The 908,950-nt window shown below is 42.9% G+C and carries 828 protein-coding genes, 1 tRNA gene, 9 pseudogenes, 3 riboswitches and 2 other annotated features (1 of these 843 running past the window's edge); of the genes and pseudogenes, 650 read left to right on the plus strand and 188 right to left on the minus strand.

The window, feature by feature from the left end; genetic code table 11:
• The 6 genes in view from MHB56_RS25435 to MHB56_RS25460 are tightly spaced (at most 30 nt apart) and all read left to right on the plus strand, a layout consistent with a single transcriptional unit that may run on beyond the window.
• Positions 1-287, plus strand: the 3' portion of a protein-coding gene (locus MHB56_RS25435; protein WP_076130343.1) for a DUF4362 domain-containing protein. The gene continues 163 nt to the left of window position 1, outside the view; 287 of the gene's 450 nt are visible here — the last part of the coding sequence; its start codon lies beyond the left edge, outside the window; its stop codon occupies positions 285-287.
• A gap of 30 nt (positions 288-317) precedes the next feature.
• Positions 318-791, plus strand: a complete 474-nt coding sequence (locus MHB56_RS25440) for an NUDIX domain-containing protein (protein WP_341144391.1) — start codon at positions 318-320, stop codon at positions 789-791.
• A 16-nt stretch (positions 792-807) separates the two neighbouring features.
• The gene (locus tag MHB56_RS25445; protein ID WP_248548017.1) at positions 808-1,395 is read left to right on the plus strand and encodes a histidine phosphatase family protein; all 588 of its coding nucleotides are present in this window, start codon (positions 808-810) and stop codon (positions 1,393-1,395) included.
• The gene (locus MHB56_RS25450; protein ID WP_076130341.1) at positions 1,392-1,817 is read left to right on the plus strand and encodes a hypothetical protein; all 426 of its coding nucleotides are present in this window, start codon (positions 1,392-1,394) and stop codon (positions 1,815-1,817) included. The genes MHB56_RS25445 and MHB56_RS25450 overlap by 4 nt, the downstream gene beginning before the upstream one ends.
• A gap of 24 nt (positions 1,818-1,841) precedes the next feature.
• Positions 1,842-2,237, plus strand: coding sequence for a ribosomal maturation YjgA family protein (locus tag MHB56_RS25455; RefSeq protein WP_248548018.1), 396 nt, complete (start codon positions 1,842-1,844; stop codon positions 2,235-2,237).
• Positions 2,238-2,261: 24 nt separating this feature from the next.
• A complete protein-coding gene (locus tag MHB56_RS25460; RefSeq protein ID WP_036689792.1) occupies positions 2,262-3,053 on the plus strand; it encodes a lipid II flippase Amj family protein in 792 nt (263 codons plus the stop codon).
• 24 nt (positions 3,054-3,077) lie between these two features.
• On the opposite strand, the gene MHB56_RS25465 is transcribed toward MHB56_RS25460, so the two are convergent.
• Positions 3,078-3,887, minus strand: coding sequence for a hypothetical protein (locus tag MHB56_RS25465; protein WP_143762462.1), 810 nt, complete (start codon positions 3,885-3,887; stop codon positions 3,078-3,080).
• A gap of 204 nt (positions 3,888-4,091) precedes the next feature.
• Between MHB56_RS25465 and MHB56_RS25470 the strand changes: the two genes are divergently transcribed.
• Complete coding sequence (locus MHB56_RS25470; RefSeq protein ID WP_076130339.1) at positions 4,092-4,949, plus strand: SDR family oxidoreductase; 858 nt, start codon at positions 4,092-4,094, stop codon at positions 4,947-4,949.
• A gap of 369 nt (positions 4,950-5,318) precedes the next feature.
• Positions 5,319-5,720: a DUF4265 domain-containing protein gene (locus MHB56_RS25475; RefSeq protein ID WP_076130337.1), complete on the plus strand. Its 402-nt coding sequence runs from the start codon at positions 5,319-5,321 to the stop codon at positions 5,718-5,720.
• An 84-nt stretch (positions 5,721-5,804) separates the two neighbouring features.
• On the opposite strand, the gene MHB56_RS25480 is transcribed toward MHB56_RS25475, so the two are convergent.
• Positions 5,805-6,782: an alpha/beta hydrolase gene (locus MHB56_RS25480; RefSeq protein ID WP_076130336.1), complete on the minus strand. Its 978-nt coding sequence runs from the start codon at positions 6,780-6,782 to the stop codon at positions 5,805-5,807.
• Positions 6,783-6,938: 156 nt separating this feature from the next.
• Here MHB56_RS25480 and lepB point away from each other — a divergent pair, with 156 nt between their 5' ends.
• The 3 genes from lepB (at position 6,939) to MHB56_RS25495 (ending at position 9,782) form a co-directional block, all read left to right on the plus strand.
• The gene (gene lepB, locus MHB56_RS25485) at positions 6,939-7,436 is read left to right on the plus strand and encodes a signal peptidase I (RefSeq protein ID WP_076130335.1); all 498 of its coding nucleotides are present in this window, start codon (positions 6,939-6,941) and stop codon (positions 7,434-7,436) included.
• 184 nt (positions 7,437-7,620) lie between these two features.
• Positions 7,621-8,658 carry an HD-GYP domain-containing protein gene (locus MHB56_RS25490; RefSeq protein ID WP_340397938.1) on the plus strand — a complete coding sequence of 346 codons (1,038 nt, stop codon included), beginning with the start codon at positions 7,621-7,623 and terminating at the stop codon, positions 8,656-8,658.
• Positions 8,659-8,921: 263 nt separating this feature from the next.
• Entirely contained in the window at positions 8,922-9,782 is an 861-nt protein-coding gene (locus MHB56_RS25495) for an alpha/beta fold hydrolase (protein ID WP_076187007.1), read from the plus strand.
• An 83-nt stretch (positions 9,783-9,865) separates the two neighbouring features.
• Here the strand turns inward: MHB56_RS25495 and MHB56_RS25500 are convergent, their stop codons facing one another.
• Entirely contained in the window at positions 9,866-10,183 is a 318-nt protein-coding gene (locus tag MHB56_RS25500) for a MazG nucleotide pyrophosphohydrolase domain-containing protein (protein WP_076130332.1), read from the minus strand.
• A 97-nt stretch (positions 10,184-10,280) separates the two neighbouring features.
• Here MHB56_RS25500 and MHB56_RS25505 point away from each other — a divergent pair, with 97 nt between their 5' ends.
• The 5 genes from MHB56_RS25505 to MHB56_RS25525 all read left to right on the plus strand — a co-directional run bounded on the left by MHB56_RS25505 (position 10,281) and on the right by MHB56_RS25525 (position 15,786).
• Entirely contained in the window at positions 10,281-10,859 is a 579-nt protein-coding gene (locus MHB56_RS25505; RefSeq protein ID WP_076193859.1) for an LOG family protein, read from the plus strand.
• 765 nt (positions 10,860-11,624) lie between these two features.
• Positions 11,625-12,374, plus strand: coding sequence for a GTP pyrophosphokinase (locus tag MHB56_RS25510; protein WP_076130330.1), 750 nt, complete (start codon positions 11,625-11,627; stop codon positions 12,372-12,374).
• A 156-nt stretch (positions 12,375-12,530) separates the two neighbouring features.
• Entirely contained in the window at positions 12,531-14,156 is a 1,626-nt protein-coding gene (locus MHB56_RS25515; RefSeq protein ID WP_341144155.1) for a glycoside hydrolase family 9 protein, read from the plus strand.
• A gap of 122 nt (positions 14,157-14,278) precedes the next feature.
• Positions 14,279-15,028, plus strand: coding sequence for an ABC transporter ATP-binding protein (locus MHB56_RS25520; protein ID WP_341144156.1), 750 nt, complete (start codon positions 14,279-14,281; stop codon positions 15,026-15,028).
• On the plus strand, positions 15,025-15,786 hold the full coding sequence (locus MHB56_RS25525; protein ID WP_076280315.1) for an ABC transporter permease: 762 nt from the start codon (positions 15,025-15,027) through the stop codon (positions 15,784-15,786). The genes MHB56_RS25520 and MHB56_RS25525 overlap by 4 nt, the downstream gene beginning before the upstream one ends.
• A 2-nt stretch (positions 15,787-15,788) precedes the next feature.
• Here the strand turns inward: MHB56_RS25525 and MHB56_RS25530 are convergent, their stop codons facing one another.
• Positions 15,789-16,058 carry an excalibur calcium-binding domain-containing protein gene (locus tag MHB56_RS25530; protein ID WP_036689812.1) on the minus strand — a complete coding sequence of 90 codons (270 nt, stop codon included), beginning with the start codon at positions 16,056-16,058 and terminating at the stop codon, positions 15,789-15,791.
• Positions 16,059-16,259: 201 nt separating this feature from the next.
• Between MHB56_RS25530 and MHB56_RS25535 the strand changes: the two genes are divergently transcribed.
• Complete coding sequence (locus MHB56_RS25535; RefSeq protein ID WP_339173344.1) at positions 16,260-16,766, plus strand: hypothetical protein; 507 nt, start codon at positions 16,260-16,262, stop codon at positions 16,764-16,766.
• Positions 16,767-17,788: 1,022 nt separating this feature from the next.
• On the opposite strand, the gene MHB56_RS25540 is transcribed toward MHB56_RS25535, so the two are convergent.
• Positions 17,789-18,646 (minus strand): alpha/beta hydrolase, encoded by an 858-nt coding sequence (locus MHB56_RS25540; protein ID WP_341144157.1) that lies wholly within the window; start codon positions 18,644-18,646, stop codon positions 17,789-17,791.
• A gap of 171 nt (positions 18,647-18,817) precedes the next feature.
• Here MHB56_RS25540 and MHB56_RS25545 point away from each other — a divergent pair.
• A pseudogene (locus MHB56_RS25545) lies at positions 18,818-19,405 on the plus strand (cupin domain-containing protein); the annotation flags it as partial.
• A gap of 300 nt (positions 19,406-19,705) precedes the next feature.
• On the opposite strand, the gene MHB56_RS25550 reads toward MHB56_RS25545, so the two are convergent.
• A complete protein-coding gene (locus MHB56_RS25550) occupies positions 19,706-20,701 on the minus strand; it encodes an acrylyl-CoA reductase family protein (RefSeq protein ID WP_341144158.1) in 996 nt (331 codons plus the stop codon).
• 139 nt (positions 20,702-20,840) lie between these two features.
• On the opposite strand from MHB56_RS25550, the gene MHB56_RS25555 reads away from it, so the two are divergent.
• The 7 genes from MHB56_RS25555 (at position 20,841) to MHB56_RS25585 (ending at position 27,473) form a co-directional block, all read left to right on the plus strand.
• Positions 20,841-21,416, plus strand: a complete 576-nt coding sequence (locus MHB56_RS25555) for a hypothetical protein (protein WP_076303027.1) — start codon at positions 20,841-20,843, stop codon at positions 21,414-21,416.
• Between the two features lie 323 nt (positions 21,417-21,739).
• Entirely contained in the window at positions 21,740-23,158 is a 1,419-nt protein-coding gene (locus MHB56_RS25560) for an NAD-dependent malic enzyme (RefSeq protein WP_076130640.1), read from the plus strand.
• 116 nt (positions 23,159-23,274) lie between these two features.
• Positions 23,275-23,820 (plus strand): AAA family ATPase, encoded by a 546-nt coding sequence (locus MHB56_RS25565; RefSeq protein ID WP_248548027.1) that lies wholly within the window; start codon positions 23,275-23,277, stop codon positions 23,818-23,820.
• A gap of 46 nt (positions 23,821-23,866) precedes the next feature.
• Entirely contained in the window at positions 23,867-24,412 is a 546-nt protein-coding gene (locus tag MHB56_RS25570; protein ID WP_312150893.1) for a histidine phosphatase family protein, read from the plus strand.
• A 26-nt stretch (positions 24,413-24,438) separates the two neighbouring features.
• Entirely contained in the window at positions 24,439-24,882 is a 444-nt protein-coding gene (locus tag MHB56_RS25575; protein WP_076219441.1) for a GNAT family N-acetyltransferase, read from the plus strand.
• A 31-nt stretch (positions 24,883-24,913) separates the two neighbouring features.
• Positions 24,914-25,405, plus strand: coding sequence for a DinB family protein (locus MHB56_RS25580; protein ID WP_339248764.1), 492 nt, complete (start codon positions 24,914-24,916; stop codon positions 25,403-25,405).
• An 88-nt stretch (positions 25,406-25,493) separates the two neighbouring features.
• Positions 25,494-27,473: a CotH kinase family protein gene (locus MHB56_RS25585; RefSeq protein ID WP_076306246.1), complete on the plus strand. Its 1,980-nt coding sequence runs from the start codon at positions 25,494-25,496 to the stop codon at positions 27,471-27,473.
• A gap of 71 nt (positions 27,474-27,544) precedes the next feature.
• Here the strand turns inward: MHB56_RS25585 and MHB56_RS25590 are convergent, their stop codons facing one another.
• Positions 27,545-29,239 carry an ABC transporter substrate-binding protein gene (locus tag MHB56_RS25590; protein WP_340975688.1) on the minus strand — a complete coding sequence of 565 codons (1,695 nt, stop codon included), beginning with the start codon at positions 29,237-29,239 and terminating at the stop codon, positions 27,545-27,547.
• Between the two features lie 112 nt (positions 29,240-29,351).
• Here MHB56_RS25590 and MHB56_RS25595 point away from each other — a divergent pair, with 112 nt between their 5' ends.
• The 10 genes from MHB56_RS25595 (at position 29,352) to MHB56_RS25640 (ending at position 42,615) form a co-directional block, all read left to right on the plus strand.
• The gene (locus MHB56_RS25595; RefSeq protein ID WP_341144159.1) at positions 29,352-30,869 is read left to right on the plus strand and encodes a DUF4153 domain-containing protein; all 1,518 of its coding nucleotides are present in this window, start codon (positions 29,352-29,354) and stop codon (positions 30,867-30,869) included.
• A gap of 24 nt (positions 30,870-30,893) precedes the next feature.
• A complete protein-coding gene (locus MHB56_RS25600) occupies positions 30,894-31,418 on the plus strand; it encodes a hypothetical protein (protein ID WP_076280879.1) in 525 nt (174 codons plus the stop codon).
• Positions 31,419-31,512: 94 nt separating this feature from the next.
• Positions 31,513-32,211 carry a Crp/Fnr family transcriptional regulator gene (locus MHB56_RS25605; RefSeq protein ID WP_036683474.1) on the plus strand — a complete coding sequence of 233 codons (699 nt, stop codon included), beginning with the start codon at positions 31,513-31,515 and terminating at the stop codon, positions 32,209-32,211.
• Between the two features lie 160 nt (positions 32,212-32,371).
• A complete protein-coding gene (locus MHB56_RS25610; protein ID WP_076303021.1) occupies positions 32,372-34,066 on the plus strand; it encodes a methyl-accepting chemotaxis protein in 1,695 nt (564 codons plus the stop codon).
• 267 nt (positions 34,067-34,333) lie between these two features.
• Positions 34,334-38,212, plus strand: coding sequence for a discoidin domain-containing protein (locus MHB56_RS25615; RefSeq protein ID WP_341144160.1), 3,879 nt, complete (start codon positions 34,334-34,336; stop codon positions 38,210-38,212).
• A 147-nt stretch (positions 38,213-38,359) separates the two neighbouring features.
• Entirely contained in the window at positions 38,360-39,280 is a 921-nt protein-coding gene (gene cysK / locus MHB56_RS25620) for a cysteine synthase A (protein ID WP_036683481.1), read from the plus strand.
• 20 nt (positions 39,281-39,300) lie between these two features.
• The gene (locus MHB56_RS25625) at positions 39,301-40,194 is read left to right on the plus strand and encodes a hypothetical protein (protein ID WP_341144161.1); all 894 of its coding nucleotides are present in this window, start codon (positions 39,301-39,303) and stop codon (positions 40,192-40,194) included.
• Positions 40,195-40,480: 286 nt separating this feature from the next.
• Positions 40,481-41,254, plus strand: coding sequence for a sensor histidine kinase (locus MHB56_RS25630; RefSeq protein ID WP_341144162.1), 774 nt, complete (start codon positions 40,481-40,483; stop codon positions 41,252-41,254).
• On the plus strand, positions 41,251-41,910 hold the full coding sequence (locus MHB56_RS25635; RefSeq protein ID WP_076130654.1) for a response regulator: 660 nt from the start codon (positions 41,251-41,253) through the stop codon (positions 41,908-41,910). The genes MHB56_RS25630 and MHB56_RS25635 overlap by 4 nt, the downstream gene beginning before the upstream one ends.
• Before the next feature lie 63 nt (positions 41,911-41,973).
• Positions 41,974-42,615: a DUF1775 domain-containing protein gene (locus MHB56_RS25640; protein WP_076187371.1), complete on the plus strand. Its 642-nt coding sequence runs from the start codon at positions 41,974-41,976 to the stop codon at positions 42,613-42,615.
• Between the two features lie 112 nt (positions 42,616-42,727).
• Here the strand turns inward: MHB56_RS25640 and MHB56_RS25645 are convergent, their stop codons facing one another.
• Genes MHB56_RS25645 through MHB56_RS25655 form a run of 3 tightly spaced genes read right to left on the minus strand, consistent with a single transcriptional unit; the run spans position 42,728 to position 46,199 of the window.
• The gene (locus MHB56_RS25645) at positions 42,728-44,725 is read right to left on the minus strand and encodes a CotH kinase family protein (protein ID WP_341144163.1); all 1,998 of its coding nucleotides are present in this window, start codon (positions 44,723-44,725) and stop codon (positions 42,728-42,730) included.
• Positions 44,726-44,754: 29 nt separating this feature from the next.
• Entirely contained in the window at positions 44,755-45,483 is a 729-nt protein-coding gene (locus tag MHB56_RS25650) for a DUF4956 domain-containing protein (protein WP_036683492.1), read from the minus strand.
• Between the two features lie 2 nt (positions 45,484-45,485).
• Positions 45,486-46,199, minus strand: coding sequence for a polyphosphate polymerase domain-containing protein (locus MHB56_RS25655; RefSeq protein WP_036683495.1), 714 nt, complete (start codon positions 46,197-46,199; stop codon positions 45,486-45,488).
• 226 nt (positions 46,200-46,425) lie between these two features.
• Here MHB56_RS25655 and MHB56_RS25660 point away from each other — a divergent pair, with 226 nt between their 5' ends.
• The 5 genes and pseudogenes from MHB56_RS25660 to MHB56_RS25675 all read left to right on the plus strand — a co-directional run bounded on the left by MHB56_RS25660 (position 46,426) and on the right by MHB56_RS25675 (position 52,904).
• Positions 46,426-47,667: a purple acid phosphatase family protein gene (locus MHB56_RS25660; protein WP_341144164.1), complete on the plus strand. Its 1,242-nt coding sequence runs from the start codon at positions 46,426-46,428 to the stop codon at positions 47,665-47,667.
• Positions 47,668-47,886: 219 nt separating this feature from the next.
• On the plus strand, positions 47,887-48,645 hold the full coding sequence (locus MHB56_RS25665; RefSeq protein ID WP_076278106.1) for a DUF6612 family protein: 759 nt from the start codon (positions 47,887-47,889) through the stop codon (positions 48,643-48,645).
• Between the two features lie 350 nt (positions 48,646-48,995).
• A pseudogene (locus MHB56_RS25670) lies at positions 48,996-51,860 on the plus strand (X2-like carbohydrate binding domain-containing protein); the annotation flags it as partial.
• A 33-nt stretch (positions 51,861-51,893) separates the two neighbouring features.
• Positions 51,894-52,118 (plus strand): annotated as a pseudogene (locus tag MHB56_RS29905) (X2-like carbohydrate binding domain-containing protein); the annotation flags it as partial.
• 3 nt (positions 52,119-52,121) lie between these two features.
• On the plus strand, positions 52,122-52,904 hold the full coding sequence (locus MHB56_RS25675) for a X2-like carbohydrate binding domain-containing protein (RefSeq protein ID WP_339191176.1): 783 nt from the start codon (positions 52,122-52,124) through the stop codon (positions 52,902-52,904).
• A 467-nt stretch (positions 52,905-53,371) separates the two neighbouring features.
• Here the strand turns inward: MHB56_RS25675 and MHB56_RS25680 are convergent, their stop codons facing one another.
• Complete coding sequence (locus tag MHB56_RS25680) at positions 53,372-54,112, minus strand: SDR family NAD(P)-dependent oxidoreductase (RefSeq protein WP_339281968.1); 741 nt, start codon at positions 54,110-54,112, stop codon at positions 53,372-53,374.
• A gap of 131 nt (positions 54,113-54,243) precedes the next feature.
• On the opposite strand from MHB56_RS25680, the pseudogene MHB56_RS25685 reads away from it, so the two are divergent.
• The 3 genes and pseudogenes from MHB56_RS25685 to MHB56_RS25695 all read left to right on the plus strand — a co-directional run bounded on the left by MHB56_RS25685 (position 54,244) and on the right by MHB56_RS25695 (position 56,235).
• A pseudogene (locus tag MHB56_RS25685) lies at positions 54,244-55,136 on the plus strand (LysR family transcriptional regulator).
• Positions 55,137-55,186: 50 nt separating this feature from the next.
• Complete coding sequence (locus MHB56_RS25690) at positions 55,187-55,486, plus strand: hypothetical protein (protein ID WP_076129917.1); 300 nt, start codon at positions 55,187-55,189, stop codon at positions 55,484-55,486.
• A gap of 38 nt (positions 55,487-55,524) precedes the next feature.
• On the plus strand, positions 55,525-56,235 hold the full coding sequence (locus tag MHB56_RS25695) for an SAM-dependent methyltransferase (protein ID WP_341144165.1): 711 nt from the start codon (positions 55,525-55,527) through the stop codon (positions 56,233-56,235).
• A 76-nt stretch (positions 56,236-56,311) separates the two neighbouring features.
• On the opposite strand, the gene MHB56_RS25700 is transcribed toward MHB56_RS25695, so the two are convergent.
• On the minus strand, positions 56,312-57,526 hold the full coding sequence (locus MHB56_RS25700; protein WP_076129958.1) for an MFS transporter: 1,215 nt from the start codon (positions 57,524-57,526) through the stop codon (positions 56,312-56,314).
• A 175-nt stretch (positions 57,527-57,701) separates the two neighbouring features.
• On the opposite strand from MHB56_RS25700, the gene MHB56_RS25705 reads away from it, so the two are divergent.
• From MHB56_RS25705 to MHB56_RS25735, 7 genes are all read left to right on the plus strand, one after another.
• The gene (locus MHB56_RS25705) at positions 57,702-57,863 is read left to right on the plus strand and encodes a hypothetical protein (RefSeq protein WP_179087399.1); all 162 of its coding nucleotides are present in this window, start codon (positions 57,702-57,704) and stop codon (positions 57,861-57,863) included.
• On the plus strand, positions 57,860-58,822 hold the full coding sequence (locus MHB56_RS25710) for a phosphotransferase enzyme family protein (protein ID WP_341144166.1): 963 nt from the start codon (positions 57,860-57,862) through the stop codon (positions 58,820-58,822). Before MHB56_RS25705 ends, MHB56_RS25710 begins: the two co-directional genes overlap by 4 nt.
• A 60-nt stretch (positions 58,823-58,882) precedes the next feature.
• Positions 58,883-59,368: a DUF3888 domain-containing protein gene (locus tag MHB56_RS25715; RefSeq protein ID WP_256715141.1), complete on the plus strand. Its 486-nt coding sequence runs from the start codon at positions 58,883-58,885 to the stop codon at positions 59,366-59,368.
• Between the two features lie 792 nt (positions 59,369-60,160).
• A complete protein-coding gene (locus MHB56_RS25720) occupies positions 60,161-60,496 on the plus strand; it encodes a hypothetical protein (protein ID WP_248548037.1) in 336 nt (111 codons plus the stop codon).
• On the plus strand, positions 60,497-61,639 hold the full coding sequence (dnaN, locus tag MHB56_RS25725; RefSeq protein WP_339281972.1) for a DNA polymerase III subunit beta: 1,143 nt from the start codon (positions 60,497-60,499) through the stop codon (positions 61,637-61,639).
• A 1,185-nt stretch (positions 61,640-62,824) separates the two neighbouring features.
• Positions 62,825-63,709 (plus strand): EFR1 family ferrodoxin, encoded by an 885-nt coding sequence (locus MHB56_RS25730; RefSeq protein ID WP_076179332.1) that lies wholly within the window; start codon positions 62,825-62,827, stop codon positions 63,707-63,709.
• Between the two features lie 3 nt (positions 63,710-63,712).
• Positions 63,713-64,333 (plus strand): hypothetical protein, encoded by a 621-nt coding sequence (locus MHB56_RS25735; RefSeq protein ID WP_076179331.1) that lies wholly within the window; start codon positions 63,713-63,715, stop codon positions 64,331-64,333.
• Positions 64,334-64,443: 110 nt separating this feature from the next.
• Here MHB56_RS25735 and MHB56_RS25740 read toward each other — a convergent pair whose 3' ends face one another.
• The gene (locus tag MHB56_RS25740; protein ID WP_076179330.1) at positions 64,444-65,061 is read right to left on the minus strand and encodes a nitroreductase family protein; all 618 of its coding nucleotides are present in this window, start codon (positions 65,059-65,061) and stop codon (positions 64,444-64,446) included.
• 221 nt (positions 65,062-65,282) lie between these two features.
• Here MHB56_RS25740 and MHB56_RS25745 point away from each other — a divergent pair, with 221 nt between their 5' ends.
• The 18 genes from MHB56_RS25745 (at position 65,283) to MHB56_RS25830 (ending at position 79,932) form a co-directional block, all read left to right on the plus strand.
• Entirely contained in the window at positions 65,283-66,125 is an 843-nt protein-coding gene (locus tag MHB56_RS25745) for a DUF2785 domain-containing protein (RefSeq protein ID WP_076179343.1), read from the plus strand.
• 200 nt (positions 66,126-66,325) lie between these two features.
• Positions 66,326-66,769 carry a DUF1641 domain-containing protein gene (locus MHB56_RS25750; RefSeq protein ID WP_036685888.1) on the plus strand — a complete coding sequence of 148 codons (444 nt, stop codon included), beginning with the start codon at positions 66,326-66,328 and terminating at the stop codon, positions 66,767-66,769.
• 40 nt (positions 66,770-66,809) lie between these two features.
• A complete protein-coding gene (locus MHB56_RS25755; RefSeq protein ID WP_036685891.1) occupies positions 66,810-67,988 on the plus strand; it encodes an NAD(P)/FAD-dependent oxidoreductase in 1,179 nt (392 codons plus the stop codon).
• A 164-nt stretch (positions 67,989-68,152) separates the two neighbouring features.
• Positions 68,153-68,779 carry an SGNH/GDSL hydrolase family protein gene (locus tag MHB56_RS25760; protein ID WP_248548039.1) on the plus strand — a complete coding sequence of 209 codons (627 nt, stop codon included), beginning with the start codon at positions 68,153-68,155 and terminating at the stop codon, positions 68,777-68,779.
• Positions 68,780-68,947: 168 nt separating this feature from the next.
• Positions 68,948-69,934, plus strand: a complete 987-nt coding sequence (locus MHB56_RS25765; RefSeq protein WP_341144167.1) for a hypothetical protein — start codon at positions 68,948-68,950, stop codon at positions 69,932-69,934.
• A 32-nt stretch (positions 69,935-69,966) separates the two neighbouring features.
• Positions 69,967-70,713 carry a type I methionyl aminopeptidase gene (map, locus tag MHB56_RS25770; RefSeq protein ID WP_076218952.1) on the plus strand — a complete coding sequence of 249 codons (747 nt, stop codon included), beginning with the start codon at positions 69,967-69,969 and terminating at the stop codon, positions 70,711-70,713.
• Positions 70,714-70,814: 101 nt separating this feature from the next.
• Positions 70,815-71,642 (plus strand): hypothetical protein, encoded by an 828-nt coding sequence (locus tag MHB56_RS25775; protein ID WP_341144168.1) that lies wholly within the window; start codon positions 70,815-70,817, stop codon positions 71,640-71,642.
• Positions 71,643-71,990: 348 nt separating this feature from the next.
• Positions 71,991-72,413, plus strand: coding sequence for an Rrf2 family transcriptional regulator (locus MHB56_RS25780; RefSeq protein ID WP_076100677.1), 423 nt, complete (start codon positions 71,991-71,993; stop codon positions 72,411-72,413).
• Positions 72,414-72,588: 175 nt separating this feature from the next.
• Entirely contained in the window at positions 72,589-73,113 is a 525-nt protein-coding gene (locus MHB56_RS25785) for a hypothetical protein (protein ID WP_076129947.1), read from the plus strand.
• Between the two features lie 706 nt (positions 73,114-73,819).
• Positions 73,820-74,554, plus strand: coding sequence for a metallophosphoesterase family protein (locus MHB56_RS25790; RefSeq protein ID WP_340395485.1), 735 nt, complete (start codon positions 73,820-73,822; stop codon positions 74,552-74,554).
• A 96-nt stretch (positions 74,555-74,650) separates the two neighbouring features.
• Positions 74,651-75,253 (plus strand): GNAT family N-acetyltransferase, encoded by a 603-nt coding sequence (locus MHB56_RS25795; RefSeq protein WP_076183265.1) that lies wholly within the window; start codon positions 74,651-74,653, stop codon positions 75,251-75,253.
• Positions 75,254-75,258: 5 nt separating this feature from the next.
• The gene (locus tag MHB56_RS25800) at positions 75,259-76,017 is read left to right on the plus strand and encodes a Type 1 glutamine amidotransferase-like domain-containing protein (protein WP_081387708.1); all 759 of its coding nucleotides are present in this window, start codon (positions 75,259-75,261) and stop codon (positions 76,015-76,017) included.
• On the plus strand, positions 76,014-76,565 hold the full coding sequence (locus MHB56_RS25805) for a GNAT family N-acetyltransferase (protein WP_340395486.1): 552 nt from the start codon (positions 76,014-76,016) through the stop codon (positions 76,563-76,565). Before MHB56_RS25800 ends, MHB56_RS25805 begins: the two co-directional genes overlap by 4 nt.
• 36 nt (positions 76,566-76,601) lie before the next feature.
• On the plus strand, positions 76,602-76,946 hold the full coding sequence (locus tag MHB56_RS25810; RefSeq protein ID WP_339191179.1) for a low molecular weight protein tyrosine phosphatase family protein: 345 nt from the start codon (positions 76,602-76,604) through the stop codon (positions 76,944-76,946).
• Between the two features lie 68 nt (positions 76,947-77,014).
• The gene (locus MHB56_RS25815; protein ID WP_341144169.1) at positions 77,015-77,296 is read left to right on the plus strand and encodes a GNAT family N-acetyltransferase; all 282 of its coding nucleotides are present in this window, start codon (positions 77,015-77,017) and stop codon (positions 77,294-77,296) included.
• A 154-nt stretch (positions 77,297-77,450) separates the two neighbouring features.
• Positions 77,451-78,317, plus strand: a complete 867-nt coding sequence (locus tag MHB56_RS25820; protein WP_341144170.1) for a VOC family protein — start codon at positions 77,451-77,453, stop codon at positions 78,315-78,317.
• 67 nt (positions 78,318-78,384) lie between these two features.
• Positions 78,385-79,278: a beta-1,6-N-acetylglucosaminyltransferase gene (locus MHB56_RS25825; RefSeq protein ID WP_139329833.1), complete on the plus strand. Its 894-nt coding sequence runs from the start codon at positions 78,385-78,387 to the stop codon at positions 79,276-79,278.
• 18 nt (positions 79,279-79,296) lie between these two features.
• The gene (locus MHB56_RS25830; RefSeq protein WP_076189805.1) at positions 79,297-79,932 is read left to right on the plus strand and encodes an NAD(P)-dependent oxidoreductase; all 636 of its coding nucleotides are present in this window, start codon (positions 79,297-79,299) and stop codon (positions 79,930-79,932) included.
• A gap of 77 nt (positions 79,933-80,009) precedes the next feature.
• Here the strand turns inward: MHB56_RS25830 and MHB56_RS25835 are convergent, their stop codons facing one another.
• Positions 80,010-80,771, minus strand: coding sequence for an MBL fold metallo-hydrolase (locus MHB56_RS25835; protein ID WP_340395487.1), 762 nt, complete (start codon positions 80,769-80,771; stop codon positions 80,010-80,012).
• A gap of 251 nt (positions 80,772-81,022) precedes the next feature.
• Here MHB56_RS25835 and MHB56_RS25840 point away from each other — a divergent pair, with 251 nt between their 5' ends.
• The 4 genes from MHB56_RS25840 to MHB56_RS25855 all read left to right on the plus strand — a co-directional run bounded on the left by MHB56_RS25840 (position 81,023) and on the right by MHB56_RS25855 (position 85,445).
• Positions 81,023-83,041, plus strand: a complete 2,019-nt coding sequence (locus tag MHB56_RS25840) for a Na+/H+ antiporter (RefSeq protein WP_341144171.1) — start codon at positions 81,023-81,025, stop codon at positions 83,039-83,041.
• Positions 83,042-83,043: 2 nt separating this feature from the next.
• On the plus strand, positions 83,044-83,568 hold the full coding sequence (locus MHB56_RS25845; RefSeq protein WP_341144172.1) for a GNAT family N-acetyltransferase: 525 nt from the start codon (positions 83,044-83,046) through the stop codon (positions 83,566-83,568).
• A 2-nt stretch (positions 83,569-83,570) separates the two neighbouring features.
• A complete protein-coding gene (locus tag MHB56_RS25850) occupies positions 83,571-84,032 on the plus strand; it encodes a DIP1984 family protein (protein WP_076183284.1) in 462 nt (153 codons plus the stop codon).
• Positions 84,033-84,560: 528 nt separating this feature from the next.
• Positions 84,561-85,445, plus strand: coding sequence for a DegV family protein (locus tag MHB56_RS25855; RefSeq protein WP_076189809.1), 885 nt, complete (start codon positions 84,561-84,563; stop codon positions 85,443-85,445).
• A gap of 108 nt (positions 85,446-85,553) precedes the next feature.
• Here MHB56_RS25855 and MHB56_RS25860 read toward each other — a convergent pair whose 3' ends face one another.
• The 5 genes from MHB56_RS25860 to MHB56_RS25880 form a co-directional block, all read right to left on the minus strand.
• Complete coding sequence (locus MHB56_RS25860) at positions 85,554-85,982, minus strand: threonine/serine exporter family protein (RefSeq protein ID WP_036685970.1); 429 nt, start codon at positions 85,980-85,982, stop codon at positions 85,554-85,556.
• Between the two features lie 28 nt (positions 85,983-86,010).
• Positions 86,011-86,775, minus strand: coding sequence for a threonine/serine exporter family protein (locus MHB56_RS25865; RefSeq protein ID WP_340395488.1), 765 nt, complete (start codon positions 86,773-86,775; stop codon positions 86,011-86,013).
• Between the two features lie 157 nt (positions 86,776-86,932).
• On the minus strand, positions 86,933-88,195 hold the full coding sequence (locus MHB56_RS25870) for a DNA polymerase IV (protein ID WP_076303466.1): 1,263 nt from the start codon (positions 88,193-88,195) through the stop codon (positions 86,933-86,935).
• An 81-nt stretch (positions 88,196-88,276) separates the two neighbouring features.
• Positions 88,277-88,879: a YitT family protein gene (locus tag MHB56_RS25875; protein WP_038570150.1), complete on the minus strand. Its 603-nt coding sequence runs from the start codon at positions 88,877-88,879 to the stop codon at positions 88,277-88,279.
• 2,236 nt (positions 88,880-91,115) lie between these two features.
• Complete coding sequence (locus tag MHB56_RS25880; protein WP_076280856.1) at positions 91,116-91,982, minus strand: helix-turn-helix transcriptional regulator; 867 nt, start codon at positions 91,980-91,982, stop codon at positions 91,116-91,118.
• 162 nt (positions 91,983-92,144) lie between these two features.
• Between MHB56_RS25880 and MHB56_RS25885 the strand changes: the two genes are divergently transcribed.
• The 4 genes from MHB56_RS25885 to MHB56_RS25900 all read left to right on the plus strand — a co-directional run bounded on the left by MHB56_RS25885 (position 92,145) and on the right by MHB56_RS25900 (position 95,840).
• Complete coding sequence (locus tag MHB56_RS25885; RefSeq protein ID WP_339279733.1) at positions 92,145-94,112, plus strand: glycoside hydrolase family 127 protein; 1,968 nt, start codon at positions 92,145-92,147, stop codon at positions 94,110-94,112.
• 91 nt (positions 94,113-94,203) lie between these two features.
• Positions 94,204-94,773, plus strand: a complete 570-nt coding sequence (locus MHB56_RS25890) for an HIT family protein (RefSeq protein WP_256721407.1) — start codon at positions 94,204-94,206, stop codon at positions 94,771-94,773.
• Between the two features lie 18 nt (positions 94,774-94,791).
• Entirely contained in the window at positions 94,792-95,427 is a 636-nt protein-coding gene (locus MHB56_RS25895; RefSeq protein ID WP_076212728.1) for a pyridoxamine 5'-phosphate oxidase family protein, read from the plus strand.
• Between the two features lie 104 nt (positions 95,428-95,531).
• A complete protein-coding gene (locus MHB56_RS25900) occupies positions 95,532-95,840 on the plus strand; it encodes a hypothetical protein (RefSeq protein ID WP_076130570.1) in 309 nt (102 codons plus the stop codon).
• 100 nt (positions 95,841-95,940) lie between these two features.
• On the opposite strand, the gene MHB56_RS25905 is transcribed toward MHB56_RS25900, so the two are convergent.
• Together MHB56_RS25905 and MHB56_RS25910 are read right to left on the minus strand one after the other, a co-directional pair.
• Positions 95,941-98,376, minus strand: a complete 2,436-nt coding sequence (locus MHB56_RS25905) for a GH36-type glycosyl hydrolase domain-containing protein (protein WP_036685988.1) — start codon at positions 98,374-98,376, stop codon at positions 95,941-95,943.
• A gap of 176 nt (positions 98,377-98,552) precedes the next feature.
• Complete coding sequence (locus MHB56_RS25910; protein ID WP_076141732.1) at positions 98,553-99,608, minus strand: LacI family DNA-binding transcriptional regulator; 1,056 nt, start codon at positions 99,606-99,608, stop codon at positions 98,553-98,555.
• Between the two features lie 288 nt (positions 99,609-99,896).
• Between MHB56_RS25910 and MHB56_RS25915 the strand changes: the two genes are divergently transcribed.
• Together MHB56_RS25915 and MHB56_RS25920 are read left to right on the plus strand one after the other, a co-directional pair.
• Complete coding sequence (locus MHB56_RS25915; protein WP_076279835.1) at positions 99,897-100,919, plus strand: ABC transporter substrate-binding protein; 1,023 nt, start codon at positions 99,897-99,899, stop codon at positions 100,917-100,919.
• A 121-nt stretch (positions 100,920-101,040) separates the two neighbouring features.
• Positions 101,041-102,636 carry a helix-turn-helix domain-containing protein gene (locus MHB56_RS25920; protein WP_341144173.1) on the plus strand — a complete coding sequence of 532 codons (1,596 nt, stop codon included), beginning with the start codon at positions 101,041-101,043 and terminating at the stop codon, positions 102,634-102,636.
• A 1-nt stretch (position 102,637) separates the two neighbouring features.
• Here MHB56_RS25920 and MHB56_RS25925 read toward each other — a convergent pair whose 3' ends face one another.
• The gene (locus MHB56_RS25925; RefSeq protein WP_076130567.1) at positions 102,638-102,829 is read right to left on the minus strand and encodes a DUF6199 family natural product biosynthesis protein; all 192 of its coding nucleotides are present in this window, start codon (positions 102,827-102,829) and stop codon (positions 102,638-102,640) included.
• A 256-nt stretch (positions 102,830-103,085) separates the two neighbouring features.
• Here MHB56_RS25925 and MHB56_RS25930 point away from each other — a divergent pair, with 256 nt between their 5' ends.
• Together MHB56_RS25930 and MHB56_RS25935 are read left to right on the plus strand one after the other, a co-directional pair.
• Entirely contained in the window at positions 103,086-103,982 is an 897-nt protein-coding gene (locus MHB56_RS25930) for an SDR family oxidoreductase (protein ID WP_076141729.1), read from the plus strand.
• A gap of 260 nt (positions 103,983-104,242) precedes the next feature.
• Positions 104,243-104,560 (plus strand): hypothetical protein, encoded by a 318-nt coding sequence (locus MHB56_RS25935; protein WP_341144174.1) that lies wholly within the window; start codon positions 104,243-104,245, stop codon positions 104,558-104,560.
• On the opposite strand, the gene MHB56_RS25940 is transcribed toward MHB56_RS25935, so the two are convergent.
• Positions 104,550-105,227: a DUF1796 family putative cysteine peptidase gene (locus MHB56_RS25940; RefSeq protein ID WP_076141727.1), complete on the minus strand. Its 678-nt coding sequence runs from the start codon at positions 105,225-105,227 to the stop codon at positions 104,550-104,552. The two genes, MHB56_RS25935 and MHB56_RS25940, sit on opposite strands and share 11 nt — an antisense overlap.
• Before the next feature lie 133 nt (positions 105,228-105,360).
• Positions 105,361-105,609 (minus strand): hypothetical protein, encoded by a 249-nt coding sequence (locus MHB56_RS25945; RefSeq protein ID WP_076136059.1) that lies wholly within the window; start codon positions 105,607-105,609, stop codon positions 105,361-105,363.
• 118 nt (positions 105,610-105,727) lie between these two features.
• On the opposite strand from MHB56_RS25945, the gene MHB56_RS25950 reads away from it, so the two are divergent.
• Both MHB56_RS25950 and MHB56_RS25955 read left to right on the plus strand, forming a co-directional pair.
• Entirely contained in the window at positions 105,728-106,369 is a 642-nt protein-coding gene (locus MHB56_RS25950) for a uridine kinase family protein (protein WP_341144175.1), read from the plus strand.
• A gap of 12 nt (positions 106,370-106,381) precedes the next feature.
• Complete coding sequence (locus MHB56_RS25955) at positions 106,382-106,807, plus strand: GNAT family N-acetyltransferase (protein WP_341144176.1); 426 nt, start codon at positions 106,382-106,384, stop codon at positions 106,805-106,807.
• A 118-nt stretch (positions 106,808-106,925) separates the two neighbouring features.
• On the opposite strand, the gene MHB56_RS25960 is transcribed toward MHB56_RS25955, so the two are convergent.
• Positions 106,926-109,424: an Ig-like domain-containing protein gene (locus MHB56_RS25960; RefSeq protein WP_341144177.1), complete on the minus strand. Its 2,499-nt coding sequence runs from the start codon at positions 109,422-109,424 to the stop codon at positions 106,926-106,928.
• 311 nt (positions 109,425-109,735) lie between these two features.
• Between MHB56_RS25960 and MHB56_RS25965 the strand changes: the two genes are divergently transcribed.
• The 5 genes from MHB56_RS25965 to MHB56_RS25985 all read left to right on the plus strand — a co-directional run bounded on the left by MHB56_RS25965 (position 109,736) and on the right by MHB56_RS25985 (position 112,409).
• Positions 109,736-110,527, plus strand: a complete 792-nt coding sequence (locus tag MHB56_RS25965) for an AraC family transcriptional regulator (RefSeq protein ID WP_340395493.1) — start codon at positions 109,736-109,738, stop codon at positions 110,525-110,527.
• Positions 110,524-110,799: a hypothetical protein gene (locus MHB56_RS25970; protein ID WP_254857017.1), complete on the plus strand. Its 276-nt coding sequence runs from the start codon at positions 110,524-110,526 to the stop codon at positions 110,797-110,799. The genes MHB56_RS25965 and MHB56_RS25970 overlap by 4 nt, the downstream gene beginning before the upstream one ends.
• Before the next feature lie 140 nt (positions 110,800-110,939).
• Complete coding sequence (locus tag MHB56_RS25975; RefSeq protein ID WP_339173492.1) at positions 110,940-111,383, plus strand: hypothetical protein; 444 nt, start codon at positions 110,940-110,942, stop codon at positions 111,381-111,383.
• 48 nt (positions 111,384-111,431) lie between these two features.
• Positions 111,432-111,896, plus strand: coding sequence for an NUDIX domain-containing protein (locus MHB56_RS25980; protein ID WP_076183322.1), 465 nt, complete (start codon positions 111,432-111,434; stop codon positions 111,894-111,896).
• Positions 111,897-111,974: 78 nt separating this feature from the next.
• Entirely contained in the window at positions 111,975-112,409 is a 435-nt protein-coding gene (locus MHB56_RS25985; protein ID WP_081386269.1) for a hypothetical protein, read from the plus strand.
• Positions 112,410-112,442: 33 nt separating this feature from the next.
• Here the strand turns inward: MHB56_RS25985 and MHB56_RS25990 are convergent, their stop codons facing one another.
• On the minus strand, positions 112,443-113,402 hold the full coding sequence (locus MHB56_RS25990) for a hypothetical protein (RefSeq protein ID WP_081391948.1): 960 nt from the start codon (positions 113,400-113,402) through the stop codon (positions 112,443-112,445).
• Between the two features lie 134 nt (positions 113,403-113,536).
• Between MHB56_RS25990 and MHB56_RS25995 the strand changes: the two genes are divergently transcribed.
• The 3 genes from MHB56_RS25995 (at position 113,537) to MHB56_RS26005 (ending at position 115,032) form a co-directional block, all read left to right on the plus strand.
• Positions 113,537-113,776 (plus strand): hypothetical protein, encoded by a 240-nt coding sequence (locus MHB56_RS25995; RefSeq protein WP_076130558.1) that lies wholly within the window; start codon positions 113,537-113,539, stop codon positions 113,774-113,776.
• Between the two features lie 418 nt (positions 113,777-114,194).
• On the plus strand, positions 114,195-114,392 hold the full coding sequence (locus MHB56_RS26000) for a hypothetical protein (protein WP_282579736.1): 198 nt from the start codon (positions 114,195-114,197) through the stop codon (positions 114,390-114,392).
• Positions 114,393-114,705: 313 nt separating this feature from the next.
• Positions 114,706-115,032, plus strand: coding sequence for a YolD-like family protein (locus MHB56_RS26005; RefSeq protein ID WP_076130555.1), 327 nt, complete (start codon positions 114,706-114,708; stop codon positions 115,030-115,032).
• 162 nt (positions 115,033-115,194) lie between these two features.
• On the opposite strand, the gene MHB56_RS26010 is transcribed toward MHB56_RS26005, so the two are convergent.
• The 6 genes and pseudogenes from MHB56_RS26010 to MHB56_RS26035 form a co-directional block, all read right to left on the minus strand.
• Positions 115,195-116,022 (minus strand): hypothetical protein, encoded by an 828-nt coding sequence (locus tag MHB56_RS26010; RefSeq protein WP_076130554.1) that lies wholly within the window; start codon positions 116,020-116,022, stop codon positions 115,195-115,197.
• Positions 116,023-116,537: 515 nt separating this feature from the next.
• On the minus strand, positions 116,538-117,068 hold the full coding sequence (locus tag MHB56_RS26015; protein ID WP_076183325.1) for a GNAT family N-acetyltransferase: 531 nt from the start codon (positions 117,066-117,068) through the stop codon (positions 116,538-116,540).
• Positions 117,069-117,640: 572 nt separating this feature from the next.
• Entirely contained in the window at positions 117,641-117,892 is a 252-nt protein-coding gene (locus MHB56_RS26020; protein ID WP_036686019.1) for a DUF3951 domain-containing protein, read from the minus strand.
• Positions 117,893-118,489: 597 nt separating this feature from the next.
• Positions 118,490-119,575 carry a hypothetical protein gene (locus MHB56_RS26025; protein ID WP_340012402.1) on the minus strand — a complete coding sequence of 362 codons (1,086 nt, stop codon included), beginning with the start codon at positions 119,573-119,575 and terminating at the stop codon, positions 118,490-118,492.
• A 638-nt stretch (positions 119,576-120,213) separates the two neighbouring features.
• Positions 120,214-120,399: a hypothetical protein gene (locus tag MHB56_RS26030; RefSeq protein WP_139330169.1), complete on the minus strand. Its 186-nt coding sequence runs from the start codon at positions 120,397-120,399 to the stop codon at positions 120,214-120,216.
• A 246-nt stretch (positions 120,400-120,645) separates the two neighbouring features.
• Positions 120,646-121,393: pseudogene (locus MHB56_RS26035) on the minus strand (dihydrodipicolinate synthase family protein); the annotation flags it as partial.
• A 1,377-nt stretch (positions 121,394-122,770) separates the two neighbouring features.
• Here MHB56_RS26035 and MHB56_RS26040 point away from each other — a divergent pair.
• On the plus strand, positions 122,771-123,109 hold the full coding sequence (locus MHB56_RS26040; RefSeq protein ID WP_076303384.1) for an ArpU family phage packaging/lysis transcriptional regulator: 339 nt from the start codon (positions 122,771-122,773) through the stop codon (positions 123,107-123,109).
• 94 nt (positions 123,110-123,203) lie between these two features.
• Here the strand turns inward: MHB56_RS26040 and MHB56_RS26045 are convergent.
• The 3 genes from MHB56_RS26045 to MHB56_RS26055 form a co-directional block, all read right to left on the minus strand.
• A tRNA-Val gene (locus tag MHB56_RS26045) sits at positions 123,204-123,275 on the minus strand.
• 152 nt (positions 123,276-123,427) lie between these two features.
• The gene (locus MHB56_RS26050; protein ID WP_036686108.1) at positions 123,428-123,730 is read right to left on the minus strand and encodes a hypothetical protein; all 303 of its coding nucleotides are present in this window, start codon (positions 123,728-123,730) and stop codon (positions 123,428-123,430) included.
• A gap of 162 nt (positions 123,731-123,892) precedes the next feature.
• A complete protein-coding gene (locus MHB56_RS26055; protein WP_179086237.1) occupies positions 123,893-125,107 on the minus strand; it encodes a copper amine oxidase N-terminal domain-containing protein in 1,215 nt (404 codons plus the stop codon).
• A 202-nt stretch (positions 125,108-125,309) separates the two neighbouring features.
• Between MHB56_RS26055 and MHB56_RS26060 the strand changes: the two genes are divergently transcribed.
• The 4 genes from MHB56_RS26060 (at position 125,310) to MHB56_RS26075 (ending at position 127,571) form a co-directional block, all read left to right on the plus strand.
• The gene (locus MHB56_RS26060) at positions 125,310-126,383 is read left to right on the plus strand and encodes a site-2 protease family protein (protein ID WP_076219152.1); all 1,074 of its coding nucleotides are present in this window, start codon (positions 125,310-125,312) and stop codon (positions 126,381-126,383) included.
• Between the two features lie 99 nt (positions 126,384-126,482).
• Entirely contained in the window at positions 126,483-126,695 is a 213-nt protein-coding gene (locus MHB56_RS26065) for a hypothetical protein (RefSeq protein ID WP_076219148.1), read from the plus strand.
• Between the two features lie 107 nt (positions 126,696-126,802).
• Positions 126,803-127,246, plus strand: a complete 444-nt coding sequence (locus MHB56_RS26070; RefSeq protein WP_076136093.1) for a GNAT family N-acetyltransferase — start codon at positions 126,803-126,805, stop codon at positions 127,244-127,246.
• An 85-nt stretch (positions 127,247-127,331) separates the two neighbouring features.
• Positions 127,332-127,571 carry a DUF3892 domain-containing protein gene (locus MHB56_RS26075; RefSeq protein WP_036686113.1) on the plus strand — a complete coding sequence of 80 codons (240 nt, stop codon included), beginning with the start codon at positions 127,332-127,334 and terminating at the stop codon, positions 127,569-127,571.
• Positions 127,572-127,633: 62 nt separating this feature from the next.
• Here MHB56_RS26075 and MHB56_RS26080 read toward each other — a convergent pair whose 3' ends face one another.
• Positions 127,634-128,371 (minus strand): MBL fold metallo-hydrolase, encoded by a 738-nt coding sequence (locus tag MHB56_RS26080; protein ID WP_076305216.1) that lies wholly within the window; start codon positions 128,369-128,371, stop codon positions 127,634-127,636.
• 164 nt (positions 128,372-128,535) lie between these two features.
• Here MHB56_RS26080 and MHB56_RS26085 point away from each other — a divergent pair, with 164 nt between their 5' ends.
• Complete coding sequence (locus MHB56_RS26085) at positions 128,536-129,090, plus strand: copper amine oxidase (protein WP_036686116.1); 555 nt, start codon at positions 128,536-128,538, stop codon at positions 129,088-129,090.
• Positions 129,091-129,170: 80 nt separating this feature from the next.
• Positions 129,171-129,482: a DUF1292 domain-containing protein gene (locus MHB56_RS26090; RefSeq protein WP_036686118.1), complete on the plus strand. Its 312-nt coding sequence runs from the start codon at positions 129,171-129,173 to the stop codon at positions 129,480-129,482.
• 130 nt (positions 129,483-129,612) lie between these two features.
• Here the strand turns inward: MHB56_RS26090 and MHB56_RS26095 are convergent, their stop codons facing one another.
• Positions 129,613-131,088 carry an aminotransferase class I/II-fold pyridoxal phosphate-dependent enzyme gene (locus MHB56_RS26095; protein WP_036686120.1) on the minus strand — a complete coding sequence of 492 codons (1,476 nt, stop codon included), beginning with the start codon at positions 131,086-131,088 and terminating at the stop codon, positions 129,613-129,615.
• A 97-nt stretch (positions 131,089-131,185) separates the two neighbouring features.
• Here MHB56_RS26095 and MHB56_RS26100 point away from each other — a divergent pair, with 97 nt between their 5' ends.
• The 4 genes from MHB56_RS26100 (at position 131,186) to MHB56_RS26115 (ending at position 135,817) form a co-directional block, all read left to right on the plus strand.
• Positions 131,186-132,475: an MFS transporter gene (locus MHB56_RS26100; RefSeq protein WP_076183344.1), complete on the plus strand. Its 1,290-nt coding sequence runs from the start codon at positions 131,186-131,188 to the stop codon at positions 132,473-132,475.
• 377 nt (positions 132,476-132,852) lie between these two features.
• On the plus strand, positions 132,853-133,449 hold the full coding sequence (locus tag MHB56_RS26105; RefSeq protein ID WP_036686566.1) for a hypothetical protein: 597 nt from the start codon (positions 132,853-132,855) through the stop codon (positions 133,447-133,449).
• A gap of 259 nt (positions 133,450-133,708) precedes the next feature.
• Positions 133,709-135,124 (plus strand): NADP-dependent phosphogluconate dehydrogenase, encoded by a 1,416-nt coding sequence (gene gndA / locus MHB56_RS26110; RefSeq protein WP_038570246.1) that lies wholly within the window; start codon positions 133,709-133,711, stop codon positions 135,122-135,124.
• Positions 135,125-135,268: 144 nt separating this feature from the next.
• On the plus strand, positions 135,269-135,817 hold the full coding sequence (locus MHB56_RS26115; protein WP_340395498.1) for a shikimate kinase: 549 nt from the start codon (positions 135,269-135,271) through the stop codon (positions 135,815-135,817).
• A gap of 4 nt (positions 135,818-135,821) precedes the next feature.
• On the opposite strand, the gene MHB56_RS26120 is transcribed toward MHB56_RS26115, so the two are convergent.
• Complete coding sequence (locus MHB56_RS26120; protein ID WP_036686126.1) at positions 135,822-136,127, minus strand: rhodanese-like domain-containing protein; 306 nt, start codon at positions 136,125-136,127, stop codon at positions 135,822-135,824.
• Between the two features lie 110 nt (positions 136,128-136,237).
• On the opposite strand from MHB56_RS26120, the gene aroA reads away from it, so the two are divergent.
• From aroA to MHB56_RS26155, 7 genes are all read left to right on the plus strand, one after another.
• Entirely contained in the window at positions 136,238-137,530 is a 1,293-nt protein-coding gene (gene aroA, locus MHB56_RS26125; RefSeq protein WP_076129118.1) for a 3-phosphoshikimate 1-carboxyvinyltransferase, read from the plus strand.
• 75 nt (positions 137,531-137,605) lie between these two features.
• Positions 137,606-138,040 carry a CoA-binding protein gene (locus MHB56_RS26130; RefSeq protein ID WP_076303382.1) on the plus strand — a complete coding sequence of 145 codons (435 nt, stop codon included), beginning with the start codon at positions 137,606-137,608 and terminating at the stop codon, positions 138,038-138,040.
• Positions 138,041-138,668: 628 nt separating this feature from the next.
• The gene (locus tag MHB56_RS26135; protein ID WP_076303381.1) at positions 138,669-139,337 is read left to right on the plus strand and encodes a hypothetical protein; all 669 of its coding nucleotides are present in this window, start codon (positions 138,669-138,671) and stop codon (positions 139,335-139,337) included.
• Between the two features lie 1,186 nt (positions 139,338-140,523).
• The gene (locus MHB56_RS26140) at positions 140,524-142,410 is read left to right on the plus strand and encodes a glucose PTS transporter subunit IIA (protein ID WP_036686132.1); all 1,887 of its coding nucleotides are present in this window, start codon (positions 140,524-140,526) and stop codon (positions 142,408-142,410) included.
• Entirely contained in the window at positions 142,407-144,176 is a 1,770-nt protein-coding gene (ptsP, locus tag MHB56_RS26145; RefSeq protein WP_036686134.1) for a phosphoenolpyruvate--protein phosphotransferase, read from the plus strand. The genes MHB56_RS26140 and ptsP overlap by 4 nt, the downstream gene beginning before the upstream one ends.
• A gap of 176 nt (positions 144,177-144,352) precedes the next feature.
• Positions 144,353-144,883, plus strand: coding sequence for a sigma-70 family RNA polymerase sigma factor (locus tag MHB56_RS26150; protein ID WP_341144178.1), 531 nt, complete (start codon positions 144,353-144,355; stop codon positions 144,881-144,883).
• A complete protein-coding gene (locus MHB56_RS26155) occupies positions 144,876-146,276 on the plus strand; it encodes a DUF4179 domain-containing protein (protein WP_341144179.1) in 1,401 nt (466 codons plus the stop codon). Before MHB56_RS26150 ends, MHB56_RS26155 begins: the two co-directional genes overlap by 8 nt.
• Positions 146,277-146,367: 91 nt before the next feature.
• Here MHB56_RS26155 and MHB56_RS26160 read toward each other — a convergent pair whose 3' ends face one another.
• The gene (locus MHB56_RS26160; RefSeq protein WP_076189861.1) at positions 146,368-146,892 is read right to left on the minus strand and encodes a type 1 glutamine amidotransferase domain-containing protein; all 525 of its coding nucleotides are present in this window, start codon (positions 146,890-146,892) and stop codon (positions 146,368-146,370) included.
• Between the two features lie 209 nt (positions 146,893-147,101).
• Between MHB56_RS26160 and MHB56_RS26165 the strand changes: the two genes are divergently transcribed.
• The 3 genes from MHB56_RS26165 to MHB56_RS26175 all read left to right on the plus strand — a co-directional run bounded on the left by MHB56_RS26165 (position 147,102) and on the right by MHB56_RS26175 (position 149,617).
• Positions 147,102-147,566 (plus strand): hypothetical protein, encoded by a 465-nt coding sequence (locus tag MHB56_RS26165; protein ID WP_076129122.1) that lies wholly within the window; start codon positions 147,102-147,104, stop codon positions 147,564-147,566.
• Positions 147,567-147,818: 252 nt separating this feature from the next.
• The gene (gene ccpA, locus MHB56_RS26170) at positions 147,819-148,829 is read left to right on the plus strand and encodes a catabolite control protein A (protein ID WP_036686140.1); all 1,011 of its coding nucleotides are present in this window, start codon (positions 147,819-147,821) and stop codon (positions 148,827-148,829) included.
• Positions 148,830-148,921: 92 nt separating this feature from the next.
• Entirely contained in the window at positions 148,922-149,617 is a 696-nt protein-coding gene (locus MHB56_RS26175) for a 5'-methylthioadenosine/adenosylhomocysteine nucleosidase (protein ID WP_076183358.1), read from the plus strand.
• Positions 149,618-149,620: 3 nt separating this feature from the next.
• Here the strand turns inward: MHB56_RS26175 and MHB56_RS26180 are convergent, their stop codons facing one another.
• On the minus strand, positions 149,621-150,253 hold the full coding sequence (locus MHB56_RS26180; protein ID WP_341144180.1) for a GNAT family N-acetyltransferase: 633 nt from the start codon (positions 150,251-150,253) through the stop codon (positions 149,621-149,623).
• A 159-nt stretch (positions 150,254-150,412) separates the two neighbouring features.
• Here MHB56_RS26180 and acsA point away from each other — a divergent pair, with 159 nt between their 5' ends.
• Positions 150,413-152,137 carry an acetate--CoA ligase gene (gene acsA, locus MHB56_RS26185; protein WP_076129125.1) on the plus strand — a complete coding sequence of 575 codons (1,725 nt, stop codon included), beginning with the start codon at positions 150,413-150,415 and terminating at the stop codon, positions 152,135-152,137.
• Positions 152,138-152,220: 83 nt separating this feature from the next.
• Here the strand turns inward: acsA and MHB56_RS26190 are convergent, their stop codons facing one another.
• Both MHB56_RS26190 and rpsD read right to left on the minus strand, forming a co-directional pair.
• Positions 152,221-155,136 carry a transglycosylase domain-containing protein gene (locus tag MHB56_RS26190; RefSeq protein ID WP_341144181.1) on the minus strand — a complete coding sequence of 972 codons (2,916 nt, stop codon included), beginning with the start codon at positions 155,134-155,136 and terminating at the stop codon, positions 152,221-152,223.
• Positions 155,137-155,380: 244 nt separating this feature from the next.
• A complete protein-coding gene (gene rpsD, locus MHB56_RS26195; RefSeq protein WP_036686147.1) occupies positions 155,381-155,980 on the minus strand; it encodes a 30S ribosomal protein S4 in 600 nt (199 codons plus the stop codon).
• A 400-nt stretch (positions 155,981-156,380) separates the two neighbouring features.
• Here rpsD and MHB56_RS26200 point away from each other — a divergent pair, with 400 nt between their 5' ends.
• The 8 genes from MHB56_RS26200 (at position 156,381) to MHB56_RS26235 (ending at position 162,788) form a co-directional block, all read left to right on the plus strand.
• Positions 156,381-158,384, plus strand: coding sequence for a sensor domain-containing diguanylate cyclase (locus MHB56_RS26200; protein WP_076219420.1), 2,004 nt, complete (start codon positions 156,381-156,383; stop codon positions 158,382-158,384).
• Between the two features lie 297 nt (positions 158,385-158,681).
• Positions 158,682-158,858, plus strand: a complete 177-nt coding sequence (locus MHB56_RS26205; protein WP_341144182.1) for a hypothetical protein — start codon at positions 158,682-158,684, stop codon at positions 158,856-158,858.
• Positions 158,859-158,987: 129 nt separating this feature from the next.
• Positions 158,988-159,155: a hypothetical protein gene (locus MHB56_RS26210; protein WP_341144183.1), complete on the plus strand. Its 168-nt coding sequence runs from the start codon at positions 158,988-158,990 to the stop codon at positions 159,153-159,155.
• A gap of 486 nt (positions 159,156-159,641) precedes the next feature.
• Positions 159,642-159,794 carry a hypothetical protein gene (locus MHB56_RS26215; protein ID WP_175618950.1) on the plus strand — a complete coding sequence of 51 codons (153 nt, stop codon included), beginning with the start codon at positions 159,642-159,644 and terminating at the stop codon, positions 159,792-159,794.
• Between the two features lie 104 nt (positions 159,795-159,898).
• Positions 159,899-160,726 (plus strand): hypothetical protein, encoded by an 828-nt coding sequence (locus tag MHB56_RS26220; RefSeq protein ID WP_341144184.1) that lies wholly within the window; start codon positions 159,899-159,901, stop codon positions 160,724-160,726.
• Between the two features lie 95 nt (positions 160,727-160,821).
• Positions 160,822-161,937 (plus strand): aminopeptidase, encoded by a 1,116-nt coding sequence (locus MHB56_RS26225; protein ID WP_076136119.1) that lies wholly within the window; start codon positions 160,822-160,824, stop codon positions 161,935-161,937.
• 106 nt (positions 161,938-162,043) lie between these two features.
• Complete coding sequence (locus MHB56_RS26230; protein ID WP_036686154.1) at positions 162,044-162,289, plus strand: HPr family phosphocarrier protein; 246 nt, start codon at positions 162,044-162,046, stop codon at positions 162,287-162,289.
• A 202-nt stretch (positions 162,290-162,491) separates the two neighbouring features.
• Positions 162,492-162,788, plus strand: coding sequence for a YlaN family protein (locus MHB56_RS26235; protein ID WP_036686156.1), 297 nt, complete (start codon positions 162,492-162,494; stop codon positions 162,786-162,788).
• A gap of 87 nt (positions 162,789-162,875) precedes the next feature.
• Here MHB56_RS26235 and cax read toward each other — a convergent pair whose 3' ends face one another.
• Complete coding sequence (gene cax, locus MHB56_RS26240) at positions 162,876-163,946, minus strand: calcium/proton exchanger (protein WP_036686157.1); 1,071 nt, start codon at positions 163,944-163,946, stop codon at positions 162,876-162,878.
• A gap of 153 nt (positions 163,947-164,099) precedes the next feature.
• Here cax and MHB56_RS26245 point away from each other — a divergent pair, with 153 nt between their 5' ends.
• Positions 164,100-164,465 (plus strand): Asp23/Gls24 family envelope stress response protein, encoded by a 366-nt coding sequence (locus MHB56_RS26245; protein ID WP_019911482.1) that lies wholly within the window; start codon positions 164,100-164,102, stop codon positions 164,463-164,465.
• Between the two features lie 88 nt (positions 164,466-164,553).
• On the opposite strand, the gene ftsW is transcribed toward MHB56_RS26245, so the two are convergent.
• Complete coding sequence (gene ftsW, locus MHB56_RS26250; protein WP_081388260.1) at positions 164,554-165,795, minus strand: putative lipid II flippase FtsW; 1,242 nt, start codon at positions 165,793-165,795, stop codon at positions 164,554-164,556.
• On the minus strand, positions 165,792-166,139 hold the full coding sequence (locus MHB56_RS26255) for a YugN family protein (protein ID WP_036686159.1): 348 nt from the start codon (positions 166,137-166,139) through the stop codon (positions 165,792-165,794). Before MHB56_RS26255 ends, ftsW begins: the two co-directional genes overlap by 4 nt.
• A gap of 239 nt (positions 166,140-166,378) precedes the next feature.
• Here MHB56_RS26255 and MHB56_RS26260 point away from each other — a divergent pair, with 239 nt between their 5' ends.
• The 10 genes and pseudogenes from MHB56_RS26260 (at position 166,379) to MHB56_RS26305 (ending at position 175,669) form a co-directional block, all read left to right on the plus strand.
• Positions 166,379-167,560, plus strand: a complete 1,182-nt coding sequence (locus MHB56_RS26260; protein ID WP_341144185.1) for a M20 family metallopeptidase — start codon at positions 166,379-166,381, stop codon at positions 167,558-167,560.
• Between the two features lie 63 nt (positions 167,561-167,623).
• The gene (locus MHB56_RS26265; RefSeq protein WP_076223876.1) at positions 167,624-168,055 is read left to right on the plus strand and encodes a CBS domain-containing protein; all 432 of its coding nucleotides are present in this window, start codon (positions 167,624-167,626) and stop codon (positions 168,053-168,055) included.
• A 119-nt stretch (positions 168,056-168,174) separates the two neighbouring features.
• Complete coding sequence (locus MHB56_RS26270) at positions 168,175-169,887, plus strand: DNA repair helicase XPB (RefSeq protein ID WP_341144186.1); 1,713 nt, start codon at positions 168,175-168,177, stop codon at positions 169,885-169,887.
• On the plus strand, positions 169,884-171,809 hold the full coding sequence (locus MHB56_RS26275; protein WP_341144187.1) for a helicase-associated domain-containing protein: 1,926 nt from the start codon (positions 169,884-169,886) through the stop codon (positions 171,807-171,809). The genes MHB56_RS26270 and MHB56_RS26275 overlap by 4 nt, the downstream gene beginning before the upstream one ends.
• A 20-nt stretch (positions 171,810-171,829) precedes the next feature.
• A complete protein-coding gene (locus MHB56_RS26280; RefSeq protein WP_076129134.1) occupies positions 171,830-172,267 on the plus strand; it encodes a YlbF family regulator in 438 nt (145 codons plus the stop codon).
• Positions 172,268-172,307: 40 nt separating this feature from the next.
• The gene (locus MHB56_RS26285; RefSeq protein WP_036686170.1) at positions 172,308-172,571 is read left to right on the plus strand and encodes a YlbG family protein; all 264 of its coding nucleotides are present in this window, start codon (positions 172,308-172,310) and stop codon (positions 172,569-172,571) included.
• A 164-nt stretch (positions 172,572-172,735) separates the two neighbouring features.
• Positions 172,736-173,173: a hypothetical protein gene (locus MHB56_RS26290; protein WP_076129159.1), complete on the plus strand. Its 438-nt coding sequence runs from the start codon at positions 172,736-172,738 to the stop codon at positions 173,171-173,173.
• A 160-nt stretch (positions 173,174-173,333) separates the two neighbouring features.
• Positions 173,334-174,233 carry a selenium metabolism-associated LysR family transcriptional regulator gene (locus MHB56_RS26295; RefSeq protein WP_076129135.1) on the plus strand — a complete coding sequence of 300 codons (900 nt, stop codon included), beginning with the start codon at positions 173,334-173,336 and terminating at the stop codon, positions 174,231-174,233.
• Between the two features lie 23 nt (positions 174,234-174,256).
• Positions 174,257-174,709 (plus strand): annotated as a pseudogene (locus MHB56_RS26300) (GNAT family N-acetyltransferase); the annotation flags it as partial.
• 72 nt (positions 174,710-174,781) lie between these two features.
• A complete protein-coding gene (locus tag MHB56_RS26305) occupies positions 174,782-175,669 on the plus strand; it encodes a PHP domain-containing protein (protein ID WP_341088786.1) in 888 nt (295 codons plus the stop codon).
• Between the two features lie 87 nt (positions 175,670-175,756).
• Here the strand turns inward: MHB56_RS26305 and MHB56_RS26310 are convergent, their stop codons facing one another.
• Positions 175,757-177,646 carry an Rqc2 family fibronectin-binding protein gene (locus tag MHB56_RS26310; protein ID WP_076189873.1) on the minus strand — a complete coding sequence of 630 codons (1,890 nt, stop codon included), beginning with the start codon at positions 177,644-177,646 and terminating at the stop codon, positions 175,757-175,759.
• Positions 177,647-177,937: 291 nt separating this feature from the next.
• Here MHB56_RS26310 and MHB56_RS26315 point away from each other — a divergent pair, with 291 nt between their 5' ends.
• The 5 genes from MHB56_RS26315 (at position 177,938) to MHB56_RS26335 (ending at position 185,863) form a co-directional block, all read left to right on the plus strand.
• On the plus strand, positions 177,938-180,754 hold the full coding sequence (locus MHB56_RS26315) for a calcium-translocating P-type ATPase, SERCA-type (RefSeq protein WP_076280363.1): 2,817 nt from the start codon (positions 177,938-177,940) through the stop codon (positions 180,752-180,754).
• Between the two features lie 137 nt (positions 180,755-180,891).
• Complete coding sequence (dapF, locus tag MHB56_RS26320) at positions 180,892-181,728, plus strand: diaminopimelate epimerase (protein WP_076280823.1); 837 nt, start codon at positions 180,892-180,894, stop codon at positions 181,726-181,728.
• Positions 181,729-181,874: 146 nt separating this feature from the next.
• Positions 181,875-183,536, plus strand: coding sequence for a spore germination protein (locus MHB56_RS26325; RefSeq protein ID WP_076280822.1), 1,662 nt, complete (start codon positions 181,875-181,877; stop codon positions 183,534-183,536).
• Positions 183,454-184,740, plus strand: coding sequence for a Ger(x)C family spore germination protein (locus tag MHB56_RS26330; protein ID WP_081383232.1), 1,287 nt, complete (start codon positions 183,454-183,456; stop codon positions 184,738-184,740). Before MHB56_RS26325 ends, MHB56_RS26330 begins: the two co-directional genes overlap by 83 nt.
• A 22-nt stretch (positions 184,741-184,762) precedes the next feature.
• On the plus strand, positions 184,763-185,863 hold the full coding sequence (locus tag MHB56_RS26335; RefSeq protein ID WP_076129140.1) for a GerAB/ArcD/ProY family transporter: 1,101 nt from the start codon (positions 184,763-184,765) through the stop codon (positions 185,861-185,863).
• Here the strand turns inward: MHB56_RS26335 and MHB56_RS26340 are convergent.
• Positions 185,836-186,093, minus strand: coding sequence for a hypothetical protein (locus tag MHB56_RS26340; RefSeq protein ID WP_341144188.1), 258 nt, complete (start codon positions 186,091-186,093; stop codon positions 185,836-185,838). The genes MHB56_RS26335 and MHB56_RS26340 overlap by 28 nt on opposite strands.
• A gap of 185 nt (positions 186,094-186,278) precedes the next feature.
• Here MHB56_RS26340 and MHB56_RS26345 point away from each other — a divergent pair, with 185 nt between their 5' ends.
• The 16 genes from MHB56_RS26345 (at position 186,279) to spoVM (ending at position 203,335) form a co-directional block, all read left to right on the plus strand.
• Positions 186,279-188,147, plus strand: coding sequence for a bifunctional homocysteine S-methyltransferase/methylenetetrahydrofolate reductase (locus MHB56_RS26345; protein WP_341144189.1), 1,869 nt, complete (start codon positions 186,279-186,281; stop codon positions 188,145-188,147).
• 38 nt (positions 188,148-188,185) lie between these two features.
• The gene (locus MHB56_RS26350; RefSeq protein ID WP_076129143.1) at positions 188,186-189,079 is read left to right on the plus strand and encodes a YicC/YloC family endoribonuclease; all 894 of its coding nucleotides are present in this window, start codon (positions 188,186-188,188) and stop codon (positions 189,077-189,079) included.
• A 48-nt stretch (positions 189,080-189,127) separates the two neighbouring features.
• A complete protein-coding gene (remA, locus tag MHB56_RS26355; RefSeq protein WP_006209218.1) occupies positions 189,128-189,388 on the plus strand; it encodes an extracellular matrix/biofilm regulator RemA in 261 nt (86 codons plus the stop codon).
• Between the two features lie 19 nt (positions 189,389-189,407).
• Positions 189,408-189,977 carry a guanylate kinase gene (gene gmk / locus MHB56_RS26360; protein WP_076129144.1) on the plus strand — a complete coding sequence of 190 codons (570 nt, stop codon included), beginning with the start codon at positions 189,408-189,410 and terminating at the stop codon, positions 189,975-189,977.
• A 51-nt stretch (positions 189,978-190,028) separates the two neighbouring features.
• Positions 190,029-190,229, plus strand: coding sequence for a DNA-directed RNA polymerase subunit omega (rpoZ, locus tag MHB56_RS26365; RefSeq protein WP_036686188.1), 201 nt, complete (start codon positions 190,029-190,031; stop codon positions 190,227-190,229).
• Between the two features lie 216 nt (positions 190,230-190,445).
• A complete protein-coding gene (gene coaBC, locus MHB56_RS26370; RefSeq protein ID WP_076189878.1) occupies positions 190,446-191,681 on the plus strand; it encodes a bifunctional phosphopantothenoylcysteine decarboxylase/phosphopantothenate--cysteine ligase CoaBC in 1,236 nt (411 codons plus the stop codon).
• A complete protein-coding gene (priA, locus tag MHB56_RS26375) occupies positions 191,681-194,212 on the plus strand; it encodes a primosomal protein N' (RefSeq protein ID WP_076275857.1) in 2,532 nt (843 codons plus the stop codon). Before coaBC ends, priA begins: the two co-directional genes overlap by 1 nt.
• Before the next feature lie 85 nt (positions 194,213-194,297).
• Entirely contained in the window at positions 194,298-194,777 is a 480-nt protein-coding gene (def, locus tag MHB56_RS26380) for a peptide deformylase (protein ID WP_036686193.1), read from the plus strand.
• A gap of 5 nt (positions 194,778-194,782) precedes the next feature.
• Positions 194,783-195,718 (plus strand): methionyl-tRNA formyltransferase, encoded by a 936-nt coding sequence (fmt, locus tag MHB56_RS26385; RefSeq protein WP_341144190.1) that lies wholly within the window; start codon positions 194,783-194,785, stop codon positions 195,716-195,718.
• 152 nt (positions 195,719-195,870) lie between these two features.
• A complete protein-coding gene (gene rsmB / locus MHB56_RS26390) occupies positions 195,871-197,187 on the plus strand; it encodes a 16S rRNA (cytosine(967)-C(5))-methyltransferase RsmB (protein WP_445667764.1) in 1,317 nt (438 codons plus the stop codon).
• A 151-nt stretch (positions 197,188-197,338) separates the two neighbouring features.
• The gene (gene rlmN / locus MHB56_RS26395) at positions 197,339-198,379 is read left to right on the plus strand and encodes a 23S rRNA (adenine(2503)-C(2))-methyltransferase RlmN (protein WP_036686196.1); all 1,041 of its coding nucleotides are present in this window, start codon (positions 197,339-197,341) and stop codon (positions 198,377-198,379) included.
• Positions 198,380-198,385: 6 nt separating this feature from the next.
• Positions 198,386-199,159 carry a Stp1/IreP family PP2C-type Ser/Thr phosphatase gene (locus tag MHB56_RS26400; RefSeq protein ID WP_076129149.1) on the plus strand — a complete coding sequence of 258 codons (774 nt, stop codon included), beginning with the start codon at positions 198,386-198,388 and terminating at the stop codon, positions 199,157-199,159.
• Positions 199,159-201,405 (plus strand): Stk1 family PASTA domain-containing Ser/Thr kinase, encoded by a 2,247-nt coding sequence (gene pknB, locus MHB56_RS26405; RefSeq protein ID WP_341144191.1) that lies wholly within the window; start codon positions 199,159-199,161, stop codon positions 201,403-201,405. Before MHB56_RS26400 ends, pknB begins: the two co-directional genes overlap by 1 nt.
• Before the next feature lie 96 nt (positions 201,406-201,501).
• The gene (gene rsgA, locus MHB56_RS26410; RefSeq protein WP_341144192.1) at positions 201,502-202,407 is read left to right on the plus strand and encodes a ribosome small subunit-dependent GTPase A; all 906 of its coding nucleotides are present in this window, start codon (positions 201,502-201,504) and stop codon (positions 202,405-202,407) included.
• Positions 202,408-202,411: 4 nt separating this feature from the next.
• Complete coding sequence (gene rpe / locus MHB56_RS26415) at positions 202,412-203,077, plus strand: ribulose-phosphate 3-epimerase (RefSeq protein ID WP_076189881.1); 666 nt, start codon at positions 202,412-202,414, stop codon at positions 203,075-203,077.
• A 177-nt stretch (positions 203,078-203,254) separates the two neighbouring features.
• Entirely contained in the window at positions 203,255-203,335 is an 81-nt protein-coding gene (gene spoVM / locus MHB56_RS26420; RefSeq protein ID WP_020431362.1) for a stage V sporulation protein SpoVM, read from the plus strand.
• Positions 203,336-203,437: 102 nt separating this feature from the next.
• Here the strand turns inward: spoVM and rpmB are convergent, their stop codons facing one another.
• A complete protein-coding gene (gene rpmB / locus MHB56_RS26425) occupies positions 203,438-203,626 on the minus strand; it encodes a 50S ribosomal protein L28 (RefSeq protein ID WP_036686205.1) in 189 nt (62 codons plus the stop codon).
• Positions 203,627-203,816: 190 nt separating this feature from the next.
• Between rpmB and MHB56_RS26430 the strand changes: the two genes are divergently transcribed.
• The 4 genes from MHB56_RS26430 (at position 203,817) to MHB56_RS26445 (ending at position 208,963) form a co-directional block, all read left to right on the plus strand.
• Positions 203,817-205,601 carry a DAK2 domain-containing protein gene (locus MHB56_RS26430; RefSeq protein WP_341144193.1) on the plus strand — a complete coding sequence of 595 codons (1,785 nt, stop codon included), beginning with the start codon at positions 203,817-203,819 and terminating at the stop codon, positions 205,599-205,601.
• Between the two features lie 83 nt (positions 205,602-205,684).
• Entirely contained in the window at positions 205,685-206,548 is an 864-nt protein-coding gene (locus tag MHB56_RS26435) for a DegV family protein (RefSeq protein ID WP_076304166.1), read from the plus strand.
• Between the two features lie 9 nt (positions 206,549-206,557).
• Positions 206,558-208,609 (plus strand): ATP-dependent DNA helicase RecG, encoded by a 2,052-nt coding sequence (recG, locus tag MHB56_RS26440; protein ID WP_076280818.1) that lies wholly within the window; start codon positions 206,558-206,560, stop codon positions 208,607-208,609.
• A gap of 66 nt (positions 208,610-208,675) precedes the next feature.
• On the plus strand, positions 208,676-208,963 hold the full coding sequence (locus MHB56_RS26445) for a stage VI sporulation protein F (RefSeq protein ID WP_036686212.1): 288 nt from the start codon (positions 208,676-208,678) through the stop codon (positions 208,961-208,963).
• 1,612 nt (positions 208,964-210,575) lie between these two features.
• On the opposite strand, the gene MHB56_RS26450 is transcribed toward MHB56_RS26445, so the two are convergent.
• The gene (locus tag MHB56_RS26450) at positions 210,576-211,436 is read right to left on the minus strand and encodes a YitT family protein (RefSeq protein ID WP_076125880.1); all 861 of its coding nucleotides are present in this window, start codon (positions 211,434-211,436) and stop codon (positions 210,576-210,578) included.
• Positions 211,437-212,289: 853 nt separating this feature from the next.
• On the minus strand, positions 212,290-212,652 hold the full coding sequence (locus MHB56_RS26455; protein WP_339190668.1) for a hypothetical protein: 363 nt from the start codon (positions 212,650-212,652) through the stop codon (positions 212,290-212,292).
• 184 nt (positions 212,653-212,836) lie between these two features.
• Here MHB56_RS26455 and MHB56_RS26460 point away from each other — a divergent pair, with 184 nt between their 5' ends.
• Together MHB56_RS26460 and MHB56_RS26465 are read left to right on the plus strand one after the other, a co-directional pair.
• Positions 212,837-213,250, plus strand: a complete 414-nt coding sequence (locus MHB56_RS26460) for a DUF2500 domain-containing protein (RefSeq protein ID WP_341144194.1) — start codon at positions 212,837-212,839, stop codon at positions 213,248-213,250.
• A gap of 126 nt (positions 213,251-213,376) precedes the next feature.
• Complete coding sequence (locus MHB56_RS26465; protein WP_341144393.1) at positions 213,377-216,073, plus strand: calcium-translocating P-type ATPase, SERCA-type; 2,697 nt, start codon at positions 213,377-213,379, stop codon at positions 216,071-216,073.
• A 90-nt stretch (positions 216,074-216,163) separates the two neighbouring features.
• Here the strand turns inward: MHB56_RS26465 and MHB56_RS26470 are convergent, their stop codons facing one another.
• The gene (locus tag MHB56_RS26470) at positions 216,164-217,099 is read right to left on the minus strand and encodes a C40 family peptidase (RefSeq protein ID WP_076189887.1); all 936 of its coding nucleotides are present in this window, start codon (positions 217,097-217,099) and stop codon (positions 216,164-216,166) included.
• Between the two features lie 324 nt (positions 217,100-217,423).
• Here MHB56_RS26470 and MHB56_RS26475 point away from each other — a divergent pair, with 324 nt between their 5' ends.
• The 12 genes from MHB56_RS26475 to MHB56_RS26530 all read left to right on the plus strand — a co-directional run bounded on the left by MHB56_RS26475 (position 217,424) and on the right by MHB56_RS26530 (position 231,230).
• Entirely contained in the window at positions 217,424-218,494 is a 1,071-nt protein-coding gene (locus MHB56_RS26475; protein WP_076125887.1) for an ABC transporter substrate-binding protein, read from the plus strand.
• Between the two features lie 62 nt (positions 218,495-218,556).
• Positions 218,557-219,480: an ABC transporter permease gene (locus MHB56_RS26480; RefSeq protein ID WP_248548090.1), complete on the plus strand. Its 924-nt coding sequence runs from the start codon at positions 218,557-218,559 to the stop codon at positions 219,478-219,480.
• Positions 219,473-220,267, plus strand: a complete 795-nt coding sequence (locus MHB56_RS26485) for an ABC transporter ATP-binding protein (RefSeq protein WP_076280813.1) — start codon at positions 219,473-219,475, stop codon at positions 220,265-220,267. The genes MHB56_RS26480 and MHB56_RS26485 overlap by 8 nt, the downstream gene beginning before the upstream one ends.
• 223 nt (positions 220,268-220,490) lie before the next feature.
• The gene (locus tag MHB56_RS26490) at positions 220,491-222,257 is read left to right on the plus strand and encodes a sensor histidine kinase (RefSeq protein ID WP_076301953.1); all 1,767 of its coding nucleotides are present in this window, start codon (positions 220,491-220,493) and stop codon (positions 222,255-222,257) included.
• Positions 222,250-223,818, plus strand: coding sequence for a response regulator transcription factor (locus MHB56_RS26495; RefSeq protein ID WP_341144195.1), 1,569 nt, complete (start codon positions 222,250-222,252; stop codon positions 223,816-223,818). Before MHB56_RS26490 ends, MHB56_RS26495 begins: the two co-directional genes overlap by 8 nt.
• 121 nt (positions 223,819-223,939) lie before the next feature.
• Positions 223,940-225,277 carry an extracellular solute-binding protein gene (locus MHB56_RS26500; protein ID WP_341144196.1) on the plus strand — a complete coding sequence of 446 codons (1,338 nt, stop codon included), beginning with the start codon at positions 223,940-223,942 and terminating at the stop codon, positions 225,275-225,277.
• Between the two features lie 143 nt (positions 225,278-225,420).
• Positions 225,421-226,341, plus strand: a complete 921-nt coding sequence (locus tag MHB56_RS26505) for a carbohydrate ABC transporter permease (RefSeq protein WP_076105030.1) — start codon at positions 225,421-225,423, stop codon at positions 226,339-226,341.
• 3 nt (positions 226,342-226,344) lie between these two features.
• Positions 226,345-227,184, plus strand: a complete 840-nt coding sequence (locus MHB56_RS26510; protein WP_038570347.1) for a carbohydrate ABC transporter permease — start codon at positions 226,345-226,347, stop codon at positions 227,182-227,184.
• A 57-nt stretch (positions 227,185-227,241) separates the two neighbouring features.
• Positions 227,242-228,354 carry a rhamnogalacturonan acetylesterase gene (locus MHB56_RS26515; RefSeq protein ID WP_341144197.1) on the plus strand — a complete coding sequence of 371 codons (1,113 nt, stop codon included), beginning with the start codon at positions 227,242-227,244 and terminating at the stop codon, positions 228,352-228,354.
• Positions 228,355-228,466: 112 nt separating this feature from the next.
• Positions 228,467-229,258, plus strand: a complete 792-nt coding sequence (locus MHB56_RS26520) for an SDR family oxidoreductase (protein ID WP_076105002.1) — start codon at positions 228,467-228,469, stop codon at positions 229,256-229,258.
• A 181-nt stretch (positions 229,259-229,439) separates the two neighbouring features.
• Complete coding sequence (locus MHB56_RS26525) at positions 229,440-230,156, plus strand: MgtC/SapB family protein (RefSeq protein ID WP_036686231.1); 717 nt, start codon at positions 229,440-229,442, stop codon at positions 230,154-230,156.
• Positions 230,157-230,240: 84 nt separating this feature from the next.
• The gene (locus MHB56_RS26530; protein WP_076183424.1) at positions 230,241-231,230 is read left to right on the plus strand and encodes an aldose 1-epimerase; all 990 of its coding nucleotides are present in this window, start codon (positions 230,241-230,243) and stop codon (positions 231,228-231,230) included.
• Between the two features lie 80 nt (positions 231,231-231,310).
• On the opposite strand, the gene thrS is transcribed toward MHB56_RS26530, so the two are convergent.
• On the minus strand, positions 231,311-233,224 hold the full coding sequence (thrS, locus tag MHB56_RS26535) for a threonine--tRNA ligase (RefSeq protein WP_341144198.1): 1,914 nt from the start codon (positions 233,222-233,224) through the stop codon (positions 231,311-231,313).
• A gap of 473 nt (positions 233,225-233,697) precedes the next feature.
• Here thrS and MHB56_RS26540 point away from each other — a divergent pair, with 473 nt between their 5' ends.
• Positions 233,698-234,366, plus strand: coding sequence for a TraX family protein (locus MHB56_RS26540; RefSeq protein ID WP_076125898.1), 669 nt, complete (start codon positions 233,698-233,700; stop codon positions 234,364-234,366).
• 92 nt (positions 234,367-234,458) lie between these two features.
• Positions 234,459-235,976, plus strand: coding sequence for a copper amine oxidase N-terminal domain-containing protein (locus MHB56_RS26545; RefSeq protein WP_076125900.1), 1,518 nt, complete (start codon positions 234,459-234,461; stop codon positions 235,974-235,976).
• A 97-nt stretch (positions 235,977-236,073) separates the two neighbouring features.
• Here MHB56_RS26545 and MHB56_RS26550 read toward each other — a convergent pair whose 3' ends face one another.
• Positions 236,074-237,471: a metallophosphoesterase gene (locus MHB56_RS26550; RefSeq protein ID WP_076279784.1), complete on the minus strand. Its 1,398-nt coding sequence runs from the start codon at positions 237,469-237,471 to the stop codon at positions 236,074-236,076.
• A gap of 272 nt (positions 237,472-237,743) precedes the next feature.
• On the opposite strand from MHB56_RS26550, the gene MHB56_RS26555 reads away from it, so the two are divergent.
• Together MHB56_RS26555 and MHB56_RS26560 are read left to right on the plus strand one after the other, a co-directional pair.
• Positions 237,744-238,343, plus strand: a complete 600-nt coding sequence (locus MHB56_RS26555; RefSeq protein ID WP_076125903.1) for a nitroreductase family protein — start codon at positions 237,744-237,746, stop codon at positions 238,341-238,343.
• A 71-nt stretch (positions 238,344-238,414) separates the two neighbouring features.
• Positions 238,415-238,609, plus strand: a complete 195-nt coding sequence (locus tag MHB56_RS26560) for a hypothetical protein (protein ID WP_036686240.1) — start codon at positions 238,415-238,417, stop codon at positions 238,607-238,609.
• An 84-nt stretch (positions 238,610-238,693) separates the two neighbouring features.
• On the opposite strand, the gene MHB56_RS26565 is transcribed toward MHB56_RS26560, so the two are convergent.
• Both MHB56_RS26565 and MHB56_RS26570 read right to left on the minus strand, forming a co-directional pair.
• Positions 238,694-239,851: a peptidylprolyl isomerase gene (locus tag MHB56_RS26565; RefSeq protein WP_341144199.1), complete on the minus strand. Its 1,158-nt coding sequence runs from the start codon at positions 239,849-239,851 to the stop codon at positions 238,694-238,696.
• Between the two features lie 185 nt (positions 239,852-240,036).
• A complete protein-coding gene (locus MHB56_RS26570; RefSeq protein ID WP_036686243.1) occupies positions 240,037-240,372 on the minus strand; it encodes a LytTR family transcriptional regulator DNA-binding domain-containing protein in 336 nt (111 codons plus the stop codon).
• Positions 240,373-240,579: 207 nt separating this feature from the next.
• Here MHB56_RS26570 and MHB56_RS26575 point away from each other — a divergent pair, with 207 nt between their 5' ends.
• On the plus strand, positions 240,580-241,686 hold the full coding sequence (locus MHB56_RS26575; protein ID WP_076125907.1) for a lactonase family protein: 1,107 nt from the start codon (positions 240,580-240,582) through the stop codon (positions 241,684-241,686).
• A gap of 136 nt (positions 241,687-241,822) precedes the next feature.
• Here MHB56_RS26575 and hfq read toward each other — a convergent pair whose 3' ends face one another.
• Positions 241,823-242,044: an RNA chaperone Hfq gene (gene hfq / locus MHB56_RS26580; RefSeq protein WP_036686247.1), complete on the minus strand. Its 222-nt coding sequence runs from the start codon at positions 242,042-242,044 to the stop codon at positions 241,823-241,825.
• Between the two features lie 111 nt (positions 242,045-242,155).
• On the opposite strand from hfq, the gene MHB56_RS26585 reads away from it, so the two are divergent.
• Complete coding sequence (locus MHB56_RS26585) at positions 242,156-242,797, plus strand: phosphatase PAP2 family protein (RefSeq protein ID WP_341144200.1); 642 nt, start codon at positions 242,156-242,158, stop codon at positions 242,795-242,797.
• A gap of 68 nt (positions 242,798-242,865) precedes the next feature.
• Here the strand turns inward: MHB56_RS26585 and MHB56_RS26590 are convergent, their stop codons facing one another.
• A complete protein-coding gene (locus MHB56_RS26590; protein ID WP_341144201.1) occupies positions 242,866-243,369 on the minus strand; it encodes a hypothetical protein in 504 nt (167 codons plus the stop codon).
• Positions 243,370-243,553: 184 nt separating this feature from the next.
• Here MHB56_RS26590 and MHB56_RS26595 point away from each other — a divergent pair, with 184 nt between their 5' ends.
• From MHB56_RS26595 to MHB56_RS26605, 3 genes are all read left to right on the plus strand, one after another.
• Positions 243,554-244,597, plus strand: coding sequence for an FUSC family protein (locus tag MHB56_RS26595; protein ID WP_076125912.1), 1,044 nt, complete (start codon positions 243,554-243,556; stop codon positions 244,595-244,597).
• Positions 244,598-244,816: 219 nt separating this feature from the next.
• Positions 244,817-247,168, plus strand: a complete 2,352-nt coding sequence (helD, locus tag MHB56_RS26600; RefSeq protein ID WP_248548100.1) for an RNA polymerase recycling motor HelD — start codon at positions 244,817-244,819, stop codon at positions 247,166-247,168.
• A 132-nt stretch (positions 247,169-247,300) separates the two neighbouring features.
• Complete coding sequence (locus MHB56_RS26605) at positions 247,301-248,614, plus strand: MFS transporter (RefSeq protein ID WP_081383235.1); 1,314 nt, start codon at positions 247,301-247,303, stop codon at positions 248,612-248,614.
• Positions 248,615-248,670: 56 nt separating this feature from the next.
• On the opposite strand, the gene fsa is transcribed toward MHB56_RS26605, so the two are convergent.
• A complete protein-coding gene (gene fsa, locus MHB56_RS26610) occupies positions 248,671-249,318 on the minus strand; it encodes a fructose-6-phosphate aldolase (RefSeq protein WP_036686257.1) in 648 nt (215 codons plus the stop codon).
• Positions 249,319-249,549: 231 nt separating this feature from the next.
• Here fsa and MHB56_RS26615 point away from each other — a divergent pair, with 231 nt between their 5' ends.
• Positions 249,550-250,005 (plus strand): hypothetical protein, encoded by a 456-nt coding sequence (locus tag MHB56_RS26615; RefSeq protein ID WP_076304174.1) that lies wholly within the window; start codon positions 249,550-249,552, stop codon positions 250,003-250,005.
• A 152-nt stretch (positions 250,006-250,157) separates the two neighbouring features.
• On the opposite strand, the gene MHB56_RS26620 is transcribed toward MHB56_RS26615, so the two are convergent.
• The gene (locus MHB56_RS26620; protein ID WP_076189897.1) at positions 250,158-250,355 is read right to left on the minus strand and encodes a hypothetical protein; all 198 of its coding nucleotides are present in this window, start codon (positions 250,353-250,355) and stop codon (positions 250,158-250,160) included.
• Positions 250,356-250,436: 81 nt separating this feature from the next.
• Here MHB56_RS26620 and rpiA point away from each other — a divergent pair, with 81 nt between their 5' ends.
• The 5 genes from rpiA (at position 250,437) to MHB56_RS26645 (ending at position 255,819) form a co-directional block, all read left to right on the plus strand.
• Complete coding sequence (rpiA, locus tag MHB56_RS26625; protein ID WP_139329845.1) at positions 250,437-251,117, plus strand: ribose-5-phosphate isomerase RpiA; 681 nt, start codon at positions 250,437-250,439, stop codon at positions 251,115-251,117.
• Between the two features lie 47 nt (positions 251,118-251,164).
• Positions 251,165-251,590: a VanZ family protein gene (locus MHB56_RS26630; RefSeq protein ID WP_139329837.1), complete on the plus strand. Its 426-nt coding sequence runs from the start codon at positions 251,165-251,167 to the stop codon at positions 251,588-251,590.
• 3 nt (positions 251,591-251,593) lie between these two features.
• Entirely contained in the window at positions 251,594-252,034 is a 441-nt protein-coding gene (locus MHB56_RS26635; protein WP_076125920.1) for a GNAT family N-acetyltransferase, read from the plus strand.
• Between the two features lie 171 nt (positions 252,035-252,205).
• On the plus strand, positions 252,206-252,661 hold the full coding sequence (locus tag MHB56_RS26640) for a MarR family winged helix-turn-helix transcriptional regulator (RefSeq protein WP_038570382.1): 456 nt from the start codon (positions 252,206-252,208) through the stop codon (positions 252,659-252,661).
• The gene (locus tag MHB56_RS26645) at positions 252,658-255,819 is read left to right on the plus strand and encodes an MMPL family transporter (RefSeq protein WP_280752791.1); all 3,162 of its coding nucleotides are present in this window, start codon (positions 252,658-252,660) and stop codon (positions 255,817-255,819) included. The genes MHB56_RS26640 and MHB56_RS26645 overlap by 4 nt, the downstream gene beginning before the upstream one ends.
• Before the next feature lie 81 nt (positions 255,820-255,900).
• Here the strand turns inward: MHB56_RS26645 and MHB56_RS26650 are convergent, their stop codons facing one another.
• Complete coding sequence (locus MHB56_RS26650; RefSeq protein WP_076218208.1) at positions 255,901-256,572, minus strand: tetratricopeptide repeat protein; 672 nt, start codon at positions 256,570-256,572, stop codon at positions 255,901-255,903.
• Between the two features lie 194 nt (positions 256,573-256,766).
• On the opposite strand from MHB56_RS26650, the gene MHB56_RS26655 reads away from it, so the two are divergent.
• The 3 genes from MHB56_RS26655 to MHB56_RS26665 all read left to right on the plus strand — a co-directional run bounded on the left by MHB56_RS26655 (position 256,767) and on the right by MHB56_RS26665 (position 258,377).
• Positions 256,767-257,363 carry a stalk domain-containing protein gene (locus MHB56_RS26655; RefSeq protein ID WP_341144202.1) on the plus strand — a complete coding sequence of 199 codons (597 nt, stop codon included), beginning with the start codon at positions 256,767-256,769 and terminating at the stop codon, positions 257,361-257,363.
• 89 nt (positions 257,364-257,452) lie between these two features.
• Entirely contained in the window at positions 257,453-258,046 is a 594-nt protein-coding gene (locus tag MHB56_RS26660; RefSeq protein ID WP_076125930.1) for an LOG family protein, read from the plus strand.
• Positions 258,047-258,215: 169 nt separating this feature from the next.
• Positions 258,216-258,377: a hypothetical protein gene (locus tag MHB56_RS26665; RefSeq protein ID WP_172628809.1), complete on the plus strand. Its 162-nt coding sequence runs from the start codon at positions 258,216-258,218 to the stop codon at positions 258,375-258,377.
• A 78-nt stretch (positions 258,378-258,455) separates the two neighbouring features.
• Here the strand turns inward: MHB56_RS26665 and MHB56_RS26670 are convergent, their stop codons facing one another.
• Entirely contained in the window at positions 258,456-258,668 is a 213-nt protein-coding gene (locus MHB56_RS26670; RefSeq protein ID WP_076125931.1) for a hypothetical protein, read from the minus strand.
• Positions 258,669-258,938: 270 nt separating this feature from the next.
• On the opposite strand from MHB56_RS26670, the gene MHB56_RS26675 reads away from it, so the two are divergent.
• The 14 genes from MHB56_RS26675 to MHB56_RS26740 all read left to right on the plus strand — a co-directional run bounded on the left by MHB56_RS26675 (position 258,939) and on the right by MHB56_RS26740 (position 274,535).
• A complete protein-coding gene (locus MHB56_RS26675; RefSeq protein ID WP_248548105.1) occupies positions 258,939-260,297 on the plus strand; it encodes an ABC transporter substrate-binding protein in 1,359 nt (452 codons plus the stop codon).
• 103 nt (positions 260,298-260,400) lie between these two features.
• Positions 260,401-261,354, plus strand: coding sequence for a carbohydrate ABC transporter permease (locus tag MHB56_RS26680; protein WP_036686279.1), 954 nt, complete (start codon positions 260,401-260,403; stop codon positions 261,352-261,354).
• Positions 261,351-262,214, plus strand: coding sequence for a carbohydrate ABC transporter permease (locus MHB56_RS26685; RefSeq protein ID WP_038570403.1), 864 nt, complete (start codon positions 261,351-261,353; stop codon positions 262,212-262,214). The genes MHB56_RS26680 and MHB56_RS26685 overlap by 4 nt, the downstream gene beginning before the upstream one ends.
• A gap of 83 nt (positions 262,215-262,297) precedes the next feature.
• On the plus strand, positions 262,298-264,022 hold the full coding sequence (locus MHB56_RS26690) for a cache domain-containing sensor histidine kinase (RefSeq protein WP_076183461.1): 1,725 nt from the start codon (positions 262,298-262,300) through the stop codon (positions 264,020-264,022).
• Positions 264,023-264,084: 62 nt separating this feature from the next.
• The gene (locus tag MHB56_RS26695) at positions 264,085-265,404 is read left to right on the plus strand and encodes an ABC transporter substrate-binding protein (RefSeq protein ID WP_076183887.1); all 1,320 of its coding nucleotides are present in this window, start codon (positions 264,085-264,087) and stop codon (positions 265,402-265,404) included.
• A gap of 17 nt (positions 265,405-265,421) precedes the next feature.
• A complete protein-coding gene (locus tag MHB56_RS26700; RefSeq protein ID WP_076183463.1) occupies positions 265,422-267,020 on the plus strand; it encodes a response regulator in 1,599 nt (532 codons plus the stop codon).
• A gap of 14 nt (positions 267,021-267,034) precedes the next feature.
• Positions 267,035-268,231 (plus strand): hypothetical protein, encoded by a 1,197-nt coding sequence (locus MHB56_RS26705; RefSeq protein WP_076125937.1) that lies wholly within the window; start codon positions 267,035-267,037, stop codon positions 268,229-268,231.
• 143 nt (positions 268,232-268,374) lie between these two features.
• The gene (locus tag MHB56_RS26710) at positions 268,375-269,439 is read left to right on the plus strand and encodes a fatty acid desaturase (protein ID WP_076125939.1); all 1,065 of its coding nucleotides are present in this window, start codon (positions 268,375-268,377) and stop codon (positions 269,437-269,439) included.
• Positions 269,440-269,597: 158 nt separating this feature from the next.
• Complete coding sequence (locus tag MHB56_RS26715) at positions 269,598-270,734, plus strand: sensor histidine kinase (protein WP_076125940.1); 1,137 nt, start codon at positions 269,598-269,600, stop codon at positions 270,732-270,734.
• Complete coding sequence (locus tag MHB56_RS26720) at positions 270,734-271,336, plus strand: response regulator transcription factor (protein WP_036686291.1); 603 nt, start codon at positions 270,734-270,736, stop codon at positions 271,334-271,336. The genes MHB56_RS26715 and MHB56_RS26720 overlap by 1 nt, the downstream gene beginning before the upstream one ends.
• A gap of 487 nt (positions 271,337-271,823) precedes the next feature.
• Positions 271,824-272,909, plus strand: a complete 1,086-nt coding sequence (gene asd / locus MHB56_RS26725) for an aspartate-semialdehyde dehydrogenase (RefSeq protein WP_038570412.1) — start codon at positions 271,824-271,826, stop codon at positions 272,907-272,909.
• 121 nt (positions 272,910-273,030) lie between these two features.
• Entirely contained in the window at positions 273,031-273,429 is a 399-nt protein-coding gene (locus MHB56_RS26730; protein WP_341144203.1) for a hypothetical protein, read from the plus strand.
• Positions 273,430-273,545: 116 nt separating this feature from the next.
• Entirely contained in the window at positions 273,546-273,728 is a 183-nt protein-coding gene (locus MHB56_RS26735) for a DUF3934 family protein (RefSeq protein WP_036686296.1), read from the plus strand.
• Between the two features lie 114 nt (positions 273,729-273,842).
• Entirely contained in the window at positions 273,843-274,535 is a 693-nt protein-coding gene (locus tag MHB56_RS26740; protein ID WP_076125945.1) for a pseudouridine synthase, read from the plus strand.
• Here the strand turns inward: MHB56_RS26740 and thiE are convergent.
• From thiE to MHB56_RS26770, 6 genes are read right to left on the minus strand one after another with little or no spacing between them, the layout of a single operon-like run.
• A complete protein-coding gene (gene thiE / locus MHB56_RS26745) occupies positions 274,516-275,172 on the minus strand; it encodes a thiamine phosphate synthase (protein ID WP_339174501.1) in 657 nt (218 codons plus the stop codon). The genes MHB56_RS26740 and thiE overlap by 20 nt on opposite strands.
• Positions 275,162-275,992 (minus strand): bifunctional hydroxymethylpyrimidine kinase/phosphomethylpyrimidine kinase, encoded by an 831-nt coding sequence (gene thiD, locus MHB56_RS26750; RefSeq protein WP_341144204.1) that lies wholly within the window; start codon positions 275,990-275,992, stop codon positions 275,162-275,164. Before thiD ends, thiE begins: the two co-directional genes overlap by 11 nt.
• A gap of 23 nt (positions 275,993-276,015) precedes the next feature.
• The gene (thiM, locus tag MHB56_RS26755; protein WP_076183472.1) at positions 276,016-276,810 is read right to left on the minus strand and encodes a hydroxyethylthiazole kinase; all 795 of its coding nucleotides are present in this window, start codon (positions 276,808-276,810) and stop codon (positions 276,016-276,018) included.
• 41 nt (positions 276,811-276,851) lie between these two features.
• Positions 276,852-277,889 (minus strand): ABC transporter substrate-binding protein, encoded by a 1,038-nt coding sequence (locus MHB56_RS26760; protein WP_248548110.1) that lies wholly within the window; start codon positions 277,887-277,889, stop codon positions 276,852-276,854.
• Positions 277,886-278,662, minus strand: a complete 777-nt coding sequence (locus tag MHB56_RS26765) for an ABC transporter permease (RefSeq protein WP_081383239.1) — start codon at positions 278,660-278,662, stop codon at positions 277,886-277,888. Before MHB56_RS26765 ends, MHB56_RS26760 begins: the two co-directional genes overlap by 4 nt.
• Positions 278,643-279,338 carry an ABC transporter ATP-binding protein gene (locus MHB56_RS26770; RefSeq protein ID WP_248548111.1) on the minus strand — a complete coding sequence of 232 codons (696 nt, stop codon included), beginning with the start codon at positions 279,336-279,338 and terminating at the stop codon, positions 278,643-278,645. The genes MHB56_RS26765 and MHB56_RS26770 overlap by 20 nt, the downstream gene beginning before the upstream one ends.
• Positions 279,339-279,536: 198 nt before the next feature.
• Positions 279,537-279,640: riboswitch (TPP riboswitch) on the minus strand.
• Between the two features lie 222 nt (positions 279,641-279,862).
• Between MHB56_RS26770 and MHB56_RS26775 the strand changes: the two genes are divergently transcribed.
• Genes MHB56_RS26775 through MHB56_RS26785 form a run of 3 tightly spaced genes read left to right on the plus strand, consistent with a single transcriptional unit; the run spans position 279,863 to position 282,187 of the window.
• Positions 279,863-280,699, plus strand: a complete 837-nt coding sequence (locus MHB56_RS26775) for an amino acid ABC transporter substrate-binding protein (RefSeq protein ID WP_076183478.1) — start codon at positions 279,863-279,865, stop codon at positions 280,697-280,699.
• Positions 280,700-280,752: 53 nt separating this feature from the next.
• Positions 280,753-281,421, plus strand: coding sequence for an amino acid ABC transporter permease (locus MHB56_RS26780; protein WP_036686309.1), 669 nt, complete (start codon positions 280,753-280,755; stop codon positions 281,419-281,421).
• Between the two features lie 13 nt (positions 281,422-281,434).
• Positions 281,435-282,187, plus strand: coding sequence for an amino acid ABC transporter ATP-binding protein (locus tag MHB56_RS26785; protein ID WP_076189904.1), 753 nt, complete (start codon positions 281,435-281,437; stop codon positions 282,185-282,187).
• 95 nt (positions 282,188-282,282) lie between these two features.
• On the opposite strand, the gene MHB56_RS26790 is transcribed toward MHB56_RS26785, so the two are convergent.
• Positions 282,283-282,939, minus strand: a complete 657-nt coding sequence (locus MHB56_RS26790) for an S-layer homology domain-containing protein (protein ID WP_076125959.1) — start codon at positions 282,937-282,939, stop codon at positions 282,283-282,285.
• Positions 282,940-283,257: 318 nt separating this feature from the next.
• Here MHB56_RS26790 and MHB56_RS26795 point away from each other — a divergent pair, with 318 nt between their 5' ends.
• Positions 283,258-283,737, plus strand: coding sequence for a Fur family transcriptional regulator (locus MHB56_RS26795; RefSeq protein ID WP_036686314.1), 480 nt, complete (start codon positions 283,258-283,260; stop codon positions 283,735-283,737).
• A 73-nt stretch (positions 283,738-283,810) separates the two neighbouring features.
• Here MHB56_RS26795 and MHB56_RS26800 read toward each other — a convergent pair whose 3' ends face one another.
• Positions 283,811-284,491, minus strand: a complete 681-nt coding sequence (locus tag MHB56_RS26800) for a TIGR00266 family protein (RefSeq protein ID WP_036686316.1) — start codon at positions 284,489-284,491, stop codon at positions 283,811-283,813.
• Between the two features lie 162 nt (positions 284,492-284,653).
• Here MHB56_RS26800 and MHB56_RS26805 point away from each other — a divergent pair, with 162 nt between their 5' ends.
• Entirely contained in the window at positions 284,654-284,860 is a 207-nt protein-coding gene (locus tag MHB56_RS26805) for a hypothetical protein (protein ID WP_076301831.1), read from the plus strand.
• Positions 284,861-284,921: 61 nt separating this feature from the next.
• Positions 284,922-285,653, plus strand: a complete 732-nt coding sequence (locus MHB56_RS26810) for a class I SAM-dependent methyltransferase (RefSeq protein WP_076218191.1) — start codon at positions 284,922-284,924, stop codon at positions 285,651-285,653.
• 105 nt (positions 285,654-285,758) lie between these two features.
• Here the strand turns inward: MHB56_RS26810 and MHB56_RS26815 are convergent, their stop codons facing one another.
• Complete coding sequence (locus tag MHB56_RS26815; RefSeq protein WP_076135544.1) at positions 285,759-286,577, minus strand: AraC family transcriptional regulator; 819 nt, start codon at positions 286,575-286,577, stop codon at positions 285,759-285,761.
• Positions 286,578-286,854: 277 nt separating this feature from the next.
• Here MHB56_RS26815 and MHB56_RS26820 point away from each other — a divergent pair, with 277 nt between their 5' ends.
• The 6 genes from MHB56_RS26820 (at position 286,855) to MHB56_RS26845 (ending at position 292,115) form a co-directional block, all read left to right on the plus strand.
• Positions 286,855-287,622: a sugar phosphate isomerase/epimerase family protein gene (locus tag MHB56_RS26820; protein WP_341144205.1), complete on the plus strand. Its 768-nt coding sequence runs from the start codon at positions 286,855-286,857 to the stop codon at positions 287,620-287,622.
• Positions 287,615-288,712 carry a Gfo/Idh/MocA family protein gene (locus MHB56_RS26825; RefSeq protein ID WP_036686323.1) on the plus strand — a complete coding sequence of 366 codons (1,098 nt, stop codon included), beginning with the start codon at positions 287,615-287,617 and terminating at the stop codon, positions 288,710-288,712. The genes MHB56_RS26820 and MHB56_RS26825 overlap by 8 nt, the downstream gene beginning before the upstream one ends.
• A 22-nt stretch (positions 288,713-288,734) precedes the next feature.
• A complete protein-coding gene (locus MHB56_RS26830; RefSeq protein ID WP_076125969.1) occupies positions 288,735-289,805 on the plus strand; it encodes a Gfo/Idh/MocA family protein in 1,071 nt (356 codons plus the stop codon).
• 34 nt (positions 289,806-289,839) lie between these two features.
• A complete protein-coding gene (locus MHB56_RS26835; protein ID WP_076101695.1) occupies positions 289,840-290,808 on the plus strand; it encodes a sugar phosphate isomerase/epimerase family protein in 969 nt (322 codons plus the stop codon).
• Entirely contained in the window at positions 290,796-291,785 is a 990-nt protein-coding gene (locus MHB56_RS26840) for a phosphotransferase family protein (RefSeq protein ID WP_280752794.1), read from the plus strand. Before MHB56_RS26835 ends, MHB56_RS26840 begins: the two co-directional genes overlap by 13 nt.
• Positions 291,786-291,857: 72 nt before the next feature.
• A complete protein-coding gene (locus MHB56_RS26845; protein ID WP_076125970.1) occupies positions 291,858-292,115 on the plus strand; it encodes a DUF2164 domain-containing protein in 258 nt (85 codons plus the stop codon).
• 19 nt (positions 292,116-292,134) lie between these two features.
• On the opposite strand, the gene fabV is transcribed toward MHB56_RS26845, so the two are convergent.
• Complete coding sequence (gene fabV, locus MHB56_RS26850) at positions 292,135-293,325, minus strand: enoyl-ACP reductase FabV (protein ID WP_341144206.1); 1,191 nt, start codon at positions 293,323-293,325, stop codon at positions 292,135-292,137.
• 180 nt (positions 293,326-293,505) lie between these two features.
• Here fabV and MHB56_RS26855 point away from each other — a divergent pair, with 180 nt between their 5' ends.
• From MHB56_RS26855 to MHB56_RS26870, 4 genes are all read left to right on the plus strand, one after another.
• The gene (locus MHB56_RS26855) at positions 293,506-294,468 is read left to right on the plus strand and encodes a phosphotransferase family protein (protein WP_076301956.1); all 963 of its coding nucleotides are present in this window, start codon (positions 293,506-293,508) and stop codon (positions 294,466-294,468) included.
• A gap of 67 nt (positions 294,469-294,535) precedes the next feature.
• Entirely contained in the window at positions 294,536-295,075 is a 540-nt protein-coding gene (locus tag MHB56_RS26860) for an HXXEE domain-containing protein (RefSeq protein ID WP_076125975.1), read from the plus strand.
• A 139-nt stretch (positions 295,076-295,214) separates the two neighbouring features.
• Positions 295,215-296,282 (plus strand): ABC transporter ATP-binding protein, encoded by a 1,068-nt coding sequence (locus MHB56_RS26865; RefSeq protein WP_076135552.1) that lies wholly within the window; start codon positions 295,215-295,217, stop codon positions 296,280-296,282.
• Between the two features lie 183 nt (positions 296,283-296,465).
• Entirely contained in the window at positions 296,466-297,938 is a 1,473-nt protein-coding gene (locus MHB56_RS26870; protein ID WP_428323520.1) for a glycoside hydrolase family 43 protein, read from the plus strand.
• 84 nt (positions 297,939-298,022) lie between these two features.
• Here the strand turns inward: MHB56_RS26870 and fabF (MHB56_RS26875) are convergent, their stop codons facing one another.
• Positions 298,023-299,261 (minus strand): beta-ketoacyl-ACP synthase II, encoded by a 1,239-nt coding sequence (gene fabF / locus MHB56_RS26875; protein ID WP_248548116.1) that lies wholly within the window; start codon positions 299,259-299,261, stop codon positions 298,023-298,025.
• A gap of 127 nt (positions 299,262-299,388) precedes the next feature.
• Here fabF (MHB56_RS26875) and MHB56_RS26880 point away from each other — a divergent pair, with 127 nt between their 5' ends.
• Positions 299,389-300,249 (plus strand): helix-turn-helix transcriptional regulator, encoded by an 861-nt coding sequence (locus MHB56_RS26880; protein WP_076189911.1) that lies wholly within the window; start codon positions 299,389-299,391, stop codon positions 300,247-300,249.
• A gap of 60 nt (positions 300,250-300,309) precedes the next feature.
• On the opposite strand, the gene MHB56_RS26885 is transcribed toward MHB56_RS26880, so the two are convergent.
• Positions 300,310-300,597, minus strand: coding sequence for a hypothetical protein (locus tag MHB56_RS26885; protein ID WP_076125983.1), 288 nt, complete (start codon positions 300,595-300,597; stop codon positions 300,310-300,312).
• A gap of 162 nt (positions 300,598-300,759) precedes the next feature.
• Complete coding sequence (locus tag MHB56_RS26890) at positions 300,760-301,905, minus strand: MFS transporter (RefSeq protein ID WP_248548118.1); 1,146 nt, start codon at positions 301,903-301,905, stop codon at positions 300,760-300,762.
• A 191-nt stretch (positions 301,906-302,096) separates the two neighbouring features.
• Between MHB56_RS26890 and MHB56_RS26895 the strand changes: the two genes are divergently transcribed.
• Positions 302,097-302,861, plus strand: a complete 765-nt coding sequence (locus MHB56_RS26895) for an exodeoxyribonuclease III (RefSeq protein ID WP_076279814.1) — start codon at positions 302,097-302,099, stop codon at positions 302,859-302,861.
• A 67-nt stretch (positions 302,862-302,928) separates the two neighbouring features.
• Here MHB56_RS26895 and MHB56_RS26900 read toward each other — a convergent pair whose 3' ends face one another.
• Positions 302,929-304,368 carry a serine hydrolase domain-containing protein gene (locus tag MHB56_RS26900; RefSeq protein ID WP_341144207.1) on the minus strand — a complete coding sequence of 480 codons (1,440 nt, stop codon included), beginning with the start codon at positions 304,366-304,368 and terminating at the stop codon, positions 302,929-302,931.
• 87 nt (positions 304,369-304,455) lie between these two features.
• Positions 304,456-305,592, minus strand: coding sequence for a VanZ family protein (locus MHB56_RS26905; protein WP_076279803.1), 1,137 nt, complete (start codon positions 305,590-305,592; stop codon positions 304,456-304,458).
• A gap of 152 nt (positions 305,593-305,744) precedes the next feature.
• On the opposite strand from MHB56_RS26905, the gene MHB56_RS26910 reads away from it, so the two are divergent.
• The 3 genes from MHB56_RS26910 to MHB56_RS26920 all read left to right on the plus strand — a co-directional run bounded on the left by MHB56_RS26910 (position 305,745) and on the right by MHB56_RS26920 (position 307,991).
• Positions 305,745-306,092, plus strand: a complete 348-nt coding sequence (locus tag MHB56_RS26910) for a hypothetical protein (protein ID WP_076219158.1) — start codon at positions 305,745-305,747, stop codon at positions 306,090-306,092.
• Between the two features lie 103 nt (positions 306,093-306,195).
• A complete protein-coding gene (locus MHB56_RS26915; RefSeq protein ID WP_076301838.1) occupies positions 306,196-306,654 on the plus strand; it encodes a hypothetical protein in 459 nt (152 codons plus the stop codon).
• Between the two features lie 104 nt (positions 306,655-306,758).
• Positions 306,759-307,991 (plus strand): aminopeptidase, encoded by a 1,233-nt coding sequence (locus tag MHB56_RS26920; RefSeq protein WP_076189916.1) that lies wholly within the window; start codon positions 306,759-306,761, stop codon positions 307,989-307,991.
• Positions 307,992-308,060: 69 nt separating this feature from the next.
• On the opposite strand, the gene trpS is transcribed toward MHB56_RS26920, so the two are convergent.
• The gene (gene trpS, locus MHB56_RS26925) at positions 308,061-309,056 is read right to left on the minus strand and encodes a tryptophan--tRNA ligase (RefSeq protein WP_341144208.1); all 996 of its coding nucleotides are present in this window, start codon (positions 309,054-309,056) and stop codon (positions 308,061-308,063) included.
• A 102-nt stretch (positions 309,057-309,158) separates the two neighbouring features.
• Positions 309,159-309,441: a binding site (T-box leader), on the minus strand.
• Between the two features lie 197 nt (positions 309,442-309,638).
• Between trpS and MHB56_RS26930 the strand changes: the two genes are divergently transcribed.
• Positions 309,639-310,064: a hypothetical protein gene (locus MHB56_RS26930; RefSeq protein ID WP_036686349.1), complete on the plus strand. Its 426-nt coding sequence runs from the start codon at positions 309,639-309,641 to the stop codon at positions 310,062-310,064.
• 150 nt (positions 310,065-310,214) lie between these two features.
• On the opposite strand, the gene MHB56_RS26935 is transcribed toward MHB56_RS26930, so the two are convergent.
• On the minus strand, positions 310,215-310,598 hold the full coding sequence (locus tag MHB56_RS26935; RefSeq protein ID WP_076125996.1) for a winged helix-turn-helix transcriptional regulator: 384 nt from the start codon (positions 310,596-310,598) through the stop codon (positions 310,215-310,217).
• A gap of 225 nt (positions 310,599-310,823) precedes the next feature.
• On the opposite strand from MHB56_RS26935, the gene MHB56_RS26940 reads away from it, so the two are divergent.
• Entirely contained in the window at positions 310,824-311,360 is a 537-nt protein-coding gene (locus MHB56_RS26940) for a sigma-70 family RNA polymerase sigma factor (RefSeq protein ID WP_036686352.1), read from the plus strand.
• Complete coding sequence (locus MHB56_RS26945; protein WP_341144209.1) at positions 311,353-312,474, plus strand: DUF4179 domain-containing protein; 1,122 nt, start codon at positions 311,353-311,355, stop codon at positions 312,472-312,474. Before MHB56_RS26940 ends, MHB56_RS26945 begins: the two co-directional genes overlap by 8 nt.
• A 1,191-nt stretch (positions 312,475-313,665) precedes the next feature.
• Here MHB56_RS26945 and MHB56_RS26950 read toward each other — a convergent pair.
• Positions 313,666-315,963: a pectate lyase family protein gene (locus tag MHB56_RS26950; RefSeq protein ID WP_341144210.1), complete on the minus strand. Its 2,298-nt coding sequence runs from the start codon at positions 315,961-315,963 to the stop codon at positions 313,666-313,668.
• Positions 315,964-316,130: 167 nt separating this feature from the next.
• On the opposite strand from MHB56_RS26950, the gene MHB56_RS26955 reads away from it, so the two are divergent.
• On the plus strand, positions 316,131-317,702 hold the full coding sequence (locus MHB56_RS26955; protein ID WP_076189919.1) for an ABC-F family ATP-binding cassette domain-containing protein: 1,572 nt from the start codon (positions 316,131-316,133) through the stop codon (positions 317,700-317,702).
• Between the two features lie 2 nt (positions 317,703-317,704).
• Here the strand turns inward: MHB56_RS26955 and MHB56_RS26960 are convergent, their stop codons facing one another.
• A complete protein-coding gene (locus MHB56_RS26960; RefSeq protein WP_076189920.1) occupies positions 317,705-319,510 on the minus strand; it encodes a cache domain-containing sensor histidine kinase in 1,806 nt (601 codons plus the stop codon).
• A gap of 5 nt (positions 319,511-319,515) precedes the next feature.
• Complete coding sequence (locus tag MHB56_RS26965) at positions 319,516-321,144, minus strand: response regulator transcription factor (RefSeq protein WP_076183512.1); 1,629 nt, start codon at positions 321,142-321,144, stop codon at positions 319,516-319,518.
• Between the two features lie 262 nt (positions 321,145-321,406).
• Here MHB56_RS26965 and MHB56_RS26970 point away from each other — a divergent pair, with 262 nt between their 5' ends.
• From MHB56_RS26970 to MHB56_RS27040, 15 genes are all read left to right on the plus strand, one after another.
• Positions 321,407-322,798 carry an ABC transporter substrate-binding protein gene (locus tag MHB56_RS26970; protein WP_076183515.1) on the plus strand — a complete coding sequence of 464 codons (1,392 nt, stop codon included), beginning with the start codon at positions 321,407-321,409 and terminating at the stop codon, positions 322,796-322,798.
• An 81-nt stretch (positions 322,799-322,879) separates the two neighbouring features.
• Positions 322,880-323,776 carry a carbohydrate ABC transporter permease gene (locus MHB56_RS26975; RefSeq protein ID WP_428323518.1) on the plus strand — a complete coding sequence of 299 codons (897 nt, stop codon included), beginning with the start codon at positions 322,880-322,882 and terminating at the stop codon, positions 323,774-323,776.
• Between the two features lie 12 nt (positions 323,777-323,788).
• Positions 323,789-324,676, plus strand: a complete 888-nt coding sequence (locus tag MHB56_RS26980; RefSeq protein ID WP_052096997.1) for a carbohydrate ABC transporter permease — start codon at positions 323,789-323,791, stop codon at positions 324,674-324,676.
• Positions 324,677-324,734: 58 nt separating this feature from the next.
• Positions 324,735-325,652 (plus strand): dihydrodipicolinate synthase family protein, encoded by a 918-nt coding sequence (locus tag MHB56_RS26985; RefSeq protein ID WP_340012479.1) that lies wholly within the window; start codon positions 324,735-324,737, stop codon positions 325,650-325,652.
• Positions 325,653-325,660: 8 nt separating this feature from the next.
• Complete coding sequence (locus MHB56_RS26990; protein WP_340012480.1) at positions 325,661-326,347, plus strand: N-acetylmannosamine-6-phosphate 2-epimerase; 687 nt, start codon at positions 325,661-325,663, stop codon at positions 326,345-326,347.
• 16 nt (positions 326,348-326,363) lie between these two features.
• Complete coding sequence (locus tag MHB56_RS26995) at positions 326,364-327,347, plus strand: ROK family protein (RefSeq protein WP_341144211.1); 984 nt, start codon at positions 326,364-326,366, stop codon at positions 327,345-327,347.
• A gap of 526 nt (positions 327,348-327,873) precedes the next feature.
• A riboswitch (cyclic di-GMP riboswitch) is annotated at positions 327,874-327,968 on the plus strand.
• A gap of 93 nt (positions 327,969-328,061) precedes the next feature.
• Entirely contained in the window at positions 328,062-329,015 is a 954-nt protein-coding gene (locus MHB56_RS27000) for a hypothetical protein (RefSeq protein ID WP_341144212.1), read from the plus strand.
• 132 nt (positions 329,016-329,147) lie between these two features.
• The gene (locus tag MHB56_RS27005) at positions 329,148-330,110 is read left to right on the plus strand and encodes an S-layer homology domain-containing protein (protein ID WP_341144213.1); all 963 of its coding nucleotides are present in this window, start codon (positions 329,148-329,150) and stop codon (positions 330,108-330,110) included.
• A gap of 23 nt (positions 330,111-330,133) precedes the next feature.
• Entirely contained in the window at positions 330,134-330,766 is a 633-nt protein-coding gene (locus tag MHB56_RS27010; RefSeq protein ID WP_076301849.1) for a hypothetical protein, read from the plus strand.
• Positions 330,763-331,419: a DUF6531 domain-containing protein gene (locus tag MHB56_RS27015; RefSeq protein WP_076301850.1), complete on the plus strand. Its 657-nt coding sequence runs from the start codon at positions 330,763-330,765 to the stop codon at positions 331,417-331,419. The genes MHB56_RS27010 and MHB56_RS27015 overlap by 4 nt, the downstream gene beginning before the upstream one ends.
• 460 nt (positions 331,420-331,879) lie before the next feature.
• Entirely contained in the window at positions 331,880-332,578 is a 699-nt protein-coding gene (locus MHB56_RS27020; RefSeq protein WP_076301851.1) for a helix-turn-helix domain-containing protein, read from the plus strand.
• Positions 332,575-333,072, plus strand: coding sequence for an IS3 family transposase (locus MHB56_RS27025; protein ID WP_179089383.1), 498 nt, complete (start codon positions 332,575-332,577; stop codon positions 333,070-333,072). Before MHB56_RS27020 ends, MHB56_RS27025 begins: the two co-directional genes overlap by 4 nt.
• Positions 333,073-333,373: 301 nt before the next feature.
• The gene (locus tag MHB56_RS27030) at positions 333,374-333,607 is read left to right on the plus strand and encodes an acyl carrier protein (RefSeq protein WP_076301852.1); all 234 of its coding nucleotides are present in this window, start codon (positions 333,374-333,376) and stop codon (positions 333,605-333,607) included.
• Between the two features lie 238 nt (positions 333,608-333,845).
• Entirely contained in the window at positions 333,846-334,982 is a 1,137-nt protein-coding gene (locus tag MHB56_RS27035) for a hypothetical protein (protein WP_076301853.1), read from the plus strand.
• Positions 334,983-335,354: 372 nt separating this feature from the next.
• Positions 335,355-336,761 (plus strand): GNAT family N-acetyltransferase, encoded by a 1,407-nt coding sequence (locus tag MHB56_RS27040; protein ID WP_341144214.1) that lies wholly within the window; start codon positions 335,355-335,357, stop codon positions 336,759-336,761.
• A 53-nt stretch (positions 336,762-336,814) separates the two neighbouring features.
• On the opposite strand, the gene thyX is transcribed toward MHB56_RS27040, so the two are convergent.
• Positions 336,815-337,531: an FAD-dependent thymidylate synthase gene (thyX, locus tag MHB56_RS27045; RefSeq protein WP_038570515.1), complete on the minus strand. Its 717-nt coding sequence runs from the start codon at positions 337,529-337,531 to the stop codon at positions 336,815-336,817.
• Positions 337,528-338,064 carry a GNAT family N-acetyltransferase gene (locus MHB56_RS27050; RefSeq protein WP_076275817.1) on the minus strand — a complete coding sequence of 179 codons (537 nt, stop codon included), beginning with the start codon at positions 338,062-338,064 and terminating at the stop codon, positions 337,528-337,530. Before MHB56_RS27050 ends, thyX begins: the two co-directional genes overlap by 4 nt.
• 167 nt (positions 338,065-338,231) lie before the next feature.
• On the opposite strand from MHB56_RS27050, the gene MHB56_RS27055 reads away from it, so the two are divergent.
• Together MHB56_RS27055 and MHB56_RS27060 are read left to right on the plus strand one after the other, a co-directional pair.
• Positions 338,232-339,473: a stalk domain-containing protein gene (locus MHB56_RS27055; RefSeq protein ID WP_341144215.1), complete on the plus strand. Its 1,242-nt coding sequence runs from the start codon at positions 338,232-338,234 to the stop codon at positions 339,471-339,473.
• Positions 339,474-339,592: 119 nt separating this feature from the next.
• Complete coding sequence (locus tag MHB56_RS27060) at positions 339,593-339,781, plus strand: hypothetical protein (RefSeq protein ID WP_036686376.1); 189 nt, start codon at positions 339,593-339,595, stop codon at positions 339,779-339,781.
• A 142-nt stretch (positions 339,782-339,923) separates the two neighbouring features.
• On the opposite strand, the gene MHB56_RS27065 is transcribed toward MHB56_RS27060, so the two are convergent.
• Positions 339,924-341,213, minus strand: coding sequence for an adenylosuccinate synthase (locus MHB56_RS27065; RefSeq protein ID WP_076310423.1), 1,290 nt, complete (start codon positions 341,211-341,213; stop codon positions 339,924-339,926).
• 115 nt (positions 341,214-341,328) lie between these two features.
• Between MHB56_RS27065 and MHB56_RS27070 the strand changes: the two genes are divergently transcribed.
• The 7 genes from MHB56_RS27070 (at position 341,329) to MHB56_RS27100 (ending at position 350,041) form a co-directional block, all read left to right on the plus strand.
• Entirely contained in the window at positions 341,329-342,207 is an 879-nt protein-coding gene (locus MHB56_RS27070) for a LysR family transcriptional regulator (RefSeq protein ID WP_341144394.1), read from the plus strand.
• Between the two features lie 49 nt (positions 342,208-342,256).
• On the plus strand, positions 342,257-343,498 hold the full coding sequence (locus tag MHB56_RS27075) for a molybdopterin-dependent oxidoreductase (RefSeq protein ID WP_339248462.1): 1,242 nt from the start codon (positions 342,257-342,259) through the stop codon (positions 343,496-343,498).
• 151 nt (positions 343,499-343,649) lie between these two features.
• A complete protein-coding gene (locus MHB56_RS27080; RefSeq protein WP_076217794.1) occupies positions 343,650-344,393 on the plus strand; it encodes a hypothetical protein in 744 nt (247 codons plus the stop codon).
• Between the two features lie 13 nt (positions 344,394-344,406).
• A complete protein-coding gene (locus MHB56_RS27085) occupies positions 344,407-346,095 on the plus strand; it encodes a VWA domain-containing protein (protein ID WP_076217793.1) in 1,689 nt (562 codons plus the stop codon).
• A 24-nt stretch (positions 346,096-346,119) separates the two neighbouring features.
• Positions 346,120-347,259: a toxic anion resistance protein gene (locus MHB56_RS27090; RefSeq protein WP_248548134.1), complete on the plus strand. Its 1,140-nt coding sequence runs from the start codon at positions 346,120-346,122 to the stop codon at positions 347,257-347,259.
• Positions 347,260-347,414: 155 nt separating this feature from the next.
• On the plus strand, positions 347,415-348,137 hold the full coding sequence (locus tag MHB56_RS27095) for a sensor domain-containing protein (RefSeq protein ID WP_076126026.1): 723 nt from the start codon (positions 347,415-347,417) through the stop codon (positions 348,135-348,137).
• A gap of 512 nt (positions 348,138-348,649) precedes the next feature.
• Positions 348,650-350,041, plus strand: a complete 1,392-nt coding sequence (locus MHB56_RS27100; RefSeq protein WP_076308100.1) for an alpha/beta hydrolase — start codon at positions 348,650-348,652, stop codon at positions 350,039-350,041.
• Between the two features lie 171 nt (positions 350,042-350,212).
• Here MHB56_RS27100 and MHB56_RS27105 read toward each other — a convergent pair whose 3' ends face one another.
• Entirely contained in the window at positions 350,213-350,941 is a 729-nt protein-coding gene (locus tag MHB56_RS27105) for an SDR family oxidoreductase (protein WP_076279085.1), read from the minus strand.
• A gap of 165 nt (positions 350,942-351,106) precedes the next feature.
• Between MHB56_RS27105 and MHB56_RS27110 the strand changes: the two genes are divergently transcribed.
• From MHB56_RS27110 to MHB56_RS27140, 7 genes are all read left to right on the plus strand, one after another.
• On the plus strand, positions 351,107-351,445 hold the full coding sequence (locus MHB56_RS27110) for a winged helix-turn-helix transcriptional regulator (protein ID WP_076126032.1): 339 nt from the start codon (positions 351,107-351,109) through the stop codon (positions 351,443-351,445).
• A gap of 27 nt (positions 351,446-351,472) precedes the next feature.
• Positions 351,473-351,925 (plus strand): hypothetical protein, encoded by a 453-nt coding sequence (locus MHB56_RS27115; RefSeq protein ID WP_081383245.1) that lies wholly within the window; start codon positions 351,473-351,475, stop codon positions 351,923-351,925.
• 220 nt (positions 351,926-352,145) lie between these two features.
• The gene (locus tag MHB56_RS27120; RefSeq protein ID WP_076310428.1) at positions 352,146-353,162 is read left to right on the plus strand and encodes an ABC transporter substrate-binding protein; all 1,017 of its coding nucleotides are present in this window, start codon (positions 352,146-352,148) and stop codon (positions 353,160-353,162) included.
• A 22-nt stretch (positions 353,163-353,184) separates the two neighbouring features.
• Positions 353,185-354,192 (plus strand): FecCD family ABC transporter permease, encoded by a 1,008-nt coding sequence (locus tag MHB56_RS27125; protein ID WP_438357164.1) that lies wholly within the window; start codon positions 353,185-353,187, stop codon positions 354,190-354,192.
• 25 nt (positions 354,193-354,217) lie between these two features.
• Positions 354,218-355,222 (plus strand): FecCD family ABC transporter permease, encoded by a 1,005-nt coding sequence (locus MHB56_RS27130; protein ID WP_076279113.1) that lies wholly within the window; start codon positions 354,218-354,220, stop codon positions 355,220-355,222.
• A 19-nt stretch (positions 355,223-355,241) separates the two neighbouring features.
• Positions 355,242-356,042, plus strand: a complete 801-nt coding sequence (locus MHB56_RS27135) for an alpha/beta hydrolase (RefSeq protein WP_248548138.1) — start codon at positions 355,242-355,244, stop codon at positions 356,040-356,042.
• A gap of 11 nt (positions 356,043-356,053) precedes the next feature.
• Positions 356,054-356,806: an alpha/beta hydrolase gene (locus MHB56_RS27140; protein WP_312147815.1), complete on the plus strand. Its 753-nt coding sequence runs from the start codon at positions 356,054-356,056 to the stop codon at positions 356,804-356,806.
• A 63-nt stretch (positions 356,807-356,869) separates the two neighbouring features.
• On the opposite strand, the gene MHB56_RS27145 is transcribed toward MHB56_RS27140, so the two are convergent.
• Positions 356,870-357,406, minus strand: coding sequence for an SRPBCC domain-containing protein (locus MHB56_RS27145; RefSeq protein WP_340394150.1), 537 nt, complete (start codon positions 357,404-357,406; stop codon positions 356,870-356,872).
• Between the two features lie 52 nt (positions 357,407-357,458).
• Positions 357,459-357,791, minus strand: coding sequence for an ArsR/SmtB family transcription factor (locus tag MHB56_RS27150; protein WP_076304206.1), 333 nt, complete (start codon positions 357,789-357,791; stop codon positions 357,459-357,461).
• A 345-nt stretch (positions 357,792-358,136) separates the two neighbouring features.
• Between MHB56_RS27150 and MHB56_RS27155 the strand changes: the two genes are divergently transcribed.
• The 7 genes from MHB56_RS27155 to mnhG all read left to right on the plus strand — a co-directional run bounded on the left by MHB56_RS27155 (position 358,137) and on the right by mnhG (position 364,715).
• Complete coding sequence (locus tag MHB56_RS27155; protein WP_232061321.1) at positions 358,137-358,775, plus strand: universal stress protein; 639 nt, start codon at positions 358,137-358,139, stop codon at positions 358,773-358,775.
• Between the two features lie 127 nt (positions 358,776-358,902).
• Positions 358,903-361,767 (plus strand): Na+/H+ antiporter subunit A, encoded by a 2,865-nt coding sequence (locus MHB56_RS27160; RefSeq protein ID WP_312147910.1) that lies wholly within the window; start codon positions 358,903-358,905, stop codon positions 361,765-361,767.
• On the plus strand, positions 361,767-362,102 hold the full coding sequence (locus tag MHB56_RS27165) for a Na(+)/H(+) antiporter subunit C (protein ID WP_036686402.1): 336 nt from the start codon (positions 361,767-361,769) through the stop codon (positions 362,100-362,102). Before MHB56_RS27160 ends, MHB56_RS27165 begins: the two co-directional genes overlap by 1 nt.
• Complete coding sequence (locus tag MHB56_RS27170) at positions 362,099-363,577, plus strand: Na+/H+ antiporter subunit D (RefSeq protein ID WP_076189930.1); 1,479 nt, start codon at positions 362,099-362,101, stop codon at positions 363,575-363,577. Before MHB56_RS27165 ends, MHB56_RS27170 begins: the two co-directional genes overlap by 4 nt.
• A gap of 4 nt (positions 363,578-363,581) precedes the next feature.
• Complete coding sequence (locus tag MHB56_RS27175; RefSeq protein ID WP_076126047.1) at positions 363,582-364,055, plus strand: Na+/H+ antiporter subunit E; 474 nt, start codon at positions 363,582-363,584, stop codon at positions 364,053-364,055.
• Complete coding sequence (locus MHB56_RS27180) at positions 364,055-364,348, plus strand: Na(+)/H(+) antiporter subunit F1 (RefSeq protein WP_036686407.1); 294 nt, start codon at positions 364,055-364,057, stop codon at positions 364,346-364,348. Before MHB56_RS27175 ends, MHB56_RS27180 begins: the two co-directional genes overlap by 1 nt.
• Entirely contained in the window at positions 364,323-364,715 is a 393-nt protein-coding gene (mnhG, locus tag MHB56_RS27185; protein ID WP_341144395.1) for a monovalent cation/H(+) antiporter subunit G, read from the plus strand. The genes MHB56_RS27180 and mnhG overlap by 26 nt, the downstream gene beginning before the upstream one ends.
• A 139-nt stretch (positions 364,716-364,854) precedes the next feature.
• Here the strand turns inward: mnhG and MHB56_RS27190 are convergent, their stop codons facing one another.
• From MHB56_RS27190 to MHB56_RS27210, 5 genes are all read right to left on the minus strand, one after another.
• On the minus strand, positions 364,855-365,232 hold the full coding sequence (locus MHB56_RS27190; protein ID WP_341144216.1) for a PilZ domain-containing protein: 378 nt from the start codon (positions 365,230-365,232) through the stop codon (positions 364,855-364,857).
• Between the two features lie 260 nt (positions 365,233-365,492).
• Positions 365,493-366,125: a hypothetical protein gene (locus MHB56_RS27195; protein WP_341144217.1), complete on the minus strand. Its 633-nt coding sequence runs from the start codon at positions 366,123-366,125 to the stop codon at positions 365,493-365,495.
• 60 nt (positions 366,126-366,185) lie between these two features.
• Positions 366,186-367,487 (minus strand): sensor histidine kinase, encoded by a 1,302-nt coding sequence (locus MHB56_RS27200; RefSeq protein WP_341144218.1) that lies wholly within the window; start codon positions 367,485-367,487, stop codon positions 366,186-366,188.
• 73 nt (positions 367,488-367,560) lie between these two features.
• Positions 367,561-368,220, minus strand: coding sequence for a response regulator transcription factor (locus MHB56_RS27205; protein ID WP_076135640.1), 660 nt, complete (start codon positions 368,218-368,220; stop codon positions 367,561-367,563).
• Between the two features lie 214 nt (positions 368,221-368,434).
• Entirely contained in the window at positions 368,435-369,925 is a 1,491-nt protein-coding gene (locus MHB56_RS27210; protein WP_341144219.1) for a 4-hydroxyphenylacetate 3-hydroxylase family protein, read from the minus strand.
• 203 nt (positions 369,926-370,128) lie between these two features.
• On the opposite strand from MHB56_RS27210, the gene MHB56_RS27215 reads away from it, so the two are divergent.
• Together MHB56_RS27215 and MHB56_RS27220 are read left to right on the plus strand one after the other, a co-directional pair.
• Complete coding sequence (locus MHB56_RS27215; RefSeq protein WP_076126059.1) at positions 370,129-370,506, plus strand: BlaI/MecI/CopY family transcriptional regulator; 378 nt, start codon at positions 370,129-370,131, stop codon at positions 370,504-370,506.
• A 5-nt stretch (positions 370,507-370,511) separates the two neighbouring features.
• The gene (locus MHB56_RS27220) at positions 370,512-372,731 is read left to right on the plus strand and encodes a M56 family metallopeptidase (RefSeq protein WP_341144220.1); all 2,220 of its coding nucleotides are present in this window, start codon (positions 370,512-370,514) and stop codon (positions 372,729-372,731) included.
• A gap of 165 nt (positions 372,732-372,896) precedes the next feature.
• Here the strand turns inward: MHB56_RS27220 and MHB56_RS27225 are convergent, their stop codons facing one another.
• A complete protein-coding gene (locus MHB56_RS27225) occupies positions 372,897-374,960 on the minus strand; it encodes a methyl-accepting chemotaxis protein (protein WP_076280766.1) in 2,064 nt (687 codons plus the stop codon).
• A 374-nt stretch (positions 374,961-375,334) separates the two neighbouring features.
• Here MHB56_RS27225 and MHB56_RS27230 point away from each other — a divergent pair, with 374 nt between their 5' ends.
• The 3 genes from MHB56_RS27230 to MHB56_RS27240 all read left to right on the plus strand — a co-directional run bounded on the left by MHB56_RS27230 (position 375,335) and on the right by MHB56_RS27240 (position 378,301).
• Positions 375,335-377,290, plus strand: a complete 1,956-nt coding sequence (locus tag MHB56_RS27230) for an AraC family transcriptional regulator (RefSeq protein WP_341144221.1) — start codon at positions 375,335-375,337, stop codon at positions 377,288-377,290.
• A 253-nt stretch (positions 377,291-377,543) separates the two neighbouring features.
• A complete protein-coding gene (locus tag MHB56_RS27235) occupies positions 377,544-377,729 on the plus strand; it encodes a hypothetical protein (RefSeq protein ID WP_076273836.1) in 186 nt (61 codons plus the stop codon).
• Positions 377,730-377,842: 113 nt separating this feature from the next.
• Positions 377,843-378,301 carry a hypothetical protein gene (locus MHB56_RS27240; RefSeq protein WP_076126068.1) on the plus strand — a complete coding sequence of 153 codons (459 nt, stop codon included), beginning with the start codon at positions 377,843-377,845 and terminating at the stop codon, positions 378,299-378,301.
• Here the strand turns inward: MHB56_RS27240 and MHB56_RS27245 are convergent, their stop codons facing one another.
• Positions 378,302-378,682, minus strand: coding sequence for a hypothetical protein (locus tag MHB56_RS27245; RefSeq protein ID WP_341144222.1), 381 nt, complete (start codon positions 378,680-378,682; stop codon positions 378,302-378,304). It abuts the gene before it with no gap.
• Between the two features lie 84 nt (positions 378,683-378,766).
• Here MHB56_RS27245 and MHB56_RS27250 point away from each other — a divergent pair, with 84 nt between their 5' ends.
• The gene (locus MHB56_RS27250) at positions 378,767-379,234 is read left to right on the plus strand and encodes a hypothetical protein (protein ID WP_341144223.1); all 468 of its coding nucleotides are present in this window, start codon (positions 378,767-378,769) and stop codon (positions 379,232-379,234) included.
• A gap of 116 nt (positions 379,235-379,350) precedes the next feature.
• Here the strand turns inward: MHB56_RS27250 and MHB56_RS27255 are convergent, their stop codons facing one another.
• The 6 genes from MHB56_RS27255 to MHB56_RS27280 form a co-directional block, all read right to left on the minus strand.
• Positions 379,351-380,058, minus strand: a complete 708-nt coding sequence (locus MHB56_RS27255) for an ABC transporter ATP-binding protein (RefSeq protein WP_076280763.1) — start codon at positions 380,056-380,058, stop codon at positions 379,351-379,353.
• Positions 380,059-380,069: 11 nt separating this feature from the next.
• Positions 380,070-380,831, minus strand: coding sequence for an ABC transporter permease (locus tag MHB56_RS27260; protein ID WP_076126075.1), 762 nt, complete (start codon positions 380,829-380,831; stop codon positions 380,070-380,072).
• Positions 380,803-381,822 (minus strand): ABC transporter substrate-binding protein, encoded by a 1,020-nt coding sequence (locus tag MHB56_RS27265; RefSeq protein WP_341144224.1) that lies wholly within the window; start codon positions 381,820-381,822, stop codon positions 380,803-380,805. The genes MHB56_RS27260 and MHB56_RS27265 overlap by 29 nt, the downstream gene beginning before the upstream one ends.
• Positions 381,823-381,947: 125 nt before the next feature.
• Positions 381,948-382,703: a class I SAM-dependent methyltransferase gene (locus MHB56_RS27270; protein ID WP_341144225.1), complete on the minus strand. Its 756-nt coding sequence runs from the start codon at positions 382,701-382,703 to the stop codon at positions 381,948-381,950.
• 13 nt (positions 382,704-382,716) lie between these two features.
• Complete coding sequence (locus tag MHB56_RS27275) at positions 382,717-383,064, minus strand: cupin domain-containing protein (RefSeq protein WP_076189939.1); 348 nt, start codon at positions 383,062-383,064, stop codon at positions 382,717-382,719.
• A 16-nt stretch (positions 383,065-383,080) separates the two neighbouring features.
• Positions 383,081-383,419 carry a cupin domain-containing protein gene (locus MHB56_RS27280; RefSeq protein WP_341144226.1) on the minus strand — a complete coding sequence of 113 codons (339 nt, stop codon included), beginning with the start codon at positions 383,417-383,419 and terminating at the stop codon, positions 383,081-383,083.
• 171 nt (positions 383,420-383,590) lie between these two features.
• On the opposite strand from MHB56_RS27280, the gene MHB56_RS27285 reads away from it, so the two are divergent.
• Complete coding sequence (locus MHB56_RS27285) at positions 383,591-384,283, plus strand: Crp/Fnr family transcriptional regulator (protein ID WP_076126085.1); 693 nt, start codon at positions 383,591-383,593, stop codon at positions 384,281-384,283.
• A 209-nt stretch (positions 384,284-384,492) separates the two neighbouring features.
• Here MHB56_RS27285 and MHB56_RS27290 read toward each other — a convergent pair whose 3' ends face one another.
• From MHB56_RS27290 to MHB56_RS27300, 3 genes are all read right to left on the minus strand, one after another.
• Positions 384,493-385,329 carry a sulfurtransferase gene (locus tag MHB56_RS27290; protein ID WP_341144227.1) on the minus strand — a complete coding sequence of 279 codons (837 nt, stop codon included), beginning with the start codon at positions 385,327-385,329 and terminating at the stop codon, positions 384,493-384,495.
• Between the two features lie 101 nt (positions 385,330-385,430).
• Positions 385,431-385,802, minus strand: a complete 372-nt coding sequence (locus tag MHB56_RS27295) for a hypothetical protein (protein WP_076126088.1) — start codon at positions 385,800-385,802, stop codon at positions 385,431-385,433.
• A gap of 147 nt (positions 385,803-385,949) precedes the next feature.
• Positions 385,950-386,321: a hypothetical protein gene (locus tag MHB56_RS27300; RefSeq protein ID WP_076126089.1), complete on the minus strand. Its 372-nt coding sequence runs from the start codon at positions 386,319-386,321 to the stop codon at positions 385,950-385,952.
• Positions 386,322-386,516: 195 nt separating this feature from the next.
• Between MHB56_RS27300 and MHB56_RS27305 the strand changes: the two genes are divergently transcribed.
• The 5 genes from MHB56_RS27305 to MHB56_RS27325 are packed head-to-tail and all read left to right on the plus strand — an operon-like array spanning position 386,517 to position 390,026.
• Positions 386,517-387,473 carry an ABC transporter ATP-binding protein gene (locus MHB56_RS27305; RefSeq protein ID WP_081388249.1) on the plus strand — a complete coding sequence of 319 codons (957 nt, stop codon included), beginning with the start codon at positions 386,517-386,519 and terminating at the stop codon, positions 387,471-387,473.
• The gene (locus MHB56_RS27310) at positions 387,466-388,212 is read left to right on the plus strand and encodes an ABC transporter permease (protein WP_341144228.1); all 747 of its coding nucleotides are present in this window, start codon (positions 387,466-387,468) and stop codon (positions 388,210-388,212) included. The genes MHB56_RS27305 and MHB56_RS27310 overlap by 8 nt, the downstream gene beginning before the upstream one ends.
• A 2-nt stretch (positions 388,213-388,214) precedes the next feature.
• Positions 388,215-388,589: a GntR family transcriptional regulator gene (locus MHB56_RS27315; RefSeq protein ID WP_076101764.1), complete on the plus strand. Its 375-nt coding sequence runs from the start codon at positions 388,215-388,217 to the stop codon at positions 388,587-388,589.
• 13 nt (positions 388,590-388,602) lie between these two features.
• A complete protein-coding gene (locus tag MHB56_RS27320; protein ID WP_076126093.1) occupies positions 388,603-389,304 on the plus strand; it encodes an ABC transporter ATP-binding protein in 702 nt (233 codons plus the stop codon).
• The gene (locus tag MHB56_RS27325; protein ID WP_341144229.1) at positions 389,298-390,026 is read left to right on the plus strand and encodes a hypothetical protein; all 729 of its coding nucleotides are present in this window, start codon (positions 389,298-389,300) and stop codon (positions 390,024-390,026) included. The genes MHB56_RS27320 and MHB56_RS27325 overlap by 7 nt, the downstream gene beginning before the upstream one ends.
• Positions 390,027-390,140: 114 nt before the next feature.
• Here MHB56_RS27325 and MHB56_RS27330 read toward each other — a convergent pair whose 3' ends face one another.
• Positions 390,141-390,521 carry a PilZ domain-containing protein gene (locus MHB56_RS27330; RefSeq protein WP_076126099.1) on the minus strand — a complete coding sequence of 127 codons (381 nt, stop codon included), beginning with the start codon at positions 390,519-390,521 and terminating at the stop codon, positions 390,141-390,143.
• A gap of 123 nt (positions 390,522-390,644) precedes the next feature.
• Here MHB56_RS27330 and MHB56_RS27335 point away from each other — a divergent pair, with 123 nt between their 5' ends.
• From MHB56_RS27335 to coaD, 8 genes are all read left to right on the plus strand, one after another.
• Positions 390,645-391,253: a pentapeptide repeat-containing protein gene (locus tag MHB56_RS27335; RefSeq protein ID WP_076126101.1), complete on the plus strand. Its 609-nt coding sequence runs from the start codon at positions 390,645-390,647 to the stop codon at positions 391,251-391,253.
• Between the two features lie 993 nt (positions 391,254-392,246).
• Entirely contained in the window at positions 392,247-393,056 is an 810-nt protein-coding gene (locus tag MHB56_RS27340; protein WP_341086435.1) for a glycoside hydrolase family 73 protein, read from the plus strand.
• A gap of 20 nt (positions 393,057-393,076) precedes the next feature.
• Positions 393,077-393,361, plus strand: coding sequence for a holin (locus tag MHB56_RS27345; protein WP_076126104.1), 285 nt, complete (start codon positions 393,077-393,079; stop codon positions 393,359-393,361).
• 112 nt (positions 393,362-393,473) lie between these two features.
• Positions 393,474-393,896, plus strand: a complete 423-nt coding sequence (locus MHB56_RS27350; RefSeq protein ID WP_076126105.1) for a hypothetical protein — start codon at positions 393,474-393,476, stop codon at positions 393,894-393,896.
• 123 nt (positions 393,897-394,019) lie between these two features.
• The gene (locus tag MHB56_RS27355) at positions 394,020-394,124 is read left to right on the plus strand and encodes a sporulation protein YjcZ (protein ID WP_111503812.1); all 105 of its coding nucleotides are present in this window, start codon (positions 394,020-394,022) and stop codon (positions 394,122-394,124) included.
• A gap of 230 nt (positions 394,125-394,354) precedes the next feature.
• Complete coding sequence (locus tag MHB56_RS27360) at positions 394,355-395,311, plus strand: alpha/beta hydrolase (RefSeq protein WP_341144230.1); 957 nt, start codon at positions 394,355-394,357, stop codon at positions 395,309-395,311.
• A gap of 362 nt (positions 395,312-395,673) precedes the next feature.
• Positions 395,674-396,282: a 16S rRNA (guanine(966)-N(2))-methyltransferase RsmD gene (gene rsmD / locus MHB56_RS27365; RefSeq protein ID WP_076190033.1), complete on the plus strand. Its 609-nt coding sequence runs from the start codon at positions 395,674-395,676 to the stop codon at positions 396,280-396,282.
• Positions 396,266-396,778 carry a pantetheine-phosphate adenylyltransferase gene (gene coaD / locus MHB56_RS27370; RefSeq protein ID WP_076126111.1) on the plus strand — a complete coding sequence of 171 codons (513 nt, stop codon included), beginning with the start codon at positions 396,266-396,268 and terminating at the stop codon, positions 396,776-396,778. The genes rsmD and coaD overlap by 17 nt, the downstream gene beginning before the upstream one ends.
• On the opposite strand, the gene MHB56_RS27375 is transcribed toward coaD, so the two are convergent.
• Positions 396,756-397,982: a nucleoside recognition domain-containing protein gene (locus MHB56_RS27375; RefSeq protein ID WP_248548160.1), complete on the minus strand. Its 1,227-nt coding sequence runs from the start codon at positions 397,980-397,982 to the stop codon at positions 396,756-396,758. The genes coaD and MHB56_RS27375 overlap by 23 nt on opposite strands.
• A gap of 152 nt (positions 397,983-398,134) precedes the next feature.
• Between MHB56_RS27375 and MHB56_RS27380 the strand changes: the two genes are divergently transcribed.
• On the plus strand, positions 398,135-399,172 hold the full coding sequence (locus tag MHB56_RS27380) for a SepM family pheromone-processing serine protease (protein ID WP_341086437.1): 1,038 nt from the start codon (positions 398,135-398,137) through the stop codon (positions 399,170-399,172).
• On the opposite strand, the gene MHB56_RS27385 is transcribed toward MHB56_RS27380, so the two are convergent.
• Entirely contained in the window at positions 399,162-400,400 is a 1,239-nt protein-coding gene (locus MHB56_RS27385; protein ID WP_341086438.1) for a nucleotidyltransferase, read from the minus strand. The genes MHB56_RS27380 and MHB56_RS27385 overlap by 11 nt on opposite strands.
• 209 nt (positions 400,401-400,609) lie before the next feature.
• Here MHB56_RS27385 and MHB56_RS27390 point away from each other — a divergent pair, with 209 nt between their 5' ends.
• The 12 genes from MHB56_RS27390 (at position 400,610) to ftsY (ending at position 413,384) form a co-directional block, all read left to right on the plus strand.
• Entirely contained in the window at positions 400,610-401,122 is a 513-nt protein-coding gene (locus MHB56_RS27390) for a YceD family protein (protein ID WP_036686482.1), read from the plus strand.
• A gap of 69 nt (positions 401,123-401,191) precedes the next feature.
• A complete protein-coding gene (gene rpmF, locus MHB56_RS27395; RefSeq protein WP_019911234.1) occupies positions 401,192-401,365 on the plus strand; it encodes a 50S ribosomal protein L32 in 174 nt (57 codons plus the stop codon).
• Positions 401,366-401,723: 358 nt separating this feature from the next.
• On the plus strand, positions 401,724-402,320 hold the full coding sequence (fapR, locus tag MHB56_RS27400) for a transcription factor FapR (protein ID WP_036686484.1): 597 nt from the start codon (positions 401,724-401,726) through the stop codon (positions 402,318-402,320).
• Positions 402,304-403,293 carry a phosphate acyltransferase PlsX gene (gene plsX / locus MHB56_RS27405; RefSeq protein WP_038570599.1) on the plus strand — a complete coding sequence of 330 codons (990 nt, stop codon included), beginning with the start codon at positions 402,304-402,306 and terminating at the stop codon, positions 403,291-403,293. Before fapR ends, plsX begins: the two co-directional genes overlap by 17 nt.
• A gap of 8 nt (positions 403,294-403,301) precedes the next feature.
• Positions 403,302-404,291, plus strand: a complete 990-nt coding sequence (locus MHB56_RS27410; protein ID WP_139329841.1) for a beta-ketoacyl-ACP synthase III — start codon at positions 403,302-403,304, stop codon at positions 404,289-404,291.
• 21 nt (positions 404,292-404,312) lie between these two features.
• Complete coding sequence (gene fabD / locus MHB56_RS27415; protein WP_076190037.1) at positions 404,313-405,236, plus strand: ACP S-malonyltransferase; 924 nt, start codon at positions 404,313-404,315, stop codon at positions 405,234-405,236.
• Between the two features lie 54 nt (positions 405,237-405,290).
• Complete coding sequence (fabG, locus tag MHB56_RS27420; RefSeq protein WP_036686492.1) at positions 405,291-406,040, plus strand: 3-oxoacyl-[acyl-carrier-protein] reductase; 750 nt, start codon at positions 405,291-405,293, stop codon at positions 406,038-406,040.
• A gap of 125 nt (positions 406,041-406,165) precedes the next feature.
• Positions 406,166-406,399, plus strand: coding sequence for an acyl carrier protein (locus MHB56_RS27425; RefSeq protein WP_036686493.1), 234 nt, complete (start codon positions 406,166-406,168; stop codon positions 406,397-406,399).
• Between the two features lie 218 nt (positions 406,400-406,617).
• Positions 406,618-407,853, plus strand: a complete 1,236-nt coding sequence (gene fabF, locus MHB56_RS27430) for a beta-ketoacyl-ACP synthase II (RefSeq protein ID WP_076101782.1) — start codon at positions 406,618-406,620, stop codon at positions 407,851-407,853.
• 15 nt (positions 407,854-407,868) lie between these two features.
• Positions 407,869-408,573, plus strand: a complete 705-nt coding sequence (gene rnc / locus MHB56_RS27435; RefSeq protein ID WP_038570606.1) for a ribonuclease III — start codon at positions 407,869-407,871, stop codon at positions 408,571-408,573.
• Positions 408,574-408,770: 197 nt separating this feature from the next.
• A complete protein-coding gene (gene smc, locus MHB56_RS27440; RefSeq protein WP_076126122.1) occupies positions 408,771-412,340 on the plus strand; it encodes a chromosome segregation protein SMC in 3,570 nt (1,189 codons plus the stop codon).
• 36 nt (positions 412,341-412,376) lie between these two features.
• Complete coding sequence (gene ftsY, locus MHB56_RS27445) at positions 412,377-413,384, plus strand: signal recognition particle-docking protein FtsY (protein WP_036686498.1); 1,008 nt, start codon at positions 412,377-412,379, stop codon at positions 413,382-413,384.
• Between the two features lie 124 nt (positions 413,385-413,508).
• On the opposite strand, the gene MHB56_RS27450 is transcribed toward ftsY, so the two are convergent.
• Entirely contained in the window at positions 413,509-414,387 is an 879-nt protein-coding gene (locus MHB56_RS27450) for a DUF1835 domain-containing protein (protein WP_341144231.1), read from the minus strand.
• Between the two features lie 354 nt (positions 414,388-414,741).
• Here MHB56_RS27450 and MHB56_RS27455 point away from each other — a divergent pair, with 354 nt between their 5' ends.
• The 4 genes from MHB56_RS27455 (at position 414,742) to MHB56_RS27470 (ending at position 419,135) form a co-directional block, all read left to right on the plus strand.
• Positions 414,742-416,205 carry a circularly permuted type 2 ATP-grasp protein gene (locus MHB56_RS27455; RefSeq protein ID WP_280752816.1) on the plus strand — a complete coding sequence of 488 codons (1,464 nt, stop codon included), beginning with the start codon at positions 414,742-414,744 and terminating at the stop codon, positions 416,203-416,205.
• Between the two features lie 75 nt (positions 416,206-416,280).
• The gene (locus MHB56_RS27460) at positions 416,281-417,234 is read left to right on the plus strand and encodes an alpha-E domain-containing protein (protein ID WP_076104260.1); all 954 of its coding nucleotides are present in this window, start codon (positions 416,281-416,283) and stop codon (positions 417,232-417,234) included.
• Positions 417,231-418,097 carry a transglutaminase family protein gene (locus tag MHB56_RS27465; protein ID WP_280752817.1) on the plus strand — a complete coding sequence of 289 codons (867 nt, stop codon included), beginning with the start codon at positions 417,231-417,233 and terminating at the stop codon, positions 418,095-418,097. The genes MHB56_RS27460 and MHB56_RS27465 overlap by 4 nt, the downstream gene beginning before the upstream one ends.
• Positions 418,098-418,325: 228 nt before the next feature.
• Positions 418,326-419,135: an SDR family oxidoreductase gene (locus tag MHB56_RS27470; RefSeq protein WP_036686506.1), complete on the plus strand. Its 810-nt coding sequence runs from the start codon at positions 418,326-418,328 to the stop codon at positions 419,133-419,135.
• On the opposite strand, the gene MHB56_RS27475 is transcribed toward MHB56_RS27470, so the two are convergent.
• Positions 419,127-419,603 (minus strand): SRPBCC family protein, encoded by a 477-nt coding sequence (locus tag MHB56_RS27475; RefSeq protein ID WP_076301879.1) that lies wholly within the window; start codon positions 419,601-419,603, stop codon positions 419,127-419,129. The genes MHB56_RS27470 and MHB56_RS27475 overlap by 9 nt on opposite strands.
• 327 nt (positions 419,604-419,930) lie before the next feature.
• Here MHB56_RS27475 and MHB56_RS27480 point away from each other — a divergent pair, with 327 nt between their 5' ends.
• The 3 genes from MHB56_RS27480 to MHB56_RS27490 all read left to right on the plus strand — a co-directional run bounded on the left by MHB56_RS27480 (position 419,931) and on the right by MHB56_RS27490 (position 422,052).
• The gene (locus tag MHB56_RS27480) at positions 419,931-420,074 is read left to right on the plus strand and encodes a hypothetical protein (protein WP_175619946.1); all 144 of its coding nucleotides are present in this window, start codon (positions 419,931-419,933) and stop codon (positions 420,072-420,074) included.
• 976 nt (positions 420,075-421,050) lie between these two features.
• Positions 421,051-421,200, plus strand: coding sequence for a hypothetical protein (locus MHB56_RS27485; RefSeq protein WP_248548164.1), 150 nt, complete (start codon positions 421,051-421,053; stop codon positions 421,198-421,200).
• Between the two features lie 453 nt (positions 421,201-421,653).
• On the plus strand, positions 421,654-422,052 hold the full coding sequence (locus MHB56_RS27490) for a DnaJ family domain-containing protein (protein ID WP_076218040.1): 399 nt from the start codon (positions 421,654-421,656) through the stop codon (positions 422,050-422,052).
• Positions 422,053-422,190: 138 nt separating this feature from the next.
• Here MHB56_RS27490 and MHB56_RS27495 read toward each other — a convergent pair whose 3' ends face one another.
• Positions 422,191-422,613 (minus strand): GNAT family N-acetyltransferase, encoded by a 423-nt coding sequence (locus MHB56_RS27495; RefSeq protein ID WP_341144232.1) that lies wholly within the window; start codon positions 422,611-422,613, stop codon positions 422,191-422,193.
• A 139-nt stretch (positions 422,614-422,752) separates the two neighbouring features.
• On the opposite strand from MHB56_RS27495, the gene hrpB reads away from it, so the two are divergent.
• Together hrpB and MHB56_RS27505 are read left to right on the plus strand one after the other, a co-directional pair.
• Entirely contained in the window at positions 422,753-425,245 is a 2,493-nt protein-coding gene (gene hrpB / locus MHB56_RS27500; protein WP_341144233.1) for an ATP-dependent helicase HrpB, read from the plus strand.
• 98 nt (positions 425,246-425,343) lie between these two features.
• Entirely contained in the window at positions 425,344-425,928 is a 585-nt protein-coding gene (locus MHB56_RS27505; RefSeq protein WP_076126136.1) for a general stress protein, read from the plus strand.
• 806 nt (positions 425,929-426,734) lie between these two features.
• On the opposite strand, the gene MHB56_RS27510 is transcribed toward MHB56_RS27505, so the two are convergent.
• Positions 426,735-427,667 carry a LysR family transcriptional regulator gene (locus tag MHB56_RS27510; RefSeq protein WP_076308077.1) on the minus strand — a complete coding sequence of 311 codons (933 nt, stop codon included), beginning with the start codon at positions 427,665-427,667 and terminating at the stop codon, positions 426,735-426,737.
• A gap of 71 nt (positions 427,668-427,738) precedes the next feature.
• Here MHB56_RS27510 and aroC point away from each other — a divergent pair, with 71 nt between their 5' ends.
• The 7 genes from aroC (at position 427,739) to MHB56_RS27545 (ending at position 432,710) form a co-directional block, all read left to right on the plus strand.
• Positions 427,739-428,794 (plus strand): chorismate synthase, encoded by a 1,056-nt coding sequence (aroC, locus tag MHB56_RS27515; protein WP_341144234.1) that lies wholly within the window; start codon positions 427,739-427,741, stop codon positions 428,792-428,794.
• 161 nt (positions 428,795-428,955) lie between these two features.
• Positions 428,956-429,813, plus strand: a complete 858-nt coding sequence (locus MHB56_RS27520) for an NAD-dependent epimerase/dehydratase family protein (protein ID WP_076183766.1) — start codon at positions 428,956-428,958, stop codon at positions 429,811-429,813.
• A 33-nt stretch (positions 429,814-429,846) separates the two neighbouring features.
• Positions 429,847-430,041, plus strand: a complete 195-nt coding sequence (locus tag MHB56_RS27525; RefSeq protein ID WP_076126143.1) for a hypothetical protein — start codon at positions 429,847-429,849, stop codon at positions 430,039-430,041.
• A 277-nt stretch (positions 430,042-430,318) separates the two neighbouring features.
• A complete protein-coding gene (locus MHB56_RS27530; protein ID WP_341144235.1) occupies positions 430,319-430,816 on the plus strand; it encodes a hypothetical protein in 498 nt (165 codons plus the stop codon).
• A 156-nt stretch (positions 430,817-430,972) separates the two neighbouring features.
• A complete protein-coding gene (locus tag MHB56_RS27535; protein ID WP_341144236.1) occupies positions 430,973-431,242 on the plus strand; it encodes a hypothetical protein in 270 nt (89 codons plus the stop codon).
• A complete protein-coding gene (locus tag MHB56_RS27540) occupies positions 431,239-431,649 on the plus strand; it encodes a hypothetical protein (protein WP_341144237.1) in 411 nt (136 codons plus the stop codon). Before MHB56_RS27535 ends, MHB56_RS27540 begins: the two co-directional genes overlap by 4 nt.
• A gap of 122 nt (positions 431,650-431,771) precedes the next feature.
• Positions 431,772-432,710 carry a GNAT family N-acetyltransferase gene (locus MHB56_RS27545; RefSeq protein ID WP_341144238.1) on the plus strand — a complete coding sequence of 313 codons (939 nt, stop codon included), beginning with the start codon at positions 431,772-431,774 and terminating at the stop codon, positions 432,708-432,710.
• A 36-nt stretch (positions 432,711-432,746) separates the two neighbouring features.
• On the opposite strand, the gene MHB56_RS27550 is transcribed toward MHB56_RS27545, so the two are convergent.
• Entirely contained in the window at positions 432,747-433,637 is an 891-nt protein-coding gene (locus tag MHB56_RS27550; RefSeq protein WP_341144239.1) for a GNAT family N-acetyltransferase, read from the minus strand.
• Between the two features lie 251 nt (positions 433,638-433,888).
• On the opposite strand from MHB56_RS27550, the gene MHB56_RS27555 reads away from it, so the two are divergent.
• The 11 genes from MHB56_RS27555 (at position 433,889) to MHB56_RS27605 (ending at position 443,309) form a co-directional block, all read left to right on the plus strand.
• Positions 433,889-434,248, plus strand: a complete 360-nt coding sequence (locus MHB56_RS27555) for a GNAT family N-acetyltransferase (protein ID WP_256716644.1) — start codon at positions 433,889-433,891, stop codon at positions 434,246-434,248.
• Between the two features lie 1,003 nt (positions 434,249-435,251).
• Positions 435,252-435,611: a helix-turn-helix transcriptional regulator gene (locus tag MHB56_RS27560; protein ID WP_036686667.1), complete on the plus strand. Its 360-nt coding sequence runs from the start codon at positions 435,252-435,254 to the stop codon at positions 435,609-435,611.
• 93 nt (positions 435,612-435,704) lie between these two features.
• Positions 435,705-436,088 (plus strand): DivIVA domain-containing protein, encoded by a 384-nt coding sequence (locus MHB56_RS27565; protein WP_036686669.1) that lies wholly within the window; start codon positions 435,705-435,707, stop codon positions 436,086-436,088.
• Between the two features lie 213 nt (positions 436,089-436,301).
• Positions 436,302-437,174: a PRD domain-containing protein gene (locus MHB56_RS27570; protein ID WP_076305489.1), complete on the plus strand. Its 873-nt coding sequence runs from the start codon at positions 436,302-436,304 to the stop codon at positions 437,172-437,174.
• A 22-nt stretch (positions 437,175-437,196) separates the two neighbouring features.
• Complete coding sequence (locus MHB56_RS27575; protein WP_076126158.1) at positions 437,197-437,703, plus strand: PTS sugar transporter subunit IIA; 507 nt, start codon at positions 437,197-437,199, stop codon at positions 437,701-437,703.
• A gap of 47 nt (positions 437,704-437,750) precedes the next feature.
• On the plus strand, positions 437,751-439,205 hold the full coding sequence (nagE, locus tag MHB56_RS27580; RefSeq protein ID WP_036686675.1) for an N-acetylglucosamine-specific PTS transporter subunit IIBC: 1,455 nt from the start codon (positions 437,751-437,753) through the stop codon (positions 439,203-439,205).
• Between the two features lie 143 nt (positions 439,206-439,348).
• Entirely contained in the window at positions 439,349-439,666 is a 318-nt protein-coding gene (locus MHB56_RS27585; RefSeq protein ID WP_036686678.1) for a hypothetical protein, read from the plus strand.
• Positions 439,667-439,785: 119 nt separating this feature from the next.
• Positions 439,786-440,304, plus strand: coding sequence for a sigma-70 family RNA polymerase sigma factor (locus MHB56_RS27590; protein WP_076135192.1), 519 nt, complete (start codon positions 439,786-439,788; stop codon positions 440,302-440,304).
• Positions 440,305-440,350: 46 nt separating this feature from the next.
• The gene (locus MHB56_RS27595; RefSeq protein ID WP_341144240.1) at positions 440,351-441,436 is read left to right on the plus strand and encodes a DUF4179 domain-containing protein; all 1,086 of its coding nucleotides are present in this window, start codon (positions 440,351-440,353) and stop codon (positions 441,434-441,436) included.
• On the plus strand, positions 441,436-442,428 hold the full coding sequence (locus MHB56_RS27600; protein ID WP_076126163.1) for an ABC transporter ATP-binding protein: 993 nt from the start codon (positions 441,436-441,438) through the stop codon (positions 442,426-442,428). The genes MHB56_RS27595 and MHB56_RS27600 overlap by 1 nt, the downstream gene beginning before the upstream one ends.
• Entirely contained in the window at positions 442,425-443,309 is an 885-nt protein-coding gene (locus tag MHB56_RS27605) for an ABC transporter permease (RefSeq protein WP_341144241.1), read from the plus strand. The genes MHB56_RS27600 and MHB56_RS27605 overlap by 4 nt, the downstream gene beginning before the upstream one ends.
• 77 nt (positions 443,310-443,386) lie before the next feature.
• Here the strand turns inward: MHB56_RS27605 and MHB56_RS27610 are convergent, their stop codons facing one another.
• Positions 443,387-443,713 (minus strand): winged helix-turn-helix transcriptional regulator, encoded by a 327-nt coding sequence (locus tag MHB56_RS27610; RefSeq protein WP_036686688.1) that lies wholly within the window; start codon positions 443,711-443,713, stop codon positions 443,387-443,389.
• A gap of 194 nt (positions 443,714-443,907) precedes the next feature.
• Between MHB56_RS27610 and MHB56_RS27615 the strand changes: the two genes are divergently transcribed.
• From MHB56_RS27615 to MHB56_RS27640, 6 genes are all read left to right on the plus strand, one after another.
• Positions 443,908-444,690, plus strand: a complete 783-nt coding sequence (locus MHB56_RS27615) for a GTP cyclohydrolase II (RefSeq protein ID WP_036686690.1) — start codon at positions 443,908-443,910, stop codon at positions 444,688-444,690.
• Positions 444,691-444,768: 78 nt separating this feature from the next.
• Positions 444,769-445,824 (plus strand): ABC transporter ATP-binding protein, encoded by a 1,056-nt coding sequence (locus tag MHB56_RS27620; protein ID WP_076126169.1) that lies wholly within the window; start codon positions 444,769-444,771, stop codon positions 445,822-445,824.
• A gap of 127 nt (positions 445,825-445,951) precedes the next feature.
• Entirely contained in the window at positions 445,952-446,701 is a 750-nt protein-coding gene (locus MHB56_RS27625) for an ABC transporter permease (RefSeq protein ID WP_051491475.1), read from the plus strand.
• Positions 446,702-446,707: 6 nt separating this feature from the next.
• The gene (locus MHB56_RS27630; protein ID WP_036686696.1) at positions 446,708-447,493 is read left to right on the plus strand and encodes an ABC transporter permease; all 786 of its coding nucleotides are present in this window, start codon (positions 446,708-446,710) and stop codon (positions 447,491-447,493) included.
• A gap of 114 nt (positions 447,494-447,607) precedes the next feature.
• Positions 447,608-448,237, plus strand: a complete 630-nt coding sequence (locus MHB56_RS27635; protein ID WP_341144242.1) for a hypothetical protein — start codon at positions 447,608-447,610, stop codon at positions 448,235-448,237.
• 37 nt (positions 448,238-448,274) lie between these two features.
• Entirely contained in the window at positions 448,275-449,408 is a 1,134-nt protein-coding gene (locus MHB56_RS27640) for a GNAT family N-acetyltransferase (RefSeq protein WP_341144243.1), read from the plus strand.
• 112 nt (positions 449,409-449,520) lie between these two features.
• On the opposite strand, the gene MHB56_RS27645 is transcribed toward MHB56_RS27640, so the two are convergent.
• Together MHB56_RS27645 and MHB56_RS27650 are read right to left on the minus strand one after the other, a co-directional pair.
• A complete protein-coding gene (locus MHB56_RS27645; protein ID WP_341144244.1) occupies positions 449,521-451,824 on the minus strand; it encodes an MMPL family transporter in 2,304 nt (767 codons plus the stop codon).
• A gap of 47 nt (positions 451,825-451,871) precedes the next feature.
• Entirely contained in the window at positions 451,872-452,492 is a 621-nt protein-coding gene (locus MHB56_RS27650; RefSeq protein WP_076218025.1) for a TetR/AcrR family transcriptional regulator, read from the minus strand.
• 295 nt (positions 452,493-452,787) lie between these two features.
• Here MHB56_RS27650 and mraY point away from each other — a divergent pair, with 295 nt between their 5' ends.
• From mraY to MHB56_RS27730, 16 genes are all read left to right on the plus strand, one after another.
• A complete protein-coding gene (gene mraY, locus MHB56_RS27655; RefSeq protein ID WP_076183800.1) occupies positions 452,788-453,741 on the plus strand; it encodes a phospho-N-acetylmuramoyl-pentapeptide-transferase in 954 nt (317 codons plus the stop codon).
• Positions 453,742-453,847: 106 nt separating this feature from the next.
• The gene (locus tag MHB56_RS27660) at positions 453,848-454,159 is read left to right on the plus strand and encodes an ArsR/SmtB family transcription factor (protein WP_076190171.1); all 312 of its coding nucleotides are present in this window, start codon (positions 453,848-453,850) and stop codon (positions 454,157-454,159) included.
• 81 nt (positions 454,160-454,240) lie between these two features.
• The gene (locus MHB56_RS27665; RefSeq protein WP_248548176.1) at positions 454,241-455,404 is read left to right on the plus strand and encodes an MFS transporter; all 1,164 of its coding nucleotides are present in this window, start codon (positions 454,241-454,243) and stop codon (positions 455,402-455,404) included.
• Between the two features lie 152 nt (positions 455,405-455,556).
• A complete protein-coding gene (locus tag MHB56_RS27670) occupies positions 455,557-456,177 on the plus strand; it encodes a thermonuclease family protein (RefSeq protein ID WP_076126181.1) in 621 nt (206 codons plus the stop codon).
• 67 nt (positions 456,178-456,244) lie between these two features.
• Positions 456,245-456,685 (plus strand): NUDIX hydrolase, encoded by a 441-nt coding sequence (locus MHB56_RS27675; RefSeq protein ID WP_076126240.1) that lies wholly within the window; start codon positions 456,245-456,247, stop codon positions 456,683-456,685.
• 207 nt (positions 456,686-456,892) lie between these two features.
• Complete coding sequence (locus MHB56_RS27680; protein WP_076126183.1) at positions 456,893-457,252, plus strand: BlaI/MecI/CopY family transcriptional regulator; 360 nt, start codon at positions 456,893-456,895, stop codon at positions 457,250-457,252.
• An 11-nt stretch (positions 457,253-457,263) separates the two neighbouring features.
• Positions 457,264-458,796, plus strand: a complete 1,533-nt coding sequence (locus MHB56_RS27685; RefSeq protein ID WP_341144245.1) for a M56 family metallopeptidase — start codon at positions 457,264-457,266, stop codon at positions 458,794-458,796.
• A 135-nt stretch (positions 458,797-458,931) separates the two neighbouring features.
• Positions 458,932-460,035 (plus strand): PRK06851 family protein, encoded by a 1,104-nt coding sequence (locus MHB56_RS27690; RefSeq protein ID WP_076305480.1) that lies wholly within the window; start codon positions 458,932-458,934, stop codon positions 460,033-460,035.
• 148 nt (positions 460,036-460,183) lie between these two features.
• On the plus strand, positions 460,184-460,900 hold the full coding sequence (locus tag MHB56_RS27695) for an AzlC family ABC transporter permease (RefSeq protein ID WP_076126189.1): 717 nt from the start codon (positions 460,184-460,186) through the stop codon (positions 460,898-460,900).
• The gene (locus MHB56_RS27700) at positions 460,897-461,208 is read left to right on the plus strand and encodes an AzlD domain-containing protein (protein WP_036686713.1); all 312 of its coding nucleotides are present in this window, start codon (positions 460,897-460,899) and stop codon (positions 461,206-461,208) included. The genes MHB56_RS27695 and MHB56_RS27700 overlap by 4 nt, the downstream gene beginning before the upstream one ends.
• Before the next feature lie 31 nt (positions 461,209-461,239).
• Positions 461,240-462,739 carry a MocR-like pyridoxine biosynthesis transcription factor PdxR gene (gene pdxR, locus MHB56_RS27705; protein ID WP_341144246.1) on the plus strand — a complete coding sequence of 500 codons (1,500 nt, stop codon included), beginning with the start codon at positions 461,240-461,242 and terminating at the stop codon, positions 462,737-462,739.
• Positions 462,740-462,775: 36 nt separating this feature from the next.
• The gene (locus tag MHB56_RS27710; protein ID WP_341144247.1) at positions 462,776-463,765 is read left to right on the plus strand and encodes an ROK family protein; all 990 of its coding nucleotides are present in this window, start codon (positions 462,776-462,778) and stop codon (positions 463,763-463,765) included.
• Positions 463,766-463,845: 80 nt separating this feature from the next.
• Complete coding sequence (locus MHB56_RS27715) at positions 463,846-464,115, plus strand: PQ-loop domain-containing transporter (protein ID WP_076126195.1); 270 nt, start codon at positions 463,846-463,848, stop codon at positions 464,113-464,115.
• 46 nt (positions 464,116-464,161) lie between these two features.
• Positions 464,162-465,037 (plus strand): serine/threonine protein kinase, encoded by an 876-nt coding sequence (locus tag MHB56_RS27720; RefSeq protein WP_340975890.1) that lies wholly within the window; start codon positions 464,162-464,164, stop codon positions 465,035-465,037.
• 48 nt (positions 465,038-465,085) lie between these two features.
• Positions 465,086-465,505: an NUDIX hydrolase gene (locus tag MHB56_RS27725; RefSeq protein ID WP_339190857.1), complete on the plus strand. Its 420-nt coding sequence runs from the start codon at positions 465,086-465,088 to the stop codon at positions 465,503-465,505.
• Positions 465,506-465,569: 64 nt separating this feature from the next.
• Positions 465,570-466,103: a hypothetical protein gene (locus MHB56_RS27730; RefSeq protein WP_076126201.1), complete on the plus strand. Its 534-nt coding sequence runs from the start codon at positions 465,570-465,572 to the stop codon at positions 466,101-466,103.
• Positions 466,104-466,114: 11 nt separating this feature from the next.
• Here MHB56_RS27730 and MHB56_RS27735 read toward each other — a convergent pair whose 3' ends face one another.
• Complete coding sequence (locus MHB56_RS27735) at positions 466,115-466,549, minus strand: DUF4395 domain-containing protein (protein WP_341144248.1); 435 nt, start codon at positions 466,547-466,549, stop codon at positions 466,115-466,117.
• Between the two features lie 1,527 nt (positions 466,550-468,076).
• Here MHB56_RS27735 and MHB56_RS27740 point away from each other — a divergent pair.
• Together MHB56_RS27740 and MHB56_RS27745 are read left to right on the plus strand one after the other, a co-directional pair.
• Complete coding sequence (locus MHB56_RS27740; protein WP_339173948.1) at positions 468,077-468,646, plus strand: TetR/AcrR family transcriptional regulator; 570 nt, start codon at positions 468,077-468,079, stop codon at positions 468,644-468,646.
• A 50-nt stretch (positions 468,647-468,696) separates the two neighbouring features.
• Positions 468,697-470,151 carry a DHA2 family efflux MFS transporter permease subunit gene (locus tag MHB56_RS27745; RefSeq protein ID WP_076130929.1) on the plus strand — a complete coding sequence of 485 codons (1,455 nt, stop codon included), beginning with the start codon at positions 468,697-468,699 and terminating at the stop codon, positions 470,149-470,151.
• 195 nt (positions 470,152-470,346) lie between these two features.
• On the opposite strand, the gene MHB56_RS27750 is transcribed toward MHB56_RS27745, so the two are convergent.
• The 4 genes from MHB56_RS27750 to MHB56_RS27765 form a co-directional block, all read right to left on the minus strand.
• Positions 470,347-471,165 carry an SDR family oxidoreductase gene (locus MHB56_RS27750; RefSeq protein ID WP_340012533.1) on the minus strand — a complete coding sequence of 273 codons (819 nt, stop codon included), beginning with the start codon at positions 471,163-471,165 and terminating at the stop codon, positions 470,347-470,349.
• 58 nt (positions 471,166-471,223) lie between these two features.
• Entirely contained in the window at positions 471,224-471,757 is a 534-nt protein-coding gene (locus MHB56_RS27755) for a PadR family transcriptional regulator (RefSeq protein ID WP_081388325.1), read from the minus strand.
• 210 nt (positions 471,758-471,967) lie between these two features.
• Complete coding sequence (locus MHB56_RS27760; protein WP_341144249.1) at positions 471,968-472,462, minus strand: hypothetical protein; 495 nt, start codon at positions 472,460-472,462, stop codon at positions 471,968-471,970.
• A 159-nt stretch (positions 472,463-472,621) separates the two neighbouring features.
• Positions 472,622-473,302, minus strand: a complete 681-nt coding sequence (locus tag MHB56_RS27765; protein WP_341144250.1) for a hypothetical protein — start codon at positions 473,300-473,302, stop codon at positions 472,622-472,624.
• 81 nt (positions 473,303-473,383) lie between these two features.
• Here MHB56_RS27765 and MHB56_RS27770 point away from each other — a divergent pair, with 81 nt between their 5' ends.
• From MHB56_RS27770 to MHB56_RS27795, 6 genes are all read left to right on the plus strand, one after another.
• A complete protein-coding gene (locus MHB56_RS27770; RefSeq protein ID WP_036678319.1) occupies positions 473,384-473,716 on the plus strand; it encodes a PadR family transcriptional regulator in 333 nt (110 codons plus the stop codon).
• Positions 473,713-475,038: an FtsW/RodA/SpoVE family cell cycle protein gene (locus MHB56_RS27775; RefSeq protein WP_341144251.1), complete on the plus strand. Its 1,326-nt coding sequence runs from the start codon at positions 473,713-473,715 to the stop codon at positions 475,036-475,038. The genes MHB56_RS27770 and MHB56_RS27775 overlap by 4 nt, the downstream gene beginning before the upstream one ends.
• Positions 475,039-475,097: 59 nt before the next feature.
• Positions 475,098-476,009 (plus strand): hypothetical protein, encoded by a 912-nt coding sequence (locus tag MHB56_RS27780; RefSeq protein ID WP_340012536.1) that lies wholly within the window; start codon positions 475,098-475,100, stop codon positions 476,007-476,009.
• Between the two features lie 14 nt (positions 476,010-476,023).
• The gene (locus MHB56_RS27785) at positions 476,024-476,788 is read left to right on the plus strand and encodes a M15 family metallopeptidase (RefSeq protein ID WP_340012537.1); all 765 of its coding nucleotides are present in this window, start codon (positions 476,024-476,026) and stop codon (positions 476,786-476,788) included.
• Positions 476,789-476,918: 130 nt separating this feature from the next.
• Entirely contained in the window at positions 476,919-477,659 is a 741-nt protein-coding gene (locus MHB56_RS27790) for a copper amine oxidase N-terminal domain-containing protein (RefSeq protein ID WP_340012538.1), read from the plus strand.
• Positions 477,660-477,906: 247 nt separating this feature from the next.
• Positions 477,907-479,406 (plus strand): MDR family MFS transporter, encoded by a 1,500-nt coding sequence (locus tag MHB56_RS27795; protein ID WP_076194336.1) that lies wholly within the window; start codon positions 477,907-477,909, stop codon positions 479,404-479,406.
• A 71-nt stretch (positions 479,407-479,477) separates the two neighbouring features.
• On the opposite strand, the gene MHB56_RS27800 is transcribed toward MHB56_RS27795, so the two are convergent.
• Complete coding sequence (locus tag MHB56_RS27800) at positions 479,478-480,371, minus strand: DMT family transporter (protein ID WP_076129293.1); 894 nt, start codon at positions 480,369-480,371, stop codon at positions 479,478-479,480.
• A 128-nt stretch (positions 480,372-480,499) separates the two neighbouring features.
• On the opposite strand from MHB56_RS27800, the gene MHB56_RS27805 reads away from it, so the two are divergent.
• The 7 genes from MHB56_RS27805 (at position 480,500) to MHB56_RS27835 (ending at position 487,630) form a co-directional block, all read left to right on the plus strand.
• A complete protein-coding gene (locus MHB56_RS27805) occupies positions 480,500-481,375 on the plus strand; it encodes a LysR family transcriptional regulator (RefSeq protein ID WP_076278999.1) in 876 nt (291 codons plus the stop codon).
• A gap of 359 nt (positions 481,376-481,734) precedes the next feature.
• Positions 481,735-482,484, plus strand: coding sequence for a sulfite exporter TauE/SafE family protein (locus MHB56_RS27810; RefSeq protein ID WP_341144252.1), 750 nt, complete (start codon positions 481,735-481,737; stop codon positions 482,482-482,484).
• A 189-nt stretch (positions 482,485-482,673) separates the two neighbouring features.
• A complete protein-coding gene (locus tag MHB56_RS27815) occupies positions 482,674-483,717 on the plus strand; it encodes a LacI family DNA-binding transcriptional regulator (protein ID WP_076194330.1) in 1,044 nt (347 codons plus the stop codon).
• A 10-nt stretch (positions 483,718-483,727) separates the two neighbouring features.
• A complete protein-coding gene (locus MHB56_RS27820) occupies positions 483,728-484,888 on the plus strand; it encodes a Gfo/Idh/MocA family protein (protein ID WP_076185992.1) in 1,161 nt (386 codons plus the stop codon).
• Between the two features lie 25 nt (positions 484,889-484,913).
• On the plus strand, positions 484,914-485,636 hold the full coding sequence (locus MHB56_RS27825) for a ThuA domain-containing protein (protein ID WP_076129298.1): 723 nt from the start codon (positions 484,914-484,916) through the stop codon (positions 485,634-485,636).
• Positions 485,637-485,656: 20 nt separating this feature from the next.
• Entirely contained in the window at positions 485,657-486,760 is a 1,104-nt protein-coding gene (locus MHB56_RS27830; RefSeq protein ID WP_341144253.1) for a Gfo/Idh/MocA family protein, read from the plus strand.
• Positions 486,761-486,835: 75 nt separating this feature from the next.
• Entirely contained in the window at positions 486,836-487,630 is a 795-nt protein-coding gene (locus MHB56_RS27835) for a hypothetical protein (RefSeq protein WP_341144254.1), read from the plus strand.
• A gap of 89 nt (positions 487,631-487,719) precedes the next feature.
• On the opposite strand, the gene MHB56_RS27840 is transcribed toward MHB56_RS27835, so the two are convergent.
• Positions 487,720-488,541: a DUF2785 domain-containing protein gene (locus tag MHB56_RS27840; RefSeq protein WP_076280729.1), complete on the minus strand. Its 822-nt coding sequence runs from the start codon at positions 488,539-488,541 to the stop codon at positions 487,720-487,722.
• A gap of 28 nt (positions 488,542-488,569) precedes the next feature.
• Positions 488,570-489,454: a helix-turn-helix domain-containing protein gene (locus MHB56_RS27845; protein ID WP_341144255.1), complete on the minus strand. Its 885-nt coding sequence runs from the start codon at positions 489,452-489,454 to the stop codon at positions 488,570-488,572.
• Between the two features lie 124 nt (positions 489,455-489,578).
• Between MHB56_RS27845 and MHB56_RS27850 the strand changes: the two genes are divergently transcribed.
• The 3 genes from MHB56_RS27850 to MHB56_RS27860 are packed head-to-tail and all read left to right on the plus strand — an operon-like array spanning position 489,579 to position 492,031.
• Positions 489,579-490,466, plus strand: coding sequence for a sugar phosphate isomerase/epimerase family protein (locus tag MHB56_RS27850; RefSeq protein WP_076129303.1), 888 nt, complete (start codon positions 489,579-489,581; stop codon positions 490,464-490,466).
• 18 nt (positions 490,467-490,484) lie between these two features.
• Positions 490,485-491,516 carry a Gfo/Idh/MocA family protein gene (locus tag MHB56_RS27855; RefSeq protein WP_341144256.1) on the plus strand — a complete coding sequence of 344 codons (1,032 nt, stop codon included), beginning with the start codon at positions 490,485-490,487 and terminating at the stop codon, positions 491,514-491,516.
• A 41-nt stretch (positions 491,517-491,557) separates the two neighbouring features.
• Entirely contained in the window at positions 491,558-492,031 is a 474-nt protein-coding gene (locus MHB56_RS27860) for a GNAT family N-acetyltransferase (protein WP_341144257.1), read from the plus strand.
• Positions 492,032-492,094: 63 nt separating this feature from the next.
• Here MHB56_RS27860 and MHB56_RS27865 read toward each other — a convergent pair whose 3' ends face one another.
• A complete protein-coding gene (locus MHB56_RS27865; RefSeq protein WP_076129305.1) occupies positions 492,095-492,589 on the minus strand; it encodes a hypothetical protein in 495 nt (164 codons plus the stop codon).
• A 170-nt stretch (positions 492,590-492,759) separates the two neighbouring features.
• On the opposite strand from MHB56_RS27865, the gene MHB56_RS27870 reads away from it, so the two are divergent.
• From MHB56_RS27870 to MHB56_RS27905, 9 genes and pseudogenes are all read left to right on the plus strand, one after another.
• A complete protein-coding gene (locus tag MHB56_RS27870; protein ID WP_076281134.1) occupies positions 492,760-493,626 on the plus strand; it encodes a S66 family peptidase in 867 nt (288 codons plus the stop codon).
• Entirely contained in the window at positions 493,577-493,768 is a 192-nt protein-coding gene (locus tag MHB56_RS29910) for a DUF2569 family protein (protein WP_081383266.1), read from the plus strand. Before MHB56_RS27870 ends, MHB56_RS29910 begins: the two co-directional genes overlap by 50 nt.
• Before the next feature lie 30 nt (positions 493,769-493,798).
• The gene (locus MHB56_RS27875) at positions 493,799-494,326 is read left to right on the plus strand and encodes a ClbS/DfsB family four-helix bundle protein (RefSeq protein WP_076129306.1); all 528 of its coding nucleotides are present in this window, start codon (positions 493,799-493,801) and stop codon (positions 494,324-494,326) included.
• Positions 494,327-494,341: 15 nt separating this feature from the next.
• Positions 494,342-494,857: a TlpA family protein disulfide reductase gene (locus MHB56_RS27880; protein WP_076129307.1), complete on the plus strand. Its 516-nt coding sequence runs from the start codon at positions 494,342-494,344 to the stop codon at positions 494,855-494,857.
• A 10-nt stretch (positions 494,858-494,867) separates the two neighbouring features.
• The gene (locus MHB56_RS27885) at positions 494,868-495,371 is read left to right on the plus strand and encodes a GNAT family N-acetyltransferase (RefSeq protein ID WP_076129308.1); all 504 of its coding nucleotides are present in this window, start codon (positions 494,868-494,870) and stop codon (positions 495,369-495,371) included.
• A 332-nt stretch (positions 495,372-495,703) separates the two neighbouring features.
• Entirely contained in the window at positions 495,704-496,144 is a 441-nt protein-coding gene (locus tag MHB56_RS27890) for a hypothetical protein (protein ID WP_175618980.1), read from the plus strand.
• A gap of 44 nt (positions 496,145-496,188) precedes the next feature.
• A complete protein-coding gene (locus tag MHB56_RS27895) occupies positions 496,189-496,920 on the plus strand; it encodes a DUF5071 domain-containing protein (protein ID WP_076129375.1) in 732 nt (243 codons plus the stop codon).
• A 40-nt stretch (positions 496,921-496,960) separates the two neighbouring features.
• A pseudogene (locus MHB56_RS27900) lies at positions 496,961-497,287 on the plus strand (PhzF family phenazine biosynthesis protein); the annotation flags it as partial.
• Positions 497,288-497,301: 14 nt separating this feature from the next.
• Positions 497,302-497,517, plus strand: a complete 216-nt coding sequence (locus MHB56_RS27905) for a sulfurtransferase TusA family protein (protein ID WP_076129310.1) — start codon at positions 497,302-497,304, stop codon at positions 497,515-497,517.
• 2 nt (positions 497,518-497,519) lie between these two features.
• Here MHB56_RS27905 and MHB56_RS27910 read toward each other — a convergent pair whose 3' ends face one another.
• Positions 497,520-498,404: a LysR family transcriptional regulator gene (locus MHB56_RS27910; RefSeq protein ID WP_076129311.1), complete on the minus strand. Its 885-nt coding sequence runs from the start codon at positions 498,402-498,404 to the stop codon at positions 497,520-497,522.
• A 173-nt stretch (positions 498,405-498,577) separates the two neighbouring features.
• On the opposite strand from MHB56_RS27910, the gene MHB56_RS27915 reads away from it, so the two are divergent.
• From MHB56_RS27915 to MHB56_RS27955, 9 genes are all read left to right on the plus strand, one after another.
• Positions 498,578-499,267, plus strand: a complete 690-nt coding sequence (locus tag MHB56_RS27915; RefSeq protein WP_076129312.1) for a YeeE/YedE thiosulfate transporter family protein — start codon at positions 498,578-498,580, stop codon at positions 499,265-499,267.
• A 66-nt stretch (positions 499,268-499,333) separates the two neighbouring features.
• Positions 499,334-499,561 carry a sulfurtransferase TusA family protein gene (locus MHB56_RS27920; protein WP_076129313.1) on the plus strand — a complete coding sequence of 76 codons (228 nt, stop codon included), beginning with the start codon at positions 499,334-499,336 and terminating at the stop codon, positions 499,559-499,561.
• 22 nt (positions 499,562-499,583) lie between these two features.
• The gene (locus tag MHB56_RS27925) at positions 499,584-500,144 is read left to right on the plus strand and encodes a YeeE/YedE thiosulfate transporter family protein (protein WP_232061338.1); all 561 of its coding nucleotides are present in this window, start codon (positions 499,584-499,586) and stop codon (positions 500,142-500,144) included.
• Positions 500,145-500,228: 84 nt separating this feature from the next.
• Entirely contained in the window at positions 500,229-501,449 is a 1,221-nt protein-coding gene (locus MHB56_RS27930) for an FAD-dependent oxidoreductase (RefSeq protein ID WP_076129314.1), read from the plus strand.
• Between the two features lie 244 nt (positions 501,450-501,693).
• Positions 501,694-502,662: an ABC transporter permease gene (locus MHB56_RS27935; RefSeq protein ID WP_076129315.1), complete on the plus strand. Its 969-nt coding sequence runs from the start codon at positions 501,694-501,696 to the stop codon at positions 502,660-502,662.
• A gap of 29 nt (positions 502,663-502,691) precedes the next feature.
• Positions 502,692-503,588, plus strand: coding sequence for a carbohydrate ABC transporter permease (locus MHB56_RS27940; protein ID WP_036678249.1), 897 nt, complete (start codon positions 502,692-502,694; stop codon positions 503,586-503,588).
• Between the two features lie 72 nt (positions 503,589-503,660).
• A complete protein-coding gene (locus MHB56_RS27945; RefSeq protein ID WP_175618981.1) occupies positions 503,661-505,346 on the plus strand; it encodes an extracellular solute-binding protein in 1,686 nt (561 codons plus the stop codon).
• A gap of 171 nt (positions 505,347-505,517) precedes the next feature.
• Positions 505,518-507,098 carry a response regulator gene (locus MHB56_RS27950; RefSeq protein ID WP_076185961.1) on the plus strand — a complete coding sequence of 527 codons (1,581 nt, stop codon included), beginning with the start codon at positions 505,518-505,520 and terminating at the stop codon, positions 507,096-507,098.
• Positions 507,099-507,114: 16 nt separating this feature from the next.
• Positions 507,115-508,908: a sensor histidine kinase gene (locus MHB56_RS27955; protein ID WP_076185958.1), complete on the plus strand. Its 1,794-nt coding sequence runs from the start codon at positions 507,115-507,117 to the stop codon at positions 508,906-508,908.
• 37 nt (positions 508,909-508,945) lie between these two features.
• Here the strand turns inward: MHB56_RS27955 and MHB56_RS27960 are convergent, their stop codons facing one another.
• Complete coding sequence (locus MHB56_RS27960) at positions 508,946-509,152, minus strand: DUF1657 domain-containing protein (protein WP_036678243.1); 207 nt, start codon at positions 509,150-509,152, stop codon at positions 508,946-508,948.
• A gap of 207 nt (positions 509,153-509,359) precedes the next feature.
• On the opposite strand from MHB56_RS27960, the gene MHB56_RS27965 reads away from it, so the two are divergent.
• From MHB56_RS27965 to MHB56_RS28020, 12 genes are all read left to right on the plus strand, one after another.
• Complete coding sequence (locus tag MHB56_RS27965) at positions 509,360-510,220, plus strand: DUF421 domain-containing protein (protein ID WP_076129318.1); 861 nt, start codon at positions 509,360-509,362, stop codon at positions 510,218-510,220.
• A gap of 860 nt (positions 510,221-511,080) precedes the next feature.
• Positions 511,081-512,400: a right-handed parallel beta-helix repeat-containing protein gene (locus tag MHB56_RS27970; RefSeq protein ID WP_445667765.1), complete on the plus strand. Its 1,320-nt coding sequence runs from the start codon at positions 511,081-511,083 to the stop codon at positions 512,398-512,400.
• Between the two features lie 199 nt (positions 512,401-512,599).
• Positions 512,600-514,042 (plus strand): spore germination protein, encoded by a 1,443-nt coding sequence (locus MHB56_RS27975; protein ID WP_076217912.1) that lies wholly within the window; start codon positions 512,600-512,602, stop codon positions 514,040-514,042.
• On the plus strand, positions 514,039-515,190 hold the full coding sequence (locus tag MHB56_RS27980; RefSeq protein ID WP_341144258.1) for a Ger(x)C family spore germination protein: 1,152 nt from the start codon (positions 514,039-514,041) through the stop codon (positions 515,188-515,190). The genes MHB56_RS27975 and MHB56_RS27980 overlap by 4 nt, the downstream gene beginning before the upstream one ends.
• Positions 515,191-515,211: 21 nt before the next feature.
• Entirely contained in the window at positions 515,212-516,300 is a 1,089-nt protein-coding gene (locus MHB56_RS27985) for a GerAB/ArcD/ProY family transporter (protein WP_076129321.1), read from the plus strand.
• A gap of 132 nt (positions 516,301-516,432) precedes the next feature.
• Positions 516,433-517,410 carry an AAA family ATPase gene (locus MHB56_RS27990; RefSeq protein WP_076129322.1) on the plus strand — a complete coding sequence of 326 codons (978 nt, stop codon included), beginning with the start codon at positions 516,433-516,435 and terminating at the stop codon, positions 517,408-517,410.
• 3 nt (positions 517,411-517,413) lie between these two features.
• Entirely contained in the window at positions 517,414-518,502 is a 1,089-nt protein-coding gene (locus MHB56_RS27995; RefSeq protein ID WP_076129323.1) for a DUF58 domain-containing protein, read from the plus strand.
• Complete coding sequence (locus tag MHB56_RS28000) at positions 518,499-519,827, plus strand: hypothetical protein (RefSeq protein WP_076194294.1); 1,329 nt, start codon at positions 518,499-518,501, stop codon at positions 519,825-519,827. The genes MHB56_RS27995 and MHB56_RS28000 overlap by 4 nt, the downstream gene beginning before the upstream one ends.
• A gap of 132 nt (positions 519,828-519,959) precedes the next feature.
• On the plus strand, positions 519,960-522,557 hold the full coding sequence (locus tag MHB56_RS28005) for a hypothetical protein (protein WP_081386363.1): 2,598 nt from the start codon (positions 519,960-519,962) through the stop codon (positions 522,555-522,557).
• 39 nt (positions 522,558-522,596) lie between these two features.
• Entirely contained in the window at positions 522,597-523,316 is a 720-nt protein-coding gene (locus tag MHB56_RS28010) for an ABC transporter ATP-binding protein (protein ID WP_076129325.1), read from the plus strand.
• The gene (locus tag MHB56_RS28015; protein ID WP_179086823.1) at positions 523,306-524,694 is read left to right on the plus strand and encodes an ABC transporter permease; all 1,389 of its coding nucleotides are present in this window, start codon (positions 523,306-523,308) and stop codon (positions 524,692-524,694) included. Before MHB56_RS28010 ends, MHB56_RS28015 begins: the two co-directional genes overlap by 11 nt.
• Positions 524,695-524,724: 30 nt before the next feature.
• Positions 524,725-525,813, plus strand: a complete 1,089-nt coding sequence (locus MHB56_RS28020; protein ID WP_076129326.1) for an efflux RND transporter periplasmic adaptor subunit — start codon at positions 524,725-524,727, stop codon at positions 525,811-525,813.
• A gap of 19 nt (positions 525,814-525,832) precedes the next feature.
• On the opposite strand, the gene nagZ is transcribed toward MHB56_RS28020, so the two are convergent.
• Positions 525,833-527,131 carry a beta-N-acetylhexosaminidase gene (gene nagZ, locus MHB56_RS28025; protein ID WP_341144259.1) on the minus strand — a complete coding sequence of 433 codons (1,299 nt, stop codon included), beginning with the start codon at positions 527,129-527,131 and terminating at the stop codon, positions 525,833-525,835.
• Between the two features lie 127 nt (positions 527,132-527,258).
• On the opposite strand from nagZ, the gene MHB56_RS28030 reads away from it, so the two are divergent.
• Positions 527,259-527,762, plus strand: coding sequence for a ferritin (locus MHB56_RS28030; protein ID WP_076129328.1), 504 nt, complete (start codon positions 527,259-527,261; stop codon positions 527,760-527,762).
• A gap of 37 nt (positions 527,763-527,799) precedes the next feature.
• On the opposite strand, the gene MHB56_RS28035 is transcribed toward MHB56_RS28030, so the two are convergent.
• Entirely contained in the window at positions 527,800-529,158 is a 1,359-nt protein-coding gene (locus MHB56_RS28035; RefSeq protein WP_076129329.1) for a PQQ-binding-like beta-propeller repeat protein, read from the minus strand.
• Between the two features lie 249 nt (positions 529,159-529,407).
• Here MHB56_RS28035 and MHB56_RS28040 point away from each other — a divergent pair, with 249 nt between their 5' ends.
• The 9 genes from MHB56_RS28040 (at position 529,408) to MHB56_RS28080 (ending at position 537,574) form a co-directional block, all read left to right on the plus strand.
• Complete coding sequence (locus MHB56_RS28040; protein ID WP_076129330.1) at positions 529,408-530,277, plus strand: cation diffusion facilitator family transporter; 870 nt, start codon at positions 529,408-529,410, stop codon at positions 530,275-530,277.
• Positions 530,278-530,412: 135 nt separating this feature from the next.
• A complete protein-coding gene (locus MHB56_RS28045) occupies positions 530,413-530,823 on the plus strand; it encodes a bacteriohemerythrin (RefSeq protein WP_051491008.1) in 411 nt (136 codons plus the stop codon).
• A 152-nt stretch (positions 530,824-530,975) separates the two neighbouring features.
• A complete protein-coding gene (locus tag MHB56_RS28050; RefSeq protein ID WP_076129331.1) occupies positions 530,976-532,169 on the plus strand; it encodes a metallophosphoesterase in 1,194 nt (397 codons plus the stop codon).
• A 141-nt stretch (positions 532,170-532,310) separates the two neighbouring features.
• Complete coding sequence (locus MHB56_RS28055) at positions 532,311-532,760, plus strand: MarR family winged helix-turn-helix transcriptional regulator (protein ID WP_076280715.1); 450 nt, start codon at positions 532,311-532,313, stop codon at positions 532,758-532,760.
• 17 nt (positions 532,761-532,777) lie between these two features.
• On the plus strand, positions 532,778-533,584 hold the full coding sequence (locus MHB56_RS28060; protein WP_341144260.1) for an NmrA family NAD(P)-binding protein: 807 nt from the start codon (positions 532,778-532,780) through the stop codon (positions 533,582-533,584).
• A gap of 71 nt (positions 533,585-533,655) precedes the next feature.
• Positions 533,656-534,333 (plus strand): response regulator transcription factor, encoded by a 678-nt coding sequence (locus MHB56_RS28065; protein ID WP_076129334.1) that lies wholly within the window; start codon positions 533,656-533,658, stop codon positions 534,331-534,333.
• Positions 534,330-535,706, plus strand: a complete 1,377-nt coding sequence (locus MHB56_RS28070; RefSeq protein ID WP_076185929.1) for a sensor histidine kinase — start codon at positions 534,330-534,332, stop codon at positions 535,704-535,706. The genes MHB56_RS28065 and MHB56_RS28070 overlap by 4 nt, the downstream gene beginning before the upstream one ends.
• Before the next feature lie 69 nt (positions 535,707-535,775).
• A complete protein-coding gene (locus MHB56_RS28075; RefSeq protein ID WP_341144261.1) occupies positions 535,776-536,894 on the plus strand; it encodes an ABC transporter permease in 1,119 nt (372 codons plus the stop codon).
• Positions 536,891-537,574, plus strand: coding sequence for an ABC transporter ATP-binding protein (locus MHB56_RS28080; RefSeq protein ID WP_076129337.1), 684 nt, complete (start codon positions 536,891-536,893; stop codon positions 537,572-537,574). The genes MHB56_RS28075 and MHB56_RS28080 overlap by 4 nt, the downstream gene beginning before the upstream one ends.
• Before the next feature lie 24 nt (positions 537,575-537,598).
• Here MHB56_RS28080 and MHB56_RS28085 read toward each other — a convergent pair whose 3' ends face one another.
• Genes MHB56_RS28085 through MHB56_RS28100 form a run of 4 tightly spaced genes read right to left on the minus strand, consistent with a single transcriptional unit; the run spans position 537,599 to position 540,743 of the window.
• Positions 537,599-538,489, minus strand: a complete 891-nt coding sequence (locus MHB56_RS28085; RefSeq protein WP_036678189.1) for a LysR family transcriptional regulator — start codon at positions 538,487-538,489, stop codon at positions 537,599-537,601.
• 22 nt (positions 538,490-538,511) lie between these two features.
• On the minus strand, positions 538,512-539,366 hold the full coding sequence (locus MHB56_RS28090; protein WP_341144262.1) for an SDR family oxidoreductase: 855 nt from the start codon (positions 539,364-539,366) through the stop codon (positions 538,512-538,514).
• Positions 539,367-539,400: 34 nt separating this feature from the next.
• Positions 539,401-539,877 carry a GNAT family N-acetyltransferase gene (locus MHB56_RS28095; protein WP_341144396.1) on the minus strand — a complete coding sequence of 159 codons (477 nt, stop codon included), beginning with the start codon at positions 539,875-539,877 and terminating at the stop codon, positions 539,401-539,403.
• A 29-nt stretch (positions 539,878-539,906) separates the two neighbouring features.
• Positions 539,907-540,743, minus strand: coding sequence for an AraC family transcriptional regulator (locus tag MHB56_RS28100; RefSeq protein ID WP_305953559.1), 837 nt, complete (start codon positions 540,741-540,743; stop codon positions 539,907-539,909).
• Between the two features lie 154 nt (positions 540,744-540,897).
• Here MHB56_RS28100 and MHB56_RS28105 point away from each other — a divergent pair, with 154 nt between their 5' ends.
• The 21 genes from MHB56_RS28105 (at position 540,898) to MHB56_RS28205 (ending at position 559,579) form a co-directional block, all read left to right on the plus strand.
• Positions 540,898-542,061 carry a Gfo/Idh/MocA family protein gene (locus MHB56_RS28105; protein ID WP_076185915.1) on the plus strand — a complete coding sequence of 388 codons (1,164 nt, stop codon included), beginning with the start codon at positions 540,898-540,900 and terminating at the stop codon, positions 542,059-542,061.
• Positions 542,062-542,086: 25 nt separating this feature from the next.
• Complete coding sequence (locus MHB56_RS28110; protein WP_076185913.1) at positions 542,087-542,848, plus strand: sugar phosphate isomerase/epimerase family protein; 762 nt, start codon at positions 542,087-542,089, stop codon at positions 542,846-542,848.
• A 32-nt stretch (positions 542,849-542,880) separates the two neighbouring features.
• The gene (locus MHB56_RS28115; protein WP_076278977.1) at positions 542,881-543,969 is read left to right on the plus strand and encodes a Gfo/Idh/MocA family protein; all 1,089 of its coding nucleotides are present in this window, start codon (positions 542,881-542,883) and stop codon (positions 543,967-543,969) included.
• 30 nt (positions 543,970-543,999) lie between these two features.
• On the plus strand, positions 544,000-545,001 hold the full coding sequence (locus MHB56_RS28120; protein WP_076194274.1) for a Gfo/Idh/MocA family protein: 1,002 nt from the start codon (positions 544,000-544,002) through the stop codon (positions 544,999-545,001).
• Between the two features lie 236 nt (positions 545,002-545,237).
• Positions 545,238-546,278, plus strand: a complete 1,041-nt coding sequence (locus tag MHB56_RS28125) for a hypothetical protein (RefSeq protein WP_341144263.1) — start codon at positions 545,238-545,240, stop codon at positions 546,276-546,278.
• 216 nt (positions 546,279-546,494) lie between these two features.
• Entirely contained in the window at positions 546,495-548,003 is a 1,509-nt protein-coding gene (locus MHB56_RS28130) for a malate:quinone oxidoreductase (protein WP_341144264.1), read from the plus strand.
• Positions 548,004-548,141: 138 nt separating this feature from the next.
• On the plus strand, positions 548,142-548,558 hold the full coding sequence (locus MHB56_RS28135) for a GntR family transcriptional regulator (protein ID WP_076129346.1): 417 nt from the start codon (positions 548,142-548,144) through the stop codon (positions 548,556-548,558).
• Positions 548,555-549,241: an ABC transporter ATP-binding protein gene (locus MHB56_RS28140; protein ID WP_341144265.1), complete on the plus strand. Its 687-nt coding sequence runs from the start codon at positions 548,555-548,557 to the stop codon at positions 549,239-549,241. The genes MHB56_RS28135 and MHB56_RS28140 overlap by 4 nt, the downstream gene beginning before the upstream one ends.
• Positions 549,238-550,083: a hypothetical protein gene (locus MHB56_RS28145; RefSeq protein ID WP_248548200.1), complete on the plus strand. Its 846-nt coding sequence runs from the start codon at positions 549,238-549,240 to the stop codon at positions 550,081-550,083. Before MHB56_RS28140 ends, MHB56_RS28145 begins: the two co-directional genes overlap by 4 nt.
• Before the next feature lie 24 nt (positions 550,084-550,107).
• On the plus strand, positions 550,108-551,322 hold the full coding sequence (locus MHB56_RS28150) for a hypothetical protein (protein ID WP_341144266.1): 1,215 nt from the start codon (positions 550,108-550,110) through the stop codon (positions 551,320-551,322).
• 207 nt (positions 551,323-551,529) lie between these two features.
• Positions 551,530-552,012, plus strand: coding sequence for a DUF2975 domain-containing protein (locus MHB56_RS28155; protein ID WP_341144267.1), 483 nt, complete (start codon positions 551,530-551,532; stop codon positions 552,010-552,012).
• Between the two features lie 10 nt (positions 552,013-552,022).
• On the plus strand, positions 552,023-552,238 hold the full coding sequence (locus MHB56_RS28160; RefSeq protein ID WP_076129351.1) for a helix-turn-helix domain-containing protein: 216 nt from the start codon (positions 552,023-552,025) through the stop codon (positions 552,236-552,238).
• A 2-nt stretch (positions 552,239-552,240) separates the two neighbouring features.
• On the plus strand, positions 552,241-553,017 hold the full coding sequence (locus tag MHB56_RS28165; protein ID WP_076135041.1) for a DUF817 domain-containing protein: 777 nt from the start codon (positions 552,241-552,243) through the stop codon (positions 553,015-553,017).
• A 184-nt stretch (positions 553,018-553,201) separates the two neighbouring features.
• A complete protein-coding gene (locus tag MHB56_RS28170) occupies positions 553,202-553,858 on the plus strand; it encodes a CatB-related O-acetyltransferase (RefSeq protein ID WP_076129353.1) in 657 nt (218 codons plus the stop codon).
• A 150-nt stretch (positions 553,859-554,008) separates the two neighbouring features.
• Entirely contained in the window at positions 554,009-554,524 is a 516-nt protein-coding gene (locus MHB56_RS28175; protein WP_076185895.1) for a GNAT family N-acetyltransferase, read from the plus strand.
• The gene (locus MHB56_RS28180; protein ID WP_341144268.1) at positions 554,514-554,732 is read left to right on the plus strand and encodes a DUF3977 family protein; all 219 of its coding nucleotides are present in this window, start codon (positions 554,514-554,516) and stop codon (positions 554,730-554,732) included. Before MHB56_RS28175 ends, MHB56_RS28180 begins: the two co-directional genes overlap by 11 nt.
• 116 nt (positions 554,733-554,848) lie before the next feature.
• Positions 554,849-556,237, plus strand: a complete 1,389-nt coding sequence (locus MHB56_RS28185; protein ID WP_341144269.1) for a serine hydrolase domain-containing protein — start codon at positions 554,849-554,851, stop codon at positions 556,235-556,237.
• A gap of 1 nt (position 556,238) precedes the next feature.
• A complete protein-coding gene (locus tag MHB56_RS28190) occupies positions 556,239-556,928 on the plus strand; it encodes a hypothetical protein (RefSeq protein ID WP_341144270.1) in 690 nt (229 codons plus the stop codon).
• Positions 556,929-557,004: 76 nt separating this feature from the next.
• Positions 557,005-558,087: a CHAP domain-containing protein gene (locus MHB56_RS28195; protein ID WP_341144271.1), complete on the plus strand. Its 1,083-nt coding sequence runs from the start codon at positions 557,005-557,007 to the stop codon at positions 558,085-558,087.
• A 292-nt stretch (positions 558,088-558,379) separates the two neighbouring features.
• Positions 558,380-558,778, plus strand: a complete 399-nt coding sequence (locus tag MHB56_RS28200) for an RrF2 family transcriptional regulator (protein ID WP_036678138.1) — start codon at positions 558,380-558,382, stop codon at positions 558,776-558,778.
• A 108-nt stretch (positions 558,779-558,886) separates the two neighbouring features.
• The gene (locus MHB56_RS28205) at positions 558,887-559,579 is read left to right on the plus strand and encodes a class I SAM-dependent methyltransferase (RefSeq protein ID WP_341144272.1); all 693 of its coding nucleotides are present in this window, start codon (positions 558,887-558,889) and stop codon (positions 559,577-559,579) included.
• A 336-nt stretch (positions 559,580-559,915) separates the two neighbouring features.
• Here the strand turns inward: MHB56_RS28205 and MHB56_RS28210 are convergent, their stop codons facing one another.
• Positions 559,916-560,824, minus strand: a complete 909-nt coding sequence (locus MHB56_RS28210; RefSeq protein WP_341144273.1) for an aldo/keto reductase — start codon at positions 560,822-560,824, stop codon at positions 559,916-559,918.
• A 161-nt stretch (positions 560,825-560,985) separates the two neighbouring features.
• Here MHB56_RS28210 and msrA point away from each other — a divergent pair, with 161 nt between their 5' ends.
• From msrA to MHB56_RS28230, 4 genes are all read left to right on the plus strand, one after another.
• Positions 560,986-561,498 (plus strand): peptide-methionine (S)-S-oxide reductase MsrA, encoded by a 513-nt coding sequence (gene msrA / locus MHB56_RS28215; RefSeq protein ID WP_076185882.1) that lies wholly within the window; start codon positions 560,986-560,988, stop codon positions 561,496-561,498.
• Positions 561,499-561,667: 169 nt separating this feature from the next.
• Positions 561,668-562,858 (plus strand): cell wall-binding repeat-containing protein, encoded by a 1,191-nt coding sequence (locus tag MHB56_RS28220; protein WP_339190932.1) that lies wholly within the window; start codon positions 561,668-561,670, stop codon positions 562,856-562,858.
• Positions 562,859-562,956: 98 nt separating this feature from the next.
• Positions 562,957-563,664, plus strand: a complete 708-nt coding sequence (locus tag MHB56_RS28225; protein WP_175620041.1) for a response regulator transcription factor — start codon at positions 562,957-562,959, stop codon at positions 563,662-563,664.
• Positions 563,661-565,058 carry a sensor histidine kinase gene (locus MHB56_RS28230; RefSeq protein ID WP_341144274.1) on the plus strand — a complete coding sequence of 466 codons (1,398 nt, stop codon included), beginning with the start codon at positions 563,661-563,663 and terminating at the stop codon, positions 565,056-565,058. Before MHB56_RS28225 ends, MHB56_RS28230 begins: the two co-directional genes overlap by 4 nt.
• Before the next feature lie 60 nt (positions 565,059-565,118).
• Here MHB56_RS28230 and MHB56_RS28235 read toward each other — a convergent pair whose 3' ends face one another.
• On the minus strand, positions 565,119-565,667 hold the full coding sequence (locus tag MHB56_RS28235; RefSeq protein WP_076308547.1) for a PadR family transcriptional regulator: 549 nt from the start codon (positions 565,665-565,667) through the stop codon (positions 565,119-565,121).
• A gap of 154 nt (positions 565,668-565,821) precedes the next feature.
• Here MHB56_RS28235 and MHB56_RS28240 point away from each other — a divergent pair, with 154 nt between their 5' ends.
• On the plus strand, positions 565,822-567,270 hold the full coding sequence (locus tag MHB56_RS28240) for an MDR family MFS transporter (protein WP_341144275.1): 1,449 nt from the start codon (positions 565,822-565,824) through the stop codon (positions 567,268-567,270).
• A 78-nt stretch (positions 567,271-567,348) separates the two neighbouring features.
• Here MHB56_RS28240 and MHB56_RS28245 read toward each other — a convergent pair whose 3' ends face one another.
• Positions 567,349-567,843, minus strand: coding sequence for a DUF6803 family protein (locus MHB56_RS28245; RefSeq protein ID WP_076129365.1), 495 nt, complete (start codon positions 567,841-567,843; stop codon positions 567,349-567,351).
• A 129-nt stretch (positions 567,844-567,972) separates the two neighbouring features.
• Between MHB56_RS28245 and MHB56_RS28250 the strand changes: the two genes are divergently transcribed.
• Both MHB56_RS28250 and MHB56_RS28255 read left to right on the plus strand, forming a co-directional pair.
• Positions 567,973-568,653 (plus strand): HAD family hydrolase, encoded by a 681-nt coding sequence (locus tag MHB56_RS28250; RefSeq protein WP_340975921.1) that lies wholly within the window; start codon positions 567,973-567,975, stop codon positions 568,651-568,653.
• Entirely contained in the window at positions 568,650-569,246 is a 597-nt protein-coding gene (locus MHB56_RS28255) for a GNAT family N-acetyltransferase (protein ID WP_076146092.1), read from the plus strand. Before MHB56_RS28250 ends, MHB56_RS28255 begins: the two co-directional genes overlap by 4 nt.
• 628 nt (positions 569,247-569,874) lie before the next feature.
• Here the strand turns inward: MHB56_RS28255 and MHB56_RS28260 are convergent.
• Positions 569,875-570,927, minus strand: a complete 1,053-nt coding sequence (locus MHB56_RS28260) for a 2,3-butanediol dehydrogenase (protein ID WP_076308544.1) — start codon at positions 570,925-570,927, stop codon at positions 569,875-569,877.
• 316 nt (positions 570,928-571,243) lie between these two features.
• On the opposite strand from MHB56_RS28260, the gene MHB56_RS28265 reads away from it, so the two are divergent.
• From MHB56_RS28265 to MHB56_RS28340, 16 genes are all read left to right on the plus strand, one after another.
• Positions 571,244-572,266, plus strand: coding sequence for a LacI family DNA-binding transcriptional regulator (locus MHB56_RS28265; RefSeq protein WP_076185862.1), 1,023 nt, complete (start codon positions 571,244-571,246; stop codon positions 572,264-572,266).
• A 112-nt stretch (positions 572,267-572,378) separates the two neighbouring features.
• The gene (cysK, locus tag MHB56_RS28270) at positions 572,379-573,311 is read left to right on the plus strand and encodes a cysteine synthase A (protein ID WP_341144276.1); all 933 of its coding nucleotides are present in this window, start codon (positions 572,379-572,381) and stop codon (positions 573,309-573,311) included.
• Between the two features lie 1,532 nt (positions 573,312-574,843).
• Positions 574,844-576,373 (plus strand): TPM domain-containing protein, encoded by a 1,530-nt coding sequence (locus tag MHB56_RS28275; protein ID WP_340975922.1) that lies wholly within the window; start codon positions 574,844-574,846, stop codon positions 576,371-576,373.
• Positions 576,374-576,547: 174 nt separating this feature from the next.
• Positions 576,548-577,675 carry a phosphodiester glycosidase family protein gene (locus MHB56_RS28280; RefSeq protein WP_341144277.1) on the plus strand — a complete coding sequence of 376 codons (1,128 nt, stop codon included), beginning with the start codon at positions 576,548-576,550 and terminating at the stop codon, positions 577,673-577,675.
• 120 nt (positions 577,676-577,795) lie between these two features.
• A complete protein-coding gene (locus MHB56_RS28285) occupies positions 577,796-578,728 on the plus strand; it encodes a LysR family transcriptional regulator (protein ID WP_076105621.1) in 933 nt (310 codons plus the stop codon).
• Positions 578,729-578,744: 16 nt separating this feature from the next.
• Positions 578,745-579,860 carry a 5-methyltetrahydropteroyltriglutamate--homocysteine S-methyltransferase gene (locus MHB56_RS28290; protein WP_076184511.1) on the plus strand — a complete coding sequence of 372 codons (1,116 nt, stop codon included), beginning with the start codon at positions 578,745-578,747 and terminating at the stop codon, positions 579,858-579,860.
• Positions 579,861-579,999: 139 nt separating this feature from the next.
• Positions 580,000-581,127, plus strand: coding sequence for a 5-methyltetrahydropteroyltriglutamate--homocysteine S-methyltransferase (locus tag MHB56_RS28295; protein ID WP_341002482.1), 1,128 nt, complete (start codon positions 580,000-580,002; stop codon positions 581,125-581,127).
• A gap of 164 nt (positions 581,128-581,291) precedes the next feature.
• Positions 581,292-582,014, plus strand: a complete 723-nt coding sequence (locus MHB56_RS28300) for a YebC/PmpR family DNA-binding transcriptional regulator (RefSeq protein WP_036678376.1) — start codon at positions 581,292-581,294, stop codon at positions 582,012-582,014.
• Between the two features lie 7 nt (positions 582,015-582,021).
• A riboswitch (Fluoride riboswitch) is annotated at positions 582,022-582,084 on the plus strand.
• Positions 582,085-582,151: 67 nt separating this feature from the next.
• On the plus strand, positions 582,152-583,462 hold the full coding sequence (locus MHB56_RS28305; protein ID WP_076280394.1) for a voltage-gated chloride channel family protein: 1,311 nt from the start codon (positions 582,152-582,154) through the stop codon (positions 583,460-583,462).
• Positions 583,463-583,908: 446 nt separating this feature from the next.
• Positions 583,909-585,474, plus strand: a complete 1,566-nt coding sequence (locus tag MHB56_RS28310; protein ID WP_341144278.1) for an ABC-F family ATP-binding cassette domain-containing protein — start codon at positions 583,909-583,911, stop codon at positions 585,472-585,474.
• A gap of 95 nt (positions 585,475-585,569) precedes the next feature.
• Positions 585,570-586,859, plus strand: a complete 1,290-nt coding sequence (locus MHB56_RS28315; protein ID WP_076309381.1) for an amidase family protein — start codon at positions 585,570-585,572, stop codon at positions 586,857-586,859.
• 169 nt (positions 586,860-587,028) lie between these two features.
• Positions 587,029-587,619 carry an RNA polymerase sigma factor gene (locus tag MHB56_RS28320; protein ID WP_076125840.1) on the plus strand — a complete coding sequence of 197 codons (591 nt, stop codon included), beginning with the start codon at positions 587,029-587,031 and terminating at the stop codon, positions 587,617-587,619.
• Positions 587,597-589,222 carry a DUF4179 domain-containing protein gene (locus MHB56_RS28325; RefSeq protein ID WP_076306776.1) on the plus strand — a complete coding sequence of 542 codons (1,626 nt, stop codon included), beginning with the start codon at positions 587,597-587,599 and terminating at the stop codon, positions 589,220-589,222. Before MHB56_RS28320 ends, MHB56_RS28325 begins: the two co-directional genes overlap by 23 nt.
• 89 nt (positions 589,223-589,311) lie before the next feature.
• The gene (locus MHB56_RS28330; protein WP_076190427.1) at positions 589,312-589,539 is read left to right on the plus strand and encodes a hypothetical protein; all 228 of its coding nucleotides are present in this window, start codon (positions 589,312-589,314) and stop codon (positions 589,537-589,539) included.
• A gap of 129 nt (positions 589,540-589,668) precedes the next feature.
• The gene (locus MHB56_RS28335) at positions 589,669-590,829 is read left to right on the plus strand and encodes an alanyl-tRNA editing protein (RefSeq protein WP_341144279.1); all 1,161 of its coding nucleotides are present in this window, start codon (positions 589,669-589,671) and stop codon (positions 590,827-590,829) included.
• A 68-nt stretch (positions 590,830-590,897) separates the two neighbouring features.
• Complete coding sequence (locus MHB56_RS28340) at positions 590,898-592,040, plus strand: copper amine oxidase N-terminal domain-containing protein (protein WP_341144280.1); 1,143 nt, start codon at positions 590,898-590,900, stop codon at positions 592,038-592,040.
• Between the two features lie 74 nt (positions 592,041-592,114).
• On the opposite strand, the gene MHB56_RS28345 is transcribed toward MHB56_RS28340, so the two are convergent.
• A complete protein-coding gene (locus MHB56_RS28345) occupies positions 592,115-592,915 on the minus strand; it encodes a polysaccharide deacetylase family protein (RefSeq protein ID WP_076125834.1) in 801 nt (266 codons plus the stop codon).
• Between the two features lie 330 nt (positions 592,916-593,245).
• On the opposite strand from MHB56_RS28345, the gene MHB56_RS28350 reads away from it, so the two are divergent.
• Both MHB56_RS28350 and MHB56_RS28355 read left to right on the plus strand, forming a co-directional pair.
• Positions 593,246-594,787, plus strand: a complete 1,542-nt coding sequence (locus MHB56_RS28350; protein ID WP_341144281.1) for an ABC transporter ATP-binding protein — start codon at positions 593,246-593,248, stop codon at positions 594,785-594,787.
• Positions 594,780-596,543, plus strand: a complete 1,764-nt coding sequence (locus MHB56_RS28355) for an ABC transporter ATP-binding protein (RefSeq protein WP_341144282.1) — start codon at positions 594,780-594,782, stop codon at positions 596,541-596,543. Before MHB56_RS28350 ends, MHB56_RS28355 begins: the two co-directional genes overlap by 8 nt.
• A gap of 26 nt (positions 596,544-596,569) precedes the next feature.
• Here MHB56_RS28355 and MHB56_RS28360 read toward each other — a convergent pair whose 3' ends face one another.
• Positions 596,570-597,466, minus strand: coding sequence for a LysR family transcriptional regulator (locus MHB56_RS28360; RefSeq protein WP_076125828.1), 897 nt, complete (start codon positions 597,464-597,466; stop codon positions 596,570-596,572).
• Between the two features lie 133 nt (positions 597,467-597,599).
• Between MHB56_RS28360 and MHB56_RS28365 the strand changes: the two genes are divergently transcribed.
• The 5 genes from MHB56_RS28365 to MHB56_RS28385 all read left to right on the plus strand — a co-directional run bounded on the left by MHB56_RS28365 (position 597,600) and on the right by MHB56_RS28385 (position 600,832).
• A complete protein-coding gene (locus MHB56_RS28365; protein ID WP_076125825.1) occupies positions 597,600-598,829 on the plus strand; it encodes an MFS transporter in 1,230 nt (409 codons plus the stop codon).
• A gap of 56 nt (positions 598,830-598,885) precedes the next feature.
• Positions 598,886-599,287 (plus strand): NUDIX hydrolase, encoded by a 402-nt coding sequence (locus tag MHB56_RS28370; protein ID WP_076125824.1) that lies wholly within the window; start codon positions 598,886-598,888, stop codon positions 599,285-599,287.
• 190 nt (positions 599,288-599,477) lie between these two features.
• On the plus strand, positions 599,478-599,903 hold the full coding sequence (locus MHB56_RS28375; RefSeq protein WP_076280686.1) for a DMT family transporter: 426 nt from the start codon (positions 599,478-599,480) through the stop codon (positions 599,901-599,903).
• Between the two features lie 31 nt (positions 599,904-599,934).
• A complete protein-coding gene (locus tag MHB56_RS28380; protein WP_076125820.1) occupies positions 599,935-600,393 on the plus strand; it encodes a DMT family transporter in 459 nt (152 codons plus the stop codon).
• Between the two features lie 121 nt (positions 600,394-600,514).
• Positions 600,515-600,832, plus strand: a complete 318-nt coding sequence (locus MHB56_RS28385) for an iron-sulfur cluster biosynthesis family protein (RefSeq protein WP_076125818.1) — start codon at positions 600,515-600,517, stop codon at positions 600,830-600,832.
• 101 nt (positions 600,833-600,933) lie between these two features.
• Here the strand turns inward: MHB56_RS28385 and MHB56_RS28390 are convergent, their stop codons facing one another.
• Positions 600,934-601,542: a TetR/AcrR family transcriptional regulator gene (locus MHB56_RS28390; RefSeq protein WP_076184524.1), complete on the minus strand. Its 609-nt coding sequence runs from the start codon at positions 601,540-601,542 to the stop codon at positions 600,934-600,936.
• A 257-nt stretch (positions 601,543-601,799) separates the two neighbouring features.
• Between MHB56_RS28390 and MHB56_RS28395 the strand changes: the two genes are divergently transcribed.
• The 8 genes from MHB56_RS28395 (at position 601,800) to MHB56_RS28430 (ending at position 610,670) form a co-directional block, all read left to right on the plus strand.
• Complete coding sequence (locus tag MHB56_RS28395; protein WP_341144283.1) at positions 601,800-602,567, plus strand: SDR family NAD(P)-dependent oxidoreductase; 768 nt, start codon at positions 601,800-601,802, stop codon at positions 602,565-602,567.
• Between the two features lie 211 nt (positions 602,568-602,778).
• A complete protein-coding gene (locus MHB56_RS28400) occupies positions 602,779-603,579 on the plus strand; it encodes a GNAT family N-acetyltransferase (protein ID WP_341144284.1) in 801 nt (266 codons plus the stop codon).
• A 34-nt stretch (positions 603,580-603,613) separates the two neighbouring features.
• Positions 603,614-604,297 (plus strand): response regulator transcription factor, encoded by a 684-nt coding sequence (locus tag MHB56_RS28405; protein ID WP_076125811.1) that lies wholly within the window; start codon positions 603,614-603,616, stop codon positions 604,295-604,297.
• A complete protein-coding gene (locus tag MHB56_RS28410; RefSeq protein WP_076302033.1) occupies positions 604,298-605,299 on the plus strand; it encodes a sensor histidine kinase in 1,002 nt (333 codons plus the stop codon).
• Between the two features lie 95 nt (positions 605,300-605,394).
• Positions 605,395-606,078, plus strand: coding sequence for an ABC transporter ATP-binding protein (locus tag MHB56_RS28415; protein ID WP_076125806.1), 684 nt, complete (start codon positions 605,395-605,397; stop codon positions 606,076-606,078).
• Positions 606,075-608,678 (plus strand): ABC transporter permease, encoded by a 2,604-nt coding sequence (locus tag MHB56_RS28420; protein ID WP_076305503.1) that lies wholly within the window; start codon positions 606,075-606,077, stop codon positions 608,676-608,678. Before MHB56_RS28415 ends, MHB56_RS28420 begins: the two co-directional genes overlap by 4 nt.
• A gap of 143 nt (positions 608,679-608,821) precedes the next feature.
• Positions 608,822-610,216: a protoporphyrinogen oxidase gene (locus MHB56_RS28425; protein WP_076190419.1), complete on the plus strand. Its 1,395-nt coding sequence runs from the start codon at positions 608,822-608,824 to the stop codon at positions 610,214-610,216.
• 187 nt (positions 610,217-610,403) lie between these two features.
• On the plus strand, positions 610,404-610,670 hold the full coding sequence (locus MHB56_RS28430) for a CD3324 family protein (RefSeq protein WP_038570858.1): 267 nt from the start codon (positions 610,404-610,406) through the stop codon (positions 610,668-610,670).
• 192 nt (positions 610,671-610,862) lie between these two features.
• On the opposite strand, the pseudogene MHB56_RS28435 reads toward MHB56_RS28430, so the two are convergent.
• Positions 610,863-611,503 (minus strand): annotated as a pseudogene (locus MHB56_RS28435) (DUF2935 domain-containing protein).
• Positions 611,504-611,829: 326 nt separating this feature from the next.
• Between MHB56_RS28435 and MHB56_RS28440 the strand changes: the two are divergent.
• Positions 611,830-612,381 (plus strand): GNAT family N-acetyltransferase, encoded by a 552-nt coding sequence (locus MHB56_RS28440; protein WP_076184532.1) that lies wholly within the window; start codon positions 611,830-611,832, stop codon positions 612,379-612,381.
• 190 nt (positions 612,382-612,571) lie between these two features.
• Here the strand turns inward: MHB56_RS28440 and sleB are convergent, their stop codons facing one another.
• Positions 612,572-613,213, minus strand: coding sequence for a spore cortex-lytic enzyme (gene sleB / locus MHB56_RS28445; protein WP_076184533.1), 642 nt, complete (start codon positions 613,211-613,213; stop codon positions 612,572-612,574).
• A gap of 175 nt (positions 613,214-613,388) precedes the next feature.
• Between sleB and MHB56_RS28450 the strand changes: the two genes are divergently transcribed.
• Positions 613,389-613,940 carry a YdhK family protein gene (locus tag MHB56_RS28450; protein WP_076184534.1) on the plus strand — a complete coding sequence of 184 codons (552 nt, stop codon included), beginning with the start codon at positions 613,389-613,391 and terminating at the stop codon, positions 613,938-613,940.
• A gap of 92 nt (positions 613,941-614,032) precedes the next feature.
• Here the strand turns inward: MHB56_RS28450 and MHB56_RS28455 are convergent, their stop codons facing one another.
• The gene (locus MHB56_RS28455) at positions 614,033-615,667 is read right to left on the minus strand and encodes an MDR family MFS transporter (RefSeq protein ID WP_076276465.1); all 1,635 of its coding nucleotides are present in this window, start codon (positions 615,665-615,667) and stop codon (positions 614,033-614,035) included.
• A gap of 29 nt (positions 615,668-615,696) precedes the next feature.
• The gene (locus tag MHB56_RS28460) at positions 615,697-616,125 is read right to left on the minus strand and encodes a MarR family winged helix-turn-helix transcriptional regulator (protein WP_036678010.1); all 429 of its coding nucleotides are present in this window, start codon (positions 616,123-616,125) and stop codon (positions 615,697-615,699) included.
• Positions 616,126-616,330: 205 nt separating this feature from the next.
• Here MHB56_RS28460 and MHB56_RS28465 point away from each other — a divergent pair, with 205 nt between their 5' ends.
• The 8 genes from MHB56_RS28465 (at position 616,331) to MHB56_RS28500 (ending at position 624,976) form a co-directional block, all read left to right on the plus strand.
• Positions 616,331-616,819 (plus strand): hypothetical protein, encoded by a 489-nt coding sequence (locus MHB56_RS28465; protein ID WP_076184536.1) that lies wholly within the window; start codon positions 616,331-616,333, stop codon positions 616,817-616,819.
• Positions 616,820-616,948: 129 nt separating this feature from the next.
• Positions 616,949-618,010: an AAA family ATPase gene (locus MHB56_RS28470; protein WP_076125793.1), complete on the plus strand. Its 1,062-nt coding sequence runs from the start codon at positions 616,949-616,951 to the stop codon at positions 618,008-618,010.
• A gap of 2 nt (positions 618,011-618,012) precedes the next feature.
• Positions 618,013-619,812: a vWA domain-containing protein gene (locus tag MHB56_RS28475; RefSeq protein WP_341144285.1), complete on the plus strand. Its 1,800-nt coding sequence runs from the start codon at positions 618,013-618,015 to the stop codon at positions 619,810-619,812.
• Positions 619,813-619,848: 36 nt separating this feature from the next.
• Positions 619,849-620,310, plus strand: a complete 462-nt coding sequence (locus tag MHB56_RS28480) for an NUDIX hydrolase (RefSeq protein WP_076125878.1) — start codon at positions 619,849-619,851, stop codon at positions 620,308-620,310.
• Positions 620,311-620,382: 72 nt separating this feature from the next.
• Complete coding sequence (locus tag MHB56_RS28485) at positions 620,383-621,453, plus strand: stalk domain-containing protein (RefSeq protein ID WP_076125789.1); 1,071 nt, start codon at positions 620,383-620,385, stop codon at positions 621,451-621,453.
• 171 nt (positions 621,454-621,624) lie between these two features.
• Positions 621,625-623,490 (plus strand): acyltransferase family protein, encoded by a 1,866-nt coding sequence (locus tag MHB56_RS28490; protein ID WP_341144286.1) that lies wholly within the window; start codon positions 621,625-621,627, stop codon positions 623,488-623,490.
• 90 nt (positions 623,491-623,580) lie between these two features.
• On the plus strand, positions 623,581-624,087 hold the full coding sequence (locus tag MHB56_RS28495) for an RNA polymerase sigma factor (protein WP_076125785.1): 507 nt from the start codon (positions 623,581-623,583) through the stop codon (positions 624,085-624,087).
• A 1-nt stretch (position 624,088) separates the two neighbouring features.
• On the plus strand, positions 624,089-624,976 hold the full coding sequence (locus MHB56_RS28500) for an RsiV family protein (protein ID WP_076125783.1): 888 nt from the start codon (positions 624,089-624,091) through the stop codon (positions 624,974-624,976).
• A gap of 644 nt (positions 624,977-625,620) precedes the next feature.
• On the opposite strand, the gene MHB56_RS28505 is transcribed toward MHB56_RS28500, so the two are convergent.
• Complete coding sequence (locus tag MHB56_RS28505; RefSeq protein WP_341144287.1) at positions 625,621-626,205, minus strand: AAA family ATPase; 585 nt, start codon at positions 626,203-626,205, stop codon at positions 625,621-625,623.
• A gap of 231 nt (positions 626,206-626,436) precedes the next feature.
• Here MHB56_RS28505 and MHB56_RS28510 point away from each other — a divergent pair, with 231 nt between their 5' ends.
• Positions 626,437-627,993 (plus strand): ABC-F family ATP-binding cassette domain-containing protein, encoded by a 1,557-nt coding sequence (locus MHB56_RS28510; protein ID WP_036677991.1) that lies wholly within the window; start codon positions 626,437-626,439, stop codon positions 627,991-627,993.
• A gap of 110 nt (positions 627,994-628,103) precedes the next feature.
• Positions 628,104-629,219 (plus strand): phosphotransferase, encoded by a 1,116-nt coding sequence (locus MHB56_RS28515; protein WP_341144288.1) that lies wholly within the window; start codon positions 628,104-628,106, stop codon positions 629,217-629,219.
• Between the two features lie 72 nt (positions 629,220-629,291).
• Here MHB56_RS28515 and MHB56_RS28520 read toward each other — a convergent pair whose 3' ends face one another.
• Positions 629,292-630,959 carry a ribonuclease J gene (locus MHB56_RS28520; protein ID WP_256715769.1) on the minus strand — a complete coding sequence of 556 codons (1,668 nt, stop codon included), beginning with the start codon at positions 630,957-630,959 and terminating at the stop codon, positions 629,292-629,294.
• 123 nt (positions 630,960-631,082) lie between these two features.
• Here MHB56_RS28520 and MHB56_RS28525 point away from each other — a divergent pair, with 123 nt between their 5' ends.
• From MHB56_RS28525 to MHB56_RS28550, 6 genes are all read left to right on the plus strand, one after another.
• Entirely contained in the window at positions 631,083-631,559 is a 477-nt protein-coding gene (locus MHB56_RS28525) for a GNAT family N-acetyltransferase (protein ID WP_341144289.1), read from the plus strand.
• Positions 631,560-631,676: 117 nt separating this feature from the next.
• A complete protein-coding gene (locus MHB56_RS28530) occupies positions 631,677-632,210 on the plus strand; it encodes a TetR/AcrR family transcriptional regulator (RefSeq protein ID WP_076278425.1) in 534 nt (177 codons plus the stop codon).
• Between the two features lie 13 nt (positions 632,211-632,223).
• Positions 632,224-632,550, plus strand: coding sequence for a DMT family transporter (locus tag MHB56_RS28535; RefSeq protein WP_036677974.1), 327 nt, complete (start codon positions 632,224-632,226; stop codon positions 632,548-632,550).
• Positions 632,551-632,567: 17 nt separating this feature from the next.
• Positions 632,568-632,927 (plus strand): DMT family transporter, encoded by a 360-nt coding sequence (locus MHB56_RS28540; RefSeq protein WP_076125771.1) that lies wholly within the window; start codon positions 632,568-632,570, stop codon positions 632,925-632,927.
• A 290-nt stretch (positions 632,928-633,217) separates the two neighbouring features.
• Complete coding sequence (locus MHB56_RS28545) at positions 633,218-636,748, plus strand: discoidin domain-containing protein (RefSeq protein ID WP_341144290.1); 3,531 nt, start codon at positions 633,218-633,220, stop codon at positions 636,746-636,748.
• A 256-nt stretch (positions 636,749-637,004) separates the two neighbouring features.
• A complete protein-coding gene (locus tag MHB56_RS28550; protein WP_076278427.1) occupies positions 637,005-637,346 on the plus strand; it encodes a DUF1801 domain-containing protein in 342 nt (113 codons plus the stop codon).
• Between the two features lie 80 nt (positions 637,347-637,426).
• Here MHB56_RS28550 and MHB56_RS28555 read toward each other — a convergent pair whose 3' ends face one another.
• Positions 637,427-637,849: a MarR family winged helix-turn-helix transcriptional regulator gene (locus MHB56_RS28555; RefSeq protein WP_248548335.1), complete on the minus strand. Its 423-nt coding sequence runs from the start codon at positions 637,847-637,849 to the stop codon at positions 637,427-637,429.
• 276 nt (positions 637,850-638,125) lie between these two features.
• Here MHB56_RS28555 and MHB56_RS28560 point away from each other — a divergent pair, with 276 nt between their 5' ends.
• Positions 638,126-639,649: an MDR family MFS transporter gene (locus MHB56_RS28560; protein WP_076217540.1), complete on the plus strand. Its 1,524-nt coding sequence runs from the start codon at positions 638,126-638,128 to the stop codon at positions 639,647-639,649.
• A gap of 79 nt (positions 639,650-639,728) precedes the next feature.
• Here MHB56_RS28560 and MHB56_RS28565 read toward each other — a convergent pair whose 3' ends face one another.
• Positions 639,729-640,814, minus strand: a complete 1,086-nt coding sequence (locus tag MHB56_RS28565) for a helix-turn-helix transcriptional regulator (RefSeq protein WP_076190407.1) — start codon at positions 640,812-640,814, stop codon at positions 639,729-639,731.
• Positions 640,815-640,942: 128 nt separating this feature from the next.
• Here MHB56_RS28565 and MHB56_RS28570 point away from each other — a divergent pair, with 128 nt between their 5' ends.
• The 10 genes from MHB56_RS28570 (at position 640,943) to MHB56_RS28615 (ending at position 652,175) form a co-directional block, all read left to right on the plus strand.
• Complete coding sequence (locus tag MHB56_RS28570) at positions 640,943-642,022, plus strand: saccharopine dehydrogenase family protein (RefSeq protein ID WP_248548236.1); 1,080 nt, start codon at positions 640,943-640,945, stop codon at positions 642,020-642,022.
• A gap of 35 nt (positions 642,023-642,057) precedes the next feature.
• Complete coding sequence (gene cysC, locus MHB56_RS28575) at positions 642,058-642,624, plus strand: adenylyl-sulfate kinase (protein ID WP_076302047.1); 567 nt, start codon at positions 642,058-642,060, stop codon at positions 642,622-642,624.
• Positions 642,625-642,789: 165 nt separating this feature from the next.
• Complete coding sequence (locus MHB56_RS28580) at positions 642,790-643,560, plus strand: flavodoxin family protein (RefSeq protein WP_076184551.1); 771 nt, start codon at positions 642,790-642,792, stop codon at positions 643,558-643,560.
• Between the two features lie 76 nt (positions 643,561-643,636).
• Positions 643,637-646,021, plus strand: a complete 2,385-nt coding sequence (locus tag MHB56_RS28585) for a polyprenyl synthetase family protein (RefSeq protein ID WP_248548238.1) — start codon at positions 643,637-643,639, stop codon at positions 646,019-646,021.
• A gap of 166 nt (positions 646,022-646,187) precedes the next feature.
• Positions 646,188-646,685 carry an RNA polymerase sigma factor gene (locus MHB56_RS28590; protein WP_248548336.1) on the plus strand — a complete coding sequence of 166 codons (498 nt, stop codon included), beginning with the start codon at positions 646,188-646,190 and terminating at the stop codon, positions 646,683-646,685.
• 17 nt (positions 646,686-646,702) lie between these two features.
• Positions 646,703-648,184 carry a DUF4179 domain-containing protein gene (locus tag MHB56_RS28595; protein WP_076184553.1) on the plus strand — a complete coding sequence of 494 codons (1,482 nt, stop codon included), beginning with the start codon at positions 646,703-646,705 and terminating at the stop codon, positions 648,182-648,184.
• 58 nt (positions 648,185-648,242) lie between these two features.
• On the plus strand, positions 648,243-648,869 hold the full coding sequence (locus MHB56_RS28600) for an HAD family hydrolase (RefSeq protein WP_341144291.1): 627 nt from the start codon (positions 648,243-648,245) through the stop codon (positions 648,867-648,869).
• A gap of 215 nt (positions 648,870-649,084) precedes the next feature.
• Positions 649,085-650,452: a Na+/H+ antiporter NhaC gene (nhaC, locus tag MHB56_RS28605; protein WP_341144292.1), complete on the plus strand. Its 1,368-nt coding sequence runs from the start codon at positions 649,085-649,087 to the stop codon at positions 650,450-650,452.
• A gap of 94 nt (positions 650,453-650,546) precedes the next feature.
• On the plus strand, positions 650,547-651,767 hold the full coding sequence (locus MHB56_RS28610) for a GNAT family N-acetyltransferase (RefSeq protein WP_076184556.1): 1,221 nt from the start codon (positions 650,547-650,549) through the stop codon (positions 651,765-651,767).
• 84 nt (positions 651,768-651,851) lie between these two features.
• The gene (locus tag MHB56_RS28615) at positions 651,852-652,175 is read left to right on the plus strand and encodes a hypothetical protein (protein WP_036677934.1); all 324 of its coding nucleotides are present in this window, start codon (positions 651,852-651,854) and stop codon (positions 652,173-652,175) included.
• A gap of 44 nt (positions 652,176-652,219) precedes the next feature.
• Here the strand turns inward: MHB56_RS28615 and MHB56_RS28620 are convergent, their stop codons facing one another.
• Together MHB56_RS28620 and MHB56_RS28625 are read right to left on the minus strand one after the other, a co-directional pair.
• Positions 652,220-653,095, minus strand: a complete 876-nt coding sequence (locus MHB56_RS28620) for a deoxyribonuclease IV (protein WP_341144293.1) — start codon at positions 653,093-653,095, stop codon at positions 652,220-652,222.
• A 200-nt stretch (positions 653,096-653,295) separates the two neighbouring features.
• Positions 653,296-654,327: a M23 family metallopeptidase gene (locus MHB56_RS28625; protein ID WP_341144294.1), complete on the minus strand. Its 1,032-nt coding sequence runs from the start codon at positions 654,325-654,327 to the stop codon at positions 653,296-653,298.
• A 191-nt stretch (positions 654,328-654,518) separates the two neighbouring features.
• Between MHB56_RS28625 and MHB56_RS28630 the strand changes: the two genes are divergently transcribed.
• The 8 genes from MHB56_RS28630 (at position 654,519) to MHB56_RS28665 (ending at position 665,711) form a co-directional block, all read left to right on the plus strand.
• Positions 654,519-655,274, plus strand: a complete 756-nt coding sequence (locus tag MHB56_RS28630) for a response regulator transcription factor (protein ID WP_076125728.1) — start codon at positions 654,519-654,521, stop codon at positions 655,272-655,274.
• Complete coding sequence (locus MHB56_RS28635) at positions 655,271-657,022, plus strand: sensor histidine kinase (RefSeq protein ID WP_341144295.1); 1,752 nt, start codon at positions 655,271-655,273, stop codon at positions 657,020-657,022. Before MHB56_RS28630 ends, MHB56_RS28635 begins: the two co-directional genes overlap by 4 nt.
• A gap of 196 nt (positions 657,023-657,218) precedes the next feature.
• Positions 657,219-658,085, plus strand: a complete 867-nt coding sequence (locus MHB56_RS28640; RefSeq protein ID WP_339174188.1) for an SDR family oxidoreductase — start codon at positions 657,219-657,221, stop codon at positions 658,083-658,085.
• A gap of 213 nt (positions 658,086-658,298) precedes the next feature.
• Positions 658,299-658,844: a CueP family metal-binding protein gene (locus MHB56_RS28645; protein ID WP_076125722.1), complete on the plus strand. Its 546-nt coding sequence runs from the start codon at positions 658,299-658,301 to the stop codon at positions 658,842-658,844.
• A gap of 413 nt (positions 658,845-659,257) precedes the next feature.
• Complete coding sequence (locus MHB56_RS28650; protein WP_076184561.1) at positions 659,258-659,770, plus strand: DinB family protein; 513 nt, start codon at positions 659,258-659,260, stop codon at positions 659,768-659,770.
• Positions 659,771-660,049: 279 nt separating this feature from the next.
• Positions 660,050-660,958 (plus strand): NAD(P)/FAD-dependent oxidoreductase, encoded by a 909-nt coding sequence (locus tag MHB56_RS28655; RefSeq protein WP_339191021.1) that lies wholly within the window; start codon positions 660,050-660,052, stop codon positions 660,956-660,958.
• A 301-nt stretch (positions 660,959-661,259) separates the two neighbouring features.
• The gene (locus MHB56_RS28660; RefSeq protein ID WP_076125716.1) at positions 661,260-662,741 is read left to right on the plus strand and encodes an Lsa family ABC-F type ribosomal protection protein; all 1,482 of its coding nucleotides are present in this window, start codon (positions 661,260-661,262) and stop codon (positions 662,739-662,741) included.
• A 180-nt stretch (positions 662,742-662,921) separates the two neighbouring features.
• Positions 662,922-665,711: a glycoside hydrolase family 3 C-terminal domain-containing protein gene (locus MHB56_RS28665; RefSeq protein WP_341144296.1), complete on the plus strand. Its 2,790-nt coding sequence runs from the start codon at positions 662,922-662,924 to the stop codon at positions 665,709-665,711.
• Positions 665,712-665,803: 92 nt separating this feature from the next.
• Here the strand turns inward: MHB56_RS28665 and MHB56_RS28670 are convergent, their stop codons facing one another.
• Positions 665,804-669,283 (minus strand): sugar-binding domain-containing protein, encoded by a 3,480-nt coding sequence (locus tag MHB56_RS28670; RefSeq protein ID WP_341144297.1) that lies wholly within the window; start codon positions 669,281-669,283, stop codon positions 665,804-665,806.
• A 470-nt stretch (positions 669,284-669,753) separates the two neighbouring features.
• Here MHB56_RS28670 and spoVB point away from each other — a divergent pair, with 470 nt between their 5' ends.
• A complete protein-coding gene (gene spoVB, locus MHB56_RS28675) occupies positions 669,754-671,310 on the plus strand; it encodes a stage V sporulation protein B (protein WP_339174202.1) in 1,557 nt (518 codons plus the stop codon).
• A gap of 1,262 nt (positions 671,311-672,572) precedes the next feature.
• On the opposite strand, the gene shc is transcribed toward spoVB, so the two are convergent.
• Both shc and MHB56_RS28685 read right to left on the minus strand, forming a co-directional pair.
• Positions 672,573-674,465, minus strand: a complete 1,893-nt coding sequence (shc, locus tag MHB56_RS28680; RefSeq protein ID WP_341144298.1) for a squalene--hopene cyclase — start codon at positions 674,463-674,465, stop codon at positions 672,573-672,575.
• A 121-nt stretch (positions 674,466-674,586) separates the two neighbouring features.
• Positions 674,587-675,033 (minus strand): OsmC family protein, encoded by a 447-nt coding sequence (locus MHB56_RS28685; RefSeq protein WP_076125698.1) that lies wholly within the window; start codon positions 675,031-675,033, stop codon positions 674,587-674,589.
• Between the two features lie 155 nt (positions 675,034-675,188).
• Between MHB56_RS28685 and MHB56_RS28690 the strand changes: the two genes are divergently transcribed.
• The 11 genes from MHB56_RS28690 (at position 675,189) to MHB56_RS28740 (ending at position 687,348) form a co-directional block, all read left to right on the plus strand.
• A complete protein-coding gene (locus tag MHB56_RS28690; RefSeq protein ID WP_445254896.1) occupies positions 675,189-675,428 on the plus strand; it encodes a hypothetical protein in 240 nt (79 codons plus the stop codon).
• A 79-nt stretch (positions 675,429-675,507) separates the two neighbouring features.
• Positions 675,508-675,837, plus strand: coding sequence for a hypothetical protein (locus MHB56_RS28695; RefSeq protein WP_341144299.1), 330 nt, complete (start codon positions 675,508-675,510; stop codon positions 675,835-675,837).
• A gap of 225 nt (positions 675,838-676,062) precedes the next feature.
• Positions 676,063-677,418 carry an ABC transporter substrate-binding protein gene (locus MHB56_RS28700; protein ID WP_341144300.1) on the plus strand — a complete coding sequence of 452 codons (1,356 nt, stop codon included), beginning with the start codon at positions 676,063-676,065 and terminating at the stop codon, positions 677,416-677,418.
• Between the two features lie 57 nt (positions 677,419-677,475).
• On the plus strand, positions 677,476-678,375 hold the full coding sequence (locus MHB56_RS28705) for a carbohydrate ABC transporter permease (protein WP_341144301.1): 900 nt from the start codon (positions 677,476-677,478) through the stop codon (positions 678,373-678,375).
• Positions 678,375-679,214, plus strand: coding sequence for a carbohydrate ABC transporter permease (locus tag MHB56_RS28710; RefSeq protein ID WP_341144302.1), 840 nt, complete (start codon positions 678,375-678,377; stop codon positions 679,212-679,214). Before MHB56_RS28705 ends, MHB56_RS28710 begins: the two co-directional genes overlap by 1 nt.
• 104 nt (positions 679,215-679,318) lie before the next feature.
• Complete coding sequence (locus tag MHB56_RS28715) at positions 679,319-681,085, plus strand: cache domain-containing sensor histidine kinase (protein ID WP_341144303.1); 1,767 nt, start codon at positions 679,319-679,321, stop codon at positions 681,083-681,085.
• The gene (locus tag MHB56_RS28720; RefSeq protein WP_341144304.1) at positions 681,075-682,679 is read left to right on the plus strand and encodes a response regulator; all 1,605 of its coding nucleotides are present in this window, start codon (positions 681,075-681,077) and stop codon (positions 682,677-682,679) included. The genes MHB56_RS28715 and MHB56_RS28720 overlap by 11 nt, the downstream gene beginning before the upstream one ends.
• A gap of 200 nt (positions 682,680-682,879) precedes the next feature.
• On the plus strand, positions 682,880-683,272 hold the full coding sequence (locus MHB56_RS28725) for a hypothetical protein (protein WP_076217567.1): 393 nt from the start codon (positions 682,880-682,882) through the stop codon (positions 683,270-683,272).
• On the plus strand, positions 683,259-683,744 hold the full coding sequence (locus MHB56_RS28730; RefSeq protein ID WP_076184571.1) for a nitroreductase family protein: 486 nt from the start codon (positions 683,259-683,261) through the stop codon (positions 683,742-683,744). Before MHB56_RS28725 ends, MHB56_RS28730 begins: the two co-directional genes overlap by 14 nt.
• A gap of 18 nt (positions 683,745-683,762) precedes the next feature.
• Positions 683,763-685,502 carry an ABC transporter ATP-binding protein gene (locus MHB56_RS28735; RefSeq protein WP_341144305.1) on the plus strand — a complete coding sequence of 580 codons (1,740 nt, stop codon included), beginning with the start codon at positions 683,763-683,765 and terminating at the stop codon, positions 685,500-685,502.
• Positions 685,489-687,348: an ABC transporter ATP-binding protein gene (locus MHB56_RS28740; RefSeq protein ID WP_341144306.1), complete on the plus strand. Its 1,860-nt coding sequence runs from the start codon at positions 685,489-685,491 to the stop codon at positions 687,346-687,348. Before MHB56_RS28735 ends, MHB56_RS28740 begins: the two co-directional genes overlap by 14 nt.
• Before the next feature lie 319 nt (positions 687,349-687,667).
• Here the strand turns inward: MHB56_RS28740 and MHB56_RS28745 are convergent, their stop codons facing one another.
• Positions 687,668-688,213: a TetR/AcrR family transcriptional regulator gene (locus MHB56_RS28745; RefSeq protein WP_341144397.1), complete on the minus strand. Its 546-nt coding sequence runs from the start codon at positions 688,211-688,213 to the stop codon at positions 687,668-687,670.
• Positions 688,214-688,381: 168 nt separating this feature from the next.
• On the opposite strand from MHB56_RS28745, the gene MHB56_RS28750 reads away from it, so the two are divergent.
• Both MHB56_RS28750 and MHB56_RS28755 read left to right on the plus strand, forming a co-directional pair.
• The gene (locus tag MHB56_RS28750; protein ID WP_341144307.1) at positions 688,382-689,128 is read left to right on the plus strand and encodes an SDR family oxidoreductase; all 747 of its coding nucleotides are present in this window, start codon (positions 688,382-688,384) and stop codon (positions 689,126-689,128) included.
• Between the two features lie 12 nt (positions 689,129-689,140).
• The gene (locus tag MHB56_RS28755; RefSeq protein ID WP_076217571.1) at positions 689,141-689,866 is read left to right on the plus strand and encodes a RibD family protein; all 726 of its coding nucleotides are present in this window, start codon (positions 689,141-689,143) and stop codon (positions 689,864-689,866) included.
• 76 nt (positions 689,867-689,942) lie between these two features.
• On the opposite strand, the gene MHB56_RS28760 is transcribed toward MHB56_RS28755, so the two are convergent.
• Entirely contained in the window at positions 689,943-691,073 is a 1,131-nt protein-coding gene (locus tag MHB56_RS28760; RefSeq protein WP_341144308.1) for a glycosyltransferase family 61 protein, read from the minus strand.
• Between the two features lie 352 nt (positions 691,074-691,425).
• On the opposite strand from MHB56_RS28760, the gene MHB56_RS28765 reads away from it, so the two are divergent.
• On the plus strand, positions 691,426-692,406 hold the full coding sequence (locus MHB56_RS28765; protein ID WP_076303769.1) for an aldo/keto reductase: 981 nt from the start codon (positions 691,426-691,428) through the stop codon (positions 692,404-692,406).
• A 460-nt stretch (positions 692,407-692,866) separates the two neighbouring features.
• Here MHB56_RS28765 and MHB56_RS28770 read toward each other — a convergent pair whose 3' ends face one another.
• Complete coding sequence (locus tag MHB56_RS28770; protein ID WP_341144309.1) at positions 692,867-693,730, minus strand: AraC family transcriptional regulator; 864 nt, start codon at positions 693,728-693,730, stop codon at positions 692,867-692,869.
• Positions 693,731-693,873: 143 nt separating this feature from the next.
• Here MHB56_RS28770 and MHB56_RS28775 point away from each other — a divergent pair, with 143 nt between their 5' ends.
• Entirely contained in the window at positions 693,874-695,370 is a 1,497-nt protein-coding gene (locus MHB56_RS28775; protein WP_341144310.1) for a glycoside hydrolase family 43 protein, read from the plus strand.
• A gap of 313 nt (positions 695,371-695,683) precedes the next feature.
• On the opposite strand, the gene MHB56_RS28780 is transcribed toward MHB56_RS28775, so the two are convergent.
• Both MHB56_RS28780 and MHB56_RS28785 read right to left on the minus strand, forming a co-directional pair.
• The gene (locus MHB56_RS28780) at positions 695,684-695,839 is read right to left on the minus strand and encodes a hypothetical protein (RefSeq protein ID WP_179087429.1); all 156 of its coding nucleotides are present in this window, start codon (positions 695,837-695,839) and stop codon (positions 695,684-695,686) included.
• Positions 695,832-696,740: an AraC family transcriptional regulator gene (locus tag MHB56_RS28785; protein ID WP_076184576.1), complete on the minus strand. Its 909-nt coding sequence runs from the start codon at positions 696,738-696,740 to the stop codon at positions 695,832-695,834. Before MHB56_RS28785 ends, MHB56_RS28780 begins: the two co-directional genes overlap by 8 nt.
• Before the next feature lie 156 nt (positions 696,741-696,896).
• Here MHB56_RS28785 and MHB56_RS28790 point away from each other — a divergent pair, with 156 nt between their 5' ends.
• The 25 genes from MHB56_RS28790 (at position 696,897) to MHB56_RS28910 (ending at position 729,080) form a co-directional block, all read left to right on the plus strand.
• Positions 696,897-697,487, plus strand: coding sequence for an SDR family oxidoreductase (locus tag MHB56_RS28790; protein WP_341144311.1), 591 nt, complete (start codon positions 696,897-696,899; stop codon positions 697,485-697,487).
• A gap of 15 nt (positions 697,488-697,502) precedes the next feature.
• A complete protein-coding gene (locus tag MHB56_RS28795; protein ID WP_076184577.1) occupies positions 697,503-698,486 on the plus strand; it encodes an aldo/keto reductase in 984 nt (327 codons plus the stop codon).
• 289 nt (positions 698,487-698,775) lie between these two features.
• A complete protein-coding gene (locus tag MHB56_RS28800; RefSeq protein WP_341144312.1) occupies positions 698,776-700,590 on the plus strand; it encodes a hypothetical protein in 1,815 nt (604 codons plus the stop codon).
• 170 nt (positions 700,591-700,760) lie between these two features.
• Positions 700,761-703,121 (plus strand): glycoside hydrolase family 95 protein, encoded by a 2,361-nt coding sequence (locus MHB56_RS28805; protein WP_248548259.1) that lies wholly within the window; start codon positions 700,761-700,763, stop codon positions 703,119-703,121.
• Between the two features lie 179 nt (positions 703,122-703,300).
• The gene (locus MHB56_RS28810; protein ID WP_076190487.1) at positions 703,301-704,194 is read left to right on the plus strand and encodes an ABC transporter permease; all 894 of its coding nucleotides are present in this window, start codon (positions 703,301-703,303) and stop codon (positions 704,192-704,194) included.
• Positions 704,195-704,212: 18 nt separating this feature from the next.
• Positions 704,213-705,076, plus strand: coding sequence for a carbohydrate ABC transporter permease (locus MHB56_RS28815; protein ID WP_341144313.1), 864 nt, complete (start codon positions 704,213-704,215; stop codon positions 705,074-705,076).
• Positions 705,077-705,247: 171 nt separating this feature from the next.
• Complete coding sequence (locus MHB56_RS28820) at positions 705,248-706,273, plus strand: response regulator transcription factor (RefSeq protein WP_076276512.1); 1,026 nt, start codon at positions 705,248-705,250, stop codon at positions 706,271-706,273.
• On the plus strand, positions 706,273-708,096 hold the full coding sequence (locus tag MHB56_RS28825; RefSeq protein WP_341144314.1) for a cache domain-containing sensor histidine kinase: 1,824 nt from the start codon (positions 706,273-706,275) through the stop codon (positions 708,094-708,096). Before MHB56_RS28820 ends, MHB56_RS28825 begins: the two co-directional genes overlap by 1 nt.
• A gap of 215 nt (positions 708,097-708,311) precedes the next feature.
• On the plus strand, positions 708,312-709,874 hold the full coding sequence (locus MHB56_RS28830) for an extracellular solute-binding protein (protein ID WP_341144315.1): 1,563 nt from the start codon (positions 708,312-708,314) through the stop codon (positions 709,872-709,874).
• Between the two features lie 59 nt (positions 709,875-709,933).
• Positions 709,934-711,133, plus strand: coding sequence for a glucuronate isomerase (locus tag MHB56_RS28835; protein WP_341144316.1), 1,200 nt, complete (start codon positions 709,934-709,936; stop codon positions 711,131-711,133).
• 16 nt (positions 711,134-711,149) lie between these two features.
• The gene (locus MHB56_RS28840) at positions 711,150-712,181 is read left to right on the plus strand and encodes a glycoside hydrolase family protein (protein WP_341144317.1); all 1,032 of its coding nucleotides are present in this window, start codon (positions 711,150-711,152) and stop codon (positions 712,179-712,181) included.
• 47 nt (positions 712,182-712,228) lie between these two features.
• Positions 712,229-713,395 carry a glycoside hydrolase family 88 protein gene (locus tag MHB56_RS28845; protein WP_341144318.1) on the plus strand — a complete coding sequence of 389 codons (1,167 nt, stop codon included), beginning with the start codon at positions 712,229-712,231 and terminating at the stop codon, positions 713,393-713,395.
• Positions 713,389-715,191: an alpha-L-fucosidase gene (locus tag MHB56_RS28850; RefSeq protein ID WP_341144319.1), complete on the plus strand. Its 1,803-nt coding sequence runs from the start codon at positions 713,389-713,391 to the stop codon at positions 715,189-715,191. The genes MHB56_RS28845 and MHB56_RS28850 overlap by 7 nt, the downstream gene beginning before the upstream one ends.
• Positions 715,192-715,431: 240 nt before the next feature.
• Positions 715,432-716,175: a metal ABC transporter ATP-binding protein gene (locus tag MHB56_RS28855; protein WP_280753002.1), complete on the plus strand. Its 744-nt coding sequence runs from the start codon at positions 715,432-715,434 to the stop codon at positions 716,173-716,175.
• Entirely contained in the window at positions 716,168-717,010 is an 843-nt protein-coding gene (locus tag MHB56_RS28860; RefSeq protein WP_036677866.1) for a metal ABC transporter permease, read from the plus strand. The genes MHB56_RS28855 and MHB56_RS28860 overlap by 8 nt, the downstream gene beginning before the upstream one ends.
• Positions 717,007-717,927, plus strand: a complete 921-nt coding sequence (locus MHB56_RS28865) for a metal ABC transporter substrate-binding protein (RefSeq protein ID WP_076099247.1) — start codon at positions 717,007-717,009, stop codon at positions 717,925-717,927. The genes MHB56_RS28860 and MHB56_RS28865 overlap by 4 nt, the downstream gene beginning before the upstream one ends.
• Positions 717,928-718,140: 213 nt before the next feature.
• Positions 718,141-719,031, plus strand: coding sequence for a hypothetical protein (locus MHB56_RS28870; protein WP_036677862.1), 891 nt, complete (start codon positions 718,141-718,143; stop codon positions 719,029-719,031).
• Positions 719,032-719,252: 221 nt separating this feature from the next.
• The gene (locus MHB56_RS28875) at positions 719,253-721,175 is read left to right on the plus strand and encodes a BglG family transcription antiterminator (protein WP_256721796.1); all 1,923 of its coding nucleotides are present in this window, start codon (positions 719,253-719,255) and stop codon (positions 721,173-721,175) included.
• 143 nt (positions 721,176-721,318) lie between these two features.
• Complete coding sequence (locus MHB56_RS28880; RefSeq protein ID WP_036677859.1) at positions 721,319-721,636, plus strand: PTS sugar transporter subunit IIB; 318 nt, start codon at positions 721,319-721,321, stop codon at positions 721,634-721,636.
• A 23-nt stretch (positions 721,637-721,659) separates the two neighbouring features.
• Complete coding sequence (locus MHB56_RS28885; RefSeq protein ID WP_051490993.1) at positions 721,660-721,983, plus strand: PTS lactose/cellobiose transporter subunit IIA; 324 nt, start codon at positions 721,660-721,662, stop codon at positions 721,981-721,983.
• Between the two features lie 59 nt (positions 721,984-722,042).
• Positions 722,043-723,341, plus strand: coding sequence for a PTS cellobiose transporter subunit IIC (gene celB, locus MHB56_RS28890; protein WP_340034542.1), 1,299 nt, complete (start codon positions 722,043-722,045; stop codon positions 723,339-723,341).
• A gap of 42 nt (positions 723,342-723,383) precedes the next feature.
• Positions 723,384-724,856 (plus strand): glycoside hydrolase family 1 protein, encoded by a 1,473-nt coding sequence (locus MHB56_RS28895; protein ID WP_341144320.1) that lies wholly within the window; start codon positions 723,384-723,386, stop codon positions 724,854-724,856.
• A 216-nt stretch (positions 724,857-725,072) separates the two neighbouring features.
• A complete protein-coding gene (locus MHB56_RS28900) occupies positions 725,073-725,393 on the plus strand; it encodes an ArsR/SmtB family transcription factor (RefSeq protein ID WP_038571021.1) in 321 nt (106 codons plus the stop codon).
• A gap of 2 nt (positions 725,394-725,395) precedes the next feature.
• Positions 725,396-725,812 (plus strand): SRPBCC family protein, encoded by a 417-nt coding sequence (locus tag MHB56_RS28905; RefSeq protein ID WP_076184590.1) that lies wholly within the window; start codon positions 725,396-725,398, stop codon positions 725,810-725,812.
• A gap of 103 nt (positions 725,813-725,915) precedes the next feature.
• Positions 725,916-729,080, plus strand: coding sequence for an ATP-binding cassette domain-containing protein (locus MHB56_RS28910; protein WP_076184591.1), 3,165 nt, complete (start codon positions 725,916-725,918; stop codon positions 729,078-729,080).
• Positions 729,081-729,148: 68 nt separating this feature from the next.
• On the opposite strand, the gene MHB56_RS28915 is transcribed toward MHB56_RS28910, so the two are convergent.
• Both MHB56_RS28915 and MHB56_RS28920 read right to left on the minus strand, forming a co-directional pair.
• A complete protein-coding gene (locus MHB56_RS28915) occupies positions 729,149-729,544 on the minus strand; it encodes a cupin domain-containing protein (protein ID WP_341144321.1) in 396 nt (131 codons plus the stop codon).
• Between the two features lie 18 nt (positions 729,545-729,562).
• Positions 729,563-729,883, minus strand: a complete 321-nt coding sequence (locus MHB56_RS28920; RefSeq protein ID WP_341144322.1) for a carboxymuconolactone decarboxylase family protein — start codon at positions 729,881-729,883, stop codon at positions 729,563-729,565.
• A gap of 169 nt (positions 729,884-730,052) precedes the next feature.
• Here MHB56_RS28920 and MHB56_RS28925 point away from each other — a divergent pair, with 169 nt between their 5' ends.
• The 3 genes from MHB56_RS28925 to MHB56_RS28935 all read left to right on the plus strand — a co-directional run bounded on the left by MHB56_RS28925 (position 730,053) and on the right by MHB56_RS28935 (position 733,730).
• A complete protein-coding gene (locus tag MHB56_RS28925) occupies positions 730,053-730,478 on the plus strand; it encodes a MerR family transcriptional regulator (protein ID WP_076184593.1) in 426 nt (141 codons plus the stop codon).
• A 208-nt stretch (positions 730,479-730,686) separates the two neighbouring features.
• Positions 730,687-732,645, plus strand: a complete 1,959-nt coding sequence (locus tag MHB56_RS28930; protein ID WP_341144323.1) for an RICIN domain-containing protein — start codon at positions 730,687-730,689, stop codon at positions 732,643-732,645.
• Between the two features lie 158 nt (positions 732,646-732,803).
• Positions 732,804-733,730 (plus strand): VanZ family protein, encoded by a 927-nt coding sequence (locus MHB56_RS28935; RefSeq protein WP_248548269.1) that lies wholly within the window; start codon positions 732,804-732,806, stop codon positions 733,728-733,730.
• A gap of 24 nt (positions 733,731-733,754) precedes the next feature.
• Here MHB56_RS28935 and MHB56_RS28940 read toward each other — a convergent pair whose 3' ends face one another.
• Entirely contained in the window at positions 733,755-734,813 is a 1,059-nt protein-coding gene (locus tag MHB56_RS28940; RefSeq protein WP_076125624.1) for a PocR ligand-binding domain-containing protein, read from the minus strand.
• Between the two features lie 203 nt (positions 734,814-735,016).
• Between MHB56_RS28940 and MHB56_RS28945 the strand changes: the two genes are divergently transcribed.
• Entirely contained in the window at positions 735,017-736,153 is a 1,137-nt protein-coding gene (locus MHB56_RS28945; RefSeq protein ID WP_076099237.1) for a glycerol dehydrogenase, read from the plus strand.
• A 1-nt stretch (position 736,154) separates the two neighbouring features.
• Positions 736,155-737,915: a dihydroxyacetone kinase subunit DhaK gene (gene dhaK / locus MHB56_RS28950; protein WP_076217598.1), complete on the plus strand. Its 1,761-nt coding sequence runs from the start codon at positions 736,155-736,157 to the stop codon at positions 737,913-737,915.
• Between the two features lie 70 nt (positions 737,916-737,985).
• Here the strand turns inward: dhaK and MHB56_RS28955 are convergent, their stop codons facing one another.
• Complete coding sequence (locus MHB56_RS28955; RefSeq protein ID WP_076302133.1) at positions 737,986-738,765, minus strand: GNAT family N-acetyltransferase; 780 nt, start codon at positions 738,763-738,765, stop codon at positions 737,986-737,988.
• 149 nt (positions 738,766-738,914) lie between these two features.
• Between MHB56_RS28955 and MHB56_RS28960 the strand changes: the two genes are divergently transcribed.
• The 7 genes from MHB56_RS28960 to MHB56_RS28990 all read left to right on the plus strand — a co-directional run bounded on the left by MHB56_RS28960 (position 738,915) and on the right by MHB56_RS28990 (position 745,303).
• Positions 738,915-739,616: a hypothetical protein gene (locus tag MHB56_RS28960; protein WP_076190366.1), complete on the plus strand. Its 702-nt coding sequence runs from the start codon at positions 738,915-738,917 to the stop codon at positions 739,614-739,616.
• A 174-nt stretch (positions 739,617-739,790) separates the two neighbouring features.
• Entirely contained in the window at positions 739,791-740,348 is a 558-nt protein-coding gene (locus tag MHB56_RS28965; protein ID WP_076125863.1) for an RNA polymerase sigma factor, read from the plus strand.
• Entirely contained in the window at positions 740,345-741,250 is a 906-nt protein-coding gene (locus MHB56_RS28970; protein ID WP_248548270.1) for a hypothetical protein, read from the plus strand. The genes MHB56_RS28965 and MHB56_RS28970 overlap by 4 nt, the downstream gene beginning before the upstream one ends.
• Before the next feature lie 176 nt (positions 741,251-741,426).
• Positions 741,427-742,401 carry a helix-turn-helix transcriptional regulator gene (locus tag MHB56_RS28975; protein ID WP_076280634.1) on the plus strand — a complete coding sequence of 325 codons (975 nt, stop codon included), beginning with the start codon at positions 741,427-741,429 and terminating at the stop codon, positions 742,399-742,401.
• 129 nt (positions 742,402-742,530) lie between these two features.
• Entirely contained in the window at positions 742,531-743,520 is a 990-nt protein-coding gene (locus MHB56_RS28980) for an ABC transporter substrate-binding protein (protein WP_076302074.1), read from the plus strand.
• A 68-nt stretch (positions 743,521-743,588) separates the two neighbouring features.
• Positions 743,589-744,182, plus strand: coding sequence for a chloramphenicol phosphotransferase CPT family protein (locus tag MHB56_RS28985; protein ID WP_076184601.1), 594 nt, complete (start codon positions 743,589-743,591; stop codon positions 744,180-744,182).
• Positions 744,183-744,292: 110 nt separating this feature from the next.
• The gene (locus MHB56_RS28990) at positions 744,293-745,303 is read left to right on the plus strand and encodes a helix-turn-helix transcriptional regulator (RefSeq protein WP_076184602.1); all 1,011 of its coding nucleotides are present in this window, start codon (positions 744,293-744,295) and stop codon (positions 745,301-745,303) included.
• A gap of 99 nt (positions 745,304-745,402) precedes the next feature.
• Here the strand turns inward: MHB56_RS28990 and MHB56_RS28995 are convergent, their stop codons facing one another.
• On the minus strand, positions 745,403-746,485 hold the full coding sequence (locus MHB56_RS28995; RefSeq protein WP_076125610.1) for a GntR family transcriptional regulator: 1,083 nt from the start codon (positions 746,483-746,485) through the stop codon (positions 745,403-745,405).
• A 307-nt stretch (positions 746,486-746,792) separates the two neighbouring features.
• On the opposite strand from MHB56_RS28995, the gene MHB56_RS29000 reads away from it, so the two are divergent.
• The 3 genes from MHB56_RS29000 to araA are packed head-to-tail and all read left to right on the plus strand — an operon-like array spanning position 746,793 to position 750,569.
• The gene (locus tag MHB56_RS29000) at positions 746,793-748,400 is read left to right on the plus strand and encodes a xylulokinase (protein ID WP_076302075.1); all 1,608 of its coding nucleotides are present in this window, start codon (positions 746,793-746,795) and stop codon (positions 748,398-748,400) included.
• Between the two features lie 16 nt (positions 748,401-748,416).
• Positions 748,417-749,112 (plus strand): L-ribulose-5-phosphate 4-epimerase, encoded by a 696-nt coding sequence (locus MHB56_RS29005; protein WP_036677359.1) that lies wholly within the window; start codon positions 748,417-748,419, stop codon positions 749,110-749,112.
• Positions 749,113-749,144: 32 nt separating this feature from the next.
• The gene (gene araA, locus MHB56_RS29010) at positions 749,145-750,569 is read left to right on the plus strand and encodes an L-arabinose isomerase (RefSeq protein WP_038571054.1); all 1,425 of its coding nucleotides are present in this window, start codon (positions 749,145-749,147) and stop codon (positions 750,567-750,569) included.
• 82 nt (positions 750,570-750,651) lie between these two features.
• Here the strand turns inward: araA and MHB56_RS29015 are convergent, their stop codons facing one another.
• Both MHB56_RS29015 and MHB56_RS29020 read right to left on the minus strand, forming a co-directional pair.
• Complete coding sequence (locus MHB56_RS29015; protein ID WP_076190363.1) at positions 750,652-751,794, minus strand: glycosyl hydrolase family 8; 1,143 nt, start codon at positions 751,792-751,794, stop codon at positions 750,652-750,654.
• Positions 751,795-751,842: 48 nt separating this feature from the next.
• The gene (locus tag MHB56_RS29020) at positions 751,843-752,817 is read right to left on the minus strand and encodes a glycoside hydrolase family 43 protein (RefSeq protein WP_076302076.1); all 975 of its coding nucleotides are present in this window, start codon (positions 752,815-752,817) and stop codon (positions 751,843-751,845) included.
• Positions 752,818-753,144: 327 nt separating this feature from the next.
• Here MHB56_RS29020 and MHB56_RS29025 point away from each other — a divergent pair, with 327 nt between their 5' ends.
• On the plus strand, positions 753,145-754,044 hold the full coding sequence (locus MHB56_RS29025; protein ID WP_052097044.1) for a glycerophosphodiester phosphodiesterase: 900 nt from the start codon (positions 753,145-753,147) through the stop codon (positions 754,042-754,044).
• Positions 754,045-754,167: 123 nt separating this feature from the next.
• On the opposite strand, the gene MHB56_RS29030 is transcribed toward MHB56_RS29025, so the two are convergent.
• The gene (locus tag MHB56_RS29030; protein ID WP_341144324.1) at positions 754,168-754,653 is read right to left on the minus strand and encodes a nucleoside deaminase; all 486 of its coding nucleotides are present in this window, start codon (positions 754,651-754,653) and stop codon (positions 754,168-754,170) included.
• A 150-nt stretch (positions 754,654-754,803) separates the two neighbouring features.
• On the opposite strand from MHB56_RS29030, the gene MHB56_RS29035 reads away from it, so the two are divergent.
• The 5 genes from MHB56_RS29035 (at position 754,804) to MHB56_RS29055 (ending at position 758,586) form a co-directional block, all read left to right on the plus strand.
• Positions 754,804-755,253 carry an OsmC family protein gene (locus tag MHB56_RS29035; protein ID WP_038571065.1) on the plus strand — a complete coding sequence of 150 codons (450 nt, stop codon included), beginning with the start codon at positions 754,804-754,806 and terminating at the stop codon, positions 755,251-755,253.
• 37 nt (positions 755,254-755,290) lie between these two features.
• Positions 755,291-755,653, plus strand: coding sequence for a hypothetical protein (locus tag MHB56_RS29040; protein ID WP_076184608.1), 363 nt, complete (start codon positions 755,291-755,293; stop codon positions 755,651-755,653).
• Positions 755,634-756,581, plus strand: coding sequence for an LLM class flavin-dependent oxidoreductase (locus tag MHB56_RS29045; RefSeq protein ID WP_076190360.1), 948 nt, complete (start codon positions 755,634-755,636; stop codon positions 756,579-756,581). Before MHB56_RS29040 ends, MHB56_RS29045 begins: the two co-directional genes overlap by 20 nt.
• Before the next feature lie 18 nt (positions 756,582-756,599).
• Complete coding sequence (locus MHB56_RS29050) at positions 756,600-757,625, plus strand: AraC family transcriptional regulator (RefSeq protein ID WP_076302077.1); 1,026 nt, start codon at positions 756,600-756,602, stop codon at positions 757,623-757,625.
• 166 nt (positions 757,626-757,791) lie between these two features.
• Positions 757,792-758,586 carry an SDR family NAD(P)-dependent oxidoreductase gene (locus MHB56_RS29055; RefSeq protein ID WP_076125594.1) on the plus strand — a complete coding sequence of 265 codons (795 nt, stop codon included), beginning with the start codon at positions 757,792-757,794 and terminating at the stop codon, positions 758,584-758,586.
• 45 nt (positions 758,587-758,631) lie between these two features.
• On the opposite strand, the gene MHB56_RS29060 is transcribed toward MHB56_RS29055, so the two are convergent.
• Entirely contained in the window at positions 758,632-761,691 is a 3,060-nt protein-coding gene (locus MHB56_RS29060; protein WP_341144325.1) for an ATP-binding response regulator, read from the minus strand.
• A 788-nt stretch (positions 761,692-762,479) separates the two neighbouring features.
• On the opposite strand from MHB56_RS29060, the gene MHB56_RS29065 reads away from it, so the two are divergent.
• The 5 genes from MHB56_RS29065 (at position 762,480) to MHB56_RS29085 (ending at position 766,619) form a co-directional block, all read left to right on the plus strand.
• Positions 762,480-762,827 carry a VOC family protein gene (locus tag MHB56_RS29065; protein ID WP_076125591.1) on the plus strand — a complete coding sequence of 116 codons (348 nt, stop codon included), beginning with the start codon at positions 762,480-762,482 and terminating at the stop codon, positions 762,825-762,827.
• A 347-nt stretch (positions 762,828-763,174) separates the two neighbouring features.
• Entirely contained in the window at positions 763,175-763,738 is a 564-nt protein-coding gene (locus MHB56_RS29070; RefSeq protein WP_076280624.1) for a hypothetical protein, read from the plus strand.
• Between the two features lie 98 nt (positions 763,739-763,836).
• The gene (locus MHB56_RS29075) at positions 763,837-764,718 is read left to right on the plus strand and encodes a phosphotransferase family protein (protein WP_076302080.1); all 882 of its coding nucleotides are present in this window, start codon (positions 763,837-763,839) and stop codon (positions 764,716-764,718) included.
• Between the two features lie 250 nt (positions 764,719-764,968).
• Complete coding sequence (locus MHB56_RS29080) at positions 764,969-765,418, plus strand: DUF1569 domain-containing protein (RefSeq protein ID WP_076125859.1); 450 nt, start codon at positions 764,969-764,971, stop codon at positions 765,416-765,418.
• Positions 765,419-765,521: 103 nt separating this feature from the next.
• Positions 765,522-765,762 (plus strand) — a binding site (T-box leader).
• 47 nt (positions 765,763-765,809) lie between these two features.
• Positions 765,810-766,619, plus strand: coding sequence for a GNAT family N-acetyltransferase (locus tag MHB56_RS29085; RefSeq protein WP_076302081.1), 810 nt, complete (start codon positions 765,810-765,812; stop codon positions 766,617-766,619).
• A 47-nt stretch (positions 766,620-766,666) separates the two neighbouring features.
• On the opposite strand, the gene MHB56_RS29090 is transcribed toward MHB56_RS29085, so the two are convergent.
• On the minus strand, positions 766,667-767,380 hold the full coding sequence (locus MHB56_RS29090; protein WP_076302082.1) for a MerR family DNA-binding transcriptional regulator: 714 nt from the start codon (positions 767,378-767,380) through the stop codon (positions 766,667-766,669).
• Positions 767,381-767,537: 157 nt separating this feature from the next.
• On the opposite strand from MHB56_RS29090, the gene MHB56_RS29095 reads away from it, so the two are divergent.
• From MHB56_RS29095 to MHB56_RS29105, 3 genes are all read left to right on the plus strand, one after another.
• Positions 767,538-768,419 carry an alpha/beta fold hydrolase gene (locus MHB56_RS29095; RefSeq protein WP_076302083.1) on the plus strand — a complete coding sequence of 294 codons (882 nt, stop codon included), beginning with the start codon at positions 767,538-767,540 and terminating at the stop codon, positions 768,417-768,419.
• A 252-nt stretch (positions 768,420-768,671) separates the two neighbouring features.
• The gene (locus MHB56_RS29100; protein ID WP_036677315.1) at positions 768,672-769,307 is read left to right on the plus strand and encodes a glycoside hydrolase family 11 protein; all 636 of its coding nucleotides are present in this window, start codon (positions 768,672-768,674) and stop codon (positions 769,305-769,307) included.
• A gap of 163 nt (positions 769,308-769,470) precedes the next feature.
• Positions 769,471-770,298, plus strand: coding sequence for a formylglycine-generating enzyme family protein (locus MHB56_RS29105; RefSeq protein ID WP_076302084.1), 828 nt, complete (start codon positions 769,471-769,473; stop codon positions 770,296-770,298).
• 104 nt (positions 770,299-770,402) lie between these two features.
• On the opposite strand, the gene MHB56_RS29110 is transcribed toward MHB56_RS29105, so the two are convergent.
• The gene (locus MHB56_RS29110) at positions 770,403-771,257 is read right to left on the minus strand and encodes a LysR family transcriptional regulator (RefSeq protein WP_076302134.1); all 855 of its coding nucleotides are present in this window, start codon (positions 771,255-771,257) and stop codon (positions 770,403-770,405) included.
• A 131-nt stretch (positions 771,258-771,388) separates the two neighbouring features.
• Between MHB56_RS29110 and MHB56_RS29115 the strand changes: the two genes are divergently transcribed.
• On the plus strand, positions 771,389-772,378 hold the full coding sequence (locus MHB56_RS29115) for a zinc-binding dehydrogenase (protein ID WP_341144398.1): 990 nt from the start codon (positions 771,389-771,391) through the stop codon (positions 772,376-772,378).
• A 23-nt stretch (positions 772,379-772,401) separates the two neighbouring features.
• On the opposite strand, the gene MHB56_RS29120 is transcribed toward MHB56_RS29115, so the two are convergent.
• The 4 genes from MHB56_RS29120 to MHB56_RS29135 all read right to left on the minus strand — a co-directional run bounded on the left by MHB56_RS29120 (position 772,402) and on the right by MHB56_RS29135 (position 777,300).
• A complete protein-coding gene (locus MHB56_RS29120) occupies positions 772,402-772,971 on the minus strand; it encodes a hypothetical protein (protein WP_076303738.1) in 570 nt (189 codons plus the stop codon).
• A 142-nt stretch (positions 772,972-773,113) separates the two neighbouring features.
• Positions 773,114-774,361 carry a sensor histidine kinase gene (locus MHB56_RS29125; RefSeq protein WP_341144326.1) on the minus strand — a complete coding sequence of 416 codons (1,248 nt, stop codon included), beginning with the start codon at positions 774,359-774,361 and terminating at the stop codon, positions 773,114-773,116.
• Positions 774,358-775,050, minus strand: a complete 693-nt coding sequence (locus MHB56_RS29130; RefSeq protein ID WP_341144327.1) for a response regulator transcription factor — start codon at positions 775,048-775,050, stop codon at positions 774,358-774,360. Before MHB56_RS29130 ends, MHB56_RS29125 begins: the two co-directional genes overlap by 4 nt.
• A 165-nt stretch (positions 775,051-775,215) precedes the next feature.
• A complete protein-coding gene (locus MHB56_RS29135; protein WP_341144328.1) occupies positions 775,216-777,300 on the minus strand; it encodes a subtype B tannase in 2,085 nt (694 codons plus the stop codon).
• Positions 777,301-777,552: 252 nt separating this feature from the next.
• Between MHB56_RS29135 and MHB56_RS29140 the strand changes: the two genes are divergently transcribed.
• A complete protein-coding gene (locus tag MHB56_RS29140) occupies positions 777,553-778,056 on the plus strand; it encodes a DUF1572 family protein (RefSeq protein WP_341144329.1) in 504 nt (167 codons plus the stop codon).
• A gap of 70 nt (positions 778,057-778,126) precedes the next feature.
• Here MHB56_RS29140 and MHB56_RS29145 read toward each other — a convergent pair whose 3' ends face one another.
• On the minus strand, positions 778,127-778,996 hold the full coding sequence (locus tag MHB56_RS29145) for a helix-turn-helix domain-containing protein (RefSeq protein ID WP_076125575.1): 870 nt from the start codon (positions 778,994-778,996) through the stop codon (positions 778,127-778,129).
• A gap of 123 nt (positions 778,997-779,119) precedes the next feature.
• Here MHB56_RS29145 and MHB56_RS29150 point away from each other — a divergent pair, with 123 nt between their 5' ends.
• The 8 genes from MHB56_RS29150 (at position 779,120) to MHB56_RS29185 (ending at position 788,202) form a co-directional block, all read left to right on the plus strand.
• Positions 779,120-780,178 carry a Gfo/Idh/MocA family protein gene (locus MHB56_RS29150; RefSeq protein WP_076307811.1) on the plus strand — a complete coding sequence of 353 codons (1,059 nt, stop codon included), beginning with the start codon at positions 779,120-779,122 and terminating at the stop codon, positions 780,176-780,178.
• The gene (locus tag MHB56_RS29155; protein WP_076125572.1) at positions 780,175-781,032 is read left to right on the plus strand and encodes a sugar phosphate isomerase/epimerase family protein; all 858 of its coding nucleotides are present in this window, start codon (positions 780,175-780,177) and stop codon (positions 781,030-781,032) included. The genes MHB56_RS29150 and MHB56_RS29155 overlap by 4 nt, the downstream gene beginning before the upstream one ends.
• Before the next feature lie 24 nt (positions 781,033-781,056).
• Complete coding sequence (locus tag MHB56_RS29160) at positions 781,057-781,950, plus strand: sugar phosphate isomerase/epimerase family protein (RefSeq protein ID WP_036677301.1); 894 nt, start codon at positions 781,057-781,059, stop codon at positions 781,948-781,950.
• Positions 781,951-782,094: 144 nt separating this feature from the next.
• Complete coding sequence (locus MHB56_RS29165) at positions 782,095-783,228, plus strand: amidohydrolase/deacetylase family metallohydrolase (RefSeq protein WP_076125570.1); 1,134 nt, start codon at positions 782,095-782,097, stop codon at positions 783,226-783,228.
• A 13-nt stretch (positions 783,229-783,241) separates the two neighbouring features.
• Positions 783,242-784,294 (plus strand): DgaE family pyridoxal phosphate-dependent ammonia lyase, encoded by a 1,053-nt coding sequence (locus tag MHB56_RS29170; protein WP_282579774.1) that lies wholly within the window; start codon positions 783,242-783,244, stop codon positions 784,292-784,294.
• Entirely contained in the window at positions 784,287-785,042 is a 756-nt protein-coding gene (gene dagF / locus MHB56_RS29175) for a 2-dehydro-3-deoxy-phosphogluconate aldolase (RefSeq protein WP_076184626.1), read from the plus strand. The genes MHB56_RS29170 and dagF overlap by 8 nt, the downstream gene beginning before the upstream one ends.
• Positions 785,035-786,051, plus strand: coding sequence for a sugar kinase (locus MHB56_RS29180; protein ID WP_076309427.1), 1,017 nt, complete (start codon positions 785,035-785,037; stop codon positions 786,049-786,051). The genes dagF and MHB56_RS29180 overlap by 8 nt, the downstream gene beginning before the upstream one ends.
• A 213-nt stretch (positions 786,052-786,264) precedes the next feature.
• Positions 786,265-788,202 carry a hypothetical protein gene (locus tag MHB56_RS29185; protein ID WP_341144330.1) on the plus strand — a complete coding sequence of 646 codons (1,938 nt, stop codon included), beginning with the start codon at positions 786,265-786,267 and terminating at the stop codon, positions 788,200-788,202.
• A gap of 104 nt (positions 788,203-788,306) precedes the next feature.
• On the opposite strand, the gene MHB56_RS29190 is transcribed toward MHB56_RS29185, so the two are convergent.
• Positions 788,307-788,846 (minus strand): GNAT family N-acetyltransferase, encoded by a 540-nt coding sequence (locus tag MHB56_RS29190; protein WP_076309428.1) that lies wholly within the window; start codon positions 788,844-788,846, stop codon positions 788,307-788,309.
• A gap of 294 nt (positions 788,847-789,140) precedes the next feature.
• On the opposite strand from MHB56_RS29190, the gene MHB56_RS29195 reads away from it, so the two are divergent.
• The 24 genes from MHB56_RS29195 (at position 789,141) to MHB56_RS29310 (ending at position 822,029) form a co-directional block, all read left to right on the plus strand.
• Positions 789,141-790,034, plus strand: coding sequence for a LysR family transcriptional regulator (locus MHB56_RS29195; protein WP_076309429.1), 894 nt, complete (start codon positions 789,141-789,143; stop codon positions 790,032-790,034).
• 119 nt (positions 790,035-790,153) lie between these two features.
• Positions 790,154-790,669 carry a GNAT family N-acetyltransferase gene (locus tag MHB56_RS29200; protein WP_076125558.1) on the plus strand — a complete coding sequence of 172 codons (516 nt, stop codon included), beginning with the start codon at positions 790,154-790,156 and terminating at the stop codon, positions 790,667-790,669.
• Positions 790,670-790,673: 4 nt separating this feature from the next.
• A complete protein-coding gene (locus MHB56_RS29205; RefSeq protein ID WP_076125557.1) occupies positions 790,674-791,531 on the plus strand; it encodes a transporter substrate-binding domain-containing protein in 858 nt (285 codons plus the stop codon).
• Between the two features lie 33 nt (positions 791,532-791,564).
• Positions 791,565-792,350, plus strand: a complete 786-nt coding sequence (locus tag MHB56_RS29210) for an amino acid ABC transporter permease (RefSeq protein WP_076125555.1) — start codon at positions 791,565-791,567, stop codon at positions 792,348-792,350.
• The gene (locus tag MHB56_RS29215; protein WP_076125553.1) at positions 792,347-793,057 is read left to right on the plus strand and encodes an amino acid ABC transporter permease; all 711 of its coding nucleotides are present in this window, start codon (positions 792,347-792,349) and stop codon (positions 793,055-793,057) included. The genes MHB56_RS29210 and MHB56_RS29215 overlap by 4 nt, the downstream gene beginning before the upstream one ends.
• Positions 793,054-793,806, plus strand: a complete 753-nt coding sequence (locus MHB56_RS29220) for an amino acid ABC transporter ATP-binding protein (RefSeq protein ID WP_076125552.1) — start codon at positions 793,054-793,056, stop codon at positions 793,804-793,806. The genes MHB56_RS29215 and MHB56_RS29220 overlap by 4 nt, the downstream gene beginning before the upstream one ends.
• Before the next feature lie 11 nt (positions 793,807-793,817).
• Positions 793,818-794,834, plus strand: coding sequence for an LLM class flavin-dependent oxidoreductase (locus MHB56_RS29225; protein ID WP_340393492.1), 1,017 nt, complete (start codon positions 793,818-793,820; stop codon positions 794,832-794,834).
• 53 nt (positions 794,835-794,887) lie between these two features.
• Positions 794,888-796,069, plus strand: a complete 1,182-nt coding sequence (locus MHB56_RS29230) for an amidohydrolase (RefSeq protein ID WP_341144331.1) — start codon at positions 794,888-794,890, stop codon at positions 796,067-796,069.
• The gene (gene solA, locus MHB56_RS29235) at positions 796,066-797,238 is read left to right on the plus strand and encodes an N-methyl-L-tryptophan oxidase (protein ID WP_341144399.1); all 1,173 of its coding nucleotides are present in this window, start codon (positions 796,066-796,068) and stop codon (positions 797,236-797,238) included. Before MHB56_RS29230 ends, solA begins: the two co-directional genes overlap by 4 nt.
• Positions 797,238-797,717 carry a DinB family protein gene (locus MHB56_RS29240; protein ID WP_076125545.1) on the plus strand — a complete coding sequence of 160 codons (480 nt, stop codon included), beginning with the start codon at positions 797,238-797,240 and terminating at the stop codon, positions 797,715-797,717. Before solA ends, MHB56_RS29240 begins: the two co-directional genes overlap by 1 nt.
• Positions 797,718-797,792: 75 nt before the next feature.
• The gene (locus MHB56_RS29245; RefSeq protein ID WP_076125544.1) at positions 797,793-799,139 is read left to right on the plus strand and encodes an LLM class flavin-dependent oxidoreductase; all 1,347 of its coding nucleotides are present in this window, start codon (positions 797,793-797,795) and stop codon (positions 799,137-799,139) included.
• Between the two features lie 207 nt (positions 799,140-799,346).
• Positions 799,347-800,240: an ABC transporter permease gene (locus MHB56_RS29250; protein WP_081383282.1), complete on the plus strand. Its 894-nt coding sequence runs from the start codon at positions 799,347-799,349 to the stop codon at positions 800,238-800,240.
• A gap of 6 nt (positions 800,241-800,246) precedes the next feature.
• Positions 800,247-801,143: a carbohydrate ABC transporter permease gene (locus MHB56_RS29255; RefSeq protein WP_036677267.1), complete on the plus strand. Its 897-nt coding sequence runs from the start codon at positions 800,247-800,249 to the stop codon at positions 801,141-801,143.
• Positions 801,144-801,173: 30 nt separating this feature from the next.
• Positions 801,174-802,859: a hypothetical protein gene (locus MHB56_RS29260; RefSeq protein WP_341144332.1), complete on the plus strand. Its 1,686-nt coding sequence runs from the start codon at positions 801,174-801,176 to the stop codon at positions 802,857-802,859.
• Between the two features lie 102 nt (positions 802,860-802,961).
• Positions 802,962-804,752 (plus strand): cache domain-containing sensor histidine kinase, encoded by a 1,791-nt coding sequence (locus MHB56_RS29265; protein WP_076184638.1) that lies wholly within the window; start codon positions 802,962-802,964, stop codon positions 804,750-804,752.
• Positions 804,752-806,356 carry a response regulator gene (locus MHB56_RS29270; protein ID WP_076184639.1) on the plus strand — a complete coding sequence of 535 codons (1,605 nt, stop codon included), beginning with the start codon at positions 804,752-804,754 and terminating at the stop codon, positions 806,354-806,356. Before MHB56_RS29265 ends, MHB56_RS29270 begins: the two co-directional genes overlap by 1 nt.
• Before the next feature lie 10 nt (positions 806,357-806,366).
• Positions 806,367-809,171, plus strand: a complete 2,805-nt coding sequence (locus tag MHB56_RS29275; protein ID WP_076302094.1) for a glycoside hydrolase family 2 TIM barrel-domain containing protein — start codon at positions 806,367-806,369, stop codon at positions 809,169-809,171.
• Between the two features lie 840 nt (positions 809,172-810,011).
• A complete protein-coding gene (locus MHB56_RS29280; RefSeq protein WP_341144333.1) occupies positions 810,012-812,660 on the plus strand; it encodes a glycoside hydrolase family 2 protein in 2,649 nt (882 codons plus the stop codon).
• Entirely contained in the window at positions 812,653-814,758 is a 2,106-nt protein-coding gene (locus MHB56_RS29285; RefSeq protein WP_341144334.1) for a hypothetical protein, read from the plus strand. Before MHB56_RS29280 ends, MHB56_RS29285 begins: the two co-directional genes overlap by 8 nt.
• A gap of 210 nt (positions 814,759-814,968) precedes the next feature.
• Positions 814,969-815,901, plus strand: a complete 933-nt coding sequence (locus tag MHB56_RS29290; RefSeq protein ID WP_197740348.1) for a carbohydrate ABC transporter permease — start codon at positions 814,969-814,971, stop codon at positions 815,899-815,901.
• 5 nt (positions 815,902-815,906) lie between these two features.
• The gene (locus tag MHB56_RS29295) at positions 815,907-816,791 is read left to right on the plus strand and encodes a carbohydrate ABC transporter permease (protein WP_051490964.1); all 885 of its coding nucleotides are present in this window, start codon (positions 815,907-815,909) and stop codon (positions 816,789-816,791) included.
• A 142-nt stretch (positions 816,792-816,933) separates the two neighbouring features.
• Positions 816,934-818,364 (plus strand): ABC transporter substrate-binding protein, encoded by a 1,431-nt coding sequence (locus MHB56_RS29300; protein ID WP_081383668.1) that lies wholly within the window; start codon positions 816,934-816,936, stop codon positions 818,362-818,364.
• A 101-nt stretch (positions 818,365-818,465) separates the two neighbouring features.
• Positions 818,466-820,928 carry an alpha-L-rhamnosidase-related protein gene (locus MHB56_RS29305; RefSeq protein ID WP_341144335.1) on the plus strand — a complete coding sequence of 821 codons (2,463 nt, stop codon included), beginning with the start codon at positions 818,466-818,468 and terminating at the stop codon, positions 820,926-820,928.
• A 60-nt stretch (positions 820,929-820,988) separates the two neighbouring features.
• Positions 820,989-822,029 carry a hypothetical protein gene (locus tag MHB56_RS29310; protein WP_280752977.1) on the plus strand — a complete coding sequence of 347 codons (1,041 nt, stop codon included), beginning with the start codon at positions 820,989-820,991 and terminating at the stop codon, positions 822,027-822,029.
• A gap of 370 nt (positions 822,030-822,399) precedes the next feature.
• Here MHB56_RS29310 and MHB56_RS29315 read toward each other — a convergent pair whose 3' ends face one another.
• Both MHB56_RS29315 and MHB56_RS29320 read right to left on the minus strand, forming a co-directional pair.
• A complete protein-coding gene (locus MHB56_RS29315) occupies positions 822,400-824,127 on the minus strand; it encodes a cache domain-containing sensor histidine kinase (RefSeq protein WP_280752978.1) in 1,728 nt (575 codons plus the stop codon).
• Positions 824,128-824,158: 31 nt separating this feature from the next.
• Positions 824,159-825,442, minus strand: coding sequence for a response regulator (locus MHB56_RS29320; protein WP_341144336.1), 1,284 nt, complete (start codon positions 825,440-825,442; stop codon positions 824,159-824,161).
• 270 nt (positions 825,443-825,712) lie between these two features.
• On the opposite strand from MHB56_RS29320, the gene MHB56_RS29325 reads away from it, so the two are divergent.
• The 5 genes from MHB56_RS29325 to MHB56_RS29345 all read left to right on the plus strand — a co-directional run bounded on the left by MHB56_RS29325 (position 825,713) and on the right by MHB56_RS29345 (position 836,748).
• Positions 825,713-827,887, plus strand: a complete 2,175-nt coding sequence (locus MHB56_RS29325) for a beta-galactosidase (RefSeq protein WP_341144337.1) — start codon at positions 825,713-825,715, stop codon at positions 827,885-827,887.
• A 63-nt stretch (positions 827,888-827,950) separates the two neighbouring features.
• Positions 827,951-830,116, plus strand: coding sequence for a GH92 family glycosyl hydrolase (locus MHB56_RS29330; protein WP_280752980.1), 2,166 nt, complete (start codon positions 827,951-827,953; stop codon positions 830,114-830,116).
• A gap of 415 nt (positions 830,117-830,531) precedes the next feature.
• Positions 830,532-831,629, plus strand: a complete 1,098-nt coding sequence (locus MHB56_RS29335) for a hypothetical protein (protein WP_076218696.1) — start codon at positions 830,532-830,534, stop codon at positions 831,627-831,629.
• 25 nt (positions 831,630-831,654) lie between these two features.
• Positions 831,655-836,577, plus strand: coding sequence for an S-layer homology domain-containing protein (locus tag MHB56_RS29340; protein ID WP_341144338.1), 4,923 nt, complete (start codon positions 831,655-831,657; stop codon positions 836,575-836,577).
• A 30-nt stretch (positions 836,578-836,607) separates the two neighbouring features.
• Positions 836,608-836,748 (plus strand): hypothetical protein, encoded by a 141-nt coding sequence (locus MHB56_RS29345; protein WP_248548295.1) that lies wholly within the window; start codon positions 836,608-836,610, stop codon positions 836,746-836,748.
• A 117-nt stretch (positions 836,749-836,865) separates the two neighbouring features.
• Here MHB56_RS29345 and MHB56_RS29350 read toward each other — a convergent pair whose 3' ends face one another.
• Complete coding sequence (locus tag MHB56_RS29350; protein WP_341144339.1) at positions 836,866-839,607, minus strand: hypothetical protein; 2,742 nt, start codon at positions 839,605-839,607, stop codon at positions 836,866-836,868.
• A 68-nt stretch (positions 839,608-839,675) separates the two neighbouring features.
• On the minus strand, positions 839,676-840,572 hold the full coding sequence (locus MHB56_RS29355) for a ketopantoate reductase family protein (RefSeq protein WP_341144340.1): 897 nt from the start codon (positions 840,570-840,572) through the stop codon (positions 839,676-839,678).
• Positions 840,573-840,733: 161 nt separating this feature from the next.
• On the opposite strand from MHB56_RS29355, the gene MHB56_RS29360 reads away from it, so the two are divergent.
• The 11 genes from MHB56_RS29360 to MHB56_RS29410 all read left to right on the plus strand — a co-directional run bounded on the left by MHB56_RS29360 (position 840,734) and on the right by MHB56_RS29410 (position 857,424).
• The gene (locus MHB56_RS29360; protein ID WP_076278503.1) at positions 840,734-841,312 is read left to right on the plus strand and encodes a TetR/AcrR family transcriptional regulator; all 579 of its coding nucleotides are present in this window, start codon (positions 840,734-840,736) and stop codon (positions 841,310-841,312) included.
• 594 nt (positions 841,313-841,906) lie between these two features.
• Positions 841,907-842,470 (plus strand): TetR/AcrR family transcriptional regulator, encoded by a 564-nt coding sequence (locus MHB56_RS29365; RefSeq protein ID WP_076306557.1) that lies wholly within the window; start codon positions 841,907-841,909, stop codon positions 842,468-842,470.
• A gap of 25 nt (positions 842,471-842,495) precedes the next feature.
• Complete coding sequence (locus tag MHB56_RS29370; RefSeq protein WP_076184990.1) at positions 842,496-843,731, plus strand: MFS transporter; 1,236 nt, start codon at positions 842,496-842,498, stop codon at positions 843,729-843,731.
• A gap of 5 nt (positions 843,732-843,736) precedes the next feature.
• On the plus strand, positions 843,737-844,948 hold the full coding sequence (locus MHB56_RS29375) for an FAD-dependent monooxygenase (protein WP_341144341.1): 1,212 nt from the start codon (positions 843,737-843,739) through the stop codon (positions 844,946-844,948).
• Positions 844,949-845,090: 142 nt separating this feature from the next.
• Positions 845,091-846,833: a sensor histidine kinase gene (locus MHB56_RS29380; protein WP_076130600.1), complete on the plus strand. Its 1,743-nt coding sequence runs from the start codon at positions 845,091-845,093 to the stop codon at positions 846,831-846,833.
• Positions 846,830-848,425, plus strand: a complete 1,596-nt coding sequence (locus MHB56_RS29385) for a response regulator (RefSeq protein WP_341144342.1) — start codon at positions 846,830-846,832, stop codon at positions 848,423-848,425. The genes MHB56_RS29380 and MHB56_RS29385 overlap by 4 nt, the downstream gene beginning before the upstream one ends.
• Positions 848,422-850,164 carry an extracellular solute-binding protein gene (locus MHB56_RS29390; protein WP_076130602.1) on the plus strand — a complete coding sequence of 581 codons (1,743 nt, stop codon included), beginning with the start codon at positions 848,422-848,424 and terminating at the stop codon, positions 850,162-850,164. The genes MHB56_RS29385 and MHB56_RS29390 overlap by 4 nt, the downstream gene beginning before the upstream one ends.
• A 226-nt stretch (positions 850,165-850,390) precedes the next feature.
• Positions 850,391-853,741 (plus strand): glycoside hydrolase family 9 protein, encoded by a 3,351-nt coding sequence (locus MHB56_RS29395; protein WP_076184974.1) that lies wholly within the window; start codon positions 850,391-850,393, stop codon positions 853,739-853,741.
• Between the two features lie 121 nt (positions 853,742-853,862).
• On the plus strand, positions 853,863-854,822 hold the full coding sequence (locus MHB56_RS29400; RefSeq protein WP_038574490.1) for an ABC transporter permease: 960 nt from the start codon (positions 853,863-853,865) through the stop codon (positions 854,820-854,822).
• 13 nt (positions 854,823-854,835) lie between these two features.
• Positions 854,836-855,771: a carbohydrate ABC transporter permease gene (locus tag MHB56_RS29405; protein ID WP_081383287.1), complete on the plus strand. Its 936-nt coding sequence runs from the start codon at positions 854,836-854,838 to the stop codon at positions 855,769-855,771.
• Between the two features lie 90 nt (positions 855,772-855,861).
• The gene (locus tag MHB56_RS29410; protein ID WP_076130604.1) at positions 855,862-857,424 is read left to right on the plus strand and encodes an ABC transporter substrate-binding protein; all 1,563 of its coding nucleotides are present in this window, start codon (positions 855,862-855,864) and stop codon (positions 857,422-857,424) included.
• Positions 857,425-857,526: 102 nt separating this feature from the next.
• Here the strand turns inward: MHB56_RS29410 and MHB56_RS29415 are convergent, their stop codons facing one another.
• The 4 genes from MHB56_RS29415 to MHB56_RS29430 form a co-directional block, all read right to left on the minus strand.
• Entirely contained in the window at positions 857,527-859,287 is a 1,761-nt protein-coding gene (locus tag MHB56_RS29415; protein WP_036677200.1) for an ABC transporter ATP-binding protein, read from the minus strand.
• Positions 859,287-861,038, minus strand: coding sequence for an ABC transporter ATP-binding protein (locus MHB56_RS29420; RefSeq protein WP_076130605.1), 1,752 nt, complete (start codon positions 861,036-861,038; stop codon positions 859,287-859,289). The genes MHB56_RS29415 and MHB56_RS29420 overlap by 1 nt, the downstream gene beginning before the upstream one ends.
• A gap of 119 nt (positions 861,039-861,157) precedes the next feature.
• Complete coding sequence (locus MHB56_RS29425) at positions 861,158-862,213, minus strand: HAMP domain-containing sensor histidine kinase (RefSeq protein WP_081386330.1); 1,056 nt, start codon at positions 862,211-862,213, stop codon at positions 861,158-861,160.
• Entirely contained in the window at positions 862,210-862,884 is a 675-nt protein-coding gene (locus MHB56_RS29430) for a response regulator transcription factor (protein ID WP_076184972.1), read from the minus strand. The genes MHB56_RS29425 and MHB56_RS29430 overlap by 4 nt, the downstream gene beginning before the upstream one ends.
• Before the next feature lie 325 nt (positions 862,885-863,209).
• Between MHB56_RS29430 and MHB56_RS29435 the strand changes: the two genes are divergently transcribed.
• Together MHB56_RS29435 and MHB56_RS29440 are read left to right on the plus strand one after the other, a co-directional pair.
• Positions 863,210-864,175 (plus strand): aldo/keto reductase, encoded by a 966-nt coding sequence (locus MHB56_RS29435; protein WP_341144343.1) that lies wholly within the window; start codon positions 863,210-863,212, stop codon positions 864,173-864,175.
• A 36-nt stretch (positions 864,176-864,211) separates the two neighbouring features.
• A complete protein-coding gene (locus MHB56_RS29440; protein WP_341144344.1) occupies positions 864,212-865,063 on the plus strand; it encodes an aldo/keto reductase in 852 nt (283 codons plus the stop codon).
• Positions 865,064-865,179: 116 nt separating this feature from the next.
• Here the strand turns inward: MHB56_RS29440 and MHB56_RS29445 are convergent, their stop codons facing one another.
• Positions 865,180-866,676 carry a glycoside hydrolase family 43 protein gene (locus MHB56_RS29445; RefSeq protein ID WP_076190317.1) on the minus strand — a complete coding sequence of 499 codons (1,497 nt, stop codon included), beginning with the start codon at positions 866,674-866,676 and terminating at the stop codon, positions 865,180-865,182.
• A 174-nt stretch (positions 866,677-866,850) separates the two neighbouring features.
• On the opposite strand from MHB56_RS29445, the gene MHB56_RS29450 reads away from it, so the two are divergent.
• From MHB56_RS29450 to MHB56_RS29485, 8 genes are all read left to right on the plus strand, one after another.
• Positions 866,851-867,765 carry an ArsR/SmtB family transcription factor gene (locus MHB56_RS29450; RefSeq protein ID WP_076130610.1) on the plus strand — a complete coding sequence of 305 codons (915 nt, stop codon included), beginning with the start codon at positions 866,851-866,853 and terminating at the stop codon, positions 867,763-867,765.
• A gap of 154 nt (positions 867,766-867,919) precedes the next feature.
• Entirely contained in the window at positions 867,920-868,939 is a 1,020-nt protein-coding gene (locus tag MHB56_RS29455; RefSeq protein ID WP_341144345.1) for a phosphotransferase enzyme family protein, read from the plus strand.
• Between the two features lie 71 nt (positions 868,940-869,010).
• Positions 869,011-869,199 carry a hypothetical protein gene (locus tag MHB56_RS29460; RefSeq protein WP_341144346.1) on the plus strand — a complete coding sequence of 63 codons (189 nt, stop codon included), beginning with the start codon at positions 869,011-869,013 and terminating at the stop codon, positions 869,197-869,199.
• Between the two features lie 15 nt (positions 869,200-869,214).
• Positions 869,215-869,934: a phosphotransferase family protein gene (locus MHB56_RS29465; protein ID WP_341144347.1), complete on the plus strand. Its 720-nt coding sequence runs from the start codon at positions 869,215-869,217 to the stop codon at positions 869,932-869,934.
• Between the two features lie 226 nt (positions 869,935-870,160).
• Positions 870,161-872,812: an endo-beta-N-acetylglucosaminidase gene (locus tag MHB56_RS29470; RefSeq protein WP_076130613.1), complete on the plus strand. Its 2,652-nt coding sequence runs from the start codon at positions 870,161-870,163 to the stop codon at positions 872,810-872,812.
• 285 nt (positions 872,813-873,097) lie between these two features.
• A complete protein-coding gene (gene ppsA / locus MHB56_RS29475) occupies positions 873,098-875,713 on the plus strand; it encodes a phosphoenolpyruvate synthase (RefSeq protein ID WP_341144348.1) in 2,616 nt (871 codons plus the stop codon).
• Positions 875,714-875,805: 92 nt separating this feature from the next.
• Positions 875,806-876,414: a TetR/AcrR family transcriptional regulator gene (locus MHB56_RS29480; RefSeq protein ID WP_076133162.1), complete on the plus strand. Its 609-nt coding sequence runs from the start codon at positions 875,806-875,808 to the stop codon at positions 876,412-876,414.
• Positions 876,415-876,586: 172 nt separating this feature from the next.
• Entirely contained in the window at positions 876,587-877,915 is a 1,329-nt protein-coding gene (locus tag MHB56_RS29485; RefSeq protein WP_076130483.1) for a metal-dependent hydrolase family protein, read from the plus strand.
• Here MHB56_RS29485 and MHB56_RS29490 read toward each other — a convergent pair.
• Together MHB56_RS29490 and MHB56_RS29495 are read right to left on the minus strand one after the other, a co-directional pair.
• Positions 877,833-878,477: pseudogene (locus MHB56_RS29490) on the minus strand (LysE family transporter). The gene MHB56_RS29485 and the pseudogene MHB56_RS29490 overlap by 83 nt on opposite strands.
• A gap of 140 nt (positions 878,478-878,617) precedes the next feature.
• Positions 878,618-879,139 carry a DUF3231 family protein gene (locus MHB56_RS29495; protein WP_036677170.1) on the minus strand — a complete coding sequence of 174 codons (522 nt, stop codon included), beginning with the start codon at positions 879,137-879,139 and terminating at the stop codon, positions 878,618-878,620.
• Between the two features lie 179 nt (positions 879,140-879,318).
• On the opposite strand from MHB56_RS29495, the gene MHB56_RS29500 reads away from it, so the two are divergent.
• Positions 879,319-879,489 carry a hypothetical protein gene (locus MHB56_RS29500; RefSeq protein WP_175617339.1) on the plus strand — a complete coding sequence of 57 codons (171 nt, stop codon included), beginning with the start codon at positions 879,319-879,321 and terminating at the stop codon, positions 879,487-879,489.
• Between the two features lie 644 nt (positions 879,490-880,133).
• Here the strand turns inward: MHB56_RS29500 and MHB56_RS29505 are convergent.
• Positions 880,134-880,682 carry a TetR/AcrR family transcriptional regulator gene (locus MHB56_RS29505; RefSeq protein WP_076130485.1) on the minus strand — a complete coding sequence of 183 codons (549 nt, stop codon included), beginning with the start codon at positions 880,680-880,682 and terminating at the stop codon, positions 880,134-880,136.
• Between the two features lie 182 nt (positions 880,683-880,864).
• Here MHB56_RS29505 and MHB56_RS29510 point away from each other — a divergent pair, with 182 nt between their 5' ends.
• The 3 genes from MHB56_RS29510 (at position 880,865) to MHB56_RS29520 (ending at position 883,709) form a co-directional block, all read left to right on the plus strand.
• Entirely contained in the window at positions 880,865-881,866 is a 1,002-nt protein-coding gene (locus MHB56_RS29510; protein ID WP_076302112.1) for an NADP-dependent oxidoreductase, read from the plus strand.
• A 233-nt stretch (positions 881,867-882,099) separates the two neighbouring features.
• On the plus strand, positions 882,100-882,852 hold the full coding sequence (locus MHB56_RS29515; protein ID WP_341144349.1) for an SDR family NAD(P)-dependent oxidoreductase: 753 nt from the start codon (positions 882,100-882,102) through the stop codon (positions 882,850-882,852).
• Positions 882,853-883,136: 284 nt separating this feature from the next.
• Entirely contained in the window at positions 883,137-883,709 is a 573-nt protein-coding gene (locus tag MHB56_RS29520; RefSeq protein ID WP_339167859.1) for a TetR/AcrR family transcriptional regulator, read from the plus strand.
• Between the two features lie 221 nt (positions 883,710-883,930).
• On the opposite strand, the gene MHB56_RS29525 is transcribed toward MHB56_RS29520, so the two are convergent.
• A complete protein-coding gene (locus tag MHB56_RS29525; protein ID WP_076130489.1) occupies positions 883,931-885,640 on the minus strand; it encodes a glycoside hydrolase family 2 protein in 1,710 nt (569 codons plus the stop codon).
• A gap of 150 nt (positions 885,641-885,790) precedes the next feature.
• Here MHB56_RS29525 and MHB56_RS29530 point away from each other — a divergent pair, with 150 nt between their 5' ends.
• From MHB56_RS29530 to MHB56_RS29545, 4 genes are all read left to right on the plus strand, one after another.
• The gene (locus tag MHB56_RS29530) at positions 885,791-886,633 is read left to right on the plus strand and encodes a helix-turn-helix transcriptional regulator (RefSeq protein WP_076184951.1); all 843 of its coding nucleotides are present in this window, start codon (positions 885,791-885,793) and stop codon (positions 886,631-886,633) included.
• Between the two features lie 113 nt (positions 886,634-886,746).
• On the plus strand, positions 886,747-887,529 hold the full coding sequence (locus tag MHB56_RS29535; RefSeq protein WP_076130491.1) for an ABC transporter ATP-binding protein: 783 nt from the start codon (positions 886,747-886,749) through the stop codon (positions 887,527-887,529).
• Between the two features lie 296 nt (positions 887,530-887,825).
• Entirely contained in the window at positions 887,826-888,509 is a 684-nt protein-coding gene (locus MHB56_RS29540) for a MarR family winged helix-turn-helix transcriptional regulator (RefSeq protein WP_076130492.1), read from the plus strand.
• A 234-nt stretch (positions 888,510-888,743) separates the two neighbouring features.
• The gene (locus tag MHB56_RS29545; RefSeq protein ID WP_076130493.1) at positions 888,744-890,096 is read left to right on the plus strand and encodes an MATE family efflux transporter; all 1,353 of its coding nucleotides are present in this window, start codon (positions 888,744-888,746) and stop codon (positions 890,094-890,096) included.
• A gap of 129 nt (positions 890,097-890,225) precedes the next feature.
• Here MHB56_RS29545 and MHB56_RS29550 read toward each other — a convergent pair whose 3' ends face one another.
• Positions 890,226-891,203 (minus strand): biotin--[acetyl-CoA-carboxylase] ligase, encoded by a 978-nt coding sequence (locus MHB56_RS29550; protein WP_341144350.1) that lies wholly within the window; start codon positions 891,201-891,203, stop codon positions 890,226-890,228.
• Between the two features lie 247 nt (positions 891,204-891,450).
• Between MHB56_RS29550 and MHB56_RS29555 the strand changes: the two genes are divergently transcribed.
• The 9 genes from MHB56_RS29555 (at position 891,451) to treR (ending at position 903,175) form a co-directional block, all read left to right on the plus strand.
• Positions 891,451-892,002, plus strand: coding sequence for a biotin transporter BioY (locus MHB56_RS29555; protein WP_076277335.1), 552 nt, complete (start codon positions 891,451-891,453; stop codon positions 892,000-892,002).
• A gap of 118 nt (positions 892,003-892,120) precedes the next feature.
• Positions 892,121-893,554 (plus strand): helix-turn-helix domain-containing protein, encoded by a 1,434-nt coding sequence (locus MHB56_RS29560; protein WP_341144351.1) that lies wholly within the window; start codon positions 892,121-892,123, stop codon positions 893,552-893,554.
• A 161-nt stretch (positions 893,555-893,715) separates the two neighbouring features.
• Complete coding sequence (gene deoD / locus MHB56_RS29565; protein ID WP_076130497.1) at positions 893,716-894,423, plus strand: purine-nucleoside phosphorylase; 708 nt, start codon at positions 893,716-893,718, stop codon at positions 894,421-894,423.
• A gap of 47 nt (positions 894,424-894,470) precedes the next feature.
• Positions 894,471-895,775, plus strand: coding sequence for a purine/pyrimidine permease (locus tag MHB56_RS29570; RefSeq protein ID WP_076302118.1), 1,305 nt, complete (start codon positions 894,471-894,473; stop codon positions 895,773-895,775).
• A gap of 15 nt (positions 895,776-895,790) precedes the next feature.
• Entirely contained in the window at positions 895,791-896,972 is a 1,182-nt protein-coding gene (locus MHB56_RS29575) for a NupC/NupG family nucleoside CNT transporter (RefSeq protein ID WP_036677141.1), read from the plus strand.
• Between the two features lie 20 nt (positions 896,973-896,992).
• Entirely contained in the window at positions 896,993-898,180 is a 1,188-nt protein-coding gene (gene deoB / locus MHB56_RS29580; protein ID WP_076190302.1) for a phosphopentomutase, read from the plus strand.
• A gap of 386 nt (positions 898,181-898,566) precedes the next feature.
• The gene (gene treC, locus MHB56_RS29585; RefSeq protein WP_280767907.1) at positions 898,567-900,270 is read left to right on the plus strand and encodes an alpha,alpha-phosphotrehalase; all 1,704 of its coding nucleotides are present in this window, start codon (positions 898,567-898,569) and stop codon (positions 900,268-900,270) included.
• A gap of 50 nt (positions 900,271-900,320) precedes the next feature.
• Positions 900,321-902,291: a PTS system trehalose-specific EIIBC component gene (gene treP / locus MHB56_RS29590; RefSeq protein ID WP_341144352.1), complete on the plus strand. Its 1,971-nt coding sequence runs from the start codon at positions 900,321-900,323 to the stop codon at positions 902,289-902,291.
• Positions 902,292-902,455: 164 nt separating this feature from the next.
• Positions 902,456-903,175: a trehalose operon repressor gene (gene treR / locus MHB56_RS29595; RefSeq protein ID WP_036677129.1), complete on the plus strand. Its 720-nt coding sequence runs from the start codon at positions 902,456-902,458 to the stop codon at positions 903,173-903,175.
• 326 nt (positions 903,176-903,501) lie between these two features.
• Here the strand turns inward: treR and MHB56_RS29600 are convergent, their stop codons facing one another.
• Positions 903,502-904,236 carry a 4'-phosphopantetheinyl transferase family protein gene (locus tag MHB56_RS29600; protein ID WP_076302119.1) on the minus strand — a complete coding sequence of 245 codons (735 nt, stop codon included), beginning with the start codon at positions 904,234-904,236 and terminating at the stop codon, positions 903,502-903,504.
• A gap of 669 nt (positions 904,237-904,905) precedes the next feature.
• On the opposite strand from MHB56_RS29600, the gene MHB56_RS29605 reads away from it, so the two are divergent.
• Positions 904,906-905,604 (plus strand): thioesterase II family protein, encoded by a 699-nt coding sequence (locus MHB56_RS29605; RefSeq protein ID WP_076302120.1) that lies wholly within the window; start codon positions 904,906-904,908, stop codon positions 905,602-905,604.
• A 463-nt stretch (positions 905,605-906,067) separates the two neighbouring features.
• The coding region (locus MHB56_RS29610) for a non-ribosomal peptide synthetase (RefSeq protein ID WP_248548313.1) at positions 906,068-908,950 on the plus strand (2,883 nt) is incomplete at its 3' end.

Raw genomic sequence — 908,950 nt, forward strand, 5'->3', positions numbered from 1 at the left:
TTCAAAGGTTTAGTGAAGGTAAAGGAGATAACCTGATGTTGATTGAGCCAACCACGGATAGTGGACGGTTAATTCATGATTTCTATTCTAATGGTAAAGAGCTTCATTGGGTAAAGGATGATACAAGAGATGCATGGAGTAGTAGTCCCGGGAAGATCGAATATGTATGCCAAGCGATTGAACTAATAGAGACAGGTGAGCGGTTTAATGTCGAGTTATCTCAATGTAATGTTCAGCCAGACGGTGAGAAAATAAACGTGATCAGCTTTTTAAAAGAAAGATTATAAACCCATTTACGGAGAGGATGGATGATCAATATGCCGATGTCTGAGTACTATCAAGGGATTCGTGGGAAAGTGGGCTCAGAATTATTAATGATGCCTTCCGTAGCTGCAGTAGTAAGAAATAAAGAGGATGAGATTCTGTTCATCCGCAAGCCAGGAGAATCTTTGTGGGGATTGCCTGCGGGAGCGATTGAGCCAGGGGAGCGTCCCGGAAGAACCTTACGCAGAGAGGTATATGAAGAGACAGGGTTGATGGTTCATCCTACGTCGATTTTAGGTGTTTTTGGTGGAGCGAAATATAGATACGAATATAGTAATGGCAATCAGGTAGAATATACGGTTATTGTATTTGAGTGCTCTATTATCAGAGGAACGCTTAGAGCTATAGATGGGGAGATCGAAGAATTTAAATTTTTCAAAGAGAACGAGCTGCCAGAGATTGCAATTCTTTATCCTAGAGAGATTTTTATAAAAGACCGAGAGAAGACTGCAACGATATTTGAGTGACTGAGAGGAGTGCCTCATGAAGACATACATTTATATGGTTAGACATGCAGTGTCACCTTTTGTATTAGGGAATGAGCGGGAACGGGGATTATCCGAAAAAGGACACGCAGACGCTTATAGAATCAAAGAGCTTTTGACGGAGGAGGAAATTACATATTTTGTATCCAGCCCATATAGACGAGCCGTAGAGACAATTAAATATTTGGCAGAAGCTTCGAACCAAGAGATTGAACTGTATGAAGAACTCAGAGAACGAGCAATCGGAAGTGTCGAGATTGAAATCAGTGAAGATGATTTTCTGCAGGGCATTCGGACATCGTTCAGCGACAAGCAATATAAAATGCCGGATGGAGAGAGTACCCAGGGAGCACAAGAGCGTGCAATTCCTGTCATCAAGCAATTAATTCAACAGCATAAAGGCGGCAAAATCGCATTAGGTACGCATGGGAATATCATGACCATTATCCTGAACTACTTCGATAAGAAGTATGGATATGAGTTCTTTGAACAGACGTCCAAGCCGGATATTTATAAGCTGGAATTTGAAGAATTGGAGCTTACCCATGTGGAGCGGCTGTGGGACTCCGAAGTGCTGAACAGATGAAATATTTTATAAAGCTGAATGCACTAAGCGTACTTTATGCCTTTATGTTGTTTGTTGTAATAGAGCTGCCATTGAATATTTATCGAATCAGCAGAATTTCCGGCTTGGAGCTGGGAAAAGTAGATACCTTGCTGTTTATCTTCAAGCTTGTTTTATTTTTATTATCTTCTATAGTATTTATTTGGCTTACAAAAAAATATTTGAGCGGAAAAAAATCCATGTATTTCACTACGATCCTATGGTTTCCCTATTTGATTCTATTCATTAGTTTATTCGCAACCTGGTTCCCAATCACAGAACCTGCAGATAAACCTGCACCGGTAACAGGACTGATCATAATAGGAGCCATGATTATTTATCCGTTTTATATCGCAATGATTAGTATTATCGCAAGCATCAATTTTAAGTCAGAAGCTGGATAGAGGTTGGAAATGAGGATCAATGATTTGAAAGAAAGACTTTTTTATACTTGTATCTGCCTCGTTGTTATTGTATTGGGGTTAAGCTCTAGAGTATTCACGGATCAGCTGCCTTTGTTTGTATCTAGACATTTCGGAGATGCGCTTTGGGGCAGCATGGTTTATTTTATGTTTCGGGTCCTACTGGTAAATCAAAAGCTAAGGCTCGCCTTTGTATGGAGTTTGGTGTTTAGCTTCGGTATAGAATTTAGCCAGCTGTATCAAGCGGAATGGATCAACAGCATCCGTTCTACAGTATTGGGTGGTCTAATTCTCGGAAAAGGATTCCTGTGGATCGACCTTGTTAGATATTTAGTGGGCATTGCCCTTTGTTATGGATTGGATCAATACTTTCACCAAAAGGTGCACCGAAATAATAAATAGTGTTTATTGGAGAGGAACCTTTAAATGGTAAATAGTTTGATTGTGGTATGCTTGCTTACGATGATTATTCACACGGCAGAAACCTTATCGTATTCGGTACGATACGCCGGAGTGAAGCTGAACAAGATAGCCATTGCGTTATCTCTCACAGGCATTATTGTTCTCGTCTCAAGAACTGCAAATATGATCCAAGCTCCACTGACGGCTAAATTCGTAGATTATGCCAAAATACATTCCGATTTTCCACTTCTTAATTACTTGAGAATTATATTATTGGCTTCTTCATTAGGGACTTTAATTGCCATTGCTGTGTTCCCTACCTTTGTAGGCTTGTTTGGGAGAATCATCTCTAAGCTTGAAATCGAAGGTTCTATCCCAAAACTGCTTACCAGTGTGACGATCGGGCAACTTAAGAACACAAGAAAATACATAAGAAAACCAAAAGTGAACTTATATAACTTCAGATACCTGGGGATTCCTAAACGTTTTATTGTGATGAATGTTTTTGTTACAGCCTTTTACACCGTAGGTGTCATATCATCTTTGTACGCTGCTCATCTAATGCCTCAATATAGCACGACTGCTTCTCAAGCTTCCGGACTGATTAACGGTATGGCGACTATTCTGCTGACCATATTTATCGACCCACAGCTTGGTCTTATTACCCATAAGGCTACTGAAAATGTAGAATACCGTGATCAGCTAGGAAAAATATATGTGGTATTGATGGGTTCACGATTTGTAGGCACTATATTTGCTCAGCTCCTAATTGTGCCTGCAGCCCAATTAATTAGTATGTTAGTGAAGCTGATTTGAGCCGGTGGGGGCGAATCATAATCATTAGGGAAGTTTAGATTCTGCTGCTCGTAGTGCTAGCGAAATCTTCTGTTCCCAGCTGTAAATATTCTGCTGCATGGAATGAATTCGTTTCATTTGCTCATAGGATGATTTCAATTCTGTAGCGGCTCTAACTGCATCTCCTTGCTTAACAGCTGCTTTATATTGTTTGTCAGCTTCCGCGCGTACTTTCTGCGTGGCAGTGAGATTCTTACTTTCGGCAGTTATTTGTTTCTTTAAAGCAGTGATGGGTGCCAACGCATCTTTGACGGGTTTAAGCTTAGCAGCGGTTTGCTTGCGAGCGGCTGCCAAAGCGGTTGTCTTTGTCTTAATTTCGGCTCGGGCGAGGGTTACAGCAGCCTTTAGTTTATTACGCTTCAGGTCCAGCAATGTGACTGTTTTCAAGTCTTTAGCTTTCTTGGCTGCGGTAGACTGTTTACTGAGTGTGCTGTATTGTTCCAGAAGGGGGGCATGTTTCTTCTGAACTGAGCTAGCTTCTGAAGATAAGCGGCTTAACAGTGCTTGATCTGTTGACTGTATGACGGTACGAATAGATTTCAGAGCGTCATTATTCTGTTTGCGTAACTTCTGAATTTTTGAGTTATCTGTCTTGAGGGTGGCTTGAAGCGCGGTATAATTACCATGAAGACTGTTAATGTCATCCAGCGCGGAATCCCAGCCAGTAGCAGCAGACACAAGTGTGAGGTTACAGGTTAAGAAAGCTGCTACCAGCACTAATTGAGCCACCCATTTTAAATCCCTAATTCTGAAAATGTTCGTTCTACATCTGACGGTGTTTTTTGGCTTAAACATTCCTCTCAGCTCCTTAATGGATTAGTTAATATACGCAAAAAAGCACCTCCAAGATAGGCATTGACGCCTGTCTTGCGAGGTGCTTCTCCCGCACAGAAATATAAAAGATGCTCTTACTATAACTTGAAATTAATGGATAGTCAATGAACAATAGAACGTTTGTTTGCTTGTTTTTATAATTGTGAAATACAAAGGGGAGTAAATATGAGTTCACATCTAGAGTATGGGCACGATCGAGTGGCCCTGATTACCGGAACCTCCAGTGGATTTGGACTGCTGACAGCGCTCAAATTAGCTGGACAGGGGTTTAAGGTGATAGCAACCATGCGTGATTTAAGCCGTAAAGGCGAGCTGGTGCAGCAGGCAGAGCAGGCAGGAATTTTAAAGCAGCTTCATTTAATGACCATGGATGTAACTGACAGCGATTCTATAGAGACAGCAATATCTTCAGTACACGAAACATTTGGAAGAATTGATGTTCTAGTCAATAATGCAGGTTTTGCCATTGGCGGTTTCATAGAAGAAATATCTATGGAGGAATGGCGGCGGCAAATGGAGACGAACTTTTTTGGATTAGTGGCTGTGACAACAGCTGTGCTGCCCATTATGCGAGAACAGCAGAGTGGCACGATTATTAATGTGGGAAGTGTAAGTGGATTATCCGGATTTCCAGGTTATGCGCCTTATGCAGCTTCTAAATTTGCTGTTGAAGGCTTCAGCGAAAGCCTGCGTCATGAAATGTCCCCTTATGGAATAAGGGTGGTATTAATTGAACCGGGCTCCTTCCGAACACCGATATGGGGAAAAGGCATGGAGCAAATTCGACGTAAGGAGGATTCTCCGTATAAAGCGCGTCTTGACGCTGTGCTACGATATTCCAAACATACTGCTGAGACAGCGCCTGACCCTAGTCAAGTGGCTAATCTTATCGGTCGTATTACCGAAATGAAGGCACCACGGCTACGTTATCCTATCGGCAAAGGTACGCGAATCTTAATCTTAGGCAAAACGCTGCTTCCATGGAAGTGGCTGGAGAGAATTATTGCGAAAGAATTGAGGTGATAGGATGGAGTCATCCATAAATTTAACAATCATTAAACTAATAGGTTATGTGTCCAGTTTGATGACCGTTTTTTTATGGCTAATTTTTATATTCATCAATCCTTATGCTGAGATTACGAATCGCTCCACTCTTGTGATTAGTATAATTATGTTGTTATTACCGGCGGGGTTATTAGCAATAGGTGTCTTTTTAAACAGAAGTCGGCTAATGCTGCTTGCATTTATCTGGAGTTTTCCCTACAGTTTATATATGTTATTAACACCGGGAATCTTTAGGTTGTTCGGGATTACGAGCCTAATGTATTTACTTTGTTTTGTGTTATTTAGAATGAACAAGATTAGATATTGAACAAGGATAGAGGTGTGCCGATGCTAGAATCGTCCGGAATCCATATCTGCTTCAACGCAGATGGCCGTGAAATAGAAATCCTCGATGTTACTCCATTTGGCAAAGATAAATTTCGAATTGAAGAGACACCGATTTTTAATCCGGCTGTTACAATGGGAGATATTATACAGGTGAAGGAAGAAAATGGAGTCTATTATTACCAAGAGACTGTTCAAAAATCTCCTTTCAAAAGATACGCTTGGCTGCTTAGTAAAGAAGCTGTTGATTCAACGGCCATTGCAGCTTTTAAACATAGAATTATAGAGAATGAAGGCAAATGTGAGTTGATCTTTGGCGGTTTGTTCGTCATTCATATTCCTAAGAATACTTCAATTGATGTTGATGGGGAAATGAATCGAATTATTGAGCGGTTCGAGATTTAAATACTAAGAAAAAAATGCTGCGTCATGAAATGCAAGGAAACTTGCACATGATGACCGCAGCATGGAGAATAGAAGAAACGCTTTTTATTTTATTTCTTCCATAAACGTCTTGAAATTTTCAGCGATTTCTTTTGATTTGGTATGGTGCAGATAATGTCCTGCATCAAGTTTTACCAATTTTCCTTGTACGGAATTTTTGACTTGCTCTTCATGCAATGATATCCAATCTTTTAAGAGAGTATCATCCCCTTGAACAAAGAGCAAAAGGGGGAGATCCTTTGGAAAAGTTGAATTTAGAGCCCCTTTATAATTAGAAGACATATTTTCCACTTCATTTAAGTTAGTGTAATTATAAGTGTTTCTAAGCGTAAGCAATCTCAATTGTTCTTTAGTTTCATCATCAAACGGCAATTCAGCATAGGGATTTCCACTTGATTTAAATAACAATCTGCCCAAGCCTGATTCTCTAAGTAGTTTTAATTTTCCTGTTGGTATTTTAACACCTATTCTGTCTTCCGTTGCAATACTATTATCAATCCCGACAAATGCACTCACTTCGTTTGGATATTTGTTCACATAATTCAAACTGTACATACCGGAAATAGAGTGTGCCATTAGAATATAACGGTCAATATTAAGCTGCTTTACAGCTTCATGAATTTCACTCACAATGTTTTCTGTGGTTCGCTCTTTTTCAGTTCTATCACTTAATCCATAACCGAAAGGCTCAATCACGACAACTTTGTAAAATGGAGATAGTTCATCTATTAACAGCTTAAAATCAAGTCCCGGTGCCACCGTTCCATAACCAGGTAAGAGCACGACTGTCTCTTCACCCTTTCCTTGAATCAAAACGTTCATATTTTTACCATCGACGCTTACAGACTGACCATAGGGTTTTATTTTAGCTTGGTCCGATTTATTGAGGAAAATATTAGCGACAAAAACAGTCACTAGAAAAAGTACTATTGCAGTAGCTAAAGCCCCTAAGGAAATAAGTATAATTTTCAGCGGTTTATTCATCCTTTTTTTAATAACCTCTTCTTCTGGTTTCAATCGCATCTTCTCCTGTTCTAATCGCTTTATTCTAGCTATCTTAATGAGTTGCTAAAGAAAGCTTACCCGATGAAGATGAACTATACATGACGACAATATGAACTGAATATGAACCAGCTAAAAAAAGTTTGACTCTATAAAATGAATGTGAGGTGAGCAATAATGTTGAAATTTATGAAGCAATGGTTGCCGAGTATTGTGATCGCAGTGGTTATTTCTTTGTTTGTTAGAACCTATGTTGCTGAAGCCATGAGAGTTCCAACGGGCTCTATGATCCCAACGATTCAAATCAATGATCGCTTAATTGTTGAGAAAATGTTATGGATGACCACACTGGAGCATGGAGATATTGTTGTATTTACGCCACCTGTAGCTGGTGATGAGAATAAAAGATATGTAAAAAGGCTAATGGGGCTGCCTGGAGATACCTTGGAAATTAAAGATGGCGCACTTTACCGAAACGGAGCGAAGGTTAACGAACCTTACCTCAATGAACAGATGGATTACACTTTTGGACCGGTTACGGTACCCGCCGATCATTATTTTTTTCTCGGAGATAACCGGAATATAAGCTATGATGCTCATCTGTGGGATACTCCATTTGTGTCGAAGGATAAGTTGATTGGGAAAGTAATCGCTGAATTTAGCAATCCCTTTTAGGTAGTGTGTAAGACGGATAAATGTAAGGCTTAATCTCTAAAAATAGATTTAGGGGTGCTGAAGTCGCGGGGGTCTTTTGAACTAACCGAGTGCTTTAATGAGTCTTTAACCATATTGTTACTTTGGAAGAATTTAGCTATCCTTAAGGTAAAATATACCTACATATAGTAAGGGGTGCTGAATTTTGAAAGCTCATGTCACAGATCTCAAACATGGCGATTGTCTAATCACAGATACATTCAATAGTGTTGGCCTACACGTGCTTCCGAAGGGGACAGTGGTCTACGGAGAAGAAATCACCATCCTGATGAGGCATCAGATTGATTATGTCGATATTGAACCACGCATGATGGTGCTGGATAATGAAGAAATGAATGTGGCACAAGGGATAGATGGTAATTTTGATCAAGCCATCCAAAACTATGAATCTATATTTCTGGAAGCACTCAGCAAGGGTAGCTTTACGCAGTCAGATGTTGATAATACGCTGCAGCCATTGCTGGAGAAATTGGATGAACAAAAGGATGTCGTTTCTTTATTATTGCTGCTGGAACGTGATGATATCAGTACATACAACCATTCATTGCAGGTCGGACTGTTATCTTTTTACATAGCGACTTGGTTAGGTCATACAAAAGCCGAAAGATTTGAGATTAGTAGAGCCGGTTATTTGCACGATATCGGAAAAAGCCAGGTTGCTCCACATATCTTAAATAAGACGGATAACTTAACTCCCGAAGAATCAGAAGAACTAAAACGTCATACTTCGTATGGATACGACATTATCCTTAAATCGATGAATGACGAAAAGACCGCACTAGTGGCGCTTCAGCATCATGAATTCGAGGATGGTACAGGTTATCCTAACAATCTCCGTAAACAGGACTTGCACCCGTATACGCAGATTGTTGCTGTTGCAAATACTTATGTAGGCATGACCTTAGGAAGAGCGAATCAACCAAAACAAGGCCTGATTAACGTTCTGCGCAAGGTACATGAGCTTGGATTTGGCAAGCTGAATGGAAATGCGGTACAAGCTCTAATCGGACATTTATTGCCGAATTTTGTGGGTAAGAGCGTGCAGCTTAGCAATGGTGAGCAAGGTACGATTATTATGAATAATCCGTTGGATATTTTCAAACCTCTGGTAAAAATAAATGAGACTACGTTCAGAGACTTATCTAAAGAGCGTAATTTGACTGTTGAAGAAGTATTTATTTAACGAATATTTTTGTGGCGATAAATAGGAGGCTATCTCCCTGATCCGTAAAATCAGGGGATAGCTTTTTTGTGTTATAATCGAAATTGGGTTAAAAACCCTTCAATATGGAATAGGAGAGTGCTTATCGTGATTATCAAATTCATTCGTTTACGTTAATTTGAGGTGCAATTCAATGATGACATCATCCATTTTTTTGAAAATGTATTGAGTCTTATTTAACTGTGCATTCATTGATAAAATTCGAATGAAATGAGGAATGAACAATGAGCGAAAAAATAGTAAAAGTAAACGGAATTGATATATGTTCGGATAGTTTTGGAAATCCTAGCAATCCTGCGATATTGCTGATTATGGGTGCCACCTGTTCTATGGTTTATTGGGATGAAGAGTTCTGTCAGCGATTAGCAGATACCGGACGTTACGTTATTCGTTATGATAACCGGGATGTCGGACGTTCCGTTGTTTATGAGCCTGGGAGTTCCAATTATACCGTGATGGACATGGCAAATGATGCTGCTGGGTTACTAGACGCCTATAATATAGAACAGGCAAATATCGTTGGAATGTCCTTAGGCGGAATGATTGCGCAAGTCCTTGCTACACGTCATCCGCAAAAAGTTCTAACCTTAACCTTGATCGCATCAAGTTTTTTCGAATCTGACGATAATGATCGGAACTTGCCTCCTATGGATGAGCGGATCCTCGCATTCCATGCAAATGGAGCAACACTGGATTGGTCTAATGAGGAAGAGGTAGCCAATTATTTGGTTTCAGGTTCCGGCATACTCTGTGGTTCAAAACATAAATTCGATGAGAAAAGAGCGTATAAACAAGTAAGGCTGGAAATAAAACGTGCCAACAACTTGCTTAGCATGTTTAATCATTCTCTTCTTACAGGGGATGACGGCTACGAGGGCAAGGCAAAAAATATCATGGTTCCTACCTTGGTTATCCACGGCACAGAAGACACGGTGCTTCCTATAGAGCATGGCTTGGCGCTTGCGGCGGAAATTCCTGATGCGTCGCTTCTAACCCTGGAAGGAACGGGCCACGAAGTCCACCCGGATGATTGGGAAACCATAATCAAAGCCATTTCGAATCATACTTTAGGCGGTAAAGCTTAACAGGGCTTAAAGAGTAAAATAAAGAAGGGCTACAATTCGGTCTTGCCGATTGTAGTCCTATTTTTTCTAGGATTACTTCGTCCCTAGGAATTAAATCGCTTCACTAATTTTTCTTTATGTGCAGTAAAAGCCTCTTCTAAAGTGATGCCATATAAGTCAGCTAACAATGCGATATTTCCGAGAACATCCCCGATTTCCTCAATCAAGTCGTTTTTCAGTTGCTCTGGAGTACGAGTCGATTCATCCGGTCGATCTCTGCCGATTTCATAGGAGCGTACAGCTCGAGCGACTTCACCGGTCTCTTCCATTAAGAATCCGACTCTTATAAAAGGACCATAAGTAGTCCAGCCTCGTTCTCCATAAAAATGATTAATCCATTTCTGCACATCATTAATTTCCATATTATGTAGCACTCCTTAATCTTTCACATGATTTATACTCCAACATATAGTATATTAGATAGCGGACATTATCAATATATAGTTTGGAGATGAGATTTTGAAATCAATATGTGTTTTCGCAGGATCGAATTTAGGGGTGCATGAGGATTATAAAGCTAAAGCTGTTGAACTTGGTAACTACATGGCTATGCATAATTATCGTTTAATTTACGGTGGTTCAAAAATCGGATTAATGGGTGAGGTCGCTAATGCTGTTTTGAATGGTGGAGGCGAGGTAATCGGGGTAATGCCTAGAGGATTATTTAATGGGGAAATGGTACATAGAGAGTTAACGCAGTTGATAGAAGTAGAGGATATGCATGGCCGTAAAGCAAAAATGGGAGAGCTGGCAGATGGCTTTATTGCTTTGCCTGGAGGGTTTGGAACGTATGAGGAGCTCTTTGAGGTTTTGTGCTGGTCACAAATTGGCATACACAAGAAGCCGGTAGGGGTTCTAAATATCAGGAATTATTTTGATCCTCTGATGAATCTGATACATAACAGTATCCAAGAAGGCTTCTCTAATTCTTCGCATCTAAGTCTGCTAAACGTATCCAACGAGCCGTTGGAACTCTTGACTCTTTTGAAGGAGTATGTTCCGCAAACGCTTGAGCAAAAGTGGAAACAGCTCAACTGAATAATGAAACTTTCAGTTTAATGATCGGGTACTCGGGTACACTGTAATCTGGACGTAAACCAACCGAAATCAGGCATTAGTTTCTCCATGACCTTTACCGCTGAGGGTTCGGACTCAGAAGGCGTTATTTGCACTTAGGTTACTTTGGGTTCTCGCGCGATTTGAACTATCCCCCATGCTTGTGAACACACTTTTCCGATGGATCGGACTCAGCTGACCTTATTTCTCCATTTCGAATGTTTTAGGCGAGCTATCGGACTATATTGCAGCTATTTACTCATAACCACACCGATTCTGCACTGTTACATGGTAATAAGAGCTATACGGTCCGATACTTCTGTAAAAATGACCAAAAAGCTCAAATAGCTGCAATACGGTCCGTAACATATTGAGGGTCTTTGGCTAGTTTGGTTATTTGGGTTAATTTAGTTTCTTGGGCATCATGGGTTTGGTTCTTAGGTTTATCTCCGTTTGAGCAGGGTTTCGGACTCCAGTGACGTTATTTCGTATGAAGAGGTTCATATTTTGTGCTTTTTTGCCAATAGCGATTATGGAGTCCGATAGCATCCCGATTATGGGATTATACTGTGTATAAGGTCAACTGGGTCCTATAGCGACTTCGCAAGTGGATTCGCGGCGCAAAAGGTACGTAATCAAACGAAGTGTGAGGTTTGGATTATGGCTACATTACCGCTGAATTTGAAATTCACTAGTGGATTGGCTATGATAAATATAGAGAAACGCTACAAGAGGAGAAATGAGATAATGACCCCCGAGAATCAAATCGAACAATTTAAGAAGCTTAAGCACGATATCACTCGTTTCATGTTAATTTATAAATTTGCATTGGATGAGATGGAAACGAAGATTGAGATCCTAAAACAGGAGTTTCAGTCTCTGCATGATTACAGCCCAATTGAACATACCAAATCGCGTATTAAGTCTCCAGAAAGTATCATGAACAAGATGCTGCGCAAAAATGGTGAATTATCGCTGGATTCAGTGAAAAATTGTATTAAAGACATCGCTGGTCTGCGGATCACCTGTTCTTTTATCTCTGATATCTATCATGTTAGTGAGATGCTTCAGAAGCAGGATGATCTAACGGTCCTTGAGGTAAAGGATTATATTAAGAACCCTAAACCTAACGGATATCAGAGTCTTCACTTGCTGATTCAAGTCCCTGTTTTTATGTCCGATCGCCAGGAGCTTGTCTGTGTAGAAGTTCAAATTCGTACCATTGCTATGGATTTCTGGGCAAGCCTCGAACATAAAATCTTTTATAAATATAATAAATCAGTACCTGAGAGTATGACTCGTGAACTTAAAAATGCGGCGGATGCCGCTCATGCCCTTGATCTGCAAATGGAGCGTCTGCACCGGGATATAAAGGAAATCAAAGACGATGATGAAGATGATCTTAGCTCCTTCGAGGAAGAGCTTCGCCGTATAGTGGTTCATAATAAGCAGTTCACACTTCCAGCTAACTTTATTAAACTGCTTGACGACAAATAAACTGTTTTGTCCGCCTAGAGTTATCCGTTTCCTTTCGGGTGACTCTAGGTTTTTTCTTGTATACATCATTGCTATAGATAACTAGAATAGAGTATTCTCAACTAGAAGAGAATGGTTACTTCAGCTTCATCATTTTTACATAAAAGGAGAATGAAGATGAGCGAGCGTACACTTCGCACCATTACTGTGAATCAAATCGGATATCCGCTGGATGGACAAAAGATCGCAGTATTTACAGGTACTGAGCATGATTTTCAGGTAGTTGATGTTGATAGTGGGACTATTGTGTTCAAAGGTAGTTCAGATGCTGGAAGATTTGATAAAGCCAGTGGAGTAACTTTGCACACAGGTGATTTCTCGGAAGTCAATACTGAGGGAAGATATCGGATTGAGCAGAGCGAGGGTGTAGCTTCGGCATCCTTTACAATCTCAGATCAGCCTTATCATGAGCTTCAACAGGGCTTGCTGAAAGCTTTCTATTATTATCGCTGTGGCGTTGAGTTGACTGAAGAATATGCTGGAGATTGGAAGCACAAGGCGTGCCATACTGCAAAAGGGATTGTATATGGGCAACCGGATCTTCAACTAGACTGTTCGGGTGGCTGGCATGATGCAGGTGATTATGGAAAATATAGCGGTCCCGGTGCGAAAGCTATCGCGGATATGCTGCTTGCCTATGAATTATATCCCTCGGCTTTTGTAAGCGCTATCCCATTGCCTGAAAGTGATGGATCTACGCCAGATGTGCTGCTGGAATGCAGGGTGGAGCTCGATTGGTTGTTTAAAATGCAAGACTCCGCAACAGGTGGTGTATACCATAAATTGACTACGTTAAGCTTTCCTGGTCTGGATGTTATGCCTGAGGACGATACAGCAGACCTGTACTTCTCACCAATATCTGCTACTGCAACTGGGGATTTTGCTGGTGTTATGGCTATGGCTGCAAGAGTGTACGAGCCTTTTGATGCTGCTTTTGCGCATAAATGTCTGGATGCTGCGGGGGCAGCATGGGAATGGGTTGTACAGCATCCAGATGTACCCGGTTTTACGAATCCGCCTGAGATTAGCACTGGAGAATACGGGGATGGAGTCGATAAGGACGAGCGGTATTGGGCAGCGGCGGAGCTGTATCGTACGACAGGGAAAGAGAAATATCATCAAGCTGTTCTGCAGCTAGTGCAGCTTGCTTTTCCAAAATACAGTTTAGGCTGGGGTGATATGGGGGGCTATGGCACTATTGCTTATCTGTTAAATGGTGAGGAGCAAGCAGACCGTGCTTTATATGCCTCGTTAAAAGAAGGGCTTGTTGCTGAGGCGCAACGATTAGCGGAACAGAGTCGTGAGGAGGGCTATAGGATCTCCTTAAAAGAGGAGGACTATATCTGGGGCAGCAATATGCTAGTAATGAACAATGCAATGCTGCTGCTGGCGGCTGAATATTTTAGTGGAGACTCCGGTTTTGCGGACTGTGCCTTAGATCATCTACATTATCTGATGGGGCGTAACGTTCTGGATATCAGCTATGTTACCGGGTTTGGGGATCATGCCGTGATGAATCCGCATCATCGCCCTTCTGTAGGTGACCATGTGGCTGATCCGGTGCCGGGATTGGTGTCAGGGGGGCCAGATCGTGGGCTGCATGATGAATATGTAGTTGAGCATTTACAAGGAAAACCAGCTGCGCAGTGCTTTGTCGATCATGAGCTTAGCTATTCTACGAATGAAGTGACGATCTATTGGAATTCACCTGCGGTGTTTGTTGTGGCCCGTTTTAATCAATAAAAAGCAATAGTTCGAATAGGGAAAGACGTCCTGAAACTGGATGTCTTTCTCTTTTTTATAGCTGAAATGCTATAATACTAGACGGTATGCTATTTTAGCGGATGGTATTAGGAGGTAGGGGATTGAGTAGTATTTTTGAGATTCAGAGACTTGCAAAACTTAATTGGAAAAGTAACGACCAAACTTCGAAATATCTTTTCTCGGAGATCTCCGCAGACATAGCTGAATCGGACCGCATCGCATTGATTGGTGCCTCTGGCCAAGGGAAAAGTACATTCCTTAGAATCCTGGCTCTCTTGGATGCTCCGGATGAGGGAGATATGTTGGTAAATGGGACTTCATATAAAAGTATGGATGCGAGATTATGGAGGATGAAAATAGGGTTTGTAGCACAACAAGCGGTCATGCTGTCTGGCAGTGTGGAGGATAATTTAAGAACTGTCAGCAGACTGCATGACAAACCTTATGATCTTAAACTAGTGCAGCGACTAATTGGGCAATTGGGGCTGGAGCATTTGGATTTAAGCAAAAAAGCGGCAGATTGTTCGGGTGGTGAAAAGCAGCGGATTTCTTTAATTCGATCCTTGCTGCTCCGACCTACGGTATTATTGCTCGATGAAATCACCGCTTCGCTCGATGTTAACAGCACTCAAATGGTTGAGAAGCTACTAGAGGATTGGCATAAGGAAGAAGGCACTTCGATGATTTGGGTCACTCATGATCTTAAGCAGGCGAGCAGAATAAGCACAACTACATGGTTTATGGGAAAAGGCAGGTTGGAACAGCATGTGAGCGAGTCTTTTTTTGCTGAATCTGCGGAAGAATTGGCTAAAAGGTTCGTTCGGCCTTCGGAAGGAGCGTCGTTGTTATGAGTTATACAGCACTAAGTTTCACGCTTCTGTTTGTATTAGGGACAATGTTGGTCTCCGTGTGGCAAAAGCTCGGACTGGAAAAAGATATCATTGTAGGCACAGTGCGGTCGGCCATTCAATTGCTTGCGGTGGGGTATGTGCTGCAATTTATTTTTAAATCGGATCAGGTCATTTATGTAATTGTGATAATACTCTTTATGATCAGTGTAGCCGCATGGAATGCAGCCAAAAGAGGCAAAGGCTTGCGCGGATTAGTCTGGAGAATTGGACTGGCGATTGCTACTATGGAACTGCTCATGATGGGCATTCTGCTCAGCTTACATATCATTGAGGCTACGCCACAATATATCATTCCGATTAGCGGTATGACCATTGGCAGTGCTATGGTGGTTTCAGGGTTGTTCATTAACCATATCAAGCATGAAATTCAGCAGAGCAAAGGGGAGATTGAAACGTTGTTGTCTCTTGGCGCAACGGTCCCACAGGCGATCCAGGAAGTTAGAAAAAGATCTGTAAAATTCAGCATGATTCCTACCATCGACGGTATGAAGACGGTTGGGCTTGTTCAACTCCCTGGAATGATGACCGGAATGATCATCGCGGGTGCTGATCCTGTAGTAGCTGTTCGTTATCAGATATTAATTGTGTTCTCGTTCACTGCCTCTGCTGCCATAACGAGTATGCTGCTCAGTGTACTGAGCTACAGACTCTTTTTCACGCCGGATCTAAGGCTCAAGCAAATAGTGGAGCAAGGCTAAGCCTATTTCTCACAAGCAATTCCGTCTTTGTCACGGTCGCTTTTTTTATTGGCAGTATAGAGTTCTTTCGATACGTAGGGTTTGTATTTCGTTTTGCCGCCTTTGTTCTTGGTTGAGCTGGAAATGGCTACTCCACCTTTGTAATCTTTGTTTAGCTCCGTGCAGTTTTTGTAGGTTTTGGCCTTGGATTCTGCGCTAGCTGTATTCAAGGTAGCGACGGATAGAGTGAGTAGCAGGCCTGCTACTAGACAGATGTTTAAGATTTTTTTCATGGGAACACTCCTATAAAAATCTAATGAAATTGCTGGTTGTGTAGTATCATTGTATTTTATATTACCAGTTTAATTCATTGAGGTATACATTATTGGGAAAATTGGAAACGGTGTACATATTTATGGGTGAGGTGGGGGAATAATTAGATTCAATTCACATGTAGTGAACAGGCTACGAATGAGGTGATTCTAATTAGCAAAATGAAAATGGCGACTGCCCTAATTGCGGGATTGTTGCTTCTGCCGGGAATGGCTATGGGTGCATCAGCCCCCGTTACTATGACTCACGTTAATGGAGAACTGCTATCGGCTATGCCCAAGCCAGCTCCGGAGTCTAGGCACATTATATTACCTTCTGCAATTCAAGCGTCAGAGCTATACGGGTTCGGATTACAGCATCGGAATGCCTCGATTCAATATTCGATCTTCTCTAAAGATTTCAAAAAGATTATGTATCCGCGGTTTGTCGAACTAAACTGGGTGACGGGTGTCTCCAGCCCTTGGATCACGAACTACGAGGTCACTAAAGAAACGATAATTAACAAGAACTCAGAGGTCATAGAAATGCGTTTGGATACTGCGACTTCAAGTGGACCAGCACCTTCTATACTTTTGACAATCTCACTTGTGCAAGAGAAGAATAGCTGGGTGATTACCGGAGTGACATCGGACCCCGAGCTGCCGCGTGGCGGATTGCCTAGGAAGTAGGTTGGTTATGGATAGGAAAAAGAGCAAGCGTAGTAGGGGGTTCCCATACGCTTGCTCTTTTTTTGTTTCGAAAGCACAATCGTTTAGTCCACGTGGTCTGTTTTTCTACAAATGATCAGTGACAATGTTCAGCCCAGGGTGGCAATGCCAACTCAGCGTCACAAATGATCAGCTTACGTTGGTGATTATTTAAGAAACCTCGCTTCACAGATCGTTACGGACCGTATTGTAGCTATTTTTGCTGCACTGCACGATCGTTACGGACCGTATTGCAGCTATTTTGGCATTATGGTCGTCCTGGCGAGAGTTTCGGACTGTATGGCTCTTTTTCCCCTAAAATCACGCATTATAGGAGTACATTTGGGTGAATAGCTGCATCTGAGTCCGATAGCATGGCTAATTCGCCGAAATTATGAAAATAAGGGCTCCTCGGTCCGATCACCGCCAAGCTCTAGTGTATTTAGAGTGACAATGCCAGCTCAAAGTGGCAAGGCCAACTCAGCGTCACAAATCATCAGAGACAATGTTCAGCCCAGGGTGACAATGCCAGCTCGCGTCACAAATGATCAGCCTACGTTGGTGATTACTTAAGAGACAGCGCTTCAGACATCGTTACGGACCGTATTGCAGCTATTTTGGCATTATGATCGTTCTGGCGAGAGTTTCGGACTGTATGGCTCTTATTCCCCTAAAATCACGCATTATAGGGGTACATTTGGGCGAATAGTTGCATCTGAGTCCGATAGCATGGCTAAATCGCTGAAATTATGAAAATAAGAGCTCCTCGGTCCGATCACCGCCAAGCTCTAGTGTATTTAGAGTGACAATGCCAGCTCAAAGTGGCAAGGCTATCTCAGAGTGACATAGCTCAGCTTACATCACAAAGCACAACTGGAGCCATCAGCCCAACTCGCATCGCATAGCCCAACTCACATCACACAGCTCAGCTCAATCACCAGCTCAGCGCCAAAAACCCCAGCTCAAGCCACAACAGCTACCTAGATTATCCAGCTGTTAAGCGACTAATCTCTTCCCGCCTTCACCATTAATTCTGCCAGCATTTTGGGTTCGGTTCGAACGGTGGTCATGTGATCTCCTTTGCCCTCGATGAAGCGGAAGACGCCTAAATGACTGGATTGTGTAGGATGGAATCCGTATGGACCTTGCGGTATCGCGGTGTCCTCCGTTAGATAAAGATAACTTTTGGGAATCTGGAGACTGTAAAATTTCTTGAGATCAAGCTTTTCGAAAAGTGGACTTGCTGGCTCAGGAGGAGCTTGTTTGTAAAAAGCTTGCGCTTCCGCAAGACTGGCGGTGTTGACGAATGTATCCCGGAAAAGAGGGAAAGGGAGCGTTATGGTGTTATTGCCGGAAGTATCTCTCAGCTGTTCAAAGTACTTCAGCGAATCAGCTGGAAATTGGTCCGCCACACTTTGCCCATCCAGCGGTACGAAGGCGTCGAAGAATACCAGACGTTTGATCCGATCCGGTACTTGCTGAGAGACGGTTTGGATCACCGAACCACCAAAGCTATGTCCAAGCAGAATGATATCCTTTAAGTCTTTTTGCTTGATATAGTCGACAACAGACTGTGTGATTTGCGCATGCGTTACATTATTGTTATTGTCCCCGCCATGTCCGGCATATTCCGGAGTATAGACGGTGTGCCCTAAGCTGCGAAGTGCGGCGGCCGTTTGATCCCAAAAACCAGCAGTAGCCCAAGACCCATGAACTAGAACAAATGTAAGAGGCGCTTGTTTCGCTGCTGTTTTGTTATTGGCGGCCTCAACTGTGGAGCTGAGATTCATAGGCTGGAAACCCATAATTGTAAAGACAGTGATACATAAAGCTAACACTATTTTTGTGCGAATCGATTTCATACTGTGCCTCCTATGTGGGGTGAGAGTGTAGTACTTAGAGGATGCCCCGTTTAGAAAAGAAAGATGAATTTTTATCAGGAGTAGTGAATCTCCGCACCTAGGCATAGGCAAACGCATATCTTGTGTTTAGGGAAAGCAAAAATTTATAGCAACAGAAAGGTAGGAAAAAAAGTGACTTCATACATGGACTATACGTCCCCCAATACAGAGTTTACTTTTGATGTGAACACTAATACACTTTTTAAAAAAGATGCCAACAACTTCATTAACTTGCTGTCGGTTAAACAATTGAATACGCTCGAGAACATATCACTGCTGGATATTTTTCTTAGCAAATCAAATGTGGTTGAACCTCATTATCATCAAAATGCTGCAGAGCTTGTATATTGTATCTGCGGTTCAGCGGTAGTGTCTTTAATCAATCCGTTCACAAATGAACTTCTGCATTTTCCGATTTGTCCGGGTCAAGTGGCAAATGTGCCGCAAGGCTGGTGGCATTATGAGATAGCTACTGTCGATAATACACATCTGCTCGCGATTTTTGACGCACCTATTCCTGAGGTTATCTTAGGTTCGGATATTCTTAGCAAAACCCCGGCAAATGTATTAGCCCATACTTACTGCTTAAATGAAGCTAAGGTAAAAGAAGCTTTAGCTCCAATCAAGCCTGGAACCTTCATCGGCCCTCCTGCTGACTGCTGCGAAGAAGATAAAGTAATGGGCAGCAGCAATATGGCTCCTAATATGGCCCCTAATATGGCTCCAAATATGCAAGCCAATGTTAAACCAAATATGCATCCTAATATGCAGCCAAATATGAATCCATACGCTCATATGCAGGCGCAACCCATCCCGATATCTTCACAAATGCCTCCAGCTACACAAGCCTTTAATTATCAGCCATACCCGATGCAAGGGTACTATACGCAGGGTTATGATCAGCATTATCGCCAACAACCCTATGTACAGCAGCAGCCGCATTACCAATATCCGAATAACCAAGAGTAAACTAAAAAAACCTCCCGGAACTCTAGATTCCGGGAGGTTTCGTTGTTAAACCTAGGATAAACGGACAAGTACTCTTCCTCTAAGGTTTCCTTGTAGAATATCTTCCAATGCTTGCGGTAGCTCGGTTAACGTGACTTCACGATCCACGAGGTTCTCCAGCTGACTTGGCTTCAGATCGCTCGCCATCCGTTTCCAAACCTGCTGGCGAAGGTCTGCAGGACATTCAACGGAATCTATGCCGAGAAGGTTAACACCCCGAAGAATGAACGGAAGTACTGTAGTTGGAACTGAAGTGCCTCCGGTTAAGCCACTTGCAGCTACAGAACCTCTGTAGGTGATTTTACTCAAAACTGCGGCAAGGGTGTCACCACCCACCGAATCTACTGCGCCTTGCCATAATTGTTTGTCCAAGGGTTTGCTGGCGCCGCCAATGACCTCTTCACGTGAAATCACGTCTTCGGCTCCTATACCTCTAAGGTAATCGGTAGCTTCGGCGTTACCTGTGCTTGCCACTACGCTATACCCTTTTGCGCCAAGCATGGCAATAGCAGATCCACCTACACCGCCGGTAGCGCCTGTTACAAGTACTTTGCCTTTGTCCGGGGAAACGTCATGATCTTCCAGGGCCAGTATGGATAAGGCGGCTGTCAGTCCTGCAGTACCGTAGATCATAGCTTCTTTAAGCGTCAGGCCTTCGGGAAGAGGAGTGATCCAACCTGCGGGAATACGAGCGTATTCGCTAAAGCCACCAAAGTGTGATACGCCAACACCATATCCTGTCGCAATGACTTGCTGCCCTTTATGAAACCGTTCGTCTGTGGAAGATACCACAATACCGGATAAATCTATCCCTGGAATAAAGGGATATGTTCTTAGAATTTTACCGTTTGGAATACTGGCTAAACCGTCTTTATAGTTTACACTGGAGTAAGCAACCTTAATTACAACCTCTCCAGCTGGCAGATCCTCTAGGGTAACCGGTTTAACAGCTACGGAGAAGGATGATTCTGTTTTGTCGACAACTAACGCTTGAAATGATTCTGTCATAAGTGTGAGCTCCTTCAACTACGTTATAGGTAAGACATGTATATAATATTTATTCTGCCCGGTCAACTAGTGATTGTCTATGATATAGCGCAATTGTTTATTAAGGTTCCGTTAAATCACGTGATAGAGGGTGAAGCTTATGAAATGGAAAAATTTAAGGGTTACAGTCTTAGTGGGTATCACATTAGTCTCACTTGGTTTTAATGGATATTCTTTTTATAACAAGCCACCAAAAGAGACTAACCCAACTACCAAGGAGCTAGTTCAAACTATAGGTGAGATTTCAATCCAATCTAACTCTGAGAGCGGAGTGCAGGGTGAGAGTGTGGAGGAACTGAAAAAAATTATTTATAAGTTACCGCAAGTGGAGAAAAAATTAGCTTTTATAAAGGGCGTTATCACAGAAGGGAATACGGTTTATCTGGATCTGGATGAGGTGGAATGGTTCGGTGGAGAGGCGGCAGAAATTGCAGCTAAAGAAGATGGTGTACTAGAACCCGAATCATTGCCTAATGGATTCTATATCCGAAACGCAAGCGAAGAAATTAAGCGGGTTAAGCTGGAGCCTGATGTAACTATAGCTGAACTAAACGGGGCGAGACATCAGCAAGTGGACTATACGAGTTTTATTAGCGAAGAGCTAATGGATAGATTATTCCATCTGACATTTGTAGAAGGTAAGGTTGTTTTGCTAGAAGAGCAGTACAGACCTTAGTGAAGGAGAACAACTAGAAAGGGCCAGTGGAGAAAAGAAATCGGCAGGATGCTCTACAACATGCAGAAAAGGTAATGAAGAGTAGAAGAGCTTACGGTTTGTTTATGCTTACATACACTTAAGATTATGATGAATTTTATTTTTATGGGAAAAATGGCTCTGTGCCCGTAGCTGTCATACCTGATGTATTTGGGTCGGGTGCGGATGGGAATACTGTAAGAAGAAAAATTTTTCGTTGATCTAGTTAATAGGCGGAAGATATGTTTAAATGGGAAAGTATAGTATTTTTTAAATAATAGGATTGAAGAAAGAGAGGCTAATTCATGTCGATTGCGACTACAATGATTATCAGGCTCGAAATTCGGAAATCGGTTGCATCTTTTGGCGATGTTGCTTCAGGAATTGCCGCAGCTGGCGGAGATATTGTTGCTATTGACGTGATACGTGCAGGGAAGGATGTCACTACCCGAGATATAACAGTGAATGTGCAAGACGCAGCTAATGGAGATATTATCTCAATATTATCGAAGATGCCGGGAATTAAAATAATCAACGTGTCGGATCGGACATTTCTGGCTCATCTTGGCGGAAAAATCGAAATCACACCTAAAATGCCGATTAAAAATCGGGAGGATTTATCCTTAGTGTATACGCCGGGGGTAGCCCGGGTATGTACGGCGATTGCTGAAGATCCCAGAAAAGCTTATTCTCTGACGATGAAAAGAAATACAGTTGCAGTCGTTTCGGACGGCACTGCTGTGCTTGGACTAGGGGATATCGGGCCGGAAGCCGCTATGCCTGTCATGGAAGGTAAGGCGATGCTGTTTAAGCAATTGGCGAACATTGATGCTTTTCCGCTGTGCTTAAATACCAAAGACCCGGATGAAATTATCAATATCGTAAAAGCAGTTTCTCCTGGCTTTGGAGGGATAAACTTAGAGGATATAAGTTCGCCACGCTGCTTTGAAATCGAACGCCGGCTTGCGGAAGAGCTGGACATTCCGGTATTTCATGATGATCAGCATGGAACATCCGTGGTGGCTTTTGCAGGACTTTTGAATGCGCTTAAAGTTGTAAATAAATCTATTGAAAATGCACGGATTGTTGTTGTGGGTATTGGGGCGGCTGGGGTGTCCATATGTAATCTGCTGCTGGCAGCGGGCGCGCGTTATATTTATGCGGTTGATCGTGAAGGCGTTCTCAGAAAAGATCTCCAGTATGATAATCCGGAATGGCAGAAGCTTGCTGCCGCAACCAATCCTGAGGGAATTGAGGGTGGAATAACGGAGGTTATACGAGGGGCAGATGTCTTTATTGGGGTGTCCCGTGGGGGAATTCTAACCGTGGATCATCTCAAAAGCATGGCCAGTGATAACATCGTTTTTGCGATGGCTAATCCTACACCGGAGATTGAACCGGATTTGGCAGAACCTTTTGTTCGTGTCCTAGCGACAGGCAGAAGTGATTATCCGAACCAGATCAACAATGTGTTATGTTTTCCGGGTATTTTCCGTGGCGCACTTGATTGCCGGGCTAGAACTGTGAATCTCGAAATGAAGCTGGCTGCGGCAAAAGCCATTGCATCGGTCGTTCATCCGGATGAACTCAATGAGCAATATATCATCCCGAGTATTTTTAACGAAAAAGTAGTTGAACAGGTCCGCCTGGCAGTAATCCAAGCAGCTATATCCACGGATGCAGCACGCCGGATTCCTAAAGACGTAGCAGCTATAACGGAATAAGATCTATACGATAAATGGACTGCTTTGCTTCATTAGAGAGCAGTCTATTTGTTTTTATATTTGGAGGAAAATTGCCCGAATTGCAACTTTAAATCCACTTAAAGGTGGGGGAATGTATGAGAAGAATTCATATTATGGGAGCCTCAGGCGTAGGAACGAGTACATTAGGTTACGAATTAGCTAAAGTGTTGCCACATGTACAGTTAGACAGTGACGACTATTTTTGGGAGCATAAATTCACTAAGCAGCGTGAGGTCAATGCGCGATTAGCGAAACTTACAAGCGATTTGACCCATAAGGAGCCTTGGATTTTAAGCGGTGCGGTATGTGGCTGGGGAGATGGCCTTCGACCATTATTCGATTTGGTTATTTTTCTAGGACTTCCACCGGAAATTCGTTTAGATAGATTAAGAGCCAGAGAGTACGAGAGATATGGTGATCATATTTTGCCTGGAGGAAGTAAATACGAAGCATATCAGACCTTTATGGAGTGGGCGGCATTATATGATGTTGCTGGAGTTGAAGTCAGGAGCAAAGTGCTGCATGAGGAATGGATGTCCGCACTGGAATGTCCTATTTTACGAATAGAGGAAGATTTATCGGTTGGAGAGCGCGTTGAGATCGTGCAGAGATATTTACAAATGGATATAAGCGATACATAGATTTAAAAGGGGCTCTGAATGTCTAAGCAAATAGGAGTGTAGTTCAATGAAGATAGGTTTAGTGAGGCACTTTAAAGTGGACAATCAACCGAGGCGCGGACGAATATCTGGGGAGAATTTTAACGCTTGGGTCGAAGCATATGATCAATCTGATATAAAGTTCGGGCAGTTTAGAAGCTCCGAGCAAGCTTGGGATGTGTGTCTCAGTAGTGATCTGCCTAGAGCCATACATACCGCGAATCTGATCTACTCTGGTAATATTATATATATGGAGCAGTTAAGAGAAATCGAGATTGCTGCAACTTGGCTGAAGGGAATTAAACTGCATCATTTTATGTGGTTAGTGCTGGGGCGGATGGCTTGGTATTATGGGCATTCCTCACAGTCAGAGAGTAGAACCGCAACATTACTCCGCACACAAGCAGTTATCGAGCGCTTAGAACGCGATTTTGGATCAGCAAATGTGTTAGTAGTTACCCATGGAGCTTTTATGAAGGTGTTGGCGCAGCAGTTGGTCCAAAGAGGTTATAATGGAAAGCGAATATCTCATCCACGGAATGGCGGACTGTATGTGTATGAGCAGGGCTGTTAATTTAAAAGAAAGCAGGATGAACAATCATGGTTGTTATTAAAGAAATAGAAATGGAATCTCTTCCTGAACTGGGGAATTTATATCAAGAGCTGATGAATAAACCGTCTGACCTTAATAGGCTTGAAGAAGTATTTAAAGGGGTCAAGGCGGATAACCGCTACATCCTGTTGGGTGCTTTTGTAGAAGGAGAGTTACTAGGGTCTTTGATGGGGATCGTGTGTCAGGATTTAGTGGGGGACTGCAAACCGTTTATGGTGATTGAGAATGTGGTGGTTTCAGCGCGGGCACGCCGTCAAGGCGTTGGCAAAAAACTTATGAACGCCATTGAACAAGCGGCCCGGGAAAGAGACTGCTATTATATCATTTTAGTCTCCGGTGAGCAGCGGAAGGAAGCGCATGTGTTCTATGAATCGTTAGGTTATAGAGATGAAAAGGTGGAGGGATACCGAAAACATTTAAGCTCCCATTAAAAAGCACACAACTTTCTAGGAGGTTTTTAACCTGCATACATTTTTTAAATATAACTGGATGGTCCGTGAACAATGGTATGAGTGGTGTGGAGATATTTCTGAGGAGGAGCTGCTCGCAACACGTATAGGTGGTGTAGGCAGTATTCTTAAGACGCTTTTTCACATTGTTGATGTGGAGTGGAGCTGGATTCAAGTATTGCAAGGAAAGCCGGATTTCCAAGAGGATTTTGAGCGGTACAAGACTTTGCAGCAAGTACGAGAATTGGATGTAAAATTCCACACAGAGGTGGAACCCTTTGTAACGGCTTGGCATGAGGGGCTGGAGCAGAGGATTTTTGAGGATCATCATCCGGATGGCAGGATCGTGACCGATGCCTGGGGTGAGGTAATGCGCCATGTGATTGCTCATGAGATTCATCATGTCGGGCAATTATCGGTCTGGGCTAGAGAGATCGGAAAACCGCCGGTTTCAGCTAATCTGATTGGCAAAGGGCTGATAAACAGCCTACCTGGCAAAGCATAGACAAGCTATTCAGCGTATATTCAGATTCATATTTTACAATCTCCTTGAACTGCGAAAACATAAATCTGTACTTCAAGGAGGATTACACATGGTGAAGAAGAAAAATTTGCTGAGAAAGTTCATGGCAGCTACACTAAGTCTTGCTATCGTCTCAACGGCGTTTGGTGTTGCTGGAAACACGCCCGTAGTTAGTGCGGCGGATGCAGGTGTAACGAAAGCGTATGAATCCCTGTTCGCGGGTGACAGAATCATTGATGTTAAAGTAACGATTGATGATGCGGATTGGAAAAGTATATTAGCAAGTCCCCTCGAAAAAGAATACAAAAAAGTTAAGGTTGAAGTTGACGGGAATGTTGTTGAAAATGTTGGATTTTCTACTAAAGGGAATCTGACGTTAAAATCGGTAGCCAGTATGACAGACTCGGACAGATACAGCTTCCGGCTGAAATTTGATAAATATGATAAGAAGCAAACGTTACTTGGTCTTGATAAAATGGTACTGAACAACAATTACTCAGACCCTTCGTATATTCGTGAATATTTACATTACGAAGCGCTCCGTTCTGTTGGTGTGGATGCACCTTTGACTGTGTTCACCAACCTGTATATCAACGGAGAATTATATGGTTTTTATGTAGGCGTGGAAGCAATAGATGACAGCTACTTAGAACGTACCTATGGAGAAAATTATGACGATGGTGTTCTGTATGATACAGAAGAAAAAAGTTATCTGCAGTACAAAGAAGGCAGTGACTACGAAACGATAACTTATGATACAGGTAAAGAAGATGATAAAGCTTCGTTAAAGAACTTCATCAAGGTGCTGAATGAGATGCCTGCCGGTGAGAAGGGTTCTATTGAAAGTGTGCTAGATGTGGATTCGGCACTGAAGTATATTGCCGCTAATGCTGTATTGGGTAACTATGACAGCTATAACGGGGATAAAGGTCATAATTATATGTTGTACGGGGATGCATCCGGTAAATTTAGTGTACTTCCATGGGATATGAACATGTCCTTTAACGGGTATTCTGGTGGCGGAGGCGGCAGAACAGGGACAACAGCTGCTGCGGGCACAACTTCTACATCGGCAACAACCCTTGCAGCCAATACCAACGCAGTAACTGCATCAATTGATAATCCAACGCTTGGGATAAGTTTAGATCAGGTCCCAATGATTGCTAATCTGTTGGAAGTGCCTGAATATAAGACTAAATACCTGAAATATGTATCTGAGCTGGTTGATTATTTGGAAGGAATTCAGAGCAGAATTACTGAATTGGCTACCTTAATCAAACCTTACGTTCAAGCAGACCCAACCAAATTTTATACCATGGAACAATTTGAAAGTAATGTTACTTATTCAACAACAGGTGAAATGGGTGGTAGTGGAGGAATGACTCCGCCAGCTGGGATGGAAGGCATGACTCCTCCTGAAGGGATGGAGGGCATGACACCTCCGGATGGAACGACACCGCCAGCACGTCCTGATAATACAGGGACTGCCACTGATGGTAATCCTACACCTCCAACAGGTAACGCTGGAGGCGGGGGACAAGGTATGGGCACAATGGCTGCAGGTTCGATTATGACCTTTGCGCTGAACAGACTTGCTAATTTGCAAGGCCAGCTAGGACTTAACGTCACACCTCTACCCTCTGTAACTACAACACCATCAACAACGAATCCGAACACGACGGGCACTAAGGGAATATCCGTACTTTTAAACGGAACAGCGGTCAGCTTTGCAGATCAGCTTCCTGTGAATAAGGATGGCCGTGTGCTGGTGCCAGTGAATGCAATCTTTAATGCTCTGGGTGCTACAGTAACCATGGATCAAACGACTAAGAAAATTACCGCAATAAAAGACAATACAACGATCGTAATGGCCATTGGCAGCAAGACTGCTTATATCAATGGCAAAGCACTCACACTCGACGTTCCTCCGCAAATTATCGGAAATCGGACACTGGTTCCGGTAAGATTTATTTCCGAGGGATTGAATATGGATGTGAAGTGGGATGCAGGGACTTCTACAGTTACAGCTACGACTAAAACGGCAGCTTAATAATTAGCTTTATCGCGTATGCGGAAATCCGGGGCAAGCTCTGGATTTCCGCATTTTTTAATTCAAGCAGATCAACTCGTGCTGCTGCTAGAGAGCAGTGGCGGAAACCAGACATGACGAAGATCGACCCAACCCTGGCTATTGAAGCTAACCCCGCGGACAGAGGGGAGATAAGCTGTCTGAGTCGGCTTTTCATACAAAATATGTAGGTGGTGCTCTTTAATCAGACGGTTCTCGATGATACTGAAACTTTCCGCTCGGGCCACCGGATTAGGTTCGCGCGCGATGGTATACAGCCAGCCTTCTATATCCGCCCGGGTATGCGGTTCAATATGCTGGGAGAGCGTGAGGTATAGATCAAATAAACGAAGTTGTTCATCCTCGTCACGGAATAATGAGAAAACAATCAGGTCAGATTCCAGCCGAATCGGACCTTTAAATTCCTCTGGAGACACGGAAATGACATTGCATTTATAACCTTGTTGCTCTAGTCTAGTGGCAATAAAATCAGCATCGCCAGCATATTGTGGAATCGTAGAGATTTGCAACGTGATTTCTTGATCTATTATCGCTTCTTGCTCGATGGACGCTGAATCGTCTTTTAAACAGGAGACTATTTTTGCCCGAAGCAGGGGATCGCTTAGCGGTCCCTTTTTTTGCGTATTGCAGGTGACGAATTTCCGAATGGAAGACTCCGAATGAATTCGGCTCCAGGTCGAAGAACTGGCGGATGAGGGATTCTGAATCACGTGAAAAGCAGAACCCGTATCAGAGGATGACGTTTCGGTATCCCACGGGACATAAAGGATTTCAACCCGATCTAAATGAGCCCGTCCTTGAAAATAATAAGGAAAAACCTCCAGCACACAAGTGTCCTCGGTCATATCCACAACCTTAAAGGGGCCAGTCCCCACGGGTCTACGGCCAAAGCTCTGCTCATCCATTCCTTCTAAATCACGCGGTACAATTGCGGCTCTGCTCGTACACAAAAATGGCAGAAATAGTTCATTAGGCTGCTTAAGCGTAATTTGAACGGTAGATGGATTTAATGCGGTGACCCGCTGGATTTCTTTGAAAATATAGCTATAGAGTGTCCGTTTAGAGGTTTGCATCAACCGTCCCAGGGAATAGACTACATCCTTGGCTGTCAGCACTTTTCCATGATGGAATAACACCTCTTTGCGTAGAAAAAAAGTCCAGAGCGTCCGGCTCTCATCGACTTCCCAGGCGTGAGCCAGACAGGGAACAATTTTGTCCTGTTCACCGCTTCGTTTCACTAACCCGTCGAAAACATGGCTGGAAACAAATGACTCTGCCAGCAAATTCATATAGAGCGGATCGAAGGTATGGAGCTGCTGGGTAATAGGCAGCCGGAGAGTATCAATTTGTTTGTCACTACGAATTTCAGAATGATGCCCAAAATAGGTCAGCAGCCAACCCTGCAGTGTATCCTGCAGTGAGGTGGAGCTGGCATGGGTTTTGATGCCTTCTAAAGCGTTGTGGACATCTTTGCGGCTAATCGCCTGCATCATGGATTGAAGGGCAATTTCTTCGGAGGGAACAAGAAATTGCAGCAAAGAGCGGCTTCCCCGCCCACGCTTAGGCGTCCATTTGATCCATTCCTGCAACATCATTTTATTCACAATATGCATGGCATTGCGGTGTGTACAGCCGAAAATCAATGCCAACTCATCCATCGTCACTGAGATTTCTGTGGCTCCCCCAAAATGAGATTGCAGCTTTAAAAATTGGCTATGCAGCTTCATTGTTTTGGTTCCTTTCGGAAAATAGGAAATTATAAATAAATTCTTTCTCTTTTTTTTCTTATTTTATCACGTAAAATAAGGATGAGAAAGTAAGAAAATGGGGGTAATTACCATGACCGAGGAAATGGAAACGGGAACGGGAACGGGACTTAGGCTTAATCGATCGCTTGCTGCTTTGCTTGCCGCGTTCTTACTGGCAATAGTTCATCAGTATTTATTTTATGGAAAGCTGGCGGGCCTATCGTATCCAATCTTTGTATGTCTGTTCTATGCGTTCATGCTTTATTATGCCAAGGCTAAAATCCGCAAGCTTAACAAATTCAGTTACTTCTGGTTTGGAGCGATTTTTCTACTTTCATTAACCTATTTATTCTTTCATAATTTTTTCTTCTTTGGGCTGAACCTGCTGGTGATCCCGGTGTTGATTTTATTACATATGACTTATTTGCTTAGTGATAAACGGCCGGCTTGGAGCCGGCTTGGATTAGTGGGGAACACGCTGGAGCATGTGCTTCCACAGAATTTCCGCCATTGGAGCACTGTGTTTACGATCATTAAAAGGTCTGGCGGCAGTAAAATGAAGGACGAGCGTAAGCAGGTCATGGGGAAAGTGCTGATAGGACTTGCGATCTCTTTTCCAATATTGCTGGTTGTGGTGACTCTGCTGTCCTCAGCGGACGGAGTGTTTCATCATGTACTGCTGGCGCTGCCGAATGTGCTGGATCGGATTTCATTTGGGGAAGGTTTTGTGCGGGTGCTGTGGATTATCCTGCTGGGCATGGGCTTGTTCGGCTTAGTGTGGGGGTATGTGGATTCGAAAATCTATGACTGGAATATGCAGCCTAAGGAATATGGTCCAGTGCTGGCGCCTGTAAGCTTTAAAATGGATCCGATAATTATGACGACGATTCTTATAGCCATTAACACGGTATATGTATTGTTTGTTTTCGTACAGTTTTCTTACTTGTTTGGAGCATGGGAAGGGATTTTACCAGAGGGCAGCTCATATGCTGATTACGCACGTAGTGGATTTTTTGAGCTGATTATGGTGGCTGCGATTAATTTCGTGATTTTACTGCTGGCTTTGGTATCGGAAGGAAAAAGAAGTGGGGGGCTGCAAAAATTCATTAATGTCCTGCTCTACATTCTGGTTGGTTGCTCGACAGTTATGCTATATTCCGCCTATACCCGTCTGACTCTCTATGAAGAGGTGTATGGCTATACCACGACTCGGTTTTTAGTGCATGTATTTATGATATTTATGGGCTTATTGTTGGTGGTTGCAGCCTTACGGATAGCTGTTCAGCGTGTGCCATTGGCGAAATGTTATATTGTGCTGGGCTTGATCTCCTACGTCGTCATGAACTATATCGGGATGGATGTTATTATCGCTAATAAAAATATGGATCGCTATGCAGCGAGTGGTAAATTGGACGCCAATTATTTGGTCCGTTTATCTCCGGAGGTCATCCCTTCTCTGATAAAGTTTAGTGAACAGGAAGATGGGATGCTGGATGATTTTTTAAAGAATGAATGGAGAGAACTCAATAAGCGTGAGCAGGCATGGCAGTCGTTTAATTTCCCGCAATATCTGGCGCAGCGTGAGCTGGCTGAATATTTTGCACAGTAAAGGTAAGAAGAAGGTGTGAGGTCAGTGAGGAAAAAGCCATTTAAAAGAGGCTGGTCATTTATCATTATTTTTATTACGGTAGGTTTAAGTTACGGGATCTATCATATCTATTTATACAATGCGCCCAAACAAAATCATTACTCGCGTGTTTCCAGCACCCATCTTGAACAGGAAAGTCTGGGCGGCATTCAGCTGCTTCAAAGCCTTGATTCAATCGCTACGGAACCTAAGCCAAATAATGATATAGAGCGGTATCAGTATTATGATCTGGGTCACGAGACAACAATAGCCACAGCACGTGGTGATGATAAGATCATTCTAATCAGCGTCTATTCCGATCATACGATGAGTACGGCAAGAGATATTCATATTGGAGCTTCAGCGGACGAAGTGATCAAGGCTTATGGCACTTCTTATTATAAAAGAGGGGAGCAAGGGGCTGAGATTATCGGATACGTGGATAAAATCAACCATCGGAGTATTGAATTTTGGCTGCAGGATCAGAAGGTGGATATGATTCGTTATTGTGTGGATTCTGTTGTAATGTAAAGTGTCATAGGAAAACCTCATTAAAAAGGACATATGTCCTTTTTTTGTGGGGTATTCTAAATTACACTAGAGCAAACAATAGAGGGGGCACTACATGCAGACGATAAATGACCGTGAGGCTGTCCGTGCCTTGGCAGTGAAGAACGGTCTGGACGGAATATTTAGCCCGCTGGTAACGCATAAAATGGAGTTGAGACGTTACGCGGATGAAGAAAAGCTGTGTCTGGTTGGCGATCAATTGGATGGAATGTTCATATTGGTTGAGGGCAAGCTCAAAATCCAGACCTTGCTGCCAAATGGCAAATCTATGCTGGTGCGGTTTACAAATCCGATATCTGTGATTGGGGATGTAGAGCTGCTTCACCGGTTCCCTGTTAAGAATCAAGTGGAGTCTGTGGGTGAGAGCTTGATTCTTTTTGCAGGGAGAAGACTACTCCTGAGAGAGCTTGAGGAAAACACAGCGTTGTTACGTTTTCTCGTCGGAGAACTTAGTCACAAATTGCATACACTCGGTCAAGCCTCCGCACTTAACCTGTTGTATCCTGTGGAGAATCGATTTGCCAGTTATTTAATGTCTTTGTTCGCGGATAAAAATGGTGACCGGCGGGTGGAGGAGATTCGGACCTCAAGTCTTATTGAGACAGCAGAATTGCTTGGCACAAGCTATCGGCATCTTAATCGAATTGTACGGCGTTTTATTGATGAAGGAATCATTACACGAAATCGTGGACGCTTAAGTGTACTGGATGAATCGAAGCTGGCAGAGCTGGCTAACGGAAATTTATACGAATAAAAAGATCTCAAGAGACCATTAGTTCCTGCCTCGGCCGGAAATAGGGGTCTTTTTGTTTTTTTAAGCAAACATTCAGTTCAAATTCAGAGAGGCTTAAGGGAGAGCTAGTAGGATAAAAGTACCAAATAGATCTACATACATATAGAGATGAGGAAAACCGATGGTGAAAAGTATCCGTGGGAAAATAGTCTTAGGATTTACTGCTGTGATTATAGTCTTTCTAGTGGCGATAGCCGGAAACACATTGTTTCAGGGGAAGGTTACCCAATTGACAGATCAGGTTAATCGTAACTGGGACAAGCTGTCACTTGTTCAAGGCTTAACGGATAAGATTCGTACCGCAGATGAGCTGGGTGCTCGTTATGTGATGAGTAACACAGATGATGAGCGGAATTCATATCTGGCGCAGTATGAAGAAATGCTCCCATTGATTGAAAATGCTATTACAGAGCTGGAGAATGCCCGATTAAGTGAAGCTGAGTTAAAGGGTGTAGCTGAGCTGAAGAGCAAATGGAATGATTATTTAATCGTTCTGAAGGAAGCTTTTGCCTTAGCTAAGGAAGGCAACTTCCCGGAAGCGCAGAAGAAATTCACGAACCTGTCATTAGACGCTATGATTGAATCTCAGATTGTGTTTCAGAACATGCTCATAGAGGAAATAGAGAATGGACAAAGCCTGGCAAATTCGCATCGTAACAACGCTTTGATTACTAGCTTTGGTGTGACCGGATTGTCGGTAGTGCTCGCGGTGATCCTTGCGCTGCTAATTTCTGGACGGATTATTAAACCGCTTCGTGATGTGAACACTCAGTTGAAGGAAATTGCAGATGGGGATGCCGATCTTACCCGCAAGTTAAGTGTTCGTTCTAAAGATGAGATTGGTGAACTGGCGTTTAACTTTAATAAAATGACAGATAATCTGGGCACGATGATTGAACAGGTGAAGTTATCAGCGAATAGTCTCGCGAGTTCCTCTACAAAGCTTAGGTCAGATAGTGGAGTGACGGCAGGCGCCACAGAACGAATATCGGATATTATGGGTGAAGTCGCTTCTGGAACAGCCAAACAGATGAATGATTTGCAGACTAATACAATTACAATCTCAGAAATATCACTAGGAATCGGCCAAATTGCTGCCAGTGTCCAGGACATTTCGGAAGCCTCCCATCGCTCTGCGGCATTTGCCATTACTGGAGATGAATCCCTTCAGGCCGCTGGGCAGCAAATGGAATCGATTAATCACTCCATACAATCTTTATCACAGCAGGTCCAAGGTTTTGTGAATCGATCTCAGGAGATTGGCAGTATTGTAGGAGTCATAAAAGGAATCGCTTCGCAGACGAATATGCTGGCCCTGAATGCGACGATTGAGGCAGCTCGTGCTGGTGAACAAGGTAGAGGTTTCGCTGTGGTTGCCGATCAGGTCCGTAAGCTGGCAGAGCAGTCCGCGGAATCCGCCAATCAAATTGCAGAAATGGCGACTGGGATCCAAAGTGAAGCAGATGATGCTATGAAGGTGATGATGAGCAGCATGCGTGAAGTAAAGGGAGGTACGGAGATTATCGAGGAAGCGGGACGTTCCTTCGGTGAGATTCGATTATCTATAGATTCACTTGCTGAACAGGTTCAGGAAGTATCTGGAGCCGTGGAGGAGATTACGGCAGCTGCGGATGAGATTGTAGAGTCAATTCGTAACGTTACGCAAATCTCGGAAACAACCGCTGCGAGTACTCAGCATGTGTCAGCAGCCTCACAAGAGCAAATGGCTTCGGTCGAACAAATTGCATCCTCTGCAAGTGAATTAAGTACAATGGCGCATGGACTGCAAGGGTTGGTAGCTAGATTTAATGTATAACATGAAGCGTCGGAGAGTTAAGGGGCAATATAATCCCCTTGGCCTCTCCGGGGCTTTTTTTGGTTGAACGTAATATCCCACATACAAAGCATAGAAATCGCCATCGACGGCCATCTACCTATAACTTATATTATTAGCGTTATTAGTTAGCTTGTATCCGTAATCCATCATTTCAAATGTAGGAGGCGAATGTCTATAAAACTACTGTTTTGAAAGCGCATCCTTTCTGCTGTGTAGCTCCACAAAATTTTGGAAGGTGGTTATTCAATGATAGCAGCTTCTAAAAGATTTACCGGGAAGACGGCAGTACTTTATTGTTTGATTGTTATATTATTTGTAGGTCAGTTAGGATTATATCCCTCGGTGAGTTTAGCCGCGGGGAATTTAGCCCAAGGGAAGACTATTACTTCAAGCTCCTTCGGTGATGTATACGTAGCAGCCAATGCTAATGATGGCAGCCAAGGAACGTATTGGGAGAGCGCAAGCGGTGTTTTTCCGCAATGGATTAAAGTGGATTTAGGGGCAGCAAGCAGCGTGAATCAGGTTGTGCTAAAGCTGCCTACGAATTGGGAAACAAGAACTCAAACATTAGCGGTGCAAGGGAGTATAGACGATGCAGCTTACAACAACTTAGTAGAATCCGCCAATTATACATTTAATCCAACGAGTGATTCCAATACAGTGACCATCAGCTTTACAGCTGCGAATATCAGATATGTTAAACTGAATTTCACATCCAATACGGTCTGGCCAGCAGCACAGTTAGCGGAATTTGAGGTTCATGGTAATACAACTACAACTCCATCCTCAGGATATGAAGCGGAGAATGCCGCATTATCCGGTGGTGCCAAGGTTAACACGGATCATACAGGTTATACAGGTACAGGATTTGTTGATGGTTACCTAAATCAAGGTGCTGCGACTGCATTTATCGTTAATGTGGCTTCTGCTGGTAACTATGATGCTACATTAAGATTTTCAAATGCATCAGGCAGTACAAAAACCATTAGTGTTTATGTGAATGGAACTAAAATTAAGCAAACCTCACTTGCGAATCTGGCCAATTGGAATACTTGGTCAACAAAGATTGAGACGCTGGCTCTGAATGCTGGCGCTAACACGATTACTTATAAGTACGATGCAGGAGACACTGGAAATGTGAATCTAGATAATTTGAACGTCACTCCAGCTTCTGCGACAACACCTACGCCAACGCCGACGGCAACTCCGACACCAACGGCAACACCTACCCCAACTCCGACGGTAACTCCGACACCGACAGTAACACCTACACCAACTCCAACGGTAACCCCGACCCCGACACCAACAGTTACACCAACGCCTGGGGCGGGTTCCAATCTGGCTTTGAACAAAAGCATCAACGCTTCCTCTTCCGTCTTTACCTTTGTTCCTACAAATGCGAATGACGGTGATGTAACTACTTACTGGGAAGGAGCAGGAGGAGGTTATCCCAATACATTATCTGTAAACCTGGGTAGTAATGCCGATATTACATCCATTGTCCTCAAACTGAATCCATCATCGGCCTGGTCCACACGTACTCAGACTATTCAAGTGCTTGGGCATAATCAGAATACAACAGCCTTTACTAGTCTTGTGCCAGCAACCGTGTATACTTTTAATCCGGCAACTGGCAATACGGTCACTATTCCGGTAACGGCCACGGCTAGTGAAGTACAGTTGAAGATTACCACCAATACTGGTTCAACCGCTGGACAAATCGCTGAATTCCAAGTGATGGGTGCACCAGCTGCTAATCCGGATTTGGCGATAACCGGTCTTACATGGTCACCTTCAGCTCCAGTAGAGACCAATGCCATTACTTTAAATGCAACGGTAAAAAACATTGGAACGTTAGCTTCCATAGCGACTAATGTGAATTTCTACTTGGGCAGCACACTTGTAGGCACTAGCCCAGTGGGGGCATTAGCGGCTGGCGCATCTACGAACGTCACTTTAAATATGGGCGCAAAGGATGCTGCTACCTATACTTTAACTGCAAAGGTTGACGAGAATAATACGGTTATTGAATTGAACGAAGGCAATAACAGCTTCACTAGCCCAAATTCTCTTATTATTGCTCCCGTATCCAGTTCTGATCTAGTAGCTTCCCCTGTTAGCTGGACACCAAGCAATCCAGCAGGCGGTAATGTGGTCAGCTTCTCGGTGGCAATCAAGAATCAAGGGACAGCAGCATCCGCAGGGGGTGCGCATAACATAACCTTGAAGGTTCTGGATGCTACTACGAATGCTGTACTCCAAACCTTAACTGGAACCTATAACGGCGTGATTGGCAGTGGAGTAACAGCGCCTCCTGTTAGTCTTGGCACTTGGACAGCAGCTAATGGCAAATATACTGTGAAGACGGAAATTGCCGTAGACACTAATGAGCTGCCAGTTAAACAGGCCAATAATATTCAAACACAGTCTCTTTTTGTAGGTCGTGGAGCCAATATGCCTTACGACATGTATGAGGCTGAGGAGGGGGTGATTGGTGGCGGGGCTGTGAAGCTTACTGCTAATCGGACCATTGGAGATCTTGCGGGTGAGGCTTCAGGCAGAAGAGCAGTCACACTGAATACTACAGGCAGTTATGTAGAATTCACTACTAAGGCTGACACTAATACACTGGTCACCCGCTTCTCTATTCCAGATTCGGCGAGTGGAGACGGTACGAATGCTACACTGAACATCTATGTGAACGGAGTTTATACCAAGGCGATAAATCTGACCTCTAAATATGCATGGCTGTACGGTTCAGAGATAAGTCCCGGCAATTCACCAAGCGCGGGTTCTCCGCGGCATATTTATGATGAAGCTAACATTATGTTCGACAGCACGATTCCGAAAGGTAGTACGATTCGACTGCAAAAGGATGTGGCAAATACCTCGCAGTACGCCATTGATTTCATCAGTTTGGAGCAGGTATCACCGATTGCCAATCCAGATCCGGCCAAATATACGGTCCCAGCCGGCTTTACACATCAGGATGTGCAAAATGCGCTAGATAAAGTACGCATGGATACGACCGGAAATCTCGTAGGTGTGTATTTGCCGGCCGGTAACTATCAGACCTCCAGTAAATTTCAGGTCTATGGAAAAGCAATGAAGATCATTGGTGCGGGCCCATGGTATACCAGATTTTACGCTCCAACGAATCAGGAGAATACGGATATCGGTTTCCGGGCAAGCGATACCGCTAACGGCTCTACTTTTGCGAATTTTGCTTACTTCGGGAACTACACATCACGTATTGATGGCCCGGGTAAAGTATTTGATTTCTCCAATGTGGCAAATATTACGATCGATAACATCTGGACCGAACATCAGGTGTGTATGTATTGGGGAGCTAATACGGATTACATGGTGATCAAAAACTCCCGTATCCGCAACACCTTCGCTGACGGCATCAATATGACGAATGGCAGCACGAATAATCTCGTATCCAATATTGAGGCACGGGCAACAGGGGATGATAGCTTTGCATTGTTTTCGGCTATTGATTCCGGTGGTGCAGATATGAAGGATAATATTTATGAGAATCTCACTTCAATCTTGACCTGGCGGGCAGCAGGTGTAGCCGTCTATGGCGGATATGCCAATACCTTCCGCAACATTTATATTGCTGACACGCTTTGCTATTCTGGAATTACGATCAGCTCGCTTGACTTCGGGTATCCAATGAACGGCTTTGGCGCTTCACCGACAACGAATTTTGAGAATATTTCCATTGTTCGTGCAGGTGGACATTTCTGGGGGGCACAGACCTTCCCGGCAATCTGGGTATTCTCAGCCTCTAAGGTATTCCAAGGCATTCGTGTCAGTGATGTGGATATCATTGATCCAACCTATCATGGCATCATGTTCCAGACCAACTATGTCGGCTCCACGCCGCAATTCCCAGTGACAGATACCTTCTTCACGAATGTCACAATTTCCGGTGCGCAAAAGAGTGGAGATGCTTTTGACAGCAAATCCGGAGTGGGCATCTGGGTAAATGAAGCGGCTGAGGCTGGGCAAGGTCCTGCCAGAGGGTCAGCCACCTTTAACAATCTGAAGATTACCAACACGGTAACGAATATTAAAAATAATACGTCTACTTTTACGATTAACGTTAATCCTTAAAAATAAATGCTGCCAGTACTGAACAGCCGTCTCCCGCTTTCGTGGGGGGCGGTTGTTTTCAGGTTGCAGAAACTAAGGTTCTGAATCGACAGGAGGTGCTGCTCACGTTACAATAATGGAAGGTACAGAAATGAAGGAGGCTCTAAAATGACATCCTTAGTGGTTAACAATATAACAGAGCTGATTGGGAATACACCGGTTGTAAGATTAAATCGGCTGACTAGCCCCCAAGATGCAGAACTATACGTGAAGCTGGAGCTTTTTAATCCAAGTGGCAGTGTAAAAGACCGGGCAGCTTATAATCTAATCCTGCAAGCCGAGCTAGCAGGTTTGCTGAAGCCGGGCGGGACGATCATTGAGCCGACTAGTGGAAATACAGGGATAGGCTTAGCGATGAATGCCGCGGCAAAAGGGTATAAAGCGATTCTTGTCATGCCTGATAATATGACCAAGGAACGAATCAATATTCTAAAGGCTTATGGTGCGGATGTTGTGCTGACGCCGGCAGCAGAACGGATGCCGGGAGCTATAGCAAAAGCGATTGAGCTGGGAAAAGAAGTGGAAAACAGTTTTATTCCACAGCAATTCGAGAACAAAGCCAACCCTGATATTCACCGGACAACGACCGCTCTGGAAATCCTGGAGCAAATGGAAGGTAAGCTGGATGTGTTTGTTGCTTCATCAGGAACTGGGGGCACGATAACTGGAACCGGTGAGGTTTTGCGTGAGCATCTACCTGATATCCGGGTTCTTGTGGTTGAGCCGCAAGGCTCGCCCGTATTATCTGGAGGAAAGCCAGGACCACATAAGCTGGTAGGAACGAGTCCGGGCTTCGTACCCGCCATTTTGAATACACAGGTCTACGATGACATCGTTCAAGTCGCGGATGAGGCTGCCTTGGAGACGGTAAGAACGCTGGCTGCAAAAGAAGGAATTCTGCTGGGTCCATCCGGTGGTGCCACTGTATGGGCGGCGTTGCAGGAAGCGCGTCGTCTTGGGGCTGGCAAACGCGTGCTTTGCATTGCACCTGACACAGGGGAACGGTATCTTAGTATGGGAATATTTTAGTTTCGTCTGGAGGAATGGGAATGAATAAGCTCAGTGTGAGTTTCCTTATTGTTCTACTGCTGGCGGGCTGCTCAGGCTCTAACAAGCCAACCCCTTCTCCAAGTGCAGAGCCGACACCAACGGCAAGCATGCAGCAGCCGGCAGCTTATCTGGAAGCTGAAAAGCTGAAGGCGAATTTTGGTTTTGCAGATGAGTCTGGCAAGAGCATCTTAGTCACCGGGCAGGAAAAAGGGCTGGATGCGCAAATGCAACAATTGAATGAGGCGATCGGCGATCATGGGCAAGTGCTAAAAGTGAAATTGAATAAATGGCAGGAGGGTACGGAGAACAGTAATGGCCGGGAGATGGCTCACAATTTTGTGAATCTGCCAGGGTATCTTTATACGGTTGAAGAGGGGAATGCGACCCCTGATGAGACCTATTACCTGACGGATCAGGCAGAGTTTAATGCGAATGCGCTAATCTCTGTTAAGCCTACGGAGGTTAAGCAAGCCTCGCTAAATGTTGCAGAAAGTGTGCGGCAGAATATTGTTTCTGCGAAAAATCGTGAAGTAGAGCACATTTGGAAACTTGCTGACCTGTCTGGTGATCGGCAGCTGTATCTCGTTCAATTCATTAGACAGGATCAGGATATGTTATTTAGTCTCGTGCTGGAAGATAAGGCCGGGCTTACCTTTATGGATTATCCGGCTGTCATTCAAGGCGATGAATTTTCCGTCTGGAGAGTGGATGATGGAGGGGAAGTGATACCTGAGATGTTCTCTATTCTTTTTGCGGCGGAAACTGCTGAAGGTCCATTACTCGGTATGGAGTGGTGGGGAGCGGAAGGCGTAAACACATTTTTCCTGAAAAAAGAGGGAGATGTTTTTAAAGAAATGGACATTCAATACGGACGCTACACATCACCACTATAACTGGGATGCAGATACATCGAAGGATGTATCTTTTTTTTGCTACAATATAAGAAAGTATAAATTTTCACTATATATTGCTTATAATATTATGAAGGATAGCATTATTTTTTTAAAATACTTAAATTTGTAACAATAAGAACTTTAAATAGCCCGATCGAGTCATGTAGCAGAATTGTGACGGTGATATTGTTAATCATAAGATGTACGGGAGGGGACAGCAACGTATAACCGAATCAAGTATATGATCCTGTTACTGCCAACGCTAATGGTAGGGATCTGGGAGGTCGTGCGCCATCAGTTTCTAATGCCTTATATCTCGATGGATCTGGGGAATTATTTGACACCTGTCCTCGTATTTTTGTTCACTCTTGTTTTGCTCGTCCCTTTGTTTTCGCTGATGGAGCGGAATCAGCGGGAGCTGGAGCAGGAACGTGCGCTCAAAGAGGCAATGAAAGCCCGGGAAGGGCTAGCTAAGGAACTGCATGATGGGATGGCGCAATCTTTATTTCTTTTATCTGTCAAAATAGATCGTCTGGAAGCAAGCCGCAGGAATGGGGAAGTCAGCGAAGAAAATGTGGATCAGATCAAAAAGACCGTCCACGAGGTGAACCGTTATGTTCGACAGGCGATCGCCAATCTGAAGGTACCAGTGTCTGAGCAGCACTCTTTTTCATTGGAACAGTCGGTTAAAGATCAGCTTGCTCAAATGGCTAACGAGATTATGATTGAGGTTTCCTTGGATTGGAGTCTACAGGATGAAGCCCTCTCTCCTTCGGAAAAAGCAGAGCTGCTATCTTGTATCCGAGAGGCTATTATTAATGTGCGTAAGCATACAAGAGCGGCGAAGGTTTCTATCACAGGTGCAGGCACTGAGAAAAACTGGAGCGTGGCGATTGTCGACAATGGCGAAGGATTTCAGCATGATCCCTTTGAGGTGAACGGAAGTTACGGCCTTCAGATCATGAAGGAACGTGTCGAAGGAATGGGATGGAAGCTTCAGGTGAGCTCCGACAATACGGGGACAAATGTGGAAATTACGAAAGGAGGGGGAAGTTTATGAGCCGGTACCGGGTTTTGGTTGTGGATGATCATGCGCATGCACGTGAGGCGATGTGTGAGATTTTGTCCATGGATGATAGTTTTGAGGTCATTGGTGTAGTGGAGAGTGGTCCTGAGGCGATCGCGTTCACGGCCCAGTGGATGCCTGATCTCATTCTTATCGACATTCAGATGCCGGAGATGGACGGGCTGGAGACTACTCGCCGGATCAAGCAGGAATATCCCTATGTCAAAATCGTTATCGTTACGGTATCGGACGAAATTTCCCACCTCCTCGAAGCATTGAAGCAAGGCGCACAAGGGTACTTATTGAAGAATCTGGCACCTTCCACCTGGATTGAATATTTGCAAGCGATTGTGAATGAAGAAGCACCGCTAAGCCGGGAGCTGGCTTTTCAAATCTTGAAAGAATTTACCGTTCCTTCATTAACGGACGAAGGGGAGTCTTTGACGGCGAGGGAGAAGGAGATTTTAAGCTGTGTGTCTTCCGGATCGACGAATAAAGAGATTGCCATAAGCCTGTCGATTTCGGAGCATACCGTAAAAAACCATCTGAAAAACATCCTTCAGAAGCTTCAACTCCAAAATCGTACGCAGCTGACGCGTTATGCTCTGGAGCAGGGGCTTGCTTCACGTAAACGTGATTTTCCGCGGTAAATATGAGGATAGAGATGAAAGTGAATAATGATAAAATTACTTAAAGAAAGAGGCACTCTAACTATGAACAGATTATCTCGCAAAATAATGACACTCTTCGCACCAGCCGCTGCAACACTTCTGTTGTTCGCAGCCGTGGCTAGCGCGCACGTAACCGTAGCACCAGCACAATCCAGTACCGGAGCATGGGAGACTTACACACTTAAAGTTCCTTCAGAAAAAGATGTGGCGACTACACAAGTGGATCTACGAATCCCGGCAGGTGCCGAGTTCAAGCAATATGAGGCTACACCGGGCTGGGATGTTACCATTGAGGGGAACAAAGTTAGCTGGATAGCTAATGGAGAAGGAATTAAAGCAGGGCAATTCCAACGTTTCTATTTCACAGCAAAGAATCCTGATACTGCAGGCGACATTGCTTGGGATGCTTATCAGCATTATGCCGATGGCAGCTTGGTGCAGTGGTCTGGTGAGGCAGGAACAGAAAGTCCGCATTCTATTACTTCGATTGTGCAAGCCTCCGGTGGGGATGAACATTCTCATGGTTCCAGTGACAATGGCATGAGCATGGAAGAACATAATGCCATCATGGAAAGCGAGAACAACTCCACCAGTGTCAACCCAATGGTCTATATCGCATTAGGGATCTCTTTACTAGCCTTTTTAATAGCAACCATAAGTATATTGCGCGGGCGAAAAGAGTAAGCGGGAACTAGTTGTGATACAAGAATATAGTGTTCATGCAAGAAGCCTCCGTCAATAAACGACGGAGGCTTCTTGCATGAATTAATTGGTGATGAGGATACTTTTTACTTATCTACAGCCGTTTGCGTTTGTAAAAGGTTACGAAAGCAGCGGTTAGTATTAGGAGAAGGATGGCGACGCCAGTTGTGATGGCTTCACTCGTGCTGCCTTTTTGCTGCATAGTACCAGCACCACCAAAGTCGCCACCGCCCATACCACCAGGCATACCGCCACCAAAGCCACCGCCGCCCATGCCGCCACCACCAGGACCATTTCCGCCGCCTTCAGGGAAAGCGGGTCCGCCCATAGCACCAGGCTCACCACCCGCGCCGCCGTCAAATCCACCTTGAGCAGCTTGGCCATTAGTGTTGGTTTGTCCACCTTGAGTAGCTTGCCCGTTAGTGTTGGTTTGTCCACCTTGAGCAGCTTGCCCGTTAGTGTTGGCCTGTCCACCCTGAGCAGTTTGCCCTGTTTGTGTAGTCTGCCCACCCGCAGCTGCTTGTGAGTTACTGCCAGGCCCCTCGCCGCCATTAGGGATAGCCGGTCCGCCCATGGCACCAGGCTCACCACCTGCACCGCCTTGGGCAGTCTGTCCACCCGTAGCCGCTTGCCCTTCGGTATTTGGTGCAGCTGCATTTGCGCCAGCATTACCAGTAGCGCCAACCGCACCTGTGGCCTGCCCAGCGCCATCCGCACCTGTGGCCTGCCCAGCACCCGCAGCGCCTTGAGCTGCGCCATTTTTAGCGCCGCCACCAAAGCCACCGCCGCCCATGCCACCACCACTTCCTGATCCGTCACCGGAGGAAGGAATGGTACCGTCGAGTTGCTGCTGGATACTTGTGGCCATGTTCGACATGAAGGTCTCAACAGCCTTTATCCCATTTTCATACTGTTCGAAAGTGTAGAAGGCGGATGGATCCGCTTTGACATAGCTGGAAATCATCGTGTTCAGCTCATCCATCCGAGCCTGGAACGTATCGTCCGCTAGATAGCCAGTAATCATCTCACTAACAATCTCATGATATTTCGTTTTGTATTCATCATTAGCGAGCAGTTTCGCAATCAGTGGTCGTTCTGCCAACGCACCTTGGGTAGGCTCGTCAATTAACACATCTGCGCTTCCCATGCCGCCAAAAGCCATATTGTAATCCCACGGCAGAATCGAGAAGACCCCATCGTCTTCATATAAGTAATAATTCTGCTTATTTCCACCTAAATAACTGTCCATATTACCCGTGACCGCATTTAGAGCGATATACTTCAGCGATTCCTCTACGTCGATGTATTTTTCATAATCGGTGCCGTTGTTTAGCTCATTCAGCATGTCGACAAGAATATCATCATTGGACTTATCGGATTTCATTTCTAGTCCAGTATAGAGGGATGGATCATCGCCTAGCCAAGTCAAATCACTGCCCTGACCGGTCATTACACCTTTATAAAGTGCACCATAAGTGTTGCCGAAATTGCGTTCCAGATAAGCATCACTGATCTGTTCTACTGCAAGATAAAAACCCTTCAGTTCATCATTTACATACACATTTACGAAGGAATATTTTGGCGTCGGGAGACCGACACTTTCAGCGAGCTCATAGGTCAGAAATTCACGCATATAAGAAGCATCGCTGTAATTATTATTCAGGTTGATCTTAGTAATGCCGAATAAATTCTGGTTAACATACTCATCAAAAGAAATTTTGAAGCTGTAGCGGTCAGAGTCTGTCATCTGTACTACGCTTCTGAGACTGAGATTTCCTTTGGTCCGTACAGCTACATTATCGTATTTCATACCGTTGTACTCGACGGAAGCCATTTTATATTCTTCAGCACTGGCATTATCCAGCATATCCTGAAAATCGTCCGGGTCCAAGGTGATTTTGACATCCACGACCTTATCTTTTGGAAAGACCTGCTCGTCTAGCTTTTTCTCATCGCTCGAAATGACCTTGTCCTGAGCATCAGACGTTGGATTATTTGTTGCAGACGGACTTGCGTTCTGACACCCGGCTACGGCGATGACCAGCAGCAGGCAGCAAAAACTCAGCAGGATTGACTTACCTCTGGTTTTCATCTGGGGCACCGCCTTTCATCTCGTTGTAATTAAGATACATAGTCACCGCTATAGCTGATCAAGAGTGCATTTTTGACACCTTTTAGGTCAGAGACTGTGTTGACAAAGCCGCCTACTTTATCATCCAGACGAAGCTCCAGCGTCAATTCAATATTGTTTGCGGAGACTGTTTTTTGCTTCACATTGTAGCGTTTTACGGATTTGGTGATATGGCTGTGTACTTCACGTTCACTTTCATCACTGTCGCAGTTAATGACCAGTAAGTATGGCGTTTCGATAGAAGAGTGTTTGATGAACAGGAACAAAATGAGGCCGATAATGATCGAACCGATAATAGCCAAGGTGAAAAATCCTGCTCCAGTTACAATCCCTGCTACAGCTGCCCAGAACAAGAAGATCAGATCAGTTGGATCTTTGATTGGTGTTCTGAAACGAACGATGGACAATGCGCCGACCATACCGAGGGACAGCACAAGGTTAGAGTTAATCGCGATAATGACAGTAGCTGTAATCATGGTCATGCCCATGAGTGAGACGTTAAAGCTTTTGGAATATAAAACGCCGCTAAAGACACGTTTGTAGAGCAGGTAAATGAAGTATCCGATCAGAAAAGCTACGCCCAAGGTAATCAGCATCTTGGAGATACTAATATCAGATACAAAATTGTCGATCACCGAGTTTTTAATAATGTCTGAAAAATTATTTGTAGTATCTGTAGTCGTTGTTGTAGCTGCTAGCGGTGCTAGTGATGCATTCATAATCAATAATCCTCCCAAGTGTTAGTTTTTAAGAATTTGCGGCAGATCACGTATTTCGAAGCGGACTGCCTATTCAGTCCCTCCAGCTGCAACGCGATTTTAATGTACTCCGGAATATACTCATCGAATTTCACTTCGAAAATTATGAAGTTCTCATCAATCGCCCGAATCGGATGCAAATCCTTATCGAAAATATCCGTAGAGTGCAGGCCCGTACGTAGTTCTTTATCGAACGTTATTCGCACATTACCGTTGTGGCAAACATAAGGCTCGCGAACATAATCCACGATGACCTTGGGTCGCAGCAGGTTATGGCGCATCTGATCGTATAACTCCATGAACAGCGGACTGTCCGGGACGTTCAGCACTTCGTAGTTGCCCGCCATAATCTCGTCGTACATTTGCCGGGTTAGTGGTTCTTTGATTTTGGCGATATAATCGTCCATTTTAATTTTTTTCTCAAAGTGAATGATGTTGTCTTGGATGTTGTAAATGCGAATCCGGTATTTGGCCCGCTCTCGGAGACCGCCGAGCTTGTCTGCAAGTGCCGTGTTGTTGATATCGTCAAAATACAAACTCCGAATGTGGTATTCTCCACTCTCATTAGCGTGTTGATCTTTATCAATCAAGCTTTGCAATCGCTGGCGCAATATAAGGTATTGATGATAGTTAATGAAAAATTTAAGTTCATGCCGGAATTGAAGCTTCTTATTCATTTTCACACCTCGTTTCTCTCTCTATCTCTGGCTAACCTTCCTGCTTGACTAATTCTAGGAGACAGACCTTATGCTTAACTTAAAATAGACTGAATGTTTGCTGAATGTTTTACACTGCGTTAACAAAAGTCTGTATAAAGATTCGTGTGCAGATTTGACTTCTGACTTTGTAGGGGGCTATCTTATTTAGAAGGCTAGAGAGAAATTTTCATAAGGAGGTACCGTGATGAGAGACTATAAATTTGCCATAATCCTAGGAGTGCTTGTGATTGTGGTTATTTTAGTGGCTTATGGGTTGGAACGATCGAAAAGCGGAAGTAATGCAAATTCACCAGCACCGTATGATCTCGTGACTACCTTTAAGGGAGATGCGAGCACAAGCCGCGCGTTTACTTGGTATACAAGTGATTCGAGTGCAGCAGGCATTCTGGAGATTGTAAAGGGACAGGTGTCCTCTTTTACAAATACGGATGTACAAAGGGTAGAAGCGAAAAGTAGTTCCATCAAAACAGACAATGGCACCAAAGGTGTTCATAAAGTGGAAGCTACGGGTCTTGAACCCGGGACGTTATATACTTATAGAGTGGGTAGTGGCGTTGAAGGAGAATGGAGTCCGGCAGCGGAATTTACAACGGAAGAAGATGGACTGGACAGTGTGTCTTTTATCAACGTAACGGATTCTCAAGGGGAAACGGCAGAGGATTTTAAGCTGTGGGGAAATACGCTGAACAAGGCTTTTCAGACATTTCCTGAAGCTGAATTTATTGTGCATAACGGCGATTTGACGGAGAATCCGGAGGATTCGGCAGGCTGGGATGATTTTTTTGGCAATGTGCAGGGCTGGATTTCGGGGATTCCGTTAATGCCGGTAACAGGCAATCATGATGAGGTGGATGAGGATGCAACGTATTATACTTCACACTTCAACCTGCCGGATAATGGGGCAAAGGGTTCAATTGCAGGCACCTCGTATTCCTTCGATTATGGACCTGTGCATGTAACGGTACTGAATACAGAGAGCAATCTAAAAAAGCAAACGGAGTGGCTAAAGGAAGAACTGAAGAACACAGACAAGAAGTGGAAAATCGTTGCGATGCACCGACCGGCTTACGGGGGGAACTCCTATAAGAAAGTTGAAAATTGGACGGATATTTTTGATACGTATGAGGTTGATTTAGTGCTGCAGGGTCATAATCATGAATACTCCAGATCCTACCCGTTACGTGGCGGAAAAATAGTTCCAGAAGGTGAGAGTTCCAAAGGTGCTAAACGAGGGACAGTCTATGTGGTGACCAACGCTTCTGGAGGGAAATTTAACGAGAAAAAAGAAGATCAGTTCTATCATGCGGTGCATTTTCAGAACAATAAGCAAATGTTTGCGGGCATTAACGTTACCGGGGATACATTAACCTATCAGGCCTATGATGTGGATGGAAAGCTGCTGGATGAGTTTGTGTTGACACATTGAGCTAAGGGAATTGGATAATATTATTTAAATACCTTTTCTGCTGTAAAGGCGGGGGAGGTATTTTTTTGATTTGCATCCAAGCACCAAACCTAGCGTAAAAGTGTATCTTAAGCCGTTTTTTCACATGTCTACCTTTTCCGTCATATAAGCTGTTAACTTTATAATGATAAAATAGATTTAGTTATATTTGGATTTCATTTGAAGTGAAGGGGAAGTAATATGTTTATCAGAAAAATGGTTTTTATCGGTATCATTTGTATGTTAGGTTTGACAGGTTGTGCAACGAACACTAAATCAGGTGCTGAAGGAGAGGGAGATAAGCGTGCAGAGGAGCTGCTCAGCATGTCTCGGAGTGAACTGGCTAAGCAGGAGAGCTATACTATAGAAATGGAGAAACAAGAAGAAACATCCAGCAAATCGGAAAAAAGTGAAGATAAACATTGGTCGAGCGCTGTTTCATTTCATGTCGACTATGTTAGAAATCCTTATACCGTATATCTAAAATCGGAGACTGCGGAAGGAAAGGAACGAGAAGAATACATATCGGATACTGAATATCATACAAAGGTAATGGATGATTTATTTATTAAGCAGGACGATTATATTCCAGCGAAAGAAAAACAAATCGCACAAAGATTTATTGACCCGTATGATTATATAGACATGTACCGGATAGATTCTCAGGGGATCGTTGTTTCTGAGGAGGAACAAGAATACATACTTTCGATAGAGATATCGTCTCATGATGCGAGTAAGGAAACGATGAAATTGATGAAGCAGAATTTGACAGACAAGATTAAACTAAGATATACGCTGGATAAAACTACACTTTTGCCGCATAAAGTGGAGGCAGAAATATTCACTTCATTGAAATCAGAAAACTTAAATTCAGAATCAGTGCTCACGTTGCAAACAACTATCAGCAATTTTAATGGTATAAAAGAGATTGTTATGCCTGTAGATACTAGTGAAGAATAGTTATATCAGAAGCCTCTGGGATTTATTCCGGAGGTTTTCTTTATCAGCAGAATTATTTTCAATCAAAATTTAGTGAAATTGTATCCAGAAGTGTGAAAATGGTACGATTTTTAGAGACAATCTTCTGCAAAATATAACCATTTTCTCTCGATAATGAAAAACCTTACCATTATAATGAAAGCGTTATCAGAAAATGGAGTCTAAGTTCTGAAGGTATGGATTAAGGGGGAGGGAGGAGCAGGGATATAGAGTAAGAAGAAGGCATAAACAAACCAATTATATCGTAGGAGGCGTAAAACGTGATTCGTAACCGTATCCGGAAAACAGGACTTTTGGTCCTGCTTGGCGCGATGGTAGGCTCTTTATTCTCTGCATTCCCAGCTACTACCCATGCAGCCTCAAGTGAACCTTACACCTGGAAAAGCGTTGTAACGGGAGCTGGCGGGGGCTTTGTACCCGGAATTATTTTTAATCAAACTGAACCGAATCTGATTTATGCCAGAACAGATATTGGCGGGGCCTATCGCTGGAATCAAGCTACATCTAGCTGGACATCAATTAGTGACTCGGTAGGCTGGGTGGATTGGAACAAGAATGGTGTTGATGCTCTGGCTACAGACCCAATTGATCCTAATAAAGTCTACATGGCAACGGGTACGTATACTAATCATTGGGATAATAATGGCCAGATTATGCGCTCTAATGACCGGGGGAACACCTGGCAAACTACTCCACTGCCTTTTAAAGTAGGTGGCAATATGCCTGGCCGTTCCGCTGGTGAACGTCTAGTCATCGACCCCAATAAGAACAACATTCTCTATTTTGGAGCTAGAAGTGGTAATGGTCTCTGGAAGAGTATTGATTCGGGTGTAACTTGGTCAAAGGTAACCTCTTTTCCAAACGTAGGAACGTATATTCAGAATCCGACACTTGATTATGGGAATGATCTTGTCGGATTGTCTTGGATCACGTTCGATAAGAGCACAGGTACACTTGGCAACGCTACTCAAACGATATATGTCGGTGTGGCCGATACGGCTAGCAGCGTATATCGGAGTACAGATGGTGGAGTAACCTGGACAGCTCTGGCTGGACAACCTACGGGGTTCTTGCCACATCACGGCGAACTGTCATCCACAGGTGATCTCTATATTACTTATAGTAATGGTGTAGGTCCCTATGATGGCAGTAAGGGTGAAGTTTGGAAATACAACAAAACTAGTGGGGGTTGGACCAATATCAGTCCTACGACCGGTGAAGATAACTGGTATGGCTTTGGTGGATTGGCGCTGGATGCTCAGCACCCTAACACATTGATGGTATCCAGCTTAAACGCTTGGTGGCCTGATGAAGTTATTTTCCGCAGTACCAATGGTGGGGCTACTTGGAGTCGCATTTGGGATTGGGGCAATTATCCAGAACGGACTTATAAGTTCAGCATGGACATCACCGCTGCTCCATGGCTCGATCATGGAACCACTTCAACATCCCTGGATCCTTCACCGAAGCTAGGCTGGATGATGGGTGATTTGGAAATTGATCCATTTAACTCGAATCGAATGATGTACGGCACTGGAGCAACAATTTATGGCTCGAACAATTTGACCTCATGGGATACCGGAGGCAAGGTAAATATCTCTGTCATGGCAAAAGGTGTGGAGGAAACTGCAGTGCTGGGGCTAATTAGCCCGCCAACGGGAACCTCCCATTTGATCACTGCACTTGGTGACGTTTCCGGTTTCCGTCATGAGGATTTGTCGGTAGCGCCGACTAAATTCCAGACCAGTCCTTCATGGGCAACGACGATGAGTATTGACTATGCTGAACTGAGTCCGTCCTATATGGTGCGGGTAGGCAGTGCAGATAAAGAAAAAACGCCAAGTATGAAGTCCATTGGTATCTCTAACGATGGTGGAGTGAATTGGTACATGCCAAACTCCGAGCCTTCCAATGGAACCAAAACAACGGTTGGCCATGGACAAGTAGCTGTCTCTGCAAGTGGTAATTCCATTCTGTGGAGCACCTCAGATATCGGGGTGTATTATTCCAAAACCTCAGGCAATTCTTGGACAGCAAGTGCAGGATTACCGGCTGGAGCGAAGATAGCGTCTGATCGCGTGAATCCTAACAAATACTATGGATTTTATGCTGGAACCTTCTATGTAAGTGTGGATGGTGGAGCTACATTTACTGCCACCGCAGCTTCGGGCTTCCCGACCAATAATGTGGCTGGATTACAGCCGAACGAAGCCCAAATCAGTATGAAGGCAGTTCCAGGTATTGAAGGTGACATTTGGTTTGCCGGAGGAAATACGGTTGAGAATAAATATGGTCTATGGCACTCCACTAATTCAGGTGCGAGCTTCACGAAGTTAACGAATGTAGAAGAAGCTGATCTTATTGGATATGGGAAGGCTGCTCCGGGCCAAACTTATATGGCATTGTACACCGTAGCTAAGATTGATGGTGTACGGGGCGTATTCCGTTCCGATGATGTTGGCGCAACTTGGGTTCGTATTAATGACGATGCTCACCAATACGCTAAGATCAATATGGCGATTACTGGGGATCCAAGAATCTATGGACGTGTATATCTCGGTACGAATGGCCGAGGCACTTTGTATGCTGATCCTGTAAATCCACCAGCTACAGGCTCGACCATTACGCCAATAACTGCAAGCTTTGATAAGAAAACAGCGAATCAGGCAGACGTCGCAGTAACTATGACGTTGAACGGAAATACGCTGAGCACGATCAAGAACGGAACGGCAACCCTCGTAGCCGGAACGGATTATACGGTAAGTGGATCAACAGTAACGATTAAAAAAGCGTATTTTGCGACACAAGCGGTAGGAACGACAACGCTGACGTTCAGCTTTAGCGCTGGAGCTACACAATCCTTGGCGGTAGCCGTAACAGATACTACAACACCAGTATCTAACTCCACGATAACGCCAACAAGTGCGGGATTTGATAAGAAAACAGCAAATCAGGCAGACGTTGCAGTAACTATGACGTTGAACGGAAATACGCTGAGCACGATCAAGAACGGAACGGCAACCCTCGTAGCCGGAACGGATTATACGGTAAGTGGATCAACAGTGACGATTAAAAAAGCGTATTTAGCGACGCAAGCGGTAGGAACGACTACGCTGACGTTCAGCTTTAGCGCTGGAGCTACACAATCTTTGGCGGTAGCGGTCACGGATACTACAATACCGGTATCCAACTCCACGATAACGCCAACAAGCGCGGGATTTGATAAGAAAACAGCAAATCAAGCGGACATCGCCGTAACTATGACGTTGAACGGAAATACGCTGAGTGCGATCAAGAACGGAACGGCAACCCTCGTAGCCGGAACGGATTATACGGTAAGTGGATCAATAGTGACGATTAAAAAAGCGTATTTAGCGACGCAAGCGGTAGGAACGACAACGCTGACGTTCAGCTTTAGCGCTGGAGCTACACAATCTTTGGCGGTAGCGGTAACGGATACTACAACACCAGTATCCAACTCCACGATAACGCCAACAAGCGCGGGATTTGATAAGAAAACAGCGAATCAGGCAGACGTTGCAGTAACTATGACGTTGAACGGAAATACGCTGAGTGCGATCAAGAACGGAACGGCAACCCTCGTAGCCGGAACGGATTATACGGTAAGTGGATCAACAGTCACTCTCAAGAAGGAGTATTTGGCAACTCAAGCGGTAGGAACGACAACGCTGACCTTTGAGTTTAGTGCCGGAGCGGCACAATCCTTGGTTGTCACTCTCTCAGATACGTCAGTAGCTCCTACAGCAGCACTGAAAGTGCAGATGTATAACGGTACAGTGACTGCTTCCGGAAATACGCTAAATCCAAAGTTTAAGCTGGTGAACACAAGTACAAGTGCCGTTGCACTTTCTGATGTGAAATTAAGATATTATTACACAATTGACGGAGAGAAGGCACAAAGCTTCTTCTGCGATTGGTCACAGGCTGGAAGCGCGAATGTAACGGGCACGTTTGTGAAGCTGCCAACGGCTAAAGCGGATGCGGATTATTATCTGGAGCTTGGATTCTCGAGTGCAGCAGGTTCACTAGCTGCGGGTGCGAGCATCGATATCCAAGTGCGAGTAGCTAAAGAGGATTGGTCAAATTACACTCAAACCGGAGATTACTCCTTTAATGCGGTTGATACCAATTTTGTAGACTGGACAAAAGCGCCCGCCTACATCTCAGGTAACCTGATCTGGGGTAATGAACCTAACTAAGAATCTTCACCAATAGTTATGCTGAAGAGGCTGTCCTAAAAAGTAGAAAATTCTACTTTTGGGGCAGCTTCTTACTTTAACCCTCAGGCTATAGGTGGTATGTACGCTATGTGCTACGTTCTATGAGTCATGTGATATGTGGTATGTCGGATGCATTTATGGTTCCTATAGTGTTGGCTATATAGTAATTAGGGAAAACCTCCCTGAAAATAGCCGATATTTGCTTTAAATCAACGAAATCAGGGAATTATTCCCTGAAAATCAGGCGAATTCGTTAGTTTCCAGCAAATTATCCAATAATTAGGGAGGTTTTCCCTAATTATTGGCTGGATGACCAAAAAACTTAGAATTTTAGGGAGAAATTCCCCAATTATGCTATCAACGCTTCACTTCCTCCTGTACGGTACGCAAAAACCAGCTAATGATATTTAAAAGTAGTTCTGACATACCATTTGCTGTTTTGGCTGTTACAATGTTTGTCCGCTATCTATGGTAATGATCTGTCCAGTCATTGCTTCCTGTTCTAGCGCAGCGCAGACGAACTGGGCGATATTCTCGGCGGTTGAAATATGCTGAAGCAGCAGATTAGGGGCTAGTTTATGCATTTGTTCTTCTCGTCCAGACCACCATCTAGTAGCAACGGCTCCCGGCGCTACACAGTTAACTCTAATATGGGGAGCCAGCGCATGTGCCAGCGATTTCGTAAGACCGTGGACAGCCGCTTTGGAAACGGCATAAGGAAGGGATGAGCCTAAACCTGTCTGTCCAGCGATGCTGCCGAGATTGAGGATGGCTCCTGATTTTTTTTGATTCATATACGGTGCAACCGCTCTGGCGCAGAAAAACATTCCTTTCACATTTACATCATATAACTCATCCCATACTTCCTCTGTTGCCAATTCCAGATCTCCGAGAGCAATATGTTTAGTTATACTGGCGTTATTCACTAGCAGATCAATTGTCCCGAAATGCTGAATAATCGAATCGACCATACTTCGCACATCCTGATCTTTAGACACATTCGCTTGTATTGCTATAGCCTGCCCTCCTTGATTCAGAATCGTCTTTACGGTTTCATTGGCTTCATCCTCAGATCTAGAATAGTTCACTACGACGTGAGCCCCGCGTTTAGATAGCTCCAAGCTTACAGCTTTGCCAATTCCAGTCCCTCCACCCGTTACTAATGCGACTTTATTGTTGAGATCCATCCTCATGCACTCCTTAAGTTGGCGTATGTTGTTGTTATAAAGTATTCTATAGAGAAAAGTGAATTTCGTATAATTGAATATAATGAAGGTTTGATTCAATTTATTTGAATTGAATAGGGGAGGGCACTAGGATGGATCTGAAAACAATAAAAACCTTTCAAACGATCGTAACTTCCGGAAGCTTTAATCGCGCAGCAGAAGAATTGAACTATGCCCAATCTACAGTTACGATGCAGATGCAAAGGCTTGAATCTGATCTGGGATGTCAATTGCTTGAGCGGGGGAAGCAAATCAGCTTAACAGAAGCAGGCAGATTGTTTTATGAAGAGAGCTTACATATCGTTAAAGATATGGAACGATTACAGAGCCGTTTGACTGATTTAAAAATAGGGGAAGCTGGCAACGTGCGATTAGGGGTAACGGACCCTACGGCGAGCTATCGTTTGCCGCAGCTTTTAAGTAGGTTCTGGTGCAATTTCCTAAAGTGAAAGTCTCCGTGGATATTGCGGGAACCGTCGCACTTAGTGAACTACTCCTGCGTGGTGAAATTGATTTGGCAGTGTGCTCGGCACCAGAGCTCGGTAAGGAGCTTTATTTTGAACCGTTATTTGCGGAGGAATTCTTGTTACTTTTACCAGAAGAGCATCCGCTAGCATCCAAGGAACGTATCACCCCAGAGGATCTACAGAGTCATCGCTTACTGATTACGGCAGCGAATTGTCCTTATCGTAAAAAATTAGAAAGTGTGCTGCAGGAATCAGGCGGGCCGCCACTAGATACAATGGAGATTGGGAGCATGACAGCGCTGAAATATTTTGTGGGAAGTGGTTTAGGTGTGGCACTTGTTCCTGAGATTGTGCTGAATCCAGCCCCAGCAGGAACTATAGTACGGAAGCTGGAGGGGAAGGTTATTGATATGACCTGTGGGATCCTATGTAAACTTTCAGATTATCCGCTTAAGCAAGCGAGCTCCAGATTGTATCATTTTTTAAAACAGGAACTAACCGTGACAAGGATATTTTGAATTTTAAACGAATTGTTAAGAAATAGAAAAAATAGAAAGGGCGGTGTTTGATGTTTTTTAGGAGGAAATTCAGTTTCTGGCTTTCGATTATAAGTATCATCATCTGTCTGAGTGACTATCTGGGGGTGGGGATCGCGAATATTATTCTTGTACGTTTGAACCCTATTATAGATACACTGATCTTTACAGAACCTTTTGAAAGCTTCATGGTTGATGTAAATAATCCGAGATGGGGAACCAATAGTGCGTTAATCAGCGTCAGATTCCCAACTTATATTATTCATTTTGGAACGTTTTTGATTTTGGGTATTCTAATGGATTACCTTATTCGTATATTAAAACAGAAGTAGAAGTGTAGATGAGCCTAGAAGAGGAAAGGTGAGCTGAGATGAGCGGAGCAAAGGGAAAACTTGATTTGGAGAGAATTGTTTTTATTGGCAGAACCTATGAGGAATATATACGTATGTTTGATTTGCTGGAATCAGATCTTATCGGCCAGAGCATTCTGGATTGTCCTGCGGGTGCTTGCTCTTTTACAGCAATAGCGAATCAGTTGGGTGGTGAAGTAACGGCTGCTGATATTGCTTACTATTACTCTGAAGATGAGCTGGCAGACAAAGGGGCTCAAGATATTGCGCATGCGATGTCCGGAGTGGAAAAAGTACAGGATAATTTCGTTTGGAACTACTTTAAATCAATCGAGGGACTGACCGAAGCGAGGAACGCAGCTTTAACCGCCAGCACTAAGGATCGAAGACAAACCCCGGAGCGTTATGTTCCTGTGATACTTCCGGATCTGCCTTTTGCGGATGAAGCATTTGATCTGACATTATCTGCTCACTTTCTATTTATGTACAGCGATCGGCTGGACTATGAATTTCATCTAGAGACTGTTAAGGAACTCATGCGGGTGACGAGAGGCGAGCTCCGAATCTTTCCACTAGTCGACCTCTCTTGTAAAAGGTATAAGCATTTAGACCGCCTTATTGATGATTTGGTGAGGCAAGGGTTTACTGCAGAGGAACTAGAGGTTCCTTATGAATTTCAAAAAGGTGCAAAGCAGATGTTGAAGATTAGAAGAGCAGAATTGTTCCTCTGAAATATAAAAAACGAGGGTGCCTCAAGCCATGATGACTTTGGGAGCACCCTCGTTTTTGTATACATATCTATAAAGCTTACGCTACAGTTTCTTTCCGTTCTGCTACAAAACAAGCTATGCCTAATACCAGACCAAGGCCCACTAGAACCGCACCGACCCAAGGAAGCGAAGTGATCGCTAGATGAGAAATAACCCAACCGCCAATAAAGGCACCCGCTGCGTTACCGAGATTCCCGGCGGAGTGGCTGGTCGTTGAAGCAAGTGCAGGGGCAGCCTGAGCCAGACTCATAATCCGTATTTGCAGACCTGGCATGACGGCAAAGGACACCATACCCCAGAAAAATATTGTGATTACCGCAGCTATTGGGCTATGCATCGTGAAGGAAAAGATCGTTAGAATCATACTGACTGCAAAATAAAGTCCCACGATAGAAGGCATCAGCTTCCAATCCGCAAGCTTTCCGCCAACGATGTTCCCGATGGTCACCCCACAGCCGAATAAGACTAGAATCCAAGTCACACTATGTTCAGCAAAACCGGTCACTTCTTCAAGCAGTGGAGTAATATATGTGAACACGGTGAACAAGCTGGCGTTCCCTAACGCCCCGATCAATAAGAATAGCAGCAGCTTTGGATTAGCCAGAGCAGCAATCTGCTGGATAACACTCGCTGGTTTCTCTTGTTTAAGCTTTGGAATAAAAATGAGGATGCCGATCAGCGCGGCGACTCCCATGACAGCAATCGCTGCAAATGAGGCCCGCCAGCCCATACTTTGTCCAATAAATGTTCCTAGAGGAACTCCGACAATATTGGCTATCGTTAAACCTGCCATCATAATAGATACGGCTCCGGCCCGCTTATTGGGTTGTACAAGATTGGATGCAATGACTGCGCCAACCCCAAAAAAAGTACCATGAGTTAAAGCTGTAATTATACGAGCTACCATGAGAACGGTATAGTTTGGTGCAAACACAGAGATTCCGTTGCCCAGTATAAAAAGAATCATGAGAAGACATAACAGTTTCTTTTGCGGAATACGCTGCGTGAGAATGGTCAGGATGGGTGCGCCAACGGCCACTCCAAGTGCGTACATTGTAATGAGTTGGCCAGCAGTCGAAATACTAACCTGTAAATCGTTGGCGACATTTGGTAAAATACCCATAATAACAAACTCAGTCATACCAATCGCAAAAGCGCCTACCGTAAGAGAAAGTATAGAGATGGGAAAGGGCTCTTTCCCTGCTCGTTCTTTGCGTGATTGTGCCTTGTTGAGGTTTGGAATTGCGTTCATGATGCCGATGTTCAACCTTTCTTCTGCCTGTAATGAAGCTCCACCTTGGTTAAGATGATAGATCCGACATGTAAGTATTGCTTTTCTATTATTTAGTTTTCTGAAAATATTTTCAAGATAAATATTTTTTTCAGATAGTTTTCATTTTTATAGATCATTGAAGGGATGGTTATTTATGAATGATGAAAGCCAAGTCCAAGTGCTTGAATTGCCGGAAATGAAGCGAGAATTTAATAGCAGTTTGCAGAGTAATGATCGTGGATTGGTTATAGAAATCTATCAATTTGCGAACTCTTCCTGGCCCGATGAGACTGAATTGTTCCTTCCTTTGCGATGAGAAAAAATTATAAGCAGGCAGCTTTAATAGCGCTTCAGAACTTTGACCTGGATTGGACGCAGATTCGTTTTAACCAGCTATCGGATACCTGTACCTTTGTTATAGAAACTAATAAAGAGGGAACTTTTTTACTGCGCCTTCATTCGGGGAGATCTAAAGAGGAAATTAACTCCGAAATCGCGTGGCTGGAGCTTTTGAAGAGCAAAATTGATGTCCCCCTGCCAAAAGGTGTTCATGATCGCACGGGTGCTGTAACGTTCAGAGTGGAACAGGGAAATGGAGAAGGTGTTTATGCCTCTTTAATGCGCTGGGTTGAAGGGGAACATGCGAATGAAAATCTTACCGAAGAACAAATTTACAAAGAAGGCGTTCTATTAGCCAAGCTACATAAGGCGGCACAGGAGCTGGAGTTACCCCCTGGCTTTAATCGTCCTGTTTGGGATGAACATAGCTTTCGAAAAGCAATGCTTCGTTTAAAGCTGCATTATCATTGTTTTCTTACGGATGATGAGTTTGTGCTGTATCAGTCGGCAGCTGAGAAATTATTCAACTGGTTAAGCAAGCAGCATAAAAATAAGAACAGAAGGTCTTATGGCGTTATTCATGGAGATTTACATCAAGGCAACATCATATTTAAAGAGGGCGAGCCTCGGCCGATTGATTTTGGAAGATGTGGTTGGGGGTATTATCTTTATGACGTGGCACATACCCTTCTTGGACTGTATCCATTGCAAAGAGAAGGGGTCATTAAGGGGTACGAAAGTATCGCCAAGCTTGATGGGGAGTGGGTTCAGACCTTAGAGAATTTTACGGTCATGGTTATGATCGAAAATTATTGCCATCACGCATCCGATCCTAGGGAAACCGAGGGTCTAAAAGCAGAACAGCCGTATGCGTTAGCGATCCTGAGAAATTATCTTAAGGGAGAACCCTTTCTTTTTAACAGGATTGAGATTTAACGTATAGAAATAGGGTCTCTTTGGGGAATTTATATAAAGTTCCCTAAGGAGGCTATTGTGATGAAAAAAAGCTGGATTGCTCCCCTTCTTGTCGCAGTGATGCTCGTTCTGACGCCACAACCTTGCTCCGCAAATAGGTTAATTCAACCTCAATCTGTAACACCTTCCAGGTCTGATTCGGGACTTCAACTGCCAGATCAAGATTCTCGCGAACTTAAGTTTCAAGACATGCTGATGTTATTTCTTTTACCCCATATTGAGAAAAAGATTGCAGATATTTATTCGCCGCTTTTGCGAGAATCGCCAATGGTTTATCCTTACTTTGTGGATGTGACTGAGGTGAAGCGGCTCAATGGTTTCCGTGGGTTTGATTTCTTGATTACACTTAACGTATATCCTACAGTTGGTCCACATATTTCAGTTGGAGAAGATACCATGACTTTTAGGATCTCTCCTGGTCCTAAGGTGAAGCTTGAATCGTTCAAGCATCTAAAAGACCCCAAAAAGTCAGACTTCCCACCAAATTATCAGAACATCCTGAGATAGTGTAGTTTCAGTAAGGCGCGTGGGTGGAAGAGTAGATGTTAATATGTGCCGCGCGTTGAGTTATGAGGCGAGCTATTTTTACATGAGTAGGGAGTTCTGAGGTAATGGAGATGGGAGTTGTAGGGAAAGGAGTCTTTGGGAGAGGGGATATGAGAGGGTATGAAGGTTGGGTTAGTGGGCGTGATGAGGGTGAGTGGAGGGGAGGAAGGTTGGGCTAGTGGCATGATGAGGTGAGTGAGAGGGTATGAAGGTTGGGTTAGTGGCATGATGAGGGTGTGTGAGGGGATGAAGGTTGGGTTAGTGGCATGATGAGGGTGTGCGTGAGGGGATAAAGATTGGGTTAGTGGGATGATGAGGGTGTGCGTGCGTGTGTCCGCGAGCGGGCAAACGGGATAGTTGCAGTTTATACACTTATTTGCAGGAGATAAGAAGCTTAGTCACTTTTAGTTGCATTTGGTGCAGTTAAAAGAAGTCTTTTCACACTAATTTGTTAATATCGTTGAATTTAGTTGCAGAGAATACACTTATTTCGCTCGGGCAGCACAATGTATTGTTTATAGTTGTATAAAGTGCAATTAACTCATACATTCCCAAACGATTTTAAGCAAAATAAAAAAATCCATGGGTTAACGTTGCAATACCCAACTCATGCCCAGCTCACCGCACACACTCCGATCTTTGGGGTGTTTTTTTGTGGTTAGAATTGTGGTGGATTAATGGCGATTATGGTATTATGAAATTAGTGGATATATTGATTTAAGTTACTAAATTCAAATATGGAGGTGTGAGGGATTGGGTGATCATAAATTCGAGGGCGAACAAAAGGGGAGCAGTATTAGCGAAATTAAAGATAAGGTCACTAGCGATAGCGCAAGTAACAACGAGGATAAAGTCAAAGTAGGTGTAGCTACTAAAGACGGGCAGTTGGGGTTTCTTTTTACAAGAGGGGGGCTTCGGGAAGGTGCAGGTAGAAAAAGCACTGGTGTAACTAAAAAGGTATCACTGACGTTATCTGAGGACGTTTGGCAGGAGATAGAGCAGGCTTGCGCGGATCAGAACGCATCTCGCTCCCAAGTATTTCGGAACATCATTGAGGCGCATTTTGTAAAGGAATCTAAGGAGAGTTAGGTGAAGTCTTTGCTAATCCATGTATCAAAAGATTCTCTTAGTACCGCTTTACAGGCAGCATTAAAAGCCATATCCGCGAATAGTTCCTCACGTGTTCTATCAGGAATACTTATTCAAGCGCAAACTCAGGGTCTGATATTAACAGCCAGCAATATAAGAATGACCATTGAATATAAGCTCCCTGTGAAGATGGATTCGATGGTTGTGCACAACACAGGTGAGATCGTAGTTCCCGCGCGTTATTTTTATGAGATCATTCGTAAGCTTGATCCTGGACTAATTAGGCTGGAAATCGTAGAGTCATTGATATTAAATATTCAATCAGGGAGCACTCAATTTCGTTTATGTGGAACGGATGTGGCAGAGTTTCCAAGAATCCAATACATAGATCATCCAAACATTCAAAGGATAAGCATGAAGAACACTCTCCTGAAGCAAATATTTAAAAGAGTGGTTTTTGCGGTCTCTTCATCGGAAGCCAGACCTGTGCTCACAGGAGTTTTGTTTCAAATAGATAAGCGAAATATTCGTGTGGTCGCCACTGATGGCATTCGCTTCGCCCAGCATGTTGTTGAAAGCGTAGAAGATTACGGGACAATTCCTTTAGATGTTGTAATCCCGGGCAGCACTCTGGAGGATCTTTTAAAAATATTAAACGATGATGCAGACAGCAGCACCGATTTAGAAATAGGCCCCAAGCAGATCAGATTTATTTCTAATGGATTGAGGGTTCAGTCTGCTCTTCTAGAAGGAACTTATCCCTCTGTCAATAATTTAATCCCAAAAGCGTACCTCTCCGAAGTGATTGTTAAGAAGGACCGTTTGTTACATGTGGTTGAACGTATTTCTATATTGGCTAGTGAGAGTGTTATGCTCAGCGTACTTCCTTCTAACATGCTAAGTTTAGTGTCCAAGACTGCAGAAATTGGGGATGTAAAAGAAGAGATTCCTTTGGAGCATCTGGAAGGTGATCATTTTCGAGTAGCATTTAACGGAAAATATTTCAGGGACATCCTTCGGGCGATCGATAGCGAGACGCTTAGAATCAGGTTCGCGGGAAAAGAAAGGGCACTGGTGATCCTGCCTGTGGACGTATCTTCGTCCACACTTTTTTTAATTACTCCTGTGAGGACGCATGATTGAGGATTTGTTAAGTACAGTATTTGAGTAGGTTTGGGTGAATAGCTGCAACTGAGTCCGATAGTGTGGCAAAATGAGCGGAATTATGGAAATAAGAGCAACTGAGTCCGAATAGTTGGTGAAAAGAACACCGCCTGCCAAATTTGATCCTAAACGTGCTGCCCATTGCTTAAACTAGCTGTCTTGGGCTCAACTTATCTACTTCGTGCGGAATTAGCTATCTATAGCTCAACTTAACTACTTCGTGCGGAATAAGCTACCTATGGCTCAACCTATCTACACCGTGCGGAATTAGCTACCTTTAGCTCAACCTATCTACTCCGTGCGGAATTAGTTCCCTATAGCTCAACCTATCTACTCCGTGCGTGGAATTAGTTCCCTATAGCTCAACCTAGCCGCCTACATCTCGAAACCAACTACCTTTTGCTCGATTGAAATCGTAGCGGACCGTATTGCAGCTATTTCAGCACATTGGTTCATTTTGCAAAGGTTTCGGACTGTATAGCTCTTATTGCCCCTGATTTGTGCAGAAAAGGAGTGCATTTGAGCGAATAGCTGAAACTGAGTCCGATAGTGTGACAAAACGAGCGAAATTATGGAAATAAGAGCAGCTGAGTCCGAATAGTTGGTGAAAAGAACACCGCCTGCCAAATTTGATCCTAAACGTGCTGCCCATTGCTTAAACTAGCTGTCTGGGGCTCAACTTATCTACTCCGTGCGAAATTAGCTATCTATAGCTCAACTTAACTACTTCGTGCGGAATTAGCTATCTATAGCTCAACCTATCTACACCGTGCGGAATTAGTTCCTTATAGCTCAACCTATCTACTCCGTGCACGAAATTAGTTACCTATTACTCAACCTAGCCGTCTACGTCCCAAACTTAGCAGCCTACATCTCGAAACCAGCTACCTTTTGCTCGATTGAGATCGTAGCGGACCGTATTGCAGCTATTTCAGCACATTGGTTCATTTTGCGAAAGTTTCGGACTGTATAGCTCTTATTGCCCCTGATTTGCGCAGAAAAGGAGCACATTTGAGCGAATAGCTGCAACTGAGTCCGATAGTGTGGCAAAATGAGCGGAATTATGGAAATAAGAGCAACTGAGTCCGAATTAGCCAAAACCCATCTCAACTTCACAGCTTTCCCAGACGGGAATGAGGTATATTTGATCTGGGAGGGGATGGAATGCATAATGCAAAGACGGCCATATTTTATTTCTCAGGTACGGGCAATACGGAGATTATTGCTAAGCAATTTGCTGAAAGGCTAAGAAGTAAAGGGCAAGATGTAGATTTGTTTAGAGTGGAAGATGTTTTTAAAGGCACTCGTTCTGTAGAATATGAAGCCTATGATCTTATAGGTATTGGTCATCCGGTTCTAGGCTTTGGCGCTTCCGGTTTTGTTGAACGTTTTGCAGAAGGGCTACCTGATTGTAATGGAACCCCGGCATTTGTATTCAAAACGGCATCCTCTCCACACTATATCAATAACGGTGCTTCGAATACGGTGCTTCGTTCTTTGCGTGGGAAGGGATATAATCCCTTTCACAATTCGATTTTGGCGATGCCATGTAATTTTTATATCAAATACAATGACAGGTTGAATAAGCAATTGTATCAAGCCGCACAGCGTAAGGTGGAATTGTTTGCAGAGGAAATCGTAAACCGGACACCACGAAATCTGCCGATTCACCCTGTGTTGGAGCGGGTTCTGAGAACAGTATATTATTGTGAGGAACACCAAGGGGGAAAATACTTCGCCAAAGGATTGCGTACAACGGACGCTTGCACACTATGCTTAAAATGTGTCAGAAACTGTCCAACATCCAATATTAGTAGCGGCGTAGAAGGAATTGTTTTCAGTCAAAATTGTTTATTATGTATGCGTTGTGTTTATTCTTGTCCTCAGAAGGCAATCCAAGCGACACGACTTAAGGCTAGCGTAGTAGATCCCTATACTGGAGGTCCGAAGCTTCATAAACTAATGAAGGATTCTGCGAATGATGGACGGTTTGTTACTCCCAAATCCAAGGGCTACTACAAGCATTTTATTAAGTATTTGGAGGAATGACATATGAATCTGTTTCGGATGGGATCGAAGCCACTGGGGATTGAGCGGATCAGCACATTTTTGGAGGATAATTATGTGAGTATCGGCTACCCCGGAATAGGGGATCTGGAGAATCTAAGCACAGAGGAACTTCATGATCGATTGATTGGCACATACCAATATAGTGAGTTGGAGCTTATGCAACATCTGCAAGCCCTTCAGCTATTTGTACATACGATGCAAGATGGAGATTATGTGCTGGTGGCCGATGGAGATTGGGTACATCTCGGGGACCTCGGAGATTATTTTTACAACGAGTTTACTGATAATGTTGACGAGGGTACATGCCATCGGCGTGGTGTGACGTGGTTGAAAAGTGTGCCGATTTCTGAACTAAACACAGGCGTGCGGGAGTTATTTAACCAAAGTGCACCGGTTGTACAATATAATGGTCCTAAACCAAGTGCTCGCTTGGATCTGTGGATTACAGGTGTTTCTGCTAATGAACAAGAAGTGAATAGTCCGCTGGAATTGGATGAGGAGACACTCTCTAAGGCGCTTAATATTTTGAAAGATGCTTTGATTTGTGATGACTCCGAACGACGGGAAAGAGCAGCTATAGCCATTTTACAATATGCGAAGTAGAGCCCCTCTTGTATATCGGGCACACGGTTCATTATCTTCATGATGAGTTCCAATTAAAAAACGTTCCACCCGCTACTTGCCTCGGATGGAACGTTTTGCTGTATCTATAATCAGATGAATTCAACGAATTCGTTGACTGGCTTACGGTAGCCGCGGGGTCTGATTTTATGTTTTTTGTCTTTGCCGATCGTGATCAGCATAACAGGTACCATATGATCCGGCAGATTCAAGGTGGATTGGATAGCATCAGCATCGAAGCCGATCATCGGGCAGGTATCCCAGCCTTTATCTTTGGCGATCAGCATAAAGTGCATGGCAGAGAGAGAGGCATTACGTATTGCTTCATCTCTTTGAAAAGCATCCTTATCAATGTAAGCATTGTTAATCATCTCTATTTGCTTATCATATTCCTCTTGTGACATCGCTCCTAAAGCTTTAAGCCCGCCATAGATTTCTGGAGCCTGCTGATAAGCATGCTTATCTCCCAGCACTACAATAACTGCTGAAGCAGTATGGATTTTATATTGGCCGTAAGCTGCTTCGCGAATTTCTTCTTTTAAGCTCTCGTTAGATATCACTTTGTAATTTGTATGCTGTAGATTATAGGCCGAGGGTGCCAATCTGGCATAAGAGAACATTTCCTCTAATTCGTTCTGAGGGATGATAACCCCTTCCACAAAATTCATAGCGGATCTGCGTGACTGAATCAAGTCTGTAAAAGCGCTCATAAGTATTCCTCCGTTGTGTATGTATTCGGTTGTAAAATATCAACACCTGATATTTGTAAATGAACTAACTAAATGTTACTAACTCAAAATAACACAGCTCAAAAAATTCGTCAATGATAAAATTTATTGAAGTTAATCTTGAACACCCTGTTGTCAAAAAATAGGACATAAATTAGGATATTAGGATATGTAGAAACACAGTGGATGAAAGGGTGGATAAATTGATTAATAGTAGAGAACAATTGATGATAGATTTGCAAAGAATCGAAGAGAATGACTACGAGCATAGAAGTGGAGAGGACATAAAGGATTATGTGAAGTTGATGCTTGAGCATATAGGAGATCCCGAGCCTGTACTGCGTGATGAATTGATTTATTCCACATTCTACAAATGGATTAATGAGAAACGTTGGTTTAATGATGCGGAGCTTCGTGAACTGCTGTGGATACTTCTTGACGAGCAGCATCTTTTTTATCACATTGGGAATAAAGAAGATCTGACGGTGTATACAAGAACATTTTCTGTATTGGTTGTTGCTCTTATTCTCCAGAGGCATAGGGAAATGGCTATATTGGATAGCTCTGAATTTATAAAGGTGAAGCAGGGTTTGATTCGTTATTATGAGGAAGAACGGGACTTAAGAGGTTATATGGAAAAAGAAGGCTGGGCACACGCAGCAGCCCATGGCGCAGACGCCTTGGATGAGCTGGTTTTATGCTCGGAGAGTGATGCCGAGGTGCGGGAAGAGGTTCTGGCAGTTATTCAAAAGATGCTTTATAACGATCAATACATATTCAGGGAGGAAGAAGATGAAAGGATTGCTACTATTATAGTTACAATCATCGATCATCATTTACTTTTACAGCAGTCTATAACCGATTGGATTCTCAACTTGGCGCAATGTGGCAGTTGGCCTAGAAGCCACAGCCAGTACGTTAATCGAATAAATACAAAGAACTTCCTGCGTTCTCTTTATTTCAGGTTACTTCTAACAGAGAAGAATATGGACATTGTGGATGTTTTATTGAAAACTGAGAAGAATTTGAATGAATTTGTACATTAATTCACTCAAACGGTTTTAATTAACACTAGTAATTTAAATAATTTATTATAATGTAATAAAAATCACAAATTTTTATGGAAATTCAAAAACTTTGTGACATTTATAACTTGATAAGTGCTATAATAGAAATATGGCGTTAAAAGTTCTTATGTTTTTTATTACTATTAAGCAGCAAAGCTTATTGCAGAGGAGATTTGGATATGTCAGAATCAATCACTCAAACACAACCTGAACAAGAATCACCAAAAGTAGCTGTTAGCAAGGAACAAATGGATGTTCTAGAACAGCTCTTGAAACCAGAAGTTCAGGAATCATTAACAGTCTTGGTGGAACAGTTGCCAAAATTAACTGAGCTTGTTGGCGTGCTTACAAAGTCCTATGACTTTGTGCAAACTGTCGCAGCGGATGATGTCTTGAAAAGTGATACGGTAAGTGCAATTAAAGAACTTGCTGAACCTGTAGTGCATTCCGCGAAGAATATGGCAGCTACAGTGATCGAAGCAAAAGATCGTGCGAATGAAAGTAACGAAGTTATTGGTCTTTTTGGTCTTATGAAGTTGTTGAAAGATCCACAAGCGCAAAAGCTTTTCCGTTTCGTAAATGCATACCTTCAAGTTGCTGGAGAACGCAGTAAGCAGAAATAATCATTTTCATATCTTATACGTAAGGGACGGAGGAAACATCATGTCTAAACATATTGTCATTCTAGGAGCAGGTTATGGTGGTCTACTAAGCGCCTTAACCGTACGCAAATATCTCAAAAAAGATGAAGCTAAAATTACTGTAGTTAATCAGTATCCTACACACCAAATCATTACAGAATTGCATCGTCTTGCAGCAGGTAGTGTTGCAGAGGGTGCTGTAGCTATGCCTCTAACTAAGCTTTTCGCAGGGAAAGATATTGACCTGAAAATCGCGAAGGTTAATTCATTTTCTGTGGAGAACAAACAAATTGTTCTTTCTGATGGTGTGACACTTACTTATGATGCGCTTGTTGTAGGTCTTGGCAGCACTACAGCTTATTTTGGCATTCCAGGGCTTGAACAATACAGTATGGTATTGAAATCAGCTGCAGATGCTAACAAAATTCATCAACATATTGAAGATCGTATTCGTGAATATGCGAAATCGAAAAATGAAGCAGATGCAAACATCCTGATCGGTGGCGGCGGCTTAACAGGTGTTGAGCTTGTTGGTGAAATCGCGGATGTATTGCCTACACTTACTAAAAAATATGGCGTTGATCCTAAAGAAATTAAGCTAATGCTCGTTGAAGCAGGTCCTAAAATCCTTCCAGTATTGCCAGATGCATTAATCGAACGTGCTGTAGCAAGCTTGGAAAAACGTGGTGTTCAATTCCTGACAGGTCTTCCTGTTACGAATGTAGAAGGCAATGCGATTGACTTGAAAGACGGTCAAAAAATTATTGCTAACACATTTGTATGGACTGGTGGCGTACAAGGAAATCCACTCATCGGCGAATCCGGTCTTGAAGTTAACCGCGGTCGTGCAACGGTGAATGAATTCTTGCAATCCACTTCCCACAAAGATGTATTCGTTGCTGGTGACAGCGCGGTGGTCTTTGCAGAAGATGGACGTCCTTACCCTCCAACTGCTCAAATCGCTTGGCAAATGGGTGAATTGATCGGATACAATCTGTATGCCTTCTTGAAAAATAAATCGTTTGAAAGCTTTAGCCCAATCAACTCTGGTACACTTGCTAGCTTAGGCCGTAAAGACGGTGTTGCCATCGTTGGTGCAAGTTCTACTCCGTTAAAGGGCTTGCCTGCAACTCTGATGAAGGAAGCAAGTAATATCCGTTACTTGTCCCACATTAAAGGATTGTTCAGCCTAGCTTACTAATATAGCTTAACCCTAAACCCTGCTCAAATCTGAGCGGGGTTTTTGTTATTGTTTTTTTAGTGAAATGTTTGCATTATTGATGTTTCACAGTAGGCTGTATTCATTGTATTTGATATAATAGATTGGGTTATATTAACAGAGGTAGTTAGAGGAGGATTTCATTTATGATATTCCAACAAAACGATGTCATTCTGTTTCAAGGGGACAGCATAACAGACTGGGGGCGTAATCATGAAGATGCTTCATCACTTGGAGTAGGTTATGCAATGATGGTCGCCGCTCGACTGGGGCATTTATATCCAGAGAAGAATCTTACTTTTTTTAACCGTGGTATTGGTGGCAACCGTATTGTTGATTTACAGGGACGGTGGGATAAGGATTGCCTGGATTTGAAGCCGACGTGGGTGTCCATTTATATTGGAATTAACGACACTTGGCGGCGTTTTGATTCTGGTGAAGAAACCACTCCCGAGCAGTTTGAAGCTTCATATCGGGACCTGATCGAACGCACTCGGAAATCTTTGAATGCTAAATTAGTGCTTATAGAGCCTTTTGTTTTGCCTGTACCGGAAGATCGTAGAACTTGGCGTCAGGATCTTGATCCTAAAATTCATATTGTCCGCGAGCTGGCACGTGATTATGGGGCGCCGCTGGTTCCGCTAGATGGACTTTTTGCAGCGGCTTCCGTAAAAGCAGAACCGGCTTACTGGGCATATGATGGAGTACATCCTACTCCTGCAGGTCATGCACTTATTGCGGATGCTTGGCTCAAAACGATGGGAGCAATCTAATCAATTGCCCTTTTAAGACTAGAACCACGCTTTAATAAGCAGGTTGTAGTCTTTTTTTAATCGCGTGTTCATAAAGTCGTTTTTATATATTTATAGACACTGTTATAATTGGAATATGCTTATGTATTGGAGGCGATTCGCATTAGGCGGTTAATATGGATAGCACCTTTGTTATTGGTCGTAGTGTTAAGCGGATGTAAAAGTGATTTGGGCTTTATCAATGCCAGATGGATCGAAGGCGTGTCGTTGACACCCGTGGCAACGAGTGATCAGAAACAAGCGGATCGTCCTTTGCACTCAGAGAGCTTAACGCTAAAGGATTCTGTTTTGATCAAGACGCTTGCGGAGGCTATGAACAAGAGTAAGAAATTTTCTGATGATCTGGATTGGGGTCCGGAATTTGAAATGAAGCTTGTTTATGGGGACGGCTATTCGGAAGATTATTACATAGCGCTTGGAGATCAACTTGGACATGAAGGGATGTTTACTACAGCAGAGAACAGCAGTCAGGGCTATACAATTCCTGTAAAAAACTCTGACCAGTTAAGAAAGCTCATTTATGGAACAATCGATACGGAGAACATTGAACAGGCAGACCCTGTGGAGACTTCTGTCGAGGTAACAGATCCAGTAACCCTATCACATAATGAACTGTCTCCGGTCACAGGCAGAGCGGGATTTTTAAATCTGCAACTGCTAGAGGGGACATATAGCGAAGATTGGACTACACCGAGTCCGTTAGCGGGAAGAAACTGGAGTGGCCGATTTAGGCTAGTAGTGACTGATGAGCATGGAAAAACACTGAGTAGCTATCCGTTAAATGATCAATTTGCCCAGACCTTTAATGATTTTTTCCAGCTTCAGTTTGAGGATTATAATGGAGATGGTGATCCCGATTTTACGATCGGACAATATGGAACGAGTGACGGTTATTTCTACAAGCTTTTTACACTCAGAAGAAATAACGTGATAGAAGAACTGCCTATTAAACCTGAAAATCAGCTGTTTATCAGCAGTCCTGAGCGGTATTCCATAAAACTGGATAAAGTTGATGAGCATAGCTTCAAGAGAAGTTACTACGATAACGCAGCAGGCAAACAAGTGGAAGATACTTTTCAGTGGGTAGGGAGTGCATTTCAGAGGCTGGACAAATGATTAATTCATGAAGTGAGAGGAATGTGTGTTGGATGACAAGTGATACGGTACAAGATTTAGAAGGGTTAAAAGCTATTGGAAAAGTGGTGGGCCACACCATCGCCGAGATGAAAAAGAAAGTAACCCCTGGGATGACGACTGCGGAGTTAGATCTTATTGGAGCTGAGATTCTGGAAAGCTTCGGAGCATCCTCAGCCCCGAAGATAACTTATAATTTCCCGGGCAGCACCTGCATCAGTGTGAACGAAGAGGTTGCTCATGGTATTCCGGGTCCGAGAGTGATTAATGCTGGCGATTTGATCAACATTGATGTCTCTGCTGAGCTGAATGGGTATTATGGGGATGCTGGCGTTTCTTTTCAACTGCCGCCCTATAACGATGATATTCTGCGTTTATGCCGGAGTACAGAGGAAACCATGATGAGTGTGATCAATCATCTGCGGGCAGGAATGAAGGTTAACGAGATCGGCAGAATGATGGAACTTGAAGCTCGCAAACGCGGTTATAGAGTGGTGCGTAATCTGTGCAGCCATGGAATTGGCAAATCACTGCATGAGAAGCCTTTTGAAATTCTACCCTTCTATAATCCAAGAGTGACCACGGTGCTAAAGGAAGGACAAGTAATTACAATAGAGCCCTTCCTCTCGACTGGAGCGGACTATGTGGAGCAGCAATCGGATGGCTGGACGCTAAGTGTTGTAGATAACGGTCGGGTAGCACAGTTTGAACATACGATTATCGTGACTAAAGGTGAGCCTGTTATTCTGACTAAGGCATAAAGAGTAGTGTGCGAACAGACCTTATTATTAATAGGTTGTGCCCCGCATATGCGATGCAAGGAATTGTTCGAATCTGAAGATAACTATCGGAGGGACCAGAGATGGCTGAGCAAAAGATGATTGAAGTGCCGTTTCAGCAATGGGTAAACGATAAGGAGCTGTGGGTACAGCTTAATGATTTGATGATGCAGGAGAGTAAACTCCCAGGACCACGAGTGAATTTGGAGCTCTCAGACCATTTTGCCAAACAATTCGCTCATCCTAATCTAACAGATACAGGCTGGGAGCTGCTCGTCTCTTGGACTGACATTACTGAAGCTGAAGCTGGGGTGAATGATCCCCGTGAGTTTCTGCCGTTTTGTGCAGTTAGGGCGTTGGGTGCTTATTACAGTTACGCTGGAGAAGAACAGCAAGTAGTGATTCAAAACAGCATTAAGACAGCTATGAATGATTCGCGATGGAGGGTGCGTGAAGCGTCTGCTATGGCGCTGCAAATTATAGGGGAGGATGATTTCACCCTGCTCAGGCAGCTGATTGACATGTGGGAGAAAGGTGCGAACAGGCTTGAACAGCGGGCTTTTGTAGCAGCATTAGCGCATCCTCCTCTTTTAAAAAAGAAAGAAAATACGCTATATTGTCTTCAGTTGGCTGCCCGAATCATGGAGAGTATAGATGGTGGGGGAGCGCAACATGAGGACGCTGAGCATTTTCGCGTATTATCTAAGGGACTTGAATACAGCTTGAGTGTATTTGTGGCGAATGAGCCTGAAGAAGGCTTTGTTATGCTGGAGAGATTTGCAAAGAGCCGAGATGCCCGAATCCTTAAGATTGTGAAGAGTAATCTTGGCAAATCGCGTCTGAGTAAAAAATATGCTGCCCAGGTGGCTGAGATCCTAAAGGAATTCGATAACATAGGAAAAAACACTTAGGATACGAGTGCCATTTGGCAGTTGTATTTAATCATTTTTTTTGTTTTTACTTATATTAGAATTAACAATTAAAGAAACAAAGAGAATTAATATAATCAAAGAAAACCACTCTATGGATTGTTCGAATATTAAACTGTACATTATATTAATAAATTCAAAGACAGCTATTATTATTAAAAATATGTCCCAACGATCTTTTTTCATTAAAATGCACCAACCTATCTATATGGAGAATATTGATAGATTATAAGTTGTTCATATCCTCAAAAGTTTGACAAATGCATGAAATGTAACTATTATAGTTGCATCTGAAGGATGTTTTGCAGCAAGGCAGAAGGAGAGATTTCCATGAATATTAGCACCCGATTTGCGGTAGCCATTCATATATTAACGTTGATTGACAGCAATAAAGAAGGCAAAAGCACGTCGGAGTGGATAGCTGGTAGCGTAAACACAAACCCTGTAGTTATCCGTCGGCTTACGAGTATGCTGCAAAAAGCAGGACTAGTAAATGCACGCCCCGGAGTCGCAGGCGCTTCGCTTACACGTAGCGCATCCGAGATTACGCTGCTGCAGATTTATAAGGCAGTTAATGCGGTGGAAGAGGACTCGTTGTTTTCTGTACATGAGCATCCTAATCCAGATTGTCCTGTTGGCAAGAATATAGCCAGTGCAATTGTACCTGTGTTCTCACTCGCCCAAAAAGCAATGGAGAATGTTCTCCAGGAGGTTACATTGGAACAGATTGTGAATGAAATGCCAGAACTATGATTCCTCCATATCACAGCTTAGAAGTAAGGCCAGAACATGTGAAAACGTGATTCTGGTCTTTTTTGGCTTAATTAGGTTTATGGTCAAAGAAGGGAAGTAAGAGAGAATATAGAATCTGTATTTAGAAGCCGGATTAAAGATAATATACATACATACATTGAGGGAGAGCTAAAGAATGTTAAAGAAATTACTGCCTATACTACTAATTATAGTAATGATTACCGGATGTAATGAATCAAAGGATACCACTAAATACGAGGATACTAATTTTGGAATCACCTTTAACTATCCGGATGATTGGGTTGTAACTGAGAAGTATGGAGCGCCATTATGGTTGATAGTCTCTACGACTGATTATAAACCTGCTGAGGGACTTAAAGGTCCGGGAGTAATGCTCTTTGGATTTAAGCCTAAGGACATGGAGCTTGTCAACAAATGGCTCGAGGATGCCCAAACGAATTACAACAACGGGGCGGAGCTGACAAAAAGTAAAGCTAGTTTAGGCGGGTTAGAGTCCATAAAGTACGAAACTGAAGTATTCGAAGAGGAAGGGAGTAAAGGGAAAGCTATCTATTACGTTATTGAGGAACCGGAAATGTCATTTATGGTGCAGTTCCCTTATAGTGTGGATGAAGTACATAAAGAAGATATGAAGAGGATAGAGGATATTTTACAATCCATAAAGTTTACAAAAGATTAAGTGTGACTAGAACGAGGTAGCTGGAATGGTGGAATGTACGGTATAAATACCTTTGAAATGGGCTGAAGTGGCTGGAATGGTGGAATGTACGGTATAAATACCGTTGAAATGGGCTGAAGTGGCTGAAATGATGAAATGTACGGTATAAATGCCGTTGAAATGTGCTGAAGTGGCTGAAATGATGAAATGTACGGTATAAATGCCTCAGATTTGGCTGAAATCATCCAAAGAAGCAAAAAGAGAAGCAAAAATGCCCTATAAACGAGCAATAGTCGCTGAAAGTGTGAAAAGAAAGGCAAAAATGCCCTACAAACGAGCAACAGCCGCTAAATGAGCGAAAAGAAAGGCAAAAATGCCCTATAAACGAGCAACAGTCGATGGATGAGCGAAAAGAAAGGCAAAAATGCCCTATAAACGAGCAACAGTCGATGGATGAGCGAAAAGAAAGGCAAAAATGCCCTATAAATGAGCAACAGTCGCAGAATGAGCGAAAAGAAAGGCAAAAATGCCTTATAAATGAGCAACAGCCGCTGAAAGTGTGAAAAGAAAGGCAAAAATGCCCTATAAACGAGCAACAGTCGATGGATGAGCGAAAAGAAAGGCAAAAATGCCCTATAAACGAGCAACAGCCGCTGATGCAGTACAATTACAATTAGTTTTAGGATAAGTAACTTTTTTAAAGATCAATATATACGGAGGTTCTACAGTGGAGCAAATTGCAATAATCTCAGACATTCATGGAAATATACCGGCCCTTACGGCCGTTTTAGATGACATCCGGCAGCGGGGAATCAGCAGAGTCTTTTGTTTAGGCGATATTGTTGGAAAAGGACCGAACTCAGATCTAGCCATTGATATCATAAAAAAGAATTGTGAAATCAGTGTTATGGGGAACTGGGATGATTTAATGAATCAGGATGTTGATTTTGAGATGGCCCGGTGGTGCCGCGGGTTGATAGGTCAAGAGCGCCTAGCTTATTTAAGCACGTTGCCGTTTTCGGTTGAGTTTATGTTGAGTGGTAAATTTGTGCGATTATTTCATGCTTCGCCACGAAGCCTGTATGAACGCGTTCAACCTTGGGATGATTATGAAAAGCGATTATCTTTGTTTGATTATTCTGATCTCTGCCAGGAAAAACGACAAGCGGATATCGTAGGTTACGGGGATATTCATAATGCTTTTATTCAACATCTAGAAGGTAAGACCTTATTTAACGTAGGCAGTGTGGGGAATCCGCTTGATCTAACCCAGGCATCTTATGTGATTATGGAGGGAGAATACATGGGAGTGTCAGCAGCTCCTTTGAATATGCAATTTGTAAGAGTGCCTTATGACATCGAGTTAGCTGTTCAACAGGCCGTTGAGGCAGATATGCCAGCTGCAGAGCCTTATATTCGTGAGCTTAGAACCGCGCAGTACAGGGGAAGTGTCCGGGGATAATAAAGGAAAGGATAATAAAGGAAAGGATAATAAAGGAAACAAAAAGTCAAACTGCAACCTTAATCCAAGCCATCAAAAAGTAATGGAGGGAACAAATTGAAGCTTAGTCACGTATTTGAGCAATTCCCTACTTTGGAATCCGAGCAATTATTACTGAAAAAGATTGAAGTCAGCAACCTTAATGAGGTATTTGGGATATATAGCAATGATCAAGTGTTTGAGTACTGTGGAATTATTCCGAAACATAATAAAGATACAGTCAAGAATATGATCGGTCATTTCGAACGTGATTTTACTAAAGGGGTAAGAGTGAAATGGGGGATTTTCCTCAAAAATAACCCTTACATATTGCTAGGTATCATTGAAGTTATGGATTTTAATCAAAAGGTGGATATGGTGACGATCGGTTATTTTTTGGCGGAGCCTTATTGGGGAAAAGGGATTGCAGCTCAGGCCATTCAATTAGTGGTGAAATATTTATTTGAGACTGCAGAAGTCAATCGAATTCAAGCTGAGGTTATGCCCTTTAATGAACGATCGAAGCGGGTGCTTTTGAAAAATGGCTTTACGAAAGAAGGCACGTTAAGGCAGGCGCATGTATGGTCGGGTAAAGGGCTGGTGGATCTGGAGATCTACAGCATTTTGGCAGAGGAATATTTTGCAAGCATCGGTAAGCTAAGAGTAAGCAATAGGATGTAATCCTAGTGAAAGAAGGGGAAATCATGGGCACTATCGTAGTTATTGGCGGGGGAGAGTTAATCGAGCTTGAAACGCTGGAAATTGATCGTAAAGTTGTGCAGCTGACTCAAAAGGCTAAGCCGAAGGCGTTATTTATTCCAACAGCCAGTAGTGATGCGCCGGGATATTGTGATACTTTTAGCAAAGTATATGGTGATATTCTTGGATGTGAAACAAGTCACTTATTGCTTGTGAGCCAAACCTACACTCATGATGAGATTACAGATTTAATTACAGCTGCTGATTTGATTTATGTGGGTGGAGGCAATACCCGAAAGATGCTGGAGATTTGGAAAAATACAGGGGTAGATACGCTTTTGAAAGAAGCTTATTCCTCTGGAACCGTATTGGCCGGGCTTAGCGCAGGTTCCATCTGTTGGTTTGAATATGGGCATAGTGACTCTGAAGCGTTCGACGACCAGGGGGAATGGCAGTATATCAAGCTTGAAGCCATGGGGATTCTGCCGGGCATTCATTGTCCGCATTATAATGAGGATATTCGGGTTGAAGATTTTACACGCATGGTTAAAGGTGGAGGTTTGCCTGGAATCGCGGTGGATAACAATTGTGCAATCATCTATAAAGATAAGGAATATAAAGTGATGTCGACCAGAGAAGAAGCTAAGGCCTACCGTGTGATTGACTCCGAGCAAGGTGTTGTCGTAACGGAAATAGAAGAACATCCGAGCTACAGACCACTTCATGAATTGTATGGTGCGTTATGATTATTTTTGAAAAGCAAGAGATCAGACTGAGAAAACTTGAGCTAAACGATGCCGCATTACTTGTAAAATGGCTCTCAGACCCCGTTGTACTGGAGTTCTATGAAGGTCGTGATCGCCCGCATGATTTGGAGCTGGTGAAGGAGCATTTTTACGACGAGCAAGCCGAAGTTACGCGGTGTATTGTGCAATACAAGGAGCGGGATATAGGTTATCTCCAGTTCTATCTTATAGATGATGAAGAATTAGAGGTGTACGGCTACGTGGGATTCGAAGGTCAAATCTTTGGGATGGACCAGTTTATTGGCGAGCCTGATTTATGGAATCAAGGAATTGGTTCGCGACTCATTAAAGAAACAGTCAATTATCTAGTCGAAGCAAAACAGGCGGATAAAATTGTCATGGACCCGCAAGCCTGGAATGAAAGAGCCCTTAGAGTATACGAGAAGATTGGCTTTGTGAAGAAGAAATACCTTGAACAGCACGAACAACATGAAGGAGAACTAAGAGATTGTTGGTTGATTGAATACACGAAGCAGTCGAGACAATAAATATCTTTTTAACAATCGGATAAGGAAGGTGCACTTATTAAACTCCTGTTTGTCTGCAGCCAGAATCGCTGGCGGAGTCTAACTGCGGAGAAGATTTTTCAAGGAATTGATGGCCATGAAGTGAGATCTGCAGGGACTGAAGATCATGCCAGAATTAAAATTTCTGAAGGGCATTTGGGTTGGGCGGATGTGATTTTTGTGATGGAGAAGAAACATGTTCGAAGAATTCAAGATAAATTTAGAGACTGTGTAATGGGCAAAAAAATAATTTGCCTGAACATAGCTGATGACTATAAGTATATGGATGAAGATTTGATCGGCCTTCTGGAATCCAGTGTATCCGAATATTTTCTGGAATGGAGCAACAAAAATGAGGATTAGAACAGAAACTGTGGCAGACTATAATGGAGTATTTCAAGTGAATGTTGAGGCTTTTGGTGATCGGGAAGATGAAGCGCAGTTGGTCGAAAACATTCGTTCAGAAGCAAGGAATCGGCAAGGTGCTGATCCAAGAAGGGTTAGAAAGATGTAGAACGCTCGGATATGAGCTTGTCTTTTTGATCGGGCATCCCGAATATTACCCAAGATTCGGATTTCAACCCGCAGGGCTACATGGGCTGGAGTTGAAACAATTCGCGGTACCGGAGAATGTCTTTATGGTCTGTGAGCTGAAGGAAGGCGTACTGCAGAGGATTAAGGGAGAGTTGAAATACCCGGAAACCTTTTTTTGAATTACTTATTATATGTTCCTGTGAATCATGTTTGGCTGTGAACCAGTCGACATGATTTTTTTATAGGTAATTGACAAACATATAGAAGGTAACTATACTAAAGATAGTTAATTTGTAACTAAAACAGTTACAGCATGATTGGGAGGAATTTATAATGACGACTAAAACAATACTTCAACCAGATACTCAGATCGGTCTGGTACAGATTAGAGTAAGCAATTTGGAGCGTTCGCTCACCTTTTATCAGAATGTTGTGGGATTAAGCGTTTTGCGGCAGACTGGCCGCGAAGTGGAAATGACCGCTGACGGTCAGAATGTGTTATTAATCTTGCGGGAGATTGAAAATGCGCGGGTGATCCGCCCTAATTCTGTGGCTGGGTTGTATCATTTCGCTATCCTTGTTCCAGATCGTCCTAGCCTTGGATTGGTTGTGCGCAATTTGATCTCTTCGGGGATTGAAGTGGGGCAGGGGGATCATCTGGTCAGTGAAGCGTTGTATATTCAGGATCCAGATAATAATGGGATTGAAATCTATCGAGATCGTCCTAAGAGTGAATGGAAATATGATGCAGAAGGGCATGTAATGATGTCCACTGATCCAGTGGATGTAGATGGACTATTGGCAGCTTCTGAAGGTTTATCATGGAGCGGGCTGCCAGCGGGAACAGTGATTGGGCATGTACACTTTCATGTGGGGAATTTAAATAAGGCGAAAGCCTTCTACGTCGATTTGCTTGGTTTTGAACTAACAGCTAATTATGGAAGTGCTGCTATGTTTATCTCTGCTGGTGGCTATCATCACCATATCGGGCTGAATGTTTGGGCCGGACAGGGCGCACCTGCGGCTCCAGCTGATACTGTGGGGATTGATTATTTTACCTTAATTCTTACGAATGAAGAGGAACGCAACGCTGTGGTGGAGCGAGTTCGGCAGGCTGGTTACGCAGTTACAGAAGTGAATGGAACTCCTACATTCCAAGATCCATGGAACATTGGAATCAGACTTGTTTTAGAGAGATAATTATATATCCATTTTCGTCCATTTATTTTATAATATTGGAAATAGATGGGCGGAAGGGTGAAGTTTGTTGGAAGCATTCAAAATGGCGTATATCATTCTTTGTCATAAGAATCCGGAGCAGATCAATTTGCTAATCGATAGTTTAACTAACGAGTCCGTAGAGTTTTTCCTGCATGTCGATCAGAAAAGTAATATTGAAGCTGACATTATTCATCGTAACGATATTCATTTTGTGGAAAAGCCTATTGATGTGCAGTGGGGGCATTACAGCCAGATTGAATGCATTTTGAAGTGCTTTTCGCTGATCAAAGAACATGGGGATTTCAATTATATTCACATTCTAAGCGGTCAGGATCTGCCTCTGGCTTCGAATGAAGTGATTCTAGATTTCTTTAAGGGGAATGAGGGTAAGGAATTTGTGAAGTATTTGCAGCTGCCTAATGCTGCGGAAACTTGGGGATGTTACGAGCGGGTCTCAGTTTATTATCCTAGATTCCTCATCTCAAGGACCCGGCGTATGACAGCGATCCGAATGAGGTACATTAAACTAATTATGAGCGTTCCGTTTCTGCAAAGAAGATTAAGCGCTCTGCCGAACGGTTTATATAAAGGCTCAAACTGGATGTCTATTACAGGTGGATGTATGGAGTACATCTTGGATTTTACAAAAAGCTCTCCGGAATACGTCAGATTTTTTAGGAACACTTTATGTGGAGACGAAATTTTTTTCCATACGATAATTTTGAATAGTGTTTATAAGATGCATGTGCTGAATGAAATTAAGCGGTATACAGATTGGGAAACAGGACCGGATTATCCTAGAACGCTAACGATAGAAGACTATGATCGGATCACTCAACGGGGCACGGAATGCTTTTGGGGGAGAAAATTTGATCTCGATATCGATAGAACCATCGTTCAGGAGCTCCTTGATATAAATATTAAAGCGAAAACATCGTAAACTCAGGAGGACAATCATATGAAAATCGCAGTTGTTGGAGCAAGTGGAAAAGCTGGAAGCCGAATTACGCAGGAAGCGTTGGATAGAGGTCATGAAGTTACAGCGATTGTGCGGGATGCATCTAAAGTAACAAATAGTAAAGCGAATGTCATTGAAAAGGATGTATTTGCACTTACCGCTGAAGATTTGCAGGGGTTCGATGTGGTTGTGAATGCTTTTGGTGCGCCGTTTGGACAAGAACATCTGCATGTGGATGCCGGGAATGTGCTTATTGAAGCGTTGAAGGCTTCGCCCGATACAAGATTGATTGTAGTTGGGGGTGCAGGAAGTCTTTATGTAGATGAAGCCAAAACGCTTAAAGTAGTGGATACGAATGACTTTCCTGACTTTATTAAGCCAACAGCGACGAATCAAGCCAAGAATCTGGAGATTCTGCAAGGAACAGATGCACTCTCTTGGACCTTTGTTAGTCCATCTGCTAATTTTGCCATCGGCACAAGAACAGGTTCTTATGTAAAAGGTAAGGATAATCTTCTGGTGAACTCCAAAGGCGAGAGTTATGTCAGCTACGAAGATTATGCCGTTGCTATTGTCGATGAAATCGAACAGCCGCAGCATATTCGTGAACGGTTTACGGTGGGTTCAGAGTCTTAAGTGATAATGAAGAATAACGATCCTATATAACAAGAGAAGGCAGAGCCGGATTTCAGGCTCTGTCTTCTTTTGTATCATTACAGCTTTCCTTTTCCTTCTGCTAGTTCAGCAATACGTCTGTTTGCATCTCCGCGGTAGCGTCCACCGTGATAACAAATGACCGTATCGATCTCATACTCAGAGAATTTGTTCAGAGAGGACAAAGCCAGCTCCATGTCAGGTGTGGCGGAAGGAGTGGGACCCTGTAGCTCGCCATCCTGAACGGTCAAGGCATCGGCGGCAATAAGTGTACGGCTATCATGATGGTAAAGACTGAGATGCCCTGGGCTATGGCCAGGGGTATGGATCACCGTAATTCCACCGGCAAAAGGTAACTTTTCTCCATCCACAAGCGTTTGATCCACTTTTCCTTTAGGAGGATGGGCTAATACAGAGAGGAAGGCACGCCGCCACTCCTCAGGTACATGAGCTGGGATCATAGCCGCTGCCGCCGCTAAAGCTTCAGGAGTGTGCTTAAGGAGCATTCGCTCTCCTTGAATATAAGGCTGCTCAATTTCATGAGCCAGAACAGTAAGCTCTAGATCTTCATCAGCCAATAGGGCAGGGAGGCAACCAATATGGTCTAAATCCTGATGCGTGATAATAAGGATACGGAGCTTCTCCCAAGGCACATGCGCTTCTTTTAGAGCCTCTTTGAAAGTAGAGAGTAGACCCGGGAATCCGGTATCGACGAGTACGGCGGTATGTTCATCCCAGAGTAGCGTGGGGTAAATCGTGTCTTTTCCACCCATAACCTGCGCTGTAATCTCGAGCATTTCTATTCCTTGAGCAATGTACATTATTATCCCTCCGTGATTGATAATAAGAGCGACGCCGTGAGGCTAATGCATATATTACTCAAAACTGTAAATAAACACAATAGGTAAATTCTTTATTATAACACAAATAAATATTTATGTCAATATGTATCTGATGGAATTTTTGTGGAATTTGTAGGGGATTTTAATGTTAAGAATCTTTTGCTAGATTTTGCCCTTGCCTAAAGCTTTGCGATATAATAATCAAATATAAAAAAGGGAGTTGATGTGGTTTGGAGACATTTCTAGTTGTACTCGTCCTACTTGGGCTTATCGCAATATCCAACATCATAAACCGATTCATTCCCTTCGTGCCGATACCCTTAATACAAATTGGCTTGGGTGTAGTGGTCGTACTATTGCCTTTGGGAATACATATGTCACTGGAGCCAGAGTTGTTTTTCGTGTTATTTATTGCTCCGCTTTTGTTCAATGACGGAAAGCGAACACCGAGAAATGAGTTATGGAACCTGCGGGCTCCAATCTTAATGCTGGCACTAGGCTTGGTATTTGCTACAGTGCTTATCGCTGGATATTCCATTAACTGGATGATCCCCACCATTCCACTCGCAGCTGCTTTTGCGCTGGCAGCGATCTTATCGCCGACAGATGCTGTGGCGGTAAGTGCAATCGCTGGGAGAGTACATCTTCCCAAGAGTATTCATCGTATTCTAGAGGGCGAATCATTGATGAATGATGCCTCTGGCCTTGTTGCGTTTAACTTCGCTATTGCAGCAGCTGTTACAGGCATATTTTCTTTGCCGAAAGCCTCCATTAGCTTTGTGATTATCGCTTTAGGTGGGCTAATTGTCGGAGCAATACTCGCGTTCCTCCTGATTCGGTTCAGTGTATTTATCCGCAGACTGGGGATGGAGGACATCACAGTACATGTGCTGCTGCAAATCCTGACTCCTTTCATTGTGTATCTGATCAGTGAAGAAATAGGGGTATCCGGCATTTTAGCTGTGGTTGCAGCGGGGATAATTCATGCGGTCGAGAAGGACCGTGCGGTCTCGCCACAGTATAAGCTACAGCTGGTATCTGCCAGCACATGGTCTGTGCTGCTCTACATCTTGAATGGCTTGGTTTTCCTTATTCTCGGATTGTCGATTCCAGATGTTATTGAAGTGATCTACCGGGATACAGCGGTGGACAATCTTATGGTGATTGGTTATGTATTAGCGATAACGTTACTGCTTTTTGTGCTGCGTTTTATATGGGTATATGTATTTTCCCTGGCTGGCGCCGGCCTGCAAAAAATGGAAAAATCGTCTATTAAGTCCATGCTAATCCTGACTATTTCAGGAGTGCGAGGCGCGGTTACTTTAGCCGGTGCCTTTTCGATTCCTTTTGTGTTAGGAGATGGCTCACCTTTTCCTGAACGTGATCTAATTATCTTTATCGCTGCGGGTGTGATTCTGATGTCGCTGCTGATCGCTAGTATCTTTTTACCAATTCTCGCAGGTAAAGAAGAGCCGGTTGCCGAACCAGGGGACACTGAGGTTGAACAGGCGGCCAAATCTAAGGTCGTTGCTGCCGGGATAACGCTGCTTCAAAGTATGATGACGGAGGAGAGCAAGGATTCCGCACAGCCAGCTTTGAGTGAATTTAGAGAAAAGGTTTATAGTCTGAACCGCGAGGATCAAGCGAACGATCCGGCATTTGAGGAACTCCGTCGGCTTGGGGTTGAAGCGAGGATAGTGGGCTTGCATGCTGAACGCAAAGAGCTGACCCGATTGCTTACTAACAATGAGATTCCTGCCTCAGTGGCTCAGAAAATGGAAGAATTCTTGGATCATAGTGAAGTTTTCTTAGCCAGAAGTCTCAACTCTCAAATTAGATTATCCCTTACAGAGATTAGAAGGCTATTTGCGGGGATGTTCTCAGGACAAAACGAACGGGAAGCTAGCCAACAAATGCTGCAACAGGCTGAATGTGCAAGAAAAGCTAAGATTTCTATGTCCCGCGCAGCAATAGCTGCTGTTAATGCAAGTATGAATGAGAACAACCGAAAAGCAGTAGAGAAGGTTGCATGCAGTTATGAGCAACTAATCTCACGCTTCGAGCAGGGTCAAGGCTGGACAAAGGATGGTCTCGTTGATGATCAAAAGCTTGAATTGAAACTGAAAGCTATTCAGGAGCAACGGGATAAGGTGCAGCAAATGTACCAGGATGGAACTATTAACCGCAAGCTAGCCGGTAAATTACGCAAGTTCGTCGATCATTTGGAAACATCCATTTGGGAGGATTAGCTGTGTTGAACAAAGTAATGGGAGAAAGCTTGTTATTCACTGAAATTCGCGAAGAGCATCTGTCGGATGTACTCGATATTTATAACTATTACGTGCTGAACACTACGGTTTCTTTTCATACCGAGCCTTTAAGTTTGGACGAAATGCGGCAATCAGTGATGAATGATGATCCGCGGTTCAAATCATACGTTATATTATCCTGGGATAATGTTATTCAGGGCTATGTTCTGATTGCTAGACATAAGAGTAAGCCGGCTTATGATAGCTCTGGGGAGATCAGTGTGTATTTGAAACCGGCTTGTGTGGGTAAAAGAATAGGACAGCATGCCTTACGTTTTATTGAAAAGAGAGCTGCCGAACTGGATTTCCATGTGTTAGTAGCTACCGTTTGCGCAGAGAATGAACGCAGTCGCCAGCTTTTCTCAAAGAATGGATATGAACAATGTGCCTACTTCAAGGAGATTGGCTGTAAATTTGGTCGAAGACTGGATATCGCCAGCTATCAGAAAATCTTAGGGGGAACTTAAAGATGAAACTTGCGGAAGCATTAGTGAACCGAAGTGATCTTACCCGTAAAATCGCGCAGCTAAAGCAGCGGCTCGATCGGGTCGTTAAGGTGCAGGAGGGGGAAGATCCGGCAGAGCAGCCGGAGGCTCTTTTGCATGAGCTAGAAATAGCTGTTAACGAGCAGACGATTTTGATTCGAGCGATTAATCGAACGAATTCATCTGTTGCCTTCAATGAGAATTGGAGTATTGCCGATGCCCTAGCCGAACGGGATAAAATGCTTCAGCTGCGGAAGCTGTTTAGCGATTTGCTTGAGCAAGCTTCGATCACTCAGGATCGGTATAGCCGCTCTGAGGTTCGTTTCCAGAGAACGATAGATGTCGCTGAGATTCAGAAGCGGATTGATGAACTGTCTAAGTCTTATCGCGAGTTGGATTTTAAAATTCAGGAGAAAAACTGGACGGTAGCCTTAATCACACCGTAAAAAGCTTTATCACAGCAGAAGGTAACTGATCTTCATAAAAGCGAGCGCAACCCGCCAACAGGGAAAGTTGGACAAATTGACAGATGCCGGGCCATATCTGACCAATCATAACTTAGCCCCGTACTGTAACAACTGTAAAGAGTACCTATTAATGTAACTACCAAGCGCTGATTTATGTAAGAACGGTGAGGGTGGGGACGGGGATATTTTTGCTGTGGTTAGGCTTTTACATAACATGAACTGTCTCTATTAGGATAGGTATATTCGTCATACATAATGTGAAATAATGTCGAATAAAGTTGAAAAAAGTTGAATAAAATTTGCATTATCGGCCTGTTTTGCCTATCTTATCGCTCGTTATCTTGTATAATTTACGAATACGCACGAGGACTTCCTAAACCGCTGATCTATTCGTATGTTGATTGTACAGGATGAGAGAGTGATTCATTGGCCGAGAAGGTTTAGTGGCCCTTGTCTCTTCAAACATTCTACTATTCCTTTCATGAAAGAGAGAAGTGACAAGTGACCATGAAATCAATTGCCTGGGTAACCGACAGTACATGTACAATCGATCCTGAATTCGCCAAGAACAACCATGTGTATATTGTTCCTTTACGTCTGATTATTAACAACGAGTGTTATAAAGAAAATATAGATATTACGATCGATGAGTTCTATGAGAAAATGCGTCAGCATGATCAAGTAGGCAGCTCACAGCCGCCAATCGGTGAGTTTATCGAGTTATACGAACGGTTGAAGGAAGAATATGATGAGATTATCGCGGTGCATCTTTCGACAGGGCTTAGCGGAACATACAATGCTTCCATGCAAGGTGCTGAAATAGCGGAAGCTAATGTTATTGGAATTGATTCCAAGGTTGGCGCTTATCCGATTCGGGAAATGATTACGCGAGGTATTCATTGGCACAAGATGGGCTTTACTGGCCTAGAGATTAAAGAAAAGATAGAGAATATCATTCAAAATATGTCCTTCTACTTAATTCCTGCAAGCTTGTCCCAGCTTCACCGCAGTGGGCGTGTTTCTGGCACACAGGTAGTGCTTAGTCAATTATTGCGGATAAATTTGCTGCTGCGTTTTGACGAGGGGAAGGTCATTGTTGTGGAAAAAATCCGCACGATGAAGAAGACAAAGCAGGCGCTGTTAGATATCTTTAAACAGGATTGTGGACTTGTTAGCGATGTGTGCATCATGCATTCCAATAATTTAGAAATGGCGCTGAAGCTAGAAGAAGACATCAAAGAAATGGCGCCTGATTTACGTACGGAGATTATGACATACATTCCTGCCGTGGCTGTTCATGCGGGTGAAGGTACCGTAGGACTTTCTTGGATTAAAAATAACCGGATCAATAGTATTTATTCGGAGGTTGAACCTGTAGCAGTACTTGTGTAGATAGGACAGTAAACAAAGAAATCGCTTCTTGGAAGAGGGATGGATGATCCTCATTATACCAAGAGACGATTTCTTTTTTTGAATCTATGAGATGACGTTGTAAGAAGGTTATGCTTTGCTTGCACGACGGCGGAACATTTGTCCGATAACTTCACTCAGTACCAGTCCAGCCGCAATTGCGCCAGAGAGCATTAATGCCCGAACAGCGATTTCTACAGCCAGATTATAGTTCTCTTCCACAAATCTACGCATAGCATCGTAAGCAAGGCCACCCGGAACAAGTGGGATAATACCGCCTACACTAAAAATAATAACCGGCATTTTGAAGGATCGGGCAAACAACTGGCTGACGATGCCCACCACTACAGTAGCCGCAAACGTAGCAACAACAGGCCCACACTCTACATCAAGGATTACATACACCATCCAGCCTACCATTCCAGCAAAACCACACTGCAGTAGAGCGCGCTTAGGCGCATTAAATAAAATACAGAAGGTTGCCGCGGCGATAAAACTGGTTATAAGTTGCAAAATCATGAAGGGCTAACCTCTTTCACATGGAAAATTAAAATAGTGATAGTACAAGCCCAATGCCTGTACCGATCGCAAAAGCAGTTAGAAAGGCATCTGCTCCTTTGGATATGCCTGAGACCAGATGACCAGCCATCAGATCACGAACGGCATTAGTAATGAGTAGACCGGGTACTAGAGGCATCACGGAGCCGATGATGATTTTGTCCATTTCTTGACCTATGCCCAGCTTTACAGAATAGAAGGCTAGAAGTCCGATCAGGAAGGAAGCAGAGAACTCTGCAAAAAATCTAGTCTGCACAAGACGATGCAGGTAGATAACCGCAGCAAAACCTAACCCGGAAATCGGCAATGCGGGGAGAGCATCCCACAAGCTGCCCTTAAACATAACGGTGAAGCAAGCGCCGGTAAGCGCCGCTGCTATGATTTGCAGCCATACCGGATACACATGTGCGGCATCATCGACCTCTCCTAATCGTGTCCGAGCTTCCTCGGCTGTAATCTGACGCTCGTTCAGACGCCGCGAGATATCATTAACCTCCGAGACTTTCTGCAGATCTGTTGTCCGCTCGGCAATCCGATATAACTTAACGGGCTCCGTTCTATTGGTGGTGAACATAATAACGGTTGGCGTCACATAACTGTGTGCCCCTGGAAAACCGAGAGAAGCAGCCATACGTGTCATTGTATCTTCTACTCTGTAGGTTTCTGCACCGTTTTGCAGCATGATCTTGCCAGCAAGAAGACAGAGATCAACGATTTCATAATAGGTAGTGTTAGTGTTGCTCGTGCTTTCCAACTTCTCCGGTCCTCCCCTGGAATGTTACATATCTATGTGTATATACTTATGATTGTCGCTTCATTGTGTGAAAATAACAACCTCAATATAGCATTATAAACGATATGGGATATATTTTAATATAGTTTCAGAAATAAAATGTATAAAGATGCACTGTTTATTTATAGTGCCCGCCAATCTTTCCGGATCTGTCCTTAAGTTGTCCGGCATCTGTGAACGATGCAGCGCGTCCAATGATCGATTCCCCGTATTTATTCTTCAGCGCATCAGTGGCCCGTTCGAGCTCACGGTAGCGGGGGCGCGACTCAAATAAGGTTAGCTGATATTGGCTTTCGTCAGACAGATTGGACAGGCTTAGATGAATTCGGCGCACAGGCTGACCCTCCCAATGCTGTTTGAAAAGAGCGAGGGCGGCCTCGTATACCAGCTGGGTTGCATTCGTAGGATCGCTCATCGTAGTCTGTCTCGAGAAGCCGCTGGGGTCATCAAAGCTGGCGCCTTGGCAGCCAACAGACACGACTGCACCATGCACCTTTAGTTTGCGGCTGCGCCTGCACACCAGCTCTGAGAGCTCCAAAATGATGGTCTTGATCTCTTGCATTGTATAGTAATCCCGTGGCAGCGTCATTTGGTGCCCGACGCTCTTGGGGGCAACTTCATAGGTAGCCGGACTTACAGGGCTATCGTCGATGCCGTTGGCAATTCGCCAATATAGCTCGGCATCGATATCGCATTTTTTATGGAATTTCTCCCGCATGCGCCATTTCAGCTCGCTTAGCGGCATCTGTGCCAAATGGCCAATCGTTGTGAGGCCCATGCTCTGGAAGTGCGCGGACATGCGGCGGCCTACCATAAACAACTCACTAATGGGCAGCGGCCAAAGTACATCTGGAAGCTCTTCCTGAGTGAGGGTAAATAGACCCTCCGGGTTCTTCTTGGCCCACAGGTCGCAAGCCATTTTGGCGGTAACCTTGGAATAACCTATACCGATACGTGCGCGCACACCTGTATTTCTGCGGATTAAGTCCTGAATGGTCGTAGCGATCTGTCTTGGGCTTCCGAATAAGCTGAGGCTGCCGGTGATATCAATAAACTGCTCATCGATGGAATAAGGTTCTACGAGGTCACTGAATTTGCGTAGAATGTCCGTGATTTGGGAGGAAACATCGATATATTGCTGCATATGTGGTCTGACGACGATTACTTCGGGGCATTTCGCGAGTGCTTCCTTCAAAGTCTCAGCGGTAGTAATGCCAAAAGATTTGGCTAACGGACAAGCGGCAAGTACAATCCCGCTTCGTCTAGCCGGATCTCCGGCGACAATAAGCGGTTTGTTGCTATATTGCGGATTAGAGGCCTTCTCCACGGAGGCGTAAAAGCTCTGACAATCGGATAACAAAATAACACGCTCTTTATTCATAGATTCACACTCTCCAGGTGAGGTAGAGATACGGTAGATGATTTTCTTATTATTATAATACGAACATATGATCGTGTATATTCATATTTTTTTCCATTTCTCTTCAGTCTCCAAGGTGCAGAGACCTGTGGCCACACCCCCAGCGATAATCGTGAGGATGGAGTGGAAGAAGGTTTCTTTGGAAATCAGGAGTCCCCCCGCGCCGATAATTATAAAATCTGTCAAAAAAATGATGAGTCCAAGGTTAAGCGGGAGATACCTTTTGATATATTGAGCAAGCAGATCCGTTCCGCCTGTACTGGCTTTGAACCGCAGCATAAGCCCAAGACCCGTTCCCATTAAAAAACCGCCAATAATGGCGCTGGAAATGGAGCCGAACTCAAAATAATACAGAAAGTGGTACTGCAAAGGACCGAGAAGCTCAATCAGAAACGATGAGGTCAATAAACCTAATACACTATTGAAAAAGATATCGCGTTCCTTCAGCCAGGCTAACAGGAAAATCGGAAAGCTGCAGAGAAGGACAGCTATACCGATTTTGGCATCGGATAAATAATTGATGATGAGGGCTATTCCTATTATTCCCCCATCTAGGATTTTATATGGGACTAGAAAAAAATTAGTTGCTGCTGCAATGAGCAAGCTTCCGATCAGGATGATCGCGTATCTCAATAATGACTGCATATTTAACATCTCCACATTAAAGGCATGTCTTATAAATATGCTTGTCGCTTCCAAAAAATTGCAGTGAAGCAAAAAAACTGATTTCGGGCCTAATCATGCGGACCCAGGAGCCGCTATTAGGTAGATACAAGGTATTTTTTCGAGCTAACGGACCCAGTTGCAGCTATTCCCACAAATGTGGTCCGATTGCGGGCAAATTATGAGCAATAAGAGCTATACAGTCCGAAATTTCCGAAAAATGGGCCGAAAATCATAAATAGGTGCAATAGGGTCCGATACGATCAACAGACATTTGAGTAATTCACGCCCAGCCTCCATGCGGACCCAGAAGACCTTATTAGGCAGTAACAAGGCATTTTTTCGAGCTAACGGACTCAGTTGCAGCTATTCCCACAAATGTGGTCCGATTGCGAGCAAATTATGAGCAATAAGAGCTATACAGTCCGAAATTTCCGAAAAATGGGTCGGAAATCACAAATAGGTGCAATAGGGTCCGATACGATCAAGATCGAGCAAAAGGTAGCTGATTTCGAGACGTAGACAGCTAGGTTGTGCAACAGGTAACAAATTCTGCGCACGGAGTAGCTAGGTTAAGCCATAGGTAAATAATTCCGCACGGAGTAGCTAGATTAAGCCATAGGTAGCTAATTCCGCACAGTGTAGATAGGTTGAGTACAGGTAACTAATTTCGCACGGAGTAGCTAGGTTAAGCCATAGGTAGCTAATTCCGCACACGGTATAGATAGGTCGAGCTATAGGTAGCTATTCCGCACAGTGTAGCTAGGTTGAGCCCCAGACAGTTAGTTTAACAATGGCTAGCACGTTTAGGAGCAAATTTGGCAGGCGGCGTTCTTTTCAGCAACTGTTCGGACTCAGTTGCTCTTATTTCCATGATTCCGCTCGTTTTGTCACACTATCGGACTCAGTTGCAGCTATTCCCACAAATGTGGTCCGATTGCGAGCAAATTATGAGCAATAAGAGCTATACAGTCCGAAATTTCCGAAAAATGGGCCGAAAATCACAAATAGGTGCAATAGGGTCCGATACGATCAAGATCGAGCAAAAGGTAGCTGATTTCGAGAATTAGACAGCTAGGTTGAGCCCCAGACAGCTAGTTTAAACAATGGCTAGCACGTTTAGGAGCAAATTTGGCAGGCGGCGTTCTTTTCAGCAACTGTTCGGACTCAGTTGCTCTTATTTCCATGATTCCGCTCGTTTTGTCACACTATCGGACGCAGTTGCAGCTATTCGCTCAAATGTGCTCTTTTTCTGCGCAAATCAAGGGTAATAAGAACTATACAGTCCGAAACCTTCGCAAAATGAACCCATATGCTGAAATAGCTGCAATACGGTCCGATACGATCAAGATCGAGCAAAAGGTAGCTGATTTCGAGACGTAGGCGGCTAGTTTGAACAACAGGTACTAATTTCTCGCAGAGTAGCTAGGTTGAGCCCCAGACAGCTAGTTTAAACAATGGGCAGCACGATTAGGATCAAATTCGGCAGGCGGTGTTCTTTTTAGCAACTGTTCGGACTCAGTTGCCCTTATTTCCATGATTTCGCTCGTTTTGTCACACTATCGGACGCAGTTGCAGCTATTCCCACAAATGTAGTCCGATTTGGAGCAAATTATGAGCAATAAGAGCTATGCAGTCCGAAACTGCTGCAAAATGGATCGAAAATCACAAATAGCTGCAATCCGGTCCGCAACGGGGAATGCTATGAATGGATGATTAAGCAGACGCATCTCCGGGGGATACAGAGAGTAGTGTGATGGCTATACAGAGAGTTACTTGTTGATAAGCTTTAGAGGGTCGAGCCGCATAATCAGCGTTGATCTATGGTAAGTATGAGTGCGCCACGCCTAGGAAGGTAAACTGGTAAAATTATTGCAAGAAGCAAGAAGCAAGAAGCAAGAAGCAAGAAGCAAGAAGCAAGAAGCAAGAAGCAAGAAGCAAGAAGCAAGGAGCAAGAAGCAGCAGAAGGATTTAGGCGGATCACGGGTACACAAGAAATGTGCCAAGCGGAGTACTGCTCCATCATAATAGTTACCTAAGTTTCTCCGATCTAGAGGAGCATCTCGCATCTCGCATCTCGCGTCCCATTAATCCATAGCTGATCACGTAAGCCAGCAGCGCAGAAGAAAGCCAGCAGCACACAAGAAAGCTACAACAGCGCACCGCATTAACAACGAAAACAGCACGCCTCCAATTATGAGGCATGCTGTTTTTGCCGTTATCGGGAATACCGCTTGCGGAAGCGAAGCGGAGAGATTCCAATCTGCTGAGTAAAGCGACGCGAGAAGTAGGCGGTGCTCTCGAAACCGATACGTTCTGCGATCGCAGCTATAGGCATCTCTGTCTTAAGCAGAAGCAGCTTGGCCTGTTCCAAACGGTAATCCGTTAAATACTCCATCGGAGTCAGTCCATATACGCGTTTCATGCAGCGGGCAAGGTAGTTATAATGAAAATGCAGCGCATCCGCCAGAGAGGCATTGGAGAGAGGCTCCGCATAATGATTGCGGATATAAGTCTCTGTCCTCTCGGCGATCTCTACCGCATGACTTTCTGAAGTATCATGCTGCGCTAGATCCATCATCCGCAGCATTTCTTCAAAAATCCTTTGCTGCTCCCAAACTGCACTGGAACGTCTTCCAGTGGACAGCTGTAAAAGCTTCTCAGCTTGTCCACTCCGTTTAAAGGGATCAGGAAGGGGACCAAACTGCGGGATGCGAATGGTATATGGATGAGTAAGAAACTGCCGGAAATGTGTCTCTCGGTTGATATACACGGGCTCGCCATCAGAACTTGACCAATCTGCGAGGGTATGAAAATGAATCCAGATAAACGAAGTCAGCTCCTCGCAACACTTAACGGAATAATGATAGCGGTCAGGCAGCAGAAGCAGCGTATGCCCAGCCGCAACCTCCCATTGATTATGCTCTTCACCGATAAATAGGCAACCTTGCTCTACAATAATCAGATCAAATAAGCCGATATGGCTTCTATTTGGATGCTGCTCTCCGGGTTGATAAACAGTGTGATTGCATTCCAGAAAATATGGAAAAGGCGGCGCTGCGAAATGTACATAGGAAGGACTCACTGTGTTCTACCTCTCTTTTTATCGTAGTCCGAGCTCAAATAGTCCTTGAAAATAGGAGTGTGAAATAGTACAAAAAAGGGGTTGCTTCTGATTATATTTTTTATCTATTGTACGCTCTATAATTGTAATTAGCGAGTATAAAATAAGGCTAAGGGGAAGATGATGATGAATAAAACGATCCAGGATCAGCAAGTTGTAAAAGATCAATCCGTTAGCATTAAAGATGATTTCTGGGGAAGTTATATAAAGCTGGTTCAGGATGTTGTAATCCCATATCAATATGAGGCATTGCACGACAAAGCAGCGGGAGCTGAGCCCAGTCATGCCATTGCTAACTTTGAGATTGCTGCGGGCCGGAAGACCGGTGAATTTTACGGCTGGGTATTTCAAGACAGTGATGTAGCCAAGTGGCTGGAGGCCGTAGGTTATTCCTTAAGCATCAAACGTGACCCTGAGCTGGAGCGTCAAGCGGATGAAGTGATTGACCTCGTTGGAGAAGCGCAGCAGGAAGACGGGTACTTAAATACTTATTTTACGATAAAAGAACCCGGCAAACGCTGGACTAATCTGAACGATTGCCACGAGCTGTACTGTGCTGGGCATTTCATTGAGGCAGCCGTTTCTTATTACGAGGCTACAGGCAAAAGAAAACTGCTCAACATCATGTGCCGAATGGTTGATCATATCGATTCTGTGTTTGGTCCGGAAGAAGGCAAAATGCGGGGATATGATGGCCATCAGGAGATTGAGCTTGCGCTCGTGAAGCTGTATCGGCTCACAGGTGAGGAGCGGTATTTGAAGCTCAGCAGCTTTTTTATTAATGAGCGAGGTCAACAGCCGAATTTCCTAAAGCAACAATGGGATAATCTGGGGAGTATCAATTTTTTTACAGGTCAGAAGGAGAATTTAGATTTAAAATATTACCAAAGTCATCTTCCGGTAAGAGAACAGGAAGTGGCTGTAGGACACGCTGTGCGTGCGGTTTATATGTATACTGCTATGGCTGATCTAGCCGCACTTACGGGAGATGACACCCTTCGCGAAGCATGCGAGAGACTGTGGAATAACATCACTACTAAGCAAATGTACATTACTGGCGGGATCGGATCTACGCATCGGGGTGAGGCTTTCACCTTCGATTATGATCTGCCTAACGATTCGGTGTACGCAGAGACTTGTGCATCTATTGGGTTGATCTTTTTTGCACAGCGGATGCTGAGAATATCGCCGGATGCACGTTATGCCGACGTGATGGAGCGGGCGCTTTATAACAATGTGTTGGGTTCAATGGCACAGGATGGTAAGCACTATTTTTATGTGAATCCACTGGAAGTATGGCCTAAGGCATGCAGCTGCAATCCGGATAAACATCATGTGAAGTCCGAGCGCCAAGGTTGGTTTGGCTGCGCTTGCTGTCCTCCGAATGTGGCGCGTCTGCTGACTTCGCTTAATCAATATATCTATACGATCCATGGTGATACGCTCTATACGAATTTGTATATTGGGAGTGAGCTGACAACAAAGCTGGGTGGAACAGATGTTGCGATTCAGCAAGAGAGTAACTATCCATGGGAAGGTACAGTCTCGTTGAAGATTAATCCTGCAGCGGAAGCAGAGTTTGGGATTGCCTTGCGGATTCCATCTTGGAGCCAAGGAATGGAGATCAGAGTCAACGGTGAAGCAATGAATACTGCTGAGAACATCGAGCAGGGATACCTCGTTATCCGGAGACTGTGGAGAGCAGGAGATGTAATCGAAGTGCATGACCCTATGGAGGCACATCGTATCTACGCACATCCAAGTTTGCGTGCTGATGCTCAAAAAGTAACGATTCAGCGTGGACCTCTTGTGTATTGTCTTGAAAGTATCGATAATGGTGAGCCGTTAAGCTCGATTTCTTTAAAAGAAGGCAGTGAACTTACTGCGGCTTTTGATGAGACGTTGCTCGGCGGCGCTGTTGTTGTCGAGGCAGAGGGGCTACGTGTAGATAAAGAGGGCTGGAGTGGTGAGCTTTACAGCAGAGTCAAGGCACCAGTTCAAACCGTAAAAGTTAAGGCGGTTCCGTATTACTTATGGGGAAATCGTGGCAGTGGTGAAATGAAGGTATGGATTCCGGAAGCCAGCGTTTAAGTTATAGGTAGACATAGATCTCGGGAATGGCTGTAGTTTATCAACATTTACCGATGAGGACAGCTGTAATTTACAGTCTGTCCTTTTCTTTTTGCAAAAAGGAGAACACACGCGAAATGGCGAAATTAGAAGAAACATAGAAATATTCTTAAATCCTATAACAGTGGAGGCGGGCTATATTTATAATCATGCTCCAGAGGGTTATACTTGTCCCTTTTGTTTGTTGGTTTCGGGCATTGAAAATGAAGATGTGCATTCTAAGCAAGCGGATATTATTTATAAAGATCATTACATAACGGCTTTTATTGCTTCTCATTGGTATCCGAATAATGAAGGGCATGTTCTAATCATCCCTAATCAGCATATCGAGAATATTTACACATTGGAGGTTGAGATCTCAAACCGGATACATGAGCTGGAAATTGAAATTGCTAAAGGTCTTAAAGAAGTTTATAAATGTGATGGCGTTTCTTCTAGACAACATAATGAGCCGGATGGCAGCCAAGATGTATGGCATTATCATTTACATGTGTTTCCAAGATATCATGGGGATAATCTGTATGGTACTTTTGGGAAGTTATCGGATGAATCAACAAGAAAAAATTTCGCCCAATTATTAAGCGGATATTTGAGCAAAAATAAGAACATTGGGGCTTATTAAGTTGAGAGAGGGAGAAGTATGAAGTCAAACTTTTTCGAAAAAGTTATAGAGTCAGAAGAAGAGCTAAGGTCTTTATTTGGGTACCCAAGCGAATTGGTTAACAACAAAACCATAACTGTTATAGATCATCATTGCCGTGATTATATCTCAAAATCCCCAATGCTTTTTATGGCTACAAGCGGTTCGTCCGGTGCTTGTGATGTCTCTCCGCGCGGGGACGCAGAAGGTTTTGTTCACGTGTTGGATGATAAACATTTAGTGATCCCTGAACGCCCTGGGAATAGACGGTTTGATTCTTTGCGGAATATACTTGAGAACCCAAAAGTCGGTTTGATATTCATCATCCCCGGACTTGAAGAAACATTAAGAATAAATGGGCACGCGAGTATAGTTAAGGATGAAGATATATTGAAACCTATGGAAGCGCATGGTAAAGTCCCGATCATTGGAATTGGCGTGGAAGTAGAAGAATGTTATATGCATTGTGCAAAAGCCTTTAAGCGGTCACATTTGTGGGATGACGATCATTGGCTTGCGAAAGAAGTCTTGCCTAATCCATCAAAAATACTGGCGCAGCATGCCCGTAAACTTGGAGTTACTCCAGAGGATATCTCAAAATCACTAAAAGAAAGCTATGAAAAACGGCTATATTAACATTTTCGACTTAGAAATGGAATGGGATTTGCCCTTCATTGTATGCTATATTTGATCTGGATAAGGTAACTGATCATTTTACAGATAATAATGGAGGCATCACAATGAGTAAACGTTATCGGATGACAAGAGCAATGCAGAATGCTGGAGATTCAGCAACAACCCTATCTTTAGAAGAGTGTAAGCAATATTTCGCATCCAAACCTGATTTCACCTATACATCAGTTTTTACAGTAACAGGTGCCACTACCATGTCCATTGAGGGAGATTTCTTTATGTGGAGCTATGGTGATACAACAATCCCATTTAGACATTATCAGGGCGATATTTATGTTTCTGGCGCCAATGAAGCCGTGATTCCTAGAATGCTTGAGGTCGCGAGTGATTTAAGAGCAGATATTGTGGAAGGGTAAAAAAAAGATGCCCCCTGAATCCTTCAGGGGGCATCCCACTGTTAATTTTAGATCCGATCCGCTCAATCGTTCAAACGAACGGTGAGCGGATTTTTTTGTATTAACCCAGTTCTACAACTACTTGGTGTACAGCACCGTCTCCAACAGGAGTGATGATGTTACCTTCTACAGCTGCGCCATCCAAGGTAAGACTAGCTACACCTTTGGATACATGGTTCGGGTTCTTGATTTGAATCACATAAGTATCTCCACGGAAGACACGGGTGATTTCAAAGCTGTCCCACTCTGTAGGAATACAAGGATCGATCTTCAGACCATTGAAGTCCGCTTGAATACCAAGGATAGATTGTGTAATCGCTACATAGTTCCAAGCAGCAGTACCAGTTAACCAGGAGTTTTTAGCTTCCCCATGGCGAACGGCATCTTTACCTGCGATCATTTGCGAGTATACATAAGGTTCAGTACGGTGAATTTCACTGATGTCCTCCAAGTAAGCAGGAGCAATTTTAGCGTAAATTTCAAACGCTCTGTCGCCATGTCCAAGTACAGTTTCAGCGATCATGATCCAAGGGTTATTGTGGCAGAAAATACCAGCATTTTCTTTGTAGCCCGGAGGGTACGTAGAAATTTCACCCAGGTTCAGATAGTACTTGGAATATGGTGGCTGTTGCAATACGATACCGTATTTAGTATCCAAATGCTCTTGCACGGAAGTCAGAGCTTTTTCAGCTTGACCATCTTCCACACCGATACCGGCCATAACACAGATACCTTGTGGTTCGATGAAGATTTTACCTTCTTCGTTTTCTTTGGAACCGATCTTGTCGCCATAGTGGTCATAAGCGCGCAGGAACCAGTCACCATCGAAACCGTGAGTGAGTGTGATTTCACGCATGTTGTCAATCTTAGCTTCTGCATCCGTAGCTACGTCATTAAGTCCGCGCATCCGGCAGATTTCTGCATAGTCCGGTCCAACGAAGACGAACAGACCCGCGATAAATACGGATTCCGCTACGCGGCCTTCGATGTTGGCAGTAGTTTGGAAAGATTCGCCTGGTTCTGTAGAGAAGCAGTTCAGGTTCAAGCAGTCATTCCAGTCTGCACGACCGATCAGCGGCAAGCCGTGAGGTCCGAGATTGTTAGTTACATGCTCGAAGGAGCGTTTCAAGTGCTCAAACAGAGTAGCTGTGTTATCCGGATTGCTGTCAAAAGGAACCTGCTCATCAAGAATCGATGTGTCGCCAGTTTCTTTGATGTAAGCAGCTGTGCCGAGGATCAACCAAAGCGGGTCATCATTAAAGCCGGTACCGACTTCATTGTTACCTTTTTTGGTGAGCGGCTGGTATTGGTGATAGGCACTGCCGTCTTCAAATTGTGTAGCGGCGATATCGAGAATACGTTCTTTAGCACGTTCAGGAATTTGGTGCACAAATCCGAGCAAGTCTTGGTTAGAATCGCGGAAGCCCATACCACGGCCAATACCGGATTCAAAGTAAGAAGCGGAACGGGACATGTTGAAGGTAACCATACATTGATATGGATTCCAGATGTTAACCATACGGTTCAACTTGTCGTCGCCACTTTGGATTTGATATTTGGACAACAGGTTATCCCAGTGTGCAGCCAGTGCAGCCAAAGCAGCATCCACTTGAGCGTCTGTAGCAAATTGCTCGATCATAGCCTCTGCTGGTTTTTTGTTGATTACGTTCAGAGATTCCCATTTGTCTTCTTCTGGGTTTTCAATGTAACCAAGGACAAAGATGAAGCTTTGCTCTTCGCCCGGCTCCAGAGTAATGTTCAGGGCGTGCGATCCGATAGGGGACCAGCCGCTCGCTACCGAGTTAGTTGGTTCACCTGCAGCAACAGCTTGCGGGCTTTCCAGACCATTGTACATCCCTACGAAAGCTTCGCGGTCAGTATCAAAGCCGGCGATTTCTTTGTTAACAGAGTAGAAAGCGTAGTGGTTTCTGCGCTCACGGTATTCTGTTTTGTGATAGATAACAGAACCCTTCACTTCAACCTCACCAGTGCTGAGATTGCGTTGGAAGTTAGTCATATCATCTTGTGCATTCCAAAGACAGAACTCTGCAAAAGAGAACAGTTTAACGGATTTCTTCGCGGAACCCGTGTTTTTCACTACAAGACGATGTACTTCAGCGTTATGACCCATAGGTACAAAAGCAAGCTGGTTTACAGAGATACCGTTGCGTTCACCAGTAATGGAGGTGTAGCCAAGACCGTGACGGCATTCGTAGAAGTCCAGATCACGTTTTACTGGCATCCAGCCTGGAGTCCAGAAATCACCATCATCATAAAGATAGTAGTAACGGCCGCCAGCATCCATTGGGATATTGTTGTAACGGTAACGGGTCAATCTTCTGAGACGAGCGTCTCTATAGAAGGTATAGCCACCAGCAGTATTAGAAATAAGTCCGAAAAATTGTTCATTACCAAGGTAGTTAATCCAAGGGTAAGGTGTTTTTGGTGTGTTAATTACATACTCTTTACGAGTGTCGTCAAAGGTACCGAATTTCATGTGAGAAAGTCTCCTTTCGATTGTGAACGCGCGTTTATAAGTTTCAGGAAAAATTCCCTCGAGGGAAGGGATTCTTTCCGTTGTTTCTAAAAGATAGTATTAGGCAGTGATTTCGAGACCCAATGATAGCAGCTCCACAGAAAAATATGTATTCTTCAGTGAATGATGAATCTGTGCTACTTCTTCGGCGGTTGACAGGAATCTCTCTCCACTAAACGAGCTGGAAAGCTGATCGTGCTGAAAGTCGGCTGCTGTGAATCACACAGCTCGATTACTTTTTCCACTGCAGCCTTGGACATTTCATAAATCGGCAAGCGTACAGAGGTCAGCTTAGGCTGAATACGGGATGCCAGCTGAATGTCATCGAAACCCGCAATGGAGATATCCTCAGGGACAATGATTCCATGTTCGGAGAACGCTTCCATCGCTGAAATAGCCATGTCATCGTTGGAAGAGAAAAAGGCAGTCGGCAAAGGTTCACCAGAAGCAAGCAGCTTCTTGACCTCTTCATAAGCCGTCTCTTTCAGAAAATCACCCTTTAGGATAAACTTCTCATTCAGAGGCAGACCATGTTTTTTCAGCGTGTCCTCATAGGCCGTGTAGCGTTCTCGACCAGAGTACGTATTCATTTGCCCACAGATAATGCCGATCTCTTGATGGCCTAAGGAGATTAAATGTTCAATCACTTCTGTGGTGCCCTCGTAATCTTTGGAATTCACAATGGCCAAATGATTGCGGTCAAGATGCTCCGACATAATCTCTGAGATATCATAATCAATCAGTACTAGCGGAGAATCGAGTCCCACCATTTCGCGGACGATATTAATATCCTTCTGAGTGCCGACAATTATACCACCGTCAATCCGTTTTTGCAGAAAAGCTTGTTTTACCTTCAGGAAATCGTCCGGAGAGTATACCGTATGAATCAGAACGTAACATCCGCGGGCATTCGACGTGTCGACTACGGCATCGACGAATGGTGCAAAGTAATTGTTCTGATAAATTCGGGTAGTGTTCTCTTTCTCGTTCATACTGATGGCGAACAATCCGATGGTATCGGTTTTCTTACCGGCCAGAGCCCGTGCAAAGCTGTTCGGTTCGTACTGATGTTGCTCAATCACCCGCAGCACTTTGGCCCGGGTTTCTTCAGGAACATTGGAATAGTTGTTGATCACGCGGGATACCGTACTACGGGAAACCCCGGCCAACTTAGCAATATCTTCGCTGCGCATGTTTCCCCTCTTTTCATAAACGCGCGTTTATGAGTTTATTGTAAGCGAAAGCATCGTATAAATCAATCGTAAAAAAAGAAATTTTGCGATCAAGTTAATAAAGGATGACATATTTTTAATAGAAGAAGAATCCTACCGAATAATGATAGAGCAGAGCAACTCGAAATAGTTTGTATAAGTTTTTTGCGGAGAAAGTGCATTGAAAGCTATGAAAGTCATGCTACTATTGTGATAAAGGTTATTGAGAATGATAATCAATGACAATAAAGCATAGGAGTGAAGGGATCAATGGCAAGATGGGGTCAGAAGTTTTTATGGGCAGCGGTACTTATAATGGCAATAACTGCGCTGGCAGCATGCGGAACGAATAACAATACTGCGAAAGAAAACGTTGCTAAGACACAGAATGCAGAGGAATCTACCTCAGCGAGCACTAGCGCACCAACTGAAGGAAATGGAAATGCCGCAGAAGAGGGTGCAACTCGGACGATTGCCGGGGAATTCGGGGATGTTGAAATTCCAATTAAACCGCAACGGGTAGCCGGGATCTATGTTGAAGATTATTTGAAGGCATTGGGCATTACCCCGGTGGTGCAGTGGTATCATCCAAGCTGGGGCAAACAGGATTATTTAAATCTTGATGTACCAGAATTTGATATTACCGGTAGTATGGAAGTGTTGCTGGAAAAAGACCCTGACTTGATTATTGTGGATGGAGGTGCGGATGCGGCGAAATATGAACAATATTCCAAGATAGCACCAACCTATCGTCTACCTGAGGCGGTGTTGCAAGACTCAAGACAAGTGCTTACGGCTATTGCAGATGCCCTCGGTATTCCGGAGAAGGCGGAATCTGTCCTTGCAGCGTACGATCAGAAAGTGGCAGAGGGGAAAGCTAAGCTGCAACAGGCCCTAGGTCAGGAAAAAGTAGCAGTGATCCGGCTCAACGTAGCGGATAAAACCTTTGCTCTATTCGGTGTTAAAAACCGTTTCACCGGTGTAATTTATTCTCAATTTGGCCTGACACCTGTGCCTATGGCGGCAGAAATGACCGAATATCAATCTATTATCTCCGAAGAGCTTATCCCTCAGCTCGAAGCGGATCATATCATTGTGTTCCCTGACAACGGGGGCTGGGATACTGAAGGGAATCAGGAAGCGACTCAAATCCTTGATGGCCCGTTGTGGAAGAGCTTGCCGGCGGTGAAGAACGGGAATGTTTATAGAATGGAACGTTCCCACTGGCAGACTGGTGCCATCACAGCCAATTCGATGAAGCTTGATGACTTGCTGAAAGCTATGGTGAAATAAAACGGCAGCCGTCGTAAGGAATAGCATAAAGAAGGTCTATCAGCATAGTTGATAGACCTTCTTTTTTATTCTAAACTATAGTAAAGTGAATGAAAATGGTTCTCAATTGGAGGGCGCTAGAATGGCAGAAGATTTACAAGACAGCAATAAAAAGAGGCTATTCTATAGCTTGATTAACATAGAAGCCCAATCCTTATCGGTGAACGGACAGACCTTAGTGTTTCAAAATCATACCCTGATCATTGTATCGGAAGGACAGGGATGGTTAGAAGCCGAGGAGAAGCGTTTTCCTCTGGAAAAAGGTGTCGGGTTCTTGTTCGAACCTGGGCTAATAAGCAAAATCATTGCAGAGGAGCGAGGACTTAGCTTTTATAGGCTTACGTTTGAAGTCATCGAAACGGGGGGAAGCAGGCAGAGTGGAATGGAAAAGGGGACTAAAGAAGGAATTCTCCAGTCCGGTCCGCTAAGCTGCAGACCTTTTTCACAATGTGCATTACTGCTGGAGGCTATCTATCATAGTCGCAGAAGTACGGAAGAGATTGAATGGTTCGCAGGCCATACCCGCTTTCAAGAGTTACTGCTGCTGATCATGCGGGCAAATTCCTCTGTCATCCAGATGAAAGGAGCCCATGAGGCGGTACAGCGTTCCATCCGCTATATGCAGGAACACTACAATCACGCCATAACCGTCGATCAATTAGCTGAAGTGGCAGGCATTACACGTGCACGCTACACACAGATTTTTAAAGAAGTGACAGGGCGGATTCCCTTAGAGCATTTGAACGGACTTCGTATTGAAAGGGCGCAGCAGCAGTTGCTGCTTACGAATGACCGTATGCATGATATCGCGTTATCTGTAGGGTATAGCAATGAGTATTATTTTAACCGGCGTTTCAAAAGATCGGTGGGCGTTACGCCCGGCCAATACAGAAGCTTCCATCAGGAAGGGCTGCGGGTGTTCGCTCCTTTTCTGGAAGACTACCTGCTGGCTCTGGATATTACACCAGTGGCGCAATATTCTCACGCTCAGTGGGGGAAGCAAGAGTATCTGTCCCTCCTCGATGTGCCTGCGGTTGATATTTCGACTGGCGATTGGCAGGAGCTCTCCCAGTACATGCCCGAACTGATCCTGCTGGATGATGGCTTTCAGCGTTGGCACCTGGATGAGTGCAGCCAAATTGCTCCGTTGTTCAAGCTGCCTTTTCATCAAGAGGATTGGCGGGCCACGTTATTTTCCGCAGCAGCCGTCTTTGGCAGAACGGATCGTGTACAGGAAGTGATCGGCAATTATGAGAATCGGGCGCAGCAAGCTAGACGAGAGCTAAACCGTTCTGTCCAAGGGCAGACTGTAGCATGCCTTAGAATATCTTCCTACGGAATCAATCTCTACGGATGCGGGCAATTGGGTTATACAGGTAGCGTACTCCATCATGATTTAGGTTTGCAGCCCCATGCCTTGGTTCCGAAGTTGACTCGTGGACAGAAGCGGGTGAGCCTAACAAGAGAAGAGCTTGCGAGCCTCACTGCAGATCATTTGTTCATTACCTTTGATCGACAGGAAGGAGAAGGACGGGAGCTGTTGGATACACCGCTTTGGCGCAATCTGCCCGCTGTTCGTAATCGTTGTGTATATGAGGTGGATTTTATGGCCTGGATGAATTATGGGGTATTGTCGCATCAGCGCAAGATTGAAGATGTGTTAAGAGCGTTAGGGTAAGTCAGAAACTAGTCCAGATAAAAAAGAGGATAATAAGTGCCACTATACTGCTGATGCGAGTCATTAATAAATAGGCATCACTGGGTTCTACATCACCTTTCATCATCCAGCCATAGCGCATGTACCATCCCAAATGAGGAAAGAAGATATTAAGCAATGCTAATAGTACAAAGAGGAATATAAAAAAGCCCATGATTTATCACTCCTTTATCTAATGTATACGCCAGACTATACGGAGCGTTCCCTAACTAACAAGTGAGCTTCCATATATTTATTTTTAGGCGGGGGATACCCTAGCCACCTTGACAGGTGGTTGGGGTATTTTTGCGGCACTATTCAAGGCTATGTTATTGAAGGTGAATGTTTAGAGGCGTGCTTGTTGTGTTTACATAACAAAGAGTTCGGAAAATATAAAAATGTATTTCTAAAAATAAAGGAGGAATTGATCGATGTCTAACCAATATACGATGCAAGATCCTACCACTCAGTACACTAAGGCTGGACCGGAATTTCAGCAGCAACAAGAGGAGCCGGGTCTGCAGAAGAAAATGAATCCAGTACCTGATACAGGAGAAGATACCTATAAAGGAACTGGGCGTCTGACCGGACGTAAAGCGTTAGTTACGGGAGCCGACAGCGGTATAGGCCGTGCTGTTGCTATTGCTTTTGCTCGTGAGGGGGCAGATATTGTTCTATCTTATATGCCCGAGGAAGAGGAAGATGCAAAGCAGGTGGTCAAGCTAGTGCAGGAAGCGGGTCGTACTGCAATCGCCATTCCAGGCGATCTGAAGGATGAGACATACTGCGAACAACTCGTCGATACTGCGGTTAAAGAGCTAGGTGGAATTGATATTTTAGCCAATATCGCGGGCAAACAGCAATTCGTTCCAGACATCGCTGATCTCACTACGAAGCATTTTGACGACACATTTAAGACGAACGTGTATGCTATGTTCTGGCTGTGCAAAGCTGCGGTGAAGCATATGCAACCGGGCAGCACCATTATTAACACTTCTTCTATTCAAGCTTATAATCCCTCACCGATCCTTTTGGACTACGCGACCACCAAGGCTGCTATTAATACATTCAGTAAGTCTCTCGCTCAGCAAGTAGCTGATAAGGGGATTCGCGTCAATGTAGTAGCACCTGGTCCCGTATGGACACCTCTTCAAGTTGTGGGTGGGCAACCGGAGGAAGTGCTGAAGGAGTTCGGGTCGAGCACACCACTAGGTCGTCCGGGACAGCCTGCGGAGATGGCTCCGGCATATGTATTCCTGGCTAGCCAGGAATCTAGCTATATCAGTGGCGAAACACTGAATGCGAACGGCGGAACTCCAACTCCATAAACCGCTCAGCGGAATGTTGATATTGTAAATACGGCGAAGCATCCAAAAGTACCCTGCTAATTTTAGCTGTGGGGTGCTTTTGTTTTTATATATAGAAAGGAGTATTATAGAATTCGAGACTTTTTCTCCCATTATTTTCATGGAATATGATCTATACTGATCAAGATTGTCGAATACATAGTTTTCCTGCGATTACCCAAGAAATAATTTGAACGGCTCTAAGTTATAGGGGAGACCCAGAAAGAATTAGGAGATGTATGATGCGAAAAAAGGAACTAGCGATCCTCACCATTTGCTGTGTCTTATTCATGGCGTGTTTTCAATCGGGATCTGTCCTTGCGGATAATGGAAACGGAACAGTAGTAGATAGTGGAACCAAGGAAAGGCTGATGGAGAAGTATGATCTTGTAGAGCCTGAACCCGTAAATCCAGCAGCGCATGGGAGTCAATACGATTTTGGAATTAGTAACCCTATTTCTTTATTGGTCAGCATCAGTAGGCTGTATTTGTATCCATATGTTTTTGCAGCAGAGGAAATAATTAATCATATGATCGATCAAAGCGAAATTAGTTATTAGTTACGTGTATGTCTTTCAAAATATAATCCCAGCTATCATAATCGTTCATATCCTCAGGAACTTCTAACACACAAATATTATTTATGTTCCAATTTAATTCTTGTACCGAGGTTGATTCACGAACGGGAATAAGAATAAGAATAATAAATTCGTTCGGTTTTAATAAATCAGACAAAATTGACTGTAGCTCTACAGCCTGTTCATATGAGGCAAACCATCTAATGAATAAAGTTTTTTTACTGTGGATTAACTTGTCCCAAAATCTATTAATTCGTAATTCCAGCTTCGCTTTATACGAAGGATAGGTTATAGACCAGTGTTTACCTTGGTGGATTGGAAAATCATGAACTGAGATAATGTTATATAAAGTATCCTGAATAAAATAGGATTTCACTAGTGCATTTTTATTCCCATTAGGATAGACTGGTAATCCATCCTCCAGAAAAAAATGTGTTTCATCAAGAATTTGCAGATTTATTAATTCCATGAAATTTTGAAATCTATTCTTATAAAGTCTATTTACATCAGCCAATGAATAAGAAACCATCCAGTCGAGCGGCATGGAGAATTTCCTCAAGCTATTTCTTTGCAGATTTATAGCAGGAGCACAAGACATCCCTAAGCTTACTATTAAATCATAGCTTTTTTTCACAGCTTGTAATTTCATGGACTCACCCATTTTCAATCAGATTCAGTTTCTAATAAATTATATACACCATTTTCTAGGATTGATTGGACTTTAAGTGCAATGAGATACACAGGAAAAAGAGAGCAGCAATTTTCACTGCCCCCTAAACCTATTAGTTACGTTGTAACAAAATATATCCGCTAATGCTTGAAGTTTTTTTACGAAAGACCACTTTAAAACCAACATCGTTGTCTAATAAGCAAGCCAAAGCGGTGTTAAGCAATCCGTTGGGTCTCAAGCTAGGTCTGCATGGCACAGCATTTCCAATAACACGGGCGGCAATAATCCTACGTGCTGATCCAGCAACCAAAGGATTTCTGCTCCAACTGATCAATACTAAATCTGGCTGACGAGTAGCCATGGAAGATCTACCCCTTTCTATTAAGTTTCTTTATATAAAATGCACCATTGATTTTAATGTGCTAAACCATAGCGGAGTAAGGAATACATAGGATCGAGTAGGGAGAGGGGCGAATAATATGGACAAGGTGTTACATAAGATAGCTAATTTGATTAGCGGTGAGGCTAATAGAATCATCATTGGGATTTCGGGTCATGGTGCATCTGGAAAAACAACGTTTGCTCATAATCTTTTAAAGCTTTTGCAACAGGATGATGTGAATTATATTAATACAGACCCCTATATTGTTGAATCTAGTCTTAGAAAATACACTTCTATCGACTATGAATATAAGAATGTACATTATCACGATAAAGTGACAGCTTGTCATCCTGCTGCTCATCATATATTTGCTTTAGAGAGAGACATTCATATGTTGAGGGATGGGTTGGATTTTTACACAATTGGCACAGACTATACAAAAAGTATGTTCATATCTTCACAAAACAAGGTAAATATTGTAGAAGGCATGAGCGTTGCCTTTACTGATCCGGATTTGTATGATCTGAAAATCTACTTATACACGGATGGAGAAACTGAGTTGATGAGAAGGAGTATACGTGATGTTTCTGAAAGAGGAACAGATATTAATTATTTAAGAAAATCCCATGAACAGCGCAGGATGCAATATGAGTTGTTTATGCATTCTTATCATCATAAATTTGATATCGTTTTAAAAAATTCCAATGAAGAGTATGTTCTTGAAAAGGGAACATTGTAGAGGGGGAAGAGAATGCTTCCAAATGTTAGGCTAGCAACGATATGTGACGCGGATGCTTTGTCTAGGTTAAATCTTGAGTTCAATGGTGGAGTAAAACGTCCTGTGCCGGAGATCATCAAGTGTTTGAACAGCAATAATGAAGTGGTGGCCGTGGCTACTTTAAGGGATGAAGTGGTTGGTTTTGGCTGTGCTCAAAGTTTGAAATCATTTTGTTATAATGAAGCATATGGTGAAATTACTGAAATGTATGTAAAAGAGTCAGCTCGTAGGAATGGTGTCGCTACTGCAATAATTTCTTTTCTGGAAAGTCAGCTTTATTCTCGTGGAGTCAAAACAGTTAAGATTTTAACAGGAGAAGATAATTGTGTAGCCATTAAAGCGTATGAATTGAGCGGGTATGTTAAGGATGATGAAGTAATGTTAAAGAAAAAACTTTAAAGCCATAGTGAACAGAGAATCAGGCAATATATTGTGCTGGTCCAGTCGGATATTAATAAAAAAACGGAAGCCGCTTTACTGGCTTCCGTTTTTTTGGAACTGTGTAGAAGAACAGACACTATTTATTTATCGTTGAGTCACCTATTGGAGTGAATGTATTCTCCACAGTAAGGTTAGAGAACTTAGCATAGTTCAGTTGCTCAATCTTATTGGCGACATCATTGCTGTCAACGGCGAATCCGACATATACCGAACCATCCATAACAATAGTTCGCTCGCCAATTAGCTTCCAGTCTTTTCCGTCCGTTGATCCGTAAGCATAGAAAACATCTCCCTTACGGCCAAGCTTGAGCCAATACCCTTGCTCCACACCATTAATTTTAAATGGAATATCTGAAAGAAGTTGAATGCCAGCTTTTTCAGCAGCAGATACGCTGTCTAAAGTTTCAGTTAATTCATCAAATCCTCCGCCCTTAATGTTTCTGCCCGTCAGATAAGATGACCAGCTGGTCTCTTTGGACAACTTCACATAGGAGATACCAAGGGCTGCGGCGGCGCTGTCTTTATTCAAGTCATCGCGGATCATTAGCCCGGTGAAGGCATGGTTGTCAACGGCCCCGATTTCTTCGAGCTTCGCGGTAAATTCCATATCTCCGTTCATTTCTTTATACACGAAGTGGAAGTCATCTTTGGTTGCATTGTTTGCTTCGGATCGTTCTGTGCCACCTTCACTTTTTCCAAGCTTTCCGTTGCCTTTAACGGTAAGCACATCATTTGTCATACTTCCGGAACCCTTAATGTTCGGATCACCGATATCTGCTGTAGTCCAACCCTTTCCAGTCAGGGAAGAGGTAGCAGCATTGATATGGATGTTAGTGGCTGTGGTCTGCGTCTCATTTCCTTGGGTATCGGTCACTCTTGCAGAAATATAGTATGAAGCATCCGTTAAATTCTTGAGGGTATATTTGTATGTGTTGCCTTTTTTGACTGCTTCCCCAAGATATTTAGAACCATTATATACAGCAACATTTTTTATTTTGTTTCCGGATCTAGGGGAAGCATTGATTTTAACTTCGACCTCTTTCCCGGTAACAAATTGTGCATTGTTTTCTGGCGCTAAAAGCTTAGCATCAGGGTTTTCGGCGACGTGTTTCATATCAACTAGGCCGTTAATATAAAGCTCAAGCCAGGTGTAACCATTTTTAGTAACCGTTTTGTATGCATCCTTGCTGCCCCAGATTTTATTTTTCTTTTCCCACTTGTCGTCTATTCCGTTTTTATTAGTGTCAAATTGCTTATCATATTGTGCCTCAATGACGCCAAAGTCTGAAATGTAACCCCCGACTTCATGTTCAGTGTTGATATATCTTCCCGAGTTCTGCTCGACTTCTGCCACAATTCTTGCATCGATAGCATCGCGACGTGGATAGGTAGCGCCCGTTTGTTGCAGAATGCTTTTTAATAGTGATTCATTCGCTTGCTTTACGCCGGACTTAACATAATTATCAAATGCTTTATTGGTAATACCATGGTTAACTCCAGTACTGTCCGCGGAAAGATATGGTGTGGCTGCAAGGGTCGTCTTTTGTTCACCACTCTGTACGCCAGAAAATTTCACATAATCTGAAGAATCATTCAGTAAGCCTGTGAGCTTACCGTTAATTCTGTTTCCAGTAATATAGAAACCGCCCAGCTTGGTAGCTTCACCGGCATCAATCACTCGGTTAGTTACATTATCTCTTGTACCTGGGCCGGCAATTTCGATATTGTTCATAAAGTTAGTAAAAGTAAAACCTCCGCCATAAGTGCCATTAAAGCCCCAATTGTAAATTACATTGTTCGAGAACTGAACAACCGCCACATGATCAGCATCTGCAGCACCTGCGTAACCGCCGCCTAGTCTTGGATTTCGCGAGGTATGGTTCGCATACAGATTGTGATGGAATGTTGTTTTGTCTCCGCCTGAAATACCGCCGTAGCCATGTCTTCCTTTGGAATGCCCGGATAGAGTCAGACTTTCGGAAATAATGGACCACTGGATCGTGCCATTTTCGCCTCTATATAAAGATAGAGTTTCATCTGTGTTCCAACTGAAGGAACAATGGTCAATGAGGAAGTAGTTGTTGTCTCTCCCCCAAAGCGCATCCATTGAATCACTGCCATTATACACATTAGTGGCACCCGGACGGAAAGCGGTGTACCGAATAATGATATTCTCTGAATTGCTGATATTGGTATCCCAACCTGCAATGGTAATTCCGTTGCCTGGAGCGGTTTGCCCAGCGATGGTCAGGTTTTTAATATTATTGAGACTTAACGTGCTCTTCAGTTCAATCGTTCCGGAAACATGAAAAACAATGGTACGACCCTCTTTAGGCGTAGATAAAATTCCATAGCGAAGGGACCCTGCAATCGGTTTGTCTTTTACAGCGTAATCTTCAAGGGTAGTTACGATGTATACATCGCCCCCTCGACCACCGCTTGTATAGGCGCCGCCACCTTCCGCGCCAGGAAAAGCAAGAATAGAGGCACCCGCAAAACTTTTGTCTCCGTCTGCCTGCCCTGAAGCTGCAAGTGTGTGACCTCCTAAAAATGAAAACGCTACCGAAAAACTCAATAAGACACCTATAACCTTACCTGATTTTTTACTCTTCCGTTTCATCTTTTTGACGTATAACATGGATACAGTCTTATCGCTGAATGCTGTTCCTGTTATACTTCCTCCTCTCAGTGAAATGTTACTGGTCTGCGACAAGCAGCTTACTGGTAATACTTTAAAACTTTTAGGGCGTATTTACCTGCCAAAAAAATCTTTTTTTGTGCCAACTATTGCTCTTTGGTTCTTGCGTAAACGAACAAATTCATATTATGTTCTTAGTATTACAGCAGCTATAGTGCTTGGCATTCCATGACGATAGGGAGAAAAACATGAATATTAAATATCAGCATCGTGACCAGGCGTTTCACTCCTTTATTTCTACCAATAACACTTATCCTCTTCATCTACACAAAAATGTAGAGATGACAATGGTTTTGTCCGGCAAAATCAATATCAACATCAATGGAAAAGAGTATGATTTGTCTGAAGGAGACATAGCGATTATTTTCTCCAATCAACCTCACAGCTACAAAACCCTAGAGAAAAGCCAGATCCTGCTGTTCTTTTTTGACGCCACTTTTCCGGGGGATTTTGCGGGGGATTTGCTTAATCATGTTCCGGATAACCCTATAGTTTCGAAACAAAAGGTGCTTCAAGATCTGCTGGAAACCTTGTATAAACTATATAAAGAACAATGTGATGTTCGTCTGCTCAAGGCTTATACCTCTGTAGTATTAGGGCACGCGCTGCCGTTACTGCTAATGAAAAAAGTAGATTACAAAAAAGAAATGGATCTCGTCCCCAAAATCCTAGCTTACATCGACATGCATTTTTTAGATCACATAAATCTGAATACGCTTTCAAGAGAGCTTGGCATTAGTAAATTTATCATTTCCCGAATCTTTTCTGAGCAGTTTCACATTTCATTTCGTGATTACATCAATGGCCAACGGGTAGCCTTTGCTCATATGCTGCTGTTATCCACTACCCATCCGGTCACGGATATCGCGTTTGATTCCGGATTCAACAGTTTGCGTTCTTTCTATCGTGTTTTTAAAAATGAATACGGGATCACCCCCAATGAATTTCGCCGAAAAGTATCGAAGGAGTGTGTAGAATGAAAATGATGAGGATGGCTTATATTCTATTTGATGGGATGACCACGTTAGATTTTGTTGGTTTTTACGATGCGGTTACCCGGATGGGAGTTCTAAAGGCGATAGAAAATGTATCGTGGGATTTTTGTTCCAACAAGGAAGAAGTCACGGATGATCGAGGATTGACGTTGAAAATAAACCAGGTTTCCCCTGATCTGTCAGCCTATGATTTGATATTTATCCCTGGAGGGTTATCCACTCGAAAACTTAGATTCGATACTGATTTTATAACATAGATTCAGACTAAGTGAAGATGGATTACCCATATTACAAAGACAATTAACCCTTCCAAAGGGAAATCATAACTATAATATATGGGAATTAATGATATAATATCCAAAGTGAAATAATTAAGGTGATGAATAGAGGTGTAAGTATGTTGGACACAAACAATAGCAATAGAATGCTGGTAACTTTTCCTCATAGTAAAAAATATCCTTATTTAACTTCATATTGTTTATTAGCCAATGCTTTATACGTAGGTTTGAATGTGTTTTTTGATCTTAGTGTTTATTATTATTTATTTTTTGTCCTGCCAGTTTTTCCTTTTCTATTTATTTCGTTAAAAAGTCAAAAGGAAAAGCATAAACTTGAAGTACTAGATGATAGTGTAGTAATTGGTGAAACAAATATTACGTGTGGTTCCTTGAAAAAAATTGTGATTCATAATCCTATTTCAATATTTTTTCATATAATTCCGGCTCGAAAAAAGAAAAAAATAATTACGATACAGGTAAATAAGGATGAAGCAAAAGATATTTTTACACTATTAAATAAATGGGCACAAAAAAATAGTGTGGAGATCGAAAAACAATATTAGAAGAGCCACTTAGTCCCAGAAGAGATGTTGAAGATATGAGGTGTCACGATGAAGATAGGAAAACCGATTAGAAAGAAGGTATACGGATTTATTTTGCAAGACAATGAAGTTGGAGAAAAGACTTTATTAGTCTATCTTAATGAACCAGAAGTACCCTTTAGATTAGTAGGTGGAAATGTCGATGCCGGGGAAACAGAAGAAGAAGCGTTATTCAGGGAAATTCAAGAAGAAAGTGGACTTAAACAATTTAAATTAGTAAAGAAAATAGGCACACAATATTATTATAAGGATTTTATAGATGCGAATGTCGAAAGACATGACTACCTTCTAATTCCAGAAACGAGATTACCTGAAAAGTGGAGCTTCACTGGAGAAGGAGAAGGTGAAGACTGTGGGACTATTTTTAACTACCAATGGATAAATCAAGATGAAATAGACTTATTAGATAAAGAGTTTAGAGAATACATGACGGAAGATTACATGCAAGAATTATTCAGCAAGGTAAAAAGGTAATCCATCTAAACCAAGTGCGAAATGATGATTTGAAAAATCGGCTGTAAGTATAAAAAGCATAAAGATGGTGGGATTGTTTTGCGTGCAGTTAAGCCTATAATGTTATGGTTTATTTCGACGATTTTATTCACCCTGGCAGCCTTTGGATTGGAGCTTTGGGAAGGAACTAAAATAAGTACAACAGAATATTACGGTTTTCAAAACATTGGGTTTGCTTTTATTTTTCTGGTGTTCCTCTTTTCAGTTCTTCTTTACCCGGTTATACTGCTTCCTTTATCATGGGTTATTCGAAAGATAGTTAATCCTTTAGTAAACCGCATAATGATATTCTTATTGAGTGGTATTGCGGGATATGGTTTCTTTTACGAGGTGTACGATGAACGCTTTATACGGGAATACCATTTGAATAGTAGTACAGCTATTATTTTTTTCGGTATTGCTGGTTTCATCTATGCGCTGGTGGATTACTATTTTGAGTCGCAAGCCATTAAAGCCGAACAAAATCCCTGCTAACCGTGGCGGCCGGCAGGGACGTTATTTTTTAATCTAAGTATTAGGTAATTTGTTAACCTCATCAGTAAAGGCTTCCAAGTACTGGGTGAATATTCCTGTATCTATTTTGGTGGTTGCATCATTTGCAATAGGAGGCGTATCTTGGATTTGTTTGTACATACGATCCATCTCACTTGAGAGCTTAGCCCAGATGCTTTTAATTGAATCATATTTTGCATCAAGGTTGTTGATATAATTATCGTACTCCATTTTTTGGTTCATCGCTTTTCCTAATTGCTCGATTGTAAAATCTATATCTATTGTTTGACCCGTAGAGCCAGTTCCAGAACCTGCATACCAGCTGATATCAACAAATCCATCATTCCAAATATCTGAAACGACAAAATTACTGATTTCTTTAAGCATCGCTTCAGGAGACTGTTCAGTTGTACCTGCATTACCTGAATCTGAAGTATTAATTACAGGTTCCTTGAAGAGTTTCCTCACTTCGTTAAATGCATCCTTATCTTTGTCATTAGACGAATACCCCCAACCAACTTTGTCATCTTTAATAAAAATGATAAGTTCGCTATTGGAGGAAGACTTCTCACCTTGGATAAGCACGAGTTTATCTTTTCCGCCATCTTTGTCCGTATAATCAGCTGTTTCAATTACTGTAGGGTTCTTAAGTTTATTATTCTCGGGTGTCTCAGTAGATTCAGCCATTTGGAAAATGGGTTGTACATCTGGAAGTATATTTTCGGATACGAATTTCTTTTTCGCTTCGATATCTGAACCATTGAGGAAAATCTCCACATAGTTGAGAGCCAGTTTCTCGGAAGCTGTAAGTTTCTTTTTTGGCTCAGGAGTGGGCTCTGAAGGGCTGGCTGTTGCTTCGGACGGTGTAACTCCTGTAGACGTTGTATTTTTTTTCTCTGAATTTGTTGTGGAACTACCACATCCTGAAAGGATTACAATAGTTGCCACGATACATAAAAAAGCTTTTTTGTTCAATCTGATATCCCCCTAAATCTGCTAATAATTGCTAGTTAATTCTACCAGATATAGGAATAGTAATCTATGAATTATAATTTATGGCGGAACCAATATATTAGATTAGCGTGTTTTATTTTTCGGAGGTGATCATTTTGCTGAAAGTACTAAGAGTATGCGGTATTTTATTCAGTGCAGCAACAATCATTCTGGGAATCACATTTTTCCGCGGCCAGGATCAAGTGATAGTGTCTTGGACTATGCTGGGGATGTGCGGAGCTTTAATATTTAATGGAGCGGCATTGTATTTGAAAACTAAAGATAAAATGGCTGTGCTATCCTCGATTGTTGGGATTGTACTGTTAATAGCCTCGCTTACTCAGTTTCCTTTTTAAAAATAAAAACAGCCTCGTCAACCTTAATAGGTCGGCGGGGTGTTTTTACGTTTTTTCCCTTTATATTTATTTCTTTTTTTTCTTAGTGGGTCCGATCTGGCGTCTTACCTTATCGTTCTCATCTACCTCAATAATATAAATCTCCTTCACTGTACCGGAGAGAGTAAACCATTCACGCATAGCTTCAACCTCAGTCATCGGTCCTAATATTCGTTTCCCCCTATAACATATAAAAAACACTCATACTCCTTAGTTTGTTTGCGGAAATGCAATAAATGCTTATAGAACAAATTATAAACCTGAGCGATGACTTTGTATGTAATAATTCATGCCTGGCGGGATATTTTTACATTGATTAACGAACGTACGTTTGGTTATAATACAAACAAATGTTCTTATCTTTGGAAGGTGAATAATTATGCAAATAAGCATCGGTCAAACCATTGAAATAGTGTACCAAGATAAATCAGGTAAGATATCTCAACGTAAAATTGATGTGAAAGGGATTCGTGGAGGATATATTCGCGCAACTTGCTTATCAACCGGAGCTCCGCGCGTATTTCTGGAGGCTAATATTCTTGCTTGGCAGCCTGTGCAAAAAAAGCGCTATGCTTAGTGACACCGCCCGAAAGCTACTAATGATCATGCGACACTCTGCTGTGCATCATGCTCATATGCCAACTTTACAGGAGTTAGAGATCAAGAGTGGACGGACACCAGATAAGATCATTAGTGGGCTTAGGGAATTAGTTAACGAAAAATATATAGAATGGACCCCACACACTCCACCAGAGAGCGCCCGAATTATTGAAGGCTGGGAAAGGATTGACCCTAGGTTTAAAAAGAGAAAGTCAGAGCCACAAGAACTCCAATGGGGGATAGATGGTAGTAAAACGAACTACTGGACGGATTATTAGGAGGGCAGCTTCATGATGAAAAAATTAGAGAACGTATGGGAGTGTAGCAGAATGATATTGCCCGAACATAAAAACCGGATTATAGATGACAATAATGAGCAGGAACGTCGTGAAAAGCCTATTCTAGATTTACAGGAGATAGAGCGCTTTGAAATATTGTTATATCGTTCGATGGAAGAGCACAGCCCGATTACACTCACTCTGTTTGATCCCATGGAGAATATATTAAAACGAGGTATCGTGATGAAACTGGATAAACAACAGGGAATTAAACTCCGCTGGTCGGAGGAGGAGTGGGATTGGTTCAAGATGGAGGATGTTATTGCAATAACTACATAATTCACTTCATAAAAAACAGGTTAGGAGCAATCTCCTAACCCGCGCTGTACTTCTGATATTAATGTTCTGCTCCGTGGAATAAGACCACTGGTGAGGTACTTGGCAGTGCTGGCGCAATGCTGACGATGGTGAGGACCAACAATAAAGAGACGGCAAATTTTTTCATAGAGACTCAACCCTTTCTTTGAAATTTATTATTTTCTCTTCAAAATCTTTAATCTGAGTAGCATCAGCATATGAACGTAATGATTCGAAGTATACTACTGCTTGTTTAAAGATTTTATCAGAGTTTGTGACCTCAGCAGAATCTAATAATTTCATGCTATATTTGATAGCTGAATTATAATCTTGAATTTTTGTTTTATATCTGATCATATTAATAAAAAAAGTTTCTTGGTAGGAATTTATTATAATTTCATCAGCAGCGGTATCCTCAAATTTTGAAATACTATTAGAGAAAAGTTCTAAATGAGATTCAATGTTTAAATTGAAATTAGTAGCTGTCTTTAACAAAGTTATCAGTCCCGGTAGAACTTCTTTAGTGTTGGATAAAAGGAAAGAAACATAACGATCTATGAATTGAATATTTCCGGAAAGCACTTCTACTTCTAAGAGATTTGGCTCTGATATGTACTTATAATAGGCTACCTCATTTAATCCTTCAGCATCTAATCCCTTGAACCAACTCAAATCACTGTAAGCTTTAATGTAAGTTCGAGCTTTATCATAATTTTCGATTTCTTTGTGGGCTAGTCCCAACATAAGCAAGCTGTATCCATAATAATAAATTAAAGGTCGTTGGTGTTTTAGTTCCAGTTCATTATTGTGTGTGTAATTATTATAAATTTGAGTTATTCGGTTGAAAAAGGTATCTGCTAGTTTTAGAAGATTGGGCCAGCTTTCAAAAGAATATATCATTTTAAGAACTTTTACGGCTGGATCAAGATCTAGAAGATTTATATCTAAATCTAAATCGATATTTCCATCCAACGGCCTCACCTGCCTTTATTTTACATAATATACCTGTATTATACAATGTAATCAATAGATGGTCAATTAAGTGCTCCATATAAAAAATAGATGATTAATAGGGACCAATAGAGTAAATCTATCCATTATTGCGCCATGATGTGTGCCTGGGAAAGCTTTGGTAGTAGTAGATTACCGCTCTAGATGGCCACATAAAAAGTCATATAGATTATGTAATGCCTCAAGAATAGCAGCAGCTACGACATAAACTAAAAGGTTGCTATTGATTAAATCATTTACCGTATTATGTTTTGTGAGTACAAACTGGAAGAATGTGTACATCGTTTGGAGGATGTGACAACAGTTGCTCTACTTAATACACAGTACGAAGATACAGTTCATTAGACGAGTAGGAGTATCCCTCTTCTCCCAAAGGCTATGACGAAGTAGCCGCAAACTATTCATTTAGTTGAGTTGAGCAACGTGAAGTAAATAAAAAGCCTACACCATAAAAATGTAGGCCCACCCATTAAAAGTTACTCTGTTACTAATTTTGAGAAAATGCTTAAATCAATAAACTTTCCTTTGGACTTTTCGCACTTTCTCATTGTTCCTTCGAATGTATAGTTTAACTTTTGCAAAACTCTGATGGAATTATTGTTTTCGGGTTCGACTTTTGCTTCTATCCTGTTGAAATTTAAAGTGTTGAACGCATAATCCATCAGAGATTGAATGGCCTCAGGAGCATATCCCTTGCCCCAATAATCTTTACTAATATCGTATCCGATCTCTGCTTTAGCGTTTGAAGAATCTATAGAATTATAACCGCAGGAACCAATTATGCGATTTGATTCTAACTCAATTATGGAATAACGAATAGCTTTGCTTTCCAAAGACAGGTTATTAAGAATTTTAATCATTTCTACTGCTTGGCTTTCCTCAGTGAAACTATTGATATTCATAAACTTTGTAACCTCAGGATCAGACCAAATGTTAAACAAACTAGCAGAGTCAGATAATTTCATTTTTCTTAATATTAGTCTTTTGGTTTGTATTTCTGTAATCAATATATTACCTCCATTATCTATTTGTTTTGGGGTTAAGATATCGATATCTGCGCATAGTTCAGTCCCTTCAATATTTAATTCAACACTATTATAACGTAAGAGTTTTTTTATGTCACAGTACGAAGATACAGAACATTAAAGGAGTAGGAGTGTCCCTCCAAAGGTCATGACGAAGTAGACGCATATTGCGAAGTATAGAGGCTATCTAGCGGTAATGCAGCCTATTTCTCTTTTGGCAGAAGTAATGTTCTTATAAAAGCGCCAATACAGCCAGAAAGAATAATAATCATTACAACATTTAGTGATCTAATAAGTACCGAAGATGAAAAAATTAATTGAAGGCTTTTTTGTACGATGATAATTCCAAATACCAAAGACATGGTGATTAAGAATGTTTGGATAGATATTTTCAAATCATTAATTCCTCTCTAAACAAATTACCAAAATCTAAATTTATTTTAACAAAAAATGATTGAGTGAAACGTAGTACGAAGATACATGACATTAAGGGATAGAGGAGGTTACAGAAATCCGCTCCCAAAGGCTATGAAGAAGTAGCAGCCTATTGCACATCAGGGAAGAGAAGGTCGTCGTTTTGATAATGAAATGATGTTTTTGTCCTTATCATCACCATGGTCTGCATTTTCTTCTATCTCTTTTTTCTCATCGTGAAACTCAACAGGAGATTGGGCCGTGATGTAGTCAAATGGAGTGTAATTATTATTTGGTAATTTTCTTGTAAGGATTACCTTTACAATGATGATTCCTAATGAGAGATAGAAAATCGCGCCTACTCCAGCCAACATGAACAGTACTAATCTCATTGTTAACACCGCCTTTGTTTGATTTTATAATCAAATGTTAATATTTACAAGATTTAGGCTGCTGAGTACTATTCATTCGACTGAGATTTGATGCACAGTAGGAAATGCTTGGGCCACTAGATTTTACAAATGGTGGAACCTTCGAACATAGTCATACCTACACATGAAATGGTTTGACAGTTATAAATATTAATTACTTTAAAGCATCACAGAAAGGTTGTTTTACAGACACCATACTCATATGGATATCCGATCTCATCTATAATTGTAACCTCTGCACCATATCGACAGATACTGCTCTTAGAGACAGCACCTTTAATGTTGTATATTTCATCTACTGTGCTTCTTGGTAATAAGATAGGTTTTTAGATATATCTGTTTCTAACGGTAAGACCAATTTTTATGTAGTTACTACATTGAATAATAATGGAAAGTTAAGTTTCAAAAGAAGCATCAGCTACCCCTCAGAAGGCAGATCAACCTGAACCAGAACCATCTGGTGATCGCGCAATACTCACAATTACATTAATAACTGGTCTTGAAAAATTCAGTGTGGCGGCGGTGCCCCGAACTGCTGTATTTCTGTAACGTTTCCGCTTAATTGGCTTTGTCAGAAGCTTCATAGATTAGGCAGCGAAGGGTCTGATCGGGATAGCGGAACTCCGCGGTATAGCTACTTCCATCTTCCAGCAACAGTTTAACATCCACCATCCCGCGTTTGTTGTTAAACTCGGTATCGGTTAGATAAGCTTTGACAATGGTTCTTGTTTCTCCCTGCTTGTCCGTGATGACCTGCACGGCTTTATGAATCCAACTGGCATCCTTCTGGATGGTGCCGGCTGCGTCGTCGTCGATGGGAGTTCTCTTCAGTGCCAAATTAATGGCTGTCGTATCCTCTACGGCACCGGTTGTTGCATTAATCAACACATCATATTCCCAGAATACCTCGCCTGATCCGAGCAGGGTAAGATTCTTGTAAGGAGCAAAATGAACTGTCCAGGTTGGACGTTTGGTTAGTCCCAGCTCAATCAGCATTCCCGATGTTTTTAGCTTGGACACGTCGGCATCGAACAGCTTGCGCACACTGTCAGAGGCCAGTGCCTCAGCTTCAACCTGGCTGATTTTCTGAGGCTGAAGCTGAGGTACAGTCGGATTTCGTTTGGACACGAAGTAATTCAGCCGGTAGTACCAGTCAATCAGCTGTAACAGTTCCTCATCAGTCATACTCCTCTCCGGGTAGGTGTACGTATTGGTTTCTAAATCTAGATACAAATCTGCTTGTCCAGCCTTTAACGGCAGCTGCTGCTTGGGGCGGAGGCCGTCATACACATACTTATCGTCCAACACTTGTCTGCGGTTGATTTCGGATTCGGTTTCTTCCCGACCTGAAGTATGGGGATCTTCTGCCTTGTCTATAAAGTCATAGATTTGCTGGATTTGCGCCGCTGTCATCTGTTGATACAGGTCTTGTTGTATGGTGGATACTGGCGCCGGCGCCTCCACCTTCAGCACGGGTATCGTGCTTTCACTCAAAGCCAGCTGGTTACTGCCCTGAATTGATGAACTGTTCTTGGCGAAAACTACGGAATCCATCAGGCTGGGGACGAGCAGCGCACTGGCTGCAAGCACACCAGCTGAAAACAGGATAACAACTAATGTAGCGGACCGCTTTTTCTTGTTCAATCGGATTACCTCCATTGGGATCTAAGATGATGAATCTTTATACATCTTAACACCAAGTTATTATAGAATTAGGAGGATAGTTGTTATGGAGTTGTAAAAAGATCGGATACTTCCCCTTCACCAAGGACAGTCAGGAGTTAATCTCAATTTTGTCCACGTTTTTCTTCAAGAGCCACAGCTACAATGCAAGAAGTGTCTTTACAATAAAGATGTGCCAGAAGCGGGAAGTGTTTACTTAGTGTCGTATTTACATCGATGTGATTAGTCATAACTTTTCACCTAATTGGAAGTATGATTCGTGGGATAATTACATGAACAACAATAAAGTTATTAAGATGGACTTTAAAGCAGAAAAACGATTGGTTGCGAAGAAATAGATAGTTCGGAGAACAAGGAGTTTTTGTACTGATGAACAATAAAGATTTTCAATACAGAGAGACATACTTTATTGTGGGGAATCCAGCAACTCTATGGATACTCATACTTGGATTGGTTTCGTTTGGAACCAGATCCAATAGGTCATCTTATAGATTATGGTGGGATTGTAGAGGGGATGCACCGGATCTATTAAACTTGCTGGATCTCATTTTGTTTGGAAGTGATTTGAATTTAGAGCATGCATTCAATAACCTACGATATCACACTTCTTTAATCCGTTTGATCGCCCAAGAAGGAAAAGAAAATAAACCACTCTTAGTTCTTATTGTGAAGTAACCTGTAGAGTCGCTCTCCTGACAAAAACCAACATATGTCTCTCCACTGACTAAATGTATTTGTAGTTGTAATTCTGTTTCAATTGCGTGAAAAATCAGTGTGAGATTCATATTAAAGCCCCCTTGCATAAGATGATTATATTCATAAAATACCCACTTCATTGTTAATGAACGCAAAATAGTTGACAATTGACAATGTTGTAATATTTTAAACGTGATTTTGGCATAAGCATGACTATAACAAATACCCCATCAATCACTTAAGGTTGATGGGGTATTTGTTATATTGATGAAAACTAACGATCCTTACCAGTGTTATAGAGCAGCATATATACTTCCCAATGAATTATATTAAGTTTATACAGTAAACTTTAATTCCTTTAGAATGATATTCAGGTGATTCCTAACGGATTTGTTTAATGGTTGTAAAGGCAAGGGAAGACTAGGACTTTTAATTAAGCCAATTATTTCAGCAGCTGCTGAAATCACTCGAAGGCTACCGTAGCTATTGAATAACTTCCAGATCGGTTCTAGTAATGTTGAAAGGTGTTGTGCTTCTTCTAAATGGCCACTTTGAGTCATTCTTGTGATATCTAGACATAACCTCGGAAATAAACCACCTAGCACTGAGTACCATAAGTCACAACCTGCACTCAAGCCTGGATATGCGGATGGATTCCCGCTTATTCCAAACGTAACATGGAGTGGAATAACAGCTCTGAGTTTTTCTACAGCAATTCTGCTGTGCAGCTCATCACTGAAATGGAAATGTGAAGTGCCGGGATTATCATAAACACAAAGTGGAATGGAGAGTGAACTTGTCACCTGTTCGTATAGAAAAAACACTTCTTCATCTGTTAGCGCCTGAAGGAGATAGGAGCCAAGAGTACTGCACTTGCCCCAGCTTGTTGTGCATCTTCCGCTAATCGAAGTACTTCTGAAGTTCGAATCGCACTTATGCTTGTCATCACGGGAATCCCTTCAGCAGAACTAACAGCAAGCTCAAGGACACGCAAACGCTCCCCTCTACTAAGAGATACGCATAGTTACCAGTTGATCCCAGTACACCAATTGAGTCTACTCCTGCCTTTACCAATTCTTTAATAAAAAAAGGGACCAATTTTAGAGGCTAGGTGTTGTTAAAAAATATGAGTTGCCACGTTTGTCCCGTAGCGATTTAGATTCAGAACAAACATAAAATAACCTGTCAAGCTTATGCCTGAAGGGTCTATTAGTGCTTATACGATAAACTCTGTAAATACTGGGCTTCGAAGCATGCCAGATTTGGTCCGGGACTCCAGATGTACAAACTCCGTATCCTTACCTTTGTATATCAAGATATCAAAGATGGCGTAATACGCTGGGAGTGTCCCAGCGAGTTGAGTTATTTTATCAGTTCGTCTCGCTTGAAATCGGCTCATAACAGATTCAAAATCGGATACTCTCAGTACGAAGATACATGGACAGAGAGGGTTAATAGCCCTCCTCTCACAAAGGTTATGACGTAGTAGATACATATTGCGACATGAAAAAAGATAAAAATGCTTATGCATCCTTATCTTTTTCAAGTAATTCTATTATTCTGTCTAATTTTTTCTCTATGCTAGTAGTTTTATCTGAAACCTTGTTTTTGGTTCCATAATCACCTTTTAACAGTAAAACCAAGGGAATTGCCAAAACAAATGCCAACGGTATTAAAAAAAAATATTGCAAGATAACAACTCATTAAAAGTTTTTATTTAATTATAACAAATTTCAAAAAAAAGACTCTCTCCCACAAGGAGGATATAAGAGATAGTTTGGCTGTACTGAACTTATAAAGGGGATGGATAATCTTCATTTCTTACCCATTAAAGATATACCATAGTAATCCATAAGCTATTCCGAAGTAAGCAATCACACCTAGTAAAGAGATGGATAAAAGAATAGTGATAACTTTCTTACCGTTCATAAAATTCACCTCTTAATTAATATAGCACGGATTTAGGGAGGAACTGACGTCAACGTGGATTGAGATTATTTTTGCTTTTATCGCTATCCTATCTTTTATTTCAGCAGCTGACAAAGAATCTATTCTTTACAAGCAACGTGGCATGCACATGGCAGCAATATGTGTTGCTTCAATTATCGCACTAGCTGCAGACGTTATTTTTTCATAAAACCCAAATTTGAGAGGAGTAATTATAAATGAAAGTTCATATAGCAGCACATTTCAATAAGCAATCTCAAATGAGCATCGAGGAGTTCCGTGGTGATGACGAAGAAGAGGATCATGAAGAGCCAAGAGAAGACGTATGAGGAAGGGTTAATCCAGACGGTACGATTGAATTGGAAGACAAGGACCAACTCACTCTGGAGGAGGTAGCTGCTTCAGGAGATAAGAATGGTCCGGTAATCCCGAAAAATGATGACGATCTGCCGTTTTAAGATGGTACACGCCCCGGCTTCGGTCGGGGGATTATTTACAGTGAGGTGATAGCAGGTGCAACAAAGCTTCCTGCCAGAGATAGATAGAGAACGGACGCAGGCTGCGGTTGAAGCGGCTTTTGATAAGTATCGAGAGAATAAATTCCTAACTTTTGAGGAACGCGAAGCAGCCACGACAGCAGCATGGTCAACTACTCCGAGAAGCGAAACGGGAACAACTTCAGATCAAACCGCGAATATTGCCATACACAATGTTGATAGTTTAGCAGCACGTAAGGAGTACTGTGAGAGAATTGAAAGGATTGTAAATAGGCTTCCACGAATGGAATCATTTTTGATTAAAGAAAGATATATGATAACCGAATATGATTACATCACGGATCAGAAGATATAGGCAAAGCTTATCAAATTCGTATCATGAAGGATTTCAATAGAATGATAAGTGAATAGAAAACAAAAAAAGCCTTGAATATCAAGGCTTTCACGTATAGGACGGATGGGGTTCGAACCCATGACCCCTACCCTGTCAAGATAGTGCTCTCCCGCTGAGCTACCGTCCTGCGACGAAATTTATAATACCATACGATAGAGTAGGATGGCAATTCTTTTTTATAATCAATATAGATGTAGAGTTGTATTTACTTCTTAATTTTCTCCGATTAAGTAGTTAAATAGCTAGAAAGGGGATGACCCTTCATCCCCCTGCACCGAGTCAGATAAAAAACGGGAGTAGAAATAGACTGCTTATTCCGAAAAAAGGGATACGGCGTGGATAGAAGCGGCGTCTTGGGTAAAAGCCGGGCTGGAACCCGAATTGTCTATAGTTCGACTGCTCAGCAGGCATTCCATTCATACGATCGACCATTTCATTGCTGGGAACCGCTAGGGTGATATAGTTCTGATCCACGTGAGCGATGAAGCCGTCAAAGGATTGACCATCAGTCGTTACTATACCTACATATTTATTCATGCAATTCCAAGCGACCTGTTGATGAAAATTTGTATTTGATTCCATGGATATCCTCCTCGAATGTTTCAATCCTGATAACAGTCTATGGTCCTTTGCCTACAACGTTCACGGCGTTTGCCTATATGTAGGAAGGTTAATTTTCAGGGATAATCACTGAGGAGGATTCGATTAGTTCTTTAATCTATACACATGCTTGTGCTGTACTTTCTAATCAGTATTATTCTTGGAGTTATTGGAATGAGCTTCAATGGAGTAGATAACTTCTTTTTTGCCAGTAAGCGGGGAGTCATTTATAAAATACAATTTGTCACCGCTCCGTTTTACGAATTTCAAAGTATCTCCTTTAAAAGGAACATCGTTATTTTCCGCATATTCCTGATCCTTTGCTGTGAGTAGCTCCTTATACAAAAGGGTTCGCTCGCCTGTTTGGCGGTCGATTAAGGTTAGCAATCCATTCTGATTTCCACGAAGCAGTATGATTTCTTTATCAATGCTTTCTACATAGTAAGCATCTTCCTCGCCACCCAGCTTTACAAGATCAAGAGTATCTATTACATTGCCTGTGCCGTCTTGGATGAAACGTAAGGTATTACCATCATGCAAGATGAGGTTGCCATCATAAGGTTTGAAATCCGCATCTCCTCTGAACTGGTAAGCGAATGTGGCCTTGCGTAGTAATGCACCATTTTTGAATATGAGTGTGATTTCGCGTGTATTAATATGAGGCTCTCCATAGGAATCAATAATCTTAATGACTAGCAGACCCCCCGCCGTTTTCTCGATCTTCATTCCTGCCCAGTCAAAGTTTGTTTGGAGTGAAGTGAGTTTTATCACCGTATCCTTGCCTTGTGAGACATATAAATCACCATTAGCTTTGACCAGCGTATAGGTACGCCCTCCAAAGGATTCTGTGAAAACATTGTAGGTCTTCAGATCATCTGCTAAAAGTGTGTTCGTTGTGGAGTCCAGACGGAGATGGCTGCCTTCGAAAACCTTAACGATAAAACGGGCCGGCACATATATCCCATCTTCTTTGGATTTAAAAGGTATTCCTCCTAGATCTACCGCTTTCCCGTCAAGCACGCCAGTTTGACTCCCGATTCGAACAGCAAAACTTTTAGTCCAGCCTTGGAACAGAGCACGTTTGCCGGATTTATCCCATTCCATTTTTAAGCCAGCTTGTTCAGCGATCCCCCGAACATCTACGTAGATTACACCATTTTTGAGCAGCGCAGGTCCGCCTATGTTTCCACCAGGAATGCCAAATTGGTAGTATACTTGCGAAGTATTAGCAGAGGAAGCTTGGGTGAGCGCAGAGGACACCGATACAGTTAATGAAGAGCTTGCTGACATGGTGGCAGGGAGTAAAAATGTTGAGAGCATTAAGACGGATAACCAAGCTTTGGAGTGAAAAGAGAGCATATTAACCAACCCTTTCTTTATCTGGCAGTAAAATTTATCCATGATAGTTGGTTTGACGCTGAAACGTTTCTAAAAGTTGCGTCGTATACTTTCCGAAGGGCTCACTGTAGAAATATATTTAATGCTTCTATGATAAGATAGATGGAACTGTACAGTAGTTTCTTAAAATTGAAAGATAAAGGAGCTTGTGATCTTGCCGCAAATGCAAAATGAGCAGAAAAAGAATACTTCTACTCCGCTGAAATGGTTGGGGGGCGGAGCCGCCATGCTCCTGTTAAAAGGAAAGGCGATTTTGTCTCTGCTGAAAATAGGTAAAATTGCCGGGCCGTTAATTTCCATGATGGTTTCGATAGGGGCATATGCTTTGATTTATCCGTGGGGGTTTGCTATAGGTATCGTCCTGCTTTTGCTTGTTCATGAATTGGGACATGTCATAGCCGCTAAGCGGATCGGGTTACCCGTCAGCGCTCCGTTATTTATTCCTTTTTTAGGCGCGTTAATTACTATGAAAAAACATCCGCTGGATGCGAAGACAGAAGCGTATGTTGCTTTTGGCGGACCGATTCTGGGTACTATTGGGGCTACTGCTGTGTTTGGAGCGGCATATTATATGGATAGTCCACTTCTTTATTCCCTGGCTTATATAGGCTTATTGCTTAATTTGATTAACCTGCTGCCAATCCATCCGCTAGACGGTGGACGTATTGCTACCGCAGTTACGCGCTGGCTGTGGCTTGTGGGTCTGGTGGGTGGCTTAGCTATAATCGTTTACTTGCGTTCGATTTTGTTCTTTATCATCTGGGCAATGTTTGCTTACGATCTGTATAATAAATATGTGAAAAGACGTAACAACAACCGGCCGCAGTCTGTCACTAAGGGGTTCTTAATTCCCGTGGAGCCCTTGCGAGAGGCGGGTTACATGATTCCAGGAGCTGAGCATCGCCGGGATTTACCTTTTACTACCTACAGTGATCTAGAGAGACAGCAGTATGTTGTGGTCAGATGGGACCAGCTGAATTATTATGGCAAAGCTACACTGCCACAGCAATGTATTATTGAAAAGGTAAGAATTTCGCAGCTGGAGCAAGTAACGTTAGAGAATGGTCTTCATTTAAAAATGCAATGTGACATCAGCTGTACCGTGCACGATAATGATAAGTATTACGATGTGCCAGCCAGTACACGCTGGAAATATGGAACAGCTTATTTTGTTTTAGCAGGCTTTTTGGTTGGGATGATGTATCTAGTCCATTTGGTTGGAAACGTCAATCTCTAAGAGGGCAACTGGAATGAATAGCTCCTATTGTTTATAAAGCTCCTGAATCGTCAAAGCTGTAGTGAGTATAACTGCAGCTGCGATGAAAGGAGCTTTTTTATGTCTAAAATTGTGAAATGGGAAGTCGGCGTTTGCCTAGTGTTACTGCTGGGTGTAGTGGGGTGCTCTACGGTGAAACCCGCAAAAGTTATCGAAATCAATGAGATGACCAATCTGGATGGCAAATCTAAAAGTCAGTATCCTCCGTTGTCACCTGTGATGCAAGACGTATATAACCGTTCAATCCCTGAAGAAGTATATTCTGTGGATTAGTCTACTGAGAGGTTACGGATTCCATGTGTAGGCTTTTCTTTCTTGTCATTATTTTATATAATAGACAACTATCGTTGGCTACATAGAGAGAGGAGTTTGCAACTAACATGGCGGCAGAAATCTTACGGGTAACTACAGAGGAACAGCTTCAGATGGGACTGGATATCCGTACTAAAGTATTTGTTGAGGAACAAAAGGTACCGGCCGAGGAAGAAATTGACGAATATGATGCCATCAGTCCGAATGCGCACCATATTCTGATTATAGATGAAGGGATACCTGTAGCAACGGGTAGATTGATCTATTACAAAGCAGGTACTGCTAAAATGCAGCGCATCGCCGTATTGAAAGACTATCGGGTCAAAGGATACGGACGTGTCTTGTTACTGGCGATGGAAGAGCTTGCTCGGGAGCTTGGACTGGAAGCTTCAATTCTAGATGCTCAGTGTCAGGCAGAGAATTTCTATAAGAAACTCGGCTATGAAGTTATTTCTACAGAACCATTTTATGATGCAGGTATATTACATGTACGTATGCAAAAAATGCTTTAAAGATGGCGCACATAATTATTGGACGCTCTACGCAAGCTAGGATGTGCCGAATGATGGCAAATCCAAGTGCAAGGGGCGAACTTAAGTGCCAAATAACGAACGTGAATCTTTCGTAGCTGTTCAAAAAAATGGGGATGGCGATTTAACAAGCTTCCAGACCTCTACAGGACGTGTGCTGGCGTATGACCAAGCCCTGCAAGAAGTACAGGCCGGAAATATTGCCGGAGTGAACGCTTTTAAAGGTAAGGATGGAGAAACTTATATTCGCGGAGATGCGGATGGAGATCCAACTAACAATCTGGATAATTTGCCGACATTTTCATAGTTCAACACGAAAAGCCGTACATACGTCTACAGACGTTTATGTACGGCTTTTTTTTGTAAAGATCAGAGTTTATAGTTCACATGCTGCTCTAAAAATTCCATCTCTCCTGTAAGTCCGACGAAATCTGGTTGTTCATCGCTATAATGCATGAGCTTGATCCGCTCGCGAACATCTTTAGGCAGAGACATCAGCTCTTCCAGCGTAGTGTGAACAACGCCTGTTCCACCTAGTTGGCAGTCATGCAGGATGATCCGGATCCCGCGCTCCCGCACAAGGCTAATCAGTAGATCCGGCTGAAAGGTCATGTCCGCACTATAAAAAATCTCGTTGTTTATTAGAAGGGAATAACTGTTTTTGCCGGGAATATGCGGTGTTTGTATGATCTCTAATGAAAGAGTAGGAGAGAGCTTGTAGGTATTTTCAGGCTGCATGGGCTTAACATCGAAGATATCAGATAAGGAAGATACAGCATCTTCTTGGTATAAACCTCCCTTTAACGTATTGTTCCACAAGGGCTCTATAAGTGTCTCCGGAAGAAGTAAGGTCATTTTTTTACAGTGCACATGCTTTAAGGTTAGCGCAAGCTCTTCCAGCCCTCCAACATGATCTGCATGAATATGTGTAATGAGCGTAGCATTTACGTCACTGAAGGATTTTTCAAGTCTATGCATGGCAAGCGGGGCTGTTATCCCGCAATCAATCAGCAGGGTGTAATTTTCATCTAGCAGCAAGCCATTGTTGTTAAAATATTTTTTCGCAAAAGCATTGCCTGTTCCTAGCATTTGTAGGCTTAGACTCATAAGAAAGAACCCTCCTGAAATCGGTTATAGCTAATGTTTCTACTTTGAATAAGACCATAATATCATTTTTCGCAAGATCAATGAAATATTTACCTGAAATCAGCGCAACTTGCTGAAACAAAGTAAGTATATATTAACAGCATGAATTATCTGGAGGGTCTCAAATGAATAGATGGAAAAAAATCACTTTGTGCGTGTTTGCTTTTTCCTTAATGGGTGGCTCATTATTATTCGCCGATTCCGTTAATCAGAAAATTAGAGTATGGAGCAACGGAAAAGAAATTGTAGACGGCGGTTATCTAATTGATGGAAAAACGTACATTCCTGCTAGAGAAACAGGCGGGGTTGTTACTTGGGACGGTTCTGGGAAAGTTACGATCCTTAAACCTAATGTCCATATTGTACTTTTTAAAGGGGATACGGTTTTTGGCAATGTCAATGTAGGCAAGCTGAAAATAAAGATATTAACTCAGGTAGATAGTCTGACCGAAGAGATTTCAGCTGTGAAAGTGGCCATGACAGATCCGTCTGGAAACGTTAAGGATATTCAGTCACAGGTGCTTGAAGGCTCGCAGAAGGATAATTTCTGGTTTCCAACCTCGGAGTTTACTTATGATTTTAAAGAAGCGGGCAAATACCGGGTAGGCTTCTATATTAAGCCCTCCAAAAATGCCGATTACGTACTTGTGTCGGAGAAGGTAATAACAGCGTTAAATTAGGTGTTCTAAATTGACCTGAACTAATCTAACGTGGTACGATACCAGATGTAGGATAATACAATTCAAAGTGAGGTATTACAATGAGCGATCACAAACATGAGCATGGTGAAGCATGCGGTTGCGGGCATGATCACGACCATGAGCACGAGGAGTTTGTGCTGACCTTGACGAACGAGCAGGGCGAAGATGTGGAAATGGTGCTTGTAGAAACGTTCGACATAGGCGAGAAATTATATGCTCTGTTGTTAGAGCGCGAGAATCCAGAAGCAGACGGCATTATTCTGCGTATGGAAGAAGAAGACGAAGAAATGGTATTGTATAATATCGAAGATGAAGAAGAATGGAAAGCTGTTGAAGAAGCTTACAACAATCTGCTTGCTCAGCAAGAATAGATTCTAGCGACTAAACTTAAGCTGTTCTATGTGAATGGAACAGTTGATGCTTATATACAGAAACCCGATACTCATTATGGTATCGGGTTTTTGTATAAATGATTTAAGTTTTTAAGGAAAAAGATAGATCTTAGGATATAGGATCGGCTTCAACAATCACCTTAACATTAGTGATGCTGCGGTCCTCAGGCCCTTTAACCGGCAGGCCGATTTCGACGTGGTCGATAATGTAGTCGATATTATCCTGAGTAATGACTTCGCCAGGGAGGAGAATCGGTATCCCCGGTGGATATACATAGATAAACTCTGCAATGATGTACCCAGCAGATTCGCGGAACGGAACTAACTGAGTGTCAGCATAAAAAGCATCTCTTGGAATTAAAGCAAGCTGCGGGATTTCTGGAACCTGAACCTTCAGTTCATAGATTTCACCCTTGCTATAGTGGATAGCGGACAGCACCCGTAAAGCAGCTAATAATTTATCTACTGATTCTTGAGTATCACCTGGGGTAATAAGGCAAAGAATATTATACATGTCACTCAGTTCAACTTCGATGTTGTATTTCTCACGCAGCCAGTTTTCGGTTTCGTAACCAGTGATCCCTAAATGGCGAACGTGAATGTTAAGTTTGGTTGGATCTAGATCGAAAGTTGCTTCTGTTCCAAGTATTTCTTTACCAAAGCTGTACAAGCCTTCGATAGTGTTAATGGTCTCGCGTGCGTAGTTGGACAATTGGATGGTTCTTTCCGCCATTTCATGTCCGTTCAGCGCGAGATTGCGTCTAGATGTATCGAGAGACGCTAATAAAATATATGAGGTTGATGTTGTAGTCAGCATGCTCATAATGGTCTGCACCCGTTGTGGGTTAATCAGCCCAGTCTTCGCATTTAGATTCAGTACCGAGCTTTGCGTCATGGAACCACCAAGCTTATGCACACTAGTGGCAGCTATGTCCGCACCGGCCTGCATGGCCGACACCGGCAGATCCTCATGAAAATGAATCAGTACTCCATGTGCCTCGTCCACCAGAACGGGTACCCCGTAACGGTGAGCCAGGTCGACAATCGAACGCAGGTCGGCACATACGCCGAAGTACGTTGGATTGATAACTAGAACTCCTTTAGCGTCTGGATGACGCTTTAACGCTCGTTCCAGCGCACTGGTGGTTATGCCGTGATCTATCCCGAGATTCTCATCCTGTACAGGCGAGACGAACACAGGCTTGGCTCCGGAGAAGATAATGGCCGACATTACGGATTTATGAATGTTACGCGGCACAATTATTTTTTCACCCGGTGAGCAGACAGAGAGGATCATCGTCATGATGGCATTGCTCGTGCCCTGTACGCTAAAATACGTATAGTCGGCGCCGAAAGCCTTCGCAGCCAGCTTTTGAGCCTCCTGGATTACGCCAGTTGGCTGATGTAGATCATCAAGCGGTGCGATGTTGATTAGATCTATGGATAGAGCGTTATCGCCGATAAACTCACGGAATTCGGCATCGGTTCCTAGCCCCTTCTTATGCCCGGGAATATGAAATTGAACTGGATTGCCGGCGGCATGCTTTTTTAGAGCTGTGAAGAGGGGAGTACGGTGTTGATTCATTTAATGCTGTCACAACCTTTCGCGAATAGTTAATTTTTAAGGCAAGCATCAGTATAACAAAACAATCTTCAGAATACTAGGATTTGGATGTGATAGAATGTCCACGAAAGCTGAACAACGGATGAATATTAGTTTAGCATCACCATTTATTGTTGAGATGTGGGTAATTATTTTTTTAGTTGAATTTGTTAAAGGTTCGCTGCTTGTTGCTTTATTGCCAGTGTATATGGAGAATATACTGGGGCTGTCGGTGACAGTAGTGGGATTCGCTTTTGCCCTACAGTATTTGGGGGACAACGTCTTCCGCAGCCCTTCAGGCTGGGTTATGGAGCGCATAGGGTTCCGCTGGACGATGACAAGTGCATTGCTGCTGATTCTAGTAGCCATTGGTTTGATCATCTATGCCAAAACGGCCGTTGCGTTATCCATCGCCTGTCTCATTCTTGGGATCGGGACCTCACCGCTTTGGCCATGTGTGATGACCGGGATTACCGAGCTGGCCGGATCAACCAAAAGCGGCAGCAGTGGTGCGGCCATGGGCGCTGTTGAGATGGCTTCTCTCGCAGGAACAGGAATCGGTCCAATTGTTGTGAATTTTTTAATGGATCAGGGTGGACAAAGCTATCACGTAGCTTTTCTAGTCTTGTTAGGTTGTGCTGCCGCTGTAGTTGTAGTAGCCCTTTTCTTACCTAAACGAATCTCTTCTAGCGGGTCTCATGCTGTCGTGAGGGACATGCATGGACTTGGCGGAGCAATGGAGCGTAAAAAGCTTAGTCCGTTAGAAAGTATAAAAAGAACGCTGCATCAGGTGAGAACTACCCTGAAAGTCAGCAGATGGCTGTACCCGGCGTTGTTCCTACAGGCCTTCGCCATTGGCTTGATGACACCTGTAGTTACCTTGTTTGCACGTACAGAGCTGCATGTTAGTCCCAATCAATTCAGTTTGCTCCTCATTGCAGGGGGAGGGATTACAGTTCTTGCACTTATTCCCGCAGGTAAGCTGGTGGACCGTATAGGGACAACGGTGTTTCTGAATATAGGTTTTTTGTTAGCTGCCTTTTCGCTGGCCTTTTTCTCTCAGGTTCGCTGGCTGCCACTTGCCTTTATCGCGGTTGCGCTGGTCGGTATAAGCTACGCGCTTATCCTCCCGGCATGGAATGCCTTTCTGGCTAAGCAAGTTCCTAAGGGGGAACGAGGGACGGTCTGGGGGCTGTTCCTGACACTCCAAGGCTCAGGAATGGTAGCGGGGCCAGTATTGTCAGGTAGATTATGGGATCATGTAGGACATGGTGTCCCATTCCTGGCAAGTGCTATTGTAATGCTGCTGCTCTTCGGGCTGCATCTGCTTATCGTGCATAGAACGAAACAGAAATTTAAGACTAGCTGAGGAAAAAAAGCCGCTGATAACCGGAGAATGATCCGGTAAATCAGCGGCTTTTTAGAAAATTAGAAGGATATACGATATAACGGAAGTAAGTTTCGAAGGTCTTCTGTATGACACTGTGCAGCTGAAGGACTAGAACGTTTATGCTCCAAAAGGACTAAAAGGCATTAAAATTCTCGATCAGCGTTTGGAGAAAGGCTGTTGCGGGTAAAAATAGTCAATAAACCAAGTTACCGCTACATAAACTGAAGTATAAAATAAGATTAAGACGAACGCAAAAAGGAAGTTAATTCAAGAAGAGGTCCGGCAGCCATGATTACTCTGGAATTGAACTAATGAAGGTTGGCTTTACAGATGTGAAGCTGTTAGGGGGGAGTGCCGTGAACAAAAACGACGAGGTGGAGTATTGTAACCTGGAACTGCGGTTCGACAGACAGCATATCCAGGACCTGATCAAGGATTTGATTCAAGAAGGTTATTCCCTATATTGGAGCGAGAATGAACAGGTCTTTGTGATTTCGGTCCGTACGGGTCGTAAGTTAGTGAAATTGCGGTTTCAAAGGATTAAAGACGGCTATAAGCTTGTGGGCGATTATATGATCCGTGATGCTCGCTTGTCAGAGTGGATGGAGAAATTAATTGGGGATATGCGCGGGCATGCAATCGTTAAACGTTTCCGGGATCGGCAGATTATTATTGAAAATATTTTGTTTGGCGAAGTGATTCGCCTAGTTGAAATTTCTGGTTATCAGCAGCGCGTGTTATATCAGAAGGGACCTATGCTCACAGATGAGGAGCTGACAAGACTCTTTTATTCTATTGAAGGGGAAGAACGGGTTCGCCAGCGGAGAATTGAAGTAGATGAACAGTTGGATCGGTTAAATGATGCCCTAAAGGCTGGAGATACGGTTCGCGCGGACAAATGTCGAGCTGAGCTTGCCTTTTTGACCAAGGAATTGTTTATGTTAGAATGGTAAGCAAGTGCCGCAAATGTTCTTTCAAGGCACCCCGTTCATCGGGGTGTCTTATATTTGTATTGGAACTTGCAGACAGGGGTTCACTTCTGACGTTAAAAACGTTAAAATAGTCATTGTGATCATTTCTTAGACTGAATTTGTCAATGAAATTGATCTCTATTCGCAGGGCAGGCTTTGCTGTCTCTGATAAAGGGTGGTATTCTTATACTGCGAGAAATGGATTTCACAAAAATATAGGGTGCAAAGGGTGGAGGACCAGATGGCAAAACAACAAATCGGCGTTATTGGCTTGGCGGTAATGGGCAAGAATTTGGCTCTAAATATCGAAAGCAAAGGTTTTTCCGTATCCGTATTCAACCGCTCCCCGGAGAAGACACATGATCTTCTTGCTGAAGCGGAAGGTAAAAACCTCGTAGGCACATTTTCCGTTGAGGAATTTGTAGCTTCGCTGGAAACACCGCGCAAAATTCTGATCATGGTTCAAGCTGGTAAAGCTACTGATGCTACCATCGAGCAACTGCTGCCGCATCTTGATCAAGGCGACATCATTATCGACGGAGGGAATGCTTACTTCCCTGATACAGTTCGTCGTAGTAAAGAACTGGAAGAAAAAGGTTTCCGCTTTATCGGTACTGGAGTTTCCGGTGGTGAAGAAGGTGCTCTTAAAGGTCCTTCGATTATGCCAGGTGGTCAAGAAAGTGCGTATAAACTTGTAGAGCCTATCCTAACGGCAATCTCAGCCAAAGTGGACGGAGAGCCTTGCTGTACATATATCGGACCTGACGGTGCAGGACACTATGTTAAAATGGTGCACAACGGTATCGAATATGGTGATATGCAATTGATCTGTGAAGCTTATCAGTTGTTGAAAGATGTTCTAGGTCTGGATGCAAAAGAACTTCACAATATTTTCAAAGAGTGGAACAGCGGCGAGCTCGACAGCTACCTGATCGAGATCACTACTGATATCTTTGCTCAATATGACGAAGAAACCGGCAAACCTATGGTTGACGTTATCCTTGATTCCGCTGGCCAAAAGGGTACTGGTAAATGGACAAGCCAAAGCTCACTAGATCTTGGTGTACCTCTGTCCATGATTACCGAATCCGTATTCTCCCGCTTCCTGTCTGCTATGAAGGATGAGCGCGTAGAAGCAAGCAAAGTGCTTAACGGACCAGAAGCAACAACATTTGAAGGCGACAAAGCCGAATTCATCGAGAACGTGCGTAAAGCATTGTTCGCGAGCAAAATCGTATCTTACGCGCAAGGTTTCGCTCAACTTCGCGTAGCTTCCGACGAATATGGTTGGGATCTGAAATATGGCGAGCTGGCTAAAATCTGGCGCGGCGGCTGCATTATCCGTTCCCGTTTCCTACAAAACATCACAGATGCTTATGAGAACAATGCGGAGCTTAAGAACCTGCTTCTTGATCCTTTCTTCAAGAATGTTATGGACAATTACCAATCCGCATGGCGTAAAGTCATTGCTTCTGCGGTAACTTTGGGTGTTCCAGTCCCTGGATTCTCCAGCGCATTGGCTTACTATGACAGCTACCGTACAGAACGTTTGCCTGCTAACTTGCTTCAGGCTCAACGTGATTACTTTGGCGCTCACACCTTCAAACGTGTGGACAAAGAAGGCGTCTTCCACCACAACTGGATGGCAGCAGAATAATCTAATTGACGGTATGACAAGCGGCCCGGACGGCTTCACCAGAAATGGGGAGCCTTTCGGGTCTTTTTTTACTGGAAGAAGCGGATTGTCTAATGTTTTGACCCTGTGTTATGATATGACAAATATCGCGGTTGGAGGATAGTCATGGCTGGGGATACAGAAGAACTAAAAACGATGAGTCAGGAAGATAAGAACAAAAACATTATTTTAGTAGGGATGATGGCGACTGGTAAGTCAACTGTTGGTGCTATTTTGGCCGAGGAGCTGGGCTATGAGCTGGTTGATTTGGATCATGTCATTATTGAGACTGAAGGCAGAAGCATTGCAGAAATCTTCGCAGAAGATGGTGAGGAATACTTTCGAAGCGTAGAAACTGCGGTTCTAAAGCAAATGCTAGAGTCTGAGAATAAATTAATATCCACTGGTGGAGGCGCGGTATTGGCGCCGGGAAATACAGCCTTAATGCTGAGTAAAGGGCATGTAGTTGCGCTAACGGCAACTGAGAAAGAGATTATTGCACGTGTTAGCGGGGATGAGAATCGTCCGCTGCTCGCCGGCAATGCAGAAGAACGGGTCAGACGAATCATGGAAGATCGCCAGGATGCATACCTATTCGCGCATTACACGGTCGATACAACGGGACTGACTGCGGCAGAAGTGTCGCAACATATTTTAATGCATTACCGCGGTTGAGCTTTTAAGAGAGTGTCTCATTCCATTCAATCATACCGCCGCTAAGGTTCGCAGCGTTATAACCAAATTGCTGTAGATATTCGCAGACACGTTGGCTGCGTGCACCGGAACGGCAAATGAAGATCACTTTGGCATCGCTTGGAATATCCTCTGTACGGTGTGGAATTTCTCCCATAGGGATATGTTGTGCACCGGGAATCATCCCAAAGGCCACCTCTTCGTCTTCGCGAACATCGATGAGTACAAGGTCTTCACCTGTCTCTATACACTGCCGTAATTCTTGCGGTGTGATTTGTGGTACATTATGCATGGGTTTGACCTCTTTTCATCAGAAGAATGGTTTAATGATAACACAAGAACAGAATACCCTGTCAAACAAGCATTACATACCCACTACATCTACTAAGGAGAGTTTATATTATGGACGTTATTGTTAGGCCAACGCCATCTCTGCAAGGAGAATTTGGAGCCCTCTCTTCCAAAAACTATACGACACGTTATCTGCTGGTTGCGGCATTGTCTGAAGGAGTAAGTACGATTTATCATCCTGCACATAGTGAGGATAGCGACGCGATCCGCCGCTGCATAGCAGATTTGGGTGCTGTGCTTACAGAAGATGAGGAAAAAATTGTGATTCAAGGCTTCGGACGTCACCCAAAAGATGTTAAAGAACTTAATGTAGGAAATGCCGGAGCGGTGCTGCGTTTTCTTATGGCTGTGGCCGCGTTAAGTCCTGAGGTTACTTTTGTAAATACGTATCCAGACTCATTGGGCAAACGTCCGCATGACGACTTGATTGTGTCATTGGAACAGTTAGGTGTTCAGGTGGAGCATAATGAAGGGAAACTGCCGATCACGATCCGTGGGGGTAAACCGGTTGGAGGCAGAATTACTGTCTCTGGTGCAGTAAGCTCCCAGTTCCTAAGTGCTCTGCTATTTCTGACGCCATTGCTTGAAGAAGATAGTGAAATTATTGTCCTCGATGATTTGAAATCGAAGGTTGTCGTGGGCCAGACCTTGGAAGTGTTGGAGCAGGCAGGTATTGTGGTGCACGCTGCGGATGATTACATGTCCTTTAAAGTTCCCGGTCGTCAAGCTTATGCAGCTAAATCATATACTGTTCAAGGTGACTACCCAGGCTCTGCGGCAATCCTTGCGGCGGCTGCCGTTACAAAGTCGGATGTGAAAATTCACCGTCTTGCAGAACAAAGTAAACAAGGTGAAAGAGCCATTGTTGATGTGCTGCGGATGATGGAAGTTCCTCTTACACATGAAGAGGGTACAGTACATGTCCAAGGGAACGGTATCCTAAAAGCTGTTGAATTCGATGGAGATGCTGCAACCGATGCGGTACTGGCCATGGTGGCTGCTGCAGTATTTGCAGAAGGTACCTCCCGATTCTACAATGTTGAGAATTTGCGCTATAAGGAATGTGATCGCATTACCGATTACTTGGCAGAGTTAACCCGTGCCGGAGCCAAGGTAGAAGAACGCCGCGATGAAATTATTGTTCACGGCATGCCCGAAGGTGTCGAAGGCGGAGTCACCATTAATGCGCATTATGATCACCGCGTAATTATGGCACTATCCGTAGTAGGCTTGCGTGCGCGTCAACCTCTTTTGATTAAGGATGCACATCATGTGGCAAAATCATATCCGCAATATTTTGATCACTTGCGTGCGCTTGGTGCGAATGTGGAGTGGGTACAATAGGAATAAGGGAGCTAGCGTATCTAGCTTCAGTTAAACAAGGATCATTAAGTGTAACTATGGAAAGGGGCACTACTTATGAGCTTTGAGAATCCAAGTCGGGAGCAGATCGGAGATATTCTTGCTTCCGCAGGTAACATTGCTGTTGTCGGCTTATCAGACAAAACAGATCGTACCTCTTATATGGTCGCGGGCGCCATGCAAAGCCGGGGATATCGGATTATCCCCGTTAACCCAACGGTGGACGGGGAGATCCTGGGTGAAAAGTGTTATCACACTTTAGCTGAAATTCCAGATCCAGTGGACATCGTCAATGTATTCCGTCGAAGCGAACACTGCGCAAAGGTCGCGCAGGAGGCAGCTGACATTGGCGCACGTGTGTTGTGGCTCCAGCAGGGTATAGTTAGCGCGGAAGCCGCTGAAATTGCCGCTGAGCACGGTATGATCGCCATTATGGACCGCTGCATCAAGGTCGAAGAAGCGATCACAATGCATGGTCGTAGCCGGCAGTAGGTTCGGTTATATAACTGTTAAACAGAACACCGAATTGAGTGTTTGGTGATTTACAGTTATCGTCGACCTACGGACTAACAAAGAACTGACGAAGAACGAACTAACTGGTGAAGAATGAGCAAACTGGTGAAGAACGAACTAACTGGTGATAAACGAACTAGCTGGTGAAGAGCGAACAAACTGGTGAAGAATGAGCAAACTGGCGAAGAACAAACTAGCTGGTGAAGAACGAACTAGCTGGTGATAAACGAACTAGCTGGTGAAGAACGAACAAACTGTTGAAGAATGAGCAAACTGGCGAAGAACGAGCAAACTGGCGAAGAATGAACTAGCTGGTGAAGAATGAGCAAACTGGTGAAGAACGAACTAACTGGTGAAGAATGAGCAAACTGGCGAGAACGAGCAAAAGTGGAATAAACTAACTGGGTTTAAATTTATGATGCTGTGGCTAATGCAAACTTAGATGATGAAGTTTAGCCAAAATAAGTGGTATTGTGTAACGCAAGGTGCGATTTCTAATGTAAAACGCCTGTTGAGCTAGTTATAATAAGATTAGACGAAGAACGTCCTTTAAACCGCTTTTTGCGGTGAAGGGCGTTTTTTTATTTTGTAGGGGAGGCTATAGGTTATGGAGTTTGAAGAAGCGCATGGTTTGTTTATCGACCAGCATATGAAATCAAGAGCAGGTGAAAGAAGAGGCAGGCTGCTTAGAGGACATAATTTTGCGGAAAAGCTGTTTTTGCAGAATGTATGGTGGCCTATGTTTGAGTCCCTAGACGATTTGCATCCAGAATACGAAGTATATGACTGGAATCGCAAATCACAATTTCTGGACTTTGCTTATCTTCCACAGACGGGCAGCAGCTTTGGGATCGAATGTGATGGATATCAAAGCCATGTGAAAGATATGGACCGCGAGAAATTCAACTATTCAGTAAATAGGGACACTTTTTTGACTGGGATGGGCTGGAGGATGATTCATTTTTCTTTTGATGATATCCAGCAACGTCCCGAGGTCTGCCGGATGCTGTTACAACTGGTGCTGGCGCCTTACTTGGCGCGTAAATCTGCTAGCGTAGCTATTTTATCTGAGGAGAAAGAGGTTCTGCGTTTCGCTTGGCGTCTCGGTAAACCGGTTCGTCCAAAGGATGTGGCCACGAATTTCTGCATTAATTTCCGTACGGCGCGTCGATTGCTGCAATCATTAAGTGAGAAGGGGTTGCTAGAGCCGGTTAATCAGGGAGAAAGAATTCGGTATTATGAGGTGAAGGCTCTCAGACCAGATCAAATGTGGTAAGAGGATCTTTAGAGGCTGCGCAAGGGAATAATTGCACTTTATACAACTAAATCGCCGAAATAGTTATCTAAATGCGAAATAGTTGCATTTTGTACACTTAAAACGCATCAAAGATTAGATGAAGTGGGAAATCACTAAAAATAGTTGTATGAAGTGCAGTTAAAAAGGTGCTCAGAGTAACGCCGATAGGAATAGTTGCACAAAGTACACTTAAACTCAGGTGGAATTCCTAACTGTGAGTTTAGGGTGTTGGAGATAGTTAATGGGGGAGAAAAGTTCGATGTTATGAAGCGAATGCTCTGAGACCAGTTCAGATCAGACCAGATCAAATCAAATCAAATTAAATCCAATCCAATCAAATCAAATTAGGTATGCTAGTGACATCTATGGGATAGCTGCGCAAGGGAATAATTGCACTTTATACAACTAAAACGCTAAAATAGCCATCTAAATGCGAAATAGTTGTACTTTGTACACTTAAACGCCTCAAAGATTAGATGAAGTGGAAAATCACTAAAAATAGTTGTATAAAGTGCAGTTAAAAAGGTGCTCAGAGTAACGTCGATATGAATAGTTGCACAAAGTACACTTAAACTCAGGTGGAATTCCTAACTGTGAGTTTAGGGTGTTGGAGCTAGTTAGTGGGGGAGAAAAGTTCGATGTTATGAAGCGAATGCTCTGAGATCAGACCAGACCAGACCAGACCAAATCAAATCAGATTAAATCAGACCAAATCATACCAAATCATACCTGATCTGATCGGACCAGGTATGCGAGGGATATCTATACGATAGCTGCGAAAGGGAATAATTGCACTTTATACAACTAAATCGCCGAAATAGCTATCTAAATGGGAAATAGTTGTACTTTGTACACTTAAAACGCCTCAAAGATTAGATAAAGTGGAAAATCACTAAAAATAGTTGTGTGAAGTGCAGTTAAAAGGTGCTCAGAGTAACGCCGATATAAATAGTTGCACAAAGTACACTTAAACTCGATTCTAACTCTGTAGTATTCATCAGCCTCACGTAAATACCAGCCGTTCTATGGATACTAATGAATAAATGTTTAGTGGAATGTGAGAATATTTGTTTTAAAAATGTAACGTGATGATCTCATGAGTTTCTTTTGACAAAAATCCCCGCAGCGCTTACCATTCAATATAGAAAGAAAGGAGAGGGTAGCCTTGAATTGGCTCGGATCATTGCAGCAATTGGGCAGAGCCATAATGCTTCCTACCATGGTACTGCCGGCGGCAGCCATTTTGCTGAGTTTGGGCAGCTTACCTTGGTCTGCATGGGGACTTTCTTCGGTGTCTGAAGTGGCTACTTACGCGGGGCAGGCAATATTTTATTATATGCCTTATTTGTTCGCTGTAGGTGTAGCATGGGGGTTATCCAATCAAGCCGGAACAGCGGGTCTTGCAGCGCTGGCTGGGATGTTCACTTACGACCGAATTGTCACCCAAATGGGAGACGGGCTTGTACAACCTGCAACACTAATCGGAATTTTGCTGGGGATCGTTGCCGGTGTCGCGCAAAACCGGTTTAAAAATATTAAGCTTCCAGAGGCGATCCAGTTTTTTGGAGGGTCGCGTTTTGTTTTGCTGTTCATGGGCTTGTTTTCTGCCGGGTTCGCATGGGTAATGTTAGGAATATCTCCGCTGCTGCAGATAGGGCTGGATAATCTTTTTCAGGGAATATTGCAGACGGGCGGGTTTGGTGTTTTTATCTATGGGGTCCTATATAGGGTTCTGACCGCTTTTGGACTACATCATATTCTTAATAATGTGTTTTGGTTTCAATTTGGGAATTTTACGACTCCTGATGGCAGTGCTGTGGTTCAGGGGGATTTGCCGCGTTTTTTTGCAGGTGATCCTACGGCGGGGATTTTTATGGCGGGGTTGTTTCCGATTATGATGTTTGCGCTGCCTGCCATTGCTTTTGCAATTATTCAGGAAGCGCGCGAGGATTTGAAGCCCAAGATTAAAAAGACTTTTGTGCGGGCGGCGTTGGTTTGTTTTCTGACCGGGGTTTCGGAGCAGATCGAATTTGCATTTTTATTTGCTTCTCCGTATTTATTCGCGGTACATACTGTAATGTCCGGTCTCGCTATGGTGTTGACCTACATGCTGGGAATCCATCACGGGTTCTCCTATTCGGCTGGAGCCATCGATTTCTTCTTGAACATGCATTTGTCACAGAGGGCTTGGCTGCTGATTCCGATTGGTATCGGCTACGGGATTGTATACTATAATTTATTTCGCTGGGCGATTCGCCGTTTTCAAATCCCGACACCGGGGCGTGAAGAAGGTTCAGAGCTTGGGGATTGGGCCGGCAATATCCCTTATCAGGCACCGCTGATCTTAGAGGCGCTTGGAGGCAAGGAGAATATTGTACAAGTGCAGTCCTGTATCACCCGTCTGCGGCTTACCGTTCATAATGACCGATATATAGATACTGGAGCGCTTAAAGGTTTAGGTTCTGCTGGGATTATCAAGCTGGGCGGCGGAAATGTCCAGGTAGTATTTGGCACGTATTCAGAACTGATCCGCGAGGAGATTAATAAGCTTATGCTTCGTGATTTACCGCAGGTGCTGTTCAGTTCGCCAATGCAGGGTAGAATGATGCCCATTGAGGAAGTGCCTGATCACATTTTTGCGGCTAAGCTAGTGGGCGATGGGGTTGCATTTTTGCCGGAAAAAGGGGAACTTACTTCACCCGTATTCGGGAAAGTTATGCACGTCTATCCTACAATGCATGCCGTGGGTATTTCGACACCGGAAGGGTTAGAGGTACTCATGCATATAGGGATCGACACTTCACAGCTCAAGGGACCCTTTGAGGCGGTTGTAAAAGAAGGCGACAGCGTGGAGCCAGGTCAATTGCTTGTTAAATTCGACCTCGCTTATTTGCGTGAACATGCGGCCTCATTGGCTACACCGATGGTGATCACGAATCCTGATCGAGTCAAATCATGGAGCTATGCTCCATTTAAAAATGTTAAAAAGGGGCAATCATCAGTAATGTCCGTAGTCTTACACGAAAGTAACGTTGGAGGGATTGAAGGATGATACAAGGCATAGGCGCAGCAGCAGGTGTAGCTATCGGGAAGGCCTTTGTCTTGCCGAACTGGGAATGGAGCTTACCGGATACACAAGTGAACCCAGTGGATCTAGCTAAGGAGTTTGAGCGTTTATACGAAGGTATCCGTACCTCTAAGGACGAGATTGAATTCATCAAAAAAGAGTTCAGAGAAGTGGTGGGTCCGGAGGAATCGAGTATTTTTGATGCTCATCTGGCGATCTTAGATGATCCTGTGTTCATGAGTGAAATCCGCGGGATCATTGAGCGCCAGTACAAGGCGGCAGAAGTAGCTGTGAAAGAAGCAATTGATCATTTTGTAGCGATGTTTGATCTGCTAGACGATGAGTACATGAAGGAGCGGGCGGTGGATATCAAGGATGTCGGAAACCGTCTTTTAAAACATCTTTTAGGTGCTCCAGAGGTTACGTTACCATCGGATACACAGCCATATATTCTTGTTGCGAAGGAGTTGTCTCCTTCCCAGCTAGCTCACTTGAATCCAACTTATGTTCTAGGTATTGTCACTATGATGGGCGGTAAAACCTCACATTCCTCCATTATGGCTCGTGCGCTAGGCATTCCTCTTGTAGCAGGCTTGGAGAATAATCTGTCTAATCCTATTCAGACCGGGGACATGCTTGTGATCGACGGTGATACCGGATCTGTACAAATCCATCCAGATGAACTTACGATAAATGAATACGTAGCGATTCGGGATAAACAGCATAAAAAGAAAGAGCAACTGGAACTGCTCGCCACCGTGGAGGCTGTTACCAAGGATGGTGTGAACCTGCGACTTGCCGGCAATATCAGTTCAGTTAAAGAACTCAACATAGCGCTTAAGTATGGAGCTGAAGGCGTAGGCCTGTTCCGCACGGAGTTTCTTTATATGGACCGCAGATCTTTTCCAACTGAGGATGAACAATTTGAAGTGTATAAACAGGTTGTCGAGAAGGTGGGCAATAACACTGTAGTGATTCGTACGCTGGATATTGGCGGGGACAAGCAGTTGGATTATATCCAGCTGCCTGAAGAGCAGAATCCTTTCCTTGGTTACCGGGCGATTCGCATCAGCTTGGACCGATTAGATATGTTCAAAACCCAGCTAAGTGCCATTTTGCGGGCAAGTGCATACGGGAATGTAAAGTTAATGTTTCCAATGATTTCTTCCGTAGAGGAAGTGCAGGCGGCAAAAGCTGTTTTAGAAGAAGTGAAAGCTGAGCTGGAGCAACGAGATATCCCTTTTAACCGGAATCTTCCTGTGGGTATTATGATTGAAGTTCCGGCGGCGGTTATGATTGCTGATTTACTGGCTGAGGAAGTTGACTTTTTCAGTATCGGCACTAATGATTTGGTTCAATATGTGTTAGCGGTAGACCGTATGAATGAACAAATTGCTCATATGTATCATCCGTACCATCCAGCGGTTCTGCGAATGATCCGTATGACGGTAGAAGCGGCACGTAATGCCAAGATTGATATCAGTGTATGTGGTGAAATGGCGGCGGATGAGCGTTCTTTGCCTCTTTGGCTGGAGCTGGGAATTAGAGATCTCAGTATGTCGCCGCAGGCGCTGCTGAAGGTTAAACACCGCACACTGAACACATTGGCCAAGGATGCCAAAAGAATCGCCAAAGCGTGTTTCCACCATCGTACAAGCTCAGAGACGGAAGAAATGTTAACTGCGTTTGCACAAAAAAGTGGTCTTACACTTGGATCAAGCGGGGAACTACAGGAGAAAGCCTCATCCTAAAGTTACTGTAACTTTTATTCAATTCATAACAAGGTTCGGCATTTTTGCCGAGCCTTTTTCTTTATTTATGCCATACTTTAAAAAAACAAAACCGTTTGCCCTGCGGCGCAGTCAATACATAGAGAGTTACACAGAACCGATTTAGATATAAAGGCAAGGGGGGAGGCAGGCCGAAAATGGATCACATTATAAATGATGAAATGGAAATGGCCGCTACGGACGAAGAGCTGTTTTATGAGCAAGTGGCTGGACAGAAAAGAAAACTTTATAGCATTGCTTACAGCTATTTGCGAAATGAAGCGGATTCGCTGGAGGTTTTGCAGGAGGCCACCTGCCGTGCATGGATTAAACGAAAAAGCTTAAAAGATGCGGAGCGTTTCGCTCCTTGGTTAACACGTATTTTGATTAATTGCTGTAATGATGAGCTGAAGCGCCGAAAGAGGAATACAGTCGCAGAAGCTGCTCGAAGTGATGAGGGGATCATGGAGATGAAAAGTGACCGCAGACTGGACATGGAACAAGCGCTGGATGGAGTGAAACCCAAATATCGCCAAGTGCTGGTGCTCAAATATTACAAGGATATGACCCTTGCCGAGATTACAGAGGTGCTGGATAAACCAGAGGGCACAGTGAAGACATGGCTGAATAAAGGATTAAAACAACTGCGTGACAAAATGAAGCGGAAGGGGGAGCTATTTTATGGCTGAGTCTGAAGAGAAGCTGCTTAAAGATTATTTTCAGAAAATCGATGCGGAGGCAGAAGAAATTCTGGATGTAAAACTGGACACCGCGATCCGCAAGGGGATGCAGCAAGGGAACCGTTCACGTTTGTCTTTTAGAAAAAAGTACGCTGTTGTTGTATTGGTAGTCTTGGCATTCGCCTTACTTATAATTGTGCCTTGGGCAAATCAGATGATAAATCCCGTACGTGCGCAATTACCTCCAAAAAGCTGGGGTCAGCTTGAAGTGTTTAGACCCGTTATTGCTAATAATCTGACGATTAAATCAGCACTTGATGCGGGAATGATGAAGGAGGTAAATATCTCTTCTCCTGAGGTGGACGGGATAACATGGACTGTTAATGGAATCATTGCAGACCGAAGAGGCATTGCTGTGCTTTATACAATCCAGAACAATACGGATCAGAAGATGCGGCTTTTTGGCTTGTCTTTGAAAAAGACTCCAGAGGATAAATACCACCTTAGTGGATACAGCGGGTTTAGCACTTCTAATGCACAAGAGGTTGGGTCCCCTGGGACGACTCGTATGTATGAGCAAATCATCTGGGATAAATATCAGGATGAGATACCAGAGGAGTTGAATATCACACTATCGCTTTTTCCAGATGCTCTTGGTCAAGTTTTTAATAACAAGGATATAAAAGAAATGGATGTCAAAATTCCACTGGAAGCTGATAACAATTATTTTCAAGGAGAGCTCGTTGATCTGAAGGATAGTCTGTCTATCGGTGGACAGAAAATTATAATGGACCAGGTTTATATTGGGCCTACAGGTATTTATATGCGACAAACCTTTGGCAGAGAGAATACAATGAGGATTTTCAGTTTGCTTTCACCTAAGCTCGTCCTCGGAAAAGGGGATCATCAAGAAGAACTAATGTGGGCAAGTGGTTCGAATATTTACCAAAATGACAATATGAGACCCGATGATCCAATCAAGCTTGAAATTGAGGGGATTTCAGCACTGGATAAATCTAAGGTGGAGTTAGTGATTAACACGGAAACCAAACAGATTCTGAAGGAACCTGATAGCTATCTCACGATTTCTAAACGGACCGCGGACGATGAGAAGGGGATTATATTATTGGATTTATTGATTCCCAAAAAAGTTGAGGAGTTGCATGAAGCAACCGGTTTTGGGATAGATGATAATTTTGTGGATAGTGCTGGAAGCGGACATTGGCTTGTACATGATTCTGAGAGTTATTCTAGATATAGAGAATACCGTGAAGACGCTAAGGGAACTACAATAACTTATTATCTTAACGTAGGCAAAGAAAAGCTGCCTCAACCTTTGACTTTTAGGTTTACAAATTATCCAAATATGATCATGGAGACGGATTCCATGCGGATTAGATAACCATCTGGATTTTAAACGCCTCAAATCAAAAGCCCTGTTCCTCAAATTGTGAGAAACAGGGCTTGTTTGATTTTAACTATATTCCTACTGTTTATTCCCCAGCTAGTGCATCGCAAAAGGCTTTGCCGTATGGCGGAAGATCTGGCGGGCGGCGAGCAGAAATGATATGTCCATCCGTAACCACAGCTTCATCCTTCCAGATGGCTCCGGCATTCTCCATGTCATCACGGATGCCTGGCGTGGAGGTGACGGTTACACCTTCCAGAATTTTAGCAGAAATTAATACCCAGCCTGCATGGCAGATCTGCCCAATCGGTTTTTTAGCCGCATTAAAATCCTGTACAAGCTTTAGAACGGCACTGTATCTACGGATTTTATCAGGAGCCCAGCCGCCTGGAACCAAAATCCCATCATAATCTGCGGCATTAAGCTCGTCCCAGGAGTATTCTGCTTTAGCAGGTACGCCATATTTACCGATGTACGTCTTATCTTTTTCCAGACCTGCCAAGTGAACCTCGGCACCTTCTTCTCTCACCCGATACACGGGATACCAGAGCTCCAAATCTTCAAATTCATCGTCTACGAGTGCTATGACCTTTTTACCGGCTAGTCTCATTTAGTTAAGCTCCTTTCGATTCCCATGATTCTTTCATTATTCTATCAAATTTAAAATATGAAGTCATCTTTAGGGATGTAAATTATAGACAAATTGCCAATTTAATCATTATATGCAATAAAGGAGGGTTTTAATCGAGTGGAGTCGAATATAGAAGTTGAAAAAGTCAAACTTTGTGCGTTATTAATTTTGTGCAAGAGGTGTAGAAGATGTATAAAGATAATTTGATGGAGAAGTTGTGCAGTTGTGGTGGCCTCATGAACTTACATATGCATTCTTTGATTTTTAATACGAAGATGAAGATTACTCATGTTCCTGTCTATACCTGCCCAGAATGCGCTAGTTATGAACCTTTGCAGTTTATTAAAGCAGATCTAGGCAAATTAGTAAAAGAACTCAGTGGAGATGATCCGGGAAAAGATTTTTTGTTTACGGAGAGAAATGAATTGGCCAGTGTATTAAAAGAATCCTTGTCAGAAACTATAATAGGGGGAATATCAGAACTAGAGACGATAATCCGAGAGAGGATTCAGACCCGAGTCGATATGCTTCTCGATATCTATCGTTTAGCTGAGAAGCTGTCAGACCAGCATTGGATGGAAGAAACTAGTCGAAGATTGTCTCAATTAACCTTCCAAATGACTGAAAATGAAGATTATAAAAAAATTGTGTGAAAATAATGAAAATTTTTCACGGAATGTTGGATTTTTCACTCACTTTTTGTTACGATAGATAGAAGTTACATTATTGATGCTCTTGGACAGGTTAACCAGCACTGGTCACAATTTTAATCCAGGGTGACGTTTTCAGCCTTGAAAGAAATTTTGAAAGGAAAATGAAGCGTTATCATTGCACAAATGTACAAAGTGTCGTATCATATTTTTAATTAGTCGAACGATAAAATTTATCGCAATGGAGAGAGTAATTTGACGGTAACCATTTACGATGTAGCTCGAGAAGCAGGCGTATCTATGGCTACGGTATCACGGGTTGTGAATAATAACCCTAACGTGAAACCGCAGACCCGGAAGAAAGTTTTTGAAGCGATTGAACGTTTGGGATATCGTCCCAATGCCGTGGCAAGAGGTCTTGCCAGTAAGAAAACGACAACCGTTGGGGTTGTCATCCCTGATATTTCAAACTCGATTTTTGCAGAAATTGCACGCGGGATTGAAGATATCGCGAACATGTATCATTACAATATCATATTGTGTAACGCGGATAAGCGTAAAGAGAAAGAAATTCGTGTCATTAATACCCTTTTGGAGAAACAGGTCGATGGTCTGCTCTTCATGGGTGGTACAGTAACTGACGAACATATTCAAGCTTTCCAGACTTCTGCAGTTCCGATTGTTCTATGTGCTACACGGGATGAGAAGGGAACTTATCCTTCCGTTGACATCGATCATGAAACCGCTGCTTTTGATGCTGTGAACACATTGATTCGTCACGGTCATCGTGAGATCGCTATGATCAGTGGCACACTGCAGGATCCTGCAAATGGATATGCACGTTTCCATGGTTACAAGAAAGCATTGGAACAGGCAGGAATCGAGTACCAAGAGGATTTGGTACGCATCGGTAACTACCGCTATGAATCTGGTGTAGAAGCAATGAAGTATTTCCTTGGACTCAAGAAGAAACCAACCGCTATTTTTGCGGCAACGGATGAAATGGCTATTGGTGCCATTCACAGTATTCAAGATGAAGGTCTGAAGGTACCGGATGATTTCTCCATCATTAGTGTGGATAATATTCGTATGGCTTCGATGGTTCGTCCTTTGCTGACAACCGTAGCTCAGCCTATGTACGATTTGGGCGCAGTTGCGATGAGACTTTTGACCAAGCTTATGAAGAAAGAAACCGTTGAGAATCCGCGGGTTATCCTGCCTCATGAAACGATTCTCCGCTTGTCGGTTAATCATCTAAATAAGTAATTTAAGAACTGAACAGTTATTCCGTAAAAAGCTCCTTATGGAGCTTTTTATGTTTTTATTTGCTAAATAAATCTTCAAAGGAGGTATTTACTGTGAGTGAAGTCATCGGATTAATCGGAGCTATGGATGAAGAAATCAAGCTGCTTCTAGAGGGTATGGAGGACAAGCGGACAAAAGTTAAAGCAGGTATACAATATTACATAGGAAACATATTAGGAAAATCCGTAGTGCTCTGTAAATCTGGCGTGGGTAAAGTAAATGCAGCAGTTACGACTCAGATTCTAATTGATAATTTTGGCGTATCCCGTGTGCTGTTTACGGGGGTTGCTGGAGCAGTACATCCAGAATTGAATATTGGAGATATTGTTATAGCATCTACATGTGTACAACATGACATGGATGCTACGGGGCTTGGGTTCGCAAGAGGCGAAATTCCTTATCAGGAGACTTCCGTCTTTCAGGCAGACCCTGCGCTAGTACAGCTTGCTGAGAAGGCATGCAATGAGCTAGGTCAAAAGTACTTGATAGGCAAGGTGTTATCTGGTGATCAATTCATTTCTAATGCGGAGATTGTAGCTGAATTAAGAGACCAAATGGATGGAGCTTGTGTGGAAATGGAAGGGGCGGCGGTTGCTCAAGTCTGTCATATGAACGCCACGCCCTTTGTCATCATTCGCTCCATGTCAGATAAGTCTGATGGATCAGCTGAGGTGAATTTCAGGGAATTTACAGTACAATCTTCACAACGCTCCCATTCCATATTAGAATTTATGCTGCAGCATATTTAATGATCAATACATAAAGCGTTGTCTAAAACGTACTCTGTCAAAGGTCTCCTGGGAGGACATGGGCACCTCTTGTCCAATGCGAACCATTAGGCAGTTAGCGGGATGTGAACAAATTTCTGGATCATCCGTAGCATACCAAACCATATTTACGGTTTTCATCAGCCGTTCCATCATCTGGCGATAGGCCCATACGTCCAGCCCACTGCCTTTTAAATCCCAGTGCCAGTAATACTCTGTTGTAAAAACAATACAATTCTCCAATTGCTCCCGCTCAAAAGCAGTAGAAACCAGCAGCCGGCCTAGTCCGGCCCCTCTATAATCATTACTCACCTCTATCGCTCCAAGCTCAATAAGATCCTCCATACCACCCTGTGACCATAACTCCATTTCATCTGGATAATGGAAGGTCACATAGCCTACTATAACGTCATTCTCTACTGCGGTAATTACACGGCCCTCTGGCAAGCTGGCGATCTCTACGAGCGCCTCTTGCTGCTCTAATGGCCTGCGGAAAGCATCAAGGTCCTGATGCATATGCAGGACTTCAAGGTCCTCGGGAGATCGGGGTCCGCTCACAGTTATCGTTCTACCCATATAGGAGAGAGTATGGGAAACAGGGATTTTGCGATGCTCCATGACAGTGCTCCTTTCAGATCAAAAAAATGGTATGTAAACGCTTGCTATGGTATACTAATTCAGACATAAAAAATTCACATTCATTGCATTGACATCATTATTTAAAACATGAGTCTTACCCTTAAAGCTTAAATCAAACGAGTGAGGGAGGCAAGAGTGATGGGTCAAGTCCATAGCGAAATTTTGCCGGGTCGTGTGCAGAGCTCCAATATGTCTGATTATGCGGAGGCAGTAGCCAATTTTGAGTGGGAGGATGTTGAACGTAATTTCTCATGGTATGAAACCGGCAAGGTTAATATGGCCTATGAAGCCGTTGATCGCCATGTGGATGAAGGGCGGGGAGCGGCAACGGCCCTACTCTACAGTGACACTGTACGGGAAGAATCCTATACATTTGCCGATCTGCAGGAGCGGTCGAACCGGTTCGGAAATGTATTGCGTAAATATGGCATCGGTAAAGGAGATAGGGTATTTATTTTTATGCCTCGCCAACCGGAACTGTATTTCAGTCTGCTAGGTATTCTCAAAATCGGAGCCATAGCAGGACCCTTATTTGAAGCCTTTATGGAAACAGCAGTTAAGGATCGTTTGGAGGATAGTGGGGCTGTTGCGCTGGTAACTACGCCAGAATTGCTGCATCGGGTCAAGCGAGAAGAGCTTCCTGAGCTGCGTCATATTTTTCTAGTAGGTGGAGCAACTGATATTGAGCAAGGAAACTTAGGATTCGCAGAAGAGATGGCTAACGTTTCTGCTGATCTTAATTTAGAATGGCTTGATTTGGACGATGGCCTTATTATGCATTATACTTCTGGTTCTACAGGTAAGCCCAAAGGCGTTTATCATGTGCATAGAGCAATGATTCAACATTATTATACAGGTAGAGTAGTGCTAGATCTACGTCAAGACGATATATACTGGTGTACGGCAGATCCTGGCTGGGTGACCGGAACTTCATACGGCATATTTGCCCCTTGGTTAAACGGGGTGACCAATGTAGTCAGAGGCGGCCGCTTTAGTCCTCAGGATTGGTATAAGACAATCGAACGGAATAAGGTATCTGTATGGTACAGCGCACCTACAGCTTTTCGTATGTTGATGGGTGCAGGGGAGCACTCTTTACAGGGGATTGATTTAAGCAGTTTGCGCCATGTTCTATCGGTTGGTGAACCGTTAAATCCGGAAGTGGTACGTTGGGGAGATAAATTTTACAATCAGCGTATTCATGATACTTGGTGGATGACTGAAACAGGGGCACAATTGATTTGTAATTATCCGTCAATGGATATCAAACCAGGCTCGATGGGCCGTCCGTTACCGGGGATTGAAGCAGCGATTCTGGATGACCGGGGAAATGTTCTCCCGCCTTTTTCTATGGGGAATCTTGCGATAAAAACTCCGTGGCCATCCATGATGAAAACGATCTGGAACAATCAGACGAAGTATGAGGAATATTTCCGGATTCCTGGCTGGTACATTTCTGGCGATTCAGCTTATATGGATGACGAAGGATACTTCTGGTTTCAGGGACGAATTGATGATGTCATCAACTCTTCTGGTGAGCGTATTGGTCCATTTGAAGTGGAAAGCAAATTAGTGGAGCATCCGGCAGTGGCAGAAGCGGGTGTAATCGGCAAACCGGATCTTGTGCGGGGGGAGATTATTAAGGCTTTTATCTCGCTTAGAGAAGGTTATACTCCAACTGCTGCCTTGAAAGAGGAGATCGCCGCTTTTGTCAAAGCGGGTCTGTCTGCACATGCTGCCCCGCGAGAAATCGAGTTTAAGGATAAACTTCCGAAGACACGATCAGGTAAAATTATGCGGCGTGTACTGAAGGCATGGGAGCTGCATCTACCGACAGGAGATCTATCCACGATTGAGGATTAGAATGAATTGTAAAAAAACACCGTTCCCGGATGAATTCATGGGAACGGTGTTTTGCTGTGTAAATTTATTTAATGATCTTTGGGTTAACGTGTCCCTGCATTATTACCTGCTGTGGTATTATTACTGCCCCCAGTACTGTTACCTCCGCCGACTGGTGTTTCCGTCGGTAGTAGCGGGAGAATGTTACCTGGATCCTCAATAATGTCTCCTGGTGTCGTCTCAGGCTCTGTAGGCGCCTCTGTACCAGGTTGTTGATCAGGTGTAGGAGTTGCTTCTGGTGTTGGTGTAATCCCTCCAGCAACGCTGCCAGAAGCCGTCTCATTACCTGCAACATCCACGGCGGTTACATAAAAGGTTGCATTAGCACTTGCAGGTGTACCCGGTGTGAATACCTTGTTCTCATCTGCCATGAGTATAGATTGCTTCTGGAAAGAACCTCCGTTTAATGAACGATATAAGCGGTATCCCACAACATCTGCCGAGCTGCTAGCGGAGAAGCTGATGACCGCTTTACCAGTGCTATAAGAGACGTTAACATTTCCGGGAGCAGCAGGGGAAGCCCCATCGTCCACACGTGGATCAACTTCTGTTGGGAAATCCGTCTTGGCATCGGCTGGCATATAATACTCCAGTGATTTATGATCCTTCATCTTAGGGAAGGCAGCCAGGAGTTCTTTGACTAATTCCTGTATCGGCTTCTCACGTTTAACGACGATTTTTTCCTTTAGGAACTCCTCTGGAGTGCCTTCCAACGGGATATAATTGACGCCTTTGTAAGTAATATACTTGGCTTTGGAAATCCCGTCGTCGCTCTCTTTTGGCACATATTTTGTATTAAATATATCCGTTGTGAATTTATCAGTCAGGGATGTTGGCAATTTGCCGCTATATGCGGAAACTGTCTTTTTGATAATTCCCTCAGGTTGTGCAAATTTGTCTGTGACGAATAGTTCCGGCTGCTTATCAATGACAGCATTCAACACTTTTGCCCATAATGTTTGGGCTTGACGTTTTTGTGTATCTCCCGTAAGAGTGTTGATTTGCTCTTTGTAGCCGACCCACATTCCCAGTGTGACATCAGGAGTGTAGCCCATAAACCATACGTCTCCATAATTCTGGGTAGATCCAGTCTTACCGACAATCGGAATTTCTTTAGAGTGTTTATATTCTCTTTTTACTGTGCTGGCTGTACCCTCTGTAATTACAGTTCGCAGCATATCTGTCATTAGGTAAGCTGTTTGCTTAGAGAATACTTGCTCAGGATTAACCTTGTGCTGATAGATAATTTTGCCCTCTGAATTGACGATTTTCTCAATCATGTAGGCATCATTAAAAGCTCCTTGGTTACCGATAGCGGAATAGGCATTGGTTAACTCTTCTACGGATACTCCGTATTTCAGACCGCCTATAACCCCAGTCTGCGCGCTGTAATCATCATCTGTGAGGGTGGAGATCCCCAGCTTTTTAGTAAAGGCCCAAGATTTCTCTATTCCGACCTTTTCATTAAACAGCTTAAGCGCAGGCAAGTTGAGCGATTTGTTAAGTGCGTAACGGGCAGTGACCAGACCTTGATAGCGATTATTGGCATTCTTAGGAATGTGGAATCCTTTTCCGCCGTCTTTTAGAATAATTGGCGCGTCATCCACAATCCCGGCAGGCTGAATCAGCCCTGCATCTAAGGCTGGTAAATAAGCTGAAATTGGCTTCATAGTCGATCCGGGCTGACGGATCATTTGGGTAGCATAATTCATCTGCTCAATATTGAAGTCGCGACCCTCAATCATGCCGAGAATGGCTCCGCTTTTGTTGTCGATTAACATGCCAGCCGTTTGTTCCATACCTTTGGTTTTGCTGTCTTTAGTAAAATTATTGCTGTCTTCTGAGACACTATGCATTGCATTGTAAACTTTTTTATCAATGGTTGTGTAGACTCGATAACCGCCGGTCATGAGCTGCTGTCTTGCTTCCTCAAGTAACACGGCATTGTCAGTAGTGCTATTGGCATCCGTTGTGCCATTTTTCTCTTCATTCAATGATAGAAGGATCTCGGATGCTTTACGCTCAGTCTCCATCATCAGATATGGATAGGTAGCATAGGCTTTTTTGGTGTGCGGCGCCAGAGAACTCTTGATATCAAATTGAAGGGCTTCATCATATTGAGAGGTAGTAATCTTATTCTCTTCAAGCATACGACGAAGTACAAGATGTTGACGGTCCATAGCTCTGTTGAAAGCTTTTTCGTTGAATTCACCTATGCCATTAAATGCAGAATAAGTGGAAGGGAGCTGCGGAAGACCAGCCAAATAAGCTGCTTGAGCCACGTTCAATTTGTCCAGATCGTCTAGACCGAATATTCCCTTGGCTGCTGCTTTAATTCCGAATACATTGTAGCCATTCGAGCCATTGCCGAAAGGAACCTTATTCAGATAAGCCGTTAATATTTCTTGCTTGGTCAAGAAGCGTTCCAATCTAAGAGAAAGTAGAATTTCTTTTACTTTGCGATCTTCTGTCCGATCCAGATTCAGGAATACACGTCTTGCGAGCTGCTGGGTGAGTGTACTGCCTCCGGTCTGAACGGATTCATTGAGAAGCTTTTGTTTGACGGCACGTAAGGTGCCTTTGAAATCCACGCCATTATGCTCATTAAAATTATTGTCCTCTATAGCGAGAACTGCATCGATAATAAGCTGGGGGATATCGTTGAATTCAATGAGCCTTCGGTCTTCTTCTGTCCGAAGCTGGCCGATCGGTGCGCCGTCTCGGAAATAAGCGAATCCGGTGATCGCATTTTGACTGACCTGCTGCTGAATCATTTCTTCGGAGCGAACAGGTTCATCCTTCACAATGGAAGCGACATAGCCTGCTACAGCACCACCGGCAAATAGAACGCCTATTATTCCAAGAATAAACATCCACTTAACTACAGAACCGAACCTGCTTAGGGCGGATCTGCGGGGTGAAGGCTTCTTAGCGTTTTTTTTCTTGTTCTCTTGAGCCATCGACGATAATTCCTCCTTTTAACGGAATTATTATAGCATAAATTGGCGTTTTTGAATGCGCTTCTACCTGATTCTCATGGTCTTAAGATTCGACTTTTGTGCAAAAATTATAAATAAAGTAATTTAGGGTATGATTTGCGGAAGCGTAACCTTCTACAAACGGCATGGAATTTAGGATATTGACATAACAAAAAGCCCCCGGATTAATCCGGAGGCTTTGGTCATACCTGCTAAAAGCGAGATATTAACGGTTGTAGAACTCGACGATTTGTTTCTCATCGATATCCTGGGAAAGCTCGGAACGTTCTGGCAAACGAATATATTTACCTTCGAAAGATCCTTCAGCATATTCCAGGTAAGCTGGAAGGTGGTTACGGTTAGCAAGAGCTTCTTTAATGGAAGCCATGCCTTGGCTCTTCTCGCGAAGACCGATAACGTCGCCCAAGCTTACACGGTAAGAAGCGATGTCGACTTTTTTGCCGTTTACAGTTACGTGTCCGTGGGATACCAACTGACGTGCTCCAGCACGGGAGTTAGCAAATCCAAGACGGTAAACTAGGTTGTCCAAGCGGCTTTCAAGCAAGAACATGAAGTTTTCGCCCGCAAGACCTGGAAGTTTTTGTGCTTTAGCGAAGAGAGTACGGAATTGTTTCTCTCCCAAGCCGTACATGTGACGCAGTTTTTGTTTTTCCAAAAGCTGCATTCCGTAGTTACTTACTTTTCTGCGTTGGTTAGCGCCGTGTTGTCCTGGTGGGAAAGGGCGTTTCAGGTCTTTGCCTGTACCGCTAAGGGAAATGCCCAGACGGCGGCTGAGTTTGAATTTAGGTCCGGTGTAACGTGCCATGTTATAGTAGACTCCTTTATATTTGAAATTTCAGGTTAGGGCTCTATTTGCGCCGCATTTCGTATCCGTGATTAGCATTATTGGCTTCCACACTACCAGGGAAGTTCAGCCGCTGCCCTGGCAGTAACGAAATGCGTGAGGGTGACACAACGTTACGCCCAAGTAAGACTTGTTACAGTCTTGTTCAACAATAAATATTATATGAAAGTAGCATATAAAGTCAAGCGCATATTAAAAGAGTTTTTGTCATTCTTTGTCGTTAGTTCTTTGGTCCTAAAAAAAATCCCGGAAATAAGGAAAATATAATGCAATACACAAAGAAAGGGAGTAAAATATAGTTAATTAGATGTTAATTGGGAAGGTTTTTTTTCTTAAATGAGAAGCAAAGGGGATCTTCGTTATGTCAGAACAGAAAGCATACGCTTCTCAAGACAGTCGTATGCTGATACAGGACAAATTGCACACTAGTAGAGATTCCGAAGATCCCACCGCCTGGCTTAGGGAAACGGAAATAGTGTCCCATGACTTCCCATATTTGGCCAATCTGATTGCAGACAGCTTCGAGGAATGGATCGATGGGCTAGAGGCTCTACCATTCGCTAAATCATGGGATTGGTGTGTGCTGAATTTTGAAGGCAGATATTTTGCTAATATTGCCGATCAGCAAGAACGATGGAGGCACCAATGGGAGCAAGCGGCTGCAGCTAGTTTACTTTCTGGCGCAACCTCATCTGTTCAACTTACGGTGCAGGGTCAGGATATGAGCTTTTTTACTATACCGCTCATCACTCGCGTTGACAAAGAAATTTTTGCCTTCCTGGGCTGTGCTATGCCGACACAACAATATTTAATGGGTGGACGAGATACTGCTGAGGCTATATCTTTGCAGTACCGGACCATATTCTATCATAAGTTTGAACATATTTTTGTAACTGATCTTGCGAGTGTTCATCAACATGCTGAACGTGAGAGCAATCGCCGCTCCTTGTTATTTCAGATCGTTCAGCGGATGCATGACAATATTGATGTGAACGCTGTGCTTACGGAGGTTATAGATAGCATTTCTGCAATGTACCCTGGTGCCAGGCTTGAGCTGTTTATGTCGCAAGATCACCGCAGCACTCATCCGCAGGTCAAACCTTTACCGTTTCAGATGTCCAGTGATGATGTCTGCGCTAGAGCATTTAAAGACGGCCGTGTTGCTCTGAACACCAACACTGAAGATCAACACATTGTAGAGATTGGTCTTCCGCTAGGCGGGAAGCAAGGGGTTTATGGCGTATTCCACATGGTGATGGATAACTCGATCTTTATGGATGTAGATTTACGGTTTCTCTCGATGGTGGCGGATACCGCAGGTACTGCTTTTGAGAATGCCAAGCTGTATGAACGCTCCAATCAGCTCATTCGTGAGCTGCGTATGAGTAACGAACTTACACAACGGCTGAATCAGAGCTTGCGTTTAGGGGATATTTTTCAATTTGCGTTTGAAGAGCTGCTTGAGATGTTTGGCGCTGACTACTGCTGTATTTTACATATGAACGAAGAAAAGGGCGGGCTAGAGGTTATTGCTTGCAATCATTCCTCCTTGCAAAATGAAATTTTAGAAGTAGGACAAGGTTTAGGCGGGAAGGTCTATACTACTGGGGAATCATTAATCATGTCTAACTACATAGATAATCCTAATACTACTTCTCGTTTAATGAATGCTACCGGGTCGCAGTCGCTGATTGCCACACCTTTAAGTGTAGGTGGTGAAGTGCGTGGTGCCATCATGTTGGCGCATCGCGATGCCCATTATTTCTCTTATGACAATTACAGATTGCTTCAGGCGATGGCGGGGCATATTGGACTAGCTGTAGGGAATGCAAGGCTGCATGCCGAAGTTAGACGTTTAGCGAACAGAGATAGCCTAACTGGACTTTATGCTCGTCATTATCTGGACGAAGAAATAAAGGAACGGCAGTCTACAGATTTTTGCGGTTGCTTAATTGTTGTGGATATCGATCAGTTCAAGATGGTGAATGATACCTATGGTCATCAAAAGGGCGACAAGATCTTAAAAGAGGTCAGTGAAATTGTGAAGTCCTCCATCCGTCAAGGGGATATTGCTGCGAGGTGGGGTGGAGAAGAACTGTCGGTCTATTTACCATTAATGGGAGTAGAACAGGCAGTAAATGTGGCTGAACGTATTCGTAAGCGAGTGATGAATGAGACCGAACCTAATGTAACAGTGTCCTGCGGTATAGCAGAATGGAGCTGGATGGACGAACGTGTAAGCGTCGAATCCCTGTTCTATCGAGCAGATATGGCACTGTATAAAGCTAAGAACAATGGGCGTAACCAAGTGATCGTTGACACTAAAGAGAATGGCAGCGGTGTGAAGGGATTGCCTCATAAGTAAAAAAAATAGCAGAGCAGCGGTTCTCCCGTTATTGGAGAGTCGCTGCTTTTTGTTTTGGCAGATGGCTGGTTGCTTCGACTGTGTATCCATCATGCTGCGAGGCTTGCGGACTCAGCTGACGTTATTGGCGTGTATTTTGCCTTTGGGGCATGTTTTCGGACACCAGAGACACTATTGCTTAGTAATGGGGGCATATCGGGCGCATTTCGGGTCAATAGCTGCAATGGAGTCCGTTGGTATGGGAAATATCGGGAAATGCTGCGTTAAGGGTCAGCTGTGTCCGATAGAGATAACGGCGTGGCGACTGGCAGCGGTCATATTCGCGCATTGGCATTTGAACAGCGGTTCTCCCGTAATAAGGAGTTGCTGCTCATTGTTTTTAATAGTTGGCTGGCGCTTCGACTGTGTATCAAATATGCCGCTGCGATGCATTCGGACCCATATGGCGCTATTGGCATGATTTTAGCTTTTTAAGTGAGGTTTCGGATACCAGAGACGCTATTGCTTGGAAAAGGACTCATTTTGTGCGTTTTTAAGGTCAATAGCTGCGCTGGTGTCCGTTGGTATGGGAAATATCGGGAAATGCTGCGTTAAGAGTCAGCTGTGTCCGATAGAGACAACGGGGTGGCGATTGGCAGCGGTAATATTCGCACATCGGCATTTGACCAGCGGTTCTCCCGTAATAAGGAGTTGCTGGTCATTGTTTTGTTAGTTGGCTCGCTGCTTCGACTGGTGTATTCATCATGCTGCGAGGCCTTCGGACCCAGATGACGTTATTGGCATGATTTTAGCTTTTTAAGCAAGATTTCGGACACCAGAGACGCTATTGCTTGGAAAAGGACTCATTTTGTGCGTTTTTAAGGTCAATTGCTGCGCTGGAGTCCGTTGGTATGGGAAATATCGGGAAATGCTGCGTTAAGGGTCAGCTGTGTCCGTTAGAGATAACGGTGCGGCAACTGGCATCGGTAATATTCGCACATCGGCATTTGACCAGCGGTTCTCCCGTAATTGGAGAGTCGCTGGTCATTGTTTTTGATAGTTGGTTGGCTGCTTCGACTGTGTATCAAATATGCCGCTGCGATGCATTCGGACCCAGATGACGTTATTAGCATGATTTTAGCTTTTTAAGCAAGGTTTCGGACACCAGAGACGCTATTGCTTGGAAAAGGACTCATTTTGTGCGTTTTTAAGGTCAATAGCTGCGCTGGAGTCCGCTGGCATACGAAATACCGCAAAATACTGTAATTAAGGTCAGCTGTGTCCGATAGAGACAACGGCGCGGCGACTGGCAGCGGTAACTTCGTGAGTCTGAAGGTGGTATGTACTGACATTCAGAAGCAAGCGACGAATGCGCATAAGTTAGAGCAATGTATGGAAACCGATTACAGCAACGTATTTGCATCTGTATAAGGCGCGCAGGAAGGGAGAACCCTATAGTGGGCTGTAAAGTAAAATACTCCAAGAAAGGCCTGATGACCGTGAGAAAGTCATTATTACTGAAGGGGTTAGTTCTTATGATTTTTACCTTGTCCTGCGTGTTCAACAGCGGTTGCAGCGTTATTAGAGACAAACCAGCCAAGGAAGATCTAAGTTTGGTGTTAGCGGGTATAACGGGCAGCGATGGGGTTACTTTTAAAGGGTCAACCATGCTTACAAAAGGTGGAAAGACCGTTCCGGAATCCATGATATTTTACGAAGGCACAGTACAGGACCATAAGAAGGTCAATCTGTATACACTGCTTCCTGATAAATCCTCAGCCACAAAAAAATCAGCAAATAGCGCTAAAGATTTAAAAAGCAGCATCACTTCTATGAAAGCTTTCCATAGTCAGCTAGAGAAAAAAGAGGGGGAATGGGTAGCGTTGACCACCGAAGGTTCCTCTGAGGACGGAAATCCGCTTGTTTTGCTTAATCCGTTGAAACAGCTGGAGGAGCTGCAATCCATGGAGGCTAATGTGACTGAAGATGCGGGTGCAGGCAGAGGGACAAATGTGCTGCGGATCGAGCTGACGCCTGCTGAGGCCAGAAAGCAGCTGACTGCTGAATTGGAAAAAGAGATGCAAGACCTTCGACCTGAAACACCAGATTCTGCAGGAAAAATAACAAAGAACGATCAGGCGGTTACGCAAGCTTTGATGGAGCTATGGGAGAAGAAAAATAATGAATTACAGCAAAAGCTGAAACAAGCTAATGTTGAAACTGTCTACCATTTAACCGTTGATACAAAACATAATCTGCCGAGAAAGCTCACCTTAAATCGTAAGGTTACCTATTCGGAAGCGGGGAATGAATCTGATAATGAAACTTATGTATCACAGGTGAATTTTTCAGGCTTTCGTTGATTTTCACATTATCCCACAGGTCTTGCGCTCCATACAGGGCGTGCTACAATAGAAAAGCTTGCTTATTTTTTAGACAGAGGAAGGAAGAATACACAATGAAAGATCCCAGAATTCAAAAGCTGGCAGCTAACCTAGTCGGTTATTCCGTAAATGTCCAGCCAGGCGAGAACGTGCTCGTCGAAATGATTGGCAATGAAAGAGATTTAATCAAAGCTGTTGTAGAGGAGATCGGCAAGGCCGGCGGTCATGCTTTTGTACAATTAACAGATCGTACAGTCCTGCGCAGCATGCTTAAATACGCAACTCGTGAGAGTCTTCAGACATGGGCTGAAATTGACTTGAACCGGATGAAGCAAATGGATTGTTATATCGGGATTCGTGCAGGTGAGAATGTGAACGATCTGTCCGATGTTCCTGAAGAAAATATGAAATTGTATAACTCGTTGTACTCTCATCCAGTGCATAGCGAACAACGTGTGAAGCATACGAAGTGGGTAGTACTGCGTTATCCGAATGCGAGCATGGCTCAGCTTGCGAATATTAGCACTGAAGCGTTTGAGGACTTTTATTTCGAAGTGTGTAATTTGGATTACGCCAAGATGGACAAGGCTCAGGATGCTTTAGCTGATCTCATGCGCAGAACGGATAAGGTACATATTTTGAGTGCTGGAACAGATCTTAAGTTCTCGATTAAAGGAATCGGTGCAGAGAAATGCTCCGGGCAAAAAAATATTCCGGATGGCGAGGTTTACAGCGCCCCAGTTCGCGATTCTGTAAATGGAACGATCAGCTATAATGCACCGTCAGTATATAATGGAGTGACCTTTGAAAATATCAAATTTACATTTGAGAACGGAAAAATTGTTGAAGCCACCAGCAATGACTCCGCCCGTTTGAACGAAATTTTGAATTCAGATGACGGCGCACGTCATATTGGCGAATTCGCTATTGGTTTTAACCCTTACATTCTTCACCCGATGAATGATATTCTTTTTGACGAAAAAATCGCAGGCAGCCTGCACTTTACGCCAGGACAAGCATATGATGTTACAGATAACGGTAACCGCTCCTCCATTCACTGGGATCTTGTGTTGATCCAACGTCCAGATTATGGCGGCGGAGAAATTTATTTTGACGATGTATTGATTCGTAAGGATGGAATTTTTGTGTTGCCGGAACTCGAAGGTCTGAATCCTGAAAACTTGAAATAAAATGTAATAACAAGAAAACTCCTTGCACAAGTAAGCGGATTCAATGTATCATAAGAAATGATAACAAAAGACTAAAGTTTTATAATCAAGTTGCGGAGGGATTTCTATGTCCAGTAACAATGCGGCAATTGTCGATATTGCCCAAACGGCAGGCCAGTTCAACTCTTCAATCGTTCTTCAAGCGGACAACAAGTACATTGATGTTAAAAGTATCCTTGGTTTGTTCACTACTTTGGTATCCAGCCAAAGCTATGAGCTTCATGTTCATGGGGCAGATGCTGAAGAAGCTAAGAAGGCAATGACTGAAGTGTTTGCAAAACACGGTTTGAAATTCACAGTTGTTGCTGAGTAATAGTCGTGCTAAAAACGTCCTACCGGTTTTCGGTGGGGCGTTTTTTCTAGAAGTAGATACGAAACTTGATAGGATAACGCAGCAGGTTCTTTTAAATATATGGTTAGTATAAACTGAATTGTTGTATTGATACCGGATTTCGTCTAATATTAAGTAAAATAGTAAAAGCAGCTTAACTTTTGGACATGGGGGGGATAGAGGCATGACTTCATCGGAATTACAGGAACAGTATAATCTTAAAGCAATCAATCTTCTACAAGAAGATGCCGATAAAATTCAGCAACTTATAGAAGTGCAGATGGAGAATCTGGCAACACGCTACTGCCCTCTCTATGAGGAAGTGCTGGATACCCAGATGTACGGTTTCTCCAGAGAAGTGGATTTTGCGGTTAGAGCAGGTTTGGTCCCAGAGATTACTGGTAAGATGGTACTAAGTAAGCTGGAGCGTAACTTAGCAGTACTCTACGAGGCTTTGAACAACAAAGCGAAGGAAGAATAAATATCGGTTTCTTAAGTATTTATAGAAGCGCACATGAGGACGAATCGCTCATGTGCGCTTTTTGTTGTGTACAATGGTTAATAATGATTATACGAGATAGAAGGAGACTCCTAAAATCAGGTAGACCGTTAATAACAAGAGACCCTCATACCAGTTAGTCGAGCCGTCCTGAGTAATTGATTTGGCAATAAAGACAGCTACACCGATGGCGACAATTTCGATGGTCGTAAAAACTATGTCCATTGTATCACCCATGAAATAACTGGCGAAGATTAGGACAGGTGCTACGAACAGGGCGATTTGCAGACTGCTTCCAACCGCAATTTCTACTGCTGCACCGATTTTGTTCTTCATGGCCAGCATAATGGCTGCACTATGCTCTGCGGCATTACCGATGATAGCTACGAGGAACGCACCTACAAACAGCTCGCTGAATCCGAAACGTTCTGTCAAAGTCTCTAACGTTCCTACCAGCCACTCACTCACGAAGGCTACCATTACAGTGGCAAGCACGAGATAAAGGATGGATTTGTTTTTGGACCAAGCAGGGGCATGTTCATGAGCTAATTCTTCTTTACCCTCTTCTGTAACGTCCTCTAGATGTTTCTTATGCGTGATCATGGAGAAGATTAGCCAAGCTATGTACGAAGCGATGAGCAGCCCGGCAACGATTAAACTGAGCACATCGGTATCCTTCTCCGTAATAGAGTGGGTGGTAAAGAACATAGCGGGAACAAATAAGGCAATGACGGCAACGATCATCAGGGAGCCATTCATTCCGGCAAGGGTTACGTTGAAGTTCTGAACTTTGAACTTCATCCCGCCGGCGAAAATACTCAATCCTAGAACAAGCAACAGGTTGCCGATAATAGAACCGGTAAGACTGGCTTTGACCATGTCGAACAATCCTTCCTTAACCAGGAAGAAGGCAATGATTAGCTCAGCAGCATTGCCGAAGGTGGCGTTTAGGAAGCCGCCCAGTCGTTGTCCGGCATAATGAGCTACACTTTCAGTGGCCCGGCCGAGAAATCCAGCCACAAACACCACAGCGATTGCTGAGAGAATGAACTGCAGGGTATGATCCCAATCGGCATAATGGCCGATCGCACTAAGGATAAAGGCGATACCCATCAGTGATGGTGAAATCCATTTTTTCAATGTGAAGGCACTCCTATCTATGTATTTAGATTGAATTCATAATCAATATACCCAAATTGTTCCTAGGTGTAAACGAGAAAGCGATAAAGTGATTTGCTTTTTAGCCTGTTTTGGAATTACAATAATTGATAATGAGTGTAGGGGGGATATGGCATGGCAGAACAACTTCAACTGGAAATGGGAAATATACGAATTTCAAATGACGTCGTCTCAAAAATTGCCGGTTTGGCTGCCTTGGAGACTCCGGGAATTGCAGCCATGTCTGGTGGCCTGTCAGAAGGCTGGGCGAAACGTCTAAGCGGTAAGAACGTTCAGAAGGGCGTTACCGTTGAAGTAGGACAGCTGGAAGCAGCAGTAGATCTACGAATTATCGTTCTCTATGAAACACCGATCCACGAAGTGTGCCGGATGCTTCAGCAGAACGTACGTGAAGCTGTGGAGAGCATGACTGGACTTCATATTGTTGAGGTAAATGTCAAAGTTGAAGGCGTAGCTTTCAAGAATGATGAAATCTCTTAAAAAACTTGTACACAAAAAAGCAGTCCAAGGTTAATTCCCTGGGCTGCTTTTTTATGTGTAAATTCCCTAACCTCCGGCTTTATAAAGCTTACCGGGAACGAACCTGTCTAACCGTTGTTACAGATTTCGTTACTTCCTCTTTGGCAGGAAGGTTGGTTTCTCTTGAGATGCTTAGCATAATTCCCATGCACAGCATGCTGACAAGGAGTGAAGAGCCCCCGTAGCTGATAAACGGCAAGGTAACGCCGGTAAGAGGGATTGTATTGGTTACACCGCCGATATTGACAAAGGCCTGAATGGCTATGAGGCCCATAATCCCAATTCCGACGAGCGTACCAAAGGGATCCTTACACCTTAAAGCGATTAGAATACCTCGCCAGATAAAATACAGATATAACATCAAAAATATGGAGGTCCCAAGAAAGCCGAACTCTTCACCAATTACGGGGAAGATAAAGTCCGTATAAGGGTATTTTAGATAGTCCAGCTTTTGAATGCTTTTGCCGAAGCCGGAACCACTTACTCCACCTTGGCCAAGAGCGGTTAAGGATTGAATAATGTTATAACCATCACCCTCAGCAACCTGATAAGGATCTAAAAAGGCAACGATACGACCTTTTCTATAATCCTGAGTGTCAGTGGCTTTATCGGATGGAGATAAGGAATCAATCGCTGCTTTGGCGCCTACAACTAGTCCTACACCCAGCACTAGCAGTGCTATAGAGCCCAGAATATGCTTCATGCTGGCACCACCGGCATAAATAACAAGTCCGCTGGTAGCTACGAGAATGAGGCAAGAACCTAAATCCGGCTGCATCATTATAAGTCCGGCAACAATACCCACGATAACCATTACAGGGATATATCCTGTACGGAAATCTCTAAACCGTTCACCTTTTTTGGTGATGAGTGCTGAGATATACAGGATAATCGATATTTTGGCTAATTCGGTGGGTTGAATTCCAAGTTTTCCGATACTAAGCCAGCTCTTGGCACCATTAATTTTTTCAGAGAAGGCTACCACGAGCAGAAGTATAACGGTGATGATAAAAATAGGTACATACCACTTCTTAAACTTACTGTAGTGAATGTTCATAGCTATAAACATAACAACGGTTCCGAGTACGATCCAGATCACTTGGCGTTTAATGAAATATAGAGGGTCATTACCGAACTTCGAGCTTGCTAAGGTTAAGCTTGAGCTAGCACTGAAGACCATGACTAGACCGAAACCCACAAGTAGTAGTGTTAAGATAAGTAGTTGGAAATCGGGTGTTCCTCTTTTGGGCAGGCTGACATTTTGTTTCGTCGTTCCCTTTCTGTTACTCAAGCCTCTAACAGCTGCTTTAATTCAAGAATCCGCTTAGCAGCAGTGTCCAATACTGGTTTTGGCACCGGAGATTCATATTCCAGGCCATGAGGGAAGGTTGCTTTTCCTAAGTATACGGCTTCAATTGCAAGTACGGCATCAGACTTCTCTAGCTTTCCCTCGACAGCGCGAGTGTTAATGCGTAGGAAGTATTCGCCACCATCCTGTGGGTCTTCAATTTTGCAGTCGTAAGTGGCACGATAGTATTCCCATTGCCAGCGGATGAAGCCAGCTTTTGTGGCACTCTCGTCCAGATAGAGAAGATCACTCTTCAATCCTACGAGGCCCGTGTTCTCAAAAATCATAGCACGCATATCCCCCTTATGAAGTATAATGATGAATTTCTGATCCGATTGCTGATGTTCTACCTCATGATAGTATGTTTCTAAAGGTTGTGCAAGAGTAGGCAGTGCCTAACAATACCCAGTTTTTTGCGTTTCTGCTACAATAAAAGAATTATAGTCGTTCGCGGCTGGAACAAAGTGAACAGGACTGCTATCGCTTGCTATGGATGCGGGTTTATCGAGAAGGGGATGGAGAACTTATGAAGAGCTTAGCGGTTGATTCGCTCATGCCGGAGATCGTGGAATGGAGACGCCATTTGCATCGTCATCCGGAGTTGTCTTTTCATGAAAAGGAAACGTCAGCGTTTATAGCTGATAAGTTAGCCAAATTCGGAATTGAAGTCAGAAAAAGCGGGACAGGGTATGGTGTGCTTGGCATACTACGGGGAAAGCGGCCGGGGAAAACTGTGGTTCTTCGTGCGGACATGGATGCCCTACCTATTAAAGAGGAGAACAAGAAGGATTACGTTTCGCAAAATGAAGGGGTAATGCATGCTTGTGGACATGATGGCCACACTTCTATACTGCTCGGTGTAGCCTCTTACTACAGCAGCCGGCTTGAAAAGCTGGAAGGGGAGCTGCGTTTTCTTTTTCAGCCCGCAGAGGAAGTATGCCCAGGAGGGGCGCAGGGAATGATTGCCGAAGGCATGTTAGAAGGAGCGGATGCAGTGTATGGTCTGCATCTGTGGACTCCATTGCCTATGGGAACTGTAGGGAGTGCTCCGGGACCGTTGATGGCGTCTGCGGACGAGTTTTTTATAGATATCATTGGCAAAGGCGGACACGGCGGCATGCCTAACCGTACCATTGATAGCATCGTGGCGGGAGCGGCGCTGGTGACCCAGCTGCAGAGCATCGTAAGCCGCTCTGTGAACCCGCTGGAGCCTGCTGTACTCAGTGTCGGAACCATTCAAGGGGGATTCGCCCAGAATGTCATTGCCGAGCAATGCCGGATCACAGGGACAGTACGGGCATTCGACGAGGAGACACGGCATTTGATACGCCAGCGAATCGAAGAAATGACCGTTTCTATTGCCAGCGCTTACGGGGCAGAAGCTAAGATAGATTACGTTATGGGATATCCTCCCCTCGTAAATCATGATGGTGAAGTGCAGCGGTTTTTCGAGGTGGCCCCAGCGGCTTTAGGAGAATCTGTTGAAGTGATTCGGATGGAAAAGCTGATGCCAGCTGAGGATTTTGCCTATTATGTTAAGGAGATTCCAGGCTGCTTTATGTTTGTGGGTGCCGGAAATCCGGATAAAGAGGCTGACTATCCACATCATCATAGCAAATTTGATTTTGACGAAGATGCCATGCTGCACGGAATGAAGCTGCTCATTGCTATGGCGAATTCCTGTATGCGTGAGGACACAATCGTATAATTTCGTTTCATAGAGGAGAACCTATTCCCATAACATGGAGACCATGATTAGGAGGGTTCATTCTTGAAAACAGTGAAAGAGGTTATGACGAAGGAGCCTGCAACGGTTACGCTGCAAGATAATGTGTATGAAGTTGCCGTGAAAATGCGAGATTATGACACTGGATTTATACCTGTTGTTGATAATGAAGAACATAAGACACTGCTCGGCGTAATTACTGACCGCGATCTCGTGATTAGAGGTTATGCGGCTAAACATCCTGGTTCAACCTCAGTGGAAACTGTAATGAGTAAAGAGATTCAGACCGTCTCGGAGAATACTTCAGTAGATGAGGCTGCAGAGGTAATGGCTGGCTGTCAAATTCGCAGGCTGGCGGTGACACGTGACCAGAAGCTGGTGGGCGTAGTGTCGATTGGAGATCTGGCTGTGCGCGACATTTTTGCGGATGAAGCTGGTGAAGCCCTCCATGATATTTCGCAGCAGCATTTACATTAAATAGTCAGATAGGGAAGCTCATGACCGTTATGCGGGGATGGGCTTTTTCCTGTTATATGAAAATAAACAAAATTACATAGCGCAAGCTTAAATAACTTGAACACTAGGGAGGAAAAGCTATGAATGGATCAGGAGCTTGCATCGTACGCAGGGACCGGACAATTTTACTGGAATGTGCTCATCCGGATTTTGAGGTGGCAAGGAAAAAGCTAGGGATCTTCGCGGAGCTGATAAAAAGTCCTCCTGCTTACCATACCTACCGAATTACCCCTTTATCTCTTTGGAATGCAGCTGCGCTTAATTATACTGCTGAGGAGATTATCACTAGCCTGCATCACCTTGCACGCTGGGGTGTTCCCACAGGATTGGAGGAGGAAATTGAAACTCTTTTGTCCAGATATGGAAAGCTGACTCTTCATGGCCAAGAGACTCAGAATGAGGTCGTTATGTTAAGAACGGATGCTCCTGAGCTTTTGAATGAGTTGAGTGATGTACAAGGTCTAAAAGCGTTGGGTCTACTGAGAATAAATCCTCTGGAATGCTCGTGCCCCGCGGAGAATAGAGGGCTTTTGAAACAAGAGCTGATGAGATTGGGGTATCCAGTTCTCGACTACGCCGGATATCATGAAGGGCAAGCGCTTAGCTTGACCTGGAAGGAGAATCTCGATACCTGCAAGGCTGATTCGGCAAACGATTCATTTGGCTTACGTGAATATCAGCAGGAGGCCGTTCAGCTGTTTCAAGGGACAGAAGGACAAGGGGGAAGCGGTGTGGTGGTGCTGCCTTGTGGCGCAGGGAAGACAATTGTAGGAGTAGCAGTACTTGAAAGTCTCCAATGTGAAACCCTGATTTTAACTTCAAATACAACGTCCGTAAGGCAATGGATGGATGAATTGCTGGAGCGAACAGATTTGGCTGGGGAGGCAGTGGGGGAATATTCTGGTGAAAAAAGAGAAGTGCGGCCAGTCACCATTGCCACCTATCAAATATTAACGCATCGTTCGTCCAAAGACGGTCCGTTTCTCCATATGAAGCTGTTTAACGAACGCAATTGGGGCTTGATTATATATGATGAGGTTCACCTGCTTCCAGCGCCTGTATTTCGGGCTACAGCAGACATTCAGGCTACACGTCGACTGGGGCTTACAGCCACTTTGGTTAGAGAAGACGGGAAGGAAGGGGATGTGTTCTCTTTAATCGGACCGAAACGCTACGATTTGCCTTGGAAGGAGCTGGAGCAGCAGGGCTGGATCGCTGAAGTGGAATGTGTAGAGATCATTGTGCCCATGAATCCGGAGCTTAAACAAGAATATATGTACGCGGCGGCAAAAGAAAAATTTCGTATGGCTTCATGCAATCCTGCCAAAGCTGAAATTGTAGCCAAGCTTCTAAAGGTCCATACAGGTTCTTCGGTGCTGGTTATTGGACAATATCTCGACCAGTTAAGTGAACTGGCTGACAGGATCGGGGCGCCTTTAATTACCGGCAAAACGAAGCAGCGTGAAAGAGACGAGCTATATGCGGCTTTTAACGAGGGAGATATACAGGTACTGGTGGTGTCAAAAGTAGCGAATTTCGCGGTGAATTTACCTGACGCGTCAATTGCTATTGAAGTCTCGGGAGCTTATGGATCACGGCAGGAGGAAGCCCAGCGACTAGGTCGAATCCTCCGTCCCAAAGCGGGGGAGAATAAAGCCTATTTCTATACACTGGTATCTGAAGATAGCCGGGAACAGGATTTCGCTTTGCGCCGCCGGATGTTTTTGACTGAGCAGGGCTATGAATATGTCGTTAAAAAGATGCCGAGTGGAGAGGAGCGAACCATCCATTGAACCAGCTGTCTACAGAAGCATTAGAGGTCTTAAAGCGATTATGTGCAGCTTATGCTGCCCAGCCGTTTGAGGAAGGGAAGGAAGAACGATTGCGCCCTGTGGCGCTTTGTCGTGCTGAGCAAAAGCTTGCAATGAACGAATTGCGCCGCGAGGGGCTGTTAACTGCAAGGCATAAAATATTAGGCGAAAAGCTGTACCAGATTCCTGTTGATCAGCTGCCGGCAATTGAACAAGAATTTTTCCCATATCAGCCGCAATTCATTTCCGGGCATTTAGTGAGTCTTACCATGGAAGCAGGAGCCGGACTGGCGATAGATTTGTTTCGGGCTTTGCTGTTCACCGCTTGGGAAGGGTTGCCGCTGACAGCCAAGGGGATTATTCATAAAAAGCATCTTAACCGCTTAGCGGCGCAGCTCTCTTTTGGGGAGGAGCATTTGCAAGGGCTCTCCGTAGGTTCTCTTTTAGAGGAACAGAAAACACTTTCTGTCATAGCGACGGTGGATATTCTGCTGTGTCTTGGACTTATTCGCAGGCAGAGTGCCGGATACACGCTTGATCTGGAGCTGTTGGATCGTTGGCTGCAGCTTCCTGAAGCGACGATGAGTGACATTCTTTATGGGATTGTAATTAATCGCTCTGGAAGCGTGGGCCCAGCCGATCAACATTTTCGTTATATAATTTCTAATGCAGATTTTATCCCCGGGAAATGGATAATGCTGCCCGCACTATTAGACTGGATGATGGCTTCTAATCTCACAGGTAACGTTGCCCGTAATGAGCTTGAGAAGTCAAGCTTGAACTGGTTACGTTGTTTAACAGGCTTTGGCTGGTGTGAACTGGGAGAAACCGCTGAGGGCATGTTGTGTTTTCGCTGGACCGCTGCTAAGCCAATGCTATCTGCTGAGAGGGGATCATTCGCTGCTGTTGGGTCTGGAGATACACAGGAACAGTTTATTGTGCAGCCGGATTTCGAGGTACTGGTTCCACCGGAGGTCCCCTTTTCTGTACGATGGACACTGGCTGGCTGCGCTGAGCTCCAGCAAAGTGATACGATATGGAGCTTCCGGCTGACGAAAGAGAGGTTGGAACTTGCAGCTGAGCGTGGAATGTCACCGAATGACATCATCTCCTGGATAAGCGAGCATGCTCTGGGCGGGCTTCCTTCGGTGGTTCAAATGTCCCTTGAGCAATGGGCAAAAAGCATTGGCCGTACTTCACTATCGCAAGTAATTCTCTTGACCTGTCAGACGGAAGCCGATGGAGCTGCTATCGCAGCTCACCCGCGTTTACAGGAGAATCTTGAACGTATCGGTCCTTTACATTTCATAGTGGACCCGGAATACATGGAACAGATACGAAAAGAACTGTACTCCGCGGGGCTAGCGCCTTCCAGAATCATTGGAGGACAAGGGGAGGATCCAAACGTAGGGTGGAGTTGGTTTCCTCATGAAACAGGAAACCCCGAGGCAACGTATGTTCTTCCAGAGCTGAATGTAGAACTAGGATTGCTGTCCAAAGGGAATCCTTTTCTTAACCTGCCGGTTATTGCTCCTGAACAAGAGGAGGAGATTCTCTTCGGTGGAGAAAATGTACCGCAGATCTGGAGCAAAGAATGGCGGCATTATCATAGCTCGACTGCACAAAAGGTGATGGAGCAAGGGTTAAGATGGGGAGTCAAAGTGCGTTTTGCACTAAAAGATCAGATGTTAGATTTTATCCCTTCCCGCATAAGCGGAAATCCATGGAGAGTTTCCGGACAGCTGCTCTATCACGATGGTGAAACGGTTGAAGATATAGAGCTCACTCCGGAAGACTGGAAGGAAATGAAGTTAGTTATTCCCAAAGGACGAAGAAATTCCTCTTCTGCTCAAGCGAGTGATTATGGTATGATAGAAAAGTCTACTGAATCGGTAGATCATTAACGAAGAAAAGAGCTGAGTTCATGAGCGTAGCTGAAATAAATACGGTCGATATGGCTGAAGTGCTGACATACGCCTATGAATTAGGCGATATGATTAATCAATCCGCCGAGGTGTCGGATTACTTATACTGGAAAGGACGGGTTGATACGAACCCCGAAATTCAGGCCATGGTCAAACGACTTCAGACTAAGAAGGAGTTGTTTGAAGAAACACAGCGATTCGGACATTTCCACCCGAATTATCATTCAGCAAAGGATGAGGTTTCGGCAGTAGAAGCGGAACTGGAGCGGTTCGAAGAAGTTGTTCGTTTCAAGCTGGCAGAGAAGACCCTTGACGACATTCTGCATTCCATGTCGGAAGCGATTGCTTTTTCAGTATCCGATAGCATTAAAGTACCAAGTAATGATCCTTCCCCTAAAGGTGGATGCGGCAGCGGGGGAAAATGCTCCTGCGGATAAGCTTCCCTTAGGATTTAGAGAGAGAAAGGCGGTTTAGCTTATGTTTGCGGAACGGACAGGATACATCATTTGGGTAAGTGACGTTAAAGCGGCACGTAACCTTGAGAAATACGGAACATTACATTATGTTTCTCGGAAAATGCATTATGCAGTTATGTATGTAAATGCAGAACGGGCCGAGGAAGTTATGAAGAATGTCCGCAGACTCTCCTATGTGCGAAAGATTGAAAGATCTTATCGTAACGAAATTAAGACAGAGTATACTAGTAATGGACCGGACAAGTCCCGTAATTACAGTATGTGATTCCAGGAGATAAACAGGCGCTTAAACAGCGCCTGTTTTTTTTATGCTTATTTACAAAAAAACGCCATTACTCTCGACGGTAGAAACTTGTACAACTTTCGGCAATGAGGTAAGATGACAACATTAAGTGCATACTAAGACCCTTATGGTGGAGTGTGATGATGATGCGCAACAAGGGGACGGATTGGCCCAGCACTTATGAGCCCTTCCACATCATGCTGAACGATTACAGGGTCGCCGATATCGTTATAACCAATCATGCGAAGAGCCGTTATATGGACCGCATCAGCAATGGTGCAAGCAATGCCGAAGAGGTCGCTGCATGGATGTGGCAGTGCCTAATGCAGAATCGGATCAAGCCCTTTTCAAGCAGTGATTATAACGCATATTTAATTGACGATGACTCTGTAGTAATCGCTGAGTTTACGGAATTGACAGGTGAGAGAGATCTCTCAGGCCAGCCATTATATTCTATGATCATCGTTTCGTTTCTTGGGAGAATCTCGGAGATGCCACAGTTGAGAGATTTAAAGACCTATTTTTCACTGCTGCGTAATTCTCACCGCACAAAGCTGTCGAAGAAGAAACGAAGACGCAAATAGTCTATAAAGAAACGGGCAAGAGGCATGCGGCGAGTCTGCATGTCCTTTTTAAAAATATAAGAATTTATATACAGCACGATTATAATATTCTTAAGTTTCTACGAGAAACGATTGTCGTCTTTAAAGGACGTTCTTTTTGTAATATAAGGAGTTGCGAAGCATGAACTTTCATCAGCTGCATATTTTTTATACGGTCTCCGAGCGGGGAAGCTTCTCGGCGGCGGCGCAGACTTTACATATGACTCAACCAGCTGTGACCATGCAGGTACAGGCACTGGAGGATTATTTTGGCACCAAATTGTTTAACCGTTCCACCAAAAAAATCGTACTCTCCGAAGCAGGGCACACCCTGATGCCATACGCGCTGCGCAGTATTCAGCTGATGCGTGAGACGGATCAAGCGATGTCAGCATTCACACATATGCTGGAGGGGCGGCTGCAGCTTGGGGCGAGTCTTACGATAGGAGAATATGTGCTGCCACGGCTGTTAGGCCCTTTCGGAAAGCAATATCCTAACATTTCAATTATGATGAAAGTGATGAATACCTCGCAAATTATGGAGGAAATCCTCAAGCATCAACTGAATTTTGGTTTAATTGAAGCCCCGGTCACACATCCGGACATGGAGATCGAGCCCGTGATGGGGGATGAACTGAAGTTGATCGTGCCACATGATCATCCACTTGCGGAGCAGCAAGAGGTTACCTTGGAGCAAGTGCTTCAGCATCCTTTTGTATTGCGTGAGCAGGGCTCAGGAACGCGGCGTGTGATGGAGGAGCAGCTGTTCTCCAAGGGACTTGATCCGGGAACTATGAAGATCGTGATGGAGCTTGGAAGTACGGGAGCTGTGAAATCAGCGGTGGAAGCAGGTCTTGGCATAACGATCATATCGACCTCTTCGGTTAAGCATGAAGTTGCGCTGGGACTGTTGAAAATTGTGAATATCTCCGATGCCTCTTTTAAAAGACAATTCTACGCTATTCATCTAAAATCAACACTGCTGCCAATTTCTGCAGTAACCTTCCTGACTTATTTGCGTGAGCATTCGAATCAAATCTGATAGTTAAAGCGGGGGATATTACAATGTCAATTGTTCTACGTGGAGAAAAGCTAGTATTGCGCGATATTACAGAGGCTGATTTTCAGAAGCTTTATTATCACTATCATGAAGCTGAAGACCGTGAACACTTGAAATGGGATGGTCCCTATAAATCTCTGGCACATCAAAGATTCGAAAAGTTTACCGAGGACTACATAGGTCATTTGGCGTTAGTTGAGACGGAAACCCCGCGTAACCTGTTGATCATAGAAATAGACGGCAAGGTAAAGGGCAAAGTAGGGCGCTACTGGATATCGCAAGAAACCAACTGGATGGAGATTGGTATAGTAATCTTTGATTCTAGTTATTGGTCAGGTGGTTACGGTACGGAAGCGTTTAAGATGTGGATAGATTATTTATTTAATTCTCTTGATACAGTCCGTCTTGGAATAGGCACCTGGTCAGGGAATAAAAGAATGATCGGGTTGGCAGCGAAATGTGGCATGGTGGAGGAAGCTCGCGTCCGTAAAGCACGAATCGTGCGAGGAGAATACTATGATGCCATAAAAATGGGGATTCTGCGGGAAGAGTGGGAGAATGCAGGTAACCTATCTGCTAAGGATGTATGCGACCTCCATACCCATACTCAAGCCTCTGACGGCATGCAGCCGCCAGCGGAGAATGTACGGCTTGCTAAGGAGAAGGGGCTAAGCGCTGTTGCCATTACGGATCATGATACAGTAGCTGGCGTGAAGGAAGCCTGTGAAGCAGGAGAGAAGTACGGAATAACCGTTGTGCCTGGTGTAGAGATCAGTACGCGTGCTGGTGGCAAAGACATTCATGTGCTGGGCTATTATGTTGATCCTGAGAATGAACAATTTCTCTCACGTTTGGAAGGGCTAAGAGATACCCGGGCACTTAGGAATGAAGCGATAATTACCAAGCTGCAAGACCTTGGGATTGCGATTACCTTGGAACAGGTTATAGCGGGGATCGGGCGGGAATTGAAGCCTGACGAAAGCATCGGCCGGCCACATATTGCCGACGAGCTGGTTCGGCTTGGGGCAGCTACCGATATGAGAGATGCCTTCAACAAGTATTTGGCCGAGGATGCAGCAGCCTATGTGTCACCTCCCAGAATCACACCGGAGGAAGCTTGCGAGTGGATCATTGAGGCAGGAGGGTCTCCAGTATTAGCCCACCCGGGCTTGTACGGGGATGACCTTCTGGTGCGAGATATTCTGGAGCAAGGCGCTTTTAAAGGGATTGAGGTCTATCACTCTGATCATGGACCTGCGGAAGAAGAACGTTATCAAGTTATGGCTGAGGATTATAATCTGTTAATAACCGGAGGTTCTGACTTTCATGGTGCCCGTCAAGGCGTAATTTTTCACGGGGATATCGGCAGTGTTACGGTTTCTACAGAAGTACTGAAGTTTTTAAACAAGAAGGCATGAAATTAGTCGATTTGCGGAGCGAATTATAAAAACCTCCAGCCTTAGATGTTCAACATCTGCAGCTGGAGGTTTCTTTATATCTAGTAGTTAGCTTCTCAAAGTATTTGGAAGACTCTTAATTCTTTCCTCATTAGGTGTGACGAACAGTGTCTTTTGATGATCATAGATTACAAATCCCGGCTTGGAACCGCTTGGCTTACGTACATAGCGGATCAATGTACAGTCCACAGGCACACTGCTGGACTGTTTGGCTTGGCTGAAATAAGCGGCAAGTTGAGCGGCTTCTTCTAGCGTTGCATCTCCAAATTGCTCACTTCGGATGACCACGTGTGATCCGGGGATGTCCTTGGTATGCAGCCAAGTATCATTCGGAGAAGCCAGCCGATTGGTGACGTATTCGTTCTGCAAATTATTTTTGCCGACATAAATATCGATTCCTTCCGAAGAGGTGAAGACCTGTAATGTGGGTCTGGTGGCCTTTTTCTTCTTTTTACCCTTTTTGCTCCGGTCACGCAGATAACCTTGGCTTACAAGCTCGTCGCGGATCTCCTCAATGTCGTTGAGGGAAGCGTGGGCAAGTTGCTGCAGCAGACTCTCCATATACAAAATTTCCTCATGCGTCTTCAAAAGCTGTTCATTAATAACAAGCAGGCTGTTTTTATATTTGTTGTATTTTTTGAAATAACGTTGTGCATTGTCCGAAGGATTTAATAACGGATCGAGCGGAACCACCATTTCCGCCTGATTTTCATCATAATAATTGACCAAGGAGGCTTCTTTATCCCCTTTGGATACCGCGTGTAATGAAGCGAAAAGCAACTCACCCCAAATGCGGTAACGATCAGCATCCTGAGCTTCGTCGAGATCCTTCTGCAAATTCGCGAGTTTTTTAACGTTTTTGCTCCGTTCATTGCTGAGGAAACGGATCAAATCACTCACCCGTTGCTTTACAGTATCGCGCTCGGCTTTATCCCCGTAATAATCCTCCATACATTCACTGATGGAGTTGTAATGTTTCGCACTCTCACCCAGAAGTGTTAAGGGGATCGCAGAAAAAATCATTTTACCTTTTGCGTTTGCACCTGCAACAGGAGAAAACTCGTTATCGCATACGGGTCCCATTACGGAATGGAAGGCAACCCATAATTTTGTTGGAAACGCTGCTTCGGTTTCTGTAACTTCGCCTTTATCCAAGGTGTTTCTCAGACGAAGAGCAATTTCACCAGCAATCAGCGGGCTCATTCCGCTGAAAGCATGTACCATCCAGCCTACCGGGTCAGCTGAGGGAGATGGACCGCCAGAGCCGTCAGGTTTTTGCTCTACTGCTTCTTTTGTGATCAGATTAGCAAGCTCTCCCTCAATGATTTCTTCTGGCTCAGCTTTCTCCTCAACATCCTCTATCAGCGCAGCTTCTTCAGCAGCTGAGATTAAATTGAGAAATTGCTCCTGGCCGATTTCCAAAGGGTTCAGCTTATGCTGCTGAGGCGGCTCTGTGTAGGCGATGCCGGGCATCACAATCCGATAGCTGCTAATCGATGGAGTTACATGATGAATGCCGTCTATGATCGTTCCAGAGCTGAGATCAGTAAGAATGATGTTACTGTGCCGACCCATGAGCTCTATGATGATCTTTTTGGCAAATACGTCACCAAGCTCATCTCTAGTCTTGACGTTTATGTGAATAATTCGTTCCATGCCTACCTGCGTAATGCTTTCAATGGTCCCTCCCTCACAATGCTTCCGCATAAGCATGCAGAACATGGGTGCTTCCGAAGGATTAATGCTGTTTCTTTCGGTAAAATGCACCCGAGGATACGTAGGATTAGCAGAGAGCAGCAGCTTGCCGCCGCCACCTGCGCCGCGCAGGTTAAAAATTAAATCGTGATTGTTCGGTTGATATATTTTTCCTATACGTGCACCTATGAATGATTGCAATTCGTGCACGATAGCTTTGGTAACAATGCCGTCTAATGCCATGATAAAGCTCTCCTGTCGCCGTGAAATGAATTTCTTAAATATAAGAAAGTAAAAGTTTCACACAATACTTTATGTCTTATATTTCTCGCTCAAACGCCTACCTGTCCTTATAAGGACGCCAAAGACGTTTATGCTTACCTCTCTATGATGCCATACTTTAGGACATTCGCGCAAAAGGGGAATTGGATAGGGGTGATATTATTGGACGACCTTGAATACATTTGTCATGAACAGGTGGAAAAGCTGTGCGCCGCCGGAAGTAAAGAAACGACCGGGAGGGAAAGAAAAGTCATGGAACAAAACAGTTGGCACCGTCTCGGTGCAGAAGAGCTGCAGAAAATGTTCAATGTCCAGCCAAGGACGGGCCTCAGTGATGAGGAAGCCGCGGAGAGACGAAAGGAGAACGGGTACAACGAGCTGTCGGAAGGAAAGACAGTATCTCCGTTTACCCTGCTGTTGAACCAGTTCAAGGATTTCATGGTGCTTGTGCTCATGGGTGCAACGCTTGTATCCGGGTTGCTAGGCGAATACTTGGATGCCATCACGATCATCGCGATTATCCTACTGAATGGAGCGCTTGGATTTGTTCAGGAGTTTCGCGCCGAACGTTCGCTCAGAGCTTTAAAGCAGCTCTCCGCACCTTCTGCGAAAGTGCTACGTGGAGGGAATAGCGAGATTATCCCAGCCAAGCTGTTGGTGCCAGGCGATATTGTCTTGCTGGAGAGTGGTGATCGGATTCCTGCTGATGTACGTTGGTTGGAATGCAGTGCTCTATATGTGGAAGAATCCGCACTTACTGGGGAATCATTGCCTGTCTCGAAGCATTCGGAAGCGATCCGTGCAGAAGAGATTCCGCTTGGTGATCAGAAGAATTTAGGCTTCATGGGCACTATGGTAACCAGAGGAACAGGGAGAGCTGTTGTAATCCGTACCGGTATGAATACGGAAATGGGTAAGATAGCAGATCTAATCCAAAATACGGATTCTCAGGAAACACCTTTGCAGCACCGGCTTGAGCAACTAGGAAAGATTCTGATCTACGTATCTCTGGGATTGACAATTGTAGTTGTGGCAGCAGGTATTCTGCATGGACAGCCTGCCACCTCCATGTTCTTGGCTGGTGTGAGCTTGGCAGTTGCCGCGATTCCGGAAGGGCTCCCCGCTATTGTAACTATCGCGCTTGCGCTAGGTGTGCAGCGGATGATCAAACGCAAAGCTATCGTTCGTAAATTGCCGTCAGTGGAAACGCTGGGCTGTGCCTCGGTAATCTGTTCAGACAAGACAGGAACTTTAACGCAGAATAAAATGACGGTGACCCGATTATGGACGGGTGGACGTGGTCTTGAGGTAACAGGCGAAGGGTATGCTCCAAATGGACAGGTTCTGGAGAAAGGTAAAGCAGTGGATCTAAAACATGATCAAAGCTTACGGCGGATGTTGCAGGTCGGCGCATTATGCAGCAACGCGGAAATCATCGAGACCTTCCAGTCTGAAGTGCGAGGCAAACGCAAAGGGAAGGATAAGGATGCTATTCTTGAAAAGTCTGCAGACAACACTTCCGTTTGGGAACTGAAGGGCGACCCGACTGAAGGAGCACTCGTGGCACTGTCAGGAAAGATGGGTCTGACCGCTCAGACGCTTGCTGTAACCTACACTCGTGAACAGGAATTTCCGTTTGATTCTGAACGGAAGCTGATGTCTGTGATCGTAGGCCATCCTGGAGGACGGATGGTATGTACAAAAGGTGCGCCCGATGTACTGCTCAATCGCTGCTCATACATGCTTTGGGAGGGCGGTGTTGTGCCTTGTACGCCGACTTTGCGGCAAAAGGTGCTTGATGCCAATGAGCAGATGGCTTCTGGAGCCCTTCGTGTGCTAGGTATGGCTTACCGGGATATGCGTCCAAATGAACATGTGAATAGTGAAAAGGATGCGGAGAATCAATTAGTCTTTATTGGTTTGGCTGGAATGATTGATCCGCCACGTCGTGAAGTCCGCGATGCCATCAGCGTCACACGCCGGGCCGGGATTAAGACGGTTATGATTACCGGTGACCATGGAACAACTGCCGAGGCTATTGCTCACCAGCTGGGAATTCTGCAGCGTGGTGGAACGGTGCTGACAGGTGCTCAGTTAACCCGGATGGATGATGATGAGCTGGATAAGGTATCGGACAATGTGTATGTATTCGCCCGCGTATCTCCAGAGCATAAGCTTCGGATCGTTAAATCGCTACAACGTCATGGTCACGTAGTGGCTATGACCGGAGATGGAGTGAATGACGCTCCAGCCATTAAGGCTGCGGACATCGGAATAGCCATGGGTATCACAGGCACAGATGTGACCAAGGAAGCATCATCACTTGTTCTCGGAGATGATAACTTCTCTACGATCGTTGCTGCCATCGAAGAAGGCAGAAACATCTATGAGAATATTCGTAAATTCATTCGTTATTTGTTGGCATCCAATGTAGGAGAAATTCTGACAATGTTCTTTGCCATGATGCTCGCTCTGCCATTGCCACTCGTTCCCATTCAAATCCTTTGGGTCAATCTGGTGACAGACGGACTGCCAGCGATGGCCCTTGGCGTGGATCAGCCCGAGAAGGATTTGATGGAGCATAAACCGCGTGGTGCGAAAGAGAATATTTTTGCCCGCCGCTTAGGCTGGAAAATTATAAGCCGTGGACTCTTAATTGGCTTATGTACGCTAGGAGCATTTTGGCTAACTTTACGTATAGCACCAGACAATCCTGCACAATTGATTCGGGCACAGTCGGTGGCTTTTGCGACACTCGTTATGGCACAGTTGATCCACGTCTTCGATTGCCGCAGCTCGCGCTCAGTGTTCCACCGCAATCCGTTCCAGAATAAGTATCTAGTACTTGCCGTATTGTCATCAGTCTTACTGATGCTGGCCGTAATGTACGTGCCTGTGCTCCAGCCTGTCTTCAAAACAGTGCCGCTCAATTTCCGCGAATGGTGTCTGGTGTTTGTAACAGCGGGGATCCCAACCTTCTTGATGGGTGCCGGCAGTGTTTGGGGCGGCAAACGTAATCGTGGACGCAGCGGCAGTACGATGATAAAAAGTACAAAAATTTCAGCATAAAGTCAATACTAATGCTCCATTCCTAAAGGTATACTTGTTGCAGTTAACCGCTCATATGCTTGCGAAATGCTAAATTACACAGAACCTTAAGCTTAAGCGAATGCTAACATAATATAACCTTTAGGAGTGGACTTTTAATGGAATTTACAAAAATGCACGGCCTCGGTAATGACTTCATCGTTGTTTTCGGAGAGCAAGAGCTGCCAAGTAATGCAGCGGAGCTTGCTGTAACCCTATGCAACCGGTTCTTTGGAATCGGTGCTGACGGACTGGTATATATCCTTCCTTCTGAGCGTGGCGATTTCATGATGCGTATTATGAATTCTGATGGTTCGGAGGCGGAGCAGTGCGGAAATGCCATTCGCTGTGTCTCTAAATATGTATATGACCACGGACTGGTAAGCTCAGAGCAGATTGTAATAGAAACGATTGGTGCCGGAGAACAAAAGGTTACATTAAACGTGAAAGACGGTGTTGTGGAGACTGTAACCGTAGATATGGGCGAACCTGTATTGTCCGGTCTGCAAATTCCAGTATCTATTGATGCAGAGCCAGTGCTCTATCAGCCGATTGAAGCGGACGGAACCGAATTTACGTTCACAGCGGTATCCATGGGAAATCCTCATTGCGTGATTTACGTAGAAGATGCAGTGAATTTTGATCTTGCCACATGGGGACCTAAGCTTGAGGTACATCCTTTGTTCCCGAGAAAGGTGAACGTTGAATTCGCAACGGTGCTTGATCGGGGTAGAGTGGATATGCGCGTATGGGAACGTGGAGCAGGACCTACGCTTGCCTGTGGCACTGGAGCTTGTGCAACCCTTGTCTCCTCTGTGCTGAACGATCTTACAGACCGGGCAGCTTGGATTAGTCTAAAGGGCGGCGATCTCTATATTGAATGGAATGAAGAGGATAATCATGTGTATATGACTGGACCTGCTGAGGTCGTATTCACGGGCAGTGTAGCAATATAAAAAAATAACAAAAAAGGCAGTCCAAGAGCGCATTCTTGGACTGCCTTTTTTGTGTTTCTAACCTGATGTGACTTTAAGCAGCCGAATAATGGAAGGAGTAACCGAGAATAATACTACAATGTTTATGAAAAAAGGAGGGGAGCTTGTTGAACATCAACGGGTTAACTAAAAGAAATAAATCCGGTAAGGGACAGCAAGCAGACCCGGCGGGTTCAGGTTCTGGAGCCAGATTAACCATTCATCTGGAGCAGACACTAAACAATATCATTACCGAGCTGGGAGATAGTCCGGATCTTAGAATCCGCCAGGTAAAGCTTGGTGAGCAATCCTTTGTTGAGGCTGCTGCGGTACATCTTAATGGTCTAGCTAAGACAGAAACCGTTAATCAATTTGTAATGGGTTCATTGCTCTCTATTACGGATGAGATGCTCAAGGAAAGTAATACTGCAGCAAATAATCTGAATGACCTCATCTTAAACCGTGCCCTGGAAATAGGTGAAGCGCAGCTGCAGGAGGATTGGAACGAGGTGCTGCTCGGAATTCTTTCTGGGAAGACACTGATTCTCATTGAAGGTTATGACAGTGGCATCATGTGTGAGACTGAAGGAGGGGAAGCTCGTTCTGTCACCGAACCCTCGACTCAGCTAGTTGTGCGTGGTCCAAAGGATAGTTTTGTTGAATCTTTGGCTACGAATGTCTCATTAATACGCAGAAGAATAAGATCACCCAAACTAAGGCTCGAGCATGTGAAGATCGGGTCGGTAACTCAGACCGATGTGGCTTTAATGTACATCAAGGATACTGCGGACGAGAAGCTGGTTGAAGAAGCTAGAAAACGGCTGCAACAGATTAATGTAGATGCCATCATGGAATCCGGTTATATCGAAGAGCTGATTCAGGATAAGACCTTTACCCCTTTTCCAACGATCAATAACAGCGAGCGGCCAGACGTGGCTGCAACGAATCTGTTAGAAGGGAGGGTAGTGATTGTCGTTGATGGCACCCCCTTTGTATTGATTTTGCCTGCGGTTTTCACTCTTTTTTTTCAGTCAGCTTCGGATTATGCGCAAAGGTTCGATATTGCTATTCTGATGCGAATTATTCGGTATATCAGTTTTATCGTGCTTATTCTAGGGCCTTCCGTGTATATAGCTTTGACGACGTTTCATTATGAGATGATCCCTACGACTTTGCTGATCAACCTGTTATCGCAACGAGAAAATGTGCCTTTCCCCGCTTTTGTCGAAGCTATTCTAATGGAAGGTGCGTTTGAGATCATCCGGGAAGCGGGAGTAAGAATGCCGCGTGCAGTTGGGCAGACCGTATCTGTAGTAGGTGCTCTGATTCTTGGTCAGGCCGTGGTAGAGGCTGGAATTATTACGCCCGTTATGGTGATTGTGGTCGCGTTGACCGGGATTGCGAGCTTTGCCATTCCAGCGTATAACATGGCGATTGCGGGCAGAATTATCCGCTTTGGTTTTTTGATATTGGCCGGTATGTTTGGTTTTTACGGGATTACATTGGGTTTAATCGTATTGGTTGCACATATGAACAGTCTGCGGACTTTTGGCGTTCCTTATTTGTCTCCAATCGTGCCTTTGTCATCTAGAGGTCAGAAGGATGCTGTCTTAAGGCTGCCTTTGTGGGCGCTTGGCACAGCAGAACCAGCTCCTGCTACTGCGCAGCAAGGGAACATTTCAGAAGGGAAGGAGATCACAACCGGACATGAACAGAACCTATCTCCAAAAATTCTTGATAAGACTAAAGGGACACAGTCGCATAAGAAAGGAAAGCAAGATTCTGAGTAAATGCAATTTTTTCTTAGCAGGACTTTTACCTTGCGTATTGATCTGTCTTAGTCTCACAGGCTGCTGGGATAGTGTGGAATTAAACAGAAGAGCCATCGTTTCGGGTGTGTCCATAGATAGAGGACCTACAGAAGAAGAGAAATACGTAGTATCCTTTCAGGTTATCGTTGCTGACGAAATCTCTGGGAAGAACGCTAGAGGGACTTCACCTGTTTCGGTATATAAAGGTAGCGGCCGCTCTATGTTTGAAGCATTAGCCAATGCCTCGCGTCAGACTGCACGTTTTTTGTCTTTAGGACATATTCGGGTAGTCATCATTTCCGAGAAGTTCGCGCAAGAAGGCATCAAGGATATCATGGATGTGCTGGAAAGGGAAAGTGAAACCCGGCTGACAAGCCTGATTTTTATTTCCAAGGGACAGCCTGCTAGTGAATGTATGACGACTATGACCGTGTTCGGAAGAATTCCATCCAACGATTTGGTGGAAAAGCTGCAGACGACCTCTAAACAATTCGGATATAACTATCGGATGGAGGTGGATGATATTATCCGGGGGATACAGGTTCCTGGTGGAGGGCCAGTGATCAATGGCGTGCTAGTGACTGGAGATTTGGAGCAGAGGGAAAGTAATGATAATTTAAAAAAAATAAGACCGGAGGCCATAATAAAAGTTACGGGTCTTGCAGCTTTTAAAGAAGACAAGCTTAAAGGGTGGCTGCAAGGGGAGGAGGCGATCGGTACCGTTTTGCTTAAGAATAAAATCTCTCAGATGCCGGTACTGGTCTCGATAGGTGAGAATGATTATATATCGTTTAATGTGTATTTATCACAGGTACATATCCACGCTGATGCGAAAGACATAGAGCATCCTATCTTCACGATTAACGTCACTCAGCAGGCTGGATTAAAGGAATCGCCCAATGGCTTGGATCTAACAGATCCAACGGTGTTAAATAATCTTTCGAAGCTTTTGGAAAAGAATATTAAAGAACAGATTCGTGCTGCCATAACAACTGCCCGTTCGTTAAAAAGTGATTATCTAGGTTTTGGTGAAGCAGCAGAAAGAGCTAATCCACGTGGCTGGAAACAAGTAAAAGATCATTGGGACCGTATATTTGAAACCTGCCAGATTAATATCAATACGGATGCTGTGATCAGGCATACGGATATGCGGAGTGATTCCTTTCAGTCCAAGTATAAGTAATGACGATAAAGGAGGAGCAGTTATGGGAAAAATAAAAATAGGACTACTCCAATTTTTCACGTTGACTTTGTTGTTTGAACTTGGAACAGCACTGGTAGTGAATCTTGGGATGGAGTCTGGTAAAGATGCGTGGATATCCATACTGCTCGGAAATTTGATCGGTTTGATTATTTTTTCGGGGTACACTTATTTATACAGAAAGTTTCCGGATCTCCCCTTAACGGCATATACCCGCAAGCTGCTGGGAAGATCCTTAGGTACGGTGATTTCCGTTCTCTACATTATCCTTTTTCTCAATTTAGCGGGTCGTGATTTACGGGATGGCAGTTCCATGCTGGTTATGGCTACTATGCACCGCACACCGTTGTTTATCATATCTACATTGATGATCTTATCTTCTGCGTATGTTTTGCATAAAGGAGTAGAGGTGTTATCCCGAACTTCATTGGTATTCGCAACTCTCGTAATGCTGATAGGTATATTTTGCTCGATTATGCTGATGTTATCGGGCTCCATTAATTTGAATCGATTGCTTCCTGTTTTTGAGAATGGGTTCCAGCCTGTGATCGAATCTGTCATTCGCCAGAACTATATGTTCCCTTTTGGTGAAATGATTTGTTTTACCATGCTAATGCCCTATCTGAACAATGTTAAAAAAGGTCCTTGGGTCATCGGAGCAGGGATATTTGTTTCAGGTTTGCTCTTAAGTCTGACTATGATGCTGAATATCTCCGTGCTGGGCACAGATATTGTGAAACGTTCACCCCTCCCTCTGATGCCCACGATTAGCAAGATTTCAATCTCTGATTTTATTCAACGTGTGGATATTCTAGTAGTTATGGTGCTGATTATCGGCGTTTTTTTCAAAATGTCAGTGTTTTTTGCGGCGGCACTTATAGGAATTTCCGAATTGTTCAAAATTCCTTACCGGAGAATGGTCTATCCCTGTGCTCTGATCATTCTGTTCAGCTCGATGTTGAACGCGCGGAGCTTTACTGAACATATTAATGAGGGCGGGAGATTGTTATATACGATTTTCCCCTTCTTTATGGTGTTGATCCCTGTAATTCTTGTCATTGTTGCGGCGATAAGAAGTCATCTTTCCCCGCCACGTTCTGGTTGATGTCCTGTTTTCCAGTAGTAGATATCGGGGATGAACAAGCAGAGCAGCAAAATAAAAGCCGTTGCTTTCTCAGAGGCGGTATAGAATAGATAATTAAGGATATAGCCGACGTTACCCAGCCCATAGCCATACAGCCAATCTAGCAAATAAATATACAATAAGCAGAGAGTGGCTAGCAGTAAAGATACAGCGTATTTTCGGATCAGAAACTTTCTTGTTTTTTTCTTCAAAGTATTCTCTCCTTTATGGAAATATCAGCATTAACGTTAGTATGAAGCTTTTTATAGATGAACATGCATGGTGGATATTTTGGTCTAAATGCATTTCTTTTGGAAAGCTTATCATCCATACCGATTTATGTTACATTAGTATGAAACTAAAGTTAGAAACTAATGTGGCAGGGGAGGATCTTGTTGTGAAGCCGGATTTACGTTCCGCATGGGGAAATAAAGTATTAGTCGGAGACGGAGCGATGGGCACCTACTTATATCAGAAGGGTTTCCCGGTCGGCATTTCCTATGAAGAATTGAATTTGACCTCTCCGGGGGTAATCGAAGATGTTCACCGCAGCTATATTGAGGCAGGGGCAGTGCTGCTGGAGAGCAACACCTTCTCGGCGAACTATGACAGGCTCTCTAAATATGGTCTAGAATCTAAGGTTGAGGAAATCAATCGAGCCGGGGTTAGAATCGCTCGCCGGGCTGCTGGAGATCATGGGTATGTATTAGGAGCTGTAGGATCTATTCGCGCGGGCAAACGTGCGAATCTCTCTTCCACAGAGCTGAAAAAATATTTTACACAGCAGATTGCTGCATTGTTAGAAGAGAACGTAGATGGCATTATGCTGGAAACCTTCTACGATGTTGAGGAACTGCATTTAGCTCTAAGAACACTCCGCAAGATCAGCTCGCTTCCTGTAGTTTGCCAATTAGCTGTCGATGAAACAGCACGCACATTAGATGGATTAACTTTGCCGGAAGCTTTTCGTATCCTGGAAAGCGATGGCGCTGATGTTATCGGATTTAACTGTAACACAGGCCCGAACGGAATGAAGCGGGCGCTCAAAGCTGTACAAGGGAGTCTGGTTTTGCCAGCTTCTGTGTATCCAAATGCGGGTGTAGCGGATTATGTTGACGGAGAATACCGGTACGGGGCTTCTCCAGAATATTTTGGGCAAATGGCGCAGACTTTTGCGGAGATGGGCTGCCGGATAATCGGTGGTTGCTGTGGTACAACTCCGCAGCATATCGCAGAAATCTCGTCTGCACTGAAGAATTATGTACCGCAACCGCTTCCTAAACCGTTGCCACCTACTGTGGAGCGTGTATCGCTGCAAGATAATTTTGGCGATGATAATAGAGAGGGTAGAGAGCCGAACCTGGTTGATCTGGTAAAGGAACGACATACGGTTATTGTTGAGCTTGATCCACCTCGTGAATTGGATATCGCAAAGTTTATGCAGGGTGCAGAAGCGCTAAGAAGAGCAGGCGCGGATGCGTTGACACTCGCCGACAACTCTCTGGCTGTTACACGGATGAGCAATATGGCGTTGGGGCATTTGGTGCACGCTAAAACCGGACTTCGTCCGCTAGTGCATATTGCTTGCCGGGATCGTAATTTGATTGGTACTCAATCCCATTTGATGGGTTTTGATGCGCTTGGAATTGATCATGTGCTGGCCGTAACAGGTGATCCTGCGAAATTTGGAGATCTTCCCGGCTCAAGCTCGGTTTATGATTTAACTTCTTTTGAGATAATTAGAATGATCAAGCAGCTGAATGACGGGATTTCCTTCTCAGGTAAACCTTTGAAACAGAAAGCGAATTTTGTAATCGGAGCTGCGTTTAACCCGAATGTTAAACATTTGGATAAGGCAGTGCAACGTCTGGAGAAGAAAATCGCCTCTGGTGCCGACTATATTATGACCCAGCCTGTCTATGATCAGGAACTTATCGTGAAGATAGCTGAGGCAACAGCACATCTGGAAATCCCTGTATTCATTGGGGTTATGCCACTGGCAAGCGGACGAAATGCAGAGTTTCTGCATAATGAGGTTCCCGGTATTCAGCTTACGGACGATGTCCGCAACCGGATGAAGGGACTTGAAGGGGAAGCTGGAAGAGCAGAAGGTGTCGCTATCGCTAAGGAACTGTTAGATGTTGCTACTGCCCATTTTAATGGGATCTATCTGATGACTCCGTTCATGTTCTACGATATGAGCGCACAGCTAATGGAGTATGTGTGGGAGAAATCAGGACGCAAATTGTCCCCCTTGTTTCGCTAGTAATAATCAATTACAATAGTGTAATGGATGTGATTCCGTTGTCATTTAGCATGACCGGATACGGTCAATCGTCCCTGCAATTCGGCGGCTACAAGATTATGTTCGAAGTGAAATCGGTGAATCACCGGTACTGCGAAGTTGTACTGCGGATGCCCCGGGATTGGACGGGTTATGAGGATGTGTTGAGAAGAAAGGTTCAACAGCACATCAAACGGGGAAGAATAGATGTTACCATCAATAGAGAGCACGATGAGTCGACTGTTAGACCGGTTCTGAATCACTCTGCTGTAATGACCTATCTAAAGGCAGCAGAGCAGCTTAAGAATGAATATGGTTTGAGTGGTGAGTTGACTTTACGTGATATACTTTCTATACCCGGTATTATGGACAGCAAAGACGAGGCTGCGGGTGCCGTGTCTGCGACATTAGAAGACTACTCCGAAGTATTGGAGGCGGGACTTGAGCAGTGTTTGCAGTCTCTGCTGGAGATGCGCGCCCGTGAAGGAAGTTTTCTAGCCGCTGATATTGAACAGCGCCTGAACCATCTTGAGAACATGCATGCTGAAATGGTTGAACTTGCACCTGTCGTAATCATTGAATATCGAGAGAAACTTCGACATCGATTAAATGAACTAAATGATGGGACGTTCGCTTTTGATGAGCATAAATTTGGGATGGAGATCGCTATTTTTGCAGATCGCTGTAATATTGATGAAGAGTTGACCCGGTTGTATAGTCATTTCGAGCAATGCAGAGCCCTCCTGAAGGGGAAAGGACCGGTAGGACGCAAACTGGATTTTCTCATTCAGGAGATGAACCGTGAGACGAATACAATCGGATCGAAATGCAATCATCTAACTCTCGTGGGTCTTGTGCTAGATATGAAAGCAGAACTGGAGAAGATTCGAGAACAAGCTGCGAACATAGAGTAATCGGGAATAGGTAATAGCATAGAACTTTATGGGGGGAACTACCGGAACATGGCAATCAAACTTATTAACATTGGCTTTGGAAATATTGTGTCTGCCAACCGCATTATTTCTATCGTCAGTCCGGAATCTGCACCAATCAAACGTATTATCCAGGAGGCACGTGATCGGCATATGTTGATCGACGCCACCTATGGCCGACGGACTCGTGCCGTAATCATTACAGATAGTGATCATGTCATCCTATCGGCTGTACAGCCGGAGACTGTGGCGCATCGCTTATCCAGTAAAGATGACGACAACGACGAATAACAACTAAATGGAGTGTATTATGTCAAAAGGATTGCTCATCATATTATCCGGACCTTCCGGCGTAGGTAAAGGTACTGTTTGTACAGCACTACGTCCGAAGATGCCCGAACTTGTCTACTCAGTTTCTGCTACTACTCGCAGTCCGCGTGCGGGTGAGGAAGATGGCGTCAACTATTTTTTCAAAAGCAAAGATGAATTTATGGCAATGATCGAAGCCGATCAATTGCTTGAATACGCGGAGTACGTAGGTAATTATTACGGTACTCCACGTGATTTTGTGGAGAGAACTCTCAATAGCGGCAAAGACATTATTCTCGAAATTGAGGTTCAAGGCGCTCTCAAAGTTAAAGAGAAATTTCCTGAAGGGATTTTTGTGTTCCTTCTTCCTCCATCCATGGACGAGTTGAAGGACCGCATTCGCGGACGGGGTACTGAGCATCCAGATGTGATCGATCACCGCATGACTGTAGCGGAGGATGAGATCAACTTAATGCAGCATTATGATTATGCTGTTGTGAATGATGAGATTGATCTGGCTTGTAAGAGAATAGAAAGCATTATTATCGCCGAACATTGTAAAGTCAGATAATTTATGCTGAAGGTCAAATGTATTAACAGTAAACTATGAAGAGGTGTCCCAGTGCTATATCCATCCATTGATGAAATGATGACTAAGGTTGACAGTAAGTATTCGCTCGTTGTCGCTGCTGCACGTCGTGCTAGACAATTGCGTGAGGGTGGCAAGACAGATGTGAAGAATCCTAGATCGCATAAATTTGTTGGTGTTGCTCTTGAGGAAATTTACGAAGATCGCATTACTCTAACCCGCGGTGAAGAGTAGTCTCAAGCATAAGTAATAATGACCTATTGTAGAAACGGATGCCGCCTATTTGTTTTGAGGCGCTGCCGTTTCTTCTTGGGTTATGGAGCATTTACGGGTCTTAAATTTATGATGAAAGCCCAGAACCGGGCTCTTTATGACAACCGGAAGGTTGTTATTTTTTTCTCGTCGTAAAGATAGCCATTCGTTGTAAGAGTAGGGAACAGGGGGGAGATCATGTTGAAGAGCTTGAAGGGGAAGACTATTTTACTTGGGATCACAGGAGGAATTGCTGCTTATAAAGCGGCGTCCTTGACCAGTAAGCTTGTCCAAAAAGGTGCCGAGGTCCATGTCATTATGACAGCTTCGGCGAAGCAGTTCATTACAGAATTAACTCTACAGTCACTATCGAAGCAACGAGTATACAGCGATACATTCCAGGAGAGAGATCCATCCTCCATTTCACATATTGATCTGGCAGATGCTGCGGATCTTGTGCTGGTAGCACCCGCGACCGCAAATATGATTGCCAAAATGGCGCACGGGATCGCCGATGATATGTTATCTACAACGCTGCTAGCTACTACGGCTCCTATTATGGTTGCACCAGCTATGAATGTTCATATGTATCAGCATCCAGCTGTACTTAATAATTTGAATATTCTCGCTACTCGGGGCATTCAATTTATTGAGCCTGGTGAAGGACTGCTGGCATGTGGATACGTTGGCAAAGGTCGGCTAGAAGAGCCAGAGGCTATTGTGAGTGTGGTTGAGAATTTTTTTGCACATCAAGCAAGCGTCGCATCCAAACCTCTTGTGGGTAAAAAAATCGTCATCACAGCGGGTGGAACGGTAGAACGCATTGATCCAGTACGTTATATCTCCAATGATTCATCAGGTAAAATGGGCTTCGCATTAGCACGTGCTGCGCGCGCAATGGGAGCTGAGGTAACGTTGATTGCTGCGCGTACAGATGAGGCCCCTCCACAGGATCCAGAGATTTCAGTCATTCGTGTTCAATCTGCACAGGAAATGTATGAAGCAGTTACCGCACAGTGGGACAGCTGCGATATTATGATCAAGGCGGCGGCTGTATCGGATTACCGTCCGAAGCATAGTGAGCCTTCTAAGATTAAAAAAAGCGGAGAGACGATGACGCTTGAGCTTGTGAAGACAACGGATATTCTGGAAACACTCGGTAAGAACAAAAACAAGCAGTTTTTGGTTGGCTTTGCTGCGGAAACGGGCAATACGGAATTTTATGCTAAGGACAAGCTGGTCCGCAAAAACTGCGATCTCATCGTTGCTAACAATGTAGCGGCTGCAGGAGCCGGATTTGGAGCGGATACGAATATCGTTTCGATATATGATGTGAATGGATTGGTGCTTGAATTGCCACAATTGTCGAAGGATGAGGTTGCTCGTCGTTTGCTGACGCTCGTGGCAGAGCGAATTACTGGAGCTTCATTATAATGGATATCGCCAAGGTCATTGTGGATGTGCCTGTACGCAGCACTGACCGGCCATTTGATTATAGTATTCCAGAATCCCTGAAATTATGGATTGAAGTGGGCAGTCGGGTAGCCGTTCCGTTTGGGCACCGGACAGTCCAAGGTTTTGTAGTTTCTTTAGAATCAGGCGAGACCCTAGTGAATCCTAGCCTGAAGCCAATCCAAGAAGTGTTGGATCTGCTCCCGCCTTTATCTCCTGAATTAGTTGAGCTTGCGGACTGGATGAGTAAAAGATATGCATGTAGACGAATTTCAGCACTGCAGGCGATGTTGCCCACCGCTCTAAAAGGGAAGGCAGAACGGCTGATTTCACTTGGGGATGTGCAGGAAGAGACAGCATTTCCAGAGGATGAATTGTTCCCAATGTTTGCGGACACAGGGGATGAGGAACGGCTAATCACAGAATTTATTGGACGTAGTGGCGAAGTTTCCATGAAGCAGCTTACTCGTGCATTTCCTGAGGCTGCTGAGACGGTGAAGTTCATGCTGCGGCGTGGAGTACTTATAGAGAGTCAATCCATTAAGGATAAAATGGGCAAGAAAAAGCTCAAGGCAGTCGATCTGGCGATAGGTGTCACTGCTGCCCGGGAGGCTTTGAACAAATTTCCGAAAAAATCAGCACGCCAGAAGGAAGTTCTGAGCTTTTTAGTTGATATGGAAGCTACACTCCCCATGGCCCTTAAAGAAGTTTTGTCTGCACTCCAAGTAACGGCAAGTACTGTAAAGGCCTTGGAGGAAAAAGGATTTATCGAGATCAGTGAAATTGAAGTCTATCGCGATCCTTATCAAGGGCGAGATTTTAAACCTACCGCACCTCTACCGCTCACAGCGGAACAAGAGGTCGTATATACAAGGATTTCTCGAACCGTAGAAGAGCAGCTTCACGAAGTATTTCTGCTTCATGGCGTTACGGGTAGTGGTAAGACAGAGATCTATTTGCAGTGTATTAAACGTTGTTTAGATCAGGGTAGACAGGCTGTTGTTCTTGTTCCAGAGATTGCTTTAACGCCACAAATGGTGGAGCGGTTTAAGGGACGGTTCGGCAGCGGGGTCGCGGTTATGCATAGCCGGCTGTCTGTTGGTGAGCGATACGATGAGTGGCGTAAAATCCGTGAAGGAAAGGCCACAGTCGCTGTAGGCGCAAGATCGGCCGTGTTTGCTCCTTTCTCCAACTTAGGACTGATTATTATGGATGAAGAACATGAGACCTCTTATAAACAGGAGGAGAATCCGAAATATCATGCCCGTGATGCTGCTATTCGTAGAGCGGAGCAGTGTGGGGCAGCTGTGATTCTTGGATCTGCCACGCCTTCGCTGGAAAGCTATCATGCTGCAAGATCGCAGAGTGATATTCATTTTTCACCGGTACTGCTGGAGATGCCTACCCGTGCGCTTGGAAATGAACTTCCAAAGGTGAACGTAGTAGACATGCGGGAAGAGCTTAAAGAAGGCAACCGTTCGATGTTCAGCCGAAAGCTTCATTCAGCACTGGAAGAGAGGCTGGAACGCGGAGAACAGACCGTGCTGCTGCTTAACCGTAGAGGTTTCTCCACCTTTGTCATGTGTCGTAGCTGTGGTTACGTAGCCGGTTGTCCAGAATGTGATATCTCACTAACATATCATAGCCGTAGTGACAATTTGCGTTGTCATTATTGTGGCCATGCTGAACCAGCACCTAAGCTTTGTCCGGAGTGTGGGAGTGAGCATATCCGGTTTTTCGGAACGGGTACACAGCGGGTGGAAGAAGAGCTTGGTAAGCTGTTCCCAGGCATACGAGTGATTCGTATGGATGTGGACACAACAACAGAAAAAGGCTCACATGAGAAGCTGCTGAACCAATTCCGGGACAAAAAAGCGGATGTTCTCCTGGGGACTCAGATGGTAGCAAAGGGACTGGATTTTCCAGATGTCACTCTTGTTGGTGTAATCACAGCAGATTCAGCGTTGAACCTGCCCGATTTTCGCGCAGCAGAGAAGACATTCCAATTGCTTACACAAGTTGCAGGCAGAGCAGGCCGGCATCAGCTTCCAGGCGAAGTGGTCGTTCAGTCCTATACGCCAGAGCATTATTCCATTATTCATGCCAGCGGACATGACTATCTCTCTTTTGTACGTGAAGAGCTGAAGCATCGTAGAGGCCTCCATTATCCGCCGTATTGCAGACTCATCCTGGTCACATTGTCTCATGAACAGCTGCCGCTTCTACTGCGGATGGCAGAGAATTATGCTCTGAATCTTCAAGGAAAAGCCAGACAGCTAAGATGGTATGGAAGTCTCGATAAGCTAACCAGTGATGTGTTAGATCTGTTGGGTCCTGTGGCTTCACCTATCCCTCGATTAAAGGGTAGATATAGATTCCAGTGTATGATAAAATGGCGCGGCGCCATCGATGTAATTGGACTTGTCCGCCAAGTGGCTGAAGAGTTAGAGGATTCTGTACGGGATACTGGTCTTCAGATCAGCATTGATGTGGATCCGCAGATGTTGATGTAAATCCGTATCATGTTACAATGTAAAAAAAGAGCTTTATCAATTGACTTTAAATATAGAAATGTTCAGAACGGGAAGGTGTTTTGTAATGGCTATACGTTTGATCGTTAAGGAACCGGATGAAGTATTGCACAAAAAAGCTAAAGAAGTAGCTGTAGTTACTCCTAATGTTAAAAAATTGCTGGATGATATGGCACATACGATGTATGACGCTGAAGGAGTAGGGCTGGCGGCACCCCAAGTCGGAATTTTGAAACGTCTAATTGTGGTGGATGCGGATGAAGAGCATGGATTGATCAAAATGATTAACCCTGAAATCATCAGCATGGAAGGTGAACAGCTAGGACCAGAAGGATGTCTTAGTATTCCTGGCTTGAATGGTGATGTACGCCGTGCGGAGACTGTAACTGTACGTGGCCTTAACCGTGAGGGAAAAGAGATTACGATAACCGGCAGTGGTTTACTTGCCCGGGCTTTTCAGCATGAGATTGACCATTTGAATGGAGTTCTGTTTACAGATATCGCTGAAAAAGTGTACGAGATGACTGCTAACGAGACTGAGGAGTGAGGAATATGAAGATTGTTTTCATGGGAACTCCAGCCTTTGCGGTGCCAAGCTTGCAAATGCTGGTAGATGAAGGCTATGAAGTTGTAGCTGTCATCACCCAACCGGATCGTCCGCAGGGGAGAAAAAAGATCTTGGCTCCTTCACCAGTTAAGGAAGCCGCATTAGCTCTCGGATTACCTGTGCTTCAGCCTGAACGCATGCGTCGTCCTGAGGCAGTCGCTGAGCTGGCTGTATATGAGCCGGATTTGATCGTCACGGCTGCTTATGGTCAAATTTTGCCTAAAGCTGTGTTGGACTTACCGCGGAATGGTTGTGTGAATGTACACGGTTCGTTGCTTCCTAAATATCGGGGAGGTGCTCCGATTCAGCGTAGTATCATCAATGGTGAGAAAGTGACCGGCGTTACTTTGATGTATATGGCGGAAGGGCTGGATACCGGTGACATGATCTCTCGTGTCGAAGTGGCTATTGAGGCTGAAGATACCTCTGGAACTCTTTTTGATAAGCTAAGCCTAGCGGGACGAGATCTGTTAAAGTCTGAAATGCCACGTTTAGTGAGTGGAAAAGTTCAAGCTGTTCAGCAAGACGATAGTGAGGCAACTTATGCTCCTAACCTTAATCGCGAGGATGAACGTTTGGATTGGAACGCGAGCTCGCGTGATAACTATAATCGAATTCGTGGATTAGTTCCTTTTTCCGGCGCATTTACGCTCTGGAATGGTGAGACCTTTAAAGCTTGGGCTTCTAAACTGCCTGAAGAGCAGAAAGCAAGCGATAGTGCTCCAGGAACGGTGCTTTCTGTAACCGAGCAAGGTGTCGAAGTGAAAACAGGTGACGGAAGTCTGCTGCTGACAACGGTTCAACCTGCTGGCAAAAAAGCAATGAGTGCGGCCGATTTTAGCCGTGGTGCTGTTATGAAGCCAGGGACGGTGTTAGGTTGAGCGGCGGTGGAAATGGTGTTGGCCGATCAGCAGTAAATCCTAACGCTGGGAAGAGACAGGGGAACAATTCCAAAGCAGTTGGCAACAACGGCAGAGCTGGCAATAAGGGTAAGGTTGCCCCTGCTTCTGCCCGGGAAATCGCGCTTGATATAATGGTTAAAGTTGAGCAGCAAGGTGCATATAGCAATTTGCTGCTCAACAGCAGTCTACAGAAGGCGACACTTAGCAAAGAAGATGCCGGACTGGTCACAGAACTTGTTTATGGCTCTATTTCGCGGATGAACACCTTGGATTATGTGCTTGAAGGATTTGTTAGTAAAGGGATAGCTAAACTACAGCCATGGGTCCGTAATTTACTGCGGTTAAGTTTATATCAAATTATGTATCTGGATCGTATACCGTCCCATGCAGCTGTAAATGAGGCTGTTAATATAGCGAAGAAAAAAGGCCACCAGGGAATCTCAGGGATGGTTAACGGTGTGCTGCGCAGTGTGTTGCGCGCTGGTGATCTACCGGTTCTGCCTGAGGGGCTGAGTCAAGCGCAGCGGATATCGATATTATACTCACATCCGTTGTGGTTAGTGGAACGTTGGATTACCGAGTACGGTGTCGACACGGCGGAAGCGATTTGTGCATCTAATAATGAGCCGCCTGCGGTCAGCGTACGTGTGAATACAACGATGATCAGTCGTGAAGCTCTGCTGAACCAGATGATTGAACAAGGTCTGCAAGCTTCAGCATCTGAGGTTAGTCCCTATGGCATTGTTGTGAAAGGCGGCGGAAACCTGGCGCTCACCTCTTGGTATCGTGATGGATATCTCTCCGTTCAGGATGAGAGTTCTATGCTAGTAGCTGAAGCGGTAGCTCCGGAGCCTGGGATGAGGGTGCTTGACTGCTGCGCTGCTCCGGGGGGCAAAACAGCACATATGGGCGAGCTCATGAAAGATGAAGGATCAATTTACGCTAATGATCTGCATTTGCATAAAGCGAAATTGATCTCAGATCAAGCAGAACGTTTAGGTCTTGATTGCGTATCTACAGGCAGTGCAGATGCGCTGGAGCTGGAGCACACTTTAGAGCATCAATCCTTTGATAGAATTCTTCTCGACGCACCTTGTTCTGGACTCGGCGTAATTCGCCGTAAGCCAGACCTCAAATGGCGTAAGCAGCCGGAAGATGTGGCTAGCGTAGCGTCATTGCAACGGCAATTGCTGCAGTCGGTCTCTAAACTGTTGAAACCGGGTGGCATTCTGGTATATAGTACCTGTACTACTGAACAAGCGGAAAATAGTGAAGTAGTAGCTGACTTTTTGAAGCAGAATCCTGACTTCACCGCTGTAACTTTTGCCTCCCCATTATGGGACAGGCTGGAGGGTACTGCGCTGGCTGAGGGTGAGGGAATTCAGCTGCTGCCTCATCATTATGGGAGCGACGGGTTCTATATTTCCAAGCTGCAGAGAGTCTTGTAATATAGCGAATTTTCTGACAATTGTAGTATCCTCCGCCCGCCGGGCTACCGTACGGCGGGCGTTTTCTTTTACCGTCTCTGAAATTTGTGTTAAAATAGGAAGAATGAGAAATAATACGCATATCCTTATGAAAGAACAGGTGTAGATAATAATGAAACCTTTAATATATGATTTTTCTTTAGAAGAGTTACAACAGTGGGCGAAAGACAATGGTGAGCCTGCTTTTCGTGGTGGACAAATTTTTGATTGGCTGTATGTAAAACGTGTGAATGACTTCGAAGCAATGAGCAATTTGTCCAAAGGGCTTCGCCAGAAGCTGAATGAACAATTCTCTATTGCAGCGCTAACTGAAATTACTAAAATGGAATCTAAAGATGGAACTGTAAAATTCCTGTTTGGATTGCATGACGATCATGCTATCGAAACAGTTATCATGAAACATAATTATGGCAATAGCGTTTGTGTAACAACCCAAGTAGGGTGCCGAATCGGCTGTACTTTCTGTGCCTCCACACTCGGTGGATTAAAACGGGATTTGACAGCGGGAGAAATTGTAGCTCAGGTTGTTCGTTCCCAACAAATCCTTGATGCGCGCGGCGAACGTGTCAGCAGCATTGTTATCATGGGTACTGGTGAGCCGTTTGAGAACTATGATGCAACAATGAGATTCCTGCGTCTTATGATTCATGAGAAGGGCCTAAATATCGGACAACGGCATATTACTGTTTCCACCAGCGGTATTGTACCGAGCATTTATAAATTTGCAGAAGAAGATACCCAGATCAATTTGGCGATTTCGATTCATGCGCCTAACGACGCCTTGCGTTCAAAGCTAATGCCTGTTAACCGCCGTTTTCCGTTTGATGATGTAATTGAATCATTGCGTTATTATCAAGCTAAGACGGGACGACGTGTCAGTTTTGAATATGCCTTGATCGGCGGGGTAAATGACCAACCGGAGCATGCTGAGGAATTGGCCGGGGTGCTTAAGAGCATGTTGTGCCACGTCAATTTGATTCCGGTAAACCATGTGCCTGAGCGAAAATATGTACGTACTTCACGCAATGATATCTTTGAGTTTCAACGTATTTTGGCTGATAACGGGGTGAATGTTACTATTCGCCGTGAGCAAGGCCATGATATCGCGGCCGCATGCGGACAGCTGCGTGCCAAACATATGGAGTTGGGGTGAGGATATTTGATCAGAACAGTTCATGCCAGCGATATTGGCCGAGTGCGCTCTGTCAATGAGGATTCGGTCTGGATCGGCGCGACGCGCCACGGTTATACACTCGGCATAATTGCCGATGGGATGGGTGGACATCAGGCTGGTGAAACCGCAAGCAGGCTCGCTTTGGAGACAATGAGGAATAACCTGGACGGGTTAGAGCCTGAACTTCAAGACGAAGCTCTGCGTGATGCGTTGTCAGCTGCTATTTTGGAAGCTAACAGTACTGTGTTCAGGGAGGCTTCCGGTGACGATAAGTATCATAATATGGGTACTACTGTCGTTGCTGTTCTTTTGAATGGATCAAACGGATATATTGGCCATATCGGAGACAGCAGAGCCTATTTAATAAAAGACAGTGCGGCAGTTCAACTAACCGAGGATCATACGCTAGTCAATGAGCTGTTCAAGAACGGTCAGATCAGTGTGGAGGAATTGGATAATCATCCGCGTCGTAATGTGCTGACGAGGGCGCTTGGAACAGATGCTGAGGTTGAGGTTGATATGGCGCCTATAGCTCTGTTACCAGGGGAAATTTTGCTTCTATGCAGCGATGGTTTAAGCAACTTTGTCACAAATGAGCATTTAGGCAAAGTAGCAGGTATACATGAGATATCGTTAGAGGAAAGAGCGGACCGTTTACTTCAGCTGGCACTGCTCGCCGGCGGTGGCGATAATATTAGCGTCGCTTTGTTAGAACATCATGGAGAGGCCGCTGTGCCCGAAACAAAGGAGTGGGATTGATGATCGGTCACGAATTGGGCGGCCGTTACCAAGTCATCGAACGGATCGGCGGAGGTGGAATGGCGCTCGTCTATAGAGCACATGACATTCTTTTAAACCGAAATGTCGCCATCAAAGTATTGCGCAATCAGTTTGTGCATGACGAGGAATTTATTCGCCGTTTTAGGCGTGAGGCGCAGTCTGCCGCATCTTTGTCTCATCCGAATGTCGTCAGCATATACGATGTAGGACAAGAAGACGAAATTCATTACATTGTCATGGAGTATATTGAGGGTCAGAATCTTAATGAAATTATAAAAGAACGAGCGCCATTGCAGGTTGATGAATCCGTACGGATCGCTTCACAAATCTGTGATGCCCTAGATCATGCGCATCAGAATCAAATTATTCATCGTGATATAAAACCACATAATATCCTGATCGGACGCAATGGACGGGTGAAAGTAACCGATTTTGGGATTGCCCGCGCAGTTACGTCAACAACCATTACACAGACCGGTTCTGTGGTCGGTTCAGTACATTATTTCTCGCCAGAGCATGCCAAAGGTGTCTCTACAGGAGAAAAGTCTGACTTGTATTCATTAGGTATTGTACTTTATCAAATGCTTACTGGAAGCCTGCCCTTTTTGGGAGAGAGTCCGATTAGTGTAGCTTTAAAACATCTGCAAGAAGAGTTTGAAGAGCCAAAACTTCTGAATCCACTCATTCCGCAAAGCGTTGAGAATGTAATTCTGAGATCAATGCGTAAAAACCCGGAGGAGCGATACGACTCTGCCAAAGAAATGTTACAGGATTTGGAAACATGTTTATTGCCGGAGCGCCGCAGTGAGGCGAAGATTCTGTTCAACGATGAAGAAGATGAGGATCGTACGCGGGTTATCCCGGCGATAAAACCGATTCAAAGAAGCAATGGTAATCGTAATCATCGTGAGGAACGGATGGTTCGTGATGAAGATGATGAACCGGTGCCTTCAAGCAAAGGTAAAAAACAATGGGCAAAACCCACATTATGGATTGGGCTTACCTTACTGTTGCTGTTGGCTATGGCCAGTCTCGTATGGTACGTTAAATCACAGCTAGTTGTTCCTGAGGTTTCCGTTCCTTATGTAGTAGGTAAACAGATAGAACAAGCACAAACTGAGCTTGAGGATTTGGGGCTTGAGGTTGCTGATCCTATTCTGTATGACTACAGTCCGAATTTTGAAGAGAATGTGGTCATTAAGCAGAGTAGGGAAAAGGATGCCAAAGTGAAAAAAGGAGCGTCCCTTATACTCACTGTGAATACGGCTAAGCCATTACCCAAGATGCCAGATGTAGTTAACAAGAGCTTTGATGATGCGGTTAAGGCATTGATGGCGCTGGGTATAGCCCAAGACAGAATTGATAATAAACCTCTCTATGACGAAAATACAGATGAAGGTCTCATTGTAAAATCTGACCCTGCATTAAATACTGAATTCGATCCTGAGACGGTTCAAATCACCCTTTACGTTAGTAAAGGAGAAGAAAGTGTACTGTTGCCAGATCTCATCGGTAAGACGGAGAGTGAGGCAAAGGCGCTGCTTGAAGGTGCCAAGCTTGTTCTTGGAGAAGTGAAGAAAGAATCCAGCTTCAGTATTGAAGAAGGTAAAGTAACAAAGACTTGGGCATTTGATAAAGGGACAGGTACTTCTGTTCCACCTGGAACAGCGATTACGATTTACTTAAGTACAGGTTATCCACCTGAAGCCCTGAATTATACCTTTAATGTGCCAGTCGCTCCTGCTCAGGATGGGAAAAAGAGCAAGATTCGTATCGAATTCGTGGATGCACGCAATAATGGAGAGAAACAGGATTGGGGAACACGTACCATTGGAAAGAGCCAAGTGTTATCCGTTAATCTAGTATTGGCTCCTAATAAAGATGGTTCGGTTATTGTTACCCGTGACGGTGTGCTTTTGGACACTTATGTCATTCCTTATATCGATGCGAAGAACGGAACCGTTCAGGAGCCTGAACCACCAGTTATAGCAACACCACAGCCAACTCCAACACCTTCTGCTGAACCTACGCCTACAATTGAACCTACGATTGAACCGGAGATCTTGCCGGGTTCAGGTTCAGAGAATGACGGAGGGAATAACGGGGCGGTGAATCAAACAGGGTTCATAAACAATAGTTCTATAAATAGTGAATCGACTAATAATGGCAATAATAAGCACAACAATAAAGGCAAGGATAAATCTAAAGATAAAAACAACAACTAAACAGGGTTTAACCTGAACGGTTGGCGTAGCGAAATGACCCGGGGATATCAGACTTGGGTCATTTTCGCAAAATCAGGAGAGGAAGGCTCACTATGTATGCCTGAAGGAATAATTGTTAAGGCGTTAAGCGGTTATTATTATGTGAAACCGCTCCGCGAAGGATTAATTGCGACTGAAGAGCATTCTGTTCAATGCAGAGGCCGAGGAATTCTCAAGAAAAAAGGGATCGCTCCGCTAGTTGGAGATCGGGTTATTTATATCCTTACTGAGAATGGAGAAGGAATGGTGGATGAACTTCTACCTAGAGAATCTGAACTGATTCGTCCACCTGTAGCGAATGTTAAGCTCGCAGTGCTTTTATTCTCCGTTCGGGAGCCCGATATGAACCTGAATCTGTTGGACAAGTTTCTAGTTCATATTGAGCATTCGGGTCTGGAACCCCTAATTGTTCTGACTAAACAGGATTTGGCGGATGATGATGGTGAAGCTACCCGTTATGTTAAAGAACTTTATGAGGATATCGGATATGAAGTGATGGTCACAAGTTCACTTACTGGTGCCGGAAGCGATGAGCTAAGACAAAGGCTTACTGGAGGCATCAGCGTATTTGCGGGTCAATCCGGGGTTGGTAAGTCCACCTTATTGAATCGTATTGTTCCAGGGCTTAAACTGGAGACTGGAGAGATCAGTTTACGATTGGGACGTGGTCGTCATACGACCCGTCATGTGGAGCTGATGGATATTGGTGGTGGAGGTTTTGTTGCAGATACCCCAGGTTTTAGTCAGCTTGATTTCTTGGAGCTTGGTGTAGAAGAGCTGTCCACTTGTTTTCGTGAATTTGCTCAATACGCATCCGATTGTAAGTTCCGGGGCTGCAGTCATCAGCATGAACCAGACTGCCGTGTAATAGAGGCTTGGAAAGCAGGGAAAATTGCGGATAGTCGTTATGATCATTACAAACTGTTTTTTAATGAAATGAAAGATAAAAAGCGGAGGTACTAACATCATGATACGAATAGCACCATCTTTATTGTCGGCGGATTTCGCGCGTTTAGGTCCAGAAGTTGCAGAGGCGGAAGCCAGTGGTGGAGATTGGATACATGTGGATGTAATGGACGGTCATTTTGTGCCGAATATCACGTTGGGTCCACCTATTGTAAAAGCTGTATCGTTACATACCAAGCTGCCACTTGATGTTCACTTGATGATTGAATCACCAGAACGTTATATCCCTGATTTTGCTGCAGCTGGTGCAAGTGTGATCACCGTTCACGCTGAGGCATGCGTTCATTTGCATCGTGTGGTTCATCAGATCAAGGAACTGGGGCTGAAGGCAAGTGTAGCAATTAATCCGGGTACTCCGGCATCAGCGGTGCGTGAGGTGCTGGAGGATGTGGATATGATTCTGGTGATGACCGTTAATCCAGGCTTTGGTGGTCAAGCATTCATTCCTAACACTTTGCGCAAAATCACTCAAATTCGAGAATGGGCGAATGAAGTGAATCCAGATTTATTGATCGAAGTAGATGGTGGAGTATCGGAAGATACAGCACCATTGGTTGTGGCAGCTGGAGCCGATGTTTTGGTAGCGGGGAATGCAGTTTTTGGCCGGAGTGATCGTGCTGCGGCGATCCAAGGAATTCGAGAAGCAGCCGAATCAGCACTGTGTTAAAAAATAGGCGATTGAGACTAGAGGTATAGGCCAAGTCCTCGGTGCATAAATATGGTTACATGAGCAGAAATCTCATGTAGCCTTTTTTTGTTTTGGCAGGGAGGACTGCAGTTCGTTTCCGTTATTGACAAGAGGAAAGTCTCCTGCGTACGGCATGAATTGATGGGAGGGTAAATCATGAAATTTTACACGTTTAAGCTGCCAAGGTTTTTGGGAGGTTTTGTTAAAGCAATATTGAACACATTTCAGAAGAGTTAAGCCTCTAACAGAAAAGAAAACATGAAAAAAAGCACCTTACAAATGTAAAGGGTGCTTTTTGCTTCATATAAGTTATCGTTCGGTCTTAAAAATTGCTAAAGACTAAACGCGTTCAACTTTACCGGCTTTCAAAGCACGGGTGCTGACGTACACGCGTTTTGGTTTACCGTTCACGAGGATACGGACCTTCTGAACGTTAACTCCCCAAGAACGACGGTTGCGGTTATTAGCGTGAGACACGTGGTTGCCGCTGCTCGGTTTCTTGCCTGTTACTGCACATTTGCGGGACATAGATTACACCTCCTTATTCCTAACACCTGCATAAACAATACTTATCTATAATATCACAGCAAATTTTGCTACGTCAACCGATTCAAAAACATTTATTTCTTTTAATACTTATAGTACAATGTAAATTAGTGCATTATGTCCTGTTAATCATAGAATGATTAGGCATGAAGTTAGGAAGGGGAATTCTCAATTGAGTAAGCGTTCTATAAACGGAACAGATTTTACCGCTATGGTATTGGCTGGAGCGGATAAGCTGCAACAGCATGCAGAACACGTCAATTCCCTAAATGTTTTTCCGGTCCCAGACGGAGATACCGGTACAAACATGAATTTGACGATGACCGCAGGTGCGAATGAATTAAAGAAAAATAACACCACTTCTGTGGGCCAATGTGCAGGTGTACTCTCCAAGGGCTTATTAATGGGAGCTCGCGGGAATTCCGGCGTTATTTTGTCCCAGTTATTCAGAGGGTTTAGCAGGTATGCGGCTCAACATGATGAGCTTAATACACAGCAGTTCGCTGCTGCGCTGCAAACCGGAGTGGACGCTGCGTATAAAGCAGTTGTAAAACCTGTAGAGGGAACTATTCTTACTGTAGCTAAAGAGGCTGCAAGACATGCTGTTTATTATGCCCGCCGTACTACTGACGTTGTGGAGCTGATGACAGAGGTATTAGCCAAAGCAAAAGAAGCCTTAGCTTATACGCCTGAGCAATTACCTGTATTGAAGCAAGTCGGTGTTGTAGATTCTGGCGGTCAAGGTTTGGTCTACATTTATGAAGGGTTTCACCAGCATCTGACGAACGGAAGTACCGGTCTGTCTGAATCTGTGCAAGGACAAACCCACACACCCGTTGCACCAGCGCCTAAACCCATGTTAACGAAACCTGAAAATGAACTGTTTTCTGTACAGTCTTCTGCACAGTCACAGCTATCTACTGAAGATATAGAATTTCTATATGATATGGAGTTTTTCATTAATCGCCAGTTAGGCGTTAACGTGAGAACTAATTTTGATGAGGAAGCTTTTAGGAAAGCGTTGTCAGTTAATGGCGATTCCATTATTGTAATTTCGGATGATGAGACGATTAAAGTGCATGTGCACTCTAAGGCTCCGGGTGAAGTGATGAACTTGGCTCTTCTTTATGGGGAGATCACGCAGATTCATATTCTTAATATGCGAGAGCAGCATCGTGACCTGCTGACTGCGGGTATGGATATTGCACCGATGCCTGATGTGTTCGCTGATATGCCGAATGAGAAGAGTGCAGTGCAAATGTCTCCTGCTGAGCCACCAGCTGATGATTTGGCACCTTACGGCTTCATTGCGGTATCTTCTGGCGCAGGTATTGCTGATATTTTCAAAAGCCTTGGAGTGGACGTAGTCCTTGCTGGTGGTCAAACAATGAATCCTAGCACGGAGGATTTCGTGAACGCGATTTCTTCTATATCTGCGAAGCATGTTTATATTTTGCCGAATAACTCGAACATTGTTCTTGCCGCTCAACAAGCTAAAGATCTTCTAGAAGGCGAACGTGAGATTACGGTGATTCCAAGTAAAAGTATTCCACAGGGAATAGCAGCAGCTTTTGCGTTCCAAGAGGAAGATGCTGTGGAGACTAATTCTGAGAATATGCTGGAAGCAATCTCTCATGTGAAATCCGGACAAGTAACGAACGCTGTGCGTGATACAAGCTTTGATGGGCTGGAGATTAAATCGGGCCAATTTATTGGGATTTCTAATTCTAAAATTGTTGCTGCGGCGGATGATCTTTTGGCTGCAAGTCAGGCGCTGTTATCCAACATGCTGGAGAATGGCGACGAAATCGTCACGATCCTTATTGGTGCAGAAACAGAATCCGAGGCTACTGATTCTTTGAGTGAGTGGCTGGAAGAGACTTATCCGAATGTGGAAGTTGAGATTCATGAGGGTGGCCAACCCCTGTATTATTATCTGTTCTCTGTAGAGCCATAGGTAGGAATTAATGGTTCTTTAACAATGGAGTAGAAATTTGCTATTGCGTAGTTGGCAAAATTATAGCTTGGGGGAGAAAATCCATGAATCGTACCATTATCGTCACCGACAGCACTTCAGATATCCCGCCAACAATGGCGGAAACGTACGGAATTGAGGTAGTACCGTTGACCTTAATGTTCGGCGAAGAGGCTTTTAGGGACAATCTGGATATGACTCCGGAGCAGTTCTATGAGCGTCTTCCCCGTACCTCACAGCTGCCGACTACTTCTCAACCCTCACCGGTTGAATATATGAATGTGTACCGCAGTATTCTGGAGCGTAACCCGGGCTGTTCTATCCTTTCCTTTCATATTTCTTCTGGACTGAGCGGGACTTATCAATCTGCATTGCTGGCTAAATCGATGCTGGAGGAAGAGGGAGAAGGAATCACTGTTGTGGATTCTCTCTCCGCTTCTTATGGTTTTGGATTTATGGTAGTGGAAGCTGCCAGAATGTCTGCTGAGGGCAAAGGACCTGAAGAGATACTTGAGGCTGTAGAAAGCCTACGTCAATCGCGTAAGCTTTACTTCTTAGTAGATACACTTGAATATTTACAAAAAGGCGGGAGAATTGGGAAAGCCTCCGCTATTCTGGGGACACTTCTGAATATTAAGCCGATCCTGTCCATTGATGCAGAAGGAATTATTTATGCGGTGGAGAAAGTTAGAGGCCGTAAGAAGGCTGTCGCCCGTATGATTGAACTGTTCAAGCGGGATCTGCAGGGTGTAAACAAAATCAATGTGGCCGTGGGTCATACGGCTGAACCGGCTTCCGGCGAGGAGTTCCTGAATGAGCTTGCAGGACACTTCACCTTGGAAGAAAAAGTGCTGACGAACGTCGGCCCTGTCGTGGGCAGCCATGTCGGTAACGGTACATTAGCTGTGTTCATTTGGCCTGCAAAATGAGGGATAAATATGACACTGGCATTAAATCAAATTGAAGTAAAAAACATAACTGGCGTGAGTGCTCAAAAGCAAAGCGAGCTTCACGCCTTTGGCGTCTTTACAGTAAAGGATTTATTAGAGTATTATCCGTTCCGCTACGAGGATTATCGGCCCCGCTCGCTTAGCGAGACTAAACACGGGGATAAAGTGACCGTTGAGGCAAAAGTGATCGGTATCCCTGTGCTGCAGCGCTTTGGCGGCAAGTCACGTCTCAGCTGTAAGATGGTTGCAGAGCCCTGGATGTTCACAGCAACCTGGTTTAACCGCCATTACGTAAGAGAGCAACTCACTGTGGGACGGGAAATTGTGCTGACCGGAAAATGGGATCAGAAGCGCAATCAGATTACAGTGACTGATTATGAATTTCCGGATCGTGGTGAAGGGAAGACGGGAACACTGCAGCCGGTCTATTCAGTAGGTGGTAAGATCACGCAGTCATGGATCAGGAAGGTTATTAATCAGGGACTTCAGCAGTACGGGGATCTGATTCCAGAAATTTTACCGCATTCTATTATGAGGGAATATGACTTCATGCCGCGTAAACGGGCCATTGCCACTATTCATAGGCCTGAGGACACTCGTGAAGGGCAGCAGGGGCGCCGTAGGATGGTGTATGAGGAACTATTCCTGTTCCAGTTGAAGATGCAAGCGTTCAGGGTTCTGAACCGCGGGCGGATGGATGGGGTAGTCCACACAGTGGATAACGCGACGGTACGCCAGTTCGTTCGCAGTCTGCCTTTTGAGCTTACAGATGCACAGAAACGTGTAGAGCTGGAGATTTTACATGATCTGCGTTCACCATATTGCATGAATCGTCTGCTGCAAGGAGATGTTGGCTCGGGTAAAACAGTGCTTGCGGCAGTGGCGCTTTTTGCTACGGTAAGATCTGGTTTTCAAGGTGCGCTTATGGTGCCTACAGAGATTTTAGCAGAGCAGCATATGCGTTCACTTACCAGAATGTTTGAGCCGTTCGGGATTACTGTAGGACTCCTTACGGGCAGTGTGACTGGCCGAAAACGTAAAGAATTATTGGCCTCGTTGCAAATGGGGATGCTTGATATCGTGGTAGGAACACATGCTTTGATTCAGGAGGATGTATTTTTCCGTGATCTGGGTCTTGTAGTAACTGACGAGCAGCATCGTTTTGGTGTGAATCAGCGTGGTGTATTGCGGCGTAAAGGATATAATCCGGATGTACTGACGATGACGGCGACGCCTATTCCTCGTACGCTTGCTATCTCTGTTTTTGGAGATATGGATGTATCCACTTTATCTGAGAGGCCGAAAGGCCGGGTGCCAATAACTAGTTACTGGGTAAAGCATGATCTTATGGATCGTGTGCTGAATTTGATTAAGCGTGAAATTGATCTCGGTCGTCAAGCTTATCTGATCTGTCCGCTTATTGAAGAGTCAGAGAAGCTGGATGTGCAGAATGCTATTGATTTGCATATTCAGATGAGCCAAGCTTTCCCTAGCTATAAAGTTGGGCTTTTACATGGTAAAATGACTCCCGCTGAAAAAGATGAAGTGATGCGGGCGTTTTATAACAATGAGCTGCAGCTGCTTGTGTCCACTACGGTGGTGGAGGTGGGTGTAGACGTTCCTAATGCTACATTGATGATCATTATGGATGCGGATCGTTTTGGCCTGTCACAGCTGCACCAGCTGCGTGGACGGGTAGGAAGAGGGCAGCATGCCTCTTTTTGTGTGTTGGTAGCTGATCCAAAATCTGAAATCGGACGTGAGCGAATGACTGCCATGACCGATACGGATGACGGATTTGAGATTTCCCGAAGGGATTTGGAGCTGCGTGGTCCGGGGGACTTTTTTGGGACAAAGCAGAGTGGATTACCGGAGTTTCGGCTGGCAGATATGACGGCTGACTTTGAAATTCTCGAGCAGGCGCGGGATGATGTTGCTGAGCTGCTTAAGGATGAAGCCTTTTGGACATCACCTGAATATGCAGCTCTTCGGCATTATTTACAGAGTGAACAGATCTTCCAAGGAGAATTAATTGACTAACTAGGCACATGTAGCACCGAAGGCTCATATACTGTGAAAGATTGGATATGACGGGAGGTGCTACACTTGGGTTATCAACAATTCGGAATTAGCCCTCAGTTGGTGGATCGCATCAAGCTGAAGATGAAAAACTCGACTGTGAAGGATCGTATCAAAAGTATGATTGAGGGCATCTCGAAACAGGAGCTGCAGGATCCTGCGGTTGTTCGCAGATTGGTACGAAAAGCGTCAGGTGTATTGAACGAGAAATTGACCTCGACACAGGAAGAACAAATTGTAAAGTTTATCATCGCGCAGAAAATCGATCCGAACAACACCTTTCATTTGATCCGCTTGTGGGGAATGTTCCGTTAAGTAGCGGATTAAATGAAAAGTAGGGGTTGTCCATAGATGGTTTTTTCATCGTATGTGACAGTCTGCAAGCAGCGATCCTCCTATTACTGGAGGATCGCTGCTTTGCGTTTTTGGTCGCAGTTACGGCAAGCTGCAATACGTTTCTATTCTTGACAACCGATGCCACCGAATCGTGGTCATTCGTCGTCCGGTACCGCTGAATGATGTTCATCCATCGTTTGATGCCACCGAATCATGTTCATCTATCGTCCGATCCCGCCGAATCATGATCATCCGCTATCCGATCCCGCCGAATTATATCCATCCTACGTCTAATACCACCGAATCATAGTCATCCGCCGTCCGATACCCCGAATCACATTCACCCGCCGTAAGATGTCGCCGAATCATGTTCATCCACTGTCCGATCCCGCCGAATCAAGTTCATCCACCGTCCGCTGACCCCGAATCATGTTCATCCGCAAGTCGATCCCGCCGAATTATGTTCATCCGCTGAGGTATTCGGACTCCAATGACGTTATTTACAAATATATCGCCTTTGGAGCAAGGTTTCGGACTCCAGTGCAGTTATTCATAAGAAATAGACTCGTAGTTGGTGTTTTTTGTGCCAATTGGAGCTATGCGGTCCGATAGCATTCAAAATTCAGGATAATTCCGCGTATAAGGTCCGCTGTGTCCGATGCCACCGAATTCCATTCATCTGCCGTGGGGTACCGCTGAATTATGTTTATCCATCGTCTGATGCTACCGATTCATGTTCATATATAGTCTGATGCTACCGTATCAACTTCATCTGCTGTCGGGTACCACCGAATCTTGTTCATCCGCAAGTCGATCCCGTCGAATCATGATCATCCGCTGTGGCTTTCGGACTCCAATGACGTTATTCACAAATATATCGCCTTTGGAGCAAGGTTTCGGACCCCAGTGCAGTTATTCATAAGAAATAAGCTCATAGTTGGCGTTTTTTGTGCCAATAGGAGCTATGGGGTCCGATAGCATCCAAAATTCAGGGTAATTTCGCGTATAAGGTCTCCTGTGCCCGATGCCACCGAATTCCATTCATCTGCCGTGGGGTACCGCTGAATTATATTTATCCATCGTCTGATGCTACCGAATCAAGTTCATCTGCTGTAGGGTACTACCGAATCTTGTTCATCCGCAAGTCGCTACCGCCGAATCATGATCATCCGCAAGTCGCTACCGCCGAATCATGATCATCCGCTGTGGCATTCGGACTCCAATGACGTTATTCACAAATATATCGCCTTTGGAGCAAGGTTTCGGACCCCAGTGCAGTTATTCATAAGAAATAAGCTCATAGTTGGCGTTTTTTGTGCCAATAGGAGCTATGGGTCCGATAGCATCCAAAATTCAGGATTATTTCGCGTATAAGGTCTCCTAAGTCCGATAGCTGCCTCAATCGCGCAAACATGTTAGATTAAGCGAAGTTTGAGGCCTCGATCAAGAAGTTTTGGGTCTCAAACAAAAAAAAGGAGTCTTCGCTCAAGAAATTAGGTCTCGCTCAGAAAAATTGGTTGCGATCAAAGGCTAAATTCAAAAAGAAGGGAGCGTTCCAGCCATTTTCATGGCTTAAGGGCGCTCCCTTTTTTTATTCGTGTAAGCGTGTTTGTCTATGATCTTTAGTGGCTGATCTGAACACAATTTGGCTCTCTGAATCACACTGTAGAACGAGTGCCCGAAGATGCTCTTCTTCCATTCTGTTCGTCAGACAAAACAACGTGCTAACCTCTCCATCTTGCCCTGAACCTTCAGCAATCGCAGCTTCTCGGTTTAGGGAGCTTGCGATTGCTTGCTGAATGTCCAAACATCGGCTGCTGGTAATCCAAGCAGTGCGGGAGTGGGATAATCCCCGTAGTGAGATACGAACACCTTCGAAAGCCAGCAGGTAGGCAATAATAGAATACATTGCTTGCTCCCAACCGAACAATGTTCCTGCAAAAAGCAGAATTGCACAGTTCAGGATCATAATAACGACTTCCGTTGATTTTGGAGGTCCGCCGCTCAGCAGAGAATACCCCTGGTCACTGGCTTGTTTATTTACACCGCCGAATCTCACAGATATTCCAATACCTACTCCAAGACAGATGCCTCCTGCCATTGCGGCAGGTAAAGGATCGCTAATCACAGCAGGAAAACGATGCAGCGCAAGAGACGCGATGGTTAGGCAGGTTAATCCCAAAACAGTGTAAAGAGCAAAGCGGAGATTTACTTGCTTTCGCGACATAAATATAAAGGGCAGATTGAATAGAAATAGAAACAATCCAAGCTGCATTTCAGTAGTATGAGCGAATAATGCGGATAAACCTGTAATCCCGCCGACAACAAGGCCATGTGGCATTAAAAATAATTCCAATCCTACAGCAGCAAGCAATGCGCCGGCAATGACTGTGAGAACTCGGAAGGTAGAGCTTCTTTGTAGCTGTTGACGTTGATTTATTTTGTTCTGCATAGTTTTTCCTCCTTCAACAGGGGAAACGACCTTACTCATTTTCAGTGGCTATGGCAGATTTTTTGGATATTCGTGCATCATGTCGTTTCTCAAAGTTGAATACTTTATCCATTATTTTATAAATCTATTTAGATTCCTTCGTCAGACAATGTCCAAGGACAACAAGGATCAGCACGTAAATGTCTGGGAATGTCTGCAAATAGTTGCAAATAGCTGCGAACGGCTGCAAATGGCTGCAAATAGTGAAGACTAGCCAGCACTCCGCCTGCTTTACCCAAATTGGCTATAACAATTTAAAGTTTATCCCGTGAGACTATAGGCATCCAATGATAGATGAAGCATGAAGGCTGTGACCAACGCTACGTCCGGCCAGCAAGCCTGCAACGAAGTTGCCAATCAGCATAACGATAACTGCTGCAAGGGAGTACCAGAGCGCCTCACCGCCTAAGGTAGGCGGATGTACCTCAGTCTCAAGCTGAAGAAGAAGATGGCACCTAAGAAATAACGAAATAGGATCACGAGCTTTTCAATTCGTCTCACATGTTCGGTTTCAGCGAGGAAAAGTCCACTAGTAGTGCGCCAATAACTTCTGTCTGCTAGACGAGTGCTCTCGGAGAATCCGGCAATCAAGAATAGTGCTGCGAATATTACTAATGTAAAAGCGCTCCGGAACGGATATCCAGAACATGGTTCAGCCAAGATACTTGCTTTCTTCCAGTGGATGATGAGCAATGCGAGCATGTATACCCACCGGGAAATCCGCATCTCTATAATTCATGAACCTAAGATTTTTATCAATTGAAGTTCTAAATTCCCTTCAGCCGACATTCATTTAGGGCAGAGGTGAACTTCGTTAGTGGAGTGAAATTAGAAAATGAGACGTGAATTTTAACAGGTACAGCCGCAGTCGAAGCAGGAATTTATAAATCACTGGACGGAACAGTAAAGAAAGTACAGGGAGTATTGCAATTACCGCAAGTGACTTCGCTCCCCACTGTTCAGTTATTTTGATGGCTCCTACCTGAGGGGTTATTTGAGGTGCAATCCTTACGGGAGGTGTAAACTTTCGCTCGTAGCGTTCAATTTCGGATGTCGTTGATTCTTGCTCCGTAGTGAATAATCCTCCAGACCAGGCAGGTGGAAAAGAGAACATCATTCCCAGAATTAGGACTATACGAAGAAACCAATGTAGTGATAAATGCGCTATATATTGCACCGAAATAACACCTCCCAACTGTATGTAGTATAAAAAGCATACCATACCTTTTCCTTTGAATCCAAATTGTTTTGTGAAAAAAATTCATATATAGATGATGAAAACATGAAACCGAACGGGAAAAATGACGTATTTCGCAGCATAGATAACTTTTATTATCTTGTTTCAGTCAGGAGGGATAAATTTGAGCGAATGGCAGGATTTTAAAGGTTTTGATGAGCGCAGCTTTTTCGGAAGTTTCATTCATGAGATGCCACTGTTTTTTAAATTATTTGCTTTGCTTTTTCTTGGCTTTTTCGTTTTTATAATTGTTAAATCAGTGAGAATCTGGATGTCCAATAACGCAAGTCCCTTGATAAAAGCAAACTGCACAGCGGTCACCAAACGAACCGAGGTATGGGGTGGATCCGGTGAATCGAGAGCAAATACTAGTTATTATGTTACCTTTGAGTTTGCCGATGGCTCTCGTTTAGAGTTGCAGGTAAGAGATCAGGATTTTGGCCTGATTGTAGAAGGTGACCGAGGTGAACTCCTGTATCAAGGGACTAGGTTTAAAAGCTTCAATCGCGATTTGAAGAAAGAACATCTAAATTTCTAAAAAAGTACATACCATTCAAGAATCACCATGCCTGTTTTGGGTAAAACTCATATGAGAGGTTTTACCAGATCTCAATTCTGGAAGGAGGCTATGGTCTTGAATTCAAATAATCCACAATCGCAAGGGCTGGTACCCTTCCATACACTGAGCGAGGAAGAAGTGCTGAATAGGCTGGAAACTCGGAAAGAGGGTTTATCTTCCGATGAAGCGGCTAAACTTCTGGAGCGATATGGGAAGAATGTACTGCAAGAAGCGAAGACTAAATCGCTATTAGAAAAGTTTATCGAACAATTTAAAAATGTAATGATCTTTATTTTGCTAGTAGCAGCTGTATTGTCAGGAGTTTTGGGGGAATGGACGGATACGATTATTATTTTGCTTGTAGTCATTCTGAACGCGGTGCTTGGAGTTATTCAGGAAAATAAGGCGGAGCAGGCACTCGATGCGCTTAAAAGCATGTCCTCTCCGCATGCCAGAGTAAGACGTTCCGGTCAGGTTACTGAGATAAAAAGTGAAGACCTCGTACCCGGGGATATCGTATTACTGGAAGCCGGAAATGTAGTTCCGGCGGATATAAGACTTTTGGAAGCTGCATCGTTAAAGACGGAGGAAGCCGCGCTTACAGGAGAATCATTGCCATCAGAAAAGCGGGCCGGTGTGCTTGAAGGCAGCGACATTGTAATCGGTGACCGCACCAATATGGCTTACATGAGCAGCAGTGTTACTTATGGCCGGGCGGTTGGTGTCGTTACAACAACAGGAATGCAGACGGAGGTCGGTAGAATTGCCGGTTTTATCTCGGAGGAAGATAATGATGTAACACCGCTGCAAAAAAAGCTGGATGAACTAGGGAAATATTTCACCTTTATTATTCTTGGCGTTTGCGTGATTATCTTTGCCGTTGGGATCTTCGAGGGAAGAGAGCTAATGGATATGCTACTCACCTCGATCTCACTTGCGGTAGCGGCTATCCCGGAAGGGCTGCCAGCAATTGTTACGATCATTCTCGCGCTTGGTGTGCAGCGAATGGCGGGACGAAAAGCGATCATTCGCAAGCTTCCTGCCGTGGAGACACTCGGAAGTACAGAGATTATATGCTCCGATAAGACAGGTACTTTAACATTAAATAAAATGACTGTCGAAAAAGTACATGTCAACGGAAAGACCACTGATTCCAGTGCAGGACTTGAAGGGATTCCTGGTGGTGAGTTATTGCTTCAAGCTATGACGCTTTGTAATGACTCCAGCATTGACGAAGGAAAGACTCCTAGTGAAACTGAAGCAAAAGCTGGAAACAAGGATCCCCAAACCAAGAGCGGAAAAGCAATCATCGGCGATCCGACGGAGACCGCGTTAGTCGATTATGCGCTTAGTATAGGTACTGACAAAAGGGAGCTTGAAAAGAAATATCCACGTAAAAATGAGCTGCCTTTTGACTCTGATCGCAAGCTGATGACAACGATTCATGAGGTAGAAGATGGTCGATATCGTGTGCTGACAAAGGGTGCACCAGATGTACTTTTGTCTAAATGCAGCCATATTTATGTGGATGGAGAAATTGTACCTCTACAAGACGAACATAAGCGGAATATCATGGAGAGTAATAAAATGCTCGCAAATGACGCACTTCGAGTGTTGGCGTTTGCTTTCCGAGATGAGGAGCAGCTGCCGACCGATCTTTCACCAGATACCACGGAGATAGAGTTAGTATTTATTGGTTTGGTTGGTATGATAGACCCTCCGCGTGAGGAAGTACGGGATGCGGTAGCCATCTGCCGTAAAGCGGGAATAAGACCTGTAATGATTACAGGGGATCATCGTGATACAGCAGCGGCTATTGCCAAAAGATTAGGGATTATTGAAGATGAATCAGGTGTATTAACGGGCAGTGAGCTGGATAAATTCAGCGAAGAGGAATTTGCGGAGAAGGTTACCGATTATTCGGTTTATGCACGCGTCTCTCCTGAACACAAGGTGCGTATCGTTAAGGCTTGGCGGCAAAAAGGAAAAATTGTGGCGATGACCGGAGATGGTGTAAATGATGCTCCTGCACTTAAATCATCCGACATCGGTGTGGGCATGGGGATAACCGGAACGGATGTTGCCAAGGGTGTATCAGATATGGTGCTTGCCGACGATAACTTTACGACTATAGTTGTTGCCGTTGAAGAAGGACGGAAAGTTTACAGCAATATCCGCAAAGCAATCCAGTTCCTTCTCTCCGCTAACCTTGGGGAAGTGCTGACATTATTTATTGCCACTATGATTGGTTGGCGTATTCTAGAGCCGATCCATATCCTGTGGATTAATCTCGTTACGGATACTTTACCTGCACTTGCCCTAGGGCTTGAGAAAGCCGGTGAGGATGTAATGGCGAAGAAGCCGCGTAAAGCAAGCAGTAGCATTTTTGCTGGCGGCGTAGGAATCGGGATTATATATCAAGGGATTATAGAAGCGGCACTTACGTTATTGGTGTACCAATGGGCGCATACGCATTACAATGAAGGTATTGCGGTTACAATGGCCTTTGCCACATTAGGATTACTGCAAATTGCCCATGCTTTTAACGTGAGATCCAATAAAAAATCGCTATTCCAGATCGGTTGGTTCAGCAATCGGTATATGTTATGGGCGTCGCTGATCTCTATACTAATGCTTGTGCTTGTGATCATCATCCCGGGCTTAAACGACTGGTTTGGTGTCTCACATTTAAGTGGAATACAGTGGGGAATAGTATGTGCAGCAGCTGTAGCGATTATTGTCATAGTAGAACTTGTAAAGCTGTTTGTCCGGATAAGCGGAAGGGGCAAGAGCTGGGATTAAGAATTTGGTTAAGAGTTGTAGTCAAAAAGCCTGAATCCCTTCAATAGGGATTCAGGCTTTTTGAATGATTTCTTTTAAAGTATGGGAAGCTTATAAAACACGTTGCATGTGGAGGATTACATTACTCCAATAACCCGAGTCGAGGTCACTGATCTGAACTCCGGGTTCGCCCCAAGTGTGGATAAACTTTCCGTCTCCAATGTAAATACCGACATGACCAGGTATAGCATCACTTTCAAATCGGCCGGGAACGGTAAAAAAGATAAGATCTCCTACATCCAGTTCGCTTCGACTTACACGAGTACCTAAATTATCTTGATCTTTAGCTAAACGAGGTAAGCTGACACCGAATTTTTTGAAAACATGCTTTGTAAAAGAAGAACAATCAAATTTTTTGGTTTCTTCATAAGATCCAGCGCCAAAGTCGTAGGGTACACCTAAGAAATTTTTGGCAAAAGCGACTAACTCCTTTTTATCCGCTTCAGAAATACTTTGAATGCGTAAAGATTTAGATTCACTCGTGGATTCGACCGTCGATAATTTTTCGATAGTCTTACGTTCGGACGGTGTAGCAATGTTTATCTCACCCGACTGGGGATTCCAGCCTACTTCTGTTTGCAGAAATTTGGACAAGGCTAAAGGGGTGATATAGATTTGCCCTTCTTGTCGTCTAGGGGCTTGTGGCAGTGTGATTTTTTCCCCAAGTGAGAATACCTGTGGTGAGCCAGGGCGCAGCATATACATAACATCGCTATAACCGATTTTAGTGTATCCATCACTAGAACCATCATCTTTCATCCGATATCCGAGCGAAGTAACCGCAGGCTTAAGTGGAATCCAATACTTTCCCTGAGCGTCGGTAATTGCAGATTGTTCATAATAACTGGAGGCATTTGTTCCATCAGGAGTTAGCGCGTTAACCTTAGGTTTTTGCGATTGAGATGAATAACCGCAGGATGAACTCGTTAAAGCGACAGCAAGCAATACAGTAGCGGTGGTTAGTAGTCTTTTGTGATTATTAGCCATTTAACACGCTCCATCTTCAAACTGTAAATTCAGTTTGTGCAGGGCGATTTTTTTTATGTAAAAGAAACGAAGGCAATCGCTGTAAGAGACAACCAAGCATTACCTGTTTTGATGTCATATATTCTTCAGAATTTGAAATCTATGGAAATATGATAAGTGATTGACGGATAAACAACCTCCATATAATATAGGTTTAATAGATTTCTATCATTAATGTGAGGTACGTGTAAGCTTATGCTTTAATGCTTTTATCGATAAAAGTGATAATGCTGAGTCGCTCACCTTGATGTATGCGTTAATAAACTAATGAAATGGGGTACTTTGATGAAAAAGAGAAACATTTTGGCGGGATTAAGCTTATGCTTCATGCTCGTAGCAGCTGGTTGTGGTAACAATAACACTGCGGGAAACGCAGGAAATGCAGCGAATTCCGGTAATTCCCCTACGAATGCAGGAGCAGCAGATTCAAAAACGTACAAAATTGCGATCTCGCAATATGTGGAGCACCCCTCACTTGATGCTACACGTGAAGGAATTCTCGCTGCTTTGAAGGATGCAGGAATCGTTGAAGGTGAGAACCTGAAGGTTGACCTTGAGAATGCTCAGGCTGATCAAGCGAATAACTTGTCCATTGCTCAAAAGATTGCCGCTGACTCTAATGATTTGGTATTGGCAATTGCAACGCCTTCCGCTCAATCAATTGTTCAAGCACTCAGCAAAGCAAGTAAGGATACACCGATTTTATTCGCAGCCGTAACTGACCCACTCGACGCGAAGATTGTCACGGATCTGGAGCATCCAGGTGGCAATGTATCAGGGGTATCGGACACCAATCCCGAAGCGATTAACAGATTAATGCAATTTATAGCTACCCAATTTCCTAACGTGAAAAAGCTGGGCATCGTTATTAATGAAGGTGAACCAAATGCAGTAATTATGGCTGAGATTGCTAAAAAAGAGTTGGATAAACATGGAATCGAGCTAGTGAAGGCTGCCATCACGAATACCTCTGAAGTCAAACAAGCTGCAGAATCACTTGTGGGTCGTGTAGATGCATTCTACATTACTTTGGATAACACAGTCGTAAGTGCAGTGGATACCATTATTCAAACAGCTAATGACAAGAAAATTCCCTTCTTCTCCAGTGACCGTGATACGGTTGAAAAGGGAGCTTTCGCCACCGTTGGTTTTAAATATTTCGATCATGGCTATCAAGTGGGTCAAATGGCCGTGGATATTTTGAAAAATGGTAAAAAGCCAGCTGATATGAAAGTAACCATGCAAGAAAAACTCGATCTCATTCTTAACCTGAAATCTGCAGCAGCGCAAGGCATAGAAGTGACTGATGCAATGAAGGCAGAAGTTGCCGATCAAGCTAACAATATTATTCAATAAGCCATTATATAGGGGGCGATTTCGTGAGAACGCCCCTTTCCGCTCGAAGGAGGAAGTCATCTATGTTAAATTCGATGCTCGGGGCCGTTGAAATGGGACTGCTTTACGCATTTATGGCTTTAGGTGTATACATTACCTTTCGTATTCTTGATTTCCCAGATTTGACTGTAGATGGGAGCTTTACCACTGGTGGTGCCATTGCCGCTGTTATGATTACTAACGGTTATGCACCATGGCTTGCTACCCTGGCCGCTATTGCTGGTGGAATGCTGGCAGGAATGTGTACGGGCCTATTACATACGAAAGGCAAGATTAATGGACTGTTATCCGGGATTTTGATGATGATTGCACTCTATTCCATTAATCTGCGGATATTTGGTGGCAAACCGAACTGGTCTTTAATGGGCGACACTACCTTGTTCACTTCCATTGATCCTCTGCTCGTTCTGCCGTTTGTAGTTATTCTTGTGAAAATAGTAATGGATTTATTCCTGCGTACAGATCTTGGACTTGCGCTGCGGGCTACTGGAGATAATGCAAGAATGATCCGCAGTCTGGGTGTAAACACGGATAATACCACTATTCTTGGCGTCAGTTTATCCAATGGAATGGTGGCGCTCTCGGGGGCGCTAATCACTCAGTATTCTACTTTTGCGGATTCCTCTATGGGTATTGGGATGATTGTAATCGGGTTAGCTTCGGTGATCATCGGTGAAGCCATATTCGGTGCTAAAAATGTATTTCGGGCCACATTAGCTGTTGTGCTCGGATCCATAGTTTACCGGATCGTAGTTGCACTTGCCTTGCGGGTACCGTGGCTGAAAGCTTCGGATCTTAAGCTGATCACAGCAATTATCGTTATTTTCGCTCTTGTATTCCCGTCGATTCAGCGTTTCCTGAAGCAGAAGAATATGGCGCGGAGGCGTTCCGTTGAATTAGCTGAGCAGGCGCTAAGCAGCAAGAGAGGAGGCACCATCGATGCTTAAACTGGAGAACGTATCTAAGCTGTTCAATCCCGGAACACCCGATGAGAAAATAGCGCTGCTCGGCATTGACTTGGAGCTTCTTCCCGGTGATTTTGTCACCATCATTGGAAGTAATGGAGCTGGTAAATCTACGTTGATGAACATTATTTCCGGTGTCATGAAGCCGGATCTGGGTATAGCCAGCATTGAGGGAAATTCAATCAGCCATTTGGCGGAATTTCAACGGAGTCGTTGGATTGGCCGTGTCTTTCAGGACCCAATGGCGGGTACGGCTCCACATATGACGATTGAAGAAAATTTAGCTATGGCTTATAAAAGAGGCAAAAGCAGAGGGTTAACCTTTGGCGTAAATAAAGCTAAAAGAGCTTTGTTTCGCAATGAGCTAAGCCGTCTGGGGATTGGGCTGGAGGATCGCCTGCGGGCAAAAGTAGGGTTGTTGTCAGGTGGAGAGAGACAAGCGCTAAGTCTGCTAATGGCGACCTTTACTCAACCGCAAATTTTACTTTTAGATGAACATACAGCAGCCCTTGACCCTTCTCGTGCGGAGCTGATTACTAAACTTACAGAGTCCATTGTCCGTGAGATGAAGTTAACCACCCTAATGGTTACTCATAACATGGAACAGGCCATTCGTCTTGGCAATCGTCTGATCATGATGGATAAGGGCCGTATTATTTTGGATATCGATGAGGAACGTAAAAAAGATCTTACTGTAGAACGGCTGCTCGGAGAATTCGAGACAATCAGCGGACATAAATTGGCAGATGACCGAATGATGCTTGGCTAGTCAGTTGTAGGTGTGAAGGTAGCTCAATATAAGGGCTTGAAGTGAAGTCTGATTCTGGATTTCATTTCGAGCCCTTTTTTACATAGGAATTTTTTCGCCGAGCCATTATACTATCCTTATCTTTTAGTTCACGTAAATTTACCCAAATGGAACATTATGGTTTATAATGGAATTATAGTGATAATAAATGAAAATTATCATATTTAGGGAGCGGAGAATGCAGATGATTTGGAAAAATGTTAGCGCTTACAGAAGTTCGGGCATTTTCAACAAAATGATACTGATAATTTCCTTTTTGCTTCTACTTTCCTTTTTATTCTCTTTGACCGTTTTGCAATATGTTTATCGTATCTATGACAAGCAAATTTATGAAAAGGCTTCTGAGGTACTGGGGATGTCCTCCATTAGCATCGAAAATGCCCTAAGAGAATTGGATCAGCTTTCTTTTACAGTGGTGTCTGATGAGCAAATTCAAGAATGCCTGCGCCAATTGCAGAATGATCCACAGCCTTATGAAAGACAAGTTCTACATAACAAGATCATAAACAGACTGGTTGCTTTTGCAGGGGCAGAGAAATACGTTTATTCCATGATGCTGATGGATACGAGTGGCGGAGTAATGACTGCGGGCAATCGTGAAGGAGTATCACAGGATCTGCAGGATCAGTTAAAGCCGTTAGCTGCGGAAGCTAGCGGGAGTATAGTGTGGTATCCGCAAGGAAACAGAAATTCACTTTTGGCGGTTCGGCAGATTAAATCTTATACAGGGTCAACGTTTACGCTGGATGATCTGGGTACACTCGTGATCCGTATTCGGATCGATCTAATCATTGCGGATAGTACGAGCGAAACTGACCAATTAATCGCAGTTGATGCCACGACGGGACAGGCAATCTATCCTGAAGCGCCGATTCTTTTGCCAGAAGAGCTTAAAGAAGAGACAGAACGTCCGGAGCTATATCGCACGGCCAAATATCAAGAAGGTACTTATTTTATAACCAAGACGAAATCATCTTATATAGATTGGATCTACATCAATGCCACTCCATTTAATGAGATGTTCAAACATATTACTTTTGTCAAAAAGCTGGTCGTCATCATATTCGCACTAATCTTATTAATTGGTCTCCTTTTAGGCTACAGGCTTGCTCGCAGTATTGTACGTCCGATCTCTAAGCTGACCAAAAAAATGAAGCAAATCGAGAAGGGCGATCTGGACAATCTGGAGGAACAGTCATTAGGTGTGGTTTCACAGACTGCGCAGGACGAGGTTAGTCAGCTAAACCGGACTTTTAAAATGATGATCCGCAGGATCAGAGAGCTTATTGATGAGAACTATGCGAAGCAGCTGATTATTAGAGAGACAGAGCTAAAAGCTTTGCAGGCCCAGATTAATCCGCATTTTTTGTACAATACACTGGAATCAATCAACTGGTTAGCCAAAATGAACAAACAAGCCAAAATCTCAGAAATGGTAGAAGCGCTCGGTTACTTGTTCCGCAGCTCTATTGGTCTAAAGGATCCGCTGATTACACTAGAAAAAGAGATCACTATCGTGCGCAATTATGTCATTATCCAGAAAACACGGTTTGATGAGAGGCTTGATTTCCGGATGGATGTACCTGAACATCTGCATGACGCTTTGATTCCGAAGCTGACCTTGCAGCCTTTAATCGAAAATGCTATCCGCTATGCACTAGAGCCTAATATTGAACCGTGTACCATTTCTATAACAGTTAGTGAAGAAGAGCAGGGCCTCGATATCAGAGTCAGTGATAATGGACCGGGAATGAGCGCTGAATTTATCAAAGATTTGCAGATGGGAAGAGTTAAGACCCGTGGAGAAGGCATCGGCTTAGCTAACATCGCGGAAAGGATTCAAATCGTCTTTGGCCCTGAATGGGGCACTTCCATAGAAAGTAAACCGGGTCAAGGAACAACTATACATGTGCGTATACCTTACTTAAAAGGAGTGCTAGAGAATGTATAAACTGCTGCTGGTGGATGATGAACGCTTGATTCTGGAAGGGATATCGCAGGTTGTGGACTGGGGACGAGCGGGAACAGAGCTTGTAGGCACGGCGTGGAACGGGATTGAGGCTTTGGTGAAAATAGAGGAGCTTAACCCTGAAATAGTGATTACGGATATTTCTATGCCTGGTTTAGATGGTTTGGGACTGGTGCAAAAATGCAGTGAACGATTTCCAGACGTGAAATTCGTTATGCTGACTGGTTATAAGGATTTTGATTATGCTTGTATTGCTATGCAGAACGGGGTTAAACATTATCTTTTAAAGCCGTGCAATGAGAATCAGATCCATGATGCACTGGTTGAGCTGGTAGCAGAGCTCGATGAACAGAAGAGCCGGGGCGAATTCGTAAATAGCATGAAACAACGTCTTCAGAAGGTATTGCCCCATGTGAAAGAACAATTTTTGAAGGAATGGATCTCTAACAAAACTTATGGAAGTCAGGATCTAGAGTACTATCAGGAATTATTCGGCATTGAACTCAATGACAAAACGGTACGCTTGCTCCTGTTCCGACTAGAAGGTTCTTACGAATATGAGCAATTGTTCGCTCTGCAAAATATTGCCCAGGACGTACTTCAGGAAACACTCCTGAGTGCGACGATAGGGGGTCATTTATTAATATTACTGGAAGACGAAGGAAATACGGTGCAGAATAGCCCCTTGCTTAAACGTATCGCTGAAGTAAGAGAGGTATTCTGCAAGTTTTATAAAATGGATGTGACAATCGCGATTAGTGATGCTGACCTTATGATTCATTCCCGGAGATTGTATCGTCAGACCTTACAGTGCCTGAACCATCGTTTTTATTTGGAGGCGGGCGGTTTGATTACCGGGAGTGATATCCCAAGTGATGAGCTTAGTGGAAGAAATGATATCGAGCTAGATGAAGAGCATATTTGTCTACTAATCAAAGCAGGTGACCAAAATACGGTAGAGCTGGAATTGGAACGATTATTCAACTTGCTCGCGGATGAACGGTTAGATATTAACGTGACGCGTTCATATGTTTTACAGTTATATTCCGCTATGATTCGTTTAGCAGTCCCTGATGAAAGAAATAGCTTCACATCGGGCTTGGCGGAGCTTGCCGAAATTAGAACCTTGGGAGGTTTAAAAGCATACGTCAAAGAGGCAGCGGTTCGCTTAACAGCGATGTATGACCGACATTTTAGTTCCCGGCAATCGCTTATTGTAGACAAAATGTTCAAAATTATCGCAGAGGATTACAAGAATGCAGAGCTGTCGCTTAGCTCGGTCGCTGCTGAAATGTTATATATGAATCCCGACTATCTAGGCAAAATATTCAAGAAAATTACCGGAGAGAAATTCTCGAATTACGTAACCAATTACCGGATTGCTAAAGCATCGGAGCATATTTTGAGAAGTGGGGATGTAAGAGTATTTGAGCTGGCTGAAATGTTCGGCTTCGGTGGGAATGCACAATATTTCAGTCAGGTTTTTAAAAAAGTAACCGGTCAGACCCCTACAGATTTCATGAAACCCCCTCAAGCGAACTGATTATTGAACAAACAAGACGGTTTTTTGTATTCAATAATCACGGAATATTTGAGAAAATTTAACCAATGAAAGCGCTACCTAAAGGGATCAGAGCCTTTACACTATCATAGGAAAAGGGGACATGAAATTGAAAAAGAGATTCGCTTTACTAGCCGTACCATTATTGCTGTCGTCGATGTTAGCTGGTTGCGGTGGAGGTAACAACAATAACAATGCTGCTGCTACGGATTCCGCTACAAATACTCCTTCGGAGACGAAACCTGCGGCCACGACCTCAGCAGAACCAGTAACCCTGCGTATCGCATGGTGGGGTGGAGATACAAGACATTCTTATACACAACAAGTTATTGATATGTATGAAGCCAAATATCCGAATGTAACCATTGAGCCTGAATATGCATCCTTTGATGATTACTGGAAAAAGCTTGCTCCGCAAGCTGCTGCAAATAGACTTCCTGATATCGTTCAAATGGATATTTCCTATATTAATCAATATGGATCTAACGGACAGCTCGAAGATTTGAAACCTTATTTGAACTCTCAGATTCAAGTTGGCGATGTGAATGAGAACGTGCTGAGTACTGGAGTGATCGGTGAGAAGCAATACGGAATTCCGTTAGGGGTTAACGTACTTGGTTTTCAATATGATCCAGAATTGCTGAAAAAGGCAGGTGTTGATTCTATCCCAGAGAACTGGACTTGGGATCAATACAAGGAAATCGCCGCGAAAGCTAAGTCGGCTGGACTGTATATGGACGGTTCCATGGCAGCAGACGTGTTCTTCAACTATTATCTGCGTACAAAAGGGCTGGCACTCTATAACAATGATGGTTCCGCACTTGGCTATGAGGACGATGCGTTGTTCACTGACTTTTTCGGAATGTTGTCTGGTTTGATTAAAGATGGAGCGGTCCCATCACAAGACAAACTGAGCCAAAATAAAGGGGTTATTGAAGAGTCGGATATTGTTAAAGGGACAGGTATCGGTGTATGGCAATGGTCGAACCAATACGTTGCTTTGCAAATCGCTGTAAATCGTCCTATGGAGCTGGCACAAATGCCTGGTCCAGATATGGATAAAGGGCTTTACATGCAGCCAAGTATGTACTGGTCAATTACTTCTAACTCTAAAGTGAAGGAAGAAGCAGCGAAGTTCGTTAATTTCTGGATTAATGATGTGGAAGCTAACAACCTGATCAAAGGTGAACGCGGAGTACCGATTTCAAGCAAAATCAAAGAATCTGTAGCTACACAATTAACTGATTCCGGTAAGCAAGTATTTAAGTTTGTTGCTGATATGGAGCCTACTACTTCACCTATGAGTCCACCGGTAGGATCACCAGAGGTTGTAGCCCTGCTTACAGACCTTGCTGAACAAATGAACTTCGGAAAAATCGATCCAGCAGCAGCAGCAGCACAGTTCCGAAAAGAAGCGAACTCTATTCTCTCCAGCCGTTAATCGTAGGGTAACAGATAACTATACTGCGTCTCACATGGGAAACGGCGTGCCATTTCGCTAGGCGGCATCCCGTTTCCCATATTATTCACATAAAAAGGAGTTGGAGACCCTTGGCATTAACGAATCCCCTACCTTCGAATCCATTGGCTGTTAAGAAAAAGAACCTCACCGGCCGGCGGTTACGAAGCAACCTTACAGGATATGCCTTCATCAGTCCGTTCGTCATTGGCTTCCTTTGCTTCACACTGATCCCGATGATCATTTCGCTGTATCTTTCTTTTACCAAATACAATTTATTCGCTCCACCTAAGTGGATTGGATTTGATAATTACATCAAAATGTTCTCAAATGACCCGAAATATTTGCATTCACTAAAGGTAACGCTGCTTTACGTATTTATCGGTGTGCCTTTACGTCTAACCTTCGCATTATTTGTGGCCATGATTCTAAATACGAAATCACGTATGGTAGGAGCCTATCGGACAACTTATTATTTACCTTCTATTATAGGTGGTAGTGTGGCGGTCTCCATCATGTGGCGTAATATTTTTAGTGATACTGGAATTATTAACGGCATGCTTGGCTTTTTCGGAATTGGACCGGTAAGTTGGTTTGGCAATCCGAACGCTGCGCTTATCATGTTGATAACTCTATCTGTGTGGCAGTTTGGCTCATCCATGTTGATCTTTCTTGCAGGTCTTAAAAATATTCCTGGTGAAATGTATGAGGCAGCTAGTGTGGATGGAGCCGGATTCTTCAGAAAGTTCTTCAAGATTACTATGCCACTCTTAAGTTCAGTGATTCTGTTTAATCTAGTTATGCAGACGATCAGCGCATTCATGACCTTTGTTCCAGCTTATATTATCTCTAAAGGTGAAGGCGGACCTATGGACGGCACTATGTTGTATTCTCTCTATTTATTCCGTCAGGCCTTTATGTTTAATAATATGGGTTATGCTTCGGCTATGGCTTGGGTAATGTTGTTGCTTGTCGGCATCATGACCGGAATCTTGTTCAAGACATCCAAATCGTGGGTCTTCTACGAGTCGGAAGGAGGAAAATAATCCATGGCGAAAATTAAACTGAAATGGCCGCTTTATCACATCCTTATAGGTGGCCTCGCTATCGTTATGCTGTATCCGATTCTGTGGATGATCATGAGTTCTTTTAAAGAGAGCCGGCTTGTGTTTGTTACAGCGCAGCACCTTATACCTGATCCATGGGAATGGGGGAACTATGCTAAAGGCTGGGAAGGTATTGCAGGTTACTCCTTTGGTGTCTTCATCAAGAACTCTTTTGTAATTGTTATTGTCGCAACACTGGGCGCAGTCATTTCATCTTCACTGGTTGCCTTCGGTTTTGCCCGCAATAAATTTGTAGGCCATGGCTTATGGTTCGGAATCATGATGATGACCCTGATGCTTCCTTCCGATGTGGTGCTCGTCCCTCAATACATTATCTATGCCAAATTGGAATGGCTCGACAGTATCAAACCGATCGTTGTTCCACAGTTCTTCGGTGTCCCGTTTTTCATTTTCCTAATGCTGCAGTTTATTCGGACCATACCTGTTGAACTTGATGAAGCGGCTACCATCGATGGTTGTGGGAAATTTGGACTTTATTTCAGAATTATACTTCCACTCATTCGTCCTTCTATGGCTACTGCGGCGATCTTCTCCTTCTATTGGCGCTGGGAAGACCTGCTTGGACCGGTATTGTACTTGAACTCACCTTCTAAATATACAGTTTCGATGGGGCTTAAAATGTTCCTGGACAGTGAGTCCGTATCCAACTGGGGTCCAATGTTCGCCATGTCTGTTCTAAGTTTGGCACCAGTCATGATTATCTTCTTTATCTTCCAAAAGCAGATTGTAGAAGGAATCAGCACCAGTGGTTTGAAAGGTTGATTTCAGCAAACGAATATAAATGTTTTAAATCTCTAATTAAGAAAGGTGCGGCTGAATTTGGATAGCTATCGTTTTGATTTTGGGATTAAGGAAGCTGAGCCTGGCTACACCAAAATTCGGCCGGACACATCTTATTCTAAGGGAATAGGGTATGGTTTCACTTCTGATTCCTCCGTCTTTGGTCGTTTCAGAGGGGGAACAGATATACTGCGAAGCGATTGCTGCATCCCACAGAAAGCAGTTTTTCTTCTGGATCTCCCGAATGGGATCTACCGTGTTACGCTGTTGTTGGGTGATGCTCTGGCAGATACCAGCACATTTATCAAAGCTGGAGAAGGCAAGTTCGTATTGGACACGCTAAATGTGCCTGCGGGCCAATATTTGCGCGAATCCTTTGCAATTAGGGTTAAGGATGGGCAGCTAAAGCTATCGTTCTCGGGTGCGGCACCGCGTATTAACGCCTTGGACATTCAGATGGACAATGAAGCGCTAGTCTTATTTCTGGCGGGAGATTCCACGGTGACCGATCAAGGGGAAGAAGGTTACCCCTATGCGGGGTGGGGCCAACTGCTGCCACGCTGCTTCAAAGCCGGAATAGCTGTAGATAACCGAGCACTTTCTGGACGCAGTTCCAAGAGTTTTATTGAGGAAGGGCATTTGGAGGGCATTGCCGCAGATATCAGACCCAGAGATTATCTGTTCATCCAGTTTGGACATAATGATTCCAAAACTGATGATTTAAGACATACCGATCCCTTTACTACATATAAAGAACATTTGCTCCGGTTGATTACAGTCGCCCGAGAAGCGGGGGCCTATCCGGTTCTTGTGAGCTCTGTACATCGGCGAAGATTTGATAGTGAAGAAGCAATTGTAGACACGCATGGAGATTATTTAATCGCCATGCGGGAACTCGCAGATACCGAGCAGGTTCCACTAATTGATTTAGCCGAGAAGAGCCGCAAGCTCTTTGCAGCTTATGGCTCAGAGGGCTCAAAAGATTTATTCATGTGGAGCTATCCAGGAGAATTTATTGCGCATCCAGGTGGGGTGCAGGATAATACACATTTTCAGATTTTAGGGGCTCGTCTTCTAGCTGAGCTTATAGTGGAAGGGATCCGGGAAGTTGGATTAAACGATCTCATCATTCATCTTCGTCAGGGAGAATAATAATCCTAAAGGAAAAGTAAATATCTGTCGGTTCAACTTCTGTATGCAAGGTTAAGGTTAAGGAAAGAACTTAACTGGAAGACTTGCATGATAAGAAGGAGGATATCACGATATGGCAGATAAAAAGCTTGTAGGTAAGGTTGCAGTTGTAACCGGAGGCGGCTCAGGAATTGGCCGGGCAACCGTGCTTGAGTTCGCACGTAACGGAGCCAAAGTTGTATTATTGGACAGAACTGTAGAAAATGCTGAAAAGGTTAGACAGCAAGTGGAGAAAGAGGGCGGAGAAGCCCTAGTTATCGAATGTGATGTTGCTGAACCACCACAAGTGGAAGCGGCGATAAATAAGGCGGCCGCGAAATGGGGTCGTCTTGATGTTGTTTTTGCCAACGCAGGGATTAATGGGGCGATGACGCCTATTGAAACGATGGATATTGAAGCTTGGGATCAGACCATTCATATTAACCTGCGTGGAACCTTCGCGACTGTTAAATATGCGATACCGCATCTAAAAGAAAGCGGAGGCAGCATCCTGATCAACAGCTCCATTAACGGAAATCGTGTATTTTCTAATGTTGGTTTTTCTGCTTACAGTACGACAAAGGCAGGACAGGTTGCTTTTATGAAAATGGCGGCACTGGAACTGGCTCAATTTCAAATCCGCGTAAATGCGATCTGTCCTGGGGCTATAAAGACCAATATAGATGACAACACTTTTCCATCAGAGGATCTGAAAGAAGTGAAAATCCCAGTAGAATTTCCTGAGGGAGATCAACCGTTGGAAGAAGGTCCGGGGCGACCTGATCAAGTAGCGAAGCTGGCGCTGTTTCTGGCGTCTGAAGATTCAGATCATATTACGGGGACGGAAATTTATTGTGACGGTGCAGAGTCGCTTCTGCATGGTTAATTTTTCAACATAATCTTGGCCTCTCATAACGGATTCCATCCTCGTCGCTATGCCGGACCACACGGGTCGAAAGAGCATATGCGCTGAGGATGGTTATGCCGTTTTTTGTTGTAAAATAAAGCTAATCATTATCTCCAATTTCCGTTATAATGGAGTATCTCTGGAGAAAGGAGATTGCGATATGGATTTTCAATTGGAATCATTAATGAAGTTACTAGTGGCCATGCTGTTCGGGCTGTTCATCGGGATTGACCGACAGATCAAGCAGAAACCGCTGGGGATACGGACCAGTATGGTCATAAGCATTGCGAGCTGTCTTGTCACAGTGGTGTCTATCCATGCCTTTGATAAGTTCGCAGGACCAGAGCATCCCAACATGGACCCAATGCGGCTTGCGGCTCAGATTGTCAGCGGGATTGGTTTTTTGGGTGCGGGTGTTATTCTGCGTAGAGGCGGAGATGCCATTTCGGGCCTTACTTCGGCAGCACTCATCTGGACAGCTTCTGGAATTGGTATAGCTGTGGGTGCGGGATTCTATATTGAGGCAGCATATGCGGTTATTCTGCTGATGTTTGCTGTGAATTTAGTTCCTCATTTAATCCGTTCGCTAGGACCAGAAGTACTGAATAAACATGAAGTTTCAGTGAGGATCATTATGGAAGCTAATTTTGTGCTTACAGAAGTGATCCAAAAAATCGAGCGGCCTCAGGTCAGCTCGCAGCGTAGTACTAGAGGTCCATCCCGAGCGATTCGAAGAATGAAAATTAAAGATTTGGAAGATGGCAGACAAATGATCGATATGGTGATCTCAGCACCGGATCGGGATTACGCAACAGAAATCTATTACGATGTGAAGAAAATTGAACATGTAATGAGCGTAGAAGTGGAGCAATTGTAAAAAGAGCATGTCACCTCATGACTAGATGTGGTAATCTATCAAGTGGAGACAATTATCAGACACTGGAAGGGAGAACAATATATTATGTCAATCACAGCGTATGAAGGACAATATGAAGGAGAAGCAGCTATCTGGTTGAAAGCCGGTCGTTATGAGGCAGCTATTCTGCCAGGCATTGGCGGCAACCTGATCTGTTTCCGTGATACCGAAAACGGATATCGCTTCCTGCATGAGCCTGGAGCTGAAGAGATGGAAGCCTTTAAGGCAAGTCCGGGGATTCACGGAATTCCTGTATTATTTCCTCCAAATCGTTATGAGGATGGTAAATTTCCATGGAATGGTCAAACTTATCAATTCCCAGTAAATGAAGTTGCAACGGGCAACCATTTACACGGATTTTTACATACTGCAGCTTGGGAAGTCGAAGAATTTGGCAGCGGTAAGACTGAAAGCTTCGTAACCGTATTCATCAAGGTGGATGAGAATCATCCTTCTTATCAGTATTTGCCACATAAGTATACGATCAAATTGCGTTATACCCTCGGCGAAGGAGGATTATCTCAACAGGTGTTGGTGCACAATGATGGAGAAGATGTGATGCCTTGTTTGCTGGCATTCCACACTGCCATTAACGCACCTTTCGCACCAGGAAGCAGTGCACAAGATTACCGCGTAAAAGCTACTATTGGCGAGCGCTGGGAGCTCAACGACCGCATGCTGCCAACAGGCAAATTCCAGGCGTTGGAGCCAGGAGAAGTTCAGCTTCGTGAAGAAGGTGTGAATCCATATTTTGCATCGATGGACAATCACTACACGGCTGTACCTCAGAACGGACGCAACCGGATGGAGCTTACCGATAGCAAAGCTGGAGTAACCTTGGTGTACGATGTAGGGACTTCGTACAAACAATGGATGATCTGGAATAATGGTGCTACAGAACAGTTCTTCTGCCCTGAGCCACAAATTAACTTAGTGAATGCGCCAATGGTAGATCTTCCTGCTGATGAAATCGGCTTGTTCAGCCTGAAACCAGGTGAATATTGGGAAGAGAGCAGCCGCCTGTACGTAAAATAGAGTTCATGTGAATATGAATAGGTTATAAAGAAGGGGCTGTCTCAAACGTAGTTTTTCTACGATTAGTCAGCCCCTTAAATTTATCTCTTACTAATAATCTCTTCATTAATCTGTTCAATGATGTCTTGGATACTCTTCGAACCAAGATCACCTTCACCACGTTTTCTTACAGAGACAGTGTCGGAATTTTTTTCGTTCTCTCCAAGTACAAGCATGTAAGGTGCTTTTTCAAGCTGAGCTTCACGAATTTTGTAGCCTAACTTCTCATTTCGGATATCTACTTCGACACGAATGCCAGCCTTCTCCATGTGATGCTTCACTTGCAGTGCATAGTCAACATAGTTCTCAGAGACTGGCAATAACTTCGCATGAACAGGTGCGAGCCACAGTGGGAAAGCCCCAGCGAAATGTTCAGTAATAATCCCCATAAAACGATCGATCGACCCATAAACAGCGCGATGGATTACGACCGGGCGATGTTTAAGATTATCTTCCCCGATGTAAGTAAGATCGAATTTCTCTGGCATTTGCCAATCTAGTTGGATTGTTCCACATTGCCAGCTACGTTTTAGCGCATCTAAGATATGGAAATCAATCTTAGGTCCATAGAACGCGCCATCCCCTTCATTCACACGATATTCGATCCCGAGATTGTCTAATACATTTTGTAAAGATTGTTCAGCCTGATCCCATAATTCTTCAGATCCCATATAATCTGCCGGCCGAGTTGATAATTCAATCTTATACTCAAAGCCGAACACTTGATAAATATGGTCAATCAGTGAGATTACCCGTCTTATTTCATCCTCAATTTGCGCTGGCAAAACGAAGAGGTGAGCATCATCCTGGCAGAAAGTGCGGACTCTCATCATCCCGTTCAGTGCTCCGGAATATTCATGGCGATGCACTTGACCGAATTCCGAGATACGGATAGGCAGTTCCCGGTAGGAATGCAGATTATTTTTGAAAATTAGCATATGCCCAGGGCAGTTCATCGGCTTAAGGGCAAATTTTGTTTCATCTACATCTGTGAAATACATATTGTCCTTGTAGTGATCCCAGTGTCCTGACTGCTCCCAAAGCCGATTGTTCATCATCAGCGGTGTACGAACTTCATCGTAATCTCTCTGTCTTTGTAATTCCCGGGCAAAGTTCTCAAGCTCTGTACGGATTGTCATTCCCTTGGGAAGATAGAAGGGCATGCCTGGCGCTTCTTCTGAGAACATGAACAACTCAAGTTCTTTGCCGAGCTTACGGTGGTCACGTTTTTTAGCTTCTTCAAGAAACAGTAAATGTTCCTCTAACTGCGCTTTTTTAGGAAAGGCAGTTCCATAAATACGTTGCAGCATTTTGTTATTGGAATCTCCACGCCAGTAGGCACCCGCTACATTCAACAGCTTAAAGGCTTTGACCAAGCCAGTAGAGGGAAGATGTGGCCCACGGCAAAGATCGGAGAATTCACCTTGATCATAAATAGTTAATACTGTGTCTTCCGGCAGATCATGAATAAGCTCCAGCTTTAAAGGCTCATTCAGCTCTTCAAAAAGTTTAATGGCCTCTGCGCGGCTCACCACACGGCGGACAATCTGGTGATTCTCTTGGATGATTTTCGCCATTTCTTGTTCGATTGCAGCAAGATCATCAGTGGATAGAGGTTTCTCAATATCAATGTCATAGTAGAAGCCGTCTTCGATAACAGGACCTATGCCTAGCTGGACAGCTTTATCTCCATATATACGTTTTATGGCCTGCGCCATGATATGTGCAGTACTGTGTCTATAAACCTCAAGACCGTCTTTGCTATCCAACGTAACAATATCGAGCCGGCAATCATATTCGATCGCTTGGTTTAGATCAACAGATTTTCCATCAATTTTTCCAGCTACAGCATTTTTTTTCAGACTGGTACTTATGGCACCTGCTGCTTCTTTAATCGTTGTTCCTTGCAGTACCTCTCTAATTGTTCCATCTTGCAGTGTTACCTTGATCTTCATGATTTTAGCCTCCGTTTCTCAAATATTGTTAGTTGTGAACGCAAAAAAACGCATCTCTCCCAGAAAGGGACGAGTGCGTTCAGCTCGTGGTTCCACCCTAATTCGACCTGTCATATAGACAGGACCTCATTGGTATCCGATATCGGGGATAAATCGGTGCCGCATACTACCGAAAAAACAAAGTTCTACGGATTCAGCGCCACGGCTACAAAGGGGTAACTTCACAACCGGTAACTGGAGAAGCTTGCAGCCTGGACTTCTCTCTCTGGACAGTTCGTGTAGGAAATCATGTCTTTGATCATTGCCATATTCTGTTGCTAGTTAATATTACTCAATAGTATTCGATAAAGTCAAGGGGGGAGGTGCACAGAAATCGGATGATCGTTTCTCCGCGGTCTTCATTTGCTTATTGGTAAAGGAAATGAGGATGGACTTGGCGAATTTATATTTCAACATGCTTAAGGGGGATTGTAATGCAGATTATTGCCATGCTGACGATGCTAATCGACCATATTGGCTATATCTTTTTCCCGGAGAATCTTGCTTGGAGATATGTAGGGAGAATAGCTTTTCCGATTTATTGTTATGGGCTTGTGCAGGGACATATCCATACTTCATCCAGACCTAAATATTTATTTCGGTTGCTCTTGATTGCGATTATTGCCCAGATTCCCTATAATCTAGCGCTAAATTCTGGTGGCTGGAACGTGGTGTTTACGTTATTGCTGTCAGCAATCGTACTGGTAATTTTGGACAAGCTGCCTTCACTATGGCTTGGTATACCTGTGGTAATTGCTGCTATAGTGTTAATGGATTATTACCCTATAGATTATAATGCGTACGGTTTGCTCTTAGTATTGATTTTTCGTTATACGAAATCGTACTGGCTTGTTGGAGCCCATCTGGCACTGAATCTTTTCTATATGTTTTATAATTATTGGGTTGTACAGATGCTCAGTATTTTACCTACCTTGCTGATTGCTTTTACGCCTTTAATTTGGGATCGCTTGGAGCGGCACCGGGTTCCGCGCTGGATGTGGTGGTCATTTTATCCTGCACATTTACTGATGTTGGCGATAGTTAAGGCTGTAATTTACAAGGATTGGGCTCAGATCGAATGGCGAAGTTTGTTGAATATCTAAACATTTTACAATAAAAGGAACTTTGATTTACAAAACTTACCTTAGCTGAGATAATGGATTGATTTCACAAAATAAGATGAAGGAGACATGCTATGAGTAGAGTTAAAGCGAAATTGAAGTGGTTTTTGCCTTTTGTCGCACTGATGCTAGTTCTTGCCGGCTGTCAGTCGGTAGGGGGGTTCGATGTTAATAAGGCGTTGATTGGGGATGTTGATGTTAAATCATCAGAATCCAGTATGACTTTTTCCATGAATGCTGAGCCCATAGAGGGAATTAGCGCGGAAGATAAGGAAATGGTTGATCTTATTAATTCTTTTTCCTTGAATATTAGTAAAGCTAAGTTACAAGATAATGGGAGTTTATCGGCCCAAGGAACTGTTGGTTATAAACAATTGAATATTCCATTCACCTTGTTTATGGACAAACAAACACTTGCTTTTACAGTTGAAGGAGCAAAACAACCGTTCTACTTCCCTGTACAAGGATACGATGAAATTTTAGGTGAAGTAGGCTTGGATACGGCAAAAGCTGAAGATGTCAGTAAGCTGTTGACGAAATTCGTTGTTAAGAATCTTCCTAATCCTGGCGTAATCAACATTACACCGGTTAGTGATGCTGTGTATGGTGAGCAGTTGAACATGACGAAGCTGCATGCAGAAGTGACTGGTGATGAGCTTCCTGCATTGTTAAAAGGCTTCCTGAAGTCTGTTTCCAAAGACACAGAAGGTTTTACTGAATTGGTGGGTGGTCTTTACGACTATCTGTACCCTGTGATCAAAGCTATGGATGAAGACGGTTCTGGCGATATTTTCAATCTGGGATTCGGAGATATTCCACTGGATGATAAAGAAGCTGTCGTAACTGTATTGCATGATGCTGCCAAATTGGCTGTTGATGCATTGCTGCTAGTATATGACAATCAAGTGGACAGTCTTTACAAATCAACTCCTGAGATGAAGACCGTGTTGAGTAAGGATACGAAGTTATCTGTTGATATTTTCGTTGATAGTGCTCTGCATGTGCGTAAACAGAATGTTGATCTGAAAGTGGCGCTTCCGGGTACCGAGGATTTCCCATTGAAGAGCCTCTCGCTTAAAGCTTCCAGTCAGATTTGGAACATTGGCGGTGCTGTAACTGCTGATCCAATCAGCACTGAAGGTGCACTTGATATTTCTTCCGGACTTACACCTGGAGAGACTTTGAGAAACTTTGCCCCAGATTCTGATGTATATCGTATATTGAAGGATGATCTGGGCATTACGAAGAGAACCATTGTTATCGAACCTGATGACGAATATTATTACCCGATTGTAGACAAGAACACTACTTATATCCCACTGCGTTATTTGGCAGAAGATTTAGATGCTACTGTAGAATGGGATACGGCCAATCGTGCAATTAACGTTACTGATGGTGTGTACGGAGATAAACTGGTATTCAAAATCGGTTCTTCCGAAGCCTTGATTAACGGCACGGCTGTAAAGCTTGCCCAACCTGTATTTGTTGACGAGTATGGCGATGCATATGTATCCTTGCGTCTGCTTGCTGAAGCGCTTCATGCTACTGTGTCGGTAGATGAAGATGGTTGGATTACTATTGTACGGAAATAGTTGTATCTTAACGATTAATTAACACAATAAACCCAGCTTCCATCTGACGCATAAATGCGGGTGGAGGCTGGGTTTTTCATATGAATACATAATCCAGTTATTGCTTCGTTAATACCACCTCTAAAGCTATATTACTAAGCTCTTTATCCTCTGTCATACTTTGGATGTATCCACCTAAGAAGCCTTCTTGTAGGCCTTTCCAAAGCTTGTAGCCTGGCATCACTTTAATATCTTCTGAGGAGCTGCCGGCTGTCCCCGCGAAATATCTTACATTTAGCTTGGCCATTACCTCTGCCATCGATGCCTTTTCAGACTGCGTAAAGGAACTCTCCTTTAAACCATCCATAGCTTTGTTATAAGAGTTTGTAGCAAAAGTATCCTCAGCATAGGTCTTGAAGTTTAAAAGATTCTGATCTGTATTGCCATTAGCTTTAGCCCATCCCTCTACATTTAAGGGCGTTGCTTCATAATTGACGGTTCTGCTCAGGGGATCGAAGGTCATCGCTCCGTATTGATGTGGATAGACAGCCATTGCACTTGTTGCGATATCATAAATTGGCGTTTCTTCCGAAGAAGTTACCGGGTCTACCCGGATGTCCTGCATATGGATATGGCCTGACAAGACTAAATTAAGTTCATTTTCACGAAGTACCTTTATTGTTTCCTGACTGTTGTTAAGCTTAAAGCCTGAAACAGACATAGAGGTGTGGCTTAGTAGATTGTGGTGCATAACCGTGAGAACAGAAGCATGCTCCTTGGCAGCCAGTTTAACAGAATTATCTATCCATGATAGGGTAGAGGCGGTCAGGCGTCCGTCCGTTTGGGGGAAACCGTATTTCTGATTGTTATGATATTGGCTGCTGTCAATCATAAGGAGCCATAAATTTGGCGCTGCCTTAACGATGTAACTTAGTGATTCTTTATCACGTGATACAGCTTCTTTGTAACCGAAATCCTCATACATCTTGGTAAAGTCTTTGTCTGTAATGGAATCCGTAACAAGCTGCTTATCCCCGCTGAAGGATCTGGCCCAAGGATTAAATAAATCGTGGTTGCCTGGAATGACATAAACAGAGGTTCCTTGTGCTTCGATTCGCTTTAATTTTTGGGTTAGCTCCTGATGGCTGCTGCGTTCTCCGTTATTTGTTAAATCTCCACTCAGGATGAGAAAATCAGGCTTCTGCTGCTCAGCGTCATAAACCAAGGTTTCAAGGATTTCATCACTGTAAGGCAGCATTTTTCCATCACCGCCAGTTACATATTTTTGAAAAGCTGTACCGCCATCCTGTAGCTTCTTATCTAAGAAGTGAGTGTCCGTTGCCACCCAGAAAGTGAGGGGGTGAAGATCATTCGGATCTTGTGCTGTTGAGGTTAAATTAGACGAATTTGTGTCTTTACAGCTAGTTAGAGCCAAGCTCATTGAAAGGAGCAGCAATAATGAGATTAAGGCTGATTTTCTATGCCGAACAAGGGCTTTCTCGCTTGGGAATTTCATGATTATAACCTTCCTTCTATACATTTGCTGCACTATTGTAGCGCATTTTAGCTCGTGGTGTATATCGGAAAAGGAAGAGGGCAGTTTCTAGCCCGCCTGAAGTGATTAATGATTAATAGATCAGGTGCATAATTAAGCCCATAAATGCGACAATAAGAGTTGGCAACGAATATATCCGACAAAATAAGTTGTGAATAACTGTTGTGTTTTCAGAAAAAAGGTGCTAAGATATACAAAAGTAAGTTACTAAAATTAATGGAGGTAGTTATTTTATGTCTAACAATTTCTTTGAAGCAGTAAAAGGAAGACGTTCCATATATGCCCTTAGTAAAGAATCTACGATTTCGGATGCACAAATTGTAGAAATCGTTGAACAAGCGGTGCTACATAGCCCAACTTCTTTCAACTCCCAAAGCTCAAGAGCCGTTGTTCTTCTTGGAGAACAACACGATAAACTATGGGATATCACTACAGAAACATTGCGTAAAATCGTTCCTGCCGAACAATTTGAAGGAACAGCGCAAAAATTAGCGTCTTTCAAAGCAGGTTACGGTTCCGTACTATTCTTTGAAGATCAAACGGTAGTGAAGAGCCTGCAAGAGAACTTCGCTCTATATGCTGAGAACTTCCCAATTTGGGCTAACCAATCCTCTGGTATTCTGCAATTTGTAGTATGGACAGCACTTTCTGAAGCAGGTGTAGGTGCATCCTTGCAGCACTATAATCCACTGATTGATGATGAAGTAAAAGAAGCATGGGGCATCCCGCAAGAATGGAAATTGATTGCTCAATTGCCATTTGGTAAAACAGTTACTCCTGCTGGTGAGAAACAATTCCAACCGATTGAAGATCGTGTTAAAGTCTTTAAATAAGTGAAATAAGCGTTTGAAACCTCCTTAACCAGGCTAAGTATGTAAATAGACTGGTTAAGGAGGTTTTTGGTATGCCATGGAACAAAGAGGATTATCCAGAATCATTGAAGAACTTCACAGCACCTGTTCGCAATAAGGCAATCGATATTGCGAATGCGCTCCTCGAAGATGGTTATGAGGAGGGGCGGGCGATTTCAATTGCCACAGCGCAGGCGAAAGAGTGGGGGGAGAACCACGATAAACAAATCCGTAAAAAAGGCCATTAAGGCTTAATCAAAGGCCTGAACATAGAAATGAAAAAAAGCAGGACAGCGTTTATTAACGCTTGTCCTGCTTTTTGACGGGCACAATTATTTAGTGGATTCATTTCCTGCTGCTGCGCTTGCAGTTGGCTCAGCTGTTGCAGCTGCATCTTCTTTAGCGTCAGTAAGTGTGTTCGTGATTTTTGCTTTTTCAGTTGTTTCTGACATCCAAGTGGAGGACAGAGTGGAAACCTTTTGCGAAACTAGTGTTTTACGAATTTCATCTTTCTTTTCTTCCAGTGTATAGTCTTTAGCATCTTTATGGTCGGTTACTTTAATGATGTGATAACCATAATCGGATTTGACAGCATCACTGGTTTCACCAACTTTTAGCTTAAAGGCTACATCAGAGAATTCAGCTACCATATCGCCACGTTTGAAGAAGTCTAGATCTCCGCCATTATCCTTGGAACCCGTATCAGAGGATTTTTCCTTGGCAAGAGTAGCGAAATCTGCGCCTTCTTTCAGTTGCTTCAGAATTGCATCTGCTTCTTCTTTAGTCTCAACGAGAATGTGGGAAGCGCGAACTTGTTCTTCTTCACTGAAAGTAGCTTTATTTGTGTCATAGTATTCTTTGATTTCATCATCCGTTACAGTGACTTGTGGCTCAAGGATTTTACGCAGCTTTACTTGCAGCGGCATTTGCTTTTTCAAGTCGTCTACAGTCATTGAGCTTTGGGACAAAGCAGCATTAAAGGCAGCTTCTCCGCCGAATTGTGCTTTAAGATCTTCAAGTTCAGTGTTGATGTCTTCATCTGTAACAGTTACGTTAGCTTTTTTAGCCTCTTGATCAACAAGCTCAGTTGTAATCATAGATTGCAGCGTGCTTTCTCCGCCTGCTTCGATCAATTTATCATAAAGTTGTTCTTTTGTGATTTTTGTTCCGTTTACTGTTGCAACAGCTTTTTTGCTGTCGTCTTTTTGGACGACCAGAACAATGATTAGTGCTGCAGCTAATACGATAGAGGCAATCATCCAAGCTTTATTGCTTCTAGGAGCAGTCGGAGGTGTAGGTGGCGTAGCGTTGTTCGCACCGACTTTGTTCATTACTGGAATACTGTCTGCTTTTGTTGTATTCACAGGTTCCTCAGCAGCAACTTGCGCTACTTCAACCTCTTCATTGATAATCTCGGAAGTGTTCAATTCTTCTTCCGTGGTACCGTTGTTTTCTAATTTCTCATTTCCATTCAGATCTTTTTTGTCCATTATTAGTAATGACTCCCTTCAATATAGGTGTTGCTTGTCTATTTACAACTTTAACAGAAATCCTAATCCTAAACCTTAAGAAAGTATAAAAAAAGGCAGGATCTTTTTAAGTTTCTATTAATAAAAAGCAAAAAGCCGGAAATGGCATCAGTAACATGCCTTTCCGGCTAATGGGAATAAGATGTCTACTTCAGTCCTTTCAGAAGATGACGAATGCTTTCTTGTTTTCGTCTTGGGACACGTACGTTTTTAGCATACAGGCCCATTTCACCGAAATAAATGCAGTCATCTGCGATAGAGCTGATCTTGTTCAGGTTGACATAACAGCCACCGTACACATGATAATAACTTGAATTGGACAACAATCGATTTAATTGCTCGGCAGTCATTCTCTTTTTTATGTTATAGTTTCTGCCGTGAAAAATGACCAAATCATGGTCCCCGACCTTAAAGAACAGAATGTCTGTCTCCACCTCGAAGTCCTCGTACACATTTCTGGCTTCCAGCAGGATGCTACTCATTCATGTTCCCCCTTTATACGGAATAAAAGACTAATGTTAGCGCTTTCATTATATCACAACAGTTAATCGTTGGAAAGACCCATTTTTGAATTGTTTCGTACATTTCTAACTTTATCGTTTGTAATTAACGTTTAAAAATTGTAGATTATATAGATGATCACATCTAATGAGTGTGAAGTAGCAATACTTTTGAGGAGGAATATAGAGATGAATGAGCAGAATAAGTTATTGCTGTTTACAGGTTCTTATGCAAGTGCCGCGGAAAGCGGAGTGCAGGTGTTTGAATTCGATGGAGCTGCAGGTGGTACGCTAAAGCTGCTGGATTCGGTGCAGGGCTTAACTAATCCTACCTTTGTTAATGTAGATGCCGCTGAAAAACGTCTATATGCTATAGGAGAAAAACCGAATGGTGAGGGTGGAAAAGAAGGCGAGGTTGTTACCTTTGCCATTGATCCAAAGGACGGGAAATTGAGTGAACTGAAACGCATTCCCTCCATGCCTGCTTCTGGCAACCGTCAAACAACCACCTGCCATATCAATAGAGATTTGAATGATGAATACGTTGTTGTATGTAGTTATCATGGTGGAAGCGTTGGTTTGATCAAATTAAATGAAGAGAAAGCTGCGGATCAATTAGTTGATGTGGCCGTACATTCAGGTCATGGCCAGCATCCTGAACGGCAGGACCGCCCTCATCCACATTCCGCTATTTTCAGTCCGGACGGGCAGTATGTGTTTGTATCTGATCTTGGGCTTGATTTAATTCGGGCCTATAGAATTAATAGAGAAACCAACAAACTAGAAGTGCATGGTGATACGGTGCTGCATCCAGGAGCGGGACCACGCCACTTCACTTTTCATCCAGACGGAAAGTCTGCTTATGTAATTAACGAGGTGGATTCCACCATTACATCGTTTACATATGACAGTGCCGCAGGCACTCTGCACACTGTAGATACAGTGCCGACGCTGCCTGATGATTTTAACGAAGAGAATACTTGCGCTGAAATCGCCATTTCCAAGGACGGAAAATATCTGTACGCTTCAAACCGTGGGGCTGATAATATCGCTGTGTATGCTGTGGATAATGCATCTGCTAAGCTTACACATCTGGAATATGTATCTACTCGTGGGGGACATCCACGTCACTTCGCATTGACACCAGATGGAGCTTATCTTATCGTGGCAAATCGTGATGCGAATAATCTGGTTGTATTTTCAATAGAAGCGGCAAGTGGCCGACTCGAATTTACTGGAAATACAGCTGAAGTATCCAAACCGGTATGTGTGAAGCCCGTAAATGTTCCTGTATAAAGTTACTCCATTTGAAGAGTGAATCAGTGATCTTGGGAAATGCTAAAGGGAACACCGGATATAAAGTCCGGTGTTCCCTTTTTTTGAAAATAAAAGCCTGTGATTATCTGGTTGATGAGGTGAATGAGGGAGTAGACTATTTGAGCGAAACGGGCTTAAGAGGTACAATAGTGGATACTGCAGATTTGAATAGTACATTTTGCCTGCCATCACCTTGACCTTGTAAAGTGATTGTGAAAGCATCGTACGAGGTTACGAGCCCTTGCATTTTCACACCATTCGTCGTAAAAATCGTCACAGGCACCTTTGTGGAAATGAACTGGTTCAACAATCGTTCTTGCAATTTTAAACTCTCCACTTTGGCAGCACTCCATCTTCTGTGAATTTTTTTCTCTCAATAATTATAACATGGGTTAGTCCCTCACTGGAAATGAGATCAACAGTCACCTGAATAGACATGGAGGTATTTATGCTTTATTATCAGAACTGGTCTAGAGCTTTTCGCTTTTTTTTAGGGTTTGCTGCTTGTTTCGCCGTTATAGCTGTCCTTGTAAGTATGAATAAGGTATCAACCTTTGATAACTATATTATTGATGGGGTGCAATCAGCGGAATCACCGGCGTTGACCTCATTCGCCAAAGGTTTATCTCTGATTGGTTCCTCTAAGATCGCTATTGGCCTATCTATCGTTACCATGGCACTGCTCTATTTTTTGCTGAAACACCGATTTGAATTAATCTTGTTCCTGTGGGTTGGATTAGGCTCACAGCTCTTGAATACAATAATGAAGTTATGTTTTCACAGAGAACGTCCGAATTTACATCGCATTGTTGAAGAGATTGGTTATAGTTTTCCGAGCGGGCACTCAATGGCAGCATTCTCTTTGTACGGCGTTATTGCCTTTTTACTGTGGCGTCATCTGCGGCGGAGGCATGAACGGGTCTTATTAATAATGTTCGCCGTATTCATGACCGTGGGGATTGGCTGGAGCCGTATCTATCTGGGTGTTCATTACCCGAGTGACGTAATTGGGGGATATATGGCTAGTGGCGCTTGGCTGATGTTGTCCATTTGTTTATTTCAAATCTACAAGAGCTCGCGTAAGAAGTAGGATAGATACAAAAACGGATATCTTTCATAACGCATGAAGATATCCGTCTTTATGTGTAAGAGGATTGTTTAAGGAGTCGTCACATGTTGTTCAGATGTTTTGCGATCCTGGAATTGCCCCATTTTGCTTATTCTTTGCTTCAGCATCGCAGGAAGTCCTGCTTTAAGCTTTTGGGCTTCGTCTTTTGTCAGACGTCCTTCGGTGATGGCTTGATCCAGCCGTTGGTTTGCCGATTCGCAGAGCTTCTGAATATATTGATCTTCCGTCCAGCCTTTTTTCTCAAGAGCAAGCTGCGGGAGCGTTTTGCCTGCTTTCAGGTTATTGATTAGCTCTGTACGATCCATTTCCAGCAGTTTAGCCGTTTCAAAAATAATGAAATGTCCACCAGCCCTAACCTTTCCGTCTTTTCCTGGATGGTGACCGTGACCTTTCTCTGAAGGATGGGCACCAGGTGCGGTGGCTGTGGGGGTTACTTTCTCAGCAGAAGCACTTCCGATTGGCGCAAGAGCTGGAGACAGGCTGAGAAAAATAACGGTCGTGAAAGTCATTAATCTTTTGATATTGTTATTCATTCACTCACCTCGTATGTTATGTGATAGGCACTACTCGAATTAGTATTCCCTGAAAGCTGAAAGAAACATGAGTGAGAGCTTAAATGTTCTTAAAATTCATCAACTCCAGGCTGGGGTAATTAGAAGTACGAGGGTTCGCTGATGTTCATATTGTAGCGTGGGCTAATTTTTAGGAGGGATAGGTTTGGCTTTAGGAGCTCGCATATTTAAAACAGGTTTGGCCGTTACGCTAGCCCTGTATTTAGCTGTAATGCTTCAATTTCCTTCTGCCGTGGGTGCAGGGATTGCGGCGATTTTCGCTATGCAGCCCTCTATTTATCGCTCTTGGCGTTATTTTCTTGACCAGCTCACGACTAGTACAATGGGGGCCGTCCTGGCTTTACTTGGAGGGATGCTGTTATCCAACAGCCCAATAGCAGTCGGTTTGGTCTGTATTCTAGTCATTATGATCAGTATGAAAATCAACCGGGCGGATACGATAAGTCTTACGTTAGTTACTGTAATAACAGTGATGGAGGCTTCGGGTGAATGGCAATTCGCACTTAATCGTTTTTTATTAACTTTGACAGGTATTGTTTCTGCATTTCTAATCAATATTATTGTCGTTCCTCCAAAACCTCGTAAGCAATACATTAAGCAAATTGAGAATGTTTTTTCAAGCCTCTCTTTATTGCTAAGAACAGCGGTTTCTCATGAGATGAAGGAAAGTGTATTTCGTGATGAAAAAAATGCTTTGCATTCATCCATAAAATCGTTGGCTGATAAGTATGCATTGTTTGAGGAGGAGCAGAAGCAGTTAAAACGGGCCAAGTATAGCCAGACTAGACAAATGGTTGTGTATAAGAACCTGTTAGCTTCTTTGCAAAAAGGTTACGATGTTCTCGAGGCCGTAGATCGGCATTATTTCCAGGCGGATCGGACCGAACATACAGATGCTCTATTTGATAATCATTTGGAACATTTAATCAAATATCATCAGCACATCTTACTTAAGTTTGAAGACAAATTAAAGCCCAATGCCAATGAATCCGAACCCTTGGGAGAAGACAATGATGAATTCCTGAATACTGCGATTTTGGGGTATAATGCAGAGAAAATAGGTCAGCTGCGTTTATATGTTGTGGCTGCTGCAATTTATGATTACGGATATCAATTGGAGCGCTTAGATAAAGTGGCCGATCAGATGAATCGTATAGCGGAGGATAAAGAATCTGTGCATGAAGCCTAAACATAACCTTGTGAAGAGCAACATATAAGCTTTGTAACAGCAAAAAATCCGGTTCCACAGGGACCGGATCATCTATTTAAGAGAATACTTGAAATCTCAAACTGAAATTGCTAAAATGATAAGATATCGAATAAGTATGCATTTAAAAACATAAATATGCAAATTTATCATATCATGATGCAAATGGAATGTCAACCTTCCAAAAGGGGATGAAATGTAGTGGATAACAATGAAAGTCAGTGGAAAGAGGAACAGGAACGGGTTGACGGAGTAACCAAGCTTTTGTCCGCCCATATTCGCAATTTATCAGAGGAGCTTGGACTTCATCGCAGTGATGTAGTGGATATGCGGAAAGACTTCTGGGAAGAGGTAACCGTAAACTTCAGTAGCCCGGATGATTTGGGAGAAACCTCAACAAGTCTTCGCCAACAGTCCCAAATCCTCAATGAACGGGAACGTCATCATTTGCAATCAAGCAAGGCACTGAAAAAATATAAAAAGCTGGTTGTCTCTCCTTACTTTGGCCGCATTGATTTCACAGAGGAACCAACGGGCGGGCTGGAAAAGATTTATCTAGGGATTGGATCCTTGATGGAGGATGATGGCACCTTTTTGATCTATGACTGGCGTGCGCCGATCTCCAGTCTGTATTATGACGGGGCACCAGGTCCTGCAGCTTATGAAACACCTGGAGGATTAGTCTCCGGAACAATGAATCTTAAACGCCAGTTTGTTATTGCTGACGGTGTAATTGAAGTTATGTTTGACACTGGGGTTACGATCGGGGATGAGCTGCTGCAGCAGGTGCTAAGTCATAGCGCTGACGATCGAATGAAAAGTATTGTTGCTACAATTCAAAAAGAGCAAAATGCGATAATCCGCAACGACAAAAGCCGGATGCTAGTTGTGCAAGGAGCAGCGGGAAGCGGAAAAACCTCTGCTGCATTGCAGCGGGTAGCTTATCTTCTATATAAATACCGTGAAGTATTATCAGCAGATCAAATGCTGCTGTTCTCACCGAATCCGCTGTTTAACAGCTATGTATCTACAGTGCTCCCGGAGCTAGGCGAAGAAAATATGCAGCAAACAACGTTTCAAATGTATTTAGAACATCGTCTTGGACATGAATTCCTGCTGGAAGATGTCTTTAGTCAGACCGAAAGTTTACTTAATGCTCCTGAGGGTCCTGAGGTTGCTATACGCAGAGAAGGCATTGCCTATAAATCGTCTGTCCCTTTCCTTGATGTGATTCGGCGGTATGCTATGTTGTTGGAACAGGAGGGCATGCTTTTTAAGCCTTTAATGTTTCAAGGGAAAGCAGTGGTCAGTAAAGAAGAAATGGAACGCCAGTTCTATGCGTACGATCCTGCCATAAAGCTTGCAAATCGTGTGGATTTGATGATCCGCTGGCTGCTTAAGAAAATTGCAGATTTTACTCATGAGGAAAGAAATGCGAAGTGGGTCGAAGATCAGATCGAGCTGCTGGATTCCAGCGATTATCACCGTGCATATCAGATGTTGCGCCGGAAGAAGAAAGCTTCGCAGGATAGCTTTGACGATTTTGATACGGAAAAAGAAGTGTTATCTCGTTATGTAGTCAGCCAGCGGCTCAAACCCCTGCGGGGTTGGACTAAACGGGGTCGTTTTGTGGACGTTAAGGGCTTGTACAGCACGTTATTTACAGATCGCGAGCTTATGGTGCGCCTCAATGGAGATTATCCTTTACCAGAGGTGTGGGATGATATCTGTGAGCAGACATTGGAATCCATTGGAGTGAACGAGCTTGCTTATGAGGATGCTACGCCATTCCTTTATCTGAAGGAGTTAAGCCAAGGCTTCCGGACCAACACACTGATCCGTCATGTGATTGTAGATGAGGTACAAGACTATTCTCCATTCCAATTAGAGTTCATGCGGCGTTTATTTCCAAGAGCAAAAATGACCGTATTAGGGGACCTGAACCAGGCCATTTATGCGCAAGGTGAGGTACTGGGGGATTTGTCTAGTCTCGTAAGTATATATGGTGAAGAGAACACAGAAGTGATCTCGTTAACCCAAAGCTACCGTTCAACGTATGAGATCGTGGAGTTTACGCGGTCAATGATCCCTGGAGGAGAACGAATCGTACCTTTTAATCGGCGGGGAGAAGAACCCCAGATAAGTGTGGTATCCAGCGAGAAGGAGCTTCTGAATGCTGTGGAACAGGATATCCGCAAGCTGCATTCTGAGGGATATCATTATGTGGCGGTCATCTGCAAAACAGCGGAGGAAAGCGCAAGGGTTCATGCTGAACTGAATCGTAGCCTGCCGGTGAGACTTGTTACAAAGGAAACACCGAATTTTCAGAAGGGGACACTGGTTCTGCCTGCTTATTTAGCCAAAGGCGTGGAGTTTGATGCGGTCGTCATCTATGATGGCTCGGCTGAACAATATGGCAGAGAAAGTGAACGCAAATTGTTTTATACGGCGTGCACTCGGGCTATGCACTTGCTGCACATTTTTAGTCTGGGTGAACCTAGCCATTTTATACCGTCCGCTAATGTGGCATCTTTAAGCGCCGGGTCGCTGTAAGCATAGATTTCTTCATTTTAAGATCGTCCTTTCCGCAGCAGCGGAGGGACGGTCTTTTTGTTTTCATGAATAAAGAAGGGCGAACAAACCACAATAAAGAATGTTGTACACAATGACAAAGGTGGTCAGTTCATGAAGGAAAGAAAATGGGATCTGCTTGCCTTAGCATCAATCCCACTAATAATGACCCTCGGTAACTCCATGCTGCTGCCTATTCTGCCGCAGATCTCCAAAGAACTCGGCATTAGTGCTTTTCAAGTCAGTATGCTGATTACCGTGTATGGATTGATGGCAATTGTAATGATCCCTATTGCAGGTTATCTGTCAGACCGTTTTGGGCGAAAGAAGGTTATTCTTCCGAGTTTAATCATTGCTGCAATTGGTGGTGCTGTCTGCGTGGTGGCTGCTTGGTTTATGAAGGGGGTTAGCGCTTATTGGGTGATCTTAGCAGGGCGTCTGTTGCAAGGAATTGGTGCAGCGGGTGCTTTTCCAATTGTAATCCCCTTTGTAGGCGATTTGTTCAAGGAAGAAGAAGATGTGAGCAAAAGTCTGGGAATCATTGAGACCTCCAATACGTTTGGTAAAGTACTCAGTCCAATTCTTGGTGCCTATCTTGGGATATGGCTCTGGTTTGCTCCTTTTATTGCAATTCCCATTTTATGTCTAATTTCATTTTTGTTAGTCTTATTTCTGGTCCGAAAGCCCGAAGCAAAGGATGAACCTGAGAAACAGGAACTTCGAGCGTTTTTATCTGGAATTGTGAGCGTTTTACGCAAAAAGGGACGTTGGTTGTATGCTATTTTTGCCATAGGCGGCATCTGTATGTTTGTGACCTTTGGTGTCCAATTCTATTTATCAGAAATGCTGGAAACTAAATATAAAATGCACGGGGCGACGAAGGGGTTTGTGTTGGCGATACCGCTTGCCCTCTTATGTCTGTCCTCCTATGGAACAGGAAAGATCATTGGTCAGAATAAAACGCTAATGAAATGGCTGGGTTTTGGGGGCATGGTGTTACTGACTGCGGCGATGATTTGTGCGGGATTCAACAAAGGCATTTATTTTTTAGTAGGGTTTATGGGTTTAGGCTGTGTTGGAATCGGAATTGTACTTCCCTGTATGGATGCTTTAATCACGGAGGGGATTGAGAAGGAGAACAGCGGCACAATCACCGCTCTTTATAGTAGTATGAGGTTTATAGGGGTAGCGTTGGGGCCACCGGTGGTATCGTTGCTGCTAAGCAGCGGGCATTGGGTCTTGTTTGCGTTGATGGCTACAGTAGGGGCAATTGGTGGATTGCTGACCTTGTTTGCAGTAACTCCGAGTAAGGGGGAAAAGGGGGAGCCAGGCGTTAAAGACACAGAGAAGGTAATTCCTCCAATCTGGCCGAAACGTATTCGCCAAACCTCCTCAATGTCTCTGGATGGAAAAAAGGGCTATCCCTAAGCTGCGTTGCCGCAGCTTGTGGGATAGCCCTCTAGATAAAAGAATAAAAGATATTCTTAGGCTTGTGGAACAGATTCCCAATCCTTTAAGAAACGTTCAATACCGTTATCTGTCAGCGGGTGCTTCCAGAGGGTTGGCAGAAGTGAACCTGGGATTGTAGCGATGTGTGCACCAGCAATAGCTGCTTGCTCAACATGAGCAATGTTGCGGATACTTGCTGCAATGATCTCGGATTTTAAATTGTAGTTAGTCAGGATAGTCTTCAGATCCTTGATCAGCTTCATTCCGTCAACACCGATATCATCCAGACGACCAACGAAAGGAGAGATATAAGTTGCGCCTGCTTTAGCAGCCATCAAACCTTGAGCCGCGGAAAATACTAGTGTAACGTTAGTTTTGATGCCTTTTTTAGTAAGCTCATAACAAGCTTCCAAGCCATCTTCAGTCATAGGGAGTTTAATTACAACGTTTGGAGCCCATTCAGCAATTTCGTATGCTTCTTTAAGCATTTCTTCTGCTGTAAGTCCGATTACTTCTGCGCTTACAGGTCCTGGAACGATTGCAACGATTTCTTTGATAACATCCTTGAACAATCTTCCTTCTTTAGCGATCAGCGAAGGGTTAGTCGTTACGCCATCCACTAGTCCTAGGCGAGTAATACGTTTGATTTCTTCAATGTTTCCGGTATCCAAGAAAAACTTCATTTTAAATTTCCTCCCTTGATTTCCATATGGATTGACAAGCAACATTCATATTTACATTATGAGACATGCAAATCAAAGTTTCAACTGTTATTTTGAATATTTCAAAATAACTTTATAGAATCAGTATTACCTGTATGCGCTGAATTTCAGATAATATAAGATTGGCTTAGGCCTCCCTCCATGATAATATATAACCGGAATTGTTATTTTGGAGTGGGAGGTGGGGATGGGATGATGTATGCGATATTGGTTATTTTACTTGTGCTTGTGCTGGCAGCAGCGGGATTCCTTACCTACCAAAACAGCAAGTTGGTGTCTAATCAGAAGAAACTCGGTACTTCATCAGGTGATCCTTCCCTTATGTATTCTATCTTTGACCAATCTAGTGCAGCTGGTGTTGAAGAACCTGAGGCCATTCCGTTATTTCAATACACTGTATTTGCGCGGTCGAATGGAGCGGTTGTTGTGAACAAGCCTGTAGCTTTGATTATTTTGTGCAGAGTTGCAGCGGGAAAAGGGGATTACTTACTGGCTGATGTCGAGCGTAATATGCTTGAGAAGATTAGTAGGCCAATGCCTTTGAATGCGTATTCTGAGCATAAAGCCTACTTACACAGGACGGCTAATCACACAGAAAAAGAGATGATTCTCAATCTAGAGGATGCAGTGAATTTACAATATACATAGAGTAGGGTGAAAGATATTGATTTTTTGCTCTGCGCAAAGCATAATACAAATTTGGATATAAAAAAAAATCAAACAGCCGGAAGCAATCGCGTTTTATGTTAAACACAGCTACCGGCACATTGATTGGTAAAATAATGGATGCCAGTCAGCACTTAGGCATGATATCTCCCTACGGGTGCATTAAGCACCCATTCCAGCATCATGATCATATCTTCAACTCTAGTGAGCTGAGTTTGTAGGTTATCTTGCTGTGGGCTTTTCTCTGTTAATGAAGCTAATCTTGATTCCAGAGATCTGCGCTGCAGTGTCAATTCGTTGATTTTAGATTGAATTTGGTTTTCGGTTCTCATCCGGAATCCTCCTGAACAATAGGTGATTTCAACATCATCATAGATCATTATAACGGATAACATGGGGGTAATAAAATGAGTATCAATGTTAAACAATTAGCCGCGGAAAAAGCAGTGGAATTTGTAAAAGATGGCATGAAGATCGGCCTTGGTACTGGATCTACTGCCTATTGGGCGATCAACAAGCTTGGTGAGCGCGTCAGTGAAGGTCTAAAGATTACCGCTGTAGCAACCTCCCGTGCTTCCGAAGAACAGGCGCGTGAACTTGGGATTCCAATCGTAGCTTTTGGAGATATTGATAGTCTGGACCTGACCATTGACGGAGCGGACGAGCTGGATAGTAGTCTACAGCTTATTAAAGGTGGCGGTGGCGCGCTGCTTCGGGAGAAGATTGTTGCGAGTAACAGTACTCGTATGATCGTTATTGCTGATGAGAGTAAAGTGGTAAACACACTTGGCAAATTCCCGCTGCCTGTGGAAATTGTTCCTTTTGCATGGGAATGGACTGTGGCTAAACTTGCCAAGCTGGGTTGCAATCCTGAATTGCGTCGTAGCGGAGAAGAGCTGTACAAGACAGATAACGGCAATTACATCGCAGACTGCCGGTTCGAAGTCATTGAGTCCGCACCGAAGCTGGCACTGACCATCCAAAGTATTCCGGGAGTTGTGGAACACGGCTTATTTATTGGAATTGCAGCAATGGCTATTGTGGGTAAAAAAGATGGAAGTATTGAAATTATAGAAGCTAAGCCGGGCAATTGATCATTCGTAGATCTGGAGAATCTAGCAGTTTACGGAAGCTGAGAGCATTGACACGGATAGGGCTGACTCTGTATAGTGCTACTGTTATCTATTGGATGTTCATCGGTTTTGGGCGTGAGATCCATACAGGTGGCCCGCTTCAGTACAATTTGATTCCATTACGTACGGTGTCACTTTATTTCGACATGAATAACGGGTTATCGCTGATCAGCCGGTTTGTGAATCTGCTTGGAAATGTTGTTGTGTTTATTCCATTTGGTATACTAATTCCTCTTGCAAAGACACGGCCAATTTCTTGGAAAAGAATCTCTTTATATGCTGTTCCTTGCATCCTGCTTTTGGAGTCTCTGCAAATGCTGCTGCATGTCGGAAGCTTTGATATTGATGATCTATTGTTAAACATGTTAGGGATATGGACAGGTTACTGTATGTTTCGAATCGGGTACAGAAGCAACAGAGAAGGAGGAATGTGAACAATGTTGGTAGATCTTAAATCCCTTATTGGTTCGCCTGAGGTGAACGAGCTGTTGACGTATGCGGTCATTGATGACCCCAACGCGTTGGAGCAGACATCGTCTGAGTACAGCGAACAAGCCGGGCTGCAGTTATATGGCTGGGAAGAAGAAGAACTCCTGCTTGGTCTTGTAGGTTTCGAAGAAACCGAAGACGGTTCTTTGGACATTCGGCATATTGCCGTCTTGCCAGAGAATAGAGGGAAAGGTTATGCACGGGGAATGATTCTGGAGCTGCTCGCTACTCGTCAGCCGCGTTATCTGGTAGCTGAGACTGAGGATGAAATCGCCGCAGATTTTTATCGCAGTCTAGGGTTCATGGTGTACAGCTTAGGAGAGAATGAAGCCGGAATTGAAATGTTAAGATGTGTATACGAAGTTGAAGAGACCGAGGATGAGGACTAAAAAGTCTTTGAAGGTCATAAAATGGCAGGTCGAGAGGAATCTTGGCCTGTTTTTTTTGCGTTTTGCCTTTAAATGCCCGAAAAAAAGCCAATTGACTTTTATAAAAGCAGGTATTATAGTTTGACAATGAAACTGTTCGATAGTTGAACTATATTTTGGAGGTAGGAAGCTTTGGATAACGAAGTGCAACATTGGATCAATCGCTACATGGATGCTTATTTGATTGTGACAAGACAAGTAGCAGCAAGAATTAAAGATAGTATTGCTGCGGAGACAACGAATGATCAGTATCAAATTCTTCGGTTGATTAATGCTCAGGAACAATGTACGTCTACATATCTTGCTGAATCTTTTTGCGTGGGTAAAAGCTCCATTACTGCAATCATTAACAGATTGGTGCAAGCGGGTATAATCGAGCGAACTCGTGACGAGAATGATCGCCGCCAGGTGTATTTGTCGATGTCTGAGCACGGAAAAAAAGTTTTTGAAGCAGCGGAGACGCAGGTACATGAAGTGATTTCCCCGTATTTGTTTCATTTTGAAGAGAAGGATATTGAAATGTTCGTCATGATGTTCGAGAAGCTGGCGAATTTAATTCAGAATGATGATGGAGGGAAGAATCCATGAAGACGATTCTAAAAGCAAGATGGGCGGTTATCGCAATCTGGCTCGCTGTGGCCGTAGTTTTGGTCATGACGGCCCCATCGTTCTCTGATCTTGTACGTGAGAAGGGGCAGGTTACTGTACCTGATGGCTATTCCTCATCTAGAGCAGCAGAGATCTTAAAGGAAGCGGCGAATGACAAGGGCGGAGAGACACTGCATCAGGTAGCTCTTGTATTCAATAATCCAGAGGGAATCGGAGCCGATGAAACAGCTAGTATCCAGCAGGGTGTTGAGAAGTTGGCTGCGAATAAGGAGACGCTGCAGATCGATTCCATCACCGATCCTTTTTCACAAAGTGAGCTTAAGGAAACGTTGATTGCCAAGGATGGCAAGACGATAATGGTGGCGTTGTCTATCAAAGGCGGAGGAGAGTCTGTCACCGCACTTCCTGATAAAGTGGATGAATTACTCACAGATGTTAAGGCGGATCATTATTTAACCAGTGAGGGTTTGATTACTGAGGATATGATTGCTAGCTCGGAAGCCGGGCTTAAGAAATCGGAATATATTACGGTAGTCTTTATTTTACTTATCCTGTTCGTGGTATTCCGTTCGTTCGTGGCACCGTTTGTTCCGCTACTGACGGTAGGACTCAGCTATATTGTTTCTCAGTCCGTTGTGGCTTTTTTAGTGGACCGTTATGATTTTCCATTATCTACATTTACTCAAATCTTTATGGTTGCGGTCATGTTCGGGATTGGTACGGATTATTGTATCCTGTTAATCAGTCGTTTTAAAGAAGAAATGATGACAGCAGAAGATACCAAAAGTGCTATTATTGCAACCTATCGTAAGGCTGGTGGGACGGTGTTCTATTCCGGACTTGCGGTATTCGTAGGTTTTGTAGCGATTGGATTATCCAAATTCATTCTGTATCGCTCGGCGGTAGCCGTTGCCGTGGGGATTGCGGTTATGCTGCTGGCGCTTGTAACCATAGTTCCATTCTTCATGGCGGTACTTGGCAAAAAGCTCTTCTGGCCTTCACGCGGCAAGCTGGAGCACAGTGAGAGCCGTATTTGGGGAGCAGCAGGTTCTTTTTCCTTAAAAAGACCATGGGCCGCGCTGCTAATTGTTGCAGTAATCGTAGCTCCGTTCCTTGTTACCTATAGCGGAAAGCTGTCCTTCAACAGCTTGGAGGAAATTGGCTCAGAATATGCCTCGGTAAAAGGATTTAACATCATTTCGGATAGCTTCGGGCCGGGTGAATCCATGCCTGGCAAGATCGTAATCAAAAATGATGATCGGATGGATACTTCAGAATATCTTGGACTTGCAGAAAAAATCAGCCGCGAGCTGGAAAAAGTGGACAGCGTAAAATCGGTGCGCAGCATGTCTCGTCCAACGGGAGAGCTGATCAGTGATTTCTTAATCCCGAATCAGGTGGGGACTTTATCTGACGGTCTGGATCAGACCAGTGAGGGATTGACCAAGATTCAAACGGGATTGTCTGAAGCTAGTAAACAGCTGAGTGAAAATGCACCTAAGCTTACAGAGGCTGCTCAAGGCAGCGCTAAGCTGACGGAAGGCACAGCAGAACTGAAAGATGGGATCGTCGCGTTAGGCGATGGGCTGGCACGTATTGAGAGCGGAATAAAAAGCGGCTCAGCTGGTGCAGGAGAAATCAAAGCAGGACTTCAACAGGCAGCTGCTAGTGCCAAGCAGCTTGCGGATGCCAATACGAAGCTGCTGGAGGGATATAAAAAAATCGGCAGCGGTTTAACTGCGCTGAATCAAGGGCTTGGGCAGCTTCCGCAGCAGCTGCAAGGTGTGGCAGAAGCGTTGAAGGGACTGGATGGTTCTTTTAATGGTCTTGAGAGCAGTTATCCGGAAATTCTGCAGGATGTTAATTACCTGACCATTAAAGGCACCGTAACGCAGAGTGGTACTGGGGCAGCACAGCTGGCAGCGGGTCTCGGGCAGATCTCAGAGCAGCTTAAAGGAGCAGCAGCTGGCTTAAATGAGGCGAATGCTGGCTATGCCAAAGCTTCGGCAGGGCAAACCGCACTCGCACAAGGTTTAGCTAAGCTTGTTGCGGGCATCGGTCAGCTGCAATATGGGCTGGAGCAGGCCGCAGCAGGCCAAGGACAGATCGTAGATAAAATTCCATCCATTACTAGTGGACTAGATCAATTGCAAGGCGGACAGCAGCAGCTTGCGGATGGTTTTGGTCAATTAACTGGGCAGATAGGAGCCTTAACTACTGGTTTAAGCGACAGTGCAAACGGCTTGAAACAAATTACCAGTGGGCTGGGCTCTGCACAAGATTATTTGAATCAGATTCAAGCGGCTAAGGATGATGAGCTGAGCGGATTCTTTGTACCGGCTGAGGCTCTTGAAGCTGAAGGTATAGAGCAGGTATTTAATACCTACTTGTCTGACGACCGTAAGGTAATGACGCTGGATGTAGTATTCACTGAGAATCCATATAGTTCAGAAGCTATTGACAGTGTTGATGATATTCAAGCAGCAGTAGATCGTGCAGTGAAAGGAACGAAGCTGGAAAATGCAGAGTCTGCAATCAGCGGGGTTACAAGCAGCCAGAACGATTTACGTAATATTTCCAACGAAGACTACACACGTACAGTAATTTTGATGCTGGGTGGGATCTTCATTATCTTGGTGTTGCTGCTTCGTTCAATCGTAATGCCGATTTACCTTATTATTTCTCTTTTGATTACTTATTTTTCAGCATTGGGTGTTACAGAGGCTATATTCGTTCACCTTCTGCACTTTGAAGGGATTACCTGGACAACGCCATTCTTCAGCTTTGTTATGCTGATTGCACTTGGTGTAGATTATAGTATTTTCTTAATGGCCCGCTTTAACGAATATAAAACATGGGATGTACGGGAAGCGATCCTGCATGCTATGCGCAATATGGGAACAGTCATTCTTTCGGCGGTAGTTATTTTGGGCGGCACCTTCGCATCGATGTACCCTTCAGGGGTATTGTCGATGATGCAGATTGCAACAGTGGTGCTTGTAGGGTTGGCCTTGTATGCACTAATCTTCTTGCCGTTTTTTGTTCCTGTTATGGTGCGGATCTTCGGCCGTGGGAACTGGTGGCCATTTGCGGTCAAACAAAGTGGAGAACCCACTAAACAAGATGTAAACATGTAATCACTCTACACAGCAAAAAACCTCTAGTGTTTGCCTAAATAGGCGGCTAGAGGTTTTTTTGTGAAAATATAAGTACAAAGTTTATTTCATTTTGGCAAAAAAGCTACGTAACGCCCAGCCGCGTTCTTGCCGTTTTTTATATTTGGGTAGCGAACGGTAAATGGCGGTGGATTCGTCGAAAGCACGTTTAGCATCCTCAGTTCTGCCCAGTGCTTTGTACATGGAGCCGGCTAAATAATAGGCTTCACTAGAGGAAGATTGAATCTCTTGAAATTGAGTAACGTAATGCAACGCTTTATCGTGATTTGTATGGCGAAAGGTTTCCGCTAACCGAAGATATGGCTGACCATATTGGGCTTTTCGGTTGATTTCTAGACCTCGAAGCATCTGATCTTCGCCTTCTTCCAAAGCGCCCAGCTTAAGATTCACATGACCCAGCTCCACCCAATATTCTGCAGATTGTTCGTAACGGTCTTCGATCTGCAGCAGGATATCCTTGGCTTCCTTGTATTTTTTACGTTCTGACAGATTCCGGGCTAAATCAAATTTTGCAGAAACATCATTTGGATTCAAAGATACTGTTGTGCGCAGCTTGGAGATTTGCCGCACCCGTTTGAAGGGCTTTGTTATACTAGGGAAGATTCCCACGTATCGCCGATCTAAGAAATACAAGATAACAAGCAGGATGAATAAAGCCAGAAAAGGGTTGCCCACTAATCTGAAAAGCATCATAATACCTATAAATTTAAGCATGATTTCCCTCCATGATCATTTGGTTCCGGTATTGCGGTTGAATAAGAGCAGATCTAAGGCAGCGTAATTATATCATAATTCAAACCAATCTGAATCCCGGGATTTAAGATAAACTACAACTTTTGTCAGCTTTATAGCGTCTTAGTGTAATAGAAATAATAATTACAATAATATCATAAGAAGGGAAAATCAAGATGCACTTATTTTCAAGGAAGCTAAGGCTGTTTAGTTTGTTGGTTTGTTCAAGTCTGGTGACTGGATTGTTTATCCCTCAAGTTATAAGTGCAGCTCCATCCCCTGGGAAGTTGGGTGGGATTAAGGAGATTGTTGCTTCACCTGGCTTTTGGGGTGGAAGCTCTTTTGCTAAGGGTGAGAATAGTAAGTATGCAGTCCTGAAGGATGGGACAGCTGTGGCTTGGGGAACAAATAGGTTTGGTCAACTCGGAATTAGCGCGGTTGATTCACGTCCTTTTACTATATCTCCTATTTTAAAGCCTGTTACTGTAATTGTAGATGGTCAAAAAATGGATTCCGCACAGTCTGCTATTTTTATGGATGGAAGTGTAAAAGTACCGATTAGGGATGTAGCAGAAAGTCTGGGATATACCCTGTCTTTGGAGGGGGAACTGACGTTGACGAAAGCTGGGAAGAAAATTTCATTACCGTCAGCAGAATCCATTAAAGTAAGCTACACTTCTCTAGTGCCAGCAGCGGCTTTGGCCAAAGCTACAGGTCTATTTGCGGAGTGGAATAGTACGCTGTACCAATTAACATTACAAACAAAAAGATGACTTTCATTTAACACATATATTAATATTCTGAGGTACAATAAGTGAATTAATCTCAATTTCACCATAATAACCAGTCTGGAGTGATAGGAATGGCTTTTACAATATGTGTGTTTGCCGGATCGAATCCAGGTCTTAACTCTGAATATACGGAAATGGCTAGGGAATTAGGTTATCATATAGCGGCACAAGGCTGTAGGTTGGTCTATGGAGGTTCGCGGAATGGCCTTATGGGACAGGTTGCGGACGGGGTACTCGCTAATGGTGGCGAAGCTGTAGGAATTATGCCAGTGGATCTTTTTCAAGATGAAATCAGACACTCCGGATTGACGAATCTGATTGAGGTCTCTAGTATGCATGAACGTAAGGCGGTAATGAGCGGTATGGCGGATGCTTTTATTGCTTTGCCGGGAGGTCTTGGAACCTTCGATGAGCTATTTGAAATTCTGTGCTGGATGCAGATTGGTATTCATCAGAAGCCTATAGGGCTGCTGAATGTTCGAGGTTATTTTAATCCACTGCAAGCCTTGATCTCCCATAGTGTGGCTGAAGGTTTTGCACCAAAAACTGCACTTCAAATGCTGCATATGAACTCAGAACCCGAATATCTGCTTGAACTGATGAGAGGGCGAGTGGATCATAATAATGATGAGAAGGGGAAAGCAAGGTTCCCGTCTCAGCGCTAGAGCAATAAGAAATATGAACAACCTCCAGCTATTTTTATATGGCTTGGAGGTTTTTTGACATTAGAAGAGATAAAACTGTTTAAACTTTGGAGAAGCTGGGTAAATAAGCCGTAAGTAACCAAGCAGAAATGCAAATTTCAGGAACATCACGGAAGGAGGTTGAAATCCAATGAATGTGATCGTACATAATCTTATGGCTTACAATCATCAGTTTTTTAGACCTCAGCCCGTGGTCAATCCCAAGCAAGGAAAAGCAGACAAGAAGAGAATGAGTTTCCAGGAAGTTCTGAATGAGAAAATGAAAGCGTACAGCACCTACAACAAAAATTAAAGATGAAAGCTATACCCTATGTCTGTTAAAGAAAGCCGGAACGCGATGATCCTAGAGATCATTGCATTCCGGCTTTCTTTAGGGTCTAACCTCAAAAAATTCGCAGCTCTTGCGTGAGTAGTAAGTCAGATCACTAACTCTAGATTGAATAACAACATCGAAATCAGTGAAGCGGACAACGGTTGCTCCTGAATTTACTAAATGATCGTCCTGAAATACACGAACAGGTAATTTGCGGTCAACGGCTTCTTGGAAATCGCTGTCGCTTAGCAGCGGGCGGTTAATGGGCATGGGAAAAAACTCCTTTGATCATGTAATGAAGTAAGAAATAAAAATAGTATACCTGCGGAAGCACAAGAAATCCAATTTAAGATGAAGTACAAGTATTCTGTGAGGAACATATTTGGACGAAATTTTATATTCCCTCCTTAGACATAACATAGATATGAATGGTTTCGTAATTATTTCCACCATAAATCGGAAGTTTACCTCCTCAAAAAAAGAATTTAAACCCTGTACACTAATTCTTGTAAGAGAAACCTTTGAAAGGGGTACAGGGGAATGAATAAAGTAAAACACTTGGCGCTATCGTTAGTCGCTATCATGCTCGTAGGTTCACTGGCAGCATGCGGAGGCAACAACGCCGAGAACAACAACACATCAAACAAAAATACAGGTAACAACGCAGCAAGCACAAGTGAACCTACTAAGGATGAGGGAACAGAACCGGCTGAGAAAATCGAACTTTCTTTCTGGACACTGGGTAACGTGAACTACGAGGATTTAGCGAAGGAGTACACTAAGGAACATCCAAACATTACGATCAAAGTGCAAAATACCGGTGACCAAACCGCTCACCATAATAATTTGACCACTGCTTTGTCGGCTGGATCGGGTGCGCCTGATATTTTCCAACTTGAAATCGGTTTCATGGAACGTTTCATCAACGCTCAGGACAAGTTCTATAACCTGAATGATCTGGGTGCCAAAGATATTCAAGCCAACTATCTGGATTGGAAATGGAAACAAGCTTCTTCCGTAGATGGCAGCTTCCAGCTAGGTCTTCCAACAGATATCGGCCCAACGGTTGTATATTACCGCACAGATTTGGCTGAAGAAGCTGGGCTGCCAAGTGATTCAGAAGGATTCGGCGCTGCTATTGATACTTGGGATAAGTTCGCAGCTGTTGCCAAAGCTTTTAAAGATAAAACAGGCAAACCATTTGTAGACCTTACGGATCTTACCTTTAATGCTTTGCGTGACCAATCTGCCGATGAAATCTATTTCAGCAAAGCTGATGGCAGCTTTATCGGAGATACCAATCCGCAAGTCAAAAAAGCTTATGATTTCACGGTTAAAGGTATTCAAGAAGGCTGGATCAGCAATGTTATGCTCTGGTCTCCTGAATGGGGTCAAGGCATGAACGACGGTTCATTTGCAGTAGTTATGGGACCAGCTTGGATGGCGGGAAATGTTAAGAGTAATGCTCCAGACTCCTCTGGCAAATGGAAAATTGCTCAGCTCCCTGAAGGTGCTGGTAACTGGGGTGGCTCGTTCCTGACGCTGCCAAAAGAAGGCAAACACTCGAAAGAAGCTTATGACTTTATCGCATGGATGGATAACAAGGAAAACCAACTGGAATCTTTCAAAACCAAAGGCCTTATGCCTTCCATTCCTGCCCTGTATGAAGATCCTGCATTCGTAGATTTCAAAGATGATTTCTTCGGTGGACAACAAACCGCTGTAGAATTCGGTAAAGCAGCAAACCGGGTAAAACCTGTATACTACGGTCCGCTTCATGACCAAACCGATACTTTCTTCAAAAACGCCTTGAAAAATGTGTTGGAGAAAAAAGCAGATCCGACCAAAGAATGGAACGAAGCAGTAAAACAAGCGAAAACATTGGCTGAACGCAGCTAAGATTTCAAGCTTATGAAATTCAATTTCTAGAAGGTCCGGATTCATAGAGTGAAACATTCTCTGTGAATTCGGATTTACACGTTAGATTACCTGGAGGTGTGACATGGCACAACCTGTTATTTCAAGTCCGCATGCCGAGAGCAAGCGCCGCTTTTTAACTGAACAAAGAAGGAGCCGCATCACTGCTTACACTTTTATTTCGCCCTTTTTTATTCTGTTCTCGATATTTGGACTATATCCGATCTTCTTCACGATCTATCTCTCGTTCTTTAAATGGGATGCCCTGAATCCTATGAAATTTGTAGGGTGGAAAAACTACGATCTGGTCACAAGTGATCCGACCTTTTGGATTTCTTTTAGCAACACGTTAATTATGGGGCTTATGGGTACTGTTCCACAGATATTACTAGCTCTATTGATTGCTGTTTTGTTGAATTCGGCGATGACTCGCTTTAAGAAGACGTTCCGGGTTTTATTTTTTATGCCTAATATTACGTCTATCGTTGCGGTTACGCTCGTGTTCAGTACACTGTTTGGCAACAACGGAATGATCAACTGGATTCTAAACGGCTTGGGACTGGATAGTATGGCCTTCAACTCTGGCTGGTGGGGCGTTAAAATCGCCATTTCTACGATGGTTATGTGGCGCTGGACGGGGTATAATGCCATTATTTTTCTATCAGGCTTGCAAAGTATCCCTACGGATCTATATGAAGCGGCACGTATTGACGGTGCGAACAGAAGACAACAGCTAACCTTTATAACGTTACCGCTATTGAAGCCATTCATTGTATTTGTTACCTTGCTTTCAACTATAGGTGCCTTGCAGCTGTTCACTGAGCCTTATGTATTTTTGGGCCAAGCGGGAACTGGATCTACACGTCAGGAAGGAATCACTATGGTTACTTATTTGTATAGCGAAGCATTCCGCAACGGATTTTTTGGTACGGCAGCAGCTACGGCAGTCTTGCTGTTCCTGGTCACGATTATTTTCTCTGTCCTCAATATGCTGGTCTCAAATCGCATGGGTGGAGATACGGGAGGGGGTAAAGCGTGAGTACGCTGCGTGTATTTAAAAAAGATCCGGATGATCTAGGGATCATCGGCAAGTTAGGATTTTATCTGCTGCTGATTGTTGGTGCGCTCGTGTCCATCTTTCCTTTTTATTGGATGTTTGTAGTTGGCACTAATGACAGAGGCGCAGTATTCCATGTGCCACCTTTGCTTACGGTTGGAGACCAGTTTTTTGAGAATTTCCAGCGGGTACTGGACAAAACAGACTTCTTTCAAGCCTTGGGCAACTCTTTATTTGTCTCATCTATGGTTACAATATCAGTCGTGTTTTTCTGTACACTGGCAGGTTATGCCTTTGCCAAATATGAATTTCCGTTTAAAAATTTTCTGTTCTACTTTGTAATTGCTACATTATTTGTGCCACAGCAGCTTGGTGTATTACCTACTTACGTAATTATGGCCAAGCTCCACTGGATAGACTCTTTCAAGGCACTTATTGTTCCGGCGATGGTTAATGCCTTCGGGATCTTCTGGATGCGGCAGTATATCACTACAGCTGTACATACGGAATTGATTGAAGCAGGTCGGATCGATGGCGGCGGACATTTCCGGATCTTCTGGAACATCGCTATCCCGGTCATTACTCCAGCTATGGCTACACTAGGTATACTGAATTTTATGACCGTTTGGAATGACTTCTTCTGGCCTTTAGTGGTACTGAAGAATCAAGAGCATTTCACAATTCAGATTGCGCTCCAGCAGCTGTTCTCCAATCGCGATGGTCTAGACTACGGAATGATCATGTCAGCAACATTTACGGCAACCTTGCCACTGCTGATTGTATTCCTGTTATTTAGCCGCTGGGTGATTGCTGGACTTACTTCAGGAGCTATTAAGAGCTGATCTTACTTTTTGATCTTTACAGGGAATAGGCGGTTTTGTGAAGAATACTAGAGGACAGAGACAGCAGGGGGAAGGGGAATATCATGAAACTCCGCCGTAAAATCTTGTTCGCTATTATTCTTCTCGTCTTTATTCCGGTTATTCTGATGGGGATCGTCACTTACGTTAATTTTTCTAATGCAATGGAGAAAAAATCAAGCAACTTCTACTGGATTTCACTGCTTGAAACGGATCGAAAGCTTAAATTCGCGCTTAGTGAAATCACCTCGATCACGAATTCAAAAATTACGCAGCCGGTTGTTCAGCAATCACTGAAGCAGAAGAACTTTGTAATCACTTATGATCGAAAGCAGGAGCTTAGCAGTTATCTCATTGATCATCCTATGATTACTTCATTTAGTTTTTATAGTAAAGATCGTTTAATTTATCAATACAATGCATCGATGTCTTTTGAGGACTTGAAGAGACAAAGCTGGTTTGACGCGATGGAAGGCGCCGAAGGGCGGCCCGTGTGGTCAGGACCGGGAGAAAATGGCTCGGAGATCTCCGGCAATCCGGTACTTGTACAAGCAAGAGTAATCAAAGATTCATATTCTCTCGAAGATATCGGATATCTGGTTGTTAATGTAAAACCTGATTTATTGGATCAGATTTTCTGGGAAGCAGCAACCCTCAAGAAGGGGGATATTTTGCTGGTCAACAAGCTAGGCAATATCGTTTTTAATAAATCCGGTGAACATATTGGACAACGCACAGAGTTCCCCTTTTTACAGAATGATTATGCTAAGGAACATGACTATTACATCGACAACTATCAGGGGGAAAAATCACTCATAACCTTCCTACCTTCTCATAATGCAGCCTGGTATTTAGTAGCCATTACACCTATGAATCTCATCTCGTCAGAATCTGTATCCATCCGGAATATTGCGATTATTTTAAGTACAGTTTCGCTGTTGTCCGCCATTTTGTTCGACCGCTATTTCGTACGGAGGCTCGTTCATAGTATTAATAGTGCGGTTAACGGGATGAAGCGGGTGAAGCAAGGGATATTTACGCCGATCACTACACCCTATCGTGCTGATGATGAAAGTGATTTGCTGATTGATGGCTTTAATCGGATGAGCACGCAGATCAATGAGCTGCTTGTGCAGGTGGAGACTGAGCAGGGACGTAAGAAGGAAGCAGAAATGCAAGCGCTAATGGCGCAGATTAACCCTCATTTTATTTATAATTCACTCGAATCGATTAATTCGATGGCAGTACTGCAAGGCAATAAAGATATTAGCAAAATGGTCATCTCACTCGGCAAGCTGCTGCGAATCAGCATCAGTCAGAATCAGGAGCTGATTCCGCTGCATATGGAGTTCGAGCATGTCCGTCATTATTTGGATATCCAGAAGTTTCGTTTTGAAGATAAATTCTCTTATATTATAGATCTTTCGGATGGTCTTAGGACGTTCATGACACAAAAGCTGATCGTTCAGCCGATTGTTGAGAATGCGCTGTATCATGCGATTGAGCAGATGGAGGACCCAGGGATCATTGAGATTACGGCCTATGAAATGGGCATGGATATGATGATTATCGTAAAAGATAACGGCCCCGGCTTTGACCTTGCCAAGATGATGAGTCTTTGGGATAACGAGGGAAGTGCTCAGAAGAAATACAGTGATAGCGGCGTGGGGCTTAAAAATGTGCATGAACGCTTGAATATTCGATTCGGCAGTCCATACGGCATACTAGTGTGTTCATCCCCCGGCTTTGGTTCAACCATCCGAATCCGAATACCAAAAATACTGCCGTAATCGACCATACGAAAAGAAAGGGGGAGAATGTTATCAAAAAATGGTTATTGAAATGGGGCTGGATGTGGTTATATCTAGTGCTGATTTCGGGTGCGGTTTTATTTATAACTTTAGGAAAGCAAGAACCCATTGAAGATGATTCACCAGAGAAAATCACATTAACTTTCCGTCATTTCTGGATAAAAGAGCATGATCGGCCACTGTTGACTATTTATGAAGATATCGTGGACAAATACCAGTTAGAGCATCCAAATGTGAAAGTTAACTTTGAAGGTTTAGACCAGACGTTGCACCGTGACCAAAAGCTGAAGAACGAGATGGTTACTGGCACCCCGCCAGATATGTTTGTTTTGTTCGGTGGAGCGGAGATTGAGCCATATGTACGCTCTAAGCGTCTGATTGATCTGACGGATTTCGTCCGGGAGAATGCACTAACCAATCAATTCAAGGATCTGGATCTCTGGACCTTTGACAACCATATTTATGGCTTGCCCATTGAAGGGAATGCTGAACCTTTATATTTTAATAAAACCATCTTCGAAAAGCTGGGTTTGAAGCCGCCAGAAACGCTGCAAGAGCTTGATGCTGCCATACTAAAGCTGAAGTCGGCAGGGTATATTCCATTTGCACTTGGCAACGAAGATCGTTGGCCCGCAGGAATTTTTGCACATTATTTAATGGATCGTTATGCCGGCGCCGACTTGATCGAGAAGCTGATCACTGGTGAAGATCAAGCCAGCTTTCAGAATGAGGCGTATTTAAAGGCTTTTCAGCACTTGGAGCAATGGATCAAAGAAGGTGCCTTCAGCACGAAATCGAATGCATTATCCACAGAAAATGCGGTGGGATTATTTACGAGCGGCAAGGCTGCGATGTATCTGAACGGAAACTGGGATATCAATTTATTTGCAGGAACAGCAGCTCCTACGGATTTTCAAAATGAGGTAGGTGTTATTCCGTTTCCCACATTGAAGAAGGGGGAACAACCTTCGATTGCCGGCGGTTATACATTTGGCATCGGCCTTTCCTCCGAACTAAGCGGAGCGAAGCGGGAGGCTGCGCTCGATCTCATGAAAGCTTTTTACACCCAGGAGGTTCAGACTCGGATTGTATATGAAGGGTTGAGAATTCCGTCTATGCGCATCGCCTTTGATCCTGAGAAGACAGGACCCGTATTCGCGCAAGTCATGAATATGATGGAAGTTAACCGCAAGAGCTTTGTCCCTTATGATAATGTATTGTCACCAGAAGTGAAAAAAACGTTCCTGAGTGTTATAGAACAGATGATTAACGGAGAAATGTCTGCTGAGCAAGCGTTAAAGCAAGTGCAGGCATCCTCCATTCAATACTGGAATTTGATCCAAAGCTCAAGTGTACAATGATCCTGGAGGTGCAGGGAATGGATGAGTTACAAGAGAAATATAAAGTAATAATCGTGGATGATGAGCCGATTATTCTTCGTAGCTTAAAAGCAGCCATTCCATGGAATGATCTTCAGATGGAGATTGTGGGAGAGGCCCGAAATGGAGAATTAGCTCTCCGCTTGATAGAAGACACTTCACCACATATCGTGATTAGTGATATTCGCATGCCCGTAATTGACGGGATTACGTTGATGAAGGAAGTATTGTCTAAAAACCCGAAGCTGGTGTTTATTTTTATAAGCGGGTACGGAGAGTTCGAATATGCAAGAGAAGCATTACGTCAAGGTGCTTTTGATTATTTATTGAAGCCGATCGATCATGATGAACTGGTTGAAATGCTAAACCGCGCCAGAACCAAGCTGGATGAACAGAAGCAAAATGATCAGCTGATTCATTCTGTACAGATGCTGTCATTGCTTGCACGTGAACGTCTGTTTGCAGAAATCACTTTGGGAAATGCAAGGCCGCTTGAGCATCTGAAATGGCTGGAGAACAGTGAACTGGAGAGCGGATATTTCATGGCTGTTGTCCAGTTAGATGACTACACCACACTGAGCAGTCAATGGAGTGTAGAAGAAAAACGGCTATGGCTGTTTGCAATCCGCAATATTGTGGAAGAATGGTCACTGGAGCATGGCGTGCTGACGGTTTTCCCGTTTCATAATGGAGAGTGGATACTACTGTTCCCTGGATCTTTAAGCGCCAGCAGGAGAGAACTTGGTGAACATTTGATAGCGGGAATCAAGAGATACTCCAAGCAGTCTTGTTCCGTAGGCATCAGCCGCACCACACAAGGCATTGATCAATTAAGTACGGTTTACCCTCTGGCCGCGAAGGCCTTATATCAACGGTTCTATTCGGGGCTTGCCGGGGTCTTTATTGATGAAGAGATATCGTTCCCAAGCAGTAAAGAGGTGAAATACCCAAAAGAGCTGGAAACCGCGCTGATTGAAAGTATACGTACCTTAAATAGAGACCGGATGTGGTCTTTATTTGATGAGCTTGCTTTATTTATTGAGTCACAAGCTGTTCCTAAGGATATGGCTGAACGTCTTCTTGTTGAATTGATCGTTGTGTTATACAGAAATTATGAGTATTTGAATATAAATTCAGATTGGTCCTTGCATGGATTACTTAGCAAGATGCACAATCTCGGCACTTTAAATGAAGTGATCTCTGCTCTGAAAGAAGAGTTTGGTGTGCGATTGGAGCAAGGGAACAAGCCTGTGAACCGCGAGGATACGCGTAGCGCCATCGAGAAAGCGAAACGTTATATTGAGAGTAATTACCATAAAGATTTAAGTATTGAGGAAGTAGCGGAGCTGGCTGATCTCAGCATCAGTCATTTCTGCACTTTATATAAGCAAATAACAGGCTATACCTTTTTGGAGTATGTTACACACTGCCGGATGGAGCGGGCGAAGTATATTTTGCAGAGCAGCAACGTAAAAGTGTATCAGATAGCTCCTCTTGTCGGTTATCAGGACCCGCGTTATTTTACACAGGTTTTTAAAAAGGCTAGTGGTCAAACACCAACAGAATACCGAGAAGAGCATACTAAGCAGATCCATTAACGAGGAGGTAGGGGATGGAATTTCATTTGGAGATGATTGTTAAGTGTTTAACGAACCACAAGCTGCAGAAATATTGGAAAGGGTTCGAGGCTGTTTCTTTTGCATTTTATAATAAGGATAACGTGTATCTGTACAATCATCCCAAATTCAAAACGGTAGGATATCATCCACATTTGCTTCCTTGGAGTAATGAATTCTCAGGAGATACCATCATTTTATATGAGGATCACCCTACAGCCATCGTTAATCTGGAATTACATGAAGAATTCGAAGACTTGTACGCCATTTGTGTACACGAATTATTTCACGGTTATCAATTCCTGATGGGAGATGAACGTTATGCAGATGAATTATTGATGATTACCTACCCTTTATCCCTCGAAAATATGGAATTGCGGATTCAAGAAAGACATCATTTATATCTTAGTGTAATGGCAGCTACTATTGAAGAGCGTAATCACGCAATGTACAGATTTATTGCCATCCGTCAACAAAGAGAACAACTGCTCGGGGAGTACGTGCTAAATGAATATCTTATTGAAACGCTGGAAGGACCCGCATGGTATGTTGAATTAAATGCCTATGCCGAAAAATCCACCCTACCTAATGAGGAAGTATTGCACAAATTCAGTTCGTATTTAATAGATGAACTTGAATCTTCGGCTAATATCAGAAGAAGCTGCTACGGTTCTGGTCTGTTTATATGTTTGCTGCTGGATGAGCTTCGGACCGATTGGAAAGAAGAGTTTATGAAGTCGGAGTTAAGTTTATATGCGTTTTTTAAGCAATTTGTGGATCAAGTCATCATTCCCTTCGAGGAGATATCCATCAGCAAAGAAACGGAAGATATTATGCAATCGGTCAAAACAATCAGGGAGAAGGAATTCATTGATTTTATCAGCCTTGAAGGGTACCACCTGTATATTGAAGGAGATATAAAATCTACGGGTTTTAATCCTATGGGTATTATTGGTGGAGATGAGAAATGCATTCATAAGAATAATTTACGAATCCAAATCAATGATGCGGAGTATTTTCTGGAAAAGCCAGTGATTAGCTACTATACAGCTGACCTTCGAAATATTAATAAACTGCACCTCGTACTAGATGAACCTCCAACTTTTAATAAAGATTCGTTAATCCTTAATGGAATTGGTGAGATCAAAGGTCAATACGAAGTGAAGGAAGATGGATGTTGGCTGCAATGCTAACGTAATTTAAATGAGAAGGAGAGTATGACATTTGTCATACTCTCTACTTGATGTTTATGACTTATAGGATGACACTTTATCTTCTATACTTAGAGTAGATGAAAAGATCCTTAGCCGGACACATCAAGGAGGAAACGATATAGATGACTACAAAACAGACATCACAGCTCTCCAGCCTTAAAAAGAGTGTAGCCCCTTACGAGAAAAATGACCGCAACGCAAGTATAAGACAGCTCATCAATACTTTAGGACCACTTGTGCTGTTATGGGGCGGAGCTTATTTCTCTTTATCCGTTTCCTATTGGCTCACCCTTCTGTTAGCTATTCCTGCAGCAGGATTTGTAATTCGAACCTTTATTATTTTTCATGATTGCACACATGGATCGTTTTTTAAGAATCGTAAAGCGAATGATATTATCGGAACGATCACAGGTGTACTGACACTGGTTCCTTATCGGCAGTGGAAACATAGTCATTCCATTCACCACGCCAGCTCCAGTAATCTCGATAAAAGAGGGATCGGCGATATTTGGATTATGACGGTCGAGGAATACGCAGCGGCTTCCTTCTGGAAACGTCTATATTACCGGATTTACCGCAATCCCATCGTGATGTTTGGTCTTGGACCGATTGCTGTTTTTATGATTCAGTATCGTTTCAATGTTAAAGGTGCTAGACGCAAAGAGCGGATGAATACCTATTTGACGAATATTTCAATCGCAGCGCTTTATGGCTTGCTAATATGGGCTATTGGCTGGCAGGCATTTCTTATGGTGCAGCTGCCTGTAGCATTTGTATCAGGGTTTCTCGGCATATGGTTGTTCTACGTCCAACATCAGTTTGAAGACTCTTATTTCGAGAATGAATCTGAATGGAGTTATGTGATGGCCGCGGTTGAAGGTAGCTCATATTATAAGCTGCCGAAGGTGCTGCAATGGATTACGGGCAATATCGGCTTCCACCATGTGCATCATTTAAGTCCAAAGGTGCCAAACTATAATTTGGAAAAAGCGCATAACGCGACGCCACCGCTACAAAAAGCAACAACGATTACGATTGGTACCAGCTTGAAGGCCCTTAATTTCCGTCTTTGGGATGAGGAAAATAAACGATTCATTAGCTTCAAAGAGATGAAGTCCATATTAAATAAACCGAAAACTGCAGGCGAGGTCCTGCAAGTTCATAAGCCCAGACTCCAGGGAGAATAATAGCTACATTGTAATCAAATAGCAGCAAAATGGAAGGTTAGAGCCGGAGAACTCATTCGCGCTCTAATCTTTTTTCTCTTTATCGTTGTGGTTCACCGGATTTTACCGAATTTATGCTAGAATAAGGTGAGTGGCATATGGCAAAAAGGAGAGCGAACATGCAGAAGTGGCATCATATTTTTCATAAAAGTACAGGTCTTAGCCCTTATGTATGGGTCGTATTTTATATTCTACCGTTTTATTTCATCTTTCGGTCCTCTTCTCCCTACCAGGTAGTTTCGGGAATCTTGATGATCGCTGTGTTTTTTGTTTGTTATGTGCTTTCTTTTGTCTCCAAGGGTTGGTTAGTTTATTTTTGGACGAGCGTGCAGATACTGGTCTCTATAACGATGACGTTGTTGTTCGGATATATGTATTTTGCGCTTTTTTTAGCCTTTTTTATTGGGAATATCCAGAACCGAGTTGGGTTCTTCACCCTGTACTCCATTCATTTGCTGACTACGATTATTACGATCAATTATGAGCTGCTGTCGCGTAATCCCGTATTTATCAGCCAGCTTCCCTTTGTGCTTGTCAGTATGATTGCAGTGATCCTGCTGCCAATCAGTACCTATAACCGGAATAATCAAGGGAAGCTACAAGACCAATTGGAGGATGCTAATAAGCGTATTTCAGAATTGGTTAAGCTCGAGGAACGCCAGCGGATTTCACGTGATCTTCACGATACATTAGGTCAGAAGCTTTCGTTAATTGGTCTGAAAAGTGATTTGGCAGGAAAGCTTATCGACAGTAATCCGACGCAAGCAAAAGCCGAGATCAATGATGTACGCCAGACGGCAAGAAGTGCGCTGAAAGAGGTCCGGGAGATGATTACGCGAATGCGCGGCATTCGGCTTGAGGACGAACTCGTTCATATTCAGCAGCTTCTTGCGGCTGCGGAGATCGACTATGTTTTGCAAGGCAATCCTAAACTGTCTAACACTTCATTGATTACGGAGAATGTGCTCAGCATGTGTATTAAGGAAGCTGTCACAAATGTTGTGAAGCATAGTAATGCACAATCTTGCGCAATTATCATTGAACCCACACGCACAGATCTCATCATTAAAGTGAAAGATGATGGAACTGGCATCCCGGGCAATGATCTTTATTTTAAAGGACATGGGCTGCAAGGTATGCGGGAACGTCTTGAATTTGTAAATGGCTGTATGGATATCGTGCGAGATGAGGGTACTACGATAGTGATTAAGGTCCCAAATGCATTTAAGCATCCGGAACAGGAGGTAACCGTATAATGATTAAGATTGTAATCGCTGAGGATCAGCGAATGCTCCTTGGAGCGTTGGCATCTTTGTTGGATTTAGAAGAGGATATGAAGGTCGTGGGCCGGGCAAGCAACGGGGAAGAAGCTGTAGCGATGGTTCAGCAGCATAAGCCGGATATCTGTATTATGGATATTGAGATGCCAGCGATGAGTGGTCTCGACGCTGCGGAAGCGCTGAAGAATAGCGGCTGCAAAACGATGATATTAACCACCTTTGCCCGTGCGGGATATTTCGAACGTGCGCTCAAGGCGGGAGTTCATGCTTATTTGCTGAAAGACAGTCCTAGCGAAGAACTGGCACTTTCGATACGTAATGTGATGGCAGGCCGACGCATGTATGCACCGGAGCTAATGGATGAAGCCTACAGCGGTGAAGTAAATCCTCTGACTCAGCGGGAGAAGGAAGTACTTGGACTCATTGCCGACGGTAAAAATACAAAAGAGATCGCCAGCCAGTTGTACATTACCACGGGAACAGTCCGGAATTACATCTCAGTTATACTAGATAAGCTGGATGTAGGTAACCGCATCGAGGCGATCACTCGATTTAAGGAAAAAGGTTGGTTTAAGTGAGCGGGGGTAAGAAACGATTAGTTGGTTGAAGCAGCTTGTAAACGCGAATAGCAGAGCGCTGATCGCTGATTGCTGATTGCTGATCGCTGATCGCTGATCGCTAATCGCAGATTCCTGATTTATACTCTCCAATCGCAAATAGATGTATTTCCTACAACTATATGCTATAAAATGCTCTGCAGATGCGATTTAGTTGCATTTCTTACATCTAAAAGTTCACTTAGAGGGCATTTCCATTATTTTTCGGGGAAATAGTTGTAGAGAATGCAGTTAAAGAGTTGTCTAAGCAGAAAATATACTTATAATTGTACTGAGTGCAGCTATTTCTTTTATTAGCATTAGTGAAATTCAATATAATCCGCTAAAAATAAAATTTTTAATGTTATTTTGATGTTAACACTCGCCAAATGTTCCCGCGCCGTATATCATTAATTATCGGCCTATTATCCACAATAGGACAGTTAATCAAAAGGAAGTGTATTTTCTGATGTCAAGAAAGCTAAGAGCCGGCATAGTTGGCGGCACAGGTATGGTAGGACAACGTTTTATTGCCCTTTTAGAGAATCATCCTTGGTTTGAAGTAACTGCGATTGCTGCCAGTGCTAGATCTGCTGGAAAAACGTATGAAGAATCGGCCAAGGGCAGATGGAAGTTATCTACTCCAATGCCTGAGAACGTAAAGAATATTATGGTCCAAGATGCTTCTAAGGTAGAAGAAGTTGCTGCGGACGTGGATTTGATTTTTTGTGCTGTAGACATGAAAAAAGATGAGATTAAAGCGCTCGAAGAGGCTTATGCTCGCACCGGAACACCAGTAATCTCCAATAACTCAGCGCATCGCTGGACGCCTGACGTGCCTATGGTCATTCCTGAGATTAATCCGGAGCATCTTGAGGTTATTGCACAGCAAAGAAAACGTCTGGGAACAGAGACAGGTTTCATTGCGGTTAAACCTAACTGCTCCATTCAAAGTTATGTGCCTGCACTTCATGCGCTCAAAGACTTTAATCCTTCTAAAGTGGTGGTCACCACCTACCAAGCCATTTCTGGTGCAGGAAAGACTTTTGCAGATTGGCCAGAAATGCTGGACAACGTGATTCCTTATATCGGTGGCGAAGAAGAGAAAAGCGAGCAAGAGCCTTTGCGGATCTGGGGAAGCGTTGAAGAAGAGGGTATCGTAAAGAGTGAAGCTCCAACGATTACTTCGCAGTGTATCCGTGTGCCTGTAGCGGATGGGCATATGGCTGCTGTATTTGTTTCTTTTGAGAAAAAACCGTCCAAAGAAGAGATTCTGAATCTCTGGAAGAGCTTTAAAGGACGTCCTCAGGAGCTTGAACTGCCTAGCGCACCTAAACAGTTCATTACCTATTTTGAAGAGGACAATCGTCCACAGACCAAGCTGGATCGTGATATTGAGAACGGAATGGGCGTATCGACGGGCAGACTCCGGGAAGATGCCCTCTATGATTACAAATTCGTAGGTCTCTCCCATAACACCCTGCGCGGAGCGGCTGGCGGTGCTGTGCTGATCGCTGAGCTTCTGAAAGCAGAAGGTTATATTCAACCGAAATAAGTCCATGCATGAGCTGCAAAGCTGATGTGAATAGACACCTCATCAAAGCTTAGTCTTTGGTGGGGTGTTTTTATTTTAATTTTGAATTTGGTAAAATAAGTTATGGAAGGAGAGGATGCCATTGAATAAATATTTATTAGCTTTTATATGGTTACCATTAATCCTGTTTACAAGCAGTTGTACATCGTCAGCTCAAGAGGAACAAGAGTATGGAGTGTCCTCTATAAATGCCGAAATTCCTATTCCGAAGAATGCCAAAGAAATCGAAGTGATAACAAATTCAAATAACCCTAATATAAAAATTGGAGCAAAGTACGAGTTGGATAATATAGGGGGAGAACAAGGTCTTTATCGGCCTGAGGGCTATTTTAATAAATTAAACGATGCTGGATGGATAGAGATGGAGGACAAGCGGTTAGGACATGTGCAATTTTTTGAAAAAAAGGACACCGTCATCGCCATCGAAATACATCAGGATACCTTTGATATTCATGAAATGAATAAAGATGCTAAATTCTAAACAGTGGCTAGTTAGATGAAGCATTTGTTATTACTTAAACAGAAAGGTTGAGAGTGTGGTAAGATAGGTAAAGTGTATAAACTATACGAATTCTGAATGACTGACGGAGTGATATGATGGGTGCAAAAAGTAAAGGTGGCGGCACAGGCAGAGGTACGGGGAGTAAAGGCTGGACACGCTGGAACAAAACAGCAAAACCAGTTAAACCTGCAAAAGGTGACCCAACGACGGGTCCAGGTGCTAAAGGTGCAGGTGGAAGCAAGGGCAGTAACGTGAAAAAAAGCGGAAGCACCAAATAGCTCCCTTAAACTGGGTTATTCCTGAAGGTTAACATCTGATTTTGATCGTTAAAATCAGGTGTTTTTTTATGACTAGAGGTAAGGTAAGTATATAGAATGAAAGTAGGATCAGCAGTGAGAATCGATAAATATATAAGCGAAACAGGCTTTTGTTCCAGAAGGGAAACCAAACGATTAATTGCAGCAGGTCGAATCGCTGTAAACGGTATTGTCTGTGAGGCGAACATTCTTATAGAGCCAGAGGATATCGTATGGATCGATGGGGAGCCGATAACAAGCAGTAAAGGGGAGCCAGTGTATCTCGCTTTGAATAAGCCGATAGGCATTACCTGTACAGCAGCCCCACATGTGGCTGGGAACATTATTGATTTTGTAGGGTATCCTTCAAGGATCTTTGCGATTGGCAGATTAGACAAAAACTCGGAAGGCCTCATTTTGTTAACCAACGATGGAGAGATTGTAAATAAAATGATGCGTTCCGAGAATGGGCATGAAAAAGAATATGTAGTTCATGTAGACAAACCGGTTACGTCAGAATTCTTACAGGCGATGTCTAGCGGCGTGAACATTCTTGGAGTCACAACGAAACCTTGTGAGGTCTATCGGATCACAGAATGTCAGTTTAGAATTATCCTAACTCAAGGTCTTAATCTGCAAATACGCAGAATGTGCAAGGAGTTAGGATATAGAGTACTAAAGCTGGAGCGCATAAGAATTATGAATATTACATTAGACGGCTTGGAACTGGGACAATGGCGGCATTTAAGCAGTGAAGAGCTGTATGAGCTTATGTCCCGCTTAAACTGACTTTGTCAACAAAGCCTCTGGCAGTTGTGGTAATATCTTCAGCTCCGGCAATCGCTGAGATAACAGAAATCCCATCCGCACCAGCTGTTAATACTGGTGCAACATTTTGCAGCGTGATTCCCCCAATGCCAACCAAAGGGATGGTAATGCCTTTATTTCTTAGTTCTTCAATCATCGCAGTGCCTTGAACAGCTTTGGCATCCTCCTTGGATGACGTAGGATAAATGGGACCCACGCCCAGATAGTCGGCTCCATCGGCAATCGCCTGCTGAGCTTCAGCGAAGGAGTGAGCGGATACACCAATGATTTTATTCTCTCCAAGTAGCTGGCGGATCGCCAATGCAGGTGTATCCTCCTGTCCTACATGAATTCCGTCCGCATCAAGCGCGATCGCTAAATCAATGTCGTCATTCACGATAAAGGGCACGCCATTGGCATGACAGATCTTTTGAAGTCGTCTGCCAAGATTAAGTCGTGCCTTATCGCTTAAGGATCCGGTACCCTTTTCACGGAATTGAAACATGGTTATGCCTCCAGCAACCGCTTCCTGCAGCACCTTAACAGGAGCTTTACGGCAATTTACGCTGCCCATAATGAAATAGACTTTTAATAGATCTCGCAGATGATCACTGTTCATTCGTTGCACTGTTTATCCCTCGCAGTCTGTTCTGATAAGCAAAATGATTGGTTGGTCCATGCCCAGCCCCTATGCCCAGCTCGTCCTCAATCGCCGCTTGTATAAATGCTTTGGCAGTTTGAATGGCCTCAGCTACGGATTTGCCTTTGGCTAGCTCGGCGGTGACCGCTGCTGAATAGGTGCAGCCTGTACCATGCGTATGTCTGGTCTGAATCCGGCTACTCTCCAATAAGGTATATTCGTGACCATCATATAGAAGATCGGTTACGGCTGTGGTCGAGGTATCATGTCCCCCTTTTAGTACTACATATTTGGAGCCCATGCCATGAATGATTTTGGCTGCTTTTTTGCGTTCTTCTATGGTGGAGATCGTCATCTTTGTGATCATTTCGGCTTCGGGAATATTGGGTGTCGTCACCAATGCTAAGGGCAGCAGATGGCTGATTAAGGATTGAACCGCCTCCTGCAGCAGCAGTGTGGACCCTCCTTTAGCGACCATCACAGGATCAATTACAAGATTAGACCAGCCGTAATACTTAATTTTATCTGCCACAATGCGGATGATGTCGCTGTTAAATAACATCCCGGTCTTTACGGCATCTGGTTGCAGGTCAAGTCCTATAGAATCAAGCTGCTGATTTATAGCTTCCAGAGTCACTGGATAAACCCCTTGGACACCCAGCGTATTCTGCGCTGTCACAGCTGTAAGGATGGACATGCCATAGACAGAAAGCTCCTGAAAGGTTTTTAGATCGGCCTGAATGCCAGCACCACCGCCGCTATCGGAGCCGGCAATGGTTAGAGCTTTGGATATAATCATCGATTTCACTCCTTTGAGGGTCATTAACTGAGCTGTTTGATACTAGATCTTTCTAGGAAGACTTCTGGCGTGACCCATGTCAGTTGATTTAGAAACTCAACCTGAAAGCTTCCCGGCCCTTGACCAGTTGTTAATTCAGCGGCGATTTCAGCGGCTACTCCATAGAAGGAGAGGGCTTCCACTGCGGCCTCCAACGAGGCACCTCCACTTACCGCGAGAAATGCACCCACAACAGCGCTGAGCAAGCAGCCAGTTCCTGTAACTTTCGTGAGAATAGGGTGACCGTTGCTGGCAATATAAGTGTTTTTTCCATTCGTGATCACATCGTCTTTTCCAGTTATGATGACCACACAGCTTAACTTCCTCGCAGCAGCTTCAGCCAAAAGGACTACATCGCCTTCACCTTCGCCAGCATCCACCCCTTTAATGGACCAACTCTCTCCAATGACATTAGCGACTTCAGCTACATTCCCCCGCAGTGCGGTGATTTGCATCTCATTCACTAGCTTTTGAGTGACAGCGGTCCGATAAGAAGTTGCGCCTGCACCTACCGGGTCAAGCACTAGGGGAACCCCGTGTTTATTAGCGGATTTACCAGCGAGCAACATAGATTGAATGGCGTAGTCATTGAGTGTGCCTATATTTAGAACTACAGCAGACGACATAGCGGCGATGTCGATCACTTCTTCGTGGGCATCCGCCATAAAGGGAGAGGCACCCAGCGCCAACAGACCGTTGGCTGAGAAATTGGCTACTACAATATTAGTGATGTTGTGGATCAAGGGGTTGGATTCCCGTACTTTGGCTAAGTAACTCATCATAATTCCTCCTCAAGCTTGAATGAATAACCAACTAAACGTTACAGATTGATAAAAGCTTCTTGTGCTTTAATATCTTCTGGTAGAAGATCGTTGGTGGATAACCACTGCTGAACCTTTTCCCAAGATGTCGGGTCTTGATAACCAAAAGTTTGATCGCCTGCATTCATCAGCGGCAGTAGAATTTCAAGACTTTTTTTCTCAATCTCCTTGTCGAGCGGTGAAGTTGCATCTTCATGTGCAATCAGTAAATCCAGGGCTTGTTCAGGATTCTGCTCCACAAATTCCTGTCCTTTTGTTATGGCATTTAGAAATTTTTTAAAGTAGGCTTCAGAATTTTGCAATCCTTGTTCGCTGGCCACCAGCACAAGCTCATAATAGTCAGGTACTCCGTAATCCGTTGGATTAAGCGAGGTGACCGGATGTCCCTCTTTTTCAAGGATCAGTTGTTCATGGTTGATGAATCCGCCCATTATTGCGTCCACTTGTCCTGTAGAGATCGCAGGGATAAGGTCAAAACCTACATCAATCAGCTTGGCGGATGAAGGATCGCCTCCATCACTCTGGATCATTGTCCGAATCATCGCTTCATAGAGCGGAATGGAGGAATAGCCGATTTGTTTTCCCACGAGCTCTTTGGGACTATGAATACTGCCTGCTTGAGGAACCATCAGATGATTCAGTGGATGCCGCACGATTGCTGCAATCGAACGTACAGGGATTTTCTCTCCGCGTGCCATAAGCACCTGAGGCTGATAACTGAGCGCTAGATCAATTTGATTTGCTGCTACAAGCTTTAGGGCGTCATTGCTGTCCGCAGGCATTTTGATCTCGACATCCAAACCTTCCTCTTGGAAAAATCCTTGCTGTTGCGCAGCGTATAGAAAGGAATGAACGGCATTGGGATACCAATCAAGCATAATCGTCAGCTTGTGTGACTGCTTATTATCGGTATTGGAGGAACCGGTTTGGGAGTTGTTATTTAGCTTGTCTGCCTTCCCGCAGCTGCTTAAGAGCAAAAGTGTGCATACTAGAAATACAGAAATAAGTCCTCGTTGTGGGGATTTTAAATGATTCATTGGTTAGATCCTCTTTTCTTTAAAAATAATTGTTCGAGTAAAGCTATCGCCAGAAAAAGCACAACACCAAGCGCGGACAGCAGAAATACAGCCGCGAACATTTCATCGCTCTGCATATTTCCGGCCATTCTGCGGCTGAAGTAACCGAGTCCTTTACTGCCGCCGAGCCATTCCCCGATAGTAGCTCCGATGACGCAGTATACAATGGACAGCTTTAAGCCAGAGAAAAAAGCAGGCAACGCCAGTGGAATTTGGGTTTTGACAAGCAGCTGCCAGCGGTTTGCACCAAATGTTAATAATAAGTCCTTGTAAGTCTGGCCACTTGTACGAAGTCCATCATATGTACTCACTACAACTGGAAAAAAAGCCGTCAAAAACACCACAGCCACTTTGCTCCACAGCGAATATCCGAACCACATAATAAAAATGGGCGATAGCGCAATTAATGGGACCGTCTGGCTAATGATAAGGAAGGGATAGATGGCCTTTTCTACGGGGCGAAACAGGAACATTCCAATACCCAGCAATACACCAAAAATCACAGAAAGGACAAAACCTACCAGTATCTCCTGCAACGTCGCTAATAAATGCTGTCCAAATAATAATTGCCTGTGCTCGATCAATGCGATGCCAATAGATGAAGGTGCAGGGAGAATAAAGGCTGGAATCAAGTGAAGGCGAACAGCTGACTCCCAGATTACAAGAATGAGCAGTACCAGAAGAAGGAAGGGACCATAGTTGTCTAGATGTTTTTTAAAAGGTATAGGTTGCATGCAATCTTCGCTCCAACTCTGCCCGTAGTGCTATAAACCGGGGTTCATAGTTCATCTTATAATGTCTTGGTTTTGGTAGATCGACAATGATCTCCTGTAATTCGCTGTGCGCACCGCCAGATAATAAATAAATTCGATCACTGAGCAATAGTGCTTCTTCCAGATCATGAGTGATGAGCATAATCGTCTGATTCAGTTCACCCCATAACTCCAACAGCCAACGGTGTATCTCACGTTTGGTCATGGCATCGAGAGCGCCAAAGGGCTCATCCAGCAGCATAAGGCCACTTCCGCCTCCAGCCACTAAGGTGCGCAGAAATGCGACTCGCTGTTTCATTCCTCCCGAAAGTTCATGGGGATAAGCCTTCTCTACATCTGTTAAGCCGAAGCGGGCCAACATTTCCCGAATCTGAATGATTGTTTCCTGTTTACTAAATCTGGGCATGATCTCCCAGGGCAAAAGGCAGTTGTCGAGCACTGTTCTCCAAGGCAGCAATAAATCCTGCTGAGGCATATAAGCGATCTGACCTAAACGACTAGCGGTTGAGGGGAGCGTAGGGAGTTTTATTTTTCCATGAGTAGGTTCGAGTAAACCGGCAACCGTTTTGAAAAATGTGCTTTTCCCGCATCCGCTAGCACCTACTACGGAGACGAATTCCCCTTGCCTGATATCCATGGATAGTTTTGCGAATACAGGGGGTTGTTCAGTTTCCGGAAAAGAGTAGGTTAGGCCTTGAATAGATAAAATGGTCGTGATGATCTAACCTCCTAATATTTTTGTGGAGCGCCTAAACAAATAAAGACCCATCCATTTCCAGAGGAAATGAATGGGTCAAAAAGTTCATTCTGCATAATAACACTTAACATGCTTGATGAAAATTCTGCTCCACTTCCCTCCGCTGGTATGATCCAGATCAGGTTCCAAGGGTCCGGAGCTTGAAGCTCCGTCTCAGTCGGCCGACTCCCCTAGTGAAATAACAGGTCCATATTAATTTGTTTATAAATATACCATATCTTTCTGAGAAGTAAAGAGAGAAAGAAGTGAAGGATTAATCCAAGATTGGGTAAGATATAAGTAGAAATCTAGTTAATATTACAATTCCGATGTACATAATCGGAAAAAAGTATTGACGATCATGTGATGGCAGTGTACTATTCAATTTACCGGAAAAAAACCGGATAGAGAGAGGGGATTTAATAATGAAAAAATGGAGTTTAACTATTATATTGGCGTTAACCGTGGTCCTTGTAGCGGCTTGCGGCAATAATTCGAATACCAATACGGCTGCTGAACCAACAGCTGGAACGAATGGTGGAGCAGCATCTTCAGCGCAAAACAGTTTGGAGGCTGTGAAGGCCAGCGGCAAATTGCGGATAGGTACAGAAGGGACTTATGCACCTTTTACTTATCATGACACTGCGGGGAAATTGACGGGTTTTGACGTGGAAATTGCCGAAGAAGTAGCCAAACGTTTAGGTGTTGAAGCTGAATTTTTTGAAACTCAGTGGGATGGTATTTTTGCTGGGATGGATGCGAAACGGTTTGATGTCATTTTTAATGAAGTTTCCATTAACGAAGATCGCAAAGTGAAATATGATTTCTCTGAACCCTATATTGTATCCAAGGCAGTATTGATCGTGAGCGAAAACAATGAGGATATTAAGACCTTTGCTGATCTAAAGGGTAAAAAAGCCGGACAATCCCTGACCAGTAACTTATCCGACATCGCTCGTGAGAACGGTGCTGAAATCGTAGCTACGGACGGTTTCAATCAAGCGATGGACCTGCTGACTTCGGGACGTATTGATGCAACTGTGAATGATGGCTTGTCTTATCTGGATCTGAAAAAACAAAAACCAGATGCAAAAATTAAAGTGGTTGATGAGATTCCTGAAGGCTCACAAAGTGCCGCGGTATTCCTGAAAGGCAATGATGAGCTGGTGAATGCGGTCAGTGATGCGATTAAAGAGATGAAAAGTGATGGAACGTACTTGAAAATTTCCGAGAAATACTTTGGAGCTGACGTTTCAAAATAATACAAGGCTAGCAAGGCTAATTAAGCCTAGAAGCTAAAAAGGATGTCTGAATAATGGATGACCGCAAAATACAAATTTTCTTAGATACACTGCTACCCCTGCTTAAAGCCGGGGTGGCTTTTACCATTCCGTTGGCGCTACTTTCCTTTGTGCTTGGATTGATTTTGGCGATCCTAACCGCGTTGGCACGTCTTTCACCGTGGGTAATTCCGAAGCTAATCGCCCGTTTTTATGTATGGGTCATTCGGGGAACCCCGTTGTTAGTGCAGCTATTTATTATATTTTATGGTTTGCCGGCTGTTGGTATTGTACTCGACCCTTTCATTGCCGCCACCATTGGATTTACCCTTAGCGTAGGGGCTTACTCATCGGAAATCGTACGCGCTGCTATCCTGTCGATACATAAAGGCCAGTGGGAAGCTGCCTTCTCAGTCGGGATGACTCGTGGGCAGGCTCTGCGCCGCGTAATTCTGCCACAAGCTGCACGCGTTTCTGTACCGCCGTTATCCAATTCTTTTATTAGCTTGGTCAAAGATACATCGCTTGCAGCGATCATCACCTATACGGAGATGTTTAGAACTGCTCAGCAGGTAGCCTCTACCACTTATGAGCCTCTGCTGGTATACTCCGAAGCAGGATTGTTTTATTTAGTGTTCTGTTCTGTGCTGTCGGCGCTGCAAAATTACTTGGAGAAACGACTCGATCGTTACTCTGCGACCTAAAGGAGAGATACTTGTGATTGAAATCATTAATTTGCATAAATCCTTCGGCGCACTCCAAGTGTTAAAGGGTATTGATCTGAAAATGGAGCATGGAAAGGTACTTGTCATTATTGGGCCATCCGGCTCCGGAAAAACTACACTGCTGCGCTGTTTTAATCTGTTGGAAATCCCGGATCAAGGCAGCCTGTCACTCGGGGATATCACCATCAATTTTACAGATCATAAGAAAATTCCTCAGAATTCCGTATTAGCTCTTCGGCAGAAAACAGGGATGGTCTTTCAATCGTATAATTTATTTCCGCATATGACTGCGCTAGGCAATGTGATGGAGGGACAGGTAACTGTCTTGAAACGAACCAAGGAAGAAGCGCGTAAGCGGGGCCTTCAACTGCTGGCTAAGGTGGGTTTGGCTGATAAAGCTGATAACTATCCACATCAGCTGTCAGGAGGACAGCAGCAGAGAGTGGCCATCGCCCGGGCTATGGCAGTAGATCCAGAAGTGCTGTTGTTTGATGAGCCCACTTCGGCGCTCGACCCCGAGCTGGTAGGGGAAGTGCTTAAGGTCATCAAACAATTAGCAGCAGAAGGTATGACTATGGTGATTGTGACCCACGAGATGAAATTTGCCGCCGATGTAGCGGACCGGATCATTTTGATGGATGGCGGTCATATCTTAGAGCAAGGAACGCCGCAAGAAGTGCTGGAGCATCCGAAGAATCCCCGGGCTCTGCAATTTCTGAATAGACTGAATGGTGAAGAAGAGTAGAAAGACAATATATATGAAAAAGCAGCTCGGGAATCATCCGGAGCTGCTTTTTCGTGTGTAGATTATTCAAATGAGAAGAGTAACTGAAATTTGGCTTATCCTCCAGTTTTCAGGAACTCCAAAGCGTTGTAAAGCATAATCGCTGCTTCGGCACGGGTGAGTTCGCTTTTTGGATTAAACTTTCCGTTAGCGTCTAGAGTATTGATCTTGTATTTCAGGGAGCGCTGAATACTGCCTTGATACGCAGGGGTCAATGACGCTTCATCGGCGATATCTACTGGAACGATATTGATCATCGGCAGATTACCAACGCCTTCGATCGCTTGCACTAGATAGTTAGTGAATTGCTCTTTGGTCATAATTAGGCTAGGATCAATGTCTTTTGGAAGCTTAACTTGATTGTAATAAGCATTGATGAAGGCTTCAGCGTACCAGGCTTTGTCTTTTACTTTTGTGAACAAGCCGCTGGCAACAGGAGCTTTGTTAAAGTCAATGGCTGCGAGGCTGAGCTGAAGACCGCCGGAGATAAACTGAATCCCTTGGGCTGTAGTTACCTTAGAGCCAGGGAGAAATTGAGATTCGCTGACACCTTTAATTAACCCTTGATTTTTTAAAGAAATGATTTTTTCTTTGCCGTTTATGTTATCAATATCCTTAAAGGTGTTCCCAGCTGCAAACATCTGACCACCCAAAGAAAAGGAGAAAATGGCTACGGTTGTGATCGCTGCTAGTGTGCTTTTTTTCATGTTCATGTCTTTTCACCTCGTTGTATGGATAGGCTCCTTAGCCTTTGTCACTCCTTTAACGTTGTAAATTATGGAAAGGTTGCGGTCTAATCTGTATTATTTCACGAAAAAGTAGATTTTAATAGAAATATAGGCCAGATTGGGGTGTAGTACTTTGGATAAGTGGCATGAAATGATATAATGATGTCAGGCTCTTTTCATTCGTGGTTAATTTTGTTATGATTATATCGTAACGATTACTATTTATGGTTTGTCTTAACTGCATAAATAGGAGCGTCTCAGAGGGTACGGATGTTAAATCGTTCCGGGAAGGTAGGAGACCAAATGGATCAAATATCAAATATCAGTCAATTGTTTGCGGCGCAAAAATATAAATTAACGCCTCAGCGTGAAGCTATAGTGAACGTTCTGCTCGACAATGAGAAGGATCATTTAAGCGTAGAAGAAGTATATATGCTTGTTAAGAACAGCTATCCACATCTGGGCCTGGCAACGGTATACCGTACACTTGAGCTTTTATGTGAGCTACACATTGTAGAGAAGATGAACTTCGGAGACGGAGTTGCCCGTTACGATTTGCGCGGGAACGATCATTCGCATATGCATCATCATTTGATATGCAGCGTATGCGGTCGGTTGGAGGAAATTAAGGACGACTGGCTTGTGGAGCTGGAGAGAAGAGTGGAACGTGAATATGGCTTTAACGTCACGGATCACCGCCTTGATTTCAAGGGTACTTATGGAACATGTAAACGTACTGGCTGCAAAAAAGCAAAAGCAGAAGCAGATAAAGCAGTCTCGTAAGATTGCTTTCTAACCTAAAGACACAGGCTTTCTCTAAGCCTGTGTCTTTTTTGATTACTGCGTTCTAGGAAGTCTAGCTTCGAGTAGGTACAAAGGATTTGATCCACGTTCCGAAACTGCCAGGGTTACGGCTCTGAACGAGAATTACACCTTCTCCACGGAAGCGGCAGACAAGTGCTTCACCACTAGTTATGCTGTTAAGCCAGCCAGAGGCTGCCTTTTCCACCTTGTAGTCCATATAGTCTGGCCATGCTACGAGGTGTCCGTTATCGATAATCATTTCTTCACCAGGTCCTAAATTTATTGCATGGATAGCACCGAAGGAAGACAGGAACACCGTTCCTCTGCCACTGATTTCTACAATGAAGAAGCCTTCACCGGAGAAGAGCCCTCTGGTTAAATTCTGCATTTTGGTATTTACTTGAATGCCTTCAGTTCCGGCGAGAAATCCGTCTTTTTGAACTAACAGTTTATACGATCCGTCTAATTCTATCGCCTGAATATCGCCGAGTGAGCCAGGCGACAGCAATACCTCACTTTGACCACGGGTCGCTCTAAGTTCTTGAAAGAAGAATTTCTCACCGCTCAGCATTCTCCCGAGACCGCGCATTAAACCACCATCCACGGTTCCTTTTAATTCTACGTTAGGTGACATCGCGACCATTGCGCCCATTTCAGCCTTTACGCTTTCACCGGGATTTAGTTGGACCTTTAACATAGCAAAAGCACCTTCATACAAAACCTGGTAATTCATCCTTTAAACCTCCGCATCTATTTAGATAAGATAGAATACTAGCTTTGCTCTAAGTGTAACGGAATTCTTGCTTCGCTCATAGTCTGGAATATGTTAAAATGAAGTTGTCTTATAGATGTAAGATCAATAATCATTCACCCATGAATAGGAGAGTGGTGTCACATGGCACGAACCAAGACACAAAAAGCCTTGCGTAAGGCAGAGCGCTCCGGAACCTGGTGCGCAGCACAGAGTCGTAGATTGAATAGTGATTATGGAGCCATTTCACAGCATGTACGATTAACACCAAGCAAGCAGGAACAATTGAATAAGAATAGATATAAGGGGCAGATCTTCCAAGATGATGCTCCTTTTTTATTGGCTATTTGATAAGAGAACATCGCTCAGCGTATAGTAATTGAAGAAATAATATATAGGAGATGTATCCCTGATGAAACAAAATAAATATGACGATTCGAATTTCTTCTCCGCCTACCAGCAAATGCCCCGTTCTATTGGAGGGCTTGCAGCAGCAGGAGAATGGCATGTATTAAAGGCGCTTCTTCCAGACTTACATAATAAAAGTGTGCTTGATCTGGGCTGCGGCTTTGGCTGGCATTGCCTATACGCCCGTGAGCAGCAGGCGAGTTCAGTTATAGGTGTGGATATCTCTGAAAAAATGCTGCAACAGGCGCGTGAAAAAACGAACGATCCTGCTATAACTTATATCCAGCTGCCGATTGAGGACATTGATTTTGCGAGCGAGCAATTTGATGTGGTTCTCAGTTCATTGGCTTTCCACTATATTGAATCTTTTGCAGCCATCTGCCGAAAGGTGCATTCGTTTCTTAAGCCTGGCGGGAGTTTTATTTTTTCAGTGGAGCATCCAATCTTTACTTCACGTGAAGAGCAAGACTGGTATGCCGATGAGCAAGGAAACCGCCTGCATTGGCCCGTAGATCATTATCAATCAGAAGGACTTCGTGAAACTAAATTCTTAACAGAAAATGTGATTAAATACCATCGCACGATTTCCACCTACTTTAATGACCTGATTGAAGCTGGCTTTACTATTAAAGCGGTTAAAGAACCAAAGCCTTCAGCAGAAATGAGTAATGATCCATGGATGAAGGATGAGGAACGTAGACCGATGTTCCTGATCATTTCGGCTGTAAAAGAATAATCTCATGCTCACGAGTTATGTTCGAATATAGAAGCAGGGGTTGTCCTAAAAGTAGCTTTTTCTACTAAGGGACAACCCTTTTGCAATGAAACGGGTTTTCTTCATTTACACCTGTTCTCTGCTGTGCACACGATATTCTCTTGGTGACATCCCGAAACGACTTCGGAAGACCCGGTGAAAATAGGTGTAGTTCGCAAAACCACAAGTTTCTGCTACTTGCTCCAGCGGCATGGGACTGAAGGTTATCCGTTCTCTGGCCATTTCCAGTCGGACATCGTTTACATATTTAATAATACTGGTCCCAAAGGCTTCCTTAAATAAATGAACGGCCCGCGAGACGGATATACCCACAAAACCTGCTACATCTTCCAATAGAAAGGGTAGGGTTGCGTGCTCCTCAACATATTGCTTCATTCGGTATGCCAGATAACCTTTTGGAGTAATTGCTGGCTGGTCTGTAATTAGCCGGTCGATTTCCATACATAGAATTTGCAGATAGCAGGCAGATATTTCTGGAGAGAAGTCGGAAAGTCGACGGTGCTCCAGAATCAATTGGCGAAACAAGCCAAGAAAATTCTCACTAAGCGGCACACTTAGGCGAGTGGGTCTTTGTGAACGTTGCCACCATTCATCAATCCATGTTCCTCCGCAAAAGATATGATAATCTCCGCTTTCAATTCGTGGCTTGCCTACAGGGTACTCTTCTTTATCTATGATCAAATAGTAAGGATCATTTGGAGCGAATAACATAATATCCCCGCTTTCCACAGGTGACATTACACCATCGATCAATGCACGGCTTCTTCCTTCTGTTTGCAGACGTATAAGAAAGTTCTGGTTCCCTTGACTTTGAGACATATGAAAAGGCTTGCGATGAAAAGAAAATCCGGCTGATAATACGTGACAGGTAGCAGAATGAGTCATAGGTCCTCCTGGGTGTATTGAAATGATAAGCAGATTGTTCATGTTTTAATCATATTATTCATTTTAATATATACGCTTTCATATTACTATGTAGCTAAGCAATAAAGAAAGAAATCGACCATCAACGCTAGAAACAGTCGGTATTAGCTGTGCTTACAAGAATGACAGTTTAAGGAAACTGATGTGAATCAGATTAGTCAATTCTGTTACAGCATTATTGTTCAAGTGATTGTCACTACAGAAAGCTAACTTTAAATCCAATTGGAGTGATTCGAAAATGCTGAAGATAGGCCTGCAATTGTATACGCTCAGAGAAGAAATGGAACAGGATTTTGAAGGGACATTGCGTAAAGTAGCAGCCCTTGGTTATAAAGGTGTGGAGTTTTTCCATTACTTCGGCCGTAGCGCAGCAGAAGTCAAACAATTGCTTGATGAACTTGGACTAGTAGCGCTGGGTGCACATCGTCCCTATGACGCGTTGTTGAATGATACAGAGGCAGAGATCGCGTACAACCTGGAGATTGGAAATCATCATCTAATTGTGCCGTATCTGTCAGAAGAACAACGTAACTATGAAGAAGTTGCTGCGAATCTGAAGATTATTGGAGAAAAGTGTAAGGCGCGTGGAGCGGTTCTTTTGTACCATAATCATGACTTTGAGTTAACTGATCGATATGGTGACCGTACAGCGTTTGACGGTTTGTTTGAAGAGGTGCCGGCTGATTTGCTGCAAGTTGAAATGGATACATGCTGGGTACATCACGCAGGTTATGATGCCGTAGAATATATCAACAAATACGCTGGCCGGTTGCCAATCATCCATCTTAAAGATTTGAAGAAACATGAGGATGGTTCACCGGAAACGGTTGTTCTAGGCGAAGGAGAAGTAAACCTTAAAGCAATTCTTGATGCGGCTGTACAGGCAAAGGTAGAGTGGGCGGTAGTGGAGCAGGATTATTGCAGCCGTTCACCATTAGGAAGTGTAGAAGATAGTTTGAAATGGGTAAAAGCATACGCTAATCAAGGGGGAAATGTTCATGTCTAAAAAGTTGAGAATTGCTATTGTCGGTTGCGGTGGAATTGCTAATGGAAAACATATGCCAAGTTTGTCACGTCAAGCAGATGCTGAAATGGTAGCCTTTTGTGATATCGTCGAAGAACGTGCACAGGAAGCAGCAAAAACCTATGGTGCTGAAGGCGCGGCTGTATATACAGATTATCAAGAGCTTTTGAAAGCCGGAGGATTCGATATCGTGCATGTATGTACACCGAATGACAGTCACTCCGTGATCACAATCGCAGCATTGGAAGCTGGCAATCATGTAATGTGTGAGAAGCCAATGGCGAAGACTACAGCTCAAGCACAGGAAATGTTAGAGGCTGCCAAACGTACAGGCATGAAATTGTCTGTAGCTTATCAGAACCGTTATCGTGCGGATAGTGAATATCTTAAAGACGTTTGTGAAAACGGTGAGCTTGGTGAGATCTATTATGCAAAAGCGATTGCCGTTCGTCGTCGTGCGGTTCCTACATGGGGCGTATTCCTGGATGAAGAAAAGCAAGGCGGCGGTCCACTGATCGATATCGGTACGCATGCGCTTGATCTAACATTATGGATGATGGACAATTATAAACCGCGTAGTGTTATGGGCTCGACTTTCCATAAGCTTGGTAACCGTAAAAACGGCGGAAATGCTTTTGGTCCATGGGACCCTGAACAATTTAAAGTAGAAGATTCAGCATTTGGATTTATTACCATGGAAAATGGTGCTACAATTGTACTGGAATCAAGCTGGGCTCTTAATGTATCTGAATTTGGAGAAGCGAAGACGCTCCTAGCAGGTACAGAGGGTGGCGCAGATATGAAGGACGGGTTACGCTTAAATGGTGACCGTGGTGGCCGTCTATACGAGACTAAAATTGACTTGTCCGCAGGGGGAGTAGCTTTCTTTAACGGAGGACAAGAGAGTGAATCCGATCGTGAAGCTCGCTTGTGGCTTGAAGCAGTTCGGGAAGATAAAGAACCAGTAGTTAAACCTGAACAAGCCCTTGTCGTTACCCAAATTTTGGAGGCTATTTACGAATCTTCCCGTACAGGTCGTGCTGTGTATTTTGACGGAACATCAGATAACTAAACGAGAAGCAGGTGTGAAGTTCATGAGTTCAAACAGACATTCTGTAGTCATTGTTGGTTTTGGAGGAATGGGAAGTTATCACGCAGGATTGATAAAAGAGACCTCTACCTTAATCGTAGTTGGAACGTACGATGTGCTTGAAGCACGTCGTACCAATTCCAACGACGCTGGCTACAAGGCGTACCAAAGTTATGAAGAAGTATTGGCAGATTCTTCGGTCGAAATTATTCTAATTGCCACACCGAACGATGTGCACAAAGAAATTGCGATTCGTGCATTACAAGCTGGCAAACATGTCATTTGTGAGAAGCCAGTTGCTCTATCTAAGGTTGAATTTCAAGAAATACTGGCGGCGGCTGATCAAGCTGGACGTGTGTTTATGGTGCATCAGAACAGACGTTGGGATGAAGATTTTTTAACCATCAAAAAAATGTACGACGAGGAGACGATTGGATCCCTATTCCAGATCGAATCCCGCGTGCACGGAGCGAACGGAATTCCTGGTGACTGGCGTCATGTTAAGGCACAAGGCGGAGGGATGCTGCTGGATTGGGGCGTTCACTTATTGGACCAGCTATTATTCATGATTGATAGCAAAATTACCAGTGTGAGCAGTAGTCTAAGCTTTATTTTAGGAAACGATGTCGATGATGGTTTTGAAGCTATTCTGCAATTTGAGAATGGAATTAAAGCGATCGTAGAGGTTGGGACGACTAACTTTATTACATTGCCAAGATGGTATGTGAAGGGTATCGAAGGCACTGGAATTATTGAAGACTGGTCTTTAACTGGAAGATTGGTGACCAGAAATAACGCAGGTGAAAAAATCGAACCGAAGCCGATTCGTGCAGGTGTAGGACTAACTAAAACTATGGCACCTCCATCGGAGGGGGCAACGATCACTGAGGAATTACCTCAGCCGTCGGAGTTAAGCTCTAGCTTTTATGATAATTTCGCTGCTGTCATTGAGGGAACTGCAGAACCTATCGTTAAGAACGCTGAGGTTATGCGGGTACAGAATTTGATTGAAGTTATTTTTGAAGCTGCTGAGAGTAATCAAGTGGTGAAGAATTTTGATATCTACGATAAATAATAAGTAAACTATTTCCTAGAGGAGGTGGCCTACAATGAAACTTGGAGTATTTATGGTCTTGTTTGGAGGTCGTAAGCTGGAGGATGCTCTTGATTACGTAGTATCCAAAGGGCTAAAGGCGGTAGAAATCGGTACGGGAGGCAATCCTGGCAACAGCCACTGCGACCCTAAAATGCTGCTGGAGAATGAAACAGCCTTACAAGAATTCAAACATGCCGTGGAATCTCGCGGACTTACAATCAGTGCTTTGAGCTGCCACGGTAACCCATTGCACCCGCAAAAAGAACTTGCTCAAAAGGATCATGAGGATTTCGTAAACTCGGTCAAATTGGCGCAGAAGCTAGGGGTTCCGGTTGTGAATACCTTCTCTGGATGTCCTGGAGATCATGAGGGTGCTAAATATCCGAACTGGCCTGTAGCTCCATGGCCCAATGATTATCAAGAAATTCTGGACTGGCAATGGGAGAACAAGGTTATTCCTTATTGGAAAGAATGGGGTGCCTTTGCCGCTCAGCATGATGTAAAGGTAGGTCTTGAGCTGCATGGCGGATTCTCTGTACACACACCAGGTACTCTGCTGCGGCTGAGAGAAGCAGCAGGTGAAGTGATCGGTGCGAACCTTGATCCGAGTCACATGTGGTGGCAAGGAATTGATCCTGTGCAAGCGATTCATATTTTGGGACGCCAAGGTGCAATCCATCACTTCCATGCGAAGGATACCGTTATTGATCCTGTGAATGTCAATATGCACGGATTAACTGATATGCAGTCGTATACCAAGATGCTTGACCGTGCTTGGCAGTTCCGTTCTGTCGGCTTTGGACATGATCTTAAGACTTGGGCTGACATTATTAGTGCACTTCGTTTGGTTGGGTATGACTATGTGGTTAGTATTGAGCATGAAGATGGGCTGATGTCTATTGAAGAAGGTTTCTCCAAAGCTGTAAGTAACCTTCAACAAGTATTGATTGAGGAGCCACTGACAGAAATGTGGTGGGTTTAAACGAAATGGAGAGCTTCACGAAAGTTAAATTAAATGATGAACAGCTGGATATTTTGGTGAAAGCGGTTTTCGGTTCAGAAACTGCGGTTAACCTTAGTTCAGAACTTACGGGAGGCTTTTTTAATACAGCCTATGATTTGGAACTCAGCACTGGGAAATCTGTCATTCTAAAGGTTGCCCCTGCTGTAGAGACAGATACGTTAAGTTATGAGAAGAACATTATGCGAACTGAAGTGGAAGCTCTCCGTATGGTTGCAGATAAGGGTGTTGTGCCCGTGCCTGCCGTCTACCATTATGATGAAAGTCTGCTGCTTATTCCTATTCCGTATTTCTTTATGGAGAAGGTGGAGGGCCAGCCCTACAGTGATGTAAAGGAGAGTCTTTCGCTTCCGGAGAGAGACGCTATCGAAACTGAGCTGGGGCGTTACAATCGCATAATCAATGAGATACGCGGAGAACGTTTTGGCATTTTTGGAACGGATTCAGAGGAGCCAAGAGCCTCGTGGAGAGAGACCTTTTCATGCCTGATGGAAAGTGTACTTGCTGATGCCAAGAGGCTGAATGCACAGCTCCCTGCGTCCAGTGAAGAGATTATGCAGGAGGTTTCCAAGTATCTCCCTGCATTAGATGCCGTAACCGAGCCACGACTGGTGCATTGGGATTTATGGAATGGGAATGTATTTGTGAAGGATGGAGTCATCGTATCGCTGATTGACTGGGAGAGAGCCCTATGGGGCGATGTGCTGATGGAGTATTATTTTAGGCATTTTGAGAATTCTGCCAGTTTCTATAAGGGGTACGGAACAACCTACGACAGTCCGAACGAGATTCAGCGGAAGAAGCTTTATGATCTTTATCTTGATCTTATTCTTGCTATCGAATGTTATTCACGCAAATATGCAGACGAAGGTTATGTCCGTTGGACGCATGATAACTTGACTGAGGGTTGGAACCGTTTTAAAGGCAGCAGTGAATGAAGGTTATAGGTGTGAAAAATGACGTGCGAAAGCACGTCATTTTCCTGTATCTAATTAGATTGGAGGATTACCATGCAGCCGTTAAAAATACCGAGAGAACATAAGCTTCAGATTACAGCTAGTATTCAAGAATATTTTGACACAGAGCTGTCCAGTGAAATTGGGCAATTAGCCAGCGAGAACCTTCTCGATTTTATGCTCAAAGAACTTTCGCCTTATATTTACAATCAAGCGTTGGCAGATGCACGAAAAATGATTGAGCAAAAGATGATTTCTCTGGAAGAGGAGATTTATGCTCTCGAACAACCCTTATCCTCAGGCAGAAGATAATCCAAAAACACGATTAATTTTAGCGCAGATTTATAACAGTTACGTCTGGATCAGTATCAGCTTCGTAATCTACACCTTCAGTCTCGAATCCAAATAGCTGGAAGAATTCCTGTTTATAGCTATGCAGATCCGTTAGGTCGTAGATATTGTCTGAAGTAAGCTGGTCCCAGATTTCTATAACTTCTTGCTGGACTGCCGGAGACAATTCCCAATCATCTATACGGATACGCCCTTCTTCATCCACAGGAGTTCCTTTCGCTGCGTAGAGATGTTCAGCAAACAACCGATAGGTTTGCTCAATACAACCTTCATGAAGACCGTGCTCTTTCATGACTTTGTAAAGGGCGGAAATATAGAGGGGCACGACAGGAATCGCCGAGCTGGACTGTGTGACAAGACCTTTTGTGACCGCTACATAAGCTCTACCGTGAGTAACAGATAACGCTTCGTTAAGTGTTCTTGCCGTAGCTTCGAGATGGTCTTTAGCAAGTCCAATCGTTCCCTGGCGATATACGGCTTGAGTAAGCTCTGATCCGATATACGAATAAGCAATAGTGGTTGCGTGATCAGCTAATACTCCGGCTTGCTGGAGTGCTTCTATCCATAACTGCCAATCATCACCGCCCATCACCCGTACGGTATCATGAGCTTCCTTATCGGTCGCGGGTTCGATGGAGATTTGAGTGACTTCACCCGTATGAAAATTTACAGTTTTGTTGGTAAAGGTGTCGCCAATAGGTTTGAGAACAGAGTTATATACTTCACCTGTCTCCGGGTCTGTACGGCGCCCAGAAGCAACACTGTAGATGACCAAATCGACTTGTCCTAATTCGCTGCGGATCAGCTGAATCGTTCTTTCTTTGGTCTCTTTGGAGTAAGCATCTCCCGTAACGCTGTAGGATTGCAGGCCTGCAGACTCCGCAAGTTGTTCGAAGGCGGCGGAATTGTACCACCCAGCAGAGGCTGTACGGGCTCCTTTGCTGCTGCTCGGCCGATATACGCCTACTGTGCTGGCTCCAGCCCCAAAGGCGGCTGTAACCCGTGAGGCGAGGCCGTAGCCTGTGGATGCGCCAATGACAAGTACCTTCCGGGGTCCTTTGATCGCGGGTTGTGCCTTAATATACTCAATTTGCCGCTCGACTTGACGAGCGCAGCCTTGCGGATGTGCGGTTGTACATATAAAGCCACGTGTTCTAGGTTTTATGATCATAATAATAGTTTCCTCTCTTTCATGAAAAGCAGCTAATGATACGTGTTATTTCTAATTTTAACAATTTTCATTCCAATGGAGAAGGATTGTTTATCTTTCTTATATCAAATACAATGAATCCCGGGCTTTTATGAGGTTGGATTTTTGCATTTTTACTTAACTCTGTATGGTGGTGAAGTCTTGGAAAGTCAGACTAAAACAAAATTGACGGTTGAGCAGCAGGACATCCTGGTGGGTGCTGCTTTTGGAAGCCATGTGAAAATCATTCAAAGTACGGAATTGACGGGAGGTTATTTCAACGCAGCTTATGACCTCCTATTGTCAGATGGCAGAGCTACGATCCTTAAAATATCGCCATCCGATGAGACAGACACGCTAAGTTACGAGCACGATATCATGGCTACAGAGGTTGCGGCAATGCAGCTAATGAAGTCTAAAGGAACGGTACCTGTGCCTGAGGTATACGCTTATGATAACAGCAGAAATTTAATATCTAGTGACTTTTTTTTCATGGAGAAAATAATCGGCCAGCCCTATAATGAAATTAAGGAAGAGCTTAGTCCGCAGCAAAGAAGTTGTATTGAGGAAGAATTAGGTCGTTATAGCCGGATTATCAATGAGATTCAAGGGGATCATTTCGGATTATTTAATGTATCCTCGAAGATAAAGGGGACTTCTTGGCGGGAAACCTTTCAAAATTTGATTGGCAACCTCCTTGATGATGCTCGGCGCTTAGAGGCAAAGATGCCCATTCCTTTAGAAAAGATTGAGGCGGAGATCAACAGCCGTATACATGTGATGGATGTGGTCACTGAGCCACGTTTAGTTCACTGGGATCTATGGGATGGGAATGTGTTTGTACGAGAGGGAAGCATTGTTGCCTTAATCGATTGGGAACGGGCGTTATGGGGCGATCACCTTATGGAATATTATTTTCGCTATATTGAGGATTCTGAGCATTTCTGTAGAGGTTATGGGGACAGCTTTGATAGCCCTAATGAATGTGTACGCAAAAAGCTCTACGACTTATATATCGATTTAATTTATTTCATTGAGTGTTATTCGCGTAAATACGATAGCCAAGGCCATTTCCAGTGGGCACAGGATAATCTGCTGGAAGGTTGGGAACGTTTCATGGGTTAGGACATTTTCAGCAAGATTACAACATAAGAAGGTAAGGAGGCTGAGCAGGAGAAGGGAGAGGATTCTCATGTTTGAGTGGCTAAGTGTACATATAGATATCGTAAGTTTGCTGTGGCTGTTGCCGATCCTATTTATGTTTCATGATTTTGAAGAAATATTAACGATTGAAGCATGGGGGGCAAAGTATAGAACCAGGTTAGAGGACGCAATTCCTTCGTTTATGCGCAAGACGTATCATTCGATGTTACAAATGACTACACGTAATTTTGCAATGGACGTATTATTCGTGTATATTTTTATAGTGACGGTAACTTGTATTGCAGTATTCTTTTCTAATTACTTATTGTACTTGGCAGTGCTTGCGGTATTTTTCTTACATGTATTTACTCATCTAGGACAGACGATATATTTAAAGATATATACACCAGGGGTAGTTACAGCAGTACTAGTAGTTCTTCCCTATTCTCTTTATGCGTATTATCGACTATTGAATGACAACTTGGTATCCCTTGGAGATATCGGATGGTCTCTGCTGTTAGTTCTTTTGCTGCTTCCGCCAATATTGTGGTTGTTAGTGAAGAATAGAACTCGCATTAAACAGAACTAGTACATAAGGCTGCTGCTGGCCATATCTTTTTCAGAAAAATCTTGACTAGAACCCTTAGAACTAGATAAAATAATACTTATTGCTTACAACTTGGTGAGAATCATTATCATAATTGACGAGGAAATGAGAGGGTGACAAGATGGAGCGCCTTTTAGAGGTAAAAGATCTAGCGATATCATTCAAAACACACGGTGGAGAAGTACAAGCGATCCGTGGTGTTAGCTTCCATGTAGATAAAGGTGAAACTCTAGCGATAGTTGGGGAATCCGGTTCCGGTAAAAGTGTAACTTCACAAGCGGTAATGAAGCTAGTTCCAACGCCGCCAGGAGAATATAAACGTGGACAAATTTTATTTGATGGACAAGATTTGATCGGTAAGACTGAGAAGCAAATGCAGAAGATTCGTGGTAAAGAGATCGGTATGATTTTTCAGGATCCGATGACTTCCTTGAACCCGATGATGAAGGTCGGCAGACAAATTACTGAAGTACTGCACAAACATGAGAAAATCTCCAAAGAAGCTGCCAATAAACGTGGGGTTGAACTGCTTACGCTAGTAGGTATTCCTTCACCAGAGCGCCGCTTCAATCAATATCCGCATGAGTTCAGTGGCGGTATGCGTCAACGTGTCGTTATCGCAATGGCACTTGCAGCAAACCCTAAGCTTCTGATTGCGGATGAGCCAACTACAGCGCTCGACGTTACCATTCAGGCACAGATTCTTGACCTGATGAAGGAATTGCAGAAGAAGATTGATACGGCGATTATTTTTATCACCCATGATCTTGGTGTTGTAGCAAGAATGGCGGATCGTGTAGCAGTAATGTATGCCGGACAAATTGTTGAAATGGGAACTGCAGAAGAGATCTTCTACGATCCAAGACATCCTTACACTTGGGGATTGCTTGCATCCATGCCAAGTTTAGAGAGCAAAGGTTCTTTACTTACCGCGATTCCTGGTACCCCTCCAGATTTGATCAAACCGCCTAAGGGTGATGCCTTCGCACTTCGCAGCACCTATGCGATGCAAATCGATATGGAGAAAGAGCCTCCAATGTATAAGGTTTCGGATACCCATATGGTGAAGTCTTGGTTAATGCATCCGATGGCACCTAAGGTGGAACCACCAACAGTCGTTAAGAATAGACAACGTATACTTAAGAACGCTTATCCAGAGCCAGTTTTAGTGCAAGAAGGCGCTAAGTAAGCAACTTGTTTTAACTAAATAATAAGAGGAAACGCTAGGCCATTTAGTTGGCTTAGCGTTTTTTTTATTTTCTACAATGTTCACTATTATTTAAATAAATATGAATTAATACGAACTTAATTAAATAAAAGGGTTGACTATTTATCGTTTTCATCTCAAAATGAAAAGGCATACATAGGGGGTATAACGATGAAGAAGATAATTATTACTACTTTACTTAGTGTTTCATTATTAGCTGTAACCGCGTGCAACAACGACACGGCTAATTCTGGCAACACAAACAGCGGACCTGAGCCTGTTCAGCCTGTCTTCAAGAATGTTTCTGTACATGATCCTTCCATTATTTTGGCTGATAATAAGTACTATGTGTTTGGCTCGCATTTGGCTTCTGCTAAATCCGACGACCTGATGTCCTGGACTCAATTGTCCTCTGGAGTTGTTGATGGAAACGTACTCATCCCGAATGTCAAAGAGGAATTAAAAGAGGCCTTAACCTGGGGAAAGACGGACACTTTATGGGCACCGGATGTCATTCAATTGGCGGATGGTAAATATTATATGTATTACAACGCGTGTAAAGGTGATTCCCCGTTATCAGCACTTGGTATAGCCGTGTCAGACCATATTGAAGGACCTTATAAGAACAAAGGGATCTTCTTAAAGTCAGGTATGGTAGGTGTAGGCGATGACGGAGAAACTTATGATGCCACACAAAAGCCGAATGTTGTAGATCCGGATGTGTTCTTTGATAAAGAAGGCAGATTGTGGATGGTGTATGGTTCTTATTCCGGTGGTATTTTTATTATGGAACTGGATACAAGCACAGGATTCCCACTGCCAGATCAAGGTTATGGCAAAAAGCTTCTAGGCGCAAATCATGCGCGGATAGAAGCTCCCTATATGCTGTACAGTCCTGAGACGGATTACTACTACCTTTTCCTATCCTACGGGGGGCTGGCTGCTGATGGCGGATATAACATCCGTGTAGCTCGCTCGAAGACACCTGATGGACCTTTTGAAGATTCTGAGGGCCAAGATATGATCGATTCACAGGGCACAGCTGGCGTATTGTTTGATGATCCTGCTTATGCTCCTTACGGAGTTAAACTCATGGGGAATTTCGAATTCCTGAATAATGACGATGAGCTCCCAGTAAGTGGGGAAGGATATGTATCACCAGGACATAACTCCGCATTTTACGAAGAAGAGACTGGCAAGTATTATTTGCTCTTCCATACACGGTTCCCGAATCGTGGTGAAAAGCATGAGGTTAGAGTACATCAGATGTTCATGAACGCTGATGGCTGGCCGGTGGTCGCACCACACCGTTATGGTGGCGAGACCATTGATAAATATACGAAAGAGCAAATTGCAGGCGAATACAAATATGTGAATCATAATAAAGAGATTACGGCAGATATCGTGCAATCGGAGCTAATTCAATTGACGAAGAGTGGTAAAATCAAAGGCGCAGTAAAGGGCAAGTGGAAGCTTATCGACGATCATACTGCAGAGTTAACGATAGGTGGTTCTACTTATAAGGGTGTGTTCCTGAAAGAGTGGAATGAAGCTACAGCCAGTAATGTTATGACGTTCACCGCGGTTTCTAATGAAGGGATCTCTATCTGGGGAAGTCATGTATCACCTTCGGAATAAGATAGTTTAAAAGGATTAACAGCAGAAGGGGTTTCAACTAGTCATGTGTAATGGCTAAGTTGAAACCCCTTTTATAATGTAGGATTAGTCTACGAACTTTCGGATCACAATAACAGCATTATGGCCGCCGAAGCCAAATGAATTGGAGATGCCTATTTCGAGATTAGCTTTTCGTGCATTGTTAGGTACGTAATCCAAATCACAGATGGAATCAGGCGTGTCCTGATTGATGGTAGGAGGAATGATCCCTTCTTGGATACTCTTAACTAAAGCGATGGCTTCTAAGCCGCCAGCGGCCCCTAAAGCATGTCCAGTCATGGACTTATTAGCGGTTACGGGGATGTGGTAGGCATGCTCGCCAAATAATTTTTTAATCGCTAGGGTTTCAGAATGGTCTCCTACTACTGTACTTGTCGCATGCGCGCTGATTACATCTACATTGTGGGGCTGGAGATTAGCTTCATTTAGCGCTAACTTCATAGCTTGATAGGCACCCATTCCCTCTGGATGAGTGGCAACCATATGATAAGCATCAGAGCTAGCACCATACCCGATCACTTCGCCGTGAATCTTGGCGTTTCTACGCTGAGCATGGGAGAGTGATTCAAGAATGACTATGCCGCCACCTTCACCGATTACAAAGCCATCCCGTCCTCCATCGAAAGGGCGGCTCGCTTTAGTAGGCTCTTCATTTCGTGTAGATAAAGAGGTGGCATTCCCGAAGCTGGCCAGCGAGATTCCAGTAATAGCAGCCTCAGAACCCCCGGCTATAACGATGTCCGCACCGCCATAACGAATTAAACGGAAAGCCTCGCCAATCGCAGTATTGCCAATAGAACAAGCTGTTACTGGAGACATGGTCGGGCCGAGAGCTCCAAATTTAATGCTGATCATCGCCGCAGCCATATTGGAGATCATCATGGGAATTAAGGTAGGGCTGACTCGATCAGGTCCACGATCTTTGAGGACCGTACCTTGATCCATCAAGGTCTGAATTCCTCCAACGCCAGATCCTACATAAACGCCAAGTCTCTCCTTGTCAATCTTATCAAGCTGGAGGCCAGAATGTTTCCAAGCCTCTTCAGTAGCTGCGAGGGCAAACTGACTGAACCTGTCCATTCGGCGTGCCTCTTTACGGCCATATCTGCCCTCTGCATCGAAATCACGTACTTCGCCAGCAATCTTCGTCTTAAAACCTGTTGTATCAAATGAAGAGATCGGGGATATACCCGATTCACCAGAAATTAGCCGATCCCAAAATTGCCCGATTGTATTTCCAAGTGGTGAGATTAAGCCCATGCCTGTAATCACTACGCGTTCCATAATGAACCTCCTCAGCTAGTGTATACTAGTATTTTTCCACTTTATTTATCCTATTACAAGTTATCGTTTATCCTAGTATAATTTGTACTATACTAAAGGAACAGGAATCCCAAAGTGGAGGTAGCTTATGGCTAATCAAACAAGATTACAAGCATTATCCGATTTTTTGAAAGCACGTCGTGCGGCAATTTCACCAAGCGCTGTAGGCTTGCCAGAAGGCACACGCAGAAGAACGCCAGGACTCCGCAGGGAAGAGGTTGCACAGCTTGCAGGGGTAAGCAGTACCTGGTATACGTGGCTTGAACAAGGCAGAGATATAAAAGTCTCGTCATCTGTTTTGGACTGTATTGCCACTGCACTTAGGCTGACTAAAGATGAGCGGAAGTATCTTTTTGCACTGGCTTTAGAAACTGGAACCGGAACCACACCTTATCCGCAAGATGAATCTTCTGTAATTAGTCCTTCGCTGCAGAAAATTTTACAGGAACTTAAATATTGTCCTACGATAATTTCTGATAGACGTTGCGGAATCGTCGGTTGGAATGAAGCTGCCGCCCATGTTTTTCTTGATTTCTCAAAGCTGCCCATCGAAGAGCGGAATATGATCCGATTGTTATTTGTTCGTAAGGAGTTTAGGCGCTTAGCAGTGAATTGGGAACAATTCGTCAGCGGATATCTTTCTATCTTCAGAGCGTATTACGGACAGTATGTAGAGGATCATTGGTATGATGAATTTATAGAGGAATTGAAAGAATTGCATCCGGCTTTTAATGAGATGTGGGAGAAAAGTAGGGTTAGCTCGGCCCCGGATGTGTTACTAGAATTCAGACATGGCAAGGCGGGGAAAATGTTATTTCATCTAACCTCTTTGCAGGTTCATGGCAGTGCAGATTTACGCTGCAGCATCTATACTCCTGCGGGAGATTCGAATACTGAAACCAAGCTAAAGCAGCTTATGGAGCAGCACACAATAGAAGGATTAAGCTAGATTCACATAGAGAAGCATCCCTAGCTGTACTTCCAGCTAGAGATGCTTAATGCTACACTATTAGAAATCTGATGTTGAAATTTCAATAGTTCCGAATGTGGTGCCAGCAGGAGTGCTTAAGAGTGCAGCTACCAAAAGGGCATGAACTGCAAGCGTAAGGCTATTAAATGCTGGAATCGTGTATGTGATAACTGGAGCATTCACACGAGTGATTACTAAATCTACTGGGAAGTTGGAGTTATTGTTCACAGTAACAGCAGCGTTAATTCCACCTGCAAGGTTTTCATAATAAGATTTACCAATGACAGGGGCTAAATTGAAATATTGAAGCGGTAATACGATGGCCATAGTAACGACCTCCTTTTCGTTTGATAGGATATTCTATGTTGAAAATCTATTAATGCTAGAGCGAATGCCATGGTGAATTAGCACTTTTTAATAGAAAAAACCGGGGATGTCCAATAGCCACTTAGAAAGCGGCTGGGACATCCCCGGTTTATTTTCGTACGCTTATTCCGTTTTATTACGATAAATCAGATACAGTATCAATCCGAATAGCATGCCGACAAACGACATTGCGGAGATCGTTAAGTAAAGAGCTTTACCCCCAAAGGCATCATATAATGCCCCACCAGCATAAGAAGCCAGGATACCTGATACACCGAAGAACAATAGTGCAAGGACGGTTTGCCCTGTAGCACGCCATTCCTCGGGTACAATGCTGTACAGGTATTGAATAGCAGCCGAGTAGAACACAGGGAAGGTAAGAATTTGCAGAATCTGCAAATACGCTAACAAGTGTGGATCAATGATCCAAGCTGAAATAAAGAAACGAAGGAAATAGAAGGCTCCGGAAATCGATATGATGATCAGTTCTTTTCCTTTTCGCAACCACCAGAAGCTTAATGCAAAGACAATAATTTCACTAATTGCCGCGAGGAAAAACGATTGGCCTACCAGTTGAGGACTGCCACCAAGCTCACGAATATAAACTCCAATAAATGTATCGTTCATTCGTGCGGGTACAGAGCTAATAAATATGAGCACCAGAAACATCAATGTCTTTTTGTTGCCAAAAAAGTGCTTGAGGCTATCCAGCGTGACCGGCTTACCTGTGACGGGGGCATCTGGCATGTTCCAGCTTACTATAAAGCTTATAAGGCAAATGGCAACAAACAGAAGAGCTATTCCATGAGAGCCGAAAAAACCAAGCACATAGCCAGTAATCAGAGCCATTACACCATAACCTAGCGCACCATATGTACGGATAGAACCATAGCTAATTCCAGCCGCCTCAGAGACTCGGAAATTCAAGCTTTCTGTCAGCGGATCAATGGGCATCAAGAAGAAATACAGCAGCATAGCAAAAAGAATGAGAACAACGTAACTGCTGGAATCGAACAAAAAGTATCCGGTTACCGCTGAGCATAACAGCAGAGCTAACAGCACTTTGCGGATGGTCTTTGTTTTATCACTGATCATCCCCCATAAAGGCTGGGCAACGATGGTAACAAAACCACCAGTTCCAATAATGAAGCCGATTTGCGATGGGCTTAGACCTTGTTCACTTAGATAGACTGGCAGAAAGGGAATAAACATGGCTAGCAGAGCAAAATACAAAAAGTTAAACCCTCGTAAAAGATTTGGTGCATTCATAAGTTTTTTTACCTCACGTGTTAGAAAATTTGTATAGAGTCAATTTTGCTATTGTATCATGGATAATAAATGATTAGGATATAAATCTATTCGCAGAACTGCTCAAGATGACCCTAACCCTCTATAAATTTCTGGCTGTAATATGATAAACTGGTTACTATCAAAGCAAAATGCAAGGAGAAACGTTAATGATAAAGTTGGTATCATGGAATGTGAATGGTCTTCGGGCCTGTGTGAAAAAAGGGTTTGATGATTATTTTAAGGAAGTAGAAGCAGATATTTTCTGTGTACAGGAGACGAAGCTGCAAGAAGGGCAGATTGTTCTGGAACAGGGTGAAGAATACTATCAATATTGGAATTATGCAGTGAAAAAAGGGTATTCAGGCACAGCTATATTCACCAAAATCAAGCCGATCTCTGTGAGATACGGAATGGAAGAGGATGAAGAAGCGGAAGGCCGGATTATTACGCTGGAGTTCGAACATTTTTATCTAGTGAATGTGTATACACCAAATGCCAAACGAGATCTGGCTAGATTGGATTACAGAATGGAATGGGAGGACCGCTTCCGCAATTACCTTCTGGAACTGGACAAGCTAAAACCAGTCGTTGTATGCGGCGATATGAACGTAGCCCATCAGGATATTGATATCAAAAATGCTAAAGCTAACCGCGGAAACTCTGGCTTTACCGATGAAGAAAGAGGAAAAATGAGTACGCTGCTGGAGTCCGGCTTCATAGATACCTTTAGATATTTTCATCCAGAGCTTGAAGGCGTTTATTCATGGTGGTCTTATATGCCGAAGGTGAGAGAACGGAATGTAGGCTGGCGGATTGATTATTTCCTAGCTTCTTCTAGACTTGCACCTAATCTGCTGGATGCCCAAATCGATTGCCACATTATGGGGAGCGATCATTGCCCGGTCATCCTCAAGCTTGCTGATTTCACAGACTAGAATCGAATATTTAAAAGGCCGCTAAGTCTCTTTAAAGGACGAAGCGGCCTTTTTTATTCATTAAGAATTATAGTCTGCCCATGATCTCAGGGAATTCAGTCGGTCCCATATTCACATTAAACTTTTGTTTAAGAATTAGCTGATTCTCTAGTAAGATTATTTCAAGAGTTATGCAGAAAGGCATTTCAATAAACAATAAAGTAAGCTGTAGCTGATCATCAGCAACCCAAGTAAAGCTGGACATGATTCGGTTCAAGGAAGCATCAATGACCTGTGCGAAGCTTTCGAGCCATTTCCCTCGACCAAGACAGATCACAGAATCCTCTCCAGTCTTAAATTGTAAAGTAACTGCAGCTTCGTTGTTATTGAAAGAGATAGAGAAGGTGTCCAAGGCAAATTGGTTGTCATCGAGCTTATAGGTTAAGCCGTTTATTCGTTCTTCTTGTGATGAAGAGGGCTGCAGTTGTGGCGGTTGGATAGATAAATTCTTTAATTGTTCAACCAAGTGGGCAGAAGCAGCCGGCTCTAATGGCAAGGGAGCTGGCTTCATCGCGGGAAGCAGATGTTCCCACACAGCATTCAACATTCCTTGTATACTGTCTGATGCAGCAGTAGTAATAATTACGGCATCTTGCTCCGGAAGCACAACACAGAGTTGACCGAAGGCGCCATCTGCCCGGTAGCCACCGTGCTGGCATTGCCAGAACTGATACCCATATCCCATTGCCCAGTCATGATCACCTTCGCCATTGGAAATATGTTTGGAAGTAGCCTCATTAATCCACTTTTCAGGCAGAACCCGTTGATTATTCCAGATTCCTTTTTGTAAGTATAGCTGGCCGAATTTAGCGATATCCTCGGTTGTAATGTTTAAGCCAAATCCCCCTGTGTTAATTCCACGTGGACAAGACTCCCACGTTGCACCGTGAATGCCCAGAGGAACGAAGAGGCGCGGTTCTAAATATTCTAGCAATGTTTGGCCAGTAACCCGTTGAAGGATCGCGGCCAGCATGTAAGTAGCACCGGTATTATATAGGAAATGTGTACCCGGTTGTTTCTCGACGGGGACGGAGAAGAAAGCTTTCACCCAATTCCCGTCGGTACTTTTGCGAAGGGTGTCCATAGTATCCACGACATGCCCGGTACCCATCATCAATAGATGTCTGATTGTCATATTGGATAGATTCTCCGTGATAGTCGAAGGAGCCTCTTCAGGGAAAAAGGAGAGGACAGAATCATCGAGGGTGACAAGTTTCTCAGTAACAGCAAACCCGATTGCGGTTGAGGTGAAGCTTTTGCTAAGGGAAAATAACATATGCGGAAGAACGGACCTGTAAGGAGCCCACCAGCCTTCAGAGACCACATAACCATGTCGTAATAGCATAAAGCTGTGCAGGCCTAAATTTTGTTCCTCTACTGCACTAATAAAGCTGGATATTGCGGTTGATGAAATCCCCTGTTCTTCTGGAAGACTTCTAGATAACTGCAAGCTGCTTGTAGTCTCCATACGCTCATCTCCTAAATTTTGAGAATGCTCACCTCCTAATTCTATAATAATTTCCAATGTAAAAATACCATTTAAAAAATAACTAGTTTAGCTTTCTACAGGGCTGTTGCTGGATACATCAGATTGGAGCCGTTTCTCTGGCCAAGAAATAACATGAGAAGTTCGACTTAGTTTCTCATATATTAGCTGAGTTTCTTTTTTGAATATACTAATGACTAAATGAATAAAGAAAGCCAAGTCTATCAATAGAACAAACAGATGAATAAGCATATTCCATACGGAGGAAAGATTCCCTAGAAGGGCGGAATCAAGCAAAAGAGCGTGAATCCCAAGCAGCACCCAATATAGCAGGCCATATCTGATCATCAGAGCCCAGAAAAAAGCATGATTCCCGCTGCTCTTCACCCGAATCCGCACCATCCATTTCCCTAAGGTCCGTCCGCCCGTGAGAGCCGGAACAAGCATGAAGTAAATACCAGTTACAATCCAGAAGGCAGCTTTTATATCGAATCCGAAGAGTACCCCAAACCCGATGCTCCACACCATACTATCGATTAGAAAAGCTATTCCTCTGCGGGTATAGGAGACTCTTTTGGCAGAGCGGTCAATGTTTGTATCCAGTTGTTCTATACGTGGCAATAGCCCGGAGATCCAAATGGAAATTCGAAATCCAAAAATCCCTCCGATTGTGTTGGTAATGAGATCATCGACATCAAAAAGACGGTAAGGATGATCGAAGAAACCATAAATTCCTGTAATCTGCGTGATCTCAAAGGACAAGGAAAAGGCAAAGGATAGTAGAATGCACACGACCCAGCGTGTACGAAAATAATAGCCCAGAAACATTCCAAACGGTACGGTCAATGCAACGTTAAAAATGACCTGTAAAAATGCAGGCTCACGCAGTAATGACCAGTAGGTCGAGATTTGTTCAGGGATGATTGACGATCCATCCACAATATCCTGAATAAACTGAAGGGGAATGAATTGGACGACACTCCCAGAAGGTGCTGCATTGTGCCGGGAGGATGGAAAAGGAAGCAAGACAAGAAAATAAGCGTTCATCAGATAGAGCAGCAGCAGATATAGGATTAAAGCTCTAAGCTTATGTATATAGCCATGTCTGCGGTATTGTACGATAAGAAAAGGTAGTGTGAAGACCAGCGCTGCTATTGGAAACATCATGAACGCATACGAAATTGGAAAAAAGTACGAATGAAACATAAGTCACCTGCCGTGGAATTGTTTTTATAAGAAAATTGACTCTACTTGGAAATAAGCTATCCCCGGCTCATTATAAGTTTTTATGATAGGGAACTCAACTAATTTATCGAACGTTTCCGGCATACATATGTCTATGAAGGAGCGTGAAGTGGATGGAGAAAAAGGTTCAGCAGTATTATCGGCTCAAGCAAAAGCAAAAGGATATTGAAAAAGAATTGGCCGAGCTTCGTCAGGATATTTTAAATTATTGTAGTGAGCAGGAAACTAACGAGACTGAAATTGGCCGCTATAAAGTGAAGCTGGTCGTGCAAAACCGCAAAGAATATGATGATGCAAAGTTATATGAGACCTTATCAGACCCCGAAGTGTGGCGTTTGCTCTCCAAATCAGATCCGGCAAAGGTGGCAAGCTTGACCAAGTTGAATGTAATTTCAGAGGATAAAATCATGCATACTTATGCTTTGAAGACAGTGACACTGTTACAGGTGGATAAAAAATAGGGATTGAAGTGAGCGGTTCCTCGCGGGAGCCGCTTTATTTGGCTCATAACTGTCCAGATTAAGGAAATATGTTACAGTATTAGGGTGGAAGGGAGGTTGAATAGTGAAAAAAATAATCATCGGAGGCGTCATGGGCTTAACGATTTTACTTTTTTTCTTCTTTATTTTGCGGCATAATAATCAATCACTTGAGGTGAAACCGGATATTATGTTCCCAACAACGGAATACAGGGTGACTGATAGTAGTGCTCCAGGATTACCTATGCTTATAACTGCTGAAGGGGCGGATGTTATTAAGATACAGGCTACATCCGGCAATTTATTGTTATGGACTCCCCCTGACTACAAGGTGCATAACAAAGGTCTTGAGCTGAAAATCAAATCTGGAGATCAAATTTATTGGAGTCCAATGGATGGGGGGAATAAGCAAATAGATGAACCTCAGGATACCAAGATCACAGTGATTACTTACCATAATGATAAGCAGATCGGAACGTCCAATGTAGAGATTCATAAGAATGATCTAGGTGTCTATACAGGTGAAATACCTGAAGTGAAGTAGCTGAGAATCTAAATCGAATCGCAACTATCCTCGTTTTGCGTTAAAATAAGAAGTGAAGCTGACCGAGTGCTTATAGCAACCCTAGAGATGGAGGAAGAGAATTCATGAAAGATTTTGAAGTAATGCTGGAGAAATATGCGAACCTAGTTGTAAAAGTAGGAGTAAATGTACAGCCTGGACAAGTCCTTATGGTACATGCACCGATAGAAACCGCAGAACTTACTCGCTTGATTGTAGCGAAAGCCTATGAAGCGGGAGCTAAATATGTAATTGTTGACTGGGACGATGAAGCAACTACACGGATCCGTTATGAAAAAGCCCCAGAGGATTCTTTCGATTACTATCCACAGTGGCAGGCTGAGATGATGGAGAAATTCGCGGAAGAGAATGGTGCCATCTTACATATTAAAGTACCTGATCCTGAACTGTTTAATGGCATTGATTCTTCTAAGGTATCTAGAGCAGTCAAAGCAGCGGCTGTTGCTCGCAAGAACTACTCCAAATATACTCGGAACAGCAAAATCAGCTGGTCTCTGGTCAAAGCGCCAACACGTGCTTGGGCGAACAAGGTTTTTGCCGATCTTCCTGAAGAAGAGCGGGTAGAGGCGATGTGGGAAGCTGTATTCCAGATGAACCGTGTGGGCAGCAATGATCCGGTAGCTGCTTGGAGAGAGCATATTGGTCAGTTGAAAGAAAGTCAGGACAGAATGAACGCTAAACGTTATAAAAGCTTGCATTACCGTGCTCCGGGAACGGATCTGCATGTAGAGCTTCCGGAAGGCCATTTATGGCGCGGGGGTGGCGGTGAGAATGATAAAGGCGTATATTTTGTAGCTAATATGCCAACGGAAGAGATTTATTCCATGCCCCATCGTACTGGCGTTAATGGCACAGTTAGAAGCACGCTCCCTCTTAATTTGAATGGACGGTTAGTTGAAGGACTTTCATTCACTTTTGAAAAAGGGAAAGTCGTAGCTTATGAAGCTGAATCCGGACGCGAACATTTAACCTCACTGCTGGCAACGGATGAAGGTGCATCTTATCTAGGAGAAGTAGCCTTAGTGCAGCATGATTCTCCAATCTCTCGCTTGAACCGCATTTTTTACAATACAGGGATTGATGAGAATGCCTCCTGCCATTTCGCGCTAGGAAGTGCTTATCCTGTAAATATTGAAGGCGGCACAAAGCTTACGAACGAAGAGCTTGTGGCTAGAGGAGCTAATGTCAGCTTAACTCATGTCGATTTTATGATCGGTTCAGCAGAGCTGGATATTGACGGAGAGCTGGCGGACGGCACGATTGAACCCGTATTCCGTAAGGGAAATTGGGTGTTGTAAGGAGAAGAAAAAAGCCGGATCTCTTCCAATGAGATTCCGGCTTTTTTTGAGTGCCTATATTGGTCATTTTTAGATTGAAAAATAGTTAAGACTCATAGCCTCACGTACTTCGGCCATTGTTTCTTGAGCAATGCTGCGGGCATGCTGTGTTCCAGAGATTAAGATTTCCTGCACAAGCTTGGGCTTAGTAGCATAATAGGAACGAAGCTCTCGCATCGGTTCTATAAGCTGATCTAGAGCTGTCGAAATCAACTGTTTGCAAGCAGAACAACCCATGGTACCCCGCTCACAGCCTTCACGAATTTCGGTTACCCCCGCTGAGCGAAAAGCACCATGATAAGCAAAAATAGGACAGATATCTGGATGTCCAGGATCATTTTTATGCACACGCGCTGGATCGGTTGTGGCTTTTCGTATCTTAAAGATAATCTCTTCCTTAGTGGAGTCCAGCTCGATGGCATTGCCAAGGCTTTTACTCATTTTAGCGTTGCCATCCGTACCCACAAGCCTCGGAGTCTCACTGATCAGCGCTTTGGGTTCCACCAGTATCGGGCTGTACAGCTCGTTGAATCTGCGGACGATTTTACGGGTTAATTCCAGATGAGGGAGTTGGTCTTCCCCTACAGGAATTATCGTTGCTTTACAAAATGTTATGTCAGCAGTCTGACTAACTGGATAACCAAGAAAACCGTAATACAATTCATCTAAGCTCGAATTTTTCGATTCGGCTTTAATCGTGGGATTATGCCGTAAAGAATTCACAGTAACAAACATAGAGAACAAGATGGTCAGCTCTGCGATTTCAGGGATCATCGATTGAATAAATATAGTTGTTTTCTCCGGATTTATACCCGCAGATAAATAGTCCAGTGTGATCTCATGCAGATGTTGACCCAGCAGCTGTGGACGATCAAAATGGGTCGTTAGGGCTTGAATATCCGCTAAAAACACAAAAGTTTCATATTGCTCCTGAAGGGCTACTCGGGTCTGCAAGCTGCCGGCGTAATGGCCAAGGTGAAGCTTTCCAGTCACTCGATCTCCAGTTAAGACACGTTCGTTCATCATATAAATTCCTCCTGTTATTTAGCATTTGGTTACACTCGAGTCGCCACCACCAGCCATCATCCATGGCCATCACCTCCTTTAAATGACAAAAAAACCTCATCCAATAAGGACGAAGTTGTCGTGGTACCACCTTAAATGATCGTGTCACCTTACGATTCTTGGCTTTCGATCTTCTCTTACCTGTACGGAGAGGTTGAATTTATTCTCGATACAGGTCCCTTGATAACGGCGGGAACCCCGGTTTTCCCTACTGCATCCATTAAGATAGTTCGGAAAAACAACTATAAAGGCCATTCGAGCATACGCTGGTCACCGGTTCGCACCTACCACCGGCTCTCTGAAGACCATGTTCGTCTGTCTACTTACCCTTTGTCATCGTTGTTCATGATATGTGAATTATTGTAATTCTGAACAGGGGTGTTGTCAATGAGTAGAAATCGTATGGTGATTGACGAGGTATCTAGGTTTATATGATCTAGCAAAGTATACCTTAAATGTATATAATCATCAGGAATTAAGTCCAATCTATCATTGTGGATTTACAATATACTACTCTATAACCTTGAAATGGAGTGATGATAAATGGCGACAATAATAAGTTATGGGTCACAGGCAAAAATCCCGTTAGATCCGTTTACTACTGCTATAACGGTTGCAGGGATTCCTGGAGCTGGAGCGGGTTTAGCTACAGCGCAAGTAAATATTAGTCCGGCTAATCCGGCTTCTTTCTCCAGTAGAGTCGAGTTAAATGGAAGTTTTAGTCTTACTGCACTTGCTAATAGCCAATTTCTTGTTATCATCCGACGAGCTGGAGTCGATATTTATAGATCCTTTTATCGTTTTACTACAATTACTGATATTCAATTAAGTGCTCAGTGGGTCGATGGTGCTTATATTGGAGTCCACAACTATGAATTGGTAATTCAGAATGATAGCAACTTGCCTATTAATCTATTTGGACCCATATCATTCACAGCAACTGCTATTGGAGGAGAGGGCGTAATTTAAGTTATGTTCCTGTGCGCCATTCAAGGGACGGGTGAATCAAAGCTTTGGACAGTTGAATCGATCTGATTCAGCTGTCCTTTTTTCGTGGGCATATAATTGAAGTACAACTCTCACAGCATAAATCTCCAACCATTTCCTTGATATAGCGGTTTATTTATTTAAGATGTTATCCTCTAAAACAGCGTATTTATCACCGTATTGTTTAATGATATGTTGTTCTCCCCAATTACATAATGCAGTCAAAATATCGCTTAAACTATCCCCATATTCACTAAGCTCGTATTCTACTTTTGGTGGAACCTGATTATAAACAATTCGGTTGATGATTCCATCTGCCTCAAGCTCGCGTAGCTGCTGGGTTAACATTTTTTGAGTAATGCCCGGCATCAACTGTTTTAACTCGGAGGTGCGTTTTTTGCCATGAGTTAAATGACATAGAATTACGCATTTCCATTTCCCTCCGATGACCTCTAGGGTGGCTTCAACAGAAATATTGTATTTTTTCTTGACAGTTGTTGTAGATGTTGTTGTCATGATAACCTCCAAGGTATGGGTACTTTTTAGCACCTATGGCACTTTTGAGTGCGTACTATTGATTATGTCCAATATAACTCATCATAACATTTTTCGTTCAATTTTTATAGAATGCTATAATTTAGAGAGCTTTGGGCGAAAAAAAGTTAAATGAAATAAAAACCGTTTCTATACCTCCCCCGTCTTAATCTATGAAAGGTTGAAGAGAGGAGGCTAAGGAAGGATATGACGATGACTAATGCAGAAATGAAAAAAGTAACGATTCTTGATACTCGGAGCGAGACAGATTTTTACGATTCGATATTGGTACATAGAGAACAATTGTACAGTATTGCTTATAGTTACTTGCGGAACCGAAACGATGCGCTGGAAGCGATGCAGGAAATGACTTGCCGGGCTTGGATTAAAAGAAAAACTTTAAAGGACCCCAAAGCATTCAAATCATGGATTATTCGAATTCTAATTTATGTCTGTATAGATGAACAAAGACGGAGAAAACGTTCCATGCCGCTGGTAGATGAAAGAATAGGAGAACAGGTCACACACATTGGCCATCATCGGATGGAAATGCTGTGGGCACTCGAGCAGGTTAAGCCCAAGTATCGCCATGTGCTGCTGCTAAAATACTACAACGATATGACCTTGACTGAGATCGCTAACATTATGAATAAACCCGAGGGGACGGTTAAGACTTGGCAGCATAAGGGGCTGAAGCAGTTGCGAACCATCATAAAGAATCGGGGTGAATGGAACAATGAGTAGTCAAGAGGAGCTTGCCATGTTAAGCGATGCCGAACGTATCCCACAAGAACAAAAAATAGAGAATGCAGCCGCTCAGATCTATGCGATCCAAGCAGGTTTGGAATTAGGCAAGAAACGTGGCAGAAGGTTAATATTCACAAAAAGTGCGATGTCTGTGCTGGCGGCTGCAGTGATGATAGCGGGCTTGCTGTTCTTCAATCCAACCCAGCTGTTGCCACAGCAAGGGACTTCGAGTGTTGATACGTTCGATTGGGGCGTATTGGAGCCTTTTAAAACATTGGCTGCAGCTGATATTGATGCTCTTACACTAGAGTCTGCAATCCGGAATGATTATGTACAAATCGTTAATAAGAGTGCTGAATCAAATGGATATAAAATTACTCTAAATGCTGTGCTTGCTGATGAAAATAAAATCATGCTGCTGTATACAGGGACAACAAGTGATGGTCAGGAAGTGTACAGTGTTAATAGTGTGAAGCTGACAGAAGTTGAAACTGGACGAGACGTAATGGAGGAGAATGGGAATAGGGGCGGAATGGGAGCACACGCAGAGGGAACCATATATACTTGGCTCGGTAAAACTGTATTCTCACTGGACCGAAATAAACCAAGGCCAACAGACGTAGTGGCGGATTTTCAGATTGCCTCTGTAGACCCGGGAATGTTAAGTAAACCGAAAACAGGAACGGTTTTATCCGACATGCGGTATTCTGATCGTTTAAAAGTGAACTTCTCTATTGATCCTAAGTTTTGGGAGCAGAAGACGGAGACATTAGTTGTAGACCACCCCTTCATAATTGACGGACAGGAAGTAAAACTAGCCGAAGTCGAGCTTTCTCCGTTAAGCATAGCGCTCAAATTTACGATAAATGAGGAATTGAAAACGGATTGGATCGTCCGAAATGAACTGTTTCAAAAGCTCCCCTATGAATTAACAGCGCAGGTTGGGAAGCGCGACATTAAAATTAATCCGAATTCTGGTAGTGGATCTGATGACGGATTTATAAGTTACTTCAGCAGTAATGTGTTGGATCACCCGAAGTCACTGCGACTGAAACTTAATGCGGGGGCAGATCGAGAGAAAGAAGAGTATATTGATATTCTGAAAAAATGAGCGGTAAGCGATATTAGTGAATATGCGTTGGGAGTTGTAATATAGAAAAAGGCCGCTGGTTGCGGCCTTTTTGTTATTGTTGGGACATTATACTAACTTTGCGAGTTACCTTTTAACACCAAACACGCCACTTGTTAAATGAGAACAAACTCCTGATGCTCCTATCGGGACTGTATGTGCATAATGCTCCTCAGGTTTCTCATGTTACTCACGCTTCTCACGTTTCACAGGTTTCTCACGTTTCACAGGCTCCTCACGTTTCACAGGTTTCTCAGGTTTCTCATGTTCCTCACGCGCGTAACACTCCTAACGGACTGTATTGCAGCTATTTTAGCTTTTTTGAGCATTTTGCTGAGTTTTCGGACTGCATAGCTCTTATTGGTCTAAATCCACACCAAAATTGAGCATATTGGGTTGAATAGCTGCATCTGAGTCCGATAGCACTGCGAAATGCCCGGATTCTTCGAAATAAGGGCCCCTGTGTCCGAACCATCTGCCTCGTAAATACTGCACTGTAAACTCGCCATCTGACCTCGTAAATACTGCACTTTAAACTGTAAATCACCGTCTGAGCGTCTTAGCTATTTCGGCAGAACAAAAGTGGCATTAGTGCGGTACAAAAGAGTTGCTAATGTGGCAACTAAGTTAATAACGCTCCTCAGGTTTCTCATGCTCCTCAGGTTTCTCATGCTCCTCAGGTTTCTCATGTTCCTCATGTTCCTCACGCGCGTAACACTCCTAACGGACCGTATTGCAGCTATTTTGGCTTTTTTGACCATTTTGCTGAGTTTTCGGACTGTATAGCTCTTATTGGTCTAAATCCACACCCAAAATGAGCATATTGGGATGAATAGCTGCATCTGAGTCCGATAGCACTGCGAAATGCCCGGATTCTTCGAAATAAGGGCTCCTGAGTCCGAACCATCTGGCCTCGTAAATACTGCACAGTAAACTCACCATCTGACCTCGTAAATACTGCACTTTAAACTGTAAATCACCGTCTGAGCGTCTGAGTAATTTCGGCGTACAAAAGTGGTGCTAATGTGGTCCTAATATGGCGTTAATATGGCGCTAGTAGCACTAATATGGCACTAATTTGGTGCAAAGGTGACGCTAGTGTGGCAACTACTAAGTCAGTAACTTTTCTCGTTGTAGTTATGGGAGTATGTGTTCAGTAATTAGTTAGTCGAGTTAGTTGCTGTAATTTGTTTTCAACCATTCCTTGTTTGACCAGGACAATTTGCCTGCCCCTGAGCCGTCAACAGCGGTAAGTCTAGATTTTAGACTAGCTGGGTCATCTGAAGTGTAGCTATAAGGTAGTGTTGTGAATCCGTTCCATGCAAATGCTTTAACGGCAGCGGGTACAGGGGAGAGAGGGCTGTTCTTAGATGTACTGTCTCCTCTGAACGTTGCTCCATCTAGTGAATAGATCGTATCTAAAGCTGCGATTGCACCCGTATATTTGCTATTACTTGCATCCGCTTGATTGTTGCGAAGAGGATACACTACATCAATGATTACAGACCTTTCAAGTAATACAGCTCCTCCTTCTGTAGAGATGGCTCCGTTACTTGTAACCCCGAAATGATACCCCTTGCTTGAGATCGCTTTTTCCATAGCGGAAGTTAGACGTTTTTTAGCCAATCTGGTATCTTCGTTGTCCATTACAATGTTATAGGCATGCGCATTACCACTACGAAGGCGGGGCATGCGGTCTTGTATATCTTTATAGTAGTTGTGATGGAGCGTTACAGAAAGAAGCGCATTATCAGCTGCAAACTCTGTTGCGCCTATTAAGTGGCCCTTTTTTTGACTAGCGGCAATCGCAATGATGTCGTCTTTACTTAGGCCAACTGAGCTGCTTCTTAAATAAGCGTACATGGGATAGGCAGCCTTGTTGGCTTCCATAGCATTAATTTGCTGAGTAACCCAGCTGTTTGCGTTTCTATCATCCCCTAAGAAGGATGACCATGAAATGGTGACGCCGTTGCTGCCTTTTTTAACATCGACAACTCCGTCATAAGATTTATTGAAGGTGCAGTGGTCGATCCATATGTTGTTGCTGTTCTCAATGGTGATGTAGTCCCAGTCGTTTTTATCGTAATTTCCTTTGGTTGCTTCATCCCATTCCCACAGCTCATCAAATTCAAGGTTGCGGATGATGACGTTAGAGCTTCTTTTAAAAGTAAAGGCGGCATGTTTAATGGTTGCACCCTTAGCAGAGAAAATGGTCAAACCGTCGAAGTTGTCTATAGACACTTTGCTGACACCAGTCTCTATTAATACGGGATGTGTTAAAGCATTGTTATGAGCGCTAAATGGGGAGATCTTTGCTGCATCAGAAATTTCATTCCATCCCAGATCCAAGTCGTTCATAATTTCAATAACCTTTATTTTGGATCCTTTTCTCAGTGCAATGGCAAGATCTTCTGCGGTATATACCTTTTTATAGAGTGGACTGGTTTCTTGGATATTTCCACCACCTGTTGTTCCTGTGGCAAACCCAGCCAAATCATATTCACTAACCTGAACCGGTGTCGGCGTTGGTGAAGCAGTCGGTGTCGGTAAAGCAGTTGGTGACGGCGTGAAAGTCGGAGTCGGTATTGCAGTTGATGTTGGTGTAGCCGTCGGTGTTGGTGAAGCAGTCGGTATCGGCGTAGCAGTTGGTGTTGGTGAAACAGTCGGTATCGGCGTAGCAGTAGGTGTCGGCGTAGCAGTAGGTGTCGGTGAAGCAGTAGGCGTTGGTGAAGAAGTCGGTATCGGTGTAACAGTCGGTGTCGGTGTTGGTGTAGCAGTAGGTAATGGCGTAACAGTAGGTGTTGGTGAAGCAGTCAGTAATGGCGTAGCAGTCGGTGTCGGCGTCGGTGTAGTGCCAATGGTGTCAGAAACGGTCACATTGTCGAACATTGTAATAGTCTTAAAGGTAACGAGCCCTGCTGCACCTTTTTTTAATTTGGAATCGGAAGCTGAGAGCTCCAGCGTATCATTTACATACATGTTGATGATATTTCCGCTCATTTCGAGTTTTACGTTATACCAAACTCCTGTTTGCAGAGCGTAAGGTTTGCTGGTCAAAGTTGTAGTAGATCCAGAAACCTTCTTTCTGATTTCCAGCATGCCATCATTATTATTATACAAAGAAGCTGCATAAAAATTATTTCCATCTATGTATCTGCCCGCAACATAAGTTCTGTTTGAGCCATTAAAATCAACAACTTTTACATCCGCTTCCACAGTGTAATCGCTCCAGGCTGGATCACCTGCAGAAGTACGTCCTTCTTTTGTGGCAGACTGGTAATATACGCTGTTGCCTTCGTCCTCAACAATAGTCCAATTCCCACTAGTGGATGTCCATAGATTATCGCCCTTTTCAAAGCGGTCTTGGAAGAAGGTAGAAGCACTTGCCGGATACACAATAAAAAGAGAAAAGAGCAGGGTAATGCACATAATAACACTCGCATTTTTCTTGAATGATTTTAGCAAACTCATTGTAATCCTCCTTATGTATTTATAAATTTATATTAATATAAATACATATATCGGAAATAAATATAAGTAATAATATGATTATAAAGTCCTTTTTTTAATTAGTGCTATAATAGCTTTTTGGGTATTCAACGATGAATTCTGATCTATACGAACTAGGAGTGATAGACTTGAGCGTAATCCGAATGGAGAACGTAACTAAGAAATATGAGAATACATTGATCTTTCGAGATATTTATTTTCGTGTGAGCAAGGGCGAACGTATTGGCTTAATCGGACGAAATGGAGCAGGTAAATCTACTGTTTTTAAGCTAATCATGGGAAAAGAGGAGCCAACGGCAGGAAAAGTAGAGTTAGATCCCAATGTGAAGATCAGCTACTTCTCTCAATTTTCGGAGCTTTCCGGGTCTTTGTCTGTACAACAAGAGTTAGAACTTTGCTTCGAAGAGGTAGCACGCATTGAACAGGAGCTTAACCAAATAGGAGAACAGCTTGGGCAGGTGTCGGATGATGTCCAGATGAATGCACTTTTAGAGCGCCAAGCTGATCTTTTTGAACAAATGGAGCATTTGGATGGCTGGAATGTATCTGTGGAAATCAATACGGTGCTGACTAAATTAGGATTCGATGAGAGATCGCGGCATCAACCTGTAGAGGAGTTATCCGGAGGCTGGAGGAACCGCGCGGCACTGGCTAAAGTCTTAATTGAAGCGCCCGATGTTGTATTGCTCGATGAGCCTACTAATTTTTTGGATATGGAAGGGATCGTATGGTTGGAGCAGTGGCTGCACCGTTTCAATGGGGCGATGCTTCTGGTTTCTCATGATCGGCAATTTATTGACAGAGTGGTCACGCGGACGATAGAAATCGAGAACTATCATTTTCAGGAATATGAAGGCAATTATACCGATTACGTTCGTAAAAAGAAGATGCGTAAAAAAGTGCTCGATCGGCAATTTGAGTGGGAAGAAGAACTTCTCCTTATGGAGTCCGAGGCCATTGAAAACCGTGGTAGTAAGAAGTCTTCTAAGGATCGTCTATCCCGTAAGCTAACGGATATGAAAAAACGAGTGGAACCTCATCCAGTTAACGTATTAATCACTGATATTTATAGTAATTTACGTTTTCCTGACAAGCTGGGGGAAGTGAAGCGGATTGGACAAAGTTATGATGGCCGCTCCATTTTCCAGAACATTAGCTTCGATATTCAAAAGGAAGACCGGATAGCTATCGTGGGTCCGAACGGCAGCGGAAAGTCGACACTAATCAAAGTACTGACTGGACAAGAAGCACCGGAATCGGGGGAAGTGACTTGGGAACGCGGGGTCGGTTATGCGTACTTTAATCAGATGTGGGATGAGCTGGATCATAAAGATACCGTCAGCCATGCCGTAAATGTTTATGGACTGGGACTGGACGCACCGCGGAAAAAGGTGAATAAATTTCTAGCGATGCTCCAATTCTCGGAAATGGATCTGAGTAAAACGATTGGCAGCCTTTCAGGTGGACAGCAGGCCAGAGTGGCTTTAGCGAAATGCCTTCTCTCCGGAGCTGCTGTCATTATTTTAGATGAGCCCACTAACCATTTGGATTTAACCAGTATTCAGGTGATGGAGCAGGCGTTGATTCATTTTCCTGGCGCTGTAGTAACAGTTAGTCATGATCGGTTTTTTATTGATAAAATAGCGACGAAAATGCTCACCTTTGATCCTGAATTAGGCATTACTGAGCAAAATGTTTAGGATTACGCGGGAAGTCGGATGATCACTGTCGTTCCTTCACCTAAGTGACTGGAAATTTCAATTCCATATTTTTCGCCAAAATGAAATTGAATACGATCATGAACATTTTTAATGCCAATATGTTCTTCATCTAAGGTATCTGAGGGTTGAGAGAGACGGAAACGCAGCTGTTTAAGTTTCTCTTCCTCGATGCCAATGCCGTTATCTTTAACGATAATCAGCATATCCTCCCCCGATATCACCGAGGATACCTCAAGCAGACCTGGTTCACTGCGGCTTTCTAGGCCGTGTACGATAGCATTCTCTACGATGGGCTGCAAGGAGAAGTGCATGACCTTAACGATCTCGCATTGCGGATCTAGCTGCTCCATGTACTGTAATTTATCCCCAAAACGTAACTGCTGAATCTTCACATATAGCCGGACATGCTCAAGTTCTTCGCGCAGGGTAACGGTGATTTTCCCAGTCTGGATATGAATCCGAAACAATCTGCCCACGATCCCCACCATCTCGCCAATCTCTCTTTGCCCATTGATGATGGCTTTCATTTGAATAGATTCAAGGACATTTGCCAGAAAATGCGGATTGATTTGGCTTTTGAGCGCACCATACTGGGCTACTTTTTGTTGAGCCTTGGCCATCGAAGATCGCTCAATATAGTTTTGCAAATCCTTAACCATCTTACGAATTCCATTATATAGAACCCCAAATTCATCTTGACGATTACTGTACAAATCCACATCGAAATTCCCCATCCCCACCAGCTTCACCTTCCGGCTTAACAGAATAATAGGTTTGGTTACGCGTTCAGAGAGGATATACATAAATAAGAGTGCAGTGACAAGCGATAAGAGCGCCAAGGTTAAAATGATTTTGCCAAGAAAAGAAGCCTGCTTAGTCATCTCTTTTTCATCAATATATTGAATGACCTTCCAGTTGGAGTAAGGAGAAGTAACAAAATTTATGTACGAATCCTTGTCATCAAAAGTACCATATAAGCTCCCGGCGTCATTGTTCATAAAAGTGTTAAGCGCCTGTTTGTCGATAGGGACTGGCTCTAAAGGACTCGTCTCCAATGAATCTGAGCTGTAAACGTTGCCCCCCTTATCGTCTAAAATAATAAATTTCCGCTTGCTATTCTCGGACAGCTTTAAGATTTCCCGTAATGAATCCAGCCGGATATCGATTAACATGACACCTAAGGGCTGCTTGCTTCCTTTTTTATTAATGACTCTGGCGATGGAGATGACGGATTGTTTGGAATTGGTGCGATAGAAGGGGAGATGACTTCCAAACAGGATTACGCCCCCCTTTTTTTGCTGCGTTTGTAAATACCAATCCTCTTGGGTGTAGTCCTTCACATCATAATCCGCACGATTGAAATTGGCGGAGTAGAATACACGTGACCCCGCGAAAATCTGCACACTGTCGACATTTTTAATCGTCATTTCAATCCCGCTGATGAACTGTTCAATCGTGTTTCCATACTGAATACTTAGATCATTCCCGATATTATCTTTGTTGATAGTCCAATGCTCGAGAGCGGTTTGTAATTGACTATCTACCTGGGCATTAAGGGTCCCTTTTTCAATACTTTGCAGATACTGGTCGATGTTGAAAGAAAGATTATTAAGGATGAGATTAGAGCTGCTTTGATATTCATTTTTGACGGCTTGATTTGAAAAAATATAGATAATCGCGGATATAATCAGCAAAGGAATAGTAATGGTCAGGATCATCAGCACAAAAATCTGCCGATTGACATGCCGCATCCGATAACGTTTTTTTGGCTGGTTTATTTGCATCATTTTGCTTACCACCCCGATTGTTTTCTATAGTCTGATGGGGTCATGTTGGTGAAGAGCCGGAACGTTTTAACGAAATGCTTATAGCTCTTGTAACCACACATTGTGCAGACATCGGTCACTAGAATTTCCGGTTTTTTTAAGCATTCCTGCGCGTATTCCATACGGATTTCGGTTACAAATCGCATATAGTTCTTATCGAGTTTTCTTTTGAACAGACGGCTTAAATAAGAAGGGTTATAGAAGAAGCGATCCGCTACCATTTGTAGAGTAATATCTTGATCAATATTAGCTCTAATGAAGGATTTAATATGTTCAAAGATAATCACATCCTGCTGATGGTTATCCGTCAGACCTTCGGTATATATGTTCCCCAGATGAACCATCCAATTCCCCAGCCACTCGAACATGACCTCAAGGGAGTGAAAATCCTCAACAAAAGTAAGGTTTAATAGTTTATCGCTGTACACACCATCCCTATGAATGTGGTTTTTATTAGCGAAGCGGATAATGACACTTATGATTTCTTGTACATATGCAAGCCATAGATCAGGTGAATGGCCATCTGTTTTATGCAAAATATCTTGTGCCAATCGTTGCATTAATTGTAGAATCTCTTGTTTATTGGCGTTTTCGATGCAGGAGATTATTCGTTTCTTATCGTTGTCATCTAGTTGGATAAGCATTGGTTTAGTAGCTGTGGCGCCTGCCTTTATGGAAGAGATATGGAATATATTCTGTTCATTCTGATAGAAGCGTTGATATAACAGCTTTTCAGACTCGTGAAGTAATGAAGTGATTAGAGACAGTTCGTTCGTCACTGTACCTATGGCAAGATAAAGGGCAAGATGATGTTCTAACGTAAGCTTGTTCAAATGCTGATCGAGTTCAGTAAGTACTTGGGTCTCAAAAGGGACAATGCTCGTTGCAGTCTGTGATCCCATGACTATTAGCCCGTATAGTTTGGATTTAGCAGCATATGTAAAAATAGATCGTGGCAGACTTGCCGGGAGATAGGCCTCCGTTGCAAGATGTATGAACTTAGTCGCCTGTTCTCGCATCCACCTTGTGGATGGTGAAGGTGTTTCTCTGATAGGGAAACCTGCCAAAACAAAAGGGAGATACAGATAATGTTTACTTTTGAAACTACATAATTCAGCGATTAAATTAGTGTCAATTGCAGGTTGTTCTTCTTCGAGTAGTAGCTTTATAAGCTGTGAGCCTTCCAGAGTAGAACGTTTCCTTTGTTCTTGTTGTTTAAGTTGCAGCTTGTTCATGCATTCTTGAATCACGGTTAGGCTTTCTTCATATTCCAGAGGTTTGAGTAAAAAAGCATGCACACTCCCAAGCTTGATGGCTCGTTGAGCGTATTCGAAATCATTAAATCCTGTCAAAATAATAAACAAAGTATCAGGAAGGAATTGGCGAAGCTCTTCTATCATCTGAAGACCATCCATTTCGGGCATGCGAATATCAGTGATCACTAAATCTGGCTGCTCACGTAGTGCGGTAGCGACGCCTTCTTTTCCATTCTCCGCTTCAACAATACTCTGAACACCAAGCTCCTGCCACGAAAAGTAATGTTTTAATCCCGTCCGTATTAACGGTTCATCCTCTACAATCATAAGCTTGTACATGAAATCCCTCCGGAAGACTAGATTTATAGTGGATTTTTCAACAACGATATCATCAAATGTAAGTTATAAGCTAAAAATTAAAATAATTATAGGTGAAATATGTAATGTATTATAACATTGAAGAGGGGCTGAAAGAAGGTATAGGTCAGAATACGACCCTAAATGTAAAAGGAGTGGGATTCTCCTGAATTTATAATTGATTTATGATTAGCGCAAGGAATGAGAAAGCATTCTATTCCACAAAAATAATAGGGGGTAGCACATGAGAGCAATGAAAAAAGGGCTAATGAGCATTGTTGGTGTCGCACTTTTAGGTACACAGTTAGTTGCATGCGGAAATACGAATACAGCGAATTCCGCCAATGAACCAAGTAATAATACTGATAAGAGTGAGCCCGCGGCCACTGAGACTGCTGCTAAACCAGTAGAAATAACATGGTGGAATTTTCCGAGCTTTCAAGCTTTAGATGGTGAAGTTGGCAAATATGAGAAGGAAATCATTGCAGCTTTTAATGAGAAGAATCCGGAAATTAAAGTCAACCTTGAGATGATCACCTTTGAAGGCGGCCCTGAAAAACTGAATGTGGCAATTGCTTCGAATACCGCACCTGATGTAATTTATGATGCTCCTGGACGGATTATTGACTGGGGTAAAAAGGACTTATTAGCACCTCTTAATGATATGGTGACCGATGAAGTGAAAAATGATATTTCGGAAGCCTTTTGGAAACAGTCTAGTGTTGGCGAAGAGATCTTTATGTACCCGATCAATACAGCTCCTTTTATGATGGCGGTAAACAAGACTGTTTTTGAGAAGATTGGCGCGCTAGATTTGCTTCCTCTGGATAAGGAAGACCGAACTTGGACGTTTGAAGAATATAAGAAAGCGCTGGAAGCTGTTAAAGAAAAAGCACCTGATGTTATTCCTACCGGATTCTTCGCGAAGAGCCAGGCTGGAGATCAAGGAACTCGTGCATATCTTGCTAACTTAGGTGTATCCAGATTTCTAAATGAAGATAATTCCGCAGTCGCTATCAATACTGATAATGCTGCAAAAGCGTTGGATTGGATCGTTCAAGCTACAAAAGATAAACTTAGCGTTTCTGGTGCGGCTTCCCTTGCGGCTGCTGACGTGAACGACTTATTTTTACAAGGGAAATTAGCCTTTACACTCAACTATTCTGCAGTACTTAAAGCTCAGAACGTATCTAAAAAAATGGTTGAATTCGAAGATGTTCTGCTTCCATTCCCTACTTTAGATGGATCGGAACCTAAGCTTGAACCTTACCTCGGCGGTATGGCTGTATTCAATAATGGTGATGAAGCTAAGATTGCAGCTTCTAAGAAGCTGATTGATTTTATTGCTAATGATCCTGTATGGGGGAAGAAAAACTTGATTCAAACAGGTGGTTTGTCTGTTCGTAATTCGATTACAGGCCTCTATGATGATGCAGAGTACAAATACGCTGAGTATGCTCGTAAATTCACAACAGATGCACCTACCATTGCCGATGGATATGCTGATATTCGTACTTTCTGGTTCCCTGAATTACAACGTGCTTTAACTGGAGGAGCAACCGGTAAAGAAGCTTTGGACAGCTTTGCTGCAAAAGCAAACGAAGCGATTACGAAAGCAAAGGCTGCAATGAAATAAAAAAAGTGAATGGTGTCTAAAAGAATAGAGTGCGGCAAGCACTCTTTTCTTTTTAAATCATTGAAGAAATGGGGAAGGACTGTGGGGACAACGGTTCGCAAAATAAAAGGTTATGTGATTCGTGACTGGATGATGAGTTATCTCTTTTTAGTGCCGGCATTTGGGTTTTTCCTGCTTTTTGTAGCTTATCCGATGGTGAAAGGGGTCTATATTAGTTTCTTTGATTACTCCTTGAGAGATTTCAGCTTTATTGGCCTCGATAATTATATCTCCTTAATAAAAGATGATAACTTCAGGAAGTCGATGGGAAATACATTATTGCTTGTACTCATCACCGTACCCATCGTTATTATTTTCTCGTTATTTATCTCTATGAATATTTATAAGAAAAAAGAGTTTGCCAGATCGTTTTTCCGCGGAGTGTTCTATTTGCCGGCTGTATCCTCGGTCGTAAGCATCACAGTCGTTTGGGGCTGGATCTATCATCCGAACTATGGGATTCTAAATTATTTAACCAGCTTTTTGGGAATGGAGCCTATATCCTGGTTAGGAGATACGAGGACTGCACTGCTTGCTATTATCGTGGTTCTGATAACGACCTCTGTTGGGCAGCCGATCATTTTATATGTGGCATCTATTGGGAACATTCCTACTTCTTACATAGAAGCAGCTGAGATTGATCGAGCGACGCCTTGGCAGATTTTCCGGAAAATATTATGGCCAATGCTAATGCCAACGAACTTATATATTATCGTGATTACCACGATCAACACCTTTCAATGTTTTGCGCTAATTCAGTTGCTCACCTCGGGTGGACCTGTGTATAGCACATCGACTGTTATGTATGGCGTTTACGAACAAGCCTTTATGCTCGGTCATTTTGGATATGCCTCGGCGATGGGTGTCATCCTTGCGATTGTGATCGGGATCATTTCTATCATTCAATTCAAATACTTTGGCAGTGATGTTGAGTATTAAGGAGGGGACATCATGAATTCTACGAATCCGTTAGAACTGACAGCACCTATTGGCCAATCTAAGAAAGTAAGCAAATGGAAAAAAGAATTGACGATTCCAAAAATATTAGCGACCTTCCTGTTGATTCTAGCAACGTTGTTTTTTATCTTCCCTTTTTATTGGGTGGTTTCAGGGGCATTTAAGCTTCAGACTGTGGCAACAACGATCCCCCCGGAATGGTTTCCGGCTAAGCCGACTCTGCAAAACTGGACCGAGTTATTTAAGAATCCCGTTGAGCGCTGGATGTTTAACAGTTTCATCATTGCTTTTTGTGAAATGGCAGCGATTTGTATCGTTTCTTCCTGTGCTGGATATGTGCTAGCCAAAAAGTCTTTTCCTGGCCGAGGGATTATCTTTACGATGTTTGTTGCCGCTATGGCATTGCCTAAGCAAGTTATTCTTGTCCCGCTGTTTACGATGCTTGCAGATTTTGGGTGGGTCAACACGTATAAAGGGCTTATTTTACCAGCGATTGGCTGGCCATTTGGAGTCTTCCTAATGAAGCAGTTCGCGCAGACGATTCCAGGAGAATTAATTGAAGCAGCCAAAATAGATGGCAGCTCTGAGATTCGTTTGTTCGGAACCATCATTTTACCTTTGTTAAAGCCTGCAATAGGGGCACTGGCAATCTTTACCTTCATCACTTCTTGGAATGATTATTTCAGTCAGCTGATCATGACCAGATCGACTTCAATGATGACATTACCACTTGGGGTAGCGACTCTTCGGGGTGAATTCACAACAAATTATGGACTGCTTATGGCGGGTGCTGCGTTAGCCTCTATTCCTATGATTGCAATTTTTCTAATGTTCCAAAAAGCCTTTACTCAAGGGATTACTATGGGGGCTGTAAAAGGCTAATTATTCTTATAACAACGAAAATTAATAGTGATGAATTAAACGATGGAGGCTGTAATTTATGAAATCATATGATCTTGAATCCTTTAAAGGCATTATTATTGCTATGTACTCCAGTTATGATGCTGAGGGGGAAATCGATAAAGAAGGAGCCCGAAAATTAGCTCGTCAGTATGCTTCTACGGGAGTAAAAGGTCTTTATGTTGGCGGAAGCTCTGGCGAAGGTATGCTGCAATCTGTAGAAGAACGCAAACAAATGCTCGAGGCAGTTATAGCAGAGGTTGGAAAAGAGCTTACAATCATTGCTCACGTGGGTGCCCCATCTACAAGAGACAGTGTTGAACTAGCTATCCATGCTGAGAAAGTTGGCGCACATGCCGTATCGGCTGTTCCAGCGATCTATTATCGTCTTTCACCGGACAGTGTTGAAAGTCATTGGCAGGCGATTATTGATAGTACGGCGCTTCCATTTATTATCTATCACATCCCGCAAACTACAGGCTTTCAATTATCGAAAAGCTTGCTGATTAAGATGGCAGCTCAGGATAAAGTAATCGGGGTGAAAATTTCGGCGGAGAGCACGTTTGAGCTTCAGCAATTTAAAGCCGCAGGTGGGAAGAATTTTCTAGTCTTAAATGGACCAGATGAGCAGTATTTGGCGGGCCGCAGTATTGGGGCAGATGGCGGGATTGGTGGAACTTATGGGGTGATGCCCGAGTTATTCCTAAAAGTGGAACAATGTTATGTGCAAGGAGAGATGGCTGAGGCGCAGAAATGGCAGTTTATCATCAATGATCTCATTGTTGAATTGCTATCCTTTCCTTCATTATATGGTGCGTGTAAAGCGATCCTTAGTGTGCGCGGATTTGAAACAGGTCAGCCAAGAATGCCGCTTTTACCGATTAAGGATTCCGATCAGGAGCGGGTGGAAGCTCTGAACAATAGAATATTAGATTATATTCTTGAAGCGAAGGGATAGGGTTAATAATGACTCGAATAAGTGATATCTTTCCGGTGAAAGGTCTGATTGTTTCCTGTCAGGCACTTGAGCATGAGCCGCTTCATGGTGGGGATACAATGGCTAAAATGGCAAGAGCAGCGGTTCAATCAGGAGCTATAGGAATCCGGACAAATGGTGTTCCAGATATTGTAGCTATCAAAAAAGAAGTAAATGTACCGGTCATTGGACTTATTAAACGGGATATTCCCGGATCAGCCATATTTATAACACCAACCTTAGATGAAGTGAAGGCGATTGTTTCTGCAAAAGCAGAGATTGTTGCGCTTGATGTAACGAATCGGGAAGAACGCTTAGAGTCAGTAAAGCCATTAATAGAATATGCACATCTGAGAGGTGTGCTGGTTATGGCGGATATTTCGACATTTGAGGAAGGGCTTGCCGCTGAGAAATTAGATGTGGATTTCATTGGTACCACGCTTTCAGGCTACACCCCATACAGTACACAGCAGGAAGGACCGGACCTTGTCTTAATTCAACAATTAAGCAAATCAGTGAACATTCCTGTTGTTGCGGAAGGACGGATATGGACACCGGAAGACGCAGCAAAAGCTAAGAATGCGGGGGCATCCTATGTTGTTGTAGGAAGTGCAATTACTAGGCCACAATTGATCACTTCGAGATATGTTAAGGCCGTGAGCGATTTCAATGACTGACGGAGGTGAGTCCGCGATGGAAGGGTATGATCCTCATATAGAATATGCGATCGGAGTAGATATTGGCGGCACGAAAATTAATGCCGGACTCGTCTCTTCACAAGGGGACGTTTTACATACTGTAAGCCTAAGCACATTGGCTGGACAGACGAAAACAATGGATCGCATTATACTAGCTATTCGGACATTAATGGATGAAATAACAGCACAACAAGCGGGAATTCAACTCCAAGGAATTGGCGTAGGATCAGCAGGGCAAATGGATTGGGAGGCGGGACGTGTCCGTTCCGCTTCGGAGCTTATCCCTGGCTATGCTGGCACAGCTTTGAAGGATTTGCTTCAGACACAGTTTCATCTTCCGGTAATCGTTGATAATGACGTGAATGTATTAGCATTAACAGAGAAATATTTAGGCTCAGGCAAAGAGGTAAAAGACTTTATCTGTCTTGCCCTTGGTACGGGCGTGGGTGGAGCGATAGTCGTAGACGGCCATCTTGTCCACGGTTCTTGGGGTGGGGCTGGAGAGTTAGGCCATATGTCTGTAGATTTCAAAGGGCCTGCATGCATTTGTGGTGGAACAGGCTGCTTGGAGCAGTATGCTTCAGGCACAAGTATCGCACGTCGCATGCGCGACAAGCTTTTATTACATAACCAGTCCCCAGAGAACGTAGACTCACGGGAAGTGATAGCGAGATGGCGGGCAGGTGACTCTCTGGCTACAGCGTTAATGGAAGACACGATTGCTGCGCTCGGATCCGCGATTGCTTCATTAATCCATATTTTTAACCCTAAAGTCATCGTCATTGGCGGTGGAGTTGCTGAAGCAGGCGAACTTTTGTTTGAAGGCATTAGAAGGGAAGTAAAGGGCAGAGTAATGCCATCGATGCTGGAAAATGTTCGTATTGAAGCAGCCTATCATGGTAATTTATGTGGAATGATCGGTGCGGGGCTGCAGATGTGGGAGTATAGTCCCGATAAAGTAAAGAGAGCAGAGCTATAAGGGTCTATTCACCATCTATCTGTATAGAAAGTCATGGGGAGCAATACGTAGAAGCGAGTTTAATTGTACATCGTACAACTATATTTCTCGAATCCCTCCAGCCGATGGATGTAAGTGTATTTTGTACAGCTATTTTCTTGATTTACAGCCTTAGTGGTGGCTTCTCGTGTTTTTAGTTGTAGAAAATGCAACTAAAGTCAAAATGATTGCATTTGCCTACGAAATAACTGTATAGAATACATTTATTCTATTTCTCAGATTCCCCTGAGATCCGGTGTAATTGGCGAATTCTCCTCTATCATCTGCTCAAGCACCCTGCCAGGCAGCGTTTCTCCGATTATTGGAGAATTGTTGTCTGGTTGTCTTTTTATAGATTACTTTTTTTTGTCTGAAAATTACCTATTTTAAATGATGGGCTTTTTATAATCACCTTAAAAATGGAATATATAGAACATATTAATTCTAAAGTATTATATTCCGCTAATAGTATAGTCCTACCTATGTATATTTATTTGGAAACCGAGTTTGGAAACAAAGGCAAATTCGTACGAAAGTCGGAGACGCAAAGCCACGGGTCTAATTCATCCCACGAAGGGATGTTACGACAGCCGGGCCGCTCAAGGCACTTGGTTTTTTTGCGTGCCTAAAAATCCCCCTGAAGGAGAGAAAAGAATGAGGTTCAGAAGTAGAGTGAGGACCCCGAGGAATAGGCTGATGCTGCTCACGGTTATGTGTATGTTTGTGAATTTGTTTGCCGGAGTAGTTGAAGCTGATATAGCTTCGGCAACGGGGAGTGATCCAGGTCGAACAGATTATAGTGTGTTCGGTGATCAGATTGTATGGATGGAAAAGGATGCAAAAGGAATCAAACAGGTACATACCCTAAATCAGACTAGCGGAGCAGCTAAAATACTCACCTCCAGTTCTTCTGCTAAAGATGCACCTGCAGTTGGTGGAGGTTTTGTGGTGTGGGCTGATAAAAGTAGTGAAGAAGAATCTTCACTGAACTGGGATATTTATAGTTCCAACATTTCTATTGGATCTCCTACCAAGCTCAACCAAACGTCAGGACAATACGGCAATCCATCAACAGATGGAGTGGGCGTAGTCTGGTATGAGCGTACACATTATGGAAATATGATCTATCATGGTTTGGCCTCGGGTGTAGAAGCGGAACTGGGTGAGGGAAGATTTCCGGTCCTAGCTAATGGCATAGTAGTTTATAAAAATGCTCGGAGCGGAGGACTTAGCATGCTCAATTTGAGCAGCGGAGCCACACGTTCCATAGTCAGGCTGGGTGGAGCGAATTTTGTAGATTGGTTCGTGTTCAATGGTAGCCACGTGCTTTGGAAGCAAAAAAATGGAGCTTCAGAGAGCAAATACGTCTTGATGTCCATCAAGGATTTTACTTTATCGCCTATGGATCTTACTGCAATGAATATTTCTAACACGGATTATGCTTTTATGGCGATAGGTGCAGGACAAGCGGTCTTTCAGGTAGAGGTAAATGGTGCTCCTGTTTTGAAGAACGTTAATCTTTTATCACGGAGTGTTACTTCTCTTCCCGCACTCCCTTCAGGCGCGAAGCTTATAGGAATTAGTGGAGAGAAACTTCTTTATAGCATTAATGACCAATACATAGAAGCAGTACAGTTGGATGTAGATTAGGGGCCGGGTTCAACTCCAACTCCGAGTCCTAATCCTAATCCTGACCCAGACTCGAATTCAAATTCAAATTCAAGCGGGAATTCAGGTTCAAACATTTCAGTTCCAACACCAACGGGTCCTAAAGACAGTAAGGTGTTTGGAGATAAAGGCGGCATTTTGACTGCGGCAAATGGTTTGGCTCGTTTAGAAATTTCAGCAGGGACATTTCCTGAGAATACAACAGTAAGTTTGGTTCAAGTAGAAGAAAGTAAGACTCAAACGGTTATCGATAATAAAGGAATTAAACTACGTAAAGAAAGTTCTAGTTGGCAAGTGGAGGCCAGCTCAACCTTTAAACTTCCAGCGTTACTGGCTATTGGATATGCAAAGGAAACTCCTTGGACTACGAACCGAGAGAAGCTCGGAATCTATCAATATGATACTGCATTAGGAACTTGGAGCTACTATGGCGGGGTTACTAACCTGGAAGACGATTTCGTCCGAAGCGCAATTACGGAATCTGGAATCTATTCGGTGATGCTACGGGAAAGAAGCTTTACTGATATGACAAGCCACTGGGCTCGGCAAGAGGTTGAAGTGCTGGCATCAAGAGGAATTGCGGATGGAATGACTAGTACTGATTATGCACCAAAAGCCACACTGACCCGTGCTCAATTTACGAAACTGCTAGCAGCTGCGCTCCAAATCAAGCCGATCCTTCCCGCTGCTCCAACCTTTCGTGATGTTTCAGCGCAGAATTGGTCTTATGGATGGGTAGAGGCTGCTGCTGCTGGAATTGTGAAAGGGGACGGGGGTCTCTTCCGTGGAAATGATCCTCTGACTCGAGAACAGATGATGGTTATGCTAATTCGTGCTATCGAAGTGCGAACGGGAGTTGAAGCTGACGCATCTGGAATGAATAAAATACAAGCTGAATTGGCACGGTTTAAGGATAGTAATGGCATCAGCAGCTGGGCAAAAAACTCTGTCGCAGCAGCGATTTATAATAAGTTAGTACAAGGTGACGGGTTGTATCTGTATCCTAAGCATTCCTCTACAAGAGCCGAGGCTGCGATCATTGTCTATAAACTGTTGGCTGAGCTAGAGCTACTCTAATCATAATGAACGGGAGAATAAAGATGATCATTAGAACTGTAAAAAGGAAATGGCGTCGCGGAAATATGAAATTATGTATCCATCTTATGTTTGCTTTTCTGTTAGTTGTTTCATATATCCCAGTATTTCCAGCGTTGGATAATTTGACTTCGAAGGCATATGCAGCAACAAATATGCGAATTGAACCTAGCGAGATTAACCCTGAAAAGGGGGAAATGAGCAATATCATTTTTAGCTTTAATGCTGCGGATGATGGTCAAGAAGAGCATGAGACCAATATTAATCTTTGTAGTCCACAAGCAAATGGATCGTCACCTGTATTAGCAAAGCTAATTAAAAGCGGTGTCTATAAGACGAAAAACAATAAAGGTGAGTACATCGTTCATAATGTAGATTGGGACGGGAAGATTGGAGGTGTCCCGCTGGAAGAAGGGCGGTATGCGATTTGTATCTCTCCATCTACTTATAACGGAGTAGGGGTCTTTTATGGCCAAATGGCTAGTTTCGAAATTCTGGGCGGTGAGGCAGCGATTGCACCAACCGAGCTGGATATTAAACCAGCCGCGTCAGGAAACGCCTCTATCATCTCAGGCTCAGCTGCAACAGGAACCACGCTGGATCTAGAGTTATATTACCCCGCTGAGGGAGATCGGTGAAATATGAGGGTATCTCAGTCAACACCGCTGGACAGTGGAGTGAAAATGTAGAGCTTCGTGTAGGGTCAATTGCCCACATTACAGCAAGAGCTAAAAAGGATAGTCATCTTTCTGGCTATTCAGAGCCGCTTGAAGTGCTTCGTGTACTGACTCCAGCTTTTTCCGTCAATTGGGAAGCTATTGCAGCTTTTTATTACAAATTGGATTCTGTAGAGGCTACGAAAGAAAAGGCAATAGCTTTAGCTGACATCAATAATTCAGCAACAGCTACTGGAAATGTCAGTGGATTGACCTCCATATTGTTAACTGAGCCGGAGTCTAGTGACACTATAAAACAGGAGGAGTTATCGCAATTTACGGAATTAGCGCTTGCAGATCGTCTGAGAATTGTTAATCTTACGGGACTGACACCGGTTGATCCGGCACGCGTTAATTTTGTCTACGCTACTGATGCCATAACTCTTCAGGCATTAATGCCACTTCAGTTTAGTTCGAATTATTTAAGTCGCGATTCGTTTAAAGGCGTAAGCGGACTTGGCTGGCACCATAGCTATGAATGGCAGCTGACGCCAATCAATGACGGTAAGATTGAGGTGATGAGCCGTGACGGCTCACGTTTTAATATATTCCTTTATCCGGTGGGCGTTATCTGACTCCGCGCGGCATAGAGCATTTTTTGAAGCATTAAGGGGCAAATAAGTTGATATCAAAATAGAACTACTATAATATCGACCTTGAAGGCGACAATCCTCAAGGTCTTTCTTTCTCCCACCCAGTGCCGAATGAATCTGGCGGTTACGTTATTAAAGATAATGTAACCCTGATCAGCCCCATATAGAAATTCTGCGAATTGTATAACCTATTTGTAATGTTACACCCTTATTCAACTTCCTCAAAATTCCTAGTTACCTCCATGTCTCATTCCTAAAACCATACCTTGGTATTCTTGCGGATTTTCGAAATAAAACAACTTCCGCAACTTTATTCAGACATACGTGGACTACTCTTAGTAAGAGCATTTTAAAAATCACTCGCAACTGTCTGGACTGATATGCTCCCCATATAGTAGACAGGTGAAATAATAAATCCTGTCGCTGTATGGGGAGCATTTTTATGGAACAAAAGAAGTATACAGCACTGGAAAAGTTAACGATTCTCCAAGAAATTGAACGGGGCGACATTGGTTTGAAAACTGCGGCCCGGAAGTATGGAATATCCAAAAACTCTATAGTGAAGTGGCGGCAACGTTATCAATTGTATGGATACGAAGGGCTGGAAGTCCGAAGCTATAATCGTACGTATTCTGCAGAACTTAAACTCCATGCCGTTAAGGATTATCTCGAGGGAGGATTGTCGCAAAACCAAATCATCTGCAAGTATAAGATTGCAAGTTCAACCCAACTCGCCAACTGGATTAGGAAGTATAATGGTCATAGCAACAGCTTAACAGCTCATTCAGGAGGAACTAAAGCTATGACCAAAGGACGCGTAACCACTTGGCAGGAACGGATACATATCGTGCTGTACTGCCTTTCGAACGGAGAAGACTATACGAAGGCGGTAAGCCATTTTCACGTGTCTTACCAACAAGTATATAGCTGGGTAAAGAAGTACGAAGCTGGTGTTGAAGAGGCGTTACGAGACGGTAGAGGACGCACCAAAGCGCTTGAAGAACTTACGGAAGCAGATCGCCACAAACTCGCGATGCAAAAGCTGGAATACGAGAATGCACGCCTGCGTGCGGAGAATGCTTTTCTAAAAAAGTTAGAGGAACTCGAAAGGATGAGACGTTTAGAACCATTCGCCAGGTGAACATCTATCAGGCCATTCAGGCCGTTCAGCAGGAACAGTCTTGCTCCATTCGGCTTTTGTGTGACATCGCAGGGATTTCACGGTCAAGTTATTACAAATGGTTGAATCGCAAACCCAGTTTTCGAGAGGCTGACAACGAGAAACTGACAGAGGCCATCCTCCTCTTGTATGAGAAGGTGGAACGAACCTTTGGGTATCGCCAATTGACCCTGCATTTGCGCAGACAAATGGATAAATCTATTAACGCAAAGCGAGTGTACCGGCTGATGAGATGCCATGGCATCCAGTCAGTCATCCGCAGAAAGAGAAAAAAGTATGTAGGCTCCACGCCTCAGCAGGTTGCAGAGAATGTGCTGAACCGTAATTTTGAGGCTGAAGCTCCAAACCAAAAATGGGTAACGGATGTAACGGAATTCAACGTAGTGGAGAATAATCCGTTAGGATTTACTGATCCTACAGGAAATATGAAATGGTCACAGATTGATGATTTTTGAAAAGGTCTATTGGGTTCAGCAGGAAGCCTTATGTATGATTTTTTCAATAGATTTATGTATAATGGATATGAGATATTATTCCAATATATTTAAAAAAAGGGGAGCATCGGGAGTGATGAGCCATACAAAAATAAGTTGTTGCTAGAGGGAAGGCAAGAGCCAGAACGAATTACGATCCTGAGCTGCCGATTTATATCCTGTATGCTTCCGATTCTACAGGGCTACCTATAGGTGGTTTCGAATCACATCGTAATGTGATCAATTTCTTGACTTGGAGTACTGAAGAGATGGAGGAGTTGTAGTGGAAGAATTAAGAAAAAAAGTGGAGCAAATGATTATCGAGATATTAGAAATTCCACAGGACTCTGTTATAGAAAATAATATTGAAGATGTCGGAATTAACTCATTGTCATATGTAAGGTTAATCATAAATATAGAATCGGAATTCGGTATATCAGTTCCTGATGAGCTTCTTTCTTTGAAGATGCTTCCTAGTATTGACGATATTGTCGCTTATATCACTATTAACACTTAGTTAATGTGCTACAAGCAAGTGGGATTAATGAAAAATTGCGTATGTACATAAGCTTGAAAGTAGAGTTCTTTTCTCGGTTGTGGCTTTGTAAATGACCTTTGGTCAGCGGAACCCCGCGATTGGCAGTCATTGAGTGCGTTGATTCAGAACTTGTTGATTCATTCTCACCGATTACATACCGAGTAAGTCTTTGTTTCCATCCTAATGATGATAATTTCAGCAAAAGGAGGTCTAGATATTGGTATCTAATCAAGTGCTTGAAGCAGAATATTATTATGATTCAAGTGGCAGACCCAATGAAATAATTCAAGATCTAGGCAATTGTTTAACTAGAAATATTTATTTTATTCTTAAAGATAATCTTGAAGATCCAGAACTCTTAATGAGTGCTTATATTGATGATTTTTCTATGATATTAATTACTGATAATGAAGAAACAATATTAGATATTCAAATAAATGATATAAAAAGTCCTACTTGTTATGTCATTATGAACAATGGATTAGAGCTGAAAAACGATGGTCCAAAAGCAATACAATATATCGAATCATTACTTTGTAAAGGGGAGACTGTTTTAGTAAATACAATTATGAAACTGGTTCCATTTTACAAGACTTTTAAAGAAAATTCGAGTATAGAAGAACTCGATGTGGTTGACAATCATTTTTTCTTACTGTTAGGTCAGACAAGTGATGAGTTTTATTATATGGATAATTATGTTAACTATAATAAGCGATTCAAAGCTTATCCAAGCAATAAAAGTATAGGGATTGATTTCAAATCAAGTTTTTTAAATGCTTTTAACTACCAGTTTAGATGTTGTACTCTAAAGCCTAATTATTCTGAGTTGAAAAATTTAAACACTAGAATACCTTATATAATTGATCAATCTATAAAAAACTATAAATCCAAAATGATTGATAACAAGGATGAGCGAATAGTGTATCTTGGAAGAAATATGCTTCGGAAATTCATTGATTTATATAGTAAGGGACAAATCCAATTGAATGATGCTATAAAAAACAGAGATCATGACGTGTTTTCCTTGTCTAGAACCATTTTTAACAGGAACATTGGTAGAAAGAAAATACTATTATTATTTTTGAACAATCTCCCATATTGTCTATCCATTCAAAAACTGGTTGATGCTATTGAAGAGAATTTAGTGAAGTGGGAGTTAATAAAAAATACTTTGACGAAAAAATATATGAAAAATGATTTCTTATGTGATGAGAAAATGGAGAAACTATTGGAAAATGTTTTAGAATCCGAAGATGCCCTATACCAAATATTGGAAGAAAGTTTTGATTTTATTAGTACAATCTCGTTTTTAAATAAAAAAAAAGACACAGATGCTCAGGAAGTTTTATCATGAGTTTTATAAGGTAAAGCGTTGAAGAATAAAGGAAAGTACAAAATAGTATTTGTTAACAGTAAAGTGTTAAGAAAGCAACTTGTCGGAGGATGGGAGCTTTTTTCATCTGTCTCGAAAAGCAAATAAAGGAAATATAAGGATTATTTGTTTTTACTATAATCTTTCCTGAATTTTTTTCTTGATCAAATAGAAAAATTTACCGATAATGTTTTTGGGGATGGTGAGTGAACAGTCGGATCTATCATTCGCCCCTAATCTATTCATAAGGAGTGATGATGTTTGAGTACGCACAACAACATTAAGAAGTCCGAGAGAGGTCAGTATTCGTAAGAGAAGAACACCCTCATTGGCTATGGGAGGCACTATCGGACAATGATGACTTTAATGAACATGGTGCGGGGAACGGAAAACGATCTTCCTGCTAAAGAGATGATTAAGTATTGGAATCATGAGCCTGGAACCTTAAAGATGGTAAGGGCCAGCAGCAATTTTATTTATACCTTTCAGTGGAATGGTAAACGCTTTTATTTAAGGTTTACTCATGAAGAGGATAATTCTGCAGACAATATCCAGGCAGAGCTGGATTTTATGATGTATTTATTAGAGCAAGGTTATGAGACCGTCGCTCCTGTGCGTTCTAAGTCTGGCAATTGGATTGAAACGTTGTTAACGGATCACGGGCGATACCACGGGGTAGTTTTTGAACAGGCCCAGGGTGAATATGTTTCACTTGATGAGATGAAGGAACCTCATTTTTATCAATGGGGCCAATCGCTTGCACGTCTGCATAATTTTTCGGAAACCTATGCACCGAGCACACCTTATCGCAAAAGCTGGGTCGATTCATTGAATTTTATTTATTCCGTATTGAGCAGGCATCCTGAGGAGCATAAGGCGCTTAAGGAATATGAGCGGATTGAAGCTTGGCTATCAGAGCTTCCTTTTGGAGTAGGGCATACTGGGCTCGTGCATTATGATTTTGAGATGGATAATATCTTTTATATGCAAGAAGAATCCCGCTACAGTGCCATCGATTTTGATGACTCTATGTATCACTGGTTTGCGATGGATATTACATCGGCGTTAAGAGACCTGACGGAATCGGATGATAATGAGAGTAGAAGAAACATTGACCATTTTATTAATGGATATAGATCGGTTAAGCAGCTAGATGATGAGTATATGAAGTTGATACCTGAATTTCAAAGATTTGCAGACTTATACAGTTTTGCTAGATTACTTCGGTGTATGGAGAATACGGATGATTCTATTTTCCCGGATTGGGCGAAACAGCTTAAACTGAAATTAGAAAGAGTTTGTGACCGATTACGAACCGGCTTTCAAGCACATATAGTGCTGAAGGATATTACTGAAAAAAACTGGTACGCTTGTACTCAATTAGAAGTATCGGATGAGCAAAAGGCTATTTTTCCTGTACCAGTGGTCTATTGGTTAGCAGAAGCAGCTTATTGTGGTATGACCCCGCTCGCTTTATACGCAGATGAAGAATTGGTAGGTTTCTCTGTGTATAGCGTAGATCCTGAGGATGGAAGTTATTGGATTATGGCTTTTATGATTGACCAGAAATATCAGAACAGGGGTTTAGGCAGAACGGGTATGGATACCTTAATTCGTTATATTAAAGCAGAACATCATTGTGACAAAATCGTTATTGGCCATCGGATCGAAAACGAACGTGCTACGAATTTATATACATCACTTGGGTTCGTTGAAGTCAGTAGGGACGAGTTTGAAGTTATACGAGGGTTGGTAGTGTAAAAAGGGAAAAGCCGCCAAGGGTTTGGCGGCTCTTTTTTATATTAGGAAATAAATTAATCTACAGAGCCGGTTGTCAGCAGCTGATCAAAAGAGACAGGGAATAGTGGCTCAATTAGCGATAAAATTGCTTTTGCATACTCCTGAATTTCTTTCTGAGCGTCATGCTCCAGTCTTTGATTTAAAAAATGGGCTACAGATTGAACTGAAGCTGTCCAGTACCAACGAACGAATAATCCATAAGCAGGTAGAAACAGTCTTGCTTGTTCAGCACATATACCATCTGCTAAAGCTGCTTCATACTTAGATAATCCTAACTCGGTGTATTCTTGAAGCTCACGGGTGTATTTTTCACCAAGCTCCCATGCAATGATGTCACCACTGCCTTGTTTGGAATTCTCTGGTTTGGATCTCCATTCTCCCGCAGCAGGTTGATAAAAAACGGGTTCTTCTGTTATGTATCTTCGGCTGGATTCGTTCCAGGCTTCCAAGCTATCTCCAGTACCTTCGTAATGGGCAGAACCGACTACGTATTTCCACCACTGTCTCGCAACCATTAATGGGGCATAAACCTCAAATTGAGTGATGGCATGGCGGAAAGGAGAGGTATGTCCTTCACGGGCAAGGAATTTTATTAGTTTAATATCCCGATCACTAAGCTCAAAAGATTGTTTTGCATAAGAAACACGCGCAGCGTTAGCAACCGTTAAATCTGAGCCCATATGATCTACTAATCTTACATAACCTTCATTTAAAACTTTGATTGTTGTCAATTTAATGTAGCCTCCTTTTCCAAAGCAGAGTAAATGAGTTCGTCACACCATTGTTGATTGCAAAATCTAGTCTCTCTGAGGATTCCATCCCTAATCATTCCTGCTCTAATCATAACTTTTTCAGATTGAAGATTCTCTGCATTGGCATAGGCAACGACTCTATGGGCATTAAGAGAGCTAAAGGCGTAGCCTATCAGTGTTTTGACGGCTTCTGTCGCATAGCCCATTTTCCAGTATTCCGGCAGTAAGACCCAGCCAATCTCCCACTCTCTGATCTCTTCCCAATTTAACTTTATACTTACGTTGCCTATGGGGGTTCTATTTTGCTTTGTACATACTGCTAGATCATAATGCTCACGCGGATCGCTGGTAGTCTGAGTCAGAATCGAAAGGAAGTTCTCTTTAATTTGTTTTGCATCTGGTGCGGTGTTTTCATATTTGTGAGACAAAGGATTAAGTTCCAGTTCTTCATAAAAAGAAAAATCATCGCTTGTATAATCTCTTAATATCAATCTGTCGGCTATTATTTCCATGAGTTAATACCTCCTAATCCATGATTATAATGGAAGACTCTGTAATTATCACGGAGTAAATTCACTAGAAATACAAAAAAAAATTTCTGTAAATTTTTCTCTAGTAAAATTGTGGAATTGTGATACAGTAATTAAGGTTTATATATTTAGAGGGGGATGTAAGGAAAATGAAAGCTATTAAATGGAGCATCACTGCAGCGTTAGCAGTATCTATGTTGGGTCCAATACATACAGTGAAGGCGGCAGATACGCGTAACGTCGATTACGATCAAGGTAGTATTTTACGGAGTGTCAGTTCAGTTTCGTCATCATACAATGAAGGCAATCCGCAGGTTGAAGATTTGATTTTTCAGATGGATGCTACCGAAATCACTGTTGGGGACAATGTTCCGGTACAAATCTATGCTAAAGATGCCGATGGCATTTCCGAACGCGTTCCGTTAGCTCAAGCAAATGTCGTAATTGAAAAGCCTTATTTGCTGCAAAAGCAAGCCGATGGCACAATGAAAGCCTTAGCGGTAGGAGAAACGAACGTAACGGTCATTTCAGGATCAGATTCCAAAACAATAAAAGTTTCGATCAGTGCGGACCATGATATTGATCAAGGTGCATTTGTTAATGGAACAATGTATTTGCCGGTTCAATCGGTTTTTCAAACGTTGGGAGCAACAGTCCAAGTTAATACAGCAACTAAAATCTTTAGCATTCGCCTAGGAGATTTACCAATACAGCTTCAACTCGGAAGCGATATTGCAATGGTGAATGGTGCGAAGGTCAAAATGAGTGGTAAAGTGCAAAAGATCGACGGATCTACAGTTTTTCCTGCCACGCTTTTAAAGACTGCACTGTCAGCAGAGTTAATTTGGGATGGAAATTATCAGACGATGGAGATCTACTTCGGCAAAGCAGAGTTGTTCGCCTATACGAAACAAACCGCGCAGATTTTTAAGAAAGAAGAACAAGGAAACCTCGTTAAGTTCATTGGAAAAACATATTGGCTCAATCAATTCGACTCCGATTATAAGTTCCAAAAAGTCACTATTGTAGATATTTTACCTGATTATGAAGGTGAATTCGCCATTTCATTTAAGGTTTTATCAACGGGGCAAATTCTTAACTCTTATACAATGTCGGGGGATGAGTTGATCCGTACATTAGGAAATAAAGAATATTTCTTAACAACGGATCCATTTAAGACCTATAAGTGGTCGGATGCGATTTGGAGTAAGATTAAAAAGAGCATAGTTGCTACTGGGATGACCAAGCAACAAGTGGAGTTTAGTTGGGGTAAGCCTATAAGTAAATCCACATTATCAGGTAGTGGCATTCAAGTGGAGACCTGGCAGTATGGTAATTATAACTATGTTACCTTTACGAACGGTGTTGTCTCCATGATTTATACGAATTAATTCTTCCTAACTTCTGCGTTACTTTAGTCATAGAGCCTGTCTTTGCGACATATCATTTTGGAGAAGCACTTTCAGAATTAAAGTGTTGACTATTGTTGGCCGAAATGAGGGGTTTATTCATGGCAAAGTCAAAACGTGGACATGCACTTTGGAATTTACCATCAAGGGGCAGGGGGACTTGTCCAATCTGTCAGAACACCCGTATTAAGCTGCTTTATCCCAAGAAAAAAACGGATGGAGCAGTCGTTAAGGTCTGTAAACGCTGTGACAAGGCTCCGCAGACGAAAGTGGATGCCGTGTTGATTTAAAAAGAGTACACAAAAAGAGGCTGTCTCAAAAGTGGATTTTTCTACGTATGAGGCAGCCCTTCTCATGAATAAAACAAAGAAGCACTTCTCTAATAAGAGAGGCGCTTCTTTTAAATTTTACAGAGATTTAGTACGTATATGATTATTTCGTTATCCGATTAATGACCTGTTCGCGTCTAGGACCCACGGAAATCGTAGTAATACGCGTGCCAATAGAGGTTTCAATAAAATCAATGTAAAGCTTAGCTTGTTCTGGCAGATCTTCGAAGTCGGTGATCTGAGAGATATCGCAGTTCCAGCCAGATAAATGCGTGAATATCGGTTTTGCAGAGTTCAGTTTATTCGTAGCCGGGAACTTGTCGGTGATCTCTCCATTTTCAAGCTCATAAGCCACACAAACTGGAATCTCTTCCAAATAACCAAGCACGTCAAGATTAGTCAACACGACTTCAGTGGCACCCTGCATTTGGCAACCGTAACGAGTAGCTACAGCATCAAACCAGCCCATACGTCTAGGACGGCCAGTCGTAGCCCCGAATTCCCCGGCATCGCCACCTCTTGTACGAAGTTCATCCGCAACGGGCCCTTCTAATTCCGTAACAAAAGGTCCAGCGCCGACACAACTGGAATAGGCCTTGGTTACAGCGATGACATTCGTGATAGCTGCTGCAGGAAGACCGGCACCGACAGGTGCAAACCCAGCAAGTGTTGAAGAGGAGGTGGAGTAAGGATAAATACCGTGATCAGGATCACGCAGAGCCCCAAGCTGGCCTTCAAGTAAGATAGTCTCTCCCTTGGCATAAGCCTCTTGCAGCAAGTCTGTTGTATTGGCTACATAAGGCACTAGCTGTGCAGCTTCTTCTTGCAGCTGAATCATTAATTCCGAGATTTGGATCGGCGCTTTCTTATATAAATGCTCAAGTAAGATATTTTTGGAAGCGAGTAATTGTTCAAGACGTTTCTCAAGTCGGGCGGTATCAAATAAATCCGCTACCTGTATGCCTAGCTTTGCATATTTATCTGCGTAAAATGGTGCGATTCCTCGTTTTGTTGAACCGAATCCTTGAGATCCCAGACGTTCCTCTTCTAGTTCATCAAACAAACGATGGATTGGAAGCACGATTTGCGCCCGTTCGGATACGAATAATCTAGGCTTTGGCACACCTCTATCCGTTAAAGCTTTCAATTCTTTTATTAATACTTCTGTATCAAGTGCTGTTCCGGGTCCAATAATGTTTGTAACGGAAGGATAAAATACCCCAGATGGCAGCATATGCAATGAAAATTTTCCATATTGGTTTATGATGGTATGCCCAGCATTACTACCACCTTGAAAACGAACGACAAAGGAAGATTGTGCAGCTAGCACATCCGTCATTTTTCCTTTTCCTTCGTCGCCCCAGTTTGCTCCTACAATTGCAATTACGGTCACGCGTTTTCGCCTCCCAAGCTTGTTTTTGGCTACAGGACTAAGTATAATGCTAGTTAAATCATTAGGAAAATTGATATAAGTTATATCTATTATAAGGTGGAGTAATGACGTGGGGATGGACATTAATTTGGAGTGGTATCGCTCTTTTTATTGGGTAGCGAATACTGGGAGTTTAACTGCTGCGGCAGAACGACTCAATATTACACAACCGGCAGTAAGTCACACGATTAAACAATTGGAAGAAAAAATGGGCGGCCCGTTATTTTTTCGCACTTCTCGCGGGGTCGATCTAACAACAGAAGGAAAAGTACTGCTAAGCTTTATTGAGCAAGCCTTTCATCATGTAGACATGGGCGAAAGAGCGATCGCAGATATGAACAATCTGAACAGCGGCGAGATTCATATCGGAGCAAGTGACACCTTATGCAAATATTATCTGTTACCTTTTTTGGAGCAATTTCATGAACAATTTCCCAATATCCGCATTCATATTACGAATCGTACGACACCAGAAACACTTACGCTTTTAAAAGAAGGGAAAATTGATTTTGGTATCGTCAGCTTGCCGACATCTGATAAACAGATTGATTTTCGCAAAAGTACTCAGCTTCAAGATTGCCTGGTAGGGGGCAAAGGTTTTCGTCATTTGGCGGACAAGACCATGCCGCTTGCAGTCATTCAGCAGTATCCGTTGTTATGCTTAGAAGCGGGTGGCAGCACCAGAAAGTATATGGATCAGTTTTTAGCTTCTAATCATCTGACAATTACACCTGAATTTGAACTGGGAAGTGTGGATTTGCTTGTTCAGTTTGCGAAACGTGGTTTTGGCCTTGCTTTTGTTATTCGTGATTACGTAACCGAAGAATTGAAAAAAGGTGAGCTTGTCGAGATTCCTCTGGACCCGCCTTTGCCAGAACGTAACATAGGAATTGCTACCCTGCGTGGAGTTCCTCTTACAGCTGCTTCAAAGTCTTTTCTAACATTATTAGAGTAGAATCAGGAAAGAGCTATTAGAGCATACATAGTGAAGAGGAGGAAAGGTAATGAATCCTTTACTGGCTCGGCTGCGCAAGGGATACGGGAAAAAGCTTCGGGCGCTTCATACCTGGAATGGCTGGCTGGTTGTGTTGCTCACACTCACAGGACTTGTGCTTGTAGGTGGCTTCTGGCGTGGCTTCTTAGGGGAAGGCAGAGTATGGATCAAAGGGCTTCATATCGTGGTCGGTGTCGCTTCGATTATTCCGGTTATTTATTATTTGCTGCTGGCAGGTAAACATTGGAAACAACTGAAGGAACGGCCTTGGCAACGTTTTAATGTAATCGTTGTACTTTCATTGCTGCTCGGCTGGTTCGTTTCAGGAGTGCTACTCTGGCAATTCCGCGTGGTGGGTCCACATGTATCGAACGTTGCTCTGGTCGTCCATGACTTATTGACCTGGATAGGCCTTCCTTATATTATTTATCATTCTTTGACTCGGGTAAAATGGCTTAAAGAACCGAGCCGGCGGATAGTGAAAAGTGGCATTGAGACAGGTAGCCCTTCGAATCATCGGGAAACCCCGCAGCCGGTTTATACACGTAGAGCTTTCATACGCGGATCGATTGGTGTTGGGCTTGCGGTCACTATAGGTCCATCGTTTATAAAATGGCTCGGCAGTTCAATTGGAAATATCGGGGGCAGCGAAACAATTGATAAGCTAATCGAAAGTGATCGTAATCAGTTGTTGCCTGCACCCCAGCCACTGGCGGCATCCTCACCCCCTCTCGGAGGAGGGGCGCAAGGACAATTCCGTGTTTACACAGTCACTCCGATTCCAGAGTTTACGAACAACAATTGGTCTTTTACGATAGATGGGCTTGTGGAGCAGAATTTCAAGTGGAACTGGGAACAGTTCGTAAAGCTGAACCGGACCGTTCAGGTGAGTGATTTTCACTGTGTGACAGGCTGGTCAGTCTATAAGAATACCTGGGAAGGAATCAAGCTAAAAGATCTTTTGAGTCAGGCCGGTGTGAAGCCCACAGCTAAGACTGTGAAATTCTATTCGGGTGATGGTGTATACACGGATACGCTCACATTGGAACAAGCTGACATGGATGATGTGCTGGTCGCGGTAATGCATGATGGAAAGCCGATTCCTAGCGATCTCGGCGGTCCTGTACGGTTAATCGTTCCGAAGATGTTCGCATACAAGTCTGTGAAGTGGCTGAACCGGATTGAGCTGATCGAAGGCGATCATACGGGATATTGGGAGCAACGCGGGTATTCAAATGATGCGTGGGTATAAAATAGGGATCGTTAACCTTAATGGGCTTATTGCCTGTTAAGGTTTTTTTGTTGATTAATTCCTTATTTTTTTAGCATATAGCAAATGAAGAGACGTAATAACAGAAATTGCTCCATACAATAGAAGTGACTGGATGCAGGAGGTGGTTGTGATGAACGGGGTTAGAGCCATAAAGCTGTTGGGACTTATTCTCGGTGTGGTACTACTGAACATTATCGTGTTGTCACCAGGTTTATTAGGGGTGGAAATCGGAGGAACCAGTGTATTTGAAATAGCTTTAGGTGTGACATTGTTGTTTGTTAGTCTACTTGTTGTTCTTTACGGAAGTTATATTTTATTGTTTAAACCTTCATCTATCCCTGCTGTGAAAACACTGAAATCTTATGAGGATTATATAGCCGCGCTTACTCAATACAAAAATGTCAAAGTGCTGAAAAAAGACATTGCGCTTGCTCTAGATCAGATATCCCGGATGGAAAAGAAGAGAAGTACCTTGTTAGATGTTTTAGGTCAGAGATTCGAATCCACTGAACTTAGCTTCAAAAAATTTAATGCAGTCAGTTATGAAGTAGCAAAGCTTTTTTACCTGAACATTCGAGGGATTCTGAATAAACTCAGTGTATTTGATGCCTCAGAGTTCACCCTTTTCTCCAGCCAGCATAGACCCTCGCAGTTCTCAGATAAACTGGTGCAAAAAAAGACAGCTTTGTACAATGAATATTTAGCCTACGTAACAGGGTATCTTGGGGCAAATGAAGAGATTCTGCTGAAGCTGGATAAGCTGCTGCTGGAAATATCGCTACTTGACAGTACAGATTATACAGATGTTGAAGAGATGCCTTGTATGAAGGAAATCGATGAGCTGATCAAGCAGACGAAATTCTATAAGCAATGAAGGGGAGATGTGTATGGCTAATAAAGGAAAAACAGTAGCAGTTTTAGGGACCATTACGGTGGTAGTTTTTGCTCTCGTGTATTTTGGAATCACCTTGACTTCTAATATAGGAAAAACCAAAACCCAGATTTCTTCCGAAGATGCGGGGAAGCAGCTTGAGAAGCTATATAAGAACATAAACGTGACCACTGCTGAGCAAATCAAAGGCCAGATTGACCTGGATCCTGTTGCGATTGGGGATTCACTACCAGATATCTCAAAGTTTCCTGTATCCGTAGACAATACAACAGATAGCTTTGTAGAGATATTTTCTTCTACAGAGAAATCAGGAACGGGTAATGATGGTTGGCTAAATGAAGTTGCTACAGATTTTAACAACTCTAATATTGAGGTGAACGGGAGTCATGTTTCTGTGAAAATCCGTAATATTGCTTCAGGTACAGCGACAGATTACATAAGATCTGGGAAGTATGTGCCAGATGCCTTTACCCCTTCAAATGAGCTGTGGGGCGAAATGGTAAAAGCAAACGGGATGAACACTCAGCTAATCACTAAACGCCTTGTAGGTAATGTAGCTGGTATTGTTACCAGTAAGGCGAAATATGATGAACTAATAGAGAAATACGGTTCTTTAAACGTTAAGACGGTTACAGACGCCATAGCAAATAATGAATTATCAATGGGCTATACCGACCCTTTTGCCAGTTCTACGGGTTTAAACTTTCTGGTAACAGCGCTTGGGACGTTTGGCGGTTCAGACTTACTTGGTGAGCAAGCGGTGCAGGGCTTTGAGAAATTTCAAGCAAATGTACCCTTTATTGCCTCAACCACTTTACAGATGCGAGAGGCTGCAAAAACCGGTAAGCTTGATGCTTTTGTCTTAGAATACCAGATCTTTGTGAATGCAACAGATTTGAAAGGGGGGTATGTATTCACTCCTTTTGGTGTAAGACATGACAGCCCGCTTTATGCTTTGGGTGATCTTCCTCAGGAAAAACTCGATATTATTAAGAAGTTTGCTGAGTTTGTTGAACAGGATAAATACCAGGAGCTGGGTGAGAAAAAAGGCTTCAATGGTCTTAATGATTACCAATCAGAGCTTAGTACAGTGGATGGCAGTCTCATATCCTCAGCTCAGAAGCTGTGGAAAGAGAAGAAAAATGGCAATAAACCTATCGCCGCAGTATTTGTGGCAGATGTCTCAGGAAGTATGAACGGGGAACCTTTGAACCGCTTAAAGCAATCTTTATTAACAGGCCAGAAGTACTTGGGCAAGGATAACAGCATTGGTTTTGTCTCTTACTCTGATAACGTTACAATCAATCTTCCGATTGGAAAATATGACACGAACCAGCAGTCCATGTTTGTTGGTGCGATTGATAGTCTTCAAGCAAATGGGGGGACGGCTACTTTTGACGGGATCGCGGTAGCCATCCATATGCTTCAAACGGAATTACAGCTAAATCCGGATTTGAAGCCGTTGATCTTTGTATTAAGTGATGGAGAGACCAATGAAGGGCATTCCTTGAATGATATCAGAGGTCTTATTGAGACCTACAAAATCCCGATTTACACGATTGGCTACAATGCGAATATCAAGGCGCTTGAGAGTATTTCGAGTATAAATGAAGCGGCCAACATCAATGCAGATACAGATGATGTAGTCTATAAAATTGGCAACCTGCTCAATGTTCAAATGTAAGCTATTTTTTATAGGAGGGGTTCTATGTCGTTTACTATGGAAGTCGTAAGTCAGGAAAAGCTGAAATCAGTAATTGAAGAGCAGGTCAAACCTGAGCCTGAGGAAGTATCACAACTGAAAGCACTGGCAGTAAACAATGTCTCCGCCATTCTGGATCTGAATTTAGAGTCACTGGATAAGCGGAAAGCGGTGTTGCAATCCATTGATAGCTTCGGTATGGAAACGATGAGATCCTCTTCGGACAAAAACTCCCTGTTGCAGGTTTCAGTGGGAAATTTATCAAAGACAGGGGATGAAGGCGGCCAAGTAGCGAAAGGTTTGACGGAGCTTAATCTCCAACTGAAGGATTTGGATCCCAGTGCAGTAGATTTTGCTAAGACAGGTTTTTTAGGTAAGTTCTTTAATCCATTACGTAGTTATTTTGCTAAATATCAAAAGGCGGATGCTGTCATTTCAGATATTATAATTTCTTTAGACAAGGGTAAGACCGTTCTGAAGAACGACAATACTACGCTGGAATTCGAGCAACAGTCACTTCGGGAACTTACAAAAAAGCTACAAAAAGAAATTCAGCTCGGCATGCTGATGGATCAGGAAATAGAGACGCAACTGGAAGCGGCTAAGCTGCGTGATGAGGATGAGGAGAAAGTTCGGTTCATTACAGAAGAAGTGCTTTTTCCGTTGCGGCAGCGTGTCATGGATTTGCAACAGATGCTTGTAGTGAATCAACAAGGAATTATGGCCATAGAAGTGGTTATTCGAAATAATAAAGAGCTGATCAGAGGGGTGGACAGAGCTAGAAATGTTACCGTGTCTGCCTTGAAAATATCGGTTACGGTAGCTAGTGCGCTGTATAATCAACGAATTGTTTTGAAAAAGATCGAACTTTTAAATCAAACCACCGATAGCCTGATCAGCGGTACCTCAAAAATGTTGAAAAACCAAGGGGCGGAAATCCATAAACAGTCGTTAGAATCAAGTATTTCAGTAGATACATTAAAGCAAGCATTTACAGATGTGCTATCCGCTCTCGATTCCATCAGTACTTATAAGCAGGAAGCTCTCCCCAAAATGCGTGAAACCATTAATCAGTTCAGAGAGCTGGCAGATAATGGAGAACAGCAGATTGTACGGCTGGAAAAGGGTAATAAGTTGGGGCTGTAGCCTAGCAAAATCATAAATCTGGTTAATTATGCGCCTTGAAGCTACAAATCCTAGCCTTTAGTCTGGTATGACTCCAGCCCCAAGACTGTTTTGAGCCTTCTTTTTCCCACGTATAATGAGATTAATTGAAAAACGTGAGAGGAAGGACAATAGAAATGAATGATAAGTTATACACTATGCCGATGGGAGCTCTTGATTCCATGCATATTCCAGCAGAATCACAACCCCAATCCAAAACGCGCAAACGTGGAGCAAGTCCAAAGACATATCGGAGTATTTTATACTTCTTAATCTCTTTGCCGCTTACGATTGTATATTTCGTGTTTATGGTGACAGGGCTGACGTTATCCATTGCGTTAACCCCAATATTTATCGGAATTCCTTTGTTTTTTGCAGTAGCTAAGGGATTGGATTACATCGTACAATTTGAGCAAGAGCTGGTCAGATCATTGTTAGATATTCCTAGACCTAGTGAAGAGGCCAGATCGGATATGCAGCTAGAGGGAGCGGGCTTCCTGCAACGAATGAAGTTAGGTTTTCATGGAGCGAAGTTTGCCCGTAACGTCATGCTGATTATGGGTCGATTCGTATCCAGCATTATTTTCTTTTCAATAACAGTAACTGTAGTAGCGGCTGCACTGGGCCTGATTACACTACCTGTGCTGCACCAGATTTTCTTGCAAACCATGGATTTGAACATTTTAGAGAATAGTGTGTTTGCTTTGTTCCAGATCGACTGGACATTATCCCAACAATATATCTCCTATGTAGTAGCTGGATTTGTTGTTTCCTTGTTAGCAAGTTGGGTAATTCGTATGCTTATGGATGTGCAACGTAGAATGCTGTTCGTATCCTACGAGGAAAGACAACAGTACTAATTGGAAAGAAGAGATTGTCTCCAAACAACCCTTACTGAATCTGAATAAAACACCAGACAATGATCCTTCAGTTCGTGAAGAATCATTGTCTGGTGTTTTTGGTCTGCGGGGAGGTTTGCTTTTGCAAATGATGAGCTAGTGGAAGCTGACTGATTGCTTCTTTGATTTTTTTGGTGTCGGATGTTGGTGTGGGATGTTGAAGGAATCTGCGAAATAGCTGTACTTTGTGCAGTTATTTCGAGAGCCCAAAGAATAATCCTGACTTTAACTGTACTTTATACAACTAAAAACTAGAGAATCTACTTATAAGGGAGTAATTTCAGAAAATAACTGCACGAAATACACTTATATCCAGTGATCGAGCCTTCTGTTTGATTATAGTTGTATGAAATACAATTAAACTTGAGCGCTTTATAACGCTCCCCAACTTGTGAAAAAATGTTCATAATCCCATATAAATCCTGTATAATAAGAGTTTTGAAAACGTTTGAACAAAAATCAGGAGGGGTTCTATGCATTCAAATGGATTATTTAGATGGAGCTTTTTGGGGTTTGCAGTATTAGTTTTGTTAGCGCTTTCGGGATGTTCCAGTAACGAAAATGTAAATGAAAAAGTTGCTACATCACCAACCCCCAATCCAACGATAAGCAATACTTCTAATGCATCGGAGAACCCAACCAATGTGGGGGCGGCAAAAGGTACTGTGCACATAGAAAATATAGGTGAGCGGAGAATATTTGTTTATTTACCTGCAGGGTATGAAGCTGACAGTGAGCGTTATCCTGTTGTGTATATGCACGATGGGCAGAATATTTTCAATACAAATACCAGCTCTTTAGGCAAAGAATGGAGAGTTGAGGAGATCATTGATCAGCTCGTTGCTGATGGAACCATGGAGAAGGTTATCGTGATAGGAGTCGCTTCAAGTGATGGATCAGAACGGGGAATGGAGTATGTTCCATTTCCGGACGAGTCTATTCCTTCGGATGGAGCGAGTGCAGCCGAATTTACCCAATATTTTATCAATACAGTTATTCCCTATGTGGATGGTGCTTACCGGACCATTCCCGATCGGGATCACCGGATGATAATGGGATCGTCATTCGGTGCTATTCAGGCTTTATGGATGGGGTATCAGCACCCGGAGACCTTCTCAGCGATAGGGGCTTTATCCCCTGCCACTTGGGTAAGCAATGGGCGTCTATTGGATGAGTTGGCGAAAGAGTCCGGGAAGCCTGCATTGAAGATTTGGATCGACATGGGCGTAACCGAAGGAATGCCAATTGATCCGCTTGTAACTGTACTAAAGTCAAAGGGATTTGTATTAGGGAAGGATCTATTCTTTCAGATGGACCCTTTGGGTACACATGAAGAGAAGTCATGGAATAGACGTGTACATAGTCCATTGATTATGTTCGCCGGGAAAGAGGCTGGACAATCGATCAAGCATGAAGTAAGTGACTATCTGACATTAATCGGACCAGAAGCTATCGATATACGTCTTAATTTACTAGTCACTATGGATAACGGGATGGATTTTACAATCCTTGACGGAGTTGAATATCAAGTGTTGAATCCTGAAGTAGGGCAGGTAGACAAGGCAGGTAAGGTGAGCTTCCTGAAGCCGGAATCCTTGAAAGTAAATGTTTCATTTCAAGGTGTTACTGAAGAACATTTGGTTAACTATGAGCATTATGTAAAGGTATTTAAAGTTTATGTGAAATCTCTTGATGTTGACGAGAACGGGGATGAGTTCTCCATTAATCTGAAGGCCTCTGCTCGAAAAATAAATTCAACTCCTGAGTATATCACAGCGCTAGTGAGCGCTGCTGAAAAAATCGGTATATATAAAATTAAGGAGACTCAGGAGGATGTAATTCGTATAATCTTTACTACGAAGTAGTCATAGAAATTAAAATTCAACTGAGATTATGCTCCTTTTTTGAATTTACTATGATCGTAACTAAGGGGAAATGATCCCCTGGCTGATAATCAGGGAATTTCTCCCTGACTCTTTAAACTAAAGAAGCTGAGTCAATAAGTAGCGTTTCCAACTTATTGACTCAGCTGTTTTTTATCGCAAAATATATCCCCCATCCGGAAATAAAGTACTTCCTGTTGTATAGCTATTGGTCATCAAATAAATCGTTGTATGTGCTGCTTCGTCGGCATGACCAACCCTGCCAAGGATATTGATATTCGTATATTCGTCGTAAGCCTTGTCTCTAGTTTCCTGTTCTGCGCCTTCCCAATTAAAGTTGGTATGAATGGTTCCAGGGGAGATGACATTTACCCGAATCGGAGCCAATTCTACTGCTAATGCTTTTCCCAGACTTTCAATCGCGCCGTTACAAGCTGCATAGGAGGCACCGTCTGCAAGTGGACGTTGGCTGAATGCGCCGGACATAAGAACAATGGAGCCTGTAGGGTTGATAAAAGGGATGGCATGCTTTACAGCATTATATTGCGGCCAGAACTTTGCATTAAAGCAACTGTGTGCAATCTCCAAGCTAGAAGTAATCGGTCCTCTAACATAGGAGGCTCCCGGAGTGAACAAATGGTCAAAAACGCCGATTTTTTCAAAGAAATCCTTCAAGTCCTGTTCATTTTGATTATCTAGTGAATGAATTTCAACAGAATCGAATCCCAGAAGCTGTTGAGCTTTCTCTAATTTATCTTGTGATCGCCCAGCGATTATGACAGCTGCACCTTGTTCTACCGCTTGTTTGGCAGTTGCAAGCCCTATTCCGGAGCTTCCTCCAATAATGACGATGCGCTGGTTTTTTAATGAAATAGTGGACATATTTATCTTCTCCGTTCATAGTTAATTGGACTTATTAAGTTCTGTTTTTTATTATTAGCTATAAAATATAACCTGCACAGTACGCACTTTTTTCGTACTAGGTACGATTTTTCGTACTAGCTGGTTCGAACATACAGTTAAATAACTATCGAAAGAGGGGATCGCATGGATTTGTTGGAGCCGAGATTAACCGGGGTTCTTACAACACTTGAAAAGATCGGTGGAAAGTGGAAGCCACTCATTTTATTTATTTTATTGATAGATGGCACAAAACGATTTGGTGAACTTAGACGGATTATCCCAGATGTCTCCCAAGGTACGTTAGCTAAACAATTACGGGAGCTTGAAGAGGATCAGCTTATCGATCGGGTGAGTTATCATGAGCTTCCACTCAGGGTGGAATATAGTATTTCAGAACATGGCAAATCGCTAATTACAGTTTTGGATAGCATGTGTGGCTGGGGTAGGATGCATAAAGAATATTTGAATAATACAAGTAAGTAGAGGGGGTACATTATTATTCATACTATTTTGCAGGAACCAACGGGTCAGACCTACAAGACGCTGGTACAGGTAGCTATGGAAGTATGTGATGAATTTATTCTAGTAAAACGTGATCAGATGGAGTTGGAGCCAGAAGGATATGAACTGCTTGAACAGCTGCAACCTTTTCTCAAAAAGGTCATAAAAGATGACTATTGGCCGGGGACTCGGCTTATGGGGCATTATGCAGATGTTTATTTTTTTGATTGTTCACCTGAAGCGGTCAATATTCTTTTATCCTATTCCACCAGCTTGTACTCGTGGGTACAGACCAGGCTGCCTGATGATCTTTGTTTTCTAAAACAGGGACAACCGTGGCTAATCAATACAGCCCATGAGAGAGAAAGCAATTTGCTCACTGATGTGGATGAGGAACTTAATAGACTAGAGGCGTGCGGATTATTGTTCCGTGACTTATCTGAGTTTTATAACGCTGATTAAAAAAATGGACTCATATTTATAGTGCAGAAGAACCCGCATTTGGTGCGGGTTCTTCTGCATGTTCACTAATCATTCAACGCAACTGTTAAATTACAAGATTTCATATAATCAAAGAAAAGTATTGATAATTATTCTCATATGATTTAATATGATAACGATTCTCATTATCATTACTTTAGTTTGAAGAATGATAAATAAAATATAGATGGGGAGATTGATTATGAATCAGAAAAAATATTTATTAGCTGGGGTATCAGCAGTTTTAGCTTTGAGTTTGGCAGCTTGCGGTAACAATGAAAAGGATAAGACAGCTTCAGAAAAAAGCACAAATAATGCTGCAGTAGCAGCAGAAGGAACTGCAAATAACAATGGAAATGCGGCTCAGGAGGCTGTTGCCACTGAACAAACCGTTACATATTTGGGCAAGGATTATGTCGTGCCTGCAAAGATTAATAATATTGTAGCAGCAAGTCTCGAATCTATGGAAGATGCTGCCATACTGGGAGTGAAACCTGTAGGTGTACTTGCAATAGCTGATGCTATTCCAGGTTATCTGTCAACTGACCTAGCGGGTGCATCCTTAGTGGGAGATAAATTTGCTCCAAGTAATGAAGCGATTCTGCAACTGGATCCAGATGTTATCTTAGGGTCTTCCAAGTTTGGGGAAGATGTGGCCGGCGCACTTAATAAAATTCAAACGATGATTCCTTATTCACATATTTCAACAAACTGGAAAGATAACTTGCTCTTATTAGGCCAATTATCCGGTAAGACCACAGATGCAGAAAAAATTATTAGTGATTATGAATCTAAAGCTGCGGGTGCAAAGGCTGAAATTGGAGAAAAGCTGAAAGATCAATCCATTCTAGTCATTCGTATTCGTCAGGGCAGTATGTGTGTGTATCCTGCTGGCGTTTATTTGAATCCGGTTATTTATGAAGATCTGGGTGCTGCCATTCCTGAGGTGATCTCCTCTACAGAAGCACAAGCAGAGCTTTCATTAGAAGCTTTGGCGGATATTAATCCGGACTATATTTTCTTGCAGTTTGAGACTAGTGAGAATACTGATAATGCAACAGCACTTGATGATTTGCTCAAGAATCCGATCTTCAAAAGCGTAACTGCTGTCAAAAATAAGCATGTGTTTGTAAATGCAATTGATCCGTTGGCACAAGGTGGAACGGCTTGGTCTAAAGTAAGATTCCTGGATGCGGCAATTGAAAACCTGTTGAAGTAAAACCGAAGGTGCGATGAATAAGATGAATACAAAAAATTGGAAAGTTATATTGATCCTATCAACTTCTCCATTATTCATCGTATTAGCAATGGTTGTATCCGTCTTATATGGTGTTAAAGATATTGGAATATTGACAATATGGCAGGCGATTACACACTTCGATGCTAATAATGTGGACCACAACATTATTATGACATCTAGATTTCCGCGTGTAATCGCCGCTTTATTAGTTGGAGCGGCTCTGGCTGTTTCAGGGGCGTTAATGCAGGGGATTACACGTAACTATCTTGCATCACCATCGATTATGGGAGTAAATGACGGATCGGCATTTGTTATTACGTTGGCTATGGTGTTTTATCCGGGATTATCGAATGTTCAGATGATTATTTTATCTATGGTGGGTTCAGCCATCGGAGCAGGTTTGGTTTTCGGATTTGGTTCATTGGTTAAAAACGGTTTATCACCAGTCAGGTTAGCTATTATTGGGACTGTAATTGGTACTTTTTTAAGTAGTATCGCCTCAGCAGTAGCGATGTTTTTTCAAGTCTCACAAAATGTTAGCGTCTGGTATAGCTCGAAAATACATACCGTTAATCCAGATATGCTAATATTATCAGTTCCTTTTATAATCGTTGGACTGCTCTTGGCGGTTAGTATTTCTAAGTCAGTAATGGTTGCTTCCCTGGGGGATGAAACCGCGATTAGCTTGGGTCAACGAACAAAATGGGTGAAAATTGTCAGTATTATATCTGTTATATGTCTGACCGGGACAGCAGTAGCTTTAGTCGGCAAGATAGCCTTTGTGGGTCTAATCATTCCTCATATTACACGTTTTATCGTAGGTATAGACTATCGCTTTATCATTCCTTGCTCAGCGGTGATTGGAGCTGTTTTTTTAGCGTTTTGCGATGTCTTAAGCCGTTATATTAACTTTCCGTTTGAGACGCCAATTGGTGTTGTAACAGCCTTTATTGGCATCCCTTTCTTCCTTTATTTAATTCGGGTTAAAGGGGGAGAGCAGCGTGGATAGAAGTAAAGTACAGTTTAGCCGCTATATGCTTACACTATTAGTTTTTATCCTGTTAACCCTTGTGGCCGGGTATTTTCATCTTACGAATGGCGTGTTTGATATGTCTGTAATGGACGTGATAAAAACACTGCTGCGAATAGATCCTAATGCTAAATTTGACCTGGTTATTTTTCAGTTTCGGTTACCACGGATCATTATTGCCTCATTAGTAGGAATAGGTCTGGGGATGGCGGGAACTGTCATTCAAGGGATTACCCGTAACGGGCTGGCTGATCCAGGTATCCTTGGGATTAATGCAGGCGCAGGAGCTGCCATCGTTGCATTTATGTTTTTCTTTCAGATGTCGGGAGTTACTTTTTTTAAAGAAAGCTGGTTCTCGATACTAGCCATGCCGCTGTTTGGTTTTGTAGGTGGGCTTGCCGCAGTTGTCATTATCTTTATTTTTTCATGGCGGAATGGTGCACTCGATATGCAACGCTTGATTTTGACAGGGATCGCGATTAGCAGTGGTTTTGGTGCGTTGTCGTTGTATATTTCTCTGAAAATGAATGCAAGTGATTATGAGATGGCTGCGGTTTGGAGTGTCGGAAGTATTTACAGCGCGAACTGGACTTATATCATTACGATCGCACCTTGGGTGCTTATTTTAGGATTTATAATGTATCGAAAAAGCTATTTACTCAATTATTTTCAATTGGAGGATTCCAGTACAAAGAGCTTAGGGATCTCTGTAGAAAAAGAAAAGCTGATCTTTCTGTTATGCAGTGTGGGGATCGTAAGTGTTTGTGTATCTGTATCCGGTTCTATAAGTTTTATAGGCTTGATGGCTCCTCATATCGCCAGAAGATTAGTAGGGATTAATCACCGCTATATTATGTTATCCAGTGCAGTGGTAGGGATGTTTTTGCTGGTGATCTCGGATTATTTTGCCAAAACAATATTTCAGCCGGCAGAGTTACCCGTGGGTATAGTCGTTTCGATTATTGGAATTCCTTATTTCTTATATTTATTAGCAAAGTCAAGAGTGTAGGGGAGAGTGTACAGAAAAAATGACAACACAAGTAGAGCTCGAACACACAGAATCATGGAAACTTGAATCTCAGTATATGGGTTACACGTACGATATAAAGGTTTCTCTTCCCAGAGAAGCAGCACCAGAAAAGGGCTTCCCCGTGTATTACATGCTCGATGGTAATTCATATTTTCAATTGGGTCGGGATGTTGTGAAATTGCAGTCAAGAAATGCCCCGAAAACTTTTATTGCACCAGCAATTGTGATTGGCATTGGACATTATGGTTCAGATGAAGAGGTCTCTAAAAGAAGATTTTATGATTTCACACCTCCAGCGAAGCATTATGTATATCCGGACCGATTGAAAAATGCTGACATAGGTCCACATGGTGGGGCTGAGAATTTTTTGGCTTTTTTAGAATTAGAGTTAATGCCAGCAATCAACAAGAAATATAATGTGGATCAGTATAAACAAGCCTTGTTTGGTCACTCTCTCAGCGGTCTATTTGTCCTCTGGACGTTATTCACTCGTACGAAGCTATTCCAGTATTATTTGGCCTCTAGTCCATCCATTTGGTGGAATGATCATGAAATCCTGACGTATGCGGAGCAGTTCTATAGCAAGGGTCAAGAGTTGACGGCCGATAAACAAAAGTTATTGATTACCGTAGGGAGTGAAGAGTCGTTTATGGTCGATGACGCAGCAATATTATTTTCAAAATTGAATGAGTATGCTTTGCCTAATTTAGAGGTTAAGCACTATGTCGCACCCAATGAAAATCACGCTTCTGTAGTACCAACGATTATGAGTAGAGCGTTTCGAGTACTGAACTGTTAAGGAGTGGGGATATGACCCAAATGAGGGCAGGCGAGCTTGTGCTTTTTGAACATATGGATCGTCAGATTACCGTGTATTTACCGAAAGAATACCATTTATTCCCGGAGCGGTTATTCCCAGCGGTTTTCTTACAGGATGGAGATTTTTTGTTCAAAGAGGCGATTACAGCTATAGAGAAAGATATGGAAGAGGGAGTAACAGAACCGGTTATTTTTATAGGGATTGATTCTCAGTTGCGGAATGATGAATATACACCTTGGGAAATGCCTGCTCTTTTTAAGGATTGGTCCTTTGGGGGCAAGGGCGATGATTATTTGAATTATGTCTATCAGGATCTTGTACCCTATATCAAAAGCTCCTATCGCATCTCCAACGAGCCGGAGAAATTGGCTTTGGGTGGTGTTTCACTAGGTGGATTAATAAGTCTGTATGCGATGTACAAGACTGAAGCTACTGTTGGAAATTTTATATTGATATCTGCGTCTGTATGGTTTAAAGATTTCATTCATTTCATGGAGACATCAAGACTAGATAGGGAATGCAGAATTTATATGTATGTTGGTGAACAGGAAGGGATCCACAAGACAAACGCCCAGAAGGACATGGTGCCTAACAGCAAACGTGCTTATGATATTTTAAAAGAGAAGATTGTTGGAACGGATCAGCGAGTGAAGTTTGAGACGGATCCGCTGGGCACGCATAATGACACGTTTTTCCTGCAATATTTTCCGAATAGTATCAGGTTCTTATTTCCTGCAAAATAAACATAATAGGACGAGCAGGAGAGAGTATCCTTGCATCGTCCTACTTATCGTGTGATAGCTGCTCTAGTTATTCTTCTGTAAATTCTCAAGATGGGCGTCCAAATTATCGAAGGTTTGGGAAATCCCCTCTAACATCCCCATATCAATCACTTGTTGCAAGGCTTCCGGAGAAGTGTATTTACCGGTATTCACCAGCTTCGTTTGACCCTCCAGGTGGATAAAATCTAGCTGGACAAGCGTTTCAGGCAAATCTTTTGAAATATTACCTTCTGCATCTGAGAATCCATCTGTATAAATGACTTGTTCTGGGACTGTAATTTCCTTATACAACGCCTTGCCCCATGACTCCATACCGTAGAAATCCCCTTGATTCTTATCCACGCACTTCATGCAATAATGCCAAGTACCCCCTGGACGGAAATCGACATTACATACGGGAAGCGTCCAACCTTTTGGACCCCACCAGTGCTTCAAATGCTCAGCCTCAGAAAAAGCCTTGAATACTAGCTCACGTGGAGCTTGGAATACGCGCTCTAATACTAATGTGTTGCCATCAACAACTTTGGATACCACTTGGTTGGACGGGTTAGAATTTGTCATGGGATAGATCCTCCTCAAAATTTGTTTGCTTCCTGCCAATTTCGGCCTGAGGCTATGATTTATTATTGTTTTCATTGCTCTGTAGCTTTTGTAAATAATCATCCAGTCGATCGTATCGTTCTTCCCATATATGGCGGTAGGAGTTTAACCAATCGTCTATTTCCTTAAATGGATCAGGACGGAGCTTGCAAATGCGCTTGTTAGCTACAGCTTGAACTTCAATTAAGCCCGCTTCACTAAGGACGCGCAAATGCTTGGACGCTTGAGGCTGCCGTAGCTGAAGACTTTCTGCAATCTCCCCAACGGTTAGAGGATTCTCGCGTAATAGTTCAACGATCTGCATGCGGTGGGGCTCAGCTAAGGCACTCATAACGTTAGTATTCATAAACACAGATCACTTCGATTCATTAAATTCATTCGCATCTCTATTATGACATACTCTGGTTGAGCGGCTCTATAGCGCCTCCTTTTTGGTATTTCCTGTTTGTGATGATAATATACCACGGAGGGAATATTCCTGTAAAGGAATATATAATAACCATTGTATGACAACTGCTAGAGAAGGGCATGATACAAGCATTAAAAAGAAATATGTTCCATGATAACCAACAAACTTTACAAAAAACATAGGAATAGATATAATTAAGTATAACTTATCGGGTTTTAGAATTACGCAAGGGGCCTAACGCCAGTGGGCTCCTTTTGTATTTCTTGGCCATGTTACAGGAGGGTGAAGGTCATACACAATGAAAAGATTATGGTTTGTGTTCATTATGGTCCGCATGGGGAGCGTTTAATCCGGCGTGGTGTCCAACTATCTGAAATTATAGGGGCGCCATTGTTTGTATTAAATGTCGATAGTTCGGATATTGATGAATATAATCAGAGCAAAGAAATGTATATGACGGTCTGGAAACGTCTTGCCGATGAAGCTGGCGCAGAGTTTATCATTCGGAAACGTGAAGGCCGAAAAACAACAGATATTATTGTAGAAGTTGCTGAAGAGAATGAGGTTACACAGATCGTCATTGGACAATCTGCTCAAACTCGGTGGCAGGAGCTTACCAAACGTAATTTCATCAATGAACTCATTGGTAAAATGAAAATGATGGATCTGCATGTCGTGGCTGTGCAGCGGATGCGTGCAGGGCTGGAAGAAACCCATGAGGAAGGCGTTATCGCTTACCTGGTCAAAAACGGGGCTGAGTACCAGCTCAGTGATGAACCTCAGGGAGAGTATTCGCTTAAGGGAAAGTTCTTTCACGAACTACACACAGAATTTGAGAACGGTTTATTCAGAATTGAGCAAGAAGATGGAAAGGCTAGATATCTGCATATTTGTGATGGCACATTGACCGATTCTTTATAATCGGGCTTGCCCTTATCAACATTGGGGCCTTGTATAAAAGGCCCTACCAATCATATGATCTTTGGCTTTTGGTAAAAAAGTAAGTACTAAAGTTCACAACTTGATAAGCTCAAGTGGAAAAGGAGGACTGCCTTTGCTGCATGTAATCATACTTGTTCCGTTTCTAATGGCCTTAGTAATCGCACTTTTGTCCAAGAGAGCACCCAACCTTCATAGAGGATGGCTTGTTTTCCCTGGTTCACTCGTTTTGTTTGTTTATTTCTTAACCCGGATTCCCGTTATTAAAGGTGGGGATTTGGGATATGAAACCATTTCATGGATTCCTTCACTAGGAATTGATTTGGTTTTCCATCTGGATGGATTAAGTTTGTTGTTTGCTTTGCTAATCACTGGGATGGGTAGTCTTGTAATTATCTATTCAATTTATTATCTGGACCGGCGAAAAGAAGCGTTAACCCCTTTTTATATTTATCTAATGTTGTTTATGGGGGCGATGCTTGGCGTTGTGCTCTCGGATAACTTGATGGTGTTATATGGCTTTTGGGAATTAACAAGTGTTTCGTCATTTCTGTTAATTGCCTTTTGGCATCGGCGGCAAAAATCGCGGTATGGTGCTCTCAAATCTATGTTGATTACCGTATTTGGTGGTTTAGCGATGTTTGCCGGCTTTTTAATGCTTTATGTAATGACAGGCACCTTTAGTATCCGGGAAATTTGGAGTGAGGTTGGCGATATCAGCGGGCATGCTTTATTTATTCCGGCGATGCTACTAATTCTCTTAGGCGCCTTCACCAAATCAGCTCAGTTCCCGTTTCATATCTGGCTGCCGGATGCCATGGAGGCACCGACACCCGTAAGCGCCTATCTGCACTCGGCAACGATGGTTAAAGCTGGATTGTATCTTGTCGCCCGTTTCAGCCCTGTTTTTGCGGGGCAATATGAGTGGTTCTGGGTTGTGTCAGGCGTCGGTTTGATCACCTTGATTTATGGCTCCATCCAGGCGATGAAGCAGACGGACCTGAAGGCTCTATTAGCCTATTCAACGATTAGTCAACTTGGACTGATTATGGGATTGCTGGGAATGGGATCGGCAGCGGCATTTTATGTAGGGGAAGATTCAGTCTTTTACACTGCTGCAACAACAGCGGCTATCTTTCACCTTATTAACCATGCCATCTTTAAAGGCTCTTTGTTTATGATGGTCGGTATAGTTGACCATGAGACGGGTACCCGCGACCTGCGAAAGCTGGGCGGATTGATTTCCATTATGCCGGTTACCTTTACGGTAGCGATGATCGGCAGTTTCTCGATGGCTGGTTTGCCGCCATTTTCCGGGTTTTTAAGTAAAGAGATGTTTTTTACGGCTGTTCTGAATATCCGAAACCTGGATATATTGTCTATTCCCTCGTTGTTTACGCTCTTCCCGGTTTTGGCCTGGATTGCCAGCGTGTTTACTTTTGCATACAGTATGATTTTGGTTTTCCACACCTTTTTCGGAAAATATCAGCCTGAGAAGCTGGACAAAAAACCGCATGAAGCCCCATTTGGACTTCTGCTTGCCCCGTGCCTGCTAGCAGTGCTGTCTATATTTATCGGTTTTTTCCCGAATATATTATCCAAAACACTTATTATCCCTGCAATGAATGCTATTCACCCTATCTTGCAGACCGGAGAACCCTTTGTTGTGAATATTCATTTCTGGCACGGCTTTACACCAGAAATATGGATGACACTTGGTGTTGTGATTCTTGGTATTATTGTATACCGAATCTATGGCCGCTGGAGTCTGGTCGATAAAGAATGGGGCAGTGGCTACACTTTAAATCAAGTCTATGACGGAGTAATCCGGCTGGTCGAGAAATCGTCTAGGGCGTTGACTGGCATCTATATGACAGGTTCCATGCGCCATTACTTGATGTATATCTTCGCTTTCCTGATCGTAGCCATTGGTGGAGCCGTGTGGTATACCGATGGAATAACGCTTGGGACAACTGAATATGCTCCGTTTTCTTTGTTTGAAGTTATTGTTGTTATGGTTATGCTTGTGGGCGCTTTGGCTATCCCCTTTGTTCGTTCCAGAATCACAGCCATTTTGTTAACAGGAATGGTTGGTTATATGGTTACTTTACTCTTTGTTCTGTTCCGGGCACCTGATCTGGCGCTTACCCAGATGATTGTCGAAGTAGTATCCGTTACATTGTTCCTGCTATGTTTTCGGCATTTGCCTAAGCTGGAGAAAGAGCCGCTCAAACTTCGGTCCCGCTTGCCTAAGCTAATTATTTCCATCGGGATGGGAATAACCATGACATTGGTTGCACTTGCTGCTTTAGGCAGTAGTCCGTTCGAATCCATCTCGAAATATTATGTGGAGAATAGCTATACCTTGGGTGGCGGTAAAAATATTGTTAATGTTCTGCTCGTTGATTTCCGCGGCTTTGATACCATGTTTGAAATTACAGTGCTTGGCCTTGCCTCACTTGCTATTTATTCCATGATCAAACTGCAGTTGGATACGGATGGAACTATTGCCCCACTGAAGCGGGCTGTGAAGGATAATAAACCACGTTCTTCTGTAAGTGATGATGTGTTACTACAAGCGGTAGCTAAAGTAGCCTTCGTTATGATACTAATATTTTCGCTTTATCTGTTTTTCGCCGGACATAATAATCCGGGAGGCGGATTTATTGGAGCATTGATGGCATCAGCCGCATTGGTACTGCTCGCCATTACTTTTGGGATTGATATGGTTGAGAAGGTATTGCCTATCGACTATCGTAAGTTAATCGCGGTTGGGGTATCTGTAGCTTTTCTTACAGGAATAGGTTCGTTTTTATTCGATGTACCTTTTCTGAGCCAAGCGTTTGGCTATTTCCAACTGCCACTTATGGGCAAAACAGAACTGACCACAGCAATGTTCTTTGATCTCGGTGTTTTCTTAGCTGTTATTGGTGTCACTATGAATATCATATTTACGATCGGGAGGGATAGCTAATGGAGCTTATTATTGCCCTGGCGATCGGTGTACTGTTTTCCGTAGGTGTTTATCTAGTTCTTTCCAAAAGCTTGCTGCGCATCCTTCTGGGAACCACTTTAATAACGCACGGCGTTCATTTGTTGTTACTGACAATGTCTGGCCTCAAGACAGGTGCTGCACCATTGCTGGGTGAGGAAGCGGAAGCTTATGTCGATCCTTTGCCGCAGGCGCTCATTTTGACCTCTATTGTAATTAGCTTTGGAGTAACAGCATTTTTTATTGTTTTGGCATACCGGACTTACCGCTCGACGGGTACCGATGATGTGGAAGGAACCAAGGAGGAGAGACGATGAACAACTTGTTAGTGCTGCCTCTGCTGATTCCGGCCATTACGGCAGTTATACTCATTTTTTTGAAAGAACGAGTACGTCTGCAACGAATCATAAGTGCCGTCAGTGTGTTTGTAAATATCTTTGTTGCAGGATTCATTGTGTATCAGGTAAATACAAACGGTATCCAGACCTTATATATGGGGGGATGGCGTCCACCTTATGGCATTGTGTTTGTTGCCGATATGTTTTCGGCATTGCTCGTGTTGACTGCGGCCATTGTTGGCGCGGCTTGTCTGTTTTTTTCCTTCGCTAGCATTGGGGAAGACAGAGAACGGTTTTATTACTATCCGTTTTTCCATTTTTTATTAACCGGGGTATTTGGCTCTTTCCTCACCGGGGACTTGTTTAACTTGTTTGTCTGCTTTGAGGTGCTGTTAGTTGCCTCTTACGCTTTGATCGTACTTGGTGGATCCAAGGGTCAACTGCGAGAGACATTAAAGTATGTATTAATTAATGTGATTTCCTCTTCCTTGTTTGTGGCGACGATTGCTTATTTATATGCCGCGACAGGAACACTGAATATGGCGCATCTATCTATGCGTGTAGCAGAGGCGGGACAAGGCGGTGTAATGAACGTCATTGCGGTTCTGCTGCTAATTGTATTTTCGATTAAGGCAGGTTTACTGCTCTTTTTCTGGCTTCCCGATTCTTATAGTGCACCACCATTGGCTGTTAGAGCCCTGTTTGGGGCTTTGCTAACCAAGGTCGGATTGTATGCAATTACTCGTACCTTTACTTTGATTTTTATTCAAGAACCGGGACTCACCCATACATTGATTGCCTGGATGGCGGGGGCGACGATGATACTTGGGGCAATCGGGGCATTGGCATACAACGATTTGGGCCGAATATTTAATTATAATATCATCATCAGTGTAGGATTTATTGCTTTTGGGATCTCTGTCGCGACTCAGGATTCGTTAAATGGTGTAGTGTTTTATTTAATGCATGACATGGTTGCCAAAGCATTATTATTCTTTCTGGGTGGGATGATTATCTCAGCTTCAGGCACTGACCGCTTAAAAGAAATGGGTGGTTTAATCCGACGTTATCCGTGGACCGGCTGGATGTTTTTTGTACTGACTTTGGCATTGGTTGGTGTTCCGCCCCTTAGTGGTTTCGCTGGAAAAGTGATGATGGTGCGGAGTGGATTTGGCGAGAATCACGTGGCTCTGGCGCTGATTGCACTTGCATCCAGCTTCGTAGTGTTATATTCCTTGATCAAGGTATTCCAGCAAGTGTTCTGGGGTGGCGAGAAAAGGGAAGAACAAGTCAAACCGCTTCATTATAAAGCTATGATGGCACCGGCAGCTGTTCTGTTCGCGATTGTAATTCTGATGGGTGTGGGTGCGGAGACGGTAAACGGACTTGTCAGCCAAGCCGGAGCTGTACTGGCTGATCCAGCACTATACATTAACGCTGTCATGAAGGAGTGATACTATGGCTTTTCAACTATTATTGAATTTCATGATAGCATTCCTGTGGATGTTCCTGCACAATGACTGGACTGGGCCACGTTTCGTCATTGGTTTCTTGATCGGTATCCTCATTCTGCTCGGAATGCGACGTTTTTGGCCCAGATTATATCTAGGAAAAGTGTGGGCAATTATTAAGCTAATCCTGTTGCTGCTGCGGGAGCTGGTCGTTTCAAGTTATGTAGTGGTAAAAGCTGTTCTGAGACCGGAGCTTAATATACGTCCAGCAATCTTGAAATATACTACAGAGCTGAAATCGGATTGGGAAGTGGCTACGTTGATCACATTGCTCTGCCTTACTCCCGGATCTGTGGTACTTGAAGTATCGGATGATAACCGGACTTTGTATATTCATGCCATGGATGTTGAGGATCCCGCACAGTTCAGAGCGAATATCCGTGACACCTTTGAGCGTGCGATATTGGAGGTGACCCGTTAATGATCCATTTTATTCTTATGCTCTCGCTTACGATTATGGCGCTGGCGATTGGTGTATGTGCCTGGCGGTTGTTGAAGGGGCCTTCTTTGCCCGACCGGGTAGCGGCATTGGATACGATTGGAATTAATCTGTTAGCCATGGTAGCCGTTCTTTCTGTTTTACTCCGAACGCAGGCTTTTATCGAAATTATTTTGTTAATAGGCATTCTTTCCTTTATCGGCACGACGGCATTTGCCAGATACATCGAAAGGGGAGTGGTGCTTGAACATGGAAATGATCAAGACAGTCGGTGAATTGCTGTTTGCCTTATTAATACTGATGGGGGCATTGCTTAGTGCTGTAAGTGCTTATGGTCTGATTCGGCTGCCTGATGTTTATCTGAGATCACATGCTGCTGCCAAAAGTGCCACCCTTGGTGTTTTATGTGTTCTGAGCGGGGCCTTTCTATATTTTGCATTTTTTCTAGATCATATAAGTGCTAAGCTGCTACTGGGGATTGTCTTTGTATTTATGACCTCACCTTTATCTGCGCATTTGACGGGCAGAGCTGCTTATCGCTCAGGGGTTCCCTTATGGAATCGCAGAATTCAAGATGATTTAAGAGAGGTACTGGAGAAAGAAAAAGCTGTAGCAGCATCCCCTGAACGGGATGTGACTTAAGAATAAAATCCATGAAATGGTGATCTGCGATTTCGGATTACAACAATAAGTTTGGATCGCAATAGCTAAAAAGCAACAACCCTGCATGAAAACGCGGGGTTGTTGCTTTTTTAGATTAAAACTACTCTTTTTTGTTATCTTAACGAACTAATATTTTGCCTTCTCCAGCAAGGATGCGAAGTACTCTTGGGAGTCGATCACCATCATTCTCAGGGATGTCCAATTGAATGCCGTAGTGGAAACTGCCTTGTTGTTCTTTGTTCCATTTCAATATTCCTTCTATGTACATAGATTCATCCGTAAGATTCATTTCCATGCCAATACGTATTAGGTTATTTTCTGGGTTGATATTGAGGGGTAACGATAAGTGGCAACCCGATCGACTGATGTCGAACAATACAGCCCTTACAGGCTTGGAAGGAACCTGGATTCCGTTAATAGTAAGAATATGAAGATCAAATGTTACAGGTTCTTTAAGGGTATATCGAAAAGGTTCGGTTCTGCGATTAGTGTTCATATGCTCCTCCATACTTTTCCATGTAATATAAATTATCGACATAAAAGTAGGATTAGTGAAGAGCTGATTCAATTTTTGATTTATTTCACTACTTGAGCAGTCTCGTAGGTAAGGCAGCGCAGACTTTGATCAGGATAACGCATTTCTGCCGTGTAGCTGCTGCCATCTTCCAGCATCATCTGAACAGCGACCATGCCGCGTTTATCATTGGTGTCAGTGTTGATCAGTGTTGCTGTAGCAATTTTCCGGCTTTCTTTTTGTTAATCTGTAAGGATAGTTATGGCCGCATTGATCCAACGGGCATCTTTATAGATAGTGCTGGCAGCAGAAGCGATAATTGGTGTTCTTTTCAGAGCAATATTAATCGCGGTCGTGTTCACTACCATACCGTTTATGGGATCAATTAGTACATCATATTCCCAGAATTCCTTACCTTGCCCTTCTAGGGTCTTGGCGTTATATGGACTGAAATGTACAGCCCATGTCCACGGCAGCGAGGTTCGGGTATCACTCAGAATAACCCGCATCTGCAGCTTGGCAATGTCCACATCGAATAATTTGCGAACGCTTGAAGCAGCCAGAATAACGGCATCAGTTTGACTCAGATCCCCTGCAGCAGGCGGTGTGACAGTGGTCCGTTTGGATTCAGAAGTCTCATGACCCGCCATGTCTATGAAATTGTTAATGGGTTGTATTTCTTTAGGACTCATCTGCGGTTGTAGATCGTCATTCACTGTGGAGGACACCGGCGTTGGTGCTTCCAACTTCATCCCTGGGGTTTTGGTGCTGGTTAAAGCTAAATGGGTGGTGTTTTGAATGACTGCACTGACGATTAGCAGACTCCCCGAGAACAGGAGTACAGCTAAAGTAGTGGGGAATTTTTTGTTATTCACTTGAATAACCTCCATTTGCTTCGGATGATGCTGAATCTTCCTAACCTTAAACTATAGATGTTATAGAGTAGGTGAACAGATGTTATGGAGTTGTAAAAAGATGCGGATACTTGTTCCTTGACCTAAAGTAGAATTGAGTGAAATTCTAGTTTGATGTGCATCTGCGATCTGCTTGCATAAAGATAAACCAAGACCCGCACCCCCGTATTCGCGTGTGCGCGATTTTTCACCTCGATAAAAGGGTTCAAAAACACGCGCGCTCTGTTCCGGTGTCATCCCAAATCCTGAATCACATACTTCCAATATGGCTTCATTTTGCAATACATAGGCAAGCAAGCGGATGGTGCTCCCTTGCGGAGAGGCATGAATGGAATTTTCGACAAGGTTAACCAAGAAGGAAGTTAGCAGATCATGATCACCCCAAACCGCAGGGATGGAATAATCCATTTCTAGTTTGATGCCTGCTTCGTCCAATTTAAGCTGCTCAATCTGTTTAACCGATTTGAACAAATCTGATATGTCTACTTGTTTCAGAGTCAGAGGATGATGCCGTAGGACGGACAAATCCAGCAGTTTGAAGGCTAAATTCTTCAGGCGTAAGGTTTCACTAAGGATATATTGACCAGCCATTTGCTGTTCTTCCTGGCCTATATTCGCGGAAGTCAGAAATTCAGCAAATCCCTGCATACTGGTTAAAGGTGTGCGTAGTTCGTGGGCGAGGTTATCGACCATTCTCTGCTTTTCATCGGCCATATTAGACAGTTCGATCACGTGCTGCTCCACTGCGTTTGCCATTCGGTTAAAGTTCAGGGCTAACTCACCAAATTCATCTTTACTGCGCAACTGCACGCGCTCGGTATATTTGCCTTCAGCGATCGTTTTTGTAGTCTTTGATAGCTGTTTAAGTGGTTTGGTCAACTGCCGGATCAGCAAGTAGAGTAATAGGAGCAGAATTGGACCGATAATCCAGTTAATCATTACAAAAAAACGGTTCAGCTCATGCTGCTTAGCATAGAGGTCACTGATATCACGTTGATAAACGATCGACAAAGCTTGATAGGGAGCAGGGAGCTCAGTAGAGAGTTGAATAGAATGTGACTCCGGTGTTGAGACTGATGGGACTCCGGCATTCGGATAAACCAGCTGGTCATTCTCCCAGAGCTGTAGTCCGATTCCCTGCTTATGATAAAATTCACCATAGGATTGAGCCACACTTGAGATTAAAGTAGAGGTAAGTGTGGCCCCACGGGTCTGAATCGATTCAAGATTTTCATAAATGTTGTTTGCAATTAATAGCTGTTCGCTTGAAGCACGCTGCATTTCGCTGTCCATGTTCAGCTGCCAGCTTTTTTTCATAATCATGATTACACTCACATCTAGGGCGACGATGAAGAAAGCGAGGACTGATAGCAGAATTTTATGCCAGAATCTCATACTAGACCTGAACTTCCAAGCGGTAACCAAGCTTAAATACGGTTTTAATTCGTTCTTCCCAGCCTAGTTTTTTGCGCAACTGCCTGATGTGAACATCTACGGTACGGGTATCTCCTTCAAAATCATAGCCCCAGGCTAATTCCAGCAACTTTTCCCTTGATAAAGCAATATTTCTGTTGCGGATAAGGACCTCAAGCAGCTCAAATTCCCTAGCGGTTAAATCTACGGGTATCTGATCCACCATCACAAGCCTCTCAAGATAACGTACCTCAACGTTTTCACAGAGAAAATTGGAAATGCCTTTTTCGCTCCTGCGTAACACCACATTGATTCTTGCCAACAATTCAAGGATTTCAAAAGGTTTAATGATATAATCATCGGCGCCCAGCTCAAAGCCTTTGATGCGATCAGCCAGTGAATCTTTTGCGGTGATCAGAATCACCGGAATTTGTAAGTGAGCAATCCGCTGCATGATCTCAAAACCGTCCAGTTCGGGCAGCATTATATCGAGCAGAATTAAATCGGCCTTTTCACGTTCCAGCAGTTCAATAACCTCCAGCCCGCGATAAGCCTTGCTATAGGTATGTCCGACTAATTTTAGATTCATAGTAATTAAGTCACTGATTGCACGTTCATCTTCTACGACTATGATATGGCCCATAGTTCATTGTTCCCTCCTAAGCTAGCAAATCACTTCCTAATGCTAATAAACTATAAACAACTTATTACAGAATTGTCCAGTGCAGGTATGAAAAAGCATCTAGTTCTTCTTAATTTGGTTTGTTGATAAAGCTCAAAAAGGACTGAAAAAGAGAGCGGAAGCAGTCTCTTAATCAATCCTGAAAAACATCATTATAAACCTTCGGAACTCTTGATTAATTGGAAATTCCATCTGTTGTTGACTTAGACAAGTGGGCATCAGGGGCAATAAATTCGTGAACGATTTGACGAAAATACTCGTGATTATCATAGCTGTTGTACATACGCCAGGCCACTGTTTGGGAGTTGCCGAAAAATAACCGCTCAAACTGGGTTTGACGACCTCCGAATGCACCCGCTCCTAGTTCCCAAGCCAGCCGGAATAAGGCATTTCGATACCACGCATCCGAGACATTTCCCTTCAAATACTCATAAAGATACGAACCAGCGCTTGATGTAAAGTCGGCTTCAGAGGGGATCATGATGAGCCCGCTTGAACTGAGGTTTTGAACCATTTCAACCATCTCTGGATAAAACTCTGAAAAGTGAATGGTTGAAGCCAACAGTGGACCTTTATCTGGAACGAGATATCCAAATTTGTCGAGCGAAGCCCCTATTTCCGCTGCAAGTCTTAAGGCTTTGAAAGTTTCTAAATAGGTTAATATTCTGGAAATAGGCAAAATCGTGTAGGCCTCAAGGACAGCATTTTGTTCTTCCGCCAAAGACTCTAGCATACCAAGAAAAAACTCGGTCTTTGCAATATAGCGGGTGATAATTTGGTGGGCCATATGCGTATGAAAGTTACTCTCGCCGAATAATCGGGAACAGTACCTCTCATCGCCATAATAAAATATACGATCATGAGGGACCAGTACGCGGTCAAAGATAACAAGGGTATCCATTTCTTCATATCTTGAACTTAACGGATGGTCGTAGGAGGATGAGGCAGCGTAGCTTTCACGGCAAAAAAAAGTCATCCCAGGCAGATCATTAGGCACCGCAAAGGCAAACGCAAAGGGATTATCATCATCCACAAGTGAGGGTGAGGGAGTCGGGAATACAAGCATTTCATCGCAGGTAGCTCCCTGTGTTGCCATCATAAAAGCACCGGTAACAAACATCCCTTGATCATTGATTTCTACGACTTTTGCAGCGATAGAATCCTCTGTAGCATCAATCTGGCCGGATATTTTGCTGGCTTGAGGCTGAATGAAAGCATGGGATAAGGTAATATCATGATCTCGACAGAAGGCATAGTATTTTCTGAGGTTCTCAGCATATTTCGGATTATGATCCTCAAGGATATCAGCAGCTGTGAACAGAGACATGATGGCCGTATTCATATAATCGGGGGAACGTCCTAAAAATCCGTGATGTCTGTTGGACCAGAGTTCAATCATTTTTCTCCGGCGTTCTAAATCTTCAGCATTTTTGGGTGGAAGAAAAGATAAACCAACCGGATCTCCAGTATCAGGTGAAGGATAGGTCATCTGCGCCAAATAACGTTCATCACACTGCATGTTATACATTTCGGCTTGTGTTTGTATGAGACCTTGAAAGGCAGGGTGTTTGGATAAAGGACCTTCAACACGTGTTCCTTTGTACCAGATATTGATCTTTTGCCGGTCGATTCGTTCGATGTATTGATTACCTGTTTTTATAGGCATAGGTTCCACCTCTTTGAAGTCATCTTTGACTAATAAAGCCGTATTATTGCTATTAATGTACGTAATCATGAATCTCCGTGTACATTGTCCATAAACCGTGGTGAGCTGGGAGTTTAGGGTTGACATAAACGATGCTGACTTGTATATTTTGGATATTGGATTACAAGTGTAGTCATACAGAGGAAAGAAAGGCGGATAGAATGATGTCTACGGAAACTCCAAAGATCTCGGATGCCGAGTGGGAAGTGATGAAGGTGCTGTGGGCAAGTGCCCCACGCACTGCAGGTGAGATTGTTGAAGCACTAGAAGGCAGCAGGGACTGGAACCCAAAGACGGTACGGACGTTGATTAAGCGTCTGACAGAGAAACGGGCTATTGGTTATAACCAGACAGGTAGGGTGTATTCCTATTATCCGCTGGTGCGGGAAGAGGAATGTGTCCAATCGGAGACAAGATCCTTTCTGAAGCGGATCTACGGTGGAACTCTGCGCCCGATGTTGGTCAATTTTTTGCAGGATGAAAAGTTGTCCCGGGAAGATATTGAAGAACTGAAGAGAATTTTGGATGAACGAAAGGACTGAGCCGCTTGCTGGAAGCTGCATACAATCTGTTCGTCAAGGTATTGTCGCTGTCTGCCATGGCGAGCGTGCTGGCTCTGCTGATCTTATTGACCCGCTTCCTGTTCAAGGATCGTCTGAAACCTACCTGGACGTATCTTCTGTGGATACCATTGATCGTGAGGCTGGCTATACCTTGGGCACCTGAAAGCACATTTAGTATTTTTAATCTGTTGCCGCTGGAGAAAGAAACGGCGCAGAGTTCCTTTATTTCGTCAGCGCAATCGGAAGTTGGCTTTACTTATGTCCCAGAGTTGACCGGAGGGGAAAAGGAACCGCCGTCAGTTACTGGAATTGCAAAAAGTGGACCTTTGCCGGGAGAATCGACATCGGATGTTATGGTACAAGTCAATCCGCAAACCGATTCAGGATGGCAGCCGATACATGTACTGGTTTTGGTGTGGTTTGGCGGAGCGGCGGTGGTGCTGGGCATGTCGGTTCGAGCGCAACTGCGATTTACCGCACGGGTTCGACAGGAAACGGAGATCCATTCCTCACAAATCCAACGGTTGTTCGTATCCTGTAAGCAGGAGATGCAGGTGCGTCGCCCAGTCAAGCTGATCGGGACGAAGCAGATTGCCGTACCGACACTACTTGGCGTTATGCGGCCCAAGTTGCTGCTGCCCACCTCTACTTTACACACTCTGGAGACGAACGGACTCCGTCATATATTCCTTCATGAGCTGGCACATGTGAAGCGCCATGACATTTCGCTAAATCTGCTGACAGGTCTGCTGCTGGCCATGCATTGGTTTAATCCTCTGTTGTGGTATGCCGTACGCCAAATGAAAGAGGATCAAGAGGTTGCCTGTGATGCTCTGGCCTTGAAGCATCTTGAACCAGCTTGCCACAGAAGTTATGCCTTGACACTTCTTAAATTGTTAGAAACCTTACCCGATCCGATCCGGTTGGCAGGTACAGCTGGCATTTCAAGCAGTAAAAAGGAAATGGAAAGAAGGATTATTATGATCACCAGGCACAAAAAATTTACGGCAAAAAGCTCAATGCTGGGCCTCGCTGTAATTATGATCTTAAGTGGCTGTACCCTTACAGGAGCAAAGCTGAATTCTGCATCAGCTCCGGCAATGAGCGCTCCTGCTACTTTTCAGGCAGAAGTGCAGGATAAAAATACAACGGATTCCAGTGTTAAAGGCACTTTATTGGCGGAAAAAAACGGAATCACGGTATCTGCTAATCCCACTGGTGAGAATACACTTTTGCATAAAGTCACGGTAGATGTGCGTGGTGAAGTAAGCCGTACGTTCTTGTGGAATGCAGGAGAAGATAAAACTCGGCCTCCATTGATTGAAGAAGCAGATGTGAACGGAGATGGAACGAAAGAAATTTTCATACGCATTACGACCGGCACGGGTACTGGACTTTCTATGAGTGAGATTCATGTGCTTCAGCCTGCTAGCTTGGAAGAGCTTGTGGTCGAAGATCCGATCGAAACGTTGAATCAGAAGCTGAAATCATCCATTACACATCGAAATAACCACACTTATGTATCTGCTGAACTGGACGGAAAGCATTTGACCAAAGTGTATGATTACACGGAGGGAGCTTGGGGAGAGAAGGTCGGATTTGGCTCTATAGTTTCATACGAACTGATAGATGACCAAATTGTAGCCCATATGTCCGGTGCGGCGTCTATGTCTGAGTTTCCGCTCGAAGTTATTGCCGTTTACGGGAAGAATCTGACCATTGAGAGCGCACAGATGTACTATGGATCGTTTATATCTCCACCACTCAGTGAACAGGATATCAAGTCCATGATGGAAAAACAGCTTCCGGCAAGTGGTTGGACCTTTAGCAAAGACGGAGATCAGTATAGGGTGGATATAGATCCACTGAATGGCGTAGGGGAAGGCAATAGCTATAAAATAAATCCGCTTACCGGAACGGTTCATGACGTAACTTCTGGCAGTCCACTGAGAAGTCTTGTAAACCGAGAAGCGATAGATCTGTGGAACATCTCTAACGGTACAGAATACCAGAAGGAACTGTATAAGTTACTCCAACCTATCTTTGATACAGAGGGTTTCAAGCCAACAGATACGGACTGGATTTCAGGCTTTATCGGGGATGGTTATTTGTTCAGTGATGTTAGGCAAGGAAGCAGGGAATTCACGATTAAAGTAGATGTCTTTACTGGTCAGTGGGAGGAAATTCCTGACCCGTATCAATAGTTAAGTTTCAAGGTCTGTACCGTATTATTGAAGAGACCATTACTAGCGAATTGAAACTAAAAGCAGCCAGTACGCGCCGATAGATTATCGGCATGCACTGGCTGCTTAATTTTTCTTGAAGGGAGGACAGTCTTACGACTGTGTAAATTACGGATGACTAAAGGACTATTCGACCTGGAACTGGTTTAATTCGTCCTGAAGCTTTTTGGACAACTGATTGAGCTGCAGGGACAGTTCGGCAACCTGTTCAATGCTGTCCAATTGTTCTTGCGTACTTGCGCTAACTTCTTCCGTTGAAGCGGAATTCTCTTCTGTAGTTGAAGAAATGATTTCGAGTGCCTGTAGGATTTCATCTTTGTGTTTATGGACTTTGGAGGTGTTGCTGCTGATTTGAATCATACGTAATCTTAAAGCCTCCAAATCGCTGTTGATGCTAAAGAATACCTGTTTCGTAGCCTGCACGGATTTTGCATTTTCTTCGGCAATTTCAAGTCCTTGGGCTGTGTATTCCACAGATGCTCTAGTTTTCTCTTCGATTTCATGAACCTTTCTGCCAATCTCCTGTGTAGCCTGTGCAGTCTGCTCCGCCAACTTGCGAACCTCTCCGGCAACAACGGCAAATCCGCGTCCCTGTTCTCCCGCACGTGCTGCTTCTATGGAAGCATTTAGTGCCAGCAGATTGGTTTGCGTAGCGATTTGATGTACCGTGTCCACGATGCTCGAAATTTCATGACGGCTTTGATCAATATCATGGATGGCAGACGATATCGAATGAGTGGAGTTATGATTTTCTTCTGCCCATTTTGATAACTGATCTAATACACCCAACCCCAGTTCGCTCTGGTCGGCAGAAGCCTGCACCATCGTCTCTATGGCTATGGCATCATTAGCGATTTCGTCAATTTGACCAGATAATGATCCGGTTTTTTGCAAAATCGTATCCGTTTCGATCGACTGATAGTTGGTTGCATTCGCAATCTCATTAATGGCTGTGGCTGTATCGTTCATCGTTATAGCTGTGCGGGAAGAAATAGATTGCAGATCCTTTGAGGACTGGTTTAATACCTGAGCGGAGGTACCCACTATTTGGAGCATCCCTTGAATTTTCTGGACCATGTTGAATATTCCGTTGGAGATTTGTCCAATTTCGTTGTTGGAATAGGCATCAAATTGAACCGTCAAATCCCCATTTTCCACCCGTTTGATTTTGGTAAGCAGCTTCGGTATGGATCTGAGCAGATAACGGAGTGTGATATACGAAAATAGAACGAGCAGAATCGCCGCTGCAACAAACCCGCCAATCGTAATCCAGGTGAACTTTTTTAATTCGGAAAGCACTTCCCGCTCTGAAATAGTTAAACCTACGGACCAGCCGGTATCTTTACTTGTAGCATAGCCGATGTAACGGCGTTCTCCGTTGTCATTAATCAGATGTACGCCGGATTCACCAGCGATCATTTTCTTGCCGATTCCCCCAAGATCACCTGGCAGCTCATTAATCTTTTCCTTTGTGACCTTAGACTGGTCTGGGTGATACAGAATATCACCTGTTTTGGAGGCGAGAATGGAATAACCTGTGCTGCCTAGCTTATAGCTTTCCATTATCTCAGGGATATTTTTAGACGCTATATCAACCGCGACAAAACCGATTAATGTATTGTTGTCATTTTTTATCGGATAGAAAATACCCATCAGCATATCACCTGTAGTGATGTCAATATAAGGATCGGAGTAGTACAGGCCGTCTGCTTCGACTGCTGGCTTATAATACGGCCGTTCTTTAATGTTAAAAGCAGCATCTGATGTCGTACCATTGTTGAGGATATAAAAACCTTTGCCGGCAGTACTCGCAATCCATGCATCTGCAAAAGTGGGTTCCACCTTTACTATGTCAGCTAGTGTCTTTGCTACTTCAGCGGCATGCGGAGAAGTCTTGGCCATTTCAGGAGCTTCGGTGGTTTCGATGTATTGTTTGAATAAGTTATTCGTTGACATTTGCTTGACCAGTGAACCCTTTTCCTTAAATAGTGCATCAAATTGACTGACAAGTGCCTGTGTTTTGGTCTGAAGCATAGATTCTTGTTGTTTCACAAGTATGCTGCGAGTGCTGGAAAACATAAAGGTTCCCAAGATTGAGAAGACGACAACAATAATAACTAAAAGTACAATGGACAAAGTATTTGCTATGCTTGATGAACCAAACCGCCTTTTTTTTAGTTGTTGTAACATGCTACCATCTCCCCCAAGTTGTCTCTGAGCAAATAGCTCATAAGAACATATCGGAAGATAGTGAGATTTTCGAAATAGTAATTTTGAGAATGAAAAAATTAAATTAAAATGGATGATGCACAGAATAAATCCTTGACTGGTGCGGGATTTCAAGATGGTGGGGGGAGAGGGAGATCTTAACAATTAGCCTGTAGCTTGGCACATTGCATCTACTGATTAAAGGCGAACTGTTGTTTTTTTAGGTGATGCTTAACTGCCTTTATCAGACTTCTTGTTTGTAGATTGCTTCCAGCTCTTGCGGTTGATAATGATTATCAATTATACTTCCGATAGGAAGGAGGCGAGTAAAGATTTTAAATGCTGATGATAATTTGATGCTCTGGGATTATGCACATATCCGGCTGATTGATATTCGCCATATGTTGTTTAAGGCAGGAGACAAGCTGAACTCCTATAGGTTCCCGGCTGCAGGTTTTTTATATATGGTTCGCGGCAACGTGGTTTTTCGGCTCAATGGAAATAAACATGCTGCAGAACGTTTTCATATCCTACACAGCGGAAAAGGAGGGCAACTGGATATTGATTGGGTCAGGGAGGAAATGGAGTTTTATTTTATTTTCTATAAAGCCTCACTTTCGCTAACGTCCGGATCAGGTGTACGTAGACTTTTTGAAAGAAACAGTCCTTTTCAAAAACAATATGAATTTGCTCCGAATGCTCCAGTGGCTTTGCTGTCACAAGTAAAGGAGATGCACCGGAAATGGCTGGACTCAAGTTCACTTGAACGGATTCAGATCAAAGCAATGCTTTATCAATTTGTCTACGAAGTTGAGCGGCAGAGACAGGCATATGGAGTCTATTCCGTCAAGCCGGATCTGGTGGAGCAAGCAGTTCGATACATACGAGAATATTACAGTCAGCCTATTACCTTATCCTCTATTGCAGAGCAGCTTAATTATAGTGTGGCCTATGTGGCGAAGCAGTTTAAAAGCAAGACGGGTACCAGTCTGATTGATTTTCTTATTCGGACGCGAATAGATAAGGCGCAGGAACTGATGCTAAATACCGATGCATCATTACAGGAGGTTGCCGCCGGAGTGGGGTACACGGACCTGTCCTATTTCATCCGTATTTTCAAGAAAACAACCGGTGTGACTCCGGGTAATTTTAAGTCATTGGCCCTAGGCTCTGCCAAAGGATCAGATCGTCCTAAAATCAGGCTAAGATTGTCTAATGCAGGATGGGCTGAGCCAAGTTATATTGTTAATGATCATGATAATCATTATCAATATAGAAGAAAAGGGGATTTACCGATGGTTAGAAATACAAAAATGTCAATGGGAGCAGCGATGCTGTTATGTCTGGTTTTAATGCTTAGTGCTTGTTCTTCAGGGAACAGTCCTGTTAATTCTGTGAATGCTGGCCCTAGTCCGGTATCCTCTGTGCAAACAGAGACAAGTCCACCGGACTCAGCCACCAATTTAAAATCTACAAGAGTATATAAAGACAGTCAGGGGCATGAGGTTGATATTCCAGAGCGTCCACAGCGGATTGTGCTGCAAGGTAATTCGATCGGAGACCTGCTGGCACTCGGGATTCAGCCGGTCGGTGTCGACCGCCGGTTTATTGAAGAATCAGTCTATTTGGATAAGGAGACAACCCCGGCTCAGGATATTGGATTTCCTACAAATCTGGAACTTGTTTTGGATCTGGAACCGGATTTGACAATGCTGGGTTATGTGATGGACAAACAATATGAAGAAGTGTCCAAAATATCACCTACTGTTGTATTTGACCAGAGTAAACCCTTGTCTGAGCGTCTGCCTGTCATTGGTGAGATAGTGGGTAAAAAGGCTGAAGCAGAGCAACTGTTGTCCGAATATAATCGCAAGGCCGAGAATATGTGGAGCGGATTGCGTCAGGAAGGCAAACTTGCCGAAGGAGAAACAGCGGTAGTGCTGATTTATTATTGGAACAAGACAATGTATTTGATGAAAACTGGTGGTATTCCTGCACTGCTGTATCAGCCGCAGGGCTACAAAATGTCCGAGGCAGTGAAGGAAATCGAGCCGGCAGAAGGTGCACCCTATATTGAGGTCTCCCCTGAGCTAATGCATAAGATGCTTATTGGTGACCATTTGTTTGTCATCTATCCGGCCAATGCTGATGCGGAAAATTCCTTTAATGAGTTAATGAAAACTGCGTTGTGGAGCTCGCTCCCTGCTGTAAAGAGCGGAAAAGTTACTTTTGTGGAGACTAAATGGAATTATGACGATATGTTGACCAGCAGCATGCTGCTGGATGAGTTCCCTAAACTGCTGGCTAAATAAATGAGATCAGGTTAACCCTTGACGTGAAGTTTAATGACCGTTTTGATTGAGAAAATAAGAGGCAGCAAAGAAGCAGTGGAGTAACTCACTGCTTCTTTATTTTGTTTATAAAGTTAAGAGTGTTGAATATAGAAAAGTAATCGGTCATTGTTTTTTTGTTGATTAGCTAGACTCCAAGAGTAGCATCGATTAATCTGAAGAAGTGGAATGCGGGTTATGCTTGAATCGTGGCACAGATAAACGGAGGCTGACTATGACTTACTCACAGATCTGGAACAACTCAGGAAATGAAGCTGATATTCTCTATTTGGAACAGCAGATTGAAACCGTTAAAAAAGAAATAAAACGAGCAGAAGCTGCAGAGCTTCAGGAAATATTGGATCAAGCAAATCGTAAGCTGGCTGAATTGGAAGCGAAGCTGGACGAGCTTGAGGATTAGGAGCTCGCCGCCCTTTTGTACCGTTTGAACTTTATGTTTCTGAATTTGCACCGGTGTCTATATAGTTTTATAATTGTAGTTTACTGAATCGTATTACTGGGAGGAATGGGAAAATGGATAAAAATAGAAAATACATGCTTGTCGGTGCGCTTTTGACAGGGGTAGGTGTCTCTTTGATGGCCTATACAGCAAGCCGCTATACTTCGTTTAAACGAATCGTAGCCAATACCATCCGTTTGGAAGAAATCGCCTCTCTAGAAATCTCGCGATTGTCTTCAGTTCCCGGTGAAAAGAAAGACATCATTATTACTGATCCTGCTGTTATTGAGCGGATTTTTGCTGATTTCTCACATGTTCAATTAATGAAATCGGCCCGAAATGTCAGTTCTGACAAAAACTTTAGCTATTATATTACGATAGTTCAGGCTGACTGCAAGCAACGATTTGATATTATTTTAAAAAGCAGACAGCATATGATCATTTATGATAATGATTTAAGCAATCCTCACTTGAATGCCTATAAAATTATCAGTCCTTATTATCCACAAGCACTGGAACAGGTTTTTGACTGATTATATAGAAGTGCGTAATGAAGTAATATCATAGCCCATTTCCTGCATAGCATCCAATCCATTTTTGATCTCTATTGTCCGGGTGCCGTCCCAGCCTTTAGCCGTTCCATATTCGATCCATTCGCGGATACGCTGTGGATGATTTAGATTATAAACATCATCAAAACCCTTTTTATGGTTTTGCAGCAGATAGCCTGTATTTAGCGGACAACCGGCAATAGGATCATCCCATGTTAGGATTTGGATGCGGAGGGGATGGAGCTTTACATTTTTATGATAAATCTTTAATTCAAGCTGACTCCGTTCGTCATGGATTCTCATGCCCAATATATAGCTGTATTCCAGTTCCCTGAGCGTGATAGAACGCAGCTTTTTTTTCATAAAAATCGCCTCTCATCCTAATAATTTTGTTATCATAGCAAGCATAGGGATGTTTTTCAAGCAATCAACAGGGAGGATGTTCATATGAAGTATGAATTTGGGGTCATGGCATCCATTACAGAATTGGTGGAGTACCCGGATGAGCAGAGTGATACCTATATTCCGCACCCGAATTTTCAGATCATCATGGATCAATTGGGTATTACAGTACCCGTTGCGGAGATTTATGAACATTTTTTTGCCAACCCTGTTCACACCGGACATGTGCTCGTTTACAGTAATCCAGAGCAGCCAAACGCTTGTATTGTCCTCGACACTTACCGTGATCCGCTGAACCAGCTAGATATGATTTATTTCGGATGGCGCTGTTCGTCCGAGAAAGACAATATCCGTGAGCTGTCCCGGCGTTTTTATGATGAATGTGAATTTGCGGTCCGTTATGAAGAAGGTCAATCCGTGCTTTACAAGGTGTTGAAGGAGGATGCCTATCCGCGAAAATTTTACTACAATACCGTGTTTGAGCAGCAGTTGAAGCGATACCCGGCAAAATAGGCGATAGAAATACATAACCGAATCACTTAACACAAAAACGCGAGTTCAGGGCAGTGCCGCCCGGACTCGCGTTTTCTATATACCTGTTTTTGAAATGCTCTGCATCATTTAGGCAATTACTGTGCCGTCAGCAGCTGCTCCAGAATTTCGGCGCGAATCTTCAGCAGGCTCAGCTCTTTCAGCGAACGGCTGCGCTGTGGAGTATCAATTTCAATAATTTTTACAATCCTGCCCGGATGTCGGGACAAGATCATAATTTCATCCCCCAACAGCAGGGCTTCATCAATATCATGCGTAACAAAAACGATGGCGCATTTCTTGCGCTCCCACAATGCGATTAATTTCTGAACTAAATCAAACCGCAGATGATAGTCCAGGGAGTGAAAAGGCTCGTCCATCAGCAGCATATTTCCGCCGTGATAAAAAGCGCGGGCAAGGGAGCAGCGCTGCCGCATGCCTCCTGACAGCTGATGAGGATAATGATTCTTGTAGGCAGCAAGCCCGACCTCTTCCAAAAATGCTTCGATTTCCGACGCAGAGGTCGGAGAAGCCTCCTTAACAAAGCTGATATTCTCACCAACTGTAGACCACGGCAGCAAACAATCCTCTTGAAAGACATAGGACAGCTTTAGCTCTGGATGCACAGTGACCCTGCCGGAATCGGCGCTTTCGGACTGTGACAGGATATTCAGCAACGTTGTCTTTCCCGCACCTGAAGGGCCTAGAATACAAATGATTTTCGGCATCTGGATTTCAAGACTGATTTTTTCCAGGATTGGAACTCCCGAATAGCGTTTGGAAACTTCTTGTAGTGTAATAAGCATAAGCCCCACCCTTATTTATTCAAATGCGTCGGCAGGCTTACCCTGCTGCGGAACAGAAATGTAATGCAAGATTTGATCACATTCCAGAAAATAGCCATAAACAACGCCAGGGCAAACACACGATCGGTCTCCAGATTTGTTCTGGCATCGGACAGCAGGCTGCCGATCCCGTCGACGGAGGTCAACAGCTCCGCCATTACGGCTAGCTTCCAGCCCAGTCCCGCTGAGGTGATCATGCCTGATTTCAGATAGCTTTTGAGCGAAGGCAATATGATATGCCGGAGAATCTTATTACCAGGTACATGATAGACCTTGGCCATCCGCATCAATTTGCCATCGATCGCCGCAAATCCCTCGTACAGATTGACCACCAAAACCGGTGTAGTGGACAACACGATAATAAAAATTGCAGGCAGATCCGTAAGCCCAAACCAAATGATCGCGATGCCCAGCCAGGCGATCGGCGGCACGGATTGCATTATATCGATGACAGGTTCCAGATAAGGCTTCCAACGCGGATAAAGTCCAAGCAGCAGCCCCAGACAGCCGCCCAGCAGCAGAACGCAGACCATGCCGATCAGCAGCTTGAGCAGCGTGCGATAAACTGCATAATAAAATTCCGGATCACCGAAATAGCTCAGGACCGTGCGCATCGTCTCCAGCGGGCCAGGCAGGACAAAAGGGTCCATCTGCATAGCTACAAGCTGCCACAGCAAGGCAATGCCCAACAGGGATATGGCTTTTTTACTTAGGCTGATAATAGAACTGTTCATCGGGAAGCTTGCCTCCAATGCTGTCCTTGCTGTAATTCATCAGCGTCTGGTAATACGTTGACAGAACCTCTTTGCTCTCGGAAGCGGAGGCGAAATCCAGCGCCATATGCGGAATCGCTTTCTCAACCACACCGGCATCCAGCTTGAAATACTTATTGGCCAACTGAGCCGCCTCTTTGGGGTTGTCCAGCGTCCATTGCAGCGCTTTTTGATATTCTTCCTGGAAGCGGGCGACCAGTTCCGGCTGGCTGGCAATTACTGACTGCTTGGTTGCGAGTCCGGCGTTGGGCAGATCGGTGTTTAATTTGGTAACCTGCTGCCATTCCTTTTTGTAATCCACGATCGAGCGCACCTGATCATTTTTCATTTGTATCGCGGTAATTTGCGGCTGAATGCTCACAATTGTGGAGGCCTTGCCGGATAACAGCAGCTGAGCTCCCTCAGCCAGCTGGGTGTAATGCAATGTGATGTCTTTCCCTGGCTCCAGTCCGTTATGCTTCAAAAAGGTCTGCGTAATATAATCGACAGGCGAGGATTTCATAGGCACATACAGCGTTTTTCCTTTAAGATCCTCCCAGCTCTGGATGGACGGATCTGTTGTAATCATGCTCATCACTGACCAGGTATTCACATTCATCAAGGAAAGATCCATTCCCTTGTTATACATCACGACGGCATTGTTCAGCGGCAGAGCTAAGAAGCTTACTTGATTGTCCTTAGCCAGCGCGGTCAGCGTGTCGATGGACTCCCAGGTTTTGAACTCGATGTTGACCGATTCTCCCAACGCCTTGGATTCAATTAGCCTCAGAATAGGCAGAGAAGGCGGAGAAGGAGGGCCGCCGACCGTGATATTCAGTGTTTCTGCCGGGCCAGCGGAGGGAGCGGCGGATTTGGACGAATTTTCATTTTTTTGTTGCGAACAGGCACTTAACATAAAAGATAAACTTAACAGTAAACTGAGGCACAAGGCATAAACAGATTTAGCTTTCATCGTGAGTTCCTTTCAAGCGGTTATTTTGACAGCTAGATGGTAATGTTGATGAATTATATTGATAACCATTCTCAATTACAGTGAAAATAAAAACCTATCATAAGACATGATAGGCCTGCGCCCAACTATTTTTTGCTGCTGCAAACGGCAATATAATTCAGATCTTTACCCGTCATATTAAAAAAGGTATACATCTTTTTGAACTGTTCCCGGTTCTCTTTCTTGAGCCCGTTTTTCACAATACGCAGCGCCCCGATAACCCCTTCATCGCGAATGAGTCCATTGATACTCATTAAGGACATGGGACCGGTAGCATTGTCTACTTGCTTAAAGCCTGCGGAGTGGAACAATCCCGCCCAATGCCCAACAGACAGCGGCTCGACATTGATGTGAATGGTGCGGCGAAGCTCGGCTAGATGTTCTTCCATATTTTCCTTGACAAAGGTAATATCATGTGTTAGCAGAATGCCGCCAGGCTTTAGTACCCGATAGTATTCGGCGACTGCCTTTTCCTTCGCAGGCTGGTTAAGCATCGTGAGCATGGCTTCATTAATGACAACGTCAAAGCTCTCATTCTCAAAAGGGAGCTTCATCGCATTGCCTTGCCGGACATGGATATAGTTTTCCAGATTGGCATTTTTAATATTTCGGTTTGCTTTTTCCAGCGCCCGCGGGTCCATATCAATGCCGGTAATTTGACAGTGGTATTTCCCGGCCAGTTGAATGGAGGTGGTGCACATATTGCAGGCTACCTCCAAAACCTGGCTGTCCGTACTCAGATTGGCTTGCTGGATCAGCCAGTTGGTTGCTGCAACGCCGCCGGGCCGCAAACGTTTTTTTCCCAGCCGCGCCAAAAAATTATGGCCTACTTCCTTTTTCATCGCATTCACCCCATTACTTATCCGGCTTGACTACAACCAGAAGCATCTGAAACGCCTCTGTTGCGTATAGGGCATGCGGAATATTGGCCGGCATAACTAGGGTCTCCCCCGCATGAACTGTGTAGTTGTCTTCTCCAATTGTAATTTCCGCTTGCCCGGACAATATGTTGACCATGGCATCGCCCGGGGAAGAATGGCCCCCAATCGACGAGCCTTTATCCAGCGAAAGTAAGGTCATTGCCAGATTTGGCCGCTGTACAAGGGTCAGACTGGAAACCTGCTGTTCCTCTATTGTGATGATTTCTTTCAAATCTATGACTGCGGATTGCGGCAGTTTTTTAATAAATAAACCTGTTTCCATTTTGAATACCTCCGTTTTATATACTGATTTGCAAAAATTTGCAGCTGCTGTGGGCGGAATAATCATGCCATGTGCCCGCTGGGACGATAACAGATGCGCCGGCTGTCAATTGATAGGGCTCTGCCGCCACCAGCAGATGAAGCTCGCCTTCCAGCACATGGATGATTTTAGATTTGGGGGAGGTCTCCGAACTGATAGTCTCCTCCTGATCCATGGCATACAATACCCATTCCGGTTGTGCTGCTGTTTCGGCTGCAGCTACGGGCAATGACAGCGTTCGGCTCGCAATCCGGTGCGGCTTGATGCTGATCATATCTGTTAAGAAAAATACCTTGCCTGCTGTAATTCCACTCATACGATCCCCCTGTTCAAAGTACAGTATTTTGATTATTTCCAAATTGCTTGATTGAATGATTCCTGCAATTTGATATAATGAGAATGACTAATGAGAATTATTCTCATTTATTTTATTGTAGCAGAGTATTCATCATGACTCTGTTGCCATGGCAACAGGAGGCTGAGAAAATTGCAGAAATATCTGAGCAGGATACAGAGCACCACTTTGTTTAAGGGATTCGCGGACCGGGAGGTGCAGCAAGCACTGAGCTGTCTGCAGGGCACAATCAAGGATTTTGCGCGGAAGGAGGTTGTTTTTAGAAAAGACGATATTCTGGATTCGGTGGGCATTATTATCCATGGAAATGTTTTGCTGTGCAAAGATAATATCTCAGGCATGAGATTTATTTTCTCGGAACTCGGGGATGGAGAAATCTTTGGCGAAACGGCGCTTCGCCTTGTCCAAGAGCACAGCGGCTATGAAGCGGTGGCGGGCTCGGAATGCCGGATTCTGTTTATCAAAATAAATAAAATCGTCCGGCCCGGCCAGGACACTTGCCATTTAAGGGGACGGATCATTGAGAATATGTTGGCCCTGCTGCTTGAGAACAACCGGTCTATCTATCAAAAGCTGGATCTGGTCTCCCACAAATCGCTGCGGGACCGTATCCTGCATTATTTGGCCCTCCAGACCAAAAAAAACAATTCCGCCTGTTTTGAAATTCCGTTTACCCGCAGCGACCTGGCTGATTATTTGACTGTTGACCGCAGCGCCTTGTCCAGAGAGCTGCAGCGAATGGCACAGGACGGGCTGATCCGGTTTAATCGAAATCAATTCGAGCTGTTGGACGCGGAGAATCAGCTGCGGATCAGCGATTTTTAGAATAATTTCTCCAAACATTGAAAAGGAGTAAACAGAGGGAATAATCAGCTAGAAAGCGCATTGGGAAAGGATTTCACCGATCTAAACAGCATAAAAGACGTAGTTAAAGTTAGCTAACTGTTGACTTGAGTTTTGATTTGTTGATTTTAGCTATCTATCGGAGTTACTCATAAATACAAGAGCCCGCGTCGGACGCGGGCTCTTGTATTTTACTCTCCTCCAGTAGCCACCGGATTCTCCTCATATGAAATCCAATCACTCCAGCTTCCTGCATACAGCTTCACATTCTTGTACCCGGCTTTGCCTAGCGCGAGCACATTTGGGCAGGCACTTACGCCTGAACCACAGTACACGATAATTTCTTGCTCAGGATCAATTCCTTCATAATGCTCTTTCAGCACCTCAGTTGATTTCCAGCGCCCTTGCTCATCCAGTACATCCTTCCAGAACTTATTGATCGCTCCGGGAATATGACCTGCCTTCGGATCAATAGGTTCTTCAAGTCCTTCATAGCGGCGGGACTCGCGGGAATCCATCAATAGTGCACCACCGTCGTTAACTACATTTTGCACATCTTCCATGCTAACAAGCATCTTCTTCTGAACATCTGCTTCATACTGGCTAGGAATCCTAACCGCTTGATGATCACTGACGGGAAACTTACCATTTTTCCAAGCAGAGTAGCCTTGATCCATTACATACACACGTTCATGTCCCAAATATTTAAGCATCCACCACAGACGGGAAGCGTAAGCTCCACCTTGATCATCATAAGCAACGACAATGCTATCTCTGTTAATGCCAACCTTGCTAAGAACGGTGGTTAGCTTCGAGATCTCAGGCAGTGGGTGGCGTCCACCGTGTGCGCTTACTGGAGCGGAAAGCTGTTCTTCCAGATGTAGATAAAGTGCTCCGGGAATATGATCTTCCGTATAGGCTTTACGCCCAGCTTCCGGATCCGTGAGTAAAAAACGGCAATCGACTATAACAAGTTCAGGCTCGTATAACCGAGCAAGCAGCCATCGAGTAGAAACGATCGGTTCCATAAAGTAGCCTTCTTTCCTGTTTAATATGTATGGAGTCATTATAGCGGAAAATAAAAGAGGGCGCACCTTAAGCTTATGGCTTAAACTGCGTCCTCATTGAATTAGATCAAACGATATCCTGATGGCAAGCTGCCGGTACGTTGAATGGTGCGAACCTGCGCCGGGGTCAGCCGTTGATTGCTTGAAATGAGCGATTCGACATCTCCTCTTCGCAGAAAGTCGTCCAGTTCGCGGATGCTGCGGTTGCCACGCAAAATGACGAAATTATCGCGGAAGGCAGAACGATCGAATAACACAAGCGTAGCGTTCGGATTTGTGGAGAAGAAGCGCAAGCTTTCTATTCCTGTAAGGACTGAATCTATATCTGCAATGCCCAGGTTGCCGCGAAGAGTTCTGCGAAGCCCCCGAAAGTTCTCCTCACTAAACACTCTTAGCCTAGGATATATTACAGATGTTACTTTTTTTGTAATCATGGTTAATCCCTCCAAGTTCGATTAACGAACTGTCGTTTCGACAATGCGTCAGATTTACCATTAGTTAATGCGGTAATTTCGACTGGAAAAAGGAGTGACCTGGGCGTTAGGCTCCGGATTACTCCTTTTTGTTGTTGTAAGCAGTTCCTAGATCAAACGATATCCCGAAGGCAAGTTACCGCTGCTGCGGATATTACGGATTTGTTCGAGGGTTAAGCGTTGGTTAGTAGAAATAATGGATTCCACGTCATTACCTGAAATGAAATCATCCAGATCCCTAATGTTGCGGTTCCCGCGAAGAACACGGAAATTCCCTCTAAACCGGGTTCTTGTGAAGAGTACCAGTGTAGCATTGCTGCTAGTAGAGAAGAACCGAAGGCTCTCAATACCATCGAGGATGTTGTCCGTATTACGAATACCCAGGTTGCCAGTATATACTCTACGGCGTCCATTGAAGTTTTCTTCATCGTACACGGTCAAGCGAGGGAAAGTCTGAGAAATGTGAACTTCTTTTTTCATTTGTAATTCCTCCTTTGTTATCTAATCTATGTTCATATAACTTTTTGGCTTGGCTGAAAGTCTAATAGAAAGCCCTTATTTGCATGAATTTATTATTTTGGGCTTTACTCCAACAATATATTAGTGTACTATTTAACTATGACACTGACACAATATAAAAAATGAACAATACATTAGTTGGCAGGGAGGATTCGCATGAAACAGGGGAGTGGTGTAGAAATGCAAGATTCAATCGTTCTGCAAATGAATGAGGTAAGTAAGATCATCAAAGGAAGACCGATTGTGGATAAGCTGACATTTGATATCCGTAAGGGTGAAATTGTTGGATTGTTAGGTCCAAACGGTGCAGGAAAGACCACAACGATTCGAATGATGACGGGTTTAATACGGATGAGCGAAGGCGATGTGATTATCCAAGGCCACAGTGTGAAAAAGGATTTTAAGCAGGCGATTGGCCATATCGGTGCGATAATTGAAAATCCAGAGTTTTATCCCTATATGACTGGACTTGATAATTTGAAGCAGTATCAAAGAATGACGGATAACATTGAGGCTGGCAGAATAGATGAGGTTGTAGAACTGGTAGGACTTCAAGAAGCGATGAATAAAAAAGTAAAGGCTTATTCGCTGGGGATGCGCCAACGTCTTGGGATTGCTCAGGCGCTTCTCAATCGGCCGAAGTTATTGATTTTAGATGAGCCTACGAACGGACTTGATCCGGCCGGAATACGGGAAATGCGTGATTATATGCGTACCATCGCCGAAGTGGAAGGCATTTCTATTCTGATTTCCAGCCATTTACTTACTGAAATTGAACAAATATGCCATCGGGCTATTGTGATCCAGAATGGTAAGCTGGTGACCGTAACTACGATTGGTGAGGAGCAGGAAGCAACCGCACAAGTGAAGCTCACCATCCGTGTAGGATCAATCGAATCCGCTATAAATATCTTGGAGGGCTTGGATTATGCAGAATTGATCTCTATGGATAGCGCGCGATCTGAAGTGACAGTAAGTCTGCTTGATAGCAGAGTACCGGAGCTTGTATCTACTTTTAGTGATGAAGGTGTGGGGATTTTTCGGATTACGGAGAATAAACAAAGTCTTGAGGAAGATTTCTTGAAATGGACAGGAGGAAACCGCATTGCGTAACTTTAATAATCTGATTGTGAATGAATGGCTCAAGCTCTCAAAAAAACGCACAGTTTTTATGCCATATCTGATATTAATTCTATTATCCCTGCTGTTAGGTTATATAGTTCATTCTGTCTCACCTGGCCTGTTTGAATCAGCTTATGATTTTTCAGCAATGATGCTGCTTTCCCAAGGGATTGGGCAAGTGATTACAATTCTTGCGATTATCGGAACAGCAGGTATTGTCTCAAAAGAGTATAGTCAAGGAACCATCAAGTTCCTGCTTATCCGCGCCAGAAGCCGTACAGCAATCCTCGCATCCAAATATGTGGTTGTACTGTTGTATGCTTTGACTTTGACTGTCATCGGAGGTATAGCCGTTTTTGGAACAGGAGCTTTGTGGTTTGGACTAAGTGGTGGAGAAGCGGGTATGAGTGAGATGCTTACAAACCTATTGTATAATCTCGTTAGTACGGTTGTGTATGGAACACTTGCTTTTATGCTGGGGATATTGACCACTTCAACGGGAGTAACGATAGGGGCTACTATGTTTGCGTTAATGATAGACAAATTGATTATTTCTCGTGATTTTTACAAATATGTTCTGTTTCCAAACTTAAATTTATCTGCTTATGAAGGTGGAGGAGCACCTATGCCTGGAATGACACTGACCTTTTCTATCGTGATGCTTGTCTTATACACAGCTGTCTTTCTTCTCGTAGGTTTCTCCGTCTTTAGACGAAGGGATGTTGCTTAATCATGACAATCGAATTCGATAACAACCTGCCGATTTATATACAGATCATGAATTACATCAAAGGTGAAATCGTCACAGGCAAGCTGAAACCGGGAGATAAAATACTCTCAGTACGAGAACTTGCCAGTGAACTGCAGATTAATCCGAATACGGTGCAAAGAACTTTTCAGGAACTGGAGCGTGAAGAAATCGTGGAAACCCGGCGTGGAATGGGAAGATACGTCACAAGTAATGAAGGTACTATCCTGACCATCAAAAAAGAAATGGCCAAAGATGTGCTAGATCGTTTCATTCGTGGTATGCAGGATCTTGGCTTTCAAGGCGAAGATATTTTAGCGGCGGTTGCGGAGAATATCCGTAACAAGGATAAAGAATAGGGGGATAAACAAGTTGGGAAATATACTTGAGGTTCATGAAGTTACAAAAAAATATAGATCCAAGCATGCCCTCCACAAGGTATCTTTTAATCTGAGTGCGGGTAAGATCACAGGACTGCTGGGCAGTAACGGCAGCGGCAAAAGTACACTTATGAAAATCATCGCTGGACTGACACAACCTACCTCTGGTCGTGTATCCGTCATTGGGGGTTCTGTAGGAACAGAAAGTAAAGCGGTGGTGTCGTTTATGCCTGATAAGCCGCTTACAGAATCCTGGATGAGTGTTTCTGATGCTCTGAAATTCCAAACTGACTTCTATCCGGATTTTGATCAGACTAAAGCCTCGCGAATGTTGGAGTTTATGAAACTAAGAGCGCAAGATAAGGTAAAGGACCTGTCCAAAGGGATGAACGAACGTTTACAGCTTACACTTGCCCTATCACGCCGAGCTAGCCTTTATTTGCTGGATGAACCCATTGGTGGTGTAGATCCGGTAGCTAGAACAAAAATTCTTAACGCGTTAGTAGAGTTTTATGAAGAGGACAGTACCATTCTCTTATCAACCCATTTAGTATCGGATATTGAGCGGATCTTTGATGATGTGATTTTTATAAAAGAAGGAGAAATTCTGATGCATACTGCGGTGGAGGATATTCGGCTACGCCATGGCAAAAGTATTGACGAACTGTTCAGAGAGGTGTACGCAGAATGCTAAAGCTAGTGAAGTATGATTTTAGACGGGATAGGGATAAGTTTCTTGCAGTTTTTGTAATCATAATTCTGGCACAGATTGGGTTAGGATTTACCAAACTGCATGACTATGAACGGTTTACTTTGAACGGAATAGCTTATGTTATTGCAGGACTGATCTTTCTTGTCATGGCAGCAAAAACCTTTTTTAACAATATAAATTCCTATAATCGTCGCCTAGTGCCCGTAAGAACTTTGAACACAGTCCTTTCTCCGTTAGTGCTCTATTTAGCTCTAATGCTGGGTATTATTTTAATAGCTTTGATCCATTTTGGTGTGTATCTTTCAATGTATCCCTCCTCATTTCTTCCGGAGAATTTCTGGAAAGTGGGATTGTTAGTTCTCTTGCAGGCGTATTGGTTTGCCGGTTATATCATGCTTACCTTGATGCTCTCCATTACGGTTGCACGAAGTGTGAAATTTAAGGGGCGAGTATGGATTGGGCTGGCCACTGCGTATTTGTTACAGAATGGAATATTCTATTTGGAGTATTTTATTTTCAAAAGTAACTTCACTGCTTGGGAAAGTGTATTCCAGTTCGAGGTCATAGATGAGATGGATACCGCAAATGGGATACAGCTTATACAGGGTCATTTGAATCTAGCTCCTCTTCTGTTTGAAGCGGTGATAGCAGTTCTTCTTATAGCGGTCATCATCAAGCTCGTTAATAAAAGAGTGGACGTCTAGCCACAACTTGGCGGAATAGTTTTTTGAACGGAGTCAGAGCGATTTAGCTTTGTCTTCGTTTTTGTGCAAAAAAAAGACGTCCTTCTAAGTGAAGGGCATCTGTTAGGGTAAGTTCTACAGACCTTCAACCCGAAGGGTGGCGGTCCATGTTTCAAGCTCTCTTATTAGGCGTTCTTCCTCATTTTCGTCCAAGCGGAATTTAACTCCATATTGATATTGGCCAAGCCCAAACATCCAACCCCACCGGACGCTGCATAAGAGCTGAAGCTTCTCTTCATTTAATTGAAGATGAATAATAAGCCTAGTATCTCTTGCAGTGAATCGAAGATTCAAAGGAGTACGTACCTTACAACCCGAACGGCTAAGATCGAGTAATACAGCCTCTGTTAACTTTCCAGCACCTGGACCGGAATTGTTAAGCGGAACTTCAATCCAGCATTCAAGCGGATGGTTCATAACATAACGGAATGGTTCTTTCCTGCTGGACACATCCATAATTTTCCTCCCCATTGTTTATTTGCTATTATATCGAAAGGGAATGTTGAGAACAATCTACTAAAGTGCTATTTTTAATTAAGAATTAATTTTTTTAATACTGATGAAGGTGATGAGATTTATATGTACCAATACCTTAATGAAACGTTCCGTAATCACAATTTTGATCAAGGAAGCTTGCAGGATGGTGAGTTAAATAACTGCACATTCGAGCAATGCTCCTTCAAAGGCACTTCTATGGAAGAGATGAACTCTATTGGCTGCCGATTTATTGATTGTGATTTTACTGGAGCCATGCTTAATGCGTCTCACCATAAAGGTTCAGCGTTTACCAATTGTAAATTTACGGGAGCGAACCTGTTTGTATCTAAATTCGAAGATTGCAAGATGGTAGGATCGGATTTCTCAAATGCATATTTGGACGGGATCTCCCTACTCGGAGGGGACTGGTCGTACACGAACCTAAGACATACTAATCTAAGCAGACAGGATCTGCGAGGGATTCGATTTACAGAAGCGGATTTAATGGGCTGTAATTTGCAAAAAAGTGACTTGCGCGGAGCGGATTTGAGCCGTGTACAATTGTCTCAATGCAAACTTAAGGGAGCGGATATGCGGGAAGCGATTGTTGAAGGAATTGATTTAAAGAGTCTGGATCTGCAGGGAGTGCGGATGGATATTGAACAGGCGGTACTCTTGGCACGTTCGTTTGGGGCAAAAGTAGGGAATTAGTAAACGGACGGCATCAGTTGCTAGCGTGGATCATAAAGACCTCCGCTAGCAAATCAATGCTTGAAGCGGAGGGGGTGGCAGCGCAGATTATTATGAGTATTCTAACTGCTGAACCTATGTATTATGGCATATGTAATAGTATGCGTTAACGTAACCGTTTTCTGGGTTTTGCCCACCATTTAATCCATAAGAATCCATCATCATCACGAAAAAACTTTATACCTACCCAGCGTAAGGGTGTCCATACTTCTTTAAAATAATATGAAGGCATAGTCTGTTAGACCCTCCTATATAGTAAATTATTACTATATATTACGCTAATTCTACGGGATTCACAAGCTAGATTTACTAATAATTACATATTGTCCGGGTGAAAGGAGTTGAGGATGCATTATGCAGGACCTAAGGCACCGCTTGAGCTACCGAGAAGTGCACCCCTCCATTTTACATAGACGCTCTACGTCATAGTGGATAGCAGTGGTCGATGTCATGAAAAGTCAACGGAGTAGTAGTTCTCTAATAAATAGGAGAACTACTACTCCTTTTTTTGGATCGTTGTTTGGTTGCTTTTACACCGCCGAGTCATATTCAGTCCACTGAAGCTTAAGGACCCGGATGACGTTATTAGCATGTTTTTAACCTTTTGAGCGTGGATTCGGACCCCAGAGACATTATTCTATATGAAGAGCCTGTTATTGAGTGTTTTTGGTGCCAATTGCGGCTGTGGTGTCCGTTAATATCCAAAAAGTGAGCTAACGCTGCGTATAAGGTCAGCTGAGTCCGATAGATGATTCGTAAGCGAATGAGATGTAATTAGGAAGTTAGATGTTCAGATCATTGAGGCTACTCCAGCAGTCATTTCATGGGTAATGGGATGGCTTTTTTTTTGTTGCCGAGTTGGATTCGAATCTAGTAAAAACACAATGTTAGAAGGGGATAAGCACAGTCATTTTATGATGCCTCGCATTTAATAAACGGAGAGGATGTGATGAGATGACAGAAGGCGAGTTTATAGCGAAGATTGCGAATTTTGCTGTAAAGGACATGCAGCTCACTAAGGTTCCTGCTTCGTTAACCATTGCTCAAGCGGCTCTGGAGTCAGGCTGGGGCAGCAGTGGATTGACTGTGAAAGCGAATAATTTGTTTGGGATCAAAGGAAGTGGACCTGCTGGCAGCATTACTGTACAAACTACCGAATATATTAACGGTAAAGCTGTTAAAGTGAATGCCCCTTTTCGAGCCTATAACAACTGGGGAGAATCTATCGCGGATCATTCCGACTTGATTGTGAATGGAGTCTCATGGAATCGCAACCTTTACAGCAAGGTTCTCGGTGCGAGTGGCAAGGTGGCCGCACAAGAGATTGCCGCAGCTGGTTACGCTACTGATCCGAACTATGCAGCTAAGCTGATTCAAATTATGAATACCTATAATCTGTATCAATATGACGACAAATCCATGGGAGGAGATGATGAGATGTCAGCAGAGGATAAGCAAAAGCTTGTTAGTCTAGAATCGGAAGTAAAGGAACTGCGTGCTCTTATAGCAGCTCTTACAGATAGCAGGGATACGCTGAAAACAGGTGTGCAAGAACAGGGGCAGTCGATTAATAAGCTTACGGATCGGGTGACATTCATTGAAAATCGGGCAGTCATGAATGTCCCTGCATGGGCTGAGGCGGCTGTGAAAGCAGCGACTGCGGCAGGACTTCTCGATACTTCATCGGGTGGCAGTTACGATTTCTATCGCATATTAACAGTGCTGAACCGTGCAGGTTTACTTGTAACAGGAAGTAAAAAATGAAATAAGGAGGATTAAAAAACATGTATAACGATGCTCTCAACAGTGTGCTTGCCTTTGCTTCAGTCCTAGCTGTTTTTGTAATGGCACTTGTACAACTTGTGAAGAATAGCATTGAACTTCCGCGGAATATTGTGCCAGTAGTGGGGTTGGCTATTGGCTTGCTGGTTGGAGCAGTTGCCTACCCGTTCACTGATATGAATCTGATTCTGCGACTCTGGGCGGGGGGTCTTGCGGGACTATCAGCGACCGGTTTGTTTGAACTAGCTTTTAATAAAAGGGAGGGGACGAAAAAAGATGATAAATAGATCTTGCCTATGAGTTTTATAAAACAATTGTTTTACACTGGTAATGTGGCTATGCATTCTATCGAGAACACTAATATATTATGGTATGCCAATTTATAAAGGGGGTGCAACGATGGGAACTTACCTTGATGCTAGAACATCTCAAAATGCCAGCCTCGCCAACTCTATATCTATTCCTATTACGGTACTTAACACGCCGCAGCTTTTTGGACAGATTGGGTTGTTAACGGCTGGAGTGACTACCAATCCACGTGTTCTCCTTAAAGGAACGATATCAGTGACGCTTCCGCTAGCGTTAGTGGGCATCACAATTACGATTGTAAGAGGAACCTTGGCTACTGATCCAAAAGTGTATTCTGCTACTTCAACTTTTGCTCTTAGTATATTGGCTCCGCAAGTAATAACCTTTTCAGCAGCGGATTTCTTACCAGCCATCACACCTCAGCTCACTTATACAGCATTTGTTTCTTCTAATCTTCTCGGTACAGTACGTGTGGGCCCAGAAAGCTTTGATGGTATTTTAGTTTCTGATTAATTGTAGAGCCTTTAACCTCGCTGGTAGCCCAGTAGAGGTCTTTTTTTTTAACTGAACGCCCAATCTTCTAAGGGGATCATTACATATCTTATGATGTATTCTAAATACGGAGGAGGTCTTCTCATGGGTGCTGAATATGGTCATGTTGGTGGTGCTTTTACTTCTACAGGCGCAATCTTAGTTTTGTTCATCTTATTAGTAATTATTACAAGCGCATGCATATTCTAAATCACTAAAATAGCAGAGCTCCATGTTGGCATTTTGCCGACTTGGGGCTTTTTTTTTTGTAGATATTTTGTCCATTAAGGTAATATAAAATAATAAGTTAAAAGAATACTAATCACGTAGTGAATAACATGAGTTTACAATACTATGATTTTGAATATTCAAATATACATGTTATCTTAATCTGATAACATAGATTAATACTGTTAAATTTTATTTAGGAGAGAGCTAGTTTGAAGAAAAAAATGATGATCGGAATTTCTTCTGTTATTGTACTTTTAATCATTGTTGTAACTGTGGGAAGCTTTTATTTCTATCATGTTGCTATTGCACGTGCTTCAAAGGACTTCTTAAATGAAAGCCCTGACCTGCAGTCCAGTCCAGAGGTAGAACAATCTAAAGATACCTCGAAGGCAGACCAAGAGTGGTGGGATACCCAGAGCTTTGATAGATGGGAAATGAATTCTGATGACGGAATACAGCTTAAAGCGTACTATTTAGCTGCTCCTGAACATTCCGATAAGACAGTGATTATTGCTCATGGCTATGCTGGAAATGCAACTCAAATGAGCGGTTATGCCAGAATGTATTATGAGAGACTTGGATATAATATTTTGCTGCCGGATGCCAGAGGACATGGAGAAAGTGAGGGTGACTATATCGGATTTGGATGGCCAGAACGTAAGGATTACCTGAAGTGGATACAGAACGTTCTGAAAGCAAACGGTGAGTATACACAGATCATACTGCACGGTGTTTCCATGGGGGGAGCTACCGTAATGATGACAAGCGGTGAGGATTTACCAGCTAATGTTAAAGCAATTGTGGAAGATTGCGGCTATACCTCAGTAAGGGACGAGCTTACCTTTCAATTAAAAAGAATGTACCATCTCCCCGCCTTTCCAATTGTAGATACGACCAGTATGCTAACAAAGATCCGGGCAGGTTATTCCTTTGGTGAAGCCTCGGCCTTAGAACAGGTGAAGAAATCTAAAACGCCAACTCTGTTTATTCATGGCGATAATGATACTTTTGTTCCTACGGAAATGGTTCATACGGTATATGAAAATAGTCCGGTCGAGAAGGAGCTTTACATCGTTCCTAATGCGGGTCACGGAGAAGCTTTCCGCATGGATCCGGTTAAGTATGAGAGCGTAGTTTCTGAGTTTATCGGAAGATTTGTGAAATAGTTGTTGCTGAAAAGGCTGCCGAAAGGTAGTCTTTTCGTGCTTATAATACCGTTAAACATAAATTCGGGGCCCTCTTTCGAGGGCCCCTTTCATGGGAGAGGAGAAACCGGACGAAGAGCTTATGGGGAAACGTAAGCCTGCTCCGCGGTTGTCTACGACATTTGTGGTGTCGATAATTACATGATGTCCCTGGAAGTCCAATCTTATACATTTAGATGACTTATTTCTCTGAATAAGCTGTTTCGCCTTCTTATTTCATATCTAGACAAATTTTTTATTTCATCGCGCAAATGTGTTACGATAGGCGTGGACTTATGCCCTTTTGGGCATAACAAACAGAGATATAGAGCGGGTGAATAACAGTGAGAGTGGTATCGGGAAGTGCAAAAGGAAGGCCACTGAAGAGTGTTCCGGGAAGTGGGACAAGGCCTACGACCGATAAGGTGAAGGAAGCTGTATTTAGCATGATAGGCCCATATTTCGAAGGTGGAGTGGTGCTGGATTTGTTCGCCGGTACTGGGGGTTTGGGGATCGAAGCCTTAAGCAGAGGGATGGAAAGTGGCGTATTTGTTGATATGGATCCTAAAAGTATCGACACGATACGCGCCAATCTGAAGGCTACTAAGCTGGAAGAACAAGCGCAGGTGTACCGTAATGAAGCTGGGAGAGCGCTAAGTGCGTTGGAGAAGCGGGGGAAAATTTTTGATTTGGTCTTTTTAGATCCTCCCTATCGCTTGAAGCACGGGGATGAGCTTATGCTTATGATGGTCGAAAAAGGAATGCTGCAAGAGGACGCAATTATTGTTCTGGAGCATGAATCAAGTTATGCCTATCCTGAAGACATTCCAGGATTTTATAGGCTGCGTCAGGCCGTATACGGAGAAACGACAATTTCTATTTACCAGTATGAAACTAATCCTGCAGAGGAAAGTGAAGCTGGTGAGGAGGTAGAGAATGAGTCAGCAAATTAGAAAAGAACGTGTTGCCATTTATCCAGGTACCTTTGATCCCGTGACTATGGGACATATGGATATTATTCGGCGCGCATCCAAGCAATTCGACCGTTTGATTGTAACGGTGCTTAATAATTTGAGTAAAAACCCGCTGTTTACTGTTGATGAACGGACAGAGCTATTAAGACAGGCGACCGCTGATATTCCCAATGTGGAAATTGACAGCTTCCGTGATCTGTTAGTGAATTATGTTCGTCAAAAAGATGCTCAAGTCATTGTTCGGGGTATCCGTACCGTTACTGACTTTGAATATGAGCTGCAAAACGCATCGATCAACCATAGCCTGGATCCCGATGCAGAAACGATTTTTATGATGACTAATCCGAAATATTCGTACTTAAGTTCCAGTGTTGTTAAAGAAATCGCCCACTTCGGCGGGAATGTGACTGATTTTGTGACGCCTGAGGTTGAACAAGCGATGAAGCGTAAATTTAACCGAGCCGATGGCGAATAGTACTTACTAGATACGTTCCAGCAGATAATCCCAACAGGATGATGAGCAGAAGGGCTTGCAGACTTAGCAGCTGTGGAAAAGAGCTCCATATGTCCGTTACATTAATGGTGCCGCTTGGAGTCGGGCGTGAGTCTGCAAGTGCTGGTAAAGCAGCTTTAGGGATAGCCAACAATGGTTTCCAGAGCAATAAAGTTAACAGAAAAGCATAAAGTCCATGCATCAGACGAACCGTAGCGTAGGGTAGAAATCTGACTCTGGCTTGTTTGAGCATGGTCAGCACCTGTAGTTGCGCACAGAGTCCGCTCCAGCCCAGCGCAGCAGACAGCAAAGCTATCCCAAACATACTAGAGGGACCTGTTCCTATGCTTGCTAGCCCTTTGCTGATTGCGTCGGCGCCTAAATGAATTTCCAGCAAGCTTGCTGGCAGAGCAGCTGGCAATGCGGGAAGTACAGTAGTGATGATATTGATGACTACAGCGAACATAATCATGTAACCGCCCACGACCATCAGACTTTGCACGGCATTAGCGACGGACTCGCCGAGAAGCTTGCCGAAGCTGCGTCCGTCTTTTGCTCTGGCATCTGTTGCTGCAAGCTGAACGCGACTATATAAAGAAGGCTGTTTGGTGTCCGTGGAGATCTTATCAACTGGTTTCGTGTTCGCTGACCGCCCCTTTAATAGAGCATCGGTGTAGCTGGCTAGAAGTCCAGAGATCCAGTGGATGGCCAATAGGAAATAACCTGCTGAAGTACTGTGTAGAAAAGCTATGCCAATTACTATAAGCATGGTTACCGGGCTGGCGAAGTGTGTAAGTGCGGCAAGTCGGGCGGCTTCCTTGTCAGAAATGCTGTTCTGCTTGTGTAGCTGCATGACCCCTCCAGCTCCACCGGGGAATCCGGCTGTGATTCCGAGTGCCAAGGTCCAGCCGCTGGCACCGGGCAGACGAAAGACCTTTTTCATCAATGGCTCCAGAAGCACTCCGAAACCATGCACGAAACCCGAGGCGGTAAGCATCTCTGACAGCATCAGGAAGGGGAGCAGGGCAGGGAATACGAGTGTCCACCAAAGCTTCAATCCTTGGAGTGAAGCCTCAAAGGAGCTCTCCGGTGAGATAATAATTGCAATGGCTGTCAGGATTGCCATAATCCCGGGTATAAATGGTGTGGAGCGTGTAGCTAGTCGGCGTATTTGAATATTTTTCATTTCTCAGATCACCTCTTCATAACTTAAGGCATGGACGATGTGTTATCAATTTATGCAGAGTAGACAACCATCATGCCAAACCACTAGTCGAAGCGGTAATGAAGTTCAATCATTCATATCCTAAAAGTGCCGCGGGAAAGAAGGGAAGAGCAGTGAAGCAACTGAAGCATCGGCCGGGTTTCCGCGCCACAGCTTATCTGTTTACGTTTGTAGTAATCGTGTATGTATTTGTCTTTATGAACACCCCGTACATCGTATATCAGCCAGGCAGTGCATCTGAGGTTGCCCCTATGATTAAGGTAGAGAATGCCGATCCGGCTGAAGAAGGAACGTTTATGATGACTACGGTGTCTGCTAGTTATGCTAATGTGGCCTTATTGGTCGCCTCTGCTTTTAATTCCAATTCAGAGGTTGTGCGAAAAGAAACCCGGCTAGGGGATAAATCAGAAGACGAATATGCTGCAGAGCAGGTTTATTATATGAATAGCTCACAGTCTTATTCTGTTCAGGCCGCTTATCATGCAGCGGGAATTCCATATGAGGATGTAGTGGATTATCTCTACGTCTTTTCGGTTCCTGTAGAAAGTAATAAAGGACAATTTCTGCCGGGTGACAAAATCATTAGTGTAGAGGAACAAAAAGTGCCCGATCCTGAAGCACTGTCTAAACTGCTCTCCTCTAAAAAAATCGGAGATCAAGTCGCTGTTGTTTTGCAAAGAAATGGCAAGGAAGTACAAGAACAAGTGACGTTGGTTGAAATAAAGGATAAAGAGGGCGCTGCCGTTCGACCTGGTTTTGGAGTCACTATTGCCGCCGTTCAAAAAGTAAAACCAAAAGAAGCAGGGAAAGCTGTCAGCTTTGTAGATACAAATGTTGGCGGACCTTCGGCAGGGCTAATGTTCACTATGGAAATTTACAATCGCCTTACTTCTGGAGATTTAACTAAGGGCCATAGGGTTGCAGGGACGGGTACGATTAACGCTGAGGGTGTAGTTGGTGCTATCGGTGGAGTGAAACACAAGATCGTGGCTGCGGACCGAGAAGGGGCGGAGATTTTTTTCGTGCCTGTTAAGAATTATGACGAAGCCAAAGCAAAAGCTGATAAAATCGGCACATCTATGAAGCTGGTGCCTGTATCTACGCTGGATGAGGCGCTGAAGTATATGGAGGAACTGCCGGTCAAACCATGACCGGAGGTTCCAAATAATCGCGGTACATATCAATTCTGCGTGGTTCCTTAAAAGCTCCCGCGAAAGCGGAAGCGGCTTGAAGATCTCGCTCAAGCTGCGGATGGGAACAAAGGGACGGGCGCATGACGATGGGCAACGTAGCTTTTTGTTTCATCTCTTTAAGCAGTGCTCGTCCGCTTTCTCTAAAACCAAGAATACGAATATATCCGGGCCCCTCTGCTAGTATGGAAGGGGTCATTTCTTTTTTAGAATGATTTAACAGAACATGTAGCAGCAGACGCTGTAACCGTGTATGCGTGTAGCGCTTGCTCTTAAGGGCGTGAAGCAGGCCTGAAACAGAGAATTGCTCCAACTCAGGCAAAAGCCGCAGTATTCGGTTCTCCAAGCCTTCATTCATATCATGGATCGCGTGTAACTCGGCAGCAGTATGGGTGGTCAGCAGATGGCGGAGCGGGATACTGAAGCTCTCCAAGCTCAGAGGGCCCCTTCCGGCTGCATGCTCTCTTTCCAAAATGGACACGCTATAATCCGGCATATAAGCAGCGGGAGATCCGCCTTCTTGCAGCAGCTTGCGGATGGCCGTCGCACTTGCAATAGAAGAGTCGGCTTGTAATGGGTCATGGAAGCCTGCTGCTGTGCGCGGAATGGTTAGTGGCATTATCTTGCTGTGCAGCCGCTGCAAGGCGATAAGATAATGCAGTCCAAGGCTGTTATTCGGCTGGCGCAGCAGCTCGCCTGCATCTCCGGGACTCTCCGTTTCCGGGAGAGTCCCTTCAAAGGCCACCGCCGCCGCTGCGCTGTACGCGGCGGGGAAGCTCGCTCCGAGCGCCATGCGGCGGCGGATCTCGCTCTGAAGCTCGCTGCTTTCCTCAGCCAGATATCTGGCCAGCGGGAGCAGCGAGCCCAAAGTGCCGGCTTCGGAGCCGAAGCACAAGCTGTCCACGACCCCGGTCGCTTCCAGCAGTGCAACTGCTCCGAACGCGAACCACTCGGCTGGCTGGACGGCATAAGCCACCGGCAGCTCAATGACGAGGTCGGCGCCCATATGCAGCGCCATCTCTGTCCGGGCTTGCTTGCTTACCGCCGCCGGCTCGCCGCGCTGGGTAAAGGGACCACTCATGACGACGATGGTGCGCTCTGCGCCGGAAAGTCTTTTGGCTTCCGTGAAGTGATGCACATGTCCGTTATGTAAAGGATTGTATTCTGCGATGATTCCAACCGTTGTCACTGTGGCTTCCCTCCGATAAGTAAGGTATATTTATTGAGTTTAGTAGGGTAGATTTCTAGAGATACTGTTAGCACAAGCTGATCTTTTGATTTACACTAATAGTTATATCATAATTCACCGCATTTTCTGAAACAATATAAAGGGAAAATGGTTGACAAAGGTATAGAATACTAGGTATAATAAATTTTGTTTGTTTGGGAGTGTTAAGTATGCAGATTCACTTTCGCAAATTAGCGAATGCCGACGAACCGTTACATATTCACGATGTTGTGGATGTCAGCGAGGTAGTCAAAGGGCGCAAGGATATTCTAACTGTTGCTCCGCTCTCAGTAGACCTTAAAGCGCTGCCCGCGGGAACCGATTGTGTGAACGTGGTGGGGAAACTGAGTGGAGATGTGGACATGTTATGTTCACGTTGTCTCACGGAGGTCAAAAGTGATTTGAACATTCCTTTTGCTGAGACTTTCAAGTGGCTTAAGCAGCCAGTTCTTCCAGATGATGACGAAGATGAGGATCTCATTTACGTCAAGGATGAGGTTGTGGATCTTATCCCGTATGTGGAAGAAAATTTCGTACTGCACTTACCGGATTCGGTATTGTGCAAGGCAGACTGTCTTGGTCTTTGTCAGAAATGCGGACAGAACTTGAACGAAGGCACCTGCAGTTGCGACAACACAGTGATCGATCCTCGACTCGCTGGGTTGAAAGACTTTTTCAAATGAAACATTACAACAAAACACATCCTGCTCTGAGGAGCAGGCTGACAGAAATATCACGAGGAGGTGGAACACATGGCAGTACCACAACGTAGAACGTCTAAAACACGCCGTGACAAACGTCGCACCCACTTTAAGTTGGTTGTGCCGGGCATGGTGAAATGTGAACAATGCGGAGAGTTGAAACTAGCTCACCACGTATGCAAAGTTTGCGGAACTTACAAAGCAAGAGAAATCATCAAACAATAGTTTCAAAAATAAGTAGTACTTCACTTCGGTGAGGTACTATTTTTTTGTCCAAATCTAATAAAGATAGGGTATGCACCTATACTTTATGTTCAGCTCAGAAGTCAATGCTTTATTTTTGGTGCGGCATGCTTTATACTACATATTAGTACCTGGTTCTAAAAAATATTTATGATTGTTAGACCTAATATAACAGCGGCCATTCAAGCGGCCGGATGCTTTCTTTAAAATATAAGGAAGTATAAGTTATGCACCTATACTTTATGTCTTATATTTCTCGCTTAAACGCTTACCGTCCTTATTAGGGCGCCGAAGGCGTTTACGCTTGGCATGTGCCAGGAGGTGAGCCGCTATCGAGCGGATGTCCAAGAAAGAACGTCAGCAACAGCTGCTACATATAATTGCAGGCAATCCTTTTGTAACTGATCGGGAGTTGACTCGTCAGCTGAAGGTGAGCATTCAGACGATTCGGTTAGACCGGATGGAGCTGGGAATACCAGAACTGCGTGAAAGAATGAAACAAATGGCAGAGCATTCCTATGATCAGGTGCGCTCTTTGCCTGCGGATGAAGTGATCGGAGATATTGTGGATTTACAGCTCGATAAGAGCGGGATTTCGATCTTTGAAATTCGTGAGGATCATGTCTTTTCCAGAAATGGGATCGCCCGTGGCCACTACGTGTTTGCTCAAGCCAATTCGCTTGCGGTTGCTGTAATTAACGATGAAATTGCCTTGACTGCTTCAGCCGACATACGATTTGTTCGTATGGTTCTGCTTGGTGAGAAGTGCATTGCTAAAGCTCAAGTGCGGTCACTTGCAGGCAGAGGCGGCAAAGCAGAGGTGGACGTATTCACCTATGTCGGAGAAGAATTGGTATTTCAAGGCCACTTTATAGTGTATCGTTCCGCTAATGAAGAGTATAGTGAAGGGGGTAACCGTAGTGCTGATCGCCATTGATGCCATGGGCGGGGACAACGCTCCTGAATGTAATGTCGAGGGGGCGTTGTCCGCGGCCGCGGAATGGAAAGATACGCAGATTGTGCTCGTAGGTGACGAAGCCAGACTAGAGCCACTGCTGAAGGACAAGCCGTCCAACCTGAGTGTGCGGCATGCAGGAGATGTTATTGGTTCTGATGAAGAGCCGGTTAAGGCGGTTCGCCGCAAAAAAGATTCATCCATGGTTGTAGCTGGACGTATGGTGCGTGAGGGCGAAGCAGATGCTATGATTTCGTCAGGTAACACGGGGGCGCTTATGACTACAGGGTTACTTGTAGTAGGCCGTATGCAGGGGATTGAACGTCCGGCGCTGGCACCTATGATTCCGACGCTGGATGATGTTGGCGTGCTTGCGCTTGATCTTGGCGCTAACATGGATGCGAAGCCTGAACATCTGGTGCAATATGCGCTGATGGGCAGCATTTATCGGAATAAAGTGCATGGCATTGCTAAGCCGCGGGTTGGACTTCTAAATGTAGGGACGGAGCCTGGGAAAGGCAACGAACTGACCAAAGAAGCCTATCCACTGCTGGAGAACTTGCCGGGCATTCATTTTATCGGTAATGTTGAGGCACGCGACGTACTGACAGGAAACTGCGATGTGCTTGTCTGCGATGGATTTGCTGGTAATATCCTGTTGAAGTCGCTTGAGGGTACAGCGGGTGCATTGTTCTCTTTACTGAAGGAGCAATTCAGCCGTTCTCTGAAGACTAAGCTTGGAGCGGCTATGCTGATGCCGGAGCTTAGAGCCCTGAAGGGTAAGATGGATTACAAAGAGCATGGCGGTGCACCGCTGCTTGGTCTTAGCGGATTGGTAGTTAAGGGGCATGGATCTTCGGACGGAAATGCGGTTAAAAATGCAGTAAGACAAGCGCGGATTGCTCTGCAAGCCGATCTTGTGCCAAGTATATCCAAGGAAATTAGCGGGAAGTGAGTGACGAAATGAAACAATTGCGGCCGGTTGGGATTATCGGTACGGGTAAATATGTACCTGAGAAAATTTTAACAAACAGTGATCTAGAAAAAATAGTGGAGACTAACGATGAATGGATCGTCAGTCGGACAGGGATCCGTGAAAGACATATCGCTGCACCACATGAGGCAACTTCTGATTTAGCCTATGAAGCTGCACTTAAAGCTTTGGATTCTGCAGGCATGAAAGCCGAAGATCTGGATCTTATTATTATTGCAACGGTAACCCCTGATAGCTCCTTTCCTTCCACAGCCTGCATTTTGCAGGATAAACTTGGAGCAAAAGGTGCTGCGGCCTTTGACTTGTCAGCAGCCTGCTCTGGTTTTGTATACAGCCTAGCTACTGCGGTTGGCTTTATTCAGAACGGAATGTACAATAATGCACTCATAATTGGTGCGGACACTTTATCCCGCATCACTGATTATACGGATCGTAACACCTGTGTACTGTTTGGCGATGGTGCAGGAGCAGTAATCATCGGTGAAGTTCCAGAGGGACGCGGTTTCCAATCCTTCGATCTGGGTGCTGAAGGTTCTGGAGGAAACTTGCTTAAGCTGGAAGCTGGGGGCTCGCGCTTGCCTGCTTCTCAGCAGACGGTTGAAGACAAGAAACATTTCATCTATATGAATGGCCGGGAAGTGTTTAAGTTTGCCGTTCGTGTTATGGGCTCAGCTACAGAACGTGTGCTTACTAAAGCCGGATTAGGTAAAGAAGATATTGATTTGTTCGTACCGCATCAAGCGAATATTCGTATCATTCAATCCGCTATGCAGCGGCTTGACCTGCCACCGGAGAAATGTGTAATCAATGTTGATAAATATGCTAATACATCAGCAGCTTCTATTCCTCTAGCTCTAGTTGAAGCGGCGGAAGAAGGACGCATGAAGGAAGGCGACACGGTTCTGATGGTTGGATTCGGCGGTGGCTTGACTTGGGGCGCGTCCGTATTGATCTGGTAATAGAGGAAGGAGTTCTTACTTATGAGTAAAATCGCATTTGTCTTTCCCGGTCAGGGTGCACAGGCAGTTGGAATGGGTAGAGATGTATATGAAGCTCTTCCGCACAGCCGCGCGGTATTCGAAAAAGGTGACGAGGTGCTCGGATTTCCACTGAGCCAGCTGATTTTTGAAGGACCTGACAGTGATTTGAAACAGACCGTAAATACACAACCAGCTCTGCTAACAGCAAGTGTGGCTTTTCTGGAAGCATTACGTGATCAAGGGATGAAGCCGGATTATGTAGCTGGTCATAGCCTAGGAGAATACAGCGCGCTGGTTGCGGCAGGCGTATTGTCCTATGAAGATGCTGTAAGACTCGTGCGTTTACGCGGTCGTTTTATGGAGGAAGCTGTTCCAGGTGGACAGGGAGCTATGGCTGCAGTGCTTGGTGCGGAGCGGGATGCTCTGGCAGAATTATGCCGGAGCGTATCCGAGGAGAGCGGCGTGGTAGAACTGGCGAATGTGAACTGCCCGGGACAGATTGTTGTTTCTGGTTCACAGGCCGGGGTTAACGGTGTTGTGCAGCGTGTTAAGGAAGCAGGCGGAAAGCGGGCTATTCCGCTGGAAGTAAGTGGACCTTTTCACTCTTCGATGATGAAGGCTGCGGCAGACCGCTTGGCAGACGAGCTGAAGAGTGTTACCTTTAATGCTCCGGCTGTACCTGTTATTGTCAATGTTACCGCAGCCCCTGTAACGGATCCTGAAGAAATCCGTGAACTGCTTGTCCGCCAGGTGTACTCCCCTGTGCTCTGGCAAGACAGTATTGAATGGCTGATTGCTGATGGTGTGGATACTTTTGTGGAAATTGGTTCTGGCAGTGTTCTGGCAGGTCTGATCCGCAAAATAGACAAAACGGTCAAAGTAATCAACATTAACACGCTTGAAAGTGTGCAAGCTGTCTTGTAAGATACGTTCAAACATTGTTTATCAATAGCAATATGATCGAAAGGGGAATAAATGATGTTCTCAGCATTGCGGGGTCAAACGGCCCTTGTAACTGGTGGCTCTCGCGGCATCGGCCGCAGTATTGCACTTGCTCTCGCGGAACATGGCGTGAAGGTGGCCGTGAACTATGCGGGCAGTGAAGCAGCCGCACAAGAGACCGTAGCTCGGATTGTCGAGCTTGGCTCGGAGGGTATTGCCCTTCGTGGCGATGTCGGCAATAGTGAACAGGCGGAGAACCTTGTCAAAGAGGTTCTAAATACCTGGGGACGTATTGACATTGTTGTCAATAATGCCGGCATTACCAGAGACAACCTGATTATGCGCATGAAAGAAGAAGAGTTCGATCAAGTGATCGAAACGAATCTAAAAGGGGTGTTTAACTGCCTAAAGGCAGCTACACGCCCTATGATGAAGCAACGCTACGGGCGAATTATCAATATTTCTTCCGTAGTAGGTGTAACAGGAAATCCTGGACAAGCTAATTACTCCGCAGCTAAGGCAGGTGTCATCGGTTTAACGAAGGCATCGGCTCGTGAGCTTTCCTCACGGGGGATCACGGTGAACTGTATCGCTCCTGGTTTCATTGATACAGATATGACGCGTGAGCTCTCTGAGGAAGTGCGCAGTGAGCTTGAGAAGGGCATTCCACTTGCTCGTCTGGGGCGTCCTGAAGAGATTGCTATGGCTGTAGTCTTCCTGGCCTCTGAAGGCGCTGCGTATATGACCGGCCAGACACTACACGTGGATGGCGGGATGTATATGTAACTCTCCGTCAAGGAGAAATTACACTGTTTTAATGCTGAAATGTGAGGGATAAAGAAAGCGTTTTTGACGCTCTATGGTATTTTGAACTCATATCTCGTATAATACCAAAAGAGGAGGTGAACCGGATGTCCGATGTATTAGAGCGTGTAAAACGCATTGTCATCGACCGCTTAGGTGCCGATGAAGCTGAGGTAACATTAGAAGCGTCTTTCAAAGATGATTTAGGTGCTGATTCTCTTGATGTAGTAGAATTGGTTATGGAATTGGAAGATGAATTCGATATGGAAATCTCTGATGAAGATGCAGAGACGATTACGACCGTGGGTGAAGTTGTGAAGTACATACAATCTCATACCTAGAGTCATATGATTGAGAGTCCCGTTCCTGCTAGGGCGGGACTTCTCCTCATTTATAGAGCATTAAAAATGAATCAAAGGTTGCCTTGAGCAACTATATAAGGGATATAACAGAACCGCAGGATGGTTAATGATGCGGTTATCGCTGTTCATATAGTAGCAACAGAAAGTATATAAGTTCTGAATATAATGTATACAACCTATAGATGGGGTGATTGTGTTTGAGTCATAGAGTGGTTGTTACCGGGATGGGCGTAGTTACATCATTGGGCAAAGATTTGGAGACGTTCTGGGATAATCTTATGAGCGGCAAATCCGGTGTATCACAGGTTGAGACCTTTGATGTCAGTGAGTATACTACGCAAATAGCATCCTCTGTTAAAGATTTCGATCCAGAGGCACTTTTTGGTCGTAAGGAAGCCCGCAAAATGGACCGTTTTGTACAATTTGCAGTGGCTGCCGGTGAGGACGCATTGCGAGATAGCGGACTTAAGATCGGTGAAGATATTGATGCCGAAAGAATAGGTGTATCTGTAGGATCAGGTATTGGTGGTCTTGGAACTTGGGAAGACAATCATAACTTGTTGCTTGAAAAAGGACCGAAGCGGGTTAGTCCGTTCTTCATTCCGATGATGATTGCTAACATGGGTTCTGGGCAGTTGTCCATTAACCTTGGTGCAAAGGGTCCTAATACGACGACAGTAACTGCTTGTGCTACAGGAAGTCACTCCATTGGGGAATCCTTCCGCTTGATTCAACGTGGAGACGCAGATGCAATGATCTGCGGTGGTTCCGAAGCGACCATTCGTCCAACAGGTATGGCTGGTTTTTGTGCTATGAGAGCAATGTCCACTCGCAATGATGAGCCTGAGAAGGCAAGTCGTCCGTTTGATGTGGATCGCGATGGTTTTGTTATGGGTGAAGGTGCCGGGATTCTTATTCTGGAATCACTCGAACATGCTGAGAAACGTGGAGCGAAGATCTATGCTGAGGTTATCGGTTATGGTCTAAGCGCAGATGCTCATCATATGACTGAGCCTGATCCAGATGGTGCAGCTCGCTGCATGAAGATGGCAATCCGGGATGCTGGTATCTCTCCTGAAGATATTGATTACATCAATGCTCATGGTACTTCAACGCCTGTAGGAGATAGATCAGAAACTGCTGCTGTTAAAAAAGCATTGGGTGACCATGCCTATAAAGTGGCAATTAGTTCGACGAAATCCATGACAGGTCACCTTCTGGGTGCTGCTGGTGGAGTAGAAGCTATTATCTGTGGCCTTTCTTTGCAAAAAGGGATGATTGCGCCAACGATTAATTTGGACAACCAAGACCCGGAATGTGATCTGGATTATGTACCAAATGTGCCACGTAAAGCTGATCTTGATATTGTAATGTCGAATTCGTTCGGCTTCGGGGGACATAACGCAACAGTTATTCTAAAAAAATATAATTAGTAAGGGGACAGTGCGGTGAAAGGAGAACTGAAGCAGTTACAACAGCAACTTCAAATCCAATTTCACGATTCTGTGCTTCTGAAGCAGGCCTTTACCCATGCATCCTATGTGAATGAACACCGTTTCAATCAGCATCAGGACAATGAGCGTCTCGAATTTCTTGGGGATGCAGTTCTGGAGTTAACGGTTTCTGAATATTTGTACAATCTATTGCCAGACCGACCTGAGGGAGAGTTGACCAAGCTGCGGGCCGCTATTGTATGCGAGCCTTCACTGGTCAAGTTTGCGGAGAGTTTAGGTTTTGGCCGTTATGTACTATTGGGCAAAGGGGAAGAACTTACGGGCGGACGTACTCGCCCGGCCCTGCTGGCTGATGTATTCGAATCCTTCGTGGGAGCGCTTTATCTCGACCAAGGACTGGAAACAGTGCGGAGTTTTCTTGATAATCACGTATTTCCTCTCGTGGAGACGGATGGGAAATTGCAAATGCAGATGACCGATTATAAGACGGAACTGCAAGAGCTAATTCAGCAGCACAATATGGGTACATTGGAATATCGAATTATAGAAGAACGGGGACCTGCACATGAGCGTGAATTCGTCTCAGAGGTGTATATGGCTAACCGTTCACTTGGTAAAGGAAGCGGCCGGTCCAAGAAGGAAGCAGAGCAGCAGGCTGCAGCAGCAGCACTTTTGCATCTGAAAGAGGACGGTGCCTGAGTTTTGCATCAAGGGGACAAGCGGAGGAGAGCAGCAAAGGTCTGAATACCGGCGTTTAGGCGGAGCTCAGACCGTTGCTGCTCTTTTTCGACAATATAAGAACTTATATGTTCCGCGTTACAAAGGATAAGGTACATCTTAATGGTTTTTTAGGGTACAAACGCTATGGTATAATGGGTCAGAGGTGATTGGCAAGTATGTTTTTGAAACGGATAGAATTAGCTGGTTTTAAATCATTTGCCGACAAAACAGAAATGGAGTTTGTGCGCGGTATAACGGCTGTAGTTGGCCCGAACGGAAGCGGCAAAAGCAATATTTCTGACGGCATACGCTGGGTACTCGGCGAACAGAGTGCTAAATCACTGCGTGGCGGCAAGATGGAGGATATCATTTTTGCTGGAAGTGATGCGCGTAAAGCCGTGAATTATGGCGAAGTATCACTTACGCTTGATAATGAAGATCACACACTTCCGCTGGATTTCAGCGAAGTTACAGTGACTCGGAGAGTCCACCGCAGTGGAGATAGTGAATATTTAATTAATAAGCAGTCCTGCCGTCTGAAGGATATCACAGAGCTGTTTATGGATACCGGTATCGGACGCGAAGCGTATTCGATTATCGGGCAGGGTAGGATTGAAGAAATTCTAAGTACTCGTTCCGAAGATCGGCGAGGCATCTTTGAAGAAGCATCAGGTATTGTAAAATATAAATCGCGCAAGAAAGACGCAAGTCGAAAGCTGGATGATACCGAGCAGAACCTGCTTCGTATTCATGATTTGATCAGTGAGCTTGAGGATCAGATTGGGCCACTTAAGGATCAGTCCGAGAAAGCTATCCGCTTTAAGGAACTTCGCGAACAATTAAAACATCAGGAAATTTCAGTATACGTACACCAGATTGAAGGCATTCATACCGCTTGGCAGGAAGGTAACGCTAAGCTTGAAACGTTGAAGGACGAGCAGCTGGAGCTGTCTACTGTGGTTTCGGCTCATGATGCCAAGCTGGAGAGCGGGCGCTCTGAATTGCGCACAATCGAAGCACAGATCGAGAAGCAGCAAGAGCAATTGCTGCGTTATAGCGAAGCATTTGAGAAGAGTGAAGGTTACGGTGAAGTGCTGAGGGAACGCAAGCGCAATCTGGAAAGTAATCGTGAGCAGTTAATGCTCACGTTAGGTTCGGTTGGCGAGCGTTCTGCAGATCGTCAGCGTGAAGTCGTGGATCTGGAGCTTAAGCTTGAACAATCGCGGCTTAAGCTTGTGGATCTTCGGAAACAGATCGAAGATGAAGAGACAAGGCTTGAAGGTGTGGCAGACGGGATTAGCCAGAGCCAGGAAGAAAAGCTCAAAAGTGCTCTTTTGGAGCTAATGAACCTTATGGCGAATGCACGTAACGAAATTCGTTACGCGGATCAGCAAAAGGAGAATCTGGAACGTCGTATGAGCCGCAGTGAAGAAGAAAGCGGCAAATGGACAGCCCGGCATGAAGAGTTGTCTGCCAACCAGAAAGGGCTGAAGGACAAGATTGCCCAGCTGGGGAAGGAGCTTAGCAATCTTCGCGGGGCTTATATCACTGAAAGTGAGCAGCTCAGTAAACGTCAGAAGCTGATCGAAGAAACACAGTCCGGTCTTCGGAAATGGGAACAGAAGCGGGAAGCGCAAGTCTCTCGTCATGAGACCATGAAAGAGATGCAGGATGATTTCGACGGCTTCATGCTTGGGGTTAAAGAAGTGCTCAAGGGTGCGCGCAAAGGACAGCTCAACGGTGTGCATGGTGCGGTTGCGGAGCTGATCTCTGTTCCGGAGAAGCTGGAAATGGCGATTGAGACTGCTCTAGGCGCATCACTTCAGCATGTGGTCATGGATAATGAGACTGTGTCCCGCCAAGCGATATCATTTCTAAAGCAACGTCAGCTGGGACGAGCTACCTTTCTTCCGCTAGATGTTATCCGGCCGCGCCAGATTTCTGGCAGTGACCGTGGTATGGTGGGTGATGCTGACGGATTTGTTGGAATTGGTTCCGAACTTGTTGGTTACGATGATAAATATACTAGCATTATTGGCAGTTTGCTCGGCAATGTGGTTATTGCGGAGAGCTTGGAGCAAGCGAACCGTATCGCCGCTAGATGTCAATATCGTTATCGGGTAGTTACCCTGGAAGGCGATGTAGTTAATGCCGGCGGTTCGATGACCGGGGGTAGCCAGCATAAGAAGAATAATAGCTTGCTTAGCCGTAAACGTCAGCTGGATCAATTAAGCAGTGAGATTGAAGAAAGCGAACGTCAAATAGTGAAGCTGAAGCAAGGCATTGCCAGACTTCGTGAGGAGCAGGAGAACGCTAGCGTGAAGCTGGAGGACCTGCGCCGTGATGGCGATGAGAAAAGACTGGAAGAGCAAAGAGTCTCCGGTGATTTGAAGCAGCTCGAGCATGAGCTTCGGCATGTGCAGGAGCAAGTGGAGAGCACAGGTGCGGAACGCAGCGGCTTTGAGAATGAAGTACGTGCGCTTGAAGAGACGCGGAAGCAAGCCACTGCTGAGCTTGAACGCCTTGAAAAGGAAGAAAAGGAAGCCCATGAGGGTATCCGTAACGCTGAATCAGCGCGTAAAGCGAATGAATCAGCTAAGGAAGAGCTGCAAGGCAAGTTGACCAGTATGAAAGTCTCGGAAGGCAAGCTCGATCAGGAGATATTCTCCCTGGAGGAGCAGTTACGTCGCCTAAGACAAGATGTGGGTTCACAGGACAAGGAGCTGCGCCAGAATCGAAATCTGTTACATACGATTGAACAGGATCTGGCTAACAATGCTTTGGAAGCTGTGAAGCAGAAGGAAGATTTGAACAGTTACCGCTTGAAGAAGGAAGAGACGACTGGAACTTTGGATTTTGCGCGTGCTGAGCGTACAGCGTTAACCCGTAAGCTGGAACTTGAGGAAGGCAAGACTAAAGATCAACGTCAGGCCCTTAAAGTAGTCGAGGACAAGCTGCGTGCCACTGAAGTTTCTGTCGGTCGACTCGATGTGGAGCTGGATAATATTCTCCGCAAGCTGAGTGATGACTACGAGCTAAGTTATGAATTAGCAAAACAGAGATATCCAGTGCCTGAAGATGTACCTGCCGCACAAGCCGATGTACAGCGTTTGAAGCGCAGTATTTCTGCGCTAGGAGAGGTTAACTTAGGGGCGATCGAAGAATATCAGCGGGTCCATGAACGGTATACGTTCCTCAGTGGACAAAAAGATGATCTAGTCGAAGCTAAGACTACCTTGTATCAAGTAATCCGCGAGATGGAAGATGAAATGTCCAAACGTTTCAAACAGACCTTTGATGCGATCCGCAAACAGTTCGGGACCGTGTTCTCAAAGCTGTTCGGCGGCGGGCGAGCGGATCTCATGCTTCTGGATCCGGAACATATGCTGGAAACAGGTATAGATATCGTAGCCCAACCACCGGGTAAAAAATTGCAAAATCTGCAGCTTTTATCAGGCGGTGAACGCGCTCTAACTGCGATGGCGTTATTGTTTGCTATTTTGCAAGTGAAGCCAGTTCCGTTCTGCGTATTGGATGAGGTCGAGGCTGCGCTCGATGAAGCGAACGTTGTTCGTTTTGCACAGTATTTACGCGAGTTCTCTGAACAAACTCAGTTCATCGTCGTTACGCACCGCAAAGGAACGATGGAAGAGGCGGACGTGTTATACGGAGTAACGATGGAAGAGGGCGGTGTCTCCAAGCTCGTCTCAGTACGTTTAGAGGATGAAGAAGCTGAGATTGCTTAAATTCATCAAAGAAGAGAAACTTTTAGGAGGAACCAAATGAGCTTTTTTAGAAAATTAAAAGAAAGCATTTCCGGCAAAACGGAAAGTGTAACGAAACAATTCCGCGACGGATTAGAGAAAACCCGTAAAGGTTTTGTAGAGAAGGTCTCCGACCTTATCATCCGCCGCAAAAAGATAGATGAAGAGTTCTACGAAGAGCTGGAAGAGATTTTGATTGGTGCAGACGTGGGTGTAAACACTGTTATGACCCTTGTCGAGGATTTGCGTGCCGAAGTGAAGCAAAATCGGATTGAAGATGCTGCCGAGCTGAAGCCGATTTTGTCCCGTAAGCTTATGGAGCTGCTGCGTGGAGATGATGATAACAGCCTGAAGGAAAATCCGAATGGAATTACGGTTATTTTGTTCGTTGGGGTCAATGGCGTGGGCAAGACGACTACCATCGGCAAGCTGGCTCATCGTTACAAACAAGAAGGTAAAAAAGTTCTTTTGGCTGCAGGAGATACGTTCCGTGCCGGAGCGATTGAGCAGCTTGAGGTTTGGGGCCAACGCGCAGGTGTAGATGTCATTAAACAACAAGCAGGCTCTGACCCGGCGGCTGTAATGTACGATGCGGTCCAAGCGGCAAAGCAACGCAACGTGGATATCTTAATCTGCGATACTGCTGGCAGACTGCAGAATAAAAGCAATCTGATGGAAGAGCTCAACAAAATCTTCCGCGTCATTCAAAGAGAAATCCCAAGTGCTCCACATGAGGTACTGATGGTGCTAGATGCTACGACAGGTCAAAATGCACTTACACAAGCCAAGTTATTTGGTGAAAAGAGTGGCGTCACTGGCTTGGTCTTGACGAAGCTGGACGGTACGGCTAAAGGCGGAATCGTTGTAGCGATTCGTCAGGAAATGAATTTGCCGGTGAAGTTTGTAGGTCTTGGAGAAAAAATGGAAGACTTGCAGCCATTTGATTCGCAGCAGTTCGTACATGCTCTTTTTGCCGGATTAATTGCCGAGGAAGAAGAGTCAGAAGAATCGGAAGAGCAAGTGTAGTCAACAGCACAATATAAACATAAAGAAGTCATATTTACAAGGAATGCCCTCGAAGCTATATTTAGTTAGGAGGGCATTCCTTTTCTTTTTTATAAAGGGTTTGTCCGTCATTTTGTAGCAACTGCTAAGCGACTTTTAGAAAGTATAAATGCATCGCGTAAGGGATCCCTTTAAATAACAGCTTTCCCTCACTAATTAGCCTCCAGAAGCGATATTCTATGAATGAGGTACTGATATACAAATTCCATTGCCCTATAATTGTGCCTACAACTAGACCTGCATTTACGTAGCCATCTCGATCCTCATACTGTTGAAATTGCAAAATTAAAGAAAGAATTTCTTCGTCATAGTAACTCTCGGGAACATTCATAAGCTGGCCATCAGCCCAAACTCTAAGCATATCCTCGGTGTTGCTGATTTTTTGCCATTCTAGTTCATACTGTTTTCTTTGAGCGGAGGTGATAGGGGATGTGTTTTCGGTAATTTTTATAATTTTTTGCAGAGCTTCATTTGGGAGCTGACTAAGTGCTCTGGGATATAAGCCGATTTCAAATGAAGCGGCAATCTCCCTATAAGCCTTGACTGAATCAATAACATGAATAGGTTGCGTCCTCTCACTAAGAATAGAAAGTGCAAATCGTAAACCTGTCTGATCATGGGAGTTATCTCCGCACCAAATAGTGATTTTTTTGTCCTCGGGAATTTCTTTTAAGGTCTGAATCATGGCTGCCAGTTTATGCTGGGGATTTAAATGATAACCCTGATCCGGAAATCGTTCCTGAAACCATAACTCACGGGTATGATAGCCTTCATTATTATGTAATCCACGCAACGGTCCAGCAGAGAACGTCTCATTAAATGAAAGTACTCGTATTAAATGACGACAACCCAGATGACTAAGGGCTACCTTCATTGATCCCGCTTCAGACAGGCCAAATAACAGATAAATGTGATTCCGCCTAGTCTCTTCCTGCTCAATTGACATAGTATATTTGTGCTCCATAGGTCACTCTCCCATCGCAACAAATTATACCATACTCAATGAATCCACATCCTCAGGCAACTATATAAAAAATACATTATATGAAAAATTCATAACAGTAATGCTTGTCACACTTCCTGCATACAATTCAATGATGAATCTACATTTCTTCTCCGGCAACCTATATAAGAGAGAAAGGAAGCGATTCCAAAAAATACAAATATCTCCGGAATCACATTTCTCTGTTATATATGTTGACATGAACAAGTGGATTTACGTATTATGAGAATATAAACCAATATTTTCATGGGTGTTTTCTGAAATGGAAGTATAAGTTGTTAATAAAGATTACATCTATCGAAAGGAGTCGGGCTCATGTCCAAATTAGATCCTCTGCCAGGTCTGTCTCCGTATCCATTACAGCATTTTTTCGATGAAATGTATGCTGATAAGAGGAATGTCCGGCCGCACTACAGACATGTGAATCGCATGTTTTCCGGAATGAGCTCCGAAGAGCTGCAAGGGAAGCAAAATTTAATGCAGCGTAGGATGATGGAAGAAGGAATTACCTTTACGCTTTACAACCCGGCTCAAGATCATCCTATGGAGCGAACGATCCCCTTCGATATGATTCCACGTATTATCCCTAAGAATGAGTGGGAGAGGCTAGAAGCTGGAATTATTCAGCGTATCACAGCTTTGAATTTATTCATTCATGACATTTACCATGAGCAATACATTGTTAAAGATGGCATCGTCCCTAGGCGTATGATTATTTCCAACTGTTATTTCCGGCCAGAAATGTCAGGTCTGCGAGTGCCCGGTGGAGCTTATATCACCACCTCAGGAATCGATCTGATCCGCCACCACGATGGGCATTATTATGTACTTGAAGACAACCTGCGAACACCCTCCGGCTTTTCCTATCTTTTTAAAGGCAGAACACTTATGAATCAATTGTTTCCTGAATTGTCCTTTGCCAGCTCCATCCGAGATGTAGATCATAGCTTAAATCGCTTCTTATCCGTGCTTCGTAGTCTATCTCCTTCAAGAAGGTCAGATCCGGTTATAGCACTCCTAACGCCTGGAGAGTACAATTCTGCATATTATGAACATGCTTTTTTGGCACAGCAGATGGGTATACATTTGGTCGAAGGACGAGATTTGGTAACAAAGGATCACAAAATATATTTGAAAGAAATGAACGGACTGCGTCGCGTGGATGTGCTGTATCGTCGGTTGGATGATGATTACATTGATCCGCTAGCCTTTCAACCTGATTCTTTACTGGGTGTGGCAGGACTTATGAATGCATATAGGGCAGGTAACATAGCGATTGCTAATGCTCCGGGAACCGGTGTTGCAGATGATAAAGCGATGTATGTCTATGTACCGGATATGATTCGTTATTATCTGAATGAAGAGCCGATCCTTGGTAATGTGCCGACGTATTTGTTGTCCAGACCTGATGAACGCCTGTATGTTCTTGAGAACCTATCCGAAATGGTTGTTAAAGAAACCTCATTATCCGGAGGATATGGGATGTTGATCGGAAGTGAGGCGACCAAAGAAGAATTAGCGGAGTTCCGAATGAAAATTATTGCCGATTCGGACCGTTATGTGGCACAGCCAATTATGTCCTTGTCCAGAGCACCCGTATTGTCGGGAGGCACTATGGCACCCCGGCATATCGACCTTCGGGCTTTTGTATTAATGGGCGCAGACCGGAAACCACATGTCATACCTGGTGGATTAACACGAGTGGCTATGAAAGAAGGTTCACTAGTTGTGAATTCCTCGCAAGGCGGTGGCGTAAAGGATACTTGGGTTATGGCTTGATCTATTATCTTGTAAGCCTTGATTGTGAATCAAAAATATGCAGCATCAATTTGGAGGATAAAGGAGTGGCTAAAGATGCTGAATCGAAATGCGGAGGCTTTATTCTGGATCGGCCGATATATTGAAAGGGCAGAGAATCATGCGCGGCTAATCAATGTACATTATCATATCCAGCAGGAAGAGGATTTTCAAGAAGAAGGACATAAATGGTCGAGGCTTATCGATGCATTAGGAGTTCGAAGTGAATATTTGCAGCAGTTCGAAACCTTTTCTGAACAGGACGTGTTATCCTTTATTACACTTGATTTAGGCAATTCGAATTCATTATTCTCTTGCGTACATCATGCTAGAAATAATCTTCGAACACTGCGCCAGCATCTTCCAAGTGAGTTATGGGATATCGTCAACAGTTTTAATCTATGGCTTGGTGAGCGGTCAGTCGCTGATATTATGAGTGGCCCACATCATTTCTACCAGCAGGTGAAGGAACGTGCAGCTATGTTTCTAGGAGCAGAACAATCCGTAATGCTTAGGGGAAATGAATGGCATTTTATAGAGAGCGGCCGTTTTCTGGAACGTGCAGAGAATACGACGCGTATTTTGCAGGCAGTTATTGCCTCTTGCCGTTTTAAAGAGCTTAATGCAATTTATATTCAGTTACAGGCTGTGCTGAAATCGGTAAGTGGTTATCAGGCGTTTCGCCGTTATTATGCAGATGCTATGTCACCGGAGAGCATTTTAGATTTTTTGATCGCAAATCCCAAATTTCCACGTTCGATCCGCTTTTCTTTTCACCAGCTGGAAGAGCATTTAGCTAGGCTTGAATTAGATTCCTCAGAAAAAGGCTCAGGTCATGAGAAGGTCATCCGTCAAGCAGGAAAGCTGAAGGCAGAGCTGGATTATATGGAGAAAGAGGAAATGTCCGGTGAACTGGTGGAAGATGTGCTGCAATCACTCGTAATATCTTGCCAGAGACTGGGCAAAACGATGGAGGGCGCCTTTTTTCGGCGAGAAGGAGTATCTGTATGAAGATTCAAATCAATCACACCACCACATACAGTTATCCAGAGCCGGTTACGGACAGTGTCAATGAAATCAGGCTTACCCCACGCACCAACTATCGGCAATCCTGTTATCACCATGAGGTTGAAGTATATCCAGCAGCTAATCTATTAACGTATGAGGATTTTTTTGGTAATCGGGTGCATGCCTATTCAGTTAATAAACCACATACGGAAATGGTCATTCATACTAAAGCTACTGTAGTAACGCTTGATAAAGCCCAGGGTACCGATCTTCCGCGAACCAGCCTTGAAGAGCAAGTTAAACTATTAAATGATGAAAAGTTTCAGAACCGTTATATTGAGTTTATTTTGCCGACCCGTTATACCGAGGTGACTCCTGAATTAGTGGAGTTCGCCTCTCAGTACCCTTTTAGTGAAGCTGAAGATATGTATCAATGGATTCTGAGGTTATCTTCGACGATTTATGAACAGTTCACCTATGATCCTGAGGCAACAAGCGTAAATACAACGGTAAAAAAAGCCCTCAAACTCAAGCGGGGGGTCTGTCAGGATTATGCTCATCTCATGATCGCTGTCTGCCGCAGTGTGGGTCTGCCTTCAAGATATGTTAGTGGATATCATTTTGTCGGTGATCTACAGAGCAGCAATGCTAATTTCGAGCAGGCTTCACATGCTTGGGTGGAGACCCATATTCCGGGTACGGGCTGGCTTGGTTTTGATCCGACGAATAATGTTGAAGTGAACTGGCGTTATATCAAGCTGGGTCATGGACGGGATTATAAAGATATAGTACCTGTAAAAGGGGTATATCGCGGTGGAGCAGGCACACTGACTGTAAAAGTGGACGTACGCAAGCTGGACAACTGAACTGAAATAATTGAAACATCGAACATCGAACATCGAAACAATCAAAATATTTTAAATACTCTAAATATTCGAAACAAACTCTCCGCTCATCTTATTGAATGGGGAGATTTTTTTGTGCGGCGTGCCTAAATTCTGAAGATTTATGAACGAGATGATTCCATTACAGGTTTATTTGGGTAATCTTGATCCATAGTACTTATCTTACAGACATTAGAGGAGAGATTACATATGAGCCCAAACATATCTAAGAAACAAAGATTTATTGGAAAAACAGCGATTATAACCGGAGCGGGCTCGGGAATTGGCCGTGCTACCGCTATTAAGCTGGCGCGGGAAGGTGCAAATGTAGCATTGTTCGATTTAAATCTTGAAAGAACCTCTTCCTTGGCAGAAAAGCTTAATAAGCTTCGAAAAGATTGTGCGCTGGCCATAGAGGTAGATACTTCGGATGAGAAAAAGATGGAGGAAGCCGTACGTTGTACGGTGGAACAATTCGGAGGTGTGGATGTAGTATTCGCTAACGCGGGAATTAATGGCGCTGTGGGCCCGATAGAAGAACTAAGCTTGAGCGACTGGGAGCGTACGATGTCGGTGAACTTGACGGGGACTTTTTTGACTCTGAAATATACTATTCCTCATCTGAAAGATAAAGGGAAGGGCAGTATTATTATTACTAGTTCCATTAATGGGAACACTAGATTTGCCAGCTTTGGGTGGTCTACTTATAGCACTACCAAAGCTGGACAGGTGGCTTTTGCCAAAATGGCAGCTCTCGAGCTTGCTAAGTTTAAGATTCGTGTGAATGTGATCTGCCCTGGGGCTATTGCTACGAATATAGATGAAACCACTGAAATGAGCGAGGATGTAGAAGCAATCGTCATTCCGATTGAATTTCCTGATGGAGCGCAACCCTTGGCGGATGGACCGGGCAAGCCGGATAATGTCGCTGATCTCGTTGCTTTTCTGGCTTCGGATGAATCTATCCATATTACAGGTGCGCAAATCGTGATTGACGGCGCGGAGTCCTTGTTATCCTAATTTCGAGATCGCTTCCCGGTATTGCTCGTACCATTTATTCCATTCGTCTTTCCGTGACTCCAGCGTCGTGCCTTCCAAAAGATGCTGGATCACTTCTAGACAAACATGCCAGCCAGCGAGATCTCGTGGTGTATGCGGGGTAAGCGTTTGTAGTGTTTCGTTCAAGACGAGTAAACAGCCTTCTGAATTAGGGTATAACTCAAAACGAACAAGATCTTCAGCCCATGTAAACTCAAAAATAGATTGATGCTGCAGCACGGTAATTTCCATATCAACAAACGTTCCGTTTTGCATATCAAACTTTATAAGTCCGCCTTCACGCAGGTCCTCGATTTTTAATTCAGAGAACCATAAGGCAAGCTTCTCATTTTCGGTCAAATAGGACCAAATCTCAGTTGCGGAATGCTTTAACTGGCGTTCGAAACGAGCGACATAATGTTGATCTTCTTTTTGGATGTTAGCTAACATTTATATTTCTCCTTTGGACTACTGCGGTAGTCCTTTTTTTATTGAGTTGAGGATCATTAGAAAGAGTATAGCAATCGCCTGTGTTAATTGCACGATCCGGCTTGAAGCGTAACCTATAGGGAATAGAGGGCAATAAAATAGCGGGAGAAATAAGGTCATAAGCAAGTCCACGAGCTCGATTTGCGTACGGCGCGGAGATAGTGTTGGCGGGGAAAAGGGATTGAAGATAGGGATAAGTGCGTGATGAGGGTGAAAATGGAGTGATGAAGGTGATAAGTACGCATGACGGGGAAAAGGGAGTGAAGAGAGGGATTAAGTGAATGATGAATGGCGGAAGTAAACAGTAGCATCTACGGTGGCGAGGATGCATCGGCGTTGCGGACTGTATTGCAGCTAATTGGCGTTTTTGATGTGTTTATTAGAAGTATCGGACCGCATAGCGCTTATTGCTGCGATTTTAAAGAAAAGTAGGGCATGTTTGAGTGAATAGCTGCAACTGTGTCCGATAGCAGAGAGAATAAGCCTGAATTAATGAAATAAGGTCATCTGAGTCCGAACGTTACATGGTAGCGAGGATGCATCGGCGTTGCGGACTGTATTGCAGCTATTTGGCGTTTTTGGTGTGTTTATTAGAAGTATCGGACCGCATAGCGCTTATTGCCGCGATTTTGAACAAAAGTAGGGCGTATTTGAGCGAATAGGTGCAACTGAGTCCGATAGCAGAGAGAATAAGCCTGAATTTGTGAAATAAGGTCATCTGAGTCCGAACGTTATATGGTAGCGAGGATGCATCGGCGTTGCGGACTGTACTGCAGCTATTTGGTGTTTTTGGTGTGTTATTAGAAGTATCGGACCGCATAGCGCTTATTGCCACGATTTTGAACAAAAGTAGGGTGTGTTTGAGCGAATAGGTGCAACTGAGTCCGATAGCAGAGGGAATAAGCCTGAATTTGTGAAATAAAGTCATCTGAGTCCGAACGTTATATGGTGGCGAGGATGCATCGGCGTTGCGGACTGTATTGCAGCTATTTGGAGTTTTTGGTGTGTTTATTAGAAGTATCGGACCGCATAGCACTTATTGCTGCGATTTTGAACAAAAGTAGGGCGTATTTGAGCGAATAGGTGCAACTGAGTCCGATAGCAGAGGGAATAAGCCTGAATTTGTGAAATAAGGTCATCTGAGTCCGAACGTTACATGGTAGCGAGGATGCATCGGCGTTGCGGACTGTATTGCAGCTATTTGGAGTTTTTGGTGTGTTTATTAGAAGTATCGGACCGTATAGCGCTTATTGCTGTGATTTTGAACAAAAGTAGGGTGAGTTTGGGCGAATAGCTGCAACTGAGTCCGATAGTACAGCGAAAAGGACTAAATTAGCGAAATAAGGGCTGCTGGGTCCGAATGATCTATGGCGACGAAGAGGTAATGAAGGTACAAAGGATGTAGTATATGAGCAAGAGCTACTGGGTTCGATCGGTTTGCGGAGACCTGGATTCGCTAATGGATCGGACTGTATTGCAGCTTTTTGGTGTTTTTGGTTTGTATTTTGAACATATCGGACCGCATAGCGCTTATTGCTGTGATTTTGAACAAAAGTAGGGCGTGTTTGAGCGAATAGCTGCAACTGTGTCCGATAGTACAGCGAAATGGACTAAATTAGTGAAATAAGGGCTGCTGGGTCCGAACGATCTATGGCGACGAAGAGGTAATGAATGTGTAATAAAGGATGTAGTATACAAGCAAGAGCTCCTGGTTCCAAACGTTTCACGGTGGCCAGTGTATGCTGACATTGCGGTTATGGGCTTAGAATATGCATTGTGTACGATAGTTACAGAGTCTGAGCTATTCAACTGTGCGAGGAGGGCAAGGGGCATTTGAGTAAATAGCTCGCCATCCCTATAGTTAACAGCATAGGAAATATCTGAGAAAGCATTCCGGCACCTTGATGCAAATCCTAAGTCTTTTATGCTAAAATTAACGCAATTCCGTAAAATCTACTTTTGCTTAGGCAGGGTAGTTAATAGTGTGGCATTGGTGAAGGAGGCTGCGTATATGGGGATGATGTCTTGGTTAGCTGAGCAGCGGATTCAGGAGTCTATGCGTAACGGGGAATTTCGAGATTTACCTGGGCATGGCAAGCCGCTGGAGCTCGAGGATTTATCGGGTGTGCCGGAAGAATTGCGGATGTCTTTTAAAATCATGAAGAACTCCGGACTGGTGCCTGAGGAAATCTCTCTGCGAGCTGAATGTGTTACGTTGGAAGGATTGCTAGCGGCGTGTCATAATAGCGGAAGTGCAGAAACCAGTGAGGGCAAGGCTTTGCGGTCAAAACTGTCTATGAAAAGACTGCGTCTACAGGAGTTATTACGTGAACGCGGCTTGGATAGTAACCCTGCTTTTATGCAATACAGTGCTCAAATACACGAACAGATGATAAAGGAAGAGGAATAACGCTGGTTACGTTACTGCCTAAATGCCTACAGTCATTTGGACATCAGAATAAATAGTGTAAAATAAAAAGGCATCTCTTGGTCGTTTTAGACAGAAGAGCTGCCTTTTTGCTTGTTATGTGTAACTAAACATGTATACTCATTTAATTTGTTTAAAATATACCCATTCCGGATCGCCATCATCTAAATTCTCAATGACTCCGCTTTTAACAAACCCTTGAGAAAGACATAGTTGCTGCATGATCGTATTGGATTCATTGGTGGAGGTGAAAAGCTTGGGGGTGGGGCATTGTTCCTCGATGTAGCTAAGGAGTGTTTTGGCTATGCCTAGGCGTCTGTACTCAGGATCCACAATGACCAGCTGAATAAAACAACATTCGAAAAAGGTGGTATCGCAGCAAGCAAATCCTACAAACGTTCCATTATGCGATGCTACGTAACACTGCTCATGCTTGATATATTTTTCAATCTTCGATTTGCGGCTTTCATTGCCAATGATCTTGCTGTCTATTTTGGTGAGCATGGGTAGATCTGAAATTGTAGCTTTTGTTACGAATATCATAGTAAGTCTCCTTATTAATATTATAGAGGGTATGGATGGTAAGTCTTGATCTTTAAGGTTTTTTCACACATGATGAAGATGATCTAAGATAACTTCAAGGGAAATTATAACATATGATTATAGACGATGGAGAGATAGAATGAAACAACTTCCGATTATACAGGTGCTTCCTGACCTGAAAAACATACTTAACACTGCGCAGGCAGCAGTACTTATCGCTGAACCGGGTGCAGGCAAAACAACAGGAACGCCTCCGGCGTTTTTGGACGAGCCCTGGATGGCGGGTAAAAGCATTTTAATGTTAGAGCCTAGAAGGCTTGCTGCTAGATCTGCCGCCACTTACATGGCATCCTGCCTTGGAGAAAGTGTTGGACAGACGGTAGGTTATCGGATGCGGAATGACACTAAAGTAGGCAAAAATACGCGGATTGTTGTAGTCACTGAAGGAGTATTAACGAGAATGCTGCAAAGCGATCCTTCTTTGGGTGATGTGGGTTTAGTTATTTTTGATGAGTTCCATGAGCGCAGTCTTCATGCGGATTTGGGACTTGCCCTTACACTGGAAGCACAGGCTGTGCTGCGGGAGGATCTAAGGATTCTTATCATGTCAGCTACCTTGGACAGTGAGCGGGTGTCTGCTTTACTAGGCGATGCGCCCGTAGTAAATTGTCCGGGCAGAACCTATCCTGTAGAAACAATCTATGTGCCAACTACTGGGAATCTTCCACTGGAAAAAACTGCTGCAGCTGCTGTGAGACGTGCGCTTGTTGAACAACCCGGAGATATTCTCGTCTTTTTACCGGGGGAAAGAGAAATACGCAGAACTCAAAGTGAGTTGGAAAATGGAAGCTTGGCAGAGCAGACGGTAATTCGCCCTTTATATGGCCAGCTGCCACAAAATATCCAAGATGCAGCTGTGGCTGCATCTGTTCAAGGTGAACGAAAAGTAGTGCTCGCGACTTCTATCGCTGAGACAAGTCTAACGATTGAAGGCGTGCGAACGGTAATTGACACAGGGCAGCGCCGTACACAGGTATTCTCACCACGCACAGGAATGCCAAGTCTGACGACAGTCCCGGTATCGAAAGCCTCCGCGGATCAACGGCGGGGACGTGCCGGACGAACAGCCCCTGGCGTGTGCTACAGGCTGTGGAGTCAGGAGGAGCATAATCGACTTCCGGATGACAATGTGCCGGAGATTATGCAGACGGACCTTGCGCAGCTCGCTTTGGAGCTGGCGCTGTGGGGCGTGCGCGATCCTGCCGCGCTATCTTGGCTTGACGCGCCGCCCGCAGCGCCTTTTGCGCAGGGCACCGCGCTGCTGCGCCAGCTCGGCGCGCTGGACGTCGGCGGCGCCATTACGCCGCACGGCCACAGCATGGCCGCGCTTGGCACGCACCCGCGAGCCGCGCATATGCTGCTGCGCGCGGCAGAGCTTGGCGCAGCACCGCTCGCCTGCCGGCTGGCGGCGCTGCTGCAAGAGCGGGACCTTTTCAAGGGTCCCGCGGCCCTAGATTGCGACCTCACGCTCCGCGTTGAGGCGCTGCTCCGGTTCGAGCGCTCCGCTGATAGCGGCGGAGCGGACTCGGCGGCTCTGCGCGCTGTGCAGCGCGAGAGCCGCCATTTCCTGGCGCAGCTGCAAGCCGCGCCGGGCGAGAACGTGAACGACATCAGCCGCTGCGGGCTGCTTCTGTCGTTCGCCTATCCCGACCGGATCGGGCAGAAACGCGGCGATGGCGCGTTTCTGCTCTCCTCCGGTCGGGGGGCGGCCATGCGGGAAGGGCAACCGCTGGCCCGGTCATCTTATATCGTAGCTGCTTCGATCGATGATCGCGCTACACAGGGCGCAATTATGCTGGCAGCTGAGATAGAAGAAGGACAACTGCTTTCCTATCATGCAGACCGCATCACCGAGGAAGCGGATGTGTATTGGGATAAAGAAAGTGGAAGTGTGAAGAAACGTCGTCGCACAATGCTCGGCGCGTTGGTCTTAAAAGAAACTTCACATGAAAGACCCTCCGCGGAAGAAATGGCAAATGTACTATTAAGTGTCATTGCTACAGATGGCATTGAAATCCTACCGTGGGAGAAGGGAACCATACAGCTTCGCGAACGTTTGATGTTTATGCATACCTTACGTTCAGATTGGCCGGATGTATCAGATGTTGCTTTAATTGCTACTTTGGATGAATGGCTTTTGCCATATCTGCAAGGTATGAGGAACCTCCGCGACCTTCAGCGTGTACCGTTAGCGCGAGCGCTTGAGGGGATGTTAGACTGGAATCAGCGGCAGATGCTGGAAAAGGAGGCACCTACACATATATCTGTTCCTAGTGGCTCGCGTGTGCCTGTAGATTATACTAATCCTGCTGCCCCGGTATTGGCAGTAAGATTGCAAGAGATGTTTGGACAGCTGGACACACCTCGAATTGGAGGGGGAAAATTGCCAGTATTGCTGCATCTTTTGTCACCAGCTAGACGACCTGTGCAGGTAACCTCTGATCTAGCAAGTTTTTGGCGGGGGACCTATTTTGAGGTCAAAAAAGATCTGAAGGGACGGTACCCGAAGCACTATTGGCCAGATGACCCATTACAGGCTATTCCGACTAATCGTACACGTCCTGTAAAATAATTTATGGTTACATATGCTCTTGAAATTTTTCCTTAGATGTTTGGTCTCCCGTTTAAAGGGTAATTACTAGCGAAGACAATTACTAAGGAGGGCTTCAAGTGACTAAAAAAATCGTAGGTATTTTCGACACAGAACAAGAAGCAACCAGAGCAATTGAAGGACTTCACAATCAAGGATTTAATAATGATGAAATATCAGTAATCACACGTGATCGTGATGAGCTTAGAAACATCTCAGAGGATACAGGCACAAAAGCTCCAGAAGGAGTAGCAACAGGCGCTGCTACAGGTGGTGTAGTTGGCGGCGTTGCCGGACTATTAGCAGGGATCGGAGCATTGGCGATTCCGGGGATTGGACCGATTCTGGCGGCAGGGCCTATAGTTGCAACCCTTACAGGTGCAGCAGTTGGTGCAGGCGCAGGTGGATTAGTCGGCGGCTTGATCGGACTCGGTATTCCTGAGGATGAGGCTAAAGAGTACGAAGGTTATGTGGAAAGCGGCAAAATCCTTGTACTAGTCGATGATAATGGACGCGGCTATCAAGCACATGATGTGTTCCGCGGTAACCGTTCGCTGAATACTCAGCGTTACGAAGGCGTCTATAACGAAGACACTAGACTAGGAAATTCGATGGCTAACAGAGCGGATCGGACGGCTGAAGTCTACAACCGTGATAAAATATAAACATTATCATAACCTGCTTTTTAAGCGGTAAAAGGTTACAAGGAGCGATTCTCCGATTAATGGAGAATCGCTCCTTTGTATTTTTAGTCCATCGCGCCTCCCTTAATCACCCTTTGCTCATCTTCTTCTGAGGGGGACGGACCCAGATGACGCTATTGGCTAATTTTTGCTCTTTGCAGCAGGATTTCGGACTCCATGGACGCTATTCTATAGAATGAGGCTCATATTTGCTGTTTTTTATGCCAATAGCTGCAATGGGGTCCGATAGGGCTCCAAATATCGGATAATATTGCGTTTAAGGTCCGCTGTGTCCTTTGCTACTACGTACTTGATCGTTTCGGAGTGTCCTTATGCTGCTACGCACGTGCTGTCCTTGTATTGCTACGTAAGCGCACCCGGTCACGTGTCCTTATGCTACAGAGTATTCGCATCGGATTGCAACTCTGAACGTGCCCCGTTACGCAGTGTCCTTATGCTGTTACGCAGTGTCCTTAATACTACTACGCACGTGCTGTCTTTGTACTGCTATCTATGCGTACCCGATCACTGTGACCTTTGTTGGAGGGGCATCGTTCCGCTGACGTACATGCACCGTTCCCTAGAGTCCTTTTGCTATTACATACGTGCATCGTTCCACTATGTCCTTATATTGCTACGTAAGCGCACCCGGACTCTGTGTCCTTATCCTACTGAGCATACGCCCCCGGTTTTTTGCTAAGAAATCCCCCCGTATCGCAGCGCCCTTATGGTTTCTAAGCACATGCCTCGTTCCGCAGTGTCCTTATATGCTGCTACCTTGCACGATCTTAATCAAGGATACGAAGCATGCGGATGAAAGAATCAGCTGCCACGGATAACCTCATATCGCGATGGATTGCGAAGCCTATATTCCGGGGTGGAGGGGGATCATCTAATTGCAACTCGAAAAGTTCTCCTTTTTGAATCTCCTCAATTACAAAAGAACGGCTAATAAAGGCTACCCCGTAACCAAGTCTTGCGAATTCAGAGAGTAAATCGATGCTGCCCAGCTCTATATCTGGTTTAACGGACAATCCCTTACCAGCAAACCAATGATCAACAAACAGTCTGGTGCTGCTTTCTGGGGATAATAAAATAAAAGGTAACTCTGCAAGTTCTTTTGCCGTAAGCGAACGGTTTGCCAGTTCCTGAAAGGCTCGTCCCACTACAAAACAATCCTCAAGGGTGGCAAGCGTCTGAATACTTAATTGTGGATCGTCAATAGGCATATGGACGAGCGCACAGTCTATTTCGCCTTCTTTCAAACGTTTGGTGATCTCATGCGTTTTTCCGTGTGATAGCCGAATTCGTATGCCGGGATATTGTTTGTGGAATGCGTTCAATTGCGGAAGCAAAAGATTTTTTATAAGGGAATCACTCGCTCCAATCCGAACTTCTCCCTCGTTTAATTGCTTTAGATTATGAAGATGCTTTTGTGCAGAATCCAGCATGACTAAAGAGGGCTCAACATATTCCAATAACGCCCGTCCTTCCTCGGTTAGCTCTACACCTTTAGATAAACGATGAAATAATTTGAGGCCTAAAGAATCCTCCATTTGTTTAATGGCATAACTTACGGATGGCTGTGTAATATGCAATTCATTTGCAGCCTTTGTTAGATTTTTGTAACGAGCCGTATATAAAAAAATACGATACCATTCAAGGTTAAAGAATTTGATATAGATCACCTCTATGACAGTCTGTTGAAAATGTGATTTCATTAATTGCAACAATCTTATTATAATTTGGATATATAAATAATAAAAGAGTCGGCAATGGAGGTTTGAATATTATGGCAGGTAACACATTTGGAGAAGTATTTAAGATTACTACCTTTGGAGAGTCACATGGTGCAGCGGTTGGGGTCATAGTGGATGGAGTTACACCTAATGTTGAAATTGATGAAGCATATATTCAGAAACAGATGGATAGAAGGAAACCAGGCCAGTCCTCTGTAACTTCACCGCGTAAGGAATATGATGTGGTGCAAATACAATCAGGAATATTCGAAGGGAAAACAACCGGAACTCCACTCTTTGTAGTTCTGTACAACAAAGATATGAAACCGGAGGCCTATAACGATATTCAGCATTCATTTAGACCCGGCCATGCGGATTATACTTTTTTGCAGAAATACGGAATTCGCGATCATAGAGGCAGTGGACGGGCATCAGGCAGGGAAACAGCGGCAAGAGTAGCTGGCGGAGCGATCGCTCGGAAACTGCTCGAAAGAAGAGGGGTTGGGGTACTAGCCTACACGCAAGAGGTCGGAGGGATTAAGTGTCAAACCTTTGATGAAGATGTTATTGAACAAAATGCAGTCCGCGCCTGTGATGCTAAGGCTGGAGCTGAAATGATTAAAAAAATTGAACACTTAGCTTCGATTGGAGACAGCTGCGGAGGTATCGTGGAGTGTCGGATTAGAGGGGTTATTCCGGGTCTTGGAGAACCCGTATTTGATAAATTGGATGCAGAGTTAGCTAAAGCGATGTTATCTATTGGTGCTGTAAAAGGAATAGAGTTTGGAGCTGGATTCGAAGCGGCCTCTATGCTTGGAAGTGAACATAATGACGCGATGAATAAGGATGGATTTCTTAGTAACCATTCCGGTGGAATTATAGGCGGAATCAGTACAGGAGAAGAGATTATTTTTCGAATAAGTGTAAAGCCTACATCCTCGATTTCTGTTACTCAACAGACCATAAACACGAATGGTGAAGAAGTTGAGATTAAAACGGAGGGCAGACATGATCCATGTATCTGTCCGAGAATCGTCCCGGTTGTTGAAGCAATGGCTTGCTTAGTATTGGAAGATCTTTATAAAAGACAAGCTGCTATTTTTGGATGAAACACTTTATAAAATGAAACAAATCAAAGACTGCACCTCTTAGCAATAGACTGTGAGGTGCAGTCTTTTTTGCATATGTGGTATCATATGGATAATCATTCAAATTATGCTTTGTCTCTAGCTATGCCATAAGATACAGTACAGCGAAAAGGAGGGAATAGATGAGAATCTTTGTTGCAGGTGCTGCTGGTGTGATTGGACGGTCATTGCTTCCTAAGTTACTACAAGCGGGGCATGAGGTTATCGGTCTGACCCATAAAGAAGAAAACAAAACAATCCTTGAGAGCTTAGGGGCACAAGCGGTAATCGCGGATGTGTATGAGCGTGAGTCTATATTTGCGGCTATTCAAGCAGCCCAACCTGAAGTGGTAATTCATCAGCTGACTTCATTAAGTCAGCGGAATTTTGCAGATAATTCAAAGATAAGAATAGAAGGAACACGAAATATTGTCGATGCTTCACTGACAAGCGGGGTTAAACAGATTATTGCCCAAAGTATCTCTTGGGCTTATGAAGCTGGTGAGGGACCTGCCACGGAGAATACTCCATTAGATACTAATGCTTCTGAATCCCGGATGAGAACCATTGAGGGTATCCGCTCACTTGAAAAGGCAGTTGCAGAAATTCCTAATCATGTGATTTTGCGGTACGGAATGTTGTACGGCCAAGGGACTTGGTATGATGCTGCGGGATTAATGACAGAAGAAATTCGACAAGGGAGACTGACTGCAACAGAAGCGGTTACGTCATTCCTTCATGTGGAGGATGCAGCTAACGCGGCGGCGCTTGCTCTGAACTGGCCTTCTGGTCCAGTTAATATTGTGGACAATGAACCTGCGCGAGGAATAGATTGGGTGCCTGTTTTTTCTGAAATCTTGGGAGCTCCTAGACCTCCTTTGCATATGGGCAGAGAAGGCTGGGAACGGGGAGCGTCCAATACAAAAGCTCGAATGGATTACGGATGGAGTCCATCATACCCGTCATGGAGGTCAGGTTTTGCTCAGAGCTTGAAAGGTTAAAGATGAATCCAAACATGTAGAAGGAGAGATGACATGAGTAAATTAAAGAATTTTTCTTTAGTAGTCGTGAATTTAATTGCTGATCTATGGTTTGGAATCGTTCGAAAACCAGAGTTTTATGATAAACACACCGTTACTAGAACAAAGAAAGGGTATGTCCTGTTTGTATCTATGGCAGGCATTATCGCAGTGGGTTCAGCTTTTTGGTTATGCTCAAGAATATATTAGAAAAAAGGCTGCCCATTGGCGGTCTTTTTTTTGAGATTGGATGTCAGAAAGCTAGAATGTTATGTTACTACTTAATAGATGGTTAAAACAGGCTCCTTATTATGTTCAGCGCATAAGATTAATGTCTAAACTCATGGATGAAAATCGTGCCAAAGTGACGCTTATTGCCGCCTCAGCTGGGTTTGGAAAAACGACACTTGCGGCCGAATGGGCTCGTACTCATTCCGATGAGGTTGCATAGCTTGCAGATAACCATCTTGTACGATTCTGGTTAAATTTGCATGCTGCAATTGAGAGAATCTTTCGCCCCTTTTTAAATCGCTTGGATTTGTTTATCCAGTCTGTTCGTGACGGTTCAGTAGAAACTGCGATTCCTCTTTTATTAAACGATCTGCATTCTCTTCCAGGCTCTATTACACTTATAATGGATGATTATCATGCGATTACGAATCAATCGATTCATGAAAGTATGGGCTTTTTCATCGGACATCTTCCGGCTAATGTGAAGCTTGTAATATTGAGTAGAACCCTCCTGCCACTCGCCTTATCCCGCCTAAGAGCACAACAGGAACTTCTAGAATTAAGTAACGATGATCTGAGGTTTACATTTGACGAAAAAGATGAGCTGCAATCTCAATCCTTGAGCGAGCATCTTACACAAGAAGAGTTATTTTTGTTCGAGCAAAAAACAGATGGATGGGTAGCGGGTTTGATTCTTGCCTTCCGCTCTTTTTCAGGAAGGGCTGGTCTTGGAAGCTATCCAGCATGCTTTTGAGGCAGAGGATTATACGTTTTCTGCATCATGTATGGATAGGCCTTTCAATTCAATTATCAAAGATGGCGATGAATCTTCATTGCTAGATTTATTAGATAAGTTGCCGATCAAAAATAGATTGTGCACCCTGATTTGTTTTATTTTCAAGCGGGTTCGATGGCTGTCGCTGGACGATCAGATGATGCCAAACGCTTCTTACAAAAGGTTGAACTTTTCATGGAAGAGGAATTTATTATTCCGGAAAAAGAGCAAGCCCTAATTCAAATGCGGTTGGATCTGTATCGTGCTTCGGTTGCATTTTATCAGGGGGACGTGGATACGTTCGTTGAGCTATTGGACCAAAACAGGGAAGGCACAGAGAGATTTGCATCTATAGTAAACGTTACAAGGACATGGTTTTGTATTTTTGGCGGATCTTTTCTATGAACGGAATCATCTTAAAGATGCAAACGTCCAACTGGACAAAGCGCTTGTCATGTGTAATTCCTCGAAGCATGTGGGTGCCAGGGATTATTTTGCAAGCTAAAATGTTAAAAGCAATGGGGTATGTGGAAGATGCAGCGGAGGTTTTGCAGACAGCTATTGCGGAACTTAAGCAATATCATTCTCCTCGCTGGGAAAGATTGCTGGAAGCCGCATATATTCGAATTCAGTTCTCGCAAGGACTGTTAAGTAGCGGTGATGAATGGCTAACGAAAAGGCATATTAGTGCAAATGATAAACCTAATGTTGCCCGGGAATACGAACAAATCACACTCGCGCGTATGCTGATGGTCCGTCAAGCTTATCAAAAGTTTGAGGTTAAAAACCGGGTAAAGCCGTTTCTAAGATAAAAGAAAAGCATTTGCTTTAAATCGGCAAAAGACTAATATAACAGTTTATTACCAAACATTTACTTTAAGAAGTGATACTATGGAATACAGAAGGTTATAGGACTAGCGAGGAGGAAATGTAAATGCAATTAATGGCATGGTCTGATTACGAGATTTCATATGACTTAAATAATGATTTTTCTATTCGTAAGGCAGAGTCGGAAGAATGGGGACTGTATTGTTCCATTTATTATAATATGCAATATAATGGTTTTTTTAAAGAAGAAAGGTTCAATTCTGCCCAAAGAAACGCTTTTTGGATCTATAAAGGCGAGTCTAAAATAGGTGGAGTAAGGATGTCGCCTAACCGGATATATCATTTATTTGTTATTCCACCGTTTAACGATACATTTGTGGTGCTGAAGCTATTAAAAAAGCTTTTGATTTATTGGTCGGATAGAACAAAACCTATAAAAACCTTCGAGGTTCTGCCAGACCAGGTTCAATTATTTGCGCGGGCAGGGTTTTGGCCTGATGAGTTCAGATGCCGTTGGATGCACCGTCCTACAGATTATTTTGAGGTCGAATGGAACAAAGAGTTAAGGATTGAAAGTCCTCAGATCGAAGATAATGGTTTGGGCGCTAAACGTTTTATTCTTGAAGAGCAGATCGCCGAATGTAACTATGCGAGCTTTGATGGAAGTCTTGAGGCAACAAGGAGAAAGAAATTCTCTTATGAAGATTTTATCCCAAGTGAAGAACCAAATTATACAAATGAAGTATTACTTACAGCGTCCACGCTTGTGTATGATAAGAAATCGGGACAGCTAATTGCGAATTGTCTCTTGGGTTTACAAGATGATTACGCAGCAGTTTACAGTATTGGTGTAATACCTGCTTACAGAGGAAAAGGGATTGCTACACGGATGTTGAAAAGAGGACTTAATCTCCTGAAAGATAAGTATCCGATCCTAAGGTTATATGTCATGGAAGGTAATGACGCGGAGTCTGTTTATTTAAATCTAGGATTTGTCCCTGGAGTACAAGAGATACAGAGTATGTATATTCCTATGCACGATTAAGAAAGGCTGCCAGATGGCAGCCTTTTTATTCGTTAACTAGGCATGAGAGGTAATAGGAAACATGAAATGTTGAGGGAGTTCTTTTAATAGCGGACGTATAAATAAGGTATCTTCACTCTGGGAAATTAATTCTGCCTTAACTTGATCGATTGGATAATCTGGTGTGAAATAAAAATGTATAACCTCAGTTTCCGGAGAAATAATGCTTTTCAATACTGTGTTGATATCAAAACTTGTTGTACTGATAATGTCAAAAATATGAAGCTGATGATCCTCATGTTTAAAGATCACAATAACGTCAGCCTCTTCAATATAATAAAAGGAATCATGAAAAGGAAGAATAAAATAAAACAGCAGCTGATGTTCATTATTTATCACACTTAGCGCGGAGGATACTGGTGTTCTTTTGACTGCAAAATTTTTGATCATGCTAAAATCAACGGGGTTACCTATAGATAAAGGCCGCACAGAGTAGGTTGTAGTTGGCTGATTGCTAAGATGAGCAACATTAAGTGAAAAGCTGCTTTCTTGCATGCGTTCAAACCCGAATTTAGGATAAAAATCCAAAGCGCGCTCATTAGCAAATAAGTAGAGGAAGTCGTATTCATGTTCGTACTTAGCGATAATGTGGTCTATTAATTTTCGGGATAAACCTTGCATACGATAATCAGGATGTGTCATCACCGTCCCAATTTGGATGGCGTTGTATTCTTTTTTGTTGATGAGAATAGTCATTTTATTAATAGATGCATTCGCAATGACGTGATCTTCATCGATAAAGGAATAACAAATATATTTGTCATTCCAGCCCCCTTGTTCATACCAAGGTTTAAAATCAATACCAAAGATTGATTGGGCTAAAGAATTGAAGCTAAGCTTATATTTATCGATGTGTTTATAATCGCTAATCAATTGATATTCATTCATAGAATATACCTCTATTTCAGATGATTTTGGGATTCGCATTTTATGAATATATAATACTATGCTTTTTAACCGTAAAGTTGATTTTAAAAATACTATACCAATATAATCCTGTAGATGTGTTATCATAATCTCTAAATTATTGACTCGGAGGTATAAGATGAGAGAGATAGATTACTGTCATTATTTTTGGCAGGATGAGAAAATAAGACTAAGATCTGTTCACATTTGCAGAATTCTCATCACAGCGGCTAATGTTTACGATCGAAAATCTGAATGGTGAATATGTGGGTGGAGTAAATCTTAATAGCATAGACGAGAAAAATGGTACGTTCAGTATAGGCGTGCAAGTGGATAGAGATCATCGAGGTAAGGGGTATGGGACAAGAGCTATCAACATCCTGTTGAAGTATGCTTTTTTGGAGCTTAGACTCAACAAGTTTAACGAATGTACGCTCGAAGGTAACGAACCCTCAGCAGCTATGCTTAGAAAAGTGGGTTGTGTTCAAGAAGGCGTGCGCCGGAAAGTTATTTATACAAATGGACAGTATTTAGACTTACTGTTGTTTGGATTGACGAAGGATGAATTTATGGAGAAAAACGCTATGAAATAGTGATTAGAGAGGTTACTTGGAAAGCGATTCTTCAATACAAGGAGGATCGCTTTTTTGCGTTTTGTTTTGTGGATCGATGTTCTATTGAAGCTTGCGGACACAGAAGACGCTATTTGCATATTTTTTGCTTTTTCAGAGTAGTATCGGACTCCAGTGCAGCTATTCCTCAAGAATCGCTGTATATATGTTACTTTTTATGCCAATAGTGCCCATGAGGTCCGATAGGACAGCAAAAGTGGGGAAAAGCAGCGAATAGGGTCAACTGGGTCCGATAGTGGCTCGAACGAGTAAACTTGATCAAACTAAACTGATCAAACCAAACAAAGAATGGGAGGGGAGAGTGCAGAAGCATGTGGATTCAGATGGAGTTTGTTTCGTGCAGAAGTATGTGGGCTCAGATGGAGTTTATTTTGCGCAGAAACTTTCGGACCCAGAAGACGCTATTTGCAAATATTAAGCTTTTTCAGAGTAGTTTCGGACTCCAGTGCAGCTGTTCCACAAGAATAGCTGTATATATGTTACTTTTTATGCCAATAGAGACCATGGGGTCCGATAACACAACAAAAGTGGGGAGAAGCAGCGAATAGAGTCAATGGGGTCCGATAGTAGCTCGAACGAGCAAACTTGAACAAACTAAACTGATCAAACTAAACAAAGAATGGGAGGGGAGAGTGCAGAAGCATGCGGGTTCAGATGGAGTTTGTATCGTGCCGAAGCTGTGGATCTAATTCTTCGAGGATCATTCTACGAAATCAACGATTTACAACCGTTTATTCCGTGCTTTCATCATATGAAAAATTCACAATAGAAAACCACAAAAAAACCAAACCCTACCTACCCACATCCACATAAATCATCCTATATCCCACCAAATCTCTATAAACAACGTAATAAGTGAACCCTCTATCAAATTTCAGGTTGTGAAAGTTGGAAAATAGTGCTTATACTAGAGTAATAGAAGGAAAGATTAGCCAACAACATTTACAACATGAGGAGGGTTTATATGGCGTTTATGATTGCTCAACGAGCGTTTATCAAAGTGTATCTTATAACAATGGTAGAACAACACCGCGGTTACGGATATCAAATGCTGGAGGATTTACGTCGGGATTTCAAAGCCCATGGTTATTCCCCTCCACAGAGTGAAATCTATCGCGCCCTGCATGAGCTGGTGCAGCAAGGGATTTTATATCGAACCAAGCAGCTGAAAGGCAATGACCCTAAAGTGGATTTTCAAGAAATCGTACTTTACCATTTCACCTCAGATGGAGAAGAGAAAGCAAAGTTATATAAAAAGCAGGTAAAGACGGATCTTGACCGCTGCTTAGGCATTTTGAATAAAGCTGTTGTGGACAACTATTAGAACTGCAACTATAGTAATATTTTCAGGATGCTCTCACCCTGTTATAATGGTTACTGCCGGATGATTGCAGTATATACTTGGAGGTAGCAAAAGATGGATGAACATATGAAACGCCGGTTAGACAAACAGCGGAAGCTGTTCAGTCAACTTGGCATCACATTAGACGCTCTAACCATACATGAAAAAGAATTCAGCATGAAGCTGCGTGGCTACGATGCGGAGGAAGTAGATACATTTCTGGACAGCGTAATCAAAGATTACGAACGTTTCTATGCGACGATAGCTGATCTGATGGATAAATGGCAAGAGCAGCAGCTGGAAATGCGGGAATTAAAGGCAGAAACAAAAACAGAGGTTATCCAGGTTCCTGTTTCCCGAGGCATTGATCCAAAAGAATTGGAAGAGGTTATTCTGAGACTTGAAACTAACGTCCGCCAGCTTAAAGATAAGCTTCCTCGCGTGGAAGAGTTTTTATAAGGCGCTGTTTGGGATAATTGGAGCTCCGCTTGACATTTCTAAATTTACCATTGACGAGTTAGCAGTTCATGAATTATGATATGTTCATAAATGATCATTTATATTTTAGTGGCGTGTTACCGTTAAGGGCATGAGCCAAGAATTGTCTTTATTTCCATTAGACAATTCTTGGCTTTTTTTGTTCCAATTTGACGATAATTAGGGAGAGGAGTGATGAGCTTGTCGCGAGAGATCGAGCAATTTCAAGTACAGCGTGTAATTGGGAATAACGTTGTAATGGTTCAGGGAAGCAAAAACGGGAAGGAATATGTCATCATTGGCAAAGGTATTGGATTTGCAGTGAAGGGTTCTGGTGTGATCGAAGGAAATGATGTTCGGATTGAGAAATTGTTTCGTCTAGAAGATCGCGAAGCCTGGAGCCAATATCAAGTTTTGCTGGAAGATATAGATCCTAAGGTAATGAAAATAACTGATGAGATAATTGCAGATATCCAAAGTCAATTTCCTGACAAGTTAAACGACAAGATTTATCTGGCACTCCCGAGCCACATACAGTTCACCATCTACCGTCTGCGCAACGGGATGGATATTATTAATCCGTTTTTGCAAGAAACCAAAATGTCATTTCCGAAGGAATTTGAGATCGCTTACAAGGCATCGGAGAAAATCAATGCTGAATTTCAAGTGCAAATCCCCGAAGATGAGATTGGATTTCTTACTTATCATGTGTATTCAGCAGTCAATAATGTATCGGTTGGTCAGTTAGTCAAGGCCTCTAATATTGTCAATGAGCTTCTAGACATGATTCAGCAAGAACGAAAGATAACTTTTGAGCACGGCAGTATGAATCATATCCGATTAATGATCCACTTGCGTTTTTCGCTGGAACGTATTTTAAAAGGATCACTAATAGATAATCCCTTTGTGAAACATATTAAGAAAGAATACAAAGAGGAATACAAGCTGGCTAAAAAGCTCGGTAAAGTAATGCAAAGATCGCTTGAGGTCGAAATTCCGGAAGAAGAACTATGTTTTCTAGCCATGCATTTGCATCGGTTATTTCAGACCTTAGTGAAATCAAATTAACATCTTAAGAGGAGTGGAGCATATGTTTTCCAAATGGAAATCAAAAAAAGAAGAGAAACATACTGAACATACCATCGAAATCATGGCACCAATCAGCGGGGAGTCAGTTCCACTAGCACAGGTTCCGGATGAAACCTTTGCTGGCGGTCATATGGGTAACGGAATTGCAATAAAACCCTCTGAAGGAATTTTGAAAGCGCCTTTTGACGGTAGGGTTGCTCATATCGTGAAATCGAGTCATGCAGTCATTCTGGAACATTCCTCCGGTATGCAATTGCTATTACATATCGGAATCGATACTGTCAGCCTCAAGGGCAACGGTTTTGTCAGTCATATAACCTCTGGAGATCAAGTAAAAGCAGGTCAAACCCTAATCGAATTTGATCTGGACGTAATTCGCGCGGCAGGTTGTGACACAATTTCGCCTGTAATCGTGACCAGTACAGAGGAGAATCCACCTCAAGTAAGCGGACATTATGGTCAGGTTACAGCAGGACAGGATCTGATTCTTACCGTGGCTTCAAAGTAAATGGTTTATAGAGCACTACTACTATTGAACCGAAAGGATGATTTTAAATGTTGGCTTTTCTACAAAAACTAGGTAAGTCGTTAATGCTTCCTGTTGCAACCATGCCGGCGGCAGCTATTCTTCAAGGGTTTGGTTTGCTTAACTACGAAAAAGATATTCCGCTAGGAGCGACCATTGGTGGATTTCTGAATCAATACTTTGCTCCATTTCTAAACGCCGGAGCGAATGCGATCTTCGGTAACCTAGCCTTAATCTTCGCGGTAGGGGTTGCCATTGGATTTGCCGGTGACGCCGTAGCAGCTTTGTCAGCAGTAATTTCTTACATGGTACTGACTAAGATTCTGCTTATCGTACCGCTTCAATTCTCTTTCATCAATGATGATGTTGTATTGAACATGGGTGTGCTTGGTGGTATTTTTGCCGGTGCTTGGGCAGCGTTCTTATACAAGAGATATCACAATATAAAAATGCCTGATTGGCTCGGATTTTTTGCAGGTAAACGTTTTGTCCCAATCATTACGGCAGCTTCTATGATGGTTCTTGCTGTATTTGTGGGTATGATCTGGAGTCCGATACAAGATGTTATCAGTGACTTCGGGAACTGGGTTGTGTCACTGGGGGCTGTTGGAGCATTCATCTTCGGTACAGCTAACCGCTTGCTGATTCCGTTCGGTCTTCACCACGTGCTTAATACGATTGCTTGGTTCCAAATTGGTGATTTTACGAATGCGGCTGGTGAACTGGTGCATGGTGACTTGTACCGCTTCTTCGCTGGAGATAAAACTGCTGGGATGTTTATGACTGGATTCTTCCCAATTATGATGTTTGCGCTTCCAGGGGCAGCACTTGCATTTATTCATACAGCTAAACCGGAAAAACGTAAAATGGTTGCTTCCATCTTCATCGGTTCTGCCATTGCTTCTTTCTTAACAGGGATCACTGAACCACTTGAGTTCTCCTTTATGTTCGTAGCACCACTCTTGTACGGAGTTCATGCTTTATTAACAGGATTCTCCATGGCCTTGATGTACATTTTAGATGTTAAGCTTGGTTTTGGTTTCTCCGCAGGTTTGATCGATTATCTTGTAAACCTGAAACTGTCTACTAATGCATGGATACTTATTCCTGTGGGTCTTGGATTCTTCGTCTTGTATTATGTACTATTCCGCTTTATTATCTCATTGTTCAAGCTAAAAACACCTGGACGTGAAGATGATGATGAAGAAAGTCTGTTAGCACCACCTGGAGGTAATGGAACGCCTTCATCGTCTTCTAAAGCTGCTCAAATTCTTGAGAACATCGGCGGTCCATCGAACATCCGCAATATCGATGCATGTATCACACGCCTTCGTCTGATTGTTAATGACGAAAAAGCCGTTAAAGATTCCGCATTGAAACAGCTCGGAGCTTCCGGTGTTATGAGACTGGGTCAAGGGGCTGTGCAGATCGTATTTGGTCCAAAATCAGAGCAAATTAAAGATGATATTCAAAAGCTTTTATAACTAAATTGATCATGTTGAAATCCTTAAACAGGGCTGGTTCTCATACCAGTCCTGTTTTTTTGCTGTGTCCAGAGATAAAGGGTTGCTTTATAGATAATGCCTAGTATAATACTTGGTATAAGTAAGCAAAGGAGTCGGTACACATGTCAGTCGATGATTATTTGGATCTTTTAAATTACGCCAAGGCGATTAAAGATGGGCAGTGGCAGGCTGACATCATTGAGCGCTTAAAGAATCTTAGTGCAGCAGCGGAAAGTCCTCAGATACAAGAAGAAAGTGTAATAGAACTTTGGTCAAGGTTTGATGCCATTAACATAATGATTATGAAGCTGTTTGAGAAGTTACGGGAGAATGAACATTCAGAGCAACAGTTTCAGTGGAAAGAGCAGCTCTGGGAGCTTAGGCTGGAACGGAGTATTTTATCTAAAAAGATTCTTAATCGTTACATTCGAATTAGGTAAACACTAGAAGACAGTTTCCTTATTAATTTAGGGGCTGTCTTTTTTTACGTAATCTTGATACAAAAATACATTGATAGTCGTCTTACTTATAGCTGCAGCTGATAAGGAGGATTTACAAGATGGAAATTCCGGAATCTGAAATTTTTAAAGCAATATTCTATGAACATTATCCTATTGTCAGACGTAAGCTGACCGCTTTGGTTCGTGATGAGTCGGCAGCAGATGATTTGGCACAAGAAGTTTTTCTGAGATTGTATCGTAACCCCCCAGATGATCCAGCAGCGCTGGGTGCCTGGCTTCATAGAGTCCTTACTCGTATTGGATATGATTATCTGGACAAAAAAGCAAGGGAACGGCGGCTGCAAAATAAACAAGAACAGTTATACGAAGTGGGGGAATCACCTCCTTCAGGAGAGGAAGTCTTAATCAGTAAGCTGGATCAGGAGGATGTTCATGAATGGTTGAACGAGCTGCCTGACAGGGATAGACAAGCGCTTCTGCTTAGATACTCTGGTTACAGTTATGCGGAAATAGCAGGCGAGCTTGGTCTAAGACCTCCCGTAGTAGGGACATTACTGCACCGTGCGACCCAGAGGTTAAGACAAAATGCAGCAAAATCACTGTCTCAGACGGAATAACAAAACGAGATAAGCGAAGCTCCAAATTATTTAGGAGGGATTACTAATGACTAAACAACCGCTAAATCAAGATCATAATAAACAACATACAGATGAAGCCTGGGCCAAATTGCAAAACAAGTTAGCGTCTGAGCCTGCAAGTCCCAAATGGTCTGTGTGGAGTCAGCAGTTGTCTGTGGATGTTATGAAAGATGATGACAAAACAGATCCACAAATAGACCAGCCTCAATCTACGGATGACAGTCCAACAGCTAATCGCCCATCCAAGCGTCCTCGCATGAATCGTCGGCGCAAATGGGGAGTAGCAGTGGCAGGTGCCGCGATCTTTGCGGTTATACTTGGAACTCCAGTAGGAAATACGGCTATGGCATCGCTGCTGAATCAATTTCGGATGGAAGAAGTTACAGTTGTGAATGAAAATGATATCCGGGATATTTTTTATCAGGTAAATGAAAGTCAATCCATGAATGAAGCTATGAACAAATTTGGTGTGTTTACAAGTTCCTTTGGTTCAAATAAAGGGATTATTCCGCTAAATCAGGTGGAAGAGACTCTAGGTGTTACACTTCCAAGCGGAACTTTGCTCGAGAATGTGAAGAGCGCATATATAACCAATTCACAAGAAATAACCTTGAAGCTTAATATTGAAGCAGTTAATAAAGCAATGAAAAGATTGGGTGCAAAACAGCTTCTTCCAGAAGCCATAGATGGGAAAGAAATTAAATTAGATCTTTCGGAGATCGTGAATTATGATCTTTCGATTGATAATGATAAATGGGCTAATCTTACACAGACGAAGACTCCTTTAATTACGGTAGATCCAACTATAAAGGTTGATGAAGCTTTGGAAGCTATAATCGATTTTCCATTGCTGCCAGATTATCTGAAATCCAGCTTAAAGCAGAGCCGCATTTTATCGGGTGAAATTCCTCTGCCACTGGTAAAAGGCCTGAATACCGATCAAATAAAGATTAAAGATACAACGGTTCTACTGAATCAGAATGAATATAGTCAAGGGATTGTGTACTCGGCCGTTTGGGTACAGAACGGACAACTGTTTGATTTCAACGGAGGAAGCGTGTATACAGATAAAGCTGTATTCTTAGAGAAGCTAGGGGAGTTGATTGAATAATGACGGCTGCTGCAATAGAAGCGAAGTCTTTGACTAAAGAATATGATAACGGACGTGGTTGCCGTGATGTAACGATTACTGTTGGGAAAGGGGAAGCCTTTGGCTTCCTCGGCCCTAATGGTGCGGGGAAAAGTACCTTTGTCAAAATGTTGGTAGGTCTCATTCGTCCATCGAATGGTAGTGCTACTCTATTTGGTCATAAGATCGGTTCACTTGAAGCCAAGTCCCAAATCGGATATTTACCGGAATTATATCGCTATCAAGAATGGCTTACGGGGGAAGAAGTAGTAAGACTGCATGCCAAGCTGTGCCGTGTAGATCGATCTGTAGCCGACAAAAGAATTCCAGAGCTTCTAGCGGAAGTTGGAATTGGAAACCGTGGACGGGATCGTGTGAAACATTATTCCAAAGGGATGCAGCAGAGATTAGGGCTTGCTTGCGCTCTTGTAAACAATCCGGCCATCGTTTTTCTGGATGAGCCCTCATCGGCGCTAGACCCGATTGGACGTCAGGAAGTTCGGAATATTTTGCAGAGGCTAAAAGAGAAGGGAGTTACAATATTTCTTAACTCTCATCTACTGGAGGATGTTGAACTCATCTGCGACCGTATGGCACTGCTGAATAACGGAGTTATACTGCGGCATGGGAAAGTATCTGAGATCTTAAATAAGCGAACAAGCTGGCATTTTAAAGTGGGCGGTTTTACGCCTATTTTGTTGTCTTGGTTACAGGATAGTACTGAACTTCAGATCAAAGTTTCAGCGGATATCGGAGCTCAATCTGAAAAAGGAGCTTCATTCCCAGCTACATTGGAGAGTAGCACAGTTTGGCTGGAAGCGGAATTGGAGAATGAGGAGCAAGTAGGCTGGCTGAACACGTTAATTATTGAACAGGGCATGACCTTATATGAAGTCTCACGGAAGCGAGAACGTCTGGAAGACTGGTTTATGAGTGCTGTATCCGGCCTAAGTCACAGAGGTGAACACGAATGAGAATAATCATAGGAATGACCTGGAAGGAATTGCTGCGTAAACGAGTAATGGTATTAACATTGCTTATGACCATTGTCTTTCTTATAGGATTTTGGTTTGTGGCAAATACGATCGGACAAAGCGGAATACCGAACAGAACAGATATTAGCAGTGGCGAGCATCTCTTAGCTAATTTTACAAATGGTGCTTTTATATTATCACTTGGATTCTTTTTTGGCGCTTTTGTACTCGCCTTTTTGGCGATCTTCAGTTCCTTCTCAGCTATTGCAGGTGAAGCGGAACAAGGGGTTATGCAGGCTTTACTGCCAAGACCGCTGCCGCGGTGGAAATGGTACACAGGCCGCTGGCTTGGATATGTGACGCTTGGGATCGGTTATGCCTTGATTTTATTTATTTCTATTTTATGGATTACTGAGATCCATGCCACCGTTCCTAGAGACGTCGTAGTCCTATTGAAATCATTTTTGTTATTCTCCTCTGTAGTGCCTTTGCTAATTACGATTTCTATGCTGGGTTCTGGATTCTTCTCAGCAGTGGGGAATGGTGTCTTTATGACAATGTTATATGGAGCAGGCTGGTTAGGTGGGATGATTGATAAGATCGGAGGATCGCTGAGATTAGAACCCGATGTCCTTGACACATTAAATAATTTGTCAGGAATGATGGCACTGCTTATGCCAGTGGATGGTTTACAGCGGAAAATGACCGCCGTCCTGTTCAGCGCTAATGAAATGAGTGGAATGATAGGATTGTTCGGCAGCATGAATGGATTGCTGGATTTTAATACGGTTCCGTCAAATATGTTTATTTTTTATGCGATAGGATATACCCTGTTAGCTTTTGTTATAGGTCTACTTCGCTTCGAGCGAAAAGACTTATAAAGGGGATGTTAATCCAAAAAGAGCCCTCTTGTCTCATGATCAGGACAATTAGGGCTCTTTGTGTTGTGTAGCGGGAATCATTTCTTAATACCAAGCTCAATCCATTCGGTAGACCAGTTTCCAATTTCACCAAGTATAGGAGCAAGCGCTGTGCCTTTTGGAGTCAGAGAGTACTCAATACGTACTGGCATTTCAGGATATACAGTTCGCTCTATAATACCTTCGGTTTCCATTTCCTTCAATCGGTCAGATAACACCTTGCCACTGAGATTGGACAGACAGCTCTCAATTTCACCAAAACGGCGTGGCCCTGGCATAAGCACGAAAACAATAAGCGCGACCCAACGTTTACTTAGCAAGTCTACCGCTTTTTCAAAGCGAGGACACATGTTGAAATCATTCATAATATCACCTCGACATTCATTATATCATAAACTTACATAAAGTAATTATAAATATTTAAAGATATATTATAACTTGACGAAGTTATATTACAATGATAAACTTACTTACAAATAGTTACTTATAATTTAACTAATATTTTATCCTTATGCTTAGCTCTATCTAAGCATTGATGAACAATGAGGAAGGTGTAATTATGATTAAACCAGAAATCACTTCTATTTTACAGAATAAAATCACGCGAATTCCTTTAGCAAATTCCACAAATATATTGGTTGGACCCATTACGTTACCGGTGAATTTAGACGGCGAGACCGTTGTTTTTAAATGGTACAACTGGCTGAATACAACGGATGCAGAGCTTCTTCAAGAGGATAGCAGTAAAGCAACGGCAGCTTTAATTTCACGTTTGCCATCCATGAACTTAGCAGAAGGACAACAATCCAGTGTGTTGGTATATGGCGATTTCGAAGGGTCTGAGGATGCATTGATCCGGATGCATAGCATCTGCCATACTGGCGATATTTTTGGCAGTAAACGTTGCGATTGCGGATTCCAGCTGCATCAATCCATGAAAATGATTGTTGAACATGGCTCTGGGGCATTATTTTATCTCGCGAATCATGAAGGAAGAGGCATTGGCCTGTTCAGCAAATCTTTAGCGTATCTTTTACAGGAAGAAGGATACGATACAGTTGAGGCTAATTTAGAGTTGGGATTTGCTGATGATTCAAGAAACTACGAAGAGGCAATCAGTGTTCTGCAAACTTTACGTCACAAACCAGTGACGCTGATTACGAATAATCCGAAGAAATTGGATGCGCTCAAGGCTGCAGGGATGAATGCCGTGAAAAGAGTAGCGTTATGGGGAGATGTATCTTCTTTTAACGAGAAATATTTGCGGACTAAAGTCGCTCGCTCAGGGCATTTAGAAGCTGTGAAGGACACCCATTCGCTAAATGAAAGACTGGCTAAGTAAAGATTGAAGTAGTGCTTTTGCGCTTCTTCTATTATAATGGGGTACTGGGAACCAACTCTAAGCTTAGTGAGGTACAATATGACTGCTATTCAAGTACAAGACTTACGCAAAACATTCAAAGTACAAAAAAACCGCGAGGGTCTCAAAGGGGCCTTCGCTGATTTGTTTAAAAGGGAATATACGGAAGTGACTGCGGTGAAGGACATTTCCTTTTCCATTCCTGAAGGTGAGATCTGTGGATATATCGGCGAGAACGGTGCTGGGAAATCGACCACGATCAAAATGCTCACAGGTATTCTCGTGCCGACTTCCGGAAACCTGACAGTAGGTGGGTATGTTCCGTATTTGGAGCGCGAGAAATTCGTGAAAAATATCGGTGTGGTATTCGGGCAACGCAGTCAGCTATGGTGGGACATTGGCGTGATTGAGTCGTTCCAGCTCCTGCGCAAGGTTTACCGGGTATCTGAACAAGATTTCAAGAAACGGCTGGATGAATTGGTCGAACGACTGCAACTGCAAGAACTGCTGAATCGTCCGGTTCGTAAGCTAAGTCTAGGTCAGCGGATGCGTTGTGAATTAGTGGCAGCATTGCTTCACAATCCGTCGATTGTATTTCTGGATGAACCGACCATTGGCTTAGATATTGTGGTGAAGTCAGAGATCCGTGAATTTCTAAAAGATATGAACCGCGAGCATGGGACAACCATACTGCTGACTACACATGACCTGCAAGATATTGAGGCGCTTTGCTCCCGAGTGATAATGCTTGATGATGGCCGTATCATTTATGACGGAGGACTGGAAGACCTGAAGCAGCGTTGGGGAACCGGACGTGAGGTTCAATTTCAATTTGGAAATGCTACGAAACGTCAGCAACTTGAGTTATGGACTGAGGGATTGCCTGTTACTTGGTCTGCGGAGAACGATTTAGGGGCATCTGTCTGGATACCGCTAGAGCTAAATGTATCGGATGTATTAGGCAGAGTAGTGGGAAAAGCAGACATTACTGATATCAAAATCATAGAGACCAATACGGACGATATTGTTCGCAGTATTTATCAATCTGGGTCTGCAGACAAGCCTGATGAAATGGCTGCCGCTCTGAAGGATGAAAGAGAGGCTTTACATGTCTGATAAGCTTAATCCTGCAACGGCTATGTCTTCCTCCTCAGGAGGCGCATCTTCTGGTGGTCCTCAGGAGAATAGCCGTAAATTACTATTCGGGGCTTACTTAGATTTTATACGCATCCGTTTTCTTACCATGCTTGCTTATCGGATTAACTACTACTCAGGTATTCTTATCTATTCACTGAATATTGGGGTTAACTATTTCACTTGGATGGCCATCTATGGCAATGGGGATTCATTGGGTGGCTTTACTGCAACGCAAATGACGTCATATGTAGCTGTATCGTGGATGGCTAGAGCCTTTTATTTTAATAACCTAGACCGCGAAATCTCTACGGATATCCGTGATGGAAGTATCGCTATCCAGTTTATAAGGCCCTATAACTATGTCTTAGTCAAAATGATGCAAGGTCTTGGAGAGGGAATGTTCCGCTTCCTCTTATTTATGATTCCCGGCATGGCCATAGCGATGTTGCTGTTCCCGGTTCAATTGCCAACAGCGCCATCTGCTTGGGCAGGGTTCCTGGTGATGCTCTTTTTCAGCTTTTTAATTAATTCACAGATCAATATCATTACAGGGCTCTCGGCATTTTTTGTAGAAAATAATGAAGGCATGATGCGAATGAAGCGGGTGATTGTAGACTTATTCTCCGGCTTAATCGTACCGATCAGTCTGTTTCCTAACTGGTTATCTTCCGTACTTGAGGTGCTGCCGTTTCAGGCGATTACCTACTTGCCAGGTTCAGTGTTTACGGGACGGGTGCAAGGGGTTGGAATATGGAATGTATTAGGGATACAAATTATTTGGTTCCTGGTATTGCTGATTCCAATTGTCTGGTTATATCATGCGGCGCGGCAGCGTCTCTTCGTGCAGGGAGGTTGAGGAAACATGTATTACCTGGGATTATTAATTGAATATATCAAAAACTATATGAAGAGCCGGCTCACCTATCGCGCTGACTTTTGGGTAGAGGTCATTTCAGACTTACTTTTTCAAGCTACCAACTTTATCTTTATTCTCGTAATTTTTATGCACACAGATAGCCTGGGCGGCTGGAATCAGAATGAAGTAGTGTTCGTTTATGGATTCTTTATGGTGCCATTTGGGGTCTTTAGTTGTTTTGTGAATCTATGGGGATTTAGTGAACGTTACATCGTTAAAGGTGAGATGGACCGTATTTTGACACGCCCAGCTCATAATTTGTTCCAGATCTTTTTGGAAAATGTTGATCCACCAGCACTTATGGGCTCATTCATAGGTATTATTATTATGGCCATCAGTGGCAGCAATTTGGGTCTTCCCTTTGAATGGTGGACGATACCGGCTCTGATCATTCTAACGTTAAGTGCGGTCGCCATCTATACGGGGATTTACACAACGTTGACTTCATTGTCTTTCTATTCGGATGCTCCTACTGGCATTCTTCCGTTAATGTACAACATTCAGACTTATGGCCGTTACCCGGTAACGATTTACAATCGTGCTATACAGGTATTGCTTACTTGGATCATTCCATTTGCATTCGTCGGAGTGTATCCAGCCGCGCTTTTTCTACAGCGGGAGGAGATGACCAGCCTTGCTCTGATGACACCTGTAGTAGGCGCTATATTCCTGGGGATTGGTTTGTTAGCCTGGAGTTATGGCGTACGAAGATATAAAGGTGCGGGGTCTTAAGTTAAGCTAGTGTTTTGTTAAGTTGGAAAGGCTACCTTCGGGTAGTCTTTTTTTTTCACTCGGAATCATGAATATGCTAAAATCATTTATATCTACAATGGGGAGGAATCATAGATGAATGTGTTAGATATTTTACCAGCACCCGAAAACTTAAAAAAACTTATGAAAATACTTGCTTCTCTAAATATTGTCCTATGTCCAGAGGACTGGCTTCGCTATCATAGTTTTGATTCTAAATTTGATAAGAATGTTTCTCTAGCATCGATCGATAATGGCTCAGGCGATAATTTGTTTATTATTTTTACACCTCAAGGAACGATAATTAAAGGTTTTGATCATGAGTCCGAAGTAAGTCCATATGCGCGTGACGAACATGAAGTTTGGCCAGAAATCTATGAAGAGGTCCCAACCTCGCTATTGTCTTTACTGGAAGATGAGGCGATAGCTAAGGATGATGTTACTTTTTGTTTTTGGCGTGAAAATAATGATTTGACGTGGCAGAAGGGGAAGGTAGAGATTCCAGCGGAGGTAGAAGATGGTTCGGACTTTTTGCTAGGGACTATTTTCCGCACAGCTGAGGATTTTGTGGAATTTGCCGAAGGTTATTTTGAACTCACACTCCCTTTAGAGGTTGTTGCACAAGTTTATGAGGGGGCAGCCATTACAAAAGAGATGATCAAAGCGTTAAATCCTGATGGTGATGTAGAGACAATCCTTCAGGAGTTAGCAGAGCTAGACTCTTAGGGACTTATCGATTTTGAAAACAAAGGGGGATGCGAAATTGGAACTTTACGTGGAAAAGCTGAATGCTGATGTTGCTAGGGATATTTTAAGCTGGCAATATGATCCACCCTATGATTTTTACAATAATGAACTAACTCCTGAAGCTATAAGTGAAATGCTAGAGGAAGCATTTTTTTCTGTACTTGATGCAGATAAACAATTGATCGGATTCTTCTGTGTAGGAAGTCCAGCACAGGTTCCAAATGATAAATATACATATTCTCAGGATTTTATAGATGTGGGTTTAGGAATGAAGCCTGAGTTAATCGGACAGGGGAATGGGACTCTATTTTTCACAACAGTCCTTAACTATATTAATGAGAGATTCGAGGAAAAACCAAAGCGGCTGACAGTGGCGAAGTTCAACGATAGAGCGATACGCTTGTATGAAAAACTAGGATTTAGCAGGGAAGCTGAAATCGTTAAAGGAACTACAGAATTTATAATTATGATTTGTAATGAAAATGATAATCTTGCTTTCGTGTATGAGCGGGCGAAACCCGGCGAACTAATTACTTTTGGCTCTTATCCGCAAATGGCGGACGGAGCAGACCAAATGCCGATAAAGTGGCGAGTGCTGCAAAATTCAGGTAGAGAACTGTTCATTTTGAGCGAGTACATTTTGGATTGCAGGCGGTATCACAGTGAATATGTTGACGTTACATGGCGTGACTCCGATTTGCGAAAGTGGTTGAACGATGAGTTTTATAATGCCGCTTTTAATGACTCCGAGCACAGGCTCATCAAGACTACACAGTGCACAGATAACGGAGAGGGAAGTACAAACACGGAAGATAAGATTTTTCTGCTTAGTGTTTCGGAGGCGAATGAATTCACCTTTAAACTTGGAGAAGATACTTTACGTGCGAAGCGTAGGGCGATAGGAACGGGATTCTCCAAAGTGAAAAAGAACGATGGATGTAAATTGTATGTGTATGATAAAAAAGTCAAAGCTGATTATATCCTTGAGAAAAATGAAGAGTTTGGCTGCTCATGGTGGTGGCTGAGAACTCAACCTGCGATTTCTTCACGTGCGTATTTTGTAGGTACTCGTAGCAGTATTCGCAGTTACGGACATGTCAACTTAGCTTGTTACGGTGTGCGCCCCGCTTTAATCCTTAATCTTCAATGAGATAATTTCCAGAGCCTTGCCCATCTGCTCTTCGAGGGAAGTGAACCCTACCACAGAAACAAAACAGCCTGAACCCCTAGGAATACAGGACTCAGGCTGTTTATTATTGTTTCTATTTCATGGAATTAGATTTGTCTTTAGCATTGAGTGTAGCAATCAGTTTCTCGCCTTCGACATCCAGGTTTGGCAGAATACGGTCGAGCCATTTTGGAAGTGCCCAAGCTTTGTTGCCGAAAATAGACATTACAGCAGGGACTAATCCCATACGAATGATGAAGGCATCGATTAAGATCCCTACGGCCAGTGTAAAACCAATTTGTTTAATCATGACATCATCCGTAAAAATAAACCCTGCAAAAACGGAGATCATAATTATAGCAGCACCTACAACGACACGACTCACCTGGTTGTATCCATGAACAACGGACTCTGATCCCTCATGACCATGAACGTACGATTCACGCATGGAACTGACAAGGAAAACCTGATAGTCCATCGCGAGCCCATATAGGATACCCGTAACGATGATTGGCATAAAGCTTAGCAATGGGCCACCGGTGTCGAAACCAAAGAGAGAATGGAGCCAGCCCCATTGGAACACGGCTGTGGTGATCCCGAAGGTAGCGAGTATGCTAAGCAGAAAGCCGATCGTAGCTTTGATAGGAACGATAATCGAACGAAATACCAACAGAAGAATAATGAGCGATAGGAGAATGATGATTCCTACATAAATGGGAAATACATCTGCCAGTTTGGCCGACATATCGATGTTAACAGCGGTAAAGCCGGTAACCCCGAGTTTAACATCATTACTTTGAGCGATACTAGATTCCGCAGCCCGTAAATCATTCACCAGATTTTTGGTTGTTATATCGCTAGGACCCGTTTCTGGAATCAGACTGAAGATAGCCAAATCCTTAGTCATGCCCAGAGGAGTGACCAACGCGACATTCTTTTGAGCTTGGAGCTCTTTTACAAGATTTCCTAGGAGCTCCGGAGTGACTGGAGTGGAAGAATTCTTTGGTTCTGCAACCAAAATAAGCGGTCCGTTAAAGCCCTCTCCAAAACCCTCGGATATAGCATCATAACTTTGTCTTGCTACCGTGTCCAAATTCGCTGAGGCAGCTCCGGGAATGCCCATTTCCATTTTGGCTATAGGGGTTGCTGCTACGCCAAGTACCACGACGATGGCAACAATAGTGACCCAACGATACTTGATGACGAATTTAACCCATCTATCAGCTATACCGCGGTTACCCGTTGTATGATGATCCTTGTTTTTCTTGCGAGCTTTAGGCGAACAGATGCGTTCACCCACCAATCCGAGCAATGCCGGCAATAGGGTTAAGGCAACAAATACGTTGATGAGGACGGTAGCTGCTGCTACTAACGCCATCGTTGATAAGAAAGTAAGCCCGATTACAAGCATACCGCAGAGAGCAATAATAACCGTCAAACCGGCGAAAAATACGGCGCTGCCGGATGTGCCAATAGCTCTAGCCGCAGCTTCTTGTGCGCTTAATCCTTGATCAATAATCATCCGGCGTTGGCGATTTACAATGAAAAGAGCATAATCGATTCCGACGGCTAATCCAATCATAAGCGCCAAGACGGAAGTGACACTAGGCATTTCAATGAATTTGGAAATAGAAAATGCTCCACCTACACCGATGCCGACTCCAAGCAGTGCAGTTATAAGGGGCAGACCTGCTGCAACGACAGAGCCAAGCGTCACCAGCAAAACAATTGCAGCAATGACAAGTCCGACAATCTCAGCTGATCCTACACCGATAGATACTGATTTAAGTGTCTCGCCCGGCAGTACAGTAATGTTAGTATCTTTCTCGACATTCTTGACGGTATCAATTACAGAATCAAAAATATCTTGAGAGATAGCAGATTGCTCAATAGTAAACTGGAATTGGAACAATGCAATGCTACCGTCTGCGGAAAGAATAACTCCAGGTACTGGAACGCCATCTGCCATCAGAGGACCATAGGAAAGGGGTGCTGTGGCTGCTGCAGACTGATCCATACTGGCAGCCTGAGTTGCTTCAGTAGTTGAACTACTTGCTTCCGCTGCGTAATCCGCAGGATTAATCACTTCGTTTATACCGTAAACCTCATTAACACCTTTAGTGATCGCTGCCAAACGTTCTGGCGTATCCAATCGCTCATTTTCAGGTGCTTTGAACACGACACTTCCTTGTCCACCAGATGCAGCCGGAAGTTCTGTTGCTAATTGATCCAAAATCTTTTGCGATTCCGTGCCTTCAATCTTCATTTCTGAACTGATATGAATACCATTCATGCTGATCATAGAGATGACAATTCCTAAAATTAAAATCCAACCTAAAATGAAGTACCCAGGTTTGCGATAAGCGGTTTTTCCCACTCTGTATAATAATGTTGACATGTATCTATTTTACACTCCCTCGATGATGAAAACTGATTGTTAGCCTATTAGAATCCGTTGCGTAAATATCCGTAAATAGTTTCCAAAAATTGATCGAACGTAAGCGTTTCAGGACTTGGATCGTCGCTCGTCGTTTGTCCCGGAAGCAGCACATTAAGTTTTCCGTCAATTAAGGGAAGTACAGTTCCGTAAACCGAATTTATAAGCAGATAAGTATAGACCTCGTCATACTTCCCATTTGACAAGTGCAACAATGTTTTTTGTGCTCCAGTTTGCGTAAGATGTATTGCTCTTAGATAATGGGGCTCGAGAGCTGGGAATTTTCGGGAAAGTAAAGAAAGCTCACGCAACCTCCCTATAAGCTCAGATGTAAGTTGCATCTTAATTAGTTGATATAAGGTATCCAGCAGGGAGGCATTTTCAGGGATTTTGGTGAGCAATTCCTCATATTCATTCGTGTTCCGTACGGTAACTGCTCCCATCGCAACTGCCTCTTCCTTGCATGTGAAATAGTTTGCGAAAGTTCTTCTGGAGTAGCCGGCTTTTTGCACGATATCTTCAACAACAAAACCGTCCAACCCATGTTCAAGTGCAAGTTCGAATGCCGCTTCAGCTAGCGCTTTTTCAGTGGCTTCTTTTTTGAAATCTCTCAACGTTTGTTTAATCATAATTTATGTATACACCTCCCATATAGCTGTAATTGTGGTGAAGATTAGGATTACTGACTTTATACTAATGCAAACTTGCCCAATGTGCAAACTTTCTCATTGGGCAAGTTTATACTTTGGGATCTGCTTATAGAAAATTCCCGGCAGTTTCACAGCAGAAAACAGGAAATAAAAATAGAATAATTTCTCTTTATCAACAGATGAAAAGAGTACATAATTACAGACGACCTCATTAACTCTAGAAATATTTTGTGAGTATTATAAATGATCTTTTTCAAAGAGGGGAGTTCGTTATATGTATGGAATTCTGGCTGTTTCCGGCCTGTCTTTTCTTCTGGTGGCGGTGTTTACGCCTCTATTGATCTGGACGCTGCATAGACTGAGGTTAACGCAGCCAATTCGTGCCGAGCTTCCAGCAGATCATCAGGCCAAACGGGGTACACCACTAATGGCAGGGTTGATCCTGCTTATCGGGATAGCGATTTCGCTGCAGTTTCAACCCGGGCCTCTAATGTTACTCTTATGCGTTACGTTTTTGTTGTTTAGTTCAGTCGGATTTTTGGATGATTTCAAAAAGGCTTTTTGGCAAAATCCATCCGGCATCAGCGGCCGCTCAAAACTAGTGCTTCAATTTCTTTTTACTGGAATTATATTATATGTGTTGTTCCATTCGTTCGGCCTGACGAGTGATATCGAGTTATTTAAAGGGCAAAATCTGCAGTTGCCTGTGTACCTTTATGTGGCCATCATTTTGCTGTTTGTGGTCGGCTCCGCGAATGCCATCAATTTTACAGATGGTCTCGATGGGCTATTGATCAATGTTGCCATACCGTCGTATTTTTTCTTTTTTATGATTTCGGACAAACCTGAAGTGCAGACATTTTCACTTGTTATGATCGGTTGTCTGCTAGGGCTTTTGCTTTACAATATTTATCCTGCAAGAGCGTTTATGGGCGATACTGGATCACTGGCCATCGGTGGCTCCCTTTCCGTTCTGGCTGTCATTGAAAAGGTTGAGCTCTTGCTTCCGATTTTATTTTTCATTTATTTTGCGGAGCAGTTGTCGGTCATTTTACAAGTTTGGTACTACAAACGGACGAAGCTGCGGCTATTCCGGATGGCTCCGATCCATTACCACTTCAGCTTAAAATACGGATGGAGTGAGAACAAAATCGTGATGATTTTCGGTTTCATTTCGTGGGTATCCGTACTGCTGTGCTGGTTGATATGGAAATATTTAATTCACTAAACGAACAATTCGATACGAAACATGACTCTACATAATGTTATTGCAACAACGAGACATCGGCATCTTTTGTATTTACAAATCTATAAAAGTAGATATAATGGAACACATGGAACCTTTATTGATATTCAAAGCGTTGTCTAACGAGACTCGTAGTCAAATTATGATGTGGCTAAAAACTCCCGAGGAATTTTTTGATGAAAAGCCTTATTTACAACAAGGCCTAAATTTTCAAATTGGGATTTGCGTGGGAGATATTCAAGCTAAAGCGGGGCTTGCACAGTCGGTTATTTCGAGCTATCTATTGACTATGCAAAAAGCTGGTTTGCTGGAATCTGAGCGAATTGGGAAGTGGACGTATTATCGTCGAAACGAAAAGACAATTCAAGAGTTTTCCGATTATATTAAAGAGAAACTATAGGAGAAAGGAGGAAGGGCTTTTTTTTGGTAATACATATCTACAAATCTAAATATGTAAATATAAATGGAGGATTATTTTAAAATGAAAAAGGTTAACCCTTTGCTTATTATTATTTTGGCTTTAGGCGTATTTGGCATTATTACAACGGAAATGGGGATTATAGGTGTTCTGCCACAGGTAACTCAAAAATTTAATATATCAACTTCTCAGTCTGGATGGCTTGTAAGTATATTTGCTTTAGTTGTTGCTATTTCAGGTCCATTTCTGACCTTATTGGCTTCTGGAATTAATCGTAAAATAATTCTATTAACTGCTGTACTTATTTTTGCAATTTCAAATATTGTTTATGCGTATACGACCATGTTTGAAGTAATGCTGATTTTCCGTATTATCCCTGCTATTTTTCATCCCGTGTTTTTTTCAGTTGCACTTGTTACCGCTGCCCAACTTGTCCCTCCGGAAAAGAGCACCAAAGCAGTTACAAAGGTTTTCGCCGGAATAACGGTCGGGTTTGCTTTTGGTGTGCCTTTGACTTCTTATCTCGCGGACAAAATTTCGTTAGAAGTCGCTTTTCTGTTTGGAGCTGTCGTAAGTATAATTGCCTTTTTAGGAATACTAGCTTGGCTTCCTTCCATGCCAGTTAAAGAAAAAATGTCATATGGTAAACAACTTGGTATTTTACGCAAACCCCTATTGTGGTTAAATATTGTGGCAGTTATTTTTATCTTTGCAGCTATGTTTTCTGTGTACAGTTACTTTGCTGAATATCTTGGGCAGGTAACACATATGAACGGGTCATGGATTAGTATCATGTTGATGGCCTTTGGGATAATCATGATTTTTGGGAATTTTTTATTTGGAAGCCTTTTGCATAAAGGCATTACAAAGACCGTTATCATGTTTCCATTGTTATATGCGGTAACTTACTTATTCGTATATTATCTAGGTTCTTATTTCCTTCCGATGGTTGTTATCATAATCATTTGGGGGGCAGTGCATTCCGGCGGACTGATTGTCAGTCAAGCATGGTTAACGACCGAAGCGAAAGAAGCTCCCGAATTCGGTAACAGCTTGTTTATCTCATTTTCCAACCTTGGAATTACTATAGGGACTGCTATCGGTGGCTGGTTTATTTCTCATGCAGGAATACAGCAACTCATCTGGATCGGAATTATGTTTTCCCTGCTTGCTTTCTTATCGATCATAATCAAAATAAAGATTTCCAAATTAAACGGGGTAGAGTAAAGGCGAAACAGCGATAGCCAAGTATCTTTTTTCTGGTACACGGCTGTCGCTGTTTTCTATGATTAGTAGTACAGTCTTGTGTTTTTAAGTTTTTTAATTTATTTTTAATAGACCCCATGAAATTACATACGTGTATAAGAAAGAGGTTATCAATGAATAAGATTTATCTAGTAAAAAGCTTTCTAGCTATCACACTCTTACTTGGAACAACAACTGCCTGCAACTTAGCCGAGCAGATTACTTTAGAGCCAGTTCCAACGATTACGGCTGATTCCAGTTCTGGATTGGGTTCTACGCCAGACAATACAACAGAGGACAACAAACGTTTAATAGATGCAAAGGTAACAAGAGTAGTCGATGGTGACACCATGAAGCTGACTATAGGCGGCAAAAAGGAAACCATTCGTTTATTGCTGGTTGATACTCCAGAGTCAGTGAATCCGAACATCCCCGAACCACAGCCCTTTTCGCTAGAAGCTTCTGATTTCGCCAAAAAGATGCTTACGGATAAAGATGTACAAATTGAACTTGATGTATCGGAGCGGGACAAATATGGCCGCCTACTTTGTTACCTCTATATAGATGGGAAAATGTTCAATGAGATTCTGCTAGAGCAGGGTTATGCACGTGTAGCCTATGTATTTGCACCTAATACAAAATACGTAGATCAATTTCGAGCGATTCAGGATAAGGCGCGAGAGCGGGGAATAGGTATTTGGAGCATTGAAAATTACGCACAAGACAATGGTTTTCATGTGCAGAAAAAGAAATAAACTTTAATTAGCTTAGGATATTTGAGCCTATTAGAAGAAAGGATGTAGTTTTTTGAGCGATTATATTATGGAGTTAAGAAAGCTGGTAGGTACCAGACCGCTTATAATGGCAGGAGCCTGTGTTTTATTGTGCAGCAATCATCAATTATTATTACAACGTAGAACGGACAACGGATGCTGGGGTTTGCCAGGTGGCTCGATGGAGCTTGGGGAGACTTTAGAAGAGGTCGCTAAGAGGGAGCTTTTTGAGGAAACGGGCTTAACAGCCAAAGGTCTTGAATTGTTCGACATGTTCTCTGGAAAAGATCTTTATTATAAATACCCGCACGGGGATGAAGTATATAATGTTGTGGCTGCGTATCTATGCACAGACTTTGATGGGGCGCTAAAGGTAGATGGAATTGAAGTGCAGGAATTGCGTTTTTTTAATTATGCAGAATTGCCAAGCGAGCTGTCTCCTCCAGATGTTCCCGTCATTAAGAGGTTTTTGGATCGTTTTGTGAAGTGATGTCGGATGGTATTCAAAAGATTAAAGAGGGCTGCCTAGTGGTAGCCCTTTCTTTAGTTTATTTTGGCCATTTCCTCGGGAGTTTCAGTACAACCACGAATTTTTCTGTTGAAAATAACTATAGCAGCAGTGTTGACTTCGTCAAACTATTGGAGTAGTCTGTATCCAAGACCCAAACTATTGCAATAGTGTAAGGAGATGATTTAAATGACTATTAAACTTTTTGATTCGGAACTTAAAGTAATGGAAGTGTTATGGAAAGAAGGAGATAGGTCTGCCAAACAAATTTCTGATATTTTGAAGGCTGAGATTGGTTGGAATATGAATACAACTTATACTGTTATCAAAAAGTGTATTGGTAAAGGTGCAATTGAGCGCTATGAACCTAATTTTATGTGTCATGCGTTAATTGCTAAGGTGCAGGTACAAGAAATGGAGACAGATGAGCTGATTGACAAGGTGTTCAATGGTTCTGTCGACAAGTTATTTGCATCCTTACTTGGGCGTAAGAAATTATCTGCTCAACAGATTGAGAAGCTCAAACAAATCGTCGATAACGTTGAATGAGGTGATGGCCTATGAGCACCTTTATGAATATGAGTTTTACTGCTGCGGTGATGATCGTGGCTATTATTGTCATTCGATCGCTGGTCATCAATAAGCTGCCTAAGAAAACCTTTATGGTGTTATGGGGGGGGGTTGTATACAGACTACTGATTCCCTTTTCTTTGCCGTCACCATTTAGTATTTACACATGGGTTGATAGTTTACCTTTGAATAATTCGAACAATGTGACTTTCGTTAATCCGTCCTCCCCTCTAACCTTACCCATGAATCTAGTAGGTTCGACTTCGACGTCTGAGGTTCAGTCGATTAATAACCATTTGTCTTTTGCTATCTCGTCTATCTTAGTCATTTGGATAATGGGTATGGTTATTTCCGCATTGTACTTCATCATCACTTATGTGAAATGTCGAAGAGAATTTCATGCTTCTTTGCCTGTTGATCATCCAGTTGCTTTGAAGTGGCTAGATGAACATAAGTTGACACGCACGATACAGATCCGGCAATTGGATTTAATCCGTTCACCCCTAACCTATGGAATTAAGCATCCAGTAATCCTACTGCCGAAAAATACAGACTGGAGTAATATTGAGCAGATACAATACATTCTTATGCATGAACTAGTACATATTCGACGATTCGATCAGATAACGAAGCTGATATTAACAGCTGTTCTCTGTGTTCATTGGTTTAACCCGTTAGTGTGGGTCATGTATATGCTGGCTAATCGTGATATTGAACATTCCTGTGATGAAACGGTTGTGCGATCATTTGGCGAAACAACGAAAAGAGCTTATGCGATGTCTCTTATAACAATGGAAGAACGAAAGAATAAGCTAAACCCTTTAAGCAATCATTTTTCAAAAAATGCGATTGAAGAAAGGATTATGATGATTATGAAGATGAAAAAAACGACCACCGCTGCGACTGTTCTAGCCATTGTCTTAGTTGTTGGGGCTACGGCTGTTTTTGCAACCAGTTCAGCGAAGTCTGCTGGCTTGAACACGAATCAAGATTCATCTGTGTTGACTCGTGGGGACAATGATAATATTCAGTACTCAACGAATGGAGGAAAGACATGGATGAACCAAGTGGAGTATGAAGCAAAATATCCCGTTTCAGATGTAGAATGGTGGACTTATGATGAATACAAAGCTTGGCTCGAAGATGAAAAAATAGAACTCCCAAAAATAATTGGAGGAAAAGCATGGACCTCAGGAGATGGGTGGTTCACATGGACACAGAAGCGTGTGGATGATGTTATCGCTAGGTATGAAAAAAATCTTGCTGATATTAAGAACGGGACAAAAATTTCAAAGACCGTGAATGGTCAGGACGACATGATGTTGTCCTCTAATGCGACTGAAATAAGTACTTCTGTCTACAGTGAAACCATTTCGTCGGACAACGTTGAGGTTATCTCATTTGGCCCGTTTGACACGAAGGAAGAGCTTCTTGCTAAGGTTAAACCTTACTGTGAGCAACAAGTCAAGCAAGGAAATATGACGCAGAGGGAAGCGAAAGAGATACTGAGCAAATACAATTAAGAATAATCCAAGAGTGTGTTGTCACATAAATGTTAGATTCCTGCTTAACTTCGATTTCTAAAGCGTCACCCTTCCCGCAGAACGTTAATAAGATGAACAATGAAACATGACATCAGCCCGGAAAGGTGTGCGATTATGGACGGAACAATCCTGAATTTCTTTGCTGGCGGTAACACAGCTCACGGCTTCTCTAACCTCTATGAGTCGTCATTGCAAGGTTTAACACGTTTGTTTGTTTTAAAAGGAGGCCCCGGTACGGGGAAAACTAGAATCATTCGAGAAATTGGAGATCTTCTGGCTCAACAAGGTTATGAGATCTGGTTAATTCACGCGGCGTCAGATAATGATTCACTCGACGGAGTGGTTATTCCTGAATTAAAAGTAGGAATTATAGATGGTACGGCTCCACGGGTCATTAAGCCAGAATTGCCTGAAGAGGCCATCATACATGTGAATTTGGAGCAGGCCGTCGATACGCTCCAGTTAAGCCAGCGTTGTGTTGAGATCGACAGCTTAGTTGATCAGTACACGGAAGAGCATGAACTAGCTTATTCAGGCTTTGCTGAAGCACTCCGCATTCATGACGAATGGGAAGCGATTTATATTGCGACAATGAATTTCCAAGCCGCTGATGAGCTGACTCAGGAGTATATTCAACTTCTGTATGGTGATCAGAACTTCGAAAAAGTAAGCCGGGTGGATCACCGTTTTTTAGGTGCAGCTACGCCTAAGGGTGCAGTGGATTTTGTACCTAATTTAACCGCAGGGCTAAAAAGATATCTTGTAAAAGGTCGCGCGGGTTCCGGTAAATCTACACTTTTAAAAAAATTGGCGGCTGAAGGAATAAAACGTGGTGTCGATGTTGAGATTTACCACTGTGGTTTCGATCCGAACAGCCTTGATATGATTATCGTACGCGAGCTTGGGTTTGCTATTTTTGACAGCACAGCTCCGCATGAGTATTTTCCCGACCGTGCTACCGACGAGATTGTTGATATGTATTCACGGTGCATTCAGCCAGGTACGGATGAAGCTTTTGCCGAAGCCATCGCAAGTATTAAAGAGAGATATTCCAGCACCATGAAACAATCCATTCAACATCTGACAGATGCCAAAGTATTTTTGGATGAGTTAAAGACAATCTATGCCGCCGCTACAGATTTTGACCATGTAGATCAGATTAAATCACAAATTCAACAAGAAATCAGCGGGATTGTGGAAAGTCCTCAGGAGGTTTAACCTTCATTAAAGATCGCTCTCTTAGCGGGCGGTCTTTTTTCTATGTCAAGAAATTGGTATGGTACTTACGCACCCATGCGGTTATTCCCACCAGAATTGTATCCAAGTATGCTCTCTCTAGGGACAACGATAAGGGAGAGAGAAACTTATGAGTGATCAGAAAGTGATGTTTAGAACGGGTCTTAAGGATTCTGTAGCTATTGTTGCAGGATTTATTCCTGCTTGTTTTACGTTTGGATTGGTCGGTAAGGGATTAGGCCTGGGGAGTCTGGAAGTGTTCTTATTGTCAGCGCTCGTATTTGCGGGAGCCAGCCAATTTATTGGCGTAAAAATGCTTGCCGCTGGTGCCGCCGCTCCAATGATCCTGCTGCTTACGTTGATCATTAATTTAAGATATTTGTTTATCAGCCTATCTTTTGGGAGTCAGCTTGACCGTACAATCAATCCGCTGGCCAAAGTCTGGATTGGGTTCAGTTTAACAGAAGAAGTGTACGCTGTTAGTATGATCCCCCGCAATCATTCAAAAGAAAATATAACTCTTCCATATTTGCTGGGTCTACAAATTCCTCCGTATATAGCAAATTTGCTGGCAACAGCTGCGGGAATATCGCTGGCATCCTACATTCCGGCTATATACTTACCTGCTTTGAACACCTCATTATATGCCTTACTGATAGCACTAATAGTGCCACAACTAAAGGGAAGCATTCGGAATTTGGCCATATGTTTAGCAGCGGCGGGTTCTTCATGGCTTCTACATCCCGTACTTGGAAACTCCTCGATACTTGCAGCTATGTTAATTGGTATGGCAGTAGGGTCCTTATTTCGAGAGCAAGCTGAAGTAGAAAAGGAGGTATCCGTATGACTATTCTGATCATTATCGGGATGGCAATCCTTACATTTTCATTTCGTTTTGTACCTTTGCTGCTGACAAAGCATACGAATGGCTCTTCCAAAGTCCAAGCTTTGTTGGAATATTTGCCTATCGCGGTTCTTAGTGCTTTAACGGTTCCTGGGATATTTCAGGTGGACGCAGATGACAATCTTGTAGGTATCGCTTCGGGTATAGTCGCTGTTATACTGGTATTAATTAGGAAAATCCCGCTGTTACTCGTGATCTTAGGCGCTGTTTCTGCAGCACTAATTGTAAAAATCCTTACTATGAACCATTAAGAAAACCCGGATTAGAAGGGTAGGAAATCTTATGAAGCATGAATTGCTGATTACTCTCGATAAACAAAGACCTATTCCATTAAGCCGTCAAATTTATGAGCAGGTTCGTAATGCTATCCATTCAGGAGCTTTAAGTGGGGGGGATTCACTGCCTCCATCAAGGACTTTGGCCAATCAACTGGAAGTATCCAGAAGTGTAATTCTTCAATCCTACGAGCTACTTCAAGCAGAGGGTTATCTGGAGATGAGAAAAGGGGCAGGAACCTATATAGCGGGGCTGCCGGTGGAGGAGAAAGCCCCCCAGGATTCTGAGAACCCTTACAATTTTATAACGAAAGGTCCTGATTTCCTTACACTCAATCCTTCTTCTATTATAGAAAACGACTTGAACACAGTATTATGTAATTTTCGGCACGGTGTACCTGCATGGGACGCTTTTCCAATGGATCAGTGGCAAAAAGCATTAATGAATGCCTGTCGTCGTGCATCTCCTGATACTTTGGGTTACGGCCCGGTCGAGGGCTCTTTGGGACTACGCCAAGAGATTGCACGTTTATTACGGTCCACACGTTCGATGCCCGTGGTTCCGGAGCAAATTGTGATTACATCCGGGGCAACGCAGGCATTGGATATATTATCGAGAATTTTTGTTTCAAAAGGTGATCATGTTATTGTTGAAGATCCATCACATAACGTTGTGCGGGAGATTTTTTCGTTCGCTGGAGCGGTGGTTACACCCATCAGAGTTGACCTAGAGGGTATCTGTGTAGATGAGCTCCAAGCAAGCTGTGATACCATCAAAGAAGATCCTCATAAAAAACCAAAACTAGCTTATGTCACTCCTTCGCATCAGTTTCCTTACGGGGTGACCCTGTCGATGAAACGAAGAGTGCAGTTACTGGAATGGGCCAAAGCCAATCAAGCTTTTATTATTGAAGATGATTATGATAGTGAATACAGGTACGAGGGTCCGAAGCTATCATCACTTGCTGGACTAGATGTTGACGGTAGAGTAATTTATGTAGGCAGTTTTAGTAAAGTGTTATTTCCTTCTCTGCGCATAGGTTATGTTGTATTGCCTCCGACTTTGATTCAACCTTTTTTGGCGGTCAAATGGATAACAGATCGTATGTCTTCTGCTCTGGATCAGGAAGCGTTGGCGGAATTTATTCAGAATGGACATTATGCAAGGCATGTTACGCAGATGGGGAAACTTTATGCTGCCCGCAGGGCTTGTCTAGTAAAAAGTTTAGATGCTGAATTTGGCAGTCGTGTACGCTATTATGGGGAAGAGGCGGGTCTTCATTTATTAATTGAACTGGAATCCAATGCCGAAGAGCATCGTATAGCTGAATTGGCGTTACGATATGGAGTTCGGGTCTATCCTGCGTCTTCTTATTTTGTGGGCAGTAAACCTCAAGGTCCTGTCTTTCTACTTGGATATTCTAATCTCACCGAGAATCAGATTAAGATGGGTGTGAACCGCTTGATGTTAGCTGAAACGGAAGCGGCAGTTAGTACTAGAACTTAATCGAAAGCGATAGAATATCTAATTCTGGAGGTTTTTATGAAACGGTATATGATAGGGATTGATCTTGGCGGAACCAATATTAAAGTAGGGATTTACGATACTGATTTTATAGCTGTAAAAGAAAGATCTATACCAACAGAGGCTGCTAAGGGCCCGGCCCATGTGTTGGGACGGATTAGAGAAGCTGTACGTTTAATCACGGATGAAGCGAATATTGCATTAGATTTGGTAGAAGGAATGGGAATCGGAGTGCCAGGATTACTTGATCCGGTAACCGGAATTTCTTTTTTCTCACCGAATTTTCCGGATTGGGAGCATGTACATGTTGTAGATGAGATGAAAAAATTCTATGACTTTCCTACTTTTATTGATAACGATGTTAGGGTTAATCTTTATGGTGAATGGCAACAAGGTGCAGGAAGAGGGTATAACAATCTGGTTCTGATTACCTTGGGAACGGGATTAGGGTCGGGTATTGTGAACGACGGAAAAGTGATCTACGGTACGTCTTATAGCGCTGGTGAAATTGGGCATATGAATATGTACAGGCACGGGCGTCCCTGCAAATGTGGAAGTTCCGGTTGTTTGGGGCGATATGTGTCCGCGATTGGCATGGTGAATACTTTTAAAGAGAAGCTGAAAGAAGGTCGAACAAGTATTATTCAGACTTGGACTAAGGATCAAGTTGAGCAAATTACCGCGTTAATGATATCTGAGGCTTACGAACTTGGAGACGCTCTCTCTATGGAAGTAATGCAGGAGACTGGAACTATACTTGGATTTGGATTAGCGAATGTTGTGAATATCCTCAACCCGGATCTTATTATTGTAGGTGGGGGAATGGCAGCGGCGGGAGATAAATTGCTCCAACCTGTAAGAGAGACTGTGCATCAGCATGCGTTGAAGCTATCAAGAAGTAAGTGTAAAATTGTTCAAGCAGAGCTTGGGAGTCGAGCAGGAACTATAGGTGCGGCCTCTTATGCGTATAGTAAGCTGCAAGATGCAGGGAAATTAAACTTTGCTTAGTGTTAATTGTTTTTTTACATGAAATGGAACCAGATCGAGCCGCCCGGAATACAACTGTATAAAACCGTGGAGGTGCTCTTATGTTTGCAATCATGCAATTAATAGGTGGAGTGATTCTTTCTTTGGGATGGATCCCGCAGATTGTTCAAATCCTCAAATCAAAATCCGTAGCCGATTTAAATCTCAAATCGTATTTACTTATGCTGCTCGGGATTAGTCTAATGGAAGCTTATGCGATCAGTTTGGCGGTTACGGGGGTTGGATTAGCTTTTTTGATTACGAATACGATGTCTTTATGTGTTGTATTGCTGGTTATTATTCTAGTGATTAAATATCGAACAAGACCATGAATGAAGCTTATAAATTTAATCTAGAAAGTGAATGCAGGAGGTTAATTTGCGCGAAAAAAATTATACATATGAAATCGATGCGATAACTTTTCAATTACAGGAAGCCTGTGATTTTGCTTGGTTAACTAAGCTGGGAAAAGTGTTTAAAGTGTTCGATCAGCAAGACTCCGGAAATCTTTCTTTTGGCGTGGAGCAGGATGGGAAGAAGTATTTTGTGAAATTTGCTGGGGCGAAACCTTTGACTTATGCCGGGAATCCTCAGGATGCTGTTAACCGTTTAATTGAAGCTATTCCGTTATATAACGAACTTAGATATGATGCGCTGATCACGCTACTGTCGCATTTTGAAGTTGAGTCGGGGTATGTAGCAGTCTTTGATTGGTTTGCAGGTGAATGTTTACATTCGCATTGGCTGTTTGCGGGAGAAGCGAAGCTGAGTCATCCGGAGTCGCCTTTTTTTCGTTATAAGCAATTATCCGTTGAAAAACGTCTGTCTTCATTAGATGTAATCTTTTCGTTTCATGAATATGTGGAGTTACAGGGTTATGTGGCTGTCGATTTTTATGATGGAAGTATTCTATATGATTTTGTAAACGATGAAACTAAAATTTGTGATATTGATTATTATAGACGTAAGCCTACTGTAAATGATCTAGGAGAGAACTTCTGGGGTTCATCCAGATTTAAGTCACCGGAAGAGTTTATCTTGGATGCACCGATTGATGAAGTTACGAATGTATTTAATATGGGCGCCACAGCATTTGTTTTGTTAGGAGGAGCATCCGATCGATCGTTTGCAAAATGGGAAACCAGCCAAGCCCTCTACGAGGTTGCTTTGCGGGCTGTCAGTGCGGTGAGGGAGCAGCGGTATCGGAATGTAGCAGAATTTAAATTGGCTTGGGATGCGGCAAAAAATGTTTGAGGCTGGTGGGAAGGCGAGGGATATAATTTGCAGGTAAACTTTTTTGAGTTGGATAAGGAAAAAGAAGTTGAGCTGAAGTACGTTGTTATTATGGTTAAACATGGTGAAGAATGGATCTTAGCGAGACATCAGAACCGTTCGACGTGGGAGTTTGCCGGAGGGCATATAGAGGTTGGCGAAATCCCGGAGCAGGCTGCTGCCAGAGAATTATATGAAGAAACGGGTGCGGAACAATTCTTACTTTTTCCAATAGCTATTTATAGGGTCACTAGTATCGACGCTCCAGAAAATTATGGTAAGTTATATTTTGCAAATGTGGAACAGTTCGCAGAACTTCCTCCTTATGAGATGGCAGAAATCAGAGGATTTACTGAGATACCAAAAGAACTGACGTATCCCTTGATTTACCCAGCCTTGATATCAATAGTTCAGGATTTCATTAACCATTCATCTTCAGCTGTAGGATAAGAATGATAGCCCTGCTGTTGTCACATGATATGATTAATAAATAGAACAAGCAGGAGGGATTTCATTGAAAAGAGACATTCAGCATGTACCCTATGGCTATGAGCCACCAGTTGAGCAACGTAAAGGGACTTTAGTGTTTTACGACTCTTTTGAACATATAACAGATCAAGAGCTTGAAGTGGCGGCGAAAACTGCAACTGACCGGCGTTTCACCAAACTGGTGTTATATCCACTTCATGAGGAAACGGTGCGACGGATGACCAAAGAGCCGGTGAGCGCTTATTATAAGCGAGAGGACCGGCTGCATGAATGGAAAAGGGAGCAAGGGCGTAGCTTTATCACGGTAGAGAGTTTGGAAGGGAAGCGAAAGAAGTATACTCCGCTTGATTCAGCGTTGCGGCATCTTTTGGAGATCTATCCTTCGCCGATTTTTCTGTATTTAACGCCTGAGGTGGCGAATCAGTTCGCGTCTTATTCTTCTTTTGAAGAGTGGATTGTAAAGATTCGGTTATTGTTGCCAGCTGCACCTTCATCACTGCATCCACGGTTACTAAAATTTCGCCATCGCTGGGATGTTGTTGGAGAAGAGAGAGATTAAAATTAACAAATTTAATTTGTGCTGCTTTGTTTACGTCTATAATTGTACATTCTCCATTGATAATGGATAAAACATCCGATACAAAAACCTAGGATTGCCACAGTGGCGGCCACCGCAACGAGCGCTGTGAAAATGTAAGCTGCGATCGTCCAGCCAACGATGAAGCTGATGAGACCCCCTGCGAGGCAGAAGACAGCTATGCTTTGATTAAACTGTTGTTGTGACCAGTCTTCGAGTACATAGTGGGAACGCTCTTTTGTCAGAAACCTGGCAGCTAGCTTAATGATGGGATTATAACCGAACAAAAGACCGAGCAATCCGGCTAACAAGGGCAGCGCTAGTATCCAGTGTTGTCCTGTTAGCCAGGTTAATATTACAGAAATGACGATAAACGCCTGATTAGTTTTTACTAATGACCGGGGAATTCCTTTGGGCACGTTTTGCATTTTATTCACACCTTTCTCATTGGAATAATTATAGTATACGCTGTGATTGTGGGAATGGGAAGTAGATAATTTCAAGCGGACGTGGGGTGTCGGGAGTTAATTTAGTGAGGGAGAGAGAAGGTATGGAGATGGCTGGAAGCGGATGGGGAATATGGGGCGTATGGAGGTAGGTGGAGCAGATGGGCGGATGAAGCAGACGGGCTAGATGGGGGCAGATGGAGCAAATGGGGCGAGTGGGAGCAGATGGAGCAGATGGAGCAGATGGGCTGGATGGAGGCAGGTAGTAATTTATTGCCAAAATACAGATGGACATTAATATCATCCACCCACCCAGCACATTACGTCCTCACCTCCTCTCCACAGCACATTGGGCCTTCTCTCGTTCACACCATCTCCTGCACACCATCTGCTTTACACCATCTCCTTTACACCATCTCCTTCACCTCATCTCATTCACTCCATCGGACCCCAGAGTCCTTATTTGCTGGAAAAGTAACCTTTTGAAAGATTAACGGACCCCAATGCAGCTATGAGCACAAAAAGGGATGAAAACAGTTCGGTTGGAGTGGAATAGCGACGGTGAGGTCCGATAAATTGTGAAAAGACATGATTTAGCGCAAATAGCTGCATCTGAGTCCGATAGGAATGTTAGCTTGAGAGCAAGTGTAGTACAGGGAAAACAAAAGTGTGGTAGTAAGTGTGAAGCAAGGGAGTACACGGACAAATGCATGCGCGGAAATAGTGTGAGGCATGTGTGCGACCTAATGAAGCTAATAGCTCAATGAGAAGTAAATGTGAAGTAGAAGGATGTTCGAAGTTAGGAGCTATCGGACCCCAGAGTCCTTATATGCTGGAAAAGTAACCTTTTGAGTAATTATCGGACCCCAATGCAGCTATGAGCACAAAAAGGGATGAAAACAGTCCGGTTTCAGGGGAATAGCGGCGCTCAGGTCCGAAAATGAGCCCAAAAGCATGTTTTAGCGCAAATAGCTGCATCTGAGTCCGATAGGAATGTTAGCTTGAGAGCAAGTGTAGTACAGGGAAAACAAAAGTGTGGGAGTAAGTGTGAAGCAAGGGAGTAGACGGACAAATGCAAGCGCGGAAATAGTGTGAGGCAAGTGTGCGATCTAATGAAGCTAATAGCTCGATGAGAAGTAAATGTGAAGTAGAAGGATGTACGAAGTTAGGAGCTATCGGACCCCAGAGTCCTTATATGCTGGAAAAGTAACCTTTTGAGTAATTATCGGACCCCAATGCAGCTAAGTGTACAAAAAGGGATGAAAACAGTCCGGTTTGAGGGGAATAGCGACGGTGAGGTCCGATAAATTGTGAAAAGACATGATTTAGCGCAAATAGCAGCATCTGAGTCCGACAGGGAGGATGGAGCTAACCCAACCCACCCAACCCAACCCCCACGATCTTCCACCAAAATTACTTTGAATTTAAGTAATTTATGTGTTGACATATCTCTTTGAAATATGGTTTTATTATGTAGACCAATTGTTATAATGCAAAGGAAGTGTCAGCTTGTCGAACAAGCCGAATACGCGTGAGGCGATTTTGGACACAGCTTCGAAATTGTTTTTTTCTCAGGGATATCATGCAACAGGACTGAATCAGATTATTAAAGACAGCGATTCACCGAAGGGGTCTCTTTATTACTACTTTCCTCACGGTAAAGAAGAACTGGCTTTAACATGTATTAACCGGACTAGTGAAGTTGTCGCTCAGAAGCTTAGACATCATATGGAGAACAGCAAGAGTGCGTCTGAGGCAATGGAGGATTTCATTTTAGGAATGGCTAAAGATGCTGTGGAATCCTCATACGAGGGGATTGTTCCGTTTAGTTTTTGGTTGGCGGCGGAGACATCCTGTATTAGTGAGGAGCTGCGGACTGCATGTAAATCTGTGTTTATGGACTTGCAGGATGTGATCAAGAAACGTCTTTTGGATGAGGGCGTAGAGAACAGGCCCGCGGCCGATATGGCTTCAGTGGTAATCTCTTTATTTGAAGGGGCGCTTCTCCAGACGCTGACTTTTCGGGAGGAACAACCGCTTCTCGCGGCGGCAAAGTTTATCCCAGTAATACTTGGTTAGATACAGACAAATAGATAAGATTATCAGGAGGATTAAGGGTGGAAGCAACTATGCAAGGGAATCAACAAAAAGAGGTCAAGAAGTTTAAGACTATTCCAATTCTTGTCTCTTTATTACTAGCAGGTTTTATCGGAATGTTCAGTGAAACGGCATTAAATGTTGCCTTAAGCGATCTTATGAATGTCCTACAAATTACCCCAGCAACAGCACAATGGTTGACAACAGCTTATCTGCTTACACTGGGTATATTAGTACCAATTTCGGGGATGCTGCTTCAATGGTTCTCGACGAGACAGCTGTTTATAGCGGCTTTATGTTTTTCAATCCTAGGAACATTCCTAGCGGCAGTATCACCTAACTTTGAGTTCTTACTTACAGCAAGAGTGGTTCAAGCTATGGGAACAGCGCTTCTGTTGCCACTGATGTTTAATACAATCCTTATCATCATTGCTCCTGAAAAACGTGGGGCAGCAATGGGGATGATCGGTCTGGTTATCATGGTTGCTCCGGCGATTGGGCCTACCATTGCTGGACTGCTTATTGAAAGCCTCAGCTGGCACTGGATCTTCTGGTTGTCATTGCCATTCTTAGTGATTGCATTGATATTCGGGATTCTGTTCATGCAGAATGTAACAAAGGTGACGAAACCGAAGATTGATATCCTTTCTATTGTCTTATCTTCACTCGGGTTTGGCGGTATTGTGTTTGGTTTCAGCAGCGCCGGTGAAGAAGCGGGCTGGGGAAGTCCGAAAGTGATCATTGCGATCATCGTAGGTGTAGTAGCACTTTTATTGTTTGGACTTCGTCAAATGAAGATGAAGGAGCCAATGATTAATCTGCGTGCTTTTAAATATCCAATGTTCGCTATTGGTGTAGCTATGGTATTTATCTGTATGATGGTTATTCTGTCCTCCATGTTGATTCTTCCGATGTACCTTCAACAAGGACAAGGTTATACAGCTTTCAAAGCGGGTCTGTTGCTGCTTCCAGGCGGAATTATAAACGGATTGATGTCCCCAATTATGGGTCGTATGTTTGATAAATACGGTCCGAAATGGCTCGTGATTCCAGGTCTGATTATTGCAGCAGTTGCCTTGTGGTTCTTCTCCAGTATTACTGTAGCTTCTACGGTTGTGTTCGTAATCGTACTTCACAGTACGCTTATGATTGGTATTTCAATGGTATTTATGCCGGCACAGACGAATGGTATTAACCAGTTGCCACTAGAACTCTATCCAGATGGTACAGCTATTATGAATACACTGCAGCAGGTTGCTGGTGCCATTGGTACTGCATTAGCAGTCAGCATTATGACCGCGGGTTCAAAAAGCTACATGAAAACTGTGGAGAACCCAGCAGATCCAGCTAATATGTTACCTGCGTTCACGAACGGTGTACAAAATGCTTTTATTTTCGGAATGAGTATGGCGATTGTAGGACTAATTCTTGCTTTCTTCATAAAAAGAGTAGTTGTTAATCATAAAATGAATACCCCGATGCATTAATAAATAAATTTGACGCAAGAAAAGGTGTTCGAATAGGTTAGTTTGTAAAATCCCCTTAGGATAGACAGTGAAAAAAAGTTCATGATCTCATGGACTTAACACTGTTGATCGAAGGGGATTTTTTTTTTCGCAATAAGAAAGAGGACCACTCCTCATTAGAATACCGAAAAGCGACTCCACTTAAAGCTTTCTTTTTTAAGAAAAATGCTGGGATATATTAGTCAGATATTCTTCTTCGGCCGTATTTTCTTTCATTTGAATGAGCATTTTTGCATCTGCACCAACAACATATCGGAATTGACTTGTCTCATCTGTGGCGGCTTGATATATTGTTTCCGCAACAAGTTCTGGAGGCGAAGCATACGCAGGTTGTTTTTCCATCTCACCCAATTTACCCAAAAATGCAGTAGTAAAAGGTTTATATTCCGTTAATGCTTCATTAAAAAAGAACTCCATCGATCTACTACCAAAGTCTGTCTGAATGGCACCAGGTTCAATTAACTTTACTTTGATGTTTTGTGATGCTAATTCATAAGATACGGATTCAGAAAAACCTTCTACGGCAAATTTCGTTGAATGATACAGAGACATTGTAGGAAAGGTTACTTTCCCACCCATAGAAGAGATATTGATCAGCAAACCATCTTGGTTAGCTCTAAAATGTGGCAGCATGGCTTTAGTCATACTGATAAGACCAAAAACGTTGACTTCAAACTGTCTTCTGATCTGCTCATCTGTAGCTACTTCTATAAGTCCCATTGTTCCATAACCAGCATTATTGAGAAGAACGTCAATTTTACCGAACCGTTTGATCGCCTCCTCTAACGCAGGTTGAATCGTGTCTGCTTTCTCAACATCGAGCCGTAACACCAACACATTATCAAGTGTAGTGAATTCACTTTCTTGTTCAGGTGAACGCATCGTGGCTACCACATTCCATCCTCTTTCAGCAAAATGTTTTGCTGTAGTTCTACCGATACCAGACGAAGCACCCGTTATAAAAATTGTTTTCATCTACAATTCCTCCTAAAAGTTTTATGAGCGGTACATCTTAACCTGGTTCGTTTTAAACTCACTTCGTAAGTACTAACTTCTCCATGTTTAACAATCCCTCAGCAATGGTTGTTAGTTTAGCCTTATATTCTTCTATGCCAATTTGAATGCAGATGATCTGTGCTGGATGCATTTCATCTTTATAAAGCGAATACTGAGCGAGTAATTGATCTAACTTATGTTGTGATTCCTCTTGAGCTTGCTTCAACCAAATAATCACCTTCTCATACCCGACAAATTCACCAAAATAAAGCCTCATCATAAAATCAGATTTCTTAATACTGTCAGCCTCTAGTGGGGCTAGTAAATAGGCATTAAAACTATCTCTTCCTTTATCCGTGATGTTTAAAAGATTTTTATTAGGCTTACCTTCCTGAGGTATGTTTTCCTTAGTAATCAGACCCTCCTTTTCCATGCGAGCAAGTGTAGGGTAAATCGTTCCATAACTAGAACTATAGAAATTAGAGAATATTTCCTCCAATAACTGCTTTATTTCGTATCCAGTCAACGATTTTTTCATAAGCATGCCTAAAATAACATCCTGACTGTTCAAAATAGGGCCTCCTTTAAGTTTCTAAATATTTGTATATCGTTATCACAATATATCAGACCTTTATATATTGAGTCAATATATATTGGACGGATACTTGGAGTTGTTTTTTTATGTATTCATAATAATTAAGAGACATCCCGAAAAAACGACGATCGCTCCCTGGCAGAATACCGGGGAGCGATCGTCATTTAATTCTCACTTATTAAATTTTCATTGTGTCCATTCCATCATATATACTCGTTGTAACTCCACGTTAAGGATCACGATACAGTAGCTACCATCATCTTTTTTCTTATAGCAATAGAATCCTCTTTCTTCGAGTTCTATAGGGTTAGCCCAAAATAATTTTTCGTATTTTTCTTTTTCATTTGGATAAATGGCAATCACAGAGTCTTTGAAACTTGATATTCTCTCTTTTAAGGGGTCAATGGATTCAACATTGAGGGGATGCCAAAATGCTGCATCTTTGATTTCTTTGAATTGCTTTTCGTCATAATCTAATACGTAATAGCTTTCGCCATCCCCATGGAAACTGGGTGGACTTTCAAATATCACCTTTGACTCTGTAGGTTTAGAGATCGATATGCCCCAATTTATCTTCCACGTCTCATAATAGTTCATTGAATTGTTACGGAGCATATATCCAACGAAAATAAATATGAAAAGAACGGTAAAACTCAAGATTGTTATTGTTGTTTTTCTCATCGTTGATCTCCTCAACATGCTGCTTGTATTACCATTATTATACATGAATGAGGAGGGAATAAGGGCTTTCTTAATAGAAACTTTACATACATAGATTTACGATGTATAGTTGTCCTAGGTATAAAAGGATAACTAATATTCATGATATACAGATATTAGTCATGGGAAAAAAAGCAAATCAACGGTATAAATCCCGTAGAATGAGCCGAATCCGGCTCGACGAAGCAAATCAACGGTATAAATCCCGTAGAATGAGCCGAATCCGGTCCGACGAAGCAAATCAACGGTATATATCCCGTAGAATGAGCCGTTTCCGGTCCGAGGTAGCAAATCAACGGTATAAATCCCGTAGAATGAGCCGAATCCGGCTCGACGAAGCAAATCAACGGTATATATCCCGTAGAATGAGCCGATTCCGGTCCGAGGTAGCAAATCAACGGTATAAATCCCGTAGAATGAGCCGAATCCGGCTCGAGAAAGCAAATCAACGGTATAAATCCCGTAGAATGAGCCGAATCCGGCTCGAGAAAGCAAATCAACGGTATAAATCCCGTAGAATAAGCCGTATCCGGACCGAGGAAGCAGATCAACGGTATAAATCCCGTAGAATGAGCCGAATCCGGCTCGACGAAGTAAATCAACGGTATAAATCCCGTAGAATAAGCCGTATCCGGACCGATGAAGCAGATCAACGGTATAAATCCCGTAGAATGAGCTGAATCCGGACCGAGGAAGCAAATCAACGGTATATATCCCGTAGAATGAACCGAATCCGGCTCGACGAAGCAGATCAACGGTATAAATCCCGTAGAATGAGCCGAATCCGGTCCCACGAAGCAAATCAACGGTATATATCCCGTAGAATGAGCGGAATCCGGTCCCACGCCAATTGTAAAGTTAGAATTTAGGAGGTGTTAGCCGTTGAAAGTAAGTAAAGAGATGCTGAAGGGCAGTACGGGTACGTTAATTCTGACTCTTTTACTGGAGAAGCCATTATATGGTTATGAGTTAATCAAAGAGCTGGAGCTGAGATCACAGGGTGTTTTTTCATTAAAAGAAGGAACCTTGTATCCAATTCTGCATGCGATGGAAAGTGAGCGCTGGGTAGAGGCTTACTGGATGGAGGTAGAGGGAAGGAAGCGTAAGTACTATAGAATTCTGGATGAAGGTAAAGAGAAACTCAAGGAGAAAAAAGCAGAATGGGTTATGTTTAAAGGTGCAGTTGACTCCGTTCTGGGAGAGGGTGGTGTATGATGAAAGAGAGGCAGCAGCAATTTTTGGATGAAGTGTGTGCAGAGATTAAAGCGAAAAAAACTCACCCAGAGATACGTCAAGAATTAGCTAGTCATCTAGAAGATTTAATTTGTGAAAAAGAATCAGAAGGTGTATCACGGGAAGAAGCCATAGCTTGGGCGATCGCACAAATGGGGAATCCGCAAACGTTAGGAAAGGAACTTCATCTAATACATAAACCACATGTACCTTGGGGATTGTTTGGCGTTGTAGCTATATTATCCGCGATCAGTCTGATCGGAATGAGTTCTGTGGATGTAGGCTACAGTGATATTGTTAAAGGTGCTTTTTTGGATAATGCGTTTAGACGCCAAGCGATAAATATACTCATTGGAATTGTATTGATGTTTGGATTGTATTTCATTGATTTCAGAAAGCTGAAAAGTTTCTCGTGGGTATTATACGGAACATCAATAGCAGGAATTCTGTCGAGTATATTCTGGGGGATAACAATAAATGGAGTAAATTATGGTCCTAGGATTTTTTTGATCTTACCTGATATGACATCCTATCGTCCTTATGTTTTGATAGTCGCGTTAGCAGGGATTTTAGTGAATCGTAAGGAATCGGCTAAAAAGAAAACTTGGCGGAGTGGGTTGTTCGACACAAGCCTTCTGTTAGCACCTGCATGGCTTCTTATCTCTTTAAACTCTCTTCCAGAGCTTGTAGTGTATCTAATCTCTTCACTACTATTATATGTATGGATTACTCGCGATTGGATAAAGAGTGTAGTATTATTAGGGTTCTTTGTAATAGTTGGACTAATGTTCATCTTCAATAGCGACTACCTGATGGCCAGAATTATTAGTGCAATAAATCCATCTTTAGATCCAGAAGGTTATGGCTATATCTATCAAGTAATGCGTGAAGTTATTAGTTCAGCGGGTTGGTGGGGGCACGGATTCGGAGCAGTAGAACAAAAGCTGCCGTATGTCTACTCAGATATGTTGCCTGTCTATCTTATTCATTGTTTTGGTTGGGCGGGGGCGCTGCTTTTGCTTGCAGTTATCTCCTGGTTCTTTATCAAGCTTCTATCTACGATACGAGCGATTCGTGAGCCCTATGGACAAGCTTTAGTGTTGGGTTTGGCATTTTTGCTAGCCATAAGACTAACCTATGGTCTTGCTGTTTTGAGCGGCGGAATGATGCTGACTTCTATCCCGTTCCCTTTCCTGAGCTATGGGAGTCATGTATGGTTTGAATATGCGGCTATTGGACTTTTGATGGGAATTTATCGTAGGAAGGATATTGAAGCCGTCCAGGATAATACTGTACTGAGTTAGATTCAGGATCCTCTCGTATGTCTAATTATTAAGTATGAATACTTAAGGGAGGTCTTTTAATGGGATGGAAAAAAACAGGCTTGTTAAGTATTGCCTTTGCCCTAGGCTCTATGGGAGGGTTTGGGAGTATACATACAACTGAGACTGTAGCTGCCGCAACTCTGAAAGAATCTGCGAAAGTCTATAACCAATTCCAACAATATGTACAGAAACCGGCATCTCTTGCTAACGCACGGAATTATTTGATTAACCATATCAAAGAAGTGGATACCTGGACAGCAACTCAGATGACACTCCAGCTCGAAAATGCACAGAAGGCATATTTACCTGTGTACTCTGAGAAGGTTTTTCCGGAGAATGTTCAGAAAGAGATAAATAATGCTTTTTCCAAAAGCAAAAATCTAACCTACAGCACACTCCTTAATGCGATCAAAGATCCCAATGTACGCAATATGTTAATTGAAGGACGGGATAAGGGGTATAAGCTGGAGACTAGTGAGGGCATGTACTATCCAGTGATGCATTATGAGGGGTTCAAAAGCTTTAAGCCGTATGTCACGAAGGACATCGCTGCTTATATAGACATCATGGCCACTGAATCGAATCAACCAAGTGTTTTTGATGCAGCTATTGTGATTAGTTGGACAGAGTTAACGAACAGGGCGCTTGCACTGGAGGATTTTGTGACGAAATACCCAGCTTCCAATCGGTCAACCGTTCTTCAAAAAGAGCTGCTCAATGCAACTTCACGCTTATTATATGGATCAAGCAACACACCAGCTTATGACTATGATGAGCAAGTAATCAAACCTGAAGTAAAGAAGGCGTATGAGAATGCATTAAAAGGAAACAAAGGCGACACCAGAATCCTAATGATTTTAGAAAAACTACTGCAGTTACTTGATTCCACGAATAATAAACTCACACCTGAAGTGGAGAAATTTCTAAATCAAACGGTTAATTCGAAATGAAGAGGCGGGATCTATTGAGAAGCGGATTTAGAGGAACAAAAATCATAGTTTTCGCATTTGTGCTGTTGTTATGGACAAACACTATTTTTATGGGCAGTGCAGATGCAGCTTACGTTGGATCATCTACAGACAATGTACTGCAGCAAATGCAGCTGGAGAAGAAAAACCGCCTGCCGCAAGGATTTGTCTATTTGGATGAAGTGATACCTACTGCCCAATTTGAAATTCGCTATTACGGAGACAATAATTTTGTAGGGAAGCGGATTGATGGTTATAAAGCGCCTTTAGCGATCTTTTCACAGACTGCAGCTACAGCCTTGAAGGCAGTAAGTGAGGATTTAGCCAAAAAAGGATATATCCTAAAAATCTATGATGCTTATCGTCCGCAGACCGCGGTGAATCATTTTGTAAGATGGTCACAGAATTCCGCGGATACTAAGATGAAGCAGCAATATTACCCGCTACTGGATAAACGTAATTTATTCAAACTCGGATTTATAGCGAAAAAATCAGGACATTCTCGAGGCAGTACCATCGATTTAACGATCGTCAATAAAGAGACCGGTCTAGATGTAGATATGGGCAGCCCGTTTGATTTTTTCGGAGAGATCTCTTTTTATGATACATCGTTGATCACCAAGACTCAGAAAGCAAATCGCGCAATTCTCAAAGAGGTTATGGTGAAGCAAGGCTTTAAACCTTATAGTAAGGAATGGTGGCATTTTACGCTGATAAAAGAACCTTTTCCTAAGCAGTATTTTGACTTCAAGGTGGAATAATCATTTCTAAAGAAGCGGCTCAACATAATGTTGAACGGCTTCTTTTTTTTCTTGGCTTTATTATCCTTAGGATTAGCACATGCTGGAAACGCACATAATACTTGTAATAACTAAAGGGAGGTTTCGAGCGATGATCAAAATGGCAGCGGTAGTTGTGTTAGGTGTTCTGTTTTTAACTAATGGATTTGGTGGATTTGCCGCTCCAACAGTATGGGCAGACTCCGGCCAGGTTAGCGTAATTTTGAATGGTAAACTACTGGAAACTAATCCCCATTCAGCCTACAATAAGGGTTCCACGGTCATGATTCCGCTCAGAGAGGCTTCCAATGCACTGAAATATACAACAACATATCAAAAAAGTTCAGAAACTATAACACTAACAAAGATAAATGAAATAATTAAATGGAAGCTTAACGAACATTTAGTTAGCATCAATAATGCACAAGAGTTGGTTTTTAAAGATGATTTCGAATTCAGACAGGATCATATCTATGTTCCAATCTCCTTTTTTAAGACAATTGGTTTATTAACCTCATATGATGGGGAGTCCAATCAAGTTGAAGTGTATACCCCTGAAGTGACAGCGAGTGTTATAGCGGGGTTACTGGTCGGCGGTAAATATAATGAATTATCGGAGCGATATCATTATGATGTGGTCGTAAATAAGCCAAGCTCAAATGGATTACTGGAAGACTGGAAGCAAATTACGATAAAAGCCGGGAATTATCATGGGATTAAATCTACAAAAAGTAGCTATAACGAGGATCAATTTTCTATCCGCTGTGTATTGGATTTTGCAGAGACAGAGATTCCACTTGAAATTATTTTGAACACATCGGGCAAAATTATAGAATTAAGAGAGACACTCTAATCGGAAAATGATTCCATGATGACTATGCACATTTCCCAAGCGAGAAGATTTTAGGGGATTATGCATAGTCTTTTTGCTGTTCTAATATACTTTCCCAGATAATTTCTGAAGGGTATCGTAAACCCGATGTGTTTTTAATGTAAAAAATGGTTTTATTTGTTGACTTCCAGATTCATCGAATGTAAATTAAAATTTGAAATAATAAATAAAGCATTTAATTAAATTAGAGAAATGAGTGGAGTACTGGATGACAAAAACATTGACCGGAATGAGTTCTGCAGAAGAGCAACCCTTTTCGTTAAAAGCAATCATCCCCCCGCTTCTTGCTATTATTGTCGGTATGATTATGGTTATTCTGGATGGTACTGTTGTGAATGTGGCCGTTCCCAAGCTGGTTGATTATTTTGCTTCCGATCTCAAAACGATTCAGTGGGCGATTACGGGTTATACTTTAGCTTTAGCGGCAGTAATCCCACTCGCGGGCTGGATGACCGATCGTTTTGGATCGAAACAAGTTTTTCTGGCAACTCTTACGATGTTTATTCTTGGCTCTATGTTATGTTCGGTTGCACAAAGCTCATCTCAGCTCATTATTTTTCGAGTCATTCAAGGTCTTGGCGGGGGGATGGTTGCTCCCATTGGGATGGCGATGGTTTTTAAATTAGCTCCAGTAGAACGTCGAGGTTCTATTATGGGGATGCTTGGTATTCCAATGCTCTTAGCACCGGCACTCGGTCCAGTCTTATCCGGTTGGCTGGTGGAGTACGTAAGCTGGCACTGGATCTTTCTGATTAATGTACCTATTGGAATTGTTGGCATTATTCTTGGTGTTAAATATTTGCCGAAGTCTGAACAAAAGAGCAAAGGCAAACTCGATATCCTAGGCATTATCCTTGCCCCAATTGCCTTCTCTATGTTGGCTTATGGGGTGAATGAAGGCGGTGGAACAAGCTGGTCGTCTACTCCCGCTATTGTTGGCTTATCTGTTGGAGGGGTTGCATTGATCCTTCTTGTCATTGTGGAGCTGCTTCACAAAAATCCGCTTTTACAACTGCGAGTTTTCCGTTCGTCGGATTTCACTCGGGGTATTATTTTAACTTGGGTTATGCAAGCTGCTTTGTTTGGGTCCATGTTATTTGTGCCCCTTTACCTGCAGCAGATTCGAAGCTATACCCCGCTGGAGACCGGTTTGATTCTACTTCCGCAGGCTTTAGCTTCAGCAATCGGAATGCCGATTGGCGGCAGGTTGTTTGATAAGATCGGGGCTCGTCCGCTGGCGTTTGTTGGACTTAGTATCATTACGGTCACCTTGTTCCTGTTATCCGGAATTAGTGTTACAACAAATTTATCGTTAATTATGACATACCTGGGTTTCTTAGGCTTTGGGATGGGTCTAACGATGATGCCTTTGAATACTCATGTCTTGAATGCTGCTCCACGTGAATGGGTGGGAAGTGTAACTTCACTTACTGCTGCTGCTCAACAAGTCGTTGTTTCATTTGCTATAGCTGGAATGACAGGTTACCTGACTAGTCAGATCGCTGTTCATATGGGAGCACTGAAAGCGGGAAGTAATCCTTTGACAGCCGCAGTTAGTGGTTTTGATGATGTGTTCTTCCTGTCTGGCTGCATAGGAGTGGTAGGTGTATTGATGAGTATTATTTTGCGCAAGCCTAAGCTTTCTGCTGGCGATCCTACCTCTGGAGAGGGACAGAAGGCAGATGCGGCGATGATGATGGGGCATTAATGGAATCCATAAACTTAGATAATATAGAAAAGGCGTCGTTCAGCTTGTATAGTTGAACGACGCCTTTATTGTTATAAATGCTCTGGTTTCTTCTGAGCCCACGATGCGGGGAGACTTGCTTTACCAAGCAGCTCAGAAGCCACGATTCCCAACAGAACAAGCGCTGCGCCAGCATAGCCTTGCATCGATAACTTCTCAGCAGCGAACCAATAACCAAACATCGCAGCGAAGACCGGCTCAAGGGAGAAGATTAGTCCGGTGCGGGTTGGTGAAGTATATTTTTGAGCAATAGGTTGCAGGATGAAGCCACAGGCACTGCATAGGATACCAAGCGCTAGAATTGCTGCCCAACCTGGCAAAGTAGAGGGGAGCGAAGGTGTCTCGAAGATTGCGGACAACACTAAGGCCAACCCTCCGGCAAATCCTAACTGCAAGATTCCAATATTCAGGGAATCACATTCTTTTACCGCCTTGCCTGTAAATAAGATCTGTACCGCATAGAACACTGCCGAAAGAATACACAGAAAGTCACCCGGTTGAATAGTTAAGGTTGCATTTAAGGTAAGAAGTCCAATCCCGGCTATGGCGAGGATGGAGCCGAACACTTGCGGAGGTGCAACTCTTTTTTTGAAAATAACTCGATCCAAGATCGGTACAAAAATAACCGTCAATGCAACTAAAAATCCTGCATTTGAGGTGGTGGTTGTTTGAAGTCCGAAGGTTATACATGTGAATACGCCTAGCAGGAGGAATCCGAGGAGAGCACCATATTTTAATGTTCTCATGTCTACTCGTCTTAATCGTTTGTGGAATATCATAGCGGCTAATATAAAAGCAAGTCCGAAGCGGAGTGCAATCAGATTGAATTCGCCTAACGTACCTAACCCCATTTTCATAAATATGTAGGAGGAGCCCCAAAATAATGTTACAACTAACAGCAGCAGCTCAGCTTTGAGCGGTTTCATCTCTTCATCCATCCTTCTTCATTTTCAACTCAATATAGTATAATACGGCTCTATACATAAGGTAACTGAATGTTTATCATAGGATACATGAGTAAAACTTATGTAATTTATAAGGGTGGGAACAGAGGTTGAGCATTAATAAATATGAGATTTTTCTGAAAGTTGTAGAGCTAGGCAGCTTAACAAAAGCAGCAGAAATGTTGGGTTTTACGCAATCCGGAATTAGTCACACCATTAGCAGCTTGGAGATGGAGTTTGGGTTCGCGTTATTAATTAGAAATAGATCCGGTGTGAAATTAACGGTAAACGGGGAACAAGTTCTGCAGCCTATCCGTGAAATCTTGAAATGGAACGAGAAATTGAAGCAGGAGGTAGCGGACATCCACGGGCTAGAGATTGGCACGATCACCATCGGTACGTTCACCAGTGTGTCTGTGCATTGGCTGCCAGGGATGATTAAGCAATTTCGCAGTGAATACCCATATATAGAAATCAAGCTGATGGAAGGCGGTTATTTGGAGGTTGAGCAGTGGATAGAGGCTGGAGTGATCGACTGCGGTTTTATTTCACTGCCTACACGTGAGAAGTTTGACGTAATTCCTTTAAAAAAAGACCGGATGTTAGGGATTGTATCTAAAGAGAATCCACTTAGTGCAGAACCCTTTCTTTCCTTATCGCAAATTGCTAAGGAGGATTTCATTATCCCGAAAGCAGGCTCGGATTATGATGTTAGACGTGTGCTGGATAAGGCGGGTATTAAACCTCATGTTAAATTCTCAGCAGGTGATGACTATGCCATTATGTCGATGGTGGAGAAAGGCCTTGGCATTAGTATTTTGCCAGAGCTTGTCTTGACCCGGCAAAATTATAATGTGGCCATGCTAGAATTGGAGGAACGTAGTTTCAGATCGTTAGGAATTGCTGTCCACTCTATGAAATATGCTTCTCCCGTCACCAAAAAATTCCTAAAGCATGTGCAGGTGTGGCTGAAAGATAACACCTAAATAAATACGTCAAAAAATAAGAAACTGATACCTCATCAAAGTTAAGGGAGATCAGTTTTTTTGTTTAGTACTTCAGCTAGTTTTTCAGAAAACAGGAACTACACACAGGCCGCTGTAATTGATTTTAAAGGATTTTCATTAAATATATGTATATCTCCATTATCTTATAGTTTTTACGGCATTATAGAGGATTTGAGAGACGTTAAATTGCATGTTTATCCTCTATTAATATCTGTTTTACAATAATTAATATGTTATAATTAGAAGAGTGGAAATAAGGAATGTATTCAGATGTTCTGGAAATGTGAGGACTTTATGCACAATTACGGATGGATAAGATTAGGAGGAGGATTAAGCGATTGAGCGTTACAATAATTACACTTGTCGTAGTAGCAGTATTTATAGGTGCCTTAATGAGAACCGTGTTTGGTTTTGGTGAAGCGATTGTGAGCATGCCACTGCTTGCACTGCTCCCGATTCCTCTACATACCTCAGTTTCTTTGATTGGATTGGCAGGCCTCACGGTTGCCTCACTTACAGTTGTGAGTGGGTGGCGGCATATAGAACGATCTATTTTGATTCGATTAGCACTCTCAACAGTGATAGGAATTCCTGTAGGACTTGTCATGCTTTATTTAGCACCGGCAAGTGTAATTATGACTGGACTTGGTATATTTTTGATTGTTTATGGAGTTTATTCGGTGATTAAGAAGAGAATATTTAAGACGATCGATCATCCCTTGCTTAAGGCAAAAGGCTGGGTGTATCCTTTCGGATTCGCTTCGGGTGTACTTGGCGGTGCTTATAACTTTAATGGTGTCCCTGTCGTGCTCTATGGTACTTTACGACAATGGAATCCGGATCGTTTTCGGGGTACGTTGCAAGCTCATTTTCTTATTTCTGGTGTACTCGTTGTAACGGGTCATGCTATCGGGGGATTGTGGACGGTGGATGCTCTTGTTCTTTATGGATATTCTATTCCAGCAATTCTCTTAGCTACGGTCCTTGGGGTATATGTGAATAAACGTATTCCTGCTAAAAAATTTGAGAGTTACTTATTTCTGATTATCATTTTACTTGGTGTCCTAATGCTAGTGCCTCGCGGATAGTTGAAAAGAAAAAGAAAGACGTTCTTCCCCCTTACTGTATATGAACGTCTTTTAAATTTATCCAATCTTAGGGTTGACGAAGAGCCTTGTTCATGAGAAAATGTACGCGCGTACATTAAATGAATGCGTTTTCGAATAGCGAATTGAACGAGGCTAAATGTCACTGTTCATAACCTATGAGAAGGAGGAATTTATATCGCCAGCCGTAAAGAGGTTGCCGAGCTTGCAGGTGTCTCAGAAGCCACAGTATCTCGCGTGTTAAACAATGTTGGTCCGATTAAGGAAGAAACGAAGGAACGTGTGTTGGCAGCTGCACTGAAGCTAGGCTATACCCCTAGTTCACTTGCTCAGAGCTTTGCTCGTAGACGGAGCGGGAACCTGGGTGTAGTGATGCCTTATTTGCCGAAAGCCCGCTTGTTCTCCACTTATTATTTTTCGGAAATATTAAGTGGAATAGGGAGCAAGGCGCGAGAAGAGGGTTATGATCTGTTAATGCTGTTTCGGAATGCCGAAGCGCCAATGGATTATAACGAGTTGTTTAAGATGCGGAAGATCGATGCTTGCATTGTGCTTGGCGCTAAAGAAGAGCCAGGTGAGCTAGCCTCACTCCGCCGTTTGAAGGAAGAAGACCATCCTTTTTGTCTGATTAATCAGCATTTTGCTGGGGAAGCTTTTCACGAGGTGGATGCCGATCATGTCGAAGGAAGCTGGCAAGCGGCTAAACACTTACTGGAACAAGGGTTTAAGAGGATTGCTTTTCTAAATGGGCCAGAATCTTATTCCAACAGCCGAGATCGTTTAACGGGGTATACCCGCGCTTTGGCAGAGGTGAATCTTTCTGTAGACTCTTCACTTTTGTTCGAAGGTAACTTCAGCCGGAAAAGCGGAATTATAGCTGCCAAAGAAATGTTGCCTTTGCTGAATGAGATTGATGCGATTATGGCCGCCAATGATCGGATGGCCATAGGTTTGCAGCAAGGACTACAGGAGTTAGGAATACCAAGGGATCGCCTGCCAGCTATTGTGGGTTATGATGATTCGGAAGCTGCGGAGCTTACCACACCTGCATTAAGCAGTGTGCGGGTTCCCTTTTACGAACTAGGTGAACTTGCCGCAGCCCAAATCATTGAATTGCTGGGAAACAATCTGGCAGAAGTACCCGCACCAGCCGTACAGATCAAATTACCGACAGAACTAGTTATACGAGCTTCATCTAAATCTATCAACACTTAGGAGGAATAAGATGAAACAGCTTCGCATTGGAATGATCGGTTATAAATTTATGGGTAAAGCCCACAGTAATGCTTATCGCAGTTTGCCTATGTTTTTCCCGAAAGCGCTTAAACCGGAAATGTCTGTAATCTGTGGACGTAATAGTGAAGCGCTTGGAGAAGCTGCATCGCAGTTAGGCTGGGCGGATTGTGTTACGGACTGGAAGGATCTGATCGCTCGAGAGGATATTGATCTTATAGATATTAATGCTCCCAGCAACGCGCATAAGGAGATAGCTTTGGCAGCAGCCAAAGCAGGTAAACATATTTTTTGTGAAAAACCACTTGCGCTGACCTTGGCGGATTCCCGTGAAATGCTGCAAGCTGCTGAAGACGCGGGAGTTACACATATGGTTGGTTTTAATTATCGCTTTTCTCCGGCAGTTCGACTGGCTAAGAAGCTCATAGAGAGTGGGCGGCTGGGAAAGATTTATCATTTTCGGGCTTGGTTTCTACAAGATTGGATAATAGATCCGGATTTCCCTTTAGTATGGAGACTGCAGAAGGATATCGCCGGTTCGGGTTCGCATGGAGATCTGGGGGCGCATCTCATAGATTTGGCTCATTTCTTAGTAGGTGATATGAAGGAAGTAATCGGCATGAGCGAGACCTTCATAAAAGAGCGTCCGCTCGCCGCTGAAATGACTGGTTTAAGCGCTAAAGGAGATAAGGATGCACCCAAGGGTAAGGTTACCGTTGACGATGCCACCTTGTTTTTAGCCCGTTTTGATAATGGTGCTCTGGGCAGCTTTGAAGCTACAAGATTCGCAGCGGGTCATCGCTCTACCAATTCTTTTGAGATCAATGGAAGTCTTGGCAGTGTGAAATTCGACTTTGAACGTATGAATGAATTGGAAGTTTATTTGACCTCGGATGCCGAGGATGTGCAAGGTTTTCGCCGTGTGCTGGCGACCGATCCTGCTCATGAGTATGCAGAGGCTTGGTGGCCGCCTGGTCATACGATTGGTTTTGAACATACGTTTATTCACGAAATGCTGGAGCTTTCTAACGCAATTGAAGAAGGTCGTCAGCCAGAACCAAATTTCAATGATGGAGTGAAATGCCAAGCGGTGTTAGAGGCAGTAGAACGCTCTATTGATGAACGCCGGTGGGTCGATTTATCTGAGATGTAATCTAACCTTAGAAGGAGTGCTGAAGATGAGAAAAGCATTGATTGTATGGGGCGGTTGGGAGGGTCATGAGCCTGAGCAGGTCGCTGATATATTCGCTAAAATGTTGCAAGAGGAACAGTTTGAAGTTGAAGTATCGAATACACTGGAGGCTTTTGCTGATGCAGATAAGCTTCTTGGACTAGATTTGATCGTGCCGGTATGGACAATGGGCACAATCGAGCAGGATTTTGTGAATCATGTCTCCGCAGCTGTACAGCATGGAACAGGTCTTGCCGGTTGCCATGGCGGGATGTGTGATTCTTTTCGTAATAATGTAGATTGGCAGTTTATGACGGGTGGACAATGGGTAGCTCATCCTGGGAATGACGGCGTTAACTATACCGTAGAGATTTGTCAAAGCTCAAGTCCTCTGGTAGAAGGATTAGAAGATTTCAGCGTTTGCTCAGAGCAATATTATCTGCATGTAGATCCAGCTGTTGAAGTGCTTGCTACGACTCGTTTTCCAGTAGTTGAAGGACCTCATTCGTATAATAAGGCTGTTGATATGCCAGTAGCTTGGACAAAACGTTGGGGCTTGGGCAGAGTTTATTATAATTCACTGGGGCATCATGCGGACATTGTAGATCAGCCGCAAGTGCGTGAAATGATGCGTAGAGGGTTAATATGGGCAGCTGAAGGTAAAGCGCAAGCATTATCCAATGTTTCGGGGGTTAATAATAGTTATAGTGGAATGGCAGACAGTCAATAAATTCTGGGAGCGATCAGCGAATGGATAAAGTCAAAGTTGGTATTATTGGATGCGGTAAAATCAGTAGTATCTATATGGAGAACTGTCAAAAGTTCGAGATCCTTGATCTAGTTGCATGTGCGGATTTAGATTTGGTGAGAGCACAAGAACAAGCGGATAAATACAATATTCCAAACGTCTATACCACAGAACAATTACTGAATGATCCAGAGATAGAAATCGTAATCAACTTAACGATCCCAGCTGTTCATGCGGAAGTATGCCTGAAAGCTATTGAAGCGGGTAAACATGTATACGTTGAGAAACCTCTAGCTGTGACGAGAGAAGAAGGCCGCAAAGTTCTGTCAGCTGCGCGGGAAAAGGGAGTACTTGTGGGCAGTGCACCGGAGACATTCTTCGGAGCGGGAATTCAAACGGTTTTGAAGCTGATAGATGAAGGAGTAATTGGCGAACCTGTTGCAGCTACTTCGTTTATGCTGGGCCGTGGACATGAGCATTGGCATCCAGATCCGGAATTTTATTATGCCGCTGGTGGAGGTCCAATGTTCGATATGGGTCCTTACTATTTGACGGCTTTGGTGCAGCTGCTGGGTCCTATTCATACGGTTAGCGGAATGACTGGGAAAGCGCTGGAAGAACGTACGATTACAAGCGAGAAGAAATTTGGGAATAAAATTCCTGTTCAAATTCCAACTCACGTAGCCGGAACCTTACGATTTGAAAATGGTGCCATTGCAACGTTGATTACAAGCTTTGATATCTTTGGCGGGAGCAACCTGCCACATATAGAAATCTACGGAACGCTAGGAACGATTCAAGTTCCAGACCCGAATAACTTTGGGGGTCCCGTGAAACTCAGGCTTATGGGTGAGAATGAGTGGACGGAACAGCCGTTGTTGTCAGGGTATGATCAGAATACCCGCGGGATTGGACCAGCAGATATGGCTTACGCCATTCGTACGGGTAGAGGGCATCGTGCCAGTGGAGAACTGGCTTATCACGTATTAGAAGCAATGTGGGCTTTCCATGATTCTTCTGATGCTCATTCATTCTACGAAATGGAAAGCACCTGCACTCGTCCTGCGGCACTTCCAATCGGTCTTACTCCTTACACTTTGGATTAGAGAATTCTTCCTGAAACTGCAACCTATCACTTCCGGTCTTCGTTTGAGAAGATGAAGAGTGGAGGTGTTAATAGGATGCGTAAGATAATTATTGGTTGGATATGGATTCCCGTTGTTATTTTGTTAATCAGTGGCTGTTCAGAGGCTCAACAAGCGCATAAGGAGCCAGTTCCAACTCCTGTAATTAGTTCAGAACCACAAATTTTAGCTTCTACGAACCCCGCAATGGATGATCCAGGCGCGGTTAAGACTTTCTTATCAGCTCAGAAGATTCCTAACGGAGATATTTATCTGCAAGATAACAAGGTTCATATTAATATTGTAGGTTTGAACTCGGAGATTGAGCAAAGCCTTGCTCAGACTTTCACTGCAGGTACTTATGAGCTTCATGATGTGAAATATACGATGCAAGAGTTATTAGCTGCTCAAGAATTGTTGCATGAACAAGATCTATACCAGAAGCTGAATCTCTACGGCTCTGGTGTAGATACGATTGGTAATAAAGTAACTATTACCATTCCGTCTGATGATGCGGAAGCAGCTAAGCTTGAAATTGAAAAGTGGATCGATCCGAAGATGTTGACCTATGATATTTCAGAAATAGGTGATCCGCATGTAGTAGGTACAATCGTTGATATCGATACTAAACAGGCGAAGCGGATTCTAATCCTTGAACCTGGTAACGAAGATCCATCTTACTGGTTCACATTCAATGCGAAATCTGAAATGTTTAATGAAGCAGGAGAGACCATCAGCTTTAAGGATTTACAGGTTGGACAGCAGGTTAAGTTATGGAATACAGGGATGGTGCTGGAATCTTTTCCCGCGCTTGCGAGTGTGCGGAGGATGGAGCTAGCAATTACTGAATAATCTAATAGACCCGTCAACAGGTAGCAAGTGCTCCACGTATTTGAACTGTAGATGGAAAGTGAGGGTGCTCTAACCCTCACTTTTTTTAATTAGGAATAGTATACTTTTTCTACTTTATATAATGTATGCTCGATTGTTGGACAGAGATTGGCATGTACTTTGTAATATTTAACTCGAAAATATAAACTTTTCAAAAAGTTCTTTATATTATTTTTTTGTTTAAAGGCAGGAAGAAATTCTGGATTTTTCTCCACATCACCAAAACTTTGAATCCATTGCTCTACATAAGTCTGACTAAGCATTTTTCTATCTAAAACACTCATTATGGACCTTACCATTCGCTCATCTTCCCCATCGGAGTATATTCGGTCTGTTATGGTCATCTTTTCGTAAACCAAATCGAGGATAGTGAAGAGGTCATTTTCATCCAGTTCGGAGCATTGAGCCAATTCATCTAAAGTATCTGCTGCATGGGCTATAGCATGAGCCCAGCCTTTTTCTTCGTCATACCCCCGGTAATCCCGCTCATTTTGCACACTGCAAAATACCTTCTCTTTTATCTGATGAATTTGCTCTCTTGAGAGAAATGGTGATTCTTTATGCCTCATGAAGAGGAGTGGGATGACTAGCATAGAGAAGGATCTAGTAAAGACAGAGTCTGTATTGGTTTCACCAAGCTTAAAATGCAAATGGTTTTTATCCAAGATAACGGGTATAAGTTGTTCCAGTTCGTTTGTAGTTAGAGAATTACCTGGGATCCAATGTGATAAGGTTGTATAAATTAGCTCATCCCGTAGTTGGGCATCTAAAGAACCAATGTTATTTATCATTTCTTGTACCAACTGGAAGGTATCGGGAGGTGCTTGGTAATCATTTTCTTTTATGCATATCAACGTTTCTTTTAAATTCATTTTATAATCTCCTATTTTCCAGTGTGAATTATTTTCTAATACCGGATGGTGTAGTTCCTTTATATTGCTTAAACAGCTTGGTAAAATAATTAGGATTGTCGCAGCCCACTCGTCCAGCAATCTCCGTTACAGTAAAATCTGTCTCCAGCAACAGTCGTTCTGCTTCATTTACGCGGCAAAGATTAACATAATCGATGAAGGTTCGGCCGGTGAGCTTCTTAAAGGTTTTGCAGAAATGGTATGGATTTAGATTAACGGATCTCGCGGCGCTTTCAATGGTCATTTTCTCATCAAAATGGTTCTCCATGTACTCCAGCAGTGGCTTAAAACGCTCACGATTGAAGGATTGACGTTCATTTGTTCTGCCAGACACTTGTTCAGGCAAAAAGGTACGGGAGAGCAATACAAAAAGCAGATGAAGTTGATTTTTGATGATCAGCTGAAATGCAGGACCTTTCTGATGCACTTCATCCACGATAGTGTTCAGAAGAGAGTAATAAGTAGAACAGGTTGAAACTAGTGCTGCTGGTTTAACTGGTAGCTGATATCGATTCTCCAAATAGGGAGCTACGAATTGTTCATGTTGAGGATCTTGCTTCCAATCTTTAAATAAAGAACTATGAAATACGACGGATATAAATCGGACATGATCATCCCGCAGACTATATCCAACATGCAAACCTCCAGAAGGAACAAACAAAACCTCTCCGGGATGCAGTTCGTAGGGCTTGCTGTCGATGTGGAAAATGGCGCTGCCTGCTTGCATGATAATGATTTCGAAATGCTCATGCCAGTGTAGAAAAAGGATGTTCTGGCCGATTTTCGCATGTCTGCATTCATTAAAAAACAATCGAAACGGATAGGTGTTTCCTTCTAATTGAGGGTATTCTTTAAGATCATTAGGATAGCTCAATATTTATTCAACTCCCACAATATACGACTATATAAACACAATATAATAAGAGTTTTAAGCTCAAATGCAGTATATACTCGGGTTATAGAACTTACTATAAACCAATATTGGAGTGGTACACAAGATGAAGGATACAATGCGTATAGGTACATTAGTTGGTGGCGGAGATGCTGTTAGAGTGATTCCGCAAATCGTAGGTCATGGCTTCGAATCTTTTAGCTTAACCTTCTGGCAGACTACAGGTGAAACAGATCTTGTGGAAACTGGTAAGCGTGTGCAAGAACTTGCGGCAAAACATGATTTTGTGATTTCATCGGTTGGCATCTTTGGCAATCCTTTGACGAATACGGGTGACAATTCCGATGCATTAGCGAGCTGGGAACGGCTTATTGATCATGCTCATGTATTTGGTACTGATATGGTATCAGGATTCACGGGACGACTACCAGGAGTGTCCATTGATGAATCGATTCCGAAGTTTGCCGAGGTATTTGGTGAGCTGACAAAAAGAGCAGCAGATCGCGGAGTAAGAATTGCTTTTGAGAACTGTTCCATGGATGGCAATTGGACTTCAGGGGACTGGAATATCGCTCATCATCCAATAGCCTGGGAAAAGATGTTTAACGCTGTCCCTGCCGACAATATGGGACTCGAATGGGAGCCTTGCCATCAGATGGTGCAGTTGATTGACCCGATTCCACAGCTGCGCAAATGGACAGATAAGATTTTCCATGTACACGGCAAGGATGCCACCATCGCTTGGGATATTGTAAAAGAATATGGAATCCACGGCCCGAAACCTTATGTATGGCACCGTACTCCGGGTTTTGGTGATACGAACTGGACAGATGTGATCTCCATTTTGCGTCAGGCTGGTTATAAAGGCACCATTGATATTGAAGGTTGGCATGATCCTGTCTATCGGGATGAACTGGAAATGATGGGTCAAGTACATGCCTTGAATCATTTAAAACAATGCCGCGGGGGCAGCTTTGTGCCTAATCCGCTTTAATAAGTCAGGGGGAGAAATATGACAGCACAGTATCGGGTAGTAGTTGCAGGTTGCGGAGGAATGGCTAATGCATGGATTGAATACGCTTTATTGCGTCCAGATACTAAGATCGTTGCTCTAGTAGATATAAGGTTGGAGTCAGCTGAGGCGATGGCCGCGAAGCATGGGATTTCATGTCTGACGTTTACGGATATTAAGCAGGCGATACAGGAGACCGCAGCAAATCTCGTCTTTGACGTTACTGTTCCCGGAAGTCATTTCAATATTTCTAGCACTGCATTGGAACTTGGATGTAATGTGTTTAGTGAGAAACCTTTAGCTGAGACTATGGAGGAATGTAATAAGATTGTTGAGATCTCGGAACGGACTGGAAACGCTCATGCGGTGATGCAGAACCGCCGTTATGATCCTCGTATTCGTTCTTTAAGAAAAATCATAGAATCAGGAACGATTGGTAGAACAGGATTTATCGGTGCAAGCTTTTTCCTTGGGGCTCATTTCGGGGGGTTCCGTGATGTTATGAAAAGTCCGTTGCTGCTGGATATGGCGATTCATACCTTCGACCAGGCCCGGTTTATTAGTGGCGCGAACCCTGTGTCCGTATACTGTCAGGAGTTTAATCCTCCCGGTTCATGGTATGAGGGGAATGCGTCGGCAGTGTGCATTTTCGAGATGTCCGACGGTTCAATATTTACCTATCAGGGATCTTGGTGTGCAGAAGGTGCATCCACGTCATGGGAAGCTTCTTGGCGGGTTAACGGGGAGAAAGGAACCGCAATCTGGGATGGTCATGAGCTGCCATATGCTGAGGTAGTTACTGCAGGAGATCAGAGTGATAAGTTCATTCGTGACGTAAAGCGTGTAAATGGTGAAAACGTTGAGATGAGTAAAACATTCCATCACGGGTGTTTGGATGAGATGTTCTTGTCATTGGCAGAGCAACGTCCTGCAGAGACGAATTGTAGAGATAATCGGTATAGTATGGCAATGGTGTTCGGAGCGCTGGAAAGTGCCGAATCTGGCCGGAAAATCGATCTAGTGGAGTTTTGAGATTGACTTCTGTTACTACAATCGCCAGCAAGGAGATCAAAATGAATATTAGAGCTTACCGAGAATCGGATCTTAGTCAAATTGTCTCATTGTTCTACGAAACAGTTCATTCCGTAAACAAACAAGACTACTCACAGGAACAGCTGGATGCTTGGGCATCTAAAGAGGAAGAGGCCCTTAAGCTTAATACTTGGAGAGCTTCTTTACGTCAAAATATCACTTATGTAGCCGAAATTGATAATATTATTGTGGGCTTTTCTGATATGACAGCAGAAGGACATTTGGATCGATTATATGTTCACAAAGATTACCAAGGGCAAGGTGTAGCCTCTGCATTGGTGAATAAGTTTGAATTGAAAGCAAAAGAACAGGGTCTTTATGAAATGGATACCGAAGCAAGCATCACTGCTAAACCTTTTTTTGAACGATTGGGGTACCAGGTTATTGCGAAACAAAGTGTAGAACGAAAAGGTGTTTTGTTGGTCAATTATAGGATGAGCAAAAAAATAATGTAATTCAAAAAAAGCAGGTTGCTCATTAGAGCAGTCTGCTTTTTATGATAAGAAGGATATTCAAATTTACCCATCAATCAAGTTCATTAATGCTACAGTATCAAATCGATCCCCTTGAACTAACCATTTACCGTCCACATCAAAGAGAGTCAATATACCTTCCAAAGGTACACGTTTACTTTCTTTGTCATCCTTATCCAATAAAACAAGATCCACCGTATATTTTAACTCGACAATATCCTTTTTTTGTTCGGAAAGGTTGAATTTTAGGTTTTCCGGTTTTAAAGAAAGCTTTTGTTTATCAGCGATTTTAAATGGGATAGTTGTAATTCGGTTCGCTATAGCTTTTTCGGAAAAGTATTCTGTAAAATACGGTTTCATCTCTTCATTTCGCGCAAGAATGGATTCATCAGACATTAAATCCTCAGAAGCCTTGACGGTATATTCTACATTTTTATATTTCTCTGCGGCTTTAGTAGCATCATCTACTTCTGAACTACATCCCATAATTAACGCCAGGGATAATAATATCATGCTTAATATCAACGGTGATTTACGCATTAGTACACCCCCAATGTATTTGATCTTGCATTATTATACTTATATTACCATGTTGTGGTTTCATAATTTCAAGAAGAAAATGATTCAAATCCCTAAATATGGTATGGTGTAAATATGATCGTAAATTTGAGGAGATTAAACTAAAAAGTAGAATCGAAAGGATTATTAAAATGAACACAACCTTAAAATTTACTCACGGGAATAAAGTAGGACTGATTGCTTGTTCAGATGGTGTGAGAGTAGAAAACCTAGCAAAAGTAGAGGAATTAAAAAGAGTTTTGCATTCATTTGGACTCCATGTAGTGGTGGCTAATACTTTGTTTAGAAAAGAGGGTTATTTCAGCGGCAATCCCATGGAAAGAGCAGTGGAGCTGAATCAACTATTTAAAAATACTGAAATTAGCGCGATATTCGATATTTCAGGTGGGGATTCTGCCAATCAGATCTTAGAGTACATAGACTATGAAAGTATCCGAATGACCCCCAAACCCTTTTTCGGAATGAGTGATTTGTCAGTTATTTTGAACGCTTTATATACGCAAAATAATTCGAAATCCTATCATTATCAGTTGATGAATTTAGTGTCTTCTGATGGGGCGGAGCAGCAAAGGGCTTTTTATCGAACATTCTTCGAGGGTCAAAACGATCTTTACGATTTCCGGTATCATTGGGTTCGTGGTAACCAGATGAGCGGGATAGTAATCGGGGGGAATATTCGCTGCTTTTTGAAGCTGGCAGGGACAAGCTATTTTCCGGATCCTTCGGACAAAATTTTATTGTTGGAGAGTTTAAGTGGCAGAGCTAACAAAATAGTCTCCTTTTTTGCTCAGCTCCAGCAATTGAAATATTTTGATGCTTGTGCTGGATTGATTCTAGGGTCGTTTTCAGAACTTGAGAACTTTAATGAATTCCCGATAGTAGAAGAGTATGTGAAGGAAATTAGCCATTCCGCCTCCATTCCTATCATAAAGACAGCTGAGCTTGGGCATGGCAGTAACAGTAAGTGTATTGTTGTGGGTGATAAAATCACTTTGTAAAATTCTTTATCAAATTCCGCTTGCCAGAGAACTTGGAAATGGAGATTCACTTAAAAGGATCATTAGGTCAGCGTTTACTTGTGCAATTTGGACTGCATATTTATTGAAATCAGAGCGAGTACATAATACATTTGTAAAGTAATTTAAAAAAGTGTTTTAAAGGAGGGGTATGATGTCTACACAAGATTATCTATCAAAAGAAGAATTGAAAGATGCGATTCATATTGCCTATCAGTCTCTTGATCATGAATTTGATGGCATTGAGCACTCCCAAAGAGACAATCGTATGGAAGGGGTTGATCGTACCCCAGCAGAAATCATTGCTTATCAATTGGGCTGGTTGCATCTTGTTATGAAATGGGATAAGGATGAAAAAGCAGGGTTAACCGTTATTACACCTTCACCAGATTATAAATGGAATCAACTTGGCGGATTATATCAATCGTTTTATCATACATATGCTGCCTACTCATTAGATGAGTTAAGATCTTTATTTCAAGAGACAGAACATCAGTGGCAGAACTGGATTGATTCTTTAAGTGATGAAGAACTTTTTACGCAAGGCGTGCGGAAATGGACAGGAAACAATCCAAGATGGCCAATGGTCAAATGGATTCATATTAATTCAGTAGCACCGTTTAAGACTTTTCGTTCTAAGATTCGCAAATGGAAAAAGCTTAATGGAACTAAGGAAGTATAAAAGGACGGATGATTTTTGAAGAAGATATCTATTATTGTAAGTACATTTATATTTTTGATTGCATTAAGCTCGATTATATTTGTCGTAGTAAACAACTCTTCTAAACCTATTAAGAGTCCTGATAACATTGAACTAAAAGAGTTGGCGAATGGAAACAAAATACAAGTGGACTTCTCGGAGAAACCCACTATATTCGTGTTTTTCACCTCATGGTGTCCATATTGTAATGACGACGCTCCTAAGATTGTCTCATTGTATGAGAAATATAAAAATAGAGTGAACATATACGGAATCAATTTGCTTTATCAAGATGATCTTTCTGATGTAAAACAATACGTGGCGGATTACAACATTAAGTATCCCGTTCTCCTAGATGAGACAGGTGATCTCCATAAACAATTTGGTGAACAAGCTTTTCCTGCGTTGTTTTTTATAAACTCTGATGGCAAGGTCATGGATCAAATTATTGGCTCGACTGATTTTGACGCAATTGAGAGTTCGTTTAAGATTTTCATTAAAAACTATGATTAAGGAGGTTGAAATGAATACGATCCATTTAGAGGTTTTTGCAGCAAAAGATCAATCGGATGTAGATATATTTTGGGGACTTTTTAATAGTTACATTAATGAATTATCTCTCCACGTATCTATGGGCGATGATTTTGACCTGGATTACTTTTATTCAGACGAGTATAGAGAGATCATTGAAGAGCTAAGAACAAGAGATATAAATCCTTTAAATTTGTTTCTTATACATAAGGACGGTTCTGTGCTTGGATTTTTAATGTATGTTACTTATTTTGATGAGGGTGGAAAGTGTTTTTTAATGGAGTATTATATTGAACCTACGTATCGGAATTTAGGGTATGGTGAATTTGCCTATTCAATGGTCGAAAAACATGTTTATGCAGACGGTGCAAAGTATATCGAGTTAACCCCGACTAATGATGCAAATGAAAGGTTTTGGCGCAGTGTGGGGTATATGAAATCAACGGATATGGATGAGGATCATAAATACATTTATCGGAAATCACTTTGTATCTAAACCGTAAGGAGTTAATCCCTATGATCAAAAAAAGAAAGAAACTCATAATCATCACCGCATTTCTTTCATTTTTGCTTCTGATGCTGATTGTTGTCTATATGATAAATCCTCAACCTTTTATGTAGAACCAGATTTTTCAGAGGTCACAACAACGATACTTTTGAACGATATTGATCCAGACGGATTTAACTTCGATGTGATCGCCCATTCAGAAATTAATAGATGGTTTGGAATCTTTGTCAGGTTTAGTGGAGCTTATTGATGGATTAAATAATGGAAAAGATTTCAAAACAATCTATAAATCAATCGAATCCCAAAGCTAGGAGGTTGAGATGAAGAAATTCATTATTGTAATTCTAGCCATAATTGCTTTATTGCCATTACATGCGGTCTCCGCGGATTGGGCCGGTTCGTTTGTTGTTTATTCAGGTGACATCTACGAAATATCAGACGATGAACTCATCCCCTCCGAAGAAATCGATAAGAAGATAGGGCATGTAACTAAATATTCCGATGAGGAAGGCACGTACAGGGGAAATTTCTCGAATATTTATCCTAAAGGTACGCCCTACTACTCAATTATCAATACGGATCCAAAAGATTACATTGCTATTAAGACCCAAGAGGATATCTTTGTAAAAGCTTATAATAAAGGCCATTATCCCAATGATGAATTGGTTAAAAAAACGATTTGGATGTATTTCTTATTGGGGACATCGGTTATCGTCTTATTAATAATTTGGATAATGAAGCGGAAGAAAGCAGTGTTGTAGCTAGAACGGCGTGGTGGAAAATTCAAGTTCAAAGGGTGAATCTAGTGGAAGAAGCATCTAGTCTAATCAAAAAATTATCATGGCACACACGCGAAGAGGAAAAGGAAGATGCAATTAATAAGCTTCAATATATAAAGGATGAAGCTTTGCATTTATTAGTACAACCTATATCAAAAGACTATTGGGATGGAGCGGCTGAAACAGTCATACGTTTAGGATATCCACGTGTGAAAAGCATATTGCCGGGTTTGCTTGAATGGATACAAGATTTAAATTGGCCAGGTGCGGGGGAAATAGCTGGTTTTTTACTTGAAATAGGGGATCCGATGATTCCATATGTTAAAGATGTACTAAATCAACACAGCGATGATCAAGAATGGGTGTATTGGATTTTCGAAAAATTAATTGATCATTGGAACACGAAACAAGTCCAACAGATACAAGCAGAATTAATTAAGATTTCACAGGAAAAAGCCAATGACCTATCGGCATTAAGAATCTTATTAACTCACGGTATATACGCAAAAGATGTGGTCTGTGAAATAATCCAGCACAAAAAAGATGTCCTTGTATTTGAACTCAAGGAACTTCATGATACTCATCTTGAAATTGATTGTGAAGCTCTTCATAAAGAATTCTTAAATCAGCAGCCTAATGTAATTAAACAGTTTTATGAGCACAATAAAGAACGTTTTTATATATGTAATGCGATATCTAACCGCCAAGAAGTTTTAAGAGAAATAGAAATTTTTACTGCTGAGTTTCTCACTTCGTGAAGTTATCAAGCTTTGAAATAAATTGAAAGGAGACTAACCAATGAACAACATAAAAGTACTTCATTATGATGCTTTTTCTCCTTATCCCAACAAAGGAAATCCAGCTGGTGTAGTATTAGATGCGGCTCATTTGAGCGAAAGTGACATGCAAGCGATAGCTCATAAGGTCGGTTTTAACGAAACAGTTTTTGTAGTCTCATCAGATGTAGCTGATTTAAGGCTTAAGTATTTTACGCCAGCCCATGAGATCAATCTTTGTGGACATGCTACAATGGCATCTTTATTTGCTTTAAAAACAAAGGGGATCCTTGGTGAGGCTGGCTCGATAAAGATCGAAACAAACGTGGGGGTGCTACCCATTCAATTCAGTATGGTAACTTCATGATTGAAATTGATTGTCTGGGAGAAATCTGTCCAGTACCAGTAATGATGTTAAAAAAACATCAAAAAGCCATTCAAAATGGCGAACAGGTGATGCTGGTTACTGATCATAGCTGCGCAAAAGTTTCCATCACGGATTACTGTCGTGGTTCAAATTTGAAATGTACCATCCAAGAAGTTATTAATGGGGTATGGGAGATTACGATTGAGATATAAGTTCAACACAATGTATCAATCAATGTCTTTTCTATATAACGAATTAATTGTTTCGTATCATTGTCACAACGCTGATTATGTTTTTTTACCATGTAGACATCGTTATTTACTTGGAACTGATCAATATGAATAATCTTGAGTTGTTTACTATACAACTCTTTTTTTATGGACATATAAGGCAGAAAGGCAACACCATGTCCTCTAATTGCAGCAAGCTTTACCGCCTCAAGGGAGTCCAGATTAAACAGTATGTTTAATTTAAGCTCACTCGCAGATATGTTATTTAAAGCCCTTTGCACACAATGAAGCTGTGAGGACCAGATTAACGGATATTTAGGGAGCTCATTCAGTGTGATTTTATCAGGACAAACGGTCGTACTGCTTGCCACTAGCATAACTTGATCAGAAAACACCATATTGGAGCTTAATTCAGATTTCGGGGAAGGTCCGGAAATAAAGCCAACATCACCTTCTTCAAGAAGCAAACGTTCTTCTACTAGTGACGATGCCCCTTCGTTTAGAGTGATATGGCAATTGGGAAAATGCTTTTTTACCTCATATAAGGTACATGGCAGGGCATAATTACAGACTTCTGGAATCGCATAAATAGACAGCTCATGTTGTGTTGGCTGTAAATGATTGATCTCTGTGACCATATCATCATACAATTTACAGATTTGCTCCGCATACTTCTCTGCTATAATCCCTGCTTCTGTTAGGCTGGCCCCTTTATTACTTCTCACAAAAAGCTCAGAACCCAAGGTATTCTCCCAGGATTTCAACTGCTGACTCAGTGCGGATTGGGTGATATGAGATTTCTGAGCGGCTTTAGATATACTTTTTAACGAAGCAATATCTAAAAATAATTTAAGCGTTTCCATATTCATACTTATTCCTCCTGTTGCCCGCTGTTAGTGCAAACTATAGCATACTTGATTACGCTCCATCTGTGCCATTAGTAACACTTATACAGCATAAAGAAAGCAGATAACCACAGCGCAAATAAGTATGTTACTATTTTCACATAGTCAATTACATAAAACGATGGAGGTGTTAGACTATGGGGCAAACCGTAAGTCCCGAAACGAAATCAATCCGAACCAGAGCTCCTAGAAAACCTAAAAAGAGTCAGTTGCCCATCGCGTTGCTGGTCACAGTTCTCATTATTGGGTTTGGTTTTTTCCTAGACCATTCCCACGATAAAATGGTTGTCTACCTGCTTTTCGGTATTTCGTTTGGCGTTATTTTGCAAAGATCACGTTTCTGTTTTACTGCATCACTTAGAGATCCATGTATTACAGGCAGCACATCGGTAACAAGAGCTGTACTGATAGCATTTTCTCTCGCTACGATCGGATTTACAGCCATAAAGTATCCAGCATTCCTGGAAGGTAAACCGATTCCTGGGATGGATAATGTGGGTCAAATCAGTTTTGCTTTGATAATTGGCGCAGTATTATTCGGAATTGGCATGGTTATTGCAGGGGGTTGCGCTTCGGGTACATTGATGCGTGTAGGTGAAGGATTCACGATGCAGATGTTGTCACTTGTGTTTTTTGTCATTGGGTCACTTTGGGGATCACATGATATGGGTTGGTGGAGAGCTAACGTTATAAAGGATGCACCCACTGTATTTTTACCAGACGTCTTTGGTTGGCTTGGAGCACTAGTTGTTCAGTTCCTGATCATTCTTCTGTTGTACATCGCTGCAGTTAAATGGCAAGAGAAAAAGATGGGAAGCGCAGATTAGTTTAAGTTATTACGTGAATATTTTCACTATTAGGAATTTTAAAAAATATAAAAGGTGGTTTTTAAGATGGCTGAATTTACACTTGATTGCCTGGGAGAAGCTTGTCCGGTACCGTTAATGAGAACAGAGAAGAAAATGACTGAACTAAATGTTGGAGACGTTCTAGTTGTTGCTATTGATCATAGCTGCGCAATGAAAAACGTACCAGAATGGGCGAGAAAACAGGGACATAATGTGGAAATCGAAGAGGTCGATGATGGCGAGTGGGAAGTTGTTATTGAGAAGGTAAAATAGGATCGCTAAGTAGGAAAGGACGGTGAATGAAACGGTGAACGAATTCTGGTTGAAGATATCGTCTAACCGCTTTTACAAGCAATTGCTCAAAGAACCGTTTACTTATGTAACTGGAGCTGTACTTCTCGCTGTGTTCGCTACAGCACATCTGGCTGTTTTCTCAAAAGGATGGGGAGTAACCAGCGCCTTCGCGGACTGGGGAGCTTGGGCGTATCGACTGGTAGGAGGAAATGTAGATAACTGGGCTTACTTTAGTACGGAGAAAGCTCAAAAAACATTATCTTCCGGATTTTTGAATGATGGTGGGTCTATTCGAAATGTAGGGATTATCTTAGGTGCATTAGCAGCGACATTGTTTGCTTCCGAGTTCAAGCTTAAGAAAATTAAGTCCAAAAAGCAGGTAGTGGCGGCTGTACTTGGTGGGTTGCTCATGGGGTACGGAGCTAGACTGGCTAATGGATGTAATATAGGTGCATTATTTACGGCTATAGCTTCTTTATCGCTTTCAGGCTGGATTTTTGGATTGTTCCTGCTGGTTGGTGCATTTATAGGCAGTAAATTATTAGCCAAATTCTTTATGTAAAAGTGAAATAGACTGAGCTTATAGTGCTGACGAGAGTCAGCCTATTTTATTGAAATCATAGTCTACACAGGAGGGTCAATTGAAATGGAAAAGAAGACAGAACAGTATGATGTCGTCATTATCGGTGGCGGGGCTGCTGGATTAACAGCAGGGATCTATTGTGGACGAGCAAAATTGAAGACACTTCTTTTGGAAAAATCGCTGGTAGGCGGTCTTGCGACTTATACTAATGAAATAGAAAATTATCCTGGTTTTCCTGAAGGAACGACCGGAACAGATCTTATGGGATTATTTCATAAACAAGCCAAAAAATTTGGTGTTGATTTCAAAATGACAGATGTCAAATCTGTCTCGGCAGCGGAAGAGATAAAAGTAGTGGAAACCTTTCGGGTTCGATATGAATGTAAAGTCATTATCATAGCCAGTGGAGGAAAACCAAGAATTACAGGTGCAGCTAATGAAGATATGTTCTTATATGATAAAGGAATTTCCTTCTGTGCAACCTGTGACGCTGCGGCAAATACGGGGAAAACAGTTATGGTCGTTGGCAGTGGTGATGCAGCTATTGAGGAAGGGATGTTTCTGACTAAGTTTGCAGATAAAGTGATCGTATCTGTCATGCATGATCATGGGAAAATGGATTGTAATGAAATTGCCAAAACGCAGGCACTAGAAAACCCTAAAATGAAATTCATGTGGAATACGGTGGTAAGTTCTTTCGAAGGTGAGGAACGTTTGAATTCCGTCGTCCTGAAAAATTTAAAATCTAATGAACTGCAAAGCGTTAAGGTCGATTCATGTTTCTTATTTATTGGATACACCCCGAACACAGAAGTTTTATCAGGGGTAGTAGACTTAAATCGTAATGGATATGTACTTATTAATGAGAAAATGGAAACGAATATACCTGGGGTCTTTGCAGCAGGAGATGTGTGCGATAAATTTCTAAAACAAGTTGCTACCGCTGTTGGCGATGGTGCCATTGCAGGGTATGGTGCAGAGAAGTATATCTCTGAATGTGAGGTGTATGAGCATCAAATTCTGAATCAAGGCAAAGCATCTGTTGTTTATTTATGGAATGCCACAGATCCTTCCTGTCGGGAGTTATTGCCTTTAATTGAGGGATTTGAGCAATCCCATTCGGATGTCAGGGTCACAAAGGTAGATGTATATAAGTCACCCGGACTTGCTGCCAAGCTAGGGATAGATTCAGTTCCTTCTATTGTTTATCTGGATAATGGGAAGGTCCAAAAAGTAATTACTGAAAAGATAAATGAAGAAATACTGAGGACTCTTGCTAATTAAGGAGAAAGTCAAAGACACATGCAGATGTTATCTCTGTATGTGTCTTTTTTTATTCAAGCTTAAGGAATATGAGACGAGCTAATGCAAGAGAGTGTCAAAGTATCAATAATAGTTGTTTTGTCATATATTTTTGAAAGCGCTTAAACCTTATGATTATTTTATAAATGTTGCAACTATAGCGGAGGGAGAAAGGACATCAATTATCTGTACATATCTTCAAAATCATCACAAGGAGGATTCACCTATGGCGAACGCAAGCGTCGCACCAGACAAGAGATCCGGACCGAATCTAAACAAGCAACGAACTAGCGGGATCAGACGCTTTTTTAAGCAAATAGATCTACAGCTTATGGTATTGCCAGCACTTGTTCTAGTTTTTATTTTTGCCTATATCCCCATGTACGGGATTCTAATTGCATTCCAGGATTACAAGTTAGGGAATAGCTTTATTAGCAGTGACTGGGTTGGCTTAAAGCACTTTATTTACTTCTTTAATGCTCCTGAATTTGAAGTGGTTATGAAAAATACAATCATCATCAGCTTACTGAAGTTTTGTTTTGGATTTCCTGCACCGATTATTTTGGCGTTAATGCTGAACGAAGTCCGTAAGATGTTCTTTAAACGGGTGATTCAGACCGTTACTTACTTGCCTCACTTCTTATCTTGGGTAGTTATCGGCTCAATGGTTACCTCGATGTTATCCGTAGATAACGGCAGTATAAATATGCTGCTTGAGAAATTGAAATTCATTGATGAACCGATCAACTTCCTTTCCATGACAGAATATTTCTGGGGCATTTTAGTTACAACCAATGTATGGAAAGAAATTGGATTTGCTTCAATCGTGTACTTAGCTGCCATTGCTGGTATTGATCCGCATTTATACGAAGCGGCTTCGATGGATGGTGCAAGTCGGTTTAAACAGATATATTTGATAACGTTGCCTTCAATTATGCCAGTTGTAATCATCTTTATGATTTTGGCAATCGGTAATCTGGTGAATGCAGGATTCGAAGATATTTTGATCCTAGCTTCCAATCCAGCTCTACGAGAAGTGTCAGATTCAGTTGATGTATATGTTGTACGTGTCGGTATAGACAATTTCAGGTACTCCTATGCGACTGCTATCGGATTGTTCAAGGCCGTGATCAGCGTGACATTACTTACCTTTGCCAACTTCATTGCCAGAAGAGCAGGGAACAGCTTGTGGTAATGAATTACTCAATATAGGGGGACCAAACTATGAAACGTATTAATATAGGAGATCGAATATTTATAGGATTCATATATGTATTTTTGACCTTACTGGCATTTTCCGCTTTTTATCCATTTTGGAACTCACTTGTTATTTCCTTTAATGAGGGGATGGATACTTCGAAAGGTGGAGTTACTTTCTGGGTCCGTGAGTTCACGCTTGAGAATTATAAGATCGTTTTTGAAGATTCTCGTCTAATGGGTGGATTCGTCATTGCTACATTGCGGACAGTAATCGGTACAGTAACAGCGATACTGGCCACTTCGATATTCGCTTATGGAATGTCGAAGCGTGAACTGATGGGTCGCAAATACTACATGATTATGTGTATCATTACTATGTATTTCGGTGGGGGACTCATTCCGTCATACATGCTTATCAGAAGTTTAGGTCTCTTCAACTCATTTTGGGTGTTTATAATTCCTGCACTGGTCAGCGTATGGAATATGATCATATTCCGGACCTTCTTTCAAGGTCTTCCACAAGGTTTAGAGGAGTCAGCAAAGATTGACGGTTGCGGATATTGGGGGACTTTTGTCCGCATCGTGCTTCCTTTGTCAGGACCAGTTATAGCAACATTATCTTTGTTCACAGCAGTAAATCACTGGAATGAGTGGTTCGTAGCGAGTATTTACATTACGAAAGAGGAGTTAATGCCGATTCAGACCATCTTAAGGCAGATATTGTTCTCTAATATTGCTTCAGAACAGCTGTCTAATGTAGATGCAAGCTCCATTGCTCATATTAACTCGGCTAAGAAAATAACCTCGAAGTCATTAACGATGGCTACGATCATGGTTGCAACCATTCCGATTGTATGTGTGTATCCATTCCTACAAAGATTCTTCGTTAAAGGGGTCTTGGTCGGATCATTGAAAGAGTAGGATGATAGAATGAGATTGGGTTTAGAGCGTATTGCTTTGAACATAGATTACAAATTGAAAGGGGAAAATACATTGAAGACTAAGAGAAAGATGCTTCTCGGTATGATGTCTACCTTGCTATTAACGACTTTGGTGGCGGGTTGTGGTGGCAACAATTCAAGCGCTCCGGCGGCAACTGCTGAACCAGAGAAAGAAGGAGGAACAGCGGTCAACACAGCAACTGAAGCTCCTGCGGCTGATTTGTATGAATTAGGGAAAGAACCGCTTGAAATCTCATTCTACGGAAATTACGGCTGGTATCAAATGCCGAAATGGGGCAAAGATGCTGCTTCTAAATGGATTTTAGATAATCTGAAGATCAATGTCACAGGAATTAGCTCTGGTGGTAATAACGCTCAAAAGCTGCAAACGATGATCGTTGGTAACGAGCTGCCGGATATTGTGTGGACCGAGAAAGGTGCTGACGTAGAACGTCTTCGCCAAGCGGATATGCTAGTTCCTTTGGATGAATATATTGATAAATATCCAAACTTTAAGAAATACTTAACAGCTGGACATTTGGAATTGCTTCGTTCCCCTGATGGGAAGATCTATCAGCTGCCGAATTATTATACAACTCAACCAAACGGAAACGCCGGTTATGCTATTAATAAAAAGATTTACAAAGAGCTTGGTTCTCCTAAGCTAGAAACGACAGATGATTTGTATGCTTATTTAAATGCTGTTAAGGCGAAGTTCCCTGACGTTATTCCGTTCGAGACGGGTTTAGCGAGAGATGGTAACGGAATTGACCAGTTATTCTCCTCTTTTAAAGAGAGTAATCTGTCGTATACTAGAATATACGCCGTACCTGATGGCGACAAAATGGGTTCGATATACAAGGATGAAGGATTCCGTGAGTCAGTTGTATTTGCTGCTAAATTAATGCGTGAGAAGCTAATGACGCAGGATGCGAATACTCAAACAGAAGATCAAATTAGAGAGAAAGCGATGAATGGCAAGTTTGCTGTTATTGCGACTTTTGATCCAATGAAATTGCTCGCCACTGCTGATGAAGAGATGAAGAAGACGGATCCGGAAGCTGGATATATGTTTATTAAACCGATTTACAAAGCTGGTTTGGATCAAAGTAAGATTACTCCAGGAACGTATAATCAGTTAGGTTGGAACGTTGCTACAATCACTAAAAACGCTAAAAATCCAGAGGCTGTATTCGCTATGCTTGACTGGATGACAGGACCAGAAGGTTCTATGGTTCTTAACTGGGGTCCTCCAGGACCAGAAGGGTATTGGGATGGATTTGAAGCAGATGGACTTACTCCTAAATTTAATAAAGATAAATATCTGAATGAGCCAGAAGCTCTGTCCGAAATTAACGGAAAAGCCGGTGACTTGGTATGGGTAGGTAATACTGTTTTCTTGGATAATACAAAGAAAATGATGTTGCAAACCCTTCCAGCTGACAAGATTGACTTTAGTAACCGTTGGCAGATGGAAGTAACTTGGGCTTCGCAAGGTGACTTTACGGAGTTCCTGAATTGGGATCCGGCTCCAGACAGTGAAGAAGGGATTATCAGACAAAGTGTCAGAGATATCTGGTTAACAGCAAGAGCAAAATCGATGTATGCGAAGACTGATGCAGAAGCATTAGCAATTCTTGATAAAGCACATGAAGATTCTATCAAGGTTGGCTATGAGAAATTTCTTGATTATGTAACAAAAGTATGGACAGAAAATAAGAAAGCTTTAGGTAAATAATAATTTGTAATACGAAGGTTTGCTATTTAGCAAGCCTTCGTTTTTACGTCCCATTTCTTGTACTCATTGTTTTATCAGCTGTTAGGGAAGAGAATGAATGGTATACTGAAAAAGATTGGTTAGTAGATTCAGCAGGTTGGTTTAAAAACATTTCAAAGGGGGATTGTGTTGATGTACAACGTATTATTAGTAGACGATGAGATGCTTGATCTTGAAGGCATGAGACAATTCATTCCTTGGAATGAACTGGGTATGCAGGTCGTGGAGGCAGCGAATAACGCGTTTACGGCATGCGATATTTTAGAACAGCATGTTATTGATATTATTGTTAGTGATGTGAATATGCCGAATATGTCGGGTCTAGAGCTGGCTCGGATTGCCATAGAGAAAAAAAACGATATACGTGTGATTTTTGTAAGCGGTTACCAGGATTTCAGCTATGTGAAACAGGCGCTTTCACTAAAAGCATATAGCTATGTCCTTAAGCCAATGGATGACAAGGAACTTATTGCTGCACTACAGAAAGTAAAGCAGGATTTAGATGATGAAAGTAAACGGCGTGACGTTGAAGAAGCTTATCAGCATATGATTCCTATGGCCAAAAATGATTTGTTGATCCGCTTATTTGAAGGGGAATGGGAGGGGGACACTCAAGCTGGAATGTTAAAGCTTATGAAGTCCTACGGTCTGGATAAGCTGGAATGGCCTATACGTGTGGCGGTTTTGGAGCTGGATTATTTCAACTGGTTGCAAGAACAGGATAATCTAACTAAACATCTAATGTCCAAGGACTTTCTGTATGAAGTGAATACTATTGCTCAGAAGCACGGTATGCCACATTGCTATAAGGTATCTTCTTATCGAATCGCGTTGTTGATTAACGAACAGGAGATGGAGAAGTTTATTGAAGAAATTTATGAGTCAATTCGCACAAAATTTCCTGTCACTATGACCGTAGGGGTAGGGAAGCCTACATTTGCTATGGACCAGGTCCACACCTCCTATCGGCAAGCTATGGAAGCCGTTGACGGAAAGATGTTTCTCGGCAAGGGCAAACTAATTATGTATGAAACGGTTAGCAGCGAACCTGGAATGATTGATGCCCGTACGTTGGATGCCCGTATGGATACGCTTTTTAAAGCGATGAAAGAATATGAGTTAGTCCTTATTTATGACGAGATCGATAAGCTGTTTAAATCCGTGAGTAGTTTAAGATCTAAATTCACGATTCATAATCTAGCCATGTATATTATATGGAAGCTGGATCAGCAGTTGAAAGAGGTTAGTGAGGATTTATTTGAAATCTTAGGTATGGAGTTACATAGTTTAGATATTTTGCTTCAATTCGATACGATCAGTGATATACGCTCTTGGCTTGTACTCAAAACGTTTGAAATATCCGAGTACCTACGCAGCAAAACAGAGTCAGTGAACAATAAACTGATTAGAGAAATTATGCAAATGATGAAGGATAAGATGAGCGAGAATTTTACGTTAAAGGATATTGCACAGCAGTTCTCTTTCTCACCCAACTATTTGGGATATCTATTTAAAGAGGAAACTGGGAAAACGTTCAGCGAAGTACTCATTCAGCTGCGAATGGAACAAGCCGGCAAGCTTTTGAAAGATCCGAAGTGTAAAATCTATGAAATCGCGAGCCAGGTAGGTTACCGTTATCTTCCTTACTTCAGCAGACAATTCAAAGAAGCCTATGGTATGACACCTATGGAGTATCGTAAGCGGGAGAAGTGATGGGGGATGATGTTGCATGAAACAACCAAGAAGTAAACATAAGTATGTGCCGATAGGGTATAAATTAATGCTGACGTATATTTTTTTCATTATTATCCCAGTATCTGTGATAGGTTTTGTCTCTCACTCTATGTACAATGATTCATTACGCGAGCATACAAGTTCGAATATTAAAGGTACGTTGTTACAAATTCGCGATAATATTGATTATAAAATGGGGGAAGTTACCCGGATATCAACGCAATTATATAGTGATTATGATTTCTATCGGAATCTGCGAAGCTATGAAGAAGGCTGGGAGAATTATGACCGGATGTCTATGAAGGTACTTCCAAAGCTGGACGTAGCTATTCAATCAACGGGTATGAGGATTGGGATGTCGCTATTTTTAAAGAATGAATCCATTCCTGAGATCTATTCGAATTCACTAGAGGGCTATCTGGATAATAGTAGCTTCTATCATCTTTACCATATGAACCGGATTGAAGGGAAATCCTGGTATTATGATTTTCCAACCGAGAAATATGCGGAGACTATGAAATGGTGGCAGATTGAGCGCGATGTAGAAAATAATCGTATCTCGTTGCTACGTAGATTAATAGATACATATGATCCTCTCGTACCTAAGGAGATTGGCTTCCTGCGGATTAATGTAGGCATTCCAGATCTGTTCAATAGTGTGAATTATACGAAGATAGGAAAAGGAAGTATTCTAATTTTAAAAAACGAGTTCGGAAGAACGATGTACCAATCGGGAGAACTACCAGAGCACTATTCCAACGAAGCCGAACTTAATAAGGATTACCTGACGATTAGTGAAACAGTTACAGTTTCTAACCAAGCTTGGCAATTAAACGCGCTAGTTCCAATTACGATTCTTGAACAGGATGCAGTGAAGGTACGACTGTTTATTATTTTGATGTGTCTCATCTGTTGTGTAGTTTTTAGTTTTGTCGGCATATTTATATCCCGATATTTTTCAATTCGGATTAATAAGTTCGTGTACGTGCTGAATGCCTATCGGGAAGGTGATCTTCACAAGCGTATTTCCTATCGAGGCAAGGATGAATTCTCTCAGATTGCAACCGCATTAAATGATATGGGCGAAAATATCGATATGTTGATTAAAGAGGTATATTTGACGCAGCTCCAGAAGAAGGAAGCAGAGCTTGAAATTCTGCAATCACAAATCAATCCTCATTTTCTATATAATACGTTGTCATCTATTATTCAATTAGCCAAGTTTGGTCAAAATGAGAAGCTGCAGCAGATGGTGCTGGAATTAGCGAAGTTTTATCGCCTGACGCTTAATGAAGGACGAACCATGATTCCGGTCCCGACTGAAATTGAGCAGGCAAACGCTTATTTAGAAATTCAGAAAATTAAATACGGTGATCGTCTGGAAGTTATGTTTGATTTTGATACAGAAATCTGGCCTTATGAGACTATAAAACTGATTCTACAACCCTTTATCGAGAACGTGCTGAAGCACGCCTGGTGTGGTGATCACATTCATTTACGCATTGTTGGGCGTAAAGAGGGCAATGATATTCTATTCCGCATCATTGATGATGGAATCGGCATGAGACAGGAACGTATTGATCAAATTTTTGATCCAAAGGGTCACACGAATACAGGTTATGGGGTCCGTAATGTGGATCAACGGATTAAACTACAATATGGATCTGAGTACGGCGTAACCATTTTTAGCCGTGTTGGAATTGGCACTTCTGTTCAGATACTAATTCCTGCTAATAAGGGCAAGCGTGGCATTCGTTCGAATGTTGTACATGATGAAAAGGGGTCTTAAAGCTAGTTTTTCTAGCCTAAGACCCCTTTAATTTTAATTAGAATCCTTTATATTGAGGCTCTTCGGACTCCAATTCGGTTACCCGGTTCTCTACTTGAGTTACGATTTGTTGTGTTTGCTCGGCTGCGTTCGTGAACAAGGTTTTTGCACTCTCGTTTTGTGTTTCTAGTGCAAATTGTTCAAGACTGGCTTGAGCACCTTTTAAAGAAGATAAACATGTTTTAACTTGTGAGGCTACTGTCATTGAGTTTCTCTCCTCTGTGTTGGATTATTAGCATGACGAATGCTATTGTCCTCAAATGCTTCTAGCGTTATGCAGGAAAAAAATTCATACTTCTAGTAATAGATGATTTTCCATAAATAAGTAGTGAAATTCCGGATTGAATGCGCCTTTATTGACAAATAATGAGTGTTAGTAAACAAGTTTTGATTCAAAAGGAGGGTAATTGTAATGCCGGAGTGGTTAGAGGTTGTAGTTCGAACGCTCTTTGCTGTGGTTGTACTTTTCTTTTTAACAAAATTACTGGGAAAGAGACAAGTATCGCAGCTCTCGTTCTTCGAGTATATTACGGGGATAACCGTCGGCAGCTTAGCCGCTTACATTTCTTTGGATACGGATAAGTTATGGCATTTAGGGCTCATTGCACTGATTGTATGGGTGGCTTGTTCTTTAGGGATCGAATACCTTCAGATGAAGAGTAAAAAAGCAAGAGACTTTATTGATTTCAAGTCCACCGTACTAATTAAGGACGGAAAAATACTCGAAGATCATATGAAAAAAGAACGTTTAACCACAGATGAACTGCTGGAGGAATTACGCAAAAAAGACGTTTTCAATATATCGGAAGTGGAATTTGCGATTATGGAATCTGATGGAGCCATAAATGTTTTACTCAAGAGTGAATATCAGCCGGTAACCCCTAAGCAATTGGGTATAAAGGTTGCCCCGGAGAAAGAGTCGCAAGTTGTCATTATGGATGGTAAAGTGCTCGACAAACCATTAGACACCCTAAACCTGACGCGAAGCTGGCTGGATGGAGCCCTTGAGAAAATGGGTTTTACGGTTGAGAATGTTTTTCTTGGACAAGTTGATTCTTATGGTGAGCTGACTGTCGATTTGTATGCAGATAACTTTAAAGTCCCACAGCCGCAGGATAAGCCTCAATTATATGCTTTGCTGAAAAAATGTGAAGCTGATTTAGAAATGTTCAGTTTATCAACAGATAATGAAAAAGCTAAAAAAATGTATGAGCAATGTTCGGAGCAATTGCAAGCTTCATTGAAGGTTTTAAAACCGTTAATTCAAAGCTAATGATAAAGATAAAGGCACTCTCGAGTAAAATCGAGGGTGTTTTTGTATATTAATTTAAATAAATGTAATAATATGGGCATAAAGTAGCTGTACAACTTCGAAATATTAATTATAGTTGAGATTAGGCTGGAGTTATAGATGACACAAGATTGGAGGAATGCCTTCGCTTTTTATTTACATCAGAAAACAAGGAGGAAGATGTTCACGTGAAACTAAAAAGAAGATTTTCATTCGGAATTATGGTTGCGCTTACAACTTCGCTGGTTCTAGGAAATTTGGCATGGAGTAACCCTACCGCTCAGGCAGCAAATATCTTCAGTAATGATTTTGAGAATGGAAATGCCGACAATTGGACGAGTACAACAGGAACTTGGTCTGTAGTTGAAGAAAGTGGCAATCATGTGTATTACCAATCCAGTCAAAACGAAGGACGTTCGTTCTCCGGTAGCAACACGTGGACAGATTACAGCGTTCAAGCTGATGTGAAGATTGATAACTTCAATGGGACTAATCGAACTTATGTGTGCGGGCGCTATGTTGACGGAAATAACTATTATGCTGCATCTCTGTCTAACAGTAATGGTGGGACGCTTGAAATACGAAAAAAAGTGAATGGTTCAAGTTCAACACTGGCTAGTAAAACTGATTTTCCTATAACTACAGGGACTGCCTATACAGTTAGGCTAGAGCTTAGTGGAGATTCGCTTAAAATGTATGTTAATGATGTTTTACAGCTAAATGCACACGATAACATTTTGACAGCAGGAGGTATAGGACTTGTAGCTTATAAGACAGCAGCGAAGTTCGACAATATCAATGTCTCCGATATCACAACGGGCACTCCGACACCAACGCCTACTATAGCTCCAACAATTGCACCAACGGTAGCTCCTACGGCTACTCCAACAGCAAGTGCAACTCCCACTGCGACAGTAGCTCCAACCGTCACACCAACAGCAACACCAACAGCAACACCAACAGCAACACCAACAGCAACACCAACACCAGTTGCAGGCTCTATTTATGTAGCTCCAAATGGTCTGGACAGCAACGCAGGAACAATTGGTAGTCCAACCACACTGGCCTCAGCGATTACGAAGGTAGCCCCCGGGGAAACCATCTATATGCGTGGAGGGGTTTACACGTATTCTTCAACAATAATTGTTGGACAAGATAATAGCGGAAGCTCTAACTTACGAAAGAACATCGCTGCATATGGGACTGAGAAGCCTATATTGGATTTTTACGCCCAGCCATTTGACCCAGCTCAACGTGGTTTGCAGATATACGGTAACTACTGGAAGGTAAAAGGATTAGAGATAAGAGGCTCAGGAGACAATGGGATCTTTATTGGCGGGAACTATAACATTATTGAGAATGTTGAAACCCACCATAATCGGGATTCGGGACTGCAAATCAGCCGGTATGCTTCATCACTGACCAGCATGAGTCAATGGCCGAGCTATAATCAGATCATTGGAGTGTATTCTCATGATAATTATGATCCGGATAACGGGGAAGACGCTGATGGTTTTGCTGCTAAGCTGACCATAGGTCCTGGTAACGTATTCGATAAATGTATAGCTGCATGGAATACAGATGACGGCTGGGATCTTTACAGTAAATCAGAAACAGGCCCCATCGGAGTGGTGACGATCAAGAATAGTATCTCCTATAAGAACGGACAGACCTCAGATGGAAATTCAACGGCAAACAGTGATGGGAATGGATTCAAACTAGGTGGTGAAAAAATTGCAGTAAACCATATTGTGCTGAATAGCATAGCATTTCAAAATAAAAAACACGGATTCACTTACAATAGTAATCCAGGTTCCATTCAACTAACAAATAATACTTCTTGGAGTAACGGACAGAGTAACTTTGCTTTTGATGCCGGTACTCACCAATTTACGAACAACTTGTCTTTTGCTGGAGGATCGAGTGACAAAACAAGTGGAACCGATATTCTAAGTACTAATGTGTGGTGGAAAAGTAATGCAAGTACCAATGCCAAGGGTTTGGTGGCCAGTACCGCTGATTTTGTAAGTCTTACACCTTCAGTGGTGCGAAATGCAGATGGTTCTTTTAGTCTGGGCAGTTTCCTCAAATTAACTGGGGGTAGCGATCTAATCGGATCTGGAACACCTAGCGGAACTAATATTGGTGCAACTTTTCCGTGATTTGAAAGCTAGGGGTTTGAGCTCCTTATTTAATTGACTCTGTAGGATTAGATAGGTCATTTTATTCGATATTTTGATGGGCATGAGTCCGGTACTATACCGGATTTGTGCCTATTTGGTTTGTTTTAAGTATAAACCTTCCATCACGTTGGCAAACTAAGCCAGATTAACAAGTCACAATTTTGGGGGTAGTCTGCAGATGTCTGGAATTATTGAAACAATAAAAGAACAACTGGAAGGATCTAGTGATGCAGTTTTTCAAAACATTCGCCTTCATGGGCATTCCTGTGACTTGATCTATATCCCATTCATCGTAAATTCCCTGAGTCTTCATAAAGATATTGCATTGCCGCTAAGAAATGAAGCAAATTCAGAGCACAAATGGCCGGATTTTTTAGAACGATTGGATCGAGGAGCTGTTTTTCCCATCCCGTATCTTAAGGAGTTTGACATAAACAAGGCTGTGGATTTGATTGTTGCTGGAAAAGTAGTGCTTTATTTTGAAGAGCTTCCTTATGTTTATTATTTTGAGATCACGCAATATCAGAAAAGATCGGTTACGGAATCACAAAATGAACTTGTGGTGATTGGACCACAAGAAGCATTCATTGAAGATATTGAAACAAATCTGTCCCTGCTCCGACACAAAATTAAACATCCGGATCTAAAGACTATTCATTATACCATTGGTAAATATACAAAAACTGATGTGTATGTTGTATATATTGAAGGACTTTATAAAAAAGAAGTTCTTGCTGAAATTGAAAAGCAACTAAATGAAATAGATATTGATGGCATATTGGGCATTAGTTATATATCGGAACAATTACGGAAGGGGAACTTGACACCATTTCCGGTATTTCAATATACAGAACGCCCCGACTCGGTGGCAGCTTCTTTAATGGAAGGCCGGATCGGAATATTACAGGATGGCACACCCACTGCAATGATTGCACCTACCTCTTTTTTTACAATGCTACAATCCTCTGAGGATTATTATCAAAGCTTCTATGCCGCAAGCTGGATTCGAATCGTTCGATTTGTGTTCTCCATCATATCGATGATTCTTCCATCGCTTTATGTTGCGATTACAACCTTTCATCCTCAGATCATTCCCTCAAACCTGTTAATTACGATAGCATCTGCCAGAGAGAACATTCCTTTCTCAGCATTGACTGAGGCTTTGATTATGGAGCTTACCTTCGAAGCCCTTAGAGAAGCTGGAACCCGAATACCAAAGCCTGTAGGCCAGACCGTTTCAATTATTGGCGGTATAGTCATCGGTCAGGCTGCGGTGCAAGCGGGAATTGTATCCGCTCCTATGGTTATTGTTGTTTCCATTACCGGTATTGCCACCTACATTATTCCCCATTATGAGCTCGGTCTGACTTTTCGCTTACTTCGTTTCCCTTTATTGATTATGGGGGGAACAATGGGTTTGCTCGGGGTATATATTACAGCTTTTTTGATTTACGGGCATTTAGCTAATCTTAGACCGTTAGGATCACCATATTTACAACCCGTTGCCCCTTTGGTGTTAGAAGATTGGAAGGACACATTATCTCGCTTTCCCTCTAACTATATGAAGAAACGCAGCAAACTTTATAGCAACAGGAATCTAAGGAGACAGAATCAAAAATGAGAACTCTAAAGATAGGAGTTGTTATACTTCTACTCCTAAATTTAACAGGCTGTTGGTCTTCAAAGGTGGAACTGGACGAATTAACCTTTGTGTACGGCTTATTTATAGATGTAGGCAAAGAAGCAGGCACCGTTGAAATTACGATTAACTCTCCTTTGCCCAATCGTCTAAACTCGGGAAGCCAGCCTTCAAGTGGTAGCGGTGATGGGAATAGTTATTCTACAGTTTCTAAGACCGCAGATACGATCGCAGACGCCATGTTACTAGTTCAGAAAGATCTGACACGTCAACTTAGTCTTTCCCAATTGAAAATAATTGTCTTAGGGAAAGCTTATGCAGAACAAGGGATTGGTGAACTCCTATTATGGATTAGAAGAGAGCCAAGTCTCCCCCTTGGAACCTATGTCATGGCTAGTCCCGGCAGTGCAAAAGAGATGAATACATTAACACCTATCTATGAACAATTGCCTTCTGATGTACTGAGGAGCTTTGGAACAGAAAAATACATGTTTTCGACTACAATTAAGGACTGCATATTCGCTGAGGCTTCGGGCGTTGGATTTGCTATAAATAATCTTTCATTTGGTAAAAAAGAAGAAACTACAAAAGAAGGTAAACCACAATATTGGGCAGGCATTCAAGGAGCTATGTTGTTTCAGAATGAGAAAATGAAGGGAATACTAAAGCTTAAAGAGGGGAGGGCATTGGCATGGGCCGCAGGCAAGCTTAAGCTGTCGGTTTATTCTGTTACCTGGGATGGTGGAGAAAGTGCAGCAAGTGTTGTATTTGTTAGCGCCAAATCTTCGAAAAAAGTAAAAATAACGGATAAGGGTCCAGTTTTTACAGTGAAATTAAAGGGAAAAGCTAGTGTGATTTATTTAAGGGATCCTAAGAAAAGAAATCTAGAAGAGATCAGTAATATCATTACAGAGAAACTAAGCGATAAAGTAACTGCTAATCTGACCGAAGCTATACATTTATCCCAAAAAGCAGGTGCGGATGTTCTACAGCTGGGCATGTTGCTGGAATGGAATGATCCGAAACTTTGGAAGCAATTAAGAGAACGTTGGGATAATTACTACGCTCATGAGGCAGATATTAAGGTGAAGACGGACTTTCGGATTGTGGATTTTGGAACAGCAAAATAAAGAACTGAGGAAGGAGAAGTTATGCGTACAACAAAGTGGCAGCTGTTCCGGTTTATCACCATTTTTTTTAGCTCACAAACCACCATTTTTTTGATACCAGCTATTATTGCTACTTCCTCTTATCAAGGCTGGATTGCATTAATCGTTGGCTCCTTATTAGGATTGATATTATTGTGGTTTACAATCTATGTTGGTAAGCTGCGACCTAATCAAGCTTGGGTTCACTTTGGAAAAGAGATCATTGGCAAATGGCCACATAAATTTATGATTCTGCTCCTACTATGCTGGTGTGTTTATTATGTTTCTTTCGATATAGAGAATTTCGTACTATTTTTCGGCTCGAATTATTTAAGAGGAACTCCACCTCTATTTATCCAGTGTGTCGTTGGTCTCGTAATCATGTACACGGCAAGTCTAGGATTTGCAACAATTACATATATGGCCGATGGATTATTTATTATTTTCTTTATTACCGTGATCATTTTATTTAATTTATTCCTTCCAAACGCGGACTTTAATATGGTACCTGCTTTCTTTCATTATCATGATCCTGGAATCGCCCTGAAAGATTCTATTGTGGTCATGTCATGGTTTGGAGAATGGATTGTCCTTTTGTTCATTGCACCTGATTTAAAAATTGAAGCGAAAATGATGAAAAGATTAGTATTTGCGCAGTTCTATGTTTCAATTACGGTCTTAATAGGATGGTTATTGACAATGATGAGTTTTGGTCCACATTTAGGCCAGCAACTCCAATATCCTTTTCTCGAGATGGTGCGTAGTTCGAAAGAAGATAATTTATTAGGTAATACAGACCCGCTTTTGATTGGAATATGGTCGTCTTCGATGTTTATTCACAGCGCTTTCCTTATCTATATAGCTTCAAAATGTGTAGCAAGTTTATTTAATACTAATAGTAAAAAAATTTACGTTCCCCTTTTAACACTGGTTTCAGTGACAATAGCATACTTATATTCACGCGACGTCGGCAGATATTACGAACACTACAAAAGCTTTGCCATTGTGATCATTTGGCTAATCGTTGAAAGCATACCCATCTATTATGGGATTGTAGCCTTCTTTCGATATCGGCATAAGACGGCGAAATGAAAATCGAATGGAAGACGGGTGCTGTCTAATTATGGGCAGTGCCTTTTTTTGTGAATTATAAATCGGGTACGCTTTCTGTTATGATTAAAGCACTTATTACATAATTATCCTCAGATTGGATGGTGTATTCACATGAATCTTCAAGAAGTAGCTGAACTTATCAAATCTATTAGGGGCAATCTTGCCAAAGTCATTGTAGGAAAAGAGGAGGGAGTAGACCTGCTGCTGACCGCATTACTTGCGAATGGACATGTCTTGCTGGAAGATGTACCTGGTACGGGTAAAACCTTGCTGGCAAAGGTGCTTGCCAAATCATTGGATTGTTCATTTAAGCGCATACAATTTACGCCGGATTTATTGCCTTCCGATTTAAGCGGGATCAACTATTACAATCAGAAGACGGGAGAGTTTCAGTTCAGACCGGGTCCGGTATTTGCTAATATACTGCTGGCTGACGAAATTAATCGTGCAACACCTAGAACCCAATCCAGCCTACTGGAGTGTATGGAGGAACGGCAAATTACTATCGATGGGGTAACGCACGGATTAGAAGCACCGTTTCTTGTCATTGCTACTCAGAATCCGATAGACAACCAAGGGACCTTCCCACTGCCTGAGGCTCAATTAGATCGATTTTTGATGCGGATTACTACGGGTTATCCTACCTTTGATGAAGGGATACATATTTTGCAGCGTTTTCGTGAGAATAATCCGCTCGAAGAGTCTTTTCCTGTAGCAACGGCACAAGATATTCAAGCCGCACAGCGTTTAGCCGCATCGGTAAGTATCAGTGATGATTTATTAGGTTATATCGTACGGATAACGGAAGCTACCCGCAAATCTACGGCAGTAAAACTGGGTGCGAGTCCACGTGCCAGTGGCGCGTTGCTTAGATCAGCTCAGGGATATGCACTTATTCAAGGCAGATCCTATGTAACACCGGATGATATCAAAGCCGTGGCTGTTTCCGTGCTTGCACATCGTCTGCTGCTTCATCGGGGATTAGGCTCAAGAGAGGGACAAGCCGCGGATATTGTATTGCAAGTGCTTCGTGAAGTTGAGGTGCCTGCTGAACCCGTGACGTCCTTAAGAGGCGGAAAGGTGGAATGACCTATGGCTTTGCCTTGGTTCATTTTCATTACAGTGGCGTTGGTGTTACTTCTTGCTGACATTTATAAACGGAATGGTCTGAAAGCGCTTAGTTATTCTCGTTATTTTTCAAGTAAGACTGCTTATGAAGGAGAACGTATTGAGATGATCGAGGAGATCATTAATGCGAAGCTTCTTCCTTTGCCGTGGCTCCGATTGGAGTCTAGTATTGCGAGAGGTCTGGAATTTGGAAGTCAGGATAATCTTGGGATTAGTACAGGAGAAATCTCTCAGAATCATATTAGTTTATTCTATTTAAAATCTTATCGTCATATTAAAAGACGGCATCAAGTGACATGTGAGCGCCGTGGTTTATATCGTTTGGAATCCGTGACTATGACAACGGGAGATCCATTTGGTTTGACTCGAAAAAACAAAACATATCCACTCGAGTTAGAGTTGTTGATCTATCCCGTTCTGCTGAATCTAGACGAGCTTCCATTGCCCATTCATAGCTGGCTGGGTGAGCTTCCTGTGAAAAGATGGATCGTTGAAGATCCTTTTCTGACTGCTGGCATTCGTGAATATAGCTCAGGAGATTCTATGGGATTGGTAAACTGGAAGGCTACAGCACGTACTGGTGTTATGCAGGTTCATAAAAAAGATTACACGGCTGATTCCCGGCTCGTCATCTGTCTGAATATAGAGGACAGTGATTCCATGTGGAGAACGGTGACTGATGTGGAACGAATCGAGCAAGGAATAAGATATGCAGCGACTATAGCTGAATACGCAATGCAGCATGGAATTGAGACCGGATTAATCTGTAATGGCAGATTGGACGATGCTGGCGAAAGAGATCCAATTGAAGCAGAGCCGATGGCTCAGCTCGAAGATATGTTAGAGCTCCTGGCAAGGCTGAAGCTGGATAGAACACTTCCTATGAGTCGACTATTGGAATTGCAGGTTGAGAGTGGAATTAGTGACACAGATTTTCTAATCATAAGCTGCCATAGGGGAGCAGAATTGCAAAAGGCGACGGATCTCCTAATGCAGCAAGGCAATGGTGTGGAATGGCTGGATATTCCGGAACAAGGGAGAGAGAGCGCATGAAGCTTACGTTGTCTGGCTATGTAAGGGAAACAGTGAAACTCTGGTTGTGGTCTATTATTGAATTGTTGCTATTTCTACCGGTTTGGGTTCTATTTCAGATATATTTGTTGCCCCAACAAGATGAACAAATATGGTTGATTGCGCTGCCTATACTAGCTTTAGCAGGCATTCTTTTGCGCAATTTTTGCAATGTAAGATGGAAGCAATTACTTGCCGCCTTAATCCTCGGGGCATTATTAGGTGTGGCTTCAGGGAGTTTATCCATCGAAAGCCTTCCCTTAGGTGTGGCTGGAATTATATGTACATTCTTAGGGATGACGGTAGACTCTAGAAATAATAGATTCAGAATGTTTTGGATAGGTATAATAATCTATTTTGTGGCAACTATAGCGTTTCATAGAGTTCCTGAATTGGAGCCAAGTGTGCCGTTATTGACCTGGTGTGGCAGTCTGTATTTAATACTGACTTTACTTATTTCTAATAGCAGCTATATACGATACAGCGCACTTACTGAAGAGAATGAAACGCTGCCCAAAGGGATACAACGGAATAATCGTATATATGTCATTGTGATTGGAGTTATTGCAGCTGTACTAGCGGCAGGTGTCGGTAAAGCTATAGGATCATTGGTATGGAGACTCTTACGCTCATTTTTCAATTTTATTAATCAGTTATTTTCTGGCACAAAAGAACCAGAGCCTCCGCCAGCAGAATTGCCGCCAGCAACTCCGATGTTACCACCTGTTGGCGAGCAAAAGCGTGGCTGGCTAGCTATTATACTAGAATACGGGTTTTATATTTTGGCGGCGGTATTATTGGGGTTTGCAGCCTATTATGCACTTCGCTGGTTGTACAGAAATGCTGGAGAAAAGTGGCGGAAAGTCATAGATGCATTGTTATCGATGTTACGTAGGGAACATACCCCTAAGAATAATACAGCATATCTTGACGAGGAGAAAAGCGTCTTTACTTGGGAACAAACCGTTCGAGGGTTAAAGGATTTCTGGAGCTCTCGTCTTCCTTCAAAACATCGTAAGGATCGCTGGGATCAGATGAATGGCGAGCAGGAACGTGTCCGTTGGCTTTATCGGCGGTGGCTTAATATAAAGCGCGATAACGGTTATGAAATGAAAAGTTATCTTACGCCGCAGGAAACAAAAAGGGATGTTTTGCTATGGGGAGATCGTAGCAAGCATAAACGTAAGGGTGATGATGATTCTTTAGCAGCAGATCAATTGATTGAAATATATGAAAAAGTTAGATACGGAGAAGATGAGCCTGCCGCTTCTGATATTGCAGCTTTGAAAAATCAACTGAAATTATAGAATCATTTTCAGAATATATGCAAATTGGAACAAATAGGTTACAAAAGATCTGTAAGAGTTACAACATGGATACAATTGGATCTGTGCTAACCACTATAATAATTCTAGTAAAATACTCGTGGAGGGAAGTCAATGAGAAAGCATAGCAGTACATATGTTGTTTTACTCTTAAGCACCTTTGTCATAAGCCAGTTGACAGGGCATACCGCTTCGGCTGCTGCAGTTAGTTCTGTTCAGCCAAAATCGGCGGTAGCTGCTGCAACTGTAACAGCTCCTAGTAATCTGGGTTCCGTTTCTTTAGGAGCTAATATCAAAGCTACACTGGAAGATGTGAATATTTGGTCACAGCCTGGAGGCAATATTTTAACTTATACAATTAACTATTCGAATGGCAGCAACAAAAGTGCTAGCCTACTGTATTATTTTTCGAGAGTTATGACCTCTGGCGGCTCTGTTATTCCAGGGAATCCACTAAGTGCGGACGCTACTAAGAAAAAAGTGGGTTCTAACGAAAGCTTGCGCGTTACATATTATGTTAATGTTGGCCAGGTAAATTCGTTAAAAGGTATCAAGATTCCAATGTACGTTTGGGATTCCAAAACCAAGGGGTATCTCAAGCAAGTAGGAACTTTTAATATACCCGCCAACTATTCGCCAACCGCTGTAAACGGAAAAAATGTAAGCACTACAATGAATGACATTCCGGTTATTGCTAAAAGTGAATCCTTGGAGCTCTACAAATACAGCGGAAAGGTTTATGCCAAGGTGGGCATAAGCTTGACCAATAAAGGCAGCAAAGTATTAAGTGATCCTGGTTACGCAGCATATTTGGTCTCGGCAGGGGGAAGCTCGTATGAATTAGCCCTTGACCGTTCTCAGCTTAGTTATAAAATTCAGCCCCAAGAGAAAAAAACCATTTATTATCTTACAGAAATTCCTTCGTATATGAAGACGGAGAATATGAAACTGCAATTCACCCAAAAGGATGAGGCGCTGAAGCTGGAGATTGCCAAATCTTCGTACAAGCTGCCTGCGGCGACTACACCAAATCTGGTAGTTGGCAAAGGTGTAATCAAGAAAATTACCATCAATAACAATACGGTTGAAACCCAATTAAATAACGCAACCGTATACGCAGAGAACAACAAGGGATTCTGGACTTTTCAGCTGCGAGTGAAGAATACAGGAAAGACAGCCGTTACGTTACCTTCTTATGAGCTTGCCGTCAAATCCTCAACGGGGACAACCTTTCCGATCAATTCTAAGGGCTTGAGCGGATTAACCATAAAGCCTCTGGAGGAAAAAATCATCCCGCTTACCGCACAGGTACCCCTTGAGGTAGAACAGAATTCACTGCAATTGCAGATGATTGAGGCTGTTTCTGCTCCAGATAATAGTGAAACGGGAACTACTGGAGAAGGTGCAGCAACTGGAAGCACTGGTGGAACCAATGTCGCTACGAGCAACACAGCTAAACTAACGGTTCCGATTGCTTACTTTACGATCTCCTATACCTTGCGTCCTGAGATACAGAAAGGTATGGAATATAGAGCAACAAATGAATATGGGACGTTTACTTATAGTTTAGTTTCCTTGCAGCGTTTTCCATGGAAAGACGATGATATCGTTGTTGCCAGATTAAATATTACGAATACCCAATCGGTTGCCTTGTCTCTGCCGGAATTAAAGGGAGCTGTTCAGGTAGACAATGAGGACATGTCATCTTCAACGGAATTGTTTATGGATAAGGAAACTTCAACGATTGGGCCCGGTAAAAACGCTGAAATCTATGTGTTTGCCAAAATTCCTTATACACAAGAGTTCGATAAATTAAAATTAAATCTTTATTCTATGGTAAAAGAAGAGAAAAGCTCGTTCCTGTCAGTTACTACGAACAGCATGATGAACGCTGTAGCTTCTATTGAAACTGGAGGAAGTTATGTTATCTCTGGTAAAGGCAAGAACGCAAAAGTGCAAGAGAACAAAACCATTATTTATGAAGGACTTAACTCCAATCTCGTATACACAGAGCTGCTTCTGAGCAGTGAAGAGAAAAGACAAAGCAAAATGGCTCGCCTCCAAGCTTATTACAAAACGGGAGATGGTCAGCTATTCGAAGCTACAGCCAATCAGCCGGATACGTCTGCTACTCCAGGCGGTAAGCAATTAATCACCTTTTGGGCTAAGGTTCCCAAGGCTGTTAATGCTTCTGATGTAAGCCTGTTCCTTGGACCAGGGATTACTGGGAATAAGCTGACGGAACCCGGTCAGGAATCCACTGGATTTATTAATATGGCTTCACTGTCATTAAATCCGGTCATCACACCACCAGAGAAGAACTTGACGAAGGTGGCTATTTATCCGTATACCATGTCCGTTCTAAGTTCGGAAGGGCGCTCACTACAAGGCAGTGACTCTATAAATATAGTTATGAATTACAATCTTCTTCGTGACAGCAGCTATGATATGGGAACCTTCACGCATAAGCTGGTCCTCAAAATGACGGATCCATATGGTCTATCTCAGGAACGAAGCTTGAACATTGGCACCGATATTCTTGAAGGGACCAACAACTCGTATACAGCAAGCTTTAGCAATAATATGTATAAGAATTTGTCAGGAGGAACCTACCGGATCACGCTGTACGATGAATTCCAAGGCGAACGGATCGAGCTGGCTAGTCAAGCTTATAACATCAAGATTGATAGAGCAGTTGTAACTGAGAAATAGCATTTCATATCTATTATTGTACGAAGAGGAGCAGCTCCAATGTTGCGAGTGGAAAATGTAACGCATTCTTATAAAAACGGTAATGAAACTACAGCAGTGCTTCATCAAATTGACTTTTCTGTGAAAGAGGGGGAGATGGTAGCACTGCTGGGGAGCTCGGGTTCCGGTAAGTCAACGATGCTCAATCTGATGGCAGGACTAATGAAACCTACGGAAGGCCATATTTATATTGCCGATCAAGATATCGTGAAGATGAGTGAGAATAAGCTATCGGAATTTCGCAGAAAAAATATCGGGTTTATCTTTCAAGCTTATGAGCTGATTACTAGCATGACAGTCCGTGAAAATGTAGAGCTGCCGCTGGTTTTTCAATCCGTTGCACCCTCTATACGTAAACAAAAAGCTTTAGAATTGTTGGAAGGAGTCGGCATTCCTGATAAAGCCGACTTGTTCCCTTCCCAGCTGTCTGGCGGACAGCAGCAGCGTGTTAGTATTGCACGCTCCTTGATTACGGAACCATCTGTTATCTTTGCAGATGAACCAACCGGAAACCTAGATTCGAAGACAGAAGAAGAAATTATCAATATCCTGCTTAACCTGAACAAGAAGATGAAGACCACCTTCATAGTTGTAACTCACGAGCTAAAAGTCGCGGAGCAAATGCAGCGGATATTCACGCTTCGGGACGGATATATGATTACTGAAAACCAAACTTCTTCGAATACTGAACTCGAAGGGGGTATACTCATTGAGGATTAGTGATATTTCCCGCTTGGCTTGGGAACAGGTTAAACGGCGGAAAGTTGTCACAGGTCTTTGTATGGCTGGCATATCCATTGGATGTGCTGCAATCATAGTTGCATTAAGTATAGGAGACTCCGCACAGAGCTACACGGAGCGGGAAATCAACCGCAATTTCAAAATGGATGAAATTACGGTGTCTCCCAACGGAGGTATACCCTCCCAAGGAGGAGGCAGCGGTGGCAGCGGATCGTCTGCGGCCAATGAAAAGCTTGATCCCGGCAGGCTGACAGCACAAAAGCTGGAGATTATTAAAGGCTTGCGGCATGTAACTGCAGCAGCTCCCTTTCAAGAGCTAGGGTACATACAGATGTTGACTATCGATAATAAAATAACAGATGTACAGCTTATTGGAACGGATCTACGCTTGTTAACGAAATATGATAAGAAATTCAAACAAGGCGGAGCTTCTGATTTGGTAGGAATGGCTGTACTGAACTATGGTGCAACCGTTGGACTGATTGATAACGAAACTCGGCAGCGTCTTTTTGAACAACTGAGTACAGATCCATATAACAATAAGTTGATGGAACAGTACAACAGCTTAAGCATGCTTCCAACAGATATGTACAAGCAACAGGTTCAATTACAGTCTTTTGATCCCGCCTCTCAAACCGGAGGGATGTTAGTTAGCTCACCGATTCAAGTTGTGGGAATCCTCGACAACCCGAGTGGAACGAACGAGGATATGGCTATGTACGACAAGAAGATCTATGTGTCACTAGAGACTGGCGAGCGGCTTGTAGAACAAATGAAGCTATCGAGTGGAACCGCTGGGCAAAAGGGTGTCTATAACTCAGCGATTGTAAAGGTAGACAGCACTGAGAATATCGTGGAACTAGAGAAGCTTATTCAGAAACTTACCTTAACAACAAGCACAAATTTGTATCAAAAAGAGGCACTCGCTGATACCTTCAGCATGGTTAAGAAAGCAGCTCTCGGTATAGGTGTATTTATTCTGATTATTGCTTCGATCTCCATTATCGTTGCGATGACTATGTCCACTCATCAACGACGACGGCAGATCGGTATTATGAAAGTGTTGGGCGCCAATATGGGCCAGATCCGCAATATGTTCATTACAGAAGCGGCATTGCTCGGGATGTTGGGCGGATTGCTCGGCATAGCCTTTTCATACTTGATTGTATTAGGAATTAATAAGCTCATCGGTAACTCTTCAGGAATGGGTGGAGGCGAGCCTTTGGTGATTTATATTCCTCTGATGACTCTTCCGGTAGGGATCGCATTTGCGGTAATGACAGGGGTATTATCGGGTATTTATCCGGCGATCAGTGCATCCAGAACGAATGCACTCACGGCGATTAAACGGGATTAGCTATTTTTAAGTTGAAAGGAAGCCAAAGTGATGAAGAGGAGAATCAAGTGGATTGTATTGGTACTGATTATAATTGCAGCAGGTTATTTTCTATATAGTAAGATGTATAAGCCTGAAGCGCAGTTAGAGCCTGTTGAACCCCCACAAGCCATAACTTTTGAGGTCACACAGGAGACCATTACCAATTCCATACAGGTTAAAGGTAATTCTAATTATGAGAAAGAAACGCTTGTTTATGCTCCATATGCTTCAAAGGTGACAAAGTGGAAGGTTGAGAACGGTGGACAGGTCAAAAAAGGTGATTTACTGTTTACTCTCGATCAGGAAGCCTTGAAGAATGAGATTGCTACACAAGAGGCGACCATCCGTAAAGCAAAGCTGGAAGCAGAGCTGAATGCATTTGTGAGCCAGCAAGACGAGGAGAATGCAGCCCTTGGTGCGACTGAAGCAGAACGCATTAAAGCACTCACAGCCCAAGAAGCAACACGGCTAGGGGACGAGCTTAATCAGGTCAATGCCGAAATACAAGCACGCGAATTAACAGAGAAAAAAGCCAAACTCAAAACAGCACTTTATTATGCTCCGGCAACCGGCATTTTCTTATTTGACAGTGCAAGCGAAATTCCGCAAACAGTGACAGATAATCAATATATCGGAAAAATAGTAGATATGAACAAGCTAGAATTCATTGCTCTTGTAGGTGAACAAGACGTCTTCCGTATAAAGACAGGTATGAAGGTTGACGTAAAAATGACAGCTATAAAAGATTTGAAGTTATCTGGAGAAGTTACGAAGGTGGCGAAATTTGCAAAGACAGCTTCAGGTCAGAATGCTACTGCCAGTTCGGTTCCTCAATTCGAAGTGGTTATCACGCTGCAGCCTGACGAGCATTTGATCGGTGGCTTAAGCTTAAACGGAGAAATTGAAACAGTTCGCAAAGAAAATGCCACCGTTGTATCCAGCATAGCTGTAATGCATGAAGGAGACCTCTCCTACGTTATGCTGGATAAAGGGGACGGGCAATATGAACGAAAAGACATCGAAGTGGGTCTGGAAACTACGGACAAAACAGAGGTTCTCTCTGGGTTGAAGGTTGGAGATGTTGTTGTTCTTCAGTAACAATGACTAACGCTTAGATTTACTTCTCAATCGTTTGACGCCAAACGTTAATATCTTTATTAAGATCGGTAAGATCAGGAACCGGGATTTGCTCATCGGAAAGGTTATATTTGGCTTTTAAGGCTAAGATCCGATAGACGCTTTCATCAATCCGTGTTTCTTGAATCTTACCGTTTTTTACGTTTTGCAGGAGGGAGTCCATGACCCGTTTTTCATTATCATAGCCGTGAGCGACAAGGAGAATATCACTACCTGCATTCACAGTATCTACTGCTGCTGTAGTCAGATCGTAGTTCTTCATAATGGCTCCCATGGTTAGATCGTCTGTAATTACGATTCCTTGGTAGCCCATTTCATCTCGAAGCTGTTCACCAATAATGGTACGCGATAAGGATGCGGGTTTGTCTGGATCTAATTTTGGAAACAAAATATGAGCGACCATTACGGCGTCCGTCCCCTCTTTAATGGCTGCTTGGAAGGGGAGCCATTCTAAGTCGGCTAGCTGACCGGCTGTTTTGTTCACAATCGGCAGATCCAGATGGGAGTCGACAGAAGTATCTCCGTGTCCTGGGAAATGCTTGACAACAGGAACGACGCCTTCGCTCTCAATTCCCTTCATTTCGGCAATCCCTAGTTGAATGACTTGGCCAGCAGCATTGCCGAACGACCGGTCTCCGATGACTGGATTGTCTGGATTGCTATTGATATCGAGAACGGGAGCAAAGTTCATATTAAATCCGGCTGAACGTACTTCTCTTGCGAGCAGCTTTCCCATTTTCTCGGCAGCAGCAGCGTCATTACTTGCACCCACTGTTCCGTTAGAAGGGAATGTAGCATATTCTTTAGGCATCCGGCTGACTTTTCCACCCTCCTGATCAACACTCATGAATAGTGGGGCAGGGTTGCCAGTGTTACTCTTTTTCATAGAATTGATAAGACTGATCATCCCTTTCAGGCTTTTAATATTGTCCTTATAGAGGATGATTCCACCGATTTTGTCCTCGGTAATCATTCTTTTAGCTTGCTCATCAAGGACAGTTCCATCAATTCCAACTAGGAGCATTTGTCCGATTTTTTCTTCCAAAGTCATCTCAGCAACCTGAAGAGCAATTGGATCGCTGACTGCTGAGGGGGTGGGAGCCAAGCTGGTGGTTGGTACAGGTGTGGATTCGGAGGTCGGTGAATCGGTAGCTTCGGACGGTGAATTATTGCTGCTATTAGAACAGCCAGCTATGAGGAATAGTGACACCATAGCTGCAATAATGAAGAGTGTACCGGAAATCTTAGGCTTTAGGCTGTGACGAGTCAATCTAATCATCTGAATAGTCGTCCTTTCGTTAGCTAAATTAGATATTGGGAGAGGAATCCTTGCTGACTTAGAAGCACGGTGATAAGATAAACTTAAATATTTACATATTAAATTTGAATAATGAGGTGACGGTCCAATGAAAGATGGATTAGTACAAGCACTTAATGAACAGATGAATTTCGAGTTTTATTCCGCTCATGTTTATCTAGCGATGGCTGCTTATTGTTCCGGCGAAAGTCTGGATGGATTTGCAAACTTTTTTCTAATTCAAGCCGAAGAAGAACGGTTCCATGCCATGAAGATTTATAAATTCCTTAACGACCGGGATAACCGTGCTACGCTAGAAGCACTGCCAGAGCCGAAGAACGAATATAACTCGATGTTAGATGCTTTTGAACATGCCTTCGCGCATGAACAGCAGAACACTAAACGGTTCTATCATTTGGCTGACCTTGCTCTGGATGAGCGTGAACATGCGACGATTTATTTCTTGAAATGGTTTATAGACGAGCAAGTAGAAGAAGAAGCACTCTTTAGCAACATCATCAGTAAACTGAAACGAATTGAAAAAGATAGCAACGCCTTCTACATGCTGGATGCCGAGTTTGCTGCACGTACTTTTACAGCTCCGGCTGAATAAGTTATTGAAGCCCAACAGCCTGAGAAATCAGGCTGTTTTATTTTATAGAGGTAGGAAGTTTAATCGCGAGCAGCTTATTATCCGTCCGAATCATCAGCATCCCTCCAGTTTTAAGGGAAGGGGCAAAGTTACGAGAGCCTGTGTTCACAGTGAAAATAGGCTTTAGAGTTAACATGTCATAAGCGTGAAATAGGCCGTCAGATTGTCCACTATAAACCACGTTTCCGAACAGATCCGTCTGTACCACTGGATTCTCTCCAATATTGAGGTCGACAAGCTGGCCGGTTCCTAGCTTAAGTGCGGATAAAGTACCTTTATCTTGATTTTGAAATAACATTCTTTGTTGATAAACTTGGTTCAATGGAGAGTCTTTTTCTTTAACCATCGAGGTCCAGGTTTGCACCGGTTTACCCTCTGCAGAATAATTCCAGAAATCATATTTCACAAATTTACTGCCCTGAAAGATATAAAAGTCCTTTCCATCCAAAAACGCGTTTCCATTCATCCCATTATAACTGTACACACCATCTTTATTCTCGGTATCTGTCCATTTATATAAACGTTCTCCTTTTAATTCACCTGTCTTTATGTTGAACACGGATACTTTGACTTTTCGATTTACCGGGTCATCATCCATCATAAATGTATTCGTGATAGAGTAGAGGAGCCCATCCTTCACTGCTAACGGCATCCACTGCCGGGTCTGGTCCCATAGTTTTTTTCCTGTCAGACTGTCATAAGCGGCGAGTCCAGCAGTTGTTAAGGCCCCTTGAGACAGATAGCTGCGAATAACGACCCCATCTGATTCCATGACCTCTGATAAGCCTGTAAAGTTATTGCTTTTCTCTACAGCCTTCCATTTGATCTTTCCGGTTACGGCGTCAACTGCTGCTAATTGTTCCTCTTGAGTAACATAAATAGTAGATCCTAAACGCTGTACATTTGTAGCTTTGGGGAGTGTTATGGAAGCCGACCATGCTTTTTTACCTGCCTCATTAACGGCATATAGGGAGCCGCTTTGGGTTAGACCGTAGATAAATCCATTGCTGTATGTGAATAGCGGCGCTAATCCACTTCCGAACTCCCATATTTTTTTGCCTGTTGCCGCATTCATTGCGGTTAATTTTTCATTGCGCTGCAACGCAAAGATCTTTCCGTTTTCCGCGAGTGCTGTAATGTCCTGTCCGGTGATTCTGTCTTTTTTTAAAATGGCGAGTTGTGCTGACCAAACAGGTTTTAGGATCGGGGCTGTGACTTCACTGTAATAAGTGTTACTTAGGCTTACAATTGCTTTTTCTGCAGAAATGACTGACATTGATCCACTGTTTGTTATTGGAATTAAAATACTCCCTATAGCTAAACATGTAACAATTTTCTTCGGCAAAGACTGAATCATCACTCCACGCTCCTTTGAATTAGTCATTACTATAATTAGACAATAAAAATAGCAAAAAGTTACTATTCCAGAAGAATGGAAGCAAAGTTGAACGGGGGCAAACTATGTTGCGTTCTGCAAAACAGTTACGACCTTGCAACTCTATTTGACAGAGGGAACTATTGCGCCCCGTAGCAACACTGTTTCTCTAGACCCACCCGATTCTCAAAGTGTAGTATAGAACAATACTATTCTTTGGGGGTTCTTTTTTTGGAAACTTATAACGACATTAAACAAGGCGAAAAAGGAGCTTGGCTAAGCATCGTTGCTTATATCTTTTTATCAGCTATCAAGCTGTTCATAGGTACGGTCTCAGGATCTCAAGCGTTGCTTGCAGATGGATTGAATAACAGTACAGATATTATTGCTTCTATCGCGGTACTAATTGGCCTGAAGATTTCCAGAAGACCGCCGGATTCGAACCACAGCTACGGGCATTTTAGAGCGGAGACCGTGGCTTCATTAATTGCTTCATTCATTATGATTGCGGTAGGGCTTCAAGTTTTGTACCAAGCTGTGAACAAATTTATTCAACCAGCACTGGAAAGTCCTGATCTCATAGCGGCGTGGACGGCAGTGGGCTGTGCTGTAGTTATGATGGCTGTCTATATGTATAATATTAGGCTGGCCCGTGCCATTAACAGTAACGCAATGCGGGCAGTAGCACTGGATAATCGATCAGATGCTATAGTTAGCGTGGGCGCTTTTATCGGAATTGTGGCTTCCTCCTTGGGCGTTCCTTGGCTTGACCCGCTTACAGCCATCATTGTCGGACTAATCATCTGTAAGACGGCATGGGATATCTTTAGCAAAGCTACGCATGATCTGACGGACGGATTTGATGCGGAAGAGCTTGAACATATGAAAGAAACTGTGGCAGAAATTGATGGTGTACAATCCATAAAAGATATCAAAGCCCGTATCCATGGGAATAACGTATTAGTAGACACAACTGTGCTAGTGGATTCTCAGCTAAGTGTAGTGCAGAGTCATGATATTACGGAAGAAATTGAAGAACAGTTAAAAGACCGGCACCAAGTTTCCAATGTACTTGTACATATCGAACCCGTGATGAAGTAGAAATTTATCAGTAGGTGCCATATGTACAGCTAATGGTTGAATATAAGCACCTGTGATGTTGTTAATAGTTCTTTTGTCGAGAAAGGTGGAAAATAAAATTAAAATGTAATTTTCAAGAAACGGAATGGTGATTTCATGATCGCTTGGAAAGATTCATATGATATCGGTGTAGAAAAAATTGACTGCCAGCACAGACAGTTGTTAGCGAAATTGAACGAATTCTTTGAAGCATGCAGTAATCAGCAAGGGAAAGAAAAGATTGAGGAAACACTGAAATTCTTAAAAGAATACACGATTGAACATTTCAGTAATGAAGAGCAGCTGATGGAGGAGATCAACTTCCCTGAACTAGCTGAACATCGTCAGACGCATGCTGATTTCGTGAAGGCAGTTCTCGAATTGGAAGAAACGGTCAAAACAAAGGGAGTATCCGTACTCTCAACCATCAAGCTTAATCGAACGTTAACAGACTGGCTGATAAATCACATTAATAAATGCGATAAGCTGATTGGTCAATGTATGGCCACACGTGATAAAGCGATATAAGATAAACCTCCAAAGAAGATGCCGATGGGCATTTTCTTTTTTTAGTTCCGATGTTTTCCGAACACCGCATTGCAGTTTATACTGGGTTAACGGTTTGTGTTATGATTTGAGATAAGAAGTAGAGAAGTAGTTAGGTAAAGGGGAGAGAAACGATGAAAACATTACGAATGTTAGCTTCAGGATTTGCTATGCTGCTCATTCTGGGTCTTGTTAATTTCTACATTGGCTATCACGGCTGGTTACTTATTCATGAATGGTTTTCAGGTGTTTCGTCAGCAGTATTCTGGACATTATTTATGCTGATCGCTTTTGCGTATGTCATTGGAATGATCCCATGGCCAAAATCGGTTAAACCGATCGCCAGGTTCTTTAAAGTGATTGGATCGTATTATTTAGCGTGTATGGAATTTGCAATCATTATGTTACCTTTGGCAGACCTATTATATGTGATACTGGGATGGTCAGGAATCAATCGTACCTATTACATTGCAGAAGCGGGCGGGACAATTCTGATATTACTGGCAGTCTTTCTGGTCTGGGGTTCAATCAACGCCTGGAGTACCGTGATCCGCACACATTCCATACCTATTGATAAATCTATTGGCACCAGCACGCCATTAACGATCGCGGTTGCTTCAGACCTGCACTTAGGGAATATCGTGGGCAATCGTCATCTCAAAAAAATGGTGGCACAAATGAACGCGATGCAACCCGATGTGATTTTGCTGGCTGGAGATGTCTTGGATGACAGCATTGAACCTTTTATCCGCAATAGTATGAGTGAACAGATTAAACAGTTAAAAGCTCGTTATGGTGTCTACGCAGTACTGGGCAATCACGAATATTATGGTGGATCAATTAAGGAATATACCGATTTGATGAGTAGTATTGGGATCAAGGTCCTGCAAGATGAGGTTGAAGAAGTCGCAGGAACGTATATTGTAGGCCGAAAAGACAAGACAGCCGAGACGATGGAAGCTGGTGGCAGACAAAGTGTAAGCACCTTGCTCGAAGGACTTGATCTTACACGTCCTGTGATTATGATGGATCATCAGCCTACAGGCTTCGACGTAGCCGCTCAAGCTGGGGTAGACGTTCTACTCTCTGGTCATACGCACCGAGGACAGATTGCTCCTAATCACTGGATCACTAAACGTTTGTTCGAGCTGGACTGGGGATATCTTCGTAAGGACAATTTGCATGTAGTGGTGTCGTCAGGATATGGAACATGGGGACCCCCAATTCGTTTAGCAAGCCGGTCGGAGATCATTAAGCTGGAGGTTATGCTGGAGGGTTCTAAAAAATACAGTGAAGAGCCTGTTTCCACAAAAACGGTGTTAATCTAAAGTGAGTTTATTTAGAGGCTGTTTCATCAGCAGATTTATTCTGCCAGGTGAGGCAGCTTCTTTTTTTTGACAACTCATGGGGAGTGTAGTATGTTTAAAATTAGTTAAGGACTTAACTATATTGGAGCTGAATTATAGAATATGGATCATTTACAACAGTTTGTGCTGAATCAGCCATTGCATACCAAAGCATTTTTTACATTAGTTGAAGCTACTGCAAATTTAGTTTCTGTTTCTGAGAAATATTGGCAGTCGAAAGGATTGAATGGAGCAAGAATTCGTATCTTGGTGGAGATCTCTAAACAGGGAGGTGCGATTCTGCCTTCTACATTGGCTCACATTATTGGAGTTACCAAAGCTAATATAAGCATGCTGTTAACACCATTGGAGCGAGATGGATTAATAACCCGTTCGAATGATACCAAGGATGGCAGAAAAAGCGTCATTTCGATTACGACTGAAGGCCAGCAATTACTTCTGGAGCATCTTCCAGAGAATCGTAAGGCTGTCGCAGAGAGAATGAAGAATCTGAATGATCAGGAGCTTCATCAACTTATCTTTTTATTACAAAAACTGAGTACATTGGAATAACAGAAAGGGTGTTATGTATGTCGATTATGGTTACAGGAGCCACAGGTCAATTAGGCAGCTTAATTATGGAGAAGCTTGAGAAGTACGTTCCGGCTAGTCAAGTTATTGCTTGTGTTCGTCAGCCAGAGAAAGCTGTTAATTATTTAGAAAAAGGGTTCGAAGTCCGTTTTGGCGATTATGACCAGTTAGATACGCTGATTGAAGCTTTTACTGGGGTCACAACGTTACTTTTAATCTCCAGCTCTCATACCGATGATAAGATCAGATTATATCAGCATGCTCAGGTCATTCATGCAGCACAAAAGGCCAATGTGAAGCATCTGCTTTATACTGGATTTGCCTTTCCACCCAAAGGTCCGATTCCTTCTTATCATGTTCATTTACTAACTGAGCAGATGATTCTTGAATCAGGGATAGATTATACGTTTCTACGTAACGCTTTGTATATAGATTTTGTGGGTGTGCTTGGGTTGAAGGAAGCGATGGAAAGCGGTGAGCTACCCACTTATCCAGGGAACTGGCAGTTTAATTCAGTCACTCGTGAGGACCTCGCTTTAGCTACGGCAAAGGTTCTTACAACGAATGGACATATGAACCAAGTCTACGAACTAGCTGCACCCAACGTTTGGGACTTCAACGAATTAGTTGATGTATTATCAGAGTTATCAGGGAAAAAAATTACGTTTCGCCAGGATTCAAGTATTCAGCATTGGATTTATTCGTTTCTAGCGAAGATAGATACTGCTTCTACATCAAAAGATCTGGAGAGACTGATGGAGCGGCCGGTTACCACACTTAGAGAGAGTATTAAGCCTTTTGTTTGATCTGACTTTAGTTGTTCTATCGTTATAAAGTTGTTACTATGAGTTCATCCATTATTCAGGGAGTGTAAATGATGAAGAAGATTTTAGTAGCAGATGACGATGTGAATATTCGAACATTATTAAAACATGTACTAACAAGGGAAGGATATCAGGTGATGGAGGCCAGTGATGGCCGAGATGCGATACATAAATTGCAGGACAGTATTGCGGATTTAGCGGTCGTAGATGTAATGATGCCACATGTAGATGGGTTAGAGCTATGTCAGCATATTAGAGAAACGTATGATATTCCGATTATTTTATTGACAGCACGTCAGCAGCTGAGTGATAAAGAGCAAGGTTATTTGCGGGGGACGGATGATTATCTAACGAAACCTTTTGAGCCTGAAGAGTTGCTATTTCGGATCAAAGCGTTATTTCGCCGCTATTCCATTGCTTCAGATGATCGGATTCGATTAAATTCTCTAGTTATTGACCGCAAAAATTATGAAATAACCGATGGTGATGAGGTTCTGCTGCTACCGGTAAAAGAGTTTGAGCTTCTGGCTCAACTCGCACAATATCCAGGCAGGTTATATACACGTAGTGAGTTAATTGAACTGGTATGGGGCATGGATTATGAAGGGGATGAGCGAACAGTCGATGTACATATCAAACGTTTGCGTCAGCGCTTCGTAGATTATCAGGAAGATTTTGTGATCCGAACCGTTCGAGGCATTGGCTATAAATTGGAGATGGTTAACGTATGAGATCCTTGTATGTCCGGATGTGTATTGTCTTCTGTTCAGTAATTGTGGTGAGTAGCCTTCTTGGATTTTTGGTGTCTAATATTTACTATCAAGCCCAGATTAAATCTCAGAACGATGCCAAACTTACCGGAATGGCTATCGAGGTTCAACAATTCGCAGAATCACATCCGGAGACAATGGAGGATTATTTGCGGAGTATAGCCAAGCTGGGTTATAAAATCTATTTAACAGATGCTGAAGGGGAATCAAGATTCTACGGTAAGCCCTTTAGAAAAGAAGATTTGGATGAGCAGCAACTAGAGAAGGTTCTGAATGGGCAAATTTATCATGGGGTTGCGGATTTCCCGGACAGTGCATTTATTACCGGATTTTTTGATAATCAACTGCGTAATTCAATTGGTGTTCCTGTAAAAGTAAACAATGAGACGTATGCTTTGTTTATGCGTCCGGATGCTGAAGTACAATTCGGTGAGCTGCGCGTCTTTTTTGCTGTGATCATTGGGTTCACCGTGTTGTTTAGCTTAGGCTTTGTAATGATTAGCGTACTGCATGTAGTTAGACCTATTACACGTTTGACGACGGCCACTAAACGGATCTCAAAAGGCAGATACGATATCAAATTGAATACGTGGCGGCGTGATGAGATTGGTCAGTTAGCTTCCCATTTTATGATTATGAGCCGGGAGCTGGAACGAACAAATCGGGCACGTCAGGAATTTGTCGCTAATGTATCACATGAAATTGAGTCGCCATTAACATCAATTCAGGGATTTGCCCAAGCGTTACAAGATTCAACCTTACCTGAGGATGAACGGTTACAGTATCTCAATATCATTGACCAAGAAAGCCATCGTCTTTCATTGCTAAGCAAACAGCTGCTTACCTTGTCTTCGCTTGATTATGATCCTAATTCCATACAGAAAAAGTCGACAGACTTACGTGCACAACTAAGACAGGTCGTACAAATCATGGAATGGAGATTAACAGAGAAACAACTGGCCGTGCGTTTGAATCTTGCAGACATCAGCGTTCTAGGTGATCCAAATCTATTGTTCCAGGTATGGATGAACCTGCTCTCTAACGCCATAAAATACACACCTGCTGAGGGTTCCATTATGATTTCCGCGAAGCTTATGGAACAGAACTGTATTGTTTCTGTGTCTGATACGGGTGAAGGCATTTCAGCCGAGGAGTTGCCGTTAATCTTTGATCGTTTCTATAAAGTAGATCGAGCACGAACGCATGAAACCCATAGCAGCGGACTTGGACTTGCGATTTCTCAAAAAATAGTAGAAGCGCATAACGGAACCATTGAAGTAACCAGTACTTTGGGTGAAGGGACTACCTTTACAGTTACACTTCCGCTTTTGTAATTCATTATTCATACTCCGTTCATTTTCATCTTCTAAACTGTGACTATACAGATTAGAAGGAGTGGTAATATGTTTTTAGCCTTAAGGGAAATGCGACATTCTAAAGCCAGATACCTATTAATTATGGTTATCATGTTATTGGTTTCCTTTCTTGTACTTTTCGTCACGGGACTAGCCAGAGGATTAGCTTATGCAAATATCTCTGCAGTAGAGAACATGCCGGCGAATTATTTTGTAGTGCAAGGTGATGCGGATCAGACCTTTAGACGTTCTCAGTTAACAGATACGGAGCTCCAGAATGTACGTGCAGTAGTTGGAGACAATAATGCATCTTCACTTGCAATGCAGATGAGCACTGTCACTGCTAACGAGGCAGACGTAAAAGCAGATATTACTTTTTTTGCAGTAGATATGAATGGGTTATCAGCTCCTAAAGTAGTTGAAGGTGACAAGATTACAAACGAGACAAACGGTAAAGTCCTTGTTGATCGTGACCTGGAACAGTCAGGAATCAAACTTGGCAGTATCATTCGTGATCAGGCAACCGGGATGGAATTTACTGTCGCAGGTTTTGTTGAGGATAGCTCTTACAGCCATACCCCAGTAGTTTATATCAACAATCAGGATTGGCAAGCTATGAAGCAGGGGGTTAACCAAGGAGAAGAAACCTCTTCGTCGGTACCGTTTAATGTGATTGCCCTTAATGCGAATGCTGATCAAGTAAATAAGATTTCAACGAATGTAAAAGATGTAGAGGTCATTACGCAAAAAGTAGCTATTTCCAATATTCCGGGCTACTCGGCAGAGCAGGGTTCACTGCTAATGATGATTGTTTTCCTGTTTGTGATCGCAGCGTTTGTTCTGGCAGTATTCTTCTATGTCATTACGATTCAGAAAACTAGTCAGTTTGGTATTCTGAAGGCGATGGGTACCAAAATGTCTTACTTGGCTTGGAGTGTGGTAGGGCAGGTTATGATTTTAGCTATTTCAAGTCTTTGCATTAGCTTACTGCTTACCTTTGGGATGAATAAGGTTCTGCCTGATTCGATGCCATTCCAACTGGAGCCTTCCACCATTCTTTTAACCAGCTGTTTATTCGTTGGGATGTCTCTTTTAGGATCACTAATTTCTGTCGCTAAAGTGGCAAAAGTAGATGCATTAGAAGCTATTGGGAGGGCTGGAGCATGAGTGCAAAACTAATCATGAAGCAAGTAACCAAAAACTACGGTGATGGCGACACAACGGTGTCTGTGCTGAACAATTTGAATCTGATCGTTAATGAAGGGGAATTCGTTGCTGTCCTTGGACCTTCGGGAACGGGGAAAAGTACATTCCTTTCAGCGGCTGGTGCACTTCTAACACCTACTAGTGGTGAAATTTTTATAGATGGGGAATCACTTACAGATAAAAGTAAAAGTGAGCTGACGGAGCTCCGTTTAGAGAAGATAGGTTTTATGTTCCAAAGCGCTCAGTTGTTGCCTTATTTGAAGGTGGAGGAGCAACTCCTTTTTGTAGCCAAGCAGGCGAAAATGAGTGCTAAGGAAGCGAAGGAACGGGCTGCTGATTTGATGAAGCGGCTGGATATCTGGAAACGGCGTAATCATTATCCGGAACAGCTCTCCGGTGGGGAGAAGCAGCGTGTAGCTATCGCTAGAGCGTGGATGAATAAACCAGCGATTCTCTTTGCAGACGAGCCGACAGCCAGTCTGGACTTCAAACGCGGAAGAGAAGTTGTACGCATGATCGCTGATGAGGTGAAGAGTGAAGGTAAAGCAGCGGTAATGGTCACTCATGATGAACGGATGCTCGAATGGTGTGACCGGGTTCTGCATCTGGAAGACGGGCATTTGGTTGAACATCAAGTATAATTTCATAGTGTGGAAGAAAAAAAGCTACTTGTCTTTTCTAAAGACAAGTAGCTTTTTTATAAAGACATCGGTAGCTAAGGAAGAAGAACATTCTTGATGTCGGATGATTGAGAATTGCCTTTCCAGATGATGTTGCCTGATTGGCAGCTCTTTGATCTCACCGCTTTCTAGTTCCTTCCGTACAATCCATCTGGAGAGCATGGCGATTCCGAGGCCAGAGGCCACAGCTTCTTTAACACCTTGAGAGCTGTTGAAGACATAGGATCTTTTAACAGAAATATCTTCCTCCTGTAGGAAATGATCACTGAAAGCTCGTGTACCTGAGCCGTGTTCGCGAAGCACCCAAACCTGATCCTGCAACATACTCTGCTCCACAGAAATCGCTTTTGACAGAGGGTGGGTAGCAGGAGCGACCATAATCATCTCGTCTTTCATATAAGGAGTGACATTCAGATCATTCTCATGGACCTCACCTTCAATAAACCCTATGTCCAGTTCGTTGGATTTAACGCCTCCAATAATCTCCTCAGTATTACCTATCGTCACTTGCAGCTTGACCTGCGGATATTGATTGGCAAAATCAGCAAGTCTTGCCGGCAAAATATATTCACCTATAGTAAAACTAGCGCCGATATGTATACTCCCAGTGACTTCGTCCTGAAGCATATGGATTTCCTGACTTGCTTCATCGAAATGAGCCAATATTTGTTTGGCGTGTTTATAAAGAATACTGCCGGCTTCTGTTAATCTAACCTGTTTAGAAGAACGATGCAGGAGTTTAGCACCGAGCTCATTCTCAAGATTCCGGATATGCAGACTGACACCGGGTTGAGATAAATTCAGCGCTTCTCCTGCTTTGGAAAAATGACTCAGTTCAGCTACAGTAACGAATACGCGTAATGGATCTACAATCATTGTAATCCCTCATTAGATTAGTCTATACTCCCGAATAAGCCAAGAATCCACCGTCAACGGGGACGGTAACTCCGGTCACAAAGCTGGACATTGCTTCATCTGCTAACCAGAGTAGTGTGCCAAGCAGATCCTCCGGCTTTCCAAAGCGGCGCATTGGAGTATGAGAGATGATTTTTTGGGAACGGTCTGTAAGCTCGCCATCTTCACGAACCAACAGCTTCTCATTTTGTTTAGTAAGGAAAAAGCCAGGGGCAATGGCATTCACACGTATACCAGACTCAGCGAAATGAACGGAGAGCCACTGGGTGAGATTATTAATTCCTGCTTTGGCAGCGCTGTAGGCAGGTACTTTGGTCATTGGAGAAGGTGCGCTCATGGATGAAATATTAATAACAGATGTGCCCGTTCTGCCGAGCATCTGCTTGGCAAAAACTTGGGTTGGGATCAATGTTCCAATCAGATTTAGGTCCATCACATTGCGAAATCCATCTACGCTAAGGTCAAAAAAAGTGAATATGTCCGGGTTCTCCAGATCATCATTTTTGAAAATCTCTTGGGTCGTATTTGCTGAGGAATCATTTCCGCCAGCACCGTTAATTAATAGATCGCAAGGACCCCAGTGATTCTTAACAGCTTCTGCGGCTTTCATAACACTCTGTTGATCTGTAACATCACAGGAGAGTGAAATCGCTTGACCGCCTGCGGCTGTAATTTCAGCGGCAACCAAATCTCCCTTAGCTGCGGTGCGATTTAGAATCGCGACTTTAGCTCCTTGCCGACCTAACTCTAGCGCCATAACCCGGCATAATACACCGGCTCCTCCGGTAATCACAGCGATTTTTCCTTCTAATGCTGGATGCAAAGTTAATTCTAGCATAACCATTGAACCTCCCTAAAAGTCCTGAGTGTGATTAAAGTTCCTTATCAAGTACATGCTGTGATTTTTTTGGCGAAAATCCTATATGATTATAGAACTGTACAGCATCTTCTCTGTTTTGATTGGTACGTACTCTAATTTTGCTAAACCCTGTTTGGATTGCCCATCGTTCACAGGTTTCTACAAGCTGTCTGCCAATTCCTTCTCCGCGGCAAGTCTGATCAACAACAAGACCTCCGATTTCAACAAATGAAGGAGATTCAAGTAAGATTCGAACGGTCGCATGTATCCATCCTACCAATTGGTGATCTGATTCAGCTACATATACAGTATGATCTTTGTGTGTTCCGATTTCTTGTAGTCTTTCTCCTAATTGTTCGATATTCAAAGGATATCCAAGCTGGCTTGAGAGTCTTGCTATCTCTTGAATGTCGCTTATAGATGCTGTTCTGATAAGAATATCGTTCACCACCTCAAAATTGAAGGTTAGAGCCTTTTTATTATAGTTCATCACATAGATTAAGACATTCCCTAATAAATTTACTTAGTGCTGTTACGATAGGCAGAAGGGGAGATTCCTATTGTCTTTTTGAAATATTTAGAGAAATGGGCTAATTCCATACTGACTTGCTCCGCGATATCTGAAATGCTGAAATTGCTATAAGAAAGCTGTCTTTTAGCATGCTCCATTCTTTTCAATTGTACATAATGCATGGGGGGAACCCCTATAAATTTCTTGAAGTAGGGGATGAAATAGTTCGGATGTAAGTGGACAATTTCTGCTAACTCTTCTATTTCTATGGGTTTATCCAGCCGCTCATCAATATATTGAAGCACATAGGCGAGCTTTCCTTGATCCCCCGTATGTATAAATTCTTGCATAAAGTCTGTTTTGATATTCTCGTTCGATTCAAGACAAGTAGCAATTAGATTGAGGACGTTCGCCTGAGTACGCAGAATGGACAATACATCATCTTTTTGAAACTGTTCGATCATTTCTGTGAAAATAACCCGTACGGAATCTGGGTTGGGCGCATCACAGATAAACAGTTTGTTTGCCGAATGGAATAAGGGCCACTCCCCAATATCAGCATCAAAATGGCAGAAATAGCGTGTATAGGGATCATTCATTGACGTCTCTGTAGTTTGAGTGCTTCCTGCGGGCATGATCATTAGCTGACCAGCTCTCGGATAATAAGTAACACCGTTAATGATAACTTTTCCCTCACCGCGGTCAATAAAATACAGCCGATTAAAGGTTGGAGTTTCCAACGTACGATTCCACCCGCTATATCCGCTTCTTAGTTGGGCATGGGTCACTTTTACGGTAAGATTCTGGAGGAATCTGCCGGTAAGGTTACCTGGATTATTCATCATCTAGCTCCTCTATGACTTGATTATCCTTATTATAACGAATTAATTTAACTAAATCATCTTATTATTGTGCAAATAATGCTTAGTTTCGCTCATGTTCATGTCTATTAATTAAGTATATTCTCATAACATAACCTCAAATAGGGAAGTGATCTGATTGAATAAAGTACGGTATGGCATTATTGGAATTGGGAATATGGGGAGTGCACATGCACAAAGTTTGTTGAATCATATTAAAGATGCTGAGCTTGCAGCTGTATGTGATGTAAGGGAAGAACGTTTGAAATGGGCAGAAGAGCATTTACCGGAAAGTGTACAGAAATTTGCAACACCCCAAGAGTTATATGAGTCTCATCTCATAGATGCAGTATTAATCTGTACTCCACATTATGATCATCCAACTTTAGCTATCGAGGCTTTTCAATATGGCTATCATGTATTGGTTGAGAAACCGGCTGGGGTCTATACCAAAGCTGTTAAGCAGATGAACGAAGCTGCAGCAAAGTCTGATCGCAAATTCGGAATCATGTATAACCAGCGGACGAATCCTTTGTATCAAAAGCTTAGGGATCTCATTCAGTCTGGTGAACTAGGCGAAATCCGCCGCACAAATTGGATTATCACCAACTGGTACAGATCACAAAGTTACTATAACTCCGGTGGTTGGCGGGCTACATGGGCAGGCGAAGGTGGTGGGGTGCTGCTGAATCAAGATCCTCATCAACTAGATTTATGGCAGTGGACGACAGGTATGATGCCTAAGCGGATCAGAGCATTTTGTCATTTTGGTAAATACCGCAATATTGAGGTTGAAGACGATGTAACCGCTTATGTGGAATATGAAAATGGTGCGACAGGGCTTTTTATCACCACAACAGGTGAAGCACCGGGAACTAACCGTTTCGAAATTACTGGTGATCATGGAAAAATCATAGTGGAAGACGGGAAATTAACCTTTTGGCGTCTACGCACGCCGGAGCCGCAATTCAATGCAGAGTTTACGGGAGGATTCGGCAGTCCAGAATGTTGGAAATGTGAGATTCCTGTAGAAGAGGGTGGCGGGGAACAGCATAAAGGAATTTTGCGGAACTTTACGAATGCCATTCTACACGATGAGAAATTGTTAGCTCCGGGTGAGGAAGGCATTCACGGTCTAACGTTATCTAATGGGATGTATTTATCGGCTTGGACCGACGATTGGGTGGAGTTACCGATTGATGAAGATTTATTTTATGAGAAGCTCATGGAAAAGGTGGAGAATTCTAACTTCAACAAAGAAACCACAGCCGCCCAAACCTTTGATGTTAAGGGAACTCATTAAATTTTAATCAGAGAGGAAAGATCCTATGAATCGTTCAACCATTGCTGCTCAAATGTACACATTACGTGATTTTACTAAAACTGCGGAGGATTTAAGATCCACTTTTCAAAAGGTCTCTGCTATGGGTTATGAAGCTATTCAGATTTCAGGCATCGGGCCAATCGATCCGAAGCTCGTAAAAGAGTATGCGGATGAAGCAGGTCTGGCAATATGTGCAACCCATGTGTCTTGGGATCGGCTAGTAAGCGATTTGGATGCTTTAGCCGCTGAACATAAGCTGTGGAACTGCAAAAATATTGGACTAGGAAGTTTACCGGAAAAATTCCGTACGGGGCAAGAAGGTTACCGTGAATTCGCCAAGCTGATGTCGGGCATTGCAGTTACACTAAAAGAACAACATGATCTGCAATTTGTTTATCATAATCACGATTTTGAATTTGAACGGTTTGATGGATTGACTGGCATGGAAATTCTGCTCACTGAGTCTGATCCTGCCGTTGGTTTTGAGCTGGATTTATATTGGGTTCAAGCGGGCGGAGGGAGTCCAGCCGAATGGATACGCAAAGTTGCAGGTCGAATGCAGGTTGTGCATTTAAAAGATATGGCGATTGTTAATAGAAAACAGATTTTTGCTGAAATCGGTGAAGGGAATATGAACTATAAAGAAATTATCAATGTCTGTCGCGAAACGGGTGTTGAATGGTTCGTAGTGGAGCAGGATGTTTGCCGCCGTGATCCTTTTGAAAGCTTGGAGATCAGTCTGCGGTATCTTCTTAATACCTTATAGAATGGAGTAATACTAATAGGAGGAGGGTTTCTATGAATCGAAAAAATGGGATGACCTATGCACCAACGTATGAATCCAAACCCGTAGTGAAGGCGGGGGAATTCATCATTGCCGCTATTGCCCTAGATCACGGCCATATTTACGGGATGTGTAACGGACTGGTTGAGGCAGGGGCAGAGCTGAAATGGGTATATGATCCGGACGAGGAAAAGGTCAGAAATTTTATTAGTAAATATCCCGGTGTCAAAGCTGCCGGATCAATGGAAGAAGTTCTGGAAGATCCCGAAGTACAATTAATTGCAGCGGCCGCAATTCCATCTGAACGAGGACCTTTAGGCAATAGAGTAATGGCTCACGGTAAGGACTATTTTACGGATAAAGCCCCCTTTACGACCCTGGAACAGCTTGAATCCGCTAGAGCAATGGCAGCTGCAACCAATAAGAAATATATGGTCTACTATAGTGAACGTCTTCACGTTGAAAGCGCTATCTATGCAGGGCAGCTGATTCAACAAGGTGCTATTGGCCGTGTTCTGCAAGTCATTGGATTAGGGCCACATCGTCTAAATGCTCCTAACCGGCCGGAATGGTTTTTCCAAAGGGAGAAATATGGTGGGATTCTATGTGACATAGGCAGTCATCAAATAGAACAATTTTTGTATTATGCTGATTGTCAGGATGCTTCGGTTATTCATAGTAAAGTGGCCAATTACAATCATCCGACTTATCCCGAATTAGAGGATTTTGGTGATGCTACTCTTGTAGGGGACAATGGGGCAACACAATATTTTCGCGTGGATTGGTTTACCCCTGATGGGCTGGGCACTTGGGGAGACGGGCGCACGATGATTATGGGGACTGAAGGATACATTGAACTGCGTAAATATACTGATATAAGTCGTTCAAATACACCGGATCATGTGTACTGGGTCAATGGGGAAGGGGAACATTATGAGCATGTAGCAGGGAAGGTTGGTTTTCCTTTCTTTGGTGAGCTAATCCTTGACTGTCTGAATCGGACAGAGCTGGCGATGACACAGACCCATGTGTTCAAAGCTGCCGAGCTATGTCTGAAGGCTCAAGAGCAAGCGATCAATCTAACCCCAGCAATACTCAGATAACGATGGAATGATGAACGGAGGGTAATATAGATGAAAGAACTTGGAGCAGCCATTATTGGATGCGGAGCCATTTTCCCTCTTCATGCAAAAACATTAACAGGCATCGATGGTGTGAGACTACTTGCGGTTGCAGATATTGATGCTGATAAAGCATTGCAGACGTCTAATGAATATGACTGCCAAGCCACTAATGATTATAGAGAAATTTTAAAGGATGACCGTATTCATGTTGTACATCTCTGTACGCCTCATTATTTACATGCAGAGATGGCTACGGAGTTGTTACAAGCAGGAAAACATGTCCTTACCGAAAAGCCTATGGCGGCAGATCTTCCTTCAGCCAGACGAATACTTGAAGCCGCACAGCAAAGCACAGGTCAGCTTGGTGTGGTGTTTCAGAACCGTTATAATGATGCCTCCATGTATATTAAGCAGGTGATTGACTCAGGAATATATGGGAAGCTGCTCTGTATGAAAGGAATCGTAACCTGGCACCGTAGCGAAAGTTATTATAGCGATAGTAACTGGAGAGGACGCTGGTCTACGGAAGGTGGAGGTCTGCTAATTAACCAAACCATTCACACACTGGATTTACTGCAGTGGTTTGGTGGAGAGGTGGCATCGGTGAAAGGGAGTATTACCACGGATGTGCTAAATGGGGTCATAGAGGTAGAAGATACCGCCCATGCCTGCATCGATTTCACTAGTAATGTCAGAGGGCTTTTTTATGGTACAAATACCTATCTGGAGAATTCTCCAGTGGAGCTGGAGCTAGTTTTTGAAAAGGGTACTATCAACCTCCGCAGAGATCATTTGTATCTTTGGAAGGATGGAAAGGAAACCTTGCTGTGCGAGCCTAGTTTCAGTGCCACGGAAGGTAAATCCTATTGGGGCACCGGGCATAAGAGACTGATTGAGGACTTCTATGAACATGTCGCCAGGGGTCAAAAGTTTTGGTTGGATGGTGCTGAAGGGATAAAAGCGCTGGAGTTGGTGGCGGGGATTTATAGTTCATCGCAGAAGGCTGAATAAATAATAAATAAGCTGTATCAAAAGTAGAGTAATCTACGAATGATACAGCTTATTGTATTTTAATGTAAAACACTTGTACTCAATCCTCCTAAATCAACGAAACTCTAAATAACCTGTAACCTTCCTTGGTAGCTTGTCCATGGGGTTGATTTATGTAATTATGTTCTTGGGTAAGTAATTCGTAGATTTACAATAAATATACACTGATGATTAACGGCAAGTAGGAGGGATTAGGAATGAGTGTTACATGGAAAAGAAGGATTCTGATCAATGATCCTATTTCACTAGATCCAGTTCAGATTCAGCAAGACTTGTACAGCGGCAACCAAGTTATTGTCCAGTTCTCTGATCCATCGACCTATGGTTCGATTCTGGATGAAGTAAATGAGCTTTGCGCGCGTTTTGATGAAAATTTTGGAGTGCGTTTTTATGGCCACTATTCTGTATCCTTTGATTGTGAGACACTCCTGCAGATTACAAATGTTAAAATGCTGCTGCTGAATTGTCTTCACCAGGCACATAACACGAACGTATTGGCTAAGCTGAATAACCTGTATAGTCTGAGCGTGGGGATATATGAACTTGAAAATCCGGAAATTCTGAGTATAGATACGTTACGGTCTCTAAGTATTTTAAATATTAGCTCGGAGAAAAAGATGCTTAATCTGGAATACCTAAAAGAATTCTCTCGTTTAGAACAGTTGCATGTTATAGGTAAGGTTAAAAACCTTGATGCTATTGGAGATCTGGAGGATCTTACCTATCTCGCGCTGCACTCCATCAGCAATAAACCCTTACATTTTATTAATCGGCTAAAGAAATTGAAAGACCTACGTATTTTACTTGGAGGCAGAGAACATATTCAGGACATCGAAGAAAATGAAATCGAGAGCCTGGAAATTTGTAGAGTCCGTGGCTTTCATGACCTGAGTAATATTTCGGTTTTTCGTGCGTTAAAAAAGCTTGTGATTGAAGATCAAATCCAGTTACGTGAGATTAACTTTGATCAGCAGATGAAGGCACTGGAAGAGCTAACGATTATGAATTGCAAAACATTGGCTCATTTGACGGGAATGGAGCAATTACCTTTTCTGCACAAGCTTCGTATTTTCAAAACGGCGATCGATTTTGATTCATTTATAGAACAAGAGCTTCCAATCGGCTTAACCACAATAGAGTTTGCAACTTTTAAAAGAAAAGTAGATCAGGAAATTCAAAAAACAATAGTGGGGTTGGGCTATCAAAACGGAATTGTCTACAATGAGAACAGGGCATGATAAAGCCTTTTTTTGTTCCATAAATCTTGAGGACTTATTTCTATCTTTTTTACAAGCTTTTAAATATTTTATTTTTTTCATATAATAGTAGATATTAAATTTATAAATAATTGTAATACACCATGATAAGGTTATAATTGATACAGAAAAGGTGTGACGCCTAAGAAGGAGCGCCCACATCCTTTCTGCAAAATTCAGGGGATAAGGATGGTAATAATGGGCAAAAGTGCAACTGATACAGACGTCATTTTAATTGGTGCCGGAATCATGAGTGCGACTTTAGGAACACTTTTGAAGGAATTAGTACCGGAATGGAAAATTAAAGTATTTGAAAAGCTTGAAAAAGCAGGGGAAGAAAGCTCTAATGAATGGAATAATGCAGGAACCGGGCATGCGGCGCTCTGTGAGCTTAATTATACTGTTGAAAAGCCAGACGGATCTATAGATATTAGCAAAGCTATTCAGATTAATGAACAGTTTCAGCTTTCGATGCAGTTTTGGTCTTATCTTGTAAATCGCAAGCTGATACATACTCCCCAGGACTTTATTATGCCGTTACCTCATATGAGTTTGGTGCAAGGGGAGAAGGATATAGCTTTTTTAAAGAAAAGATTTGAAGCGCTCTCAAATAATCCATTATTCCAAGGGATGGAATTTTCCGCTGACTCTAAAAAACTGATGGAATGGATTCCACTTATTATACAAAATCGTCCTGCGAATGAATCCATTGCGGCTACAAAAATTGACTCTGGAACGGATGTTAACTTTGGTGCTTTAACGCGTATCTTATTTGAGCATTTAAAGAGTAAAAACGTCGATCTTCACTACAAACATAGTGTCAATAGTATGAAACGCAATAGTGCTGGCTTATGGGATCTAAAAATCAGAAATGCCAGCGGTAACATTGAACAACATACAGCGAAATTTGTGTTTATTGGTGGCGGGGGAGGAAGCCTGCACTTACTGCAGAAATCCGGTATTCCTGAAGGAAAACATATTGGAGGATTCCCAGTAAGCGGTATTTTTATGGTGTGTAATAATCCGGAAGTTATTGCGCAGCATCATGCCAAAGTATACGGCAAAGCTAAAGTTGGAGCCCCTCCAATGTCCGTACCGCACTTAGACACAAGATTTATCGACAATAAAAAATCGCTTCTATTTGGGCCATTTGCCGGCTTCTCACCTAAATTCTTAAAAACGGGCTCAATGTTTGATTTAATAACTTCTGTAAAACCGGATAACCTCATAACAATGCTGTCGGCAGGTGCTAAAAACATGTCATTAACAAAATACCTGATCGAACAAGTGCTGTTATCGAAAGAAAAACGTCTGGAAGAACTGAAAGAGTTTATCCCCAATGCCAAAATTGAAGATTGGGATCTTGTTGTAGCTGGTCAGCGTGTGCAAGTTATCAAAGATACAGAAGCTGGCAAAGGTACACTTCAATTTGGTACGGAGGTTATTAGTGCCGCTGATGGTTCGGTCGCAGCATTGTTAGGGGCTTCCCCTGGAGCTTCTACGGCTGTTCACGTGATGCTTGAAGTGCTTAACAAATGTTTCCCTCAATATATAAAAGAATGGGAACCCAAAATAAAAGAAATGATTCCTTCTTATGGCTTGTCACTAATGGATAATCCCGTGCTTCTGCAGAAAATTCACACTACAACAGCAGATACACTGGGTTTAGGTGGAAAAGAACATGTTTTTAATCAAAAGGTGTTTTAGTAATAAAGGAGCTGCCGAGAGGCAGTTTTTTTTTTGCTCAAATCTGAACTATTGACACAAAAGTGTATTACACGTATAGTACATAAATGAGATGTATGAACCACTTAGTACACACACTTAGTATATGGAGTTGGTTGTATGACAGAAGAACAGAAATCAGGCGTCAGCTTTAATATTCGTGAGCCGGTATATATTCAAGTTGTGCGTCATTTCAAGGAACAGATCGCCACAGGGCAAATCGGAGCGGGAGACAAAATTCCTTCACGGCGTGAACTGGCATCAGTAATGAAGATTAATGCGAACACGGCGCAGAAGGCATATAAGGAAATGGAGGAACAGGGTTTGATCGTAACAGAAGGGAATTCCCCGAGCCGAATTACACAGGATCAGCAAATCCTAAACTCGATTCGAGCTGAATTAATCGAAAGTGCAGTGGATATATTCATCAGCTCCATTCAGAATATTCAAATTCCAGTTGAAGAACTGGTAGAGATCATAAAGACAAAATATACATCCGAGCGCAAGTTATCTCCAGAGGGTGGTGACACAAGATGATCCAAGTGAATCAGATGGTAAAGAATTATGGATTCAAGAAGGTACTAAATGGCGTTAGCTTCACTGCTGGCAAGGGAGAGATTACCTGCCTGATCGGAATCAATGGTGCCGGGAAGTCAACAGTGCTGAAGTCCATCATGGGACTGACACCATTCAAAGGGGAAGTTTTAATCGATAATGTATCACTAACACCTGCGATGTATGAGAAAATCACTTTCATTCCAGATTCGTTAACGATGCCCTCTAATATGCGAATTGCTGATTGCTTGAGCTTTATGGCTGACTTTTATCGGAATTGGAACGCTGAACGTGCAAAGGAAATGCTTAAGTTCTTCCGACTGAGCTCTTCAGATCGCGTATCCTCATTGTCGAAAGGGATGGCTGCGAAGGTGAATTTGTTGCTGGGACTTGCCTTGGATTGTGATTACATCCTAATGGACGAGCCGTTCTCGGGAATTGATATGTTCAGCCGCGAGCAAATTACTGATGTGTTCACGAGTGAATTGATCGAGGATCGTGGTGTGATTATTACAACTCATGAAATTAACGATATTGAGCATTTAATTGATAAAGCGGTCTTGCTACAGCATGGGAAGGTAGAACGTGAATTCTACTGTGAAGAAGTTCGCGAGCAGGAAGGTAAGTCCATTACGGACGTAATGAGAGAGGTGTACATGAAATGAGAGCTTTTGTGAAGCTATTGAATTTTGAAATGAACCGATTTGCCAAAATATATATTGGACTCATGGTGCTGACAGTTGCCTTGCAGCTTGCAGCAGTCACCATCGGTGCTAATCATTGGCTGGATTCTGCGAATGAGGCAATGAGAGTGAATCAATGGACGCTTGAGCAATATCACAATGTGACTGGATATATTCAGCTAAACAGTATGATGTATGCTCGCTATAATGGACTTCTATATTTCGGACCCATATTTTTGAGCATAACAGTGTTGCTAATATATAGCTGCTTCATCTGGTACCGTGACTGGAGAGGTAAAAATACGATAGTATATCGCCTGCTCACCTTGCCATCCAATCGGGCGAATTTGTATTTTGCCAAGCTGGTTACGATCTTGCTATTCGCATTTGGACTTGTTGCCCTGCAAATTGTGCTTGTGCCACTGGAGCGTTTGATAGCACAGTCGATTCTTCCTGCTGAACTATATCGGAACATCTCGGTATTTGATTATTTGAAGTATCCTACTGTGCTTAAAGTTCTGGTTCCGCCCTACTTTTCTGAGTTTGTTCTATATTATGGACTGGGCATTACGGGCTTGATCGTCTTGTTCACAGCGATTCTAATGGAGCGGAGCTACAGACTGAAAGGGATCGGCTTTATCATATTATACTTAGCGGTTCTGGCTGGATTAGCCTCAATACCCTATCTTATGGGTTATAGCAGATATGATAGCTACTTCTATCCCGGAGAGATCATAGGTGCTTGTCTCGGATTAATAGTGATTATTGCTGGAGGTTCGCTTTGGTACAGCTTATATCTATTGCGTAAGAAAATATCGGTATAATTGAAGGGGTATGGAGGTTAAGGAATGAGAAAATATATGGTTACCGCCGTTCTTGTAGTGTTCTCGGTTGTTACAATCGGGACGTATTATGTACAGGCCTCACAAGAGACACTACCTAATTATAAGCTGACGATGGTTCAAGGGGATGCTTCCCTCGTTGAAGGTATAGCCTTATACGGAAATTATCTGACTAAGGATAGTGTTTTTGGCATCAAACGAGCTAATATCACTACAAATGGTACAGATTATCCAGATGAAAAGTTAACGATCAGCCAAAGCTTAAACCGAAGACCAGTGAACACACAATTGGATAAATGGAGGGATCAGCATCGTCAGTTCATGCGTGGGAAGAAGAACTTAGCTGGGTTCTATGAAAATCAGGATATGCTTGCTTACGTGAATTGGACCGTAGATAAGCAGCAATCAAATGATTCATCAGCGAAGAAAAATGCTAGACTCAGTATTTCTGTGCTTAATAAGCAGAAGGATAATACGCAGGAAATCAGATCCGATATCAATGTGGATCATGATATTTCAGATATCTATGTACAAAATGTACAGCTTGTTGATCAAGAGCTTGTTGCAATGGTGTTTTTGAATCACGGCTCCAAAGGTTATGTAACTGAACCGCAGATTATCCGTGTTAATCTAACAACAAAGGAGATTACGAATGAGCCGCTCGTATTACCAGGAGCTAAATCTGAAGCAGCAAATGGGGATAATCAATTCGTTAGGTTAGCCAATCAAAATCTGGATCACTCGGATCAATGGATTGTAACGGTTAGTAAAGATAATCATAAAAAGGCATATCAAGTAGATGTTGCAACAGGACAAATCTCGCCGCTCGCGTTCCAAGGGCATGAAATGTTATTGAATAATATTATGAATGCGTATGGACAGAAAATTTATTTCCTGCAAAAAGCTGTATCGGGTAAGGAGAATATAGGATTTACTGTGATTTCTTACGATCTCGTAAGTAAAGAATATGAGACTACTCTGAAGAATACAAATATAGATTTAAGTGAAAACATTACCTATGATTTTAAACAAGACTATCTCTATATTGTGGGTTATAAGAATATGGGTAATAAGTACTTCAAAGGTAATCGTCTGTATGTATTCAATTTGACAAGCGGTAACCTTGAATACGAAGGAAAAGCAGTATCAACAGAGGTTACAAATCAGGCTGAAGATGAAGCTAACATGGATTTGAATTTTATCGATCTCGGTCAGTATTAGAATTACTTGTAGAATTGAAAAATAGAGATAAAGAGATATGAAAAGGTACCAAGGCCGAGCTAATGACTTCTAATAGTCAATTAGCTCGGCCTTTTAGTCGAAATTATAAAACAACCAATAATCACTGTATATCGATTAAAATATATTGTAAAACGATAAATAATGTGATAAATTCAATTCACAATAAATCTGTGAGGTGTGTTTTTTATGGAAAGAGGATCAACACTTTTTTTAAGGGCAGCGGTTATTCTTATTGGTATCCCGGTGCTTGCTTTGTGCATATTTGTGGTGCCGGAAATAGCGAGTTTCGCAGCAGAACTGTATCCGGATTATAGTTTATTGAAATATCTCATTGCCATTGATTTGTATGCCTCGGCGATACCTTTTTACTTTGCACTGTATCAAGCTTTTAAACTGTTAGGCTATATTGACAAAAACAATGCTTTCTCGGAAATGTCTGTACAGGTTTTAAAGAAAATAAAATATTGTGCAATCATCATCAGTTGCTTGTATGTAGTTGGTATGCCACTCTTTTACCTCATGGCGGAGAAAGATGATGCCTCAGGGATTATAGTCATCGGCTTGATTATCATTTTTGCCTCCATGGTGATTGCCGTTTTTGCTGCAGTTCTACAAAAGCTTTTAAAAGAAGCTATTGATATAAAATCAGAAAATGACTTAACTGTCTGAGGTGAAAACAATGGCGATTATAATTAATATCGACGTGATGCTGGCCAAAAGAAAAATGAGTGTTACTGAGCTTTCGGAGAGAGTTGGAATAACAATGGCTAATCTTTCTATATTGAAAAATGGAAAAGCAAAAGCGGTGCGATTATCAACGTTAGAGGCAATTTGTAAGGCTTTGGAATGTCAGCCTGGAGATCTATTAGAATACAAAAATGATGAGGAAACATAAGAATGAAGTCAATAACACAATTGCTGCATTTCGGATATCATCAGGCGATGAGTTGCATATTTCCAGTTGCGATTTTTGGGACTTTAGCTCTTTCTAACATAATAGAAATGCCTTTTCTTTACCGTTATGATGCCATTCTTCTAATACTGCTTACAGTGCAGTACCTCATGTACCGTACTGGATTAGAGACGCTGGATGAAATAAAAGTAATCTGTGTGTTCCACGTTATTGGTTTATTGCTGGAAATCTATAAGGTAAAGATGGGTTCATGGGCATACCCTGAGCCAGGGTTTACGAAGGTGTTTGGTGTACCCCTCTATAGTGGATTTATGTATGCAAGTGTCGCAAGCTTTATGTGCCAGATATGGCGAAGATTGAAAATGGATATGACCGGTTGGCCGGGGCTTGCTTCAGCGGGATTGTTGGGAGGAGCCATCTATTTAAATTTTTTCACACATCATTTCATTCCTGATTTTCGTTGGTGGCTGACAGCGCTTGTGGTTGTTGTCTTCTGGAAAACATGGATCATTTATAGGGTACGGACGGTTACCTATCGAATGCCCTTGACACTGGCCTTTTTTATTGTAGGATTTTTTATCTGGTTAGCTGAAAATATCGCTACATTTTTTAATGCATGGAAATATCCTGATCAATATCAAACGTGGCAACTGGTTAGTTTCAGTAAGATCAGTTCGTGGTTCCTTCTAGTGATCATTAGCGTCATTATAGTTGCCCAGCTTAAACATGTTAAGGCTAGCCGTAATCCGATAAATTCATAATTGAGCTGAGTTGGGACAATACGGTTGATTTGACGAATAAATCATTCGTTTGTTACAATGACGGCATCAATTAGGAAAAGGATGAGGACGATGGTTCGTCGTTTGAAAAGGTTTAAGAATGTCGCTACTGCATCAAGCTTCTAAGTATAAATGAATTACATTACTTAGAAGCGAGGGAAAGAAAATGAAACAACATCAGTTCAGCCACTGGTCTGAAACTAAGTATTTAAAGGATATTGTCACCAACCCAATGATAGAGGTAGGAGAGTACTCTTACTACTCTGGTTATTACGATAATCTTGATTTTGAAGATGGGTGTGTCAGATACCTTTGGGGTGATGAACAATCAAGAAAGTTGTTTAATCCCAGTGAAGATTATGGTTGGCATTTAGATAAATTGATTATAGGAAATTATGTTTGTATTGCTAGTGGTGTAATTATTCTCATGGGTGGGAATCACAATCATCATCCTGAATGGATTACCGTGTATCCTTTTGTAGACCAGATTGCAAACTCTTACGAATCCAAAGGGGATACAAACATTGCTAGTGATGCCTGGATTGGGATGAATGCAATGATTATGCCCGGTGTGAAAATAGGCGAGGGTGCTATTGTTGCGGCAGGATCAGTTGTTGTAAAGGATGTCCCACCGTATACGATAGTGGGCGGCAATCCTGCTAAAGTGATCAAGCAACGGTTTACAGATCAAGAAATCGAAAAGTTAAAGGAAATGCGCTGGTTCGATTGGAAACGTGAGAAAATTGAACAAGCCACTTCTATCTTTTCAAGTTCATCTATTGATCAATTATATGACTTTTACCTTAAAGAAATAAAAAAATAACAAAATCAGAACAGGCTGCCGGTATATTCTGCAGCCTGTTCTTTTATCTGACAGGGTAGTTTAACAATAATTGTTTTTTACCAGATTAAACCTAATTAGTATGTTAATATAGGAATGGACTCATTTAATAAGTTAGGAGGAAATTATATTATGGCCTTACCTTTACAAATCCGTCGAATGACACAAAACGATATTGATATTATACATACGGGGTTATCTGAGCATGACGTAAGCCAACCTCTTGATTATGTCCAACGTTGTTGGCAAGAAAATCAAAATGAAAAGCGAGTTACACTTTTAGCTTTTTGTGAAAATGAGTTTGTTGGATGGGGACATGTGGTATACAGGTCGGAATATCCTTATTTTGCAGAGAATAATATACCTGAAATTCAAAACTTTGACGTCATCCCGCCATTTAGGAAACGTGGGGTAGGAAGTGTATTAATTGAAGCTCTTGAAAAAGATGCTTTTACTATATCTAATACTATTGGTATTGGATTTGGATTATACGCTGACTATGGAACCGCACAACGGATGTATATAAAGCGTGGTTTTATCCCTGATGGGCGGGGAATCATGTACGATAATAAGCCTGTTGAGCCTGGGGCACATGTTTGTGTGGACGATGATCTCTGCCTTTATCTAATAAAAACTATTGAGCAATAAAAGCAGGCTAATTAGAACTGAAACGGAGTTAGAGGATGGAACGGAATATGAAGAAAAAGGCATAGTGAAACCGGTAAAGTTCCGCTCGTTATATTTCAGGATTTGGATTGGCAAAACTGTAATCATTCTAGACTTAAAACAAGGCTTGAAAATATGTAAGAAGAGTCGTAAAACGTTGAAGATTATTTTTGGTATAACAAGTCTTTAGGTTAAGTATGACAAGGTTGCCGTCTAAATGAACAAATGGAGGAGACCTGACACGAGACTTAGTGCTCTACCTGAGAATTATTAAAAACTCAAAATATAACGACAAGCGAGGTTTAAATGGATAATCCAGAGAATTTGACCCAAGCGCTGTCTAAGTTTTATGAAGAACTTGAACGATCTGATTTACCGGTTAATACTTTTATGCTATTGCGTAAGGGAGAAGTTATTACCGAGTTTTATCGTCAACCGTACCGCAAAAACGTTCCCCAGGTTTTATTTTCTCTAAGTAAGAGCTTTACATCTATTGCAGCAGGCATAGCATGGGATAACGGTTATTTTGAATTAACGGATAAAGTGGTTTCTTTTTTCCCGGATCAGCTTCCTAGCTCAATTTCACCTAATTTAGAGAAGATGACGATACATCATCTTCTTTCCATGAATACAGGACATAACAATAATATATATGGTGCGATAGCCAAGCAAAATGATTGGGTTCGTGCCTTTTTAGCTTTGGACGTAGAAGATGAACCGGGAAGTTATTACAATTACAATACACACGCCACTTATATGGTTTCGGCTATTATCGAAAAGACGACTGGAGAGAATCTTGTTGATTTTCTAATGCCAAGATTATTTGCCCCGTTGGACATAGAAAGACCGGAATGGGAGACTTGCCCGTTAGGAATTGTTGCTGGTGGAATGGGACTAAGCATACCAACAGATGGAATCGCGAAATTTGGCCAGATGCTCCTCAATCAAGGGGTTTACAATAGTCGTAGAATTGTTTCGAAAGATTATTTAAAGCTGGCGCTAAATGAACAAAGCGATAATCGTTGGGGACAAAATAAGGCTGACTGGTCAAACGGATATGGTTATCAGTTCTTTATGTGCAGGAATGGATGTAAGATGGGGAATGGAGCTTTTGGTCAATTGTGTTTCATTGATCCGAGTCAAGAGATTGTGATTGCTGCAACTTCAAGTTTTACCGAGATGAAGAAGTTACAGGATTTTTTAGATATCATATATGCAAAATTACTGAACTTTGATTGGCCAACGGTTGCATCTAACATTATAAAACCTCCTACATTTACCTCCTTAGTAAACAGGATAGTTAAAGTAGATTATAGATCGTACAGTGGAATTTATATCTTTGAAGATAATAAGCATAAAATCAAAGAATTAACACTGAAGTTTGAAGATGAGCACCTTAGTTTTTCTTTACTTTACGACGATCATTTAGATGAATTTTCGTTCGATTTTTTAAGGCCTACCCATGCAAAAAGTTTATTTATTAAAGACTTATCCCTTAGTGAGCAGGAAGTTTGTACATCTGCAAGCTGGCAATATGATGATTCCAAATTAATCCTCACGGTATATTACATTGAAACCCCTTACGTAGTTGATTACACTTTGAGTTTTAGCGGTAAAAAAATTGAACTGCATATGCATAGGAATCTTTCCTTAGAGGATAGAGAAGACATAACTGTTATTGGTTGGGAGGGATGAAATGACCAAGGGTAAAGGTTGGATAGCTGTTTTATTTTTGCTGTTTTCTTTAGTTTTTGTGGGAATCACACATCAGGGTACTATGTTTGGGGATTACCTCTTCAGAACCATTGGAATTCCGCCTTGGAGCGAACCTGCGACAAACCATGGTTTACATTATTCAGCAATATTCGGGATACTTTTGTTAATTTTCAGTGGGGGTTTAACTATAAAGCACTTTAGACAGTGTTATAAAAAATATGTAGGCAGAACCGTTTTGCTTGCTATCATCATCTTCATTACATTGTATCCATTTCTAACAGAACGATTGTATTATCTTGTGAATATGAACAATGATGGAATTGGAGTTGTGGATTTTCTGGAAAAAGATTCGCACTGTATGTACGGTACTCAAGAGGATATTGTGCAGGTTCAATGTACAATCAGGCTAATCAACTATGGCGGGCAAAATGAAACCGTTATAATCCGTCCAATCTTTCGAGAGTACGGTAATCCTCAAGGGATCTGGTCATTCGCAGAGGTTCAGCCGCAAGAGATTACCTTGTTACCAAGATCTAATATTAAACATAACATTCACTTTGAGAGTAAGCCTGACGCTCGGATTGCTGAATTCGGGGCGAACGGTAATACCGATTATTTTGGTGTGGAGTTCGTCAAGGATGGACAGAAAAAGGTAGTCTTTAGGGAATGAATTGATAAAAATAAATATGTGAGTTATTTGCTTTAGTATTATTACAGCTGAGTAGTAACGGAAGGGAAGGTTTCCAGTGACTCAACGCCTGATAACAAAAGTAAATCAGCGCCTCGATAGTGTGCGTGTGCTGGTTCAAGAAATGATCATGTCTATAGGTAGCGAACAATGGAAACAGGAAGCGTGTGTTCACCTGTACGGAGTGTCTAGTTTTGCTTCATTGCTTGCCATGAAAAGAGAACAAAATCAGGAATTGGCAGCCATTATAGGACTGCTTCATAATTATTATTTCTTCAAAACCGGAGTCAAGGAATTTCCAGGTCCCAACAGTGCTGATACCGTAAGGCCTTTATTAAGAGACTTGAATATGTTTACCAAAGAAGAGCTGACTCAAATTCTAAAGGCAATCTTCCATCAAGGGGACAGGAATAAAGTTCAGGGTCCCTATGAAGAGATTCTAAAGGATGCTCAAGTTCTACAATTACACTTGCAGAATAGGGGATGTAATGTAACACAACAGGACACGAATAGGCTTCGGAATGTACTTCGTGAAATGACGATTCCAGAGGATTTTTTGGAAGAGTTAGATTACAGTAGCGGGGCTGAAGTTCTCCAGCCTACGGATAAACGAGGTAAGTTAGCTAATATTGCTGAAACATTTGGAAAAGAAAACATTGTTGGAATACCAGGAAACGAACGATATCGAGAAATCTGTAAATATTGGCCTGACCAAGCGATTTATAAAGTATTACAAAACAATTGGTGCGCAGCATTTGTATATTACTGCTGTATGCAAGCTGGATTTCTGCTGCCGATTCGATATCCGAATGCTGATTTTCGATTAGCTGGCGTAGGGGCTTGGTTAGAGTGGGCGCAACTACCTGAGACCGCATTTTTTTATTTTGACGGGCAAGAGGGGTTTACTCCTCAACGTGGTGATATTGTGATTTATGAAAAATTGCTAACTAATGACCCTCACGATCATACAGGTATTGTTTTAGCATGCGATGACAAGGAGATCTTAGTTGCTGAAGGAAATAGGGATAATCAGAATTATTCCAGTGTTTTCTACAGAGATCGCTGGCATTGCGTATATGGCTATATCCGTATCGCTAATGACTATGAATTTGAGTTTAGTGGTGAGTATACTCCAATTTAGTTGAGGGGAGTTCATTCGGATGGTCACAGTTAAGAATATTAAGGCTGAGTATTTATTAATGACTAACCCTAATTTTGAATTATTTTCAGAACATGCTCTGGAAAAAATAATACGCTGCAACAGCAAAACATCTAAATAAAACTCCGGTTTTTATCGTTACTTTTGAAGGGAAAAATGAGCCAGCTTGGGACAAAGGTTCTTGAGCTTCTTCTCTTTTAAAAAGCGAACAAACTTGCCTTTTAGCTATGTTAGAGTTATCATAGATTTCTAAAGTCGTTAATGGAGGTGCTGAATGAAATATTCCCAAGCGACAGATTATGCACTTCATGCAATGCTCTATATGGTGACGGTGGCGTCTGATAAGCCGGTGGGTGTTCAATTGCTTGCTGAGAAGCTAGGTGTTTCCCAAACCTATCTGTCCAAAATGATGACTAAGCTAGTGAAGGCTGGATTGATTCAATCTGCACCTGGTGCTAATGGTGGTTATCGTCTCAGACGCAAGTCGGAAGAAATCTCTTTTTTGGATATTATCCATGCAATCGAAGGAACGGCTTCCTTTTTTGAATGCAGTCTAGATCACGGAAGTGAATGTCTGATTCAACAGGTTGTGATTGACGCTGAGCGACAGATGGAGCAGTACTTAGAGAACACGAAAATTGCAGATTTGGCAAAAACGATGAAGACGGAGTAAAGATCCGTTCTTTTTTCGGGGTTATTAGAGACAATATAAATCCGTAATGACTTTAATGTGGGTTTTGATACTAAAATATGAAGTTTAAAACAATGGAGGATGATTACAATGACTGAAGAGCAAAAATTAAATGCCAAGAGGGCAACCTATGAAAAAACCACTCATATTTCGATTCCCTCTTATGATTCATTATTTTCGATGATCCAATCTTATTTTCGCTTCGAATTAGGTGACATCCCTGTATCTATGCTCGTGGTCGGTGCGGGGGGAGGAAATGAATTTTCGACATGGGGGCCATCTAACCCAAACTGGACATTTACTGGAGTGGATCCTTCGGAAGATATGCTTAAGATTGCGAGATTAAAGATAGATGAACTGGGCCTAGAGAGCCGTGTCAGTCTGATTCCTGGGACAATCGATGATCTTCCTCAGCAGGACTCAAAGTTCGATGTGGCAAGTTGTATTTTGGTCCTTCATTTCATCCATGATGTTCAAGAAAAATTGAAATTGCTTCGCTCCATAAAGGATAATCTGAAACCGGGGGCTCCATTTGTTCTCGTAAGTGCATATGGAGATTTGGATGATCCTGAACTCCACGACAGAATAAACGTATGGAAAAGCTTTTGGGTTGCAGGGTATGAATCTCCCGATGCGTTTGATAATGTAAGTAGCAATATTACAAAAATTTCTTTCCTTCCCGAAAAACAAATTGAAGAGTTATTGAAAGAATCAGGCTTCACAAGAATCACTCGATTTTATTCTACTGGAATTATGGCAGGTTGGATGTGTCACGCGGAGTGACTTGAATACTTTCGGACCCAGATGACGTTATTTGTATATATTTAGGCGTTGGAGCATGATTTCGGACTCCAGTGCTGCTATTCCTTAAATAGAGGGTGATATATGGTGATTATCATGCTCATAGCGGCTATGGAGTCCGCGAGCACCCTTAATATAGGAAAAAGTAGCGTATAAGGTCAACTATGTCCTATAGTGCGATTCATAAGTGTGATTAGTACTTAATTAAACCAAGTTTAAGGATTAGTTCAGCGATCAGGTAGCTCCAAAAAGTAGGGGGTGCCCAACAGCCATTGTATGGCTATGGACACCTCATTGTTTTTAACGAAAGTGACTAATCTATACATGAAGCTTGTAGCGATTTGCTTTGCTTATCCGCTGAATGTCTGCAAGTTCCTCCGAAGTGAGTGGAGCTACATCAGCAGCCATTACATTGCTTTTTAATTGCTCCAGACTGCTCGCCCCAGGAATAATAACGGCTACAGATGGATTGGCTAGTGGATAATGAAGCGCTGTTTGTGCAAGATTGCGAGAGTCACTAGTTTCCTGCGAAAGCTGATCATGTAAATTCAGAAGTTCCTCACTACTGTAATCTAAGTAATTCTTCTCCGCCTTGCTGCGACCACGCTCTGACAGTATGCCCCCTGCTAAAGGTCCGCGTGCGATCATGCTAATTCCATGCTTAGCTAGCAGAGGAAGGATTTCTTCCTCAGGACGTCGATCTAAAATGCTATATTGGCTCATAACACTTACAATATTTGATTTTTTCATATATTCTCTAATTACATTAGGACGAATAGAAGAGATCCCATAATAGCGGATAAGACCCTCTTGCTTAAGTTCTTCAAAAGCTTCAATCGTTTCGTCAATTGAATCTTCAATAGTGCCGCCATGCAGCTGGTATAGATCGATGTAATCGGTTTGCAGCCGTTTAAGACTATCTTTGACTGCATTTTTAATATAGGCTTTTGAAGGATCCCAGCTCCAGCCTTCTTGGCCGGGAATTCTGCGGTTGCCAACTTTTGTGGTCAGGATTACATCCTGTCGACGTTGACGAATGGCTTTGCCAATAATTTCTTCATTACGGCCCTCATCATAAAGATCTGCTGTATCAACAAAATTGATTCCTTGATCGAGTGCTTCATGAACAATGGAAATGGCTTTCGCCTCATCCGTACCCAAAGACATACAGCCAAGTCCTATCTCACTTACATACAAATCAGATTGTCCTAAACGATTTTTTCTCATAGCGCATTCCTTTCTACTTCTGTTGTTGTTATATTATAACGTTTTGGAGAATTGAATTCTAATGGTGCTTCGGACTTCCATTGACTTTATGATCTTTTGGCTTTATCGTCATAGCATATATTATTTATTAGATGAAGATAGATAGGGAGAGATTTGATCATATGGAACAAGCGATGTTTGCAGGCGGATGTTTTTGGTGCATGGTGACACCGTTTGAGGAATTACCAGGCATTCATGGAATTGTATCGGGATACGCGGGAGGGTTAACTGAGAATCCAACCTACGAAGAAGTCAAAACCGGAACAACGGGGCATTACGAGGTTGTGCAGATTACGTTTGATCCAGCGCTTTTTTCATACGAGAAGCTGCTTGAATTATATTGGCCTCAGATTGACCCTACCGATGATGGTGGGCAATTCCAGGATCGAGGAACTCAGTACCGGACAGCGATCTTCTATTATAATGAAGAACAGCGTTTAGCAGCTCTTGCCTCGAAGGAACAGGTTGCGGTCAGTGGCAGATTCTCCGGTCCAGTCGTTACGGAAATTCTTCCGGCGCCAACTTTTTATCGTGCAGAAGAGTACCATCAGGATTATCATCATAAGAATCCCAAGCACTACAAAGAAGATCGGGAGCAATCCGGTCGGGATACTTTTATCGCTAAACACTGGTAAGTGTTGAAAAAACTTTAAACCAAGAGCATCCTGAGTCATTCATGGCTTACGGGATGCTCTTTTTGCATTATATACAAATTTTATTTATTTTAAATTCTACATACTTTCCACACATTTGTAGACTAAACTACTCTAAATCAAGCGAGAACATCATACAGGAGGGTTTAGGATGAAAAAAATCATACCATTTGTTGCCGTTAGTTTGCTTTTGAGTACAGTGTTAACAAGCTGCCAATCAGGCAATAATGTTCCATCTAAGGTTAATTCGCAAGCTAGTTCTGCAACGGTGGAGCAACCATGGATAGCTACGAAGAATACTACTCGTATTAACACTTCAGATCCGATTCAAGCCGCAGTGTTAGTTTCTCAGACTTTATGGACTGCGCAAACAAAGAATAATAGACCTTCAAGTGTAGTTTTGACGGATGTGAGTAATTGGCAGATCGCCGCAGTTAGTGCAGATTTGATTCATCATCCCAGTAATGGGCCTGTACTGTATACCACAAAAGAAGGGGTTCCTGAGGTTACTCTCGCTGAACTTAAGCGACTGAATCCAATAGGTGCTGAAGGCAATAAAGGGGTTCAGGTAGTGCTTGTTGGGCCTATGGCATCCAATGTCGAACAACAATTTAAGGCCATTGATTTAAAAGTAGACCGGATAGAAGGGGATGAGCCAGCGGCAGTAGCTCAGGCTATAGATACTTATTACGCCAAAGTAGCGGATGAACTTCCAAAGTCGGTCATTATTGGTTCTATGGATAGCCCTGAGTACACGTTGCCAGCAGTGAATTGGATCGCACATATGCCTGAACCTCTTCTCTTTGTAACCAAAGACGAAATTCCTAACTCAACGGTCGAGGCTTTAAAAGAACGTGGAGGTAGCGCAACCATTTACATCCTAGGACCAGAAGACATTGTCTCAGCAGATGTAGAAAAGCAATTAAAAGAATACGGAACAGTTCTCCGTATAGCTGGAGAAGATGTTTTTAAGAACGCTATAGCTTTTGCAAGTTTTAAGGATGCCAATAACGGATTCGGCTGGGGAATCAATGCACCCGGTCATAACCTGTCTTTGTTAACCACGGATTCAACGATGCTCGCTATCGCCGCTGCGCCTTTTTCTCATTTGGGGAAACATGCGCCGCTTATTTTTACGGAAAAAGACGGGCTGCCAGATTCAGTAATGGAGTATATGATGGAGCTTCAACCTAAATTTCAAGATTCACCAGCAGAAGGTCCTTACAATCATGCTTGGATAAGTGGGGATAACCTTACAATAAATGAGCGAGCACAAAGTGAAATCGATGACATGCTAGAAATCTCACCTGCTGCAGGAGGCAATCCGCATTCCGGTCACTAACCATCATCAGAGGCTGGCATCATTTAGGGATGATGTCGGCTTGTTCTGTGTTTTTTTTGTATAATGAGAAGAACTAGGTCATAAAGAGGGTGAACGGCTTGAATAAGCTACAGATACTGATCGTAGATGATGAATGGAACATGCGGAATTTATTGCGGATTTATTTAAGTAAAGAAGGGATGTCTACAAAAGAGGCGTCAACGGGTCATGAGGCACTCCAACTGTTGAAACAACACAGCTTTGACCTAATCTTGCTGGATGTGATGATGCCGGATATGGATGGCTGGCAGGTCTGCAAGCTGGTGAGGGAGTCAAGCTCTATCCCAATTCTAATGCTAACCGCACGTTCTGAAACCAAGGATAAGGTACGTGGTCTCGGTATAGGCGCAGATGATTATCTTACTAAACCGTTTGAGCCGGAAGAATTAGTGGCTAGGATTTATTCTCTGCTGCGGCGTTCAACACTTACTTTTGTTCAACAACCTCAGGAAAAGGTGCTCACATACCCTGATTTTAAAATATACCCAGAAGCTAGGGAGGTACATATTCAGGATACATCCATTGAATTCACGCTCAAGGAGTTTGATCTACTGGCCACTTTGGCGCAAAACACTACCCGGGTTTTTACGAGAGAAGAACTGGTGGAGCGATTATGGGGGAATAATTATGAGGGGGAGAATCGTGTTATTGACACTCATATTAAGAATATCCGCGAGAAACTACATAAAGCAGGCCTAGCCTATAATCCGGTTCAGACGGTGTGGGGATTAGGTTATAAATTTCATGCTCCCGGTAATCAGGTATGAAAAATAACATCATCGGACTTAAGCTCGGTTTTGTTATTATGTCTGTTTTTGTGGTTGTTTTGCTTGTTCTTGGAATTACTATAGAGCGGATGTTTACAAACTTTTATTACAACGAGATGCAAAAAGAGACGGAGGAACTCACCTCACATTTTATTGGAATGGCGGAATCGCAGGATAGTTCAAACGAGCAGATGATGAGTACCTTTGCAGAATTTTCGGATGTCAGTATCTTTAATATCTCAAAGGATGGCAATGTGATACTCCACTCGGGTGTACATGATCGTTTGGATCGTTCATTCATCCATGCTTCGGATGTTAGTAGGATTTTCGCTGGGAAAAGTGTTGATTTTGAGTATAAAGATCCTGCTGGATATTCTTATTTTATCATTGGAAAACCAATAATGGAGGGGGATACAACTCAGTCTGCACTTTATGTAATGTCCTCTACAGAGAGTATGAAGCAATCTTTGGCTTCCATCCGGAACCTCCTGCTGATTGCAGGAATGGGGGCTTTTATATTGGCTTTAGGGATCACTGGTGTGATCGCCATGATTTTGTCTAGACCTCTGATCAAGATGCAAAAGGCAACCCGGAAAATCGCGGCTGGCGAGCTGGAAACGAGACTTTCTATACGTAGTACCGATGAGATTGGTTTTTTGGCTGCGGCCATAAATGATCTGGCTGTCGATCTACAACGATACAGGGATACAAGGCAGGAATTTCTGGCAAATATCTCACATGAGCTGAGAACGCCCATTACATATTTGGAGGGGTACACCAAGGTTATAAAAGATGGGCTTTACGAGACCGAGGGGGAAAGGGATCTATACTTGGATATCATTCATCAGGAAGCACATCGGCTCCAGCATCTGGTGGATGATTTATTTGAACTGGCAAAGATGGAGGAAGGAAAGGTTACACTTACCCAAGAGTGGATCGATCTCAGTCAGCTAACGGAACAAGCCGTGCGCAGAGTTGAACTGAAAGCAAAAGAGAAGGGGTTACAGCTGAAGCTTCAGCTTAGCGGAGATGCGTATATGATCCGTGGAGATCAAAAACGTATGGAACAGATTATAATGAACCTTCTGGAAAATGCAATTCGTTATACGGATGAAGGCGAGATTATTGTTCATGTGGAATTTACAGCGGATGCTGCAACTCTAATAGTTGAAGATACAGGAATAGGTATTCCTGAGGAAGAGCTTCCCTATATCTTCGAACGTTTCTACCGGGTAGAGAAATCACGTTCAAGACAATACGGAGGTTCAGGTCTGGGACTTTCCATTGTTAAAAAGCTGGTGGAATTGCATGGAGGCAAGATTCGAATGATGAGTCAGCCTGGAGCGGGTATTCGTTGCGAGGTGCAACTATTGAATTTATCTAAATCCGAATAAATGTAAGTAAAAAGAGACTTCCGATACAAAATGAGGTCTCTTTTTTGCTTGTTTATAATGTTATTGATTCGACTCAAGCTCTTCAAGTGCCCATTCGCAGAATTGTATAGAGCTCTCCATATCAAGCACACGTTTGCGGATCAGTAAATAACGTCCAAAAGTGGTGGCTTTTAACTCACGAGTCTCACCGCGTTCATCACGCAAGACTTCGTTTGCTTTGAGCAAAACCTTGTATCGCTCCAGCTCACTTTTACAAAACTCTGCACGTTTTAGCAATAGGTCCTTGGCTTCTTCCGGGTTGGATAGCCATAAGCTATACAGCTTAAAATGCAGCTCATCCCGTAGCACCGGAGGCTCTGCAGTAGTTTCCACCCATTGCCGCAATTGCTCCAGTCCTGCTTTCGTAATGGAGTATTCTTTTTTATCCGGTTTATCGGTCTGTTCAATGAGCTTAAAGGTGATATAACCTTGCTGCTCCATGCTCATTAATAGAGGGTAGATTTGACTATGTCCAGCACGCCAGAGCGGCTTGATATTCTGAGTTAATTCATATCCAGACAATGAGTTAGCGCTAAGTAAAGCTAGAAGTCCATAAGACAGTGTATTCATTACTATAAAGCCCTCCAGTTATTATAAATCCGTTTTCATTGAATTTTTCGGGGATATGTCATCATTGACATATTGATCATACGATTATAACATTATTCAAGTCACCTTATATATGTAAAAGTAGACATATAAAAAAATAATGAGGAGGGGAAGCATGGAAGAAAATCAAGCAAGCAAAATACATTTTTGGCCGATCATGATTGCCATATTCTTCGGAAATTTCGTCTCTGTCTTAAGTACAACGACGATCAACATTGCTGTTCCTCTTTTAATGGATCATTTCAATACGAGTCTGAACACCATGCAATGGATGGTCACCGGTTTTATGCTGGCGACAGGAGTAACCGCACCACTCGCCGGATATCTCGGAGGAAGATTCAGCTACAAAAGGCTTTATCTTTTCGCCTTGATGGGATTCACCATGTTCTCTTTGCTTTGTGCTTTAGCATGGGATCCAACATCATTAATTGTATTTCGGATGCTACAGGGTTCGTGTAGCGGTCTCATCATGGCTTGTACAATGACCATCATATTTCAAGTAATACCGGGAGAACGCAGACCTTTTGCAGTAAGCCTCTGGTCGTTATCCGCGATGGTCGCGCCAGCCATAGGACCAACGTTTAGCGGGTGGCTGCTCCAATATGCCAGCTGGCATTGGTTATTCTTAATTAACATCCCTATTGGAATCATAGCTGTTATTCTAACCCTAACGTTAATTCCATATTATCGAATGAATATTCCGAAGTCATTTGATATTCCTGGTCTCCTTACCGTTGTCCTCGGTAGTTTATCATTATTAACTGCATTTAGCCAAGGCAATAGCTGGGGATGGACTTCGTGGAAAACCTTATCGTTAATCCTTTTGGGAGTTGTATTGTTAGTTTTGTTTGTTTTGCGCGAGCTGAAGGCGGAGGTACCTCTGCTGAATTTGCGTGTATTCCGTAATCGCCGTTTTACCGCCATGCTTAGTATCTATAGTTTAGTTACGATTGCGATGTATGCCGGAACCTATTTAACCCCTTTGTTCTTACAAACGGTAGAAGGGGCTACAACGCTTAAAACAGGGCTGATTTTATTGCCGTCCTCGATCCTCCTTGCCTTACTGAGTCCAATCGTAGGTAAGCTGTATCCAAAGTTCGGACCTGTGAAGTTGATTTCTGCGGGAATTTTATTTATATTCATCGGTTTATTCATGCTTAGTCGGCTGCAAACGAACATATCTTATAGCTTTATTATGTGGGCGATGGTCGTTCGTAATCTCGGCATTGGACTAGCCAATGTTCCAAGCAGTACAGCCTCAATGGAGGAAATTCCTGTCGAATGGTCTGGGCATGCTACGTCGATCAACAACTGGGTTCGCAATGTGTTAAGCTCACTTGGGATTGCAGTATTCACCTCACTGCTGTCGAGTAGATCCTTACTCCACTCTAAAGAGTTGATCAGCTCCGGTGCAAGTAATACAGATTCGATACGTTTGCTATCGTTCACGATGGGTGTGAATGATGTTTTTGTGGTAGGTTCCATTATTGTGTTGTTTGGATTTCCACTGATGTTTTTATTACGCAAGAAGCGTACTGTGGTAACTGTACAAAACGCAGGATAACCGGTACGATCCAAAAAGCAGATCGAGGTTTTATCCTTGATCTGCTTTTTGTCTTAGATTACGTTTTGTTAATAAACTTTAATGCATCATATCGCCCATTCCACCCATACTCCCTACAATTTCCGGATTAATCATCCCGAATATCATCGCGATATGCGCCACGACCAAGAATCCACTAATAAGCAGAAAATGCAGCTTCATCTTGTGCTCTTCCGATCGTTTACGGGCAATCAGACCAAGATCTAACAAAGCCAGTGGCAATAAGAAGAGTACTCCGCTTAAATAGAAGCCCACGGCTACGATATCAACCCATGTGTGCCATTCCCCATTCACAGACAAAGGAATAAACGCAGTTGGGAACAAGTAGAGGAATACACCTGTGAAATATATCCCTGCGAGTATGCTGCAGACTTTGTTGAAGGATCGTAGTGGGCCTGTTAGATTCTTGGTGAACAAAATAATAAACTCTGTAATGGTAATCGTCTCAGCAAAAATCACGGGGATGGCCATGAATATAATCAAATTCCAAGGCTGGTTGTCCGCTAGCAAAGACATGTAATGCGTCATGTTCATAAGATACTCCTCCGATAATATGTAATAGCTTCAGTTACTTATCGTATTCGAGAAGTATGTGGAAAGTATGTGGAAACGAAGGTATGATAAATATATGCAATAATAACAGTCGAGGGGAGCAAGACAACCGTGGGAAGAGGATTACAAAACATTTTATTTGATTTAGATGGTACTTTAACAGACCCCAAAGAAGGCATCACCAAAAGCGTAGAATACGCTTTGAACAAATTTGATATACAGATCGAGCATTTGGATGAGCTTCTTCCTTACATAGGTCCTCCGTTATATGATTCATTTATCGAGCTGCACCATTTCACTGAGGAACAAGCGCTTCAAGCGGTTGCTTTTTACCGGGAGCGTTACAGTGCCACGGGATTATTTGAGAATAAGGTGATTGAAGGTATACCCCAATTGCTGGAGGGACTTAAGACGAATGGATACTCATTGTATGTAGCAACCTCCAAACCGACTGTTTTTGCAGCACAGATTCTTGAGCATTATAAGCTCGATCATTATTTCAAACATATCGGAGGAAGTAATCTGGACGGTACCCGTTCTAAGAAGCAAGAGGTTATTCAGTACGTGCTTGATGAGAATGACATACATCCAGAGGAAGCGGTAATGATAGGAGATCGTAAGCATGATATCATCGGTGCTATTGGCTGTGGTGTCGAATCTATTGGAGTGACTTTTGGTTATGGTCCCAAGGAAGAGCTTGAACAAGCCGGAGCAGACCATATCGCCTTTCGTGTGGAAGAAATTGCAGATATCATTCAGCATATTTCATTGAGAGAACGGTGCACCAAATGAGTGTTATGAATACTGAAATACTTGACGGGAAATCGATTAAGCTGGTTCCAATAGATGAAAGTCATGCAGAAGGATTGGCGAGAGTGTTAAGAAATCCAGACATCTGGGAATTTACCTGGCGAAAAATAACGTCGGACGAGCAGGTGCAAGGATTAATCTCAACAGCTTTAGCGAATCAAAAGAACGGTTCACAAATTACCTTTACTATCATTGATAAAGCAACGGAGCGAATTATCGGAACCACTCGTATTATGCATCCGGATTTGGTTCATCGTAACGCTGAAATTGGATGTACCTGGATCTCACCAGACTATTGGAGAACTAGTGTGAACACAGAAGGCAAGTCGCTGCTGCTACACTATTGTTTTGAAGAACTAAAGCTGATCCGCGTAGAATTTACAGTGGTCGCGAACAACTTGAGGTCACAAAGAGCAGTAGAACGAATAGGGGCGGTTAAAGAAGGGGTTCTGCGTAAGCATAGAATCAAGTCTGACGGATCGATTCATGATAATGTGGTCTTTAGCATATTGGATACCGAATGGCCTGCTGTAAAAGAGAATCTGCATTATTTGATAAATGATAAATACGCATAAGTATAGATGAATCAGAGTGGCGACGGAAGCAATTTGTTAAAGCAGAGTGAGTGTTTAATTGTATTTTGTACAACTATAATTCCTTAATTGGTCGGGGTATAGATATAACTGTATTTAGTACATCTATATTCCTCATTTAATTCCTTATAGGTGGATTTTCAGGGTTTTAATTGTACAGAATACAATTAAAACAAGAATAGTTACTTTTGCATACGGAATAAGTGTACAGAATGCAGTTATTTCACATTTACCCTATATCACTCTCCATTATCTCATTCGAATCCTTTAATTTCGGTACCAGAAGTGTATACCAAGAGGGAATGCACCGGAAGCTACGTTCTGTCTGAAAGGATTTCTTCAAGGCATCAGACTTGCAACTCCTGCTTAGTGAGGATGAATATACTTGGTGGATCAGCGGATGATTAAGCGAGTTAAGCCAGAGCGTATAAGGATTTGCCCATAAATTTGCTTAAACACCCCCCACAGATCAAAAACACCAGGCAGTGATACTCCAATCCCGGAGAATCGCTGCCTGGTTTTTTTTAATAACAGAGACCGCTACAAATTCTAGAAAGAGCTGCTTGGAGCAGCGCCTTCTTTTATGATTCAGCCAATAGGCTGCTTATGGTTATTGTTTAGGACTTACAAGGATTTTCACTTGATTTTTTTCTTTCAAAAGAGCCTCAAACCCGTGATCAATCACTTCATTCAGTTTAATTCTCTTAGTAACAAGTTTTTCAGCAGGGAAGTACCCTTGTTCCATCAAGCTAATTACAGCTGGGAAAACATCACGGTAACCAATGATACCAGTTAAGTTGCGTTCTTTAAGTACGATATTGTTTGGAGTAATCGTAGCATCTTTTTCGAAAATACTAACGATCATGATTTGTCCACTCAATTTAGTGGAATTAATGGCTTGGGTTAGAACGGGAGGTACACCTGTCACTTCAAACGCAACATCTACGCCACCATCGGTACGTTTTTGAATTTCTTCGACCACATCATATTGTTTAGGATCGATTACAATACCACCAAGTTCTTCAGCTTTACTCTTACGTTCCTCGGAAAGTTCTACTACATAGATTTCAGCTGCGCCGGATGCTTTCAAAGCTTCAATGACCAGCAAACCGATTGGGCCAGCACCGAATACTACAGCTTTATCTCCAACCTTCAGTTGACTGGAACGAACAGCGTGTAGAGCAACGGCAGAAGGTTCCACGAGAGCACCTTGTTCATAGGATAAGCTGTCTGGAATTTTGTGCACCATATGTTGGTCTGCTGCGACGTATTCTGAGAATCCACCGCCACCACCAGCCAAACCTAGGAAGCCCATTTTTTCACAAAGATTATATTTACCTTGTCGACAAGCCACACATTCACCACATGCAAAAACAGGCTCTACGACGACGCGATCACCAACATTAAACTTGCTAACGCCTTGACCTACTTCTACGATTTGTCCAGAGAATTCATGTCCCATTACGACTGGAGCTTTTTCACCAGTAAGGGGATGATCTGTTCCTTGGGGAATGAAAATAGGACCGGCTACATATTCGTGAAGATCGCTGCCACAAATTCCGCACCATTCGATTTTGATTTTCACTTTTCCTTCAAGGGCTGCTGGTTCTTCAATCTTTTCTAACCGTAGATCTTTGACGTTATGCCATCTTAATGCTTGCATATCATTCATCTCCTAGATTAATAATTAAATAATAAATAGTATTTTATTTCTGGAAAAGAGGAAACGTTTCCGAGAACAAATATGTCACATAATTTTCATATTGTCAAATTTAAATATTGAAAATATTAATATTGAAAATTAGTGAAATTTTTCACTAAAATAGAGTTATATCAAGCCTTTAGGCTCACAGTGGCAGCTGAGATAAGTATTCTTCTATGTACTATTATGTTATAATCTATACATTGGAATTTTGATTTTAGATGAGTGGAATAGAGATAAATACGAAAACGATTCCGGAAATAAGGGGACTATCAGAGTGGCTAATAAAAACAAAGTAACCATAGAGGATGTAGCGAAACGGGCGGGGGTAGGTATTGCTACTGTCTCAAGAGCCATTAATAATTCAGAGGGAATTAGTTCCAAGACCAAGGCGCTGGTACTGCAAGTGATTGAGGAGATGGGTTTCACTCCAAATACCTCTGCGCAAAGCCTCAAAATCCGCCAAACGAAGCAAATTGCTCTGGCCGTTCCTGACATTCGCAACGCAATTATTCCGGATATCGCCTGGTCCGTAGAGCAAGCCGCCAAACAACATAGCTATCGGGTAATTCAAATTAATACTTCTGGCAACCCGCGCACTGAGCTCGAAACGATTCGTGAGGTCAAAAAATTACATGTAGATGGACTCATTATCATGCCTCTTGCTTATCCAAAGACCATGGTAGAGTTAATTAATAAATCGAGTGTTCCGGTCTCCATCATTAACTACGGGAAAAGAATCACAGAAAATGTGAAAGCTGACGTCGTTAGTTTGTCACGTTTTGAAGGACAATTAGTGATGGAGCATTTAATTAATATCGGTCGTTCTAGAATTGCATATGCAGGGGCACAAAAAGATCTTATTGAAGATCGTTATCTTGCTTATCAGCAAGCTTTAAATCAAGTGGATATTTCGCTTGTTTATTTTGGCGAAGACTTTTCCTTGCAAACTGGACTACAAGCCGCTGACTATTTCTACAGCCTGACGCATATGCCAGACGCTATTTATGCAGTGAATGACATGGTGGCCATAGGTATTGTGAATCGGTTTAAAGAATTAGGCGTACGTGTTCCTGAAGATGTGGCGGTGGTTGGGGTAGATAATAACGCATGGACAACTATCACAACGCCTCAGATTAGTTCAGTTTCCATCATGGGGAATGAAGTGGCACGATTAGCCACACAGCTTCTTTTGCAACGTATTCAGGATAATATTACCGGGGAGTATCAAAGGGTGCAGCTTGATCCGCGATTAATCGTGCGAGAGTCAAGTGTTTCGGTTAGACGTAGTACGAATTAAAGGCCTCAAGTTTGCGACTACTAAGAATGAATAGGTTGTAAATCCTTTAAATCCTGCTAGACTTAATACAGAGTAATTTGATTGGAAATTAAGAAATGAGGTGCGGATCATTATGGCTAATATTTATAAGAGCTTAACCGATCTGATCGGAAATACACCGTTATTAGAGATTTCAAAGTATAGTAAAACCCAAAACGTAGAAGCAAGGGTTCTTGCCAAGCTGGAATCTTTTAATCCTGCAGGTAGTGTTAAAGATCGTATTGGATATGCAATGATCAAAGATGCGGAAGAGAGAGGTCTCATTAATAAAGATTCTGTCATTATTGAGCCTACTAGTGGAAACACTGGGATAGGACTTGCTTTTGCAGCTGCTAGCTTAGGGTATTCACTGATCATCGTCCTACCAGATACATTTAGTATTGAACGCCGTAAATTAATGCTGGCATTAGGTGCTGAGCTTGTGTTAACACCGGGAACTGAAGGAATGAGCGGAGCTGTAAGAAAGGCAGAACAATTAGCTGCGGAAATTCCAAATTCATTTATTCCCCAACAATTCAGCAATCCTGCGAACTCGGAAATACACAGAACGACTACAGCAGAGGAGATTTGGCGGGATACCGATGGAGATGTTGATATTTTCATAGCGGGTGTTGGTTCTGGAGGCACTATCTCGGGTGTTGGGAAAGCGTTGAAAGAAAAGAACCCCGCAGTCCAAATTGTCGCCATCGAGCCGTTTGACTCTCCTGTTTTATCAGGAGGCCGTCCTAAGGGACATGGGATTCAGGGCATTGGAGCAAACTTTATTCCGGAGAATTACGATAATGAAGTGGTGGATGAGATTTTTCAGGTGAAAAATGATGATGCCTATAGCGTATCACGTGCACTTGCGAGAACAGAAGGATTGCTGGTGGGTATCTCCTCCGGAGCAGCTGTTTACGCAGCTACACAAATCGCTAAGCGTCCTGAGAATAAGGACAAGACCATCGTGGTGATTCTGCCGGATACCGGTGAACGTTACTTAACCACTACGCTGTTTGATTTTTAACGGAACATGAGCGCTAGATCCAAGGAATTGGCTTTAAAAAGCAAGCAAAAGGTTCAGCTATAGGCTGAGCCTTTTTGTTGTTGGAGTATTGGCTGTATATCTCCAGATAACGGGTACCTCAAGTAACTTAGTAGTTTAAGGGGGATTCCAAACCTCCCATTATTACAAGTAGCTAAGAAGTTCAAGGGGGATTCCAAATCTCCCATTTTGTATAGTAGCCAAGGAAGTTCAGTGTGTTACGGACCGTATTGCAGCTATTTCGCCTTTTCAGCTCATTTTGCTGCGTTATCGGACTGTATAGCACTTATTGGCCAACATTTGTGGATAAACAGTGTAGTTTTGAGTAAATAGCTGCAACTGAGTCCGATAGCCTGCCGCAAACGCTCAAATAAACAGAATAACGTCTCCTGAGTCCGATGCATCGGCGAAAAGTATGTTATCCAGCAGGGGATTCCAAAACTTCAATGTACCTCAAGTAACTAAGAAGTTTAAGAAGGATCCAAAACTCCCATTATTTCAAGTAACTAAGAGAGTTCAGTGTGTTACGGACCGTATTGCAGCTATTTCAGCATTTCAGCTCATTTTGCCGAGGTATCGGACTGTATAGCACTTATTGGCCAACATTTGCGGATAAGTGGTGTGGTTTTGAGTAAATAGCTGCAACTGAGTCCGATAGCCTGCCGCAAACGCTCAAATAAACAGAATAACGTCTCCTGAGTCCGATGAATCGGCGAAAAGTATGTTATCCAGCAGGGGATTCCAAGCCCCCCATTATCTCAAGTAGCCAAGGAATTTTAGTGTGTTACGGACCGTATTGCAGCTATTTCAGCATTTCAGCTCATTTTGCCGAGGTATCGGACTGTATAGCACTTATTGGCCAACATTTGCGGATAAGTGGTGTGGTTTTAAGTAAATAGCTGCAACTGAGTCCGATAGCCTGCCGCAAACGCTCAAATAAACAGAATAACGTCTCCTGAGTCCGATGAATCGGCGAAAAGTGTGTTATCCAGCAGGGGATTCCAAAACTCCAATGTACCTCAAGTAACTAAGAAGTTTAAGAAGGATCCAAAACTCCCATTATTTCAAGTAACTAAGAGAGTTCAGTGTGTTACGAACCGTATTGCAGCTATTTCGGCTTTTAAGCTCATTTTGCTGCGTTATCGGACTGAATAGCACTTATTGGCCAACATTTGCGGATAAGTGGTGTGGTTTTGAGTAAAAAGCTGCAACTGAGTCCGATAGCCTGCCACAAACGCTCAAATAAACAGAATAACGTCTCCTGAGTCCGATGCATCAGTGAAAAGTATGTTATCCAGTAGGGGATTCCAAATCTCCAATGCTCTTGAGTTTGATCCATCAACACAACACGATGATTGCCCCTGAAGTGACTCGCACGCCTCAAATCACCCGCCTCATAAACTCTAACCGTTTTTTCCTGTTGTGTAATTTCCAGTTTAGAATAAAATGGAACTATTCCGCTAACCGCGCGTAACCGATAAATAAGAGAGATAATGATAGATCAGGAGGTACATATGAACACGAGAACTCTAAAAATACTGCTACATACCACACTTGCTGCCTTATTGTTAAGTGTATTGCTTTTGCCGGCCGTAAGTTTAGCCAAAACTGCTGTACCTAAGCATACAGGGTCATTTTATGTGAATGATTTTGCGAATGTGATTGACGAGAAAGCAGAGAATTACATGGTGAACTACGGTATTCGATTACATCAGGCTACTGGAGCTCAAGTTGTGCTTGTAACTGTCGATTCTACTGAAGGGGTTTCGATGGAAGAGTATGCAAAATCGCTTTTCAATAGCTGGGGTGTGGGGGCTGCGGATAAAAATAACGGTCTGCTGCTGCTCCTTTCTATAAAAGATGATGATTATTGGGCGGTACAAGGTAAAGGTATAGAGGAATCATTGCCTAACAGTAAGATTAAAGAGATTCTTTCACAATATCTTGAGCCGGATTTCGCAGCTAAAACATACAGTAATGGTGCTAGGAAGACGTATGGAGCTTTTATTCAAGCTATGGGCGGCACTTGGGCAGAAAATGTTGGCACCAAAAATTACGTATCCGATAATGCGGGTGTGCTCAAAAAAGTAACTAAAGACTATCTGAACGATTCCAGCAACAGATATAAAACAACAACCGGAAGTGGAATTTATGTGGTCACCGTAAAAAATGCTGGAGATAAAACATTGCAGGACTATACCTATATGAAGTTTGCTTCGGTAGGTGCTGGTCCTAAGGATGTTATGCTGGTATTGGACATAGGCGGAGACAACTATCATGTTCTACAAGGCAAGGATATCGACAAGGTTTTAACCAATGAGGCTATTAGTAATATTTTAAATACCGTGCTTGAACCCCAATTTGTGAAAAAAGATTACGGTACGGGAGCTACAACGACAGTTAATTCGTTCTACAGTTTCTTGTTAGCTAGAGCGGATCATCCGCAAGGAGTCACTGGAAACAACGGAAACAATGTTAATCCTGGAACTACAACGAATTCTGGTACTTCCTCTACTACAGCTACAAGTGGAGGTGAGGCGGTTAGTAAAAGCAAGGCTTTTCTAATTTTCTCAGCGATTTTTGGTTCGCTTATCTTATTTGGATTTACTGCTTCACGACGCAATAGATATATAGAAATGTATGGTTTGCCATTTAATCCATATAGCCAAAGGAATATACGCCGTTATGGTCCTTGGCATGGTCAAGCGGATTACGGTTATGGCAGACGCTGGCACAGACGTTATTATCATCACCACCATAGGAATACAAACAATTCGCAATCAAGTTTCTGGGGAAACAGTGGTGGCGGAGGCTCTACTAACGGTGGCGGTGCAGGACGGTATTCCTCAAGCAACGAGAACCATGGTGGTGGAGGTTCCAGCAGTGGTGGAGGAGCAGGAAGACATTCTTCAAGCTCATCCAGCCGCAGCTACTCAGATGATGATGATAGAGGCTCATCAGGTGGTGGCGGTTATTCCGGCGGTGGTGGCTCATCAGGCGGCGGCGGTAGCGCTAGCAGCGGCGGTGGAGTAGGAAGACATTAGAATTTGTTTAGCTTTAGATGAGCAGGTAGCCAAGATATTGGAAACCTGCTCGTTTTTTGTTTTTGAATGTTGACTATTTCTCAAACAGAAACTTTTAACGAAAATTATCGTCTATGATAAGGACGAGTTGTACATATTATCAAATTAGTAATATTTAGGGAGGAATACTCAGAAGTGAGCACTTCATCATTACCTCAACATTCCAATGCACGCAATAAGAAACCTGTAAAGAAACCAATAAAAAAGCGGAAGAAACGGAGTTTTTTTCGCACCTTATCCAAAGTTTTTTTATTCTGCTTATTCTTAATGATCGCTGCTGGTGGATGGCTTTATTTTGCACCCTCGGCTCAGAACTTACGTTATACAATCGCAGATACGCTAATTACAACACAACATCGCTATATGGCTAAATATATTATAGGTGAAGATCAACTGAAGGACCGGGTAACCGAATATACCGCCCGTTTTGAAGAGATGGGGGACGAAATAGATACACATACGATCGCTCCCGAACCTGAGGTGGTAGCGAAGCCGCTTGTCGAGATTGAGAATGTCTCAGGCAGTGGCTATACCGGATATGTAATGATTGTTAATGATCCAACCAAAGTCCGACTAGGAATACCTAATAAGATTGGTTCAGGTGAAAAAGTAACCAGTATGGTGAAGCGTACAGGCGCTATCGCTGGAGTTAACGGTGGTGGGTTCGCTGATCCGAACTGGAAAGGTAACGGGTTTAAACCCATAGGAATTGTAGTCTCACAAGGGAAGTTATATTACAACGGTCTTGGCGGTAAAAAATCTACACAGATTGTTGGTCTTGATAAACAAGGAAAAATGGTTGCCGGGAATTATACGCTAGATGAGATTAGTAAAATGGGGGTTCAGGAGGCAGTTACTTTTAGCCCGCGGCTAATCGTCAATGGCAAAGGATTGATTAAGAATGCAGCGGAAGGTTGGGGGATTGCACCTAGAACAGCAATGGGTCAGCGGGCAGATGGCGCTATTATTTTTGTAGTAATTGACGGTCGACAGCCTACTTATAGTATTGGAGCAAATCTCTATGATGTGCAGCAGATTTTGCTTAAGCATGGAGCCGTGATAGCGGCTAATCTGGATGGTGGTTCTTCTACGGTACTAGTAAAAGACAATGAGATTATGAATAAACCCTCATCCCAATATGGTGAGCGGTATTTGCCTACAGCTTTTTTAGTTTTTGAGCATCCAGAACAGGTTGATATGCCAAATATCTGGAAAGGACTAGATCCTGCCAAGATTGATGCTGGGAAAAAGAGAACACAATAAGTACGCGTTATTGGGCACATAATAAGGATTATCTTGGAATGAGATGTGTATTTATGCTACGATATCAGCTAGTATGAAACAGAATGTAGTACGAATAGGTCTGGAACAGGGGGAATAGGAGTGACGTTGCAGCAGCTCCGCTACGCTATCGAAATTGCAAATAGTGGCTCCATGAATGAGGCGGCAAAGAAACTCTTTGTTTCTCAACCGAGCCTGTCCAACGCTATTAAAGAGCTTGAAAATGAACTTGGGATTACCATCTTTGAAAGGACGAACCGTGGAATCAGCATTTCTGTAGAAGGAATGGAATTTCTCGGATATGCCCGTCAAATCATTGAACAAACAGAGCTTATGGAGAATCGTTATACTGGGAAAAAGCGTAGCCCAATCTATTTTTCCATTTCGACTCAGCATTATGCTTTTGTGGTAGATGCTTTTGTGAGTCTCATGAAGCAAAGTGATGTCTCAGAGTACAACTTCAGCTTGAGAGAGACGCAAACCTACGACATCATCGAAGATGTGCGTACTCTCCGTAGCGATTTGGGGATTCTTTATATTAACGAGAGCAACTATAAGCATATGAATAAGCTGTTCAGTGACGGTAATCTGAAATTCACGCCACTCTTTAATACTGACCCACATCTTTATGTTAGAACTGGACATCCGCTTGCCCAGAAGGAAAGGATCTCGCAGGACGATATTTTACCTTTTCCGTATATTACTTTTGAACAGGGTGAGAACAATTCACTTCACTTCTCGGAGGAAATGTTAAGTTTTTCTCAGATTGAGAAGAATATTAAAGTGAATGACCGGGCAACCTTGACCAATTTATTAATGGGCACGGACGGTTATACAGTGGGTACAGGAATCATGGCATCCGATCTGAACGGTAATGGACTGAAGACGATTCCATTTGAGAGTAATGAAGTATTCACGGTTGGTTGGATTGCGCATAAAGATCGTAGACCTAGTGTGATGGCATCCAAGTATATAGAAATCTTAAATGACTTGGTTTCCGGAAGTTATTTTGATCTAAATCATTTTTTACTATAGCTGTAGGAGGATCGGTATGATTAGACCCGTAACTGGCACCCAGAGAAATGCTCCACCCTTTCGCTATGATATCGTCGGCAGCTTCTTGCGTACGGAAGAGATTAAAGCAGCCCGCCTCCAATATGAGAATGGTGAAATTACAGGTAGTGAGCTTTATGAAATAGAGAATATTGAGATTGCTAAACTACTGGAATTAGAAAAGGAAGTAGGATTATTAGCAGTAACAGATGGTGAGTTTCGCCGTTCCTGGTGGCATCTTGATTTCTTTGTCGGAATTAAAGGAACTGAAAAGATTAACTTAAACCAAGGGAATGGAAGAGCCGAAACGGTTCAGCGTGCAGAATCATTCCGAATTGTTGACCGGATTTCCTTTGAAGATCATCCCATGCTACAGCAATTTATAAAGCTCAAGGAAATGGCGGGAGACCGGTTACCCAAAATGACGATCCCTTCACCTGCCCTATTTCACTTTGTGGAGGAGTTTAATGGAAATGAAGTTTACCCTGATAAGGAAACTCTATTTCAAGATATCATCGCGGTTTACCAAACTGCGATTCAAGCCTTTTACGATGCAGGCTGCCGTTATCTTCAGTTAGACGACACAACTTGGGGAACGCTGAGCAGTGGCCGACATCGCGCCCATTTACGAAGTAGAGGTACAGATCCCGATCAGTTAGCAAAGGATTACGTTAGGCTGATCAATGAGAGTATTGCGAATCGTCCGCATGATATGACCATCGCGCTGCACGTTTGCCGAGGTAATTTTCGCTCCACTTGGTTCGCTGCTGGCGGTTATGAGCCTGTTGCCGAGGTGCTTTTTTCCAATACAAAAGTTGATGCCTTTTTCTTGGAATATGATAATGAACGAGCTGGCGATTTCGAACCCTTACGATTTATTAAAGACCAATTTGTAGTGTTGGGATTAGTAACAACTAAACATGGGGGTCTGGAGAGTAAAGAGCAGCTTAAGGCAAGAATCGAAGAAGCCGCGCAATATGTAGATATTGAGAAGCTGTGCCTAAGCCCTCAGTGTGGATTTGCTTCTACGGAGGAAGGAAATATTCTAACTGAAGAAGAGCAGTGGGATAAAATACGCCTTGTGATCGAAACCGCCCGAGAGGTCTGGTTATAATTAAATAAGCTAATTTGGTGGCCTGCTATAGCGTAAGCTTATGGTAGGCCATAGTTTTTAGGAGTTACCCTGTCCTGATTGTACAGTGCTATAGTGAATTCAACAGAAAAGCACAGACAATGAAGGAGGACGAACCCCTATGAGTACCATCCAAAAAGGAAAACAAAGAACTGAAGTGCCATTCAGAGTAGATATCGTTGGCAGCTTCTTACGTCCGGAAACGATTAAGAGAGCTCGTGTCCAATATCAAAATAATGAAATCTCCGCTGATGAATTGCGCAAGGTAGAAGATACAGAGATTGCCAGAGTTGTGAAAAAACAAAAAGCGGTCGGATTAAAAGGTGTAACGGATGGAGAGTTCCGCCGCTCCTGGTGGCATTTAGATTTTATGTGGGGCCTTGAAGGGGTAACAAAGAAAGTCAGCCCAGTGGGCTACCTGTTTAATGGTGTAGAGACCAGAGCGGAAACTGCAGAATTATCCGGTAAAATCCGTGGGACTAGCCATCCAATGATCGCTGACTACAGACAATTGGTTAGCATAGCGGGAAATGATGTAGTAGCGCGCCAAACGATTCCTTCGCCAGCGCAGTTCCTTGCTGAACTTCAGCGCAATCAAAAGACTACTGTAGCTGTTTACGACAAGCAGGATGAACTTGTGGCTGATATTGCTGCAGCTTATCGTGAAGTTATTCGTGATTTCTATGAGGCAGGTTGCCGTAATCTGCAATTGGACGACTGCACATGGGGTATGCTCTGTGATAAAGGATATTGGGAAGCACGTCAAAAAGAGGGTGTAGATGTTAACGAAATCGCTAAGTTATACGCATTTGTAAATAACGAAGCGATTAAAGATCATCCAGCAGATATGGTTATCACGATGCATGTATGCCGTGGGAACTACGCGTCCACTTGGGCAGCATCCGGCGGATACGAGCCTATCGCAGAAGTGTTATTTGGAACGGTGGATGTAGATGGTTTCTATCTGGAGTTCGATACGGATCGGGCCGGAGACTTTGCACCCCTTAGATTTATTAAAGATCAACAAGTAGTTTTAGGTTTGTTCAGTTCGAAGTCAGGTGAGCTTGAGAATAAAGAAGAAATCATTGGACGGATTAAAGAAGCTTCGCAATATGTGGATATCAATCAGTTGTGCCTGAGCCCACAATGTGGTTTTGCCTCTACGGAAGAAGGAAACCATCTGACAGATCAACAGCAATGGGATAAACTGCAGTTTATTAAAGAGATTGCAGATGAAATTTGGCAGTAATCTATAAAAAATTAGCAGGCTCCTGATTGAATCAGGGGCTTTTTCTATCTGTATTGTGACAGCTTAGAGGATTAACCTACTACTGCACTTTACTAGAGCTATCGAAGAAGGGTATAATAAGTAACAATTGTTTTTAATTCATGTTGAAAGAGAGCGGGAACAATATGGGTCGTAAGTGGAATAATATTAAAGAAAAGAAAGCTTCCAAAGACGCAAACACAAGTCGTGTTTATGCAAAGTTTGGTGTTGAGATTTATGTAGCAGCAAAGAAGGGCGAACCCGATCCAGAAGCGAACCGGGCCCTGAAAGTTGTATTAGAACGTGCAAAAACTTACAATGTACCAAAAGCGATCATTGACCGTGCGCTTGATAAGGCTAAAGGTAGCGCTGAAGAAAATTATGAAGAGCTTCGTTATGAAGGATTTGGACCTAGCGGTTCAATGATCATCGTTGATGCGCTAACAAATAACGTTAATCGGACAGCTCCATTGATCCGTTCAACCTTCAGTAAGAATGGCGGAAATATGGGTGTCAGCGGATCAGTAGCTTACATGTTTGACTCTACGGCCGTTATAGGTGTGGAAGGTAAAACTGCTGATGAAGTAATTGAAATGATGTTTGATGCAGAACTTGATGTACGCGATGTGCTGGAAGAGGATGATGCAGTTATTGTTTATGCAGAGCCTGATCAGTTCAATGCAGTGCAAGAAGTATTCAAAAATGCAGGCATCACTGAATTTACTGTTGCTGAGTTAAACATGCTTCCACAAAACTATGTGGCACTCCCAGAAGATGCTCAAGCTCAATTCGAGAAATTGATTGATGCTTTGGAAGACCTGGAAGATGTTCAACAAGTGTATCATAACGTAGATTCAGAAGAAGAATAATTTAAGTTTTATAAAGGGCGATGGAGTTCGCCATAACTGTCTCTCTGAGACTAATGACTCCTACCAGTGTGAGCTTCCCTGGTAGGGGTCTGTTTTATTGTTGAGACTAATTTATTTTGTCCTTAGGAGCTGTCGAGATGAATCCATGGTCTACCCGATGGTTTGAAATCACTAAGAAGCGAAGTTATTTTGCTCTTTGGAGTACATTTATCAAATGGATTGTGCTCGGCAGTGTAGTTGGTATTTTATCCGGCACCGCCTCTGCTTTTTTTCTAAAAAGCTTGGATTACGTAACAGATGTACGTTTAGAGCATCCAGGGCTACTTTATTTGTTGCCTCTTGGGGGAGTATTTGTTAGTTTCCTATATATGCGTTACGGAAAAAACAGCGCTAAAGGAAATAACCTTATTATAGAACAAATTCAGGACGGCCAAGAGACTATACCTTTGCGAATGGCTCCATTGGTGTTGTTCGGAACATTAGTAACCCACTTGTTTGGTGGATCCGCTGGGCGTGAAGGGACAGCTGTTCAAATGGGCGGAAGCCTTGCGGAATGGTTCGGAAAGCTGATTAAAATCAGTCCTCTGGATCGTAAGATACTGTTAATGTGCGGGATCAGTGCAGGCTTTGGTTCTATTTTCGGAACACCGCTGGCTGGAACCTTATTTGGTCTAGAGGTAGTAACCATTGGACTTATTAGCCAACAGGCATTACTTCCATGTTTTGTGGCTAGCTTTGTTGGTGATCTGGTCACCACTCGATTGTGGGGTGTTCATCATACACACTATGTAGTGAATGAATTTCCAGCTTTAAGTTTAATGATTATTCTAAAAGTGGTATTGGCCTCTGTAATTTTTGGTCTCGTGAGTATGCTTTTCAGTGAACTGACTCATTTTCTAAAAAGAATCTTCACCGCCAGGATAAGCAATCCAATGATAAAAGGTGCCGTAGGTGGATTAATTATCATTGCCTTAGTATTCCTTGTAGGGTCTCGTGATTACTTAGGCCTCGGAATTCCATTAATCAAGGATTCTTTTGAGGGAGATGTCTCGCCGTTCGCTTTTTTATGGAAGCTGATCTTTACCGCCTTTACCTTAGGAACAGGATTTCAGGGTGGTGAGGTTACTCCGTTATTTACGATTGGTGCCACACTAGGAAATGTCTTGGCTGGAATATTACATGTGTATGGACCCTTTTTAGCTGCCCTCGGTTTTATTGCTGTCTTCTGTGGAGCTACTAGCACGCCTATCGCTTGCTTCTTAATGGGGATCGAGCTGTTTGGTTCGGAAGGAGCCATATACATGTTTATCGCTTGTGTGGTGAGTTATTTATTCTCCGGACATAGTAGTATTTATACTTCACAGCTTATTGGTGTATCGAAGAGCCAGTTCATTACTATTCCTCAAGGGACTAGGATCGGTACGGTCAAACGCGCCCGCAAAAAATAACAGCACCTCTCGGATGGTGGTTGACAAGTGCGGTTACACGATTTAAAATGTAGCCAAACGAAGGGATGGTTCAACATGATTCATGTGGAAACTGAAAAATTATATACCAGAAGCTGCTCCGAACAATCGGATACAAACGATGAAACGTTGTCCGGAGCTTAATCAAAAAGCGAATCGCTTTTTATATCATCGAAAGATAGCTAGGTCATTTTAGTGTGATTTTTCATGCTTATTTGATTACGCCATCTTCCGATGTTAATGATTAAGAGGCTGTAGACAATTTTCGTCTACAGCCTTTTGTGTTTATAATGTTCAGTTTCCAAACTGACAATTATCTATTTGTGCCGTCTATTCGTGCACTAATAAGCAGAAGGCTTGCGCCCAAGGGCGCGGTGTCTTCTGCTTTTTTTTGTGCTTAAAAACAATTATAGAAAAGAGGAAAGCAAATGAGTTTACTTGAGGTTTCTAATGTATCACATGCTTTTGGAGATAAAGTGCTGTATAAACAGGTTTCTTTGGAAGTCTACAAAGGGGAGCATGTAGGTGTAGTGGGTCAGAATGGAACAGGGAAAAGCACATTGATTAGTATTCTGACGGGTGAGGTGATTCCTGATGGTGGAACGATTAAATGGCAGCCCAATATCAAAATAGGTCATCTTGATCAATACGCGGTTATTGATGGGTCAAGTACCGTTCAAAGTTATTTAAGGAGAGCGTTCACTGAATTATACGAAATGGAAGAAAAGATGAATGCACTTTATGCGGAATGTGCTGTTACTGGCAATGAAGTGCTTTTGCAGAAGGCAGCTGACCTTCAGGAACGACTTGAGGCGCTCGACTATTATTCTATCGAGAGCAATATCAGTAAAGTGGTTACGGGGCTAGGATTAAATGCAATGGGGATGGACCGTCCTATTGATCAGCTTAGTGGGGGGCAGCGAACCAAAGTTATATTGGCAAAGCTGTTGCTTGAACAACCTGATGTGTTATTGCTCGACGAGCCCACCAATTATCTCGACACCACGCATATTAACTGGCTTGCTGAATATCTGATAGCGTTCGATCAAGCCTTCATTGTGGTCTCTCATAACTACACTTTTCTCGATAAAATATCAACAAGCATTTGCGATATTGAAGGGGAAACGATTAAAAAATATCATGGCAAATATGCTGATTTTTTGAGACAGAAGGAGCATTTTCGCGAAAGCCATATCCGGCAGTACCATGCACAGCAGAAAAAAATTGAAGCCACTGAGCAATATATCCGGAAAAATGGTGCTGGTGTTAATTCTAGAATTGCCCGTGGCCGTCAGAAGCAGCTGGATCGTATGGAGAGAATCGCTGCACCGACGTTTGTCACTAAAGCATCTATCCGTTTTCAAGAGCTTCCTGTTAATGCACAAGTTGCGCTTAGAGTAGACCATCTTGTGGTTGGTTACGATAAGCCGCTGCTGCCAAAATTAACATTTTCCATTCGAGGAGGACAAAAGATAGTCATAGCAGGCTTTAACGGCATAGGAAAATCAACATTGCTGAAAACATTAGTTGGTCAAATCCCCAGTGTTGACGGGGCATTCCGCTTTGCCGAACAAGTCTCTATTGGTTACTACGAGCAAGATTTAATTTGGGAAAACGATAGCATGACACCCATTGAAATCGTCGCATCGTTTTATCCAAAATTGACTATTAAGGAAATACGTCGTCATCTAGCATTATGTGTTGTAAAAGATAGTCACGTTACACAGCCTATCCGTACACTCAGCGGTGGCGAACAATCCAAAGTTAAGCTGTGTCTTTTATTGCTTACAGCATGTAATTTCTTAATCTTAGATGAGCCCACTAATCACTTAGATGCCGAAACAAAAGATGCTTTACAGAATGCTTTAATCCAATTTAAAGGTACAGTGATTCTGGTTTCTCATGAGGAGCAATTTTATCAAGGGTGGGTGGATCGTGTAATCAATATTGTGGATGAAAATAGAAATAGAGAACTAAAGTATAGCCATAGATAAGGTTAACTAGTAACATGAAGCTGTTCCAAATTAATACAATCGTCTTTAAATGGCTTCCTGGTTTAAGTGAATATTAAGGAGGGCTCCAATCAGACATGTACATTAATAAATCTTCGTTAGCTCAGTTTGCTCAGGGCAATAAGACCTCAGATGTGACCATGGATAGATATCTTACGCAGTATTTAGATCTTTACAATAAAGTAGAACCACACGTGCGTGCTTTTGTGCCAGAGGAGAACCGAGCAGATAGAATAAAAAATGAAGTGGCTAGGGTAAGAGAGAAGTATTCGGAATTTCCTAACCCATCGCTATATGGAATACCTGTTGGAATCAAAGACTTAATTCACTTAGACGGGTTGCCTACCCGTGCAGGGTCGAACCTTCCCCCACAAGCATTGACGAAGTCTGAGGGCAGTTTTATTCAAAAGCTTCGGCAAAAAGGGGTTTGGTTCACCGGTAAAACAGTGACGGAGGAATTTGCTTATGCCGGACCTATCACAACCCGCAATCCTCATCAGCTAAATCATACGCCTGGCGGCTCTAGTGCAGGCTCTGCTGCTGCGGTTGCCGCGGGTATCTGTCCATTTGCGATAGGTACACAAACCTTGCGTTCTGTTATGGCACCTGCTTCATTTTGCGGAGTGGTCGGCTTTAAACCTAGTTATGCGCGTATCCCTATAGATGGTGTCCAATTGATGTCGCCATCTTTTGATACGTTTGGATTTTTCACTCAGGATATGGAGGGTATGGACTTTCTCGCCGCGGAGCTAGTAACAGAATGGAAACCATTTAATGAAGCTCGTAAACCTGTGCTAGGGATACCCGAAGGTGTATACATGACATTATTGGAGGATGACACCAAGATAACCTTTCAGAAGCAGCTTAAGAAGCTTGAGGAAGCAGGGTTCAGCATAAAAACAGTTGCGATGCCGTGGGAAGATAGCTTTATCTACGGAGATGCCATGGTGCGGTTTGTTCACGGAGAAATGGCGCAAGTCCATCATTCACTATTTGATATTTATAAAGATCTTTATGAGGATACCGTACGGCAGGCTATTTTATCTGGACGAACCATCACTGAGGAAGAACTGGAAGGATATCGTAGCGGACAAATCAAGCTCAGAAACGATCTATTAGATGTGCAGAAGTCACAGGGGATTGATTTGTGGGTTTCGCCAGCTCAGGCAGGAACAGCTCCGCTGTGGGGTTCACGAACCGGATGGACCGGAATGACGGCCATTTGGTCATATGCTGGAGCGCCTGCGGTGAGTATTCCAGCTGCCTCTATAAATAACATGCCATTAGGATTTCAATGTATCGGGGCATATGGTAGGGATGAAGAGTTAATTTATTGGAGTAAAGTGGTTTCTTTAGCGCTTCAGTGATTCTATGGCTTTAGAAATGGATCAATTGTTGTATTTTGTTCTAAAACGTAATCGGTAGATTACACAGTAGGTCTTCGTTTTATTTGAAGATCTACTTTTTTTTGTATAAAGTGAGAGTTTTTTTAATAGGGATCGTCTATATAGTATCGTGCTTCAAGGAGGCTTCAAGGTGAAGGGACATGTACCGAAAGTTGAAAAAGAGGATGAGAGGCTATGGATCCAAAATGTTCTCGATGGACATAAAGAAGACTATTCGTATCTTGTAAATCGATATAAGAATAAAATTTATGGGCTTTTGCGAGGAATGGGAGCCAATCATCAAGATGCACAAGACATAACGCAGGAGACGTTTATTAAAGCTTACCGCAAGCTGGCCTCACATGATTTGGATAAGAATTTTGCGGCGTGGCTATATGCTATCGCGACTAATTTACTGAAGGATTTGTGGAAAAAAGACCGACCGACAGCGAGTTTGCCGGACGACAATGCCGAACATTCTCTTTCGGATAATCCAGAAGAAGAATTAATGCGATCGGAGCATCGCACAGAGCTGCTTCACCTGATGCAGAAGCTCCCGTCTAATTATCGTACGGCTTTACTGCTTCGTTATACCAATGATTTAAGCTATGAAGAAATGTGTATGGTTCTAGATGTTCCATTAAGCAAGATTCAAAATGATTTATACCGGGCTAAACAGCGTTTGAAGCAGCTAATTACACTCCAGGAGGTGAAGACCGATGAGGTGCTTAAATTCCTATGAGATCGAAGAATATATTTTAAGCAAATCTATCTTACGAGATCAAGCCGTAGCTGAACATATGGCAACTTGTACGCATTGTAATATGATCTACGAAGCAGAGCTTGAGGAACAAGCTGAATGGTCGCAGGCTATGTATGAAGAGCGCTTACCAGATTCATTTACTGCTCAAGTAATGGCTTCTTTGGAACAAGTAGAGCTTGAGGAATTTACTCCAACACAAAGGAATCGCAAGCATCCGAAGCGCAATAAGTTGCTGAGATTATTTATGGGTGCGGCGTTGTTACTGGTTGTGCTAAGTGCCGTGATCTTATATTCCGTTCCTACACTGGCAGAGACTTTACGTTCTCTTTTTGTAAAAAACAACATGGACATTGGCCTTCTACGAGCACAAGAATTTGGGTTGGTAGAGCATCCTAATATTAAGGTGAAGGATAAGGGCTACACAATCAAAATAGATGAAGCAGTGGCAGATCCTACACGGGTAATTGTTGCGTTACAGTTGTTTGGACCAGATGGAAAGCATGATAAAAAGCGGTTGGCCCTTAATGATGGGAACAGTATTGCGATTAAGGATGATCAAGGGAAGGTTGTTGGGGAGTTATACGATATAGGATTTACCAGTGACTTTTACTATTTGATCGCTAATTTCACTGAACCTCTGCAAACTGATCGAATTACGGTCGAAGGTCATATTACTGAATTGGGAAGTGAACGCAAGAACATCCCTACTCTTAAAGGCGATTGGAATTTCAATTTTTCTATGGATATGACAGAAGCGAATAAACAAACAACCTCCATGCCACTAACGGGTAGCTACACCTCCCCGGACGGTTTAACTGTGACCTTGAAAAAATTAACTCATATGGTGCAAGGTGTTCGTTTTGAGTTTGATACGCAATTGAGTGAAGAGGCATTGACCCGTTCTCCTGGCGAACTATGGAAGCAACAGGGTTTGAAATTCCATTTTGAGGATACAGCAGGCGAAGAGATTCACAGTGTTAATGCTAGAAAGTTTCCTAATAAGAATAGCGTGATGTCCTACTCTAACCTTCCCGGGGCAACAAAGGGACTTATGCACTGGAGCTATACGTTTAAATATTTACCTCAGGATACGCCTTATACTTTCGTATTGGATGGATATTTCATCCCAGAGAAGGATGGTTCTAGTGTGCAATTTGAGCCTGCCAAGTTGAAAGAACAGCCGATTCCCTTTGCATTTGACGGGGATGAACTGATGTTAAATGATTTTACAGTGGAGTCATCTCCCGATAACAATGTATCAGCGAAGGAAGGTGTATTACATTTTAGAGGAAGATTGAGAAATGAGTTTTTAAATAGTGAATGGATATTTAAGACACTAGATGGCAAGGAGTACAAACTCACTGAACAAGGAGCTTTTACTACTAAAGGGGTAGGATGGAAAGATGGTTATATTGAATTTATCGAGTCTCAGTCAAATAATCAAAAGAAATATTTCCAATTCCGTGCCGATGGCCTTACACAAATTCCCGAGCAGCTTCAATTAGTGCGCACGATAAACAATCGAATGTATTCTAATGTAGACTGGTCCGTTCCTATCATGGAAGCTAGCAAAAAAGAGTAAATATAGTTATTTGGTTTCCGGATTGTACAAGCAAATAAGGGGGAATAAGCATCTCATATACTATCACAATCGAAAAGAGGTGGTAGTTTATGACTGCTGCAGAGAAGAGAAAAATTCAAAGAGCTTTGAACGCATTGCGTAAGCAAAGAGTGGTTCTGAAAGAAAGTCTTAAAAGAATTGAAGCCATTCTTTGCAGGTTGCCTATTGGCAGTCGTGAAAGATTTGAATTGTTAGCAGTAAGAGACTCAATAGTAGAAGCGCTTCGACTAAATGCAATTGCCATTAGAAATTTAAAAGATGCTACTTGTTCTTGTTAATTACCCTAATACCAGTTCTACGCAGTTTTTGCGTGGAGCTGGTTTTTTTGAAATAATAAGATTCACACTATCCGTTATGATACTATAAACTTAATATGTCGATAACGTAAAAAAGAGAGGAAACCATTTATGACCAACAAACTATACTACAATTCTACATACCTGACTGATTGGCCAACCCGTGTGACTGAAACCATAGAACGAGAAGATGGGCTTTATGTTCTTTTAGAGGAGACGGCTTTTTATCCGCATGGTGGTGGACAACCCTGTGATCTTGGAGCTATTCAGGGAATCCCTGTGCTTGATGTAATCAGTGAGGAAGAGCTTGTACTGCATAAGCTGGAACGTTTACCTAATGAGGAATCGGTAACTTGTCAGATCGATTGGAATAGAAGATTTGACCATATGCAGCAGCATAGTGGCCAGCATTTGCTCTCAGCGGTTTGTCTAGAAAAACATAACTTTATGACCTTAAGCTTTCATTTAGGTGAGGACTATTGCACTATTGATATAGAAGTGCCAGAACTGTCTGCTGATCAACTGTACTCCATAGAGAGAGAAGTTAATCGGCAGATTTACTTAAATCACAATATTCTCAGCTATTTCGTAACAGGGGAAGAGGCTTCACAGCTTAAATTGGTTAAACAGCCAAAAGTGACAGAGAACATCCGGATTGTTGAGATCAAAGATGTTGAATACAACGCTTGTGGGGGGACACATGTGTCCTCAACGGGTGAAATTGGGATAATTAAGCTTTTGAAAGCTGAGAAAATAAAAGCGAACACGCGGATTTATTTTAAATGTGGATATCGTGCTTTAGAGGAATTTAATACTAGTCTGCAAATCCTTGGAACACTGTCTTCCAAATTCAACACAGGCAAAGATGAGATTATTGATCGAATTGAAAAATGGGAAAATGAACAAAAGCTGCTGCAAGCTGAAATTTACCTGCTTAAAGAAAAAAATGACGACTATGTTGTGCAAGAGCTTTTAAATGAGCAAGCGGGAAAGATGATCGCACAAGTATTTGAGGATAAATCGCTAAAAGATCTACAGAGCTTAGCTAATAAGCTGACTTCGAAATGTGATCTTCCTGTATTATTAGCTACTTCTGCGGAGAATAAGGTTGTGTTTGCGCAGAACGGGAGCACGGAGATTTCCTGTGGAGCTTTTTTCAAAGCTCATCTAGGCAGCTATAATGGTAAAGGCGGGGGCAGCGATAAACTGGCGCAAGCAGGATTCCCAACTTGGGAGGATGCTTTGGCATTTTATGAGTTTGCTAGAGGGTGAGAAGAAACTTTTTCCATTATCTTCCGTCTAATTACATATGATTATAAGGTCGAAGGAGACGGACAGAAATGAATAAATGGAAGGTAACACTAGGGATCTTTGCAGTTTTGATTTTAAGTACTGGGTATGGAGCGGTATCTGCGCAAGCAGACAAGCAAATTCAATTTAACTATAAAGAAATTGGAATCAGCAGTAAACAAGTGATCGCGGAGAATACAACTTTTGTACCCTTGAAATCACTTGCAGATGCTATGGGTTATACGTTATCGTGGGATCAAAAATCCAAAATGGCCAAGCTGGTACGTCCAGAGCGTGAAGTCATCTTCACCGCGGGTGCTGCAACGTCAAAAGTGAACGGGGCAGCGATGGCATTAACAAAATCTCCTCGTATCATAAAAGGTTCGTTGTACTTGCCATTGGTCTCTGCAGTCAGTGTACTTGGGGGTAAAACCGCGCTCAATAAAACGGATGGGGTTATCCAAATCGTAGATGAACCTAGATTTGTTGCTGCTTCTGTAGAAGGTAGATCCTATTGGATATCTCAAAAAAACGCTAATTTATATTACCGGGCTACGGCAGCCGGGAAACCAGTAATTATTGGCCAACTACCCCTTAAGGAGTCAGCTTACAATCATGGATTTGAGATTAAAAAACTTGGAAATGGCACGGACTTACTCCAGTTAACGGACAATCACTATGCAATGTTTAATGATTTCAGCAACAGCTATCAGGTACTAGTTCAAGCAGGTACAATAATTAAGCAAATGGATTATCATTATATGATCTCTGCTTATCCACATGCGCCTCAAGTACCTTCCACTCAGGTGTATATGACCGATGGGAAGAATGTTCAGTATATTACTAAGGATGGCGGTTTGGGCAAGTTGTTTGAGATGGAGAAATTAACCGGGGCAACCGGTGATTTCATAGTGGAGTACGCCGCGGAGGATGTGGCACTTGTTCGCTTATTAGATACAACACAATTATATATTGTCTACAGCAGTACAGGAGAAATCGTCAATCTCAGTGAACAACTGATTACTAGTGAGGATCGTAAAGAATGGGATAAAGTAAATGATGGCAGAGATCAATACATTCTGAGCAGAATGTTAGGGATGAAAAGCCGTAAGGGGAATGTGCTTACATTCACCTATACGCCAATCCTTGAGGAAAAAGCAAAAACAGTGACATATACACTTCTAGCGAAATAATTCGGAATCACATCAATATAATTAGTACAAAAAAGGAGCGATGTTGAACATCGCTCTTTTTTATGTATTTATGATTATTTCGTTGTCATCATACTTCCACCCTTAATCTGAACGGGTTGATCATTTATAGATACCCAAACATCTATGGCAGAATTGTTGCGGATAATCGTTTTGTCGGCACTTAATTTCAGTGAATACAGGGCAGTGACATAATCATAAATCTCAATATTAGTAGCGTACCAAATATCTGAATGTCCACCTGCTTGTTGGCAAAAAGTTTCGATTAACTCCCAATTGTTCTGCTGTGCGAACTCATAGCTATGGCCCCAAACATAACAGAGTCTTAGTTTCTGGGAGGGTCCTTCCATTGTGAATCGCTCCCAAACCTGATGCAGATCTTCAATATGGTGGCAGGTTGGATGCCATTCCATGAAATTAAGAGGCATATCAAACTGTTTGGTAGAGTGAACAGTGCGGCTGTATTCAATTCCAACGGACTGAAGTGGTGCAATTATCTCCTGAGAGTATGTACCGTAGGGGTAGGACATGCCTCGCACTGGATAATCCACCAGCTTTTCCAATCGTTTACGGTCTTCGAACAGCTCTTCAATTACCATCGGTAAAGGAAGACGCTCTAGATGTGGGTGAGTAACGGAATGGGCGGACACTTCATGATTCCTGAGCGAATGCTTAACATCAGCGGGCGATAAGAACCCAGGTGCATTGATCATTGCACTATTTAAATGGAAGGTCCCTTTGATTCCATATTGATCAAAAATACCAGCCAAGCGGATATCGTGTTTCTGGCCGTCATCATAGCTCATAGTGAGCGCCTTTGATAATCCGCCTGGGAATAAGTTGAATTGAAGTTTCATGAATTCACACTCCTATAATTTGGTGAGCTTGAAAGTACTTCTTCCAATTATAAACAATTAACGTTATAATCAGATTCCACGTTTGAAAAGGAAAGAGTTTTCAGTGAAAAATATACACTTAAGGAGAGATGCTATCTGCCTGACTTTCTCTACGTTGTAAAGCTACTCTATGTAAAAGACAAAAGAAACTCACTTTTATATTTTATCACTAACCTGCTGAGCCCACCAATTCTATTTGCAGAGCTGTTCATAACGAAATATGTGGTTGACCTCATTCAGAACTTCACGACTAACGCCTACCTACATATCTTACTATTGGTAAGTTCACTGATGTTAATTTTATATCTGGCTGGCATCAATGGTTCTCTTCGAGCCATTTCTGTAACCAATTTAACGGCAACCAGTATTTATGAACTGGAACATAGTATTTTGGCTAAGACCTCTAAATTATCGACGGCTTTATTGGAAGATCCCGCAACAAAAACGATTAGAGAAAAAGCAAAACGGCTTTCCCTGATCGATTTGTTAGATCAATGGACCGGGGTGACAATCCACTTTATAACATTGATCGCACTAATCGTAGTCCTATCCTGTTATGGCTTTTATATCCTGGCAATGTTCATTTTAGTAGTACAAATTCTGCAGCTTTACCTCATCAGATGGATGTCTCGGAAAGTAGAGGCCATTTCAGCGAATCAAACCTCCTCTGTACGAATGATTAATTATATCGTTGATTTGCTGGTTAGTAGAAATACCCTCCCGGAAGTAAGAATGTACGGAATGTCCTCCTACTTGGTTAGCACAATGAAAGAGCTCTTCAATGGAAATTTCAAACAAATGCACCGAAAAGTTATTTTATCTGAGACCTTAAGCTTCTCCCAAAGTATAATTATGATTTTATTAAACGGGCTTACGATTGCTATTTTAGCAATTACGCTTGGAGGTAGCGGGCAGAGCGCCGGACTTTTCGTATTATTACTTCAGATATCTAGTCAATTATTTATTGTCATTCCTGCACTAACAAGGATGTATTCTGATCTGACCAAAAGTCGCGTGCGCTTCAATGAGTATAGTGCGTATTTGGAACTTGAAGAGCAAGTTCAAAGAGATCCGGAAGATTCCATAAGGAATACCGATGCGATGCAGATCACAATTCAGCAGTTGAATTATCGTTATGCAACCAATGCACAGGACACGCTTAAAAATATAAACATGACCCTCAAACCTGGTGAACGAGTTGCTTTTGTAGGTGAGAATGGTTCAGGAAAATCCACGCTCATCAAGCTGATAGCAGGGTTATACCATCCAACAGCGGGAAACATCCAAAGGTTTAATGGAGAGCAGGAAGTTCTGGCTCATAACGTCACAAAGGGTGTGAGAGTTGTATTTCAGGATTTCACTAAATTACATAGACCAATTCGAGAAAACATAGCCATGGGGAATATTGCTGCCATGTATGACGATTCAAGATTATTAGCTGCGATGAGAAAAGCAGAAGCCGATTCTTATGGTGTTGCGTTGGACACTTTAGTAGGTCCACAGTTTGGGGGGATCGATCTGTCTGGTGGACAATGGCAAAGACTTGCGATTGCACGTGCTTACCTCAACAACGGCTCGCTTACGATTTTTGATGAACCTACTGCAGCCCTTGATCCTTACGCGGAACAGCAGGCGTTTGAAACCTTTATGAAATTAGGAGAGCAGCAGACCTCCATTATTGTGACACATCGGCTATATATGTCCAAATTTGTTGATAGAATTTTTCTGTTTGAGCATGGAGAAATCGTAGAAAATGGAACACATGAAGAATTAATGATATTGGATGGTAAGTACAGGGGAATGTTTAACCGCCAGTCCTCTTTATATGGCTGAGAAAGGAGAGATTCTGCTGAGAAGAGACCTTAAGAATATTTTAACGATACTGGCACGGATGATTGGAAAAAGTCCAGTAATCTCAACAATAACGATCATAGTTCCTATAATCAGTGGATTATTAACTTTTTACTCGTATTCTGTTCAAGTTCATATCATTAATGCAGTAGCTGCTGGTGCGATAACCTTTATTCCGATTCTATGGTTTGTTTTAATTCATGGAGTACAAGCCTGTTCATTGAGTATAACCAACATAATGAAAAGTCGAATGAATGCGGAACTAACTCTCGCTTTCCAATCCGAGCTGATAGATATTGCAAACCAAGTTGACTTTGAGGATTTTGATGATGAAGAGTTTGGGAACAAGCTGCAAAGAGCTAAAACAATAGTTGGAGAAGATTTAGAGGGAATTACTGGTTTTTTGGTGTCCAGTGTAGGAAATATCTCAGGACTTATAAGTATCATCTGGTTATCGGCTACAAGTGGATATTTTTTAGTCACACTGGTGGTGGGTTTAATGATCGTATCTACTTTATCTTTTCGAATGTTTACTGAGATTAAAGTTAGAAGAACAGGGCGAGAGCTTACTTTTGACGGAAGAATGGGGGATTATCTAGCTGTAACTTTGGAAGATCCTAATGCGATTAGGGAAATGCGAATCTATAACTCTATCTCCTATTTTACGGATCTCTGGGCAAAGCTTATGAAGAAGCAGCATGATAAAAGATATAGTGCGAGGAAATTCGAAATCAAAATAGGGATGATTGTGGCTATGGTTCAGACGAGTGCTATTTTTATCGTATTGGTCTATCTGTTAAGTAAAATGGGGGAGTCAAATACAGTTACTGTGGGGACAATCTCAGTATTATTTCTGGCTTTGTTAACTTGTGGTGGTAAAATCATGAGTTTGACTTGGCCGCTAAGCAAGCTTTACATCAGCAGCAGTAAATTATATGACTTAAATGAAGTGCTTACCTATAAAAATAGAGATTTCCGAAAAAATAATATCAATAACAGCTCTGAAGCTATGCTTCCTATTACCGTTTCAAATGTCTATTTTAAATACGCCAAATCCAGTAAGTCTGTTTTATCTAACATCAATATGGTCATAAAGCCCGGTGAGAAAATAGCCATCGTTGGAGAAAATGGAGCAGGAAAGTCTACCTTGATCAAATTGTTATTAGGGCAGTACACTGCTAGTTCTGGATCTATTTACTGGAAAGACAGTCCAGAACCTCAAGGTAAAGTATCCGTCGTGTACCAGCATTCTATTAAATTCGAAATGACACTAAGAGAAAACATCCTGTTGGGTGATGCCAAATCTTCGGCGGACGATGTGAAAATACTAAGTATTCTGGAAAAATGTGAGCTGATGGATTTGTTTTACGAATTAGGGGGACTAGATGTAAGGTTAGGTCAAATGCTTGAAGGAAGCAGGCAGCTATCAGGCGGACAGTGGCAAAAGCTGGCGATAGCGCGTGCGTTATATAATGATGCGGATCTTATAGTGTTTGACGAACCTACTTCTGCGATTGATCCGAATGCTGAGATGCAGATCTATACACAATTATTAGATATCTGCCAAGATAAAGCTGCCATCTTCATTTCACATAGACTGGGCTGGGCGAAAAATGTTGATACGATCTATGTTATTGATAATGGAAGTATAGCTGAAGTGGGGCAGCATCAAGACTTAATAAATAATAAAGGGATTTATGCAGATATGTACGTTTTACAATCATCTTGGTATAACTAAAAATGCTTAGCATAGTAGTTTTTACCTTAATTATATTCATGAGGTTTACTGAAAAAATCCACAGCAAATTTCCGGAAATGTATAGCTGCTTGCGATAAAAAGTGCTTTCTGCTCCATGCGATGCCAAAAGAGCGTTGACATAGTGGTTCTGTTATTTTTAATTGAACAATTTCTGTATTTTGACTTCTTCTGCCTAAGGAGAGAGGGAGGGTGAAGGTGATTCCTAGTCCCATTTCTACTAGGGTTTGAATGGCGCTTACTTCTTCAAGCTCGAACGTAATTTGAGGTTCAAATCCAGCTTGTCGGCAAAATTCATCTGAAATTTCACGGAAATTATATCTAGAAGATAAAGAAATGAAATTCTCACCTGCAGCTTCTATCAAAGAAATACTCTTTCGATTAGCAAAGCGATGATTCTTGGGCACAGTTAAACATAATTCTTCTTCTGCTAAGGTATGCCACTCGATATCTGGTCCGGTAACAGGTGTAGATGATATGCAAAAATCAATCGCTGCACTCTCTAAATCATTTCTCATTTCTAACGCAGAGCCGAGCTGGCGTTGGATGATCCGTACATGCGGATGAAGGGTAAGAAATTCTTTTAGTAAAGTGGGCAATACATACGGGAGTGTGGCCGCAATGGAAATTACACCATGTTCAAGTCCAGCCATATCTGTGAGCTCACGCTGTCCTTCTTCAAGTTCCATAAAAGCTTGCTCGACACGTTGCAGATAGGTTTTTCCGAATTCGTTCAATTTTATATTTCTGCCTTGTCGCTCGAATAAGGGAACACCTAAGTTTTTCTCTAAACGCTGTATGGAATTACTAAGGGAGGGCTGAGATACATTTAATTCTTTTGCGGCCTTAGTCATGTGTTCATGGCGTGCAACTGCCTGAAAATATTGAAGCTGAAGGAATTCCATAACAAAAACCTCACTTTACTTATAACTCTAATGTGATCTATCGATCATATAATATGTATTTTACTTAATTAATTTTCAGTCCTATACTATTGTAACATATAAAAAGTTATAGGTAGGATGGAGAGAGTCTGTTGTGATTAGAGAGAAAATATGGACCCGGAATTTTATTGTTGTTTGCTTAAGTAGTTTTTTTATGTTCCTGACCTTTTACATTTTGGCAACTGCATTCCCGTTATACGTAAAGGAAAGCTTACACGGGAATCAGCAGCAAATGGGGTTAGCGATTACTATCTATGTAATAGGGGGAGTATTGATCCGTCCTTTTTCGGGACAATGGGTCGATAAATTCGGCAAAAAGAAAATGGCGGTTATTGGGCTAACCATATTTCTAATCGCCTGTATTGGTTACTTCGGATCTAATGGAATTGTATTATTCCTGGTAATTCGTTTCCTTCACGGAATGAGTTATGCTGTTGCCTCGACAGCTACTAGTACAATAGCCTCGACGCTAATTCCTTATTCACGTCAAGGAGAAGGCATCGGTTATTTTAGCATGTTTATGAGCATTGCTATGGTCATTGGACCCGCATTGGGTCTTTTTCTCTGGAAAGATGAGAATATTAATGTACTACTGTTAGGCGTGTGTGTGATTGCCGCTCTCTCGCTGTTATTCACGTTAGGTGTTCGGATGCCAAAAGAAGATAAGGCTAACGTTATTGAAGCTGTTAAGAAACCTGCTAAGACGCGAAAAGGGCTTCGCTGGAGAGACGTAATCGAGCCGAAAGCCTTGCCGATATCACTTGTCGGATTTACGCTTGCTTTTTCCTACAGCTCCTTGTCTGGATTTATAGCTTCTTTTACGAAAGAAATTCATCAATCACAGCTTACTGGTTATTTTTTTGTGGCTTTTGCAATTATGATTGTATTGTTTCGCCCGGTTATAGGTAAAGTATTCGATAAATATAATGAGCATATTCTCATCTATCCCGGAATTCTAATCTTCGCCGTTGGATTGCTTAGTTTAAGTCAAGCTCGGTCTGGTTTGATGTTAATGATGTCTGGTGTCATTATGGGAATTGGATATGGTGCACTTATGCCATGTTTCCAGACTCTTGCGCTTAAATTAGCGGCTAAAGATCGTAGAGGTAGTGCGAATGGGACCTTTTTCTTGTTATTTGATTTGGGTTATGGAGCGGGCTCGTATTTCATGGGTTTAATTGCTTCTTATACGGATTACCGAATGATGTATGAGGTTGCGGGGGGAGTAACACTTCTTTCTCTTGCTGCGTACTATTTGCTTCATCATGTACCTCAGGCCAAAGCTAAGCTGCACATACAAAAATCAAATATAGACGTTGTATAAATAGATGGTCTTGGCTGTATGATATAATTATTAGAAAAAAATATGGGGAGAACTGTATGACTACAATCATTGATAAAATTGCATGGATTCATATTCAGAATGGACAAGTTTTGTGTGCGCGTTCCAAAGGGAAAGATACCTATTATTTGCCTGGAGGAAAAAGAGAAGCTGGAGAAACAGACGAGGAGACGCTCGTGCGCGAAATCGAGGAAGAGATCTCTGTTCGTATTAAACCAGAAACCATCTCCTATTTTGGAACCTTTGAAGCGGAAGCTCACGGTAAAGCTGAAGGCGTCATAGTTAAAATGACATGTTATATCGCGGATTTTGAAGGTACACTTAGTCCTGCGTCGGAAATTGAAGAGTTATCCTGGTTATCTTATAAGGATCGAAATCGTGTTTCAGTCGTTACACAGATCATTTTTGATCAATTGCATGAGCATAAATTACTTTCCTAATCCACAATTTAAAGTTCTGAAAGCCCGTTTTAAGCCTAAGAGATGGCTTGAGGCGGTCTTTTTTTTGAAAATATACGAAAGGCTTATAGGGGCAACAACATCGTTTATTTTGCTTTGGGACAGATGTCCTTTTTTAAAGGTCTGAATTGCTTTTTAATATGTAAGAGATCGAAGTTGAGGAGAGAGAGAAATGAGAGGAATTATATTTGCGTTTTTAGCGGGGGCTTGTATCACTCTGCAAGGAGTATCTAATGCTCGAATTAGTCAAGATATTGGGACTTGGCAAGCTGCGACAATTACACAGTTAACAGGATTTATCATGTCGTTACTAATCCTCTTATTTGTTAGAGATGGGAAATGGCAAGGAATAAAAGAAGTAAAACCATTATATCTAATTGGCGGATCTTTTGCCGCAGTCGTTATTTTCAGTGAAGTCACTGCCATTCAACAGATTGGCGTTACTTTTACTATATCGACATTGCTCATTGCACAGCTATGCCTGACCTTTTTAATTGATATTAAAGGCTGGTTTGGGATGGAAAAACGACAAATGAGACTCCCACAGTTTATTGGGATAGGGTTGATGATTGCGGGAGTAGTGATTTTGAAATTCTGAGAATACAATCAACAACTGGAGGAGTTACGTTATGATTTTAGGGTTAATATTAGCGCTTGTCGCGGGTTCATTCGTTAGTTTACAAAATATTTTTAATACGAAGGTTAATCAAAAGGTTGGATCTTGGGCCACAACGACGTTAGTATTAGGGTTGGGTTTTCTGGCTTCCTTTATCATGAGTCTTATCTTTGAAGGCGGCCGAATATTTACTTTGCGAAATATGGAGCCTTGGTACTGGATCAGCGGATTGATCGGGGTGGGTGTAGTAATCTGTCTCGTGCAAGGCACCAAACGTCTTGGGCCAACCTATGCGATCTCGATCGTATTAATCTCTCAGCTTGGGTTTGCTTTATTGTGGGATTCCCTCGGCTGGTTAGGGCTTGAAAAGGTTCCATTCACCTGGAAGCAGTTGGTCGGAGTACTCGTGATTGTTGGCGGTATTCTAGTGTTTAAGCTAGGTGGTGCCCGGGAGACTCAAAAGTCGGCTTAATTTATCCTCAGACTCATGTTTGTCAAAATAGAAGTGATGTCAGTCACACGAGAGTGAAAGCAAATCAATCTATACTTTGGGAAAGTAGTAACTCAATTATAAATAAGGAGCAGATCATCCAATGTTCATACAATTGAACTCTCTAACTACAGAAAAGTTAAATGAAAACCTTGGTGAACGACCAGGTTATTTTAAATTGTTCTTCGATACAGAGGGCTGTGGTTGTAATGGCGTGATCGTAATTCAGATTATTAGTGAACCCCATGCTACAGATATTGAAGTTCAGAAAGAGCCCTTTACTTTTTTTGTGGACCGTCAACAGGAATCTTTATTTGATGAACAGATGCGACTTGAAGCAGATGAGAATTACCCGTCATTCAGATTAAGTAGTGATTCGGGCCTGTTAGGAAGCAATATTCGAGTAAAAGATATTCGCTGAGTAGAGCACTGCTACACTAAAAACCAGAGCATTTGAGATCATCTCTCAATGCGCTGGTTTTTTAAATTTCGTTCCTATATATGGCACTTGCAATTCGGTTCTTACCCATTGGGTTTTTTCATAAAAGCTATATGGTCTATTTTGCTGTTCACCAGTGTAATTAACTGTTCTGCCATATAGCTCGCCGAATATTTGAAATTGACTTCAGCCCAGTGCATAATGACACCTACTGTAGCAGACATTTGGTAACTCAACATAATTTCATAATCCACAGGAGCAGCATCAGCTTCTATCTCAATTCGCATATCCTCACGCATGGATTCCCGTAAACGGTCGAACAGTTCAACAGTCATTTTCCCTCGTTCCACTGCGGATAAGGCTAAAAACTCCGCTTTATGCCCCTCAATATATTCGAACAGCTGCAGAATGGAAGGGAAGACCTCCGTTGCCTCAATACGTTCCAATCCCTCATAAGGGTCTAATAGCGCCTCACCTATACCCTGTAGAAATTCATCATGTATTTCCTTAAGCAAAGCCTCTTTACTCTCAAAATGTTTATAAAAAGTCCCTCGATTGTAATCCGCTCGATTAGTCACGTCCAAAATCGTAACTGAATCATAACTATTTTCCAATATTAGCTCAACGAATGCAGATTTCAGAGCTTGGCGTGTTCTTCTGGTTCTTCTGTCTTCATGTTCTTCCTGTATCAAAAAAACTACCTCCAGCTATGATCTTTTTATCGTTCATTTATAGTTCTTACTTTAAAAGTAACAAAAGATCAGCTAATGTTCAAGATTTAGACATAAGTAAACACGTAGAGCAAGTATGTTGGTTAGGCGACATTACTTAAAATTCTGATTATTGAACAGGTTAACTAATGGGGTGTACTCTAGTAATAGAGATAGGTTATCCCATCTCCTAAGACTATAATATATAGCCAATTCATAACAAAGGATGCGAACATACAATGAGTGAATCATATGTAAAAACTGCTGTAATTACTGGAGCTGCAGGTGGAATCGGTAAAGAGCTTACCCGTCGATTGTCTGATCGTAAACTGAATCTTGTACTTGTCGATCTGAATGAAGAAGCGATAAAAAATGTCATCCAAGATTTAGGCTTAAATGAATCTAACTCTTTAGCTGTAGCTGCGGATGTCTCTAATGAAGAAGACGTTCAGAATTATGTTAATAGAGCGGTAGAAAAATTTGGAACCATTGATTATTTTGCAAACAATGCCGGAATTGAAGGTCCGGCAGGTCAAATCGAAGAGCTTAACGTTAAAGCACTTGATCTTGTATATAACGTCAATGTACGTGGTGTATTTCTTGGACTACATTATGTAATTCCTGTGATGAAAAAACAAAAATCAGGTGCTATTCTGAACACTTCTTCTCTGGCAGGACTCATGGGTGCACCAGGTATGGCCCCTTACATTATGTCTAAGCATGCTGTAATTGGTCTGACTCGCGTAGCTGCAAATGAGCTTGCACCACTTGGTATTCGTGTAAATGCGGTACTCCCAGGAACGATCAATACACAAATGATGCGTAAAATTGAAAATAATTTTGGAAGCGCAGAAGAATACAAGGCAGCTAACGAAGCTGCAACACCTATGGGACGCTACGGAGAACCGCAAGAGGTTGCCGCTGTGATGAACTTCCTTCTGTCGGATGAGGCTTCATTCGTAACGGGTTCTCTATATACAGTCGACGGTGGTATGATAGGTCAATAATGCAAGCTGATTTCGATCATTAAGGATACTCCAAATAAAGGATTGGGCCTGTGCGTCAAGCATTGGGTCCAATTCTTTTTTATTTAGGATACCCGGATCGGATTTTATAATAAGCAATTTGCTGAATTATCTTATAGAATATACAAAGGGGATTTAATCTTTTTAAGTATTGATCAGTGATTTAGATAAATTGTTGGCGAGGAGTGTTCATATGCATGAATTATCTCAACAGGATTTTAATGAAGTGAAACCGTTACTTACAGGTGCTCCTATTCATCCTGAAATTCTCTCCATTATCGATGGAAATAATCCGGGCTGGATTTTTGTAGATCAACTTGTAACACCAAAAAGCGCGTTGGTATGGAGTAAGGGGATGCAAGGATTTTATATTATAGGCGATCACACCAATGAGTTATTTATTAAGAGCTTAGATAGTTATATATCCAGTCATATTGCACCGAGGATGAAAAAGCTTGGGCTGGAGTATTTTGAAGTCTCAGGTCAACACAATGAATGGAATCTGGCATTGATGTTTCCTTCTAGGAAGCTATATCCTTTTGAACAAATGGTGTTCAAGTTATTCCACAAGCCCGTTGAGTCCCTTAATAATGCGATTAGAATTATAAATCTTAAAATGCTGGACTGGGAGGACTTAGATCTAAAGAATATAGAATTTGTACATGATAATATTGATTTATTCTGGTCATCGAAAGAAGACTTTAGGGCAAAAGGCTATGGATATGCTGCTGTTGAGGGAACTGAGATTATGGGTGTATGTTATTCTAGTTTCGTTACGGAGGATACACATGCTATCGGAATTGAAACTCTCTCCAAGTATCGGAATAGAGGAGTGGGGACTCATTTAGCGGCCTTAGTAGCGGAGGATATACTTACAAATGGTTTTACACCTTACTGGGACTGTTCATTAGATAATGAAGCTTCCCAAAAGCTAGCTCTCCGTTTAGGATTTCAGCAAATTCATCAATATAAGTGTAGTGCTTTTTCAATATGACGGTTTCGCAAATTATTAGGTTAGGATGAACATTATGAGAATATTGCTCGTAGAGGACGATAGAACGATTGCTTCAGGACTTGAATATTCCTTGCAGCAGGATCATTTTGAAACTATTTTATGTTATGATGCAACCTCTGCTAGGAGGGTGTTGGCGGAGCGGTTATCTGAAGTAACACTTTGCATTTTTGATCTCTCTCTACCGGATGGCAGCGGATATGATCTGTGTAAGATCGTGAAGGAGCGGAGCGATATTCCGGTCATCTTTTTAACTGCGATTGATGACGAAGTTAATGTAGTGATGGGACTTGATATGGGAGCAGACGATTACATAACTAAGCCATTTCGGATTCGCGAGCTGTTATCACGCATTAAATCGGTGTTAAGGAGATATAACAAGCAGGCTCAAACTCCATCTAATTTTGAACTAGAGAATATACGGATTAATACGCTTGAAGGAAAAGTTTATAAGAACGGCGATGAAGTTCTGCTAACAGCATTAGAATATCGTCTGCTTCTGATATTTGCTAATCATGTGGGACAAGTCCTTTCCAGAAATCAGCTGTTAGAGCGGATTTGGGATGTCGCCGGAGAATTTGTAAATGATAATACATTGTCTGTGTATATTAAACGCTTAAGGGAAAAGTTAGAGGATAACCCGCAAGAACCCACACTGATCAAAACAGTACGCGGTTTAGGGTATAAGGTTGGTGATTAGATGTTACGAAACAGAGAATTTAGATGGTTATTACTAACGATGACTACGATCAGCCTTCTGGCGATTATAGGAACGGCATTTATTTCATCAGCAGCGATGGGGATCACGGCGGTAACTTCAGTTCTGCTTATAGGTTGTTGTTTATTATTTACCCGCTGGAGATACCGCGAAATTGAGAAGCTTTCAGGGTATCTACGTCAAATTAGCAGTGGTAATTATTCGCTCGATGTTCGTGATAATCAGGAAGGCGAGCTTAGTATCCTGAAAAATGATATTTATAAGGTGACGTTGATGTTATCGGAGCAGCGTTTGCTTTTGCAAGAGGATAAAATAAAGCTTACCAATGCGATCTCCGACATCTCCCATCAGCTCAAAACACCACTTACCTCCATGACCGTGATGGCAGATTTATTAAGCGATCCTGATCTGGACGTTGAGAAAAGAATAGAATTTACGCGGAAAATCAGCCTTCAGCTCGATCGGGTTGGCTGGCTGGTTTCTTCATTATTAAAGTTCTCAAAGATCGATGCCGGAACCATTCAATTTAAAAAAGATTCAATAAAAGTAAAGAAGCTTGTTCAGAAATCTATGGAGCCCATACTGATTCCAATGGATATTAAGGAGCAACGGATCCTAATCGAAGGTGAAGACGCTACCTCATTAATAGGCGATTACAATTGGACAACTGAGGCGATGATTAATATTCTGAAAAACTGTGTAGAGCATACACCTGCTGGGGGAGAGATTACGATTTCTTTTGCAGAAAACACGCTGTTCACGGAAATTGTCATTACTGATAATGGCAAAGGAATTCCTAAGGCAGAGATCCCCTATATTTTCAAACGATTCTACAAGGGTACAAATGCAAACGAAGACAGCGTTGGAATTGGACTTGCCTTGGCGCAAAGTATTATCACTGAACAAAACGGCACGATTGATGTGGTGAGTGAAGTAGGAAAGGGTACACAATTTCGGATCAAATTTTACAAGCAAGTGATTTAACACTTATGGCTTAGTGACTAGAATGTCACTTAAGAGTCACTGAAGAGTCATTGTAGACAGATATACTGATCTCATCAACAAATGGGGGTCTAACAATGGATATTTTAAAGATTGAACATCTGTCTAAAACATATGGTAAAGGCGAGACCGCAGTAAAGGCTCTGGATGATGTATCTTTTTCAATTAAAAAAGGTGAATTCGTAGCGATTATTGGACCATCCGGCTCAGGAAAATCAACGATTCTGCATTTATTAGGTGGGGTGGATAGACCGACAAGTGGTAAAGTATTTGTAGATAACACGGATATTTATGATTTGAATGAAACACAGCTGGCGATCTTTAGACGCAGACAAATTGGTCTTATTTATCAGTTCTATAATCTCATACCGGTGCTGACGGTTGAAGAGAATATCACACTTCCGTTGCTGCTCGATCAGCATAAAGTGGATAAGAAGCAATTTGCAGATACCGTGAAGGCGTTAAATTTGGAAAATCGTTTAAACCATCTGCCGAATCAGCTATCAGGCGGACAGCAGCAGCGGGTATCCATAGGCAGAGCATTAATTAGTAACCCTGCAATTATGCTGGCAGATGAGCCAACTGGTAATCTTGACAGCAAGAATAGCAGTGAAATTATTGAATTATTAAAAATGTTTAATAAAACGTATAATCAAACACTGATTGTGATTACTCACGATGAACGTATTGCCTTGCAAGCAGATCGGGTCATTACTATTGAAGATGGAAGGATCGCTAAAGATGAGGTGATTCGTCCGTGAATATCGTAAACAAATTAACTATAAGACATTTGAAACAGAATAAGCGAAGAACATTGGTAACTATCATTGGAGTTATCATTTCAGTAGCTATGGTAACGGCTGTGGCGACGTTAGGTTTTTCTTTTATGGAATTAATGAAGAAGCAAAGTATCTCTACAAATGGAGAATGGCATGTCCAATATAGAAATGTTACTAAAGCTCAGCTCAAAGCGATAGAAACAGATGATGCGACAAAAGCCCTAGTGATCTCCAACGATCGTGGCTACGCCCCTTTAGAGGGTGGGAAGAATGAGAATAAACCCTATTGGTATATCAAGGAATATAATGCAGCTGGTTTTAAACAATTTCCGATTGAACTGCTGGAAGGTAGACTCCCGAAGACAAACCACGAAGTAGTCATTTCTGAGGAGATTGCAAAGAATGCAAAAGTCTCTTACAAGATTGGTGAAACTTTAACGCTTGATGTGGGTGAACGTGTCACTAGCGATGATGAAAATAGTGGCCAACCCCTATCTCAGAATGAACGATTACGGACTGAAGAGGATACCTTGCTTGAAAAGATTATTCATAAAAAATCAATGAACTATACGATTGTGGGAGTGATAAAACGTCCTACTTGGGAACCAACATGGTCTCCGGGTTATACTGCCATAAGTTATGTGGATGAAAGCATGATTGGAGCAGCTGAAAAAACCACAGCGACGGTTGTATTAAAAAAGGTGGACAGCTCCATATACAAGCATGCAGAGGAATTGGCAAAAGAAAATAAGATCGAGTCGATCTCTTATAATAATAGTCTGCTCCGCTATTATGGTGTGACGAATAACGATGGCTTACGTAACACACTTCTTTTATTGTCAGTAATTATTATGGTTGTGATTATCATTGGTTCCGTTTCTTTAATCTATAATGCTTTTGCAATCTCTGTCTCGGAGCGTGCACGTCATTTAGGGATGCTCTCCAGTGTAGGGGCTACAAAGTGGCAAAAGCAGAATTCAGTGTTTTTTGAAGGAATGATTATCGGTTTAATTAGTATTCCAATTGGGATCATTTGCGGTATAGCAGGCATCGGGATCACTTTTATGTTTATCAATTCGATGATTAAAGATGTATTAGGGATAACTGAGAGATTAATGTTGATTGTTACACCTCTGTCTCTACTAACCGCTTGTTTAGTTTCAATACTGACAATTTTTATATCCACCTATCTTCCAGCCAGAAAGGCTTCAAAGATCTCGGCAATTGATGCGATCAGACAAACAACCGATGTTAAGCTCTCAGGTAAAGCGGTGAAAACATCCAAGTTCGTGCGCAGATTGTTTGGTATTGAAGCAGAAATTGGTTTGAAGAATTTAAAGAGAAATAAACGCAGGTACCAAGCAACCGTGTTCTCACTTGTCATTAGTATTGTTTTATTTTTATCTGTATCAGCGTTCACTTCTAATATGAGAAGATCGGTAGAACTCTCACAGGATGGTTTGAACTATGATATCCAAGTATATATGGGGACTGAGGACGCTCAAAAAGTGGACCGGTTGACGAACTCGATATCCAAATTACCTAATATAACGGAATATAATGTGACTAAGGAACTCAGTGTGAGTTCATGGATTGATGAGAAAAATATGGCAAAAGAATTGCAAGAGATTGTGCAGGCGGATAAGAGTGTTCTAAAGAACGGGAAATATCCTTACTATATTCAGATCTATGCACTAAATGAACAGAGTTTGAAAACCTATGCAGAAACGGTCGGTATAAATTATGAACAACTAACGAAGCTTGATCAGATGACTGCTATTGTGAATGATACGGTTACCTTTGAGGATGAGAAAGCTAAAAAAATTGTTGAGACTAAAGCTTTTCACTCTGAAGTCGGCCAAAAGCTTGAGCTTATTTATACGGATTGGGATACCAAAAAAGAGACGAATTTATCACCAGTAAAAATTGTCGCTCTAACTGATAAACGTCCAATGGGAGTACATTCAGCAATGGTTGGTGGAATAAACATCATCGTCTCTGAACAAGTCTTCGATAAACTAACAAATGATGCGATGAGCAAAGATATTCAAAGCCGGCTTAACTTGAACAGCACAAACCCATTAGCGACACAACAAGCCATAGAGGAAATGAAAGAGCGGAATATCTATGTTCAAAATGTGTATCAAAATAGACAAAATAGTGAGCAGATGATCATGTTAATGTCTATTTTCACCTATGGTTTTATTGCTTTGATTACTTTAATATCAATTGCGAATATTTTTAATACGATATCAACTAGCATATCTCTTCGTAAAAGAGAGTTTGCGATGCTGAAGTCTGTGGGCATGACGCCAAATGGTTTTAATAAAATGATTAATTACGAAAGTGTTTTTTATGGAATAAAGTCACTACTATATGGGCTTCCGATTAGTATAGTTATTATGTACTTGATCTATAGATCAATGATGAGCAGCTTCTCTTATGGATTCACACTTCCGTGGATGAGTATCTTGTGTGTCATATTGGCAGTGTTTATCATCGTTAGCGCAGCTATGTTATATTCAAGCTCAAAAGTGAAAAAAGAGAACATTATCGATGCATTGAAACAGGAAAATATATAACTATTAGCCCATCATTGCCGCGTTTAACGCGGCTTTTTTGTGTCATATCTGACACGTTGGTATGTAAATTCTTATAAATTCCTATGATATAATGTACACAATTGAATTGAACAGATTATAACCACGAGGTAGGTGTCAACGAATTGAGAACAGTTGTCGTGATTGGCGGGGGAATTACTGGATTGTCTACCGCTTACTATTTACAGAAATCTATAGAGCATAACAAGCTAGATGTAAAAATCATTTTGGTTGAAGCCAGCGATAGACTGGGCGGCAAAATCAGAACACTAAAACAAGAAGACTTCATTATGGAGTCTGGGGCAGATTCTATTGTCACTCGCAAAACGAATGTTGCACCTCTGATTGAAGAGTTGGGTATTCAAAATGAGGTTGTATATAACGCGACAGGAATATCCTTTATTTATACAGAAGGTAAACTGAAGCAAATTCCTAAAGATGCAGTCTTTGGCATTCCGCTCAGTATGGAGTCGCTTGCTACAACAGAACTGATCTCAGCTGAAGGAAAGGTTGAAGCACTCAAAGATTTCTACACTCCCAATAATAAGTTTACGAAAAACGATTCCGTGGGTGATTTTCTAGAAGCTTTTTTTGGAAAAGAACTTGTCGAGAAGCAAATTTCACCGGTTCTTTCAGGTGTATATTCCGGGAAGCTAAGCGAACTTACAATTGCCTCAACGCTGCCTTATTTGATTGATTATAAGAATGAATATGGCAGTATTATTCAAGGCTTATCCGCAAATAAAGCCAAATTTCAAGGGAATGGTGATAAGAAGTTCATGTCATTCAAGGGAGGTGTATCTGCCTTGATCGACTCTATGGAAGAACATCTTTCTAATTCGGAGATCATCAAAGGGATTCGTGCCGAAAGAATTGAGAAGCGTGGAGAGCAGTACCAGGTAACTTTGGCAGATGGACGAATCATAGACTCCGATGTTGTCGTACTTGGAACGATGCATTCTACTGCACAAGCGCTACTTCAAGACGAAAAACTAAATGAAGATTTCAATCAGTTATATAATAGTTCTATGATTAGTGTATATTTAGGATTTGATATCCCCGACAGTCAGCTGCCTGCGAATGGCACAGGGTTCATCACTGCCAACAGCGATGATGTTCTATGTAATGCGTGTACGTGGACAAGTCGCAAGTGGGAGCATACGTCAGGACAACAGCGTCTGCTTGTCAGACTCTTTTATAAAAGCTCAAACCCTCATTATGATTCGTTGATCAAGCTATCTGAAGAGGAACTATTGAAGGTGGCTTTGAAAGATATACAGACCAGTCTCGGGATAACAGGACAGCCAGCTACCTACGATGTGACCAAATGGCATGATGTAATGCCAAACTACCATAAACTTCATCATCAAATTGTAGTATCCTTAGAGAAGAAGATGACAGACAGGTATCCTAATGTTATCCTTGCTGGATGCTCCTATTATGGTGTAGGCATTCCAGATTGTATTGCGAATGGAGAAAAAACAGCAGAGCGTATTCTGAAACAAGTAATTACACATTAAAAAGGAGGGTGTACAATCGTGAGAAGATTAGCGATCAGCTCTATGCAAAGTCTAGACTTATAAACAACGGCGGTTGTTTGTATAGAGCGAAAAATTGATTTTACCGCTAGTGCAGTGTGCATGGGTTGTTTAAAGAATAGACTTTGCTACCTTCAAACTCATAAAAAGTTTAAGGAGCAGAGCGATTATGAAATATGTAAATGCAGATACGATTTTCCCAAAAGAATTATTAGAGGAAATTCAGAAATATATCAACGGGGGTATGGTTTATATCCCTAAGCCTGAAGAATCACATGTAAAATGGGGCGAAAAGTCAGGGAGCAGAAAATACTTAAGATCTAGAAACATCGAAATCTGTCTAAGGTTTGCTGTGGGTGCAACGGTTGACCAGCTTTCAGATGAATATTGCCTATCTAGGGATAGTATTAAGAAAATTGTTTATTCAAAAAAATAGCTTATCATCCAAAAAAACCACGTTAGAGGAAACTCTGACGTGGTTTTTGGAATTTAATTATAATTCATCCATCTTTTTATTTGCGGCATTAATAGCTGTACTAGAAACCTTTGTTTTGTTTAGTGCTTCTTTCATCATTGTCATTGCTTCTAATTGCAACATTAATCGCTTTTAAATAGATTTCATGTAATGCTATACGATTTGTTTATTCATATTCAAAGAGGCTTCAAATGCATCAATTATATACAGGAATCGTTCTGCTTCTCGGAATACATGATCCGCAAGCAATGGATGGATGATGCTCTTTATTCGGCATTCCTCAATAAGATCACGTGCCGTTTTCTTAAAGTCACGGAGAGATTTAACTGAGACTTTATTCTCGTCAAGTTGCTGACTGAGCAGGGGTTTGGTTTTCATTAATAATTGCGTCTGATAAAAGATCTAACCTACCCTGATTCAGTTCTTACAGTCGATTTCGAAAATAGTTGGCTTCCCTACTGACATGATCCACTAATAAGGGGAAGTTCGTTCCGCCTGGAAGCTTACATTGTAGAATTAGACCTAGTATTTTCCTTTTAAACGCCCAGATATGTGATGCTGCACTATGAACTTCCTCATTAAACTTCCATATTACTACTGGATCAGAATCCACAGTGAATCCGAGTGATTTATTCTCTATGGCTTCGAATGTGGCATAGAAATGGTTTGCTTCATTAATTAGTTGCGTGTCTTCACAACGAAACCCAAGGTTTAAGAAAAAAAGAGTGTTCTTTGATGATTCGTGACCAGAATCTTATTTCATCTAGAGGTCTCGAAACAAAAGGATCCGGCATATCTGAGTACACCCCCCATTTTCATACAATTATAATCTGCGTGAGGTTTGTACTATATCCGCAAAAGTTAAGACGAGTATATAGAAGTACAGTAGGTACGCTTAACTTAATTATCAAATATAAATGGTGACATTATATAAAAATTAATTCTAATCGAATATGGCATATAACTAGAGTGAGGTCCTAATTATACTGAGAAAAGAAGTAATTATTGAGAAGAAATTGTGGAGGTATGATGGAGATTAAGCTTGTTCCAGTAACCATAATATTTGAGTGATCTCCATAAATATATTCAGGAATTCGACAGAAGGTAAGGAGGGAACGACATGAATATCACAATAACCTTAACTGACAGTGCCTCGAAGTTTATTATTAACAACCTTTACCCACTATACTTACACGATCTATCAGAAATATGGGGGACGATTCCTAATCGATATGGGATATTCGAGGAGGACGAGACACAGTCACTGCAGGAACAGAATAAAGTCTTCGACATTTGGTGGGAGAAAGCTGGCATTTTGTATCCTTATTTAATAAAAGAAAATGATATTCCAGTAGGGTTTGCATTAGTTGCTACACCACCATACACACCGTCTGCTTGTGAATTCTATTTGAATGAATTTTTTATTCTACGGCCCTTCCGTGGTAAGGGGATCGCTGAATATGCGGCTAAGGAAGTCTTTAAGCTTCATTTGGGTAACTGGGAGCTGCAAACGAATCCCACGGATACAAATAGGAGAGCACAGCATTTTTGGAGGAAAACTTTAAAAGAATACACTGGTGATAGTTATTTAGAGGAATGCGGGAAGTCATATGATGATGAATTAAAGATGATTTTTACATTCAATAACCAAACAAAATTATCGAATCCATAAAAGGGGATTTCGAAGTTATGTTTAAGAATTCATTCCTAAAGGCAAAAGCTTATAAGTACAATTCACTGCAATATTTGGTGGCTTTAGTGCTTGGAATGGATTCTAACACAACCGAATAGGTTTAATAATAAAAGCCGATCTAACTATCGTAGTTAGATCGGCTTTTGTTGATCTTAGCTATTTGATGCGTTTAACTTGCAAATATATGCTTACCAATTTTTAAGTTTTGCGGACGTGACCAAATCCATGCACTAGTTGCTGTATCGGGATTGAAATAATAGATTGAATGGTTTGTCGGGTCCCAACCTCGAACAGCATCAAGAGCAGCTAAATAAGCTGTCTGATTTGGTGTAAGCCAATACTGGCCGTCAGATACGGCTGTGAAAGCTCCTTTTTGGAATACAACTTCTTTGATATTGTCAGGAAATTGACTAGATTGTATACGATTCATGACTACTGCACCCACTGCAACTTGTCCAACATAAGGCTCACCGCGAGACTCACTGTAGATAACTTTAGCCAAAATATCCATTTCATTAATATTAAGCGTGTGTTTTTTTAAAATATTCCAAGTTTTTGTCCCCGAAATCCCATCAGCGCTTATGCCATAGGCCTTTTGAAATTTAGCAACCGCTGCTTTCGTCTGTGATCCGTATACCCCATCTAAGGGCTCAGTATAGAAATCAAGGGTTTTTAATCTATATTGTAGATCCCATACATCTCCTGAAGAACTTCCTATGGTTAATACCGGAGCTGCATTAGCAGAACCGATCATCGTAGCCATGCTCACCAGACCCAAAAGAAGCAACAAAGTGAATATTTTAGTCTTCATTATAGCAGCCTCCTTTCAGAAAACATTATAAATATAGTTTAAGCATTGAGACAATACTCATTTAATGGAAAATAAATTACTGTTTTACAAACTGTGAATCCTTAGTTCCGTTTGTGATTTTCTGAAATGGGTAAAATAATACTTATAGGCAGATAAAATTTCGGAGGTCTTTTATATGAAAAAGCAATTATTTCTACTAGTCGTCGCAGCTGCTTTCAGCTTAAGTGCTTGTAGTAATGACAATAGCTATGGCAATCAGATGTCTTCTAACGATACACAAATGGAACATAACTCACATTCAAGTTCAGGTGAAGTTCCAAAAGATCTGAGGGTAGCGGAGAATCCTACTTACAAAGAAGGAAGTGAAGCTGTGATCCAAACTGACCATATGGAAGGGATGAAGGGAGCCATTGCGACAATTGTGGGAGCTTATGAGACGACAGCATATAATGTTTCCTATAGACCTACTACAGGAGGTCAGCCGGTCACAAATCATAAGTGGATTATTCATGAAGAAATAAAAGAAGCAGAGGATATATCCTATCAACCAGGCTCAGAGGTCATTATGGAATCTGATCATATGAAGGATATGAAGGGTGCAACGGCTCAGATTAACTCAGCAGAAAAAACCACTGTCTATATGATTAATTACAAACCTACTACGGGTGGAGATGAAGTGAAAAATCATAAGTGGGTAACAGAAGATGAGCTTTCACCTGTAAAATAATAGATCAACACAAAAACTGCAACTTACTCAGTTACGCATGAGTACGTTGCAGTTTTTGTTGTTTTATAGTCAGCTTCAAAAATAATTTGCGGTTAGGCTTTATCCACTGCAAGTTTTGAAGATTTCATGTTTGACAGGTCCTGTTCAGCTTCTTCAGGAACTGGCATTTGGTTAGAAGTACGAAGTGGAAGCTCCTTCAGGAAGAAGACAAGCACGAAAGCTACAACAAGCACAATGGTCCCGGTTAAGAACACGGATGACAATGTCTGTCCTAAAGCATCACGGATACCCTCAATCATTTGTAAGAAGACAGGCTGTACATCGGCTGGCAGACTAGCTTGAGTCTGTTCAAGCAATGGTTTGTTCATTAATGCCTGTGGATTAGCGAAGGAGAGCATTTGCTCAGCAAGTTTTGGATCTATCTGTGTGAAATCCGGCGCTGATGACGATTGCAGAGCTTCCTTCAAGTTTTTGGTAAGACTATTGGACATAACGGTACCCATGACTGCGATACCGATCGTACCGCCTAAATTACGGAATAATTGTGAGGAGGCCGTTACTACACCTAGTTCTGTGTGTGAAACCGCATTTTGAGTAGCTAGTGAGAATACTGGCATCCCCAATCCTAACCCAAGACCAAACACAATCATACTTAGGACAGCCATCGGTACATTATTCATAAATACCATAATTGTCATACCAGCAATCATAATGGGTATTCCAATTAATGCGTAACGTTTATACTTTCCTTTTTTTGCCATCTTTTGTCCGGTAAGGGCACTGGCTACAACCATAACGATCGACATTGGCATAGTAACATACCCTGCATATGTCGCGGAGATCCCCAGAACACCTTGTACGAAGAAGGAAAGATAGATCATAGCTCCCATCATACCGAAGTTCATAATAAAACCAATAATATTAGATATGGTAACTACACTATTCTTAAATAGATGAAGCGGAAGGATTGGATTTTTAGCTTTGGATTCGACAAAAATAAAGAGAAGTGCCGAAACGACAGTTCCCGCCAACAGGCCGAGAATTTGCGAAGAACCCCAATCATATTCTGTACCTGCCCAGGTGAAGGCAAGCAGTAGAGGCACGATGGTGGTTGTCATTAGCAAGGAACCTAAATAGTCGATGCTGGTTGACTCCCCGCGTTTGCCTTTAGGAAATAAGGTAAGAATCATCACGAAGGCTACTACACCTAGCGGTAGGAAGATCCAGAACAGCCAATGCCAATCCATATTGTCAATCAAAAAGCCTCCTAGCGTTGGTCCAAGCACACTGGAGAAGCCGAATACTGCCATCATCAACCCCATCCATTTACCACGTTCACGCGGAGGGAATAAGTCGCCTACGGCAGTAAATGCGGTGGATTGAATAATACCTGCACCTACCCCTTGAATCCCACGGTAAATGATAAATTGATAAACATCGGAAGATGTTCCTGTCAGAAAAGCCCCAACCATAAATAATAGAATACCTGCTAATAGAAAGGGTTTACGTCCGAACATATCAGATAACTTACCGACAAGAACGGTTGCTATTGTTGATGTTAATAAATAAATGTTAATAGTCCAAGTATAGTAATCCATGCCATCAAGAATTGCGATTATACGCGGCATAGCAGTACTTGTAATTGTCTGATTAATCGCTGCGAACAGCATTGCAGCCATAATAGCTATCATAATACTAAGTTTTCGTTTGCTGGATAAATGTTCCATTCGATTGTTTCCCCGCCACTTTTTAAATTTTATCTCTTGTCTAAATCAGAAATTATAACTGCGAAAATTCTTCTTAAATGCTCAATATCTTCATCGGGCAGTATCTTAAAGTAAGATTCCATAAGTTCTTGATGGCGTTCCTGCACCTCTTTAATCGTTGCTTCTCCTTTCTGCGTAATGGTGATGTGTACCACCCTTCGATCATCCTTGGCGCGTTCCTTATTTACGTAATCTTCAGCGATTAATTGGTCTGTTACGCCTGTAATTGCTGCTGAGGTAATACCAAGAGCTGCAGCAATCTGTGATACGTTTTGTGGACCGTTCTTAGATAAAGTCCTGAGGGTCTTGAACTGTGTAATATTTAGGGGGTAGTCTTGTTTGTTCCAATCTTGAGAGATTCCTTTTAAAAAGGATTTGAACATAGTAGAAATCTGAAGAAAATCTTCATTATTAGCCAAATCACGCCTCCTAAAGTTATGAAATAGGGCGGAATAAGTAATTCCATTAAATTTTAGATAACAACTAAATGATTAACTACTTAATTATTAAAGCGTGAAACAATATATCATCCTTTTTTATATCTCGTCAAGAAAAGGTTTGTTTTTTCGAATGAAATAGAGTGGGTTGATAATATATATAGGGAAAGGATCGGGGGAGTTTATATTGAGAGAATGGGTTAAGCATCAAGATCCAAACAATAAGTACGGTGCAAAGTTCACTTTAGGCGATAGAGATGTAGAGTTACCCCAAACGGCGATTATCTCAGTAACACGAGGAGAAAATTTCAATATATTCAGAATTATGATTAATGGAACTATTAATAATTTCGTTAAGAAGCAACTTCAGAAAAATGAAAATCTCCTATATGCCGAGCTCTCTGGACAACTTCAGGGAGGTGTCGGGCAGACTATAACGGTGTGGAAAAAAGGAAGCTCCATGAATAATTTCAGGAAAAAAGGTGCACATAAATTTGCTATGAGATTTTTTTCATGGGTTTTTTATGGCGGGAAAGTACAGGCTTACTTTTTAACATGGAAAATCTCAAACTCAATTCCTGAAGATAATGAAATTAAAGAAATAGTGAAAAAATATGGGAAACATTATGACGGTGGGAAATTATTAAAATCTGCGCAACAACCTCCCCTGATATAAATAGTAACCCTCGACTTAGGATGTGGGGTTATTCATCTGTTGTTGAAGTTCGTTCCTGAGCTAATGAATTATTTGTTATACTGTGTATAGTTATCGTTATTATCATTTCATTAAAAAAGGAGCATTTATTTGAATCTAGCAACTCCTGTAACACCTATTCAACTTATGCAAGTACTTCTAAACGTTTCTGTGATTCGCCCTGTTTTTATCTGGGGGGCGCCTGGTATTGGGAAATCTTCGCTAGTAGAAGCTTTTGCTGATCAGGTGGGTCTTCCTTGTGTGTCTCTATTAGGTTCTCAATTAGCACCTGAAGACATCATTGGAGTCCCGCAAATCGTTAACGGTAAGAGCCAATTCTGTCCTCCAAAAATGATTGCTCGGGATGAACCTTATTGTTTGTTCCTGGACGAGCTTAATGCCTGTTCTCAAGAAGTGCAAAAAGCTTTTTATAGTCTCATCCACGAACGCCGCATAGGCGATTATCACCTACCTGAGGGCTCTATAGTAATAGGAGCTGGTAACCGTGCACAAGATAGTGCAATTGTTAAACCTATGTCATCCGCGCTTATCAATCGGATGTTCCATATACAGTTAAATGTATCGTTTCAAAATTGGATCTCTTGGGCATATGAGCATAGCATTCATCCTATGGTTATTGAATATCTGGAATTGCGTCCCGATCATTTGTGGAGTGCACCTCCAAAGACTGAAGAGCCTTTCTCCACGCCACGCTCTTGGCATATGCTTAGTGATGCACTACATGAGTTTGGCGATGATATAAATGCGGATACCGTGGGGATTTTAGCGAATGGTTCACTGACACCTGCTCACGCCACACAATTCAGGGCTTTTTATAAAAATCTAACTGGAAAATATGAACTTAATCAAATTATAGATGGTAAATCCTCATTTCCAACGGCTCCAGAAGATCGGGATCTCCTGTATTTCCTGGCGCAATCCTTGCGTGCCCAGATTATCAAAGAACTCCCTCCGATTAAAGATAACGTACGAGATGGACATCGCCAATTTGCACACACTGTTAAAAAGCTGATTAAAGACCTGTCCGTCATTAGCTTTGAAATTGCACAGCTAGTAGTTGCTAAGCAGGAGCAAAGTGATAATATTCCAGATTGGTTAATGGTTGAAATTGTACGTGATTTACCACGTCTTGCAATAAAAGAGCGGGGGTAAATATGGCTAAAAAAACAACTCCAGATAATCCCGCTTTGAAAAATTTTAATGAAGCATGTTCGTTAATCGCGGATCATCCTATTTTTGCGCCGTTATCTGTTCGAGCTTCGATTATTCATAATGAAAATAGTCCCTATCCTGAAGACGGCTGGGCAATTGTCACTAATAACGGTTATATTTACACTCATCCTAAAAGGCGTGGCGAGGTTGCTGAATGGATGTACGTTTTGGCACATTGTTTTCTTCATTTAGGTCTTGGACATTTAAAGATTAAAGAGAATCAAGTGGCGTGGAACGTTGCATGTGATGTGTACATAGCAAAGTTTTTAAATGACTTGAAGCTTGGGAAAGTACCCGCAGATATGGAGTCGCGAATTGATCTTACAATTAAAGATGAACAACAGCTTTACGAGCAGTTTATGATAAAAGGAATTCCGGACACCTCCAGATATTTTGGGACTGCGGGTGTTTCAAAACTGGATATGAATGTTAGAGAAACCACCAAAAGATACTGGGGAAAAGCACCGGATTGGGAAGCCTATTTTGCTTATGGGTTATCTAATGCTGTGACGAATGCAGTAAGTGTTGCTGGAGGCCATGCTAATACTATTAGTGACCCTGCACTTTCATTAACCGCTCCACAACGTGCAAAACGATGGTTTATGGACAGATATCCTTTATTAGGTGCGCTTGCCGCCGGCTTTGAGATTATAGAAGATCCAGCGATATGTCGGCGATTTGATATTTCCATAGCTGCCATTGACGTTATTGAGCGCAAAATATTTATGAACCCTGCAGCCGGACTAAACGATGAGGAGTGTATTTTCGTGATGGCGCATGAGCTTCTGCACGCGGGGCTTCAGCATCACGAGCGATGTCTTGGCCGGGATCATTATCTTTGGAATGTGGCTTGTGACTACGTAATAAATCTATGGCTAGTAGAAATGAGTGTAGGGGAGTATCCGCGAATTGGACTCTTATTAGATCCTGAGCTTAAAGGTTTATCTGCTGAAACGATTTATGATCGTATGGTCGGAGATATCCGCACTTATAAGAAACTGGCGACCTTGAGAGGGAATGGACTTGGTGACATTTTAGATAACGGTTCATCAAGTTTTTGGGATGCGAGAGAAGGACAGACGTTAGATGATTTCTGTAAAAATGCTATGCAACAAGGACTGATGTATCATGAAGAGCAAAGCCGCGGTCTTTTGCCATCAGGCCTAGTTGAAGAGATTAGAGCGCTAGGCCAGCCACCTATTAAATGGGATGTAGAGCTTGCTCGGTGGTTTGATCATTATTTTTCACCGCTTGAGAAGACCAGATCTTATTCACGAATTAGCAGACGTCAATCTTCTACACCTGATATCCCTCGACCACAGTGGGTTCATAGCGGTGCTGCAGATGATGGCCGTACTTTTGGAGTTATTTTAGATACCTCAGGCTCAATGGATAAAAAGCTTCTGGCCAAAGCATTAGGAGCCATTTCAAGTTATGCGCAGGCTCGTGATGTTCCTTTTGCACGGATTATCTTTTGTGATGCTTGTCCTTATGATGCAGGTTACATGCCCCCGGAGGCTATCGCGGATCGGGTACAAGTGAAGGGAAGAGGGGGAACGATCTTACAACCAGCTATTGATTTGATTCAACAAGCTGAGGATTTTCCGAAAAAAGGACCACTTCTAATTATTACAGATGGTTATTGTGACAAGCTGACCATTAAAAGAGACCATGCTTATATCTTGCCCAAGGGAAATGACTTGCCTTTCTCACCCAAAGGACCTGTATTCAGAATTAATTAGGGCTTAGAATAAATTTAGAGCGAGGTAACAATGGATATGAATCCCCCCAAACATATTCTTTCAGCAGCTACAGTTGTATTCAATGATCAAGAAGAAATCTTATTAATAAAAGGTCCACGTAGAGGATGGGAGATGCCAGGCGGACAGGTTGAAGAGGAGGAGTCCCTTATAGAAGCAGCAATCAGGGAAGCCAAAGAAGAATCGGGCATTGATATAGAGATTAATAAGTTCTGCGGAGTTTTTCAAAATGTTGATCGATCTATATGTACTAACCTATTTCTAGGGAAAGCCATCGGCGGCGAACCTGCTACTAGTTCCGAGAGCTTAGAAGTTGGTTTTTTTTCGATAGAACAAGCATTGGAAATGGTCACATGGAAAAACCTCAGACTGCGGCTGGAGTATTGTCTAAATGATGAGGTGCAGCCTTTTTACGTAGAGTTACGGGGTACAGAAGTTGAAGAAATTATATTTAAATTAGAAAACCAGCAAACTTTTTAGAGGTCCTCCTGCGTCCTAGCTAATGAGTGTCATCGGAAGGCACTTATAAATAGAGATGGAGGATGACGAGATATGAACAAAAGAACAAAAAATCTATTTAAAATGAGTGCAGTTGGATGTGTAGCCATTATGGGAGTGAGTGCAGCTTCTTTACCGGTTCATGCTATGGTTTCCACACAAGTAACAGCTAATGTTTCTGCGGCTTTACCGTCGAAGGCACCAGCCCTTGCTGGCATAAAAGTGCAAGAAAAAGTACTTAACACAACAAGTAAATACCTGATTGCAGATTTAAAAGTACCACAGCTAACAGGAATGCTGGATACTCATTATCAAGATGAACTGAACGATATTATCCTCTCTCATGCTGAAAAGGATCTGGCACAGTGGGAGAAAGACGCCGCAGAAATGGGCAAAAAAGCACAGGCTGATCAAATGGAATTTCATCCTTATACTCTTTATATTACTTATGATCTGAAATCAGATGGAACAGGTTCTCCAGCAGGCGTTATCTCCTTGACTGTTACTACTGAAGGTTCTGAAGGTGGAACAAGCATGCCGCGGATCGATACTTATAATGTGAAAAATATAGCTGAGGCAGAACCTGTTGCGCTAACGGATCTACTGGGCGCTAACTACAAAGAGAAGCTCGATGCAGACATTCTGGCAGCGATTAAAAAGGATTCAGATAAATATTTCTTAGAAGAGTACACAGGAACTTCAACTGAGCAGTCGTTCTATATCGATAAAGGTAACTTAGTAATCGTATTCCCTAAATACAGCATTGCGCCAGGTTATGTAGGTTCACCAGAGTTTCGGTTCAGCTTAAATCATAGTTCAACGGATACAACTAAGCTTGATTTGAAAAAAGTAGCTACTTTCACGAATAAGAAAGGCGTGCTAATGGTATCGCTTCGTGATGTGGCCAGTCAACTAAACTATGAATTGAAATGGAATCAGTCTACCAAAACCGCTGAGTTGATGAAAGGAGCACAGTGGACAAGTGTTACGCTTAACAAAGATTCATACTTCTTCGCAAAAATGACTCCTAAAGCTTTAGGTGCAGCACCTGTTCTGCAAGATAACAAAACCTATGTACCTGTTCAATTCGTATCAGAAATTCTTCAGGTTGAAGTTCAGAAATAACCATTTAGAAGTTTGTGAAAGTAGTTTGATTTATTAAAAACATCCCGCAGGGTAATTCTTGCGCGGGTGTTTTTTTACTTTTGATAACAGATTAGCCAGTTTAAAGAACTTTTTGAGCTGCTCCTGCGTCCTGCCTATGAACAACAAATTAAGGGTAAGGACTGAAACAGAATGAATGACAACAAGCGTTATATGCCTGGTATTGATGGACTAAGAGCTTTTTCCGTACTCGCTGTCATAGCCTATCATTTGAATTTGAAATGGGCTGGGGGTGGACTGCTGGGAGTGGGAATCTTTTTTGTGATCTCGGGTTATCTCATCACAGACCAAATCATTAACCAATGGGAGCGTCATCGAAGATTGGACCTTCTGGACTTTTGGATACGTAGAGCACGGAGGTTGCTGCCGGCGACGATAGTCATGCTGATCGTTGTCACCATATGGCTCTTAATCATAGATCCCACGAGATTAAATGGGCTGACAGGAGATTTCATGTCATCACTATTTTACGTTAATAACTGGTGGTTAATATTTCATGATGTTTCGTACTTCGAAAGTTTTGGACCTCCTTCTCCGATCGGACATTTATGGTCACTTTCTATTGAAGAACAGTTTTATATTCTATGGCCGCTGCTGCTCGTATTAGGACTAAAGATCATACCTCGTCGAGGTAAACTTATTGCCTGGATTCTGGCTTGTGCTGCTGTCTCAGCTTTAGCCATGGCTATGTTCTATGTACCGGGCACAGATCCAAGCAGGGTCTATTATGGAACAGATACTCGCATATTTGCACTTCTAATTGGAGCGGCGCTTGCTGTTGCATGGCCTAGTCAGAAACTTAAAAATACAGTCACAGAAAGATCTCGTTATATGTTTGATATCATTGGTGCTCTGGGACTGCTGGTATTAATGGTGCTAGTTTACCGGGTTAACGAGTTTGATGAATCACTATATCGGGGTGGATTTTTGATCATCTCTATCATTACTGCAGTAGTGATTGCCGTGCTTGCTCATCCTGCCAGCTCTCTTGGACGGAAAATGGGCTGTAAACCCTTGCGATGGATAGGTGTACGTTCATATAGCTTATACCTTTGGCATTATCCCGTAATAATTCTTACCAGCCCTAATGGGAATCCAGATGAGAGCGGCGTGCTTCGAATTATCCTTCAGTTAGCAGGAAGTTTTCTACTGGCAGCCTTATCATACAAATATGTCGAGGAGCCGCTCCGGCGGGGATCATTAAGAAACATTTGGAACAATTGGAGTGCAAAACAACGCCGCAGCTACCGCCCAGTCTTTCTTATGACCATGATCTTTTTGATTCTTATTCCGATTGCCTGCAATGGATATTTATCCAACGCTGAATCTGACACACTTCCAATCGAAGTTGCAGATAAGCAGAATGTACAGCAAGAGGGAATAGCGCAAGATCCAATAGATCACAACTCATTGGCACCACCCGTAGAAAAAGATACGACTGATGTTGAAAAGCAAAAACCTGACACTGAAGAGAAACAAGTTGAACCAGAAGGAAACATAGCGGTAACCGGGAAAAATCAAACTGGAAAGAATATTACGGCCATTGGCGATTCTGTCATTTTGGATGCAGCACCATTTTTGGTAGAAAGTCTCTCTGGTATTGTTATCGATGGAAAGGTCGGCAGACAGATGATGCAGGCACAGGAGGTGGTTGATCAGCTTAGAGCACAAGGACGCTTAGGGGAGCGGATGATCATAGAGCTGGGGACGAATGGAGCTTTTAACTCCAAGCAATTACGTAAACTACTAAACTCGTTAAGCGATGCGGAGCAGATTCTTTTGGTCAATACACGTGTGCCGAGAAAGTGGGAGCAGACTGTGAATTCCACCCTTTCAAAAGTTTCCAGTGAATTCAGGAATACGACCATAGTAGACTGGTACTCAGCTAGTGAAGGAAAAGACGACTACTTCTACAAAGATGGTGTTCATTTGAAACGTGAGGGTGCCAAGTATTATGCATCAATTCTAATTAAAGCTTTGGAAAAAGAAAATAAATAATTTATTTGGAATCTCCAAACTTTTTTATACTCACCAAACGTCTTACTCCTGTTACAACACCAGATCACAAACAGAGAAGGATAATCGACCATGTTGAATAGGAAAACCGAGAAAATATTGACGCGATGTATCAAAGAAAACAAAGAAAATGTATACCGGCTTGCTTACAGTTATGTGAAAAACAAAGAGGATGCCCTCGACATTGTGCAGGATTCTATTTATAAAGCGATGACACGAATGGATTTGCTAAAGGATCACGATGCCGTGAAAAGCTGGTTTTACAGGATTGTCGTGAATACTTCCTTAGACTTTTTGCGCAGAAACAAGAAGGTTCAGACGATGGAGCCAGAGATAATAGAAACCTATAGTCCGGCTGTTGAGGATAGCTATACAGATATGGATTTGAAAAGAACACTGGAAGAGCTGCCGGCGAAATACCGAAGTGTGATTGTGCTTAGATATTTTGAGGATATGAAGATTAATGAAGTGGCTGAAGTTCTTAATGAGAACACCAATACAATAAAGACAAGGCTGTATCAGGCCCTTCAGTTATTGCGGGTGAAGCTGAATGATGAAGCCTTAAAGGAGATAAAGTAAGATGGACGAAAGAATACAAGAATTACATAAAGAGTATACCGATATTCCCATTCCGGATGAACTTGATTTGATTGTAAACCGTTCTATAAAGCAGTCACTTAAAGCCAATAGAAAAAAACACACGACAACTAAGTGGGTGGCCAGTGTTGGTGCGGCCGCAGTTATTTTTCTAGTAGCCATAAACACCAGTACAACCGTAGCTAGTGCATTATCTTCCATTCCAGGCGTAGATCGGATAATAAAAGTACTAACTATTAAAGAATACGTTGTAGAAGAAGAGAACTACGATGCAAATATCAAGGTTCCAGCCGTTACGGATATGGAAAACAAAGAACTGGAGCTTGGATTGAACAGCAAATATTTAAGTGAGAATAAAGCACTATACGAAAAGTTCCAAGCGGAGATCGAAGCGTTGAAGGAACAAGGTGGGGGCCATTTGGGGCTGGATGTAGGTTATGAAGTGAAAACGGATAATGAGCGCATTTTCTCCATTGGCAGATATGTTGAGGAAACCGCTGGTTCATCTTCAATGGAAGTTACTTTTGATACGATAGACAAAGAGAACCAGATCCTTATTACATTGCCAATGCTATTTAAAGATGATCAATACATTGAACGCATCAGCGAAAATATTAAAGAACAGATGATTGCCCAAATGAAAGCAGACTCTGAGAAAGTTTACTGGATCCCTGAGTATGGCGATGATGTACCAACGGATCAGTTTACCTCCATTACGAAGGATCAGAGCTTTTATATCAACACCGAAGGTAAGCTTGTGATTGTGTTTAACAAATACGATGTCGCACCGGGTTATATGGGCTCCGTTGAATTTGTGATACCAACCGCGGTGCTTGCTGATGATTTGGTCAGTCAGAAGTATATTCAATAAAAGAATTTTGGGAATAACGTGATCTGAGTCAGAAACCCTGCACAAAAGGTGATAAAAGTGGAAATAACGATATCTGGGTCCGATAGTCTAACCAAAACTCTTCGTCCAAGCCTCAAACATCGTTTGCTCTCATTATTTGACGCGAACGCTGCTGCTATCGGACTCAGCTGACCCTAAACGCAGCATTATCGCACTTTTGCAATTCTATCGGACCGCATCGTCGCTATTGGCACGAAAACCATCCCCCAAGCGCACTTTTCTAACGAATAGCTACACTGGGGTCCGAAACTCTGCACAAAAGCTGATAAATGTGGGAATAACGTCATCTGGGTCCGAAAGTTTAGCCAAGGCTCTTTGTCCAAACCTCAAACATCGTTTGCTCTCGCTATTTTACGGGTGACGCAGCAGCTAACGGACTCTGCTGACCCTAAGCGCAGCATTATCGCACTTTTGCAATCCTAACGGACCGCATAGTCGCTATTGGCACGAAAAACACGCCCCAAGCCACTTTTCTAACGAATAGCTGCACTGGAGTCCGAAACTCTGTACAAGAGGTGCTAAATGTGGAAATAAGGCTATCTGGGGTCCGATACTCTGCGCAAAAGGTGATAAAAGTGGAATTAACGTGATTTGAGTCCGAAAGTTTAGCCGTAAATAAATCGTTCTACTGCCGCAACAGTAGCATTAATATCCGGGTTAGAATTGTCGATCAACGCAATATTTTCAGCCGGGAGCGGCCATTCTACCGTACGGTTGCCAAGAGAAGTGCGGAATTCATTCCAATGCTGGAACTTCCATTCATCTAGTGGTGATTGTCTGTTTTGAATTCGTTCCCGGTACAATTCCTCGTTGGCTAACCCTACCAAGACAACCTTGACCTCAACATCATGAAGGGAACGCCCGATCCGAGCTAACTCATGGCTGATCCAGTCAGGATTGGCCGCCTCTTTGGTAAAGGGACCAACTACAAAAGCATCGACGTCCAAGCCTATATTATCCAGCGCAGCATCCATAGTGATTCGATAACCTAAATCTCGGCATAACCTTTTGTACTCAGCTGAGTCTCTATCTGCCGGATCCAGTCCGTGTAAAGTCATTATCGCGTCAGCAGCAGGCCGTAGTAGGATATCCATATCGAAAAAAGGTATTTTGCGCCGCGAAGCAATCGCTTTAGCTAACGTTGTTTTGCCTGCTCCAGCTGGACCAAGAAAAAATACAAGTTTATTCATTTTTAATTCTCCTTAGTTCTCAAGTCAACTCCAATGTGTATCTATGCATACTATCATATAAAAGATGACGAGCAATCGCCAGCGCAAACCCATTCTCGGCAAGTGACGGTCCACAAAACTAAAATTGCTCGCAAATTAGCCCATAAAATGATAATTTTTTGCTTCTCCATTGAGTTTTTAGTTAATCCTGCTTATAATATAGCGAGAAAAATAAGAAAAAGGTGTCCATAAATGAGCATATTAAATGTTGAAGGATTAAGTCATGGCTTTGGAGATCGTGCGATCTTTAAGGATGTTTCATTCCGTCTCCTAAAAGGCGAGCATATCGGATTATTCGGCGCTAACGGCGAAGGGAAATCCACTTTTATGAATATTGTTACAGGCAAACTGCAACCTGATGAAGGTAAAGTCGAATGGTCCAAGCGGGTGCGTGTTGGCTACCTCGATCAGCATGCAGTGTTAACCAAAGGAATGACGATTCAAGATGTACTCAGAAGTGCTTTCCAGTACCTGTTCGATCTTGAGCAAGAGATGAACGATATGTATGGCAGAATGGGTGACGTTTCACCTGAAGAGCTGGAAAAGCTGCTTGAAGAAGTAGGTACCATCCAAGATACACTTACAAATCAAGACTTTTACATGATCGATGCGAAAGTACAAGAAACCGCGCGTGGACTAGGGATCACTGACATTGGATTGGATCGCGATGTAGCCGATCTTAGTGGTGGTCAACGTACCAAAATCTTGCTTGCTAAGCTATTGCTTGAAAAACCAGATATTTTGCTCCTCGATGAGCCTACGAACTATCTGGATGAGCAGCATATTGAATGGCTGAGACGTTACCTTCAAGAGTACGATAATGCTTTTATTCTGATCTCACATGATATGCCATTCTTGAACAGTGTTATCAACCTGATCTACCATATGGAAAATCAAAAGCTGACCCGATATGTGGGTGATTATGAGCAGTTCCAACAAGTCTACGAAATGAGAAAACAGCAGCTTGAGTCTGCTTACAATCGCCAAAAGCAAGAAATAGCAGAGCTGAAGGATTTCGTAGCTCGTAACAAAGCCAGCGTGGCTACCCGTAACATGGCGATGTCCAGACAGAAGAAGCTCGACAAGATGGAGATCATCGAGATTGCCAAGGAGAAACCGAAACCACAGTTTAACTTTAAAGAAGGTAAAACTGCCGGCAAGATGATTTTCGAAGCAAAAGAATTGGTTATCGGCTACGACTCTCCATTGTCCAGACCGCTTAATTTGTTGATGGAGCGTGGACAGAAGATCGCGTTGGTTGGGGCAAACGGAATTGGTAAAACAACATTGCTGCGCAGTATTTTAGGTGAAATCTCTGCATTGTCTGGTTCAGTAGAACGTGGATATCATCAGGAGATTGGCTATTTTGAGCAAGAGATGAAGGAAGGCAATTACAAGACTTGTATTGAGGAAATCTGGGATACATTCCCGTCTCTGTCACAATTCGAAGTACGTGCTGCTCTAGCTAAATGCGGATTAACCACGAAGCATATTGAGAGTAAGATTGCTGTACTAAGTGGTGGGGAAAAAGCTAAAGTTCGTCTATGTAAGCTGATTAATAGCGAAACTAATATTCTTGTATTAGATGAGCCAACGAACCACTTGGATATCGATGCCAAAGATGAACTGAAACGCGCTCTAAAAGCATACAAAGGAAGCATTCTTATGATTTCTCACGAACCCGATTTTTATCAGGACATCGTAACCGATATCTGGAATTGCGAAGATTGGACAACGAAAGTATTCTAATAAGTAAGTCTTTGATGAACAAGCCTATGAGTGATAACGAATCTGTTACGCTTCATAGGCTTTTTTTAGTGGAATAGAATGGGATCTTAACAGAGACAGGGAGGGTCTATGTGCTAGAGAATAAAATGGATCAGCTTAACAGCTGTGTTCAGCGGATTTTTGAAGAATCCGAAGCAAAGATAGTCAATTTTACATGTGAAGATTTAGATTATAAAACACCTAACTTTACAACAGCGGGTATCTTTCGTCTAAGCGGTTTTGCATCTATTAATCATAAGCAGCTTCCATGGTCAATCATATTAAAGATAATCAAGCCAGATAGTGCGGAGAAAGATAATCTTCAGCATCACAATTACTGGCGACGAGAAGCTCTAGTCTTTGAATCCAAGATTCTCGACGAGCTTCCTAGCTCAATCAAGGCACCTAAGTGTTATCTTGTTGAGGAACAAGCAGATGGTACCGTATGGTTATGGATGGAACGAATAGATGGGGAATATGCTTACACAAAGGAACAGTTTGATTACATCGCTGAACAGTTAGGTCGTTTCAATGGAACTTATCTGACAGGAAAGAAAATTCCTGATGAGAAGTGGATTTGCAGAAACTGGCTTAAATCATGGACTACCTCGAGTAAAATCTACGCCCCTAATCCAGCAAAATATATAAATCAATTACACAATGATAATGAACGTAGTATCTGGACATGGTTCCAAGACTTCACAGACCAGATTGACAGAAGGTTGCGTTCTTTGAATAGCTTGCCGCGAGTGCTTGCACACCAAGACCTCAGTCAAATGAATATGCTGCTAACTCAAAGTGATACGGACGGCGAACGGCTAATATTAATTGACTGGCAATTTATGAGTATATCGGGGATAGGTGAAGACCTTGGCAAAATGTTTGGCGTAAATATGAGCTTAGGAGTTTTTCCTAATTATCGCTACGAGGAATATAAAGAGTCTTTATTCCAAAACTATATCGAGGGATTAAAAGATTCAGGATGGCAGGGGGACGAGTCCCTTGCAAGATATGGTTATTGTTTAGGCACTGCTTTACGTTGTATCTGGGAAGTGCCTCAATACTTTTCATTGGCCGCACAGTTAAAAACGGATCCAACTAACCTAAAGCTTCAAGATCGAGTTTCCCAATTGGAGCAAATTATTAATATTCAACGGAATATGGCGACAGAATGTATCAAGATGAATACTTGTGCGCAATTTAGTTAAAATGTAGTTAAAATCTATCCTCTACAACTGGATACAAAGAGAAAAGGAGCTCCCCACGGGAACTCCTTTTTATTAAACCTCAATGATGATTGGAAGAATCATTGGCCGTCGTTTCGTTTTTTCGTATAGGAACTTACTTAATGATTCTTTGATGGTCTGCTTGATGATATTCCATTGGCCGAGATCCGTTTCGTTCATTTTTTTAAGGGTCGATGTTACATGCTGGTTGATCTCGTCCATTAAATTATCGGAGTTACGGACATAAACGAATCCTCTGGAAATAGTGTCTGGCTCGTTTAATAGACGTCCATCGGTTTGGCTCAGTGTAATCACTGTAATCAGAATGCCGTCTGCTGACAGCTGGCGACGATCGCGAAGCACAACATTTCCAATATCTCCGATCCCAAGGCCATCTACTAGAATTTGCCCAGCAGTCACTCGACCGGATTGGCGGACAACACCAGACGATGACTCAACGATGTCTCCATTTTTTAGAATAAAGATATTTTCCGGTTTGACGCCTACCGCCTCCGCTAACAAGCTGTGATGATGCAGCATACGGTATTCACCATGAATCGGAATAAAGTATTCAGGTTTCATTAGAGTCAGCATTAGCTTAAGCTCCTCTTGGCTGCCATGCCCGGAGACGTGAAGCTCACTGCGTGAACCATAGATGACTTTAGCACCCAGCATATATAAATTATCGACAATCCTTGAAACATTCCGTTCATTTCCCGGGATGGGATTGGCTGCGAGCAGCACCGTGTCCCCAGCCTGGATCTCCATCAATCGATGGCTTGAGTTCGCTAAGCGGGATAGTGCGGCCATGGGCTCTCCTTGACTGCCTGTACATAAAACAGTTACCTGTGCCGGAGGGAGCTTAGCAGCTTCTGCAGGTTCGATCAGCATATCGTCCGGAATGTTCAAATAACCGAGTTCTTGGGCCACTCTGACTACATTTACCATACTTCTGCCGAGTAAGGTCAATTTACGTTCAGTTAAATGAGAAGCATCAATGATCTGCTGTAGACGATGTACATTTGAGGCGAAGGTAGAAATAAAAATTCTACGGTCTGCTTTTAAAAAGGCTTCTTCTATGTGAGCGCCAACAAGCTTTTCAGAAGGGGTGAAGCCAGGACGCTCAGCATTAGTGCTTTCTGACAGCAAGATCTTTACACCGTTTTTCCCAATATCGGCCATTTTATGTATATCTGGATACTGCTTGTTGACAGGCGTCATGTCAAATTTGAAGTCTCCCGTATGAACTACGATACCTTCAGGTGTATCGAATACTACGCCAAGGCAATCTGGAATACTATGATTTGTATTAAAAAATGTTGTAGTAATGGCTCCCAGGGTTAACGTAGATTCTGAATTAATACAATGGAGTTTCGTTTGTCGTAAAATTCCATGTTCCCTAAGTTTATTTTCGATTAATCCTAAGGTTAAACGGGAAGCATATATTGGGATATTCAACTGTTTAAGCAGGTAAGGAATCCCGCCGATATGATCCTCATGTCCGTGAGTCACCACCAACGCTTGTACCTTATCAATATTATTTAATAAATACGAAACATCAGGAATAATTAGGTCAATCCCTAAGAGACTTTCATCTGGGAATTTAGAGCCGCAATCAATGACAACAATATCATCTGCGTATTGCAGGATATACATATTTTTACCAATTTCATGAACCCCACCTAATGCTGCAATCGAGAGTTGCTTAGCTGCCATTTTCATTGAAGCCCCTCCTAAATAAATTTCTCTATATTATGTTTGAATCCCATTATAATTATCCATTCTGAAGCTTGATACAATATAATAACTGAAGAAAGCTAATCGAAAGATAGGAGAACGTTACTCATGAATATCCGACTATTACAAATGAAAGATAATAGCTCCATTGAAAAGGTCATTAGGGACTGCCTAATTGAGTTTGGCGGGAATCGCTCGGGTCTAGCCTGGGAGGATGACAGCCTGCATCATTTATCAGATTATTATAATCATAGTGAGAATAGGGCTTATTGGGTTGTCGAAGAGGGAGGGGAAGTATTAGGGGGGTGTGGCATTGCTCCTTTCGGGAATGATGACAAGATATGTGAGTTGCAAAAAATGTATTTATCTCAGTCGATTAGAGGTAACGGGATAGCCAACGAACTTTTAAACACAGCGCTGGACTTTGCCAAGCTTCATTACAACCAATGTTATTTGGAGACACTTCAAAACATGCACGCAGCTAACCGTTTCTATATGAAAAATGGATTTGAGCTTTTGGATGAACCGCTTGCGGGGTCGGAGCATTTCGCTTGTGATGCTTGGTATATAAAAAAATTAATGTGAATTGCTTTAAAAATGTTGGAGGCCTGGATTACCAGGCTTTTTTTGATCTAAGGTAATGATTTTTTATTTGACAATAAAACCGTCCAGACGGTATAGTAAATAACAGAGGTGATTATCGTGAACAGTAATTCAAAACGAAGTAGTATTTTATTAGCAGCTTCTATAGTAGTTAAAAATAATGGGGTGGAGAAGCTTACGCTTGAAGCCGTTGCCAAAGAAGCGGGGGTCAGTAAAGGTGGACTGCTGCACCATTTTCCGAATAAGGAAGCTTTAATAAAAAGTATGGTGGAAGAGTTAACAAGTGATTTTTTCAGTAATGTTCAAGAAAGAGTAGCGAATACATCTAGAGAAACGGGGAAGTGGGGACGAGCGTTTGTTCAGGCGATTGACGACGATCTTAAGGAAGAGCAAGAGATTAGCACCGCGCTTTCGGCTGCTCTTTTTACGAATCCGGATATCCTTAAGAAATTTCAAGATCAATACTCAGTATGGCAAAACAATATAGAGAACGATGGAATAGATCCTGTACGTTCCACAATTGTCAGGCTGGCAGCGGACGGTTTATGGTATTCAGAAATGTTCGGATTAGGAGCTTTAGATAAGGATTTACGAGATAAAGTAATTCAAGAATTAATAAACATGACGGAGTAAGGAGGGGTTATTGTTGAATTCATATGTGTTACTGGCAACAGCGATTATCTGCGAGGTATTTGGTAGCTCCATGCTTAAGGTTTCTAACGGGTTTAAAAAGATTTTACCTTCAATAGGAGTCGTACTCGGCATGGGTTCAGCCTTTTATTGTCTTTCTTTAGCGCTTTCAACGATTCCACTAGGGACGGCTTATGCTATTTGGTCGGGGGTAGGTACGGCTTTAACTGCGTTAATTGGAGTCATCATTTATAAAGAAAACTTCAATCTGAAAAAACTACTCGGCCTGATTCTTATCATTGGTGGAGTAGTCATTATGAAACTTTCTGGTGGATCTCATTAGAGCTTGGAGGAAATGTTATGAACAAGAATAAGGGTTTTTGGGTACTTGGGGTAGCTATTATAAGCGAAGTAATAGGTACAACTATGCTGAAAATGTCAGAAGGGTTCACACAAATATTGCCTACTATAGGTGTTATTATTGGTTTTATTATCGCATTTTATAGTTTGTCCATAAGTCTCAAAGTTTTACCTTTAAGCCTAGCTTATGCGATTTGGGCAGGTGTAGGTACAGTTCTAACCGCAATCGTTGGTATCGTAATATGGGGGGATCCATTTAGTATGCTTACACTTGCAGGCATAGTATTAATAGTTGGAGGTGTGGTTTTATTAAACTCTCCAGATTCAGCTAATGAAAAAGAACTTAAAACGACAAGTTAATCTTCATAAAAAACTAGGGCCTGAGAAATCAGGCCTTTATTTGATGGACGTGATGTTAATAGATTCCATATTTAGGGTAGTATCGCGATATTGGTATCACATATCTTTTCCGTAGAATTACATCTTATAGCTTGATCCGCTCTTTCTCTATAATGAGAGTGTCTCACATTGAAAGGAGGATCGGTTGTTATTTAATGTGCTCTGAGATGAATTTGATTGTAAACGCTATCATTTGAGCACTCCGATAAGGCGACACGTTAGTGAGTATCTACATTAAGAGGAGGATTATAATGCGCAACAAGTATGTCGTATGGTCGCTTGTAGTAACCCTGTTGATTTCAAGTTTATACCTGGCAGCGGGTCCGTTCACATTTGTTAGTGCCTCTGGTGGTGCGAATTTGACGCTGGGCAAAACTGTGACGGCTAGTGGTCAATCACAAACGTATAGTCCAAACAATGTGAAAGACAGCAATCAAGAGACGTATTGGGAAAGCAGCAATAATGCATTTCCGCAATGGATCCAAGTAGATCTCGGTACAGAGACAAGTATTGACCAAATCGTATTGAAGCTGCCAACGGGCTGGGAGACGCGTACGCAAACACTCGCCGTTCAAGGCAGCACAAATGGATCTACATTCACTGACATTGTTGGTTCAGCTGATTATGTGTTCAATCCTTCAGCAGGAGGGAACACCGTTAAGATTGATTTTTCAGCAACCAGCACTCGTTATGTACGCCTGAATGTAACAGGCAATACGGGTTGGCCGGCAGCGCAAGTATCTGAATTCGAAATTTATGGAGCTAGTACACCAACACCGACGCCAACAGCCACACCAACGCCAACAGTTACACCAACGCCAACAGCCACACCGACGCCTACAGTCACACCGACGCCAACAGCCACACCAACGCCAACAGTCACACCAACGCCAACAGCCACACCAACGTCAACAGCCACACCAACGCCAACAGCCACACCAACGCCAACGGCCACACCTGTTGCGGGCAGTAATATCGCGGTTGGCAAATCGATTACCGCATCCTCTAATACGCAATCATTTGTGGCAGCAAATGCTAATGACAACAACACCAACACATACTGGGAAGGTGGCAGTAATCCTAGTTCATTGATACTTGACCTGGGGTCAAACTACAACGTTTCCTCCATCGTTCTAAAGTTAAATCCAGCCGCTGCATGGGGAGCACGTACCCAAACGATTCAAGTGCTCGGTCACAATCAGAACACAACGACATTTGGGAATCTGGTGTCAGCACAATCGTATTCGTTTAATCCAGCTTCAGGAAATACAGTAACCATTCCTGTTTCCGCAACTGTCAAACGTCTACAGCTTAATATTACTGCCAACTCGGGTGCTCCAGCTGGACAGATCGCCGAATTTGAAGTATACGGTACTCCAGCTCCGAATCCGGATTTGGTGATTACTGGCATGTCCTGGTCACCAACGAATCCGGTTGAGTCTAATGCGATTACGCTGAACGCAATCGTAAAGAATATCGGCAATGCCAGCTCTCCAGCTACTACTGTTAATTTCTATTTAAATAATGAGCTTGTAGGCTCAGCTCCGGTAGGTGTACTAGCAACTGGAGCATCGACAACAGCATCGATGACACTTGCCGCAGGAGTTAAGCCTGCCGCAACGTATTCAGTTAGTGCCAAAGTCGATGAAGACAACCTAGTTATCGAACAAAATGAAGCGAATAACAGCTACACGAACCCAGCGTCACTTATTATCGCTCCAGTGTCCAGCTCTGACTTAGTGGGAACTGTTACATGGGCACCAAGTAATCCTGTTGCTAATAACAATGTAGCGTTTAATGTAAATCTTAAGAATCAAGGAACCATTGCCTCTGCAAGTGGTTCACATGGTATAAGCGTTGTTCTTAAAAACTCTGCGGGTTCCACTATTCAAACCTATAATGGATCTTATAACGGTGCCTTAGCAGCTGGGGCATCAGTTAATGTTGCGATTCCAGGGACTTGGACAGCGATTAATGGTAACTACACAGTCACCACTACTGTTGAAGTGGATGCTAATGAGATAGCTGCCAAGCAAGCGAATAATGTAAGTGTTTCTAATCTCGTTGTCTATGCTGCGCGTGGTGCAAGCATGCCGTATAGCCGATATGATACCGAGGATGCTACTCTCGGGGGTGGCGCGACATTGAAATCGGCGCCAACCTTTGATCAAGCATTAATCGCTTCTGAAGCTTCTGGCCAGCGTTATATAGCTCTTCCTTCGAATGGTTCGAACTTAGAGTGGACGGTCAGACAGGGTCAAGGCGGCGCAGGTGTAACGATGAGATTTACAATGCCTGATTCTGCAGATGGGATGGGATTGAATGGTTCACTGGATGTGTATGTGAATGGAGCGAAAGTAAAAACAGTTTCCTTAACCTCATACTACAGCTGGCAGTATTTCTCAGGTGATATGCCTGGCGATACACCTAGTGCAGGACGTCCACTATTCCGTTTTGATGAAGTTCACTGGAAGATGGATACCCCCCTCCAACCTGGGGATAAGATTCGAATCCAGAAGAACAATGGAGATAGCTTGGAATATGGTGTGGATTTCCTTGAAATTGAATCTGTTCCAACAGCAATTGCCCGCCCAGCTAACTCCGTATCTGTAACAGATTACGGTGCTGTGGCAAACGACGGACAAGATGATCTGGCAGCTTTTAAAGCTACTGTAAATGCAGCCGTGGCAAGCGGAAAGTCTATTTATATTCCAGCAGGTACCTTTAATCTTAGCAGTATGTGGGAGATTGGTTCTGCTAGTAATATGATCAATAACCTCACTATTACTGGTGCTGGTCTCTGGCACACCAATATTCAGTTCACCAATCCTAATGCTGCGGGCGGTGGTATTTCACTCCGTATTTCAGGTAAGCTAGATTTCAGTAATGTATATATGAATTCTAATTTGCGCTCACGTTATGGACAAAATGCAATTTACAAAGGTTTTATGGATAACTTTGGAACCAACTCTATTATCCATGATGTCTGGGTAGAGCATTTTGAATGCGGAATGTGGGTAGGCGACTACGCTCATACACCTGCGATTTATGCTACCGGGCTGGTAGTTGAAAACAGTCGGATTCGGAACAATCTTGCAGACGGCATCAACTTCTCGCAAGGAACTAGCAATTCAATTGTACGCAATAGCAGTGTGCGAAATAATGGTGACGATGGTCTTGCAGTATGGACCAGTAACACAAATGGTGCACCTGCTGGTGTGAATAATACCTTCTCGTATAACACCATTGAGAATAACTGGCGTGCGGCAGCGATTGCTTTCTTTGGAGGAAGTGGTCATAAGGCCGATCATAACTATATCATTGATACAGTTGGTGGTTCCGGCATACGTATGAATACCGTTTTTCCAGGTTATCATTTCCAGAATAATACGGGTGTAGTTTTCTCAGACACAACCATTATTAACAGTGGCACGAGTAAAGATCTTTATGGGGGTGAACGTGGCGCAATTGATCTTGAAGCATCAAATGATGCTATCAAGAACGTTACATTTAATAACATAGACATCATTAATACCCAGCGTGATGCGATTCAATTTGGATATGGTGGTGGATTCGAGAACATCGTGTTCAACAACATCAATATTAACGGTACAGGACTTGATGGAATAACAACTTCACGGTTCTCAGGTCCACATAAAGGTGCAGCTATTTACACCTATACAGGCAATGGTGCGGCAACCTTTAATAACCTGACAACTTCTAACATTGCTTATCCGAATCTGAATTATATTCAGAGCGGTTTTAATCTAACGATTCATTAATTTTATGTACGAGGTTAAGGGAGAAGCTCTTAGGAGCTTTTCCCTTTTTAGCTTGTAACGAGCTGGATATCTCTAAATTGCCAGAAGGATAATGAGGACATGAACAAGAAATTAATATAAGGGGAATTTAAACTATTAAATTTTTGAAATTCTTTTGCAGATGTGTTGATTTCTCAAAGGACCTCCTGATTTTGTTAAACAACTTACTGCGCTTATTCAGGCAAACCATTTAATTACTTAAAGGGAGAGATGAAAAATGAATCAGGAAGTAATCGATTTTATTGAAGCGCTAAAAGAATCATGGCAGGTGGAGTTGTCCACCTCACTACGTGAGGTTGTTCATCAGGCTATACCGGATGTGCAGGAACGTATTCAGTATAAGAAACCTCATTTTTTGAAAAATGGAAAATACGCTGCGGCCATCTCGACATCAAAAGACGCAGTCAGCTTTGTAATCTTTAATACAACCGAGCTAACGCTTCCAGAGGGAGCATTTGAGGGACCACCTGAAAGGAAAACCCTGAAGCTTCGAAAAGGAGACACATTTGATTCTACACAGTTGGTCTCTTTAGTTGCTCAAGCTTCAGCTTCTCTTTGATCCATACTTATATTAAAAGGACGATATCTCAAAGTCATTTGACTTCATGGGATATCGTCCTTTTTGACGATTATACAGTTTTAGTTACTCGTTGTAGTGCTGAGATAGTGAATCTGCTCTTCCAGGATGGTACTTGCTTTGCCTAAAAATGTTGTTATAAGCTCAAGCTCCTGCTCAGTAAAGGAAGACGCCAGTTTAACCATCTTAGTGTGCAAAGGAAGGTAGGCATTTCCAACCTCGTTATTCTCATATAAAGGAACAATGATCACCTTACGACGGTCATTGGGATCATGTTCTCTGCGAACAAAGCCGTTTTTTTCAAGTCGATCAATTAATGTGGTAATGCTGCCTGTAGTAAGTCCAGTTAATTTGGATAGCTCGCCGGCGGTGATAGGACCTTTTTCATGAAGGATATCTATAGATAGAAAATCGTTATTGTATAACCCTAGAGAAGTTGCTACTTTTTGCTGATACAAAACCGTTCGGCTGCCTAGGCCCCGCATGCGTAAAGTTAAGTCTTCCTGCTGAATTGTAACTTGATTGTGTCGATCTCTTGACAAAAGAGGACCCTCCTTTTAAAATGTTTATATCTTGATAGTCAAGATAATTAATAAACAAGATGCTTGATGAACACCTAATTAATTGTCTTGATTTTATCGAATTATTCACTAATTTGCAAAGGGTATAAAATCACGTGGTTTGGAATGAAGCCTGTGCACAATCCTTTAACAATTAGAGTAGAACTAAACATTTGGGAAAAGTGGAGGAGAAAAAGGAGCATGGAAAAGAAAAATAAAGTTGGGGTTATTATAGTAGCTCTATTGTTGGCTACACTTATGGCATCAATGGATAATACTATACTTGCAACCGCAATGGGAACCATTGTAGGTGACCTTGGCGGCTTTGACAAATTGATGTGGGTTACGTCCGCTTATATGATAGCTGAGATGGCGGGTATGCCGATTTTCGGTAAATTATCGGATATGTATGGACGTAAGCGATTTTTTATTTTCGGTATTATTGTTTTTATGATTGGTTCAGCTTTATGTGGTACGGCAAATTCTATTGTTCAGCTTAGTATTTATCGGGCAATTCAGGGTATTGGCGGAGGGGCACTCGTTCCTATTGCATTCACGATTATGTTCGATGTAGTGGCCCCAGAAAAACGGGGGAAAATCGGTGGGTTATTCGGTGCTGCCTATGGTATTTCCAGTATTTTTGGTCCTCTTATTGGCGCTTATATAGCGGATTATATTCATTGGTCTTGGGTCTTTTATATCAATTTACCCATTGGTGTTATTGCATTCTTTATGATCGCTTTCTTCTACAAAGAATCTGTTGAGCATTCCAAAGAAAAAATTGATTATCTTGGGGCTTTTACACTTGTAGCTTCAATCCTTTGTCTCATGTTTGCGATTGAGCTCGGGGGTAAGAAATATGCTTGGGACTCGACAATGATTCTGGGATTGTTTATGGCTTTTGTTGTGTTTTTAATTGGTTTTATTGTTATCGAACGTCGTGCAGAAGAGCCAATCATTACCTTTGGCATGTTCAAGAATCGTCTCTATTCTACGAGTAATGTTATGGCGATATTTAGCGGAGCGGCATTTATTACAGCCTCGGTGTACATTCCAATTTATATTCAAGGGGTTCTTGGCGGGTCTGCCACAAATTCGGGGCTTGTTCTACTTCCGATGATGATTGGTTCTGTTATCACTGCTGCTGGCGGAGGATTCTTGCTCTCTAAATTTAATTATCGCACGATCATGATTTCTACGTTAGTACTCCTTGTAGCAGGTATGGCTCTACTTACCACACTAACACCAGACTCCTCCCGGTTTATGGTCACTATTTTTATGTTTCTGGTGGGTCTTGGCATAGGTTCATCATTTTCTGTTCTAAGCAATGCAGCGATTCATGGATTTACAGCAAGACAACGGGGTTCTGCAAGTTCGACACTTAGCTTCACACGGGAGCTGGGAATGACACTTGGCATTACGGTATTTGGTATTATTCAAAGTCACATTTTTTCGAATAAACTAGCTTCCATGTTCAGTAAGGGAGGCGCGGCACCAGAAGGTGTTAATCTAAGTGATCCAAGTACAATTTTGACTCCCGACACACGGGCCAAAATTCCCTCTGAGGTTCTTGATAAAATCACCGAAGGATTATCTTCTTCTCTTGTTCATACCTTTGCTTGGGCGATTATTCCATCAGTTATAGCTCTAATGGCAGCATTTGTGATGAGCAGGGAGAAGTTTGACCCTGCTACTGAGCTGGAAGAATTTACGGCATCGCATTAAGGAAATAAAAGATAAAAATTAAAGCCCAAGTCCTTTGTTAATAAAGGCTTGGGCTTTTTTGATAAGAAGCTCGGCGATCCTATTTCTCTGAAATGCTATAACGAGAATGTAAATGCCAGATAAGCTCTCTACGGCTACTGACACCTGCTTTAGCAAAAATGGATTTTAAATGATCCTGAACCGTGTAAGCAGAAATATGTAACTCAGCAGCCAATTCTTTAGTAGATAATCCGCGAATTACTCCTTCAAGTAAATGCTGTTCCCGTTTCGTCAGATCATACGCTTCTGCAATGATAGGAAGCATATCTGCTGGACGTGCAGGCTCGAATGAAATGGCAATTTGCGTCTGACCGTCGTATGCATGAAGCCGGCTAGCCCGGATCACTAGATAAGGTCCGTCTGACATCCGGATACAGGACTTTGCCATCCCCGAAGATTCAGAGGGACTATTGATTGCTTGTGTGCTCACCGCCCGAATTGGTCGTGGCAGGATATGGTGATCAATTTTTTCTAATGAACGAAGTTTCTCTAACCAGCGGTCTGCTGTAGGATTGGAGGAGAGGAGCACTAGTTGATCAGAAAGGACGGCAATTCCGGAACCGTAATCTTCTTCCAGCCAAGTCTGATTTCTCTCAGGCAACTCAAGACTGAAAGCCCGCATTCTTGCGGCAATCTCAGGAAGCATTAAGGCTATCCGTACACAATCTTCCTGTGAAAATACAGGCTGACCCGACTTTCTGTAAAGTGTCAGATACCCCCAACACGCATCTCCATGAACAAGTACAGCGCGTAATTCATCCTCAAATCCTGCCGGAGACAGTACTTTTTGATAGCGGGCACTCAAATCTGGCTGCCCTTCGGTTGCTTCATATAAAGTAGCTACATGCACTTTACTATGAACCATTTGTTCATAGGGATTAATATCGTCTTCACCGTATTCGATCTGGAACAAGTGATGATGAATGGATTCCACGTTATCTTCTGTAACCGCACCTGTCGAGAGTAGTGTCTGTGGATCAACATGGGTACAGCAGGCAGCATCAAAGGGTACAGCCTCGCGTAAAATCGACAGTAATGAAGTACGGTAGCTATGTGAAGATTCAGAAACAGTACCTAACCTTATGATTTGTTGTTTAATATGATTAAGTTGTCTTATGGTTTTCATAGGTCAGCCCTCTAGTCATGGAGTATAAAAACAGGTATCCCACATTTATGGGATAGTGAATGTAAACCATATCCGTATAATTGAGAATGGTTCTTAATTATTTCTATTATATAGGATGCGGTGATAAAATGCAGAGAAAAGAAGATATTGTAGTCGTCGGTGGATATGGCCATGTAGGGCGTACCATTTGTGAAATCTTAGAGAAAAAATATCCTGGAAAAGTATATGCTGCAGGGCGAAGTCTTGTAAAAGCAAAGCAATTCAGTCAAGCAACTGATGGGAAAATTAAGCCGATGCAGTTGGATATTAATAAACCTTTACCTACTGATAAGTTAGAACGAGTGAAATTAATCATTATGTGCTTAGATCAAACGGATACGGATTTTATAAGAGCGGTGTTTCGAAGCGGTATTCATTATGTGGATGTATCTGCGAACGGTTTGTTTTTGAATGAAATTGAGAAATACAAGAGAGAAGCTGAAGACAATGGGTCAAGTGCTGTCTTAAGTGTAGGACTTGCTCCCGGCATCACTAATCTCCTGGCCCTTGAAGCAGAGCGGCAGATGGATCAGATTGAGGAGATAGAAATTGCGATTATGCTCGGATTAGGTGATTCTCATGGCAAAGCGGCGCTAGAATGGACAGTTGACAGTTTAGCAGCTAAGTTCGAAGTGAAGCAGGATAATCGCCAGGTTGAGGTGGAGAGCTTTACAGACAGAAGGTTGTATCATTTTGGTGATGAGATGGGTAAGCGATATGCTTACCGTTTTCCATTCTCAGATCAACAGACACTTAGCAGAACACTAAAATCATCGTCTATCTCTACACGATTTTGTCTTGATTCAGCTGTAGTTACTAAAATACTGGCAATAACGAAAAGAACTGGAGCCGTTCGCTTACTGCAAATAGGCTGGCTGAAGAATTCAATTGTTCGTGTTATGGGGCGGCTGCATTTGGGGGATGATGGGTTCGCTATTAAGGTTGAGGCACATGGAAGAAATTCAGAAGGTAAATTACTTCATGCGGATTTTTTATTACAAGGAAAGAATCAATCTATCATTACGGCAAAAGTAACAGCGGCAGTAGCAAAACATCTATATGATTCACCACCCCCAGGTGGAGTTTACCATATTGAGCAGATGACTGATATAGCGTATATACAGAAGGAATTAGGATCAGCCATTTCTCTCAAGACTGCGGTAAACTAGTATAATATTAATCATATAGAAAGGGGCGTCTTAGAATGAATAGAAAAGATTGGGAGCTGTTGAACGGTCATAAAGCGGGCGTGTTTTGGTTCACAGGATTTTCAGGTTCAGGAAAAAGTACACTAGCACAACAAGCTGAAAAAGAATTGTTTAAGCAAGGCATCCGATGTGCTGTGATCGACGGCGACCAGCTAAGGAAAGGTTTGAATATTGATTTAGGCTTTTCAGAAGAGGATCGTAAAGAAAATATGCGTCGCGCAGCCGAAGTAGCATCTATGTTTTTGGATCTAGGCTTTATAGTGCTTGTCCCGATGATTTCACCTTCTTCAGCTGCTAGAGAAGCGATTAGATATCGTTTTCAGTCTGGCGAGTTTGCAGAGATTTATGTGCAATGTTCATTAGAAACCTGCGAACAACGTGATCCTAAAGGGCTGTATAAGAAAGCTAGAAAAGGTGAAATTCGTGAATTTACAGGTATTGATGCTATTTATGAAGCCCCTGAACATGCCGAATTGACAGTTAACACAGAGATTTACGATATGGAGAGCAGTGTGAATCTGCTAGTTGATTTTGTTACACATAATTACGCTAAAAAGATATAGAGGGAAGTTAACAGAAGCCTGGTCAAGTCGGGCTTCTTTTTTTGCATTCTCAAATGGAATTATATCGCATAAAAGGGATCAAGGTGCTACAATATGAATGAATAAAATATTATTCATTCATATTGATGGGTGTTATTCAAAATATGCATATATGGAGGGGTTCAAATGAAAAAAGTTACTGCATTTATTGGGAATCAACAAAAGCATGCGACCTTTGAAGCGGTTTGTGAATTTGGCAATAATTTAAAAGCATATGGTGATATTGAATTTGAGTATGTCTTTTTAAAAGATTATCGGCTTGAATATTGCCGGGGCTGCAAGATATGTTTCAATAAAGGTGAGGAATATTGTCCACTAAAGGATGATCGCGATGTATTGATGGAGAAAATGATCCATTCTGACGGAATTATTTTCGCCACACCTAATTATGCATTTCATGTATCGGCACCGATGAAGAACCTCTTGGACCGGCTTGCTTTTGTGTTTCATAGACCTCGATTCTTCGGGAAAACCTTCACGGCTATTGTCAATCAGGGGATCTTTGGAGGCAGCAAAATTGTGAAATACCTTAGTAATATGGGCGAGAATTTCGGATTTCAAGTTACAAAAGGCTGTGTCTTGACTACTTTGGAGCCAAGAACAGAAGTTGCGCAGAAAAAAATGACGAGAGAAATAAAGAAAGCCTCCGAAAGATTCTATAAGGACCTTATGTCGCCCAAGACTCCAGTTCCTTCTTTTCTCAGATTAATGCTGTTTCGAATGTCACGTACAAGTATAAAAACAATGCTTGATGATCATTCCAAGGATTATCGTTATTACAAAGAACAAGGCTGGTTTGAGTCGGGTTATTATTATCCTGTTTCATTGGGTCCTATAAAAAGGACAGCGGGTCTGATCTTTGACTTTATTGGGAAACGTATGGCGAAGAATTCGTAACCATAAAGACACTTCTCCGTATAAGATATGAACATGACCGACAATTAACCAAAAGAGAAGTTGAGGTAATCCACCTATGAATGTGAATGTAACCGAACATGCCGATTCAGCCTATTCGCTAGCTGAGCAGAGGGCGGCTCAGTATTTTGTTTCACTGCACATGCAGTTCAAAGAAAAAACTTATGTATCTACTCTCACTGAAGATATTCAATTATGGAAAAAACATCATATTCATCGCCGCTCATGGTTGTCATTTTTCTCTAGAGGGAAAAGGAAACCTGATTCGCAGGATTATCATAGGTATATAGGCTGGCTAAATCTTAACGGTAAATTGGATGATTATTTAGATCGCAGCGTGTCCTATTTATATATGAGGGATCTGGGCAAAGCCTTGGATTCTACTGATACACAAAACAGGATTCAGCGAATGGTTGCTGACATTAGATCTCAATTGATCCCAGACGATTCAACAACGATAAGAGATCAATCGGAATTTATGAGCTTGGCAGGAGTATATCGCTGGGCGCAGAAAGAAGGCGTCGAGACCGCCACCATCTGGGTGATCGACAAGCTAAAGAACGTATCAACCCATATTCCGCAGGAAATGAATGCTGAACAAGCGCAGCGTAAGTTAATTAAGATCATTATCGGGGTCATTCTGCATGTAATGGAGGAAATGGGGGAGAGTACCCCACCTTTGGAACGTTCTAAGAAGCTTAGCGAAGCCATTAGACTTGGTTATTCTTATGGGCTGACTTACCCTTTTATTGATGATCTTCTCGATTCCAGTGTCTTAACGGTTCAAGAAAAAGAGCAATTTTCCCTCATGATACGCGACGCTATCCTTACTAGATCTCTGCCTGAGCTTGGAGAATGGTCCGGAGAGAACATGGAATTCATTCGATACGTACATTCGGAGCTTAGTGAAGCTTTCGAATATATTAAAAGCTATCAACGTCCAGAAATGCAGAACATATTCTTCGAGCAATCCTTTGTGTTTTTTCAATCTCAGGAGCTGGACCGTGTTAAGGAACTTTCCAATGCTAAATACACCAATGAAGAGCTTTATATCCCCATTATCTTAAAATCCTCTTCTTCCCGTTTAATTGTCCGATCCGTTATTAGTGCACCTACAGATGATGGATTTGATCAACGCACTTTTTATTATGGTCTTTACAATCAACTGGCTGATGATTTTGCAGATATGTTTGACGATATGAAAGAGGGAGCGGTAACGCCGTATACCTATTTTCTGAAATACCGTGATCAACGTTCAGATTTGATAAACCCTTTTGAATTATACTGGACCGTCATCTCTCATCTAATCCATTCCGTATATCACTCCGATGCCAAAACCCGTGAAGTGATTCTAGATCGAGCAATTAACGGTTTGAAGCGTTGTAAAGAACGTCTGGGTACTGAAAAGTATAAAGAGATTATGGAGATCTTTGCTTCGGGTCAACCCGAATTTAATCGTCTCGTGCAGCAAATGGTGTTGAAAGCTGATGATGTGGATTTTTTTGACAAACTACTAAGAGATCAAATGCTTACGAATTTAAAAAACAACAAGCAGGAAAAGGTGGATTTTCACAATACGATTCAAAAGGTTCGTGGTGAAATCAACAATCAATTGCCAATTAATAAACCTGTTGGGACACCAGCTATGAAAGAAATGTTAATTGATGCAGCCAATTATAGTTTAGAGGGTGATGGCAAGCGAATACGACCTATTCTGACTTGGGTTATGGGGGTGAACGAATACGGATTAGACAGCGCGGCAATTGTGCCGCTTTTGAGGTCTTTGGAATATATGCATACTGCATCCTTAATTTTCGATGATCTGCCCTCTCAGGATAATGCCTCCACTCGAAGAGGCCGTTCAACTCTACATGAGGTGTATAATAGCGCAACGGCGGAATTGACAGGACTCTTTCTAATTCAGAAGTCGATTGAGGAACAGGCATCCCTTCATACATTCGATGCTAAATCCGTAATTGCTTTAATGCAATATTCAGCTCAAAAGGCGGAAGATACCTGCATGGGGCAAGCGATGGATTTGAATTCTAAAGGAAAAGCATTGACGCTAGAGCAATTAAATATGATTTGTTTCTATAAGACGGGCATTGCGTTCGAAGCTTCACTAGTTATGCCAGCGATTCTCGCACAGGTTAAGGAGACAGAAATTGAAGCTTTGAAGAAATTCGCTTATCATGCGGGGATTGCTTTTCAGATTAAAGATGATTTACTCGACTTGGAAGGGGATTTACAATTACTGGGTAAGCCCACAGGGCAGGATGTTGAGAATAACAATGCAACGTTTGTATCCATTCTGGGTTCAGAAGGCGCTAGAAAAGAGATGTGGGAGCACTATTGTCTTGCCATGGAGGCGCTAAAAGAGATCCCCCGCAATATCAATTTTTTAAAACATCTATTGAATTATATGGTTAATCGTGATCGATAAATATGAAAATGGAGTGTTGGCATCTTTGCCAGCACTTTTTTATGAAAAAAATCAATCGTTTTTACGTTCAACTCCGTCTTACTTATAAGAACATCAGAACGATGACTTTATCCTAATACCGACACTGACAAAAAAAGAGGGGGTGTGGTGAGTGGTGGATAGGACGATGGACGAGGTCAGAATGGTTGATTTTGCCCGAATGGATGAGGAAGTTTTCTTTAAACGCCTGTATGTGGAGCATCGGAAAATGTACACCGTCGCTTATAGTTATCTACGGACAGAAGCGGACGCGTTAGAAGTTGTACAAGAGGCTTCATGTCGAGCCTGGATGAAACGTAAGAAGCTTAAAGATGAACAGTCATTTACACCTTGGTTGATTCGAATTACGATCAATTGCTGTATGGATGAACTACGACGAAAAAAACGAGTGATTCCTACGGAGAAGCTGGCAGAGGTTGCAACTCAGGAAATGAAAAGTAACGACCGGATTGATCTGGAACGTGCTCTGAACAGCTTAAAGCCCAAATATCGGCATGTGGTACTTCTTAAATATTACAATGACATGACTACAATCGAAATCGCAAAAGTGCTAAAAAAACCTGAAGGTACAATCAAAACCTGGTTACGCGAGGGACTTAAACAGCTTCGTAATGTGTTGAAGTGATATGGGAGGTGAACAGAGTGACAGATAAAGAAGATCGTATTTTGCAGAAAAATGTTGATGAAATGAATCAGAATACTGAAACTTTACAGGAAATGAAAATTTATAACGCGATGCGAAAGGGAATTATGGAAGGAAAAAAACGTGAGAAACGCCGCGTTTATACCGCAGGTTTGGGAGTGATCGCAGCTGCAGCCGCAGCCCTATTATTTACATACTCTTCAATCGGGTTACCGGCCAAGGAAGTGGCTCAACCTTCAGTTCAAACCGCCAGCCCTAAAAATACAGATGATTTTGCAGCGTATCGTTCATTTTCAAGGTTAGAACCAGCGCTTGCTAGTGCTCTGGAACAGAATCTCGTGATGCCGGTGGGTCAGAGCGCGGAAAACAAGGGGTACCGAGTAGATGTAACTGGTGCAGTAACAGATGGAAGGAAGGTGTATATTCTATACAGTGTTCAGAACAATACAGACAAAGAAGTTATACATGCGAATTTTGCGCTTCAATATGAAGGCATACAGGAGTCGAATCTACATAAAGGTGCTGCACTAAGTATGCTTGCCAGCGATAACCGAATTCAACCAGGCCAGTCTAAGGATTTTATATACACTACTAGTCTTTCACCAACGGTTAAATATCCAAAGGAAGTAAACTATAATGTCATTCTCACTGAAACTTCAGATAAGGCGCTACAATCCAGTAGTAATAAGTACCGGACTAATCTGGATGTTGCTTTCGAACTTAATCCTGATATGCTCAAAGCACAGGAAAGAATTCTAAAAACGGATAAAACGCTGACAGTTGACGGGCAAAAGATTAAAGTGAATCTAGTGCAATATACACCGCTTAGTACCTATGTAGATTTGGAGTATGATCTGAACAATGATAAACAAATTTTTCAATTGATTAATCCAGTTCTGATTAATACAAATGGGGGAGCTACCGAAAAATTATTTTACCCCGACATCGTCAACTCTGACAATTCTGAAGTCTATTCGGACAACACCAAGTTTACGCTGGTGTTCAGGAACAGCCAGAGCAGCCTAAACCGTCAGCCAGACACCGTTTCATTAAAAACCTTTGGTATCTCGGCAGTGGAAAAGAATAAAATGAAAATTGTTGTCGATCTCAATAAGCAGCAAATCATTGAAGCACCGGGAAGCGGCCTTGAGCTTGTTTCTCCAACGCAAGAGAATTATGCAGATGAAGGAGAGATCTTGTTACGGCATACAATTACTGATGCCGAATATTTAAAATACTATACTAGACTTGCTGAGACTTTTACTGATGCGGAAGGAAATGTGCATAAAAGAGCAATCAAAACAACTTCGGCAGGAAACTTCGGTGGCTACATGACTTCAAAGGAGGGTACAGCCGTGGATGAAATGCGTTATACTTTTGGAAAGGGAGCGAAAGATTATCCTCAACCCCTAACGATTACGCTAGAGAAATATATTAATCCGATTATGGATACGCAAGCCGTAGAGTTATTTTCTAAGTAATAGACTAAGCTTAACGATTAATAATCTTGTATTTGTTGTAATCTTATAGGAGGTAGTTATGCGTAAATATAACACTGTAATCTTTGATGTGGATGGAACCTTAATTGATACAGAAATCGCTGTTCTGAGTTCTCTGCAAAAGATGTTAAAGGTGGATCATAACAGAGAGTATGAATTGTCAGAGCTCTATTTTGTGTTAGGTATTCCCGGTTCAGCTTCATTACCACAACTTGGGATCGAAGATATTCATGAGGGCAATGAGAGATGGAATGTTTTCATGAAAGATTTCTATGATACTATTAACATCTTTGACGGAATTGTAGATGTAATGAGTTCATTACAGTCAAAAGAGATCGTTCAAGGAATTGTGACTTCCAAGACAAGAGATGAGCTAAATGACGATTTCGTTCCATTTGGCTTAACTAAATATTTATCATATACCGTTATCGCAGAAGATACAGTAAAGCATAAGCCACATCCAGACCCCTTGCTAGAATTTATTAGAGTATCAAAAGCAAACCCTGAATCATCTATTTACATAGGGGACACGATTTATGATTATGAATGTGCACGAGATGCTGGTGTCGATTTTGGATTGGCTTTATGGGGATGCAAGCAGCATGAGCATATTCCCGCGAAATATAAATTTGAAATTCCGCAGGATATTTTAAAGCTGCAATTGTAAAGTGAATAGGGTGAATATATAGCAGAGCGGCATTTTGCCCTCTGTTTTTTTTATGGAAAAACCTTCATTGTATGTTCTTAACATTGACTCTTCTCTATCTTATCGTTAATATTACCTCTGTGCTTCATTGCCCAAAAGCCTAAAAGCTTAAAAGTAAGGAAGCGCCGCAATCTCCGAATTTTATCCCAATCACAATGTTAAGGAGCACTATCGTTATGGACCGTCAGCTTAGTTTTTCAAAAAGTATGATTATCATCGCTTTTATTTTTGCACTTCTTTTTGTATCTATTTTCCTATTAAAAGCAGAACCTCATATCCCCCTTCTCGCAACCACAGTTGGCACAGCAGTCTTATTGGGTTTATTTGGCGTGTCATGGAAAGATATTGAGGCAGCTATCATTAAAGGCATCCAAACAGCTATAATGCCCATTCTTATCCTCATGCTAATCGGAATATTGATCGCTGTATGGATGATGAGTGGTACGGTGCCTACACTTTTATTTTATGGTATGGATTATATTAATCCGAACTACTTTGCAGTAAGCGCGTTATATGTCACAATTGTCGTCTCTATGTTTACTGGAAGCTCATTCACCACCGTTAGCACGATCGGCGTAGCTTTGATGGGTATTGCTTTGACGACAGGGATTTCTCCCACACTTGCTGCTGGAGCGATCATTTGCGGAGCTTGTTTTGGTGATAAAATGTCACCCTTATCCGATACGACGAATTTTGCACCTGCAGTGGTAGGTATATCCTTGTTCACACATATTCGTAATATGATGTACACAACGATTCCGGCGCTTATAATAACTACTGTCTTTTTCTTGTTCGCACCAAAAGCCGATGCGATTGATTTATCGTCGATTCAGGGGATTAAGTTTGCTCTACAAGATGGATTTCATATCCACTGGTTAACGTTGATCTCACCACTTGCCGTTATTATTTGCTCAATCAAACGAATCCCAATCCTTCCTACACTGATAGTTGGTATTGTTACTGGTCTTCTAGTGACCGCTATTATTCAGCAGCAGGCAGAAATCGGTTTCTGGTTCAGTGTGATGCAGAATGGATACGAAAGTACTATTGCCAATGAAACCGTTGCTTCTATCGTTAACCGAGGTGGAATGCAATCAATGATGAGTTCTGTTTCACTTATTTTGATTGCTTTATCATTAGGCGGACTAATACAACATTGTGGTGTCATAGAGGCTTTTTTTCGCAAAATCATTCAACCCCTCAAACGTAAAAGCAGTATCGTGCTTATGAGCGGCGCATCATCCATTGCGGTTAATGGGATGACTGGTGAACAGTATCTTTCTATTTTGTTGCCTGGTCAAATGTTCAAAGATGAATATAATCGCCGAGGCATTCCAGCAAAGACACTATCCCGTACGTTAGAGGATTGTGGAACCCTTGTTAATCCTTTAATTCCTTGGGGAGTTAGCGGTGCTTTTTTCGCTGCTACACTAGGTGTGCCGGTAATTGAATATATACCTTATGCCACCCTTCTGTGGTTAAGCCCATTCATCACGTTTGCGTATGCTTTGATCCCGCAGCTGCAAAAGAATTCGCTAGGCTAACCTTCTCTGAAAGAATGTATTTATTGAACGGATATAAAGAATAATAAGAGTGATTTCTGATTTATATCTGGGGAATTCAGCGGGGGTATTGCTAGTGAGTCGCAATAAGTTACAGGACAGAATCAGGTTAGCAAATGTCGAGACTAAACATGCAGAGCAATTTAATAATTTATTGCGTTATGTATTTCAAGTGACGAATCGTGATTTACAAATCTTTGGTTGGGAAAATCGTGAAATCACCCAAGCGAAGCTGCCAGTTCTAAAGTATGCTGATGTGGTCGGTTGGTTTGATGGTGATAAATTGATCTCACAGTTAGCAGTATACCCATTTCAAGTAAATATTTTTGGGCGAATTTATGAGATGGGTGGCCTGACGGGTGTTGGAACCTATCCCGAATATGCTAATTTAGGTTTAATGAATAAGCTGATGTTGCATGCATTAACTAAAATGCGGGGCCGCAAGCAATCAATTTCTTATCTATTTCCGTATTCTATTCCGTATTATAGGCGGAAAGGCTGGGAGATCATTACCGATAAAATCTCATTTGAAGTTCCGGATACCCAGCTGCCGAAAACTAAAAAAGTTCCTGGGAACGTGGAGCGGGTAACTATTGAACATCCAGATATCAAGGAGATATATGATCAGTTCTCCATGCAGCATCATGGAGCTATGCTTCGAAATAAGTTGGCTTGGGAAGAATATTTACGCTGGGATCTGGATGAAATGACAGTGGGCATCTACTATAACAATGATGATTTGCCCACGGGGTATTTGTTGTATTGGGTTGCTGAGGAGATCTTTTACATCAAAGAAATGGTATATATTAACGAAGAAGCTCGCGTGGGATTATGGAACTTTATAAGTGCACATTTTTCGATGATTACTCTTGTCAAAGGGGATATTTATAAAGGGGAGCCGCTTTCCTTCGTTTTAGATGATGGTGACATCAAGGAAACCATTGCTCCTTATTTTATGGCCCGGATAGTGGATGTGCAATTATTTATCGAACAGTATCCGTTTAAAAAACAGGATAAAGATGGTTGCCTTATCTTCACCTTGAGTGATCCGATGCTGGAATGGAACCGGGGTACATTTACGCTTAATGTGGATAAAGATGGAACAGGTGTTTTGCACGCAGGAGGGACTAACCCTTCCTTGTTGATTGACATTCCTACTTTAACCACGATGTTAATGGGCTATAAGCGACCTACCTATTTGGCTAGGATCGGTCGGATCCAGGCAGATGAAGCTACAGTTCAATTCCTGGAAGGGTTAATCAGGCCAGAACATCCTTATTTCTCTGATTATTTTTAAAAAGCATACTCTAATGAGTGTGCTTTTTTCTTCTTTTATAGTAGAATTGATTCTCGGCAACACTAAATGATATGGGGTGTAAGAATGGCGATTAATTTCACCAAACCAATGATCCAAAGGTTAGAACAAGAAATCATAGAGGTAGAGAGCAAGCTCAAAAACGTGAAGAACAAAAAAGAAAAATCCAAATTCAAAATTAATCAATTAGAACAGGATATGAAATTTAGCAAGTCTCACACAGATTTGAGCAGTAAAATGACGCGAATCAAAAAGCTTAACGATGAAATTAAGAACATGAATCGCCTGCAAGCTGATCTTTCCAAAGAATTAACAGCAAAGAAAAACTCGTTAAAAAAACTCCAGGTAAATGGAACCGCACCTACTACAATTGATTCCACAAAAGGATAGTCGATCATGGCTGCACAGATGAAAAACCGCGTAATTGGCGGTTTTTATTTTTTTACCAGCTCATCTGTTTCTCCCCTTAACAAGGAAATCTCATGCTTATAGGGTGCGTTTACATATTTCTTTTCACCGATGGAGGGAGTCTCTAGGAGTTTGGGAATGGTTGATAGTTGAGGATGGTGGACCACATATCGAAGCGCCTGAAGGCCGATATATCCGTGTCCTATATTTTCGTGCCTGTCTTTATGTGAGCCCATAATATTCTTTGAATCATTGACGTGAATTACCTTTAGTCGCTCTATTCCGATCAATCGATCAAATTTATCCAATATGCCATCAAAATCTTCTTTTACGTTATAACCGGCATCATGGATATGGCAAGTATCCAAACAAATTGATAGACGCTCATTATGGGTCACTCCATCAATAATAGCTGCAAGTTCTTCAAAAGAGACTCCACATTCACTACCTTTTCTAGCCATAGTTTCTAATGAAACCTGAACATTTCGTTTATCTGTTAGCACTTCGTTTAAGCCTTCCACGATCCGAGAGATTCCAGCTTGAGAGCCAGCACCAACATGGGAGCCAGGATGTAGGACGATTTGGGTTGAACCCAAAGCTTCTGTTCTTATGATTTCTGATTGAAGAAACTCTATACTATGCTCAAAGACCTGTGCCGAAAGTGTATTTCCTAAGTTAACAATAAATGGAGCGTGTACAATAATATTAGAAATACCGTTATCTCTCATATGAGCATGTCCTGCTTCAATATTCAAAGCTTCAATGGGTTTGCGGCGTGTATTTTGTGGGGCTCCGGTATAAAAAAGGAAGGTGGTCGCTCCATAAGAGGCTGCCTCTTCACTAGCTCGAAGGAGCATTTTTGTTCCGGTCATAGACACATGAGAGCCTAGGAGTAAAGACATCGGGGTTGACACTTCCTTTCCTCTGAAAAGAGAGCCATATTTAGTCACTATATATCCTATATGTCTATTATTATTTGTGAATTACCCGGATTATATGTATTGGTATTACAAGAAAGTAGGATGTTTTTTAGGGAAGATCAAGGTTGTCTCATCTGATTTATTATTTATGAGAGACAACCTTAGCGACCCGGAATTTAGCGCTAATTAGCGGCGGAAATAGTCTCACCTTGAATTGGTTTTAAATTTTTCTCCCATTTAACTCTGATTGCCCGGGAAGTGAATAGATCAGCTCCATCTGAGATTTGGAAGTGTAGATGGGCCTCGCTCGTATTACCAGAATTACCTATTAAGCCAATAACTTCACCTTTTTCGACTTTATCCCCCGGTTTTACAGTAACTGACCCTTGTTTGAGATGCGCCAAATGACTATATTCCCCGCCATGATCAATGACAACGATATTTCCGGTAGCTTGATTCGGATTCATGACCCCAACTGGCTCATTGTCTTTAATGTCATTCACAACCGATACAACGGTGCCGTCCGCTGGAGCGAGAATGTTTTTGCCAAAGGCATAATAGCTTTCATTTTTTAGTGGATCTCCTGTATAGGAATAGTTATCTTTGGTTTGTATAAAATCGTAAGCGTACCGCTGGATTTCTAACTCATAATGATAATTCACAAGCACATTTTCACCACCCCAAAATACATACCAATCTCCCTCAAACGGCAGTGCGTATTCATGTTTGCTTAGTACATTGTCGGTTTCAGGAGAAGGGGTAAGCTCTTGAACTTGAATTAATGTAATCGTCCCATCCGGATCAAACATCCCGACAAGCCCCTTATTGCCAGCATCACTAACCCATGTGCGTCGATCAAATCCATTAAGCTGCATGGTCGATGCCTTTTCCAATGCATGGATACCCTTAGTGAATTCTTTTCCTGTCTCTGTTAATTCTGCTTCACTTATTTCATCTTTTAAAGGCTGATTAAAGCGGGCATACAACTCCTTGTACTTCCCGTCCAGTAGAATCTTTGATAGTTCATCTGGAGCAAATCCGCTCAGAATGGCAGCTGTGGCCGGGCTTGTTGTCTGCTCCGCCTTTTCAGTAGTCGGCACATCTGCATTCTCTCCTCCACAGGCAGCCATTAATAAAGACAATGACCCTACAGCCAAGGCAGTTCTTGTATTCAAAATAACTTTATGAATGATTTTTTTAGGTTTTTTGTTCATATATATCGCCTCCCAGTATTACGATTGTAGCAGTCTATCCTTAGCGCTTCTGAAATTCTATATTAACACTTACATAATTTACTAGCTATATAATGAATACGAATTAAGCTTCCGTTAAGATTAGTAAGATTGCTAGCCAAAAAAATCATGCTATGATGATAAAAACGTCTATTGTGAAAGGGAAAATTTATATGAATGAGGCTTCAATTTTATTGGTTGATGATGAGGTATCGCTTTTAGACATTATGGAGACAGTGCTGCGTAAGGAAGGCTACGCCAATATAGATACAGTGCAAACAGGTGAAGAAGCAGTAAGTGCCTGTGAATCCAAAAAATATGATTTAATTGTGCTGGATGTAATGCTGCCCGGACGAAGTGGTATCGAAATCTGCCCTTTTATCCGTCAGACGACGGATGCCCCTATTCTTTTTCTGACTGCGCGAACGTCTGATTTCGATAAATTAACGGGATTTGCTATAGGCGGAGATGATTATATTACCAAGCCCTTTAACCCGCTTGAAGTGGTGGCTCGTATAAGAGCACAACTGCGGAGATATTTTGCTTCTGCTAACCAACAGGCTACTGGCAAGAGTGTAGAAATAGTCCCCCATAAATCTGCAAATGTATATGATTACGGAAGGTTTAAGCTAGATGAGACAGCGGGAGAACTCCTGGTAGAGGGTCAGTCTGTTGCTTGTCCGGCACTTGTATTTCAACTGCTGGTCTTCTTATGCAAACATCCCAATCAGATTTTCAGCAAAAGTGAGTTATATGAGAAAGTATGGGGCGATGAAGCACTGAGCGATGATAATACGGTCATGGTTCATATTCATCGAATTAGAGAACGTATCGAAGCAGACCCGTCCGATCCAAAATTTATTGTTAACGTTAGGGGTCTTGGTTATAAGCTGGTGAAGGTAGACCGCCAGGAGTTGTCTATGCCATGAATATCAAACGTCGGTTAACGTTAAGGTTCGTTCTACAGCTAGCAATTACGGGAATGGTTGTTCTCGCTATTGCAGCAGTAACGTTTACTTGGATGCTGTTGCGTTTTCTCGATATCAGTATTACGCGTGATTTTGCGAATGTTGGCTTAGAGCAACTGGTTGAATCCTCCAAAATTGATGAGAAGGGCATTCAATTTTCCCCGAGCTTGTTGGAGCAAGTGAAGAAGAATAAGGGCTGGCTGCAAAACATCGATGAAAATGGAAAAGTTGAAAGTGCCTACAACACTCCAAAAGATGTCCCAATTCAATATGGACCGGGTGAAGTAGTCGCCTATTGGACAGGGACTCAGCCTTTTCCGTATACACTGGCTGTATGGATTCAAGAGAAAAATGGGAGACAATTCACGCTTCTTTATGGCGCGTCAAATATACTAGATCCTCTGTTAAAAAAAATGAGCGAAGGTACATTTGATGCAGTAGATGGAGATCTGGTTCTGCCTGATTCGATTGAAAGAGAAATTAAATCATCACAGGCTTTTGTTCAACTCATTGATTCATCGGGTACGGAGCTGCTCTCCTATAATAGGCCAAAGATGATTCCCACCAAGTACTCAGTGCCAGAGCTAGCACTACGCACTCTCTACAGTGAACGTTACGGCTATCATGTCCGATCTTCTTTTGATAAACAAACGGGCCAAACATGGATCGTTGGACAACCGAACGTAAAGGGTGCAGATACAGGACAAAAGGTATGGGTACCTGAAGAAGTTAAAATTGTCATTAAAGGCTCATTAGCAATGCTCGCTGCTTTATTGCTTGCATTTATATTGCTTTCTTTATGGCAAGCTCATAGGTTTGGAGCGCCAATGCTGCATATGCTTGTATGGCTCGATTCCATTGGAAATGCCATATATACAGAGCCTATGGACCGTAAAGGAAATCGTCGTAGTCGAACCCACGTAGGTAAATGGAGGCGGAGATACCGGGTTTTTTCTGATGTTATGGTATCCATAGAGAAATTATCTGCTAATTTGCAGAGAGATCAGGCGTTGCGGCAACAAACAGAGAATTTGAGGGAAGAATGGATCGCAGGTGTTACACATGATTTAAAAACTCCTTTATCTTCTATAACTGGTTATGCCCATTTACTGGCGGAGCCTTCGTATGATTGGTCGAAAGAGGAAGTTCGCAAGTTTACAAGGACGATGCTGGATAAATCAGCCCATATGGACATGCTGATCAGTGATCTTGCCATGACCTATCGGCTAAAAACAGGGATCAAGCCACCAGAGCTGATGGAAGTGGAATTGAACTCTTGGTTACATCAAACCCTTGATCAAGCTGCTGCAAATCCCGAATACGGGAAGCAGCGAATTATATTTGTGCCGGCACCAAACGAAGTGAGGGCCCGATTGTATACTCCATGGCTAGAGCGGGTTGTGAACAATTTGACTGCGAATGCTTTACTTCATAACCCCTCGGATACGATTTTAACGGTTTCGCTTACTATGAATGACTTGGACAGTGGATTTACTATTCAATTTTCCGATGATGGCGATGGAATGGATGAAGGCACACTTAACCGTCTATTTGAACGTTATTATCGAGGAACGGACACGGTATCTAGCTCCAACGGATCCGGCCTTGGCATGGCGATCTCCAAGGGATTAATCGAATGTATGGAGGGCAGGATTGCTGTTGAGAGTAGCCCTGGACAAGGGACCATTATTAAGTTGAGTTGGAGCTGATCATAGAACCAGCGTTTTTCCTAACGGAAATGACGGTGGTTTTTTTGTTGTGAATATAATTTTTTAGTTCTTCTGTTTATTATCCAGCCAGAGTTGGGATCATAAATAAGTTGACATCCAAACTTATTGTAACTACAATGGTTACAGGTAGTGGTTAAAAATAAATTTATCATCCTAATTTGAGGAGGAAGTAAAAATGAAAATAGCAATAACAGGAGCAACAGGTCAATTCGGATCATTGGTGATAGAAGCTTTACTTAAAACTGTACCCGCAAGTGATCTTGTAGTTAGTGTGCGGAACCCAGAAAAAGCAAGTGATCTTCAGGCACGTGGAGTGGAAGTCCGTCATGGTGATTTTGATCAACCTGAGACGCTGGAATCAGCATTTGCCAGTGTGGATCGATTATTAATTGTATCTGCAGATGGTGATAATGAAACCCGGATTCGTCAACATAAAGCAGCTGTTGCTGCTGCGGAAAAAGCAGGCGTCGGCTTCATTGCCTACACAAGTGTAGGACAAGCAGACAAGAGTGAACTATTTCTTGCTGAAGTTCACCGCATCACCGAAGAAGCTATTCGCGCAACAGGCATTCCTTACAGCTTCCTCCGTAATAACTGGTATTTGGAGAATGAGATCGGCTCCATTCAAGGTGCTCTAGCAGGTGCCCCATGGGTGACTTCAGCAGGGAATGGTAAAGTTGGCTGGGCTACACGCGGAGATTATGCAGAAGCTGCAGCAAATGTTCTGACAGGTGACGGACATGAGAACACAGTGTATGAATTGTCTGGCAACCCTTTAACACAAGAGGAATTGACTGAGATCATAGGCAGTGTAATCGGTAAAGAAATCAAAGTAATCCAGGTTGACGACGAGGCTTATGCCAAGACCATGTCGGAGGTGGGTGTCCCAGAAGCTGCGCTTCCAATAGTTGTAGCTATACAACGTGGGATTCGTGAAGGTTGGCTTAATATTGAAAGTAGCGATTTAGAGAAACTGCTGAAACGTTCAGCTACTCCTCTTGCGGATGTCATTCGTGTTATGGTCGGTAATTTACAAGCATAATAATATAAAAGATAAAAGGCTTCCTCGAGGTTGAAAAACCAGTGAGGAGGCCTTTTTTTTGTGTTGATAGAGGATGAATCAAATACATAACTTTTCACTATTTTGCCTTGTTCATAATTGTGTTAGTTTAGTTTAACTAGTTATACTAAAAGAAATGGAAGATACTTTGAGTGAGTACATAATCTGGCGAATAAGCGAAGGAGATGATTACAAATGAAAAGAAATATCTTGGTGGTATCGGGAGCGGCGGTTGTTGCATTAGGTGCGTATTTGTTATTGGGAGGTATCGATAAGGATACGCCTTCAGCACAAGATACAACCGACATTAAGCAATTAGTGCAAGAATATAGTTCAAGCAGTCTGGAAAACCTGTCCGCGTCTATCACTTCTGAGCAACTTATTGTAACCGATAGTAACAATAAAGAGAAAACTTACGACTTGCCTAAAGATGAGTTTTTTGTTTCTATAGCTCCATATGTGGAGAATACGCATCCTTGCGCAACACATAGCTTGACTGGCTGCCAAGGGGAATTAACGGATGATGAGTTTAAAGTATATATTGAAGACAGCGAAGGCAATGTGATTGTGGATCAAGAAATGAAATCGCTATCTAACGGATTTATTGATCTTTGGTTACCCCGGGACAAAAAATATAACGTAACCATTGAGCAGGATGGAAAAGCAGCAAAATCTGAGCTTTCCACTTTTAAGAGTGATAATACATGTGTTACCACTATGCAATTGGCAGAAAGTATCTAAAAAGTTGCAGAGAGAAGACTTGAAAAACGAATGCTCAGCAGGATGTTTCTTAAGCGATGTCGAAGTCGTTATTCATAATCCAATTTGATCTTTCTTCTGATGTATTCTGTATTGGACTTTCGCCAAATGTCCATCGTATCGGACTCCATTGCAGCTATTTTAGATTTTCGCTGCATTTTTCAAGCTTATCGGACTGCATAGCTCTTATTGGCTTGTATTGGCACAGAATTGGAGTGTATTTAGGGAAATAACTGCATCTGGGTCCGATAACCTGGTGAAATGCTATAAATCTACGAAATAAGTGCACCTCGGTCCGATCTAGCGGAGAGTTAGAAAGTGTTTGGGAAAAGAAATCAAAAGTATCACACGAATGATCAAAAGAAATTGCTTTACAGAAGAGAGGAGAGAGATGAATGGTTAAAGAGCTGATCATTGGGGATGTTTTGCAAGAGTTGGCTGGTACACGTCGGATACTGGAGAAGCTGCCTCAAGAGAATATGACATGGAAACCACACTCTAAGTCAATGAGCCTGGGTGGGCTGGCCACACACCTCGTTAACCTTCTGAGCTGGCAATCTGCAATTCTACTTTACTCGGAGTTTGATTTGGCATCTGTGGCATATCGACGAGAAGCACTGGAGAGTCCCGACGCGGTTCTACAAGAGTTCGACCTGAAAGCTCGTGAGATTGAGGAATTAATTACTGCAAGCAATGTGGAGATGCTCGGCGCGGAGTGGACCTTGCGGAACGGGGAGCAGATCATCCGTCGTCAGACACGGGCAGCTGCGCTTCGTACCATCGGATTGAATCATATGGTTCACCACCGGGCGCAGCTTGGAATTTATCTGCGGCTGCTTGACGTGCCGGTACCTGGTCTTTACGGACCCTCGGCTGATGATTTAGAATTAGCAAACGGTGAAGGTTGATAAGTGAGGAAGCCCTGCACTGCCAAGTAAGTTCAACATATAGCTCTTACCTGATATATTGGAGTATTAAGTTACCTCCAAACATACGGTAATGGGCTTATTTACTTTTTTCTAGTATTACACTAAATAAAACTCACGGAGGATCGGAAAGTTTGGGTTGACACTTTAGTTAATTTGGAGATATTATAGATTCGTTAAGTCTATGATGGAACGAATATTTTTTTGGTTTAATAATAGATAAAAAGAGTCTTTAATATCTGCATATAGGAGATGATTCATATGATTTACGATTGCATTATTGTTGGTGGTGGACCCGCAGGCTTGAACGCAGCCCTTGTTCTTGGTAGGGCAAGAAGAAAAGTAGCTTTAATTGATAATAATCAGCCAAGGAATGCTGTTACCCATGCATCACATGGTTTTATTACAAGAGACGGGGTTACACCAGCCGAGTTTCGTCGCATTGCGTATGAGGAGGTACTACGTTATCCGTCAGTTGAGCATATCCAGACTGAGATTATTTCGATTAACAAAAATGATTCTGGATTTGCGGTACATGATTCGTTTGGTCGTCACATTGAAGCTCGCAGATTGATTTTGGCGACCGGGTTAAAGGAGGTCCTTCCTGAGATAGAGGGCCTACGACCATTATACGGAAAAAGTCTGTTTAATTGCCCGTATTGTGACGGCTGGGAATTACGAGATCAACCCCTTGTCGTTGTTTGCGAAAATCCACATGTTTTTCATATGGCAAAAATGCTGCTCAATTGGAGTAAAGATTTGGTTATCTGCACGAACGGCAAGACATTCCTTTCAGATGAACAGAAAAAAAGTCTTGAGGCTAAGGGAGTTGTAGTCAATGAACAAACAGTTTCCTCTTTTATGGGTCATGACGGGCAACTTCAGGCGGTTCGCTTTGCAGATGGTACTGAGATCTTAAGAACGGGAGGGTTTATTTCTCCGAATTTGATCCAAACGTCATCAATCGTAGACCATTTGACTGTAAAGCGGAATGATTCTGGTGGGTTTAGCACGGATGGTGCGGGGAGAACCTCGATTCCAGGATTATATTCGGCTGGAGATGTTTCTTATTTTATGCCTTCTCAGTTAGTGTTTGCCGCGGCTGACGGGAGTCGGACAGCTATGAGTGTAAATATGGATCTTATAGAAGAAGAATTTGAACTTTTTTAACGAATTATGGGTAGGAAGTTGAAAATAATAAATATGCATGATAACATAATTACAAATTAATGATCGGAGTTGAAAAGTATAGTGTAGTAATTATTCTTGCGTCCCATGATGAATAAAACAACAACAATGGTTTATTTCGTTTGTTTTATTCTTTGTATGCAAGAAAGTTACTACTTCTTTTCACTCGAAAATATATCCATATCTAACTCCATTTGGGGCTGGATTTGCTGTATTTATTTGAGTCACAAGAAAGTAACTTTCTTGTGGCTTTTATTTTGTTAAAATACAGGAGGATTATTTTATGTCATTAATAAATGTCACAAATCTAACCTTTGCCTATGAAGGCAGCTACGATAACATATTTGAGAACGTAAACTTTCAAATCGATACCGATTGGAAATTAGGTTTTACAGGGAGAAATGGTCGAGGAAAGACTACATTTCTTAGCTTATTGCTTGGAAAGCATGAATACAGCGGTAATATTTCTGCTCATGTCAGCTTTGAATATTTCCCCTTTCAGGTGAATAACAAGGAGCTTAACACCATAGATGTGATCAGCGAGATTTTTCCGGATTATATTCATTGGAAGTTAATGCGTGAGCTTTCTTTGCTAAAGGTTTCTGAGGATGTGTTATATCGTCCCTTTGATTCATTGTCTAACGGAGAGCAAACGAAAGTGCTGTTAGCCACATTATTCATTAAGGAAAATAGCTTCCTGTTGATTGATGAACCTACAAATCATTTGGATATGACGGCAAGAAAGCTTGTCAGTGATTACCTCAATACGAAAAGTGGATATATTCTGGTCTCTCACGACAGATCCTTTCTTGATAATTGTGTGGACCACATCTTGTCAATTAACAAAACCAATATAGAGATTCAAAAGGGCAATTTTTCTAGCTGGTGGGAGAATAAAGTCAGACAAGATAACTTTGAGATAGCGGAAGACGAAAAACTTAGAAGAGATATCAAACGCTTGTCAGCCTCATCTAAACGAACAGGTAACTGGTCACATGAGGTGGAAAAAACTAAAAATGGAACTAGGAATTCTGGATCTAAGTTAGATAAAGGTTATGTTGGACACAAGGCCGCTAAAATGATGAAACGCTCTAAAGCCATCGAGCAGAGACAGCAATCTGCCATCAACGAAAAGTCTAAGCTTCTTAAAAACATCGAAAATTCTGAGAACTTAGAGATTACGCAGCTTGCTTATCATAAACGTCATCTTGCGGAGCTGGACAATGTTTCGGTTTTTTACGGAGAGAAAAGGGTATGTTCAGAAGTAAGCTTTACCATTGAGCAGGGGGAGAGAATTGCACTCTCGGGTAAAAATGGTTCCGGCAAATCAAGTATCATCAAATTGATCTGCGGTGAGGAGATAGATTATACCGGCACCTTCACTAAGGATAGCCAGCTTATCATTTCCTACGTATCACAAGACACTTCAGATCTACGGGGCGATTTAACAGATTATGCTAGAGAGAATGGGATAGATGAAAGTCTTTTTAAATCTATTCTGCGAAAGCTTGATTTCTCCAGAATTCAATTTGATAAGGATATATCCACTTACAGTGGCGGCCAAAAGAAAAAAGTCCTGATCGCCAAAAGTCTTAGTGAAAAAGCTCATTTGTATATTTGGGATGAACCGCTTAATTTTATTGATGTTATTTCACGTATGCAAATTGAGGAGCTATTGCTTGAATATACACCAACACTCGTTTTTGTGGAGCATGATCGCGAATTTTGCCATAATGTTGCCACGAAGATCATTGAACTTAGCTGATATTTTTAACATCGATTGAAAATTTCCAACTCTAACAGACCAATATTATTATATTAATAAAGATAATTATTATATATATTACAGTTATCCAATGTACTATAATGGTATAGTTAAACTTTATGATATGTAATTGATGCCTAAAGAAACAACCTATAGAATTGAACAACAGGAGGAAACAAGTTGAGTACACAGAGTGTGGGAATTCCATTAGAAGGTTTTGCAGAATTTAGCCGGACGGTAGCAGCAGAAGGTGCGGTACTGTTGAAGAATGATCATCAGGTGCTTCCGCTTGCTGAAAGTGATAATGTTGCTGTTTTTGGCAGAACTCAAGTGAATTATTATCGCAGTGGTACTGGTTCGGGCGGTAGTGTTCATGTTACTTATACGACCAACCTGCTGGGCGGTCTTCGCAGTAAAAAGAACCTTACGGTCAACGAAGATTTGGCAGCAGTATATGAGAAGTGGATTGAGCAAAATCCGTTTGATAATGGTGGCGGCGTTTGGGCTGCAGAGCCATGGAACCAGAAGGAAATGCTTTTATCCGACGAATTGGTAGCTGAGGCTAGAAGTAAATCGAACAAAGCAATCATTGTAATCGGACGTACAGCAGGAGAAGATCAGGATAATGTCGATGGTTCAGGAAGCTACCAACTAACAGCTGATGAAAAAGCGATGCTGAAGCAGGTAACTACATATTTTGAGCAAACGATTGTTGTACTGAACGTCTCTAATATTATTGATATGAGCTGGCTGAACGATGAAAGCTATAAAAATCCGATTTCGTCTGTCATCTACTCTTGGCAGGGGGGAATGGAAGGTGGTAATGCAATTGCGGACGTGCTGGCTGGAGAAGTAACTCCAAGCGGAAAATTAACAGACACGATCGCATATTCCATCAACGATTACCCGTCAACACACAACTACGGTAATGAATTTACAAACCTTTATCAGGAAGATATCTATGTTGGTTATCGTTATTTCGAGACATTTTGCCCAGAAAAGGTTCAATATGAATTTGGTTATGGAATATCGTATACCACGTTTAAGCTCGAGCCAGAAGAAGCTAAACTTATTTACAAAGCTGGCGAACTTAATGTTGAAGTCGGCGTAACCGTAACTAATACAGGAACTACCTTTGCTGGAAAAGAGGTTGTTCAGGTCTATTATGAAGCTCCACAAGGAAAATTGGGACAGCCTGCTAAAGCTTTGGCAGCCTTCGCAAAAACAGAAGTCCTTCAGCCAGGCGAAGCTCAACGTCTTACCGTGAGTTTCCCTGTTCATTCAATGGCTTCCTATGATGATGCTGGTGTGTCAGGGCATGCTTCCGCTTATGTGCTAGAAGAAGGCACGTACCGCATATTTGTGGGAACGAGTGTTAAAAAAGTGGAGGAAGTCAAAGTTGAAGGGAATAGCGGCTATGTCGTGGAAACTCTTCAAGTTGTGGAACAGTTACAAGAAGCTCTTGCACCCACGCAAAGCTTTACAAGAATGCAACCAGGTGTTCAAAAAGTAGACGGTTCATATGAACTTGTTTATGCAGAGGTTCCAACACGCAAGATTTCGTTAGCAGAACGGATCGAGAGCAATCTACCAACAACGATCTCCCAGACAGGCAATCAAGGGCATAAATTAAGAGATGTATTTGAACAAAAAGTTAGTATGGAAGCTTTTATTGCCCAGCTTAGTGACGATGATTTGGCTGCCATTGTACGGGGTGAAGGTATGAGCAGCCCATTGGTTACACCGGGTACAGCTTCTGCATTTGGAGGAGTAAGTGATAGTCTATATAACTTAGGAATCCCTGTTGCATGTACGGCAGATGGTCCTTCAGGAATTCGTATGGATAGTGGAGCAAAAGCGACTCAGGTTGCGATCGGAACGCTTCTTGCAGCTACTTGGAATGCCGAATTAGTCGAAGAGCTGTATGTGTTAGAAGGACAAGAGTTGGTACGAAACAACATAGACACCTTGCTTGGACCAGGTCTAAATATTCGTCGCAGCCCGCTTAATGGCCGCAACTTTGAGTATTTTTCTGAAGATCCTTTGATTTCTGGGGTGTTTGCCGCTGCATGTACACGTGGGATTATGAAAGGTGGCTCTAATGCCACGCTGAAGCATTTTGCCTGCAATAATCAGGAGAAACATCGCAGTAAAGTGGACGCTGTTGTGTCGGAACGTGCGCTTCGCGAGATTTATTTGAAAGGTTTTGAAATTGCAGTGAAGCAGGGTGGAGCGAATTCAATTATGACCTCCTATAACCCTGTTAATGGACATTGGGCCGCTTCAAATTACGATTTGAACACTACAATTCTCCGCGGAGAATGGGGCTTCAAAGGTATTGTCATGACAGACTGGTGGGCCATCATGAATGATGTCGTTAATGGTGGAGCTGCAGACCGGAAATTTACAAATTGGATGGTCCGTGCACAAAATGACCTGTACATGGTTGTAGCTAACTATGGCGCCGAAATTAATGGATGGAATGACAACACCATTGAATCCTTGGAAAATGGATCTTTGACTAGAGGAGAGCTGCAACGTTCTGCAATGAATATTTGTGAGTTCATCATACATGCTCCAGTATTCTCGAGAAAACAGCAAATTGTTGAAACGGTTGAGTCCTTTAAGGCTAATCCTTCACTTACTGCAGAACAAGTACAATCCTTATCTCAAAATCCACAGGTTAAGCCAGCCGTTGAAGGATCGACTTTCTTTGAAGTTGGCCAAGCTGGACAATATCGGATCCTCGTGCATATCATGTCAACAGAGCCTGAGCTGGCTCAAAGTGCATGCAATGTTAATTTGAATGATCAATTGATGACAACCATTCAAACCAACGGGACAGAAGGTCAATGGATTAGACAAAAGCTTGTGAAAGTAGAACTCGAAGCAGGTCTTTATGAAATGAAACTGGAATTCATTAAACCAGGTTTACAGATCGACTGGATCGAATTTAATAAAGTTGACTAAGTAAGCTCTAAATATAAGTTAAAGGAAAAACCCTGCGCTAATGCGCAGGGTTTTTCCTTTTGCTAATCGATTAGTTTAAAGTTGAAAATACCTTACTCTGCTTGGAACCGGAACCACTTAAAATCAAACTGGCTCCCCGGTAGAAATATAAAGGTGACGGTTTGCGGACCGGTTATGCGCTCCAATACAAATTCTCTTTCGCAATAATCACTTGACTGTGTAAACTCCACAAGCTGTCTCTTTTCACCCTCTGGTCCGCTAAATAGAATATGCAGAGTATTTTTATCGATAGGCGAATGCCCGCATAAGGTTAGTTTAGTGCTTCCAGTATCACCGAAGTCCATATCTTTAAAGATGAGAGAGACGTTGTTACCAATATTTTTGATTTGTCCATCTGCCAGTGTAAAGGAATCCCCATAAATCTGATTGTATTCCAGAACGTTAAGTTGTTCGTACGCTTTTAAAGGTTTGTTAAACTGAAAGCCCTTGAGATGAATCTTTTTATGAAGAACAAAACAAAGGGTGGTGACACCTTTTATTCGCTCAGGTAATGAGTAGGTTTCCTCTTGATATACATTCCATATGGAAGGTTTTTGATAGGTTACCTGTGTCAGCAGAGCTGCGTTTGGAGCATCCGGAGTACCTTTCCATATATCAATCGTATATTTATCGTTATCTAGCGCGAAGATAGGAAGGGTAAGTTCAGTAGCTCCATAATCACCGAAATCGATGTTGTCGAAACAGATCCAGCTTTCTCCTTCTCTTGCAGTAGCCACTCCGCGTTCATTCCCATTTGTTAAGTTCCGGCTCGTATTGCTATGATAACCAGCGGAAACAAACTCATAAGGATTCAAAAAGGCAGCTCCCATATCTCGAATATGGAATTCCATAAGCGAGTACAGGCGCACTTGATCTGCACCGTTTTTCGTTGCACACCGTACATAGACGTCTCCGTCTCCCAATGCCGATATTACTGCTTCATGCCCATTTGCCTCAAGAACGGCTATATTGGCGTCAATACCGGCAGCATTCGTAACTCGCCATTCAATTTCCTGATAGGTTGCGTTCTCTGGATGAATTTGCACACGAACCGGAAGTGCTCGAGTGTCCTTCGTTAGTTGATTTCCTTGTGGGCATATGATTTCCAGCTTGCGAACGGGAATTTCATCTGATAAATAGTCTTGGGATAACTCGCTCACATCCGATAGTGATTGTGACGAATGCTGATAAAGTATAAGCTCTTCGTCCTTAGAATGATCTAGCTCTCGTGCTTCGGAAGTCAGTGTAAGCTCAGCAGACTGTAAGCCATGGGAAGATGCACGTACAACGATTGTACCTGACTCCAATGAAGAGGCAATGACCGCAAGCAATTTGCCGCTGAACATCCGGCGACTTGTTCCTTTATATGAATCGTAGTCAGTGCTGTCACCATTATCCAAACCAACAAGACGCCCCGGCCCTTCTACAGAGATTTGAATACGATTATTGGCATTCTCCACGGGACGTCCTTCTTGATCGAGAGTCGAGATCTCAACAAATACCAAGTCCGATCCGTCAGCAGTCAACTGAGTTTTATCAGGATTCATGACCACAGTGGCCGAATCTCCGAAAGAAGTTACCGTATCTTCAGCGATCTGCACTCCGTGTTCATCATAAGCGACTGCTCGCAGAGTACCATCGCTATAGGGGAGCTGCCATTCCCCAAGCAGCTTTTTACCATGTTTATGGTCAATGTTAACCGTGCCCATGGATTGATCATTAAAGAACAATTCGATTTGTGGTGCGTTGGAGCATACTCGCACATCAATAAGCTGCCCTTTAGAGAAATCCCAGTACGGAAAAATATGAATCATCGGGGCGACCTTGTAATCCGTCCATTCTGCTTGATAAATATAATAGGAATCCTTTTTGAATCCTGCGGTATCCAGTTGACCGAAATACGAGTTTTTAGTGAAGTACGGGGTTGGCTCCCCGATATAGTCAAATCCAGTCCAAATAAATTGTCCCGGCGAGTAGGTCGCATCACGATCTGCGATGATGCAAGCTTCTGTGTTTTTGGCACCCCAGCTAGTAGAACTGTTCCCTAAGGCTGAGCATTGTTCATCATCGTCAGACAATACAGACTGAGCATAAGGGAAGTGGTAGATGCCTCTGCTCTGTACAGTAGACGAAGTTTCACTACCATAAATAATCCAGTCGGGATGTTCCTCATGATGCTGGTCATAGTATTTTTCAGCATAGTTATATCCTGCGAACTTCACTAGATCTGCGCATTTCTGTGCATTCTCCCATGGCATATAGTTGGAACCGATAGTAACTACTGCATTTCCTTTAGGGTCATGAACCTGCACCAGATCGCGTAATTCTATGGTCAACTCTTGCCCACGTTCATCAGCATGGGTGTCGTATATTTCATTTCCGATACTCCACATGAGCATGGAGGGGCGATTTCTATCCCGGCGTACCCAGCTGGCAATATCTTGTTTCCACCAATCCGGATAAAATCTGGCGTAGTCAAAAGGAGTTTTACTGCGTTCCCACATATCGAATGCTTCGGAAACTATGAGCACGCCCATCTCATCCGCTAGTTCCATCAGTTCAACGGCTGGCATATTGTGGGCCGTACGAATAGCGTTTACGCCCATCTCCTGCAGGAGGATAATCTGTCTTTTTAGAGCTACCTTATTCACCGCAGCCCCCAAACATCCCAAATCATGATGTTGGCATACGCCATGAATCTTCACCTTTCGGCCATTCAAAAAGAAACCTTGTTGGCTGTCAAACTCCATCGTACGGAATCCGAAGGTTTGGATTTCTTCTTCAATTACCTGATCATTCTCCAGCAGTTCAGTTTTTAGGGAATATAAGTAAGGCTGGTTAATATCCCAGAGCATTGGATTATTGACGGATAAGAGGGCAGAGCTGGATACAGCAGACCCGACTTGTACTGGACTTTCATTCTCTGCATGAGAGATACAGATACCTGAAGCGTCCAGTATACTGTGACGAATTATGTAGTGATTTGCGGTTTGTAATAGATCATTGCACAATACTTCGGTATCTATCTCAACATTCCAGGAATCCTCTTTTTTATGAGTAGAGATATAAATACCATCAGGCACAATATGTGTCCCTGGATACGTCTTCAGCCATACACTCCGATAGATGCCCGCACCGGAATACCAGCGTGAATTAGGAGACTCATGAACCACTTGAACATAGATTTCGTTGATACCTTCAATAATGTATTGCGTGATATCTAATTCAAAGGTGGAGTATCCATTTTTCCAGACGCCTGCGATATGGCCGTTCACATAGAGAGTGGAGTCCATGTATACGCCTTCAAAACGAAGCGAGACACGACTATTTGGCACTTTCTCATCTATAATTATGCTTTTACGGTACCAGCCTTCTCCGCTTTCATATAGATTATGTGTATCAAAAATTAGCCAGTCATGGGGTAAGGTTACGTCGATCCACTCCGAATCAGCTGCTATCACCGATTCTAAAGTGGACTTAAGCGGCTGTTTGCTGAATAACCAGTCATTATTTAATCTTGTTTTCTGACTCATGAATGAAGTTCTCCTTTATCTTTGGAAAATTTAGAAGTGGTTATTAACGATGTGAATGATTTCCGTAAAGCCTTTTGTATTCTTTTTTATCATATCAAAGATTTTGCAAAAAGACATTCACGAAGAAGAATAAAAAAACTGTAATAACAAAGCTATTGAAATCGCATTCAAAATGATAACATGCCATTGGTAAATTATCTATTTATTTCTTAATATATCTTTTATTGCGGAGGATGAAATTTATACAAAAACAGTACTAATGAACAATACAGAGAAGTATCTCTGGTCTATGAAAAATGTTATTGCTACAGAAGCTAATGAAAGTGAGGAAAATGCCTGGTATACCGGCTTAGATGTGTCGGGCTTATTGCTGATTTAATACTTTACAAATACTTGTCTGCATGTACTTGTGTTTGTTCGAATAAGTTAGAAAGAAGGACAGGACAAACCATAGGTGGAGATGCGTATAAATGGGGATGCGTAAACAAAGTTTTATTCGTGGCACGTTCATATTAACCGTGTCGTCATTTTTCACAAAAGGGCTTGGTTTTTTGAACGGAGTCTTGCTGGCACGTTTTTTGGGAGCAGAGGGAGTAGGGCTGCTTATGATTGCTCATCCACTGCTTCCCTTATTTATTACGCTGACAGAGCTGGGGCTTCCTGTTGCGATTTCAAAGCTTGTATCGGAAGCTGAGGTTAAGCAGGATGAAGCGCGAGTAAAGCGTATTCTCACAGTATCCTTAAGCATTACGGGTACGTTGAGTATTATATTAACTTTAGTGGCTCTGTTTGGCTCCAAATGGATCGCATCGATTTTTTTGGCCGATCAGCGGGCGTATTATGCTATGGTTGCTATTACGCCGATCATTCCAATTATTGCGATGTCTGCTGTACTGAAAGGTTATTTTCGTGGAAAACAGAACATGAACCCACTTGCCTTTTCCGATATTATTGAGAATCTGGCGCAAATCATTGTCATTATCGGTGTGGTCAACGTTTTGTTGCCCTACGGTATTGCCTATGCGGCTGCTGGTGCAATGGCTGCCTCCGTTGTTGGGGAAGGTTTTGGTTTGCTCTATTTATTCGCTGTTTTCAAATGGGCAAATCGAGGTAAGGTCAAAACCTCTTCACCACCTACGACAAGAATTTCACTTAAAGGAGACAGTACGTTGAGAGATTTGCTGCGCATCGGCTTACCGATGACAGGCAGCGGTTTTATTCATTCTCTCTATCATGCCTTTCTACCACTGCTGATTACGAAAAGTCTAGTACTGTTTGGTGTGGGTGTTGAGATGGCGACCAAGCAATTCGGACTTCTGGCGGGTTATGCTCTTCCCATGTTGTTTCTCCCCAGCTTCTTCACACAATCGTTGTCGACTGCATTAATTCCGGCGATCAGCGAAGCAAGTGTGAGCAACAATAGCAAGCTTATGCATAGTCGGATGGATATGGCTATGCGATCCGCGCTTATAGTAGGTTTCCCATGTACAATCATCCTGTACTTATGGGCTGTACCCTTAACAACCATGATCTATCATTCGCCAGAAGCGGGCGAGCTGTTAAAGTTAATAGCACCCTTATTTTTTCTTTATTATTTCGGAGCGCCACTGCAAGCAATTTTGCTTGGTTTGGGGAAAGCATCAACGGTTATGTGGAATCATATTCTTACGAATGTCTTTGAAGTGATTGCGATCTTTGTTCTAGGTTCTAATATTGGAATCGAAGGGGTGGCCATGGGATTCGGACTGGGGCTCTTGCTGCTGACACTGTTGAATTTTTTATCTGTGGCAGGAACGATCGGGTTTTATTTTGACTTTCGTATTGTATTCAAGGTTGGAGCAGGAGGAATTGTCATGGCGCTTAGCGGGTTGGCGGCTCACGGAATTCTGGAGCGATTGGACCTGGGGCAGATTATTCAACTGTTCGGAGCGTTGCTTGTTTCGTTAATCACCTATGCAGCAACATTGCAGGTAACCCATGCGTGGGAAAGGGCACCGAAACCACCAACGATTACACCTGTTTCTTGAAAGAGGAGGGGATATTCCGGTACCGTGCTCCAAAAAGTAAATTGACTGATTATGCAACCCTCTGTGTAACAGTATGGAGGCGGATGAAGGTAATGGATGGGGAGCAGCGAGGTGTTTAACTGTATTTTGTGCAGCTATAATCGTTCAAAACAGTTACACATTGAAAATAGCTGTATTTCTTACATCTATTCTCACGAGTTTAAGCCTATTAGGTGATTTCTCTTGATTTTAATTGTATAGAATGCAGTTAAAGTCGGAGTTATTCCCTAGCAATATGGATTAAGTGTATAAAATACAGTTATTTCATCAGATTGCGTTAAAATCTTGCGCTACAAATATACGGAGTGGGGATATCAGAAGTTACAGTCATAATTTGCTCAGGCAAAACGCCAGTGATCCAAAATATCAGGCAGCGATCCTTGATTATCGGAGATTGCGCCTGATTGACTATGTGTTAACTACGCTCAATTGACTCCATGCAAAAATGGAATCTATCTCATAAGTAATCTAAGTGATTTCTATAGGGCTGCTCCAAATAGCAAATTGGATTGATTAGGTAACATTTTTCGCACACGTATTTTCTATCGGACACAGCTGACCTTAAGAGCAGATTTAGCTTACATTTGGAATTTTATCGGACCCCATCGCAGTTATTACCATGAAAAAAACCAAAAATGGCTCTCTTTTTGAGGAATAGTTGCACTGGAGTCCGTAACCTAACTAAAAATCCTAAAAACAAGCAAATAGCGTCTTCTGAGTCCGAAAAGCTCTAAACTTGATCAAGACTGGGTGATTTAGAGGTAGGTACAACGGACAAAAGCATTCTACCCCCGGTTCATAACAGCAAAGCAACAATTCTCCTATAACGGATGATCGCTGCTCTGCTGTTTTTTACTAAAAGAAATAGTAGGCGGTCTTTATGGAAAGAAAACATGTAGTTTAGTTTGAACAAAGGAATACGTACTGGAGTAAGTTATTGGAGAGGGTAGGGTAGCTGATATACCAATCTCTATGGCATTTAATGAATGATTTGGTTGCATTACTGGGTCGTACCCGTTTACGGACCGACTGAAATGGAGATGTAGACTATTAAGTAAGAACTGATAAGGAGAGTTTGTCAAAAAGGACGGCATAGGGCGCGATTCAAGCTTTTACGAGACAGTTAAAAAGTGGAGCAGGACAACGCAAGTTATTACTGAGTATTACTGAGTATTACTGAGTATTACTGAGTATTACCGAGTATTACCGAGTATTACCGAGTATTATCCTTGACCGTATTTTTTTCTGTAATGACTCAGTGTGAGTAGTGGCCAGATATACTGATAACTATGATAATTGGAATAGAAATTACCGGGGAGACCAGCGCCAGTGGGATAAGAAGTTTTCCAATCCTCTTCATGAATAGACGTGATTAGTCTTTGAATTCCTTTTTCCACCGCAGCTGTTGGCTCTGGCTGAACGGCGATAATCGCATCAAGTGCCCAGGCGGTTTGTGAAGGTGTGCTTTCTCCTAAAGGAACATATTGTAGTAGCCGGTCGCTGTGACAAGACTCCCCCCAACCGCCGTCCGAGTTCTGAATGCTTAGAAGCCACTTCACTCCTTTTTGCAATGTATCATGATTTATAGGGAGCCCAACAGCCTGCAGGCCTGTTAATGATGCCCAAGTGCCATAAATATAACAAACACCCCATCTTCCGTACCACGAACCATCCTTCTCCTGATGTTGAATCAGCCATTTTGTACCCCTTTTAATGAACTCGTGTTGTGTATTTAAACCAGCGAAGTTTCCGAGAAACTCCAAAGTTCGTCCGGTAAGATCTGCTTCCGAAGGATCAATGGCTGCAGATTTAGCACCATCGATAGCGAGCCATGTGAGCATTTCTTTATTGGTGTTTTTTTCGAATGCCGGCCAGCCGCCGTCGTTATTTTGCATCGATAGGACCCAATTCAGTCCGCGATTCCATGATTCCAGATATGAAGGGTGAATGGTTGATAAGCTTCGGATGGCTCGCAAGGCTGCCGTTGTATCATCTACGTCCGGATTGATTGTATTAGACTCAGAGAATCCCCATCCACCGGGAACTATATCCGGATTATGGATGCTCCAATCAGCAGGTTTATGATGCTGTTTATCCAGAAGATAAGTTGCAGCGTGTTTTATTCCTTTGTGATCAACCGGAATTTGAGCCTCTTGTAAAGCATAGGAGATTAACGCTGTATCCCATATTGTAGATGGAGAGTTTTGAATTGTAGTATTACGATTTGATTGGCATTGCAGTGCGGTGAGACCTTGAATGGCCTGTGTAATTATTGGATGCTGCCGATCATAATTGAGAGCAAGCAGGGCAAAAACCATAAGAATCGTACTGCTGGCATAGCTGTAAAAGGTACCGTCGGATTCGATTCGCTGGAGCATATATTGTTCCGCTTTGTTTTTGGCAGCTTCATGTATGTAGTGTGGACTCCCGAGTAATCTGCTCAAACCCATTTGAATAACATCCTGCATTTCCTGATATCCACGGGTAGGCGATTCATCTGTATCCAATCGTGTCTCTATAAGATCTGACAGATCAGGAGCATTGGCTGTAGTGATCGAAAATCGCCGATCGGCCATAATGAGCATAGGAGTGAGGTGTACCCTAGAGTAGCCAGAGAATTCGAAATAGTTAATAGGGAAGTAAGAGGGAAACAAAAGCACCTCCAGTGGAATCGAAGAAATTGCTAAAGGCCACTTGCTTTGACCCGTTGCGGCGAGTATGACTCTAGTTAAGATACTTGTGACTTTGCCTAAACCACCTTTAGACAGTATATAACGCTTAGCCCGCAGTATTGGCTCGTCTGTTATCTTACTGTATCCAGAATAGAGCAGGGCATAATAAGCTTCGACTGATGTGGATAAGTTCCCAGCTTCTTCGTCCTTATATAACTGCCAGCAACCCTCTCGCTGTTGTGCATCAAGAATGCGATCATGTAGCTGCCGAATGAGCGTTTCATTCTGCAGGTTCAACACCCTAAAGAGAATGATCATATAAGCATCGATCACAATCCCGTTCTCAAAACAAAAATGCCATGAGCCGTCATCCTTCTGCTGTTGTAGCAAGAACGTTGACAAACGTTCGATTTCTTCATCTACTTTACTTAGTATATCCGTCATGTTTTGGGTTCCTCCGAAGGCATTATTTTTAACATTATATGAAGTCGGAGAACAGGACATGAAAAAGAGCTGCTTAGTCGCTTTTACGCAACTTTGCAGCTCTTTTAGCATTATTAAAAGGTTAATTTTCAATCACAATACGATTTAGCTTGAGATTAACCGGAGCAGCAATGGTGTCACCTACAGGGCATTTGCTCTCCAGAAATTGTACGAACTGTTCGACCTTCTCAGCAGGGGATGGAGTCTTTATGTAGAATGTATACCGAATATCGGAATAGCCAGGACGTACTTCAGAGCGGTTGAAGAATCCGTCGAGATCCAAGTCACCTTCCACATCTACTCTGAAATCTTCAAGCTCCACCTCAAATTTAGAGGCGTAGACCCGAGCTACAATGGATTGGCAGGCACCCAAAGAAGCGAGCAAAGCTTCAACAGGATTCATTCCTGTATCCGTGCCCCCTAGACTTGTCGGTTCATCGATGACCAGCTCGAATTGTCTTGCATTAGTAACGACCTTTACGCCGTCTTGCAAATGAGCAGTTGCTTTGAAAGTTTGAACATTTGGCATGTGTTTACACTCCTTCTTGTGGACAAACTAAGGATGATTTAATGTTTCTTATTTTTTTGTAATTCATAGTATGTTTCTAGGAATTGTATAGATTATAGTTCTATTCTGTATACCCGTCAATACATGATTAAAATTATAGTTAGGAGGCAGCTAGAGTGTCGACCGAAATTGAGGGCTATTTGGACTATCCTATGGTTGCAATTCCAGGGGGAGAAATAGAATTAAGAGACGATCGGATAAAGCGTAGATGGAAAGTACAATTCAAACCGTTTCTTCTTGCACCCTATCCTGTAACTATGGATCTATCCAATGCTATAATTAATAACTCATCTCAGGGAGATCTAAAGCCGTTTGTGAATATAAAGGTGAAGATGGTATACACATTACTTGGATAAGGAGTCAGACGGCTTCCATCTTGCCCGGTCTTATTAATGGGCTATGGTTTTGTAAGTGGAATTAGAGGAGGGAATAATTATGCGCGAAGGGCACATAGATAAGCACGGTTATAACGAGCATCGAGAATACGGAGAGCATGAAGAAATGAATATAAATGGAGTCAAGGAGGGTTCGGAGCATCCTCACAAAAGCGCTCAGACCTTTCGTCGTGCTAGGGCTATCGCATTTTTGGACAAGCTAATGATTAATCGTTCGGCGTTGCAGCAGCAGCTAAACGAGTCAAAGATTGAATCGGCAAAACAAGTCATTAGTGGTGAACTAAGAGCTACGGAAGCGATCATCGATGAGTTCATACATATGTTTCAGATTCATGAGATAACTTCTGATAAGAGAGAAGAGAGAAGATAGTACCTAAGCCACTCAGCTATATAGAGGTGTTCATTCCCTAAGTTTTGATATGAATGAAAAAAAGACTTCTGAAGAAATCAGAGGTCTTCTTTATGTGTAGCTAATAAAGAAAAATGTCTAATGTAAAGAGAATACATCATTAAGTAAAACGCTTTCATGTTCACTCGATAAATTGATTTATATAATTAGTCCTGTAAGCAATATAAAAATGGGGGGCGAAAAAGAATGAAAAAGGTCAACAAAAAAAGGATTAACCTAACTCTAACAGTGTTGATGGCTATGTCCATGCTTATCACTGCTTGTGGTGGGAACAACGGGAATAAAGTGAATTCTGAGGCTAATGCAAACGCAGGCAATACGGGAAAAACACCTGCTGCGGAAGAGAAGCTCAAGATTACCATGTGGTCCCAATTCGCGGATCCAAATTCTAAAGACGGCGGGTTTGTTGGTTTTTATAAAGCACTTGAGGCAACCAAGGCTAAATTCCCTAATATAGAAATCGAGCATGTGGGTGTTGGGGGCGAATCTTATAAAACAAAAGTGAAAGCGGCTTCAGCCGCCAATGAGCTGCCCGACATTTTTTACACCTGGGGTGGCGGATTCTCTGAGCCATTTATAGCGGGGAACCGGATTTTGTCCATTGATGATCTCGCAAAAGATGGAACGCTGGACCAAATTGTACCAGGTACGACAGACAATTTCATCTTCGATAGCAAGCTTTACGGTCTGCCGATCAATATAGCTACTGCTCAAATGTACGTCAATAAAGAACTATTTGAGCAAGCAGGAGCGAAAATTCCGGAAACATGGGATGAGCTTGTTGCTGCGATTGAAGCACTAAAAGCAAAAGGCATTCAGCCGATTGCACTTGGGGCTAAAGACAGATGGCCAGCAATGCAATGGAACGCGATTCTAGCCATCCGGATGGCAGGCGTGGATGCTGTAAATGCCGCTTTAACGAAAACAGGATCATTCGACACAGCTGAATTCACAGAAGCTGCTGCGAAATACAAACAATTGATTGATGCGGACTCCTTCGGCAAACATTTTGTTGGAACTTCTTATGATGACGCGACAAATATGTTCCTATCAGGCAAAGCAGCTATGATGTTCATGGGCGCTTGGGTCAACGGACAGATTGAAGATGATAACTCTCTGGTCAAAGGTAAAGTGGTACCGATTAAATTTCCAACCATTCCAGGGGGGAAAGGAAATGCTGACGAGTGGTTCGGAGGTTCGGGTGAAACATTCGTGCTCAATGCCGATCTGAAAAACAAGGAAAGAATATGGGAAGTATACAAGTTCTTTATTGAGACCATGTCTAAAGAAGTATTTCTGGCTGGTTCAGGCTCCTCAGCATGGAAAGTTGATGTAGGTGACACTTCTCAAATGAATCCACTGGCTCTGCAAATTGGTGAATTGTCCTCATCAGCAACTGGTTTCTCCTACTGGTGGGATCAAATGCTGAATGGTAATGACACTGAATCTATGTTCGGTTCGCTGATGAAATTCGTCGCCGGAAAAACAACACCTGAAGACTACACGAAAGAACTACAGAGCAAGGTTAATCAAGGACAATAATCTGCGTCAGGCGGCGAGAATTGTTCGCCGCCTGATCGATTTAAGGTGGAGTGAAGCATGCATCAAGTATTCGGAAACAAAAAGGCTATCGCCGTATTTGTTGTTCCTGCTTTGATTTTATACATTCTTGTTGGTTTTTTCCCGATCCTTCAGTCTATGTATTACAGTCTGCTGGACTGGGATGGGATACAACCGGCTAAATTTATTGGTTTAGCTTCTTATAAGGATTTATTTTTTGCAGATACGTACGGCATGGATTTTAATCATTCGATACTTAATACGTTGTATCTGGCAGTTCTTTCTGTTTTCATGCAACTTCCGATAGCTCTGGTGCTCGCTCTGGTTCTTGCCAGAGGGGTGTGGGGTGAAAAGCTGTATCGTACTTTGTATTTCATTCCAGTCTTGGTATCCTCCTCTGTCATCGGGGTTATGTTTCTGAAAATCTATCAGCCTGAATATGGCATGCTGAATACGATACTCAATCAACTAGGCTTGTCCTCCTGGACACATGATTGGTTAACGGAAAGCGGAACTGCACTAATAAGTGTTATGATTCCAATCGTTTGGCAATATATCGGCTACCATATGCTTCTAATGTACGCTGCCATCAAAGGGATTCCTGAAGATTTGTACGAGGCTGCGAAAATTGACGGAGCATCAAGTATAAGAACCGCCTTCTCTATCACTATTCCACTTATTTCACCGATCCTGAAGGTATGCGTCATATTTGCTGTTTTGGGATCATTGAAGTTTTTCGATTTAGTCTTCATTATGACCAATGGCTACCCTACACCGGAAACTAGTGTTCCAAGTACATTGATGTATTCGTCGATTTTTAATCGCAATATGTATGGGTACGGCAGCGCGATGGCCGTGTTTATGGTTGTGGAATGTCTCTTTTTCTACTTAGTTTTACAAAAACTGATCAGAACCTACGATGATAAGGAGGAGAGCTAATGACAACAACACATAACCGCCGCTGGCCAAAGGTTGTTTTGCAGATTGCGTTTCTAATCTTCGCAGTTATTCAACTGTATCCGCTCGTGTGGCTTGTATTTTCCTCCTTTAAAACAAACATAGAAATTACAGGCTCAAATGTGATGGGCTTGCCTAATGAGTGGCGGTGGGCGAACTACGACTACGCACTTTTTAAGGCGAATATCGCACGTAACTTTTTGAACAGCCTTATGTATACAACGGTAACTGTCATTATTTCTGCTCTGTTATCGGCAATGGTTTCTTTTGCTGTCGCAAGAATGAAGTGGAAGCTTAATAATGTGGTGCTTACTTTCTTCATGCTGGGATTGATGATCCCCGTTCATGCTACGCTGCTACCTGTCTTTCAGATGTTAAAAATGACAAGCTTGCTGAATACGCCTTGGGCCTTAATCATTCCTTATACCGTTAGTGCACTTCCTACTACAATCTATATCATGATTGGTTTCTTTAGAGCGCTGCCAGGGGAGTTGGAAGAAGCCAGCGTTGTAGACGGCTGCAATATTTATCAGGTTTTTTTCCGTATTATGCTTCCGCTTGTAAAGCCGGCTATCGTAACCACTTCCATCTTTACTTTTTTATCCGCTTGGAACGAACTGATGTTTGCCAATACATTCATTAATGATCCTGACTTAGCAACAATTACCGTCGCCATCAATTCGTTTAAAAGTGCCTATGCCACAGAATTTGGACCTATGTTCGCAGGAATGGTTGTGGCTACACTACCCATGATCATTATCTACTTGTTCCTAAGTAACCAAGTCCAAAAAAGCATTATTGCCGGGGCAGTTAAGGGTTAAAGCAATGGGATAGGAATCCTTCGAAAAATGCTATACTAGTGTCGTATTGAAGAAGCTATAAATAAAAGTCCGTATTCGCTTAATTGTCGGCCAGGAGGTTACCGATGAGGTTTGCACGTATCCGATCACAAATCGTTTTTTACTACTTGGCCTTATTAGTGGTTTCCATGATTGCAAGCGGTATTATGTACCAACGAATCAATGAGAAATTCACCGAGGAAAAGGTAGGTGAGGTATCGCTTCAAACCTTGAACGCCATGAATTCCGGAATCGAATCACTTCTTGACAGCACGAATAATTATTCCAAGATGATCGTGTCGAACAATGCGGTTCAGGAAATTTTGGGCAGTGATCTGGCGGGTAACGACATCGGAATTTTAACTTACAAGCTAGAGGTGGCTCTGTCAGATTTTATGCTCGCAGAGCCCTCTATCTCTTCTGTCTATCTATTCGATAATGCAGGACGTAAGTTTGCGATTGATTTGCAGTCTGCAAAACCGATCAGAACAGATGGGATCGAGTCAGCGGAATGGTACTCCGAGGCGGTCACCTTAGACGGAAAATCAATTTGGAGGAAAAATGCCGGAGGTATCTTCAATTTTGAGACGAAGGAACCCCAGCAGGATCCACAATATATTTCTCTGATTCGCATCGTAAACGACATGAACACTTCCAAGAAAATAGGAGTATTAGTCGTGAACATTACGGTTCAGGAGCTGAAAAAAAGCTATGAACGTTCGATCAACGATAATAAACCTGATTTAATGATCGAAACTGGATATGAGACACTCCTTGATTTTACACGGCCTGAATTATCGAACTATACAAACTCTTCTATGCTTGATGTGCCGCTCGGTAGTAGCAAAATCGTAAAGATCAAAGATCATAATTATCTGATCTCTTCTCTGGTTTCAATGGATCGTGGTTGGAGGTTTACTAGCGCTCAGCCTTTGGGGGAATGGGAAAGCCCCTATCGTCAATTTAATCTGATGCTGTTAATGATTATGTTGTTTAATTTCATTTCTATATTTTTAGGTTCCGTCTGGATTTCTAGATTCATTACTACACCTATTTTACATATGCTGCGATCCATGAAAAAAGTGGAGATTGGAGATTTCAGTTTGGTTCGGTACGAGGCGAGAACGGATGAGCTGAACCAGTTGAAAGATAGGTATAACAATATGATTATGACCATTGAGCAAGCGCTGAAGCGGGAGAAAGAAGAACAGAAATTGATTCGGAAACTCGAATTGGATATTTTGCAGCAGCAAATTAAACCACATTTTTTATATAACACGTTAGAATCAGCTGGCTATTTAACTTTGTCAGGAAATAATAATGAGGCGTACCAGATTATTTCTGAGCTTGCAGCCTTCTATCGTCAGAGTCTTAGTAAGGGCAGTGATGTAGTAACGTTAAGAGAAGAAGTAGAGATCACTAAAAGTTATTTGAGTATACAAAATATTCGCTATCCAGAAATTTTCATCAGTGAAATTGAGGTGTCGGAAGAAGCTGAGTATGTTCGGATACCCAAATTGACGCTTCAGCCGCTTGTAGAAAATGCGCTTTATCATGGTATTCGCCCTTTAGGGGAGTGTGGTAAGATTCGCATCCTTGCCCGTATTCAGGGGAATCGACTGAAGCTAGTCGTGGAAGATGATGGTGTGGGGATGAATGAAGACAAACGTCGGGAAATGCAAGCTGAGCCCTATGGGCAAAATGAGTCCAGTTTTGGGTTGCGCGGTACTTTGATGCGTTTGAAGCTGTACTATGGGGCGGACATGAATTGTAGTTTGGTCAGTGCACCGGGAGAAGGAACTCGGATTGAATTGGAACTACCGCTTGAGGAGGGGAATAGTCATGGAGCTTGAACTGCTCAGAGCCATTATTGTGGATGATGAAATTAATGCGAGAAAAATTGTTCCCATCATTATAGATTGGCAAGCAGTTGGTTACAGATTCGTAGGTGAGGCCTCGAATGGAAGCGAAGCGTTAGATCTGATCGAAACCATGAAACCGGATGTAGTATTTACAGATATCAGTATGCCTTTTATGGATGGACTGGAATTAAGCCGGTTGATAAAAGAAAGGTATCCGCTAGTCAAAATTGTGATCATCACTGCACATCCCGAATTCGAATATGCAAAAAGAAGCCTGGACATTGGAGTACAAAATTTTATCTTGAAGCCGCTCCAAGCCGAGGAGGTACGAAGAGTTGCGGTAGATCTTCATGGGAAAATCCGGGAAGAGACAGAGCGGTGGAACGAATATCAGGAGCTGAATCGACAGTTAAAAGAACACGCCGTTCAACTAAAAGAAAAATTTCTAAATGATTTGTTATCAGGCCTCTGGGACCCCGATCAGCTGGATAGCCGATTCCATTACTTTTTTCCTGAATCAGTGAACAGCTTGTTTTCAATCATGCTTATTGAACTTCAAATTCCCATAGAAGAAGGGGAGGAACAACGTATCCTGCAGTCTTTGCGTTGTAAGAGGTTTATTGATTACGCGCTTGAAGAGTATGAGGGAATCGAAGTTTTTTATGATAACAGTCAACGGATTGTCCTTCTTAATAGAAAAGATAATCAGAATCTTACGAAGATTGGAGAGTGGCTGGCCCAATCGCTCCATGAAAAGCTTGGATGTAAAGCTTGCATTGGCGTAGGTAGTACCTGTACGGATTTCAATAGGATCAAAGAATCCTATAAAGAGGCGCTGGAGGCAGTTAGATATGGTAAGTTAAAGGGCAGTAACGCCATCTATTTTTTTAATGATGAAATTCATTTCGGGGGCCGATCCTGGGAAGTTAAGACGAATGAAATTGAGGAAATTTTGTTTTTTGTAAAAGCTGGTGTCTTAGACAAGGCTGTGCAATCCATTGAGAAAATGTTTCAGGATTTGGAGAAGTCCGAGGCTTTTTCTGTGGAACGAGCTAGGCTGGTTTCCGCCCAATTTGTCTCCACATTAATCAATTCACTCGCTGAAATGGGAGTTATACTAGATAATAATCTTTCTTTCGATATTTCGCCATATACAAGGATTTTTGAGCTCGATAGCCTGCCAGACATGCAACAGACATTGCTAGAACTCACAGAGAAGGTAACCTCTCAAGTAATCCAGGCACGAAGCAAAAAAACTAATAATATTATCCATGAAGTTAAAGATTTTATTCAACAGGAGATGCACATTCCGGAGATGTCTTTATCCTATGTATCGAATAAATTCCACATGAATTCCAGTTATTTTAGCCGGATCTTTAAGCAGGACACAGGGATTAGCTTTACGGATTATCTTCTCAAGTGCAGAATGGAAAAAGCGGTGAAGCTTCTGAATGAAACGGATTGGAAAGCTTATCAAATTGCTGAAAAGGTCGGCATTAAAGATCCATTTTACTTCAGTAACTGTTTTAAAAAAGTAATGGGAGTATCCGTTCAGGAGTATAAGAAAAATAGCTTTTCCCTATAAATCACTCCGTTGAATTTGATAATTTTTCTCTTTAAGCCCGCACTTTATGCGGGTTTTTATTGTTTTTTAAGATATAAAGTAAGCAATAATGATGTTACAAAATGGAAAAATGATCTTGACAGAAATGGTTTATATCGTATACATTTGTATACATGAAGAGCGCGTATACAAATGTATACACCGCAAAAGGAGGAAATAAAATGCGTGAAGGACATGTCGGCAAACGTGGCGGTCATAGGGAGCATGGAGAGCATAGAGATCGTGAGGGACGTGGCGAACACAGAGATCGTGGCTTTATGAAACATGGGATGACGGAATCAATGGATCCACATCCTAAAAGTGCTCAAACTTTTCGCCGTGGCAGAGCCATCGCTTTTTTAGATAAGCTTATGGTTAACCGGGCTACATTACAGCGGCAGTTAAATCAGCCTGAGCTTGAATCGATTAAACAAGTGGTTAGCGGTGAATTAAAAGCAACGGAAGCGATCATTGAAGAGTTTAAACAAATCTTTCAGATTCATGAGATCGCTCCAGAAGATACAACATCAAATGTTAATAAAGAGGAGAGTAAAGAAAAAGATGAAAATAACTGAGCTCATTAAAACCCGTAGAAGTACAAAACAATTCAAACAGACTCCAATTCGTGAAGAGGAGTTACATTCATGGCTGGAGGCTGCAAGTTACGCTCCTAATCATCGTATGACCGAACCTTGGGAGCTTCTTTTCATCGGACCCAATACTAGAGCGAAATTAAAGCATAAAACGGATTTTGGCAACGCACCCGTTGTTTTTGCAGTTCTGTCTAAGCCTGCCGCAACTGCGTTTGAACGCGATGAGAATGTTATGGCTGCTGCTTGTTTCGTACAAAATTTCTTATTAGCTGCACATGAAGCAGGTGTAGGTACGTATTGGGCTTCGCTGGGGGCTTTGCCTCATAATCGTGAGATTCTTAGTGTTCAAGAAAATTACGATGTTATTGGGATATTTGGAATGGGGTATCCGGAGGAAGTGCCGAATGCGAAACCTAGAACACCGATTAGTTCTAAAATCACTTATTTATCTTAAACAATTGAAGGTGGCGGAATGTGGAAGCTTAAGCATTATTTGAGGCCATATTGGGTGTGGTGTGTGTTGGCACCATTGCTGATGCTGGTCGAAGTGACTATGGATTTACTGCAGCCCACACTCATGGCGAGCATTGTGGATAAGGGTGTCATGACAAAAGATTTGTCTCATATTTTCTCGACCGGACTGATCATGCTTGGTGTAGCGTTTATCGGTCTAATTGGTGGGGTGGGCTGCACTATTTTTTCGAGTATTGCTTCTCAAAACTTCGGTAATGATTTGCGGATTAGCTTGTTTGAACATATTCAGAAATTTTCTAACAAGAACCTGGATCAATTGAAGACGGGCTCACTGATTACACGATTAACAAATGATGTGGTACAGCTGCAAACCTTTGTGCAAATGATTTTGCGGAGTATTCGATCTCCCTTGCTATTAGTCGGAAGCTTGGTGATGGCGATTCGGATTAGTCCTATGCTGACCCTCATCCTAGCCGTTGCCGTGCCACTCTTGAGTTTAATTTTGTATGGGTTAATCCGACTTTCTTTTCCTTTGTTTCAGAAAATGCAGGTCAAATTAGACGGTGTGAACACAGTGTTGCAGGAAAATTTATCAGGCATTCGTGTAGTCAAAGCATTCGTCCGCGCTAACCATGAACAGAAACGCTTTAATACAGCTAACAAGGATTATACAGAAATTGCGATAAAAGCGGTACGGTTAATGTCATTAAATATGCCGCTAATGATGCTTGTACTAAATGCCAGTATTGTTGCTGTACTATGGTTTGGGGGAGTGCAAAGCTGGAACGGTGGGCTGCCAGTTGGTCAGCTGATCGCTTTTATTAACTATATAACCCAATTGTTGATGTCAATGCTGATGTTAAGCAATATGTTGACCTTCTTCTCACGAGCCAAGGTTTCTGCCGATCGGGAGAATGAAGTGTTTTCCACCATTAGTGAGATTACAGAAGTTGCCAACGCTAAAAAAGATGCCATACACAACGGTCGGATTGTATTTGACAATGTATCTTTTGCTTATGATCCTTCGGATGAAAATCTAGTGTTAGACGATATTAATTTCACTGCGGAGCCAGGAGAAACAGTGGCCATTCTTGGTGCCACCGGTACTGGTAAATCATCATTGGTCAGCCTCATTCCCCGGTTTTACGAAGTGTCCTCTGGATCCATTACAATTGATGGCTCCGACACTCGTATGATTGCTCTGGAAGATTTGCGCAGCAGAATCGGATATGTTATGCAGCAGGCTATTCTGTTCAGCGGTACTATCCGCGATAATATCCGATACGGCAGACCGGATGCCACAGATGAGGAAGTGGAAGAAGCAGCAATAGCCGCTGAAGCTCACAGTTTCATTTTAGAACTTCCACAGGGTTACGATACAGAGCTCGGCCAGCGTGGCATTAACCTGTCCGGTGGGCAAAAGCAGCGGCTTTCGATTGCACGGGCACTTTTAATTCAGCCAACAATCCTCATTATGGATGACAGCACTAGCGCGCTCGATGCAGCGACAGAGTCACGAATCCGGCAGATGTTAAAAACACGGCTGCGCAGCAGCACGAATATTTTGATAGCTCAGCGTGTCACCTCTGTAATTGATGCTGATCGTATTCTGGTATTAGAAAATGGCCGAATTGCTGTACAAGGTACACATGATGGGCTTATGAACAGCAGTGAAATATACAGAGATATCTGGAGATCACAGATGAAGGGAGAGGAGGTGCCTTATGTCAAAGCTTAATAATGGCATGAACACCACTCCTTTTAATCGATCAGGCGGATTCGGACCTGGATCTGGGCCTGGATCTGGCCCCGGACGGGGCGGAGCTGTGCCAATCGTACGTGCTAAGAATCAAGCGGGAACATTCAAACGCATCTGGATGTATTTGAACCGCCAGCGGTTCGGGTTAATCATTGTGTATGTATTTACTGTGTTAAATGCAATTCTTTCGTTGATTGGGCCTTATCTAATCGGTAAAGCGATTGATACTGCGGTAATTCCTCACGATTATCAGGGTCTTATTCGTTTTTGTCTACTCCTAATAGGTATTTATGGGCTAAGCAGTGTGGTTGCTTGGGTGCAAGCCTATGTTATGACATCCGTCTCACAGAATACCGTGTTTGAGCTGCGTCGTGATCTGTTCAGCAAATATCAACAGCTACCGATTAAGTTTTTTGACACGCAAGCTAACGGAGAACTAATGAGCCGGGCAACCAACGACATAGAGAGCGTATCCAGTACACTTAATCAGAGTGTGACCCAGTTATTAAACAGTTTGATCACCCTAAGCGGTTCACTAGTGATCATGTTAATGATGAACGTTCCGTTGACCGTAGTTTCACTGATAACGATCCCTCTTGTGTTATTGTCCAGCCGTAAAATCATAGGTTTAAGTCGAACTTATTTTAAAAATCTGCAACGCCATCTAGGTGAGTTGGGTGGATTTATCGAAGAAACCATCAGCGGACAAAAAGTAGTCAAACAATACAGCAGGGAAGAGACAGAAGTGAAACGGTTCCGCAAAATCAGCGGAGAGTTGAATAAAGTCGGCATTAAAGCACAAATTGTTTCCGGATTAGTGGGACCGGTCATGAACATGATTAATAACCTTGGATTTGCGATCATTGCCGGGGTGGGTGGCTGGATGGCTTTTCATAACATGGCTACGGTTGGCGTAATCGTTAGCTTCCTTACGTATTCCAAACAGTTCGGACGACCGATCTCCGATCTTGCTAACCAGTACAATCTAATTCAGTCGGCAATTGCTGGTGCGGAGCGTGTGTTTGAAGTTATGGATATGCCATCCGAATATGGTGACGGTGATGGACAAAGTGACGATCTGCCAAGGTTAAAAGGGAACGTTGTTTTCAAAGACGTTTCATTTGCTTACAAGCCGGATTCACCAATTCTGAGTGGGGTTACGTTTGAAGCAAAACCCGGAGAGAAAATTGCGCTTGTCGGCCCAACGGGTGCTGGAAAAACGACCATTGTCAACTTGCTGATCAGATTCTATGATTTGAGCGGCGGCTCCATATTCATTGATGGCCGCGATATTGGAGAGCTGGATAAAAATGCACTTCGTAGTCAATTGGGAATGGTATTGCAAGACGCGCATGTATTCTCGGGAACGATTCGGGAAAATATTCGCTTTGGCCGTCTTGATGCGACTGACCAAGAGGTAGAGGAAGCGGCAAGATTGGCCAATGCAGATGCCTTTATCAATAGACTGCCGCATGGATATGAGACTATTCTCCATGCGGAAGGCAGTAATTTGAGCCACGGCCAGCGTCAGCTTTTAACGATTGCCCGCGCCATTCTAGCTGATCCAGCTATTTTGATCCTAGATGAGGCAACCAGCAGTGTGGATACGCGTACGGAAATGCATATTCAACAGGCGATGGAAAAGCTAATGAAGGGACGAACAAGCTTTGTGATCGCCCATAGGCTTAGTACCATCCAGGATGCTGATCGTATACTCGTTATTCAGGGTGGCGGAATTGCCGAGCAAGGCAGTCATAAAGAGCTTCTTGCGCTGCAAGGCGTTTATTACGAGTTGTACAATACCCAGTTCAAACGAGCGATTTAAAAGAATCTTTACTTGAACCGATAACATTTGTAAGTAGATGCTTTTATCGGACTCCTCTGACCTTAAAGGCGAGATTTTCTGATTTTCAGAATGTTAAAGGACCCCACTGCAGCTATTGGCGTGAAAAACACCAAATATAAGTCACTTTCTAAGGAATAACATCCTTGAGGTCCGAAGCCCTGCTTCAAGAGCTGAAAACTACCAAATAACGTCATCTGGGACCGAAGTCCTTAAAAAGATGTGTAATCTATCGGCGTAATTAATGCCCGATAAAAAAGAGCGGCGATTCACCTATTATAGGAGAATCGCCGCTTTTTTTTTATAAATTCCTCTCTAATAACGTTCCGAGTTGTTCAGCCAAGACTTGATAGGTCACAGGTCTTTCATTCTTGAACCACCATTCCACTACCCCTGCATAAGCTGATGCAACAAAACTAATAATAACCTCTTCATTTAACCCTAGGTTTATTCCTGCGGTGACATTTACTTCATGCCGAAACTCGTCGAGAAGAAAGTTTAAGAAACGATTTCGGAAATAAGGAGCACCTTTACTCGCTAGCATCATAGAGAAGAAAGAATAATTTTTATCGAAGTATTCCGTCCAGGTCAACGTTGCCTCGATAAAATCCAATTCAGACGCCGATTCACAAAGTGTTCTTAGGACCTCTATATGTTCTTCGATAAGTTTATCTAACAAATCATATTTATCCAGATAATGAAGGTAGATCGTTCCCCGGCTTACATTTGCTGTGTTGGAGAGATCCTGTATGGTAATGTCGTCAAAATTTTTCTCAGACATTAGTTCAATAACAGCCTTTTTAAGCGCATCTTGAGTTTTGAGTATTCTTCTATCCACTTTAGACAGTCGTGGTTCACCTAACTTTCAGAAAATACTGAACACATTCATAGGATCTGTTCAGTATTGAACAAAACAGAATCATCGTACAATTGAATGTATTTTGTAACTGTTTATAATAATAGACTATAGTCCATTAATGAATCAATATTCAATATCGAAAGGATGTTTATTCGCATGTCTAATATCCAAGATAAAGTCGTAATTATTACAGGTGCTTCTAGTGGGATTGGGGAAGCCGCTGCTAAAGAACTAGCCTCTAAAGGAGCTAAGCTTGTCCTAGGCGCACGTCGTGAGGAACGTCTACAAAAGCTACAAGGAGAAATTGAACAAAGTGGTAGAACGGCCATCTACAAAGTAACAGACGTGACTTCCCAAACACAGATGGAAGAACTGGCTGCTTATGCACTTAAAAAGTTTGGCAAAATTGATGTATTAGTTAATAATGCGGGAATCATGCCACAAGCCTTTCTTTTTAAGAAAAAGGTGGATGAATGGGATCAAATGATTGACGTAAATATCAAAGGGGTTTTATATGCGATTGCAGCTGTTCTCCCCTCAATGAGAGAGCAAAAATCAGGTCATATTATTAATCTGTCATCGGTTGCTGGCCATAACATTTACCCAGGGGGTACAGTATATTGTGGCACCAAACATGCGGTTAGAGCAATTTCTGAAGGGCTTCGTCAAGAAGAAGCGATGAGTGGAACCAATATTCGTGTCACCAATGTTTCTCCAGGTGCCGTCAGCAGCGAATTGTTAGCTATTACCACAGATGCAGAGTCAAAAGCTGGCTTGGATGAATTTTACAAAGTGGCTATTGATGCAGACAGCATTGCACGTGCGATCACATTTGCCATTGAGCAACCGTCAGATGTAGCTATCAATGAAATGATTATTCGTCCAACTGTTCAAGTTGGTTAAAAGGGGATCATTATGGACAGACCCTATATTATTTGCCATATGCTTACCTCATTGGATGGTAAAATCATCGGAGATTATTTGGATGAAGAACGGACTGCCTATTTTATTGATGAGTACGAAAATATTCATGATCGGTATGGATGTAAAGCTTGGATATGTGGCAGGATTACCATGGAGGAGAATTTTACATTAGGCAATAAACTAGAATTAGAGCAGAGTAACCTTTCAAGCATTCCAAGAACAGACTATATCGTTCAAAAAGATGCCTCAACATATGCAGTAGCTGTAGATCCCACTGGAAAATTAGGCTGGACCAAAAACTACATTTCAGAAGGAAGTCACAATAGAACAGAGGATCATATCATTGAAGTGCTTACAGAACAGGTATCTGATGCTTATCTAGCTTATCTGAAAAATCTAGGAATCTCATATATATTTGGTGGAAAAGAACGATTGAATTTTTCTGTAGTCGTGGGAAAGCTGAAACAATTATTCTCAATCGATAAATTGATGCTGGAGGGTGGGGGCATTTTAAACGGGTCTTTCCTGAATGAAGATTTAATTGATGAGTTGAGCCTGGTTATAGTTCCCATCGCAGATGGTGCCTCTAATTCTGTGACCTTATTTGAAATGGATGCATCTATGAAACAACAGCCCCCAGCAAATTTTAGCTTGAAGAGTGTAGAAAAACTTGCGGATGATGGGCTATGGTTGAAGTATGTAACACGGCGTGATTAAATCTATGTTTCTTAAAAAGCGCAAAGCAAAATATGCTTTGCGCTTTTTGAATTCGAGAAAGTAGTAAGCATTCTTCTCATTCCAAGCCTGCCAGATGCATCGTTTGTTTCAGACGATCTACGTTCACATAGATGTCCTCCAGTCCTGGAAAACGAATCGCAGGATCGGGTACACCTTGCCCGTACACCATATAATATTCGAGATTATTATGGTTGCTGATCATCCAATAGGTTGGAACAACATGCTGGGCATGGAAAATTTCAATGACCTGTGTTCCAGGCTGGCAAAAAGCCAGATTAGCGAGTCCAGCACCATGTGGACCTACGATTACTTTCGCTGAGGCGAATAATTGGATTTGCTGGGCAACCGTCCAGTCCTCTAGACAAATCGGTACGATATTAAAATTCTCAAGGCAGAGGATGACATCATCTTCATTAACCAACCGTCTTGAGCTTGCTTTTTTTCGTGAGATATAAAAACGTTCTGGAGTGACTAGTGTTGTTTCTCTATGCGGCAACAAAAATCTTCGCAGTGTATCCGTGGTCCAAGGAGGATAATGTGAATTCATCATTAAGGAAGGGACAAGTAGCCGGTCAGCCTGAACATATACTTCTGAATTCGTCCGGATCACCAATGACTCGGATATCCCAAGCATGGTCCACGTTTGTTCCACAAAGGGTCCATACGGATTTGGATTCATGATAATAGTGGAATAAGTGATTCCGCTCGATTGAAGCATCGCTAATCTAGGAAGCACATCATACATCCAATGAAAATAGTTATGGGCTCCGCAAAAGGTTAACACCGCCGCGGTCCCGGCAAAATGTTGAAGCTGCGGATCATTCCACCGGTGAAACACTGGGTGCTCATCTGCTTCAAGCATCCTATATTGCTTGGCGTCATATTCTTGGGAAAGATCAAAGATCAATTTCCCTTCTGGTGTTAGAACAGCACCAGATTCTCCCCATACCTTCCCTCTGGAAATGGTGGCAACGTATCCGCCAAAGGGCTTCAAACAATAAGGTGTTAGTGCTGGAGCAATACTCGTTTCAATGCTTTTAGGCGCTCTGAACTCAGCCGCCCGTCCGAAGTCAAAAGGAACGACATTCCCAGCTTCCTTTGTACTGTTTTCGTTGTGGGAAGTAAAGTCCCAGATGCTTTGGTAATATCCTTGGGGTGGTACCCCTTGTGCAGAAAATAACATCATGTCACCTCATATTCCCAAGTAGAAGCGCAGAAACCTTATTAAGCTATTTTATGAAATGAACAATCTTCGGACACAGACTTACACGGAAAGAGGCGGATGAACAAGATTTGATTCAAATGCTGTTATTACTTGATTAATAGGCTTGACATGGACTAGGATTGAATATAAATTCAGTTTATTCAAACGCCGTTTAAATCATCGATTAGGTGCAATGTACTGCTGGAAGTGTTAACTATTCCCCAGTTCCTTTTCATCGGTATGCGTTGGAGCTGTTTTATGAATTAATATGTACCCCTTTAAGACAGGGCATTAGGATATTACAATTTAATTGGAAAGTGTGGATTCGAGATAAATGAAGTATACAAAACTTGGAAAAACGGGGCTGGACGTATCCCAACTGTGTTTAGGTTGTATGAGCTTTGGCGTTGCCGAACGTTGGATCCATCAATGGGTGCTTGATGAGAAGCAGAGCCGTGTTATCATAAAAAAAGCGCTTGACCTGGGTATTAATTTTTTTGATACAGCGAATGTATACTCCGATGGAACGAGTGAAGAAATCGTTGGACGAGCGCTTAAGGATTATGCCAATCGAGACGAGATTGTTTTAGCAACTAAGGTCTTTAACCGTATGCATGAAGGTCCGAACGGAGCAGGATTATCCCGGAAAGCAATTATGAGTGAGATTGATAAGAGTCTCAAGAGATTGGGAACAGATTATGTAGATCTATATCAGATTCATCGCTGGGATTATCACACACCTATCGAAGAAACGATGGAAGCTCTTCATGATGTAGTGAAGGCTGGTAAGGCAAGATACATAGGTGCCTCAGCAATGTATGCTTGGCAGTTTCAAAAAGCGTTATATGTAGCGGAGAAAAACGGTTGGACCCGATTTGTATCTATGCAAAATCATCTCAATCTTATCTATCGTGAAGAAGAACGAGAGATGTTGCCGCTTTGTAAGGAAGAGAATATTGGTGTTATTCCCTATAGTCCCCTTGCATCAGGAAGACTTACGCGAGACTGGGCGGTATCAACTCATCGTTCAGAAACTGATCAGATTCAAAAATCTAAATATGATGGAACTGCCGATACCGATCAATTAGTCGTGGAGCGAGTTGCGACAATCGCCGAAAAACACGGTGTTCAACGGATTCATATCGCTCTTGCTTGGTTGCTTCAAAAAGAACCAGTTACAGCACCTATCATCGGGGCTACAAAAACATCGCATCTCGAAGATGCAGTAAGTGCGTTATCCATTACTTTAACCTCTGAAGAAATTGCGTTTTTAGAGGAGCCTTATGTACCACATTCCATCGTTGGTTTTAATTAATAAATAATCAATGGGGGAGGATAATCCCGTAGAGCCGAAGTCAGCGTTGTTTACCAACGTTTAACTGTATTTCGTACAGCTATATTCCTTCAAATCACTCAGCTCGTAGATATAAGTGTACTTCGTACATCTATTTCCTTGATTTTCAACCCATTAGGTAGGTTTGGTTGTTTTTAGTTGTATAAAGTGCAGTTAAAGTATGAAGGTTCTTTCTGCGTACGGAATAAGTGTATAGAATGCAGTTATTTTCCAGATTCGATTAAGACGTAGATCTAGAAGAATGCGGAGAGTAAATTCCGATCGCCTCAAGTTCAAGGTTTGCTATAAGCGATTAGCGACCATTAGTCTGTTTATATTCACTTGCCCATAATCTGATCAGGTAATGCGTATTAATCCAAAAACACCAGGGAGTAATTTTCCAATAATAGGAGAATCGCTGCCTGGTGTTCTTTTTTTACCCTCAAAGCTTGTTCCTATAGACCTTGGGTGACATCCCATAGATTTTAGTGAATTGGCGAGTAAAATAATTACTATCACTAAACCCGCATTCATGTGAGATTTGGGTGATACTGAGATTAGAATGCTTTAATAACCCGCAAGCCCGTTCCAGACGTAAACGATGAAGATAAGCGATCGGGGTTGTCTGATAGTAGGAGCGAAAGATCCGGTTTAAGTGTCTGACTGATATGTCCGAATGTTTGGCGATCTGATCCAGTGTTAACGGCTCAAGATAACGATCTTCCATATATGAGAGTGCATTCGCCAAATGCATCAGATGGTTCCCCTGAATCCCTTTTTCCTGTGGGTCATAATGTCTGGACAAATAGACGACCAGTTCCATAAACTTGGAGCCCAGCATGGTTTGATAACCCTGTAGCTTGTTGTGATATTCTTCAATCATACCCGCAATGAGAAAAGAGACATACTCCAGGTTAGGAATCGGCAAGCTGAGTTTGCTTGTGTAGGAATGTTTATGACGATACAGGGGTTCCAACACAAATAAGGCTTGAAAGCCGTTGGATGTCCGCAAATCCACTCCGGCCGTCGATAGCAATTCAGGCTGAAACATAACATTGCAGATCTTGAAATCCTGAGGATCTTTAAAAGCATGCGGGGTCGAACCATTAATTACAAACACATTTCCCTTTTTGATAAAAGACTCCTCAGTATTAACAATATGTGTAGCTGTGCCACTCAATACAATTACGAGCTCTGAAAAGTCCGCATGTCTATGTAGATCGGTGTCTTCGTCGTGATAGCCGTATTGAATAAAAAATGGAAATTGACGATCAGATGTAAACCATTTTAAATAAAATTCACTCAACTCGTTACCCTCCAAAAGCTTGTCTAGATGAATGTCTATATCATGCTATTTTAGGACCGAATAATCAAGGCTTTCTATCCAGTTGAAGCAGTATAATCCTTGACATAGGTTTCAGTGATTAAGATAGAGAAGGAGAATACTACATGAAATATAACAATCCGATTATCCCGGGGTTTTATCCAGATCCAAGCATTTGCAGAGTAGACGAGGATTATTATCTGGTAAACAGTTCATTTGCCTATTCTCCGGGAATACCCATTTGGCACAGCAAGGATTTGGTGCATTGGAAGCAGCTTGGGTACTGTTTGACTCGTGAGAATCAGCTTCAATTTGATGAATCCGTGGTGTCCGGAGGTGTTTGGGCGCCGACTCTTCGTTATTATAACGGTCGTTTTTATATGGTTACGACAAATCAGGATAGCGGAGGTCATTTCTACGTTTGGGCGGATGACCCGGCAGGCGAATGGTCGAATCCACTTTATGTGGAGCAAGAAGGCATTGATCCCTCCTTGTTTTTTGACGATGGAAAGGTTTATTTCACAAGCACAGGCTCCGAGCAAGGGATGGGGATCTACCAATGTGAGATTGATATTGAAACGGGTCAAAAGCTTAGCGATACACGCTTGATCTGGACTGGTAGCGGAGGGAAATTCCCTGAGGGTCCACATCTTTACAAAATAAACGATTACTACTATTTGATGTGTGCGGAAGGTGGGACAGAATATGGACATATGGAGACTATTGCAAGAAGTAGATCGCCATATGGGCCTTATGAATCGTCTCCTCACAATCCCATTTTGACACATCGAAGTTCAGATTACCCCATTCAAGCTACAGGGCATGCCGATTTAGTTGAAGCTCAGGATGGTAGCTGGTGGGCGGTATTTCTGGGGATTCGACCAGTAGGTTATCCTTACCGTCATCATCTTGGCAGAGAGACATATTTGGCTCCGGTTCAGTGGACGGAGGAGGGGTGGCCAATGATTGGTGATAACGGAGTGGTTGGTTTAGAAATGGAAGCTGACCTGCCCTCACCAATGCCGTGGGAAGAAGAGCCTGAAACCGACGATTTTGATCAATCTGACCTAAGAATGAGCTGGAATTTCATACGTAATGCTAATAAGGTGGATTGGTCATTGCAGGAACGGGGAGGGTGGCTAGCTTTACGTGGATCAGATGTGAGATTAAATGAGAAGGGTACGCCTGCTTTTATTGGCTGTAGACAGCGGCATTTGAATTGTGAAATTACCACCAAAATGGAATTTAGCCCTCTTGAGGGTGACGAAGCTGGTCTTGTAGTTTTTATGGATCAGAAGTATCACTACGCAATTGGACTAACGCAGATGGAAGGTGAAAATGTTATTACGCTGCGCAGACAGGTAGGGAGCATAATTGGTGTGGCATATTCTTCGGCTTTCGAAGGTACAGGGGTAGAATTGAGAATCCAGGTATTACCTGAAAAATATATATTTTACTATCGAGGTGTGGATCAAATATGGCATCTGCTTGGCGAAGCCGAGACACACTTGATATCTACTGAAGTCGCAGGCGGATTTACTGGAGTATTCTTCGGCATGTATAACTACTCTCCTTATGGAACAACTGCTTATTATGATTGGTTTAGCTATCAAAAGAAATAAAAGGCGGTCGGCTACGTGATCGTCAGAAAAAGCAGTGTTAGCTTGTGAAAAATACAAAGCAGCGATTCTCCAAGTATGGATGAATCGCTGCTTTGTGTTTTTTGGTTGTTGTTGGTTGTCTTCCTCAGCTTGTATTTATCAACCTCTTAGGCTTAAGGACTCAGAGGACGTTATTTGCGTATTTATCACTTTTTAAGCATAGTTTCGGACCCCAATGCAGCTATTACTTCGAAATAGATTCATATTGAGTGTTTTTTGAGCCAATAGCGGCTATGCGGTCCTTTAGCATCCCAAATGTGAGATAATACTGCGTTTAAGGTCCCGTGGGTCCGATAGTGATCAGCAGATAGGATAAACCTGATAGGACCAGCCCGATAGAATCAGCCTGTGCGCAAAGGTTACCCATACAAGTTGGTGTTAAGCTGATAGTTCCATATTGTGAATGACGAACACGTTCGCTTTTATCCAATGAGCATATCTTCCTTCAAACGCTTGATGTCTGCTCTAGGTGGTGAACCAAACATCCGAGAATATTCGCGGCTGAATTGTGATGCACTTTCATAGCCAACTCGGAACGCGACATCCGCTGCATCCGCTGATTCAGATAATAAAAGGCGGCGAGCTTCCTGTAAGCGCAGATGCTTTTGAAACTGAATAGGACTCATGGCAGTTACCTCTTTGAAGTGTCTATGGAACGAAGAAATACTCATACTGGCTGTTTCAGCAAGCTCTTCAATCCGCAAAGGTTTATCACAGTTCTCGATAATCTGTTCGATGGCCTCCCGAATGCGGTAGGTGCTGCTACCTTCCATCGCAATTTGAGCGAGTGTAACTCCATAGGGTCCCTGCAGAAGCCGGTATAGAATTTCATCAGTATAAATCGGAGCCAAAAACGGAATGTCCTTGGGATCATCCAGCAAACGTACCAATCTCAGGATCGCATCCAATAGTGGTAACTCTATCTGCCCGACATACATAGCGCGCTTAGCATTTTCTTTCGGAGCGAGTTTAAATTCGGAATCATTTAGTACTTTCAAAATCTGACTCTGCGTGAATTCTAGCTTAAAGCTTAAATAGGGTGCGTTGGGAGAAGCTTTTATAATCTGACCGATAACGGGTAAATTCATTGATGATATTAGATAATTTGCGGGACCATACTCAAAACGCTCCTTGGCCAATAAGATCTCCTTTGTTCCCTGCGCAATGAAACATAAAGAAGGTTTGTATACTCTGTATACTGGCTCGGTCACATTGGAGTTACGAATCACAAATAATGAGGGGATAGCGGTCTCATATACTCCATCCTGGCTCGAATGATGTTCAATCAATCTGGCGAGTTCTTCTTTCCGCTCTAGTAATTCTTTAGACATGTGCTCCTCCTAATGTTTTGTTCTTATTCAATTATAAAGTAAAAACATCTTTTGTGTTAGTGATAGTGAGAGGAATAGGCAATCATTTAAGATAATTGAGATAACGGCGTTCACTTCATTTATCGCATAATTAGAACTAAGAAAGGAGTTTTAAAATTGAGCAATGTTTTGATCTTAGGCGCTAATGGCGGAATTGCACGACATGCGATTGATTTGTTTTTGAACGAAACCGATGCCCGGTTAACACTTTATCTCCGTAACTCGGACAGATTAAGCCATATAACATCCAGCCGTGCTCGAGTAGTTGAAGGAGATGTGTTGGATAGTGAGCAATTAAAAGAAGCGGTGATCGGGCAAGATGTTGTTTATGCTAATCTGGCAGGTAATTTGGAGAAAATGTCTAAGACCATCGTTGAAGCAATGAACACCACTGGTCTTAAACGTTTGATTTTTATCAGCTCAATGGGCATTTACGATGAAGTTCCAGGAGAGAAGTACAGCAGTATATTGGATCCATATCGTAAATCTGCAGAAATTATTGAAGCTTCAAATCTTAACTATACAATTTTGAGACCTGGATGGTTTACCTATAAAGACGAGATAGACTACGAAACAACTCAGAAAGGTGAACCTTTTAAAGGGAGAGAAGTGTCGCGAAAAAGTGTGGCTGCATTAGTTGTTAAATTGGCCGAGTCACCAGATATGGAAATTCGCCGCAGTTTAGGAGTAAACAAACCCAAAATCTAAAGGAGACACAAACTAATGGAATATACAAAACTTGGTCGTACTGGTTTGGATGTATCTAGAATTTGTCTTGGTTGTATGAGTTACGGAGTACCTGAACGTGGAATGGCTCCGTGGTCGCTAAATGAGGAGCAGAGCAGACCCTTTATTAAAAGAGCACTGGAGCTTGGCATCAACTTCTTTGATACGGCTAATGTATACTCTGACGGAACAAGCGAAGAAATTGTCGGACGTGCCTTAAAAGAATTCGCTCGCCGCGATGAGGTAGTCATTGCTACAAAGGTGTTTTTCCGGATGCATCAGGGACCAAATGGAGCAGGACTTTCACGCAAAGCGATTATGACCGAAATAGACAACAGTCTAAAACGGCTGGGCACAGATTATGTGGACCTATACCAGATCCATCGTTGGGATAATGACACTCCTATCGAAGAGACCATGGAGGCCCTTCATGATGTAGTAAAGGCAGGTAAAGTTAGATATATTGGAGCGTCCTCTATGTATGCTTGGCAGTTCTTGCAGGCACAGCATGTTGCTGAGCGTAACGGTTGGACTAAATTTGTCTCTATGCAAAATTACTTGAATCTACTCTACAGGGAAGAAGAACGGGAAATGTTGCCTCTTTGCCGGGAAGAAGGAATCGGTGTGATCCCATGGAGTCCGCTTGCTAAAGGTCGACTAACCCGTGATTGGAATGAACAAACAGCTCGTTCAGAGATAGACGAAGTCGGAAAGGCATTTTATGCAAAAATGGCTGAGGCTGACCGCAAGGTTGTTGAGGTAGTTGCCGAAATTGCGGCAAAGCGCGGGATTCCACGTGCCCAAGTAGCGCTTGCTTGGGTTCTGCAAAAAGAGCAAGTAACATCGCCTATCATTGGTGCAACCAAAGCAAATCATCTGGAGGACGCCGTTGCAGCGGTATCAGTGAAGCTGGAGCCAAGTGAAATAGCGAGTCTGGAAGAGCCTTATGTGCCACACCCAGTTATAGGAAATCTAAGCTAGATAAAAAGCGTGATACCCTTGGGGATCGCGCCTTTTTTTTACCTAAGCTAAACTTTCATCTACCATTTAGTGCCTTTAGAAACTTGTCTTTAGTTTGGCTTAATCGTTGCTCAGCACCATGCGGGTGCAAGGGTTTGCATAAATAGGTGAATAAGAAAACACATTCCAATCGATAAAAATGACATGTTAATTCTTCTTAAGCCAAGGTAATATGTATCCGATATGTGAGAGTGAATATAGAAAAGGAGATGAACTCTTTATTATTAATTCCACATTGAAGCATACGCACATGAATACTGAAATTGGCCAACCAGCCATCCTCAATCCAAGTCAGGTGTACCCGACGGTTTCCTTCACACCGTGTGTTAACGGAAGGGTTGCCGGTGAATTGATTTTTGATAGAACGAAACTGGTGACTGAGTTGCCTGAGACTCCTATGGTTAAAGACTCGTTAATGGAATGGACACCGTTAGGCACGGCTGATCTACTGGGTACTTATGAACTGCGAATGACCCTCAAGCAGGACGGAATAGCTCCTCAGTATGACTCATATTATTTTACCGTGCTGGATCCAAAGAGCATCCCCGCGGGACAGAGCACAATCGCTTTCCTTGGTAACGATGGAATGATGATGTATATCGGTGATTATCGAGGTAATCGTATCTTGGACTTTTCTAATGTGGGTTATAGGGGTGGTGGTGTTGAGATCCCGAATATTCCCGTTAAGTCGACCGTTCTACCCTTGGACGGAGACGCGACGGACCGTATTCAGGTGGCAATTGACCAGTTGGCTATGCTCCCGCTCGATAAGAACGGATTCCGCGGGGCAGTCCTGTTGAAAAAAGGCAGATATGAAGTCGGAGGCACGTTGTTCATTAAAGCAAGCGGGATCGTCCTTCGCGGTGAAGGTCAGGAAAAAGAGGGCACTATTCTCTATGGTACCGGAGCGAAACTGCGAAATCTAATTGAAATTGGTGAAAATGCAGATCTTATGCTGGACAGCAACTCGAAGCAGATGATTTCAGATTTGTATGTACCCTCAGGCTCGCGTTCTTTCCATGTAGAAGACGGGGGTGCTTACAATGTAGGCGATCAGATCATAGTCCGCAGAATAGGTAATAAAAATTGGATTCACGAAATTGGTATGGGTAACATATATAAGCGCCCGGGTGGAACCGTAACCCAATGGTCACCGTTCAATCTGGATTTTGACCGAGTCATCACTGCTATTGTAGGTAATACGATTACGGTCGATGCCCCATTGGCGAATGCTATCGAACGTCAGTGGGGCGGCGGAGAGATCTATAAATATACGGACGATGTCCGCATTCAGCAGGTTGGGGTAGAGAATATGAGGGTAGAGTCCGATTTTGACCCAAGTATTATAGATATTAAGATGGATAACGATACAACAGATCCTTATTATGCGGACGAAAAGCATGCTGAACGCTTCGTCGTGTTCAACAGTGTGAAGAATGGCTGGGTTCGAGAGGTGAGAGGTTATCATCTGTCCTATTCTCTCGTTCAAATGAAGCGTTATTCCAAATGGATTACGGTTCAGGACTGTCAAATGTACGATATGATCAGTGTGGTTACTGGGGGTCGCCGTTATGTCATACATCAGATGGGCCAGCTAAATCTCGCTCAACGTATTTATACAGAGACGGCGCGGCATGCGTTCACCGTCGATAGCTGGGTACCGGGGCCGAATGTATTTCTGGATGGAGAAGCTGTTAAAAATTATAACACCAGTGAACCTCATCATCGCTGGTCAGTCGGAGGCCTGTTCGATAATATCAAAGCTCCCATCTCTATTCGGGATAGGGCGTGGTTAGGCAGCGGACATGGTTGGGCAGGTGCGAATTATGTTACTTGGAATACACACGGAGAGCTCACTTTACAGCGGCCACCAACCGCTCAAAATTACGCCATTGGCCATGTTGGTAGCAAGGTACCCGGACTGGTTCCTAACGATTATGATTCCCGGCCCCGTGAAGATGGATATTGGTGCAGTTGCGGTCAACATGTCGTCATTAATAGTCTCTACAAGCAGCAGCTGATGGAACGTTTAGGTCGAAATGCGCTCAGTAATATAAAAAAATAATTTACAGTAGGGTGCGGAATTTTCCGCATCCTTTTTAGTGTGGATCATAAAAAAACACAACCCCTAACAATCTATGCCATGGAGAGACATCAGGATCAAGAGTAGCATAGGAAGTGGAGTTACTGACGAATGATATGACCTGAAAATAGGAAAGGCCAGGTGAACAAGAGTTGAGTGAAAGAAGACGAGCGAAACAAGAGGTGGCATTACCGGCAACCAAGCAGGAATCAGAACGTCTTCGATTATGGTATACAAGCCCGGCGTCAAATTGGAATGAGGCTCTTCCCATAGGAAATGGGCGCCTCGGGGCAATGGTGTCCGGTATGATCGGCCAAGATAAAATCCAGCTTAACGAAGATTCAATTTGGTACGGCTGCCCTGGACGCGCAGCTAATCCTGCAGCTCAGCCATATTTAACAGAGATTCGGCAAATGTTGAAAGACGGCAGGCAGGCGGAGGCAGAACATTTGGCAAGAATGGCTATGACTGCTTCACCAAAATATGAGCAGCCGTACCAGCCACTTGGAGATTTGATTTTAAAGTTTCTGGATTCTAGTGAGGTTATTGAAGAATACGAGCGGGAGCTCGACTTAGAGCAAGCAGTCGTTACGGTATCGTACCGTTGTGGCGGGGTTCGCTATTACAGGCAATATTTTATAAGTGAACCGGACGGTGTATTGGTAGTCCGATTGACAGCTGACAGACTTGGCAAGATCACGTTGGCTGCGAATCTTATGCGTCGTCCGTTCGATACCGGCTGTAGCACTGGTCCTGCAAACACAGTTTTAATGAATGGGGAATGCGGAGCGGATGGCGTTCGCTTTTGCACAGCACTAAGGGCAGTTCAACAAGGGGGCCGCCAGAGGCTCATCGGGGATTACATCTCTATTGAGGGGGCAGACTCCGTCACCCTTATGCTGGCAGCGCAGAGTACCTTTCGCGTAGATCAACCTGAAAAAGCCTGTCTAGAGCAATTGGATCAAGCTACGGCTCAGTCTTTTGCAACTCTAATAAAGCAGCATAAGGAGGAATACAAGTCCCGGTTTGCTCGATTTTCAATCGATTTAACTAGGGATGGAGACCCGTACGCTGAGCTTCCTACCGATAAGAGATTACAGCGTTTACAGCAAGCAAAAGATGAAAGAAGCAATCCCAATGAGTCTGGTGATCCGGGACTAGTTGCTCTATATGTACAGTATGGGCGCTACTTACTGCTTTCCAGTTCTCGACCAGGTACGTTGCCTGCTAATCTGCAAGGCATATGGAATGATAGCTTTACCCCGCCATGGGAATCAAAATATACAATTAATATTAACCTCCAGATGAATTACTGGCCTGCCGAAGTCCTAAATATGGCTGAATGCCATGAACCGCTGTTTGATCTGATCGAACGGATGCAGTTGAACGGTCAAGAAACGGCAAAAGAAATGTATGGCTGTCGCGGTTTTGTTGCTCATCATAACACTAACTTATGGGCGGAAACCCGACCAGAAGGCATCCTAATTACCTGCACGGTCTGGCCAATGGGTGCTGCTTGGTTATGCCTTCATTTGTGGGAACACTACCGGTTTGGACTGAATCTTTCTTTTCTCAAGGAAAGGGCCTATCCAGTGATGAAGGAAGCAGCGATTTTTCTGCTTGATTACATGGTAGAGGTAGGTGGCTTACGAATTACTGGGCCTTCAGTCTCGCCGGAAAACCGCTTCCTTCTTTCGGACGGAAGCAGCGGCAGCCTCTGTATGGGACCATCCATGGATTTGCAAATCGCATATACATTGCTTTCCGCCTGTTCGGAAGCGGCATTAATTATTGGAGAAGAAGATACAATGTTTCTCTCTGAACTACATGAGACGCTTGAACACATTCCACAGCCGAGTGTGGGCAGTCATGGACAGATTAAGGAATGGCTGTTTGACTACGAAGAGCAAGACGCAGGTCACCGGCATATTTCTCAGTTGTTCGCATTACATCCGGGGGAACAGATTGACATGAGGCACACCCCTGAGCTTGCCGCAGCAGCCCGGCGAACGCTTGAACGCCGCCTTGACGGAGGTGGAGGTCATACCGGCTGGAGCAGGGCATGGATCGTCAACTTTTATGCCCGTCTCGGTATGGGTGCGGAAGCCTATGAGCATTTAATTAAACTGTTAGCCTCCTCCACGTATTCGAATCTTTTAGACTGCCATCCACCCTTTCAAATAGACGGCAATTTTGGTGGAGCAGCAGGGGTAGCAGAAATGCTGCTGCAATCCCACCGAGGAGAACTTCGACTATTACCTGCCCTTCCCAAGGAGTGGGCTTCAGGCAACATAAGGGGGATGAGAGCAAGAGGTGGTTTTACCGTTGATCTTTTTTGGAGCCAAGGAAAGCTGGATGAAGCGACGATTCACTCTACGGTTACCGCTGAATATCGAATTTGGTCTGCCGTTCCGCTCGATCTGCCAGAACAATCTCTTATTAGCGATGGTCAGGGATTTGAATATACTTTTTCTTCAGTTGCAGGGAAGTCCCGCAAGATTCGTGCACAATAGTCAATCGTAATAAAACACAGGCAAGCCGAAAAATCTCCATTTTGAAGACCTGGATATTGGATTAACATTAGCCATACAACAAAATCCAAACTGCAACCAAAGGAGCGATATTTATGCCACAACAAGTGCCAGCCGCATTGCCAGCGAGCAGGCCAGATCTTTCCCCATTCCAAAGACGAATGACCAATTTGCGCAAATATAAGGCGCTATATCTCATTTCACTTCCAGGCATTATTTTTTTTATCGTATTTAAATACTTACCCTTGGCGGGTTCCATCATGGCCTTTCAAAACTACAACATATTCAAAGGTTTTACAGGCAGTCCGTGGGTTGGCCTTGATCAGTTCCGGCGGATGTTCACCTATCCAGAGTTTTTGAGAATTCTTGAAAATACTATCCTGATCGGCCTATATGATATGGTCTTTGCGTTTCCGGTTCCCATAATATTCGCCCTCCTTCTTAATGAAGTGAGAAAAGCTTTTTATAAACGGATTTTGCAGACCGTCGTTTATTTGCCCCATTTTCTCTCATGGGTCATTATTGGGGGGATTATGATTGGCATTTTGTCCCCAACGACAGGTATCGTGAACCAGATCTTAAATACTTTTGGGCTCGACTCCGTTTATTTTCTGGGCGAGGACTCGTATATTCGTACCATCCTGGTTGGAACAGGCATATGGAAAGACAGTGGATGGGGAACTATTGTTTATTTAGCCGCACTCGCTGCTGTGAATCCTGAGCTGTACGAAGCGGCTCGGATTGACGGAGCAAATCGTTGGAAACAAACCTTATCTATAACGATCCCGACGATCTTGCCTACTATCATGATTATGTTCCTGCTTCATATCGGTAACTTCCTTGATTTTGGCTTTGAGCGAGTGTTTGTATTTATCAATTCGCTTAATGAGACCAATGGAGATATTCTCGATACTTATATATACCGAGTGGGTCTTATTGATCAGCAATACAGCTATACAACAGCTATAGGCCTCTTTAAATCGGTCGTCGGACTGTTGCTAGTCATGATCGGGAATACGCTTAGTAAAAAAGCATCAGGGGATGGACTTTACTAGAAAGGAGTCGAAGAGTAAATGAAAAATAAAGGTCGCCTATTTGACGTTTTCAACTATATGTTTCTGATGCTGGTCGGGTGCTTGATGGTCTTCCCTCTGCTGCATGTGCTCGCCAAATCATTTAGCAGCACTCATGCCATTAATGCAGGCGAGGTTAAGCTATTCCCTGTAGATTGGACGCTTATGAATTATCAAGTTATTCTTGGGGATACCTCCATCTGGAGAGCTTTCATGGTAAGTATATTTATTACAGTTGTCGGAACGCTTATTAATCTGATTTTAACTGCATCACTGGCCTATCCTTTATCCAGATCCGAATATTCGATGCGCAAAGGAGTTCTGATTTTAATCCTAATTACGATGATATTTCACGCTCCGCTCATACCGAACTATATGGTCATCAAAAACTTGCACTTGATCGACTCTTTATGGGTATTAATCATCCCATCGGCCATCAGTGCATATAACCTGTTCATCATGCGTTCTTTTTTCTCAGCCCTGCCTACTGAGCTGATAGATAGCGCGCGAATGGATGGAGCGGGAGAGCTGCGCACGATGTGGAGCGTCATTCTTCCTTTGTCCAAACCAGTTATGGCAACTATGGGCTTGTTTTACGCGGTATCCCATTGGAATTCTTATTCATCGGCGTTGTATTTTATCAATACACGAGCGCTTTATCCACTTCAGCTGCGGCTTCGGGAAATTGTACTGAGTAACGACCTTGGGCAAGCGGGCAGCTTATTAGAAAACGTAAATGAAGTATCTCCGGCAGGTGTGCAAATGGCAGTTATTGTCGTCTCCGTCATGCCGATTATTATCGTGTATCCGTTTCTGCAAAAGTATTTTATCAAAGGGATGTTAATCGGATCTATTAAGTCTTAAATTAATCAGCTTGCATCATCCTTTAAAAGAAACAGCCATCTGCTTATCAAAATATGGTAAGATATAATCCAAACTCAAAAATGGAAGCGTTGCCAATAATCGCAACTTCAAATCAATTTCATACCACAAGACAACTGATTCTGATTCCATTCCGGAAGGGATTTGATACAAGTGCGAGTATTGATTGTAGAAGATGAGCCTGTCATTCAAAAAGGATTGGTGAAGATGGTCCAGCGTTATCCGGTCTCATTCACCGCGATTTATACAGCCGACGACGGCGAAGCAGCCTTAGAAACGATCCAAAAGCTAGAACCGCATTTAGTGCTGACAGATTTGCGCATGAAGCGGATGGATGGCCTTGATTTATGTGAACGAATTCACCGTGATTACAGTCATGTCCAGGTGGCAGTCATTTCCGGGTACAATGACTTTCAATATGCACAACGAGCAATGGCCTATGGCGTTAAACGGTATTTACTGAAGCCGGTTCTCCAGCAGGATGTGCATGATATGCTGAGAGAACTGATATCCGGCATGACAGGCAGCATTATTCCTGTTCATAAATACGTGGATTGGGCCGAACAGCTGGAACAACACATCTGGCTGCTGCAACGTGATGAGACAAACCGTCTGCTTGATGAAAGAGAAACATCGGGTTTATTTGAAGGATTGAACGTCTTTAGCATGGATGCAGTGCTGAATGATTGTCTGCAAATGATCGTAGATCGCTTGGAACGCCGAGGCTGGAAGCCTCCGTCCCGGTGCTGTGGAGATGTGAAAGCCGCCAATACGAAAAAAGAAACGATGTTAGCATTTGTCGCGATAATAAACGGTATACTTGCGGAGCTGCAGCTTACTCGCAAAGGCAACTATAAGGACCCGGTTGAAGAAGCAAAAGCTTTCATTGATAAACATCTGGCTGAGGATGTGTCGTTAGAAGAAGTAGCCAAACGGGTGGGACTTGCCCGCACCTACTTCAGCGCATTATTCAAAAAAATGACGGGGGAAACCTTCGTACACTATCGGATCCGGAGACGAATGGAGGAAGCGCGCAGACTTCTTGCCGTACCCACCATGACAATCAGTGACATCTCGATTCATGTAGGTTACGAGGATTATCCTCATTTTACGAAGACATTTAAAAATCTCGTGGGTGTGTCACCTTCGGAATACCGTGCTTCGTTTGGCATTGAATAATGAGAGCAACCCTCAGCCGGAAGCTGCTATTTTATTTTACCATTGTCATCTTACTTTCCCTGTCAGCGCTGGGGATTTCCTTTTACAGCATTTCTGCCAAGCAATTGCAGTCAAGCACTGAAAACCAAATGATTCAGATCGTAAATAATGCAGTTCATCATACCAATCTCTATATTTCATCCTATCAACGGTCGACCGTGGCGCTACTAACGGATTTGAGAGTTAAAAGATATATTGATCTATCAGCAGATCGTGAGGAATATGAAAATTACCGCTACACGACCGATATTCGCGATGCTATTGTTGAACCTGTATGGATTCGCAATCCCGAGATTGAAGCCCTATATATTATCGGGTATTCCGGGAATGCGCTTTATTATTATAATGGCGGTTCAGCGCCATCTTTTACACAGGAAGACACCGCTAGACAGATCCGGTATTTCAAAGAACATACAGATGTCAGTGGACAGTTGAATGTAATCAATTACAGTATCCGTGGGGATCAAACGCCGATGTTGACCTTAATCCGCAGCATTCGCGGTCTTCAGTCACCAGAGATGAAAGGATTCGTAGGCATCGAAGTCAAAGCGGAGGAGCTCTCTACGTTATGGAAAGGAATCGATCTTGGTCCCGAAAGCTATTTTTTTATTGTAGATGGCGAAGGCAGGATTCAATATCATAACGATCAAAACAAAGTAGGGACGTTGATTCCCGATAGTCTTGGCAAGCAAATTGAGCAAGCAGGAGAGGCGATGTTCCGCAGTTCGGCAGAGGGCGTGGAAAAATCTTATATCAGCCGTAATGCGGAATATTCCGGTTGGCATCTGGTTGTATCCATCCCAGACACTCAGCTGCAAAAGCCGCTAATTACCATCCGGAATTATATTATTGTTGTCGCGATTTTGACATTTATGATAGCGCTGTTTCTGGCAAGCCGATTTGGTAAGTCCGTTACTACACCCATCCGTATACTGATGAAAGGAATGAGCCAGACCGAAAAAGGAAATTGGGAATTAATCTCCCTTCCGAAAAGCCAGGATGAGGTCACTGGGCTTATCGTTCGTTACAATCTGATGGTAACCCGCCTGTCAGAGCTTGTGGACACCGTGTATCAGTCAGAACTGAAGAACAAGGAAATGGAAGCTGAGCGGCAGAAGGCCGAATTCCAATCCTTACAGCTGCAGATCAACCCCCATTTTTTATACAATACGCTCGAAACGGTGGTCTGCTATGCAGTAATTCAGGATTCAGATGAAATATCAGAAATCGTCGGAGCCCTGTCCTACATGCTGCATTATTCGGTGCGCACCAATCTTGAAGAGATAACCGTGGCCAATGAGCTGAAACATGTCATCCATTATATGGTCATTATCAATCACCGGATCGGAAAGCCGTTTGAAATCGATGTGCGGATAAAGCCTGAAATGCTTCTGCGCAAAATGGTCCGCTTGACCTTACAGCCACTTGTGGAAAATGTGTTCCAGCACGCCTTTCGTTATGGTGTTGAAGATTATCATACAATTACGATTGATGCTGGAGAGGATGGCGATATCTTCTGGGTCAGCATTACGGATAATGGCTGCGGGATGACCCCGGAGCGGCTTGAAGAACTTCGCCTCAAACTGAGCGAAAATCGACTCGCCGATGTGGAGGAAGGGAAAGAAAGCCCAGGCGGCATCGGTGTGCAAAATGTTCATCGCCGGATTCAACTTGTCTTCGGAGAAGAATTCGGAGTTGACGTAGAAAGCAGTCCAGAATGGGGAACACGCATGATCATGAGAATGCCGATTTCCGGAAGGAAGGAAGGAACAGCAAGTGCTTAACGCATAGGCGCTACTCGCCGAAGAGAACGAGGATCAAAAAGCTGTCCTGAGGTCCGAGCCGCGGACTTTTGGGATGGCCTTTTTTTATAACGACAACCGATCACAAAAAAACACATCCCACAATAATCCACCCCATGGGAGTGCTGTTGATACAGCTTTATGATGGGTACAGGTAAACCAAATACCTTTTTATACTAATAAGGGGGATTATCCAGATGAAAAAATGGGTTAGTCTGATCCTATCCACGGCGCTTGTCTCAAGTCTCGTCGCAGGATGCGGAAGCAATGAAACATCGGACGGTAACGTCGATGCAGCAGGCGAATCAAAACCGCTTAAATTTAGTATTTCGTTAAACACAAGCGGAAACGCTTACACGGAAAGTTCTAAAGACATTAACACCGATAAGTGGGTCAAGGAGTTGGAGAAACGGGCGAATGTCGATTTAGACATTAAGTTAATTCCTTTGAAGGACTTTGATTCCAAAATGGCTGTTATGTTTGCCGGCGGTGATATCCCGGATGTGGTTCAAAATGTCGGAGGGGCTACGGATAAATCGATGGCTGGGTCGGTTCAGGCTGGTGTTTTTATGCCGCTGGATGATCTGCTGAAGGAGAATGCGCCCAACCTGATGAAGGTTGTCCCGCAGGAAGCATGGGATGAAGTCAGCTACGACGGAAAAATATATGGCATTCCGACTTGGCTCAGCAATCCGTCTCGACGTGCCACCTTTATCCGAACTGATTTATTGGAGAAAACTGGCCTTCCGGTACCAGTGACGATTGAAGATTTCTTGAATGTGCTGCGCGCTTTTAAGAAACTCGGTGTGAGCGCTCCTTATCAGATGCGTGAGAACTTCAAGTATGCAGATATCGCATTTGGTGCATATGACGCGCTTGGCTATCAGTTTACAGAGGATAATGGAGAGATCGTACCCAAATTTTATAATTCCGAGAATATGGAGAAAGCACTGAACGTATACAAAACGATGTATGACGAAGGCCTCATTCAGAAGGATTTTGCGACAATTCAAACGGCACAGTATGGTGAAAATATTGCTGCAGGCAATGCAGGAATCTGGACAGCTAATGCGCAGAATCTCCTGGATTTCCGGACCCAGATCGCCGCGTCCAATCCGGAAGCGAAAGTGGATATTATCTCGTCGCCAACCGGTGACAATGGACAAAAAGGATACGGTTTGTATAGTTCGGTCAATACCTCACTGTATATCAACAATAAGGTCAGTAAAGAAAAGGCTGCCCGGATTATCCAAATGTTTGAATGGATGCAGACCCCGGAAGCCAGTAATTTCTATAGCTTTGGGATTGAAGGCGAGAATTACAAGGTAAAAGACGGAAAAGTTGATTATAAGCTGCCAGAGAACAAGGCTGCCCAAGATGAAGAGAAATTCCGCACACAGCTGCGCTGGGTAGGGGACGGAACAATCAACCGCGAACGAACTGAGCTGCTTACGGGTGGTAAAGATGTTTTGAAAGCATTGGATGAAACTCTGAGTAAAGAAGGCTTAGGGGGCATCGGATTTGTACCTGATCTGGAGTCTTTCAGCAAGTTCCCTGATCTTGCCTCCAAACGTCCCGATCAGGCACCAAAACTGATCATAGACCATATGGTCAAAATGATTTATGGCAAAGAACCGATTAGCGATTTCCCAAAAGTCATCGAGGAATATAAGCAAAAGGGCGGCGAAGAAATCTTAAAAGAAGCAACAGAACGCTACAAAAATAATGAGGGAATCCTTAATCAGCAAAGCCGGAAATAGATAGATTCTCAGGAAGCCTCTTCATTCGAAGGGCTTCCTGCCAGTTAGGAGGGAGAACAATGAGTCAAACTGCTTTGTGTGATGAAATCATGCGTCTGCCTGTAATCGATACACATACCCATCTCGTCGGCGATAAGCTAAACGCGGCTGACTTCTGGGAAATAGCCGATTATTTCTGGTTGAACCAAGAGTTTCAGTCAGCAGGATATCCGGCGGATGCGGACCAACTTTCGAAAGAGAAGCGGACTGACTCTTTTGTTAGAGCTTACCACGCTTCCCGTAATACGATGATGAATCGTGCTTTTACAGCAATCATGAAAGATTTGTACGGTATCTCCATCACTGATTCAGAGTCGGTGTTCAAAGCGGATATAACGGTTAAACAGAAAAGTAACGATCCCGGCTGGGCGCAAAACGTAGCTGACCGTCTGCATGTGCAGCGGTTTATTGTAAACCGTCCGGAGCATGCCAACTTTGCACACATGAGAGAAAACGCTCTACTGATTCCTCGAATTGACTCCTGGCTGCCTGAGCTGGCAAAGGATATTACAGATGCCTCTGATCCCAGCCGGGAAGCGGCTTATACTCAAGCGAAAAAGTTTATTAGCGAGCAGTTGCACTCATATCAGACGATGGGCTGTCCGGGAATCATGACTACGTTGCCAGCCTTTGAAGCCAATGCTCATGATGTTTACAATCTTAGCAGCGTAACTGGACCGGATGAAATCATGATGCTGCTCCTTCATCATATCTGTTCAGAACTGCAAGTAAGAGGAATGTTCTTGCAGCTGTTTCTCGGCGTCGAACGCAGATGGTGTAATACATCGGCTGCGCCAGTTAACGATCCGCTACGGATTGTTAAACTGTATGGTTTGTTTGAACGGTATTCCATTTCGTTTGAGCTGGTGGTGGCTTCAGAATTAAATAACCTGGATATTGTGCAGGCTGGATGGAATTTCCCTAACGTTCATGTAGGTGGGATGTGGTGGTATAACTTCAGACCCAGTACCTATTTGCAGAGCATGCAGTATCGGTTAGAGGCACTCGCCCCGCTCAAGTGTTCGCTCATTGTCTCGGATGCGCGCTGTATCGAATGGACATATGGCAAGCTGCTGATCGTTAAAAAAATACTTACGCGCTTTTTGGAAAGTCAAATAGCGGAAGGCTGGATCAGCCGGGAGGAGGCGCTGAATATTGCGGCGGAATGGCTACATGGCAGTGCTGCTAAACGTTATGGACTAACAGATGTAAAGCAATAAGCCGTGGAGGGAGAAAATGACTTTTTCATTGATGGACCGAATGTTGCCTGCTCCTTTGAACGGAGGGTTCCGCATGGAGGATTGGTGGGTGTGGTGCGGATCAGCTGTGCGTGGCGAGGATGGGCGTTTTCATTTATTTGCATCCCGTTGGCCGAAGTGGCTGCCGATGCATCCGGGATGGTTACTCCGCTCAGAAATTGTCCGCGCATCTGCCGATAACGCGGAAGGACCTTATACGTACGAAGAAACCGTACTACCCGCAAGGGGAGCGGAATACTGGGACGGACGAAGCACCCATAATCCGCATATCCTTCGTTATGGTGATAAGTATCTGTTGTATTATATGGGTTCCACTCATCCATTCGCTGAGCCGCAGCCTAATGAAACAGTGGAATTTGACGACTATCGGGTGATTGCCGCTCGTGCCAACAAACGTGTTGGCTTAGCTATAGCCGACAGTGTATTCGGACCATGGACAAGGATGGACGCACCTATTCTGCCTACACGTCCGGGCAGGTTCGACAGCTTCCTCACATCCAATCCGGCTCCTTGTATCCGCGAAGATGGCTCCTTGCTATTGGTATATAAAGCCCGCAAATATGAGGGCAATTCCTATGGACAGATGACGCTTGGCATTGCCGGTTCATCTAAGGACGAAGGGCCATATAAAGTAATTAACAACGCACCGCTGTTTCCACCAGAGCGGTCTCATATTGAAGATCCATTTATCTGGCGGACCACGGACGGGTACCAAATGATCGCCAAAGATATGGATGGCCGGATATGTGGAGAAAAGCACGGTGGGATATTTGCATCATCTACGGATGGAACCGACTGGCAGCTGGCTGATTCAACGCAATCGTATTCCCGGCGGGTACTCTGGGAGGACGGCACAGAGCAGTGGATGGGCAGCTTTGAACGTCCGTTCCTATTATTTCAAGAAGGGGTCCCTACCCATTTATTCGCTGCAGTAGCAGATGGACCGGGAGGGTTTCGAAATGCGAAGCACACTTGGAATATGGTAATTCCACTACGGACAACGCTTTAAGAAATTAAATTTCATAAATATCATCAGTGTTTACAGGAGGAACTAAAATGAGTGAAGTAATACCAACTCAACAAACTCGCGGACTGGCAATTTCGGAGTCTACTCTGGAATGGGCGGATGGCGCTTGGCAACAAATTGTAAATAAAGTGGAAATGACTAGTAAGCGAATTGGTGTTAGTTTTCCGCATGCTTCCGTGAGCGGAGTATACGACAACATGCGTCCATCGTGGTGGACAGCAGGGTTCTGGCCGGGTATTTTGTGGCAGATTGCCGCAGAAGGTAATCATCCGGCGCTGCAAGAAATCGCCGAGCAAATTGAAGAGAAATTGGATGAACCTCTTTATGCCCTTACCGTACATCATGATGCTGGTTTTATATGGACACTCTCAGCTTTGGCCAATTACCGAGTGACTGGTAATGCACGCTCCAAGCAGCGCGGGTTGATGGCTGCTGCTCAACTGGCCAGCCGCTTTAACCTGAAAGGGTCATTTATCAGAGCCTGGCATGACACGGAGAAGATAAACCGGGCGGGATGGTCCATCATTGATACTGTAATGAATCTGCCCTTACTATACTGGGCATCGGAAGTTACAGAGGATCCGCGTTTCCGGCATATCGCCGCTGCGCATGCGGAAACGGTAGTTGAGCATTTTTTACGTCCGGATGGATCAAGTTATCATATTCTGGAGTTCAACCCGGAATCAGGCGAAAAAATCGGCGCTATGGCCGGCCAAGGTTATGCGGAAGAATCCGCTTGGGCACGGGGCAGCGCATGGATGATTTACGGTCTTACTTTGTCTTTTCACTATACCAGAGAGAATAAGTTTCTAACGGGAGCTAAAAGAGCTGCGCACTTCTTCTTAGCTAATCTTCCGGAGGATCATGTACCTCACTGGGATTTCAGGGCACCTGATGCAGGCGAAAAGCCGCGTGATACCTCTGCTGGTGCATGTGCGGCATGTGGCTTGATTGAGCTGGCAAAGATCGTACCACAGGCGGAAGCCTCTTTTTACCTACGAGCCGCAGAACAAATCGTTCGCTCACTTTATGAGAATTATGGGACTTGGGACATTCCGGAAGAGGAGGGCTTGATTCTTTCTGGAACATCCAATCTTCCAGGGGGTGTGCACATTGATACGCCACTGATATATGGCGATTATTTCTTCGTCGAGGCTGTATCTAAACTCCGCGGAGCCGTTCTTCAGTTATGGTAAGGAACGGAAAAACAACAGAAAACCTTCTCGATGATCCGTATAGTATACAGTCGGTCGAAACTCCGATAGATAACGAGCAGGCTCGGCGTATGGAATGGTGGCAGGAAGCCAGGCTCGGCTTGTTTATTCACTGGGGCCCTTATGCCCTGCCTGCGGGTGAATGGAAGGGAAAAGAAATACAAGCTTCTTACAGTGAGCATATTATGCTACGCGCGAAGATCCCAGTGGCTGAATATGAGGAAATGGCCGCAGCGTTCAATCCATCAGCTTTTGATGCAATGAAGTGGGTGCGGACTGCCAAGCGTGCTGGCCTAAAATATATCATCTTTACAGCTAAACATCACGACGGCTTCGCGATGTATGACTCGAGTGTATCCGAATATTCGATCGTCAAGCACACCTCATTGGGCCGTGATCCCCTTTGGGAACTAATGGAGGCATGTCGTGCGGAAGAAATGGTACTCGGAATTTACTACTCTCATGCGATGGATTGGCATGATCCAGACTCTCAAGGGAATACCTGGGATTATCCACTGAATATCGGCGCTTACGATGACGTTCAAACGTGGATAAATGATACCGATAAACGCACACGCTTTGAACGATATTTGCACAGCAAATCAATCCCTCAAGTCCGTGAGCTGCTGACGGACTACGGCAAAGTTGGTTTAATTTGGTTTGATTGCGGAGGCAAACTGACCCGTGAGCAAGGAGAAGCGTTTTTGGCGGCGGTTCATGCAATTCAGCCAGAATGTTTGGTCAATAGCAGAGTATGGAAAGCACCACTTGGAGATTATTCAAATACATCTGATAATCAACTTACGACTCGTAACCTTGGTAAGTACTGGGAGAATATTATTACGTTAAACGACTCATGGGGGTATAAGAGATCCGATCACCATTGGAAATCCCCTGTAACTATCATCCGCCAGATCATCGATGTTGTAAGTAAAAATGGAAATCTGGTAATCAATATCGGCCCAACAGCAACAGGGGAATGGGATCCGGTATCCGAGTCCATTTTGCTTGATGTAGGAGATTGGTTAAATACCAATGGGGATAGCATTTACGGTGCTGGAGAATCGCCCACAGCCAAACCGTCATGGGGCAGATGCACTCTGAAAGGAAACACATTATATCTGCATGTTTTCGATCTTAAGAAGAGAAATAAGCTAATCGTCCCCGGTCTGAAGACCGCTGTTCAAAAGGTATTTGCTTTAGATGGAGGGGAGGAGCTGATTTTCACAAAGCTATCTGTGCAGGATCTGGAAGTCGAACTCCCCAGCTTACCGAACTTTGCCGAAAATTCTAACAACATGCCGCTGGTCATCGCAATTGTCTGTGCAGAACCTGTAGAAGGTAATCCAGTCCGATTATTGGAATTTGGAGAAGATACCTTACAAGAATTAGGGGTATTTGAAAGTGAGATCGTTGGTCCAACCCTCCGTTACGATACAGGAAAAAAAGACCATGATAATCTGTTGGACTGGAAGGATAGAGAGGATACCGCAATTTGGCATGTCCGGACATTAGGTCCGGTAAGATTTCAGGTTAGTATCGAATATCGCAGCGAAGAAGGAGAGAATGGTGGTGGCGGAGTCTACCTCATCAAGGCAGCGGATCAAATTTTACAAGCTAAAGTTCATTCTACTGATGGGGTTAGTAATTTTCAAAGCTTTCAAGTAGGTGAGCTGTATTTCCCCACGGCAGGAGAATATACGATTCAATTGCAGGCAGAGCGTATTACAGGGGGGTATTTGATGCAGCCTAGATGTTTAAAACTACTGCAACTATGAGATTTTTATATTGAAATAATGCAAAAGAACTCAAATCACTTGGGTTCTTTTTTTTTTGTTGATTTAAGGAATGTTGTTGACATATTGCCCTCGGGTAAATATATTGTATATAAGAATAAAAGTTTACCTAGGGAAACAAATTGGATCAAAGGAATCATTGTTTCTATTGGGAAATAAATTAACAGGATGAACAGAACAGTGCTACATATGAACTTAACAGAGATAAGGAGTTTTTTTATGATTGAAATCAGAAACCTAAACGTAGATTATTTCGGTAATTCTGCACTAGAAAATGTAAATATTGATATCCCCTTTGGGTATACAATCGGAATTATCGGACCAAATGGTGCGGGAAAATCTACATTCATCAAGTCATTGTTAGAGGTGATAAAGAAGAGAACAGGATCAGTTATGGTGGAGGGAAAAGATATTTCTGAGTACAAACGGAAGATCGCATATGTACCGCAAAAGAATGACATTGATCTTTCTTTTCCAATCACGGTAAGGGATACAGTGCTGACTGGAACTTACCCTAATTTGCGAATCTTCCAGCGTCCCGGAAAAACAGAGCGGCAAAGAGTCGAGGAATGTATGGCGATGGTGGATATAAGTGATCTTGCGAATAAACAAATCAGCAATCTGTCCGGGGGACAACTCCAAAGAGTTTTTATCGCCAGGGCACTTGCACAACAAGCAAATGTATTTTTTTTAGATGAACCTTTTGTAGGCATAGATTTAGTCAGTGAGAAAATCATTGTAAAGCTGCTAAAACAACTTCGCGAAGAAGGAAAAACCATACTCATCGTTCATCACGATTTGCATGAGGTCGAAGAATATTTTGACAAAGTCATCATTCTCAATAAGAAATTAATTGCTTTTGGTGACGTTAAAGACACCTTTACGCCAGAGAATATCCTCAGCGCCTATGGTGCCTCCTTAGGTAATCTGGTGATCAAAGGGATGGGGGCGACAGATCATGATTGATTATTTCTCAGGAGTATTAAACATTCCGATATATGCACTTAACGCGGGATTATCTGCTATCATTCTTGGAATTGTATCAGGGGTTTTAGGAAGCTTTATTGTACTTAGAAAGATGTCATTAATGGGAGATGCGTTATCACATGCGGTGTTACCCGGGGTGGCGTTATCTTATATCTTAGGAATCAACATTCTTCTTGGAGCTTCACTATTTGGACTATTAGCAGCGGTTCTCATTCAATTTATTACAAGTCGCAGCAATATTAAAAGTGACACCTCTATCGGCATTATTCTCAGCTCATTTTTTGCGCTAGGTATCGTCCTAATTACTTTTGCCAAAAGCGGGCTTGATCTAACTCACATTCTGTTTGGTAATATTCTGGCCGTCCCACAGTCGGAGTTAATGCAATCCTTTATTATTATGATTGTTGTTATTGCCATCATTTCATTGCTATATAAAGAGCTTTTAATGAGTTCGTTTGATCCGGTTGTTTCCAAAGCCTATGGGTTAAAAACAGGGTTCTATCATTATTTATTGATGATGCTCCTATCTGTGGTTACCGTATCTTCGTTATCTCAAGTAGGAATTGTGCTTGTGATTGCAATGCTGGTTATTCCGGCTGCTACATCCTATCTCTGGACGAATAAGCTGTTCCACATGATTATCCTGGCTTCTACAATTGGCGCTGTATCAGGGATTATAGGTGTAATTGTAAGCTTTAAATTCAATTTACCTACAAGTGCCACGATTGTTCTGGTCGGCGTAAGCATGTTCGGAATTTCATTTATAATCTCACCCAAAAATAATTTTTTCAGGAAAGGGTTGAAACAAGGATGAAGACCATAAAAATACTCTCTTTGACAATGTTTATCGTACTTCTTACCGCATGCTCAAAGGTTAGTGAAGGAGATGCAGACCATGATAAGCTGCAGATTGTTGCAACATACTCCATTATCGCTGATATGACCGAAAACATTGTAGGGGAGAAAGCCGAAGTTTACAGTATGGTACCCATCGGAACAGATCCGCATATGTACGATCCATTACCCAAGGATACAAGTAAGGTTTCTAGCGCAGATTTAGTGTTTTATAACGGTTTGAACCTAGAAACAGGTAAGGGGTGGTTTCAAGATCTTCTAGATGTGACTAATAAAAAGGATGTTGCTTTTGCAGTCTCAGATGAAGTATCTCCGATGTACCTAACAGAAAAAGGAAAAGAAACACAGGTAGATCCTCATGCCTGGCTGGATATTCAGAATTCAATAAAATATGTAGATATCATCACAAAACGTGTAATCGAAAAGGATCCCGACAACAAAGAATTTTATCTTAATAATCAATCGGAATATGTTAAGAAACTGAATGAATTGGATCAATATGCAAAAGAAGCAGTCGAAAAAATTCCACAAGAGAAACGTATCCTTGTTACCAGCGAAGGAGCATTCAAATATTTTTCCAAAGCTTACGGATTTGAATCAGCTTTTATCTGGGAGATCAATACGGATAGTCAAGGAACGCCTGAACAAATGAAAAACATAATTAAGATCATTGATGAAAATCAAGTGCCTGCATTATTTCTGGAAACTAGCGTAAATCCAAAAACAATGGAAACTATCGCAAATGAAACGGGAGTACCGATACACTCTAAGATTTTCACCGATTCTTTAGCTAAGAAAGGCGAAGAGGGCGACACATACATTAAGATGATCAAATGGAATATTGATAAAGTTATAGAAGGTTTATCACAATCCTAAATGCCGGCTCCAAGCCTATATTAACCGACCTAAGATTCAGTTTTTTAGCTGATTCTTATGTCGGTTTTTTATTGAATAAAATCTACATTCGAGCCTCGAAATAATACGTTTACGCCTTGGGATAACCTGCTACAGGAAATATCTTCTTGTCTACTTTTCAAAAAAATCTTGGTAAGGTAGAGGCTAACACTTAATAAGAGGTGAAGAGTTGTCATGATTAAGAAACACTGTTTGTTCTGTGATGAGATTGTTTCCATTGAACCAGAAGGCGATAACGATAGATATATAGGCTGTTCTTGTTCACCAGGCGGGTTTTATAGTCTACGTAGAGACAGCTACGAACCCATTAATTCGCTCCCGCATCAAAAGAAACGCGACATGCTTCATGTAGTATCTGCTTACATACGTGAGCTGACTGATTGTGATGAAAAGATCACTATATCTGCTGATGATTTAGAGTCTATTGTAAATTCACCAAAAATACCTGTCAGCATTGAAGATAAAGGAAACCGTCTACTGCAATATTTATATAGACATTCTGAAGGCCCGGGGGAAGCGGTTGTCATTCAACCCCTCTCTAGCAGCTATAACTTGACGTATTCTCCCAATCTGCAAGAGCTGGTATACATCATAGACAAGTTGATAAGTGATCAGCTTCTGATCAGGGAAGGCATGACCTTTAAGCTTACTGAAACCGGCTGGAATGAAGCTGCGGAAAGCGCTGGAGGTAAAAAACTAAAACCTTGTCTCGTGCTCGTGTCGGATGAAGAAAATTTGTCTACAACATGGCTGGAGAAGTTATTGCCCAAAATAGAACAGTGTGGTTTCCTGCCGCGCTTATTAACACATACGAAAACTCAAAACGGCGAAAAATACGAGTTGGATCAAATCGCAGAAAGCAAACTGATTATCGCAGATTTAACGGGGCAATCCCCAGAGGTGTATTTTTCAGCGGGATATGCACTTGGTTTAAACATACCCGTATTATGGACCGTAAACAGTATTGAGGCGGATAAACTTTTTGTACAGCTTAAGGATATTCGTCCTATTGTGTGGGATTCAGCGGAAGAGCTAGCAATTATACTGCAGCAGAAGTTGAGTTAACCCGCAAATTTCTTGTCATGACTCGTCAAACGAAGCTGAAATTTAAACAGGTGTCTTCTTAAATGAGGACGCCTGTTTCGTATGTTACTGTAAGAACACTATCAAATTTTCTTAGGAAGTGATATTGTAACCGATATAAAAAAATGAGCAAATGTATGTAAATGTATGCTTCAGTTAATATTAGCTCATATTCATACTCAGGATAAGAAAGAGGGATACAATTGTTTTCAAAACGGCAAAAAGAAATACTTTTATACTTAATTAATTCTAATCAACCTGTCACAGCTGCATGGATTTCTAAGGAACTGAATGTTAGCGATCGAACGATCCGTAATGATTTGAAAGAGTTACAAAATATATCCGCCATAGTAGGACTAAAAATAGAGTTAATTCGTGGGAAGGGCTTCGTTGTAAGAGTCTTCGATAAAGATATATTTTCCCAAAAATTAAATGAGTTAACTAATGATAAAATCAATCCTTCTACAGTAGACTTTTCTGAACAAGATAATAGGGTTCTTTATTTGTTGAGTCGGTTTTTATTAGAAAATAAGTATATCAAGTTGGCCACTATTGAAGATGAGATGTTTGTATCTAAATCGACAATCCAAAACGATCTAAAAGAAGTGCGTAAGATACTGGAAAAATACAACCTGAATTTAGTTAATCGGCCTCATTATGGCCTGTTTATAGAGGGCGATGAATTTAAGAAACGAATATGTTTGTCTAATTTTTTATACAAAAGAGAAGAAAACTCCGATCCAACTTTCGATAACTTTACTTTGTTTGACAAAGAGGTATACACGAAAATCAAAGAAATAATCATCGGCAAAGTAAATAAATACAAAATTGAGATTTCAGATATTTCCTTGGAAAACCTCGCTATTCACTTAATAATAGCTTGTAAACGTATCGAAGAGGGATTTTTAATCGAACAACCGTCGGTAAATCTTATGGAAGAGTATCCTTTTGAAAAAATTGTTGCCCATGAAATTGTTAAAGACATTGAAGATTTCACAGATCTGCTCTTTTCCGATTCAGAGATTAATTATATTATCATCCATTTGGTTGGAACAAAATTGCTGCCGAAAGAAAATCTAACGGAGTACAGTAAGTTCGATGAAGTGGACTCCATTGTCAGCTGTATTTTGAAAAGTTTACAAACTGAGTTGAATTGGGATTTTGGCCATGACCATGAATTTATTCAAGCCCTGACCCTTCACATTAGGCCTGCGATGAATAGATTAAGATACAACATGAATTTTAGAAATCCTCTGTTAAATGATATTAAGACGAGTTTTCCAGCCGCATTCGAAGGAGCACTTATTGCGAGTAAATGTATTAACTACTATTTGGATTCAGAAGTTGGAGAACATGAAGTTGCTTACATTGCCTTGCACATTGGGGTTGCTTTAGAAAGAATGAAAAATAAAAACAAAAAAATAAAACGAGTTATTCTTGTATGTGCGTCTGGTGTTGGAAGTGCCAAATTACTTTATTACCGATTGATCAATTCATTTGAGAATCTATTGCAGATTGTAGACACAATTAGTTTTTACAAATTAGCAGAAACGGACCTATCCTCGATTGATTTTATTATCAGTACAGTTCCGATCAATGAAGATATAGGTATTCCCGTCTATGTTGTAAATACCTTTCTAGAAGCTAAAGACCTCAAAAGAATCAAGGAAGTCTTACTGTCTTCAGAACAGGTGGCAGAAACTCATTCTTACCTTGACACATCTAGAGTATTCGTGAAAAAAGAATTTACCACAAAGGAAAGTGTGATTCATTTTTTAAGCAATGAGCTAACAAAACAAGGACTTGTACCAGAGCATTATGAATCCTTAGTAGTTGAAAGAGAGTCCTATGCACCCACTAGTTTTGGAAATCTTGTCGCTGTTCCACATCCTTCACTTCCTGTTACCTCGGAAACCTTTTGGACAATCTGTACGTTAAAACGTCCTATTCGTTGGAATGATAAGCAAATGGTGCAATTAATTTGTTTATTAAACATTAAAGAAGGAAACAATGTCGACCTAGATAAAATGTATAAAAAGCTAGGATCATTGATAGAGGATAAAGAGATTGTTGTGCAGATCCTTGCTAAGGACTCTGTGGAAGAAATTATACAATTACTAAACTAGAGTGAGTGAGAAATTAGGTACTGCCTTACTATTTGCAATGTAACCGTTTCCTGTTGATTTGGAAAAAGGTTAGCTTAAAAAGAAAGCGATTTAAGTTTACACTAAAGGTGTTCAATAAATGATAATTTTAGGGGGAAGTCAATATGAATACAATTATGTTAGTGTGTTCAGCAGGAATGAGTACAAGCCTTTTAGTAACAAAAATGCAGAAGGTTGTTGAAGAAAAAGGGTTGGATGTCGATGTTTTTGCTAAATCAGCATCTGAAATTGATATTACTTTGCAAGAGAAAAAGGTTGATGTCTTATTGTTAGGACCTCAGGTGAAATATATGAAAAAGCAATTAGAAACAAGATTAGCAGATAAAAACATTCCTATAGAAGCTATTGATATGTTGAATTACGGAATGATGAACGGTGAAAAAGTACTTGAACAAGCCTTGCAATTAATTGAAAGTAAATAGAGATAAGAGAGGAGTAGAGAGAAATGGTAGATGAAGTGAAAGAGGAATACTATACTGTGGCTTTTAACATTATCAGTAATGTAGGCGCAGCTAAAAGCTTAGTAATGGAGGCGCTTTACGCAGCCAAAGAGGGAGAATTTAAAGAGGCACAAGAAAAATTAGAAGAATCAAAGCAATTTTTTAGAGAAGGTCATAAAATGCATAAATCATTAATCAAAAGAGAAGCAAATGGCGAACAGCTTCAATTCTCACTGATCCTTATGCATGCTGAAGACCAACTAATGAGTGTAGAGACCATTTCTTTACTTGTTACGGAAATCATTGAACTTTATAAGCTTTCAAAATAGGATCAAAAAGAAGTGGCATCGCAATAAGAAAATACTTCTTCGGGAGCGTGCAAGAAACTATGGATAAAATAACGAAATTTTTAGAAGATAAGGTAATGCCAGTTGCAGGTAAAATCTCTGGTCAGCGGCATTTACAAGCGCTTCGCGATGCAATGGTTTTAACTATCCCGTTTATTATTATCGGTTCCATTTTTTTAATCTTAGCAAACCTGCCAATTCCAGCCTATTTAGAATTCTTGGTCGCCCATCCAAATATCAAAACAGCTTTACTATATCCGTACAATGGTACATTTAACCTTGTCGCATTAGTTGCAACATTTGCCGTGGGATATAGACTAGCAGAGAGCTATAAAGTGGATCCGCTTTCTTCAGGGGCTGTGGCATTATGTTCATATTTTGTGGTCACTCCATCAACTTCTTTCACAGTAGATGATGTTGTTACAAAAGCAATGAACGTGAATTATTTTTCGAGTCAAGGTTTATTTGTAGGATTGTTAACCGCAATCTTCGCAACAGAAATATATCGCAGAATCGTACAAAAAAATATAGTTATTAAAATGCCGGATGGTGTGCCGCCAACAGTTGCTAAATCCTTTACAGCGATTATTCCTGGTTTCTTTGTTATCGTGAGTGTCTGGGGAGTTCGCCTACTTGTTGAGAACTTTACTGGTTTTGATAACGTGCATACCATTGTTGCCAAGCTTCTTCAACAACCATTAACCACTGTTGGAACAAGCTTAGCGGGAACAATTGTTGTGTTCTTGTTAATCAACTTATTATGGGCAATCGGATTACATGGTTCCACCATTGTAGGTTCTGTCATGTTGCCTATCTGGTTGCAATTGACCTCAGAAAATGCTGCAGCCTACGCAGCGGGTTCACCCGTCCATAATATTGTTACAGCAGAGTTCAGATATCTTATCTTTATCGGTGGATCTGGTGCAACTCTAGGACTAACGATTGCTATGTTATTCTTTGCGAAGAGCAAACAGCTGAAACAAATGGGTCGACTGACGATTGGACCAGGACTATTTAATATCAATGAGCCGTTAATCTTTGGGATGCCTATCGTATTAAACCCAATGATGTTAATCCCATTTCTTATAACACCGATTGTTACTGTTTTGATAACCTATCTCTCCATGGATTTTGGATTAGTAGCGTTGCCAATAGGTGTACTGCCTCCGGGAACAATGCCATTAATTATCGGCGGATATTTGATGACAGGTAGTATCTCGGGAATGATCTTACAAATTGTACTGTTTGCAGTAGCGTTTATTATTTACTATCCGTTCTTTAGAATAATGGATAATCAAAAATATAAAGAAGAACAAGATGCCCTTATCCAACAGGTTTAATCCGTAGCATATGTTTTATTTAACAACAAGGAGGGTTTACACATGTTTGAATTGAAAACGACATTTCCAGAAAACTTTTTATGGGGAGGAGCAGCAGCTGCCAATCAACTAGAAGGAGCAAGTAATGTTGGCGGTAAAGGGCTTTCTCTAGCAGATGTATATATTTTTGACGAAAACACCCCTAAAAAAAACTGGTCTGACCAGTGGCACCTCATGACTCATAAACAAATAGAAGAAGCACAAGATCCCGCAAGTGAAAAGTATTATCCCAAAAGACATGGGGTGGATTTTTATCACCACTATAAAGAAGATATTGCTTTATTGGCCGAAATGGGTTTTAAAGCCTTCCGTATGTCCATTGCTTGGACTCGTATTTTTCCAAATGGGGATGAATTAATCCCTAATGAAGAAGGTCTTGCATTTTATGATCGTGTGTTTGATGAATTGAACAAATATGGAATTGAGCCTATTGTTACTTTATCCCATTATGAAATGCCACTTCATCTAACAACTAAGTATGGAGGTTGGGTGAACCGGAAAGTTATAGATTTCTTTGTTCGCTATGCAACCACTGTAGCTGAAAGATACAAGCGTAAAGTGAAATATTGGATGACTTTTAATGAAATTAACTGTGTAGTACATCACCAATATGTAAGTCTAGGAGTTATCGAAGAAAATCACCCGAATATTGAACAAGCAATGTTTCAAGGAGCACATCATCAATTTGTAGCAAGTGCACTTGCAACCAAAGCGTGTAAAGAAAGTAATCCTCAAGCAATGGTTGGATGTATGGTTAGTTATCAACTTCTTGTTCCTTATAGCTGCGATCCTGATGACGTTCAAGCCACAGTTGATAAACAACGTACCTCTTTATTCTTTACTGATGTACAAGCGAGAGGTTACTATCCGGCTTACACCGCTCGAATGTTTGCAGAAAAAAATATAGTTCTGAAAACAGAGCCCGAGGATGAACAAATCATGAAAGACTATCCAGTGGATTATGTATCCTTTAGCTACTATATGTCTGGTGCAGTCAGTGCACATCCAGAAAAGATAGAAGGCGCTGAAGGGAATTTGCTTACAGGCGGAGTGAAAAATCCTTATTTACCATCGAGTGATTGGGGTTGGCAGATTGATCCTAAGGGTTTACGAACTGCAATAAACCAATTGTATGACCTCTATCAAAAGCCGGTACTTGTTGCAGAGAATGGCCTAGGTGCCTTAGACGTATTACAAGAAGGCGATGTTATAGAGGATGATTACCGAATTGATTATTTAAAAGAACATATTAAGCAAATAAAAGAAGCCATTGCAGATGGTGTAGATGTAATGGGCTACACAAGCTGGGGTTGCATAGATATGGTGAGTGCAGGAACAAATCAAATGTCCAAACGTTATGGCTACATTTATGTGGACCAAGATGATATGGGCAGAGGTACAAAACGTCGTATAAAGAAAAAATCATTTTATTGGTACAAAAATGTTATCGCTACTAATGGAGAACAATTAGATTAATTATTAAATCGTAAAACGAAATGATTTATCTGGAGGCATTATCAAAAGCAGTCCTAAGCTGGACTTGCTTTTGGTAATGCTTTTTTTACTGAATTGTTGACATGTGACCATTTGGTGTCTTATAATCAATTAGACACCAAATGGTGTCCTATTAGGTAATAATGATGGATACTAGGTGACATTACAGGAAATATTACGGAAAAGGTGGGGGTGGTTGTGAGCGACAATAGTCAAGTGAGGGATGTTTATGACGCTGTTGCGGATCCAACAAGAAGAAAACTTCTTCAAATTCTGGCTGATGTTGATGAATTACCTCTGTATGAGATAACGATTCATTTTGAAATGGGTCGTACAGCCGTTTCGAAGCATTTAAATATACTTAAAGATGCTGGTCTCGTAATTGCTCGGAAGGTTGGCAGAGAGACGAGGTATCGGTTGAATGCCAATCCTTTGAAAGAAATTCAAGATTGGGTATCTTTTTATGAAGGATTCTGGAAACAAAGAATTGATAAATTAAAACTTATATTGGAGGAATAACTATGAAACCAGATGTATCATTAGATTTTCAATTTACAAGTTCGATCGAGAAGGTATGGAATGCTTTAACGGATTCGGATACGCTTGCGAAATGGATCTGGAGTAATGATTTTAAACCCGTCGTTGGTCATAAATTTCAATTCCGTGCTGAGCCAAATGAATGGTGGGATGGAATTGTAGATAGCGAAGTACTCGTCGTGGATGAGCCGCATACGTTATCTTATACTTGGAATAGTGCGGGAGAAAGTACTACTGTTACTTGGACTGTGAGTCAAGATTCAGAGGGGAAGGTTAACCTCCATCTAGATCAATCAGGATTTAGTGAGGAGACGAAAGCCCGCCAAGGAGCTATCGAAGGTGCTAAATATGCTTGGACAAATATGGGTGGTCAGCTCGAAAAGGCATTAGCAGAATTGTAATTTCAAGAATAGGGCGCTTTTCTGGAATAAGGAAAGTGCCCTTTTTAATGGAATAAATCATGGCAATACTAGATGAAGAGAATGGAGATGAGATGAGCTTACTATGAAAATAAATCAATTAATTGCGAACAATATTAACAGATTAGAAACGGTACTGCCAGTTGATGAGTCGTTAGGAATTGCTGGTTTGTCTGGATCTGGTAAAACAACTTTTTGTCAAACGATTGGGGAAGAATCAAAAAAACGTCTCGTTTCCTTACTGCCAAAAGCTGAATACCAGTATTTATTCCCCAATATTATGGAGACTAATTTCAGTGCGATCAAAATGGAAGCAATGCCACTTGTTCTTTTTCTTGGTAGATCATCCATATCTTCAAATCCTCGGTCAACCATTGGCACACATACAGGTGTGTTTACTGAAATCCGTGTCACTCTTGCTGAACAATATAATCTCTCTCCAGAGGTTTTTTCATTTAATAATGAGTTGGGTTGGTGTCCTGATTGTAAGGGTCGTGGAACTACAAAAAATGTCGAGTGTAAAAAGTGTCAGGGGAAACGCTATAATCAAGCAGCTGAACAATATAAAATTGAATTATTGGATCAAGCAAAGAGTATTTCTGATCTAAACGACTTAAGTATAGAGACCATTTTATCACAGGCAGATATTCTAAAAATAAGTGAAGGTAAACAACAAATTCTGAAAAATATAATCAATATGAATATTGGTTATTTAACATTAAATCGTATTATGGGTACATTATCAGGCGGAGAATTAACACGACTTTACCTGGCAGAATTCATGGCAACAAGTGAAAATACCGTGATTATCATTGATGAAATCTCCGTGGGTCTCGATCACCAAACGCTATTGAAGATTTTAGCGGAGATTAAACAATTGGGATATAAAAATCAAATTTGGCTCATTGACCATTCTGACACGGTGCTGGACACAGCGGATAAACACTTGTTCTTTGGACCTGGCAGTGGCAAATACGGCGGGAAAATAGTTGAGGAATCACCACGTCCTGAGCCCATCAATAGAGAACTAAATCAGGCAGCACCTGCAGAATATTATCAATTTCATGATCTTTATTGTCGTAATATTCAAATGGCCGAGATTCAGATTCCCCAGAATAGACTGGTAACTTTTACAGGTGAGTCCGGATGTGGTAAATCTACACTGGTTAATGAGTGTATGGTCAAAGATTTTCTAAAGCGTTATTCCAAAGATAAGCTGGTGATCGTAGGGCAAGATCGAAATCAGTCGATTACCAGTCGCTCGACCGTTGCCACTTTTCTTGATATTAAAAGGAAACTCACAAAGTACAGTGAGGATATTGATGATATTTTTGAGCGCTCGATTGAAGATATTATTGTTGAACTGCCAAATGAGGACATTGCTCATAAAAGACTAAGCTTATTGATCAAGCTTGGACTTGGTTATTTGACGTTGGAGCGAAAAACACAGTCCTTATCCACGGGTGAATTTCAATGTGTCCATTTAGTTTCTGAGCTGTTTGCGGGCTCAAGAAATCCACATACACTTTTTATTTTTGACGAGCCTTCCAAAGGTTTATCACAAAATATTTTAAATCAATTCATTGACAGCATTAGGGACATTCTGCAGGATGAATCTGTCTCCATAATCATGATTGAACATAATTCCTATATGTTAGAGAACTCTGATTTTATCGTTGATTTTGGCAAAAGACAGCTTGCACCTGTGGAGCATCTTGATGTTCTCAGTCATGATGATTATTATCGTCAACAAAATCCTGCTGATAGTGTGGCACCTGCGCACATTTCTTCAACACTCCAGCTACAAAATGGAATTGACTATTTAAAAGAAGGTCAGATCCCCTATTTTAAAAATGCAGAGAACATCTATAAAGGTGGCATCTTAAAAAGCTTATCCTCCATGGCCCGCCTGATTTATGGTGAATATGAATCGGATACGATTGCGCCTGTCATCGCCATTGATCTGGAACGACACTTGTATAGTCAGTTTACTTTCCTTTATGAAATGGGTGGCTTGATCAACCATATTGTGGCAGCGCATCCCACTAATAAAGATACAAAAAGCTTTGATTTCTATCAATCAGACAATCATTGTCCAAGCTGTAAGGGCCGCCGTGTGATTGAAGAATTTGACTTTGATATTGTTCTTCAGGACAAGAACGTACCCTTTTGGGACGGTTCATTACATCCAGATGCGATGGAGATTCTGAAATTCTATCAATTACCAAAAATAAAATTCATCTTTGATGAGTTAAAGAATGAGCTCGGACAGGATATTAGCAAAAGTTATAATGAGATGACAGAAGCTGAAAAACACACCTTTTTATACGGGTATTGGGAAAAGTCCTTCTATGATAAAGCAGCTAAAGCCTCGAGAACTTGGGATGGCTTTAATACCATTATCGGGAACTATATGGTTATCTCGAAATCGATTATTAAAGAGCATATTAAAGCATCCAAAAAAATGATTACCTGTCCAATTTGTCAAGGAACGGTATTAAATCATCATAAAAAGCTTAAATACGGCGACACTGATATTCGTGAGATTATCGGGATGCCCCTTGATCAAGTTATTAGCACTGTTGGCGAATTACAGGTACTAGAAAAAATGAAAGCCATCGTGGGCGGCGATATGGTTTTGACAGAAGAGGTCTCTCTATTACCTAGGGAAACACAAGTCGCTCTAAAAATGCTTGAACTAGAGTTAGGAAGTTTTGCGCAATATGAAATGGTGTTACAAAATGCCATGCCATTCTGGGACAGCATTAGCGGCAGTATCGAAACCATCAGCAGGAAAAACCGGATTACGATCTGTGATTTTGCCAATATCCACGAAACAAGAGAAAATATCATAGATAAGTATTTCACTAATGGAAAATATAAAAAGCTGACTTATGTCTATGAAGCGTTTGGTTACAAAAAAATCGTCACCTTAATTAATAAGGTTAAAGCAAGCCATCCCTGTCCATTCTGTAAAGGGAAAAAAGTTATTTCGGAAGATGGACTTCATGATGGCGTATATAAATTAACGATTCCCTGTGTGAGTTGTTATGCCAGTGGAATCAATGATGAAGGGCGTAAGGAAGTCGTTGAAGGTATAGATGTTCAAACTTGGCTAACGGGTAAAGTAAGTGACGTTATTTCTGAAAGCTTAAATATTGAAGCTGTTGCTGATATTCCAATTTTCAATCGTATTCGTGAGTTGAATAAACAAGAGATGATGGCAGTTTACCAATTTCTTGAGCAATAAAGTTTAGTTTTCTTAAAAAGACGATATAGAAAAGAAACGCATCGAGTCTATAGACTCGATGCGTTTTTTTATAATTGATTATAAAGCTCACCATCAACAGGTTCTAACCATTCTGTTTCTCCGGGTGAAATGGCTAAGTGGACAAACCAACTGTCTTTTGTAGCACCATGCCAATGTTTTACGTTCGCTGGAATATTCACAACATCCCCGCTTTGGAGGAATTGAGCGGGTTTGCCTTCTTCTTGATACCAACCCTCACCACCGGTAACTAATAATACTTGTCCGATTTTATGGAAGTGCCAGTTATTGCGAGCTCCCGGGGCAAAGGTTACGTTCCCAATAGGCGCATTCAAAGGTGTCGCATCAGTATAAATCATCTGCAAGTATGCATCACCTATAAAATTATCTTCAACCTTTTGTCCGAGTGGAAAGATATTACTGTTGCTTAGTTGCTCATTAGCCATAATAAAAACCTCTTTCGTTTAATTTTTATTAATTTCTTTAGCAATATTAAATGCCGACCATGCTTTAGGCCACCCTACATAAAACGAAAGGTGCGTGATGATTTCCGCTACTTCATCTTTTGTGACTCCGTTTGCCTTTGCTTTATGCAGATGTGGAGTTAATTGTTCAAAGTTTCCTCCTGATATTAATGCTGAAACTGTAATCATGCTGCGGTCACGTGCAGATAATTCTTTCTCTCTTGACCACACTTCACCGAATAAGATATCATCGTTCAGTTCAGCAAATTTCGGAGCGAATTCTCCTAACAAGTCTCGTCCTGCTGTTTGTTTTTCAGCCATATAAGAACATCCCTTTCATCGATGATTAACTGCTTCAAAATGAAGTATAGACCTTAAAGTACACTTTAAGGCAAGCCATAAAAATGGATTGATACTCCGACATTTGGTTTTTTATTAATTTAAGTATATCCTTTGAATAGAAACAAAATTAGAAATGGAGGTGGGGATCATGCCTTATTCCATTGGAGAATTTGCAGAAATCGTCGGTGTTAACAAGAGCACTCTCAGATATTATGAAATGGAAGGCTTACTTACTCCACATCGAAGTGACAATAATTTACGCGAATATACAGATCAGGATATAGGTTGGGTTCAATTTTTGCTTCATTTAAAAGATTCAGGAATGACGATGGCAGAATTGAAGCAATATACCGAGTGGCGGGCTATGGGGGACGAGACAATTCCTGAACGGAAAAATTTACTTGAACAGCGTAAGCAACAAGTGGAACAAGAAATTAAGGCATTGCAACAAAACTTGGATATACTGAACCGTAAAATTGTATTTTATAATGATCAACTAACGGGGAATAAATACGAATTCGTCCTTTATCACAATGAAAAGATACCACATCAAGAAGAAAAAGTAGATTCCTAATAAGTTAAGAGGCAGATGAACAACTTTTGATTATCAAAGGTTGTTCATCTGCCTCTTCTAATTTCAAAACTTGAAATCGAAGATGAGAGTCTATTTGTGTAATCATATTGCATGATCCGGTCGAGATATTACATTCTCATTTATCCGTTTATTAATTATATTGAAGCTGTATTCGTTTAAAAAAACCAGAGTAAAGGAGAAATTACTTTTGAGAAGAGAACTGAGGAAGGTTTTGTCTTTTTTGATGGTTTTAGTGACAGTGGTTGGCACAGGGATTAGCTTTGACGGCAATATTGTAAACGCTTTCGGTCCTAATGTCTTATATGTACCACCAGCAGATTCACCATCCTATGGGGCTTTATCACCTAGGGCAATCCAGCTTAAATATAGTGGCATCAACAATAATAAAATGTATGCTACATTTGAACAAACCTCTAATACCACCCCTGTTTTCCCTATTTATGAAAGCGTTGACAATGGTGTCACTTGGAATCAGGTTGGAGAAGTGGAGGATACTCAAAACGGTTGGGGAATGTTAAATTGCCCTGAATTGTTTGAACTCCCCCAATCTATAGGTAACATGCCTGCAGGTACTATGCTTCTTGCAGGAAATTCTGTGCCAAGCAACAAAGCAGCTACCAAGTTGGAATTATATAAAAGCAATGATTTAGGCAGAACATGGACATATGTAAGCACCATTGCTGAAGGTGGACGAAACGATATTGGTTACGATCCCATTTGGGAGCCTTTCTTTTTGGTTCACAACAACAAACTCATTGTTTATTATTCAGATGAACGTGATCCTGCTCATGCCCAGAAGTTAGTTCATCAGACTACGTTGGAGGGTACGAACTGGGGACCTGTGGTAGTTGATGTGGCATTTGCAGACAGTAAATTACGTCCAGGAATGCCTACAATCGCTAAGCTGGGCAATGGTAATTACGCAATGACCTATGAGATGGTCGGATACCCGGGCGTGCCCAATTATTTGAAAATTTCAGCAGATCCTGAGAGCTGGAATCCAACTGTAGTAGGATCTCTTGTAGGGTACGGAGGAAGTCCCTATATTTCTGCTTTGGGAGATGGGAGACTCGTATTAAACGTTGCAGGAAAAAAAGAAGTGCTGATCAACTCTTCTAGAGTGGATGCATCCGGAAGCTGGGTTCCATATAATCCGCCCGTAGATGCAGGGTATAACCGCCAACTACTGCCGCTTAGCAATGGCCGCTTATTTATCCCTCAAGCCGGATTTTTTAGTGGGAAAAACACGGTGAAATATGGTGATATGTCCGTAGGTTACTACAAATTAATTAATGTGAAGAGTGGGAAGGCTTTAGGTGTATTGGAAGGTGGAACTGCGAATGGCAATCCGCTCGTCCAATGGAGCAGCGGGACTAATTCTTTGGATCAATATTGGCTTATTTCCACAGCGGAAAGTGGGTATGCTCCTAACGGTTACAAATCCATTGTGAATGCAAAGAGTGGAAAGGTCGCCGGAATATTAGAAGGATCAACAACAGAAGGAGCTAAAGCCGTTTTATGGACTGAAAACCATTCCGATGACCAGCAGTGGACTTTACAAGCCTCTGGTAACTACTACAAGATTGTTAACCGTAACAGTGGTCAGACGTTAGGTATAGCGCAGGGTTCTACTGAAGAGGGTACCCAAGTTATACAGCAGACTGATGCAGGCAGCACTGATCAGCTGTGGGAGTTGGTTCCAGATGAAGGACATATTATGGTGGACAGTTATCGATTAGTTAATGAGAACAGTGGTAAAGTGTTGGGTATCTATCAAGGTTCGATGGCGGATGGAGGGAAGGCGGTTCAGTGGACCAGCGGAATTTCATCCCATGACCAAAATTGGTTTGTAGTCAGCACAGCTGATGGTTACACGAAGCTGGTCAATACTAATAGTCGTAAAAACCTGGGCATTTTAGGAGGTTCATTAGCTAACGGTGCTCAAAGTGTACAATGGAATGATAACGGATCGAATGACCAGCAGTGGACTTTGGAGTCCTCAGGTGATTTTTACAATATTATTAATCGTAACAGTGGAAAAGTTCTGGCAGTAGATCAGGGTTCGACGACAGAGGGGGCAAATATTATTCAAACAAATAATACAGGTTCTGCTGGCCAGCACTGGAAACTAGTCTCGAATAGATAATTTATGTAACCAAAAGTCATCGACCTTAAATTAAGGGTGATGACTTTTTGTCGATATAAGCTTTGAATGACTAAATCGTCACCTTCAGTGTCACGGGAATGTCACTTTGGAGAGATATACTATTTCCATCGACATATGGAGGGAATTGTGAAGTTATTATGGGAGTGAAATTACGAAAGATTCTTATTATAGGAACTATTTTGTATACACTGTTGATCTTATATTTTTTGTTTTTTGCTTTCAATAGAGTAGAGCATGCAACAAGCCAGTATGAATATACGTTTATGTTGATTCCAGAAAGTGTTCCGCTTCTTTTTCCTGATCTCTTTGACCTATCCTTTTCTTGGGTTTATGACTTTGGGAACATCGCTGCTTTTATTCCTTTTGGCGTATTATTCCCTTTGCTGTATCGTACACATTTTAAGAAGTTTATTTGTTTGTTTATCTTAACAATTTTTGTGCTGGAAAGTCTTCAAGCTTTAACTTTTTTGGGTTCCTTTGATGTAGCCGATGTCATCTCCAATACGTTAGGAGCAATGATCGGATTTTGTGCATATAAGATTGGATTTTCCCCGGAAATCACCAGGAGATCACTTTTTACTTCGGCATTATCTGTTGTTGTGCTATTGGTTGGAATCATGGGAATCTCTGAGATCATTGATTTAACTCTGAAGAAAAGTGAAAGACCTGTGCAGGGATTACAAACGTTAGAAAAGCTTACGGGAAGCATGCCTATCACGCATAATCTTCCCAGTTTCACTATCGCAGGTGAAAATATAATACCAAAAATGAATTTGTACAGCAGTGAAGGTGAAGATATTAAAAAATACACCTATACTTTGGGTGATAAAAAAGAGGTATGGTTATATTTCAGCTTTGGATTCCCGCAGAATGAAATTTCTAGCAGTGAACTAATGATTATAGCTGATGGTAACATGATCCTTCAATCCAGTGAACAATATAGTTCCCAAGCTGAACTCAACAATACGGCATTAGTTACCGTAAAAGAAATAACCTTTATCCTTAAAGGGAATGTGAAGTTATGGGATGTAGGATTTAGTGAAATGAAGCATTGGTGGGAATGAGGAACTAACCCTTCGTTAATTTTATTAACGGAGGGTTTCTTTTGCTGATCGCCTCATATACATATTCCGATATACAGCCGGGGTGAGGTTCTCGTATTTTTTGAAGGTTTTAATGAAATAGCCCGTGTCGCAAAAGCCCAAATCATCACTGACTTGATTGATCGGGGAATCCGTGGATTCCAGCAGTTGCTTAGCCCATTCAATCTTGAGTCTGGCAATGAAGATGGAGAAATTCTCTCCAGTTTCTTTAGTGAAAATACGGCTGAAATAACTGGGGCTGATATGACAAAGCTTAGCCATCTCTTTGAGGCTGAAATTCTCATTTTTGTGTGCATAAATGTAATTAAAAGCAGGCTGAAGCACAGAATTTACAGAGACGAACTTTTGTACACCATTCTTTAATTTGGTCTCGATCAAGGCCCCGGATAACTCCTGCTGTATGGATTGGATTTTTCGATACGTACGGTCTGACTCGTCCATTGCTTCAGCAGAAGCGGGTGCTTCTATATTGGTGGTCAGAACCTTTTTATACAAATCCACAGTAGTATGCTTTTGAATGGCTTCCTCCACGATATAGGTACTTAACTGCAGCAGCAGCTCAACACACTTTGTTACTTCATCGTAGGATAAAACAGGCAGTGCCTGGTAATCCTCTTTGAGTGCTTTAAATTTCATGTTCGTCTCCACATTCGGCGGGCGAGAGACAATTTGCTCCAGTTGTGGCACGTCAGGTTCACGAAGCTTGAGCTGTCCGGCCATAATTGCACCTAGATATTGATTATCTATAATGATCGGAATCGCGATATCTATAATATTGAAATGACATAAATAAATAAACGGTTTGTTCTGGCGAACCGCTTCAATCCCAGCGCGGGCATCACATTTTTGACAATATTGAGAGAGATGGGAGTCCTGGCGCACACCTTGACAGAATGGCTGGCAATAGCTGTGCTTGGTCACAGGAACACCCTTGTAATCAACAGTAAGAATAGCCATTTTGGTTACAAGAGATAAGGAATCCTGGAGCTTTTCCCATTTCTTCAAATCAATAATTTCTTCTAGGTTGAACCGGGATTTTGACATCACAAAATTCTCCTATGTAAGTTATAGAATCTTAATGAACATTATACAGAATAATTCAACACAATGACATGAAAGTTCGATTTTTCACGATTATGACAAAAAAATACGATAAGAAAACGCTTTAATAAGCTTTTATTGTTTCATGTTTCTTAAATTAGAGCAATCTATAATGATAACTATAAACAACTGAGGAGGAACGAAAAATGAGAAGAGCATTTATCAGTCCGACGAAATATGTACAAGGTGAGAATGAATTATTGAACTTAGGTTACTTCGTAAAAACATTTGGTGATTCTGCTTTGTTAATTGCCCATCCAGATGATGTAACACGTGTGAAAGACAAACTGGAGTCAACTAAACAGAAATTTAATATAACTCTTGTTGAAAGCGGCTTCCACGGGGAATGCTCAAGACAAGAAGTCGCCAGATTACAAGCGCTAGCCAAAGAACATCAATGTGCATGTACGATTGGCTTGGGTGGAGGTAAGGCGATTGATACGGCAAAATGTGTAGCTGAAGGAGAAGCGCTGATTATCGTTCCAACGATAGCAGCAACTGATGCTCCGACAAGCCACTCAGCGGTGCTCTATACTCCGGAAGGTGAATTCGATGATTATGCTTATTTCAAGCAAAGCCCGAGTGTAGTCATGATTGATACAACAGTTATTGCCAATGCACCTACAAGATTTCTTGTGGCAGGTATGGGAGATGCACTTTCAACCTATTTTGAAGCAAGAGCTACTGCAAATTCTTACTCCAATGTGAATGCAGGTTTACCTTGCGGAGTTCGTGAAGGGGTTTGCGGTGAAGCTAAAGGAACAGTAACAGCGTTGGGACTTGCGAAGCTCTGCTATGAGACATTGCTTGAGAATGGATTCAAGGCGAAGCAAGCTTGCGATCTGAATATCGTAACCCCAGCTTTGGAGAATATAATTGAGACGAATATTCTTTTATCGGGTCTTGGGTTTGAAAGTGGTGGTTTGGCAGCGATTCATGCGATTCATAATGGGTTAACTGCTTTGGAAGGAACTCATCATTATTATCATGGTGAAAAGGTTGCCTTCAGCACGATTGCTCAATTGGTTCTTGAAAATGCAGACCGGACTGAATTAAAAGAAGTGTTGGACTTCTGTCTTTCGATTGGCCTTCCAGTATGCTTAGCGGATATTGGTGTTGAGCATGTAACCTATGAGGAACTGCTTGAGGTTGCTAAAAAAGCTTGCATTGCTGAGGAATCTATCCATTCGATGCCGTTCCCAATTACGGAGGATGCGGTTGCATCAGCAATTATGGCAGCCGATCAATTAGGCCGTCAATATAAATCAAGTAAGGAGCTTTAAGATGAAAAAAATAATAAACAAGCCGGAGACTCTGGTTAGGGAAATGTGTAACGGGCTTGTCTTGGCGCATCCCGAGCTGGATTTCGATCCTAAATTCAAAGTGATTTCTAAGAAAGAGATCAATCAAGATAAAGTTACCCTGATCAGTGGTGGCGGAAGCGGGCATGAGCCGGCTCATGCCGGGTTTGTAGGAACCGGGATGCTGGATGCAGCTGTATGCGGTGATGTGTTTGCTTCTCCATCCCAAATTCAGGTTTATCAAGCGATTCGCCGCACAGCAAGCACCAAAGGTTCGCTGCTTATTATCAAGAATTATAGCGGTGACATCATGAACTTTAAAAATGCGGCCCATCTAGCAACTGAAGACGGTATCGAAGTGGATTATGTCAAAGTAGACGACGATATTGCCGTTGAAGACAGCCTTTATACAGTAGGCAGAAGAGGCGTAGCCGGAACAGTGCTTGTTCATAAGGTAGCCGGAGCAGCAGCAGAAGCTGGATTGTCCTTAGCGGAAGTGAAAGAAGCGGCGCAACATGCAATTGATCATGTGCGCAGCATAGGCTTCGCCTATACCTCTTGTACCGTGCCTGCCAAAGGTACTCCGACATTTCATATTGAAGAGAACGAGATGGAATACGGGGTTGGCATCCATGGAGAACCTGGAATACGCAGGGAGAAAATTGTACCCGCAGATGAATTAGCACAGCGAATGGTTACCTCTTTGCTAGACAACTTCCAAATGAATGATCAGAAGCAGGAGGAAGTAGCCGTATTAATTAATGGTTTTGGAGGCACCCCGCTGCAAGAGTTATATTTGCTGAACAATTCTGTCATCCGCGAATTAACCGCTAAGAATAAGCAAGTGTTTAAAGTGTTTGTTGGTAACTACATGACCAGCATTGACATGGCAGGTGCATCGGTGACGATAATGAAGCTGGATGAGACACTGAAGAAATGGTTATCTGCGCCTTGTGATACACCAGCCTTGTCGATTAAAGGCCCTTTTGAGCCTGTGAAATATACTGAAGTAATCCAAGAAGAGAAAGCAGACAGCAATGTATCCTTTAAGAATAATACGGATGCTGCTGCAGCGGTGATTAAGAACAATCGGTTTACTTTGCAAAATATCGTCTATCTGCTCGATCAAATGAGCCAGGTTATTATCGAGAATGAAGTTCCGTTCTGTGAGCTTGACTCCCACGCTGGAGACGGCGATTTCGGGATGAGTGTAGCTAAGGGCTTTAAACAGCTGAAAGTCGAGTGGGAAGATATTTTAGCTCATCATCTCACTAATATCGGTGAGTTCCTTGACGCCTGCTCCATGGTCATTATGGAATATTGCGGCGGAGCATCCGGACCGATCTGGGGATCAGGCTTCCGCGCAGCGAGCAAAAATGTTCAGCAGAAGGAAGAGCTGACCATTCAGGAGTTTGCTGATATGATGCAGGCTGTTGTCAAAGGGATTCAAGATACGGGTGAAAGATCTTTTGGCAGAGGGGCTGTCGTCGGAGACAAGACATTGATTGATGCGCTTGTACCGTTCGCAGATGCCTGGACCCAAAGTGCAGAACAAGGCGACGATATTAAAGTGGCGGCAAATAAAGCAGCGGAAGCAGCTGTCCAAGGTTCTAAAAATACTATAGAAATCGTTGCCCGTATGGGAAGAGCCGGTACAGTAGGGGAACGCAGCATCGGTTATCCAGATGCGGGTGCTCATGCGCTTGGGGTTATTTTCACAGAGCTGGCAAAAGCAATGAAATAAACAAGGTTAACTGGCGTATCACCTAAAATTTAAAAAAAACGTACTGCATTAGCTGCAGTACGTTTTTAATTTAAATAACAAATTCAACGATGTATTGTTGGCAAATGAGTTCATATCCCAGCGATTGATATAGAGAAATGGCTCCTACATTCTCCTCAAAAACATTCAAATATACGTTAGCTGAAATGGCATGTCCTTGGCGTGTTAGCTCTGCACAGACTTTTTTTCCATAACCATTTCTTCTCCAGGCTACATCTGTTCCGATATTTCCTAGTTCAACGTAATCCTCACTATATATATGGTATCCTCCTACAGCAATCAGCTCGTCTTGTGCCATCACACCATAGAACGGATTCTGTAATTCTTCTTTTGAAAAAGCCATGGTTTGCAGCTCGTTCATCTTTGCTTCAATTCGCTGGAAATGAGCAGGTCCTAAGTGCATAACATGCTTGTCCGCTGTTGGTAGAACATCTTCATGAATATGTTTCATAAGAAGCAATTTTTTGGGAGGGCTGTAGAACTCAAGCTGAGAAGCAAAGACCTGCAGCTCTTGTTCGTTAATAATAAAGCTACCTACCGCATGGTTATGTAGATGTAATTCATCTTTCATGAACGCCAACATTGAGCTGAGACAAAAGGATTGCTGAACTGGATATACAGAAAAAGCATTAAACGGAAGGCCACTTAAAAAGGCTAATACTCCAAGCAACTCGCCCTGGTCAGAATACTGACCGTAATGCACTGTGTTTTGTCTGCGAAAAGTAAGGTATGAATAATATAAAAAATGCTGTTCCTTATTAATCGAGCTTAAAATAACATCCAACTCTGCTGCTGTTAATTTTCTATACATATACGACCTGCCTCCATTAACAATTGCTGTTGCTATTTCCTCTTGCTGAATTAGCACAACCTTTTCTAATATATCATAAATCAGAACTTTGTTTGCTTTATTGCTGGGTTGAGCCAAGTATGATACTATTGTCCCCTTAGAAACATAAAATGAGATATGAAGGTTTTCTTGAAAGGATGATATATATTAAGGCAATCTTAGTTCGGTACTTCGGAAATCCGCAAGATCGAACCGCCATGTTCAACGCTGCTTCCCTAGTCATCAATGCTTTTATTGGTATAGGCAAGTTAATTCTTGGGTTATATCTATTGTCCGGATGGTTCATCACAAATGCACTTTATTATCTGATCCTGTGTATAGCCAAAGGACAGGTGCTTCATAAATATACATTAGCTAAAAAAGTCAGTTCAGCACAGCAAAGGTATTCCATGGAGCTTTATGTTTATAAGCGTGGCGGTGTTTTTCTTTGTCTTCTAGGGGTTTCTTATCTGTTGGTCTGCTTGCGGATTTATCTAGTCGGAGACGCTTTGGTTTATGAAGGTTACATTGTATATCTGGTAGCACTGATCGCTTTTACAAAACTTGGTTTTGCCATTCATGGAAATATTGTTAACCGTCATCTCAAAAATCCCATTATATCAACATTAAAAATGATTAGCTTTACTGATGCCTTAGTCTCCATTGTTGTCACTCAAATGGCTGTGCTTACAATGAAAGGCTCACCTCAGGCATTAAACGCCAGCGCGTTGTTTGGCATGGGATGTAGTGTTTTATTTTGTCTGGGGGGGATCTGGATGATGCTCCGTAAGACAAAGGCTCCAATGAAGGAAGTAGAATTAATTAAAAATTAGATGATATCATAACTTCCCCTTATCCCTTAGGATGAGGGGTTATTTGTATTTTTATGTCATATTATCAGCGTTGAATGCCGAAGCTTATAGAAAATTATATTTTTATGCAACCTAAACACTTCTTTTCCTACTTTATAAGTGAATGCTTAAATTAAATCGAACGGAAGTGATGGAGTGGAAGATAGTGAAATCATACAATTGTATTTTGCACGTAATGAAAGGGCAGTAGAAGAAACATCGAAAAAATATAGAAATTATTGTACTCGGATCGCTCATAACATTTTGTCTAATGCTGAAGATTCGGAAGAATGTGTTAACGATACCTTTCTTGGTGCATGGGAAGCAATACCGCCGAAGTCTCCTGCAAAGCTGTCCTCTTTTCTGGGGAGAATCACACGAAATATTGCTTTGAACAAATACGATTATTACATGGCTAAAAAACGGAATAAAAAATTCGATACGATTCTTAATGAATTAAACGATTGTTTATCCTCTTCAGACAACGTTGAAACCCAATACGAGGAAGCACAAATAGCCGAATCTATAAGCAAATTTCTACACAACATTAAGGAAGATCAGCGGAATGTTTTTTTGAGGCGTTACTGGTATTCTGATTCTTTGGCCGATATTGCCGCACGCTTCTCAATCAGTGAAAGTAAAACCAAATCAATTCTTTTCAGAACACGCAAAAAACTCCAAATATATCTTCAGAAAGAGGGTTATTTCCTTTGAATAATAAAGAGCTCTTCAAAACAATCGGTTACATAGACGAAAATCTGATAGAAAAAGCCAACTCCGCGAGACGCACTAATAAAAAAGCTTATGTAAAGTGGGGCTCACTCGCAGCTTGTGCTGCATTGGTGTTAGGTGTGGCCGTTTATAAATTTCCGCAGACTCCGTTGCCTAATTCACCACAAATATCACAGCAGACACCAGTCTCGTCTCCCACAGGGGTTCGCAAAATTCTGAATTACAATGGATACCGTTATGCATTCGTAGCAGATGGCGCTCAGTTTAAGTTCACAGGTATGGAGCCTGACAAATCGCTTGGTGCATTAGAGTTTGATCTCAACCAAGAGCCCGGAAAGAATGACGGGGATAAGAATGCGGAAAAAGATTATGCCGCTACGTTCGCTATGGGTGGAAAGCTGTATGAAATCCCAACATACCCATCCCATTTTCGTATTGCAGTTAAGGATGAGCAATATTATTATCTAGCTGAAATTGTGGCGAAGGTAGACGATTCTGCAATGAGCGCGAAGGAGTATCTAGATCTGGCTAATCTGAAGGAGCATGCAAAAGATATCTATATTCTGAATCATGTGGGGAATGACGTGCAAAAGACTATCACTGATCATCCTATTGTTGAGTCCATTATCGAAGGTTTGTACAGCGCAAAAAAAACAGAGCTAAGCATTAAGGAATATGAAGCTCTTGCAGCGGCGCAATCCCAAGGAAAATCATATCAATTACAGTTCAACCTCAAAGACGGGACTTATATCGCCATGTATATCATTCCCGAATTAAAGGTGGTGTCTATGGGTGATGCTTATTATTATTTGCCTGATACCTTTTTTGATCAAACCAGCGACCTCTTTTCAGGTCTGACACAAGAAGTGCTACCGCTTTACTGAGAAGGCGGAGATAAGAGATCCTTAAAAACTGTGCATTGCAGGTTATCTAATATCTCGCATATAATGATCTAAATGATAATCGTTATCATTTAATAGAAGAGAAAAGGTGATCTGCTCATGATAAAACATAATATTGGGATTACGGAGTGCAGCTTACCTGCTGAGTGTATAACAGAATGACAAGTTCATCTATTCATAACATCTATAACGGGTATTTCGATGCTTTGTTTGAGGCTCCGTCTATGAGGGGTACTACAGAGAGGAAACATTTCGCACAATCCAGTACCCAAGGATACGTCGATAGAGTTATCACACCCTCCGGGATCGAAATTGTTGATAGTGATTACCGTTTTGCTGATGATCGCCTAGTTCGGGTTCAATCCGAAGCGGCGATGATTGAGTTAAGCTTTTGTCTGCAGGGAAGCGGGGAAGTTCATGTAACAGATACCAGCCATGAGTTAATGCCCGATAGTTGTTCATTGCAGTTCATGCAGGATTTCCAAGCGGAATTTCACTATCGGAGTGCTGAACCTATCCGTTTATTGTCCATAGGTGTGCCGGTTACACTATTCGATTCATGGATGGCGGATCAAAGCTCTTCACATGCTCGCAGCTTATCCGGGCTGTTAGATTCACGTGCTTTTCGAATGTTCCGTATGCCTATTCTTCCAGAAACCACCCGATTATTGGTGCAATTGAGAGACTGTCCATATCATACCTCCATGCGCCGGTTGTACGTAGAGGGGAAGGCATTAGAACTCCTATCTGTATATTTTGACGCATTTCTTTTTGAGCAGAAACATACTAAACGCAGTTTGCATTTATCACGTAGTGACCGAGAAAACATTCGGAAAGCCAGGGATATCATCCTTGACCACATGGCAAACCCACCTTCGCTAATCGAATTGTCCAAGCTGGCAGGCATTAACGAATACAAATTAAAAGTTGGATTTAAGGAAGAGTACGGAACAACTGTATTTGCATATTTACGGAACAAACGTTTAGAAAAAGCATGGGAAATCATAAGTACCGGGGAGATTAGTGTCAGCCAAACAGCGACGATGGTAGGTTACAACAACTTTAGTCATTTTGCCGAAGCTTTTCGGAAGCAGTATGGAATTAATCCTTCAGAAGTAATTAAAAAACGATAAAAATTAAATAAATATCCGCCAAACCGTTATTCAATCCCTCTGCCGGTAGTTCTGTCCTATCAGCAGAGTGTATGATCGGACTTGCTAGAAGTGAGAATGATTATCAGTAGATTGGAGAGGGTTGGAAAAATGTTCAGTTTAAAACAGATCTCTTTTGTGGGAATCGCCTTAATCATGATGGTGATGCTGTACGGGTGTGGGAATTCAGGTCAGGAGGCTAAGGTAGAAAATTCTCAACCTGCGGTAAATTCAGAACCCGTCGCTACTAATTCGACCGAAACACGTACCCTCAAGGATGCTAAAGGGGATATTGTAATACCGGTGAACCCGGTTAGAATTGCCGATGTATCCGGCTCAACGGAAGAACTTCTGGTGCTTGGATATAAACCTGTTATTACTGGGAATACAGATATGGCTAATTCATTAGAAATCACTCCTATTCTCAAAAAAGAACTGCCTGATGTAACTCCCGCTGGATGGTTTCAGACGGAAGTCAACTTAGAAGCGATCATTGCAGCAAGCCCTGATTTGATACTGGCAGGACCTACCCAAGAAAAAATCTATGATCAACTAAATATGATTGCTCCAACAGTGAGGGTGCCTTATGGCTTTAACGCTTTTAGAGAGCGATTTGCATTTGTTGCGGAGGTGCTTGATAAGAAAGCGGAAATGGAAACGTGGCTGAAGGCCTATGATCAACGTGCTATACTACTACATGATCAAATCACTGAGATAACCAAGGAAGAGACGTTTGCGATAATCGAAGCTACAGAGAAAGAAATACGCATCTATTCCCGCACAGGTATTGCGGATATGATTTTTAATGATCTAGGATTACCCCTCGCGCCAGGTACACCGGAGCCAGATCCATGGGGAGGGAAAGTGACAAGTCTAGAAGCACTGTCTACCTTTAATCCAGACCATATCATTTTATTATCCGATAATGACCAGAATGTTCTTGACCAAAGCAAGGTCTGGAGTAATCTGAAAGCTGCAAAATCGAATAATATATATCGCATGACAAGCAGACAAAATTATAATGAGGCTTTCTTTGCTTTAGGAAAAGAAGCATTGTTGGAGCAAATATCCGAACAAATCAAGGAACATATCAAACAGTAAAGGATAATTTAATCTTTTCTCGAATATTCTCTGAGTTGCAATGATTATTATTTAAAGGGATGATTAAATTGAAGCAAGGGATATTAGTTTTTCTAAATGGAACTTCAAGTTCCGGAAAGACCTCCATATCGACTGAACTGATAAAACAGAAAGAGATTCCTTTTTATCATTTATCAATTGATGATTTTTTTAATAATTACAATGATTTTATTAATAATAAATTTCCAGATGAACCTACAAGAGAAATAGATCATCAAGTCGTTTCCCAAATATTAGATGATTCCATATTCTCAGTGTACCGCTCGACAATTAAATTGTTAATAGAAATGGGTTTTAATGTAATAGTAGATACCGTAATCGACAATGATAAGAGGTTTAATGTGTTTCTTGAGCAATTTTTCGATCAGCCTACGTTATTTATAGGTGTAATATGCTCGAAAGAAGAACTCATAAGAAGAGAGCAAACAAGAGGAGATAGAAAGATTGGACTAGCAGCTTCACAGTTTAGCAAAGTATATTGCTTTGATGAATATGACCTCGAAGTAAATACGGAAGAGATGAATTCAATAGAATGTGCCGAAAAGATATTAAGTTTTATTAAGTCCAATAAGGAATACTCGGTATTTAAGAAATTAAGTAAAAGAAATGTTAGTGTTTCCTAGATGGCGTATCCAGATAACACCATATTCAAGCGGGTCAAAAAAGAGAGGATCCTTTATAATAATGAGAATGGTTCTCACTATTATAAAAACTTGATCGGAGAGCGGTAGCAATGACTGGAATAGATTTTCATCACAATTTCAATCTTTTTTTCGATGGGCTTGAGCTGCCGCGGCAGAATAGAGATCGTACAGAGCACATGGCACTACATTCGCAAAGGGGAGAAGGGTTCGTTCGTCGATTCGTCCCACGCTTTGATATCAATGTGGTGGTATCCGATTTTACCTTTCGCCAGGATTACAGCGTGCCTCTCGTAACCAAAACAGCAATGGTTGAGCTTAATTATTGTTTGCAAGGGAAAAGAGAAGTCTCTGTTGATGGTGTCCAGTATGAGTTTGTTCCGGGAAGCTGTACGCTACAACTCATGAATGAAGTTGGCTCTCAATTTGAGTTTCAGGGGAATGAATCTTATCTGATGTTAGGCATAGGTATTCCTGTTTCGACTTTCCATCACTTCATGGAAGAAGGCGGGGGTGGGAGATCCGCTGATTTTGACCGCATTCTTGGCCAAGCATCTTTTCGTGTTTTTCAGGAAACGATGCAGCCGTCTACTGCTATCGTGCTTGAGCGAATGCTGGCAGCTCTTCAAAACCGCAGCACCAAAAATCTGGAGATCGAATGTAGTACATTAGAGCTTTTGTCGTTGGGCTTTCAATCGATTCTAACAGAAGGTACTTCTGGGACAACAAAGCTGTCGAAAAGCGACATGACAAAAATTAGTGAAGCGCGGGACATCATGATGCAACGGATGATAGATCCGCCAAGCCTGTTGGAGCTCTCCCGATTGATTGGCATGAATGATAACAAATTAAAATCTGGCTTTAAAGAAATGTTCGGAACAACTGTATTCGGCTATTTGCGGGATATAAGGCTGGAGAAGGCTCTACACCTATTGCAGCAAGGTGATTTGAACGTTAATGAGACATCCTGTGCTGTGGGTTATTCCAACTCAAGTCACTTCTCGGAGGTGTTTCGGGAGAAATACGGGATCAATCCCGGCAAGCTTGTGAAACAGTTTGCTTCTTCTGTACTGATGACTTCAAAACACGAATCGAACCTTTAAAGAATACGGAGATAACAGTTGCAAATAACCCACCAGTCACGACTGGTGGGTTATTACATTTACATATGAAGATAAACGCAAAATCCCTCAGAATTTATTCTATCTCTCGACTACTGTTTCTCCTTCAATTAACACAGGTTGATAATAAGTATTGTTGGGAAGATCCTTTTTTCCTTGTAATTTTTTAATGACCCAATCCGCTGCATCACGGCCCATAGTTTCTTGGGGATGTGTTAAAGTGGTCAGTTTGATGTTTGCATTTTGGGCAATATAGGAGTTGTCCTGGCCAATAATTGATAATTCCTCTGGTATAGAAATGTCTAGCTGTCTGCAAGCATTGACCACTTCCAGACCAACCTCGTCGTTGTAGCAGACAATCGCAGAGAGGGTATCTCTATTTTTATTTAGGAAATCCTTCAAGTTCGTAGCTAAGGTTTGTTTGGTCTCGGTGTTGAACGAAAATATTTGCTCTGGATAAAACCGTAATTTAGCTTCTTCGAGAGCTTTGATATAGCCCTTCATTCGATATTTGCCCTGTAAATCATCCATTTTTGCGATAAGTCCAATTTGAGAGTGGCCTTTGGAGATCAATTCTTTTGTTGCCAGATAACTGGACTGCACATCGTCAAGACAAAGGAAGGGGAGCTCTATTTCCTCATAAAAAGCATTAATCATAATGAGTGGAATATCTTGCTCCTTAAACGACAGATAATACGCAATATTGGGATTATACAGATTACTTTTCGTAGGTTCAATAATTAAACCATCTACGCCGTAGGACAACATCATTTCGAGAGCTTTTTTTTCTTGCGCAACATCGTTATTGGTACTAGCCAATAGTAGTGAATAGTTATCCTCATTCATTCGGCTTTCAATCCCCCGGATAATAGAAGGGAAGATATAGTCAGAGATATAGGTCGTAATTACACCGATCGTCTTCTTATGGGAACTCCCGCCGGTCTTTGTGCGATATTGGTTGCTGACATACGTGCCAGAACCTTTTTCGCTGCGGAGGAATCCTTCGTTGGATAGCTCTAAAATGGCTTTTCTAACAGTCTGTCTGCTAACCTCGTACAAGGACTGCAAGGCAGACTCCGTAGGAATTTGTTCGCCTACATTGTAATCTCCTGAAAGGATCTTGCTTTTTATATCCTCTATAATCACTTGATACTTTGGTTTCATGTAATTCCTCTTTCCATACTTGTTCGCTTTATAATTCGTACATTTCGTTAAGTTGTATGTACAAATTATAGCATGACTACGAATTAAATATAAAGGGGCTCTTTTTTTATGAAAAATGTAAATATTTCGTACCTTTAGATCATCATAAACAAACTAAGTCCGGAGTTAAATTATTATCTTCTCCATATTTGTATGTATATATAACTATTTTATTGACAAATGTACGTACAAAAATTTATACTAAAGCTGTCAATTAAGAAAGCGAATTCTTTTATATTAAAAAAGCGCTGTCAGAGAGGTGACCAACGTGATATCGAATCGATTAATCATCGAAGAAGCAATCAATAAGGGAGAAACTTCGCTAGGGATTGAATTTGGATCCACGCGTATTAAAGCAGTACTTATTGATCATAGTTTTCAAACGATCGCTTCTGGAAGTTATGAATGGGAAAATCAGTTGAAAGACGGCTTTTGGACGTACAGCCTAGAAGATATTATCAAAGGTCTACAAGATGCTTATCGTGAGATGAAGCAAGAAGTTCAACAAAATTACGGAATCACCCTCCAAACCGTTGGTTCAATCGGGTTTTCTGCAATGATGCATGGATATATGGCTTTTGACGAACAGGATCAATTGCTCGTTCCGTTCCGGACTTGGCGTAATGCAACAACGGGTAAGGCAGCCAAAGAACTGACAGATGTATTTAAATTCAATATTCCTGAACGTTGGAGTATTGCTCATCTTTATCAGGCGATCTTAAACAAAGAAGAACATGTGCCGCAGATTCGGTTTGTTACAACGTTAGCAGGATACATTCATTGGTTATTGACCGGCAACAAAGCACTTGGTGTTGGAGATGCTTCAGGTATGTTCCCGATTGATGAATCCATAGGAAATTATAATGAATCTATGATACAACAGTTTGACGAGCTTATTGCTGGCAAAGGTTATTCGCTGAAGACCAGCGACCTTCTTCCTAAGGTGTATGTTGCCGGTGAGCAAGCAGGTCTATTAACCGAAGCAGGAGCCAAAATTCTGGATCCATCATTGCAATTACAAGCTGGGATTCCGCTTAGTCCTCCAGAAGGGGATGCAGGAACCGGTATGGTTGCTACCAATAGTGTAAGAAAACGTACCGGGAATGTCTCCGTAGGAACCTCTGTTTTTGCCATGATCGTATTGGAAAAAGAGCTTTCCAAGGTTTATCCGGAAATCGATATGGTGACTACGCCAGACGGAAGTCCAGTAGGTATGGTTCATGCTAATAACTGTTCAAGTGACCTTAATGCCTGGCTCGGATTATTCCGTGAATTCTATGAAGCGATGGGGCAAAAGGTCGAAGCTGACAAATTGTACAGCGTACTGCTGAATAAAGCTTTGGAAGCAGACCCAGATGCCGGTGGATTGCTCAGTTACGGTTATTTCTCGGGTGAGAACATTACGGGGTTAGAAGAAGGTCGTCCGTTATTTGTACGTTCGCCTGAGAGCAAATTTAATCTGGCTAACTTTATGCGTACACATTTGTTCAGCGCCTTTGGTGCTTTGAAAATTGGAATGGACATTTTAACGAAAGAAGAGAATGTAGCCATAGATAGTATTTTAGGACACGGCGGTATATTTAAGACTCCGGTTGTTGGCCAAAGAATGATGGCAGCTTCACTGAATGTTCCTGTTTCCGTAATGTCGACAGCTGGAGAAGGCGGCGCATGGGGAATGGCTATTCTTGCCTCCTACATGATGAACAAAAATCAGGAAGAAAGCTTGGAAGACTTCCTCGATCAAAAAGTGTTCAAAGATGTAAAGGGAGAAGAAATTCATCCCGATGCAACCGACATTAAAGGTTTTGAAACCTTTATCGAACGTTATAAAAAAGGTCTGGCGATTGAGCAATCCGCTGTTGATAATTTAGTCTGAAAATGGAGGGACCAAGATGTTAGAACAACTTAAAGAAGAGGTTTTTCAAGCCAATCTGGAATTGCCGAAACATGGACTAATCAAGTATACATGGGGAAATGTGAGTGCAATTGATCGCGAAAGTGGATTATTCGTAATCAAACCTAGTGGTGTAGATTATGAAACAATGAAAGCCAGCGATATGGTAGTTGTTGATCTGGATGGCAATGTGGTTGAAGGGGAGATGAGACCTTCCTCCGATACCCCTACTCACGCAGTACTTTATAAACATTACTCCGAAATTGGCGGAATCGTGCATACACATTCCACTTGGGCGACTATCTGGGCACAAGCAGGACTTGACGTTCCTGTAATGGGAACTACGCACGCTGATACATTCTATGGCTCCATTCCTTGTGCGCGTTTCTTGACGCAAGAGGAAATCGATCGGGGTTACGAAGCGGAAACAGGTAATGTAATCATCGAAACCTTTGAACAACGCGGGATAGATATTATGGCGGTTCCCGGTGTTTTGCTTAAAGGCCACGGACCCTTTACTTGGGGGAAAAATGCAAAATCCGCTGTAATGAACAGCGTAGTGTTGGATGAAGTATCGAAAATGAATTTATTTGCTAGAGAGTTGAACCATTTTGCGGAAGAATTGCCACAACGTATTCTAGATAAACATTACTTGCGCAAACATGGGAAAGACGCTTATTACGGTCAAAAATAATCAAACTACAAAATGATGAAAAGAGGATGAATATGTCAACAGCAGTAGCAAAAGAATTTTGGTTTGTCGTAGGTTCGCAACATCTTTATGGGGAAGAAGCATTGGCTGAAGTTAAAGCGCACGCACAAACGATGACAGATGCTTTGAATAAAAGCGGAGTTTTGCCTTACCCACTAGTATTGCAGGATTTGGCTGTCAGCGCAGATAAAATCACCAACATTATGAAAGAAGTTAACTACCGTGACGAAGTTGCCGGTGTCATCACTTGGATGCATACTTTCTCACCTGCAAAAATGTGGATCCGCGGAACAAAAATGCTGCAAAAACCTTTGCTTCATCTAGCTACGCAATATAATGAAAGTATTCCATGGGCAACAATTGATATGGACTTCATGAACTTGAACCAAGCAGCTCATGGTGACCGTGAATATGGTTTTATTAACGCCCGTTTGAACAAACAAAACAAAGTGGTTGTAGGCTATTGGGAACGCCCTGAAGTTCAAAAGCAAATTGCAGAATGGATGGACGTAGCCGTTGCTTATAACGAAAGCTTCAATATCAAAGTTGCTCGTTTTGGTGACAACATGCGTAACGTTGGTGTAACTGAAGGAGATAAAGTTGAAGCCCAAATTCAATTTGGCTGGACGGTTGACTACTTTGGTATTGGTGACCTGGTTCAAGTCATTAATGAAGTTAAAGAAGAGGAAATCGATGGTTTGTTTGCTGAATATGCAGAGCTGTATGAATTCGACTATGGCACTAACAGCAAAGAAGCTTGGGAAGCTAGCGTAAGAGTTCAAGCAAGCTATGAAATTGCTATCAAACGTTTCCTTGATCAAGGTGGCTACAATGCCTTCACCTCAAACTTCGAAGATTTACATGGAATGAAACAACTTCCAGGACTTGCTGTTCAACGTTTGATGGCACAAGGATATGGTTTTGCTGGAGAAGGAGACTGGAAGACTGCAGCTCTAGACCGCTTGCTTAAAGTGATGAGCCATAACCAATCGACTGGCTTTATGGAAGATTACACTTATGAATTGACAGTTGGACAAGAATCTATTCTTCAATCCCATATGCTTGAAGTAGATCCAACTTTGGCAAGCAACAAACCAAAAATCATCGTGTCTCCACTAGGTATTGGTGGTAAAGACGATCCAGCCCGTTTAGTATTTGACGGCAAAGCAGGAGACGGTGTAGTGGTTTCCATGGCTGACTTCGGTACGCATTACAAACTTTTGATCAATGAAGTGACTGCTTTTGAACCAACTGTTCCAGCTCCAAACCTTCCAGTAGCTCGTGTGCTTTGGAATGTTAAACCAAACTTCCAAGACGGAGTTAAAGCTTGGATCGAAAATGGTGGCGGTCACCACACCGTTGTTTCATTAACTCTTACAACAGACCAAATTATTGCTTACGCAAAACTTGTGAACTTGGAATATGTAGTTATTAAATAATAGCAAAGCTTTATTACGATTAATAGGACTCCATTCCTCGGCTTTTTGAGGAATGGAGTCCTATTGTTTTGTTCGATTTACTTCAATAAATGCGATAGTTTCCACTTAGGGCCAGTAAACTAAAGAAGTACAGACAGTTATCATAATAACGACGTTGTCCAGTTCGCAAAGGTGTATCCCAAAACAAACGGACAAAATGCTCTGCCTCCGGGCCATCAGAAGCAAGCGAAGCCATAGCGTTGGTCGCCAAAAGGCCTACCGGATGCAGCGCCGGTTCGTCGAATGCCTGTCCCTCAATGGTATACCTCCGGTAATTGGAAACTTCGATATTCCTAAAAAAAGCTTGAATCCGGTTACATTGATCGACCTGCCAGCTGTCCTTTTGGAACCATGCCCAGTCCAAACCGATATTAGCCGCAACCCGGTAAGCATCACTGAAAAAATGACTGAAATCACCATGAGGCTGGGGTTCTGCCGGGGTGCCGTTAAAATTAGCATATTCGGGAGCGAGACCAGTTATAGGATTACATGTAGTGTGTAGATATGAGCGGCTGGCTTCCGCCGCTTCTCGCCAAAACATGTGGTCACCTGCATCAGCCCACAAAGCGAACAAATCATAGAAATGGGGGAGATGGTAAGATGGATCACTGAAGGTGGATTCCGGTACGAATTTAATCAGTTTCGTTTCCGCGTCCCACATTGAGTCACCAGCGCCTGTTTCAGTTTTATGTACACAAGCACGCAATATTATTCGAGCCTGCTCGGAATAATTATAAGGTGCCGGACCGTTCCCCCAACGTTTTGAGGCAAAAAACAAAGCCATGGCGAAAAACTCTTCCCCATCCGGTGCGGGTCCTTGAGAAATTCTTGTACCGTCAGGCTTGCAGTGCCAAGCAAAGTAATCGGCATAACGGCCTTCTTTGTGCTGCATAAACGTCTTAGAGAAGTTCCATAAACGATCAAACTCATCTTTTTTATTCATTTGAACAGCCATCATCATCCCGTAGGACATTCCTTCAGACCTAACATCCAGATTACCTGTATCCAGAATATAGCTTTTATCCTCGTCCAGCGGATAGTAGATTCGTACGTTCGGATCTCCGTAAAACAAATCACTCCAAGTTTCTTCGAGTTTAGCGTTGATTTCATCTTCAGAAAAGCCGAGCTCTTTAAATAAATTGCGATATTTCCCCGTATAAAAAGCACCTTGTTGTGTTATTGGCATGATATTTCCCCTCCTGTGCACTACGCATGCACTCCATTTCAATAAAAACTAAGGATGGATGGTTTGAATGGTGCCATCATCGTTGTATTTCAGCTCCGTATATTTTACAGAACGCTTGTTGTCAGCACCACCAGATAAAGAACTATCATGATAAAATAAATACCATTTCTCTTTAAACTGAACAATAGAATGGTGTGTTGTCCAGCCCAGGACGGGTGTAAGTATTTTTCCTTGATATACAAAAGGCCCAAGCGGATCTTTACTGATAGCGTATACAATATTATGGGTAGTACCCGTGGAATAAGAAAGATAATAATAACCGTTATATTTATGAACCCATGGACCTTCAAAATATCTTCTCTCTTCATCTCCAGCAAGAATCGGATTTCCGTTCGTATCGACGATGGATATTTCTCTAGGCGCACCTTCAAAGCTCAGCATGTCCTCGTTCAGCTCCGCTACGATAGGTCCTAGAGCAGGTGCCGTTTCAGCCGGTCCCTCTGCATCCGCAACAAATGAGCCGGTTTGCCATTTTTCAAGTTGACCGCCCCAAAGACCCCCAAAGTATATATATGATTTGCCACTATCATCAACGAAAACAGCGGGATCAATGCTATAACTGCCGGGAATGTAGTTCGGTTCAGGTGTAAAGGGTCCGGAAGGTGACGCTGAGGTTGCAACCCCAATTCGGAAAATATCGTCATGGTCTCGGGCTGGGAAAAACAAATAGTAGGTATTGTTTTTGTATGCTGCATCCGGAGCCCACATTTGCTGTTTAGCCCATGGGACATCCTTCACATGAAGCACTTCACCGTGGTCGATACAAGGGGAGCCATCTCCATCAATAGACAGAACATGGTAATCCTCCATATTATATTGGTCACCGTTGTCATTAGAGATCATATCGTGATCCAGGTCATGAGAGGGATAAATATAAATCTTGCCTTCAAATACATGAGCAGAAGGATCCGCAGTATAAATATGAGTTACGAGAGGTTCATTGGGTTGCACTGGCTTTGTCAAGTCATTTCCTCCTATAAAGTTAATCGCTTACAAAGTTAATGGTATAAGAACTTTAGGACTCTGTATATATAGCAACTATAGTTTATACCCCACAAAGTTTAGATGTTGCTTTCTTGACCTTGCAGACCCTTTCCCATTTATGCTGCCTCGCAATATTTTCTCTAGATAATCTGGTACAATAGAAATCTCCAAACTTTGTCCTTACAAATACAATGAGGTGAGATTAACATAAGGGAATATAAATCATAATTTTACACAAGAATGAATGTTAGAGCGAAAGACACCAAGTATTCTACATTATATTTTTAAAAAGATGAGGTCAGCTTAATGCAAAAAATTCAAAATTCCAGAATCTACTTTATAGGTATACATGTGCTTTTATTAATCTTATTGTTCACCTCTTTGTATGCTTATTCCCCCTGGATTCGCATTAAAGTAAAGGAAATTATCATGCCTGCGGATAAAGTATATACCATCGCTCACCGTGGTGCTTCAGGATATGCTCCTGAGAATACAATACCTGCATTCGAGCTAGCCATTGATATGAAGACCGATTATATCGAGTTAGACATTCAGTTAACAAAAGATCATGTTCCTGTTGTTATTCACGATGGGACCGTAAACCGTACCACGAATGCTAAAGGGTATGTAAAGGATTTTACTTTAGAGCAGATCTCAAAATTAGACGCGGGTTCATGGTTTAATGAACAATATCCCATGTTCGCTAGAGATAAATATGTAGATTTACGTATTCCGACACTAAAAGAGGTATTTGAAAGGTTCGGAAAAGAAGTGGACTATATGATTGAGATTAAAGATCCCACGTCGAATTCGAACATCGAGGCATTGTTAAACGAAGAAATTTTAAATTATGATCTGTCGGCTCATGTTGCTATTCATTCATTTAGTGAAGCGAGTTTACGTAGATTCCATTCCATAAATCCAGCAGTCCCTCTTTATCAAATTGTATGGTATGATTTCCCTGTTTATAAAATATCAGAATCCTATGTGAATAGATTAAAAACTTATGCTGTAGGCATAAGTCCTAACTTTCAAAAAATAAATGCGGCATATGTCGCGCAGGCAAAAAATTCAGGGCTAAAGGTGTTTCCATATACTGTGAATTATCAAGTGAATATGGATAAAGCCGTAATTTGGGGTGTAGATGGTGTACATACAAATTTCCCTGACCGCTTTAGCGAAGTAATTAAGAATAATAAAAGGTAAAGGGATGTGAAATCACCCTTTTCTGGGCATAAATAAAGCTGTCGAGACTTTCTCGACAGCCTAAGAACCTTTATACAAAGGTTCTTTTTTTACGGAAAAATCAATTATTTTTGTTTCGTCATACTAATGAAGTCTTTTCTCGTGAAATTGTAGATGAAGCTCCCGTACTTGTTCTGCAAGATCGGGTACAGGGCCATCTACGAACGCATCGTGAATAACCTCCTGAATACTTAAATTACGGACGGGTGATGCTGCAATTCCCATATCATTTAACCACGCCGATAATTGCTTCGAGGAACTTGCATATACAATTCGTCCTAAATGAACCCACCCGTGTGCCGCTGCACACTTAGGGCAATGTTCTCCGGAGGTATACACTGTTGCCTGCTTACGTTCTTCCAGTGTCATATTCTGAGCTGCCCAGCGGGCTAAAGCGAATTCGGGATGCTGAGTATGGTCACCGCTACCTACATGGTTGCGGTCTTCCGCCAGCACTTCGCCACTTGCTGATACAAGGACGGAACCAAAGGGTTCGTCCCCAGCTTCGAGTGCAATTTGGGCAAGTTCAATACAACGCTTAAGATGTTTGATATCCGTGTCGTTTATCATGATGGTAGAACCTCCTGAATTTTAATTTATAGATAAGTTTCATGAATAGTAGGCCTGAGCCTGTTTGTTCACCACATTCTTCTATGTTAGCATGTAAAGTATTCGATGAAAAATATATCATGCATATCAAGCTAGGGAGGATATATAAAAATGAAGCACCCATTTATATTGAACGCCGTATGGAACGGTGGCCGTAACAGTGACGGAACTATTGAAGCTGGACAGCTTAAGACTCAAATTTCCATTCCGAAGGAAATGGGAGGACCCGGAGTAGGAACGAATCCGGATGAGATGCTTTTGGGAGCAGCAGCAACCTGTTATCTCATTACACTTGCAGCAATGCTGGAGCGGGCAGGGCTTACGACTTCAGAGCTGACGTTAACCTCAGAGGCGACGGTCGATGTAACGAATAACATTTTTACATATGAAGCCATCAAACATTCACCCTTAATCACCCTTACCAAAGATGCGTCACAGGACGATATCGATAAAACCATCCGAATTGCCCATAAAGCAGAAGGCTCCTGCATGATCTCCAGAGCCGTTGCAGGAAACGTAGAAATCACGACAGAGCCAACGGTGCTGACTGCAAGCCTATAAAATTGAGTCCTAGGTAATCAGAGAGGAGACGTTAACTTTGAACGTTGAGTTATATAAGGATTTGATCAAGGATGAGCGCGGAAATTATTACGTGGCTGTACAAAAAGAGGGCAACGAGCTGACTTTGGTAAACGCAATGCTAGAGCGGTCTTACCAAGAGCTGTGGGAATTTAATGAAGCTTTCAAAAAGAAGTACGCAGAATACGAGCATCAGTTCATCGGCAAAATGATTATGGATAAGCTGCGGCACGATGTTGTTTTTGCCTCCAAAGAAGACGGCCATGGCCGAATGTATGATCTGGCCGCGGTTGCAGTTGATTACAAGCTTATTTTTATCGATATGATCGAATTTTACCGAAACCCTCGAGTAGGACTTAACCATGACAACAACATCCATTAAGCTTAGTGTATTAGATCTCGTACCTGTTTTTAATACGGTGGATGCTAGTACCGCATTGGGACAAGCAGTGAAGCTGGCTCAGACAGCAGAAAGACTGGGATATACTCGTTATTGGGTTGCTGAACATCATGATATGCCGGGATTAGCATGTACCTCTACGGAGGTGCTTTTATCGCATATTGGAGCGAAAACAGCACACATTCGCCTTGGCTCAGGCGCTTTATTGCTGCCACATTATAAGCCGCTAAAGGTGGTGGAAGCATTTCATTTGCTGGCCAGTTTGTACCCGGGACGCATCGACCTTGGATTAGGCAGAGCTCCCGGCGGTACTGCTGAAGTAAGTTTAGCACTGAGTGGAAATTTTCTCGAAAATGTTTGGAAAATGCCAGAACTGCTTAAAGGCGTCACTGAATTATTGCAGGGTAACTATTCCTATGAAGGACGTTCAATAACCGCCCGTCCGGTCCCTCCCGTATCTCCAGAGCTATGGCTGCTGGGTACAAACAAGAAAAGCGCGGCATATGCTGCCGAGTTTGGAGCAGGTTATGTGTTTGGCCAGTTCATGAGCGATGTAGCAGGGGAGGAGGTTTTGCAAGCTTACCGTGAAACCTTTACTCCTTCTTCACTTTCTCCTGAACCGCAGGCCATGGTTGCTGTTGGCGTCATTTGCGCCGAGACTGAGGAAGAGGCAGAGCGATTGGCCTCATCTGGTACGGCATTATTCCAACAAGAAGGTTCTGCCGAAGCGAAGTCTGAGCCCTTGGAACGCAAGCTGCTGGTAGGTACTCCGGAAAGTGTTAAAGGTAAGTTGGAACGGTTATCTCTTTTGTATGGAGTTAATGAATTCATTATCGTTACCATGATTCCAGATTATGAGAAACGGTTACATTCGTTCGAACTGCTTGCCCAAGCGTGCTGGAGTTCTTAATAAAGGAGGTCCATATGTATGAAGTCTCATACCTCTGATCAAATTAAAATCCCACCAGGATTTTGGGCTGGATTAAGTCAATTAGGAATAACTGCACAAGATGTAGCCAGCAAAGCAAATCTTCCACTTAGCCAGATCACAGAGTCAGAAGTCACCACCGCCCAATATTTCGCAGTCTGGCAGGCATATTCCGATCTCATTGGGGATACAGCCGAAGGAATCATTAAGCTTGCAACCGTCTTTGAAACTACACAATATCCGCCTACGGTCTTAGCAACATACCATGCTAAGGACTATCGCGATGCTCTTAAGCGAATGGTACGATACAAACAAATGTGCCCTCCTGAAAGCTTGCGTTTTACCGAAGAAGGCGAGCTATGTACAATCGAATTGGAATGGCAGCATCCCGGGCATTTTGGTCCACCGCTGCTACTAGGCCTCACTTTGGCATTTCTTCTAGAGCTTGGGCGGCGAGGCACAGGTCTACCTTTGACAGCACAGCTTGTCGAGTTTTCACAGCCTATAGGAAATGTTAAGATTCTTGAAGCTTATTTCGGCTGCCGAATTCAGATAGGTGCTCAATATAATCGTTTGACGTTGCGTCGAAATGATTTGGATCGGCCTTTTATCTCGTACAACGAAGAGCTGCTGGAGATTCTGACTCCCTTTTTGGACCGGACGCTTGCTGAACAGAAGGGCACTCGCTCTATAACCGAGAGGGTCAAATGGATCATGAAACACAGCTTCAGCGGAGGACGCCCTGACATTCATGCTGTTGCGAAGGCATTAAGTATGAGTGACCGTACGTTGCAACGCAGGCTTACTGAAGAAAACACAAGCTTCAAGCAATTGCTGACACAAGCTAGACATGAGCAAGCACGAGAGTATCTGGCAGATCCATCGCTTGATATTAAAGAAGTGGCTTTCTTGATTGGATATGAAGACCAGAACTCGTTCTACCGTGCCTTCCGTCTTTGGGAAGGTGATACTCCTTCAAATTGGCGTACTGAACATTTAGGTTTAAACTCGATACCCTCTTCATAAAGACAGTATTTTCAGAGATTTATCATTGGCGTGTTAAACAAGAACTTTGGCGCAATCCGCTAGTTACTGAACAACCCCGGTACGATAATATAATCCTAGCCGGCACACAGGACTGTTCTTGAAATGACAACTACTCAGCACGCCGTGATAAAAGGAGAAATGTAATATGGATATGGGATTAAATAATAAAACAGCTTTAATTACAGGATCAACAAAAGGTATTGGCAAAGCAATCGCCTTTGAACTTGCTAAAGAAGGAGTTAATGTACTGATTAATGGACGGAATTATGATCAGGTAGAACAAACTGTAAATGAAATAAAGTCAAATTTCCCGGCTACCTCTCCACAAAATGCTACAGCGGATATTGTGAATATTGAACAAAGAGAAGCCTTATTCGAAAAATACCCTAATATAGATATTTTAGTTAATAATATGGGTATCTATGAAATTATGAAATATGAGGACGTTGACGACGAAATATTCGAAAAATATTTCCGTACTAATGTCCTTGCTGCAAATGGATTAACAAAATTCTATTTACCTAAAATGTTACAAAAAGATTATGGCCGCATTCTCTTTATTGCTAGTGAAGAAGCCATTATGCCTTCAGGCCAAATGCCTCAATATGCAATGACCAAATCAATGTTATTATCATTGTCAAAAAGCTTATCTAAGTTAACGATAGGAACTGAAGTTACAGTCAATACAATCATGCCAGGACCAACACTTTCTGAAAATGTGCATCAAATTATTGATGGGATATACTCCAATGAAGATATGACTTTTTCAGAAAAAGAAAGAAAATTCATGACTACAAATCTTCCACAATCTGAAATACAACGATTTATTAAACCTTTTGAAATAGGCAGACTAGCAGCATTTGTATGCAGTCCTTATGCCTCTGCATTTAAAGGTTCTCCAATTCGCATGGATGGGGGAATGGTGCCGACTATTTTTTAAGCTTACTCTAAAAGGATATAGATAACGATACAAAAAAGCCACTCCTTATGGAGCGGCTTTTTTGCTTGAAAAGTTATCACTGTCCTCTGGTATAACAAAGGATACCAAGGTGCCTTCTCCAGGCTTACTCTGGATCGAGAGACCTTGACCATATAATTGACTTAACCTCCGATGGGTGTTGGCCAGCCCGATGCCACCTTTGCCTTCCATCATTGGCTTCAGCAGTAAAGAGAGGGTCCCGGAATCCATACCTTGCCCATTATCCTCCACCTCAATCTTTACAGCGTTGTGCAGACGGATAATACGTATTTCAACAGTCCCACCCTGTTGGCGCTTAAGTATACCGTGCTTAACAGCATTTTCTACCAACGGTTGGATGGATAGAGGAGGAATTAGGATGTCAATATTCGGATCTACCTTCCAGACAACAGATATCCTTTCTGCAAATCGAGTCTGTTCAATATAAAGATAAGATTCTACCAATTCCAGTTCATGGGAGAGGTTCACGAGCTCTCCGATATTTAAAAAGTCAAAACTGATTCTTAAGAAAGAAGTAAACGCGCCAATGAGCTCCTGCATTTTTTTAGTATCCAAATCACTGAGTGCGGCAATAGAGTTCAACGTATTGAATAAAAAATGCGGTTGTATCTGTGCTTGTAGATAGGCTGCTTCTATCCGCACCCGTTCATTGAAGGATAGCTTCATTGCAGTTAAAGCCCGAATACGGTATTTAAGCTCCACTGCATCCACAGGTTTTGTGACATAATCATTGGCACCGGACAAAAATCCAGTATAAATATCCTCAGGCTGACTACGGGCAGTAAGCAATAGAATCGGGAGCTCATATAAGGAGTAGCGAGTACGAACCTTCTGTGTTAATTCGTATCCCGACATCTGTGGCATCATAACATCGCCAATAAGTAAGTCCCAGTTCCTTTTATCCAACAATTCCAATGCTTCATGGGCTGAGTTCACGGTAGTTATGATATAAGGTTCGGTTTCAAGAATACCCTTTAGTACATTCAGATTGACAGGATCATCATCTACCACCAGAATATTTACCTTCATCTCTGTAAAAAGCGGCGGAATTTTTTCAGAGAGATTACTTGGCTGGTGTTCGGAAATTCCCCACTCAGCCATCTGTCTATGAATCTCATCTGCCATATACGAAACTGTAGGTTCCGTCTGTTTTATTATCTGTTCGCTGTAAGAATCGGCAAGAGAGAGAGTGAAACTAAAAGTTGAACCTTTACCAAGCTCAGATTGAATGTTTAGGCTGCTCCCATGCAGTTCTACCAGCTGTCGGCATATGCTTAATCCCAGCCCAATTCCACGCCCGTCATTTATTCCGTGAGGGCCTTGCTCATAGGGTAGAAATATCCGTGCCATAGTCTCTTCAGTCATGCCTACTCCGGTATCTGTCACATAGATAAGAACCTGTCCGTCCTGTTCCTCAGCCTTAACAGCTACAAGTCCTGCTTCGGTGTATTTGAGCGCGTTGTGCACCAGATTTAATAAAACCTGCACCAGTCTTTTCTCGTCCGCAAGAACTGGCGGCATAGCTTCCGGGATATCCATAGATAGCTGGACTGGCTTACCTTCAATCATATATTGAAGCATACTAATCACACCGGGAACTACCGATTGAACCGAAATAGGTTCCTGTTGTAAAATAACACGATGCTCCTGAAGACGGACCACATCCAGTAGATCACCAAGCATATGAGACATACGGCGGCTGATTGTAATCAGCAGTTCCATATCTTGACGGCTACTTTCGTAAAGTCTGTCCTTTTCTTTTGTGACAATATTTTGCGCGATATTCATGATTCCGTGAAGCGGTGTACGCAGCTCATGTGAGGTATTAGCAAGAAACTGGTCCTTAAGTTTGTCTGCTTTTTTCAGCTGCTCATTTAATTCCATGTTCTCTTTAGCATTTTGAAAATACTTTTTAAACCAATAAGCTGAGAAGCCCACGATGGCTGCGATAATATCCAAAGGATAATAGACAATTGAATAGTGTCCGTTACTATCCCACAAATTCCATAACAAATTAGAAACGATCGCCGCACCTGATAACAGCAGAAAAACAACATCTTTATCATCTTGCTTTTTGAACAATAAGCGCCCTAAGCTATAGAGCAACCAAATGAAGGGAATATACTGGAACACTTGAATGATTCCCAAATGAATGGATGTGCTGACTAAATAAGCAGGGACAATAAATATAAACAAGGTATAAAGGAAAAGACACCATGTGTAAGCACGTAACCACTTGTTGACTTTGGTACCTGAGGTGAATTTCCTGAAAACAAGCAGAATAAAAAGGTTTTGCCATAAGAAGGCGATCAAACGGATTTTTAAGGACCAAGTATAATTAATCGGCAGTAATGAAAGCACTAAGTTGTCATTTCGAGCTAAAAGGATTACAGCTACAGATAAGGTCATTAATCCTACAAGAAACAGAGCACGTTCTTTAGGATTAAATAAGTACAGAATACAGGCATAAAGCCCATGCAGTAGTAAGATAATTGCTGTAAGCATTTGAAATCCGACAGTGTAAAAGTATGTCCGGTCAATGAGTTCCTGAGAGCCAAAGAAAATAGGGCCTTTTATACCGCCCTTATAGGGGTGATCAAAGTTAGCTACGTGAATAAATACATCTATCACTGTGGTGTTTTTTGAAAAATAAGCTGCTGTATATGAGGTGGTTTTGGGTACATATGTATCGGCATCAAGAGCTATTACCCCATTATTGAGAATAGGAGTGCCGTTAATCTCCACACTGGAAGCGGAATAAATTTGTTTGATCCAGAAAGAGACAGGTTGCTGAAGCGGGTCTACCAAAATTCGCAAACGATACGTACCATAACCATAAGAAGAATTCTGATCGCTTCCCATAACATGGCTCCAATTTCCAGGAACTTGAAGCGAGTGGGATAGCTTTGGTAGAGTAGAAGTCTTCGAAGAAACGAATTGCGAAGGATAGAAGCTCCATTCACCATCCAGCCTGAATAAGTTAGCCTGCTCCAGATCCTGGCCGCGTAAATCCAGTACACCATTGTTAATCACAGGTACAGTGTTGGAAACCTTAAATATACTCAACCAAATGCAGCGTAGGCCAAAGAGAATGCTTATAAAAAGTAGAATGATAGCTAATTTGTTTAGAATAGTTTTATTTTTCATGAGAACATTATAGCAAATAATTCTAATCTAGAATCTAAAATGAAGATTATTTACATAAGAAGGAGAAGTAATGAGCAACGGACACCGCGTTGGGCTAGGAGGAATGATCTCCACATGGAAGAAGCATGATGTAACTCCTTGAACATTTGCGTACTCGAACACACGAACACACGAACACACGAACACACGGATACTTCAATACTTGATTGGTGCTTCTCTGTTGGGCGTCTGTGTTACCTAATTTGTGACTATGTTGCTGGTTTGGCGTCTGTGATTCCGGATGTGCGACTATGCTGCTTGTTGTGCGTATTGTATTCCCACACGCTCTCTTCACCATGAGCGATCGGACTCAGATGCAGCTATTCGGCTGAATTTTGACTTTTAATAAGTGTTTCGGACCCCAGAGGCGTTATTTGTTCCAAACATGCGCGATATGAGGGCTTTTCGAGCCAATAGCGACTATAGAGTCCGATAGGTTCTCAAATGAGCCGAATTATGGTTAATAGCGACTATAGGGTCCGATACACTTCACTCCTGCTTCCAATATCATTTTTCATAAGCTAGGCTTCTCGTTTATTGTGAATGTGATTTTGAATACCCCGTTAGTACTAACCTTCAGTGTAATAACTGGAGGTTAACGGTGGATTCTCCTTAATCCTAAAGGGTATATTATTAGAAAATTCAATGCAGACAGGAGTGTAGATACGATGATTAAAGGTTTCGGAGGAATATTCTGGAGAACTAAAAATCTTGAAGCTACAAAAAAGTGGTACAGTGAGGTGTTGAAGCTTGACATTGAGAATTGGAATGGGACTGTGATAAAACCTCAAGTGGGAAATGAGACTATTTTTTCTTTCTTTACCGAGGATGACAGTTATTTTCCAATAGAACAACAAGTGATGTTAAATTTCCAAGTGCATGATCTAAACGAGACGATTAAGCATTTTGAACAGATTGGTGTACCTCTTGCAAAGAAAATAGAGATTAGTGAATTTGGAAAGTTTATTTGGATTGAAGATCCAGAAGGTCGACTGATCGAGCTTTGGGAGAAGTAAGGAGTTGCAGATTATTGCTATTGAGCTAACAGGTGCGTTTTTTTATAAAAGCTCAGTTCAATATCTAATTGTAAATGAATTAGGGAATAAAGTTGAATCAAATCCGTGGGGAATATTTCTTCAAAGCTTTAAGCTCCCAGGAAGAACTTTAACTTCTATCATCTGAGGTGCGGCGCTTGCGCTTCATCCACAGCCAACGAAATACTATTGTCAACCCAAATAGGGAGCATACCGTCGAGGTGTACTCCCTATTTCATTGAAGGAATTGGAAAATTAGTGCAACATTTCACCTATAACTTATGTCAATAAAGAAGTTATGTAATAAAATCATAAGAGTAGGTGGTAAATTGAAACTTCGTTTAATCACGTTAATATGTTTATTCACATTCGCATTCTTTATTGCAAATGGACAAGATGCTAAAGCTTTATCCTGTGTCGAGTTAGGAAGTCCCCAAGAAGCCCTAGAGGTCTACGGTGGAGCAATTTACGGTGAAGTAAAACAAATAAAGGTCGATTTGAAACAAGAAGGATTTACGGGGCCAAAAGAGAAAATCAGATATATATTAGTGGATGTTGAACGAAGTTGGAAAACTGAAGTTGACTCTCAAATTATTGTGGGAACAGACTACACTTGGGGTTTTGATTTTAAGGAAGGTAATAAATACTTAATATACATTAGTGAAGTGGATGGCGAATCAAGCAGTAGTCCATGCAGTTCAACAATTGAGATGAATAACCTTAACCAAGCAACAGAACTATTCGGTGAAGGACTTCGACCCAAACAGCAAGTACACCTAGAATACAAGATGTGGTTAATGTTTGAGCAGGATATTGATTTGTATTTTGTAATTGCAATAGGACTAGTAGTGATTTCGGTCATTTACCTGAGAGCAAGAAGGAAAAAGGGCTAAGTGTAATTTTATTGCACTAATGGTTAGGATAGTTCAATAAAATTAAGAATAAGATAGCTGAACTAATTACTATTCATTCATAACATGTGAGGTGCGAGTTGAACTTAGTAGAAACAATCATAAAAAGATTTAACCTTAATGTATTAAGTATAGATAATGTTCCTGAGTCCTTTAGTTCACAAGTATACAAGCTGAATCTTACTAATGGAGAAACGCTGTATGCGAAGATCCCTTATAACAGGGATAAACTATATCGCGAATATCGTATGCTTGAACTGTTGAGGGAGGTATTACCGGTTCCAAAGGTGTTAGACTTCTGGAGTGGGGATGACTTAATTTCTGGTGCATTACTTTTATCTGAGATTAAAGGTATACCATGTACAGGTGCTATTGACGATGAATTAGCATTTCAAATTGGAGTACTTCACGCAAAGCTGCATGAAGTTAAAATGCCGGGATATGGTGTGGAAGGATTAGACGGTTTTCAATTTTTTAATCAGAACAATTGGAGACTTTATATAAGAAATAGCTTTGAAAAATTTATAGAACCTTGCAAGGAAGTCCTTGAGAGAGGACTTTTCGAAAAATGTATTAATTACTTTAAGGGTGCTTTCTCAGTTTTACCTCCTCCTGATGGCCCGTGTGTTGTTCATATGGATTTTCGACAAGGTAATATACTAACAAATAATAATATGGTTGTTGGAATTATTGATTTTGAGAGTGCACGGGGTGGATCCTCGGAAATTGATTTCACAAAAATTAACCGATATGTTTGGGAAGTGAATCCTCAAAGTAGAATTTCGTATAAAGAGGGATATTCAACAATTCGTCCTCTAATGGGTTTGGAAACAATACTACCCTTTTATGATTTTTACGATGCTTTTGGTGCTGTTGTCTGGTGTAAAAATAGAGGGATTGAAAAGAATAGGGCGTTCCTAAAGGAAAGTATTTCTGTATTGCAGAAATCCGTAGGTTGTTGAACTAACGGGAAACGATATTTAAAGACAGTTTAAGACGAGGAGCTACCTCCATGATGGATAGCTTTATTACGTTAAAGGACATGATAGTGAATAAAGGATAGAATAATGGAAATGGCGAATATTAGATCGGCAGTATACTGTAAAATTATTATGATGCAATCATGAATACAATAGCTTATCGTGATATATGGATCACCAGAACTAATAATGAAAAAAACGAAAACCCAAAAAACGTAATGGAAGTGTGTTTATGGAAAATATATATAACAAATTACATACAGCGGAAATACTGAGCCGTATCGAGAATTTAAGTCCAAATTCAAACCCACAGTGGGGAAAAATGAATGTTTCTCAAATGTTGGCTCACTGTTCAGCATTTCAAGACATCGCAAATGGAAACTCCTTTCCTCCTAGAAGTTGGCTAGGAATATTAATAGGAGGGTTTGTGAAATCTATTTTTTACAATGACAAGCCAGTACCACATAATATGTCAACAATTCCGACCATACTTATTTTAGATGATAGAGATTTTGGAAAAGAAAAAGAAATACTGAAACAAAAGATTATAACTTTTCAAAGTAACGGTCCGGAGAATTGTTCATCCCATCCACATCCTTTTTTCGGAAAATTCACTCCGGAGCAATGGGGTAAAGGGATTTATAAACATCTAGACCATCATTTAAGACAATTTGGTGTTTAGTCTTTTTTCGCAGTGAATAATAATTGTTTAACGTCGCCAACTTACATATTTTTTATTGACATAAAATCCCTATTACTTTATATTGTATCTAATTACATTGCAATCAAATGCGACGAAGAGGACAAGTAAATCCGGATATGTCGATCAGAGAACTGCCGGTTGGTGCGAGGCAGAGGACACCCGAATCGAACAATCGCCTCAGAGCTGGCTCCCGAAATCATAGTAGGCGGGCCCGGGATTCTGCCGTTACAAAGAAGCATCGTTGTTGGACGATGGCAGCAGAGAGGGTGTATTCATAAATACACCAATCAGGGTGGTAACGCGGAATCTACTCCGTCCCTAATGGGACGGAGTTTTTTGCGTTCTTATAAATAAATAAGGAGGAGTAACAATGTTTCAAAAAATCAATGTCTCCGATCGAATACTTAGCCAGGATATGTTTATTGCTGATGAGGTTCAATACAACCTGATTCACCTTATTTGCGAGTCGAAGAGTTCTACTTGCTTAAAAGATTCTGATGAAACAATGATTTATGCCCAGTCAACGGGACATAACGCATGGCTTTGGAGTTCTAAGGATATTGTCGAGGATAAGAAGGCCGTTCTCTACGAAGAACTTATAGAATTTCTTAAAGAGACTACATTACCGGGAGTATCTGGAGAACCAAAAACAACAGAACGTTTTGCACAGCTGTATTCTCAGGCAAATCATCTTCAATATGAGTCCACGATGACTATAGAATCTTATTTCTGTACAGATCCAAAGAAACCTTTGAACGTAAAAGGTACAATGCAGCAAGCAACGAGAAAAAACGTGGCCATTGTAGCAGAATTTTTGGCGGGTTTCTCAGAGGGGGCTTATGGGGTTTGGGTGAACCCAGAAGCTAAAATTCTAGATGCCAAGAGGATGATTGAGACAGGGAACTTGTATTTATGGTTTGTAGACGATAAACCTGTATCGATGGCGTACATTGCACATAGGTCGGCAAGATATTCCAGATTAAATGCGGTATACACACCTCCGTCTTGCCGGAAAAAAGGTTATGCAAGTGCACTAGTAGCAGAGTTATGTTCTGTTCTTTTATCGGAGGATTTAGTGCCCATGCTTTATGCTGATTTAAAGAATCCTGACTCGAATAAGGTTTATCGAAATATTGGTTTTGTGGAAAGAGGGAAGATTGTTGACATCAAGTTCAAATAGGCACAAAAGGGCTACCGCAAGGTAGCCCTTTTTCTATGATCATTATGTTACTTGGCATTACTTTTATACAATTTCACATAGTTTGTAAGTTCAGCTATCCCGATAAACTGCTTCATTAATTGAGAATTCAATTTTTGTAAGGCAAGCTGAAAGGATACCTCCACTTTTTTGTAGTTATGTGTTTCTATTTCATTCAAAAGCTGTTTCATATTCTCGATATAATAAACAGTTTTCCTTAAACTGCTGATAAGAATAATTTTTCTTAATTCCGTTAAAGTGAAGACTCTGTAGCCATTATCTTTGTTCCTATTCGAAGAGATTAGCCCTTCTTGTTCCCAATGCCGAATAGCTGATGGATTAACTCCTGCCATTTGTGCAACTTCACCAATCGTCATTGAATCTGATACAGTTAAATCTTTGTATTTAGATAAATCAACATCCCGAAACATGCGTAAGACTTCCTCTAACCTTTCTTTTTCCACTTGGGTCTTATGTTGCTCTTGATTGATTGCCCAAAGAGCAGACTCCATCTGCTGGCCTTTTATCTTCCTCATCACATCGTACACAACCGGAATTTCATATCCCTGCAATAATGCCCGAATGGTAATAAAAGCTTGCACATGGATGGAAGTGTAACATCTGCGGTTGCTGGCGGTCCTTGATACATCTGGAATTAAGCCTTGATCTTCGTATCTCCTTAAAGTAGTGGTACTCACATTTAATTGCTTAGCTATCAGTGTAGGTGTATATATCTCTTCCATAAACATCATCACCCCAAAACATTAAAGTTGAACCTTCAAGTGCTACAACAATATTAAATCGAATTTAGGTAGATATATCAAGGGAGGTAGAGGGATAAACCGAAAGATTGCATGAATGTTATATGATACTTTTATAGAACACAAAGGAGTGAGTTCATTGAAAAAGATAATACAATTAGCAAACCAATCAGAAATAGAAGTAGGTATGGCAGGACTTCCAGATTGTCCAACCCTCATGTTACCCATCGCTAAAAAATCTGTGTACAATCAGGAAGCAGAAAACTTAAAGCTATGGGGAGTAGATCCCGAATTAGGTAAACATTTTGTTGAAGGATTAGCGGATACGTTTCAAGTGCTTTATTTCGATTATGAAGGTCATCTATTTCAATATCCAGAGGAAAATCTAACAGCAGATCATATTGTGAAGGATCTTCTCCACATTGCGGATGAAATGAATGTTACAAGCTTTAGTTACTACGGTTATTCCTGGCTTGCGTTGATTGGATTGCAAATGGCTATAAGAACAGATCGCTTGGAGAGTTTGGTAATGGGAGGTTTTCCACCCTATAATGGCCCCTATCAAGAAATGAGGGTTGTGACCCATAAAACACATACACAAGCTTTGAGTAACCAAAATGAATCTGTAGAAAGCCCAACAGGATCGGAGAATCCAAACGAAATGGATTGGGGCAATATAAAGGTTACCATAGATACCCGTGTTACAGCACAATTTGTCTCTCTATACCAGAGCCTCACAGCCTTTGATGATCGCAGTATTCAACATTTGCTTAGTCTCCCTAAACTAGCTTTTGCAGGTGGAAATGATACGATTGTTTACGGTGAAAATTTCGGGAGCGTTACCGTTGACATCGTCGGGTTGTTAAAAAAGAATAAGGAGCAGTTGGCGGATTTAGGCTGGGATGTTGAAATCCTTTCGGGAGCCCAGATGGACCATACAAAAGCTATGCAACCAGCAGTAGTCTTACCACTGATTAAGCCTTGGTTTATGAACGTGTTACTAAAAAATACTGGATTGTAATTGTGGCAGATACAAAAATCCAGTGAATAAGGTATCCCAAAAGAACAATACTTTTTAGGGTAAAAGCTTTAATTTGAAGAGATTAAATAGTAAACGATCTATGATAAAATTCCATATGTAATCGCTTACATTAATATATATGGAAGGAAGTGGTGTTGCGAATCTGCCCCAACAAGGAATTGCTTCGACTACTAGAAATACAGACAAGCAGTATGTAGGTATGTAGTGACAAAAAATTTCAGGAGGTAGATTATGTTTAAATTTAACAAGAAAATCGTGACTGTAATTATGGCAGCTTCAATGAGTTTCAGCTTGTTTGCAGCAACCTCAAGTGCAGCGACAGACTATTGGCAAAATTGGACCGATGGTGGCGGGACAGTAAATGCTACTAATGGATCTGGTGGGAATTACAGTGTTACATGGTCAAATACTGGTAACTTTGTTGTTGGTAAAGGTTGGAATACTGGATCCCCATCTAGAACAATAAACTACAATGCAGGCGTCTGGGCACCATCCGGCAATGGGTATTTAACTCTTTATGGGTGGACGAGAAACTCCCTCATAGAATATTACGTCGTTGATAGCTGGGGCACTTATAGACCTACTGGAACTTATAAAGGTACCGTGACCAGTGATGGAGGCACATATGATATATATACGACTACGAGAACGAACGCCCCTTCTATTGATGGTACGGCAACCTTCACACAGTTTTGGAGTGTAAGACAATCCAAGCGAGCAACGGGAAGCAATGTCGCGATCACTTTTGCCAACCACGTTAATGCTTGGAAAAGTTACGGAATGAATCTGGGCAGCAGTTGGTCTTATCAGGTGTTAGCGACAGAAGGATATCAAAGTAGCGGGAGCTCAAACGTAACAGTATGGTAACTTGAGCATCGGACCAGCTCAGGCATCTCCAGATGATTAAAATAACTATTAATCACTGTCATTGCTAAGGTTGTCGGTCCACAGCCGGCAGCCTTAGATCATTCTAGATCATTCAACAAATGATACTTAACTACATACCAGTGGTTGGAAAGGAGATATATCCATGAGAAAACTATTAATTTCTCTTTTAATAGTAGTTGTTATCAGCGCTTGTTCGCAAGAAAAGCCTGAACAGAAGGATACTTATGTATTAGTCAAAGGCGGGGCTTTCATTAACACAAATTCCAACTACAAAAGTACAACTATATCAAATTTTTATATCGGGCAATATGAAGTTACTCAGAAAGAGTGGGTTGAAATAATGGGAAGCAACCCTTCAGCATTCAAAGGCGACAAATTGCCAGTAGAAATGGTTAACTGGTATGACGTAATAGATTACTGTAATAAAAGAAGTATAAAAGAGGGGTTCAAACCCTATTACAATATAGATAAAAATAAAAAAGATCCGAATAATAAGAGTGATAATGATAATTTAAAATGGACAGTAACGCTCAATGCAGGAGCTAATGGTTACCGATTGCCTACTGAAGCAGAGTGGGAATATGCTGCAAGTGGAGGACAGTTAAGCAAAAGTTACACCTACAGTGGAAGCAATAAAGCAGATGAAGTAGCATGGTATTGGCAAAACGCTGGAGACAAATACTTATCAGGAGATTGGAACTGGCCGATCATAGAAAACAACCATAACAAAACAAAATCTATTGGTGGCAAAAAACCTAATGAGCTAGGTCTTTACGATATGTCAGGGAATGTTAGGGAATGGTGTTGGAACTGGTACGGAGATATAGATAGTAAGAGCGGTTCTTTTCGGGTTGTAAAGGGTGGCGGGTGGATCGGCGGCATTAGCAACAACGAGATTTCATTTCGGGGAAAGTTCGAAGCGAATGGTATGGGTCCTGATCAAGGTTTTCGAGTGATTCGTGGTGAGTAAATGGGAACAAGACATACCAAGTATAATCGTAAAAAGCTGAAAAGGGTTTGATTAATAAACAAGCTTTGCGCTCGAATATAATCAATCCCCAATATGTATGTTTGCTATATTTCTTCGATCATTTGGATTAATTTTGACAACGCACTAGAAAAAACCGCGTTCCGGCGATACACAAACAATACCTGCAAATCTCGATATCCTTCAGGCAGACGGTGGGAAGTAATTACTCCCGCCTCTTCGGCCTTGGAAATCGAAGATTGGGGCAGCATTGACACGCCGAGTCCAGCTGAAACCCCACTTAGAATTACATCTAACGTTCCGTATTCCATAATCTTATAAGAGCTCATCCCGCTTTCATTTAGGAAACTCTCAGCTTTGGCACGATGTGTACATCCGACGTCGAAAAACAACATTGGCTTTGTAAGCAATTCGCGCATTTCGCTCTTACCTGGTTGTGAGATAAGCACCAGCTCCTCTTCGAAAGCAACAACATGTTCTATATCAGGCTGGTCAATGGGTCCATAAACAAAGGCTCCATCTAGTTGGTAATCAAGCACCTTTTGTAAGAGGTTATGCGTTTCTCCCGTTATAAGCGATAGATTAACCTCGGGATATCGTAAGTGATATTCGGTTAGCAGAGGTGTCAGATGAGTAGCCGCTGTTGTTTCGATGGAACCTAAACGGAGCGGACCAGCAGGGTGCTCAGAGTATTGTGTGGTTATCACAGCCTCGTCCATTAGTAATAATATTTTGTCTGTATATACCAGTAAGTTCTCACCTGCCGGCGTTAACGTCATCCCTCGATTGGATCGACGAAATAGGGGGATTTTCAGCTGAGCTTCTAGATACTGAATCCGGTTCGTCACATTTGACTGGACATAATTCAAGACTTGAGCAGCCTTCGTTATGCTACCCTCGCGAGCAACCGCTTGAAATATTCTCAAATCTCCACTTTCCATTTCCTTTGCACCTTCTTGGTATGATGATTTATGATAGTCACCTTCAGTTTTGATCATTTTACTGGATTACACCCACTATGTAAAATTTATTATAGATTCATTAATAACAACTTGAGGAAGGGGCTTGGATGATGAAAGCCATTGTACATGCTGGAGAAGGTGGCCTGAAGGGCTTGAACTATAAAGAGATTATGGATAAGAAACCGGGGATTGGAGAAGTGAAGGTTAGGTTAATGGCTGCAGGGCTGAACCACAGGGACTTGTTTATCATGGATGACCGAACAAAACAGGATGTTCCTTTGATTATCGGCTCTGATGGCGCGGGGAGAATTGAAGCAATAGGTGAAGGTGTGCTGGATCATAATGTAGGTGAAGATGTCATCATTAATCCGTGCATCGGATGGGAATATAGCGACAATGTTCCAAACGTTCCAGCCATTGTAGGGGGACCTTCAGAAGGCACATTCGCTGAGTCAATCATCATTCCTGCGCAAAATGCCATCAGCAAGCCAGCTTACCTGTCATGGGAAGAAGCCGGCGTGCTGCCCTTATCTGCCTTAACAGCCTATCGGGCGCTATTCACTAGAGGCCGCTTAAAGAAAGGTGAACATGTTCTTATACCTGGCATTGGTGGTGGGGTTGCGACTTATGCCATGATGATGGCTTCAGCGGTGGGTGCACGTATCAGTGTCACTTCACGCAGTGAAACGAAAAGACAAGCTGCACTCGCTCATGGAGCTGATCATGCGTTTGACAGTCATAGCAACTGGAAGGAAAGCATGAAAGGAGACACCGTTCATCTCATCCTCGACAACATTGGGCCTGCGACGTTCCCACATTACTTTGATATTATTAAACCCAATGGACGTATTGTTACGTTTGGTGCAAGCTCAGGAGATCGAATCGAAATCCCGACGCGAGCCATATTTTTCCCGCAAATTAGTATCATAGGTAGCTCAATGGGAAGTAGTGAAGAGTTTGCGGATATGCTTCAATTTATGGAACACCATTCGATTCGACCTATCATTGATCGAGTGTATCCGTTACAAGACACAGTTCAGGCATTTCACCGAATGCAGCAGGGAGAACAATTTGGTAATATCGCGATAAGAATAGAATGAGCGGAGTCCATTATAACTGGAATTCAAATGCCAAATATATCGATTTCGGAGACAGGAAACCACTTTTTCGAAGCCACATCTTTAAAAAATACTTGAATAGTGTAGGTGCCCTTTGTAGTAAAGGAATATGTATACTCGTTGGTTTTGAACCAAAAGTTTTCTTCGCTGTTCTTAATTTGTTGAGCATCAATGGTTTCTGTTTTATCCGCAGGATCGGTGATCACAACCTTAATATCTGAAATTTCTGTTTTTAAATGATCCACCTGTAATAGAGTAGAAAATGCAAAACGTGACGGGCTTTTTACTTTACCAAAAATCTCTCCGTTATTATCGAGCATTACCATGTTTATGTTAGGCTTGTAGATTCGAACGGTTTTACCTGATTCATCCAAGGTGAATAGTGCAAATAAATCTTTAGACAACTGTTCTGTCGTCAAGGAAATCGAACCTTCGGACAATATTGCGGGCTGTTTTTGAAGCACATTATTCAAATATAATGAAACTTCAGATGAGCCAGCTGCAGCATAAATTACGGTTCCCGGTAAAATCATGATGCAAAATCCTAAAAGAATCAGCTTCCTTATTTTTCTCAATGATTTTCCCTCCTATAGAGCTTTATGTTAATTATACCCATAAGATGGAAGATAGTTTCTTTTACACAATTAATAAAATATAAGAAGGTCAGTAGAGGGAAATACCCTTACCTGACCTTCTTGGTGTTAAATGAGAGAGTTATTATTTGAACCGTCTAATGGTAAATTGAAAAGCCGTTCCTTTTCCCTGTTTGCTTGTAACCAATATTTTTTCTCCCAGACCATTTACAATTTCCTCGGCGATAGCAAGCCCAAGACCACTTCCTTTTTCATTATGGGACTGTTCACTTTTGTAAAATCTTTCAAAGATATAAGGGAGGTGCTCTTTTGCAATGCCGGGTCCATTGTCTGATATCTGCACAGTTACAACCCTCGAATGCACAATAGCATCAAAAGTTATTTTCCCATCCTCCTGAACGTATTTCATGGCGTTATCCATCAAAATATTGACTAATTGCAACACTTTATCTTTATTAGAAAAAACATCTGGAAGGTTTCTGGCGTTATCTGTAATCTCAAATACAATGCCCATTTCATCGGACAAGAAAGAGTATTTAGACTCAATAAGCATGACTAATTCCTGAGTATCTATTTTTTCTTTATTCCAAGTTTCTTTTTTATTTTGCATTCTTGATAATTCCAGTACATCATAAATCAATCGTTGCAAGCGCGCACATTCGGATAAAATAATTCCATAGTATTTATTTGTTTTTTCTTCATCTTGAATCATTCCATCTGCCAGCGTCTCCGTTAAAGCTCTGATAGAGGCAATGGGAGATTTCAGCTCATGGCTAATATTCGCTATATAATCCCGACGAGTCTTTTCAAGCTGCTTCATCTCCTTTAGATAGGAGGATATAAAGAAGCTGATTATTAGTGTGCCTAACAGAAGGGTACCTGTAAAAACGTAATAGAAGCCATTCAATACCGCCTGAAATTCACTACCAGGTTCTAATAAAAAGACGACTCCGACCGCTTGTTTATCCTGAATAATAGGTGCACCTACGACAATGGATTTACTCGGAAACCCATTAATATGTTTAATCGCAGCGAATTTATTGTACTTAATTACTTCGGGAATATAATCTATAAGGGCATCCTTGAATTCTTCCGATGTAACATTGAAAAAAAGATGCTTATTTTCGTCACCAGGTGAAAGGTCATTCCCCTCTAAATCATACACCTTCATAAGATACGGTTTAAAACCTCGAATGCTCATCTCATTTTGTGCCATTTCAGCAGCTATAGCAGAGGCCTGAGGCAGCATATCTTTTAATTTATAATTCAAAAAAAGCTGTTTAATAATCAAGGTTCCTCCAAGTTGTCCTAAAATGAAACAAAAGAGGATGGCCAGATAAATCACTTTTTTGTTGGAAGTTACTTTTTTCATGTGGAAGTCTCCATTTTGTAGCCCATCCCATAAACAGACTTGATTTCAAATCCCAAATTCTTTTCAGGCAGTTTTTTCCTCATTCTTTTTATGAGATTATCAACGGCTCTAGTATCACCGAAATAATCATAACCCCAGACCTTATTTAAGATTTGTTCTCTTGAAAGCACCTTGTTTTTATTAATTGTAAAATAGATAAGCAATTCGATCTCTTTAGGTGTAAATTCCATTTGTGATCCATTAATTTTGATATTAAAAGCATTTCGGTCAATCTTCATTTCTCCCAGCGTCAGGATGGCGTCTTCACTTGGAAAGGTGTAATGAGTGCGTTTTAAAATGGTTTTTACTCTTGTGACGACCTCCCGGGGGGAGAACGGTTTTGTAATATAGTCATCTGCACCAATTTCCAAGCCTAATATGCGGTCAGTTTCCTCACCTTTTGCGCTCAGCATTATAATCGGGACGTTACTAGTCAAGCGAATCTTACGGCAGACCTCTGTCCCAAAAAGTCCAGGCAGCATAATATCTAGAATTATGAGATCAAAATGCTGATCTTCCAATTTGTAAAGAACTTCCTCACCATTGTATACGGATTCATATTCCATATTTTCCGCCTGTAAATAAGCAGATATGCTCTCATGTACAGCTATATTGTCATCACAAATTAGTATGTTCACTTTACCCTGCATAGCTACCACCTTTATTCCGATATCTTGGACCTTATTGTATGTAAATTGTCTAAAAGGAGCAAGGAAGACTGCATGTTCGTGAGGGAAATAATCGCATTCTAAATGGAATGGAAAGAGACCGATTGAAGGATCGGCCTCTTGTAACCAGAATAAGTTACTGTTCTATTATTTATTACTGTCCTTATAGATGTTAGAAGTATCTATACTTATGGTGTGCGTTCCAGCATCCCATTCCAAATTAAAATCAAGTGATTTTGCAATATCCCTCAGCTTAAAATACTCACTACCGCCGATATTATAGCCCGTTACTGAAATCTCTTGTCCGTTCAAAGTTATCTTAGTGGCTGTCATAACACCGGTCTTTGAACTAGTATTTACAGATGCTGAAAGTTCAATGCCCGTCGGAGTGTACGTTTTGTCAGATGTAATGTTTAAAGTATTCGTATTTTCATCCGATGTCACTTCAAACTGTTGTGTAGTGTTGTTTAAAACCATAGCAATGTCCCGTAATTTAAAATAGTTGCTGCCGTCGATATTGTACGCGTTAACAGATATCTTGTTACCATTCACCAACAATGATGATTTGGAAGGAATGGCAGCTGCGGATGCTTTTGGTGAAGTAGCACTAACCTTGTCCGCCCAAGCAAAAAGCTCATCCAGATCGTAATCTCCGCTGTGTGGAATATCCCAAGCCATTGCAAAGTCAACGTTTGAACCTTTGTTCTCAAGCTCTGTTGCCAATATAGTAGAAACAGCGAGGGAAGTATCACTATCCTTGGTTCCCATCCGAATCCGCCAATTATTTGTAGTGGTTGTTCCCTCAGTGCTGATATAGTTCATTGGATTCATCATTTTCACTAGATTCTGGTCAGCAAGTGTTCCCCCCGCTGTATCATGCTCCAAACCGAACTGAGTAAAATGCTGTGCAGCGACATTCGCTGTGCCGAATAGATCGTTTTCACCATTGCTCAGGTCTAAACCGTCAAAGGCTCCAGGCAGTTTCATTCTGCCCAAGTAAGCAAGATATTGATCATAGTCGATATCCGTAACAGTGCCATTTTCAATGGTGATCCAGGTTTTGTCGGACAGATCTGTACCCGATTTTAACGCTTTTTGCGCTGAAGCGATCACAAAAGCTTTGATGTAATCTTTAAAGGTGCCATTGCCGTCCGCATCCATCTTCAAAGCTGTTCCGTCAGTATTCGTAAGTCCTAGACTATTGACGTATTCAGGGAACATAGCTTCCAGTTCGTTAGATACCTGAATCTGATCCTCCGTCAATGTTCCTTCTACCAACTTTCTTTCCATGTTAAAATCCGTATTTCCGGAGAAATCAAGTTTTTCATAAGTGTTAATTCCGTTGAATTGCCACTCATAAGCTGCATCTGCGTTATCTAGATTCGTAATCGGCGTGTAGGCCGAAACGGCAAAAACGTCGTCACGCTCATCAGCTGCTCCGATCGCTTCCAAATAAGGCTCATATTCCGCATTGTTGCCGGTAGCACCCAGTAATGCGGAGAGCGCGCCGCCAGCACTTGTGCCGTTAGAGATGATCTTCTCGGCGTCACCAGGCATAATGTCGTCGTTAAAGCGAAGGTAGCGGACAGCCGCCTTCAGATCTACGATAGCTGCGGGTGCCTTACCAGTGTAAACACCTTTTTCGTCCTTTGTAGTTCTACCGCGAGCGCCTGGAGATGCGACCACATAACCTTTGGACAGGGCAACTGCGATAGCACTGGGAGATTCAGATGAAGGTGTTCCTGCGTTTTCGTCTTTACCCGCAGCGGGTTTATTCAATTCCGTTCCTGTATCGGCGCCTGGGGCTGCTGCGGATTCCTTGTCTGTTTTCGGAGCGCCGTTCTGTGGACCTGCCCCCATACCCATTCCTTTACCTGTTTCAGTACTACCTGGCTGAGCAGGCATATACCCGCCAACCTGGTTTGGGAAGAAGATAGGTGCGGTATCGGCGGTGTAACTACCGATCGACTTACCCTGGAAGTATTCCTCAGGGACATAGACGTTCATAGTTTCATAATTAATATCTACAGGGTTCTTTACATAAACGATATTCTCATATGCCCGATAAGTGACGGATTGACCATCCACCGTTATGGTCTTTGTAGTATAGTTAGTCGCATTGAATTTCAAGCTATACTCGCTGTTAGTTGCTGCACTTGCAGATCCTGTAGCGAAAGAGAGGCTCATCAGAGAACATGTGAGGATAGGGGCAATCCATTTTTTAAGTTTCATTTCGTATCTCCTTTTTCTAAAAATAGTAGATAATCTCATCAGTCTCTTTTGTACTAATCTGAATGATCCAGTGTCATATACCAACTCCTTCTTTTAAGGCCAACAAACGTTATCAATTAACTCTACTCAGGAGCTCGGATAAGAATGTAACAAAACATTGTGGCATAAAAATAGCATTGGTACTGGATTTCATTTGACAGTAGAGATGAGTTTGGTAAAATTTACATAGGTTATATCAATAGGAGGTTAGCAATGGATATCGCCATTGAGTTAATTGAAAGTATGTTGGTTAAATTTAGATCGGAAAAGAAATGGACGCTCCAAGCAATCGAGCAATGTACCCAAGAGGATATTACATGGTCCCCAACCGTGGAAAGTAACAGTATTGCAAATTTAGTTGCTCATATTAGCGGGGCAGTACACTCACGAATTGAAACCATTCTTTTAGATATTCCTGATACAAGAGATAGAGAGAGGGAGTTTGAAAGAGGTCTAGAAATGACAAAAGAACAAGCTATAACCATGACCAGGGATGCTTTTGATATTATTATCCAATACCTTGAACGGCTCCAATCTAACCCGGAGTTATTGATGTCACAACCCTTTCTTAATTTGCCACCACTTACATATAGCCAAGTAAATAACGAGACCACTGCTCTTAATCTCATGATAGCGATGTTGAGAGAAGTCCATTATCATACAGGCCAAATCATCTATGCAGCAAAAATAAGAAAGGGACAGCTTGTATGGCAATAATAGTTTAACTAGAGGAACGCTGTATACACTAACAAAGGACTGCCAAGAGGCAGTCCTTTGTTCACTCTAACTAGAATCCCCTCACACTGCTAGGGGTTACTTTTTTATGCTTTTTGAAGGTGCGGCTGAAATAGTAGATATCGCTGAAGCCGGTAGTGGTAGCGATTTCAGAAATCGTTAGCTGGGTATGGCGGAGCAAATAATCTGCACGGTCTAAACGGACAGCATTTACATATTCAGATATCGTATGCCCAGTTAGTTCCTTAAAGAGACGGCTGAAATGGAAGCGGCTTAGCCCCGTTAGCGCCGCAAGTTCGTCAACTTGAATCGGTTCCTGGTAATGGGTATCGATATATCGCAAAACAGGTGCGAAGCGTTCAACGGTCTGAATACGCCTCTCTTGCTCAGCTTGTGAGAGTACGGTGACGATATGTCTGCGCAACAACAGCGTTAACAGGCGGTATAGCTCGGACTTGACGGCCAGCTCGTAACCAAATTCGCGACGTTCCAGTTCCCGAATAATCGCCAAAGCACAGTCAGTAATATGCTGATCCCCCCGGATATGGTTACGTAACAGCAGCTGGTTCCGCTGAATCGGGGCGATGAACTTGGTTTCGGCAGCGTCGCTTACCGCACTATGCAGCAAAGAAGTATCTGCAATAATCGCATAATACAATAAATCAGAAGAAGCGCTTACCCCATAATGCAGCTCGTTGCTGTTCACAGCAACTAAATCGCCAGCCCGAACGTTGATCGGTGTTCGTCCGCACTCAAAAACAGCCTCACCACTCTCAATAAATATAAACTCAAGATGCTCATGCCAATGATGTGGGAACAACATAACTCCTTCTTGGTGGAAACGCTGGGTATGTACTTTAATCGGAAACTCGGGATCCGGCATGTCCATGGGTTCCTGTAGATGTTTATCATAGTCCAACATTTATAGACTGCACCTCCTATAGCACAATTGTACAAATGAAACCGCAAGGCTCTGCATGGTGTTTAGGGTTGAAATCATTATAATACGAATCATAACCTATGCAAAATAAAGGAGCGAGTGTTAATGGATAAGATCAAAATTGGCGTAATAGGTACGGGCTCTATCTCCGGCATGCACTTAAGTGCTTATCGGAATAATCCGCAGACAACCATATATGCGGTATGTGATCTGAATGAAGAACGTGCACGCGAAGTTGCTAAAGAATATAACGTCGAGAAGGTATACACGGATTATCGTGAATTACTGGCCAATTCCGAAATAGATGCAGTCAGCATCTGCACATGGAACAACTCTCATGCCGAGATCAGCATCGCGGCGCTTGAGGCAGGCAAGCATGTGCTTGTGGAAAAGCCGCTTTGCCGTACGGTTGAAGAAGCGCTTCAGGTACAGCAAGCAGTGGAAAAGAGCGGCAAGATTTTGCAAGTAGGCTTTGTACGACGTTATGACTCCAATGCCCAGCTCCTTCAGACGTTGGTGGAACAAGGAGAATTCGGCGAAATCTATTATGCAAAAGCAACGACGTTCCGGAGACTAGGCAATCCCGGCGGCTGGTTCAGTGATATTGAACGCTCCGGCGGCGGACCGCTGATCGATATTGGTGTCCATGTGATTGATCTATGCTGGTATTTGATGGGCCGTCCGAATCCAGTATCGGTAAGTGCTAATACCTACCGGAAGCTCGGCAATCGTTCTAATATTAAGAATCTCTCATTCTATAAAGCCGCCGATTACGACGCAGCGAACAATACGGTGGAAGATTTAGCGAATGCACTGATTCGCTTTGAGAATGGAGCTTCGCTAATGGTCGATGTCAGCTTTACACTGCATGCCAAAGAAGACGAGCGTTCGGTACGCCTGTATGGTGACAAGGGGGGTTTTGAAATTGATCCTGAGATAGTCATTGTTAAAGAACAGGCGGATACGATCGTCAATACCTATCCGCAGACCGATAATAAGGGGTTTGAGTTCAACAGTGCATTCCAGAATGAAATTAATCATTTTGCTAGCAACATCAGTACCGGCTCTACACCAATTAGTCCTGTGCAAGACGGCGTTACAATCATGAAGATACTCGGCGCGATCTATGAATCCGCAGCCAAAGGTGAAGAGGTGAAACTATGAAGTTAGGAATCAGCACTTACAGTTTGCATTCGGCTTTTTCAACGGGTGAGCTCACGCTTGAAGGAGTCATTGAGACGATCGCCGATCTGGGCGCAGAACATGCGGAGATTGTACCTTTGGGTATCAATTTGGTTGAAAATCCTGAGCTAATTGATCAGATTGTACGAACAGCAGCGGGTCGTGGACTAGAGTTATCCAATTATGCTATCGGGGCGAACTTTGCCGGGCTGGAGACAGCGGAAATGCAGCGGGAAGTCGAGCGGGTAAAGCGGGAAGTAGACGTGTGCGCGGCATTAGGCATTCAGCGGATGCGGCATGATGTAGCCTCCTCAAACGATCTATCCATCACGCATTTTTTGGAAGAGCTTCCACGTTTGGCTGAAGCCTGCCGAGAAATTGCTGATTATGCCGCAGGTTTAGGCATTACGACCAGTGTGGAGAATCATGGATACTTTATTCAGCACAGCGATCGTGTACAGGCGCTGGTTCATGCGGTGGGTAGAGACAACTTCCGTACAACACTCGACATTGGGAACTTCCTGTGCGCAGATGAGAACCCGCTAATAGCTGTACCTAACAACATCAAGCTTGCTTCAATGGTGCATTTCAAAGATTTCTATATTCGTCCGCAAGACCGCCAGCCTGGCGAAGGTTGGTTCCAATCCTCCGGTGGGAACTGGTTGAGAGGTGCCATCGTTGGTCAAGGAGACATCGATATGCCGAGTGTAATTCGAATCGTTAAGGAAAGCGGTTACGATGGATATATCTCTGTAGAATTTGAGGGAATGGAAGAGTGCCGTAAGGGAACAAGACTGGGGCTGGAATACATCAAGCGGGTTTGGAACCAAATCTAATTCATTATACTGGAGGATTATGCCATGGTTAAACCAATTATCACTAATAAAATCGGTGTTATCGTAGACAGCTTTCAGGTTGGAGTGAAAGAGGGATTGCGCAAGGCAAAAGAAGCTGGGGCAGATGGAGTTCAGATTTATGCGGTACAAGGCGAATTTGATCCCGCTACTCTCTCTCAGTCAGCACGCCGTGAATGGAAGGATTACATTGCTTCGCTAGGTTTAGAAATCTCTGCCCTCGTTGGAGATTTAGGCGGACATGGCTTTCAGGACCCTGCCCAGAACCGTGCCAAAATTGAAAAGTCCAAGCGCATTATGGAGCTGGCCAAGGAGCTAGGTACAGATATCGTAACTACACATATCGGTATTGTTCCTTCTAACCCTGCCAGTAAAATCTATGAAACCATGCACATTGCCTGTGAGGAACTTAGCAGATATGCACATGAGATGAATTCTTATTTTGCGATTGAGACTGGGCCAGAACCCGCTGCACGTCTGAAGACGTTCCTCGACGGTCTGGGTTCCAGAGGGGTTTCCGTTAATTTTGATCCGGCCAATATGGTCATGGTGACTGGTGATGATCCGGTGCAAGGTGTTCATACTCTAAAAGACTACATTGTACACACCCATGCTAAAGATGGTCTCAAGCTTGCCGATATCGATCCACGCGATGTTTACGGTCAATATGGTTATGAAGCACCAGCATTAGACCATGAGAAAATCGCTGAAATGGCCGAGACCGGCTCGGCATTCCGTGAAGTTCCGCTCGGAGCGGGTTCTGTTGATTGGAACAACTATCTGCAAGCACTGAACGACATCGGTTATACAGGATTCCTGACCATAGAACGGGAAGTTGGCACTAATCCGGAGGAAGATATCCGCCAGGCTGTGAATTTTTTAAAGGGTTTTCGGGTCTGAACACGGTAGTGATAAAGAATAAATAGTTCATTCAAACAGTCCCTGTGAAAAAAGATCCTACATCCATTGGGACTGTTTGTGTTATAGATTGTGCGGGAAAGACCTAGGACGGTAATGTTCTGAATTTGGAAAGAAGGTGTGACGATGACAGCAGAACGTTTGCTCCTCCGCCGGGCGAAAGTCCTGAATGGAGCGGAAGTGGACATTGTCATAGCTGATGGCAACGTAGTCCAGATTGTTCCCGGTGGCACCGCCGAAGACCATGGTTTCAAGGTCGTGGAAGCCAATGGGGCGTATGTCTCTAGCGGCTGGATCGACTTGCATGTACATGCGTTTGCAGAATTGAATCCGTATGGAGACGAGATCGATGAAATCGGAATCAAATGTGGCGTGACTACGCTCGTGGACGCAGGTAGCTGCGGAGCGGAGCGTATTGGTGAGCTGGCAGAGGCGGGGAAAAAGTCAGCAACGCAACTGCTTGCTTTTCTTAACATTTCAAAGATTGGCCTGATGCGAATTGACGAGTTGTCCCAACTAGAGTGGATTGATCATGAAAAGGTGCTTCAGGCGGTAGTTGCTTATCCTGAATTTATCGTAGGCTTGAAGGCCAGAATCAGCAAAAGCGTAGTGGGTGACAATGGCATTCAACCGCTTCAACATGCACTGGAGCTTTCGGAAAAGACCGGGCTGCCGCTGATGGTACATATAGGCTCCGCACCGCCGGATATCCGTGAGGTTTTACCGCTACTTCAACGCAACGACGTGATAACCCATTATCTAAATGGTAAAAGCAACAATTTGTTCGATAAGGAGAATCGACCGCTCCAAGTGCTAAGAGATGCTATTGAGCGTGGAGTTCACTTGGATGTGGGACATGGTACGGCTAGCTTCTCGTTCGCTGTGGCCGAGGCGGCCAAACAAAACGGTATTGATCCGGATACGATCAGCACAGACATATACAGAGGCAACCGTATCAATGGTCCCGTCTACTCCATGGCGAATCTGTTGAACAAATTCCTTGCACTGGGATATTCCCTTGAAGATACAATTGCACGGGTGACAAGCAGAGCAGCCCAGTGGCTGGGACGCCCGGAACTTGGGGAGATTCGGATCAATAACAAGGCGAATCTGACCCTTTTTCGTGTGACGGATAAGAAGATTGAACTGGTAGATTCTGAGGGGGAACGCCGGGTAGCACAGCAAACCATTCAAGCAATAGGAGTGATCATAGGTGACAAATACATGGAATGCGAAATACGGCCTGAAAAGAGTTATTAATGCAAGCGGCCGGATGAGCATCCTCGGGGTATCGGCACCGACCGATACGGTGATGGAAGCTATGCGTCAAGGCGGACAGAGTTATGTGGAAATCGCCGATTTGGTGGATAAAGCGGGGGATTATGTTGCACGTCATACAGGTTCTGAAGCAGCGGTGATCGTGAACTCGGCTTCCAGTGGAATTGCTTTATCCGTGGCGGCGCTGGTAACCCGCGGTAATATTCGTACAAGTCTACGGCTCCATCAGGATAGCATTTTTAGAAATGAAATTGTGATGTTAAAAGGTCATAACGTACAATACGGTGCACCAGTGGAAACCATGGTTTATCTCGGCGGCGGTAAAGTGGTGGAAGCAGGTTATGCCAATGAAGGACGGGCGGAGCATTTGGCTGCTGCGATCTCGGATCAGACTGCGGCTATCTTGTATGTCAAATCTCATCATGCCGTTCAGAAGAATATGATCTCTGTAGAGGAAGCTTGGGCTGTGGCTCAAACTCATAACGTCCCGCTTATTGTAGATGCTGCAGCGGAAGAGGATCTGCAGAAATACGTGCAAATATCCGATCTGGTCATTTATAGTGGCTCCAAAGCCATAGAAGGTCCAACATCCGGACTTGTGGCGGGAAAACGTCTTTATATTGAATGGCTAAAAGTGCAGCTTCACGGCATTGGACGCAGCATGAAGGTTGGTAAGGAAACATCCTTCGGCCTGATGCAAGCGTTGGATGAATATGCTCACAAACAGGATACAAGCGAAAAGGAAAAAGCTACGCTCCAATTGCTGATGCCGCTCGATGGGCTTCCCGGAATTCGGGTAACTATCGTGCAGGATGAAGCAGGCCGGGCGATTTACCGTGGACGCATCCATGTGGACCCGAATCAGTGCGCAATAACAGCACTTGAGCTGTCCCAGCAGCTTCAACAAGGTGAAGTGGCTATTTACACTAGAGACTATGGGGTAAGGCAAGGTTATTTTGATATTGACCCGCGTCCGCTAATGGGTGATGACATAGAAATGATTACAGCGAGGATAAGGGAATTGACAGGAGGGGCAAGCAATGTCTGAAATTAACAAGCGGTTCTATAAAGGTCGGGTGGCCTTAAACGTATTGGCTAAGGATATAGAAAATGCCAAAGAGGTGTTTGCTGCTGCCGAAGGTTATGTACTGGTCGGTGTATTGTCCAAAGACTATGCAACGGTAGAAGAAGCCGTGCAGGCGATGGAGGCATATGGGCGGGAAATTGACGGTGCGGTATCAATAGGACTAGGTGCGGGTGATAATCGGCAAGCTGCTGTTGTTGCAGAGATTGTCAAATCCTATGCTGGCAGCCACATTAATCAGGTATTCCCAGCAGTTGGTGCGACCCGTGCCAACCTTGGAGCGAAAGATAGTTGGATTAACAGCATGATCGCACCAACGGGACAACCCGGTTTTGTGAATATCTCCACCGGCCCGGCCAGTGCGGCACAATCTGTACCCGCTGTAATTCCCGTAAATGCGGCGATTGCATTGGTTCGGGATATGGGCGGAAATGCTTTAAAGTATTTTCCGATGCAGGGGCTGAGCCGTAAAGCGGAGCTAATCGCTGTGGCCAAAGCCTGTGCGGAAGAGGGTTTTGCGCTGGAGCCGACCGGCGGTATCGATCTGGACAACTTTGAAGAGATCTTGTCTATTATATTGGAAGCGGGAGTGCCGCAGGTGATTCCCCATGTCTATACATCGATCATCGATCCGCAGAGCGGAAGAACGAGAGTGGCGGACATACAACAGCTGTATCGGACGATGAAAAAGCTGGCAGATCAATATGCCTAAACATATCGCCGCTTTTGGTGAAATAATGATGCGGCTACAGGTACCGGGCTTTGAACTGTTATCTCAGGGTAACCTGCTGAAGTATTCGTTCTCCGGCACCGGAGTCAATGTACTGTCCGCATTGTCCCGATACGGACATCGGGGGACTTTGGTGTCCAGACTGCCTGCGAATCCTATTGGTGACGCAGCAACAGCCTATCTTCGGCGACTGGGCATCCAGCCGGAGCATATCCAACGCGGGGGCTCAAGTATAGGGATGTACTTTCTTGAAAACGGATTCGGGGCTCGCCCCTCCCGAGTGACTTATTCCGGTCGCCCGGAGAGCAGCTTCAATACTGCTCCTCCGGGTACTTATCCATTCGCAGAGCTGGCAGACCTCGCGGATGCTGTTCATTTCTGCGGGATAACACTGGCAATGAACGATGATGTGCGAAAAGCGATGAAAACTTATGCAAAAACGGTTAAGCAACACGGTGGTCTAGTCGTTTTTGACTGCAATTACCGCCCATCGCTCTGGGGGGAGAGAGGCTATGAGCTGGCGCGCTCCCATTACGAAGACATGCTGCATTTGGCCGACATCGTGCTGATGAATGAAAAAGACGCAATGCTAATCCTTGGTATGAAGCCCGAAGGAACTTCAAGAGAAGAACAACTTCAGGAGCTGATTCCCACAGTAGCTTCACGCTACAGTCTAAGTACGGTAGCAGGAACGCATCGGTCCATCCATGATGATAACCGCCATTCATTGCGCGGTTATATCTTCAAATCCGGTCGCTTCGCATATTCCGAGACCTTAAGCTTTCCGGTGCTTGATAGAGTCGGGGCTGGAGATGCTTATGCCAGTGGTATAATTCATGGTGAGCTGGAAGGTTTTGATCCTCAGCATACTGTAGCCTTTGCGGCCGCGGCCGGAATGCTAGCCCACACAGTAGAAGGAGACTCTCCGCTGGCCTCCGAGCAAGAAGTTATTGGTGTACTGACGGGTGCTGTAAAAGATATAATGAGATAAAGAAGAAGCTGCCTTACAGGAGAACAGGCCTGTGCGGTGGCTTTTTTTATCGCTACAAACACTGTACTTTTGTTCAGGCCAAGAATCAGATCCAATGGTTACAGGCTAGATTTGGCTTAATTAGATCTTTTTAAATAGGTGTAAAATCTCATTTTTTGCAACTTTATCCTCTATCCGGCGTCAAAGAAGAGAGAATAAGAAGGGGGAGCCTATATGAAAAAGTTAAATCTACTAGCCCTTTTAGCAGTTATTTCAATAATCTTTGTTGGATGTGCCAATACAGGGAGTAAAGATAAAGCGAATAAAAAGCTAATCGATCTGAGTTCTGTGGACTCCATTACAATCCATAATGATAGCGGCGGATTAATAACCATAACGGACCAAAAGCTAATAGAACGTTTCAATAAAGCTATACATACTGCTGAGTATGACAACGCGAAGCTTGATATTGCAGCACCTGATTATGAGGTTACTGTTGAATTGAAGAGTAAAGAAAACGAAAAATTCTCATTCTGGATTATGGGCAATAATAATGGTCTTTTCACCAAATCAGGAGTAAATGGGCATTACAAGTTATCTGAAACGGATAAGGCTGCTTTGCTTACCTTATTTCAATCAACTGAACAACAAGTAGAATCAGATAATCTAAAATTAGATGAGACCATCAAGCGAATCACATTAGCAAACGCTCTAGCACATGGTTCAGTGAATGCTAACATAAAGGATGAATACACAGATCATGAAACCATAGATACTTTCGTCCGAGCCATCCGTACTGCTGAACAAATACCAGGGAATTTAAATACCGCAACGCCTAACTACGATATCGTTCTAATTTCAGATAATAATAAATATGCCTTTCATTTATGGATTAACGAGACAAGCGAGCAAGGCATGTTAATGAATGTGAACAAAACGGATACAGGCTACACACTTACTAAGGAATCAACTGCCGAGTTAAAGAAGATTCTGTTCTCGGAAGCAAAATTTAATGGTTTGGAGTTTAATACAGAACGGAACTCTATTGGAGATCTGGTGGCCAAACCGGTTGGCCTATCCGAAAATAACTATCTGTTAAACGGTGGAGCAGTAGTTGAACTGCAAGGGATCTCTTATCATACCATTCATCTTTTCTATGGCGACCATAATGCTGTCAACGCTTTATTAGCCCATGATCCTGCTACGGATGAGGTAAAGGTGAAATGGAGTGACGAGCTCAACGATTCCAATAATCTATGGAATAATGCTTTTATGAGCAACTATAATATGCTAATCCCGCTGGATGAGGATCATCTATTATTTCTGGAATCGGATGTGACGAAAAAAGCTGGGCAATATCATTTGTCCTCATATAATGTTCTTACAGGAAAGATTGAACGACTTCGGGAAAACTTCTGGCCGCTTTCTGATGATTATGATTACATTTATAAATTTCAATGGAAAGCTGATGAGCAAAAATTGTTTATGCAGAGTTATCTCGGCAATGTATGGATCTTTGATCTGAAAACGGGAAAGGACGATGTCCATCTTCTGAAATATCGCGTAATCCCACATTCGACGACCGGGGCGCCATCCCTGTTCCTCTCACCAACTTTTAAAAGATTTGTACATGATGATGAGAGCGGCGAATTAACCTTTTACGATAATAAAGGAGTTTCTCTTCGTACTGTTCCGTTACCACAAGAGCAATATGTACCTTCTGAGAAAATAAAGTGGAACCCCGCGGGCACGATTGCCTGGATGGATTCAGCAGAGATCAACGAAAACCGAATTCTTGACATCGATATCGATTATCTGAAAATAGCTGCACAAAAAATTAATTTTTATAATCAGGATGGTCATTCCATCGGCTCCATTAAGACTGAAGGCAACCATGAAGATACAGCTATTGAAGTTGTGGGGTGGATGGACGCTAATGTAGCCGTGATAAAATCCTATACTGTAGAACTTATACACAAGGATAATGTAGGGCTTAATGTTAAGGATGTTTCTTATTATCTCTATGATGTAAAAAAGAAGCAGAAGGGGGCAAGCTTTTCGTCCATCCCTTCCCGTGCTATCGTTACTACAGATCTTCGAATGGGCGATGCCGATAATACGGGGGGAATCACTGTGAGTTTTAAAGAAATCACTTATAAAAAAGAAAAATAAATAAGCCTCGGGAGTTCACCGTAACGATCACACAAGATCATTGGGGAAGCTTTCCGAGGCTTCTTTTTATATTTAAAAGACAAATATTTAAGAATTCTCGAATTCTATATTTGTCCCGCTGTAGAACGGACGGAGGACAGCAGGTCTAGCCGGAAGCCTTGTACTAGAGTGTCACCGTTCATAAGATCGGTCTCATATGCACGATTAAAGCCTAAGCGCTGGTACAGTTTGATGGCTGAAGACATCATTTCCGAGGTGTGCAGGTTCAAGGTGGTGGCACCCAACTGTAGTGATCTCCGTGCAGCATCGCGAATCAGAAGGGTTGCAACGCCAAGACCACGAGCGGATGGAGATACGGCTAGCAGACGTAGGATCGGGGAGTGAATCCCGAGCTCCGGTTTCCCGTAAGCCGTTTCCGAGGAGCTGAACAAGAGTGCGCTACCAACGATTTTCTTGTCGATTTCAGCGATGATCCGTACGAGCGGGGTATCACCATGAACGGAATCAAGAAGCGATTTCCGATACTCCAGCCACAACGGCTCAGGCATGATCTCCGAATATTGGTGGTATGCATCTAACAGCACTTCGGCGATAGCATTACGATCTTTATTCTCAGCTTCACGGATAATGATCTTTTGTGACATGTTTTCGCTATCCCCTTTCAGACAAATGTAATGTTCATTCGAATGAAATTATTATATATGATAATTCCCAGTGGAATAAGAGGTGTTTTATAATTCTGATATAGGAATAGAAAAGTTCTATATGAAATAAACATAACGTTTGATTCAAAATCCGATTGATTTACACGGAATTAATTGTTGACAAAAAATAGGGCGATGACTAAGATATAAACAAAATCTATAGGAAAGCATCGCTATAATTCATTGTTTTTTCATCGGAATAGTAAAATTAATAAAAGCATAGGGGGATTAGGGATGAACATTGAAAATATTGAGGCCTTTGTCTACATCAATCATTATGGAAGCTTCAATAAAGCGGCCGAAGTCCTATATATCTCACAGCCGACAGTAACGGCCCGGATCCAATCGCTAGAAAGGGAACTGGATTGCAAAGTGTTTGATCGGTTGGGGAAGCAGATTAACCTGACGGATAAAGGTAAACAGTTTCTACCCTATGCGCAGCAGATTCTTCAGATTTATCAGAACGGTAAATATCAGGTTCAGGCTAAGGGGCACATTCCAAATGAACTGAGAATCGGCAGTACGGTCTCGGTTTCCAATTATTTAATGCCCCATCTGATGCTTCATTTAAAGCGCAGATATCCTCATATCACAATCAAGCTTATGACAGCTTCTACGGAAGTATTGACTGAAAAGTTAAAATCGAAAGAGCTTGATTTGGCTTTTATCCGTAAGGTCGTAAATCCGGCAATTCAAACCTTTCCATTCTGCGAGGACCCCATCTCACTGTATGTACATGAGGGACACCGCTTTGCTAAAGCACAGCGGGCTTCACTGGAGGATATCCGCCAGGAGACGTTGGTTTTTTTTGAATGCGGATCTTTGGATTGGATGCGGCTGCATCGTGTATTTGAGAGTATGGAACAGCCACCGAAGATTGAATATCAGGTAGATAACCTGGAGACAGCCAAAAAGCTGGTATTGAAAAAAGCAGGCATCTGTTTCCTTCCCGCCCTCAGTGTGCAAGAGGAAGTGGCGACGGGGTCGCTGATCCGGGTGGATATTGCGGAGACGGAAGGCATCTCCTTGCGAACCAGCCTGATTTCACTGAATGGAGAGAACGCAGAATTCATCGAAACCTTGCTTGAACTGGGGATTGGTAAAGTGGGAGATCGACTAATTGTATAGATGTATTAAAAAACTCTATTAGCGCGTGGACACATGCAGTGATAAAGTTAATTGCATATAATCACGACTATTTCGATAGGGATTATTAAATTAATTTCCGAAAGGCTGGAGGGCATGTGATGAGTGAGGTATTCAGGCTAGCAGAACTGAAGGATGCGGAGCAATTGCTAGATGTTACATATCGTGCCTATCAGCTGATTCGTGAACTCGGGCTGCATTGGCCGGCGGCCACAGCCGACTTGGCGCTTATTGAAGACAATATAGCTACGAATGAGTGTTATGTGCTTGAAGTTGACGGAACGATAGTTGCAACCATAACCCTTTCAAAGGAAGAAGAGATTAAGAAGATTAGCCCACTGCCTTTTATCAAATGGTTTGCTGCTCATCCAGATTACAGTAACAAAGGTTATGGTGGAAAACTTTTGGATTGGGTTGAAGAGAACATTATTGCTGGACAGTTACGTTCGGCTGCAGTCACGCTGGCAACGGCGAAGAAACATCCGTGGTTGGTTCAAATGTATGAACGCCGGGGGTACGAACGGTTTTTAGAACTGGATCAGCAGAACGGTGACGGCATTATGTATCTGATGAAAAAAACACTTACAGACAAACCACAGTTCATTCAAAGGGGATAAAACAATGAAAAAGTCCATTTCACTAGTATTTGCATCGGTATTGACACTGGCGATTGCCGGCTGCGGAAACAACAGTAACAGCGCTAGCAGCAATCAGAATGGAAATGCAGCAGAAGCTGCGGCACCGGCAAAGGATTCGGCAAAGGTAACTAAGATCATTGTGGGCACGGGTACTGCTTTTCCGAAAGTCTGCTTCATAGATGAGAACGGCAAACTCACCGGATTTGATGTGGAACTGCTCAAAGAAATCGATAAGCAGCTGCCAGAATATGAATTCGAATTTCAAACCATGGATTTCAGCAATCTGCTGCTGAGCCTGGAAACCAAAAAAATCGATTTGGTCGCCCATGTCATGGAGAAAAATCCGGAACGGGAGCTGAAGTACTCTTTTAACAAAGAAGCCTATGCCCACTGGAGAAACCGCATTGTAGTGGCAAAGGATAATAATTCAATCCAATCGCTTGATGATCTCAAAGGGAAAAAGGTACTTGTAGGTGCAACGAGTGCACAAGCACAAATACTCGAGAACTACAATAAAGAGAATGACAATGCGATTGATATCGTGTATCAGAATGGTGCAGCGAATGATACCGTCGCACAGATTAGTACTGGGCGTGTGGACGCTACGCTGGCTGCAGATTTTGTCCTGCCGATCATTGATCCGCAGAGTCAGCTAAAAGCTACGGGTGACGAGCTGTCATCCGCGGATATTCTCTATGTTTTCCGTAAGGATGATGCCGATTCACAAAAGCTGTCAGATGCGATTGACAGTGCGATTAAAGAGCTGAAGACAGACGGCACACTAGGCAAGCTTAGTACGGAATGGTTGGGTGCGGATGTTACAGCGGATTCGGTGAAATGATTGAGCCGGTGAGCACGGGAAGGGGGGGAATATATGGGCGCACAGTTTGATATCAGCTTTGTATTTTCGTTTTTGCCTAAGTTACTAGGGACTTTAAGCACCACGCTTCTGATTGTCGCCTGTTCTCTACTGACAGGAATTCTTGTCGGCTTTCTCGTAGCTCTGCCAAGACTTTATAAAGTGCCTGTGTTAAAAACCATCTCCGAAATCTATATTTCTTTTTTTCGGGGAACTCCGATTCTTATCCAGCTCTTCTTGTTTTATTATGGTCTGCCCGAAATTATGAAGCTGGTTCATGTCGATATGACCCGGACTCCGGTGCTTGTTTTTGTGATTCTTACTTACGGGCTGCATACGGGAGCATACATGTCCGAAATGATCCGGGCTTCTGTAATGGCGGTGGATAAGGGGCAGGTAGAGGCTGCTTATGCTACAGGGATGACGGGGTTTCAAGCCTTTACGCGAATCGTGCTGCCGCAGGCGCTCGGAATCGCAGTTCCGGTATTCTCCAATCTGGTGATTGCTCTACTGAAAGATACGTCATTGGCCTTTACTCTTGGGGTGATGGAAATGTCAGGTAAAGCACAGACGCTAGGCAGCTTAACTCAGCATTTTATTGAAACGTATATCGCGCTTGCGCTAATCTATCTGGTCATCAGCTTTACAATTGAGAAACTGCTGCTTATAGCAGAACGCCGGCTGCTGCGGCATGAGAAACGGAATACACCGGAGAAAAAATCGTTCAAAATCAACAAAAGCTGGTCCTACCGCCGCATCATTGCTGAACTTGGACCGGGTAAAGGAGGTAGCGGATTATGAAGCTGGACCCATCTTTTATCTGGACTGCTCTGGTGCAAATTTTAAGTGCAATTCCTGTGACCTTATCTATTACTGCTGTCTCAGTACTCATTGGATTTGTGATTGGTGTGGCTGTAGCGTTGATCCGGATATACAGAATTCCACTGCTGTATCCGCTGGCTGTCGGTTATGTTACGTTCATCCGCGGGACACCGATGCTGACGCATCTTTTGCTTATCTATTTTGGGCTTCCCGTGTTAATCGATGGTCTGGCAGTGCAGTTCGGCTGGAGCTTCAGGTCGGTAGCCATTCCGATGATCGGTTTTGCCTATATTTCATTCTCGATTACAGCGGGAGCCTATATGTCCGAGGTCGTCCGTTCCGGTCTGCTTGCTGTGGATCGCGGTCAGCTGGAAGCGGCCCATTCTATCGGAATGACCACACCCCAGGCACTGCGGCGGATTGTTTTTCCTCAGGCGCTGGCGGCGAGTCTGCCTAATCTGTCAAATTCGGTAATCGGTATGCTGCATGGATCTACCCTTGCTTTTACCGTTTCGGTGGTGGATATCAATGCTAAGGCGCAAATTGTAGCTTCAACGAACTGGAAGTTTTTTGAGGCTTATCTGGCGGCAGCACTGATTTTCTGGGGACTTACGTTCCTAATCGAACGCGTGACGTCGCTGATTGAAAAAAGAATTAATCTGTACAATCGAGGTGGAGTAGCATGATCAAGCTTGCGCAAATTTCGAAGTCATTTGGTCGGAATCAGGTGCTCAACAATATAGATTTAACGGTGACGAAGGGTGAAGTTGTCGTCATTCTCGGTCCCAGCGGCTCAGGCAAAACGACACTTTTACGCTGTGTGAATTATCTGGAGAAGCCAAGCAGCGGAGAGATCGCCATCGGCGATTTCAAAGTGAACTGCAAACATCCCCGCAAAAAGGAGATTCATCTGCTCCGGCAAAAAACGGCAATGGTGTTCCAGCAGTACAATTTATTCCGCCATAAAACCGCACTGGAGAACGTGATGGAGGGACTGCTGATTGTCAAAAAGCTTCCGAAGGACGAAGCGAAAAATCGGAGTATCGCCCTACTTGAAAAGGTTGGTCTTGGCAGCAAGCTGGACGCCTATCCAAGTCAGCTGTCCGGAGGCCAGCAGCAGCGGGTTGGCATTGCCCGTGCCTTGGCGCTCGAGCCGGAGGTTATATTGTTCGACGAACCCACATCGGCGTTGGACCCAGAGTTAGTGGGTGAGGTGCTGGCCGTCATCCGTAAAATTGCCAAGGAAGGCATCACAATGATCGTGGTGACTCATGAAATGGGCTTTGCTCGCGATGTGGCGAATCATGTGGTTTTTATGGACGGAGGCGTCATTGTTGAAGAAGGGACTCCGGCAGAGCTGTTTAACCATCCGCGCGAAGAAAGAACGAAGCAGTTCCTGAAGCGGATTACACCTGAATTTAACTATTCTATATAGGAGGCAAAACAATGGCTATTACAATCAGCGTACTTGATCAAAGTCCGATCTATCCGGGAGAAACGCCGGAGGAAGCATTCCAGCATACGATCAAGCTGGCACAACTGTCCGAAGAGCTTGGATTCCACCGGTTCTGGGTTTCGGAGCATCATGACTCCGAGCAGGTAGCCGGTTCTTCCCCGGAAGTACTTATCTCACATCTTCTGGCTAAAACAGAGCGAATCCGCATTGGCTCCGGTGGCATCATGCTCCAGCATTACAGCCCATATAAGGTAGCGGAGAACTTCAATGTGCTGTCTACACTGGCTCCTGGACGAGTGGATCTCGGTGTGGGACGTGCTCCCGGTGGACTCCCACGTAGCACACAGGCACTACAGCAGGGAAAAGCTGAAACCCCAGACCTGACGGACAAAATCATCGAGCTTGAAAAGTATGTACATAACCGCCTCGAAGAAAACCATCCGCTGGCAGGGTTGAAGGCAGGTCCCCTTCCTGGTATTCCTCCTGAGTTGTATGTCCTTGGCGCGAGTGTAAGCAGCGCGGAAATTGCCGCTGAACTGGGGTTACCGTACGTATTCTCCCTGTTTATTAACAGCGATAAGGCGGTAGCGCTGGATGCCATTCGTGCTTACCGCAGCGGTTTCGCTTCTTCACAGGGCAGACAACCGCAAGCGATTATCGCTTTAGCGTTAGTGGTGGCTGAGACTGAGGAGGGAGCGAAAGAACTGGCAGGTGCGCATAAGCTGATCCGGATTCAACTGGCGAGCGGGAAGAAGCTGACAGTAGGGACCTTGGAACAGGCGGAGGAATTTGCCCGCCAGAGCAATGAAGCCTACACGATTGAAGAGCTGGAACCGGAGATTACCAAGGGAACAAAATCATCTGTCCGTGAACAGTTGTTGGAACTTTCAGAGGCATCCGGTGTCGAGGAGTTCATCATAACGACGAATGTACATCCCTTTGACAAACGGCTCCGATCCTTTGAGCTACTGAGCGAAGCAATCGCTGAAGTGGCTGCAGAGGCATAAAGCGGGCGGGCTCGGTATCACACAGGAAATCGTGTAAAGGAGGGTGACTGTAAATGACAAGTAAAGCTAAAGAGTTGAGTGCGGAAGCGCTTGAAGAAGAATTAATCGGGATACGCCGTCATCTGCACCGGCACCCGGAACTGTCCAATGAAGAATATGGCACAACAGAATATATTATTTCCCTGCTGGAGCGGGCAGGAGTCAGGATCGTAGAATACGGTCTGTCTACCGGCGTGATCGCAGAGATTGGCGGCAAAAAGCCCGGTTCGGTCATCGCACTGCGCGCAGATATTGATGCCTTGCCAATCCAGGAGGAAAGCGGAGTATCCTTTGCTTCATTATATCCCGGCAAAATGCATGCCTGCGGGCATGATTTCCATACGGCTGCCTTGATTGGTGCCGCCTATCAATTGAAACAGCGAGAGCAGCAATTACAGGGAACGGTGCGCCTGTTATTCCAACCAGCCGAGGAGAAGGCGCAGGGTGCACAACGAATCATTGCTAGCGGGGCACTAGAAGACGTCCGGGCAGTGATCGGGCTGCATAACAAGCCAGACCTGCCAGTCGGAACCATCGGTATTAAGGGTGGTCCTTTAATGGCAGCAGCTGACGGGTTTGTGATAGAAGTGCAGGGTGGCAGTTCTCATGCTGCCGTTCCGGAGGCTGGCATAGACCCGATTGTAGCGGCTTCGCATATTGTGACGGCATTCCAGTCCATTGTAAGTCGCAATGTCAGCCCGCTGCAGAGTGCGGTGGTCAGTGTGACGCAGATTCACAGCGGCAATTCATGGAACATTATCCCCGAAAAAGCGGTGCTTGAAGGGACGATCCGCACCTTTGATGAAACGGTGCGCAGCAAAGTGCTGGACCGGTTTCAGGAAGTGGCGGTCGGTGTAGCAGCGGCTCTTGGAGCAGAAGCTACCGTTCGCTGGATAGAAGGGCCACCTCCGGTTATCAACGATCCCTCCCTAGCAGCGCTTGGAGTTGAATCGGTCGAAGCTCTTGGCTACCGAGCGATTCAGCCAGAGCTTTCTCTGGCTGGAGAGGATTTCGCCTTCTATCAGCGCGTGGTACCCGGACTGTTCGTTTTTGTAGGTACTGAAGGAAGCCAGGAATGGCATCATCCGGCCTTCAATCTGGATGAACGTGCACTCCCTGTGGCAGCACGTTTCCTTGCGGATGTAGCTGTACGATCCCTAGTGCAGTACAGTCCCGATGGAGGTGCAGAATTATAGCTGAACATAACAGTTACGATGTAATTATCGTCGGCGCAGGCTCGATGGGCATGAGTGCCGGTTACTATCTTGCGAAGCGCGGAGTGAAGACGCTGCTAATTGATGCCTTTGATCCTCCACATACACAGGGAAGCCATCACGGGGAAACGCGGCTGATCCGGCATGCTTACAGTGGTGATCCCGCCTACATTGATTTGGCTCTGCGGGCAGATCGTTTATGGAAAGAAGCTGAGCAGTTGAGCGGAATAGAACTGCTTGTCCGCTCGGGCGTTTTGAATCTCGCAGATAGTGCAGTGTATTCCTTCAGCGGTCGTCTCGCGGAAGCAAAGAAACGGAAGGTGCAGGTCCAGCATCTGGATGCCGGAGAGATCCGGCGGCGCTGGCCGGGATTGAACATTCCGGAAACATTCGCAGCAATGTATGAACCAGATGCCGGGTATTTGTACAGCGAGCGCTGTATCTCCGCCTACCGCCAGCTTGCCCTTGGACAGGGTGCGGAACTGTTGACGAACACTTCGGTAGTAAACATCACCGCCCGCGAAAGCAGTGTAACAGTTCATACAACAAACGGCGATTATCACGGAGCGTCAGCTATCCTTAGTGCCGGAGCCTGGTTTGGAGCGTTAGCGCCTTTTGTGCATTTGCCAATCAAGGCGATCCGCAAAGTTGTGGGCTGGTTTGAGAGCTCACCTGCTTTTGCAGCCGGTAACTTCCCTGGCTTCACGCTAGGAGCTGAGGAAGGTGGCTATTATGGCTTTCCCAGCATTGCTGGAGCCGGTCTGAAGATCGGCCGGCACGATACGGGGCTGGAATGGAAACCAGGCACACTACTTGCTCCCTTTGGCAGTGAAGCCAGCGATGAGCAAGACCTCCGAAGAGTACTGGAGACTTACATGCCGGGTGCAGCTGGCCGATTACTTAAAGGCTCTGTATGCAAATATGAGCATACACCTGATGAAGATTTCATTATTGACCGCCATCCGCTCCACTCCAATGTGCTGGTAGCCGGAGGGTTCTCAGGGCATGGTTTTAAATTTTCTAGTGTTGTAGGTGAAATACTTGCTGATTTGGCGACAAGTGGAGCTACCAACCACAACATTCAACCTTTTGCGTTATCACGTTTTACACCTGATCATTCGCAAGCAGGCCTTATTTTGGAGGGGATTTAATGAGCAAAGTTCAAATTAGCAATTTTTTAAGTACGCACAACCAACTGGTGCATGCAACCGCAGGGTTATCAGAGGAACAGCTGAAATGGAAGGCAGCACCAACGAGTTGGAGTATTACTGAGGTTTTAGCCCATCTAGCTGATCACAGCATTGTGGTTTCGTTCCGTATACGTGATATTCTCGCTGCTACAACTGCGCAGCTGCCAGTCTTCAATCAGGACGCTTGGGTCAGCGGCCAGTACGCCAATAGTGGTAGTGCTTCCGATAGTCTGGAGTTGTTCCGCAGCCTGCTTTATTATAACAGTCTATTGTTTGAACGGCTCAGCGCAGAGAATTGGGAGAAAAGCGGGGTTAACTTCAAGGGGGAAAACGTTAAAATTTCCGATATCGTCCATAGCTTCACCGCACATGTAGAGAGACATCTTGGTCAGATTGAGCGAATCAAGCAGGGCGCAGTCAATGCATCGTTCGTGCAATGAATACTTTCATTGTTAGTTTTGCATGAAGTAAAACCTGGGAATCGTATGCTCACAAAACTTTTAGGAGGAATGAACATGACCAAACCAAAACAACTGAAGCTAGGCGCACTGCTGCATGGAGTAGGAGGCAGCACGTCGATGTGGCGCCATCCTGATGCTAAGCCGGATGCAAGTGTAAACTTTGAATTATACAAGGCGTGGGTACAGAAGGCAGAAGAAGGCAAGCTGGATCTGATCTTCATCGCAGACGGTTTGTACATTAATGAAAAGTCCATTCCGCATTTCCTTAACCGGTTTGAACCGCTGACCATTCTTAGCGCACTCGCCGCCGTCAGCACCAACATCGGTCTGGTTGGTACCCTGTCCACCTCCTACAGTGAACCGTTTACCGTCGCGCGTCAATTCGGCTCACTGGATGTAATCAGCGGTGGCCGGGCCGGCTGGAATGTGGTGACTTCACCACTGGAAGGCTCTGCCTCGAATTACAGCAAAACAGAGCATCCTGACCATGGCAAGCGTTACCGTATTGCTACCGAATATTTGCAGGTGACCCGCGGATTATGGGATTCCTGGGAGGATGATGCGTTTGTTCGAGACAAAGAAACAGGTGTATTCTTTGATCCGCAAAAAATGCATACCCTGGACCATCAAGGAGAGTTCTTCTCCGTGAAAGGACCGCTCAATATTGCTCGTTCGAAGCAGGGGCAGCCAGTCGTGTTTCAGGCAGGTTCCTCAGAAGTTGGTAAAAATTACGCCTCAAAGGAAGCGGATGCTATCTTCACTGGCCACGAAACGCTAGAAGATGCCCAGGCATTCTATAGCGATGTTAAGACACGGGTAGCTTCATTTGGCCGGGATCCGAATGAGGTGCTGATCTTTCCTGGTATTGCACCAATCATTGGCGACACATCAGAGGAAGCAGAGCGTAAATATCAGGAGGTTGCTGGTCTCGTGACGATTGAGAATGCACTGAACTATTTGGGCAGATTCTTCGAGCATCATGATTTCTCGCAATATCCGCTGGATGAACCGTTCCCTGAGCTTGGCGAGTTGGGGCGCAATAGTTTTCAGAGCGGCACGGATAAAATCAAAAAGGACGCGAAGGAGAGAGGCTTAACACTAAGACAGGTCGCCTTACAATCCGCTACCCCGCGCAGCAGCTTTATTGGCACACCTGAGCAAGTGGCTGATCAGATTCAAACCTGGTTTGAGGGTGGAGGAGCAGACGGATTTATGATCGCAGCTGCTGTTCCTAATGGACTGGAGGAATTCGTCGATCGGGTAGTGCCGATTCTGCAAGAGCGGGGCCTGTTCCGCACTGAATACGAAAGTAGCACCCTGCGTGGAAATCTCGGTATTCCATTGCCAGAGAACCGCTATTCCAAGGCTTCACAACCGGTAGGGCAAAAAGCCGTACATTAACAATAATAATTTGAATCGAATAATTAGCTTTCGTCATAAAAAATGTAACGCAGCCGTTTAAGGCTGCGTTTATTTGCGTGCGAGCGGAGCTTGTCTAACAACGTAAGCGCTTTAAAGAACCAATCAGAGCAATAGATAACCAATCACTGTTATATAGGCAGGGTTCCCGCTGCACCTTATGATAGAAATATCAAGGAGGGATGTAAATTGTACGCTAAGTTCTACAAGTACCGATGGCAATATTTAATGATTCTTCCGGGAGTGCTGTTGCTATTTTTGTTCAGCTATATTCCGATGGCAGGGATTCAGGTCGCCTTCCGCGACTTTCAGATTGGCACCTCGATCTGGAACAGCACATGGGTGGGATTAGACAACTTTTCTTTCCTGCAAGATCCCCAGTTTTTAACTGTCGTCAAAAATACGTTATATATATCTGTGCTTAAGTTCATCTTCGGATTCCCGGCACCGATTCTACTGGCACTGGTGATTAACGAGGTAACCCGGCCTGTATTTAAGCGATTCGTGCAATCGGTCAGCTATTTGCCTCATTTTTTCTCATGGATTGTAGTCGCTTACATCCTGCAGTCTTTTCTGACTTTGGATGGTGGGCTGGTCAATCAGTTCATCGAGAAAGCAGGCGGTGATCCTGTATTTTTTCTAGGTTCCACGGAGTGGTTCCGGCCCATGGTTATATTAAGCGGCTTGTGGAAAGAGACCGGATGGAACACGATTCTCTATTTGGCTGCGATCACAACGATTGATCCGCAATTGTATGAATCCGCCAAAGTAGAGGGTGCAGGAAAGCTAGCCCAGATTCGGCATATCACCTTCCCGGGTATTCTACCGACAATATCGATTGTGCTAATTCTGAGTATCCCAAGCCTGATTTCAGTAGGGATGGATCAGATTTATCCGCTGATGAATTCTGCTAATCAAGGGGTCGCGGATGTACTGGATACGTATATCATCCGCAACGGATTGCAGCAGGGATATTTTGGAATGGCGACCGCAGTGGGATTGTTATCCTCAGTGATCAGCTTGATATTGGTTGTTTCGACTAATCAGTTATCCAGAAAAATAAATGGTGAAGGATTATGGTGATGGCATATGAAGCTCAGCAGAGGTGAAAAAATAGCTCAATACGTCATCGTCATAGTACTGGCAGGTCTGTGCTTGTCTGTACTATATCCATTCCTATACATGCTGGCCATCTCACTGAATGACGGTGCAAGTGCGGCCAAAGGTGGCGTGTATCTATGGCCCAAAAATTTCACATTAATTAATTATGAGATTGTATTAGGAAATGAGATTATCCGCCAGTCTTATCTAATTACAATCGCTAGGACAGTCATTGGCACATTCGCAGGACTTATCGTCACACTTCTGGTGGCCTTTGGCTTGTCCTACCGCGGCCTTCCATTAAGAAGCACGATTCTAGGCTATATTCTTTTAACCATGCTATTCAGTGGAGGACTGGTTCCTTTCTATATTCAGCTTAATAATCTCGGGCTTATCAACACGTTCTGGGTGTATATTTTTCCCGGGCTGTTCTCGGTCTGGAACATGTTTGTCATGCTGAAGTTTATACAGGGAATCCCTGAAGCTCTGGTAGAATCCGCTGAACTAGATGGAGCCGGTCCTGTTCGTACTCTGATTCAGATTATTATTCCACTCTCTCAACCTATGCTTGCCGCACTTGGATTGTTTACCGCAGTGGGACACTGGAATGACTGGTTCGCCGGTGCTTTCTTCGTCACGAAGCAGAACCTGATTCCGGTGCAGACCTTCCTGCAGCAATTGCTCGCTGCTCAGGATTTATCCGCTGTCCTTGGCTCGAATACCAACCAGGAAGCTTTGGCGAGAAGCTCACAAATGCAGAATATTACACTGATGTCGATTAAGATGGCAGTCGTTATGGTGAGTGCAATCCCCATCCTGTGCGTGTATCCGTTCCTGCAGAAATATTTTGTGAAAGGAGTTCTTGTAGGGTCAGTAAAAGGCTGATTTTCAATAATAGAACAGGGGGAAAAATCAATGATATTCAAAAAAACGGGTCTAGCCGCTTTGGCTGCAGCAACCTTACTGATGTCTATTGCCGGATGCTCCGGATCAGGTGAGAATACTACGAACAAGCCTGGAAGCGACAATGAAACGTCAAGTAACCTGCCCGCCAGTGGCTCGACTTCCTTTAATCTCTGGCTTGGATGGACGGCAACCATCAATAATGATAGTTTGGTCCAGAAATATTGGCGTGAACAGGAGCCTGGAGTAAATGTGAAGCTGGAAACCACTCAAGGCGACGCGATGACTGCACTTAATTTGAAGATAAACACAGGCGGCTTTGAAGATGCAGCTATCTTCAGCCGAAACGAAACGGTCAAAAGCGCGATGAACCGGTCGAAACAGCTTATGCCGCTAGAGCAGTATTTCGACATGCCTGACAAATATCCAGGACTTGCGTCTATTCCAAAGCAGTATCTGGAACTTATGAAGGATAATGAGGGCCATATCTGGTCCATTCCTACCTGGTTTGACCAAAACCCGGAAGATCCGTGGCCAGGCTGGGCATCTCAAGCCTGGATTGTCAGAAGTGATGTGCTGGAGAAAACAGGTATGACCAAAGAGGACTTAGCAACGTTAGAAGGAGTTGAGACCTTCCTTCGGAAAGCTGCAGAAGAGAAGGATGCTTCCGGCAAATCGCTTATTCCTCTATCATTCCTAATGGACACTAGTGATAATCTGGGCTGGAGCGATGAAAACGCGATTTTGACCGCATTCGGGGTGACTACAGCAGGTAATGGCGTTGACAAACGCGGCGATGATTTTGTATTCGCTTACGACGATCCCAATTATAAAGCAGCTTATCAATGGATGAACAAGATGTACCAGGAGAAGTTGATCGATCCAGAGGTCGTCACCAGCAAAAGAGAACAGTATACAGAAAAGAACAAATCGGGTCGTATTGCCTTCAATGTCGGCAGCTTCTGGAACATTCCTGCCTCAGCCTGGGAGACATTGGACGGCCCAACAGAGCCAGGGTGGTTTTACGAAGCGATCCCTTTTCCTAAAGTGGATGGTGTAGAGAAAGTCGGAATTAACCAGGTTACCAATCCGAATCCAGGCTATGATGTCTATGTTAGTGAAAAAACTAAAAATCTGGAAGCTATTCTGAAATTCTTCGATTATACCTTGCAGCCAAAACCCGAGCAGCAGCAGGTCATTAATGAAGGACCGGCGGGATTATACTGGGATTGGATTGATCAACCGTTGGGCAAATGGAAATTCACAGACGAAACCTACAAGACGAGCCGCAATTCCGGAGACACCGCACAAAAAGCTAAAGTCACCCCTGAGCTTTACATGACTGCCTCTTACAGCAATGAATGGTACCCATGGTGGAACACAGAGGATGCAGGAAAAGCCGGAGCTGCTAAGACCATTAAGTTCACTGAAGCTATCGGCAAAATGGGAACGATCCGCGTGGCAGAGCCTTATGATCTATTCCAGATGAAACAGGGCGGCGCATGGGAGAAATATTCACCGGAGATCGAAAATATCCGCAAGGAATATCGAGCCAAGCTTTTAATGGCCAAAGACGAGGGGCAATTCGAAAAGAATTGGAGCGATTTCCAAGCAGCACTAGAGAAGCGTGGGCACTGGAGTGAAGTCAAGCAGGAGTGGCTGGATACGTACAAGGAGGAAGTAACAGCCTTGCAATAGACAACCGTGATGCTCTTTCAGTCGCGGATCGTAAACGATAAAAAATTAATGGAGCACCTCTCACTTGGAGGGGGCTCCCTTTGCACTTCATGGGGGGAATCTATGATTAAACAACAAATAGAGAAATGGATCATCCGTATGACCCGTTCCATGAACCTGAGGAGTAAAATTGTATTATTCTACGGACTAATTGTATTTCTCCCCACCGTACTGCTGGCTGCAGGTGCAGGGTACATGATGCTTCATACGGTGCGGGCCAATTATATGCTTACGATCAGGGAAGCCGTTCGGCAAAGTGCGCAGAGTATTGAATTCAGGAAGCAAAGCTATGATCTGCTGGCTACCCGAACGGCTACGGATGGTGAGCTGATCTCTAGATTAGCCAGGGACTATGCGGATATCGATGAACAATTGGGTACGGTCAATTATGTGGACCGTTCCTTCCTGCTCACCAGTAAATACTTGCCAGGGATTGAGAACTTCCGAATCTATCATACCAACGATACACTAGTGCAAGATGGAGGGCTTCTGTGGAAGCCGGAAGAACGGAGCCTTTCGGGAATTCGAGAGCGGGATTGGTATACGAAAATGCTTCGCACAACAGACAATCTGGTATGGACTAATGCAGCTGACGACAGGACTAAGCTAGTGGTATCCCATAAAATTCTGAACGCGTATGGAGATGTTTACGGGATTGTGTACCTGTTACTGAACTATAACGGTGTCTTCATGGAATCGTTCGAACATCCTTTTGAAGGGGCCGGAGAATTGTATATCGTTGACGACAACGAACGCATTATTGCATCCTCGGAGCCCTCTGAAATTGGCAGCCGGTTATCCTCATCCTCCTTAGGTCAGTACTGGAACAACTCGTTGGAAACCTCAGCGACAAAAAGCGGGATGATGCTGATCACTCAGGAGATTAAGTCTGGCTGGACGGTTGCCGCACTTGTGCATCTTGATCGACTGGAGGAGCAGTCTACGCGGATTATGTACTATATCGGAGCAGGTATTGCTTTTTTCCTGCTGCTGTCCATCTTTCTAATCATGATTGTACTTAAAAATGTGATTTGGCGGATCCGCAAGCTGGGCACCAGGATGACAGATATCTCACAGGGCTATTTCGAAGTTACAGTGAGAAACCGTGACAACGATGAGCTGGGGGAGCTTGAGGTACTGTTCAATTCCATGTCTGGCCGTTTGAGAAAACTGGTCGAAGAACATACAGAGGCCATGCTCAAAGAGCGGGAGCAATCATTCAGGGCGTTGCAGGCACAGATTAACCCTCATTTTATTTATAATTCGTTAAGTCTGATCCGTTGGCGGGCATTAGATCAGCAGGACGAATTGCAAATCCGAACCATAGATGCGCTGACGACATTCTATCGGCTGGCACTCAATAACCGGGTTAATGTGACGCTGATCCGTGACGAAATTGAGCATCTGAAAGCGTATATCGAAATTCAGCAGCTGCGTTATCCCGGTCAGGTATCCGTAGAGTGGCTGGTAGAGCCGGACGTTCTTGACCTGTACAGCATTAAGCTGATCCTACAGCCAACGGTCGAGAACTGTTATCTGCACGGGGGCATCACAACTAGAACTCATGCTTTTATACAAATTACGATCAAACGAGTGGAGAATACGGTGCAGTTTCAGATTTTTGATAATGGAAAAGGGATTGGCAGTGAGAAGCTGGAACAGATCCGTGCCGGCAGCTACACGGGTACGCAAAACGGATTCGGGATGAACAATATCCGTGAACGTCTTGCATTGTATTTTGGCACAGAGGGCCGCTTTGAGATTGAAAGTGTAGAAGACGAATGGACTTGTGTAACCATTGATATCCCTGTTTGCAAGGAAAGTCCTGAGATAAAAAAGGGGGATGGAGCTTAATGCGGGCATTAATTGTCGACGACGAGCCTATGCAGATTCAAGGGCTTCTTCGTCATATTGGCTGGAAAGCTCTGGGGTATGAGGAACCGTTAACTGCATTATCTGGTGAAGAAGCACTAACGATTCTAGGAGAAACTCCTGTGGATGTGATGATCGCTGACGTCTCGATGCCCGGTATGACAGGGATCGAACTGCTCGCCAGATGCAGAGCGGATTATCCGACACTCCAGTCTTTACAGACTGTGATGATCAGTGGATATGACGAGTTTGAATTTGTGCAGGAGGCTATACATCTGGGAGCTAAAGCTTACGTTCTGAAGCCCATCAAGACGGAAGAACTCGAAATGAAACTGGCTGTGTTCAGAGAAGTAGTTGAGAAGAAAAAACAGATTGAACAGGAAACCACTGTACTTAGGGAGAAAGTTACAGAGAGCTATGAGGTGCTGCAGGAACGTTTCGTCAAAGATATGGTCGAAGGCTGGATCCACAGTGATGAGCTGCTCGAATCCTGGCGGCGCCTGCTGGATCTGCCTAATGGGGAATGGCAGGCAACTTTATTCCTGTTTGGATATGACCGCAGGTTCCTAGATAATCCGCATGATGCCAAGGATCGGATCCTGCTTAGCGAAGGGCTATTGAACTGCGTTAAGACTGGTCTATCTGGTTTCTCCGGTACCTATATAGGGAAGACAGGAGCGGATGAACTGGCCGTCATTGTGCTGAACGCAACGCCATTGGTGCGGGCAAGACTTGAGAAGCAGCTTGCGTTTATCCAAGATATCCTAAGAGAGCAGTATAAAGCCTCCGTCTCGGTCGGAATCAGCAGAGAGTGTTTGTTCTGGACGGAAATACCGTTGCTGTATAAGGAAGTAAGGCATATGATGACCGGTGCCAGGCTGGCCGGCTACGGACAAATCCTTTATTTCGACCGGAACTTGATGAATGAATATCATGATTTCCGGTTGCGTGAAGAATACATTCCGGAAATCGTTAAGCTACTGGACAGAGGAGAGAGCGATAAAGCTTCCGCTTATTTCAATCATGCTTTCGAAGTGTTACTTGCGCGAGAGCCTGTATCCTTTTCCTATGTGCAGGCTTTCGGAATGGGTTTGCTTAGCGAACTAGCCAGAAAACTGAAGCGTATACATGAGAAGGATTCAGAGATGAACATCCTCATGTGGCAGCGGTTGATCGACTGTACAGGCGTAGATGAAGTCAGGAAGGTCGTACTGGAATATTTGGCGCAATATGCTAAGCTTAATCAAAGAGAGCAGGTCGCTCAGCAGCATAACCTTATCCAGCGGGTCGCCCGCCAACTGGAGGAGCATCTGCATGAGAACATGACTGTAAAGCAGCTTGCTGAGCAGTTTCACTTGAATCACAGCTATTTAAGTGTGCTCTTCAAAAAAGAAATGGGCCGCACGATTTCCGACTTCGTGCAGGAAGCGCGTATGAACAAAGCCAAGGAACTGCTTCGTGACCCCAATATTAAGGTCTACGAGGTTGCCGAACAGGTGGGCTTTCAAACCGCGGCTTATTTTGCCTTCCTTTTTAAGAAAACAACCGGCACTACACCTCAGGAGTTCAGAGATTATCATTATTAGGAGTGATATTTTGCAGACAAAGATCAGCCTGGAAGGCGAATGGAAGTTGCAATTGGATGAGGGAAATCAAGGACTGGCATTGCCTTTTACAGATGTTATCACACTGCCGGGAACAACGTCCTACGCACGCAAAGGTTCGAAGAACGAGGATGTTTTAGTAAGCGCATTAACGGATGAGTATTTGTTTGAAGGGCAAGTCTGGTATTCAAAAGAGGTCGTCATTCCGGAAGAACTAGCCGGCAAAGTCTGCTTCCTATATTTGGAACGCACGAGGCTGACGACTCTATGGCTGGACAATCAGGAAATAGGCAGCCGTAACAGTCTGAACACCCCACATATATACGAGTTGCCGCAGCTTCAACCTGGGAATCATACGCTCACCATCCGTGTGGACAATACTGGTTACCCAACCAAAGGTGGACATTTAACGTCGCAGGATACCCAGACCAACTGGAATGGGATTACCGGACGTATGGAGCTTCAGTTCTATGGTGAGTCACGGCTCAGCGGCATCCGGCTCGATCCGGATCTCTCAGCCCGCTCAGTCCGAATCACGGCAACCTTGGACAGCAGGAACGAATCTATACTTACAGTGTCTGCGCAGAGCTTCAACAGCGACAATACACATGCTGTGGACCAGCGGGAGTACCCAGTCTCACCGGGTAGTTTTTCCTTCAACTATGAGCTTGGTCAAGACGCGCTGCTCTGGAGTGAAGGCGCTCCCAATCTTTATAACATAAACCTTGTTTTGAAAGACAGCGATGGATATATAATGGACCGACAGGAGCTCGTTTTTGGATTGAAGGAATTCCGGGCAGAGGGCGATAAGTTTACAATCAACGGACAAAAAACCTTCCTCCGCGGCAAACATGACGGCCTAATCTTCCCGCTTACCGGTTATGCCCCGACTGACGTCGAGGAATGGGTAAGAATCCTTGGCATCTCCAAGTCTTACGGCATCAATCATTATCGCTTTCATACCTGCTGTCCGCCGGAAGCTGCTTTCACCGCAGCGGATATGCTCGGTATCTACATGCAACCAGAGCTTCCATTTTGGGGAACAATCACGGAAGAAACCGACGAGGGCCATAATCAGGCGGAGCAGGACTATCTGATCAGCGAAGGCTATGCCATTCTCCAGGCTTTTGGCAATCACCCCTCCTTCGTGATGATGTCGCTTGGCAACGAGCTATGGGGCAGCAAAGCTAAGATTGATTCCTTCCTAAAGGACTATAAAGCATTTGATAATCGGATTCTCTATACACAGGGGTCCAATAACCACCAATGGGTGCCAGAAATTCTGGAACATGACGATTTCTTCAGCGGCGTGCGCTTCTCCAGAGATCGGCTGTTCAGAGGCTCCTATGCGATGTGTGATGCTCCATTAGGTCATGTCCAGATTGATCTGCCAGGCACGATGAAAGACTATGACGATCAGATCGTCCCTCAGGATCTCTTCAACGGAGAGGGGATGGAAGCTGCCGCTGGCGGAGAGATCCAGATCCAGTATGGTACGGAAGCCAAGACGGTGAAGGCTGGAGACGCTTCCGCAGAATGGATACCGCACATTCCGGTAATCTCGCATGAGATCGGACAGTATGCTACCTATCCTAATTATGAGGAAATCGATAAATACAACGGTCCGCTCAAAGCTGAGAATTTCAAAATTTTCCGTGAACGACTGGAAAGTAAAGGGCTGGGTCATTTGGCCGCCAAATATTTCGAATGCTCGGGGCAACTGGCAGTAGCTTGCTACAAAGAGGAACTCGAGGCGGCATTCCGCTCCCGTCGGCTTGCGGGTTTCCAACTGCTTGATTTGCAGGATTTCAGTGGCCAGGGAACGGCGCTGGTGGGTGTCCTCGACGCCTTTATGGATTCCAAAGGAATGATAAGTGCTGAGGACTGGAGAACTTTTTGTAATGATGCCGTTCTGTTGGCGAGATTTCCCAAGTATAACTATGTCTCTGGTGAAACGTTCGATGCCCATGTCGAACTGAGCTGTTTCCGCAGTGGTATGCCGAGTACATTTGAACTGCATTGGGAGCTTACCGAGGATTACGGTATACTCGCCTCAGGTTCAACCGAGGTGGACGTACCTGCAGGAACGAATTATATCGATATCTGCGATCTGGCAATAAAACTACCTGTAGTTGAACGGATGAGTACTATCGTATTATCCCTCTCCATACAGGGAACAGATATCCGCAAGAGCTATGACCTGTGGATTTATCCAGTGAAGAGTGGCAACATGCTGGAGGGTGTCCATGTCTTCGACAAGCTATCTGATGATGCGCTTGCATTGCTGGAGCAAGGTGAGAATGTGCTGCTTATGCCGAACCCGGAATCTCTCCAAAATGCTGTTGAAGGTTATTACTGCACAGATTTCTGGTGTTATCCAATGTTCCGCTCGATCTCAGAGAGCATGAACCGGCCAGTACCCATTGGTACTATGGGGATGTTGATTGATAACAAGCACCCGGTGCTTCGTGAGTTCCCGAGCGAGGAATATTCTACCTATCCTTGGTGGAGTATTGTTGAGAATTCGAAATCGCTCATCATGGATGCGGCAGACCGCAACTGGAATCCCGTAGTGCAGACTATCGATAATTTTGAACGCAATCATAAGCTGAGTTTCCTAGTGGAATGCAGTGTAGGAGCAGGCAACCTGCTGATATGCGCATTGGATGCTGATAAGGTTAGCGATACGCCGGAAGGCAGACAGTTCTTATCCAGCCTTGCGGGTTATATGAAATCAGATGATTTCAAACCACAGTACAAGGCGAATGTTGCGGAGCTTCTTGAGCTGATCCAATAGGTAGAGGCAGGCGATTACTAAGGCTCCTTATCGCATTTCATATGGATGAACAGTCCAAGGGCGCTATACTAAAAACTACTTTCTTCATTGAGTAAGACAGACGGTTTCATCGTAAAAAGATCTAGAGCAGCGATTCTCTTAATAAAGAGAGATTCGCTGCTCTTAGTTTTTTGCTGCTTTTAGTTTATTGGTAGCCGCCAGCTTCAACAGTGTCATCGTTATCTGAGTCTCTGAGGGTTTCGGACCCAGATGACACTATTTACTAATTTTCAGCCTTTTGAACAACATTTCGGACTCCAGTGACGCTATTGCTTAAAAAGAGGTCCATATGTGTTGTATTTCATACAGATAGTGGCTATGGGGACCGTTAGCCCACCAAAAGTACAATAATACTGCTTTTAGCGTCATCTATGTCCGATAGGTGGTGCTACATTGTTGCAATAGTTCTTAGAACTTCTATCGAACAAAAAGTAAAGGAGTTCACCAAGCAGCCTTTCGCGGCTCAAGGGAACTCCTTTTTTCGCGTTCGACGTATTACACGTATTGGTAAAGCACGGGAGTCAGAGGCTCCGAAACAAAACAAGCCTTAAAAAGCCACCTCTATAGATGATTGCTGATAAGCCTCACTCCAGCCTAGAGGGGTTGTTTGTGTTTATCAGCAACTGAGCAGTTTTACAAACGATTTCACAGGGTTGGAGACCTTTGAAAACATTAACCCGGTGCTATCATTGGTAATGAAGCTGCACACCTAAAGTTGTAAGCGCATTAACGAATGGCGCCAGAGCCGCTCATCGTCAGGAACAGCGCCAAATTTAGCAGGGTTTGGGGGAACGGGAAGACATGAATGAAATTCGATTGAACGATTTGAAGTGGGAAGTCAAAGGGTATTGGCCCTGGGTTCCGCTAAAGGGCACCAGTATGGAGCTGGGACAGGAATTGATGGGGGTTACGGACTGGATGCCTGCCACTGTGCCGGGTGGAGTTCACTATGATCTCTTCAGACAGGGCTGGATTACCAACCCTAATCAAGAGTTAAATAGCCTGAGTTGTGAATGGGTGGAGAACCGCTGGTGGGTTTACCGTACGACCTTGAAGCAGCCTGAGCTGAGAGCAGCCAGAGTTGAACTGGTCTTTCAGGGACTGGACTATGAAGCCTCGGTATACGCTGATCATTTACTGCTGGGTGAACATAAAGGTATGTTCGAGCCGGCTGTATTTGATGTTACAGACCTGCTCTCCGGGCGGGAAAGCCTTGAAATTTCAGTGCTGTTGAAGCAGGCGCCAGATGAAATGGGGCAAATCGGCAAAACCTCGGCTACCTTCACGCAGAAGAGCCGTTTTAATTATAAATGGGATTTCTCTACCCGGTTGGTCAATGTCGGAATTTGGGATGATGTGGTATTGAGGGTACATCAACAGTGCTCTTGGGATGATGTGTCGATCACTACAGATGCGGAGTTTGGCGAGAACGATAGAAATCAGATCTCGTCTGGTCGAATTACCATTCAAGCAGGAATCAAGCGAATGGCTGGCTCTGAAGATGATGGGACACTGACAGCGTGCATCACCTGTGCTGATCCGGAGGGGAATCCGCTGCTGATTCAATCGCGACCAGTTCGAGCTGGAGAGCTTCTGAACGCGGAGCTGGACATACCCGAACCTGAGCTATGGTACCCAAACGGTTATGGAAAGCAGCCACTGTACAATCTTGAACTAAAGCTACTGGATGAAGCTGGAACGGAGTTGGATACCCAGAGCTTTCAAACGGGCATTCGCAAGCTCGATTATATCCACAATGTAGACAGTCCAGACAACGCCCTACCATATACAGTGGTGATTAACGGAAGCAAGATCTATATGAAAGGGGTAAATATGACCCCTCTGGACCATCTCTACGGGAATGTAACGGTTGAACAATATCAACTGATGATTCGTCTGATGAAAGCAGCTCATATTAATCTCGTTCGGGTATGGGGCGGTGGAATCATTGAGAAAAAGGCTTTTTACGACTTATGTGATGTGAACGGCATTATGGTCTGGCAGGAGTTCATTCAGTCCAGTTCAGGTATTGACAATATCCCTTCGAAGCAGCCGGAGTTTCTGGAGCTGCTTCACAAGACTGCCTGCACAGCGCTCTGTGACAAACGCAATCATGTATCGCTAACGGTATGGAGCGGCGGCAATGAATTAATGAGTGAGCCGAATAAGCCTTCCGACAGCAGCGATTCCAATCTGGCGATGTTGAAAGAACTGGTAGAACAGTATGATCCGCAGCGACTCTTCCTACCGACCTCAGCTTCCGGCCCGGTAGAATATATTACGGATGCAAAAGGTCAGGGGCATGATGTGCACGGTTACTGGAAGTATATGGGAAACCCTTATCACTACGAGTTATATGGCAGCAACGATAATCTGCTGCACAGCGAATTTGGGGTGGACGGTCTGAGTTCTCTCAAAAGTCTGGAGAAATTTCTGAGTGAGACCAACCGGCGACCGGTTTCTATGGAGAACAACGCGATATGGAGACATCACGGGGAGTGGTGGGATACGCTGAGCCGTGAAGAAGAAATGTTCGGCAGCATGACAGATTTGGAGCAGTTCTCTGCCTGCAGCCAGTGGATACAGGCGGAAGGAATCCGGTTCGTGCTGGAGGCTAACCGCCGCCGTAAGTTCCGAAACAGCGGCAGCATTGTATGGCAATTCAACGAGCCGTGGCCGAATGTGTCCTGCACTAACCTTGTCGATTATTACGGTGAAACGAAGATGGCCTACCATTGGGTGAAATCTGCCTTCCGTCCGCTACATGTTTCGCTGGACTACCGCAGTCTACTGCTTACACCAAGCACCGGATTTCAGGGAGATGTATACGTGCATGGAGGAAATGGACACAGGGTAGAAGTCGACGCGGAAGTCTTCGATGCAGTCGGACGGTGCATCTATCAGCAATCATTTGAGGCAGAGGGAAACAAAGATCAGGCTGTCGGCGCTGGGGTGCTGAATTTCAACGTGCCAGAGCATGAGGATGCTTTATATTTCGTCAGATTGTCCTACCAGGACGGCGATGAAGCACCACAGCAGAATTTATATGTATTCTCTACCAATAAAAAGCATCCATATGCTCCCGCGCTTGCACTTATAGGAGGCAATCTTGAGGTGCGTCAGGAGAGTTTATGGCAGCCGACGGGTGCTCAGGAGAAGAGCCAGCAGGCCCTTTTTACAGTCCAAAATACCGGTAGTGAAGTTTTACTGCATATCCATGCAGAGGAAAGGGGAGACCGCTACTGGATGGAAGCGGATGAGCAGTTCCATACCCTCTTTCCGGGTGAGACCAAAACAGTAACGGTTATTTGCACTCCTAAACTCTCAGGAGGATTCCTGTCTGGGGAAAATTATAGGATCACAGATGGCTTGCCAGAAATTAGATTCATGTCGTTCCTAACAGCACAGAGCAGAATGATACAGGTTGGAGGAGAAAAAAATCGTGAGTAAAACATTGTGTTTTGTACCGGAGGTACATGTTCCGCTAAGTCGGTTTATTCAAGCCAAGGGATCTACACCTGTCGCTATACCTGTTAGCAGAGCAGTGGCTGATTACTTAAGGCTGCACAACGCTCCACTGCTGCTTGCTTGCTTGCGAGGCGGCGAAGTAGCTTATCAGAAAGCGAATTGGTCAACCCTCCATGAAGACACTGTTGAAGTTGAAGCAGCAGAAGGGATCTCCGAGAAAGAGGAGGGGGTATTTGTATTAGTCAGTCCTATGCTGACCAATATGCTTCCTGTAGTGTCTCACTGGGATAATAGCGTTGCTGAGGGAAAAGGAGGCTTCCGTTATGGCGGAACAGATGGCATAGGGACATTGCGGATGGACGAAGCCGGGGAAAAGGTTGTTTCCGAGCATGCACGACTCTACAATAGCGACCCAGATAGCCCTTATGTATACAATACGGAAGATCATCAGCTGTTCGGAGGCAACGAGGGAAATAAGAATTTTAAAACTCCGCAATTCGAGCATTATATCGGTGACCGCTACAGTCTCTATGCTGTAGATGATCTAGTTGCAGTTTCCTTGAGCGACCGCATCCTTAAGACCTTCGGATTTCCGGTGGTTTTCCGCAATGCATCCACAGACAATGCTTCACTTTTAAGTAATGCGCCTGTATTTCAGCTCATCAGCGGCAGTCTGCTAGTTACAGAGAATGACCAGCATAGCCTTGCTTCCTATATTCTGCCGCCCTTTTGGAGCGCGGCAAATGTTAAGGGATATCCACTGTTGTTCAATGGTTATTATGATGCCAATGAGAATACCTTCAGTACGGTAGGTCCCTCATTTCTGGAAATCATCGGCAAGACTCTGGCCAGCACCGGCAAAGGCGTTGTCGGCATTCTGTGGAACGGAGGAGGATATATCGGCAGCCGTTCCTTGCAAGGCTCCATCTATGCTGGCATTGGGGCGGCAATTACCAGAGGTCAAGAAAGTTATGGCGGTGATGCAGAGCAGGTAGTGGCTGTAGGTGGTTCGCGCGGCGGCTTAACTGCGCTGCTGGCTGGAGGCAATCCGCTTTGCTTACCCTACCGGGTGCGCTACACACTGTGTTATGCACCGCCGTTGATTCTGAACGGGCTTACCCGTGAGTTTGCCGAAGGAGCTTGCCCACTGATCTGGCATGTGGCGGAAGTAGACACCGGTTACCGGGAAATCTGGAAGAAAGATTGGCAGCATCCACAGAACGGCAGCACGGGAATCGAGACTCTGCTACAGACTCTGACGGGAACTATTGACTCTGCAAGTCTAAAGGAAACGACCGGACTGGAATCCGAATTTTTTCTGGAGGGTCTTAAAGCGAGTGGCACAAAGCTGCTGATTAACCATGGCACGCATGATGCCTTTACCCTTAGCCGCTTCAGCTTTTCCTTCGCGGCTTTGATCCGGAGTCGCGGGATACCGCTTCGCCATGAGATCGGATACCGCTTCGGCCATAACAACTGCACGGATCTTTACGAGCAAGCTACTCTATGTCTAATAGCTCTGCTACAGGAACAGGAGCTTGAATTCACGGGCACGGTGCATTATCGCAGACGCAGTCCGGCTGCGGGAGAGTGGGAGCAGACCGAACGTTTTGTCCCAACTCATCAACCCGTTTTTCTGGAAGCACCTAAGTTCGTAGCGGTGGGTAGCCCTGTGGCTTGGACTCTTTATGGAGAGCCGGGAATGGAATACCGCCTGGATCTGGGAATCCTAGATCAGCAGGCTTGGGAACAGAAGCAGCAGGTAGTTCGAAATGAGCGCATCACACTGGCGTCCGGTGTATTGCCGAACAAACAGCATCCGCTTGAACTCTGCTCGTGGCAGGATGGCGTAAGCCAGCTCACTGACGGACAACATGCGGGCTTTTATCTTTATGAGCTGTCATACAGGCTCAAGGGTGAGCAGAAGTGGAGCGTAGTTTCTCCCTCCCGTGTGCCACAGCCCGGCGTAGAGCCTCAGTCGGTGCTTCGTATTTTGGAGGAGCAGCCCAATCCGGCGAGCGAAGCGTTTCGGGCGGAAGCGGCCGTCCTCTGCATCAGCGCAGGGTTAAGTGAGGCCTAAACGATTCACTATAACATGAACATAAGCGGTGTGCGGCCATTCCGGTGCGTGCACTGCTTTTTTTTGCCAACAAATAAGTAGCTTTACAAACGCTTTCGCAGGGTTACCGGATTTCGGCGCTCAGTAGGAAGCGCTATCATTTAGGTATAACAACTATACAACGCCTGACCGGATTAAAGCTTGATTCCGGGAGGAAGGAAGGACAGGAGCATGATTGGAAAAACCAGTGAACTAAATCCTTTAATGACAGAGAAAAAGAAAGGTTATCCTGTACGGCGTTTATTCAAAGATTGGTCATCCTGGATATTAATTGTACCCACACTGTTTGCCTTTTTCTTTTTTTCCTGGCAGCCGCTCGTGAAGGGCATTGTGCTCTCTTTTTTCAATACTGAGGGTTATAATGCCGTAAGTTTCGCCGGACTGCAGAATTACAAGGATGTTATACAGAACTCGGCGTTTCAACAGACATTGACCAACTCTTTTGTGTATGTGTTCTGGTCACTACTGATCGGTTTTGCCGTACCCATTATTGTCGCTGTCGTGATTAATGAATTGAGACATGGGAAGTCATTTTTTCGCTTTTCGGTCTTTTTTCCGAGTATGGTTCCCGGCATTGCCGCTTCGATGTTATGGATGTTTTTGTTTGAGCCCGGAAAGGGTGGCGTGCTGAATATTATGCTGAGTGCCATGGGATTTCCGGTGCAGCAATGGCTTCAGGATCCGCAAATGACGATAATGCTGATTATCTTCACGATTACCTGGCGAAATTTCGGGGGAACAGTGCTGCTTTATCTGGCAAGTCTACAGAGTATTAATCATGATCTGTACGAAGCAGCCTCGATTGACGGTGCGAATGTATGGCGGAGATTCAAAAGTATCACCATTCCGCAAATCTCTAGCATGATCGGACTGATGATGATTTTGCAGATCAGCGGTGTATTCCAGATCTTCAATGAACCCCTGGTAATGACTGAGGGTGGACCGAACAATGCCTCAATGACCTTGATGCTGCAAAGCTATTATTATGCGTTCCGGAGTTTTGAAGCAGGCCATTCAATGGCGCTCGGGGTTATTACTTTTCTAGTCCTGATGGTGCTTACCATTATTTATTTCCGGCTGGATAAGAAATTGAACAGGGAGTAGAAGCTATGAAAACTAAAGAAGCATATGGCATTATCGGCAATATAGAATACAGATCACCTTGGGTGCGCCTGCTGTATTGGTGCATGTTCATTCTGATGATTGTGCTGGCCGCTGTCTGTATTTTGCCTCCGGTCTGGATTATGGTCTCAAGTCTGAAGGACATCAAAGAGTTTTATGCAATCCCGCCCACCCTGATCCCCCGCTCGTTCAATGTTGGCAAGCTATGGGAGACCTGGCAGGAGTTTAACTTCCTCAGTTATTATCTGAATACGGCTTATCTGGCCGCAGGTTCTGTACTGTTCTGCCTTACTTTTAACGGACTGGCCGGATATTTCTTCTCCAAGCTAAAGCCGCGGGGCAGTGCCCTGCTGTTTGCCCTGATCGTGTGGACCATGATGGTGCCGAATACAGTGGGCATGGTGCCGCTGTTTAAGAATCTGATTGATTTTCCGCTGTTGCACTTGAACCTGACCAATACTTACTGGCCGATGTGGTTTATGGCTGCTGTGAATCCGGTGGTAATTCTGATCTTCAAAAACTTTTTCGATACCATCCCACAAGCGCTGCTGGAAGCAGCCAAAATTGACGGAGCGAGCACCATCGGTATTTTTATTCGAGTCATTCTCCCGCTCAGCGGACCAGTTATGGCTACAATTACAATCCTTACGATGAACAGTGTCTGGCAGGACTTCTTCTGGCCCTTTATGGTGCTGAAGGATAAATCGACCTGGTCGGTCATTGTGGCTATTTACAATCTGAAGGCGACATTGCCGCAGGACATACAGTTTATTGCGTTGACGTTTGCGATTCTGCCGCCGATTATCCTGTTTATTTTTTTCCAAAAGTACATTATGAACGGGCAATCCTTCGGCGGCAGTATTAAAGGGTAACATCACCCGATCACAAACCATTTCACAGTTTTGCCCCGTAGGGTGCTGCAGAAGGTGCATGTTAAGATGATTTCAGATTCAAAAAGAAAGCGCTTTACATGTTGCGAAGAATGCTTTAACAATAAGACTAGGGGGAATTACATTGAAAAAAGGACACACCAAGAACCTGACAGCTACACTGGCACTTACGCTGCTTTTTTCTGCCGGACTGGCTGGCTGCGGAGGCGGCTCCAATGAGAAGAATGCCGGAGGAAAGACGGAGACAGCGGGCAATCAACAGGTGACGATCAAGGTCAGTAACTGGCCAAAGCCGAATGAGGAAGCCAAAATCGCCCAGTATGAGCAGGTCATGGCGAAGATGAAAGCCAATTATCCGGAAATTATTGTGGACAAAGATGAATGGGGGTATGACGTCAGCTCATTCCTGCCAAAAGCGGCCAGCGGCCAGCTTCCGACGGTATACGAAACCTTTTTTACAGAAACAAGCAAAATCATCAAGGCAAATTACGCCGCTGACATAACGGATACGATGAAAAAATATGGCTACGACAAGGCGATCAATCCAGATCTGCTGAAAATGGTTACCAAGGACGACAAGTATTATGGGATTCCGAAGGACGGATACGTCATCGGTATGCTCTACAATATGAATCTTTTCAAGGAGGCTGGACTGCTGGACGACAAGGGAATTCCTAAATTTCCTAAAACATATGAAGAGCTAGCAGAAACTGCGCAGATTATTAAACAAAAGACCGGTAAAGCCGGAATGTTCTTGCCTACAAAAAGTGGTCAAGGCGGTTGGATGTTCATGAACATTGCCTGGGCATACGGAGCAGAATTTGAAAAACAGGTAGACGGGAAATGGCAGGCGGTGTTCAATTCACCGGAAGCAGCAGCGGCCCTGCAATATGTGAAGGACTTAAAATGGAAATATGATGTACTGCCCGACAACAATCTGGTCGATGTTACGAACGATATGTTCCGCTTGTTCGGAACCGATCAGGTCGCTATGAGCTTCGGCACGAATGACTGGTCACCGGTCATCCAGCAACAGACTAAGATGTCCAAGGACAATGTGGCAATGTCCGCGCTTCCAGTAGGACCGATCGGGAAACCTGTAACCCTGCTCGGTGGCGGCCTATATATGTTCTCGCCTAATGTAACACCTGAGCAGATTGATGCCGGATTCAAATGGCTAAAAACCTACGGATTTACACCAGAGTCCTCTGAAGAGGCACTGACCGGTTGGGATATTGAGAAGAAGACACTGAGCGATCAAGGGCTGATCGTAGGGCCTTACGGGCTGCGGATTTGGACTGATGAGAAACGGATTGGAGAAGAACAAAAGATTCTCGACAAATACAACAACGTCAATCTGGATTTGTTCCGTGATTATATGGACAATGGCAGCAAAGGCATGCGGGCGGAAGAACCAGTCAACGCACAGGAATTGTACCAAAAGCTGGATATCGTACTGCAAACCGTACTGACGGACAAGAACGCAGATCCGCAACAGATCTTGGATAGGGCTGCCGAAGAATTCCAACGTGATTATCTCGATAAGGTTAAATAAAACGCAGACCAACGGCGACGTCGTCCTTCTGAAGGGCGGCGATGCCGTTTCTGCGTAGATTGCCTTAACTACTTAAATGAGATAAAGGAGATATGCATAACATGGCAGCAAAAGAATGGGGAGACTGGGGAGCACGCTGGATCTGGCCGCAGGAGGAGCAAGGATCAGCGGATAGGGAACAGCAGCACGAGCGTGCGTACTTTCGCAGAGTGTTCGAACTGCCAGCTGGTATCGGAAAGACCTGCACCCTGGATTTGGCCATTACCGCAGACAGCCGCTACAGGCTGTTCGTCAATGGGCAGCGTTTATGGGCCGGTCCTTGTAAAGGACATGGTCATATACAGTATTATGAAGAATTCAGTCTGGACAATGTTCTACAACCAGGTTTAAATGTGCTTGCTGTTATGGTCGTTCATTATGCAGGGACTACGCCCTTTGAACTGGGTGAAGACGGACCTTTGTCCGTCTGGCGCTCGCAAAAAGGCGGTCTGCTTGTGGAAGCGGCAGTTACACAAGGCGGGCAGCTAGTACAGGAGCTAAATACGGATAGCTCATGGAAAAGTATTAAGGATCGCAGCTATAAGCTCCAGCAGTTTCCGATCATACGCTGGATGGGTGGACTGGAAGAAGTGGGGGGTGACGCAGCGCTGCTGGATTGGACACTGCCCGAATATGATGACAGTGCCTGGCTTGCTACCGGAATTGTGCAACCGGTGCGGGATGAATATGGCCAATTAACCCCTTGGCAGCTGGCCCGGCGTCCGATTCCGCTGTTGTATGAGCGGGAGCAATTTTTTCTGAAGCTAATGCGCAGCAGTAGCGGGGTAGGGCAAGCCTTTTTTGAGGAAGGGCATAGTCTGGAGCTGCGAAATGGAGATGGCGGCGCTTCACCCAACGCAGTACTGCCTTCCGCTGGAATAACAATAGAAGCAGGGCAACATTTTTGGTTGGAGTTGGATGCTGGCGAGCTAACCACAGGGTATTTGCAGCTTAGACTTCTTGGAGGCAAAGGTAGCCGGATTACCCTACTATGCGCTGAGTGTTATGAAGAAGAAACGGGGGATGATGAGATTCGCCGCAAAGCTGTCCGCGATAATACGAAGGAACATGTATTAAGAGGGGGCTACGATAGCTATCACCCGGCAGGTTACGGCATCTCTGCGCGGATGGAAATCTACGAACCGTTCTGGTTCCGTACTTTCCGCTATGTACGGCTGGAAGTGCAGGCTGGTGTCGAGCCTCTAACGATTTCCAGCTTTAGCTATAGGGAGACCGGATATCCACTGCAGCCGGAAGGAAACTTTCACTGCTCCGATGAACAATATAACCAACTATGGGAGCTCAGTGTACGAACACTTCAGCGCTGCATGCATGAGACCTACGAGGATACTCCGTATTATGAACAGCTGCAGTATACCATGGATACCAAACTGATGATGGAGTTTACGTACCTATTATCAGGGGACGACCGGTTAGCGCGGAGAGCTATGGAAGATTATAAGGCCTCTCAGCTACCAAACGGGATGCTGCAAAGTCGCTATCCCTCTGTGCTGCCGCAGGTCATTCCTTCCTTCTCCCTATATTGGATCGGAATGATTCATGACCACTACAGATCCTTCGGGGATATGGCCTTGGTGAATCAGTACCGGTTAGCGCTGTTATCTGTGCTGGACTGGTTCGATCAACATCTGACTCCGGAGGGTCTGGTGGACAGAACGCCCCGCCAATATTGGAATTACTTCGATTGGGTGGAGGAATGGCCGCTCGGCGCACCGGATTGTACGGATGATGCACCCGCAACCGTACTGAGCCTGATGTATGCGGCCGCGCTGGAGCAAGCGGCTGAATTGCTTGCAGCCAGCGGTTGGACACAGATTGCTGGTGAACTGCGTCAACGCAAAGCGGCGGTCAACGCTGCGGTAATGGATTGCTGCCGGCTAACGAACAGTCTGCTGTTCCGCGACAGTCCGGAGGCAACTGCGGGAACGCAGCATAGCCAGCACACGCAGGTCTGGGCGGTTTTGGCGGGCACAGTGGATGTTGTAGAAGGGGCGGCACTGCTGGAGTCAACGTTAACAGACACATCACTGGCTAAGCTTTCGTTGCCGATGAGCTACTATCTATTCCGCGCGCTAGAGAAATGCGGAATGTATGACCGCTCGTTCGGACTATGGACACGGTGGTTGAAGCAGTTGGAGCTTAATCTCACTACACTTCCAGAAATAGATTCAACCGGCACCAGAAGTGACTGCCACGCATGGAGCGCACTGCCGATCACTGAGTTCACCAGAGGGATATTGGGTGTCCAACAAGGAATAGAGGGAATAACTATAAAGCCCCACTATGGAGAACTGCGGCAGGCCAGCGGAACCGTAAGTACAAGTATCGGCCCAATAAACATCAAATGGGAGATCCGTTCAGTAACAGGACAGGAGATCTTCCACATGAAAGCTTTTTGGCAAGCCGGATCGGCAATTACAATAATTCTGCCTAATCATGAAGTGCATGAGACAGATGAGGGTTCCTTTTACAAGGAGATCGACATTAGTCACCTTAGCTGTTAGTCTGATTTCAGTTGATTTTGTTTTCATGATTCATACACCGGAGGGGGATGGGGAAGTCATATGTTCAGATCGTTCGGCCGCAATATCCGCCTAGTCCTGGTGTTGTTCATTACTGTCTATATTGTCGCTTCGAGCTTCATTCTGTACCGTACTATGGAGCATAGAAGCCTTGACATGCTGCGGCAGCTATCCGTTCAGTACACTGGCCAGCAGCATAAGAACACACTTCTGTTCATGAACTGGCTGGAGGAGACCTCGAAGCTTATATCCAACAACCAGGTGGTGCAGAATGCGCTGAAAAAACCAACATATGACGGGGCAATCTCTCCGATACTTGAGGGCATACGTTCTTCCAGTAGTGACATTCTCGGCATTTACATTTGGGGAGAAGCAGGGGGAACTTACTCCTCGAGCAATGTTTCCGGGTTGCTGCCCTTTGCAGAGATCAAAAAAGAACCAGGGATGGAACAATTTCTAAATAACCGAGAGCAGGCTTTGCGCTGGACGGTGCTGAACCGGGAGCATCTAATGAATGCACCTTCGGATCTGCGCGACCGTCTGTTGCTTGAAGTAAAAATTAAGGGTTCGATGGGAGACGTCCTCGGTCTGCTCTCGCTCGAAGTGGAGATTGACAAGCTTTACAGCTTCTACCTATCTGGCGAGAATACAATCTACGGGGGAAATGAAGTTTACCTACTGACCGGAAACAGGAAGCTATTGAGTGCTGCCGATGTCCCGAAGGAGCGCCTGCAGGAGATCAAAGCAGCACTAGTTACTTCGGAAAAAGCTACCTTGCCTGAGCCTGTGACACAGGGTATCGATCAAAATAGTACAGGCAGAGGTGATGCAGATCTGCTGGAGCGGGAAACGGCTGACGGCCTGATTTTGCTCTATCCACTACCGGAATCGGCAGAGCGGATTGTCACCTATATCTCAGCAGATGGCATGAATGCAGAGCTGCGAACGTTTAAGTATTTAATGCTCGCCCTGAACCTCGTAGTGTTCATAGTGTTCTGGCTGCTGATCTCAGTGCTTAGCGGCAGTATAGTTAATCCACTGAAGCAGTTGTACCTGAAGATTAATTCAACAATGAAAGACTAAGATAAGATGGAGTCTGAATCATGAAAATCGCTAACCGAAGTGTATTTCATACATCTAGCTTGGGCAATAAACGGATGAAGTAAGATATAGTTGTATTCAGTACACTTATTATTCGGAAAGTTAGTTGCTGCCAACAGAATTGGAACGTATAGATGTACCAAATACATTTAAACTTCTGCTCGCTGCAAAAAAAGGGTGCTTTAGCTGTATTAAATACAACTAAAGCACCTATAATTCTCGAAAGTATCTTTAATTTGCCACTACTCAGAATAAAACAAGAAATCGTTTTTTTAAGCAAAGTAGAAGTCCCGCTTACCCACTCAAAAAGGTTCGATTTCTTTGTTATGTCCGCATTTATAAACTAAATTCGCTAATTGGGCAGTTCCTTCTTCAAGTTGATCGTAACCGTGGTGCCTTGCCCCGGCGTGCTGGAGATACTTAAACCATATTGAGGACCATATTCAAGTTTAATTCGTTCGTCCACATTTCTTAGTCCATACCCGCTCTGAAACAACACATCTTCCTTGGCTTGGCTAAGCGTCGCACCGTTGGAAAATCCCACCCCGTCATCAGTCACTGTGAAGCGAATCTCATCTGCCACTAATTCGCCTTTAATCCAGATTCGGCCCATCCCGCGTTTCTCGCTGATGCCGTGTTTGATCGCATTCTCTGCAATAGGCTGAAGAATCAGCTTCAGAATGCGAACCTTGCGCAGCGATTCCTCAATCTCGTATTCAATCTCGAACTTATCCGGAAACCTCATTTGCTCAACTGTCACAAAACTCTGCACCAAGCGGATTTCTTCGTCCACGGTCACGAACTTGTCGCCTTTATGCAGGCTGATTCGAAAAAAGGTAGCTAATGAAGAAATCAGCCGTTCGATATCGGGCTGCTTCTTCAGTCGGGCAATCCAGGCAATTGCATCCAGTGTGTTGTAGAGAAAATGGGGATTGATCTGTGATTGAAGTGCGGTCAGCTCAGCTTTCCGTTGCTTTTCTTTCTCCTCATCTTTCTCCAGCATTAATTGGCTGATCCGCTCCACCATCTGATAGTAGCTGTACTCAAGCTGAAAAATCTCATCAACCTGACCGCGCTGTTCATAAACAGCGGCCAGATCTTTTTTGCCAAACAGGCTCAGCTTCTTCTTCAAGTTCAGCAGTGGACGGGTGATTTTGGCTGCCAGATAGAAGGAAAAAATCAGCAGCACAATAAAGGTAACGCTGGCGAACAGAAGCGCATTTTGATTGCCTTTGGCGATTCCCGAGAGCAGTTTGTGATTGGAAATCACACTGGTGAATTCCCAGCTGACCCCAAGTGTCTCCAACCGGGGATTCAAAGGATAAGTAGCAATGATGTAGGAATTTCCGTTATCTGACCAGGTACGATAGCCTTCTTTTTTACCTGGGCGAAGAGGGGCGTTTTCCTCCAAAAAATTGCCCAAGAGCCGTTTGTCGGGGTGAGAAATAATCCGATTGTCGGAAGTCAGGAAGGAGTAGCCGATGCCAGTGAAGCTGGAGGAATACAGGTCCGCCAAAGCAGCCTCCCTGACATAAATGATCACGACCCCGATATTTTGTCCAGTATTGAAATTGCGGAACTGCTGGCCGAATGGAATATACGCATTGCCTTCTCCATCCCGTTTGATCTCACCGACAACAGGCATGCTGCTCTCCTGAATGCGTTTGATGAACAGGGCTTCAGGCACTTCCAGCATCTGCTCCTTAGACTGGTAAGAATAAAGCATATTATCGTTGGTGCTGATAATTACATTACCCACCAGGTCGTTCTGGGCCAGCATACCGTCGATGATAGCTCCAATTCGCGATTCCTTGTCAGCTGACGGCAGGGAATCGTTATTGATGATTTGGTAGATATCACTGTTCACCAGAAACCGCAGAAACAACATTTGAATGTCATCGACCATGAGCTCCACGCTAAGCCCAATTTGGCGCTGAGTCTGAACGACATGGCGGTACAGATCCTTTTGCAGGTAGGTATAGGAATAAAAATTGAAAATAACGAGCATCAGCACCAGATGCAGAGACAGTCCTGCTAACAGAACAACAACAATCCGGCTTTTGATCTTGAACCGCCTCATCCAGGAATCCATCCGGTTGGCTAGTCTCCGCTTACCCATAGGTTTTTGCATATTCGCTCGGCGGGATGCCCGTCATTTTTTTGAAGATCTGGCTAAAGTATTTGGAGTCAGTGAAGCCGACCTGATTGCCAACCTCGTACACCCGATACTTCGGATTGCGCAGCATACGTTTGGCCTCCTCGATACGGTATTCCGTCAGACATTCGTAAAAGGTTTTGTTCAGATCTTTACGGAATAGATGCATCAAATGGGTTGGACTGACGAAGACCGCCGCAGCAACCATCTCAACGGTAATGTTTCCGGCATAGTGCTCCCGAATAAAAGCGAGTGCGTCCCTGATTTCGCGCCGGCACCGAGCCCCAGCCTCTTCTTCAGCATACAGCACACGTTCTATGCCAGAAAGGGCACGCTGCGCAGCAAGTACAGCCTGCTGGTATGAATCTACGATCCCGTTCCATTCTCCCGCAGGTTTACCTATGCCGACGCTTAAGGCCTGGCCGAAGTGCTGTTGGCTCCATTCAGATAGTTGTTTGCCCAATTTTCGTGCAGAATCTCCGGCCAGCTCTGGTTCCCCGGTCCGAAGGATCATAACCCACTCCAGATGGCTGTCCCGGAATAGACACAGTTGCTCAAAAGAATGCGCTTCCAGAATAGTCGCCGCTGCATCCTCCAGCGCTTTGCCTACAGTATTTCCTTGAAGGCCGTTATCAGGAGGAAAGGTAATGGACAGCGGTAGGATAGCTTTTCCAGGTTCCAATTGCAGTTCCAGTAATTTTATCTTATTTGAAATAAACTCTTCGTCATGCAGTTGGTCATGCAGCAAATCCTGCCAGAACTGCTTGGAGATCGAGGCCAATTCCTCATTAAGCTGTGAATACCGCTTGGAGAGTTGCTTTTTGCCAAGGATTTCATCCCCGACGCTTCGAACTGTATTTGCAAGTTCTTCTATATTAATGGGCTTTAGCAAATAGGTGGAGGCGCCATAACGCAAAGCAGCCTGCGCATATTGAAATTCGTCATAACCGCTGAGCACGACAATCCCTACGAGCATGTCCTGTTCCCGTATTTTTTCGATGAGCTCAAGACCGTTCATATACGGCATACGAATATCGGTAATGATCACATCTGGACGGTGCTGTAGGGCAAGCTCCAATCCTTCCTCGCCATTGCTGGCTTCTCCTATGATCTCGACGTTGTATTCTGCCCAGTCTATGGTCTGAGTGATGCCCATGCGGACCAGATATTCGTCATCCACTACAAGCGCTTTCAACATTGGCTTCACCTCGAAGTAGTTTCTAATATGTCTTACAGCCATTATAAACATGAAACCTCTTAAAGAGGAGGTATAATTTCTGAGGTTGTCAGGATCGCAAACGATTTCGCAGTATATTCCCCGGTGACTCTGCGCAGTGACTGCCACGTAGCGTAAGGATCAAACATTTCAACAGCTTCGCAAACCGTTTCATAGGATTCCATCCTAACTTTTGCAAAATCCACTGTGATAGACTTTAAGCGTAAAAGAGCAGTAAGCGCTTTTATAAACATAGAGAGATCGAAATTGAACGTTGTAGGAGGAGTACACTAGATGCAAGATTCATTTATTCCATTTGGGTTTCAATATTACCGTTCCCCGACCCCCTTCCGTGATCAATGGGAACAAGACCTAAGCAATATTGCCGGACAGGGCTTCAATTGTGTGAAATATTGGGTACAATGGCGCGCGAGTGTGTCCAAAGAAGGGACCTATCATTTCGATGATATTCAGGAGCTAATGGATATTGCGCAGAGGAATGGTTTGAAGGTCATTTTGAATGTAATTTTCGACGTGGCGCCGGCCTGGTTCTATAAAAAATATCCTGATTCCAAAATGGTTACAGCGGACGGTTCCATTCTGGAACCAAGGGCGATTAACTGCCGCCAGATCGGCGGAGCGCCGGGGCCCTGTTATCATCATGCAGCTGCCGCCGAAGAAAAGGCAAAGTTTCTGGCGGAGACGGTGAAGACTTTTAAGGATCATCCGGCGCTCTGGGTCTGGGATTTATGGAATGAGCCTGAACTAACCACAGGAATCAAGCGCAAGCTGTCTTTTGACAACCAGGTGTGTTATTGCGAGCAATCGCTGTTGGTGTTCCAAGAACGGCTAAAAAATAAATATGTTACTTTGGAAGCCCTCAATGAATCATGGCAGCGGACTTACGGGAGCTGGGAGGAAGTAGAGGCACCGCGTGGACAAGGCGTATTTAATGATCTGGTGGATTGGCGCCTGTTCATGTCCGGTACTTTAACGGATGAGCTGCGGAGCCGGGTAGATATAGTGAAGTCACTGGATCTTTTGCATCCTGTTATGGCCCACACTGTGCCCGCCCCTATCTTTAATATGATTACAGCGGGTTCGGACGACTTCAAGCTGGCTGAGCCCTGTGACTTGACAGGCAATAGCCTTGGGTCCTCGGCCTGGTCTGCTGATCTACTGATCTCTGCCGCCAAAGGTAAACCCATTATCAATTCGGAGATTCATGCTTTGCCAGGCAATACTGCAATGAAGCCGCGTCAGCCGGACCTGCGGGAAATGAAACGGCATATTCTGACCCCGCTCGCTCGTGGCATCACGGGATATTTGTTCTGGCAGTACAGACCAGAGATATTGGGACAGGAGGCCCCTGCATGGGGCAGTGTATATTTGGACGGAAGTCCAACCCCATGGTACAAGGATATGGCTCATCTAAATAAGCTGGTGCAAAACAATAAGCAAGAGCTGATGCATGCAAAACGGCGCGGAGACGGGATTGCCATTCTGTTCAGTCCGCAGAACCAGGTTGCTAACTTTGCGGCACATGATCATCTGGACACCTACAACGATTCCTTACAAGGCGCCCATAAACTACTGCATGAGCTCAATTATAAAGTTGAATTTCTGCATGAGACGGATGTTAACGAGAAGACACTGGAGCAATACCACTGCTTGTGGATGCCCTATCCTCTATATTTGAACCGCAAACTGTGTGACATCCTACGCGAGTGGGTGGAAAAGGGCGGGATCTTGATTTCGGAATGCTCGTTCGGTGCACTTCAGGCAGAGAATGGCTGCCACAGCTATACGGTGCCCGGTTATGGATTTGACCAGGTGTTCGGGGTCCGTGAGACTTGGATTCATTCCGCTGAGAACCTGGATCACAGCTATCATCAGGTTGCGTTCGAATCACGGACAGCGATTCCGTTGCGGAATGTTATGGAGCACAGCAAGGCGGAGGAATCGGCAGCAGACGATACGGCGCACGGATCCTATTACAAATCGGATATAGAGCTGGAAAGCCATGTGAAGGTACTGGCTGAATTTGCCGAGGACCGCATGCCTGTGTTGACTACCGCCGCTTATGGCAACGGGCGTGCCGTATGGTTCGGTACCTTGCTTGCGGCTGCCTACTGGCAGGATGGACATCCCGGAACGCTTCAGCTGGTGCGGGATCTATTACAGAAGGAACTAAAGCTGCAGCCGTATGTACAAGCAAGCGGCGGTGTCCGCGCGGATCTCTCCGAGTGGGAAGGTGAGCAGGACCGAGGGGCATTTCTTTATGTTCATAATGAAGGGGATATGGCGGTTAAGGCTGACGTTACGCTGGGTATTGTTTATACTTCTGTCGAACCGTGGTTTGATGATGGCAGCGCTGAAATTCAACCAATGAATCTATTGAAACCCACAACTACAAAACTGACTGTGCGGGTGGAAGCTGGAGATGTTCAAGTATTCCGATTATCTTAACCGGTATCAGTAAAGAGCGGAGAATATAGAGCCGGTGAAAACTGGCTAAAGGAGTGTATCTATTTGGGTTGGTTAGATTATGTAAATCCATTACAGGGGACGGAGTCAGATTTCCGGTATTCACATGGCAATACACTGCCACTTACAGCGATGCCATTTGGTATGGCGGCTTGGTGCCCGCAAACCTATGAAGCAGGTGGAACCTGGTTCTTCCACCCGCGCCATCGCCACCTAGAGGGCATCCGGCTGACCCATCAGCCCAGCCCGTGGATCGGAGATTATGGGCATCTGATCCTGTTGCCGCAGACAGGTCCACTGCTCCTCAGTCCCGGTTCACGTTCTTCTTCCTTCAAAACGGAAGAGATGCAAGTGTCCCCTCACTATTTCGATGTGTTTCTTCAACGTTACCGCACCCGGCTTGAGCTGACTCCAACCGAACGTTGTGCAGCGATAAGAATAACTTTCGCTGAGAGGCAGCAGAACAGGCTTATTATAGCACCTCTGAAAGGTGAGTCACATCTCACCTTCCAGCCGGATAAACGTAGAATCACCGGCTACACAAGAGGCCATACCGCCGGGGTGCCCGATAATTTCGCGATGTATTTCGTGTTCCAGTTCGATAGGGATTTTCACATGGAGGAGTCGGGAATCTTTAACGGAGATTATCAGCCACTGGGGACCCATGAAGGGACTGGCGAACGACTGGGCGCTTATGTAGGAATAGCTGCACCGGAATCTGGCATAGTGGGAGTGAAGTGCGGGACTTCCTTTATTAGCGGAGAGCAGGCGCTGCTTAATCTGAACCGAGAGATTGGGGAAGACGGCTTCGGAGAGATCTTGAATAGAGCAGAGGCAAGCTGGGAAGAACGGTTGGGGCGCATTGTTGCTGAAAGCGCAGATGAAGAGAACCTCCGCACCTTTTACAGCTGCATGTACCGAATCTGCCTGTTCCCGAGAACGTGGCATGAATATAACGAGCAGAACGAGAAAATCCATTACAGCCCTTTTAATGGCAGCATCTGCCAGGGTCCAATGTATTCGGATATCGGGCTGTGGGATGTATACCGAACCAGCCTTCCTTTATACAGTATCTTATTCCCATCTTTATTGGGTGAGATTATGCAGGCGTGGACATTGGCATACAAGGAGAGCGGCTGGCTGCCAAAGTGGCTGTCACCAGGGGAGCGCAGTGCCATGCCAGGCACACTGATTGATGCCGCAGCTGCGGATGCCGTGGTTAAGGGCATCGGCGGATTTGATACAGAGGTACTGTATGAAGGTCTTCTGAAGCATGCAGATCGTCCATCAGTGGACGAGAAGCTGGGCAGAAGGGGCCTTGAATTGTACTTGCAGCAGGGTTATCTGCCGCATGACCGTTTCCATGAAAGTGTAAGCAACACGTTGGATTATGTATACGGAGATTTCTGTATTGCGCAGATTGCCAAAACACTTGGCAAAATGGATGATTATGAGCGTTTTATGGCTCGGGCACAGAATTATAAGCTGCTGTTTGATCCAACAGTTGGGTTTATGAGAGGTCGCAATGAGGACGGTACTTGGCAGGAAGCATTTGATCCTCTGGAGTGGGGTAATCCGTTTTGTGAAGGCGGGGCTTGGCAGGGGAGCTGGGCTGTGCCCCACGACTTCCCGGGACTAGCCGGGCTGATGGGCGGTGAAGAGGCTTTTGTCCAGCGTCTGGATCAGTTGATGGCTGAGGAACCTGTATTTAAAGTGGGATCCTATGGTTTGGAAATACACGAAATGTCGGAAATGGCCTCCGCCGATCTGGGGCAGTTTGCCATCAGCAATCAGCCGAGCTTCCACATTCCTTATATATTTGCCAGACTCGGTGTGCTGTGCAAAACGCAGTATTGGGTCCGCAAAACCATGGCCGAACTGTTCAGCAGCCAGATGGATGGTTTACCCGGCGACGAAGATAACGGCAGCATGGGTGCTTGGTTTATTTGGAGCGCCATCGGCCTGTACCCGTTAAGTCCCGGAATTCCTGAATATGTGCTCGGCAGCCCGCTTTTTGATAAGGTAACTATTCAGCTTGAAAATGGGCAGCAATGGATCATTGAAGCAGAGAACAACAGCCCCGCCAATGTGTACAGCAAATCGGTCCACTGGAACGGATCGCTATGGGAGCACCACTCTCTGTCACATGACGAGATTGTCAAAGGTGGAGTCTTGAATTTCTGTATGTTTTCGGGCACAGATCAGTCTTAAGAACAATGCAAAGCAGTCTGGAAAATTCCGGACTGCCTTTGTTTTTATTAGATGATTTTACAATCAAAAAAAATTGAGGAACACACTGAATCAGTGATGAATGCAAATCGACTTTTCTATAAATCACTCCGATCCCGTAATTGCATGGATATCATGCTTGATATACAACAATCTGCTGCTCAATCCCGACAAACGCGCTGAATTCCTGCACATTGTACAACATTCCACGTTCGAATACGTAACTTCTCTATTCTCCGACAGCATTTTTTTATAGGGCGAAAACTGGGCTTTACGGTCAAATCGTGAAATGGCAAACCATTTCGCAGCTTTCTCGCCTGTTATTTCAAGGTAAACATGTCTAATATCGAAGAGAATGAAAGCGCTTAACACCAAGGAAGAGAGGAGGAATCAATATATGACTCTAAAACTTCATTCCAAAAGAAATCAGCTAATCGTTATTCTGACCGCTCTGTTAGCAGGAAGCCTGCTGCTGATTGGTGCGAAGAAGTTGCAAGCTCCACAAGCAGAAGAAATGCTTCTGACCCTTAACGGGCAGGAGGCCACAGCAGCGGAGTTCAACTGGCATCTTCAAATGAATCGGGCACTGATTGTTGATTATTTTAAACAAACTTACAACGCCGACTATTCAAAAGACTTCTGGTCTGCCTACTATTCCGGCGAAAATCCAATGCAGAAATGGATCAATACAGCTCAAACTCAGCTTTTGACGAAGCGGATGGAGCTACAGCTTGCTCAAGAAGCAGGAGTCGTAACGGATATCAGTTTTGAAGGTTTTCTCAAGGAAATGGAGCGCGAGAATAATCGGCGGAGTCAGGCAGCAGCGAATAAGGAGGTGGTGTATGGTCCTCTTCATCTGGAGGCGCAGGCCTATTTCAGTTATTACATGAGCAACCTTGAGGAAGCCACGATTGAGGCAATGCGCAGTAACGGAAGTATCGTGATTTCAGACGAACAGGTGAAATTGGAATATGCAGCAAATCTAATTGCGAAATATTCTCTGCCGGGAACGATTCGTCTGGAATGGGCAACGCTTCCCTTTGGCCCAGAAACAGAGTACAAAGATCAGCAAAAAGCCTTAGAAAGAATGGAAAAGCTCCATGCAATAGCAACAGCGACAGCAGCAACAGATTCTTCAGGCACAGGCTTCCAAGACCAGGCAAAAGAGTTTGGCGTAAACGTTGGCGAGGTGAAAATAACAAGTGCTTCACGGCGAACAGCAGCTCTGGAAAATCCAAAGGTATTGCTTACCGCAGAGCAACTGGCGCCGGGAGAGATTAGCAGTTTGTTTGCTGAAAATGGGGCTATCCATCTACTTTACTGCCTGTCGGCAGATGATGCAGCTGTTCAGCCGCTCGATCATGTGAAGGATGCCATCGCACTGAATTTGGCGCAGCAGAAGTATAGATCCATTGTGGACGAAAAGCTGTCCGAAGCTGTCGTGGAATGGAATTACCCGATGGCTGAAGGTCTCGCAAACCAAACCATCCAATAAATGTTCAAGGGGGAATAATACAATAATGTTCAAAAAACTCGTAAAATCACTGCTTATAATGGTGCTGATCTTCACAGCGCTGCTTCCCGTAATGGGCGTTTCTGCCCATTCTGAAGAGACGAATGCCGATGATTTCTCAACCCTACCGGCAGCGGAACACAGGTCCGAGAACTGGCTAATTGACAGTAGTAATCCTCAATTTTTCGGAGGAGATGCAGCCCGGCTGGTCAGAACCTCCACGGAGACTGGCTATGCCATTTACCCTTTGACTGGAGTTCAGTCGTTTACGCTTCAAGCGTATTATTTCTCTGGTTCCACGGCTGTTATCAAGTTCTACGGATCGCCAGATGCAGATATCTGGACGGAGCTTCCAGCCATCAACGACAGTCCCACCGCAACCGGTTCTGGCTGGTACGGAACAATATATACACCCTCGGGGGCGCTGCCGGATGGTGTCAATTATCTCAAAATTGAAGTCAGTGGTGACCTCGATACCTGGCTGATGCAGCTTGGGCACCTTACACTCTCCAATGTGTCGCTTGCACCACAAACGATTGTTGATGAGCTTGACGACATTGCACAGCTTTATGCACACAGTACAAATTGGTCTTTAGATACAAGCAATCCCGCTTTTTTTGGTGGAGATCATTCTCGTGCGGTGAGAACAGCAGACTCAGCAGAATCACTCGTGTACCATTTGCATAATCTGCAACATTTCACAGCCCGCATGCATTCCTTTGCCGGGTCTAGCGGGACTATCAAGTTCTATGGTTCGGCGGATGCATCCACTTGGACAGAACTTTCTGCTGTTCATGAACCTCCACAGGCCACTGGTGATGCGGCTTGGACTGGGACGAATTATACTCCGGCACAAGGGATACCTTCCGGCATTCATTATTTAAAAATCGAGCTTAGCGGTGATTCCGCACCCTGGCTGATGCAACTAGGATCGGTCACTTTATCCAACCGCTTGCCTGGAGATGGAGGGAGCAGCGGTGGAGACGGAGAATATTATGTGGATTCATTTGCAGGCAGCGACAACAACGATGGAAAAACTCCGGATTCTGCCTGGAAGACCTTCTCTGTAGTGAATCAGACTACCTTTGAAGCTGGGGATCGTATTTTGTTAAAGAAGGGTGGAATCTGGAACGAACAATTATATCCTAAGGGCAGCGGCACAGATGAAGAACCGATTACAATATCTGCCTATGGGAGTGGAAGCAAACCGATTATCAACGGTGGAGGCATGGCCGGAGCAGCTGTATACCTACGTAACGCCTCGAACTGGGTGATTCGGGATCTTGAGGTCACTAATTATGCTTCCGAGAGGGGAACTGTTTACCGGGAAGGTATTATGGTGGAGAATGCTAATGGAGGAACATTAAGTAATATCCGCATTCAGGATAACTATGTCCATGATGTATCAAGCAGTTTCCGTTATCCGACGGTTTCCGGAGCCGAAGGTGGCCCACATGCGTTTGGAGGTATCTCCGTATATGTGGGCGGAACGACGGGCACGGACAAGTTCGATGGGGTATGGATCGAGGGCAATACAGTGGAACGGATAGGCCGGACCGGTATTGTGGTATGGGATCAGCGTTTTAACGGAGCAGACTATGCTACGGTCAATGTTACGATCCGTGGAAATTATGTCAAACAAGCCGACAGCGACGGTATTCTCACCTTCGGTGCGGATGGAGCGGTGATTGAGCATAACATAGCGGAGGAAGGCGGAAATTATTCCGAAGAAGGCGAGTTTAACGGCTCTGCCGCAATTTGGCCGACTCGCGGCAAGAATAATATCGTCCAGTTCAATGAGTCTTTTAACACGAACAAACCAGAGGGAGATGGTCAAGGCTTCAATCTGGATATCGATACGATGGACAGTGTGGTTCAATATAATTACAGCCATGGCAACAAAGGCGGATTCATGCTTTTTGTCGATGCCCGTTTGACTCCAGGCGTGCTGACAGGCTCCTCTAACAATGTAGTCAGATACAACATCAGCCAGAATGATCTAACGCATACGTTTAATTTTGCAGGCGGGGTTACGCCAGATACACAAATCTATAACAATACTATCTATATCGGAGCTGGGCAAAACACCAAAATTATCGATCATGAATGGGATGACGCAGGAAATATTAACGCTCCATATTCTTTTAGGAACAATCTGGTCTACAACCTTGGTCAAGGAGGTTATAATCTGCCAGGGGTGAACGGTAGCTTCGACCATAATCTATTATATGGCAACCATCCAGTAAGCGAGCCGGAAAATACCAATCCTATCACAGCAAATCCACTCTTAGTTGCTCAGGGCACCGCCGGAATGGGCTGGAATACAGTGGACGGTTACAAGCTGAGAGAGGGGTCTCCTGCACTTGGGGCCGGTGCTGTCATTGCAGACAACGGTGGGCGGGACTACTGGGGCAATCCCGTTTCAGCAGCAACTCCACCGAATATTGGAGCTTATAATGGACCCGGACTTGATCCTGCTACGCTTCCAGAAGCCCCTGTAGATGATCTGCGACTATATTTTCAAGGTTTAAAAATTGCTCCTCATATTACAGATGGTAATAACGGCGGCATGTCGCTACAACTTCAATTTACGAACAGTTCCAGTGTGGATCCTCTGAGAATTAAAAAGATTTCCTGGACCCTAGGGGAAGAGACTGGTCAGATCAGCGGTAGTGAATCGCAATTGTCTGAAATTGCCCCAAATAGTGGATTTACTTATTCAATTCCACTGCCGGGATTCTCTGAAGGGGTTAAATATCCTCTTGAGTTGACAGTTGACCTTGAAGGTTATGAGACAGTTCACCTCAAGCAAAACATAGATATTAACCGGATGCAGCATCAGGCCGATACACGAAGTCCAGCTCTGATTGATCTTGCGGACGGAACCCCTTTGCTCAACGGATATAAGGGTGCGGATGATCTTAGTGGAACAGCGCAACTACGCTGGGATGAAGAACACATTTATTTGACCGCCGATATCCGCGATGATGTATTCAGCCATAATGCCGCCGGGATTAATATTTGGCAAAATGACAGTATTCAGTTCAGTCTTGCTCCCGGTGTACCGGGCGATAGTCAATCCTGGTATGAATACGGAATCTCGCAAACCCCAGAGGGGCCGCAAATATATCGTTGGCTGTCCATGAAAGGTGCAGCTACCGGAGTGTTGACTAAGGGAACTTTAAGTGTGACCAGAGATGAGGCGACCAAGGTTACCTCATATGCACTGGCACTACCTTGGAGCGAAATAAGCCCGATCCGTCCAGCGGCGAGCGATATCTTAAGCTTCAGCATGCTGGTTAACGATAATGATGGCGCGGGTCGAAAAGGATATATTGAATGGGGATCAGGCATTGGCGCTGCGAAGGACGCCTCACTTTTCCGCACCTTCCAGTTTATGAACGTAGAAGGTGAAGAAGAGACCCCACTGAGTGATAATGCCGATTTGAGCGTTTTGAGTATGGACGGTACAGACATCCCTGGGTTTGACCGTAAGAAACTGACCTATACAATAAATGTGCCCTTTTCCAAGACAGCGGTGGCTGTAACTGGGACACCTTCTGATGCAGAAGCCAAATTGACGGTAACGGGCGGAAGTGAGCTTAAGGTAGGAGATAACAGAATCGATGTTAAAGTTACCGCTGCGAACGGCATAACAACTAAGACCTACACTTTGAATGTAGTGCGGAGTGAAGAAGGTGGGGGAACAGATACGCCTGGCAATTCGTCCGGCAGCAATAATAGCAACACAAATGAGAGTAGTGGAGGAAAAATAGATAGTCCAGTGAATATAATTTCAGCGGGCCGTATTCGCACTCAGGGTTCACCCGGTGCTGAAGGAATAAAAATTGCACAGCTTTTCACAGGAGAACTCCAAAAAGCGATGAAGGGAGTGCAAGATGGAGCTTTAGTACTTGAGCTTGCTGAAGAGGATGCGACTGCCAGTGGTGTGGCTTTTCAAGTGCCCATTCCCGAACTAAAAGATAATGTTACTTCCCTAACTGTAAAAGCAGGTGCTGCCACAATAACACTTCCAATTAACACTTTAGGTGAGAATATTCCAGAGGGTGCCCGGCAGTTGGAGCTATCTATCCATTTTGTTGATGCGTCAACCCTTCCAGTTGCCATAAAAGAGAAATGGAAAACGCATGCTTTGTTCCGGATCTCAATGACGGTAGACGGTAAGTCCAAAGAAACATTAAGCCCTTCTGCGGCAATGAAGGTATCATTTGGATATGAATTAAACCCTGATGAAGTTCCACATCAAGCCATCGTCTACTCTGTTACCGGCGAGGGAGTGGCCGAAGTGGTCAAAAACTCCAAATACGTATCAGGTACAGGCAAAACAACGTTTACAACAAGGGATTTTGGACTCTATGCTGCAGCTAATGCAAATATCCACTTCTCTGATGTTGATTCAGGCTCCACAGTCATCTTGGAAGCTTTGGCTTCCCGTGATCTTATTCATGGCACAGGCGGGGGCAAATTCGAGCCTGCCCGGCAAATTACAAGAGCGGAATTTGTTCAGCTGTTAGTATCAGCGCTAGAACTTCAAGCCGAGAGTAGCAGTACTTTCAAAGATGTGAGTTCAAATGCTTGGTATTACCAAGCTGTCTCAACAGCTCTGGCGCTAAAGCTTGTTAACGGACGTAGCGAAGGCGTATTTGCCGCAAAAGAACCTATTTCCCGCCAAGAAATGGCTGTTATTCTGTTTCGCGCTCTGAGTTTAACTGCTCTCCAGTCGGATATCTCCGGCAAGGCAGCAACTTTTGCCGATGAGAATCAAATCGGTTCTTACGCGATGGATGCGGTTGAGTACCTGCGGGAGACAGGAATTGTCAACGGTTATACCGACGGTACCTTCAGACCACTGAGCCTGACCACACGTGCGGAAGCCGCTGCTTTAATTTACAGAGTAATGGAATTGTAAGCACCACAAAAGAGCTGGAGCCAAGTTCACTTGGCTCTAGCTCTTTTTGCTTTCGGAAATGATAGTTGGGATGGTGACGGCAGTTTCAAAATCACGATGAATCTGGCTGAGCTGGTGAACAGCAGCGGGATCACACGTAGCAAAGAAATGACCGTAGTCGTTAAGGAATAGAACAGGGACAAAAAATCACAAATTCAGGCAACCAGTCGCCGAAAAAACAGGGATGACTGGTTGCCTTTTTTGAGTTATAAACTGCATTATAAGGGAACTGGAATCTTGAATATTCCTTTAATTACTATACTTTTTCAAAGCATCTGCCATATTCAATTTATATTGATCTACTTTTTTTAAATTATCGATAGTTGCTACAACCATTTGGAAAAGATACTCAGATGTTCCTCCTAATTTTAGATTGTTACGTATTAAATTCATTACAATGTCCAAAACGATTGATGACGGAATGAGGACATCTGTAAGTCTAAACGTATGAGAAAAGGATTGTGACCCTAAAGGCCATGGTAAGTCAATCGAAAAAGAAACCGGCACTTTAATATCCAATTTGAAATTTTTCATATTTAAACCTTTTTCAAGTTGATTCTGGATCTCCCCAAAAATATAATCGTTAAAAATCTCAGAAAATTTTGTAAAAGTAAAGTCGGAAACGTCTCGGCAAAGATCCACGAGCTTACGAGGATTGAACTTGATTTCTTTCACTGTCATAACAACAGGAGGGATGATTGCTTCTTGAATTATAGCTTCGACTGCTCCTCTTAACCCTTTGAAAAATTCATCTTTTACTTTACCGGCACCGATTAGAGAAAAAATGTTAAACGTTAATATGTCAGCGGCTTTTTCAGCGATTTCCATTACCGGTTCAATCAGTTCTTTCATTAGTTTTTCTTGCATCAGCTTAGTTATGAAATCGGTAATAGTATTTAATATCTTGGCTATTTCATTTAGCCAGTGTTCGATTATGGCGAGTAGTTCATCGATCAAGGCTTGAAACAACGCTGGAATCAGTTTTAGAGCGAATTGAATCATATGATCAGTTAAATGATTTATCAATATTTTGGCTATTGCTTCTATTTCAGCCATTTGAGGCATCCACATCGGATCGCTTTGCAAATGGTTGGCGAAGTCCACGGCGTTACCTTTTATTGGAGTAAATATGTTTAGAGCATTTTCAAAAAGCTGTTCTTGTGCTTCAGGTGTCAAAGGCGCTACCATTTCCGCAATAATTTTAACAGCTGCCTCCAACGGTTTCTTTAAAATATCTTGAGCTCCAAGTGGTCCAAGAACATTTGCAGCCTGACCTGCAGCTTCGCGAAGAAGACCCTCGATTTGTTCATTAACTGAAGTCTGAATTCCGTCCATGACATGAATAACGTTTCTTCCAAGCATTGTGAGTAATACGCTGGATAATGCTTCTTGCATAGTTTTTATGTCAAAATTTTGAAATCCATTAACGATCTCTGGAATCAGAACATCAGAAGTCAGTTGTATGCAGGGAATCAGGGCTTGCTCAAACAGTATCTTAATCTCTTCCTCGCCAGCCAAAGTGTTCGAGATTGCAGTTTTTCTAGCACTTATTTCCGTATCCACATAATGATCGAAAGCTTGGTTTATGGCTCCAAGCGTTGATCTAAAAGAGTTTTCCCCTGTAGTCGAAGGAAATGAGGGACTAAATAAGAACTTCATTGCATCTTGGGCAGTTCCTGAAACGGCAGGTTTCAGAATTGCTGCTATCTCCCGAACGCTATCTACATGTTGAATGGCAATCGTCAAAGGTTTATCAAGTAGAAATGAAAGAAGATCCCCCTGGTTCAAATTTGTGTCAGACGGACGGTTCAAATCTGTATTAATTGCACTTTTGACAGCGGGAGGAGGTTGGTAAGACAATTGTGCCGTAAAAGTAGGGATGGTTGCTTTGTCTGCCGCTTCCACTGCAAGGGGGAGCAACAAAGCTGATACCCACAAAGCAGAAATACTTCGGACAAACTCCTTCTTAAGCTGCTCGTTTTGGATTAATGCTGATAATGAATCTAAACGAACAAAGATTTCATGGTTATCCGGCACTAACTGAAAAGAATTCAAACCTTTCAAGGTTTGAATGACTTCTGTGGTTTGTTCAGCTGGTAAAGAAGCAAGGCCAAGTAAACGAAGGATCTCTTCCTTAAAGAACACATTCATAGTCAAGAAGAACAACGATTGGAATTGCCCCCCAATAAATGTAAGAACGGTTTGCGCTAGTTTTTCGGTATTGCTCCCGGTACCTTCATTTAATTGTCTACTAACCTCATAGGCTGATTTCACTCCTATCCTCAGCATAGTACCGAGCATTAATGCTTGTTCCTGCTGTGAGTCAATAGCTTTATTAACAATGCCCTCAATTAAGCCGTTCCCATAACGATTGACCAGTTTTGCAGGATCGGGGAATTTAAAATTGATGCCACCTCTATAGCCACCCCCCGCAATAAATCCCATTCCCGCCTCATAGACAAATTGGAATCCAGATTCCCCTAGAGTAGCTGTCTTATGTAAATTACCAAGCATAACAAAATTGGCATACGCCATAAAACCAACCGCAAATTGGGCATACAAATAACCTTCGAGCTCTGATTCTTCTAACAATAGCTCAATCAATTCACCGGATAAACCATTTCCTGACGGTTTATTCTTCAGGATTTTCAATAACTCTTTAACGGTCATATTCATGCTTAATCCAGCCGCTACCGCCGCTTTAAGAACGGCTTGAAGTCGTCCAGCTAGCCCGGCTTCGTCGAATAGATCCAGGGGCGTTTGTATCTGTACTTGGAGAAGAAGTGAAACTTCGGCACTCCCCAATATTTTTAATTCAGCCCATTTATTTAATAAATTATTGATTTGTGCCATAGCCTGTGCGCCTAACTTATAGTTCATTCCTCTTCTCAAGCTACCCTGGCCCGCAACTAAGGTCTGTCCCTGAATATTTCCCCAGTTTTGAGTTGTTGTACTTTGTTGAAAGATCTGCTGATCTTGATTCAGTGGCAATCTAACACCTCCATATTTACGTTGTTTTAGTATTTAGTAATATGGGCTATGAACTCATTTGATAACTTTTATGGAAAAATTTGCTTGGACAAAAACGAAAACTTCTCATGAAACCTTTCATCCAATAACATTATTTCTGCTTTTCTGCTGATAGCTTGGTTTCCAAACTTAACATCAATGATAAATTCATCACTCAGCATCTGCCGATACCGGGATATAATCTCTTCTTCCATCAATTCTCCCATTGACTTCGTTTCGGCCGGGATTACAGGGATTCCAGCTTGCTCTACCAAGTGAAGATTTTGTTTGATATCTGTAGCTACTTTGCTAAGAATGCTTTCACTTATTGCTGTCTCAATATCTACCATTCCTTCATTCGTATAAAAATGCTTGTTGACTGCAGCGAGTGCAGCATGTGAAACATGAAATGCTTGAATATCTTTTTGTATTTCATAATGCATTTCAGCTGTTTCGAATATCAAAGCAAGCTCCTTAACTCTTTCGGTCGTTTGTCCATTTATTTCACCAAAATAAGTTTTGGAACCAAATTGAGCGTATAAAATATCCTCTTTAATGTCTCCACCTGCACCAGGGAAACCTGGAAGTAACCGATCACCTACGATCTCTAGCCAGGAATTATAACCAATAGTGTTGGTCAGTGTAATTATTGTTTTGCTCTGATTATTTTTGATCGCAGACAGGGCAGATTCTGCCTGATCATATCGTACAGGAACAAAGATAAAATCATAGATGTCATCATCTGCAAGCTTTTCGACCGTCTTAATGGATAGTTGCTTTATCATTCTGTTGTCGTTGTATCTCAAACCCTTCCGCTTAAGTTCATCCAGCCTTTTTCCCCGAGCCAGTAAAGTGACGTCAAACCCCGATTGTGCAAATCTAAGAGCGTATAAACTGCCAATCACACCCGCCCCAAAAATTAGAAGTCTATTTTGTTTTATGTTCACTATTATCATTCCTTCCGACTAACTAGACACTGATTGTTTAAGCAACATCTGTTTGATAAGATAATAGTATGGCAAGTTTATGCTTACAACCGTCAGTGTAAGAAAAGAGTTGCATAGACAACAAATTCCGATAATTGATGTTTTAGAAAGGGGATATTCAGATGGTACATCAAGAAGATCCGAGAGTAATACGGACTCGCCTGTTAATAAGAGAAGCTTTCAGAAATCTTTTACAGACTAAAGGATTTGATTCAATGACAATAAAAGATATCTCACAGAAAGCTACGATAAACCGGGCTACTTTTTATGCTCATTATGAAGATAAATATGCATTACTCGATGAATTTACAGAACAGTCTTTTCATCAAATGATTCCTGAACAAGTAATAAATGCACGGGAGTTTTCAGATGAAATATGTAACCAGCTGATCTTGTTGACTCATCAGTACATCGTTGATTTTTATCAGAAATGCAGAATGGATTCCAAATCCATTGCTAAGCTGGTGGATGAGAAAGTGAAAAATATGCTGCAGCAAATCATTGAAAACATATTTCTGAGAGGGGATAAATACGATATTGCAGACCGCCAACATACAAAGATCATTTCAGCAATGACAGGTTCAGCGATCTATGGCGCTGCATTTTCTTGGTTAATTGAGGGGGAGGCTGATCAGACCGATTTACTTGTGGACATTGTTCGTCCTTATGTAATGAGTGGCCTGGGACTCTTGATAAGATAGAATAGGAGCGCTTACAAGTATTACTCTCGGGACAAATCCCACGAACATTAAAATTTAATCACTTCGCCAAGATTATTAGAAAGGTGGAACCTATGGTTGATTTTGACTGGTCATTTTGGGAGACGGTATTACTATATTTCATGCTCATTTTTTTCGAATCACCAGTAGGTATAATTATCGTAATTATTTTTGTTATTATTTTTATTATGTTTATAGTTGATAAAATCAAGAGAAAAAGAACAAAGAAAAAACAATGATTAACTTAGCTTTGATATCCATGATTTATAAGTGAAAATTTAAATAAAAAGGATCATATTGTACATATCGCACATATTTAATCAGTCATCAAATCCTTAATTGCAAATAACCAAAAAAAATAACGCTTCGGACCATTCCGAAGCGTTATTTTTTGTATGCGCAAGTTATGTTTCGTCATCTACCGCATGCCTAAATCAAGAAAATAATAATTTTCAAATTAACTATTTTAAATTTTATGAAAATGATATAAGATAGTGTAATAAATGAAACGATACGTATCGTTCTATAATTACATCCTTTTAATAACTTAAATAACATCTAGGAGGTGAAATGAATATGAACGTGAAAAACAAAGAACCTCGAAGTAAAAAAGAGATTCTTACTGCAACACTTGAAATGTTAGAATCCAACAGTTATTCATCTTTAACGATTGAGGCGATTGCAGCACAAGCTGGAGTAGGCAAAACAACCATCTATAGATGGTGGGAAAATAAAGCGCGTCTTGTACTGGACGCTTTTCTAATGACCGTAGAATCAGAGTTTGAATTTGATAGTAATAAATCCATTCAGGATAACTTCAAACAACAGCTTGAAGCTTTAGCTCGTATCCTCAATAGCAAAATCGGGAAATCCACTTTGACTATAGTTACAGAGAGCGAAGAAATCGCGAAAGATTTTTACGTATTGTTTTTAATGACAAAAAGAAATGAAGCCAAACAATTACTCCAAGCAGCCATAGATAAGGGAGAATTGAAACCAGCAATCAATCTGGATATAACTTTAGATCTGCTTTATGGTCCCATATACTTTCAAATTCTCATCTATAAACAAATTCCGGATGCGGATTACATAAACGATTTGTTGATCCATGTCTTGGAAGGCATCACTGTTGCAAATTAATAGTAAACCGGGGGATATTTACTTTATGAATCAGACGATAGACGTTCAGAATTACAATAAGAACTATTCATTAATGACGATTATTTTATTTTGGTGTGGATTAGTTATTTTAACTAGCATGTATATTACAATTCCATTATCCGAAGTATTTTCACATGCCTTTCAGATTAGCTCGAGTGAGGCGGCTTGGATTGGGAGTTCATTTTCTCTTTGTTATGCTCTGGGCTGTCTTTTGTATGGACCTTTTTCAGACAGATATGGACGTAAAGTATTTTTAGTAGCCAGCATTATTGGGTTAACCGTAGTTACGCTTGCATTAGGATTTGTGGATAGTTTTTACGGGCTTATTATGCTCAGAGGAGTGCAAGGCCTAGTGGCTGCTGCTTTTGCACCTATTGCGCTAGTGTATGCAGGGGAGATGTTCCCGCCTCATAAAAGACTAACAGCCGTTGGATTTATAAGCTCAGGACTGTTAATGGCAGGTATAGTAGGCCAGGTTTTTAGTGGGATTGTTAACGAAGCTCTTGGCTGGCGTGCTATTTTCTTTATTTTGGGAATTGTGTATGGTATTACTTCAGTGATAGTAATGAGGTTCCTTCCTAAAGATGAAATGCTAAGACCGAAAGAAAATGTTCTGCGGAAGTTTAAACAAATGACAATTCTGCTAAAACAATCACAATTGCTTTTGGCTTTTGCGATAACCTTTATGCTTCTATTAACTTTAGTTGGCATGTACACCGTTTTGGGAAGTTATTTAAGCTCAGCTAAGTTTGGTCTTTCCTCACAGGATATCCTTTATATTCGTGCATTTGGAATCGCGGGGATGCTTTTATCACCCTTTTCCGGAAGAATTGCTCAAAAACTTGGAATGGCCGCTGTTCTAAGGGGCGGCTTAGCTTTAGCTGCAATTGGGTTGCTTGCTCTAGGTTTTAGTACGAACCTGCCACTTCTTGTCCTAATGAGCGTTGTATTTGTGGCTGGTATCGCGCTGGTAACTCCCGTTATCATCTCAATCGTCAGTCAATTAGGGGGAAATGCAAGAGGGTCTGCGATTTCATTCAATGCATTTATTCTATTCCTAGGCGCTAGCACAGGCCCGATATTAGCTTTAAAATTACTAAAAACAGAAAATTATTCGTTATCCTTTACTATATTAGGTTCTATTCTTTTATTAGGTTTTTTAATCTCTCTTTTTCTTAGATTATCGGCTAGGGTTCCAGTAGTGAAAAATGAACGGGCTGCTACTTTACCCACAGAGTGATAGGAATGAATAAAGAAACGGAGATTTGCATTGTTGGTGGTGGACCTTCTGGTCTCTTTCTAGGGCTGCTGTTAGCCAAAAACGGAATTAGAGTTACCGTACTGGAAAGTCAAACAAGCTTTAATCGCAAGTTCAGAGGAGAAGTTCTTCAGCCTCGATTTGTAAGGCTCATGAAAGAGTTGAATCTGGAACAGCGTCTTGAAAAGTATGAGCATATAAAATTATTTAATGCTGAAATATGGAATAATAAGAAATATATCACTCAAATTGATTATGAAAAAGAAATGCCGGAGGGACCTTACGCAATTAAAATAAAACAATCCGTCCTGTTAACTTTTCTTTATGATCTGGCAAAGGATTATAGTAATTTTGAGCTCATTTTTAACGCAAAGGTCACTTCAACTATTAAAAGTGCAAATCGAACAGTCGGAGTAAACGCCTTAGTAGATGGACAAATGACTGCGATCCATGCTTCTTTAGTAGTCGGAGCGGATGGACGGATGTCGACGGTTAGGAAGACAAGCGATTTTTCTTTTAAGTATAAAAAAGAAGATTTTGATTTAATCTGGTGCAAAATATCGACTAATGAGTTCAAGCTAAATCAAAAACTCCTTTTCAGATTGTCTGATTTTAGTAACTTCATAGGGCTTCCTTATTCCTCTGATTGTGTGCAGATAGGTTTTACAATGAGGAAAGACCAATGGAATTCCATAAAAAGCAAAGGCATCGAACCATTAAAGCTTGAATTCATAAAGGCCTTTCCTGAGCTTAAAGAAGACATTGAAAAGATCATTGATTTCAAATCGTTTGTTTCTATCCAATCAGAGACTTTCATGGTGGACAATTGGCATAATAAGGGTTGTATTCTAATCGGTGATTCTGCACATTGTTCCTCACCACTCGGAGCTATCGGATTGTCCTTGGCTTTTGAAACAGCGCTGGTCGCTGCTGAACTTATTGTTGCATCAAAATTAGAGCCAAATCATGAATACAAGTGTTTAGATCGTTTGCAGCCCATTCGTAATCGGGAAATTCGTTTTGTGCATTTTGCTCAACAGTTGATAATCAGCATGACCGTTAAATCCCCTAAAGGGGTTAAAAAATTCTCGCTAGCCTGCATGAAACTGATGGGAAATAGCAGGATCGCAAGATATTTAATGCGGAGATTCTTTTTGGGGAGTCCTAAAATAACGGTTGATAATGCCTTCAAATTTTAACGCAACCTCATTCCTAAGTAGAGTTCATTGGGAATGAGGTTATTTTAATTTGCTGAAACGCAAAGAATTTGTATAGAAAACGCTTTCTATCCATTGTAAAATACAGGTTGAGGTGTAATTACAAAACAAGGATGGAAATCCCATGCGGATCAAATTTAATATTTTTCAGAAAATGTTAGTGTTGTTGCTGATTCTGCTAACTCCGGTCGTGGCGCTGTACTATTATTCTACCTCTAAGAGCATCAACGTCATACAGGAGGAGCTTATCAAAGCCAGCCTGAACCGGATGGAGCTTTTCGTGGCACAACTGGATGCCAGCATTGAGAAGTTCGACTTAGTCTCCGCACCTATGCTCGTTGACACGAACGTGCTGGAATACCTTTACAACCTCAACATGAGCGATTATTCCCTAATGAAGACAAGGCTGCTGATCCAAGAGAAGCTGTCACTGGCCAGCGCATCGGGCAACTGGCGCAATGACGTGACCGTCTATTTCCCGCAACGAGACGATAGTATTTCTTCTTCCCCCTCCTATGAATATGACCTTAAAGAGTTTGATAGCCGATTTTCGCTAGGGTGGAGCTACAGCGAAGATTTGGAGATTGGCTCCGGTTTTACTCGAACTTATGTCACTACGGGTTACAAACCAGCCCGTCCGGACGATCTGGATGTTGCCGTTCGCATTAACCTCTACAAGTGGAGCTTTGAAAATTTGCTTGATACCTACAAATCTGGTCACTCTGACAACCCGTTTTTTTACAAAGAAGGACATGCCATCATCGCCAGCCGATCCGCAGATGGGCCCAAGATGGACCAAATTATCGCGGAATTAGGCGACAGGATCAATAGCCGGGATTCAAGTTTTTTAATTCATTCCTTCGACGACAGGCCTTATCTGATTACCTATTATTATTCCAATATTCTTGAGTGGCATCTCGTCGATTCTGTTCCACTTAACCAGATTATCGGACCTATCAAGCAACAGAGGTTATTATTTGGAGCTTCTTCGATTATTTTGCTCCTATCCTGTATTACCGCCGCGTCTGCTTTGTACTGGAACGTACATCGACCTATCTTCCAACTTGTGCGTGCGGTGCAGCGGATTAAGGAGGGCGATTACGCGTACCGGCTACCGAAGAAATCAAACAATGAATTCACGTTCCTGATGCAGAACTTTAACGAGATGGCGACGCAGATCCAAGATCTCATCGAGAATGTCCTACAATCGCGTATCCTTGCGCGCGATGCCACGCTAAAACAGCTACAAGCACAGATCCATCCTCATTTTCTGTACAATTGTTTGGGTTTCATCATTAATATGACCAAAATGGGAAAGAATCGGGCAGTTATAGACATGGCGTATCATCTGGCCGACTATTACCGGTATACGACGCGAATGGATAATCAAGGAGTCAGCCTGGGTGAAGAACTGGCGTTCGTGCGCATTCACCTCGAGATTCTACGGCTTCGCAATGAGACACTGTCCTACAGCATCGAACTGCCTGAAGAGTTGGCGGAGCTGCGAATTCCCCGGCTTCTTATCCAACCAATCGTGGAGAATGCGATCGTGCATGGACTTGAGAACGTCGAATATCCAGGCCGGGTTGAAATTAGAGTTTACGTCAATGAAGACCAATTGCACTTGGAAGTGGAGGATAACGGAAAAGGATTAAATAAAGAACGGATGGACCAACTGCAAATGGAGCTTCATATTCCGGCCAGCGAATATGCAGGCTGCGGTCTTTGGAACGTATATCAAAGACTGCAAGGCAACTTCGGTTCAGACGCTCAAATTGAGTTTTGCCCGTCCAGACTGGGTGGTCTAAACGTGAGGCTGATTTGGAGACAGGGGATGAAAGAAGAAACGAAGGAGGAAGAGCATTGAATAGCCTGCTTGTAGTTGATGACGAGAAACATTATGCGGACAGTCTGGCAGATACGATTCCATGGGAGACACTTGGTATCTCCCGCGTTTGGAAGGCTTACAGCGCGAGCGAGGCACTTGCTCTGATAGACTCCTTCCCCATTGACATCCTTATGACGGATATCCGTATGCCACGCATGAACGGCTTGGAACTGATCGAACAGGCCAGGCTTCGTATTCCAGGGCTGAAGTGCCTGCTGCTCACAGGTTATGCGGACTTCGATTACGCCCGAAAAGCGATTGAGCTGCAAGCGCTCGATTACCTGATGAAGCCCGCGAAGGACGAGCAGCTACTTACGGCAATGGGCCGGATCATTAAGCAGCTTGAGCAGGAGCGATCAATCGAACAGGGCTTCCGTATCTACCGAGACAATAGTGCAGAACTGAAAGCAGGGTTGTTGCTCAAAGTGCTCAGCGGAAATCTGAATGGCAAGGCGCTTGCGGAGAAGTTAAAGCTGTTTGACCTCCCTCTTCCAATACCAGGTCATGTCTCGATGTGCCTTGTCCGGTTGGGTTCCCCTTTCGACGGACAAGATCTCTATTCGCAGTCACTGATCCGGTTCGCGGTAACAAACATGCTGGAAGAATTGCTGATGGACCGCTATGACTGCTGGTCGGCTGCGGATGATGAAGGAAACCTGCTCGCTCTGGTATACGACCTATCAGGAGCACCACCCGAACCGGAATGGGTGCTTGAGCGGATAGAGCGATTAAAGCAAGAAGTACAGCGTTTGCTTAAAGGTGAAATTTCTGTAGGAGAAACCGACTGTCTATTCCCGGAAGAACTGCAAGCTAGTTATATGACAGCTAAATCACGATTGGATAGTGACAGTTTTTCGGATGGGCAGGTGCCAGAGCGGAATGAAGAGGAAGCGCGTCTTATGCGCAAGCTCTATGAAACGCCTCTGCTGACACATCTTTTGGAAACGGAGCAATGGGAAGCGGCGGAAGCTAAGATCCGAGCGTTCGTGTCACCGCTTATGCATACGGGTTCACCTTACCTCATGCGCGACGTCTTTTTCTTTCTCTCCAATGCCTTCCAGTATATCGCGAATCGCAGTGGCAGGACGCTGGCCCAAATGCTCACTCCTGAGCAATCGGCTTTCGTAAAAGGAAAAGCAATGCTGCACGCGTCGCAGCTGGAAAGCTGGGCGCTCGACTTACTACGCACACTTCGCGATAAGCTAGGGGAGGAGACCGAGGACCACAGCCAGGTGATCGTCCGGAAGACGCAACTCTACATCCAGAAGGAGCTGGACAAGGACTTGTCACTTACTTTGCTGGCCAAACGCGTCTTCGTACATCCTAACCATCTGTCAAAAATCTTTAAGCAGTGTACAGGCACTACCGTATCCCAATATATTTACGAGCAGCGTATGCTCAAAGCCTGCGAGATGCTCAAGCATACAAATAATAAAATCTACCATATTGGTGAAAGCATTGGCTATCCCAATACTAACTGGTTTATTCGGAAATTCCGTGACTATTATCAGGTGACGCCGCAGGAATTCAGGGACAGATACCGATTGGGAATGGAGGGATTGGGCCGGTGAAGAAGCAAAAAAGAAAGGCCATCTTTCTATGGGCAGTTCTGAGCGGAGTGCTGCTAGTTTCCGGCTGTTTAAGTAGCACAGGGAAAACGGCACAGAACAGTACATCCAATGGGGAAAAGAAGCCGGTATGGGACTTTAAATACGATCCGCCTATAACGATCACAACAGGAATCGTAGACGAGAATCGGCCTAACGCATTCAAGCCAGATGAAAGCCTTACAGACAACGTGCATACCCGCTGGATGGAAGATAATCTGGGAATCGTCACGAAGTTTGATTGGATTGTCAGCAAGTTCGAAGATGCAGATACCAAAATTCGGCTCGCGCTGGCTGTGAATGGCAAGCTGCCGGACACCCTTAGCGCTGAAGGAGACATCCTGAAGTATCTGCTCAAAGCCGACAAGTTGCTTCCGCTGGATGATGCCATCGAGAAGTATGCTCATCCTAAGCTAAAAGAAGCGCTGGAGAAGTACGCTTATACCATGGCAGAAGTGACCAAAGACGGCAAGATATATGGACTTCCCCGTTTTAGTGCAGGAGATGAGGGAACGGTCATGTGGATCCGTAAGGATTGGCTTGAGAAACTGTCGTTGAACCCGCCTACGACGATAAGTGAGTTGGAGAACGTGCTGAAGGCATTTTCTGAACAAGATCCTAATGGGAATGGCGAAGATGACGAAGTTGGTCTAGCGGTTCCGCTGAAGGAAGGTCCCTGGAGCTGGATGGGGCAGACAGATGCGATTGCCGGAGCTTTTTCAAGGCAGATGATTAGCACGTCTGACATCAAACTGTTCTGGAATGAAGACGAGAAGGGCAGCTTGATCTTTGGCGCCGTACACCCGGATGCTAAGAAATACCTGGAAACGATGGCATCCTGGATGGCGAAGGGCTATATGGACAGGGATGCAGGCATGCAGGACCCGAGCCAAGCGTCCGAACTGGCGGTTAACGGAATGGCCGGTGTCATGTTCGGCCCGTTTTGGATGGGAGCCTGGCCGCTCGGCGATACAGTGAAGGTCGATCCCGAAGCGGCTTGGCAGGCTTACCCCCTTCCTGCCGGACCAGATGGGTTAAAGGGCAAGGCACAAAAGCCGTTGTACGGTATCTACACGGTGTTCAGCAAGGATTTCACGAATATGGAAGCCTGGTTCGCTTATTATAACAAGTTGCTTGCCAAAAATTTCGGCCCGGATGACCCGTACTTCGATCCCCGATTCGCACAAGGGTTTCACGAAGGTTACGATTATGTGATCATGAACGACAAGGTCATTACTGTCAATTTCGCCACTGAAGGCGTGCCAAATGATAAGTGGCCGCTTGCGGACGGGTCTTCAATGGATATGCGCTGGATGCTCTATCCGCTGACAGGTGGCGCTCCAGCCTTGCCTTATATGAATGCGGATGCAATCAGAAAATTATCTGAAAATTCGGAAGCCATAGTGACGACGCCGATCGAACAAGCTATTAAAGGTTTAAATTCAGCTCAACTTACGGCGGCTGGGGTGGCGATTGCCGAGCAGGGACTCGAAATCCCAAACCGATACCACGGACCTTTAACGGACGGGATGGAGAAACACGGAGTGTTCCTGCAGAAACTCGCAACGGAGAGTTATCTGAGCATCATTTATGGCGAGAAGCCGATCTCCTACTTTGATGAGTTCGTAGCCCAATTTTACAAGAATGGCGGCGACGTAATCACGAGAGAAGTAAATAATTGGTACATGGAAAACAAGCCATAATATTGTGGCTTGTTTTCTTCTATGTTCCTTTATTTCTTCTATATAACAGGATTAACTTCGTGAATTAAAATGATTTTATTAGAAAGCGTTTTCAAAAAAGAGGTGATGGTATACGAAGTTAATCATAGAGTAACTCTCACTAACTAAGTGTAAACTTTCGAACTGATTTTTGTATGAAGCGGAGCGAAGCAGTTTATGCTCACAAAACTTTTTAGGAGGAGAGGTAATGAGGAAAAAAGTAAGCGTGTTTCTGGCATTAACTATGTTTGTGACTATCTTTTTTTCAAATCCGATCAAGACTAATGCGGCAACCCCCGAAGCGCCTGCAGGGTGGAGAGACTTACTAGATTACCAAATATTCAGTAATATATCCGACGGCTGGGCAGGAGATAGCGGGTTTGGATTGGAGACGGAGAACAGCAAGCTTCCCATTGATTCTACAGCAATGTACAATGGATTGCCTTCATTATTGTTGAATGCGAAGACGCCTACCAGTCCTTCCTGGTACAACGCTTTAATTACGGTTGCCGGCTGGAAAGCATATGACTTTACCTCTTATCATCCAAATGGATTCCTTGAGTTTAATATCAAAGGAAATGCGGGCGGAGAGTCCTTTTTACTGGGCTTCAAAGACCGGGTATTCGAAAGAGCTGCCGGCAATGAAATTACCACTACAGTAAACATTAACAACTACGTCAACATTACTACAAGTTGGACCCATGTGAAGATCCCGTTAAAGGATCTAATTCAGGTCTCCCAAGGAATTGATGTATCTTCCATAGATGCATTATCCATCAAGAATAATGGTTTTCAACCTTTAAAAGTGTGGCTTAATGACATTAGGGTTACGTCTCCCGATAAGGAGAAAGAGTACGCCCCCATCAAGGTCAATCAATTAGGGTATCCCGTAGATGGAGTGAAGCAAGCGCTTGTAACCGGTTTTGAGGATGTGCTCACGGTCGATGCAGGTACTACGTTTAACATTATTAACGCCACAAATAATTCGACAGCTTACTCCGGAACGCTTGTACTCACCAAAAATTATGATGCTATCGATAGCGGGGAGCGTATTTTTACCGCCGATTTCACAAATTTAACGATTCCGGGAAAATATTATGTTTCAGTGCAGGGTCTTCAGAATTCGCCCAAGTTCACTATCGGCGAAGCTAACGAAATCTATGAACCCTTTTTAAATGACGTAACAAGATACTTCTATTACCAGAGAACCGGGATTAATATTACCAGCCCATACACTCAAAATTATCAAAGAACAGATTTTACCCCTGACACCGCAGTGCCTTTAATGTCTAACCCTTCCATCAAAAAAGATGTTTCCAAGGGATGGTACGATGCGGGCGATAAAGGCAAGTACGTTAACGCAGGAGCCAAAGCCTTGTCGGATCTCTTCTGGGCCTATGAAATGATGCCGGAGAAATTTACAGACAATCAATTTAATATTCCTGAGAGCGGAAACGGCATTCCCGACATCCTGGATGAGGCAAGGTGGGAACTGGAATGGATGCTCAAAATGCAGGATGCTGCAACTGGCGGTTTCTATGCGCGAGTGACCTTTCAGGATGACGACAATATGGTAGACAGAGAAATTATCGATAAGGATACGGTAAGCTCGCGGACTGATATCAAAACGACCGCCGATACAGCTACCGCAGCCGGTGTATTGGCACATGCCTACTTAATTTATCAGAATATTGATCCGGCTTTTGCCCAAAGTTGCTTGGATGCGGCAATAGACGCATGGGGGTACCTGGAAGCACATCCGGAAAATATTCGGACGCCTAACACGGGCAGATGGCCTTACGATGTGACGGATGACGCTTCGAATCGTCTGTGGGCTGCAGGCTCCCTGTACCGATCGACCGGCGATGCCGAATACAATGATTATTTCCTGGCGAATTACACCGATATGGGAATATTTTTTGAGGATACCCTTGATTTCGCCAGTGGTTGGGCAAACACCTGGAATACAGGCTTCTTCAGTTATCTGAAAGCCGCTAATCCGGACTCCGGAGTCTTAAGCTGGTATTCGGATAAATTCCAGCAATGGTTCAATGACAAAGTGAGCAGATATAACGATAGCCCTTGGAAAAGCATCATAAAAGATGGTAACTACTATTGGGGAATCACCATGCAGGTTGCGGACACACCGATGGAAATGATCATCGGTACGAAGTTACTGGGAACTTTTGAGAGCAACCGCGCTATCATTAATGAGATTAACAATAGTCAGTTAGACTGGATTCTTGGCCAGAACCCGGTAGGCGTATCTTTTGTATCAGGTTACGGTGATAACAGCGTGAAATATCCGTTCAGCATCATGTATAGAACAGATGGATTACCTGGTGTACCTAAGGGATATCTTGTCGGAGGACCGAATAAATACTCCAACGACATAACCGTAGGAAACCAGATATCAAGATTTGCAGCCAAAAACTATACCGATAACTTCCAAGAATGGACTACAAATGAACATACCGTTTATTGGAATTCAGGGTTGGTATTCATTGCCGCATTCGCAACCGGAAATAGCAGCAACTCGACCATTAGTCCAACGACTGCTGCCTTTGATAAGAAAACAGCAAATCAAGCTGATATTCCGGTGACTCTAACGTTGAACGGCAACACGCTCACCGACATTAAGAACGGTACGACATCTCTCGTTGTGGACACGGACTATACCGTTTCGGGCAACACGGTCACTCTACACAAGAGCTATCTCGCGCAGCAGCCAATCGGCAAGGCGAACCTCACTTTCCTGTTTAACGCCGGTTCATCTGCTACGCTATCCGTTGCTGTGAACGATTCGTCGGTTATTAACTCGACGATCAGTCCGACGACCGCTGCCTTTGACAAGCAAATCGCGAATCAGACCGACATTCCGGTGACCTTGACGCTGAACGATAACACACTCATCGGCATTAATAATGGCACGACTGCCCTAGTTGCTGGTACGGACTACACCGTATCAGGCACGACAGTGACGATTCAGAAGGCATATCTGGCTGCCCAACCGGTGGGAACAACGACGCTGACGTTCAACTTTAGCGCAGGAGCAAGTGCGAATCTTGAGGTCTCCGTGGTCGATACCCCCACTGCCGAAAGTGGATCTATCAAAGTGCAGCAGTACAATTCTCCTGTTACGGCAACGAGCAATTCGTTGAGCCCACGGATAAAGCTGAAGAACACCGGTACCACTGCCATCAATCTGTCTGACGTGAAGCTTCATTATTATTACACGATCGATGGGGAGAAGGACCAGAATTTCTGGTGCGATTGGTCCACTGTCGGCAGTAGCAACGTAACTGGCGACTTCGTCAAGTTGCCGGCTCCTTTGACAGGAGCTGATCATTATCTGGAAATCGGCTTTACGAGCGGAGCCGGAAGTTTGGCAGCTGGAGCCAGCATTGAGCTTCAGATCCGCGTGAACAAGACCGATTGGACGAACTACACGCAGACGGGAGATTACTCCTTCGATCCGACCGATTCGACTTACACCGATTGGAGCCATACAACTGGCTATATCGCAGGCGCTCTTCAGTGGGGAACAGAACCTCAATAAGTAACGTCACAATTGACGTTACGGCTCAATAGTGAAAACCTGAACTCCCCATTACCGCCTAAACAACGGTGTGGGGAGTGTGTAAGACAGTGAAAGGAGTGCAACAACTCTATTGAAAGCTATGCCGCTTCCTACAAATAGGAAACCAATACGTACTGTACGTAATTTTTCCATCGTGAAGAATCTTCGTACTTACTGGATGTTCTACGCAATGATGCTGCCGGGAATCGTTCTGCTTGTAATAAATAACTACATCCCTTTGTTCGGGATCGTTATTGCCTTTAAAACAATCAATTACCAGGACGGAATCCTGGGAAGCCCATGGACAGGGATGAAGAATTTCGAATATTTGTTTGCCTCGAAGGATTCGTACATCATCATTCGCAACACATTGCTTTATAATTCGCTGTTTATTGTATTGAACATGGCGCTTCCTCTAGGGTTCGCCTTGATGCTTAACGAGATGAAAAACCGCTTCCTCTCGAAGCTACACCAAACGATCATGTTCCTGCCATACTTCCTGTCGATGATCGTCATCTCGTACTTAGTATATGGGTTCATGAGCGACGAGCGAGGATACTTCAACGGCACGTTGCTGCCGGCGCTTGGTCTTGATTCCGTACGCTGGTACTTCACGAAAGAAGTGTGGCCGATCGTTTTGCCGATCATTAACACGTGGAAGAACATGGGGTACTACACGGTTGTGTATATGGCAGCAATCATTGGTATCGACGAGGAGTACTACGAAGCCGCGACAATTGATGGGGCAAATAAGTGGCAACAGATCAAGAAAATCACGATTCCCTTGATCATGCCTGTCCTCACGATTATGACTTTGCTGCAGGTTGGCCGGATCTTCAATGCCGACTTTGGCCTATTCTTTCAAGTGCCACGTGAATCGGGGGCATTGTTCCCTGTGACAAACGTTATCGATACCTATGTCTACCGCACCTTCCTGACCGTTGGGGATATCGGACTTTCCTCAGCAGCAGGCCTGTTCCAATCAGTCGTTGGTTTCATCTTGGTTTTTGTATCTAATTGGGTCGTTCGCCGCTTTAACCGCGAGAACGCGCTGTTCTAAGAGAGGAGCCCTTATGACCAATACAATGAGTAAATCCTTATCTGGGTCCAATCCAAAGAATCAGCTGTCGGGATGGGCGTCAACCCTCATCAACATCTTCTTTGTCATCTATTCGGCGCTCTGTATCCTACCGCTTTTGCTGATTCTTTCGGTATCGTTCTCCGATGAGCAGTCCGTTATGACACACGGATATCGATTTATGCCCGAAAATTTCAATCTGGCAGCCTATCGATTCCTAATGAAAGATATCAGTCAAATCGTTCATTCCTATGGAATCTCACTAACCGTCACGGTGATAGGTACGATACTAAGTGTCATCATAATAGCTCTGTATGCGTACCCCATTTCACGGAATAATTTTCCGCAGGCTAAGTATTTTACATTTTTTGTTTTTCTAACGATGCTGATTTCCGGCGGCTTAGTCCCTTGGTACTTGGTATACGTACAGATGCTGGAATTAAAAGATACACTTTGGGCACTGATCATGCCGCTGATCATGTCCGCATTCTGGGTACTGATCATGCGCACTTTCTTTAAGGAGACCGTACCTGAAGCTGTGCTGGAGTCAGCAAAAATAGATGGGGCAGGGGAGCTACGGATATTTATCCGAATTGTATTGCCATTATCTCTGCCGGTTCTGGCAACCGTTGCACTGTTCCAAACACTGACATACTGGAACGACTGGTTCCTAAGCCTAATGTTTATTACAGACAACCACAATATATCCGTGCAGTACTTTCTTTACAAGATGATGGTCAACATCCAGTACTTATCCAGTAACCCGAACGCGATGGCTGAAATTACCCGAGCTGGCGGAATGATCAACTTCCCAAGTGAAACCGTGCGTATGGCGATGGTGGTTGTAGGTGTTGGACCTATCGTATTTGCTTACCCGTTCTTCCAGAAATACTTTATCAGAGGCCTGACAGTAGGCTCCGTTAAAGGCTAAGATTGCCGATCACTTACGTGGGCACGGAAACGGCTAAAACCAGTATATGGTTTAGCATATCATTTTATTTTATGGGGGGATTACTTGAAAATGAAGGATACGAAAAGCAAGGCTTCACTGCTTCTCACACTGATGCTTATTTCAGCATTAGCCACTACGGCTTGCGGCAATTCAAACAACTCGAACAACGCTACACCAGATAATGCCGGAAAAGAAAGCGCCGCACCGAGCTCATCAGCGAACTCAACCACCGATAACACATCCAATGAGCCCTCGAAGCTGGAGCCTTATAAAATAAAGCTGGTCTACGAAGGAGCTCCACAGGCGGACGAGGCTATCGTCGAGGAAGCGCTGAACAAGATCTTGACCGAAAAAATCAACGCGACGGTAGATATCGCACCAATCGATTGGGGAGCATGGGATGATAAGACTAACCTCATCATCGCTTCTCGAGAGCCCGTAGACATTCTATTTACAGCCTCATGGAACGGGTATGCAAAGAACGTTGCCAAAGGTGCTTACTTAGATCTCGGTCCCTTGCTCGATCAGTATGGCCAGGGCATTAAGGATAGCTTAGATCCAGCTTTTCTCGATGGCTCCAAAATCGGCGGCAAAAATTATGCAGTCCCTACGAATAAAGAATTGGCATCGTCAGGGGGCATTGTGTACCGGAAGGATATCGCTGATGAACTCGGCATCGACATGAGTAAAGTGCAAAAAATCGAAGATTTAGATGCCGTTTATAAGATCGTTAAAGAGAAGAAGCCAACCATGTATCCGCTGTATACAACGGGTGGCACATTCGCCTCTCACTCTTTTGTGGAATTGGATTTTTTAGGTGATACGACGATACCTGGCGCTATCGATAAGAATGGCACGGAAGCGACAGTCAAACCGGCCGAAGAGTATCCACAATACTTAAATGCATTAAAAGTAACCCGTGATTTCTTCCAGAAGGGGTATCTTAACAAAGATGCGGCCACTTCCCAAACGTCATCCCTTGATGCTTATAAGACGGGCAATGTATTTTCCACTGTAGAGCCTCTTAAGCCAGGCAAAGCAGAAGAAATCGCATCCGCGACAGGACTTGATGGCAAGCTTGCACAAATTACTTTAACAGGTAAAACGGTCGCCACATCGGAGACTACCGGCGCCATGTTAGCCATCTCATCAACGTCTAAGAACCCGGAACGCGCCATGATGCTGATTAACCTGCTTCATACAGATCAAGAAATTATTAATCTGCTTAACTTCGGTATTGAAGGTACACACTTTACACTTAATGGTAATGTTATGACGCAGACGGAGAAGTCAGGACAGTACGCACCGGGCGTCGCTTGGGAGCTGGGAAATCAATTCCTGAACTATGTCTGGAGTTCGGAAGCTCCAGACAAGTGGGAGCAGTTCAAAAAGTTCAACGAAGGCGCTAAATCATCGCCGGCACTGGGCTTCACCTTTGACAGCGAGCCAGTCAAATCCGAAGTCGGAGCACTAGCAAACGTTCTAAGAGAATATCAAAAGATGCTTGAGACCGGCTCGGTTGATCTGGACAAAGAATTGCCGAAATTTATCGCCGCCCAAAAATCGGCTGGCCTAGATAAAGTCATTGCTGAAAAGCAAAAACAGCTTGATGAATTCCTTGCCAGTAGATGATATGTGTTCATAGCAAATAAAGGACCTACTCATTGTTCTGGATAAGAACAATGAGTAGGTCCTTTTGACTTTCGTTATATAATTCACAGTGTCAACTAGGCTTTAAGAGGCTTGGTCGAATTGGCTATTATAAAGCTCCGCATAAAAACCATTTTTGGCAAGTAGTTCTTCGTGGCTGCCGCTTTCCAGGATATCGCCTTCCTTCAGAACCAGAATCACATCGGCGTTCTTAATGGTTGAGAGTCTATGCGCAATAACAAAAGAGGTTCTTCCCTCCATGAGCTTATCCATTGCCTGCTGAATCAAGAGCTCTGTTCTTGTATCGACTGAGCTTGTAGCTTCATCGAGGATGAGCATTGGGGCATTTTTGAGCATCGCGCGGGCGATCGTAAGCTGTTGCTTTTGGCCTGTGGATAAATTAACTTTGTCATTTAGTATGGTATTATAACCGGCACTTAAGGTCTGAATGAAATGATGCAAGCCTACCGACTTACAAGCATCTTCAACTTCTTTATCGGTTACACCTGTTTTGTTGTACACCAGATTTTCCCTGATAGTGCCCTCAAAAAGCCAGGTGTCCTGCAAGACCATACAGAATAGATCATGGATGTTTTCTCTTGTTAAGCTGCTGATGGGGGTATCATCAATATAAATCTCTCCGCCCTTTAATTCATTAAACCGTATTAGAAGATTTATCAGTGTAGTTTTACCTGCGCCGGTAGGGCCGACTATAGCAATTTTTTGCCCAGGCTTAATCTCTGCAGAAAAATCTTTAATCACAAGTTTATCTGAATTTTCATAAGCAAATTGCACATGTTCAAAATCAACTTTGCCCACAGCAGTTTTAAGATGTCTTTCTTTATGACTTTCATTGTCCATTTCGTCAGCATCGAGGAACTCAAAGACACGTTTGCTTGCCGCGGAAGCCGATTGCAGACTTTGTGCGGCTTGAGCAATCTGAGAGAGCGGTTGTGTAAAGTAACGGACATACAGTATAAAGGCTACAATGACCCCAAAGGATATCGTTCCGTTCATAGCAAGCACAGCACCAACTACACAAACGGCCACAAAACCTAGATTGCCTATAAACATCATAATCGGCATCATAAGACCGGAGAGGAACTGCGCTTTAAATGCACTATCTTTAAGATTCATATTCAGGGATTCAAATGTATTGCGCATTTGCGATTCACCATTGTAGGCTTTCACTACAGTATGTCCTGTATATACTTCCTCCACATGGCCATTGATTTTCCCTAAGTATTCTTGCTGACTTTGAAAATACTTTTGGGATTTTTTCATAATTGCCGCTATGAGGCCAAAGCCAATGATAGTTGCAACAACCGCCGTAATAGTCATGATCACATTTGTTTTGAACATCATGATGATGGATCCCGTAAAGAGGGCAAGGGCAGTTACCAGTGTGCCGACGCTTTGGTTTAAAGCTTGCCCGATCGTATCCACATCGTTGGTAACCCGGGACAGGATGTCACCGGTTGTAGAATTATTATAATAAGAGATCGGAAGTTTGTTCATTTTGCGTGAGAGATCGGCTCTTAAGTTTTTGGAGACCTTTTGCGTAACTGCGGACATAATTAATCCTTGTACCAAAGATAACACAGCGCTAAGGATATAGATAAATACAAGGAAAAGGCCGATAGAAGTTACTGCTTCCATATCAATTCCGGTGACGAGGCCGGCCGTGATCAAGTCTGTCATCTCCGAAAGCTTATCCGGTCCAAGCAGAGTCAGAACCGTACCGATTGCTGCACTAATAATAGCTATAAGAACTACAGGGATATATTTTCTGCAATAGTGGAGAAGTTTGCTCCACGTGTTGAGTTGCTCTTTGCTTTTGTTCATTAAGCTAGCTCCTCCTTTGAAAGTTGTGAGTAAGCAATCTCTTGGTAGACATCACAGGTCTGCATCAATTCATCATGTGTTCCCATGCCTGCCATTCGTCCGGCTTCCAGTACAATGATTTTGTCTGCATCTTTGATTGTACCGATCCGTTGGGCAACGATTAGTATCGTTGTACCGCTGGATTTTTTCTTCAATTCACTTCGCAATTTGCGATCCGTCTTATAATCAAGCGCTGAGAAGGAATCGTCGAAGATTAATATTTCAGGACGACGGGCAATGGCTCGGGCAATGGAAAGACGTTGTTTTTGACCGCCAGACAAGTTCGTACCGCCTTGAGAGACATGAGCCTCGTAGCTTCCTTCCATCTTTTCAACAAAATCTGAAGCTTGAGAGGTGTAAATGGCATCAACAACATCAGAGGACAGATCACTGCCATTATCGCCAAAAGCAACATTAGAGCTCACCGTGCCGCCAAACAAAATCGCTTTCTGAGATACATATCCCATTTTATTGCGCAGTGCAGTTTGCTCATATTGGTTAACATTAATTCCATCCACCAACACTTCACCTGCTGTAGCATCATAAAAGCGAGGAATCAGGTTCACGACGGTACTTTTTCCGCATCCGGTTGAACCGATGAAGGCTACAGTTTCTCCTTTTTTCACCGTAAAGCTGATATCTTCAATAACGTATTCTTCTGCATCCGGATATTTAAAGCTGACATTTTTGAATTCGACCTCACCCAACCGATTTGCCTTGGAGGAAGTAAGTGATCCGTTCTCTAAGCTTGGCTTAGTATCCAGCACTTCATTGATTCTTTTAGCGGATACATGGGCACGAGGCATCAGGATAAAAATCATGATCAGCATCATGAATGCCATAACCACCTGCATCGCATAGGATGAGAAGACAATCATATCTGAAAATAAGCCCATCTTCGCCGTACCATTGGCATTTTGAATCAAAATAGCACCAATCCAATATATTGCGAGACTTAAACCGCTCATAATCAGAGAAATACTTGGCATCATCATGGACAGTACATTATTGGCGAATAAATTCGTTCGGGTAAGCTCGCTGTTGGCTACACTAAATTTATCTTCCTGGTAGCTTTCCGCATTATACGCACGAATGACACGAAGGCCGGTAAGATTCTCTCTTGCAACACGATTAAGATTATCAGTCAGTTGCTGCAATTTTTGGAATTTCGGAAGCACTAGCACGATCACTATGCCGACAATAAGAATCAATACCCCAATGGCGACACCGGTAGCAAGCGACCACTGCCAACTCTTGCCTGTAATTTTGAGCATTGCCCAAACGGCAAGGATGGGAGCCTTCACCAGCAGTTGCAGACCGATGACAATCAGCATTTGCACTTGTGTAATGTCATTTGTTGAACGGGTAATTAAACTAGCTGTAGAGAAGTTGTTGATTTCTTCCATAGAGAAAGACTGTACCTTATCAAACAATTTGGAGCGTAATCTTGAAGAGAAGTTGGCGGCAATTTTAGCGGCGATCCCTGCCACTATAATTGATGTGGCTAAGCTGCCAAGGGCACAGAGCAACATCCAGCCTCCGGCTGCAATGATTTCGCTCATTTCACTCCCTGGTATCTGTACAAGACGAGTAATCTCGCTCATATAACCGGGCAATTCCAGATCCAGCCATACCTGTGTGACAATGAATAGGATGCTGATACCGATTAGGGCCCATTCCTTCGGTTTTAAGTACTTAAGTATAGTTACCATACATCTGACTCCTTTATGTGGCGTTGCTTAAATGATAACGAAAGAAGATAAACTGAAAGTTAACTTTTCTGAAAAATAAAAAAACCCTGAAAGAACGATGAGGTTCTCCAGGGCTCGTACTACATTCCAATCGGAATCGTAACTGTAAATGTGGTTCCTTGTAATGGAATGCTTTCGCAAGAAATGGTTCCATGGTGTAGATGAATGATTTTTTTAACAATTGCTAATCCAAGTCCATTGCCTGCAGTAGAGTGGGAAGTATCCTGCTGATAAAATTTATCGAATATCTTGGGAAGAGCCTCAGGATGAATACCGCTTCCGCAGTCACGAACTAGAATCAACAGGTTATCTTCGTTTTTCTTCATGTTAACTTCAATTTCGCCATGTTCAGGAGTGAATTTGATCGCGTTATCCAATAAATTTAACCAAACCTGATTTAAAAGCTCTTTATTGCCGGAGAGTTCATAATCCTGAATATTAACATTCAGCTTCAGGTGCTTCTTCTCAAATTTGGCAGCCAGTAAAAGCACAGACTGGCGAATTTGTTCCCCAACATTAAACCGCATTTTGTTTGTCAGAATCTTTTGCGTCTCAACCTGCGTCAGCTCCAGTACATTCGAAGCAAGGGAGGCAAGTCTGGTCGATTCCTCAATGACAATATCTAGATATTCATTCCGTTCTTCTTTGGTAAGATCATCGTTCTTTAAGACTTCGGCAAACCCTTTAATAGATACAATCGGTGTTTTGAATTCATGGGAAAAATTATTCACAAAATCGGTTCGCAGAATTTCGATACCCCCAAGCTCTTCAGCCATCCGGTTAAAATTCTCTGATAAAATTTCAAACTCTGGCGGGCTTTTGAGCTGGAGCCGCATGGAGAAGTCACCGCTGGCAAGACGCTCTGTGGCCTCAATAAATAACCGGATGGATTTTACCATTTTCCGGCTTGTGATGGCTGATATCGTGGTACCGATAATTGTACAAGCGATTAATACCATTATGGGTAGTACGAATCCATCCTGGGCAAGCTCTTCGTTCAACAAACCAAAAACCTGTGCGAGAAAGAAGAGTAGTCCTGTAATCACAACGGTAATAAGAAAGATGAAAAATATGATAAGAGAAAAATAGATGGGAAGGCTGATTCTGTTGCTGAGCTTGTTACTTATTTTGCTCACTGGCTTCGCACCGCCTTGTATCCAAGACCTCTGACGGAAACCAGTTCAAACTCTGGATAAGCGTCAACCCGTTTCCGCAGGCGATTGATATGCACATTAACGGTTGTATCCGTACTTTCACTTTCCATGCCCCATATCTCGTCCATAAGCTGGATGCGCGTGAAAATCCGTTCAGGATAAGACAATAACTTATACAACAAATAGAATTCTTTTTGCGGTAGCGTTTGTCTCTCGTCCTCCCGGGTTACTGTCAATGCGTCATAATCAAGGATCACTTTACCCACTACTAATTTGCGGGCACTTGCGATTTGTGAACGGCGAAGCAGCGCTTGGATTCTGAGCAGCATTTCTTCGGTATCAATGGGTTTGGTCATATAATCATCAGTTCCAATCCGGAACCCCTTTTTCTTATCTTCAGGCAGCTGTTTTGCTGTAGCCATAAGAATGGGGACCAAGCTATCGGCATCTCTTACTTCCTTGGCGAATTCATAACCATCCATATTAGGCATCATGATATCCAGAATGATTAGATCAATATGCTGTGAATCAAGGACCTCCAAAGCTTTAACTCCGTCTTCAGCAGTTACAACATCATATCCTTCGCGTTTCAGAACAGCTTCAAGAAGTCTTCTTACATGCTTATCATCTTCAACAACGAGTATGTTAATCATTACTGTTCACTCCAATAGTAGGTTTGTATCCATTATTACCTGTGGGGAATTTGTTTTAAAGGGAGCAGAATCAATATTTATCTAATCTTAAGATTTGGTTTGAAATCCTTGTAGTCGATATAAAGTGACTCATACATAGGGAGGATTCAATGAAATGAGAGGAATAGGCAATGATTTAATACTATTATGATATCTGTTTTGTGAAAAATTGTTGCATACTAAAATAGTACCCAAACTAATTTAGCTGGATTAACGTGCTGAAAATAATGCAGACTACGTCGAGCGTTGAACTTTGACTGAACTTCATGCGAAAGGAAGATCACAGATGCAAATGCGTAAATTAGGAAATAGTGGCTTGGAAGTTTCGGCAATAGGGTTTGGCTGTATGGGAATGGATCATGCCTATGGAAAGCCAGCAGATCGTAATGAAATGGTTAAATTAATTCGCAGAACAGTTGAACTAGGATGTAATTTCTTTGATACTGCTGCTTTTTATGGAGATTCCAATGAGGAATTAGTAGGCGAAGCCCTTGCACCACAAAGAGATCAAGTTGTGATTGCAACTAAATTCGGAATTTTAGGACAAGAAGCTGTAGACGGTCAACCTCAACTTATTTTGAATAGCACACCAGATTCTATTCGTGAACAAATAGAAGGTTCATTAAAAAGGTTGAAGGTCAATTGCATTGATTTATATTATCAGCACCGAGTGGATCCAAATGTCGAACCTGAAGCTGTCGCTGAAACAATGAAAGATTTAATAGCTGAAGGGAAGATTAAAACATGGGGTGTCTCAAATGCACCGATTGATTATATGAAACGAGCACATGCTGTATGTTCGATTACTGCAACCCAAAATCAGTACTCCATGATGTGGCGTGAACCGGAAAAAGAGTTGTTTGAACTTTGTGAAGAATTAGGAATTGCTTTTATCGCTTACAGTCCATTAGGAAATGGTTTCTTAAGTGGTAAATATACCAAGGAAACCAAATATGATGAAGGTGACTATCGAAGTTTCATGGGAAGATTCAAACCTGATGTGATTGATCATAATCAAGTGTTATTAGATTTAATTACTCAAGTTGCAAAAAGTAAAAATGCAGCACCAGCTCAAGTCGTACTCGCGTGGGAATTAGCTCAAAAACCATATATCATTCCAATTCCAGGCACTACAAAATTAAACAGATTAGAAGAAAACCTATATGGAGCTGATCTCAAATTAACAAAGGAAGATGTAGATAGTCTAAATGAAGCTTTGTCTAAAATGGATATTGATAGTTCACACTTTTAAATAGAGCTATATCATCAACTAATAGGAGGATTTTTTATGCAAAAAGTTATTTTGAACAATGGTGTTGAAATGCCGATACTTGGTTTTGGGGTTTTTCAAATTCAAGATGCAGCTGAATGTGAACAAGCTGTTTACGATGCGATCATGTCAGGTTATCGACTGATAGATACCGCAGCCTCATACCTAAACGAAGAAGCGGTGGGAAGAGCCCTCAAACGGAGTGGAGTACCAAGAGAGGATCTATTTATTACTACGAAATTATGGGTTCAAGATACAGGATACGAACGTACAAAGGAAGCATTTGAAAAATCCCTTTCAAGATTGCAACTTGATTATTTGGATTTGTATTTAATTCATCAGCCATTTGGTGATGTGCATGGTTCTTGGCGGGCGCTGGAGGAATTGTACCGTGAAGGAAAAATAAGAGCGATTGGCGTAAGTAACTTCCAGAACGATCGTCTGATTGATTTGATTATTCATAATGAAGTAACTCCTGCAGTTAATCAAGTTGAGACACATCCCTTCTGCCAACAAATTGAAAGTGCTGCATTCATGAAAGAAAACAATGTTCAGATTGAATCATGGGGTCCATTTGCTGAAGGTAAAAACAACATGTTTCAGAACGAAGTTTTAGTATCAATAGCCCAAAAATATAATAAATCTGTTGCCCAAGTGGTTTTACGCTGGTTGACGCAAAGAGGAGTTGTTGTGATTCCAAAGTCTGTCCGGAAAGAAAGAATAATTGAAAACTTTAATATCTTTGACTTTGAATTAAACTCAGAGGATATAGAACAATTTGCGCTGTTAGACACAAAAGAGAGCTTGTTCTTTTCACATAGAGATCCTGTAATGGTAAAAGCGTTAAGTACAAGGAAGCTGGATATCTAATTTTTCTTGGGATCTTGTTGGTTTTGATAAAAGAGGGGTTAACCATAATTAAGGGGTTAACCCCTCTTTTATTTATAAGACCCTTAGCCTTGAACAGTTCATTTTAATTTGAAGGTTTAAGAATAAAGGCAGCTAAAGCTTGTGAATATCGCATTATAATCTTGATCTTCTCCAGTGGCGTACAAACCAATAAGCACACCTGTGAATCCTCCGGCTATTTCAGAGGATAGATATTTGGTTTGCGCAGCTCCGAGTAAGATCTCAATACCGTCTACCTGGATATAAAATTGATAATGCGTTGGACTGCTTTTGACAACTAATGAAGCATGGTTGCACTGACCTATATTTTTTGTTTTTTCAATGGATTTGATATCTCCGATATTCAGCCGTTCGATAATCTCATAACCCTCTGGATGTTTACGCAAGGCCAAATCATAATGGTGATTTTCGTCCATGTAAAGTGTAATTCCGGCTTCACCATTCGTAAGGCTGACTTGGCACGAAATAATTGCGTTAAAATCTTTTTGACGAATACCAATAAATGTCGGAGTAGCCGGGATATCTAACGTAACTGCAGTTCCTTTAAGCTTTATTTTATCAGCTTCTAACCGATAATTTTCTGTAACCGGGTGACGCAGGTAACACCAGTCTAAATTCCAATCTGTGTTCTCGAACGTAAAGACTCTTTTCTCCTGCTGAATGACTGTGTCCGCAATACGATCAGTCTCGAAACTTATAAGTGTGGTACCTTCATGACCTGCTGTAAACCATCCATCCTCGCCAAAGGTAATCGGAGTTAGAAAAACCTCGCGCCCCAAATGGTGATAGGTAAGATACTGGCCAGTCTGCCGGAATCCAAGATGTAACAGCCACCAATCCCCCTCATGGTCTTGTACCAAATCTCCATGTCCAACTCCCTGAAGCTCGTAACCGCCTAAATTTCGATTAGTCAATACGGGGTTATGCGGGTAGGCTTCGAATGGACCAGTAGGAGAATTGCCCCTTGCATAAGTAACCATATGCCCATATTCGGTTCCACCCTCAGCAGCTAGTAGATAGTATTGTCCATTAATTTTGTATAAATGAGGACTCTCCAAATAACGCCCACCGGATCCTTGCCAGATTGAACGGCTTGACGACAGCTTCTGCCCAGTTTCAATTTCAATTTCACATTGGACTATACCATTAACTCCGTAATCGTCTGTCCCATTACTCATGAAATACGTTTTGCCGTCTTCAAAATACAAATCCGGATCAATACCGCCTTGATCTACATTAATCGGATCAGACCATTCGCCGTAAATATTGTCAGTCCAGACATAGAAGTTCTGGCGCAGAGTGTCATTAGTGGTCGTCATGTAGAATCGTCCATTATTGTACCGCAGGGTGGGGGCGAATACACCACCGGAGCTGTCCACAGTATCCAGTTGAATCTGGTTCTTTCGGGTTAAGCAATGACCGATTTGGGTCCAATTAATTAAATCTTTGCTTTCAAAAATCGGAACACCGGGAAAATACTGAAAGGAACTGCAGACCAAATAATAAGTGTCTTCAACTTTACATGCGCTGGGATCAGGATAAAACCCTTTGATGACCGGGTTATTGTATTTCATTTCTCCACCTCATTAATAAATTCATATAAATAAGAATTCAATATATTTAACTACTAAGAAAATTAAACACTATTGCTTATAGGTTTTCAATGAATCGGGGTTGAAGATGTACGTTATATTTATTAAATTAATATATATGTAATTTCAATAAGCACAGGTCAGGTGATTATGATGATGATCAAAGCAAACGGCGAAGCAAAATTCATGGCGTTATATGAAGCGCTGGCAAGCGAAGTCAGATGGAGGATTATGAGCCTCATTGCAGATAATGAAATGAATGTGAAGGAGATCGCGGCTAAGTTAGAGCTTAGTCCTTCCATAGTTACTATGCATATCCGAAAGCTCGAACAAGCTGGACTTACAGGAAGTCACAGGATACGCCTAAACGGAGGAACGCACAAAATGTGTTTCCTTAAACAAAAAAGAGTTGAAATCGAACTCCCCACTGCCACTCAAACCCCGAGGATCAGAGAGCAGACCATTTCAGTCGGTCATTATACCTCGTTTGATGTCCATCCTACATGTGGTCTTGGGACACAAGAGAAAGAGATTGGGGTTTGGGACGATCCCCGCTATTTTCTCGATCCCGAGCGGGTCAACGCCGGCATTTTGTGGTTTGGGAGAGGTTACGTAGAGTACAAAACGCCTAACTACTTACTTCCCGGTCAAATGCCCGAGGCCATCGAGATTTCAATGGAAATTGCTTCTGAAGCGCCAGGCTTGAAAGATCATTGGCCTTCGGATATTGAGTTCTTTTTTAACGGTGTGAAGCTTGGAACTTGGACCAGTCCGGCAGACTTTGGAAGAGCGGCACGAGGCATATATACTCCGGATTGGTGGCATCGGAATGTAAATCAATACGGGTTATTGAAGACGATCCGCATTGACACTTCGGGCACATTTATTGATGAAGAAAGGATGTCGGACATTACTGTCGCAGATATTTTGCTACGGGAACAATTCTGGACGCTTCGGTTCGCAGTTGACGAGAAGGCTGTTAATGTTGGTGGTTTGACACTTTATGGGGCTGGATTCGGTAACCATGACCAAGATATTTTAATTCGTGTGTACCTAGGAACGATGACCTAATGAAGCAGGATAGTTCAGTTATAGTTGTTTTCTCCATCCTGTTTATCTGCTGGAACTGGTAAACTATCCATATATTGAAGAAGTTGAGAGGAGAGATATTCTGAATTATAACGAGGTTATTAAAATCGCTGATACACACTTACTTCCATTAGTGATGGAATTGTACGGATTGGAAGGTTATGAAATCAGGCTTGTCAATGCACATGAAGGAGGACGGAATGTCGCATATAACTGTGATAAAGCTGATTCTGAAGCAAAAATAATCAGAATTGCCTTTTTAAGTGACAGAAGCCGAGAAGATATTTTGGGTGAAGTGGAATATATCAGGTATTTGTACGAGCATGGCGGCAGTGTTTCGAATGTGGTCAACTCCCAGAAGGGGAATCTGCTGGAAACGATAACTCTTAATAATCATACCTTTTTTGTCTGCTTGTTTGAAAAGGCCAAGGGGGGGATGCTCGCGGAAAATAATTATCAGTATCGGGAAGGCGTTCCTATTACGGAATACTATTATAACTGTGGCAAAGTTCTTGGGAAAATGCATCAATTGTCGAAGGGTTATACACCTGTCCATTCTCGGTATGATTTTTTTGATAAATACAATGCCGATTATATAGATAAGCTAATACCTAACTCGTTATCTCTTTTGAAGGAGAAACTGGTAGATCTCTTAACAACCTTAGAAGGGATGGACAGGAATCACGAGTCTTTTGGGATGGTTCATTTTGATTACTGCGATGGGAATTATATGATCGATTTTGATACAGGGCAAATAACTGTTTTTGATTTCGATAACTCCTGCTTTTGTTGGTATATGTATGACCTGGCAAATCTCTGGACACTTGGAGTGGGCTGGATACAATTTGAACAAGACACTGATAAACGCAAACAGTTTATGGATGATTATTTTAAAACAGTCCTTGATGGCTACAGATCCGAGACCAGGATCGAAGATTCGATGTTAGACACATTGCCATTGTTTATCCAAGTAATCCTCATGGAAAACATCGTTGATGCATTCGAGGTAATGCGGAACAATGGTGAAGACCCGGAATGCGATGAAGAGCTGTCATATCGTATAAAATGTCTAGAAGACGATATCCCATATGTAGGATTTTTCCATGAAATTTACTCATGTGATGAACCCTTTGAGTATGAGAAACGAGATATTTAGGATGAGGGTGTTTTTGATATGCTGCGGATAAATTCATATGTAGACTCAAATAAGCAGGAGTTGGAGTAAATATGGCTTACGAAAAACCGGAATTGACCATGAGTGAAATTGAAAAAGTACTGTGGAATCATCTTGGACAGGGAGCGGCTGAGATTACACCGTTGTCTGGCGGCAATATAAGCAACGTGTTTTCTTTTATTTTAGAAGGAAAAGACTATGTTGTGAAATTCAGCGATTTGGAACGAGCATATGAGACCTAACAATTTGTATCTAATTTGCTACTCGACCAAGGTATCCCTTTCCCAAAATGTTTGGGGTTAGGGAGGACTAATCAGTTAACCTATTTGATCATGGAGCGAATGGAAGGTCGCAATCTATCCGATTGTACAGCAGAGGAACAAACCCGTCTGATGCCAGAAATTATCGGCATTTTAACAAGAATGGCCGAAGCGGATATTGGGGGAACTAACGGTTATGGTTGGATCGGACCTGACGGCAATGGTTCCTATTCATCTTGGAAAGACTTCGTCATTGCCGTAAATGCGGAAGATCAGACGGGGACATTCTGGGAGAATTGGCATGAACTCTTCCGCACGTCTTGCTTGGAAAGAGACGTATACGAAGAAATCTATAGTCGTTTGATGACCTATGTACCCTATAATGAATCTAATAGAAGCTTTATACACGGAGATTTTCAACAGTGGAATATGTTGTCCAACGGAACACGGATAACCGGCATTATTGATGGAAATTGCATGTATGGCGATTCTCTCATAGACCTTGCGGTTCTCGACAAGCATATGCCTTGGTGTGATGTCATTAACACATATCAAAATTATCAAAAGAAAGCTAGAATAGTGACCCCGAATTTTGAGGAGCGGCTAATCGGTGCCTATTATTTTAAGGGACTCGATGGACTTCGATTCTATGCTAAGATGGGCTGGACAGAGGCTTATCAGGACACACGGCATTTTCTTTTAAACCTAAAAGCGTAATAACTGACGCTATACCTTATCATAAACATTTAATAGCCGCATAATTGCGGCTTTTTGTATATAAATATCAAATTTCTAGGAGCAAATTCCCCACTGGGATTATAGCCTAGGCTGACAACCTGTAATAAATGCACCTGAACTTGCCATTAATCCACTATCTATAGCTTTGTCCAACTTGATAAAATGTAAGCGCAATCATTTAATCAATCGATTGGAGGAGTATGGCATGAAAAAGATTGGGGCAGGTTTTATATTCTTACTTGTGATGTGCGCAGCCTTATCCACAACTGCGTTCGCGAAACAGCCTTATTCATCCTATTGGTTTCCGGAGCAATTGCTTCAGTGGAGTCCGGCATCCGACCCGGATGCCGCATTTAACCGGAGCACAGTCCCGCTGCAGGACCGTTTTGTAGCAGATGGAGTCAACGCTCATGCAACCAAAGCGCCAAAAGTCATGGCTTTATCAGCACTGAACCCGGGAACAAGCGGAGTTCCATCGCAGGGTTCAAGCAAATTCGAAGCTAACACATTTACCTATTGGCAATATGTTGACAAGCTGGTCTATTGGGGTGGTTCCGCGGGCGAAGGGATCATCGTACCTCCAAGCGCTGATACGATCGACGCGGCTCATAAAAATGGCGTGCCGATCATCGGAACGGTGTTCTTTCCACCAACCGTATATGGCGGGAAGTATGAATGGGTCAAGCAGATGCTTCAGCAGAATAGTGACGGCTCCTTTCCTGCTGCTGACAAGTTGATCCAGGTTGCGAGCCATTACGGATTTGACGGCTGGTTTATTAACCAGGAGACTGAGGGCGGAACGCCGGCCGACGCACAGCAAATGAAAGCTTTCCTAAGTTATCTGGAATCACACAAGTCAAATTCTATGCACATCGTATGGTATGATTCCATGACCAATGAGGGCAGTATCAGTTGGCAAAATGCACTTAACGACAAGAATGCGATGTTCCTGCAAGACAATAAAAAGCAAATTACAGACAATATGTTCCTGAACTTTTGGTGGAAGGATCTTAAAAGCTCGGCAGAGAAGGCTAGAAGCTTGGGCAGAAGTCCATATGACTTGTATGCAGGCATCGATGTCGAAGCCAAGGGTTACGATACAAAGGTGAACTGGAATCTGTTGTTTCCGGATAAAGATCCTGCCGTTACTTCCCTTGGTATTTACCGCCCCGATTGGGCTTTTAACAGCGCAGAGAGTATGGAAGATTTCTTCGTACGCGAGAATAAATTCTGGGTGGGTCCAAACGGGAATCCGAGTAACACCTCGAGTGATCAAGCCTGGAAAGGTATCGCTAACGATGTGATCGAATCATCACCAATCAATGAGCTGCCTTTCACCACCAACTTCAACACGGGAAGCGGACAGAAATATTTTGTAAGAGGGAAGCAGGTGCGGGATAAAGGCTGGAACAACCGGAGTCTGCAGGATATTCTTCCCTCCTGGCGCTGGATTGCAGACAGCAAAGGTACCCCGCTTTCACCAGTGCTCGATTGGTCCGATGCCTATTACGGCGGCAGTTCGTTGAAGGTATCAGGCGTGCTGAACCCTAACAATGCGACACATTTGAAGCTCTACAAGACCGACCTTAAGATCGAAGCAAGCACAAAGCTGTCTATTACGTACAAAACACAAAATAAGCCAAGCCTGAAGGTTGGTCTTGCATTCGCAGATCAGCCCGATCAAAATATCTTCCTTAATGTGAAGGATAAGACATCGCCAGACTGGACAACTGAAACATTGAATTTGACCCCATACAAAGGGAAACGGATCGTAGCGTTGTCACTGTATTTTGATTCTAAGAATGAGGTTAATAATTACAACATTCAAATTGGCCAGCTCTCCATTCAAAATGCTAATGACCCGATCAAACCACTACCCGCGGTTCGCGATCTTAAGGTCACTCAAACTGATTTTCGCAATGGTATTTATGGAGATGCCAGATTACAGTGGAAACAGCTTGACCAACAGGTCAAGCAATACGAAATCTATCGAGTGCTTCCAGATGGCAGTGAGATGTTCATAGGTGCAACACCAAATCATGTGTTTTACGTTCCTGAGATGCGAAGAATAGACAAAGAAACTATCACAGTATTGAAGGTTGTTGCCGTCAATGGAAGATACGAGCAAGGTCAATCCTCTAGCGTGAAGATCAGCTGGCCGGATTATCCAAAGCCGACTGCGGAGTTCAAAACTGATCAAACCCTAGTCGCTCCAGGCGAGAGCGTAAACTTCACCGACCTGTCGACTGAAGTGACAGAAGGATGGTCATGGACCTTCGAAAGCGGAAGCCCCGCGGTCAGCACATCAAAGAACCCAGTTGTGACGTTCGCTCAGGAAGGCGTTTATAGTGTGACACTGACTGCAACTAACAGCTCGGGCCAAGACACAATTACGAAAAAAGAGCTCATCACAGTGAGTAAGGAAGCTGGAGCAGTGAAAAATCTGGCACTTGGTAAAACTGCAACAGCCGATCATGCCTGCGGGGAAAAGGAAGGGGCACCTAACGCCGTAGATGGTAAAGTGACGGATAACAGTAAATGGTGCGCAATTGGCAATCTGCCCCATTGGCTTCAAGTCGACCTCGGCGCCGAACATCAACTCAGCGCTTTTGTCATCAAGCATGCTGAGAGCGGAGGAGAGTGGTCCGGTTTTAATACCAGTGATTATACGATTCAGGTCAGCAGCGACGGAACGAACTGGACGGATGTCGTCAACGTCCAAGGAAACTCGGCTGCCGAGTCGACTGATTCAATTGCGTTAGTAAAAGCCCGCTATGTAAAATTATTGATTCTCAAACCTACGCAGGGAGCCGATACGGCAGCGCGGATCTATGAGTTTGAAGTGAAGGGATTATAATATACCCTATTACGTCATTCTAATATTAAAGCAAATAAACCGTAGGCCACTTGAGGGGCTACGGTTTATTTGCTTTAACACTAATGATAGCTGAAATCAAAAAAAGAACCTGATTTATCTCATCAGATTCTTATATATTGCATATGAAAAGACACGATGATATAATCAACTCACGACTGAAATTCTATAGTTAGGCATAATAATTGCATCTTATATATTTATATTATCATACCGTTAAATTCTTGTCAATTTTTTTCTCAATTTAATAGTTAGGAGCGATAATAAATGCGTTCTTTAGTTCTCGGTTTTCAGGAAGTGGACAATACACAGCTTTTGCTCGTTGGCGGAAAAGGGTTAAATTTAGGGAAACTATCACAAATAGAAGGAATACAAGTACCAGAAGGATTCTGTATTACAACAGTAGGATATCACCAAGCCCTCGAACAGAACCAAACGTATCATGCTTTGTTGGATCAACTAACTATGCTAAAAGTAGAAGATCGGGATCAAATCGGTGAAATCAGTAAGAAGATTCGGCAAATCATTGTGGAAGCAGAAATTCCTTTCGATGTTGTGAAGGCAGTTTCTCACTATCTCACCCAGCTGGGTGATGAACATGCTTATGCAGTGCGTTCTAGTGCCACCGCTGAAGATTTACCACATGCCTCTTTTGCAGGTCAACAAGATACCTATTTAAATATCATCGGCATAGAAGCAATCCTTCAGCATATCAGCAAATGTTGGGCTTCTCTATTTACGGATCGTGCCGTAATCTACCGTATGCAAAATGGATTTGGCCACAGTCAAGTTTATTTATCCGTTATCGTTCAAAGGATGGTTTTTCCACAGGCTTCAGGGATTTTATTTACCGCTGATCCGATTACTTCTAACCGAAAACTGCTATCCATCGATGCCAGTTTTGGACTTGGCGAAGCTCTGGTCTCTGGCTTGGTATCTGCCGATGGTTATAAAGTACAGCAAGAGAAAATTGTCGATAAGAGAATAGCAACCAAAAAATTGGCTATTTACGGACTAAAAGAAGGCGGAACAGAGACCCGGCAGATCGAACTCGATCAGCAAGAGACTCAAACACTTACTGAACAACAAATTTTACAATTAGCAAGGATAGGCAGACAGATTGAAGCTTATTTTGGTTGCCCACAAGATATCGAATGGTGTTTGGCCGAGGATACATTTTATATCGTCCAGAGTCGGCCGATCACGACTTTATTCCCCATCCCTGAAGCGAATGATCAAGAAAACCACGTTTATGTATCTGTTGGTCATCAACAAATGATGACAGATCCCATGAAACCGCTGGGATTGGCTTTTTACCTGTTAACGACTCCTGCACCTATGCGTACAGCTGGCGGAAGATTGTTTGTTGATGTCACATCAAGTCTTGCTTCACCTGGCAGCAGAGAAATGATCATAGAAGCCTTAGGTAAATCTGATCCCCTCATAAAAGACGCACTCATAACCATCGTAGAGCGAGAAGATTTTATAAAATTTTCGGCAGATAATGAAAAGGCTTCTACTCCGAGTAAGAGCAATACAAGCCTGCCACCTAGTGATTCTCAAGTAGAACTGGAAAATGATCCGACAATCGTTTCTGACCTCATTAAGAGCAACCAAGCCTCGATAGAAGAGTTGCAACAAATCATTCAAACCAAATCAGGGGCGGAGTTGTTTGATTTTATTCTGGAAGATATGCAGCAATTAAAGAAGATTCTATTCAACCCACAAAGTATGCGTGTGATTATGGCGGCTATGGATGCCTCAGCATGGATCAATGAAAAAATAAATGAGTGGTTAGGTGAAAAAAACGCAGCGGATACGCTTTCTCAATCTGTACAGGGCAATATTACTTCAGAAATGGGTCTGGCGCTACTCAATCTCGCTGATGTGATTCGGCCATATCCGGAAGTCATTGATTATTTACAGCAGGTTAAAGATGATAATTTCTTAAATGAACTGGTTAGTTTTGAGGGTGGGCAGGAAACCCAAGACGCTTTCTATGACTATCTCAGTAAATACGGAATGCGATGTACCGGAGAAATCGATCTTACAAGAACTCGTTGGAGCGAAAAACCAACTACACTTGTCCCCATGATTCTCAGTAATATCAAAAACTTTAAACCTAATGCTGGCCATCGGAAATTTGAGCAAGGTCGACAGGAAGCTTTGAAAAAAGAACAAGAGCTATTAGATCGATTGAAGCAATTACCCGATGGTGAACAAAAAGCGAATGAAACAAAACGAATGATTGATCTCATCCGGAATTTCAGCGGGTATAGGGAATACCCCAAATACGGTATGGTTAATCGCTACTTCGTTTATAAACAAGCTTTACTGAAAGAAGCTGAACAACTAATACAAGCGGGAGTTATTCCTGAAAAAGAAGATATATACTATCTCACTTTTGGAGAACTATGCGAAGTTGCAAGCACAAATAAATTGGATTACCAGATCATCAGCAAACGCAAAGAAGAGTACAAATTATTTGAAAAACTAACTCCACCACGTGTTATTACGTCTGAAGGTGAAATCATTGCGGGGAAGTATAAACGAGAAAACCTCCCAACTGAAGCTATTGTAGGTTTAGCGGTTTCTGCCGGTGTTATAGAGGGACGTGCGCGTGTCATCTTAAACATGGAGGATGCTGATCTAGAAAACGGAGATATATTAGTTACCTTATTTACTGACCCTAGCTGGACTCCATTGTTTGTATCTGTAAAAGGCCTAGTTACTGAAGTTGGTGGACTAATGACCCATGGGGCAGTTATTGCGCGTGAATATGGCTTGCCAGCAGTTGTCGGAGTGGAGAATGCTACCAAATTGATAAAAGACGGGCAACGAATTCGTGTGCATGGAACAGAAGGCTATATCGAGATATTGTAATGGCTGAATCACGAATGTGGTTTGACAAATTCAATCTTTTGAATTATTTTTAATAGTGAATTATCAATTCATTATTAAAGGTGAGGGGCAATATGCAGTCTAAAAAAGATGAAGTGAAACAGGAAATTGAATCCGCCGCTTTAAAGGTATTTTTCCAAAAAGGCTTCTCTGATGCCAAAATGAATGATATTGCCGATGAAATTCAAATTTCTGTTGGAAATATTTATACTTATTTTAAAAATAAAAAAGAGTTGTTCTATTCAGTTGTTCCGCCGTCTTTAGTGGACTATTTGAAGAATGTGTTAGTGGAAAATATTCGCATCGATAACCAGACTTTTTTTGATGATGTTAATAATGAGAAAAAATCAGCTATCGTTCAAGAGCAAATAACTATATTAACCCAGTACAGCAGGCAGATTGTTATTATTTTTGAAAAGAATAAAGGGACCGTATATAGCAATGCCAAAAACGAGCTGATCGATCTGATGATCGAAACTAAAAGGCCCTATATTAAGGATCATTATAAAAGATACGAAATCGGAACCGAAGAAAATATGATTCTGCTGAAGATCATCGCGAACAATGTCATCAATATGATTCTGGATTTATTAAAGCACGAGATGAGCGCCGATAGCCGGAAACGGATTTTTGAGGCATTAAGCTTATACTGGCTGCATGGACTAAAAAGCTTAAACGAATAACGTCAATGCGCCGAATTTAGGTGTGGGGTGGAACTGGCGCACAACGCTGCAATGAGGGACAACTAAGTGGATATGCACATTAAGCATCTACGAGGGTCCCTATTTTTTTAATCCAATATTGAATAATGAATTCACTATTGAAAGGTGTAATCATGAAACGGGGGAAGCTACGATGAAGATAGGTTATGCGTTTAAGGACTGCAATGTTATATATGGAGATGCAATAAAAGGAACAGATACCCATATGACTATTTTGATTCAGGAAAACGGGTTGATTCAAGAGATCGGGAAAGCAAGCGCTGTAACTGTTCCGAACCATTACCAAACGATCGATTGTTCGGGGAAATATGTGATGCCCGGTCTCATCAACGCGCATGTTCATCTTTTTGCCGATGGGAAGCCATTTACGCTATCTGCCAGTGAAGGGCTGCTGAATTTTGCGTTTCATCATATTTTGGATACGAGACTGGGCAGAAACGTATTGAAGAAACGGATGAAAAACAATGCCCTAACCGCACTGCATTCCGGAGTAACAACGATGCGTAGCATAGGTGAATTTTTTTATACTGATGTTCTTTTGAGGGATGAGATTAAGGCAAATCAATTTATTGGACCTAATCTTTTGGTATCCGGGTATTTCCTGAGCGTAACGAATGGCCACGGTGCACCTTATTTGGCTTTGGTCGGTGATTCACCATGGGAAGGGAGAAGAAATGTAAGAATCAATGTAAAAAACGGAGTGGACCTAATCAAAATATGTGTAACTGGCGGGGTTACCGATGCCAAAAGGGTCGGAGAAGCAGGCCGCTTGCAAATGACGGAAGAAGAGGTGGCTGCGATTTGCGAGGAAGCTCATAAAATTGGGATGCGTGTGGCGGCACATGCAGAAAGTACCGAAGGTGTAAGAGTTGCGTTAAAGGGTGGGGTGGATACTATTGAACACGGCGCGGAGATGGATGAGGAAATGATCAGGCTGTACAAAAATAATCCCAGAGCCTTAAAGGGCTACACCGCTGTGATCCCTACTTTACAAGCAGCTTATCCCAGTGCGAAATTAGACCCGAGCCTGACAAAGTTGAATACAACCGTTAAGGAAAATGCCCGGCTTGTGTATGGCTCTATGTTAAAAGGGCTACAGCAGGCTATAGAACATGATATCAAAATTGGTGTGGGCACGGATGCCGCTATGTCCTATGTAACCCACTATGATCTTTGGCGTGAGCTTGATCATTTCATGCGACAAACAAAGCTGAACGCAAGTCAGGTTATTGAACTAGTAACCAAATCAAATGCAGAGATTTTGGGAATCGATCACCAGACAGGGACAATAGAAGTTGGCAAATATGCGGATTTAATCATGATGGAGCAAAACCCATTGGAGAACATAAAAGCTTTGTCGAATGTAGCTATGGTTATGGTCAGAGGGAATTTAATACAAACACCCTCTGTGAACAGAATTCAAGCAGTGGACGAGCTGCTGGATACGGTTTGGAGTATTTAGGAGTGAGATGAATGATTGTAGAAGCACGTTTGGGTATCCTAGCTATTCTTAAAAGAACAGCGCCCCGAAAGAGGCTGGAGGCGGCAGCCATGGCTACATCCCAGAGTAAAATCCCGAGGACGATCGCTCCACTGTAGATCAATAACTGCTGAATTGGATACTCGCTAACCACCTTAGCTAATATTGAGCCGTATATACCCAGCCAAAAAAGGATGGAGAGGGGATTAAACAAGGACATCAGAAATCCCGAAAGATAAGATTTGGACAGTGAGACATCGTTTCCCCTCATCTAAATCCCTGAAATTTCTCTTGTATTTTTAATGCTGTCTACACCTGAATAGACGAGGACAAAGAATCCGAACAACCATAAAAACACTTTAACAAACGGAGCATCCAGCAGATGAATGAGGCCAAAATAAACAAGCAGCATATAGATGATATCGGCACTAACCGTCCCTAAACCAACTATCCAGGCAGGCATAAATCCTCCGCGGAGTCCCTTGTTCAGCTGTGCTGCATTAATGGGTCCGAGAGGTGCCGAGAGGGATAATCCTAGAATCATATAACCTATAAATACGTTAATGTTGTCCTCCTCCTTAATATAGATAACATATTCTAATAAAGGTAGTAGTAGGACAAGCAAAAGAAGGCCCGCGGATGATTGCAGGCCTTCTTTTATAAGAAGCTGAAGAGTGAGTAGGATTACGCCTTAACGGATTCAGGTCGTTTGACAAGAAGAGGTGGAGGAATCAACCAGCCCTTTTTCTTAGTCAAATGTAGAATTTTAAGGCCGATGGCTGCTTTGGTAAGGTGATATTTAGCAAACAAAGCCCCTATATCTTCTCTGATCGATTGTCCCATTGCCTGACTACATGCCACAAGTCCAACAGCATTATCAGCTGCAAGTTTGGCAGCAATTTCAGGATCTGTGAAACGTGCCCCTACAGGAATATCTTCAAGCTTGGCATCGGGCCGATTTGGCATTACTGGTGCAGATGCAATACCTTGCTCTGAGAGCAGTGTATCACACTCACTGATTTCAAGCTCCGCTTGATCAATTAAAGCTCCTAATATTTTTTTCAGGTCATTGTCACCAGCGTGATACATATAAGCTCTGTAACAAGAGAGTGCTCCCTTTGCTACCATAGAGGCTTGCCAAACCGTAAAAATCTCTCCATAATGCATCGGTTCTTCTTTGGGGTTACCGCCTAGAATCCCTGTCATAAACAGTCTCCTTTATTGTTGAATTTGAACAAACATTAGCATGCCCACAAAAACACGGAAATTGCAGCTTTTCACATAAAATTTGTATGTCAATTTGAGGCGTCGTCATCCGTGCAAGTTTAAGGATAAATGTGAAAATAAGGAACGATAAAATTGAACACGAGTTGTGGAGGAATCAAATGTTTTTCAACGTGATGATTGCAAGTATAATTGCCTTTGCATTCAATGAAGTTGCTTATCACTGGAGATGGTGGAGTGTATCTCCAATCAAGGCAGGGATGGATTGGGAGTCATTAAGACTTCCAACACCTTTGGTAAGTGCTCGGCTAATCAAACAAATGATAACCTGAATGAAAGGAATGTTAATGCAACGGGTAATCATAATTCAACAGCGGTCGAGAATGGAAATTACCGAGCGCAGGCACTCGGGGATGAGAATCGAGGCACTAATATGAGGTGGTTGGGTCTCTTAGGGTTGCTTGGACTTACAGGCTTGGGAATAGAAGCCGAGAAAAAAGCTAAACTTTTTAGAACTAAAGGGAACTGTAGGGGGAATGGACACTCTATGGTTCGAGATTCGGCAATTACGATCTGGATATTGTAATCCGCTTGCACTTTAACGATATTTATTAATTCGATAATCCGCTGAATGAAAATAAGGAATAAAAAAGAGATCTGTCTTATTACAACAGACCTCTTTTTATAAGTTGTAATCTTAGAAGAACCAATAAAGGTTTACGCCGTGCGGCGCATATCTAGCACCAGCCACAGGTTCCAGAAGTCGTCCGTAACCTGCACATGTTGGCATACTCAGTGAGGAGTTCCGCGTATTCCATCGGAGCAGGACTTCGTAATGATAATTTTATTCCGAGTTTACGAAAATTGGCGGAACCGGACAAAAGTGGGAGAGTAACTGCAGTACTTCAGAAGACAGAAGCTTCTGGACCATGTTTATGATTGAAGAATAATTTTTTTAAAACTAAGGGATTTGAATTCATAGACCCTGTTTGATTAAACTCCAGATGCGTTCAAACCTGTCTTGGTAGTCAGGTAAATTCCAGGATTCTTTGAAGGATGGGAGGCTAAATACTGCAAACGCAGAGAGAATCGCCTCAGCCCGTTCCAAGTGGGGATCGTGATAGTCCATGAAGCCGTCAATGATTTGGTAGGAATCCCAGAGAACATCGCGTAATACCAGTGGATTGCTATCCACGTATTGAGTATTCAAGGCAAACATCTTGGGATTCTCGTTATAAGCGCGTTTTTTTGCGTTAACAAATGCCCATAGCCAATCGTGAAGCAATTCTTGCGGTTTAGTTAAATTAGTCATATCTAATTTAATTTGTTCTGAAATCATCCGGTTGAACCAGCTCTTAGATACAGCTGCCCAGAGCTCTTGCTTATTTTTAAAGTGCTTATAGAGCGCTGCATGGGTGATACTTAATTCATCCGCAATTTGTGAGAGTGTCACTTCGGATTTTTCCGTGCGTTTAATTAATGCCTCAGCTGTTTCAATAACAAGCTCTTGAGTGATTTTAGCCACCGACTGTCAACCCTTCTTTCTTCAATAAATTCCTTTTTGTCGTTTATACACTTGCGAGTATTTTAACATATGAAATATCCAGTAACAATTGTTGACTTTTGTAACTTATAGTTTTATGCTTGTTGTGTAAGTTACAAAAATAAATAAATGTTACTTTTTTAACGCATAGGAGGTCATTTATCATGAAAGCAGCACAGATCACCAAATATTCAAAAAAGTTCATAGTAAAAGTGAACGATATTCCAATCCCAGAAATAAGTGATAACGAAGTCTTGGTCCAGGTGAAAGCAGCAGCAGTTAATCATTTGGAATTGCTCATTAGTACCGGAAGCGTAAAGCTGATTCAGGATTATGAATTCCCTTTGGTACTTGGTAACGAGCTGACGGGTGTTATTGAAAAAGTGGGTAAGAAGGTGCAAGGTTTCAAAGTTGGCGATGCAATTTATTCACGTCTGCCACTACAAAAAATCGGTGCCTTTGCGGAATACGCGGCAATTAATGCAGATGCCATCGGGTACCTACCCACCAATCTGAATTTTGTGACTGGTGCTGCTGCGCCATTAACAGGATTGACAGCCTATCAAGGGTTAAATGAAGAATTAAATGCTAAAGCTGGCGAAAGCGTGTTTATCCCTGGAGGGTCTGGTTCGTTTGGCCAAATGGCCATTCCTATCGCCAAAAGCATGGGGCTCAAGGTCATCATCAGTGGAAATCCAGAAGCACGTGAACGGACAATGGCCGCTGGTGCAGACCAATATATTGATTATACGACTACGAACTATTGGGAACAGCTTAGTGATGTTGATTATGTGATGGATACCTTGGGACCCAGCGAATTTGATCATGAACTTTCAATTATTAAAGCAGGAGGCCGCCTTCTTTCTCTGCGGACCGGTCCTAACAAACGTTTTGCAGAAGATTTGGGCTTCTCTGGCTGGAAACAAAAGCTCTTCACCATCGCCGGGGCTAAGTATGATCATAAAGCGAAGAAAAAGAAGATTCAATATCATTTCATTTTTGTTCGCAGTGATGGCGAACAATTAAAGAAAATTACGAAGATTATTGAAGATAATGGGATTGTACCAGCAGTGGACCCTACAGAATTCCACATAGAAGATATTAACGAAGCACTGACTTTTGTTGCTGAAGGTCATCCTAAAGGGAAAGTTATTATCAGATTTTAAGGAGGGTCTCAATTGTTGTCAAAAAATTCTTTACTGATCATTCTAGAATTGATATACTGATGCAAATTAGAGTTAATAGTGTAGTTTTTTTACCTTAACTAGAATGATCGTTCTTGAATATTTTGAAGAAATTTATTAAGGGAGGGGGTGAATGAGATACAAGTTTAATCGTGAATATAAACTCTATTGAAATGTTGTTAATTGATCAAAAAACTTAAAAGGGAGAGAATAATATGAAATATACAGTGATTACAGGAGCAAGCTCAGGAATTGGGTATGAAACAGCATTGGCGTTTGCTGCACGCGGTAAAAATTTAATTTTGGTAGCTAGAAGATTAGATAAATTAGAAGAACTTAAATCAACAATTCAGAATATTGATCTTAATGTAAATGTTATTATTATTTCAAATGATCTGTCTATTACAGAGCAGGCTTACACACTGTATAACACTTTGAAGGAATACCAAATAGAAACCTGGATTAATAATGCAGGACTTGGTGAAGCTTCTTTTGTGGTAGAACAGAATTTAGATAAAGTTGAAATTATGTTACGTGTTAACATCGAATCCTTGACGATCCTTTCAACACTATTTGTGCGAGATTATACTGATGTAGAAGGAACTCAGTTAATTAACGTATCATCCGCACTCGGATATGCCATTGCTGTTGGGAGCGTTGCTTATTCTGCATCTAAATATTATGTTAGTGCCTTCACCGAAGGGCTTGCAAAGGAACTAGAGCTTAAAGGCGCGAAATTAAAAGCAAAGGTTTTAGCACCAGCAATAACTGAAACGGAATTTGTAAAGAAATCTATAGATGCTGAAGAATTTGATTACAAAGCAAACATGCCAAAATACCACACTGCCAAACAAATGGCGAGTTTCATGGTAGAGCTTTATGATAGCAATGATATGATAGGGATTGTTGACCAGAACTATGATTTCAATCTGAGAGATCAAATCTATCCAATTATATCTGAGTTTTAAATCGAATTAGATATTAGTCACTAAAACGATCGTTGAAGAAACTGGAGCAAAAAGAACTGGCTTCCCTATTCTTAAACGTGGGGTACAACTTTTTTGCATACGCTGGAAAAAGATTGGACTCTGGATTGTTTATAAGCAGACAAAGTAAGAATTCTTCGGTAAGCATCAGTTAAGTTATCATGTTATGAATAAAATCAAGCATCTTGCTTGATTTTATTTACGTTTTATATATTAGTTTGCGGATCGTTTACTTAAATGTATAATGATTGCTTGAGGTGATTACAATGGCAAGAAGCAAAGAATTTGAAATTAATGAAGTACTAGATAAAGCGATAAAACTATTTTGGATGCAAGGTTACGAGAAAACTTCAATGCAAGATTTGGTAGACTGTATGGGAATTCACAGAAGAAGTATCTATGATACATTTGGTGATAAGCACGCCTTATATTTGACGGCACTCCAACGGTACGAATCTACTCAAAACAAAAAAATGAGCTTCTTGGTTGAGAAACAAGAACCCGTAAAGGAGATCATTCGACAATTTCTAGAATCTTCGATGAGGAGCGAAGGAGAACCTCAAGGATGTTTCATAGTTAATTCGGGTGTGGAGTTGGGAGTACTGGATCCGGAGGTTGCATCCTTTGTTGAGAATAGCTATTCAAAAACGGAGAAGTTGTTATATGACCTCGTTCAGACTGGCCAGCAAAGAGGTGAACTTAGAATTTCACTGGAGCCCGAGGCTATTTCCCATTATTTAATGAATGCCTGGTTAGGACTACGTACAATGGTAAAAACGGCAACGGACCATGGGAAATTAACAAGTATTATTCATACCATACTGATCACTCTAGATTAAAACTCCTTTATCTATCTGCAGTGTAAGAGGACAAGCACTTGTATCGAATGCCGAAAATAGACAATCAACTTACTGCTACCCGAGTACGCGAAGAATAGAACCGACTTAATACGCCCAGCTTAACTATATAAATATCGCGTCCGACACCAGCTGTAAGGAACTAAGAATGCAGACACTAAAAAAACCCATGTTGACGATGGGCTTCTTAGTCAATGTGGATATTAATCTGTCCAAGATTGATAGATACGGCGCACTTCACGGAAGGATTGTTTAGGTTTGCGGTATTCATTAACCAGACCCTTGTTGTTGAAGCCGCGGGCACGGTCGCGAAAGTTCTTGCTGCTGCTCTTCAGATCGCCGCGGATGTCTGCAAACTGCCAGATGTAAGTCCCGCCAATTTTCGAATCATTTTTGAAGATCGCCAGTGCTTCAGTTACAATATCTGCCTGATAATCCTCGCTGAACAATCTCTGCTCCCAGCCCACATCCCCAAATAGTCCAGCACCACCGAATTCGGTCATGAGCACTACCTTGTCACCGGCTCCCATCTGCTCCGCACGCACATGGAACTGTTCCAGCATGTCTTTAAAGCTGGCTGTATCGCCTTCGTACCAACCAAAATATTTATTAATACCGATAACATCGAATAAAGGAAGTAGAATATCTTCGAGTGGATGCATCGTAGCGTAGGTGACAAGCCTAGTACTGTCGAGTTTCTTCACCAATCCGACTAGAGCTTGTGTGAAAGCATATGCTTCTTGCGTCCGGGTATCAATCTCATTATGAACGGACCAAAAGATCACACTTGGGTGATGCATATGCAAGCTGATCATTTCTTCAATCATAGTCAGTGCACGCTCCTGGAAGAGCGGCTCACTTACTGTTTCGTTCGGCAGAAAGGCTCCCCATATCGGAATTTCGCTCCAGTATACAATCCCTTGCTCATCGAGTAGATCAAGCCAATATGGGCTTTGGGGATAATGAGAACCCCGGACGGAATTGCAACCTAACTCCAAAATGATACTGAGCTCCTTGTGCATCAGCTTCGGAGGGAAGGCGAAACCCCACTCAGGATGCTCTTCATGTCTATTCACACCCTTAAGATAAACAGGTGAACCGTTAATTAGAATCCGATGATCCTTTGTTTCAATATAGCGAAAACCGATCCGTTCAATCTTGTCGTCTTCCTCTGTCCGCAGTTGAAAGGTATACAGTTCTGGAAGACCTACGTTCCACAAACGTACTTCAGGCATAAGCAACTTGAACGTATGACTGAGGGTCTGGCCAGTTTCAATCTGTACTTCTTCCGAGTGCAATTCATGTCCGCTTTCGGAGAATGTTATCTTTGTAGTGTGCTGCTCCTTAAAGAAGGAATGGAGCCTCACCTGAACAGTGACATCGGCATCTGGTCCATGCAGTTCATAATCAATCTTCAGTTGTTCGATGTAAAGTTCAGGCAAATATTGCAGCTCCACCGACCGTATGATTCCCCCATAATGAAACCAATCCACCTGCTCCGTAGGAATCGTAAGTCGGTCCAAGGTGCTGTCCGTCCGGACGATAATCTCATGTTCTCCTGCCCCTAAGGAAGGAACAATAAATTCAAAAGGTGTAAATCCTCCATAGTGATACCCAAGGTGCTGCCCGTCCAAATAGACGTCGGCGTGGCCCAGCACGGCATGAAAGATGAGTCTGACATGCTGCGAATTCACAGTCTGTATTTTTTTACGATACCAACCGACACCTTCATAATCGTACATTCCCAGTTCATTATTCCAGCACGAGGGCACATAAAGAGACTGCCAAGAATGTGGAAATCGCTCAAACCATTTTTCTTGAACACCCGTATTTAACGGATCCTTCATGAAATCCCAAGGCCCATCCAACAGCGCAGTTCTCCGAATTTGATACTCGCTAAAAGTCCTTAACAAGTATGTTCCTCCTTTATTTCCTGTAATGTATTGTGAATTTCAGACATCTTGATAATATGGATAGTAACATTTGGAGTTTAAGCATTGAATAGAAAAAAACGTTACCGTCTTGTTTAAATCGCTCTTTTAGCAGCAGGAGGGGATTATTAATTGGAAGAAAATGATTACAAGCTGAATGACCTCACAGTGCATATCCATTTTGTACTCGACAAAGCTACTTATCCCGGCTGGGAGGACATCCGTAACATGGTAAATGTGCACAGCTTGTACTGGATTCATGAAGGTAAAGGGGTTTTCCTGACCAATGTTGAGCACAAAGTAGAGGCTGGAATGCTAATCTATTTAAAACCAGGCCTTAAACTGTCCATGCGCTCGCAGATGGATGCTCCACTTCGCATAACGATGTTGCTCTTCGATTGTGCAGAGCTTGGTTATGATGCGGTATGGAAGGAAGTCAAGCCAATCGTAAAACTGAGACTTCCCTTCTTAAGCCAATATAACCAACAGCAAGCTGAGGAAATTAGCCAGCTGGTCTGGGGGATTCACCAGGACTGGCTGCCCGGACTAACCGATGGCATAGCTGTATCCCGGGCTAAAATGCAGATCCTACTGCATATGCTGCACCAGACCGTACAACCGGACTGGAATCTGATGGAGTCTGGAGCTTTCGCCGCCTTCGAACAGATCAAGAAAACTCTCGAGAACGACTATAAGGATCATCACCGGATTGAGAAATTGGCGGAGAAATACGGCATTTCGCCATCTTACTTGCGGAAGATGTTCCTGAAATTTACGGGGATGGGGCCAAAGGAATACCATATGCACTTACAGAACCAGCAAGCTTGTCGTTATCTGGTTTTTACCGATTATCCAGTTAAGGAAATCGCCAAATTATGCGGGTACTACGAAGAATATCATTTCAGTAAGATTTTTAAACAGCTTAACGGGATCCCTCCGACAGTATACCGAAACAAACAGAGAATCAAAGATTAATTGTCCGTAGAACCGCTGGCGAGAAAATCTTGCGTTTATGTTTTTTTACGGGAAGGACTTTACCATGATAATATTGAACTCATTGAAGCATGTTTAAGGAGGGAAAATTGGGCATGATTATATCACTCAAAAATGTATCATGGCAACGTGATACGACAATGATCTTACGCGATATGAATTGGGAAGTGAAGCAGGGACAACACTGGTGTATCGTCGGTCTGAATGGATCAGGAAAAACGACGATGCTAAACGTCGTGAACGGCTATATCTGGCCGACAACAGGACAAGTCGAAGTGCTGGACCATCGCTTTGGCGATGTGGATTTGAGAGAGCTACGCAAACGAATCGGTTGGGTAAGCACCTCCTTGCAGCAGAAGCTGTACGGCCATCAGACTGCCCTGAACATCGTCCTAAGCGGAAAATTCGCGACGATTGGTCTGTATGATAAGACGAATGAAGAGGATCAAAAGCAAGCCGAGGAGTTAATGGAGTTTCTAGACTGCTCTTCTTTGGCTGGTCGTACATATGATACCTTGTCGCAAGGACAGCGTCAGAAAGTCCTCATTGCACGCGCACTAATGGCCAATCCAGATCTACTAATCCTTGATGAGCCGTGCACGGGACTAGATATTTTTGCACGTGAACAGCTGCTGCAGATGATCGAGAAGATAACAAAGCAACCTGGTGGACCAACCTTGCTGTATGTAACCCATCATATCGAGGAGATAACACCATGCTTCACGCACACGCTGCTGGTAAAGAACGGTGAAATCTACAAAGGTGACGAGACAGTAAACTGCTTGCAGTCAGATGTTTTGAGTGATTTCTTCGATACCCCCGTTGAAGTACAGGAACATCATAACCGCAAGTGGCTTACACTTGCCGGTGATAAGTAGAATATCAAGGCACATCGAATAGGCGAGCAAACCGCTCTGAAGTGGTTTGAAGGATTGCTTGCAGATATAAAAAATGAAAACTAATCACAATATAATTTTAAAATAACCCGCGCAATGCGCGGGTTTTGTATTTGTTTGCAAGCTTATAAGCCACGTCCATAAACAGTCAAACAACATATTAACGGTACCTGTAAAAAAACATTTTGACATATCTAACAGGTACCGTTATAATACAAATCAACAGGTACCGTTATAAAGTTAAACAGGTACCGTAAAAACTTAATGGAGGATTCATTATGGACATGAATACTGAATTGTACGAAAAACTCGCGAAACTGCAATGGCTGTTGCAAAGACAACACTTGAAGTCTCATGCCGCGGTTGGTCCTATGGCCGACGCATCACGTGGGCAAGGGAGGATATTAGCGTTTCTTCGGATGAAAGACGGTATCAGCACCAAAGACTTATCCTATATGTTGGACATCCGTGTATCATCCCTCAATGAATTGCTTGGTAAACTGGAGAAAGCAGAATACATCACCCGTAAACCCTCAGAAACAGACAAACGTATCATGTTGATTTACCTAACGCAAAAAGGACAAGAGGAAGAGAAACAAGAGATAGACAGCGGCAACATATTTTCTCGCTTATCGCCAGAAGAGCAGATAGCTTTCGGGGATTACCTAACTCGCGTCATTACAGCTTTGGAGGAAGAACTTGGATCGGACGGAGAACGTGATTTGATGGCTATGTGGATGGAAGCTGCCAAGGCGCGTATGGGAACAGAGGAATTTGAAAAAATGATGGCTATGCGCGGACAAATGCACAGAATGTGGGGAAATTCTAGGGACGAACGCTTTAGCGGAAGGTTCCCTGGATTTGGCGGAGAAGGGCGTGGTGACATGCGCGGATTCGGCTGGCCTTCCAGCGATGACAGTAATTCGTCACCTGACAAGTCACATGGCCCAGACGATAAGTAATTAAAGTCTTTTAGCAAACAGTAGCTGAGGCGCTGCCTTTCCACCAGAGAAAGATGAACGGCAAAGGCAGCGTAATGTGAAACTGAAGAATAGTCAAATTTCGTACGCCAAATCTGAAAACTCGTCGTTAGGGTACAGGTTTGCTTGTTGCTGCGTCACGGATCATATTGGACCGATAGTTAGAATTCTAAGTAATTTCAAAAAACAAAATAAAGAAAGATAGTGGTGAACCTTATGGATGCAGAAAACCTCCATTACTTTGAAAAAGCACCTGTCGCAAAAGCCGTAGCTCACTTCGCAGTACCGATGATGCTAGGCATGTCGATGAGTGTCATATACTCCATTTTGAATGCCTATTTCCTTGGTACACTGGGCAATACTGCGATGTTAACCGCACTCGCACTAACTTTACCGTTATTCGCCGCCATTATGGCGCTAGGTAACTTGATTGGTATCGGTAGCAGTGCATTCATCTCCCGTTTGCTGGGAGAGAAAAAATATGATGATGTAAAGCATGTGTCTTCATTCGCCTTTTACAGCAGTTTAGCTCTCGGTCTTATTTTGATGGCTGCCGGCATCCCGTTGATCGATTCAATCGTTCATGGCTTGGGAGCGACGCCTGACTCCTTCGGGTTCACGAAGGACTATGTCACGATTATGCTTATTGGTTCACCTTTCGTCGTTCTATTCTTCACGCTGGAGAATATCGTGCGCTCGGAGGGGGCAGCGATCACTTCGATGATCGGCATGCTTCTCAGTGTTGTTGTGAATATTATTCTCGATGCGCTAGTCATTTTCGTCTTCCATTGGGACGTGATCGGGGTTGCATCTGCTACAGTCATTTCTAACTTGGTTGCAAGTGCATTCTACGCCTTCCACATGGGATATAAGAGCCAATTCTTAACCATCTCTGTAAAATGGTTCAAAGCTTCCAAAGACATTCTCAGCAATGTATTTAAAATTGGAGTACCCGTTTTTGTTATGAGTCTCTTCATGGGTGCAATGTCACTTATCTTTAACCGTTTTCTGGTCGAATATGGGGAGCAGGCCATTGCGGCCTTCGGAATTTCATCACGATTATTACAATTTCCAGAGGTTATTCTGATGGGCTTATGTGAGGGAGTCGTGCCGCTGATTGCCTTCTCTTTTACAGCCAATAAATTACGCATGAAGCATACCATTACATTCACAATCAAAGTGACTGTGGCATTAGCAGCCGTGTTCGGCATTATTGTATATCTGATTTCCGACCACTTAATCGGTTTATTTACGAATGACCCGCAATTAATTGAACTGGGCAGCTATATTCTTCATGTAACGTTCTTATCCCTGTTCATTTCAGGAACGACCGCGTTGTTTACGGGGATCTTCCAAGCGACTGCACAAGGAACCGCCGCCTTTATTATGTCAATTATTCAAGGTGTTACTCTGATTCCAGTATTGTATATCGCTAATCGAATGAACGGTTTCCACGGAGTAGTCTGGTCGCTCGTCATTTCAGATGCTGTTGCGTTCCTTGTGGGTGCCATCATGCTGTATGTTCTGCGGAACAAATTGCAGCCTGATTTAGATACTTTAGTACAGTAGAATCCTAAGCTTTAAGTTGATATTTTAAGTTCATCTAAAAAAACCTTGGATCAGCAAGGTTTTTTTGGCTCGTATGATGAAGCAGCCTGCCATGAGGCAGCACTAGCTGCTTTGGAGGCGAAGCTCCAGTTAAATTTTAATGCTGACTTCTCCACTTGAAAGATATTCCTCGTCACCATTCTCATATCTGACTTTCAGATGGCAATCGTCATCGATATCAATGGCTGTTGCTTTACGTTGTTCATTATCCTTTATCACGGTCACCAGTTCGCCAAGTGAAATTAACCTTTTTTTGTATTCGGAAAGAAACAATCTGTCCGTTAAATGTTCATAATATCTCATGAAATGGTTTAGTACTTCTGCAACGAGACGGTTGCGGAGATCACCATAAGGATTGTTTTCGGAAATTACAGTTGTCGCAATCTCGGTAAGATCATTGGGAAAGCCTTCGGAAGGGAGGACTACATTGATACCGATGCCGAGAACAGCATAATCAAGCCAGCCGTTTTCCAGTGACACGGATGCTTCGGTAAGGATCCCGCATACTTTTTTACCTTCCATAAAAACGTCATTTACCCATTTAATCTGCGTTTCTTTACCGGATACGCTCTCGATAGAAAGGGCTACAGCTACAGCGGCGCAAGTGGTCAATAAAGCTGAGTCTGTTGCGGACAGCTTGGGACGCAGCAGGATGCTCATATAGATACCCGTTCCAGGTGGAGAAAAAAATTTCCGGCCCATTCGCCCGCGACCAGCTGTTTGTTCTTCCGAAAGAATCACTTTACCTTCAGCTTCTCCATTTGAGGCAAGGTTTTTTACGGCTTCATTCGTGGAAGATATGGTCTTAAAGACTTCAACACGTAACTTTTGCCCCTGAGTATCCAGGTACTTTGAAATTGCACTGGCTGATAAGATATCCGTTTGTGGTGACATGGAATATCCTTTATTGGTTACAGCTTGTATGGAATAACCGTCTGTCTGTAAAGATTTTATGGCTTTCCAGACCGCGCTGCGCGTCACGGATAACTGAACGGCTATTTCCTCGCCGGAAAAATATTCACCCTTATTACTGTCGAGCAAGGCAAGAATATGTTCTTTTACTGTCATGAACTTAAACCTCCAAAAGTATAACTCTCCGACCAAAACCCATTGAATAGATTAACATCCAACGATTGCGACTGAATACTCTAATTCTATATAACAATAGGAAAAACTCAAGCATGGTATTTTATTCTATTGTAAACCATATATTAATTTATGGTTTACAATAAAGAATATCTCCATTATAATTCAGCTTACTGGACGTATTTACTAACCAGAATACAATCATTGATATCCAATGGAGGTCATTTTTTTGAAGACAAAAGAACTAATTTATGCTGCATTATTCGCAGCACTTATCGCGGTGTTGGGGATGATACCGCCCATCCCCCTCGGCTTCATCCCCGTTCCGATCACTGCCCAGACGCTTGGCGTCATGTTGGCTGGATGTTTTCTGGGGAAACGGATGGGCGCCCTCAGTCTCATTATTTTCATCATACTAGTAGCCATTGGGCTGCCTGTACTGACTGGCGGTCGCGGCGGAATCGCGGTGTTAGTTGGACCTTCTGCAGGATACATATTTAGTTTTCCAATCGCGGCCGGCCTTATTGGCTGGTATTCCGAAAAAATCTGGCCGAAGGTTCGAACTTGGAAGCTGGTAGCTATCAACATAATCTTCGGTGTATTACTAGTGAGTCTGATTGGTGCCCCTGTCATGGCATTGATAACCAATACTTCGATCTGGGCTGGTCTTGTCGGAGCGTTGGCCTTTCTTCCGGGAGACATCATCAAAGCCGTTATTGCAGCCGTCATAACGATGCAGTTGAAAGCAATTAGCCCTATTGAAGAAAAAACACAAATATAATGTGATTTGAAACTCGGGTAAATAAAACCCGAGTTTTTTTATTGAAAAATAATAGGGTATGGTTGCGAATTTGTTTATACTATAAAAATTAAAACGAAATTGAAGTGGGTGTAGAAAAATGGATAAGGGATTTAATTTAGCTAGTCAACTATTAACGCTGCTTGATACAGAACATAGATGGTTTACCTTAGCGGAAATCGAAAAAAGTTTAGGGATCTCTGATAAGACCATCCGGAAGATGGTGGAGGAAATCAGCAAGCAATTACCATCTACTGTAACCATTGAGGTTTCTAGAGGAAAGGGAATAGTTCTTCAACGTGATGGGCGAAGTACGATTAGTGAAGTGATTTCTTCTATGTTCAGACAAACCATCTTTTATCGGCTGATGGATTTTTTGTTTACGAATGTGGGTCGACTGTCAGTGGAAGAGCTCTCCGAAGCCATGTTTATGAGTACCTCGTCTTTGAAGAAATTGATTGTGCAATTAAATAATGATGATCTAAAAGCTTATAAGCTACGCATTAGTTTTTCTACCCCCATGATTAAAGGGAATGAAATGAATATTCGATATTTTTATTGGAAGTTATATTGTGATGCGTATGAGTTTACAGGCTGGCCCTTTGCGAATGTTGATTTTGCTTATATTAATCAGTTAATCACAAATATAGAAAATGAGAATAACATTGTATATTTTATCAATTCCAAAAGGAGATTATCGTTTTTGTTGGCCATTGTTATAGAAAGAGTGGCTAAAGGAAAATGTGTGAAAATCGACGAAAATGCTTACCCTTGGGAAAAGGGGATGTTTTATTTTCCAGTGAAAACTATTGCAAAACGTCTTGAGGATATGCTGTCCGTTGAATTTCCAAACAGTGAAATATTCTTTATGCAATCCATGGTTAGTCTCAGCCAATATCATTATTATGAAGGGTCAGAGATCACTCCGATGAAAGAAGTCGAATTACACAAGGATAAAGAAGAATATCAAATGGGGAATCTGCTTCTAATGTTATTAGCAAAGGTATACCCGAACTTAGATATGCAAGAACGGTTTATTTTGGAGATTTACGGGTTCTTTGACAAGCTATTAATCGAAAATGCCATTCCGGAATGGATGATGATTTCAACAAGTCATTTAACAACATATGTTCAAAAGGAATGCCAGCAGATTTATCAAGAATTGCAAACCTGTATGCAAACGTGGAATAAAACTTACCCTTCCGTTTTGTTTAATCATTTTCATTTAACAAAGCTAACCTTAATTGTCCGCTCGAGTTTACGTTATAAAAGTAAGAGGGCTTTTTTAGTGATCGGGGAAGAATTTTCAATTCGTCATTACATAGCAGACTTGATAAAGAAGGAAATTGGAGATCAGTTGATCCTTAATACTTCCATAATGAAAGGCCTGACCGACGAGATCATGCAGCAAAATAATATCGATCTTGTCATTAGTAATATCCCGGTTGCATTAACGACAGTGCCTGTTGTTATTATTTCCACGATCCCCTCTAAAAGAGATTTAGTCAACATTCGTAAAGAACTGCTTTTATAATTTGACCAATTATTTTCCGTAAGCTCCGTAAGTTTTTGGTCTAGTTTGTAATGTTAAAAAACCTTATGCTCAATCTAGTTTCGAAACTGATTTTACTTGAAGGCAAGTGGAAAGCGATTTCGGTAAACCTCAGTTTACTATTAAAAGTTGGAGGAAGAACTATGAGTAGGCATTTAGGTGCAAATAAGGGAGAAATAGCAGAGCTCGTTTTGCTCCCAGGAGATCCTTTACGTGCAAAGTTTGTGGCAGAACACTTTTTAGAGGAGGCTTATTGTTATAACGAAGTAAGAGGGATGTATGGATACACTGGATTATACAAGGGTGTGCCTGTGTCGGTTCAGGGGACAGGGATGGGAAATCCATCGATGAGTATCTATGCAACAGAATTGATCGTCGATTATGAAGTTAAGAAATTGATTCGCATTGGTACATGTGGCGCGATGCAGGAAGATATCAATATCCGCGATATTATATTAGCCCAAGCAGTATCTTCAGACAGTAATATGACGGAAAAGATCTTTCATGGCTGTAATTTTGCACCAACGGCAGATTTCTCATTGCTAATGAAAGCATATCAACAAGCACAAGCTAAAAATGCAAAGGTGTTTGTTGGTAACATCTATAATTCTGATGAATTCTATCGTGAAAATTTAGATCGGCTTCATAAGTTCATGGATTTCGGTGTATTAGCTGTAGAAATGGAAAGTACCGCCCTATACACTTTAGCCGCTAAATATGGTGTAAAAGCGTTATCGATTTTGACCGTCGGCAGTCAATTGTTAAGACAGGAGCACCTAACTCATAAAGAAAGTGAACAATCCTTTTATGAAATGGTCGAAGTAGCTCTTAACACAGTCGTTGAAGGCTGATTTATTGATAAGAGTGCAGTGTTGTTAGAAAAGAGAGTGAGAAAGAAATGAAGGTAATACTGTCAGGATTGCAGTGGATGATTTTTATGATCGCTGGTGCAATTGCTGCACCCATTGCTATCGCAGATTTATATAACTTAACACCCATAGAGACTTCTGGACTCATTCAGAGCACCATGATTACTTTAGCAATAGCTGGATTTTTACAAGGCCTGATGGGTCATAAATTCCCTATTCATGAAGGTCCAGCAGGGTTATGGTGGAGCATTTTTACCATTTACGCGAGTTTAGTGGGGGGACTCTATTCCTCTAACAACGGCGCTTTACAGGCTTTAAGTGGAGCGATGATCATTAGCGGAGTGTTGTTTATCCTAATTTCAGCATTTAAGCTAATGGATAAAATCGCTCGTCTTTTTACTCCAACCATCACCTTTATTTATTTACTTTTATTGATCTTTCAATTAAGCGGATCTTTTATGAAAGGGATGATGGGGATTACCATAGCCCACACCATGTTAGATGTTAAAGTATTCATCCTTAGTGTGATCGTGGTCTGCATTACCTTTTGGTTAGGCAACAGCCGCTTTGTATTACTAAGCCAGTTTTCAATAATTCTCAGTATAGTGATAGGCTGCCTATTATTTATAATCTGCGGTAGTATGCCGGCGGTTTCTCGTGCGGATACTCTATTTAAGCTGCCGGAAATATTCCCATTTGGAACACCCCGATTCGATGCCGGGACAATTACTACTGCATTTTTACTAACCCTATTATTAATAACCAATGCAGTGGCATCCATCCGTTTGATGGAGACCGTTATGAAACCAAAGCAAGGGGATCATCGTCGTTATTTGCGCGCCGGGTTTACTTCTGGAATTACGCATCTTATTAGTGGTGGTTTAGGAGCGGTCGGCTCAGTCCCTATTTCGGGAGCGGCGGGATATGTTGAGCAAACAGGGATGAGGGAGCGCAAATCATTTTTAATAGGCTGCAGCTTAGTGATCTCAATATCCTTGTTTCCGCCTATGATGAATTTCATATCTGCGATTCCAGCTCCCATAGGCTATTCTGTTACCTTCGTCATTTTTGTGAAGATGGTCGGACTAGCGCTAAAGGAATTGAAAAAGGTTATTCATGAAGAGCGAACATTTATTGTCAGTGGGCTTTCCCTTTTAGTGGGTGTAGGTTTAATGTTTATTCCTGCATCAGCTACGGCCCATTTATCTCCGATCGTGATAGCCATTTTAAATAATGGATTAATATGCGGAAGCCTGTTAGCGATTATTTTGGAACAAGGGTTAATGTGGAAAGATGCATTTCGATATGAGGATTCCAAGAAAATTAACCGATAATTTGGAGGGCTAAAAATGCATTATCTAATTTCTATTGCTGGTCTGGTTATTGTTCTATTACTGGCATGGCTAGGAAGTAACAATAAGAAAAAGATTAAATATCGTCCAATCATTGTAATGATTGCTATTCAGATAGGTTTGGGATTAATTATCCTAAAAACGAGCATTGGAGAATTTTTGATTAAAGGGTTTGCTGATAGTTTTGCAAAATTACTTGGATACGCCAATGAAGGTACTGACTTTGTGTTTGGCGGCATTGCAAATGAAGGGGCGCATACATTTTTCCTTTATGTTTTGATGCCCATTGTTTTTATGTCAGCATTGATAGGGATTTTGCAACATTACAAAATACTGCCATTCATTATAAAGTATATTGGTTTGGTGCTAAGTAAAATAAATGGCATGGGTAAATTGGAATCTTATAATGCAGTTGCAGCCGCAATTGTCGGACAAAATGAAGTATTTATTTCGGTGAAAAACCAGCTTGGACTATTGCCAAAACATCGCTTGTATACATTATGTGCGTCTGCAATGTCTACGGTATCCATGTCAATCGTTGGTTCCTATATGACGATGCTAGAACCTCGGTATGTAGTAGCTGCATTGATATTAAACCTATTTGGCGGATTTATCATTTCATCCATCATTAATCCGTATGAAGTTACACCTGAAGAAGATATTGTTGAAGTTCAGGTAGAAGAAAAACAAACGTTTTTTGAAATGCTGGGCGAATATATTATGGATGGCTTTAAAGTAGCCATAGTAGTTGGGGTAATGTTAGTTGGTTTTGTAGGAATCATTGCTTTAATTAACGGAGTCTTCAGTGGCATATTCGGAATCTCGTTCCAAGGAGTGTTAGGCTACGTCTTTGCACCCATCGCCTTTCTTATCGGTGTGCCATGGCATGAAGCTGTTGAGGCCGGTAGTATTATGGCGACAAAGCTTGTTGCGAATGAATTCGTTGCTATGCTTGACTTTGTTAAGATTCAAGAAGGTTTAAGTGGCCGTACTACAGCCATTGTCTCCGTTTTTCTAATCTCATTTGCTAACTTTGGGTCGATTGGTACCATTGTGGGTGCAGTGAAGGGATTGAATGAAAAGCAAGGGAATATCGTCGCACGATTTGGATTAAAGCTGTTATTTGGCGCCACACTTGTAAGCGTTTTATCAGCTTTGATTATCGGTATCATATTCTAGTTGATGCAAGGAGTATTAACATGAAACAAACACCCCGGTTTAAGCGGATTTTCGTCATCGTTATGGATTCTGTAGGCATTGGTGAAGCTCCAGATGCTGACAAGTTTGGGGATGCAGGATCACATACATTACGGCATATTGCAGAAAAAATGAATGGGCTACATGTTCCTGCGTTATCCAAGCTAGGGTTAAGTCATATTGACCCAATACCCGGAGTTCCCAACGTAGAGCACCCTTTAGCTTATTGGACCAAAATGCAGGAAGCTTCTAATGGAAAGGATACGATGACAGGTCACTGGGAGATCATGGGCCTACGAATTGATGTTCCTTTCAAAGTGTTTCCTGAAGGGTTTCCTTATGAATTAATTAATGAATTAGAAGAAAGAACAGGACGAAAGGTGATTGGGAATAAACCCGCTAGTGGTACAGCTATTCTCGATGAGCTTGGACAAGAGCATATGAACACAGGTGCACTCATTGTCTATACTTCTGCAGATTCCGTGATTCAGATTGCGGCTCATGAAGAGGTTATTCCTTTGGAAGAACTGTATCAAATCTGTGAGATTGCCAGAGAGATTACTTTACGTGAGGAGTACATGCTAGGAAGAGTGATTGCTAGACCATTCCTCGGGCAGCCCGGAAATTACAAAAGAACATCGAACCGTCATGATTATGCCTTGAAGCCGTATGGAAGAACCGTGATGAATGAGCTCAAGGATGCCGGGTTCGATGTACTAGCGATTGGCAAGATCTCAGATATATACGATGGGGAAGGTGTCACCAAGTCTTTCAGAACAGTGTCTAACATGGATGGCATGGATAAACTCATGGAGACCCTTCATACTGATTTTACAGGACTTAGTTTCTTGAATCTTGTCGATTTTGATGCACTTTATGGCCATCGTAGAGATCCGATCGGGTATGGGAAAGCGCTAGAAGAATTTGATGATCGATTACATGAAGTTCTAGCGGAGCTATGTGAAGATGATCTTCTTATAATTACGGCAGACCATGGGAATGATCCCATTCATGCGGGCACGGATCACACCCGTGAATATGTTCCTTTACTCCTCTACAGTAAGAGTTTCAATCGACAAGGGGAGCTGCCTATATCGAGGACTTTTTCGGATATTGGAGCAACAGTTGCTGATAACTTTGTTGTGACCATGCCCCAATTTGGTAAGAGCCTCCTACAGGAGCTTAAATAAACTATAATTTGAATAGACACTTTGAATAGAAACAGGATACCTAACTTGTATTAGTAAAAGGTATCCTGTTTGTTTTTTTATCTACATATCTTTGTATCTAAAAAGCTGCCGAGAAAGCGGCTTTTTTTGTTATTACGGATCAAATACTAGGGTAATAATCAATTATTAAAGGGGTTAATTTTAGAGCCACCTGTCGTTAACCCTTTTTTCGATGAATCGCATTCTAATACAACGTTATAAATAATCTAGTTTCTACTCATGCCACTCCTTCGATAGTAATAGTATTGACAACCTGTATATACAGGTTTAAACTGTGTGAAGTGTTTGAACTTGTATATACAGGTTTAATGGTTGAAATAAAGGAATTCTTTTTGGAGGTGTTCAACTTGAGTCAGTCCCAGTATTCGGAATGGTGGCGCCGCTCCACGGTGTATCAGGTGTACCCGAAAAGCTTTAAGGACACTACAGGCAACGGAACAGGAGATATTAAAGGACTTATTGAGAAATTAGATTATTTGCAGAAGCTTGGAATCGATATTGTTTGGTTACAGCCGGTTTATGTTTCGCCGCAACATGATAACGGTTACGATGTAGCAGATTATGAAAATATCAACCCGGATTTCGGTACGATGGAGGATTTTGACGAGCTAATACAGGAACTGCATAGACGCGAAATGAAGCTAATGATCGATATCGTGGTTAACCATACCTCGACTGAACATGAGTGGTTCAAACAGTCCATTTCAAGCAGGAACAACCCTTTCCGTGATTACTATATCTGGAAGGACCCGGCTCCGGACGGCGGCTTACCCAACAACTGGCAGTCGAAGTTCGGTGGGCCTGCCTGGCAGTTCGACGAAGCGTCGGGACAATATTATCTTACTCTCTTCGATAAAACCCAAGCGGATCTGAACTGGGAGAATGAGAAGGTACGTAGAGCAGTGAATGATATGATGTTATTCTGGGCTAAAAAGGGTGTCGACGGCTTCCGCATGGATGTAATTAATTTAATCTCCAAAGATCAGCGCTTCCCTAACGATGACGGGAGTGTTCCACCGGGGGATGGACGTAAATTCTATACTGACGGTCCACAGGTCCATGCATACATCAAAGTAATGTATGAAGAGGTGTTTGGTCCGTTTGAGATGGTGACTGTAGGAGAGATGTCCTCAACTACACTGGAGCATTGTATCCGGTACTCAAGTCCTGAAGAGCGGGAATTTTCCATGACCTTCAATTTTCATCATTTAAAAGTCGACTATCCGAATGGACAGAAGTGGGAACTGATGCCTTATGATTTCGAGGCAATGAAACGGTTGTTCGCGCAATGGCAGACCGGAATGCAGAAAGGCGGAGGCTGGAACGCACTATTTTTTAACAATCATGATCAACCGCGTGCTCTTTCCAGATTCACTGATGATAAGGTCTACCGTGTGGAAAGCGCCAAGCTGCTCGCGACAACTCTGCATGGCCTTCAGGGAACACCTTATGTATATCAAGGGGAAGAAATCGGTATGCCGAATCCGGTATGGAAAAGCATCGATGAGTTCCGCGACATTGAGTCACTAAATATGTACCGCATTCTGTGTGAACAGGGGAAAAGCCCGGAGGTTGCCCTCAGCATTCTACAGGAGCGTTCGCGGGACAATTCACGTACGCCGATGCAGTGGGATGACAGCCGGAATGCCGGATTTACCACTGGTACTCCATGGTTGAAGGTAGATGAGCGGTATCCAGACATCAATGTGCAGAAGGAACTGGAAAACCCTGATTCCATCTTCCACCATTACCGCAAACTAATTGCACTTCGCAAGGAGTATGGAGTATTCATAGAAGGTATTTTCAAGAGACTCGATGAAGGTCATCCTGAAGTCTTCGCTTACGCCAGAACAGGAGATGGAGAGACACTTGTTGTGGTCTCGAACTTCAGCAATAAAGAAATCTCTTTCCGCTTTAAAGACAATCACTGGACTGAATTGTCGCCAAGTGGTAAGGACGAGCTTCTGATTGGGAATACAGCAGATGCACCATCATTAACACAAGAGCTTCAGCTTAGTCCTTATGCTTCCTACATGTGGTTAGTCCGCTAACGAGGTGTACTTGAGAAGGAGCACACATCAATTTTGTAAGGAGTGAAGATATGGCTATAGACCGCAAAAATGTTGAAGATATTGTACGGGCGGTTGGGGGCAAGGAGAATATTGAGGTTGCGACGCATTGTGTAACCCGGCTGAGATTCTCGCTGTATGACGAGAGCAAGGTGGATTCGGAAGCCCTGGACCGTAACGAACTCGTAAAAGGACAATTCTCTGCGCAAGGGCAGTTCCAGATCGTTATCGGACCAGGAACTGTAGATAAAGTATACGATGAAATGATTCAAATCACTGGTGGTGCCCGCTCTTCCAAGGATGACGTGAAATCAGCGGCAGCACGGAAACAGAATCCATTGCAGCGGGCGATCAAAACACTGGCTGATATTTTTATTCCGATTCTTCCGGCCATCGTAACCGCAGGTTTGCTGCTTGGGATTAATAATATTTTGACCGGACCTGGTATCTTTTTTGATAGTAAGTCATTGGTAGATGTCTATCCTGCATGGAAAGACATTGCTGCGATTATTAACACGATTGCCAGCACAGCCTTCACCTTTTTACCAGCCCTTATCGGTTGGGCAGCTGTTACACGTTTCGGGGGCAGTCCTCTGCTCGGAATCGTGCTGGGTCTCATTCTCGTACATCCGGATCTATTAAGTGCCTACAGTTATGCAAGTGCTTCAACTGAGGGAACCGTTCCGACCTGGAATTTGTTCGGCTGGCATTTGGAGAAGATCGGTTATCAGGGGCAAGTATTGCCTGTACTGGTTTCGGCCTATATTCTGGCTAGACTGGAGAAGTTCCTCAACCGCCGGGTGCTTGATTCCATTAAACTACTGGTCGTTGCTCCAGTGACCCTGCTGGTTACAGGTTTTCTGGCCTTCACCATTATCGGACCCGTTACGTTCGCCATTGCCAATGCTATCACCTCGGGTTTGATCTATGTATTTGATCATTTTGCGCTCCTTGGTGGTTTGATCTATGGTGGATTCTATGCACTTCTGGTCATCACTGGGATGCATCATACTTTCTTGGCAGTCGATGTTCAGCTCATCGGCAGTGAGGGAGGCACCTTCCTCTGGCCGATGCTGGCGCTCTCCAATATTGCGCAAGGCGCTGCGGCACTGGCGATGATGTTCGTTGTTAGAGAACAAAAGGCAAAAGGGTTGGCGGCTACATCTTCCGTCTCTGCATTCCTCGGCGTGACTGAACCGGCAATCTTTGGGGTGAATATCCGCTATCGCTATCCTTTCATCTTCGGGATGATCGGCTCAGCAATTGCCGGTATGCTCCTTACCGTTAACCAGGTTCGAGCTTCATCCATTGGCGTAGGGGGAATTCCCGGTTTCCTTTCGATTTTCCCGAATCAGTGGGGCGTTTTCTTTATTGGCATGGTTATTGTTCTCGTTGTGCCATTTGCCGCCACAGTATTGTACGGACGTTCTGTAGTGGGTCGTTCCGAAAAGAACACAGCTACAGAGGCTTCTAGTACTACGAGCGAACCAGAGGAATTGAGCAGCCGTCATTCAGTTCAAGGGTCACAGGAATCAGTTAATATTCTAGAGCTTGTCTCACCACTTAGTGGAACTGCTGTATCGCTGGAACAGGTGCCCGATCCTGCCTTTGCTGAAAAGCAAATGGGTGAGGGAATTGCAATCGAACCTTCTGAGGGGAAAGTATATGCTCCCTTTGATGCTACAGTAGCTCATGTGATTAAGAGCAAACATGCGCTTATACTGGAGCATGCCAGCGGTGTTCAGGTATTAATCCACGTTGGAATTAACACGGTGGCGCTTAAAGGTAGCGGTTTTACCAGCCTGAAGAATATTGGTGATAAGGTGCAAGCAGGAGAGCTTCTACTAGAATTTGATATGGAAGCTATCCGCGCAGCAGGTTACCCGGTGATTACTCCAATCATCATTCCTGCAGGTCAGGAGATGGTCGAGAAGATCGAGGAGAAGACCGGACCAGCTACGGCCAAACAAACAAGCATCTTGACTATTCATCTCAAGGGTTGATAAAGGCTATATTGGCAAAGACTTTATACTTTAGAAAGACAGCCCCTTGGGGGCTGTTTTTCTATAAATATAAGAATTTATATGTTCAACGCTATAAATTTCCCTCCAATTGAATCGATGCTTCCAAAGGCATGACGTGATACAATAAAGGGCGGTGATCAAAATTGAGAGAAAATAAATATTTGCAAATTTATAATGAATACAGCAACCAAATCCATTCTGGACAACTGCTGCCGGGAACCAAGCTGCCTTCCGAAAGTGAACTCGCCGAAGCTTACGCTACTTCACGAGAGACCGTGCGCAAAGCGCTGAATCTACTTTTCCGTGAAGGATATATTCACAAAATTAAGGGCAGAGGCTCCTTTGTGCTTGACATGACCCGAATGGATTTCCCTGTTACCGGTTTGATTTCATTTAAAGAGATGGCCGATACCCTGGGTACTGCCTCGCGGACACTGGTAGAGCGGACGATACAAGAGCCGGCAGGCTCCGCAATCGCCAGACATCTGCAGATTCCACCTGAAACTCTGATTTGGAAGGTTGTTCGTGCCAGAGAGATTGAAGGTGAACGGATCATTTTGGATAAGGATTATTTTCGTGCGGATATTGTTTCCTTTCTGAGTGAGGAAATCGCGGAAGGCTCAATCTATGAATATCTGGAGCTGGAATTGGGACTTAAGATCAGTTATGCGAAGAAGCTCATATCTGTTGAACCTTCCACCGAGGAGGATCATAGACTGCTCGATTTGAAGAATTTTACGCATATTGTAGTAGTACGAAACTATGTTTATTTGGAGAACACGGTGCTTTACCAATATACCGAGTCTAGACACCGGCTGGATAAATTTCAGTTTGTGGATTTTGCTCGGAGGGTGAGACGATAAGCTAATGGTAAAGAGGAGTATCCCGGTTTGGGATACTCTTTTTTAATTAGAGATTCCTGTGGGGAAATTACAAATTCGAGTATGAAAATTCTATTTTATTCATCATTACCTGATTTGTGAATTATTCAAGCATAAAATGGAAAGCTGTCTTGTAAAGCGTGTCGTTCCCGTGTTTTGTATTAAACAACCAAGCGACATCTTGAACTTTTGGTCGATATTGTAGCAGAGAGACGCCGGTCCAGCGTTTAACCTGCCATTTGAAATGGCTCAAGGATGCATAACCGAGCTACTCTGAGATCATCTGAATTTTCAAATCGATTTAAGTATTAAATTTTTCGTTTGCTGTAGTTCGAAGTAAGAGCATCAAGAGAATTTTTAGTAGCTGTGGCAAAAGACTCGAGATTCCATATATTAACTTCTAATGGAAAATTGTTACGCATAGCACACACAGATAAAGAATAAGTAGAATCTATGTCATACTGTCGTAAGAAACTAGGCTGAATACTAGATGAACCCCGATCAAGATGAATCCTGTCGTTTTCTATTAAGATTGAAAACGAGTCAAGGGGTATAGATAACCCTCGTCCATCTGCTTTAATTATTGCCTCCTTTAAGGTCCACATTGAATAAAAAAATGCAAGCTGTTGATTGGACGGCATGGCTGATATTTTGTCATATTCAGCTGAAGAAAAAAATCTTTTCGCAATTTCCATATCAATAGATCTTATTTGCTCGATATCGATACCAACGGGCATTTCATCCACAATCAATACAACCCATTCTCCAGAATGAGACAAGTTATAGTGACAGGGTGCTGCTTGTAGATATGGTTTCCCATTTGCATTAGTAGTCAGTTTCAAGGTGAATTCTGTATTAGTAATGCCAATTAGTTTACATAATACAAGTCTAGAGAGTAAGTCAGCTACCAATGAACGAAGGCCGTCTTCAGGATGATGATACTTTTTGATTTTGTCTCTTTTGTTAGAAGGAAGATATATAAGTAGGTGTTCTTGCATTGTTAATATGTTATCAAAAGATAATTTTACGGCGTGTATTTCCATTTACTGTCTATATCTCCTTTTTAGAGCAAGATTTCTCATTAGATTTAGCGGATATACTATTTAGTCGCGCCCAATTCAGAACCATTATATAGTAGTTCTTTTCAAACGAATAGAATAAAAAACATATTTTGTTATAATCTATCTATTTTTCTGTATTTAGTGACTCAGTGCTATTTCCAACAGAGTGAACAAGTTAGAGCGGGCTGAGTTGAAAAATATGGACTAGTAAAGATATCAGAAATGACGTGCCAAGTAAGAACAAACCTCCAACAAATATCGTGAGAATAACGGGAGCAATACAACGGGCAGAATAGCATCTGACATTGTTCACGAAACTTCAACATTCTTTTCACTTTAAGGAAGGATTACCAACATCTGTGTTGAAAATCTTATGGTAAGGTAATTATTATTATTTATGTAAAAATAGTACCATTTTTTCAGGGGGTGACTAATTTAGTGATTATCGCAAAAAAAGAATACACTGCAAAATTGGCATTTGGCAATTAGACAGCACCCATAATTCTCAAATTCTTCAAGATTGAAAGGGCGAATGACCGTGGTTGATCATGTTTTTGAAATGCGCATTATAAATAAATACGGCTATTTGGTTTAGTTTCACAAAATATATGAAGTAAACAAAAATTTAATAAAGAGTGAGAGAGACGAACTATGAAATTATTTTGTATACCTTATGCCGGTTCTTCGGCCTCCATCTATAGTCAATGGTCAAGTGAATTAGGCGGAATCGCTGAAATTATTCCTGTGGAATTAGCTGGTAGAGGGAGGAGAATATACGATCCGCTTTATCGATCTTTTGAAGAAGCAGTTGAAGATGTTACATCAATTATTGTGCAGCAATTAAATGAAAATCCATATGCGATTTTCGGGCATAGCCTGGGGGCAATTCTTGCATATGAAACGATTCATCAACTGAAAAGTATGGAGTATATGGAACCTGATATCGCTTTTTTTTCAGCAAGATCTGCTCCGCAAATAATAGATAAAGATAAAGAAATCGTTCACACGTTTCCAGATGAAGAGTTTAAACGACATATAATGGAATTAGGCGGAACGCCGCCGCACTTTTTTGAAAATACTGAATTATTAGAACTCTTTTTGCCTATTATCAGGTCAGATTTTCGGATAGCAGAGACCTATTTATTCCAAGAGAGAAAAAGTAAACTTGGGTGCGACGTCTATATACTCTCCGGTAACCAGGACGAAACTACGTCAGGAGATGTAAGAGAGTGGGATCAAGTAACCGATAACGCTTGCAAGTATTTTGAATTTGACGGAGATCATTTTTTTATTCATAGTCAATCACAATCCGTTATAGAAACGATTAGAAAAGGTTTCAATTCTCGCTAGTCGCAAGAGGAAGAAGAGTAAAGGGAGTTATTCCAGTGTTTTTTTGAATTGTAAACGTATAAATAGGTGAATATGGGGCTGATATCCAGGGATATGAAACACTGATTTTGCTGGTGTGTACTGACCTGGTAACGCTCACTTATCAAGGAAACTAAAGCTTATCTGGAGAGTGTTCTAGATCGATTTGGATTTGTCTTCACACTGAAGAATGGTTCGTGCTCAATGTGATTGAAGGCCTTTTTACAAAGATGACAAAACAAGTGTTTCGCCAATTTTGTATTAAGTTCAAGGGAGATTTTAGGCAATGTCTCTTGCTGTGTCTATGGGGATTTAACGAAAATACTGTAACCTTTCGCTGGAAGTACGGGTTAGAAGGATGACAGTTATTTACATGTTATTTTAGAATTTATTTTCCAGTTAGTTCATTTAGAGTCAACACATTAATGAGGGAGACTCAAGTTATATGAGACATTTAAGTGGAAGCGAATCTGTATTTCCGTTAACGCACGCGCAGAAGAGGGTTTGGATGATGGAGCAGCATTATCCTGATACTTCGCTCAATAATTTGACGCTGTATTTTGTCTTTAGAGGAGAAGTGAATTTAGAGTGGATTGAATCAGCCATCCAATCTAATCTCAGCAAACATGTGGGTTTAGGATTACGATTCTTACGTACACAAGATGGTGAACCATATCAATATCTTGTGCCTTACCGCAAAACCCCATTGCCGCTAATAGATTTTAGTACTTCTAATAATCCCAAAGAGGCATTTAAACATTGGGCGCAACAACAAGCGGCTATCCCCTATCAATTAGAAAATAGCTCTTTAAATTACTTTGCCCTGTTCAAAATCAGTGATGATGAATGTGGGTATTTTCTCAAGGTACATCATATCATTGCGGACGGATGGTCAGGGTACGTATGGCATCGAGACGTACTTGAGATTTATGAAAAACTAGCGAAAGGCGAAGAACATCTAGTAGGGGGTTCTAGTAATTTTTTAGATTTTGCAGACAGTGAAAAAAAATATTTAGAGTCTAATCGGTACATAAAAGACAAGCGATTTTGGTTAAGTCATTATCAAGATTTTGAGTCCCCTACGATCATGGGAACTTCTAAAGTTGTTGCTGGCGACACGGTTGGAACACGGAAATCATTCCCACTGAGCAAAGAACTTTCTGATCGGATTAGAGAAAGACTTAACGAGAACGGTATTTCACTAAATGCTTGGTTTGTCTCGTTAATGCTTGTCTATTTGCATCGAACTACGGGGCAAAACGATTTAGTAATTGGGACTCCAGTTTCCAATCGTTCTGGATCGAAAGAAAAATCCGCAATTGGTATGTTTGCAAGTACGATGCCACTTCGGATTCAAATAAATACTATGCAAAGCTTCGACTCGTTTGCCCGAGAAGTACAGCGGGAGCTGGTGTCATGTTACTTTCATCAAAAATATCCTTACGAAAATTTAGTACAAGAATTAGATTTACGGAAAAGGGGAGTAGATCAGTTATTTTCTGTTGTTGTAAATAATTATGGCACAAGACTTGTCACTGACTTAGAAAGTTTAACTGTAGAAGCAACCGAGGTCTATAGTGGACATCAATATTTCCCTTTCCAGTTTATTATTAGAGACTGGTCCTTGAATGGCGAATTCGAATTGGATTTTGATTATAAAGCCAACCATACGGATGAGATTGTAGAGCACATTTATCACTCCTTTTCTGTAATGCTTCAGGATATTGTTCAAGAACCTAGTCTGAAAATTCAAGATATCTGTCTATTAGATGAAAAGAGTATCGAACAACTTACAGTTGACTTCAACGACACGGCGGCAGACTATCCGCGGGAAGCGACGATTCATGGGCTGTTCGAGGTGCAGGTCGAGAAGACTCCGAACGCGGTGGCGGTTGTGTATGAAGACCAAAAGTTGACCTATGCGGAGCTGAACGGACAGGCGAATCAGTTGGCTTGGAAGCTGCGCGAGCAGGGTGTGGGGTCAGAAACGATAGTAGCTATAATGGCTGAACGGTCTTTAGAACTGATAGTTGGAATCCTGGGTATTTTAAAAGCCGGCGGGGCGTACTTACCAATCGATCCCGCACTGCCAATCGAGCGGATCCGATATATGATTGGGGATAGTGGTGCGAAATTGCTTGTAACGACAACCTGTTCGAAGGGACAAGTGCCGATTAACATCGGAACAGTGGATCTTGGAGATCTGGGAACCGATCCAAGGAACTTTGCGAATCAAACGGACGTTCAGCGCTCCGACAATTTGGCTTATGTGATTTATACGTCTGGATCGACAGGCAGACCGAAAGGGGTAATGGTAGAACATCGAAGCGTCGTTAGACTGGTTCGGAATACCAATTACATTGATTTTTCGGAAGAACATCGCATTTTGCAAACGGGTTCTATCGTATTTGATGCCTCAACATTCGAGATATGGGGGGCTTTATTAAACGGGCATTCGATTCATATGGCCGCTTGGGATACGATATTGGATCCGTCCGCATTGATTGAGTGTGTCAAAAGAGATCGAATTACAACTATGTTTCTCACTACGGCGCTATTTAATCAGTTGGATCAGTATGAAACAGGAGCGTTTGCTTCACTGCGATATTTGCTGACGGGTGGCGAGACTCATTCCCCCACCCATATCCGAAGTATGTGCCATAAGTATCCAAACATAAAAATTGTAAACGTATACGGTCCGACAGAAAATACAACTTTTTCAATGTATTATCCAATTGTGCAGGTCAAGCAAAATAACATTCCAATAGGTAAACCAATCTCTAATACAACGGCCTATATATTGAATCATCAGGGGAATTTACAGCCGATAGGTGTTAAGGGAGAGCTTTGCTTAGGTGGAGATGGGTTGGCGCGCGGTTATTTAAATCTTTCAGAATTAACGGAGGAGAAGTTTGTTGAGAATCCGTATGTACCTGGCGAGCGAATATACCGGACTGGGGATTTGGCGAGATGGCTGCCGGACGGAAACATTGAATTTTTAGGCCGAATCGATCATCAGGTGAAAATTCGCGGCTATCGGATTGAGTGTGGGGAGATCGAAGCTATTTTGACGGCACATGAATCGGTTCGTGAAGCAGTCGTGATCCCACGAGAGGATTCACATAGACAAACGTACTTGTGCGCGTATATCGTGAGCAGTGAAGCGCTTTCGGTTCCGGAGCTACGTGCACATCTGGCCGTACAGCTGCCGGACTACATGATCCCACCCTATTTCGTAGTGCTCGAGAAACTACCGCTTACAGTAAACGGTAAGCTGGATCGCAAAGCGCTACCTATGCCGGATCGGGATACTGGTTTGCAAGGGTAC

It is taken from the genome of Paenibacillus sp. FSL H8-0315 (assembly GCF_038005365.1).
Lineage (GTDB): Bacteria > Bacillota > Bacilli > Paenibacillales > Paenibacillaceae > Paenibacillus_AQ > Paenibacillus_AQ odorifer.

What these genes read in the sequence shown, in the direction of transcription:
- MHB56_RS27040 (WP_341144214.1), top strand. Translation starts at nt 335,355, where the DNA reads ATGATGACTTTAATGAACATGGTGCGGGGAACGGAAAACGATCTTCCT.
- MHB56_RS26100 (WP_076183344.1), top strand. Translation starts at nt 131,186, where the DNA reads ATGTCCACGAAAGCTGAACAACGGATGAATATTAGTTTAGCATCACCA.
- MHB56_RS25950 (WP_341144175.1), top strand. Translation starts at nt 105,728, where the DNA reads ATGGACAAGGTGTTACATAAGATAGCTAATTTGATTAGCGGTGAGGCT.
- gndA (WP_038570246.1), top strand. Translation starts at nt 133,709, where the DNA reads ATGGCAAAACAACAAATCGGCGTTATTGGCTTGGCGGTAATGGGCAAG.
- dhaK (WP_076217598.1), top strand. Translation starts at nt 736,155, where the DNA reads ATGAAAAAAATAATAAACAAGCCGGAGACTCTGGTTAGGGAAATGTGT.
- MHB56_RS28775 (WP_341144310.1), top strand. Translation starts at nt 693,874, where the DNA reads ATGAAATATAACAATCCGATTATCCCGGGGTTTTATCCAGATCCAAGC.
- MHB56_RS26765 (WP_081383239.1), bottom strand. Translation starts at nt 278,662, where the DNA reads ATGCAACCTATACCTTTTAAAAAACATCTAGACAACTATGGTCCCTTC.
- MHB56_RS29015 (WP_076190363.1), bottom strand. Translation starts at nt 751,794, where the DNA reads ATGCCAATAACACAACAAGGTGCTTTTTATACGGGGAAATATCGCAAT.
- MHB56_RS25515 (WP_341144155.1), top strand. Translation starts at nt 12,531, where the DNA reads ATGAGCGAGCGTACACTTCGCACCATTACTGTGAATCAAATCGGATAT.
- MHB56_RS27840 (WP_076280729.1), bottom strand. Translation starts at nt 488,541, where the DNA reads ATGAATTTAAAAGAAACGTTGATATGCATAAAAGAAAATGATTACCAA.
- MHB56_RS27245 (WP_341144222.1), bottom strand. Translation starts at nt 378,682, where the DNA reads ATGAAAAAAAAGCTGCGTTCTATCACGCTCAGGGAACTGGAATACAGC.
- MHB56_RS27105 (WP_076279085.1), bottom strand. Translation starts at nt 350,941, where the DNA reads ATGTCCACTATTTCATTAAAAAACCAGCGCATCGTCATTATTGGAGGA.
- MHB56_RS28060 (WP_341144260.1), top strand. Translation starts at nt 532,778, where the DNA reads ATGTCGATTATGGTTACAGGAGCCACAGGTCAATTAGGCAGCTTAATT.
- msrA (WP_076185882.1), top strand. Translation starts at nt 560,986, where the DNA reads ATGGAACAAGCGATGTTTGCAGGCGGATGTTTTTGGTGCATGGTGACA.
- MHB56_RS28685 (WP_076125698.1), bottom strand. Translation starts at nt 675,033, where the DNA reads ATGCCAAATGTTCAAACTTTCAAAGCAACTGCTCATTTGCAAGACGGC.
- MHB56_RS27540 (WP_341144237.1), top strand. Translation starts at nt 431,239, where the DNA reads ATGAACGGAATCATCTTAAAGATGCAAACGTCCAACTGGACAAAGCGC.
- MHB56_RS25715 (WP_256715141.1), top strand. Translation starts at nt 58,883, where the DNA reads ATGAAAAAAAGCTGGATTGCTCCCCTTCTTGTCGCAGTGATGCTCGTT.
- MHB56_RS28585 (WP_248548238.1), top strand. Translation starts at nt 643,637, where the DNA reads ATGAATGTGAATGTAACCGAACATGCCGATTCAGCCTATTCGCTAGCT.
- MHB56_RS29090 (WP_076302082.1), bottom strand. Translation starts at nt 767,380, where the DNA reads ATGGAAGAGATATATACACCTACACTGATAGCTAAGCAATTAAATGTG.
- MHB56_RS26980 (WP_052096997.1), top strand. Translation starts at nt 323,789, where the DNA reads ATGAATTCTACGAATCCGTTAGAACTGACAGCACCTATTGGCCAATCT.
- MHB56_RS26690 (WP_076183461.1), top strand. Translation starts at nt 262,298, where the DNA reads ATGAAACTCCGCCGTAAAATCTTGTTCGCTATTATTCTTCTCGTCTTT.
- MHB56_RS26435 (WP_076304166.1), top strand. Translation starts at nt 205,685, where the DNA reads ATGAATCGTACCATTATCGTCACCGACAGCACTTCAGATATCCCGCCA.
- MHB56_RS28620 (WP_341144293.1), bottom strand. Translation starts at nt 653,095, where the DNA reads ATGTCTTTACTCCTAGGCTCTCATGTGTCTATGACCGGAACAAAAATG.
- MHB56_RS27085 (WP_076217793.1), top strand. Translation starts at nt 344,407, where the DNA reads ATGGCTAATAAAGGAAAAACAGTAGCAGTTTTAGGGACCATTACGGTG.
- MHB56_RS26705 (WP_076125937.1), top strand. Translation starts at nt 267,035, where the DNA reads ATGGAATTTCATTTGGAGATGATTGTTAAGTGTTTAACGAACCACAAG.
- MHB56_RS27000 (WP_341144212.1), top strand. Translation starts at nt 328,062, where the DNA reads ATGCTGCTCACGGTTATGTGTATGTTTGTGAATTTGTTTGCCGGAGTA.
- MHB56_RS28275 (WP_340975922.1), top strand. Translation starts at nt 574,844, where the DNA reads ATGAACACGAGAACTCTAAAAATACTGCTACATACCACACTTGCTGCC.
- MHB56_RS25525 (WP_076280315.1), top strand. Translation starts at nt 15,025, where the DNA reads ATGAGTTATACAGCACTAAGTTTCACGCTTCTGTTTGTATTAGGGACA.
- sleB (WP_076184533.1), bottom strand. Translation starts at nt 613,213, where the DNA reads ATGAAGACTAAAATATTCACTTTGTTGCTTCTTTTGGGTCTGGTGAGC.
- MHB56_RS26790 (WP_076125959.1), bottom strand. Translation starts at nt 282,939, where the DNA reads ATGAACATGAAAAAAAGCACACTAGCAGCGATCACAACCGTAGCCATT.
- MHB56_RS26060 (WP_076219152.1), top strand. Translation starts at nt 125,310, where the DNA reads ATGCAAAATGAGCAGAAAAAGAATACTTCTACTCCGCTGAAATGGTTG.
- MHB56_RS28700 (WP_341144300.1), top strand. Translation starts at nt 676,063, where the DNA reads ATGAAAAAGGTCAACAAAAAAAGGATTAACCTAACTCTAACAGTGTTG.
- pdxR (WP_341144246.1), top strand. Translation starts at nt 461,240, where the DNA reads ATGAAGCATGAATTGCTGATTACTCTCGATAAACAAAGACCTATTCCA.
- MHB56_RS28865 (WP_076099247.1), top strand. Translation starts at nt 717,007, where the DNA reads ATGAAGACCATAAAAATACTCTCTTTGACAATGTTTATCGTACTTCTT.
- MHB56_RS28750 (WP_341144307.1), top strand. Translation starts at nt 688,382, where the DNA reads ATGTCTAATATCCAAGATAAAGTCGTAATTATTACAGGTGCTTCTAGT.
- MHB56_RS28370 (WP_076125824.1), top strand. Translation starts at nt 598,886, where the DNA reads ATGACTACAATCATTGATAAAATTGCATGGATTCATATTCAGAATGGA.
- MHB56_RS27450 (WP_341144231.1), bottom strand. Translation starts at nt 414,387, where the DNA reads ATGGAGCACAAATATACTATGTCAATTGAGCAGGAAGAGACTAGGCGG.
- MHB56_RS27080 (WP_076217794.1), top strand. Translation starts at nt 343,650, where the DNA reads ATGAACGGGGTTAGAGCCATAAAGCTGTTGGGACTTATTCTCGGTGTG.
- MHB56_RS27960 (WP_036678243.1), bottom strand. Translation starts at nt 509,152, where the DNA reads ATGACAGTAGCCTCACAAGTTAAAACATGTTTATCTTCTTTAAAAGGT.
- thrS (WP_341144198.1), bottom strand. Translation starts at nt 233,224, where the DNA reads ATGAAGATCAAGGTAACACTGCAAGATGGAACAATTAGAGAGGTACTG.
- MHB56_RS27620 (WP_076126169.1), top strand. Translation starts at nt 444,769, where the DNA reads ATGACTGCTATTCAAGTACAAGACTTACGCAAAACATTCAAAGTACAA.
- MHB56_RS28495 (WP_076125785.1), top strand. Translation starts at nt 623,581, where the DNA reads ATGTTGAATAGGAAAACCGAGAAAATATTGACGCGATGTATCAAAGAA.
- MHB56_RS27110 (WP_076126032.1), top strand. Translation starts at nt 351,107, where the DNA reads ATGGATTTGTTGGAGCCGAGATTAACCGGGGTTCTTACAACACTTGAA.
- MHB56_RS29460 (WP_341144346.1), top strand. Translation starts at nt 869,011, where the DNA reads ATGGCTTACGAAAAACCGGAATTGACCATGAGTGAAATTGAAAAAGTA.
- MHB56_RS26305 (WP_341088786.1), top strand. Translation starts at nt 174,782, where the DNA reads ATGGGGATTCTGCGGGAAGAGTGGGAGAATGCAGGTAACCTATCTGCT.
- MHB56_RS28840 (WP_341144317.1), top strand. Translation starts at nt 711,150, where the DNA reads ATGACTTTTTCATTGATGGACCGAATGTTGCCTGCTCCTTTGAACGGA.
- MHB56_RS26615 (WP_076304174.1), top strand. Translation starts at nt 249,550, where the DNA reads ATGATGTATGCGATATTGGTTATTTTACTTGTGCTTGTGCTGGCAGCA.
- MHB56_RS28130 (WP_341144264.1), top strand. Translation starts at nt 546,495, where the DNA reads ATGGGCAAAAGTGCAACTGATACAGACGTCATTTTAATTGGTGCCGGA.
- MHB56_RS28380 (WP_076125820.1), top strand. Translation starts at nt 599,935, where the DNA reads ATGATTTTAGGGTTAATATTAGCGCTTGTCGCGGGTTCATTCGTTAGT.
- MHB56_RS28120 (WP_076194274.1), top strand. Translation starts at nt 544,000, where the DNA reads ATGAAAGAACTTGGAGCAGCCATTATTGGATGCGGAGCCATTTTCCCT.
- MHB56_RS28800 (WP_341144312.1), top strand. Translation starts at nt 698,776, where the DNA reads ATGAATACTGAAATTGGCCAACCAGCCATCCTCAATCCAAGTCAGGTG.
- MHB56_RS28905 (WP_076184590.1), top strand. Translation starts at nt 725,396, where the DNA reads ATGAAACCAGATGTATCATTAGATTTTCAATTTACAAGTTCGATCGAG.
- MHB56_RS27715 (WP_076126195.1), top strand. Translation starts at nt 463,846, where the DNA reads ATGTTTGCAATCATGCAATTAATAGGTGGAGTGATTCTTTCTTTGGGA.
- MHB56_RS29910 (WP_081383266.1), top strand. Translation starts at nt 493,577, where the DNA reads ATGGCAGTAACAGTAAGTGTATTGTTGTGGGTGATAAAATCACTTTGT.
- pknB (WP_341144191.1), top strand. Translation starts at nt 199,159, where the DNA reads ATGATCGGTCACGAATTGGGCGGCCGTTACCAAGTCATCGAACGGATC.
- MHB56_RS26285 (WP_036686170.1), top strand. Translation starts at nt 172,308, where the DNA reads ATGTTTGCGGAACGGACAGGATACATCATTTGGGTAAGTGACGTTAAA.
- MHB56_RS25450 (WP_076130341.1), top strand. Translation starts at nt 1,392, where the DNA reads ATGAAATATTTTATAAAGCTGAATGCACTAAGCGTACTTTATGCCTTT.
- MHB56_RS27520 (WP_076183766.1), top strand. Translation starts at nt 428,956, where the DNA reads ATGAGAATCTTTGTTGCAGGTGCTGCTGGTGTGATTGGACGGTCATTG.
- MHB56_RS26555 (WP_076125903.1), top strand. Translation starts at nt 237,744, where the DNA reads ATGTCTAACAATTTCTTTGAAGCAGTAAAAGGAAGACGTTCCATATAT.
- MHB56_RS28490 (WP_341144286.1), top strand. Translation starts at nt 621,625, where the DNA reads ATGAATGACAACAAGCGTTATATGCCTGGTATTGATGGACTAAGAGCT.
- gmk (WP_076129144.1), top strand. Translation starts at nt 189,408, where the DNA reads ATGTCAAAAGGATTGCTCATCATATTATCCGGACCTTCCGGCGTAGGT.
- MHB56_RS25945 (WP_076136059.1), bottom strand. Translation starts at nt 105,609, where the DNA reads ATGGCTACTCGTCAGCCAGATTTAGTATTGATCAGTTGGAGCAGAAAT.
- MHB56_RS26900 (WP_341144207.1), bottom strand. Translation starts at nt 304,368, where the DNA reads ATGGAGACTACAAGCAGCTTGCAGTTATCTAGAAGTCTTCCAGAAGAA.
- MHB56_RS25920 (WP_341144173.1), top strand. Translation starts at nt 101,041, where the DNA reads ATGGCAGAAGATTTACAAGACAGCAATAAAAAGAGGCTATTCTATAGC.
- MHB56_RS27100 (WP_076308100.1), top strand. Translation starts at nt 348,650, where the DNA reads ATGCATTCAAATGGATTATTTAGATGGAGCTTTTTGGGGTTTGCAGTA.
- MHB56_RS25590 (WP_340975688.1), bottom strand. Translation starts at nt 29,239, where the DNA reads ATGAAGCTGCATAGCCAATTTTTAAAGCTGCAATCTCATTTTGGGGGA.
- MHB56_RS27635 (WP_341144242.1), top strand. Translation starts at nt 447,608, where the DNA reads ATGAATGTGTTAGATATTTTACCAGCACCCGAAAACTTAAAAAAACTT.
- coaD (WP_076126111.1), top strand. Translation starts at nt 396,266, where the DNA reads ATGAGTCAGCAAATTAGAAAAGAACGTGTTGCCATTTATCCAGGTACC.
- MHB56_RS25680 (WP_339281968.1), bottom strand. Translation starts at nt 54,112, where the DNA reads ATGGATCTCAACAATAAAGTCGCATTAGTAACGGGTGGAGGGACTGGA.
- MHB56_RS28640 (WP_339174188.1), top strand. Translation starts at nt 657,219, where the DNA reads ATGAAAATAGCAATAACAGGAGCAACAGGTCAATTCGGATCATTGGTG.
- MHB56_RS27020 (WP_076301851.1), top strand. Translation starts at nt 331,880, where the DNA reads ATGGAACAAAAGAAGTATACAGCACTGGAAAAGTTAACGATTCTCCAA.
- MHB56_RS29145 (WP_076125575.1), bottom strand. Translation starts at nt 778,996, where the DNA reads ATGTTGGACTATGATAAACATCTACAGGAACCCATGGACATGCCGGAT.
- cysC (WP_076302047.1), top strand. Translation starts at nt 642,058, where the DNA reads ATGAATAGAAAAGATTGGGAGCTGTTGAACGGTCATAAAGCGGGCGTG.
- MHB56_RS27090 (WP_248548134.1), top strand. Translation starts at nt 346,120, where the DNA reads ATGTCGTTTACTATGGAAGTCGTAAGTCAGGAAAAGCTGAAATCAGTA.
- MHB56_RS27665 (WP_248548176.1), top strand. Translation starts at nt 454,241, where the DNA reads ATGAAAAAGGTTAACCCTTTGCTTATTATTATTTTGGCTTTAGGCGTA.
- MHB56_RS27560 (WP_036686667.1), top strand. Translation starts at nt 435,252, where the DNA reads ATGGCGTTTATGATTGCTCAACGAGCGTTTATCAAAGTGTATCTTATA.
- MHB56_RS25585 (WP_076306246.1), top strand. Translation starts at nt 25,494, where the DNA reads ATGGTGAAGAAGAAAAATTTGCTGAGAAAGTTCATGGCAGCTACACTA.
- MHB56_RS25700 (WP_076129958.1), bottom strand. Translation starts at nt 57,526, where the DNA reads ATGAACGCAATTCCAAACCTCAACAAGGCACAATCACGCAAAGAACGA.
- MHB56_RS26670 (WP_076125931.1), bottom strand. Translation starts at nt 258,668, where the DNA reads ATGCCCATTAACCGCCCGCTGCTAAGCGACAGCGATTTCCAAGAAGCC.
- MHB56_RS26235 (WP_036686156.1), top strand. Translation starts at nt 162,492, where the DNA reads ATGACTTCATCGGAATTACAGGAACAGTATAATCTTAAAGCAATCAAT.
- MHB56_RS26510 (WP_038570347.1), top strand. Translation starts at nt 226,345, where the DNA reads ATGGCGAAAATTAAACTGAAATGGCCGCTTTATCACATCCTTATAGGT.
- MHB56_RS28615 (WP_036677934.1), top strand. Translation starts at nt 651,852, where the DNA reads ATGGCGATTAATTTCACCAAACCAATGATCCAAAGGTTAGAACAAGAA.
- MHB56_RS28715 (WP_341144303.1), top strand. Translation starts at nt 679,319, where the DNA reads ATGAGGTTTGCACGTATCCGATCACAAATCGTTTTTTACTACTTGGCC.
- MHB56_RS29065 (WP_076125591.1), top strand. Translation starts at nt 762,480, where the DNA reads ATGATTAAAGGTTTCGGAGGAATATTCTGGAGAACTAAAAATCTTGAA.
- MHB56_RS27920 (WP_076129313.1), top strand. Translation starts at nt 499,334, where the DNA reads ATGGCTGAATTTACACTTGATTGCCTGGGAGAAGCTTGTCCGGTACCG.
- MHB56_RS28165 (WP_076135041.1), top strand. Translation starts at nt 552,241, where the DNA reads ATGAAGTCAATAACACAATTGCTGCATTTCGGATATCATCAGGCGATG.
- MHB56_RS27200 (WP_341144218.1), bottom strand. Translation starts at nt 367,487, where the DNA reads ATGATTATGAAAAAAAGCTGGCAGCTGAACATGGACAGCGAAATGCAG.
- MHB56_RS26825 (WP_036686323.1), top strand. Translation starts at nt 287,615, where the DNA reads ATGTCTAAAAAGTTGAGAATTGCTATTGTCGGTTGCGGTGGAATTGCT.
- MHB56_RS29600 (WP_076302119.1), bottom strand. Translation starts at nt 904,236, where the DNA reads ATGGAAATACACGCCGTAAAATTATCTTTTGATAACATATTAACAATG.
- MHB56_RS28845 (WP_341144318.1), top strand. Translation starts at nt 712,229, where the DNA reads ATGAGTGAAGTAATACCAACTCAACAAACTCGCGGACTGGCAATTTCG.
- MHB56_RS27250 (WP_341144223.1), top strand. Translation starts at nt 378,767, where the DNA reads ATGAAGTATGAATTTGGGGTCATGGCATCCATTACAGAATTGGTGGAG.
- MHB56_RS27290 (WP_341144227.1), bottom strand. Translation starts at nt 385,329, where the DNA reads ATGGAACCGATCGTTTCTACTCGATGGCTGCTTGCTCGGTTATACGAG.
- MHB56_RS27995 (WP_076129323.1), top strand. Translation starts at nt 517,414, where the DNA reads ATGGCTTTGCCTTGGTTCATTTTCATTACAGTGGCGTTGGTGTTACTT.
- MHB56_RS26805 (WP_076301831.1), top strand. Translation starts at nt 284,654, where the DNA reads ATGGCACGAACCAAGACACAAAAAGCCTTGCGTAAGGCAGAGCGCTCC.
- MHB56_RS25565 (WP_248548027.1), top strand. Translation starts at nt 23,275, where the DNA reads ATGAGAAGAATTCATATTATGGGAGCCTCAGGCGTAGGAACGAGTACA.
- MHB56_RS27930 (WP_076129314.1), top strand. Translation starts at nt 500,229, where the DNA reads ATGGAAAAGAAGACAGAACAGTATGATGTCGTCATTATCGGTGGCGGG.
- MHB56_RS29405 (WP_081383287.1), top strand. Translation starts at nt 854,836, where the DNA reads ATGACCAATACAATGAGTAAATCCTTATCTGGGTCCAATCCAAAGAAT.
- MHB56_RS26055 (WP_179086237.1), bottom strand. Translation starts at nt 125,107, where the DNA reads ATGCTCTCTTTTCACTCCAAAGCTTGGTTATCCGTCTTAATGCTCTCA.
- MHB56_RS25775 (WP_341144168.1), top strand. Translation starts at nt 70,815, where the DNA reads ATGGCTGAGCAAAAGATGATTGAAGTGCCGTTTCAGCAATGGGTAAAC.
- MHB56_RS26865 (WP_076135552.1), top strand. Translation starts at nt 295,215, where the DNA reads ATGGAGCGCCTTTTAGAGGTAAAAGATCTAGCGATATCATTCAAAACA.
- MHB56_RS26280 (WP_076129134.1), top strand. Translation starts at nt 171,830, where the DNA reads ATGAGCGTAGCTGAAATAAATACGGTCGATATGGCTGAAGTGCTGACA.
- MHB56_RS25830 (WP_076189805.1), top strand. Translation starts at nt 79,297, where the DNA reads ATGAAAATCGCAGTTGTTGGAGCAAGTGGAAAAGCTGGAAGCCGAATT.
- MHB56_RS26830 (WP_076125969.1), top strand. Translation starts at nt 288,735, where the DNA reads ATGAGTTCAAACAGACATTCTGTAGTCATTGTTGGTTTTGGAGGAATG.
- MHB56_RS26910 (WP_076219158.1), top strand. Translation starts at nt 305,745, where the DNA reads ATGGAGAAAAAGGTTCAGCAGTATTATCGGCTCAAGCAAAAGCAAAAG.
- MHB56_RS25705 (WP_179087399.1), top strand. Translation starts at nt 57,702, where the DNA reads ATGAATGATGAAAGCCAAGTCCAAGTGCTTGAATTGCCGGAAATGAAG.
- MHB56_RS29270 (WP_076184639.1), top strand. Translation starts at nt 804,752, where the DNA reads ATGCGGGCATTAATTGTCGACGACGAGCCTATGCAGATTCAAGGGCTT.
- MHB56_RS29025 (WP_052097044.1), top strand. Translation starts at nt 753,145, where the DNA reads ATGCAAAAAATTCAAAATTCCAGAATCTACTTTATAGGTATACATGTG.
- MHB56_RS25690 (WP_076129917.1), top strand. Translation starts at nt 55,187, where the DNA reads ATGTTTTTTAGGAGGAAATTCAGTTTCTGGCTTTCGATTATAAGTATC.
- MHB56_RS29110 (WP_076302134.1), bottom strand. Translation starts at nt 771,257, where the DNA reads ATGGAAAGTGGAGATTTGAGAATATTTCAAGCGGTTGCTCGCGAGGGT.
- MHB56_RS28350 (WP_341144281.1), top strand. Translation starts at nt 593,246, where the DNA reads ATGTTAATTTTATATCTGGCTGGCATCAATGGTTCTCTTCGAGCCATT.
- MHB56_RS25870 (WP_076303466.1), bottom strand. Translation starts at nt 88,195, where the DNA reads ATGAATAAAGAGCGTGTTATTTTGTTATCCGATTGTCAGAGCTTTTAC.
- MHB56_RS26920 (WP_076189916.1), top strand. Translation starts at nt 306,759, where the DNA reads ATGAAAGATTTTGAAGTAATGCTGGAGAAATATGCGAACCTAGTTGTA.
- MHB56_RS28355 (WP_341144282.1), top strand. Translation starts at nt 594,780, where the DNA reads ATGGCTGAGAAAGGAGAGATTCTGCTGAGAAGAGACCTTAAGAATATT.
- MHB56_RS27750 (WP_340012533.1), bottom strand. Translation starts at nt 471,165, where the DNA reads ATGAAAACAATTTTTATAACGGGTGCTTCGTCTGGTATCGGTAGAACT.
- MHB56_RS25850 (WP_076183284.1), top strand. Translation starts at nt 83,571, where the DNA reads ATGAAACTTGCGGAAGCATTAGTGAACCGAAGTGATCTTACCCGTAAA.
- MHB56_RS26695 (WP_076183887.1), top strand. Translation starts at nt 264,085, where the DNA reads ATGTGGTTATATCTAGTGCTGATTTCGGGTGCGGTTTTATTTATAACT.
- MHB56_RS26665 (WP_172628809.1), top strand. Translation starts at nt 258,216, where the DNA reads ATGAATGTGATCGTACATAATCTTATGGCTTACAATCATCAGTTTTTT.
- MHB56_RS29215 (WP_076125553.1), top strand. Translation starts at nt 792,347, where the DNA reads ATGAAGCTGGACCCATCTTTTATCTGGACTGCTCTGGTGCAAATTTTA.
- MHB56_RS26080 (WP_076305216.1), bottom strand. Translation starts at nt 128,371, where the DNA reads ATGAGTCTAAGCCTACAAATGCTAGGAACAGGCAATGCTTTTGCGAAA.
- MHB56_RS28415 (WP_076125806.1), top strand. Translation starts at nt 605,395, where the DNA reads ATGGATATTTTAAAGATTGAACATCTGTCTAAAACATATGGTAAAGGC.
- MHB56_RS28220 (WP_339190932.1), top strand. Translation starts at nt 561,668, where the DNA reads ATGAAAAAAATCATACCATTTGTTGCCGTTAGTTTGCTTTTGAGTACA.
- MHB56_RS27180 (WP_036686407.1), top strand. Translation starts at nt 364,055, where the DNA reads ATGATCCATTTTATTCTTATGCTCTCGCTTACGATTATGGCGCTGGCG.
- MHB56_RS28300 (WP_036678376.1), top strand. Translation starts at nt 581,292, where the DNA reads ATGGGTCGTAAGTGGAATAATATTAAAGAAAAGAAAGCTTCCAAAGAC.
- thiE (WP_339174501.1), bottom strand. Translation starts at nt 275,172, where the DNA reads ATGAACAGTGATCATCTGCGAGATCTATTAAAAGTCTATTTCATTATG.
- MHB56_RS26470 (WP_076189887.1), bottom strand. Translation starts at nt 217,099, where the DNA reads ATGGCTAATAATCACAAAAGACTACTAACCACCGCTACTGTATTGCTT.
- MHB56_RS29230 (WP_341144331.1), top strand. Translation starts at nt 794,888, where the DNA reads ATGACAAGTAAAGCTAAAGAGTTGAGTGCGGAAGCGCTTGAAGAAGAA.
- MHB56_RS28395 (WP_341144283.1), top strand. Translation starts at nt 601,800, where the DNA reads ATGAGTGAATCATATGTAAAAACTGCTGTAATTACTGGAGCTGCAGGT.
- MHB56_RS26775 (WP_076183478.1), top strand. Translation starts at nt 279,863, where the DNA reads ATGAAAAAATGGAGTTTAACTATTATATTGGCGTTAACCGTGGTCCTT.
- MHB56_RS25875 (WP_038570150.1), bottom strand. Translation starts at nt 88,879, where the DNA reads ATGCAGTCATTATTGAGATACGCGATCATCCTGATCGGAAGCTTGCTC.
- araA (WP_038571054.1), top strand. Translation starts at nt 749,145, where the DNA reads ATGTCAACAGCAGTAGCAAAAGAATTTTGGTTTGTCGTAGGTTCGCAA.
- MHB56_RS25480 (WP_076130336.1), bottom strand. Translation starts at nt 6,782, where the DNA reads ATGCGATTGAAACCAGAAGAAGAGGTTATTAAAAAAAGGATGAATAAA.
- MHB56_RS27340 (WP_341086435.1), top strand. Translation starts at nt 392,247, where the DNA reads ATGACAGAAGGCGAGTTTATAGCGAAGATTGCGAATTTTGCTGTAAAG.
- MHB56_RS28260 (WP_076308544.1), bottom strand. Translation starts at nt 570,927, where the DNA reads ATGCAAGCATTAAGATGGCATAACGTCAAAGATCTACGGTTAGAAAAG.
- MHB56_RS27870 (WP_076281134.1), top strand. Translation starts at nt 492,760, where the DNA reads ATGAACACAACCTTAAAATTTACTCACGGGAATAAAGTAGGACTGATT.
- MHB56_RS29290 (WP_197740348.1), top strand. Translation starts at nt 814,969, where the DNA reads ATGATTGGAAAAACCAGTGAACTAAATCCTTTAATGACAGAGAAAAAG.
- MHB56_RS29570 (WP_076302118.1), top strand. Translation starts at nt 894,471, where the DNA reads ATGAAGGTAATACTGTCAGGATTGCAGTGGATGATTTTTATGATCGCT.
- MHB56_RS28080 (WP_076129337.1), top strand. Translation starts at nt 536,891, where the DNA reads ATGAGTGCAAAACTAATCATGAAGCAAGTAACCAAAAACTACGGTGAT.
- MHB56_RS29190 (WP_076309428.1), bottom strand. Translation starts at nt 788,846, where the DNA reads ATGTCACAAAAGATCATTATCCGTGAAGCTGAGAATAAAGATCGTAAT.
- MHB56_RS29510 (WP_076302112.1), top strand. Translation starts at nt 880,865, where the DNA reads ATGAAAGCAGCACAGATCACCAAATATTCAAAAAAGTTCATAGTAAAA.
- MHB56_RS27660 (WP_076190171.1), top strand. Translation starts at nt 453,848, where the DNA reads ATGGAACCTTTATTGATATTCAAAGCGTTGTCTAACGAGACTCGTAGT.
- dagF (WP_076184626.1), top strand. Translation starts at nt 784,287, where the DNA reads ATGTCTGAAATTAACAAGCGGTTCTATAAAGGTCGGGTGGCCTTAAAC.
- MHB56_RS27875 (WP_076129306.1), top strand. Translation starts at nt 493,799, where the DNA reads ATGTCTACACAAGATTATCTATCAAAAGAAGAATTGAAAGATGCGATT.
- MHB56_RS27280 (WP_341144226.1), bottom strand. Translation starts at nt 383,419, where the DNA reads ATGAGTGGAATTACAGCAGGCAAGGTATTTTTCTTAACAGATATGATC.
- MHB56_RS27270 (WP_341144225.1), bottom strand. Translation starts at nt 382,703, where the DNA reads ATGAAAAAGGAAGTAGGCCATAATTTTTTGGCGCGGCTGGGAAAAAAA.
- MHB56_RS28730 (WP_076184571.1), top strand. Translation starts at nt 683,259, where the DNA reads ATGAAAATAACTGAGCTCATTAAAACCCGTAGAAGTACAAAACAATTC.
- MHB56_RS29560 (WP_341144351.1), top strand. Translation starts at nt 892,121, where the DNA reads ATGGATAAGGGATTTAATTTAGCTAGTCAACTATTAACGCTGCTTGAT.
- MHB56_RS29135 (WP_341144328.1), bottom strand. Translation starts at nt 777,300, where the DNA reads ATGAAACTTAAAAAATGGATTGCCCCTATCCTCACATGTTCTCTGATG.
- MHB56_RS28920 (WP_341144322.1), bottom strand. Translation starts at nt 729,883, where the DNA reads ATGGCTGAAAAACAAACAGCAGGACGAGACTTGTTAGGAGAATTCGCT.
- MHB56_RS28870 (WP_036677862.1), top strand. Translation starts at nt 718,141, where the DNA reads ATGATTAAGAAACACTGTTTGTTCTGTGATGAGATTGTTTCCATTGAA.
- MHB56_RS25815 (WP_341144169.1), top strand. Translation starts at nt 77,015, where the DNA reads ATGAAGCGCAGTTGGTCGAAAACATTCGTTCAGAAGCAAGGAATCGGC.
- MHB56_RS28990 (WP_076184602.1), top strand. Translation starts at nt 744,293, where the DNA reads ATGACTGGAATAGATTTTCATCACAATTTCAATCTTTTTTTCGATGGG.
- MHB56_RS26530 (WP_076183424.1), top strand. Translation starts at nt 230,241, where the DNA reads ATGTCAATCACAGCGTATGAAGGACAATATGAAGGAGAAGCAGCTATC.
- MHB56_RS28230 (WP_341144274.1), top strand. Translation starts at nt 563,661, where the DNA reads ATGAAAAATAACATCATCGGACTTAAGCTCGGTTTTGTTATTATGTCT.
- MHB56_RS28590 (WP_248548336.1), top strand. Translation starts at nt 646,188, where the DNA reads ATGGACGAGGTCAGAATGGTTGATTTTGCCCGAATGGATGAGGAAGTT.
- MHB56_RS26565 (WP_341144199.1), bottom strand. Translation starts at nt 239,851, where the DNA reads ATGGACAAAAAAGATCTGAATGGAAATGAGAAATTAGAAAACAACGGT.
- MHB56_RS26720 (WP_036686291.1), top strand. Translation starts at nt 270,734, where the DNA reads ATGATTAAGATTGTAATCGCTGAGGATCAGCGAATGCTCCTTGGAGCG.
- MHB56_RS29160 (WP_036677301.1), top strand. Translation starts at nt 781,057, where the DNA reads ATGGTTAAACCAATTATCACTAATAAAATCGGTGTTATCGTAGACAGC.
- MHB56_RS25805 (WP_340395486.1), top strand. Translation starts at nt 76,014, where the DNA reads ATGATTATTTTTGAAAAGCAAGAGATCAGACTGAGAAAACTTGAGCTA.
- MHB56_RS25915 (WP_076279835.1), top strand. Translation starts at nt 99,897, where the DNA reads ATGGCAAGATGGGGTCAGAAGTTTTTATGGGCAGCGGTACTTATAATG.
- MHB56_RS28740 (WP_341144306.1), top strand. Translation starts at nt 685,489, where the DNA reads ATGTCAAAGCTTAATAATGGCATGAACACCACTCCTTTTAATCGATCA.
- MHB56_RS25465 (WP_143762462.1), bottom strand. Translation starts at nt 3,887, where the DNA reads ATGTTTAAGCCAAAAAACACCGTCAGATGTAGAACGAACATTTTCAGA.
- MHB56_RS27710 (WP_341144247.1), top strand. Translation starts at nt 462,776, where the DNA reads ATGAAACGGTATATGATAGGGATTGATCTTGGCGGAACCAATATTAAA.
- MHB56_RS28290 (WP_076184511.1), top strand. Translation starts at nt 578,745, where the DNA reads ATGATTAGACCCGTAACTGGCACCCAGAGAAATGCTCCACCCTTTCGC.
- MHB56_RS27545 (WP_341144238.1), top strand. Translation starts at nt 431,772, where the DNA reads ATGCAATTAATGGCATGGTCTGATTACGAGATTTCATATGACTTAAAT.
- MHB56_RS27050 (WP_076275817.1), bottom strand. Translation starts at nt 338,064, where the DNA reads ATGGAAATAATAGCCGACAGATTGATATTAAGAGATTATACAAGCGAT.
- MHB56_RS27670 (WP_076126181.1), top strand. Translation starts at nt 455,557, where the DNA reads ATGAATAAGATTTATCTAGTAAAAAGCTTTCTAGCTATCACACTCTTA.
- MHB56_RS27600 (WP_076126163.1), top strand. Translation starts at nt 441,436, where the DNA reads ATGACGGCTGCTGCAATAGAAGCGAAGTCTTTGACTAAAGAATATGAT.
- MHB56_RS26995 (WP_341144211.1), top strand. Translation starts at nt 326,364, where the DNA reads ATGGAAGGGTATGATCCTCATATAGAATATGCGATCGGAGTAGATATT.
- MHB56_RS28030 (WP_076129328.1), top strand. Translation starts at nt 527,259, where the DNA reads ATGAAAGATGGATTAGTACAAGCACTTAATGAACAGATGAATTTCGAG.
- MHB56_RS29240 (WP_076125545.1), top strand. Translation starts at nt 797,238, where the DNA reads ATGAGCAAAGTTCAAATTAGCAATTTTTTAAGTACGCACAACCAACTG.
- MHB56_RS29435 (WP_341144343.1), top strand. Translation starts at nt 863,210, where the DNA reads ATGCAAATGCGTAAATTAGGAAATAGTGGCTTGGAAGTTTCGGCAATA.
- MHB56_RS29485 (WP_076130483.1), top strand. Translation starts at nt 876,587, where the DNA reads ATGAAGATAGGTTATGCGTTTAAGGACTGCAATGTTATATATGGAGAT.
- MHB56_RS25625 (WP_341144161.1), top strand. Translation starts at nt 39,301, where the DNA reads ATGAATAAGCTCAGTGTGAGTTTCCTTATTGTTCTACTGCTGGCGGGC.
- MHB56_RS26950 (WP_341144210.1), bottom strand. Translation starts at nt 315,963, where the DNA reads ATGAGTTTGCTAAAATCATTCAAGAAAAATGCGAGTGTTATTATGTGC.
- MHB56_RS29370 (WP_076184990.1), top strand. Translation starts at nt 842,496, where the DNA reads ATGAATCAGACGATAGACGTTCAGAATTACAATAAGAACTATTCATTA.
- MHB56_RS26545 (WP_076125900.1), top strand. Translation starts at nt 234,459, where the DNA reads ATGAGTAGAGTTAAAGCGAAATTGAAGTGGTTTTTGCCTTTTGTCGCA.
- MHB56_RS29100 (WP_036677315.1), top strand. Translation starts at nt 768,672, where the DNA reads ATGTTTAAATTTAACAAGAAAATCGTGACTGTAATTATGGCAGCTTCA.
- MHB56_RS28065 (WP_076129334.1), top strand. Translation starts at nt 533,656, where the DNA reads ATGAAGAAGATTTTAGTAGCAGATGACGATGTGAATATTCGAACATTA.
- MHB56_RS27095 (WP_076126026.1), top strand. Translation starts at nt 347,415, where the DNA reads ATGAATGATAAGTTATACACTATGCCGATGGGAGCTCTTGATTCCATG.
- MHB56_RS29080 (WP_076125859.1), top strand. Translation starts at nt 764,969, where the DNA reads ATGGAAAATATATATAACAAATTACATACAGCGGAAATACTGAGCCGT.
- MHB56_RS29030 (WP_341144324.1), bottom strand. Translation starts at nt 754,653, where the DNA reads ATGATAAACGACACGGATATCAAACATCTTAAGCGTTGTATTGAACTT.
- MHB56_RS28345 (WP_076125834.1), bottom strand. Translation starts at nt 592,915, where the DNA reads ATGAAACTTCAATTCAACTTATTCCCAGGCGGATTATCAAAGGCGCTC.
- MHB56_RS27790 (WP_340012538.1), top strand. Translation starts at nt 476,919, where the DNA reads ATGATCAAAATGGCAGCGGTAGTTGTGTTAGGTGTTCTGTTTTTAACT.
- MHB56_RS25575 (WP_076219441.1), top strand. Translation starts at nt 24,439, where the DNA reads ATGGTTGTTATTAAAGAAATAGAAATGGAATCTCTTCCTGAACTGGGG.
- smc (WP_076126122.1), top strand. Translation starts at nt 408,771, where the DNA reads ATGTTTTTGAAACGGATAGAATTAGCTGGTTTTAAATCATTTGCCGAC.
- MHB56_RS26180 (WP_341144180.1), bottom strand. Translation starts at nt 150,253, where the DNA reads ATGGAGCATCGCAAAATCCCTGTTTCCCATACTCTCTCCTATATGGGT.
- MHB56_RS28150 (WP_341144266.1), top strand. Translation starts at nt 550,108, where the DNA reads ATGAGAAAATATATGGTTACCGCCGTTCTTGTAGTGTTCTCGGTTGTT.
- MHB56_RS27455 (WP_280752816.1), top strand. Translation starts at nt 414,742, where the DNA reads ATGTCCAAATTAGATCCTCTGCCAGGTCTGTCTCCGTATCCATTACAG.
- MHB56_RS27885 (WP_076129308.1), top strand. Translation starts at nt 494,868, where the DNA reads ATGAATACGATCCATTTAGAGGTTTTTGCAGCAAAAGATCAATCGGAT.
- MHB56_RS27935 (WP_076129315.1), top strand. Translation starts at nt 501,694, where the DNA reads ATGGCGAACGCAAGCGTCGCACCAGACAAGAGATCCGGACCGAATCTA.
- MHB56_RS28085 (WP_036678189.1), bottom strand. Translation starts at nt 538,489, where the DNA reads ATGATTGTAGATCCATTACGCGTATTCGTTACTGTAGCTGAACTGAGT.
- rpmF (WP_019911234.1), top strand. Translation starts at nt 401,192, where the DNA reads ATGGCAGTACCACAACGTAGAACGTCTAAAACACGCCGTGACAAACGT.
- MHB56_RS27130 (WP_076279113.1), top strand. Translation starts at nt 354,218, where the DNA reads ATGCTTACACTATTAGTTTTTATCCTGTTAACCCTTGTGGCCGGGTAT.
- MHB56_RS25750 (WP_036685888.1), top strand. Translation starts at nt 66,326, where the DNA reads ATGTCAGAATCAATCACTCAAACACAACCTGAACAAGAATCACCAAAA.
- MHB56_RS27125 (WP_438357164.1), top strand. Translation starts at nt 353,185, where the DNA reads ATGAATACAAAAAATTGGAAAGTTATATTGATCCTATCAACTTCTCCA.
- mnhG (WP_341144395.1), top strand. Translation starts at nt 364,323, where the DNA reads ATGGAAATGATCAAGACAGTCGGTGAATTGCTGTTTGCCTTATTAATA.
- MHB56_RS28385 (WP_076125818.1), top strand. Translation starts at nt 600,515, where the DNA reads ATGTTCATACAATTGAACTCTCTAACTACAGAAAAGTTAAATGAAAAC.
- MHB56_RS29130 (WP_341144327.1), bottom strand. Translation starts at nt 775,050, where the DNA reads ATGCAGGGTAAAGTGAACATACTAATTTGTGATGACAATATAGCTGTA.
- MHB56_RS27980 (WP_341144258.1), top strand. Translation starts at nt 514,039, where the DNA reads ATGAGAACTCTAAAGATAGGAGTTGTTATACTTCTACTCCTAAATTTA.
- MHB56_RS27610 (WP_036686688.1), bottom strand. Translation starts at nt 443,713, where the DNA reads ATGAATGATTTCAACATGTGTCCTCGCTTTGAAAAAGCGGTAGACTTG.
- MHB56_RS27350 (WP_076126105.1), top strand. Translation starts at nt 393,474, where the DNA reads ATGGGAACTTACCTTGATGCTAGAACATCTCAAAATGCCAGCCTCGCC.
- MHB56_RS25460 (WP_036689792.1), top strand. Translation starts at nt 2,262, where the DNA reads ATGGTAAATAGTTTGATTGTGGTATGCTTGCTTACGATGATTATTCAC.
- MHB56_RS28240 (WP_341144275.1), top strand. Translation starts at nt 565,822, where the DNA reads ATGGAAGAAAATCAAGCAAGCAAAATACATTTTTGGCCGATCATGATT.
- MHB56_RS27460 (WP_076104260.1), top strand. Translation starts at nt 416,281, where the DNA reads ATGCTGAATCGAAATGCGGAGGCTTTATTCTGGATCGGCCGATATATT.
- treP (WP_341144352.1), top strand. Translation starts at nt 900,321, where the DNA reads ATGGCTATAGACCGCAAAAATGTTGAAGATATTGTACGGGCGGTTGGG.
- MHB56_RS28995 (WP_076125610.1), bottom strand. Translation starts at nt 746,485, where the DNA reads ATGAAACCAAAGTATCAAGTGATTATAGAGGATATAAAAAGCAAGATC.
- MHB56_RS25655 (WP_036683495.1), bottom strand. Translation starts at nt 46,199, where the DNA reads ATGAATAAGAAGCTTCAATTCCGGCATGAACTTAAATTTTTCATTAAC.
- MHB56_RS27070 (WP_341144394.1), top strand. Translation starts at nt 341,329, where the DNA reads ATGGACATTAATTTGGAGTGGTATCGCTCTTTTTATTGGGTAGCGAAT.
- MHB56_RS27170 (WP_076189930.1), top strand. Translation starts at nt 362,099, where the DNA reads ATGAACAACTTGTTAGTGCTGCCTCTGCTGATTCCGGCCATTACGGCA.
- MHB56_RS25495 (WP_076187007.1), top strand. Translation starts at nt 8,922, where the DNA reads ATGAGCGAAAAAATAGTAAAAGTAAACGGAATTGATATATGTTCGGAT.
- MHB56_RS27055 (WP_341144215.1), top strand. Translation starts at nt 338,232, where the DNA reads ATGAAAGCTATTAAATGGAGCATCACTGCAGCGTTAGCAGTATCTATG.
- MHB56_RS26500 (WP_341144196.1), top strand. Translation starts at nt 223,940, where the DNA reads ATGAAATTGAAAAAGAGATTCGCTTTACTAGCCGTACCATTATTGCTG.
- MHB56_RS29605 (WP_076302120.1), top strand. Translation starts at nt 904,906, where the DNA reads ATGAAATTATTTTGTATACCTTATGCCGGTTCTTCGGCCTCCATCTAT.
- MHB56_RS26710 (WP_076125939.1), top strand. Translation starts at nt 268,375, where the DNA reads ATGACTACAAAACAGACATCACAGCTCTCCAGCCTTAAAAAGAGTGTA.
- MHB56_RS25695 (WP_341144165.1), top strand. Translation starts at nt 55,525, where the DNA reads ATGAGCGGAGCAAAGGGAAAACTTGATTTGGAGAGAATTGTTTTTATT.
- MHB56_RS25475 (WP_076130337.1), top strand. Translation starts at nt 5,319, where the DNA reads ATGCTAGAATCGTCCGGAATCCATATCTGCTTCAACGCAGATGGCCGT.
- MHB56_RS27325 (WP_341144229.1), top strand. Translation starts at nt 389,298, where the DNA reads ATGCTAAAGCTAGTGAAGTATGATTTTAGACGGGATAGGGATAAGTTT.
- MHB56_RS27570 (WP_076305489.1), top strand. Translation starts at nt 436,302, where the DNA reads ATGAGCTTGTCGCGAGAGATCGAGCAATTTCAAGTACAGCGTGTAATT.
- MHB56_RS26905 (WP_076279803.1), bottom strand. Translation starts at nt 305,592, where the DNA reads ATGTTTCATTCGTACTTTTTTCCAATTTCGTATGCGTTCATGATGTTT.
- MHB56_RS26155 (WP_341144179.1), top strand. Translation starts at nt 144,876, where the DNA reads ATGGCTGAGTCTGAAGAGAAGCTGCTTAAAGATTATTTTCAGAAAATC.
- MHB56_RS27175 (WP_076126047.1), top strand. Translation starts at nt 363,582, where the DNA reads ATGGCTTTTCAACTATTATTGAATTTCATGATAGCATTCCTGTGGATG.
- MHB56_RS26650 (WP_076218208.1), bottom strand. Translation starts at nt 256,572, where the DNA reads ATGCTTAAATTTATAGGTATTATGATGCTTTTCAGATTAGTGGGCAAC.
- MHB56_RS27510 (WP_076308077.1), bottom strand. Translation starts at nt 427,667, where the DNA reads ATGAAATCACATTTTCAACAGACTGTCATAGAGGTGATCTATATCAAA.
- remA (WP_006209218.1), top strand. Translation starts at nt 189,128, where the DNA reads ATGGCAATCAAACTTATTAACATTGGCTTTGGAAATATTGTGTCTGCC.
- MHB56_RS25550 (WP_341144158.1), bottom strand. Translation starts at nt 20,701, where the DNA reads ATGACAGAATCATTTCAAGCGTTAGTTGTCGACAAAACAGAATCATCC.
- aroC (WP_341144234.1), top strand. Translation starts at nt 427,739, where the DNA reads ATGGCAGGTAACACATTTGGAGAAGTATTTAAGATTACTACCTTTGGA.
- MHB56_RS27165 (WP_036686402.1), top strand. Translation starts at nt 361,767, where the DNA reads ATGGAGCTTATTATTGCCCTGGCGATCGGTGTACTGTTTTCCGTAGGT.
- MHB56_RS29340 (WP_341144338.1), top strand. Translation starts at nt 831,655, where the DNA reads ATGTTCAAAAAACTCGTAAAATCACTGCTTATAATGGTGCTGATCTTC.
- MHB56_RS27010 (WP_076301849.1), top strand. Translation starts at nt 330,134, where the DNA reads ATGATCATTAGAACTGTAAAAAGGAAATGGCGTCGCGGAAATATGAAA.
- MHB56_RS26815 (WP_076135544.1), bottom strand. Translation starts at nt 286,577, where the DNA reads ATGACTCATTCTGCTACCTGTCACGTATTATCAGCCGGATTTTCTTTT.
- MHB56_RS28825 (WP_341144314.1), top strand. Translation starts at nt 706,273, where the DNA reads ATGAGAGCAACCCTCAGCCGGAAGCTGCTATTTTATTTTACCATTGTC.
- MHB56_RS27645 (WP_341144244.1), bottom strand. Translation starts at nt 451,824, where the DNA reads ATGTCAACATTATTATACAGAGTGGGAAAAACCGCTTATCGCAAACCT.
- MHB56_RS27820 (WP_076185992.1), top strand. Translation starts at nt 483,728, where the DNA reads ATGAAACAGCTTCGCATTGGAATGATCGGTTATAAATTTATGGGTAAA.
- MHB56_RS29055 (WP_076125594.1), top strand. Translation starts at nt 757,792, where the DNA reads ATGGATATGGGATTAAATAATAAAACAGCTTTAATTACAGGATCAACA.
- MHB56_RS28295 (WP_341002482.1), top strand. Translation starts at nt 580,000, where the DNA reads ATGAGTACCATCCAAAAAGGAAAACAAAGAACTGAAGTGCCATTCAGA.
- MHB56_RS28670 (WP_341144297.1), bottom strand. Translation starts at nt 669,283, where the DNA reads ATGAGTCAGAAAACAAGATTAAATAATGACTGGTTATTCAGCAAACAG.
- MHB56_RS28145 (WP_248548200.1), top strand. Translation starts at nt 549,238, where the DNA reads ATGAGAGCTTTTGTGAAGCTATTGAATTTTGAAATGAACCGATTTGCC.
- MHB56_RS26675 (WP_248548105.1), top strand. Translation starts at nt 258,939, where the DNA reads ATGAATAAAGTAAAACACTTGGCGCTATCGTTAGTCGCTATCATGCTC.
- fmt (WP_341144190.1), top strand. Translation starts at nt 194,783, where the DNA reads ATGAAGATTGTTTTCATGGGAACTCCAGCCTTTGCGGTGCCAAGCTTG.
- MHB56_RS26635 (WP_076125920.1), top strand. Translation starts at nt 251,594, where the DNA reads ATGTTGGTAGATCTTAAATCCCTTATTGGTTCGCCTGAGGTGAACGAG.
- MHB56_RS28205 (WP_341144272.1), top strand. Translation starts at nt 558,887, where the DNA reads ATGACTGAAGAGCAAAAATTAAATGCCAAGAGGGCAACCTATGAAAAA.
- MHB56_RS28525 (WP_341144289.1), top strand. Translation starts at nt 631,083, where the DNA reads ATGAATATCCGACTATTACAAATGAAAGATAATAGCTCCATTGAAAAG.
- MHB56_RS27275 (WP_076189939.1), bottom strand. Translation starts at nt 383,064, where the DNA reads ATGGAAACAGGTTTATTTATTAAAAAACTGCCGCAATCCGCAGTCATA.
- MHB56_RS28550 (WP_076278427.1), top strand. Translation starts at nt 637,005, where the DNA reads ATGAATCAGGAAGTAATCGATTTTATTGAAGCGCTAAAAGAATCATGG.
- MHB56_RS29210 (WP_076125555.1), top strand. Translation starts at nt 791,565, where the DNA reads ATGGGCGCACAGTTTGATATCAGCTTTGTATTTTCGTTTTTGCCTAAG.
- MHB56_RS29360 (WP_076278503.1), top strand. Translation starts at nt 840,734, where the DNA reads ATGGTACATCAAGAAGATCCGAGAGTAATACGGACTCGCCTGTTAATA.
- MHB56_RS28815 (WP_341144313.1), top strand. Translation starts at nt 704,213, where the DNA reads ATGAAAAATAAAGGTCGCCTATTTGACGTTTTCAACTATATGTTTCTG.
- MHB56_RS27550 (WP_341144239.1), bottom strand. Translation starts at nt 433,637, where the DNA reads ATGAATGAATATCAATTGATTAGCGATTATAAACACATCGATAAATAT.
- MHB56_RS29305 (WP_341144335.1), top strand. Translation starts at nt 818,466, where the DNA reads ATGGCAGCAAAAGAATGGGGAGACTGGGGAGCACGCTGGATCTGGCCG.
- MHB56_RS28090 (WP_341144262.1), bottom strand. Translation starts at nt 539,366, where the DNA reads ATGCTAGAATTAACTTTGCATCCAGCATTAGAAGGAAAAATCGCTGTG.
- MHB56_RS28785 (WP_076184576.1), bottom strand. Translation starts at nt 696,740, where the DNA reads ATGTCTAAAGAATTACTAGAGCGGAAAGAAGAACTCGCCAGATTGATT.
- MHB56_RS26845 (WP_076125970.1), top strand. Translation starts at nt 291,858, where the DNA reads ATGCAGCCGTTAAAAATACCGAGAGAACATAAGCTTCAGATTACAGCT.
- MHB56_RS27565 (WP_036686669.1), top strand. Translation starts at nt 435,705, where the DNA reads ATGGATGAACATATGAAACGCCGGTTAGACAAACAGCGGAAGCTGTTC.
- MHB56_RS28570 (WP_248548236.1), top strand. Translation starts at nt 640,943, where the DNA reads ATGCAGAGAAAAGAAGATATTGTAGTCGTCGGTGGATATGGCCATGTA.
- MHB56_RS25900 (WP_076130570.1), top strand. Translation starts at nt 95,532, where the DNA reads ATGAGTAAACGTTATCGGATGACAAGAGCAATGCAGAATGCTGGAGAT.
- rlmN (WP_036686196.1), top strand. Translation starts at nt 197,339, where the DNA reads ATGAAACCTTTAATATATGATTTTTCTTTAGAAGAGTTACAACAGTGG.
- MHB56_RS25640 (WP_076187371.1), top strand. Translation starts at nt 41,974, where the DNA reads ATGAACAGATTATCTCGCAAAATAATGACACTCTTCGCACCAGCCGCT.
- MHB56_RS28430 (WP_038570858.1), top strand. Translation starts at nt 610,404, where the DNA reads ATGAAATATGTAAATGCAGATACGATTTTCCCAAAAGAATTATTAGAG.
- MHB56_RS28940 (WP_076125624.1), bottom strand. Translation starts at nt 734,813, where the DNA reads ATGTCAAAATCCCGGTTCAACCTAGAAGAAATTATTGATTTGAAGAAA.
- dapF (WP_076280823.1), top strand. Translation starts at nt 180,892, where the DNA reads ATGGAATTTACAAAAATGCACGGCCTCGGTAATGACTTCATCGTTGTT.
- MHB56_RS27950 (WP_076185961.1), top strand. Translation starts at nt 505,518, where the DNA reads ATGTACAACGTATTATTAGTAGACGATGAGATGCTTGATCTTGAAGGC.
- MHB56_RS29575 (WP_036677141.1), top strand. Translation starts at nt 895,791, where the DNA reads ATGCATTATCTAATTTCTATTGCTGGTCTGGTTATTGTTCTATTACTG.
- MHB56_RS28650 (WP_076184561.1), top strand. Translation starts at nt 659,258, where the DNA reads ATGGTTAAAGAGCTGATCATTGGGGATGTTTTGCAAGAGTTGGCTGGT.
- MHB56_RS28720 (WP_341144304.1), top strand. Translation starts at nt 681,075, where the DNA reads ATGGAGCTTGAACTGCTCAGAGCCATTATTGTGGATGATGAAATTAAT.
- fabD (WP_076190037.1), top strand. Translation starts at nt 404,313, where the DNA reads ATGAGTAAAATCGCATTTGTCTTTCCCGGTCAGGGTGCACAGGCAGTT.
- MHB56_RS25980 (WP_076183322.1), top strand. Translation starts at nt 111,432, where the DNA reads ATGAAGATAGGAAAACCGATTAGAAAGAAGGTATACGGATTTATTTTG.
- MHB56_RS26795 (WP_036686314.1), top strand. Translation starts at nt 283,258, where the DNA reads ATGGATCAAATATCAAATATCAGTCAATTGTTTGCGGCGCAAAAATAT.
- MHB56_RS27345 (WP_076126104.1), top strand. Translation starts at nt 393,077, where the DNA reads ATGTATAACGATGCTCTCAACAGTGTGCTTGCCTTTGCTTCAGTCCTA.
- MHB56_RS29050 (WP_076302077.1), top strand. Translation starts at nt 756,600, where the DNA reads ATGAAGTCTCATACCTCTGATCAAATTAAAATCCCACCAGGATTTTGG.
- MHB56_RS26490 (WP_076301953.1), top strand. Translation starts at nt 220,491, where the DNA reads ATGATTTGGAAAAATGTTAGCGCTTACAGAAGTTCGGGCATTTTCAAC.
- MHB56_RS28655 (WP_339191021.1), top strand. Translation starts at nt 660,050, where the DNA reads ATGATTTACGATTGCATTATTGTTGGTGGTGGACCCGCAGGCTTGAAC.
- MHB56_RS27265 (WP_341144224.1), bottom strand. Translation starts at nt 381,822, where the DNA reads ATGAAAGCTAAATCTGTTTATGCCTTGTGCCTCAGTTTACTGTTAAGT.
- MHB56_RS27140 (WP_312147815.1), top strand. Translation starts at nt 356,054, where the DNA reads ATGACCCAAATGAGGGCAGGCGAGCTTGTGCTTTTTGAACATATGGAT.
- MHB56_RS26050 (WP_036686108.1), bottom strand. Translation starts at nt 123,730, where the DNA reads ATGGAATCAAATACAAATTTTCATCAACAGGTCGCTTGGAATTGCATG.
- MHB56_RS26645 (WP_280752791.1), top strand. Translation starts at nt 252,658, where the DNA reads ATGAAGACGATTCTAAAAGCAAGATGGGCGGTTATCGCAATCTGGCTC.
- MHB56_RS25535 (WP_339173344.1), top strand. Translation starts at nt 16,260, where the DNA reads ATGAAAATGGCGACTGCCCTAATTGCGGGATTGTTGCTTCTGCCGGGA.
- MHB56_RS28035 (WP_076129329.1), bottom strand. Translation starts at nt 529,158, where the DNA reads ATGATTCAGTCTTTGCCGAAGAAAATTGTTACATGTTTAGCTATAGGG.
- spoVM (WP_020431362.1), top strand. Translation starts at nt 203,255, where the DNA reads ATGAAATTTTACACGTTTAAGCTGCCAAGGTTTTTGGGAGGTTTTGTT.
- ppsA (WP_341144348.1), top strand. Translation starts at nt 873,098, where the DNA reads ATGCGTTCTTTAGTTCTCGGTTTTCAGGAAGTGGACAATACACAGCTT.
- MHB56_RS27585 (WP_036686678.1), top strand. Translation starts at nt 439,349, where the DNA reads ATGTCAGTCGATGATTATTTGGATCTTTTAAATTACGCCAAGGCGATT.
- MHB56_RS29295 (WP_051490964.1), top strand. Translation starts at nt 815,907, where the DNA reads ATGAAAACTAAAGAAGCATATGGCATTATCGGCAATATAGAATACAGA.
- ftsY (WP_036686498.1), top strand. Translation starts at nt 412,377, where the DNA reads ATGAGCTTTTTTAGAAAATTAAAAGAAAGCATTTCCGGCAAAACGGAA.
- MHB56_RS27700 (WP_036686713.1), top strand. Translation starts at nt 460,897, where the DNA reads ATGACTATTCTGATCATTATCGGGATGGCAATCCTTACATTTTCATTT.
- MHB56_RS26290 (WP_076129159.1), top strand. Translation starts at nt 172,736, where the DNA reads ATGCGCAACAAGGGGACGGATTGGCCCAGCACTTATGAGCCCTTCCAC.
- MHB56_RS25955 (WP_341144176.1), top strand. Translation starts at nt 106,382, where the DNA reads ATGCTTCCAAATGTTAGGCTAGCAACGATATGTGACGCGGATGCTTTG.
- MHB56_RS29470 (WP_076130613.1), top strand. Translation starts at nt 870,161, where the DNA reads ATGAAAAAGATTGGGGCAGGTTTTATATTCTTACTTGTGATGTGCGCA.
- MHB56_RS29115 (WP_341144398.1), top strand. Translation starts at nt 771,389, where the DNA reads ATGAAAGCCATTGTACATGCTGGAGAAGGTGGCCTGAAGGGCTTGAAC.
- MHB56_RS27295 (WP_076126088.1), bottom strand. Translation starts at nt 385,802, where the DNA reads ATGATTACAAAAAAAGTAACATCTGTAATATATCCTAGGCTAAGAGTG.
- MHB56_RS26940 (WP_036686352.1), top strand. Translation starts at nt 310,824, where the DNA reads ATGACGATGACTAATGCAGAAATGAAAAAAGTAACGATTCTTGATACT.
- MHB56_RS26020 (WP_036686019.1), bottom strand. Translation starts at nt 117,892, where the DNA reads ATGAGATTAGTACTGTTCATGTTGGCTGGAGTAGGCGCGATTTTCTAT.
- MHB56_RS29315 (WP_280752978.1), bottom strand. Translation starts at nt 824,127, where the DNA reads ATGAGGCGGTTCAAGATCAAAAGCCGGATTGTTGTTGTTCTGTTAGCA.
- MHB56_RS29495 (WP_036677170.1), bottom strand. Translation starts at nt 879,139, where the DNA reads ATGACAGGGATTCTAGGCGGTAACCCCAAAGAAGAACCGATGCATTAT.
- MHB56_RS29440 (WP_341144344.1), top strand. Translation starts at nt 864,212, where the DNA reads ATGCAAAAAGTTATTTTGAACAATGGTGTTGAAATGCCGATACTTGGT.
- MHB56_RS25925 (WP_076130567.1), bottom strand. Translation starts at nt 102,829, where the DNA reads ATGGGCTTTTTTATATTCCTCTTTGTACTATTAGCATTGCTTAATATC.
- rpe (WP_076189881.1), top strand. Translation starts at nt 202,412, where the DNA reads ATGATACGAATAGCACCATCTTTATTGTCGGCGGATTTCGCGCGTTTA.
- MHB56_RS27535 (WP_341144236.1), top strand. Translation starts at nt 430,973, where the DNA reads ATGGCTGTCGCTGGACGATCAGATGATGCCAAACGCTTCTTACAAAAG.
- MHB56_RS28005 (WP_081386363.1), top strand. Translation starts at nt 519,960, where the DNA reads ATGAGAAAGCATAGCAGTACATATGTTGTTTTACTCTTAAGCACCTTT.
- MHB56_RS27675 (WP_076126240.1), top strand. Translation starts at nt 456,245, where the DNA reads ATGGAGTTAAGAAAGCTGGTAGGTACCAGACCGCTTATAATGGCAGGA.
- acsA (WP_076129125.1), top strand. Translation starts at nt 150,413, where the DNA reads ATGGGTCAAGTCCATAGCGAAATTTTGCCGGGTCGTGTGCAGAGCTCC.
- MHB56_RS26890 (WP_248548118.1), bottom strand. Translation starts at nt 301,905, where the DNA reads ATGAATGCACCAAATCTTTTACGAGGGTTTAACTTTTTGTATTTTGCT.
- MHB56_RS28545 (WP_341144290.1), top strand. Translation starts at nt 633,218, where the DNA reads ATGCGCAACAAGTATGTCGTATGGTCGCTTGTAGTAACCCTGTTGATT.
- MHB56_RS28140 (WP_341144265.1), top strand. Translation starts at nt 548,555, where the DNA reads ATGATCCAAGTGAATCAGATGGTAAAGAATTATGGATTCAAGAAGGTA.
- MHB56_RS27135 (WP_248548138.1), top strand. Translation starts at nt 355,242, where the DNA reads ATGACAACACAAGTAGAGCTCGAACACACAGAATCATGGAAACTTGAA.
- MHB56_RS29380 (WP_076130600.1), top strand. Translation starts at nt 845,091, where the DNA reads ATGCGGATCAAATTTAATATTTTTCAGAAAATGTTAGTGTTGTTGCTG.
- MHB56_RS26540 (WP_076125898.1), top strand. Translation starts at nt 233,698, where the DNA reads ATGCAGATTATTGCCATGCTGACGATGCTAATCGACCATATTGGCTAT.
- MHB56_RS29400 (WP_038574490.1), top strand. Translation starts at nt 853,863, where the DNA reads ATGCCGCTTCCTACAAATAGGAAACCAATACGTACTGTACGTAATTTT.
- MHB56_RS29125 (WP_341144326.1), bottom strand. Translation starts at nt 774,361, where the DNA reads ATGAAAAAAGTAACTTCCAACAAAAAAGTGATTTATCTGGCCATCCTC.
- MHB56_RS25940 (WP_076141727.1), bottom strand. Translation starts at nt 105,227, where the DNA reads ATGAAATTACAAGCTGTGAAAAAAAGCTATGATTTAATAGTAAGCTTA.
- MHB56_RS28210 (WP_341144273.1), bottom strand. Translation starts at nt 560,824, where the DNA reads ATGAGAAAAAATCGTTTAGGACAATCTGATTTGTATGTAAGTGAGATA.
- MHB56_RS28630 (WP_076125728.1), top strand. Translation starts at nt 654,519, where the DNA reads ATGAATGAGGCTTCAATTTTATTGGTTGATGATGAGGTATCGCTTTTA.
- fsa (WP_036686257.1), bottom strand. Translation starts at nt 249,318, where the DNA reads ATGAAGTTTTTCTTGGATACCGGAAACATTGAAGAAATCAAACGTATT.
- MHB56_RS27075 (WP_339248462.1), top strand. Translation starts at nt 342,257, where the DNA reads ATGAATCCTTTACTGGCTCGGCTGCGCAAGGGATACGGGAAAAAGCTT.
- aroA (WP_076129118.1), top strand. Translation starts at nt 136,238, where the DNA reads ATGGACGTTATTGTTAGGCCAACGCCATCTCTGCAAGGAGAATTTGGA.
- recG (WP_076280818.1), top strand. Translation starts at nt 206,558, where the DNA reads ATGACACTGGCATTAAATCAAATTGAAGTAAAAAACATAACTGGCGTG.
- MHB56_RS26160 (WP_076189861.1), bottom strand. Translation starts at nt 146,892, where the DNA reads ATGAGACTAGCCGGTAAAAAGGTCATAGCACTCGTAGACGATGAATTT.
- MHB56_RS27975 (WP_076217912.1), top strand. Translation starts at nt 512,600, where the DNA reads ATGTCTGGAATTATTGAAACAATAAAAGAACAACTGGAAGGATCTAGT.
- MHB56_RS27470 (WP_036686506.1), top strand. Translation starts at nt 418,326, where the DNA reads ATGAGCCCAAACATATCTAAGAAACAAAGATTTATTGGAAAAACAGCG.
- MHB56_RS26245 (WP_019911482.1), top strand. Translation starts at nt 164,100, where the DNA reads ATGGCAGAACAACTTCAACTGGAAATGGGAAATATACGAATTTCAAAT.
- MHB56_RS28635 (WP_341144295.1), top strand. Translation starts at nt 655,271, where the DNA reads ATGAATATCAAACGTCGGTTAACGTTAAGGTTCGTTCTACAGCTAGCA.
- celB (WP_340034542.1), top strand. Translation starts at nt 722,043, where the DNA reads ATGGATAAAATAACGAAATTTTTAGAAGATAAGGTAATGCCAGTTGCA.
- MHB56_RS26130 (WP_076303382.1), top strand. Translation starts at nt 137,606, where the DNA reads ATGAGCTTTGAGAATCCAAGTCGGGAGCAGATCGGAGATATTCTTGCT.
- MHB56_RS27120 (WP_076310428.1), top strand. Translation starts at nt 352,146, where the DNA reads ATGAATCAGAAAAAATATTTATTAGCTGGGGTATCAGCAGTTTTAGCT.
- MHB56_RS27335 (WP_076126101.1), top strand. Translation starts at nt 390,645, where the DNA reads ATGTACCAATACCTTAATGAAACGTTCCGTAATCACAATTTTGATCAA.
- MHB56_RS25755 (WP_036685891.1), top strand. Translation starts at nt 66,810, where the DNA reads ATGTCTAAACATATTGTCATTCTAGGAGCAGGTTATGGTGGTCTACTA.
- MHB56_RS25555 (WP_076303027.1), top strand. Translation starts at nt 20,841, where the DNA reads ATGAAATGGAAAAATTTAAGGGTTACAGTCTTAGTGGGTATCACATTA.
- MHB56_RS27255 (WP_076280763.1), bottom strand. Translation starts at nt 380,058, where the DNA reads ATGCTTATTACACTACAAGAAGTTTCCAAACGCTATTCGGGAGTTCCA.
- MHB56_RS26225 (WP_076136119.1), top strand. Translation starts at nt 160,822, where the DNA reads ATGAAAGATCCCAGAATTCAAAAGCTGGCAGCTAACCTAGTCGGTTAT.
- MHB56_RS29140 (WP_341144329.1), top strand. Translation starts at nt 777,553, where the DNA reads ATGGATATCGCCATTGAGTTAATTGAAAGTATGTTGGTTAAATTTAGA.
- MHB56_RS27735 (WP_341144248.1), bottom strand. Translation starts at nt 466,549, where the DNA reads ATGCAAAACGTGCCCAAAGGAATTCCCCGGTCATTAGTAAAAACTAAT.
- MHB56_RS27890 (WP_175618980.1), top strand. Translation starts at nt 495,704, where the DNA reads ATGAAGAAATTCATTATTGTAATTCTAGCCATAATTGCTTTATTGCCA.
- MHB56_RS26770 (WP_248548111.1), bottom strand. Translation starts at nt 279,338, where the DNA reads ATGGATATCAGGCAAGGGGAATTCGTCTCCGTAGTAGGTGCTAGCGGA.
- cysK (WP_341144276.1), top strand. Translation starts at nt 572,379, where the DNA reads ATGGCTAATATTTATAAGAGCTTAACCGATCTGATCGGAAATACACCG.
- MHB56_RS26330 (WP_081383232.1), top strand. Translation starts at nt 183,454, where the DNA reads ATGAACAGAACCTATCTCCAAAAATTCTTGATAAGACTAAAGGGACAC.
- MHB56_RS27685 (WP_341144245.1), top strand. Translation starts at nt 457,264, where the DNA reads ATGAGCACCTTTATGAATATGAGTTTTACTGCTGCGGTGATGATCGTG.
- MHB56_RS26135 (WP_076303381.1), top strand. Translation starts at nt 138,669, where the DNA reads ATGGAGTTTGAAGAAGCGCATGGTTTGTTTATCGACCAGCATATGAAA.
- MHB56_RS27860 (WP_341144257.1), top strand. Translation starts at nt 491,558, where the DNA reads ATGAATATTAGAGCTTACCGAGAATCGGATCTTAGTCAAATTGTCTCA.
- MHB56_RS28830 (WP_341144315.1), top strand. Translation starts at nt 708,312, where the DNA reads ATGAAAAAATGGGTTAGTCTGATCCTATCCACGGCGCTTGTCTCAAGT.
- MHB56_RS27690 (WP_076305480.1), top strand. Translation starts at nt 458,932, where the DNA reads ATGGACGGAACAATCCTGAATTTCTTTGCTGGCGGTAACACAGCTCAC.
- MHB56_RS28540 (WP_076125771.1), top strand. Translation starts at nt 632,568, where the DNA reads ATGAACAAGAATAAGGGTTTTTGGGTACTTGGGGTAGCTATTATAAGC.
- MHB56_RS25935 (WP_341144174.1), top strand. Translation starts at nt 104,243, where the DNA reads ATGCGAAAAAAGGAACTAGCGATCCTCACCATTTGCTGTGTCTTATTC.
- MHB56_RS28520 (WP_256715769.1), bottom strand. Translation starts at nt 630,959, where the DNA reads ATGAAAATGGCAGCTAAGCAACTCTCGATTGCAGCATTAGGTGGGGTT.
- MHB56_RS27305 (WP_081388249.1), top strand. Translation starts at nt 386,517, where the DNA reads ATGAAACAGGGGAGTGGTGTAGAAATGCAAGATTCAATCGTTCTGCAA.
- MHB56_RS27695 (WP_076126189.1), top strand. Translation starts at nt 460,184, where the DNA reads ATGAGTGATCAGAAAGTGATGTTTAGAACGGGTCTTAAGGATTCTGTA.
- MHB56_RS29320 (WP_341144336.1), bottom strand. Translation starts at nt 825,442, where the DNA reads ATGGCTGTAAGACATATTAGAAACTACTTCGAGGTGAAGCCAATGTTG.
- MHB56_RS29200 (WP_076125558.1), top strand. Translation starts at nt 790,154, where the DNA reads ATGAGTGAGGTATTCAGGCTAGCAGAACTGAAGGATGCGGAGCAATTG.
- MHB56_RS26230 (WP_036686154.1), top strand. Translation starts at nt 162,044, where the DNA reads ATGTCCAGTAACAATGCGGCAATTGTCGATATTGCCCAAACGGCAGGC.
- MHB56_RS28255 (WP_076146092.1), top strand. Translation starts at nt 568,650, where the DNA reads ATGAGTGTTATGAATACTGAAATACTTGACGGGAAATCGATTAAGCTG.
- MHB56_RS25740 (WP_076179330.1), bottom strand. Translation starts at nt 65,061, where the DNA reads ATGAGCGCTTTTACAGACTTGATTCAGTCACGCAGATCCGCTATGAAT.
- MHB56_RS26605 (WP_081383235.1), top strand. Translation starts at nt 247,301, where the DNA reads ATGAAGGAAAGAAAATGGGATCTGCTTGCCTTAGCATCAATCCCACTA.
- MHB56_RS27590 (WP_076135192.1), top strand. Translation starts at nt 439,786, where the DNA reads ATGGAAATTCCGGAATCTGAAATTTTTAAAGCAATATTCTATGAACAT.
- MHB56_RS27390 (WP_036686482.1), top strand. Translation starts at nt 400,610, where the DNA reads ATGCAGATTCACTTTCGCAAATTAGCGAATGCCGACGAACCGTTACAT.
- MHB56_RS29430 (WP_076184972.1), bottom strand. Translation starts at nt 862,884, where the DNA reads ATGATTAACATACTCGTTGTTGAAGATGATAAGCATGTAAGAAGACTT.
- MHB56_RS25930 (WP_076141729.1), top strand. Translation starts at nt 103,086, where the DNA reads ATGTCTAACCAATATACGATGCAAGATCCTACCACTCAGTACACTAAG.
- thiD (WP_341144204.1), bottom strand. Translation starts at nt 275,992, where the DNA reads ATGATTATATCCAAAGCTCTAACCATTGCCGGCTCCGATAGCGGCGGT.
- MHB56_RS28095 (WP_341144396.1), bottom strand. Translation starts at nt 539,877, where the DNA reads ATGAACTATAATAAAAAGGCTCTAACCTTCAATTTTGAGGTGGTGAAC.
- MHB56_RS25445 (WP_248548017.1), top strand. Translation starts at nt 808, where the DNA reads ATGAAGACATACATTTATATGGTTAGACATGCAGTGTCACCTTTTGTA.
- trpS (WP_341144208.1), bottom strand. Translation starts at nt 309,056, where the DNA reads ATGATGAACGAACGTGTCTTAACTGGAGATCGAGTGACTGGAAAGCTT.
- MHB56_RS29085 (WP_076302081.1), top strand. Translation starts at nt 765,810, where the DNA reads ATGTTTCAAAAAATCAATGTCTCCGATCGAATACTTAGCCAGGATATG.
- MHB56_RS27215 (WP_076126059.1), top strand. Translation starts at nt 370,129, where the DNA reads ATGTCTACGGAAACTCCAAAGATCTCGGATGCCGAGTGGGAAGTGATG.
- MHB56_RS29255 (WP_036677267.1), top strand. Translation starts at nt 800,247, where the DNA reads ATGAAGCTCAGCAGAGGTGAAAAAATAGCTCAATACGTCATCGTCATA.
- MHB56_RS26000 (WP_282579736.1), top strand. Translation starts at nt 114,195, where the DNA reads ATGCAAATAAGCATCGGTCAAACCATTGAAATAGTGTACCAAGATAAA.
- MHB56_RS28070 (WP_076185929.1), top strand. Translation starts at nt 534,330, where the DNA reads ATGAGATCCTTGTATGTCCGGATGTGTATTGTCTTCTGTTCAGTAATT.
- MHB56_RS25785 (WP_076129947.1), top strand. Translation starts at nt 72,589, where the DNA reads ATGTTAAAGAAATTACTGCCTATACTACTAATTATAGTAATGATTACC.
- MHB56_RS25665 (WP_076278106.1), top strand. Translation starts at nt 47,887, where the DNA reads ATGTTTATCAGAAAAATGGTTTTTATCGGTATCATTTGTATGTTAGGT.
- MHB56_RS29415 (WP_036677200.1), bottom strand. Translation starts at nt 859,287, where the DNA reads ATGAACAAAAGCAAAGAGCAACTCAACACGTGGAGCAAACTTCTCCAC.
- MHB56_RS29045 (WP_076190360.1), top strand. Translation starts at nt 755,634, where the DNA reads ATGACAACAACATCCATTAAGCTTAGTGTATTAGATCTCGTACCTGTT.
- MHB56_RS28190 (WP_341144270.1), top strand. Translation starts at nt 556,239, where the DNA reads ATGACCAAGGGTAAAGGTTGGATAGCTGTTTTATTTTTGCTGTTTTCT.
- MHB56_RS27915 (WP_076129312.1), top strand. Translation starts at nt 498,578, where the DNA reads ATGGGGCAAACCGTAAGTCCCGAAACGAAATCAATCCGAACCAGAGCT.
- MHB56_RS28860 (WP_036677866.1), top strand. Translation starts at nt 716,168, where the DNA reads ATGATTGATTATTTCTCAGGAGTATTAAACATTCCGATATATGCACTT.
- MHB56_RS28115 (WP_076278977.1), top strand. Translation starts at nt 542,881, where the DNA reads ATGAATCGAAAAAATGGGATGACCTATGCACCAACGTATGAATCCAAA.
- MHB56_RS29105 (WP_076302084.1), top strand. Translation starts at nt 769,471, where the DNA reads ATGAGAAAACTATTAATTTCTCTTTTAATAGTAGTTGTTATCAGCGCT.
- MHB56_RS28245 (WP_076129365.1), bottom strand. Translation starts at nt 567,843, where the DNA reads ATGAACATGACGCATTACATGTCTTTGCTAGCGGACAACCAGCCTTGG.
- MHB56_RS26700 (WP_076183463.1), top strand. Translation starts at nt 265,422, where the DNA reads ATGGATGAGTTACAAGAGAAATATAAAGTAATAATCGTGGATGATGAG.
- MHB56_RS25650 (WP_036683492.1), bottom strand. Translation starts at nt 45,483, where the DNA reads ATGAATGCATCACTAGCACCGCTAGCAGCTACAACAACGACTACAGAT.
- MHB56_RS29545 (WP_076130493.1), top strand. Translation starts at nt 888,744, where the DNA reads ATGGATGCAGAAAACCTCCATTACTTTGAAAAAGCACCTGTCGCAAAA.
- MHB56_RS26090 (WP_036686118.1), top strand. Translation starts at nt 129,171, where the DNA reads ATGAGCGATCACAAACATGAGCATGGTGAAGCATGCGGTTGCGGGCAT.
- MHB56_RS28185 (WP_341144269.1), top strand. Translation starts at nt 554,849, where the DNA reads ATGGATAATCCAGAGAATTTGACCCAAGCGCTGTCTAAGTTTTATGAA.
- MHB56_RS28915 (WP_341144321.1), bottom strand. Translation starts at nt 729,544, where the DNA reads ATGGCTAATGAGCAACTAAGCAACAGTAATATCTTTCCACTCGGACAA.
- MHB56_RS26780 (WP_036686309.1), top strand. Translation starts at nt 280,753, where the DNA reads ATGGATGACCGCAAAATACAAATTTTCTTAGATACACTGCTACCCCTG.
- MHB56_RS26885 (WP_076125983.1), bottom strand. Translation starts at nt 300,597, where the DNA reads ATGGCCATCGTATTACCGCTTCAATATTTCAATTTAGCCCCTGTCATT.
- MHB56_RS27150 (WP_076304206.1), bottom strand. Translation starts at nt 357,791, where the DNA reads ATGAATACTAACGTTATGAGTGCCTTAGCTGAGCCCCACCGCATGCAG.
- fabF (WP_248548116.1), bottom strand. Translation starts at nt 299,261, where the DNA reads ATGGAACGCGTAGTGATTACAGGCATGGGCTTAATCTCACCACTTGGA.
- MHB56_RS28795 (WP_076184577.1), top strand. Translation starts at nt 697,503, where the DNA reads ATGGAATATACAAAACTTGGTCGTACTGGTTTGGATGTATCTAGAATT.
- MHB56_RS28695 (WP_341144299.1), top strand. Translation starts at nt 675,508, where the DNA reads ATGCGCGAAGGGCACATAGATAAGCACGGTTATAACGAGCATCGAGAA.
- MHB56_RS26335 (WP_076129140.1), top strand. Translation starts at nt 184,763, where the DNA reads ATGGGAAAAATAAAAATAGGACTACTCCAATTTTTCACGTTGACTTTG.
- MHB56_RS25780 (WP_076100677.1), top strand. Translation starts at nt 71,991, where the DNA reads ATGAATATTAGCACCCGATTTGCGGTAGCCATTCATATATTAACGTTG.
- MHB56_RS26680 (WP_036686279.1), top strand. Translation starts at nt 260,401, where the DNA reads ATGGCACAACCTGTTATTTCAAGTCCGCATGCCGAGAGCAAGCGCCGC.
- MHB56_RS28945 (WP_076099237.1), top strand. Translation starts at nt 735,017, where the DNA reads ATGAGAAGAGCATTTATCAGTCCGACGAAATATGTACAAGGTGAGAAT.
- map (WP_076218952.1), top strand. Translation starts at nt 69,967, where the DNA reads ATGACAAGTGATACGGTACAAGATTTAGAAGGGTTAAAAGCTATTGGA.
- MHB56_RS29515 (WP_341144349.1), top strand. Translation starts at nt 882,100, where the DNA reads ATGAAATATACAGTGATTACAGGAGCAAGCTCAGGAATTGGGTATGAA.
- MHB56_RS28020 (WP_076129326.1), top strand. Translation starts at nt 524,725, where the DNA reads ATGAAGAGGAGAATCAAGTGGATTGTATTGGTACTGATTATAATTGCA.
- MHB56_RS26960 (WP_076189920.1), bottom strand. Translation starts at nt 319,510, where the DNA reads ATGATGCAAATAAACCAGCCAAAAAAACGTTATCGGATGCGGCATGTC.
- MHB56_RS26115 (WP_340395498.1), top strand. Translation starts at nt 135,269, where the DNA reads ATGGCTGGGGATACAGAAGAACTAAAAACGATGAGTCAGGAAGATAAG.
- MHB56_RS28000 (WP_076194294.1), top strand. Translation starts at nt 518,499, where the DNA reads ATGAAGCTTACGTTGTCTGGCTATGTAAGGGAAACAGTGAAACTCTGG.
- MHB56_RS28960 (WP_076190366.1), top strand. Translation starts at nt 738,915, where the DNA reads ATGAGATATGAAGGTTTTCTTGAAAGGATGATATATATTAAGGCAATC.
- rsmB (WP_445667764.1), top strand. Translation starts at nt 195,871, where the DNA reads ATGGTTAAAGTTGAGCAGCAAGGTGCATATAGCAATTTGCTGCTCAAC.
- MHB56_RS27230 (WP_341144221.1), top strand. Translation starts at nt 375,335, where the DNA reads ATGCTCTGGGATTATGCACATATCCGGCTGATTGATATTCGCCATATG.
- rpmB (WP_036686205.1), bottom strand. Translation starts at nt 203,626, where the DNA reads ATGTCCCGCAAATGTGCAGTAACAGGCAAGAAACCGAGCAGCGGCAAC.
- MHB56_RS25500 (WP_076130332.1), bottom strand. Translation starts at nt 10,183, where the DNA reads ATGGAAATTAATGATGTGCAGAAATGGATTAATCATTTTTATGGAGAA.
- MHB56_RS25645 (WP_341144163.1), bottom strand. Translation starts at nt 44,725, where the DNA reads ATGAAAACCAGAGGTAAGTCAATCCTGCTGAGTTTTTGCTGCCTGCTG.
- MHB56_RS28175 (WP_076185895.1), top strand. Translation starts at nt 554,009, where the DNA reads ATGGCCTTACCTTTACAAATCCGTCGAATGACACAAAACGATATTGAT.
- MHB56_RS27190 (WP_341144216.1), bottom strand. Translation starts at nt 365,232, where the DNA reads ATGAACACTAATCGCAGAACCGAACCTTTTCGATATACCCTTAAAGAA.
- MHB56_RS26930 (WP_036686349.1), top strand. Translation starts at nt 309,639, where the DNA reads ATGGCGACAATAATAAGTTATGGGTCACAGGCAAAAATCCCGTTAGAT.
- MHB56_RS26590 (WP_341144201.1), bottom strand. Translation starts at nt 243,369, where the DNA reads ATGAATAACAATATCAAAAGATTAATGACTTTCACGACCGTTATTTTT.
- MHB56_RS28835 (WP_341144316.1), top strand. Translation starts at nt 709,934, where the DNA reads ATGAGTCAAACTGCTTTGTGTGATGAAATCATGCGTCTGCCTGTAATC.
- MHB56_RS28170 (WP_076129353.1), top strand. Translation starts at nt 553,202, where the DNA reads ATGAAACAACATCAGTTCAGCCACTGGTCTGAAACTAAGTATTTAAAG.
- MHB56_RS27940 (WP_036678249.1), top strand. Translation starts at nt 502,692, where the DNA reads ATGAAACGTATTAATATAGGAGATCGAATATTTATAGGATTCATATAT.
- MHB56_RS26945 (WP_341144209.1), top strand. Translation starts at nt 311,353, where the DNA reads ATGAGTAGTCAAGAGGAGCTTGCCATGTTAAGCGATGCCGAACGTATC.
- MHB56_RS25595 (WP_341144159.1), top strand. Translation starts at nt 29,352, where the DNA reads ATGACCGAGGAAATGGAAACGGGAACGGGAACGGGACTTAGGCTTAAT.
- MHB56_RS26065 (WP_076219148.1), top strand. Translation starts at nt 126,483, where the DNA reads ATGTCTAAAATTGTGAAATGGGAAGTCGGCGTTTGCCTAGTGTTACTG.
- MHB56_RS27465 (WP_280752817.1), top strand. Translation starts at nt 417,231, where the DNA reads ATGAAGATTCAAATCAATCACACCACCACATACAGTTATCCAGAGCCG.
- MHB56_RS28505 (WP_341144287.1), bottom strand. Translation starts at nt 626,205, where the DNA reads ATGAATAAACTTGTATTTTTTCTTGGTCCAGCTGGAGCAGGCAAAACA.
- MHB56_RS28810 (WP_076190487.1), top strand. Translation starts at nt 703,301, where the DNA reads ATGACCAATTTGCGCAAATATAAGGCGCTATATCTCATTTCACTTCCA.
- MHB56_RS27775 (WP_341144251.1), top strand. Translation starts at nt 473,713, where the DNA reads ATGATGAAAGAGAGGCAGCAGCAATTTTTGGATGAAGTGTGTGCAGAG.
- MHB56_RS26810 (WP_076218191.1), top strand. Translation starts at nt 284,922, where the DNA reads ATGAAACAAAATAAATATGACGATTCGAATTTCTTCTCCGCCTACCAG.
- MHB56_RS26220 (WP_341144184.1), top strand. Translation starts at nt 159,899, where the DNA reads ATGATTTTTACCTTGTCCTGCGTGTTCAACAGCGGTTGCAGCGTTATT.
- MHB56_RS26550 (WP_076279784.1), bottom strand. Translation starts at nt 237,471, where the DNA reads ATGAAATTCCCAAGCGAGAAAGCCCTTGTTCGGCATAGAAAATCAGCC.
- spoVB (WP_339174202.1), top strand. Translation starts at nt 669,754, where the DNA reads ATGGGGATGCGTAAACAAAGTTTTATTCGTGGCACGTTCATATTAACC.
- MHB56_RS26575 (WP_076125907.1), top strand. Translation starts at nt 240,580, where the DNA reads ATGAATGAGCAGAATAAGTTATTGCTGTTTACAGGTTCTTATGCAAGT.
- MHB56_RS27225 (WP_076280766.1), bottom strand. Translation starts at nt 374,960, where the DNA reads ATGTTACAACAACTAAAAAAAAGGCGGTTTGGTTCATCAAGCATAGCA.
- MHB56_RS29535 (WP_076130491.1), top strand. Translation starts at nt 886,747, where the DNA reads ATGATTATATCACTCAAAAATGTATCATGGCAACGTGATACGACAATG.
- MHB56_RS27355 (WP_111503812.1), top strand. Translation starts at nt 394,020, where the DNA reads ATGGGTGCTGAATATGGTCATGTTGGTGGTGCTTTTACTTCTACAGGC.
- MHB56_RS27760 (WP_341144249.1), bottom strand. Translation starts at nt 472,462, where the DNA reads ATGAGAAAAACAACAATAACAATCTTGAGTTTTACCGTTCTTTTCATA.
- nhaC (WP_341144292.1), top strand. Translation starts at nt 649,085, where the DNA reads ATGGACCGTCAGCTTAGTTTTTCAAAAAGTATGATTATCATCGCTTTT.
- MHB56_RS27990 (WP_076129322.1), top strand. Translation starts at nt 516,433, where the DNA reads ATGAATCTTCAAGAAGTAGCTGAACTTATCAAATCTATTAGGGGCAAT.
- MHB56_RS28410 (WP_076302033.1), top strand. Translation starts at nt 604,298, where the DNA reads ATGTTACGAAACAGAGAATTTAGATGGTTATTACTAACGATGACTACG.
- rpsD (WP_036686147.1), bottom strand. Translation starts at nt 155,980, where the DNA reads ATGGCACGTTACACCGGACCTAAATTCAAACTCAGCCGCCGTCTGGGC.
- MHB56_RS26495 (WP_341144195.1), top strand. Translation starts at nt 222,250, where the DNA reads ATGTATAAACTGCTGCTGGTGGATGATGAACGCTTGATTCTGGAAGGG.
- MHB56_RS26970 (WP_076183515.1), top strand. Translation starts at nt 321,407, where the DNA reads ATGAGAGCAATGAAAAAAGGGCTAATGAGCATTGTTGGTGTCGCACTT.
- MHB56_RS26260 (WP_341144185.1), top strand. Translation starts at nt 166,379, where the DNA reads ATGAAGAGCTTAGCGGTTGATTCGCTCATGCCGGAGATCGTGGAATGG.
- fapR (WP_036686484.1), top strand. Translation starts at nt 401,724, where the DNA reads ATGTCCAAGAAAGAACGTCAGCAACAGCTGCTACATATAATTGCAGGC.
- MHB56_RS27955 (WP_076185958.1), top strand. Translation starts at nt 507,115, where the DNA reads ATGAAACAACCAAGAAGTAAACATAAGTATGTGCCGATAGGGTATAAA.
- MHB56_RS27555 (WP_256716644.1), top strand. Translation starts at nt 433,889, where the DNA reads ATGTTTACGATCGAAAATCTGAATGGTGAATATGTGGGTGGAGTAAAT.
- MHB56_RS28475 (WP_341144285.1), top strand. Translation starts at nt 618,013, where the DNA reads ATGGCTAAAAAAACAACTCCAGATAATCCCGCTTTGAAAAATTTTAAT.
- MHB56_RS27780 (WP_340012536.1), top strand. Translation starts at nt 475,098, where the DNA reads ATGGGATGGAAAAAAACAGGCTTGTTAAGTATTGCCTTTGCCCTAGGC.
- MHB56_RS26620 (WP_076189897.1), bottom strand. Translation starts at nt 250,355, where the DNA reads ATGAGAACCGAAAACCAAATTCAATCTAAAATCAACGAATTGACACTG.
- MHB56_RS29180 (WP_076309427.1), top strand. Translation starts at nt 785,035, where the DNA reads ATGCCTAAACATATCGCCGCTTTTGGTGAAATAATGATGCGGCTACAG.
- MHB56_RS27745 (WP_076130929.1), top strand. Translation starts at nt 468,697, where the DNA reads ATGCAAGGGAATCAACAAAAAGAGGTCAAGAAGTTTAAGACTATTCCA.
- MHB56_RS28480 (WP_076125878.1), top strand. Translation starts at nt 619,849, where the DNA reads ATGAATCCCCCCAAACATATTCTTTCAGCAGCTACAGTTGTATTCAAT.
- MHB56_RS27630 (WP_036686696.1), top strand. Translation starts at nt 446,708, where the DNA reads ATGTATTACCTGGGATTATTAATTGAATATATCAAAAACTATATGAAG.
- MHB56_RS28510 (WP_036677991.1), top strand. Translation starts at nt 626,437, where the DNA reads ATGAGCATATTAAATGTTGAAGGATTAAGTCATGGCTTTGGAGATCGT.
- MHB56_RS28325 (WP_076306776.1), top strand. Translation starts at nt 587,597, where the DNA reads ATGAGGTGCTTAAATTCCTATGAGATCGAAGAATATATTTTAAGCAAA.
- MHB56_RS28910 (WP_076184591.1), top strand. Translation starts at nt 725,916, where the DNA reads ATGAAAATAAATCAATTAATTGCGAACAATATTAACAGATTAGAAACG.
- MHB56_RS26120 (WP_036686126.1), bottom strand. Translation starts at nt 136,127, where the DNA reads ATGCATAATGTACCACAAATCACACCGCAAGAATTACGGCAGTGTATA.
- nagZ (WP_341144259.1), bottom strand. Translation starts at nt 527,131, where the DNA reads ATGATTAGATTGACTCGTCACAGCCTAAAGCCTAAGATTTCCGGTACA.
- MHB56_RS25835 (WP_340395487.1), bottom strand. Translation starts at nt 80,771, where the DNA reads ATGTACATTGCTCAAGGAATAGAAATGCTCGAGATTACAGCGCAGGTT.
- MHB56_RS27830 (WP_341144253.1), top strand. Translation starts at nt 485,657, where the DNA reads ATGGATAAAGTCAAAGTTGGTATTATTGGATGCGGTAAAATCAGTAGT.
- MHB56_RS27835 (WP_341144254.1), top strand. Translation starts at nt 486,836, where the DNA reads ATGCGTAAGATAATTATTGGTTGGATATGGATTCCCGTTGTTATTTTG.
- deoB (WP_076190302.1), top strand. Translation starts at nt 896,993, where the DNA reads ATGAAACAAACACCCCGGTTTAAGCGGATTTTCGTCATCGTTATGGAT.
- MHB56_RS25820 (WP_341144170.1), top strand. Translation starts at nt 77,451, where the DNA reads ATGACGACTAAAACAATACTTCAACCAGATACTCAGATCGGTCTGGTA.
- MHB56_RS28375 (WP_076280686.1), top strand. Translation starts at nt 599,478, where the DNA reads ATGAGAGGAATTATATTTGCGTTTTTAGCGGGGGCTTGTATCACTCTG.
- MHB56_RS28660 (WP_076125716.1), top strand. Translation starts at nt 661,260, where the DNA reads ATGTCATTAATAAATGTCACAAATCTAACCTTTGCCTATGAAGGCAGC.
- MHB56_RS27240 (WP_076126068.1), top strand. Translation starts at nt 377,843, where the DNA reads ATGGATAAAAATAGAAAATACATGCTTGTCGGTGCGCTTTTGACAGGG.
- MHB56_RS25710 (WP_341144166.1), top strand. Translation starts at nt 57,860, where the DNA reads ATGAGAAAAAATTATAAGCAGGCAGCTTTAATAGCGCTTCAGAACTTT.
- MHB56_RS27375 (WP_248548160.1), bottom strand. Translation starts at nt 397,982, where the DNA reads ATGAAAAATATTCAAATACGCCGACTAGCTACACGCTCCACACCATTT.
- MHB56_RS25905 (WP_036685988.1), bottom strand. Translation starts at nt 98,376, where the DNA reads ATGAAATTCGGTACCTTTGACGACACTCGTAAAGAGTATGTAATTAAC.
- MHB56_RS26295 (WP_076129135.1), top strand. Translation starts at nt 173,334, where the DNA reads ATGAACTTTCATCAGCTGCATATTTTTTATACGGTCTCCGAGCGGGGA.
- MHB56_RS25560 (WP_076130640.1), top strand. Translation starts at nt 21,740, where the DNA reads ATGTCGATTGCGACTACAATGATTATCAGGCTCGAAATTCGGAAATCG.
- MHB56_RS27060 (WP_036686376.1), top strand. Translation starts at nt 339,593, where the DNA reads ATGGCAAAGTCAAAACGTGGACATGCACTTTGGAATTTACCATCAAGG.
- MHB56_RS27205 (WP_076135640.1), bottom strand. Translation starts at nt 368,220, where the DNA reads ATGGGCCATATCATAGTCGTAGAAGATGAACGTGCAATCAGTGACTTA.
- MHB56_RS26985 (WP_340012479.1), top strand. Translation starts at nt 324,735, where the DNA reads ATGAAATCATATGATCTTGAATCCTTTAAAGGCATTATTATTGCTATG.
- MHB56_RS27490 (WP_076218040.1), top strand. Translation starts at nt 421,654, where the DNA reads ATGGGGATGATGTCTTGGTTAGCTGAGCAGCGGATTCAGGAGTCTATG.
- MHB56_RS29265 (WP_076184638.1), top strand. Translation starts at nt 802,962, where the DNA reads ATGATTAAACAACAAATAGAGAAATGGATCATCCGTATGACCCGTTCC.
- MHB56_RS28160 (WP_076129351.1), top strand. Translation starts at nt 552,023, where the DNA reads ATGGCGATTATAATTAATATCGACGTGATGCTGGCCAAAAGAAAAATG.
- MHB56_RS28710 (WP_341144302.1), top strand. Translation starts at nt 678,375, where the DNA reads ATGACAACAACACATAACCGCCGCTGGCCAAAGGTTGTTTTGCAGATT.
- MHB56_RS25510 (WP_076130330.1), top strand. Translation starts at nt 11,625, where the DNA reads ATGACCCCCGAGAATCAAATCGAACAATTTAAGAAGCTTAAGCACGAT.
- MHB56_RS28450 (WP_076184534.1), top strand. Translation starts at nt 613,389, where the DNA reads ATGAAAAAGCAATTATTTCTACTAGTCGTCGCAGCTGCTTTCAGCTTA.
- MHB56_RS26310 (WP_076189873.1), bottom strand. Translation starts at nt 177,646, where the DNA reads ATGGCATTAGACGGCATTGTTACCAAAGCTATCGTGCACGAATTGCAA.
- MHB56_RS26965 (WP_076183512.1), bottom strand. Translation starts at nt 321,144, where the DNA reads ATGTACAAGCTTATGATTGTAGAGGATGAACCGTTAATACGGACGGGA.
- MHB56_RS27410 (WP_139329841.1), top strand. Translation starts at nt 403,302, where the DNA reads ATGAAACAATTGCGGCCGGTTGGGATTATCGGTACGGGTAAATATGTA.
- MHB56_RS26655 (WP_341144202.1), top strand. Translation starts at nt 256,767, where the DNA reads ATGCACTTATTTTCAAGGAAGCTAAGGCTGTTTAGTTTGTTGGTTTGT.
- MHB56_RS27605 (WP_341144241.1), top strand. Translation starts at nt 442,425, where the DNA reads ATGAGAATAATCATAGGAATGACCTGGAAGGAATTGCTGCGTAAACGA.
- MHB56_RS28315 (WP_076309381.1), top strand. Translation starts at nt 585,570, where the DNA reads ATGTACATTAATAAATCTTCGTTAGCTCAGTTTGCTCAGGGCAATAAG.
- MHB56_RS26315 (WP_076280363.1), top strand. Translation starts at nt 177,938, where the DNA reads ATGGAACAAAACAGTTGGCACCGTCTCGGTGCAGAAGAGCTGCAGAAA.
- MHB56_RS28100 (WP_305953559.1), bottom strand. Translation starts at nt 540,743, where the DNA reads ATGATGAATAATCCAGGTAACCTTACCGGCAGATTCCTCCAGAATCTT.
- MHB56_RS27795 (WP_076194336.1), top strand. Translation starts at nt 477,907, where the DNA reads ATGACAAAAACATTGACCGGAATGAGTTCTGCAGAAGAGCAACCCTTT.
- MHB56_RS28560 (WP_076217540.1), top strand. Translation starts at nt 638,126, where the DNA reads ATGGAAAAGAAAAATAAAGTTGGGGTTATTATAGTAGCTCTATTGTTG.
- MHB56_RS26820 (WP_341144205.1), top strand. Translation starts at nt 286,855, where the DNA reads ATGCTGAAGATAGGCCTGCAATTGTATACGCTCAGAGAAGAAATGGAA.
- MHB56_RS26200 (WP_076219420.1), top strand. Translation starts at nt 156,381, where the DNA reads ATGTCAGAACAGAAAGCATACGCTTCTCAAGACAGTCGTATGCTGATA.
- MHB56_RS26935 (WP_076125996.1), bottom strand. Translation starts at nt 310,598, where the DNA reads ATGACAACAACATCTACAACAACTGTCAAGAAAAAATACAATATTTCT.
- mraY (WP_076183800.1), top strand. Translation starts at nt 452,788, where the DNA reads ATGTATGGAATTCTGGCTGTTTCCGGCCTGTCTTTTCTTCTGGTGGCG.
- MHB56_RS28305 (WP_076280394.1), top strand. Translation starts at nt 582,152, where the DNA reads ATGAATCCATGGTCTACCCGATGGTTTGAAATCACTAAGAAGCGAAGT.
- MHB56_RS27300 (WP_076126089.1), bottom strand. Translation starts at nt 386,321, where the DNA reads ATGAAAAAAGAAGTTCACATTTCTCAGACTTTCCCTCGCTTGACCGTG.
- MHB56_RS26190 (WP_341144181.1), bottom strand. Translation starts at nt 155,136, where the DNA reads ATGGCTCAAGAGAACAAGAAAAAAAACGCTAAGAAGCCTTCACCCCGC.
- MHB56_RS25440 (WP_341144391.1), top strand. Translation starts at nt 318, where the DNA reads ATGCCGATGTCTGAGTACTATCAAGGGATTCGTGGGAAAGTGGGCTCA.
- MHB56_RS28045 (WP_051491008.1), top strand. Translation starts at nt 530,413, where the DNA reads ATGATCGCTTGGAAAGATTCATATGATATCGGTGTAGAAAAAATTGAC.
- MHB56_RS27485 (WP_248548164.1), top strand. Translation starts at nt 421,051, where the DNA reads ATGAGCAAGAGCTACTGGGTTCGATCGGTTTGCGGAGACCTGGATTCG.
- MHB56_RS29170 (WP_282579774.1), top strand. Translation starts at nt 783,242, where the DNA reads ATGAGCATCCTCGGGGTATCGGCACCGACCGATACGGTGATGGAAGCT.
- fabG (WP_036686492.1), top strand. Translation starts at nt 405,291, where the DNA reads ATGTTCTCAGCATTGCGGGGTCAAACGGCCCTTGTAACTGGTGGCTCT.
- MHB56_RS28235 (WP_076308547.1), bottom strand. Translation starts at nt 565,667, where the DNA reads ATGAATACACTGTCTTATGGACTTCTAGCTTTACTTAGCGCTAACTCA.
- MHB56_RS28155 (WP_341144267.1), top strand. Translation starts at nt 551,530, where the DNA reads ATGGAAAGAGGATCAACACTTTTTTTAAGGGCAGCGGTTATTCTTATT.
- MHB56_RS26070 (WP_076136093.1), top strand. Translation starts at nt 126,803, where the DNA reads ATGGCGGCAGAAATCTTACGGGTAACTACAGAGGAACAGCTTCAGATG.
- MHB56_RS25660 (WP_341144164.1), top strand. Translation starts at nt 46,426, where the DNA reads ATGAGAGACTATAAATTTGCCATAATCCTAGGAGTGCTTGTGATTGTG.
- MHB56_RS28755 (WP_076217571.1), top strand. Translation starts at nt 689,141, where the DNA reads ATGGACAGACCCTATATTATTTGCCATATGCTTACCTCATTGGATGGT.
- MHB56_RS28555 (WP_248548335.1), bottom strand. Translation starts at nt 637,849, where the DNA reads ATGCGGGGCCTAGGCAGCCGAACGGTTTTGTATCAGCAAAAAGTAGCA.
- MHB56_RS29220 (WP_076125552.1), top strand. Translation starts at nt 793,054, where the DNA reads ATGATCAAGCTTGCGCAAATTTCGAAGTCATTTGGTCGGAATCAGGTG.
- MHB56_RS26760 (WP_248548110.1), bottom strand. Translation starts at nt 277,889, where the DNA reads ATGAATCATTTAAAATCCCCACAACGAGGACTTATTTCTGTATTTCTA.
- MHB56_RS26570 (WP_036686243.1), bottom strand. Translation starts at nt 240,372, where the DNA reads ATGAGTAGCATCCTGCTGGAAGCCAGAAATGTGTACGAGGACTTCGAG.
- MHB56_RS27850 (WP_076129303.1), top strand. Translation starts at nt 489,579, where the DNA reads ATGAAGGATACAATGCGTATAGGTACATTAGTTGGTGGCGGAGATGCT.
- MHB56_RS27865 (WP_076129305.1), bottom strand. Translation starts at nt 492,589, where the DNA reads ATGCGTAAATCACCGTTGATATTAAGCATGATATTATTATCCCTGGCG.
- MHB56_RS25735 (WP_076179331.1), top strand. Translation starts at nt 63,713, where the DNA reads ATGAATCTGTTTCGGATGGGATCGAAGCCACTGGGGATTGAGCGGATC.
- MHB56_RS29245 (WP_076125544.1), top strand. Translation starts at nt 797,793, where the DNA reads ATGACCAAACCAAAACAACTGAAGCTAGGCGCACTGCTGCATGGAGTA.
- MHB56_RS25885 (WP_339279733.1), top strand. Translation starts at nt 92,145, where the DNA reads ATGATGAATAAAACGATCCAGGATCAGCAAGTTGTAAAAGATCAATCC.
- MHB56_RS28895 (WP_341144320.1), top strand. Translation starts at nt 723,384, where the DNA reads ATGTTTGAATTGAAAACGACATTTCCAGAAAACTTTTTATGGGGAGGA.
- MHB56_RS29195 (WP_076309429.1), top strand. Translation starts at nt 789,141, where the DNA reads ATGAACATTGAAAATATTGAGGCCTTTGTCTACATCAATCATTATGGA.
- MHB56_RS28725 (WP_076217567.1), top strand. Translation starts at nt 682,880, where the DNA reads ATGCGTGAAGGACATGTCGGCAAACGTGGCGGTCATAGGGAGCATGGA.
- MHB56_RS26520 (WP_076105002.1), top strand. Translation starts at nt 228,467, where the DNA reads ATGGCAGATAAAAAGCTTGTAGGTAAGGTTGCAGTTGTAACCGGAGGC.
- MHB56_RS27475 (WP_076301879.1), bottom strand. Translation starts at nt 419,603, where the DNA reads ATGTTAGCTAACATCCAAAAAGAAGATCAACATTATGTCGCTCGTTTC.
- MHB56_RS26835 (WP_076101695.1), top strand. Translation starts at nt 289,840, where the DNA reads ATGAAACTTGGAGTATTTATGGTCTTGTTTGGAGGTCGTAAGCTGGAG.
- MHB56_RS28600 (WP_341144291.1), top strand. Translation starts at nt 648,243, where the DNA reads ATGCGTAAATATAACACTGTAATCTTTGATGTGGATGGAACCTTAATT.
- MHB56_RS28925 (WP_076184593.1), top strand. Translation starts at nt 730,053, where the DNA reads ATGCCTTATTCCATTGGAGAATTTGCAGAAATCGTCGGTGTTAACAAG.
- cysK (WP_036683481.1), top strand. Translation starts at nt 38,360, where the DNA reads ATGACATCCTTAGTGGTTAACAATATAACAGAGCTGATTGGGAATACA.
- MHB56_RS29420 (WP_076130605.1), bottom strand. Translation starts at nt 861,038, where the DNA reads ATGGTAACTATACTTAAGTACTTAAAACCGAAGGAATGGGCCCTAATC.
- MHB56_RS28055 (WP_076280715.1), top strand. Translation starts at nt 532,311, where the DNA reads ATGGATCATTTACAACAGTTTGTGCTGAATCAGCCATTGCATACCAAA.
- priA (WP_076275857.1), top strand. Translation starts at nt 191,681, where the DNA reads ATGGATATCGCCAAGGTCATTGTGGATGTGCCTGTACGCAGCACTGAC.
- lepB (WP_076130335.1), top strand. Translation starts at nt 6,939, where the DNA reads ATGTTGAAATTTATGAAGCAATGGTTGCCGAGTATTGTGATCGCAGTG.
- MHB56_RS28200 (WP_036678138.1), top strand. Translation starts at nt 558,380, where the DNA reads ATGAAATATTCCCAAGCGACAGATTATGCACTTCATGCAATGCTCTAT.
- MHB56_RS25470 (WP_076130339.1), top strand. Translation starts at nt 4,092, where the DNA reads ATGAGTTCACATCTAGAGTATGGGCACGATCGAGTGGCCCTGATTACC.
- MHB56_RS26800 (WP_036686316.1), bottom strand. Translation starts at nt 284,491, where the DNA reads ATGAATTACCAGGTTTTGTATGAAGGTGCTTTTGCTATGTTAAAGGTC.
- MHB56_RS29150 (WP_076307811.1), top strand. Translation starts at nt 779,120, where the DNA reads ATGGATAAGATCAAAATTGGCGTAATAGGTACGGGCTCTATCTCCGGC.
- MHB56_RS27330 (WP_076126099.1), bottom strand. Translation starts at nt 390,521, where the DNA reads ATGGATGTGTCCAGCAGGAAAGAACCATTCCGTTATGTTATGAACCAT.
- MHB56_RS26880 (WP_076189911.1), top strand. Translation starts at nt 299,389, where the DNA reads ATGGCTAATCAAACAAGATTACAAGCATTATCCGATTTTTTGAAAGCA.
- MHB56_RS26485 (WP_076280813.1), top strand. Translation starts at nt 219,473, where the DNA reads ATGCTTAAACTGGAGAACGTATCTAAGCTGTTCAATCCCGGAACACCC.
- thiM (WP_076183472.1), bottom strand. Translation starts at nt 276,810, where the DNA reads ATGAGTTACTTAGCCAAAGTACGGGAATCCAACCCCTTGATCCACAAC.
- MHB56_RS29005 (WP_036677359.1), top strand. Translation starts at nt 748,417, where the DNA reads ATGTTAGAACAACTTAAAGAAGAGGTTTTTCAAGCCAATCTGGAATTG.
- MHB56_RS26005 (WP_076130555.1), top strand. Translation starts at nt 114,706, where the DNA reads ATGATGAAAAAATTAGAGAACGTATGGGAGTGTAGCAGAATGATATTG.
- MHB56_RS29310 (WP_280752977.1), top strand. Translation starts at nt 820,989, where the DNA reads ATGTTCAGATCGTTCGGCCGCAATATCCGCCTAGTCCTGGTGTTGTTC.
- MHB56_RS26270 (WP_341144186.1), top strand. Translation starts at nt 168,175, where the DNA reads ATGAATGGATCAGGAGCTTGCATCGTACGCAGGGACCGGACAATTTTA.
- MHB56_RS25965 (WP_340395493.1), top strand. Translation starts at nt 109,736, where the DNA reads ATGAATATTAAATATCAGCATCGTGACCAGGCGTTTCACTCCTTTATT.
- MHB56_RS29280 (WP_341144333.1), top strand. Translation starts at nt 810,012, where the DNA reads ATGAATGAAATTCGATTGAACGATTTGAAGTGGGAAGTCAAAGGGTAT.
- MHB56_RS29550 (WP_341144350.1), bottom strand. Translation starts at nt 891,203, where the DNA reads ATGACAGTAAAAGAACATATTCTTGCCTTGCTCGACAGTAATAAGGGT.
- MHB56_RS27525 (WP_076126143.1), top strand. Translation starts at nt 429,847, where the DNA reads ATGAGTAAATTAAAGAATTTTTCTTTAGTAGTCGTGAATTTAATTGCT.
- MHB56_RS29455 (WP_341144345.1), top strand. Translation starts at nt 867,920, where the DNA reads ATGGAATTGTACGGATTGGAAGGTTATGAAATCAGGCTTGTCAATGCA.
- fabV (WP_341144206.1), bottom strand. Translation starts at nt 293,325, where the DNA reads ATGATCATAAAACCTAGAACACGTGGCTTTATATGTACAACCGCACAT.
- MHB56_RS27905 (WP_076129310.1), top strand. Translation starts at nt 497,302, where the DNA reads ATGATTGAAATTGATTGTCTGGGAGAAATCTGTCCAGTACCAGTAATG.
- MHB56_RS27855 (WP_341144256.1), top strand. Translation starts at nt 490,485, where the DNA reads ATGACAGCACAGTATCGGGTAGTAGTTGCAGGTTGCGGAGGAATGGCT.
- MHB56_RS28010 (WP_076129325.1), top strand. Translation starts at nt 522,597, where the DNA reads ATGTTGCGAGTGGAAAATGTAACGCATTCTTATAAAAACGGTAATGAA.
- MHB56_RS28400 (WP_341144284.1), top strand. Translation starts at nt 602,779, where the DNA reads ATGCATGAATTATCTCAACAGGATTTTAATGAAGTGAAACCGTTACTT.
- MHB56_RS26030 (WP_139330169.1), bottom strand. Translation starts at nt 120,399, where the DNA reads ATGAATCTCACACTGATTTTTCACGCAATTGAAACAGAATTACAACTA.
- MHB56_RS26560 (WP_036686240.1), top strand. Translation starts at nt 238,415, where the DNA reads ATGCCATGGAACAAAGAGGATTATCCAGAATCATTGAAGAACTTCACA.
- nagE (WP_036686675.1), top strand. Translation starts at nt 437,751, where the DNA reads ATGTTGGCTTTTCTACAAAAACTAGGTAAGTCGTTAATGCTTCCTGTT.
- MHB56_RS29335 (WP_076218696.1), top strand. Translation starts at nt 830,532, where the DNA reads ATGACTCTAAAACTTCATTCCAAAAGAAATCAGCTAATCGTTATTCTG.
- MHB56_RS29520 (WP_339167859.1), top strand. Translation starts at nt 883,137, where the DNA reads ATGGCAAGAAGCAAAGAATTTGAAATTAATGAAGTACTAGATAAAGCG.
- MHB56_RS26165 (WP_076129122.1), top strand. Translation starts at nt 147,102, where the DNA reads ATGTATAAAGATAATTTGATGGAGAAGTTGTGCAGTTGTGGTGGCCTC.
- MHB56_RS26715 (WP_076125940.1), top strand. Translation starts at nt 269,598, where the DNA reads ATGCAGAAGTGGCATCATATTTTTCATAAAAGTACAGGTCTTAGCCCT.
- MHB56_RS25570 (WP_312150893.1), top strand. Translation starts at nt 23,867, where the DNA reads ATGAAGATAGGTTTAGTGAGGCACTTTAAAGTGGACAATCAACCGAGG.
- MHB56_RS28110 (WP_076185913.1), top strand. Translation starts at nt 542,087, where the DNA reads ATGAATCGTTCAACCATTGCTGCTCAAATGTACACATTACGTGATTTT.
- MHB56_RS26475 (WP_076125887.1), top strand. Translation starts at nt 217,424, where the DNA reads ATGAAAAAGAGAAACATTTTGGCGGGATTAAGCTTATGCTTCATGCTC.
- MHB56_RS25605 (WP_036683474.1), top strand. Translation starts at nt 31,513, where the DNA reads ATGCAGACGATAAATGACCGTGAGGCTGTCCGTGCCTTGGCAGTGAAG.
- shc (WP_341144298.1), bottom strand. Translation starts at nt 674,465, where the DNA reads ATGACGGATATACTAAGTAAAGTAGATGAAGAAATCGAACGTTTGTCA.
- MHB56_RS26525 (WP_036686231.1), top strand. Translation starts at nt 229,440, where the DNA reads ATGGATTTTCAATTGGAATCATTAATGAAGTTACTAGTGGCCATGCTG.
- MHB56_RS26660 (WP_076125930.1), top strand. Translation starts at nt 257,453, where the DNA reads ATGGCTTTTACAATATGTGTGTTTGCCGGATCGAATCCAGGTCTTAAC.
- MHB56_RS27210 (WP_341144219.1), bottom strand. Translation starts at nt 369,925, where the DNA reads ATGCCTATAAAAACAGGTAATCAATACATCGAACGAATCGACCGGCAA.
- MHB56_RS29375 (WP_341144341.1), top strand. Translation starts at nt 843,737, where the DNA reads ATGAATAAAGAAACGGAGATTTGCATTGTTGGTGGTGGACCTTCTGGT.
- MHB56_RS27480 (WP_175619946.1), top strand. Translation starts at nt 419,931, where the DNA reads ATGGCGGAAGTAAACAGTAGCATCTACGGTGGCGAGGATGCATCGGCG.
- hrpB (WP_341144233.1), top strand. Translation starts at nt 422,753, where the DNA reads ATGAAACAACTTCCGATTATACAGGTGCTTCCTGACCTGAAAAACATA.
- asd (WP_038570412.1), top strand. Translation starts at nt 271,824, where the DNA reads ATGTCAAGAAAGCTAAGAGCCGGCATAGTTGGCGGCACAGGTATGGTA.
- MHB56_RS29395 (WP_076184974.1), top strand. Translation starts at nt 850,391, where the DNA reads ATGAGGAAAAAAGTAAGCGTGTTTCTGGCATTAACTATGTTTGTGACT.
- MHB56_RS29325 (WP_341144337.1), top strand. Translation starts at nt 825,713, where the DNA reads ATGCAAGATTCATTTATTCCATTTGGGTTTCAATATTACCGTTCCCCG.
- MHB56_RS29480 (WP_076133162.1), top strand. Translation starts at nt 875,806, where the DNA reads ATGCAGTCTAAAAAAGATGAAGTGAAACAGGAAATTGAATCCGCCGCT.
- MHB56_RS26585 (WP_341144200.1), top strand. Translation starts at nt 242,156, where the DNA reads ATGCTTTATTATCAGAACTGGTCTAGAGCTTTTCGCTTTTTTTTAGGG.
- MHB56_RS29035 (WP_038571065.1), top strand. Translation starts at nt 754,804, where the DNA reads ATGAAGCACCCATTTATATTGAACGCCGTATGGAACGGTGGCCGTAAC.
- MHB56_RS28050 (WP_076129331.1), top strand. Translation starts at nt 530,976, where the DNA reads ATGAAAACATTACGAATGTTAGCTTCAGGATTTGCTATGCTGCTCATT.
- MHB56_RS28405 (WP_076125811.1), top strand. Translation starts at nt 603,614, where the DNA reads ATGAGAATATTGCTCGTAGAGGACGATAGAACGATTGCTTCAGGACTT.
- MHB56_RS28125 (WP_341144263.1), top strand. Translation starts at nt 545,238, where the DNA reads ATGAGTGTTACATGGAAAAGAAGGATTCTGATCAATGATCCTATTTCA.
- MHB56_RS28340 (WP_341144280.1), top strand. Translation starts at nt 590,898, where the DNA reads ATGAATAAATGGAAGGTAACACTAGGGATCTTTGCAGTTTTGATTTTA.
- MHB56_RS28955 (WP_076302133.1), bottom strand. Translation starts at nt 738,765, where the DNA reads ATGTATAGAAAATTAACAGCAGCAGAGTTGGATGTTATTTTAAGCTCG.
- MHB56_RS28135 (WP_076129346.1), top strand. Translation starts at nt 548,142, where the DNA reads ATGACAGAAGAACAGAAATCAGGCGTCAGCTTTAATATTCGTGAGCCG.
- MHB56_RS25860 (WP_036685970.1), bottom strand. Translation starts at nt 85,982, where the DNA reads ATGATTTTGCAACTTATAACCAGTTTTATCGCCGCGGCAACCTTCTGT.
- MHB56_RS28885 (WP_051490993.1), top strand. Translation starts at nt 721,660, where the DNA reads ATGGTAGATGAAGTGAAAGAGGAATACTATACTGTGGCTTTTAACATT.
- MHB56_RS27650 (WP_076218025.1), bottom strand. Translation starts at nt 452,492, where the DNA reads ATGATTAAACAAACGTTGAGAGATTTCAAAAAAGAAGCCACTGAAAAA.
- MHB56_RS25635 (WP_076130654.1), top strand. Translation starts at nt 41,251, where the DNA reads ATGAGCCGGTACCGGGTTTTGGTTGTGGATGATCATGCGCATGCACGT.
- MHB56_RS29225 (WP_340393492.1), top strand. Translation starts at nt 793,818, where the DNA reads ATGGCTATTACAATCAGCGTACTTGATCAAAGTCCGATCTATCCGGGA.
- MHB56_RS26735 (WP_036686296.1), top strand. Translation starts at nt 273,546, where the DNA reads ATGGGTGCAAAAAGTAAAGGTGGCGGCACAGGCAGAGGTACGGGGAGT.
- MHB56_RS28565 (WP_076190407.1), bottom strand. Translation starts at nt 640,814, where the DNA reads ATGAAAACCATAAGACAACTTAATCATATTAAACAACAAATCATAAGG.
- MHB56_RS27680 (WP_076126183.1), top strand. Translation starts at nt 456,893, where the DNA reads ATGACTATTAAACTTTTTGATTCGGAACTTAAAGTAATGGAAGTGTTA.
- MHB56_RS27575 (WP_076126158.1), top strand. Translation starts at nt 437,197, where the DNA reads ATGTTTTCCAAATGGAAATCAAAAAAAGAAGAGAAACATACTGAACAT.
- MHB56_RS26095 (WP_036686120.1), bottom strand. Translation starts at nt 131,088, where the DNA reads ATGAATCAACACCGTACTCCCCTCTTCACAGCTCTAAAAAAGCATGCC.
- MHB56_RS25615 (WP_341144160.1), top strand. Translation starts at nt 34,334, where the DNA reads ATGATAGCAGCTTCTAAAAGATTTACCGGGAAGACGGCAGTACTTTAT.
- MHB56_RS28580 (WP_076184551.1), top strand. Translation starts at nt 642,790, where the DNA reads ATGAAAAAAGTTACTGCATTTATTGGGAATCAACAAAAGCATGCGACC.
- MHB56_RS27625 (WP_051491475.1), top strand. Translation starts at nt 445,952, where the DNA reads ATGCTTGCTTATCGGATTAACTACTACTCAGGTATTCTTATCTATTCA.
- MHB56_RS28625 (WP_341144294.1), bottom strand. Translation starts at nt 654,327, where the DNA reads ATGAACAAAAAACCTAAAAAAATCATTCATAAAGTTATTTTGAATACA.
- MHB56_RS28705 (WP_341144301.1), top strand. Translation starts at nt 677,476, where the DNA reads ATGCATCAAGTATTCGGAAACAAAAAGGCTATCGCCGTATTTGTTGTT.
- MHB56_RS26150 (WP_341144178.1), top strand. Translation starts at nt 144,353, where the DNA reads ATGGATCACATTATAAATGATGAAATGGAAATGGCCGCTACGGACGAA.
- MHB56_RS29540 (WP_076130492.1), top strand. Translation starts at nt 887,826, where the DNA reads ATGGACATGAATACTGAATTGTACGAAAAACTCGCGAAACTGCAATGG.
- MHB56_RS29450 (WP_076130610.1), top strand. Translation starts at nt 866,851, where the DNA reads ATGATCAAAGCAAACGGCGAAGCAAAATTCATGGCGTTATATGAAGCG.
- MHB56_RS25760 (WP_248548039.1), top strand. Translation starts at nt 68,153, where the DNA reads ATGATATTCCAACAAAACGATGTCATTCTGTTTCAAGGGGACAGCATA.
- MHB56_RS27825 (WP_076129298.1), top strand. Translation starts at nt 484,914, where the DNA reads ATGAGAAAAGCATTGATTGTATGGGGCGGTTGGGAGGGTCATGAGCCT.
- MHB56_RS25610 (WP_076303021.1), top strand. Translation starts at nt 32,372, where the DNA reads ATGGTGAAAAGTATCCGTGGGAAAATAGTCTTAGGATTTACTGCTGTG.
- MHB56_RS27595 (WP_341144240.1), top strand. Translation starts at nt 440,351, where the DNA reads ATGACTAAACAACCGCTAAATCAAGATCATAATAAACAACATACAGAT.
- MHB56_RS27965 (WP_076129318.1), top strand. Translation starts at nt 509,360, where the DNA reads ATGCCGGAGTGGTTAGAGGTTGTAGTTCGAACGCTCTTTGCTGTGGTT.
- MHB56_RS28330 (WP_076190427.1), top strand. Translation starts at nt 589,312, where the DNA reads ATGACTGCTGCAGAGAAGAGAAAAATTCAAAGAGCTTTGAACGCATTG.
- MHB56_RS26990 (WP_340012480.1), top strand. Translation starts at nt 325,661, where the DNA reads ATGACTCGAATAAGTGATATCTTTCCGGTGAAAGGTCTGATTGTTTCC.
- MHB56_RS26450 (WP_076125880.1), bottom strand. Translation starts at nt 211,436, where the DNA reads ATGCAGAACAAAATAAATCAACGTCAACAGCTACAAAGAAGCTCTACC.
- MHB56_RS26860 (WP_076125975.1), top strand. Translation starts at nt 294,536, where the DNA reads ATGTTTGAGTGGCTAAGTGTACATATAGATATCGTAAGTTTGCTGTGG.
- MHB56_RS26085 (WP_036686116.1), top strand. Translation starts at nt 128,536, where the DNA reads ATGAATAGATGGAAAAAAATCACTTTGTGCGTGTTTGCTTTTTCCTTA.
- MHB56_RS29365 (WP_076306557.1), top strand. Translation starts at nt 841,907, where the DNA reads ATGAACGTGAAAAACAAAGAACCTCGAAGTAAAAAAGAGATTCTTACT.
- MHB56_RS25895 (WP_076212728.1), top strand. Translation starts at nt 94,792, where the DNA reads ATGAAGTCAAACTTTTTCGAAAAAGTTATAGAGTCAGAAGAAGAGCTA.
- MHB56_RS28735 (WP_341144305.1), top strand. Translation starts at nt 683,763, where the DNA reads ATGTGGAAGCTTAAGCATTATTTGAGGCCATATTGGGTGTGGTGTGTG.
- MHB56_RS28310 (WP_341144278.1), top strand. Translation starts at nt 583,909, where the DNA reads ATGAGTTTACTTGAGGTTTCTAATGTATCACATGCTTTTGGAGATAAA.
- MHB56_RS27425 (WP_036686493.1), top strand. Translation starts at nt 406,166, where the DNA reads ATGTCCGATGTATTAGAGCGTGTAAAACGCATTGTCATCGACCGCTTA.
- deoD (WP_076130497.1), top strand. Translation starts at nt 893,716, where the DNA reads ATGAGTAGGCATTTAGGTGCAAATAAGGGAGAAATAGCAGAGCTCGTT.
- MHB56_RS29500 (WP_175617339.1), top strand. Translation starts at nt 879,319, where the DNA reads ATGTTTTTCAACGTGATGATTGCAAGTATAATTGCCTTTGCATTCAAT.
- MHB56_RS28935 (WP_248548269.1), top strand. Translation starts at nt 732,804, where the DNA reads ATGGGAGTGAAATTACGAAAGATTCTTATTATAGGAACTATTTTGTAT.
- MHB56_RS28360 (WP_076125828.1), bottom strand. Translation starts at nt 597,466, where the DNA reads ATGGAATTCCTTCAGCTTCAATATTTTCAGGCAGTTGCACGCCATGAA.
- MHB56_RS28335 (WP_341144279.1), top strand. Translation starts at nt 589,669, where the DNA reads ATGACCAACAAACTATACTACAATTCTACATACCTGACTGATTGGCCA.
- MHB56_RS29165 (WP_076125570.1), top strand. Translation starts at nt 782,095, where the DNA reads ATGACAGCAGAACGTTTGCTCCTCCGCCGGGCGAAAGTCCTGAATGGA.
- MHB56_RS25910 (WP_076141732.1), bottom strand. Translation starts at nt 99,608, where the DNA reads ATGCGCAGCGAAGATATTGCTAAGTTGGCCGGGGTTTCCCGTAGTACG.
- MHB56_RS27985 (WP_076129321.1), top strand. Translation starts at nt 515,212, where the DNA reads ATGCGTACAACAAAGTGGCAGCTGTTCCGGTTTATCACCATTTTTTTT.
- MHB56_RS25540 (WP_341144157.1), bottom strand. Translation starts at nt 18,646, where the DNA reads ATGAAATCGATTCGCACAAAAATAGTGTTAGCTTTATGTATCACTGTC.
- MHB56_RS28075 (WP_341144261.1), top strand. Translation starts at nt 535,776, where the DNA reads ATGTTTTTAGCCTTAAGGGAAATGCGACATTCTAAAGCCAGATACCTA.
- MHB56_RS29205 (WP_076125557.1), top strand. Translation starts at nt 790,674, where the DNA reads ATGAAAAAGTCCATTTCACTAGTATTTGCATCGGTATTGACACTGGCG.
- MHB56_RS26255 (WP_036686159.1), bottom strand. Translation starts at nt 166,139, where the DNA reads ATGATTTTTGAGAACACGGGCCTCGTAGGATTGAAGAGTGATCTTCTC.
- def (WP_036686193.1), top strand. Translation starts at nt 194,298, where the DNA reads ATGGCTATACGTTTGATCGTTAAGGAACCGGATGAAGTATTGCACAAA.
- MHB56_RS27615 (WP_036686690.1), top strand. Translation starts at nt 443,908, where the DNA reads ATGATTAAACCAGAAATCACTTCTATTTTACAGAATAAAATCACGCGA.
- MHB56_RS25730 (WP_076179332.1), top strand. Translation starts at nt 62,825, where the DNA reads ATGCATAATGCAAAGACGGCCATATTTTATTTCTCAGGTACGGGCAAT.
- MHB56_RS28500 (WP_076125783.1), top strand. Translation starts at nt 624,089, where the DNA reads ATGGACGAAAGAATACAAGAATTACATAAAGAGTATACCGATATTCCC.
- MHB56_RS28765 (WP_076303769.1), top strand. Translation starts at nt 691,426, where the DNA reads ATGAAGTATACAAAACTTGGAAAAACGGGGCTGGACGTATCCCAACTG.
- MHB56_RS28645 (WP_076125722.1), top strand. Translation starts at nt 658,299, where the DNA reads ATGAAAAGAAATATCTTGGTGGTATCGGGAGCGGCGGTTGTTGCATTA.
- MHB56_RS25975 (WP_339173492.1), top strand. Translation starts at nt 110,940, where the DNA reads ATGTTGGACACAAACAATAGCAATAGAATGCTGGTAACTTTTCCTCAT.
- MHB56_RS25530 (WP_036689812.1), bottom strand. Translation starts at nt 16,058, where the DNA reads ATGAAAAAAATCTTAAACATCTGTCTAGTAGCAGGCCTGCTACTCACT.
- rsgA (WP_341144192.1), top strand. Translation starts at nt 201,502, where the DNA reads ATGCCTGAAGGAATAATTGTTAAGGCGTTAAGCGGTTATTATTATGTG.
- ptsP (WP_036686134.1), top strand. Translation starts at nt 142,407, where the DNA reads ATGATACAAGGCATAGGCGCAGCAGCAGGTGTAGCTATCGGGAAGGCC.
- MHB56_RS29185 (WP_341144330.1), top strand. Translation starts at nt 786,265, where the DNA reads ATGAAAAAGTTAAATCTACTAGCCCTTTTAGCAGTTATTTCAATAATC.
- MHB56_RS29445 (WP_076190317.1), bottom strand. Translation starts at nt 866,676, where the DNA reads ATGAAATACAATAACCCGGTCATCAAAGGGTTTTATCCTGATCCCAGC.
- MHB56_RS28850 (WP_341144319.1), top strand. Translation starts at nt 713,389, where the DNA reads ATGGTAAGGAACGGAAAAACAACAGAAAACCTTCTCGATGATCCGTAT.
- MHB56_RS25855 (WP_076189809.1), top strand. Translation starts at nt 84,561, where the DNA reads ATGAAATCAATTGCCTGGGTAACCGACAGTACATGTACAATCGATCCT.
- MHB56_RS27800 (WP_076129293.1), bottom strand. Translation starts at nt 480,371, where the DNA reads ATGAAACCGCTCAAAGCTGAGCTGCTGCTGTTAGTTGTAACATTATTT.
- MHB56_RS29260 (WP_341144332.1), top strand. Translation starts at nt 801,174, where the DNA reads ATGATATTCAAAAAAACGGGTCTAGCCGCTTTGGCTGCAGCAACCTTA.
- MHB56_RS28440 (WP_076184532.1), top strand. Translation starts at nt 611,830, where the DNA reads ATGAATATCACAATAACCTTAACTGACAGTGCCTCGAAGTTTATTATT.
- MHB56_RS26480 (WP_248548090.1), top strand. Translation starts at nt 218,557, where the DNA reads ATGTTAAATTCGATGCTCGGGGCCGTTGAAATGGGACTGCTTTACGCA.
- coaBC (WP_076189878.1), top strand. Translation starts at nt 190,446, where the DNA reads ATGTTGAAGAGCTTGAAGGGGAAGACTATTTTACTTGGGATCACAGGA.
- MHB56_RS27495 (WP_341144232.1), bottom strand. Translation starts at nt 422,613, where the DNA reads ATGATATTCGTAACAAAAGCTACAATTTCAGATCTACCCATGCTCACC.
- MHB56_RS25970 (WP_254857017.1), top strand. Translation starts at nt 110,524, where the DNA reads ATGAAAATGATGAGGATGGCTTATATTCTATTTGATGGGATGACCACG.
- MHB56_RS27315 (WP_076101764.1), top strand. Translation starts at nt 388,215, where the DNA reads ATGACAATCGAATTCGATAACAACCTGCCGATTTATATACAGATCATG.
- MHB56_RS28980 (WP_076302074.1), top strand. Translation starts at nt 742,531, where the DNA reads ATGTTCAGTTTAAAACAGATCTCTTTTGTGGGAATCGCCTTAATCATG.
- MHB56_RS28975 (WP_076280634.1), top strand. Translation starts at nt 741,427, where the DNA reads ATGACAAGTTCATCTATTCATAACATCTATAACGGGTATTTCGATGCT.
- MHB56_RS27910 (WP_076129311.1), bottom strand. Translation starts at nt 498,404, where the DNA reads ATGAATATGGAAACGCTTAAATTATTTTTAGATATTGCTTCGTTAAAA.
- MHB56_RS28880 (WP_036677859.1), top strand. Translation starts at nt 721,319, where the DNA reads ATGAATACAATTATGTTAGTGTGTTCAGCAGGAATGAGTACAAGCCTT.
- MHB56_RS28455 (WP_076276465.1), bottom strand. Translation starts at nt 615,667, where the DNA reads ATGGAACATTTATCCAGCAAACGAAAACTTAGTATTATGATAGCTATT.
- MHB56_RS29155 (WP_076125572.1), top strand. Translation starts at nt 780,175, where the DNA reads ATGAAGTTAGGAATCAGCACTTACAGTTTGCATTCGGCTTTTTCAACG.
- MHB56_RS27260 (WP_076126075.1), bottom strand. Translation starts at nt 380,831, where the DNA reads ATGAACAGTTCTATTATCAGCCTAAGTAAAAAAGCCATATCCCTGTTG.
- MHB56_RS28760 (WP_341144308.1), bottom strand. Translation starts at nt 691,073, where the DNA reads ATGATGTTATTTTCTGCACAAGGGGTACCACCCCAAGGATATTACCAA.
- MHB56_RS28485 (WP_076125789.1), top strand. Translation starts at nt 620,383, where the DNA reads ATGAACAAAAGAACAAAAAATCTATTTAAAATGAGTGCAGTTGGATGT.
- MHB56_RS27145 (WP_340394150.1), bottom strand. Translation starts at nt 357,406, where the DNA reads ATGACAAATTCTAACCCGTCCAACCAAGTGGTATCCAAAGTTGTTGAT.
- MHB56_RS27235 (WP_076273836.1), top strand. Translation starts at nt 377,544, where the DNA reads ATGACTTACTCACAGATCTGGAACAACTCAGGAAATGAAGCTGATATT.
- MHB56_RS29410 (WP_076130604.1), top strand. Translation starts at nt 855,862, where the DNA reads ATGAAGGATACGAAAAGCAAGGCTTCACTGCTTCTCACACTGATGCTT.